We start from the raw sequence: 922746 nt of genomic DNA, 5'->3' as shown, positions 1-922746 counted from the left end.
TCAAGGCATAAACCCAAGCCGTACCAAAAGTAAGTGCAATAAAAGTACTCTCTCGTAAGGCCATTTGCAAGTCGAATAATTTGACATTCAATTTGGTTACAATATCCTCTTGTTCTAGCTCATTCAAATCAGAATGCGCTACAAAAGAACTCCAAATTTCTTGGTGTTCAAATACATCTGATGTGGTAAACTCATATCCTTTCACCGCGTATTCTACCAGTTTCTCTATTGCTTTGGGATGGAATAAAATCCCAAATGGATTAATGATTTGCTGAAATTGATAGGCTTTAAATTTCTCTCCAATATTAACGGCAAAACAAGATCCCATACAAAGTATTTTATCTTCGTAAGTAATCTTTTTTCCGGTATACGATACAGGCACAACGGTACTAAATTTCATCTCTATGAGCTATAAGAAAAAAAGATTCCTACGAATAGGAATCTTTTAAAATCAATATATTATTTTAAATAATCAATAGCGTGACTGATGGCTTCTTTCATTCCTTCTGGATTTTTACCTCCCGCAGTAGCGAAGAAGGCTTGTCCTCCTCCACCCCCTTGGATGTATTTTCCTAATTCACGAACGATTTGACCTGCATTTAGTCCTTTTGACTCTACGATTTCTTTCGAAACATAACAAGTCAACATCGGTTTGTCATTGGCATTTGATCCCAATACCACATAAAGGTTCGACAATTCGCTTCCTAATTCGTAAGCCAAGTCTTTGGCTCCATTTGCATCTAAATCTACTTCAACCGCTAAGAAAGACACCTCATTAATCAATTGAATTTGTCCTTTCAACTCACCTTTTACGTTTTTCGCTTTTTCTTTCAAGAGTTGCTCCACTTGTTTCTTCAGTTTTGCATTCTCCTCTTGTAAAGCGACAACAGCTTTCAAGGTATCTTGAGGGTTCTTCAATACTGCTTTTAATTCTTTCAGCGTATTTTCTTGCTCGGCGAAGAATGCACGTGCTGCCTTGTTGGAAATAGCTTCAATACGGCGAATTCCAGCAGCTACTGCTCCTTCACTTACAATTTTAAACTGCCAAATATCAGCTGTATTCTGTACGTGAGTTCCTCCACACAATTCCATACTTTCACCGAAGCGGATTGCGCGTACTTCATCTCCATACTTTTCACCGAAAAGAGCCATTGCTCCTTCTGCTACCGCTTGATTAAACGGAATACTGCGTCTCTCAATTAAAGGCAATTGCTCGTGAATACGATTATTTACGAAGTCCTCAACCAATTGCAATTCCTCTTCTGTCACTTTAGCAAAATGCGAGAAGTCAAAACGCAAATGCGTTGGAGATACTAACGATCCTTTTTGTTCCACATGCGTTCCTAAAATTGTGCGTAACGCTTGGTGTAATAAATGTGTTGCTGAGTGATTCGCCATCGATTGTTGACGAGCATCCACATCAACTTTTGCTGTAAAAGTTCCTGCTACATTAGACGGTAACTCTCTTACAATATGTAAAATTAAATTGTTCTCCTTTTTCGTATCGATTACTTGGATTGCGTCATTTGCAGACACGATCAATCCACAATCTCCCACTTGACCACCTCCTTCAGGATAGAATGGCGTAGCATCTAAAACTAACTGGAATAATTTTCCGTCTTTTTTACTATCTACTTTTCTGTAACGCGTAATTTTTACTTGGTTTTCCAATTGGTCATACCCAACGAATTGCTCCACATTGCCGCCAATTAAAACTGTCCAATCATCCGTAGAAACTTCTGATGCAGCTCTTGAACGCGTTTTCTGCTCATTCATTGCTACCTCAAATCCCTTCTCGTCTAATTCAAATCCTTTTTCTCTTAAAATCAGCGCTGTTAAGTCAATTGGGAATCCGAAGGTGTCGTATAGCTCAAACGCTTTTGCTCCATCCACTACTTTGCCTTTGGTCTTTTCAATCACTTGATCCAACAAATGCAACCCTTGTTCTAACGTACGCAAGAAAGAAGCTTCTTCTTCTTTGATTACATTTTCAACCAGTGATTTTTGAGATACGATTTCTGGAAAGAAAGCTCCCATTTGGTGAGCTAACACCTCTACCAATTTATAAATAAACGGTTCTTTCGTACCTAAAAAGGTAAATCCGTAGCGAATTGCACGACGTAAAATACGGCGAATTACATAGCCTGCTCCATTATTTGAAGGCAATTGTCCATCAGCAATAGCAAAAGCAACTGCACGTACGTGATCTACAATAACGCGAATGGCAATATTTGTTTTATTTTGCTCTTCAGCAATCGATTGAATTGAATTATCTGTATAAGTTAATCCCGTGATTTCTTCCACTTTTCGAATCAGCGGTGTAAAAACATCCGTATCGTAATTTGATGTCACCCCTTGCATCGCCATACACAAACGTTCAAATCCCATTCCTGTATCAACGTGTTGTGCAGGTAATTTCTCCAAAGAACCATCCGCCTTACGGTTGAATTCCATGAATACATTATTCCAAATCTCCACCACTTGTGGATGATCAGCGTTTACTAAAGAGAAACCCGAAACCGAAGCTCTTTCAGCATCAGTACGCAAATCGATATGAATTTCAGAACAAGGTCCACAAGGTCCTTGATCTCCCATTTCCCAGAAGTTGTCTTTTTTATTTCCTAGAATAATGCGATCCTCTGCAACATATTGTTTCCACAGATCAAACGCTTCTTGATCAAATGGCACATTTTCTGCAGGATTACCCTCAAAAACAGACACATACAAACGGTCTTTCTCTAACTTCAATACCTCAGTCAAAAACTCCCATGCCCAAGCAATTGCTTCTTTTTTAAAGTAATCTCCAAAAGACCAATTCCCCAACATTTCAAACATGGTGTGGTGATACGTATCAAAACCAACATCTTCTAAGTCATTGTGCTTTCCAGAAACGCGTAAACACTTCTGTGTATCTGCAATACGTTTGCTTTTTGGCGTGGCGTTTCCTAAAAAATATTCTTTAAACTGGGCCATCCCAGAGTTGTTAAACATTAACGTTGGATCGTCTTTTAAAACGATCGGCGCTGAAGGAACAATTAAATGCCCTTTTTCTTCAAAAAAGTTTAAAAACTTCTGACGAATTTCTTGTGATTTCATATTTTCGGAAACTAATATTTTCTATCCAACATTTAAATAACGTGCTAATTGCACGAATACCCTTCTTTTAACCGACAAAATCTGTTAATTTTTTATTTCCATTTGTTATTTAACCAAGTATTAAACCAAAACATTGTTTAAATTTGTTGTTTAATGCCTTTTTTAAACCAAACAAGGGTATTACAAAATTAGTGCAAAAATAGTGTTTTTTAAATTATGGCTAAGGTAAAATATTATTACGATTCCGAAAAGTTGGCGTTTCACAGAATACGCCCCAAATCTTCTAAGCGAATCGTAAACATATTCTTGTTCATCTTATCTGCCGCTGTCTTTGGTTTACTTGGATTATTTATTTTAATTAACTCCAATATACTAGCGACACCCAAAGAAAAGATGCTAGAAAGAGAGGTTGCAGAATTTAAAACGAACTATACCTTGCTCAATAAGAAAATTGATCTTATCGCAGAAGTTTTAGATGAATTAGAGGTTCGAGATAATGAAATTTACAGAGCCTACTTCAATACAGCCCCTATTCCAGAAGAACAACGTAAAGCGGGATTGGGCGGAATAAACCGCTATAAAGAATTTAAAAATTTACAGAACGAAAAATTGTTGCGCCTTACGACAGAAAAAATTGACCTGATTGCCAAACAAACGGCGATTCAGTCTCGTTCTTTGGATGATATCATCAACTTAGCTAAAGGAAAAGAGAAATTATTAGCTGCTATTCCTGCCATTCAGCCTGTAAAGAACGAAAGTTTAAAACACATGGCCTCAGGATATGGATATCGCAGTGATCCTTTTACAAAAATCAAGAAGTTTCACTCGGGCATGGACTTCTCTGTCAACATTGGAACACCTATCTATGCCACGGGAGATGGCCGAGTAACACGAGCAAACAATCAGCTTTCTGGCTATGGAAACTTAATTGAAGTTGAACATGGTTATGGCTATCAAACGCGCTATGCTCACTTAAGCAAATACAATGTTAAACAAGGACAAACTGTAAAGAGAGGAGATGTTATTGGCTATGCAGGTAGTACAGGTCGAAGTTCAGGTCCGCACTTACACTATGAGGTACACTACAAAGGAAATCCGGTCAATCCATTAAATTATTATTATGGCGATATTTCAGCCAAAGAATTTGAACTATTGTTACAAGAAGCTAATCACGAAAATCAATCTCTCGACTAATGAAAGTAAATTTACCTGAAAAAAGATACTACAGTATTGGCGAGCTCGCGAAGGCTTTTGACGTCAACACGTCTTTGATCCGTTTTTGGGAAAAAGAATTTGACATTATTAAGCCAAAGAAAAATGCCAAAGGAAATCGCATGTTCTCTCAACAAGATGTCAAGAATTTTGAATTAATTTACCACCTTGTGAAAGAAAGGGGCTTCACCTTAGAAGGGGCTAAGGACCAGCTCAAACTCAAACCAAAAGAAGCAGTTGATAACCTAGAAATTATCAAGCGATTGGAATACATCAAAGAAACATTAATAAGTATAAAAAACGAACTCTAAAAACAAACAAATGAAAAAAGCGTTACCTATTATTATCGTATTAGTTGTATTAATTGGCGGATACTTTTTGTTATCCATGAATTATCAAAACACAGCTTTAGGACACAAACAAGCAGTAGACAAATCATGGGCTGATGTAGAAGGTGCCTACCAAAGAAGAAATGACCTTATTGGAAATTTAGTAGAAACTGTAAAAGGAGCTGCTGATTTTGAAAAATCAACATTAGAAGCAGTTGTAAATGCAAGAGCAAAAGCAACATCTGTTTCTATTGATCCAACCAATATGACTGAAGCGCAGTTGGCCAATTTCCAACAAACTCAATCTGGGGTTTCTAGTGCTTTAGGTCGTTTATTAGTAACTGTAGAGAAATATCCTGATTTAAAAACAAATCAAAACTTCTTGAAACTACAAGATGAATTAGCAAGTACAGAGAATCAAATCTTCACGCAACGTTCTCGTTTTAATGAAACAGTACAGGTTTACAACGGATATGTGCTAAAAGTGCCAAACAAGTTTTTTCTAAGTGGATACGCAGAGCGTCCATTCTTCAAAGCGGAAGCTGGAGCTGAAAACGCACCAAAAGTAAAATTCTAAGACTATGAAACCCATTCATCAATTTCTGAGTCCTACGGATGAACAGGAAATCATAGAAGCTATCACACAAGCAGAGAAGAATACCACAGGAGAAATCAGGATTCACATTGAAATACAAGCTACAAAAGAACCTTATACGAGAGCTCAAGAGGTGTTTTTTGAACTAGCGATGGACAAAACCACGCATGCCAATGGGGTGTTGTTCTATATTTGTTTAAGTTCTAAAGCTTTCGTCATTCTTGGTGATAAGGGAATTGATCAACGCGTAAAAGCAGAAAATTTTTGGGAAGGAACAAAAGAACTTGTGATCAATCACTTTAAACAAGGCTTGTTCAAACAAGGGTTAATTTATGGAATTCTCAAAGCAGGTAGTCAATTAAAGGTGTATTTTCCATCCGTTGGAGAAAACAAAAATGAACTATCAAACGAAATATCAAAAGCTTAACACGACATGCAAAAAAGACAGAACAACGTCCTATCCTATATTGTATTTGCGTTCCTTTTACTTTGGTCGCAAGTCAATTATGCGCAATTTGATATTCCAACCAAGCCTACGGGTACGAAACAAACAGCGGTTTATGATTATGCTCAACTTCTAAGCAGTCAACAAAATAAAGCATTAGAACAAAAGTTAATCAACTATAGTGATACAACCTCAACACAGATTGTAGTCATTATCATTCCTTCTCTAAAAGGAGAGAGTATTGGCATCTTAGGCCCTAAATGGGGACAAACCTGGGGGATTGGTCAAAAAGGGAAAGACAATGGTGTTTTAATCTTAATGGCGGCAGAAGAAAGGCAAATAGGAATCTACCCTGGTTATGGTGCTGAAGTTCAAATTACAGCTGGACAAGGAGGAGAATTGATTCGAAATCGCATTATTCCCGAATTTAAGCGAGGGGATTACTATGCAGGGTTAAATGAAGGAGTAGACGGCATCATGGAAATGCTTGCTGGCACCTATCAAGCAGATAAAGACGCTCGGATGGATGGTGATAATGAAATAGGAGGTTTATTTTGCTTAATCGCGATTATCGCTTTGATAGTAGGAACCATTCTATTCAATAAAAATAAAAACAACGGAGGTGGTCGTGGAAATAATTCAGGCCATCGCGGTTTCTTAGATGATTTAGCTAGTATGGTAATTCTCAGTAACCTTGGCAGAAGCTCCGGAGGCGGAGGTTTCGGCGGAGGAGGAAGCTTCGGCGGCGGCGGCGGATTTGGCGGCGGCTTCGGAGGTGGAGGATTCTCAGGCGGTGGATCAAGTGGAAGCTGGTAATCAACAGAACATACAAAAAAAGGAGAGAATTTACATTCTCTCCTTTTTTTTTATCTTATTGTTCGCATCATACTACCTCGAGGTCTTCCTCCGTAATTTCCTCTATTTCCCCTCGACTCTTTAGAGCCAAAGGCTTTTAAACTATAAGTCAATGAAAACATTACATAGCGCTTTAAAACTAAATTCTCTGTATCTACAATCGAAGTAGCGTCAATAGTGCGTCTAGAACTCGTATTTTGATTCAACATATCATATACTTTAACCTTAGCTTTGAATCGATCATTAAAAAACTCATAAGCCAAACTCACATTCCACATGTAGAAATCGCGATTATACCCCGAAGCAATCTGTGAGTTATAGGTATACGTAAAATCATTCCCTATTGTAAACTTATTGGGCCAATACAGAATCGTTTCCAAAGCTGCATTGTGCACAAAAGTGCTTGCGCGATCTACACTAAAATTCTGATAGCTTGACCAATTTCTGTTGTAATTATAAGAAGGTGAAAATCGAAACAATTCACCATAGTCAAAGCTAACGTATAGCCTTGGACTAATTCCATTGGTGATAGCATCGTATGTTACTCCATCCATGTATCCTTTATTGATATTCTGGTTGTAACGCAGATTAACTCCATAACGCATCGTCAATTCCTCCCACTTTTCTGATCGATACCAAGAACCGTATAAAGACCAATTATAGGCCCCCGAAACGTTTTTATACGTAGAAATACTCTTTCTATCCTCATCGTAATCCACCGCATTAACGATACTGTTATGCATCAAATTAATACTACCATTAAGCGAATACCCTGATCGCGTTTGGAAATCATATGATCGGTAACTTAAATTAATCCCGTGATTACCAGTTGGACGTAAATCTGGATTTCCAACAAAAGTGTGTAAAGGGTTCGTTACATCCACAATATCCAACAATTGTGTGGCACTTTGATAACTGACATTGTAATTATACGTCATCCAAAAATAACTCCCCCTTGCAGCGGCATAGCTAATATTGAAACGAACATTAGGGTCAATGTATTTTTTATCCAGCGAATAATTTTGACTATTATAAAGTGCTTCTACGCTATTCTTAACAATATTCGTTGATGTATTAAAATCTGCAAACCACTTTTTGTATTTATAATTAAATCCCAAATAAGGTGCTATAGTTGTTTGAATGGTGTTATAACGATTGGTTTGCAAGGTATTTAACTCCGAATACGACTGTGTAGCTTCTTCATAATCAAAGACTTTAGCATCCGTAATCGTTTGATTTCTATCCCAATTACTTCCTATAAGCAAAGTCAATGAATCTGTAATGGGTTGACTATACTCCATGGTCAAGCGATACGTATCATTGGTGCTATACTGCTTCTGAAACTGACGGCGAATATCGTCTTCTTGTTCCGACTTATAAAAACGCGTCGTTGATTCTTGTAGTGCATCACTAGAATTGACGCTATTGGCATTCATAAATTCGAGTGTAAAAAACTGGCGATCTGATTTCAATTTACGCATATAACGCATCCCATTAGAAAAGCTATTACTGTCGCCTTTACTTCTAGCATAAGATTCGCTATCATTTAGGAGTTCTCCCTTTTCATTGCGTGCTTGATCCATAGAGCTCGTTATAGCGCGCGAATAGTTCGTCTGAAAGTTTGGCATGATGTAGAATGAATCTTTCTCTCCTATATAGTCAATGGATACGTTGGCAGTATGCCCTTCTGAATCGCTATTAGACTCTGATTCAGCATCATTAACAAACTCACCAGAAGGTAAAAATTGTCGCACGGTAGATCGATTTTTGCTTTCTGTATCCGAAAAGTTGTAATTGTAACTACCGTTGACCTTTAACTTGGTATTAATATCTTGTACAAAGTTCAACCCCAACATACGCGATTCTGTAATTCCACCAGAACTTTTCCCCATACGCATATTGTCAAATACCTCATCCATAGAAAAACCCATGGCATTGATATTATTGGCAGATCCGATTACATTCAATTGGGTTTTATTGAAAAACGTATTGAAGAACAAACTACTTTCATAGCGTTTATCAGAACCATACCCCCCTGTTACTTTTCCAAAATACCCTTTGTTATTCGCTTCGTCAATTGTAATATTAATACTAGCTTCCTCAGACTTTGCTCGCTCTCCTGTAAACTTTTCTTTTTTCGACTTCTTATCTGTCACTTGGACTTTATTGATAATTTCTGATGGCAGATTTTCTAAGGCAATTTTTCCATCCTCTCCAAAAAAAGGTTTCCCGTTCACCAAGATTTCCTTTACTTCTTTTCCATTTACCGTAATCTTCTTATTTTCATCAAGTTGAAATCCGGGTAACTGTTTGAGTAATTGTTCTAAATTAGCATCAGGACGAACCGAGAAAGAAGAAGCATTAAATTCTAAGGTATCTTTTTTTACTCGAATTGGAGGTACATCTGCTTGAATCACTAATTCATCTAAACTGGTAACCAATTCCTGCATGCGTATTACCCCTAAGTCATACGTTGATTCGCCTGTTTTTTCGATGGCTTTCGTATAGGGTTTAAATCCAACCATACTCGCTTTAAAGCGTACTTTCTCCTCTGGAAGTTTTATTTTCAGATCAAATTTTCCTTCCGCATTTGACATATTGTACTCCAATACCACATTGTCTTTTTCCTTCACTAGATAAACTGTAACTGCCTCTAATGGATTTTTGACAGAATCAGTTATTTGTCCTTTAAATTGAACGGTCGATTGACTGTAAACTAGCTGAGTTAGAAAAACAGTTAAAATGAAAATTAATTTATTCATAGCAATAAAAAACGGTCTTTGTTTTCACAAACAAAGACCGTATATTTTAGTATAATTACAATTATTTTTGTCTAAAATAGATGTCAATAGGCACACCGCTAAAGTCATAAATCTCACGTAACTTATTCTCAACAAACCTTTTATAAGGATCTTTAATGTATTGAGGTAAGTTAGCAAAAAACACAAATTGAGGTGACGGAGTTGGCAATTGCATACAATACTTAATCTTGATGTACTTCCCTTTAATTGCTGGAGGAGGAGTATGTTCAATGATTGGCAACATCGTTTCGTTAAATTTAGAGGTAGAAATGCGGTTCTTTCTATTTTCATACACTTGAACAGCAGTTTCTAATGCTTTTAACAAACGTTGTTTCGTAATAGTTGACGTAAATACAATCGGCACATCCGTAAAGGGAGCAATGCTTTCGCGTATTTTATCCTCGAATTGTTTTGACGTTAGTGTTTCCTTATCAATCAAGTCCCACTTATTTACTAAAATAACAATTCCTTTTCTATTTTTCTCTGCTAACCAGAAAATATTTTGATCCTGTCCTTCAAACCCTCTCGTGGCGTCGACCATCAAAATACACACATCACTGTGTTCAATTGCGCGAATAGAACGCATAACAGAATAGAACTCCAAATCTTCCTTTACTTTCGTTTTTCTGCGGATACCCGCAGTATCAACTAAATTAAAGTCAAATCCAAATTGAGTAAAACGCGTATCAATTGCATCTCTCGTTGTACCAGCAATATCCGTTACGATATAACGATCTTCACCAATTAAAGCGTTGATGAAACTTGATTTCCCTGCATTGGGACGTCCTACTACTGCAAAACGCGGTAGTTCTCCATCTTCACTCTCTTCTCTAACCTCTTCTTCTGGCAATACTTTGATTACTTCATCCAATAAGTCACCTGTACCACTACCACTCATTCCTGCAATTGGATAAATCTCACCCAATCCTAAGTTGTAGAACTCATACGTATCTTCCATGCGTTTTCCACTATCCACCTTGTTCACTGCTACAAAAACAGGTTTTGTTTCACGGTGCAATAGTTTCGCTACTTCAGCATCCATCGGAGTAATTCCTTCTTCTACATCAACTACAAATATGATAACATCAGCCTCTTCGATAGCTAATGCTACTTGGCGTCTGATTTCTTCTTCAAAAACATCATCAGAACCTTTTATATATCCTCCTGTATCAATTACAGAAAACTCTCTTCCGTTCCATTCAGATTTGCCGTAGTTTCTATCACGAGTTACCCCGCTAACCGAATCTACAATTGCCTCTCTCCTTTGAATCAATCGATTAAAGAAAGTGGATTTTCCTACGTTTGGTCTCCCAACTATGGCTACTATACTACTCATATACTATTTAAATATTTCGCAAAGTTACTATTTCAATGCAATATTTGACGCTATTATTTAATTTCTCTATTTTTTTTGATTATATCCAAAGCGTTTCAACTGATAATCGCTGGATCTCCAATCTTTATTCACCTTGACAAATAATTCCAAGTGAACCTTTTTACAAAAGAATTTTTCCATCTCTTCACGAGCTGCAATCCCCACTTTCTTCAAAGCAGCTCCTTTATGCCCGATTAAGATTCCCTTTTGGGTATCACGTTCCACCATAATGATGGCTTTGATACGTATAATTTCTTCCTCTTCTTTAAACTCTTCTGCTTCTACCTCTACAGCATATGGAATTTCCTTGTCATAATTCAACAAAATCTTCTCTCGAATAATTTCACTAACAAAGAAACGCTCTGATTTATCTGTCAGGGCATCTTTCGAATAATAAGGCGGTGATTCTGGAAGCAATTCAATAATGCGATCATATACCGCTTGTGTATTGAACTTTTCTAAAGCAGAAATTGGAAAAATTTCAGCATTAGGCACTTTTGATCTCCATAAATCCACTTGTTCTTCTAGTTGTTGTTGATTGGATTTATCAATCTTGTTTATCAACAACAATATCGGCACTTTCGAATGAATGATGCGATTGAAAAAAGCTTCGTCCTTTAATTCCTTTTCCCCTACTTCTACCATATAAATCAAGACATCTGCGTCTTCAAAAGCAGATTTCACAAAATCCATCATGGACGCTTGTAATTCGTATGCCGGTTTAATAATACCTGGCGTATCAGAAAATACAATTTGATAATCCTCTTCATTTACAATTCCCAGAATACGATGTCTTGTTGTTTGTGCTTTTGACGTAATTATCGATAATCGCTCTCCTACTAATGCATTCATCAGAGTTGATTTCCCAACGTTAGGATTACCTATAATGTTCACAAATCCAGCTTTATGTGCCATAAAAATTTATTTTTCGCTACAAAGGTAGTTTTTCTCAATGAGATAGTTGAAAAAAAATGAAAGAACTCGACTTAAATCCTTCCCAAAAGGCTTTTTGAGTGGGTAAAATTTTAATTTTTAGCTGATTTTACTAGCTTTATCTTTTTTAAACGAAAACAATTATATGATTACAAACCATAAACATTGGTCGATAGTAGAATATTTACATGAAACAGTAACGAATCCCAACATTCACATTAAGGGCAATACAAGTTATTACAGTGCCGCTTGGAGCGGATCATTTGAAGAAAGTGTTGTGCGCTACTTATATGGAGATGCTTATAGCAGCAGTCAGTGGGAACCTGCATGGCCAATTGATCAACTTTATATTGGGTCTCATGTTTGCATTGCAGCAGAAGCTGTAATCTTAATGGGGGGAAACAATACCCATCGCACGGATTGGTTTAGTTTATATCCATTTATGGAAACAATTGTAGCCTCGTACCAAGGAAAAGGAGATACGGTTATTGGCGACGGCGCTTGGATTGGCATGCGCGCGATGATTATGCCTGGTATTACTATTGGAGAAGGTGCTGTCATTGCCTCTGGTGCTGTAGTCATCAAAGATGTTGCTCCCTACACCCTTGTGGCAGGAAATCCAGCCAAACCCATTAAAACCAGATTTGATGAAGCAACTATTACCCGCTTACGTCAATTGTGCATCTACGATTGGGAAGAAGCAAAATTCAAAGCTTTACAACCCTATATTAGCGCTGATAACATCGACCTTTTAGAAGAACAAAGTCATTTATATGACCAAACTAGTGCATCTAGCAAATAAATTAAAAAAATAATAGAACTACACTCTCCTATTGTCCAAGACATTACATGAATAAAAAGCTCATTCACGCACAAAAGACAAAAGTTTTTCTTTGATTTACTTGTTTTGCACCGTTATTAGTTTGTATATTTGTACCACAATAGCGCGGGATAGAGCAGTAGGCAGCTCGTCGGGCTCATAACCCGAAGGTCACAGGTTCGAGTCCTGTTCCCGCTACTAAGCCAAAAAGACTTCATCTAACAATGAAGTCTTTTTTTTTATCCCATACTGATTTTTTTAGATCAGGCGCAAAAGTTGAAAATCAGAAAAAAACAACTTGTTATTTTACCTCGTACATTTCTCCGATTCGCAGATCAGCTTTTTCTATACCTCAAATTTTATTTATTCTTTTTTCTACATCCCCCCGCTTATTGCTCAATATTGACTTTTTTACCCCATAGGGACAAAAATATGCGGTATTGTACTATTGCTTTTATTTCTAAAAATTTGCAGGTAAAATATCGTAAACATGACAACATTAGCTCAACAAATTTCGGAATTAAACGAAAATCTAGCGTCTCAAGTACCTGCTGAAATACTCGAAGCCTTTGGTCAATCCATTGCTGATTTAAAAAGCCTAGGATTAGAAGCTCAAACCCTCCCAATAGGACAGGTTTTTCCTGATTTTAAACTTTTCAACACCCTTAATCAACCGATTGAGTTAAGAGAACTCCTAAAAAAAGGAAGCGTAATCCTTGCTTTCTTTCGCGGAAACTGGTGTCCTTATTGCAATCTCGAACTGAAAGCCTTACAAGATCGCTTACACGAGCTAAAAGGAGCAACATTAGTTGCTATTTCACCACAGATGCCAATGTATAATGAAGAATTAAAAAATAAGCATGCGCTAGGTTTTGATGTATTGACAGATCCAGACAATGCCCTTGCCAAACAATTGGGTATTTCTTTTTCCTTGCAAGACTTCGTTCTTCCTATCTATCAAAATTTAGGTATTACACTTTCTTCTTTCAATGGAAATGATCACAATGAACTGCCAATTCCCGCCGTTTTTGTGGTAGATCCCACAGGCGTGGTTCGCTATAAATTTGTAGATGCGAATTACATGAATCGCGTAGATGTTTCGGAATTAGTAAAAACGATGTACTAATAAATAGGGGCGGACGGAAATTCGTCCCTAACTTTTTTATCAAACCGCAATCATTTGAAAAATAAAACCCTGAAATTCTTTATTTTTTAAAATTTCGAAAAGCAGATAAACTCATCTGTTTATGCCGTTTAAAGAATTTGTTACAATGACTTTCATCTGCGAATCCAAATTCATCGACAATTTCATTAATTCTCATTTCACTAAACAACAAACGATGTTCGATTAATCGAATCTTATAGGCTGAAATATATCCTTGGAAAGATTCCCCACAATGCTTGCGAAAATAACTACCTAAATAAGTAGGAGACATGCCGAATTGATTGGCTACAACTGCTACTTTCAGCAATTCAGGTTCGCGAATATGCTCTTGTATATAATTCAAAATCTGTACAATTTTCGCATCTGTGTTTTCCGCTAAAGGTTTTAACTGAATTTGTGCAATATTTCGGGCCGAAATAACCAATATCGCATTGACAATCGGTCGAATTAAATCCTCCTTGTACATCAACTCTACCCTCAGTACTTCTTGAAGCGTTTGCATCAATTGAGCAACTAAACGCTTATCTTCTTCGTGTACTAAAACGGAAGCAGACAATTGAGAAGCATAATACAGCAGGCATTCAATGTGATCAATACTTTTCCACTGGTATTCTTTGACGTAAGATTCGCCAAAGCGAATCACCATAAACTCACACATTCCCTCTAAATCAAATTCATGACAATCTTGAGGAGTAATCAAAAATAAATCACCCGGAGTAAATTGAATGCAATTGCCATTAATACCATGGCTTCCTCGACCAGAAAGTACATAGACCAATTCAAAAAAATTAAACTGCCTATCGCGCAAAGGACAAACCTCTACTTTTTCATAATACACCTCAAGGGCCTGGTACATATTTTCTTTTGCCATACTGCAAAGATACCGAAATACACCTGATTTATACCTAACAAACCTTGTTTTATCAGTCTATTTTTGCTTAAAAAATAAAGAATGATGAAAGCCATTATATTAGAAGGATTTGGAGGAATTGAACATCTCCAGTATAAAGATATTCCCATTCCCCAACCCAAAGCGAATGAAGTGCTCATTCAGACCAAGGCAATTAGCATAAATCCTGTAGATATAAAAGTCCGCACTCGTCAAGCACCTCTAGCAGAACAGCTACTTCAACATTGTCCCTTGATTTTAGGATGGGACATTTCAGGAGTTGTAGTACAAGTAGGAGATACCGTGAGCGATTTTTCTGTTGGAGACGAAGTATTCGGTATGGTCAACTTTGTTGGACATGGACAAACTTATGCGGAATACACAGCCGCACCCGCCCATCATTTAACGTTAAAGCCAAAAAATATTTCACATGCAGCGGCAGCGGCGAGTACACTAGCTGCTCTTACTGCCTGGCAAGCTTTTACGTCTTATGGGAAATTACGTCCTCATGATCGTTTACTCATACATGCCGCTGCAGGTGGTGTAGGACATTTCGCTGTACAAATTGCAAAATACCTCGGGGCATACATCATTGCTACATCCTCTTCGTCTAACAAAGATTTTGTACTTTCTTTAGGGGCAGACGAACATCTGGATTACCGTCAAGTTGACTTTGAAAAAGAATTGAGCCACCTTGATTTTGTTTTAGAATCCATAGGAGGAACTAATTTTCAGAAATCCGTTTCGGTTCTTAAACCTTTTGGGACTATTGTAACCTTACCTTCTGGACATACAAAAGAAGACGAACAAAAAGCACAAGCTAAATTTTTACACGCTTGCTATTTTATGTCGGTGTATTCTAGTCAAGAGAATATGAAGCAGATTGCTCAACTATTGGCAACAGGTCATATCAAACCACATCTGTCACACATTTATTCGTTTGAAGATATACCTCAAGCTCATCTACAACTAGAAAGCGGACATACCGTAGGAAAAATAGTAATTGAATTTTAATATGATACAACAAGATATTCCCATTGAATTGATGCAAGCCATCAACGAAAGTCCATATAATCAAATTGATTATGACTACTTATTGGCGCATAACCCTGGACAAATTCGCTTAGAAGAGCAGAAAATAGCAGAAACTGAGGCGTCTTTGGTTATTCCCCAAGACTTAACTGTGACCAATATAGAAATCCCATCTCGCGATAGTAACCGCAACATTCGATTAAGAACCTATCACCCAAAAAACCAAGACAACCTTCCTGTACTTTTGTACTTTCACGGCGGGGCTTTTATTTATGGTACGCCCGAACAGTATGACTTTATCTTTCATGACTTAGCCCTTACATTGAGTGTTTTGATTGTTTCAGTAGATTATCGCTTAGCTCCTGAACATCCCTTTCCCGCAGCCTTACACGATGGATATGACACTTTACTTTGGTTGTCGTCACAAGCGCATACCCTAGGAGGAAATAACAACAACATCAGTATAGGCGGTAGTAGTGCTGGCGGAACCATTGCTGCTTCTCTTGCTCAATATACAAGGGACCAAAAGGAAATTGTAATTCACCATCAGTATTTAATTTACCCTCCAATGGATCATCGCTTACAAACTCCATCCATGAAATTGTTAGCCGATGCCCCCATGCAAAGCAAACAAGCAGCAACTTGGATGTGGTACCATTATTTAGGAGCACACCGAAACCACCCATTGCCCTATGCCGTACCTTCTTTGCTAACAGACTTGACCTGTCTTCCTCCTACAACTATTATTATAGCAGAATTTGATCCTCTCAAAGATGAAGCTACGCAATATGCTGAGCGACTCCAACAAGCAGAAGTTTCAGCAACTGTTTTTGAAGTAAAAGGAGCCACGCATGTATTTGACTTTTTCCCAACGGCTATGTCTCGTCAATTTTGGCAACAACAAATCACTTATTTACAAACTATTTTCATTCGATAACACTATGAATATTCTAGTCATCAATGGACATCCTAATCCAGCAAGTCTCAATGCTACCTTGGCACAAACGTATATCAAAACAGCAGAAGCTTTAGGCGCTACTGTACGTTATTTAGCAATTGGAACCTTAAATTTTAACCCCAATTTACACTATGGTTATGCGCAACGCATGGAATTAGAACCTGATTTATTAAGCGCCTTAGACGATATCTATTGGAGCAACCACCAAGTATGGATTCATCCGATGTGGTGGATGGGTATGCCTGCAGTTATGAAAGGGTTCTTTGATCGTTTATTTCTTCCAGGACTTGTTTTCAAACACCATGCAACAGAGCATACAGAAGGCCTTTTACAAGGAAAAACTGCGCGTATTTTAGTAACTATGGGGGATGTATCACCTGAAATTCATCAGTCCATCTATCAGTCTAGCGGATTAATTCCTTTACAAGAGGGCATTTTAGCTTATTGCGGCGTGCATATTGAACATGCAGAAGTAGTAGGTCCATTGAATGATAATAATTCGGGGAATATCAAACAATTAATACTACACGTAAAGCAAAAAGCCAAAGAAGATATAGAAAAACACAAAAACAATCCCCTCGCCTATGATTTTTACACTTCAAAATAAAAAGCAATAAACTACGAATCAATTAGTTACAAGTAAAAAGAATAGAATTAATAAAATATTTATTCTTTTTACTTGTTTTGTATTCAAATTAGTTTGTATATTTGCACCACAATAGCGCGGGATAGAGCAGTAGGCAGCTCGTCGGGCTCATAACCCGAAGGTCACAGGTTCGAGTCCTGTTCCCGCTACTAAGCCAAAAGGAGATAATCAAAAGATTATCTCCTTTTTTGTTTTTAACAATCGGTCAATCCAAAAGTTGGATCAGGTACAAAAGTGGGGGGAAGTTAAAAATATCCTTATTTCCCTTTTTTACTAATCGATGAAGCGTTTTTCTTTTTCTCCCCAGCCATAACCTTATAGTTAGCAGGTGATTTCATTCTCAACTGAACCACAGCAGTAGCCTCTGCTAACCCCATTTGATCCAATGGAACTACAGCATAATCAACGATGTAATTCTTATCCAACAACACTGTACTAGATTGTGCGTTTACAACTACACCATCAATCATGTAAATTAAATTGCCTTGAAAACTGATATTACCCTTTGCCCATTGATCTAAGGCTACAAGTTCCGATTGATACCCACCTTTAAAGGTGAAAGCTACTTTTTTATCAAAACGCATTGTTCCCACTTGAAATATTCCATTGTCCATTTTAACCTCTTCAATGCTCTTGGGATTAATTCCGATTAAACTATAACCACTATACAGTTTATTCTCTATTTCAATTGCGTAAACATGGCTCAATTTATCTAAATCCTTTGCTTTGACTTGTTCAGGCATAGTAGCGGATAAATCCGCCTTTTGCTTCTGCTGTGCTTGTGTGGTCGTACATGTTAATCCAAGGCAAACCATGCCTAATATTCCTAGCGTTTGGTATACTTTCATCTTGTTTTTTTATTAAATGTAAACAAAAACAACGTATCCTTGACCTAATCAATAAAAAAAGGTTTGTGCAAATTACACAAACCTTCTTCTTTACCTATTTACATCAGCTCTGCCGCCACATCTTCCCATTCTTGCATCAAGGCCTGTATTTTCTTCTTATTTTGCTCATAAGACTTAAAAAAGCTCTCGTCCTGCATGAGTTTTTCGTAATCTACCGCTAATCTAGCATCGTCTTTTGCTACTTTCTTTTCCAATTCACTGATTTCACTTTCTATCTTACTCAATCGGTTTTGAAGCGTCTTTTGCTTCTTTTGATCTTCATAAGATAGCGCAACGACTTTCTTTTCTTCGGTTTTCACTTCTACTTGTGGCTCCTTCTTGTCGCTTTTCTTCTCAATTTCACGCATATTCTGTGCTTTGCGTTCTTCTAAGAAGTAATTGATATCTCCTAAGTACTCTTTGATTTTTTGATCTTTAAACTCATACACCAAATTGGTCAATCCTTGTAAGAAATCACGGTCGTGAGAAACTAAAATCAAAGACCCTTTAAAGTTGAGTAACGCTTGTTTCAACACATTCTTAGATTTAATATCCAAGTGGTTGGTCGGCTCATCCATCAGCAATACATTGATCGGAGACAATAACATACGACATAGTGCTAAACGGTTGCGCTCTCCCCCAGATAGTACTTTCACTTTCTTTTCCACATCATCCCCTCTAAATAGAAAAGACCCTAGCATATCGCGTACTTTGACACGGTTTCCGTCAGTCGCAGCCTCAAGCATCGTATCGAGTAAAGTCTTTTCACCATCCAAATAATCCGCTTGGTTCTGTGCAAAATATCCAATTTGAACATTATGCCCCAACTTAATTGAGCCCTCGTATTCAAATTCTTCCATTACAGCTTTAATCAATGTCGATTTTCCTTGACCATTTTGCCCTACAAAAGCAATTTTACTTCCTCTTTCAATCAAAAAATCTACATCTTTGAAAATAACCTTTTCACCAAATCGCTTGGTTACTTTTTCCATTTCCAACACCACTTTACCCGGATCAATACTCACGGGGAAAGAGATATTCATCACCGCATTATCATCTTCATCCACTTCAATGCGCTCAACTTTATCCAAACGCTTAATTAAAGACTGCGCCATAGAAGCTTTAGTTGCCTTATAGCGGAATCGTTCAATTAATTTTTCTGTTTCTTCTATTTTCTTTGCTTGATTTTTTTGTGCAGCCAATTGCATTTCACGTAATTCTTCACGCAAAACCAAATATTCAGAATACGGCTTATCGAAATCGTATATTTTACCTAAAGAAATTTCAATCGTACGATTGGTAACATTGTCCAAGAACATCTTATCGTGGGAAATAATAACCACAGCCCCCGGATAATTCTTTAAGAAATTCTCCAACCAGATGATACTTTCAATATCCAAGTGGTTGGTCGGCTCATCGAGTAACAACACATCGTTATCTTGCAATAACAACTTCGCTAACTCAATACGCATACGCCATCCTCCAGAAAAGGTATCCGTTAGATTGTCAAAATCCTCGCGTTTGAATCCTAATCCTTGTAAAACACGTTCGGTATTTCCGACGTAATTGTATCCCCCAATAATTTCAAATCGATGGGTTAAATCACTGAGTTTTTCAATCAATTCCGAATACGATTCTGATTCGTAATCCGTGCGTTCTGTTAATTCATTATTGACTTTTTCGAGCGCTGCTTCAACCGCTTTAATTTCCACAAATGCTTGATAAGCCTCTTCTAAAACGGTTCTTCCAGGAATGAAATCAATATCTTGGCGCAAAAAGCCGATCTTTAATTCTTTTTCCACAGCAATACTTCCTGTATCAGGGTCCATATCGCGAGAAAGGAGTTTTAAAAGCGTTGATTTTCCAGCGCCATTCTTCCCAACTAATCCAACGCGATCGCCAGCACCAATTCTGAATGTAACGTTTTCAAATAAATATTCGCCTGAAAACGATACAGACAAATTATGTATATTCAACATAAATACTACTTCTTTAATTTAAACTTTTTATAGCGATGAATAGAGATATTTTCCTCCAACGCAATGTTATTTTCTATATAATTATACAATTGTTCTGCTAAGTAAGGAGCTAATAAAACACCCCGTGTGCCCAATCCATTCAAGACCAAAATTCGATCCGATTCTAAGCTTCTCCCCAACAGCGGTCTTCGATCCTTTACTGTTGGGCGTATCCCAGCAATATGTTCCACAATTTCAAAATCCAACTCCACAAAACTCTTCAGTCCTGCGATTAATTCAGCTTCTCCTTCTTTTGTTGGTTTATCTGTCTTATCCGCCCAATTATAAGTTGCGCCGAGTTTATATTTATCCTCACCTATCGGAATCAGGAATACCCCCGCTTTCAGCATAAAATCGCAATTCAATCCAGGAATCTTGACAATCATCAACTCCCCTTTGGTACCATCCAAAGGCAGTTGGTTGAAAAATGGATTTTGCAACAAGCCAAAACCTTCAGCAAACACGATATACCGAGCTTCAATTCCCTTATACACAACTCCTTCCTCTTGGTATTCCAACTGACTGTAGTCAAAACGTTCTCTTTTATAACATCCCAATTGAGTCAAATGCTGACGATAAGCAGGAATTAGCTCATCTGTTTCTAAATAACCCGTTGACTTAACCTTTCCTAAACCAAAGGACAAATCTACGCCATCTAATCGCCTCTTTTCAATTTCGGGCGATAAAAAGGCATTTAAATTTGGGCGATCTGCTGCTTGGAACCAATTATTCTGCTCTTCAATCGAAGCTAAACGACGATATAAATCCATCGGATACCAACATTTGATTTGCAATTTAGCTTCTAAAGCAGGATAAAAAACTTCTGCGATAGTCAATTGTTCATTAATCTTCCACACATCCGTAAAGCGCTTCAAAACCACTGGATTGTACATTCCTCCAGCAATTAAAGAAGAAGATCGTTCTTCTGAATCAATAACAACGTATGTCTTGCCCTGTTGAGCTAACTTTTCCGTGAATGCAATTCCCGCCAATCCCGTTCCTACAACAATATAATCCACCATAATTGAAATCATAAAAAAAGCTCTTATCTAATTTAGATAAGAGCTTTATAAATTAGTAATTACAAAATTAGTAATTCCATAAATCATCTTCAAGGTTTCTGATCAATTCTTTGATGCGTTCGCCTTCAAATAATTGACTTAACTCTCCACCTTTGATATAATCGTTGATACGTGAATCTCCGTATTGATTATCTGCTTTGTAAATAGTAGAGCTAAAGCGTCTAGCATTTAACAGATGATCAAAATTCATAGGATTCATTGGGTTTTTAGAGTTGAATACTTGCGCATCAAACAGTGTACCTCTAGCATCCGGGAAGAAGATCCAGAATAACTCTACTGCGTTTTCAACGTCAGCACCTTTTGTATACAAGTCAACTACTACTGGAGCAATTCCCAACAAACGATACTTTAATTGTCCCTCATTGCGGTCAAAAAACCACAATCCCAAAACGTGATACGATTTTACATCAGATGGACGTAACTCGATACGTTGAATATATTCCTCTGGAATTCTTTCACCAGCATTATAGTATTCAATACCAGCATCTGTAGTATCAACTTTCACGAAAGATGTTTCAAGTTCCTTTAATGTTCTTTTTCTTTTAAAGTCACTATCATCGTATACTTCTGTGATAGCTCCAGACTTAATACCATCAATCAAAGCTTGGAACATTGATTTTCTTCCATCTCCAACTACCTCTTCGATAGGATAATAATAAGACTCATTCGCTTTCTCTTCAAGAGAAATGTTTTCCCATACTTTAATACCAAATAGGATGTCCTTATCTGCTACATACCCGTATGGAATTGGTCCTTCGCTTTGTACGTATATATCTTGAATACTTTTCATTCCAATTTCCTCAGCAGACTTAGCATTTAATAAGTTGCTTTGTGCAAATGATTGCAATGAGAATATTGAAAATGCTACAAATAGTGAAATTTTTTTCCAGTTCATATTATTCAAAGTTTTCTTCTTTTATTTATTTCGAAATTACATGATTTCGAATGTACAAGGTGCAGTTTTCTTCAATGCATAATCACTTGCACCGTCTAAACGTACCTTGATATCAGAAATAACAACCACATCTCCTAGTCTTGCTTTAGAAATCGCAGCTTTCGCTCTATCATTCATTCTATTTCCTTGAACAACCACGGATGGTTGTCCTGGAACTTGCAATACAAATCCTGTAACTGTTAACCCTAATTCAAAATCAAAATCTTCTAATTTTGCACCGATGGTTACTACTTCTAAGTTAGACTTAGGTCCTTTCGCAGCGTACTCACCGCGAACTGTACCACGAGGTGCAGGAATATCTTTAATTCTAAATACTTTTTTGTCACTTACCGATGTTCCATCTGGCAATTTACCTGTTACGTTGATTGTAACTTCTCTACCTGCTTGCGGACGCATATTATACTGTCCTGCTTTTCCTCCTTTAGATAAACCAGGAGCAGAAGCTACTACTTTATCATCCGAAATACCTGCAAAAGAGATTGTCATTGGGTTAGTTACCCCACGATACACCACGTTCATTTTATCTGCAGAGATGTTCGCTTGATTTGGTTTAGGAACTACAACATAGTTTCCTGTAAAGTCAACCGGAATTGCTTGTCCGTCCTCCATGAAAGTAAATTTACCTTTAAATTCATGTTCTCCAACGTTTCCAGTGCTAAATCCTAAATTTACGCGACCATTATCTAATGCTTTCGATAAATCAACTTTTTGTCCGTTTACGATAACCTCTGTTGGCACAGTCGATTGGTCATAACGTCCTAAAACAACCATACCTTTAAACTGTTCACCAGCAAAATATGCTGATTTTTCAGAAATAACGATTGCTTTATAGTTACGCATCGATGCTGCTTGACTTAATGTATTTCCTAACAATAAGTTGTAAAAATCATGCTCAATTACTTTTGCATCATTCTGCATGGTAGACAATTTAGTCAAAGAAGCAATAGCTGGGAATCCTTGGAAATTGTAATTTAAATAAGGTTTTACAATCCCTTCTCCATCTTTTACATCAGCTAAATCGAATCTATTTTGTAATTCAACAGCGATTAATTGATATTTTGTATCTTCTGTAAGAACATTCGCAATATCTTTTTTGTACTTTTCAATTGCTGCAACAAATTCTTCTCCTTGCGCAGAATATTTATCTCCTGTAAACCAAGCCTGATCGATTACATCTCCTTTTTCCATGCGTTCAGCTGGTAATTTACCATCCACACGTTGTTCTTCTAGTGGATCTGTAATCATGGTTTTTACAGTTGTAATGTAATCAAAAAATTCTTTTGTGATTACAGCTACCTGTTGTGCTCTTTTATAAGGTTCACCAAAGCGAGCTGGATCATCAGAAGCTCTAACTTCTAAACTTTCTAACAAGCTTGTATTGTTTGACATCGCCGAAACGTTCGCCGATTCAAATTTATCGTTTACCATCCCAAAAGCTGATAAAACCTCTTTTGACATCTGAAGGGCCATCATCGCGATGAAAATCAGATACATAAGGTTAATCATCTTCTGTCTAGGTGTCAATTTTGCTCCTCCTGCCATTATTTATAACTTTATATGGATTATAAATTAATTAGCACCGCGGTTTCCCATTGCAGATAGCATTCCTCCATAAACAGTGTTTAATGAAGACAAGTTGCTTGTTAAAGCAGACATTTGCTCTTTTAATTTGATGTTATTTTCAGCAACCTCTTTGTTAATTTCAGCATTGCGTGTAGCACTTTCTAACTGTACTTTATACATTGAATTCAACGATTCTAATTGAGCTGCAGCCATTGACATTTCTTCGGCATACTTTCTAGTAGAAGCTACTGAATCAACTGTTGGAGCAATCTCTTTCGATGCTGCTTCAAAGTTTCTGATACTTTTGCTTAAACTATTCATTAACTCCCCGTCAATTTTCGCTTCTTTCAATAAATCATCTAATTTCTTAGACAACATCCCTTGCTCTTCTGTTGATCCACCACCAACAAATCCTACAGCACTACCACCACCTCTAACTTGTGTTGGTTCTCCACCTCTTAATTCGGGATAAACTTTAGACCAGTCTAACTCATCATCAACTGGTTCAAAAGCAGATATCGCAAAAATAAGTGCTTCTACAACCAATCCTAAAGTTAGCATATTATTTCCATTAATTGGTCCTAACTCCATGTGCGTAATTTTAAATAATGCACCGATAATTACAACTGAAGCCCCCATTCCATAACAGAAGTTCATTACTTTTTTAGGTATTGCCATAATTTTTTAATTGTTTTAATTGTTTGTCTATAATCTATAATTGTTTTGGTTCGGGTTATTTAGCCATTTTAGACGCATTGCTTCTAGACATTGATCCTGAAACAGATTGCACGGTTCTAAATCCGATGTATGATCTAGCTGAATCCGCGTATTCAGAATCACGTGTAGCTACTTGTAACATATAAGCAGGGTCTCTCCATGATCCTCCTCGTACAACTTTTAATGGCGTATCTGATCTTCTGTTTTTTGGTTTTAAACTTGACATGAAGTCATAAGATGATGAATCATACGGTGAGCTTGTCCACTCCGCTACGTTTCCAGCCATATTGTATAAGTTATATCCGTTTGGTGGATAAGCGCGTGCTTCAGCTGTATAGGTAGCTCCATCCGCTGCATAATCAAAACGACTAGGTTTGAAGTTAGCCATGAAACAACCTTTTTCATCCGTTGTATAAGGACCACCCCAAGGATACATTGCTCCTTCTAAACCACCTCTAGCTGCAAATTCCCATTCGCTTTCCATTGGCAATCTGTACTCATGTACTTCAGAAGGCATGCGTTTTGAACGCAAGAATGTATTTTTGTACAACGTTCTCCATGCAGCAAATGCTCTCGCTTGGTTCCAGTTCACACCCACTACAGGATATTCACCAAAAGCTTCGTGCCAGAAATAATCATTGTGCATTGGCTCGTTGTAAGAATATTGGAATTCTTTAATCCAACGCGTTGTATCAGGATAAATCAACAACGTCTCTGTTTTTAAGTGTCTGTTGCGTTTTCCACGTGGATCGTTTCCTTTGTCTTTCATTGCTCCCTCTAAATCCACATACGTGTATTTGAATTTAATTTTAGAAGCATCGAACATACCCAATCCATTATATGTTTCAGAAGCAGGAATATACAAAGAGTCCATTACTTCAACATAATACTCATCAGGATAACGATCTACTGATGCAGGCAAGTTCACTTTTTTATTCAATCTTCTACCCGCATACATGTCATCGCTGCTATCCATGCTGTAGTAATTTTCGTACATATATCTTTGATAAGGCGTCATACGATCTAGATTTTCTTCGCTATCTAAAAACGCATAAGCACCAATACCACCACCATCTGGAGTCAATCCCATATCATCTGCAGCAATAGCTAAACGAGTTCGGATAACCGAATCCTTTACCCAATCCACAAATTTCCTGTACTGGTTGTTTGTAACAGCCGTTTCATCCATGTAGAACGAACCAACGGTTACTGTTTTTGTTGGGGCATCCTGTGCACCAAGGAAATCTTCGTTCGATTGTCCCATTGTAAAAGTCCCACCTGGAACCAAAGACATACCATGAGGCTTCGTAGTTGACCATCTCTTTCCTTCTACTCCGCCTAACAACTCACCTCGATCTCCAGTACCACAGCTGCATACCAAAGCTAAAACTGCTCCTAACGTAATGATCTTCTTCATATATTATTTAGGTTTTCTTATATACTTCTTAAAAATGTAAACGTATTCAATTATTTTTAATTTTCAAAAACAAAGCTAAAGAAAATTTAGTTTATATTTAACATATGTAAATGTTAAATTTTTCAAGACTATACTAAACTCTTTTTAAATGCTCTCCACCATCTATCAGGTAATTGCTGAGCGGTTGCCTTTTCGTAATCTTCATAACTACAAGGTAACAGCGTTTTCTTTGTTAACTTTTCATTAACACCCGCGTCAATACTCACTTCAATCCACCATCTCCCAGAAATATCACTCTTGTAAAATATCAAATTCTCGTAATCATCAAAAGGCACAATATACTTCACATAATTGTCCTTACAGGTAAAGGGGTATTCATTGTAGCGATAATTAACTCCTTCAATAAAATACCACAATATTTGTCCTAATAATAACGTTTCATTTGTTTGATTATTATAATTAAATAGTCCAAAAGTGCTAACTTTATCACTTAACCCGCTATAGCGAGCCAAAGCACAAATCTCTCTCCCGTCAAATCCATTGGGATTATACGTGACGAAATTCCCAGAATCACTTGACTTTACAGCATTAATATCAATGCTAACAACATCAGCATCTCGCAATACGGGTTCTGCCAATGCAATATTATTAATAATTTCTCCAACTCGATAGGCTTCAAAGTATAAACTTTCAATTAAATCGATCTCTTCTTGCGAATTATAATACGTTTGGTAGCCTAAATTTGAAAAATTAAACAAATTATTCGGTTCTTCTAGAATAATTCGCGACAGAAAACTTTCTGCGGCATAACTTCCATCTTTAGCAACGTCTAGTTTGTGATCAATACAAACTAAGTTTACCATTTGTTCTAATTTGTCATACGCGCGATACAACGCATAGGTTAAGTCTTGACTTCCTCCAATAACAACTGGGATTGAACCATTTTTAACTAAATCTTCTACAATTTTTCGCAGTAAAAAATAAGTATCTTCGATAGACTCCCCAGGTACAATATCCCCTAAATCGGCAATCCGAACATTCCAATTCCCCGGATACAAGGTATAAAAAGCTTTTCTAACTTTCATCAAATCCACAGTAGCAGATTCCGCAGCCAATCCTCTATTATCGGTAACCCCAATAAGAGCGATTTTATATTGTGCATACTTATCGAAATCTCCTCCAGAATGAAAATACACTTTCTTTCCTAGACTTTGACTTGGCAATCCGTCGATAAAATTTCGAAATTCAATACTAACTGGACGTAAAAGTTCTAACATACCTTGCTATTCAATTATTTCTTGGTTGTCGTTTTCTTAGCTACTACCTTAGTTGTTGCCTTTTTAGCTGCAGGCTTCTTCGCTGCGGCAGCTTTGGTTTTCTTTGCAGGAGTTTTTGCTTCAATCATCGCTTTGACCTCCTCTAACGTTAAGGCTTGTGCATCGACGTCTTTCGCTAACTCTATTTTCACTTTGCCCTTCAAAATAACCGATCTTCCCCATCTTGCCTTTTCTACTCGGATTCCTTCTTCTTGCCAATCGTGAATTACCTTGTCTTTTTCTTTTTGAATTTTATCTTCAATCAACTCGATAACATCTTGATTTGAAAGGTTATCAAAATTGTATTTTTTATTGACATTAATAAAAATGTTATTCCACTTCAAATAAGGACCAAATCGCCCTACACCTTTTTGTACAGGTAACTCTTTATAGGTTGCAATTGGTCGATCTGCTTCTTCTTTTTCTTTAATAAAGCCCAAAGCCGTTTCATACGACACATCTAAGGGTTCTAATCCCTTCGGCAGGGAAATAAATGTTTTACCCACGCGCACATAAGGTCCAAATCGCCCGTTATTTACTTCAACCTCTTCTCCATTATACTCCCCTAACATTTTAGGCAGTAAGAATAGCTTTAATGCTTCTTCTAAGGTAATTGTTCCAATATTTTGATCTGGGGCTAAGCTAGCAAATTGCTTATTCTCCTCTTCTGCATCACCAATTTGAGCCATGGGACCAAATTTCCCCAAACGCACCAATACCGGTTTGCCAGAAGCAGGATCTGTTCCGAGGATACGCTCTCCTGATTCGCGTTCTGCATTTTCTTCAACATCTTTCACTGTTGGGTGAAAGTGATCGTAGAACTCGCGCATCATCTTTGCCCAATCTTCTTCTCCAGCAGCAATAGCATCGAAGTCTTCTTCTACTTTAGCTGTAAAATTATAATCTAGAATTGTCTTGAAGTTCTTAACCAAGAAATCGTTAACAATAATTCCTATATCTGTAGGAATCATTTTCCCTTTATCTGATCCTGTTTTTTCTACTAGTACTTTTTCTGCAACAGCAGCTTGAGCTAGCGTCATTACTTTGTACGGGCGTTCTTTTCCTTCCGTGGTTCCCTTTTCAACATAGTTACGCGCAATAATAGTTGAAATCGTCGGCGCATAGGTTGATGGTCGTCCAATCCCTAACTCTTCTAATTTTTTCACCAACGAGGCTTCTGTATAACGCGCTGCGGGCTTGCTAAAGCGCTGTGTTGCTACAATTGCATTCGACAACAACGACTCCCCAACTTTTAAGTGTGGTAAGATTCCCTCCACTTCTTCCTCTTCATCATCATGCCCTTCTAAATACACTTTCAAGAATCCATCAAACAACAACACTTCTCCTGTTGCCACGAATAAATCACTGTATTTATTTGCACCTATTTTTACATTGGTGCGTTCCAATTTAGCATCACTCATCTGAGAAGCCAACGTACGCTTCCATATCAAATCGTATAAACGCGCTTGATCTCGATCCAAAGGAACAGCATGCAAAGCCATATTTGTTGGTCTGATGGCCTCGTGCGCTTCTTGAGCTCCTTTGCTTTTCGTTACATAACTTCTGGATTGTACATATTCTGCGCCGTATGATTTTGCAATTTCTGCAGCGGCAGCTTTTGTTGCCTCCTCCGATAAATTCACACTATCCGTTCTCATATAAGTAATATACCCTTCTTCATATAAGCGTTGTGCTAACATCATCGTTTGTCCAACTGAATAGTATAACTTACGGGCAGCTTCTTGTTGAAGCGTTGATGTGGTAAATGGAGCAGCTGGTGATTTTTTAGCAGGTTTTGTCTCTAAATCCTTAATTGTATAGTTTGCTCCTATATTAAGGTTCAGGAAATCCTTTGCTTCTTGTTCACTTCTGAAGTTTTTAGACAACCTCGCTTTTACCCCTTTTCCTTCAGCTGTTTTAAACTCAGCCGTAATCACATACGAAGATTCAATTTTGAACTCGTTGATTTCTTTTTCTCTTTCAACAATTAAACGAACAGCTACAGACTGAACACGTCCAGCAGATAATCCTCCTTTTACTTTCTTCCACAACACCGGGGATAATTCATATCCCACCAAACGATCCAAGATACGTCTCGCTTGTTGTGCATTAACTAAGTTATAATCAATCCCTCTCGGGTTTTCAATTGCTTTTAAAATAGCCGATTTAGTAATTTCGTGAAAAACAATTCGCTTTGTTTTATTTTGGTCCAGTTTTAATTCTTCTGCCAAATGCCAAGCAATAGCCTCCCCCTCGCGATCCTCATCGGAAGCTAACCAAACAACCTCTGCTTTCTTGGAAAGATCTTTTAATTTCTTTACTACTGCTTTCTTATCACTAGAAACCTCATATTTTGGTTTAAAATTATCTTCTACATTTACCCCTATCTCTTTCGAGGGTAAATCTGCTATATGTCCATAACTAGATTCTACCTGATAATCTTTTCCCAAAAATTTTTCAATTGTTTTTGCCTTTGCTGGCGACTCCACGATCACTAAATTCTTTGCCATACTTCATTCTTTTGTGAAGCAAAAATATGTGTTTTTTCTTAATATTTCCACTTCAACCGATATAATTCATACTTTCTCTTAAAATCCTTTCCGATGATTTAAAAAATACCTACTTTTTTAACGTTGATTACCAAAATATTCTCTTTTCGACTCAACCCCTTACACAAACGGAAATTGGTTCAAAAGTAAAAAAACAAAAGTAATAAACGTTACCTTCTCGCGTATTTTACTGCTTTCACCTTTACACCTTCCTTAAAAAAAGAGAATATTAGCTGTAATCTTTTCCATCAAACGAGGTGATAAACTACAGAAAAACACCACTCCATTTTTATTTAGTTCTTTCCTTTAGAATAAAAAATTTCTTGTCATCTCGTAGGGCACAACAACGAATCGAAAGAAGATGAATCACTGAAGATTTACATTGTCCTTATTATAGCTTGTGTTCTGACTTACTCTAGAGTTTACTTGCACTTTCTTCGATGTTTAGAGGGCGTTTTTTTGCACAATTAAGGTTTTACCGAAGAAACGCCCTATTAACCTCCTACTAACCTTACAGCAACTGTATCCCTCCATGATTCCACGCTAAGTCAATCTAAAGCAAAACACTTCTACTAATCCAAACTGAAGAATAGAGAATCTCATAAAAACAACAGCTTGCCTCTTAAATATAAAGCTGTCAACTTGTCAGCAAATAAAATTAAACTATCTTTGTGGCTTAAAATAAAACTCCCTTTTAAATAATCATATGGAAAAGGTAATTGACGAAAATAAACAAGGAACCAGCTTACAGCTAGAACAGAACAGAGACAACACCAAAAAGCTTTTTATCGAGAGCTATGGGTGTCAAATGAACTTTTCAGATAGTGAGATTGTTGCTTCCATTTTATCTGACGCAGGATACAATACGACCAATAACTTAGAAGAAGCTGATTTAGTTTTAGTAAACACTTGTTCTATTCGCGACAAAGCGGAACAAACTGTACGCAAACGCTTAGACCAATACAACCGAATAAAGAAAAAAAACCCAGGAATGAAAGTAGGGGTTTTAGGCTGTATGGCAGAGCGATTAAAGAGTAAATTTCTAGAGGAAGAGAAAATTGTTGATATGGTAGTAGGTCCTGATGCCTACAAAGATTTACCCAATTTATTAAAAGAAGTGGACGAAGGTAGGGATGCCATCAACGTAATTTTGTCGAAAGATGAAACCTATGGTGATATTTCCCCTGTTCGCCTACAAAGTAACGGAGTGACGGCTTTTGTTTCGATTACCAGAGGTTGTGACAATATGTGTACGTTCTGTGTTGTTCCTTTTACAAGAGGACGTGAACGCAGTAGAGAACCGCACAGTATCATTTCTGAAATTCAAGATTTATACGAAAGAGGATTCAAAGAAATCACTTTACTTGGTCAAAACGTTGACAGCTATCTTTGGTATGGAGGTGGTTTGAAAAAAGATTTTGACAAAGCTTCTGATATTCAAAAAGCTACAGCAGTTGACTTTACTCAATTATTAGACTTATGTGCAACGAAATTCCCAAAAATGAGATTCCGTTTCTCAACGTCGAATCCTCAGGATATGCACATGGAAGTGATTGAAGTAATCGCTCGTCATGACAACATCTGTAAATATGTTCACTTACCTGTTCAATCAGGAAGTACACGTATTTTACAAGAGATGAATCGTCAACACACTAGAGAAGAATACATCGAATTAGTGGATAAAATTTACGCGTTAATTCCAGATATTTCTCTTTCGCAAGATATGATTACAGGTTTCCCTACAGAAACAGAAGAAGATCACCAAGACACGCTTTCTCTAATGGAGCATGTTCGCTATGATTTTGGATTTATGTTTGCTTATTCAGAACGCCCAGGAACCTTAGCGGCTCGCAAGCTAGAAGATGACATTCCTGAGGAAGTTAAAAAACGCCGTTTAAGCGAAATTATTGCAGTACAAGGAAAAATCAGTTTAGAACGTACGCAACGTTTTGTGGGACAAACAGTCGAAGTTTTAATTGAAAAAACATCGAAGCGTTCTGATTTAGAATGGAGCGGAAGAAATTCACAAAACACAACTGTGGTATTCCCGAAAGAAAATTATAAAGTAGGTGATTTTGTTGAAGTATATGTAGAAGATTGTACTTCTGCAACACTAATTGGCAAGGCAGTTGGATATTCGCCTATGCAAGAAGATTAATCACCTTTTGAAAAAATAGCACGAAAAAGTTCACTACATGGAAAATGTTCAAGCAATTAAACAGCGATTTGAAATCATAGGAAATGATCCTAAGCTTAACCGCGCCATTCAAAAAGCAATACAAGTTGCTCCAACGGATATTTCGGTTTTGGTAACAGGAGAAAGTGGAGTTGGGAAAGAAAGCATTCCTAAAATCATCCATTCCCTATCGCATCGCAAACACGGTAAATACATTGCTGTAAACTGTGGAGCTATTCCTGAAGGAACAATTGACAGTGAGCTTTTTGGACACGAAAAAGGAGCCTTTACCGGTGCAATTAGCACCCGTGAGGGTTATTTTGAAGAGGCCGATGGTGGTACTATCTTTCTCGATGAAGTTGGAGAACTTCCCTTAACCACCCAAGTGCGTTTGTTGCGTATTTTAGAAAATGGCGAATTTATCAAAGTAGGATCCTCACGGGTACAAAAGACAGATATTCGCATCATTGCAGCAACCAATGTCAATATGATTGAGGCGATTCAAAAGGGACGATTTAGGGAGGATTTATATTATCGTTTGAGCACTATCGAAATCAACTTACCTCCACTCCGAGAAAGAGGGGAAGACATTCACTTATTGTTCAGGAAATTTGCTTCAGATTTTGCTCATAAATACAAAATGCCTCCAGTGCGCTTAGATGCCAATGCGGCTAATTTCTTGATCCGTTACCGCTGGGATGGAAATATCCGACAATTGCGAAATGTAGCGGAAGAAATTTCTGTTTTGGAAACCAATAGAGAAATTACACTGTCTATTTTACAGGCGTATTTACCTAACCACGACAGACAATTGCCCTCCGTCGTACAAGGAAAGAAAGCCGAAAGTGATTTTAGTACTGAACGAGAGATTTTATACAAAATCCTCTTTGATATGCGCAATGATATTACGGATTTAAAAAAACTAACCTTAGAACTGCTCAAACAGGACAAAGGACAAGTACAAGAGACGAATCAACTCTTGATTCAGCGCATCTACGGAGGTAAAAGTGAATCTGTCGACTATCCCACTACACCTTCGGACATTTTACAGCTAGAAAACAGCCATGCACATCCCGCTCATGCCGTTCAACCGGTCCATCCAACTTATCACCCAACCATTGTAGAAAGCGACGACGACGACAATTACTTGATTGCGGAAACAGTAGAAGATGAACCACTCAATTTAGAAGAACAAGAAGTAGAATTAATTCGAAAATCGCTGGAGCGCAACAAAGGAAAAAGAAAAGCAGCTGCCGAAGAACTCGGTATCTCAGAACGAACTTTATATCGAAAGATTAAACAATACAACTTATAAATGAAGAAGCTTAAACCAATCCTCCTTGTTGCCTTTATCCTCTTAGGCTTACAAAGCTGCAAGTACTATAACTTTACGGGAACAGGAAAAATTGACGCAGATTCTTTCCAGGTGAATTACTTTCAGAATAATGCACCTTTGGTTGAACCAGGAATTGAACGTACCTTCACCCTTGCACTGCAAGATTTGATTCAAAACCAAACGAGTTTAACATTAACTAATTCCGATGCGGATTTAGTATACGAAGGAGAAATTGTCGATTATAGGATTAGCCCCATGACGGCAACTGCAGATCAAAGAGCAGCGCAAAACCGTTTATACATCGCTATTAATGTGCGATTTACAAACAAAAAAAATCCAGAAGACGACTTCGAAAAACGATTTTCGTTTTACTATGACTATGATGCAAATGCACAATTAGTTGGTGCGACATTAAATACAGCTTTAGATGAGATTTATGAGCGCATTACACAAGATGTATTCAATGAATCCTTAGCTAAATGGTAAATTAACAACAGACAGCAATTTGAATAGAGCAACTTTACATACTTACTTAGCTGATCCAACACAAGTACAGCGAACAGACATTCAAGAATTAAAAGAATTACTTGAGCAGTACCCTTATTTACAGCCTTTGAGAAGTTTGTACCTAAAAGCACTTTATTCAAATGAAAGTACTTCATACAATCAGGAACTCAAAAAAACTGCGGCTTATACGTTAGACCGCGACATTTTGTTCCACTTTATTGTTTCTGATGACTTTACTGCCTATACGCCTTTATCCATCGAGATTGAGGAAGAAGAATCTGAGCCAAAAGAAGCAATCGAGCCCATAGCGAAGGAAAAAGAGCGAGAGCCTGAACAAAATATTAGCGCACTACTCCAAAACATTTCCAAAGTTGCCTATGCTATTGTACAAGAGAATACTTCTTTGGAAGAAAAAACACAAAAAGATACAGACAAAGAAATATGCAATCCTGTTTCTGTACCTGAAATAGATTCACTAGCTGAAGAAGCAATTCCAGCTATTTCTAAAAGCGCTGAATTAGAAAATAAGCTTGAAATTGGCAAACCTTTAGCATTTGAAGCTGGGGAAAAATACTCCTTTCAAGAATGGCTAAAATTGTCCAAGCAACAGCCAATTGTTCGAGAATCAGATGCAGAAAAAGACACAAAACAGCCTGAAAAGGAAGAAATAGCGGAGATAATTACGGAAGATGAAAAAAAATTTCAAAAAAGTTTGGAGCAAAAACAAGCTTTAATTGATAAATTCATCGAAACAAATCCTAAAATTATCCCAACAAAAAAAGGTACGGCAAGCCCCATAAATATTGAATTATCTCTACAAGAGAACACAAGTTTAATGACGGAGACTTTAGCCAAAATATACTTAGAGCAAAAAAAATATCAAAAAGCGATACAAGCTTATGAGATTTTAATTTTGAAATATCCAGAAAAAAGTAGTTTCTTTGCAAACCAAATATTAGATATAAAAGCGTTACAACAACATAATAGTTTATAAGCATGAACACATTTACAGTATTTTTAGTATTGATTGCTATCGTATGTTTTTTATTAATTGTGGTTATTATGGTACAAAATCCTAAAGGTGGAGGTTTAGACTCTTCTTTCGGAGGATCTACTGTTGCAGGAGGTGTAAAAAACACGAATGACTTCTTAGATAAGAGTACTTGGACATTAGGAGCGGTGTTAATCATCCTTATTTTAATGTCAAGCATTAGCTTTAGTGGTGGAGCTGTTGGAGATTCTAAACTTTTAGATCCTAACGCAGAGATGCCAGTACAGCCTACTGTTCCTGCTGCTGCTAACACAGAAAACACGACAGAATCAACACCTGCAGCTGAAACTCCAGCAACTAGCGAGACTTCAACTCCAGCAACTACACAAGAATAAGAAAGTTTTTACTTTTTACTATAGAATGCCAGCTGTCAAGTTGGCATTTTTTTTTGCCAATAGGTGTCAATACAAGATTTGGCACACTTTATGACTATTTCTATAGCATTTAGAACTAATATAAATAATTCAATTTTTATAAACTATAAACACTATGGCATTAAACATTAAACCACTTGCGGATAGAGTTCTTATTGAACCTCAACCAGCAGAAACAAAAACTGCTTCTGGTATTTTTATTCCTGATACAGCGAAAGAAAAACCACAAAAAGGAACAGTAGTAGCTGTAGGAAACGGAACGAAAGACCACAACATGACGGTACAAGTAGGCGATACTGTATTATACGGTAAATATGCAGGAACAGAGCTAAAATTAGAAGGTAAGGATTACCTAATCATGCGTGAAGATGACATCTTAGCGATTGTTTAATAAATTGAATAATAACGAGTAAAACAAGACTAAATCATGGCAAAAGATATTAAATTCGACATTGAAGCACGCGAAGGTTTAAAACGCGGTGTTGACGCTTTAGCAAATGCTGTTAAAGTAACATTAGGACCAAAAGGAAGAAACGTAATCATCGGAAAAGCCTTTGGTGCACCAACGGTAACAAAGGATGGTGTTTCTGTTGCAAAAGAAGTAGAGTTAGAAGATGCATTAGAGAACATGGGAGCTCAAATGGTGAAAGAAGTAGCTTCTAAAACCAATGACTTAGCAGGAGACGGAACAACAACAGCTACAGTATTAGCGCAAGCGATCGTAAAAGAAGGGTTGAAAAACGTAGCTGCTGGAGCAAATCCAATGGACTTAAAACGCGGTATGGACAAAGCGGTTGAAGCAATTGTCAACCACTTAAAAGACCAAGCACAAGAAGTAGGTGGATCAATGGATAAAATCCAACAAATCGCTTCTATTTCGGCAAACAACGACGAATTCATCGGAGAATTAATCGCACAAGCATTCGAAAAAGTAGGCAAAGAAGGAGTAATCACAGTTGAAGAAGCAAAAGGTACAGAAACTTTCGTTGATGTAGTAGAAGGAATGCAATTTGACAGAGGATATTTATCTCCTTACTTCGTAACGAACTCAGAAAAAATGGAAGTGGAACTAGATTCTCCTTACATTTTGTTATACGACAAAAAAGTATCTTCTTTAAAAGAATTACTACCTGTATTAGAACCAGTGGCTCAATCGGGAAAACCGTTGTTAATCATTGCAGAAGATGTTGATGGAGAAGCTTTATCTACTTTAGTCGTAAATAAATTAAGAGGAGCCTTAAAAATTGCTGCTGTAAAAGCGCCAGGATTTGGTGATAGAAGAAAAGCAATGTTAGAAGATATCGCCATCTTAACAGGTGGAGTCGTAATTTCTGAAGAACAAGGGTATACCTTAGAAAATACTTCTTTAGACATGTTAGGTACGTGTAAACGCGTAAGCATTGATAAAGATAATACAACGATCGTTAGCGGCAGTGGAGAGTCAGAAATGATTCAAAACAGAGTAAACCAAATCAAAGCGCAGATGGAAACAACAACCTCTGACTATGATAAAGAAAAATTACAAGAGCGCTTAGCGAAATTAGCGGGTGGTGTTGCAGTACTTTATGTTGGAGCGGCTACGGAAGTAGAGATGAAAGAGAAAAAAGACAGAGTAGACGACGCATTACACGCTACAAGAGCAGCTATTGAAGAAGGAATCGTTGCAGGTGGTGGAGTTGCTTTACTACGTGCAAAAGCAAATCTTGATTCAATTAAAGCGTTAAATGCTGACGAAGAAACAGGGATTCAAATCATCGCTAAAGCAATAGAATCTCCATTGAGAACCATTGTTGAAAACGCAGGTTTAGAAGGTTCTGTAGTAGTAGCTAAAGTATTAGAAGGAAGCAATAACTTCGGATACAACGCTAAAACAAATGAATACATCGATATGCTACAAGCAGGTGTAATCGATCCGAAAAAAGTAACAAGAGTAGCTTTAGAAAATGCTGCTTCAGTTGCAGGTATGATCCTTATCACAGAATGTGCTTTAGTTGATATTAAAGACGAAAACGGTGGAGGAATGCCAATGGGCGGAGGTATGCCAGGAATGATGTAAGATCACACCCTATTATAAAAAAACGGCTTGAAGAATTCTTCAAGCCGTTTTTTTATGTGCAGTTTGTACGTTGTAAAGTTATTGATTTGTTGAATTTTAAGGCAACTTGTTTTCTAACCCAAAATCTACTCCTTCTCCTTACCTGATCACCGTCAACCTATTTTACGATGTCTTTCAAATCGGCTATTGTTGCCATAGGATCCGCAGCACTAAATACAAAATTACCCGCTACTAAGGCACCAGCCCCAGCATCAACTAAAGCTTTTGCATTTTTGCTGTTTACTCCACCGTCAATTTCAATGATTACATTTGCTCCTTTCGCATCGAACATCGCTTTTAACTTACGCACTTTATCATAGGTATTTTCGATAAAGCTCTGTCCACCAAAACCAGGGTTTACACTCATGATTAGTACTAAATCTAAATCTTGAATAATATCCTCTAAAACAGCCACTGGCGTATGTGGATTTAACGCAACTCCTGCTTGCATCCCTTCTGCTTTAATTGCTTGTACCGTACGGTGTAAATGTGTGCAAGCTTCATAGTGAACGGTCAAGATATCTGCTCCTAAATCTTTAAATGTTTTAATATATCGATCAGGATCTACAATCATCAAATGCACGTCTAAGGTTTTCTTCGCGTGTTTGTTGATCGCCGCCAAAACAGGCATTCCAAAAGATATATTTGGCACGAAAACACCGTCCATAATATCAATGTGGAACCAATCCGCTTGACTCTCATTAATCATTTCAATATCGCGTTGTAGATTTGCAAAATCGGCAGCCAAAACCGATGGCGCTATTTTTATATTTTTCATACTATCGTGTTGTTTGTACAAAGATAAAAAAATCCCAAGAGGAACGTCCGCTTGAGATTTTATAAATTATATTACTGTTCTTTTATAGTCGCTTCAAATAATTCGGTAAAATACGTAATGATTTTAGCTCGTACTTCATCTTCATCTACGTAATTCACACCTAGTTCCACATGTAAAGAGGTAACTCCTTTCCCTCGGATTCCACAGGGAATGATATTGTCAAAATACCCTAAGTCCGAATTGACATTCAAGGCAAAACCATGCATCGTCACCCAACGAGAAGCACGCACCCCCATGGCGCATATTTTTCTGGCAAATGGCGTACCTACACCTAACCAAACACCTGTTTCACCTTCACTTCGCGTTGCCTCAATACCATAATCTTTCAGCACGAGAATCATTGTTTCTTCTAACAAACGCAAATATTTGTGAATATCCGTAAAGAAATTTTCTAAATCCAAAATCGGATATCCTACAATCTGTCCTGGACCGTGATAGGTAATATCTCCTCCTCTATTAATTTTATAAAACGTCGCTCCTTTAGCTTCTAACTGCTCCTCATTGAGCAATAGATTTTCTATATGCCCACTTTTTCCCAAAGTATAGACATGGGGATGTTCGACAAACAAAAAGTAATTGGGTGTTGGCTCCTCTGTTTCTTCTCTCCTGTTTTTTATTTTGATGTCTAAAACCGATTGAAAGAGTTCTTCTTGATAGGCCCAGGTATCTTTATAGTCTTTTTCACCTAAATCAATTAGGGTTACTTCTTTATTCATGTTCAAAAACTTAGCGGTTATATTTCGGATTATTGAGAATGACTAAAGCTCCAATAACGCCAGGAATCCAACCGGCTAGGGTTAAAAGAAAAACAATTACTATGGATCCGCACCCTTTATCGTACACTGCAATAGGCGGAAATATAATAGACAAAATTACTCTCCAAATACTCATAATCACTTATTTATACCCTACAAATTTCGTCATTTTTTATGAATTATGGGTATAATTTCCGTTAAACCCTATCTTGAAATTTCCTCTAAACAGATCAATTGACTAATTAACTGACATTTGGCTCTATACAATGGGGAGTAATTTTTAAAGATTACCTATATTTGCACTTTATAAATTAATTCATAATTCACAATTATTATGCAACTTTCAGAACAAGAAATCATCAGAAGAGAGAAGCTCGCAAAATTGCAAGAGCTTGGTGTGAATCCTTATCCTGCTAACTTATTTCCAGTAAATCATACATCCAAGCAGATAAAGAACGGTTTTGAAGAAGGTAAGAAGGTAATTGTGGCAGGAAGACTCATGTCTTCGCGTATTCAAGGAAAAGCTTCTTTCGCAACGATTCAAGACAGTGAAGGAAAGATTCAACTATATATCAACAGAGATGAACTTTGTCCGGGTGAGAACAAAGATTTATACAACGAAGTTTACAAAAAGCTAATTGACCTCGGAGATATCATTGGTATCGAAGGAGAGTTATTCACGACGCAAGTAGGAGAAAAAACAGTACGCGTACAAGGACTTTCTCTATTGAGCAAATCGTTGCGCCCGTTGCCATTACCTAAAACGGATGCAGAGGGAAATACCTTTGATGCTTTTACAGATCCAGAATTGCGCTACAGAATGCGTTATGTCGATTTAGTTGTAAACCCACAAAACAAAGAAATATTCGTTAAGCGTACGAAATTATTTAGTGCAATGCGTAACTTCTTCAATGAGGCGGGTTATATGGAAGTTGAAACACCTGTATTACAATCAATTCCAGGAGGAGCCTCTGCACGTCCATTCATCACACATCACAATGCTTTAGATATTCCGTTGTATTTGCGTATCGCGAATGAATTGTATCTAAAACGCTTAATTGTAGGTGGTTTTGATGGCGTTTACGAATTCTCTAAAAACTTCCGCAACGAAGGAATGGACAGAACCCACAATCCAGAGTTTACAGCAATGGAAATCTATGTAGCTTACAAAGACTACAACTGGATGATGGAGTTTACTGAGCGCTTATTAGAGCATTGTGCTATCGCTGTGAATGGAACTACAAAAGCGACGTTTGGCGAGCATGAAATCGACTTTAAAGCACCCTATAAGCGAATCACAATGGCTGATTCAATTAAAGAATTTACGGGGTTTGACATTACAGGAAAAACTGAAGACGAAATTCGTCAAGCTGCTTTAGGCATGGGAATTCCAGTAGATCAAACCATGGGTAAAGGAAAATTAATTGATGAAATTTTCGGTGAGAAATGTGAGGGGAACTACATCCAACCCACGTATATTACCGATTATCCTAAAGAGATGTCGCCTTTAACCAAAGCACATAGAGACAATCCCGAATTAACGGAGCGTTTTGAGCTAATGGTTTGTGGAAAAGAGATTGCAAATGCATACTCTGAGTTAAATGACCCGATTGACCAAAGAGAGCGTTTTGAAGCTCAAATGGCTTTAGCAGACCGCGGAGATGACGAAGCGATGTTTATTGACCAAGATTTCTTGCGTGCTTTAGAATACGGAATGCCACCAACTTCTGGGTTGGGAATTGGAATGGACCGTTTAATCATGTTCTTAACGAACAATCCATCGATTCAAGAAGTGTTGTTTTTCCCTCAAATGAGACCAGAGAAAACAGCTCCAACGGTAGAATTATCAGAGGAAGAAAAAATCATCATCCAAATTCTAGAAAACAACGACAACAAAGTAGAACTTGGTTCCTTAAAAGAACAAGCTGCTTTAAGTGGCAAGAAATGGGACAAAGCCATGAAAGGTTTATCTTCTCATAACTTAACGAAAGTTGTAACAGAAGATGATATGAAATATGTTGTCTATCAACACTAAACAAAGAAAGAGGCTATCAAGCCTCTTTTTTTATCTCTTTTTTTTCCTTATCTCCTATTTTACTTGTTGAAATTAAATAATCGATATTTTAAACTCACACCAACCGTTGGCAATACAAGTGATTTCTTTACATCAAAATCCTTTAAATGACCAATTCCAACATGGGCTTCAAAAATAAAATTCTCCGTAAAATGGCGTTCTATACCCCAATTTACCTCGGTTAGTAACGCTCTATTTAAATCGAGATAATCTTTATCTCCAAACGAGTACTTTCCTTGTAAGGAAACGAAATTTCTCTTTCGATCCTGATCTACATAATTCCACTTTACAATTCCCTTGGTATAAGGAACTAAGTTTTTAACATCTAGCGTATAGGAGAAGCCGTCTACGGCATCGTATCCGCCACCTAATCCAGCATAAGCTTCAACGTAAAACTGTTGGTAGATTTTCTTATTTACAGCTAATTCCACTCCTTGTAATCCAATGCCGATTTTTACATCTTCTTTAGATTGAGCGAAGGTTTGAGATGCGGATCCAAAAAGGAGGAAACACAGCAAAAAATACTTTTTTAATAGGTTAGTTTGACTCATAGTTATATTTACATTCGGGGGCGAATGTAGAACAATTTAAGTTAGCATTAACAAAAAAGAATTTGCTAGGCAAGGGCATAGCCATCATAGTAATTCCCACTGCGCTCAAAATACGACAGATAGTCTATATAACACGCTTTGTTCAAAACATCCAAATCGAACAAAGCGCTTCATTCTTTCAAAAAAGACATAAAAAAAAGCACTGCTGAGCAGTGCTTTTACTATTATCCTAAATACGTTTTCAGTATTTTACTTCTTGATGTATGTTTCAATCTGCGGATTGCCTTTTCCTTGATTTGTCTGACGCGTTCTCTTGTTAGATCAAACGTTTCTCCTATTTCTTCTAATGTCATTGGGTGTTGATCCCCTAAACCGAAATACAAGCGAACCACATCTGCCTCACGAGGAGTTAAGGTTTCTAATGCTCTCTCGATTTCCGTACGCAATGACTCGTGAATTAGCTCACGATCTGGATTTGGAGACTCTCCTGAACGCAATACGTCATACAAGTTAGAATCTTCTCCTTCCACTAACGGAGCATCCATGGATAAGTGACGTCCAGAGTTTTTCATACTCTCTTTTACGTCATTCACAGTCATATCCAATTCTACAGCGATTTCCTCTGCTGAAGGTGGACGTTCATTCGACTGTTCCAATAACGCGTACATCTTATTAATTTTATTGATCGAACCAATTTTATTTAATGGTAAACGCACAATTCTCGATTGTTCAGCTAAAGCTGACAAAATTGATTGTCTAATCCACCAAACTGCGTAAGAAATAAATTTAAAACCACGAGTTTCATCAAAACGCTGTGCTGCTTTGATCAACCCTAAGTTTCCTTCATTAATTAAATCCGGAAGTGTCAACCCTTGATTTTGGTATTGTTTTGCTACCGAAACCACGAATCTTAAGTTAGCCTTAGTTAATTTTTCTAAAGCTCTTTGATCTCCTGCCTTAATTCGCTGTGCTAATTCTACCTCTTCATCTGCAGTAATCAAATCTACTTTACCAATCTCTTGCAAATACTTATCTAGTGAAGCTGTTTCACGATTCGTAACCTGCTTGGTAATTTTAAGTTGTCTCATAGTATTTTACTCCTTATTTGTCTTTGTCCTTAATGGCCTACATTAGTTATACGTACAGTTACATCAAAAAGTTACAATATTTTTAAAAATATTTTCTTTTTGTAACATTCTAAAAACAAAAAGCCCTAAAAACATGATTTTTAAGGCTTTGTAAAAACAATTTAATTATACTAATCGCAACGATTAATAATAATTGACTTTACTTAGTTCTTTTTCATCTGCTTCTACCTCATCCAAGTAACGTTCTAAACTATCGTCTAATTCTTTCATCCAAACCGTATGGTGTTCTTCTGCGGTTACATTGGTCATCACAGAAGTATACACTTGATCTCGATATGTTAGAATATCTATTTCTTTGGAGTCTAAGTAGCGTTTAAACATTTCCCCTACCTCCTCAATATTAAAGGTTGGATAATCCGTCAAACCGATTAAATCTTTAATATAAGCCGTTTGAAAATCTACTTGTTCGTTACTTGTCTTTGTTTGTTCCTCTTCTTTTAGCCAATTGGAAATATCGGCGTTGCGTTGCTCTTTTGTAGGAAGTGCTATTCGCCCTAACATATAATCTCGCGCAAACCAAGCCTGAGCGTCAAACATATTAAACGTATAGTATTGGTCTTGCATCCCTAAGAATATTAGGCGTTCATTTTCATTGAATACCACTCCTTTGTATAAGTTATCTGGATAGAGACAGTTCTTCGTTTTTAAACGCAAATTATCCGGTAAGAAAGGGAATTTATGCTGGTATCCTGTACACAATACAACTGCATCAAATTCTTTGGATGTACCATCTTTAAAGAAGGCTTTATTATCTTCAAAGTGGGTTACAATCGTCTTTTCTTCTACTCCCTTTGGCCATTTAACCCCGATAGGATTGGTTCGATAAGAAATGGTAACCGATTTACTTCCGTGCTTGAAACACTGTACCCCGATATCTTCCGCCGAATAACTACTTCCAATCAGTAAGATATCTTTGTCTATAAATTGATCCGCACCACGGAAATCGTGTGCGTGCATTACGGTTCCGGGGAAGTTATCAATTCCCTTAAAGAAAGGCATATTAGGTGTAGAGAAATGTCCTGTACCCAATACCAAGTAATCAAAGAACTCCTCAAAGGTTTCATTTTTAACTAAGTCATCAAAAATAACGCGGAATTGCTTTTTGTCTTCTAAGTAATCTACCCAACGAGCTACCGTATTAAATTTGATATACTCCCTTGCATTACTCTGTTTAATACGCCCTTCAATATAATCGAAGAGTACCTCTCTTGGTGGATAAGAGGAAATCGGCTGTTTGAAGTGATCCATAAAGGTATAATCCGCAAATTCCAAACATTCTTTAGGCCCGTTGGACCACAAGTATTTATACATACTTCCGTGTAACGGTTCTCCGTATTTTCCTACACCTGTACGCCAAGTATAGTTCCACATTCCACCCCAATTATCTTGTTTCTCATAACACTTGATTTCAGGAATGGGATTCCCTTTTTTCTGTTCTGATTCAAAAGCTCTTAACATAGCAAGTCCGCTTGGACCTGCTCCAATAATTCCTACTTTAAAATTAGTCATTATATACTACTATTTTAGGCCCCGATCTTTCATTTGAAATGGAGCTAATTAATAAACGATATTTTAGATTTCATCAAAGAAAGAATCTAGTACGCAGATTCTTACAGACACTCCTTTTGAGTGATTTGATAGGTCATCAAAAGAGACAACCTAATAAAGGAGAACCTCGAAAGGTTCTTACTAGACAAAGAGGATAACCCTCTATATATGTATGCCTAATTGCAAGTGATTTTTATCAATCACTTTACAGCTGATATAGCAAATATAAGCATTTTTTTAGACCTAACCAAATCAACTCTTTTTTAACTACCTAAAAATCAAGCAATAAATAAATATCAACCCCATATCAGGAATATAAAAAAAGTATATCTTTACTCTAACCAAAAACAAAAAAATGAATCAAATACCTAAATTTACCTTTGCATTACACGGTCTATCTTTCCTTAGTACGTTGTTGATTATTGGCTTTGCCCTTTTAAGTCGCACGGGAACTAACGGAATCTACACGTATAGACTTCTAGGTGCGATATACGAACTTTTATGGTTACCACTACTTGCAGCTTTATTCGGGATTCCTTTGGTATGGCTTGTATTAGCGATAAAGAAAAAAACAGCTTGGAGCAACTTAATTCTCCCTTGTATTTTATCAGGAATAACGATATTGTATCTCATGTTATCACAATAAGAAAGAGCCGTAAAAAAACGGCTCTTTCTATTTATTACCTCCCATAATGACCTTGTTGTTCCTTTAAAACACCGTACATTTTTTGATAGGTATGAACTTTTATTTGCAAACGTTCTCCTTCACGAATAAAGTAGCCAGCCATCACTTCCAGTTCTGTCTGAGACTTATTACTTATGAAATCACTGTGCATCGACGTGGTAGAATCAAAGGGAATCGCCGCCAAACGCTGCATCACTACTTCGACGATATCCTCGGTTAAATTCACATCCTTCGCCTTCGCTATTGCGCTAGCTTCTGTAACTAATGCATGAATTATCGCTGGATAATCACGCATCACTACACCAAAGGAGCAATTGTAAAAAGCAGTGGCCACGGCAGAAGAAGAAACTAGAATATACTTTTCCCAAACTTCTGTCGCGATCTCTTGGGTGCAGATAGAATTGATTCCCGCTGCTTGTAATAAATGATTCATCTGAAGCATCAAGGGAGTAATTTTTTCCGTTCGACCAAATACAATTTTTTGTCTTCCACTGGGATTGTCAATTACACCGGTCTCTTTTAGACGAGAAACCATATAAGTACATCCTTGCCATATTTCAGCTTCTACTTCTCGATCGAGCTTTTCAAAGGCTTCAACCCCATTCAAAAGAGGCAAAATAACCGTGTTTTTAGCAACGATTGTCTTCAAATCAACAATTACCTCGTCCAAGTCATATTCTTTTGTACAAAGGAGTATAAAATCCATTTTACCCAAATCTTGCACTCTTTCTACCACTCGTGTTGGTTTACCGACGACCGAATGGTCTTTCGAAAGCACGGTGAGTCCATGTTTTTTGATTTGTTCACCGTGTACCCCTCTTGCGACAAAATGAATCGTTACTTGTGGTTCTTGTTCAAAATGATGCGCCAACAATCCCCCATAAAATCCGCCAACCCCTCCTAAACCAATGATTCCTATATTTATTTTACTCATTTCTGTATTTCTATATTGTGTTTTAAAGATACTCAAAAACCAAGAAAACGCATTATTCCCAGCGGGTTTAAAACAAAAAAACACCTCAAATGAGGTGTTTTTTATATGATGATAAGAATTACTTCTTTTCTTCTGTTTTTGCTCCTTGAGCTCCTTCTGGTTTGTTACCTTCTGGTTTATTCTCTCTTGGAGGACGAGGCATAAGCGCTTTTCTAGAAACTTTTGGCTTTCTAGTTTTTGGATCAATTCCCATGTATTTCACTTCCAACTCATCTCCAATTTTCAATACATCTGAAGGATTTTCAATGCGTTTCCAATCAAATTCAGACACGTGAAGTAACGTTTCTTTACCTGGTACAAATTCTACAACTGCACCGAAGTCAAGCATTTTCACTACTTTCACTTTATATACATCTCCTTCTACTGGAGAGAAGATTGTATTGCTAATTGAAGCTAAAGCTCTATCCATACCTGCTTGGTCCGTACCCAATACTTCGATTAAACCAAAGTCACCCTCTTCGTTAATAACGATAGTAGTACCTGTTTCTGCTTGAAGTGCTTGAATATTTTTACCACCAGGTCCGATCACTGCACCGATAAAATCTTTAGGGATAGTAACGGTAATAATTTTAGGAGCTTTAGGTTTCACTGTTTCATTAGGAACAGCGATTGTTTCTTCTAATAATCCAAGGATATGTAGACGTCCATCAAGTGCTTGTTTCAACGCTTGTTCCATGATATCATAAGCTAATCCATCGATTTTAATATCCATTTGACAAGCTGTGATACCATCTCTAGTACCTGTAACTTTAAAGTCCATATCTCCTAAGTGATCTTCATCACCTAAAATATCAGACAATACAGCCCAACGTCCAGTTTTAGCATCTGAGATTAATCCCATAGCAATACCAGAAACGGGTTTCACTAATTGGATACCAGCATCCATCAAAGCTAATGTACCTGCACAAACGGTTGCCATAGAAGACGACCCATTTGATTCTAATACTTCAGACACTAGACGAATTGTATAAGGACAATCAGCAGGGATCATGTTTTTCAATGCACGTTGTGCTAGGTTACCATGTCCTACCTCTCTACGAGATGTACCTCTTAACGGTTTAGCTTCTCCTGTTGAGAATGGAGGGAAGTTATAGTGTAAATAAAATCTTTCTTCTCCTTGTTCACTAGGTAAATCAATGATATTTGCATCTCTTGATGTACCTAAAGTAACAGTAGCTAACGCTTGTGTTTCACCACGAGTAAACAAAGATGATCCGTGTACTGAAGGTAAGTAATCAACTTCACTCCAAATTGGGCGAATTTCAGTTGTTTTACGACCATCTAAACGGATATTTTGATCTAAGATTAAGTTGCGTACTGCTTCTTTTTGTGTTTTCTTGAAGTAAGTACTGATTAATTCAGCCTTTTCAACTAAATCCTCTTCTGAGAATAGAGTCAATACTTCTTCTTTCACCTCAGCAAATTTCTCACCACGCTCGCTCTTACCACTAGCATGAGAAGCGATTTCGTATAATTTAGCATAAGCGGCATCATACACGATTTTTTCTACTTCAGCATCTGTTGGTTCTGGTTCATACTCACGGAAAGTAAGACCTAGAGCTGCACGCATTTTTTCTTGTGCTTCGATTTGAACTTTGATTGCTTCATGTGCAAATTTAATTGCATCAATCATATCTTGTTCTGAGATTTCTCTCATTTCACCCTCTACCATACATACAGAGTCTTTAGAAGCACCGATCATCATATCTAGATCAGAAGCATCTAACTGCTCTCTTGATGGGTTGATAATGAATTGTCCGTCTACACGACCAACTCTTACCTCAGAGATTGAATTGTAAAAAGGAATATCTGACACAGCTAATGCTGCAGAAGCAGCTAAACCAGCTAATGCATCAGGCATTACGTTTTCGTCATGAGACATCAACTGAATCATCACTTGTGTTTCCGCATGGTAATCATCTGGGAACAAAGGGCGCAAACAACGGTCAACTAGACGCATTGTCAACACTTCTTGGTCACTAGGACGAGCCTCGCGTTTAAAAAAGCCTCCTGGAAAACGTCCAGCAGCAGCGAATTTTTCTCTGTAATCTACAGTTAAAGGAAGGAAGTCCACACCTGGATTTGCCGTTCTCGCAGAAACAGCTGTAGCTAAAAGCATACAGTCTCCCATACGAACAACAACAGAACCATCTGCTTGTTTCGCTAATTTCCCCGTTTCGATTGAGATGCTACGTCCATCTCCTAAATCGATAATTTCTTTGGTTACCTTAGGAATCATAATAATTTAATACTTTAGGGTTTCTGTCTCTCCAAAGAGAGACGTAAAATGTGTTGTGTGTGTTGTGTTGTGTGTTGTGTAGTATATGAAACCCAATGAAAAACCAGATCTAACTCTGCTAAAGGCAAAAAAACAAAAAGAGGCGCGCAGGCACCTCTTTCCTATATTGATTATTTTCTAATACCCAATACTTTAATGATCTCACGATATCTGTTAATCTCAGTTTTCTTTAAGTAGTCAAGAAGTCTTCTTCTTTTACCTACTAAAAGAACTAATGAACGCTCCGTGTTGTAATCTTTACGATTTCTTTTTAAGTGCTCAGTTAAGTGAGAGATTCTGTAAGTGAACAAAGCAATTTGTCCTTCTGCAGATCCTGTGTTTGCAGCTACACCTCCGTGTTGTTGGAAGATCTCAGCTTTTTTTTCTTTCGTTAAATACATGCCAATATTCTTTAATGATTTTTATGTACGAATTCTAGTCTTCTAAAATTCAAATGCAAAGTTACTTTTATTTTTCAAACCACCATCACAGTTCTATATTTTTTTTCAAAAAAATAATAAATTCCACTGTAACATCACTTTATAGGTAAAGTAATGCAACCTGTTCATTCAGTGTTTCCAAGAAATCCTGATCCTCTTGGGTAAAGGCATTTAGCGTATGTGAATCGATATCAATTTGTCCAATATTTTTTCCTTCCACAAATAAAGGCACGACAATTTCTGATTTCACCGTCATGCTGCAAGCGATATAATTACCTTGTGCGCTCACATCCTCCACTAAAAACGTTTGATTGCTTTCTGCTACTTGCCCGCAAATGCCCTTGCCAAATGGAATAACGGTATGATCGGTAGCCTCTCCTGTATACGGCCCTAAATGCAACAAGCGTTTTTCTGGTTCAGCAAAATAAAATCCCACCCAATCGTAATGAGGCACTTTATTTTCTAATAAGTTGCAAATGGCTTGTAACTTTTCTGTCACACTAGCTTGTCCTGCTATCATGTGCTTCGCTTCTTCTAAAAGCGTTGAATATAACGTCTGCATGTTCTACTGTTTTATTCAATCAAAGGTACAATTTCTGTTGTAGTCATTTTTTCTTTTTTCGCCCCTAAAAATTGAACAAAAAACGTTCTACTCTATTGAAATCCTGCTTTTTTTCTTATTTTTGTTCCATGCTAAAGAAAAGACTTGTCAGTATCTGGTTTTTGTTGATTTTCCTATTTTCAAACATAGGATGGTCCATGAGCGTACATTATTGTCAAGGCGAAGCACATTACAGTCCGTTGCGTTATACCCATACGCACCAAGAAAAGGGCTGTTCCATGGAAATGGAAATGGAAATGGAAATAGAAAAACAACAAGAAAAAGCTTGTTGTTCAACCAAGGTTGCCGTTGAAAAACCGGTCAAAAAATTCGCCGACAAAAAGTGTTGTCAAGATGAATTGATTAAGTCCAATCCTTCGGATCACAATATTCAGCATGTATATGCTCACTATTTTGATTTTATTCTTCCTGATTACGCTTGGACCACTTATTCAAACTACCCCGTTGATTTTCCTGTTCAGCAACAAGAAACTTTAGCATACTATATGGAGGCTCACGCTCCTCCACTCTATCAATTATATTGTCGCTTAGTACTTTACGCATAGTTATTATCCCTACATTTTTCGTTTGACTTATTTTTTTAAGTCCAACTTCTTTATTATGTATTAACAATTACACGTAAAAAATGATCAAACATTTAGTTACCCTTGTTGTATTAACAGCGGGTACTTCGCTATATGCACAACAGACGATTACAGGACAAATCGTTGATGAAACACATACCCCTATTATTGGAGCTTCCGTTTTTTATGCCCATCAATCGATTGGTGTTGCTACGGATATGCAAGGGAAATTCACCTTAACCTTTATTGAGAAAGCGCCCTTGACCATTTCGTATATTGGGTATAAAACGCAAACGCTAACTCCCCAAGAAGGACAATCTTATCACCTTATTTTACAACCCGAGGAATCGCTAGATGAAGTAATCATCAAAACCAAACAGCGCAACACGACACGTTCCATCAAAGGAACGACCAATAGCTTCACGATGAATAGCGGAGAATTATTAAAAGCCGCTTGTTGTAACATTTCAGAGGCTTTTGAAACCAACCCTTCTATTGATGTTAACTATACGGATGCCATAACGGGAACCAAACAAATTAAAATGTTGGGATTAACCAGTCCGTATATTCTCATTGCAGAAGAGAACATTCCCTCTGTTCGAGGGGCTTCTCAAATTTACGGATTGACTTTTACACCAGGAACCTGGGTAGAAAGTATTCAAGTCACCAAAGGAGCTGGAACAGTAATCAATGGTTATGAAAGTATTTCGGGCCAATTGAATACAGAATTGATAAAACCCGCCACGGATCGTCCGTTCTATTTAAATCTATACGGTTCTAATGACGAGCGTTTTGAGGCGAATATTCACGGCAATTACCGTTTAAACGACAAATGGAGTTCTTCTCTATTCATCCACGGAAACGTAAGAACTGGAGATCACGATAAAAATCACGACGGTTTCTTGGATATGCCGAAAGGAGAACAGATCAACGTGATGAATCGCTGGCAATACATCAATCCAGAAAAAGGCGTAGTGAGTTTTATCACAGCCCGTTATATGAAAGACAATAAAGTAGCTGGGCAAGTTGACTTTGACAAAAAGAAGGACAAGGGTTCAACAGTTCTTTGGGGATCTGAAATCAACACGGAAAAAATCGATTTATCCACTAAGATAGGTTATGTATTTCCTGATTTGCCTTTTCAAAGCGCAGGATTGCAAGTGGCCTACAACTACCACAAACAGGACTCTTATTTTGGGTTAAACTTGTATGATATCAAGCAAAATAGCTTGTACTCTAATCTAGTTTTTAATTCGATTATCAGCAATACACTTCACAAATTTACAACAGGACTTAGCTTTACGTTAGATCAGTATACCGAACAAGTATTCGTTCCTGGTATCGATGGGAATTTCAATAGAACGGACAATGCTTTAGGAGCATTTTATGAATATACCTACGACAATACAACGGATTTTAGCGTAGTTGCCGGTATGCGAGTAGACTATCACAACCGCATGGGATTGTTTGCGACGCCTCGCTTGCATTTGCGTTATAATCCGTGGGAGAATGGGGTTTTACGCGCTTCTGTAGGTAGAGGAAAACGCTTAGCCAATGTATTTGCGGAAAATCAGATTTTCTTCGCTACCAATCGCTACTTTCAGCTTGAAGGGAACAACGGCAAGATCTACGATTTAGATCCTGAAATTGCCTGGAACTACGGGTTGAGCTTTACGCAAAACTTCCATTTTATCGGTCGAAAAGGGGATGTAACCCTCGATTTTTATCGCACAGACTTCGAAAATCAAATTGTCGTAGATGCCGATTATAATGCACATCAATTATTATTCTACAACTTAGATGGCAAATCTTATGCGAATAGCTTTCAATTGGAAGTAAACTATAACCTAGCGCGCAACTTAAATTTGCGTTCTGCTTATAAATATTACGACATTGCCACAGATCAAAAGACGGGTACATTTGAAAAAGCGTATCAACCCAAACACCGTTTCTTTGCAAATTTAGAATTCACTACCAATGAAAAGGACAATGGTGCGCATTGGAAATTTGATTTTACGTATAATTGGTTGGGGAAACAACGCATCACCACTACGGAACAATATGCAGAAGTGAACCAACTAAAATCTTCCTCTAATCCCTATTCCTTGATGAATTTTCAGATTACCAAAGTATTTTCTCCTCGATTTGAATTTTATGTCGGTGGTGAAAATATGGGCAACTACAAACAACGCAATCCTATTGTTAGCGCAAGTAACCCTTTTGATACTGATTTTGATACCTCCATGGTTTATGCGCCAATTACAGGATCGATGTATTATGCGGGATTGCGATTCAAACTTGATTAATTAACTCAAACTCTTTACTATATGAAAAAATTATTTTTAACTTTAGGATTAGTCCTACTTACAACTGCAGCGGTATCTGCACAAGAAAAAGAGCAGCCAAAGCAAGTAATTGGCGTAAAAGGTCTGTGCGAAATGTGCAAAAAGCGCATTGAAAAAGCTGCTTTGGACGTAAAAGGGGTTCGCTCTGTTGATTGGTCTATTGCCGACCAACAATTGACCGTATACTTAAATCCAAAGAAAACAACGGGAAAAGAAATCCAAGAGGCTATTGCTAAAGCAGGTCATGATACAGATGCAGTAAAAGCAACGGATGAAGCTTATAATGATTTACACGGTTGTTGCAAATACCAGAGATAATAAAAATAAAAAAGCACTAACTAGCGATTAGTGCTTTTTTTCAAACAACAATATGCTATTCTGTAGCCAAACTCACAAACTACAAAATATCTTTTTCTTTTTCATAGCATTTCTCCCTATCTTCTGTAAACCATTTCGATTAAGACACTAAAACAATATTTACACAAAAGATAACAAGAAACGTAATTTCTCTTTATAGCTTTATTTTATTACACATCAAAAGTATGATACTATGCATGCATAAAACATGATTTTTATCACTTTTTAGAAAAAATAGCATAAAAAACGTTTTTTTCATAAAAAAAAGCACTTAGGAAGACCCTAAGTGCTTTTTTTTGCGTCCGCGGGAGGGGTTGCCCATCCTATTTACATTCTTATAAATCAGACGTTTACTTTTCCTATTGGTAAGTGATTGGTACGTTTGGGATTTTATTCTTCCAATTTTCGCTTAACGATTTCTTCCAAATGCTGCTTAACTACAGCACTTGCCAATAATTCATTGGTAATGGATGCCGCATCCAATATCTTGAGTTCCGGTGATCCTTCACCGGTGATTAACCAACGCGCATTTAAGTTGGGAAAATACTTCAGTGCTTTTTCTATCGTATCACTTTGCATGAATCTTCCCTCGGTTAACATGCGAGAAAGTGAATTGTAATTGACTCCAATCGCTTCTGCAAAATCTTTGCGACTTACTTTCTGAAGCTTTAGATATTCTCTTAATCGATTACCTACACTCATTACCTATTCCTTGTTTTCAATCTGTTTCACATTTTGCTCCAAAGCTTTGTCCAATAGATTGCGAACCGCATTCAATACATCCTCATCTTCAATAAACTCTCGAAGTAATTGATCTCTATCATACATCGGTTCTTCCTTTACTACTGGGTATTCTTTCTCTTGATCAATGAAATAGGAAGAAACAGTGTATTCCATGGGTCCCTTACCTGACACGAACCATCGTGCATTCAGATCTGGAAAATATGTAAATATCCTATCTAACATGTCGCTACTCATATTTCTATTGCCATTTAACAAATGTGTTAATGAAGCGTAAGACATATTTACCTCCTCAGCAAAATCAGCTCTTTTTACATCTTTATACTCTAAATATTTTTTTAATCGCAAACCTATGACTTCCATGTCTTTACATTTTATTTTAATCAAAAAGAGAAATTTTTATATCATTTTACTTTGATGATATAAAAATGTATTGTTTATTTGTAGTACAATACTAATACATAACTAATACAAGTTACAAAAATGTATCATTCATTAAAATAGTATAAACATATGATTTGCTCCGATTTAACAAACCGAATAAAAAACATCTTAGGATTCAGGTATACATCACAAATACTGGACTTCCTAGAGATGAATAGCATCTATAATGCCAAAGGAAAACCTTTTTCAAGAAGCTACATCACTCATATTGTAAATGGAATTAGAGAAGACATTAGAGTAGAAAAGGCGATTATTGAACTATGCAATAACAAGAAAAAACAATACAAAGATTTCGCTATAAAGAAGAAAGAAATATTACAAAAAGATGTATAAACAAAAAAACCCAGAGCGGTCACTCTGGGTTTAAAATCTCAATCATTAATTAAATAACAATCGAAAAATGCAAGACAAATTTACACAAAAAAACATTATATCTGGTCTTTTACCTACAGATAATAACATTGAAATATTTGGAGATAATACAGCCAGAAAAGCTTATTTCATTCAAAACGGTAAAATAAGATTAATTGATCAGTTGCCTAAAGAATTAAGAACAAAGCTATATGCGATGTTTTTAAATGATCCCATTGCATGGAGTGATTTAGGAAAACTATCTTTTAGTGAGGCATTAAACGAGTACGCATTCTGCATTTATGGTGGATTAAACAACACCCCAGATATCGTAGAAGGTGAATTTGGTCCAGCTGAAGGCTTTAGATGTTCTAAGAACTGTAAATGTGCTAGATGGCCCTCCAAACAATTAAAGTTAGATTATGGTTTTACACCAAGAGAAAAAGAAGTTTTTATGCTACTAGCTGAAGGATTGGAAGATAAAGTGATTGCAGAACAACTCTTTATTGCTCCAAGTACGGTTGGAACTCATAAAATGAGTGTATTCAGAAAATTAAAGGTTAAAAGTAAGAGAGAGGTGATGAAATTGAAAGCTCACTTTTAACTATGACCCATGAAACTAACAGTAAAGCTCACGCCTATGCTTGCTTATGAAGATTTTAAAATGTATTACGGAACTGACCTTATCCACCATTTGGGTATCGCGTTCAATCTGTTCTTTAAAAAGTCACAATTACTCAACACCTTATCAGTAACCGTAATTAAAGACTATGCAGTTCAATCCAACGACAGTGATAAAATAGAAGTACTTGTCGCTTGTCAATTGATTTATGACGACAGTGATCTACAAGCCATCAAAGTACAAAAGACCAAAGAATTTGTGCATATCACGGAGCAACTGGAGCAAGCGGAACAAACCATTAGTTTCATCCAAACCCCAAGTGTGAAAGAAGCTTTTATACAAGCGAAAGAACACAACGAAAGAAGACAAAAACAGCTCAATACAGAGCTTACTATATTACGAAGAATATTGGAGATCATAACCCTACTAAAACCCAACCAACACCATGCAGATTAAAGAAAGTTCACTAGATCGAGTAAGAGAAGCAGACATATATAATATAATCTCCCATTACGCAGAGTTAAAGAAAAGCGGGAGCTCTTGGGTTTGTAAGTCCCCACTGACCAATGAGAGCACCCCTTCTTTTCACGTGAATCCCGCGAAGAATAACTGGGTGTGTTATTCATCTGGTCAAGCCGGTGATGGAATTAAATTCGTTCGGTTGAAAGATGCATTAAATTTTGTTGAAGCGGTGGAAAAAATCGCTTCTATTTGTGGGATCACCTTAGAACACGAAGAGGTTTCTGCAGAGCAACAAGCCAAGATAGAGAAAAAGAAAAAAGCCGTTGATTTATTAAATGAAGTAACTCAAAAGTATCAAAAAGAGTACAATAACTTAGCTGATACGCATTGGGCGAAAAAGATGGTTCAGGAGAGACAATTCTCTCCTGAATCTATCTTAAACTTCCAAATTGGTTACACGCCCGGGCAACGTATTATTACTGCTCCATTGATTGAGGCTGGTCATTTTGAAATGGGAAAAACATTGGGGTTAATTTCCGTGAAAGAAGACCGCAATTCCGACTTCTTTAATGATCGCTTACTATTTCCTATTCAGAACGAAAAAGGAGAAGTAGTTGGTTTTGGTGGGCGCGCTCCTCAAGAGGTACTGCCAAAATACCTAAATAGCAAAGAAACTCCTTACTATATCAAAACCAAAGTATTATACGGATTGTACCAAGGGCGAAAACCCATTGCACAAACGGGAGTAGCCATCTTAACAGAAGGTTATACGGATGTGATTGCCTGCCATCAAAATGGTTTGGGTAATGCTATTGCTACCTGTGGAACTGCCCTTACCAAAGAACAAGCGCTTTTACTCAAGCGCTATGCACGCACTGTCATTGTGATGCGAGACAATGACTATCCAAAGGCTGTCAAAACCTTAATCGATTTAACGAAATCGATTATCCAGGATAAAAACATTGACCTAAGCGAGAAGTTTACGGGAATCAATGAATTGAACTGTGTGGAAGTCGCGCGTTTAGTTTTAAAAAAACTCAGCGATTCAGATGAAGATCAAATCATAGCCGACCAATTGGATGATCGCATTCGAGCGATTAATCCCAAAGATTTAGGCCCAGGTACTGCGGCCGCTTTTAAAGATATCGATATCCTTTTGAATTACGGATTTCGCGTACAAGTATGTTTCTTGCCCTTAGGTGAAGATCCTGATAGTTTCTCGAGAAAAGCTGATTTGAAAAAATACGTTGAGGATCATCAACAAGATGCCTTTGAATGGAAGATTACCAAGCTCAAAAATATTGCTTCAGACGATCCGGATGAAATATCAGCTTCAGTTTCTCAAACAGCTGAAATACTGCATACTATCGATGATGACATCAAGCGAAACTTATACATCGATAAAGCTGCAAAAATATTTAAGTTACCCAAAAAATCAATTACCGATGTAATCGAAGACATCCGTACTGAAATCGAACAACGCGTTGCTGCAGGTGTTCAAAATACAGAAACTGAACGAGATGAATTGAAGTTGCCTGCAGGTGCAGATATCGAAGAGTACAAAAAGTACAGTTTTGTAACAGTGGATGACAACTACCACTTCCCTGGACGCAGTGGTGGATTCTTTAGAGGAACCAACTTTAAAATCGAACCTTTATTTCACATCTATGGCCAAGTGAACAACAAGCGTATTTGTGAAGCGAATTACGACAATGGGCGTAAAAAGCTGATTGTATTTGAATCAGGTGATTTTGTTCAAAAGGCGAAGTTCGAGACCAAAATCATTGATGAAGGAAATATGGTGTTTACCGAAAACGTCAACAACAACCATTTCATTATGATGCGCAATCGAATTTTGAATTCGTTCACCAAAGCCTATGAAATTACTACCCTTGGATGGCAACCCAAAGAGAAGATATTCGCCTTTGCGGATTCCATCTATGACAAGGGAATGTTGAAAAAAGTCAATCCATATGGTATTATCGAAATTAAAAAGGAAGAATACGAAGAAGCTGACAAAGGGGATTATTTTGAAAAAGTAGACAGTTATTTCTTACCTGCCTTTTCCGCCATTTACAAGGATTTACGCGATGGTGATGATCCATACGAGAACGACCGATACTTTGTGTACAAGCAAAGTCCGGTTACGCTTCAAAAGTGGATTGAACAACTAATCAAAGTCTATGGCTATGAGAAAGCTGCGATTGGTGTCGCCTTCAATATTGCTTCCTTATTCCGTGATATCTATTTGAAACGCTATCAGTTCTTTCCACATGTATTTTGTGGTGGGGATAAAGGATCGGGGAAATCGAAGTTTGCAGAAAGCTGTGTGGCTTTATTCACCCACAAGCAAGAACCCTTCGATTTGAACTCCGGAACACCCGTTGCTTTCTTCAGACGATTGGCGCGAATTATGAACGCTCCTACGATGTTAGAAGAGTATCACGATAACTTAGATGACAAGATTTTCCAAGCGTTAAAGGGAGCTTACGATGGACGTGGACGTGAAATGGGTAAAGCAACTGGAGATAATAAAACGACAACAACCAAAGTCCATTGCTCGATGTTTATTCTATCCCAATACTTGAGTAGTCGTGATGACAACTCCTTGACCTCAAGAAGTATCATTTTAAATTTTATTAAGCCCCTGGATCCATTCACTACAGAAGAAGTGGCTGAATACAACAAGTTAAAAGCTTGGGAGGAAATGGGATTGTCCTCCATGCTCATTGATATTCTTGACTTTAGGCCGTATGTAGAAGAAAACATTCACCAAAAGTATTCCTATTACATCAGCAAATACAAAAAAGATTTAAAGGGCAAAGAGTACCAGGAACGCATGTTGCAAAACTATGTAGCCTTAATCACTCCCTTATCACTATTATCTGAAAAGATGAATTTGATTTTTGATCTAAACAAATTGTACCAACAGTTTCTAGATGCCATTCTAGATACGTCGGATCTCATTGTTGAGTCTGAAGGATTGGCAGAGTACTGGAGAGTAATTGAGTTCTTATTGGATACAAGACGCATCAACAATAAAACGCACTTCAATATTAGCAATGAACCTATTATATCGCTATACACGAGAAAAGGAGATCAACCTTTTGTTTGGAAGAATACATCCCATACAAGAGTATTATATCTGAATCAAAAAGCCTTGCATCAATTGTACCATAAGGAAGTAACAACCCGAGGAGGAGCTGAAGTAATTACAGATTCAACTATTCGAAACTACTTCAAATCGAAGAAGTATTTCATTGGTACCAAAGCTGGAGGACATCGATTTGGTGATGTCTCAACCACTGCCCTGGTGTTCAACTATGACATGATGCTCAATGGAGGCATCTTGAACCTAGACCGCACAAGTGCAAGTGAAGCTAACCCGGACAATTCAGATTTTTTTGACCATGATGCAACAGGAATCTAAAACCTATACCTGTGTACAGCTCCCTTTGGTGGTAGCGACACAGCACGATCTCGACAAATTCAAAAAGCCTGGATTTTTGTATTTCGTCAAGAATCACGAGACACAAGAATTCTATGAATATCCCTTTTACACCTATAAAGGGATGAACATTCAAGAGTTTTATCAACATTTCAATTTGGAATGTGTGTATTTGCCCATCAACCCTATAGAACTAATTTATTTAAAAAGAGAATATGAAAAAAAGATTTGAAATTAAAGCAACAGGCGCTTCACACGAAAAAGATTTCACACAGGAAGCCCAAGAAATTATCAAGGAACTACAAGCAAAACAAGTAAGCCCCATTGAACTCATTGACCGCCATGCAAAAAAAGTATTCCTCTACCGAAAAGGAAGCCACGACAAAAATTACTTTGTCCGCGAACGAGAACTGCTCACACCTGGAGAAGGAGAAAATAATCCTGAGACAGATAGCAACGCTGGAAATCACGAGAGTGAGGTGCAGCAAGTGCAAGAAGTGGTTAAACCCAAAAGAAGTAGAAACGTAAAAGAATAAGCAATTATGAACACAACAATCATCACCACCGTAAATGGAGTTAATATCGTAGAATTAGCCAATCAAATGATTCCAATCAAGCCGATTTGTGAAGCCATTGGAATTGATTTTGAACCACAGCGCAAGAAAATTTACAACGACCAATTATTAGCTTCAGTTACCTCCCTGGAGGAGGCAACTGGAGCAGACAAAAAAACGTATGAAATGGTCTGTTTACCACTAAAGTATGTTTTTGGGTGGCTATTCACTATCAACCCCAATAACGTCAAAGAAGAAGCCAAAGCCAGCGTAATTCAATACCAACGCGTTTGTTATGATGCGATATATGACTCCCTCTTTTTGAGTCGTGTTTACCTCAAGGAAATGAAAGAACGCACGGAAGCTAAACTCCAAGAGATTGAAGTGTATAAAACCAACTTCAAAGAAGCCCAGGGCAAATTGAAGCAATCTGAAGGGGAACTGAAGGAACTGCGTCAATTGAGCTTTGACGATTGGAAGCATGTGAATTTGCAAACCTCGATGTTGGATGAACCAGAGTTCGCCAATTAAATGCGATGATGTTCAATCAAAACCTCACAAGAGAAGCCTTTGAACATACACTGGCTCTCTTGTATATCGATACGGCTGTTGATCTCCGGACAACAGATAAAAACGAAATTGAAGAGCTGCAGCTACTTGTCAAATTCAATCTAAATCCTTTGAAATTACTGTATGCCGTGACTGATTTCCATCGAGTGAAATGGTGGCAAAAAGTAGATATCACCATCCTATTGCTCGAGATCAGCAACTATCTGCAGGTAAAACTTTTTTACAATGAAGGGTTCATTTTGATGGATCACGAAAAACAACTTTTGAATTATGAATAAACAACCCACCCATTACTATATAGAACTATCTAACGTCTATGTATTAAAAAACAACCTCCAAAAGGAATTCTCTGCTTATTTAAAAACACTAGATCGACAATTGATTAAAGCTGAAGCATTGGAAAATATGAAAGATGTCATTAACCAAGTAGTTGCACAAAAGAATGAAGCGAACAAGAGGTGTAATCCCATTATACTGACCTATACGGTATTTGATCCAGGAGTACATCGTTTAGAGGGATTCTCTCAAGTAACCTTTGATTTTAAACCTGCATATCTATCTTAACTATTATAGACTCAAGAAACCCCTGTCTTCACTTAATAGTTTCTAAGTTATTTTTGGTGTTTTAATACTTTAGCCTCATTCATTAATGTAAAACAATTAGAATATGGGGTTTTTAAAAGAACTACTTAAACTTATTACATCCTCTGGAGGAAAGAGTTCTGACACTTTAAGAGAATGGCAAGGGAAAGAAAGAGAATATATCAAAGATGGAGGAAATGGAAGAAATGGAAGAGTAATTGCACATCGCAAAAGAAAAGAATAATAACTTTTATAAATCCCTGCAGATTACAAGTATCTGCAGGGATTTTTATTTCTATCAATGACAAAGTTGCTTTTATTTAACTTTTCAACTATTTTCGATTTCTGTAACCTATCTAACTAAATAAGAAAACTATGAGTGCAAAAAACACAACGAAAGAAAAAAACACAGAACAAGAGACAGTTGAAGATAAAGAAAGGATTTGCTTTGTAGTTATGCCTATTTCAGACCAAGAGGGATATCCAACAGGACACTTTGACCGAGTTTATCTGCATTTGATTAAACCCGCAATAGAAAAAGCAGGATTGGAAGCACGTAGGGCTGATGAAGAAACTTTAACCAATGATATTCGTTTAGACATCATTAAAAAGATTTTAGAATCAGAGCACGTTATTTGTGACTTAAGTGCACGAAATGCAAATGTTTTCTATGAACTAGGAATGAGGCAAGCATTTGACAAAAGTGTTACACTAATAAAAGATGTTCAAACACCTCGAGTATTTGATGTTGCAGGGATAAGAACCATTCAATATGATGAAAACTTAAGAATCGATAATATAGAACCAAAAGTACTTGAAATAGCAGCTTCTATTGAAAAAACAATATTACATTCAGATAAAGACTCTTTCGAGAATTCTATTATTAAACATTTAGGAATAACCGCTGCAGAACCGGCTAAAACCACAGAAATATCTTCTGATACACAATTAATTCTAGAGAAGTTAAGACAACTAGAAAAAATGAATCCTTCAAATCAATCTTTACAAATAAATCACAAAAGAGAAACTCCCGTTCTTTTAATTCATAAGAAATATTCGGACAACAAAATTACAGGGTTTTCAATAGGGGATAAAGCTTTTGATATAGGGACTCATCTCTATAGAAATGGCATTGAGATTGGAGAAATAACTTCTATTCAAGGAGAATATCTTTTTACTAAAATAGATAGACCAGGAACAAATCAAGTAGAGAAAATAATTCAAATAAGTGATATAGTTTCAAATTTATCGGAATATGTAATATTACCTTTTTAATAAACAACTTAAACGAAGCCCTTCAGCTTCGTTTTTTTATACCCACAACTTTCCCCACCTACTACTCTATTGTATTAAATAAACAACCTCACTCTCCTGGTCTTATTCCGTTCCCCCCCACACCCCCCAAATAAAAGAATTTTGGAAAAATTCTCAATCCTATAAAACAAGGGGCAAAAAATTCCCACAGTCTCACAAAGACTATATTACTCTATTAATTATATATAAAGTATTAATAATAAATAAGTTATGTTTTAAAAATTTTGTGGGATTTCTGTGGGATTTGTGAGACTAAAAAAAATCGGTCTCACAAATAAAGAGGTTGTCTCACAAATCCCACTAGCGTCTCACAGCTTAACTTACTGATAATCATAGTTGTGAGACTGTGAGACGTTTTTTCCAAAAACAATAGGGTTATTTTTAGTTTTTCATTTTTTTTTGTGCCTTTAGCAATTTTAAGAAAAAATAATCAAAGTAACTCATGTGTCAAAAAACAACATCAATGTGTATTTTACGTTTTTAGCCTCTTTCCCCCTTGAATAAAAGCAGTAAAACATCTATCATATTGTAAAAAACAACATAAATGCGTATTTTTACACTATAATCACCTCTTATTCAACTTGCTATGTATATGACGATTCCTGTTCCCACTTATGTCAAAAAGTTTCTTACTCAAAAATATGGTGAGGCGCTTTTTATCTCCAAAAAAACAACACTGGGTATTCACCTCTTAGAACTACTCGAAAAAGAGTTTGATCCGAAGAGTATTTCCCCTGTACTCGGGAATGATTGTTATCGAATCAACTTATCCGAATACTATGCCAATACCAAAGGCGTAGTGATCAATCCCATGCGAGCCAATGACATCGCCAATTACTTAGATCGTTTGTTCCGGGAACAATTGTTTGATTTTATGAAGATTCACAAATACCAACATGGTCAGGAACTCCCGGCGATCCGTATATTTTTAGATTACCACGGCATTACAGAAGATGACGTGAAATACGACACTCTTTACCGCGATTATAAGCGCTATAAAAAGAAAGAGGAACGGACAAAAATTTTAAAACTATCGCAACCCTTATAAACAAAGGGCTGAACTTAGGGACTAATTCATAAAAAAAAATATGCGATTTAATTGTACCGAACAACTATCCGGAATTTACACCATTGATTTCTATTTGATGGAAGAAACCACCAATTGGCCGATCCACTTGAGTGATCGTTCTGCTAGTCAAATTGTCTTTACTCCGGAGGAGCATGCCATTGAAGCAACAATTGCTCCAAATTCCTTCAAAAATGACAGTAAATCCAAGGATGATCTCTACGAAATAGACCTCTCCTACACTATTTTGACGCGATCGGAGGCTTTGGAACAGCTATTGGATCAATATGTTAACCAACCGGGTATTGCAGTGGTAAAATATTACAACGGTTTCACTAAAATTTTTGGAACGGACCAGGAACCGTTACTACTTACTTTCCAAGTGGACGATGGGACATCCATCGAATCCAAATCGGGCATTGAGATTGTCATTGAGGGCACACAGCGCAATCGCCCCATTTACTACACGATTTAGTGTCCTTTTTTGCTGAATGTTAGGGTAAGAACTTTGTGGTTGTAAAATCATAACATTCAGCATGATATCTAATATCTACTCTTTACTAAGTACCAAGTGGTTCATTGATCCTTCAATGAAAAACACTTTGTTACCTCAATTACGCAATGTACTTGAGGGTAATTTAGTTCAAGGAAAGGCTAACTATCCAACCTTATTTACTACTACTTCAACCATTGCTGGTACCAAAGACAATCCATCTCCAAATGCAGAAGATCAGTATGTTGCTGTAATTCCAATCAAAGGAGGAATTTACAAATACAATCAATTCTGTGGTCCTACAGGAACTCAATCGATAGGAAAACAAATACAAGCCTATGACCGCGATTCAAATTGCGTTGGGATTGTATTGGATGTTGATTCGGGTGGTGGACAAGTTTCAGGTACACCGGAACTGTACGATATCATTCAATCCATCGAAACACCCATTGAAACTTATACAGATGGTTATTTGTGTAGTGCTGCTTATTATATCGCTTCTGCTACCAACAAAATCATAGCAAATAAAAGAGCAGATAAGATTGGTTCAATCGGAACCATGGTCTATTTCATCGATTTAGAAGGATACTACAAAGCGAAAGGAGCAACGGTTGTTGAAGAATATGCAACTCAATCAAAGGATAAGAACAAACCAGTTCGAGAACTACTCAAAGGCAATCCAGAACTCTACATCAAAGAGGAACTAGATCCAATTACAGAAGAATTTATTTCCGATGTAAAGAGTCAACGCTCAACTATTAAAGAAGAGGTCTTTACTGGAGCTACTTATTCACCCAAAAAAGCACAAGAAATGGGACTAATCGACAGCCTTGGAACCTTAAAAGGAATCGTAAACGGATTACTACAATCAAAAAGTAAAGACAAACAATCAAATTCTATGTCAAAGAAAATCACACTTACCGCGCTTACCGCTGCTCTAGCTGTGGAAGCATTAGAAAGTACCGACAAAGGTACTTACTTCAATGAAGAACAATTGGCAACTCTTAACACAGCACTAGCTGAAGGGCAAACAGCTGTAGAAACATTAACTGCATCGGTTACAGCAGAAACAAACAAGGCTACTGAAGCCAATACACGATACAACGCTGTATTAGCTGCTGCAGGTATTGAAGCAACAGCGGACCAAACTGCAGATCAAGCCTCTTTGTTGGCAACTATCGCGGAACTACAAGGGAAGCCAGGTAACGCACACACCGGTGCAAAAGGGAATCCTACTACAAGGGAAGAGGAGGAAAATAGCATTATCGATGCTAACGCTGGACACAATCAATTGTTAAACAAAATTCTGAAGTAAAATGAAAATAAAAATTGATCAGATTCAAACTGAGTTGGGGGAATACATTAAAGAAAACCCAGAAATTTTATCTCCTGCAGTTTATTCAAAAGAAGTTAAAGTTGACAAACACTGTCGAACTATTACTCAAGTAAATGGAGCCTATCCTTCTTTCACTTCTTTAATGACACATGTTGTTCAAGGATTCTCTAGTGAATGGACAGAAATGGGTGAAATCCAATTCAATGCTAAAAAACTATTGGCATATAAACAAAAAGTAAACTTCGGTTTTGTTCCAGCTGATATGGTAGGTAGTTGGTTAGCTAGAATGTATGAAGAAGGAGAGGAATTAGAGGATAAGTCAATTTCTAAATACATTATGGATGAATTAGGGAAGAAAATTATTTCCGATCTTAATGTACTTTCCTTAAAAGGAAAAAGAGATGATAACGCCAATGTCAAAGAATTTGGTAAGTCTTTAAATGGTTGGAGTACGGTGATTGCAAATGCAAGACAAAGTACAGACTTTCCAGTTTTCTCAATTCCTTTACAAGCCATCACTCAAGTGAATGTGGTTGATCAATTCAAGACTTTTGAGTTAGGGCTCCCTACAGAAGCTGTGGACAGTTTAAAGAAAGTTTTCTGTTCAACAAGAGTAGCTATGTGGTATAAAGATGCGTACAAAGATGCTTACGGTGTAAACCCAACGTTTACTGAACAAGACACCATGTTAACTCCATTATTGAATATGGAAATTGTTCCTTTAAACATCAATAACGATATTATTTTCACGACTCCAGACTGGAATATGTTGAAATTAATCGACTTGATTGATGCTCCTGAAGTTACAGATATTCAAAAGGAAAACTACAAGTTAAAATTGTTCTTTGAGTTTACTTTGAACTATGAATTAGCTGTAAATCAGGTGTGTTTTGTTGCGAACTTCGACGCAGATGCTGTACGCGGATTAAATAACGCAGAACAAAACGCTTTATTCTATCCTGAGGAAGAAGGTTTAATTGTAAAATAGTTATCCATGGCAAAACAAACCAAGAAAGAAACTTCTCCAGCTACAGATGGAGAAGTTCAAAACAAAAACAAAACTCCTATTGAAGGGGTTGATGTAAAGGCGCAAGAAGAGCAAGCACGAAAGGAACAAGAAGCTGAAGCGAAAGAACGTGTTGCTTTAGGTTATTACGAATATAACGGTCGTAAATACACCTTTACCGCTTCCATGCCTAATCGCGTGAATATTGATGGTGTAATTCTATCAAAAGAAGAAATTTTGTCGAATTCCGATGTTTTAGAATCAATGATTGATTCCAAAAATATCTTTATCAAAGAAATATAATGGCTGAACTTAAATTAGAAGATGTTGGTTTTTCTAGCTGTGAGCCAACGGGGGCATTGGGTAAAAAAATCTTTTATGCTCCATTGAGTTATTTCGAATCAGTTGGTGTGCCTAAAGATTTATGTGGTGATCAGGCAAATGCTGCAGAAACCTTTGCTGAATTAGCTGAAATAAAAGAAATCAAATTAAAACAAGGTTACGGTTTTACAGAACTCACGATGATTACTGAAACAGGGGAAATCACTTCCACTCAAATTGGTGAGAAAGGCAGACGCTTATTTGAAAATTCCTTAGTAGCCCAAATAGCAGGATCTAAATCATCTTTATTAGGATTTTGTCGTTGGGTAAAGAATCAGGACTTGATTATTGTTACCCAAGAATTTGATTCTGGACAAATGCGATTATTAGGTTCAGAGCGTATGCCGGCATGGGTAGATGCTCAAGAACACAAAATCGAAGCTGCAGCTGAAGGAAACAATTCATTGAATATCACCTTCAAAGATAAATCCAAATGGCCTGCAGCAGTATTCACTGGAGACCTTGTTCTGTTCCCTGAACCAAACTCACCAGGTGGTGAATAGTAATAAAGTTGTGTTGTAAATCAAAAAGCTCCTGTATGGGAGCTTTTTTTAATCCGAATCCTTATGTACGATTATCCTGAAAAAATAAAAGACTATCTCTATGTCAATTTTATTCCTGGAACAAAGGAGAATGCTAACCTAAAGTTAACGACTAAAGAATTGCTAAACTTCTTGTTTCGGATCTTTCCATATGAATGTATTGATGATTATCAATTGGTCGATATTCTCTATGAATTGGGATATAAACCGATAAACCTAATGGAGAAAAACGAGGAAAAGCAAGAGGTATTGAATGCTTATTGGTTGTTGGATGCTTTGCCTTCCCTATGAAAAAGTAGGGTTATACGTAATCCTTTTATAAATTTTCAGAGTTTATCTTATCTTTGAAAATTAACATTAAATCAATTATTATGATTAAAAATTTACTTTTTGCATTTTTAATGATACTTCCTGCTTCTCTACTTGCGCAAGATCAAAAGGCATCGTTAACCAATACAGGAGTTACTCCAGTTGTTTACGATCTAAGTGATAAACCTGCTTCGGAAATCTACACCAAGGTTATTGAATGGATCAATCTAAAATATAATAGTCCTAAAGATGTTTTAAAAGGGGGTATTCAAGATAAGTTTGTCAGTTTAAATGGATTTATGGATAATGCTTGGAGTTATTCTACATTGGGAATGAGAACGTCTTATGGTATTACATATAAGTTAGATATTGATATCAAAGAGAATCGATACAGAGCCTCTTTTATTTTAAATGACTTTACACACCCCACTCAAGCTGTATATTACGGATATGAATCCATGTTTAAGAAAGATGGTAGTGTCAAAAAGGTTTACATTGAGGGACACAAAGAGTTAGAAGCTTCTATAAATACTATACTACAAGACCTATACAAACATATCAATGGAGAGAGTAGTCGTGATGATGAGTGGTAATAAGTTGATAACTAATGATCAAAATAAAAAATTATGAAGAAACTATTACTCCTGTTTGCCGTGTTACTAACGAATGTAACCTTTGCACAACATTTTGAAGTTACACCTGAAGGATTAAAATCCAAAGCCAACCAGGAACCTTACTTGGTTTTAGACTTTGAAGGAAAAACCGCTAGTGAATTATACGATGCAGCTGTCTTGTTTGTCAATGAGACCTTCAAAAATCCAAATCACGTGATAAAATCGGATATCAAGGATAAAAAACTACGATTCTCTCAGAGACATTCAATGCGTGTGAAAAATGGAGGAGTTAAAATACCTGTTGATATAACATTTGACAATGAATTATCTTTCAAAGATGGCAAAGTAAAATATGAGATTGTTGCTTTGGACATGGGAGGAATGGAATTCACTGGTAACGTTTGGAAATGTTATGCTATTTGGAATGAAAAGAATGGAAAGCTTCGTTTGGAAGAGGAGAAAAATGAGTTAGAAGCATATTTTAATGCTGTTGCACAACAGTTTGTGGACGCAGTAAATACAAATGATGATGAGTGGTAATGGGGTGGTATGAATCGTGTTTAAAACCTGTAATCGAAGTTGCTACTTTTATGGGAGTCGTTGCAGCTCTATTTTATCAAGAGTCAATTATTAAGTCTCAACGAAAAGAGTTTGAAAGGCAAAGGATCAAGGATAATAAACAAGAGTTTAATGATTTGTTTTTTAACCTGCACTCTATGTATAATGAGACAAAAGTTAATATCCATAAATATTATGGAGAAAACCACGAAAACATGTATCATGATTATTTAGAAACAATTGTAGATAAAGAGTTTTTAAACAATTATGATAGTTTATTTGATTCATTAGAACAAACAATACAGCGCACAACCCCTAAAAGATATATCGATTGGGTACATAATGGTCGACTGCCTTTTTCAATTGATTCTAACATGAATCTTTTAATAATAATTATAAATCAATTAGATGATTTTGATATTTTCGATTCAAAAGAACAAGATAAAAAATATAAAGAAGCATTCTTCAAAATGTTATTTGATCCAAAAGACAAGTTTGAATTATTAGCTTTATGTATTTGGGGATTAGATCCTAAATTTGAAACATTTAAAACATTTATGATTCAAAATAAATTTTTAGACAATTTACTTGGTACATCTCAATTTAATTGTTTACTAGATCTATATAAAGAAGAACCTCTCACTTGAGAGGTTTTTTCATGTCCTTTTTCTAAAACCATTCACACGCTAATTTTGTTCGAAACAAATTAGAAATGAACTGGTTTACTTACCTCTTACAAGGTTTTGGTTATTCAGACAAAACCGATTTTATCAGTACCATAGATAAGAACTCAAGTGAAAACTTGATTAAATCTGCAGTTATTTTAGGAACCATTAGAGAGTGCACGGAAAGTCTGTTTAATATGGATGCTTTCGTGATACTCTCTTTTGTTTTTTTGATCATAGCCGAATGGCATACGGGAATTAAAGTGGATATCCTCAAACGAGGAGAAAAATTCAAAAGCCGAAAAGTAGGTCGTATGATTCTCAAGATAGGAACCTACATTTTCATCCTATACCTACTCTCCACTTTTGCCAATAAGACGGCATCCATTGACTTTTTTCAATTCTTCGATGTCAATCCCATGCAATGGCTGTACTATGTGGTTTTCACTTGGATTATTCTTCAATTGCTCGTTAGCTACTTCGAGAACTTAGCTGCATTGGGTTATAAGGAAATGAAGGGAATTGTCGGTTTTATTCTGCGCAAAGGCAATCAGTGGTTTGACTTTGATGGGAATAAAAATGGAGATGAATTATTTACGAAAAAAGATAACAATCAAGATTTATAATATGGCACAAGAAAAAGTATATCCATCAGCGGGACATCACGACAAAGATCCTGGAGCAATGGCTCACGGATTTGTAGAAATGAAAGAAATGGATGCGTTCCGAAATCTGTTAATAGAATACCTGATGTACAAGGGACATCGATTTGTAACAGATCAAAATCACGAAACAAATACCCAATACCAAAGTAGAATCAAACCCATCAAAGGGGATGTCGTATTGGATATGCACTTGAATGCAGCTTCTCCTTCAGCAACCGGATGCGAGGTATTTATTTCTAATAACGCAGGTCAAACCTCCAAAGACTTTGCAAAAGAGTTAGTCGATGGTTGTTCGTGTATTATGGGAATTGCCAACCGAGGGGTAAAAACAGAAAGCCAATCCAATCGAGGAAAACTAGGAATTTTAAATAAGCCTGGTACCGCTGCTCTAATTGAGTTCTGTTTCATTACGAATATGAGTGATATGCAAGCGTTTCACAGTAAACGTATGGAGTTAGTACAATTTGTAGGAGATCTATTAATCAAGTACGATCAAAACAAATAGATATGCGAATCATTCTACTAACTTTTCTTTTTATCTTCCTTTCTAGTTGCGGAACTAGAAAGGTTGATTTACATAAAACCTCCGCTATGGAGGAAAAAGAAACCCATCTGCAGGAACAAACAGAAGTTAAGGAAATCCAATGGGACCGAAAGAAAATGTTTGAAATTATGAAGCGATTGAATGTTCGAGGGGGTGAGATTACCATACAACCGGATGGAACCATCCACGCCAAAGGAGAAGAAATTGATTTTAACAATAACCACCATGCAGAAGAAACTGATACTTTTCAAAAGAAAGAAGAAAACAAAGCAATAACTTTAGAGGAAGCCATCAAAAAAGCAGAAGAGAATAAAAACAAACGCATTGAACGCAAGCAATACAATTGGTGGCTTATTTTACCTATACTCTTCTTAGCCATTGGAATCATTATAACCCTTTTTACCCCAAAAAAATGGAGATCAAAATTCAAATAAATATTCCTCAGAACTGGAACGAACTAAACGATTGGCAGTTGCGTAAAATTGCTAATATGTTGTATAAAAAAGGAGCTGCGTTTGATTTTATGACGTGGATGTATTTGAACCAGGTGAAGTGGTGGCAATTTAAAAAAGCCTATCAATTGCGCTTGGTACTCAATGAAGTTCCACTATCGACGTTGAAAGAGCATTTTGAATGGATTTACAACAATGTAGATCGCACCATCTTTCCGAAGCACAAAGCATTCATCGCTCCAATGGATCGCTTGATCAATCTAAGCATCGAGGAGTTTGCGATGGCGGATGATATGAACAATCTTTATTTGAAGACAAAGAAAATTGTTTACCTGCAGCTGCTATGTGCAATCCTTTACCGCAAACCAAACGAAACTTACGATCACCTAAAATTGGAACAAGTGTATTTGAAACGTTTCAGTCATGCACCGGCTGACTTTCTATTTGCGGTACAATTGGCTTTTAATGGCTGCAAGAATAGCATTGTAGGTAAATACAAAAACATCTATCCAACGGCGAAGAAGATACAGAAAAGCAACAAGAAATCAGGCTTCTTGGATGTGGTATTGAAAATGTCAGGACAGAAATTTGGTACCTATAATGAAACTAAAAGTACTTTGGTTTATACCTTCTTAAACGAACTGGAGGAAAGCATCATACAACAAAAAGAAATGAAGGAGCAATATGGAAAGAAAGGTCACGCATAAGAAGATTGTCGATTTTCATGAAGAAATTGTGGTGAAGTACAAAGGCCTCAAGGGTTTTTACCGCTTCAATTGGAATGAAATTGAAGGACAATTCCGATCAGGTGTCCAAACTCCGGCTTTGCTCCTGGAGAGTACTTCATCAGATTTTACCCGAACTGAAAATAAAGTGGGAAGTTTCAATAATCGAAGGGTTTCCTTTTTGATCCTGGACTTCACGGGAAAAGTCAACAACTTCGATAAACAGGAAGAGGTTCTCAATACTACGGAAGGGATTGCCTTGGATATTGCCGCTTACATCAAAACCCAATCCGATAATCCGAACCATTGGTTATATGGGTTGTATGATGTCTCAAGCCTGAGCATTGAAAAGGTTGGTCCGATATTCGATAATATGTTTGGATGGAATGTCCTCTATACATTGAAAAATAAAGAATCGATGGTGGTGGATCCTGATAAGTGGGAATAATTTTATTGTGTTAATTTTTTAGGGAGGGACATGGATGTCCCTCTCTTGTTTTTGGGTATATTTGAGATTGACTAAAATTAGTTTAATAGAATGGTAGAAAATATAGTAGTTGGATTGATTAGTGCCATAGTAGCATTGTACCTAAAGTATTCGTATGATAACATAAAAGAAGAAAAGGAATTGCAGTGTAATATCTATTCATTTAATAGAACAATTATGGACGTGTATTATCCACGTTTAAAAGAAATGAATAGTTTATATGATGAAGCTTTAAAGATTATAGAAGAATCAGAAAGTAACGAATTATCAATGCCTTATAGCTACTTAAAGGCTCCTTTATTTGATTTGTATGACAAACAATTCTTTGTTAAAATTAGTAAAACAAAAAACCTTCCTTATCACTACTTTTTTGAATTATCAGTCTTATTACAAGACTTAAAAGAAGAGAATTATGTGACTGTTATTCGAGATTATCATAAAATGAATTACGATACTCTATCAATGTCAAATAGCCATTTTGTTGACTTAAAAAGCGAGATGAATGATTATATAGCTAGTGGGATATTAGTAATACAAGAAGAAAATTACAGAAAAAGTAAAACAATTGCATTAATTAAGATAGAGCTGATAAATGAAAGGATGATTAAAATAGATAGGATTATAACAGAGATAATAACCAAATTAGAAGAATAATACTTTTATTTTCCCTCTAATTATGAACCAAAATAAAGGGTTTACAAATACTGATAAAGTTGTAAATACTGCGGCTTTAATTTTAATAATATTTTTAATTGGATACGAGCATATGTTTAAAACAATAATTGGAGATATAATCGGAGGTTTTATAGCCGTTTCGGGAGCTATTGGGGCTGTTTTTTACTCCATGAAGCTAACAAATTCAAAAGAGCGAAAGAAAGAAGAAATCTTACAGAATAACACCCTAGATAGTTTTATAAATATTCTGCAAAATCAGATGCTTCCTAATCTAAAAGACATTTATGAGCTCCGAGATTCTCATCTTGTTTTTCTTGAAACTGATTCTAAGACGATATCTTCAAAAGATTTTTATATAACCTTAAATGTTGATTTCAAACACTACATAAATATTGATGTGTTACATGTTATTTTTGTAAATAAAGCAATAGAAACTTCTTGTTTGTTTGAATTGAGTACTTATCTTAAATATTTAAAAGATAATACTCCTGAATACTTAATGAATAAATATAGGATTGATCATGATGCTTTAATATCAAGTATTAATGAGAATTTAGAAAAAATTGAAATCGCAGAAACATCAAAAAATGATATTTTAGTTAGGAGTACTCAGACTATTAAAGAAGCTTTAGAATTAAGGCTAGCGCATTTAGATAAGGATTGTTTCAATAATCTTGATAGTTTTTTTGCTGTACTAAAAAAAACTATTAAACTCATAGATGATTTATTGATAAAGCTAAATAGTAAATAACTGTCCTTTTTTACCCTATCAATCCTTTCCATTTTTGCACTATGGAAAGGATTATTTTTTGGTTAGAATCCAAGGATTCACCCTATATGGAAGGTTTAGATTTATACGAATCTTTGCCCAATCACAACAAGAACTTAGCGCGTAACCTTAGACGCAATGAAACCGCTTTGAATAGACAGAAGCTTCGATATGAATTGAAGAAGTATATTAGTATACAACCTAAACAAAGTACAACTGTATCCACTCCGGTTCCGGTACCAATTGCCCCAGTGCAACCAAGTTCCCCTGTTATAGAATCCGTCAAGAAAGAAGAAAGCAAAACCGCTCCTTTGTTCCACCAACTCCCTTCTCAACTTCGTCCTGTACTGTTAGAGGCCAATAATCTATTCAAAGAAAACTGTTTACTCAAGGCAGAACTCAACGATCTCCCTTTTGAAGCTGAAGAACAAGCGCTTTTGATCATGCGTAAGATTGATCAAAACGTAAAAGCCAATGAACTTGCCTGGAGTAAAATTGATTATTGGTTAGAACACAAACAACTGCCTAAAGACAATACGGTTGTAGTTGCCAAACTTACCATGGACCAATTGATCAACCACCGCAATTTATTGGAATCGTCTATTAGTCGATTGAAAAAGAGACTCACAGCAAACAAAACCAAAATTGTTCAAGCGGATATCCAGGAACAAAATAAACTTTCCATCAAAATTTCAAAACAAGAGAAACTTCTCCTGGAGAAGGAAGAACTGTTGTTTCAACTAAAAGCGGAAATCGATGAAAGAAAATAAATCCTTGATGGTACGTGGAGATTCTTCCTTGGATAAAATACGTGCATACTATGCAAATCCTTCCAAACACGAGTTGTCACCAACGCTTGAGGAAGTTCGTATGCGTTTGGTTGAGGCGTATGGTTTAATTATGAATTATTGGCCAAGGCAACGCATTGCACGTAAATGGGAAGTAGACAAAGGATTGTCTCAGGCACAAGCGTATTTGGATATCAAAAACGCACAACTGCTATTTGGTCAAGTGAATAAATTGGATCGCGATAGCAAACGCAATCTCTTATTTGAATATTCATCTAACTTACTAGAACGTGCACGCAAAAAAGGCGATTTAAAAGCTGAAGCCAAAGCAATTGAGCTTATGATTAAATGTTCCGGACTATCAGAAGAAGATATCGCTCAGTTCAATCCTGAGAAGTTCGAAAATGTAGAAGTAGCGATTGCCATTCCGAAAGCATTACAAGAAGTGCTCATCGCCAAAATGCAAGGAGGAACCGTCGATCTAAACAAGTTCGATGCCACTGAAATTGATTATGAAGAACTAAAGGAAGAAGAAGATGATAGTCAAGAATGAATCCTTTAGGAAAGTAAAGGTTGTAGAGCAAACGCTTCCACAGCTTATGATATCCATTGCACCGCAGAAAGACATCTTTGCAGAAATGGGAAGGGGTGCAGGAAAAACAACCATTTTTGGAAAACGCATGCGAGACTTAGCTTTGTCTATGCCTCGCGCTTCCTTTGCCATGGTAGCACAAACATATATGCAAATGTTGGCGCGTACCCTTCCTTCAGCAATTGAAGGCTTAGAGATGTTTGGTTTCTACAAAGACATCGATTATGTAATTGGTCGATCTGGTCAAAAGAATGGTTTTGCGATGCCTTTCCAGCCCCCATCCCAATGGAACAACATAATCCATTGGGCTAATGGTGCAATCTTTCAATTGGTTTCTTTAGATAACCCCAACTCTGGACGTGGATTAAACACTTTTGCGGAGTTGGGGGATGAAGCTGCTTTGCTCGATCCTGAGAAATTGTACAACAATGTCAAAACAACCAACCGCGCACAGAAAGAAGAATTTAAGAAGTGTAAACTCTTAGGTTCTCAGATGTACGTCTCTTCTACTCCAGTATCGCGTAAAGGACAATGGTTCGTCGATATGGAAAAGAAAGCATTACAGAATCCACACGAGATGTTATTTCTAAAAGCTTCAGCTTTATCTAATCCTTATTTGCGTGCGGATTGGTTTAAGAAAATGAAAGATCAAGCGGTATCTCAAACCATGTATGAAGCTGAGATTCTAAACATTCGTCCCAAAAAGATTGAGAATGGTTTCTATGCCAACCTCAATCCGGAAGTACATTACTACACGGATTACAACAATAACTACTTAGAGGGAATTGATCATAACAAAAGCTACAATGTAAGCTGTCTTCAGGATTCCGACATTGACTTCAAAGCTCCACTGATTGTGAGTCTTGACTTTGGTGTGTTCAACTGTTGTGTAGTGTCTCAGCCCCATGACTATGAATACCGTGTATTGAAATCTTTCTTTGTGAAGTCGCCCAAGCTATTGGATGATCTATTCATTCAAGAATTCATTCCCTACTATCGTGCACACCAGGAACGCGTGATTCATTTGTACGGTGGGCATGATGGACATCACCGCTTTCCAAATAGTTCTAAAACATTATTCGAACAAGTAACGGATCTACTTACTGCAGCAGGATGGAAAGTACACGTACTAGCCAAACCCGTAGCAGCTACCCATGCAGAGAAGTTCTTGTTAATTAATGCTGGACTCAAGGGAACCGATCGAAATCTTCCCATAATCCGAATCAATGAACACAACAATCCCGATTTGATTCTCGCCCTGGAGAGAGCGGAAGCCAAAGAAGGAAACTTGGGGGTTGAGAAAAATAAAAGTTCAGAGAAGAACAAGTCACTCCCTCAAGAGCACGCAACACACTATACCGATGCCTTTGACCATCCTTATGTTGCGTTGTACAACGATCGCTTTATTGGTCGGAACTCAAGCTACGCCGCCCTCGGTGGGATTATTATTCGTTAATTCCTTTTGTTTTTCTGTTTGAGGCCCCTTTCATGGGGCCTCTTTCATATATCGCCCTAAATGAAAATGGAAAGTGTAAAAAATTTAAGGCAGCGGCGGGGTCTCTCGTTCAATTTTAGAAAAAAAGGGGTTATTGAATTGATTTACTTGCTGTAAATCAATTCAATAACTAAAAATATACTAGAAAACAGTTTTTGCCTTAAAAAGCTGTCCTTTTTTCCCGATGGAGTGAAAGCGAAATTTGTTCCTATGAAAGATCAATCGACTATTTTCTTGAATGATGCACTTAAATTAATGGGTGAACGCTTGGTGAATGGACAATTCAAACCGTTCAACTTGATCATTCGCACCTTTAATGGCCAAACATACCAGGGCGGGAAAATTAGAGTTTTTGAAGGTGCTCGACTCCTACCCGAAAAAGATAGAAGAAAAAAAGAGAAGATCACGATGCACAATGTTTTGGATGAAGTAAAAACCAAACGACCTCCCAACCATTGGACCAATCGAACGAGAAACATTGAGCTTTCCGATGGTGAAGTTCGGAAAATACGAATTGACTTTATGATTTCAATAAACGGTAAAAAAATTATCTACTAATGCAGAATAGTTTCCATTCAATATCAGTGGTCCAGGTACCACAAGTTTACAGTAATGTGGGAGCAGTTGTCAAAATTAAAAAGAGCGAATCTGCTACGACAGTAAAAGCTGAAGTAAAAAATACTTCAGGTTATCTCAAATGGGGTGCGTCTGACAATTACCCTCAAGAAGTCATCAAGAAGGTAAAGCGAAATGGAGCTGCAGGAAGTGGCTTACGTTTATTACAACGTGCCCATTATGGCAATGGACTAATTTGCTATAAAACCCAACGACATAGCGAAACAAATAAGCGAGAAGTAATCTATTACGATTTCGACGAGTTTCCGGTGATCAATGACTTTATCAAACAATCCAAAGTAAAGTTTTTTACCCAAGAAATCATCAAGGATTTAGAATGGTTTGGGATTGCTTTTCCTGAATACATCCTATCTAATGACTATAGCAAGATTGTGTCCGTAAAAAGACAGAATGCCGCTTGGTGTCGTTATGCTGAACCAAATGCTAGTGGGAATATTGATACGCTATACATCTCAAGTCTATTCGGAACTAAGGGAACTGTATCCGTAAAAGACAACGATTATGTCAGTTCTACTCATCTACTGAGTCCTTATATGACTATGGATGAAGTATTAGAACACTGTAAAAAGAACAAAATTCACAAGTTCGTAATTCCAGTGTTCTTTCCCTTACTAGATGAAAGCTTTTACCCTATTCCAGAATGGCATGCGATTGTAACCAGTGGTTGGTTGGAAGTTGCTAATTCAGTACCTAAATTCAAATTAGGGATTTTCAACAACCAGGTATCGATTAAATACCTTATCGAGATTGATGAAGAGTATTTCAAAAAGATTTATGAAGCGGATTGGAGCACTTACGATATTGAGAAAAAGCTAAAGATTAGAAATGATTTGATTCAAACCATTACAGATAATTTGGGTGGTACTGATAATGGAGGTAAAGCAATTAGTAGCATCATGTACACGGATAGTCGTGGTCAACAGGTATCTGCAGTAAAAGTAACCGCCATCGACGATAAATTGAAAGATGGTTCTTATTTACCTGAAGCGGAAGCAGCGAACTCTGAAGTATTATTTGCCTTGGGAACGGATCCAAGTTTAATTGGTGCGGGAATCCCTGGAGGGAAAATGGGAAGCGGTTCCGGTTCCGACAAACGCATTGCCTTTAATCTCTTGCAGTCTTTTATGAAATCCAACCGAGACGTAACAATCTCTATTATCGAATTCATTGCGTATTACAACCAATGGGAATCGGACCTAAAATTTGGATTTGAAAACGTGGTCCTAGAAACCTTAGATAAGAACCCAACCGGACAAACAAAAGCAGTTTAACTATGATTAGCAATAATGAAGATTTAAAACAGTACTTAAGCATCGCAGGAAATTTCGATTTTGAAGATTTTGCCATCTATATTCCCAAGGCTTTACGTTCATATATCAAACGATATGTTGGGAATTTGTACAAAGAATTAGAAACCATTGACGATTTAGATCCTGCGGTTGAAATTAAACGCGAAGCACAAACTTTAATTGATACTGCAGTTGCCAATTTTGCCTTTTACTTGTATACTCCTTACTTATCCATTACCATGGATAGTTCGGGGATGTTTGTTGTAACGACCGACAAAAGAAGTCCCATTACACAAACTCAATTGAATGATATTCGACGAGAATTATTGAGATCCGGACACGAGGCAATGGATGATCTCTTGGAGTTACTCGAGATAAACGCGGATGTGTTTGAATATTGGCATTCCAAGTATTCAACTATTTATAAGAATTCATTGGTCTACAGTACCTCGGAGTTTGATCAGTACTACAACATTTTTAACTCGAGACAAACCTTCTTGAGCTTAAAACCTTCTATCATTAATGTAGAAGATCGCATCGTAAAAACATCGTTCACCCTTGATTTTATTGAAAGTCTAAAAGGAACAATTACAGGAACTAAAAGACAAGTGAAAGAATTACTGCAGAAAGCAATCGTTCATGGAACCATTGCCAAAGTGTATGCGGAAGGAATCTATGAGATTACCCCTTCTTCAATTATTCTACGCTTTGATTTGTTGGATTATGAACGTAAAAAGGTAGCGGAACTCACAGAACAAATGAAGAATGCTATCGAAGCACACACCAACGATATGAATAGTTATTTGAAACAAGCTTTCGCCTTAAGTGAAGATATCGATAACGCCTTAATTCCAAAAGACAGGAACAAAGGCTATAAACCAATCATAACAAAATCAATTATCGGAATTTAATTATGCCAGTACACGCAACTTACAATCAATTGTCTTGCAGTCAATTTATCCCCGATTTACCTATTTCGGATATGGACTTCTCAAGCTATATTTTAAACAATATTGATTCAACAATTTTATAATATGTCAGATACACCAAAACTCGCAACTGAAGATCAAGTAAAGTCTGTAGCAGATACTTTTACGGAACTATACAACCACCAGGGGAAACAAATCAAATCCATCGAATCAGGAATCATTGATTCCATCATTCCTTCTTCTCCAGCTCCGACCAAACGCGGACAATATGTTGTGTCTGCAGTTGGTGTTTACACCAATTTTAAAGATTCAAATAATCAGTCTATTTCAGTAACGGAAGAGGAATTTACTTCGGGAGTTGTATATCTTATTTACAACGGAACGAATAGTAGAAAAGTAGTTGTACCTATTGAAGCGAATGGAGAGATTAAAGAGGGGGATATTAGACCTATTTCTGGAGATAAAGTAAACAAAAATAATAAAGCTTTTTTTTCTCAATCTCCTAATTTATTAGACTTTTCAAAAGTAAAATCTGGAATTTGGGAAAGAGGTGCAAATAATATTATGAAAAACACTCATAGAGATAATTATATATGTGTTGAAATTGATAATGTTAACGAAAATAAAGAATATTATTTACAAGGTATTTCAGAAGAAATGCCTAACACTACGTATGTTGTAAGCTATACTAATCAAAATTATGAATTGATTTCAAGAATTAACGGTTTAGAAGAATATCATAAGTTAAAAACACCTTTAGGCACAAAAAAAATACTCGTTGTAATATCTTCAGATACTGGTATTGGACTTAATCCCACAGATAACAAATATAAATATACTGCAATGTTGTCTGAAGGAAGTGTATTAAAGGAGTTTTCAGAATATGGATTGTTAGTTGATTCTAATAAAATTGTTGGTTTAAATGAGTCAATTAGCAATAGTGAAGTTGTTAAGGACAATACTAATAAAATTGATTTCTTAATGTCAGATTATAAAAAGTACTTTTTATTTGATGGAACTTCTCAAAAGGTTTTTTCAGAAGATTTTGTAATTAAAAATGATGGGGATTATATAGAGGCATTTGTAAAAATAAATAAAGACTATAGTGGATATAAAGATGGTTTAGGTTTCTTGGGGAAAGGACAACGTACAGATAATGTTATTGGTTTTGGTACTATAAATGAACTATGGATGAAAGGAAAAGACACCGATCCTTACATTAAGTTTAATATTCCAACAAATACTTTTAATTTTTTTAAATTAAGAATAGAAGTAAAAGAAAACAATATAGTTGTTTATATAAATGATGAAATAGTGGGTAGTAAACCTTTTGTTTCAGAATTAAGAATTAATAATTTAGGAAATGCCTATACAAGTAAGGCAAAGTTTGGAATAACGTATCTTAAAATAAACAATTTAGCGATAAATATATTAGAAAATAGTGAAAATATTATAACTGAATACTATACTGAAAATAACGAGATCAATACAGTTAGTAGTGGAGATTTGTTTTTTGAGTATAAAAAAAACATGTATAAAAATAATGATGGGTGTATCGTATATGTAAATGTTGGAGGTGATTATTATATTGGATTTGGAGTGTATAAGTTTCTTGATTTATCTGAAATTATTTACAGTGATTATTATAGGATTATGGATTCTTTCTTATATAAATATGAAGATGAAAAAATGATTAACCAGAATATTCAAGCATTAATTGGTAGTGAGAATGAATTTACGATGCTTCAGAAGGGTAAATCTGATCATACTGGAGGATATCATGGAGATGAAAAATTGATTTATAGAAGATTTATTGCTAATGGTGTTGAAATTGATTACAATCAAGATATAGAATTAACAGAAATAAAAAGTTTTTTTTATGATCAATTATCTAATTTACATGAAACAAGTAGTTCAGATAATCCTGACATTCATATAGAAAACCATCCTATCATAGCTGAGCATTATAAAAAAACAACTTTCACAAATGGAGGGTACGTTACAAAAAACAGCATTACATATAAACAAGCTATTGAAGTAATTAGAATTTATACAGGACTAGTATGTGTAAGTAAAAATTTCGCAACAACAGGAGTGAATGAATATGGGGCAAAACAAACTATAAAAGATGGTACTAATGGAGATAAGTTGAGAAGTAAAAACGGTAATGAAATAACGTTTAGTGGAGATCATGGTGGTTGTTTAGTTAGTTCTAAGGTGTTAGATATTAGTAAACCCAATAACTCAGGCATTCAGAACGAACAATTGTATAGAAATTCTTGTGATAATTGGGTAGCAGATAGATTAAACGATTCTAAATATTACAGAGTATTAGGATCCAGAGGCTCTAGCACAAGTTTAGTTTCTGATATTGGAGAACAGTGGAGTGTTGAATGTGTTGTAAGATTTACAAAAAAATGACCGAACGCCAAATAGCCAACACCGCAAAAAGTAAATTACAAAACGATTTACTTTCCAAGATCGGGCGACAGCTCCAGGAGCGAACTGGAGACGCTTCCAGTAAAACAAATGTGAAAGCTCGTTTCAGTCAAAATCAATTGAGGCGAATTGTCATTGATGCGCCAAAATATGTTTTTATCCAAAACTATGGATTCGAAGGAACCAAACGAAATGGAGTGAACATGCGTTTAAAAGCTAAACGAACAATTGACGATGCGATAAAGGAAAGCGACATCATGAACTATTTAGCAGATCATATATCCGAACTTCGTGCGGATGATATTGTAGCTGTATTTGGAAAAAGATAAAATAAGCCAGGTATTTATTACCTGGCTTATTGTTTTTATCTAAATAGGAACCGAAATGTTCTTCAAACACCTCTAATACAATACTTAGCAAACATAAAAGATCGCTATTAACAAGATTTGAATTTTCCAAAACTAACAGTCCAAACTTAAGAAATAATAGATGTTTCATAGATATATGATTTGCTATATATATCTCAGCATGGTGCTATATCTATTAGATGCTTGATAGCCCTATTTCCTGTCCTTTTTTACCACTCCAAGCAATCAGAAATTTGTATCAAAACTGATATAAATGGCTGATGTAAAAAGGAATATCTACATTGAGATCAACGGAAAGCAAGTCACCAACTCCCTTTCCGGATTGAGGAGTGAAATCCGAAATGTAGAGCGGGATATCCGAAACCTAAATCGGAACGATAAAGACTACCAAGAGACTTTACGACAACACCAACAACGTCTCCAGGCTGTTCGAAATGAATATGCTGCAGCACGGGATGAACTAGGACAAACTCCTTCTCTGCTTCAGAATATTAAGAACGAATTAGGAGAAGTGGGAACTGGCATGCTGAAGGCATTTACCGTGACTGCAGTAATTGGTTCTTTCGTTAATGGTGTGAAGAGTGCATTCAACACAATCAAAGAGTTTGATCAAGCTCAAGCGGACTTAGCGGGTATTTTGGAAACAACTAAACTTGGGGTTATTGGTTTAACTTTCGAAGCCATCAAGCTTGGTGCAAAACTACCTTTTACCTCCACCGAAGTGTCTAGAGCTCAATTAGAGCTGGCGAAACTTGGTAAATCCATGGATGAGATTAAGAACATGACACCAGGTGTGTTGAATGCGGCAATTGCCATGGATTCTGAGTTGGCTCCTGCAGCGGAACTCGTAGCAGGACAATTGAATTCTTATGCTGAAGGAAGTGCTCAAGCGGGAAAATATGCAGATATTCTATCGAACTCAACTAACATATCAGCAACCTCTTTTGAGTATTTATCAACCGCGTTACCGAAGGTTTCCAAAGCAGCAGCAGTCGCCAATGTATCGTTTGAAAAATTAAACGCAACCTTGGGCGTACTATCAGATGAAAATATTGCAGCAGAAACATCGGGTACCAGCTTTAGAAATATTCTATTGATTGCTTCCAAAGAAGGGGTTCATTATGAAAAGTTATTGGAACGTGTAAAGAACTCAACCAATCAGTTAAGTACAGCTACAGAACTATTTGGAACTCAGAATGCCATTGTTGCTGTTACCTTGGCCAATTCAACAGATAAGATTCAGAGGCAAACCGAAGCTCTGGAGAACAGTTCTGGGAGTGCGGAAAAACTAGCAGCTGAAAAGATGAACTCTATTGAAGGAGATTTGAAGCTCTTTGACTCAGCGATTGAGGGATTCATCCTAGGGATAGAAAAAGGAGATGGAGCGATTGGGAATTTCACAAGAGGTATCATTCAATTTGGTACTTCTTTAATTGGATTGATTACACCAACACGAAATGTTACAGATGAACTATTTGAACAACAAATGGCTATCAACGAACTAATATCTAAAATTACCTCTTCTAATATTAAAGAAGGGGAACGTTTAGATTTACTCAAAGAACTCAAGGCAAACTATCCGGAATACATTAGTCAAATTGATATTGAAAAGGTGTCCAATGAAGAATTACTAACAGTACTAAAAGATATTAATAAAAACTATCGAGAGCGAATTGCTTTACAAGTCGAAGCGGAAAAAGCAGATGAGTTTAGAAATACAAGAGATACTGTTGCAAAGGGTGCGGCTAAATTAGAAAGCGATTTAGTAAAAAAATTAGGTAGAGTTGTTCGTGATCATAATCTTGATTTTGTAGTTGATACAAGTAATGTAGAAAAGTCAGCAAAAGAAGTAATGAAAATACTAAAAGATACAGGAAAATCTACCTTCTTATTTTCTGATTATTCAAACATTAAAACATATCTAAAAGATATAGAAATGCTACGAAACGTAGAACAAGATGTTAATGTAAAGCTACAAGAGCAGATGGTTCTTGTTGATGAGAAAGCTAAAAAAAATAATCTGGTCACAGAAGCTGAGAGAGAAGCCAATGCAGAAAAACTAGCCACTCTTAAGGAACAGATAAAAGTCGCAAAAGAACTTGGGGGTATAGAAGGAAAAGACTTTAATGCCTCGGAAATAGAAAGTGTACAGCGTTATATTATTGCAAAGCAAGGAGAACTTGATGTTGAAAACCAGGTCGCTGAAAAGAAGAAAGAATTATCAGAAAAAGAAATACAAAGATCACAACGCGAGCTTGAACAGAAGAAAAAAATATTTGAATCAGGTGAAAAAGCAATTGATGATTTACTACTTCAATCTGTCAAGAATAGAGAATTAGCTTTATTAAGTGGAATTGATCGTGATATCAAGGCTGTCGAATTAAAATATGAGCGAGAAAAGCAAAAGTATGCCGAACACACGGATAGAATGCAACAGCTAGATGCAGCAAAAAATGAAGAGATAGCGCAAATTAAGCTACTAAAAGCTAAAGAATACCAAGAACAAATTGACGCATTAGAAGAAGAAAATATCATTCGTAAGAGAGAGAATGAGCTACAACGTTATGCGGATAATATTGTTGATGAAGACGAGAGAGCTCTTGCCATGTTAGAGAAAACAAAGGTGATTAATGATTTAGAGCTACAATTACAAATGGATAAAGAGATTTCTAAAATTGAAAATGTAGAAAATTCAGAATCTTTAATTGAAGCCATAAAACAGAAATATGCGACAAAAAAAGAAGCTATTGAACTAGGTCTTGCTGAAAGAGAAAAACAAATTGGAGAAGCAAAGGTTAAGAAAGAAAAAGAACTTGAAGATCAAAAACTGGGGGTTATAAAAGGCGCCTTTAATTCTGCTTCAGAACTTTTTAACCAAGGATCTTCTGCATGGAAAGCAACTAAAATTGCTGAGACGACTATTGATACTTATCAAGCAGCATCTAAGGCGTTAGCTGCTTACCCTCCTCCTTTTTCATACATCGCAATGGCAGCATCAATTGCTGTGGGATTAAAGAATGTGCAAAAAATTGCCTCGACCAAAGTCCCGAAAATGCCTTCTTATTACTATGGAGGTCCAACAGGATCGGGAAATCCTTCCCTTGGTGGAGATCAATACGGTGCTTATACAGGGATGACACATGCGGATGAGTGGGTTGCTCCTGCTTTCATGACACAAAATCCACGTTATGCCTCTACCTTTCAATGGCTAGAAAACGAGAGAAAACAAACGTTGAGAGGAGAAAGCACCAACAATACGACTGATAATCAACTCTCCAGTGCAGCGATAGCCTTAGCAGCGGCAACAATGCAGCTAAATGAAGTATTAGCTGTAGGAATTGAAGCCAAAGCGAACATTGGCTATAAAGAAATAAACAAAATGAATCAACTCAATGAAGATATGAATCAATCTTCCAAATACTCGAAGGTACAATGATCACAATAAACAACCAACCTTCAGGAATGGTCCTGGACTCTGATTTTATTCAATATGATGTTGAAGTAGATAACGCCAATCACTCCATCGAATTTTATAGTTCGGAACTTCGTTTGTTACTCCCTAAATACGAGTTGAATAAAGCGAGTATTCGAATCAACAATTTGTATCGAAATAAGCAGATAGGAACGATACAAATAACTGAATACATCAAAAAAATCAATAATATTTTTAGACATCAGGCCAGTATTTCTGAAAAAAATAAGGAAGAATACATTGATCTTAAATTAACGAATCTAATAGAAGTAATCTATTCGACGATGAGTATGCAACAAATTCCTGTTGCTCCAATTTCTTTTTTGGGTATTTCCGACGCATTGATTATTGCTTCTCATGGTATATTATCTGTTCCGTTTCTGATTCAAGAAAAACAGTCTATCCAAGTTCGTGTAATAGATCAAAAAAACAATTTGATTGCCTTACAATTTCTCGACAATGCTCAAGGATATTATCTATTTGAGAAACAACTTCAGTTAGATTATCCAGTTGAAGCGCTTACGTTAGAAGTAATTGGGAAGCAAACAATTCAAAAACAAATTCGCGTGTTGAAGAATAAGCGTTTTAAACCACTTAACATTCGATTTAAAAATCAATTTGGCGCAATACTTCATACCCAATTGTTCGCTTCTATGAAAATGGAAGAAGAACTAAATTACGCTACTATTCGCGATCAGAACGGACGATTATTGACCAACGAAATCAACTCTTCATCGAATCTTACTGTGAATACAGGCTATTTACTCAATTCAGAGATATTTGTGATTTCTCAGATTCTCAATTCCCTTCAGGTAGAGATTGAAATTAATGGTTCATATACCCAAGTAGTGCCGACTCAAAAAAAGGTTCCAAAATGGGAATCCAATAAGTGGGTTACTGCAACACAATTAACCTTCCAATACATCAATTATGAAGCTAATTAGCATTTACCATAACGGCGTTGAGATTGATTATATTTTAGAAAGTTTAGCTTTAAAAACAGACCAGTCCATCTTTCCAGATTCGCTCAAATTTACAGCTAGTGAGTACCCTTTTTTAATCATCGAAAATGAAAAAACCGAAACCGCTTTTGGAAAGAACAATGTAATTCTCCACACACCTCAATATTTTACGATTGAGGTTCGCACATTTAATACGATTACTCAAGGTGAATTGCAAATCTTAGAGTGTCAAAAAGGATATCGAAAAGCTAATGTTCGCTTTGCGAGTAAATTATACAATGCGGGTTCATCGAAGATTAGAGAAATGGGAACTTCTATTTCTGTTATAAACGAATTTCCTCCACGACCTTTCACAGAAAAATATGATGGAATTCCCCCTAATCCTATAGCTTATGCTAATTATGTAAAAACAACGGAAGAAGGAGCTTTTCCTTCTCAATTATGGAAGGCGCCTTTTATTTCTTTTCCAACGCAATTTGGAGAACCAAAAGAAGGAGATACTTGGTATAATTATGCCGGTGGTTATAATACTGTATTGGAAGGGAAATATGTATTAAATACAGAGAATAACACAGCTGAAGGAATTGTAATCGATTCGAGAAATGTACCCACCTGGTGTGTATATCTGTTAACACCACTTTTACTGAAATGTGCTCGATTAGGGTTGTCGTTTCCAGCGAACTTATTACAAGATAAATTTGCCAGCAGTTTAGCATTCTTGACCAAGGAAACTAATTTGACTGAAATTTATAGTACGCAGGAAAAAGAAAACATCTATTATGCAAGCAGTGCTTGGGAATATTTAGATGGCTTTCCTGGATCAACACCTTGGCAAAAGAGGTTTCAACTGGATAAGCAAGATCCTGGTAAATATGTATTCAAATATAAATTCAAAACCTACGACGATATTCTATCTATAGCTGTAGGAAATAGAAGATGGAATAAATCGATCGAGCATAGAAATTTTAGAGGGGAAGAATCTTTATTTGAAGGGGAATTTAATTTTGAAATACAGCCAGAAGATGCAAGCTATCCTGTAGCTATTTATTTTCGAAGTCGAAATAGGCGTGATATCTTTGAAAGTGATTTCGAGGATTTGTATGTTGAAACACTATTACATACGAGTGGATTTATGTTCCATCCAACTATAGAAATCGGGAGATATCTCCCCGATTGGACTTTTGCAGAATACTTGAATCAATTGCGGATTCTATTCAATATTCAATTCATCGAGTCCAACAATGGAACCAAGTTAGAAGTGATCTACCTGGATGAATTATTAAGCGAGGTAGATTATGTTGATTTGGGAAGCGTCTATATAGATGGTTATCCAAAACATGAAGTCGTTCAACTCAAGTTTAAATTTGACAATGACATTGATCCAACACATACCTATTCAGAATTTGAGAGTCCTCTAGAAATTACAGATGAAAAAGAAAAAGTATTTGAAAGTAAATTCAAACAAACTAAAACACCATTAACCAAGGAAGAAGAAAGTAAATCAGGCGTTGGCTTGGTTCTTATTAATGGTGCCTCAGATGACTTAACTACCAGTATAGAAAACACAACAATAACCACAGAAGCCATTTTTGAACGCTATTACAAAAAAACAGCTCCTAAATACCTTCAATCCAATCGCTTGAATATAGAACTGAATGTCACTCAGTTGGTTTTACATGAAATCGAGACTAAAAAAAGGGTGTTAGTAAATAAACTTCCTTATTATGTCGAATCCCTTAGTAAGGAATCTTCAATTTCATCCTTGATAACGATCAAACTAGATTTGATGCCCATATAAAAGCCTGCTATTCTGCAGGCTTTTCTTTCGCAATGATATTATCTAAAAACATAATTTGATCATTCATGACATCCTGGACCACATGCACGTATTTCATGGTCATTTCTAAAGAGGTATGTCCCAATAATCTTTGTAACACTTCTACTCGACCACCTTGCACTAAAAAGTTCGTTGCGAACGAATGTCGTGACATATGATAGTTGACGTGTTTTTTAATTCCTACAATTACTGCAATCTCTTGTACTCTTTTACGAAGCTTCTCTTTCGATAAAGGAGCAAATATAAAGCCATCTAGAACCAACTCCTTTGCAATATTGTTGAGCTTGATTTGTTGGATTTGCTTGGTTTTTACGGCTTGAAATGTAAGCAAGGTTTCATTATTTACAATCTTATTCTGATTAAGCTCGTTAATATCGCTAATACGCAATCCAGTAAAGCAGCTAAATAGGAATTTCGCACTCGCCACTTTGTGCGGTTCTTGAATGAATGGGGACTTGTAATATTGATAGATACTATTAATTTCCTCTCCAGTCAAAAAATTGATCGTTCCTCTCATCTGACGATGGGGTACTTCGGTATGGTAAATAGGAGTCCATATTCCTGCTTTATTGGCTCGAGCTAAATACTTCTTGAGATTCTTCGTTAAGGTCGATATCGTATTATGTGAATTCTTCTCCTTGGTTTTGAAATAGTAAATCACCTGATCAATGAATTCAGCTGTAATTTCATGGAATAGGATTCGTTCCTGGTATCGTTTCAGCTTGCGAACAACAGATCGCTGTTGGACATAGCTTGAATTCGCCAAAACGAGCTTTTCCTTCTCGAGCTCAATTTCATAAAATCTGATAAAGTCAATGGATGCAGAAGGATTTTCAAATTCATCCAACAACAACTGCATGGTCAAGGGACGTTTAGAAAGTCGATAGGCCACTTCTATTTCATTCAGATCTGCTAAGGTCTTTTCGATGAGTAAATTGAAATCTGCATATCCTTTGTTACGCTTCTTTACACGTTGTTTCTTTTCATCGAAGTCTAAGAGAGAAATGTAAATATTAAGAGGAATTCGTTTGATTTGTCTATCTAAAATCAATTGAATATAGAGTGCATTTGTTCCATCTGAACGTGTATAATCTTTTTTAATAAAGATTTTAAATGAGATTTTGTTCAAATGTTTACCAATAGAATTTTGTGGTAAATAATTTGGGAAACAATATGGGTTTTTTGAGATTTTGTCTGTCATGATTTTTTTTTAAAAGGGAATCATAAATCCCTTACCAATAGCGACTTACAGTGTTTTGAAAAAACAACATAAAACACTGCAAATCACTTGTTTGCGTCCGCGGGAGGCTTCGAACCCCCAACCCTCAGAGCCGAAATCTGATATTCTATCCAATTGAACTACGCGGACCAACCAAAAAATTTATTTTGTCAATAGTGTTTTTACTATTGTTGAAATCGTTTTTCCATCAGCTTTTCCTGCTAATTCTTTCGATGCCATTCCCATTACCTGTCCCATAGCAGCCATACCTGCGTGATTTCCATCCGCAATAATTTTAGCAATAATGGCTTCTACTTCTTCGTTAGACAATTGTGCTGGTAAAAATTGTTCGATAACAGCTACTTGTGCTAATTCAGGTTCTACTAAATCCGCTCTTCCTTGTTCAGCAAAAATAGTTGCACTGTCTTTGCGTTGTTTTACTAATTTTTGTAAAATCTTAATCTCTTCCACTTCGCTAATTTCTTCTTTAGAACCTGATTGAGTTTGCGCTAATAACAATTCTGCCTTAACTGCTCTAAGTGCTTCTAAAGCGATACTATCTTTTGATTTCATGGCGCTTTTCATCGCATCCATAATATTTGCTTGTAAACTCATTTCTTTTTTATTTGGTTTTGCAAAGATATAAAAAAGGTGAGAAAACAAGACAAATTCCCCATTTTTACTTTTTACTATCCTCAACTATTCATCCCTAATTTAATTGGAAATTCAAATAATTCCCTTCTATTTTACGACGCAACCGCCTTTTGCTCCTCTAAATAAATCCAAAAAAGGGAATTATCCTCTTTTTTTAGCCTCCGTAAAATGTTAAAATAGAGTCATAATCTAGCATATTACAGAGAAAATTTTATTTTTACAGTTAATAAAAATTTTTAGAAAACACTATTTACCCCTTCATCTAATGTTATCTACTATTGAACTAAAATCCATTTATGGATTTGATGCTGGCACAGCCACTTATCTGACTGAAAATGATCATCTTTTTCAACAGCACAACGACGTGTATCAACTGCTCTGGTTGCAAAAGGGAAAAGTTTCCGTGATCATGTCTACCAACAAAAAGGAATTGACAGAAGGCGACTGTTTATTTCTGGGTAAAAACGAATTATTTCGCTTAACTGCTGACGAGAGCTATTCCCTCAGTTATGTTCAGTTTACGGACACCTTTTATTGTCGCACAGCGGTAGATCGTCACTTTTTAGACAAATGTGTATTTTTTGACAACACCAAAGCAATCAATTCCATTACGCTTAAATCAGAACAAGTGACGTTTGCGCAATACTATTTTATTTCGCTATTAAAATTACAAAACAAAACGTATAGCAATTTAAATTACATGACCGCTCATAACATCATTGAACGTGTCCTCCTTTTCATTATGGCTTGTCATATTAATACGTATGTAGAGTTTAATAAAGAAAAGCTATCCCCATCTCAACTTAAAAATGTCATCAAGTTTAATGAGCTGATTAAAACAAATATTCGAAACGAACGCAACGTACAATTTTATGCGGATCACATGAGTATCTCAGTATCAAAGCTCAATGAAATTAGCAAGGACATTTATGGAACCACCCCTAAAAAGATCATTGCGAGTGCGGTAGTTAATGAAGTTAAGCTATTATTAAAACACACCCCTTTGACTATCAAGGAAATTGCTTATGAATTAAATTTTGAAGATACGAGCAATTTCACTCGCTTTTTCATGAAAGCGACAGGATTAAGTCCGAAAGAATACAGAGATAACTTGTAAATTTACTTTGAAATTATTTTCGCTTTTAGCGAACAACCAATTATATATAAAGCCATAAAACCTACGTTCTATGGCTTTTTTGTTCGTCATCTACTTTAGTAAATTCGTAAAAACTCCACAAATCCCCTACTCTAGATTTACAAATTGAGAGCAAATAGCCGATTTTAAGTATTTTTTGGCTATTTCAAATAAAAATGACCATTCTTTCGAGAGAATTGACCTATAATGAGAAGCTGAGCTACTATACTTTTGTCTCATCAAAACAAATAAAAAAAAACTTTAAAAAATATCTCGAAAATGAAAACAACATTCAAATTAGCATTAGTAGCCGCTTTATCTTTCATCAGTGTAACATCATTTGCTCAAGAGGGCAACAAAAAAAGTTCAGGAACTACTAACCTAAACGTTAATTTGTCAGACGTATACGAGTTAAACGTAACCAATGCGTCAGTAACTATTCCAATGAATACCGTGGAGCAATTCCAAAAAGGTAGTACATCAGGTGAATTAAAAAACCACTTAGAGGTAACAGCTACCCAAAAATATGAAATCAAAGTAGTGGCGAGTAGCGACTTAAACAACAGTGGAGTTACCATTCCAGTGAATACTGTAGAAGTGAGAATCAAAGGAAACACAAACTTAGCAGAAGGAGCAGGACCAAGCAACTTTACAGCTTCTCACAATACTGCACAATTAGCAACGACAGAGAGTTCTCCATTAGTAACAACATCGGCAGGAACAGCTAAAATGGGATATGCAGTTGAGTATGCTATTCCAGCAAGTCAAACTTCTGCTTATACAGATAAAAAAGAAGGAACGTATACAACTACAGTAACTTACAATTTATACGCATTATAATCCAAAAAAAATATACAACCTTTTTATCTACTGTTGCGTTTGTGGCGCGACAGTAGATTTTTTTTTGCTTCTACTCTAGTTAGAAGGGCGTTATTTTTTATAGTGAATTTTGTTGAGAAGTTAAGCTTCTATTTACGTACAAACCCGCTAAAAAGGTCAGAATTTACTTAAATTATTCATTTTTTAGTGGTAAATTTAACCTAGATAATTTGATGAAATGCGAAAATTCTTAGCCCCTTTATTCCTGTTATTTAGTTTTGTCCTTTCGGCTCAAAATTCGGTTCAAAGTAACTTACACGTTGTTTTGAAACCTATTCAATCGATTAAAATTAACGACCAACAACAGCATATTAATTTGTCTTTTGAAACCGTAGAAGATTATACGAAAGGCAAAATTAGCAATCAAGCCGATCACATCGAAATTATGAGTAGTGGAACTTACGAAATACGCGTAGTTGCCAACAGTCCGCTACAATATGATTCAGATGAGATTCGATTGGAAAACATTGGCTTAAATCCAAGTTTAGGAGGCATTGGAGAATTTAGAGACAATATTTCACTTCTTCCTATTTCTCTTTCTTTGAGAGAAAAAAACATGATTCAATCTAATGTAGGAGATATCAAACGAACCTTTAATGTTTCGTATAAAATGAATGCCTCAGACGAATTATTAAATAAACCTATAGGTACATATAGTACGGTTATCACCTATACTATTTTATCTTTGTAATTTAAAACGTGTACAAAAAAATAATATTTTCGATTCTCTTACTTTGGACGACTACTTCGCTTTGGGCACAAATTGGCTCCGCAAAGGCCAAAATTGTATTGAACTTTAGAGAGCAGCAATCCTTAGTTGTGAATCATCCTTCTGTTGATTTGAACCTCAACAAAGGAGCTGGATATAGTAAAGGAGTAGAGACGGGTGTATTAAAAAATCATCTATTCATTCAGTGTTCTACCCCTTATGAATTGACCGTGCGTTCGATTAATGCGTTCTTTCAATATGAAAACTCGCTTTCTGCTTTACCTGTTTCCATTATCCGAATTAAACCGAGTTTAACGGTTTCAACTACAGTTGACTTTCCGCTACAGTTGAGAACCGTTGATTTGACCATAAATCCTCAGCTTTTACTTCAATCGAATAACAGAGGAAATAGTCAACAATTGGATGTCAATTATGCGATTCCCGCACAAAATATTGGATACACCCTGAATCAGAAGGCAGGAACCTATCAAACCACAATAGTATACACACTATTACCTAATTAATTTATTTACAATGAGAAAAACACTTTTTTTATTTTTTATTTTAAGTTCAATTGCTTCATTTGCACAAGCAGGGCTCTCAATTTCACCTGGAAAGATGTATTTTAAAAATACAGCAGGAACGGTTGCCACGCAAAAAGTTCGCATTGCTAATCCCAACGATAAAGCAGTTGAAGTGGGTGTTTCTTTGGGCGATTGGAACTATGATGAAAAAGGAAGTAATCACATTGCAGAGATGAATACCTTACCTAATTCAGCAGCAAATTGGATTCAGGTATTGCCCAATTCTTATTTTGTCATTGAACCAAATGAAATAAAAGAAGTGGACGTTATTTTAAATGTTCCTACAACACTTGCCACAGCTGTTCCAGTACATACGGCTATGCTATTTTTCACTCAATTAAATCCAGGGAACGCGGTAGATGAGAATGGAGCCGCAATTAAAGTAACAGTTCGCATGGGATTGAAAGTGTATCACGCCCTTCCCAATCACACAGAATCAGTAGACATTGTCAATATAGAGCCAAACAAAACAGCCGATGGACAACGTGCTATTGATGTTTCATTTGAAAATACAGGTCTTTTGTGGAGTGATGGTAAAATCACAGCCACCATTTTTGATCAACAAACAGGGGTTAAACACACACTTAGTACCCTTGATTTTTACAGTTTACCCCTTGATAGTAGAAAACAGTCTTTTGTTTTACCTCAAGACTTACCATCGGGAACTCATACCTTTATTGTTCAGTTAACCTACGGCAAGGAAAACAATGTGAAAGTAGCCGAGCTTGATTTTACCTTATGAGTTTAACACATAAAATAGTATTGCTTTTTGCTTTCTTACTGGGAAGTCAAGGGTTGTATGCCCAATACGACCTAAATGTATATGACGGCGGACAGCTTCAATTAAATTCCTACAATGATTTAAAATTTGGGAAGAGCGAAGAACGACAAATCTCCGTACAATTCAGAAGAAACTACGGCATTAAAGCACCTGCCAAATGGAAAATTACCGTGCGTTTACTCGATGATTATCGAGCAGAAAATCACAGTGTTCCTGCGGAGAATTCCGCCATTAGTCTCAATAGACAAAGTGGAAATTTCAATCAATTGGCTTTTAGCAGTATCGGTCGAAATTTACCGTTGAGCAAGTTTCAAGAAAGCACCATTGTAGAGAGCACTACCGCACTACCGGAAGGCAATTATTACACCTTATCTTTTGATTTAACCATTCGAGGAGGAGTAGAGGTATTGACTATTCCCAATGGTATTTACCGCAGTACCTACGAATTTTCGCTCTATGATACGTCTTCGGGAAGAGATGTCTTGCTGGCACGTAAAACTTCTGCTCCAGGTGTTGCGCGATTTCAAATCAACTACGTGGGAAATCACGGGGATCAACTCGCAGAATTGCGCAATGGAGCCAATGAATTTATTTTTAATTTTGATTCGCCAGAGGACATCGCCAAAGGAAAAAAGATTACCATCAATAATGCGCTGTATATTCGAAGTTATCAAGGCCACCAAATTTTAGTAAAAACCGCAGATCACTTGCTATACAACACAACATTAACGAATAGTATTCCCGTTTCGGTATTAAAGTTAAAAGCAACCTTAAACCGCATTGAAGGTGGTAATGCTGCTGCTGTCACCTTATTTGGTCCAATAGCCCTATCCGCACAAGAGCAAGCGCTTGCTTCCTTTCCTGGATGGAGTCAATCCATGTCATACAACTTGGAACTTAGTATTCCACCCAATACCCGCGAACTTCAACAAGCCAATGGAAGATATGAAACCTATCTTTACTTTATAATTGTCCCGAATTAATGATTAAAAAGTATTTTGTCTTTTTTTTCCTTTTTCTCTGCACCTTTAGTTGGGGGCAAGGAACTTCTATTTTTTTAAAATTTACTACAGTCGCCTCCCAGGCAGATGAATTAGGTCATGTATCTCCTTCGCTCGAAATATCCAACTTGGGTCAATCGGAATGGGTAGGAAATGTGCAACTTGAGGGGAACTCCTCCTTTATTACCCTTTCTAGTGCAAAGACAAAAGCCTTGCGTTTACCTGCCGGACAAAAGATGTATATTCCCATCCTGGCACACGTAGATCAAAGTAGTTCACTAACGAATGATCTAGCGATAAAGGCGCAGTTAATTCCACTGCATGGCCCTGCCATTCCTTGGGTAGAACATCCTATTTTAATTCAGAAAAACAGAAGAATTTTATTGACTAATCCAGACAGTCAATTGCAATTTAGACAAGTTGGCGATAGTATTCTCATCAAGGCGATTATTCAAAATAGAGGAAATACAACTGAAAAGGTGCACTATATTGTTACTTTACCCAACCAGTTAAACAAGACGCGTACTGAGGCGTTGAATTTTACAATACGCCCCTTCCAAGATACCTTGGTTACTCTTCTACAATACATCAACAAAGAGGCTTATAAATTAGAGGATTTTGATATTAGTACCACCTTACTCTATGAAAATGGCGATTTTATTGGCCGTACCCTCTATAGTATAAGTTCCCTAAAATCCAAGCGAAGATATAGAGCCGAAAATCAGTATGCCTCTTCTTACAATCCCAGCAGTTCGATTGAACTCAATCGCGTGATGGGTAAAAATGTAATGGCAGCCACTCAACTTATCGGAAGTGGAACCGTACAATTTTCGGAACACAGTCAATTGGGTTTAACTGCGGATCTCATCCATTGGGACAAAGAAAACAAAGTAAATCTCCGTCATTTTTTAGCGGATTTTCAAACGAAAAACATACAAGTACAAGCAGGTAACCTTTTTCAATCGGGGGAATTTTCCTTGCAAGGTCGCGGAGTTCAAACGCAAATTAAACTTCAGGATTCCCTTTATATTCAAGCGGGCTATCTAGACAAAACATATTTAATTAGCGACTCCAATGATCGCTCAGTGGGATATAATACCTGGGTGGGTTTCCAATCGCAAAAACACGCCTGGAAACACGCTCAGTTTTACTATGATGTCAACCATCGCTATGGAGAGAAAAAAATATTGCAATACAATTCTTTTGCGCTGTGGAACAAGCCAATCTTACAAGTTGATTTCAACCAAGGAGGATCTGTGCTTCAGACAGATGAAACGAGTCAATTGGGCGTATTTCTAGGACTTAATGCTTATGCCACCCTAACGAAGTATCAAATTCAACACAACAGCTTCTACAGCAGCCCCTATTATGCGGGTGTCCGCCAGGGGGTTTCTCAGGCTGCAACAACCATTAGAAGGAATATGGGTAAGCACAGTGTAGGACTAATTCAGCATTTTATCGATTATGCGCCGAAATACAGTTACACCAATTCCGTTAATGCTCAACAGCAATCCAACGCCTTAGGGATGAGTTATTCTTATCGCATGGCTTCGAGTACCCTACTTGTAAGTCCGCAGTATGTACAAGAGAAGCGATTCAATTATCAAACAGCGACCATGGAAAAGCTCCAAGCGGTTCGTTTCCATGCGGCCTATCATCAAAGTAATTTTGCTAAAGGCTTTGGGTACAATGCGTCTATCGATTTGGGTAATTATATCACCCAAACAGAAATTCAAGAAAGATTACACTATCGCCTCAATGTAGGGGCAAATTACAAGAATTTTGATCTAGGTGTGAGTTATCAATACAACTACAATAATTTAAGTGAGTTGATTAATGCTTCGTATTACGATTGGCAGGTGATTCACACCTATACCAACCTCATGATTATGGGGAACTACAGACAGCGTTTTTTCAATAATCAATTAGGTATTGTGTTAAGCGGGTATTACAATAACACCTCTACAAGTGGCGATTTTTGGCAATTCAATACACGTGTAGAGTACAAACTCAAAAAGGATTTTGATATTTATGTCAGTAATTACAACAATTATGGCGGATTTTCCGCTGCCAATCAAACGAATTATTTTCAAGTAGGTCTCGTTAAACAATTAACGCCTTATAAGGCCTACGAAAAATTATACAACCTAAACGTACTGGTCTATTATCAGGATGAAAATCAAAATATATTACCCGCAAGTAACCGCGTGGTAACGATCAATCAAAAGGCTTTTATTACCAATGTCGATGGAAGCATTGACTACAAGAAGTTACCTGCAGGTACCTATACCGTTCAAGTTCAAAATGATCAACATTGGTTTATGAATGCCTTAAAATTGAGTTTAGATTCCAATTTATCTCAAGTGATTTACCTCACGCAAACAACAACCATAACGGGATCGATCCACTATGAATACGCAGAACATGCTGTAACATTAAATAAAAACTTAGCAGGTCAACGCGTGGTTGCCCAAAATAATATAGGTGAGAGTTATACCGCTTATACCTCTGATGAAGGGCGATATTCGCTTTATTTACCCAAAGGAGATTATACAGTAACTGTATATCCCGATCAACCCAATCAAGTAGAAGTACTCCAAAATACCATTAAGGTTAATACTACAACGACAAATAATCAAGTCATTGACTTCAACATTCAAGTCAAATCGAAAGACGTACAAGTCAAGAAATTTAAAGCTATCAGTTTCTAACATTCCCAAAAGACCTTTCTACAAGCATTTTTTTGTTTTCATCCTCCTTCGATTATATTACAATTGAAGCGATAACTTTCTTTCATTTGATTGACAACAATCCAAGCATCATCAGCGACTACTTTAATTGTATAGGTGATTCGAATACTTCCTTTATAGGGTTCTTCTGTTTGAGCGATCAATTCGACACCTTTACTCTCATCTGCTTTAAAATCATAGGATACAACATTCACCTTATCCTTGTTTACGACAATTTCCTTTTTGAGATACATCAGACACAAAATTTGATTGGGTTTCACTAAAGTTGGGTATTTAAACAAATGGACATCCCTGGAATAATTCACGCGATAATACGGTTGTGATTGACCATTATAACTCAAGTTCTGCCCCATTCCATCTCCTCGATTAACAAAAAAAGCAAGAAGCGATCCTTCCAAAGGTAGACTTGGTACAAATAGCCCCATTCAGTCTTTTGTTTGGGATCTGTATATTCCACAATAACAAACTCTCTACCTGTTATAGCTCCTTCCCAGGGGGTATCGATAAATTTTTCTTTATTAACCGCACTATTCACTATTTTCTCACCAAAGGTAACAGGCGTACTATCATGTACTGTATAAAGTTGAGTAAATTCTAACTTCCGAAGAATCTCATCAGCTGTATATTTAGATTTCACAAGGGTTGGACTAAGCTGAGAACACGAGATACAAGAAATCCATACTAAAAGAAAAAGTGGGTATATTTTTTTCATCGTCACTATTTTACATTAAAAAAGAGACGACAATTTACAGTAAACCAAGTAGTTGTAAAAATAAATTACAAAACACATCCAAATAAAAGAAGGTATTTATTAAACAATTCGCATAAATATTTGAATAGGATAATGAATTTAACACTAAAGTAGTCCCTTTAACATTGAAAACTACTTGCCTCACTCAAAACTAACGCATGTTATTTCAAATCCCTACCACAAAATAGAAGCAAAAAAAAACAGTAGTAAACCCAAGTCTACTACTGTTTAAATTATAAGTGAGAGAGCCTAGAGACTAGGATTTTTCTTTAGTCTACATTATCGTGTAAAAACGAATTATTCGATCTCAATTTAGGGTCGTTATTTCCGTCCACACCAAAGGAGATTCTAGATTTATTGCTTTCGTCATTTACATCTTCTAAATCAACTCCTAAGCGCTTATACGCTGGCTCTTTTTCCAAATCCGAATAATGAGCTGTTGAGTTGTTGAATTTGTAATTGAAGTCTTTCATTTTTCTTCTACGCTCTGCTGCTCTACTTCTCAACGTGAATTCTTCAATGCTCATTTCTGTAGGATTCATTTCGTCATAATCTTCTGTTGAAGCTTCTACTTCTACTTTATTTACAACGGGCATACCTTCCGCACGCACAGAGAATTTAAATTCTTCTGCAATTTCTTCTTTGTGATTTACTATAGGTTTAGCTAAAGCTAATTCTTCTTCTTTATCCATATAGTCTTCCAAAGAAAAGCGAATTACTTCTTCTTTTTTGGCTGAAGATTGATTCATTGCTTCACTTGCATGACCTACTACTTCAGCTGCAGTCACTTCCATTTCAGCTAATTCTTCATCAAAATGATAGACAATAGGTGCAGCTACCTCTTGTTTCTTAGGCGTAACGATGACAAACTCCGGATCAATTACCTGAATATCTCTGATGTCTTTTTGCTTCGATGCCATCGGATCATTTTGGTGGTGATCTTGCGTTCTTTCCTCTGTTTTAGGCGTTACGATTTCGAAGAATACATCCAAATTCGATGCATCCATTGATTTTCTTTCGAATACTACCTCATCCACTTCCCCTAATGGTTGTGTGGGTGTTGTTGGTCCGCCGAAATCATCATCATCGTCACCTTCTTCGTAATCATCCTCTAAGGTGAATACTTTTCTCGTTTCTACTTCGCAGTTTACTTCTTCTTTTTCTACAGCCCCTTCGGTTGTTTCTGGAGTAGAAACGCGCAAAGGTTGATCAGGAGTCGTAAATCCATAAGAAGATACGGATGCAGTTTGCGTTAAATCGCGCACTACTTTTTGTTCCTCTTCTAAAGTGTGAATAATAACTCGAGGTTCAGCAGAATTTACAATACTTTTTTGTTGCTCGTAGTTAAATCCCGTAGCAATAATAGTAACAGAAATAGCCTCTCCTAATGATTCATCTTCACCAACTCCCATAATGATATTTGCATTATGTCCAGCTTCGGTTTGGATGTGATCATTGATCTCGCCAATTTCATCAATTGTAATTTCATTTGTACCTGAAACGATTAACAACAATACGTTTTTAGCACCTGATATTTTATTGTCATTCAGCAATGGAGAATCTAACGCATCAATAATGGCATCTTTTGCTCTATTGTCTCCAGATGCAGTACCAGATCCCATAATAGCTGTACCGCTATCAGACAATACTGTTTTCGCATCTTTCAAGTCAATATTCTGCGTATAATGGTGCGTAATAACTTCGGCGATACCACGGGCAGCAGTTGACAATACCTCATCTGCTTTGGAGAAGCCTGCCTTAAAGCCTAAGTTTCCATATACTTCACGTAATTTATTGTTGTTGATTACGATGAGAGAATCCACTTGTTTTCTCAATCGATCAACCCCTTTTAACGCTTGTTCTTGACGTACTTTTCCTTCGAATTGGAAAGGAATTGTCACGATACCAACCGTTAAGATATCTCTTTCTTTTGATAGTTGTGCGATGACAGGAGCAGCACCTGTTCCTGTACCTCCACCCATACCTGCGGTGATGAACACCATCTTGGTATTGGTATCTAGCATTTTCTCAATTTCTTCTATACTTTCTAAAGCAGATTGTTGTCCTACTTCAGGATTTGCACCCGCACCTAACCCTTCAGTTAAATTAACACCCAACTGAATTTTATTAGGAACTGAGCTATTTTCTAAGGCTTGGGAATCCGTATTACAAACGATGAAATCCACTCCCTTAATACCCTGCTTAAACATGTGATTGATTGCGTTACTTCCTCCGCCACCTACACCAATTACCTTGATAACGTTTGATTGGTTCTTAGGCATATCAAACTTTATTCCTCCGAAATCTGTATTCTCCATATACGTATCGTTTTATTATTCTTGCTTTTCAATAAATTCTTTAATTTTTCTAAAAAAGTTCCCGATGAAACTACTTTCAAAGCGATCAGCGGTACTTGGCTGCACTTCTCTTTTTTCTTCCTCAGGTTGTGAGATCGTTTCAACACGAGGTTGATGCACGCGCTCAACAGGCTCTTTTGGTGTATTTACCACTTCTTCTGTAGGAGAAGTATACACGACCTTTCTCTCCTCTGGTTTTGATTCCGTTCTCGTTTCAACAGCTTTTAATTCTTCTACTGAAACAGCACCTTGTTTTCGGTGTTTTTCGCTTTCCATGACCAATCCAACTCCCGTTGCATATAATGGACTAGAAACTTCTAAACTTGAATCCCCAGCTAAATGCTCATTTGGATATCCAATACGGGTATCAATTCCCGTAATATATTCGACCAATTGTTTAATGTGTTTGAGCTCTGATCCTCCTCCTGTTAAAACAATGCCGGCGATTAGTTTTTTCTGTGGATTTTCATATCCATAACTTTTAATTTCTGAAAAAACCAATTGCACAATTTCTTCCACACGAGCATTTATAATCTTAGAAAGATTTTTTAAAGAAATTTCTTTAGGCTCTTTTCCTCGTAAACCTGGGATAGAAACAATTTCATTGTCTTTGTTTTCCCCTGGCCATGCCGAACCAAATTTTACTTTTAGAATTTCTGCTTGACGTTCAATAATCGAACATCCTTCTTTGATATCTTCTGTAATCACATTTCCTCCGAAAGGAACCACTGCCGTATGGCGGATAATTCCATCTTTAAAAATGGCCAAATCCGTCGTACCACCTCCTATATCGATTAAAGCCACACCGGCTTCTTTTTCTTCTTGACTCAGTACTGCCTCTGCTGATGCTAAAGGCTCTAAGGTAATTCCCGCTAGTTCAAGTCCTGCATCTTTAATACAACGCCCTGCGTTTTTAATCAAAGCTGCTTGTCCTACTACCACGTGAAAGGTTGCCTCTAAACGACTACCATACATTCCAACCGGTTCTTTAATTCCCGGTTCTCCATCAATTTTAAACTCTTGTGGCAAAACGTGAATAATCTCCTCTCCTGGCAACATACTCAATTTCTGCACCTGATTGATCAATTGTTCGATATCCTTATCTCCAATTACCTCATCAGGGTTTGGACGACTAATATAATCACTGTGTTGAATACTTCTGATATGTTGACCAGCAATACCCACAACAACATTTTTAATCTTGTAACCCGCTTGAGTTTCTGCATCTGCTACCGCATGTTGAATGGATTGAATCGTTTGTGTAATATTGTTCACCACTCCTCTTTTCACACCCAAACTCTTTGCTTTTCCCAAACCTAAGATTTCGAGCTTTCCGTATTCATTCTTTTTACCAATCATTGCGACAATCTTTGTTGTCCCAATGTCTAAACCAACAGCTATATTTTCTTTTTCCATACTCAATTTTATTTTGAACACACCACTTGTTGGGTAAATTTCAGATTGATCTTTTTATAACTATCTATTTCTATATTCTCATTGATTGCATATTGCATAAAAGCTTTATAGTTCATCAATTTTCGCTCTATTTCGTTAAAACTTCCAAATAGAATTTCAAATGTATTCACTCGACTTTTCAGATAAATCACCTCATTGGGCTGAATGCTAATTCCGGTGATTTCTTGTTTTAAAAACGCATCGGCATTAATCACGTCCAACATGTGTTTTAATTCATTTTGTGTTTCCTTTTTAATCGTTCCTTCAACCAAAATTACGCGCTCTGCGTAGTTCTCTGACAACGGCATTCGATGGCCGTCTTCATCTAAATAATAGGATTCTGCTTCTCCTACTACACGCCCGATCGCCTTTTTTTGATTGACTTCAACTTTTAAAACACCGTCAATGGTCACATACACCTCTGCTTCTCTAATCAGTTTATTCTCTAATACTCCTTTTTCTAAAGTACTTAAATCTACTGTTGATCGATCCTGAGCTGTAATATTTCCACTTTTATCTGCAACAATTTTTTTTACATCACTAGAGGTTACAAAATGCGTCTCTTCTCCTTTAAAAATAATATCTACTCCTTTTAAATTACGATGTGTACTTCGGTCATTGCTAAAAGAATACAAAAACAATAAGGCTCCTAGCATCATCAAAATGCGCAAGTCTGACCATTTTATTTTCTTCCACAACTTTTTCATTTTTTTATTTTTCTTCTAAAGCTATTTTTATGTCTTGCACCATTTCTCCAATATCACCCGCACCAATAGTCAGGATAATTTCAGCATCTGATGCTTTTAAATGTGTAATCAAATCTTCTTTGGCAACTAAATGTTTCTCTTTAGAGGTTAGTTGCTCTAATATTTTGGCCGAGGTAACCCCTTCAATAGGCAATTCTCGAGCGGGATAAATATCTAACAAAATAACATTGTCAAACGTTGAAAGTGCTGAAGCGAATTCATCCAAAAAATCCCTTGTTCTACTGTACAAGTGGGGTTGAAATACTGCAACAATCTTTTTATCTCCGTGCATTTCGTGAACGGCCTGACTTGCGGCTTTAATTTCAGTTGGATGATGGGCATAATCATCGATGTAAATCAAATCTTCTCGTCTAATTTTATACGAGAATCTTCGTCTTACACCGCGGAAGCTTTTCAACCCTTCGACCAACTGCTGCGTATCTACTCCGTAATCACTTGCCATGGCAAAAGCCATCAACGCATTGGATAAATTGTGTCTTCCTGGCAAACCAAATGAAACTTCGTGAATAGTTTCTTTTGGTGTTGCTATATCAAACACATACCAACCGTTTACTACTTTTATATTTTTCGCTTGATAGCTGCAATCCGCACCAAATCCTACTCGAATTCCGTCTAAACCTACCGCTTCTGTCACAAATAACTTATTTGCATCGGGTAAACGATGAGCAAAATCCTCAAAAGCAACCAACATTTCCTCTGCGGTTCCAAATATATCCAAGTGATCCGCTTCTGTTGAAGTGATACAGGCTACATTGGGGAACAAACGCAAAAAAGAACGATCAAACTCATCTGCTTCTACTACTGTAATCGTTTTACCGCTTCCGATTAAATTGGTTTGGTAGTTTTCAACTACTCCCCCTACAAATGCGGTAACATCTAGTCCAGCTTGAAACAACAAATGCCCTAAAATACTTGTCGTCGTCGTTTTACCATGTGTACCCGCCACTGCAAAGCAGTAGGTATCTTTGGTAATAATTCCCAACACTTCTGAGCGTTTTTTAATTTCAAATTGATTGGATTTGAAATAATTCCACTCTGTGTGTTCCTGAGGAACCGCTGGTGTAACAACAACCAACGTTGAGGCTACTTCTTTATAATTTGCGCCGATTAAATCAATAGTATCTTCATAGTGAATTTCAATTCCAGCGGCTTCTAATTCTTGTGTCAATTGCGTAGATACTTTATCATATCCAGCTACTTCTTTTCCCATGAATTTAAAATAACGAGCCAAGGCACTCATACCGATGCCTCCTATTCCAATAAAATAAACGCTCTTAATGCTATTCATATCCATTTCTTACTTCTTCATTAATTCTACGATCTGATCTACTATATCCTTTGTGGCTTGGGGCAAAGCTAATGTTCTAAAATTGCGTCCCAGTTCCCTTTGTTTTTCTTTGTCGTTCAACAAGTCTTTGAATGTTTCTACAAACTTTTCACTTAACTCGCTTTCTTTAATCAAAAGTGCGGCATCTTTTTCCACGATGCTTCTCGCATTTTTGGTTTGATGATCTTCAGCCACATTAGGAGAGGGAATGAATATCACTGCCTTTCCAACTAATGCAAGCTCAGATACGGATGATGCTCCTGCGCGTGAGATAATACTATCTGCTGCGGCATAAGCGAAATCCATTCGATCTAAAAAGGCGCGAACCTTTACACCTGTCGATTCGTATTTTTTGTACTCTTCGTAGTAGAATTTTCCACATTGCCAGATCAACTGTATTCCCATTTCTTCAAATAACGGCAGTTGTTCCTCGATCAACTGATTCATTCTACGTGCACCTAGACTACCTCCAATAACCAATAGCGTATTTTTCGATTGATCCAATCCAAAATAAGCAAGGCCTTCTTCTCTTTTCGATGCCACGTTTAGCAATCCTTGTCGTACTGGATTACCTGTTTTTATTATTTTGTGCTTTGGAAAGAATTGCTCCAATCCATCGTAAGCTACACAAATCTTGTCTACTTCTTTTCCCAAGAGTTTATTCGTAATTCCAGGAAATGAATTCTGTTCTTGAACCAAGGTGGGAATTCCTTTTCCTGCGGCTACTTTTACAACAGCACCGCTGGCGAATCCTCCTGTTCCAATGACAACATCCGGTTGAAAGGCTTTGACAATCTTTCTCGATTTCTTCAAGCTACTTAGGAGCTTAAAGGGAAACATCAGATTGTCTAGGGTCAATTTGCGTTGAATTCCCGAAATCCACAAGCCTTCAATCGGATAGCCTGCTTCAGGTACGCGTTGCATTTCCATTTTGCCTTCTGCCCCTACAAAAAGAATATCGGCATTGGGAAATCTCACTTTCAATTCATCGGCAATTGCCAATGCAGGAAAGATATGTCCCCCTGTTCCTCCTCCACTTACAATAAACTTCGGTTTGCGTTCCATTTGCTTTTTATTCTTCTATACTATTTTTTTCTAATCGTTCTAAATGTAAATCGTGTAACATTTCTTGTTCAAGCGCTTCTTCTTCTTTTTTCTTTTGTTCTTCGGCTTGTATTTCTGCTTCTTTCTTGGTTACACTCAAGATAACAGCAATGGCGAAACACGTCATCCAAATAGCTGTTCCTCCACTGCTGACAAGCGGTAAGGCTTGCCCTGTTGTAGGCAAAAGAGAAACCGCTACTCCCATATTAATTAGCGCCTGAAAAATGAGATAGAATCCCAATCCGGCAACTAATAACTTTCCGAAGAGCGTAGGTGCTTTATGAACTGCAATCAAAAAGCGATAAAACAGCAAGAGATAAATTCCCAGGATGGTTAACCCACCGAACAATCCCCATTCTTCGACAATGATGGCAAAGATAAAATCGGAAGACGACTGAGGTAAAAAGTTTTTCAATACACTTTTACCGGGTCCTACTCCGAATAATCCACCATTGGCGATGGCCATTTTAGCATTTTCGACTTGATACAAATCTCGTGTTCCATCATCGGGTCCTGTAAAGCGATCAATACGACTAATCCAAGTATCCACACGATTGGGAAATGCCCCTGGAAAAGCTTTGGCCACTAATACAAACAAAACAATACCACAGGCGCCAATTCCGATGATGGTTATCAAGTATTTAAAGGGATATTTTCCAATAAACACTAAAACGCAAACCATGCAAAAGATCAAGGCAGCCGTAGAGAAGTTCGCCGGTAAAATCAATCCTATGATGACTAATACAGGAACCCATAATTGCCAAAAGGATGTTTTAAACGACACTACTTCATCTTTAATCCCCGTTAAATATTGGGCCACATACGTCAGCAAGATTATTGCTGCTGTAGAAGAAGGTTGAAACTGTCCCAACAAGGGAATTTTCAGCCATCTACTGGCATTAGCACCTCCAATTGTATTTCCCTTTAGTAAGGTATAAAGCAATAGTAGAGCAATAACGGGCATACCGATAATAGCTATTTTCCGAAAGAGTGCATAGTCTCTTTTGTGAAAATACCACATGATGCAAATTCCAATAAATAAATGAACGAAATGTCGAAACAAATAATCGGTGGTTGCCTTTCCTGTTCCGATGGTATAAACTAGATTCGTACTTGCACTATAAACGGGTAAAAAAGAGAGCATGGCCAATAAAATTGCTAATGCCCATATAATCTTATCTCCGTGTAATAATGAAAGTAATTTTTTCATCATCTACCTCTAATTTAGCTATATTATAATTTCATTACTTCTTCCTTGAACTGCTTCCCTCTGTCTTCATAACTCGTAAACAAGTCGAAACTTGCACAAGCGGGTGACAGTAAAACAGTATCTCCGCCTTCAGCTAAAGCTTTTGCTTGAACCACGGCATCGTGCATGGATTGTACTTCGACTAAATCGTCTACAACCTTTTCGTAAGCCGCTTTTATTTTTTGGTTATCTAGTCCCAAACAAACAATTGCTTTTACTTTTTCACGCACTAAAGGCATCAACTCATCGTAATCATTTCCCTTGTCCACTCCTCCAACAATCCAAACCGTTGGTGTTTTCATGCTTTCTAAAGCAAAAAAAGTAGCGTTTACATTGGTTGCTTTCGAATCGTTAATATATTGAACGTTTTCTAATTTCAGCACTTTTTCTAAACGATGCTCTACTCCTTGAAAATCAGACAAACTTTCACGTATTACATTTTTCCTAATTCGCTTTAACTGCGCTATTGTTGTTGCTGCCATAACATTTTTTAAGTTGTGCATCCCTTCGAGAGCCACTTCCTTAATAGGTAATACAAATTTTTCATCACTCATATTCACTATAATTTTATCGTCTTCCACATAAGCCCCTTCTTCTAGTTTATGTTTAATAGAAAAAGGCATTTTACGTGCTTTTACCTCGTGTTCGCTCAACCATTTCTGAATTTCCACATCGTCATAATCATAAATCAAATAATCCTCTTCGGTCTGATTCATCGTAATTCGAAATTTCGAGGCGATATAATTCTCGTATTTATAGTCATATCGATCTAAATGATCTGGACTAATATTAGTGATTACTGCAATATGGGGTCTATAGGTTTCTATACCATCTAATTGAAAACTACTTAACTCCAAAACATAACATTTTGCAGGATCCACCTTCACTTGCTCCGCATAACTTTGACCAATATTTCCACCTATACCGACATCAAGTCCGCCTTGTTTCAATATGTGATACGTTAACATCGTAGTTGTCGTTTTTCCATTACTTCCCGTAATAGCTACCGACAACATCTCATTAAAAGGATAAGCAAACTCTATCTCAGAAATCACTTTAATTCCCTTTGCCACTATTTTTTTTACGATTGGTGTCTTATCTGGTATTCCAGGGCTTTTTACCACCACGTCTGCATTTACTATTTTTGCTTCAGTATGTTGCTGTTCTTCCCAATCGATTGCATTATTTATAAGAACTTCTTTATATTTTTCTTGGATAATTCCATAATCTGAAACGAAAACATCATATCCCTTTTCTACAGCTAACAAAGCTGTTCCAACACCACTTTCTGCTCCACCTAAAACAACCACTCTCATGTCTTTATCTCAGTTTTAATGAAATCACACAAAATACCCCTAAAAGAATGGCTATAATCCAGAAACGAGTAACGATTTTACTTTCGTGGTATCCTTTCTTTTGGAAGTGGTGATGCAAAGGCGCCATTAAAAACATTCGCTTTCCTTCCCCCCATTTATTTTTGGTGTATTTGAAATAACTCACTTGTAATACAACAGATAGTGTTTCTGCGAAAAACACCGCACACAACACAGGAATCAACAGTTCTTTGCGCACAGCTATCGCCAAAACGGCAATAATCCCCCCTATAGTTAAACTTCCTGTATCGCCCATAAACACTTGAGCAGGAAAGGTATTATACCACAAGAATCCAATCAGTGCTCCAATAAAAGCGGAGACAAAGACCGTCATCTCACCTGAATTCGGGATATACATGATATCGAGATAATTGGCAAAAATCACGTTTCCTGATATAAAGGCAAAAATACCCAACACAAAGGTGGATATCGCAGAGGTACCAGCGGCCAAACCATCAATACCATCTGTTAAATTAGCCCCATTTGATACGGCTGTAACAATAAAAATCACGATGGGAATAAAGATCAACCAAGCATAATCTTGTGCTCCTTCTCCCATCCAACTGATTAACATGCTGTAATCAAACTCGTTATTTTTAAAGAAGGGAATCGTCGTTGCAGTAGATTTTACATCGTATTGACTCACTGCTACTTCGCTCAACATGTGTTTTGCGGGTACTTCACGTACGGTTACAGCGGGACTGAAATACAAGACCGAACCAACAATAAGCCCTAGCCCTACTTGTCCTACAACTTTAAATCTTCCTTTTAATCCTTCCTTATCTTTTTTAAATACTTTAATATAATCGTCTAAAAATCCGATCGCTCCCATCCAAAGGGTTGTCAGAATCAACAACAACACATAGATATTATCCAATTTAGCAAACAATAATACAGGGATTAAGGTTGCTACAATAATGATAATTCCACCCATTGTTGGAGTACCAGCTTTTTCTTTTTGTCCTTCTAAACCTAGTTCTCTAACTGTTTCACCAATTTGCATTCTTCGCAAGCGTTCAATAATGCGCTTTCCGTAGATAATTGAGATCAACAAAGAGAAGATCATCGCCATACCTGAACGAAACGTAATATACTGGAACACACCTGCTCCAGGTATCTTGAAAAAACTCTCTAAGTATTGAAATACGTAATACAACATAACTATTTTTCTTTTCTATAGTTCTAAAAACTCCTTTACTATTTCCAAGTCACTAAAATGACTTCTTACTCCTTTGATCTCTTGATACGTTTCGTGTCCTTTCCCTGCGATTAGTATAATATCACCGGCAACGGCCTGTTGACAAGCTAATTTAATGGCTTGTTTTCGATCCTCTACCACAACAGTTTTCATTTTGTTTTGTGGCTCCACACCTGCTTCTATATCTTCTAAGATAGCAGCGGGTTCCTCGAATCGAGGATTATCTGAAGTAAAGATGACTCTATTACTTAAATCAGATGCTATTTTCCCCATTTCTGGGCGTTTTGTTTTATCTCTATTTCCTCCACAACCCACAACTGTAATCAGTTGTTCGTTATTGGTACGGATCGTATTAATCGTAGCGATGACATTAGCCAAAGCATCGGGAGTATGGGCATAATCAACAATTGCAGTCACGTTTTTAGACGAGACAATATATTGAAAACGACCTTCCACACTCGTTAACTTGCTCAAGTGGATCAACGCTTCTTCTTGCGGCACTCCTAAAGCAACCGCACTGCCAAATACAGCTAACAAATTTGAGGCATTGAATGCGCCGATAAGCTGTACCCACAACTCTTGTTGGTTGATTTTCATCAACATTCCAGAGAATTGGCTTTCTAAGATTTGTCCTTTGTAATCTGCCATGTTTTTCAAGGCGTACGTACAAACTTTAGCTTGGGTATTTTGCACCATTACAGAGCCATTTTTATCGTCTAAATTCGTCAAGGCAAAACTCGTTTTACCCAACTGATCAAAGAACGTTTTTTTTGCGTCGCGATACGCTGCGAATGTTTTGTGATAATCTAGATGATCATGGGTTAGATTCGTAAAAACTCCCCCTTCAAAATGAAGTCCGAATGTGCGATGTTGAACCACACCATGTGAACTCACTTCCATAAAACAAAACTCACATCCTTCTTCTACCATCTGATTCAAATACGCATTAATCGTAATAGAATCAGGCGTTGTATGTGATGTTTCATATAGGTCTTCTCCAATGCGAATATTCACCGTTGACAGCAATCCAGTTTTATAACCTAAACTGCTAAACATCTTGTACAACAAGGTTGCTATTGTGGTCTTTCCATTGGTACCTGTTACACCTACTAATTTTAATTTTCGCGAAGGATTGTCATAGAAATTAGCGGCAATAATTGCTAATGCTCTATTGCTATCTTCAACTACAATATAAACGACTCCTTCTACCAAATCACTAGGTAACACTTGACATACAATAGCACTTGCTCCTTGATCAATTGCTTGCCTGATATACGCATGCCCATCCATCACTTCACCTACTATTGCAATAAACAACGTATTTGCCTTTACTTGACGAGAGTCAAAAGTCAACTGGTCTATTGCTGCATCTGTCGACCCAACAATAGACTGTATTTCTACTTTGTATACTATGTCTTTTATCTTTTTCACGATAGTTCTAAAACTACTTTTTGATTCTTATCTATTTTTTGTCCGGTTAGTATTGATTGCGTTTTGACTTTTCCGACTCCTTTCACTTGAACTTTTAGTCCCAAGTTTTCTAGCAAAGGCAAAGCATCCATTACTTGCATTCCTCTTACATCAGGCATGATTGACTGCCCCATTTGATTTTGTACTAAGAAAGATTGATAACTATCTAGAATACTTGTAGGTACCTCATTTGAATCTTTCATTTCCTTTGTTGTAGGAACATCGGTGTAAATTTTCTGTGCAATTCGCTTAAATACTGGTCCTGCAACATCTGCTCCATAATAACTTTTCGAACGATCTGGCTTGTGAATCACAACAATACAAGAGTATTTCGGATCATCTGCTGGAAAATACCCTGCAAAAGAAGAAGAATAGTACATATCTGAACCATATCCTTTTCCTTTTCCGTAATTCACTTGTGCCGTTCCTGTTTTTCCTGCCATCGAAAAATTCGAAGAGTACAGCTTCTTCCCTGTTCCTTTTTTCACTGTGTTTTCTAAAATCGCTCTCGCTTGATGGATAACATCTGGGGAGGCAATTTGCGGATTCAACACCACTTTGTCAAACTTTTGTATGGTTTGATCAAACTCCTTGATTTCTGATACAAAATAAGGTTTCACCATTTCACCATTATTCGCTACAGCATTATACAAGGTCAGCGTTTGCAAAGGCGTCACGGATAATCCATATCCAAAAGCCATCCAAGGCAACGCTAATCCACTCCATCCCTTTTGTCCGGGTTTAGGAATATAAGGTGTTGCTTCTCCTTTTATCTTTAATCCTAAAGGTTTATCCATCCACAAGGTGCCTAAATAATCCGTAAACTCTTTGGGATTATTCTTAAATGCCTCATCTACTGCTTGTGTAATTACAGTATTCGATGACAATTCGATTCCTCTAGCTAAAGAAATTTTCCCATATCCTCCTCGTTTAGAATCGCGTACTCTTGCATTGTAAAAGCGAACTACTCCTTCATTGGTATCGTAAACACGAGCCGTATCTATTTGTTTCTTTTCCAACAAAGCTAAGAGTGAAGCTAACTTAAACGTAGAACCAGGTTCGTGTTTTTCCCCCACTGCATAGTTTACCGTTTCATAGTATCCTCCTGTTTTTTCATCTCTTCCTAGATTTGAAATTGCGCGAATAGCTCCTGTTTTAGTTTCCATTACAATCACACAACCGTGATCTGCGCTATACTTATCTAGTGATTGCAGCAAGGCATGATGCGCGATATCTTGAATGTACACATCGATCGTTGAGATGATATCTTTTCCATCGATAGGTTCAATTTCATTTTCGTCATTAATCGGTTTCCATTGATTCTTGGCTAAACTCTGCATTTTGCGTTTACCGTCATATCCACTGAGATAATCCGTAAAAGCTCCTTCAATCCCCACTCTTCCGAAGGTTCCATCTTCATTTTTGCGTTCATACCCAATGGTTCTCTTGGCGATTCTTCCTATAGGATGCTGACGCACAGTCTTTTGAGAAGAAATAAATCCTCCGCCATTTCCACCTCTATTAAAAAGGGGGAAATTTTTAATTCGCACATATTCTACATAGCTCAAATTTCGAGCAATCAGAATATAGCGGCTTTTCGATGCTCTTCCCTTTCTCAACATATTTTCATAATATGAGCTTGGTTTGTGAAACATCACCGCTAGCGAATCAGCTAAAGGCTTAACTTCGTTCTCGAAGTTTTCTTGTTTGGGAGCAACCCCGTCAAAACGTATTTCAAAGACCGGCACTGATGTGGCTAATAAGCTTCCATCAGCAGAATAAACATTTCCTCTATTGGCTTCTATTATTTCCTCTTTCACTCGGTTTTCACTTCTCGCTTTTTGGCGAAGCTCACTTCCTTCTACTCCTTGAATTAACAGCATCCTATAAATCACCCCTCCTGCTAATAACAATACTATTGCAGTGACGACATAAATATTGATGTAAATATTTTTGTTCCCTAGGGCCATAGTTTACTCCAAAATGTTTTATTATCTACCTCCTTCAACACCTTAATCTTTTGTGGCGGTGTTTCGGAAGGATATATTCCTTCTTCTTCTAATTTTCTCGTAATCGTCGACTCCATTTTCAGTTCCATTAGCTCTGATCGCGTAGCGACAAATTCAGCACGAAGCATTTTTACTTCATGCGTTAATTTTCCAATTTTAAACACTTTAGATTCGTATCGTTGCGTGTTTCCAATTAATACCATTCCCAACACAATCACATATATAATAAAGGCCCACGTTTTTGCAGAATTCTCATTAACGAGTATTTTAGCCTTAATTACATCTACTGGACTTGCTATTGTTTTTTTCATTTTTTCTCTGCAATTCTCAACTTCGCTGATCGCGCTCTGTTATTTACTGCTATTTCTTCTTCCGTTGGCACAATCAACTTTCCTAATTGTTTCAATGGAACTTCAAACCTTCCAAACATATCACGCTCTGGCTCGCCTTCAAACATTCCATTTTTCATATAGCGCTTCACTAATCGATCTTCTAGCGAGTGATATGAAATCACACTTAATCTTCCTTCTGGCTTGAGCACCTCAACACTTTGTTCCAACAATTCTTTTAGCACTTCAATCTCTTGATTCACTTCAATTCGAATGGCTTGGTACACTTGCGCTAATATCTTAGCTGTTTTGTGCGCAGGCAAGAAACGAGACAACACTTGCTTCAGTTGATCTGTATCTTTTATCTCTCCGTTTTCTCTTGCGTTTACAATCGTATGTGCCATTGCACCCGCATTTTTCAACTCTCCATATACACTCAACACGTATCTCAAATCTTTCTCCTCGTAATCATTTACTACATGATAAGCAGACAACTCCCCATTTTGGTTCATTCTCATATCAAGTTCTCCAGCAAAACGAGTAGAAAAACCGCGTTCTGCAACGTCAAACTGATGCGACGAAACACCTAAATCACCCAGTATCCCATCTACCTCGCTCACCCCATAAAAACGCAAATAGCGCTTTAGGTATCTAAAATTTTGATTAATCAATACAAATCGAGGATCGTCAATGGCATTTTTCACCGCATCATCATCCTGATCAAAGGCAAACAATTTTCCATTTTCACCTAATCGACTCAATATTTCTCTTGAGTGTCCACCACCGCCAAATGTCACATCCACATAAACGCCATCGGGACGGATATTCAACCCATCCACTGTTTCGGTTAACAAAACAGGTCTATGATATGCGTATAAATCTTTACTCATCAAAACTAATATTACTCATTACTTCTTGCGCCAATGCACCAAAATCAAAATCCGCTGGTTCTAACGTAGCTTCATACAGGTCTTTATCCCATATTTCAACGATATTCACTTTAGAAGCCATTACAATTTCTTTCGTGATATTTCCAAACTGCAACAGATCCTTTGCAATCAGCAAACGACCAGCATCATCAATATCAACGAGTTTGACCCCCGCCATAAATGCACGAATAAACGTGTCTACTTTTTTATCAAAAGGATTCAGCTTATTGATTTTCAACATCATCTTCTCCCACTCAGCCATTGGCCACAATTCCAAACACGTCTCGAACACCGATCGCTTCAGCACGAAACCATCAGCCATAGCAGGCAGCTGCTTCTTCAAAGAAGCAGGCACCAATACCCTACCTTTGGTATCGATCTTACACTCGTATGTCCCGATAATCGACGTCAAAATTTTGTTTATATATATATACTTAGCAAATGTAATTATTTTTTTACCACTTTTACCCACTTCTACCCACTTTGTTAATAAGTTTTCTAAAAATAGCGTATTTACTGACTTCAATAGCCGAATTAATTGCTTATACTTAGCCTTTTTTTACGCAAACTCTTTGATTTAAACTTACTTACCCCTATACTGTTCGTCGTTTTTCACCTACTAAAACCACATTTACTTATTGTTATTTTTTTAACTCAAAATATCAATTTAAAACAAACAAAATGTCATTTAATTCTAAAAAACGCCGAAACTATTTTTTGATAAAAACGCCATTTATCTCTTCCTTTTTACTTTTTTTTATTTGCTTTTCAGGATTAAAAAAAGTTATTTTTCCTGCGTTTTAAACACACACTTATGCGGCTAATTTTCTTTTTTAGTTTGCCTAACTACGCTCAAAAAACATTGTTTTTTTTAATCAAACCCTACCCCATTTTGAATAAAACAAAGAGAGAATAAACCAGGCCTACCTCTTTTTTTGCTGTTAAATGGAAGACAAATCTCTTGCGACTAGGTGTAAATATCGGTTGTGAATTTTTTATTTTGTACCCTTAAAAAGGTATCGTCTATTTTCTTTTTCACCTTAGGCTATATTTTATCCTTTTATTACAATAATTGTCTCTATTAAAAATGTATATTTGTAAGAATTTAAAAATCGCAAGTAAGAGCTAATGGAGCGAACTTTAAAAGAAGACGGTAAATTCCGATATTTGGAAGTTGGTGAAGGAACACCAATTATCATCTTACATGGATTAATGGGAGGGCTTAGTAATTTCGATGGAGTTACCAATTTCTTTCCTCAAAAAGGCTATAAAGTTATTATTCCTGAACTGCCTTTATATACCAATAGCATTTTAAAAACAAATGTCAAAGCCTTTGCTAAGTTTGTCAAAGACTTTATTGAGCGCATTGGTTATGAAGAGGTCATTTTATTGGGTAACTCACTTGGAGGTCATATCGCGTTGTATTTTGCTAAAATGTATCCTCAATATCTAAAAGCTATGGTGCTGACAGGAAGTTCAGGGCTGTACGAGAGTGCTATGGGTGATAGTTATCCAAAGCGCGGAGATTATGAGTATATCAGAAAAAAGGCAGAAGATGTATTTTACGACCCTGCTATAGCGACAAAAGAAATCGTAGATGACGTTTTTGCGACAGTCAATGATCGCATGAAGTTAATCAAGACCTTGACCATTGCCAAAAGTGCCATTCGACATAATATGTCTAAAGACTTACCAAAAATAAAGGTACCTACTTGTTTAATTTGGGGAAAAAACGACAAGGTGACTCCACCAGAAGTTGCTGTAGAATTTCACGAATTACTACCAGATTCAAACCTTTATTGGATTGACAAATGTGGTCATGCCGCAATGATGGAACACCCTGATGAATTCAATGAACTATTGAATAAGTGGTTCAACGAACGCAACATATAAGACAATGAAAATAAATACTGCAGCATTTGTAATGAGTAACTCTGATGTAAGTAAATGTCCTAACGAACCTTTACCAGAGTATGCATTCATCGGAAGATCCAACGTTGGAAAGTCTTCCTTAATCAACATGCTTACTAATTCGAAATCTTTAGCAAAAACTTCCTCAAGACCAGGAAAAACACAGTTAATCAACCACTTTAAGATTAATTCTAATTGGTTTTTAGTTGATTTACCTGGGTACGGATATGCTAAAGTCTCCAAGAAAACAAAAAGTGTATTCCAAAAATTTATTACGGAGTACTTCGAGAAACGCAGACAATTAGTTTCTGCTTTTGTTTTGATCGACATCAGACACGAAGCGCAAAAAATTGATTTGGAATTCATGGAGTATTTAGGTGAAACAGGGATTCCCTTTAGCATCATCTTTACTAAAGCGGATAAAGTTGGCAAAACCAAAATACCTCAATTAGTAGCTGACTATAAAAAACAACTACTAAATGGCATTTGGGAAGAAATGCCTCCTTACTTTATTACTTCTTCAGAACACAAAACAGGACGAGATGAAGTACTAGAGTATATTGACGCAATCAATCAAGATATCTTCAAAAATCCACTACCGATATAAAACAAAAAAACTGCCAAGGCAGTTTTTTTTATTTCTAAATGTAATAGTCGTTTACGGTAATGATCCCCGCTCGAATGGCATATCTCGTTGCGTCGTGCACACTACTAACCTCGAGTTTTTTAAAAATATTCTTTCGATGTGTAATGACCGTATGAATACTTATATTGCGATCCGCAGCAATTTCTTTCGTCATCTTACCAGTAGCAATTTCTTTTAAAATCTCACGCTCAGCATTGGTTAATATTTGATCCACCTTAAAAGCCGTTGTTTTATACGAATTGAAGACTTCTTGTACACAAGAGGCAATATAGTTTTCTTTCCTGCCAATCGCAATCAACCCTTTTTTAATTTCATCTAAGGTTCCTTTTTCCTGTAACATATTAAACCCATTGACGGATTTCATATGCAGTATTTTTTTTAACCAAATTTCGGGTAATTCTTCTAACCACATTACCCATACACTTCGTTCATAGGTGCTTTTCAACTCGTAAATAACATCTACTTGTTGGAGTAACTGATAGCTAGTTGGATTAAAAAAAACACAAGCTGAACTGTTCTTTTTCAAGAACATACGAATATCTTGCACCGTTTTCAAGTCATGCCAAACGATTTCTTCTTGGATACTCAGCTCTGCTATCGTTTTTATTCCCAAACGAACCAATTCTTTCTCTTCTAAAATAGCAATATGCACCATAGCTTACCTTTGTCGTACAAAATTAAGGAAATAATTTTAGGTTTAAACAGCAAAAGGCTGTCTAATCGACAGCCTTTTGCACCATTACTGATTGAATAAAATAAACAACTAATGAACCACTCACTATTAAAGATTTGGATTCTCTCTTTCTTCTACGTTTGGTATTTGATATAAGTAGTAAGGGCTATTTGCTACAAACGCACTTTGATCTGGAAAATTTAGCGCATAATGCCCATTAGCAGTCATTATCTTCGTTTTTGTTTCCTCATTTCCATGTGCATCTCTTACCACATAAGAGTACTCTACTTTATTGTGTTCGTATTTTTTTCGAACTACAGCCTTTTGATTTCTAACGATGTCAACTAAAGCAAATCCTTCACCAAACAGTTCTTTTCTTCTTTCTACCCAAATAGCTTCTAATAAATCCTTTCCTGATACATTCGAAACTAAAGCTGCATGACGCGCTCTTTTTACCTCGTTCAATTTATTGATAGCATCCCCGTCATTTAATTGTGCTTTCGCTTCCGCATTGATTAAGTAAATCTCTGAAGTACGCATCAACACCATATCCGCAAGCTGTCCTGCCTTAAACTTGAATTTGCCATAACGCATCCAAACCACAGAAGCCTTTTCTATATCTGCACTTGGATCAGGCGCCCAATTAATCATTGATTTTCTATAATCTCCATCCTCAAAGAGTTCTTTAAAGTATGGATCTGCATTAAAGCTATAATAATAACTATCTTTAGAAGTCACATCCAAATAATGGAATTGATACGATGCATTGCTTTGATCAGGTGTTTGCGGATGACCCCAAATCCATTCGCGATTCGCTACATCATTAAATCCTGATTTGTATTCTGTCTCAGTCATCAAATAATCATTCTTCGCTAACACACGATCGGAATAATCCCTTGCTTTCTCCCAATTTCTAGCATATAAATTGGCTCTAGACAGCAACCCTAATACCACACTGTGATCTATTTGGAATTTTTGTTTGCGCACATATCCTTCCGGAATTAGCACTAACGCTTCTTCTAAATCAGCTAATGCTTGATTATACACTTCTCTTACCGTAGATCTTTTAGCTGGCTGCGTATCAACTGTTGTAGGTTTCAGATAAATTGGTACGGCTAAAGCATTGGGATCTTTGTCAATCGCAAAGGCATAAGAAGAAGCTAAATGCAAATACATAAATCCACGTAAGGCATAAGCTTGCCCTTTTATTCTTCTTTTTTCTCCTGCATCTCCTTTTGAATTATCAATATAGGCCAAGATATTATTCATATTGTTGATGGTTTTGTACGACAAATTCCAGCTGTGTGTATTCGTCCCTCCTTTTCCATAAAGCGCACTGAACTGATAATGATTTCCAAAACCGTATTTATTCGTTTGCAACACAGCGTCATTCCCCATAGCATCACTGGTTCGTAAAAAAGAACCAAATCCAGGGTTTGCATAGGTATAATAGGTCTCCATTAATTGTCCCCAACTACCATTTAACACTTTTTCGCTCCCCTCTACCGTTTTAAATACTTCTTTCTCTTCCACTGCATCAGTTGGCGATGTATCTTGATCACAAGAAACAAGCGCAAAGAAAAATAACAGGGCTAAGGCTTTTGTATATTGGATATAATTTTTCATCATGTTATAATTTTAAATTTACTCCTACTGAAATCGTTTTCATTGCAGGATAACGGAAATAAGTTGTTCCATCATAGTTTTGTTCAGGATCTAGTCCTTGATGTTTGGCCCATGTAAAGAGATTCTCCGCTTGTAAGTACAAGGATGCTTGTCCTATATTGACTTTATCCAACCATTCTTTTGGAAAATTATACGATAAAGAAAGCGTTTTTAACTTCAAGAATGAGCGATCTACTAAGAAACGAGTTGAGCTATTCGTCCATACATTAGCCGTTGAAGTGGTCAATCGCGCCACATCAGCATCCGTATTTTCAGGTGTCCAACGATCTAACATATCCACACTCCAAGACGTTCCTCCTCCATTTTGCTTCATTAAACTCAACTTATCACCGTTGTATATTTTCCCACCAACAGCATAAGAGAAGTTCGCAATCAATTGCCAATTTTTATAAGACAAGTCGGTTTGGAATCCACCTGAAAATTTCGGCAGTGAGTTTCCGCTTTTCACTTTGTCTTTGTCTTTTAATTCACTGTAATTTTCCGTGATGAAACGCTCGCCATTAGCATCCGTTCCATACCATCTTGGTTTTCCTGTTTCAGGATTAACCCCTGCCCATTCAATGAGGTAAAAATCATACAATGATCCGCCTTTCATCCATTTTTTAGTTCCACTGTACATTTCTTCTGTAGGAAGAGATTGAATTTTATTTTTATAAGTCGTAATATTCATTCCCAATTTCCATTTCCAATCCTCTGTTACGATTGGATATCCTTCTAGTGATAATTCCCATCCATAATTTTTCATTTTCCCAATATTTTTTAATACTGAGCTAAATCCAAGAGAAGGAGCTAGTTCTTCATTAAACAATAAATCTTTAGACGCACGTTCAAAATATTCCACCGTACCCGTTAATCGGTTATTGAAAATTCCAAAATCAAAACCTAAATTTAGGTTCATATTTGTTTCCCAACTCACATTTGGTGTTCCCAAACGAGAAGCTACTAGACCTGGATCACCTAGATTATTATAGATATCAAATAAAGCCTGATACGCATAATATTCCACTTTATCATTTCCTTGTGCACCATAACTTGCGCGAACCATCAATTCATTCAACCATGAATCTCTATACTTCTGCATGAAATCTTCATCTATTAGACGCCACGAAGCTCCTAAAGACCAAAAGGAAGCGGTGCGATTTCCTGGAGCAAATCGAGAAGATCGATCACTGCGGTAAGATCCAGATAAGTAATACTTCTTATCATATGAATACTGTAAGTTTCCAAATAAACTAAAGATATTATATTCATCTGCTTTTCCATAGAAATCAGCCAATCGAGAGGCAGCATCTGGTTGTTCGTATCCCAACATAATCAACTGTTCTCTTGCTCCTCCAAAATAGTTTGATTTATATTTATAGAACTCTTGTCCTACCATCACGCCAATACTATTTTTATCATCTAAATCAAAATCGTAATTCAGGACATTGTTATACGTCATCGCCGTTGTACGTGTGTTTCTCATGCTTACACCTCCTCCTGTAGAACTAGATGGCCCTACTTCAGGATTCGTTACATTGTGATTATACACACTGTTGTAATCTACGTTTAACGAAGTTTTAAATTTCAAATTATCTAAGAACTTCACTTGAGCATACGTACGAACAGAGGCATAATCTGTTTTATTTTCTGCCTTATCTAAGGGAAGTGTAGCTACTAGATTGTGACGAGCATACGAGCTTGCTCTATAGTTTCCAAAATCATAGATACGATTTCCTGTTTCAGGATCTAATAAATAGGCTCCTGTAGTTAAATCGCGTTCGTAAATCGGGTAAAAAGAAGGCATATTACGACCAAATCCAATCACATTGCCAATGGCACTATCATCTTGTTTCGGATAATCTTGAATCGAATGTGAAGCGGAAGTATTCAACCCCAATTCCAACCAGTTCTTAGCATCTATTACAATATTCGATCGGAAATTAAAGCGTTTAAAACCGGATTCTTTGACATATCCTTGGTTGTTTAAGAAACCTCCAGAAACAAAATATCTTGTTTTTGCACCACCACCAGATACACGAACCGTCAAATCTGTATAATTAGCATTTTGCGATAAAGCGTCGGTCCAGTTGTCATTCCATAGTGGGCGTAATCCAGCACGTAATTTTCCATCTGTACCAACTGGTTCAGGGTTATCCAATCCGTAGGGATTAATTCCCAACGAGCTAACTAAATTTGCCGTTGCATATTGAGAAGCGGTAGCCCAATCTTCTCCAGCTGTATCCATACGTCCATTGCGCATAGCCTCCCAATACATTTCCATGTATTGATTGGTACTCATCGTTTTATAATCACTACGCGCTCGGCTTGATGTTCCGTATTTAGCCGATATCTCGATTTGAGGCTCTTGATTTTTCACTCCTTTTTTGGTTGTAATCATCACAACGCCATTTGCTGCTCTAGATCCATATAAAGTTGCAGATGTAGCATCCTTTAATACAGAAATAGATTCAATATCTGCCGGTGCAATAGTAGATAGTCCTCCTTCATAAGGCACACCATCTACTACATACAAAGGTCTGCTCCCCGCATTTACTGAACCAATCCCACGGATGCGGATTTCCGCTTCCGAACCAGGTTGTCCACTTGCTGCAAAAGACTGAACCCCTGCTACCGAACCTTCTAAAACTCTTGAGACATTACTCACTTGAGTCTGTCCAATCGTTTTAGCGCTAACTAATCCAACTGATCCTGTATACGTCTTTTTATTGGCTGTACCATAAGGCACTTGAATAATGACTTCTTCTAGATTTTCGGCATGAGCCTCTAGGTATATATTAAGTTCTGTTTGAGTGGATATTTTCACTTTTTGCGTGGTATATCCAATAAAAGAGAAAGAAAGTGTTTGATTTGGCTCCACTTTAATCGTGTAATTTCCATCAAAATCTGTAGCAACTCCTTTCCCTGTTTCAACTACAGTTACACTTACTCCGGGTAAACTTCCTCCTATATCGGAAACAGTCCCTTTCAGTGTAAACTCCTGTGCTTGTAACTGATAAACTCCCATCAGCACAAAAACAATTTGTAAAATTTTTTGCATAAATTGTCCCTTTGATTGCTAGATGTTTCTAGCAATGCATTAATAATAAAGTGATAGAATTAAAATGATTGAGATGTCAAACTTATGACATCCGAGATGAGATAGTTCTTGCGCTAGCAACAACACAAGTTCATGCAGCACGTCATCGACATGAAAGAAGAATCTTCCTGTTGATTAAAATAAAGGATAGAAGTCGTTTTCGATAAAAAAACTTTAGACTGCATGGCACTACTACTTTTAAGTTTAGACAATGTATTTTTCACGTATTAGAAAAAACAGTATCGTATTTGTTTGTTTTTGATAAGGCAAAGATAGCAGCGTCACAAATAAAAGTAAATACCACGTATATGGTAGATTTAAAACAAAAAAGGCTATCTCAGTGATTTAGAGATAACCTTTTTTACTATTTTGTATTGATATGGATTACTTTACATCTAAAATAAAGTAATTCTTTTTTCCTTTTTGAAGTAGGATAAACTGATTGTTAATCAAGTCTGAAGCCGAGATTACATATTCCTCTGTCACTTTATCGCGATTAACAGCGATTGCATTTGCTTGTAAGGAACGACGTGCTTCGCCATTCGAAGGCATGAACCCACTTTTTCCTGCTAAAGCTTCGATAATTGGCAAACCTGCTTCTATATCCGCTTTCGAAATTTCTGCTTGAGGAACTCCGTCAAAAACCTCTAAGAATGTTTTAGCATCTAGTTGTTTTAAATCATCCGCTGATGAATTACCAAATAGAATTCCAGAAGCTTTGATTGCATTTGCTAAATTTTCTGCTCCGTGAACCATTGTCGTTACTTCCTCTGCCAATCGCTTTTGCAATACGCGTAAATGCGGTGCTTCTTGGTGTTCTTTCACTAATGATTCTATTTCTTCACGTCCAATAAACGTAAAAATTTTGATGTATTTTTCGGCATCGGCATCGGATACGTTTACCCAGTATTGGTAAAATTTGTAAGGAGAAGTGTATTCTGCAGACAGCCAAATATTTCCACCTTCTGATTTACCAAACTTCGTTCCGTCAGCTTTTGTAATTAACGGGCAAGTCAATGCGTATGCTTTTTCACTAATCGTACGGCGAATTAATTCTGTCCCTGTAGTGATATTTCCCCACTGATCCGAACCTCCCATTTGCAAGGTAACGTTCTTTGCTTGGAATAAGTGCAAAAAGTCATATCCTTGTAGCAATTGATAACAAAACTCTGTGAATGACATTCCATCTTGGAATTCACCGTTTAGGCGTTTTTTCACAGAATCTTTGGCCATCATATAGTTTACGGTAATGTGTTTACCCACAGTTCGGATAAATTCTAGGAAAGAAAAATCTTTCATCCAATCGTAGTTATTTACGAGTTCGGCAGCATTTCCAGCACCAGAATTAAAATCTAAAAAGCGTTCTAACTGTGCTTTAATCGCATTTTGATTGTGACGTAAAGCTTCTTCGGACAATAGATTTCTTTCATTTGATTTTCCAGATGGATCTCCTACCATTCCTGTAGCACCACCAATTAAAGCAATTGGTTTGTGTCCTGCCATTTGAAAATGCTTTAAAAGCATTACACCCACTAAATGTCCAATATGCAATGAATCCGCTGTTGGGTCAATCCCCACATACGCCACACGCATCTGCTCCAACAAATGTTCTTCAGTGCCTGGCATAACGTCGTGGAGCATTCCTCTCCAAGTCACTTCTTCAATAAAATTTTTCATTTAATTATATTTTATGCAAAGATAGGTCAATTCCTTACGCTATTCGAACTTTTTTTGGTCGCTTTTCTATTTTTATTGCTTTCAGACTGTTCAAAACAATACACTGAAAATACGGGCGTTACTTTCAAACTTTTAGTTCAATTCTTTCACTTTCTAAAACATAAACTTTACATTTGTTCATTATGATACTAGTCACTGGTGCAACAGGCTTAGTTGGAAGCCATCTTCTTTTACACCTTCTTCAACAAGAAGAAAGTAATGTGCGTGCTATTTATCGAAATCCGTTAAGTATCGACAAGACTAAACATGTATTTGAGCTTCACAATGCATTAGCCTTGTTTGAACGTATTCAATGGCAACAAGCAGATATTTTAGACGTACCTGCCTTAGAAGAAGCTTTTAAGGAAATCACACATGTGTATCACTGCGCTGCTATGGTTTCCTTTGACCCTAAAGAGGAGAAAATCCTACGCAAAACCAATATTGAGGGAACCGCTAATATCGTAAACTTGTGTATTGCTTATCCGGTTGTAAAATTATGCCATGTTAGTTCGATTGCAGCTTTAGGTGAATCGCTACATCCTTCTACCCCCATTACGGAAAAAACAGACTGGAATCCGGAACTTTACCACAGTGATTATGCCTTGAGTAAATTTGGTGGTGAAATGGAAGTTTGGCGCGGTACTCAGGAAGGACTTGATGTAATCATCGTCAACCCTGGAGTAATTTTCGGTCGTGGTTTTTACCGAGAAGGCAGTAGTGAATTACTGTATAAGGTACATCAAGGATTTCCTTTTTACACTGCTGGAACCACAGCTGTTGTTTCCGTTGAAGATGTTGTATTTTGCATGCGCCAACTGATGCAGAGTGAACACAAAAATGAGCGTTATATTCTCGTTTCAGCTAATTTAGAAAACCGCGAACTGCTACATTTTATTGCTACGATGCTCAACAAGAAACCCGCTAGCTTTGAAATTGGACGATTTGGTCTTGCCCTAGCGTGGCGTTTAGATGCTTTTATTTCACTATTAACCCGAAAAAAAAGAAGCTTTACACGTGCTATCGCGAAAGCTTCTTTAAGTCGTTTTAATTATGATGCTTCAAAAATTGAGCAAATTTTATCTTTTCAGTTTACTTCTTATAAAGATTTTTTAGTCGAAATAAGCAAAAGTTTTAAGTAATACTTGTTCTCCTTATTTTAGCATTGCGTCGAACTTCTTCCGTAAATTCTTTTTTTCTTCTGGAGTCATCTCCTTCATGTTAACTTTTTTCTCACTACTCAAAGCTACTTTATTTGTTGTATTAGTAGTACTTACCATGACCTCTTCTTTCATTTGATTCGACGTCTCTTGCATCTCGTTATCTACTTTCATAGCTTCTAGAGGAGCTAGTTCTATATTTTTAGCAGGCAATAGCGAATCAATTCGTTCTTTATCCTTTTTCAGTCGATCCATCACGCGATTTTGCATATCCAAATACACGCCTTTTTTCAGCATCACATAGTAGCGGTTATTGGTAGTAAACGTCAAGCTATCTACTTGGTGCTTTTCGAAAATATCTGTCACCTGTATTGACTTTACTGTATCTGTCACAAATGCATTGGTTGTTTGCATCCCATACAACAACGCTATATCGTACAAAATATCTTCCATTTTTGCTTGCTCAATAAATGGATTGGGCTTAGTTGTATCCTTTGCACAAGAACACAACAGTAACACCATACAAAAAGCTACTACTACTTGTTTCATTTTTCTAATTCTACTAACGTTCAAAAAGCAATCTTTGTCCACAGCGTATTTCTTTTACTTCTTCATTCTCATAGACCAAACATCCATTAACAAATGTATGGGTAACTTTAGAAGAGAATGTTTCTCCTTCAAATGGAGACCAGCCACATTTATACAAAATATTGTTTTGATTTACTTCCCAACTGTTATTCGGATCAATTAAAACAATATCGGCGTGATAGCCTTCTTTCAAAAATCCTCTTTTTTCTATTTGGAATAGAATCGCAGGATTGTGCGCTGTTTTTTCAACAATTTTTTCAACAGTAATTCTCCCTTGTTTTTTTGCTTCAAACAAAGAGACTAAAGCATGTTGAACTAAAGGGCCTCCAGAAGGAGCTTGTGTGTACGCTTTTGCTTTCTCTTCTTTCGTATGGGGTGCATGGTCTGTAGCAATAACATCAATGCGTCCATCTAACAAAGCTTCCCAAAGTTTTTCTCTATCACTTTCTTTTTTAACTGCGGGGTTCCACTTAATGAAGTTCCCTTTTGTCTCGTAATCCTTATCGGTAAACCACAGGTGATGTACGCAAACCTCCGCCGTAATTTTTTTGTCTTTTAATGGGATATCATTGCGAAACAAATCCGTTTCTTTTCCTGTAGACACGTGAAACACGTGTAATCGCGCTCCTGTTTTCTTTGCTAATTCTATCGCTTTAGACGAAGAAATATAACAAGCCTCCTCACTGCGAATAATTGGGTGACATTCTACAGGGATATCCTCTCCATATTGTTCCTTGTGCTGTTGCAAATTGGCTTGGATTGTTGCTTCATCTTCAGCATGAACCGCAATCAACATGGAAGTACTCGAAAATATTTTTTCTAAAACCTCTTGACGATCCACCAACATATTGCCGGTTGACGACCCCAAAAACAATTTAATTCCCGCTACATTACGCGGATTTGTCTGGAGTAATTCATCTAAATTATCATTCGTCCCTCCCATCATAAACGAATAATTCGCATACGACTTGGAAGACGCTATTTCGTATTTCTGTTCTAACAATTCCTGAGTAACTGCATTAGGAACGGTGTTGGGTTGTTCAATGAAAGAAGTGATTCCCCCAGCTACAGCCGCTCTTGACTCTGATGCGATATCTCCTTTATGCGTCAATCCTGGTTCGCGAAAATGCACTTGATCATCGATCATACCTGGAATAACGTATTTTCCTGTTGCATCGATCACTTGCATCTCAGCTGTTGCTTCGATAACCCCAGCTATGCGCACAATTTTCCCTTCTTGAATCAGGAGGTCCGCTTTTTGAACAACACCTTCATTGACAAGGTTTCCGTTTTTAATTAAGTAGTTAGTCATTATAGTTTGTTTAGTAGTTTTCTGATTTTAAGGTTGATCACGCCAAAAATAGCTTCTTTGATAATTCCCTTAGACATCTTAGATTCCCCACGCGTTCGATCTGTAAAAATAATCGGCACCTCTGTAATAGGGTATTGCTTCACGTATACTCTGTATTTCATTTCGATTTGAAAGGCATAACCTACAAATCGAATTTTATCTAAATCGATACCTTGTAACACTTCTTTTGTATAGCAAACGAAACCTGCTGTTGTATCTTGAATGGGCATACGTGTAATCCAACGAACATAAATAGAGGCCCCATAGGAGAGCAGTACGCGATTCAAAGGCCAATTGACCACATTTACACCTGTAACGTATCGAGAACCAACAACCATTCCTCCATTTGCTTGACAACTAGCCAAGAGTCGACTCAAATCTGCAGGATTATGAGAAAAATCAGCATCCATTTCGAAAATATAATCATATTCTCGTTCTAAAGCCCACTTAAATCCATCTACATAAGCTGTTCCCAACCCATTCTTCCCTTCTCGCTTCAACAAATATAGTTCAGGATGTTCTTGCTGTAATTCTTCTACAACTGTAGCCGTACCATCTGGTGAGTTATCATCCACAATGAGCACGTGAAAACACTCGGGTAATTCGAGTACTGCCTCAATAATATGCCTTATATTTTCTATTTCATTATAGGTAGGAATAATAACTAGTCCTGCGTTCATTGTCTATACTTTGGATACAAAAATAACCTTTTTATAGAAAGTTAGCCCTTAAATAATTAACAAAGTCTCACAAATGCATTTTTTTACTAATTTTGCAATTGATATGGATAATCTACTCTTAACCGAACGAATTGTGACCAATAAAGATTGGGCTAGCCTGCTATTTTTTGTGGGCTTCTCCATTATTGCTATTAACAGAACTGTATTCAGTGTTCGATTTGCAGAGTTTACTCGTTTGGCTATATCTGATAAATATTTAAAAATATACAAAGACAATACGAATCTGCGCAATAGTTTTACGCTGTCGTTTTTAACTATTCAGCTGTTATCCATAACCTTTTTCTTACAAATTGCGGCGAGGTCTTTTGGCTTGATCGAACAATATACCCTATTGTCTTATATCCAAATTTTAAATTTTACTTGTTTTTTTGTTATTGCTAAGTATTTATTAGACAAAATCATTGGTATTACCTTTGGAATAGAAGATTTTGTAGATTACTTCAATTTACAAAAAGCAACCTATCGAAATTACATTGGCATGTATCTCTTGGGCATTGATTTACTCTTATTTTACAACGATATAGTCAATCAAATAGTCATTACCACCTTGGGAATTACGTTAATCTTAACAAATCTAGGTTTATACGTTATTTTTATAAAAAACAATCGAAAAACGATATTAAATAAGTTGTTCTATTTTATTTTGTATCTTTGCACCCTTGAAATAGCTCCTTATTTTATAATATACTTTGCATTTAAAAACTTTAGAGCCTAAATAAGAATTAAACTATGAAAGTGAAAACAATTTTGGTTTCTCAACCAGAACCTAAAGTAGAAAACTCACCATACTTTGAGATCGAACAAAAGTATAAAGTAAAAATTGACTTTAGGCCTTTTATACACGTTGAAGGTGTACCTGCTAAGGATGTAAGACAACAAAAAATCGATTTAAACAACTTTACAGCTGTTATTTTGACGAGTAGGAACTCTGTAGACCATTTCTTTCGCGTTGCAGAAGAAATGCGCTATAAAGTGCCTGAAACGCTAAAGTATTTTTGCCAATCTGAAGCAATCGCTTTTTATCTTCAAAAATACGTGGTGTACCGCAAGAGAAAAATTTATGTAGGTCAAAAAGATTTTGCTGATTTAGCTCCTTTGATAAAAAAATACAAGGATGAGAAATTCTTATTGTCAGCATCCGATCAATTAAACGCAGAAGTTCCTACGATTTTAGGAGAATTAAAAGTAGACTGGACTGCTGGAACTTTTTACAAAACAGTAATGAGTGATTTATCGGATTTAGCCGATGTGAAATACGACGTTTTGGCTTTCTTTAGTCCAACGGGAATCAAATCACTATTCATGAATTTTCCTGACTTCTCACAAGACAACACTCGAATTGCAGTATTTGGTACAACCACGCAAAAAGAAGCCTTAGATCACGATTTACGCGTAGATATCATGGCTCCTTCACCAGAAGCACCATCGATGACCATGGCACTTGAAAAATACATTCACAAAGTAAATAAATAACATAAAAAAAGTCTTCCTAACGGAAGACTTTTTTTGGTTATGAGTTAACGGTTATGAGTTAACGGTTATGAGTTAACGGTTATGAGTTATCAGATAACCGTTAACTCATAACTGATAACAAAAAAAGAGAGCTAAAAGCTCTCTTTTTTTTATTACAATTGTGGACCTGCTTCAACTAAAGCTTTTCCAGCGTCATTATTCGTGTATAAATTGAAGTTTTTGATGAATAAAGCAGCTAAATCTTTTGCTTTATCTTCCCATTCTTTTGCATCTCCGTAAGTATTACGAGGATCTAAGATATTAGTATCAACTCCTTCTAAAGCTGTTGGTACGACAAAATTGTAGATAGGAACAATGTTTGTCTCCGCATTCTCAATAGAACCATCTAAGATTCTGTCAATGATTGCACGTGTATCTTTAATAGAGATACGCTTTCCTGTACCATTCCATCCTGTATTTACCATATAGGCAGTAGCCTTGTGCTCCTCCATTTTCTTCACTAATTCCTCTCCATATTTTGTTGGGTGTAAAGACAAGAATGCTTTACCAAAACAAGCTGAGAAAGTAGGTTCTGGTTGAGTTACTCCTCTTTCAGTACCAGCTAATTTAGCGGTAAATCCAGATAAGAAGTAATATTTAGTTTGCTCTGGTGTCAATTTAGACACAGGAGGCATAACTCCAAAAGCATCTGCTGTTAAGAAGATTACTTTTGTTGCGTGACCCGCTTTAGAAACCGGCTTCACAATATTTTCAATGTGGTCAATTGGATAAGAAACACGTGTATTTTGTGTTACTGAACCATCATTAAAATCGATAACTCCATTCGCATCAACCGTAACGTTTTCCAATAAAGCGTCGCGGCGAATTGCACCGTAGATATCCGGTTCGTTTTCTTGACTTAAACTAATAGTCTTTGCATAACAACCTCCTTCGAAGTTGAATACTCCTTCATCATCCCATCCATGCTCATCATCTCCAATCAACTCGCGTTTTGGATCTGTCGACAATGTTGTTTTTCCAGTACCTGATAATCCAAAGAATACCGCCACATCGCCCTCTTTACCTTTGTTTGCAGAACAGTGCATCGATGCCATTCCCTTTAATGGTAAATAGTAATTCATCATCGAGAACAATCCTTTTTTCATCTCACCTCCGTACCAAGTACCTCCGATGATTTGAACTTTTTCCGTTAAGTTGAACGCGATATATACTTCTGAATTTAATCCGTATGCTTTGTAATCTTTAAATGTCGTTTTAGAACCATTCATTACTACGAAATCTGGCTCACCGAAGTTTGCTAATTCCTCTTCTGTAGGACGGATAAACATATTTTTTACAAAATGTGCTTGCCATGCTACTTCCATAATGAATCTCACTTTCAAACGCGTATTTTCATTCGCACCACAGAAAGCGTCAATAACATAAAGTTTTTTTCCTGACAACTCATTTACTGTAGTTGCTTTTAAAGCTTCCCACGTTTTTTGGTCAATTGGTTTATTGTCATTTGGCGATTCTGGAGAATTCCACCATACGGTATTCTCAGTAACTGAGTCTTTTACAATGTATTTATCCTTTGGAGAACGACCAGTGAACTCACCTGTCATAACATTTACAGCTCCTAATTCAGTTACTTGTCCTCTTTCAAAACCCTGTAGGTCAGACTTAATTTCTTCATTATACAAAAGATCGTAGGAAGGATTATATACAATCTCTACAACATCTTTAATACCATATTTTTCAAGTGAAATTGATTGCGTATTAGCCATTTTCATTATGTTATGTTGTCTTTTTAATTAATATGCAAACTTAGAAATAAATTTAATATAACGATACACAAAACTAGATTTTCGTGCTTTTTCCTGTTTTAAGGGTCTGAATTGCAGCATACACCCAAGCTATGATCATAAAAACGCCCCCAATTGGAGTAATTGGACCTAAGAATTTAACGTTAAATCCGGGCAACCCGTTGAACGTTAGTAGATAGATAGACCCTGAAAATAAGGTAACACCGATCAGTGTCAAGATAAATATCCTCTTTTTTACTGCGTCTGAGAAGAAAGAGGAAAGCCCAACAAACAAAAGAAAAAAGACGTGATACAGCTGATAACGAACCCCAACCTCATAAGAAGCTACGGCAGTTTCACTGACAATCTTTTTTAATCCGTGCGCTCCAAAAGCACCCAAAACAATACCTAAAGCACCTAATAATGTTGCCGTTACAATAATTTTACGTCCCATTTATTTTTCCTTCGAAGATACAAATTATCCATTAAACCCCCGAAACAAATACTCAAAATTTATTGTACACAACACATCCCGAGGCAGTTAGTTTATATTCTCCTTTTGAGATTTTTATATTGTTTTGCCTCTTTTTCTCCTCATCTTTTACTTTTTTATCAAACAACAGCAAATTCCAATCAATCTCTTCCTTTCTTTTTGTGATTTTACAAAAAGAAAAAAACGGTTATTCGCTGCTGTCTTTTTTAAATCTTCTCAAAAATTCGCCCGACTTCTAAGCCTTGACAAAACCAACGAACGCTCTTATTTGGTACGCATCGACAAAATTATAGCGAAACTTTTTTAGTAAATATTTTATCCCTCTCATTATATAATTCCTTACTTTCGTAACTCGTAAAACAACCAAAAACAAAATAATGAAAGAAATATTAATCGTAGGCGCTGGCCGTTCTGCCTCTTCACTTATTAAGTATTTACTTGAAAAATCTACGACAGAAAACCTTCATTTAACCATTTGCGATTTGTCTTTAGCTCTTGCAGAGAAAAAAGCAATGGGACATCCGAATGCTACGGCAAAGGAATTTGATTTATTTAATACGGAGCAAAGACAAGCTTTGGTTCAACAATCAGACATTGTTATATCCATGCTACCTGCAGCCTTACACATTGAATTGGCAAAAGATTGCGTGCGCTTCAAGAAACATTTAGCGACAGCTTCCTATATCAGTCCAGCAATGGCTGCTTTAGACGAAGAAGTAAAAGCAAACAACTTAGTGTTCATGAACGAAATTGGATTAGATCCAGGGATTGATCACATGAGTGCGATGAAAATTATTCACGAAGTAAAAGCAAAAGGAGGAAAAATAATTTCATTTGAATCTTTTTGTGGAGGACTAATGGCACCTGAATCAGACACTAACTTATGGAACTACAAATTTACGTGGAATCCGCGTAACGTAGTTTTAGCAGGACAAGGTGGTGCAGCTAAATTTATCCAAGAAGGACAATATAAATACATTCCGTACAACAAAGTATTCAGACGTACTGAATTTTTAAATGTAAAGGGATATGGCAAATTTGAAGCTTATGCGAACCGCGACTCTTTAAAATACCAAAGCGTTTACGGTCTAGACGACGCAAAAACAATCTTTAGAGGAACAATTCGCCGTGTAGGATATTCTAGAGCATGGAATTTATTTGTTGAATTGGGAATTACAGATGATACGTATGTAATTGACAACTCAGAAACCATGTCATACCGTGAATTCATCAACTTATATTTACCTTATCATCCAACAGATACGGTGGAAACAAAATTGAGATTGGCGTTGAACATCGATCAAGATGATATTGTATGGGAGAAACTATTGGAATTAGATCTATTCAACCCAGATAAAATCATTGGATTGAAAAATGCTACTCCAGCGCAGATTCTCGAAAAGATCTTAGCCGATAGCTGGACATTAGAACCAGAGGATAAAGACATGATTGTGATGTACCATAAAATTGGTTACGAATTAAACGGAGTGAAAAGACAAATTGACTCGACGATGATTTGTATCGGTGATGACCAAACATACACCGCAATGGCAAAAACAGTAGGTTTGCCATTGGCCATTGCAGCATTAAAAATCCTAAAAGGCATCATCAATACCCCAGGTGTACAAATGCCAATTGAAGAGGAAGTTTATGCTCCAATTCTAAAAGAACTAGAAGAAAACGGCATCGTTTTCGACGAAAAAGAAGTAGAATACCAAGGATTCTAATAAACGAAAAAGAAGCCGTCTCACAACTCGAGACGGTTTTTTTTTCTTGTATTTTTTTTAATTCTTCGAATTGGAATTCACAATATGTTAGTACATTTGCACTCGTTTTTATATGATATAAATCTATGGTTCGCAAACTTTTACGCTTTATTCTTAAGCTTGTGTTGTGGTTCTTTGCGCTAAGCATCTTTTCAGTTATCTTTTTTCGTTTTGTTCCTGTGCCTTATACGCCCTTGATGTTTATTCGATTGTACGAACAAAAGAAAGAAGGCAAATCTTTTACGATGAAACACGATTGGGTCTCCTTAGACCAAATCAGTCCAAATTTACAAAAGGCCGTTATTGTCAGTGAGGATGGACATTTTTTAAGTCACAATGGTTTTGATTTCAAGGCTATTGAAAAGGCGATGAAGAACAACGAGAAAGGCAAACGCATCAAAGGAGGGAGTACAATTTCGCAACAAACGGCAAAAAACGTTTTCTTATGGCCAGGTCGAAGTTATATTCGCAAGGGGTTCGAGGCTTATTTCACGGCATTAATTGAGTTGTTTTGGTCCAAAGAACGCATTTTAGAGGTCTACCTCAACAGTATTGAGATGGGAGACGGTGTATATGGAGCTGAAGCGGCAGCGCAGCATTGGTACAAAAAGAGTGCAGCCAAATTAACCGTGAATGAAGCGGCAGGATTAGCTGTAATCTTACCTAGCCCAAGACGATACAATCCAGTAAAATCAGGCCCCTATGTCAGTAAAAGAAAGCAAACGATTTCTCGTTACATCAAAGGCTACGGTCCATTAAATTTAACTAAAAATAAAAAGAAGTAAAAAACACTACTATTTTAGCTTAAAATTTTCATTTAAACTCAATTTTTCTTAACTTGTAGTCAAACTTAAATCATTTTTGTTATGAAAAAAATCGTATTATCGTTAGCTATTGGAGGATTACTTTTTGCTACTTCTTGTAAAGACAACAAATCAGAAGCAGTAGAATCAGATACTCCAGCAACAGAATTAACTGCAGCACAAACAGAGGCAGAAACAAAATTTGAAGAAGCGAAACAAGCTTTAGAAGCAGCAGTAAAAAGTGGAGACAAAGCAGCAGAAGAAGCAGCTAGAAAAACACTAGACGAAGCTCAAAAAGTATGGGAAGTAACTAAAAATAAAACAGAAGAAGTTGTAAATAAAGCAGAGGACAAAGCAGAAGAGTTAAAAAGTGATGCGGCAAAATCATTAGACGAGGCAAAAGACAAAGTCAACGAAATGAAAGATGAGGTGAAGGAGAAAGCAGATAAGGCAAAAGAAAATGTCAATGAAGCGGCAAAAGAGACTCAAAAAGGGTTAGAAAATGCTGCTGACAAATTAAAAAAATAATCGTGTAAAGGATCTGGAAACAGATCCTTTTTTCATTACCTCTGCTAAACAAAATTCAGATACTTACGCTAAAAGTGTCTATTTTATCTTTTATTTATCAAACTAAACCAGGATTAAATCCTATTTTTTTCGTAATTTGTAGACAAATAAAATCAAATACTATGAAAACAAACATTGGTTTAAAAGACGAGGTAAGACAACAAATCACAGATAAACTTGCCAAACTATTAGCAGATGAATTTGTGCTTTATACAAAAACGAGAAAAGCACACTATAACGTTGAGGGTATTGACTTTCATTCAATGCATCTATTTTTTCAAACCCAATATGAAGCAATTATATTAGATGTAGACGCTATAGCAGAAAGAATTCGCCATTTAGGACATTATGCCCCAAGTAGTTTAAAAGAATATTTAGCCTTGACTCAATTATCTGAATCAAGAGATAACGCGGGAAATGACAGTGCTTCATGGATTAAAGATTTATGTAAAGATCACGAAGCAATTATCCTCTACTTAAGAGAGCATATCGATTTAATTGACGATATGCATGATCAAGGTACAGCGGATTTCTTAACTGGCCTATTAGAAAAACACGAAGAAGCAGCTTGGATGCTACGCGCTCATATCAAGTAATTTTACTGTTCTTATTTATTATAGAGGTTTGTCTTTAAAAGGCAAACCTTTTTTGTTATTTTTACGGTCAACCCAGAACAATACAAAAAACAATGAAACGATTGATTATGCTTGGTGCTGTCCTATTGTTACAGTACGCTTGTACATCTTCTCCCCAAACAGAGACAGAAAAAGCACTTTTATTTCAAAAAAGCTTAAATAAAGAATTTGCAAATAAAGAGACAACTCCGTTAGTACCTGATGCCTTAAAAAAATTTGTAAGCTTAGATTTTTTTCCCGTTAACCAACGATTTATTATTGAAGCTCAGTTTACGCGTACACCAGACGAAGTGCCTTTTGAGATGCCTACAACTACGGAGCGCAAACCTATTTACGTCAAATACGGAGAGGCTTCGTTTTCACTAAACGGCAAACCACAAAAATTAGATTTATTTCAGGATGTTAACCTGCGAAATCAAGAGGAGTACAAGAAGCATTTATTCTTGCCTTTTACAGATTTAACTTCAGGAGTTAGCACTTATGGTGGGGGTAGATATATAGATTTAGAGATTCCAGAAGGAGAAACTATTATCTTGAATTTCAATCTGGCCTATAATCCATACTGTGTGTATAATCCGAAATTTTCTTGTCCAATTCCGCCTCCACAGAACGACATTAATGCAGAAATTAATGCAGGGATTAAGGATTACAAATACGAATAATAAAAAAACCTCAATCGATGATTGAGGTTTTTTTATTATCAGAAAATTACTTTAATTTCTTTACACCCATACTGTAAAGTGTGAATGCTTGTAAGTCAACGTGCTCTTGAATTTGTTGAGCAATTGATTTTCCAGCACCATGTCCTGCATTCGTTTCAATGCGGATTAACATTGGATTATTACCGTTGTTTTTTGCTTGTAATTCTGCTGCAAACTTAAAACTGTGTGCCGGTACAACGCGGTCATCGTGATCCCCTGTTGTTACCATTGTTGCAGGATAAGCTTCTGCTTTCACATTATGTAATGGAGAATATCCTTTTAGGTATTCAAACATCTCTTTACTGTCTTCTGCAGTTCCATAGTCATATGCCCATCCAGCTCCTGCTGTAAAAGTATGGTAACGCAACATATCTAAGACCCCTACTGCAGGTAAAGCTACCTTCATTAAGTCAGGACGTTGCGTCATTGTTGCTCCAACTAATAATCCTCCATTTGATCCTCCTTTAATTGCTAAGAAGTCAGATGAAGTATATTTATTGTCAATCAAGTATTGAGCTGCTGCGATAAAATCATCAAATACATTTTGCTTTTGCATTTTTGTTCCAGCTACGTGCCAAGCTTTTCCATACTCACCACCACCTCTTAAGTTTGGAACAGCATATACTCCTCCGTTTTCTAACCAAATTGCATTAGCAATACTGAAAGAAGGCGTCAAGCTAACATTAAATCCTCCGTATGCATATAACATCGTAGGGTTTTTTCCGTTTAGCTCTATACCTTTTTTATACGTAATAATCATCGGTACTTTTGTTCCATCTTTCGACGTATAGAACACTTGTTTTGATTCATATTGGGCAGCATCAAATTTTACTTTCGGTTGCTCATATACCTTTGAAGCACCTCCTTGTACATCTAACGCATAGATTGTTCCAGGTGTGATGTAGTTAGTAAACGAAAAATACAACGTTGCATCCTCTTTCTTACCACTAAATCCGCTTGCTGTTCCGATACCAGGTAATTCGATTGTACGAACTTCTTTACCTGTGTAATCGTATTGTTTCACCATAGAAACCGCATCTTTTAAATAGCTTGCAAAAATATACCCTCCTCCTTTTGTCGGTGACAATACATTTTCTGTTTCTGCGATGAAATCAGCCCAATTTGCTTGTTGGGGTTTTGTTGCATCTACAGTTACTACACGTGAATTAGGTGCTTTAAAATCCGTTACGATATACAATTTACCGTCTTTGCTGTCTAACACGCCATTGCTGCTGTCAAAATTGCTTACCATGGTTACGATTGGACTATTTACTTTCGTCAAATCTTTGATGTACAATTCATTACCATAGGTTGAATTAGCAGCTGTAATCACTAAATATTGATTATCTCCTGTTACGTATCCTCCTACATATCTTCTCTTTTGGTCTTTACCGAAGATAAGTGCATCCTCTTTTTGAGCTGTTCCTAACTTATGGTAGTATAATTTGTGTTGATCTGTTTTGGCAGATAACTCACTTCCTTGTGGTTTGTCGTAGCTTGAATAGTAGAATCCTTCATTTTTAAACCAAGAAACTCCACTAAATTTAACATCTACTAAAGTATCACCAATTACTTCTTTGGTTTCTGTATCAATCACAATTACTTTTCTCCAGTCACTTCCTCCTTCAGAAATAGCGTAAGCTGCTTTGCTTCCATCTTCTGAAAAATCAATGCTACCTAAAGAGGTTGTTCCGTCTGTAGAGAATTTGTTTGGATCTAAGAATACTTCCTCTTTTCCAGCGTCATCTTTACGATATATGATCGATTGATTTTGCAATCCGTCATTTTTGAAAAAATACGTGTACTTTCCTTCTTTAAATGGAGCTCCAATTTTCTCGTAATTCCATGCTTCTTCCATTTGTTTTTTCAATTGATCTCTAAATGGAATTTGAGCTAAGTAACCTGAAGTCACTTCATTCTGGGCTTTTACCCAAGCTGCAGTCTCTTCGGAACGGTCATCTTCTAACCAACGGTAAGGGTCAGCTACTTCAACCTCGAAGTATGTATCAACTACATCTCCTTTTTTCGTTTCAGGATATTGAATATCCGCTACCTGTTCCTTTGCTCCTTCATTTTTACATGAAATAATCAAAGTTGCTACAAGAAGTGTCATAAACGATTTTCTCATAATAAATAATTCTATTTTAAAATTTCTGTGAAAGTAAATATATTAATAATAAATGCAAAAGCAAGGCATTACACCTTGCTTTCTACAAATATAAACCAATTAAGGCGGCTACTTAATGTGCGTGATTGTGATCATCGTGATCGTGGTCATGGTCTCCTCCATCTCCTTCTCCACTTGGTACGATTTCAATATTTCTAAATACCATGGTTTGGTTTCCCGCTTTATCTAACACCTTTACTACAAAATGGTATTTTCCGGGTGTTGCATTTGCAGCAATTACAATTTCATGATGGTGAATTTGATCATTTTTCACACCACCTAAATCCCATGTATTATTATAGGCAAAAGGTTTGGTTTCGACAACCGCCAGTAAGGCATGCGTGTGATTTTCACCGGAATGGTCATGTCCGTTAAAATTATTGTGGATATCCACATTATACGACCCTAAACCTTCATTATCGGAAACAATCATATCAAAATGAATATCCTTCCCTGCTTCTAATCTAGCATTATCTTTCGGTGCTACTAAATCAACAACTGGCTTTTGTGTATCTGTGTTATCATCACTTGAACATGAAGTGAAGGCGAATAGACTTACGATTGAAACGATCGCTAAATATTGTATTTTTTTCATTGTTTTAAAATTTAAATGTTATTGTTGTGGCTGTTGTGTTGTTGTTATTCTTTACGCCAACGGAGGTCCTCGATTAAAATAAAAGAGCGTTACTCGTTGTTCAACAATTTCACTCGTTGTTAAAACAGTGCTGTTATATACTACTAGGGGGACAATTTCAAGACACAAGCAAGGCACTTCAATTGCGGGATGAATCTTGAAAAGGTATTGATCACAATAGTGTACTTTACCTCCCTCGACCCATTCCAACTCGTGGCTTCGCTTTCCAAATTCATGTTCAATGACAACATAGTGCAGTAAGTTGCTAATCAGCGGAATAAAGAATACAACCACTAAACCAATATACTTACTAACACTGCTGTTAGTTTGCTTCATTAAAACGGTATTTGAATCATTAATTGAATAGATCTACCTAATTCTGGGATACCCAATGGTCGATAAAAACTCATATGGTTCAATATTTTTGTATCAAAAATATTGGTTGCTGTCAGACTTGTTTTAGCAGCTACCTTTCCCAATTGAATCGTTGAGGAAAGTCCAAATCCATAGCTTTGTGAGCTTGGGGTGATCTCTTCTCCTTGGGCGATTCGCTTTTGTTCCGCATACCATTTTCCGTTGACAAACACTTCGGGTTGTTTAAACACCTTCCAATCCTCTAGGGTATAACTCACCTGACCAAAGAAATTAGCTGGTGTTGAAAAAGGCAAAGGATAATTTCCCTTTTTGCCATTATCTACTTGTTTGTTGTAAATAAACTCAAACACTCCTTCTATTGTCAATCGATCCCAAAGGCGTTGCTCTGCTTTCCACTCAAATCCTGTAATTAAGGCTTTGGATTGTGTGTATTCATAAATTTGCCCACTATCGGGTAAGATGGAAAACGTTCCACTTGGCTTTAAGAAAATATAATTGGTAAAGTAATACGCATAGGGACTGATGGTCGTACTAAAGGTAGACGTCTCATAGGTTACTCTAAAATCTAGGGCTATTCCCTTTTCAGGATCTAAATCTGGATTTCCCTTTTCATGGCGAAATGCTCCGTGATGTACCCCATTAGACGCTAACTCAATTGCCGTAGGAAAACGGAAGTTCGTTCCTATTGTAGCACCGATATTCACGCGTTCTGACCAATCGTATTTAGCTCCAATCATCGCATTAAAACTGCTAAAATCGCGATCCTGTTTCACGCTGCGTTGGGCGTAATTTGTTGCTATATCAACGGATTGTCCTTTGTCGATTAAATAATCATAGAGGATTCCATCGTAAAAAGGTTTGACGTGAATACTGGCGTAATCTGCACGTACTCCAGCCTCCCAAGTAAGGCGTTCATTGACAAAATACTCATACATTCCAAAAGCACCTACTCCCATTTTATTGAACTTCGGCAATAAAAAACCATAACCTCCAATGGTATTATTCTGGTAATTCTGTTGCAATCCAACCGTTACTTTATGATCATTGCTAAATAAGTGCTCGTATTTTACAGCGGCATCAAACGTATTCAGTACAAATTCCAATTCCAAATTTGGATTATTTACAGGTGGTGTTTGATTGGAAAAATGAGAATGAAACAAGCTGTTCTCTTGTCTTTTATTATTCTGAAAGGCCAATAAAACACTGAGTTTTTGGTTGGCATTCCATTCCCATGTTGCCGTATTGGTAAGCTTAAAGTGATTCACGGACTGATTGGGCAATTCTACATTTCTGTGATTGCCATCATCTTGCACTGTAGCAATATTGGGAATTCCGTGAGCTCCGGGAAAGAAACCACTTTTATCGTATACATTACTGATACTCAAGATATTTTTAAACTTGGCATCCACATAACCTATCTGTCCGTAAAGGGCTACATTATTTCCGGCTGTATTTTTCATGCGACCTCCTTCAATGGGAATGATTGTATTGAGGTAGTCAATTTGTTTAATAGGCACACGATAATCGGCGTAATCCTGACCTGTAACTTTTAATTTATAAAAGAAGCGCTCTCCTCTTTGTTTGATTTGAACGGAGGCTCCGATTGCATCATTCACTGATTTTCCATATACAAGGGCCTTTCCGTCAAATGAATGTACTTGAGGTACTTTTTCATTGTTGATTTTGATGACTCCACCAATAGCATCGCTTCCATATTCGATCGCACCAACGCCTTTGATAACTTCCACTTCTTCTGTACTAAAAGCGTCAATTTCTAAACCGTGATCAGCACCCCACTGTTGTCCTTCTTGTTTGGCACCATTTTCTGCTACGGCTACTCGATTAAAGCCCAACCCGCGAATAACGGGTTTAGAGGCACCAGCACCAATGTCCATTGCATTTACTCCTGCTACAGATTCGAGTGTTTTGGCTAAAGAACCTGCAAATTTATCTACTAAGTGCTGATTACTTACTTTGTCTACGTGTTGCACGCTGTGTTTCGCCTGACTAGAAACCACAACCTGATCCAATAGGGTTGAACTAGCTTTGAGGTGTAGGTCTAATTCTTGATCCGCCTGTAAGTTTACTGTTTGTGTAAGTGTTTCATATCCCAAAAATGAAACGACCAACTGATAGGTGCCCTTTTCAAGGGGTTTGGCTTGAAATCTCCCTTTTAAATCTGTCATAAAAGCCTGATTTCCAACCGTAATTGTTGCGCCAATTAAGGCTTCTCCATGATAATCTGACACTCTTCCTTTGAGGGTAAAATCTTGTGCAAGCACACCAAAAGAGCACAACAGAATCATCCATATACATAGATTTCTCATTGTTTCTTGTCTGTTTTAATTAATAAAATAACCATCAGACCTAGCTTGTCTGACAAAAACTAATAATTAAACCAATACTGGAGGGGCGCGAAGGGAATAGTAAACGTGAGATAAGGGCGTAAACAATAATGTCGCCTCATCTTGCACTTCTTGAATGAGTTGATAAGTAACCGCTTGCCATTCAAATTGAACAGGCTCTAATCCTGAAGTAGGAATGAAATCACAAGCAAAACAGTGGTCTATATGACTGTGGTCTTCGGTAAGCTGAGCGCCTCCATGATCACTTCGTTCTTCTGTGTAATGTGCATGCGTGCGATGCTCGTGTTCATAAGCAACTGCAGTAGAAATATGTTGATAGCTATGTACCAATTGGAATACGGTGGTAAACAAAAAGGCTACCACTAACAATACTCTCGCTATCATTTTTTTTCTACTCATACGGGACAAATATAGTACAGAATATTTAGTTAGCGCTTTTTTTGTGTTTTTTTTATTGCTTGATTCATTGGTTTACCTTCTTTAGCAACCATCTTTTATTCAACAATCTAGTCCCCTTCCTTATCCATTACGTTTATCGCTGTTAATTTTATCAAATCTGCTCTTTTGTATTTGAATACCGGATTACCTCTAAGCATTCGCTAACTATTTATTCCTTTTAAACCGACACTGGTAAAATATAGCTTTTTAAATTTAGTCTATCTAGTTGACAAAAAAACACCTCTTAAAAATCCAAAAGGACAACACTTTGTGCCCAAAAAAAATTAAATAGCACATTATCCTCAAAATAAATCCGCTATCACAAAATACAAAACAAGAAACTCTTTTTTAAAAAGAAGATTCTTCAACTAATTAAATGTCGTATTTTTAACAATTAACGCATTTTTACAAAACAAAATTATCTTAACATTAAAATAATAAGCCCAAAAGCTTTTTTATCTTTGTGTTTCGTCTAAATTTTAAACGTAATGAACAGTAAATTGCTCGGTAGCATCTTAATTATTGCAGGCTCTTGTATTGGAGGAGGAATGCTTGCTATGCCCATAACCTCTGCAGGTGTAGGGTTTTGGGGAACCACTTTGTTGCTGTTTATCATTTGGTTTGCCATGTGTTATACCGCTTTACTCCTGGTTCGAATCTACGACTACAATACCTCAACAGATGGTTTTAATACATTAACAAAAAAGTATGCGGGCTCATTCATCAACAAACTAGCAGGCTTTAGTCTGATGTTTTTAATCTACGGACTAACTGCAGCATATATGTCAGGAGGGGGGACGATCCTAAAAACAACTATTGATTTATTGTTTGATACTCATATGGATACACGTATCGCTATTCTATTCTTTTCTCTACTATTTGGGGGGATTGTTGTCATAGGAACGCAATGGGTGGATTGGTTGACACGCGGGTTATTTATGGCTAAGCTCATTTTCTTAGTCTTACTCGTTGCTCTATTGTTTCCTTTTATTAAACAAGCAAATTTATTGCATGCTCCCTTATCTATAGGTGTCACAGTAACTGCTATTCCAGCTATTTTTACTTCTTTTGGATTTCACGGCAGTATTCCAAGTATTGTTCACTACCTAGATGGAAATAAAAAACAGCTGAATCGCGCTTTTATTTTGGGGAGTATACTACCGCTCATCATCTATCTTATTTGGCAAATTGTCGTACTAGGCAGTATGGATCAGACGCGATTCATGCAAATTCTAAATGCAAATTCTGAACTAAGAGGACTCATTTTGAGCGTTCGAGAAATGACGCATTCTGCCCATATTGAAACCTTGTTTAGTTTGTTTGCCGCTACCGCTTTGGGGACTTCCTTTTTAGGAGTAAGCATCGGTCTATTTGATTACTACAAAGATGTGCTAAAGCCCAAAACAAAGGGAATTGTAACCACAAGCACCGCAGGATTACTAACGTTTATCCCTCCTTTGTTATTTGCTCTTTTTTATCCAGAGGGGTTCATTCTTGCTCTAGGTTATGCGGCAATTGCCGGGGTAATCTTAGCTTTGTTCATTCCTCAGTATCTATATATTAAAGCGATGAATTACCACAAACAAAAGATTAGCTTATTGCAAATGACTTTAATTACGCTCATTTTTATCCTTGCGGTAGTTATTATCTACGCACAGATTAGCATCGCTTTAGCCCAATAAAACAAAAACATAATACAAACACCTTACATCCATCATGAGAAACATAAACTATATCGTTTTCTTGTTGATTTTATTTAGCAGTTTAGGTGCTAAAGCGCAAATAGCACTAGATAAAGAAAAAGATACGCTGGAAAAGAAGAAGTTTTTTGAGCGGATTATTCACTATTTTGAAGAAGCAAAAAAAGATAAATCTCAAAGTAAATTTGATATTTCTTTTATTGGAGGTCCAAGTTATTCTGTGGATACAAAATTAGGGTTAGGACTTGTTGCTTCTGGCTTATATCGCCTTGACCAAGAAAATATGGAACTTTCGCCCTCTAACGTTTCTATTTATTCTAATATTACCACCAGTGGTTTCTTCGCTATTGGCATTGAAAATAGCACCATCTTTCCAGAAGATAAATTTCGTATTAATTCGGATATGTCTTTCACCTATATGCCGAGTAAATACTATGGTGTTGGATATGATGCAGGTGCTTCGGGGGAATACTCCAAGTACAATGAATATCGCTTATCTGTAAAGGCAGACTTCTTAGCGGAAGTCATCAATAATGGGTATGTCGGACTTACCTTCGCGGCACAAAATGTAAGGGGAAGTGATTTTGAAAAAATCGACTTTGAGCCAAAAGAAAATCTAACGACAACTCTTGTTGGCGGTGGATTTATCTTCTCCTATGACACGCGTGATTTTATTCCTAACCCAAGCAAAGGTATTTTCTTACAATATCAACAAACGTTTTACTCCAGAACCCTAGGTAGCAATATTCACTTTAGTCGTATTGAAACTAGTGCACGTTATTTTCAGCGATTAGCACCTAAGACCATTTTAGCTTTTGATGCGAACGGAATATTCAACAATGGAAATATTCCGTGGAATATGATGGCACAATTAGGAGGTGCCCGACAAATGCGAGGGTATCTCTCTGGGCAATACCGCGATCGAAAGGAGTTGAATACTCAGGTTGAGCTCCGCCAAAATATATACAACCGTCACGGATTAGTCGTTTGGAGAGGAATGGGTACCGTTTTCGACAAATTTAAAGCTGTTACCTGGACAGAAACCCTACCTACTTATGGTATTGGCTATCGCTGGGAATTTAAAAACCGAGTGAATATCCGTTTCGATTATGGGATTGCAAAGGGACAAAGTGGTTTTTATTTTAATATAAACGAAGCATTCTAAGACTATTTTATGCCTGAAACAAAACAAAGAAAAAGTCTATTAGGTAGACTGAGTGCAAATGCTGTGGCTCTATTTTATATTTACCTAGCTGTTAATATGGTGCCCTCAATTTATTTTGCGTTATTCCAACCCTTGAATTTTTCGGGCAAAGCAACTGTATGCTTACTTCCTTTAAGTATATATATTCTCGTGTTTTCGCTATTTAAAAATATGGGACGCACACAGATTCTCTTGTTTCCTGTATTGTTTATACACGCCTTTCAGATTGTATTATTCTATTTGTTTGGGGAGGATGTGATTGCCGTAGATATGTATTTAAACGTAGCCACAACGAATACCTCCGAAATTACAGAGCTATTGGGAAGTTTACTTCCATCCATTGCCTTTGTGTGCATCTTGTATATTCCCACTATCATTTGGGCCATCTTGCAGTGGAAAAGAAAAATATACGCACCTAAAATCTTTCGCCATAAAGCATTCATCACAGGAGCAGTGCTCTTACTTGTGTCATTGCTCGTGTCTTTAGGAGCAATAAACAACAACCGCAATGCCTTTGCTTTTACTGTTGATGTATATCCCATCAATGCATATTACAATTTAAACTTTGCAGTAAACAAATGGAAAAAGGTACAGGCCTATCCTGAAACCTCCAAAGATTTTACTTTTCAAAGTACCTTAACTCAAAAAGAAGATCAACGAAAGATATTCGTCTTGATTGTAGGGGAAACGAGTCGAGCACACAATTGGCAGATCTATGGATATGATCGCCCAACAAATCCACTGCTATCTCAAGAATCTCATGCCGTTTTTTATCGCGATGCGCTAACGCAATCCAATACGACACACAAAAGCGTATCCATGATATTATCCGATGTCAATGCGACCAATTACGAAGATATTTACCAGCGAAAAGGAATTGCACATGCGTTTAAAGAGGCTGGATTTACGACAATTTGTTTGTCAAACCAATCCGAAAACAACTCCTTCATTGAGTATTTTACCAAAGAGGCAGATATTTACCAGACAATCCGAACTACAGATCCCAAAACGCGTCTGACGGTCAATCGTCCTGATGAGGATTTAATTCCAATCATGGTAAACTTAATTGAGAAAACGACAGGAAATCTGTTTGTTATTTTACATAGTTATGGTTCTCACTTTAATTACAAAGAGCGATATCCTATGCCGTATCAAAGGTTTACACCGGACAATCTGACTGCGGTAAGTCGCACCCAAAAGGAACAATTGGTCAACACCTATGACAATAGTATTTTGTATACCGATTACTTTTTGGCTTCTACGCTACAAGCGCTGCAACAATTAGAAACTCCCGCTATGGTATTGTACACTTCGGATCACGGGGAAGATTTATTTGACGATGATCGCGGATTATTCTTGCACTCCTCTCCAACACCGTCCTACTATCAATTGCACATTCCCTTTTTCATGTGGTTTTCGGACTCTTATATTGCGGGGCATCCACAACACTATCAACTGGCTCAAAAACACGAGACAGCCCCCATTAGTACACATGTAATTTTCCACACCTTATTGGATGCGGCTTCGATACAAACTCCCGCGCTCAAACCTAAGTTTTCGCTGGTCAATTCACGGTTTGAACCAATGCCTCGCCTGTATTTAAATGATCACGATTTGGCAGTTCCCTATCAACAGATGAATTTAAAAGAGGAAGACTTTGAACAAATTAAAAAACTGAACTTAAAAAAATAAAGATATGAAGACTTATTTGCGCATGATTCCTCTACTAGTTGGCCTTTTGTTATCCACGAGTCTTTGGGCACAAAAAGAGCGCTTTGAACTATTGCCTTTTGGCAACATGAACCAATGGCAAGTTCGAGAAATTAAAGAGTCCCTTTTAATTGGGGGAAATACCCGTTATCTCTATTCGATTAACGATACCAAAGACACGCTAAAAGACAATACCCCATACAAGAATACGCGATCCCCTTGGGCTACCTCTTCTGTATTAGCGGTAGTCAGTGGAATCACCAAGGGAAGTGTTACGGTTTTTCTTGAAAAAAGAGCCAATGGCTATGCGGCTCGTTTGGAAACAAAAATTGAGCGCGTCAAAGTATTAGGGGTAATCAACATCAATGTTTTGGCCAGTGGAACTATTTTCCTCGGTGAGATGATAGAGCCAATTACGGACACAAAAAATCCACAGCGTAAACTTGTAACGGGAATTCCCTTTACTAAAAAGCCTAAAGCGCTTCAATTTGATTACAAGGTAACGACAGGTGGTACATCCAGTCGAGTAAATGGTATGGGAAAAGGAACGGTATTAAGCCAAAACGACAAGGCCGAAATTCGCATTCTCCTGCAAAACAGATGGGAAGATAAAGAAGGTAATGTCCATGCGAAGCGCGTGGGAACAGCTTGGCTCAATTTAACGTCAACAGAAAAAGAGTGGAAAAACAACTTTCAACTTAAAATCAACTATGGCGATATTAGAAATCAAGCCATTTACCAAAAAGAAATGGCCCTTCGCACGGGGGAGTTTACGGACTATACGCGTAATAGTAAAGGAAAAATGACTCCTATCATTGAAGAAGGTTGGGGAACAGCAAGTGATCCTGTAACCCATCTTATTGTACAATTCTCTTCTAGCAACGGCGGCGCTTATATTGGCAATGAAAACAGCCGATTATGGATTGACAATGTGGGTATGGTGTATGAATAAAATGGAAAGAGGAAATCGGAGCGTAGCGTAAATCGAAACGTAGCGTAAATCGAAACGTAGTGAAAATCGAAACGTAGTGAAGATTCATCGAACACCAAAATAAATATAAAATAGGTGAGATATATTCATCAAATTCCAAAATAAAATATAATCCTAATGAGTTAGAGAAGAGAGAAGTGAATTTTCTAACTAAAGAATGTATTCTCTTTTAATTGAAAAAAACTTTTTTTGTGTTTCTGCTTTTTGTAATGTGATGAACGCATGAACTGTCAACTTCTTTTAATTAAAGAACGGTTTTACTTACCTGAAAATTTCAACTGTTTGCTGTTACTCATTCACCGTAAACTATCTCCCTATTTATAGTGAACTTTCTGCTCTTTTTAAGATGGTTTGAAGAAAGAATTTTACATTCGTTCTCTGAAAACATAAAAAAAGAAAGATGGAACTGAATTTTACTACTTTAAAAGAAAACTTTATCAATATTTTAAAAAATCATTATACTGATTTCAACGGACGAGTAAGACGTAAAGAATACTGGTCGTTTACCTTAGTAAGTGTAATTATCTCTATTGTTTTAGGAATTGTTGATTCCATACTGAATAAAATGGGAATTGGGTTTACAGGTTACATTTACAGTTTAGCGGTTTTATTACCTTCATTAGGACTTTTAGCACGTCGTTTACACGACACTGGAAAAAGTGGCTGGTTGATGTTGTTAATATTAACTGGAATTGGTACTTTGGTTTTACTTTATTTCGCTTGCATTGAAGGGACAGCTGGATCAAACGAATATGGTGCAGATCCTAAAGCTGGGGAAAGATAGTTAATGGTTTGATTGGCATTCTACTTTAGAATTGAATTTTATAGTAATGAAAAAAGAACCGTCTCGTGTTATGAGACGGTTCTTTTGTTTTTTATTTTTCACGTTCAAACTTAAGCCTAGCACCATCAGATACGACAAGAGATAAAGCATCTTGATTAACTCCCATTAAATAACCTCCCAAGCCATCTATTACTACTATTTCTTGTTCTTCCCATTCAAAATCATATTGATAACCATAATCTGAAACTCTCGATTGTATAAAACGATCAAATGCGCCATCTTTTGAAACTGAATGATTCGTTACAAACAGTTTGTCATAAGAGTTAAATTCGTACAATACCTCTTCTTCATCAGTAAGCACCCTTTTTCTCCCCATAAAATCCCCCATTTCTTTTAAACGCCAGGTACCCAAGAGTAATTTTTTACTTTCTTCTGAAATTTTCGGATAGGTTACTCCTTTTTGCATTTTTTCGAATACAAGTATTTCTCCTGCATAATGCGTTAAGATCAATTTATTTTGTGTCACTTCAAGATCAAATTGAAGATTCGGATTACCCTCATACATGGATTCAAAATGCAATCGCTCTTTTTTAGCGACTGTTTCATCCCAACTTTTCACGTACGCAAAGGTGTATTCCATCGTTCCATTTTCAGTCAAGTAATAGGAATTACTAGCGGATCCAATCGGTTTCTTTGACTCATTTGCAATTATCACCTTTCCATCTGTCGTAAAAGTGTATCGAACAAAGAGACCTTTTGCAGTCAAGTCGATCTTGTCACCTTCCGTATTGGAATAGTCACTCAATCGCCAATTGCCTAATAATAATTCTTTTTCTTCTTTAGTTATTTGAGTGTAAGAAGGGATTGCTGTGTCGTCTGTGTTACAAGCAAGAGCAACAACACATAACATCATAAAATAAAAAGATCTAATTAAGTTCATTAGGCTAAGTATATTTGTTAGTAAATTTTAACAAAAATAAACAATAAACATTATAACACACGAAAAACAACTCACCAATCTGTGTGAAAAAACAAAAAATTCAATTACTTATTTGTATTTTTGAAGCATTAAAATTAAACAATTCTAAAAAGATCGTTATTCCTTTCTGTATAGAATCTCAATAATTCTTATTAAAATCTTATACTCAATTGTGAATTATAGTTTAGAAGTTATCCGATTACTTGCGGTGATTTTAATCACTTTTACACACACCAAAAATGATTTTCATACAGGTATACCACAATTTTTGTTTCAAGAACTCCCGTTACTTGGAACGATACTACTCTCTTTAATCTCAGGTTTTTTATATTATAAGGTATCTAAAAACAAAAACAATCTTCTTAGACATAAAGTAAAAACACTTCTCATTCCTTATCTTGTTGCGAATGTACTTATACTTGGTTTGGTACTCCTTGCATATTTCGTATTCCATCAAAACTATCTCCAACGATTAACTTTTGATTCAACTCTATTTACAGAAGGCATATTAGCTTTGCATTCCCCTCCTATTAATCCACCAACCTATTTTATACGAGATCTATTTATTGTATTTGTCTGCATTGAAATAATCAAAAACCGAAATATTTACCTATTCATTGGCTTTCTTCTGCTATGCTTGTTTGGAAAACCTTTTTTGAGATTAGATATTCCTCTATTATTCCTCATAGGACTAGGAATAGCCCATTTTTCAAGTTTCATTGATCACTATAGAACAAAAATACTTTTAACCCTTTTAAGCATATCTCTCTGTATTTGGATATTTCAACCATCAGCTATTGAGATACTTAAATTTCCTATTTCTTTATTTATTTTCATTTACATGATTAATAGAAACTTCACATTTTACAATGTCGGAGCTTATACCTATTTATTACACTTATACCATGTTCCTTTTATTGTTGTTTCATATCCGCTATTGAATAGAATTGTACAGCATGCATTTTGTAATGTAGGCTATCAAATTATTATAAGCCTTGCCTTAACCTATATTCTCTTTATGATTACTAGAAAATATAAATCACTTCGCTTTATTTGCGGAGGAAAATAAAACTACTACTCCAAAATAGAAGCAATTAACTTTTTCGTATAAGCGGTTTGAGGATTAGCATACAAAGCATCTGCTTCTCCTTTTTCTTCGATTTGTCCTTTATTCATCACCATGACTTGGTCTGACATATACTTGACCACAGCCAAATCGTGTGAAATAAAGATATAAGTAAATTGATATTGTTCTTTTAGTTCGTTCAACAAGTTGAGCACTTGGGCTTGAACGGAAATATCCAAGGCAGAGACCGATTCGTCACAGATGATTAACTTGGGGTGAACAGCTATTGTGCGTGCAATTCCAATACGCTGACGTTGTCCTCCAGAAAATTCATGTGGATAACGATCGAAGGCTTCTTCTGTTAGGCCTACCTGTTGTAAAAGCTGAAGTACTTTTTGTTTTTTCTCCTTTTTATTGCCAAATAGTCCATGTACAATCATGGGTTCCATGATGGCCTGCCCCACGGTTAATTTGGGATTTAAGGACGAGAAAGGATCCTGAAAAATAATTTGAATATCTTTTCGCAAAGCTCGTAGTGCCTTGCCTTTCAGTTTGGTAATATCGGTCCCCTGATAAAAAATAGCGCCTGATGAAGCAGGGTCTAATTGCAAGATTGCATTGCCTAAGGTGGATTTTCCACAGCCACTTTCCCCTACTAAACCCAAGGTTTCTCCTTCATATACCTCAAAGTGAATCTGATCTAAGGCGCGAAAAGTCTTCTTGCCCCATAAGCCTATGGTAGAAACATAATCCTTTGCGACCTCTTTCACCACTAAAAGCGGAGGGTTCACATATAACTTGGCCTGTCTTACTTGTCTTTCCTCTGGGGAAATAACCGCCGTAGGTACTTGATTATCGACAAAATCTTGAATGGTTGGCAAACGCTCTAATCGAACTTTACTAGAAGGGCGTGCTGCCAAAAGGGCTTGGGTATAACGCTCTTGCGGTTGATTAAAAACAAGGGAGGTAGGGCCTTTTTCAACCACTTGTCCGCGATACATCACCATGACCTCATCCGCTATGCTCGAAACCAATCCCAAATCGTGCGAAATGAAAATCATTCCCATTTGCGTTTCGGCTTGTAGCGCTTTCAACAAGTGAATAATCTCTTTTTGAACGGTTACATCCAAGGCTGTTGTTGGTTCATCTGCAATCAATAGCGTAGGTTTACACGCAATAGCCATCGCGATAACGACCCGTTGTTTTTGTCCTCCAGATAATTCATGAGGATATTTGCGATAGGCTTCTTCTGGAAAGGGCAACTTTACTTGTTCAAATAGCTCAATCACGCGATTCTTTAGTGCTTTCCCCTTTAAAGTAGTGTGCAGTACAAGCATTTCTTCTACTTGAACTCCACAACGCATGGAAGGATTTAGCGCACTCATGGGTTCTTGAAAGATCATGGCAATCTTATTGCCTCGTACTTGACGGTATTCCTCTTCAGTATACTTTGTCAGGTCGGTACCTTCGAAACAAATCTCTCCTTCTATTTTGCTCTTATCCTGAGGAAGTAAACGCATCAATGCCAAGGAACTCACCGACTTACCCGATCCAGATTCTCCAACAATACCCAAAATTTGATTGGCGTGAAGTTCAAAAGAAACTCCTTGTACGATAGCCTTCCACTCTTTGTTCTGTTCAAAGCTAACTTGAAGATTTTCAACGGTAAGTAACGGTTTTTGTACTGACATAAATAGGTTGTAAAGTGTCTTGAAACAAAAATAAGCTATTTAATTGTGATTTAATGGGGAGTTTTGGGTGATTACATCCTTTCCTTCCAATTAAATCACAATTTAAAAAAACAAATTTCTGTCATACTAGGCAACATTTACATGATCATACTCCTTCACTAACGTAACGATTGTCGGTGTTTGTTGTTTAAAATTAGCAAATACTGGACATGCTAATTTCACTGCATCCATCCATTCTTTCAACACAATGATGGAAGCTGTTGATGTAGGTTTGACAATCACGTCAATTTTTTTAAACACTGCAGCGTCCAACTGTTTTTGTTGCAAAGCTTCGTCTATCACACCACTTACTTCAATTTGAATCGATTTCAAATCCAAATTTAAGGTTGAACCCAATAAATTCCCAATAGCGTGGATGCTTCCCGCTAATTTAGCTAAGATCAATTCTTCCGAATCGACTTGGGCTGCTTGCCCTAATTCTTTACCGTCTTTTACGGTGAATGAGAAGTTTGCTGTTTTGATGGCTAGCTGACTTTCTCTCACTGAAAAGCCCAATACTTTTACTACTTTTTTACTCATTTTGCTTTTTTTGTTTTTTACATTTTGTTTCTACACGACACTTTACCTCATAAAAAAAGTCCTTTTGGTCGTCGTACGTTACCAAAAGGACTTGAAATATTACACTTAATCATTTTTAATTTAAAAAACGCTAGGATTTTTGCTTCAGTTCTGGTAACAAGCGAATAGGCGAATGTTTAATAAACATCCACATATAACATGTTGGGTTCGATAAATACTGTATTTGCTGTCTCATTGCGTATGATTAAAAAAATAAAAGCCCCTGTTTACAAACAGAGGCTTTATGTATATCTTATTATTATTTACGATTTAAAATAACAATCCTAATCCACTCACCTCTTGCGTTGAACACCACATTGATTTATAAAAATTAGGTCGAATTGTTAACATCGTATTTTTTCTTCTGTTTTTTACTTCGTACAAAGCTAAAAATTATTTTTTTATAAAAAGCAAGTTTTCCAATATTTTTAACTCTTTTTTTTAGACCGATTGGATTTCATCTTCTTCTAAGCTATCTTCCCCTCTTAAGCGCAGGAAGATTTGCGCTACGGTTACAACATCTTTTTCACAATAACGCGCAATGCGCTCCACATCGCCTTCCTGATAGTACACCCGCGCCACATCCCCTCCACTAATATCGTCTTTTGGAGAGGGAATACCCAGAATATGCGCCAACAATTTTAGCGAAGTATAATGCTTATAATCGCCAAATTTCCACAACTCCATCGTGTCCAAATGCGGTACCTCCCAGGGTTTTTTTCCAATTAAATTAAGCTTTGAAGGTACCTTAAGGCGATGAATAATCATCCGACGAGCCATGTAGGGAAAATCAAATTCTTTGGCATTATGCCCACACAATAGATGTTCCCCTCGATTAAAGTGATTGGCCAATAAATTAGAGAAATTGCGCAAAATATCCACTTCATCTCCTACATAAGAGGTTGTTCGAAATTGACGGTCCCCCTTTTTATAGGTAAAAAAGCCTACAGAAATACAGACAATTTTACCAAATTCTGCCCATATCCCCGCATGAGCATAGAATTCCTCTGCAGGAATTTCTCCCTTGCGTTGATAGCGTGTTTTCTCTTCATATAACACTTGTACGTCCTCGTTCAACAACTTAAACTCTTGTTCTTGAGGTACCGTTTCTATATCTAAAAATAAGATATGCGATAAGTCAATTCGGTCTAACATCGTTATTTTTTTCGTTGCGCTAACATAGCATAAGCTTCATCAATATAGGTGTATAGGTCGTTACTATGTGGATCAGATTCTGTCTGTAGTCCTTTAATATGTCCCAGACGTACAATAATCACGTTGTCTTTTGGCGACACGATGGTAAATTGCCCTAAGTGTCCACGCATATAAAAGAAATCTTGCCCTTTGTAATTTTTTAACCACCAACCATAGCCGTATTCTGGACTAGATTCAAATCGTGGCTTGATGGATTTTGCAACAAAAGAGCTATCGATAATCTGTTCCCCCTGCCATTTACCAAAATCTTTATACAACTTGCCAAAACGCGCAAAATCTCGAGCTCCACTGGTAAAACAACAATAGGATTTTTCAATTCCATCACCTTTATGATCAATTTGCCACAAAGCATCATGATCAGCCCCCATGGGTTTCCAGAAATAGTCCGAAACATAAGCAGACAGTGTTTTTCCCGTTGCCTTTTCGAGAACCATTGCCAACAACTGCGTATCACCACTCTTGTAAATGAATTCTTTTCCCGGTTGGTCTTTGATTTCCAAGCCCAACATTACACTTCTCAAATCTTTATCAAAATACGCTTGTGTAACCACAGAAAAGGCACTGTAATAGCCTTCATCCCAATCCAACCCAGAAGCCATGGAAGATAAATCTCCTACAGTTACCTCATCCTTATATTTGCCCTTGAGTTCGGGAAGATACTGGATTACTTTATCATCTAAGCTCTTTATTTCTCCTCTTTGCAAGGCCTTTCCCAAAGCGGCTGATACTACACTCTTTGCCATAGAAAATGAATTGGTCTTACTATTTTCCGAATAACCATCGTAATAACTTTCATGCCAAATGCTATCATTCTCAATAATTAAAAAAGCAATACTCTGTAATTCTTTGTGCGTTTCAGCTAAAGCAGCAGTTGGTTCTACTGTATTGTAATCCTTAGCGAGAGGCCAAGGCTGTGCTTTTCCCGTTGGAATTTCACGCGTCGGAAAATAGTGGTAATCATCTAAGAAGGCTGTTTTATAGCCATTAAAATAAATGGTGCGAACGGCAGTAAATAAGTAATCTACCTTAAACACGTAAGCTAAAATAACAATACCTATAATTGTAATAGCTAGCCCTTTCAGGAATTTCCATAGTATTTTCATAACCTTTTGTTCTTGTTGGTCCTTAAATTTACCATTTTTTTTCCTTGTTTGATGGATTTGCCCCGCATTCTTATAAAATCGATAAAATAGCGAGGGATTGCAAAAAGCCTTTTATCTTTGCATCATGATTATCCAAATTTAAATTCGCTTCTTATATGCACTTTATATCGAAAGAACTGGAAGATTACGCCGCTAATCACAGTGAAAATGAACCAGAATTGTTAGCGCAACTTGACAAAGAAACCCATCAAAAGGTTTTACAGCCTAGAATGTTAAGTGGGCATTTTCAGGGACGCTTTTTGAGTATGATTTCAAAATTAGTTCGTCCAACTCACATCTTAGAGATTGGAACTTTTACTGGATATGCTACTTTGAGTTTGGCAGAAGGATTACAAGTTGACGGAACTTTAGACACCATTGATGTCAATGAAGAATTATACGATTTTCAGCGCAAGTATTTTGATTTATCCCCCTATGGCAAGCAAATCACACAACACATAGGAAGCGCGTTAGACATCATTCCTGAACTAGACAAGAAGTACGATTTAGTTTTTATTGATGCGGATAAGAAAAACTACAGCAATTACTTTGAATTAGTCATTCACAAGATGAATCCTGGAGGCATTATCTTATCTGATAATGTCTTGTGGTCGGGAAAAGTGATTGAAGAGATCAAAGCCAATGACAAAAGCACTATTGCATTAGATCAATACAATAAACTTTTAAAAGAGGATCCACGAGTGGAAACTATTTTACTGCCTATACGCGATGGATTAACTGTTTCGCGAGTTCGATAAAAAAAGGGATTTGGCTTAGCCAAATCCCTTTTTTACTATATTAATTTATCGCTATATTTTCTTTCAATCCACAAGAAGATTTGGTAGAATAACGTTCCTGACAACAAGCCAAAACAATAACCTACTAAAATATCAAATGGAAAATGCATGGTTAAATAGATTCTACTATAGGCAAAGATTAAGGGAAACAAAAACACCAAGTAGGCATACTTGTAATAGCGTCTCAATACCATAAACATAAACAACATAGTTGCCGTAGAATTCGAAGCATGGCCTGAGAAGAAACTCAAACTCGGACTGCATTTTACAATGCGAATCAACGCCTGGATGTCTTCTGTATTACAAGGCCTTGGACGCGCTACGGTATATTTGACTAAATTCGTCATCTGATCCGTAAAGGCAACTAAACCCGCTAATACTAAAACAATAACGCCTAGCTTTTTTATTGACACTTTTTTATAGGTCAAATAGACTAACAGCAAGAAAAAAGGAGTCCAGTTTAATTGTTTGGTAATAAACAACCAAAAAAAATCATACGTTTCACTGCCTAATCCATTAAAAAAAACAAGTAATTCTTTATCTAATTGTATCAGTTGATCGACCATTAATTTTTCCTTTTTATTGGACCTGTAATATTTTCAATATCCTCTTTTTGCTTTTCGATTTCTTGCTGAATATCCTTGATTGGATTGATATTAGCATCAATATCTAAAGCCTCTTCAATATCTTTTTTTATACCAGATTCCTCTGCACTTTTATTGATTTCACTTTTTATATCGTTGGTTGCATTTTTTATCTGCGCCATAAATTTACCAAAGGCCCTAGCCATTTCTGGCACTTTATCAGAACCAAAAAGCATTAATATGATCAATATGATAAAAAACAGTTCTCCTCCTCCTATTCCAAACATAACTTTATTTTTAGTTAAGATACAAAACTACAAAGTTTATTATTTTTTAGTTGCTTTCTCTTGATTTAAATTTGCTTGATTGACTGTTAAAGTATCTTGCTGAGGCTCTTCCTTCAGTTTATCGCCCAATAAATCTAAAAACTCCAAGGCCAAAACACCTGTTCGAGAAGAAATCTTATCCCTTTCCGTAATACTAGCATTTAAATAACCTGACATAATATCATCATCTGAAACAAAATACGCAAACCCAGTGACGTAATCTTTGGGAATACTATAATCTTTGATCAGGACATATTCGTCCATAACATTGAGAAACTTGTCTTTTCTCATTTCTTGTTTTTCGTACTTCAATGCTTTTTTCAACATCGCCGTTCGTCCACTAATCCAGTTGACGATAGCACTAACAGGAATAATTCCCGATCCTGAGGTAGCAGTATACAAACGCCTTTCTGCGGGGGTATAACGCCTAGCACCTTCAGGAACTAGCCCCAAGGAAGAAGAGGAGATATGAGTAATGACAATTTCGTTCAACTGTCGATTGAGATCATTTGGTTCAAGGGGAATTAAAATCATATCTCGTTTAAGGTCAATATCATCTAGTACATAGCGATAACCGATAAATAAGGGCCCGGAGAACATCAGGGTGTCATTTTCCTGTGCTTGAATGGAAAAATACCCACCATGTTCTGTTACCAAGGCGTCTCCCGTATTGATGTTAGACACATATATCCCCTTCAGGTCTTTGCTTCGAGATACAATTTTCCCTTGCAACTTCACTCGATCCTGCGCAAATACCCCAATTCCAACAATCAACAACAAAAAGGTTAAAACTAATTTCATCTATTAATATATTAATGAAGTCCGTAAAAATATCTTATAAATATAGAAAGCAAAATTTTAATCGTGTAAAGTTATGTTAAATATAAAATCCAGTAACAAGAAACAACTTTTTTCATTTGACGAATAAAGTCTATTTTTGTTACTTCTTAACAAGACCATTATGAAAAACATCATTATAGCAAGTACTTCAACCCTACACAATCAAGGTTATTTGGAGTATTTACTCCCGACCTTATCCAATCATTTTAAAGCAGGATCAACCCTTATCTTTATTCCTTATGCCCGTCCTAGTGGTATAAGTCACGATGATTACACTGCTAAAGTACGCGAAGCATTTGAATCACTCAACATTGAAGTAAAAGGCATTCACGAATTTGAAAACCCAAAAGAAGCCATTCAATCGGCGGATGGCATTTTTACAGGAGGCGGAAATACCTTTTTATTAGTCAAGCAATTGTATGCGCATGATTTAATTCCAACCATTATAGCAGCAGTCAATCAAGGCACACCTTATTTAGGATGTAGTGCAGGAAGCAATATTTGTGGTTTAACCATGGAAACAACGAATGACATGCCGATTACGTATCCGCCTTCATTCAAGACGTTCGGATTTGTACCCTTTAATATCAATCCTCATTATTTAGATCCAATCGATGGTTCTACACACATGGGAGAAACAAGAGAGACGAGAATTAATGAGTTTCATACAATCAATTCACAACCTGTTATCGGGCTTAGAGAAGGAAGCTGGTTGAAAGTCACGGGCCATCGCATTATTTTAGAAGGCATGCTCACTGCGCGTGTTTTTGAACAAGACAAAGCGGCTTATGAAGTTGAACCGAATACAGATGTAAGTACGTTAAAATAAAAAAGCCTGCATCAGCAGGCTTTTTCTTTTGGAGCGGAAGACGAGGCTCGAACTCGCGACAACCAGCTTGGAAGGCTGGAGCTCTACCAACTGAGCTACTTCCGCAGGTGATGATCTTTTAAAACTTTCATCTAGTTTTTGGAGCGGAAGACGAGGCTCGAACTCGCGACAACCAGCTTGGAAGGCTGGAGCTCTACCAACTGAGCTACTTCCGCAGGTGATGATCTTTGAAAACTTTCATCTAGTTTTGGAGCGGAAGACGAGGCTCGAACTCGCGACAACCAGCTTGGAAGGCTGGAGCTCTACCAACTGAGCTACTTCCGCAGGCGATGATCTTTGAAAACTTTCATCTAGTTTTTGGAGCGGAAGACGAGGCTCGAACTCGCGACAACCAGCTTGGAAGGCTGGAGCTCTACCAACTGAGCTACTTCCGCAGGCGATGATCTTTGAAAACTTTCATCAAGTTTTGGAGCGGAAGACGAGGCTCGAACTCGCGACAACCAGCTTGGAAGGCTGGAGCTCTACCAACTGAGCTACTTCCGCAATTGTGGATGCAAATATAAGGCATTTTTCAAATTCTATGCAAGAAATAAAAAGATATTTTTTATCACTTCGCTTCATTTCCTTTTCTTCTTACAGAATATCAACAAGATATCCCTTCGAAAAAATAAAAAAACGCAATCTTTTTTATAAAACTAAACGCAATCCTTCTAACTTTCAAGTACGCTTTTCTCTTCTATCGCGTTTCAAGACGCTGTGAATTATACATCAACGCAGGATAAAAATATTTTTCCCCCAAGCACACACCTTGTTCTACTGTGAGAAATTCTCCCTCCTATTCTCCTGAAATAAACAGCAGCATGTAGTGCCCCTATACGCTAAATTTTGCTGACGAATGGCGTTCAAATAAAGCCTTTGAACAAAACCTCTAATTAGAATAACACAAAAAAATCTTTCTATTAAAAGAACAAACACTTCTAATAAGTTTCAAAAACTAAATATTTCTTGCTTTATTCAAACTAAAATTTGCCAAATAAAAATTTATTTTCTAATCCCTACTATCCTTTTAACAATGAAATCGCATGTTATTTAGACGTCATCCACATAATTTAAGAGAACTTTAAGTTTGTTTGGTTCGGAAAGAACAAAACTAACCCTATCTTTGCAGGGTATAATTATTATTAAGATTTATTTCCATAATGCAATACGATCAAAGATTAGTCGATTTGTTTCAAGACTTCTGTGCACATCATGAAGTAGTCTATCATTTCTCGCCTCTTACGGCTCAGATTTACACCTACATTATGTTCAATAACAACAGAGACGGAGTAACATTTGACGAACTTGTTGAACGATTAAACGCCAGTAAAAGTTCTGTATCAACGAGTTTAAATTTACTAATCAGCAACAATCAAATCGAACATTTCAATAAAATTGATGAGCGGAAGCGATTCTTCCGTTTAAATTCCAACTTTATTACAACGCGATTAGAGTTGATTAGAAACATGTTAGACAGAGAATCCGCTTTAACCTTAAAGCTAAAAGGTTATGTAGATGAAGGATTGGTCAATTCCAACAACTGTCAAGCGAAGATGAAACTCTATATTGACCATTTAGAGAATAGTAAAGTTATGTTAGCAAACACAATAGAAAAATTAAAAAGTACAAACCAGTAATTTATATATGAAACGTTATTTGCATACTATCGTTCTTGGCTCTCTTTCATCATTAGCCGTAATCTCATGCGGAAAGAAAGAGCAAGCACAAGGAGGGCAAGGTCCAATGCCATACAAAGTTGTTCAAGTTCCAACACAAGATGTTGTGGGTCATACTTCATACCCCACTACTCTACAAGGTAAAGTTACGAGTAGCGTTCGCGCAAAAATAACGGGATACATTCAAGAGGTGTATGTGGATGAAGGAGCAACTGTAAAAAAAGGGCAACCTTTATTCCGCTTGGAAACCAACATTTTATCACAAAATGCAGATGCCAGTAAAGCAGCGATTAGAACTGCTGAGGCTCAAGTAAATGTAGCACAAGTGAATGTTGACAAATTAGTTCCGCTCGTTCAAAAGGGAATTGTGAGCAACATCCAATTGGAAACAGCAAAAGCAAATTTAGCAAGTGCACAAAGTCAATTAGCATCAGCAAGAGCCAACTACAACAGTGTAGTGGCCAATATTGATTTCTCTATTGTAAGAAGTCCAATAGATGGTATTGTAGGAGCGATTGCTTTCCGTGAAGGAGCGTTAATTTCGCCAAGTGATCCGACGCCATTAACGACAGTTTCTGACGATAGTGAAGTATTTGCTTATTTCTCAATGAACGAGAAAGAATACTTCAATTTCTTAGAAAAGATTGAAGGAAATAGCATGAAGGAAAAATTAGCGAGTTTACCAGAGGTAAAATTACTTCTAGCTAATGGTACAACATATCAATATGCTGGAAAAATCGAAACCATCAGTGGACAAATTAACACCGCTACAGGTACCGTACAAGTACGTGCGGCATTCCCGAACAAGGATAGAATCTTAAGCACAGGAAACAGTGGTACTTTATTACTTCCACAAACGTACAAAGACGTGATGGTTATTCCAGAATCAGCTACTTTCGAACAACAAGGTCAAGTGTATGTGTACAAAGTAGAAAATGACACCGTGAAATCTACCGCTATTGAAGTGATTGATCGTGTGAACAAATTAGCAGTTGTAAAATCAGGATTGGAAAAAGGGCAAACGATCGTAGGTGCAGGATTAGGTACATTACGCAATGGTTCGGCAATTACACCAACACCAACTTCAATTGAGGAGATTAACAACTACAAATCAACATTCTAAACTATGTTAAAGACATTTATTGAAAGACCTGTTCTATCGACAGTTATTTCTATCCTAATAGTAATCTTAGGGGTGTTGGGATTAACCGCACTTCCTGTGACGCAATATCCTGATATTGCGCCTGCAACGGTACAGATTAACGCCAGTTATCCTGGAGCGAATGCTGAGACTGTAATGCAGAGTGTTATCATTCCGATTGAAGAACAAGTAAACGGGGTTGAAAACATGGATTACATTACTTCTACTGCCAGTAACGATGGTAGTGCGAGTATTCAAGTAATCTTTAAACAAGGGGTTGACCCGGATATTGCAGCAGTAAACGTACAGAACCGTGTGGCTCGTGCTACACCGCTTTTACCGGCAGAGGTAACGCGTTCAGGAGTAACGACACAAAAGCAACAAACCAGTGCGTTGATGTTCCTTTCGTTCTACTCTGAAAATCCGAACTACGATGCGATTTACATTCAAAACTACATGAATATTAACGTTATTCCTGAGTTGAAACGTGTAAGTGGGGTTGGGGATGCGCAGGCCTTTGGTTCTCGTAACTACTCGATGCGTATTTGGATTGAACCGTCAAAAATGAAAGCCTATGGCCTAGTTCCTTCGGATGTTGTTCGCGTTTTAAACGAACAGAGTTTGGAGGCTGCTGCGGGACAATTGGGTGAAAACAATGCGGAAGCATTCCAATATGTAATCAAATACAGCGGTAAATACAAAACACAAGAACAATATGAAAATATTGTAGTGAAATCATTAGCAAACGGACAAGTTTTATTACTAAAAGACGTTGCTAAAATCGAACTTGGTGCGATGTCTTACGTAGGAAACTCGGAATTAGATGGACACCCAGCGGTTGCCATGGCGATTTACCAAACGCCAGGATCAAACGCGCAAGAAATTAACAAGCACTTACATACTGAATTAGAATCACTATCGAAAAACTTCCCTGAAGGAATTCACTACAAAGTGTTGATGGATACCAACGAATTCTTGGATGCGTCAATTAGCAAAGTAGTTACTACCTTAATTGAAGCCTTTATCTTAGTATTCTTCGTGGTATACATCTTCTTACAGGATTTTAGATCGACGTTAATTCCGTTGATTGCAGTACCTGTGTCGATTATCGGTACGTTCTTCTTCTTGAATGCTTTTGGGTTCTCGTTGAACTTACTAACCTTATTTGCCCTCGTACTCGCCATTGGGATTGTGGTGGATGACGCCATCGTTGTGGTGGAGGCCGTCCACGCCAAGATGGAAGCTACAGGTGAAGATGCACTAGAAGCGAGTAAAAGCACGATGGATGAAATCTCTGGTGCGATTATCTCGATTACCCTAGTAATGGCGGCGGTATTTATTCCAGTAACGTTTATTAGTGGTCCTACAGGAGTATTCTATAAACAATTTGGTATTACCCTGATTATTGCGATTTTAATTTCAGCTGTAAATGCCTTGACATTAAGCCCGGCTTTATGTGCGGTATTCTTAAAACACCACGAAATTGACAACGGTAAGAAGAAAAACTTACTTCAACGTTTCTTTAGAGCGTTCAACATTGCTTTCAACAGCCTTACTGAACGTTACGGAAATTCATTCAAATTATTATTGAAACACAAATGGTTAACCTTTGTTGTTTTGATTGCATGTTTAGGAATTACATACTACTCAGCTAAAACGATGCCTACTGGATTCGTACCCAACGAAGACCGTGGATTTATCATGGGGAATATTGAATTACCAGCAGGTGCTTCTCAAGACCGTGTGGTAGCTATTCAGAGAGAATTCTCTAAAATTGTAGAGCAAATTCCCGGTGTTGATGGGGTAACTGTAGTATCGGGATTCTCTTTCATCAACGGTCAAGGATCAAACTACGGTATGGCGATGATTAAGTTGAAAGACTTCAAAGAAAGAAAAGCACCAGAATTAGCTACTGACGTAGTAATTGGAAAATTATTCGGTTTAGCAGCAACGCAATTCCAAGATGCAAGAATGATTTTCTTCCAACCACCAAGTATCCCTGGTTTCGGTATGTCTTCTGGTTTTGAGTTAAAATTACTAGATAAAACAGGAGGTTCATTGACCGATTTTGATCAAAAGTCAAAAGAGTACTTAGGTGCTTTAATGCAACGTCCAGAAATCATGTATGCGCAATCGTCATTTAACACGAACTACGCGCAGTATGAATTAGATTTAAATGTAGCTAGAGCTAAAGAATCAGGTGTTTTAGTTAGTGATATTTTCTCTGCTTTACAAGGATATATTGGAGGTATTTACGCGGCAGACTTTACGCGTTTTGGTAAACAGTTCCGTGTCATGGTACAATCATTACCTGAATACCGTTCAGATGTAAATAGCTTGAATGAGATTTATGTAAGAACAGGATCAGGAGAAATGGCACCCATTACACAGTTTGTTAATTTAACGAAAGTATACGGACCACAATCGATCAACCGTTACAACTTATTTACGTCTTCAAATATTACAGGAGCACCAAAACCGGGCTTCAGTTCTGGGGATGCAATTAAAGCGGTTCAAGAAGTGGCACAAGAAAACTTATCTTCAGGTTATGGTATTGACTTTACGGGATTATCTCGTGAGGAAATTAGTGCAGGTAACCAAACGGTATTAATTTTCTTCTTGTGTGTGGTATTCGTTTACTTCTTATTATCTGCACAATACGAAAGTTACATGTTGCCATTTGCGGTAATTTTATCTTTACCAACGGGTATTATGGGAGCTTTCCTTGCACAAAAAATTGCAGGATTAGAAAACAACATTTACTTCCAGATTGCCCTGGTCATGCTCGTTGGGCTACTCGCGAAGAATGCCATTTTGATTGTGGAGTTCGCCGTTCAACGTAGAAGACATGGTGAATCAATTGTAGAATCAGCTATTAACGGTGCTAAAGCGCGTTTAAGACCGATTCTAATGACCTCATTTGCCTTTATCTTGGGATTAATGCCATTGGTATTTGCAGGTGGAGTTGGTTATATCGGAAACCGTTCAATTGGTACAGGTGCAGCCTTTGGTTTATTGATTGGTACTATCATTGGAGTATTTGTAATTCCCGTATTATATGCAATCTTCCAATATCTTCAAGAGAAAATTAAACCAATTAAATTTGAAGAAATTAAGTCTGAATAACATGAAAAAAACATATATATACAGAGCGATTCCTGTTGCAATATTAGGACTTACCATGCAATCTTGTATAGTTGCAAAAAAATATGATAGACCTGACGTTATTCAAGAGGAACAATATAGAGGTAGTAATACAGCAGACTCTCTTTCCATGGCAAGCTTGTCATGGAAGGAGTTATTCTCTGACCAAACCTTGATTCAGCACATTGAGACTGGTTTAGAAAACAATCTCGATATGTTGATTGCCATTGAAAATATCAATGCAGCTCATGCCTACATGCAACAAGGAAAATGGGGCTTCGCTCCTACCTTGAGTGTTGGTGGAAACTACACGCATAGCATCCAATCTAAAAATGGTCCACAAGGAATCTTAAGTGGCGACCAACGCATCAAAACAGATCTATACGATATTACAGGTCAGTTTTCTTGGGAATTGGACGTATGGGGCAAGCTTAGAAGTAACAAAAGAGCTTTTGTAGCGAGTTATTTACAAACTGTATCGGCTCAACAAGCAGTAAAAACACAGTTGATTTCAACTATTGCTACTACTTATTTTCAACTCGTTGCTTTAGATAGACAAAAAGAAGTTACTGAACTTACCATTGCCAACAGAAAAAACAGTGTGGAGACAATTCAAGCATTGAAAGAATCTGGACAAGTGGATGAGATTGCAGTGAAACAAACACAAGCACAATTGTACAATGCGCAAGCATTGTTAGTTGACTTGAACAACAACATCAAAATCACAGAAAATACATTCAGCATTTTACTAGGACAAACTCCTGGTGAAATCAAAAGAGAGAAACTAAATGACCAACGAGTAAATGCAAATTTAGGGATCGGAGTTCCTATGCAATTATTGGCGAATCGTCCTGACGTAAGAGCAGCAGAATTCGGTTTAGTCAACGCTTTTGAAATGACGAATGTAGCAAGAGCAAACTTTTATCCTTCTTTGCGTTTAACTGCAAATGGTGGACTTCAAAGTCTTGATTTTGATGAATTGTTTAATACAAACTCTTTATTTGCTAATTTAATTGGCGGTTTAACTCAACCCCTATTAAACGGAAGACAAATTAGAACACAACACCAAGTGGCTCAATCGAAAAAAGAGCAGGCGTATTTAGGATATAAAAAAGCGATCCTAGATGCTTCTAAAGAAGTTTCTGATGCATTATACACCTATGAAAGTGCTTCTACTAAGTTAGATTTAAAGAAAAAAGAATACGAAGCGTATCAGTTGGCTACAACCTATTCGGAAGAACTATTAGTTCAAGGAATGGCGACTTATTTGGATGTATTAACAGCTAGAGAAAGTGCGTTGGCAGCTGAATTAAGCTACATCAATACAGAGTTGACTCAACTTACAACTTTAGTGCAGTTGTATCGCTCTTTAGGTGGTGGATTAGAATAAAAACACTTCAACATTATCCATAGTTAAGAATAGCAGTGAGCGAAAGTTTACTGCTATTTTTTTTTGGGATGATGAAGTCGTGAAGTTGCCTCTCACAAAGTACAAATCGTAGCGTAGCGTAGATTCATCGAATACGAAAATAAAATAGTAACCAATGAGATAAACCTCACAAAGAGCAAACCTCACAAAATATAAACCAATTTTCTTATCTTTGATTCATGCGCATCTTTCCCTTTCTTTTCCCCCGTTATACTTGGCACAAGCCCAAACAAGACAAAGTTATTTACTTAACCTTTGACGACGGGCCTATACCTGAAGTGACAGAATGGGTATTGGATATGTTAAGGCAACATCAGGTAAAAGCTACTTTTTTTTGTATTGGAGACAATATTAGCAAACACCCTGTGATATTTCAACGGATTCTTGCAGAACAGCATCAAATAGGGAATCATACTTTCCATCACCTCAAGGGATGGAAAACTGAAATCAGGGATTATATCGCTGATGTAGAACAGTGTCAACAAGAAATTGTCAAACACGCTAAAGCTACCACTTCGTTATTTCGTCCTCCTTATGGAAAAATAACAAAGAAACAGGCTAATTATATTCTAGATAAAGGATATGAAATAATCATGTGGTCTATCCTCACCAAAGACTATAGTTCAACTATCAGTCCTGAGCGATGTTTAGCGCGCACTATTAGACAACTTGTACCAGGAAGTATAATCGTCTTTCACGATAGCTTAAAAGCAGAAAAGAATATGAAATACACACTTCCTTTACTTATTGAATACCTAAAAAAGGAAGGTTATTTCTTTGCTACATTATAGTGTTTTAGTCACGCTGAGTAGCGCTTCTGTTTCCATACTTCCACTTTGCCTCCAAATCATGGCCCCCTTTTTGTACAATAGCATCGTAGGAACTTGCTTAATTCGCAAAGCATCGATTAACTCTTGATTTTTTGCCACATCAATTTTAACGATACGCAATTGATCCCCCATAGCAGCTGCCACTTCATAGATTACAGCGTCCATAGCTGTACATGCTTCATTCCATTGGGCATAAAAATACACCAAAACAGGCACTTCTGCTGTTACTAAATCTCCATATTTTGACATAAACCTCTCCGTTACTAGTTTTACTTGTTCTTTAACAACCTATTCTTACAAAAATATTATATTTTATCAAAATAAACTATTTTTTCTTTCGCAATTCGATAACCGTTATCTCGGGCCAAATTCCTGTTCGTCCTTGGTAAGCGTGATAACCAAATCCTCGATTAACATAAATCATTTTTCCCATCTTTTCATATAGTCCTGCCCATTGCTTGTAGACATATTGAATTGGACTCCATTTAATAAAACCTGGGATTTCGATTCCAAACTGACTGCCATGCGTATGTCCTGATAAAGTCAATTGAAAGTTTTTCGGATGCTCCCATACTTTAGCTTCCCAATGCGAAGGATCATGTGTCAATAACACTTTAAAATCATCAGCTTGCACGCCTTTTGTTGCTTGATCCAGGTCTCCATACTTCATGAAATGAGCGCGTTCACCCCAATTTTCAACTCCAACAAGAACCAGACTATCCTCTCCCTTTCGCAAGCGTACATTTTCATTGCGCAATAAAGTAAATCCAATTGCGGGACTCAAAGTACAAATCGCCTTAAAGTTGCGCTCGCGTTCTTCATCTGTGTCCCATTGGATGTATTCTCCATAATCGTGATTACCTAAAATAGAGTAATTCCCAAAAGGATGTTGTTCTATTTTTTGAAAAACATCTAGCCAAGGCGTCATCTCACTAGCTAAGCTATTTACTAAATCACCTGTAAACAACAATACATCCGACTGTTGCTGATTCACTAAATCAATGGCGTATTCTAATTTCTCGCGATTGTCAAAACTCCCTGAATGAATATCCGAAAGCTGGGTAATCGTAAAGCCATCAAAAGCCTCGGGCAAATCGTCAAACGTCAAGATGTGCTTGTGTACTTGAAATTTATAGCGTCCGATTGTAATTCCGTGTAAGACAGAAATAAAAGGAAGGGCTGCTATTCCAAAAGCCAACTGTGTGATGAACTTTCTTCGCTCTGGAAGAAACCTATCCTTCTTGCTTATTTTTTCTCTTCTAAAATAGTGTACGATACCACGCAATACACGCACGACATCTTCTAGTAACAACAACACTGTGATTAGTACTTTAGGCAAATACACTAAAACAATCAAGGCAGCGGCTAACATGGACTGGTGATTTTGTCCCGATGCGCGATCAAAACGAGAGAATCCGTAGGCAATATAGGCTACAATCAGCGCGGAACAAATAAAGTATAATAATCGAAAAAACTTATGATGGGTCAATTGCTTTACCGCTTGATAGGTATAAAATTCAACCAACAGTAAAACAGGTAATAAGAATGCTAAATTCAACATAGTAAAAGCTATAAGTAACAAAGTTAGTTTTTTGTCTAACGTATCAAAATATCTTTAACAAAGATTAATAGCCTTGCTGAAAAAATGGAGATTTTGTCTGTTTTACATCCAAAAAAAGAGGCCGTCTAAAAAACAACTCCTTAAACAAAAATAAAACAGCCTAAAACTAAAATGCATTCTAAATGCGTTAAATCTTAATTGAAATCAGAAAAACCGTTTTTATATAAAAAGTAAGAGGATGACCTTTTGGGACACCCTCTTTTACTAACTGATAATAAACGAATTTACTTTTTAAATTAAGGTCTAGGTTCTCCTCTCACAGGAACACCGTTAAATAGGGCTTTGAAACGCTTGGTCACATCCGTTCTTCTCACCATATCGATCTCTACTTTATATTCCGTAGCTGATGTTTTTGTAATTCTAATTTCACCGTAATCAATATCCGTATCTAGTGCACCTGTTCCTTTGTTTAAGATTTTGAAGGATTTGCCTACTTCATCTGCTCCTGGCCTTCCTGGTCCTTGGCTTGCATTGCGGATATAACGCCCTTCTTTTAAAATATCTTCATCGGCTTGAGCAGCAGCTACAGTAAATTGTACGTCCAATTGATCATTTGATAAGTACAAGTAATACGCAACCGTATGCCCTACCTCATCTCCAACGAAGTTCATATTTGTCATGACTTTTAATTCTTCATCAACAGGTGCTTCTGACTCATCTTTTGTACGAACCTCTTCACTCACGATTACCGTTGCTCCTGTTGCAGACAATCCAGCAGCAAAAATGACATAATCTGTATTAGCATGTGCCACTTTTGGTTTCAAGTTACTCGGTTGATTTAGATTCATAATGTTTGAACCTTCTTCTAGCACTTCTTCAGCTGTTACTTCTCTTCCTTCCACTGTACTTTTCTCTACGACCATATAGCGCGCTTTTACTGCTCCTACTGGAGTTAATGTAAACATAACACGTTCATGCGTAGCATCAATATTAGTCAAAGTAATACTTACATCAACTTTTTTCTGTGTTTTGAACTCAATTCCTCTCGCATTAAAAGTTGCTATATCCTCTGCATTTAATGCAACCGCGTACAAGACGTATTCTGTATCCGGATCTAATCCTTCCGCCGTTTGTTCTGCTACAAGATTATCTACCGCTATCCCCTGTTCTTGAACAAGTTCTGCTGTTGCTTCAACTCCTTTTTCTTGAATTAAATAGTATACTTTCTTCGCATTTTCTGCTGCTAACTTAAATGTAACCGATTCTTCTCCTACCGAAACAATCTCTACTTTTAACGTAGCCGCCGCTACTGAATCATCAGGTCCTTCCTCCTCTTCTCCGTCTTCTGGTATAGGATTTTCTTTATCGTCTTTTTTAAGGTAATTGTGATCGTCACTTGAACAAGCTGCGGTTGTTAGTAATCCCGAAGCCGCTAGAGCTAAAACTCCTAATTTAAGGTGAATTTTTTTCATAAATTTATCTTTTTTATTAATAAACAACTCACAAGTCTATTAATAATTATTTAATAAAACCAATTTTAAATCAACAAAATAACTCAACAACCTAAAAAAATACACACAAATCACTAAAAAAAATAAACCAACCCCATACTACATCTCCTTGTATTTAACGGAAAAATCCATTCATTCACCTTGTAGCACTACACGCTTAGCAAAACAAAATCACTATCTTTGAATTTCATTCAGTATTAAATTAAACCATCATTCAATGGCTCAACAAAAACGTCTTTTTTTACTAGACGCTTATGCTTTAATCTTTAGAGGATATTACGCGCTTATTAAAAACCCTAGGATCAATTCAAAAGGATTAGATACCTCTGCGGTTTTAGGGTTTATGAATTCACTTTTAGATGTCATCAAAAGAGAAAATCCCGATCACTTAGCTGTTGCTTTTGACAATGGAGGGAGTAAGGATCGCTTAGCTATCTTCCCCGAATACAAAGCCAACCGAGATGCAACACCTGAAGCGATTAAAATTGCAGTGCCTTACATCAAAGCGATTTTGAAAGCCATGCATATTCCCATTATTGAAGTTTCTGGTTTTGAGGCTGATGATTTAATTGGAACCATCTCTAAACAAGCAGAAAAAGAAGATTTCATGGTGTATATGGTTACACCTGATAAAGATTACGCACAGCTTGTTTCAGATAATATCGTCATGTACCGCCCTGCTCGAATGGGCAATGGGATTGAAATCTGGGATGTTGAAAAAGTAAAAGAAAAATTTGAAGTAGATCATCCAGAGCAAGTAATTGACTTTTTGGGTATGATGGGAGATGCGGTAGACAATATACCAGGATTACCCGGTGTTGGTGAAAAGACAGCAAAAAAATTCATCAAAGAATACGGATCTATGGAAAACCTTTTAGCTCATACTCATGAATTAAAGGGGAAAATGAAAGAAAATATAGAAGCCAATAAAGAAAAAGGGTTGCTTTCTAAAAAATTAGCGACGATTATCTTAGATTGTCCTGTAACCTTTCATGCAGATAGCTACATCTTAGAACAACCTGATGTTGAAAAAACAGATGCGCTATTCGTTGAGTTAGAATTTAGGAGAATGAAGGAGCAATTTGACAGAATTTTCTCTTCTGCACCTCAGAATACGGCAACGACCACTAACCTACCTATACAAGTGGCAAATCAAGAGGAACAATTTTCTCTATTTGACACCGCAGAGGGCAATGGCACACAGTCACCATACCAAACCTTAGAGACGACACAACACGTCTATCAACTGGTACAATCTCCGATGGCTATTCGCTTATTAGCTCAGCAGTTAATGCAACAAACCAGTGTTTGTTTTGACACAGAAACCACTGGTTTAGATCCTTTAACAGCAGAATTAGTGGGTATTGCATTTTCTTTTGACAAGGGAACGGCCTTTTACGTACCACTTTCAGAAAATAAAATTGAAGTCTTAGAAACGCTAGAACACTTCAAGCCTTTCTTTGAATCAACGAGTATTGAAAAGATTGGGCAAAACTTAAAATACGACATTAAGGTTTTAAAACAATACGATATCCAGGTCAACCACCCGTTGTTTGACACGATGATTGCGCACTATTTGATTAATCCAGATATGCGTCACAACATGGATGTCTTAGCAGAGACCTATTTAAACTATACCCCTCAACCCATTGAGTCCTTAATTGGCAAAAAAGGCAAAAATCAAAAGTCCATGCGCGAGGTCGAGGTTGAACAAACCAAAGAATACGCAGGAGAAGATGCGGATGTAACATTCCAACTAAAACAGGTATTCTTACCTCAGCTAGAAGCCACTCAGACGGCGCAATTATTCCGCGATATTGAAATTCCCTTAGTTTCAGTATTAGCAGATATGGAGAATGAAGGGATTCGCCTAGACGTCGAGTTTTTACACACTTTATCAACTACCTTAGATAGCGATATCAAGCAATTAGAGCAGGCGATTTACGAAACTGCAGGCGAAACATTTAACCTAGCCTCTCCTAAACAATTGGGTGACATACTCTTCGAAAAATTGCAGATTGGCGGTTCAAAACCTAAGAAAACAAAGACAGGGCAATACGCTACAGGTGAAGAAATTTTAAGTGATTTAGCTGCAAAAAATCCTATTGTACAAGATATTTTGAACTGGCGTCAGTTGATTAAGTTACAAAATACCTATGTGGATGCTTTGCCCAAGCAGATTAACCCTGTTACCAATCGCGTACACACAGAATACATGCAAGCTGTAGCAGCAACGGGACGTTTGAGTTCAAACAATCCAAACCTACAAAACATCCCAATTCGAACAGAACGCGGGCGTTTGGTACGAAAAGCGTTTGTTGCACGTGATGAAAATTACGTGTTAATGGCAGCGGATTACTCTCAGATTGAGTTGCGTATTATTGCAGCCTTAAGTCAAGAACCGAATATGATCGAATCCTTTAAAAAAGGGGAAGACATTCACCGCTCAACAGCGGCACGTGTATTCAACGTTCCATTAGAAGAGGTAACCAAAGAACAGCGAAGTCACGCCAAAACGGTAAACTTCGGTATTATCTATGGGGTTTCTGCCTTTGGCTTGAGTAATCAAACAAATTTATCACGTGCTGAAAGTAAAGAATTGATTGACGCCTATTATGAAACTTACCCAAAACTCAAGGATTATATCGCTCAGCAAATCGAATTTGCTCGAGAAAACGGATATGTACAAACAATCTTAGGTCGAAGACGCTACCTAAAAGACATCCACTCGCAGAATGCAGTGGTGCGCAGTGCGGCAGAACGAAACGCAGTAAATGCACCAATCCAAGGAAGTGCTGCCGATATTATTAAAATTGCCATGATTGCTATTCACCAACGACTAGTCAATGAGCAATGGAAATCTAAAATGTTGCTACAAGTACACGATGAGTTGGTGTTTGATGCACACAAAGAAGAATTAGATGCCTTGCAGTCTATGGTCAAGAAAGAAATGGAAAGTGCTTTCACCTTGGAGGTTCCTTTAGTTGTTGACCTCGGAATTGGAGAAAATTGGTTAATTGCACATTAACACTTAGGATACCATATTAATTTATGTAAATTTGCATAAAATTTAAAAAAAGAGAACCTATGATTAATTATTATGTTAGTGTTTTAAAAAACTACGCAAACTTCAATGGTAGAGCACGCAGAAGTGAATTTTGGTATTTTGTACTATTTAACTGTATTATCTCATTTGTACTGGGCTTTGTAAGTGGATTAGTATTTGAATCAGGCATCCTTGGAAATATTTACGCTCTTGCGGTACTTGTACCAACAATTGCAGTAGCCGTTAGAAGAATGCACGATGTTAATAAAAACGGATGGTATTGCCTTATTCCTATTTACAGCCTTATTCTGGCTGCTACAGAAGGAACTAAAGGAGATAATGAATACGGAGCGGATCCTAAAGCAAATGCTTAAGGATTTCATCTGATCAATTAAAGGGTTATTCGAATAGAATAGCCCTTTTTTTTATCCTGATTTGTCCCAAGTGGAGATTGTTTGGAATTAAAACTTACTTTTGTACTTCATTTTAAATCAAGGCGATGAAAAAACTATTGGGCAAAATTATGTTGGCTATTACGGGATGGAAGCTTGTAGTACACGACGAATCGTTCAAACAAGAAAAAAAGAGTATTCTCATTTGTGTACCCCACACATCCAACTGGGACTTTTATTACAGCTTGGCCTGTTTTTGGATTTTAGGCATGCCTTTTAAAATGTTCATCAAGGATTATTATACGAAATCCTGGTTTGGTTTCTTCTTTAAAGCCCTTGGCTGTATTGGCGTTGACCGTACGAAAAGTCAGAATTTAGTAGAATATGCAGTTCAAATAATCGAAGAGGCGGACACCATTGCTTTAATCAATACACCCGAAGGGACTCGTTCCTATTCGGAAAAGTGGAAACAAGGGTTCTATCACATCGCAAGACAAACTGACATCCCTATTGCTTTGTGCTATGCGGATTACAAGAAAAAGCAATGTGGCATTGTAAAATTAGTCAGAGTAGAAGACAAATCCTTTGAACAATTACTTGATGAAATTGCCCCTTACTATAACGCAGAGATGGCGAAGTACCCTGAGAATTACAATCCTAAACTATATTAAACCTCAATACGATGAAAAGAAGCGTTTTCTTGTTTTGTATGACACTGCTCTTTCTGCAATGCAAGAGTACACAACCCCAGTCAACATCAGCACAAGCAAAGCTTGCTTTTCAACTTTGTCAATGGTATGGATCAGATCAAGGAATACGAGAACGAGCTTTCAATGCAGTAAACCGAGAAGTACTGCTAAAACTAGATTCAATCCACTTTGCGAAGCTCGTTGATTTTGTCAAAATACACGGCATGCCCAATGAATTACTACTAGGCAAAGCGTACTATCAAGAAGAGTGTGTCAAACTAGCTGCTTTTTCGATCCTCTTGCACAATCCAGAAAAACTAGTCGAACAGGAATCAGCCTATCACTTATTTTTAAATGAAGTACAAATAGGGCGAATGAATCCCGAAGTTTTTGCTTTAATCATAGACAAACATTATTGGGTAAGGGGATTACCTTTACCGTATGGGGGTCAATTTGGACAACCTTGTTTAACGGACAAAGAAGCTGTCAATACCAGGAGAAAAGCACTCGGTTTGAAAGAATTAGAAGCATCTCAGTTCAAAACTTGCGACAAAGTAAGCTACAATTTATAGATAATCTTATTTTTTCCGTTTGTTTAGAAGCTAAAAAAGGAGGGGTTAATCTGTTCAAACAAATTACAACTCAGCTTGTTAAATGCAAATAAAAGCAAAAAACAGCAGTATGGATTTGTATAATAAAAGAAATTATGTAATTTTGCACTCCCTTTATTGGGAATGGAATGTTTAATTAAATACAAAATTATTGTGGAAAGTTTAAGCTACAAGACTGTATCAGCAAACAAAGCGACTGTTCAAAAAGAATGGTTAGTTGTAGATGCTGAAGGCCAAAATTTGGGTCGTCTTGCTTCTAAAGTGGCAACACTTTTAAGAGGTAAACACAAGACAAATTACACGCCGCACGTAGACTGTGGAGACAACGTAATCGTAATCAACGCAGAAAAAATCAACCTAACAGGTAACAAATTAGATGACAAGACTTACATCCGTCATACAGGTTACCCAGGAGGACAAAGATCTTTAACTGCTAAAGTAATGCAACAAAAAAATCCTGCATTATTAGTAGAGAAAGCAATCAAAGGGATGTTGCCTAAGAACAAATTAGGAGCACAATTATTCCGTAATTTAAATGTTAATGTAGGAACTGAGCACAAACATGGCGCTCAACAACCTAAAGCCGTTAATTTAAACGAAGTTAAGTAATGGGAGTTATTCACAAAATCGGTAGAAGAAAAACCGCTGTAGCTCGTGTTTATGTTTCAGAAGGAACAGGAAACATTACAGTAAACAAAAAAGATTTTAAAATTTATTTCCCTACAGGTACATTACAGTACAAAGTATTACAGCCTCTTACACTTACTGAGAACGCTGAGAACTTTGACATCAAAGTAAATGTATACGGTGGTGGAACGACAGGACAAGCTGAGGCAGTGCGTATGGCAATTGCTAGAGCGATGTGCGAAATTGATGTTGAGAACAGAGCAGTTCTTAAACCAGAAGGATTATTGACTCGTGACCCTCGTATGGTTGAGCGTAAGAAATTCGGTCAGAAAAAAGCTCGTAAGAGATTCCAATTCTCTAAACGTTAATATTTATTTATTATTAAAAAATCTAGGTTTTTGTTGCGCACTTGCATTTTTTGTAAGAAGTAGTTTAGCATCTAAATGGTTGAGACCGAGCAATCGCTACTGAATCATTGCTAAAGTAACAGAACGTAAACTATTAGAAAATGGCAAACAAAGTAGAAGTTAAAGAATTACTAGAAGCAGGTGTTCACTTTGGACACATGACTAGAAAATGGGATCCAAACATGGCTCCTTACATCTATATGGAGCGTAATGGTATTCACATTATCAATCTATATAAAACAGCAGCTAAAATTGAAGAAGCGAATGAAGCTTTGAAAAAAATCGCTGCATCAGGAAGAAAAATCCTTTTCGTTGCTACAAAAAAGCAAGCGAAAGACATCGTAGCTGAAAAAGCAGCTGCAGCTAACATGCCTTACATCACTGAAAGATGGCCAGGTGGTATGTTAACAAACTTCGTTACTATCCGTAAAGCTGTTAAGAAAATGGCTTCTATTGATAGAATGAAAAAAGACGGTACATTTATGACGCTTTCTAAGAAAGAGCGTTTACAAGTTGAGCGTCTTCGTGCAAAATTAGAGAAAAACTTAGGTTCTATTGCTGACATGACTCGTCTACCAGCAGCTCTATTTGTTGTAGATATTAAAGCTGAACACATTGCGATTAAAGAAGCACAAAAATTAAACATTCCGATCTTCGCTATGGTAGATACGAACTCTGATCCACGTCAAGTTGATTACGTTATACCAGCAAACGATGATGCTTCTAAATCAATCGATAAAATATTATCTTTAGTGACTTCTGCTATTATCGAAGGTAATGCAGAAAGAAAAACTGAAAAAGAAGAAGCTCCAGCTGTAAAAGCGGATGCTGAAGCTAAAGCATAATTTTTTAACAATATCATAAAGTCGTTATGCTGATAGATGTTTACCTTTGTATTCAACTGTCAATAACGACTTTTTTAATTTATTAACTCTTTAAAAGATCACTAAAATGGCGAATATTACTGCTGCTGACGTAAACAAGCTAAGACAACAAACAGGTGCCGGAATGATGGACTGTAAAAAAGCTTTAGTTGAGGCTGAAGGAGATTTCGATAAAGCTATCGAAGTTTTACGTAAAAAAGGACAAAAAGTTGCTGCTAACCGTTCTGACCGTGACTCATCAGAAGGTGCTGCTGTAGCTGTTGTTAATGCGGACAAAACTAGAGGAGTTGTTATCACATTAAACTGTGAGACTGACTTCGTAGGTAAAAACGAAGGTTTCCAAGCTTTAGCAAAAGAATTAGCTGAAAAAGCTATCAACTTCAATACAAAAGAAGAATTCTTAGCTTCTGCTTACAATGACACTATGACTATTGCTGATAAATGTATCGAGCAAACAGGAGTTATTGGTGAGAAAATCGAAATCGGTTCTTTCGAAATATTAGAAGGTGCTTTCATCGGTTCTTATGTTCACGGAAACAAAATCGCTGCTATCACTGCATTATCTGCTGCTGTAGCTAAAGCGGACGAAATTGCAAAAGACGTTTCTATGCAAGTTGCTTCTATGGGAGCAGACACTTTATCTTACAAAGATTTTGATGCTGAATTCATCGCAAAAGAAACAGAAGCTCGTATTGCTGTTATCGTTAAAGAAAACGAAGAATTAGTACGTTTAGGTAAAACACTTAAAAATGTACCTCAATATATTTCTTACGCTCAACTTACTGAAGAAGTATTAAAACAAGCGGAAGAAGATGCTAAAGCAGAATTAAAAGCGGAAGGTAAACCAGAAAACATCTGGGACAGAATCTTACCAGGAAAAATTCAACGTTTCATCAGTGACAACACAACTTTAGATCAAGAGAAAGCTTTATTAGACCAAAACTTCATTAAAGATGAGGCTAAAAAAGTGTCGGACTATGTTCAATCTTTTGGTGTTGAAATCACAGGATTCAAAAGAGCTTCATTAGGATAGTATTTTTCCTAAAAAAATTAAAATATCAAACCTCAAACAAAATGTTTGAGGTTTTTTTATTTATTTTCGTATTTTTAAACAAAAAAATATGAAACTCATCAAAAACAGCTTATTATTACAAATTGTCATTGCCATAGCCCTAGGGACCTATTTAGGCGATAAACTTCCGTTGGAAATAGGTAGAGTTTTCAGCACGTTCAATAGCATCTTTGGGAATTTTTTAAGCTTTATTATTCCACTAATTATCGTGGGGTTGATTATTCCCGCTATAGGCAATATTGGCAAAGAAGCGGGTAAACTATTGTTACTAACTACAGGGTTAGCTTATGGATCTACGCTCTTAGCTGGTTTTAGTTCCTATGCTGTCTCGATTAGTATTTTTCCACAATTCCTTCATTCTCAATCGACGCAATTAGCAATTGAAGCGGAAAAAACACTAAGCCCCTACTTTTCTATTGAAATTCCTCCTCTATTTGATGTGATGAGCGCCCTAATCTTGGCTTTCATTGTCGGGATATGCATTTCTAAAGGCCCATTTACGCATTTAAAGGGTGTTTTTAACGAGTTTCAAACTATTATCATGACAGTAATCGAGAAGGTGATTATTCCTTTCTTACCCCTCTTTATTTTCGGTGTGTTTTTGAACATGACCTATAGTGGTCAAGTTTTTGTAGTATTGGAAACCTTCTTGAAAATTATTGGCGTGATCTTCGCCCTTCATATCATATTCTTAGTCTTTCAATATTGTATTGCGGGTTTACTAACGAAGCGAAATCCATTTCTTTTAATGAAGCGCATGTTACCAGCTTATTTTACGGCTTTGGGAACACAATCTTCTGCAGCAACCATTCCGGTTACTTTAGCATCTACGCTAAAGAATGATGTCAACCCCAAAATTGCCGGTTTCGTTATCCCCCTTTGTGCAACCATTCACCTAGCGGGAAGTACGCTTAAAATTGTCGCTTGTGCCATCGCCTTGATGCTCATTCAACAAACACCTATCGATCCTTTGGCGATGATTGGCTTTATCTTTATGCTGGGTGTAACCATGATTGCTGCTCCCGGAGTACCCGGTGGAGCTATTATGGCTGCCTTAGGAGTATTACAGTCTGTTTTAGGTTTTAGTACCGAACAACAAACACTGATGATTGCTTTATATGTTGCCATGGATAGTTTTGGTACGGCTTGTAATGTAATGGGAGATGGTGCGATTGCCCTGATTGTTGATAAGATTAGTTCAAAACAACCAGGGTAAAGAACCAACCTTTGTTTAATTTCCACTAATCAAAACTCAATTATACAAAATAAAAAGATCGATAACTTCAAAGAAGTTATCGATCTTTTTATTTTTGACTCAATCCTTTTATGTAACAATAGATAACAGTCTTTTAATTACTGACAGTTTTTCACTGCGCCATCTATTTTCTTAATTATCTTCCCCATCATTTCAAGAAAATTAGGATCAAAATTATAACGTTCCAATAGCCGTATTACTGTTATACGCTCATCCCAAGAGATTTTCTTCTTCATCAACAACGTTCGCTACAAATAATCTGTATATCCTGGTTTACGATTCCATTCTTCATAGATAAACAAAACTTTAATCCTATCTCTTTATCAGGTTGTGTCAAATAATTAAAACAACCTGTAAAGGCATTATCCTTTTGTTTTGTAGCAACATACAAAAAATCTATACTTGGATTTTCTATCAGATACTTCTTCTCATCATGCTTTTGTAATGACAATTCTTTCAGCAATCAAGCCCTACCCCGTTATTCCTCAAGTCCATTCTTTTTTAGGAAGTGTTTATAATAATACATATTAACTTCCCACATGATTGTCCAATAACCGAGCACACCTCCTAACATCCAAATGATAAAATAATATACCAGTTGTATCCCAAGAACAATAGTAAAATCGTCAAATAGCAAGGATGACAACATGGTAAATAGCCCAACAATCAATCCAAAAATACTCCCCTCAATAAAGCCATATCTCAATCGTCCAATTTCTATTTTCCTTTTCCAATTTTCAATGAATTTAGCTTCTGATTTTTTCATGTTCCTTAATTTGCAAAACAAGATACAACATTCTGGCTTAACTAAACAAAACTTGCTTCCCATGAAATAATTCCTATATTTGCTTCCAACTTTAGGGGTGTCTACATTGCGTAGGCTGAGATTTTACCCTTTGAACCTGATCTAGTTCATACTAGCGTAGGGAAAAGTGAGATGACTTCATTTGGTACATTCTGTACTAGCGTGTAGGCATTCCTAAAGTTTTATATTCAAAATAACAAGGAATGGAACTACACATCAACAATCAGAAATTTCACTTTGAACAGACGCAAATTAGCATCGAGGCTTTGCTCAATTTACACGGCACAACCCAACAAAAAGGCATTGCTGTTGCGGTGAACGCTACGGTTATTTCCAAATCGGATTGGAGTACCTATCTCTTATCCGAGGCAGATGATATTTTAATTATCACAGCTACCCAAGGCGGTTGATTCCATTTTATTTGATCAGTACAAACTAAAAGTAAATAAGTAAACATGGAACAACACGAAAAAATTTCCCAAACCCCTTTTCCCAACTCCAAGAAGATTTACGTAGAGGGCAAGCTATTTCCTATTCGCGTAGCCATGCGCGAAATCACCTTACACGACACGAAGCTCAGCAAAGGTGAAACAGAAAAAAACCCACCTGTAACGGTTTATGACACCTCAGGTGCCTATACAGATGAGCAAATCGACATCAACATCAAAAAGGGATTGCCTCGTTTGAGAGAATCTTGGATTTTAGATCGACAAGATGTAGAGATATTAGAGAACCTCACCTCACTTTACGGACAAAAAAGAGCGGAAGATCCTACTTTAGATCATTTGCGTTTTGAATTTACCCATAAACCTAAAGTAGCAAAAACAGGAAAGAATGTAACCCAGCTATACTATGCGAAGCAAGGGATTATTACTCCTGAAATGGAGTATGTAGCAATTCGAGAAAATCAACGCTTGGAGCAACTAGATACCGTTTCTCCAGCACTGAAACAGCAACATCCAGGAAATAGTTTTGGCGCCAATACGCCAAAAAACTATATTACTCCTGAGTTTGTGCGCGATGAAATTGCTTCAGGGCGAGCCATTATTCCCAATAACATCAATCACCCGGAGAGTGAACCTATGATTATTGGACGCAATTTCCTAGTTAAAATCAATGCTAACATTGGAAATAGCGCTGTTACCTCAACCATTGAAGAAGAAGTAGAAAAAGCGGTTTGGGCGTGCCGATGGGGAGCAGATACCATTATGGATTTGTCAACAGGGAAAAACATACACGAAACCCGCGAATGGATTATTCGCAATTCACCCGTCCCGATTGGAACCGTTCCCATCTACCAAGCGTTGGAAAAAGTAAAAGGAGTTGCCGAAGAGTTGACCTGGGAAATTTTCAGGGACACGTTAATCGAACAGGCCGAGCAAGGGGTATCGTATTTCACGATTCACGCCGGCGTACTCTTGCGCTATATCCACTTAACCGCTCAGCGCGTAACGGGTATTGTTTCTCGAGGGGGATCCATCATGGCCAAATGGTGTTTATTTCACCATCAAGAGAACTTTTTATATACGCATTTTGAGGAAATCTGTGAAATTATGAAAAAGTACGATATTGCTTTTTCACTAGGGGATGGATTGAGACCAGGTTCTATTGCAGATGCCAATGATGCGGCTCAATTTGCAGAACTAGAAACTCTCGGTGAATTGACCAAAATAGCGTGGAAACACGATGTTCAGGTGATGATTGAAGGGCCTGGGCATGTACCGATGCACCTGATTAAAGAGAATATGGAAAAGCAACTGCGCGATTGTGGAGAAGCGCCTTTTTATACCTTAGGCCCTCTAACTACAGACATTGCACCAGGATACGACCACATTACCTCAGCTATTGGCGCAGCGATGATTGGATGGTATGGAACGGCCATGCTGTGTTATGTAACGCCAAAAGAACACTTGGGTTTACCCAATAAAAAAGACGTGAAAGACGGGGTGATTACCTACAAGCTAGCAGCGCATGCCGCGGATTTGGCCAAAGGTCATCCAGGTGCACAATACCGAGATAATGCCTTGAGTAAAGCTCGTTTTGAATTCCGTTGGGAAGATCAATTCAATCTATCCTTAGATCCTGATACAGCGCGAGAATTTCACGATGAGACTTTACCTGCAGATGCCGCTAAAGTAGCACACTTCTGCTCCATGTGTGGTCCAAAATTCTGTTCAATGAAAATTTCTCAAGAGATTCGAGATACTGCGGCGCAGGGAATGAAAGACATGTCAGCCGAATTTATCAAAACAGGAAAAGAAATTTACTTGTAAAATGGTCGTGATAACCCCAGCATATCATTCACAAGAGTTAAGCCTCGCCAATGAGATGTTGGAAAGAGGCTTACCTCTTTTGCATATTCGAAAGCCACATTTCACTTTTGACGCGCTTCAGAGATGGGTACAAAATATAAGTTATCAACATAGCAATCGGTTGGTTATTCACATTCCTCCATCAGTTATGAACAATAATGGACAAGTTTTCCAACAATACATCGAACTTATCAACAGCTTAAAGGCACAATTCGCCCACTTATCAACAACTAATTGTTCATTTGTTAATAACTGTCCGCTAAAGATGCCCTATTTGTCAACAAGTGTTCATAACCTCACCGAATGCGAGAAGTTATCAACAAGCCATCAACGCGTTTTTCTCAGCCCTATTTTTAGCAGCATCTCAAAAAAAGACTACCATCCCACAATAGATTGGTCCGCCTTTTTACAGGAGTGGAACTACCCTTGGATAAAAACAGTAGCCTTAGGGGGTATTACCCCCAATCATCTTCCTGCGATTCGCTCCATGGGTTTTACTGATTTTGCACTTCTTGGCGCGCTTTGGCAAGCGGAAGAACCGTTAAAAATTTTTGATTTATGTTACAAACAAGACCTTTTGCTCTTTCCATAGCTGGATTTGATCCCTCTGGGGGAGCTGGTATACTCGCCGATATAAAAACCTTTGAAAGTCATCAAGTCTATGGCTTAGGTATTCTTAGTGCGAATACCATTCAAACAGAAGATACATTTGAAGCGATTCGTTGGGAGAAACGCCATTGCGTTCTCCAACAACTTAAAGCACTTTTGGAACGATACAAACCAAAAGTAATCAAAATTGGTATTGTGGAATCAGGCGAAGAGCTCTTACACTACCTCCCTGTCATTAAACAATATTGCCCTCGTGCTTTTATTGTTTGGGATCCTGTTTTGCGCTCGAGCACTCATTTTGATTTTACTACGAAGATTGACAGTCAGACACTAGAGTCAATACTCAACCAAATTGATTTAATTACTCCAAATTATTTGGAAATGGATCAATTGATTAGTACAGCGGATACTCCTCAAGAAAAGGCTCAATCGCTTCGTTCTTCTTGCGCGGTTTTACTCAAAGGTGGACATCACCCAAAAACTAAAGCCGTTGACCAATTGTTTATGTCAGATGAAATCCATTCGTTTTATCCTCAATGTGTGTATCCCATCACGAAACACGGCACAGGTTGTGTGTTATCCTCAGCTATTGCCAGTCATATTGCTTTGGGAGATCCTTTATACCTAGCCGTGCGAAAAGCAAAGAAATACGTCGAAAAACTATTGGAATCCAATTCAACTTTACTTGCATATCATGTTTAATCCAATTCAATACATCAGTCAAGGTGATACCCCTCAAGAGCAATTGTATCACATCGAATCCGTTTTAGATGGAGGTCAACGCTGGATTCAATTCCGATTTAAAGACACGCTAACATCCATTCGATGGAAAACCGCCGAGCAGGTTAAAATCCTTTGTGACACGTATCAGGCCACATTAATCATTAACGACCATGTCGATTTAGCCCGAGCTATTGATGCTGACGGCGTGCATCTCGGTCTTCAAGATACTGCAATAGCTACCGCTCGTCTAGCATTGCCAAATAAAATAATAGGCGGAACAGCGAATACACTCTTGGATGTCCAACAGCGAATAGCAGCATCCTGTGATTACATCGGATTAGGTCCTTTTCGCTATACATCAACCAAGAAAAATTTAAGTCCCCTTTTAGGCTTTGAGGGGTATAAAAAGTTAATAGAGGCCCTAACTGCTGAAGAAAGAAAAACACCTATCGTTGCTATTGGAGGCATTACATTAGAAGATGTCGCCCAATTAGAACAACTGGGGGTATCTGGTATAGCGATATCTAGTTTACTCCATCAAGGCCAACACCCTCAGCCTATCATACAACAACTAAACACCTACTTTTTATGAAACCACTACAACTTGGAGATAAAACCTTTCACTCTCGCCTATTCTTAGGTACAGGCAAATACGGATCCAATGCTCAAATGGAGGCTGCTACTTTAGCTAGTGGAACGGAATTCATAACGGTTGCCCTCAAGCGATTGGATTTAAAACAGGAAAACAATGCCCTACTTGCCCATTTGAATCACCCGCATTTGCATTTATTACCTAATACCTCAGGAGCAAGAAATGCTAAAGAAGCTATACTAGCAGCACAATTGGCGCGTGAAGCTTTAGAAACCAACTGGGTGAAAGTAGAAATTCATCCTGACCCGAAATATTTATTACCCGACCCCATAGAAACCTTAATAGCGACGGAGGAACTAGCGAAACAAGGTTTTTTTGTCTTGCCCTATATTCACGCAGATCCCGTATTGTGCAAGCGATTAGAGGAAGTTGGAACGACAGCTGTCATGCCCTTGGGTTCTCCAATAGGAACCAACAAGGGATTGAAAACAATCGACTTTTTGGAAATCATTATTGAAAACAGTCGTGTTCCTGTTATTGTTGATGCGGGTATTGGAGCTCCTTCTGATGCAGCAAAAGCCATGGAATTAGGTGCAGATGCCGTTTTAGTCAATACAGCTATTGCCGTTGCTGGAGATCCAGTTCAAATGGCCAAAGCCTTTCAACAAGCTGTACAAGCAGGGCGAATGGCTTATGAAGCTCAATTAGGTGCTATCCAAAATCACGCCCATGCATCCAGTCCTTTAACCTCTTTTTTGTATCAATAGCTATGACGTTTTACGATATCTATACAACATACGATTGGCAGACGATTCAGAAGCAAATAAGCGAAACAACATCCTATCAGGTGATGCAAAGCTTGCGCAAACCGAAACGAGATCTCTCTGATTTTATCCATCTGATTTCACCTGCAGCTCGTCCTTTCTTAGAACAAATGGCTCAACTCAGCCAACAATTGACACACAAGCGATTTGGCAAAACCATTCAGCTTTATACCCCTATGTATTTGAGCAATGAATGCCATAATATCTGCACCTATTGTGGCTTTAGTATTGACAACAAAATTCCCAGAAAAACATTAACGCCAATCGAAATTGAACGCGAAATTCACCTACTCAAAAGTCAAGGGTATGATCATATTTTACTAGTAACAGGAGAAGCCAATCACACGGTAAATCTTCAGTATTTTGAACAAGCGATTAAACAAATACGCCCTTCATTTTCGACGATATCCATCGAGGTACAACCTTTAGAACAAGATGAATACGAGGTTTTGGCCCAATTGGGGGTATATGCTGTTTTGGTGTATCAAGAAACCTATCACGAAGCCGTATATAAACAATATCATCCCAAAGGGAAAAAATCCAATTTCCGCTATCGCTTAGAAACACCTGATCGCATTGGACAAGCGGGTATACACAAAATAGGCTTGGGTGTATTACTCGGGCTAGAAGATTGGCGTGTCGATAGTTTTTTCACCGCTTTGCATCTCGATTACCTTCAGAAGAAGTACTGGAAGACCAAATATTCGATTTCCTTTCCTCGATTGCGCCCTGCTGAAGGAAATGTAGAGCCCAATTTCATCATGGAAGACATTGATTTACTCCAATTGATGTTTGCCTATCGCATTTGGAATGAAGATGTAGAGCTCTCTATTTCAACACGAGAAAGTGAACTATTTCGAGATCACGTCATTGGATTAGGAGTTACCGCTATGAGTGCGGGGTCTAAAACCAATCCAGGAGGGTATAGTGTTGATCAGGACTCGCTTGCCCAATTCGAGATTTGCGACAATCGATCAACAGCCACCATTTATCAACTGATTCAATCCAAAGGATATGATCCTGTATGGACCGATTGGAATCAGAGTTATGCTAATTTTTAATTGTCTTACTATGTTGGAGATACACGATTTTTTGCGCTATAGTCGCCCGATGAATCTAGCTGAAGTTGGAACAACTGGACAACTAAAAATAAAAGAAGCGCGGGTATTAGTTGTTGGGGCGGGTGGATTGGGGTCTCCCATTCTCACCTATTTAGCAACCTCTGGAGTGGGATATTTAGGTGTGGTTGACTATGATCAGGTAGAGCTACACAACTTACATCGTCAGATTCTCTATACAGAAAACGATCTTGGACAGTACAAAGTAGATGTTGCGGCCAAGCGCATTACGCAGCTCAATCCGCATATTAATTTTCAGGTTTACCGAGAAAAGGTAACCAAGGAGACTGTTGAATCACTATTCTCCTCTTATGATTATATTGTGGATGGTACGGATAATTTTGTTACACGTTATTTAGTCAATGATGCCTGTGTACAGCTAAACAAAACTTTAATCTATGGAACCCTTTTAGGATATCAGGGCCAACTAGCTGTATTCAACCATCAAAAATCAAAAAATCTACGGGATATCTTTCCTGAGGCACCCGATCCTAGAGATATTCCCAATTGCAGCTTACATGGAGTATTGGGAACCTTTCCGGGTATTATTGGCTTAATGATGGCTCAAGAAACACTCAAAGTCATTTTAGGTGTTCATCCGTTGCGCAATCAGTTGCTGTTGATTGATACCTTAAATTGGAAGATTCAGACGTTAGCTTTTTAACGTCCGGATCTCCTCTTTATTTTTTACCGTGTAAATACTCCATATAAATATCCCGGGGAATTTCCACAGCGCCTAGTAATGCTAAATGGGGATTATACACTTGACAGTCTAACAATCGACCACCTTCATCTTTGAGCTTTTGTATCAACCGGTGAAAGGCTACTTTACTGGCATTGGACACCAAAGAAAACATACTCTCACCACAGAAAACACCATGTCCTATATCAACACCATATAAACCACCGACGAGTGTACCATCTTGCCATACCTCCACAGAATGAGCATAACCCAATTGATGCAATTGACAATACGCATCTAACATTTCATCGGTAATCCACGTACCGTTTTGTCCTTGTCTTTTTACCTGTTGACACTGTGTAATTACCGTCTCAAATTGGGTATTGAAAGTTACCTGAAATACGTTTCGATTCAGAATATTTCGCATACTTTTTGAGGGCTTAAACGACAGGGGATCAACTACCATTCTAGGGTTAGGCGCCCACCAAGTAATTGGTTCCCCATCTTCAAACCACGGAAACACACCGTGTTTATAAGCTAAAAGCAACCAATCAACAGTAAGAGCACCTCCGATGGCTAAAATGCCCGATTCATGTGCTGTATCAACTGGAGGAAAACCTAAGTAATTCGGATCTAAAATTGCAATCATAGCGAAAAAAAATCCCCAATCGATTGATTAGGGATTCCTGTTATTTAAAATGGTAAATCGTCGTGATCCTCTTCCGTGAATGACGGAGCTGGAGGGAATTGTGGCGTTTGTGGTGCCTGTGGTGCTTGCTGTGCATACTGGTTTTGCGTACCTTGATTACCTTGGTAATTTTGGTTAAATCCTCCAGCTTGCTGTGCAGGTTGCCCCATATTCGGTTGTTGCATATATTGATTCTGCACGGGTTGACCCATTGGCTGGCCCATTCCTTGTGCAGGCATATTTCTTTCAATTCTCCATCCTTGAATAGTATTGAAATATCTCACTTCACCTTGTGGAGATGTCCACTCTCTTCCTCTTAAATTAATCGACACTTTTACTGGTTCTCCTACTTGATAAGTATCCAGTAAATTTACTCTATCTTGTGTAAATTCAATTAAAATATCTTGTGGATATTGTTCTTCAGTAGTAACCACAACTTCTCTTTTTCTGAAGCTTGAGCTAATATCTTGTGGCTGCCCAATCACCTTAATTCTTCCTATTACTTCCATTATATCTTTTTTTTCCTGATTGTTACTTTGCTAAAATCATATTCCAAGCCAAAGGTACATTATTTTCCTCTAAATACTTTTTAGCCTGTCTAAATTTCTTTTCTAAATCACCCGATTGAACGATTTCATTTGCTTGAGGATTTGCTTCTAAAAACGCCTGAATTTCTTGCTCTGTTGGCAAGTGCTCCACGTTTCCAAGGATTCCCAAATCATTTCCTGAAAACACTAAACTGTCAATTGCGTCTTGTGGAATAATATCAACACCTAGTCCTAAGGTTGTCAAAGGTTTTTCCACTTCAAACAGTCCTTTATTCGCACGACTGTACCAATTGCCTCCCATACGAGAAACCAAATCAATTTTATGCTGATCAATGCCTCCTTTATCATTCAAAATAGCCTCATCAATGTGCATTTTTACCACCTCGCAGATGACTAAATTTCCTGCACCGCCTTCTGTTCCCAATCCTATTACTTCTTGAACAATACACTCAAACTGAACTGGACTTTCTTTTACGCGGAATGGGCGAACTTCTTCCGATTCAATCATTGTAAAACCAGCCTTTACAAACTCATTCACCCCATCTTTGTACTCTGTACTCGATAGTGAGGTTTGTTGAACCATATCATAATTTACCACATTAATCACCACTTGCATCGTTGCTTGAACATTGAACAACGTATGTTTACATGTGTTATCTCGAACGCGTCTTGAAGGTGAAAACACTAAGATGGGCGGATTAGCACTAAATAAGTTAAAAAAGCTAAACGGGGATAAATTTGGTTTTCCATCAGCATCAACTGTACTGGCTAACGCAATAGGCCTTGGACCTACTGACCCTTGTAAAAAACCTTGTAATTCAACAGTCGAAATGTCTTTTGGGTTTATTGTTTTCATTTTATTTCTTCTTTTTAGGTAGACGAGTAAAGGTAATAAAAGCAGATTGAACCACAAAAAAAGACGAGATACAAACACCTACTTGAAGTGCTATTTTTCTTTTTTTAATCCAATCATTATCGCCTAGGCCTGTCTGCTAAAGAATCTAACCCACTGCTTAAAACAAAAAATGACGTCTATTCATATAAAAAAGCGCTATTTCTGCGTTTATACCCTTAACGACCTTCATTCACCTTCTAGGAAAAGCCCGCATAGAGTGAATTATATCGCCTTTTTTTTAATTATCTTTAAGCATCTAAATTAAACATTACCTTGAAAATACAAAGAGAGATTATTCGTTGGACCCTCATTGCTACAGCTTTTGTTGTTTTACTCCTTATTCTTTGGAATACATATTCCTTTTTTCAAACTTACAAAGAAGAAGAGCGCATCAAAATGGAAATTTGGTCCACGGCATCCAATACGTTGAATGAAGCAAATCCTCACGATACTAATCTTGAACTCCCTTTGTTAATTCTCACCAATAACACAACCATTCCTATCATTCAAACGAATGAACGCGATAGCATTTTAGCCATGGTCAACGTTCCTCCTCATGTACTACAAAGTGAAACAGAGGCTGCTTTATTTTTGCGCAAACTCAAAAATGAAAATACGCCTATTGAAGTAGAAGTAGGTAAGCAAAAGCAATATTTGTATTACGGCAATTCTTCTCTATTGCTAAAGTTAAAATACTATCCCTTGGCTTTAATTTTGATTTTTATCTTTTTTACGGTGTTAATCATTATTTTTTACCGCAGTAATAAGATTGCCGTTCAAAATCGATTATGGACGGGTATGGCTAAGGAAACCGCCCATCAAATTGGCACACCTTTATCCTCCTTGTTGGGTTGGATTGAATTAATGAAATTGGAGGAGATAAACCCTGCGATTATTGAAGAAATAGAAAAAGACGTCAAGCGATTGCAGACCATTGCGGATCGCTTCTCTAAAATTGGATCCAAACCAAAATTAGCCCCTGTAGACATCGTTGCAGAAACCTACAAAACCTATCTGTATTTTCAACAACGCTCGTCTAAACATATTGCGTTTGAATTTATAGCACCTGAACGTGATCTTCAGGTTTTACTCAATCCTGAATTACATAGCTGGACCATTGAAAATTTAATTAAAAACGCCATTGACGCCACAAAGGGGAAAGGACAAATAGAACTCGTTATCTCAGAAACGGATCAGTTTGTTCATCTTTTTATCACCGATACGGGAAGTGGAATTCCCAAAAATAAATTTGAAAAAATATTTGAACCGGGATACACCTCAAAGAAACGCGGATGGGGCTTGGGCTTATCGCTCTCACGTCGAATTGTAGAGGAATACCAAAATGGAAAGATTAGGGTGCATCACTCCGAAATAGGCAAGGGAACTACTTTTGTGATTACATATAAAATGGTTTAATTCCGCTTAGTGAATGATACCGAAAGATAAAAAAAGCAGTAGCGATTTAATTCACTACTGCTTTTTTATTTCCTTTCTCTATTAAAGATTATAGGTATTGTTGTACGTTTTTAACAACTTCTTCAAACTCCGCTGGGCTCAAGCTTTCTTTCTTACTAAAGCGAATATCATCCATTGTTTGCAGTGGAATTAAATGTACGTGTACGTGTGGTACTTCCAACCCTACAACAGACATTCCAATTCTCTTACATGGAACAGCTTGCTCTAAGGCTTTCGCAATCTTTCTTGAGAATTTCATCAATTCTACATAGTGATCTTCTTCCATATCAAAGATTTTATTAATCTCTTGCTTGGGAATACACAGCGTATGTCCTTTTGCATTGGGATTAATATCTAAAAAGGCTAAGAACTTATCGTTTTCAGCGATTTTGTAAGCTGGAAGCTCTCCATTGATTATTTTAGTGAAAATTGAACTCATACGAACGGTGTTTTTTAAAATTAATCTCTTGAAATTTCAAGAATCTCGAAATTCATTTGCCCATTAGGGACCTTAATTTCTGCGATTTCACCCACAGATTTCCCTAATAATCCTTTTCCAATAGGAGAAGTTACAGAAATTTTTCCTGCTTTCAAATCTGCTTCACTTTCTGCGACTAACGTATAAGTTAAAATCATACCATTGGATTGGTTTTTAATTTTAACGGTTGAAAGTACTAACGCTTTTGATTCGTCTAATTGAGACTCATCAATAATTCTAGCACTAGCGACTACCTCTTCCATTTTCGCAATTTTAAGTTCCAGTAACCCCTGTGCTTCCTTTGCTGCATCGTACTCCGCATTCTCCGATAAATCCCCTTTGTCTCTTGCATCAGCAATTGCTTGAGATGCTTTTGGACGCTCTACACTTTTTAACTGCTCTAATTCATCCTTTAGCTTTTTCAGCCCCTCAGCAGTGTAATACGAAATTTTACTCATAATTAACTGGTTTATATAAATAGAAAAAATCCCATGAAACGGGATTTTCTGGTGCGTAAAAATATTTTAATATTTATTTAAATAAATTATCTATTTCTGTAATGACTACATGTCAAAGTTAATTAATTAAATTTGTTTTACAAATATTTTATGCGATGAAAAAAAATTTATTCTTAGTTCTGGTTTTACTATTTAGCTTTAGCTGCTCTAAGGACAGCATGCGAAGCAGCAATCCTTATTTACCGAATAATCCCGTTTCTATTTTCATCGATCTCAATTTACCCGCTTATGATAAGCTAAAATTCCCTAATAATTCTGTAATTATAGAAAATCAAGGCGTTATGGGCGTGATTATTTACAATATGGGTTCTTATTATTTGGCCTATGACATTGCCTGTCCCAATCACCCCGTTGACCGCAATTGTTCGAGAATGAAATTGGACAAACCAGGAGGTGTTATGCTTACTTGCTCTTGTGAACAACATGCCCTTCCTCTTGAATACAGTTTACTAAACGGCAATTCGAAAACTCCTGGAGCTCAATATCCATTAGTTTTTTACTCTGTCAACCAAAAAGGTACAACACTAAGTATTAATTACTAAATAGGCCTAATCCAATAAAATTGACAAAACGCTAAACTTCCTTTCTAGATAGCTGAATGAAGTACGAATACTCGTAAAGAAAAACAAAAAAGGATGATCTTTCGATCATCCTTTTTTTATTAAAACTTCAGCGTTAAACCAGCTAAGATATTGAATGTGGCTTGTGGATAGTATCCTGCACCATCAATGGCTTGTGTTCCATCAAAATCAGACCAATAATAGCCGTTTGAAATGTAGTTCACATCAAAAATATTATTTGCCAAGACAGACACGCCTATACTTCTAAACCATTTCTTCACTGGAAATTCGTAGTTTAAGCTCAAATCATTGACAAAATAAGAATCCAATTTGGAATTCTTCGCTTCAATATTAGACATATACTGTTCTCCTACAAATTTGGTCAATAGGGAAACACTCATTCCCGTAATTGGCTCATACGTTATTGCATTAGACGCGATGAAATCTGGAGAGAAAGCGATTGCTCTAGTACCAAAATATTGCATTTCGCCCTCCCATAAATAATATAGATTCTTGTTTTTGTTTGAACTTAAAGTAATACTAGGATTCCAATACCATTTTTCTAGTACCTTAACATTGGCATCTATTTCGATTCCCAAGCGATAGCTATTATCAATATTCTCGCGAACAGACGCTCCTACATCATTTAATTCACCCGTTAGGACCAACTGATCTTTATACTTCATATAAAAAGCATTGATGTTAATAGCGGTATTTCCTGTATTGAATCTCCAGCCCAATTCAAAATCATCCATCTTTTCTGCCTTTGGCATCTCCTTCTGTACTTTTCTTCCTTCGTAATCGTTTCGATTTGGTTCTTTATTCGCTCTAGCGTAAGAAAAGTAAAGTTGATTCTCATCATTCGCTTGGAAGGTAATACCCGCTTTTGGATTCAAGAAATTAAACTTATCGTTGACCAAGCCAGTATCTAATCCATTTGCTTCATAAGTTACGCGGCGGTATTGCATATCTCCAAATAAACTCCATTGCTCTGCGACTTGCCATGTTGCTTTGGCAAAGAAATTCACATCAGTCTTTACAGCGTGATCGCGGTAATACTCTTGTTTATAATCAAAATTTACAGGTTGTTTGGCCCACAAAATTGTACCAAAATGATCTCCTTCATACTTATTAGCGCCTCCACCTACAGCAACGTTTAATGCTTCTGTTTTATAGTTGACATTGAACACCATCCCATAGAAGTGATTGTCTAAGGCTTTTCGGCGAATTAAGTCCGTGCGATTCACCTCTTCTCCATTGACAAAAACAGCATCTAATCCGTACGCTTTAACCTTTTGCTTCTTTTTGTAATTCTCGTAATACCCAAATCCTTTGGTGTAATGCAAAGACACATTCGAACTCCACTGCTCTGACCATCTTTCACTCCAGTGCAATTGGTAGTGATCTTGTTTGTAGTTGTCTGTTTCGTTGTTGTAGAATTGGGTATTTCCTTGGTCATCTTTATATTCACCTGCTGGGTTATAGCGTCTGCCGTATAAGTCTATTTCTTCTTGAGACACTCCATTCCACGCTTGATACGTTTTCTGTTTACCTCCAAATACTAAGGCTTTAACCAAAGAGGTAGTACCAACATAAACCCCTTGTAAAAAATAGGACTTCAAATCTGAAGAAGCGCGATCCACATAACCATCGGAATGAATATCGGACAAGCGTCCAGCAATTTCAAATTTATCATTAATCAATCCCGTACTAAATTTAACGGTAGACTTACGGGTATTGTAGCTCCCAAATGAATTGGCAATTTCTGCGTTTGCTTCTTGTGCGTAATCATCTGTTTTCAAGTTTAAACTAGCGCCAAAGGCACCCGCTCCATTGGTTGACGTCCCTACTCCACGTTGCAATTGCAAGTTTTGAACAGAAGACCCAAAATCGGGCATGTTTACCCAAAATGATCCATGAGATTCTCCGTCGTTATAAGGAATTCCATTTAAGGTTACATTGACACGAGTGCCATCTGAACCTCTCACGCGAAAACTCGAATAACCAATTCCATTTCCCGCATCAGTTGTTGTCACTACAGAAGTCATATGCGACATGAGCAGCGGGATATCTTGTCCTAAATTGCGTTTTTCAATTTGTTTTTGGGATCTATTTTCATACGCGATAGGCGATTTTCCATCAACGCGAACAGCGGATACCACAATTTCATTTAATGCTGTTTTTTGGATGGAATCAAGAGTCGCTTGGTTTTGTGCAAACCCAGGTGTGGCGGCACTTAGACATAAACCAAGAATAAACAATGAATTTACAGTTACTTTTTTCATTCGTAAAAAATACTTTCACAAATAAAAGGGGCAATTATTGTTTGATTAATAATTACACTTTTCCCATGCAAGATATCCTTGCACTATTTCCCTTGGCAGCATTACCTGCCCAGGTTCTACGGGTATGATCTCAGCCTGTTCGGCACCCCTTTGAGATTTGAACTGCAAATATAGGGAGTATTATTTAGAAAAGAACAAACGCTTGATCCAATCTTTTCTATTTTCTCCTCCCATCCAAGAACCAGAAAAATGATGAATTGCATGAGTATCCGGAGTAATCGTATATACTCCAGTATTCCAATCTTTCGGGCTAAAAAAAGCTTGTGGATAAATGACGTATTTCCCTCCTTCAAGTTCTTGTTTTTGATTCGTCAATTGTAACCCTCTCAATAAGAACTCTTGGGTTATCGTTATTGTATTGGGCGTTGTATAGTATTTTTTATACAAGTGTTTGCGGTAAAATGATTTATTGCGATAAGCATCCAATAATTTCTGTAACATCAGGTTATTCTTCTCACTTCCAAGCACAGCCGTACTCAACAAGCGATCTGATTCGAAACCACAAAAGAATTGATGTGCTAAAAAAGCATCAAAATTTTGTACAATCTCGATATCCGTATCGAAGTATATTCCCCCCTGTTCATTCAACGCGTGTAGACGACACACATCAGAAACAAAAGCATATTTCTTTTCTTGATAGGCTTCTTGAGCAAAACGATAACTGGCAATATCAAAATTATCTTCTGTCCAAATTATCACTTCATACTGAGGTAAATATTGCTCAATAGACTTCAAACATAGTTGCATTTCTTCCGGATAGGCCCCCCTACCAAACCAACATAAGTGAATTTTTTTAGGAATCATAAACTAATTCATTTAATACTGATGCAATTATATTAAATAATAATCACACCCCTATTACTATGCTGCTAAATAATTCGTTTTCTCCCCTCTTTTTTTTCAGAAAGCCTTTTTTTAGTTTCCATATTTTGTCTAATTACCCTTTTAGGCACTTTGGTTTCTCTTCGAATCTTTTGTTGCGTCAAGGCAACCTTGAGCAGTCCAATCAATTTTTGAATAGCAATTTCTTTATTTTTGATTTGACTTCTTGTTTCCTCTGCACTTACAATAAAAATCCCTTCTTTCGATATGTAGTTACTCAGTTTCTTGAGTAACCTGCTCTTCTCTTCTTCATTAAATACAGCAGAGGCTTCCAAATGCCAAAACAAAACAACTTTAGATGAAACTTTATTGACATGTTGCCCTCCCGCACCTCCACTGCGCACTGCCTTAAAATTTAATTCTCTAATTAATTCTTGTTTATCCATGATGCACTTCTTCTTTTTTTAAAATTTTATACCAAGCAATATACGCTTGGATAACCAATATGGTAAAAATAATGAACTGAATAGCTAAAATACCCAATCCTCTATAGGCGTACAGAGGAACGGAAATAACATTCCCTATCAGCCACATCGTCCAATTTTCAATTTTCTTTAAAGCCATAAAATACATGCCCAAGAAAAACACCCCAGATGTAAAAATATCAATGTAGTTTTCTGGATGAATCGCCGTGTCAGTCAAACGATAAACAATATACACCAGGGCAATGGTACAAACAAAAACAACAAGGCCAATTCCCTTTTCTTTTCTATTGGTTCGACTAATTTGCACGGCTTGTCCTCCTTGCTTCATTCTAGACCAATTATACCAACCATAAATACTCATACAGGAATAATATCCATTGAGAATCATATCGCCCAAATAACCCGCTAAATAGAGCAAATACACTGTAATCACCGTTGCGATTAATCCTGTTGGATAAACGAGTATATTTTCTTTACCTGCATACCACACACTGAGAATGCCGAAAACAAAAACAATACTTTCTAGGCCAATATTAAGCCAACTCGTATCTCGATAGGCTCCAAAGAAAAACTCAATCATACTTTTAGCTTATAAAAAAAGCCATACAAAAAGTATGGCTTTACTGTATCATTTCCTACAATTAATTATTTCTGCTCATTAAGATTCTCAAGATATACCAGAACAACAACATTAAAGAAGCAAATAAGCTCAATGCTGCTGGTACATATTGATCTGCAGCATATTCATTTTTAATTTGCCAAGTTGAATATAAGATGGATCCCGAAGCTAAAGCTACCATGGCTAAAGAGAACCACAAACCTAAATCAAAACCAAACAACATCCCTGCTACAATTGTACCCAACGCTAAGAAAAAACCTATTGTTAGAATAGAACGCATGAATGAAAAATTAGCATTCGATCCAAATACCACACCTGTTAAACCCAAAAACAGCGCAAGCGTTAATACTGCTGCTTGTACGATTAATGAAGAGTCACCCGTCATACTTAACGCCATAGCTAAAATAGGCACAAACAAAAAAGCTTGCGCTAAAACATATAACATGAAACCAGCATATTGCTGTGGCTTATTTGCCGTTTTATACGTTAAGTTTTGCGCGAACCAAGTAACTCCCATAAAGGCACCTAGAATGATTAACCATGAGTACTTGCTCATTCCCATTAATTGAAACATTCCATTTACAACAAAAGGAGTATTCAACAATATAGTTTCAAACACCATAAATGCAAGCACACCAAGCGCTAAATTCCCGTACGTTCTTTTGTAAAACTGTGCTTTAACCGTATCCGATTCATGGGCAACAGCATAAATAGGCTGATTATTTTCCATATCTAAAAATTTTGAGCAATTTACGAAAATTGCAACAATTATCATTTACATTTTTAGTAGCTAACCACTAATACATAATCCTCTAAACGAAATAAATGATATTTCAACTCCACTCGGAAATCACCTTGACTAATTTTGGCTTGTCTTTGCTCTACGTTGACATCCATATCTTGAGCAAAGCTCAGACTACGTGAATTACACATCTTAAACAAAGCCTCTTTCACGGACCAAATTTCTGTTAGATACTCCATTTTTTTTAGGTATCCAGTTGGAGTAAAACGCAGCTCTCTTTCATTGCAAAATTTACTGCTTAAACGCACAATCTTATCACGAATTAACTCGATATCCACCCCAACATTTTGCTCACTCATAACAACCACAGCATAATCAAAAGAATGAGAGATGGAGATGTGCACTCCAGAACTTAAACTCGGCTTGCCATTTTCATTATAGGTTAAGTCAGTATCGGCAATATTCAACTGGCGCAAAACTTGACGGACAGCTAAAAAGGCCTTTTGATGATTCACCGACTTCATCTTCAGTAATCGTGCTTGACTAAAAGCAGATAGTTCAAGCCATGTTTCCAACTCTTCTACTGATTCGGTAATATGCCAAACATAGAGTGTTCCAGATTCTACTTCTATTTCTTTTACTAGTGCCATAAATAAAAAAGTCAGTACAAAATACTGACTATGATGAATTGCAAAAATACAATTTGTTCGGTATAAAAAAAAGAGTCGCATTTTGCGACTCTTTTTATATTACATGATAATAACTGAATTATTTCCACTTTCTCCTTTGAAAACTCCATTTTCAAAAATCAACTCTGAAATCGATGATCCATCAGGAAATTCAATTGCAGGACTAATAATAATCCCTTCATTAGAACCTCCAATACCGATACCTCCATTACCATTTATACTATTTCCAGCACTATTAGAAACTTTAGCATATCTAGTATTTTTAGTATATCTGAAATTGAATACTTCCATATCCTCACCAGATGTGATTACCATATTTCTTTTGGCTGAAACTAAGTCAAGATTTCTATGCTTCATTGTCAAATCAAACTGTTTGTCTTCAGCTGTTGCTTTTCTAAACACAATCTGATTTCTTGTAAAATGTCCTTTAAAAAGAATTTCATTCTCTTTAGTTTCATCATACAAAAATTCAATATCCGTTTTTATTCTTGACCCATATTTTGCAGTAATGTTATGCACTGTAGTTTGAACAGGAAAACTCAACGCTAAAGTACTAAGCATAACGAAATCATACTCTTCCTTTACAACATCATATTTACCATCTGTAACATCTGAACGTGTTTCAACAGTCCCATCTTCATTGAACTCAAATAATAAGCTATAAGCTCCTAAAGCAGAATTTTCAGGAAAGAAATCCACAATCCAACCATGCTCTGCTGATACTAATTCGCTTTTTAATTTCGCCTTAGTTTCTTCAAAACGTTGAATTTGATTCTTGTCATAGATATCATTGTCTTCTATATTAGTACAAGATACTAATCCGACTAATGCGAATGATAAAGCCGCTATTTTAATTACATACTTTTTCATACCCTCTATTTATTCTTTCTAATTGTTGTTGATTCAGACTCCCAATATAAATCATGTTGACAGTAATGAACTCCACCATTTTTAACAGTTCCATAAGGACTTGCACTTCTAGTTTCTAAACCGTTAGCTACAATTCCATTACCTCTTCCATTCAATAAACTTGCTGCTGCTGCGTTTGCATTCGCTACTCTACAAAGTTCATCAAAATCTTGATCAAACTCTGTTTTAAAATAATTTCGAACGAACTCAATTTTATTCAAAATCTTTTGACGTCCAGGCTTGTATGAAAATGAACCATCTGCATTTTGCACTTTCAAGGTTTCTAACAAAGCATTTAACTGCTCTGGTGTATTGGTTAACATATAAGAAGCCATCTCAGCGAAATCCTCAAAAATATTATTACATGCGTAAGGCGTAATAAACCCTAATTCTAAAGCTTCATTAGCTCGTACGTTATACCATCCAGTCGTATAATCTCCTATTGTTTCCTTACCATACTCTCTTTCATCAAACGGACTATCTTGATTGATAATGTGAATATATTCGTGTTGAATTGTATGAATAAATTGCTGTGCAGCAGCTTTACTACGAACAACATCGTTTAATTCAAAGAAAGTAATACGTTTACCTGCAGTTGCAATTCCCAACGTTCTCGTACCATTATCATTTAGAGCAGGTCCACCAGCAACGATAAACTCGAATGGCCCTCTAATTTTATGTAAGAACTCAGGTTTAAATGCTTCTTCATACGATTTCAACCAAACTTGATCCACTAAATCCATTGCTGGAATAACGTTCTCTCTTTTAGCTGGATACAATGAACGTAAAACATCATCCGACTCTCCAAACTGGTTTCTATCCCATTTGTACATTACATTGATATGATAAGGGCCATATGTTTCTCTCAAATATACACCCTCAGCACTTTCGTCAACTTCTTTATCAATCAACACACTGTCTTTTGACAACTTATCATCATTTGAACAGGCAGTAAGTCCTAATAAAATTCCACCTAAAACGATATTTCTAAAATTATTTTTCATATTATCTAGGATTAAGTTCAACACCATATTGCGTTAGATGAGAAGGCAACTGAATCGCTTTTCTCAAATCTTTTTTGTTTAAAATAAACTCTTGGTTTGTAACCAAGTCAACGTGTTTCACCTCTAAATTAAATCTTTTAATATCAAACCATCTAGCACCTTCACCTACGAATTCACGTCTACGAATTTCAGCTAGATATTTTACAAATTTTTGTTGATCACCAGATAGTCCATAGAATGGTTCATACTCGCTAGCATCACCAGCTAAAGCAAGAATTTTAGCTTTCGTTGCTTTATTTTTATCGCTAGCAGCATAGTTATAGGTTTTTAACTTCGTAAAATGTGCAATCATTTCTGTTGCTTTATCTAAGTCCCCTTTCATAACTGTTGCCTCGATTCTATTTAGATACATATCATCATTACTTAATAATACGAAAGTAGTATAAGGTGTACCAGAAGTAGTATTTGAACCTTCATAGATAAAATACATAAAAAATTTACTTGCTACAACTGCTGCATTAGAATAATACTGTTGCCATCTTCTGCTGTAAAACCAATCTTTATCATAAGGATTTAATTTTTTTCCAATAGTTTCTTGTAACTCAGTATTTACCCCAAATCTAGATGTAGCTAATCCGTATGGATGAGCAGAGTTTGCAGAAGCTAACAACAAGTTTGCAGGAGTATGTTGACCAGCATAATTCTGTTGTTGCACAGGTCCATCAGCATTAGCATCCTCAGCTAGATCTCTTAACTTTTTCACAGGAAAATCTCCTAGACCATTTGAATACTCAACCACTTTATCCCAATCTCCTTTGTACATATAAAACTTTGTAGCGAAACTTCTAGCCGCTTCTTTCGTAAAATGGTATCCTGGTTTCTTATAAGCATTACCTACTATTTCAATTCCTTCTAGTAAATCTTTTTCAATCAAGTCATAAACTTCTTGAACAGTATTTCTCTTATAATTAACAATCAATTTACTTTCAACAGAAGTCATATAAGGAACCCCTAATTCTGAACTTGCTGTTGCTGGATCATACGCTTGAGCGAAAACATTGACCAACATAAAGTGAGCATAAGCACGCGCTAACAATGCCTCTCCTTTTTGTGCATTCAATTTTCCGTTGCTATTTCCCATTTCTTCAATAGCAGCTAATCCCTGATTAGCATGAGCGATAGCACTATAAGCCGCTTCCCAATACCAAGATGGAGAGTCAAAATCAGCAACTTGATTATCTTCAAACTGAAAATACTTTGTATTAGTCAAGTCGTTTAAATCTATCCTTTTACTATCTCCAAAGTTATCCGTCATAGCCTCCGTGAAATACATATAATCTCTTTGAGGGTATGCATTAACTAGTAGCTCTGATATTTTTTCTGGCGAATCTAATTGCGTTCTATTATCAGGAACTTCTGATAAGAAATCAGAACAACCCACTAGCGAAAATAACGCTAGTGCTGCCGCTGTTAATTTTATATTTTTCATTTTCTTCATTTTCTTCTAAGCTTTTAGATTGATAAATTCAAAGTGAAAGTGTATTGTCTTGTAACAGGCATAGCTACACCACCCACTTGATAAAACTCAGGGTCTTGTCCATTCAACTTCTTATCAGAATAAATCAACCAAGGGTTTGTCACTGAAAATTTCAAACCGAAAGAATTTACTCCAATTTGTTTCTTAAATAACTCAGGGAATTCGTATCCAACAGTAATGTTTTTCAAACGTACGAAATCTCCTTTAGCTACTCTTTCATCAGAATAATTGTAAGTATTATACGCTACATCCATTCTGTTTTTACCAGTCATTAACTGACTTGCATCAAGAATCGTTGGTACAGTTGTTCTATCCTCATCACCAGCGATCATCCAACGATTGTTTAATGATTTAGTGAATACTTGTGTATCATTGTAGTTCGAAGCGAACACAGGGTTCATTCTTACTACATTTCCACCTGAAGCTACAACAAGAAAATCTACTGTAAAGCTTTTGTATTTAAATGTATTGGTAAAACCTAATGATTTATTTGGTTCTAATGCACCACTGTATTTTAAATAAGAAGTTACATCATCTCTATCTTGGAAGTTTGCACCACCAATATTATCAGTTACCCCTGCACCTTGAACGAAAGTTGGTAAACCATCAGCAGTTAAGCCTGTAAATTGGTATGAATATAATCCATTTCTTGATCTACCTACCACGTTACCACCCGTACCAGAAATTAATTGGTGCGCTTGTGCTTCATATGCTAATTTCTTGATTTCTTGATCAAAATAAGAGAAGTTAATATTTGAACTCCAAGAAAAATCAGGAGTAACGATATTTCTAGTTGTTAAGTTTAACTCAACTCCTTTTGTAGACATATCCGCATTATTTCCCCATTTTGTCTCTTGTCCACCAATACCAGATGTTTTAACTAAGTCAATTAAATCATAAGCATCTCTTTTGTACACGTCTGCAGACATATAAACTCTATTGTCAAATAAACCTAAATCAACACCAAGGTTTAACTCATATTGTTTTTCCCAAGTCAAATCTTTGTTTTGTAATTCAGAAATTTCTAAACCAGATTCTCTATCCCCAACTTTAACTCTTCCAACAGTTAATGAATTTTTCAAAATTGCTAATGAGTTAGAAGCTGGTCCAGACGTTGCTGTTAAACCATACGCTGCTCTAACGCTTAAATCACTAATTGTATTGTTATCAATTAAGAATTTCTCTTGTTTTGCATTCCATTTTCCTGAAGCAGTCCAAGTTGGCAACCAGCTAGCTCCACCTTGTCCTTGTTGATTCGAAGCATCTGTACGTCCTGTTACCGACACTACATATCTACCATCATAAGAATAAGTTGCTTTTCCAAAGAATCCAACTGTACGCTCTTTTTCTAACCCTTTACCAAATGAATATTGTCCTTTATTAATCATCATTTCGATTAATCTAGGATCTGTAAATGGTGTAAAACCTTTATCATATTGAAGACCATAACCCGTAAAATTATCATTATTACGGTCAACATGTCTCATTTCTTGTCCAACGAAAATATTTAATTCGTGATCTAAATTTGCTCCTAAAGTTTTAGAGAAATTTAATGTATTTCTTAAGTTATAAGACAATAATGTATTATAGAACTTGTGTAAAATACCTCCATTTTCTAACACCACTTCTTTCTGTGCAGCTGGATTATCTAAATCCTGGTACAAGTATGGGTTAGCATCTCTTGTCATTTTATCACCATTTGCTCTATAAGCTCCTACAACGTTAGAACCTTCGTGAATTTCGTGATTTCTATTTGAATCCACATAACGAACAGATCCTAATGAACTGAAAGTTAAGTTTTTAGATAACTTATAATCTAAATCAACTTGAAACTTAATATCTTTTACATCATACGTCATGAAGTTATTATCTAACTCATTCACGATGTTAAAAGGAGCCCAGTTTTGTCTATAGTATTCTAAATCTCCATTGTTATCATACGCTCTTAAAGCTCTTGATGTATTTAACGCATAACTAAATGGGTTAATATCAAAATCTCTTGTTACCGCTCCACCTACAACATCTTTTTTACTGTTGTAACTTCCTGGCGCTTGTTGATCACGAATCGATGCCATAGAAGACAAAGCAATCGTTAAATTGTCATTCATATAGAATGTAGTCTTCAAGTTAGCTGTAATTCTTTTTACATCATCCCCGATAGACCATCCTGGATCATTTAAATATCCTATTGAAGCAAAGTAGCTAGAGTTCTTACCACCTCCAGAGAAACTCATCGAGTGATTTTGCATAATTGAAGGTCTAAATAAAACTTTAAACCAGTCTGTATTAGCAGTCTCATATTGTCTTAAGAATTCATTTTTAGCCGCATCTGTATGAGGAATCAATTTATTTTCCACTTGTTGCGCCCATAAATGGTACACTCCACCATATCGTCCACTAGAAACCGTTGGAAAAGTTAATCTTCCTTTTCGATCCATCTCCGTTAACACACCCATCGTATCTTGTGAGTTCATGATATCGAAGTTAGCATAATTCGGCACTTCTCTAATTGTACTTTCAAAGTTATAAGTAAACGTCAAAGGAGTATCTCTTCTACCTGATTTTGTAGTAATTACAACAACCCCATTCATCGCGCGAGCACCATAAATAGAAGTTGCAGAAGCATCCTTTAAAATTTCAATACTCAAAACATCACTTGCATTCAACCCAGCAACAGCCGAACTCAAAAGAGATTCCGCATTTCCTGAAGCTAAATCAGCAAAACTAACGTTAATAATATCTTCTTGAACAACTCCGTCAATAACCCATAACGGCTTTGTATCTCCAAAGATAGAAGAAGATCCACGCACTGTAATTTTAGGCGCAGCTCCAAAACTTCCACTTACGTTTTGTACTGTAACCCCAGCAGCTTTACCCTCAATCATTCTACTAACGTCAGGCATACCATCTACTTTTAATGCCTTCTCATCAATTTTAATCGTTGATCCTGTAAAATTGCGTTTTGATACTTTATCAATACCTGTGTTAATGATAACGTCGTCTAACATTTCTGCTTCTTCCGCTAATTTCACATTAACTATGGCTTGTTTGCCCACTTTCTTTTCAGCAGTAACAAACCCCATAAATTGGAACACCAATACAGCGTTCTCATCTTTTACAGTGATTGAATAGTTACCATCAAAATCGGTGGCAACACCTTCTTGGGTACCTTTAATCAACACACTTGTTCCCGGAAGAGGATACCCATCCCCACCAGAAATAACTTGTCCTGTAACCTTTCTGCTTTGCGCAAACCCCTCATTTACCATTAGCAAGGCTGCTATTACAAAGAAGAAGTGAAGTACAACTTTCCTCATGTTCTATTAATTTTAAATTGTTTAACAAACAAATAACAAAAAATCGACATATGCTAATTTTATGTTATTTTTTTACAACCTGAAAAAGTTAAAAAACGTATTCTATTGTTTAGCAACAACTTAAACAAAAACACATTTACCCCCGTTCAATACTGCCAATATACATCATACTGAAGCTAAAAACAAAGTCTTAAAACATTACTTAATACATAAAGACCTAGCGTTAATAAAACCTTATAATTCAAAACAAATACTATTTTTAAAACTAATATTAACAACAATAACACGAAAAGCCATTAGATGCTAATTTTCTTAAAAAATAATTTAACACATTCTTCTTCAAAAAAAAAAGATCGACTTTAAAAGTCGATCTTTTTTCTTTTCTATCTCTTAGATGTTTTCTTATTTCCCTTGATTTTTTAGTAAATCTCTGATTTCTGCTAATAAATCTTCTTGCGTTGGTGCTGGTGGTCCAGCTGGTTCTGGTTCTACAGCCGCAGCTTCTTTCTTTCTCAATTGATTAATTCCTTTTACCAAAAGGAATACACACAACGCTAACAACGTAAAGTTAATTACTTCTGTAATAAAACTACCGTAAGCGAAAACAACGTTACCGTCAATTCCTCTTGCTGCTGCTAGAGGTGCTCCATCAGGAGCTTCTCCTTTTAACACCAAATACATATTCGTAAAATCAGGTGTTCCAATAATTGCAGAAACTACAGGCATAATAACATCATTCACAATACTTGTAACGATTTTACCAAATGCTCCCCCAATGATAACCCCTACTGCTAGGTCCATTACATTGCCTTTTACAGCAAATTCTTTAAATTCTTTTAAAAACCCCATAGTTAAATTTTTATTGATTGCTTTTAACAAAAATACTTAATTTATTCTAAAAAAAAACTTTTTTTTACTCTTCAAAGAAAATTCTTTTAACTCTTTGAGACACACTTGTTATAATCTCGTATGGAATCGTATGAATGGCATCTGCAATAACTGTCGTAGGCAGATCTTCTCCAAAAATAATCACCTCATCCCCTTCCTTACATTCAATTGCAGTTACATCCACCATTAGCATATCCATACAGATAGATCCCGTTATAGGTGCTTTTTTATTTTGTACTAAAACATAGCCTCCATTACTTCCCCATACGCGGTGAATCCCATCTGCATAACCAATTGGAACCGTGGCAACCTTCGTGGGGCGCGCTGCGCGAAAACGACGCCCATAGCCAACACTCTCCGCAGCCTCAATTTCTTTCACTTGCATGATGCGCGTTTTTAACGTTCCCACATTGCGCAATTGCTTCATCTCTTCCTTGTCATTGCCTATGCCGTACAACCCAATTCCCAAACGCACCATATCCATTTGATAGGCGGCATACTTATAAATACCCGATGTATTTAAAATATGCCTAATCGGTTGAATTTGTAATTGCTCCTTAATATAAGTACTATTCTTCTCAAACAATTCCATTTGCCCCAAAGTAAAATCTTGATATACTTCCATGTCACTCGATGAGAGATGAGAGAAAATAGATTTTACTTCTACGCTATTGGTGTGTTTTAAAATAGCAAGGAGTTCATCCAACTCATGGGTTAAAAATCCATGACGATGCATTCCTGTTTCTACCTTAATATGTATCGGGTACTGATAGGCATTTTTTTCACGCACCACTTGAAGGAAGGCTTTCAATTCGCGAATCGAATAAATCTCGGGTTCTAAATCATACGCTAGCATCGCAGAAAAAGCACTAATCTCAGGATTCATGACCATAATATTCGTTTTGATTCCGGCCTTGCGCAACGCAATACCTTCATCAGCAAAAGCAACGCCCAAATAACTTACTTTTTCGTGCTCCAACAATTGGGCAATTTCTACGCTTCCATGTCCATAACCAAAGGCCTTTACCATCACCATGGTCTTGGTTTCTGGTTTTAATTTAGAACGATAGAAGTTTAGATTATGTCGAATGGCGGTGAGGTTAATCTCCAATACGGTTTCATGGGTTTTCTCTTCCAACAAGCTGACAATTTTGTCAAATCGAAATCCACGAGCTCCTTTGATCAAAATGGTTTCATCTGTAAATTCATCCATAGCGACTTTTTGTAAAAACTCGTCCGTGGAAGAAAAGAAACGCATTACGGCTGAATCTGTTCCATACTGACTAATTTCTTCCCCAATGCAAATTACTTTTCCAATCTGATAGCTCTTCAATAAATGATTGACTTGTTGATACAATTCATGGGGTTCTAATCCACTGTGAAATACATCGGATAGAACGACCGTTTTATTGGCATTGCTACGGTGCTTCTCTAAGAAATCTAAAGCAATACTCAACGATTGAAAATCGGAGCTATAGGCATCATCGATAATCGAACAATTGTTGATTCCTGTTTTCACCTGCAGGCGCAATTCCACTGCATATAACTTGTTAATGCGCTCTTGTATGGTTTCAATTGCATAGTCCATCACGAGCATCGTCAAGATACACGTCATGCAATTGCGAACCGAAAATTCATCGGTAAAAGGAAGTTCAACAGTAAAGGTTTCTACCTTATTATATAGTAAACATAGTTTATCCCCCTCAAGTTGACCGTATAGGTCTGTTTCAGTGTCAATTAAACTCCAACTAATATACGTGGTTTGTGGGGATAAAACCGCCACAATTCGATCGTCTTTTTCTCCAATAAGCGTCGGTGTATGCGTGAACAACTGCATCTTCTCTTGCATCTTTTGTTCTTCACTTGTAAATCCATCTTGATGTTCGTTTGTAAGGGAAGTGATAATCCCTAAAGTTGGTTGAACAATCGGTTGTAAATTTTTCATCTCACTCACCGTGGATATGCCAACCTCAAACAAACCGATAGTATGTTGTTCCGCCATTCCAAACACAGACAAAGGGACGCCTGTTTGTGAGTTATAACTCTTCGGACTTTTTATAATCGAGTATTCATTGCTCAACAGGAAATTCAACCATTCTTTGACAACCGTTTTTCCTCTACTCCCTGTTATTCCTACTACGGGAATATCAAATTTTTGACGGTGCCAAGTGGCCGCTTGTTGCAGGGCTTGTAACGTATCTTGCACGACAAAATACGTTACACCAGCCTGCTGTATTATTTTTGTTTGATCTGACACCACAAAATAGGTAATTCCCGACCGAATCAATTCTTCGATATAGGTATGTCCATCGTGATTTTGCCCAACTAAGGCGAAAAACAAGGTTGTACGATCATTCAAAAGCGATCTGCTATCCACAGAAACGCGATGAATCTCAAAGCGCTCTTCTATCTTATCTCCAACAACCTCAGCCTGCAGATAAGCACAGAAATTTGCAGTATCAATATTCATTAATTTGTCTTTATTTATTTGAACGCAAAGGTAAACAGAGTGGTTGTTCTGACCGCTATAAATTGCATTTAATATACGCCCAACCCTCCTCTTGTTTTTCAATAATTGCAATGAGTCCTGAAGGCACATAACCCACATGTTCGAAAATATCTGCTTTGTCTATTTGACGCACGCGAATGGTATTTTCACAGGCAAAAAATTGAACGCCTTTTTGCATGGCTTGCTTCAAGGCATCTCCCACCATCGTCTTGGTTTTGCTCACCATTCCAATTGCTGGACCATGCACAATCACATGGATTTCAACATCCTCTCCCCAATGATTCGTCACATTCGTTACATAGGTCATTAAAGCGTTCTGTTCATTGATATTTTCTGTATTCATTTGAAAAACAACGCTATGTTTCTTTCCTGTATTCATAATTGTACTCGTTTAATTTTTGTTTTTTGTTGATTAATTATAAAGCTACTAAATCCTTTTTCATTATGCGGTATTTTCTCTTGTTTTTTACACCTTTTCTTTCCATTTCCTATTTAAAAATGCCTTACTGTATCAAAAGTTACTGTGTATACTTAAAATAATCCTCAATTTTGTCCCATACGAATCGAAATAGAACAATTATGCATTGGATTTACGAACCTTGGCCTTGGTATGTTGGCGGAATTTTTATCGCTACAACCTTAGTTTTACTGCTATTCATGGGAAAAACTTTTGGTTTTTCTTCCAACTTAAGAACGATGTGTTCCATGATGGGGGCAGGAAAAACGTGTGATTTTTTCTGTTTCAATTGGAAAGCCCAAACGTGGAATTTGCTCTTCTTAGTGGGAACTATACTCGGTGGGTGGATTGCTTATTACTTTCTAAGTGTAGATGCCGCAGCCATTCCCTTAGGAGAAAATACCATTCAAAAACTGAGTGAATTGGGATTTGAAAGTGCTGGAAAAGCGTATGTGCCAACCGAACTCTTTGGTGAAGAGGCTTTTTCTTCGATCAAAACCATTCTTTTGCTTTTAGTTGCTGGTTTTTTTGTTGGGTTTGGATCGAGATATGCAGGAGGATGTACCTCTGGGCATGCGATTACTGGTTTGAGCAACTTCCAACTTCCCTCACTCATCGCAGTGGTGGGGTTCTTCATCGGTGGACTCATTATGGTACACCTTATTTTTCCACTTCTATTTTAATACCTGAACAATGAAAAAAATAGCCTATTTATTTGTCGGTATCTTATTTGGTATTGGCATGTTTAAATCAGGAGCTTCTTCTTGGTTTAGAATTTACGAAATGTTTCAATTTGACAGTTTTCATATGTATGGAATTATGGGAACAGCACTCACCTTAGCGGTTCTTGCAACCCAAATCATCAAAAGGAAAAAAAGCAACGACTTTTCGGGCAATCCCATCGTGTTTACCCCTAAAGAAAAGAGTGTACCTCGCTATTTAATTGGCGGAATTTTCTTCGGATTAGGTTGGGCGCTGGGCGGTGCTTGTCCTGGCCCCATGTTTGCTTTATTAGGTGCGGGTTTTTATCCCATTATTCTTGCGATTATAGGCGCTTTATTGGGCACTTGGTTTTATGGCCTGGTAAAAAAATGGCTGCCCCATTAAAAAATTAGACGCAGATCTTCTTCTATTTTTGATACCTACACCATTTATACTATCTTTAAATCCAAACAACGGAAGGAGTTATTATGGGACATAGTATTAGAGAGAAATATCACAGTCTTTTTGAAGAAAAATTGTTAGACGAGATCATTGAAGTCTCTACGATTAAAGACTTTACAGAAGGAGAACGCCTGATGGAAATTGGGGAATACATCAAAAAAATCCCCTTATTATTATCGGGTGCGATCAAAATTATCCGCGAAGATCAGAAAGAAGGAGAAATTGTCTTGTACTATATTGAAGAAGGAGACACTTGCGCGATGACCTTAACTTGTTGTTTGGGAGAAACCAAGAGTCAAGTGCGCTCTATTGCAGAAAAAGATGGCAGTGTAATCTTAGTTCCCGTAAGCAAAATGGATGATTGGCTGGTTCGCTATAAAAGCTGGCGCAACTTTGTTTTGAACAGCTACAACAACAGAATGAACGAAATGCTTTCGGCTATTGACAGCTTGGCTTTCATGAATATGGAAGAGCGTTTGTGCAAACTGCTACAAGATAAAGCTAAAATTTACAACAGTAAATTCATTCAGAATACACACCAAGAACTAGCGGATGAATTAAATACTTCGAGAGTGGTCATCTCTCGTATTTTAAAGACGTTAGAGAATCAAGGGATTATTCGCTTGAACAGAAAATACATCGAATTACTCAAAAACAATTACTCATGAACATAGAAATTGTCGGTTATGCTCTGGCCCTATTCGTGGGCATTTCCCTTGGCTTAATTGGCAGTGGAGGCTCCATTTTAACCGTGCCCATTTTGGTGTACATTTTAAAAATAGAACCTTTTTTAGCAACCGCTTATTCTCTATTTATTGTAGGATCTACCGCCTTAGTAGGGGGAGTACAAAATGCCATAAACCGCAAAGTAAATTACAAACAGGCCTTCCTCTTTGGTATTCCATCCTTACTTGCTGTTTATGCGATGCGTGCATTTGTATTACCTTTAGTTCCGGACACTTTTGTATTCGGAACGATGACTCTTTCGAAGAACGTTCTCCTTATGGTGCTCTTTGCCTTGGTGATGTTTGCTTCTTCCATGAAAATGATTCGCCCCAAGGCAATCACTTCTCCCCCTACACAACCGCAACAAGGTAAATTAATTCTTCAAGGAATTCTGATTGGGATTGTGGCAGGAACCGTAGGTGCTGGTGGTGGATTTTTAATTATCCCTGCACTAGTCCTATTTGCCAACAGTAGCATGAAAGAAGCTGTGGGGACGTCTTTGTTTATCGTTGCTATCCAATCTCTTGTCGGTTTTTTAGGCGACATCAACAACCCATTGATTGACTGGAACTTACTATTAACGTTTAGTAGTATTTCAATTATTGGCTTATTTATAGGGATATTCCTTACGCGCTATATCCCAGACAACAACTTAAAAAAAGGATTCGGCTATTTTGTCTTCCTGATGGCCCTGTACATATTTAGCAAAGAAGTGTTTTTCTAGTTTGTAACTTAGGTTACAGCGCAATTCAAAACATCTTCTTACTTTTACTATATCATTTAAAAATAAACACGACTTATGAAGATAGAACAAATTTATACTGGATGTTTAGCACAAGGTGCTTACTATATAGAAAGTAATGGCGAAGTTGCTATTATTGACCCTTTACGCGAAGTACAACAATATGTAGACAAAGCAACGAAAGATCAGGCGACCATTACATACATTTTCGAAACGCACTTTCACGCAGATTTCGTTAGTGGACACGTTACCTTAGCAGAAAAAACAGGCGCTCCAATTGTATATGGTCCGAATGCAAATCCGACATTCCAGGCGCATATTGCACAGGATGGCGAGGTATTTCAATTGGGAGACATTACCATTACTGCCTTGCATACACCTGGACACACTATGGAAAGTACAACCTACTTGTTAAAGGATGAAAACGGCAAAGATCACGCTATTTTCACTGGCGACACCCTATTCTTAGGAGACGTAGGTCGTCCTGATTTGGCCCAAAAGGCAGCTAGCTTAACGCAAGAGCAATTAGCAGCAACTTTATACCACAGTTTACGCGATAAAATCATGCCGTTGGCGGATGATTTAATTGTTTATCCAGCACATGGAGCAGGATCGGCTTGTGGTAAAAACTTAAGCAAGGAAACAGTAGGAACCTTAGGAGACCAAAAGCAAAACAACTACGCTTTACGCGCAGATATGACAGAAGCAGAGTTTGTAAAAGAAGTAACGGATGGTTTATTACCTCCTCCTGCGTATTTCCCTTTAAATGTAAAATTAAATAAAGAAGGATACGAAAATGTGGAGCACATCATTCAAAACAATCAAGCGTTAACTCCGAATGATTTTGAGGTTTTAGCGGAAGAATCTGGTGCTTTGCTTCTCGATGTTCGATCAGCAGCAGATTTTGCAGCTGGACATATCCCTGGATCTATTTTTATTGGATTAGATGGGCAATTTGCTCCCTGGGTAGGTGCCTTAATCACCGATATCAAACAAGCGATTTTAATTATCGCCCCTGAAGGTCGTGAACAAGAGTGTATCATCCGCCTATCCAGAGTAGGTTATGACAACTCCCTCGGTTATTTAGCGGGTGGTTTCACCGCTTGGAAAAGCGCTGGAAAAGAATATGACACCGTACAACAAGTAACGGCAAGTGAATTAGAAACTGCAATGAACGCAGGAGATATCGCCATTTTTGACGTGAGAAAACCAGGAGAATACGATGCTTCACACATTCAATACAAAAATCTAAACCACACGCCTTTGGATTTCTTGAATGATCACTTGGCTGAATTCCCTTTAACAGGAAATTTCTATATTCACTGTGCAGGTGGATATCGTTCATTGATTGCTACCTCTATCTTGAAAGCAAGAGGATACCACAACATGATTGATGTAATTGGTGGATTTGGCGCGATTAAAAATACGGGAATTGCCTTAGAAGATAATAGCTGTACCTCTACTTGTTCCTCTAATTTAAAATAAGAATCATGACAAAATTTGAAGCGTTAATTCAATCAGATCAATTTGTATTGGTCGACTTTTTCGCTACATGGTGTGGACCTTGTCAGATGCAAGCCCCTGTTTTGGAAGAAGTAAAGGCAATTTTGAAGGATGACATTACCATCATCAAAATTGACGTTGATAAAAATCAAGCGCTAACAGCACAATACAGTACCCAATACAACATGAGAGGTGTTCCTACCTTACTGTTGTTTAGAGAAGGAAAACTCTTGTGGAAACAATCGGGTTATACAGATAAACAAACTTTATTGTATCACTTTAATGGGTTTAAAGACAAGTATTAACCTAGAAAAAAAAAAATATAACTAAAAAATAAATCCAGCACTTGGCCTCAGCTAAGTGCTGGATTTTTTTATGCTAACCAGATTCAATCAAAACCTAAATTTATGTTAATCAGTAACAAGAGGAAAAATTGGCGACTTATCTACCATAAGCTCTTATTGTTACTGAATTTGAGTTATTTCCAACCAATTAGCATAAAACAATTTAAATGAAAAGAATTTTTTACACCCTTGTACTGGCGAGTGCTATTGGTTTTACCAATTTCACTGTCGCACAACAAAGAAGCAAAGCTACTTTTGTCACGCAAGTCGAAGACATTAAAGAATACAAACTAAGCAATGGGCTTCAGGTTTTATTACTTCCAGATGCTTCTCAAAACAACTTAGTGGTAAACATTGTCTACAAAGTAGGTTCTAAACACGAAGGGTTTGGAGAAAAAGGAATGGCTCACTTACTCGAGCATATGCTTTTCAAAAGCACGAAAAACTTAGGGGATATCAAGAAAATGCTCTCGGATAAGGGAGGGGCAGCTAATGGCACTACCTATTACGATAGAACGAATTACTACGAAGTATTTCCTTCTACAGATGAAAACTTAACTTGGGCTTTGGAAATGGAAGCGGATCGTATGATTAACGCGACCATTTTACAAGAAGACTTAGACAAAGAATTTTCTGTAGTGCGCAACGAGTTTGAGATTGGAGAAAACGATCCAACAGGTGTATTAATGGAGCGAACAACCAATACCGCCTACTTATGGCATAACTATGGTTTGAGCACTATTGGATCTAAAGAAGACATTGAACGCGTAAAAACACCTCAACTGAGACGTTTTTACGAGAAATATTACCAACCTGATAATGCGGTGTTAGTTGTAGCTGGAAAATTTGACGAGAAAAAAGCCATCGAATATATCGAACAGCATTTCTCGGTTATTCCTAAGCCAACCCGTGTATTGGATGAAATCTTAACGGTTGAGCCCGCTCAAGATGGTGAAAAATACATTGAAGTAAAACGAAATGGAGACAGTAAACACATCCAAATGCTGTATCACACTGCCTCTTATGCAGATAAGGATTTTGCGGCTTTAGAAGCTTTAGAGCACATTTTAAACAATGATCCATCGGGGTATTTACACCAGGCCTTAGTTGAAACACAAAAGGTATCTTCTTTATGGGCGTATAGTCCAACTGTACGAGATGCTAGTTTTATGTTGTTCAATTTTGATGTTCCCAATGATAAAGACCAACTAAAAACTTTAGCAGACATTAAAGCTGAAGTAGCCAAAATTGGAGATATTGCGTATACACAAGCTGATTTAGACCGCGCAAAGACAAGCCTGCTTAAGGATATCGAATCCCTGCAAAACAATACGATTGGAACGGCAATTAACTTAACGGAAATCATCGGTTCTGGTGATTATCGCTTGGCTTTCTTGCACCGTGATAATATTGAAAACTTAACGTTAGAAGATATCAAACGCGTAGCCAAGAAATACTTCAAAGACAACAACCGCACTGTCGGGTTATTCATTCCTACAAAAGAGGAGGTTCGCGTAAAACCAACCGAATTCTTAAATACAGATATTGCGAATTTAGTGAAGGATTACAAAGGAAAAGAGACCTCTCATGATATTAGAGATTTTGCTCCCACGATTGCCAATTTAGAGCAAAATTACACGTCAGGTCAGTTGGCTAATGGCATGAAATACGGTATTATAGACAAAGATCTAAAAGGAGAAAAAGTAAATATTTTCGTGCAAATTCCAGTTGGAAACCAAAAAGATTTACTCCACAAACAATACATTGGAAGTTTTACTGCCGATTTACTGACCACAGGTACAACAACAAGATCAAAACAAGCAATCCAAGATCAATTGGATCAATTAAAATCAAGTGTTAGTATTCGTTTCTCAAGCCAACACATCTTAATTTCAGTTTCTTCTTATCGAAATACCATTAAAGAAACAATGGATATTTTAAACGATGTGTTGAAGAATCCTGTATTTCCTGAAAGTGAATTGACTAAATTAAAATTAGAACACACCACGTATTTAGAGAGTACTTTAAATGATCCTCAAACGGTTGCTTTCAACAGAATATCACAGTTGACGTCTAATGAAGAAAAGGGAAGTATTTACTATTCATCTTCAGCACAAGAGGACATTGACGGATCTAAGGCTGTAAGCATTGAACAAATCAAGGCCTTTTATGCGAAATTCTTTGGCGCAAATAACGGAGTTGCTACCGTATTAGGTATGCAAAACCAAGAGGAAGTTAAAGCATTGCTTGAGGGCGTTTTAGGAAATTGGAACAACCAAGCAACATTTGAAAGAGCTTATCCAAAGCCGTTTGCAACGAAACAAGGAAAAGAAATTATTCAAACTCCAGATAAAGAAAACGCAGCCGCTGTTGGTCAATTAAACTTTGAGATGAATAAATCAAATCCAGACTTTCCTGCCTTAACGTTTGCAAATGAAGTAATGGGTGGTGGATTTATGACCGCTCGTATCCCACAGCGCTTACGTGAAAAAGAGGGGATTAGCTATGGGGCAGGTACATCGTTAACAGTTCCTAGTAATCCAAATACCAACACGTCGAGCTGGATGATTTATGCTTTCTTAAATCCAACAAAGCAAGGAGAAGTCGAAACAGCAATCAACGAAGAATTTGCCAAACTTGTTGCCAACGGAATTACAGAGGAAGAGCTAAAAGCAAACAAAGTAAGTTGGAAGAGCAGTAGACAAACAGCCCTTGGTAATGATAACTACTTGCTATCCTTGTCCAATTTATACTTGACATTCGACATTCCATTCAGTGATTTTGACAAATTAAATGCTGATATTGAGAAACTAACCGTAAAACAAGTGAATGCTGCAATTAAAAAATACTTGCAACCTTCTAAATTCACTACCATTTACGTAGGTGATTTTACTAAAAAATAACAAGCATAAAAAAACCTCTTGCGCTGCAAGAGGTTTTTTCATTTCTATTTAATCGCTTAACAAGCAAAATCTACTGTTGTTGCTCCTGCTAAGTACAAGTTGTGTTTTGCTCCTTTAGACAAGTAGATTTCCACTCTCTTTTGTTCGTAATCTGCTGATGTATCAAAAATAAAATCTAATTTTCCATCGTTATCTATATCTCCTACGAACAATAATTTTACAAACGTATCATTGAACTGCGGGATATCTAAAATCAATTGTTCACCCCCTCCATCGATACGCAAATACAATTTATAATTTTCAAACAATTTAAACGTCTTTTCCTGCTCCGAATCATCTGTATAGAGATAAGAGTCCAATTGTTTTCCTTCCGCTCTTAAACCATACGTGTTGCCCTTAAAAACATATTCTTGCGGTGCTTCTGGCCAAAGGGGTTGCTGTTTTATTGTCAGCGCTTCCTTTTTGCCTTTTAGGATGCCTTTTGTTCCGCTAAAAAAGAGTATCGGGTCTTCCTCTTCTGTTGAAATAGCTCCGATCACTTCAGATTCCGTACATTCGTTCATTTCTACCTGTAACTCGTATCTGGCTTTGCGCACGTGAAACTGCCCTTCTGATTCAAATAAAGCCAGCCAATTTGCATTGATTCTGCTGACTTCGTCTCCGTAAAAATCTTTATCGTAAAACATCGGCAAAAGTACTTCCAGGTCAATTTTCTCTTCTCTTGGAAGAACTACATTGGAAATTGTATTGGGCAAGGCAACCTCGTCTAAGGCTACGCGCTCTACTTCTTCAGGTTGAGCCAGCGGTTCGGCTGTTGGTGTTTCTTTACATGCCCACAGTGCTAACAGTGCTACAAATAGAATTCCTTTTTTCATTTTTATTTATTTTTTGACAAAAAAAAGACTATCCCAAATTGAGATAGTCTCTTTATATCACGAGTAATTCGTCTTAATCATTTAATTTCAATACAGCCATAAACGCTTCTTGAGGAATCTCTACGTTTCCTACTTGACGCATGCGTTTCTTTCCTGCTTTTTGTTTTTCTAGTAATTTACGTTTACGAGAAATATCCCCTCCGTAACATTTTGCTGTAACGTCTTTACGCAAAGCTTTTACTGTTTCACGAGCAATTACTTTTACCCCAATTGCAGCCTGAATTGGAATATCAAATTGTTGACGTGGGATCAATTCTTTCAATTTCTCACACATCTTCTTCCCAATATGATAGGCGTTGTCTGCGTGCATCAAAGCGGATAATGCATCCACTACGTTTGCATTCAACATCACGTCTACTTTTACTAAGTTTGACGTACGCATTCCAATTGGCGAGTAGTCAAACGAAGCATATCCTTTAGAAACTGTTTTTAATCGATCGTAAAAATCGAATACAATTTCTGCCAAAGGCATATCAAACATCAACTCTACACGATCTTCTGTTAAATACGTTTGGTTCGTGATAATTCCACGTTTCTCAATACACAAACTCATTACAGGACCAACAAAGTCCGCTTTTGTAATGATAGTTGCTTTGATATACGGTTCTTCTACGCGTTCTAATTTTGAAGGTTCTGGTAAGTCAGAAGGGTTATTTACCACGATTGGTGTCTCAGGTTCTTTCTTCGTATACGCCAAGTAAGATACGTTGGGAACCGTTGTGATTACCGTCATATTAAACTCGCGCTCTAAGCGCTCTTGGATAATCTCCATGTGTAACATTCCCAAGAATCCACAACGGAAACCGAATCCTAAAGCAGCTGAACTCTCCGCAGCAAAAACCAAAGAAGCATCGTTCAATTGCAATTTCTCCATAGAGTTACGCAATTCTTCGTAATCTTCGGTATCAACCGGGTAAATACCCGCAAATACCATTGGTTTTACGTTTTCGAATCCTTCAATCATGTTTTGTGTCGGCACCTTTGCATCAGTAAGGGTATCCCCTACTTTTACTTCTTTCGCTTCTTTAATTCCAGAGATTAAATAACCAACATCCCCACTTGAGATTTCTTGTTTGGGTACTTGATTTAATTTCAATGTACCAATTTCGTCAGCAAAGTACTCTTTACCTGTAGCCATAAACTTAATTTTCTGACCCTTTGTAATCTTTCCGTTGATAACACGGAAAATTACTTCAATCCCTCTAAATGGGTTGTATACCGAGTCAAAAATAAGCGCTTGTAAAGGCTCTTCAACATTGCCTTTAGGTGCAGGAACTCTTTCGATAATTGCTGCTAATATTTCTTCAACTCCCAATCCTGTTTTACCAGAAGCAGGAATAATTTCTTCGTAATCACAACCTAATAGATCTACAATATCGTCGCTTACTTCTTCAGGGTTTGCACTTGGAAGGTCAATTTTATTTAAAACGGGAATAATCGTTAAATCATTCTCTAACGCTAAATAAAGGTTTGAAATCGTTTGTGCTTGAATACTTTGAGCAGCATCTACAATCAACAACGCACCTTCACAAGCCGCAATAGATCTAGAAACTTCGTAAGAGAAATCTACGTGTCCCGGTGTGTCAATTAAGTTTAATATATATTTTTCGCCTTTGTATTCGTACTCCATTTGAATAGCATGAGATTTAATTGTAATCCCTCTTTCACGCTCCAAATCCATACTGTCCAAAAGCTGATTTTGTTGCTCACGTGCAGTTACCGTTTGTGTAGCATCTAACAAACGATCTGCTAACGTACTCTTACCATGGTCAATGTGAGCAATAATACAAAAGTTTCTAATGTTCTTCATCTTGGTTATATCCATTATTATAAGATCAATAAAGTAAAAAAGTCAGAAGAAATAGGACTTCTTATCCCCGTGATCTAAGTTGTAAGGCTTTCGTTTTATTTCAATTACAAACAATACACCTATATTTTGCAAATATACTTTAAAGTTTCAATTTTTTGACGCGATATTCACTTTTAATCACGAGAAATTATCCAGGTTTTTTTACACCTTCTCACCACAATGTCGTACTCCCTCCCTTCTTTTGTCAAAATTCTCCTTTAGCCTCCAACAATAATCCCCCTACTTCATTCGTTTACTATAAAGTTTTTCCGTAATTTAGAGTTCCAAAATTTACGCTACCATGAAAAAATATTTCCCTGCCCTAGTATTCGTCTTTTCGTCTTTTGTCAGCTGTAGTCAAAAGAGTGATGTGATCCAAGATTACGTTACGCTCCCTTCCTATTTGAAAGAAGTTTCAGGGATGTCTTTTGACGCCAACTCTCATTCTTTTTGGGTATTACAAGACAGTGGCAACAAAAGCGAATTGTATCAAATTGATTCCGTAGGACAAGTGATGCACACCTTAAAAGTGAAGAACCAAAAGAACAATGATTGGGAAGAATTAGCCTCAGATCCTACAGGCAATTTATATATTGGCGATTTTGGCAACAACAAAAACACGCGTAAAAACCTACAAATTATCAAAATCAATAAGGATCAGCTAAGTGCCAATGAAACAGAAGCAGACTATGTCATCACGTTTGATTATCCAGAACAACAGGAATTCCCTCCTAAGGCAACTGAATTACTCTATGATGCAGAGGCGTTCTTTTACTATGATGATCACTTTTATCTCTTTACCAAAAACCGCAGCAAGGCTTTTGACGGGACTTCTTTAGTATACAAAATACCCAACAAGCCAGGGCATCATCAAGCAGAATACGTTCAAACGTTTAGAGGGTGTAATGTGTATAAACATTGTGCGATTACAGGAGCGGCCATTAGCCCCGATCAAAAAACCTTTGTTCTCTTGTCTCACACCAAACTGTGGGTGATTGACAATTTCAATCCCAATGCTATTTTAGACGGCAAAATCGAGGTGCATAAATTACACCATGATACACAAAAAGAAGCTGTCACCTTTGGGGATGACAGCACTTTATATATTTCGGATGAAGTGAAAAAGAAATCGGGGGGTAAAATTTACAAGTTAGACTTGCATCAATTAAAACCCAAATCCTAAACCGAAGACGAATCGTCCTCCATCTTTACTGTAAAAATACGAGCAATGTAAAGTTGCTTGCTCAATGGCGTTCACCCATAATCCCGCTCCATAAGCGTTATGCCACTTGGAAGAACTTTCTTGTGGAGTCCAAACACGTCCATAATCGAAACCGGCATACAATCCATAAGACATCGGAATAAAACCAGCGGTAAACTGCCCTGCATTAAAACGCAAATCTGTGGTTTGTACAAAAGAGGTTTTCCCCGTAAAGCGCTCGGGTCTAAATCCTCTTAAATTGGTATTCCCACCAATCGTTGCCCCGTGATAGAAGTCGTAATTCGAATTAAAACGCGTTTGATACGTAAAATTCGTCGCCAAAATTAGGCGTTCACTGCGCTCTAAATAATGGGCAAAACTCACTTTAGCATCCAAGAACGGAAAGTTTTGCTTGCTATCTTCTAAATTTGTTCGCCACCCCACTGTGGTATGGAAAGCAAAGCCTTTGGTTGGATTGGCTGCATTGTTATACTGTTGGAAATCATAAGTTGCCTGAATAGTTCCGTATTGCTGAAAATCAAATACTTTTTGATCAACCAAATCAGGACTGCTCGTTATAAATCGATTGGCTTTGTCTTGTACCTTCATTGCTTGATACGCTACATTCACCTCAAATGAATCTCCATTTTTACCTTCAAATTTATATCCTGGTGATACGGAATAACTCTCAATTCTCACTCTTTTATACTCATCGCCCATCTCCTCATCAAAATAGTGTGTTTCATTTCCTATTCCATAGTAATTCACCGCAAAATTCGGGCTCGTAGCTCTGGCATTTAAGGTGAATCCCCAATTGTTGGTTGCATTGGGAAAATGACCTGCATATTCTGCCTCTACTCCCTTGGTATTAAACGAGTAAAATCCCTTAAGGGTATGCTTAGCCGCATACGGATCTTGAACAAACTTTAGGCGTTTTGACGAATACAAAAAGCCCAATTTCACCCCATCTTCCGGATTATACCCCACGTTAGGCAATAACATATTCACCGTTAGTGGCAATTTCTCGTAATTAAAATTATTTAGGTCGTAGCGATTCGTAAAATAGTGCTTCGTTTTTTCTCCTACTTCCGTTAATTCGTTTTGCTTATCTGCATAGTCGTAAACCACTACTTTTTTATTGTTTTCAATTTGGAAAGTATCTTTATTTTTCCCTCCAATCAGACGCAACTTGATTTTCGCTTTATCGCTTCCTTGTACAAGAAAAGTATCCTCATCATTCAATCCGTATATCCAAATTTCTTTGGTTTCATTTGGAACATACGTCTTTTCAAATACCGTTTCTTGTCCAGATTTCTTCTCTCTAATTTGAACTAGATGCACCGCACCATCGTCTTTTCGATTGACTATAAACGTATCTTTTTTATCCGTTCCGGATAACACTACGTATTTGCGTAATTCACGGTAATACTTAGGTACAAAATCCGCTACTTTTCTCTTGCGTTCTTTCAAGACCTTTTTAATCTGTTCTACCTCTTTTCCTTGTATTTCTTGCGGTAATTTCGCAAAAGCTTGTTCAATACTTTCATCATCTAAATCGCGAACGATAGACTCCGCTTGGGTAATCCAATCCGCTTCTGTGGTTGATTTCAACAAGTATTGATCCAGAGGAAATGCCGTGTGATTAATCCAACGTGGATTGGCAAAGTCTGCGGTATAATTTTGCATGTGGCGCAACATGGGCAGCTTTTTGATTAAAGAAAGTAAAGCACCGTCAATCTTTGCAAAGGCTTGATCGCGATCACGGGGAACTGGGCGATAAATCACCTTGTCTCCTTCTTTAAACTCCGACCATCGCCATTGATCTCCATGTCGATCCCAATCGCCTATGAGCATATCAAAAATTCGCGCACGCAAATACATTTGTTCGTCAATGGCGTATTTTTCATCCTTTCTCAAGTTGGCAATCACATCGGTTGTACTGATAATTTTCGCTGCATTTCCGAAACTCTCTTCTTCATGCCCCTCACTTGGGCGTTCTTCAATCATATACAATTCACCCCCATATTTGGAGTTAAATGCACCAAGTGCTTGTTGTTTGGGAATATAATACAGTTCGGGATTGGTGTGATAAATACCCACCTTCTTCGATAAATCACCAATAATAAAGGGGGTATACGGATGTGCTGTGGTATAAAAGTCATAAATAAAACCTTCTGCCCAAGTATCGTCAAAGGATTCCATGACGTAATTATCGCGAAATACGGCCGTTTGCAAAAAACGAGAAACGCTTTTTCGAACCCCACGCATCACATATTGGGTGCCATTTTTATCTGCTAAACGCAAGGATAAGGATTGATTTCCTCCACCAGAAATTAGGGGAGTTAATCCTCCTTTTAGCGAATCTAAATTCGCCACAGGCACAGAAATAGGTTGACTATACGTTGAGCGATAGTGATCGCCCCATAGGAAGCGATAAAAACCGCTTTTTTTGGTCCATTTTTCTGGATACACACTCGCCACAGTTGAATCGACAGTTGGTACACCAAAATCATCCATCGACACTATTTCAGGTTGAAAAATTTGCTGTTGCCAAGCGCGATGATGGATTCCATTTTCAAAAATATAAAAAGAAAGGATTGCGCCTTTATCTGCAGCTATTTCTAGTGAAGCATAGCCCAATTGTCCCGCAGAAAAACTCCCTGCTTCAATGGCTCTTGCTGGAGATAAATCTCCTAACGCTCCACTGACAATTTGTTTAACTCCCTCTTTTTCCTGGTATTGTAAATTTCGCTCATGCCCCGACACCAACACGACATTGTTATACATCTGAGCCATCGTTTGAAGGCGTTTATTCAGTGCATTGTATTTCTTACTTTGCAAATCTTGGGTATTGATTCCAGAAACTGAACGGGTATAATTGATTAAAGACCCGAAGATAGGCAAGGGAATGTTAGCCTCAAACGGATACAAATGATCATGTAAGGAGAAATGCCCTCCGTGATTTCCTGTGCTATATACTGGATGATGCAAGGCCAAAACCACGAGTTTATTCTGATTTTTGTTGATTTCACCTCTCAATTCATCAAAAAAATCTTCTCTTGTTTTGATATCACAATCCTCGTTCATATTGGGTTGTTGATCCCAATTTTCCAAATACCATTGACTATCAACCACAATCAAAACGGTTTCGTCATTGATTTTCAATCGTTCAAATCCACACACTTTACGTGGTAACAGTGCCTTTTTATCTTCTAAATTAGCCGTTAAGTACTTCGAAATATCTTTAATGCCCTCATATCCTTTTTTCCATTCTGCTTCTCCATTGATAAACACGGTTTCTCCACGAAATTGCTTTGCCCAATCGATAGCTGTACGCAGCTGCAAGTCCGTTGAGTCTTTTAGCTGTTTTTTTTGTATATTATCTCCTAATAACACCAAAGTCGATGCTTTATCGGCTTGTTGAAATACTTGCGTCAATTGCGCAAGATGGGCTTGTTCTTCTTTAGACTTGGCAGTCACTAAACCTCCAACGAAATAATAAGTATGTACAATTTTATCGTTGTTCTTGCGTTCTATCTCTGCAACAGGAACCTTAGCTTCTCGTTGTTGAGGGCTCAACGTTGCACAAGAATACGAGAAGATCAAGAGTAAAAAATAAGTCATTGGCTTAATTTTTACACGCTTATCGGGGTTTTGACTAAATAATTTCATATTTTTAGACATCAAAAGAGGGTTTGCTATGACTATTTTACAAAAAGTGGAAGAATATATCTTTCAACTATACAAAGATACATTATCACAACAATTTACCTACCATAATTTCAACCATACTATTCGTGTAGTGAATGGTTTAGAGGATTTATTAAAAAAAATAGAAGTTAGTGAAAAAGAAGCGATGAATCTGCGATTTGCTGCTTGGTTTCACGATATTGGCTATACACAATCATGTACGGAACACGAAAAGCACGGGGCAACTATTGCGGCAAACTACTTAAAAGAACAAGGTATTGCTCCCGAAGACATTGCGTGTATTCAAGCTTTAATCCTCGCGACTAAACTAGATCATGTACCCACTAATCTTTTGGAATGCATCATCAAAGATGCTGACTTTTCCCATTTGATTGATGATAATTTTATGGAAATTAGCAACTTACTTCGATGTGAACTAACTACTACTTGTGATCTTCAATTTACACCAGAAGAGTGGAATCAACAAAACTTAGATTTCTTACTCTACAAACATCGCTATTATACCGATTATGCCCGTCAAAAATGGCAACCGAAAAAGCAACAGAACATTTTTACTCTTAGAGAACAAATAGAGAAAGACAAAAAGAAAAAGGAGAAATCAACCAAGCGCGAGCACTTTAGATCCATTGACACCCTATTTCGCACCACCTTGCGCAATCACACCCAATTAAGTGCTATTGCAGACCGCAAAGCTAATATCTTGCTTTCTGTCAATGCGATTATTATTTCCATTTGCTTGTCTACTTTAATTCCAAAATTAGATAGCCCTTCCAATGCGCATTTAATTATACCTACTTTTGTCTTAATCTTCTTTAGTGTGGCCACCATTATTTTTGCCATTATGTCTACCAGACCTAAAGTAACTGCGGGAACTTTTTCCCAAGAAGAAGTGGACAACCACACGGTTAATTTGCTGTTTTTTGGTTCATTCCACAAAATGCCTTTGGATGAGTATTATAAAACCCTGCGAAATTTAATCCGAAAAGAAGAAAATATATACGAAGCCCTGACTACTGATTTGTATTATTTAGGTAAGGTATTGAATAGAAAGTACACCTTGTTGCGCATTACCTATACTGTATTTACCATTGGAATCTTAGCTTCTGTACTGGCGTTTGTCTTGGCATTTAGAGGTATTGGTTTCTAAGAAAATTCACCATCAACTGTTGATAATCCAGTGCCTCAAGGTTGTAATCGAGGTTGACTAAAACACGTAGACCGATTAAACCAGCAACCCCCTGTAAATCTTCTACTTCAAACGCTTGAATAGCGGATTGCAAGACGCCTACGTATTGCAGATACTTGATATAAGCCATGTATTCATCGCGATCAGCGTGAGAGGCGAAAACAATAGCAATACTCTTGGGTTGAACAATTCGCTCTTCTGAATTCTGAATTACGGCTTTGTCGAGTCGTTTTTTGATGATTTCATAGCGTGTATTATAGGATCCATCAATATCAAATCGCTTTTCATCCATTCGGAACTGAATACTCAAAGAAGCATCGTAAACCAAAATAAGAGACGTGGCATCCATTGGAATTTCGTCCTGAATATTGTTTCGATAATGGATACACATCTGTTCCGCTATGACTTGTAATTGCCACAACCTCAAATTCTGTAGATAGGTAATATCAAAGGCACGATCTGGACAAATGGAATCCCCGATGTAAATGTTGTGCTCTACCCCATCTGTTTTAAATCGCTCATAATAATGGGGATAGACCGCTTGTGCTTCTTTTTGTCTCTTGTCTAAAATATCCGAATAGCATTTATTAATACGGCCAATTTGCTTGTCAAATACCTTGCGATAGCGGTAATACACATCCAACTCATAATCGATAAAACTAAAATATTCATTCAACCGCTCTGTGTTAAAAAGAAAACTTTCTTTTTGCAAAAGAGGGTGTATTTCCTCACGGATATAGGTTTGAATACGCTGCTCAAGTCCAGAATAAAAGTGATTCTTCACTTGTTTGTTATACGCTTTTAGTTTCAAACGATGCTTTTCCAGTAAAATATGCTCGATTCCTTTAGCATAATCATCCAACAAGTGAATCAATTGATCCAACTGTGCTCTTAGGTCTTGCTGAATAGCCTCATTTCTCAATTGACTTGATCCCTTGATGTCGATTTCGCCATAGAGGGGAAAAACATCAGGAAAGGCAATCGGAGTTAAGATATAGTTCTTATCTGTTACATTGTCAATGTAGTTCTTCTGGGCTTCTTCTAGGAATTTCCAATACACACTAGGGTGAATAGTTGTATACTCTCGTTGAATAATGGCCTCAATGTGATTCAATGCATCGGTTCGTACGCGCTCCATTGTTTCGGAAATAATAGGCATCAATTCGTTTAGTTTCTGTGCATTAACACTGTGCAAATCTCTAGGATTACGCGACACGATTTCCAATATTCCCTCAATCCCAGTAGAGGTGACAATAGGACTAAACAAGCAGCTACGAACTCCTTGTTGCATTAAATTCAAACACATTTCACGGTGTTCTTCATTATGCGTTTCCGCTTCAACATCCGAAATGCTAAAGTATTGCTTTTGCACCATCAGACGACGATAGGCTTGCGCAGAGATTACAATTCGACTTTGTTCTTCATTGAGTAAATAGCTGTTGACAATCATAACATTCTTCAGCTCCATTTGAGCGGTTTTATCTCCTTGTAACACCGTCAATCCGATTTTCAGATTGGGTAATTTAAAAATAGAACTGAACAATTGGTTGACAAAATCCCCCAAGGGTTTGCGCTGCAATTCTGTTTTCAGGAAACTCTCCTTTAAGAGCGAAAGCGCATTTTCAAAGGTTACATCCACCAGACTCAACAAACCAAAGCCTTTTATCGTCCAACTTTTCTGTGGAAAGTAGCGCTGCCACAAAGCTAGATCATCATAATTATCCTGCAACAATTCGATATCTTTTTGGGTCAGCATGACTGCATTTTCACTGGGGATCAACTCGACAAAATCGGCATTATACAAGACGCGATAATAACGCGTAATACCGCGTTTATCTGGTAAATCAATAAAAAGAGGTTGGGTTAAATCAAAGGTAGACTTGAAATAGTAATTCATGATAATACAACAACAAGCGATGTAGTATTCATTTTGATTGAAGTTTCGAATTTCTCCGGTGTATTTCCCTCCTGCATCTTCAATAATTTGTTTGAATCGCCTGGTGTGATTAAACATAATGTTTTGAAAGGGCATGGAAACGGCTTTGATTTCATTGTCTGACAAAGCAGAGGGAAAAATAACATCAAACAGTTCAACCACTAAATTTTCATGGATATCTTCCAATGCAGGGTCAATACCAGCTGCATCATTCACTAATTGCTGATTCGCTCTTTCCAATAAATCTTCATAATACGCTTTGCGATACGGATTTCCCTTCTCGTTTGCGATAAATTTCTTCAATTCTTCCTTCAACGTATCAAAAGAGAATTCAATATGGAAAGGTGTAAACTCAAAAGCTTTTAGTTTCATAAGGCCAAACATCTAGAAAGGTTTAAAGATACGCAATCCAAAGGTTTTAATCTGTTTCTATGCCAAATATCTCCATTGAAAACTTCTAAAAGACGAAAAAATAAAATATTGTACTTTTGCAGGAAATATCGAAAACGATTATGATTAAAATTGGCAATATAGAACTACCTGATCATCCGCTTCTTTTGGCTCCAATGGAAGATGTGAGTGATCCTCCTTTCCGTCGTTTGTGTAAAAAACACGGGGCAGATTTAATGTATTCTGAGTTTATTTCCTCAGAAGGATTAATTCGCGATGCGATAAAGAGCAAGATGAAGTTGGATATTTTTGATTACGAGCGTCCCGTTGGTATACAGATTTTTGGTGGGGATGAAGAAGCCATGGCGATGTCTGCGCGTATTGTAGAGACTGTTCGCCCTGATTTAGTCGATATTAACTTTGGTTGTCCGGTAAAAAAAGTGGTTTGCAAAGGTGCAGGTGCGGGGGTATTAAAAGACATCGACTTGATGATTCGCTTGACCAAAGCAGTGGTTAACAGCACTTCCTTGCCTGTTACGGTAAAAACGCGTTTAGGTTGGGATGAAGAATCAATCAATATTGACGAAGTAGCCGAGCGCTTACAAGATGTGGGCGTACAGGCCTTGACCGTTCACGCAAGAACACGCGCCCAGATGTACAAAGGACATTCGGATTGGACGCACATTGAACGCATCAAGAACAACCCACGCATTAAAATTCCAATTTTTGGTAATGGCGATATCGACAGCCCACAAAAAGCACTGGAATACAAAGAGAGATTTGGATTGGACGGGATGATGATTGGTCGTGCAGCAATTGGATATCCGTGGATTTTTGACGAAATAAAGCATTATTTCCAAACGGGTGAACTACTTGCCCCTCCTACGATTGAAGATCGTCTAGAAGCGGCTAAAAACCACTTAATCTGGTCGATGGAATGGAAAGGAGAACGTTTGGGTATTGTAGAAATGCGTCGCCACTATACCAATTACTTCAAAGGGATTCACGGTTTTAAACCGCATCGCTTGAAATTAGTCACCACAGATGATGTAACAGAATTACTCAACCTATTTGACCAAATTGCGGAAGAATACCGCGATTATGTGATAGAATAAGAAAGAAGAAAGAGGAGAGAGGAAATCGGTAGTTTTTTCTAAAATAAAATAATTGGTTCTTTAATCGAATAAATTTTAAAATAAAAAAGACCTCCTGCGAGGTCTTTTTTATTTTATGGTATGTAAAATTTGCTCGATTTGTTTTTTAGTTAAACCTTACAAAAAAAAATGCTTGTAAAGCAGGCGATTCTATTTCGAGATATCTTTTCGGCTAACAGTTAAAAGTTCTCTCCCTTTTCCTCTCTCCTCTTTCTTCTCTCCAATAAGCTATTTCGTTTTATCTGAAACAATATGCAAATCGCGTTGTGGAAAAGGAATTTCGATATTTGCTTCATCCAAGGCCACTTTGACAATTTGTTGAATTTCGAATACCGTATTCCAGTAATCCGATTTACCAATCCAAGTACGCACGTTTAAGTCCACCGAGCTATCGCCCAAATTACTGACAAATACGATTGGCGCAGGTGTTTGCAATACGGCTTGGTGTTTGGCTAAAACACCTAAAATAATGTTTTGTGCTTCTTTAATATTTTCATTATAACCAATACCTACCACAAAATCGTGTCGTCTGGATGTGATTTCTGAATAATTGGTAATCACGGAGTTGGCCAAAGGGCCATTGGGGCTAAATATTTTTAATCCCGTTGGACCTGTTAGGGTTGTATACAATAAATCGATGCGTTCTACTGTCCCCTCTGTTCCGCTTGGGTTGGAGATGTAATCTCCTACTTTAAACGGCTTGAACAACAATACCAAAACACCACCAGCAAAATTGGACAAACTCCCTTGCAAAGCTAAACCAACGGCTAAACCCGCAGAGGCAAAAATCGTTGCGATTCCCGCCACTTGAAAGCCCATCGTTGCAGCTACAATAATCAATAAAATGATATACAACGTCGCTTTTACTACACTTAATAAAAACCCTCTTAATGATAATTCCACGTCTCTTTTTTCAAGACGTCTGCGAATTAACTTTAAAACAAGTTTGACTAGATAAGATCCTATTCCCAATATAACTAGCCCCAACAATATTTTGGGTATCGCTTGCCACATGGACTCTAGCATTTGTTCTAATCCTCGTAATACAATTTCCATAGCTCTCTTTTTTTAATTTTCTTTCTTAGATTTTCAATTTCTTTTTCATGTCTTTAGACAATGCGTCTTTGTGAACCATGAAATCTGTCGTTTTATATTTTACATACTCTTTCGACATATACATGTATCCATTGTGATCATTTGAGATTCCCCAAGAGTTTTTCACAATATAGAATTCACGTCCTTTTTGGTCTTTTGCAATTCCAACGATATGCATGCCGTGATCGTCTGTTGTTGAATAGTTATCAAACGCTTCTTGGCGCATTTCTGCTGTAACTGTACGCTCTGGTTTTGGTCCGTTAAAGATTTCTTTGCGCTCTTCCTCGTTCATATCTTCCCAGTCTTTTTCAGGAACATAAGCCACTCCATTTTTCCAGCTAAAATACTTCTCACTGACGTCACCTGCCCAAGCAACAGTAAAACCATTGTTGATCGCTAAGTCGATAATAGCTGTCATTTCGTTCACTTGTACGTTGTACACTTGATCAAATGCCCAGTTATCCGGTACTAACAATACAAATTTGTCATAGTAAGGATAGTTCTTATCGGATCCAATTTCGATATAATCTTCAGGATTAATTCCAATTACATCGCTTGCAAATGTTTGTGGTGTATATTCTTTCCCTTCCCATTTGAATTTGGTAGGTGCTTCACCCAAATATGCATCAATTACAGCGGTGTAGGCTTTCTCCCAATTTGGTGTCAATTTTCCATTTGGATTAGAGACTACTGCTTTCAGTACTCCTTCTTGGATAGCTGCCATTTCAGCAAATTGATTCTTCTTTGTTCCGTAGTTTAACCCGGTATATACTTCTTGAGGCACAGCACCATACATGCGGTACATGTTCATTACATCGTGAAAAGCTCCACCATCTCCTAAGGTTACAGCCCCTTGCATGCGCACATACATTTTTCCTTTTTCGATATAAGCATTGCGTGCCGAGTAAATTTGAGAAATTTCTACTGGGCGTTTCCCCATACGCATCATTTCTGATTCAATGAAAGAATTGGCTGAATAGCTCCAACAAGTTCCCGAAGATCCTTGATTCTTAATCGATGTATTTTCGATATCTACAACGGGCTTAAACTGAAAAAGCTCTTTACTTTTATCACTTGCATTTAATTTTAATGCATTAACAAGATTGTCTTGTGCAACTGTAGTTGACGCCGTAATAACAGATAAAACCGCCGTCAACACCCATGATTGGATTGTTTTTTTATTCATTGTACTTGTTGTTATAGTCGTAAAGATAAAAAAACATTGGTTAATGACCGTAAATCAAGAACGAAAATGGTTCATCCTCTTTTTGTTTTCTATTTTTTTATTTTCGAGGACAAGGATCAAAAAAAAAACAGCAATTCAAAATTGAATTGCTGTTTTTTTACGAAACGAATTGTTTCTTTACTATAGTGTTTCTTTCAACCAACGGAAAAATTCACCTTGCCAAACTTGTGCGTTTTGCGGTTGAACTACCCAGTGATTTTCTTCTGGTAAGTATAAGAATCTACTTTTAATTCCTCTCAACTGTGCAGCTTGGAAAGCTTCTTGTCCTTGCCCGATTGGCACACGGTAATCTTTTCCTCCTTGGATGATTAAGATTGGCGTATTCCATTTATCTACGTTGTTAATTGGGTTAAAGTTTTGAATTGCATTTTGTGCATCTTTATTGTCCTTTTCCCAGTATGCACCCCCCGTATCAAAATTAGGGAAGAACACTTCTTCAGTTGTTCCATACATACTCACTAAATCAAACACTCCACAGTGAGAAATGAATGTTTTAAAGCGGTTTTCGTGAATTCCAGCCAAGTAGAATACAGAATAACCTCCGTAACTTGCACCGATAGCACCTAAACGTGCATTATCTACATATTTTTCTTTTGCCACATCATCGATAGCAGCTAAGTAATCTTGCATGGGTTTTCCACCCCAATCTTTGCTGATGGCTTCGTTCCACTCCACACCGTGTCCTGGCATACCTCTTCTATTCGGTGCTACAATGATATATCCCTCAGCAGCCATCAATTGGAAATTCCAACGGAACGAGTAAAACTGAGACAAAGCCGATTGTGGTCCCCCTTGTGCATACAACAAAGTTGGATATTTTTTATTCGGATCAAAATTTGGAGGATACACAACCCAAGTAACCATATCTTTTCCGTCTACCGTTTTCACGATGCGTTTTTCACTTTTACTCAAGGCAATTTTCGAATAAATTTCGTCATTTACCTTCGTGATTTGGTTCCACGATTTCTTCTTTAAATCATAAAAAAACACTTCTGTAGCGTGATTAAAATCAGTACGAGTCAACACCACCTTATCTCCGTCAAACCCAACAATTCCAGTAACGTCAAAATTCCCCTCTGTCAATTGTCTCACAACAGGCGCAATGCGTTTTAACCCTGGAAAGTTCACTTCAAATAATTGCACTGTTCCTCCCACTGCTGCAACGAAATACACTTTGCTTCCGTCTTTGCTCCATTGGTAGCTATCCACCGTTCCGTCCCAATTAGCAGTCAGGTTTTGTTCTACATTACCAAAGCGAACAATAATATCATTTTTATCCGCCTCATATCCATCGCGTTTCATTTGCAACCAAGTCAAATGACCTTGTGGCGAATAGGTAGGATGCGTATCATACCCAACATTTGCTTCTGTTAAGTTTTTTGTTTGTTTGGTTTCAAGATTATACTCGTATAAATCTGTATTTGTACTCAAGGCATAATCCGTTCCAAATTTCTTTTTCGACACATACACAATTGACTTTCCATCCGGAGCCCATACATAATCCTCTCCACCACCAAATGGCTTTTGAGGCGCATCATACGGTTCACCTTGCATAATGTCAATTTTGTTGTCTTTATTGTCTTTTGCTGCATAGAATACGTGATTATGCGTACCATCGTTCCAAGTATCCCAATGTCTGTAATCCAATCCATCAAATACGTAAGCATCTGCTTTTTGCATCGCTGGATACAAGTCTTTCCCTAAGAAATTGTTGATTTTAACAACTTCGTCAAACACAAGGTGTTTGCCATCAGGCGAAATAGTTGCATCGCTTACTAAATCTTTATAGGTTTCAATTGCTACAGGTTTTCCTCCTGTCAAGGGAATCTGATAGGTTTTAGAGTCAAAACTATTGTCTTCCATTTTAGCATGAGTCACCTTATAAATAAGATTTTTCCCGTCCTTGGTAATTCCCACAGGACTCACTCTTCCCAATTTCCACAAGAGTTCTTTTGTCATTACATCTTGAGCAAACGTACTCAAACACGCTAAACTCAAGGCAAACAAAACTATTTTTTTCATATTCAGTAGGTTTATTGAGCGGTAAATTTACAGTTTTCTTTTGATTAAAACAGAAACTTCCCTCGCTTCAACGGTTAAACAACAGGAGAAGTTCTCTATACAAAACAAAGATAAAATGACAATTTAATCCGTTCATTCACCTACTTTATCCACATAAAATATAACAAATCGAAAAAAAACATCAAGATTCACAACCCTTGCAATACAATTTGAAGTGTTATTTTTATCTAAAACATAGAATTATTATAAAAATAATAACTATTTTCACGGACAAATTTTTTTACCTATGAAAAACAATAAACTTTTTATTGCTATCATCATTGCCTTAGTTTTAGGTGTTATTTTCGGCAGTATTATTCATTATGTACTTCCCGAATACATTGCTGGTTTTTCACAAAACATCAAATTACTAGGGACCGTCTTTATTCGATTGGTTCAAATGATTATAGCTCCTTTGGTTTTCTGTACACTTGTAGTGGGAATTGCCAAGATGGGCGATATGAAAATGGTAGGTCGAGTGGGAGGAAAAGCGATGGGATGGTTTATTACAGCCTCATTGGTATCCTTGGGGATTGGATTAATCTTAGTCAACTGGTTTAAGCCAGGGGCTAATGCGAATTTCAATTTAGAAAACACCTCATCAGCAGACGATTTATTAACGAGAACGAATGCTTTGAGTCTTCAATCCTTCATTGAACATTTAATTCCAAAAAGTATTTTTGATGCTTTTGCGCATAATGAAATTCTTCAAATCGTCGTTTTTGCTGTCTTTTTTGGAGTTGCCTTAGCGAGTATAGGCAAAAAAGGAAAGGTAATCATCAAACTATTTGACCGCATTGCTGAAGTAGTATTAAAAATGGTGACTTACATCATGTGGACGGCACCCTTAGGTGTTTTAGGCGCCATTGCAAGTGCTGTTGCACTTTATGGATTAAGCATTTTCTTAACCTACGCCAAATACTTATTGGCCTTTGTTTGTGGTTTAGTGGTGCTCTGGGCGGTTTTAATCCTTGTAGGATACCTAATCCTAGGAAAAGATGTTTGGCGCTTGCTAAAGGCCATTAAAGAGCCTTTGTTGATTGCTTTCTCTACCACAAGTAGCGAAGCTGTTTTTCCAAAGCTAGTCGAACAATTAAACAAATTCGGTTGTTCTCCAAAAATTGTGTCATTTACCTTGCCGTTGGGTTATTCTTTCAACTTAGATGGCAGTATGATGTATCTGACCTTTGCTAGTATTTTTATTGCACAGATCTACGATGTACCCATGACAATCGGTGATCAAATATTAATGCTTCTGGTATTAATGGTAACCAGCAAAGGAGTTGCAGGCGTACCTCGTGCTTCGTTAATTGTTATTGTAGCCACTTGCGCAATGTTTAATATCCCCCAGAAGGAATTGCCTTTATCTTGCCTATTGATCACTTCTGTGATATGGGAAGAAGTATGACTAATGTTTTGGGAAATGCATTGTCTACAGCCTCTATTGACAAATTTGAAAACAACGATAACACACCCATTACTGAGAATTAAAAAACACGATAAGACAGAATAAAAACAAACTATGGACGAATTTCACATCTCACAATTAATCAATCCTGAGTTCTATATCAATTTAGAGATTGCGGGACATTCTATTGGAATATACGTTGTACTTTTTATTGTATTTGCCGAAACAGGTTTATTTGCTGGTTTCTTTTTACCAGGAGATAGTTTACTGTTTTTAGCAGGTATCTATAGTACGGCGCTAATGCAAGAATTATTTCAAATCGAAAGCGACTTCTTAAATGTAGCGCTACTATCCACCTTGGTTGCCTTGGCGGGGATTCTCGGTAATACCTTTGGCTATTGGTTTGGCGCCAAGAGTGGCAATTACCTCTACAACGTAAAAGACAATTTCATATACAAGAAAAAATACTTATACGAATCAAAAGTATTCTTTGAAAGACACGGTGGAAGAGCGATTATCTTTGCTCGTTTTTTACCTGTTGTACGAACTTTTGCTCCTATCATTGCCGGCATTGTTCGCATGGACATCAAACGCTTCATGATCTATAATGTAATCAGTTCCTTCTTATGGGCAACAACGTTGATATTTGCAGGACACTACCTACAAGTTTGGCTATTAGAAAGCTACGAAATTAATCTAAAAGACTATATTGAATATATCGTACTATTCTTAGTATTAGCTACTACTTTACCCATCATCATTAAATTGGCAAAAAGAAAGAAAACCGATACGGTTGTAGAAGAATAAAAAACAAAAAAGCGACGTAAAAACGTCGCTTTTTTTTTATGGATTAAAAAGAATCTGTACCGTTCTTTGGATTATTCAGCTGGAGCTAATTCAACAATCAACCCTTCAAGCTCTGGAGTAATTCCAATCTGACAACCTAAACGGCTATTGTCTTTGACATTTAGTGCCTCCCAAAGCATAGCTTCTTCATCTGGATTCATTTCTGGCACAGCCACTTCATCCGCGTTGTGTACATAACACTGACAAGAAGCACACATGGCCATTCCACCACAGATACCAATAGTACCTTCTGGTGCTAATTCGTATGCACGAACCACTTCCATGATATTCATACTCATATCCGTTGGCGCATCCACTACGTGCTCTACACCTTCTCTATCAATAATTGTAATTTTAATATCTGCTGACATGCTTATTCAATTGATTTAACAACCGCTTTCTCCGCTTCTTTGCGTGTACCATCAAATCCATTAATACCAGAAACTGTCGTGTATTTCAACACATATTTCTTACCGGGATTCAGCATATTATATACACTTTGACACATTAAAGTTGCCTCGTGAAAACCACATAAAATCAACTTTAATTTTCCTGGATACGTATTAATATCCCCAATGGCATAAATTCCAGGAATATTGGTTTGATAATCCAATGCGTTATTCACTTTAATCGCATTTTTCTCAATTTCCAATCCCCAATCTGCAATTGGACCTAACTTGGGAGTTAACCCAAACAAAGGAATAAAGTAATCACAAGCAACTTCTTCGCGCTGTCCTTCGCGTTCTACTACAACAGCCTCTAATTTCGCTGTCCCTTTCAGTTCAACAATTTCAGCGGGTGTTACTAAATTAATTTTTCCTTGGTTTTTTAGTGCTTGTACTTTCTCTACAGAATCTAAAGCTCCTCTGAATTCATTACGTCTATGTACTAAAAATACTTCTGCAGCAATATCTGCTAAGTAAATACTCCAATCCAAAGCAGAGTCACCACCACCGGCAATAACAATCTTTTTACCTGCGAACATTTCTGGTTTTTTCACGAAATACTCAACGCCTTTATCTTCGTAAAATGCCAAGTTTTCCAAATCTGGTTTACGCGGTTCGAACGAACCTAAACCTCCAGCAATAGCCACGGCTTTTCCGCAGTGTTTTGTCCCTTTATTGGTAGTAACGATAAACGTACCGTCTTCTTGTTTTTCAATCGTTTCAGCAACCTCATTCAGGGTAAATCCCGGTTGGAATTGCTTGATCTGCTCCATTAAATTATCGACTAATTCTGCTGCTCCTACGGATGGATATCCAGGGATATCGAAAATTGGCTTTTTCGGATAAAGCTCGGTTAATTGTCCTCCAGGTTGAGGCAATCCGTCAATTAAATGACATTTAAGCTTTAATAAGCCCGCTTCAAAAACAGCGAATAGACCTGTGGGTCCAGCTCCAATAATAATTATATCGGTTTCAATCATGATGTAGTTCTTTAATACAAAGGTATCCTTTGTAACGTTTATTAAAAATGATAAAAGTCAACCCTTTGCACAAGATATATTACACTTTAGCAAAGGGTTGACTTGTTATTTTTATCCAACATTAACTACCGTCTCAATTTCGGGTGCATATTTTTTAATTGTAGTTTCAACCCCTGCACTCAATGTCATTTGATTCACACTGCAAGCTGTACAAGCACCTTCTAAGCGAACTTTCACGTGTTTGTCATCAACTATATCAATTAATGTAATATCTCCTCCATCGGTTTGCAAAAACGGGCGAATCTCGTCTAACGCCTTCATAACGTTTTCTCTGATAGTTTCTGATGCCATATATTTAATCTGTAAAATGGTTTTATTTTTTTCCTACCGCTGAACATCCAGCCATAGTGGTAATTTTGATTGCCTCGGTAGGGGGCAATGAATCGTTGCGCATTACAACCTGTTCTACTACATTTCTGGTGATTTCTTCGAATACTTTCGCTACAATTGTATCTTTCTGTAAAGCTGCCGGACGACCAAAGTCTCCTGCCTCTCTAATACTTTGAACGATAGGAACTTCTCCTAAGAACGGCACTTGTAAGTCTGCAGCCAAGTTCTTTGCTCCATTTTCTCCAAAGATGTAGTACTTGTTATTTGGCAATTCTTCTGGCGTGAAGTACGCCATGTTTTCAACAATACCCAATACAGGTACATTGATGCTTTCTGAATTGAACATTGAAACTCCTTTTTTCGCATCTGCAAGTGCAACTGCTTGAGGAGTAGATACCACAACGGCACCTGTTACGGGTAACGATTGCATGATAGACAAGTGAATATCCCCTGTTCCTGGAGGTAAATCCAATAATAAGAAGTCTAATTCGCCCCAATCTGCATCAAAAATCATTTGGTTCAATGCTTTAGCAGCCATAGGTCCTCTCCAAATGATGGCCTGATCTGCTTTGGTAAAGAATCCAATCGATAAAAGCTCGACTCCGTATGAGGTAATCGGTTTCATTTTTGAACGCCCATCTACTTCAACTGAAATTGGTTTGGCATTTTCGACATCGAACATAATAGGCATCGAAGGCCCATAGATATCCGCATCTAATACCCCTACGCTAAAGCCCATATTAGCTAAACTCGCCGCAATGTTTGCTGTAACTGTAGACTTTCCAACTCCTCCTTTTCCAGAAGAAATCGCAACGATATTTTTGATACCGGGAATTGCTTTTCCTTTTATTTCTGGCTTTTCTGGTGCTTCTACTTTTATATTTACTTTTACTTTTGCTTTTTCATACACTTGTTCGTGTATCACTTTCATCACATCTACTTCGGCTCTTTTCTTGATGTGCAAAGCAGGGGTTGATAATACCAAATCAACAACCACCTCATCTCCAAAGGTCATTACGTTGTTAACTGCCCCACTTTCAACCATATTTTTCCCTTCTCCAGCAATAGAGATAGTCTCTAAAGCCTTCAGAATATCTTTTCTATCTAATTTCATTATATGCGATTAGTTTTCAATATTTTACTATAAATCTTGACTTACGCAAATATAGCAGTTATATTTGAAATTTTGATGTTAATATATTCTAAATGCAAATCCCTCGCCTACTTGATATTATAGGTGATTTGCGTAATTTAAAGTTGTTTTTTTACTCAAAAAAACGCGTTTTATTTCGTTTTGAATTAAGGCAAATTCTGCATGTAGTAGCTGATTTTTCGCTGCATTAAATGAGAATATATCGGCCTTGCCATTCTCGTATTTCACCTGTGTAGTATGAAAGGATTTTTGGGCTAAATCGATGCTGTTTTTCAATCCATCATTCAAGTTTTCAACCTGATTAATTTCTTGTACTAAGCGCTCCTGCTCTTTTGCAACTGCCCGTTCTTTTTCTCTGATTTTCCACGTATTCAACTGCCTTTCCGCTTTGTTTTTTCGCAATTGTCTCGTTACAATTCCTCCCTGAAAAAGCGGAATACTTACCCCAATCCCAACATAGTGACTTTTATTGTCTGCGAACTGTCTAGAGAAGGAAGCTACATCCCAATCCAAGCTCGTATTAAAGGGTTTGGAGTAAAAGGTTCCCCATTGATAATTCCCTGTAATTCTCGGATAATTTTTAGCTCTAATCGACCGTTGTTCTGTTTCTAAAATTGCTTGATACAAACGCGCTTTTTCAAGTATGGGATTGAACTCATAATCCGAATTAAATCCAACAAATTCCCGCTCAAAGACCAGCTCAAAAGAGGCTAATTCTCCTTTGTCAACATCTAACATTTGCAAAAGTTGCAATTTTTGATTTTGCAATTCATTTAGCGTTTCTTGTATTCTCAATTGTTCATTGTTAAAAATATATTCAATATCATATTGATCACTGATAGGCTTAGCCCCCGCTTCTACTTCTTTCGCCACTCGATCTAGATTCAACTGACTGTTATTCAACTGCAACGCTTGAAGTTTATGGTATTCTTGGGTTCCAATAATCTTAAAAAACAGGTCTAGCACCCGTTGTTGATAATAGTATTTCACTTCTTCTTCTTGTAACGCTGCATAAGACGTATTGTGTTTTTTCATTTGACGATCCACATAATCAGACCAATCAAATAAGCGAATAGACGCATCAACAGCTGTTTGTAAGGACTGAATATTAGAGCTTACTCTCGCATTAGTTGATGGATTGATTGCTGATCCATAATTAAAACTTTGAGAAGTGTTGATTCCAACTTGAGGCAAGTAATAAGAAGCTACACTTTGTTGTTGCACTTCAACCACTTGTTTTTCGAGTTGGGCAATCATAAGTTCATAACTATTTTCTTCTGCTAACTGCATACAATGGAGTAAGGTCCATTTTTCTTGAGCAAAAATAAACGAAGTACACAACAACCCTACAAGTAACCCAATGCTCTTATTCATAGTTTATATATTTCAATGTATTTATACGCGTTGCTTTAATGGATTTCCATAAAACTAACAGCATAGAAAATAGTGTTAGACCAAAAAAAGCGAGGAAAAAAGGAAAAAAAGACAAATCAATGCGATAGACGAAGTCTTCTAACCACACCTGAATCAAATAGTAAACGGGATAGATAGAAAGAACGAAACCCAAGGTGCAATACACTAAAAAGCGCATCGATAATTTCAGCACCAATGCTTTTACATTGGCTCCCAATATTTTTCGAATGGCAATTTCCTTCAACCTACTTTCAATACTAAAGGAAACAATAGCCATCAATCCAAATAAAGCAATAAACATCGATACTCCCATCAAGCACAAAAATAGATTACGCTGATGTAAGGTTTTTTGATAGCTTGCTGCAAAGTCCTCACTAGCAAATTGAAACTCCATTGGATATGTAGCATCGATTCGCTTGGTCCAAAAAACTTCCAACGCATCAATTGTTTGTTGTGCGTTCTTCGATTCTATCTTTACTGCGATGTTTGACATTAAACCCGTGAACCAATCCACTGAATTAGGCATAAAGTACGTGGCAGGGTTTGTATTTTGGGAGAAACCTTCTATTTTTAAATCTTGAACAACGCCAATAATTTCAAATTCTCTTCCATTCCATCGCATTTTTTTTCCTATAATACCCTCTGAAAAATTAAAGTTGCGTTTATAGGTTTCATTAACGACAATTTTATTAATACTATCTGATGCAAGCGTGCGGTCAAAAAATCGTCCTTCTAGTAATTGTGCATCAAACACTTGTAGGAAATCATAGCCAACGGGCACATTGTTACTCTGCATAGAAACATCTCCTATGTTGTTACTTGAAGCACTAGAATACCCCTTGCCAATTCGCATGGAGTGATTCACTACAGCTTTTACTCCAGGTATCTTTTTTACATCTGCTTCCACTTGTTGATAAATTCGATTTCGTTGATTGGTGTCTTTAATTCGAAAGCGAATATTGACCACCTGATCCCCGTTAAACCCCAAATCTTCTTGTAACATATGGTTTACTTGCTTCTGAACAAAAATGGCGGTTGATAAGAAGAAAAAAGCGATAACAAATTGAAAGATTAGTAAAACATTACGCAAACGGATTCCTGCTTTCCCTCGGATAAAATTTCCTTTTAATGTTTTTATGGCATCAAAAGACAGAATAAATAAACTTGGTAATCCTCCTACTAGCAGGCAAACCCCAACCAACAGGAGCAATACCGGACCAAATAAGTGCATTGGATTAGTAGTAAGCGCGCGATCTACCAAGATAGAAAAATAAGGCATTCCCCCTTCTACAAGTAGCAATGCTATTCCGAAAGCAATACCCGTTGTTAGAGCGGCCTCAAACATGCTTTGTTTAAAAAGTTGATATTTTGTACTACCAACTGCTGTTCGAATTCCAATTTCCTTCGCTCGTTTAAAACTGTTCACAAGGGATAGATTAATAGCATTAACCAACGCTAAAACCAATAATAGCACAGCGGAAAACAGCATAATATTCACCATCTTCCCAGCTGTTGGTCCTGCACTTAATCCCCCTGATAATGGATTCAAATGTACCTCATCGAGCACATTGAAATGCAAGACCATTTTTTCTTTATATTGCTCTTTCAATTCTGCAATTGAGATTCCTCCTTCTTGCGCATAAAATTGAAAAATTTCTTCATACATCACATCTCGGATTCGCTCTTGTACTTTTTCGATTGCTACTCCTTCTTTTAACTTAATCAAAAGCGTATAATTGTGATCTCCCCAATTGTCTCCTCGATTATATTCAATTTGATTTTCAGTCAGATAGGATGTCATTCCTTTAAAGATCACGGAGCTATTTCCTGGAATTTCATAGACAAAACGAACTGTAACGAGTTGGCCGTTTTCTAATTCAACGAGCCTTCCTATCGGATTAACCCCTTGACCAAACAAACGTTCTGCTTGTTCTTTGTCCAATGCCAAAGCATCTTTATAGTGCTGTTTATATTCTTCCGCACTTCCATAAATAGTTGTAAAAGGAAAGAAATCAAAAAAATTAGCTTGCTTCTCTTCAATAGCATACAAGAAATCTTTTTTTCCGTCTATAACAATACTCAGCATATCATTGGAAGTAAAACTAAAGTTATAGGCTTCTATGATATCTGGCATTTTATCTAATTGGTTGGCAACGGGTGCGGGAAACCAATTCTTGAAATAAGAATCAGTTGTTCCTTCTACTTCATATACCCGGTCTTTGTATGGATTACATTGATCAAAGCTATGTTCATTCTTCCAAAAAATCAGCACAATTAGTAGGGCGGCCATTCCCATCGAAAGTCCTAAAATATTAAGAACTGAAAATAAGGCATTCTTTTTAAAATGCCAGAGATATAACTTAAACCAATTAGAAACCATACTTAAGCTACTATTTTACTTTTTCAATTTTACCACCAGATGATTTTTTCACATCCACCAAGGTTGCAGTTCCGTAAATGGCAATTTTTCCTGAAGAACTCGCTTTTCCTCTTACCTCATCAGCGACATTAAAACTCATCATTCCCGACGAACTCGCTTTTCCATCCAGTGTTTTTATTGCTAACTCTTTTCCATCAATCTTAGCCGAACTTGAAACTTTAGCGACAACCGTTTTTGCTGTTCCTTCTACTTCAATTTTAGCAGAACTACTCGCTGCCATATCTACTTTGTTTCCCTTCAAGTCCAAGTCTACTTTAGCCGAAGAACTCACGTCAATTGCCGTGTTATTTGCAACTTCGAATTTTCCTTCAATTTTAGCGGAAGAACTTGCTGCAACATCTAGGTTATCTGTTTGTATTAAGTTTCCTGTAAACGTTCCAGAACTACTCGCTGCTACTTTAAAATCCTTTACCACCATTTTATTTTGCACATTTAATCGTGCAGAAGACGAAATATAAGCGGCAGTTAAAGTTGGGTTACTAACTTGAACTTGTACACTCCCCGTTCGATAATTAAACGTGCCCTTAGGCGTATCGATAAACACTTGTAAAACACCGTTTTTCACCTCTGTTTTTACATATTGCATGTCTTTTTCGTCCTGAACTTGTACCGCAACGGATTTAGTCCCTCCGTAGGTAAAATCCAATTGAATACTTTGAGAAACCTGTATAGCAGCAAAATCTGCCACAGTTCTTTTTTCTTGTTTTTGTGCAAACACAACGCTTCCTGTCAAGAGGAAGATTAATACCAATTTTTTCATCTTCTATTATTTTTATTTCAATTATTATTCTTACTCGTGTTTGATATACTTCAACACTTTTACTTGTAATGCTTGATGCACCTTAATGAGAACGGTAACAAAAGTGAGTAGCATCAAAACTAAAAAAGCAAGTAAAAAGTTCATCCAATCCAAATGAATTCGAAAAACATAGTTACTTAGCCAGGCATTCATAAAATAGTAACTAGGAAAAATGGCCAAACCAAACCCTATAACCACTATGAAAAAATACTGTCTAGATAGCTGTTTCATTTGTTCTATATTTGAAGCACCTAGTACTTTACGGATTGCAATTTCTTTATACTGATTGGTCAAGTTAAAAGAAACCAGACTATATAACCCGAATAAAGCAATAAAAACAGCGAGTACACTTAAAACCAACAGAATATTGCGTTCTTGGATACTGTCTATAAAATTTTTCTCAAAACGCTTATCTAAGAACTCATAAGAAAAAGGATATGCCGAGACATTCCGTTTTTTATATATCTTTTCCACATCTGCCAATACCTGATCTATTTGAGCGGGATCAAAACGCAAATAGATTTCTTGTTCTTGTTCCACTAACCAAGGAATGGTTTCATTCCTAAAATAGACAATCGGTAAATAATCGGTTGTAAGCCCTTTTGCGTGATAATTATCAACAATACCAACAACCGCAAAAGGCGTTCCATTCCAAATAACTTGTTTGCCGACTAAATCTTCATCTCCTACTTTTTCTTTAAATTTTTTACTGATTAAAATAGTTGAAAGGGTATCTGAAGCTAATTCGGATTGAAATCCCCTTCCTTCCACTATTTTAATTTTCAACAAGGATAAAAATTCCACATCCATGGCAACATTAGCGACCTGTAGAGAAACACCATTATAGGATAAAGAAGTGGAATTATAACCTCCCTCTCCTATGCGAAAAGAAATGCCAGCCACTTGTTGCACACCAGGAATAGCGGATAACTCTTTTTTATAAACGTCATACAATCGAACCTTATTTCCTTCTACTTCATTGGTTAAAAAAGGAAGCACTAGTATTTCTTCTTGACTAAATCCCAACTCCTTATCTAACATATAATGGACTTGTTGGTAAACGATCATCGTACTTACAATAAAAAAACTAGCAATAACAAATTGAAGAATCATCATCAGATCCCGTACCCCGAAAGAAGTGGCTTTTAGCACTAATTGTCCTCTAAGAAGAGTGAAAATCGATATTCTCCGAATAATAAAGTACAATATTCCAGATACAGATAAGGCTATGCTGATTATAAATAAGAACAAAAAAGCGAGACAATCTACTAGAATAAAGGTCATGTTTGAGTGTAAAAATACGCGAATAGTAGGCAGAGTAAATTCAACAAATACACAACTCAAAATACTAGCAAAAAAGAGGGTCAATACACTTTCCAAAAACAGTTGTTTAAAAACTGTAAAATAGGATCCTCCTATAATCAATTGCACCACTATTTCTTTATTTCTTTTCAAACTTTGAACGAGAGACAAGTTCACATAATTTACAACAGATAGAAATAAAATGGAAACAGCTAATCCTATTACAATATAAAAACGAGACATATCAACCGATCGCTCCAATGTGCCATTAGCCCTAGCATCTGTTATCATGTGCTGTCCTGACAAAGGAAATAATCGAAAACTTTCTATAAAATCACCACTTTCTTTCAGGTATGCTTCAACTGTTTTTCCTTTTTCCTGTGCTAATCGAGTGTATAAATTATCATAGAGTAATTGCTTCATTCCTCTTCCTATCCGATCAATTTGATTTGGGTCTGTTGGTTTTAGATATAGGGTTGCATTATAATCGCCCCAATTATCTTCATTATTCACCACGTTTTTTTCCATCCCTGAAAAAAGAACCGTTGGTGCAATAGAGCTCTGTTTTCCTCCAAAAGAATACACACCTTTAACAACAAACCATTCCCCTTTATAACGGACGCTCTTACCGATAACATTTTCTCCAAATAAAGATTCAGCATACGTATCTAAAACAACGATACTATTCGGTTCATCTAATACATTGTTACCTTGTACTATCTCAAAAGGAAAAAATTCAAAAAAGTTAGATTGAACCAAAAGACCTTTAGTAAAAAAGCGTTTTTCGCCATCGATTTCAAAGTAACCAGAACTATAATTGGGAAGATACATATGGTCTTTCACTCCCAAATCTGGTAGTCTTGAACCAAATGCATACGGAGCATACGTCCATACATCTCTATCGCTTAAATCGGTATTAACCAAGAATACTTCGTCTTTATACGGATTCCATTGATCGTAACGCACTTCTTCTTTATAGTACAAATACGCCAATAACACGCCCCAAAGCCCAATAGCTAAGCCAAGGAGGGTCAGAATAAAATACACTTTATTCTTAATCTGATGTGCCCCATATATTTTTAACCAATTTTTTAGCATGCTATTTTATTTTATACGCTATTATTCGTATTTGATGTAGTGTAATACATCTATAGTAACCGCTTTACGCGCTTTATACCAAACAATAAGTAGAGTCAAACACAAAATCACAATCAAACTCAGAAAATAGGTCATCCATTCAATCTCGATGCGATAGGCATAACCACTCAACCAGCTTTCTAGCAAGTAGTAACTTGGAATAATAGCAAGTAAAAAACTAATCACCCCGTAATACACATAGTGAAGCATTAGCTTTTTTAGGAGGTGGAAAGAATTCGCTCCTAGTACCTTCTGAATGGCTATTGCTTTTAATTTGCTTTGTATCACAAAAGAAGCGATGGCAAATAAGCCAAACAAGGCCACAAAAACGACTCCAATACTCAAAACATTAAATACTTTTCGCTCGAGTAGCACTTGCTCAAATGATTGAGCAAACTGTCGATCTACAAATTCATAGTTAAAAGTCAAATCGCGATCAAGGGTAAATTTCTTCCATTTCGCTTCAATTGCTTTGATGGTTTGTTCAATAGGTTCCTCTTGTTTAATTTTGACATATACTTTTTCAATACTCCCCATCTTATGGTCTATCCCTTTCATATAAAAATATACCGTTGGGCTCACTTTATCTTCTAAATTCATGGAGTTATAGTCTTGGATTACTCCAATGACGTTATAGGAGCTATTGGCTGTACGCAATGTTTTTCCTAAGGGATTTGTTATTCCAACCTCACGAACAAAAGTTTCATTCACCACAATATGTTGGATGGAATCTGACGCATAGAGCGAATTGTAATCCCGTCCTTGAACTAAGGGGATTTGAAAAAGATCAAAATAGTTATAGTCCACTTGTACCACAGTATAAATGAAATCTTTATCCTCCATACTACCTGTAGTTAAAGCTGAACCACCACGTCCAAAAACTTGATCGGATGCAGATACTCCTTCCACACCTGGAAGTTGCTCTACTTCTTTTTTAAAAGTTTCATACTTTTCCAAAAGCAGGTCATTGTTCTCCCATCTCAATGCTTCGTTCAAGCTAAAGCTGATGACTTGATCGCCTTTAAAGCCTAAATCTTTATTGAGCATATAGTACACTTGTTCATTAAAAATAAAGGTACTGCTAACGAAAAAGCAAGCGATGGTAAGCTGGAGGATTAAGAATATCGTTTTGAGTATCGATCCCTTTTGCGTAGACAAGAAATTGCCTTTCAAAATTGTAGTTACCTTTTGTCTTGTTACATACAATGCGATGATTCCACCGGTCAGTAGAGCGATACTAATCAATAACACTAGAAAACAAACGCTCACCATGGTGATAGATAGCTCTATTTGTGTATCTATCATGAGGTTGAGATAAGGCAACATCACTCCCATAAAAAAGATACTAACCCCCAGTGCTATACTCAAAGTTAGCGTTGTTTCAAATGCAATCTGCCACACGATATAGAACCTACTTCCTCCAAATATCCGTCTCATGCCCATTTCTTTGGCTCTCGATAAAAACTGAGTGATGGAAAAATTGATAAAATTGACCACGGCCAAAGCAAAAATAACAAGCGTCAATCCCCAAAAAATATAAATCATGTTGAGATTTCCACTGCTTTCTGGTGTCTGTTTCCCATAGGGACTTAAGCGAACCGTAGCTAAATCTTTCAAGAATATAGGATCATTGAGCATGTCTTTTTGCTTCAATTCTTCAACACTTATTCCGTACCTTTTAGCTTCTGGTTTATAGTAATGTTCCTCTAATGTTGCGTGAATAGCATCCAATGCCTGATCGGGTTTGTCTGTTTTGAGTAATACCCCAAAAAAACGATCCTGCCAATTCGTTCTTGTTGCAATCATTTGGTCCATTACCGCTATAATTGCCTCGGGCATAAAGCTGCTCTTGTGATTACCTAAGGTAAAAACACCCGTTATCACCATCCACTCGTCATTCACATATACTTCTTTCCCCAAGGGGTTTACCCCTCGTCCAAAAATCGCAATGGCTTTTTGTTCTTCTAAAACAAGGCTTCGTTGATCTGGAAAAGCCGTTTGTGCAGATCCATAGACAAACGAATAAGGAAAAAAATCAAAGAAATTACTTTGGGCTGGCAGCACCTTGGTAAGGGGATAGGCTATGTTGTCCTTTTCTATTACAATCTCGTCATAGCCCGTATAATACGTAAAATCTTCAATAAAGGAATAGTTCTCTTTCAGTGTTTTTCCCAAGGGAAAAGGTTGGTTGATCGATGTAAAATCCTCGTGACGATTCAACACCATAAAAATCCTATCCTTATCGGGATTCGATTGGTTATAGGCGTGTTCCTCTTGATAGCTAATCACAGCCAAGGTGAGGAGGGATAAACCAAAGGCCAACCCCAAGACAGTCAACATAAAATAAATTTTATTTTTTAACCAATGATAAGCATATACTTTCAACCAATTTTGTAACATAACTATTCGTATTTAATGTGCTTAATAAAGTTGATTTTTGTAGCAATTCTCATTTTTCTCCAGATGATGAAGCACACGAGTCCCATCAACAATAAAAAAGAAAAAACGAAGGGAAGTCCTTCAATTTCATACTTATACTTAAACTTATGTAACCAGGTATCCATTACCCAATATACAGGATATACAGCCATCAAACAGGCTAAAATAACCGAAACAAAGAAAGGTTTACCAATCAAAAAGAAGAGTTCATGCGTACGTGCTCCCAACATTTTGCGAATGATGATTTCTTTTTGTTTTTGTTCCACGTGCAGTGATAAGTTGGCATAAAGTCCAAACAAAGCCATAAAAACTACTGCTATACTCCAAATCAAAAACATGTGTTTTTGAGATTCAACATGCTGATAATTGGCTTTGAACTGATTGGATATTGTTTGATAATAAAAAGGATATTCGTAATCGATATTGACAATCCAAAAGGCGTGCAAACGCTCCAGTGTTTCCTGTGCATTTGCTTTCTCATCGAGTTGCACAGATAAATAATTTAAGCCATAAGGTAAAAACTCAATATCCTTCCATTGAAAGAGCAGCAAGGGTTGTACAGCTTCTTCAAAGCCATTGCTAAAATAATTTTTAATAACTCCCTCAATCAAATAGGTATTTCGATCATAGGAAATCACATTTCCTAAAGCCTCCTCTGCAGTCACGCCCATTTGAGCGACAAATTGTTCATTAATCCAAACTTTTGGTAGGCTATCTACCTCAATCGGACGATAGGCTATCTTTTCAAACCCCACCATATCAATATACTCATCATCGATTCCTTCCATTACAAAATCTGGAATCTTTTGCATCCCATAATAGGCAGTATATTTGTTTTTTATTGATTTATCCTCGTAGGCAATGGTCGCCAAGGCTACATTTTTAATTCCTTCGATCTTGCGTATTTCTTGTATTAACTTGTCGTTACGATATAACTTACGGCGTATTTGTTGGGTGAATAACTTAACCTGAACCACGCGATCCCCTTCAAAACCGCGATCTTTTTCTTCCATGAAATGCACTTGTTTCGCAATAATCCATCCTCCTACAACAAAGAAAAAGGCAATGGTCATTTGCACAAATAAACTTCCTTTTCTCAATCGCAAGCCTTTGTTTCGCTTTTTGTATACTTTGCCTTGATACAACTGACGAACAAGTCGAGTAGCATACAGGGAAAGAATCCCTCCAGCCATAAGCACAACACTACAAATTACGAAGACAATGCCGCTCCAGAGTACGCTGTGTTTAATAGCAATCGATTGGTGTAAAAAGCGATTGTAAACGGGCATACTAAATTCGATCAGCACGAGGGCAATTCCCAATGCGATCAGGGCATTTAGCAACGTCTCAAAACCGATTTGCAACAGCAATTGTCCTTTTGTACTTCCAAGCATACTACGTACCTGAAACTCCTTCAAACGCGACAATATTCCCGCTTGATTCAGGTTAATATAATTCAGCACAGCTAATAAAAAGATTAAAATAGAGCAACCGACTAACAAATTGAGTGTTTCTAATTTAGTCCGTCCTTCTAACAACGCTGTTTGTTTAGAAATAAAACGCCCTTCCCTTAAAGGAGATAAAAAAACGTTGTATTGCCCCACCTGTTCTTGTGTATCCAAAACTTGATCTTGGTTATTTTCGACCAAAGCCACTAAATTTGACTCGATGGTTTGAATCGGCGTTTTTTCTTTTACTTTGACTAATAGTCCACCCCCATTTTCTTGCCATAAGGAAGGTTCAACCTCCTCATTCCACTCGATGTTCATCAGAACAACATCCGGCATAATGGTTGCCTTTTTATCCAGTTTATACACCCCAGCTACTTGGTAAGGGCTATGTGCCAAGGACAAGGTTTGACCAATGGGATTTTGATGTGGAAAAAAACGTTGAGCGACTTTCTCAGAAATAGCAATATGCATCGGATTTTCGGCCACATCGGCTCCATTTCCATGTACAAATTCAAAAGTAAAGAAGTCAAAAAAAGTAGGTTGTGTATTTAGTATTTTACTGACTACTGCTTGGTGGTATTTACTTTCTGCATAGAAGTCAATATAGTCCAACGCGTAGTAACAATAATTGTCTATTTGCTGTTGTTGCACTAAATAAGGTCCTATCGCTGCAGGAACGACTATGGCATTCGCATCCTCTCCGACCGTAACATTGACCTCATGCAGTTGATCGACATTTGAAATCCATTTGTTGTAACTCCATTCATCTTGCAAGAAAAATAGAGACAGTAACAAACACGCAATGCCAATGGCCAAGCCTAAAATTGTCCAACAGAAGAACAAAAAGGACTTTTGCATGTTTTTCACAAATGTATTAAACCAACTATACAGCATAACAAAGGATTAATTCGATTTTACTGACCCCATCGAATCCGTATATTTTTTCAATTCTTTAGGGGTATTATAATAAATGACTTTCCCCATCGAATCCGCGTAAGCATTTAAACTCTCGATGGGATAAACCTCCGCCTTTCCCATTGAATCTGCTTCCACTTTGACAAACTTGGCTTTGAGGCTTTTTCCATCAAACTTAGCCGCACTATCAACGTTAATTGTCAAGTTTTCAGTATCACCCGTAACTGTTACATGAGCAGCACTATCCAAACTTACTTTGATATTTTTTGCTGTAATATCTCCTTCATATTTAGACGCTGAATCCAAATGGATTGTTACACTAGTCGCAGTAAAATCTCCCTTTAACGTAGCTGCCGCATCTGCCTTTATCGTTACCTGATTACCTTGAACACGTCCTTTAATTTGTACACGGGCCGTGGTACTCACCTCGTAATCTACAATCTTAGCCTGCGCGATAAACACTTTCGCTCTGTTCTTGTAAACTATATTCTTCTTGCCTTTTTTCGTACTCATATCAATATAAAGTACGCTACCCACCTGTCTCACGTCAATCTTCTCAATATCATCTTGAGCTCCCTCTACGCGAACGACATTAGATTCTGAGGTCACATCTACAGAAACCTCTATGGGCATAGACGCCACTAATTTGGTCACATTACCTGTAATTGTATGTGTTTGTTTTGCCTGCCCTTGCATCAAAAAACTAAACAACATAAAAACTAAACTCAAGAAAAAACGTATCATATTTTTTTTGTATTAAACGGTAAATACATCGACAATCTTAGTATTGATTTTTTCAGATAAAATCATACCATCCTTCATCAAAATAGTTCGCTCCGAATACGAAGCATCATGATGAGAGTGCGTTACCATAATAATGGTGGCTCCTTGTTGATGTAATTCCGTCAACAATTCCATTACTTCTGCTCCATTCTTACTATCCAAGTTTCCCGTTGGCTCATCGGCCAGGATAATCTTTGGATTATTAATTAACGCTCGACCAACGGCCACACGTTGTTGTTGACCTCCCGAAAGTTGTTGTGGATAGTGTTTTAGGCGATGAACAATATTTAATCGCTCTGCAAGTTCCATCACTCTTTTCTTGCGTTCACTACTGGGAACTTTGTTGTAAATCAAAGGCAATTCAATATTGTCATACACAGACAACTCGTCAATTAAATTGAAATTTTGAAAAATAAACCCGATATTCTCTTTTCGAATTAAGGCACGTTGATTTTCCGTTAATCCCACCATTTCCTTCTCCAATAAGCGATAGCTCCCCGAAGTGGCGTCATCCAAAAGTCCTATAATATTCAATAGGGTCGATTTTCCGCACCCTGATGGTCCCATTACCGAAATAAACTCTCCGTTTTTCACTTCTAAAGACACCTCATTTAAAGCGGTTGTCTCTACTTCTTCCGTTTGAAAAACACGAGACAATTGTTTAATTGCTATAACCATAACTACTCTTTTAGCTGTAAATAATTCACTCTTAAATAATCTTTATAACTTGATATAATAACCTGTTCTCCGGCGGATAACCCGGAAATCACTTCATAATAAGCAGGATTTTCCCGTCCAAGTTCAATGTTGCGCCTTTCTGTTTTATCTCCTTTTAGCACATACACCCATTCTCCTTTGGTATCCGTAAAAAAGCTTCCCTTTGTCAACAACAAACGCTTTTCTTTTCCAGAGAGAAATAACTTAATTCCCATACTGTTTCCCTCTTGTAGTTTTAATTCCGTTTCACTCCTAAAGTTCAACTGCACTTCAAATCGCCCATTGATAATTTCAGGTAGCACTTTAACCACCTCAACGGACACCAATTGTCCCTTGAAATCAACCTGTCCTTTTTGACCAACAACTACGCGATCCAGATAAAATTCATCGACATTAGCCACTAATTTATACCCTTCTAAAACGTCAATCTTTCCGATGCTCTCTCCTCCGTTATACATTTTTCCCAGCATGGGCTCAAACGAAGACAATCTGCCTGAAATTGGCGCTTTTAACAAGAAGTTCTGCTTGTTTTCTTTCAATTTTTCCAAGCTGCGTTGCATTACAGCAATCGATTGATTGATTTGGCGCACTTGTACTTGGTTAGACTGCTTTTCTTTTTCCACACTTTGCTCCATCAATACCTTTCTCTTTTTTTGGTAAGAAAAGCTTTCAGCCGTCTGATTCCACTCATTCAAAGATAAAATCTCTTGATCAAATAATTTCTTGTTTAGCGTATATTGTAGTTCCGCGTTTTTATATTCATATTCAATGCTGATCAGATCTTTCATCAAGCCAATTTCTTGGTTGCGTATATTCATCAGATTGACATTCAAATTATTCATTTGCTCAATAAGAGATGATTCTTGTGACATATAGGCCAATTCTGAACTCGGATTGTGTAACAAAACCAAGGGATCCCCTTTTTGGATGACATTGCCATTTTCCACAAAGATTTCACTTACAGCTCCGCCTTCCGTAATATTGATTAACAAGGATTGTAACGGCTCTACTTTCCCCTGAAAAGAGATATACTCTTCAAAAAAACCTTCTTTCACTTGCGTCACTCGGATTTCTTTTTTTGACACCTTCAGAGCGATATCTTGAAAAAAAGTAAAATACGAAGTGAGCCCTAAAAGAAGCACTCCACCAATAATTAGCAAAATCTTTTGTTTTTTTCTATTTTTACGAGGTAGAACTCTATCCATAGCACGCTGATTTACAAGAATAACAACAAAAATATGCCAAGAAAGAATAGAGCCCTAAACACCTATAATTCAACCAGATAAATATACAATCATTTTTAAGGTGTTCGATAATGAACACTCAAATGTTCGGTTTTAAATTACACAGCCCTTCGACATGAGAAAGACAAATGCTACCATCCTCGTTTTAGATGACAATACGGAAGTTTTAATCGCCGCTAAGCTGCTTTTGAAACGCCATTTCGAATCTGTTTTAACCAATAATAACCCCAAAAAGATCTTTGAAATTCTACAAGAAACGGAGGTGGATGTTATTATTTTAGATATGAATTATCGCGTGGGTTTTGAAGATGGAAAAGAGGGTATTTTTTGGTTTAAGGAAGTTAGGACGAACTACCCACAGGCGCAAATTATCCTTATGACTTCATATGGACATGTAGAAACGGCTGTCGAAGGAATAAAACTAGGAGCGATTGACTATATTTTAAAACCGTGGGACAACGATCATTTAATTGATATTGTCAAAAAAGCGGTACAACAACGACGCAAAAAAGAACAAGAGCCCTCGGTAACATCAGACACTCCAACCTATTTTGTGGGGACTTCACCCGCGATTCAGAAGACCTATCACATGGCTCAACGCGTGGCTCAAACCGAGGTAAACACCTTGATATTAGGAGAAAATGGAACGGGAAAATATGTTTTAGCCGAATACATTCACCAAAACTCAAATCGCAAACATCAACCTTTTGTTCATGTAGATTTGGGATCCCTCAATGCTAATCTGTTCGAGAGTGAATTGTTTGGTTATGCCAAGGGTGCTTTTACGGATGCAAAACAAGATACCGCAGGTCGCTTTGAATCCGCTCATGGAGGAACGATCTTTTTAGATGAAATCGGCAATGTTCCCTTACATCTACAGGCGAAACTACTGCAGGTGATACAGTCCAAATCTGTCATTCGCCTTGGAGAATCACAGCCCCGTCCTGTTGATGTGCGCATTATCACCGCTACCAATGCCGATATTGAAACAGAAGTAGCACAAAAAGAATTTCGAGAAGATCTATACTACCGCATCAATACCGTAGTGCTACCTCTACCTGCCCTAAGAGAACGCAAAGAAGATATTCCTGCTTTACTCGATTTCTTTATGCAACAATATGCAACTAAATATCAAGCTACCAGCCCAAAGATTCAAAAACATACACTAGACGCACTCTGTAACTATGAGTGGAGAGGAAATATACGCGAAATGCAAAACCGCGTAGAACGTGCGCTAATTTTAACGGATGCTGAGGAATTAAACTTGCACGACTTTGGAATCTCCGCTGCTGCAATTAAGGAAACTTCCCCTGACGATGCTACGCTTCAAGATATGGAGCGAACGACCATTATTCGAACACTGGAAAAATGCAATGGCAATATCAGTCAGACAGCAGACGAACTGGGATTATCCCGTGCAGCTTTATATCGAAGACTCGAGAAGTATAATATTAAAAACTAACAACCTCCCAATATGTCGTTTCACCTCAAAGTTTTTGTGCGTATCCTGACCATCATCGGTTTATCTTTGATTGCCGTTTGGTTGTTTTTACAGGCGTATACCTATACTTTTTTTATTGGGATACTCGTTATTATTGGCTGTTTGATTGAATTATATTCCTTTCAACGAAAATATTACGGCATTATTGATCGCTTAGTTTTAGCTATGATTTACAATGACTTTTCCTTGAAATCTAACAAAAAACAAACCAATGAGACCTTTCATAATTTACAACAACTCTATCAAAAACTACAACACGAACAAGAGCAAAATGAGATAAAGGAATTGGTATACCTCAACATTCTCAACAACTTAGAAACGGGCATTGTGATATTTGAACGAGGAGAAAAAGAATGGAATATTTTCTTAATCAACGACTATTTTGCTAAACTATTTGATATTCCCAAAGTAAAATCATGGCAGAATCTATCGCGTTTACTTCCCAACTTAACCCAATATCTCGAGCATTTAGAATTTAAAGAATCAAAGACCTCTTTAGACATGCGCATTGAAGGAGAAGAAAAACAAACGTTTATCTTACAAACTTCTATCACTACAAGTCAAAATCAGGAGTTTTATATTGTCCTTCTGGATTCCATCCAAAAGGTATTGGATAAGAAAGAAAAAGATACGTGGGAAAATTTGATGAAAGTAATCTCCCATGAGATTATGAACTCCTTGACACCTATACATTCCTTAGCCCATAATACCTTGGGCATCCTAGAAGAAGAAACCTCATTAACAGCGGATGATATGGATGACCTGAAGTTGAGTATTCAAACGATTGCCAATAGAACGGATCACTTGCGTCATTTCATCGATAATTACCGCAAACTAACCATGTTGCCAAGTCCGCAGAAAACCTGGGTAAACAGCGCTGAAATCATTGCGAATAGCATGGCTATTCTCAAGCCAATTTGTCAACAATACAACATTAATTTACACAAGACAATCGAAACACAAGTTTCTCAATATTGGGATTCCAAACAAATGGAACAAGTATTCATCAATGTATTGACCAATGCCATTTATGCGGTAAAAAATCAAGAGGAAAAAATGATTCAAGTACACGTATATGAGCGCAATAATCGCTTGTGGATTGATATCATCGACAATGGAAAAGGCATTCCTGAAGAAATAAAGCCCAAAATTTTTATCCCCTTTTATACTACTCGAGAAGATGGAGCAGGTATTGGTTTGCCACTATCCAAGAACATTGTGGAAATGCACAAGGGTTATTTGACCTTCAACAGAAAAGAGGCCTTGACGTATTTCAGTATCAATTTCCCTTTAGGTTAAGTTACAATTCTACGGGTGGAATCCAGAGCAGTGCTTTAAAATCTTGTACTTGATTGTTGTCTATGACAACGCCTTCACTTTCTAAGAGTTGTTGCATTAGATTGGTCCCGTCAAAATGATGTTTTCCACTGAGCATCCCCAAGCGATTTACGACGCGATGTGCGGGGACAGAATCATCAAAATGAGAGGCATTCATCGCATAGCCAACCATACGCGCAGAGCGAGGCGCTCCAATTGCTTTGGCAATAGCACCATAGGTTGTCACTCTTCCGTAGGGAATCTCGCGAACCACCTCGTACACCCGTTCAAAGAAATGGGTTGAATCAGCCATTAACGCAGTAATTTGTATAGCGTAATCAAACAGATAATCCCTGTGATAGATCCTATTACATAGTTTATGTTTCTCAAAAGAAAGGCATTTTCATTGGCCACTTTTCTAAAAATAGAAATATACGCGTAAAACATCAAGCCCGAACCGATTACTACGCCAATCGAAAAGATAATCGTATAAATCCATTCAAAAATAGGATAAGCATAAGAAGCTAACGTTACGCTAAGAAAAACGTAGTATGGAATAGAGAACACGTTAATTAAAGCCAATAAAGCACCGTATACATAAGGGTTCTTTAAGCGTTTAACTTCCGTATTTTCCTCTTTCTTTTTTCGCTTGGCAAATCCCAAAAAATATATCGTCAACGATCCAAAAATGACCAAGCCTATTTCGTGTAGAATTTCAGTAATAAATGGACTAGAATCGATCAGTTTCGCAAAGAAAATTGCGACATAGGTTTGGATAAAAATAACGGATAAAGCCCCTGTTATATATAAGATAGATGCTTTTTTTCCTCTTTCTTGTGCTACTTTAACAGCAGTCATATTCAATAACCCCGGAAGAGAAACGCCTATCACTGCTGCTAAGAAGCCTAAAAATAATAATATAAAGTAATGATCCATCCTTTATTTAATTCTGAATTGAATATAAGTAATGGCTTTATTTTGTTCTAAATATTGGGATTCATAAAACGTTTGGATTTCAGTGACAACTGAAGGTGCTCCTTCGTTTTTGTATACGTGGTGATTGGCGTAAATTACTTCGTGTCCTTCTCCATGTAACAAGCCCAACGTATATCCGTGCATAAATTCACTATCCGTTTTTAGGTTTACTATTCCATCATCGGTTAAGATGCTTTTATAACGTTGTAAAAACTCCGTATTCGTCAATCTATGTTTGGTGCGTTTGTATTTAATCTGTGGATCTGGGAATGTAATCCAGATTTCGCTTACTTCCCCTTTTTCAAAAGCAAATTCAATCAACTCAATCTGGGTACGCAAGAAAGCCACATTCGTTAATCCCTCTTCTACAGCCGTTTTAGCTCCTCTCCAAAAACGAGCTCCTTTGATATCGATACCAATGAAGTTCGCATTGGGAAAACGACGTGCTAACTCTACCGTATATTCTCCTTTTCCACAGCCTAATTCCAAAACAATAGGGTTATTGTTTTTAAATACTTCCGACGCCCATTTGCCTTTTTGAGGCAAATTAACCATCACTTCTTCTCTTGATGGTTGGAAAACATTACCGAAAGTTTCGTTTTCTCTAAATCGCTTTAACTTGTTTTTACTTCCCACAGGGTTATTCGTTTAAATTCGATGCAAAATTAAATAAATATAACGAAAGTAAAACCTTTTTATAGGGAACGCAAATTAAGTTTCATTTTGCGTTTTGTGTTTTGCAGCTTTCTCCAAGGTAAAAGAAAACTCTGATCCATAACCATAACTGCTTTCCACATAGATGTGTTCATCATGTGCTTCAACAATGTGTTTAACAATAGATAAACCCAATCCAGATCCTCCTACACTTCGCGCTCCACTCTTGTCTATGCGGTAAAAACGCTCAAATAAACGCGGAATATGTTCTTTGCGAATCCCCAATCCATTATCCGTAACCCGTACAATTAATTTATTCTTGACCAAGTTCTCAATGCTCACTTCCGTTGTTCCCTTTTCCTTGCCGTATTTTATTGAATTCTCGATCAAATTTGTAATTACTTGTCCAATGCGCTCTTTATCTCCTTTGACGAAAATGGGCTTGTTATACCCCAGGTCAAATAGTAAAGAAATATTTTTCTTTTTTGCTTTATACTCTAAGAAATCAAACGCGTTTTGGATCATCTCTACCAAGTCAAACTCCACGATATTCAAATGCAAATCACCAGACTCTAGCTTGGCTATCATATCCAAGTCTTTTACGATATAAATCAAGCGATCCACCCCTTGTTCTGCACGTTCTAAGTAGCGATCGCGCACCTCTAAATCATCAATAGCCCCATCGCTCAAGGTCTCCAAATAACTTTGAATCATGAATAACGGCGTTTTCAATTCATGGGATATATTACCTAAAAATTCACGTCTATATTCTTCTCGTACTTGTAGGGATTCAATTTCAATCTTCTTGTTTGTTGCAAATTTTTCAATTTCCTCTGTTAGCGTTTTCATATCCGTCGTTACTGCACTAGCACGAAGGTCGGTGTGCTCTAAGAGCGAAACTTTGTCGTAAATCTTTTTTATACGACGGTAAATAAAGTGCTCTACGCGATATTGAATCACAAAAAAAGAAGCAAAATAGACCAAAATGGTATGAATGGTCAAAAGTTGCCAAGGTCCTTCTTTTACCAAAAAAACAAATGGCAATGTAATAACAAGTGAACATATTGTTATTAAAAGCGCTGACTTAACAGCAAATTTATAGGATCTTTTAAATCGTATTGACATTAAACTACATATCTAATTTATATCCAACACCTTTAATTGTTTTAAAACAATCATCTCCTACTTTCTCTCTTAATTTGCGGATATGTACGTCAATTGTTCTACCTCCAACTACAACTTCATTCCCCCAAACGCGATCTAAAATTTCTTCTCTTGTAAATACTTTTCCAGGTTTTGACGCCAATAAATACAACAATTCGAATTCTTTTCTAGGCAAAGACAATTCTGCTCCATCAATTAAAATTTTATATTCATCTCGATTGATTTCAATATTGCCAATTTGAATAATATCGCCACTTTCCGTATCTTCAACATTCTTTAATCGACGCAACAACGCTTTAACTTTACTCATTAAAACCTTAGGTTTTACAGGTTTAGTAATATAATCATCGGCTCCTGCATCAAATCCAGCCACTTGAGAGTAATCTTCTCCTCTAGCAGTTAAGAATGTAATGATAACATTTTGTAAACTGTCAATTCTTCGAATGTTCTCACAAGCTTCCATCCCATCCATCTCCGGCATCATTACATCCAAGATAATAAGGTGAGGAAGCTCCTTTTTTGCCTTTTCAATTGCCTCTTTCCCATTCCTTGCTGTACTAACTTGATAGCCTTCTTTTTCTAAATTATAACTGATGATTTCAATGATATCTTGTTCATCATCAACTAATAAGACTTTAATGTCTGAATTTTTCATTCTTTATCTGTGTGTGTTATAAATCAGTTCAAAGATAAAGATAATACATTATGTGAAGTAAAGTTTACAATTATTTAATGTGGTAACGATTTAATAACGTTTATCGTAAAATGTGTTAAAGTAGCGATAACACACAGGACATATTTACGCTTGTTCTTTGCACTAGCTTAAATAAAATAATAAATATGAAATCAAAGTTATTATTCGCCCTATTATTTATTAGCCAAATAGTTGGGGCATCTAATGGAACGATTAAAGGAATTTTACAAGATTCAGCAACAAAAGAACCACTAGCCTTTGCTTCTGTAAGTATAAAAGGAACAACGCAAGGAGTAAACACGGATTTAGATGGTTTTTTTACTCTGGAAGTACCAGAAGGAAAACAAACCTTAACCTTCCATTATGTAGGTTATACTTCAGCCAACAAAGCAATTGAAGTAAAAGCAAACGAAACAATTGAAATTACCATTGACCTTATTTCAGAAAGCGTACAACTAGAAGGTGTTGTTGTACAAGCAACACGCTCCAAATCGAGAGAGGCAACTTTGTTAATCGAGCAACAGCGTTCAGTAGAAATGAAACAGCATATTGGTTCACAAGAACTTTCGAGAAAAGGAGTAAGTGATGTGGCAAGTGCAGTAGCTAAAACAACAGGCGTAGCAAAGCAAGAAGGAACAGGAACCATTTTCGTACGTGGATTAGGTGACCGCTATAACAGCACTTCATTGAATGGACTTCCTTTAGCTTCAAACGATCCAGAAAAGAAAAACATTGATTTAAATATTTTCTCTACGGATATTGTTGAATACATTGCCATTGACAAAACTTATTTTGCGAGAAACTATGGAGACTTTGCCGGAGGGAATATCGATATTACGTCAAAAAACCACTCTGGAGAAGGCTTTGTCGAAATTGGTGTAAGTACAAATATGAATACCAATGCCGTAAAAAAAGACGCGTTCAAAACACTATCTGATCGTAGCTTCTTCGGCTTTTCTGACACAAAAATACCGGGTAATGCATTAAAAGGATACAACTTTAAAAACTCCACACAATCAGATACCCGCAGTCCTTGGGGAGCAGGATTAAACATCAATACAGGTAAATCCTTCTTCTTTGGTGCATCTGCTTTACACTTATTCGCAACAGCATCTTTTGGCAACAACTTCAAACAAAAAGAAGGGGTTACGCGTACAGCACAAGCACAAAACTCATTTACGAAAGACTTAAATCTAGATTCTTTCGAATACAGCACCAACACTACGGGAATGTTAAATGCCAAATTTGACATTGACGATGCTAACTCAATCAAATACAACTTCTTATTTGTAAATGACTCCAAAGAGAAGAACGAAGATTACACGGGATATGTAAGAGATATCACCTTAGACAATTCAGATCATACCTACATCAATAGACAAACGTATCGCCAAGATCAATTGATGGTGAACCAATTATTGGGTAATCACAAATTAACCGATCAAATTGACTTAAACTGGGGAGCAGCATTTAACAGTATCTCTGCTCAAACACCAGACAGACAACAATATACCCTTAACAAACTACAAAACAGCGATAGTTACCAATTTTCTATTAACTCTAGATCGGATAACAACCGTTATTACGAAGATTTAAAAGAAAATGAATTAGCTGCAAACCTTGCGGCAGACTACAAATTTGGAAAAAATGAAGAGAATCTATACGACGGTAAATTAACCGTGGGATACAACTTCAGAAAAAAAGACCGAAATTTTAAAGCGACTCAGTTTGTATTCCAAATCAACAGAGAAAACAACAATAACATCAATCCAAACGCTTTAGATCAGTTCTTCAATCAATCGAACTTTGCTAACGGATATTTTGACATCTATACCTTTAGAGGAGGAGCAGGAACACCCAATGCTTTATTACCTCAAACCTATGATGGAGAATTATTCATCCACGCAGGTTTCGCAAACGTAGAATACCGCTTAACTGATAAGTTATCCGGATCATTAGGTGCTCGTTTTGAAACAATCTCACAAGATGTTACTTGGCAAACGCAATTAGATGCAGATAAAACAAGTAATAAGTTTACAAAGAATGCTTTCTTGCCAAGCTTGTCATTAAAGTATGAAGTAAATGACAACAACAACTTGCGTTTTGCTTTATCTAAAACCTATACCTTACCACAGTTCAAAGAAAGAGCGCGTTTCATCTATGAGGATGTAACTGAAATTAAAGTAGGTAACCCCGATTTATATGCTTCTGATGATTACAATGCCGATTTAAAATGGGAGTACTTTCCCAAAACAGACGAAGTTATTTCGGCTACTGTATTTGGAAAATACATCAAAAACCCAATCAACGAAATCGTTTCCGCTTCTTCATCCAATGATATTACCTACGCAAACACAGGAGATTATGGTCATGCTGTAGGATTGGAAATTGAAGTTCGAAAAAATCTATTCAGCTTTGACGATGCGTTGACGAATAAGATTACCGGAGGATTAAATGCTTCTTTCATGAAGACCTACCAAAAGTTAGACAATGAAAAAGTAAATAAAGAAAACAAGTATTTAAGCACTTCCTTTACGCATGATAATGCAAGTTTTACAGGAGCTTCTGATTTATTGTTAAATGCCGACATCTCCTACATCAAAGAATGGGCAAATGACCAAAAATTAATGGCTACATTTTCATACGCACACTTCTCTGATAAACTGTATTCATTGGGAACTGAGCAAAGTGGAAACTTAGTAGACAAAGCTTTCGGATTTTTAGATTTTACGTTTAAATACGATTTCACGAAGAACTTCGGCATGAGTTTTAATGCAAGAAACTTATTAGATCCTGCCATCGAAAGAAAACAAGAAAACTTAACACAAGACGTATTAGTACAATCTTATAAGCTTGGACAAAACTTCAGCTTAGGATTTAAATATACATTCTAAAAAATAATATTCCTGTTCACAAAAAAGCCTGCGCAAAGCGCAGGCTTTTTTTATGGAGAGAAGAGAGAGGAAAGAAGATAAGGGTAGGTTTGCTTTTTCGCTTTTTTGTTTCTTCGTCTTTTTGTATAAATTCTCCATATTTAAAAATATTCATCCTTTTTTCCTCATTCTCTCACTTGGTTTATATTTTATTTTGAAGTTCGATCTATCTCCACTTCGTTACGATTTGTTTGGGTATTGTACGTCTCTGATATAGGTTGACCATAAAAAAGTCAATTTTCCTATGAAAGTAAACGTTAAAAAAATTCAAAAGAGTCGTGTTTATTCTGAAGAATTCAAACGCGAGATTGTTAGTTTATTTGAAAAAGGGACCTATAGTGTCCTTCAAATAAGTCGTTTATACAAAATTCCTAACTCTGCAATTTACCGATGGATTTATAAATTTTCTATCTTTAATGAACCAGGACAAAGAATTGTAGAGATGAAAGCAAGTAACACAAACAAAGTAAAAGAGCTAGAAGCTAAGGTTAAAGAACTAGAGCGCATGGTTGGTCAGAAACAAATTCAGGTAGATTTCTATTCTAAACTTATAGAAATCGCTAGTGAAGAGTTAGATTATGACATATTAAAAAACTCAAACACCCCACAATCAACTGGTTCCGCCAAGAAAAGGAACAAATAAGCTATTCTTTAAATAGTTTATATCGGACTATTGGAATTAGTAAACAAGCCGTAAATCAATATGCTAAGAAACAAGTTGTTTTTGATACAGAAGTATCTAAACTTGTATTAGAGGTGGATGATTTACGAGGCGAACATCCTGGTTGTGGGGTTGAGAAGATGTACTATACTTTAAAACCCAGTTTTTTAGGTAGAGATAAGTTTATAGAGATTTTTATGAGCTTAGGGTATCGTTTGCACAAACGCAAGAATTATATCAAAACTACAGTAGCTTCTACTATACACTATCCAAATTTAATTAAAGGCATGCAGGTAAATGCTCCTTCAACCATATGGCAATCAGATATAACTTATATCAGAATAGGAGAAACTTTTTATTATGCTGTCTTTATTATAGATGTTTATACAAAGAAAATTGTAGGTTATCACATCTCTGATAATATGAGAGCACAAGCCAATATAAAAGCCTTAAACATGGCTTTTAAAAACAATACTCCTCCTTTGATCCATCATTCGGACAGAGGAAGTCAATATACTTATAAGGGATATGTTCAGTTGCTTAAAAACAAAGGAATAAATATTAGTATGGCTCTTTCTGCACAAGATAATGCCTATGCTGAACGTATTAATAGAACCATTAAAAATGATTATTTAGAATATTGGAAACCTAAAAACTTCTGTGAACTCAAAAGATTAATTAAAAAAGCAGTCAACCACTATAATAATACCAGACCTCATAATTCAATAGCTAAAATGACGCCAGTTAAATTTGAAAACAAATGGTTTGGAAAAAGTACTTTTTCCAAACCATTTATTACTATATTTAATAATGAAGTTAATGTTTAAAAACGGTCAACCATATTTAGGGACGTTCATATGCAATGTATCTCTTCTTCCTCCCTTTCTTCTTCCTCCCTTTCTTCTTTCTTCTTTCCCTACATAACAATTCATTAATATTCCGCTTTAATATCATAACAATTCAATGATAAATAGCTAACTATCAATTCATCTAAGTAGACAATCTTTGTATCAGTTAAAATAAAATAACACAATTACTTTATGAAAAGATTATTCAAATCAGCATTATCAATCGCATTAGTATCTGCATTATTCGTTAGTTGTGGATCAGACGACAATTCAAACGACAACGGAGGAGGAAATCCGAATCCTAATCCAACTGAAAACATTGGACAAACACTAAAAAAAGGACAGACACTTACTTTAGAGAAAAATAAAAAATACAACCTATCATCTAAATTGGTAGTAGAAGAAGGTGCTATCTTAAACATTGAAGAAGGTGTTGAGATCATCGGTACAGGAGGAACATCCTCTTATATTGCAGTAGCACAAGGAGGACAGATTTTTGTAAAAGGAACCAACACAAACCCAGTAGTAATGACAGCACTTGAGAAAAAGAGAGGAAGCTGGGGAGGTTTGGTAGTATGTGGTAAAGCGCCAATCAACAAGGCAAAAACAGCTACAGCAGAAGTTTCTGACTTAACCTACGGTGGAGATATTAGCAATGACAACTCAGGATCTATCCGTTACTTGAGAATTGAGTACGCTGGAGCCAACTTTAACAGTGAAAAAGAGTTCAACGGATTATCTTTATTTGGTGTTGGAAGTGGAACAAAAATCGAATATGTACAAGCACACGAAGGTTCTGATGACGGATTCGAGTGGTTTGGTGGAACAGTAAGTGCACAATACTTAGTATCGACTCACAATGATGACGATCAGTTTGACTGGACTGAAGGATGGAATGGTCAAGAAAACAAATTCTGGTATGCTAAACAAAGTGGAACTGCTGATAAAGGATTTGAAGCAGATAATAACTCAAAAACAAGAACAGCAGAACCATACTCTAACCCAACCATTGACGGTATTACGCTAATCGCAGCCGTAAAAGGAGAAGGAACAGCAATGAAACTACGTGAGGGAACAAAAGGAAAAATGAAAAACGTAGTATTAAGCGGATGGAAAACAGCTTTCGACGTAGAGCATGATGAAACAATTGCCAACGTAGCGAACGGGTCATTATTAGTAAGCAATGTAAAACTAATCGATGTTACTGAAAAAGCAAAAGGTAAAAATACTGCAGGTGCATCTGTAGATGTAAACGGTGTATTTGTAGAAGGAAACAACCAAGGTGCTGGAAATAGCGCAAATGCTCCTGAATGGACAAAAGGTTGGACACTAGGATTATAGGAATCTAACTTTTTATACTTATAATTTACAATAAGTCATTAATTTATGTTAACAAAAAATATTTGCCCTAAAAAAGCAAATATTTTTTTTATCATATAAGAAATAATCATTACTTTTATAGTATTAATTTCATTTGAATGACAAAAAAATACTTTTATAACTATCTCTTTATTGGAGTCTTTGCTCTTATGACTAGCTTGAGTGTTGCTCAAGTCAGCTCTAGCACCGTGCCTTCAAATAAAGCAACAGTTGTCAAAGCAATTGAAGGTCTTTCTATTTACCCCAATCCCGTTCAAGCAAACGGAAAAATTACAATAGAAACGAAAACAAATGAATCCAAAGAAGTTGAGCTATACAACGTGATGGGTAAAAAAATCCTCTCTACTCAACTGACTACCAAAGAATTCGTACTACCTAGTACCGTAACTGCAGGGATTTACATTATCAAAATCAAAGAAAATAATGCCTCTGCAACCAGAAAATTAATTGTAAAATAGCAATCTAGGACACCCTATAAATCTAAAGCATCATTTCAACTATGATGCTTTTTTTATTGTATTTTTGTACCAAATAATTGAATTGTGCTTACACCAGAAGATATCATCAGTATACAGACCCGAAAAGAGTTTCATAAAACCGCGATGAAAGTATATCGCTATCAATATGAGCACAATCCGGTGTATCGCACATTTTGTGATCACGTTCGAAAAACACCTACAACAGTTAGAAGCTTAGATCAAGTGCCCTATCTTCCTATTGAATTTTTCAAAAGTAAAGATGTATTGAGCAGCACGGATTCTATTCAAACCACCTTCACCAGTAGTGGAACAACAGGGAGCATCACGAGTAAGCATCACGTGACAGACTTGAACTACTATGAAGAAAGCTTTAGAAAAGGATTCTCCTACTTTTATGGCCCGATTGAAGATTATGTCGTTTTAGCCTTATTACCGTCTTATTTAGAAAGAGAAGGCTCCTCGTTGATTTATATGGCGGACGATTTTATCAAACAGTCTAGCCATCCAGAGAGCGGTTTTTATCTACATAATTACCAAGAGCTCATTGCAAATCTAGAAACCTTGGATCGCGAAGGAAAAAATGTACTTTTATTGGGTGTTACCTATGCTTTATTAGACATTATTGAGCAACATCCATTTGAGCTAAACAACACCATCATCATGGAAACAGGAGGGATGAAAGGCAAGCGAAAAGAAATGATTCGAGAAGAACTACATGCAATTCTTTGTAAAGGCTTTGGCGTGAATAAAATTCACTCTGAATACGGCATGACTGAACTCCTTTCACAAGGCTATTCTTTAGGCGATGGAGTATTTCAATGCCCCCCTTGGATGGATATTGTTATTCGAGATCCAGAAGATCCTTTTACCCTATTGGATGTACATGGAAAAACAGGAGGTGTAAATGTCATTGATTTAGCCAACATCAATTCATGCTCTTTTATCGCAACCCAAGATTTAGGTAAGAAATACGAAGATGGCAGTTTTGAAATATTAGGTCGATTTGACCATTCGGATATTCGAGGTTGTAACCTCATGGTACTATAGTCAAGCATAAAAACATAGCTTTCAAACCGATCAATGTATACAATTGCTTAAAATGACAGTGTGCTATAGAAACTTGCACGTTGTATTTTAATCCTACTCGTTATACATTCTATTTAAACAGAGCATTTAACCGCGTATAATCAACTTCGAAAATATCATTCACCTGTTCTACATGATCTAAATCTTTCATGTAGATAGTATCAAAATCCTCTCCCTCTTGCTTCATTAATCGCAGCAATTCAATTGAAAACTCCCCTTTTCGGAGCTTTAAACTTTTGGATTTATCTCCTCCTAAATAATACAAAGGATAATCGAGTCCAATTTTTTTCGACATATCAGTGATTAGATCGGACATATTAGTAAGACCAATCACATAAATATCAATTTTAGAGCCATAGGTGTTAATTACCTCTTGATATTCTAATAAACTCTCTTCTCCCGTTTCACAGTTGGGATTCCAATACACGACAAAGGAAGACCTATCCCTTTGCTCTATTTTATCGTATAATTCATTGGCCAATACCCCTTGTGGTTTATGTTGCGCTTGTATAAACACAGTAAAAGACAGAAAAAGGATTAAAAATAAATATCTCATCATATGAATCCAATGATAACATCGTCTCTATCAAACATAAACTAAAAAATTATAAAAACAGATGCTAAAAAAAAGGCAATTTTATTTTAAAATTTTCAAAAAAAAGCTGTATCGGCTGAATACTAAGCTTTTATAAAGATTATCGAAAAAGTTAGGTAACGGTGCTTATTGCTTTGCTTTTCAATGTGTTTCCGTTAGCTCAAACCAAACATACAAAATTTAACAAATACGACACAGCATTTTTTTCTATTTGAGTATTGATGTCTTTTGAGAATTTATAAGGAATTTCCTGAACATTTGCATGACTCTAAACTATCAACATGAGGAATAATACTAGTTGTAGGCTCATATCAATTTTAGTTTTCAACAGCTCCCCAACCACTCATCATAATAGCTAAGGCTTTAAAACCCCAATTCATATCATCGGCAGAATAGATGGGCGTAGCTGTTTTACTTGTTAGGTCTTGCTGATTTATGACTTGTTCTTTGATTGTTTTTGGCTTCATTACCAATGTCGGTTCTTCATTATTTAGGTAATAAATATCCAAACGCAAAATTCCCGCATTTTCATCTAAATAGAATGGATGAGTAAAATTGATGGTATTACTAAATAACGACGAAGTGTATACAGTGATTTTTTGCAACTGTATGGGCATATTTTCATCTACTATCTTTGCTGTATAAACAACTACATCACATTCATAACCTAAAACATTTTCTTTTTTAGGTTGAACCTGACGATTAAACTTACTAAAATCAACAGTATTTGTGGCATTTACACCTGTATTCTGTGAGGGTTTGAACTCGGAATATATTTTTCGGTCTTCGGCTGCAATTTCATCACTTTTGGTAAGTGTTTCTAAATACACGCTACCTTTGTCTTCGGTTGTATTGTGGTAATTGTACATATCCCAACCAAAACCACGAGCTTTTCCTAAGACTTCTTTGTTTTTAATGAAATAGGTGCATTCGGAAATATTCATTGACATAGCCAAGGCAACTAATGGATTTTGATTGCTTGTGTTTTTAATCACCTCAAAAATGGCTTTGGCTTCAGCATCATTTGTTAGCAAATCTTGATATTGCTGTGTAACATCTTCTCTGGAGAAATCTATTTTACCTATAATTTTTCCTAAATCTACATCATTACTAAAAATTCCCATTTCAACAATACCTTCGGCAAAAGGTTTATTGATAACTGTATGGTTGTCCTCTGTTGGTTTGGTTTCGTCTGACGAGCCACAACTAAACAGAAAAAATACGGATACTAAACTACTTATAATTACTTTTTTCATTACTATACTTTAAAAAAAAAGCTGTTTCTTGGTTTGAAGAAGCAGCTTTTTGATGTTAATTAACTTTCACTAATTCTACCCTGCGGTTTTTAGCTTTATTTTCTTCGGAATCGTTTGTTACTAAAGGTTTTTCAGCACCGAACCCTTTTGCTGTTAATCGAGCTTTATCAATTCTGTCTATAACGAGAGCGTTCAGCACCGAATTTGCCCGAGCCTCAGATAGCGTTTTATTGTGTGACGCATCGCCTGTATTGTCGGTATGCCCTTCAATAGCAATTTTTAACCTTTTATCGTTTTGCAATGCTTCTGCAATTTGAGTAACCACTTCTTTTCCGTCGGTCGTAATATTCGATTTGTCCACATCGAAATTGATGTACAAAATCGATTTTCCTTTTTCGTTCAAGTCTTTTACAATATCATCAGCGGTTACCTTAGTAATGGTTTGTTGAAAAGCTTCTTCCTGCAAAATATTTAGTTTTCCTCCTGCATTATTAGAAGTAAATTGGACATAAATATTCCCTTTGTCTTTTGTGCGAATTGTAAAAACTTGTATGCGTTGATTCCAATATCCTATATCTCCAGAATCACCTTTATTAGGGTCTTGTTTGTGATAACGCTCGTATTCTTCTTTGGTGATTTCGCCATCAAACATGGTAACCGCTCCAACAGAAAGCAAATAATCTTCCATACTTTTTTCAAAATAACGTTGTGAATATTCTTCGCCACGAACCGCAGAAACATTTGCCTTATACAGTTTACCTTCGAAAGGGGTCATTGTTCCATTGATGGGGAAGAAACAAACATCGAATTTTTTTTGTATAGCACCTTTATCGGCTTCTAATCCTTCCGGAAGATTGATAAAGGGAAAATCGCCAATATCGGCAGTAGAAAACGCAATGTCTTCTATATTGAAATCAGCAGCGGTATTTGCTTCTGCTGTTTTAACTTCGTTTGCTTCAACGGTAACTTCTGTGGAATCTTCTGTGCCTTCCTGCTGTTTTACAGATTGATTACAAGATACAATCAAAGCTGATAATCCAAAAATAAGGACTGTTTTTTTCATTTTTATCTATTTTTTACGGGCTATCGTAATTAAAATTGTCATCTTTCTATACTCATTTCTTTTTTCTTTACCCAAAAGTCTTTTGTTTTTTAACTGTTAGAGTAACTCCTACTATCAAAAAAGTCAAGAATACAGGATAAAGAGTAAAAAAAACAGAATGAATGGAGATCAGCGCTAGACTTAATGCTAAAAACATATGTAGGCAAGCGGTTACAATTATTCCTACTGTTCCAATGGTAAAAAAGGGATGAAATTTTTTCATGTTTTTATAATTTTTTGGTAGTCTAAAGATAAACGTCTTACTTGCTCAAAAAGCATTTAATCTATTGTTTTACACCTTCAAAACGAAAGTGAACATCTGTTTCGGACTGCGCATCTGTAGAAACACTAATGTTTTTATTAGAGCCATAAAAATGAAAAATGCCTTCTAAACTACCTGTTAAGGAAACAACATCCTGTGTATTTTCGCCAAAACAAGCACAAGTTTCTACGGCAAAGGTTTTAGGAGTTACATGCGAATATTCTTCACCTGATTTTGCGGTAATTTTTAATTTATTACTTCCTTCTTTTGTAACGATAACAATTGCATCATACCATTCATATACTCCATTTGTGTCAAATGTGCTTAACTTTCCTTTATACGTTCCCACAGCAGCGTCAATAGAGCCTTGTGTTGGTTGTTCGTATCCGTCATTATCATCATTTTTACTACAACTTGTAGCGACTGTTCCAAATGTCAATGTGGCTAATATGCCTAAAAACGCAATTTTTGTGTTTACTTTTTTCATATTATATCTTTAATTTTGAATTACAAATTTCTATAGATTTTAAAATCAAGACAATCATTGAAAACCATGATTTTGTTTCTAATGGTTTACCATGATTTTTTATTCCAATAATATTTTATGATTTTTTATAAAGATATTTGCATTAAACTTTCAATCAAGATGTACAGATTCTCCTTGCTTTTTCTAATTTTATTCGGATTAATTTCCCAAAAAAATCAAGCACAGCTTCCTTTAAACATGGAACAATATGCTAAGGATTTATATAAATCGTTAGAGATCGCTTCTAACGATAGTTTGCGCGCAACGATTTACTTTAATTTGGTTACGTATTGGACACCTAAAGACTCGTTAAAAACTTTTGAATATTTAGAAAAAGGGCACGGAATGGCTCATAATAGCCTGTATTTAAAAGGTTTGTATCATGCGAAAAAAGGATATTACTATTACTCAAAAGGAAATCTGGAAGAAAGTAAAAAACACTATTTAACAGCAGATTCTTTCTTGAATAAAATTTCGGGAAACGTAGATAGTTATAAAATACAATCTGATATTTGGAACAATATTGCGGTTATTCATCAAATTGAAGATGAAGATGAGAAATTTGTAGATATAACGCTGAATAAAGCGATTCCGTTTGCCGAAAAAGCTAAAGATAACAGCAGACTTGCTACGCTTAACATTAGTCTGGGAATAGGTTTTATGAATTTAGAACAATACGAAAAAGCAATTGTTTACCTTTTAAATGCTGAAAAACTTCTTCTATCTCAAGAAAATCAAAATCACAGGTTAATAAGCATGTACAATCGCATAGCTGAATCTTATGTTATAATGAACCAAACAGATAAGGCAAAAAATTATATTGATAAAGCAAGAGAAATTCTCAAAAACAATCCTGATTCTGATCAAAAAAGTATTTTTTATTTAATAGAAGGTTTATACTTCCAAAAAAACAATCAATTTAACTCCGCATTAAATTCCTACAACAAAGCATTAACGTTTGCAACTGGTCCAAATAAAACCTATCATATTTATGAAATAAATATAAATAAGGTTGCCTTATTATTAGATCTGAAGCGTTTTAACGAAGCTTTACAATTGGGTTTATTCTTAGAAAAAGATCCATTTACGGATGAAGTTGATACAAACAAAGCGTCAGTTTACAAACATATTTCAGATGCTTACATAGGTTTAGGAAAAACAGAAAATGCTTATGACTATTTAAAAAAGTACAGCGATCTTAATATAGAAATACATGATCAGGATTTTAAGGAACAAATTAATGATTTAGAACTAAAATACGATGTAGCACGTAAAGAAAAAGCATTACTGCTTGCTAAAAGTAGCGAAGAAAAAGCGCAGTTCAACTTAAAAAACAGTAAATTAATTACGGCTTTAGCACTTGCCGGAGTTGTTATTCTATTGCTAACTACACTCATTACTCTTAATTATTACCGAAATAACAAACGTCGATTACTTCAAAATGAAATTATTCATCAACAGAAAATTAAAGAAAAAAGCACCGAAGCAAAATTGGCAGTAAAAAATGCAGTATTAGAAAGTGAAGAACAAGAACGTCAGCGTATTGCTCAGGATTTACATGATAGTATGGGCGGAATGCTTGCTAATATCCGAATGTCGATTTCTCAAGAAAACACTCAAAACTCGAGCGAATTGTTACAAAAAATAGATAAATCAATTGTAGAAATGCGTCGTATTTCCAGAAATTTAATGCCCGAAACACTAAAAAATCTCGGACTGGAAATCGCACTAAATGAACTTTGCGAATCCATGTCGCAGAAACAATTTCACATTCAGTTTGAAGCTTTCGATTTATCAGAAAACATTCCTTTTAAAATACAATTATCACTATATCGCATAGTTCAAGAAAGTATCAGTAACGTAATCAAATATGCTCAAGCAGGGAATGTTATTGTTCAAATTAGTCAGTCTCAAAATACAATAAATTTAACGATCGAAGATGACGGAATTGGTTTTGATACAGCTAAAGTTGATTATGGTTTAGGAATAAAAAACATTAAAAACCGTACTGCGCTAATTAATGGAACGGTAGAGATTTTGTCGGAAAAAGGAAAAGGAACCACTATAAATGTAGAATGTTATGTATAAAGATGAAAATTTCAATTTAGTAATCGTTGATGATCATCCAATGGTTTTAGAAGGTTTAAAATCATTATTGGATCAGGTAAAAAAATTTAAAATATTAGCTTTTACAAAAGGAACATCTGCATTAGATTTTATTCAGGAAAATAAAACCGATATTGTTTTACTAGATATTGTTTTGAGCGACGGAAGCGGTTTAAATTTTTGTCAGTTAATTAAACAAAAATCGCCTAAAACCATTGTCATCGGAATTAGCAATCAAGCTGAACGAAGCATTATATTTCGTTTTTTGGAAAACGGCGGAAACGGCTACATCTTAAAAAATGCAGATGCAAATGAAATCATTCATTGTATCGATAATGCAATAAAAGGAGATTTGGCATTAAGCAAAGAAGTACAGAAAATTATGTTGCGTCCGTCGGCAAATAATTTTGAACTTCCGCGATTAACAAAGCGAGAACAACAAATTCTTAAATTAATTTCCGAAGGAAAAACTTCAGCTGAAATTGCAGATAATTTATTTATTTCAATAATCACTGTAGAAACACATCGCAGAAATTTATTGCAAAAATTCAAAGCCAAAAATATGATGGAATTAGTTAAAGTAGCCACCGAAAATCAGTTGATTTAACCAATTCAGATCAGACAAAATTACAATCTCCTGCCTTTCTTCTTTTTCATCTTCATGCGGTTAGCGAACTGTTCCTCTTCATAGTCCTCGCCTCGTACATCTGCTAACCCGCTAAATAACCCCAAATCGGAATTAGGGGAGTTTTCCTGTGAGCGAAATTCAAAAAGGTCTTTCGTTGGCAAATCATCCATTGTATTATTTTTGGAAACAGGGCTATCTTGTATTTTTAGTTCGGGTTTATTTCCATTGTCCCACCAATCATTAAACAGGTTTGCAGACAGGTTTCTGTCTAAAAATGAACCGTCCCAAACACTTCGCCTTTCCTGGTCAATGAAAGTCATATCATAAATGCATCCGCTTTCGTTCTTGCGGACAACCGTATTGATACCTTTTATCAAGCTCGAACGGAAAATCCTTTTCCGTGAAAGCGATATTGTGAGGGTATTGGAAGACAACTATCAGCGTTAGCTGATTGTGCGAAACTATAACCGTATCGACTAATTAAAGAAACAGTCCACAGCTTTAAGCCGTAGACTGCGATGTTCTAAGGAATTGTGTGTTACAAGTTTGCTGAAAAAGATTGCTTCATACCCTTAAATTTATGCGCTACTTTTTGCATATCCTTACCACCTTTCTCGTTGAGGATTTTTGTGTAAATCTTTGTGTGTCAAGCTTGGCACTGAATGCAGACTGTTTGCCGTTTACGGTAATCCTGCACATAACCGTAACTTTTCCGTTTTTCTTCGGGGTGTTCTTTTTAAGGTAGAACAATACCTTAAATGTTGATTTTTTTGTAGTTTCCATACTCACAATTCTTAATGCTAAAATTAAACCTATGTGAGCTACAGAACAATATGAAAAACTATACAGAAAGCTTAAATACAGCATTTTAAAACTATTTTTCCTAATGTTTGAAAGTAACGTTTTAGTAACCTTACTTTTGCCAATCGTTGCTTTTTTCTGCTTTTATCACATTACCTAAAAATCAAAAAACGATTGTAAAGTCTATATTTACAATCGTTTTATCTGTTGGTAATCTTTGATGTATTTTTACTAAAAAATTATTTTAAAATCGCCCTCTTCTATTACTTTTCGATTAAATCGGTTTTCTCAGCAAAATACTCGCAAAAGTCGCGCATTGTTGCTGCCATTTTCTCATCTTCCGTTGCGCGCTCATATGTATCTGCCATTGCAACTAAGGTTTGGTGAAAGAATTTTTTCATCTCATCCACAGGCATATCTTTGGTCCATAAGTCAATACGCAAGGTTTCTTGAACTTTATCATCCCATATCGATAATAACATCGCTTTTGATTTTGCTCTATCTACTCCACCATCTTTAGCGGTCCAAGTCAATTTTTCTGGAACGCGATTCTCATCTAATTCTACTCTAATATTGATATCAGAAACGTGATTTTTACTCATTACTTCTTCGGTTTATACTTTGATTTTTCAAAAATATCTTTTGCAGGCATTGCAAAAAGTTCCTGCAAAGTTACATTATTATTTTCCATAAATGAACGGACAATTTGCCAACCAATCCAAACCCCAACACGTCCAGGAGATTCGTTATCAATATCTAAATAGAATTTGCTAAATGGCGCTGGTTCAATAAATCGAGTAACGAGCTTGCCATCCGTATCAAAGAATAATTGATTATCGACAAAATAACGCCAAACCTGAGATTCATTCGCCTTACACCAATCTAACTGTTCTTTTGTATACGTCATCAACGATTCTTTGGGTACACCAGGCAACAAAAGCTCCTTGGCATACATCAACTTCCCTTGGTGAATCATCACGCCCAAAAACGTGCGATCCATCGTTTTAGGTAACTTCTGAATGACAAAACTTTCTGCCATATCCGGCAAGATTTGAGTAGATTCAAAAGTCGTTAAAGTATAAGCGGGAAATCCTTTATAAAAGTGATGCCCTTTACCTAAATACGTGTCTAAACTAATTAAAGCTAACGTATCGGCATAAATAGCTTTTGCTGATACATCCACTTCTGAAATTACGGTAATAACCTTCTTTTGAGCTGACTCTTCAGGATAATAGAATTTAATATACTGAAACAAGCTTTTCAACTCCGCCGGCAATGCCTTTAGATCTTGATATTGTGCTGTAACTTCTTGATAAAGCTCTTTAAAAATAGTATCCCGTTTTTTCTCTAGCCATGCTTGATCGGAAACACCAGCAGGAAACATATACGGATATTTCTTTTTCAACGCTTGAAAATCGCCGTCTTTTCCTGTGTAAAATTCTTGGTCAAAACGCAAGACCGTAACATCCATGGGAACTTGCTCTACTTCTTTGTCTATTTTCGCTTTCGAATCGCCACAACTCCCAACAAAAAAACTAGAAACCACCAATAAGGGTAAAGATATTTTACTAATTTTGAACATAGTATTCTTGAATTATTTTCTGATACCTACAAATATAAAAAGAAGAACTACATATCAATCACAAATTTTCCATGATGAATCAAAACTTTCAAACCGAAGCAGTAACCCAGTACATTGTTAAATGGCTTAAAGACTATGCCCAAGGAAGCGGTATAAAAGGATTCACCATAGGAATATCCGGGGGGATAGATTCTGCAGTAACTTCAACCTTATGCGCTTTAACGGGTTTGCCCTTACTTTGCGTAGAAATGCCTATTCATCAAGCAACCTCACAAGTAAATAGAGCAAAAGAACACCTCGACTTTCTCAAACAAAACTTCAGTCAAGTAAGTTCAGTTGCTTCGGATCTAACTTCAACTTTCGAGTTATTCAAACAACAATTGCCTACAACCGATAATGAATCGCTACTAAACTTAACATTAGCCAATACTAGAGCTAGATTGCGCATGACAACCTTGTATTACTATGCTGGTATTCACGGTTATTTGGTTGTAGGAACAGGCAATAAAATTGAAGATTTTGGTGTAGGTTTCTTTACTAAGTACGGCGATGGCGGGGTAGATATTAGTCCCATTGCTGATTTGCTAAAATCCCAAGTACGCTTAGTTGGCGAATATGTAAAAGTTCCTCAAAGTATTATTCAAGCGAAACCCACAGATGGTTTATTTGGTGATGACCGATCTGATGAAGATCAACTAGGAGCCAATTACGATGAACTCGAACAGGCTATGCTAGCTGTAGCACAAGGAAAAAAAATAGAAGATTTCCAAGGTAGAGCAAAAGAAGTATTTGCGATATATACTCGCTTAAACCGAATCAATCAACATAAAATACAACCGATACCCGTTTGTATCATTCCCAACCATTTAAAATAACTAGCTATGTTAAAAAGATACTGTTTACTACTAAGTACAACGCTCCTATTTGCGGGTTGTTCTATAAATGACGACTATTATGATCGAGACGTCTTCATTAAAACGGAAGGGTTAGAGCTTTATGGATGTTACAACACAAAGGATAACTTATACGTCCCAACGCTTAACGGAAATGAGTTCACTATTATTACCAATGCACGAGATTACAGAAACCTGGTTCAAGGTTGTAATACTTCAGTTGATTTTAGATACTTTGATCTTATTATCGGTCAATACTGGGTACAATCCAACACCGAAGACATCAAATACATGTATAAGAAGAATCGATACAATGAATATATTTTATTTGTCGAATTTCTTCAAAACAGAGGAGGTAGAGCAAAATATGTAACCTATCATGCACTCGTACCTAAATTACATCCATCTGACCCTGTATTCGTAGAAACAAAAGAAAGTCACCTTGGTAACCTTAAATAAAAAAACGGCGTTTAAACTCATTTAAACGCCGTTTTTTTATTGTTTGTTGATTGATGGTTGTCGTTTGTCGTTGGTTGTTTGAACTTTCCTAAATAAGAGAAACTTTCCTTTTAAATAAGGTGAGAGGGTGAGGTGGTGAGAAGGTGAGTTATATGGTGTTTGTCGTTGGTTGTTTGAACTTTCCTAAATAAGAGAGACTTTCCTTTTAAATAAGGTGAGAGGATGAGAGGGGTTTGTCGTTTGTCGTTGGTTGTTTGAATATTCTCTAAATAAGAGAGACTTTCCTTTTAAATAAGGTGAGAGGATGAGAGGGGTTTGTCGTTTGTCGTTGGTTGTTTGAACATTTCTAAATAAGAGAGACTTTCCTTTTAAATAAGGTGAGAGGATGAGTTGTTTGGTGTTTGTCGTTGGTTGTTTGAATATTCCTAAATAAGGTGAGAGGATGAGGGGTTTGTCGCTTGTCGCTTGTCGTTGGTTGTTTGAACATCTCTTAAATAAGGAGAACCGTTTTTAATCGACCATCTTCACAACAATCAACTCCCAACCCACAACAATCAACCCACAACAATCAACCCCCAAAAAAGCATAAAACAAAAAAGCCTGACTACTAACGTAATCAGGCTTTTTAAAAGAAGGGCGACGACATACTCTCCCACCGTGAGGCAGTACCATCTGCGCTAGCGGGCTTAACTTCTCTGTTCGAAATGGAAAGAGGTGAGCCCCGCCGCAATAACCACCCTAAAGCGGTTGTTATAAATTCCCATATAGGATCCTATAACTAATATTGTATATTATAACGTAACAAATACTTACTTTTTTTAGAAAGTTGCCCTCCCTCTACACAAGGTAGAGGGAGATACACATAAGCTTACGGGCTATTAGTACTACTCGACTATGACATTACTGCCTTTACATCTATAGCCTATCAACGTTGTCATCTTCAACGGCCCTTTAAAGAAATCTCATCTTGTGGTGGGTTTCGCACTTATATGCTTTCAGCGCTTATCCCTGCCCAACGTAGCTACTCTGCGATGCCCCTGGCGAGACAACAGATGCACTAGAGGTTGGTCCAATTCGGTCCTCTCGTACTAGAATCAGATCCACTCAAATTTCTAACGCCCACAGTAGATAGAGACCGAACTGTCTCACGACGTTCTGAACCCAGCTCGCGTGCCACTTTAATGGGCGAACAGCCCAACCCTTGGGACCTTCTCCAGCCCCAGGATGTGACGAGCCGACATCGAGGTGCCAAACCCCCCCGTCGATATGAGCTCTTGGGGGAGATCAGCCTGTTATCCCCGGCGTACCTTTTATCCTTTGAGCGATGGCCCTTCCATGCGGAACCACCGGATCACTATGCTCTACTTTCGTACCTGATCGACTTGTTAGTCTCCCAGTCAAGCTCCCTTATGCCATTGCACTCTACGCACGGTTACCAAGCGTGCTGAGGGAACCTTTAGAAGCCTCCGTTACTCTTTTGGAGGCGACCACCCCAGTCAAACTACCCACCAAGCAATGTCCTCTGCAATGCAGAGTTAGATCTCAAATAAGCAAAGGGTGGTATTTCAACAATGACTAACCTACGCCTGGCGACGCAGGATCGAAGTCTCCCACCTATCCTACACATCACTTATCCAAGAACAATACTAAGCTATAGTAAAGGTGCACAGGGTCTTTTCGTCCCACTGCGGGTAATCGGCATCTTCACCGATACTACAATTTCACCGAGCTCATGGCTGAGACAGTGTCCAGATCGTTACACCATTCGTGCAGGTCGGAACTTACCCGACAAGGAATTTCGCTACCTTAGGACCGTTATAGTTACGGCCGCCGTTTACTGGGGCTTCAATTCAATGCTTCTTCTTGCGAATAACATCTCCTCTTAACCTTCCAGCACCGGGCAGGTGTCAGGCCCTATACCTCATCTTACGATTTTGCAGAGCCCTGTGTTTTTGATAAACAGTCGCCTGGACCTTTTCACTGCGGCCAGCTTGCGCTGGCGACCTTTCTCCCGAAGTTACAGGTCTATTTTGCCTAGTTCCTTAGCCATGAATCTCTCGAGCGCCTTAGGATACTCTCCTCGACTACCTGTGTCGGTTTACGGTACGGGTACTAATAATCTAAGTTTAGAAGCTTTTCTTGACAGCCCTTAGGCACACTATCTCGTTGTTCGAAAACGCTGAGTACTATCGCATTTCTCCATCAACTACGCATTTTACTATAGCTGATATAGGTACGTGCTTCAACGAACTATTCCGTCAGTTCGCGGTGCTTTCATCACTGTGTCACTCCATCACAATTATTAGTAGTACGGGAATATTAACCCGTTGGCCATCGACGTCCCCCTTCGGGTGTGCCTTAGGTCCCGACTAACCCTAAGCTGATTAGCATAGCTCAGGAAACCTTAGTCTTACGGCGGGGGTGTTTCTCGCACCCCTTATCGTTACTTATGCCTACATTTTCTTTTCTATAAACTCCACCATACCTCACAGTACGGCTTCTACGTCGATAGAATGCTCCCCTACCACTCACGTTTAAAACGTAAATCCATAGCTTCGGTAGTATACTTATGCCCGATTATTATCCATGCTCGATCGCTCGACTAGTGAGCTGTTACGCACTCTTTAAATGAATGGCTGCTTCCAAGCCAACATCCTAGCTGTCTGGGCAATCAAACCGCGTTTTTTCAACTTAGTATACATTTGGGGACCTTAGCTGATGGTCTGGGTTCTTTCCCTCTCGGACATGGACCTTAGCACCCATGCCCTCACTGATGATTATCATTAATTAGCATTCGGAGTTTGTCAGGAATTGGTAGGCGGTGAAGCCCCCGCATCCAATCAGTAGCTCTACCTCTAAGTAACTATGATCATCGCTGCACCTAAATGCATTTCGGGGAGTACGAGCTATTTCCGAGTTTGATTGGCCTTTCACCCCTACCCACAGGTCATCCGAAAACTTTTCAGCGTTAAACGGTTCGGTCCTCCATTTAGTGTTACCTAAACTTCAACCTGCCCATGGGTAGATCACACGGTTTCGCGTCTACCACTACTGACTAAAGCGCCCTATTAAGACTCGCTTTCGCTACGGATCCATGACTTAATCACTTATCCTTGCCAGCAACGGTAACTCGTAGGCTCATTATGCAAAAGGCACGCCGTCACCCCACAAAGGGGCTCCGACCGCTTGTAGGCGTATGGTTTCAGGATCTATTTCACTCCGTTATTCACGGTTCTTTTCACCTTTCCCTCACGGTACTGGTTCACTATCGGTCTCTCAGGAGTATTTAGCCTTAGCGGATGGTCCCGCCAGTTTCAATCAGGGTTTCACGTGCCCCGACCTACTCAGGATACCACTATCCTTATCTTCTCTTACTTATACGGGACTATCACCCTCTTCGGTTTACCTTTCCAGGTAATTCTAATTCAATCCGCAAGAAATGTCGTGGTCCTACAACCCCAATATTGCCGTAACAACATTGGTTTGGGCTATTCCGCGTTCGCTCGCCACTACTAGCGGAATCACTTTTGTTTTCTTCTCCTCTGCCTACTTAGATGTTTCAGTTCAGCAGGTTCGCCTCCTATTCGGATACTATGTCTTCAACATAGTGGGTTGCCCCATTCGGATATCTACGGATCAACTCGTGTGTGCCAATCCCCGTAGCTTTTCGCAGCTTATCACGTCCTTCCTCGCCTCTGAGAGCCTAGGCATTCCCCATACGCCCTTATTTTGCTTATGTGCTTACAATTCTTTCGAATCGTACTTTCTATAAAATTTTTATTAAACAATAATATTAAATTACTATCTAACTGTATTTGTCGTTACAATATGTCAATGATCGTTTTGGACCGTAGTCCTGGTGGAGAATATCGGAGTCGAACCGATGACCTCCTGCGTGCAAGGCAGGCGCTCTAGCCAGCTGAGCTAATCCCCCGTTTTTAGGTCAACAGCTAACAGTTTACGGTTAACAGTAACTTTCAACGGTTTAACTAACCCCTAGAATTTCCTTTGTAATACTTAGTAGTCCCGGGCAGACTCGAACTGCCGACCCCTACATTATCAGTGTAGTACTCTAACCAGCTGAGCTACGAGACTCTGTATATTACTTATTTTATATTTGAACAAACAGCGAGAGTAAATAAACCAACCTCTTTTTTTCTCTAGAAAGGAGGTGTTCCAGCCGCACCTTCCGGTACGGCTACCTTGTTACGACTTAGCCCTAGTTACCAGTTTTACCCTAGGCAGCTCCTTGCGGCGACCGACTTCAGGTACCCCCGGCTTCCATGGCTTGACGGGCGGTGTGTACAAGGCCCGGGAACGTATTCACCGGATCATGGCTGATATCCGATTACTAGCGATTCCAGCTTCATGGAGTCGAGTTGCAGACTCCAATCCGAACTGAGACCAGTTTTTGAGATTCGCATCCAGTTGCCTGGTAGCTGCTTTCTGTACTGGCCATTGTAGCACGTGTGTAGCCCAGGACGTAAGGGCCGTGATGATTTGACGTCATCCCCACCTTCCTCGCGGTTTGCACCGGCAGTCTTGTTAGAGTTCCCGGCATGACCCGCTGGCAACTAACAATAGGGGTTGCGCTCGTTATAGGACTTAACCTGACACCTCACGGCACGAGCTGACGACAACCATGCAGCACCTTGTAAATTGCCCGAAGGAAAGTCTATCTCTAAACCTGTCAATCTACATTTAAGCCCTGGTAAGGTTCCTCGCGTATCATCGAATTAAACCACATGCTCCACCGCTTGTGCGGGCCCCCGTCAATTCCTTTGAGTTTCATTCTTGCGAACGTACTCCCCAGGTGGGATACTTATCACTTTCGCTTAGCCACTCAGTCCGAAAACCGAACAGCTAGTATCCATCGTTTACGGCGTGGACTACCAGGGTATCTAATCCTGTTCGCTACCCACGCTTTCGTTCATCAGCGTCAATAAGTATGTAGTAATCTGCCTTCGCAATTGGTATTCCATGTAATATCTAAGCATTTCACCGCTACACTACATATTCTAATTACTTCCATACTATTCAAGTCTAGCAGTATCAACGGCAATTTTACAGTTAAGCTGTAAGATTTCACCACTGACTTACTAAACCGCCTACGAACCCTTTAAACCCAATAATTCCGGATAACGCTCGGATCCTCCGTATTACCGCGGCTGCTGGCACGGAGTTAGCCGATCCTTATTCTTACGGTACCGTCAAATATCTACACGTAGATACATTTCTTCCCGTACAAAAGCAGTTTACAATCCATAGGACCGTCATCCTGCACGCGGCATGGCTGGTTCAGAGTTGCCTCCATTGACCAATATTCCTCACTGCTGCCTCCCGTAGGAGTCTGGTCCGTGTCTCAGTACCAGTGTGGGGGATCTCCCTCTCAGGACCCCTAATCATCGTCGCCTTGGTATGCCGTTACCACACCAACTAGCTAATGATACGCATGCCCATCTTTCACCGATAAATCTTTATTAATCAAATGATGCCATCCAATTAAACCATGAAGCATTAATCCGAATTTCTCCGGGCTATTCCTCTGTGAAAGGTAGGTTGCATACGCGTTACTCACCCATCCGCCGGTCTCTAGAAAGCAAGCTCTCTATACCCCTCGACTTGCATGTGTTAGGCCTGCCGCTAGCGTTCATCCTGAGCCAGGATCAAACTCTTCATCGTATATTTTTAATATTGTAAAAAGTTAGCTAGTTTATTCGTGATCCTAAAATCACCTTACTCTCTTTATTTTGTATGCTGTTGTCCAATATGTCTATGATCGTGTTTCAATCTCGCTACTACTTGATTTTCGAAGCGAGTGCAAAAGTAAAAAACTTTTTCGATTTGACAAAAAAATTTGATTTTTTTCTGTATCCCTCGTCAACCAGTCGGTTACTAAAGCGAGTGCAAAAGTAAAAACTTTATTTGAACTAGCAAAACTTTTTGAGAAAAAATTTTTCTTCCCTTTTTGCCAATCCTCAGTATTTACTGAAGCGGACTGCAAAGATAAGACTCTTTATTTCATTAATCCAAATTTATTTTTGAAAAATATTTCTGAACCAATCTGTCGTCTTTTCCTCTGCTTTTCTATGAACGTCTGCTTGTTTAATGCGGATGCAAAAGTAGCACCTTTTTTGCCACTTCCAAATTATTTATTGCTTTTTTTGCAATGATTTTACACCTTTATTCGCAACTTGCTATTATGCTACCTTTTACACCTTGAAGTTTTTTTGCTTTTTTGCTGAGTTTTTACGTCTACACAGTCTCATTTAGTTATTTTGAACCAAAACGATGCTTTATCTCTTTTTTGAGCACTTTTCAAGGGATTTTGGTTTTGTATTCATTTTCAAACATTTAGCTTTTTTTAGCTCCCATACCTATATAGAGGAGAAAAGAAAAATAATGCTAAAATCGGGTTACAACTCGCTGAATAGCTAAAAAAAAGGTGTTCGTGTTCTACTTTATATAGGGTTCAGTTGAAGTTTAGTTTAAGGGTACTTTGACTAAAATCGACTTTCAGTGGACTTTCCTTGGACATTCCCTCGACAAAAACACCCTTTTTCCTAGGATACTCCAAGGAAAGTCGAAGAACTCTCGAGCTAAATGAACAGGCACCTAAAAAGAACCTAAAGAGAAACCCTTTGTTTTTAATCAGAAAAAAGAAGGCTGCTGTAAAAATAAAGGAAAAGGAGGGGTTTATCTCTCCTATATATAAGGAGAAAAAAAACTCCTTATATATAAGGCACAATGTAGTCATCGAATACCATCTCCTATTTACCGTAGTTCCCATCAGGTAAAAAAGTAATATCTTATTTTATACTCCAAAAAATAAAAAAGGTCGAAAGATAAATCTTTCACAACCGAAAGTGAGATATGAAACTTCCCATCTAAAACATCATATACTATAAAAAAAGAAAGCCACCCCAAGGTAGCTTTCTTCATCAACAAAAATTATAGTAATTAAAAAATCAATAACGGTGCAATAAATCCGACACTCAATCGACCTGTATTGTAATTTTCTTGACCTAAATGTTCTTTTGCATAACTAGAATAGTTGTAATATCTACCTACATAAGAAGCGTAGAAGCGGATATTCATATTTTTAAAAGGTAAGTACTCTACCGTTGGGATAAAACCATAACTCGAACGAATATGACTTACTCCACTATTTTCAGACACAAGATCTTTAGCATAGGCATTGTTGTTCATCAAAGTCAGGGTTACATTTACTTTGGGCGCAACTAAATATTCTGCTTTAATCCAATTTTCTAAATACGAAACATTTTGTTGTGCTACAACATCTTCTCCAGAGAGCATTCCCGTCACTATTCCTTTTCGATCTAAACCTTCGTTGCTGTATTTAAAGTCATACATCATTTTAAATCTTCCATTCTCATATTTATTTCCCAAAGAATAATAGTTCATTCCTCTATTCTTTGCTTCTTGAAAATAGCTATAACTATAGATGGTTTCAAATTTTCCATCAAAGAAACTACCTCTCCAATTGGTTACAAAAGCCATGGGAGCTTTTGCTTTTTCGATTCCTTCTGGCATTTGTCCTTTATATACGTCTTCAAAATTAGAAACACGCGAGTTTAAGACTTGGAATCCCAAGGAGTGATTCTTTGAAACTTGATGTGTAAGTCCAACACCTGTCAAGAAGTTATCTGCATATTCTAAGATGTCATTGTACTCTAAGATATCGATTGGGTTTAAATCGAACTCAAATCCTCCCCAGTCAGCGCTCATTTTCCCGAGATTCAATTGGGTCTTTGGCGATAGAGTCACACCAATAAATGCCATATCCGTAGATCTGCTAATATTATCTCTACTTCCTGGATCTGTACTTTTAGTATAGCGATCTCTAAATCTGAAATACACTTTTTCGTGTATTTTACCTTTAATTTCTAATCGGAATTGATTGTTGCTAAATTCTGATTCTTGAAACTTACCCTCGTGGAAAAAATTATCATTTGCAAAACGCATATTAAAAATCATATCTACGTTTTTTAACAAGTCGATTTTCTCTACAGGTAATAAGGGTTTCGAAATAGTATCTGTACTAGTTTGTGTTTCTTGTGCAAACATTCCAATTTGCATAGATAACGCGAGTAATAATAAGATTTTTTTCATAGCTTATATATTAAGGTGAGTGTACACTACAATAAAAAGGATCCGAGCAAGAAGCCCGCGGCGATAGCGACGATAATAGCTACCAATCCAGGGATCATAAAACTGTGGTTCACTACAAATTTTCCAATTTTGGTACTTCCGGTTCTATCGAAGTTGATTGCAGCCAATAAAGTTGGATAGCCTGGTAAAACGAAATCTGCATTTACGGCAGGAAAAATGGCAATTAATGCGGGATTAGAAACCCCCAAAGCCATTCCGAGTGGCATCATTGTTTTTGTTGTTGCTGCCTGGCTAAACATTAAAGCTCCGAGAATGAATACTGCGATGGCAAATGTCCAAGGATACAGTGTAACAATATCACTTAAAAAACCTTTAATTACTACTTCGTTATGAGACATAAAGGTTGCACTCATCCAAACTACTCCAAAAACAGAGACCACCGCTGTTGCCATAGAAGAGAACAAACTTACTTTAGTCACGCTTACAGCACTTGTTTTTGTAATGAGCATCATTAAAGCAGAAGCGGTTAATGTAATCATGCTAATCACACTTACCATTTGCAGTTCACCATTAGCTTTTACAACTAAGCTAGCGGCTCCAGGTTCAAATTGAGGTAATAGCTGAGGAAATGCACCTGCAATAACAATTAACAAAACGGCAATAGCAAAAATAACAACAGAGATCTTTGCTCCTTTTTTCAAGGGTTTTTGATTTCCGCTTGCATCTTCATCTGCATCTAAGCTTTTAGCAAATTCAGGATCTTTCATTTTTTCCAAGAAAATAGGATCTTCATTTAGTTCTTTTCCTTTTTTCAATACCACCAAGCATGTAATGAATATTCCGATCAAACAAGCGGGGATACAGATTTTCATGATGTCAATTAAAGCGCCAGGATACGCGAGAATACTCGCACCTGCAAAGGCAGCAGTTGCTGCACTCATCGGACTTCCCGTAATCGCTAGATGGGAAGCGATGACAGAAACGCTCAAGGGGCGTTCTGGTCGTATTCTCTTTTTCGTAGCCACCTCAGCAATAATAGGCAACAAAGAATATAGCAAGTGTGCTGTTCCTGCAAAAAGGCAGAAAAAGTACACCGTAAATGGCGCAATAAATACAATATTGGATGGATTACTGCGAATCACTCGTTCTGCTAATCGCACGAGATAATCCAATCCACCACAAGCTTGTAAAGTAGCTGCAGTAGAGACAATAGCCATAATCACCAACATCACATCAATAGGAGGGTCACCTGGTTTCATCTGAAAGACAAAAACAAAGATGAGTAGCCCTACCATACCCATCACACCTAATCCAATTCCCTTCATTTGGGAACCGATTAATATCATAGCAATTAATATTGCGAACTGAATCAATAACATAGCGTTCGATTTAAAGGCATCTCGTTCATCAATAGGTACAAAAAAGGGAGCGAACAACAACTTGTGTTCCATACGCTCCCCCCTTTATTATTTTTCCCTTTGATGTACTCGACGGGATTTAGTATGCAAAGAAAATATTTTGTAATTCTTTTTGGTTACTCGTTCTAGTCAACGCTAGCATCAACAAAACGCGTGCTTTTTGTGGATTTAGGTCATCTGCAACAACAAATCCAAGCGCTTGATCATCTACTTCATTAAAAAGTGTTACTCTTCCAGAACCTGCACGAGCCGATCGACAAACTGCAATTCCATTTTTAGCTGCTTTTTCTAATGCATCGCCTACAGGTGCATTGAAGTTACCATTCCCCATTCCGGCATAAACAATACCTTTCACTCCCTCTTCAATTGCTGCGTTTACTGCTTTTGGACTAGCATCAGCATATCCATATACGATTTCAACTTGAGGTAATGTCTTCAGTCCTTTGACATCAAACTTTTGTTCTGGTGAACGCAGTGTTTTATAATAATAATTAACTTTTCCGTCGTAGATTAGACCAATAGGTCCAAAATTTCTCGATTTAAAAGTTGCAATACTCGTTGTTACTGTTTTGGTAACATCTCTAGCGGCATATACTTCTTCATTCATCGCCGTAACAACACCTACTTCTTTACTATTAGGAGAAGCGGCAACCATAACAGCATCTAATAAATTTCTATTTCCATCTTGACTCATGGCTGTTGAAGGGCGCATTGCCCCAACTAAAACTACAGGTTTCGCAGATTTCACCGTCAGTTCTAAGAAATAAGCTGTTTCTTCTTGTGTATCAGTACCGTGGGTTACTACCACACCATCTGCTTCATTTTTCTCAAAGATTTCGTTGATTCGATTACTCAATTTCAACCACGTCTCTACGTTCATGTCTTGACTTCCGATTTGAGCAATCTGCTCTCCTTTAATCTTAGCAATATCGTGCATTTGCGGAACGGCATTTAATAAATCGTCAATAGGTACTTTACCTGCAGTATACGCTGCTTTTGTTGATGATTCACCTGCTCCAGCAATAGTCCCACCAGTGGCTAAGATAATTACACGTGGTAATTCCTTTGCATTTTGGCTATTTTTTTTGTTTTGTGCTTGTACTTGAAATACGAGTAACAGCACGAACAATACGTTGATTATCTTTCTCATATTAGGTATATTTTAGTTTAGGATACGATTAATTTTGGGTGGATTAAGTTTTCTAACGAGTATACTTCATCCCATTTGGCCTGTGTAATTAATTTTCTTTCTTCAACAACGATTTGATGTACACTTTTTCCTGATAGCAGAGCTTCTCCTGCAACACTTGCACAAATTTCATATCCTAAAATTGGATTTAATTGGGTTACGATTCCGATACTATTCATAACTAAGTCTGCACAATGAGCTTCGTTAGCCGTAATTCCCACAATACATTTATCAATTAAAGTAGTTACGCTATTGCCTAAATATTCAAGAGAAGTAAATAAGGCAAATCCAATCACGGGTTCCATAACATTCAACTGTAACTGTCCTGCTTCAGCAGCCATGGTAACGGTTAAATCTTGTCCGATTACGTAGAAACACGTTTGATTTACTACTTCCGGAATAACAGGATTTACTTTTCCAGGCATAATAGAAGATCCTGGTTGACGAGCAGGTAGATTAATTTCGTTAAATCCTGTACGAGGACCAGAGCTCAATAAACGCAAATCATTACATATTTTTGAAATTTTGATAGCCGCGCGTTTGATGGTACTCATAATTTGTACATACGCTCCAGTATCACTAGTAGCTTCAATTAAATCAGGCGACAACACCAAAGGAAGTCCTGTTTCTTTTGCTAAATAAGAAACACATAATTCAGGATAAGCTTCAGGCGCATTAACTTTAGTTCCAATTGCCGTAGCTCCCATATTTACTTCTAAGATTAAGCGTTGTGCTTCACGCAAACGCAATAAGTCTTCACCAACGGTTGTTGAAAAGGCATGAAACTCTTGTCCCAAAGTCATCGGAACCGCATCTTGTAATTGCGTACGTCCCATTTTAAGTACATTCTTAAACTGCTCACCTTTAGTTGCGAATGCTTTTTCTAGGTTTGCAATGATTTGACAGAATCCGTCTAGTTTATAATACAACGCCAATCGAAATGCCGTTGGGTAGGCATCATTAGTTGATTGAGAACAGTTGACATGGTTGTTCGGGTGTACGAATTGATATTCTCCTTTTTTATGTCCTAAGTGCTCTAAAGCAATATTAGCAATCACTTCATTCGCATTCATATTCACTGAAGTACCCGCACCTCCTTGAATTAAATCACTTACGAATTGATCGTTGTATTTTCCTGCAATCACTTGATCGCAAGCAAAACAAATAGCATCCGCAATTTTCGCTTCCAATACTCCACAATCTTTATTTGCAAGTGCAGCAGCTTTTTTAACTTCTCCTAAAGCTTTGATTAATCCTTTTTCATTGGTTAAGGTAAGACCTGTGATATTAAAATTTTCAACTGCTCGGAAGGTTTGAATTCCGTAGTATTTGTCATTAGGGATGTCCAATTCACCTAAAAAGTCGTGTTCTCTTCTTGTATCTTTCATATACTAAAATTTTTTTGTTCTATATAAAACATTGGGTTATGCCCAATAGGGTTTCTGTTTATTTTACACTTCAAAATTAGTGCTAGAAAAAAAATCACGATATGACAAAAACACAGCGATTAATTTATTTTATTTTCTTATATTATTGAGATAACAAACTCTTTATTAATAAAATCACAATAAAAGAGTTGAGCTCTCTTTAACAAATCGAAAAATATGCAACAACAATCTCAATTCTACTAATCATCTGATCTTAATTCTTAAAAAACATAAAAACAACTAAACAAATATATAAAAAAATAGCATTCATATCTTAATTATATATCATACTTTTTAAAAAACACAAAAACTTATTTTTCAGGTAAAAATGAAAATGAGATGTATTTCTATCACAAATCAAATAAAAATCTCGAATGCGTTCTTTATTTTTTTACCCCAAGCGGTTCATTTATCCTAAAAAATAGCCCAAAAAAACCCCATGTTATCATGAGGTTCTGGTGTTATAATCGAAATCGAGTAGTCACTTGTCCTAATCGTTTAGAAAAGGTATTCATTAAGGAGGAATAATCCATAATTATTCCGAGTATTTCAAAAGCCCGATCTTGTTCAACCCCTGGAAGTTTATTTTTATACTTTTCAATGATGGTATTCACCAAATGCATGCGCAGGGTCAAGATGGTTTCTGTTGTATATTGAGCGATTCCGTCTTTCTTTTGTTTGACAAAAATATTTTGACTTTCCCAATTGTGCAGATTTTCTTTTTCTTCTTCCATAAGAATACTAGTGACCATACCAGACAAATCACCATCGAGTCTCTTTAGATAGTCTTCCAAACTCCATTCGGTAGCACTGCTGTGATAATACCCCATTACATCATTATACAATCGCTTAAAGATGGAATTGGTCAATTGAACTTCATCCTCTTGTAAGCTCAAGTAGATTCTCTCGTAGACTTTTTGTGTAATTTTGTGTTCAACTTCAACAATTTCGTCGTCGTCATTCGTTTCAAAAACCAACTCAACAAATTGTTCTTCTTCATTTCCGTAAAGCAACAAAATTTCGATAATTCGCTGTTCTAACAAATATAGGGCATCAACGGCAACTGTTTCTTGTTGTTTTTCCGCATGCACCACTTCCATTTGTTTACGTTCTTGCGTAAACTTCTTATTGGCGTCAGCCAATTCTTTTTTGCTGATTTGGGCCAAAGAGCTGAAAATCACCTCTTCAGATATATCCATAATGCGGGAGCATTCTTGAATATAAATTTCGCGCTTAATTGGATCGGGTATTTTAGAAATACTCGTCACCATATCGCGAATTATCTCGGCTTTCTTAATGGGATCCCCTTTGGCATCTTCCATTAGAGCATTTGCTTTAAAGCGGATAAAATCGGTAGACTTGGTCTCAAAGTAAGCCTCTAACTCTTCTAACGTATGCTTACGAGCAAAGCTATCAGGATCTTCTCCATCAGGTAGAGAACAGATCCGCACATTCATTCCGGCTTCTAAAATTAAATCGACCCCGCGAAAAGACGCTCTGATTCCAGCCGCATCTCCATCAAAAAGCATGGTTATATTTTGCGTCAAACGACTAATTAATCGAATTTGATCCGGAGTTAAAGCAGTACCCGAAGAGGCAACAACGTTTTTTACTCCCGTTTGATGCATTTGGATAACATCGGTATACCCTTCTACCAAATAACAATTGTCTTTTTTAGCTATCTCTTGCTTGGCATGTGAGATTCCGTAGAGCACTTTACTCTTGTGGTAAATATCACTTTCGGGTGAATTGAGGTATTTGGCTGCTTTTTTATCATTGGTGAGAATACGTCCTCCAAATCCCAAGACTCGGCCCGACATACTTTGTATGGGAAACATCACACGTCCTTTAAAACGGTCAAATCGCTTGTCGTCTTTGACAATCGTTAATCCCGTTTTCTCCAAATAGTCTAAAGAATAACCTTTCTTAAGCGCCTCTTCTGTAAAAGCATCCCATTTATCAGGTGAATATCCTAAGCCAAAAGCTTTAATAGTATCAGATGTAAAACCTCTCTCTTTAAAATAAGAAAGTCCTATTGCCCTTCCTTCTTCTGAATTCATCAGGATGTCTTCGAAGTAATTCTTGGCAAATTCCGACACAATAAACATGCTTTCTTTTTCATTGAGCTGTTCTTTTTCCGCATCGGTTTGTTCGGTTTCTTCTATTTCAATGCCGTATTTTCTCGCCAAGTAGCGAATGGCTTCAGGATAGGAAAAATGCTCGTGTTCCATCAAAAACGCAATGGCATTCCCTCCTTTTCCAGAGCTAAAGTCTTTCCAAATTTGCTTGACTGGTGAAACCATAAAAGACGGGGTCTTTTCATTGACGAAAGGACTCAATCCTCTATAGTTTGCTCCCGCTTTTTTTAGGTTGACGAAATCGCCAATTACCTCCTCAACTCGAGCGGTATCAAAAACGGTATCAATGGTTGCTTTGGAAATCATAAGTTACATTTGTTCCACAAAGATAAAAAAAGAAGTTGCTTTACAGTAAAACAACTTCTTTTCTATTGGTAAATGATTAGTATGATTGATTTGTTTCTTCCATTTTTTTGAGCACTGCTTCTTCTCTACTAGACAATAGTCTGATGTTGCGGTTTTTCCAGAACTCCGTTTGATACTTGTTTTTCTTATCAAAGAGTACCTGACCTTTATTTATTTTGTTTTCAGGTATTGTCACATTCTTCACTACTTGATCCACGACAACGTCCTGTAAGATAACCATTCGATTATTGCCTAATACTTTACTTCTCATATCACAGTCGAGACGAGTAAAAAGATAAGTTAATTGAGATACTCCTTCGCTTTCTTTGTACAGGGCATGATGCGTTATATCATTAAAGTAGATTTTCATTAAAATCACGGGAAGTGCTCTTTGATTTTCTATATAGCGTTTAGAAAGGGTATAATTATAAGCTAATAGTTGCTGTTGATCAACCGTGAATACGACATAACCTTCATAGTATTGCCACCCCTTTACGTTTTCTTTGGGACTAAATTCGATGACAAGATTTTCTTCTTGTTGTATTCCGGCTTGTTTCCTAACGACATAGTTGTAGTCTTTCTCTTTTTTTAGAATCGATTGCAGGGTTTTAATACTTCCTGTATTTGTCAAGGCATCGCGAACATCGCCTCCAATAACACCGAGCATTTCCTCAAAATCATCTGTCTCGCTTATATCACTAGCCGAAGTTAATACTCGATTTTGGTTTACTACAGTATAAGGTCTCTTATTTGGTTTTACAATATAGAAATCGACGAGTCCGTCTGCTACATTACTCCAATTTCCATTCACCAAATTAAACTCCCTTACATAGGTTTTGTATAAATCTCCTTTATTCACAGCACCCATGGCCTTTTGTAGAGCATCACCAAACACGGCATGAATGGGTTTGGTGTACACTACAATTTCCTCTAATCCTTTAGTAACTAGTTCAAGTTCAATCAACATGGCTGCTTGAGTACTCACTTCTTTACCTTGATAGTTTACCTCATTGAACCATATCGACTCGACTTGTTCTGGTACAGTGAATTCGAAATCACCTTCGCTATTAGTCAAGGTAAAGCTATTTCTATCCGAGGTGCTAATCAAAACACCTTCAATTCCCATTTTGGACTGACTATCCATTACGGTTCCTTTCAATACTTTGGATTGTGCATCCATATGTTCAATATTTCCCATTAGAAAAAAAAGAACAATTATTTGAATTTGAATGAACTTATTCATCGTTATTGCTGATTTTAAATATCTGTTCGTATGCCAAACGACCACATATTTTGGTTGATGCTATTATTTTTAAATAAAGGTGTCACTTCGTATTGAAATTGTAGGGCAACGGAGCCATAACCGAGATAAGCGGCTACTCCATATCTCACTTTGTTAATCCCTAAGTCACCCTTTTCATCCACGCGATACTTCACTCCATCTTCTCGATAGCGATACACTTGATGTCCTCTGGAATCTCTTGCTCTAATATTGACATATCCACCAATTCCTCCACGCCAAGAATACTCACTTCTAAAATATTTCTTCCCTGTTTTTTGATCAACTTTTGGTTTTGTCAAATCAAATTCTAAAAACACTGGAATCTGAAGACTGGCAATGGCTAATCTCGATTTGCGTAAATTTTTCTCGTGATCGATTAAAATCGTTTCCCCATCTTGCACTGTAAAATAGCGATGATTCGAAGGTTTCAAATTATTAAATTCAGAAATAACACCATAGCGTAAATACAGTAAGCTGCTATTCTTTGACAGTCTCGTTTTTAAATAAAACCCCGCCTGAAAGAAATTAGAAGGTATGTAACGTATATCCGAATTAGCAAATGCCCCTTTTGTTGCGAGATTGCTCATTCCATACACTAAAGACATGCGAAATGTTGTGCGTTTTTCACTCCAATACTTTTCATTCATCTTATCTCGAGCGCTCTTGGTTGGTTTACCAATCATTAAAGTAAAAGATCTCGCTGTTGTATCGATTATCTTGAGGTATTCTCCACTCTTCATTGCGTAATCCACGCGATTTTGCACGGTCATTGTCAAGCTATCTTGCATGCGTACCACTTCTTTTTCAATGCGTTGAGACGCTTCTTGTGCATATTGTGCCTTCCATACTTGTCCTTGCGCTTCTGTCAGCGTGTTGCTGTCAATCAAATTGTTGATTGAATCTACTCGGACACGCAAACGTTCTTTTTCTCGTACTGTTGCATTTTGAATATCAACGGCGATGCGATTTACTTTGTAATCGAAGTACTTTAACGACTGATCGGTTTGTTTTGAGATTCGGTTTTCTTCTTCAATTTCCACCTTTTCGCGCATTACAATAACTTGTGCTCTTGTTTGCTGTAAGTTCCACATGACTATAACGCTTACAAGAATATATCTTATTTTATTTTTCATATCTACTATCTGATATATCAACTACTACTTTTTTCGCTGTATTGATAAGCTTATTCACTTTAGTTTCTCTATACTCTACTTCAATTTCACCCTCTACTTGTTCTAGCAAGTCATTGCTATCTACTACAACTTTAGGCGGTGTTTTCTTTACCCAAATCTCATCAATAACTAACGTATCTATCCTTTCTCTTTTGTATTCTATCCCACTTGGCATTGTCTTTTCGGCCTGTACTAATTCTTTACGTACCACTTTTTCTTCTACTACTTTTTTAGATTCACCACCCCCAGTTTCTACTAACCTTACTTCTTCTTTTGCACCAACATCTTCTTGTTGTGTGTCTACCACTACCTGGTAATCGGTTGTAGGAAGGTGAATCGTATTAGAGTCTAGCGGTTGTTCTGCTTTCGAGAGAAGTAACCCAATTAGTCCACCCACAACCAAACAAGCGGCAATCCCCATCCAGGTTGTGATTACACCTCTTTTTTTCTTTTTCTCTCGGTTATCCAATTGCTGAGACAATTTATTCCAAGCAGCAGCTGAAGGAGCAATGGTTCGCTCATCCAATTGTTTTTTCCAATCCTTATCTACTTTATTCCATTCCATAACCCTCGATTTTTTAAGTGCTCTAATTGTTGTTGTAATAACTTACGGGCTTGTGCGAGTTGTGATTTTGATGTTCCCTCACTAATTTGAAGCATACTTGCTATTTCTTGATGTTTGTATTCTTCGACGACATAGAGATTGAATATCGTTTTACATCCCGCTGGTAATTGATCGATTAGCTTTTGTATATCCTCTAAAGAAAGATCCCCCTCATATTCTTCGTCCCTATCTTGTACAACGTGGGAACTTTCATCTAAATACGCAAACTGCTTTTGTGTCCGTAAAAATGAGATGGATTCATTCACCATAATACGCCTAATCCACCCTTCAAAACTTCCTTTGTTCTCATACTTGTGTATGCTCGTAAATACTTTCATAAAGGCACTGATCATTACATCTTCTGCATAGTGTATATCTGCAATATATTGTCGGCAAACACTTAACATTTTTGCAGCTAACATTTGATATACCTCTTGCTGCGCACTTCGTTTTTCGCGCCGCAAATCTTCAATATAATCCTCTACTTTTTTGGGGTATAATCGTATCAATTTCATTTTTATTTAACGCTGCCAAATTTAAAATTTATAAAACGCTTTTGCTTTGCTTTAAGCAATAAATTGAGTGACAAAAGAAACAATGGCATCGATCAAACTGATAATAAGTAACATTAATCCTTTCATTATATCTATATTTTATTGGTTCATCTATTATATAGACGCAAGAAGTAAAGAAAAGGTTGGGATAAAAACTATTTTTTTATTGAGCTAGATAACTAAAACAAGAAAGCCTCCATATATGGAGGCTTTCTGTACAATTTAAAATGAGTTGGTTTTCATTAAAAAGAAAACCAACGGAAATGAAATACATCGTTGATTTGGTTATTTTTTGTGTATCAATTTTTGATAAATCAGATGTCCCTTGTAGTCCTTCCTTCTATTCAACATTGCGATACAAGTGGTAAGATACACCAATTCTCCCCATAACTCCAAAATTCCAACCCACCTTTTTATTCATCCTATCTTGTCTCTGGGTTTGCCTAGTACTTAGGTACAGCCTAAAAACAAAAAGGTTGGTATTCTGAGTTGACCATTATTTTTTTCGCTCAATTACGTAGTTAACCATCGTAACCAAAGCCTCTTTATAAGGGGAATCAGGAAAATCTTCTACTAACAGCAAGGCTTCTTGTTGATAAGCAATCATTTTCTCCGTGGCATAAGTCAATCCCCCTGCTTCTTTGACGTAGTCAATGACTTCTTTGACTCTGCGTTTATCTTCGTTGTAATTTTTTACGGAATTAATGAGCCATTTGCGTTTTTCTTTTGTAGCTGTATTGAGCGCATAGATTAACGGCAACGTCATTTTTTGTTCTTTGATATCAATTCCCGTTGGTTTTCCAATAGGACCATCGGTATAATCAAATAAATCGTCTTTGATTTGGAAGGCCATTCCGATTACCTCACCAAATTTGCGCATTTTTTCGATGAGATCCGTCTTTTCTGGTTGAACAGAAGCCGCACCTAAGGCACAACAAGCGGCAATTAGGGTAGCTGTTTTTTGGCGGATAATCTCGTAATAGATCTCTTCCGTAATATCTAAGCGACGTGCTTTTTCTATTTGCAGTAGTTCTCCTTCACTCATTTCACGTACAGCAACTGAAATAATGCGAAGTAAGTCGAAATCTCCATTATCTATAGACAAGAGCAATCCTTTTGAAAGTAAGTAATCCCCAACAAGAACAGCGATTTTATTTTTCCATAGCGCATTTAAAGAGAAGAATCCTCGGCGCTTATTGCTATCATCCACTACATCATCGTGTACTAAAGTTGCCGTATGAATTAATTCAATAACGGAAGCACCGCGATAGGTGCGCTCATTGACTTCGCCATCGTATACCATTTTTGCTACAAGAAAGACAAACATCGGTCGCATTTGCTTTCCTTTACGGTTTACAATGTAGTAGGTGATTCTATTTAATAAGGCAACCTTCGTTACCATTGATTTGTGGAACTTCTTTTCAAAAAGTTCCATTTCAACCTTAATTGGTTCCTGTATTTGCTGTACAATATTCATTACAAACAAATTTATGACTTTTTATGTCATAGTATACAATTCAAATGAATATCCAAAGAATAAAAAAGATTACATTCCCAAATTCTATTTTATTTTTTAGGATTTATTTGCTAATTGACCGCAAGCGGCATCAATATCTTTCCCTCTACTTCTTCGTACGACCACGGTAATATCATTCTTTTCCAGCGCTTTAATGTAATTGTCAATCGCTTGAGAATCTGCTTGCTGGTATTCCCCATCGTCAATGGGATTGTATTCAATCAAATTCACTTTACTTGGCATGTGTTTGCAAAATTTCACTAGGGCATCAATCGAGGCTTTATCATCATTGATTCCTTTCCAAACAACGTATTCAAACGTAATTCGACTTTTTGTTTTGCTATACCAATATTGTAAGGCGTCGCGTAATTCGGTCAAAGGAAAATTCTTAGAAAACGGCATGATCCGATTGCGGGTTTCTTCAATAGCGGAATGCAAGGAAACTGCTAACTTGAATTTCACTTCATCGTCTGCTAATTTCTTAATCATCTTCGGAATACCCGAAGTAGAAACCGTGATGCGTTTAGGCGACATTCCCAATCCTTCTTCCGAAGTAATTTTATCAATCGCTGCTTGTACGTTATTGTAGTTCATCAGTGGCTCTCCCATTCCCATAAATACAATATTAGAAAGGGGGCGACCGTGATTTTGTCGACTTTGTTGATCAATGGTTAGAACCTGATCATAAATCTCATCTGGATTTAGGTTTCGCATGCGCTTCAAACGAGCAGTTGCACAAAACTCACAATCCAAACTGCAACCTACTTGAGAAGAAACGCAAGCTGTAGTACGGGTTTCTGTTGGAATCAAAACGGATTCCACAATTAATCCATCGTGTAATTTCACTCCATTCTTGATGGTTCCATCCGAACTAATTTGCATATTATCTACGCGAATGTGATTAATCACAAAATGATCCTCCAACATTTGACGGGTCGCTTTAGAGAGGTTACTCATATCCTCGAAAGAATGAGCCCCTTTACTCCATAACCACTCGTACACCTGATTTCCTCTAAATGATTTATCTCCTTGAGCGATAAAAAAATCTCTCAATTGTTCTTTAGATAAACTACGTATGTCTTTTTTCTCTAATTGCATGGTGCAAATTTACTTTTTTTACCTGAATTATTCACCTTTCAATTTTAGCGATAAAAAAAAGGATTTAGATGGTGGTTCTAAATCCTTTTCTGTCTATTTATTTTGCTAAATATCCGCCTTCAATTGGATAATATCCCCCTGTTGCAAACGAGGCTTTATCAGAAGCTAGCCAAGCAATAATTTCTGCTACTTCTTCTGATGTTCCTAGGCGTTGCATCGCATGTTGAGATTCTAAGAAATGCTTAACTTCCGGTGCCATTGAGCTTAACAAGGGAGTTTCAATGAATCCTGGTCCAACAGCATTAATGCGAATATTTTTAGTACCATAATCCCAAGCAGCCGTTTTCGTTAAACCAACCACTCCATGTTTAGCTGCTACATAAGCAGGTGAGCCTGCAAAACCAACTTGTCCTAAGATAGAAGCAATGTTGATGATACTACCTCCTCCATTTTTCAGCATCGCTGGAATTTGATAACGCATCCCATAGAACACTCCATCTAAATTAATGGACGTTACTTTTTTCCATTCATCAATTGCATACTCCCCAGTAGGCGCAGTTGCCCCACCTATTCCTGCATTATTCACTGCGATATCTAATTTTCCAAACTTTTTAAGGGCTTCCTGAACTAATGCTTCATTATCTGCAGGCTCAGCAGCATTCGATTTTACGAAATGTGTATTTGCACCTAAACTTTGAGCTAATTTACTTCCTAGTTCTTCATTCAAATCGGCAATTACTACTTTTGCACCTTCTTTTACAAATAATTCAACAACCGCTTTTCCAATTCCCGAAGCTCCACCTGTTACGATAGCCACTTTATTTTCTAACATTTTCATCCTTTTTTAATTTTTTAGTTTCTATTAAATTACGGATTCAAGTTGAGAATATGAGTTTCCAATCTATTTATTAACAGAGTTTTAATTTCTATACCATTAAAAAAAGCTGCCTTACCGAAGTAAGACAGCTTTTTCATCGTATTGAGTTCTTGTCTATTTTACAAATTTTGAAAGAAATCGTTTCCTTTATCATCGGTAATAATAAAGGCAGGGAAATCTTTTACCACTATTTTGCGAACCGCTTCCATTCCCAATTCAGGGAAATCAACTACCTCAACGCTTAAGATATTTTCTTTTGCAAGGATAGCAGCTGGTCCACCGATTGATCCCAAGTAAAATCCACCGTGTTTTTTACAAGCGTCGGTCACCTCTTGTGAGCGGTTTCCTTTGGCCAACATAATCATACTTCCTCCCACGGCTTGGAAAGCATCTACATAGGGATCCATACGTCCTGCTGTAGTAGGGCCAAAACTTCCTGAAGGCATACCTTCTGGGGTTTTTGCAGGGCCAGCATAATAAATCGGGTGATTTTTGAAATATTCAGGCATGGCTTGACCACTATCTAACATTTCTTGAATCTTTGCGTGTGCAATATCACGGGCAACAATTACCGTTCCGTTTAACATCAAACGCGTTTTGATTGGATGTTTGGTTAATTCAGCCAATTGCTCTTTCATTGGTTTATCCAAATCAATAACAATAGGATCTTCTAAATGAGGAGCTACTGCAGGCAATAAACGAGCTGGATTTTCTTCTAACTGTTCAATGAACAATCCTTCAGGCGTAATTTTTGCTTTGATATTTCGGTCTGCTGAACAAGAAACTCCTAGTCCTACTGGACATGAAGCCGCGTGACGAGGTAAGCGAATTACACGCACATCATGTGTAAAATATTTACCACCAAATTGGGCTCCAATATGAGATTCTTGACAAATCAATTGTAATTTTTTCTCCCATTCAATATCGCGGAAAGCTTGACCTCCCATATTTCCTGAAGTAGGTAGATTATCATAGTAACCTGCTGATGCTTTTTTCACTGCTGCTAGGTTCGCTTCTGCTGATGTACCACCAATCACTAAAGCTAAGTGATAAGGAGGACAAGCTGACGTACCTAAATCCATGATTTTGTCTTTGATAAACTCAGTCAAGTTCTTATCATTCAACAGGGATTTTGTTTTTTGATATAAGAAGGTCTTATTCGCAGAACCTCCTCCTTTTGCCAAAAATAAAAATTCGTATTTTTTACCTTGTGTGGCATAAATATCAATTTGAGCCGGTAAGTTCGATCCTGAATTTTTCTCTTCAAACATACTAATTGGAACAATTTGTGAATATCTCAAATTCTTCTTTTGGTAGGTATTGAAAATTCCTTTGGACAAACTTTCAGCATCATTCGATCCCGTATAGACATCTTCTCCTTTTTTTGCTACCACGATAGCCGTTCCCGTATCTTGGCAAGAAGGCAATTGCCCATCAATAGCCACAACTGCATTTTGCAATAAATTATACGCTACAAAACGATCGTTATCTGTTGCTTCTGGGTCGTCTAAAATGGCTTTCAAACTTTCTAAGTGAGCCGTTCTCAACATAAAGGAAACATCTGTCATCGCTGCTTCAGATAAAACTTCTAAAGCCTTTGGATCTACAACTAAAATTTCGCGATCACCTAGTTTCTCGATTTTTACAAAATCAGAAGAAATTTTCTTATACTTCGTATCGTCTTTTTGAATTGGATACGGATCTTGATAGATAAAGTCCATGGAATTATACGTTTATTTTTGTTTGCTAAAATTACGAAATATACCAATCAAAAAACCGTAGAACGTTTCTAAATAACCCGCATTTACTGGGCTTGCCGACCAGAACATTTTTTGTTTCTCCTTCAATTGAACCCATGACACGCAATCATTTAAGGTAAAAACCTTTCGCTTCCTACCGAATATATTTTGAAAGGACTTGTTCTTTTTTCAAAGCAAATTGCCCTTCTCCCTTACATTTTATTTACTTTTGGAAGCATTAACTTATACCCTATGACCGTTTTAAAAAAAGTTCTATCGATTGCTTTTTGTTTGGTTGCTTTTATAGCATTTGGACAAAAAGACACGCAAAAAATAACACTTGGCGAATCCATTACTTTGGAATCATCCATCCTAAATGAAACGAGAACCATTAACATCTATTTACCTCCTTACTATCAACCGAATGACACAGTTAAATACCCTGTAGTATACGTTTTAGATGGAGGTATAGAGGAAGATTTCATTCATTTAGCGGGTATATTTCGCGTGAATTCTCAACCTTGGATTAACCGTTTTCCAGAGGCGATTGTAGTGGGAATCGAAAACGTCAACCGCAGAAGAGATTTTACGTTTGCCGTACCAAATATTGATTTTCTTGATCAAGTAGGCTTTAGTAGAGATTACTTTAAACAATATGGTGGAGCAGAGCCTTATGCTGCCTTTTTAGAGGGAGAGTTAATTCCTTACATCAATCAACAATATAATACGAATGATGAGCGAACTGTAGTGGGCGAATCGATGGCTGGTTTGATGTCTTCCTATTTATTGGTAAAACACCCTAACTTATTTTCGAATTACATTATCGTAAGTCCAAGTTTATGGTGGGGAGAAGAGCAACTACTCAATGAAACAACGGCTTGTTTGCTGAAAAAAATAAAAAATCCTGTACACGTTTATGTTGGCGTTCCCAATGAAGCGGAAGATCAAATGATGTTTGACGAAGCCAAGCGCTTTTACACGATGCTTCAAGCAAATCCAGTAATTCATTCTACGTTTGACTCTATGGAGGATGAAGTACACGCTACTGTTTTACATCAAGCGGTTCATAATGCCTTAAAAAAACAGTTTCATAAAGTCAAAACTGAACAATAAACTGTTCAGTTTCGAACAGTTAGAAGAAACAAAACGATACTAACAACTTAACAATAAGCAGGTTATTCAAAATATAATACATGGTACGCTACTTGGATTATATAGTATAATATTATATAATCCAACCATGAAAAAAACACTATTCTTACTTTTATTAAGCTCTACATTAGCTATCGGACAAACGAAGAAAGATGCCTACATCAAAGAACATTTCCCTCTACTACTTGAAAATTTATCCACTACTGAACTGGATGCCTTTAAGAAAACAATGAAGTTATCTTCAGGCAACAAGCTCAAATATATTGACAGTGATTTACTTAAAAAGGGAAGTGGGGATCAATTTGGTGTTTATTATCAAATCTTCTCTTATGACCTTACAGGTGCTCGCAATCGCGTGACCATCATAGATAGTGATAACAGAGAAATGGTCATTGAAGAAGATGGAACAATTTCTTTTGACAATACACAACCCTCTACAGCGATTACCGCAACAGAAGCAACAAATGAAGTTATTTTCACCACTTTTGATGAGAAAACATACAAACTAGAAGAACTTTTGGAGCGAGATGGTGTTTTTATCATTACTTCAACTACTTGTGGTCCTTGTATGTTGGCATATCCCGAGTTAAATCAACTAGCGACAGATCCAGCCTACAAAGGTGTTCCCTTTACCGCTTTGTATATTAATTCGGCTTCGAATATAAAAAATTACATGGAAGGAAGTGCCTACAAAAACTTCGGAAAGTTGGAAAATCCATGGGAGGTTTTTACTTCTCTCGAATTGATAGCTCAGTTGGTACCACAGTACAATTTAAAAAATAAAGCTGTCCCATATGTATATATCAAAAAAAACAACAAAGTGATTTACTCTTCCAATCGAGGCATTAAAATAGATCAGATTAAAAAGAACTTATAAAAAAAGAAAAAGCTTGAGTGACGAATCTTCACTCAAGCTTTTTTTATTCAGATGACAATAACTTGTAAAATAGGTTTCTTACATGCTACGCATGTAGGCTTCCAAAGCCTCTAACTCTGCATCACTAAATTTCTTGGTGATTTCCAAGTTTGCCTGCATAATAATAAACTGTGCAGGATCCACAATGGCTTCTTCTTGTCCTTTCAAAAAGGAAATCAGGCTTACATCGTGTTTATCGTAAATTTCAATAATTTCTCTAACGCTCGGACCAATTACTTTTTTATCTGCTATATGGCACGAAGCACAGGTTCCTTTTCCTTCAAAAATTTGTTTTCCCAAAGCAATTTTTTCTGCTTGGCTCATTTCAGTTGCACCACCGCGTTCTGATTCATATACAGGTTCGGGCATCGCTTGTTTTTCTTCTTTTTTACCACATGATACTAAAAGTACTGCGGCAAAAAACGGTATGGTTTTAAGTAGATAGTTACGCATAAGTTGTTTGTTTTTTTGTTGTATCAAATGTACAAAAACAATTTGGGTTCCCTCTTTCACAAATCACTCCAATTCATGTAAAAAAACGACATCTATCCGCTATATGCCCCACTCACTACTCCACAAAGAGTCCTAAAAAAAGCCCAGAGAAATCTGAGCTTACTATTTTTATTTATTCAGCAAGATTGCTGCTTCTTTTGCGAAATACGTGGAGATGATACTCGCACCTGCGCGTTTGATACAAATTAGTTGTTCCATCATCACTAAATCGTGATCCAACCATCCTTTTTCAGCGGCAGCTTTTACCATGGCATACTCTCCAGATACGTGAAACACGGATACTGGTACGTTCACTGCATCTTTTACTTCACGTACAATATCCAAATAAGCAATCCCTGGTTTTACCATGACAATATCTGCCCCTTCTTCTACATCGTACAACGCTTCTTTGATGGCTTCAATGCGATTGGCGTAATCCATCTGATAGGTTTTCTTGTCTTTTGGAATCTCTACATCTACACGAGGTGCGCTATCTAATGCATCGCGAAACGGCCCGTAGAACGCAGAAGCATATTTAGCAGAGTAACTCATGATTCCTACATCCGTATACCCTGATTGATCCAAAGCCTCACGCATGCGCAATACACGTCCATCCATCATATCACTTGGTGCAACGAAATCCGCTCCTGCTGCAGCGTGAGACACACTCATACGCGTCAATGCATCCACCGTTGCATCATTAACTACTTTTCCATTCTCAATGATTCCATCGTGCCCATAAATAGAGTACGGATCCAATGCCACATCGGGCATCACAATCATCCCTGGACAGGCATCTTTAATTGCTTTAATAGCAGTTTGCATCAAGCCGTTGGCATTCCATGCTTCTGTACCTGCATTGTCTTTTAAGTGATCGCTTACCTTCACGTAGATATTCACTGCGCGAATTCCTAAAGCGTATAGTTCTTTTACCTCTTTTACCGTCAAATCCACTGATCTTCTATAGATCCCTGGCATGGATAAAATCGGTTCTTCTACATTTGTCCCCTCTGCAATAAACATGGGAAACATAAAATCTTGCGGCGTCACAATCGTCTCTCTAACTAGACTGCGAATGGACTCACTTGTTCTTAATCTTCTACCTCTTTGTAATGGAAACATAGTATTTGGTTTACGGTTGACAGTGTACGGTTTACGGTGTACTGTCAACTAATTAATTATTTTTTTTATTTAAACAAGCTTTGTTTATCAAAGACAGGGTTACAGTTTACGGTGTACAGTTTACGGTTTACGGTTTAAACGATAAAACTCTCTCAATCTACATTTCCACCACGTCTGTGAACCGTGAACCGTGAACTGTTAACTATTAACCTATCGTTTGTTTTATTTTCTTTATTAAAACTGCAAGCATTTTTTTTATACTTACAACATCTTCTTGTAATTGGAGATAATCAATCTCCTTTAAATATCCTAAGTCTTTAGATAATAACAGCAAATACTCTACTTCATGGGTTGAACCCGAAGAGATATACAAATAACGGACTAACTCCTTTTGAGTATCCTTGCCACATCCTTCAACTATATTTGTTGGTATTGATACAACAGCTCTTCTTAACTGATCTGTTAAATTAAATTGTTCATAAGTAGGAAATGTCTGAAGCAACAGATAGGTCTTCAATACTAATTGATGACTTAATATCCATACCCTGTAATTGCGATAATCCACCATTTTATTGTCTATTTATTGTCACTATAAAAAACAATAACAACAATAAATATTCCAATTTCAATAATATAATTAAACGATAAGATTCTCATCAATCTACATTTCCACCACGTCTGAAAACTGTAAACAGTGAACCGTCAACGATTAAACTCTCATCAATCTACATTTCCACCACGTCTGTGAACTGTAAACCGTTAACCGTCAACGATTAAACTCTCATCAATCTACATTTCCACCACGTCTGAAAACTGTAAACAATGAACCGTCAACGATTAAACTCTCGTCAATCTACATTTCCACCACGTCTGAAAACTGTAAACAGTGAACCGTCAACGATTAAACTCTCATCAATCTACATTTCCACCACGGCTGTGAACTGTAAACAGTGAACCGTCAACGATTAAACTCTCGTCAATCTACATTTCCACCACGTCTATGAACTGTAAACCGTTAACCGTCAACGATTAAACTCTCGTCAATCTACATTTCCACCACGTCTGTGAACTGTAAACAGTGAACCGTCAACGATTAAACTCTCGTCAATCTACATTTCCACCACGTCTGAAAACTGTAAACAGTGAACCGTCAACGATTAAACTCTCGTCAAGCTACATTTCCACCACGTCTGAAAACTGTAAACAGTGAACCGTCAACGATTAAACTCTCGTCAATCTACATTTCCACCACGTCTGAAAACTGTAAACAGTGAACCATCAACGATTAAACTCTCATCAATCTACATTTCCACCACGTCTGAAAACTGTAAACAGTGAACCGTCAACGATTAAACTCTCATCAATCTACATTTCCACCACGTCTGAAAACTGTAAACCGTTAACCGTCAACGATTAAACTCTCGTCAATCTACATTTCCACCACGTCTGTGAACCGTGAACTGTTAACCGTTAACTAGTAACCAGTCCACTGGATTAGCTAGTACTTTCAACAACTTCTCTTCTTCACTACCTTCTTCTGGTTGATGGTCATATACCCATTGTACGTGTGGAGGTAAACTCATCAAGATGGATTCAATACGTCCATTGGTTTTTAATCCGAATAGTGTTCCTTTATCGTGTACTAGATTGAATTCCACATAACGACCTCTTCGTATTTCTTGCCAGGTGCGTTGTTCAGCTGTATACGTTAACTCTTTTCTCTTTTCAACAATAGGCACATAGGCTTCTAGGAAGCTATTTCCTACTGTGGTAACAAAATCATACCACTGTTGGGCAGATTTATCGGTTGTTTCTTCCAATCGATCAAAGAATAGTCCGCCAATTCCACGTGCTTCCTCTCGGTGTGCATTCCAGAAATATGCATCACATTGTTTTTTATATAGCGGATAAAATGTTGCATCATGTTGATCACAAGCCTTTTTACATACTTGATGAAAATGGATAGCGTCTTCTTCGAATAGATAGTAAGGCGTTAAATCCTGTCCTCCTCCAAACCAAGAACGCACTACATTTCCTTGTTTATCGTACATTTCAAAATAGCGCCAATTGGCATGAACTGTGGGCACCATTGGGCTTTTAGGGTGGATGACTAAGCTCAATCCACACGCATAAAAATCAACATCACCTACATTGAAATACTTTTGCATAGCTACGGGTAATGCTCCGTGTACTGCAGAAATATTCACTCCTCCTTTTTCAAAAACACGACCATCTTCAATCACACGTGTTCTTCCACCTCCACCACCGGGGCGTTCCCATAGGTCTTGTTGGAATTTTGCCTCTCCATCAACTGCTTCTAATCCAGCTGTTATTTGATCTTGGAGCTGTTGTATATAGTGATAAAATTTTTCCTTCATAGTATATAATCTACGGCATACCCTAATCCCAATAAAAAAAGAGAAATAAGGTATAAATAAGTGATAATCCTAAATTGTTTTGTTTTATTCTTGTGTGCTATTGTGTTGATTCCAAACAGCAAGAGATAGGCTAAAATTGCACTACCACTTAGCACCAAAAAGAAATGGTTGTTGGGTATATACGCTGGGCAAAAAGGTTCGCGACTATGGATGAGATTTACAACCATCAGCGTGACTAGTATCACACACCATAAGCTGAAACCGCCTATAAGTCCCCCTCGTACATAACGCATCATGCCTTTATAATTGACTAAGTTTAGTCATAATATCAAAGGAGAAAGCTTTACTTTCCTTTTGGATGAACGTGTATAAACTTTTCGTTTTAGCTTTCAATCGATCTTCTTTTTTGGACCAGTTTAGCAAAACGTCAGCAAATTGTTCCATGCGATCCCAACCGACATTAAACTTTACTAAATGCTCGTTTAATGCATCGGATTCTAAAAGTAAAAGTTGATCATATGTCAGACCCATTTTGGCTAATTCAACATCAATTTCTTCTTTTACTTGTAAATCATCGGGGATAAATCCAATCGATGAAAGTTTTACGACAATTGACTCTATTCTTCTGTCTTCTTCGCTTTTGATTCCTTTGTTTAACATAGGCCTTCGTATAAAAGCAAAAAAGTTTACGCTATTTTCGTAAACCTTTTTGCGCTAGTCTTTTTACTTGTGTTCGTATTCTTTTACGGCTTCGATAAAAGCCTTCGCGTGATCAACTGGAATATGAGGTAAAATACCGTGTCCTAAATTCACGATGTATTTATCCTTTCCGAAAGCGTCAATCATTTCGTGTACCATTTTTTTGATAGTGGGAATTGGGGACATTAGTCTACTTGGATCAAAATTTCCTTGTAGGGTAATATTCCCACCTGTAAATAAACGTGCATTTTGCGGACTACAAGTCCAATCTACGCCTAAAGCAGAAGCTTTAGATTGTGCCATTTCCGGCAACGCAAACCAACATCCTTTACCAAATACGATAACAGGTGTAATCTCTGCTAATGCATCTATAATTTGAGTGATGTATTTCCATGAGAATTCTTGATAATCAACTGGAGAAAGCATGCCTCCCCAAGAATCAAAAATTTGAACGGCATCTACCCCTGCTTTTACTTTTTCTTTTAAGTATAAAATCGTGGTATCCGTAATTTTTTGTAATAAGGTATGTGCTGCAATCGGGTCAGAGAAACAAAATCCTTTGGCTAAATCAAAGCTCTTTGATCCTTTTCCTTCTACTGCATAACAGAAGATGGTCCAAGGGGAACCTGCGAAACCAATCAAAGGTACCTCATCGTTCAACATTTCCTTGGTTACTTTAATAGCGTCCATCACATAGCCTAACGTTTCTTCGATGTTTGGCACAATTACTTGTTCAACATCTTTTGCAGAGCGAATTGGATTGGGTACCCAAGGGCCTACTCCTTCTTTCATCACCACATCAATATTCATGGCTTGTGGCACAACTAAAATATCAGAAAATAGAATGGCTGCATCTGGTTTTACAATACGAATAGGCTGTACGGTAATTTCAGCTGCGATTTCTGGCATTCTACAACGGGTAAAAAAATCGTATTTATCTCGTAAAGCGCGGAATTCTGGCAGGTATCTACCTGCTTGACGCATCATCCAAACGGGTGGTCTTTCCACCGTTTCTCCTTTTAAAGCTCTTAAGAATAAATCATTTTTAATCATTTCTAAACCATTTAATTACGTCAATTTTAGCTGACACTATTTATAATATGCTAAACACGCCTGTAGGGTAGCTTCAATAGTCGGTTGACTCGCTACCACGATTTGCGTTGTAATCTCTTTGAGTGCGTCTGCTGTTGTATCGCCAATACAAAAGCAAACTTCAGTTGTAATCTGATTGTTTTGCAAAAAACTCTCAATTGCCGATGGGCTGTAAAAACAGATCCCCTCTATTTTTTGTTGAATTTGATGGGGTTGTTTAACCGTTTGATAGGCTTCATATTCATCAAAATTCAAGTTGTGTTGCTTAAAAAATGTCGGCAAAACCTCACGTCGGATATTTCCACAGCAAAAAGAAAAACTACAATGAGCGAAATCCCGTTCAATGACTGCAGTCAACTCCTTGGCGTAATGGGTCCAAGCGAGTACTTCCCATCCATTTTGTTCGAGGAGTGCTTTCGTTTTCACTCCCACACAAATCGCAGGTTTTGTCTTGAGTATTTGTGCCTTCGGGTTATTCATCACACTTTTTACTGCATTTTGACTCGTAAACACCACGACATCTTGTACCCTATCAACCGTAAACTCTTGAGGAAGGATCGTAATAAAATCTTCTTCCATCCATTGAATCGAAGCAGCACCTACTATTTGGCGATGTGCATCGCTCAGTTTACGCGTTGATAAAATGGTAGGCATGGATTATCGTTTTAATTCTTGACGCAATTGCTCCATCAAGGCTTTTCCGCCATTCGCCAAAAGCTCTTGTGCAGCGAAAAACCCCAATTTTTTCCACTCTTGAATAGGTACTGTCTTGGTGATTTCAAATTTTTCTTTTCCATCCAACGACAATAAAACACCAGTAAAATCAATCGTATCTTCTTTTTGGTTATAGGTTGCGATTGCACCAATTGGCGCGGTACATCCTCCTTCTAGTGTTCTTAAAAACTGACGTTCAATATGCGTTGTCATTTCGGCTTCATAGTCATTCAACTGACGCAAAGCATCCAAAGCAAAAGAATCTTCTGCCATAGCCACCACCACCATAGCTCCTTGAGCAGGCGCTGGAACCATCCAATCTAAATTGACAAATCCTTTGGGTTTCTTTTTGATGCGATCGAGTCCTGCTGAAGCAAAAATGGCTCCTTTCCAGTCGGCGTTATCCGTCAATTTTTGCATTCTCGTATTGACATTTCCTCTTAAATCCACAAGCGTATGCTTAGGAAAACGATTGAGCCATTGGGCTTTTCGCCTTAAACTTCCCGTTGCCACAATAGCTTCTGCTTCAGGATCTAAAAAAGCCGTATCTCCTTTATGTAATAAAATATCAACCGTATTGGCTCTTTGCAATACCGCAGCTTGTACGATACCCTCTGGCAAAGCGGTGGGTACGTCTTTCATCGAATGCACCGCAATGTCAACTTTCTTGTTGATCATCGCCACATCCAACGTTTTGGTAAAAATACCCGTAATTCCCATTTCATATAAAGGCTTATCCAAAACTAAATCACCTTCGGACTTCACGGGAACTAATTCCGTTTGATATCCTAAAGCATTTAATGCCTTTTCCACTGTTGTTGCTTGCCACATAGCTAGCTCGCTATCGCGTGTACCGATACGAATCACTCTATCCATTTTGTCTTGTATCTAATTGAAAAACTTTTTCTATCCATTCAATGCTCTCATCTACAACCGTTTCCTCATGTCGCAAATGATTAGCAAAGTGTGTGGTGATCTTCTGAATAATACGCATTGTTAGTACTTCAGCTTGTTCACTATCAAAGTTCTCATATTTTTTTCGATGGTAGTCAATTTCTCCATCTTTTATTTGTTCTAAACGCGTTTTTAAAGCGTGAATCGTCGGTGCGAATTTTCTCATTTCTGTCCAAGCGACAAATTCCGACATCACTTCATCGATGATTTCTTCTGCTTGAGGGATAAACTCTTTTCTTCTTTCGATGGTTTTATCCGTCATTTTAGATAAATCATCCATGTGAATGAGCTCTACCATAGGATGAGTAGCCACGATGGGATCCACATTTTTAGGAATTGACAAGTCTAGTATTGTCAAGGGTTTATCCAACTGTAATTTCGCTAAATCAATCGTTGGTTGTTGAGCGCCCGTAGCTACCACTAATACATCTGATTCGCTGATTTGCTCCTCCAGATTGGCATAGTCTTTTACAATCAAATTGAATTTCCCCGCCACTTCTACTGCGCGTTCTTTGGTTCTATTGATTAAGACAATATGATCATTATGGGTGTGTTTAACTAAATTCTCACAGGTATTGCGTCCGATTTTCCCTGTTCCAAACAACAAAATATTCTTTGAAGAAATATCCGATACGTGATCCATGATGTATTGTACCGCAGCAAAAGAAACTGATGTAGCACCTGAGCTTAATTCTGTCTCATTTTTGATTCGTTTACTCGCCTGAATTACTGCATTGACTAAACGCTCGAAGTAGTTGGTTGTCAATCCTTTTTCTTTGGCTAATACAAAACCACTTCGAATTTGACTAATAATCTCGAAATCCCCTAAGATTTGGCTATCTAAACCTGTACCAACGCAAAATAAGTGATGAATCGCCTCTTTGTTCTTAACAACATAGGCAACTTGTCTGAAATCGTCAACCGTACCCTTACTATGATCACATAATAGTTGTATCAATTCAAAAGGATGTTGAGCAAAACCGTAAATTTCGGTTCGATTACACGTCGAAATTACGATCAAACTTTCTATCCCTTCTTCTTTCGCTTGACTTAATAGATTTTCCTTGGCCGTTTCACTCAAACTAAACTTTCCTCTCATCTCGGCATCTGCTTTTTTATAGCTTAACCCAACCGCATAAAAAGTTGTTGATTTGACCTTATCTATTTTTTCCATACCTATTTCAATTTCAAAAGTAAGCAAATTTAACGCTAATGATTCGATAAAAGTAACGCTAGAAGGACTATTAATAACGCTAAAAGAAAAAGAAAAACATTTGACAATATTTCATTATAATACAGTACATTTGCAGTATTAGCAAGGGTTACAAAAGAAGCTATATAGAATGATTCTAAATAAAAAATACAAGATTACGTTTCCTTGCGTTTCAAAAAAATAACGCTATGAGTCCCATAGAAGAAATCAACATCGACCCGGAATTTTCGATTTATAAACTAGAAAATAACAGCCCTCAACCCCTCTCATTTCACAAGGAGATTGGCACGGATATCATCCAGTTTTACTTTTGTTTGAAAGGCAGTGGACAGTTTATTTACAATCACGGAGCCTATACATTAGATTTACCAGAAGAAAAATCACTCCTCTTATATAATCCCCAAAAACAATTGCCTGTTCATCTAGAGGTAAGAAGTCAATCGGCGATTATCTGTTTGATGATTCCCATTAAAAAATTCCACTCTTTATTCTCTTCAGAAGCAGAGTTCATTGGTTTTTTAACGGATGAAAACAAGGAAAAGAAATACTATACCGAAGAAAAAATAACACCGGCCATTGCTATTGTATTAACGCAAATGCTCAATGCCTCTATGCATCCTTCTGTAAAAAACTTATTTTACAAAGGCAAAACCTACGAACTACTCAGCCTAGTATTTAATTACAATGAAGAGCAAAACATTGACAATTGCCCGTTTTTATCGGACGAGGAAGATGTGTTAAAAATAAAACAGGCGAAGGATATTATTATCCAACAAATGACAGAACCACCTACACTACAAGAGTTAGCTGATCAAATTGGCCTAAACATCAAAAAGCTAAAAATTGGATTCAAACAAATTTATGGCGATTCGGTATTCAGTTTTCTCTTTGACTACAAAATGGATTACGCGAGAAAACTATTAGACGAAGGGAACTACAATGTTAATGAAGTTGGTTTAAAAATTGGCTATAGTTCAGCTAGCCATTTTATTTCCGCTTTTAAAAAGAAGTATGGCATCACGCCTAAAAAATATTTAATGTCAATTAATTCAAACAATCAATAATGAAAGGGATACTACTTGTAAATTTAGGTTCGCCAAAATCTCCAACCCCTGAGGATGTCAAACCTTATTTGGATGAATTTTTAATGGACAAAAGAGTCATTGATATGCCTTATTTACTACGCGCGTTCTTAGTAAAGGGAATCATTCTCAACACGAGACCAAAGAAATCAGCAGCAGCCTATCAAAAGGTATGGTGGCCCGAGGGCTCACCCTTAATTGTAATCTCTCAGCGTCAGCAAAAAAAACTACAACAAAAGATTGATTTGCCGATTGCCTTGGCGATGCGCTACGGAGAGCCATCAATCAAAAATGGGTTACAAGAGCTGAAAGACCAAGGAGTTACGGATGTATTTATGATTCCACTATACCCGCAATTTGCCATGGCAACAACAGAAACCATAGAGGTTTTAGCAGAAGAGTTGCGCAAAAAACACTTTACTGCTATGACCATCACGAGTATGCCTGCCTTTTACAACAAACAAGAGTACATTGATGCTTTAGCAGCTTCTGTTCAGGCTCATTTAGACGAAAACGAATGGGACCACGTGCTGTTCTCTTATCATGGAGTACCGGAACGCCACATCTACAAATCAGACACCACAAAATCGCACTGTAAAATAGATGGTTCTTGCTGTAACACTCCTTCGGTTGCTCATCAACATTGCTATAGACATCAATGCCTGGAGACCACTCGACAAGTAGTTGAAAAACTCAATATTCCAGAAGAAAAATACACCAATACGTTTCAGTCGCGATTAGGTCCAGACAAATGGCTACAACCGCCAACAGATAAAACAGTCAATCAACTGGCCGAAAATGGCATCAAACACCTAGCGGTTGTCACTCCAGCTTTCGTAGCTGATTGTCTAGAAACCTTAGAAGAAATTGGCATGGAAGCTCATGATGAATTCTTACATCACGGCGGAACATCGTTCAAAACAATTCCTTGTCTGAATGACAACGACGCTTTCATCGATGCACTTGCGACGTGGATTACTACTTGGCAACAAACGAACTAAGCATACTTATGGCCTATTTATATTTAAAAGCACTACATGTAATTTTTGTAGTATGTTGGTTTGCTGGTCTATTTTATATCGTTCGCCTCTTCGTTTATTACGTTGAAGCGAACGAAAAACCACAATTGGAACAAGATATCTTAAAGAAACAATACCGCGTGATGACCAATCGACTGTGGAACATCATTACTTGGCCTGCAGCTATCCTGACCCTTGTTTTTGGCCTTTCGCTTTTTATCGTTAATCCCTATCTATTACAGCAGCCTTGGATGCATGTAAAATTGCTATTTGTCGTCCTTTTAATCGCTTATCACTTGAAGTGTCATCAATTTGTCAAACAAATTAATCGCAATACTTTAACCAAAACTTCTTCCTTTTTCCGAATATGGAACGAAGGAGCAACAATTATTTTATTCTCTGTTGTTTTTTTAGTATTTTTAAAGAATGCTTTCAACTGGATATTTGGTGTAGTCGGACTATTGGGCTTGGCTATATTACTAATGCTAGGTATTAAGCTTTATAAGCAAGTTCGTCAACGCAAAGAAAATGAATGAAAGACACGTTTTTTTAAAAAGTTTCTCCCTTCAGAATAGAATATTTTTTTCTTTAATTTTTCTAAGTATCATATCCTCTATATTGATATCCGCAGTATCTGTGTATCAATTTAAAGAGGAGGCACGCACCTATCACCAATACAGATTAGAGCGAAAGGAAGGCTCTATTACAGAGAACATCAATTATATTTTGACCACTACTCCGTATGAATTGAATACCGAAAACCTTCCACTTATTTTTAAGGACAAAATACACGAGCTCGCCTCTATTCACAATACCGAATTACACATCCACGACCTTAATGGCAAATTATTGCTTTCCTCTAAAGGAAGTTTCTCCATAGACGGCTTGCAATCCAATATTCCCATTATCATCTTAAAAACCATCAAATCCTCGCCGAACAAGCGCTTCGTCGATGTAGAAGAAGTAGACAACACACGTATTCGAACCGCATATCGCTATCTCAAGGATCAAAAATTCAAACCACTAGGCATCATAAAAATTCCCTATGCTGAAGAAACGGAATTTTACGAAAGTGAGGTGCGTAACTTTATGTATAAATTTGGTCAGGTTTACATTATTATGCTAATCATGTCCATTGCCATTTCCTACTTTCTGTCCAATTACATCACTCAGAGCTTGAATAAATTGAGCATCAAGATGACTAGTACAAAACTAGGTCAGAAAAACGAAAAAATCGAAGACATTTCCACTAGCAAAGAAATTTCAAACTTAATCAATGCCTATAATGACATGGTTGAGAAGCTAGACGAAACCTATCAGCAATTAGCGCAAAATGAGCGCGAACAAGCTTGGAGAGAAATGGCGAAACAAGTGGCACATGAGATCAAAAACCCCTTAACACCTATGCGACTAACCGTGCAAAGTTTTGAGCGAAAATTTGATCCAACGGATCCCGATATTGGCAACAAACTCAAAGACTACTCGGCAGTACTTATTGGACAAATCGACACCATGTCTAGTGTAGCAACAGCTTTTTCAAGTTTTGCCTCTATGCCTGCACAGCAAAACGAAACCCTAAACGTCATTAAAACCATTCGCATATCGTTGGATATCTTTACAGAAGATTTCATTTACTTTGAGCATGAAGAAGAGGAAATCATCGCTGTAATTGATCAAACACAACTTATCCGTATTATTACTAACTTAGTAAAAAATGCAATTCAGGCAATTCCCGATAGCAATCCGAGTCCAATTGTTATCGTTAAAGCCTATCAAAATGATGAAAACATCATCATCTCAGTGACGGATAATGGAACAGGAGTTACCATAGCGGATAAGACCAAAATATTCGAACCGAAATTTACCACCAAATCAAGTGGAATGGGACTTGGCCTGGGGATTATTAAAAACATTGTCGAAAACTACAAAGGAACCATTACTTTTGAAACGCAAGCTGGTAAGGGAACTACTTTTACTGTAACTTTACCGCTGACCAAATAAAAAATTTGAGAAATATGGAATATGAAAATATTTTAATTGAAACAGATGATCATATATCGGTCATCACGATTAACAGACCCACGAAGTTAAATGCCCTCAACAAACCGACGATTGAGGAATTACACCGCGCTTTAATTCAACTAGAGGAAGACAAAGAAGTTCGCGTTGTAATTATCACAGGAAGTGGAGAGAAAGCATTTGTTGCGGGTGCAGATATTAAAGAATTTTCGAACTTCAACGTAAGCGAAGGATCGCAATTAGCTGCTAAAGGACAAGAATTACTATTTGATTACGCCCAAAACTATTCAAAACCCATTATTGCGGCAGTCAATGGATTTGCTTTAGGAGGGGGATTAGAATTGGCTATGGCTTGCCACTTTAGAGTTGCTTCTGCCAACGCTAAAATGGGATTGCCGGAAGTAACCTTAGGCTTAATTCCTGGTTATGGAGGAACACAGCGTTTACCGCAATTAATAGGCAAAGGACGCGCGATGGAACTAATTATGACTGCAGACATGATCAACGCCGAAAAGGCCTTAGATTATGGATTAGTCAATCACGTGGTAGAACAAGCGGAATTATTGACTTTTACAAAGGCAATTGCACAAAAAATATCACATAATTCATCTTCTGCCATTTCCAAAGCAATCAAATCAATCAATGCGAACTTCAAAGATGGTACCAATGGATACCACGAAGAGATTAAGCACTTTGGAGAATGCTTCAATACTACTGACTTCACAGAAGGTACTACTGCTTTCTTAGAAAAGAGAAAGCCGAATTTTAAAGGATAAAAAAAAGGTTGGAATTGACATTCCAACCTTTTTTGTTTACACACAAGGTCATAAAAAAAGCTCCTTGAAATTCAAGGAGCTTTTTGTTGGCCTACTAGGACTCGAACCTAGAACGACTGAACCAAAATCAGCTGTGTTACCATTACACCATAGGCCAGTACCACTTTGCTACTCAAAAGTAAATTACTTCTGTATTGCGGATGCAAAAGTAACATTATTTCTGTATTTACCAAAGATTATCAAAAGAATAATACCTCCTCAAGTTCGACTCTCACTACAATTCATTAATAATCAATCGAAAGCAAAATAAATTTAACATATTTATTTTGAGAGAATGAGAACAGAAAGGGATCGACTCATCGTCCATTTCCCAAAAAAAAAGCTCCTTGAAAAATCAAGGAGCTCTTGTTGGCCTACTAGGACTCGAACCTAGAACGACTGAACCAAAATCAGCTGTGTTACCATTACACCATAGGCCAGTACCACTTTGCTACTCAAAAGCACCTATACTTCTGCATTGCGGAGGCAAAAGTAATACATTTTTTATATTATCCAAAAACAAAACGCAAAATTATTTTTTTTTTAATCTACTCCATATCTAATAAAAAAAGACTTTCTTTGTATATACTGATTAAAAATACCAAGAATTTTCTTATATGTTAACATTCAACTACAAAAAGTGGAATATAATTGGGGGATGGCTGTGCTTCCTCGTTGCATTAATCACTTACACTTTAACCGTAGAACCTACCGTTAGCTTCTGGGATCCAGGAGAATACATTGCCACTTCAGCAAAACTTGAGGTAGGGCACCCACCAGGAGCACCTTTTTATCAAATGCTAGGTGCTTTGTTTTCTCTTTTCGCTATCTCACCACAACATATTGCATTAGCAGTGAATATGGTAGCTGTATTTTCTAGCGCCTTTACCATCTTATTTATGTTCTGGTCGATGACCAATATCTTAAAAAAGATGGTGATCAAAACATCGGAGTGGAACACTTCTAACGCTATTGCCGTTTTAGGTAGTGCTGCTATCGGATCGTTAGCCTTCAGTTTTACGGATAGTTTTTGGTTTAATGCCGTTGAGTCAGAAGTTTATGCTTCTGCTATGGTACTGACTGCCTTATTACTCTATTTGGGACTAAGATGGGTAGATGATATGGACCAACCGCGTGGAAACCGTTGGTTGTTGTTAATTGGCCTTGTAGCGGGATGTTCCTTTGGAGTTCACCTCATGGCTTTGTTAACTATTCCTTCGATCGGGTTGTTGTACTTCTTCAAAAAATATGAAAAAGTAACCGTTAAGAATTTCATCATTGGCAATATTGCAGCTGTAGCTGCTCTATTCTTCTTATTTGCCTTTTTCTTTCCTAAGCTCTTAGCTTTCTTTGGAAAAACGGAAATTTTTGCCATCAATACACTTGGACTTCCCTTCAACAGTGGAACCATCCTCGCTTTCCTTATCTTAATCGGAATTACGGTATTTGGCTTATACTACACCCGTAAAAAAGGATATGGTACCCTTAATACATTAATTCTAACTTTAGTATTTGTTTGTGTGGGATTAACCGCTTGGTTGATGTTGCCAATTCGCGCAAATGCCAATGTTACAATTAACGAAAATACGCCTTCGGATGCGACGGAATTGTTAGCCTACTACCAACGTGAGCAGTATGGAGATGAAAGCATTTACTACGATTCATACTTTACCAAAGCGTATGTTGGCTTAGATAAAAACAACCCTTGGAAAGACGAAAAACCCAACTACGAAAGAGATTACCAAACAGGTAAATATGTGGTTGTGAATGAGTGGAAAAACGCCGGACAAAACTTCGATGAAAAGCACAAAGGCTTTTTACCGCGTATGTGGAGTACCGATAAGAATCACCGCATCAATTATATGCGTTATTCTAAACCCCTGAATTTCAACATTGCTTCAGGGTATACCAATAATGAACAACTAATTTACCTCGAGCGAGGGGTAAAACAAAAGTTAGCCAGTGGTGAATTTGGCGTGGAAGAACTAGACAATCTCTTTAGTCAATATGGTCAAGCACTCGATATTGAAGTACCTTCTTTTTCTGATAATATGTCGTATATGTTTACCTATCAATTTGGGTATATGTACTGGAGATATTTGATGTGGAACTTTGTTGGACGTCAAGATGACATTCAAGGACAAGGGGATCTAGAACATGGAAATTGGTTGAGTGGTGTAAAATTTTTAGATGAAATTCGCCTAGGATCTCAAGACAATTTACCTACTGAAGTATTGAATAACAAAGGTAGAAACACGTATTTCTTCTTGCCTTTTATCTTGGGAATTATCGGAATTGTATTTAACTACCGTAAAGATCCGAAAATGTTCTGGGTGCTGTTGGTTCTATTCTTATTTACGAGTTTAGCCTTAAAAGTATTCTTGAATGAACGCCCATTTGAACCTAGAGAACGCGATTACGCCGTTGTTCCTTCGTTCTATATTTTTGCTATGTGGTTGGGATTTGGTGTTTACTCCATCTATGAAGGAGTGAAAAAATACCTCTCTCCAAAACTGTCTAACGCCATTGTATTAACCGTTTGTACGTTAGCCGCTCCTGTATTATTAGCCCAACAAAACTGGGATGATCACGACCGCTCTAATCGCTATACGGCTTTGGCGAATGCTCGAGCCTATTTAGATTCTTGTGATCCGAATGCCATTATTTTTACTATTGGTGATAATGACACCTTCCCGCTTTGGTATTTACAAGAAATTGAGGGATACCGTACGGATGTTCGCGTGGTTTGTACCAGCTTACTAACACAAGATTGGTACATCGACCAGATGAAAGCTAAAGCTTACGATTCTGAGCCATTGCCAATCAAATTTACGCATGATCAATATGTGGGGAATAAACGCGATGCAATTCTTATTGATCCAAAAACAGAGCAGCGTTTTGATTTATCACTATTGTTAGATGTTGTGCGCTCAGATGATCAAAGAACCAAGCGAATGACAGAAGCGGGTACAACACTTCACTTTATTCCTACGAATAAGTTTAGCCTACCTGTAGATAGTGCTATTATTGCGAAAAACAATATTGTATCTCCATACTTAAGAGACCAAGTATTGCCTTCTCTGGAAATCGATATTACAGATCAAGCCATTTATAAGCACCGCTTGATTATGTTAGATATTATCGCAAACAACAACTGGGAGCGACCAATTTATTTCTCTGGAGGTAGTTTCAACAATGACGACTTTGTTTGGATGAAAGACTACTTGCAATTACAGGGATTGATTTACAAGTTAGTACCGATCAAAACATCAGGCCAAAATGCGCATCCAATCGATTTGGGTATGATTGATTCAGATCGCATGTACGAAACTGTAAAAACGTGGTATTGGGGTAATATGGGTAGTGATAAAATTTACCACGACCCACAAACACGTAGAAACTCTTTGAGCTACCGCATCAACTTAAGTCGTTTAGCTGAACAATTAATTGAAGAGGGGAAAAAGACAAAAGCCAAAGAAATATTGGATATTGCCATGACCAATATGCCGATTGAATATTATGGTTATTATCAATTAGTTATTCCTTTTGTTGAATGTTACTACAAAATTGGAGAAACGAAATTAGCACAAGATTACGCCAAGCAGTTAGCACAAAAATCGGAGGAGAAATTGTTTTACTACAAAAATCTTCCTTTAGAGGAGCAAAACTATTATGCGTATGAAATTTTATCCGAATTAGAAATCTGGAGAAATTTAGTTGCTATTGTCGATGTAGAAGACAAACAAGCGAATTATGTAAATTCGTTTAAAAACGATTTCAACGCGTATTTTACCCATTTCAACTATTTATTCAAACAATACCAAGGAGGAGAGGAAGAACAACAACCCGAAGCTTAACCTCCTATAATATAGATTCAAACAAAAGCCTTTATTGTTAATCAATAGAGGCTTTTGTCCTACTATACCTCAGCAAAAAACAAATCCTATAGGGCATGGTTGAGTTTTCTTCTTACCTTTGCCCTTCAAAAGGAATCACAATTATGATTGAAAATAAAAATCAAAGTAAAACACAATTAGAGCAATTGGGTGAGTTTGGCTTAATCAAACACTTAACCAAAGATTTCGCTATGACACAATCTTCTACCCTAAAGGGAATTGGAGATGATGGAGCAGTCTTGGACTTTACAGAGGAAAAGGTCGTTGTTTCAACCGACTTACTCATTGAGGGTGTGCATTTCGACTTAGCTTATGCTCCATTGAAACACTTAGGTTACAAGGCTATTGTGGTCAATCTTTCTGATATTTGCGCCATGAATGCGGTTCCAACTCAGGTTACTGTGTCCATCGCTGTTTCTAATCGCTTTCCTTTAGAAGCTTTAGAAGAGCTATATGAGGGAATTGCTTTAGCTTGTAATTACTATAAAGTAGATTTAATTGGAGGTGATACGACTTCTTCTCAAAAAGGATTAATCATCAGTGTAACGGCTTTAGGTAAAGCAAAAGAAGAGGATTTGGTGTACAGAAGTAACGCACAAGATAATGACCTATTAGTAGTAACAGGTGATATTGGAGGTGCCTATATGGGATTACAAGTATTAGAACGCGAAAAGCAAGTGTATCTTGTCAATCCAAATAGCCAGCCCGATCTTGCCATATACGATTACATCATCGAAAGACAATTAAAACCAGAAGCACGTACAGATATCAAACAATTATTAGTTGAACTTGATGTAAAACCTACAAGTATGATTGATGTTTCTGATGGTCTATCGTCGGAGATTATGCATTTGTGCACGTCCTCTAAAGTGGGTTGTAACTTATTTGAAGAAAAACTTCCTCTTGATCCACAGTTTATCAGTACGTGTGAAGAATTCAATATTGATTCCACAACAATTGCTATCAATGGTGGAGAAGACTACGAATTGTTATTCACGGTTAAGATGGAGGATTACGATAAAATCAAAGGAAATCCCAACTTAACCATAATTGGTCATATGACACAAGAAAGTGAAGGAATTCACCTGATTACGAGAGATAATACTAAAATTCCAATCAAAGCAAAAGGTTGGAATGCACTACAATAATGCTCAAAAAACTGGCCTACAGCCAGTTTTTTTATTCTTGTTTACGAACAAAACTGACCTTAAAAACACATATTAAATAATATATTAACTATTTTTTGCAGTTATTTGATAAAATGTTTTAAATTTGGGTAAAATCACTATAATATGAGCACGAACTATCAAGAAGAAAATCAGGAACAACCAACAGAACAAATAGCTGTGCAACAAGAAGAAACAATTGCACCAACTACAAACACAAATTATCAAAATTTCCCTCCTCCTTTACAGCAACCCATAGAAAAGAACAACATCGGATTAACTGGATTTATTTTATCTATTGTTGCCATTGTTATCTCTTGGGTTCCACTAGTCGGATGGTTATGTTGGCTAGTGGGTTTAATTCTATCAATTGTAGGATTGTTCCGAAGACCAAAAGGATTTGCTATAGCAGGTTTAATTATTTCACTCATAGGCTTCATTATTATGTTTGTCCTATTGGGAATTTTAGGATTGGCAACAGCTGCGGCACTTGCAACAGAAATGTAGTATAAATCAGGCATTATATAAAAAGCAGAATCTTTTGGTTCTGCTTTTTTCGTTAAATATTTATTAGATTTTTATTAGAATGCGCCTCTACTCTATTTTGAATGCAAACAAATTATTACCTTGCGTGACGCAAATGAGAAAGATTACTTAACTTTGTACCTAACAAACTCAAAACAAGCCTTGTGAAAAGAAAAGCAGCTCTATTTTTCATGCTTATGTTTCTAATTTCAACGACCGAATTTGGTCAGTTGTTGAAGTTTCCTTTGCTTGTAGAGCATTATGTGGAGCACAAAGGTTTGAATCCCGATTTGAGTATTTGGGGTTTTTTACAAATCCACTATGACAACAATCATAAAGAGGATGGTGACCCTACCGACGAGAAGCTCCCTTTTGTTTCTCATGCTCCTATTATTCATATAGTTGCAACTCCCCCTCCTGCTATGTTAAAAATTGATCGTATAAAAATTCCAACCAACAATACCCCGGTGGAAAGTTTTCACGATACCGTTTTTGAAAGTAGTTTCTTATCCTCTATTTGGCAACCGCCGAAATACTGTTAATACATCAAGTCCCTTACCTCGTGCTGTAAAAATAGCGCGTGGTTCTTATCGTATTTATGTATCAACTCAACAGCAGTATTTATCCAATAGTGCGCGATTTATACATGACCTCTAGGTATTATCTCATCAAACACACCGTTAGATGAGGCAATAGTACTTGTGGTATGTATTTCATTTTGCCGTGGATTAATGCCTGTTCTTGAGAATAACAGTTATATTATGTTAAACAAAATAATTGAATATTCTGTAAAGAATAAACTCATCATAGGCTTAATGGTACTTGGCCTAATCGGTATTGGTATTTTTCAAATGACGAAATTACCTATCGATGCTGTACCCGATATCACAGACAACCAAGTACAGGTCATTACCGTGGCCCCCAACTATGGTGCAACAGACATTGAGCGCTTAGTTACTTTTCCCATCGAACAAGCCAATAGTAATATTCCAGGGATGAAAAGTATTCGAAGCTTTTCTCGCTTTGGCTTATCGTTAATTACCATTGTGTTTGAAGAAGATGTGGATATCTATTGGGCCCGACAACAGGTAGGTGAACGCTTACTCCAAGTGCAAAACGATATTCCCAAAGAAGTAGGACAACCAGAATTAGGACCTATTTCTACCGGATTAGGAGAAATCTATCAATATGTTGTTCGCCCAGAACCCGGATATGAAAAACAATTCGATCTCACGGAATTGCGATCCATCCAAGATTGGATTGTTCGCCGTCAGTTAATCGCTGTAAAAGGGGTTGCTGAAGTGAGTAGTTTTGGAGGGAAACTCAAACAATTCGAAATTGCCCTCAATCCCAACCAACTAGATGCCAATGGACTAACAATCAAAGATGTGTTTGATGCCCTGAATCAAAACAATGAAAATACAGGAGGAGCCTATATCGAAAAGGGCCCTACGGTTTTATACATTCGTTCTGAAGGGTTAATCGGAACAATAGAAGATATTGAGAATATTGCGATAACCTCAAAAAACAGTGAATTCCCCATCCTTATTCGCGATATTGCCAAAGTACAAATCGGACATGCTACACGTTATGGCGCCATGACCTACAACGACCAAGGAGAGGTTGCGGGTGGTATTGTGATGATGCTAAAAGGAGAAAATAGCAACAACGTTATTCAAGATGTAAAAGAACGTGTAGCTGAAATCCAAAAATCCTTACCTAAGGGCGTGGTAATCGAACCTTTCCTAGACCGTACCAAAATGGTAAACAACGCCATTGGAACAGTAGAAACCAACTTATTAGAAGGGGCTTTAATTGTCGTTTTAGTATTGGTTTTATTTTTAGGGAACTTCCGTGCAGGATTACTCGTTGCCTCCATCATTCCTTTAGCCATGCTATTTGCCATCTCCATGATGAATTTATTTGGCGTAAGTGGAAACCTAATGAGTTTAGGTGCTTTGGATTTTGGGTTAATCATCGATGGAGCCGTCATCATTGTGGAAGCGGTCCTCCATCAGTTTAGTCACAACAATAAATTCAAGGAGAAAGTCATGCTCAAACAAGAGGAAATGAACCAAACCGTGGTGCAATCGGCTTCCAAAATGATGAATAGTGCGGTATTTGGGCAGATTATTATCCTCATCGTGTATATTCCCATTCTGACCTTACAAGGAATTGAAGGGAAAATGTTCAAACCCATGGCTCAAACCGTAGCTTTTGCCTTATTGGGTGCCTTTTTACTTTCCTTGACCTATGTTCCGATGATGAGTTCACTAATCTTAAGTAGAAAAGTGAGTACAAAACCTAATTTTTCCGATCGTTTCATGGCTAAATTAGAAAAGATCTATCAAAATACCTTAGTCAAAGTATTGGAAATTCCCAAAACCATTTATACCATCGTTGCCCTATTATTTGTCAGTGCGATTTATATCCTATCTACCTTAGGCGGAGAGTTTATTCCCTCCTTAGAAGAAGGCGATTTTGCGGTGGACACTAAAGTATTAAACGGAAGTAATCTAACCACCACCATAGAAAGTACACAAAAGGCCGTTCATATTTTGGTTACACAATTTCCAGAAGTAGAAAAGGTAGTCACTAAAATTGGAAACAGTGAAGTTCCCACCGACCCTATGCCGATGGAGGCCGGAGATATGATGGTGATCCTCAAAGATAAAAAAGAGTGGACTTCTGCTTCTTCCTTTCCAGAATTAGCCGAGAAGATGACGCATGCGCTAGAAGAAGTTCCCGGTATTACCGTTGGCTTTCAATTTCCTGTGCAAATGCGATTCAATGAGTTGATGACTGGAGCTAGACAAGATGTTGTAATTAAGGTATTTGGAGACAACTTAGACACCTTAGCGACAACCGCCAATCAAATTGGACAAATCATTAATACCATTTCTGGAGCGGCGAATTTATACGTAGAGCCCATTACTGGCATGCCACAATTGTTAATTGAGTATGACCGTGCGGCAATTGCTCGTCATCGCTTATCGATAAGTGAGGTCAATACGATTGTCAATACTTCTTTGGCAGGGCAAAGTGCAGGAATGGTCTATGAAGGAGAACAGCGATATGACGTTGTGGTGCGTATGAATGAAAACAGTAAAAAAGACATTCAACAAATCCGAAATATTCTAATTCCTACTCCGTCAGGAACACAAATTCCATTGAGTCAATTAGCTGCTGTGGACATCAAAGAAGGCCCGAATCAAATTCAACGTGAAAACGCACAACGTCGTATTTTTGTTGGATTCAATGTCAAAGGACGCGATGTTCAGAGTATCGTTGAAGAACTACAACAAAAAGTAGAGGCTAAGATTACTTTACCAACAGGGTATCGCATTACCTATGGCGGTCAATTTGAAAACTTAAATGAGGCCAAAGAACGTTTGGCAATTGCCGTTCCCTTAGCCCTAGTTCTAATCTTTGTCTTGCTGTTCTTTGCCTTCCGAGACATCAAAGAATGCTTGATGATTTTCACCGCTATTCCCCTTTCTATTATTGGAGGAGTTTTTCTACTTGCCTTAAGAGGCATGCCATTTAGCATCAGCGCAGGCGTTGGTTTTATTGCCTTATTTGGTGTTGCTGTATTGAATGGTATTGTATTAATTGCCGAATTCAACCGATTACAAAAATCGGGAATTACCAATATTGTTTATGTTGTTGTTCGAGGAGCGAAAAGTCGCTTACGTCCTGTATTAATGACTGCCTCTGTTGCTTCGTTTGGATTCCTACCCATGGCGCTGAGCAATGGCGCTGGAGCAGAAGTACAACGTCCTTTAGCGACAGTAGTCATTGGAGGATTAATCCTCGCCACTTTTTTAACTTTATTTATTTTGCCTTTATTATATATCACTTTCGAACAAAAGCTGAACTTCTCTTTCTTCAAAAAGAAAAAAGTTAGCACCCTCGTGGCAACCATAGCTTTGTTGTTGGCAACTAGCGGTTCCACCTTCGCTCAAACGCCAATTGCCTTGAATGAAGCAATTGATCGCGCCATGGCAAACAACCACGCTATTCGTACCGAGCAATTGCGCTCGGACTTTGCTAAAGCCTTTATCCATACCGCAACAGACATTCCACAAACAACCGTAGCGGGTGAATTCGGTCAAATCAATGGCCCTTATACCGATAATAAATTTAGTGTCAGTCAGGATATTGCCTTTCCTACCATTTACAATAGACAAAAAAAGGTATACCAAAAAACTTGGCAGAAAAGCATTTTTGACCTAGAACTCAAAACAATTGAAATCAAAAAAGAAGTAACCCAAAGCTTTTACGACTACTTCTATTGGAAAGAAAAAGAACAACTACTACATCAAGCAGATAGCATGTACACTTCCTTCTACAACAAAGCCACCTTGCGCTTTCAAAAAGGGGAAAGTACAATATTGGAACAGACCACGGCCAAAAATCAGTTGATCAGAATCCAGATGCAACTCGCTGAGATTGCACAAGCGAAAAGTTTGGCGCAATTACAATTGAGGTATTTACTCAATACCGAAGAGGATTTGGTTCCTGTTCTAGAAGGGAATAAAGTGGAATTACTAGGATTAGAACAAGACCTTGATCATAATCCACAGCTAAAAATAGCAGAGCAAAACCATGAAATAGCCCAAGCGCAGACCCGACTGGAGCGATCAAAACTTTTGCCAACACTTCAATTGACCTACAACAACAGTAGTTTTATGGGATTGGCGGCTAACGAGATCTATTACGATCGAAAAGATCGTTTTCACGCCTTTCAAGTTGGCCTGACGTTACCTCTTTTTGACTTTGGACAAAAGGGAAGAATTCGCGCCTCCAAAGAAGCGGAAAAAGTAGCGGAAGCCGAAGCAATGATGACCAAACAAACGATGGTCAATCGTTATCAACAATTGTTGATAAACCTCTCAAGTAGTCAACAAATATTGACAAGTTATGAACAACAAGCGCCAAAAGGTGCTGCTGTCATCATGAAAACAGCTGAACTACAATTCGTCAATGGAGCGATTAACTATCTTGAGTATGTGCTCCTAACCAATCAGGCTCTAGAGCTGTTAAGTAACTACTTTGATGCCTTGAAAGCATATAATGACACCCTAATTCAAATCAATTATCTAACTTCAAATAATTAGCCTCATGTCTATCCTATATAAAACTATTCGCCCTTTTTCTATTGCAATACTAGGGATCTTTGTATCTACGAGCTTCGTTCAATGTAAGGAAAATGAAACAACCCCAGAAGAGGTAGTCGTTCAAGAAGAAACGGACATCGTACAATTAACGGATGCTCAGCTGAAACACGTGGAACTAGAAACCACAAAAATGCAAGAGCACACCATTGCCACAGTCTTAAAGTTAAACGGGAAAATTGATGTTCCCCCACAGAATTTAATCTCGGTAACCAATCCATTAGGAGGCTATGTAAAACAGACCAAATTAATGCCGGGAATGCACATCAAAAAAGGAGAGCAAATTGCCATCATGGAAGACCCGCGCTATATTGAATTACAACAAAACTACCTTATTGCCAAAGACAAGTATGAGTTTGCTAAATTGGACTACCAACGTCAGAAAGATTTAAATGCAAGTCAGGCTAGTAGCGACAAAGTCATGCAACAAGCCCAAGCAGAAATGAATGCACAGCGCATTGCGATGAATGCGCTGGGACAACAGTTGAGTTTGATTAACATCAATCCCAATGCATTAACCTACAATTCCATTAGTCGATCCGTTGCTATTTACAGCCCAATCAACGGTTTTGTAAGCAACACCTATGTCAATATTGGAAAATATGTAAACCCTTCGGATGTGATGTTTGAGTTAATCGACCCTTCTGATATCCACTTAAATCTGAAGGTGTACGAAAAAGATTTAGACAAATTAGAAGTCGGACAACGCGTGGTGAGCTTTACCAACAACAATCCTGCAAAAAAATACGAAGGAGAAATTGTACTCATTAGCATGGACGTCAATACAGAGGGAACCTCAGAAGTACACTGTCACTTTGAGAATTTCGAGAAAAATCTTTTACCTGGGATGTATATGAATGCAGAAATTGATACACATTCATCGCTAAGCAAAGCACTGCCCGAAGAAAGCGTGGTTTACTTTGAAGGCAAACACTTCATTTTTATCGAGACGGGTAAACAAACCTATCAGCTAACAGCAGTTCAAGTTGGCGAAACGGAAAATGGATTTACCGCCATTCTCAATGCAGAGGATTTCATCAATAAAACCATTGTTTCAAAAGGAGCCTATACCCTACTGATGAAACTAAGAAATACAGAAGAGGAAGAATAACAAAAAAGTCCAGCGTATGCTGGACTTTTTTCATGGTTTTATCGTACAATAGATGGTTTCTGAACAATCACCACCCTTGACCTCAATTTCAAACTTAAGGGCGGTTTCCCCATAATAGGGATTGGTACGCACAACTAATCGGCCATCTCCTACTTTCTGAACCGTATAATTGGCGGTCCCATAACTATCTACACTGCGTTCTTCATACATATACCCCTCATCCCCCACTTTTCCAATTTGGACTTTTTGAATGATGTGATAGGGTTTAGGATTGACGTCAATAAACTCCTCTCCTCCCGTATTGGGAAAGGTCAAAAATTTGCGACTGACATTGGTAGACACTTTACATTTGGAAGAATTGCGATCCCACCACTCTGTACAAGCGGAAGACAATCCCGCACAAACAAGAACTATGAGAATTATTTTGTTTTTTTTCATTTCGGTTTGGATCAAAAGCACTCAAAAATAATATTATTTTAGCCATAAAAGTAAATCTAAAATTTTCTCTCACGAAATTCATTCGACTGAACACACCCATCTTTAATCAAGCTAAAGTGATTCTTCCAGGGCATGATGCTTGGAATATATCGGGTCATCTTGAACAAACAGAGCGAATACTTACCACCTACAATCAACAAATTTCAGACAAAAACAAGTCATTACAAGAGTAAACCAATAAACTTTAGCTTATTAACAGCAAATAGCTTGTAGTGAAATTTTTAATCTTAAAGTCTTTTCTTATTTTTGCACCATGGCAAAACAAGATGATATTTTTAAGAATGTTATTTCGCATGCAAAAGAGTATGGATACATTTTTCCATCTAGCGAAATATACGATGGTTTAAGCGCAGTATATGACTATGCTCAAAACGGTGTAGAATTAAAGAGAAACATTAGAGAGTACTGGTGGAAATCCATGGTACAAATGCACGAAAATATTGTAGGAATTGATGCCTCAATCTTTATGCATCCAACCACTTGGAAAGCTTCAGGTCACGTTGATGCATTCAACGATCCTTTAATTGACAACAAAGACAGTAAAAAGAGATATAGAGCAGACGTTTTAATTGAAGACTACTGTGAAAAAATACACCAAAAAGCATTAAAAGAAATTGAAAAAGCGAAAAAGCGCTTTGGAGAGGCTTTTGATGAGGAGCAATTCATTGCAACTAATCCACGTGTTGTAGAGTACTACGCAAAGAAAAAAGAAATTTTAGAGCGCATGGCTCGCGGTTTAGATACTGGAGATTTAGCGGATGTAAAAGCGCTAATCGAAGAGTTGGAAATTGCAGATCCTGACACAGGTTCTAAAAACTGGACTGAAGTACGTCAGTTCAACTTGATGTTTGGTACTAAACTTGGGGCTTCTGCGGATACAGCGATGGATTTATACCTTCGTCCAGAAACAGCTCAAGGTATTTTCGTTAACTTCCTAAACGTTCAAAAAACGGGACGTATGAAGATTCCTTTTGGTATTGCGCAAACAGGAAAAGCATTCCGTAACGAAATCGTTGCGCGTCAATTTATCTTCCGCATGCGTGAATTCGAACAAATGGAAATGCAATTCTTCGTGAAACCAGGAGAAGAGATGAAATACTACGACTACTGGAAAGCGACGCGTTTAAAATGGCATTTATCTTTAGGTTTAGGAGCGGAAAATTACCGTTACCACGACCACGAAAAATTGGCTCACTACGCCAATGCTGCTACTGATATTGAATTCAACTTCCCATTCGGATTTAAAGAATTAGAAGGAATTCACTCGCGTACTGATTTTGATTTGAAAGCACATGAGCAATTCTCTGGTAAGAAATTGCAGTTCTTTGACAATGAAACAAACTCTTCTTATGTTCCTTATGTAGTAGAAACATCAGTAGGATTGGATCGTATGTTCTTATCTGTATTCTCTAAGTCACTACAAGAAGAGACCTTAGAAGATGGATCAACGAGAACGGTATTAAAATTACCTGCGGTATTAGCACCAACAAAAGCGGCAATCTTCCCCTTAGTGAAAAAAGATGGTTTACCTGAAATCGCTCAAGAGATCATTGAAGACTTGAAATGGGATTTCAACGTAGCTTACGATGAAAAGGATGCGGTAGGACGTCGTTACCGTCGTGCAGATGCGTTGGGAACTCCGTTCTGTATTACAGTGGATCACCAAACCCTAGAAGACAAAACCGTAACAATCCGCCACAGAGATACGATGAAACAAGATCGCGTGGCAATTGCTGATCTTCGAAACATCATCAACGAAGAAGTGTCGATGAAAAACTGGTTAAAGAAAATGATCTAATTTTAGATGATTATACATACAAAAGCCTCTCCACATAACGGAGAGGCTTTTTTTATTTCAAGTGTTTCTTAATGTAGGTTAAGTCCTTATCATTCAGAACATCCGTATCTTTGCGTTATTGATAATCACAAAATATAACCGATATGAAAAAAATAGCTTTATTCGTTGTAGCTGCCTTATTTTCAGTTACTTCATTTGCACAAACAAAATGGAATGTCGATCCGATGCACTCCTTCTTAAACTTCTCAGTGAAGCATTTAGGAATTTCTTTTGTAGATGGTCGATTTGACAAATACGAAGGAACTTTTGTAGGAAATCCTGAAGATTTAACGAAAGGTACCTTCAACTTTACAGTAGATTTAAACAGCATTAACACCAGTGTAGAAATGCGTGACAATCACTTAAAATCTCCAGACTTCTTTGATGCAGCAAAATATGCTTCGATGAAATTTGACAGCAAGTCAATCAAAAAAACGGGGAAAGATAAATATGAGTTAGTAGGAAACTTAACTATAAAAAATAAAACTAAACCGGTAACCTTTCAATTGACTTATGGTGGTTTGTTAGCAGATGATGGAAATGGAAATACAAAACTGGGTTTCCAAGCCACTACGACAATTAACCGTTTTGACTTTGATGTAGCCTATGATCCAACAGGACAGGCGATTGGAAAAAACGTTGATATTACAGTGAATTTAGAATTTAGTAAGGCTAACTAATCCTTTATATATCTTTAAAATGAAAAGGGTCTGCTCTGTGTAGCGGACCCTTTTTTTTATTTATATTTCATCATTTTCAATTACTACTAGATTATACGTTACATGTTCAACGGCTGCATTGCGAATTCGATCTGCTACTTTAGAGACTGATACTGGGGAATAAGATTTGAACATCCCCATTCGATTTAAAAAAGTCAAGATTTTTACTCCTATTTCTTCTCCTTTGCGCTTGGAATTTGGCCGAATCAGCGAACTTGGTCTAATGATAATCGTTCGACTAAAATGCAATTGAGCAATGGCTTGTTCAATTCGCCCTTTGAGATAGAGATAAAAAACCTTACTGCGGTAATCTGCTCCTTTTGATGAGACTAGAACGAACGTTTGCATGGATTTTGCCTTGCAGTATTTGGCAAATTGAACCACATAGTCATAATCAATATGCCATTGGTTGGTTTTTCCTCCTGCTTGCTTTTTAGTGGTTCCCAAACAGCTAAACGCGACATCTCCTTCTATGAGATGGTGCCATTGTCCCATTTTCTCAAAATCAACGACATGGCAAATCAGCTTCGGATGTTGAATATCCCAAGGGTTTCGCACGAAAATTTCGACAAAATGATAGCGCTCATCACACAATAGTTGACGGACTAATACTTTTCCAACGGCTCCTGTGGCGCCAATAATTACAGCTCTCATCTTAGTAAATTACAAAAAAAACTTCATGAATTTATTTCTTTTTTGAATTTTATTGGTTTACTTCATGAATCTACAGCTTAGATCCGTGGCTATTCTTCGAAGATACCTGAAACATAGTATAACCTCCCGCCGAGCATTTCAAAGGTAGAATCTTCATAATGTTGCTGTTGCTGTCCACTTGGATCCTTGAAATAAGCGCGAAAAACAATGCGCAAATCGAAAACTGAAACAATCTCCAATCGCACCCATTGGTTTTCACTTGCCCATTGCAAAATGGACTTCTTACTATACAAATGACGTAAACTCGGATGTGTTGTTTCGATCAGGTATTTCGCATTAGCCAATACATAAGCAGTATAACGCGAACGCATTAAGGCTTCTGCTGTTGTTGGAACCTGTTTTCCTTTGAGAAAAGGCATACAACAAGTTTCGAGTGTAGATCCACTTCCACAAGGACATTCCATATCGTTAGTCTTTCAGTTGTTGTTCTAAATCTGCTACGATTTTTTGCATCTTGGCCAATCGCACTAAGTCTTCGTCTATATCCGTCGAATCAATCATCCTCTTTAGTTGCCCTTTTATTTCATCGGCTAATCGCTGTGCCTGCTCCTTCTTTCCTTGTTCTACCATTTGCTTTAAAATGATTATTAACTTTTCCATGACTTTATACTTTTTGCTTATACTATACAAAGATATTGGTTGCTTTCATTTAAATCCGTTTTTTCTTGCTGGTATTTCTGCTATTTTTAGGTAAACGAATCTCCCATTTCCATGTTCAAAAATCTTATCAATCTATTTTTTCCGAAGAGTTGTCCTGGGTGTGCGACAATTCTCCTTACACAAGAAAATCTATTGTGTACCGCATGTCGCACAGCCCTTCCCTTTACGGATCAACACTTGTCTACTACTAACGAGGCTCTAGGTAAATTCTACGGAAAAGTCAGAATACAACATGCAAGTTGCCTGCTTTACTATGCAAAAAACGGAATTGTTTCCAACCTTCTGCATCAGTTGAAATACAACAACCAACCGAAAATCGCTTTTGTACTTGGTCAATTATATGCTGCATTATTAGCTGAAGCGCAAGCATGTCCTGATGCAGATTTCGTCGTAGTTGTGCCCATGCATCGAAAAAAAATCCGACTACGCGGATACAATCAAGTGGATGGATTTGCCACCGCTCTGACACAACAATTTCACATTCCCGTCCACCCTACGGTATTAATCAAAGTTGAACAAACAACCTCACAAACAACAAAATCGTTTCAGGAACGCATCACCTCCAAACCAACTGTTTTTCAGTTGCAATCAACACCGGAGCTGACGGGTAAACACTTTCTCTTATTGGACGATATCTTAACGACAGGAAGTACTTTAGAAACTTGTGCCAGGCTATTGTTACAAATCCCTGATAGCAAGGTCAGTATTTTGTGTTTAGCTTACACAAAGTGAAGTTTTTAGTGGTCGATATTTTCTAAGTAAAAAATATAATTGTTACTTTGCCTTTTCAAAACAAAACTATGTCGAAGTTTCGTCTTTATTTTTTTGCGTGTTTACTCGTTTTATGTATAACTTGTTTTTCAAATTGTGCTAAAAGAGGGTATATTTCTGGTGGTCCTATGGATACCTTACCTCCTGTTGTATTAAAAAGCTATCCCGAAAACTATTCGATTAACTTTGATAAGGATGAGATCCGAATTGAGTTTGATGAGTTTGTCAAATTAAAAAATGCCAATCAGAACTTAATTGTATCTCCTCCATTGAAGAACAATCCTGAAATTTTGCCTATGGGAAGTCCAAAGAAAGTCATGACCATTAAATTAAAGGATACCCTACGCCCAAACACCACGTATAGTTTTAATTTTGGAGATGCGATCACCGACAATAACGAAGGAAACGTATTGCCTCAATTTAAATACATCTTCTCCACAGGGAGCTATATTGACTCGCTTAAACTTGAAGGAACCATACAATCTGCACACAAGTTGAAAACAGATAATTTTGTCAATATCATGTTGTACGATGCTGCTTCGTTTAAGGATTCAACAATCTACAAAGAAAAACCGTTGTATATCACCAATACACTCGATTCCCTAACGACTTTCTCTATTGAAAATATCAAAGCGGGAACTTATTATGCGGTTGCTTTAAAACAAAAGACAAACAATTATATGTTCAACCCTGATCAAGATAAAATTGCATTTATCCAAGATACCATTGTGATTCCTACGGATAAAAAATACAACTTGGTCTTGTTTAAATCAGAAGAGAAATTTGCGGCCAAACGCCCTGCTCAAATTTCGGAAAACAAATGGTACCTGCCTTATAAAGGAAATAAAGATGGCGTAAAAGTAAAAGTCTCTAAAAATGACAGTTTAATCCAAAGTATTTACACCCCATTAGAAGGAAAAGACTCCCTCCAAGTGTGGTTTCCCAAAGTCATTGCCAATTCGATACACATAGCAGTTAGCAAAGACGACTACTTAGAAACCTTTACGGTTCGTCCTCGATTAAAGATAAAGGAAATCGATACATTAAACATCACAGCAAAAAATAACATAATTGATTTTAAGGAAAATTTCACCTTGAAATCGACTACGCCAATTACCGCCATAAATAAGAGTTTGATTCAAATTATCAACAAAGATTCTCTCCCTGTTTCTTTTGAAGTTCAAGAGCTGTTAGCAGAGCAAAAAGTGGCTTTAGTCTTTGATAAAAATCAAGAGGAATTGTATTCAATTCAACTTTTGCCACAAGCCTTAACTGATTTATTTGGAAAGGCTAATGACACCTTAAAATACGCGTTAAAAACGACAAAACACACGGATTATGGAAACTTAAACTTGAAGTTGAGTTCCGTAAAACGCTATCCAATTATTGTGGAACTCATCGACGAACAGGAAAAAGTACACGCTACTCAACTAGTCAAAGAACCGCAAGTCGTTCCGTTTGATCTGTTGCCTCCGCGTAAATATTATGTTCGCATCATATATGATGACAACCAAAACGGCAAATGGGATACCGGTTACTATTGGGATAAACGCCAACCTGAAGAAACTTTTTACTCCAAAGAGCCCATTGACGTACGTGCCAACTGGGATATCAATCAGGATCTAGACTTGAACTAGTTTATTCCTTCTTGATTACTGATAGCAAGTACCTTATAAGTATAATATAACAAAGACACCTCTTGATATAGAAAATTAAGAGGTGTTTTTTTATGTCGTGGATTTTGCTACTTGTATTATTTCTTGCTTTGAATGGCTTCTCTAAGAATATTTTTTTTACCCCAGTGTAAATATTTAACTAAAAAAAGAAAACAACCCAAAAAACAAAACTTCAACTAACTGTAAATCTATCAGTTACAAACGTAGTTAAATTATTATTAAAATAATTTTTTCACACTTTCCTGCTATACATTTGGTCTAACAAAATTAAAATTTAATCCACGATGAGATTAACAAAAATGACTTTAGCTATCGCATTTGTAGCTATCGCTTTCGCTTCTTGTAAAGACCAAAAAGAAGCTCCTGTGACTGAAGAAACAACAACTACTGAAGTAGTAGAAGAAGTTACAGCACCTGTGGCTGTAGACACTCAAGTATTGGTTGCTTCTTGGACACAACCTAACCCTATTAATGACAAAGAAGTACAAGGTTTCGAATTAAAAGAAGACGGAACAGCTGCTTCAATTAATATGGCTACACTGAAAACAAACAAGTGGTGGGTAGAAGGAGATAAATTGTTCTTAGCGCAAGAAAGCATCGGTAATGGTACGTCAAGTGTTGACACTGTATCATACCAATTTGAGGTGGTTGATGGTACAACCTTAAACCTAATTAACGGTGAGTCTAAAGACTCTTTCACTAAAAAATAATCTTTTTTCGAGATTTAGTAGATGAAAACAAAACAAACTGTACTCGCATTAGCTTTTGTAGCTCTTGCATTCGCTTCTTGTAAAGATCAAAAAGAAGCAACCGTAGTGGAAGAAACTACAACAGTAACAGAACAACCCGCTCCAGAAGTGGATGCTGCCCAAGCATTAGTTGGAATTTGGACACAAGCGAACCAAGCAAATCCAAGTGTACAACAAGGCTTTGAATTGAAAGCAGACGGGGCAATGGTGGCTGTAAATGATCCAGCCCTGGTATTTACCAAATGGAAACTAGTGGATAACACCCTTGTTTTTGAAAGCGAAGTTACCAACAACGATCCTGCTTCAGTAAAGGTTAGCACCTTAAAATATGAATTGGCAGAGGGCAAAACCCTTACACTTGAAGTTGAGGGAACTATCCAAGCCTTTACCAAACAATAATAAAACACATCCTTTTACTAACAAAAAGCTACCCAAAAGGTAGCTTTTTTTGTATGCTTAACGTTCTTTCTCCTTTACTTCAATGTGATCTGCGTCTTTTAGAAAAGCAAATCTATTTCTCGCTTTATCTTGCACTGCTTTATCTAACGTACAATATTGTATAGTTATCCCTTCTTGAGGTGCTATGACATACTGCCCCATATAATCAATGACTTGAGAATGTCCAGTATATTGATTGTCATTTTGATCCTCCCCACAGCGATTTACCCCTACCACATAGCTCATATTTTCAATAGCCCGTGCTTTAAGAAGTGAATCCCAAGCATAGATGCGTTGATCTGGCCAACTCGCTACATAAAGTAGCAAATCATACACTTCACCTACATTTCGGGCAAAGGCAGGAAAACGCAAATCGTAGCAAACCAACGGACAGATATTCCACCCTTTATAATGGACAAGTAAGCGTTCCTTTCCAGGCGCATAAACTTTTTCTTCTCCTGCAAGCGAGAATAAATGTCGCTTGTCATAGGTTTTGAATTCGCCCGTGGGCCAAATAAAAAACAAACGATTATAATACTGTTCTCCTTCCTTGATTACAATACTGCCTGTTAAGGCAAAATCAAGCGATTTACAGCGCGATTGCAACTCTTCGATAAACTTGTCTTGCATCGTCATAAAAACGCGCTCAGGGTTCATGGTAAAGCCTGAAGTAAACATCTCAGGTAATACCACCAAATCCGTTTCAGGTTCTATTTGATTCAATTGCTTCAGAAAGAAAGCCGTATTTTGCGGTACATCCTCCCAAACTAAAGGAGCTTGAATTAATGCTAGTTTCATAATCGACATTTAGATCTGACCAAAAGTACGAAATACTAAGTAAAGTAACTTTACAACAGCAAAAACTGATTTACCGACTATCAAAAACACCTCCTACGAACGCTATTTTTTTTCCTTCCCACAAAACTCAAGGTATTTGTCCAATAGCTGTTGGATAAATATAAAATTCTCTCCACTTTGGTACAAATATTTTGCCTCTCTTCGCTTCTTACCTTTACCCATTTCTGCATCAATGAAATTTGACTGATTGGCTTTAAAAGCATTTACTGCTTGTTTATATTCTTCTTTATAGTTAGAAGCATCCAAGTAATTCTTTTGAATATAAACACGGAATTCTTCACAATCTGGATCAAGCTTCATTAAGGTTTGCGCCAATTTTTTCTTTTTCTTAATACCATCGTCTACAAGAAAATAGTAATCTGAATTAGCTACAGGGAAAAGAAAAAAATCATTTGCATATTTACCATTTACAAAAAGGTGACTTTGAACAAAAGCCAGGTCTTTATACTTTACCAATGGATAATAATCCACAAAATATTTATCAGAAAAAGTGTCTTTGTTCTTCAATTGACGAATTCGAATTGGAAAATATTCTTTGTATATCACTTCTTTTTTTCCAACATCTACCAAAATTGAAGTAAAATCACTAGAGGAAACTAAACGATAGTCTGCTGCACCATCATTTTTAAATTTAATTTCATCAGGATCATTAGACCTAACCTTAAAAAGAGGGCTATTTTCTTTTACGGTTCCAACTTCTCGGGTGCCATTTTTAAAGTTTATTATCGCTTTTGCAGTAAGTCCATCATAAACATTGAGTCCAAATTGTGCATAACTAGCCAAAGAAGTACAGACAAATAGGATACTTAGTAGTAAGGTTTTCATTAAATTATAAAATATTATGTTAATAGGCGCCAAATATAATTTAATGATAGTAAAAACAAAACAAAGGCTAATAAAAAAAGCAGCACAAATTGTGCTGCTTTTTCCTTTTTCAAAAAAATATTAAAATCCTTTATAAGGCTGCTTTTAAGTATTCTCTGTTCATACGAGCAATATTCTCAAGAGAAATACCTTTTGGACATTCTACCTCACAAGCACCTGTATTCGTACAGTTACCGAAGCCTAAAGCGTCCATCTCAGCTACCATGTTCATTACGCGGTCTGCTGCTTCTACTTTACCTTGTGGCAACAAAGCAAACTGAGAAACTTTTGCAGAAACGAATAACATAGCCGATGAGTTTTTACACGTTGCTACACACGCTCCACATCCAATACAAGTTGCAGCGTCAAAAGACTTATCTGCATCGTGTTTAGGAATAGGAATAGCGTTAGCATCCTGTGTATTTCCAGAAGTATTTACAGAGACAAACCCTCCTGCGTGTTGAATTTTATCAAAAGCAGTACGGTCCACTACTAAATCTTTAATTACAGGGAAAGCTTTTGCTCTAAATGGCTCAATGTAAATTGTATCACCATCTTTAAACTTTCTCATGTGTAACTGACAAGTAGTAACTCCTCTATCTGGTCCGTGTGCTTGTCCATTAATAAATAATGAACACATTCCACAAATACCTTCACGACAATCGTGGTCGAATGCTACGGGATCATCCCCTTTCTCGATTAACTCATTGTTTAAAACATCAAGCATTTCTAAGAAAGACATATCAGGAGAAACATTGTTTATTTTATACTCAACGATTTTTCCTTGTTCTTTAGCGTTTTTTTGACGCCATATTTTTAATGTAAGATTCATCTGTATCGAATTTTTACAACAAGATATGATTCAAGAATCAATACCTAATATTATTTATAACTACGAGTTACTAACTTAATATTTTCATACACCAAGTCTTCTTTGTGTAGAACAGCGTCTCTAGGATTTCCTTTGTATTCCCATGCAGCAGCATAAGCAAAGTTCTCATCATCACGTTGCGCTTCTCCTTCTTCTGTTTGGTGTTCTTCGCGGAAGTGTCCTCCACAAGATTCTTCACGGTGTAAAGCATCTTTCGCAAATAATTCACCTAACTCTAAGAAATCGGCAACTCTAAGTGCTTTTTCTAACTCTTGGTTAAAGCTTTCTGCAGTTCCAGAAACTTTCACGTCTTTGTAGAATTCTTCTCTCAATGCAGCAATTTCGTCCATCGCTTCGTTTAGACCTTGTGCATTACGAGCCATACCTACTTTATCCCACATGATTTTACCTAACTTTTTGTGGAAATAATCTACTGAATGCGATCCTTTATTATTCATTAAGTGATCGATCATATCTTGTACATTTTTCTCCGCAGCCACGAATTCTGGTAAATCTGTTGGAATCGCACCTGTACGAATATCATCAGCTAAGTAATCACCGATTGTATAAGGCAATACGAAATATCCGTCAGCTAAACCTTGCATCAAAGCAGAAGCCCCTAAACGGTTTGCTCCGTGGTCTGAGAAGTTAGCCTCACCAATTACATAACATCCTTCAATAGTAGACATTAAGTTGTAATCTACCCATACTCCACCCATTGTATAGTGAACTGCTGGATAAATCATCATTGGTGTAGTGTATGGATCCTCATCTACGATTTTCTCATACATTTGGAATAAGTTTCCGTATTTATTCTCTACAACGTCTCTACCTAATTTGTAAACTAACTTCGCATCGTTTTCATTTAAGTGTTGAATACGCGCTTGTTCTTTTCCGTAACGCTCAATAGCAGAAGCAAAGTCTAAGTAAACAGCTTCACCTGTTGCGTTAACTCCATATCCAGCATCACATCTTTCTTTCGCTGCACGAGACGCAACGTCACGTGGTACTAAGTTACCGAATGATGGATATCTTCTTTCTAAGTAGTAATCTCTATCTTCTTCTGCAATTTGCGTTGGTTTTAATTTACCTTCTCTAATTGCAACTGCATCTTCCATTTTCTTTGGAACCCAAATACGTCCGTCATTACGCAAAGACTCCGACATCAACGTTAATTTTGATTGGTGGTCTCCTGTAACCGGGATACAAGTTGGGTGAATTTGTGTAAAACAAGGGTTAGCGAAGAATGCTCCACGTTTGTGTGCTTTCCAAGCCGCAGTAACGTTTGAACCCATTGCGTTTGTTGATAAGAAGAATACGTTTCCATAACCACCCGTAGCAATAACTACTGCGTGTCCTGAATGACGTTCAATCTCCCCATTAATTAAATTACGAGCAATAATTCCTCTTGCTTTTCCATCTACTAATACTAAATCTAGCATTTCATGACGGTTATACATTTGAATTTTACCACGACCGATTTGACGGTTCATTGCAGAATAAGCTCCTAATAATAATTGTTGACCTGTTTGTCCTTTTGCGTAGAACGTACGAGAAACTTGTGTTCCTCCAAAAGAACGGTTGTCTAATAAACCACCGTACTCACGTGCCAATGGCACACCTTGAGCCACACATTGGTCAATAATATTGGCTGAAACTTCAGACAAACGGTGAACGTTTGCCTCACGTGCACGGTAATCTCCTCCTTTTACAGTATCATAAAATAATCTGTGGATTGAGTCACCATCTCCTTGATAGTTTTTAGCTGCGTTAATCCCCCCTTGTGCTGCAATTGAGTGCGCACGACGAGGTGAATCTTGATAACAAAATGCTTTTACATTATAACCAAGCTCTGCCAAAGTAGCAGCAGCTGATCCACCTGCTAATCCTGTTCCAACAACAATAACATCAATGTTACGTTTATTCGCAGGGTTAACTAATTTAATGTGGTTTTTATAATCAGACCATTTCTTATCGATTGGTCCTTGAGGTATCTTTGAATCTAATTTCATAATCAATTTCTTTAGGACTATTTAATAAAGTGAATGTATAATGGAATGATTGCAAACAAAGCTGGAACTAAGTATGCAAATGCATAACCTAACCCTTTAATCAAACAGTTATACTTTGGATTATTTATCCCTAAAGATTGGAATGCACTTGCAAAACCATGAGATAAATGGAATCCAAGAACAATCATTGCGATTACATATAAAATTGTGCTAATCAACCCTGTAGAAGGATCTTTGAAAAACTCAATTGTAATTTTATGTAAATCTTTGTAACCATCTGCAATTTTTAAGTCCATGCCTTTTTGATAAAACGCAGTTCCCTTAATTTCCAATTGTCCCATTTCAACCGCTCTTACGTCGATGGGTTGCTCTTGAACAGTTTTGTAAATTGTAATTGGCTCTTCTTGGCCTTCTACTGTTACTTCAATTGTTTGCAAAGGCATAGTCGTAAAGTGCATTTTAGCCCAGAAATTAACCATGTGCGTTACAATAAAAACTAACAATAAAGTTCCCAATACCGCCATATTACGAGAAGCCCATTTACTGTTTGCACCAGCATTGTTCTTCGCATATCCAATAGGACGAGCTTTTTTGTTTTGAACCGTAAGAACTATACCATCAATCGCGTGGAAAAGGATTGAGATATAGGTAACATAAGATAATACTTTTACAGCTGGATTAGTTGTCATGAATAAGGCATACTCATTGAATTTTGACGCATCCCCAAAAATCAACTGAAGATTCCCTATCAAGTGACCAACTAAAAACACGCATAAAAATAAACCAGTAAGAGACATCCAATATTTCTTTGCAATGGATGACTTTAAAAGTGCAGATTTTGCCATAATGTAATTTTAATTGTTTTTCTTGAAAAAATCTCTCAAAAATACACCTAATTAACGTTATCCACAATGTGTCAAGGTTTATTTATATTGAATATAAACAAAGTTTTTTGCCTTATTTTGCTTAAAAAAAAACTAGATTGGAACTAGATTTAAGACCAAATAGTATATTATTTTAAAAGATTCTAAAACGACTTTAAAATATTCGCATCTATAACAAGAATAAAGTCCGCTAATCCGAGATTGAGTTTTTCGAAATGCTCTACCTGATCCGCCTCAACCATCGTAATTGTTGCCACTTTCAACTGTGGAGCATCGTTTTTCAAGTACCAAAATATCCCTTCATACTTGTTACTGTGGTATGATCCATTATAGTGAACAAATAGTTTATCCTCTTCTATGTTAGTCTGAATGAAATGGGCCATGGTTGCATCTTTAATCGCTTGCGCCTTAGGTAAATTTTCGTTCACGTGATCGGCAGCAAACATCGTCAACATCTCTTTATAACCAGGTAATTCAGGATCATACGGAAATGGGAGAGGTGCAATCCATGCTTTCTCTTCTATTTTTAGTGTATCTAATGCCTCCATTCCACCTTTAAACAACAAGCTTGCATAGCGACGGGGAACATTAGTCGCCACAAAAGAAAGTTTATTTTGTTTGGCATATTCCACCAAGGGACGGTAATCTCCTTTATAGTTATTCCATAAACGCACCTCTTTTTCAAATTCTTCTTCTGCTATTTTTCCCTTCACATAGTTCGTCAATCCATCTTGATTATCAGCTTCAAACATCTCCGCTCCCAATACAAGTTCGCGTTTTTCTCCCAAACTTTGCGTCACCTTTAATTGCAACCAATGCCCCAAAGAATTATTGTGGTATTCTCCAAACAAAACGACATCAGATTTACCCAAGGTATTAATCATCTGTTTATAGGTTACTTTTTTGCCTTTTGCATTGTAAATTTGGTAAGGTTGTCCGTTACTTGCAAAAACACTTCCAACGAATAGAGCGATTAATACGCTATAGATATATTTCATTTTTACTCTGTTTATAAGCCTCAAAGATAATTCTATTTGAGTAATTTAGAATAAATAAAAATAAAAATACCTATCAACAAAAGGCAATTCTAGGACATAAAGTTTTTTTTTCGTTTTGCAACCTTTACTTTTGCTTGCACAACAAAATACATCTAATGATTTCGAAATCGTTACTATACAAAAACATTCAAATTAATTATTACGATAGCGGAAAAGGCAATACGTTAATTTTTCTTCATGGATTTCTAGAAAACGGAAAAATGTGGAAGTATTACATGGATCATTTCGCTACTAAATACCGCGTAATAAGTATGGACTTATTGGGACATGGGGGCACGGGATGTTTAGGTTATATCCACAGCATGGAAGATATGGCAGATGCCGTTCACGCTGTAATTTCCCATTTGAAACTAAAAAGAGTAACGCTAATTGGACACTCCATGGGAGGATATGTCTCCTTGGCTTTTGCTGAACTGTACCCCGATCATGTCAAACGAATTATTTTAATCAACTCAACAGCACGTGCTGACAGTCCAGAACGCGTACAAAATAGAGATCGAGCCATTGACCTCATCAAGAAAAATGCACCCATGTTCATCACTATGGCAATCAACAACTTATTTGCTGATCACATCAGGCCACAATATGAACAAGAGATTAATCACACTCGAGAAGAAGCCCTAAAAACGGCAACGCAAGGCGTTATTGCAGCCTTAGAAGGAATGAAAACGCGAATAGACAGAGAAGTGTTGTTGCACTTTGCTCCTTATTCAATTGCTTTTATATTAGGCAAATCGGATCCTGTGATGCCTTATCAAGACACTATCGATCAAACCCTTGGTACCAAGGCAGAAGTAATAACCTTAGAAGGAGGCCATATGCTTCACATTGAACAAAAAGAAGCCCTTAAGCAACATCTTAGTGAGCTAGTAAAGATCTAAGTGACAGAATAAATTAATAAAAAAATCGAGGATAGCATATGCTCTCCTCGATTTTTTTATAAGGTTTCCACAAAGGGAGTTTCCCGGTTTAAAATAACTAAAATAAGCTTAATCAATTCCTCTCTAAACGCATCCAAAATCACAGGCGTGATGTCGTGATTTACCGCTCTTCCTTCGCGAACACCAAAGAACAAGAAACCTTCTCTTCGGTTTTTAAACGAGTAAATACCCGCCTCTAATGAGGATAAATTTTCTTTCTCTGCATACATCAAGGCATAACACAACAGCTGAATAATTTTATCGTGCTTTAAATGTTCTGTTAGTCCTTCCCATTGGGATAATTTGACCTGATTAGACTCTACTTTTCCCGTTTTATAATCAATAACGCGAATTTTTCCATTGCGACGTTCAATTCGATCGACAAAGCCAAATAGTTTAATCGGATAGGGCAAACGACTATCTTCTAACAGATGTTCTAGGCGCGTTTCTAACGCTAACAATTCCACCTGGTCTCCTTGTTCTAAGCCTTTTAACTCTTCGCGTAAGAAATGATAAACGTTTCGCTTAGCAACCTCAAAAGCCAAGAGGTTTTTACCCATTTTTTCTTTATCACTATTGTAGATCTCTTCAAATTGCACTTGCACTTCCTCATCTGCTTTAGCTTGAATTTCCCGAATCATTCCCACGTCCAACACTTTACCAACATAGGGTTGATATAAATTCTCTAAGGCGTTGTGAATAATAGTTCCCAACGTATTCAAGGCAACACTTTCTTCTACCTCATCCACTTCGCGAATACGCAAAACTTGTTGAATATAAAACTGCAATGGATTGCGCAAATAAGCCGTCAAAGCTGAAGGAGAAAAACCTCTGATTGTTGCAATCTCTTTCAATTTCATCAATAATTCATCCGATTTCTCAATGGCCATAGGCTCATAGGCCTTATCGGGCAAATAAGCAGAATAAGTCACGTTGGACAACTGATGCTTCGCTTGCTTTTCCATTTCCAATTGAGTCAAAAATCGACTCTTTTCTCCCGCATCCATACCCTCCGCCTGGGAATTATAAATCAAATACACTTGCTTTGCACGCAACAGTAAATGATAAAAGTGAAAACTGTAAATTGCATCTTTTTCTTTATAAGTTGGCAAGCCTAACTCTCTTTTTACATCATAAGGAATAAAGGAATTTTGACTTTTTCCAGAAGGGAATTTTCCTTCATTTACCGAGGTAAGAATAACCGTTTCAAAATCCAACACCCTACTTTCTAAGATTCCCATAATTTGTAGTCCCTCGAGAGGATCACCTTCAAAAGACACCTCGCTCATATCCATAATCTGCTTATACAGCACATGGAGTAGATCCAAAGAATGAATAAATGGATATTTTTCGCAATACGACAGGAGTCGATTTAGCAAATTGTAAGAAGTAAACAAAAAAGTTTTCATCAAGCGATTCTGTTGACTATCTACTGCTAATTTATTTTTCACCCGAATAACCAAAGCAATTAAGCTCTTTAATATTTCCGCTGGAGCTTTGTCTTGCCAATTGTCAAAAACCAATCGCTTGGTTTCTTCATCTGAGGCTTTTATCCAAGACTCAAAGCGGTCAAAGGAGAAAAAAGTCAAGTTTTTTTTCTGTATTTCAGACACGACAGCCTCCACATCAAACAAGCCTTCCATTACAGGGCTCGTCAATACTTCTAACACATCGCGGTAATAAAATACATACTGTTTTCCACCACGGCGCACGGCGGCCAAATGCATCTTAAATATTTTGTTCAAAAACAGCTGTACGGGACTACTATTTCCACTATACCCCATCGTGATATTTAGACTAGTAACGGTATTAGGAAGTCCATATAATACAGGTTGTAGTAGGTTTTCATCTCCCAAAACCACTGCTATTTCATCTAAAGAAGTTCCTTTTGCCAATTCTTTATCGACGATAGCACCAACAATTTTTGCTTGTCCAACGCTTTTGGGCGTTTGTATAATTTCAATCTTTTTTTCCGCACTAAAACAAGTGGTGATCCACTCAAAAGGGTGATTTTGATAGTACCCCCATTTTTGCTTAATCCTCCTCAAAAACAACCCTGCATCGTGATATGGATCATGTAAAAATGCCTCATCAATATCCCAAAAAACTCTTGCCCTACCTTCCACTAAGAAGTGTTGAATAATCACTTCTTCCGCTGCATTCAACGCATTAAATCCTGCAAAGTAATATTGCTTATCACTAGATTTTACGAAATCTTGATGCACCGCTACCGCTTCGCGGTAAATCATGCCTTGATAGCCAATCTTCTTCGATTTGAGATGCTCGTATAACGCAGTGTAATACCTGGGTATTTGCTCCCAAAACTGAAGATAGTTTTTCACTAAATCGGTTTGTTGATTTACATCTACTGCCCAGTGATTGATGTCTTCAATATCTTTTAAATAACTAAACACATGTTGTGGATTCAACAAATATCGATCAACTTCATTAAAATCTTGTAACAACATTCTAGCCCAATTGACAAAATAGTCAAAATCTTCAGCCTTATCTGCTAACAATTGTTTATAGACGAGATAGAACTCAAACAAGAGCTCGATCGAATCAATCCCTCTTAATTGAGCAATATCTTGAACTAATTCTTCAACACTAATAATCGTTGGAGCAAAAATACGATGATCGTAAAACGATTTCAGTTGTTCTAACAAAAAGACCTTGGCCCGTTTATTGGGTAATACCACTACTAGATTGTCCATAGATGAAGGAAAATCCTTCTTTATTTCTACGCAGAATTGATATAAAAAACGTTGTTGACTCATGAGAATAAAGGTAATAAAAAAAGGGCTTCGATTTCTCGAAGCCCTTTTCTATCTTATGGTTTCACCCAATTATTTTTGTAATTGAATTTCAACACGTCTGTTTAACTCACGGCCTTTAACAGTTTTGTTAGAAGCGATTGGCTCAGCAGAACCGTAACCTTTAGAAGTTACTCTGTTTGCATCAACACCTTTTTCGATTAAGTAAACTTTTACTGCGTTAGCTCTATTGTCAGATAACGGAACGTTGATTTTATCAGATCCAGTGCTATCTGTGTATCCAGCGATGTGGAATTTAGCAGTTGGATATTCTTTCATAATTTTCACGATGTTGTCTAGAACAGTGTAAGAAGCATCTTGGAAAGTAAACTTACCTGTATGGAATAAGATTGTTTTTCCATAGTCGTTCAGTTTTTTCACTTGCTCTTCTTTAATTTCTGGACATCCTCTGTTTGAAGCAGGACCAGGAACATCTGGACACTCATCTAAATGATCAGGCACTCCGTCTCCGTCTCTATCTGGCCAAGGACAACCTTTGTTCTCTTTTGGACCAGGAACTTCTGGACACTCATCTTTATGATCTGGCACACCGTCACCGTCTGTATCAGGACATCCGTTGAATTCTGGTAAACCTGGAACTTCTGGACACTCATCTAAATGATCTGGAATACCATCTCCGTCTGTATCAGGACATCCGTTGAATTCTGGTAAACCTGGAACATCTGGACACTCATCTAAATGATCTGGAATACCATCTCCGTCTGTATCAGGACATCCGTTGAATTCTGGTAAACCTGGAACATCTGGACACTCGTCATATTTGTCTAAGATTCCATCTCCATCTCTATCAGATCCTCCAAATTGGAAGCGAATCCCCATGAAGTGTTGCATGTGTGATGCAATATCTACATTTGGAATTCTTGTATCGTCAAATGAGTGTTTGTAAGTAGACTGTACTGTTAAAGCGATGTTTTCAGTAAACCAAAAGTTTAACCCTAAACCTCCATTAACCGTACCAGCACTTGCATCACCCATAAAAGTATAACCTCCACCTACTAATAAGAATGGGTCAACTACTTTTGTGTTTAATAATTCTTTGAAGCTGTACTTAACTTCTGCATCAATACCATAGTAAGATAAATCTCCAGGATTGTATTTTAAATATCCTTCAGATTCTTTTGAAATAAATTTTTCAATTTTATTTACTGATCCTACTACTCCTAATGAGAATCCATCACCTAGGTATCTAGATACGTTCAAATAAGAGATTGAAGGTAGAATGTTCCAATCCGAAGTTTGGAAATAACCTCCCATTCTATGTGAAAACCCTTTTGCTGAACTAACTTTAGTGTTTACAGCATTCGCACCAATAGTTACAGCCCACGGATGGTCGGCATCTTGCGCTTGAGTCGAAAGACCAGCACATAGTATCGCCGCTGCAATTAATTTGTTGAGATGTTTCATAACTTTATTTTTCTATTTATTGTAATGTTAAAACAAAAATACAATTATATGTGTAGTTAACAAATTTTATTCTTAACAATTATTATGATTTACCAAAAAAACCCAATATTTAGATTACATTTAGTTCTTTTCCTACCGCTGTAAAGGCCTGAATCGCTTTATCCAGGTGTTCTTGTGTATGTGCTGCGGATAATTGAACGCGAATTCTCGCTTTTCCTTGTGGCACAACAGGATAGAAGAATCCAATGACATAAACCCCTTTCGCTAACAAGCGATCTGCCATCTCTTGTGACAGCTTTGCATCGTATAACATCACTGGGACGATAGCAGAATCTCCATCAATAAAATCAAACCCTGCTTTTTTCATTCCTGCTTTGAAATAATTGGTATTCCATTCCAACTGATCGCGCAACTTTGTATCTTTTTTCAGTAGTTCGAATACTTTCAATGAAGCACCCACGATCATTGGAGCCAATGAGTTTGAGAATAAATAAGGACGTGAACGTTGTCTCAGCAACTCAATAATCTCTTTTTTACCCGTTGTATAACCTCCCATTGCACCTCCCAATGCTTTTCCTAAAGTACCTGTAATAATATCCACACGTCCCATTGCATTTTTCGCCTCCATCGTTCCTTTTCCTGTAGCCCCGATAAATCCAGCCGCATGACATTCATCTACCATCACCAAGGCATCGTATTTATCTGCTAAATCACAGATTTTGTCCAATGGCGCTACTAAGCCATCCATAGAGAATACGCCATCCGTAACGATAATCTTGAAGCGATGTCCTGCCTCATTCGCCTTAATCAACTGTTGCTCTAAATCAGCCATATCGTTATTTTCATAACGGTAACGCGCTGCTTTACACAAGCGAACGCCATCGATAATGGACGCGTGATTTAAACTATCTGAAATAATTGCGTCTTCTGCTCCTAATAAAGGTTCGAAAACTCCACCATTCGCATCAAAAGCCGCCGCGTATAAAATAGTGTCTTCTGTTCCGTAGAAATCTGCAATTGTCGCTTCTAATTGTTTGTGAATATCTTGTGTTCCACAGATGAAACGCACCGATGACATCCCAAAACCATGGGTATCCAAAGCGTCTTTTGCCGCTTGAATCACCTCGGGGTGTGAGGATAATCCTAAATAGTTATTCGCACAAAAATTCAATACTTTTTCTCCTGTAGAAACTGTAATTTCTGCTCCTTGTGGCGAAGTAATAATTCTCTCTCTTTTAAATAAACCATTGTCTTCAATTGACTTCAACTCTTGTTGTAAATGGTCTTTAATTTTTCCGTACATACTTACTCTTTTTAAGCGTTAACTATACTCTTTTACAAATGTATTATATTTAAATCATCCACTCCCATATATAAAATAACTTTTTTAGCTACTTCATACCCCATCTCTCGAAGTGATTCCTCATATTTAGCTAACTGTTTGATATATTTTTCTTCTGGTTTTCCCGTTTTATAATCCAATAAATACGCTTTATTCCCCTGAATCAATACGCGATCAGGAATGAGATTATTCTTGTTTTTCCCAATAATCATCCGTTCATTATATACACGTCCTTCAGCAAAAAACACGTGCAGATCTGGATGGGTAATAATTTGTTTAATGGCCTGAGTGAAGTTGATTTTCTCACTTTCAACAATGAGTCCCTCTTCTAAAGCACGTTCAATTGCTGTATCAATGTCTGTATTCCCCTGGATAAACGACATAATTTTATGGGTGATATTCCCGTATGCTATCGCCTCCCCTACTTGGGTATCCCACATCAAAGCTTCGCGTTCAGCTATTTTAATATCATTAAAGTTAAAAAGGGATTCAACACTTTCAATTAATTTATTTTGATCTAGCGCAAGCGTACCACTTGCTTTTGATAATCGGCACGGATTTCCAAACGCATAGACATGCTCTTCTTCTTGATACCTTTCTTGTTGACGCAAATAGTGAATGAAAAAACGAGACATATTATTCTTGTACTCCCCATCGATTTTCATGTCTCGCGTGGTAATAATATGCAATTGTTCCTCGGCTCTTGTCAAGGCAACATACAATACATTAATATTGTCGAGGAGTTCTTCTTGTTCTTTTTCGGCATATAGTTTTTCGGCATATATTCCGTACTCTCTGACTTCTTTCTTGGCATCCACTAAAGCCTTGGGCAATTCAATTCCCTCGTCAAGTTCATCAAATTCAACCCACAATTTATCGCGATTAGACCGGTCATAATCTTCTTCTGCAAAAGGGAATATAACAACCGGAAATTCCAATCCTTTGGATTTGTGGATGGTCATTAACTGCACCGCTTCTTTTCCTTCTGGAGTTGGAATACTAAATTTGTGATTATTATCCTCCCAATACAAAATAAAATCCCCTATTCCATATTGATTCTTGATGGTGCGCTCCAACACAATATCCGAGAAATACAAAACATACGAACTCGTCGCCTTGGTGGGAAAGAAAGCGCGAACGATAATTTCCACTGCTTCATAGAGCGATTTTTTTCTACATTGATCAAAAGAGATCACAACTCCTTTGGTCAGTAACCAAGCTTCAAATTCCGAATCTACGGTATAAGCCAATCCTTCTTCAATAAAATCGTGCGTTGCTTCTTGTTGCCTTATACTGGCGATATAATATAGGATCATCGATTTAGACTCCTTGTCTTCTTTGTTGCGGATATAACGCAGAACATCCATGATCAATCTCACCTCTGTCGCGTGACTAATCAACAGCGAATCAGACGATAGAATTGGGATTTCCTGCTCTGTTAAATAATTGGCCAGCGCAATACCATGGGCGCGTTTACGCGTTAGCACCACCATATCACTATACATAAACCCTTGCGCCTTACAACTTTGGATCGTTGCTAAGGTTGCTTGGAGATAGAGTTGTTCTTTGTCTATTTCGCTTTCTTTATCCAGTAAACTTTCATCTAGAAATTGCACGTTGACATAACCGCCAACTTTCGCATTTATCTCTTGATAGCTTTGATGTTCATAAATATGCTTATAATCCTCTTGGGTAAAAAAAGAAGAAATGCCACTAAAAAACGTATTATTAAATTGAATGACTTCCGAATAACTGCGGTAGTTCTTCCCTAAGACCACAACTTCTTTGTCGGGGTTAGAAAAGGGATTATCGTCTTTACTCAGAGCAATAAATTGTTCTGCCTTTCCCCCGCGCCAACGATAAATCGATTGCTTGGGATCTCCGACCAGCATCAGGGTACCTTTTACCCCAAAATCCTCACCTGCTAGAGCATTGTCAATCAAAGGCACGAGATTATCCCACTGCATCACAGAGGTATCCTGAAACTCATCAATAAAGAAATGGCGGTAGCGCTCGCCTAATCGTTCATAGATAAAAGGCGCTGGTTGATGCTGAATCTCGTTGTGAATAATCGCATTAAACTGACTAATAGACAACATATTTTTCTCTTCTTGAATATGTTGCATTTCAATGCCCAAGATATTTAGTAGCGACAAGGGAGTGATATTTTTCAAAAACGCTTGATAAAATAAGCGCTTGGCAAATAATTGGTAAATAACCTCTAATTGCTTCAACACTTCAGGTAATAATGCCTCAATGGTATCTCGATCCTTGGCAGCCTTTAAAATAGCTACCTCATCAAACTCAACATACTTTCGTTGGGTACTTTTATCCGTATCATTAATAATGGCCAAGAGGTGATTGGGAAACGTTCCGCGAGAGAATGATTTCATATCTACGCCTTTATCTATCAGCAAATCCCAAATAGCTTGTCCTCTTTGCTGACTTTCCACAGTCAACTCTTCTATTTTTTTTCGCAAGTAGTCTCGAGAGACCACGAAATCACGAAGTGTTTTTTTATCAAATAGAGCAATCTCGTCTCGGTTGTTTTCATTCAATAACAACGCACCCATTTCCTTTAACTCACGGGTAATATCCCAACTCTTGTCATTATCGGCTTTGTCAATAGAGAAGTCGATTAACACTTTGGTTAGCTCTTCATCTGTTCCCGCTTTGGCAATTACAGAATCCACGGCCTCTTGTAGCAGTTCATCCGAGTCAAGCGACACTTCAAAGCTCATGGGTAAATTTAGGTCAAAGGCAAAAGAGCGAATCACCTTATGCGTGAATTTATCAATGGTAGAGATATCAAAAGAAGCGTAATTGTGGATAATATGCTTCATGATACGCTCGGATTTCTTTTTGATTTCCTCTTCTTTCAATCCCGTTTCTTCCACAAGCTGATCCAGCATGGATTGAAACTTACTTCCTGTTTCTTTTTGAGAGAAGGCATAAAGGCAAGAAAGAATTCGATTTTTCATTTCTGCCACCGCTTTATTGGTAAAGGTGATCGCCAGAATTTTTCGATAGGCATCATCCGATCGATCCACTAAGACAATTTTTAAATATTCTTTTACTAATGTATGTGTTTTTCCCGAACCCGCAGAGGCGTTATATACTGAAAATGAAGCTGTTTCCGCTTTAATCATCGAATTATCCCTTAACTTTTATTAACCCTTAAGATTTTTTATATTTCATAGAAAATCCCTAAATTTGAATAAAAATAACACTAATCTTTAAATAATACGAATTATGGCTTTCGAATTACCACAATTACCTTATGCGTATGACGCATTAGAACCACATATTGACGCTCGTACAATGGAAATACACCATACGAAACACCACAATGCTTATACGACTAATTTAAATGCAGCTATCGCTGGTACAGAATTGGAAGGAAAAACAATCGAGGAGATTTTAGCAAACCTTGATATGGCTAATGGTGCAGTTCGCAACAACGGTGGAGGTTTCTACAACCACAACTTATTCTGGACCCTAATGAGCCCGAATGGTGGTGGAGAACCAACAGGAGAATTAGCAGATGCTATTGCTAAAGATTTTGGTTCATTTGCAAACTTCAAAGAAGCTTTCGCAAAAGCAGGTGCTACGCAATTCGGTTCAGGTTGGGCATGGTTATGCGTTAAAAATGGTAAATTAGAAGTATGTGGTACGCCAAACCAAGACAACCCGCTTATGCCAGGTGTTGCTTGTGGTGGTTTTCCAATCTTAGGAATGGATGTTTGGGAACATGCGTACTACTTAAACTACCAAAACAGACGCCCTGACTATATTTCTGCTTTCTTCAGCGTAATCAACTGGGCTGAAGTTGCTAAGAGATATGCAGCAGCAAAATAAGACAGAAAGAGTTCGCTCTTTATATATCAAAAGGGAAGTATCGATGATGCTTCCCTTTTTTTGTTTGATTACTATCTAAATTAAAAGCTTTTCTACTAAATTTCATCTTTTTTTCTGGCTTATCCTTAGTATTTATTTTGTAATTTACCTTGCTATTACCCTAAATCCTACTCACATGCGACTCGATTACGAACCAGAAAGTCTTAGACATAAATCCAAACGAAACTATATTATCATTGGCTTAAACGTATTGATGCTCTTTGCTTTAATTCGCTTTCTACCCTATGAACCTCAAGTAAATAAAGGCCTTGCTCTGTTGGCTTTTGTGGCCGTTTTATGGCTGACAGAGGCACTACACGTCACAACAACCGCTGTCTTTGTTCCCGTGCTCGCCATTGGATTAGGACTAACAGATGTTCAACCCGCACTCGTTTCCTTTGCCGATCCGAATATCTTTCTATTTCTAGGGGGTTTTGTACTTGCTGGGGCTCTACACGTACAAAAGTTAGATTTAATTATCGCCAGTAAGATTATGTACTTAGCCAAAGGTCGATTAGCTCATGCTATTTTTTATTTATTTCTCGCTACGGCTGTGCTCTCTATGTGGATCAGCAATACAGCTACGGTCGCTATGATGCTCCCGCTCGTAACGGGAATATTAAGTCAAATGGACAAAGCACAACACCGCAATACCTACGTATTTGTTTTGTTGGGTATTGCTTATAGTGCAAGTATTGGTGGAATGGGAACGATTGTCGGAAGCCCTCCCAATGCCATCGTTGCTTCTCAATTGAATATCTCCTTCGCAGAATGGCTCAAAATGGGTTTTCCCATGGTGATAATCCTCTTGCCTTTGATGATTGCTGTGATTTATTTTGTCTTTAAACCCAAACTCAACCAGAAATTTGAACATCAAATGGAATCTATTCCCATGAACACGGATCGCTGGATTACCTTGGGTATTTTCTTGTTAACGGCGATTTGTTGGATTTTGAGCAATCAAATCAATCCATTATTTGCAGCTTTGGTTGGATTTGAAGGTACGTTCAAGAACTTTGATACTTTCATTGCACTTGGGGCATTTATTCTTATTTGCGTCAGTCAAGTCTCTCGATGGAAAGAACTGCAACACAATGTCGATTGGGGTGTTTTACTTTTATTTGGCGGGGGATTGACGTTGAGTATGGTACTAAAAGATTCGGGCGCAAGTAAGGTCATGGCCGATTTACTCGTGTCCATTATTCAAGGTAGTTCGTTCTTCATCATCAGCCTAGTTGTGGCTTTCTTTATTGTCTTCTTGACGGAATTTACCTCGAATACCGCGAGTGCAGCACTTTTAGTTCCCATCTTCTTCTCGATTTCTCAAGAATTGGGCATGCATCCCCTGGGACTTTCCATGATTATCGGACTCGGTGCTTCTTGTGCATTCATGCTTCCTGTAGCTACACCTCCAAATGCGATTGTATTCGGTACGGGAGATATTCAACAAAAAGACATGATGAAAGCGGGGTTTATCTTGAATGTTTTCTGTGCCGTGATTATTGGTACAGTGGCTTACTTTTTTTGGTTGGGGTAAGAGTTATTCACTTAAGAACCTTTATATAACTACGTCTTGTTGAATACGATTCATATTTTCTATCTGTAGCTGAACAGGGGTATAAATATCCGTCTCTAATTCAGGAGTTTCAATAGAAATGATCAACGAATAGCGCATCGTTTGATTATACTTATTTTTCCCTTTCAAATTTTTCCACCAACCCGAAGCCTTGGGAAATACAGCTAATTTATTGCACTGAGCAATTTCAACAGCGGCACCTTCAATGTAATTACTGTGGATAGAACCTTTAAACAATGATCCATAAAACCATCTCAAATCAGTAATCTTACTCGTTTCTCCTTCTGGGTTTTCATATTGCTCATTAATTCTTGCCTTAAAATTTTCAAAGCTTTCTGTCGGGTGAATTAGCTTAAATTCCAACGCACTAGATTGATAGGCGTAAGAGGTAGAATATCCTTTTTCCCCTGGATTGGGTTCTATAAAATAAGACAAGGTGACCTTCACTTTTACAATTGTATCTCCTAATTCGGCTAAAATAGCTGCTGGCCACGGTAATTCATAGTAGTGAATTTCATTTGTCTTAACTCGTCTATCCTCTAATTTATAGGGTTGTATTCTTTCTTCAGAAATTAAAGTCAGATAGCTCGATTTGCATTGTACTGCCTTTTTAAAATCGGGTGTGCCATATCCAAAAATCTTCAGTAACTCTTGTTTACTGCGAATAGCTCTAAGATCAGTATTAAACTGCTGTTTCATTTCTGGTGTCCAATCTGCAGCATGTACTAATAACCCTCTAAGCGTTTCTACCCAAGCGTCAGGATATTGTGCTCTCAATCGCGCTAAAAAATTTGATGCTAAAGCTGTTGCTGCACTTGTTGCACTAAATGTTTTAAACTGATTCTGTCCTTCCATAAAAGAAGTAGTCAACAATTCTAATTCTTCATCACAATCAACACTATCCTCTCGTCTAATGGCGTTACCTCCTTCGAATACAACCTCTGGTTTTACAGGCCACTTAGACTCCCAACTTGCAGATGTAGTGCTAAAGGGAGATAACTCAAATGCACCAGCTACTGTATCTATTCCTTCAATCGTTTTTGTTGTGTATGCACCAACGGTTATCGCATTCCATGCCTGCGCTGGACTTTCAACGGATAAATTCAAATTGCTTTCGGGATAATTCTTCCAATCCTCCTCCTGTCTAACATTTCCTGCACTAATAACAAACAATTTTGACTCTCCATCTTCAACCCCACTCGTTATGCTATCGATAGTTGCTGACCAAGTCGAGGGTTTACCAAAATCATTTTGATTAGTGGCTGTAACCGCCATACAATAGATTCGTTGATGATTGGGATTACTAATTATGGCTCGACTCACCGCATCAGTCGTAACAAAATGCCAAGCTCTTTTCGTTATATCCTCATTAGGAGGTAATATCTTAACCGATTCTAATTTATACCTCAATGTATATCGATCTGCTGATTCTAATATGGTTCGCAAATTTGGATATAAGATCAAACCTGCCATTGACGTCCCATGTCCTTGATATCCTACATCTCGTATTCCCCAGTTGTCATCAACAGTCAGTCTATCTTCATCGCTTAAATAATTACGAATAAGTAAGTGATCGTTATTCACGCCAGAATCCAATATTGTCACAACATAAGAAGATTCTTCATAATCTGTTCTTTCCAGAACATTATCGCACCACTCTTCTCTTTCTACACCCATAAGATTACGTGTCCAAAAGCGATTCAATTCTTCTGATCTTCTTATTTCTGCTATATAACTATAAGAACTAATTAAATGATCTAATTGTACGTGATTGGCCTTAATGGAAACAACGGTACGTTCCGGAAAGAATTGTCTTTCTTCTATAAAATCAATATCGTATAGATCGAAAATCGCTATGATTTCTCGATGAACTTCATCTGTCCATGTACTCTCGTTTAGCGTTAACCATAACTCACACCATTGTGCCTCTTCTTGAGGTAGGAGCGCTGAATCTCCCGTCCAAAGATCTTCTATAGAAGCACGTTGAACGGAGGCTATTTTATCGATAAGTTTTTGATGTTTGGGTTTTTGAGAAGCTGTGAATTCAGTTAAGTATTGACTGACCTTTTTAAGTAAGGCCTCTCTTTTTTCAAATGGGATATAGATGATTGCTTCTTCTACTTCATTTTCTCTTTTTAGACTGAGAAAGGTTCCTCCGTTTCTATTTAATGTATCTACTTCTAAACTTTGCCCTTGTTCTCCTTTAACGGTAATATATTCCCCTTTTCGCATGGGGATATTGTGCTGAATAGCATATTTATTTTCTGCCTCAAATCCCGTCCATAGCTGATTCAGACTATCTAAAACAAGTTTTCCTTGTGCTTCTTTATTCCTTTCTGGAAGTGGAATTCCACCAAAACTTGTTTTTGGCCTTGTATAGCCCTGCTGTTCTTTAACATGCTGTACAAACAAATGTGGTTTGAAACTTTCGGACATAAGCAATTACATTAGAGTAGATGATAAGTCTGCTTTCGATCTTTAATCATTTGCAATAGTAGTTTCTGAGAAACGATTGTTTTATTATCCAAGATAATCTCCTTCACAGCATCATTACAAGCATTGGTTATTTCCGCATGACTAAGTCCTTTGGCCTCTTCAACAAGGGGTTTCAAACTGTAATCACCTAAAAAACCACGTAATTTCAACTGAAGTAAAGCTTCAATTTCTTTCGCTCCAGGAATATCGTAATGAATAATATCATCAAAGCGTCTAAAGAGGGCTGAATCTAATATTTTTAAATTATTTGTTGCGCCAAAGATGATACTTTCGGATTGGTCTTGCTCTAAGAACTGCAAGAAGGCATTGAGCACGCGTCTCATTTCTCCTACTTCATTGTCTCTTCCTCTTTCTGCACCAAGGGCATCAAATTCATCAAAGAGATAAACGCCTCGCTTAGACACCATCATATCGAAGATCAGGCGTAATTTAGATGCCGTTTCTCCCATATACTTGGTCATGAGTTTATCCATCATCACCACATACAATGGTAATTTAAGTTCTCCCGCTATAACAGAAGCCGTAGCTGTCTTTCCTGTTCCGGGTAAACCAGACAACAACAGCTTACTTCTATTGCTCAATCCATGTTTTCTTAGTTTATCGCGTTCTTTATATTCACGTACAATGCGATCTAGCTTCGTTACAACTTCGTCTGATAAAACTAAATCGTTTAACTGTATCTCTGGATAATAAACGAGTACCAAATCACTGAGATTGGGTTCTAATTTAATGACATGAAAATTATCCTTTTGAGAACGATCAACCAGCGCTTTAATCTCGTTGGCTACGGTCATACTGCCCTTGCGCGCTTCATGTGCTGCTACTTGAAGTGCAATGGAAGTAAACCGCTCATTATCATTTTTGTAATGCGATTCTAATAAAGACTTTATTTGCTCTGCTGTTGCCATGATGCAAAACTACAATTTATTCTGGATTATTAAAGATAACTAAATCACATCAACAATTGTGCCTTTTGGAGAGGTTTGTTTTTAGGGTTGATGGATTGAAACAGATACTTTTGATAACTTTAGAAATTTCAAATATACCGTATCTTACAAATACCTATGCATAAAAAAAGCCAACCCCTTTCTTTTCTGAGGGAATACCAAAAGTCTCAAAACAAAAAAGCACCAATCTCTCGGTGCTTCTATATAATTTTTAATTGCTATTAATACGGTTTTTCATCTCTACCTTCGTAGTAGTTGATGAATGCGCGGTTTACTACTCGATTTCCTCCTTTTGTAGGATAATCACCCGTAAAATACCAATCTCCTAAGTTCTTTGGACAAGCGGTATGTAAGTTCTCAATCGATTGGAAGACGATTTTTATTTCCGATTTGATTCCCTCTTCTGTTACCATTTGAGCGATTTTAGTCGAAATTTCCTCCGCTGTAAAAGGAGCATAAATCTCTTTTACGTGGTTGATTACCTCTTCATCTTTTAAGCCCACTTGCGCTTTTGATTTTTGGTATACCTCTTCTACGATATGATACATATTGCGTTCTTTCAGCATCTCGATTACCGCTTGGAAAGCGATTAACCCTTCTAATTTCGCCATGTCAATTCCGTAGCAATCCGGGTAACGCACTTGAGGTGCTGCGGAAACAACCACTATCTTTTTCGGATTCAAGCGATCCAACATGCGGATGATACTTTTCTTCAACGTCGTTCCGCGAACAATACTATCGTCGATAATCACCAAGTTATCTGTTGGTTTAATCACCCCATAGGTTACGTCGTATACGTGAGCAACTAAATCATCGCGACTACTGTCATCTGTGATAAACGTACGCAATTTCGCATCTTTAATTGCGATTTTCTCCGTGCGCAATTTCACTGATAAAATCTCTTGTAGTTTTGCTTCAGAAAGCGATTCTTTATTCTTTAAGATATCCGAAATTTTACGTTGATTCAAGAAGTCTTGTGCCCCTTCAATCATACCGAAGAAAGACGTCTCTGACGTATTCGGAATATAAGAGAATACGGAATTATCCGTATCGTTGTTGATTACATCTAAAACTTGTGGAAAAATCAATTTCCCTAAGTCTTTGCGTTCTTGATAAATATCGGCGTCATTTCCTCTTGAGAAATACACGCGTTCGAAAGAACACGCTTTCAATGGAAGTGGTTCTAAGATTTGCTCAAAGTGTACACTTGCATCTTTCTTTACAATGATTGCCTGACCTGGTGTTAGTTCTTTAATATCTTCAAATGGCACATTCAACGCCGTTTGAATCACTGGACGTTCACTTGCTACTACTACGATTTCATCGTTTTCATAATAGAAAGCTGGGCGAATTCCCGCTGGATCTCTAAATACGAAAGCATCTCCATGCCCTAACATTCCAGCCATAGTAAATCCACCATCCCAGTTTTTTGACGCTCTTCTTAAGATACGAGCAATATCTAAGCGCTCTCCAATAATTGGGGAAGCCGTTTTTTTAGAAAAACCTTCTTGTTTGATTTGGTAGTATAAATCATCGATTTCATCATCTAAGAAATGACCGATTTTCTCCATTACGGTAATGGTATCTGACATTTCTTTTGGATGTTGTCCTAGGCGCACTAAATCGTCAAACAACTCTCTAACGTTCGTTAGGTTGAAGTTTCCAGCAACAATTAGATTGCGGTGCATCCAGTTGTTTTGACGCAAAAAAGGATGAACACTCTCAATGCTATTTTTTCCGAATGTTCCATAGCGCACGTGACCCAAGAATACTTCTCCTAAATAGGGAACGTGTTTTTTTTGTAAATCAGCACTATCCGCATATTCGGGATGTTCTTCCATTTCCGCATTAATACGCCCGTTGATTTGAGCAAAAATATCTTGAATGGGTTGTGCTTTATTTGATCGCACACGACTAATATAGCGCTCGCCTGGTTCCATATCAAGTTTAATACTTGCCAAACCAGCTCCATCTTGTCCTCTATTATGTTGTTTTTCTAATAATAAGTACATTTTTTGAATGGGGTAAAATGCACTCCCATATTTTTCTTTATAATAGGATAGAGGCTTTTTTAATCGTAAAAAAGCAATTCCACATTCGTGTTGCAGTGCGTCGCTCATAGTTAGTTGTGTTGTGGGTTATCATTAAAAAAAGCCCCACGACGAGGCTTAGTATGTTGCATGTTTACTTGAGTTCAATGTCGAACTGGGTTAACATTTTAAATTGCATTAATCTTTTTTTCATTTCGGCTTCTTCTAGCTGTTCCATGCGCTGTGTTCCGAATTCTTCCACACAGAAGGAGGCTAAGTTAGAGCCAAAAATAATAGCGTTCTTCATACATTGAAAGGATATACTTCCTCTTTCCGTTAAATAACCAGCAAATCCTCCTGCAAAAGTATCCCCTGCTCCTGTTGGATCAAATACTTCTTTTAGTGGTAGCGCTGGCGCAAAGAAAACATCTTTACCCGAAAACAACAAGGCTCCGTGTTCTCCTTTTTTAATCACGACATATTCAGGACCCATTTCGTGAATTACTTCCGCTGCTTTTACCAGCGAATACTCCCCAGACAGCTGACGGGCCTCTTCATCGTTAATGGTAATCACATCGACTTGCTTTAAAACAGATTTAAGCTCGTCTAATGCGCAATTCATCCAAAAATTCATGGTATCTAACACCACTAATTTCGGTTTCTTTTCCAACTGATCTAATACGGATTGTTGAATAGCGGGATGTAAATTACCCAACATCACAACATCTGCTTGTTTAAAACGCTCAGGAACTACGGGTTTGAAATCCGCTAATACATTTAATTGAGTCTCTAAGGTATCTCTTGCATTTAGATCGTTGTGGTATCTGCCGCTCCAAAAGAACGTTTTTCCTCCTTCAATCACTTCGACACCCGTTGTATCGATATTCTTACTCTCTAGTAAGGCTAAATACTCTTTAGGAAAATCATCTCCTACTACGGAAACTATGGCTGATTCTACCTCAAAGTGCGAGGCTGAAAGCCCAATGTAGGTAGCAGCACCTCCTAATACGTTGTCCGTTTTCCCGAATGGTGTTTCTATAGTGTCAAACGCCATCGTTCCGACGATCAATAACTTGTTCATATTTTTGGAAAAGAAATAAGATGCAAATATATAGCATTCCTGATTTTAGACCAAAAATTAATCTCCTTTATTCTAAAATTAACTTACAGTCAACGCCTTACAACTCCTTATCTTCCTTTTTTATTCCCATCAATCAGGTGGAATTCCTCTACTTTATCTTTTAGACTCTTCTAAACAAGGCGAATACACTGAATCAAAGCTACAGTGTGGTTGTAGTTTAGTTACAGTCCACAATCAACTCGCTCAAGCTTATTGGGACGTTGCTTCGACTTTCCTTCGCCAAAACCCTCTATTTACGAGGAAAAGTCCAAGGAAAGTCGAACATGCCTCCAAGATAAACATCAATTCTCCTTAACGAACTCCTTGCGAACCTTCTGATACACCATTTTTAAATCCATCTTTATACACGAACAAAAAAAGAGGTTCGATTATAAAATCGAACCTCTGCTATAAAAGTTTACTATTTTCTATTTATTCGCGATTTTGCTCATAGTATTCATCGACCAATAAATCCTTTTGCTTCCCAGCTTGTACGGCAAGGAAGTCACAACGTTCATTCATGGGGTGGTTGTTGTGTCCTTTGACCCATTGAAACGAAACTTGATGACGTCTATAAATACGCAAGAAACGCATCCAGAGATCTGGATTTTTTTTGTCTTTGAAGTTTTTTTTCTCCCAGCCAAACAGCCATCCTTTTGCAACAGCATCCACTACATACTTAGAATCCGAAACAACTAATACACGGGTTTGAGGATTTTTTAATTTTTCTAACCCCACAATCACGGCTAATAATTCCATCCGATTATTAGTTGTAAGTCGATACCCTTGTGCAAATTCCTTAAACACCTGATGACCGGCCCACTCGAGTACCAAGCCATAGCCGCCTGGTCCGGGATTTCCTTGTGCGGATCCATCTGTATATAAAATAACCTGAAAAGCTTGACTCATTTATTACTTATTAGCTAGCAACTGTTCAATTACAATTGGAAAGTGTTTATATTCTAACGCTTGTACTGCTTTGGCGATATCCTCAGCCGTATAATGTTCTTCTACTGGTGTTTTGGCTTGTAAAATAATTGCTCCTTCATCGTAATTTTCATTTACAAAGTGAATGGTGATTCCCGTTTCTGCTTCTTTATTTGCTAAAACTGCCTCATGTACGAAGTGACCATACATTCCTTTACCTCCATATTTGGGCAATAAGGCAGGATGAATATTAATTACTTGATTGTGATATCTTTTTACCAAATCTTCAGGAAACTTCCACAAGAAACCGGCCAAAACGATTAAATCAGGTTGAAAAGCGATCAGTTTTTCTGCTAACTCGCCGTTATTCAGTCTATTTTTATCAAAAATATAAACGGGAACCTTTCTTTTTTCGGCTTTTTCTATTACTTTAGCATGAGGGTTATTAACCAAAACAAGGTATTGGTTGACAATTGAGTTATTCTCAAAGTAGTTGATGATATTCTCCACATTAGTCCCTGAACCTGAGGCGAATAGAGCTATTTTTCTCATGATATAAGTAGTATTTAAATTTTTAAAACACTTTATTTAAGTGCAAAAAAAAGAATAATTACTGACAATAAACAGAAAAATAGTATTAAGTATTAATTATTTTTATAATTTCGCACTGACAATTAACATGTATAATCAGGATATAAAATAAAGTTTTTTATTTTTGCCCTAGGAAATTAAATTTTAAAATTAAAGATTATGTCAGACATTGCATCAAGAGTAAAAGCGATTATCGTTGACAAATTAGGAGTTGACGAGAACGAAGTTGTAGCAGAAGCAAGCTTCACTAATGATTTAGGAGCTGATTCACTAGACACTGTTGAGCTTATCATGGAGTTCGAAAAAGAATTCGATATTCAAATTCCAGACGATCAAGCAGAAAACATCGCTACAGTTGGTCAAGCTATCTCTTACATCGAAGAAGCTAAGAAGTAATAACTAATAACCCACGTGTTGTTAACAACACGTGGGCGTTATTATTTTTTGACATACCTAGTTATTTTTAGAATAGAAAAAAGGACAGATTTACCAGTAAAGTAATCTGATAAACAAATATAAAGTTACCCAATGTTTCCTTTTACATAAAGTGAAAAATTGGGTTTTTTTAACTTATTAAACCATAATATTTACTTTATGAAATTAAGGCGAGTTGTTGTAACAGGTTTAGGTGCTCTTACTCCCATTGGGAATAATATCCAAGAGTATTGGAACAATCTTATTAATGGCGTAAGTGGAGCTGCTCCGATTACACATTTTGATGCTACCAATTTCAAAACCCAATTTGCGTGCGAAGTAAAGAATTTCAATGTAGAAGATTTTATTGATCGTAAAGAAGCACGTAAAATGGATCGATATGCTCAATTAGCCATGGTTAGTGCTGATGAGGCAGTTGTAGATTCTAAATTAGACTTAGAGAAAATAGATAAAGATAGAGCTGGAGTTATTTGGGGTTCTGGTATTGGTGGATTAGAAACCTTCCAAAATGAGGTTACAGATTTCGTAAATGGAAATGGCACACCGAGATTCAACCCGTTCTTTATTCCTAAAATGATTGCAGATATTGCAGGAGGACATATTTCAATTAAATATGGCTTACGAGGACCAAACTTTACAACGGTATCGGCTTGTGCTTCTTCTACCAATGCAATTATTGATGCATTCAACTACATCCGTTTAGGCATGGCAGACATCATGGTAACAGGAGGTTCTGAAGCAGCAGTAACGATTGCAGGTGTAGGAGGATTCAATGCAATGCACGCTTTATCTACAAGAAATGACAGTCCAGAAACAGCATCTAGACCGATGGACAAAGACCGCGATGGTTTTGTACTAGGAGAAGGCGCTGGAGCGTTAGTATTAGAAGAGTATGAACACGCCATTGCACGTGGAGCTAAAATCTACTGTGAAGTTGGCGGTGGTGGAATGTCTGCTGATGCGCATCACTTAACGGCACCACATCCTGAAGGATTAGGAGCAACTAACGTAATGAAAAACTGTTTGAGAGATGCTGGTCTTGAGCCAAAAGATGTTGATGTTGTAAATTTACACGGTACATCTACTCCATTAGGAGATATCGCAGAATCAAAAGCTATTTTAAATGTTTTTGGTGATCACGCATACTCGATGAACCTAAACTCTACCAAATCGATGACAGGCCACCTTTTAGGAGCTGCTGGAGTGATAGAGGCAATCTCCGTAATCTTATCCATCGAGCATGGAATTGTACCTCCAACGATTAATCACTTTACAGATGATGATCAAATAGATGCTGAATTAAACTTCACCTTCAATAAAGCGCAGAAAAGAGACGTTAAAGTAGGTATGAGTAACACCTTTGGCTTTGGAGGACACAACGCTTGTGTGCTAGTGAAAAAATTAGACATTTAAGTACAGCAACGTAATGTTGAGTAATGTATTAAATAAAATATTTAAAAATTCCCGTTCAAATCAAAAGGACGGGAATTTTTGTCGTAAGATATCTCAAATCACGGCTACAAAGCCATTGGATATTACTTACTATAAATTAGCCTTCACCCACCGTTCGATGAACATCCTTGATACTCAAGGAAATCCGATAAACTACGAACGATTAGAGTTTTTAGGTGATGCGATGCTTAACGCAATTATCGCCTCGCATTTATATCTAGAGGTTCCCCGTGGTGACGAAGGGTATTTGACAAAAATGCGCTCAAAAATTGTAAGTAGAGAAAACCTAAACGCTATCGGCAAAAGCCTTGATTTAATCGATATTGTCGAAAGCAAAATGGGCAATCAACAGTTTGGAGAAAATATACACGGCAACATCCTAGAAGCGTTGATTGGCGCAATATATTTAGACCAGGGCTATCCCGCTTGTGAGAAATTTATTCACCAGCGATTAATCTCTACCATTTCGGATATTCACGTATTAGAAACTAAGATTACAAGTTACAAGAGTTTGCTTATAGAATGGTGTCAAAAAACCAAGCACACCTTCAAATTTGATGCATATGAAGAATCTTCCAATGAAGATGTTAAATATTTTGGAGTCAAGCTATTCATTGACAACAAGTTAATATCAAAAGGAAGAGCTACATCAAAGAAAAAAGCAGAAGAAAAGGCCTCGCAACGCGCTTATTTTGCCTTGCAAGAAAAAATAAATCACTAAATTGGTTAATCAATTAACATTTACTTAATCTTTCTTCTAAATGGCTACATATTATTTGAATTATAAAAGTTGTATCTTTGTATCTAACGAATAAACAAATGGGACCAGTAGTTCTAAGATTAGAAGATTTTGAAGCTGAAAACTATAGTCTGATAGCGATCCACTCTTCGCGCAAAGAGGATTTTAAAGTCACCTATCTTATTAATACTATTCTAGGCCTTTATTTAGAACGTACAACGCACGATGTTGAAATTGAAACGGATCAAGGCTTAGCTTCCTTTTCTTTATTTGAATACGACGATCCAGATTACCATGTTTTGTGGAAATTAGTATCCAATAAAGCTTTTATACTTCCTGAGTCACAAATGGCTTCACCCCTCTTTCAATATGTTGTTTCAACCATTAGTAAACAAGGGTATCTCTTACCAGAACACAAAACGGTAGACTACTTTCTAAAAGTTGAAAATACAGATGAACAATTTGAGATTAGCACAGTCATTGAAAAATTAAAATCAATAAAAGTAATTTCTACCGCATACGAGATCCGAGTAGAAGCGATTAAATCGAAAAACAACCTAATTTTTTAAAAATATGGTAGCAAAAAAAAGAACAAAAATTGTAGCAACGTTAGGACCCGCATCAGGGACAAAAGAAGTGTTGCACAACATGATTAAAGCAGGTGTAAATGTATTTAGAATCAATTTTTCTCATGCAGATTACGCCGATGTACAAGAGAAAATCAACATCATTCGTGAATTAAATAAAGAATACGGTTATACAACGTCTATTTTAGGAGATCTACAAGGTCCTAAATTACGCGTGGGGATCATGGCAGAAGATGTAGTTGTTCATCCTGGTGATACGATTACCTTCTCAACCAAAGAAGAGTTCAAAGGAGATGCAAAACGCGTTTACATGAACTACAAACAGTTTCCTAATGACGTAAATGTAGGAGAGACCATTTTATTAGATGACGGTAAGTTAATCTTTGAAGTTGAATCGACAAACAATACAGATGAAGTTGTAGCCAAAGTAATTCAGGGAGGTCCTTTAAAATCCAAAAAAGGAGTAAACCTACCGATGACCAAGGTATCTTTACCTGCTTTGACAGAGAAAGACATCAACGACGCTATTTTTGCTATTAAAGCACAAGTGGATTGGTTGGCTTTATCCTTCGTGAGAACACCGGAAGATTTATTGGATTTACAAGAGATCGTCAAACAACATTCAGAGCACAAAATTCCAATTGTCGCCAAAATCGAAAAACCAGAGGCAGTAAAAAACATCCATAAATTGGTTGCTTACTGCGATGGATTGATGGTAGCACGTGGGGATTTAGGTGTTGAGATTCCAGCACAAGAAGTACCCTTGATTCAAAAGCAATTGGTACAAATTGCTAAAAATGCTAGAATCCCGGTTATCATCGCTACGCAAATGATGGAAACCATGATTTCTAGTTTAACACCGACAAGAGCGGAGGTAAACGACGTTGCAAACTCGGTAATGGACGGAGCTGATGCGGTAATGTTATCAGGAGAAACTTCTGTGGGTAGCTATCCCGTACAAGTAATTGAGAAGATGACACAGATTATTCAAAGTGTTGAGAATTCTCCGTTAATCAATGTACCACAAAGCCCTCCAACAATTAAAACCAATCGATATATCACGAAAAATATTTGTTATCACGCAGCTTTAATGGCTAATGATATTGAAGCCAAAGCCATTTGTACCTTAACAAACAGTGGATATACCGCCTTTCAGATTTCTGCATGGCGTCCAAACAGTGATATCCTTGTTTTTACGTCGAATAAGCGCATTTTAACGCAGTTAAACCTATTATGGGGAGTTCAGGCTTACTATTACGATAAATACGTTAGCACAGACGAAACGATTGAAGATATCAACAACATGGTTGTGGAAAAGAAACACGCTGTAAAAGGAGATATGGTGATTAACTTAGCGGCTATGCCAATCGTTGAAAAAGGAATGGTGAATACGCTGAGAATTTCGGAAATTAAATAGTAATCGGTTATCGGTTATGAGTGATCGGTTGAGAAATCCGAATTGAAAACCACTCATTCAAAAATATAAACGAAAAAAGGAAATCAATTAAAATTGATTTCCTTTTTTTATATCTAATTGGCATTTTTGCTTTTTCGCTTCTTTGCTTTTCCGCCTTTTTGTCAATTTCTCTTAGTAAAGAGTCATTGAACTATTCAGGAAAATTGAACCGTTAACTGCAAGTCTATCAGGCGCTTTTGCTTTTTCGCTTCTTTGCTTTTTCGCCTTTTTGTTAACTTCTCTTAGTAAAGAGTCATTGAACTATTCAGGAAATTTAACCGTTAACTGCAAGTCTATCGAGCGCTTTTGCTTTTTCGCTTCTTTGCTTTCTCGCCTTTTTGTCAATTTATCTTAGTAAAGAGTCATTGAACTATTCAGGAAAATTGAACCGTTAACTACAAGTCTATCAGGCGCTTTTGCTTTTTCGCTTCTTTGCTTTCTCGCCTTTTTATCAACTTCTCTTAGTAAAGAGTCATTGAACTATTCAGGAAAATTGAACCGTTAACTGCAAGTCTATCAGGCGCTTTTGCTTTTTCGCTTCTTTGCTTTTCCGCCTTTTTATCAACTTCTCTTAGTAAAGAGTCATTGAACTATTCAGGAAATTTGAACCGTGAACCGTGAACCGTTAACTGTTAACCACCTATCTACTTCCTTCCCATTCCGCATAAAACTGAGCCAAAAAACCTTCCATATAACGGTGTCTTTCTTCGGCCATTCGCTTACCTGTCTCCGTGTGCATTAAGTCTTTCAGCAGGAGTAATTTCTCATAGAAATGATTGATTGACGTTCCTTTATGTGCTTTATACTCTTCTTTGGACATACCAAATCGCGGGGCTTGTTCTGGATTGTGAATCGGATTGTTTTGAAATCCCCCATAGTTAAAAACACGGGTAATTCCAATCGCACCTATTGCGTCTAATCGATCCGCATCTTGCACAATCTCCAATTCTTTAGAGGTAAACTTCTGATTGAAATTTCCCCCTTTAAAAGAAATATTTTCAATTCCCTTGACTACATGCGCTACAACTTCAGGTTGATACTCCAACGATTCCAACCATTCCTTTGCTTTACGAGGGCCTACTGTTTCATCTCCTTTATGGAACTTACTATCAGCAATATCGTGTAATAAAGCAATTAATCGCACAACTTCCGCATCAGCCTCAGGTTCGCCTTTTAAAATATTGATAGCATTATTGTGTACGCGTTCGATATGAAACCAATCGTGTCCGCCTTCCGCATGCTTTAGCTCTTCCCTAACATAGGCAATAGTTGCTTCAATTTTTTTATTCATGTTTTACTGTAAACTGTTCACCGTTAACTGTAAACTATTTAATAATAGCGGGTTGTACCCATTTAAAAATATGTTGTTCTTTACCCACAGTCATTCTATCTGCGATACGCAACATACGAGTTGGTAATTTCATGAGGTATTCTCTTGCTTTTTCTGCCTCATCCGTTAAACCTGTTAATTTTGCAATTTCCCAACGATCAATTAGTTTCTGCATAATTTCAACATAGTCAATTGCGGTATAAACACCAATACGTTGTGCTGAATCCGAGAACAGTTCGAAAGCATCTCCCATTTTTCCACCTGATTCGCGAATCAAGTTAGCAGGCATGGTAATTTTGCGTTTCATCATATCGACGAAAGCCAATAGCATTTCACTTGGATCTACTTTAAAAATACGATCCACAAATTCAGAATACGCATGGTGGTGGCGCATTTCATCTCCAGCAATCAAACGACAAATTTTCGCTAATCGATGATCGCCATATTGTTTTGCTAATTTTCCAACACGATTGTGTGAAATATAGGTTGCTAACTCCTGAAAGCTTGTAAATACGAAGTTTTTATATGGATCTCTATCCGTACCTGGATCAAACCCGTCATTCAATAGATGTTGGGTTGTAATCTCTACTTCGCGCATATTGACACGCCCTGATAAATACAAATATTTACTCAACAAATCTCCATGTCTATTTTCTTCTCCGGTCCAGTGGCGAATCCATTTGGCCCAACCGTTTCCGCTTTCTCCTTCTTTTTGGTTTACGCCTTCTACATCCATTAACCAAGACTCATACGTAGGTAATGCCTCTTCTGTAATGGTATCACCAACTAAAACCACCCAAAAATCATAGGGTAATTCTTTGGCGTATTCTCTCAATTCTCTGACATCTTCTAAAAATGTTTCACTCTCCGAATTCGGCAGTAAATCAGAAGGTTGCCAAATTTTCTCCACAGGTATTAGATAATCATCTACGAAGCTATCTATATTTTTTTCCAAGAAGTGCATTACTTCTAAACGAACATTGTGTGCTGACATTTCAATTAGTTTTTACTTCGCAACTAGCTCTTCGGTTTGGTTTAGTTTGTTTGGGAGTAACTGCGAGAATTAGTATTTTTTTATTCTATTTTAGACTTTACGATGGCTTCTGTTTTAGCAAAAAGCTCTTCAAAAGAGTACTCGCTAATTTTCATTGGCTTGTGTGTGTAAAGGCTAATTTTGGCTCCTAATCCTAAAGGAAATTTTCCGAATCGAAACAATTTCCACGAATTATTAATCGTCATGGGAACAAGGTAAGCATCTGGTGAAAACTTACATAACATTTTAACCCCATTTTCTGAAAAACGTTTAGGATGTCCGTCACGGCTTCTAGTTCCTTCAGGGAAGATAACAGCAGCGCGGTTATACGTTGAAATATACTGACCTAATCCTCGAATAACGGTTAGGGCTTGTTTTGCATCATTGCGGTCGATTAGCACCGATCCGCCGTGTTTTAAATTATAGGACACACTTGGAATTCCTTGTCCTAGTTCTTTTTTACTGACAAATTTGGGATGGTTCTGTTTAAAGAACCAAATAATCATCGGTATATCAAACATACTCTGATGATTGGCAACAAATATAATGGGTTTATCCGTAGGAAGTTCTTCTTCTTTTGAAACGCGATACGTCGTACCTAAGATACCGGTACACAACATAATCCACCACACCATGCAATCCACCACTTTTTTGTGGGCGTTGTAACCAAAAAGATTAAAAGCGAGCCACTGTAGTCCGTGAAAAAAAAGGAGCACAAGTAACAAACAGAGGACGAATAGTACAGATAATGGATATGAAATTATTTTTTGCATTAGTTCAATGTATATCTTGAGCAAATATACACTTTAAAAAAAAACCACCTTATAGAAGGTGGTCTCTTTTTAGCAATATTCTTTATATGCGTCGATCAAATTTTCAGCGATCATCTCTGCAGGATGTCCTTCGATATGATGTCTTTCCAACATGTGAACTAATTCACCATCTTTAAACAAAGCCATAGCAGGCGAAGATGGAGGGAAAGGGAACATGTGTTGACGTGCTGCATCTACCGCATCTTTATCCACACCTGCAAAAACCGTTACAATTTGCGCTGGTTTCTTTTCTCCTCTTAAGCTCATGATTGCTCCTGGACGAGCATTACGCGCCGCACAACCACAAACTGAATTGACAACTACTAATGTAGTTCCTTCTTTACTTAAAGCAGCTTCAACTTCGTCTGCTGTATATAATGCTGCAAATCCTGCATCAACTAACTCTTGACGCATTGGTTTTACTATTTCTTCTGGATACATACTCTTACCTTTAATTAAAATTGTAAGAACAAAGTTACACTTTTTCTCTTATTTTGTCTACTTTCCATGCTAAAGTATTCCCAACATGCACTACGCTTTGCTTTTGGGTTTCTTTTTCATTTTATTCAACCAAATAAAAATACCTGTCACGGGCAATGAAGTAGCGATTAAACAAGTTATGAAGTAAATAACTTTGGAAAACAAGCCATAAATATCCCCAAAATGAAGCGCGCGAATTGAACTTGCCAATTTTTCTCCCACTGATTTATCTGCGAAAATCTCTTTCTTGATAACCGCTCCTGAATACTGATCTAGGAACACTCGATCATTCACTGTTTCATTCCATCTTGCTAATTCATTTTTATTTATTTCATAAGCCCCTACAGCGTCTTTAGGCAAGCTAACAGCTAAAGAGCGGTACTCATACGCCATTTCTTTATTGGCAATAGCTAGAGCTTCTTCCAAGGTAATTGCTGCTTTATCTTGCAGTACTGATTCTGGTTTTACTTCATCACGTCCTCCAAAAACTTTCGCTCCCAATACACTGCTCAATCCCTCTCTATACCACTCAAAAGACCAGCATAAGCCCGTTAAAGACATAATTAATACAATCAACAAGGTATAAAATCCAAGGGTATTGTGTAAATCGTGATTGATGCGTTTCCAATTGGCTTTAAACTTAATTTTGAATCCGGGTTTGATGCTTTTCCATCCCTTTATTTTTTTAGGGAACCACAAGATCAACCCTGAAATAGAAAGGAAACAGAAAATAATAGTTGCAATTCCAACAATAGGTCTTCCGATGGATGAATCGAGCAATAACCAACGGTGTAATTTAAATACCGTCATAAAAAACTCGTCACCAGGACCTTTTCCTGTTCCTAAAACTTCTCCTGTATATGGGTTAACGTGAACCGCATCTGGGCGCTTTCCTTCTTCCCCACTACTTACCGCAAACACATAGGGTTTACTGGCTTTGCTCACCAAGGTTACGCGTTGTACTTTCCCTTGGGTAGAAGCTTCAACCAATTGAACAAGCTCCTCTATTGGTTTGATTTGTCCCGTTCCTTTATCCGTTACTTGATAACGCGCAGGCTCCATCCAATCTTGGATTTCGGTTTTGAACGTATAGATGGTACCGGTTAAACAGACTACAAACAAGACAAGTGAACTTGCAATACCTAACCACAAGTGGAGGTCATTCATCAATTTGCGAAAAGGAGAGGTTTTCTTTGTTTTCATATGGATATTCAAAAACGAACAAACACGATTTTATACTATAAAACCGTGTTTGTACTTATTATTATTTCAATTATAATGACACTACTTAAAGAGAAATTCTAGAATCTATACGACAATTGTGCTGCGAAATTTCGAGGTGAAATTTCGTTGATATATCCTCCTCTGAAGTAAGATGTGTATCCTCTTTCGTTGAAAAGGTTATTCATAAACACACTTAACGTAGCGTTTTTGTAAGTATAAGCTGCTTGTGCATTCACCGTAGTGTAGCTAGGCATGTCAAATGGTCTTACGTTTACGTTTGTATTATGGCTATTATCTAGCGTTCTACTATATTCGTTTACTGGACGTTTTCCTACAAAGTAAACCCCTGCGCTCAACGATAATCCGTTTAATGTACCTTGGTCAAATTTATAACTTACCCATCCGTTTGCAGTATGCTCAGGAGCGTTCATTGGCGCAGAACCATCCACATATTGTGGGCTATCTTGATATCTCGCATATAAGTTAGCATAGCCTAACATTACCTCTAAGTTGTTGGTAATTTTACCGTTGATTTCCAACTCAAATCCATTGCGTTTTAAATCTCCAGCTAAGATGCTTTCCGTTTTTGATTGCTCGTTTGTTTCTGGATTGATATAAGGCGCTACTAAGTTACTTTGATTGATGAAGAAGTACGTGAAGTTTACACCTAAATGATCGTTATACCAGTTTGATTTGAAACCAAATTCAAATTGTTTAATATCTGATGCTCCTACATATCCCCCACCGTGTAACAATTTATTTGATTGTCTCAAGCTACTTGTTGTAGTATAAGATGCAAATGTGCTGATATTTTCTTGTGGTTTGAAGATTAATCCCACCATTGGATTCCAACGATCTACCGTAGCATTTTCAGTAGTATTACCATTCAAACGGCTATAACGAAGTCCTAACATCGCACTTAATTTATCTCCAATAGCAATATAATCTTGTGCCATGAAACCGATAGTTGGCGACATGGTTCTTGTTGTAGCAATATCTCCGTAGATGATGTTTTCTGGCAATGTATTGTCAATGGGTCCTAATACATTGATATCACTTCTAAAATCAACTAAAGCGTCGTTTCCACCTTTATCTTTCCCCCAAACTTTACCTGTTGTAGAACCAGCAATTGTTTTGGTTTGTCTGTAATCAAAACCAATTTGGAAGGTATGTTTTAAAATACCCGTAAAAATGTCTTTACCGATTAAATCTGCTTGAAATACAGAATTATAATCATCTGATTGTCCTTGAGAAACGGTGCGTTTGATATCGGCATATTTACTCCAATCTGCTCCAATTTCTTTTTTCGGCAAAACCGTTGTTATGTTTGTCGAACGCCCATTTTCATTGTAAATAGATGCTGTATATGACGTTCTAACGCTCAATTTTTCAGTTAATTGTCTTTCGAAACGCGCAACATAATTTTGCATGGTAATCTTTTTAGCGTCTCCTTTGAAACCTAAAAATTTATTATGTGGCATTTTATATAGTTGATTCGAATAATCTGGACCTAAGTTTACCGTTCCTTTGTCTGTAACATAATCCCCATTTAAATAATCCATTTCAACCGTTAACTTGGTTTTGTTATCGATTTTCCATGTTAGGGATGGGTTGATGTAAAAATGTTCATTATTCACATACGTTCTCCATCCATCATTTCTTTCATATGCTCCATTGAAACGGAAAGAAACCGTTTCTTTTTTATCTAATACTTGTTCGAAGTCAACCGTTGGTCTAACTTGACCGTAGCTTCCAGCTCTGAAGCTTACTTCTCTTTGGTTTTTGAAGTTTGGTGTTTTAGTCACCATGTTAATTACTCCACCAGCAGCTCCTAAACCGTTTCCGATTCCTTGTAATACTGCTGCAGAACCTTTGATTACCTCAACGCTCTCAATTCCTTGCATATCTGCTATAGCTGAGGCCGTTCTAAAATCAGAATCCATTCCAACTCCATTTCTCAATACAGGTGTTCCTCTAAATCCGCGGATAGACATACTTTCTGCAGGTCCACCATAGTTTGAAAACTGGGTTACCCCTGCAACGTTACGTGCTGCATCTGTAATAGTCAATGCTCCTTGCTCTTTGATTACGTGCTCCGAAACAATGCTAATGGATTGTACTTGATCTTGTAATCCAAGTGGTAAACGCGTGATATACTGAAGATTTTTTACGTTTTTGTTGCTTCTACCATAAACTGTGATGTTCTCTAATTGGCTATCTGCAACCAAAAGAAAGTTTACGATTTCTTCATTTTTAGCCAGGGTAATGTCTCTTTGAGAGGTTGAATATCCAACAAAAGAAGCCTTCATCGTGTGCTTTCCTTTTTGAATATTATTCAATTTGAACTCCCCATTTTCGTTGGTTTGAACAGCGGTTTGCCCTTCTCCTAATACAACCGTAGCAAAAGGTAGTGGTTTATTAACCTCATCTACAACTCTTCCTTTGATTGTGATGTTTTGAGCGAAACTTACCATTACTCCACAAATGGTAACTAACAATGTAGTATACGTCTTCATTCTGAATCTGTGTTATTTAGACTTATTAAAAACGCCACAAATGTAAAGTGATTCTAAATAATCCGCAAACTTTATTTAGACTTTTTTTATATAAGATTTAGAAAAGAATTTTACTCCCTTGTGTTTTATTCTAAAAAACACACAAAACACCAACTAAAAGACACCAATACGCTATCAAAACCAGTAAAAAGCTCGCTCAATATGCTCAATTTCAGGAATAGACTTTCTTATACTAATAGCTACTATATCGAAACGCACCTCTTCTTTTCGCTTGGATTGTCGGACAAAAGCATCTGCCGCAGTAATTAACCGTTTGATCTGAGGGCTCTTCAAAAACTCATGCGGCAGACCAAAGTCGGTTGAACTTCTTGTTTTTACTTCAACAAAAACCAAGAAGGAATCTACTTCTGCTATGATATCGACTTCTGCTTTGTGGTGTTTCCAATTTCTAGCTATGATCTGATAGCCTTTATCCTGTAAAAAATCAACGGCTAAATCCTCGCCTAACCGACCTAATTCATTTGTTTTACTCATCTATTATATTTAACTAAAAGCGACAGTCACCTGATTGTCTTGTGCTTCTAGTTCAACAATAGTGCCTAATTTTAAAGCCCAATTGGAAGATCCATGTCCGGCAGGAAAATTAAATACTACAGGATAATCATACTCTTTTACAGCGTCTAAAATAATTTCATGTGCATTATATCCAAAAGGAATTGAATTGTCGTGCATGTCCGTCATTCCTCCGACAATAAGACCTGCTAAATCACACAGAAGCCCATTTCGCTTGAGGTTATGCATCATGCGATCCACGTGGTACAAGTACTCGTCTAAGTCTTCGATAAATAGAATTTTGTTCTTGGTAGTTATACTCGAAGCTGATCCTAATAAACTATAGAGGATTGATAGATTTCCTCCCACTAATTCACCTGTTGCTTTTCCTTTTTTGTTTGCAGGATCTGCGCTAATGGAATACGACAGTGTTGCTCCAAACAAAGCGTTGTGAAGCGAAACCTTTGATTCTTCTTTTGCTAAAGGAACACTAAAGGCCATGATCCCGTGCATGGTAGCCATACCCAAGTTGTGTACATGGCTGTGTAAGGTTGTTACATCGCTAAATCCGACAATCCACTTGGGTTGTTGTATCAATAAAGAAAAATCAATTGCATCGATGATACGAACCGTACCATATCCTCCCCTTGCGCACCAAATCGCTTTTATCTCGGGGTTCTTCAACTGAGCATTGAAGTCGTTGATACGCTCTTGATCTGTTCCTCCTAATTGAAAATTATCTAAACCGATTGTTTGTCCTAAAACCACTTCTAATCCCCAAGACGCTAACAGCGCTATGGCGGGTTGGGCTTCTTGCATTGAAAATTTTCTTGCCGTACAAACAAGGGCTACTTTATCGCCTTTTTTCAAATAGGAAGGTATCATTTTACTCATGGTGAAAATATTGAAATTTAAAAATCAAAACGCAGCTGTACAGCCACGGGTTTTTTCGCTGCTTTTTTATTATTTAGATTACTCAAAGATACGCCAATGAGACGCACGGAGTTTTGCAATTCTTCTTGGTAGAGCAACTCTTTGGCACAATCGAGGATAATACCTGCATCAGCAATAAAATACGGAAAGGTCGTACTGCGAGTCTGCTGTACAAAATCGGCATATTTTATTTTCAAGGTGACTGTTTTACCAGCCAAGCTTTGTTTTTTCATACGCAAGCTCAATTCTTCAACAATATGTACAAGTTTACTTTCGAGAAAGACTTCCGAACTCAAGTTTTCATCAAAAGTGCGTTCCGTCCCCACGGATTTAATCAATCGATCTGGACTAACGGGTGAGTTGTGAATACCACGTACAATATAGTAATACGCTTTACCCGCTTTACCAAAGTGCTCCTCTAGGAATTCAAGGGATCTGTCTTTCAAATCACGCCCAGTAAAAATACCGAAATGATACATGCGATCCGCAGTTTTCTTGCCTATCCCAAAAAACTTTTTGATCTCCAGTGCTTCCAAGAAAGACTCCACCTCTTCAGGGTTGATTGTCTTTTGCCCATTGGGTTTATTGTAATCACTCGCCACTTTGGCCAAGAATTTATTGATTGAGATTCCTGCGGAAGCGGTTAACTGCGTACGATCAAAAATCTTTTGTCGAATCTCTTGTGCAATTAACGTAGCACTAGGGCATCCGATTTTATTTTCAGTTACATCTAAGAAGGCTTCATCTAATGCCAAAGGCTCTACTAAATCTGTATATTCCTGAAACACAGCTCGAATTTGCCTAGACACTTCTTTATATCGATCAAAACGAGGAGGCACAAAGATCAAATGTGGGCACTTTTTCTTAGCCAGCACTCCACTCATGGCACTACGCACACCATATTGACGCGCTTCATAACTGGCCGCGGCCACTACTCCTCTTTCGCTACTTCCTCCCACAACAATAGCCTTTCCTCTTAATTCAGGATTATCTAATTGTTCGACCGAAGCATAAAACGCATCCATGTCAATATGTATAATCTTTCGATTCATCTCAAGGCAATTTGGTCAAAATTAATTGAAAAAAATCAGTTTATATTCTTAAAAAGAAATCGTTTTTTTTTAACTTTCCGATGAAAATCCAAGTGGTATTACGTAAATTTGTATGTATTTTAAATACTTTCTGAGTAAGTATGCGTTATTTTCAACAAATAAACATTACTGATACTATATTGTTATTTAATTCGAAAAATACAATCATAAAATGAATGATTTTTTAGCGCAGGCCTTTATATTTTTATTTGCCGCAGTAATTTGTGTGCTCATTTCTAAGAAACTAGGAATGGGATCTGTCTTAGGTTATCTATTTGCAGGAGTTTTAATTGGTCCTTTTGTCTTGGGATTTGTCGGAAAAGACGGCGCAGATATTATGCATGCCACTGAGTTTGGTGTTGTGATGATGTTGTTTCTTGTCGGTCTTGAACTCGATCCGAAAGAATTCTGGAAAATTCGGAAGGAGATTATTGGATTGGGAACTGTGCAAGCGCTGGGAACGACAATTATAACCACAGCCGTTTGCTTTTTTGCCATTGGCTTAGGTTTAGGTACTTCGATCACGATTGGATTTGTGGTTACCATGTCCTCCACGGCTATTATTCTACAGACCATTTCCGAAAAGGGGCTCAATAAATCTAATGTAGGAAAATCGAGCTTTGCTGTATTGCTCTTCCAGGATATTATGGTGATTCCCGTCATGGCCTTGATTCCCCTTTTGGCTGTTTCAAAAAAGATACCGATTTCAACGACCAATAGCAGCATGCTAGATGGTCAACCCGTATTGATGAAAACCATGGCAATTTTAGGCGCTATTACGGTTATTTTCTTGGTTGGCAATTATATCGTCAATCCGCTTTTTAAATCGGTTGGTCGTCTGCAAATACGCGAAATTTATACCGCTTCGGCTTTACTTTTAGTTATTGGGGTATCCTTGTTGATGCAACAAGTAGGACTCAGCCCTGCTTTAGGAGCGTTTATTGCGGGGGTCGTTTTAGCGAATAACCCCTATAAACATCAATTAGAAAGCGATATTGAACCCTTCAAGGCGCTCTTGCTTGGTATTTTCTTTATTGCCGTAGGATCAACCATTAACTTTGAGGTTATTGCGGCTGAACCGCTGATTGTCCTTTCTTTACTCGTTGGATCGATGACAATCAAAGCAATTGTTTTATTTGCTATCGGAAAATGGAAGAAATTCCCAAAAGATCAATCGTTTCTCTTCGCTATTTTACTCTCGCAAATTGGAGAATTTGCCTTCGTAATTTTAGCCTTGGGAAAAACCATCAACATCATTGACCAAACTTGGTACGATTACCTTTTGGCCACAACAGCTTTATCCATGGTCGTAACCCCTATTTTAATGTTGTTAAACGAGAAGTGGATTGGTCCTTATTTAGGTTTAGCATCGTCGCCAACGGTCAACCAACCATATGATGATTTATCGCATATCTGTGCAGATAAGAAAATTATCATTGCTGGTTTTGGAGATTTTGGAAATACGATTGGACGTTTATTGCAAGCCAATGACATTCCTACTTTAGTGTTAGACAACGATGCTGAGCGCGTGGACCACTTGCGCAAATTGGGCTTTAATGTATATTATGGTGATGCAACATCAATCAATATATTAAAATCGATAGGCGTAGAAAAAGCCGATTACGTTATTGCTGCTATGGATCCACCCGATGTCAATCAGCATTTAGTTGAAGTATTACACAAAAACTTCCCTGATGTAGAGGTAATTATTCGCGCCAAAAACAGAAAGAACGCCTACGAATATTTACAAGATGGCTTTACAGAGGTATACCGCGAGAATTTCTTTACGGCAGTTTACGTTGGATCGGTAATGCTAGAAAAATTGGGATTAAGCCATGAGGAAGCGAGAACACAAAGCGAATTATTCATTCGAAGTGACCGTGCTTCCTTGAGAAAATTAGCGAAGAACATTCACAATTTAGAGGACTATATTACCGTATCTCGACTTGAATTTGAGCAACAATCGAACTTGCTAAAGGATAGTTTGCGTCATAAGAGAGAAGCAAAGGATACTACAGATTATACCGATTAATGAAACAAAAAGGGAGATGTAAATTACATCTCCCTTTTTTATTTTCGTTGTTTGCCTACTTTTTATCTGGTGTTTTTTCTGATACTATAACGGTATTTCCTGTTGGAATGAAGAATTCCATCGGAAAGCTCTTAAAGTATTTCAACACAGCCCAAGCAAGTTCTCTCGTTTCTGTAAATGGTATATTTCTAGAGCGGAAAGCCAAGAGAATAGACAGACCGAAACTAACAATAAAGTTCATAAATCCGATTAACCACATGCCTATGAAAGCCCATACTAACATTGAAGTAGGTGCTTCAAATCCCGATCCGTAGAACCCGATTGCGATATTTCCACTGACAAAGGTAATGTGTCGTATATCGATATCTAATCCGATAAAAGTTCCAATAGCCCCACAGGTTCCCATGAATAGACCGAAACAGATATTGGACGCAATTCCCGGCCATTTGGAATCTACCCAATTGGCAATTTTTGTAGATCGTTGAATTCCAAAATTATACTTTAACCAGGGATGTTCTTGAATGCGGTAAAAAACGCGGTTGTGTTTATTTCTATTGGATACATTACCCGATATAATTCCTGACAAGAATAAGAAAATACCTGCAATACCCGCGTGAAACAAGGCTTTCGATTCGATGGGATCAGCGTCAATTAACATGCCTTTCCACTCTTTTTGCGCAATATTCACATCAAACACAGAATCAAACCCCCACATCAACAACAGCGCAATAGGGAAAGCTAAGATTACGTTTCCTATAAAGGCGATAAACTGGGAGCGCACTAATCGCGCAAACAATTTGGCAAAACCAATGTGCTTATCTACACTGTCCACATGTTGTTTTTGTCCGTCTTCGATTGCTTTAATAATCGCCGCTGCCGTCATGGCAGGCTGTTTCGTTGCCAAAGTAAAACCAAGCAAATAGATTAAACAGAATCCCAAGGCATAGTTCAAGCTATACAACATCGCATGTCCAAAAATACTAGCGTCCAATTTATGAGCTAATAACTTCAGGATACACATAAATCCTACAATAATACCCGCTCCCATGGCTCCTCTAAACATATGCCAATACTCTCCTGCGGTTTTAGTGATGTAGTGCTCTCCTGTTTTGGCCGTATGTTGCGTAATCTCATACGATATAAGTTGCGTACTCTCCTTAATCAGTCCAGAAACGTTGTATTTGTAGCAATTATAGTCTATCAATTTACGCGCCAACCGAATGGTGTTCTTTTTCTGCTCTAAAGCGGTAGCTTCTCCTTCAATAATAATCAGTGAGAGCAAAACATCCACGCGTTGCAATTGCTGTCTTAAGCGCAGTAAACTTTGGTTAACTTTAATGGAAATTCCATACTTGGAACTATTCTTAAAGGCTTGATTGACAAAATCTAAACACTGTTTGTGAAATATTTTTATCTGTTTACAGTTAATATCACTAAGTGTCAAATAATTAATATTCCCTTTTAGGATGCCTGATGCCACCTCCATAAACTCTTTTTCCAAAGCCAAGAAAGGACTCTCAAAGTGAGAGTATTCTGGCACCATGCTGATAATAGCACTTTCCATGGCTCTACCACTCATCCGTTGGGTAATTAACCCAATAGAGTTCAACAACTCACCCATCACCGATTCATCGGATATATCGGTAAAAATATCAACAAAATTCAGTTGATCGAATAGTTCTAACAGTTGTTCTTCTGGAATCAAATCAACCCATACAGCATCTGTATGTTTGTGGAATACTTGATTTAAAACATATTCATAGGTGTCTTTTTCGGGTTGATAGGGTAAAATTTTAGCCCATAAACGCTTTTTAACCTCGTAGAAAAAATCGGAATCTTGTAAAATACCTGCGTCTGAAATCATACGACTGAAACGTCGATTAGCGAGTATTTCATTTAAATATTCGATCAGAGCTAGTCGTTCGACTTCGTGCGTTTTTAAATAAGATGTAAAAGAATCGATGGAAACTCGATTCGTTTTTTTTATATTTCGCGGTCGAAAAATATGTACAAGATCGACTAAAAATGAAATATCTTCACTTGTATATATTTTACCATCAACTACATATTTATTAAAAAGCTCCTCAATTCCTTGAGGTGATTGCAATATGTATCTTAATTTCATTTAAAAATGTATTTTTTTCTTAACAGTTGAATAGAAATAACTATAACTTGGCATAAATTTACGTCTTTATTTTATACCTCATGATTGAAATCGAAAGAAAATTTCTTACAAAAAGCGCAAACTTTGAATCTTTAGCTCATTCAAAGTACACCATTGCACAAGGCTACCTCAACAGCGATGCTAACCGAACCGTCCGCATACGCATAAAAAATGACAAAGGATATATCACAGTAAAAGGGAAAAGCAACGATTCAGGCACTTCGCGTTTTGAATGGGAAAAAGAAATAGACTTTCAAGAAGCCGAAGCGTTATTGAACTTATGTGAAGATTATATTATTTCCAAAACACGATACCTCATTCCTGTAGGTTCTCATCACTTTGAAGTAGATGTTTTTCACGGTAAGAACGAAGGTCTTGTTGTAGCTGAAGTAGAATTACAAGAAGAGCATGAAGCCTTTGAGAAACCTGAATGGCTGGGAGAGGAAGTAACTGGGCAATTGAAATATTATAATTCCTATCTATCGAATCACCCTTTTACTACATGGAAATAACAAACAAGGCATGCATAGTCTGCAGCTATATAAAAAACAATACCCCCATTAACACTTGATTAATGAGGGTATTTGTCACATGGAAATCAACAATTTAAAAGAAATAACACTCGGTTATCTAGTTTATCTATTTATTTGAATCCATCCTGTACGCATTTTTCCATTTGTTACTACAAGGTAATAATAGGTACCGGAGGGTAAATTATTTCCTCTTTTATCTTTACCAGCGAATTCATCCGTATAGAAACCATTAAAATTAAATACTTCAATGCCGCTTCTATTGTAAATTTTCAGGTTGCTAACACCGTATTTCGATAAATCCAAGCGGTCATTGATTCCATCTCCATTGGGAGAAAATCCTTTTGGCAGTGGACACTCTTCATAGGTTACTCGGAAGCTCGATTGGTCAAAACACGCAACTTTATCTTTACTTGTTTGAGCATAGATATAGATTACTTGGTCCTCTACAATCTTGTCTCCTGGTTGTAACGCTCGTCCTTGCCCATTTGGTTCGGTAAAGTATTTATTTCCACTAGGCAGCGGTGGCAAAGTATAGATTTCACAATACAGCTGTTGATCTTCGATTACAAAAGCGGGAACTAACTCCAAAATTTCAATCGTAAATTTACTTTGATAAGAACATCCTTCTCGAAGCGCATAGACATACAATTGGTGTTTTCCTGCTTTATCAAAAACAGCTCCCCCATCAAATTGCTCGCCTTGTCCATAAGGTTCCGTAAAATAGGCTTCTCCTTCTGCTAATTCTGGTAGAACATAACTTTGACAAGCGAGAATTGACTCTACTTTTGTGGCTGCTAAAATCTTATTGACCTGTAAAGAGAAGTTAGTATAGGTAAAGCAATGGGTATTTTTATTTTCCATCTTCACGTATAGCACCGTTGGCTCTATGGCTGTAGTGGTATACATCGAAGGCAAAGGATTTACATTGGCCAATAAATCTTCTTCTGAAGCAAAATAACTTAGAGCAAAATCCTCTGCTTTAAACTTCCCTAACGCCTGTTTGTCATTTTGAGTCAAATCGTAGGTATAAGCAAATCCTGGTTCTCTATTACAAGTGTAAAGATTCTGTGGTTTTGTGATGGGGTGCTTCTCTTTAATAAAGTGAAATTCTTTATCAATGATTTGCTCTTTGCCATTACAGTGTTGATACGTAATACGTCCGGTATAAGTTACCGTTTGATCGATCGTGACATTGATATCCTGTTGATCAGTTAAAAATTCCCCATCTTTCAACCAACTAAATTCTGCAATGGATTCACCACTTGGCACAAAACGCCAAGCCTCATTGGCTGCAGTCCAAGTGCCTACATTTCGATTCGGCGGAACTGTTGCTTCTGTTCCTGTTGCATTTTGAATTCCCACAACACCTAATCCGCCGTTGAAATTGGCACAGCTAGGTCTATTTTTGATGTAGACTTCAATAATATTGGTTCCTTCATACAATACAATTTGAGACGTTTGTGTTGTCCCCTCAATATCATTGACATCATACGGACATCTACTTTTATCATACAGCCCTAAATGGTAAATATTGAAGACTAAAGCACGACAAGGGAAGGTTCCTAGTACTTGGTAATTAACCGAATAATCCGCTGGTGAATTGTTTGGAAATAAGTCCTGCATCACACCAAAAATACTATTTACATAGGGTATTGTATTGGCATTCGCACTATTAGTTGGCAATTGAACTCCAGGGTTCATCGCATATCCCGATGAAGAATCCGGAGCATACAATCCATTTTCAGCATGTCCACGAACGCTAAAAGTAATCATTCCGTTGGTGCCAATTAATACCTTATTATACGACTTGCCATAGAAACAGAAATCAAATCCTAAATCAATCACTTCAGACCAATGGTCATCTTTAGTTAATGGAATTAAGTTTCCTCCAATAAAAGGGAAAGGAGGTTTATATTCAATTGCTTCTACTGTATATTCCGAAGTATTTTTGATATCATAGTAGCTAGCAATTAATTCTAGATTAACATTCTCGTCGCCACAAATGACATAGCTTCCATCCTCCGCTTGTGGAAGGTCAATAGGTTCTACATCAATATTTGCACACCCTGGAGGATTAAAGAGGTTAAATAAAACCGCAGGGCTCCAAGTTCCTTTTTCTATATCTGAACAGATAGCACGTACATATACATGATAAAAGGCTCCTTCTACTGCTTCTCTGAACACATAGCGTGGAGTATTTTCCACCCGAATACCAGCGGTTAATGGGGTTGGATCCGGTTGATTCGACGCTACGATATAGATTTCCCATTGTTGTTCTTGTCCAAGGGGCGTCCATGTAATCTCAATATTCGAAGAATTTGAAACTCGAACGGCTTCTACATCCGCCACATCTTTACAGGTAAATGGTTTAATCAATAAATTGTCAATTGCAGCGGGGGGTTGCTCTCCACTGCGGTTATCTTGTTGCCATTCAAAAACGATTCGCACATCTTGTCCTGCAAATGCGGTAATATCCATTCGAGTTTGGAATCTTTGGAAGTCACTGCTATTGAAAAAACCTCCTTCACGAATCGAAACCGCTTGGCTAACGCTAGACATACGCACCCCTGCTTGAGGGACATAAGACATCGGAACAATCCACGCTGTCATATAATCAACGCCAATATTTCCTCCTGTTCTTCTGTCATATTGCTGCTCTCCTTTTGAACGCCAATCAAAACTAATTTCCAATTGATCTAATCCTAGGGGGATATGTACATTCTTATACGCGTGTATTACTTGCTCTTTATTTAGTGTATACGCGTTATTCACACCATTGTTATTGGTGATATACAAGGCCTTCTGTCCTCCGTTATGCACAGCGTTACCTACCACCCATTGATTTGGCAATGCGGTTGTTACTCCTATTTTCAAGGTGTCTTCAAAATCCTCAAAATGAGGTAATGGAGTAATAGAAATAAGAGGCGTAGTTGCGATAAAGGGTCCCGTCCATAAGCTTGACTCACTATTACTACAAACGGAGCGAATCCAAACATAATACATCGTACCTTCTTCTAAATTGGAAAACGTATAATTGGTTTCTGTTGTGGTATGTGTCGGTATGGTTGTATCATGAACTACTGTATTTAGATCGGTTGTTAAAAACAAATCATACCCTGTCTGCTCTGTTTCCCCCGTCCAACGCATATCAAATGCTTGATCGCGTATTCCTTCGATTACTACCGCTGTTGGAGGTAGACAACTCTTGATAAAAAATTCGATATTGTCGATAGCCGCGGCAGGATTTTCACCACTACTAGTGTCTTGGGTCCATTCAAAAATAATACGCATCGTACGACCAAGATAGTCTCGAGCGGGAATTGTAATATGTTCGGCTGCAAAAGTTCTACTTCCTGAATAATATTCTCTTCCCAATCGCACGGCATTGCGGTTATCACCTTGTACAAGTACACCTGCACGTGGTGTATAGTCCGCAGATACCAACCAAACACGGAAATTGTCATAACTTCCCTCTCCAACATTGCGCCAGTCAAAATTCAACATCAACTCCATTCCCGTTGCAGGAATTGCAAAATCTTTATAAACATGAGAGGTTTGTCCTCGACCAGGTACCGTATGCAAATACTGATTGCTAACGCCATTATCATCGGAAATATACAAAGCTTTTGTTCCTCCATTATTCACGGCATTGCCAATGATCCACTTGTTGTGGGTATCATTGCGATATCCAAAAACGGGATTTTGTTCAAAATCTTCCGTATACGGCAATGTAGCAGGGTTTAATTGTGTTTGTACAACAATAGGCCCTACCCAAAAACTCTTGTCTCGCCCACAAACCGAACGAACCCAAAGACTATAATACGTTCCTTCTGTTAAGTTAGCGAATACAAAGTTGGTATCCGTTGAACGATGTGTTGCTGCCGTGGTTGCTATAGGCATTTCATCCGTGGTTGACGCATATAATTCATAAGAAGAGGCACCACTACCCGTCCAGGTAGTTGCAATCGTACTGCTCGTTACCTCTCCTGCAACAAAGTCTCTTGGTGGACTACAGCTTACTACTTCAACACTCAAATTATCAATTGCTGCAGCAGGTTGATATCCCCCACTAGTATCTTGTTGCCATTGAAACACCAAGCGATATACTTGTCCTTGTATCGCTTCTACTCCAACAACAGCATTTTCTCTGCTAAATTCGGTCTGTTGATTGAACATTTCACGTCCTACAAGAATGGCTCCTGCCACGTTTCTTGCAATCGTTCTTCCTCCTGTAGGAATATAAGTTGTAGGCACCAACCACACAGTAAAGAAATCATAATCAGCTTCTCCTAGACAGCGCCAATCGAATCCGATAGCTAATTCTCTTGCATCTGCAGGAATAATAATATCTTTATAAGCATGTACCACCTGATTGTAAGCAATTTCATAAGTATTGGTAACACCGCCATCCCCACTAATATACAAGCTATGAGTTCCAGAAGTATGTACAGCTTGTCCGATATACCAACGATTAGTACGATCAGTTGTAAAATCAAAAGTAGGATTAGATTCAAAATCATCCACATAAGGCAAAGCCACGGGAGTATTAGGTAATGTAATTTCTTGTGGGCCAATCCAATCACTTTGATTGGTATCAGAACATGCTGATCTCACCCATACCCAATACGATTGCCCTGGCGTTAATCCTTCAAAAGTATAACGAGTCGTTAACGACTGGTGCGTTGCTGTTGATGTATCCTCTGGGATTGTCGTCTCTGTCTCACTTAAGAATAGTTCATAGCTTGTCGCTACACCCTCCCATTGGGTTTGGAATCCCTGATCAGACCCGTTGCTAATTGTCAAGGCCGTCGGAGCCCCACAGAATGTTGTAGATAGTTTTAAGTTGTCTATCGCTGCTGGAGGGTTACTTCCGCTGTGTTGATCGTTAATCCATTCAAAAATCAAACGCATCGTTTGCCCTTCATACAGCTGCCCATCGATAGAAATGAGTTCTGTTGTAAACACACGTGAATCGGAAAAGTGTTCCCTTCCCAATTGAACCCCTCCACTAGCCGCTGCAGTTATCCGCACACCCGCTTGAGGAGTATACGTTACAGGAACCCACCACACGCTGAGTTTATCATATCGACTTTCCCCTACCCCAATCCAATCAAAGGTAAGCGTCATGTCCATAGCCCCTGCTGGAATAGTAAAATCTTTAAAAATATGTGAAGCGATATCTACAGGCACATAGTTGGAGTATGCATGTGTTTGCCCCCCATCATTGGAGATATACAAGGCTTTTGCTCCTCCATTATGCACTGCATTTCCAATAAACCATTGGTTAATCGTATCATTGCTAATTCCATAAAACTGCTCCGTTTCAAAGTCATCTACAAAAGGTAAATCCGCCGGAATTAAAGTAGTCTGTACTGCTAATGGACCGATCCATCTCGAAGATTCTGTTCCACATGTTGAACGAACCCAAATAAAATAGGAGGTTGCCTGCGTTAAATTTTCAAAGGTATAACTCACCTCCGTCGTTGTATGCGTTGGCGTTGTGATAGCTGTAGGTGCCTCATTTGAAGTGCCTAAATATAGTTCATATCCTTGGACATTCACTCGTTCTTGCCATGAAACCGCAAGAGTATGAGCAGTAAAAGCACCCAACTCTAAGGCTATTGGTTCACTACAGTGTATCGGGTTGATTGCTAAATTATCAATAGCTGCAGGATTTTGACGTCCATCGCGATCATTTTGCTGCCATTGAAAAACAAAGCGCACTGTTTGTCCTTGAAACTGACTAACATCTATATTTTTTTCAAAACGAGTAAATGTATTCTTTAAATACAATTCTTCAGTACTAAGTGCCATTGCTTGTGTTCGACCCTCAAGTCCTTCTCCCGCCTGCGGTGTGTAAGTTATAGGAACCATCCATACACTTAAGAAATCAGCAGGATTATAATTACTCGTATTCCAATCGTACGATTTTTCTCCTTCTGCACGCCAATCAAAACTCACGGCTAACATATCTACATCTTGTGGAATCTCGATATTTTTATAAGCGTGAATGATTTGGCTTCCTTGATAATTATAGGTATTAGTAACCCCTTGATCTTTGGTAATATAGAGTGATTTAGCCCCTCCATTATTTACCGCCTGACCAATATGCCATTGATTGGGTTGAGCATGTGTATACCCCCAATTTCCATTAGATTCAAAATCCTCCGTATAAGGAAGGGGAATACTCGATACTAAAGGTGTTTCGATAAAATAAGGACCCATCCAATTACTTTCCTCTCCTGTTTGACAACTTGATCGAATCCAAGCATAGTATTTAGTTGTTTCAATCAAATTAGTGAAAGTATAGGTTGTTTCATTAGTCGAGGCTAATGGAGGGGTTTCCGCTGTGGGTACCATTTGTGAGTCTGTGGATAAAAACACCTCATAACTTGTACTGTTATTCGATGCAGACCACGAAAAATCAAAAGCTCCGGCTCTGACATTAGAGATACGAGCCTCTAAAGGTGGTATACACTTAATTGCTTTTACAGCTAAATTGTCTATAGCTGCCGCAGGATTACTTCCCTGACTCTCATCGTTTGACCATTCTATGATCAAACGCATCGTCTGACCTGCAAAGGGCACGGCATCCAATACGATTTGCTCGCGTTGAAAATCAGCTTGATTCGAATATCCATCTCGTCCTACTCGTATCATCGTACGATCTCTTTCGTTTATTCTAACTCCCGCTTCGGGTGTAAATGAAATCGGCGCCAACCAAATCTTGAAATGGTCGTAAGAGCGCTCACCAACCCCGCGCCAATCAAAGTCGATAGCTAGTTTTAAGGCATCTGAAGGAATAGCCAAATCTTGATACGCATAAGAGACTTGTCTACTACGTGAATTAGGTTCGTATTGGTTTGATACACCCTGATCTTTGGAGATGTATAGGGATTTACTTCCCCCATGGTTGACAGCACTTCCAACAAACCATTGATTCACCCCATCATTCACAAAACCAAAAGAAGGGTTTTCTTCAAAATCTTCCTCATAAGGCAATGTTTTGGTTAGTAATCGCGTTTCTACTTCAAGGGGACCCATCCAAATACTCGTTTCATCTGCACAGAGCGATCGCGCCCAAACAAAATAGGTCGTAGCAGGTTGTAATTGGTCAACAACTAGATAATTGGTTGTCGCAGTATACGTTGTTCCCTGCGTACTAGCGAATGAAGCCTCCGTATTCACTCGAATTTCATAACGTTGATTGTTGTTTGCAATCCATTCTAAACGCATGGATTCAGCACCAATCGTATTGAGATGAAATTCCATAGGAGGTATACAGGATACTTCTTCCAATTTCAAGTTGTCAATAGCCGCTGCAGGTTGCGCTCCACCACCACTTTCTTGTTGCCACTGAAAGACCAAGCGATAAACTTGTCCTCCCAATTCTTGAACAGGAACAATAATGGTTTCATTCCTAAACACAGGATTATCTTGATAATAGCGTAGTCCGATTTGCCTAACTCCAGTTCTATTAGCGTTAATCGGGGTATGAGCCGTGGGTATATAATCCTGAGGAACCAACCAAACACTCAAATAATCTTCGTCCTGTTCTCCAACAGATCGCCAATCAAAAGAAATGGCAATATTTTCCGCTTGTTGTGGAACGATAAAATCTTTATACACCTGAGACACTTGATCGGAATACAACGCATATTCATTCGTCTCACCGTCATTTTTACTAATATATAACGCTTGATCCGCATCATTTTTTGCACCAGCACCAATATACCATTGATTGGTTCTATCATTGCTAAAGCCAACTAAGGGCGCCTGTTGAAAATCCTCCACATAAGGCAACGCAACTGGCGCCATCGGTAGGTGAATGGAAAATGGTCCAGCCCAATTGCTTTGGCTATTAAAGCTATTTTCACAATTGGATCTTATCCAAACATATACATTCACTTGGTTACTTGGCAGATCCAAAGTCAAAGTGGAAGCTATTGTCGTATGCGTTGGGGTCATAAGACCTCTAGGCGCTGTACTTGTAGAACTCACAACTAAATCATACGAAATAGCATTAGAAATGGCTTCCCAACCTAAAGTATAGGAGGTTAGAGATACATCCCGAAGCTGAATTTGCTCTGGTGAATAACAAAAAGCCAATGGAGCTACTTCACGATGCTCTTTATGTTTCGATACAACTTCGACATCCACTGTCCGAAAACCCAATTTACCCTTACTTCCTTCTGTATTGGCCCATAGGGCTATGCCCCACAAAACAAAACAAAGTAACGTCACTAAAAAGGTATTGCTTACCTTTATCTTGTTCATACTTCTCATGTTTTAATTTAGACCAAATATAAATAGCAATTAAAACATTACAAATTGAGAACAAGAGAACAATACTAACAAAGTCGTGTAAGAATTAAACTAAAAAAACAGAATACACAAAAAGAAAGTGCATTACCTCCCTTTTTTTTATAATAATTTACTATTTATAAGTATAAAATATAAAGTTGTTAACGTTTTACTTTTATTTATTCATCAATAAAACAAAGTACCTAACGAATAAACGATACCTTTTATCTTAAAACAACGGCTGATTGAACAAAGAATACCTGATGGATTAGGCGACGATGTTGCTGTTTCATCCATCCGCTACTCATAATAGAGGTTCGAATACGTCTATGCAGCTAATCTTTTGGTTTGAAACGTCTGTAAAAGAAAGGTTTCTACTCTTACAAAACGATTTTGGAGATACTAATTCCGCCTTATTTTATTCCAAAATAAGAGTTTTCAATTTTTTTTAAAAAAAATCATCTTTTAAACTTTTCGGCAAAGGCCAAAAAAAAAGATGTGCGGTGCACATCCTCGACTTGTGGAAATTTTCCACACTATCCTTACACACTTTTCTACTAATTGAATAACAACACTTTAGGTTTTTATTCTTCTTGAAAAGCAAATGCGGTTATTCAATGGGGCATTTTTATTTAGTTGAAGTAAAGCATTTGGACCATTCTACACAACTAAAAAAACGACTAAACCCTTACTGAATATCTTCTATCATACGTTCTACCTTCACATCTAAGACCCCACGTCCTAAATTATCTGTCAAGTCCATAAACGCTCGTTTTGAAAGATCAACCGTACGTCCTTTGGTGAAAGGGCCACGATCCGTTACAGTCAGCACCACAGAACGTTTATTTTTAAGGTTTGTTACTTTAATCTTTGTTCCGAAAGGCAATGTTTTATGGGCTGCCGTGTATTTCGAATTATCGAATATCTCCCCACTAGCCGTCTTTCTTCCTGAGAATTTATCGTGATAGTATGACGCTTTTGTTTCATCATTTATTACTTCAAATGAATCCTCTTCCACCTCTGCCATTACAATAGAATCTTCCTCAATGATAGGTAAATCTAATGTAGCTACAGTATCTACTACTTGTCCCATACTAACAGCAGCGGGTTTGTTTTTTTCTTTCAGCTTTCCTGCCTCTTCAAAACTCGATAGGGTGAAGATTGCTAAGGCAAAAATTATATATTGAAAATATTTCATGTCTTTCGTTTCTAAAAATAGATACTATTTCAAAACAAGAAGTGTACCAAAATGAAAAAAGAGAGCATGGCTCTCTTTTTGTATCATTTAAGTTGTGATTATGCAAACCAAACTTTCCAAGGAATTCTAGATAAGATTAATACCAAACCAATCGTATAGAAAATAGCGAACATTTTAAATTTCTTGTTGCTATCGGTTGTCTTTTTGTGTTTTGACCATCCAATTGTAATCAGCGCAATTGCAATGATGTTAATTAGTGGGTGCTCTAAAGCGTACAATCTCAAGGTAGAATCTTTCATTGCTACACCAAAGCTCTGTACTAAAGGCGAAACGAAATACAAGATAATCCCTAACAATAATTGAATATGACAGAAGATTAACCCTATCAAACCTAATTTGCGATCTTTCTCTGTAAACTCTTTTTTAGAGCTTAATCCTACAAAAGCATTAATGACTACGATAATCAAAAAAATCAATGCTAAATATGCAACGCCTGAATGCGCTGGCTGTAACATTTTATCCATATTGTTGTTATTAGTTTACTGACAAATATAAATAAAACAATTGAAACTAAACGCTTTGCTTCTGGATTTACATTCTGCCATTTCGATTGGTTTTTTCGGTGTGAAAACCTCAGCATAAACCGTTAATCTAAAGGAAAATATGCAAGTAGAAAGCGCATATACGTTCCTTTTCTTTAGTTAAAATTTGCAATCAAAACGAATTTATCCCGATAAAAACGAATACCTTAGGTTACAATTTGTTCTCTATGGTAAAAACGATTCAAATTCTCTATCCCTACTACCTACTGTCCTTTATAGTGACAGTACCCCTCGCCTGGACAACCGTTATTTGGTGGTGCATCCCGGCCATGCTAGGCACTTTTCTTGCGCTCCTTTATTTTTGGACATTTCGCCAATACGAGCTGTACTTTTTCAAAAACAAAGGATGGCAACCGCGCCATCTTGTCTTTACCTTATTGGGAAGCAACTTACTACTCGCTTTTCTGATTTCCACATTTAAATTGCGCTAACCATGTCAACCTTGTATATAGATAGTCTTGTGTATCAGATCAATCACAAAACGATACTCAACAACATCTACTTTCAAATGCAAACGGGAGAGCTCATTGAGTTAACCGGTTCCAATGGAGCGGGAAAATCAACCTTCCTCGAGGTGCTATTTGGCACCAAAAAACCGCAACATATGCACCTCAAAATCGATCAAAAGCTCATTCGTAATTCCAACCACTTACAACGTTATTTTGCATTAAAACCACAATTTGGCTTTTTCCCCAAACACCTGCGCCTCCGAGCTGTATTGCCCAAACAGTATTGGGAGTGGCCTGATTTTAAAACACAGTTAAACCATCCAATTTCTCATTTTTCAACGGGCATTCAACAGCTTATACAAACGCTATTTGTACTTGAACTACCTCAACCTTTTATTTTATTAGATGAACCTTTCGCGGGGCTATCCCCCATCCTTCAAGAACAGCTTCTTGCTGTTTTACAACAAAAAAACAAGACTAAAGGAATTCTTATCGTCAATCACATCCCCCATCTCTTAGATGAAATTCGAACGCGAGAAGTACAGCTCATCCAGGGCATTCTCCAATCAACTTAAAAAGGCTTTCAAACTAGATTGAAAGCCTTTTTTTTTATAAAATTAACATTTCAAACTCCTATCCCTTAATGCATTAAACATTCAATTATACCTTTTGATTTCTCCTTTTCCTAATTTAATTTCACCTTAAAAACCAACTTAAACCGGGAACAGGGAGAAAATACTGAACAACTAGAAGATGAAAAAAATTGTACTAGTCTTATCGCTTTTTGCGCTATCTACAACAAGTTTCGCCAATTGTTTTCCTGTTTATTTTTCTTGTGGAGGTGGAACAACTTATTGTGCTGAAGAAAATTCTTCATTTGACCAAATTCAAGAAGATGTTGAATATGTAGACCATTATGTCTGCGGGTAAAAACTCGACAAATCCAGCGTGTTTTTACACGCTGTTTTTTTTTATTAACCTTAAATCTACTATGATGAAAAAATCACTTTTAGCAACTCTCGCTTTTATGTTGACCATTTGTTCTTATGCTCAGCAAAAAACAATTATGCGTTATAACTATTCTGGTAAAATTGTCTCAGATAAAACACAACCTCAAAAGATAGACGAAAGCGTATTTATATTAGATATTGATTCTACACAATCCTCGCGTTTTCTCGAATTAGCGCTATTAGAAAGAAAGCGAGGTGCAGCTACTGTAAAAAACCAAGATGAACTCATGCAAATTCTTTCCACTTATCGTCCTAAAACAAATTTTACCGTTTTTTATTCTAACGGAATCTTAGCTAGCACTAGTAAAATATGGAGAACAACCTACATTTATAAAAAATCAATAAACGATCTAATCTGGAAAATAGAACCAGGTACAGAGCAATGGAACAGCTATACTGTTCAAAAAGCGACTACGTTCTTTGAAGGCCGATATTGGAATGTCTTCTTCACTACAGCTATTCCCTTAATTGAAGGGCCTTATAAATTTAAAAACCTACCTGGTTTTGTGGTTAAAGCCTGGGATGATGAGCAACATTATGTATTTGAGCTTCTCAATAATGAAAAAATAAAAATTGACAATTGGGAAATAATAAACCCTAAAGAGTTGGAAATAGAAATCACAGAGGAACAATATGTCAAGGCCTTGAAAATTCAGCAAAACAAAACATATAAAGATAACTTAATTGAAATGAATCCCAAAAATGCTGAAACAGTACCAGCAGAATTTGATGTAAAAATAGGCCTTCGTTCGAATCCAATTTATAAAGTTCAATAAATTAAAAAACAAAAGACTGTTTTTCATTTTATTCTAAACATTCCTTTTTATCCACTTACTATTTATGCCCCATTTTATTCACAACTCTCTTATTTTATGTACCTTTCTTCTAGCAAGTCTAGTTGCCGTTGGACAAGAGCGCATTCAAGGAAAAGTGGTAGATCAAGCAAACACGCCTATTGAAGGAGCCATCATCTCCCTTGTAAAAGCAGAAACTGAAGAAGTGATTCAATATACACAATCCAATACAGCAGGGGTTTTTGAAATGTCGTTACTTACACCTAGTCCAAACCTCAACCTGCGCATTCAACATCTTGATTATGCGCTATATCACCATGCTTTAGTATTTCCTGTTTCTTATCTCACACTCACCTTAAAAGAACAGCAAACCGTACTAGAAGAAATTTTCATTAAACCTTCTCCAATTACTCAGCGAAACGATACCCTCAGCTATCGCGTAGAATCTTTTGCTACCAAAACCGATCGCGTCTTAGAAGATGTCTTGAAACGACTTCCTGGTATAGAAGTTAGCGCATCAGGTCAAATCAAGTATCAAGGAGAAAATATCAATCGATTTTACGTAGAAGGGTTGGATTTGATGAAAGGGCGTTATTCCGCGGTTACCAAAGCCATTTCACCAGACGATATTAGTCGGGTAGAGGTTTATGAAGATCATCAACCCATCAAAATGTTGGATGGCAAGGTTGCAACAGGTAAACCTGCTTTAAATATTCGTTTAAAAAACAAAGTAAGTCGTGCAGGTACAGCCAAAATTGGTGGAGGATTTACTCCTTTTCTTTGGGATGTTGCTCTTTCTCCAATGTTCTTTAGTCAAAATTTTCAAACGCTCGCTAGTTATGAAACCAACAATACAGGACAAACCTTAACTACTAAAATGCAGCAGTTGTATACGTTTCAAGAGTACGATACTTTTTTATATTCCTCAACCAACACGCCTTTTCTACAACTAGCCACTAATACTGATCCTTCGATCAAGCAGAATCGCTATTGGTTTAATACAAGTCATTTAGGGAATCTAAATGTACTGCAAAAACTCAGAAGCAATTGGGAACTTACAGGAACCTTCTATTATTTAAATGAAAATAATGATGCTGATGATCGAGTACAAACCACAACCATACACTATCTAAATCCAACACTTGGTACCTCTGAGCCCATAACATATCAAAGAACAACCGCTAGTCATGCGGCAAAAGAAATCTTTCATGCTGAATTGACCGTAACACAAAATAAAAAACAAAACTATACCAAAAACAAAACGACAATCCGCGTATCAAAAGATAAAACAAGGGGGGATTTGGTGGTCAATACACCAGAAAATTTGATTCAGCAAAAAGTAAACGCTCCTATTTTTCAATTGCAAAATACGTTGAGTACCCTTATTCCTTTAACGGAAAAGCATTGGATTAATTTTCGTTCTCTCCTAGATTTTTCAAACAGCAAAGAAGCGTATTCCGCTTCTCCAACTGCACTTTTTAATTTAGATAATCCAGATTTATCCACTTACCAATCCTTATCACAACACTATGATAATCAATCATTCTATACAAAAAATGCTATAGCCTATGTTTGGAGGCAGCATGCTTGGACTTTTTCTGAAGAATATAACTTTACCTTCCAACAAACGCATGTCAATACGGGTTTGTATGGAAATGAAACTGATTTTTGGATTCCTATCCCTGGAGATTACCACAATCAACTGCATTATCAAACGAGCAGTAATGCCTTACATTCCAGAATCAATTTCAAAGCGAAACGTTGGTCCTTTAACCTCAATCTTCCTTTAGATTGGACCACCGTATCGCTGATAGACAAAGAAAGAGACCAGCGTGATAGCAATCGCAAATTATTTCTTTCTCCCACTTTTTATGCGCAATATGTTGCCTCTTTATACTGGACATTCAAAGGAAACATAGGGTATACCAGTGTTTTCACACCACTAAATCAACTGTATTCTTCTACTGTACTCAATGAATTAAATTTTAGCGCTTATACCAATCGCATTCTACCAAGTCATCACTTTACGAGTAAAATTGAAACCAACTTTAAAGATCCCTTTACGGGGTGGTTTGCCTATTTTAATCTAGCATATATTGAACAACAGAATCCTATTTTATTTGCTCAAGAAATTGGCGAAAATGGGCAACAAGTTATTCGCGCTATTGAACAAAATAACACCCAAATAACACAACGCTTAGAACTAAATATCAACAAGTTGATTGAACCAATTAGCACAATCTTAAAAGGAAGTTTTTCACATAGTAGAAATAAAAATCCAATGTTAATTAATCAAGCGCATAATACAGTAAGAATCCATCAAAACAGCTATCGATTCAGTTTGTCCAACACCTCTTTTACTTGGTTGAATATTGATTATTCCTTTGCCTATCAACAAGTCCAAAACAAAGATTTTTCTTCTTCCAGTAGCACTAAAATAACCCATGATGCGACCTTGGGTTTACTGCCTTTTGCCCAACATACTTTACTTACTACACTTGCGTATCAAGAAGATCACATCCAACAACAATCGTTCAGCAACACCTTTGTAGATTTAATCTATCGCTATACTTTTTCCAAACGCAAAATTGATTTGGAACTCGCTTGGACCAATATTTTTAATTATAAGGAATACAGTCAGGTCATCGTCAATGATATGATGACAAATGTGATGCAAACGCCAATAAGACCACGACAGCTCATGGTCTCGATTCGCTTTGCCTTCTAACTAAACAAGGCCTCCAACTAAAGTTGAAAGCCTTATTTAACTAACGTATCCAATTTAAAAGTAATACTCTATTTCTTTTTAATAATCTCAATTACCCCATTTTCTCCTTCTTTTCCATATTTTTCTTTTGCCATTTCTCCTTTTAAGACATTCATACTTTCAATCTCTTCGGATTTAATTGTACTCAGCTCACTCGGTTTAATTCTTTTACCATCCACAACATAAAGTATTGATATTTCATTATCCGGCATAGATGAAAAGGAAACCGTATTTATTGTTTTTCCTCTTGCATCAATTCTTTGCACTTGATTTGTGCCAGAAGTCACAACGATAACTCCATTTTTTCCTTTGTCTCCATATTTTTCGATACTTTCTTCTGTGCTGTAGATCTTGATATTTCCACCACCCAATCCAGTAGGACTTATTTTTTCCAATTCTTCCAAGGACATTTCCTTTCCATTGTAGATAATTAATTTATCCTTTATTTGCTCTAATTCTTGCTTTCTCAATTTCTCCTTTTCTTTCCAGGATTTTTCCATGTCTTTTCGAGAAGCTTCCATATCTTTTCTTGACTTTTCCATTTCCTTTCGAGATTCTTCCATTTCCCTTCTTGCTTGCTCCATTTCTCTTTTTAGATTCTCTTTCTTCTTCTTCGTTTCCTCTTTTGTTCTTTGAGCATCTCTCAGCAGTGTTTCTCTATCTATAGTATACGAAATTTCATCTCCATTGATTTCCTTTCCTATTTTCGCAAAATCTTCCATAGTATATTCTTTCCCATTAATGACAATACGAGTCTTTGAATCAGTTCCCGTGCTTGTAAACGTATAGGTTTGAATCGTGCCTTCTGCCCTTCTTTTTTCTGTGTGCAAACGATGTTCTTCTTCTGTCAGTTCTTTTCCATTCATTGTCATCTTGATTTTTCCTGAAGGATCATTTGTCGTAACATAAATGGAACCCTCCCCCCTTTGATTGGCCTCTGCTGTTTCTCCAGCGGTCCTTCCCTCTTTTGCCTTTTGTATCAAATCATCCAGTACCTCTTTTTGAGCTGTGTTTACTTCCTCTCCATTATTGCTTAGGATTGTCGTTCCACTTGCTTTTTGCATTTTTTCTGGTTCTTGTTTTGTAGTGGCTGTTTCCTGATTCACAAAGCGAATTTCTGCCTTCGTATGTACTTGAAAAAGCAAAAAGAATCCCACCGCTAAGGGTAGACATAAAACAAATTTTGATTTTTTCATATTTTTAGATTTGGGTTGGTTTAACATGATGATTCTCTTTTTTAAATCTGAAGATCTAAAAGAGTTCACTAAAGAAAGGGATGTAGTTTTGGTTTGTTCAAACTGCACCAAAGTCATTTGATAGTCATATCGATTTTGTAGTGCGGTTACTTCTTGATCGACGATATATTCTAAATTGAGGCGAACTACTCGCTCTAAAAGCAATAAAAAAGGATTAAACCAAAAAATGCGACGCACTAATTGAACAACTAAAAGATCCAATGTATGCTTCTGTTGCACGTGGATGTGTTCATGTTGAATGATTGTCTCCAATGCACCTATTTCTTTGTAATTAGAAGGTAATACAATCCAATTCCAAAACGAATACGCCTCTTGTGTGGTGTGATCCACTTTAATATTAGTCTGTACTTTCCAAAGTTGCAATTGCTTAATATGGCGAATCAACCCCAATATTGTACCGCAAAAGAAGAATCCTATTACAAAGGTAATTCCTCCAAACACATAAGGTAGTAACGCAACAAAGTCCACCTGTTCAAAAAAGCTTTGCTGCATTGCTCCATCAGGAACCTCATTCATTTGATTGAGAAGCAAAGACCAATCCATCGTTTGCTCAACATAGACTGTTTTCGTATAACTGAGCAAAGGCAATATAAGGCTCAGCGCAATTCCTATTAAAAAATAATAGCGAATTGCTACAAAAAACGTTTCCTTTCTCAAAAACAAGAGATAAAAAACGAGAATCAGCAACAATAACCCATTCGCTTTTAGCAGATAAAGAATAAAAGGAGTCATACGCTTTTACTTTTTTAAAGGATTACTACTGTTTGTTTTTTTCGATGATCGAAAGAATCTCATTTAATTCTTTTTGTGAAACTTGTTTATCCTTGACAAAAAAGTTTACCAAATTACTAAACGAATTATCGAAATACTTTTGCATGGTTTCCTCCATAAACATCGATCGATAGGCTTCCATCGTAACCACGGGATAATATTGATGTGATTTTCCATACGCTTTATAGGCCACTACTCCTTTTTCTTCGAGAATGCGAACTAAGGTAGATAGCGTATTATAATGAGGTTTGGGTTCTGGCATTTCTGCAAGTATATCATTAATAAATCCTTTTTGGAGCTTCCAAAGGATGTGCATAATCTCTTCTTCTTTGTTGGTTAATTTTTCCATTTTTATTGCTTTTGAGTAAAACAAACATATAACTAAAATTTTAGTTACCAAACTAATTTATTAGTTTTCAATATTATTTTATTTGAATAGAATAAAAAAAGCACCGTAAATCACCTTGATTTACAGTGCTTTTAAAGAAAAATAACACGTAGTCTCCTACAATGCTTTCAACAATTGAAGCATTTCTTTTGGCCCAACGTACGCATACTGTTGGTATATAATTTCATAGTTTTTATTTAAAACGACCAGAGCGGGATAAGCATTTTGAGACGTTAAGGCTTCTGCTAATTCATGCACCCCCGATTGGAGTCCTTTCTTCTTAAACACAAAATCTTTATTTTTAAAGCGAATACTTTCCTTCGATTCTGCATCAAACGAAATAAAATAGACTTTTTCTTCTAAAGCTAGTTGTACCTTTTCATTGGCAAAGGTTTTCTTCTTCATCAGCGCACAATAGTTACACCAATTCGTATGTAGAAATACAACGATGGGTTTTGCTTCCACTTGCATCTTCTTTTCTAGCGTTGAAAACGCAACTTCCTGTGCCTGAATTTTAGTCATTCCCACAACGAACAAAATCAACAAACTAAAAACAAATCCCTTGCCTCTACTTAACCTTCTCATGGGCGAACTCATTTAAAAAATACTATAGCGAACGCCGATAAAACCTCTAATTCCTTGTAAAGCGGTATAGCTATAATCATTGGGTTCAAAGATCACATCTGTTCTTCCTGGAGGAGGGGTAACCCCATTCCCTGGTTCTCCAAACGGATCCCACCATCTTGCAATGGTATCTTCTTTCGGAAGCGTATTGAATAAATTCTTCACTCCTCCATATACTTGGAAATTATTTCCGAATTTCTTCGTTACCTGTATATTAGCGATAACGGTCCAAGGGGAATATTCCGGTCTATAATCATTTTCTACGCGAGGCAATCGCATTGGTCCTTTCCAATCGGCCGTTAAGTCAGCTGAAAAACCACGACCAAAATTATAACTTGCCAACACATTACCCGACCATTTGGGCGAGTGATAAATCTCTTCACGCACTCCATCTTCCTTGCGATATACCTCCATATAAGTTGCCCCCGCCATTAATTTCAACGGAAAATCAAAGGCCACATCCATATTCAAAGAAATTCCTTTGGAAATAGCATGTCCATCCAAATTGGCGTAGATAATTTTGTACTGATCGGTATCGGTATCAGCATCAATCTTATTGGTGAAATAGGTATAGAATCCATTGACATCAAAATTAAATGCTCCAAAGTTTGTCGGTACTTTAACCGTATAATTCAAATTGACATTGTACGATTTTTCCGGATCCAAAGCCTCTGCAAAAACCACTTCTCTAGCACCTGTTAAGGCACGGTGATCTTCTGTAAATACGTTTACGACTCTAAACCCAGTTCCAAAACTCGCACGCAACGCGTGATTGGAATTCGGTGCGAATTTATACCCTACACGAGGTGAGTGAATTCCACCATGGGTTTGATCATAATCAAAACGATACCCTAGCAATACCTTATTTTGTTTATTTAGCGACCACTCATCCTGCACAAAAAGTCCGGGAATTGGCGTTTCTTGCGGTTGATTTTTTACCAAACCCTGTTCGTCGTAAATCCCTGTTGCTCTGGTATTGTCATCGTAATACGTATATTTAAACGACCCTCCTACCAACAAACTGTGGTTGCCTATGGTCTTATCCCAATACGCCTGTGCAAAAGCTACCTGCTGTTTGGCATCATACGATTCTGGTCCATACATCGAATTTTGATTGTGGTAGATATAGGAAAACTGGGTATAAATATTTTCTGTTGTTGGCAATTGATACATTCCAATTGCCTCAAATCGATTGGTAAAAATACTTTCTGCATACACTTCCTCACTACCGCGGTGTTTCTTGCGATTCCAATTGGTTTCTCCTCCCCAACGGTCTTCATACACATAGCGCAACGCCAAACTAGCCAGGCGATTCTCTGGGCGTTTCAGACTAAACTTATTAAATAAAGAAACGCGTTCTTGTTGGGTTACATCGGTAAATCCATCGCCGTTCTTATCTTTTCGCTCTCCGAACTTGAAGTAGTTTCCACCAAATAAACCGTTGACTTTTTTGCCCAATTTATAACCTGCCCCTAAGTCTACATTATTCTCCAACCAAGTTGTGGTAAAGGCATCCACACTTAATTTAGCAGCGTGTTCAGGATCTTTGGTAATCACGTTAATAATCCCTCCCATCGCTTCGGTTCCATAGAGAGAAGAAGCGGGGCCCTTTACTACTTCTACGCGTTCAATCATGCTCGTTGGAATACCAAACAACCCATAAACAGTTGAAAGTGAAGACACAATAGGCATTCCATCAATCAAAATCATCGTATAAGGTCCTTCCATTCCATTGATGTGAATATCGCCCGTATTACACACATTGCAGTTTAACTGAGGTTGTACTCCGTTAATCATCTGAACCGCATCAAATAAATTCGCAGTCGGGTTCTTTTCAAAAAACGCTGGCGTGTAAATCTCAACTGGAGTTACCGCATCTGATTTTAAAACGGGTTTTAATGATCCTGAAATTACAATTTCTTCTAAACTCGAATCTTCTTCTAAATCGAAATGCAACGTCACCACTTGATTCTCTTTCACAGCAACACGCTTCGATAGTTTTTTAAAACCCACAAATTCGGCTTGTACAAGGTAACTCCCAGCTTGTACACCCTCTATTTTATATTTTCCATTCTCATCTGTAGTTGTCCCTTTGGAAGTTGTGGCAATAGACACACTCGCATAAGATAGAACTCCACCTTTAGAGGTGACCTTTCCCTGAATAGTTTGAGCTTCAACTGCGTCAGCAAAAACCAGAAGAAACAAAAAACTTATTAATACACGCATAAAAAATTATTTACTATTAGATTAAATTAAAATTTAGGCAAAGCTAAAAATATTATTTAAATAAAAAAAGCTGTAAATTTGTATTTTATAAAAACCATTTCCATGCTTACTTATTCAGAAGAAAACTATTTGAAAACAATTTTCCATTTATCTCAAGGAGAGGAGGACGGAATTTCTACCAATGCTATTGCAGCAAGAATTGAGACGAAAGCTTCTTCGGTGACTGATATGATTAAAAAATTGAATGAGAAGAAATTAGTTACCTATCAAAAGTATCAGGGAGTTCGCTTAACTGCAGAAGGGCTTCTGGCGGCAAAAATGATTGTGCGAAAACATCGTCTATGGGAAGTATTTTTAGTGGATAAGTTGGGATTTAGTTGGGATGAAGTCCACGATGTAGCCGAAGAACTCGAGCATATTAAATCCGAAAAGCTAATCAATAAATTAGAAGCTTATCTTGGATTTCCGACGGAAGATCCACATGGAGATCCGATTCCCAACGCAAAAGGAGAAATTAAACAAATCAAGAAAAAGCTATTAGCCGAAATAAAAATTCAACAAGTTGTTATTTGCGTAGGAGTAAAAGATTCCTCGGCCGAATTTTTACAGTATTTGGACAAGCAAAAAATCGCCTTAGGCAGTGAGATTGTCATTTTAGAAATTGAACCTTTTGACCAATCGTTTTTGATTGAGATTAATGGTACTAAGATCACCATCACCAAGAAGATTGCCAACAATCTTTTTGTACAACTGAAATAATCACAAGGCTTACTGATCAGTAAGCTTTTTTTATTAATTCCGTCAAAAAACCTGATTATGAGTCAATTATTCAGCCCTCTTCAATTAAAGAATCACACCTTAAAAAATAGAATTGTCGTTTCCCCCATGTGTCAATACACAGCTATCGATGGCTTTGCTACTGATTGGCATCTCGTTCATTTAGGACAATTTGCCACTGGACAGGCCGCTGCGATTATTCAAGAAGCAACAGCTGTTGTACCGGAAGGCCGAATTACGTATGGCGATTTGGGTATTTGGTCGGATGCACATATTGAAAAACTACAGCAAATTACGCAATTCATCAAGCAACAAAACTGTATTCCCGGTATTCAATTGGCACATGCAGGTCGCAAAGCCAGTTGTGAAAAACCGTGGATTACGAGAGATCAAATTGCGCCTAATCAAACTAATGGCTGGCAAACGGTAGCCCCGTCGACGATTCCATTTCATGAAAAAGATCACCCCCCTGTTGCGCTGACAAAAGAAGATATCCTTCAAACGATTGATGCTTTTAAACAAGCGGCTATTCGTTCGATACAAGCGGGTTATGAGATTATCGAATTACACGGAGCGCATGGTTACCTCATTCATCAATTTTTCTCTCCTTTAATCAACAACAGATTAGATGAATATGGCGGGAGTTTTGAGAATAGAATTCGCTTCTTACTCGAAATTATTGAGGCTATTCAGCCTATTTTAACCACCCAGAGTTTGTGGGTTAGAATATCCGCAACCGATTGGTCAGAAGGAGGTTGGACGATTGAAGAAAGCGTTGCACTCGCTAAAATTTTACAAGAAAAAGGCGTAGAAGTAATTGACGTAAGTACAGGCGGTGGCGTAAGACAGCAACAGATTACAACAGGATTGAACTACCAAGTACCCTTTGCTGCAGCTATTAAAAGCGAAACTTCATTAGTAGTCGGAGCTGTTGGCGAGATCAAAACAGGTCCTCAAGCCGAAGCAATCCTACAGCAAAATGAAGCAGATCTGCTTTTTATTGCACGCGAATTTTTACGAGATCCTCATTTTGTAATGACAGCCGCACAACAACTGCAAGTTGAAATTCCGTGGGCACCCCAATACGAAAGAGGAAAAGAATAATTAAATTTTACAACTATATTCAATGAATAAAAGCTTATTAGCCCTAGCTGTTGGTGGATTAGCCATCGGTATGACCGAATTTTCGATGATGGGACTATTACCTGAAATCGCAAAAGACTTACAAATATCCATTCCAAAAGCAGGAAATTTTATAGCAACGTATGCCCTTGGTGTGGTCGTTGGCGCTCCCTTATTGGTGATGTCTTCCAATAAATTTGCGCCGCACAAAGTATTAATGGCTTTGATGCTGTTATTCTCCGTGTTCCACGTACTTTTTGTGCTATCCCCTTCTTATCCTATCCTAATCGCTACGCGTTTTATGTCGGGATTACCTCATGGCGCCTTTTTTGGCGTGGGATCTGTCGTGGCCACTCAATTGGCGCAAAAGGGAAAAGAAGCCCAAGCGGTTTCCATTATGTTTGCGGGATTAACCACAGCCAATTTAGTAGGTGTTCCTTTGAGCACTTGGATCGGACAACACTATTCGTGGCGTGAAGCCTACGCGTTGATTGCTTCTTTAGGGGTAATCACTACCCTTGCTATTTATTTTTGGATTCCCAAATTACAAGCAGATACCACTACAAACACCAAAAAGCAAATGGCCTTTTTCAAAACGCCGATTGCGTGGATATTAGTTGCCTTAATTTCCATAGGAACAGGTGGACTATTTGCTTGGATTAGCTATATTGCTCCCATGATGACGAATATCGCCTTAATTCCTGAAGCCAACATCCCTATTATCATGACCTTAGTCGGATTGGGTATGTTTCTCGGTAATTTTGTGGGAGGAAAAATTGCAGATACTTTTTCTCCAGCTAAAGCCGTTATCTTTTCCTTCACTTTGATGGCGCTGTGTTTAATCGTTGTTTACTATACCGTACACATTCAATGGATGGCTTATGTTATGTCATTAGTAACGGGATTAGTTGCCTTTACAATTGGATCTCCCTTACAAATGTTGTTGATCAAAAATGCCAAAGGATCAGAAATGTTAGCAGCCTCTGCAGGACAGGCTTGTTTCAATATAGGTAATGCACTCGGTGCTTTTCTCGGAGGCATTCCCATTACGATGGGATTAGGGTATAATTCACCTGAATGGGTGGGCGCAGGAATGGCCATCTGTGGTGCTATGTTAGCCTATCTATTTATTCAATTCAAAAAAAGAGAGGAAGCTTTGCCACAAGAAATTCAATAGTTTACAACTACATTCTTGAGGCAAAAGACGGTCCATTCACAATAAGTTTATAAATTTGCAGAAATAATTTTTACCATGTATAGAACTCATACTTGTGGAGCTTTAAGCGCTTCCGATATAAATACAACAGTTACCCTTTCAGGTTGGGTGAGTAAACACCGCGATAAAGGTTTTATGATTTGGGTGGACTTACGCGATCGTTACGGCATAACACAATTGATCTTTGATGCGGAAAGAACAGATAAAACTGTTTTTGAAACGGCAAAAAACTTAGGTCGTGAGTATGTAGTTCAAGTAACGGGAATTGTAATTGAACGCGCTTCAAAAAATCCAAATATGCCAACTGGGGATATCGAAATTTTAGTTGAGTCACTAACCATTTTAAACGAATCAAGTGTTCCGCCTTTTACTATTGAAGATGAAACAGATGGTGGAGAAGATATTCGAATGAAATATCGCTACCTGGATATTCGTAGAAATCCTGTCAAAAACAGTTTACTTTTCAGACATAAAGTAGCTCAAGAGGTAAGAAATTACCTTTCAGCTCAAGATTTTTGTGAAGTTGAAACTCCTTATTTAATTAGTTCTACCCCTGAGGGAGCACGTGATTTCATTGTACCTTCACGTATGAACCCTGGTCAATTTTATGCTTTACCTCAATCCCCACAAACCTTCAAACAATTATTGATGGTTGGTGGTATGGATCGTTATTTCCAAATTGTGAGATGTTTCCGCGATGAGGATTTACGTGCAGATAGACAACCCGAATTTACCCAAATCGACTGTGAAATGGCTTTCGTTGATCAGGAAGATGTGATGGATACATTTGAAGGGATGACGAAACACTTACTGAAATCGATTCACGGTGTTGAAATTGACGAATTCCCACGTATGACTTATGAAGAAGCGATGCGCACCTATGGAAATGACAAGCCAGATATTCGTTTCGGAATGAAATTTGGTGAATTAAATGCAGTAGCACAACACAAAGAATTTGGCGTTTTCAACAGTGCTGAATTAGTCGTTGGAATTGCTGTTCCAGGTGGAGCTGCTTATACAAGAAAAGAAATTGACGCTTTAATTGATTGGGTAAAACGCCCCCAAGTTGGAGCTTCAGGTATGGTTTATTGTAAATGTGAAACCGATGGTTCTTTCAAATCTTCTGTAGATAAGTTCTATGACCAAGAGGATTTAAAACAATGGGCTACTGTAACAGGTGCACAAGCTGGAGATATCATCTTCGTTCTTTCAGGACCAGCAAACAAAACAAGAGCGCAATTAAGTGCTCTTCGTATGGAATTAGGAAATAAGTTAGGCTTGAGAAAAGCGGATGAATTCGCTCCACTATGGGTGATTGATTTCCCATTATTCGAGTGGGATGAAGAATCAGGACGTTATTTCGCGATGCACCACCCTTTCACCTCACCGAAGAAAGAAGATATCGCTTTATTAGACACTGACCCAGGAAAAGTACGTGCTAATGCCTATGATATGGTTTTAAATGGAAATGAAATTGGGGGAGGTTCTATTCGTATTCACGATAAACCAACCCAAGAATTGATGTTTAAACACTTAGGTTTCTCGAAAGAAGAAGCAGAAAAACAATTTGGTTTCTTATTGAATGCCTTCCAATATGGAGCACCGCCGCATGGAGGATTAGCTTTCGGATTAGACCGTTTAGTGGCTATTTTAGGAGGACAAGAAACGATTCGCGACTTCATTGCCTTCCCTAAAAACAATTCAGGAAGAGACGTGATGATTGACGCTCCAAGTGCAATTAGACCCGAACAATTAGAAGAATTACACATCGCTATCAAAGCAGAAAAATAACAAAAAACGGGAATCCAAGGATTCCCGTTTTTTATTTCTTTATTTTATATAAGACTGCATCTGCGCCATCTAATAGTATATCCTTCTCGTAGGTAAGTCCTAGTTTTTCTAAAACGCGTATAGAGGCTCTATTGGCTTTCATCGCTCTTCCAATGATACAATCCAGTGCGAACGCATCAAATCCTAGTTGCAAACAAGCTTCAGCACTTTCTGTTGCATATCCCTTGCCCCATTCTGCTTCGAAAAAGCGAAATCCAATATCCGTTTGCTGGGTTTCTTCATCAAACTTCAACCCACACCAACCGACAAATCGACCAGAATCCTTTAAAACAACAGCCCATCTTCCATATCCATTTTCTTTATAATCGCTATAATGCTCCAAAAATTCAGTTGCTTCTGCTACATCTTTAAAAGCAGCATTGCCCGTATAACGAATCACATTGGGATTGGCATTCAATTCAAAAAAGGAATTTGCATCGCTTGGATGAAGTTCTCTTAAAATTAGGCGAGAGGTTCCTGCAATTTTCTTCATTACATCAATAGCTATTTACTATTTAGCATTATACATATTCATGGCATTATTCAATCCGCCTAAAGCAAACTCTTGAATAGCCTTAGAAGACGTTTCTAGACGCTCTACGAGCTTTACTCTTTCTTCCTCTGACCATTCCCCCAATACGTAATCTACTTGCTGTCCTTTCTTAAATTCGTCGCTAATACCAAATCGGAAACGAGGGTAATTTGTGTTGGCAAGTACTGCCTGAATACTCTTTAATCCATTGTGTCCTCCATCTGATCCTTTCGCTTTGATTCGAATCGTACCAAAGGGAATATTTAAGTCATCCGTTACTACTAGAATATTTTCTAAGGGGATATTCTCTTTCTGCATCCAATATTGAACGGCCTTACCGCTTAAATTCATATAAGTATTAGGTTTCAGCAATATCAGGGTTCTTCCTTTTACCTTAACCTCGGCTAAGCTTCCCAATTTTACCGTTTGCCATTCTCCACCCAAATCACGAGCTACCTGATCGACAACTTTAAATCCAATATTATGACGGGTATGAATATATTCAGCACCAATATTTCCTAAACCAACAATTAAAAACTTTTTCATTGTACTATGTTACTAATTTTCAAGGTACAAAAATAACGCAAAGCCAAGCCATTGCAAAAGTTATTTTGGACAAATAAAAAAAGCGCCTGTAAAAATACAGGCGCTTTCCAATAATATAGATAAGCTAAAATTATTTTTTCTTTGTAGGAGCTTTCGCTGCTTTCGCTGCTTCTTGAGCTGCTTTCATCGCTGCACGAGAAATTCTCACTTGACAAACTACCGTGTTATCTGGGTGTAATAATTTATAGTTGTCTGTTGTAATATCAGTAACGTATAATTTGTTCCCCATTTCTAAGTTAGAGATATTCACCTCTACGAAGTCAGGTAAGTTAGCTGGTAAAGCTTTAACTTTTAATTTACGGTTGTTGATGTTTAATACACCCCCAGCCATAACTCCTTTAGAGTTTCCTGAAACTTTAATAGGCACTTCTAACGTGATTTCTTTATCGTCGAATAATTGGTAGAAATCGATGTGTAAGATTTTATCAGATACTGGGTGGAACTGAATGTCTTGTAAAATTGCATTGATTTTTTTACCACCGTCTAATTCAATCACAACCGTGTGTACATTAGGAGTGTAAACTAAACTTTTAAATGCTTTCTCTTCTGCTGTGAAGTGGATTGCTGATTGTTCTCCTCCGTATACTACGCAAGGAACCATTCCAGCATTACGTAAGGCTTTAGTAGACACTTTACCTACGCTTTCTCTTTCTGATCCTTTAATTGTAATTGATTTCATTACTTTAAATATTTAATATTAATAATTTACATTACGAATGTTTTGCTAATCGATAAATTCGATTGCACGTTGTGCATTGTTTCTGCAAACAAAGGAGCACAACTAAGTACTTTAATTTTAGTACATGGTTTTTTTAACGGAATTGAATCTGTAACGATTAATTCAGTTAAGGAAGACTCTTCGATCTTCTCGTAAGCGCTTCCTGATAAGATAGCGTGTGTACAAATTGCACGAACACTTAACGCTCCTCTTTCTAACATCATATCAGCCGCTTTCGCTAACGTTCCTCCAGTATCAATCATATCGTCAACTAGGATTACGTTACGCCCTGTAACATCACCAATAAGCTCCATCTTCTCGATGATATTGGCTTGTCTTCTTTGTTTATAGCAGATGACTACATCCGAATCTAAAAACTTAGAATAAGCATACGCGCGTTTCGAACCTCCCATGTCTGGAGATGCAATCGTTAAATTCTCAATATTTAAACTCTTCACGTATGGTAAAAATATCGTCGATGCATATAAATGATCCACTGGTTTTTCAAAGAATCCTTGGATTTGATCTGCATGTAAATCCATGGTCATGATTCTAGTTGCACCAGCTGATTCTAATAACTTCGCTACTAATTTAGCTCCAATCGGAACCCTTGGTTTGTCTTTTCTATCCTGTCTAGCCCATCCGAAGTAAGGGATTACTGCTGTAATATGTCTTGCTGATGCTCTTTTAGCAGCATCGCACATTAACAATAATTCCATTAAGTTATCCGATGTTGGAAACGTAGAACACACTAGGAAAACTCGTCTTCCTCGAATTGATTCTTCAAAAGAGGGTTGAAATTCACCATCACTGTAATGTGATAACGTCACTTTACCCAATTCTATACCATATTCTTTTGCTATCTTCTCCGCTAATTCAATACTTTGCGAGCAAGCAAAAATTTTTGCTTCTGATTCAGGATTTAACATTTTTTCTAATTAGTTGTTATGTTGTTAGTTAGTGCTTCCTTATAGTAATTCAGCGATGCAAATTTATAAAATATTAATTGACTAAAACGTTTTTTTTGCTTTTTTTCTTTGATAGCTTATTTTTTTCTGTAAATTTGCACTCACAATTCAACACCAAATGCCCGGATGGCGGAATTGGTAGACGCGCACGACTCAAACTCGTGTTCCTAGGAGTGTGGGTTCGATTCCCACTCCGGGTACGAAAAAAGCCTAACTTTTTAGTTAGGCTTTTTTATTTACTATCTTTTCTATTCTAAAATCAATTACCGTAATCTGTCAACCGACATCTATTTCGCATCATCTGCAGATGGCCCATACATTCCAGGAATTGGAATATCAAGCAAACGCAAATAAACGGATAATTGACCTCTATGGTGGTAGATGTGATTATTCACTACAAAGCGGTTCGCACCAACCTTAGGCATCTCCATGATCGTATGCTCTCCTGCTTTCAACGCCCAAGTTTCCATCCATTGCTCCTCTGTCATCAATTCTACAGCCTTTACAACGCGTTGCTCATACAAGTCAATTAACTGCAGCAAATCCTCCGTTGTTTTAGCCTCTAAAGGCTTATAATCCGTATGAAAATTTAAACTCTCTTGTTGGGTAATTATTTCTGTCCAGATAATCAATTCTACAATATGCTTTGACAAATCTCCTAAACTCATCGATTTTACATGGGGTTTCCAATCCCATTTATCTGTAGGTACACAAGCAATAATCTTTTTTGTACTACTTAATTCGTGTTGTAATTCTACTAAAAAACTTCTGTTAATACTCATAATTTCATTTGTTATTTTTCTTATCTGAAAACTACAAAACGAAACGGACATATTCAATTTATTTGACAAATATAATTCTACTGCAATGAAAGCTCCATTTGATCGTTACGTACTTTCATTTGGATGATTATCTTTGTAAAAAACTACTACTTTGAATCAAGATTCTACCTACCTTTCTTTTGATGATGCTAAACGCAAATTAGAGCACTATTGCGCCTATCAAGACCGTTGTCACTCAGAAGTAGTCAACAAGTTATTTTCATTGCGTATAACGCCTCAAATACACGATGAAATCATCGTACACCTTATCGAACACAACTTTCTAAATGAAGAGCGCTTTGCAAAAAGCTTTGTAAGAGGAAAACACCGATTAAGTGCTTGGGGAAAGAATAGAATCACCGCCGAATTAAAATTCAAAAATATCAATAGTCGATTAATTACAATTGCACTAACGGAAATCAGTGATGAAGAATACTACCAAACGTTTGATCGCGTTAGCGAGAACAAATGGAATCAATTAACCGATCAAGATATACAAAAGAAAAAACAAAAATTTCAGGCCTACTTATTCCGAAAAGGATATGCCATGTCAGACATTATAAACAAGACACAAGACTTAGAAGTAAACCAATAACATCAAATACTAGCCCTTTTAAGGGCTTTTTTTAGCTTCCGACCTACTTGTTTGATACAAAACAAATAATCCCTGTAAAAGTCTAAAATCAACATTTAAGCTTGTAAAAGACAATAGAAGCCGTTTAAGCTTTTTGATCTTGGAAGACAATCAACCACCACCAAAAAAAGGCGAACCATCTTCACAACAATCAACTCCCAACCATCAACCCACAACAATCAACTCCCAAAAAAGCATAAAACAAAAAAGCCTGACTACTAACGTAATCAGGCTTTTTAAAAGAAGGGCGACGACATACTCTCCCACCGTGAGGCAGTACCATCTGCGCTAGCGGGCTTAACTTCTCTGTTCGAAATGGAAAGAGGTGAGCCCCGCCGCAATAACCACCCTAAAGCGGTTGTTATAAATTCCTAAAAAGGATCCTATAACTAATATTGTATATTATAACGTAACAAATACTTACTTTTTTTAGAAAGTTGCCCTCCCTCTACACAAGGTAGAGGGAGATACACATAAGCTTACGGGCTATTAGTACTACTCGACTATGACATTACTGCCTTTACATCTATAGCCTATCAACGTTGTCATCTTCAACGGCCCTTTAAAGAAATCTCATCTTGTGGTGGGTTTCGCACTTATATGCTTTCAGCGCTTATCCCTGCCCAACGTAGCTACTCTGCGATGCCCCTGGCGAGACAACAGATGCACTAGAGGTTGGTCCAATTCGGTCCTCTCGTACTAGAATCAGATCCACTCAAATTTCTAACGCCCACAGTAGATAGAGACCGAACTGTCTCACGACGTTCTGAACCCAGCTCGCGTGCCACTTTAATGGGCGAACAGCCCAACCCTTGGGACCTTCTCCAGCCCCAGGATGTGACGAGCCGACATCGAGGTGCCAAACCCCCCCGTCGATATGAGCTCTTGGGGGAGATCAGCCTGTTATCCCCGGCGTACCTTTTATCCTTTGAGCGATGGCCCTTCCATGCGGAACCACCGGATCACTATGCTCTACTTTCGTACCTGATCGACTTGTTAGTCTCCCAGTCAAGCTCCCTTATGCCATTGCACTCTACGCACGGTTACCAAGCGTGCTGAGGGAACCTTTAGAAGCCTCCGTTACTCTTTTGGAGGCGACCACCCCAGTCAAACTACCCACCAAGCAATGTCCTCTGCAACGCAGAGTTAGATCTCAAATAAGCAAAGGGTGGTATTTCAACAATGACTAACCTACGCCTGGCGACGCAGGATCGAAGTCTCCCACCTATCCTACACATCACTTATCCAAGAACAATACTAAGCTATAGTAAAGGTGCACAGGGTCTTTTCGTCCCACTGCGGGTAATCGGCATCTTCACCGATACTACAATTTCACCGAGCTCATGGCTGAGACAGTGTCCAGATCGTTACACCATTCGTGCAGGTCGGAACTTACCCGACAAGGAATTTCGCTACCTTAGGACCGTTATAGTTACGGCCGCCGTTTACTGGGGCTTCAATTCAATGCTTCTTCTTGCGAATAACATCTCCTCTTAACCTTCCAGCACCGGGCAGGTGTCAGGCCCTATACCTCATCTTACGATTTTGCAGAGCCCTGTGTTTTTGATAAACAGTCGCCTGGACCTTTTCACTGCGGCCAGCTTGCGCTGGCGACCTTTCTCCCGAAGTTACAGGTCTATTTTGCCTAGTTCCTTAGCCATGAATCTCTCGAGCGCCTTAGGATACTCTCCTCGACTACCTGTGTCGGTTTACGGTACGGGTACTAATAATCTAAGTTTAGAAGCTTTTCTTGACAGCCCTTAGGCACACTATCTCGTTGTTCGAAAACGCTGAGTACTATCGCATTTCTCCATCAACTACGCATTTTACTATAGCTGATATAGGTACGTGCTTCAACGAACTATTCCGTCAGTTCGCGGTGCTTTCATCACTGTGTCACTCCATCACAATTATTAGTAGTACGGGAATATTAACCCGTTGGCCATCGACGTCCCCCTTCGGGTGTGCCTTAGGTCCCGACTAACCCTAAGCTGATTAGCATAGCTCAGGAAACCTTAGTCTTACGGCGGGGGTGTTTCTCGCACCCCTTATCGTTACTTATGCCTACATTTTCTTTTCTATAAACTCCACCATACCTCACAGTACGGCTTCTACGTCGATAGAATGCTCCCCTACCACTCACGTTTAAAACGTAAATCCATAGCTTCGGTAGTATACTTATGCCCGATTATTATCCATGCTCGATCGCTCGACTAGTGAGCTGTTACGCACTCTTTAAATGAATGGCTGCTTCCAAGCCAACATCCTAGCTGTCTGGGCAATCAAACCGCGTTTTTTCAACTTAGTATACATTTGGGGACCTTAACTGATGGTCTGGGTTCTTTCCCTCTCGGACATGGACCTTAGCACCCATGCCCTCACTGATGATTATCATTAATTAGCATTCGGAGTTTGTCAGGAATTGGTAGGCGGTGAAGCCCCCGCATCCAATCAGTAGCTCTACCTCTAAGTAACTATGATCATCGCTGCACCTAAATGCATTTCGGGGAGTACGAGCTATTTCCGAGTTTGATTGGCCTTTCACCCCTACCCACAGGTCATCCGAAAACTTTTCAGCGTTAAACGGTTCGGTCCTCCATTTAGTGTTACCTAAACTTCAACCTGCCCATGGGTAGATCACACGGTTTCGCGTCTACCACTACTGACTAAAGCGCCCTATTAAGACTCGCTTTCGCTACGGATCCATGACTTAATCACTTATCCTTGCCAGCAACGGTAACTCGTAGGCTCATTATGCAAAAGGCACGCCGTCACCCCACAAAGGGGCTCCGACCGCTTGTAGGCGTATGGTTTCAGGATCTATTTCACTCCGTTATTCACGGTTCTTTTCACCTTTCCCTCACGGTACTGGTTCACTATCGGTCTCTCAGGAGTATTTAGCCTTAGCGGATGGTCCCGCCAGTTTCAATCAGGGTTTCACGTGCCCCGACCTACTCAGGATACCACTATCCTTATCTTCTCTTACTTATACGGGACTATCACCCTCTTCGGTTTACCTTTCCAGGTAATTCTAATTCAATCCGCAAGAAATGTCGTGGTCCTACAACCCCAATATTGCCGTAACAACATTGGTTTGGGCTATTCCGCGTTCGCTCGCCACTACTAGCGGAATCACTTTTGTTTTCTTCTCCTCTGCCTACTTAGATGTTTCAGTTCAGCAGGTTCGCCTCCTATTCGGATACTATGTCTTCAACATAGTGGGTTGCCCCATTCGGATATCTACGGATCAAATCGTGTGTGCCAATCCCCGTAGCTTTTCGCAGCTTATCACGTCCTTCCTCGCCTCTGAGAGCCTAGGCATTCCCCATACGCCCTTATTTTGCTTATGTGCTTACAATTCTTTCGAATCGTACTTTCTATAAAATTTTTATTAAATAATAATATTAAATTACTATCTAACTGTATTTGTCGTTACAATATGTCAATGATCGTTTTGGACCGTAGTCCTGGTGGAGAATATCGGAGTCGAACCGATGACCTCCTGCGTGCAAGGCAGGCGCTCTAGCCAGCTGAGCTAATCCCCCGTTTTTAGGTCAACAGCTAACAGTTTACGGTTAACAGTAACTTTCAACGGTTTAACTAACCCCTAGAATTTCCTTTGTAATACTTAGTAGTCCCGGGCAGACTCGAACTGCCGACCCCTACATTATCAGTGTAGTACTCTAACCAGCTGAGCTACGAGACTCTGTATATTACTTATTTTATATTTGAACAAACAGCGAGAGTAAATAAACCAACCTCTTTTTTTCTCTAGAAAGGAGGTGTTCCAGCCGCACCTTCCGGTACGGCTACCTTGTTACGACTTAGCCCTAGTTACCAGTTTTACCCTAGGCAGCTCCTTGCGGCGACCGACTTCAGGTACCCCCGGCTTCCATGGCTTGACGGGCGGTGTGTACAAGGCCCGGGAACGTATTCACCGGATCATGGCTGATATCCGATTACTAGCGATTCCAGCTTCATGGAGTCGAGTTGCAGACTCCAATCCGAACTGAGACCAGTTTTTGAGATTCGCATCCAGTTGCCTGGTAGCTGCTTTCTGTACTGGCCATTGTAGCACGTGTGTAGCCCAGGACGTAAGGGCCGTGATGATTTGACGTCATCCCCACCTTCCTCGCGGTTTGCACCGGCAGTCTTGTTAGAGTTCCCGGCATGACCCGCTGGCAACTAACAATAGGGGTTGCGCTCGTTATAGGACTTAACCTGACACCTCACGGCACGAGCTGACGACAACCATGCAGCACCTTGTAAATTGCCCGAAGGAAAGTCTATCTCTAAACCTGTCAATCTACATTTAAGCCCTGGTAAGGTTCCTCGCGTATCATCGAATTAAACCACATGCTCCACCGCTTGTGCGGGCCCCCGTCAATTCCTTTGAGTTTCATTCTTGCGAACGTACTCCCCAGGTGGGATACTTATCACTTTCGCTTAGCCACTCAGTCCGAAAACCGAACAGCTAGTATCCATCGTTTACGGCGTGGACTACCAGGGTATCTAATCCTGTTCGCTACCCACGCTTTCGTTCATCAGCGTCAATAAGTATGTAGTAATCTGCCTTCGCAATTGGTATTCCATGTAATATCTAAGCATTTCACCGCTACACTACATATTCTAATTACTTCCATACTATTCAAGTCTAGCAGTATCAACGGCAATTTTACAGTTAAGCTGTAAGATTTCACCACTGACTTACTAAACCGCCTACGAACCCTTTAAACCCAATAATTCCGGATAACGCTCGGATCCTCCGTATTACCGCGGCTGCTGGCACGGAGTTAGCCGATCCTTATTCTTACGGTACCGTCAAATATCTACACGTAGATACATTTCTTCCCGTACAAAAGCAGTTTACAATCCATAGGACCGTCATCCTGCACGCGGCATGGCTGGTTCAGAGTTGCCTCCATTGACCAATATTCCTCACTGCTGCCTCCCGTAGGAGTCTGGTCCGTGTCTCAGTACCAGTGTGGGGGATCTCCCTCTCAGGACCCCTAATCATCGTCGCCTTGGTATGCCGTTACCACACCAACTAGCTAATGATACGCATGCCCATCTTTCACCGATAAATCTTTATTAATCAAATGATGCCATCCAATTAAACCATGAAGCATTAATCCGAATTTCTCCGGGCTATTCCTCTGTGAAAGGTAGGTTGCATACGCGTTACTCACCCATCCGCCGGTCTCTAGAAAGCAAGCTCTCTATACCCCTCGACTTGCATGTGTTAGGCCTGCCGCTAGCGTTCATCCTGAGCCAGGATCAAACTCTTCATCGTATATTTTTAATATTGTAAAAAGTTAGCTAGTTTATTCGTGATCCTAAAATCACCTTACTCTCTTTATTTTGTATGCTGTTGTCCAATATGTCTATGATCGTGTTTCAATCTCGCTACTACTTGATTTTCGAAGCGAGTGCAAAAGTAAAAAACTTTTTCGATTTGACAAAAAAATTTGATTTTTTTCTGTATCCCTCGTCAACCAGTCGGTTACTAAAGCGAGTGCAAAAGTAAAAACTTTATTTGAACTAGCAAAACTTTTTGAGAAAAAATTTTTCTTCCCTTTTTGCCAATCCTCAGTATTTACTGAAGCGGACTGCAAAGATAAGACTCTTTATTTCATTAATCCAAATTTATTTTTGAAAAATATTTCTGAACCAATCTGTCGTCTTTTCCTCTGCTTTTCTATGAACGTCTGCTTGTTTAATGCGGATGCAAAAGTAGCACCTTTTTTGCCACTTCCAAATTATTTATTGCTTTTTTTGCAATGATTTTACACCTTTATTCGCAACTTGCTATTATGCTACCTTTTACACCTTGAAGTTTTTTTGCTTTTTTGCTGAGTTTTTACGTCTACACAGTCTCATTTAGTTATTTTGAACCAAAACGATGCTTTATCTCTTTTTTGAGCACTTTTCAAGGGATTTTGGTTTTGTATTCATTTTCAAACATTTAGCTTTTTTTACCTCCTACACCTATATAGAGGAGAAAAGAAAAATAATGCTAAAATCGGGTTACAACTCGCTGAATAGCTAAAAAAAAAGGGTTCGTGTTCTACTTTATATAGGGTTCAGTTGAAGTTTAGTTTAAGGGCACTTTGACTAAAATCGACTTTCAGTGGACTTTCCTTGGACATTCCCTCGACAAAAACACCCTTTTTCCTTGGATACTCCAAGGAAAGTCGAAGAACTCTCGAGCTAAATGAACAGGCACCTAAAAAGAACCTAAAGAGAAACCCTTTGTTTTTAATCAGAAAAAAGAAGGCAACTGTAAAAATAAAGGGAAAGGAGAGGTTTTTATCTCTCCTATATATAAGGAGAAAAAAAAGGAGAGCCTAAGCTCTCCTTTTTATACAAAAACAAAATAATAATTCTAAAATTAAAAATTTTAAAATGATGTTGTGATTCCAAATGTTAACCCAGCTGCTTCTGATACATAACGACAAATTCCACCTACACAAAGTAATCCACCACGTTGTCTTCCATAACTAGCAGAAACACGAGTAGTACCTTTCGTGAAACTAGCACCTATATTATAATAATGAATACGGTTTTTCGTAATATTACCTTCTTCATCTTCGATTTCGATGTCATTACCATAGTTATACATGTCGCTTACAAAAACTGACCAATTCGCATTATAAGCAAATTCTAAAGTTCCAGCCATCCAGTTTTTCTTATCTTCTTTCGTCCATAAATGCTGTGCTTCTAAACGCACAGACTTATCTCCCATAAACTGGTACGTCGCTTCCGCACTAACAATATTCGTTTTGATTGTTTCAAACAAACTCTCTAAAGCCTTTTGGTTATAAGATTGGTTCAAGTACATAAAAATAGAAGACCAGTTGTTACTCCATTTTTTACGCACTTCAACACCAAAGTCATGGTAGTATTTATCTCCAAAATCCAAAAATCCCGTTTTTACGATTTGACGTTCATCTTCATATTCAACAAGCTCTGGTTTTAACCCAGCCCAGTACGATCCGTTGATAACTACATTAGTTCCATACTTTCCACCAAAAGTAGATCCCTTCTCAAAATTATGGTAAAAATCAAACTGCCCGCCAATTTCTCCGATTTTCTCTTGCGTTTCAAAAGTGCTCAACAAATACTGCGCTTGATACACATAGATATTCTGTAACGAATAATCGTATTGTTTAGTCAAAGCGGGAACATAGTTCAAAACTCCTCTATTGTAAACATTAGCTGTTAACACTCTATCAGAATAAAAAGCCATGTTTTCGAGTCTTCTCAAGTTAAAACTAAAACTAGTTCCCTTTGCCGCATATCCTCCATTAAATAACAAAGCATTTCCATCTTGTTTTGTATTTCCTTTAACTCCAGACTCTACCAATGCGTCTTTCCCCTTGTACACGTACTCGATTTCTCCAAAGAAATTCTTGTAATCAAAACCTACTCTTCCAGAAAACGCATGCTGCATTTTGCTTAGATTTTGGTTCATTTCTTCAATATAATCTTTATCTTTTTCTACCTTCCCTAAATAACTTAACCCGGCTTGAAGTCCAAATTCTTCAAATTTAAAAAACTCCGCTACATCAACTTCCGCATTACCACCAAAAACGTAAGAATCTGACAAATCAAATCCCATTCCGATGCGTTGTTTACCTCCTAATACGGTCAGGTTAATATGATCCAATAGATTGTATTTTACATTCAATCCCAAAATGGCATTGTTAATCCCAATCTGTCGATCTTCCCACGCACGGAATAACAATCCACTACCAAACTGATCGTAAAAGTGTCCAGCTGTAACATCCAACCCCAATTCTCTATTGTTGTAGCGCGCATAAATAGCACCAATATCGAAACCTTTATACTCTGGAGAATAGTTCAAGATTGCTTTGGGTTCATACCCTTCCAATTGAGCACCAAAACTCCAGTTTTTCCAATCATAATCAGCCTTTAAGTATGAATTTGTTCGAAAGCGATCTTCTGCTTCAAACTCATCGATTTTAATTTTCTTGTCGTCAACATACCATTGTGAATTATTCTCAAAACCGACACGGACTTGTGCTTTTGCTCCCAAGAACATCACTAACCCACATAATGTAAAAAATACTTTTTTCATCCTTTTACTTCATTGCAGCTTTCACTTGCTTAATTAATTCCTTCTCAACTCCTGGTGTATAACTCGTGTGTTTGTATACAACCTTACCTTTATATATAACAGCTGTAAAAGGCACATTTACCACATTCATCGCTCTTTTTAAATCGTGATTTGTATCCAACAGAACCGTATAATCCCATCCTTTACCATTAACCAATGGTTTTACACGTTTTACTGATTTAGCATCATCAATAGACACCGCAATTAATTTTACCCCTGTTTCTTTTTGCCATTCATCATATACATCGTGAATTGCGGCCAACTCTTTCAGACATGGTCCGCACCAAGTAGCCCAAAAGCTCACAATAACTGGTTTTTCTTCCTTTGCAAAAGAAGCAAAATCAATTTTCTTACCGTCTAAATCAGTAAGAGTTACTGAGGGTAAGTCCTTTTGTTGTGCGGCAGCACCAGAAAAAACAAACAATAAAATAAATGCATAAAACGCTTTCATAATTTTTTAATTTTAGTTGTAAAGTTCAAAAATAGAAAAAAAAACCTATATTTAACTTTTAATTAACCGAAATTTATATTTATTTTTACAAAAACAACTTTAACAAATTATTTTATGAAACAGAACAAATTAGCAGCTTTAACAAAGGTTCTTCTTTCTTCTCTAGTTCTATTGTTTGCTTTTACTTCATGTAGCAGTGACGACGGTGGAACAAAAAAAGACAAAGGACAAGGAGGAGAAAAAGACAAGGTAAAAACACTTGTACTAGAAGCTCTAGGAGAATTAAGAGTATTGGAAAACACAGCAATAACATTTAAAGTAACAGGAGACGGAAACACTTTAGCTGATGCAATGCTTTATATTGACAATCAAGCAATCACAGAGAGCACTTATACTTTCACAACAGAGGGTACCTATGCTGTAATGGCAAAAAAAGAAGGTTACAAAGACAGTAATACGGTTACAATTAAGGTATTCAAAGACGAAGTTCCTGTAGTGCCAATTGGCGAGTTAAAATATCAACACCGTGTCTTAATGGAAGACTTTACAGGCGTTCAATGTCCTCCATGTGCTAGTGCAATCCGAGCACTTGAAAAATTAGAGAACCATACCTATAACGGCAATGGCTATCCAGTAGATTATTCAAGTATAGTAGCTGTTGGAATTCACATTAGTATTCCAGGACCAGATCCATTTACAATTACACGATTTGTACATCCTTTATTTGATTATTACAATACTAAAGTAGTAAATGATCCAGAAACACAAGGACAGCGTTGGGCACCATTTATTGTAATTAATGGAAAAGCAGAATGGGATACTAGAACAATGACAACAGTAGCAGGGCAAAACCACCCAATGACATTAGTTGAAAAAACATCGACAATTGGTATCAAGCTAAACTCTGTATTAAGTGCTACAGCTGGCTATGCAGAAGCTGAAATTGCATTTTCTCAAGATTATGAAGGTTTAACTATGGATTATTATATTGTAGAAGATGATGTACAACATTCACAAGCGGGAATTGGAGCTAACTATCTTCACCATGCTGTATTAAAAGGAGCTACTCCAGCAATAACTGGGTTATCGATTCCTTCTGCTCAATCGAAGAAAGGGAATATCTTTGTAGCAGAGCGTTTTTCATCTACCTACAAATTGGCAAACGAGTCTAATCTAAGGGTTATTGTTATCATTAGAGATGCTCAAGGCAATGTATTGAACGTACAAGATGCTAAAGCAAATACAACAAAAGATTTTGCGATTATAGACTAATAAAAAACATAAAAAGAACCTGCCTACTAGGCGGGTTTTTTTAGAACCATATCTTACAATAATCACCTCACTTGTTCTAGTTAATTGAATTATAGAACTATTCTACAAGGACTGATTGCGTAACATATACAAACAAAAAAGCCTGACAAGAAATTGTCAGGCTTTTTTTTGCTCCCCCTCTTGGGCTCGAACCAAGGACCCTCTGATTAACAGTCAGATGCTCTAACCAACTGAGCTAAGGAGGAAGGTATCTTACCTTAAATGCAGTGCAAAGATAACATGATTTTTTATTTCTGCAAACACATCCGCTTTATTTTTTATTTACTTGAAGATGGCCTTGTAAATATCATTTCCGTTTGCAAACAATAACAATCCTATAAGTATAAAGAAACCAACCATTTGCGCGTTTTCTAAAAACTTATCACTTGGTTTTCTTCCTGTAATCATTTCGTATAACAAAAACATTACATGTCCTCCATCTAAAGCAGGAATTGGCAATAAGTTCATTACACCCAACATAATGGACAACAAAGCGGTGATATTCCAGAAATACTCCCAACTCCACACTGAAGGGAAGATATCGTAAATCGCTTTGAATCCACCTACTCCTTTGTACGCTCCTGTTTCGGGCTTCACTATTTTCTTTAATTGATCAAAATAGCCTCCCACTTTTTCAACTCCTTTATTTATTCCTACTGTAACAGACTCCCCTAAAGAGTATTTTACTTGACTAATATGGTATAATCCCATTTTCTCAAGTGTATCTATGGTTAAAACTGGAGCGTAGAAAAGGTTTAATTTCCCGTCTTGATCAATTTTTAGATCAACCGTCAATTCTTTCCCGTCTCTTTCAATTACAGCAGGTACAACCTTACCTTTATTTTCAGCTAAAACCGCTTGCACTTGATCCACAAATGGCGTATTTACACCATTAACACTTTTTACTTGGTCTTTCAACTGTAGCACCTGAGCATTGGTTTGATCCCCTTCTTCACTAAAAGCAACTACCACAAATGGCACTCGCAAAGCGACAAGTCCTCCTTTATTCCCATCACTCATTTGTCCAAGTAAATTAACTGGTAGATCAATATTCTCTTTTGCACCATTACGCTCAACTTCTACTTGATGCCCCATCATAATAGCGTAGCCTACATCATTAAAACGGTCAATTTCCCTTCCGTCTACAGCAACAATTTTATCGCCATTTTTCATTCCTGCTTCTTGTAAAATTGGCGACTGCACCCAAACTCCGTGATCCATATCTTTGTTAGAGATATACAAATCTCCATACGCATACGTCATTCCAATATAAATCACAAAAGCTAAAATAAAGTTCACTGTCACCCCACCTAACATAATAATCAATCGTTGCCAAGCTGGTTTTGAACGAAATTCCCACGGTTGTGGCTCACTGTTCAATTGTTCGGTCTCTATACTCTCATTCACCATACCTGAGATTTTCACATATCCTCCTAAAGGCAACCATCCGATACCATATACTGTATCTCCGATTTTCTTTTTAAACAAAGAAAATTTAACGTCAAAGAAGAGGTAGAATTTTTCTACACGAGTTTTAAATAATTTAGCGGGGATAAAATGCCCTAACTCATGTAAAATAATTAAAAAGGATAAACTCAATAAGAATTGAGAAAGTTTAATCAATATTTCCATTGTACTAATTTCGTTTCAAATCTGAATAATAAGCAAAAATAAAATATTAGTTGAACTAACTACTATATTTTAGCAAACTATTATTTTTTTAGTTTATCCCCCATTTTGAGTGGTAATCCCAAGAAAAAGAAAACGATACGTTGTGAATTCCTATACTGTGGTATGTTTTCGATTCTTTAAAAAAACCAACACCTCGAGTACACGGAGTGCAATCCAAGGAAAAATCGACTTCTGTTTCTCTTTTTTGTCGTTTTATAATCAAGAATCAAGATGAAATACAACAAAAAGACGAATAATAAAAAAGTATTTTCTAACTTTGTTATCTTAAACTATTATTTATACTATGTTACAGATAGCTTTTATTAGAGAGAATCAAGAACAAGTCATTAAAGGCTTGGCGAAAAGAAATCTTGATGTTACGGAAGTGCTAAACGAGGTGATTGCTTTGGATGAAAAAAGAAGAGCAACACAAGTTGAATTAGACAATGTCTTAGCAGAATCCAACAAGCTATCCAAAAGTATTGGCGAGTTAATGAAGAGTGGAGAAAAAGCAAAAGCAGAACTCATCAAAGAAAAAACATCAAATTTACGCGAACAAAGTAAAGAATTAACAGAGCAATTAAACCAGGTTTCTGCTGCGTTAACGGAAAAATTATATACGATTCCGAACGTGCCAACGGATATTGTACCTGCAGGGAAAGACGCAGAAGACAACATCACCGTACATCAACACGGAGCGATTCCTACGTTACACGAAGGAGCTTTACCTCACTGGGAATTGGCAAAGAAATACGATCTAATTGATTTCGAATTAGGAAATAAAATTACTGGGGCTGGTTTCCCCGTATATAAAGGTAAGGGAGCTCGTTTACAACGTGCTTTAATCTCTTACTTTTTGGACAAGAATACAGCAGCAGGGTATAAAGAATATCAAGTACCACATGTAATCAATGAAGCCTCTGGATTTGGAACAGGACAATTACCTGATAAAGAAGGACAGATGTATCACATTGGCGTAGATGATTTGTATTTAATTCCAACAGCTGAAGTGCCTATCACCAATATGTTCAGAGACGTGATTTTACAAGAAAGCGATTTCCCGGTACTTTGTACAGGTTATACGCCTTGTTTCCGTAGAGAAGCAGGATCCTATGGTGCACACGTAAGAGGGTTAAACCGCTTACACCAATTTGACAAAGTAGAAATCGTACGCATTGAGCACCCCGATCGTTCTTACGAGGCATTAGACGGTATGGTGGAACACGTACAAGAATTATTACACGAATTAAAATTACCTTATAGGATTTTGAGATTGTGTGGTGGTGATATGGGGTTCACCTCTGCCTTAACGTATGATTTCGAGGTCTTCTCAACAGCTCAAGACAGATGGTTGGAGATTAGTTCCGTATCTAACTTTGAAACATTTCAGGCAAATCGCTTGAAATTGCGTTTTAAAGATAAAGAAGGTAAAAGTCAATTGGCTCATACTTTAAATGGAAGTTCATTGGCCTTACCACGTGTATTGGCTGGGATTTTAGAGAACTATCAAACTCCTGAAGGAATTGTGATACCTGAGGTCTTAAGACCGTACACAGGATTTGATATTATTGATTAATTTTACACCACGCGTATAAGTATATGAAAAGCACCAAATCCTAAAAAGACATTTGGTGCTTTTTTTATCTTTGCCTAACCCAAAATAGACCTTATGATTATTTACAATATCACCATAAACATTCACGAAAGTGTACACGATGCATGGATGGCATGGACCAAAGAATTCTACATCCCTGGCATTCTCAATACAAAGAAATTCAATAAAGCTCGAATGGTCAAAGTTCTAGTTGATGAAGATATGGGAGGCATTACCTATTCAATTCAATTTGAAACAGCTAATGCTGATTTACTACAGCAATTTTACAAGGAAGACCACGATTTTTTCGAACTGGAGTCTCGCAAAAAGTTTGCAGATAAAATGCTTACTTTTAAAACAGAACTAGAACTTATAAGTGAATATTAAACCGAGAATCAATGGATAAAGTTAGAGCGAAGAAACACCTGGGACAGCACTTTTTAACGGATGAAAACGTTGCCAAGCGAATTGCTGATACACTGACCTTAGAGGGGTATAAAAAAGTATTGGAAATCGGCCCTGGAATGGGGGTGTTAACCAAATATGTTTTGGAGAAACCTATCGAAACCTTTGTTGTAGAAATAGACACGGAATCAGTAGACTATTTAAACCAGCACTATTCAAAATTACACAACCATATTTTTGCACAAGATTTTTTAAAATTCAACATTGTACAAGCGTTTAATCAAGAGCCTTTTGCTGTAATTGGAAACTTTCCGTATAATATATCAACTCAGATTGTATTTCGCGCTTTAGAGCTTCGCGATTTTGTTCCTGAGTTTTCGGGTATGTTTCAAAAGGAAGTTGCAGAGCGTATCTGTGAGAAGAAAGGAAGTAAAACCTACGGTATTCTTTCTGTATTGACACAAGCTTTTTATGATACGGAGTATTTATTTACCGTATCAGAACATGTGTTTAATCCTCCACCCAAAGTAAAATCAGGTGTGATGCGCATGCGTAGAAAGGAGAATTACACCCTGCCTTGTAACGAAAAATTGTTTTTTACTGTTGTAAAAACAGCATTTAATCAACGTCGAAAAACGCTGAGAAATAGCTTAAAAAGTTTTGGTTTACCCGATGAGATACGAGAAGAAACTATTTTTAACATGCGTCCAGAACAATTAGGTGTAGAAGAATTTATTGATCTTACAAAAAAAATAGAAATACATGGAGTTCAAAATCAGTGATGAAACTATTGTACAAATCGAAGAGTTTATTGCAACAGGAAGAGAAGCAGAATTACTAGAACTTCTCAAGGATATTCACGCTGTGGATATTGCTGAGATGATGAATGAGCTTCACACAGAGGAAGCGATTTATATCTTCGATATATTAGATAGTGAAGTTACTGCAGAAATATTACTTAATCTAGATGAGGATTTACGAGAAAAGATTCTAAAAAGTCTATCTCCTAAAGAAATTGCAGAAGAACTTGATGAACTCGATACAGATGATGCGGCAGATATTATTGCTGAATTATCAGAGAAGAGAAAAGAGGAGGTTCTTTTAGAGCTAGAAGATTTAGAACACGCGAAGGACATTGTTGAATTATTGCGCTACGATGAGGATACAGCGGGGGGATTGATGGCAAAAGAGTTTGTATCGGTTAATGAAAATTGGTCTATACTCACTTGTGTTAAAGAGATGCGCAAACAAGCAGAACACGTTTCTCGGGTACATTCTATTTATGTTGTAGATCACGAGGGCCGTTTAAAAGGACGCTTATCACTCAAAGATTTACTTACGTCTTCTACTACTACCCACATTAGCGATGTTTATATTCCAAAAGTAGATTATGTGAAGGTAGATACCGAAGATACTGAGGTAGCACGTATTATGCAGAAATACGACCTCGAGGCTATACCTGTTGTAGATGAAATGGGCCGATTAGTTGGTCGAATTACCATTGATGACATTGTCGATGTCATTAAAGATGAAGCAGATAAGGATTATCAGTTGGCGGCGGGTATTTCTCAAGATGTCGATACGAATGACAGTATATTAACGTTGACCAAAGCGCGATTGCCTTGGTTAATTTTAGCCATGATAGGTGGTTTTGTTGCCGTAAATGTATCCCGTAGTTTTGAGGATGCAATGGAGAAATTTGGAGTTTTATTCTTTTTCACCCCACTAATTGCAGCTATGGCGGGAAATGTGGGCGTGCAATCATCTGCGATTATTGTACAAGGACTTGCGAATAACACGATTTCAGGATCTATTTGGAAACGCTTGGGCAAGGAAGTGTCCTTGAGTTTACTCAACGGATTCTTATTAGCCATTTTACTGATGATTGGAAGTCACGTTTTACTGGGTGTAGATTACATCATTGGCGTTACTGTCTCTATTGCGTTGATTAGTGTGATTATTATCGCGAGCTTAATCGGCACCTTTGTTCCTATTTTTCTAAATAAATATGGTGTAGACCCTGCCTTAGCTACGGGTCCATTTATCACTACAAGCAATGATATTTTTGGTATTTTGATTTACTTCTCCATTGCCAAGGTCATTCTGGGTTTCTAAATTTAATGGTATGACAACAAAAAAAGTATTACACCTGGATAGTAATCATCCTTTAATGCTAACACAATTGGATCAATTGGGATACGTTAATATTGAAGATTACACGTCAAGTAAAGAAAAAATAGAAGAAACGATACACGAATATGAGGGTGTTATCATACGCAGTCGCTTCAAAATAGATCAATCCTTTCTTGAGAAAGCAACCCAACTAAAATTCATTGGTCGTGTTGGAGCAGGTTTAGAAAACATTGATTGTGAATTTGCGGCATCCAAAGGCATTGTCTTAATTGCGGCTCCAGAAGGGAACCAAACAGCAGTTGGCGAACATGCGTTAGGTATGTTATTAACGCTCTTCAATAAATTGAATATCGTTGACCAAGAGGTACGTCGAGGCATCTGGATACGCGAGGGCAATAGAGGCCACGAAATTGAAGGAAAAACGGTGGGTATTATTGGATATGGGCACATGGGAAATGCTTTAGCAAAACGCTTGCAAGGCTTTGATTGTGAAGTTATTTTTCACGATATCAAAGACAACTTAAGCAATCCGTATGCGAAACAAGTTTCCTTAGCCGAGTTACAACAAAGAGCAGATATTGTAAGTTTACATATTCCACAAACAGCAGAAACAACGAATCTTGTTGACAAAATTTTTATTGAGCAGATGGCCAAGCCTTTCTGGCTCATCAATACGGCAAGAGGTAAATCCGTGCATACCGCTGATTTGATCGCAGCATTAGAAAGTGGCAAAGTGAAAGGTGCGGCTTTAGATGTTTTAGAATACGAAAAATCTTCATTTGAACACCTATTTGCTGATGACACTCTACCAGAACCGATGCGGTATTTAATCGAATCGGAGCGGGTATTACTATCACCTCATATTGCGGGTTGGACTTTTGAAAGTAAAGAAAAATTAGCCCAGGTAATTATAGATAAAATACGAAATACGTTTCACGAGAAATAAAAAAGGTGCATGTAGCACCTTTTTTATTTCTTATCTTTCTTATCGGCATCAATCACAACCGTAGCGTTTAATACATCTCCCATTGAAAAAGCTTCTCCAACAACCTCACCCTCTTTAGTAGTAATCTTAATTTCCATTTTGGATTCCTCACTTCGTCCTAAACCCTGAGCTGTAAAGCTAATTTTTTCTTTCTCTTTTTTGTGATAGACTTTTGACCATTCCGTCACTGCCAAATCATCAATAAAGTCATTTTTTGAATTATTCCCTTCATAAATCACTCCCATTACTTTTTTAATAACAGCATCTTCTGTTACAGTAACTGTGACAAAATGCTCTTTTCCTTCAGGGATCATCTCTTTATTGCTGTTGTCTGAACTACAACTTGTAATTCCACAGCTAAGCCCTATAGCAAGTAATATAAATTTGATTTTTCTGAACATCTTATTCTTATTTATACATTCTTAGCAATGTAATTTACTACAATTTAATTGCGAGGTATAAATCTTTACCTTCAATTTTCTTCTCTTGCAATTCGAATCCCAATTTATCAGTAACCGTAATAGTCAATTTAGAAGATACGTCTGTCCCTACACCAACTGCTTCAATGCTCACATGTTCTGCAGCTGTAAGAATATACTTTCTCTCCCACTTTGTAATTTTGGGTTCTTGATTCTGTTCTCCCTCTGCATCCTCATCAACTACAGGAGCAGGTTTGATAAACTTATCTTCTTTTACATTAACCCCATCATAGTAAACTGCCGTGATTTGTTTCATTTCGACATCATCGGTAATTTCTATTAACACATTATATTCTTTTTTATCCAATTTAAGTACCGGATTTCCATCATCTGAACTACAAGCAGACAGTCCTACGGCAACCATTGCACAAACTAAACTTAACTTAACTTTTCTGAACATCATTTTTACTTTTATTTAACAATTCAAAAATAGGTTTTTTTTTACCTTATACAAAAGTTTAACAAAACATTTTAAATACCAGAAAGTTAAAACAATAGGGCATATAAAAAGCAAGGCACACTTTTTGAAAAAAGGGATTGCATATTTTATCCTGAATAGGACAAACAAAAGACCGGAATAGTCGGTCGCATCAAACGCTTAGAAAACCACTTCTCCGTATAACTTTTCTCCTTTTGCAGTAATCTCTTTAATTAGATTTTCACTTTTAAAAACGCGGATAGACATTGTAGCATGTTCATCTGGTCCATCTGCATATACAGCAACAGTGATTTTTTGTTTTACTGATTTTTTAAAATCCTTAACCCAATCATTTCTTCCAGAAAAATCGTCATTAACAAAGGTTTTAACGTCTTTTCCTTCAATTGTTGCTATTTCTACCCGTTGAAGTTCTACCATCTTAGACGATTTAACCTCAACAACATATTCTTCATTTGAAACTCTATATCCTGTTCCCGACTTTTTACTTGAAGTAGAACTATCATCCGAGCTACAAGCTGAAGCGCTTATAGCAATCATTGCACAAACTAAAAAAAACTTAACTTTTCTGAACATTGTTTTTTACTTTTATTTAACAACTCAAAAGTATACGTTTTTTTGAATTATACAAAAAATAGTGAATTTTTTATTTAAAAAAACAACATGAGAAGTAAAATACGAACATCTCTCAGCTACAAAAAGCCAATAAACTCAAAAAAAAGCACAAAAAAAGAGTCACGATGGACTCTTTCTATGATTAATTATATTTATTCGCTTCTTCTTGTATTTTTCGCTCGAGTTCTGCTTCAAATTCCTCCATCACCGGCTTGACCGTACTTTCTGGTAAATCGGCAATTTTGATATACATTAACCCGTCAATGGCATTATTGAATAAAGGGTCAACATTGAAAGCAATTACCTTTGCATTTTGTTTGATGTATTTCTTGATTAACACGGGTACTCGCAATTTTGCAGGTTCTACATCTTCAATGATTTTATCAAATTTATTTAAATCTGACTCTGTTTCATTAAAAATCAAATCTTTGTCAGCATCCTTTAAATTTACCTTATACTCCATCTTGGGCGTAACATACTGTGCAATAAAAGGATCAAAATAATGTGATCGCATAAATTCAATCATCAGCGATTTAGAAAAATCGGAAAATTGATTACTAATACTTACTCCTCCAATTAAATATTGATGTTCAGGAAAGCGCAATGTTGTATGTACAATGCCCTTCCATAATAAAAATAAAGGCATTGGTTTTTGTTGATACTCTTTGACGATAAATGCACGTCCCATTTCTATAGACTGTGCCATCATAGGATAAAGTTCTGACTCAAAACGGAATAATTCATTGAGATAAAAACCGTTAATTCCGTACTTCTTATAAATTTCCGATCCTAATCCCATGCGATAAGCCCCACATATTTGTTCAGCTTCATTATCCCATAAGAACATATGGTGATAATATTTATCGTATTGATCTAAATCTAATTCGTTATTTGTTCCTTCACCCACTTCGCGGAAAGTAACCTCACGAAGTCGACCAAGTTCTAATAATATGGTGGGAATCAAATCTGATTTACACAAAAACACTTCGTAATTCTTGCTTTGCAACAATCGGAAATCTTTCTCGCGCAGAACCTCAATTTCTTGTTTAATTCTGTCTATCGGTTGTGGAGGGACAATGTCCTTTACCATCTTTGGAAATTTAAAATTAAAAGACGGAACTTTAATCCACTTGCGGGAATCCTCATCTTTATAAGCATTAGACAACAGATACGTTTTAAAACGCAAAAAATTACCATAATCGCTTAAATCATAATGTTCATTTTGTTCTTCAACCGATATTGGACGACCGATGCGTATTTTGATTACGCGATCTTTTTGTGTCAATAGCTCCGAAGGCAACTTTGCCGTGCGCAAGGTTGGGTTAATTTGCGATAAAAAGTAAAATAATTTACTGTTTTTCGCATGAAAATAAATAGGAACTACCGGTACATTAGCCTTCTTAATCAGCTTAATTGCTCCTTCTTCCCATGGTTTATCGACCACTAATCGATCATCTTTATAAGTAGACACTTCCCCTGCTGGGAATATTCCCAAAGGTTTACCATCGCTTAAATGCCTAAGCGTTTCTTTTAATCCCAATACACTTGATTTCACATCCTTGTTATTCTCAAATGGATTAACAGGCATGATATAGGGTTTCAAAGGTTCTATACGATGCAATAAAAAATTGGCTATAATCTTAAAATTCGGATCATGCTCTAACATTAATTTCAAGAGGAGCATCCCATCGATACCACCCAATGGATGGTTGGAAATAGTAATATAGGGTCCTTTCTTCGGCAATCGTTTTAACTCCTCTGGGTCAATCTGAAATTCAATCTGAAATTCTTCTAAGATTGCGTTTAAAAATTCTAACTCTTCTAACTGTTTATTTCTATCGTAAATCTTATTTAATGTGGTAATCTTAAGCGTTTTCATAAGCATCCACCCAGTAAAAGTACCCAAGATACCATACTTGTCCACGTTAATCGCTTTCGCTACTTCCTTAGCTGTTACTAACCCCATCAATTTGAAAATTTAAGTAATACAAATATACTAAAATCTTTAGGTAATCTATTTTATTTTATCGTCCTTGACTGCATATCCCTAGCATAGTTAAAGATATTGACCTAAATAACTGATTAAAAAAAAGATATATGATGTGAAAATTAATTATTCTTCTTTGAGCATCTATCCTCATAATTTCTAATATTTTATATTTTTTAACAAAATATACGGTAAAACTACCTCCGTTCCAAGTAGATCAACCGCTATTCTATCTTTAACTTTTGCCGAATGCTAATTAAAAATTAAAAACACTCCTCTCCTATTCTTTTACAACATCGGAATGTTTATTTTTTCTATTTTTGGTTTTCATACAAAAATCGAGCACAATGAAAAAAATTATCTCCTATAACGTAAATGGAATCCGCGCAGCAATTAAAAAAGGCCTTCTAGAATGGATGCAAGAAGAAAATGCTGATATCATTTGCTTACAGGAAATCAAAGCGAAAGAAGATCAGATTCCAACGGATGAAATTACCTTAGCTGGCTACCCCTACCAATACTATTTTTCTGCTCAAAAAGCGGGGTATAGTGGTGTTGCTGTTTTTTGTAAAGAAAAACCCAACCAGGTCACTTATGGAACGGGTATTGACTACATGGACTTTGAAGGCAGAAATTTACGTGTTGATTTTGACACATTCTCTGTGATGTCCTTGTATTTACCCTCTGCTTCTAATATTGATCGTTTGGATTTCAAATACCAATACATGGATGCTTTTTTTGCTTATATTCAAACATTGAAAAAAGAAATCCCCAACCTAATCATCAGTGGTGATTACAATATATGTCACAAAGCCATCGATATTCACGATCCGATTCGCAATGCCAAAGTATCTGGATTCTTACCAGAAGAAAGGGCTTGGGTAGATCAATTCGTTGACCATGGTTTTATTGATAGTTTCCGACTATTTAATACAGAACCACACCAATACAGCTGGTGGACGTATCGCGCAAATGCGAGAAATAACAATAAAGGATGGAGAATTGACTATAATATGGTGTCTGAACCAATGAAAGACCGCATAGTAAACGCTGCCATATTGCAAGAGGTCAAGCATTCAGATCACTGTCCTATTGTCGTAGAAATTAAAGCATAATCCATTTAAAAATTCAATCGCATGATAAAAAGACTGTCTATCAGTTTACTAACACTTACTTTACTTTCTTCTTGTGTAACTCGAAGATTATACAATGAACTCAATCAAGATTATCAAACGGCTTTGGATGACAACCAACGTTTAGCTGACGATTTAGATATGCTAAATAGTTCGATGAGCGATTTAGAACAAGCCAAAAAACAACTGGCTCAACAGTTGAAAGACTTACAACAAGAACGTCAAAATCTGAATGCCGAAATTTCAGCAGCACAAAATAAGCTCAATGACTTACAGCATTCGTATGCAAATCTAGAAAAGCACAGTGAAGAATCACTACAAGCAGAAGCTGCAAGATTAGCAAAAGCAAAGGCTGAACTTGATTTAAAATCAAAACGCGTGCAGGAATTAGAAGGTATTTTAGCTGCAAACGACAAACAAATGAAGGCCTTAAAAGATAATTTATCGCAAGCGCTAAATGCATTTGAGGGACGAGGATTAACCATTGAACAAAAAAATGGGAAAGTCTATGTTTCGATGGAGAATAAACTGCTCTTCAAGTCGGGTAGTTGGTCTGTGAATGAAGAGGGGAAAAGTGCCGTCGTCGAATTAGGAAAAGTCTTGGCTACCAATCCTGATATTTCAGTATTAATTGAAGGACATACCGACAATGATAAGGTGATAGGCAATTTAGGAGATGGGGTTCAGAACAACTGGGACCTTTCTGCCAAACGCGCATTAGCTATTGTTTCTATTCTAACAGAAAACAGCTCGATTGACAAAAAGAATCTCACAGCTGCTGGCCGAAGTGAATACGCTCCTATCATGAGCAACAGTTCCATTGAAGGAAAAGCAAAAAACAGGCGTATTGAGGTTATTCTCACGCCTAATCTGGATAAAATCAACGAAATGTTGAATCAATTGTAAGATTCAAACCAATCGAAAAAAGCGCTATAACTACGTTATTATAGCGCTTTTTTTGAATTTTCACTCCTTTTCACCACCTTATTTGCCATCTAATTAACACTTAAAGCGACATATATTACTTATCTTGCATTTTCTCAATTAAAAACAAACGACAATGTTTCTCTCATCCTTAAATCAAAAAAACATAGACGAAATAATTGACTTTAGTCAACTAAATGGCATTTATAAATGGTTTTTTGATCACCTAAATTTTTTACGCCTCGAAGAGGATGAAACGCATGTTGTTACGACAATCGCTCTACTTCTTGCCTTTTCTATTGTCATGTTTACTTTAGACTACATGCTAAAGAACATATTCATTGTCATTGCCCGAAGATATGCAGCCTTGAGTAAAACAAAATTGGATGATATGATCATCAACAATAAAGTATTACACAATATTACCCACTTTATACCAGTGGCCTTAGCGCGTATCTTATTCCCCATATTTTTCATGGGCTTTCCCAATGTTATCTCCTTTGTTTTATCCTTGACTAATATATTGTTTGTAATCGTCATTACGTTGCTCTTCCGTTCCATTATCCGAACAGTAAGAGATTATGCGAAAACCAAACCTCGTCTAGCAGATAAACCCATTGATAGCTATACGCAAGTAGCAAGTATTATCCTTTATTTCTTTGCGGGTGTTATCATCTTTTCAACCCTTACAGGTAAAGATCCCGTGAAGTTTTTAGTATCATTGGGAGCCGCTTCAGCAATTCTTATGCTTGTTTTCAAAGACACCATCATGGGCTTTGTGGCGAGTATACAAGTATCGACGAATGACATGGTTCGCGTAGGTGACTGGATTGAGATGGCTAAATTTGGCGCTGATGGTACTGTTTTGGAAATTAATCTAAGTACAGTAAAAGTGCAGAACTTCGACAAAACAATTACGACAATTCCAACCTATTTACTCATTAGTGATTCTTTCAAAAACTATCGTGGAATGCAAGTTTCTGGCGGAAGAAGAATTAAGCGAAGCATCAACATTAAGATGTCGTCGATTCGCTTTTTAGAACCATCGGAAATTAACGAATTAAAGAAAATCCAACTTTTAAAACCTTATATCGAGGAACGTCAAAAAGAAATTGACGACTACAACATCAGCACACAAGCAGATCAATCGATGCCTATCAATGGTCGTCGCATGACCAACATCGGTTTATTTCGTGCCTATGTATTGCGTTATACACAACAAAACCCAAACATACACAAAGAATATCACTTGATGGTTCGTCATTTACAACCCACAGAGCACGGTTTGCCTATTGAGTTGTACATGTTTACCAACAGCACGGTTTGGGCCTTTTATGAAACCGTAATGGCTGATATCTTTGACCATGTCTTAGCTGCTATTGACTACTTCCACTTAGAGGTATTTGAACTTCCTTCTTCTGATGATGTGAGACAGTTTATATCCCATAGTCAAGATCCAACTAAACAGTCACCCAATACATAATAAAAAAGCTTCAAGGGTTTCCTTGAAGCTTTTTTATTATTGCTCTAATTTGTCCATAATCTTATCTATTTTCTCTTCCGTTGCTGTTAGTTTTTTCTTGCAAAAAACAATCAACTGAGAAGCGCGTTCAACCTTTTCAGCCAATTCATCTACGGTGACTTCATCGTTTTTCAAGGCAGTGAGAATTTGTTCTAATTCATCAGCTGCTCGTTCATAAGTAAGTTTTTCCATCGTTTTATTTCTTCTATACTGTCAATTGTAATTTGATATACCTTGTTGTGTATCTCCAATTCAAGCTCATCTCCCTTGTGTAGCACAGTGAATTCATTTAAGACTTTACCTTGGTGACGAACCACCGCAAAGCCTTTTCTCAACAAATGCTCAATCGTAAATAAAGGTAAAATTTCTTCTCTTTGCTCTAGTTTTGCTTTGGTATGAGTTACTTTATACTTCACACAAGCGATTATCATTTCGTGCAAGCGAATAATACGCTGTCGCTCCCCCCCAATACTTTGCTTACCCCAGAACGCCAATCGAGTCGCGTAATCTTGTACTGTATTTTCTTTCTTTTTCAACAAGATCTTAGCTTCAGATTCTAGGGTTAACTCCACCAGACGCAATTCACTTGTTGACTGCTGAATTAGTTGTTGGACGACATGAGACAAGGCTGTCGTTTGCGTTTCTAAATGTCCTTGACTTTCACCTATTCGAAACTTGCTGTTATTCCCTATACCTTCTTCCAATTGAATCAATCGATTTTTTGTTTGTTCCATAAGGCGATGTGTTTGCTCCATAAGTTTAGCTCGACTTTGTGTTAGGTATACATCAAACGCTAAAGCTAAAGCAACGATATACGCTGCTACTGCACTAGGTGTTTTAAAATAAGTATGCGAGACAAAATCGGCTACTGTACTATCTGTTTCATGGCCAATTCCAGTGAAAACAGCAAACGGCATTTGGGCTATCTGCGCTGCAACTTGAATCGAATTAAACACATCTAAATCAAATTTCGAGCCTCCACCACGAATAATAACTACAACGTCAAAATTACCCCTTGCGGCGGCGGCTAATTGCCGAATGATATTTGCGCTTGCCTCTTCTCCTTGCACTTGTGTATCAAAAGGCGTCAAGACAAAATTAAAGGCATAAGGATTTTTCGTTAAATGCTGTACAAAATCCTCATATCCGGAAGTTCCTACAGAAGCTACAACCGCAATTTTTTGAAGGACAATAGGGCAGGCTTTGCTCTTGTTGAGTTGAAGCAATCCCCTTTCGCTTAACTGCATCAACGTCATTTGTTTTTTGCGTTCAATTTCACCCAAGCTAAAGGCATAGTCGACGTGAATAACATGCAGAGAAAAACCGTACATAGGGTGAAAAACAGCTTCGCCATAACACAAAATTTCCGCTCCTGCTTTGACTACCTTTTCCAGCTCTTCTCCTCCGTCAATTATACAGCGTTCCACATTGCGTTGCCAAATCGTCGCTCTACATCGCGCTAATACCTGATCATCTACTTGTTCTACTAACTCTAGGTAATAGTGTCCACGGCGATCTTTAGAAACTTTGAGCACTTCTACCTTAACCCAAAAATACTTTCCCAGCATAAGTTCATCAAAAACTTGCTGAACGCGATTTAAGATAGCGTGTAGGGTAAATATTTTTCTGTTCTCTAACATGAGATACGAAATTACAAAATTAAATGGGTGAATCTTTCTTTTTTAAGTTTGATTCTTCAGTTGCCACACGAAGGTTATTTCAAAAAACTGGTCTGGAAAACTAAAAATCAATTATTCAATTGTCGGAACAAACCTTTATATTTGTTGCTCTATTTTAATATTATACGCAATGACATCTGTAAAAATTATTAATAAATCACAACATGCTTTGCCTCATTATGAAACGACGCAATCTGCAGGAATGGATTTAAGAGCCAATCTTACTGAGCCTATTACTTTAAACAGTTTAGAAAGAGCCATTGTACCTACGGGATTATTCATTGAACTTCCTGAAGGATATGAAGCTCAGATTAGACCAAGAAGTGGTTTAGCTGCCAAAAAAGGCATCACATTATTAAATTCACCAGGTACAATTGATGCGGATTACAGAGGAGAAATTGGCGTTATTTTAGTCAATGTATCCAAAGAGCCTTTTGTGGTGGAAAATGGTGAACGCATTGCTCAAATGGTCATTGCAAAATACGAACAAATCCAATGGGAAGATGCAGCCACTCTTTCAGAAACAGTGCGTGGTACTGGAGGATTTGGAAGCACAGGAACAAAATAAAAACCCTATAATAAATACGCTACAAAATGAGAATCATTGTACCAATGGCTGGACGTGGATCGCGTTTACGCCCGCATACCTTAACTACACCTAAACCTTTAATTCCCATTGCAGGGAAGCCAATTGTACATCGACTGGTAGAGGATATTGCCAAAGTTTTAGATGACAAGATTGAAGAAATTGCCTTTATTATTCACGAAAGTTTTGGTAAACAAACGGAGAAAGACCTAATCGCGATTGCGGAAAAGTTAGGGGCTAAAGGAAGTATCTGTTACCAAAATGAAGCATTGGGAACAGCGCACGCTATTTTATGTGCCAAGGAGAGTATGAAAGGACCTATCGTAGTAGCTTATGCAGATACTTTGTTCCGCGCAGATTTCAACTTAGACAAAACAGCCGATAGTGTAATCTGGGTAAAACAAGTAGAAGACCCTAGCGCTTTTGGTGTTGTTCAATTAAATAACCAAAATGAAATTGTTGATTTTGTAGAAAAACCAGCAACTTTTGTTTCTGATTTAGCTATTATCGGTATCTACTTTTTCAAAAGCGGAGAAACACTGCGTCAAGAATTGGAGTTCTTATTAGACAACAACATCATTAAAGGTGGAGAATACCAACTAACCGATGCCTTAGAAAACATGAAGCAAAAAGGTATGCGCTTTGTTCCTGGACAAGTAGATGAATGGATGGATTGTGGAAACAAAGATGTTACGGTTGACACAAATAATCGCATGCTAAATTTCTTAGAAGCCGAACAGGGCAATTACGTTTCTGCTACTGCGCAGTTAGAAAATAGCAGCATTATTCCTCCTTGTTATATTGGAGACAACGTGGTATTAAAAAATGCAACTGTTGGTCCAAACGTTTCCTTAGGAAATGATTCAAAAGTAGAAAACGCAACAATCAAAAACAGTTTAATTCAAACTCACGCGTATATTGCAAATGCCAACTTGGACAATGCCATGATTGGAAACCACGCTAAATACAACGGAAATCATACGAACGTTAGTATCGGTGATTATTCTGTTTTAGACTAATACTATTAAATCCGTTTTAAATTTCTTTAAAACGGATTTTTTTTATCTATATTCGGAGTACTAAACTATTTAGCTACAAAATATGAAAAAGATTGCATTTTTATGCCTTACAAGCTTGTTGTTTATCGGTTGTAAAAAAGGAGGCGAAGGGTTTTTATTACGCGAATCAGACGCAACAAAATCAAAGACAGCCTTAGTCATCTTGAATGATCATGCGAAAAATGCACAGCAGTTTAAAACCGTTACCCTTCAGGGAACAGCACAATACAAAGATGAATTTGAAAATCGAAAAGTAGGCATTGAGATTTTAATTGAGAAGGACAAGCAAATTCAGATCAATATTCGCTATGCGGATATTCCTATTTTTAAAGCATTAGTTACCCCCGAGAACTTGCAATACTACAATAAGCTAAATGAAACTGCTTTTGAAGGAGGGTTCGATATTCTAACGCAATTTGTCGGTACAGACATCAATTTCAATCGCCTTCAAAACTTATTATTGGGTCAAGTATTGGATAGTCAAAACACCAAAGAGTTTGTCGCTACCATAGAAAAGGGCTTACACAAAGTACAATCCGTTGAACAAGAAGAATTACAATCTACCTACTTTTTTGAGGATGAAAATAGTTTATTAAAAAAAGAAGCTATTGAAGAGCGCGACTCCAATCGAAAAGTGACGATCTCCTATCCTGGTTATCAAAAATTCAAGCATTTTATTGTGCCAACTGAACTAAATATTGTAGCAGAAGAAGGAGAAAAAACACTAAATTTAGCTATTCATTACCGAAAAGTGTCCTTTAATGAAGATTTACGCCTTAATTATAGCGTTCCAAAAGGATACAAAATGATTAATTTGTAAAAAATCCGTAATATTGTATGGCTTAAGAAGTAAATCCCTATGAGAAAAACATACTGCACGATATGGTTCATTTTAATGGCATTGCCTTTGTGTGCCCAACAAAAAGAGACACAAGAACAGTTAGAACGCAGAAAACAGCAGATTATTATTGAGATAAAGTCTGTACAACAGTTACTTCATAAGGAGCAAACGAAGGAGCGCAATATTTTAACTGAAATTGATGAAATCAACCGAAAAGTTACGTTAAACAGACAGTTGATTAGCAATGTTCGCAAGCAAATCAATATCACCAATAACACGATTGCAAAAAATCAAAAAGAGGCCAATGCATTAGCTAAAGAATTAGAACAGCTAAAGCAAGATTATGCCAAGACTATTGTAACAGCATACAAAAGCCGCTCCAATCAAAGTAAAATGATGTTCATTCTTTCTTCTGAAAATTTCTTTCAGGCGTATAAACGCGTACAATACTTAAAGCAATACGCCGAATTCAGAAAACAACAAGGAGAGGAACTAAAAGATAAAACAGTATTGTTGAAAGAAGCTTTAGCTAAACTAGAGGTTGAAAAAGAAAAACAACGCAAGCTTTTAGCTGAGCAAGAGACAAACGAAAAGAATTTACAACAAGATTTAACGGAACAAAAAGACTTGGTTTCTATTGTAAAGAAAGATCAGAAGAAGTTCAATGAACAGATTAAGAAAAAACAAGACGAAACCAAAGCAATTGACCGCAAAATACAGCAGTTAATTCGCGAAGCTATTGAGGAAGCCAATAGAAAAGCAAGAGAAGCAGCTGCCAAAGCGGGTAAAACCACTACAAAATCAACAGCAACGACTTCTTCAGCGGCTACTTTTGAACTAACGCCGGAAGGAAAATTAGTAGCGGACAACTTCAAGGCCAACCGTGGCAAATTACCTTGGCCCGTTGAAAAAGGGTATGTATCTCTTCCTTATGGAGATCAGCCGCATCCAGTACAAACACACTTGACGATTCACAACAGTGGCGTGGAGATTACCACAGAATCCAATGCCAAGGCAAGGGCTATTTTTGAAGGAGAGGTACTGCAGGTACAAGTTTTATCTGGAGGAAATAAAGCCGTTTTAATTCAGCATGGAGATTACATCACCGTTTACCAAAATTTACGCGATGTTACAATTCAAAAAGGGGACAAGGTAAGCTTAAAACAGACCATCGGAACAATTAACACCAACAGCAATGGAAAAACTGTTTTAAAATTCTTACTTTCGCACAACTCCAATATTGACAACCCTCAAAATTGGTTGAGTAAAAGTAACTAAACGCATTTTTATCCTATGAGTAATGCCGTAGCCTTTAACCTGTTACAGTGGGTGAATGAAAACAAAGACCTACTGAAACCTCCTGTGTCTAATAAGAATCTTTTTATCGATGCTAAAGATTACATCATTATGGTCGTTGGAGGTCCAAATAACCGCAAAGATTTTCACTATAACGAAAACGAGGAGTTCTTTTTTCAATTGGAAGGTACCATACACATCGACATTCAAGAAGAAGGGAAAAGAAAGCGCATTACACTGAACCCAGGTGATATCTATCTCCTTCCCGCAAAAATGCCTCACGCCCCTATTCGCACAGCCAATTCTATAGGTCTGGTTGTAGAAACCAAACGCAAGGCAGCGCATGCAAAAGATGGACTATTGTGGTATTGCGAAAATTGCAACGAGAAATTGTATGAAGTATATTTCGAATTAACCGATATTGAAACTGATTTCTTACCGCATTTTAAGCACTTTTATGAATCAGAAGCACGGAGAACGTGCTCCCATTGCAACTGTATTATGGACGCTGTTCCTTAGTCAGTCTCTCCTGCTTTTAACAAGTAAAAAACACCGTATTTTTTTGTTGCTATGCAATCTAGTCGTTCATACTAACAACCTAATTAGGATTTTACAATTACCACCAAATAAACGTTGATTTTATTCCAAATAATTATCAACAACTTAATAATATGGCTAAATGAAGTGTTTTTATTAACGCCTCTTAGCTAAAATTATTTTTATATCTTAGCAAAGAACTATCTTATAAACTATAAAAGAAGAATAATGGCAACAACAAATGACCAATTTGGAATTTTGGATGCGATGAAGCATTTAGGACTTGCGGAAGTAAACAACGGAACTTCAACAGGTTTAAACTCATTTTCTAACGGAAGAATTATCGAATCATACTCACCCGTAACTGGTGAATTAATAGGAAAAGTAAAAGCAACTACAGCTGAAGATTACGAAAAAGTAATGCAAACAGCACAAGAAGCTTATAAATCATGGAAATTAGTTCCTGCACCAAAAAGAGGAGATCTCGTTCGTCAAATTGGAGAGGAATTACGCAACAATAAAGAGCATCTTGGGAAGCTTGTTTCTTATGAAATGGGTAAAAGTTTACAAGAAGGTTTAGGTGAAGTTCAAGAGATGATTGACATCTGTGACTTTGCAGTTGGATTATCACGTCAATTGTACGGTTTAACAATGCACTCTGAAAGACCGATGCACAGAATGTATGAGCAATGGCACCCAATTGGAATTGTAGGTATTATTTCTGCTTTCAACTTCCCCGTGGCTGTATGGAGCTGGAATACAATGATTGCTTGGGTTTGTGGAGACGTTTGTGTGTGGAAACCAAGTTCGAAAACACCTTTGTGTGCTGTAGCTTGTCAAAACATCATTGCTAAAGTATTCAAAGCTAACGGTATTCAAGAAGGCGTTTGTAACTTAGTAGTTGGAAATGAATGTGGTGATTTAATGAACAATGACCACCGTATTCCATTAGTATCTTTCACAGGATCAACTCGCATTGGTCGTCACGTATCAAAAACAGTTGCTGAGCGTTTTGGAAATACAATCTTAGAATTAGGAGGAAACAACGCAATCATCGTTTCGGAGCATGCTGATATCAACATGGTATTGGTTGGAGCAGTATTCGGAGCTGTTGGAACAGCGGGACAACGTTGTACATCAACGCGTCGTTTAATTATTCACGAAAGCGTGTACGATAAAACCATCCAAGTATTACAAAGTGCTTATGGGCAATTGAAAATTGGAAACCCATTAGACGCTGCGAATCACGTAGGTCCACTTATTGACAAAGGTGCAGTTCAAGATTACTTAAACGCAATCGAAAAAGCAAAACAAGAAGGTGGAAAAATCATCGTGGAAGGTGGTGTTGTTGAAGGAGCTGGATATGAAAGTGGTTGCTATGTAAAACCGTGTATCATTGAAGCTAAAAACGAATTTGAAATTGTACAAGCAGAAACATTTGCACCAATTTTATATGTAATGAAATACAACAACATCCAAGAGGCTATCGACATGCAAAATGGCGTTCCTCAAGGATTGTCGTCTTCTATTTTCACAAACAATATGCGCGAAATGGAGTTATTCCTTTCACAAGCAGGTTCAGATTGTGGAATTGCCAACGTTAATATCGGTACTTCAGGTGCTGAAATTGGTGGAGCTTTTGGAGGTGAAAAAGAAACAGGTGGAGGACGTGAGTCTGGATCTGATGCTTGGAAAGCATACATGAGAAGACAAACCAATACCATCAACTACGGAAGTGAACTTCCATTAGCACAAGGTATTAAATTTGATTTTTAATAGCATACAACCATAAAAAAAAGACGTCTAAATTAGACGTCTTTTTTTTTATATCCTTGTTGATTAAAAACGATAACCAATCATTACACCTGCATTAAATTCAATAGCAGAAAAACGGTCATTTACCTCACTGCTAAAGTTTCTGCCAATATTGGCAAATGGCTCAATAGCAAAAGAATCGCCCATCGTCCATTTATGTCCGAACCCAATTCCCAAAATAAAGCTATTCATATCCGTTTTCACGCGCTCTACTCCATTAATTTCTGAATTAAACTTATCTTCTTTGAAATTACCAAAACGGTACTTAATAAAAGGAGATACTGAATATCCACTTCCGTTAGCATCATTGTTACCACCAAAATAGAATTTATAGTTTAACGCTAAACTCGTTGTATTAAACTTTTGATCTTTGCTTTTACTTTCGTGATAGTATGAAAATCGATCCATAAAATGGATATCTACTCCAATCGATTGGTTGTGATCAATAAAGTGTTCATAACCCAATTCAATTGAAGGCACGACGATAGCATTAAGAATATTGATCTTAACTTCATTTACGGCTTGTGCTTTAGCCCCCATGATACCACCGATTAAAAAAGCAGTTGCGATTATTTTTTTCATTTGTGTTTTACTTTAGCTACAAATATATAATTTTTTACCATTATTTGTGATTTCTCCCCACTTCTAATGGGTATAAATCTGCAACAACATCACTTTGCCAATATTCTTTTGTATCAATATCCAAGGCACTTATTTTTCCTAAAAAAGCAGCTCCTGTATCAATATTCCAAACAGTAGCACCGTTTACAGGTACATCAAAACCAAAATGGGTAACGGGTGTATGTCCAATGTAAATTTCCTTGTGAAATTTCAATCGTTTGGGATATAGTGGATCTGTCTGCGCTAGGTTAGGATCCATTGCCATAACCATCTCCCATAAGGTGCGATCCCAATACAAATATTCTTCGAAAAACTCCGCTTCTATTCCTCTAGGGTTGGTAAATCCCGCATGCACAAATAGGCGATTTTCTCCATCGATATAGTAATTTTTCAAACGCTGAAAGAAGGCTAAATGTCGATTAAATTGTTCTTCCGGCAACTGTTGATAGGCCAAAACAGATGAATCCCCGCCATTTTTAAACCACTGCGGATTCTCTTCTTTGGTCAACATCCACCTAACGAGAAGGCTCTCGTGATTTCCTCTTAAAAAAATACAAGTATGCGTTTGCTCCAATTCAAGTAAAAATTCAACCACTTTATGAGGTTCACTCCATCCATCTACATAATCTCCTAAAAAAATCAATTGATCTGTTGGTGTTATCTTAGCTCGCTCAAAAAGTTGTTTCAACCCTTTAAATCCGCCATGTATATCTCCTATAACCAATGTTCTACTCATAATGCTCTGTTTCGTATTTTAGCTTGCGCAAGATACGCATTACTTGCTTAAAGCCTATAAACAGCTGAGGGTCATTAGCAAATTTTAAATAATCTTTAACCTCAATTAATTCATCTTTCGCCTGCTCGAACCCATTGAGATAACACAACATCATGTTGTAACACAATTTACTCAACACCCGTTCTTCTTTGTTAGTTAAACGATCGCCTTGCTTTATTTTTTGAATGACTTTTACACTATTTCTATAAATGTGTTCTAAGATATTTTCATTGTATTTTGGGGGCTCAAACAACATTTTACTCTCTATGGCATAACTGCCATTATCATAAAAATTCAACCGCATCTCTTCGAAAGGATAGTAACTCGTTCCGTCGTTTAATCCCAAATTTAGATACTCGGTCAAGACAAAAGATTCTGTATCGTAAAATAATGTAACAACATCAAGGGAAGAGTAGAATAGCTTAATTTGCTCATTGACAAACTCAATATCCATACGCGAGTAAAAAGGAATACCGCGGATATTCATCTTTTTTCCCACCCAACAAATGACAAATTGCTCTTTAAACACACTGTAATTGGCGTGAATATCCTTAGAAGACTGCATCATATAACGCACGACACTTTCCAGCAGATGGTTTAGATTGTTTTGAGAACTTTTCTCAATACTTTCTACATGGGTCCTATTGCCGTTGTAAACCAGTGCTCCATTGGGTACAGAAGTACTGCCTACACGAGAAAAATAAGAGCCTACTTGTACTTCTCCTATTGGCCTTTTAAAAGTCGTCAAATCCGAATTTGGCGCTATCGTTACTAACCCAATCACCTTATCTTCAGCCAAATCCGTAAAAGTAACATTGTCATACGTAATACTTGGAGGGTTGCCAAAGTACGCATTTACTAAGTTTTGAATCTTGCTGTCGTCATAAAAATCGACACCGACCAATTCGTTATTATCATCGTCCACCCCCACAATGATAAATGAATTATTTTGAGGATTTGAATTGGACAAGGCACAAATATGTTTCAAAAATTTTGCTTTCCCCGATTTGGTGTGTAAATTTAGCTGCCTTTTCTTATCATAGAAACTATTCTCATCATATTGAGCCAATAGATTTTTAATAAGTAATCGCTTATTAATCATAGCAAATTATTTTTTGTTCTTAAAATTATAAAAAGAAACCCATAAATCATGCCCAAATGTTGAATGCACACTTTAGATTTAACCATCTATTAACAACTTAATAGAGAATATTTTTTGAATTTGCATGAATAATTAAATGAGCGTTATTTTTCAGACAAAACTTTTATTATGGAAACACCCGGATCAAATTACGATATTCGAGAATTAAATGAACTTATAGAAAGAGAAAGTGCTTTTATTGATATTTTAACAATGGAAATGAACAAAGTCATTGTTGGACAAAAGCACATGATTGATCGATTGTTAATTGGATTACTAGGACAAGGACACATCTTATTGGAAGGGGTGCCTGGGTTAGCAAAAACACTCGCAATTAATACCTTAGCCAAAGCGGTACACGGTAGCTTTAACCGAATTCAGTTTACGCCCGATTTGTTACCGGCCGATGTGATTGGTACCATGATTTACAACGTAAAAGAAAATGACTTCACCATACGAAAAGGGCCTGTGTTTGCTAATTTCATTCTAGCGGATGAGATTAACCGTGCTCCAGCAAAAGTGCAATCTGCGCTGTTAGAAGCGATGCAAGAAAAGCAAGTAACGATAAGCGACACAACCTATGTGTTAGACAAGCCTTTTCTAGTTATGGCAACGCAAAATCCTGTTGAACAAGAAGGGACTTACCCATTACCGGAAGCACAAATGGACCGTTTTATGCTAAAAACGGTTATTGACTATCCAAAATTAGAAGAAGAACGCTTAGTTATTCGCCAGAATCTAGCGGGTGAAAAACAAACGATAAATCCCGTGGTAACCTTAGACCAAATTAAACGCGCACAAGAGGCCGTTAAAAAGGTGTACATGGATGAAAAAATAGAGAAATACATCTTAGACATCATCTTTGCAACAAGATATCCTGAACAGTTTAAATTAGAAAAACTAAAGCCACTCATCAGTTTTGGAGCGTCACCGCGTGGTAGTATCAACCTAGCTGCTGCTGCTAAGTGCTACGCTTTTATCAAACGAAGAGGATATGTGATTCCGGAAGATGTTCGCGCTGTAGTTATTGATGTATTACGCCACCGTATTGGTGTTACCTACGAAGCAGAAGCAGAAAGTATTACCTCCGTTGATATTATCAATCAAATTGTAAACGAAATAGAAGTGCCATAGTATTAAAAACTGTGGACAACAACTATTTATTTCACAGTTATTCCTCGTCATGAGGAATAGTTATTTTGAATAATTCTTTTACAATGGAAACCAAAGAGATTTTAAAAAAGGTCAAAAAAATTGAGATCAAAACCAAGCGTTTAAGTGATCATATTTTCTCGGGGGAATACCATACTTCCTTTAAAGGACGTGGTATGACTTTTTCTGAAGTGCGTCCCTATCAATTTGGCGATGATGTTCGCGCTATTGATTGGAATGTCACAGCACGTTACAATGAGCCTTACATTAAAGTTTTCGAAGAAGAAAGAGAACTCACACTGATGCTCATGGTCGATATCAGCGCATCTGAAAACTTCGGTTCGACTGATGCTTTCAAACAAGATATCGTCACAGAAATAGCCGCTACACTAGCCTTTTCTGCTACGCAAAACAACGATAAAATTGGCCTAATTTTGTTTTCTGACCAAATTGAATTATTCGTTCCTCCTAAAAAGGGAAAAATGCACGTGTTGCGAATCATACGCGAGTTAATTGACTTTAAACCCAAAAGCAAACGAACTGATGTCGGTTTAGCTTTGGCCTACTTATCAAAAGTGATAAAGAAAAAAGCCATTGTTTTTATCCTCTCTGACTTTGTTACACCTCCTTATGAAAGCACGCTAAAAATAACTGCAAAAAAACACGATATTACGGGTATACGCATTTACGATGAACGCGAAAAAGAACTGCCTAATGTGGGGATTATCAATGCATTTGATGCAGAAACAGGTCAGAAAATCACAATTAATACAGGAAGTAAAGAAGTGAGAAATCAATATAATGCTCATTTTTTAAAACAAGAAGATCAGTTCAAGAAAACCTTTCAAAAATGTGGCGCTGGTGTGATTAACATGCGTGTAGACGAAAGTTATGTAAAAAAATTATTAGGGTATTTCAAAGCTAGATAAAATGACACTGAATAGAACAAAATTCAATCTCTTTACCGTACTTATTCTTTTGTTATCCTCTCAGTTGATGTTAGCTCAGTTACCTCTTGAAACAAAAGTAGATACAACAGAAATTAAAATAGGCGAACCGGTTCAATACAGCATACGAGCTATTACTTCGAAAGGGAGCAAAGTACTGTTTCCAACACCGGAAAGTTTAGGTTCTTTAGAAATACTAGACTCATATCCCATTGATACCATTGAAAAAGACAATTTCATTGAGCTAATCAAAATATATGAGTTAACACAATTTGACGAGGGTAGTTTTACGATTCCCGAATTACCTGTCATTATAGACGCCAAATTATTCAAGACAGATTCTATTCGAATCAACGTTCAAAACGTTGTGGTAGACACCTTGAAAACACCGTTGTATGACATTAAATCCATTTCCATAGCTGGCGCTGCTCCTTCTACGGGTTGGTACTATTTGGCCTTTCTTCTTTTATCCATACTCATCGGGGTTGTTATTTACTTTTTTATCAAAAAACTACAAGACAAAAACCTGACAGAAGATGATAAATACAATACGCCTTTTGAAAAAGCAGTAACCAAGTTAAAACAACTAGAAGAGAAACAAAATTGGACGCGTGGAGATGCGAAGCCTTACTACTCTGAAATGACAGATATTGCTCGTGCCTTCATTGAAGACACCTTTGGCATCTCTGCCCGTGAGTTAACCACCGTTGAAACAATATCCATTTTAAAAAATACACTACGCGATAAGGAAGTCAGAATTGATCCTAAAATAATCAAAGAATTCAAGCGTATTTTAGATACAGCCGATTTAGTAAAATTTGCTAAATCACAACCTGCGGATAATGAAATTACCGCGGATACCTCGAAGACACAAAATATCATCAATGAAATAAATACCGCTTATCCTATTTCTGCTGCTACTCAAACCGAACGCATTCGATTGAGAGAAGAGCGCAAAAGAAAGAGAAAGAGAATGCGCGTAGGTATACCAACAGCAGTATCTGCAGCTTTGATGCTAGTAGTTGGTGTTGTTTATTTGATCAATATTACCTCAGAGCAAAATTTGAGTTTTTTCACTTTCAACTCTTCAAAACGCCTCCTTCAACAAGAATGGATTAACAGCACCTACGGAAGTGGTGTAGGACTAACGTTAAGCACACCCGAAGTATTGGTGAGAAAAAACGACCCTACCGTTGGGGATAGTGGAATAGACGGTATCGACAATATACAGCAGTTCAGAAGTGGTGAATTGGGTGATCCGGTATACATTACCTTGAGCACTATTTCTACCGGCAAAGACTTTAAATATACCGAAGAAGAAATTATCGACCACGCTTTGAAGTTAATTATCAAAAATCACGACGTGGATGGCATTGAACTTACCCATGAGAAATTTGAAAATGCATCGGGATTAACGGGTTTAAAAGCACAAGGAAGTTTCATGCTGAAATTGGAAAAAGACAAAGGAAAAAATAAAAAAATAGCTTTTACTTGTGTATTGAGTCACGAAAGCAAAAACGTTTTAAATCAAGTATGGATATTTCACCATACAGAAGATCAATATGCCGATGAGATTACGGAGAAAGTTTTCGATTCCATGCAATATAAACAAGAGCAGTAACTATGAGAAATGCAACCTTTTTACATCCTGAATTCTTTTGGTTGTTTCTACTCTTACCTCTTGTTATCTTCATTTGGTATAGAAATAGAAAACGACAAAAGGCAACGATTAAATTAAGTTCTATTGAGGCATTTACGGGACATTCCTCCTTTTTAGTTCGCCTCTTACCCTTGTCTATCGTATTAAAGACAATTGCACTCAGTGCGCTTATCGTAGCACTCGCACGTCCGCAAGTAATCAGCGTAGATCATCAAATTCACTCCACACACGGAATTGATATTGTGATGGCTATGGATATTTCAGGGAGTATGTTAGCGCGCGATTTAAAACCCAACCGCTTAGAGGCATTGAAAGAAGTGGCAGGGGATTTTGTCAGTCAACGTGTAGCCGATCGCATCGGAATTGTGATTTACGCTGCAGAGGCCTATACGAAAACTCCCGTAACGAGTGATAAGACTTTACTTTTAAATTCACTTCGCGATATTCAGTATTCAGATGATTTACGCGATGGAACAGCCATTGGTGTGGGACTAACAACGGCCATTAACCGCATAAAAACAAGTCCAGCCAAAAGTAAAATCATCATTTTACTGACAGACGGGGTGAATAATACAGGAACGGTAGACCCCTTAATGGCAACTCAAATTGCAAAAGAGTTCAACATTAAAATTTACACTATTGGAATAGGAACCAACGGATTGGCAGAGTCTCCCGTTGGATTTGGTCCAAATGGAGAATTGCGCTATGAGAAAATCCCTGTTGAACTTGACGAAGAATTGATGAAAACGATTGCCAAAGAAACAGGAGGTCAATATTTTAGAGCCACCAATACACAAAGTCTTAAAAATATATACGACGAAATCAATCAGCTAGAAAAAACAAAAATAGATGAGCAAAAGTATGTTAATACAGACGAGAAATTCAGATTATTCGCTCTTCTTGCTTTTATCTTATTAGCATTAGATTTTATTCTAAGTAAAACACTTTTTAGAGGATTTATTTAATAGCATTATGTGGGAATTAGATGACAAAAAATATTTTCTTTTACTACTTGCAATAGCAGTCATTGCCTTGCTTGTTGTATGGGAAATACTGTGGAAAAAGAAAGTGCAAAAGACGTTTGCTACAGCGAAAGCGATGCAAGCGTTAGCTCCAAATAAATCTGCCAATAAACCGATGATCAAAGCGGCTTTGTATTTGGCTGCCTTAATCTGTATCGTTTTGGCTCTTGTCAATCCTAAAATTGGCACGCGCATCGTTACGGTAAAAAGACAAGGGGTCGATATTGTTTTTACTCTTGACGTTTCCAAGAGTATGCTTGCTCAAGATATGGCTCCTGATCGCTTGGCAAAAATGAAGCAACTCACCTCGCAAATTATCAATAGCCTTGGTCCAGACCGCGTTGGTATTGTTGGATATGCTGGAAGTGCATTCCCGATGTTACCCATTACAACGGATCATTATGCCGCCAAGATGTATTTGCAATCGATGAATACAGATATGGTTTCTTCTCAGGGAACAGCTCTAGAGGATGCGATTCACGTAGCAAGTAATTACTTTGACAACCCAAGAACGAGTAAGGTGATGATTCTCATTTCGGATGGGGAAGATCACGGAGAAGGTGTTGATGCATCAATTCAAGTTGCAAGGGATAAAAATATTAAGATTATTACCCTAGGTGTTGGAACCGAAAAAGGGGGACCTATTCCGATTAAAACGGCAAAAGGTCTTGAATACAAGCGCGATTGGGACAATGAAGTTGTTATTACCAAGTTAGATCCTTCTACATTGAAACACATTGCTGATGCGACTGGTGGAAAATACTTCTACGGGTCCAATACACAAGAGATCGTGGACCTCATCACCAATGAGCTCAATAAAATTGAAAAAACTGATTTTGAATCACAGCAAATTGCAGAATTTCAATCTCAATTTCAGTGGTTTTTAGGTTTAGCTTTTATCCTCATTTGCATTGATTTATTCATTCTTGAACGCAAAACAAGTTGGATGAAGAAATTAAATCTCTTCAATGAAAAAGAATAATGCTTTTAGATTGTAAAAAAATGAAACATATATATTTGACTTTTGGATTGGTTCTGTTTGCGTCGCTGACTAGCTGGGCACAATCAGCAGGTCGTGCTTTAACTGTAGGAAATGAAACCTATGAGCAGAAGCAATTCACTCAGGCAGAAGCAGCCTACCGTGTAGCCGCATCAAAGAGCGATAAAAAAGAAACCCCAACTTATAATTTAGCAAATAGTCTTATTCGTCAAAAACAAAATAAGGAGGCTATCTCAGCCTATAATAAAGCCATTATAGAAGCGAAAACAAAAGAAGCGAAACACCAAGCGTATCACAACCTAGGCAATGCTTATATGGCAGAAAAAAACTATAAAGCAGCTGAACAAGCTTATAAAAATGCATTGCGCAATAATCCAAAAGACGATGAAACGCGGTACAACTATGCGGTAGCTAAAAAACTAAACCAAGAAAACCCTCAGAACGATCAAAATCAGGATAATCAAGATCAGAACCAAGATCAAAACCAGGATCAGAATCAACAAAATAAAGATCAAAACCAAGATCAGAATAACGACCAAAATAAAGATCAGAACCAAGACAACAAGCAAGACAACAAGCAAAACGACAAGGGAGACGATAAAAAGGACGATCAGAAAGATCAAGGAGACAACAAAAACGATCAGAACGACAAGGACAATAAAGATCAAGATCAAAAACAGCAACCTAATCCACAACAGCAGAAGCAGCAACAAAGTAAAGAGCAAATGCAACGTATATTAGATGCCGTAAATCGCGATGAACAAGCCGTACAACAAAGGCTGATTGACAAAAACAAAAAAGGAGATAAAAAAGCCGAAGCACAAGGAGTATCCTCACAACGCAAAAAAGATTGGTAAGCTTTAAATTATGAAAACATTACATCTATATCTTGTATTCATTTGTGTACTTTTTACACAAGCCTTAGCTGCACAAGCAACGTTCGAGGCAAGTGTAAATAAGGAACAATTGCCTTTAAATGACGTTGTTCAGATTGAATTTACAATGAATGGTGATGGAGATAATTTTCGCTCTCCAAATTTTGAAGGATTTACTATAGTCGGAGGGCCTAATAGTGCTGTTAGCTATGCTTGGATGAATGGAAAAAAATCATTCAAAAAATCTTTTTCTTACCTTTTAAAACCCAAGAGAAAAGGAAAAATAACCATTGGAAAAGCTAGTATTGTAATTGATGGAGAAACCTATACGACGAATCCTATTATTATTACGGTAACAGATGCTATTGAGCGTCAAGATCCGCGCCAACAGATGAACCAAGTGCAACAAGAATCCTTAGATAAGGTTCATTTAGTGGCAGAAGTTTCCAAGACAAAACCTTTCATTAATGAGCCTGTTTCCATTGTTTACAAATTGTATTTCAATGCGAATGTTGGTGGTTACCGTGGCAATCAAATCCCTACTTACGACAAATTTTGGACGTACAATATTGAAATGCCACAACGTCCTGAAGTGAAACAAGGAAAGTACAAGGGAGAAATGTACCACTACATTGTTTTGAAACAGGATATTATTATGGCTCAAGAAGTTGGTAAACACCTGATTAAGCCCTTGTCCTTAACCGTTCAAGTAGAAGTGCCAACGGGTCGTAGAGATTTCTTTGGATTCCCTGAATATGGGTTAATGGAAAAAGAATTCAGTACACAAGCCATTAGCATTGATGCACAAGAACTACCGCAAAAAGACAGACCTGCTAGTTTTTCTGGGGGTGTAGGAGAATTTTCCATGAAGGTAATGCCTTCCACAACTGAATTAAAAGCGGGTGAACCTTTATATTTAACTGTTGCCGTTTCAGGAAAGGGAAACCTCAACCTTATTACCATGCCAACTCCGGTAGCACATTCTGCTTTAGAGGTATACGACCCTCAATATTCAGAAAAGTTAAATCCTACTGCTTTGGGACTACAAGGAAATAGAGCAAACAAATACACCATCATTCCACAATATAAAGGAGAATACAACATTGATCCTATGGAATTTTCGTATTTTGATTTAGCCACTAAACAATACAAAACGATTACTACTGATACAATAAAAATCAACGTATTAGACGGTCCGATGCTCCCGACAAATAAGGAAATCGCCGGTACAGATCACGCAGATGATCAGGAGTTGTTCCAAAAGAATAAAAGCACCCTGACTTTTATTGAATCAAAAAAAGCAACGTACTGGAATACACCGCTATTCTATTTCTTACTCCTTGCACCACTTGGTATCATGCCTTTATTTGCGCTTATAACCCGTCTGAAAAAAGCCAAAGCAAACGATATTGCAGGAAATAGAGTAAGAAGAAACAACCGACTAGCCAAGAAATACTTGAGTGAAGCTAAGAAGCACATGAAGGACAAAGATCTATTCTATGAAGCTTTAGAACGCTGTTTGCACAATTTCTTAAAGGCTAAATTGAATATGGAGACGAGTGAAATGAGCAATGATAATATCACGGAAATTTTACAAGAAAAATCCATTACTGCTGATGCTATTGACTCTTTTATGAATTTGAAAAACGCTTGTGAATGGGCGCGATACACGCCAACGGATCAAGTAGATATAGTCAACGATTACGAAACGGCCATTGATGTTATTGATCAATTGGAAAAACAATTTAAGTCCTAATGAAAAAACTAACTTTTTATCTTGTTTTTGCCCTGTTGAGTATATGTAGTTATGCTCAACCTACGGATTGGCAAAAGTCTTTTGACAAAGTGAATGAAGCTTTTCAAAAGGAACATTTCAAAGAGGCTATTGACGGCTATTTAGCTTTGGTAAACGAATATGATAATTCACCTGAATTGTATTTCAATTTAGCCAATGCCTATTTTAAAATCGGGGATTATGTTCATGCGGCCTACTACTATGAAAAGACCTTGAAGTTAAATCCTTCCATGCAGGAGGCTAAAACGAATCTAAACTTTACCAAAGAGCACTTGGAAGATGATATTACCATCATCCAAGAATATGACAAAGCCGATATTGCACATCAATCCCTCGGCAAATTATCTGTTGATAGCTGGGCTGTCGTTGCTACACTTTCTAGTGTGGCACTGCTTATATGCTTTATCGTATATTTTATCAATCACAACAGCACCCTCAAGCGCCTTTTATTTGTTGGTATGGCACTGAGTGTAGTCGTTGGTCTTGGAAGTCTTTATGCGGCTTCTTTTGAAAGCAACTACACTAAAAATAGCACAACAGCACTTATTTTCAAGGCTAAAACAGATTTTAAAGAAGAGGCTAAAACCACCTCTGCTACGCTCAAAGAATTACACCAAGGAACGAAGGTTTATCTCTTGGAAGAAAAGGGACTCTGGTTAAAAGTCCGTCTGGAAAACCAAGAGATTGGTTGGATTAACAAAGATGTGATACGCGAAATTTAAATAGATTCAGGCGTAGGTGTTTGCAAAACATCTACGCTTTTTTCAAATAGATGCTTTACCATTTCGAACAAACTTGGAAAGATGTGTTCTGAAACGAAGAGGTAAACGCTGTAACTTTTGGAAGAGGCTAAGGTTTCGGGGCTAATCATTGTGATACGGCTATTTATCTGATCCATAACGGAATATACTAGACTCATCATCAAAAGGACAACTAAAATTTGAAACAGGGCTCCTAACAAGCGATTAAAGAAGCCTAAAAAAGCAGCTTCAAATATTTTAGTCGTGATTTGCGCCGCTAATCGAACTGCTAAGATTGCCAAGACAAAGGCTATAACAAAAGATAGCACTGGTAAAAAACTAGATTCCCATCCCCATTTCTGTTGAAGAAAATCCTTGACTACATTAGAAAATTTTAAGGCCCCCATCGTGCCGATCAAAAGAGACAAAAAGGCGACAACGGAAACAAAAAAACCATTTTTAACCCCTTTAAATACACCAAAAGCTAATGCCAATATGGCCAAAATATCTAGTATCATGCTATCCTCATTTTATATTCCACTAAATTATTGTTTTTTCTATAAATCTGCGTCATAAGTAAATTGTATCTTTGTTTCTTTCAAACAAACAACAAGATGGCAAGAGATGAACAATTAAAAAAGAGGTGGGAGGATGTCGTGCAAAAGATATCTACTCGCTTTGGCGATGGGGAAGTCCTCGATTTAGAAGCAATCATCTATCTTATTGGTGTTCAAGAACTAGGTAAAATTAAAAAACGATATAAGAAAGACGATAAAGTTAATTTAATGCATATCGCAATATGCCGCCTACTTGAACCCTATGGATATTATGAATTTGACCACTATGATAACGACGGATGGCCGCATTACAACGTAAAAGAACATTTACCGGCTTTGCGAGCAGGGGAACAAAGTGTTTTAATGAAAGAAGCCATCGTGCAGTATTTCTTAGAGCTAAAATATATTGATTAAAACGCGCATAAATAAAAAATTAGCCTGCTTTAAATTTTATGTCTAAATGAAAAGCAGTAAATTTGCCTTTTACTTTACTTAAAATGATAGATAAAATAAAAGAATACATCGGTGAGGCAGAACACTTCCAAACTGATAACAAAGAACAACTAGAAGCTTTTAGAATTAAATTCCTTTCCAAAAAGGGAATTTTAAATGAGTTATTCGCTCACTTTAAAACCGTTCCTAACGATCAGAAGAAGGAATTTGGTCAGGCGATTAATACGCTAAAAAGCAGCATTGAAACTAAAGTAAAAACAATCCAAGAAGAAATAGAGTCTAAGAACGTACAAGGATTATATGGCGATTTAACGCGTCCAGGATATCCGATGTCTATCGGATCAAGACACCCTATTTCACTTGTAAAAAATCAGATTGTTGATATTTTTAACAGCATTGGTTTTACTATTTCTGAAGGTCCAGAAATTGAAGACGATTGGCATAACTTCTCTGCCTTGAACTTTCCTGATTATCACCCAGCACGTGATATGCAAGATTCGTTCTTTGTGCAGTCAAATCCTCAACATTTGTTGCGTACTCATACTTCATCGGTACAAGCGCGCTATATGGAGGATCACAAACCGCCGTTGCGTACAATTTCTCCAGGACGTGTATTCAGAAATGAAGATATTTCATCTCGTTCTCACTGTATATTCCACCAAGTAGAAGGATTATACATTGACAAAGACGTGTCTTTTGCTGACCTAAAACAAACGCTTTTATATTTTACCAAAGAGATGTTTGGCAAATCTAAAATTCGCTTACGTCCATCGTATTTCCCATTTACTGAGCCTAGTGCTGAAGTAGATATCTATTGGGGATTAAAAACGGAAGTGGATTATAGAATCACCAAAGGAACAGGTTGGTTAGAGATTATGGGATGTGGTATGGTTGATCCAAACGTATTAACCAATTGTAACATTGACGCAAACGAATATAGCGGGTTTGCCTTTGGTATGGGAATTGAGCGTATTGCCATGTTATTATACCAAATCAGCGATATTCGCATGTTCTATGAGAACGATGTTCGCTTCTTAGAGCAATTCAAATCAAACTTCTAATCATACAAAAGCCCGATACAATGTACCGGGCTTTTTTTTAGACTGTAACCTCATAAACTAAATTCTTTTCAGTCCTACTGTTCAACTACCTTTAAAAGTCTTTCTTAAATCCAACCATAAAACCATCCTTGAAGAAGTGGCTTCCTTGGTATGCACGTACATAATCCACGCGAAACCCTTTCATGCTTCCAAAACCAACATTAGATAGTCCGACCGTAAACTCTTGGTACGCTTTGGTATCTGACATCATCGCATTGTGATACCCTGTTACTACATTCCACCCCGTCCATTTCAACAAGGGCAGACGATTCATAATAAACCCTTTAAAATTGTACTCCATATGCATCTCGGCATAGGACTTATTTGTACTTAAGCTATAGTAAGGCAATAAACTAAACGCACTCATCCGGTCATTTTCAATATTTAGATGCGTTTGATTACCCGTAAAGTGCTTTCGATCAACATAAGAAATTCCGTCTGCATTGAAGAAGTGTCCCCCTTTGACGTTATACGAAAACGCTCCTTTATTACTCAACGTGATCTCTTGCGCAATACCAGCCGTCACTAAATCGTAATTATATTGACTGAGATTTCCTGCGAATGCTTTTTCATAGCCTACGTTAATCTTGGGATACTTATTGTTTCGGATGTACCAACGTTCTTCAGGGTAAGAAACATACTTCATGCCCAAATTGATCGTTGCTCCCATTCTAAACTTATATAAGTGATGTAAAGCAATAGGTGCGCTTAAATCATTTAAAGGCGCTGTAGGGTCATTTGAGGTATAAGCTCTACTTCCCGTATAAAAAGATCCATTGGCATTGTTAAACAATGGTTTTCGTTGCTCATAGCCTACTTCTGTCGTTAATGATAGCATCTCTTCAATGAATTTGCCTTGATATCCAACATAAGCTCGCTCACTGTTGTAATACTTAGCAAAGTTTTTTCTAAACAAGAGCGAGAACAAACTGTTGAATTGCTCGCTGATATTCTCCTTGTGAAATTGTTCTATCGTTGTTCCTCCTTTTACATAGAGCGATGACTTATTCGCGTCATTAAAGCGATGACTTAAGCTTCCGTACGCTCTGAAACGCTCTGAAGCAAATCCATAATTGACATCAAGACTTGCACGTGTGTACGATTTTTTGTCCGCTCCATAAAACGTCGCCCCAAGATTTGTTCCCATAAAAAAACCTTGAACGGTATTAAACCCAATTTTATCTAATTCTATTAGACCGTTGTAATTAAATTTAAAACGCTCACTTTTACTTCTGTAATTATACCCAGTAATAGGTGATAATACATCAAAGCGATTATAGACCATGCGAAGACTATCTCGATATTGAGGTGAGTCTTTCATCTCTCGGATACTGTCTTTGACGTGGTAGTCTTTCACCTCTTCTGTTGTTAAAGGATACAAGCGGTGGTTCACCCAAAAGTCCTCTTCTTTTTTATTGGCATCTTTAGCAAAAGACAGCACTTCTTTTCCAAAGTCTGATCGGGTGAAATGAGGGGCAAAATTGTAATTATTAAACACACTCAAAAAAGTACCTTGTCCCTTAAAACCAAGCAAGCTTATCAGCATATCTAACGTTTGAGAACGCTTCACCCAAGTTTGATTCCCTTCGTTGTAAAAGAAATTCTGACTAATGGAGATCGATTCAATGAAGGGTTGTTGGAGGCTCACGCCTGTTACCGTTACATCCACTCCATATAAAGCTGCAGATGAATCTACAATGTAAATATCTCCGTAAAAAACAGGCTGATTTTTAACTTTAGGCGTTACTTTAATCTTGTTTATCAACACCCCGTTATCTTTAAATGTTGCCTCTAAAGTATATTTATAAAAGGAAAATGCCTGATTCGCTAAAGGAGAAACCAATTGTGCATCAAAATCCGAAACTTTCAATTGATTTTCATAGAAATCATAAAAAGATTCATCAGCGGTATTAAAACTATAGCCATTGTTGTTTCCGCTAATTTTAGAGGCGATAATATGTTCTTTTAACTGATTGGGTTTTTGGTATTTCAATTCAGAAACGGTTTCAGACAAATAGAGAATACCTTGTCCTAAAGAATCTAAACCCGAAGCTTTATCTCCCCCAACATATACTTTATCTTTTGCAAATTTGGGAATTTTCAAACTTTTAATCATTCCTTTCGAATAAAAGTCGGCAGCAAAAGTGGCCGTTCCCTTTGTATTTTGTTCTTTATTTGCAATAGCTCTTCGGATGATGTCATCCGCAGGATTTTTACCTACCTTGATTACAATATCATCCAGTTGAAATTCTTCTTCTTGTAAAACAACATCCACTGTTATGGATTTTCCTTGATATTGTATTTTTTTTCGCTCTGTTTTATAGCCTAAAAACTGAAAAACGAGTGTAAAATCCCCCTGTGTTTTGGGTTTTATTTCATATACTCCTTTGTCATTACTGATAGCGCCCTGCTGGGTTTGTTCCAGAATAATTGTGGCGTAACTAATTGGTTTTCCTTCTTGATCGACTATTGTTCCTGTTACCTGAGCAAAAGAAACGAGCGATAAAAAGCACAAAAACAAGGTGAATAGTTGTTTCATACTCTATTTTTTTGGTTGATATAGAATAAGACGCTACTCTTTCGTTTCTGTTACACTTTTATAAAATGTGGTTTAAATTTTCCTTTTTAAAGCATAAAAAAAGCGACTATAACTAGTCGCATCCTATACTAAATAGCTTGATATTTTTGAGGTAATTGATGAATTTTCTTTTGTAATTGAGGTAGGAGAACATAGATGGCTACATACGTCCACAGTCCCATGAATAGGATGAGTAAAGCAACAATACAGGTAGCCAGTAGGGTATTCGCAATAAAACTAGTTAAATGGGGCAATTGAATCATAACGGACGTAAAAGAGATAAAGGCACCTCCTGCATAACTCTGGATCGCAACTGCTTCTAATAAAAAACGTTTATTCAACCTCTTTTGTCTTTGTTTTACTTTTCGCTGCCACAGCGTACCCACCACAATATAAAGGCTTATAATTCCAAAAAGGATACAATATAAACTCCAAATACCTCCTTCTTGATACGTGTAACCAATAGTAAACAAAATCAAATAAACTGCGATAGAGAATACAATCTTTGGTATAGTAAAAAAAGTTCCTACTTCTCTTAGCATCATGTTGATATAGCTGCCTTTTAACCGATCTATCTTTGCGGTAACCACATCGGTAAATCCGAAAATTCCAAACTTTTTGAAGGCGCGGTCCAACGCAACATCAAAGGACAATTGCTCATCCTCTTGCCATTGTTCTTCAATATCTAGGGCTAGATGATCAACCAATTCTAACTCTACATCGTAAAACTCAACATAGTGTTGACGGACAAATTGATGTAATTGTTCTATTTCTTGTGGGGTTACGGTTCTCATAAGTGCTAATTAAACAGTTGTGATTCGTTGCTTTTGCAGGTTTAAATCTGCGTTTATTTTGGGAATAATAATCGCTTTTAAAATATAGATGTACAAGCCTGTAGCTGTGATTACGACAGTCTGCATCACCAAAGCAAAAGTAGTATTACCTTCCACTAAGAAAATTCGAAAAAACAGAAAAAACAGGAGATAATAGGGCCATATTTCTAGGTGAAACAACACCGCGTGCAACAGCCATTTCTTTTCCATCTGCTTCTGTCTTTGCCTCCGCGCATGAAACAGCCGCACCAATTGAAAAACTAAAAATAAAAACACCCCACCTTCTAGCACTTCCACAACGGAAACGTTTTTAAATTGTCCTAAAAAACGAAGCAAAACAAAAACAACGCCGAGTAAAGCCATAGAAAATATAATCTTAGGTATCGTGAAAAAACCTTTCAATAATCGAAAGCTCTCCTTATAGTACGCACTGCTCAACCTATTAATCTTTTGCTCGACAACATCCATAAAACCAAAAACCCCAAACTTCTTGAAAGCCCGATCCAAAGCAATAGCAAAAGACAACTGTTGATCCTGCTGCCATTGTCTTTCAATGTCATTGGCGAGGTGATCGACCAATTCCAATTCAACATCGTAATACTCCACATAATGTTTGCGAATAAATAAATGGAGTTGATCAATTTCTTCGCTGTTAACTTTTCTTTCCAATTTAGTAGCTATTAGACGGTTTTCCATTTAATTTGATACAGTTTTTCTTTTTGATAATCCATGTGCCAATGAACCATGTAAAACAAAGCAATCGACCCCATGAGTATATAGTTATAAATAAACCAATCTCCTTTGGGCATAAGCTTCAATTGAGAGAGTAATGCCATAACAGCAAACGTACTCTGTACAAGTCCCAATCGCTTAAATTCAATGCGTAAAAAACTACCTGTAGCCGTATGTAGTGCGGTCTTTTTTACCAAACTAAAATTTCGAATATAGACCACAACACCACTGAGGAAGAGCAAGGCAAAAAAACCTAAGCCCAACCAATGCCCCTGATCCGAATCCATCAGCTGATGAAAGCCCCCTCCATATAACAAGGTTGTTAACACACCAAAAAGCAGGGCTTTTCCTCCGCGTATCATCCGTTCTTTCCTCCATTGTGTGGCAACAAATTGAGGAATACCTCTAAAAAAACCTTTTGCAGGTTTCAGCAAAGCATCCCATTTTGAAAAAACAAGAATAAAAGCTTCTTCGTAGCTTTTTTCGTTTTGGAGCTCTACTTCAATATCAGAAGCAATATGATCCACTACTTCTGCTCGAAGATCAATATAGTACAGACGATAGTGCTCAATTAAAAACTGATCGATATGTTGGAGTTGATGGGAGGTAAGTGCTTCCATTACTTTGCAATTTTAAATTTTTGATACTTACAATACCTGATAAATCGAAACAATAGAAACGAATGGAAAATAAAATAATACATCACCAGTACTTCAAAACTAAAGGGAGTAGCATCTGTTCCCCAAAGCAACGTAAACAACAGGATAACTGCTAAAGCTAGCCCACTTTTAAACAGCACCTCAACTGATTTTACTCTAAAAAAATCACGCCGATAATCTTGTATATCTTTTGATTCGCGATACATCATAAAAACACCTACTACATGAATTGTAAATAGAGATCCCAATAAAACGACACTATTGAACGTAAAGTAGTAGGTTCCAATAAGCAGTAATAAACCTAATACTATAGCTGCTACAAAAGATATTATCTCGATCTTTCTGTATGCACTATTCAATTGGTTGACAATAAAATGAGGGATGCCTTTATAAATGCCTTTTTGATTGGCAATCAACCTTACATTCCATTTGCGAAAAACTAAAATAGTAGCTTCATCGTAGGTTTCCCCTTGATGCATCATCTCTTCTATTTCACAGGCCATATGATCCAAGAGTTCATTGCGGAGTTCATCGTATTTTAAATCATACTTATACAATAATCGCTCTTGAATTGATTGAAGCTGTTCTTTGGTTAGTATATTCATTGGTTTACAGGATAATAGGATTAATAAACCTTTACGTCAATTTTAGGTTGACGATGTTTTGCATGTTGCGGATAAAATTCTCTAATTCTTCTAGTTTGTTAACCGTTTCCTTCACTCCACTTTCTGTTAGTTTATAATACTTACGTACTCTACCATCTACACGCTCCATATCCACATCTAAGAAACCATCAGCTTCTAATTTATGTAGCGCTGGATAAAGAGCACCTTCGGTTAAGCTCATTTCTCCGGAAGTGATTTCCTTTACCTTTTGAGTAATTTCATAGCCATACATACGACCATTTTCTGCCAATAGCTTCATAATAATCGTATTCAAACTTCCTTTATATAATTGTTGTTGCTTTGCCATATATAAGATTCTTAGGTATTGCAAATATAGTCTTTTTTTGATACCTATGATATTTAGGTATAATATTTTTAGTTAAACCGAGAAGTAAAACTTCCTTTTACTCCATGGGTTTTGTATTTTTGCGAACTTAAACAGAACTAAACGATGTCAAGATTCAACAAATTAACGGTAAAAGAGATTCGAAGAGAAACTCCAAATGCGGTATCTATCGTATTTGATATTCCTGCAGCATTACAATCAGCGTATGAGTTTGTTGCTGGGCAATATCTCAACATTAGGTATGAACATAACGGCAAAGAAATAAGACGTGCTTATTCGATTTGTTCTACCCCACAAAGTGGAGAAATTCGCATTGTGGTTAAAAAAGTAGAAGGAGGAGCCTTCTCTACGTATGCCAATAATGTGTTGAAAGTAGGAGATCAATTAGAAGTAGATACACCAGAAGGTCGTTTTACTTTTACTCCAAATGCGGAAGCATCGAATAACTATGCTGCTTTTGCAGCTGGTAGTGGTATTACGCCGGTGATGTCTATCTTACAAACCGTATTAAACCAGGAGCCGAACAGCAAGTTTGTATTAGTTTACGGAAACAAATCAGCAGAAGAGACGATCTTCCACACGCAGTTACACCAATTACAAGAACAATATCCGGAACAGCTTTATGTACATTTTGTCTATTCAAGAATGAGAGAAAACGATTCGATTTTTGGACGAATTGACAAAGCTGCGATCAATTTTGTAGTGAATAATAAACATCAAGACAAGTCTTTTGTCAACTATTTCTTATGCGGCCCAGAAGCCATGATTGATGTGGTAAGCGAAACACTACAAGCGAAAGGCATAGCAAAAGACCAGATTCTATTTGAAATTTTCACACCGAATACAGATGGGAATAATCCCGTAGAAGCAGGTGGAGGAAGTACTAAAGTGACGGTCATTGTTGACGATGAGGAATCTACTTTTGAGATGCCCAAAAGTCAAGCATTACTAAGTGGTGTATTAGAGGCGGGAATCGATGCTCCTTATTCGTGTCAAGGTGGTATTTGTAGTTCTTGTATGTGTAGAGTGACCAAAGGTTCAGCTACAATGAAACGCAATAGTATCTTATCTGATGATGAAGTTGCAGAAGGGTTGATCTTATCGTGTCAAGCAATTGTCACCTCAGATGAAATTCACATCAACTACGATGATATATAATAAAAAAGGAAACTGAAAAATCAGTTTCCTTTTTTATTACTTTTTAAAATATAAATATACTTTCTCATTAATTTTTATTTTTTAAAATACAAATACACTTTCTCATTCGGATCTATACGTTCATAATTAGACATATAATCTTCGATACGCAAATACTCCCCTTGAAAACCAATCTCTAAAGTGCCTTTGAATCTCCTTCCTCCTAGAATAAGTCCAATTTGAGGATGAAGATATCCATTGACTAATGTTGTAAATAATTCTCCTTCACTTAACAACTCTGTATCAATAAAGAAAACAGAATCTGTAGTTTCACATCCCAAATTTCCAGATTGAAATTTTATAAATCCAAAATTCAAATTCGGTTGATTTTCTGTTATAATTACACTAAAAAATTCATTCGCTCGACAAGAAGACGAACTATTACTTAGCATACTCGCTTTTTCATTGCCCCGTTTTATCCCTGCATAATAGAAAATCATATTATTAATTTCATCTAAACTTTTCAGCTTGCTATATTCCATTGCAGAAATGGGATCATAATTATCTTTATTATCATCGCTTTTTGAACAAGATAACAGCAAACAGACTACTAATACAGCTATGATTGAATTAAACATCTTTATATACATACATTTTATATCTTAACATAAATTTAATCAAAAAAAGCATAGAAAAAAATTTCTATGCTTTTTACAAACTATCACAACACTAAACGTACTAGTTTATTCTTTACTTGATCAAACCCGAAGGTTTGATATACGACCTCAAAGGCCTCTTTTATCTCCTCATTCATCAAATTACCTATACTCCCTTGGTGGGTATGATGAACTTCTTTAGCTGGCTGATAAGTTCCTTCTTCAATAGCTACACCAATTTCTTTGTAAGCTTCTCTAAAGGGTGTACCATCTAAGACTAATTGATTAACCACCTCAACACTAAATAAATAATCATATTTAGGATCCGCTAAGATGGCTGTATTCACTTTTATGTTTTCTAACATCAACTGCGTCATGTCCAAACATTCTTTCAAGGAGATAAATGCGGGAAATAGATTTTCTTTTAGCAATTGCAAATCGCGGTGATACCCTGCAGGTAAATTGGTGGTCATTAGAGCGATTTCATTGGGTAACGCTTGAATTTTATTACATCTGGAACGAATCAACTCCAAGACATCTGGATTTTTCTTGTGTGGCATAATACTTGACCCTGTGGTTAAATGCTCTGGGAATCCGATAAAATTGTAATTCTGCCCCATATACAAACAGCAGTCCATTGCCCATTTAGCTAAGGTAGCCGCAATAGCACTTAACCCTTGTGCTAAAATACGTTCGCTTTTTCCTCTACCCATTTGAGCATAAACCACATTGTAATTCATGGATTCAAATCCCAACAAATCGGTTGTCATTTGTCTATCTAAAGGAAAAGAGGAACCATAACCCGCTGCTGAACCTAGTGGATTTTTGTTTACGACCTTCCAAGCCGCTAGCATCATTTCTAAATCGTCCACCAAACTCTCCGCATACGCGCCAAACCACAGTCCAAATGAAGAAGGCATGGCGATTTGCAAATGGGTATACCCAGGCATTAGGACGTCTTTGTGCTGATTACTCAAACGTTGAAACGTCTCAAATACGCTTTTCACTTGTGCTACAATTTCTTCAATCTCGTAACGGAAATACAATTTCAAATCCACCAATACTTGATCATTTCGCGAACGACCCGCGTGGATTTTCTTTCCCGCTTCGCCAATTCTTCTCGTCAGCAATAATTCAATCTGTGAATGGATATCTTCTACCTCCTCTTCAATATGAAAATCCCCTTGCATGATTTCATCATAAATTGCTTTTAATTCTTTTTGAATGAGTGTTAACTCCTCTTGCGTAAGCAAACCAATATGCTGTAACATCTGAGTATGCGCTAAAGATCCCAGCACGTCAAAAGGAGCTAAGTTCATGTCCATCATTCTATCTTGTCCAACAGTAAAGGCATCAACGGCCTGATTTACTGCTGTATTTTTCTGCCATAACTTCATTTTACTTCACGATTTGGTTTAACATTTCAATATAAAGCGAGATTCCTTCTTCTATTTCACTCACATACACAAACTCATCTGCAGTATGTGATCGGGCAGAATCTCCAGGGCCACATTTTAACGACGGGATGTCCAACAACGCTTGATCACTCGTTGTTGGCGATCCATACGTAGCGCGTCCCAACTGAATACCTGCTTGCACAACAGGGTGATCTTTTGCAATAGAAGAGGGTTTTAAACGCGTTGAACGCGCGTTTACCTCACAACTCACCTGTTGTTTCACTATTTCTAAAACTTCCTCGTTGGTGTAGGCATCCGTAACGCGAACATCAACGACAAAATCACAGCTTGCAGGTACGACATTGTGTTGGGTTCCCGCTTGAATCATCGTTACACTCATCTTAATTGGTCCAAATTCTTCCGATACTTTTGGAAATTGATAGGTTGAAAACCACGCAATGTCCTCTATTGCATTTAATATAGCATTTTCACCTTCATTACGCGCTGCATGTCCAGAACGTCCTTTAGCCACACAATCCAACACCATTAATCCGCGTTCTGCCACCGCTAAATGCATTTGAGTAGGCTCTCCTACAATAGCAAAATCCAAAGTACCAAGCTTAGGAATGACGGATTCTAATCCTTCCGTTCCCGATATTTCTTCTTCTGCCGTAGCCGCTAGACAAATGTTGTATCTCAACTCTTTTTGTTCATAGAAATACACAAAAGTAGCCAAAAGCGAAACTAAACATCCTCCTGCATCATTACTTCCTAATCCATAAAGTTTACCATCAATAATTTCGGCTTGAAAAGGATCTCGAGTATAATCTTTATTTGGACGAACCGTATCGTGATGTGAATTCAACAAAATCGTCGGTTTATTCGAATCATAGTATTTATTAAACGCCCAAACATTGTGTAAGTCACGGTGAATAGCAACGCCGTGCTTTATGAGAAATTGTGCAATTAATTCTGCCGTATTTCCTTCTTCTTTACTGAATGAAGGAGTTGCAATCAGTCTTTTTAACAGCTGAATCGCCTCTATCGTGAGTTCTTTTTTCATTTCTTCCTTTTTTGTTTACAGACTAATTACCGTCCCTGCTGTTTGTTTCAACAAATCTTGTGCAGATTTAATACAAACTTGATGTACCTTTTGTTCCACAGCGGCCAATGCATTTTCTATTTTTGGCAACATCCCTTCCACGATAATTCCCTCGTTTTTTAGTTGGTCAAAATTAGCAGTGTTGATTGTTGATATAACAGATTCTGCATCCTTTATATCACGCAATACACCTTTGCGTTCAAAGCAATAAATCAAGTCTACTTGATAGTCTGTTGCTAAGGCGATAGCCAGATTTGAAGCTATTGTATCTGCGTTTGTATTTAATAACTGCCCTTCTTGATCAGCGGTAATAGCAGAAAAAACAGGACAAAGTCCTAAGGCTAAAAACTGCTTTAAGCGATGAACCTGAACGTCTTGAGGAGAAAAATCTCCTACATAACCGTAGTCTACAGGCACTTTTGGGCGTTTATGACTTTTGATGAGTTGCGCATCTGCCCCAGAAACACCCAAAGCATCACACTTTCGCTGTTGTAGTTGAGCCACGATTTGCTTATTAATCAATCCCGCATAAACCATAACCGTAACGGGTAACATCGCTGCAGAGGTAATTCTTCGTCCCTCAACCATTTCTGTGGAAATGGCTAATTCACTAGCTAATTTTGTAGCCAGTTTTCCTCCTCCATGAACCAGTATTTTTGGAGATTCGATTTGTACAAAAAGGGCTAAAAAGTCATGCAAAGCCTTTTCATTATCTACGATATTTCCTCCTATTTTAATTACGGTTAGTTTTTGCATCTCTATTTATTTTTCAACATTTCTTGCAATACTGCTTGGGCTGCCCATACTCTATTTCCAGCTTCTTCAATAACAATGGCATGTTCGCTATCCAGTACTTCAGCAGCAATGACCAAATCGCGTCTTACTGGTAAACAGTGCATCACTTTGGCTTGATTGGTTTCCTTTAAATGATCTAAAGTCAACATCCAAGAAGGATCTGTACACGTAATTTGTCCATAATTCTCATAGCTTGACCAGTTTTTTACATACACAAAATCAGCCTCTTGTAAAGCTTCCCTTTGGTTTGTTGTTACCCTAGCACCTTGTGTAAATTCCTCACTCAAACCATACCCTTCTGGGTGTGTAATAACGAAATCGAGCAATCCCTCTTTTTCGGCTTGAATCATCCATTCGGCAAATGAATTGGGAACCGCTTGCGGTAACGCTTTCACATGAGGAGCCCAGGTCAAGACAACCTTTGGTTTTTTTCCTTGTGGCACATATTGTTTTTTGCTTTCATCAAATAAATAGTCCCCTTTTTCAATGATGGTCAAAAGATCTGTAAAGCTTTGTAGCGGATGTCTGGTTGCACTTTCTAAACTCACCACGGGTTTTCCACAGTATTGAGTGAACTTGCTAAACAATTCTTCGCTATAATCCTCTGTTGCATCTTTCAATCCAGGAAAGGAACGCAACCCTAAAATATCGCAATATTCTCCCATTACAGCAGCCGCCTCTTTGATGTGTTCCGCTGTATTGCCGTCCATCACTACGCCATCTTTGGTTTCCAACGCCCAGCCATCTGAGGTCATATTCATAATCATCACTTGCATCCCCAAGTGCATCGCTGCTTTTTGGGTACTCATTCGCGTTCTCAAGCTTGGATTTAAGAAAACCAATCCCATTACTTTGTGCTTTCCTAGATTTTCATTTTGGAAAGGATTTGCCTTACATTCCAGAGCGGTCTTCACCGCTTCTGACAAAGAAGGTATATCGTGTACTGAAAAAAATTGTTTCATTGACTTTTGCTTTTAATACTGTTGTAATCTTTTGCTGAATTTCTCTAAAAACACATCCGCCTCTGTCTCGCTCAGTGTAAGCGCAGGTAGTAAACGAATCACGTTTGGACTAGCATTGCCCGTAAAGATGTGGTCTTGAAACAAAAGATCCGATCGCAAGTTTTTTAGTTCTGGGGCAAGATCAATGCCAATCATCAATCCTTTTCCTCTCACTTCTTGTATTTTATCTAGTTTTTTTAATTCCGTCAATAGGTAACCTCCAATTTCTTTGGCTTGAATCAACAATTGCTCTTGTTGCATCACTTCTAAAACGGCTAATGCTGCAGCGCAAGCTAAATGGTTTCCGCCAAATGTTGTTCCCAATTGACCATGCCAAGGTTTGAATACTGGCGCCAGTGCTAATGCACCGATTGGAAAACCATTCCCCATCCCTTTAGCCATCGTGTAAATATCTGCTTGCACCCCTGCATCATTAACCGCATAAAAAGAACCTGTTCTACCGTATCCACATTGAATTTCGTCTGCGATAAAAACAGCGTCATATTGTGTTGTTAAGGTTCTTATTTTTTGTAGAAAGGAAGGTGTAGCTACCTGAATTCCCCCAACGCCTTGAATTCCTTCAATGATTACGGCTGCTACTTCACCTCCATAGGAAGCAAACGCCTGTTCTAGCGCATCTTCATCATTAAAAGGCAAGAAAACCAAGTGTTCTGTTTCATTAACTGGGGCTACAATCTTAGGATTATCCGTTGCCGCAACCGCTAAAGAAGTTCGCCCGTGAAAGGCTTTTTCAAAAGCGATTACCTTTTTTCTTCCAGTATGAAAAGACGCTATTTTCAACGCATTTTCATTCGCTTCTGCGCCCGAATTACACAAAAACAATTGATACTCGTTTAAACCTGATACTTCGCCCAACAAAGCTGCAACTTGATGCTGTAAGGGAATTTCTATTGAATTAGAATAAAATCCGATCTGGTCCAGTTGTTGTTTTAAACGACTAACATAATGAGGATGTGTATGTCCGATAGAAATAACAGCATGTCCGCCATATAAATCTAAATACGCTTGTCCATTTTTATCCCAAACACAACTTCCCTGTCCTTTAACTATTTCAATGGGGTTTAAAGGATATACATCATATAATTTCATCATAATTTATCTCGTTTAAAAAGCAGATGCTTTCAAGTTTAATCCTGTTTTTTCCTCTAATCCGAACAGGAGGTTCATGTTTTGAACCGCTTGGCCAGAAGCTCCTTTCAGTAAGTTATCAAGGGTACTTGTAATCAATACATCATTTTGATGTTTGTCTACTGAAATCAAGCATTTGTTCGTGTTTATCACTTGTTTTAAGTGAATTGCATCTTCACTAAAATGAGTAAAAGGATGGGGATTGTAGTATAGGGCATACATTTCCTGCAATTCCGCTAAACTCAATGAGGATTCCATCATGATACTGACAAATATCCCTCTTGCAAAATCCCCACGTTCGGGTATGAACTTGATCGCGGACTTCGTCTGAGGTTGCAATTGACTTAAACTTTCACCTATTTCTCCTAAATGTTGATGCGTAAAGGCTTTGTATACCGACAAATTATTTGCTCTCCAGCTAAAGTGAGACGTACTTGCTAAACCTTGTCCTGCTCCTGTTGATCCCGTGATCGCTTGGATGTGAATAGATTCAGGCAACATTTGTTGGGCAGCTAAAGGCAATAAAGCCAATTGAATAGCCGTTGCAAAACAGCCAGGATTGGCAATATAATTCGCTTGTTTAATCTGGTCTCTATTCAATTCAGGCAAGCCATAAACAAAGGGATTACCGTCTTTTTTCAATCTAAAATCCTGGCTTAAATCAATGATTTTAACGGAGTGTTCAAAGGAGTGTTCTTGCAAAAAAACTTGAGCATCTCCATGACCTAAACACAAAAAAACAACGTCGATCTCTTGTTGAAGCTCAGCGGTAAACAACAAATCTGTATCGCCAAATAGATCCGTGTGTATGCTGTAAATCGGTTTATTAGCCTGACTTTTAGAATGAATAAAAACCAGCTCAACAGCAGGGTGATTCAGCAACAGACGAAGAAGTTCTCCTCCTGTATAACCTGCACCACCAACAATTCCCACTTTAATTTTATCTTTACTCATCTTCTTGTTGGTTTACTTTATGCCAAATCATCACTTGATTGCCAAATATTTTTGAAAATCCTTTGACATCTTCTCCAGTCCACGTATTATTCATCTCCCCATAACTACCGAATGCATTAGACATCAAGTCATTATCCGACTCAATTCCCTGTACAACAAAACGGTGCGGGTGAAGTTCAATCCACACTTTTCCGTTAACCGTTTGTTGGGTGCTGGATAAGAAGGCCTCTAGGTCGCGCATCACTGGATCGTGAAATTGTCCTTCGTGTAAATAGTTGCCATAAAAAGTACTCAATTGTTCTTTCCAGCTCAACTGCCATTTGGTAAGGGTATGCTTTTCAAGCGTATGATGTGCTTTCACTAAAATCAGGGGAGCAGCCGCTTCAAAACCCACTCTTCCTTTGATTCCAATAATCGTATCACCTACGTGGATATCTCTTCCAATCCCAAAGGGTTGAGCGAGATCTTGTAGTTGTTGGATCACTTCAGTAGGGGTCATTTGAATGCCATTTAATGCAATGGGCTCTCCGTGCTCAAACACAATTTCAACAACCTCAGGGGTTGTTTTGGTCACTGGAGTTGGCCAAGCTTCTTCTGGTAAATATAGATTCGAAGTTAGGGTTTCCTTTCCTCCTACTGAAGTTCCCCACAAGCCTTTATTAATTGAATATTTTGCTTTTTCTGCGTTAATTGCTACCCCGTGTTTAGCTAAATACACAATTTCTTCTTCTCTACTTAATTTTAAATCGCGAATAGGGGTAATAATTTCGATATTTGGAATTAAGATATTAAAAATCATATCAAAACGCACTTGATCATTTCCTGCGCCAGTGCTTCCATGTGCTACGGCTGTTGCTTTTATTTTCTTGGCATAGTTGGCAATTGCCGTTGCCTGGCACACACGTTCTGCACTAACGGAAAGCGGATAAGTTCCATTTTTTAATACATTTCCAAAAATCAAATACTTTACGCTTTCGTTATAGTAATTTTCTGTTTCGTCAATGGTTGTATGAGACGCTACGCCTAAACTATAGGCTTTTTGCTCGATTGTCTGTAATTCTTCTGGTGAGAAACCACCCGTATTGACAACAACAGCATGTACTTCATATCCCAATTCTTTGAGGTAAATCACACAAAAACTGGTGTCTAATCCACCACTAAAGGCTAAAACTATTTTTTTATTCATCTTGTTTCTTGTTATGTTTAAAATAAATGCGTCTTCTTTACGGTTTGCTTAATTTTCATTTGCAGTCGTTTCAGTAAAGAATACTTCTTCTGCATTTCTTTTAAGCGTTCTTTCGCTTTTGTTTTTTGATCTATTTTCGTTCGAAGTTCTTTTTCTTTTTCAACGGGATCCCAAAGCATCGAGGTACACAAGCAATTTTTGCGTTCTTTGCTCTGTAAAATAGCAAAGTTGACACAGCTCTCACAGCCCTTCCAAAAGGATTCATCTTGTGTCAATTCTGAATAGGGAACGGGTTCATATCCTAGGTCAGAATTGATTTTCATCACCGCTAGCCCCGTGGTTAATCCAAATATTTTAGCTTGGGGATATTTAGCTCTAGACAGTTCAAAAATTCGCTTCTTAATAGTTTTGGCCAACCCCTCCTTTCTGAATACGGGATTGACAATCAAACCTGAATTGGCGACATATTCACCGTGACTCCACGTTTCGATATAACAAAACCCCGCCCAAGTTCCATCTCGGTGCAACGCAATCACCGCCTTACCTTCTAGCATTTTGTTTGCTACATATTCCGGTTTTCTTCTGGCGATTCCCGTACCACGTGCTTGGGCAGAAAGGGCCATTTCATCACAGATTTGTGCAGCATAACCAACGTGTGTTTCATTCGCTGGTATAACGATAAACTGATTTGAATTCATCTCAAAAACAGATAGTTAGAATTCAACAGCGTCAATAGCAAAACCTGCAAAATGCAAGAATTCTCCTTTTCAAGCTCGTTGAACTACATTAAAATTTAATGGATTTATTGATTTGGGAGACAACAAAGTTCCCAAAGAAAAAGAATGCTTAACGAATTAAGCCCGCGACCGCGAAGACCGCGAAGTAGATAACAAGAAAACAGCAGCAGTAGCAGAGGCTATGCTGTACGTTTTAAAAGTAGTATGTAGTACTGTTTTCTTCATTTATTTGATATCCCCTAATGGGTTGGTACAAAGTTTTCTAATAATAATTTTAATATGCAAGTGTTTTTAAAAAAAATAACACTGTTTTTTCAAACAATTATAAACCAAGTTGTTATGAATAGCAAATGAGATAATTATTGTTAATAAAAACATTCGTAATAAATTATAATCAAAAACTAAGCCAAAAAAAAAGCTACTTTTTCAAGTAGCTTTTTTCACTTTATTCTATGGTTTTCTTATTTTTTAATCTTGATTGACTTGTACGTATATTTATACACTAAGCGCTTCGTTCTATTGTCACTGTTAAAAGATCCCGTTGATTCGATAGGATATCCCTCAGCATTCAACTCATGTTTCATCACCCATTCTCCATATCGATCTTTGTAAGAAAGAATATTATTTTTCCCTACGTTTAAAGATGTAAGGTAATGCGTATAGTCAAAATTACTATGTGTAAAGTTGATACTCATATTCTCATAAGGAGTCTTGTTTGTATCATACGTAAAATCGTGAACACGTTTTGAATTATCTATTTCAGTTGCACGAATAATATTTCCTCTTTCATCATATTCATAGGCATAGTGTTCCTCATAATTATGGTCCGTTACTACTTTTAACGATACCACCTGTTTTTTCTCATTCAACTGGTAGTGTTTTGTTTCATTATCAACGCGTTCTACCGATTTAACTAACACACCCTGAGCATTGTATTCAAACTGCTCATCAATCCAATTTTCTCCACTAATCATTTCTATGGTATGGATACTCTTAATTTGATTTGCATCGTTATACGTCAACGTAGATTTTGTAAGACTACGTGATTCTTCTGAAAGAGGAATTTCATCTAAATCATCTACATCAAATATAGCGACTCTTCCTTTTTCATCATAGTGAAATACATAGGTCGTTTTACTAAATAAAGCAAGCTCATCTGATTCCTGTTCTTCACTGTACTCTGAATCATACTGCAACTCCTCCATTCTATCCAGTACAATTAACGTCGTTTCTTCTTCATTTGATTTCCCTCCTTTATTGTCATCAGATGAACAACCAACCGTTAAACAAGCGATAAAACTAATTCCTACCGTTTTTAAAATCTTTTTCATAATAATTTCATTTATTTTTATGCAAAATTAAGAATAAGACACCAATAAAAAAACCTTTCTACCTACATTAAAAAAACAGAACTGTTTGAAATTAGGAGAAATACATCAACATAACCAACAGTATAAAACGACGCCATAAATAGAAAAATATTAAGTCATTGATAAAGAACAAAAAAAGGAGTTTAGTATGTGCTAAACTCCTTTTTTTGTTCTTTCGGTTCGAAACATAGTATCGAACTGTATATGGCTTAATACGTCAGTAAACTTTTCACTTCGTACTGCGCTAATTTATCACGACCGTGTAAAAAAGAAAGCTCCATTAAGAAATTAATTTGTACAATTTCTCCTCCTAAACGCTCTACTAGTTTACAAACCGCCTCTGCTGTTCCACCTGTAGCTAGTACATCATCGTGAATCAATACTCTTTCTCCTGGTTTAATGGCATCCGCGTGCATCTCAAGGATGTCTGTTCCATATTCCAATTGATATTCTTGAGCAATCGTATCAAAAGGCAGTTTTTTAGGTTTTCGAACTGGTACAAAACCAGCCCCTAATTCTTTGGCTAATAAAGTAGCAAAGAAAAAACCACGACTTTCCATGCCCACTACACGATCTACTTTTTTATCACCAACCAAGGCTAACAATTGCTTGGTTGCTTCTTCCATCGCTTCAGGACTATTTAAAAGAGGTGTAATGTCTTTAAATCCAACACCCTCTTTTGGAAAATCCTGAATATTTCTAATATAATCTTCAATTTTAATCATCTCTAAATTCTTTATTTCTTCTGTGCTACTTCAATAACTTTCTTACACACCACTTGAGGTTCAATGGTTCGCATTGCCTCTTCATAGCCCTCCACTTTTTTATTTCCATACACTGAGGTTGGCAATAGAGGATACTTTTTACGATCTGCTGTGATACAATACTCCATCGGTTGATTAAACGGCGCAAAACCCGCATAAGGATGTGTGGCACCCCATAAAGTTACGACTTTTACTCCTAACATAGCTGCAATATGAGCATTTCCTGAATCCATAGACAACATAACATCTAAATGTTGAATTAAGTTCATTTCCACCTCTAATTTCACTTTACCTGCCATCACGATGACATTGTCATTATCTCGCTTCAATTGATTAAGTAGGGCAATTTCTTTCTCACCTCCACCAAAAAGGAAAACAAGGTAATTTTCTTGTTCTGCCAATTCGTCCACTACTTTTTGCATTAAATCCAAAGGGTAAACTTTACTGTCATATTGCGCAAAAGGAGCAATGCCAATCCAGGTTTTACCTTGTTCTTTGCTGTAGGGTTCAAGCTCTGGTGCTAAAGCAGGTACGGAAGGAAAAACAGGGTTTGTCATACTCACTGTTAATCCCAGTTTTTGAAGGGTTTCTACGTGGTTTTCCCCCATGGTCTGCACGGGTTTAAACACTTTGTTTTCCGCACGAGTTAATTCTTTTTTAGCAGCTCTTCCTTTATCTAACGCCGCAGTTGGTATCCCCGAGAGTTTAAACAAGGTTCGCACAATTTGCGCGCGCAATACATTGTGAAAATCAGCAAAATAATCGGGTTTTAATCTTTTAATGTCGTTGTATAAGCGAAGTAAACCCAAAAAACCTTTGTGTTTTTTCTTCACATCTACGGCCAAAAATTCAACACGTGCTATACCTTTAAAAAAAGGCTTAAAAAAAGGACGCGAAACTACTGTAACGCGAATGCTAGGGTGTTGTTCGATTAACGCTCGAATTACAGGTACCGTCATAGCCACGTCTCCCATAGCCGATAATCTAAAAATGACAATATGTTTTAAACCTTTCACTAAAATATGATTTATTTTGAACAAGAAAAGCGTGATAATCCACGCTTTACTAAACAAAAGTAATTTTTTTTAACGATAGAAAAAAATGATATTTTCCTCCTTTGATTTTACTGTAAAAACCTCGTCTATATCCCAATAAAAAAAAGCATATCGTCTATTCGATATGCTTCTTCTATTTTTATTTTTTATTTTGATACAACACAGGATTTAATTCCTCGTCGTTATACATTTTCATCTGCTTGTATACTTTCATGTATTTATCACCCTGAGCAATATCGTTTAATAAATCGTCAATTGCCGTAGATAAATCTTGTTTTTGTTCTAATAAAACATTCAATTTCTCTTGACATTTAGCTCTGTGCTCCTCTGTTGCTTCAGGTCTTGTTGCTTCTTCGCGCATGTGGTATATTTTCAACGCCAAGATTGAGTAGCGGTCAATGGCCCATGCTGGACTCTCAGAATTAATTTTAGCCCCCGTTTTTACTGTTACATCTTTATACTTAGTTAAGAAATAACTATCGATGTATTCTACCATATCCGTACGCTCTTGATTGGAAGCATCAATTCTTCTTTTCAAAGCTAACGCTGCTACAGGGTCAATTTGTGGATCGCGAATAATATCTTCAAAATGCCATTGAACCGTATCTATCCAGTTTTTTAAATACAATAAATGTTTAATGTCATCTTTGGGATATGGATTTCTAATTGGTTGATCTACATTATCGTACTTATGATAATCGCGAATACTCTCTTCGAATATCGGAAATGCTAATTCTGAAAACATATGAATAATTTTATTTACAAATATAGTTTTAATACTTTTATGGTACTAATTATACCGTTATGAAAATTCACTATATTTCAGAGGAGAACAGCATTTTAAATCATTTCTTAGCTCAGCTACGCGATGTAAACATTCAAAAGGACAGTATGCGCTTTCGAAAAAACATCGAGCGCATTGGAGAAATCATGGCTTACGAGTTGAGTAAAAAGCTTCCCTACAAAGCCATTGCTGTACAGACTCCTCTGGGAACTAAACATACAACTTGTATTAAAGACAATGTTGTTCTTTGTTCTATCCTTCGTGCAGGATTAGCCTTACATACAGGATTTATGAACTTTTTTGATGATGCTGAGAATGGGTTTGTTTCAGCCTACCGCCGTCATGGAAAACACGGAGAGGCCAGTGAAATATTGGTTGAATACCAAGCAGCTCCATCCTTTCAAGACAAGATTTTAATTTTAATCGATCCCATGCTAGCAACAGGACAATCACTCGTTGCGGTAATCAATAAATTAATGACCGAAGAACAACCAAAAGAATTACACCTGGCTGTAGTAATTGCAGCTCCAGAGGGTATTCAGTATTTGGAAGAAAATCTTCCTGCAAATGTACACTTGTGGGTTGCTACTTTAGACGAAAAGCTAGATGACCACAATTACATCGTTCCCGGTCTTGGAGATGCAGGTGATTTGGCTTATGGCCAAAAACTATAGAATAAATAATTGCATTAGATAGAAAAAGACTCCAATGCAAAAAATACTATAAACATTGGCTTCTTTTCGCCAACGCTGTGGGATACTTTCAATATAATTAGCTCCCAGTATGGATAAAGGAAAGAACGTAAATAACAAGAGTCCATTCGATTTATCTGCAGAAATAATATAAATTACAGCACCTATAAGAAATGAAAGTATGATTTTCTTGTAGGTGTTTTGCATATTATACGGTTTCTTTTTAATTGCTAACGCTTGGGATACTGAATAAAGTAAAGCGATAGAAACAAATACCGCCAGCGCGATATTTTGAAAAATATTGTCAAAATACATGAAGTCAAAGCTCAACTGTACACGTTCTGCCCACCAATCTACAAAGTGTTCCTCTCGAATCAGTAAATAGAGGCTAAGAAAGATCGAAGCGCCTAAGAAAGAAACCAAGGGAATAATCCAATTTCGATAATCCTTAGCGCCAAAGAAAGCAATGGCATAGAACAGTAAGATGAAATATAAAACACTCCAAAAGTGAAATAAACTAGCAATACAAATCCACAAAGAGGCGTCTAACAACTTCTCTTTTGATTGTTTGAATGAATGTAGCGATAAGATACGTCGCAAGGCAAGCAGAATAAAATAACTCGCAATAATAACTTTTACATTCTCAAAAGAAGTGGGAAAAACAAATAAAAAACTGGTAAAAATTAGCGGTACATAAGCACTGTCATCGACCAATCTATTTCTCGAAACAATAAATTGAGAGAGATACATCATGAGCAATAGCAACAGTAATACAGCTCCTCTTTTAATCATTTCAAAAGTTGTCCATTCAATGCTAGAGTCTAATCCTACAAATAAACTATAGCCTGTTACGATTAAAAGCGTAAGCATGATATAGTTAATCGGCCTAGTTTTACTAAAAATACTTGCTAACATGTATATATTTTATATTTTTGTAGTACTATTTGTTTCTTTTGGGTATTTTGTATTCGTACTGAATATGATAAAAATTCAAATAATATTATTTAATTTAAAAATAAAGGAAAATGACTTCATTTTTTAATGGTTTAGGATTCTTGTTTGAAAAGATACTTTTCATCCCAATGGATTTCTTTGCAAAACTAGAACTTGAGAAATGGTGGACTGCGAACATCATTACTTGGATTTTCATCCTAATTACTTGCTACTTCTTTGTATTTTGGTTAAAACAATTACAATTGTTTAAATCAAATAACGAAGATACACAAGACACTACAGCCCACTCATTTCTAAAGTAATCAACTATCTTAAAGATCGAATCCGATATCTTTACGATAATAAATCTTATCGAAATTTAGTTTATCTATATTTTGATAAGATTTTTTTAGTGCCTCTTCGTACGAGTTTCCGTAAGATGTCACGGCAAGTACACGTCCTCCATTAGACACGATTTCACCGTTTTTCAGTGTTGTTCCAGCATGAAAAACAATCGAATCTTCCACTTGGTCAATCCCTGTAATTACTTTTCCTTTTTCATACGCTTCGGGGTATCCACCTGACACCAACATCACCGTTGTTGCACTACGCGTATCTAATTCAATCGTTTTTGTGGCTAATTCTTCTTTAGCTATCGCTTGGAATAACTCAACTAAATCTGATTGTACTCTTGGCATGACAACCTCTGTTTCAGGGTCTCCCATACGAACGTTATACTCAATCACAAATGGGTCGTCCCCTACTTTTATGATTCCAATAAAAATAAAACCTTTATAGTCTAACTGATCTTTTTTGATTCCTTCTACCGTCGGAATAACAATGCGATCTTCTATTTTTTTCAAGAATTCTTCCGTTGCAAAAGGCACTGGAGAAATAGCTCCCATACCTCCTGTATTCAGTCCTTTATCCCCTTCTCCTATTCGCTTGTAATCCTTAGCAGTAGGAAGTAATTGATATGATTTTCCATCTGTTAATACAAAACAACTCAATTCAATTCCCGATAAAAACTCTTCGATTACAACTTTTGAACTTGCATCACCAAATTTAGCATCAACTAACATATCCGCTAATTCCGCTTTTGCAGCATCCAAATCTTCTAAAATAACAACTCCTTTACCAGCTGCTAATCCGTCTGCTTTTAAAACATAGGGTGCTTTTAGTGTTTCTAGGAATTTCTTTCCTTCTTCTACCGTATCCTTTGTAAAACTTTGATAGGCAGCAGTAGGTATTTGGTGTCTAATTAAAAATTCTTTCGCAAAATCTTTACTTCCCTCTAATTGTGCAGCTTCTTTAGAAGGGCCAATCACCGGAATATGTTGAATGGTTTCATCTTGTTTAAAGAAATCGACTATTCCCTTTACCAGAGGATCTTCTGGTCCAACCACGACCATATCAATTTGATGTGTTAAAACAGTTTGTTTTACTGCTTCAAAATCATTGGGGTTAATCGTGATATTTTGCGCAATCTGAGCTGTTCCTGCATTTCCTGGTGCTACAAATACAGCCTCACACAGTGGGCTTTGTAGCATTTTCCATGTAAGAGCATGTTCACGCCCACCTGAACCTAATAATAAAATTTTCATTACTTGTGTTGTTTGTTATTATGGATCAAAAATAATTATAAAAAAACGAATAAAGAAAAAGTTACTAAGAATAAGCAGAACAACTTGATGAAAAGCAATTAATACGCTTTTTCCTCTCCTTTAAAGACGTTGTAAACCGTGAGGTAAATAATTTTTAAATCCATTAAAATAGACCAGTTTTCTAGGTAAAATAGATCGTATTTAAATCGATTGATAATATCCCGATCATTTTCAATTTCCCCTCTATAACCATGTGTCTGCGCCATTCCTGTAATACCTGGTTTAACCAAGTGTCTCAACATAAAACGACTTACTCGTTTAGAGTACATTTTAGTATGTACAACCATGTGAGGTCGTGGTCCGACAATAGACATATCGCCTAAAAAAACATTGATAAATTGTGGAAACTCATCCAAGCTCGATTTCCTTAAAAAAGCGCCAATTTTGGTAATTCGCAGGTCATTTCGCGTCGCTTGTTGTTTATCGCTATCGTCATTGATGCGCATTGATCTAAACTTGTAACACCAAAACTCTTCATCATTCAGCCCTGTTCGCTTTTGTTTAAAAAAAACAGGCCCCTTAGATTCTCTTTTTATCAAAACGGCGATTAAAGGAACTAACCACGATAAAACACACACGATCACTAGGAAAGAAAAGACCAAGTCAAATAGGCGTTTCATCAATTTATTATAGGGCTTATCCAAGGGAATAACGCGTCTTGGCACTACGGGTAATAAATCGTAGTATTCAATCGTTAAATTGTTGTTTAAAATATCTTTTTGCGTGGGTACATAACGCACCGTTATCATACTATTATCCGAAAACTCTAGAATTTCCATGAAATTCTTTTCTTTAGTAAATGAAAATTGGATAAAAAGTTCATCGACAATATTATCGGATAAGTACTGTTTTAAATCCTCTAAACTTTCATCTTCTAAGTTGTAGAAGTGATTATTAATGCGATAACCTAAATCCGTTCGTTTTAAAAGTACCGATTTTAGATTGCTAATTTCCTTGCCATTTCCCAATAGAACGATATTTCTAAAATTACCTCCTAAAAATTTACGGATGTACTTTAATAGAAAAAAGATGGTAAACTTTACGGTACAAATGATAATGAAAATAGAAATGCCATACCCCATCAAATCGCGTACCTCAGCAAATCGATCAAAAATACCGTTATAAGAAGCAACAAGAATAAACTGGAAAACAAATTGTTTACAAATTTTCTCTGCTACGTGAACGGTTCTCGTATGCCTGTATACTTCATAGTAATCACTCAGTCCGGCAGCAATCAACCAACCGATAGACAATACAAGATGAAATAGAAGATGTTGCTCCGTAAATGTGGAAAACCACACCTGAGCCATAACATTAATTGTAATTAAATCAATACACGCAGTTAATGGGCGTATTAAGTAAGAATACCTACCTGCTTTTTTACTCATTAATAAATGTAATTTGAAAAATCTTTATGCTCTTCTTTTGCTAAATCAGCCGCTGTGAAAGCTTTGAAATAATCCAATGTGAACTGCATTCCCTCTGCTCTATCGATTTTGGGCATCCACCCTAAAATTGTTTTAGCTTTGCTTATATCAGGACAACGTTGTAAAGGGTCGTTTATTGGCAAATCTTTGTAAATTATTTTTTGTCCGCTATTGGTTAAGCGAATGATCTCTTGAGCAAAATCCAAAATCGTAATTTCTTCAGGATTACCAATATTAACCGGCAAGTGATAATCAGATAATAGCAATCGATAGATTCCTTCTACTTGATCATCTACATAACAGAAAGAGCGCGTTTGACTCCCATCGCCAAAAACGGTTAAATCTTCTCCTCTTAAGGCTTGTCCGATAAACGCGGGAATCACGCGTCCGTCGTTTAATCGCATGCGGGGACCATACGTATTAAAAATACGCACGATTCTAGTCTCCAACCCGTGGAACGTATGGTAGGCCATCGTCATCGATTCTTGGAAGCGTTTCGCTTCATCATATACACCTCTTGGTCCAATGCTATTTACATTGCCGTAGTACTCTTCCGTTTGGGGATGAACTAACGGATCCCCATATACTTCTGAGGTAGAAGCAATTAAAATACGCGCATTTTTCACTCGCGCGAGTCCCAACAAGTTATGTGTTCCCAAAGAACCTACTTTAAGCGTTTGAATCGGTATCTTTAAATAATCAATAGGACTAGCTGGTGAAGCAAAGTGTAAGATATAATCTAGCTCACCTGGAACGTGCACAAATTTAGTTACATCGTGATGATAAAATTCAAAATGCGCTTCTGAGAACAGGTGTTCAATATTCTTTAAGTCTCCGGTGATTAAATTGTCCATACCGATGACGTGAAATCCCTCTGCGAGGAAACGGTCACATAAATGTGATCCTAAAAAACCTGCTGCTCCTGTTATTAAAATGCGTTTCATCCTATTTTTCATTTCACACAAAGTTAAGGAACTTTCTCAATTCTAAGAATTGTTCCTTATTGATTTTACAAATCCTAAATAAATAAACTAAATTTGTCCTTAAAAATTTAGATTGCTAATGCGAATTATCCATATTGTAGAGTCTTTTGGAGGAGGTGTGTATTCCTATTTTAAAGATTTGGCTTTGTTTTTTAGCCAACATCCTGATATTGAAACCTATATAATATACAGTAACAAAAGAAAAGAAATTACACAAGACCAAATAGACCAAGATTTTCCTTCTTCCATTCGGCTAATACCGCTTGAAATGGAACGAGAACTTAGACCTATACAAGATCTTCGCTCTACTTTTGAGTTAAGACGTACACTGAAGCAGTTAACACCCGATGTTATTCATTTGCACTCTTCTAAAGCAGGTGTTATCGGCAGATGGGCGAGCTTTATGCTTCCTTTCAAGCCTAAAGTTTACTATACGCCTCATGGATATTCGTTTTTGCGTCAAGATATCTCTTCTGTAAAGCAAAAACTCTTTTATGGCATCGAAAAACTAACTCAACTAATTTTTGGTGGAACCACAATTGCCTGTGGTGATACTGAATTTAAAATTGCTCAAAAGATTGGAAAAGCGCTTCTTGTTCGAAATGGAATTGATTTGCATCAGCTCAATCAACATTACCGCGAAAAAGAAAATACAGGTTCTCCATTAGTTATTGGAACAATTGGAAGAATCTCCTATCAAAAAAACCCGACGCTCTTTAATGACGTTGCTTTGTTGTTTCCACAACATCAATTTATTTGGATTGGCGATGGGGAGCTACGTCATCTCTTGACGGCACCGAATATTAAAATTTCAGGTTGGTTTACCAATAACACAGAAGTATTTCCTTACTTAAACCAATTGGATGTTTATATGCAAACTTCGCTTTGGGAGGGATTGCCTATTGCTGTACTCGAAGCCATGGCCTTTAGAAAACCCATTCTAGCGACAGATGTTATTGGAAACAACGACATTGTTGAACCTCATACCAATGGTTTTTTATTTACCCAAGCTACTGATTTACATCCTATTTTAGAACAACTGGAAAACCCAAAATATAGAAGTGCTTTAGGCGAAAAAGCCTATTCAAATTGCCAAGCGAAATTCAATAAGGATCAGAATTTAAGCGAGCTACTTTTAATCTATCGCTCCTAAGCAATTGATTTTACTTTCTTATTTTCACTGTAAATAAACAAGATTAGAGTTAATACAAATCCGAATAAATACACCCCCAATTGCCTATTAAATAAATTCTCGACCAAACAAAAATTAAATAAAGACAACAATAGTGCCATGGGGATAAAATAACGCTTCACTTTTGCGACTAATAAACCAAAGAAAAGAAGTAAAAGACTAATACCTCCAATACCTGTTAATACATAATATTCGAGAAATTGATTATGGGTATTAAACAAGGCATCTAAAAAATAGCCCCGCATGGGATTATCCTTCGTTTTATCTTCATAACAAGCCGCTAATTGACGATCTATCGTTTCTACCTTTCCCAATCCATAGAGTGGTTGAAACGACGATTCTTGCGTAAAAGACCAAGCACATTTCCATATTAAAACACGGGGTTCTTTCTTCTCTAATCGCGAAAACAAATGGTCTAACGAAGTAAATGAGTCCATTTCAAAGCGTTCTTTCAATGTAGAAGTATACGTAAACAACAAAAAAACAGAAATTCCTAAAACTAGTAAACTGAGTATTTTTTTACTTCCATTTGCTTTCATATAAAACACAAAATACAAGAGCGCCAAAAGCAACAAAGAGACAACCTGCATTCTATTGCCAATAAACACTAGATAGGCAAAGAAAAACACACTTAAGAATAAATAATATACCCTATATTTCTTTTGTATTTGGTACAAGTAAATACAAAGGAGAATACCGATGTTTAGCATAAACCCTAAATAAGGACGAGCCACCACCAACATAGCGTCAATATGGCCCCCACTATTAATCGTAAAATAATCTGTTGTTAAATAATAGGTCAATATATTATACCCCCCTTTACCTACCAATAAAACTAGACAGGTCAAATAAATGTAGAGTATTTTTCGAATGTCTGCAACCCAGAGCAAAACAATAGCAGAACCAAATAAAAGAGGTAAAAGACCAAATCGCTTTTCATGTAAATCTTGAAAAAACATCCCGTGAATAAACTGAAAACTAATTAATGCCAGCAAAACAATATAGATTTTCTTATTCTCATTCAGATGATGGCTAACTTGTGCTTTATTGTATTTAAAAGTACTCAAGAAAAACACTAAAACACCTACCAGAGCTAAGTTTACAATTTTAAAACCAAACACTAGAAAAGCGATATAGGTAAAGAGGAGTGTATTTCCTATTGCCATTCTTATTTTTTCTTTCATACTAGTCTATTTTAAGGTATTACTGCACAAAAACCTTGCCTTATTTTTTTAAATTATATAGTGTAGAGAGTAGGAATCTTCTCACGAATTTTAAATTTGAGAAAGTGCAAAAAAACATATACTCAGAAAAAGTAAGCAACTTCTTACTATACAAATATTTATAATTAGACAATTCTCCTTTTTGCATTTTATAGATGTTCCCTGATAAACCTGAATCTCCAAAATCTCTCTTATTGGAAATACTGCACGATAAATTTTCAAAAATACAAACGCCATATCCTCCTAGGCTTAGTACATCAAAAAAGAAACGGTAATCTTCCGAGTGCTTTTGATGCACATTAAAACGAACTTCTCCTAACTGTTCTTTTAGAACCATAGAAGAGGAAGTCAAAAAATAGTTTTTAAAACCTAGTTTAGCAAAGTTAATCTTCGCGACATGCTCCAGTGATAAAGCAGACGCAAACTTCCCTTTTTCTCCACCAATAACTAGGGCCTCAGGATACATCTGGAGGACTTCAACTTGTTTCAACAATTTATCCTTGTGCCATACGTCATCTGAGTCAAGAAAAGCAATCCAATTTCCTGTTGAAAAATTGATCCCTTCATTACGGGCAACAGAAGGTCCCTGATTGGTTTGTGTCCGTACGGTTATTTTTGTATGCTCACTCTGATAATACTCTTGTATCTCATATAATCGCTCCAAGGTTTGATCACTCGATCCATCGTTAATCAAAATTACCTCATAAGCTGGGTAGCTTTGAACAAAAACACTTTCGACACATACTTGTATTGTATCACTACAATTATAACAAGGAATTACCACGGATATACTTATCTTACTCATGTTCCAATTTATTTTTTATCAATATTAATAAAAAAGCATAGCTAATCCAGAAGCCATACAACATATAGTCATCATTTTGTCCCCAGTTCACAATTAACCCGACCAAAGTTATAAGCAACGTTTGCGCAAAGATACGATAGGTACCTACAGCCTGCATGACTAAGGAATAGTTTTCTTTGGTACTTGTGAATAGAAACCATATAAATAGCAAAAAGCCAATGATTCCAGTTTCTGCTAGTAGTTTAGTATATAAATTGAAAGAAGGAGGATACATGCGATCTTCCTCATTCAAATACATTTCTCTAAATTCATAGTTATCCTTCATTGCCCATTCAGGATAATATTTGATTTTACTATACGTTTCTTGGCCTAAACCAACACCATACAGAGGAGAATCACAGAAAACTTGTAATGAAGCTACTTGCATACCAATTCTACTTTTATTGGAAATACTTGTACCCACAACTTTTTCAAGACTTGTTTCATTGATTTTATTGACGATACGTTCTCCTTTCCATGCAACGAATATCAATAGGATAATCCCCCCTGTTTTTAGTAGAAAGGCTCCATTCTTTTTTATGAAAATTTGACAAGGCTTATAGAACCACAACATAACAAGTAATTGAGGTAAAATCGATACCAAAGCAGATCGTGCTCCACTAAAATAGATCAAAAATAGCACCATCAAAAAAGGCAAAAAGCGCCATTTGCTTCGATGGGTAAAAATATAACTAAACATCCATCCATTGATAAAGATAAGATAGGTTCCCAATGCGGGCACTTCAAATGAAACGGAGTTTAATCGCGTAGTATTATAAAACAAATGTCCATGGACAAAAGGAAGATAATCCAGTAAATAGAATATCGATTCTAAACTAAAAACCTTGAATCTCAAGATTAAGAGCTGAATCAAAGCGTAAAAAAACACAAAGAGAAACGACCCCAATAGTACCCTTCGAGTTATGCGAAAAATGGATTCTACTTTCATTCCTTTGCAGGCATTCTGAACGAAGACGACTAAGCCAATGCCAGAGAACAGCAACATGAAATAATTAACGAAAAACATATACATTCCCGATTTCTGTTTATAGAAATCCTGTCTAACATCTTCGATATTTAATAGCACTGTAAGCACACAAAAGACAAAGAATACAAGCAGAATCTTATACGATTTTGTAAGTAGTGGTAGTACTATTGTTTTTCTCAGCACAAAAAAACTACTCAGTAAAAGTAAAATAGCGGGGATCCAGAAGTAAGCACTTCCTTCCTTTTTTAAAATACTCAATATCGGATATCCTTCTATACTATTAAATGGTAGAAAGAATAACCCAACAAAGAACAATACTCCATATACTTTACGCAAATCCATCGGCAACTTAATTTAATTTTCTGATTAAATCCATCAATTTCATTTTTTGAATGATCGTCAATACGGCAACCAATGCTTTGATCATAAACCTTCTATCTTGTTTGATAAACGATGCGATAACTCGTTCAAATTTTGAGCTTTGCCTAACATAATGTGCATTGAGATTTTGAGCGGCCAACAGAACAACAGGTTCATTCATTATCGTATCAATAAACTTATTTTTATCCTTTCTGGACATCTTATACTTGGATAAGCTAAAAAGGATAAAACAAATACTATAAATCAATCGTGATGATTTAAACGACCTAATTTCAGCATGACTAAACCCTTGTTGAATACTTTCTGGATAGTCGTAGTTGAATTTCTGAACAAGCCTATCGATTATATCATTGTTTACAAAATCTCGTGTAGCACTTGAAGCATTCTCTAAATAATAATACCCCTGATAAGGAATACCTAACAGCGTATCCATCTGGGTGTAAACAGCCAGATTAAACATCCCATCTTCTTCTAAGGCAAGTGTTTCATCAAATAAAATAGAATACTTAAGCAGAAAGCTTCTTTTATAAATCTTATTAACTACAGACAAGAGATCTAAGTTTTCTACTGATAAATAGCGAACTAAAACTTCGTTTTTAAAATCTGCGTTTGAATAGATCTTGTTTGGTTGTAAGAGCGATTCTTTATGAATAAATGCGCCGTTTTTTTCAATTAAAAGCCCGCTAACTACGACATCTACCTTTTTTTCTACTGAAGCGTTGTATAATTCCTCATACAATTCTTTTGCAATACGATCATCCGCATCAACAAAACCAATATAGGCTCCAGTAGCTTCTTTAATCCCCAAATTACGAGCGGAACTAACACCTTGATTTACTTTTGAAATAACACGTAAACGCTGATCTTTTAGCGTAGCGATTTCCTCAAGTGTTCGATCCGTTGAACCATCATTGATTACTATAACTTCAATTGATGATAAACACTGATCTAAAATGGATGCTAACGTTCTTTTAATGAACTTTTCTCCATTGTATACCGGAACTATAATACTTACTTTAGGTGCCATAATCACGAATTTAAATAGGGTCTAGCATAATACCACATCCCCAATGCTAATATGAGCTGAGCAATTGTACTTGCGATTGCTGTACCAACGAAACCAAAACTATACGTTAACCCCACGCACAAGACAACACTTACAATAGAAGTATAAAAGAAAATCTTAAAAAATAAGTTTTCCTTGTTATTTGTGAGTAGTACAAGTTTACCAAATAATTGATCTACAAAAGACAACAAAGGAAATGCTATCATAATACGAAACACTAAAATACTCTCCTCTGTTTGATCGCCAAACAGAAGTTTAAAGATGAATTCTGACAAAATAAATAGCACAATAAGTCCCAAAACATCAACCAAACCACCATATTTAACCAACTTTTTAATATATTGATTCGCTTTCATTTTATTCTCTTGCATTAATTTAGAGATATACGGATAAAAAGCATTAATAATCGGTGCTTGCAGATTAGAAACGGCGCGAATTACTTTTTCTGCCGTAGCATAATACCCTACTGCCGTAGCATTTAATAAAAAACCGATAATCAATACATTCGCATTGGCAATTAAGGCAATTTGAAATTCTGATAAGAATAAATATCTCGCTTTATTAAGTTGAGTTTTTACTTGTTCAAACGTACAAAATGAAAAATGAATATCGAATTTCTTTTTAACCACCCACAACGAAGCAATACCACTTAATACAAAGCCGAGAGAAGTTAATAATGGAGCATAATAATACTGACTTTCATGTTTAACTAAAACGAAAATCAAAAGCGTACACAATGTTTTAAATACTACGTTGATATACGTTATGTATTTCATTTGTTGCAACCCTTGAAAGAGCCATATAGGAAATAATACTTGGCCAATTACCATAATATAGGTAAATAAGTAAACAAGTATATCTGCTCGAAATTTTGGAATTCCGAAGATGACCATTACAAACACAAGTGTTAAGATCGTAAGTAAAAAAAGTTTGGTGGAGAGTACTTCATTAAAGGTTTGTTGCACCGCTTTCTTATCGTGAGATACAATAGAAATATCACGTGTTGAAATGGTATTAAAACCATATTCGATTACGATTTGAAAGAAAGTAACAAAAGCTAAAGCAAAACTTATTAATCCAAATTTCTCAACTCCTACTACTCGAAACAAATAAGGAATTGTCAAAAAAGGCAAAAGAATATTTAAAACTTGAAGTACTGTTAAGGATAAAAAATTACCTACTAAAACTTTAAAATTCTTTTCTTTTAAAAATAACTTCAACCGATTCATAATAAAAAGTATTTCATCCTAACACACTATACTTTGGTCTTTTCGCCTTACTTAAATAGTCTTTTGAGCTTATGCGATTAACTTGTATCTTAATTTTTTCTTTTTCAAAAATAGAAAGCGCAAAATCATACCAGGAACAACATCTTTCACCGCGATAATGATACAAGCCAAATGCTTCATTATCTAAGATTAACTGCACAACAAAGTGAACTACCTCTAGGGCTTGTGTAGGGCATCCTATTTGATCATCAACTACATTAATTTCTGAGTTAGTTTCCGCTAATTTCAGCATCGTATTGCGAAAATTATGCCCAAATTCAGAATACACCCAAGATGTTCGAACAATATAGTATTTCTCCATCATCGCTTGAATATACTGTTCCCCTTTCAATTTAGATGCCCCATACACATTAATTGGATTAGGGCTATCTGTTACAGTATAAGGTTCTGTTTTTTCACCATCAAATACAAAGTCAGTAGAAATGTGGAGTAACGTCACATCGTACGTTAAACAGGCTTCTGCTAGATTTTTACATGCTTCAGCATTTACTTGGTAGGCTAATTCGCATTCCTCCTCTGCTTTTTCTACATTGGTATATGCCGCAAAATTAATACAAATAGTAGGCTGATGTATCTCAAAAACGGCCAAACAACTTGCTATATTCAGAATATCCAAGTCCTGCTTTGATAAAAACACAAAACGAATAGTTGGGAATTGATGTCCGATGGATTGCAAAGCCTGTCCCATTTGGCCATTTGCTCCAGTTACAAGAACGTGTATCATAGAGGATTAATAGCGTTAAAAGGAGGAAGTACTAAATCTTTTTCTGAAATAATATACGATTGATCTAATTTGGGCCATGCTATCGCTAATGCAGGATCATTATACAGCATGCCTCCTTCTGCTTCTTTATTATAATAATTATCACACTTATAGGCGAAAATAGCTGTTTCACTGAGAACCAAAAATCCATGAGCAAAACCTTTAGGCACAAATAACTGTTTATGCTCTTTGTCGTTTAACACAATTGCTAAATGCTGTCCATAGGTTGACGAATCTTTCCTTAAGTCAACAATAATATCCAATACTTCACCTTGAATAACGCGAACTAATTTAGCTTGTTGAAATGGGCCTTCCTGAAAGTGTAAGCCTCTTAACGTTCCCCTTTTTGAATACGACTGATTATCTTGTACAAAGTTTACCGTAACCCCTGTTATCGCTTCAAATACACCTTGATTGAAACTTTCAAAAAAATAACCTCTACTATCTGTGAATACCTTGGGTTCTATAATAAAACAACCGAGTAAAGCTGTCGTTTTTACCTCCATATTAGCAACTATTTTTTAGTATATTTTCTATTGATAACCCAAATCCATTGTATTAGAAAAAATAAAACCAATCCTACAAGTGGAAATTGAATTTTCTTAAGATATATCTTAGTGGGATTATAGTTCGCATCGTCCGTAAACTTATCTGTTATATTCATCTCATAGACTTCGTACAAAATAGTTTCTGTTTCAAGCGCTTCTCTTTGAACGTTCATTAACTCCTCTCCCAATATTTTTTTGGTGTTAATTACAGCAATTAAAGCCTCCGGAGCAATGGTTTCTCTTTCAAAAAGAGTTTCTAGTTTTTTAAGGCTATTAGTAATTTCTACTTGTCGATGCTCCAAAAAGGCATGATGTTGATCTCTTTGTTTAGCGAAATAAGGGGTCTTATCTATTTTTTGAGATAACTCCTTCCAAAATAGCTGAAAGTCAAATTTATGCTCTGCTATAACTTCAAACGTATAGTAATGAAACCCATTAGAAATCAATTCAGTTTCGCTTTGATTCTCCTCCCCAAAGAGCAAATCTTTTTCAAGATGCAGTGTAGCCCCTTCCTTTACACCTTCAATATGTACCTCTTTTAACCCCGCTTCTTTCCATTTGTCATCTTGCAAAAATTGATCCACCCATTCTCTCACTGCGGAAATTGAGTTATAATTAAATACCACAACGGATTGTTTCTTTATTATAAGCTGATTGTTTTCTACAATAGTTTGGCCGGATTGAGCTTTATCACGCTGCTTCTTATCTAAATAATAACCCGCCCCAAAACCTAGAGCAACTATTATCCCAAGATAAATTCCATTTTTTTTTAAATAGTTTAAAATTTTAAAAACATTATGCGCTACAAAGTGACCTAAATCAAATAAGCTTAGATCATTTTCATTTTTGTCCTTGCTTTTCATCCTAGTATTTTCAGTGATTTAATTATAAGTTCATAAAACTACTACTTAATTCACAATTATTCATCGCATATAGTCACAAAAAAACCACTCTATTTGCATAAAGTGGTTGTGTATTATCTCTTTCAATTTAGTTACTATTGAAAATTTGTTCTAGTATTTTTATGGTAATCAAATACGTTGGTTTCACTCCCGTAGTTCCCAATCCTCCTGAAGCCAAAGTACTTCCCGTTTCTAGTGGGTTATCAGAGGCATAATATGCATATCTTACTTTTACTTCTGGATTGATGCTTTTTCGAATTCTAGAGGCTGATTGAATGGCTTTTTGATAATGAGCTCCTTCCATCTCTAGTCCAATTACCCCCCAAGTAGAATCGTGAAAAAACTTCAATAAGTCTTTGTTTTGTAAAGAAGTTCCCAATACGGTAACCATCGTACCGCCAACCACTGGAATGCCTTGATTTTCAAATAGATCTACCGTTAATTCATTATCAAAGGGATAGTTATCTCCTGTTCCTTCGTTAATATGGGCAAAAGGAATCATAATATCGCCTTTTCCTCCTTCTAAAATACCCGCTTTTCCCATAATCGAAACAGACTCTACATTTAAGCGAATTTGTTTCTTATAGGGCTTCAACAATTCATCAATAGTTTCATAGGCTTGTTCTCCGAAAGCATAATCCATCACAATAATTACGGGGTGTTCTTTCTCAAAGTTAGCTCCTTTGAAATTCGTTTGCTCAAACTTAATTTGGGCTGTATCAAAAATTTGCACATCGATATTCGTACCAGAATCATCCGATAAGAAAACCATTCCCTCTTTCTCTGCACGCTCTCTCACTAAATTGCGTAGCGCTTTGTTTTCGGGTTTACTCAATTCCTCATAAATCTCTACTTCCTCAGAAACTTCGATTTCTCCCTGCATGACATAAGGTGCAAAAATAGAGTTCATCACGCTGTGCATATTCGCACTAATGATGTGAATAGGTCGCTCTAACAATCCTTTTTCTACCAAAACCTCTTTGATTCGGTTCGACCAGATTTCACCGTAAATATGATGTCCTAATCGCTCGCGCAACAAAGGGCTAAACGTAATCGTTCGCTTGTTATTGTCCACTTCTTCCTCAATGGCTAGTTTGCCCAACCAATAAATCACATCCAAGAAGCGATCCGGATTTTCGGGAATAGCAAATTTTTCGTACACCGCTAAAACTTCGGCAAATGATCGACCTAACACGTTAGCCAAATGAGACATCGTCACTTCTTTCTCTTGTAGCTCTAATGCTTCTGTTTGCTTGGCTGCTAATTCAATTTTTTTCCAATCACGTGTCACATGTCCCTCTTCATCAATTAAAACTCTATTTTTAATTTTATGTGATTCGATAAAGATGAAAGTCAAATGCGTTAAAACGTCATAAATATCTGAACGTCCTCTTGTGATTTCAATATTCATTTGCTCCTCATCAATTCGGTAACAGTTTCGTCTTCTTTTCGGAGGAACTAACGCCTGAAAATGCGAAAAAGAATACCCTTCATCTGAGGTTAAATTAATATATCTACATTCTTCAATTCCGATCGGAAGGCGTTCAATTACATAGAGTAATCCATCTAATTCAACTTTTTCCTCTGCAATTGTGCCATATATTTCAGGGCGCAACTCTAATAATGCTTCTCTAAGCGTATCTCCCGACACCCCCATGGGTTTGTAAAACCCTCGGTTAAACAAATGGCGCATGGTAATGTAAATGCGCTCAATAGCAGCTGAAGATACTTGTGCGCGTGTTCTTGAAATATTTTTAATCTCTCTCATAGTCTTCCATTTTTATTTCCTACTTATTCTATCTTTAATTGATCAACAATGATTCGATCATTGCTCAATCTTGGCAATTTATTTTGTCCTCCTAACTTTCCTATGCGTTTCATATACGCTTGAAAGCCATTTTTTTCGACTGATCGAATGACCAAGTTGCGCAGTACTTTCCCGACAATCAAATCGTCATAATACACATTTTGTTTGCGCAAGGCATCGTCAATGCGCAAGGCAAAGGTATCCATGTCCTCTGGTTCTTGACCAAATTCAATAAACCACTCGTGATAAGGCAATCCTTCCATAGGAGTAATTTGAGGCGCTACTGTAAATTCATTCACTTGTACTCCTGTACCCTCCATCGCTTGTTGTAGTGCTGTTTCTACTTCCTTTCCAATCACATGTTCACCAAAAGCGGAAATAAAATGCTTGATTCGTCCTGAAACAACAATGCGATGCGGTTTTAAACTGACAAATTGAACCGTGTCTCCAATATTATATCCCCACAATCCCGCATTAGTTGAAATAATCAGAACATAATTAATCCCCAATTCCACCTCTCCAATGGTATATCTTCGAGGACTATCCGCCAGGAATTCTTCTACCTTGATGAATTCGTAAAAAATACCAGCATTCAACAACAACAACAATCCCTTTTCTCTTTGCGAATCTTGATAAGCAAAGAATCCTTCTGAAGCGGGGAACAACTCAATAGAAGGAACCTTTCTTCCAATTAATTGTTCGAATTTAGCGCGATATGGCTCATAATTAACTCCCCCATAGATAAATAAGTTAAACTTCTTAAAGATCTCTCCTACTCCCTTGCCCTCTCTCGCTTTCAGACGTTCAAAATACATTTGTACCCAACTTGGAATTCCGGAAATTACCGTCATATTTTCGTTCACTGTTTCTTCAACAATGGCATCCACTTTTGCTTCCCAATCCTCGATGCAATTTGTTTCCCAACTTGGCAATCTATTCTTTTGCAAATAAGCAGGAACATAATGCGCTACAATACCTGATAGTCGACCTAAGTTAATTCCATTCTTTTGCTCTAAAATAGGACTACCTTGTAAAAAAATCATTTTCCCCTCTACGAAATCAGCAATACCTGTTTCATGTACATAGGCTAAAATAGCATTTCGGGCTGCTTCAATATGATAGGGCATCGACTCTTTTGTCAAGGGAATATATTTTGCTCCCGATGTCGTTCCTGAAGTTTTAGCAAAATAAAGCGGTTTCCCTTTCCACAGCACATCTTCTTCCCCTTTTACCACGCGGTCTACATAGGGTTTTAATCCTTCATAATCGCGAATAGGTACGTGTTGAGCAAACATTTTCGCATTGGTGATCACTGTAAAATCGTGATCCTTTCCAAAAGCAGTATGCTTGGCTTGTTCGATTAAACCAGCTAAAACCCTCGCTTGAGTTTGCGCTGGATTCTTGAGCCATTTTTGTGTTTTCTTGTGAATAATCGAAGCAAATATCTTCGCTCCAAAAGATTTTATAGACATAATTTTTATTCTAAATCAATAAATAAAGTAGGATCTAAGGGATAGTTATCTTTCCACAATTCGAAATGCAGATAAGGTTGGCTCATTTTTGCTTTGACTTCTTCCTGATTATACAATCCTAATACATCGCCTGCTTGTACTGTTTCGTACCTACTTTTTGTCAGCGAAGACAAGTGCTTGTAAACAGAACTAACCCCCTCTTCATGCAATACAATTACAGTATAACCATCATTAATTGTCCAGTCAATAAAAATAACCGTTCCCTTAGCTACCGATTTCACCATCGCATTTTTAGCAGCGGTAAAATCAAGGCCAAAATGAGTAGATTTCGGATCGTATTTGCGGACTATTGTTCCTTCAATCGGTGCAAAAAGTACGGTATTAACTCTAGCTTCGGCATTGGTAAAAATGTTATACTTATCCTCTAATCGGACATATTCACGCAATTCCAAATCTTTTTCACTGGGTTGAGTATGCACAATTGCATCGAGTGGAGTTTCCGTTTTCATCAAAGAATCAACACTAGCTGAGGTAATTTCGATATCCCCTAGTAACACGCGTTTCACTGCCGCTACATAATGTTCATTTTTCTTGATTTCCGATTCGAGAGAATCTACTTGCAAGGCCAAATCCACCGCCTTTTGTTTCAATTCAGCCGATGAATATCCTGGAATATATTCTTTTAATGGTGTTACAAGCAATAAAATGACATTGGAAACGAGTAATAAAAAAACCATAGTCGTCGCAGCACCAACCCCATTCAAGAGATTTAACTTAAACGAACTCACATCTTCAAATGTGCGATCATTTACCACTACTACCCTATATTTATCAAGAAGTCTTTTCTTCCACTTTTTCCATTGAAGTCCTTTCTTAGACATAAATCAGCTGTTTTCTACACAAATATAAACATTAAAAAAGTTGACTTCTTCTCTTTTTTGCTTTTATTCACATATTAAACTCATCATAATGTTAATATTATTGGTCAAAAAGTTAAATAATCGAATTGAACCTGAAGCGGAATCGGTTTTTCTTCCTATATTTGTTTTTATTAAAATCTTCAAACAAATTAATATGAACTCATTACATATTTTTTTAGGAATGGTTGGACCATGGCAAATTATCATTATTGTTGCCTTAATTTTGTTGTTATTTGGTGGTAAAAAAATTCCTGAATTGATGAAAGGATTAGGAACAGGAATCAAAGAATTCAAAGATGCTACTAAGGATGAAAATGCCCAACAGACATCTAAGAAAGAAACAACGAAAGAAGACGCTTCTAAAACAGAATAATTCAATAGAATCTCGATACAGACATGCGCTATACCCTAAGTATGGCGCATTTTTTATTGTACCCCATTAAAAAAAGCACCCGTCAAACGATAGTTTAACGGGCGCCTCACTTATAAAACATAATAAAAACACTACTTAACCTAATATCTTCCTTCTGTTGTGAATAAAAGATTTTCTTTTTCTTACCAATAGAATAACAAAGACTATGCCAAGTCGTGCTTATTCCTGTGTTTTTATAAAATCATTGATAATTGGATGCGCTTTTTCGCTTGATCCACCTCTACCACCTTCACTTGAACGTGTTGATGTAACTTTACCACTTCGTTTACATCGGAAACAAAACCTTCTTTGAGCTGTGAAATATGGACCAAACCACTTTCTTTGATTCCAACATCGACAAAACAACCGAAATTGGTAATATTATTCACAATACCAGGCAATACTTGTCCTATTTTCAAATCGGCAATTTGTTTGACCGATGGATCAAATTCAAATACTTTAGCTGCTTTTCGTGGGTCTAATCCCGGTTTTTCCAATTCTTTGACAATATCTGTTAGCGTCAAAATACCAATATCAGTCGTTTCATACTGTTTCACCTCAATCTTTCGGATGATTTCTGGATTGGACATCAATTGATCAACAGATATTTTTAAGTCTTTCGCCATCTTTTGAACGATGGGATACGCTTCAGGATGCACAGCCGAATCATCCAACGGGTTTTCCGCATTTTTTATGCGAATAAAGGCTGCCGCTTGTTGGTAGGCTTTTTCTCCTAAGCGCGGTACCTTTTTCAAAGCTACACGAGAAGTAAACGCTCCGTTTTCGGCTCTGTATTGAACGATGTTTTCTGCCATTTTCTCTCCTATACCCGAAACATAGCTCAACAGCGATTTACTCGCCGTATTCAGGTTAATTCCCACTTTGTTTACGCACTTCATCACCACCGCATCCAATTCGCTCTTCAACAGCGTTTGATCCACGTCGTGTTGATACTGTCCTACTCCAATGGATTTAGGATCAATCTTCACTAATTCAGCAAGTGGGTCTGCCAATCGTCTACCAATTGAAACTGAACCTCTGACGGTAACATCGTAATTGGGAAATTCTTCTCTTGCAATTTTAGAAGCTGAATATACCGATGCTCCTGCTTCATTCACCACAAATACTTGTACGGGTTTATCAAAGGCTATTTTTTTAATGAAGAATTCCGTTTCCCTTGACGCTGTACCATTTCCAATAGCAATGGCTTCTATGCGGTATGAATTGACCATAGAGCGCACTTTTTTCATCGCAAGAACACTGTCTTTTTGCGGTGGATGTGGGTAAATGGTTTCGTTGTACAACAAATTGCCATTTTCATCCAAACAAACGATTTTACACCCTGTTTTATACCCTGGATCAATCGCCAAAATGCGCTTTTCACCCAAAGGTGCACCCAACAACAACTGGGCTAAATTATCTGAGAATACTGCTATTGAATTGGCATCTGCCTTGGCTTTTGCTTCTCCTAATACTTCGTTGGACAAGGCAGGCTCTAATAAGCGCTTATAACTATCTGCAATGGCCTTCTGTAAGTAAGGTACAGCATCGCCCTTGCCTTTAATAATCGTTTGTTCGATAAATTGAGTGGACGCTTCTTTATCTACGGCAATATTCATGCGGATATAGCCCTCTTTTTCTGCGCGCAATACCGCTAAAAGTCGATGAGCAGGCATTTTATACAAAGGCTCAGACCAATCAAAATACTGCTCAAATTTCTGAGCTCCCTCTTCTTCTATTTTAGCTTTTACGACTTTAGTTCCCACAACTGCCTCGCGTTGAAACTTTCTACGCAAGGCTTTGCGAATATACAAATGCTCGTTAATCCACTCTGCAATAATATCACAGGCACCTTGAATGGCTTTTTCTTCATCTGCTACGTCCTTGGTCACGTACTTTCGTGCAATAGACGCAATATCGCTAGCATTTTGTGCCATGATCACCTTCGCTAAAGGCTCTAACCCTAAAGCTCGAGCAGTATCTGCTTTGGTTTTACGCGTTTTTTTATACGGCAAGTACAAATCTTCAATCTCAACTAAATCAAAGCTCTGCTCAATTTTGGTACGCAATTCCGCTGTCAACTTTCCTTGCTCTTCGATGGAAGCTAAAATAGATTCTTTGCGTTTGACAATGCCCACGTATAAATCGCGGTACTTGGCAATTTTCTCAATGGCAACTTCGTCTAAATTTCCAGTTCTATCTTTTCTATAACGAGCAATAAAAGGAATGGTACAGGCTTCATCTAACAAGGCTAAGGTGTTTTCAATGCTCTTTACAGAGGCATCCACCGCTTGTTGAATAAAATGAATCAACGTCATAATATATTATTTTAAGAATAGCTAAAATACTACCTTTGCGCCAATAAATAAATGAGATGAAGTTTTTATTCTTTTACATTTTCGCCATCAACTATATCACGTTCTCTATGTTCAAGATAGACAAAGAGCGAGCGATTAAACACAAGAATAGAATTTCAGAAAAAAACCTGCTAACGCTCTGCTTTTTGGGTGGTAGTGTAGGAGGGTGGTTCGCGATGAGACATTTGCGCCACAAAAACGCCAAACAGAGTTTTAAACTGAAGTTTTACGCGGTCTTCATTATACAAGTAGTACTATTTTTTGCTTTGTTTCGAAGATAAATAGGGGAGAAGAGAACAAAAAAAGGCATTTACTTACGCAAATACCTTCTATTGTCATTACTTCTCTTTATTTTAACTTTCATCTGTAAAAATATCAGCTTTTATTCTCAATAAGAAATCGGTTTCTTTCTCAAATCTTTCCGCTCTCATTGCTTGCGAACTATGTACTTTAGGTCTTTTATTGTTAACAACATACGCACGTTTATCGGGTATGGAGGAAATAAATTCAAATTGCCTAAAATAATCAATCGACACCCTTAATTGCTCTTCTGCTTTGTCAATCCATTGCCTCGATTTTCTACCTGCTCTGCTTTTTAATTCAACAAAAGCAATACTTTCATTAAACTTTAAAAGCCCATCACACTGCTTAGGTTCACTTCCGTCTGCTAAACGAGGAATTAAATTACAATGATCGATAGGGTAAAAGAAAACTTCTTCTTCATATAGATTGTGTACAGTAGCAATCCACGTTTCTTCATTTCTTTCATCTAAATAGGCTGGCTCCATATTAAACTGATTATCGTCACATAGTCCAAATAATTCATTAGTAGAACGGGAACACATCCTAAAATCGTCAAAACTATCCATTGCGTTTCTTGTTTTCAATTTCTAACAAATCCATAAACAATTCATTAAACTCCTCTAATTCACTATTTAACCAGTTCTCATCTGAAGGAATTCCGTTATAGGTCTCTAATTTTGAAATACTACCGTCTTTTTCACTCAATTCATATACCGTTAAATCCTCTCCAAGCAATAAAGACTTCGCTGGAACTATCTCAAAAATTTTTGGTAATTTTTTATCTCCCTCTTTAAATAAACTCGCGACTTGTTGTGCCTTAACAGCTAAAGTAAGATAGTTAATTAAATAGGGGCTATGTGTGGTTATCACTAATTTATTTTTGGGTAAATCATTGGTAAACTCCACTAAACTATTGACTATTTTTCGTTGTGAGGTAGGGTACAAGTTCTGCTCGGGCTCTTCTACTATATTGAAAAAATAAGAGTAAATATATTTTTTAAAGATTCTATTTTTTACTGATTCCAATCTACTGATATAAGACAGATCCAGTTCTCGAACCAAAGTCTGATTTATATCCTTATTTTCAAACCCCGATGCCTTGATAATTTCTTGATTTAACTCCTTTTCTAATCTTATTTTATCATCTATACTAAAATAATCACTGTTGCGAAAGAAATCTAATTCTTGCTTTCCTTGTACTTCTTTGACTAATTTAGAAAGATAGGACGAGACAATATACAAAGGAACTAATGCTTGGAAACCACTAGAAGCACTTGATAATTTTAGTTTATAATCCTCTTCTTTGATAAAGGATTTTTTATTACTACTGTCATATTCAAATGCAACGTTATTAATAGGCAATACACTCTCTTTTTCTACTTTGTCAACCGCTTTAAAAAACTCATCAGCAAAAGTATAAAGCGTACGAGGTAAACCTGTTAGTGTACGAACATTATCAACAGCACTAATCAAATTTCGATCAGAGGGAACATACATAATTTTTGGTCTATCAAATAAAATATTTTCGTCTAATACAAGACTAATTTCATTGCTAACTAAATGAAAATGTAAGACTTCTCCTTTATATTCAATCTCCGTTGTCTGTCCTTCTTTGTCGATAAGATACTCTACTATATTTTGATACGCTAGTCGCTCCTTAAAATCCTCTAAGGTGTACTGTTCTTTTGACACTTCCCCTTTAACTATAGCTTTTTCCAACCAAGAAAAAGTTGAAATTAACTTGGCAATCGTACTTTTTCCCGATCCTTGGTTTCCAATAAAAACAGTAACTTTTGTTACCTCGATCCATCCATCACTTTCCGTTAAACCACCTCGAATGGGACCAAAATTCTTTACTTTTATTCGTACCATAGCTTTCTAAAATAACGTTCTTGTAACAAATATACTACTTCTCTACTTTAATCTTTATTTTAATCCACAATATATCAGGGCTCAAATTTTTATCTACCTACTACTAAAATTAAAAAAAATAGAAACAAAAAAAGGCATTTACTTGCGCAAATACCTTTTTCTTATTTTTTGTGTTTTTCTCCATTTAAGAACAAGCGATTTTATTCACTCGATTGGCATGACGTCCCCCTTCAAAAGCGGTGTTTAAAAACGCTTCTACCATAGCAACGGCTTGTTCAATAGAAGTGAAACGAGCGGGAATACTGATCACATTCGCATCATTGTGTAAACGCGCTAATTCGGCAATTTCTTTCGTCCAGCACAACGCACAACGCACACCTTGGTGTTTATTGGCAGACATGGCAATTCCATTTCCACTACCACAAATAACAATACCAAAATCTACAGTTCCACTTTCCACTGCTGTGGCTACTTGATGTCCAAAATCAGGATAATCTACAGAATCGAAACGATCTGTTCCATAATTCGTTACTTCATATCCTTTGGCTTGTAAAAAATCGACAATGGCCTTCTTATATGCTGGGCCTGCGTGATCATTTCCGATTGCTATTTTCATGTTTTCGTTGTGTTTTTGTTTCGAAACAAAGGTAAAACTTTTGCCTTTTATAATCCTAATTCTTCTACGGCTATTTGACGCATTTCCACCTTTCTAACTTTGCCCGAAATGGTCATAGGAAAGGAAGAAACAAACTTCCAATATTTCGGAATGCGGTAATGGGCAATTTTCTGATCACAGAAAGCACGCATGCTCTCGGCAGTAGTCGTTTGGCCCTCTTTTAAAATAATCCAGGCCATTACTTCTTCTCCGTATTTCTCACTTGGCACACCAATTACTTGCACATCGGCTACATCGGGATGGGTATACAAGAAATCTTCAATCCACTTGGGCGAAATATTTTCCCCACCGCGAATAATCAAGTCTTTAATACGCCCTGTAATAGCAATATAGCCTTCCTCATCCATCATCGCTAGATCTCCCGTATGCATCCATCGGTTCTCATCGAGTACTTCTGCTGTTAAGGTGCGGTTATTCCAATATTTCAACATGACTGAATACCCTCGCGTGCACAGTTCACCAGCTTCTCCTCGCGGAACAATACCTCCCGTTTCTGGATCAACGATCTTAATCTCCAAGTGATCTTGTACCGTTCCAACCGTACTTACTTGTTTTTTGATATCAATGCCAATATGCGTTTGTGTCGATACAGGAGAAGTCTCTGTCATCCCATAACAAATACTAATTTCATCCATGTTCATTTCCGTTTTTACGCGTTTCATCACGTGTTCTGGACAAAGTGATCCCGCCATTACGCCTGTGCGCAAAGAAGAAAGATCATACGCCTTAAAATTGGGCAATTGCAATTCTGCAATAAACATGGTGGGTACCCCATAGAGGGAAGTACATTTTTCGCGTTCTACTACTTCTAGTGTTTTTGCTGGATCGAAACTATCGTTGGGAATCACAATCGTTGCGCCATGAGACGTACAACACAAATTGCCAATCACCATACCGAAACAGTGGTAGAAAGGCACGGGAATACACACGCGATCTTTTGCGGTATAGTTGAGTCTAACCCCAATAAAATAGCCATTGTTTAAAATATTGTGATGGGTTAGGGTTACCCCTTTAGGGAATCCCGTTGTACCAGAAGTATATTGAATATTCACTGCTTCGCCAAATTGTACAGAAGCTTCGATCTCATCTAAAACTGCAGTATCTATTGCTTGTCCATTGGCTACAAACTGATTCCATTCCTCACCTAAAAAGACTACCTCTTTCAAGGAAGGACAATCTTCGCGTACCACAGCAATCATCTTGCGATAATCGCTATTTTTATAGGATTCTGCAGAAATAACAGCTTTTATTTCGGATTGATTCACTGCAAACTCTAGCTCATGTGCTCGATAGGCGGGGTTTAGATTCACTAAGATCACACCAATACGCGCCGTTGCGTATTGCAACAACACCCACTCATAGCAATTGGGTGCCCAAATTCCCACGCGATCTCCTTTTTCAATAGACAAGGCCAATAGCCCTTTCGCCACATCTGCTGTTTGTTGATGAAATTCTCGATACGTGGCTCTATACTGTTGATGCGCACTAACTAGCGCCTCATTATCGGGATATAATTCCGTTATTTTTCTCAAATTCTCTCCTATCGTTTCTCCTAATAATGGAATATTAGAAGCGCCATGCACATAAGATATTGCTTTCATTGTTTGTTTTAGTTTTTATTGATTGGTTTCCCTAAAATACAAAAAATAGTAGAGGTTTTACACTATCCCATCTTTCTTATTGCGCTGAGCTCCTCTTTTTGTTGGGTTTCTACTACCTAAGTTTGTACTTAGTTTAGACTAATAACGAGATAGCTTAGAGATTCTTTAGGAGGGTCTTGGACAATTCTTCGACAAACTAACCTTATATCCAAAGAAAAGGAGCGAATTTTTATCTTATTTACAAAAAAAACAGGTTGCTTTTATCTCTTTTTGGGGAGGTTTCATGAGAAAAGCCAAATAAATACAGTCTAAATGAGAAAAAAGGAATACTTTTGACCCATAAATTTCGCTTGTGAATTGTAACCGAAAAGCGATTAGAGGAAGATATACTGCGAAAAGACTTAGACTTCAAAAGATTACTTCTTCTGCTTTTTAGACAAAAAAATGAAAAACTATACGAGGATATAGTTGAGGTTAGCACACTTTTTAGCACCCACAATTCACAATAATAACACAAAAGATTAACTTTTTATCAAGAGAATAAAGAGTATTTCGTACATTTAAACAAGTTTCCATGGCCAATTGGCACGGAAAAAAAAAGAAAAAATGGCAAAAAAAATTAGACATAAAAAGAAAAATCAACTTGATTTTTCAACTAAGATTTTAAAGTTTTTAGGAAAAAACCCTTCAAAATCTTATAATTATAAGCAAGTGGCTGCCCAATTAGAGGTAGTAGATACCCAAGGCAGAAACGAAATTATCAAAGAACTGAAATTCTTACTTTCCAAGACGCTTATCGAAGAAGTTGAAATGGGCAAATACCGTTTTGTTCCTAAAGCGAATTACGTCGAAGGGCATATCGATATGACGAGTAAAAAAACAGCTTACTTGGTTAGTGATGAATTAGAGGAAGATGTTTTCATTCCGACAAACAATTTAAACAAAGCACTAGACGGCGATTTAGTGAAGGCTTACATCTACAACAAGCGAAAAGGCAGAAAACCAGAAGGAGAAGTTGTGGAAGTTTTAGAACGCCATCGTACCCAGTTTGTTGGAGTAATCGATATTCAAAAGAATTTTGCTTTTGTATCCACCGCTGATGCGAAGATGTATACGGATATTTTCATTCCGAAAGACAAATTCTTGAATGCACAACCAGGGGATGTCGTATTGGTTGATTTAGAAGATTGGCCAGAAAAAGCAGACAGTCCTTTTGGAAAAGTAGTCAAGGTTTTAGGTAAACAAGGAGAACACAATACAGAAATTCACGCGATTTTGGCCGAATATGGTTTGCCAAGTGAATTTCCGAAAGAAGTAGAAGAGTTTGCGAATAAACTCGACACTTCTATTCAGGAAGAAGAAGTGGCAAAACGCCGTGATATGCGTGAAGTATTAACCTTTACCATTGACCCGAAAGACGCCAAAGACTTTGACGACGCCTTGTCTTTCCAAACTTTAGAAAATGGAAACTATGAAATCGGAGTACACATTGCCGATGTTTCCCATTATGTTCAAGTGGGAACTATCCTAGATGATGAAGCTTTCCATCGAGCTACTTCGGTCTATTTAGTGGATCGAACCGTTCCGATGCTACCTGAAGTTTTATCGAATTTTGCGTGTTCCCTTCGCCCGCATGAAGATAAATATACGTTCTCTGCTGTATTTGAGATGAATCCAAAAGGAGAACTTGTTAATTCGTGGTTTGGTCGTACTGTAACCCATTCAGATCAACGTATGGCTTATGAAGAAGCACAATACATCATCGAAACACAAGATCGCACCATCCCTGAATTTATTTCCATTACAGGACAAACACAGGAAGTGAGTGAAGAAGTAGCACATGCTGTTTTAACACTCAATAACTTGGCCATCATTCTACGCCAAAAGCGAATGAAAGCTGGCGCTATTTCGTTTGATAAAGTGGAAGTAAAATTCAATTTAAACAAGGAGAGTGAGCCTGTTGGAGTTTTCTTTAAAGAAGCGAAAGAAGCCAATCATTTAATTGAAGAATTTATGTTATTGGCTAACCGAAAAGTATCTGAATTCATTGGCAAACAAAAGAAAACGTTTGTGTACCGTATTCACGACGAACCCGATCAAGATAAATTATTTGGTTTACAAGCGGTTATTTCGCGATTTGGACACTCGTTAAACTTCAAATCAAAAGATACCATTTCCAAATCGCTAAACGAATTATTGAAAAACGTACAAGGAAAGAAAGAACAAAACTTAGTGGACACATTAGCTATTCGAAGTATGAGTAAAGCGAGTTACTCAACCCAAAATATCGGACACTACGGCTTGGCTTTTGACTATTATTCTCACTTCACTTCGCCGATTCGCCGTTATCCCGATGTGCTAGCACATCGCTTATTGGAGTTTTACTTACACAATGGAAATTCGGTCAATGCAGAAGAGTACGAGACAAAGTGCAAGCACTGTTCGGCTATGGAGAGTTTAGCTGCCAATGCAGAGCGCGATAGCATCAAATACATGCAGGTAAAATACATGAAAGAGCAACAAGACAAAGCTTTTACAGGCGTTATCTCTGGTGTTACAGAATGGGGTATTTACGTAGAAATCATTGAGAATAAATGTGAGGGAATGGTGCGCATACGCGAGATTAAAGAAGATTATTACGTCTATGACGAGAAACAATATGCCTTAATTGGCCAAGCGACACATAACACACTACAATTAGGTGATACGGTTGTTGTCTCTGTTAAAAACGCAGATTTAGTTAAAAAACAATTAGATTTTAATTACATACAAAAATTAAACTAAGATGAAAAAAATCGCATTATTATTTATAGCCCTTTGTGGAACGATGGGATTTGCGCAAGAGGTAAAACAAGTAGGGGAGTTTAAACGAGTAAACGTCTTCGATAAAATTGAATTAACCTTGATTCCCGATACCGAAACAAAAATGGAAATCTCAGGTACAAATGCCGATGAAGTAACCTTTGTTAATAAAAATGGTAATTTGAAAATTAGAATGAATTTTACCAAGAGTTTTCAAGGTGAAAATGTACGCGTAAAATTACACTATAAAGAATTAGATGAAATCATCGCGGAAGAAGGAGCTACAATTAAAGGAACTGAAGCAATACAAGCAACTTCAGTGGCCATCACTAGTAAAACTGGAGCTTCTATCCATTTAAAAATAGACGCTCAAAAAGCAATAATAAGAGCCTATACTGGGGCAACAATGACGATATCCGGTAAAGCAATTAATCAAGATATTTTAGTCAATGCTGGAGCTTCTGTATTCAACGAAAACCTAATCACCGATCAAACAGAAGTAACAGTCAATGCAGGAGGAACCGCTAAGGTTAATGCAACAGAATTAGTAGATGCTAAAACTAGGGCAGGAGGAGAGATTATCATCTACGGAAAGCCTAAAAAAGTAAATGAGAAGGTGGTTATGGGCGGTAGCATTAAGAAGGAGAACTAAAAGAATTTATTTTTTCCTACGCTATTGTCATAAAAAACCGTACCTTGCAGTAGGTAATAAACATATGATGCCAATATATCAAATATATTGGCATTTTTAATTGTGGTAAATGATCGATGATTTAATTACAGGTGTAACCTTAGGTTTCTTTCTAAGTTTCATGATTGGCCCTGTTTTTTTTATTCTTATTGAAACAAGTATAACAAGAGGAATTCGAGCTGCTCTTGCTTTTGACATGGGTGTAATTCTCGCTGATGCTTTGTTTTTTACAATTGCCTTTTTTAGCAGTTTTCGCTTGATTAACTCCATCAAAGATGATCCTGCTTTGTTTATTTTTGGAGGACTCCTAATGTTAACCTACGGAATTATCTCCTTTGTCAAGCTAAAAAAAGTACAAGTACAAACCATTCAAATAGCTCCACCTAATCTCAAAAGAGAATACCTTAACTTGTTTGTCAAAGGGTTCTTGTTGAATTTTATCAACGTTGGAGTCTTAGGCTTTTGGCTAGCGATTATTATCACCTTAGGGCCTCAAATGGATATGGATACCGAGCGAATGTTTATTTTCTTTTTGTTTGCCATTGTGGCTTATTTTATAACGGATATTTTCAAAATATTACTGGCCAAACAGCTAAGAAAGAAATTAACGGCCGAAAACATTCTAAAAGTAAAGAAAATCAGCAGTGTGCTCTTGATCATTTTTGGTTTTGTCATTATGATTAAGGCTTTTATTCCAACGTCAGATAAAGAATTAAATCTGCCTCTCCCAAAGTTAGAACGAAAATAATAGATACAAGAAAGGAAGCCATTGGGCTTCCTTTTTTATTGAATTGCTACGAAACTGTATTGGCAACCTATCAATCCATAGGCAGTCGCTATCGCCCTCTATCCATACAAACAAATTTCAAGTAAAACTTGATTCGACTAGGATACAAAAAAAGCCCTAACTTTCGTTAGAGCTCTCATTAAGTCGGGGTGGCAGGATTCGAACCTGCGACCTCCTGGTCCCAAACCAGGCGCGATGACCGGGCTACGCTACACCCCGCTTTCGGTATCGTGAGTGCAAATATAAGGCAAAAATTCAATCTGTCAATAGTTTTAGGTACTTTTTTTACAGAAAATTTATTTTTATCTGTAAGTCGTTGAGAAATAAAAAAATAGAGAGAGGAAATCGCAGCGAAGCGTAACTCGAAACGCAGTGAAGATTCATCGAACACTAAAATAATATATAAATATAATGAGATAAATGTCAGCTTAGTGAGATAAAGAGGAGTGAAGAATTTACTGAAATAGGGGATTCCTTCCTTTAATCGAAGATTCACAACAAAAAAGCAACCAACAAAAAAAGGATAGCAGTTGCTATCCTTTTTTCTGAGGCATCGAGCGGATTCGAACCGCTGTAGACGGTTTTGCAGACCGCTTCCTAGCCACTCGGACACGATGCCGTATCCATTAATTGGACGCAAACTTACTACTATTTTTTAAATTTAAAAACCAATTGAGGTAGTTTTTTGCTTTTATTAAAGTAAAAACTACCTAACTCCCTGCATTTCAACCGTTACATATTCTACATCTCCGCCAATTGGAGGATTAATTTTTGAAACAGCTACCGTTACTTTCTCTACAAGCTTAATTTCTAACAATACGCGGTCAATAATTCGCTGTACAACCGTTTCTAGCAATTTTGATCGCTTGTCCATTTCTTCTTTGACGATTTGGTTCAATTGTACGTAGTCAATAGCATGGACTAATTCGTCCGTTGCAGCGGCATCTCTAAAATTTCCATTCGCCGTTATATCTACACGGTATTCGGATCCGATTTTTGCCTCTTCTGGCATACAACCGTGAAACGAAAATGTTCTGATATTATTAAGTCTAATAATCCCCATAGTATCCTTCTTTTAGTTTAAAAGCTAAAATTACGACTATTTTTAGTTAGATATCGTCTTTTGTCTGGGTAAAATACGTCTAACTTCTATAGTTTTTTGATACCTTTGTAGTTATAATATTTATATCCATGTCAACAAAAGAGAAATCATTAAATTTTATTGAGCAAATCATCGAAGAAGATTTAAAAAATGGTTTGCCAACAGAAAAACTACATTTCCGTTTTCCGCCTGAGCCTAATGGTTATTTACACGTAGGTCATGCGAGTTCTATTTGTTTAAACTTTGGATTGGGATTGAAGTACAATGCGCCAGTAAACTTGCGTTTTGACGATACGAATCCCTCAAAAGAAGAACAGGAATTTGTTGACGCAATCAAATACGATGTAGAATGGCTAGGTTATAAATGGGCAAATGAAGTTTATGCATCGGATTATTTCCAGCAATTATACGATTGGGCAGTACGCATGATTCAAGAAGGAAAGGCTTATGTAGATAGCCAGACTTCAGAAGAAATGGCCCAACAAAAAGGTACACCAACAACAGCAGGGGTAAATAGCCCCTTTCGAAATAGAACTGTAGAAGAGAACCTTAGTTTATTTGAACAAATGAAAAAAGGAGAATTTGCAGAAGGAACGCATATTTTACGCGCTAAAATTGACATGACTCATACCAACATGTTAATGCGCGATCCAATCATGTACCGCATTATTAATAAAGCGCACCATCGCACGCAAAACGATTGGTGTATTTATCCAATGTATGACTGGGCACATGGAGAAAGTGATTACTTAGAAAGCATTTCTCATTCCTTCTGTACGCTTGAGTTTTTACCGCACAGAGAATTATACGATTGGTTCTTAGATCAAGTAGTAGAAGGAGAAAATATCCGTCCAAAACAACGCGAATTTGCTCGTAGAAACTTATCTCATACGGTTGTAAGTAAACGAAAACTAGCTCGACTAGTATCGGAAGGACATGTAACAGGATGGGATGACCCGAGAATGTCGACTATTTCAGGTTTGAGAAGAAGAGGATATACACCTGCTTCTATCCGCAACTATGCAGATACGATTGGAATAGCTAAACGCGACAACTTAATTGATGTTTCACTATTGGAATTCTGTGTGCGCGAAGATTTAAACAAAATCGCTCCTCGTGTCATGGCAGTTCTAGATCCAGTGAAATTAGTTATCACCAACTATCCTGAAGGGCAAGAAGAATGGTTAGACGCTGAAAACAATCCAGAAGAAGAAGTGATGACGTTCCGTAAAGTACCTTTTTCAAGAGAATTATACATTGAAAGAGAAGACTTTAAAGAAGAGGCGAATAGCAAATTTTTCCGTTTAACGTTAGGTAAAGAAGTTCGATTGAAAAACGCTTATATCATCAAAGGAGAAAGCGTTGTAAAAGACGAGCAAGGCAATATTATTGAAATTCACGTAAGCTACGATGCAGACAGTAGAAGTGGAAGTGGATCAGAAGCAAGTAAGCGCAAAGTAAAAGGAACGATTCACTGGGTTTCTATTCCACATGCAGTAGAAGCAGAGATTCGCATTTACGATCGCTTGTTTGTCAACGAAAATCCAGATGGAAATAAAGAAGTTGACTTTCTAGCATTCATCAATCCTAATTCGCTATCGGTAATCAAAGGGTATTTAGAGCCGAGTTTACAAGAAGCAGAACAAGGAGAGAAGTTCCAATTCCAACGCATGGGGTACTTCTGTGTGGACAAAGATAGTACAACAAACCACTTGGTCTTTAACAAGACCGTGGGACTAAGAGATACTTGGGCGAAGGTAGAGCAAAACTAATTTTAGTAGTAATACATAAAAAATGGTGTTTTTAACGTTATATTAACGGCTAAAAGCGCCATTTTTTATTAACTTTATGAGATAACCATAAAATTGAGTATTATGTCAGATCGTTTAGGTAGTACATTAGCAGCATTAGTAGCTGGAGCAGCAATAGGAGTAGGTATTGGAATACTGTTTGCTCCCGATGAAGGAAAAAAAACGAGAAAAAAAATCAGAAGATCGTTTGATGAATCGAAAGATGAGCTTTCACACAAAATTGACGACTTAAAAAAACAAGTACGCCACGCAGTAAGTAGAAAATCAGATAGTCTAGAAGATGGGATTGAGGATTTCATCAATTCAGCTGGTAAGAAAAGAGATGAGGTTATTTCAGCCTTAGAACTTAAACTAGCTGAACTTAAAAAACAAGGTAAAGAATTGGCCGAAAGCGCAAAAAAATAATCCTTTTATACCAACTGAAACATGGCATTCCAAGAAATTAAAAAAAACATGAACGAAATAAAAGAACATTCGGAACAGTACATCAATACGAGTATGGACTATTTCCGTTTGTGGGGACTCAAGATTACTGCAAAAACAGCAATCATTTTTATGACTGTTTTCGCAGTGGGTGTCTTTTTTCTTCTTTCGCTCTTGTTTATCTCCTTATTTGCCGCAATAGCAATTGGTGAACAAGTGGAAAGTAAATCCCTTGGATTTCTCTATGTTGGTTTATTTTATCTATTGATTAGTATACTTGTCTTTACTTGTCGAAAATACATTGTTGATAGACCCTTAATTAAAAAGCTTTCAGAAGCTCTTTTTAATGAATAAGAACGTAAATTTACACTACTATGAGAAAGAGTTATTCCTCCTTTGAACAAATTAATCACGATTTACAGATTTTGCGTATTGAAAGGGAGATTCACTATCAAAAAATTAATATGGCTTTTGACCAATTAAAAGAAGAAATTGCCCCTCAAAATTTGGTCAAAAACACCTTGGGTTCGGCCGGATCTTTGTTGAGAAATTCCAGTGGTGTTCAAACGTTACTTGTTACCTCTATCCTCAAATATTTTATTCGAAAATTTAGAAAGTAATCACAGTAAATAAAAAAAGCGTTGCTTGTTCGATGAACAAGCAACGCTTTTTTTATTTAAAGGTTTTTAAAGCTTCCTTTTATAAAGAAGACCCCTATACCTCATTTTCTCTATTTTCGCTCTTAAATGGCTTTAATGGAGCTGTATTGTTCATTTCTGATACTTTCGCACTCGCGGCAAAAGAAGTTACCATATTGATAAGCATATCACTAGCAGCTGTAGGCGAATTGGGCAATAAAATCAAATTTGACCTTGAATCTGCACCAACGGCTTGTAATGTATCGTAATGTTGCGTTACAACAATCAGAGCAGAAGCCTCTTGAGAATTGATCCCCACTTTATTTAATACATCCACACTCTCCACCAGTCCTTGTGCAATCTCTCTACGTTGGTTGGCTATACCTTGTCCTTGCAAACGCTTCGATTCTGATTCAGCTTCTGCTTTAGCCACAATTCTAATTCTACTAGCCTCTGCTTCATATTCAGCCGCTACTTTTTCTCGATCAGCAGCATTAATACGATTCATGGCATTTTTCACCTGGATATCCGGGTCAATATCTGTAATTAATGTATTGATAATATCATAACCATATGTCGTCATTGCTTCGTTTAATTCACGTTTAACCGCAACAGCAATATTGTCCTTTCTCTCAAAAACATCATCCAAAATTAATTTAGGTACTTCTGCGCGTACTACGTCAAATACATAAGATGTAATTTGATCATGTGGATATTCTAACTTATAAAAAGCATCGTACACGCGATCCGCAATGACCTTAAACTGAACGGATACTTTCAACTTGACAAAAACGTTGTCTTTGGTTTTTGTTTCAATCATCACATCCAACTGTTGGATACGCAAATTCACAACCCCAGAAATACGATCCACTACAGGTATTTTTAACTGTAAACCCGGATTACGGATACTGTTAAACTTACCAAAGCGTTCTACAATAGCGGAAGATTGTTGTTTGACCGTAAAAAAACACAAGAAAAAGATAATTAATACGGGTACAAGAAATAGTAAATACATAACATTTTTTATTTATTCGTAGGTTAAAATACAAAAAAAATCTCCATTGCTGGAGATTTTTATTTTATTGTTTATTCAATTCTAATTGTACTTCAGCTAAACCTAACATTTCTGGAGTAATATTACCCGCTAAATCAGGTACTAAAATTGGAATTAAAGCCTCAAATTGATTTCCTTTCGCTTTGATAATTAATTTAGAAGCATTATTTGTAATTACATTCACTGTCATGGCTTGTCCAAATAAATTTAGGTTCAAAATTGTACCAGCCTCATTTATAGACCAAGCTGCTCCCGTTGTTTGTAAGTCGCAAGTTTCACTGTGATAATTGAATTTAACCGTTTGATTGCTGTTAAACAGCAAGGTATCATCCTCACAATTTTCTTTGGCAGGATAGGGCATATTGACAACTTCTGATCCTAAAGCTGTTACTATGACATTTGTAGGAATCCAAGTACCTACAATTGATCTTCCATCTTCAGCTGTATCAGCCTTAATTGTTATCTCAATCTCATTACTCTTATTGTAGCCATCTTTCTTCGCTACAACTTTATATGTTCCTACTTCAGCAAAAGTAAAAGGGTTCGTTACCTCCTTGCCATTCACCTCTATTTTAGCACCTTCTATTACCGATGTCCCAACTGTAACAACAAAAGTAACTTCATCATTTACTGTCGCTTCTGTACCATTAACAGAAGTTAAAACCAGTGTTTTTAATTGTTGTTGTTCCGAACTATTATCATCACTGCTACATGAAATAGTTCCAGTAAGCACTAAGGCTAGTAATGAAAAGGATAATACTATTTTTTTCATAAAATCATTTTTTAGTTAACTCTCAAATATACAACTTATTATTCATTAGCTTTAAAAGAAAATTAACTAAAAAACACTATTTATTTAACAAAAATAAAATATACAAATAAAACTTCTCTTTTTGCTGCCTCCAAATTTTCTAACTCAGGTATATAACTTTTCAACTCGTTTATTACCGTGTTCAAAGGAACAGAAACCAGTAATTTACCACTCGATTTTTCAAGTAATAAACTTTTAAACTCGCGTTTATCTTCAAGAATTATTCCCAATTCCTCTAATTTGTGGTACCATGTAAAGTCAATTGTTTTCAGTTTTCCCTGCTGAAGAAACGTCTTAAATTGGCCGGTAAAATCTTGATTCAACACGAGTATATCTTGTGTATTTACGGGCTGTATAGACGAATACTTTTTTTCTATCAAAACAGGTCCTACCAATGGTTTTACCTCAATTGACTGGGGTTTCCATTGACCAATAAGGTGTTTTTGGATAAAATTTGTCCACTCTTTTTCCGCACGATCTGCAGTATCATTATCATTCTTGGAACAAGAACTAAATAGGAATAGGAAACTTGTCAGGATAACAATCAGTTTTTTCATACCATATTGATTTGTAGGATTAAAATTACACATTATTTTCAACAAAAAAGAGAGCTAAAATAGCCCTCTTCTTTTTATATTGTTGCAATTGCTTGTTTAATTCTATTTACTGTTTCAGTTTTTCCAATTAATTCAATAATCTGAAATAAATCAGGTCCCTTTAGTTCACCAACAACACAAACGCGTAGAGGTTGCATTACTTTGCCCATACCCACGCCTTGTTCATTGATCCATTCTTTAACTGCTGATTCAATTGCAGATCCTTCAAAGCTATTGATCCCTTCAATCACTTGACTTACTTTTTGCATTAACTCAGCTGTATCTTCTTTCCAGTTCTTTAATGCTTTTGAATCATACTCGGTTGGCGCTTGAAAAAAGAAGTCGCTCAATTCAAAGAAATCCGAAACAAAAGTTGCTCGCTCTTTGATTAAAGTCACGACTTGTTCTACATAGGCATCAGCAGCTTGAATTCCTTTTTCTTTTAAGATTACTTGGAATGCTTGAGCTAAATCTGCATCTTTTTGCTGTTTTAAATAATGCTGGTTGAACCATTTGTTTTTTTCTGGATCAAACTTAGCACCTGCTTTATGCACGCGTCCTAGATCAAACTTTGTCACTAATTCTTCTAAAGAGAAAATTTCTTGATCAGTACCGTCATTCCATCCCAATAAAGCCAAGAAATTAAGCACGGTTTCTGGATAAAATCCCTTTTCTCGATATCCAGATGATTTTTCACCCGAAATTGGATCTTGCCAATCCAATGGAAATACAGGGAATCCCAATTTATCTCCATCGCGCTTTGACAATTTACCATTTCCTACTGGTTTAAGGATTAGCGGTAAATGAGCAAATTTAGGAGCTACCCACCCAAATGCCTTGTATAATAACTCGTGTAATGGAAGAGAAGGCAACCATTCTTCTCCGCGAATTACGTGTGATGTTTCCATTAAGTGATCATCCACGATATTCGCTAAGTGATAGGTTGGCATTCCATCACTTTTAAATAGTACTTTGTCGTCCAATAAATTTGTTTCAAACTTAATTTCGCCGCGAATCATATCGTTTAACAACAAGGTTTCACCCACAGGTGTTTTAAAGCGAATGACATAAGGTACATCAGCAGCGATAAGCTGATTTACTTCTTCTTTTGACAGGTTCAAAGAGGTTTTTAACTGTTCTCTGTTGCTGTGATTATAAATAAACGTTTGCCCAGCTTCTTCTGTTTTTTTGCGCAATTCGTCTAATTCTTCTGCTGTATCAAAAGCATAATACGCCCAGCCTGTTTCAATCAACTGGTCTGCATATTGTTTGTATAATGCTTTGCGTTCACTCTGTCTATATGGGCCAAACTTTTCGTTTTTTCCCATCGTTTCATCTGGAGAAATACCCAACCATTCCAATGCTTCTAAAATATAGGCCTCTGCTCCTGGAACAAATCTATTTTGATCTGTATCCTCAATTCTCACATAGAAAACACCGTTATTCTGTTTAGCAAATAAATAATTAAATAATGCTGTTCTAACACCACCAATGTGTAAAGGTCCTGTTGGACTAGGTGCAAAACGCACGCGAACTTGATTAGCCATTTTGATTCATTATATTTTTACAAAGATACTACAACTATCGTTTTGATAAAGTTGTAAGACTTGTAAAATCGTTTATAAATTTTAAAACTTTTTCTTGGGGTTATACTGTTCCCTTTATCGCAATAAAGGTAATGGTTTTTCTACGTTTTGTATTAATCACCGTGGGCTATAAAACGAACAGTTCTATTCAGGTGCTTTTCGCTATTCTATACTGTATAGCCCAAAATACCATTTTCACCTTTTCTAATAGCTAGTACTTTTTAATTTAGCCAGAACCGATTAACAAGTGTAACCAACCTATCACAAATCACCTAAAAATAAAATATCTTTTTTCTTTTCTCTAAAAGCAAATTTTATATCCATATATAAAAGGTGCATGTTCATTTTAATTTCACCTTCTAATTCTTTCTTTTTACTTTAAAAAATTTACAAAACTAACAGACTAAATCTGCTGTTTTTTTGATGACAAATTTTGCTTTTTTTTAATGCAAAAAGACCTTGTTAAAACAACTTTTTTTTGATGATTTACCCTTTATTTTAAGTCAAAAAACACCACAAATCGATGAGATTTAAAAAAAAGTAAAAATTGATTTATTTCAATAATCTATTGATTTACAACCCACTAACACTTATCAACAACGCTATTTTTTAAAAGTGCTAATCTATTGATTATGAAGGAAAACTAAACTAACAGTTTTTGTTGATAAGTATGGAAAGAATAGAATAAGTATTTTTTGTTTAATTGAAATAAATTACAATACGGTACAAATTTATAGCTGTGCAAATTTATTTTTTAAATTCTATTAGCTAGATATCCATACTCAATTGACCACTTATCAACAGAATTCACAGCCTAAGTTATATTAAATAGGCTGTTGATAACGGTTATTAACCGTGTTAATAAGATAGCTATAGAGCTATTTTCAAGCGATTTAAGAAATGATAAGCTGTTAATAAGTTTTTATAAGTCAAAACTGCAAATTCTAGCTTAAAAGTTATTGTACATATTAACAAGCAATATAATAGAGAAGTTTTTTTTTAATTTTTAAAATATATTTAATTCTATTATTTATAGTGTTGATAACGTTGATAAGTTTGAATTTCCTTTTCTTGTTTTTATTTGCTGTTGAATTGATTTTTTTAGAAGGTAATTTTATTTTGAACGGGCTGTATTTCTCCTAAAAATTTTCATGCGATACTTAGGTCGATAGGATCAAAATAGAAGCAGTTGTTTTTAGCGTTGAATTGTTTTTTTTTGGCAGTTGGGTTTTTGCTCACTGTATTTTGCGTAAAAAATTTCATTCGGTACTTGGTTGTATATAATTCAACTATAGGGACTGATTTTTTTAGTCTTTCAATTTTCTAAGGCCTGTATTTCGCTTATTTTTTTTTCTTATTGGCTTTGGTATGTATAATTAAAATACAGCAGGTTAAATTTTTTTGGTTTTGCCAAATGCTACGCGCTGTATTTCGTGTAAAAATTTTTATTGTACCCTTTATGGTGTATACTCAAAATAGAGGAGGATTATCTTTTTGTACTAGACAAAATAGTACGCACTGTGTTGCGCTTAAAAAATTTAGTTATCCATTTTGAGGAAAATACTCAAAATAGAAAAGGTTTATTTTTTTGACTTGAGAAAATACTACGCATTGAATTTCGCTTAAAATTTTTCGTTTGCCATTTTGATTGAAATACTCAAAATAGAAAAGGTTTATTTTTTTGACTTGAGAAAATACTACGCATTGAATTTCGCTTAAAATTTTTCGTTTGCCATTTTGATTGAAATACTCAAAATAGAAAAGGTTTATTTTTTTGACTTGAGAAAATACTACGCATTGAATTTCGCTTAAAATTTTTCGTTTGCCATTTTGATTGAAATGCTCAAAATAGAGGAGTAGCATCTTTTTGTACTTGAGAAAATACTACGCGCTGTATTTCGCTTAAAAATTTTCGCTAGCTATTTTCATGGAAATACTCAAGATAGAAAAGGTTTATTTTTTTCTTGAAAAATACTACGCGCTGTATTTCGCTTAAGATTTTTCGTTTGCCATTTTGATTGAAATACTCAAAATAGAGGAGGATCATCTTTTTTAGCTTTATAAATTTCTATGCGCTGTATTTCGCTTAAAATTTTTCGTTTGCCATTTTGATTGAAATACTCAAAATAGAAAAGGTTTATTTTTTTGACTTGAGAAAATACTACGCATTGAATTTCGCTTAAAATTTTTCGTTTGCCATTTTGATGGAAATACTCAAAATATTGTAAGTTCATTTTTTTCTTGAAAAAATGCTATGCGCTGTATTTCGCTTAAAATTTTTCGTTTGCCATTTTGATGGAAATACTCAAAATATTGTAAGTTCATTTTTTTCTTGAAAAAATGCTATGCGCTGTATTTCGCTTAAAATTTTTTATTTTTCATTTTGATTGCTATACGCAAAATAGGGAAGGAAGCTTTTTATTTCTTGAGAAATGTCTAGGTGTTGTATTTTGCGTCTATTTTTATGGCGTTGGAGTGAAGGGTGCTGTTTTTTCTTAAGTTGTGTTTTCTATTTGGGAATGTTTTTAGATTTCAGTGTATTACTGTTTTAATTTTCATCGTACCTTTGCCTGATATTTAGATTTTTATATGATAACTTTTAATTACGAATTAGATTTTTCATTGCAACAGGAAGATCAATATGAAGCATGGATTGAATCGATTATTGCTTCAGAAGATTTCTTTGTAGGCGAAATAAACTATATTTTTTGTACCGATGAATACTTGCATGAAATCAATGTAAAGTATTTGGATCATGATACGCTTACGGATATTATTAGCTTCGATTATACTGAAAATCAGGTAGTTAGTGGTGATATTTTTATTAGCATCGAACGTGTTAAAGAGAATGCTACTGAGTTTGGGGTTGCTTTTGATATGGAATTATTACGTGTTATGGCACATGGGATTCTTCATTATTGTGGGTATAAAGACAAAGGTGAAGAGGATGAGGCTTTAATGCGTAAAAAAGAAGAAGAAAAAATGAAAATGTTCCACGTGGAACAATAATGGACTATATTTTTTAAAAAATGAGTATTTTTCAAGATAGATATGATGTAATCGTTGTTGGAGGTGGGCATGCTGGTTCTGAAGCCGCCGCTGCAGCCGCCAATATGGGATCAAAAACGCTTTTGATCACGATGAGTCTACAGAATATTGCACAGATGTCCTGTAATCCAGCGATGGGTGGTATTGCCAAAGGGCAAATTGTGCGTGAAATTGACGCTTTAGGTGGGTATTCCGGAATTGTTTCTGATCAGACTGCTATTCAATTTAAAATGTTGAATAAGTCAAAAGGACCTGCGATGTGGTCGCCTCGTGTACAATCCGATCGTATGCGTTTTTCGGAAACGTGGCGTTTGATGTTGGAGGGAACTCCTAATTTGGATTTCTATCAAGATATGGTAAAATCCCTTTTAGTTCACAACCATAAGATTGAAGGTGTTGTAACAAGTTTGGGTCTAACCATCAAAGCGAAGACAGTTATTTTAACCAATGGAACCTTTTTAAATGGATTAATTCACATTGGAGAAAAGCAGTTTGGTGGGGGGAGAGCAGGAGAAGGTGCTGCTTTTGGTATTACCGAAGATTTAGTAAAACTTGGTTTTACAGCTGGACGTATGAAAACAGGAACACCTCCACGCGTGGATGGACGCTCGTTGGATTACTCCAAAATGGAAGTTCAAGGTGGTGATGTCAACCCTTCGAAGTTCTCGTATATGGATGTTACATCGCCTTTGCAACAGCAAAGAGATTGTTTTATGACCTATACTTCAACAGAGGTACACGATCTACTTCGCGAAGGTTTTGATCGTTCTCCGATGTTTACTGGGCGTATTAAAAGTCTAGGTCCACGTTATTGTCCCTCAATAGAAGATAAGATTAATCGCTTTGCAGATAAAGAAAGACATCAAATTTTTGTGGAACCAGAAGGGTGGAATACATGTGAAATCTACGTCAATGGATTTTCTACCTCTTTACCAGAAGACATCCAATTTAAAGCTTTACGTGCAGTAGTTGGTTTTGAAAATGCCAAGATTTTTAGACCCGGTTATGCCATCGAGTATGACTATTTTCCACCTACGCAATTGAAGCACACTTTGGAAACAAAGTTGGTTGATGGTTTGTATTTTGCAGGCCAAATTAACGGTACAACAGGATATGAAGAAGCGGCTTCTCAAGGTTTAATGGCAGGTATAAATGCACACTTGAAAGTGCATGAAAAAGAGCCTTTGATCTTGCGTAGAGATGAAGCTTATATTGGTGTTTTGATTGATGATTTGATTACAAAGGGAACTGAAGAGCCGTATCGTATGTTTACTTCTCGTGCGGAATATCGCACTTTATTGCGTCAAGATAATGCTGATTTTAGATTGACACCAATGTCTTATTCGATAGGTTTAGCTTCAGAGGCGCGCATGCGAAGAATGGAATACAAGCGTGAAGAGTCGGAAAAATTCGTTGAATTTTTTAAAGAGACGAGCGTTAAAACAGAAGAGGCAAATCCAATTTTAGAGGCAAAAGGATCCTCTTTAATGAGTCAGCCAGATAAGATGTTTAAGGTATTTTCTCGTCCACAAATTGAGTTAGCAGATATCTTAAAATTCAAAAAAGTAGAGGAGTATATTGCTGAAAAAGGCATCGATCAAGAGGTGATTGAGCAAGCTGAAATTCAGGTAAAGTATTCTGGATATATAGAGAAGGAAAAGAATAATGCCGACAAATTAAATCGATTAGAGGACGTTAAAATTCCAGAGAATTTTGATTACGATAAAATTGTTTCGCTGTCGTTTGAGTCGCGTGAGAAGTTCAAAAAGATTCGTCCAATCACCATCTCTCAGGCCTCGCGAATAAGCGGAGTTACCCCTACAGATATATCGATTCTATTAATTCATATGGGAAGATAGAAGCTAGTGTTAAGCATAAGATAAGGATTGTTCCACGTGGAACAATCCTTATTTTTTTGTTTAGAGGATTCAAATTAACCGTCATCTTTACAATCGATTACAGCCTTACTTAAAGTAAAGCATGAGGTGAGGAATACTTGTTATTGGTGGATACACAGTAAAAAGGGACGGTAGATACAAATGACTCTTTACCGTATAAGAAGAAAATAAATACTCCCCGAAAAAGCTTTGGATCAAGTGTAGTAGAAATTTTTTTGATAGGATACAATTTTAAAAAGCTAAACCGAAATTCACGCATAGGAGTGAATAAAGCGCATAGGGAAAAATGGATTTTCTCGATGGAAGAGCAACTTAAAAATTGACGATGATGGCCTTTTTCTATTTGAAAAATCGATCAAAAGAATGTAGATTATTTTGGTTGTATGAAGAAAAAAGAAAGCAAAAAAAGAGGAGCCAAAAATGCTAATTTTCAAAAAGGGGAATCGGTTTTTTTACCACTCGATTCAAATTAAAAATAGGGGGATTGAAGCAGACAATCTTTTGACTAAGAAAGTCAAAAATGAGTTCAAAAATAAATCGATAAAGTAAAGGTTGAAAAATAAGAAATTTTAAAAGGAGTATATTTTTTGTTTCCTATTCAAATTAAAATAAGGGGTAAATCACCTTATTTTTTCGTTGAAAAAATGAGGAAATAATTTCAATAATAGCAATGAAAAAAATGTTCGAAAAGGCGAGAATTGAAAAAGGGAACCCATTTTAATTTTTAGGTAAAAAAAAAATAGATTCAAAAAAAATAGCTTTAAAAGTAATCGACTAAAAAATACCAAATCTAAAATAGTTTCAAATTTTTATTCGGGTATAGAAATTAAAAAATAAAAAAAGTAAAGAGGTTATTGTTGGAATAAATTTTAAATTTGAAAGGCATTTGGATGTTCTAAGAATAGAAAGGAAGTAGTGGATTTAATAGTGAAAAATTAAATGGAAAAAATGAATTTTAGTAAAGATGAAAAATTTTTGGAGGTAAAAGATTATACCGTTTCTCAAGAAGTGTTTTCTTTATATTATAATCGTACCTATGATTTGTTGCAAACCGATCCGATGCCAGCCGAAGAAAATTTAGGTCGTTATTACCAAAGCGAAAATTATATTTCGCATACAGATGGAAAGCGAAATATATTCGAGCGTCTGTACCAAAGTGTAAAAAGAATTGCGTTGCGAAAAAAAGTAGACTTGTTGTTTAGACAAAATATTGTGGCGGGTTCCATTTTGGATATTGGTTGTGGTACAGGTGATTTTTTAGTTGAAGCAAAAAAAAGAGGGTGGGACGCAACAGGATTTGAACCGAGTGAAAAAGCAAGGGGATTAGCTTCAAAAAAAGAAATTAAAATAGTACCTCAATTGTGTGAGTTACCCAATCATTCTTTCGACGTAATTACCCTTTGGCATGTTTTGGAACATGTTCCCAATTTAGAAGAACAAATTTCAGAATTGTATCGTTTATTGAAACCCGAAGGAAAATTAATTGTAGCTGTTCCCAATTACAAATCATATGATGCTATTTATTATAAAGAATATTGGGCTGCTTTTGATGTACCTCGTCATCTTTGGCATTTTTCTCAAAAGTCGATAGCTTCTATTTTTGCAAACTTTAATTTTCAAGTTGACGAATTGCAGCCGATGCTCTTTGATAGTTTTTACGTGTCTCTTTTATCAGAAGAATACAAAACTGGAAAGAAGAATTGGATCAAAGCTTTTTTTATAGGATTGCGTTCTAATGTGGAAGCTCGAAATTCGATGGAATATTCTTCTTTGGTTTATTGTTTATCCAAGGTGAGGAATTAGATTCAATTTTAGATCAAAAAGAGTAAAAATGCTGGATAAAAACTATTTTAAAGCGTTTTAAGCTATTTTTAGCTGTTCATACAAGTATAGTTATAAATAAAAAAAGATAATAGATTTAAAAGAAGCTAGGAGATCTTGTTTGAATAGCTTTTATTTATGGTTATTACATTAGGTATAAGTATAATTTATAGTTAGATATAAATTGAAATAATGTAGTAAACATTAAAAGTTTTTTTAATTTTACATGTTTTTAAAAAAATCAAAAATGAAAAAAGGTATTTTCGTATTAGGATTAGCGGGATTGTTATTTTCTTGTAACAACAATTCAAACACTGCTGCTACAACAGAATTTAAAACTGCGTATATTGATTCTTCTAAATTAATGACAGAATATCAAGAAGTAAAAGATATTGAATCAAAATATAAAATAAAATCGGAAGAGAAAGGAAAAGCTTTCGAAGGAGAAATTGCACAATTTCAACGCGAAGTTCAAAGTTTTCAAACGAATGCAGCTGAAAAAGGACAAGCATGGGCTCAACAAAAAAGTGGTGAGTTACAACGCAGAGAGCAACAGCTACAAGTAAAGCAACAAACAATTTTCCAAGAGCTACAAGCGGAGAGTACAAAAGAGATGGATTCGATCGTAAAGAAAGTAAAATCTCACATTGCTGATTATGCAAAAAAGAAGAATTTAGATTATGTATTTAATACTGAAGAGGCCTCTACTGTTATTTATGGTAAAGAGGAATATAATATCACAGAAGCTATTATCAAAGAATTAAATGCTAAATATCAAGGTTCTGCGGCAGCAAGTACAGTAGATGGAAAAAAAGAAGCTACTCCAGCAGTTAAAGAAGAAAAATAAGAATATTTAATTACGTATATTGTTCAAATAGTCCTAAGTATTCTTAGGGCTATTTTTATTTTTAAACCAATTTTAGTTTTATCTTACCTTAAAAAATGGAAAATTTTTCTAAAGAAGCCACTTATGTGTTACAGTTTATCAATGAGACTAAACAATCCATTTTTTTAACTGGAAAAGCCGGTACAGGTAAGACGACGTTGTTGAAAGAAATTGTCAATAGTACCCATAAAAATGCTGTTATTGTTGCGCCTACTGGTATTGCCGCTTTGAATGCGGGCGGTGTAACGATACATTCTTTTTTCCATTTTCCTTTGGCCGCCTTTATTCCCGATTTAGTTAATCCTCCAATTTTTAGCGAATACGTAAAATTCGAAAATCGAGTGTCGATAAAAAAGCATTTTCGAATGAGTAACATACGTCGATCGCTCTTTGTTAATTTAGAATTGCTGATTGTAGACGAAGTAAGTATGCTGCGTGCTGATGTATTAGATGCGATGGATTTTATGTTGCAAACAGTTCGTCGAAATAATAAACCTTTTGGTGGAGTTCAACTGCTGTTTATCGGCGATTTACTACAATTGCCTCCGGTAGTGAAAAACGAAGAGTGGGAGGTACTACGTCGTTATTATGAAGGATCTTACTTTTTTCACTCCAACGTAATCCGCACGAATCCACCCTTGTATATTGAATTAGACAAGGTATATCGACAATCAGATGATGCTTTTATTCAGATTTTGAACAACCTGAGAAATAATACCATTACTCCAGCAAATTTGCAAGTGCTCAATCAATATGTCAATCCGACATTTGATCAGCATAAAACGGCTGGGTATATTACTTTGACGACACATAATGCCAAGGCAGATCGCATCAATTCGGATTCTTTGGAGGCGTTAGAAGCGAAGTCGTATGCTTTTCAAGCTGAAGTTGTTGGGGATTTTCCTACCAATATTTATCCCATCGAAAATCAATTGCAATTGAAAGTAGGAGCACAAGTAATCTTTATCAAAAATGATTTGTCATTTGAAAAGAAATACTACAACGGCAAAATGGGAATCGTACAGAAATTGAGTGCAAGTGAAATCTACGTCAAATTTCCAGAAGAAAATGAAGTGATTGAAGTTGAACGTTATGAATGGCAAAATATCCGGTATAAAGTCAATGCAAATACAAAAGAGATTGAAGAAGAACTTTTGGGAACCTTTACGCACTATCCTTTAAAATTAGCGTGGGCGATTACGGTGCACAAAAGCCAAGGATTAACCTTTGAAAAAGCGATTTTAGACGTGTCTAAGGTGTTTTTACCTGGTCAGGCCTATGTGGCCCTCTCTCGATTGAAATCGCTGCAAGGGTTGGTTCTTTTATCGCCTATTCAAATGAATGGATTACGAAATGACTACGATGTGATGGAGTACGCCAAAAATAAGGCGGATAAAGAAACACTGGAAGAGGAAATACACAAACAGCTATTGGTTTTTTTGGAAGAGCGTTTGATTGAAGCTTTTTCTTGGAAAACTATAGCGCAGCATTGGAGAAATCACTTGTATTCTTATCAAGAAGAAGCAGAGCGCAGTAAAAAGAGCGAATTTAAGAGTTGGACGTTGAAAATTGTGCAAACCCTTGAAGAATTAGTGGTGTTAGCGGATAAATTTGTCATCCAATTGAGACGCCTTTTTCAACAACCCAATGTGGATCTCAGTTTTGTAAAAGAACGCGTTGACAAAGCCTATGCTTATTTTTTTCCAACATTAGATCACGTTGTTTTCGAGTTGTTGTTTACCATGGCACAAGTGAGGGGAAAGCGGCAGATGAAAACTTTTTTTACAGAATTAGAAGCCTTAGAAGACCAAAGTATTAAAGCGGTTTTGGATGTGAAAAAAGCGAAGAAAATTGTTGATTTGGTCATTAAAAAAGAGCGTTTAACCAAAGAAAATCTAAGGAGTTTAGAAGTAGGGGAGTATCGAATAAATCACCTAACCCATATTGCTACTTTGTTGCGCACGAGTCGTTTGGATTTACAAGATGATTATGATTTAATTGAGGATTTAAAGACGAAAGACAAGCAGAAAAAGGAGAAGAAGAAAAGCACCTTTGCCATTACGCATGAGTTGTGGATGGAGGGAATGCGCGTGGATGCGATTGCGCAAGAGCGCAAGTTGACCGCTACAACGATTTTCTCTCATTTAGCTAAGTTGATTGCCGATGGTAAAATACAGTTAAACGAGGTGTTAGAACAAAGTAAAATAGAGCGATTACAGCAAGTATTTACAGCGAATGAAGGAAAGTCACTCGGAGAAATAAAAAATGCCTCCCAAGATGAATTTACGTGGGAAGAATTAAAGTTGTATCAACGTACAATACCCGATAGCGAAACGGAATAGTTTCGCTATTTTTTGTGAATTAAACGCGTTAATTTGATTGATAAATCTGTAAAAATCATTTTGCTATTGCCATTGCGTTCTATGTGGTAAATGGCATTGGATAATTCTTCAAAAATCTCGTCAATATTAGCCCCATTGACAAAAGGAGCAAAGTTTTCGAGCTTAAATTTATCTACAGACGTTTGGTAGTAAACCAAATTTGGCGATTGATAATTGTACAAAAGTGCCTGTCGAAATAGTTCAATACAAAACGCTAAGAATTGTTTTTGTTGTTCTCTTCCTAAGGTTGCTAAATCTTCACTCCATTCAATCAAATCTTTAATTACTGCAGCATTGCCTTTCGCTCGAAAAGCAGCGCGTACCCAAGTGACAAATTTTTGCTCAAAATCCGCAGCGTCAGCAGCATTGGAAATTAATTGAAGGGCTTTGTTATAATTGCCCTGGGCTTGACGGGCAAGTAATGCCGCTTGTTGTTTTTCGCAATTTTGATTTGTAATCAGCGCTTGTTCAATTTCAACGTTATTTAGGGTGTTAAATCGCAACAATTGACAACGTGATAAAATGGTTTGTAGAATGGATTGCTCATTTTCGGCAATTAAAATAAAAATAGTCTTGGCAGGTGGTTCTTCCAAAATCTTTAAAATTTTATTAGATGCCTCTGTATTCAACTTATCGGCCATCCAAATAATCATGATTTTATATCCCCCTTCATACGATTTTAGCGCTAGTTTTTTCAGAATTTCTCCCGCTTCATCTACGCCAATTTGACCTTGTTTATTTTGAATATCAATGTGGTTGTACCAATCAAAAAGACTAGCATAAGGATTAGCCTTCAAAAAGGTTCTCCATGGTTCTGCAAATTTATCACTCGTTGGATGTTTACTTACTTCATTGGTTGTTGCCACTGGATAAACGAAGTGTAAATCTGGATGCATCAATGCATTGAATTTGATGTTGCAGCTCTCGTTTCCCCCCGTGTTTTCACTTCCGGTATTTTTACAAAGTAAGTATTGCGCATAGGCAATAGCCATGGGCAATGTTCCTGTTCCTTCTTGTCCAATAAACAATTGAGCATGAGGAATTCGACCTGATGTAGCACTTTGTATCAAGTGGTTCTTGATGTGGTTTTGACCAACGATTTCTGAAAATAACATAATGCAAATATAATGGATTTCTTTGGCTCAAAATGAAGTCTAGAAAAAGAAAAATTTAGGAAGGCTATAACGCTATTCCGCTCTTTTTTAAAATGAAATAGGGGGAGAACTGTTGTTTGAAACATAATTTTAGTAGTGGAATGTTCGAATTGTCTACCGCTGTTAATTCCCCGTGAAATAGTTGAATTTCGGAATATGAAAAGGGATATTCGTACAGACTTATGAAAATAGATATAGAAAACAAGAATATTGAAGGTGTTTTTCTGGGACGTGAAAAAGTAGTAGTTACCCCTTAGTAGTCAAAGAAACAATTGCGAAATGCTATCTAAAAAAGATCTTTTAGCTATAGAATAATACAAAATAAACGCACTTTGGATTTTAAAAAGATTTATATTTGCGTTAATCAGAATTTATTTTAGAACAATACAAGTATGAAAACAATTGATAATGTGAATTTTAAAAATAAAAAAGTATTAATTCGCGTTGATTTTAATGTACCTTTAAACGATGCTTTTGAAGTAACGGACACCAATCGTATCGAAGCGGCAAAGCCAACCATCGAGAAGGTAACAAAAGACGGAGGAGTGGCGATATTAGTTTCTCACCTAGGGCGTCCAAAAGGAGAGAAAAACGATGCGTATTCGCTACGTCATATTGTAGCTAAAACGGAAGAAGTTTTAGGAACTAAGGTTACATTTGTTGAGGATTGTATTGGTGAATCAGTAAAAAGTGCTGTGGAACAAAGTCAACCTGGCGCTGTTATTTTGTTGGAAAACTTGCGTTTTTACGCGGAGGAAGAAAAAGGAGAAGAGTCTTTTGCTGCTGCTTTAGCTTCATTCGCTGATTTTTACATTAATGATGCTTTTGGTACGGCGCATCGCGCACATGCTTCTACTACAATTGTGGCTAAATTCTTTCCAAATGACAAGTGTTTTGGGTATTTATTGGCCAAAGAAATTGAGAGCATTGACAAGGTGTTGCATAGTGCTGAAAAACCGGTAACTGCTATTTTAGGTGGTTCAAAAGTTTCTTCTAAAATCACGATTATCGAAAATATCTTAGATAAAGTAGATCACATGATTATTGGAGGTGGGATGGCTTTTACTTTTATCAAAGCATTGGGTGGAAGTATTGGTAATTCAATTTGTGAAGATGATAAAATCGATTTAGCCAAACGCATTATGGAACAAGCTAAAGCGAAAAATGTAGAGATTCACTTGCCAATTGATATAGTTGCTGCAGATGCGTTTTCAGCAGAGGCTAATACACAAATTGTCAATGTAAATGCAATTCCAGCTGGATGGCAAGGACTAGATGTAGGTCCTGCAACATTGGCTAGTTTGAAAAAAGTAATTTTAGAGTCAAAAATTATTTTGTGGAATGGACCTTTAGGGGTATTTGAAATGGAAAAATTTGCTAATGGGACCATTGAATTAGGAAACTTCATTGCTGAAGCTACTAAAAATGGGACATTCTCTTTAGTAGGAGGGGGTGATTCTGTTGCAGCGGTTAAGCAATTTGGTTTAGCTCCAAAGATGAGTTATGTATCGACGGGTGGAGGAGCGATGTTAGAAATGTTAGAAGGACAAATATTGCCTGGTATCAAAGCAATACAAGAATAATATCTAAGGGTATAACTACGGGATGTAGTTGTACCCTTTTTCAAAACACAATATTATGAATTACAAAGGAGTAGCGTTATCCCTCTTTAGCCTATTATCTTTTACGTTAAGTGCACAAGAACAAACAGAAGGAATCGAAGTAAAAAGTAAAGAGTTAGATCCACAAGTGTATTTGGACTCTATTAAAGCGAGTTTTGTCAATCATTCTACTAGCGAACGCATCGAAAAGCTTTGGCTAGATGAATTGATTAATCAAGATTTGTTTGACGAGATGAGCGAAGACTTGACTAGTGATGAATTCTTGACCGAGGAAGATGGTGAATGGGATGGATTGACAACAGCGGTCTTGAAACAAAGATTAGCTTTGTTAAATGAAAAAACCCCCTTTAATGTGGAGTATAATGAATCTTTAGAGCGATTGATTAAGTCGTTTTTAAAGAAGAGAAAAAAGTCATTTGAACGTCTTTTAGGACTTTCAGAGTACTATTTTCCCATGTTTGAGGAACAATTGGCTAAAAATAACATTCCGTTAGAAGTGAAGTATTTAGCTATTGTTGAATCTGCGTTAAATCCAAAAGCAGTTTCTCATATGGGAGCTACAGGATTGTGGCAGTTTATGTATGCTACAGGTAAGCAGTATAATTTAGAGGTTTCCTCATTTAAAGATGATCGTATTGATCCACTAAAATCATCCGAGGCAGCCGCCAAATTTTTAGGTGATTTGTACAAAATATTTGGAGATTGGGATTTAGTATTAGCTTCTTACAATGCCGGCCCTGGTAATGTATCTAAAGCAATTCGCCGTTCTGATGGTTTGACGAATTATTGGAATATTCGACCAAATTTACCACGTGAAACCCAAAATTACCTTCCTGCCTTTTACGCTACCATGTATATTTTTGAATATGCAAAAGAGCACGGAATTAAAGCAAATGCCAATATTCCAATGAAATTGGTTCAAACCGATACTGTTGCAGTAAAGCGCATGATGAGTTTTGATCAAATCGCTAAAATGTTAGATGTTAGTCAAGAAGAATTAGCGTTTTTAAATCCAACCTATAAGTTAAAAGTAGTACCGTATTCGTCTAGTGAATTAAACTTTGTTCGTCTGCCTTTAGATAAAGCGGGATTGTTGGTTTCAAACGAAGAAAAAATTTACGCTTATGTGGATTTTGAAGAAGACCGAAAAGAAAAACCAAATTATGATATAGCTATTGCGCAAACTTCGGGAGTTCGCAACAAGTATCACACCATTAGAAAAGGTGAAAGCGTTGGCGTTATCGCTAAAAAATACGGTTTGTCTATCGTTGAATTAAAGCGTTTAAATAACATGAAAACCAATGTGATCTATCCAGGTAAAAAGCTCGTAGTTGGTAAATCTACAGTAGCACAAGCCTCTACCAATGGATATTACGTGGTTAAAAAAGGGGATTCCCTTTATTCAATCAGTAAAAACTTGCCGGGTGTAACGATTTCTAAGTTAAAAGCATTAAATAATATGAGTGAAAATGCTACGTTACAGCCTGGTATGAAATTGAGAATAAATTAAGTCATTCGTTGAAGTATACTGTATTTTATATTGTTTGTTTTGTTTTTTGTGTGAGCTGTAAGAACCCCATACAGAAAGATGATTCACGTACTCCATCACAAGGACAAATTAATCACATCTTGTTGGTGATGGATGACGATTTATGGCTGAGTAGTGTCGGAGATACTATTCGCAATTATTTAGCCGCTGGTATTGACGGTATTATTCCTGCTGAACCTCGATTTGATTTGGATCAACAATCACCTGGTATTTTTGCTAATACCATAAAAACAAGAAAGAATATTGTCTATGTAACCACGAATCAAAGTCCAAGGGGTTTTGAATTAGTTGTCGATAAATATGCACAACCTCAGAATTACTTTTTAATCGAAGCAGCGGATAATAAGAATATTATTGAGCTTTTTTTGAGAAATAAAGATTCAATTATCAATCGATTTCACCAACAAGAAATTGTGGATATTCAACATCGTATCAAAGAAGGACAATTGTATGAAACGGTTTATTTACACGATAAATACAATATAGATATTGATTTACCCGCTTCATATAAACGCGTCTTAGTAGATGATAATTTTGTTTGGTATAAAAAGGAAATAGCATCTGGAAATAGCAATATCTTAGTGTATAGTTTGCCCTTTAAATCTGTGAAACCGTTTAGTACACAAAGAGAATTTATCTTAGATATGGACTATTTAAGGGATTCGGTAGTAGGAAGGTTTATTCATTCTTCGGAGCCAGATACTTTTATGAATATGAGTGTTGATTTTGAGCCTTTTCACAAAGTAATTGATCTCAAAGGACATGAAATTACAGAAGTAAAGGGAACTTGGGATATGGAGAATAGCTTTATGGGAGGACCTTATTTGTCTTACATCGTCAAAAAAGACGGGTATTATTTAGTGCTTGAAGGATTTACGTATAATCCATCCATGAGTAAACGCAATGTAATGCTCGAGTTAGAAGCCATTATGGGAACATTAAAAGTATTTAAATAGAAAAAGCCGAGATTCGTCTCGGCTTTTTTGTATGTAAAATAAGGCGATTTTAAGCCTTGGATATAACAATTGAAGAGAGTGAACACGGTCAGTAGAAATGCCTTTAAATTGCCTGACTATCGCTTTCAGAAGGGGGTATTTGTTGTTGTTTGATAAATTTTTCAAACAACGCTTTCATTTTGTGCTCTACTTCTTGATAATTTAAACGATCCTTCGTTTGATAAAATAACATCATCGCAAACTTTTGATCTAGTTGTTCGACCAAGAGGTGTTTGTTTTTGCGGTAAGTTTCCCGAAGTAAACGCTTGTAATAATTGCGATCTACAGCCTTTTTAAAATGGCGTTTAGAAACGGATACGCCGGTTTGAAAAGGTGGAGCTTGTTCGTCGTTTATTTCAATATACACCAAGCGAAGCGGGTATTTACTAACAGATTTACCTGTTATAAATAATTCATCTATAAGCCTTTTGGCTTTTAGTTTTTCTTCTCTCGGATAAGTTTCGTCTTGTTTTGTCATAGGTGTTGCAAAGGTAGAAAAGGAAAACGATATCTATAAAATAAAAGTCCTAGAATATTTCTAGGACTTTTATTTATTTGATTTAAGCGAAGTGTTTAGTTATGATACACATTGTTTTCTTGATTGACATCAGCCATAAACTGACTCGGATCAATTAAAATGGTTTTAATCGCACTTTTGGGTTTATTGATGATGAATTTATATTCTGGTTGTGCCCAACCCCATCCTTCTAAAATAGTGCGTTCATATTCAACATATTGATTCGGTTTGTTCCATTGCATTGATGTATAAGGCACGTAGAATGTTTCCATGGAACCGTCTTGGTAGGTTACTAAAATATCTAAAGGCATTCCTGCGCGGCCCATGCGTTTTAGCGTAACCAAAGATTGATTTTTTTGAATTTCCTCAACAAACAATACGGCGTAGTCAATCGTATTATTCGTCATGGTCCAGTCCGTCATATACCAGTCTAAATTTGCACCTGTAACACGCTCCGCTGTACGTTTAAAGTCATTAGGCGTTGGATGTGTAAATTTATATTGACTATAGAATTCTTGAATGGTTTTCATCATATTGTCCCAACCAATAATATAAGCCAATTGCGTCAAGAAGATTGATCCACGGCTATAGGCTGATATGGAATACGCTCTATTGGTCAAATAGTGATCGGAGTGTGTTGTTAGGGGTTCCTGAATGTTACGTGCTACCATATTGTAGTAACTTTTATAAGTCGAAGCAAAAGGATTTTCGTCTTCTAAGTTTTCTTTTGGAAGAATTTGCAACATCGCTAAGTCTGAAATAAAAGTTGTAAAACCTTCATCCATCCATTCGTGTTTCGTTTCATTCGTAGCTAAGGCATGTTGAAACCAGCTATGGGCTAGTTCATGTGCTGTTACCCCTACTAAACTTGGGAAATTTCGTTCTCCAGTGATTAGGGTGCACATCGAATACTCCATACCACCATCACCGCCTTGAATTACCGAGTATTGTGAATACGGATATTCGCCTACATTGGTATTGAAGAATTCCATCAATTGTGCTGTAATCGGCTGTAATTTTTTCCAATTTTCTAGAATCGCTGGATTGTTTTTGTATAAAAAGTGCAATTTAACGCCATTTGGACCATCGTAAATGTCGTGGATGTAGTTTGGATCTGCCGCCCAAGTAAAATCCAATACATTTTCAGCTTTAAAGTGCCAAGTTAACGTTTTTCCTTTTGAAGCTGGAACAGTTACACCGGTATCTTGGTATCCATGTCCGATTTCATTGTTGTTTTGTAAAATCCCTGTACCTCCGACGATATAGTCTTTATCCAGGGTTATTTTTACCTCGTAATTGCTCCAAACACTGTGAAACTCTCTTCCTAAATATTGTTCAGTGTGCCAGCCTTCAAAGTCGTATTCTGCTAATTTCGGAAACCATTGTGCCATGGATAAAGCTACTCCTTCTTTGCTGTTGCGTCCGGCACGACGAATCATTTGCGGTACTTGGCCGTCAAAGGTCAAATCCAATACCGTAGTTTGATGGGGGGCTAGAGGTGAGTTTAACGTCACTTCTAATACGGTTCCGACTACTTTACCTTCAAGAGGTGAGCCATCTTGCGCTAGTTTTTTTACTTTCACAAAACCAATCTCATTGTCTTTGAGCTTATTGATTCTGCTTTCTGTTACTTTTCTCCCTCGAATTTCTTTGGTATCCACCATGCGCGGATCTGGATCTGGAATGCTCGTCAATAATGCATCCATATCGCTATTGGGTTGAAACGCATTGAAGTATAAGTGGTAAAAAACTTTGCGTAACGTATCAGGAGAGTTATTCGTATAAGCTACGGATTGAGTACCAGAATACGTGAATTTTTTAACGTCCATTTTGACATCCATGCTGTAATCTGCATGTTGTTGCCAATACCCAGGATTGGGGTTCTGTTGTGCGTTAGCCTGATGAACAAAAGGCAAACAAAAAAAGAAAGCTACAACTAATTTTTTCATATCTCAGTTTAAATTAAAACTCCACAACAAAGTATAGCTAAGTTGTGGAGTATGGGATCATTTTCTTTAAAAAATGGAAAAGATTATTTTTTTGCCTTAGCTAATTTTTCAGCTAAAAGTAAGGCATTGTATGCATTGACAAATTTTCCAGAAGTCGAAATAGAGTTGAAATTTCTCACTTCTCTTTTCTCACCAACAATTACGTTAATAGTTACAGCCACCCCTGAATCCATGATGATTTTTTTCACTTCAGCCGCTGTAAATTGTGGGTAGTAAGCTCTTACTAAAGCAGCAACCCCAGCAACGTTTGGCGATGCCATTGACGTTCCTTGTAAATATTCATAGGTATTGTTCGGTGTTGTTGCGTAAATTTTTACTCCAGGAGCAAAAACGTCTACGTCATAGTGTCCGTAGTTAGAGAATGTAGCCACCATATTTTCTCCGAATTTTGGATTTAAAGCACCAACAACTAAAAAGTTGCTTGCTACTTCTGGACCCATTTTAACGTTGTCATTTGGATAGCGTTCTACACCACCTTCGATGTTTAAATCCATAGCATCATTTCCTGCTGCTACAACGATTAAAACGTCTCTTGATTCAGCATATTGAATGGCATCGCGTACCCATTGGCTGTTTTCTTCAAAGTATTTTCCGAAACTACCATTGATTACTTTTGCACCATTGTCTGCAGCGTAGCGAATCGCTAATGCGATATCTTTATCGTACTCGTCTCCATCAGGAACGGCTCTTAAAGCCATGATTTCTGCAACTTCCGAAGCAACACCATCTCCACCTAAATCATTGTGTCTAGTTTGTGCAATAATTCCAGAAACGTGTGTTCCGTGTTTTGCCTCTTCGCGATCTGGACCAATTACGTCATTGTCTCCATATACGCGATCGTTGATATTGCTATGATCATCACCAACAAGTGCACGTCCGTTGTAATCTACGTTTAAGTGGTATTTCAACTTGCTGTCTCCGTAGTTTTTGTACGTTTCTAACCAAGAAAGCTCACGACCGTTGTTTAGGATATTTGAAATTACTTTGGTTGAATGTGCTATTTCTTCCGATACCTCTGATCCAATCGCATTCAAATCTTCGATTGTATAGTCTTTTTTACCTAAGAAAGTGGCTAATCTTTCGTTCGCGCGCATCAACATGTCCGCTCTAACTTGGATTTCTTTAGCTTCTTGAATTTCTTTGGCTAGTTCTTTTACCGCTCTTTTGTATTGTTCTGATCCATCATCTCCTCTTCTCACTACACGTACCATTTCTACATTTTCGTGTACTGATTTACCTAAGAAGTTCCATCCGTGGATATCGTCGATATAACCATTGTTATCATCGTCTATGTTGTTTCCAGCGATTTCCTTTGGATTGATCCAAACTTGATCTTTCAAATCATCGTGGTCAACTTCAATTCCCGAGTCAATTACTCCTACAACTACTTTCTTAGGAAGTGGTTTACCTTTTAAAAGTTCTTCATAAGCACGATCTACGGACATTCCAGGTACAGTATCTCGTAAGATGTCTAGGTGACTCCATCTTTTCAATTGTTCTTCTGGTAATGTAGTTGTTCTTGTAGGTAATTGATCTACATCTGAAATTGGCTTTTGAATGATAGCTTTTGAGCCTCCACAGCTAGCTAAAGCAAATGCTAGGGCTGCTGAAAGATAAATTGGTTTAATCAAACGCATTGTATTTGTTTTTATTTCGTTTAAGACCGATAAAAATAGTATTTAATTGATTGAAAACGTATAGCTTAACATTAAATTAAGATATCGGAGGCTTGATATATTTCATTTAGTCGCACTCCTTTTTCAGTATGTTGCACTGTAATTATTTCGTTATGAGCATCATGTTCTAAGAATAGAAGCCAATTTTCATCAGCAGCCATTTTTAAAAATTTTTCCTTTTCACTTAGTGTTAACAAAGGGCGAGTGTCATATCCCATGACATAAGGTAAGGGAATATGGCCTGCGGTTGGCAATAAATCGGCAGTAAAGGCTAGTTTGCGTCCCTTGTAATCCAAAATAGGAATCATCTGTTTATCGGTATGTCCATCTGCAAAGAAAATAGAAAATCCCAATTCCGTTTGCAGGAGTAGATCTGAATCTTGTCTTTCGATGAAGTGAAGGGCACCACTTTCTTGAATAGGGAGTATATTTTCGGGTAAGAAAGACGCTTTTTCTCTTGCATTGGGTTGTGTGGCCCAGTGCCAATGTTCTTCGTTAGACCAATAGCGCGCATTTTTAAAGGCATTGACATAACCTGTGCGATTGGCATTCCAATTTACCGCTCCACCCACATGGTCAAAATGCAAGTGCGTCAAAAATACATCGGTAATATCATCAGGATGAAAACCGTAGGTAGCTAATGATTTTTCAAGGGTGTGATCGCCCCAAAGTGAATAATAACCGAAAAATTTCTCCGATTGTTTGGTTCCCATTCCCGTGTCGATTAAAAGTAAGCGATTGCCTTCTTCAATGAGCAATAAACGCGCTCCTAAATCAATTTGATTGTTTGAATCTGCGGGATTGGTTTTACTCCAAATGGATTTGGGAACTACACCAAACATAGCGCCGCCATCTAATTTAAAATTGCCACTTTGTAGACTATATAACCTCATGTTGTATTCGTTTTTACTATGATACTTGCAAAGTAATAAATTTATATAAGAGATAATACTTTTTTGCAAAACTTCGCCTTGTTCAAACGGATTGACATTTTTGTTCCTTGACAAGGTCTGTTGGATTGAAGTGAAAGCAAGCGAGAAATCTTTGTATTTCCGTAACTCGTTCTAGGTTAACTCAAGCGGTGACAAATCATAAGAATTATTGAAGAAACGACTTTTCTTAGATTTGTTCAATCCTTTCTTTTATTTGTGTCTTGTGCAGTCAAAAAAATGATGCGAATTTTGTAACGAAAGCTTTTTAAATAGAAAAAGAATGTATTTGGAATATTAAACGGATTTTGATTCAGTAGTAAATTAGATAATCTACTGCGTAATAAGTAATTAAAAATGGTTTGGAACAATAGATTTTATCGATTTTAGTATTAAAACTTCTAATCGTTATAAATATGTTAGTTAGTGTTAGAAACCATTTTTTTATAATACCTTTGTACATCGGTATAGAATTAATCTATTTTAAGTAAAACGTATGATAAAAGTTTCAGATATAGCAAGAAAACGCGTAGCTCTTTTGATGGAGGATGAAGGTTTTGATTCTACAACAGATTACGTTCGCGTAGGGGTAGAAAGCGGAGGATGTTCCGGCTTATCGTACCAATTAAAATTTGACCACGACATTACAGAAAACGACAAAGTTTTTGAAGATAACGGGGTTAAAATTGCTGTTGATAAAAAAAGCTTTTTGTATTTAGTAGGAACAACTCTTGAGTATTCAGGAGGGTTAAACGGAAAAGGTTTCTATTTTAACAACCCGAACGCAAGTAGAACTTGCGGATGTGGAGAAAGTTTTTCTTTATAGTACACAAAGGGAAGAATTTATTCTTCCCTTTTAACAAAGTAAAGTCTAATGTAGAAGCAGGTAATAATTGCTTTTAAGTACCAAAATATGAGCAAGTATACAGAAGAAGATTTAAAAAAAGAATTAGAAGGTAAGGAATATGAGTATGGATTTTATACAGATATAGAATCAGAAACATTTCCTATTGGATTAAACGAAGACATTGTCAGAGCGATTTCTGCTAAAAAAGAAGAGCCTGAGTGGATGACTGAATGGAGACTGGAGTCGTTCCGTATATGGAAAGAAATGGTCGAACCAGAATGGGCCAATGTACAGTATGAAAAACCTGATTTCCAAGCTATTTCTTATTATTCTGCGCCGAAAAGCAAAGATAAATACAAGAGTTTGGATGAAGTAGATCCAGAATTGCTTGAAACATTCAATAAATTGGGTATTTCGATTGATGAGCAAAAACGCTTATCGGGTGTTGCCATCGATATTGTTATGGATTCTGTTTCTGTAGCAACAACATTTAAAGAAACCTTAGCTGAGAAAGGAATTATTTTTTGTTCTATTTCTGAAGCAATTAGAGAATATCCAGAGTTAGTAAAAAAATATTTAGGAACTGTAGTGCCGCAAACAGATAATTTCTATGCTGCATTGAATTCTGCTGTTTTTTCTGATGGATCATTCTGTTATATACCAAAAGGAGTGCGTTGTCCGATGGAGTTATCGACGTATTTCCGTATTAATCAAGCAGGAACAGGACAGTTTGAACGCACCTTAGTTGTAGCAGACGAAGGAAGTTATGTTTCGTATTTAGAAGGATGTACAGCACCTTCTCGTGATGAGAATCAATTGCACGCAGCTGTGGTGGAGTTAATCGCTTTAGACAACGCTGAAATTAAGTATTCAACGGTGCAAAACTGGTATCCTGGAAACAGTGAAGGAAAAGGGGGCGTTTTTAACTTTGTTACAAAACGCGGTATTTGCGAAACCAAAGCTAAAATTTCTTGGACTCAAGTTGAAACGGGATCTGCAGTTACTTGGAAATATCCGTCGTGTATTTTGAAAGGAGATTATTCTGTTGGAGAGTTTTATTCTGTTGCAGTGACGAATAATTATCAACAAGCGGATACAGGAACAAAAATGATTCACTTAGGCAAGAATACGAGATCAACGATTATCTCAAAAGGAATTTCTGCTGGTAAATCTCAAAATAGTTACCGTGGATTAGTGCAAGTTGGACCACGCGCAGAAAATGCAAGAAATTTTTCTCAATGTGATTCCTTGTTAATGGGGAATGAGTGTGGAGCACATACGTTCCCGTATATTGAGGCTAGAAATTCAACGGCTCAAATTGAACATGAGGCTACAACGAGTAAAATTGGAGAAGATCAAATTTTCTATTGTAATCAGAGAGGAATCTCAACAGAAAAAGCGATTGCTTTGATTGTTAATGGGTTCTCTAAAGAAGTTTTGAACAAATTACCGATGGAATTTGCTGTAGAGGCACAAAAATTATTAGAGATTTCATTAGAAGGAAGTGTGGGTTAATCCATGCACTTTTAACGGAGGCATTCTTTTCATTACAAATTTAAAATAACAACAGTTTATGTTACAGATAAAAAACCTACACGCAAGTGTTGAAAATAAAGAAATATTAAAAGGAATTAATTTAGAAGTAAAAGCAGGTGAAGTTCACGCAATTATGGGACCTAACGGTGCTGGTAAAAGTACACTGTCTTCTGTGATTGCTGGAAATGAGGCTTTTGAAGTAACGGAAGGTGAAATGTTATTGGATGGAGAAGAGTTAGGAGAATTAGCTCCTGAAGAAAGAGCACATAAAGGCGTGTTTTTATCTTTTCAATATCCAATAGAAATCCCTGGGGTTTCTGTAACAAATTTCATTAAAACGGCAATTAATGAGGCTAGAAAAGCAAAAGGAGAAGTAGAGATGCCAGCCAATGAAATGTTGAAGAAAATCAAAGAAAAATCAGAATTATTGGAAATCGATAGAAAATTCTTATCTCGTTCATTGAATGAAGGGTTTTCTGGAGGGGAGAAAAAGCGTAACGAGATTTTTCAAATGGCGATGCTAGAACCAAAATTAGCCATCTTAGATGAAACAGACTCTGGTTTGGATATTGATGCATTGCGCATTGTTGCTAATGGAGTAAATAAATTGAAGAGCGAAGACAATGCTGTAATTTTAATTACGCACTATCAACGTTTATTAGAATATATCGTGCCTGATTTTGTACACGTTTTATATGACGGAAAGATTGTAAAAACAGGAGGAAAAGAATTAGCCTTAGAATTAGAAGAGAAAGGATACGACTGGATTAAAGAATCGCTTTAATACAAGCGTTTTAGTCAGGTCAGAGTCATTTTAATCTAAAAGGTAAAGCAGAATATGGAACTTAAAGATAAATTAATAACGTCTTTTGTCGCTTTTGAACAGCAATTGAGTGGTGAGCATGATACGCTGCACAATATTCGCGTGGAAGGGCTTAAGACATTTGAAAATAAGGGATTCCCAACAAAAAAAGAGGAAGCGTGGAAATACACTTCATTGAATTCAATTTTAAAGAATGATTTTTGTGTGATTCCCAAAAAGGAAGCAGCGATAGAGTATAAAGAGGTAAAACAATACTTTTTAAGCGATTCAGATACGTATAAATTGGTTTTTATCAATGGTGTATTTAGTTCGCATTTATCGTCTACCACACATGATGGATTAGATGTTTGCTTGATGTCTTCGGCTTTGAAAAAACCGAAGTACAAGATGATTATCGATACCTATTATAATACAATTGCGGATAAAGAGGATAGTTTAACCGCTTTAAATGCTGCCTATGCTGTAGAAGGTGCCTTTATTAATATTCCTAAGAGTACAGTAGTTTCTAAACCGATAGAAATTATCTATTTATCGACTTCAGGAGAGCAAGCATTGTTAGTTCAACCTCGTAATTTGGTTATTGTTGGTGAAAATGCACATGTTCAAATTTTAGAACGCCATCAAAGTTTAGATGAATGTAGCGTATTTACCAATTCGGTAACGGAGATTTTTGGTCATAAACGCGCAATTGTAGATTTCTATAAATTGCAAAATGATTTAGACACAGGTACGTTAATCGACAATACATTTATCAAACAAAAACAGGAGAGTAGAGTCATTGTACACACGTTCTCTTTTGGTGGTAAATTGACGCGTAACAACTTGAATTTCTATCAAGATGGAGAGCGTATAGACAGTACAATGAAAGGGATAACGTTAATTGGAGGCAAACAACACGTGGATCACTATACGTTAGTTTCACATGACAGTCCAAACTGTGAGAGTCACCAGAATTATAAAGGACTCTATGACGATAATTCGGTTGGTGTTTTCAACGGAAAGATTTACGTGGATAAAATTGCTCAAAAAACGGATGGTTTCCAACAAAGTAACAATATCCTATTGAGTGATAAAGCGCAAGTATATACAAAACCTCAATTGGAAATTTTTGCAGATGATGTACGTTGTTCGCACGGTTGTACGATTGGGCAACTAGACGAGGAAGCAATGTTCTATATGCGTCAAAGAGGGATTCCACAAAAAGAAGCCAAAGCATTGTTGATGTATGCTTTTACTGATGAAGTAATGGAGTCGGTGAAAATTCCAGAATTAAAAGCAAAAGTTGCTAAATTGATTGCCTTAAAACTTGGCGTATCAATGGGATTTGATATTTAATATTAGTTTATTCGTTATAATTAAGAAGGTGATTGACCAATTGGGTTAATCACCTTTTTTATTTTGTGGCGTTTTAAGCCTTTGTTTTAATTTTTCTACACAACCCTTACTTTCTTATTAATCTTGTCTTAAATCCCTTTTTCTACGGGAATCTAAATGCTTTTCTAATGGCATAGCTCAGCAATATAGACTTAGTTGTACAAGTGCAAATGATGCTCTACACAATAGGTAATGAGTTGAATTTTGTTTTGTACGCTAAACTTGTTGATTAGCTTTTTTATATGTGATTCAATCGTTCGCCCACTGAGGTGAACCTTTTCGCCAATCTCTTTGTTTGTCAGTCCTTTACAAGCGTAGTTGATGATCTTTAACTCCGTAGAAGATGGGGTGTAAACAAGCGCTTCTCTAGGCGTGTAATCGTTAAATTCTTTGTCGTGCGTTTTCCATTGTTCGAGGTGTTGTTTGTAAAAAGAAATATTCTCTTGCAAGAGTGCGGTGAGTATTTTGAAGATAATTTGGCTGTTTTTTTGACAGTAATACACGTGCTTATAAGAACCTAATTGCTCTTCAATATCCGCTTGATAGACATGTGTGTACATAATAATTGGTGTTTTATTCTGTTTTTTTTGCAAAATTTTTACAGCTTCTATACCCGTCATAATTGGGGTAAAAACATCAATCAGTAGAAAATTATTCTGCTTGTGTTGTAGCCTGTTAATCAACTCAAAACCATTGCTGTAATAATCTATTAGTTCAAGATTTAAAGCTCGATCCACATGTTCAATTAACAAGTTTTTAAAATGAATATCTGATTCACATATTGATAGGTAAATAGGCATTTATGAAATTTTTAGCTTGGAGAATGTAAAATTAATACTATTTTTGGGATATTATATTATTGTCAATAAAATAACTAATTTTAATTCTTTTATGTATTTGAAAAGTATAAATAGCAAACAGATTTACTTCTCTTTGCTTTGTTTTTGTGTGAATTTCGTAATTTTGATTTTTGTATTTTTTATAGGAATTTATTTCTTTTTTGAAAGTTCTGATCGGCAACATAAGCACATAGAAAAGGACCTTTTAGCGTATAAAACACTGCTGAATAAGCAATATGTTTTGAAGAGTAAAGTAGATACGGTGTATTATCATATGAGTTTGTTAAGCACGGGAAAAGTCGAGAACAACCTCTTCCTAGAGCAGTATATAACGAAAGACGTACAAGAGATAAAAAAACTTTTGAATTTTGAAAATAAAGAAAATTTCAAGGGGTATGATTTGCTGTTTACTCAACTGGATAGTTTGTTGGTTTTAAAAGATAAAATCATTGCAATTGACAACCAAGAGGCAGTTGCTTTGCGCGATCTCAATGAATGTATGCACCGCTTTAAGAATGTCTATACGGAATTGACGGATGATCCAAGTCGAAAATTTAATAAAAGATAAATAGTTATGACTCACGCCCATCAATCTCTTTCGAGAAAAGAACAGATTTATCAATTGTTTTACTTAATCGGAATGCTTGCCTTAGCCTTAGTTTTATTAGGTATTATTGGCCTTAGTGGCTATCATTCCCCCTTTGCCAAAGAAACGCGCTTAGATGCTGAAATGTTGGAGCAAAAAAACAGGTTTAACGAACAGCAAAAAAAGGTAGAGCCTTTAGTAGTAGCGGCTTTTCAAAAGATTAATACACTGGCACTTACTAGCCCAAAACCCATTGAAGAAAACGAAATCGTAAACGGCATTAATCAAGTGGTGAATTCATTTGCGAATACAACGATTTTCGATCCTCGTAAAGAGGTTTATAACCAAATAGGAGATTTCTACAAAATGTATTTAGAGGATAAAAAAATCATTGCGAAAAAACAGGAAAACATCAAGTTATTCCGCAAGCAATTCGAGGAGTGTTCCATTGGTTTTAAAGATAAAGAACAGCAATTAATTCAACGTAGAAATAGGTTACTAACAAGATAAAATGAGTTATATAAAAAAAAATAAAGAAAGAACGATCCTAGTTATTGGCATCACTTTCATCCTGTGTTTTTTAGTCGTTTACTTTTTTCAAAAATACTTTTACAGTTCTAAATTCAGTGGAGAAGCTTCTGTTTACCCCACAGTATTACAGCTCGGAGATACCCTGTATTTTAGTGAAAACCCACCTTCTCATTCGCTTAAAAAATGGGAATTTGGCGATGGGGATTTATCTCTAGAGGACAAGGGATTCCACCTCTATAAAAAACCAGGCTTCTACCAAGTTATGTATACGGTTAATGAAAAGAATATTCAAGCGTTTTCAATAGAAGTTAAGCCGAATACCAAAGAAAATTACGGCGATTATTTTACTGAAATTGATGCGCCGACCGAAGCAATGCAGTACGAAAATGTGATGTTTCGCGCAGTAACTGACAAGGCTACGATGTTTAGTTGGAAGTTTGGTGAATCGGGAACAATAGATGCCAAAGATCCCTTCGCTATTTATGCATATCAACAAGTTGGTGACTTTGAGGTGTATTTATACACAGACGAAACAGCTTATCCTGTCGTGCATAAGATAAAGATTTATCCCTCGTTTAAAAACCTCAATGAGGAATTAGATGTGGAAGATGGATATAAGCTAATTGACAATGATTTTAGAGAACACTTGCAACAGATTGCCAATGGAGCTTCTTTTAATAATCATTATAATTATTTGGTTAACACTTATTTATGTCAGAATGAAAACGCAGTTGTTAGTGTAAATACGACCAAGCGAAATTCTTTCTATTACTACTGTATGGGATTGAGATTTGATCAAAAGGCGGTGATTCAGTCAGTCAAAGCTGGTTTTAATGAGGAGGCTAATTGTGTAACAAAACTGAGTATTGTTCAAGTAAGTAACTAAAAATGAGGAATAAAAATTTAATAAAAATAGGGGGAATGTTTCTTAGTGGTCTTGTAATCCTATCTGGTTGTACCACAAAGAAAATAGGGGTTCGCAAAACACCTGCTGCTTGTGTTGTAGGAACGCATCAAGAACACGCGTTGTTGTCTGGTTATTCAGAAGAGCCCAAACCTTGGATTGTTTATGGAACAAAGGACCATGTTGCTTTGTATGCCACAGCAAGAAGTAAATCAACAGATAAGCATGTCGCCTTTTTTACTCCTTTGATCCTACTTAAACAAAAAGGCAATCGCTATAAAGTTGCGCAATATGAAGGAGGAAGTATTGTAAAAAACAAAATAGAAAAGAAAAAAATTAAAGAAAAAGGATGGGTACAGCGTGATGATTTACTTTTGTGGACGGATGCTCTACGCGATGCAACTACGGGTTTTCGCCTAAAAGGTGTAGTGGCATTGCAGGAACACTCCGTGTTGACTACCCTGGATAAGTACATGCAAAATGATTCAATCTACTTGTTTAAAGATCCTAGTCTACAAGTAAAAATTGAGGGTAAATTACCCCTTAATTCTCTTGTATATTTCTACGGGTTCTCACCAGATTACAAAAAGATTTTTATTGGTGAATCCCCTAAAATTGAAGAAGGCAATCCCGAAAATAAACGCTTTGGTTGGGTAGATGCCCGTATGATTGGGGTATGGGGAGAACGAACAGCTTTTCGATTGAAACCTTCCGTTGAGGAACAATCTTTTCAATTAGCACTTGAAAACACAGATAGGATGAAAACCGTTTTTTCACCCGTTGTATGTGAAGATGGAGCGCTTGATACGCTTAATTTAGGAAATCTTTATCCTATTAGTTATCGTCCGAGTAAGGATGTTTTTAAAGTGAACTATTTGGATCAGGTTTTAGACTATACTGAAAACAAGGTTTACAATATTGAAGGAAGAGCCGTTTATTATGATACATATCGCAACATTGTAGCAGATAATCGAAAGTTAAATCTGATCCTTCTTGTTGATGGATCAAAAGAAATTACGGATCATTTAATTCCCTTAAAAACCGTTTTTCAAGGGTTAAATATGCAGCTTGCTACCTCAGCTTATTTCAATTCTGCTGCGTATGCTACTCTTTTTTATCATGTTTACAAGGGGTATACAAACAACCGATACGCTCGACTTCTCGATTTTGATACCTGGTCTAATTCCTTGGCTGTACCACTTAGTTTCAACAAAATGTCAACGCAAATGTCAACGCAAATGACTTCGCTAGACGAGGTGTTTGATGAGGTTAGTCGACTGCTCAAAACACAACAAAATGAAAGCAATTTAATTGTAATTGTAGGACAGCGTTTGACAGCCGAAGATCAGTCTAAACAGGAAGCGTTAGCAGCAAAAATTAGCAGTACAGGTAGCCGTGTTATTTTTTATCAAGTAGCTGCTAATAATGGCGATTCACACAATGACTTTGTCCTAACAGCAGAGGAGGTTATCAAAAGGTCGGCCAATCAAATAACCAATAAAAAGAAACAAAAACTTGTCGATTACGAAGGAATAGTAGAGGCCAATGCGTTTGATTTATCTCAAGGTGATCAAGGGGTTTATCAATTGGATTTCCCAACGCAAAGTATGCATCAAGGAGCAGTCATTTTTCCACGTAAAGGAGAGGAGAATAAACCGATGTTGTTGCAGCGCATTCTTACTAAAATGATTGGTGATATAGCAACTGAAAATCAGCGCATTGGTCGGGCACTTACTGCCGTTTTTAGCAGTGATTTAGGCGTGTCTCACACAAAGATTAAGCCCGTATACCAACCCTTTTTTCGACAAGAAAACACCTATGTGCCAATTGGTATAGCCAAACAATTGATCAATCAGAATTACGCTTTTATGCAAGAGGGAATAATGGCTGATTCAGCGGAAACAATTGATGCTAGAACTAGAGAATACGGCGTGCTACTAGATGAGAATGAAATGGAGCAATTGGAGCATTATTATCGCAGTATTTATGCAAATGTGTTCAAGAAAGGGCATTTAAATAATAAGAAAATGATTCGCAGGTATATCACCGCAGCAAGAAGAAATAGCATTACCCCCAATAAGATGAACAGAAAGTTCTGGCGATCAAATCCCATGGCGATTGGATTGTTCCAACAAACGGGCTTGTATTTAACTACTTGGGATACGCTAGCAAAGAAAAATTTGAAACAGTGGAAAAACGAAAAGAGGGTCAATACGAATGTGTTAAAACGCTTCTTTAGTCAATTTCAAATAATAGCAAATAAAATTAAAGAACAGAAAGAAAATCAAGCTGTTACCCTCCAACAAAATGGAAGTAAATTCTATTGGTTGAATCAATCATTCATCCCTGTTTTGGATCAGAGCATGGCTAAAAAAGGGAGTGAAATTCCTCTTGAATTAGAACAATTTCAAATTTCTCCTGTAAAAAAGGAAGAGAATAAAAACAGAACTAAAAAATATATAAAACGCGTAAAACGCGGAATGCCTTAAAAAAGAAAGAAATGAATGAATATTTAATAAGTAACTCGGTTCAAGATTTGATGGCTACGGCAAAATTAATTGCCAAAGAAAATTGCAATTCTCTTTATTCAGGGGCACATATTTTAAAAGCCATGATGCATGAAGAGGCTGAATTGTGTGATTTCGTTACAAGTTTAGGAGAAGATGTAGCCTATGTTGCTGATTGGGCTACTGTGAGAATAGAGGAATACCCAAAAACGACACAACTAGCACTAGAGCCTCAACCAGATATTGCACTAGAAGATTTGATGGAAAATGCAGAAGATATTCGACGCATTTTGGGATTAGCCACAATAACATCTGTGTGTATTTTGACCAGTCTTGTCAAACCAGGTATTTTCTTTACAAAAGAACAATTATTGTCTTTGCCTTTAAAAGAAGTTGACATGCGTATGTTCTTGTATGATAGGTATAATCCCACTAGTTTAAATGGTGAACAAGAGGCATGGGATGATAGACCTAGTTGTATTGAAGATAGATCTTTAGACCCCTGCTTAATAGATTTAATTCAAAAATTGCAATACGTTGAAAATGAAGGGTTAATCGTAGGTAGAGAAGGAGAGGTTAGAGCCTTAATCGAAATACTCGGAAGAAAGTCAAAACCAAATGTTATTTTGGTCGGAGAACCAGGCGTGGGTAAAACAGCCATCATGGATGGGGTGGCTAAACTTTTTAAAGAATATTCTTTACCTAATTCATTGAAATATAGAACGTTGTTTCAGTTAGATTTTAGCTCATTGGTTATGGGAACTACTGGTAGGGAAGAAGTAGAAGGGCGTTTCAAGTCTATGTTGAAGTCGTGTCGTTCTTCGGCAGTAGTGCTCTTTATCGACGATATACACGTACTGGTAGATCCTAAATCAAACTTCGGAGGTTTACATCACTTGTTAAAAGCAGAGTTAGGGGACGGACCACTTATTGTAATCGGAACAACTACAACTGAAGAGTATCGAAAATTGATTGAGCCTGAAGCTTCATTTAGTAGAAAATTTGAAAAACTTGAAATACTAGAGCCCAATCCACAGACTTGTGTAAAAATGTTGGAAAACAAATTGAAGAGCTATGAAAGATACCATAGTATTGGCGTTGAACCAGAAGCATTAGACACTTGTGTAATGCTAGCTAAACGCTATGCTAAAGATAAAAAACTGCCCGATACAGCCTTTGATTTACTTGACCGTACAATGGCCGCAGCAAAACTTAATGGGGTGTTATCAAGAGCAGAATTGATGGCTTGGTGGGATAGTTTTAAGCATGATTTAAATAAAACTTTTGTGGATGATCAAGGTAAATCGAGCGATATGCTGTGGAATTTTAATCAACTGCAACAGCGAATTAGCCCGATTCTATGGGGGGCGTTAAAGGAAGTTCCTCAGTTGGAGTTGAGTATGGGTAGTACGTTGATTGGTGAGAGTATTCAGAGGATACATGCGGAATTACTTCAGCACGCAACGCAACAAACAGATCGTATCTCCAGTGTGGAATTAGCCGCTGTGATGGCTGCGAAAACAGGTATCCCACTAGGAAAAATTCAAGTACAAGAAAAAGAAAAGCTCTTGGCGCTAAAGGAATTGTTAGGACAGTCTGTAGTGGGACAAGAACACGCGTTACAAGTTGTGTCTGACGCTATAATTGAAAGCAGAAGTGGACTGCAAAAGCCAGGGCAACCCATAGGATCATTTTTCTTTTTAGGCCCTACAGGAACGGGTAAAACAGAATTGGCAAAAACGATAGCCTCTCTGCTGTTTAATGATGAAAAGGCTATGATTCGCTTTGATATGTCTGAATTTAAAGAGGAACATGCCGCGGCGTTGTTATACGGTGCTCCTCCAGGGTACGTCGGTTATGAAGAAGGTGGAATGTTGGTCAACAAAATTCGGCAACAACCGTATGCCGTCGTTTTATTTGATGAAATTGAAAAAGCACATCCTTCTGTTTTTGATGTCTTTTTACAGTTGATGGACGAAGGAAAAATACACGATAAATTAGGGAAAGTTGGCGATTTTAGTAATGCACTTATCCTGTTTACATCGAATATTGGCAGTGAACAGATTGTTACTGCTTTTGAAAATCAAGAAATCCCCACTTCGAAAGAATTAATCCGCGTTATGAAAGGACATTTTCGTCCTGAGTTTTTAGCGCGTATTACAGAGATAGTTCCTTTTTCGCCAATTACAGAACAAATGGCTGAGCAAATATTTAGTATTCAATTGAAGGCGTTTGTTGAGGCCTGTCATCGCTTGCAAATTGCCTTTGAAATCACCGATTTGGCTATCAAAAAGTTGGCGATTTCTGGATTTAATTCAGCTTATGGAGCTAGACAAATCAATGGTGTATTGCGCCAAGAAATTGCTCAGCCTATTTCTAAAATGATTGTCAAAGGAGAGGTGAAAACAGGACAAAAAATCAAGGTAGATTGGCAAAATGACGCCGTTGTATTTCATATTTTAGAACAAGTATGAGCATGCAAAACACTTTTTTGAGATTCCCTTTTGATCCAGAATATGCAATAACAGAAGGGCTATCATTGCCTACATGTAGTTTAGCTGAGAGTGTTGCACAGCACATCATGTTATTGATTTTAACGCGCAAGGGTGAAAATCGCTTTAATCCTGATTATGGTAATGCGGTATGGGATTTAGAATTTGATAATGCTGTTTCAGCTGCGGAATGGGAACGTGTTTTTGAAAGTAGTTTACTTGAGCAAATTACTCGTTTTGAACCTCGAATAATCCAACCAAAAATTCAAGTACACATTGAATATGTTGAACACCACTACGGCACAAAAGACTTTGTTGAAATTAGAAAAAAAGCCAAGATTGGCATCAATGCGATAGTCACCGAAATAGGGGAACGCTTTACGTTTAGCACACATATCTATTTAAGTCCTATGGCGGTAGATTAAAAGATACTAGGATGAAGAACATACGAAACAATTATGCTAAAGAGACGATAAAATCAAGAATAATACAAAATGCAACTAAGCTTTGGGGAGTGAATAATCCCAATGCTTTGGATCCATTTGTCACCTTGTTAATCGACGCTTTTAGCACAGAAATTTTTAAAGTAAATAACGATATAGAGCAAATAAAAGGAAGCATCTTAGAAAAGATTGCTCGTTTATTAACACCGAGTATTTATACCTATTCTAGGCCTGCTCATGCCATTGCAGTTATTGAACCCGAAGAGGCCCAACAAGTGCTCTTTGATCATCAAGAATTTTTTATTAAAAAAGTATTTACTTCAAACGTAAAAACTACTTCAGATCTCAAATTGGATATCCCTTTTACGGCTATCGATACTATTGACCTCATTAAAGCAAAAGTTAACTATAGCATTAGTGGGGATACGCTGTGGGAATATGATGTTTTTCACAATCGTACACCAATAGCTAAGTTGCGTCAAGCTGGAGCAGCCAATCAACTGTTCTTAGCCTTAGATTTTAGTGATTTTGAACTGGAAAATATGCCCGAGTCGATCTGTTTGTATTGTGATAATCCTACTTATGATCATCTTGAGTTTGTCTATAGGTTATTGCCATTTACAACAATAACGGCAAAAGAAAACCTCCTGCATATTGCTGAAGGACGAACATATGCAAGCCAAAAATATCAAATAGGTCACAATGCTGCATTTGATGGATATTCAATGGAAAGGAGGGTACAGGAAAATATTAAAACATTTTATGCTGCTAAGTTTATTGAAGTCAGCGGTTTCAAGAGAAAAATAGAAAAATTAGAACTTGGTACCCTGCCCTATGAGGTTGCTTTTTCTGCTGAAGATGAGCCCTTGGAAATTCGGTTGAAGAACAAGCGTTTGTTCTGGCTTAAGCTTGATTTTCCCCCGCAGTATTCACAAGAGATAATCGCCGGTTTCTCCTTTCATCTAAACGCCTTTCCGGTGTATAATAGGGGTTGGAAATCAAGTGAATCGAATTTGGACATCATGGAAAATACCATTCCCTTAGTTACAAAAGTAGGAGAGGAGTTTCTATATACACAACAAGTGATGGACAGTCATGCTAGAGTGTATAATGAAATTCCCTTCTCAGAACACAATAGCTTAAAACAAGGTCTATATACCGTTCGAAAGGGTGGAATGGAACGCTTCAGTGAGCGCAATGCCATTGATATGATTTCATACGTGATCGAGTTAACGCGGGATGAAGTTTCTGCTTTTGGAATTCTCGAACGTGATAAAGTCATTGAGGCCCTCCAAAAGATGGTTCAGCAAATGCAAACGCTGGATCAAAAGGTAAAAACAGTAAATGCCAATGTTGCAAGTGACGTGCATTATGTTATCGCGGAACCTATGGATGAAACCGATGCCATCAAAGCCTCATATTGGATTACGCATTGCGCTTTAGCTAATAATATTAGAAAGGGAACCCAGCTCACACAACAAGACAAAGTCTATACCAATGTGAACCGGCATATTGTCTTGCTGAGTACTTCTCAAGGAGGCGAAAGAGAAAAGGAGGGAACAGATGCTATCCAGGCTTATAAATATGCTCTAACTACAAGAGATAAGATTATTTCAAAAGAAGATATCAGAAACTATTGCAAATTGGTATTACAAGAACATTGTAAAGAGGTGCGCATCTCAAAGGGAATTCAGGTTAGCGATAAACCCAAAGAAGGCTTTTCTAGAACAGTAAATATTGAGATTGTGGTAGATAATTACGAAACATTAAGCAGTCATAATTGGATTGATTACGCTCGTAATTTTAAACGGCAATTAAGCAATAAATCAATAGACGGCATTGACTATATCGTACAATTTAGAGGACAAGATTTGAACGAAGACGAATAAAATATGAAAGACTTTAATCCTGTGAATTTCCAAGAGTACAATGGATTACATACCGATTATAAAACTGAAGTAATCGCGTATAATATTTGGAAAAATCACAAAGAAGTTGATGGCGTTTTTCTCAAGCGATTAGGAAGTAATAACAGAAGTTTTCGCAAAGATCTCAAGCAGATTAAAGAGGAATATATGGAGGTTAAAGAGAGAATCATCAGTGTTGAAAGCTATAGGGAAGGACTCTATGATTATTTGCCTGAAGGACTTTTTCATCCTCCTTCTTTTAAAAATTCACGACACAGCATTACTGATGTTGTAGAGCAAATTAGGCATGAAAAGCGAATAGAAGAGAAGTTGAGGTCTTTTTTTCAACCTTTTGAATTGGAAGTGTACTTCAGCCATCTCAATGCCTTGGCACTAGAGGATAGTTTTAATGGAATTGGACGACGGGATCAATTGATGCAAATGCTAGAAGAACTCTGGCCTCTACTGAAACTCTTAGATGATAGAAATGCAAAGGTCTTTGCTTATTTACTTCCTCATTTTCACGCTGCTAGGGGTAAGAAAGTTTGGATAGAAAAATGTTTGAACACGTTGCTCAATATACCTGTGAATTTGAATTTTTCGTCAAGTTCAATAACGGTATTTGATGAATTATTCAGCACAATTGCTTTAGGAGAAATGCAACTTGGGTTAACTACTGCACTTGCTGATGACTACTGTGATGGTGGATACGATTGGCAATTTGAATATGGACCAATTGACTACAAAGACCTTCATCTTTATCTCGATGGAAGTCCTTTACGTACGGTGTTACAAGCAATTTATGACTATTGTCTTCCTGTTTCGGTAGAAGTAATAGAAACATTTGTGACACTCAAACAAGCAGATGCTTTTAGACTAGCAGAGCACAACACTAGCCTTTTGGGCTATTCAACTTATTTATGATGTAAAAACAAATACAATTATGCAGATTGAATATATCAAAGCTTTTTTCGTTACTCATTTACTTCTTCCAACCCTGCTTTTATGTTTTGTTTTGCCTCTGGCTTTACTGAAACAGAAAATGCCTTTTATTAAGGTCAAGGAAGTAGTATGCTATGTATTAATCAATGGAATCGTACTCGCTTTGCCTGGATTGCTCGGTTTCTCAGGCAATACCTTTAGCCCCTATTGGTATTTGATTGCAAGTATACTTTATTTTTTATTCGGATTGATACACCTGAATCAGATACGAAAGCGATTCCAAGGACAAGATGTCCCCAAGGGACTGGCTAAAGCATTTGAGGCCTGTCTTACTGTATGTAATTTGTTGCTGGGCGTCTATTTGTTTGTTTATGTTTTCGATTGGTTAAGCCCTTTTAAAGGCTATGCTTATACCGCTGCAACCTCAAGTATATTCTATACGATTCCACTGTTATTCTATTATTCCTATGTTGAATTTTTACAAATTCCCTTCAGTATTTATAAAACATGGAGCTATGATGTCAATAAACAAGTCGGTGATTTTAACGGTGTTGACTTGACTCGTTTAATGATTGTTACTGTTGAGCTAACAAAGAATGTCAACGACGGAAATCAGTTTCAAATTAAAGCTAAGACACTAACAAATGGAGTCACTTTTGGGGATTGGTTTCAGAAAGTATTAGACGATTACAATTTCAAACATGGAACCAATACGATCGAATTAAACGATGAGGAAGGCATACACTACAATTGGATATTTTACACTAAACGCTCCTTATTCCATTTTCGCAGTTACTTGGATTTCGATTTAGATATTTCGCAGAATAGGCTAAGAGAAAATGATGTTATTAGCTGTAAGAGAGTTGTTGAAAATAAACGTAAAATAAATGAATTACTATGATAAAACCAATTCAATACGAGGCTGTTAACTGGGTTGATGGCATGAAAATTTCGAAGAGACACTTCGATGCACAAACTAATTTTATGCTGGATAGCATGAGGGATATTCGCGCTGCCTTTTGCCCCGCTTTTTCCTATGGATTTTTGCCACTTGACGAACATAATAGCGCGCCTAATTTAGTTGAAGTACTCACTACTATTACAGGTAATATCGAACTTGTAATTAAAAAATGCAACGCAATTACTCCTTCTGGTTTTAGAATAGCATTTGATAACCTTTCGGTGAATTTAAAGCCATTATTACCCCAATTAGGAGAGGAATTAAAGGAGCAAAAGAGTACCTATTATTTGCTGCTCTCCATTAATCCTTTTGACAGAATTCCTCACGGAGTGATGGATGGGGAAGAAACGCCACCCCGCTATCCCTTTACTAAGCCAAATCACCGCGTCGAACTCTTTTCAGTTAAGGCTTTTGAGGCAAATAGCAGACACAGTGATGGAGATTATGTTGTTATCGGTAAGTTATCCATACACGGTGAATTAATGCATGTAGAAGAGAGTTACATCCCTCCATGTACCAGTGTGACGAGTCATCCCGTATTGCTCAGACAATATGATTCGATGGTTCAAATTCTACCGATGCTCGAAAACTACGCCATTAGAATTTTACAACGAGAAATTAATGCGAAACAAAATAATGGTCTAGTCAGCAGTGTGAAATTACTCTGTCAAGCTCTGATTCACGATATAGGATCAGCGTATTTTTATCTAAGAAATGTTGCACAACATCTTGCACCTCTTCATTTTATTGCGTGTTTTTCTCAAATGGCTACGCATTTGTATCAAGTAACGAAAACACTTTCTTCTGTTGATTTAGAAGAACTACTTAATTATATCAGTGAGTGGAGTGAAATTGCACCCCATCGCTTTTTAAGTCAATTGACCAAAGTAGCAGAGATAAAGTATCAACATACGGACTGTGAATCGCATCTCCGTGAAATGCATTTAATGGTCAATAGTTTAGAGAAAGTCTTTCTAAAATTAAGCGAATTAGACTACATCGGTCAACGCAAAGAAAATATCATTGTAAATGAATTGGAAGTTACCCCAGTATCAAAAAATAATCGCGGTTGGAGTGTATTGGATTAATTAATAAAGCGAAAACATGCACTTGTTCAATCGATTTGTAAAAGCAGTACAGGCTATTAGAGGGGTAAGAAATGCTGTAGTAAAAAAAAATCAAGAGAATAAACGGAAACCCGAACAAGGAGGAAAACAACAAAATAACGATGATTTAGCGAAAAATAGTGACGCATTATCGGTATTCAATGATAAAATAATAAGTACTAATCTATATAAAAATGAGACAATGACAATGTTTAATTATGGTGTTGGCGGTAACGAAATTAAAGTCGACGCCAACGATGCAATTCAAGAAATACAGGGAAATAAAAGTTTGCTAGTGGCAAAATTGACAACAAATGACGCTGTATCTCCTGAGATTGTAACAGGACTGAAAACGGTAGAAGATGTATTCAGACATTATACTCCAACTATGGATGTTGAACACACTACTCTTGATGGAGAATTTGTGAATGAGGAATTTAGATTTAAAAATTTAGGCGATTTTACGCCAAATAAAATGGTGGAGAACTCCTCTTTTCTCAAAGGATTAAAGCTTGACGAAGAGCAATACAACAAGATAGTGAAACAGCTAAGAGTGAATAAAGTGCTTCGAAAACTATTAGAGGATGAGATAGCGAAGAAAGAGTTTGCTACTATTTTGAGAGCGATTGAAAGAGAATTGGAAAAGTAAAAGTTAGAGGATGGCAAAATTAAAGCAAGAATTACAAGCTGTTGAAAGTCAAAATCAATCGCAAGTTAAAAACTCGGAGTCCGTTGGATTCGCATTAGAGAAATTAGGAGGATTTGGATTTGTTGAATCTGTCGTAGATGGCATGGCAAATATGAATCCTGAACGCAAAGCTCGTCGGCAGATTTTTCTTACAGATTCAAGTAAAAAAGAGGAACGTAAAGACCTATTAAAAAATATTAAACTTTGGCTCGAGCTGCTTGAATCAGAGGAATCTCCAGAGCAACTTATTGAACGATGTAAACAAAAATCGAGTCAAGCCATCATTAGCCTGAAAAGCAATTTGAAACAGGCCTTGAATCAATGTCGTGAACTAGAAGTTAATTATAGAACACTTGCGCAATTTTACAAGAATACGGAACTAGATAAAGTGGATAATGTTCATGTTATCAATGCCTCGATGGAACAAATCACAGATTTAGATAATCCGGTGTTCATTAATTATATAGCCGAAGAATTTAAATTGTATTATGATCGGTTGGATTTGCGAGACAATTATTCTTTGTTGTCTATTCCTGGATATATGAGATCCAATATGATAATTGATAAATGGGCTAAAATTTGCAACGAGAATAAAGTAATGCTTTTGACCGATTTTGCGAATTTAGATAAACCAGATGATGTTGTTGACTTGTTTCATTCCGCTAATTTAACGAGCGCTGATGTACATAAAAGCAATGTGATTATGACTTGTAATTGGTTAGTTGGTCGTGGTCGTGCAGTTGAGGTTGGAGAAGAAGAGGATGTGTTTATCGCACCTTCTACTTCTTTAACAGGCAAAATTCACAAAACATTGATGTCTCAAGTTGCTGCAGGAAAAAAACACGGGGGAATTAACGAGGTAGAGGCGGTCAAATTTGAATTGAAAAAAAGCGAGATTTCTCAACTCGAAAAGATGGGGCTTGTGCCCATGGTAAATGAATACGGGAAAATTATGGCCTTTTCTGCGAAAACGCTGTTTGATGGTGAGAATATTGGACTTCAAACGTATTCGGTTGTTCGCGTATTTGACTATGTTACTAAGGTATTATTAGATTTCTTAAACCGCAGGGCCTTTGAGAATTGGAGTGCCAAAAATGAAGATGATTTGCGTCAGCAAATTGTTGTTTTCCTAGATGGAATTAAAGGCGCAGATAAGTTGATAGAAAAATTTAAAATTGTTCGTTTTGAGCAAGATAAGCACCAAAAAGATCGAGTATGGCTGGATATTCGTTTGACACCTTATTTTCCCGCTAAGAGTTTTGTAATTAAACTTGATGGTCATAAAGGAGATGATGGAAATGATTGGGAAGCTGAATATATACAAGAATAATTTTTTTTTAGCCAATAGTTTATGAAAAGACTATTGGCTTTTTTCTTTTATAAAGCACTTTAAACACAACAGACGACGCGATTTGTGGTATCCAGGTTTTAGTTCATGATGATTTTTATTTTTTTAGCAGGAGATTTTTCTATTTCTGCAAATCATAGCGTTGTATATTGTTTAATAAAATAATTAATAATTTGATTTTTAATAATAAGATTCATTGAATAGAATAATTTTAACTAATTGTTTACAGTATAATTCCTATTGTTTCGATTAAATGTTGTTTTATTTAAAAATAGTTGAGTATTAGTTTTTAAGTTTGATACAGTAATAATTTAAAACTAATACGTATGGCAGAAAACAATTCAAGAGCCGTTTTAAAATTTAATGGCGGTGATGCGCAGAAGGTATTAAACCTTAAGTATGGTGTATCTCGTTCAGTAGATGTTTCAGGTCGTGTCGCATCAGATCCTTCTAATGCGCTTATTACTATCACGGTAGAGGCAACTGATAAATCAGATGTCTTAGAAAGTTTACTGAATGGTAAGTATAAACCAACAACGGGTGAAATTATCTTCAATAAATCTCATGAGGAAGGAACCTTGATCACATTGAAATGGTCCAATGGGTATGTTGTTCAACATAGTGTTGATTTTGATGCAATTAATACAAATGCGATGTATATCACATTTGTGGTTAGTGCAGAGAAGATTGACTATGGAAACTCCGTTTATCAAGGCTCTTGGCCAAGCGCTTAATTAAAGTATAATAGCGAGTTAAACGCTGTTTTTTCTACTACCCTAGAATGAGTGAAAATTTAGTTTACAAATTGTAAAAAAAGTAAGGTATACTCGATTTGTTTTTTGTTCACTTAACTCATACTTATTCTGGGGTTTTTTTCTTAGTATTTTATGGATGCGTGTTGCTGTGGCCCAAAAGCAAAGTTGTTGTTCTAGCTGTAAATTCAAAGCGTGTACTGCATTCTTTTTTATAGCGAAGCCCAATCTCCTTCGCCATGTATCTTTTTAATCTACTATAGTGAAATAAACCTCTTATTAGTTAAGAACCCTCAACGGTTTATTAAACCATTTAGTCTATGATAAATAAAATCTTATCTGCTGAAAAGGAGCTAAATCAAACCAATTTGACAGAAAATTTTAGCTCATTACATCCTGCCCAATCTAGAACAATAAGCAATGCAAATGTAACTACGCCAGATTTACATCTTGGAGTAAATCCTTTAGTGGATGTGAAAATTGTAATCGAAGGTGTTGAATGTAAGGGATTTAATTCGTTTCATTTACAACAAAGTATTCAAGATCATCATGCGTTTGTATTATCGTTACCTCATCATGCCCTAGGAGAGCGAGAAAATTACCAAATGGCGCAAACACAAGAGCTATTGGGGAAACGCATTTTGGCGCGAGTAACTTATAAATACGGAAAAAAGGAACCAGACCGCAATTTTATAGGGATCATTACCGAGGTTAGTTTTGAACAAACACAAGGAAATCACGGTGATATTATTCTGAAAGGGTATAGCCCAACGATATTGTTGGATAAAGCTCCACATATTCAAAGTTTTGGTGGATGCGAATCCACCTCGTTACAAGCGATTGTCAATCAATTATTGAATGAAGGGTATACACAAAATGGAAAGTACAATTACTTCATTCAATCCAATCAACAAGCTATATTATCTTATAGTTGCCAGTACAACGAAACCGCATATAATTATTTGACGCGTATTGCAGAAGCCTATGGAGCGCAATTTTTCTATGATGGAGAGGTATTGTATTTTGGAGATATTCCCAAGACAGAAACGACTTTGTCTTTGGTTTATGGTCGAGATATTGAACAAATTAAAGTAAGCATGTCTGCGCAACATGTTAATCGCGAATTTTACGGTTATAATAGCCTAGACAATGAGCATTTAACAGCTACGGGCGACACGACACTTGAGGTGAAAGGAACTTTAGCAAAACGAGCATATGAACTATCACAACGCGTTTTTACCTGTCCTTCTGTCCAAGCAGCACCCATCAAAGCAACTACAAATCAGGATATAACACAAGCTCAGAAAGGATTGATCGGGCGTGTTGGCATGAGTGTTTTTACTATTTCAGGAACAACAACGAATCCTTTTTTGTACCCAGGTTGTTTAGTAGAGCTCAGTATGTTTAACGCATTGGAGCGAGAAAATCATTTTTTTACGAAGTTAATGATAACTAGTATTTCACACGAAATAGATGCGCTAGGGGCGTACAAAGGGCATTTCGAAGCGGTCGATGCCGATACGGGTTATATTCCGCGTGGAAATTATCAAAAGCCCATTGTAGAACAACAATTGGCTACTGTAATAAGTAATCAGGATCCCCAAAATAAAGGTCGAGTACAAGTGCAATTCGATTGGCAAAATGTCGATCTGAAAACTGCTTTTATTCGCGTTATGTCACCCGATGCAGGAAGTAGTACAAACGTCGATACTAATCGGGGTTTTGTGGGAATTCCAGAAGTAGGAGATCAGGTTTTAGTTGGCTTTATCAACCAAAATCCCGATCGACCTTTTGTTATGGGAGGAGTCTTTCACGGACAAATAGGTGCAGGGGGAGGAACAGAGAATAGCACAAAAAGCTGGAGTACTAAAAGTGGTCATATTATCGAACTCAATGATCAAGGAGGAATTCAAATTATAGATAAGAAAAAGAATACAATTCAGCTAGACGGAGAGGGAGTAATTACCATAAATAGTTTAAAGGCAATTGTATTGAAAACGGGAAAATCAAGTTTGTCACTTGATAAAAGCGGAAAAATATCCATACAAGGAGAGGAACTTAATCTACAAGGAGAAGAGATTTTCCATGTTGCTAAAGATAAATTGAAAGCAGTAAGTGGAAGCGCAAGTTTAACTTTAGATGCAGGAGATAATGAAGCTACACTAAGTTCTAAATCTACCTCGATCAAAGGAACAAGTGTCGTGAAAGTCAATGGAGGCATAGATGCCAAAGTAACAGCAGGTGGAACTGCTTCTATTGAAGGAGCTATTGTTAAATTAAATTGAGTAATATGGATAGTAACCCTATTCAACAACGGATAGAAGAATTTGAACAAAAATATTTAGAAATTCGCTATACCCAAGCCTATAAATACCTGATTTTGCGCACAGCTCAAGACGATTGGGAAATGCTAGAGGCTTTTTATGATTATATGTTGGGTATTGATAACGAGGTTGAAGATGTCGTGCTTGTATTTCAATCGGCTTTATATCAAGTAGAAACGTATAGCCAAGCCCTAGTAGAAGAGCTTTTTGCCTTTGTGCTTCTTTGGAATTATGCGGATAAACCTGATAGCATAGAACATAGTTTTATAGATTGGAAAATGAATAGGAGCTTATCTTCGACTAAAAATACAGCCGCTTTATTTGTTGCTAATATCAATGCCTTTTGTCAATCAGTTACATTAGAAGAGGACTCGAATATTGTTTGTGTACTTCATTATCAAAATAAAGAATCTCGCCCTATCCTTCATTGGTTGAAGGATTTAGCTCAATTAGAATTACATCCTAGCGTAACTATTGTTCTCAGTGATACATTTGAAGACCCGTTGTTTAATGCTTTTAAGGATTATTCTCCCAAGGCAACTCAAATTTTACCCCATCGCTTTGAACTCAATCAGGCAATAAAGGAAATTGCCGCTATGGGTGATCCAAATACTCCTGATACAAAGTATAGATATCACATGGTGCAGTTGCACGAGTCTATAAACAAACAACGCGAAAAGGAGGTGCATAAACACGCTAACTTCTGTTTAGAAATCGCCGATCAGAATAAAGAAAATGACGCGAATTGGTATGTACAGAAAATGTTGGTCTACAGTACTTGGTCAACGTTTGAGTTTAGTAAAAAACAGTTTAAACAAGCAGTAAAGTTTATTGATCTCGGCATAGATTCCCTACTTGAGGTAAAGGGGAAACTTGTAGAAGATATGGTAGATCGATTGTTGGGACAAGGTTTTTTATTTCGTGGTAATCTATACTTGTTGTTAAAAGAAAATGAGAGAGCTCAAGAAGATTTTATGCAAGGGGAATTACATTATATCAATTGCCAAGATTATCTTATGCAAATTGAATCTGTTCGATTGATCGTGCAAGCGGCTGAAAAAATTGGCGATAAAAAAATAAAATACGAAGCTTTAAATAGAGGAATACGCTTAGGTGTAAACCTCAATCCAACCTTGGCTCAAGCTTCGACCTATACTTTGTTAGTCAAAGAGGTTTTAGCGGCTAGATACAATTCATTTATTTCTGACAGTGAACTAGATGCAATTGTCAAGCCATTATTAGGAGACCAATGGCGTGTAAATAATAAAAATGTCAAAAGTATAATGACAAAAAAAGAGCACTAATGAATACAGAAGATAAAGGATGGTTGGTTACCCTGATAGAGGTAATCCCCGAACTGCCGGGCATGGTGTTGTTAATCATTGGATTACTAGTCCGATACTGGGCAATCAAAGGCAAGCCGTGGATGTATGATACAGGTGGACCAGGTGTGTTTAGCAATATTACTTGGATCAAAAATACATTTGGTGAGACCGTTGCTCAATGGTCTAATTTACTTATTGCTTGGGGGATTATTGTGGCAGGATTCGCTTTAATAGCATTAGGCGTGTGGCTGAGAATTTCTAGTATGACAAGTAAGTAAAGGAAAAATATTCGATTGGTCGGTTGAAGATAAAAAATAGAGTATGAACTATGTTTTGCTGTAAATAATCAGGGTGATTATGGAAGAATAAAATTGGATTAACAAAGCATAGGCTATTCCTTCAATTAGACAAGAAAAACGATTGGGGATGTGTAACAAATTCCTTGAATGGCTGTACTAAAAGTACAAGTAGATTTTCCTTGATTAGGGGGAAATACAATCCGTTCAGTATAGATTCTATATTAAATCCTATTCAAAAAGCAACAACTATGATTATTAATACAATAAGTGAGGGACTAAATTTCTATTCAACCCTAACAGGTTTTGCAGGACAAGCTAGTTCAGATATAATGCTCCCGTTGTTGAAAATGGGGAATTTCACGAAGGGAAGTGCTTGTTTACCAGTGGCAAAGCAATTAGATCCCGTTATTAATTTAGTGGATATTCACATGATTGTGATTCCTCCGTCTCCTGCCCCTATACCAATGCTACATCCATTTATTGGATTCTCATTGCGTCCTAAAGATTTTCTTGCTTTAGCCGCTATGAGTGTGAATATAGCCGTAATGAATGCTATCTCGGCAGTGATTACACAGCAAGTGATGGATGGCGATATTTCACTAGTAGATGGAATCGTGATGAATGGAGTTGCCGATTTTATCGAGAGTCAAGTGCGTATTTTTATCGGAAATTTAGGAGCATCAGTAAAAATGGGTACAGTTTTGCCTCGTGCTATTGCAGGAACGAGTATTCGATGTCTAAATCACATACCCATTGGGGGAGGTTTTCATCCTATAGCCGATAATACGATCACCAAAAATACGGGTCACTCATGGCTAGGTAGTATGTTTGTCTTGGCTGATGGATCACCACTAGTTGGCGCTTGTGCTCATTTACAAAATGTGTGTTCTGATCTAGGGATGACCTCCATCCACGATGCAGGATCTTCTCCTGATCCAGAAAAGGGAATAAAAGCAAAACTCTATATGCCGACAGGAATGATTATACCTATTCCGTTGACGCGAATGGTTCTTACAAATCCTGTTCCATCAGCTGTGAACCCGCTGCAAGTTCCTAAAATGCTTTTTCGAGCAGGATTGAATAAATTAAAAGCGAATCGGATAAAGCAAGTTAAGATAAATGCTGAAACTGGTAGGCCTTGTAGTAATACATCGAGGGCTTTAAATCGAGTGAATAAAAAACTTTTTGATTACGATTTAACTCGAGGGCTGTACAATAAAATTGATAAAAAAATGAAAACCTACGTCGGTCATCCCGTGGATGTAGCTGGGGGTGATCTTTTTACAGATAGCAAGGATTTTGATTTTGCTGGGATTATACCACTATCTTTTGAGCGTGTATGGTATAGCGATAGTGATTACCAAGGACCATTGGGATATGGTTGGCACCATAACTATGATATGGCCTTGTTTGTTGATGTAGCTCAGCGAAGAGCTCAAGCGCGTTTAGGAGATGGTCGTTTAATTAATTTTGACCGCATTCCAACGGAAGAATTTCCTACACCTCGCTACCATCGTTCGGAACAGCTGTGGTTGTGTTATCATGTAGACGGTTTTTATTACCTCAGAAATCAAAAGGAAGAATTGTATTTTTTTGATACCACGCCATTGCATCCTAAACACAAAGGATTTCCATTATCGTCTATTCAAAATCGCAATGGTTTTGCTATTCGATTTAATTATGATAACAATGGATATTTAAAGGAAATTACAGATTCCGTTCATCGGGTTTTCTCTATTGTGAATGACAAGTTAGGCCGTATTATCCAAATTTGGGTAGATCCTCCTGAAGAAGGAATGCAAAAAGTTTGTATTGCAAGGTACGTCTACAATGAGCAAGGAGATTTAGTGGAACATTATGATGAAATTCATCAACCGTTGCGAATGATGTATGAAAATCATTTGCTTGTAATGGAAACGTGGCGAAATGGGCAACGTTGGTTTTTTAACTATGATGGTAATAAAACGGGGGCAAAGTGCATCGAAACTTGGGGAGATGATCGAATACAATATGTTAAGTTAACCTATTATGATGGTGAGACGCATACATGTGATGGTGAAGGAAATAGAGTTATCTATAAACACCTTAATCAGGTGGTGTATGAAACTATTGACGGTAATGGTGCCGTATGGAAAAAAGGGTACAATAAATATGGTGAACTTGAACGCAGTATGGATCCTTTGGGAAATGTACAGAACTTGTTAAGAGATACTTTCGGCAATATTAGTCAAGTGATAGAACCAGACGGACAATTTACTCAATTTAGATACCTCGATGAAGAATATCCTTATTTACCAACGGAAATTATTGATTCCCGCGGTGGGAAATGGAGCAATAAGTATACAGCGGAGGGTAAACTTCGAGAAAAGTGCACCCCGCTTGGTGTAAAGACGAAGTTTACCTATAATGAGGACGGACTTTTATCAAGTATTACGGATGGACTAGGTGCTTTGACAACATTAGAATATGACAAGCAGTACAACAAATCATGTGTAACTGAGTTGAGGAATAAACAAACGCATTATCATTATGATCTGTGGAATCGCTGTATAGGAATGACAAATGCTTGGGGCTTACAACAACGCATCGTACTGGATGGATTAGGGCGTACTTTGTTGATTAATGATTTTGACGGCAACACGATCGAATTTAAGTACGATGCCTTGGATAATGTGATTCATTATCAAGATCATCACCGTAGTATTTGTTTTACCTATAAAGGGATGCATAAATTAGTCAGTCGTAAAGAAGAGGGAAAGACGATGTACTATAGGTATGATTCGAATGAGCGACTTTGTCGTATTACAAATGAAGAAGGCCAACATTTTGATTTTGATTTAGATGCGGCGGGTAATGTTGTACAAGAAACGGGGTTTGATGGTGTGGTAAAGAAATATAAGCGCAATGCTGCAGGGTGGATTACAGCTGTTCAACGTCCTGCTAATCGATGGACAAAGTATGAATACAATGAAATGGGACAGGTGATTCAGGTTGATTATAGTGATGATCAACGTGAAAGCTATACGTATGAGGCTGGATTGTTGCGTCAAGCTGTGAATAGTAGTGGAATCCTTAGTTTTCGATATGATGCACAAGGGAAGCTTGTGGAAGAAAATTTTGAAGGTCAAAAAGTAGAACGTACTTACGATGATTTTGGTCGTTGTATGAGCTTAAAAAGTAGCTTAGGTGCTGATTTTGAGTTTCAGTATGATGCGTGTAGTAATGTGACAGAAAGCCAGTATAACGATTGGAAGGTTATGCATGCGTATGATTCTTTGGGTAAGGAGTGTGTGAGAACTTATACAGGAGGGATGCAACAGACGTGGAAGTTTGATAAAGTAGGTAGATTACAAACGCAGCGTACTAATAAACAAGAGATTTCAGGTATTAGTATTTCTCAGTTTTATCGCGATTACGTTTGGAATACAGGAGCATTATTGCTTGAGATTACAGAGCAAGGGCATAAAAAGACAGGGTTTCAACGCGATAAAAGAGGGTTCTTACAAGGTGTAATTTACGATGGAGGAGAATTAGAAGAGCGAGGAGTAGATGCAAGTGGAAATTTGTATCGACAATTAAATTGTAAAGATAGCGTGTATGTTAAGAATCGTCTGCAAGAAACGAATACGGCCCAATACAAATACGATAAAGAAGGTTTTTTGATAGAAAAAGAAGAAAAATACACAGGTAAAAAGTGGAAGTATGAGTGGAATGGTGCGGGTATGTTAAGCCAAGTGTTGCTTCCTGATGGGCATAAAGTTGGTTTTGCATACGATGCTTTGGGACGTCGTGTACGAAAGTATTATAAGAATGCTATTACGCATTATGTATGGCGAGAAGATGTTGTCTTACACGAGTATAAAACCTTTGATGCCAGAGAGACAACGGCTGAAGATATGATTACCTGGGTGTTTGAAGAAGATAGTTTTATCCCTATGGCTAAGCTCAAAGGTGATGCGCGCTATAGTTTGGTAACGGATCATTTGGGCACCCCTATTCGAGCCTATACTGCTCAAGGAGATAAGGTTTGGGAACGAGAGCTAGATAGTTGTGGCAATACTCGATGGATAGTAGGTGAAGATGGATTTTGTAATTTCTTGTATCAAGGCCAGTTATATGACAAGGAAACTGGTTTGGCCTATAACCGCTTCCGCTATTATGATCCCGAGGTAGGAAACTACATTGCACAAGACCCTATTGGTTTAGCAGGGAATAATCCTACATTATATGGTTACGTAAGTGACCCTACAAAAGAATTGGACGTGTTTGGATTGAGCAAAAGTTCCAGTTATGGATGGAAGAGTACCGCTGAGCGCTTGAATTATAGACCACATCATAAACAGCAATTTAAACAGGTCGATACTCGGTTTCTTCCTGGAGTGTAAGTCTTGAATTCTCCGGTATCGGTCCTGTTTATTTGATCCCTTGGGATGGAGCTAATGATGATGACAAGATTCACCTTTTTGACTATTTTTTTATGATACAAGTGCAGCTTGATTTAGCTCTTTTACCGCTTAAAAAAGGACAAGCGTATTAAAGCCATGTAGAGCTGTATTATCTAACACAGAAAGAGAGAGTCGATAAACAAATAAAAAGGGTTTAGAAGGCTTTATAAATCGCTTTCTGATGAGGTTAAGTGTCTGAGTGATAAAGTGTTTTTTTCTGTTATGAAAAAAGGCCTTAAAAAGTATTTCTTTTTAAGGCCTTTTTTATATCTATTGATTAAGATTCACAACTGCTACAGTTTACCAAGTTGGTCACCATTTCTTTCGAAACACTTTGACTTCTTTGGTAGTAGAGCGTTTTTACTCCTAATTCCCATGCTTCAATCATCAAGCGGTTTACGTCTTTAATAGGCAATGAAGAAGGAATATTTAAGTTCAAACTTTGTGCTTGATCTACGTATTTTTGTCTGATCGCCGCTTGTTGAATAATTTCCAATTGGCTGATTTCTTTAAACGTTTTAAATACTGCTTTTTCTTCTTCTGTTAAGCCTTCTAATTGTTGAATGCTTCCTCCAGAAAGCATGATGTTTCTCCAAGTTTCTTCATTGTCCATTCCTTTTGACTCTAATAAAGTCGTTAGGTATTTGTTTTTTCGCATGAAGTTTCCTTTGGATAAACCTGCCTTGTAGTAGTTACTACTGAAAGGTTCAATTCCAGGAGAGGTTTGTCCTAAAATAGCAGAAGACGACGTTGTAGGCGCAATAGCCATCGTAGTTGTATTTCTTCTACCATATCCTTTTAAGATTTCGGGTTCTCCGTATATACGAGCTAATTCTTGAGAAGCTTTATCTGCTTTGGCGCTGATATCTTCAAAAATTTTGTTCGTCAACATTTTAGCTTCTAATCCTTCAAATGGAATCATGTTCTTTTGTAAGTAGGAATGCCATCCTAAAACACCTAAACCTAAAGCTCGGTGTCTTTTTGCAAAGCGGTTTGCTGAAGCTAAATAGTAGTTACCTTCCGTTTTTTCGATGAATTCTTGTAATACTGCATCCAAGAAGAAGATCGCTAATTTTACAGCTTCTGTATCTTTCCACTCATCGTATAACTCCAAATTCATAGAAGATAAACAACAGATGAAAGACTCATCATCAGAAGAGGGCAACATAATTTCAGAACAAAGATTACTTGCGTTGATACGCATATTTAAATCTTTGTACACTTGGGGTTTATTGCTATTTACGTTGTCAGAGAAGAACAAATAAGGCATTCCTTTTTGCTGTCTGCTTTCCAGTACTTTGGCCCATAATTGTCTTTTTTCTTTATCTCCGTCAATCATTTCTTTCATCCAATAATCAGGAATACTTACTCCATAGAATAAGTTTTGAATTGGATTTCCGATATTTTTTATGTTTAAGAACTCATCACAATCCGGGTGATCGATATCCAAATAAGCTGCAAATGCACCGCGTCTTACTCCCCCTTGTGAAATCGTATCCATAGCTGTATCAAAAAGCTTCATAAAGCTTACTGCACCACTACTTTTACCATTATCTGTAACTGCACTCCCTCTTTCGCGTAAGCCTCCGAAATAACCCGAAGTACCTCCACCGATTTTGGTTTGCATAATAACTTCCCCTAATTTGTGCGTAATTCCTTCGATGCTATCTGGAATATTTACGTTGAAACACGAAATTGGCAATCCGCGTTCTGTTCCCATATTTGCCCAAATCGGTGAACTTAAACTCATCCACCCACGTTCAATCATCTCTTGAAAAGATTCCTTCAATTCTGGCTTAAACAAGCGCTTTGCAGCTGCCGTTGTGATACGGTCAATCGCTCCTTCAACCGTTTCTCCTTTCAACAAATAACCCCTGTTTAGGATTTGTTCACTCTCTGAGTTTTTCCACCACAGTTTTTCTTGTAGGTTATCGTTTTCTTTTACTTCTAATGGTAATGCGAAATTGTTCATAGTATTTTTTGTGCAATTATAAGGGGTTATTAGAATAAATCTTCAGCGGTTATACTCTTATCGTGTTTGGTATAATCTACTGGTCTTTTGGCGAAGAAATCGTCTAAACTATTAGCGAAAACCTCTTCTTCAAACCACGCCATCGGTTTATACTGTTCTTGCGTGATATTATATACTTTCTTCAATCCAATTTTCAACATGCTTTCGTCTACTCTAAATTTCATAAAGTTTAATAAATCAGCTTTATTTACAGTTTCAATGGCACCTGTTTCAAAAATCCAATCTAGGATTTTAGCCTCAATATCAATCGATGTTTTTACAACGTCATTTACGTGATTGATCAATTCATCATCAAAGAAATCGGGATATTCTTCGCGGATGATATTGATAATATAAATCCCCGCATTGGCATGGATTTGTTCATCAACAGAAGTCCAAGCAATAATATTGCTTACGTTTTTCATCAATCCTTTAAATCTTGTGAAAGATAGGATAATGGCAAATTGACTAAATAAAGATACGTTTTCAATTAGTAGCGAAAATAAAATTAACGATACTACATATTTTTTGCGATCCGTGCTATTATTTGAATTTTCTAAAACAGAAGACAAATACTCTACGCGTTCTTTGATTACTGGAATTGTTAACAATGCTTCAAATTCGTCATTGTAACCCAATACATCCAATAAACGAGAATAAGCTTCTGAGTGTCTAAATTCGCATTCTGCAAAAGTAGCTCCTAAACCATTGAATTCTGGCTTTGGAAAGTGACCAAATAAATTACCCCAGAATGTTTTTACTGCTACTTCAATTTGAGCAATAGCTAATAAACTGTGTTTGATTGCCAGCTGTTCCTCTTTTGTTAAGTGAGAATGGAAATCTTGTGTATCTGCTGTGAAATCTACTTCACTATGTACCCAAAATGATTTGTTAATCGCTTCAGTAAATTGATAGATACCTGGGTATTCAAATGGTTTATAGTTAACTCTTTTATCAAAAATAGACATAGCAATATATTTTTAAATTAATATCAGACGTAGGTTTTATAATGGCAGTAAACAGGGAACGTTTTAGTCAAAAATGTTGTGCTGTTTTGCTTAAGTCACTTGATTGTACACTCTTACAAAGAGTGTGTATTTCAAAAGTGAACTGTGCTAAGTTACTATTTAGAAGCTATGATGTCAACTTTATTTTAGATTAAGTTATCAAATATTGTTAATAACTTTTACACCCCTGATTCTACCTTGACTTTCGGTGGATTGGTCTTGATTTTAGGAGTTTTTAGTAGTTTTTATTCAGATTAATTAGTATGTAAATCAAGTTATTTTTTTCTCAAAAATGTTGAAAAATGACGTTGGATGAAATGAAAAAGTGCATCGATTCACGGAGAATGGATGCACTAGTGTATTCGTATTTTTTGGTTTAGTTTAATTGAGCCACAATAGTTCTCCAGGTTTCAAGTTCTGGAATTCCCGGTTTTCTTTTTCCAAAGAATTGAACGATAATTTCCCCCATTTCATTGAAAACTTCAACTGCTGTAACAATGCCGTCTTCTGTTGGTTTGCGAACAATCCAAGTTTGAGCAACTTTATCCATGTCTAAGTGCATGTTGAAGTCTGGATCTAAAACATTATACCAGTTTTGATGCCACATCGTTTTGTTTACCTCACCCGTGTGAATTTGAATATTTCCTCTATTTCCTACAAAAACCATGATAGGAGTTTTTTCTGCAGAAGCCTGTTCTAATAATGCAATAATAGCCTCTTTTGTAATTTGTTTTGCATAGAATTCACTCGGGGCTAAACGCAAGGCTTGTGTTCTCGTTACGTTGTATTTTTTTAAGAGACTAAAGAAGTTGTGTGTATCTTTTAAGCTCTCCCATTCTTGTCTAAACCCTTCAACATCGACTTCTTCGTCTAAGCGTTCGTCAAGATTTTGAATGTAAGGTTCGGTTTTGTCGGTAAACTCTTGATTTTCTGCTTTATATTTAGCTACAAGTGCGTCGAATGCGTCCGTATTACTCACAGAAGTTAAGTAGATTTTGTGGATGGCTTCTCCGTCTTTTCCAAAGAATTGCAAGCTCTTACGCACAATATTTCCCGTTTCTTCAACTACGGCAAAAACGTATTTCCAGTGTGATAAAAAGATGCGTAAATCAATGTCTGGATTAACGAACAAACCAGCATGTGGATTGGAGAAGTCAGGGTTGCTGTAAATTCCCTTTCTCTCGTGTACACATTCGTCGTTACGCGTTAAAGCCATAACCTTTCCTAAAGATTCGATTTCGCTTAAAATAGCAACTATTTCGGGTTTTAATAATGTAGCTGTTTCTCCTAGTGTAGTGGCTAATAGTTCCATTTCACTAGCATTTAATTCAGACGCTGCATTTCGGATGCGCAAACGTGGGTTTTCTTCTTTTAATTTTGCCCAACGTTCTTTTAAAGCTAATATTTCAGTATTCATTTTTTAATGTGTTTATACTCCAAAGATGATTAAAGGAGCGTTATTAACTGGGTTTTTTGTGACAATACACGGAAATTTATATACCTGAGAAAGAGTCTCTTGGGTTAAAACTTTTTCGGGTGTATCATAGTGTACTTTTTCTCCTTTGTTGAGTAAAAGGATGCGGTCAGCATATTGTGCAGCGAGATTCAAATCGTGAATAACAACAATAGCTGTATTACCTTGTTTGGTAAATTCTTTAATTAGATTTAGAATTTTATGTTGATGTAAAACATCTAGATTGTTTAATGGCTCATCTAAAAACAATAATTTGTTTTCAATAGAGTTGTTGAGTTGAGAAAGAACACGAGCCAAATGCACCCGTTGTTTTTCTCCACCCGACAAGTGATTGTATTCTCGATGTTGAAGAGGGCATACATCAATGCACTCCATGCTGTGTTGGATCGCTTTTTTGTCCTCTTCTGAAGGAGTATGCTCAAAATAGGGGTATCGCCCCATCATGACTACATCTTCCACTTGTAGAGGGATGTCTGTATTGAATGATTGAGAGAATTTAGCTTTGTGTTTAGGCAATGTTTTTTTGCACCATTTCGGATATTCACATTCTTTGAGTAAGATGCGGTTACCTGGTTGGTGTAATTCATCAGCAAGTAAACTCAAAAAAGTGGATTTACCTGCGCCATTAGGTCCTAATACCGCAATAAATTCTCCATTCTGACAACTAAAATCGATGTTGTTGATTAAGAACGTATTTTTGGCTTTAAAACTAACTTGAAGGGCTTCAATCATATTACAGTGATTTTTTGAATTTAATTAAAATAGCAATGAATACTGGGGCTCCCATAATAGCAGTTAAAATCCCTATCGGAATCTCGGTAGGAGGAACTAATGTTCGACTAACACCATCGGCAAGTAGAAGTAAAATTCCACCCGCAAAAATGGATAAAGGAAGGATAAAGTAGTAGTTCGACTTGAATATTAGACGCAAAATATACGGTACTACTAAGCCGACAAAACCTATCGTTCCTGTAAAGGCGACAATGGTTCCCACCATTAGGGCAGAAAACAAGATAATTCTCTTCTTGATTCGCTCCACGGTTATCCCAAGATGATTGGCATCTTTTTCTCCTAACATCATGGCATTTAATGCTTTGCCTAAGTTAAGTAAATAAATTAAAGATACGCCAATGACACTAGTTAAAATTGCTATTTTCGTCCACGTTGCTCCGGCTAAACTACCTAATGTCCAAAATGTTAGGTTTCTTAGCTCCTCATCATTCGAGACAAAGGTCAATAATCCCGTTATTGAACCCGATAAAGCTGTAATAGCAACACCTGAGAGTAATAGAATACTAATGTTGGTTTTGCCATTTACGGTGGACATTTTATACACAAAACTCATGGTGAGAATGGCTCCAATAAAACTCATGATACTCAAAAGCGAATAGTGGAGAAATTCTGGAATAAATGGTTTTATAAACGCGCCTAAAACAATAGTGATGGAAGCAAATAGTACAGATCCAGAGGTAATTCCTATTAAATCGGGCGACGCCAAAGGATTTTTAAACATCCCTTGTAAGGCTGTGCCAGCTAAAGCTAAACCACCCCCAGCTAGCATAGCCATAATAATACGGGGTAATCGCACATGTGTAATAACATATTGATCACTCGGGTTTACTCGTTCCGGATGAAAAAGTAAGTTGATTAGGGTATCTAGACTACTAGCTTCAAAGTTGTAAACTCCAAGAAAAATAGACACAGCTGCCATACCCAATAATACCATACCCAAGGTGCCTATATAAAAAGAGAGTCTTTTCTGCATGTTGTTTTTCCTTATTCTGATAACTTTTGATTCAATTGTGTAACGGCAGTTCCGACTCTAGGAGTGAACCCTGTTAACAATAAACCATCCATTGCAATGATTTTTTTGTTTTTCCCTGCATTTGTACGGTCTAAACCTTCAATTTTTAAAACACCGTCAATACCACCCATGCTTTGTAATCCTGTGTCAAACAGTAGAATATAATCGGGATTGCTGTTTAATAGGGCTTCTGGAGTAAGGGGTTTAAAATCATCAAATCCTGTTACTGCATTTTGTCCTCCAGCTAACTCAATGATATTTTGCATTGGTGTTTTATCACCTGCTACAAACAAGTTCGCTGCTCCTCTTGCATAGATGAAAAGAACTTTCGGTTTGTTTTCCAATGTTTTTAACTGCGCTTGATCTTGATCAATTTTAGTCAATAACCCGTCATAATCCGTAAGATTTAATGATGTAGCTACCTCTTTGATCAATGTTTTTGTGCCCTCAATTGAAAAATCTTGGTCAAGGACTACCAACTTAATTTTAGCCTCTTCTAGTTGTTTTTTTAAATTGTCGTTTAAATCCTTCTTTGCAATGTAAACAAGGGTTGGTTTTAACGCCATTAAAGCTTCAATATTGATTTTATTTACGTGCTCTAATTGTGTTGCCGTCGTATTCATATCTGCGGGATAGGTGCTTGTAATATCGATTCCCACGATATTTTTTCTTTGACCTAAATCAACTAAAGTTTCTGTAATTGCTCCACTTAAGGAAACAATACGCTCGTTTGAAGTTGCTACTTCTGTGTTAGTTGTCTCAACAGCTTTCTCTTCTTTGCTGTTCTTACACGCAACCACTGATAATGCGAGTAGGACTAAAAGGGCAGTTCTTTTCATACCGGATTCTTATTTTAATTAAATCTGAATAGAGGCAAAAATAGAACTTTTTAAGCGCAATCAAAATATATTAAGATTAATTTTAAATAATAGACACAGTGAGGGATAAGGGAGATAAATGTTAAAAAAAATCAAACAGAAAAGAGTGTGAATAGGGGATGCTTAAGCAGACTAGGTCAAGATTGTTTTTCGACCTTTTGCCTTGTGTTCATGGTCAATCGATTTCTTTATTTACTGTATATTTGTATAAATAATAAAAACTATGAAAAAAATTTTGTTTACTGCAGTTGTTGCATTTTTGGGAATGACAACTGCCCAAGCTCAATTTGGTAAATTGAGCGGTAAGAAAATCGATGCTTTAACTACGGCTGCTTCAGCGTTTACGGTATCGGATGCTGAAATTAAACAATCTGCGAAAGAGGCTGTTAAATGGATGGATGAGAATAATAAAATCTGTTCTCTTGATTCTAAACAGAAAGATATGCGTGAGTATGCAGAACGTTTAGAGCGTATTTTTGGTCCATATAAAAAGTACGATGGATTAGATTTAAACTACAAAGTGTATTACGTTACTGATATCAATGCCTTTGCTTGTGCAGATGGAAGTATTCGCGTGTTTTCATCGTTGATGGATATTATGACAGATGATGAATTATTAGCAATTATTGGGCATGAAATTGGGCATGTGAAGTTAGAGCATACGTTAAATGCTTACAAGCAGATATTACTGACAGAAGGAGCCGTTAAATTTGTTGGGTCAACCCAAGGAACGGCTGCGGATATTATGAATTCAAACTTAGGAGGTATGGCCGAAAAGTTTATGGGAGCTTCTTTCTCTCGTAAACAAGAAACCGATTCCGACGATTATTCCTACAAGTTTTTAGTTGCGAATAACAAAAATCCACAAGCCTTGGCAGATGGATTTCAAAAGTTTGCTGATATGGAAAAAGAATATGGAGCTGATAAATCACTAGGGGCTAAAATGTCATCGAGTCATCCTGATAGTGAAAAACGCGTAAAACGCGTAGAAGAGCGAATTAAAAAGGAGGCAAAAAAATAAAGAACTCTATTACAGAAAAGAGAGAGGACTGTTTCGCAAAAGAAACAGTCCTTTTTTTATTGCTTTTTATCGCAAAAGTGTTCAAAGGCAAAGGTGAATATACCGAAATTTTGAACGAAAGGCTTGCTTTGCTTTTAGGAGGGTTTTAATTTAATCTAGTGAGTTAAAAATAAATTAAAATCCTTACATCTTGCATTTTAGCTGTTTAGGCATGGAGTTTTTAGTTTTCCTCTTTTAGAAGTAAAAGGTATAGTGTCTTTTTGTAAATATTACATTTAATTGGCAATAAATAGGGCTTAGTATTGCGAATAGATAGTTTTCTACAAACAAATGAGATTCACTATCTTTGTCTATAATTTTGATTAAAAAGAAAGATTATGTTAGATATAAAAGCAGTTAGAGAAGATTTTCCAATTCTAAAGCAACAAGTGAATGGAAAACCCTTAGTATATTTTGATAACGCTGCTACCGCTCAAAAACCCAAAGTGGTAGAAGAAGCGATCAAGACATATTACGATACGATTAATGCAAATATTCACCGTGGTGTGCATACGTTAAGTCAATTGGCTACGGATGCCTATGAAGAATCGAGAAGAAAAGTACAACATCACCTCCATGCAAAAGAAGATAGAGAAATTATCTTTACTCCTGGAACTACCTTTGGTATTAATCTAGTAGCCAGTGGATTTGGAGCCTTGTTGCAACCTGGGGATGAGGTGATAATCTCGGCCTTAGAGCACCATTCGAATATTGTACCTTGGCAATTTGCGTGTGAGCGCTCAGGAGCTACGTTAAAAGTAATTCCGATGAATCAAAAGGGCGAACTAATGATGGATGCTTATGCTGCCTTGTTGTCTCCAAATACTAAAGTAGTAGCGGTTTCCCATATTTCAAATGCCTTGGGCACGATTAATCCAATCAAGGAGATGATTGCCATGGCCCATGCTGTTGGTGCGGCTGTTTTAATAGATGGGGCACAAGCAACGCCTCACATTAAGCCTGATGTACAAGATTTAGATTGTGATTTTTACGTGTTCTCTGGACATAAAGTATGCGGTCCTACAGGTACAGGGGTACTCTATGGAAAAGAAGCCTGGTTGAATAAATTGCCGCCTTATCAAGGTGGAGGTGAAATGATCAAAACGGTAACCTTTGAAAAAACGACCTATGCGTGTTTACCGCATAAGTTCGAAGCTGGAACGCCTAATATCGCAGGGGGAATTGTGTTGGGTTATGCCTTAGATTATTTAAACAAATTGGGATTTGATGCTATTCAGGCCTATGAACACGAGCTTTTAACCTATGGAACCCAACGCTTGTTAGAAATTGAAGGACTGCGTATTGTTGGAACTGCAGCGCACAAAACATCAGTAATTTCCTTTAATATTGAAGGATTACACCCGTATGACGTTGGTGTAATTGTCGATAAATTAGGTGTTGCTGTTCGTACAGGACACCATTGTACACAGCCTATCATGGATTTCTTTGGTATTCCGGGAACGATTAGAGCGTCGTTTAGTTTTTACAATACAAAAGAAGAAATTGACATTTTAGTAGAGGCTGTGCGTAAGGCGCAACAAATGCTGTCCTAATTCAACAAAGAAATTACAAGAATATGACTATAAGAGAAGCACAAGAAGAAATAATGGATGAATTCTCCATGTTTGAGGATTGGATGCAGCGCTATGAATACATCATTGAACTTGGAAAATCACTTCCAATCATTGATGACAAGTATAAAGTAGAAGAAAATTTAATCAAAGGTTGTCAATCTCAAGTATGGCTACACGCTGAAAATATAGACGGAAAGGTTGTATTTACGGCGAATAGTGATGCCATTTTAACAAAGGGAATAATTGCCATTTTAATTCGCGTTTTTTCTAATCACAAACCAGTGGATATCGTAGAAGCAGATTTGTCTTTTATTGATGACATCGGTTTAAAAGAACATTTATCACCTACGCGTGCCAATGGTTTAGTTTCGATGATTAAACAAATTCGCATGTATGCTTTGGCTTTTCAAGCCCAATAATTTTAATTCAAAGAAAAGAGTTTAAGTATGGAAGAAATAGACGTACAACAATTAGGAGAAAATATTGTAAGAATATTGAAAACAATTTACGATCCTGAAATTCCGGTAGATATTTACGAGTTAGGGCTGATTTACGATGTATTCGTCAATGAAACCCATGATGTTAAAATCTTGATGACTTTAACGTCACCCAACTGTCCTGTGGCCGAAACATTGCCTATGGAAGTAGAAGAAAAAGTAAAATCAATAGACAAGGTGAATAATGTTGAGATAGAATTGACGTTTGAACCGGCTTGGTCTAAAGATTTAATGAGTGAAGAGGCTCAATTAGAGTTAGGGTTATTGTAAGATGGAAGGAGAAATTGTAAATAAAGTTGCCAATAGCGCATTGAAGATCTTTGATTTAGAGGACATGTATCCGAATAATCCAAGAATGGAAGTAGATATAGCGCAATGGCTTTATGAAGGTTTTGTTCTGCGTGAAAAAGACTTTAGAGCGGCGTTAAAAGAGATCGATTGGACGATCTATCAAAATGCGTATGTGGGATTGTATTGTTCAACAGATGCCATTTTACCTGGCTGGGCGTATATGCTTTTAACGAGTTATTTACAGCCTGTTGCTAAGCGCGTATTCCTCGGAGATAAAAATCATTTAGAAAAATCCATTTATCAAGAGTTGTTATTCGCAATTGATTATAGTGAATATCAAGATTTACCTGTGATTATCAAAGGTTGTTCCAAGAAGGATATTCCTGAGGAAGCCTATGTCTTAGCGACTCAGTTAATGATGAATACAGCGCGTTCTGTCATGTTTGGAGAGGCGTGTTCTGCAGTACCAGTTTACAAACGTTTAGTAAAAAAGTAATTTTTTTTTGTCTTTTTCGTGCTTTATTGTTATTTTCGTGTTAAAATAACAGTATTATGAAAAAATTTTTGCTTAGCATTGCTGCTGTGTTTATGTTGTATTCCGCACAAGCTCAGGAGGCTGAAGGAACGGAAGTGCAAAAAAATTGGACTTCAAAGGGGAATTTTGCTCTTATTGCAAATCAGTCGAGTTTTTCAAATTGGCAAGCAGGTGGGGACAATAACCTTGCCGGTAACGTAAACTTGAATTACGATTTGAATTACAACAAAGAGGGTTGGACTTGGGACAATAAGTTTCAAGTTAGTTATGGTCTAACGAAGTTAAAAGGTGAAAAAGAGAAGAAAACGGATGACCGTTTAGAGATTACCTCTTTACTTGGAAAGCAAATGACGGACAAATGGTACTATTCATTATTCATGAACTTTAAAACACAGATGGATTCTGGTTGGGATAAAGACGGGAATAAGAATACGCACTTTATGTCACCAGCTTATTTGCAAATAGGACCTGGTTTATTGTGGAAACACAACGATAACCTGAAGGTAAACATTGCACCAGCAACGTCTCGTTTTATTATGGTTCACAAGCACTTTACTGAATTCGGTGATGCTTTTGGCGTTGAAAAAGGTAAAACAATGGAGTACCAACTGGGGATGGCCGTTAATGGATACTACAAGTTTAATCCAATGGAAAATGTTTCTATTGAGAATATCTTAAACTTGTATTCTAACTATTTAGAAAAACCAGAAAACGTGGTATTAGATTATCAATTGAATGTTGTTTTGAAAGTGAACAAGTACTTATCTACAAACTTGACTTTCCAAGCAATATACGATGACAAAGCGTACCAAGGATTCCAATTACGCGAAATGATTGGTTTGGGAGTAAATTATACGTTTTAATTGTACTAGTTGCGATTGAAAAAAAGCTCGAGTCTTAGACTCGAGCTTTTTTTATTACAACAAATTAATTTGTTGTTGAATAGCTTGTGTTCTAACTTCTGTAGGCCATAAGCTGACTTGGACTTCGCCAATGTGTCTTTTGCGCAGCAAAAACATACACAAACGCGATTGACCTATTCCACCACCAATACTCAAGGGAACTTGATCTTGTAAAACCAGCTGATGATAGTATAAATTCATTCGACTACTTGTTTGAGTAAGAGCTAATTGCTGTAGCAATGTCGTTTTATCTACACGTATACCCATGGAGCTCAACTCAACTGCTTGCTCTAAAATAGGATGCCAAACGAGTAAATCTCCATTCAATCCTTTGTAACCTTCTTCTGTGGTTGTGCTCCAGTCATCATAGTCCGATGCGCGACTATCGTGGGGTTGACCATCCGATAATGGGTGCCCTACACCAATAATGAAAACAGCTTTATGCGCTTTAACGATCGCTTGTTCTCTTTCCTTTGGAGATAGGGTTGGGTATAATTGAAGCAACTGTTCTGCGTGTATAAAAGAGAGAGCATCGGGAAGTATAGGCTCGATTTGAAGCTCTTGCCACACGATAGCCTCCGTTTCCTTTAGCGCCTTGTAAATGTTGCGTACAGCGGCTTTTAAATAGCTTAAACAGCGGTTGTGAGTGTCTATCCTCAATTCCCAGTCCCATTGATCTACGTATATGGAGTGTAGAGGACTATATTCTTCGTCTGCTCGGATGGCGCGCATATCCGTTATAATTCCCTCATAAAGCGGCAAATCGAGTTCCTGTAAGCGAATTCTCTTCCATTTAGCTAAAGAATGAACAATGACAGCATGAGTAGGTAAAAATTTTACAGGAAAAGAAACTGCTTTTTCTACGCCATTTAGATCGTCATTAATTCCCGTTCCTTCATTGACAAGCATAGGAGATGAGATTGGATGTAAATTTAGCGCTTTACTTAGTTCGTTAGCAAAGGTCTGCTTGATTAAGGCAATTGATTTTTCGGTCTGTAAAATTTCAGTTTTACGCATAATAGTACCAGTTATAAAGTTATAAAATAAAAAAAGGCCCCTCAAATGAGGAGCCTTGAAACGTTGAATAAATAATATAAGTATTAGCTTATTCTCCTTCCATAAGAATTCCCCTTCGAAGTGCGGATGCAATTCAAATTTGAAGAGAAATTAATAGTAGTTAGGGTCGATATAAGCATAACGAATTGGCGTTTAATTAACGGAAGAATAAAAGTAGTACATTTTATCTTTGGTGTCATCAAAAATAAAAGTTAAATTTTATCTTCTTCATTTTCAATTAAATGTTCAAAATCTGGATACAAGAAATTGTTGTAAGGGAATCGAGTAATGTGAATGTGGCGAACTGCTTCATACACTGTTTTTCTAAATTCCTCAAAGTTCTCTTTGTTGGTAGCGGATATGAAAATAGCATTTTCTGGACCCACTTTATTCATCCAGGTTTTCTTCCATTCTTCAATCGAGTAATGACGAGAAGTGCGTTCTGTCATCAAATCATCTTCTGCAATCACTTCCGGGTGATAGGCATCAATTTTATTGAATATCATAATGGTCGGCTTGTCATCGCTTTTGATGTCTTTGAGAATGTCGTTCACCGAGGCAATGTGATCTTCAAAATCGTGGTGAGAGATATCTACAACATGCAGAAGTAAATCAGCCTCTCTAACTTCATCTAATGTGCTTTTAAAAGATTCGACTAGTTGTGTTGGTAATTTGCGGATAAAACCTACCGTATCAGATAGTAAGAAGGGCAAATTGCCAATGACAATTTTTCGAACGGTTGTGTCTAAAGTAGCAAATAACTTGTTTTCAACAAAAACTTCACTTTTTCCAACGGCATTCATTAGTGTCGATTTTCCAACGTTCGTGTATCCCACAAGGGCAACACGTACCATTGCTCCACGATTACTGCGTTGAGAAGCCATTTGCTTGTCAATTACTTTTAATTTTTCTCGTAATAAAGTGATTCTGTCGCGTACAATACGTCTGTCGGTCTCAATTTCTGTCTCTCCAGGTCCACGCATTCCAATCCCCCCACGTTGTCGCTCCAAGTGCGTCCACATCCCGGCTAAGCGAGGAAGTAAATATTGAAACTGAGCCAATTCTACCTGTGTTCTTGCATACGAGGTTTGTGCGCGTTGTGCAAAAATATCTAAAATGAGGTTGGTGCGATCGAGTACTTTGCGATCTAAAATTCTAGAGATGTTTTTCTGTTGAGCTGGAGTAAGTTCATCATCAAATATTACCGTGTGGATATCATGCTCTACAATATAATTTTTGATTTCATCTATCTTTCCCGTTCCCAAGAAAGTTTTTGGATTGGGTTGATCTAATTTTTGTGTAAAACGTCTGTGTACTTCACCACCAGCCGTAATGGTAAGAAACTCAAGTTCATCAAGGTATTCGTTTAACTTCGTTTCATCCTGGTCTTTGCTGATAATACCAACAATAACAGATCTTTCAAAATTTATTTCTTCTCTATCAATCATATATACATTGTCTATGTAGACAAAATTAGTAAAAAAATGTGGGTTGATTACTTTCGTCGAGAAAGAGTTTGTCAATCAATAGAATGAAACGCACTAAATGGATAGCGAAGTGGGGCTGTTTACAAGTTTATACAAGGGGAAGTATTTTGTAGTAAATGTTAATTAAACAAAGGGTTTTACTGTCTTTTTAAGACTTCTTGTTTGATAAAAATCGGGTTATAATTATAAGAAAATGATGTATTGTAGTTTTTTTATTTAAAAAAAGAGTATAATTCAATTTATATTAATTTATGTTTTGTTAATATTAATATAAAAAAAATTATATATTTGACTGTAACTAACCTAAAACGAATACACATGAAAAAAATTACAGTGCTTTTCTTTCTCCTGTTGAGCGTATGCTTTGCTTACGCACAAGAGGTAACGATTGGCACAGGTACAATCACTCAAGAATATCCTTTGTCTAGTTACTATGGACATCAACGCTCCGCAGCCTTATATACTGCGACTGAAATTAATCAAACTGGATTTATTAATAAGTTGGCGTGGGATATTGGCAAGATGGGTGAGCGTAGACCTGTGAAAATATACTTGAAATCGGTAGATGAAAATAGTTTAGTCGCTGCAAATTGGGAAACATTGACTACCGGAGCCACTTTGGTATACAATGGGACATTTACGGCGGATAATGATATTTATGGTTTTCATACCCTTAATTTAGACCGAAGTTTTAATTATGTAGGAGGAACTAAAAATTTAGTAGTTTTAGTAGAAACAAATGCTGGAGGTGCTGGGTTGGATGAAGCAGAAGGGTTGAAAATTAAAGCCAGTGAAAGTACGAATAGGCACTTAACAGCTAGAGTTGATAATACAAATGCTACGGGTAATTTATCCTTTGTTTCAAGTCGACCGAATATTAAAATGATATTTGGCTCTGAAATTAGATGTTATGGTATTCACGCTTTTATTGATACGGTTAGGGCAACAAGTATCCGCATTGCTATAACGCCTCAGGCTACAACAAATTCTTTTTCGTATGAAGTTAGAACTCAAGGTAATCCAGGCTCTGGAGCTACGGGTTTAGCTACATCAGGAACAGTTACAAATTTGAACACACCATTTTTTAATATTAGAGGGTTAAGCGAATTAACAACGTATACATTATATGTTCGCGCAAATTGTGCAAATGACCAGTTTTCTCTGTATTCAGAACCACTTACTTTCAGAACAATCGAAAATGTGGCAGGGTATTTAGTAGAAGATGATTTTGAAGGAGATTTGAATTTTATCTTTGTCAATGATACAAATAACAAGTGGCACGTTGGGAATGCTGTACACAATGGTGGAACAAAATCACTTTATATCAGTAAAGATGGCGGACAAACTAATACGTATAACAATGCAGGGGTACAGGTGTCACATGCATATAAAGAGATTGCTATCCCTCAGCATGCAGAAGATTTACAAATTAGTTTTGATTGGCGTTGTTTGGGGCAAGGAGATGTAAAAGATTATTTTAGAGTGTGGCTCGTGTCTTCTGCGTATACTCCAACAGCAAGAACTCAAATTACTGCTAATGCAACTAGAATTCAGGTTGGAAAAACACAATATTATCAAGATGCTACTTTCTCACATGAGCAGACTTTCTTACCAGTAGCTGCTTTTGCTGGACAAACTGTGCGTCTTGTTTTTGAGTGGAAACAAGATTCAAGTTTAGGAGAAGATCCTCCTGCAGCTATCGATAACTTAAAAGTGAAAGCTTATTACTGTAAGAAAGTTGACGTTAATTCAATTCAAGTTTCTAATATTACTGCTACAGAAGGGACAGTCACTTGGGCTTCGAGTAATGCAGCATCGTATGAGGTATTTTTGACAGAATCTCCAAATATTCTTCAAAATTCAACTAACCGAATTATATCTACAGATTTCAGAGAACTTAGTCCTGCAACAACGACTAATACAACCTATACATTTACCAATCTAAAACCAGGTACACAATACTTAGTTTGGGTTCGCGCTAAATGTGGACCAAATGAGTGGAGTGTTTTCAGTGGGCCGAAAATTTTGGCTACTGATATGAAACTTGTGGATTTACCGTATAGAGAGGATTTTGAAGGTGTTACAAATTTCGAATTTAAGAAGAATGACGTAAAGAATAAATGGTTTATTGGATCAGCGGTAAATAATGGAGGTTCAAAAGCACTATACATTAGTGAAGACTATGGAGCAACAAATACCTATAATGTTGTTGGATCTCAAGTTTCTCACGTCTATAAAGACTTTAAAGTTCCTGCGGGAACACAAGAAATAAATGTGCGATTTGATTGGCGTTGTGTTGGACAATTGGGAGGATCAGATTATCTTAGAGTATGGGCCGTGCCTCAAAACTTTGTACCGACTACGGGAATCCAAATTAACGCACCAAACCCTCAACTGAACAGAATTCAGGTAGGAAAATTTTATTATCAACAACAACAAGAGTTTAAATTTGAATCTTCTGTTTTTGATGCAACAGCATTTGCTGGGGGCAATGTACGTTTAGTATTCGAATGGCGTCAGGACGCAAGTGGTGGAACTCAACCGCCTGCAGCTATTGATAATTTAGTGGTGGAGGCAAAAACATGCCCAGCGCCGAAGAATTTTAGAGTTGTAGAAACTAGTGGAACTTCAGTAACTCTAAATTGGGACAGAATACCGAGACAGAATAAGTTTGAAATCTATCACAGTACAACAAATGCATATCCAGGTGATGAAGTAACAGAATCTATTGTTACGACTCAAAGACCATATAAATTGAATGGACTTGAACCTAAGACAGATTATGTTATCTGGATTCGAACGATTTGTTCAGAAACGAGTAAAAGTGCTTGGGTTCCTTTATTGGTTAATACAGGACAATTACCTGCGGACTTCCCTTATGTAGAGGATTTTGAAGGAGTAGATAATTGGGATTTCAACAAGAGTACTACGCATACCAATGAGTGGGTTGTTGGTTCAGCTGTAAATAATGGAGGATCAAAATCACTGTATATTACACAAGATAAAGGAGTAACCAATTCGTATAACGTCGCAGGTCAATTGATTACACATGCCTATCGCGATATTGCAGTTCCGGTGGGAACAGCTGAAGTAGATATGAGTTTTGATTGGCGTTGTATGGGAGATGGTACCACTTCGAAGCGAGATTATTTCAGAGTGTGGTTAGTTCCTAGAACGTATAATCCTGTAGTTGGAACTCTAATTACCACGGAAGTAAATCGCATGCAAGTGGGAGGAATGCTCAATCAACAAGGAAACTTTGTGACGTTCAATGTAGAAGATATTGATATAAGTAGATTCGAAGGAAAGACGATGCGATTGGTCTTTGAATGGATTCAAGATGCAAGTAACGGAACTCAACCTCCGGCGGCTATTGACAATATAAAAATAGGAAAGGGATCTTGTCCAGGAGTTCGAAATCTACAATCGGAACCTATTGCTGGTTCAAATCCGAAAAGTGCTTCATTGACTTGGGATGTCTATGGAGTTGAAGCACAGTGGGAAGTATTTATTATTGAATTAGATGACCCAACGGTTCCAGGTGTAGCTACACAAGGTATTATAGTAAATGAACCGCGCTATGTGTTTAGAGACCCTGACCCAACGAACACAACCGATCGTTTTTATAAGTTTTTTGTGCGTCCATTGTGTGATGCTGTGAATGAAAGAAAATGGTCCAAGCAAGGGGTTATCTCATTTATTCCTCCTCCAGGCTGTGCTAGAGTAGAAGCGGGCATTGAATTTACAGAGCTTGAAGGTTTACAACAGAATGAAAAAGGAGAGTATGTTATTTGTGATAAAGGAACATTTAATTTTAAATTAGGTGCTTCGTATTATGATATTTTAAAAACAAGCACATACAAAGTTGAGCCAATTGAATATCGTCCTCCTTTTCCTTTTAGAGGTGGAAATTCGGTTAGTTTGACTCGAGACGATTATTGGTCTGGCATTATTGATCTTGGATTTGACTTTTGTTTCTTTGGGAATACGTATAATAAAGTACTGATTGGAACCAATGGAATGATTACATTTAGTATTAAGGACTCGGTTCCAGGTGGGCGATATAGACCTAATACGGGTAGTGAATTTAGGTTTGGTCCAGAGCATCAAATACCTATTGATAGAGGTGCTTATCCTCCTTATGTTAATACGATTCACGGGGTTATGCAAGATATGTATCCAACATTGTCACCAGCGGACTATTCTGTAAACTATGAGATTGTAGGGAAGGCTCCTTGTCGTACCTTAGTATTTAATTTGTATCATATGGGAATGTTTAGCTGTGGTTATGATAGAAATGACATAGAAGGATCAACCACAACTTCTCAAATTGTACTGTATGAAGGAACAAATATCATTGAAGTATATGTTAAGAACAGAAAAGCTTGTGTAAGTTTTAATGATGGAAGTGGGCTGATTGGTATTCAGAATGCAGATGGTACTGCAGCTTATACACCACCAGGAAGAAATTCAGGGGCATGGAATGCTCAGAATGAAGCATGGCGTTTTACTCCAAATGGATTGTCAACGGCTGAATTTACTTGGGAAAAAGACGGAGAATACTTCTCTTCTGCGGCTGAAATTAACGTTGATGTAACCGAGACTGTAAAATATACAGCCAAAGCGACGTATGAGATTTGTGAGGAAGAAACGATTTTAACCAAAGAATTTATTTTCATAAAAGAAGATTTTTCAATCGGAAATATAAAAGATTTAGTCGATTGTGCTAGACGACCAGGAGAATTTAACTTATTTGATTTAAGAGACGCGTATAATGATATTTATGGGGATCTAGATCGAGAGCGTTATACGCTAAAACTATTTGAAACGATTGATGATCGAGATAAAGATCGTAATCCATTGCTAGATATTGTTAAGTTTAAAGGAACAAGTAAGCCCATCTATGTTAAGCTTACAAATAAGTTTACGGGATGTATAGAACTAAAAACGTTTAAATTAAATGTTGCTCCACATTTGACAGTAACAACGCTAAAAGATCAGAGTGTATGCGGTTCGTATTTACTTCCTAAATTGGAGAAGGGTGAAGCATATTATACCAAGCCTTATGGAAAAGGGAAGAAATATGAAGGAGGAGAAACCTTTAGTGAAGTAGGTATTCACGATATCTATATATATAAAGAAGAGAAGGTTGAAGGAGCAGCAGAAGATGAAGCTGGATGTTATGGTCAATCTCAATTTGTATTAGAAGTAACAAAACAGGTAGTTGCAGATCAAATTGCCAATATGGTGTTGACTTGTGAAATATATAAACTGCCAACCTTGTCGGAGGATAATAAATATTATACGTTGCCAAATGGAGAAGGTCAGGAATTACTTCCAGGCATGCCAATCATCGAACCAACAACAATTTATATTCTGGCTAGAAATAAAGGTGAAAAAGGGGCGGTTTGTATTGATCAAAGTAGCTTTACCATTGATTTTGATGAATGTCCAATTCCGAAGGGAATTTCACCAAATGGAGATGGAGTAAATGATAGCTTTGATTTGACTGGTTATGGTGTGTCGAAAATTCAAATCTTTAACCGCAGTGGAATAGAGGTTTACTCCCAAGGCAGGTACAATAAAGAATGGATGGGACAAGACAAATCGGGTAATAAGTTACCTGCTGGAACGTATTATTACATTATTATTTCTAATGGAAAACAACGTACAGGTTGGGTGCAACTTAATTAATAATAAAACTAACAACTGTGTGTGTGAAAGCACACAGTTGTTCAAATTAGCTAAATAATTAAACCGTATATGAAAAGAATATATTTAACATTAGGGGTACTGAGTTTACTTAGTTGTCTTGAGGTGCAAGCGCAGCAGAATCCGCAGTATACGCAGTATATGTACAACATGAGTGTTGTAAATCCTGCTTATGCTGGCTCAAAGGATGCTGTTTCAATGGGAGCATTGTACCGCAAGCAATGGGCCGGCTTTGATGGGGCACCTGAAACGGGAACTTTTTTCATCAACAGTAGAGTAGGAAAAAAAGTGGGTGTAGGTTTGTCTTTTATCAATGATCGCATCGGTCCGGTTACGGAGAACAACATTTACGGAGATTTCTCTTATACTTTAGAGTTAGGAGGAGTTCACAAGTTAGCTTTGGGAATCAAGGCAGGCGCAACGTTCCACAGTGCCAATCTATTTTCTGATATTGGCGATGGTTATACGATTGACGCGGGTGACCCTGCATTTGGTCAAGACAGCAAATCGACCTTATTCAATGCTGGAATTGGAGCGTACTACTATACGGATAAATACTTTATCGGATTAGGGGTGCCCAACATGATAAAAGAATACTATTTGAATTACGATGGGAAGAACTTTGGTCAACGCGAGATTCACATGTATTTGAACGGAGGATATGTCTTTGACTTGGATCAAGATTGGAAATTAAAACCCTCAACGATGATCAAATACGCGATGAATTCACCAGTATCCTTTGATTTGAATATGAATGTGATGTACCTGAACAAGATTGAAGCAGGAGTTAGTTACCGCTTAGAGGACGCTGTTGGAGGAATGATTAACTACCGCGTTACCCCACAGCTTCGCGTTGGTTATGCATATGATTACATCACATCGGATATCAACAAAGTAGCCAAGGGTTCTCACGAGTTTATGGTGTTATACGACATTTTCTTGTCTAAGAAAGTATCTAGTTCCTCTCGTTATTTCTAATCGAATAAAAAGTACAGCATGAAAATAAGAAAGGTTTATTTAGCACTGTTATTGGGTGGATTTTTATTCACTCAAAATGTTAGTGCCCAAGAGCCGATAAAAACTCCTTTAGAGATTGCAGATGAGCATTACAAGCACTACGAGTTTGTAGATGCAGCAAAGGTTTATCAGAAGTTAATCCGCGGGGCGAAGACAGATAATTATATTTATTTACAATTAGCGGATTGTTATTACAATGTGTTTAATACGGTCGAGGCAGCAAAATACTATGGCAAAGCTTTAGAAAAGAACCCAGATTTAGATTCTGAGTTGTACTATCGCTACGCACAGATGTTAAAAGCTAGTGGACGTTATGATTCGTCCAATGCGGCAATGCGTAAATTCTCAGAGCGCAATCCCGAGGACCAACGCGCTATCGCCTTTATGCGTGAGCCGGATTATATTCCTCGCTTACGCGCACAAGAGGAGCTTTTTACCTTTGAAGAGTCTGGAATCAACGACCGTCAAGGGAATGATTTTGGCGCCTTTTTAACGGTAGGAGATACGCTTTATTTTGCCTCTACGCGCAAAGGCAATAAGTCTAAGAACAAATACGGCTGGGACAACCAAGGGTATTTAGATATCTTTCAAGCGAAATACAAAAACGCTGAAGATCCGTTGTATGATGTAGAACCCGTATCGGAGTTGAACACGAAGTATCACGATGGACCAGCTACAGTAACAGGAGATGGTCAGACGATGTACTTTGCTACGGAGAGTTTCCGCGCCGGAAAGTTTACCAAGAACAAAGCTAAGTTGGTAAAGCTTGGTAAGGTTAGCGTATTTAGAGCCACGAAGAAAAAGGGTAAATGGACGGATTTCGAACCTGTACCGTTCAATGGCAGCGATTACTCGGTAAGTAACCCAAGTGTGAGCAAAGATGGACGTACGTTGTACTTTTCATCTGATATGCCAGGCACCATGGGTAGCACAGATATCTGGAAAGTGGATATCGATGAAGAGGGTAACTATGGAACACCCGTGAATATGGGTAGCCAAATCAATACAGAAGGACGCGAATCGTTTCCTTTTATCTCCGAAGAGGGCAAGTTGTACTTTGCTTCTGATTCCCGCAAAGGGTTTGGAGGGTTGGACGTTTACGTAGTAGACTTGGCCATTCCCCAAGCAGAACCGAAGAATTTAGGATCGCCGATCAATACGGCCAAAGACGATTTCGCCTTTTCTTTTTACCCCGGTAAAGACATTGGATTCTTCTCAACGAACCGCATTGGTCGCGATGATATTTACAAAGCCAAACCAGTTTGTAATACCGAGATGTATGTGACGGTAACACACAAGGATACCGGACAGCTTTTACCAGGAGCTCGCGTAGATATTTACGACGATCGCAAGAACTTAGTTGAGACGAAGTTTGCAGATCAGCGTGGAATTGTGGAATACGTTGTAGATTGTGGTAAATTTTACCACTTACAGGTAGACATGGATGACTTTGAAGGGAAGTCTGTAGAGGTTCCATTGAACCGCAAAGGAGGTCGTCAATTAGTTCAGGTTGGCTTGAGACCTATTGAAGTAATCGTGACCAAAGACGAGATCATCCTAGGAGAGGTTTACTTTGAATTTGACCGATTCAACATCACCCAACAAGGTGCTTTGGAGTTGGATAAATTGGTAAAAGTAATGAAGCGCAATCCACAGATGCGCATCAAGGTAGGTTCTCATACGGACAATCGCGGAAGCGCGACGTACAACCAGAAGTTGTCTGAGAATCGCGCGAAAACGACGGTTCAATATGTGTTGTCAAAAGGCATTGAAGGCTATCGTTTAGAATCACAAGGTTACGGACCAAGTGTACCGAAGATTGATTGTAAAGCGAACTGCACCGAAGAAGACCACGCGATCAACAGACGCAGTGAGTTTGTGATCTTGAAATAGTTAAAAGAATTAAGTTTAGTATATTTTAAGAAGTCCTTACCATTTACGATGGTAGGGACTTTTTTTTGTTGAAAAAAAAGAAGGTAATAAATGTTAAATGATTGAATTTCTGAGAACTTGAATGAATTTGTGAAAAAAACTATATTTTAAATATTTTAGTTGTTATTGTTTGCGATGTAAGTTTTTTAACTTAAAAAAAAGAATATAGTGAATGGATTTATTTTTTATTATGAGCTATTGGTAATAAAAAACCTTTATAGCTAAGAGTTTGCCGATAGTACATAACTTCATTTTGTTAATCTTTGTATAAAAAAATTCTATATTTGACGTTAACTAACTTAAAACTTAAAACGGATGAAAAGATTTGCAGTGCTTTTCTGCTTCTTGCTGAGTGTTTTTTTTACTTATGGGCAAGAGGTTGTAATTGGCACAGGTACAACGCTAGAAAGATACCCCATGGGGGCTCTTTGGGGCTATGAACGATCAGCTGCTCTTTATACAGCAACGGAGATAGGTCAAGTGGGATTTATCAATCAAGTTGCTTGGGAAATAGGAACAGTGGGACAGGCTAGACCCGTTAGGATTTTCTTAAAGGAGATAGAAGAGAGCACATTGGTTGCAAATGATTGGGCAAGCTATATTGCCAATGCAACACTGATGTTTGATGGAGTTGTACGCCCTACAGCTACTGGATTTTATCCTATTACTTTTTTGTCTTCCTTTAATTTTACGGGAGGAAATAAAAAATTATTAGTATTAGTTGAAACAAATTATGGAGGTTCAGGAGGTGGATCTACCTTCAATATCAAGAGTACAGCTGCTACAAATATGCATTTTACTGTAACTAAAGATACGGATCCTCCTACGACTAATCTAAGTGCACAAGCAAATCGTCCTAATATTAGATTGACGTTTGGCCCTGAAATTACTTGTCCATCAACTAGTGCGATATTGACGAATACTACTGCTACAACAGTTAGTTTTAATGTAGTGAATCGCAATTCAACGACAGGGGTTTCTTATGAAATTAGAACCGAAGGAACTGCTGGCTCTGGAGCTACAGGCTTAGTGAATGCTGGAACAGTTACAGATTTAACTACCTTGCCAGTGACCGTTTCTGGATTGACTCCATCCACAACGTATTCTTTATATGTTCGTGCAAATTGTGGAGCAACTGAAACCTCTACATTTTCTGATCCAACTGTTTTTACGACAGGACAAGTAGCGGCAACGTTGCCTTATTCAGAAGATTTTGAAGGTACGGTGAACTTTAGTTATACGAATCATACTGTAAATAAATGGGTAGTAGGCACTGCTGTACAAAACGGAGGTACAAAATCCTTGTATGTTTCTAAGGATAACGGAACGACAAATACATATGATACGGATGTTTCTACCGTAGCACATGCATATAGGGATTTGGTAATTCCTGCGGGAACAAATGAAATCGCTGTTAATTTTGATTGGCGTTGTGTAGGTGAAGGAGGAACATGGGATTACTTTAGGGTATGGATGGTTCCTGTATCTTTTATTCCTACACCAGGTACCCAAATTTCAACTGCGACAGATAGAGTGCAGATAGGTCGAACTCAATATAATGCCAATGCAACATTCTTAAGAGAGCAATTAGTGGTAAATGCTACTGCTTTTGCAGGTCAAACCATGCGTTTGGTTTTTGAATGGAAACAAGATGGAAGCGGAGGTGCTCAACCTCCAGGGGCAATTGATAATGTAGAAGTGTCTGCTATTACTTGTTCTACTCCAACAGCTTTGCTATTGAATGCGTTTACTTCAACTACAGCAACAATAGCTTGGACTGGAGTGACAGGGCAAACACAATATGAAGTATATTATACTACAACAGCTACAAATCCTGGAGCAACAGTTACAGGGTCTGTAGTAACGACAGATAACCCGTATACTATAACTGGTTTAACTCCTAATACACAATACTATGTTTGGGTGAGAACGGTTTGTAGTGCTACAGATAAGAGCTTCTGGGTACAATTGCCAATTTTAACAGGGCAAGTTCCTGGAGAATTACCTTATATTGATGGTTTTGAAGGGCAAGATAATTGGAGTAAAGGCAGTAACTCCGTTAATAAATGGGTGGTAGGTACTGCTGCTCAAAACGGTGGAACTAAATCGCTTTATATTTCAAAAGACAATGGAACTACAAATACGTATGATCTTACTGCTGCAACTGTAGCTCATGCATATAGAGATTTGGTAATTCCTGCTGGGACAAATGAAATTGCTGTTAATTTTGATTGGCGTTGTGTAGGTGAAGGAGGAACATGGGATTACTTTAGAGTATGGATGGTTCCTGCATCTTTTATTCCTACACCAGGTACCCAAATTTCAACTGCGACAGATAGAGTACAGCTAGGTCGAACTCAATATAATGCCAATACCGCATTCTTAAGAGAGCAATTAGTGGTAAATGCCACTGCTTTTGCTGGTCAAACCATGCGTTTGGTTTTTGAATGGAGACAAGATGGAAGCGGAGGTGCTCAACCTCCAGGGGCAATTGACAATGTAGAAGTGTCTGTTATTACTTGTTCTGCTCCAACGGCTTTGCAATTGAATGCGATTACTTCAACTACAGCAACAATAGCTTGGACTGGAGTGACAGGACAAACACAATATGAAGTATATTATACTACAACTGCTACGAATCCTGGAGCAACAGTTACAGGGTCTGTAGTAACGACAGATAATCCGTATACTATAACTGGTTTAACCCCTAATACACAATATTATGTTTGGGTGAGAACGGTTTGTAGTGCTACAGATAAGAGCTTCTGGGTACAATTGCCAATTTTAACAGGGCAAATTCCTGGTACGTTGCCTTTCGAAGATGACTTTGAAGGAGATAATAACTGGTCGACAGGAAGTAACTCATTGAATAAATGGGTGCTTGGTACTGCGGTTAATAACGGAGGAACAAAATCACTCTATGTAACAAAAGATGAAGGTGTAACTAATACTTATAACAATTCAACAGCAACAGTAGCACATGCTTATCGCGATATTGAGATTCCAGCGGATGCGATTGAAGCAAAATTGAGTTTTGACTGGAGAGCTGTAGGGGAATCATGTTGTGATTATATCAGAGTATGGATTGTACCAGTTACGTTTAATCCAGTTTTAGGAACCCAAATTGCTGCTGGAGCGAATCGAATTCAAATAGGAGGAAACCGCAATGTTCAGGAAAACTTTACGACGGTTATCGAAAGTGTTGAAGTTGCAAATTATGCCGGAAGAAGCCTAAGACTTGTTTTTGAATGGCGAAATGACGGTAGTGGAGGGAATGATCCTGCAGGAGCTATTGATAACGTTAAATTAGAACAGATAACATGTCCTAGAGTTACAGGTTTAAGCGCATGTTCAGGAAGTGATTATATCAATTATGGATGGGATTCTCAAGAGGGAATATCAGAATGGGATGTGGCAATTGAGACTACTGATTTAACAGAACCTGCGGACGCAAATATCAGAAGAGTTCAAGAACCAAACTATTCAGCAACAGAACTAACTGTAAATACAGATTATTATTTTTATGTCCGTAATATTTGCGAAGGAGGAACAGTTAGTATGTGGAGAAAAATAAAAGTGAGAACTTCTAGTACAAGTATTTTAGATGCAGAACCTTTCTGTGCTGGACCGGAAGGAATTATTTTCCCAAATAACAATACTGAAAATGGAGCTGAAGAATATCCATATGGAAGTAATACAGCAATAGCATGTGTTACTTCAGTAAGATTTCCTGTTTGGTATTTCTTGAAGATAGATCAAGATGGGGAGTTGGTATTTGACATTATTCAAAACTCGCAATTTGATGCTAATGGAACTCCTACTGGAGCTACTATGGATGTTGATTTTGTAGCTTTTGGACCTTTTGATAATTTAGATCAAGCTTGTGCAGAGGCCATTTTAGGACCTTGTGCAGGTTGTACGAGTAATTCTAATCCGAATGATGGTCGATATCCAATCGGTAATGTGATAGATTGTAATTACTCTACCTCTGCTATTGAGAAATTAACAATACGCAATGCTAGAAGAGGGCAAATCTATGCGATATTGATTACGAATTTCAATAGAGGCCCAGGTTTTATTAAGCTCGTACAAACAAATGGAAATCTAAATAATGCTGGGACAACAGACTGTAAATTCTTGTGTGAAGTGGATTTAGGTGAAGATCAATATCTATGTGCAGGAGATTCTTATGAAATTAATGCTAAAATCTCAGCTGCAGGTTCAACGGAGGATATGACATACACTTGGTTTAAAGATGGAGAAATGCTTGATCCAGCTGTATTTAATACGAATAAATTAACCGTTATAGAATCGGGAACCTACCGCGTACGTGTGGAAAAAGATCTTTGTGAAGAAAATCCAGAGGATGAAGTAGTGATTACATTCTACGAACCAATTAGTCTTCGTTTACCTAAAAAAATAGAATTGTGTGATTTAGAAAATGTTGGGTATGCTATGTTTGAAGTAAAAAGCGTGGTAGATGAGGCTCTTGCTAATCATCCTGAAGCAACAACAATTAAACATAGATATTATCATACTTTAGCAGATTTTAATGCGCAAAGAAATGCGTTTGAAATGGAAGATCAATATCAATCTTCTGGAAATGAATCTATTTTTGTTGAAGTGTATCGCGATAAAAACGAGGAGTGTAGAGGATATTTTGAGATTGCACTTAGCATTAAAGCAACGGCTTATTTTAACGCAGAATTCTCGTATGAAGGACCAATTTGTATTAACAATATTGATCAGCTACCAATTATCCCTGGTTCAGAATTTACGCCAGGAGGGAAGTTTACATATAAAACAATAAGTCATACCAATCCAAAAGATCCGAGTAAAGCACCTAAAGGTGGTTTATCTCTAGATGCGAATACAGGAACAATTAATGTAGCTTCAAGTACAGCTGGTGTTTATGAAGTAGAGTATTATTATGGAGTGCCAAGTACGATGTGTGGTGAACCTGTTAAGCATACTGTTACGATTACTATTTTTGAGCGTTTCGAAATTGCACTTGATGGAGATTGTTACGATGGTAACTATTACATGAGAGTTATTGATGTTGCTGGTAATATTGACATGGATCATGCGAAGTTTGAATGGGTTGGACCTGGCAGTTTTACAGCAGATACAAAAGAAATTACGGTCTCTGAAAAAGGAGATTATACTGTTTATATTACAACTGCAGATGGTTGTTTTGAAGAAAAAACAATTACCTTAGAGCCAGAAGAAATTAACTGTTTGATTACACGTGGTATTTCACCAAATGGAGATGGGCTAAATGATTATTTTGATCTTGTTAATTACAAAGTGTTGAAATTTAAGGTTTTTAACCGCAACGGTGGTGAAGTGTATACTCATGGTTTAGGTTATACCAGAGAATGGATGGGACAAGATAAATCGGGTAATAAGTTACCATCAGGAACGTATTTTTATGTGATTGAAACGGTACAGAAAACAATTACAGGTTGGGTACAAATTAATTATTAATAAAACAAACAACTGTGTGTGAAAGCACACAGTTGTTTTATTACTATTTATAAAATTAAACCGTATATGAAAAGAATATATTTAACATTAGGGGTGCTGAGTTTACTTAGTTGTCTTGAGGTGCAAGCGCAGCAGAATCCGCAGTATACGCAGTATATGTACAACATGAGTGTTGTAAATCCTGCTTATGCTGGCTCAAAGGATGCTGTTTCCATGGGAGCATTGTACCGCAAGCAATGGGCCGGCTTTGATGGGGCACCTGAAACGGGAACTTTTTTCATCAACAGTAGAGTAGGAAAAAAAGTGGGTGTAGGTTTGTCTTTTATCAATGATCGCATCGGTCCGGTTACGGAGAACAACATTTACGGAGACTTCTCTTATACTTTAGAGTTAGGAGGAGTTCACAAGTTAGCTTTGGGAATCAAGGCAGGCGCAACGTTCCACAGTGCCAATCTATTTTCTGATATTGGAAATGGCTATACGATTGACGCGGATGACCCTGCATTTGGTCAAGACAGCAAATCGACCTTATTCAATGCTGGAATTGGAGCGTACTACTATACGGATAAATACTTTATCGGATTAGGGGTACCCAACATGATAAAAGAATACTATTTGAATTACGATGGGAAGAACTTTGGTCAACGCGAGATTCACATGTATTTGAATGGAGGTTATGTTTTTGACTTGGATCAAGATTGGAAATTAAAACCCTCAACGATGATCAAATACGCGATGAATTCACCAGTATCCTTTGATTTGAATATGAATGTGATGTACCTGAACAAGATTGAAGCAGGAGTTAGTTACCGCTTAGAGGACGCTGTTGGAGGAATGATTAACTACCGCGTTACCCCACAGCTTCGCGTTGGTTATGCATATGATTACATCACATCGGATATCAACAAAGTAGCCAAGGGTTCTCACGAGTTTATGGTGTTATACGACATTTTCTTGTCTAAGAAAGTATCCAGTTCCTCTCGTTATTTCTAATCGAATAAAAAGTACAGCATGAAAATAAGAAAGGTTTATTTAGCACTGTTATTGGGTGGATTTTTATTCACTCAAAATGTTAGTGCCCAAGAGCCGATAAAAACTCCTTTAGAGATTGCAGATGAGCATTACAAGCACTACGAGTTTGTAGATGCAGCAAAGGTTTATCAGAAGTTAATTCGCGGGGCGAAGACAGATAATTATATTTATTTACAATTAGCGGATTGTTATTACAATGTGTTTAATACGGTCGAGGCAGCAAAATACTATGGCAAAGCTTTAGAAAAGAATCCAGATTTAGATTCTGAATTGTACTATCGCTACGCACAGATGTTAAAAGCTAGTGGACGTTATGATTCGTCCAATGCGGCAATGCGTAAATTCTCAGAGCGCAATCCCGAGGACCAACGCGCTATCGCCTTTATGCGCGAGCCGGATTATATTCCTCGCTTACGCGCACAAGAGGAGCTTTTTACCTTTGAAGAGTCTGGAATCAACGACCGTCAAGGGAATGATTTTGGCGCCTTTTTAACGGTAGGAGATACGCTTTATTTTGCCTCTACGCGCAAAGGCAATAAGTCTAAGAACAAATACGGCTGGGACAACCAAGGGTATTTAGATATCTTTCAAGCGAAATACAAAAACGCTGAAGATCCGTTGTATGATGTAGAACCCGTATCGGAGTTGAACACGAAGTATCACGATGGACCAGCTACAGTAACAGGAGATGGTCAGACGATGTACTTTGCTACGGAGAGTTTCCGCGCCGGAAAGTTTACCAAGAACAAAGCTAAGTTGGTAAAGCTTGGTAAGGTTAGCGTATTTAGAGCCACGAAGAAAAAGGGTAAATGGACGGATTTCGAACCTGTACCGTTCAATGGCAGCGATTACTCGGTAAGTAACCCAAGTGTGAGCAAAGATGGACGTACGTTGTACTTTTCATCTGATATGCCAGGCACCATGGGTAGCACAGATATCTGGAAAGTGGATATCGATGAAGAGGGTAACTATGGAACACCCGTGAATATGGGTAGCCAAATCAATACAGAAGGACGCGAATCGTTTCCTTTTATCTCCGAAGAGGGCAAGTTGTACTTTGCTTCTGATTCTCGCAAAGGGTTTGGAGGATTGGACGTTTACGTAGTAGACTTGGCCATTCCCCAAGCAGAACCGAAGAATTTAGGATCGCCGATCAATACGGCCAAAGACGATTTCGCCTTTTCTTTTTACCCCGGTAAAGACATTGGATTCTTCTCAACGAACCGCATTGGTCGCGATGATATTTACAAAGCCAAACCAGTTTGTAATACCGAGATGTATGTGACGGTAACACACAAGGATACCGGACAGCTTTTACCAGGAGCTCGCGTAGATATTTACGACGATCGCAAGAACTTAGTTGAGACGAAGTTTGCAGATCAGCGTGGAATTGTGGAATACGTTGTAGATTGTGGTAAATTTTACCACTTACAAGTAGACATGGATGACTTTGAAGGGAAGTCGGTAGAAGTTCCATTGAACCGCAAAGGAGGTCGTCAGTTAGTTCAGGTTGGCTTGAGACCTATTGAAGTACTCGTGACCAAAGACGAGATCATCCTAGGAGAGGTTTACTTTGAATTTGACCGATTCAACATCACCCAACAAGGTGCTTTGGAGTTGGATAAATTGGTAAAAGTAATGAAGCGCAATCCACAGATGCGCATCAAGGTAGGTTCTCATACGGACAATCGCGGAAGCGCGACGTACAACCAGAAGTTGTCTGAGAATCGCGCGAAAACGACGGTTCAATATGTGTTGTCAAAAGGCATTGAAGGCTATCGTTTAGAATCACAAGGTTACGGACCAAGTGTACCGAAGATTGATTGTAAAGCGAACTGCACCGAAGAAGACCACGCGATCAACAGACGCAGTGAGTTTGTGATCTTGAAATAGTTAAAAGAATTAAGTTTAGTATATTTTAAGAAGTCCTTACCATATCGGTAAGGGCTTTTTTTGTACCTTGGTTGTAATTTTGTTGGCACATTATTTGAAATACAACAAGTGTTTAACTTAAATAGTAGAAGAAATGAGGTTTTTATATTACAATATAATCGTTTTATTTTTTGTGTTTGCTACACAAGTGCAGGCACAAAATGCAGTAGTAACTGCCCAGAGCTATGACATTAGCGATAACTTGGATTTGCAAGCAGTTGCTTCTATTTTTGGAGACTCAAAAGATCTTGCAGATTTTGAATATCGATTGAATGATCCTAGTTTGCGTATCAATAACCTCGATTTAAATAACGACGGTTATGTTGACTATTTGCGAGTTGTTGAAGTGGTAGAAGGAAATGCCCATTTAATCGTTGTGCAAGCCGTTTTAGGACGTGATATGTATCAAGATGTAGCTACAATAGAAATTGAGAAAAATAGCCGTAGAAATCAAGTTTCTGTGCAAATTGTCGGTAATAGTTATTTGTATGGACCAAATTATATCTATGAACCCGTATATGTTGTAACACCGCCTGTGTTTAGTTTGTTCTGGGGGGTATCATATCGCCCTTACTATTCCTCATGGTATTGGGGATATTATCCTTCTTATTATTCCTATTATTCGCCTTATCCAACGGCAACTTATATGGTTCATGTACACAATCACATTAATTATAGCAATCGCTATGTGTATACATCGAACCATTATAGCAATGGTACTCGAACATTATATAGTGATGTAAGAAGAGATTATTATGAACGATCAAATCCGAATAGATCGTTTTATGATAGAAATAATGGATATTCAAACCGCCGTGAGTTATCGAATGCAAGGACTTCTTATGCGGAGGCAAGTGGTCAATCAAATTCGAGGAGTAATTATGGCTCAACAACTAGTCAATCAAATTCGAGAAGTGAGTATGGATCAACTACGTCAACCCGTAATATCAATCGTATTGACGACAGTAATGGACGTAGTTCTTATTCTTCGTCAACCTCATATAAACGCGGAGAATCGCTAACAGATAGAGAGGGCGGAACCTCTTCGCGCAGTAGTTATAGTAATTCAAGTGTGAATTCGAATAATGAAAGTTCACGTAGTAATTATAGCTCGTCAAATAACAATACCGGTTATACAAATTCAAATGGATCGCGTAGTAGCTATGGTTCATCAAATAGTAGTTCGAGAAGCACTTCAACAGGATCGGGTAGTAGTTATGGCTCGTCAAATAGTAGCTCGAGAAACACGGGTAGTTCTCGTAGTAATTACGGTAGTTCAGGTGCTAACAGTTCGAGTTCTCGCAGTACTTCAAACTATGGTTCAAGTTCAAGAAGCAGTAATCCAAGTTATAGTTCGGGAAGTAGCTCAAGTGGATCTCGAAGTAGTTATGGCAGTTCTTCCTCTGGGTCTAGAGGTAGTTCCTCTTCAACTTCATCGAGAAGTACATATAGATAATTAATTCGCATAAAAAAACATCGGGCATCCTTATTGGGATGCCCGATGTTTTTTTAGTTGTATATTTCGTTCAACAATTTTGCCAAACGAAGGCCTCCTTTTAAAAGTTGTTCTTCTACGGTATCTTTGAAATCAAAGTGATAACGGTAACTTAAATTTTCGTTTTCTTCTGCGCTGTTGTAAAGTGTATTAGCGATAGAATAAGAGTCGAAAATCCAATCTTCTAAACTGCCTTGTACCAGGGTTTGATTATGTGTTTTATTGTGAATATCTAAAACTGTCGCGTATTCGGTATAGCTGTATTTGTCGAAATCAACTAAAGCAGAATCCCATAAGCTATGTAGGTTTGTCGGTTTTCTAAACCACTCTACTTTTACTCTGTTTCCACCTAAATCTTCAGATCTTCCAATGTGTAACGGTTGGTGTGCATCCCCAATGATGTGGATCAAGAAATACAATTTTTGTTGTTTTTGCTCTAAAGTGAGGGTATTACTTTTTAATTCATCGATAAGTACAAGTGCTCGCTTGTATAAATTTTCATCTGTAGAGTTACTCAATTCTTGGTCAAAAGCAAGACGACTCAAATCACCGGGCATATTAACATAATGCCAGCTATCTGCAAATTTCCACGTAGGATCCGATTTAATGAAATCAGGCCAATTTGCCCAATAAGCCAATTGTTGGTTGCCAATGATTTTTTTTAATTCTTTCTTTGCTTTTTTGTTTAAGTTTCTTTCTGCTATCTCAGCTATAACGCGATGTCCTGTAGTTCCCCAAGCAAAAATTGCCGTGCTTTGCAACAAGCAAATAGTCATTGCTAAAGCAATTAAAATTTTTTTCATGTTTGTTTTATTAATTAAAAAGAGCTTTTAATTCCGTAGCGTCGCTGGGTTTCATTTTTCCTGCAAGTACTAAGCTCAGTTGTTTTCTTCTCAAGGCCGCATCAAAGCGTTTGTGTTCTAATTCTGTTTCGGGAATTAATTCAGGCACTGGTACAGGATTTCCCATATCATCAACCGCAACGAAGGTATAGATTGCTTCGTTGGCTTTTGTTTTATTGCCTGATTCGCGATCTTCAATCCACACGTCTAGATAAATTTCCATCGATGAAGTGAAAGCTCTTGAAATCTTCGCTTCGATGGTGACTACGCTTCCCAAAGGAATGGGTTTATTAAAAGCAACGTGATTGACTGATGCAGTAACACATATTCTTCTCGAATGTCGTCTAGCTGCAATTCCCGCGGCTCTGTCCATTCGCGCTAATAGTTCACCTCCAAACATATTGTTTAACGGATTTGTCTCCCCTGGGAGTACTAGATCACTGATTATAGTGGCTGATTCAGATACTAATTTTGCTTTCATAAAAAATTATTTTAGGCAAAGATAAAGACAAAGCAAAAAAAAACCGAACGTTTCGCGTTCGGTTGGTATATTTAACGTATTATTTAATAAAAATCCAAGCTTCTTTATTTGTTGCACGGTGAATTTCTTTTAAGGCATCTTTGGCTTCTTCATGTGTAGTGAAACTACTATATACAACAGGATACATACCATATTTTGTACGTCCTAAAAATGATGCATCTTCAAATCCTTTCTTTTTTAAGATTTCAACCTCAATAGCAGCATTTTCCTCACTTCTAAAAGCAGCCGCAACTAAATGATAAGGAGTTGTTACAACTGTAGTTTCATCCTTAACGGGTAGCGCAATAGCATCTATTGCAGGCTCAATGATGAAAGTGGCTTGTTGAATCTTGTTTTGTACTTGTGATTGGACGTTGTTTTCAATGGACAAGGTTTGGTCATTTACATAGGCTGTATAACCATTTTGTACCAATACACTACCAATACCTAAAGTTAGAACTAACACAGAAGCATATTTAAAGAATGTCGCTGTGCGTCTTGTTTTTCCTCTAGCGGTTTCAAGCGCAATAACGGTTGGTGTAGCGGCATTTTCTTCTCTTTGAATTGCTTGAACCCCTACTGAAGATAAACCGAATGAAGTAGCCAAGTAGTTTTGATTTTGAATCGGAGCAAATTGCAAGCTCTTCTCTTCATTATAACTAAAGGTACCTATAGAGGCTAAGCTTAATGAATCAAAAGAAGTCAAGGTATCATTCCAATCAGCAACCATCGCTTGAATACGCATAACAGCTTCCTCGTAAGAAAGTCGCTCTTGTGTGGCAATGTGATTCGCTAATAAACCGTCGTTGTTCACAATATTTCTATTAAAAGAAATTCGCTTTTGTGGAGGAAAAAACAATTGTTTTTCCACATCGTAAAAAGACGATTGGATTTCAGTGATAAAAGCACCAAATCCTGGAACAATAACGCAGGGATAGCGATATAATAAGGCTGATATGTATTGAGTCATCTTCATAGTACAAAAGTAGTCTAAACCAGTGGTTTAGCAAATAATATGCGGAAATTTTTTATTAACAATTTAATCGACCGATCGCCACTTCTTAAGTAATTGGTATTGAATGGTTAGATTTTTGATGTTAGCTCTACTAAGGTAAGGAAATTTAATTAATTAACATATTTTTAATGAAAGAAGAAGACTTGTTTTTCACTTTAGCTTTAACCAAAGTGAATGGAGTGGGACCTATTATAGGAAAGCGCTTGATAGAAAATTTCGGAACGGCTAAAGGTGTTTTTGATGCTTCGTTTAAGGAACTGATTAGCAAACGCGTTTCGGAATCTTTAGCCACTCAAATTGTAAAGAAGGGGGAATTCTCTTGGGCCGAGAAGGAAGTAAAGTTGATGGAACAAGCAGGTGTTCAACCGTTGTTTTACCAGGCGAAAGAATATCCCTATTATTTGAGGCAATGTGAGGATAGTCCTATTTTGCTCTTTGCGAAGGGCAATGTAACTGCGAATTGGGCCTCGCGCAATGTTGTGAGTATTGTAGGAACGCGCAATCCGACCTCAAGGGGGTTGGATTTTTGTACTCGTTTTATGGAAGTGGCACAAGCCTATAACCCAATTATAGTTAGTGGTTTGGCGTATGGTATTGATATCTGTGTGCACAAGCAAGCACTCGCTTTTGGACTGGAAACATTCGGTGTTTTAGGACATGGATTAAATCGTATCTATCCCGCGAAGCATACCACAATTGCGGAGAATATGTTGGAAAAAGGAGGTTTGTTGACTGAATTTGCTATTCAGAGCAAAATTGATCGAGAGAATTTTATTCAACGCAATCGCTTAGTTGCTGGAAGTAGTCAAGCAACAATTGTGGTAGAAAGTGCGATTAAAGGCGGTTCTATGAGTTCCATCGCGTTTGCCAACGATTACAATCGAGAGGTGTTTGCTGTTCCGGGAAGAATTGACGATATTTTGAGTCAAGGCTGTAATGAGTTGATTCGATCCCATCGGGCGCAATTACTCAGTGATCCCGTTGAAGTAATTGAGATACTCCATTGGAATAAAACCAAAAAAGAGCATAAAGTGATTCAACCCCAATTATTTGTTGACCTCAATGGAGAAGAAAAGAAGGTTTATAGTTACTTGGCCGAAGTACAGCGTGAAGTCATTGACCTTATTGCTCAAAATTGCAGTCTTCCTATCTATAAAGTGAGTACTATTTTACTGCAATTGGAATTACAAGGGCTTGTTCGTCCTCTACCGGGCAAGTATTTTGAATGCATTGGGGAGTAGAAAAAAATAGGGCATCTTACAAGAAGATGCCCCTATAGTCTTATTTAATTGCGTATCCTAATTTTTCTCGAACGCGATTTAGCGTTTCTGTAGCAACAACAGATGCCTTTGATGCACCAGTGAGCAATAAACGGTCTACCTCTTCTAGGTTATTGATATAGTAATCATATTTTGTACGAATATCTTTGAATTTTTCAACAATAAGTTCAAATAATTCTTGTTTAGCATGTCCGTAACCATAATTCCCTGCTTCATACTTTGCTCTCATCTGTGCTATTTGCTCTGATGTAGCTAATAATTTATAGATGGTAAATACATTACACGTATCTGGATTTTTAGGCTCCTCTAAGGGCGTACTATCCGTTTCAATACTCATCACTTGTTTTCTTAACGCTTTGTCGTTTTCAAAAATATTGATGATGTTGTTTCTCGATTTACTCATCTTGTTTCCATCAAGACCTGGTACAATCATCACCTCTTCTGAAATTTTTGCCTCGGGTAGAACAAATGTTTCTCCCATTTGATGATTGAAGCGAGCAGCAACATCACGGGTAATCTCAATATGTTGCAATTGATCTTTTCCAACGGGAACAAAATTGGCGTTATACAATAAAATATCCGCAGCCATTAGCATAGGATAGGTAAATAACCCTGTATTAACATCAGCAAGTACCTCTGCTTTATCTTTGAAAGAGTGTGCTAACGTTAAACGTTGAAAAGGGAAAAAGCAACTTAAATACCAAGTAAGTTCTGTCGTTTGCGGTACGTCAGACTGGCGGTAAAAAGTTACATGATTAACATCTAAACCACAAGCAAGCCATGTCGCCGCAACACTATAGGTGTTTTCCTGTAATGTTTTTGCATCTTTTATTTGTGTTGCTGAATGTAAATTCGCAATAAAAATAAAAGACTCATTCTCTTTGTTGTTAGCCATTTCTACTGCTGGTAGAATTGCCCCTAAGAGATTCCCTAAATGTGGCGTTCCTGTACTTTGAACCCCTGTTAGAATTTTAGCCATTGCGTGTTTGTATTTATTATAATAGCAAAGATATAGCATTTGTTGGGATTGTTTTTCTTTTTTTGATTTTCCTTGGTTTAACATTTCTTTATTTTTTACTTTTGAAAGGCTGCAAGAAATTTTAAATGCACAGTTGAATGAAATACATCCGAACGTTTTTTAGTGTTGTATGGCGCTGTTGGTTTTACCTATGGATGCTCATCGTAATACTTTTGTTATCTCCCTTCCTTCTTGTAACTATTTGGTCTGACCAAACCTATGCTACCTTCTATAAAGTTGCTCGTTTATGGGCGAGATTAACCTTTTATGGCATGGGAATGTCTTATCGCGTTGAGTCGGCTTATCCATGGGTAAAAGGAAAAAGCTATATGTTTATTGCCAATCATACTTCGATGATGGATATCATGATGATGTTGTTGTTGGTGAAAGACAATCCTTTTGTATTTGTTGGGAAGAAGGAATTAGCGAAGTTGCCTATTTTTGGGTTCTTCTATAAAAAGACTTGTATCTTGGTGGATCGAAAAGATTCGAAAAGTAGATATCAGGTATTTCAAAGTGCACAAAATAAGTTGAATCAAGGATTGAGTATTTGTATCTTTCCTGAGGGGGGTGTACCGGATGATACGAGTATTGTGCTGGATAGTTTTAAGGATGGAGCATTTCGCTTGGCTATCGATCATCAGATTCCGCTTGCGCCAATTGCGATAGGATACCTCAAATTCTATTTTCCGTTTCAATGGGGAATGGGTAAACCAGGACAAGTGCCTGTTGTTCTTTTACCGCCAATTGAGACCAAGGGAATGACCCAAGAGGATAAAAAAGAAATCAAAGACCAAGCGTATCAAGCTATTCATAAGGAAGTCGTTCAATGGAACATTAAACGAAAGGGATAGCGCTTACTATACACGTAAAAAAAAAGGCCAAAAAATCAATTGATTTTTTGGCCTTTTTTACATGAAAAACTTGAATTAAGCTTCTCTATTTTTAATTTCTTCTTTGATTTTTAATTCCAATTCTTCCATTAATTCTGGGTTGTCTTTGATCAATGATTTTACAGCATCTCTACCTTGTCCTAACTTCGTGTCTCCATAGCTGAACCAAGAACCACTTTTCTTGACAATTTCATAGTCTACAGCTAAATCAAGTACCTCTCCAACTTTAGAAATACCTTCGCCATACATGATGTCAAATTCTGCTGTACGGAAAGGAGGCGCAACTTTGTTTTTTACAATTTTTACCTTGGTGCGGTTACCAATCACGTTTTCTCCATCTTTAATTTGTGTGGAGCGACGAATATCAATACGAACTGATGCATAGAATTTTAATGCATTACCTCCCGTAGTTGTTTCAGGACTTCCGAACATAACCCCAATCTTATCTCTCAATTGGTTAATGAAGAATACAGTACAATTCGTTTTGCTAATGGTTGAAGTCAATTTACGTAAAGCTTGTGACATTAAACGAGCGTGTAATCCCATTTTAGAATCTCCCATATCGCCTTCAATTTCTCCTTTTGGAGTCAAGGCAGCAACCGAGTCAATCACAACAATATCAATTGCACCAGAGCGAATCAAGTTTTCTGCAATTTCTAATGCTTGCTCTCCATTATCGGGTTGAGAAATGATTAAATTGTCAATATCTACTCCTAATTTTTGTGCATAAAAACGATCAAAAGCATGCTCTGCATCGATAAATGCCGCAATACCTCCCGCTTTTTGTGCTTCAGCAATCGCGTGTAAGGTTAAAGTTGTTTTTCCTGATGATTCAGGTCCATATATTTCAATAATTCTTCCTCTTGGATATCCATTTACCCCTAAAGCTAAGTCAACACCTAAGGAACCTGAAGAGATTACTTCAACTTCTTCTACAGCGGTATCTCCCAATTTCATTACAGTCCCTTTTCCGTAGGTTTTGTCTAACTTATCTAACGTAAGCTGTAAGGCTTTTAATTTAGCTTCTTTATCTGCACTCATTTTTTTTGAAATATTGATTCGTAACTGATGTAAAAATAAGATAAAAATTTTAGAGATTTTGACTTGAATGCAATTATGCTACAAATTGTAGCAACGCAAGTGGTTTTACTTGCTCTTATTTTATTCCTTTCGGCTTGTGAAAGTGTGATTATACTTGAGACTTCGGTGTTTTTATCGCATGGGGTGCTTTTTGTGGCTTTATTTTATAACAAAAAGCGAGTTTATAGCTGTTATTTTTTTAGTAAATTAGTAGGACATCATAAATATGGATAATAATGCAGGGGTATAGTTTAGAATTTCTTTGTTTATGTTGGCTTTGACTGTAAATTTCATATTCAATTTGATTTTTGTAAGGGCTTAGTTTATACCTTTGTAAAAAATACACACGTTAAGTTCACGGAATTCAATTATTTAAAATCATATTTTGTGATGTCACAATCAAAATCGACACATCTCGATCGCGTGTCACTAGGTACGCTATTGGTTACTTTGGGAATTATCTATGGCGATATTGGAACTTCACCGCTCTATGTGATGAAAGCCATTATGGGAAAAGCTATCATTCAAGAAGAGGTTGTTTTAGGAGCTATTTCTTGTGTGTTTTGGACCTTAACCTTGCAAACCACAATCAAATATGTTTTTTTGACGCTCAAAGCGGATAATAATGGGGAGGGAGGAATTTTTTCGCTGTTTACCTTGGTGAAAAAACTCAAAAAACCTTGGTTGATTGTTCCTGCAATTATTGGGGGTAGTGCGTTACTTGCGGATGGAATTATCACGCCACCTATTTCTATTTCTTCTGCAGTAGAGGGATTAAAGATTTACCAACCCGAACTGGCAACAATTCCCATCGTTATCGGAATTTTAATGGGGATATTTTTTATTCAACAGTTTGGTACTAAAACCATTGGGCGTTTTTTTGGGCCAATGATGATGGTTTGGTTTTTGATGCTTGGGATTCTTGGATTTAGTCATTTAATAGATAATCTAAGTGTTTTAAGAGCGTTAAACCCATATTATGCTTTTCATTTGTTGACTATTCATTCAGAAGGCTATTTGGTTTTGGGATTTGTGTTTTTGTGTACCACTGGGGCAGAGGCATTATACAGTGATTTAGGTCATTGTGGAATCAAGAATATTCGAATCAGTTGGATGTTTGTCAAAACGATGTTGGTGTTGAGTTATTTCGGACAAGGGGCGTTGTTGATTGAACATGCAGGTTCGACCTTGATGGATTTAAGTCCTAACTCAGATCAACCCGCAAACCCGTTCTATCTCGTTATGCCTGATTGGTTTTTGCCTTTTGGAATTGGAATTGCCACACTTGCGGCGGTTATCGCTTCTCAAGCTTTAATTAGTGGGTCGTTTACCCTGATTAATGAAGCCATTCGACTCAATTTATGGCCGAAAGTACGCGTGAAATTTCCAACGAATATTCGCGGCCAACTCTATATCCCATCCATCAATTTCTTGCTTTTCATCGGGTGTGTCTTCGTCGTATTACACTTTAAAGAGTCTGGAAATATGGAGGCTGCCTATGGTTTGGCCATCACCCTTTGTATGATTATGACGACCATTTTATTAGGGTATTTTATGGTGCTCAAACGCGTGCCGCTCATCATCATTATCATCGTAGAAATTATTTATTTATCCATTGAAGTTTCTTTCTTTATCTCCAATGTGCAAAAATTCTCACATGGAGGTTATGTAACGGTGATTATTGCCGGAGTACTAGCTGCGGTTATGACCGTGAATTACCTTGGTAAGCGAATCAGACGCAACTATACCGATCTTGTGAATATCGTCGATTATCAGGATATTTTGACGGATTTAAGTCAAGATCAAAGTATGCCGAAATACGTGACAAACTTGGTGTATTTAACCAATGCCTATAATCCTTCAAAAATTGAGTACAAAGCCATGTTCTCCATTATTAATCGCCGTCCAAAACGAGCAGATAATTATTGGTTTGTCCATGTGAATGTAGTCGATGAGCCTTATAAATTAGAATATAAAGTCGTAAAATACGGCCCCCATCAAAATATTTTACGCATTGATTTCTACTTGGGATTCCGAAATGAGCAACGCATCAATGTGTTGATGAAGCAAGTGGTTACCGAATTGATGCTACAAAGGGAAATCGATATTACCACGCGTTATGAATCCCTACATAAAATTGATGCTATTGGCGATTTTGAATATGTGTTAATCGAAAAAGAATTGTCCTACGACAACGACCTGCCGATGAAAGAGAAGATTATTTTAGATCTCTACGACTTCTTGAAAAAGATCTCTTTATCAGAAGAAAAGGCGTTCGGTTTAGATAGTAGTGCGGTGAAAGTAGAGCGTTTTCCTTTGATTATTAAGCCCATTGAAGACTTACCGCTGAAGCGTTTAGAATAAAAAGGTATAATTTTGTAAAAGACTGATTTATAGTGAAATAAATCAGTCTTTTGCATTTTGGTCTTTGTTTTTTAAATCAAATGCATATCTTTGCACTTTGAAATTCTTCCATTTAGAATTTCATCTTCGTTTTTTTATTTATTCTACACTTAAATTTATATAGCATGCAACTGTATAACACATTAAGCGCAGAAGAAAGAGCAGAACTTATTGAACAAGCAGGAGAAAACCGCTTGACTTTGTCTTTCTATGCGTATGCCAAAATCGAAAACCCACAACAATTTAGAGATGATTTATTCTTAGCATGGAATGCGTTAGACGCCCTAGGTCGTACCTATGTAGCTCATGAGGGAATCAATGCACAAATGTCTGTGCCCGCATCTAAATTCGAAGCTTTCCGTCAAACCTTGGAAGCGTATGATTTTATGCAAGGCATTCGCCTGAATGTTGCGGTTGAACAAGACGATTTATCCTTTTTAAAGCTAACCGTAAAAGTTAGAAATAAAATCGTTGCGGATGGATTAAACGACGATACGTTTGATGTAACCAATAAAGGAATTCACTTAAGAGCAAAAGAGTTTAACCAGCTACTAGAAGATCCCAACACCGTTGTTGTGGATTTCCGTAACCACTATGAAAGTGAAGTAGGGCATTTCGTGGGTGCAATTACCCCTGACGTGGATACCTTCCGCGAATCATTGCCCATCATTAAAGACCAACTGGAAGAAATCAAGGAAGATAAAAATTTGTTGATGTATTGTACAGGTGGAATTCGCTGTGAAAAAGCCTCTGCTTACTTCAAACACCACGGATTCAAAAATGTATACCAATTAGAAGGGGGTATTATTGAATATACCCGTCAGGTAAAAGACGAAGGACTAGAGAGTAAATTCATCGGTAAAAACTTCGTATTTGACCACCGCTTGGGCGAGCGAATTACAGATGATGTAATTGCCAATTGCCATCAATGTGGAAAACCTTGTGATGTACACGTAAACTGTGCAAATGAAGCTTGTCATTTGTTGTTTATTCAATGTGACGACTGTGCAGAACACATGCACGGATGTTGTTCAAACGAATGTTTAGAAATCATCCAACTACCTGTTGAAGAACAAAAGAATTTGAGAAAAGGGATTCAGAAAGGGAATTTAATTTTCAAAAAAGGACGTTCGGAGTCGCTGAAATTCAAGAAAAATGTTGACGGGACGGAAGAAATTCAACCGGTAAAGGTGAGTACAGTTACTCAAATTAGAAAAAAACAGGTCGAGCGCAAACAGTTAATCGGAACGGTTCAACATTATTTTACCAAAGCAAGTGTCGGGCAATTTTTGCTAGACAAAGAAGTGAATATAGGAGATAAAATTGCCATTATCGGACCAACAACTGGAGAGGAACGTTTGACATTAGACAAAATGTTAGTCAATGGACAAGAGGTTGCTGTTGGGCAAGCGGGAGATCGCATGACGATGGAGCTAGGTTTCCGCGTGCGTAAAAACGACCAAATCTTTAAAATACTAGATTAAATATATAAGCTATGACAGTTTCAGGAAGAGTTGAATTGATGGCTCCCGCTGGAAATTTCGAGTCGTTGCAAGCTGCAATTGACAACGGAGCGGATTCAGTGTATTTTGGAGTCGATCAATTGAATATGCGCGCACGTTCAACGGTGAATTTTTCGGTGGATGATTTACCCGAAATAGCCAGACGTTGTAAGGAGAAAAATGTACGTACCTACTTGACGTTAAACACGATTATTTACGATCATGATTTGTCTGTAGTAAAAACCTTGCTCAACAAGGCAAAAGAAGCCGATTTGACAGCCGTAATTGCTTCAGATCAAGCGGTAATTGCCTCAGCTAGAGCAATCGGTTTGGAAGTGCATATTTCTACGCAATTGAACGTGACTAATATTGAAACTGTTAAGTTTTATAGCTTATTTGCTGATACCATTGTATTATCGCGTGAATTGAGTCTGCGCCAAGTCAAAAAAATTACAGAAGCCATTGAAAGAGAGCAGGTCAAAGGACCTTCAGGAAATCTGGTAGAGATTGAGATTTTTGGCCATGGAGCACTGTGTATGGCCGTTTCTGGAAAATGTTATTTGAGTTTGCATTCGCATAATTCATCTGCTAATCGCGGGGCATGCAAGCAAAATTGCCGTAAAAAATACACCGTTATCGATCAGGAAAGTGGATTTGAAATCGAGATTGACAATGAGTATATGATGTCTCCGAAAGATTTATGTACCATTGATTTCTTAGATCAAGTGATTGACGCTGGAGCAAAAGTATTGAAAATTGAAGGTCGAGGGAGAGCTCCAGAGTATGTAGCAACTGTCATTCGCACCTATAGAGAAGCGATTGATGCCATTGCCGAAGGAACGTATAGCCAAGAAAAAGTTGCAGCGTGGATGGCCGCCTTAGAAACAGTTTACAACCGCGGTTTCTGGAGTGGATACTATTTAGGACAGAAGTTAGGCGAATGGAGTGATAACCCTGGAAGCAATGCAACACAAAAGAAAGTATATGTTGGTAAAGCAGCTCATTACTTTCAAAAGGCATCCATTGGAGAGTTCAAAATTGAGGCGTATGACATCAAAGTAGGTGATCGTATTCTAATTACTGGACCCAGTACAGGTGCTCAAGAATTGACGATAGAAGCTTTGTTTGTCAATGAACAACCTGCAGAAAAAGCAACCAAAGGAGATGATTGTACGCTTAAGTTACCTTTTCGTGTGCGATTATCTGATAAAATGTATAAAATCGTAACCAGCGAATGATTGTAATTACCTTGCAACGAGACAAGTGTATTGGTTGCAATTATTGTGTAGAAGTTGCGCCTCAGCAGTTTCAAATGTCGAAAAAAGACGGCAAAACGGTCTTGTTGAGAGCCACTAATAATAAAGGATTTCACACCTTAAAATCGCCAGACTATACCATTTTGGAGGCCTGTGAACAAGCAGAAAAAATATGTCCTGTCCATATTATTAATGTCAAAGAAGTATAAATATGAGAAAAATATATTATTTGAGTTCATGTGATACCTGTAAGAGAATTTTGGGACAAATGCCAAAGCTTGATACATTCGAATTGCAGGATATCAAAAAAGAACCCATTAGCGCTACTCAACTAGAGGAGCTGTATGTTCGAGTGGGAAGTTATGAAAAACTCTTCAACAAACGAGCACAACTGTACAAAGCTAGAGGATTAAAAGATCAAAACTTACAGGAAGAAGCGTATCGAGATTTAATTCTAGAGCAGTACACCTTTCTCAATCGTCCCGTAATCATCGTAGAGGACAATATTTTTGTAGGAAACAGCAAAAAAGTGGTAGAAGAAGCGATTGAAGTAGCATCAAAATAAAAAAAAATCGAAGTTTTTACTTCGATTTTTTTATTTGTAGTATGTTGTTTATTAGTGTGTTGAGTTTTTTTATGGTGAAATAGTAAAGAAAACAATAAAAAAAATGTGACTAAATGAGAAAAAAATGTCTTAATAGTGAAAAAGGGAATGATTGCTATGAAGTTCTCTGTTTTTAAGAAGAAGAAAATTTACGCTATACTGGTTTGGAATTTTAATTGTTTATTAAGGGGTTCAATCAGAAAGAAGAGCCGGTATAGTTCTTTGTTAAAAAAGAAAAATTGCTATTGAAAAAGAACATTTTATTTCCTAGATACTAGGAGAGTTGAAACATACTTAACGCAGTTATAGATTGGTTTGTTTTAAAAAAGTTACAGTTAAGTACAACGTTGGTTTGAAGAAGGGAAGCTTAGGCTTCCCTTTTTTTAGTTAACATTAAATCGTTAACGGTTCACAGTTTGGTAAACTGTCCACTGTCCACTGTAAACTGTTCACCGTTAACCATTTTTTCATACCTTTGCAGTCATTATCTATAAGAATATGATACATTCAATGACGGGGTTTGGTAAAGCATGTTTACAATTACCCACAAAAAAAATCACAATCGAAGTGAAGTCACTTAACAGTAAGAATCTAGACTTAAATGTGCGTTTGCCTTTGAGTTATAGAGAAAAAGAATTGACTTTGCGCAATCAAATTGCCTTAGAGCTAGAACGAGGAAAGGTAGATTTCTCTTTGTTTTGCGAAATTACTGCAGAAGAAACATCGAGTAAAATAAACGCCCCAATCGTCTTAGCTTATATTGAGCAAATGAAGGCGATTATCCCGAATGCTGACGCAACGGAGTTGATGAAAATGGCTGTTCGTATGCCTGATGCATTGAAAGTAGAACGCAATGATTTTGACGAAGCCGAATGGAAAGAGATCGAAGTAGTCATCCAAGAAGCAATTCAGAACATGAAAGCCTTCCGCGTTAGCGAAGGAAAGTCATTAGAGAATGACTTTAGGGCTCGTATTGCGAGTATCTTTTCACATATGGATCAAGTATCTCTTTTAGATAAAGAGCGTATTGTAAGCGTGAAAGAACGACTTCGCACTAATTTAACGGAGTTGCAACTGACTATTGATGAAAATAGATTTGAACAAGAAGTCATTTACTACTTAGAAAAATTGGATATCACAGAAGAGAAAGTGCGTTTATCTAAACATTTAGAGTACTTTTTAGAAACTTTAGGAGGTACGGAAGCAAATGGACGTAAATTAGGGTTTATTGCTCAAGAAATGGGAAGGGAAATTAATACTATGGGATCCAAGTCTAATCATGCAGAAATGCAAAAAATTGTCGTAAAGATGAAAGACGAATTGGAAAAAATCAAAGAACAAGTATTAAACGTATTATAAAGACAAGATTAACACAATATGAATAAGGGGAAATTAATCGTTTTTTCTGCTCCATCAGGATCGGGTAAGACAACAATAGTGCGTCATCTATTAGAGCAAGGAGATTTAAATCTTGACTTTTCTATTTCGTGTACTTCACGCGAAGCACGAACAGGAGAAGAAAATGGAAAAGATTACTACTTCCTTTCTTTAGACGATTTTAAAAAACACATTAAAAACGATGATTTTTTGGAGTGGGAAGAAGTGTATCGCGATAATTTTTACGGAACATTAAAGGCCGAAGTAGAACGTATTTGGGCTTTGGGAAAAAATGTTATTTTTGATATTGATGTTGCTGGAGGATTGCGCATTAAACGCAAGTTTCCCGATGAAACACTTGCTGTTTTTGTAAAACCACCGAGTATTGATGAGTTGAAAATCCGCTTGAAAAAGCGTTCAACAGAAAGTGACGACAAAATTAATATGCGTATAGCGAAAGCTTCTGTAGAATTGGCAACAGCCCCCCAATTTGATACGATTATCAAGAACTACGACTTGGATACGGCCAAAGAAGAGGCTTATCAGTTGGTACGCAACTTTGTAAAATAAGAACAGATGAAAATTGGTTTGTATTTCGGAACCTTTAATCCAGTGCATATAGGACATGTGGTTATCGCAAATCACATGGTTCAATATACGGATTTAGATGAGGTTTGGATGGTGGTAACACCCCATAATCCCCTAAAGAAAAAGAAGGGATTACTCGAAGACTTTCACCGTTTGCACATGGTTAATCTTGCTACAGCAGATTACGATTACATTCGTTCATCGGATATTGAATTTAATTTGCCTCAGCCTAATTATACCGTCAATACGATGGCTTATTTGCAGGAGCGATTTCCCAAGCATGAATTTGCCTTGATTATGGGAGAGGATAATTTGGATTCTCTGCCGAAATGGAAGAATTATCAAGTTCTACTGGATCAATATAAAATCTATGTCTATCCTCGTTTAGATCGAAGTAGAATAGAAGAGAGTCCGCTGATGAAACATCCCCATGTTGTCAAAGTAGAAAATGCACCTGTGATGGAAATTTCAGCAACTTTTATTCGAACGGCGGTCAAAGAAGGAAAGCATATACAACCTTTAGTAGATAAAGAGGTGTGGAAATACATGGACCACAATCTTTTTTACAAAAAATAGAACAAGGAGAAAGGGCTGTAAAACAGCTCTTTTTTCTTTATTATACCGCTAAGGTATAAGGTAGAGCAAGAATTGCTAGTATATAGACGAACAAGCTATATTTTTGCACAGAATACAAGAGAATGAACAAAATGTCTTGGAACTATAGCCTATTGTTTTACAGTTTTTCAATTGTTTGCATTAAGTTTTTTAGTTACTTTTGACAAGTTATAAGCTAAAATTATGAGTGATTATCCAAAGTTTGCAGTAATTGGAGGAGGAAGTTGGGCAACGGCTATCGTAAAAATGTTGAGTGAAAACTTACAGCAAATTGCGTGGTATATGCGAAATGAAAATGCGATAGAAGAAATTAGGGTAAACTACCATAACCCTAATTATTTGAGTTCTGTCGAGTTTGATATTAATCAATTGTTGCTGACGAATGACATTAATAAGGCTGTTTCTTATGCAGATTATGTGATTTTTGCGATTCCTTCTGCTTTTTTAAGTGAGGAGATGGAGCGACTATATGTTAGTTTAGAAAATAAAGTAGTCATTTCCGCAATTAAGGGAATTATTCCTGAAACAAGCTTAATTGTCGGAGAACACTTTCATCAAACCTATGGTGTTTCTTATGATAATATCGCTGTTATCACAGGACCTTGTCATGCCGAAGAAGTAGCTTTAGAGCGATTATCTTACCTTACGATTGCTTGTCGCAACGAAGAACATGCAAAGGTAATCGAAAGCTGCATCAGCAGTCACTACATCAAAGTAAAAGTAACAGATGATATTATCGGAACAGAGTATGCTGCGGTGTTAAAGAATATATACGCTATTGCTTGTGGAATGGCCCATGGATTGGGATATGGTGATAATTTTCAAGCACTATTGATGAGTAATGCTATTCGCGAGATGAAAAAATTCATCAAAAAAGTGCATCACATGAAACGCAATATCAATAATTCGGCTTATTTAGGAGATTTACTGGTAACAGGTTACTCCCTTTTTTCGCGCAATCGCATGTTTGGTAATATGATAGGGAAGGGGTATACTGTAAAGTCTGCTCAAATGGAGATGAATATGATTGCAGAAGGGTATTACGCCGCTAAAAGCGCGTATGAACTCAATGCAAAGTACGGAGCTAAAACCCCGATTATCAATGCGGTGTACGATATTTTGTACAACGGCAAAGACCCTAAAAAGACGTTTAGAAAGCTGACAGAAAAATTAGATTAAAAAAAGTATAAAAAAGACCGTTATCGGTTTTTTTTTGACATATAGCAATGTAATGAACTGATATACAGTTTTTTATGTTGCTTTTTTTATTTTTAATGTGTATTGAAAAATAGCTATAAATCCTTGATATATAGTCTTTTATAGGGCTTTGCCTAGGGAAAAAATATAGTAAGTAGTTTTGTCCTGTTAAAAAAATAAATAAAATGGATCATTTAATTAATCACCCTGGCCTGTTGGCTGTTTTTGGAATTGTAGTATTGGTTATGCTTTTGTTGGATTTAGGTGTTTTCAATCGAAATAGCCACGTTGTCTCAACAAAAGAAGCGTTAATTTGGACCGTAGTATGGATTAGTTTAGCCATGGTATTCAGTGGTGTTATCTATTACTATATGGACTTTGAAAACTTTGCGCGTTTCCAATCTGCTTATTGGATAGAAAAAGCCTTGTCCATTGATAATCTTTTTGTGTTCATTTTGGTTTTTACCTTCTTTAAAGTACCTAAAGAATTGCATCACCGCGTATTGTTCTGGGGTATTATCGGAGCATTGGTATTTAGAGCTATCTTTATCTTTGCCGGAGTTGAGCTAATTAACCATACCTATTTACCTGCTTTTGAATTGTTTGGGCATGTTGTTGAAATTAATGTTGTCTTGACAATTTTTGGGGTGTTTTTATTGGTATCGGGAATCAAATCTTGGTTTGCTAAAGAGGATCATAGTGAAGAACAAGATTTAACCAAGAACTTTGCTGTGCGTATGGTACACAAATTCTTTAAAGTGAGCAATGAATACGACGGAGATAAGTTTTTTACAGTCAAGAATGGAGTAAAAATGGTAACCCCGCTTTTTGTTGCGTTGATGGTTATTGAATTTACAGATTTGGTTTTTGCTGTAGACAGTATTCCAGCTATTTTTGCAATTGCGCCAGATGATCCCTTCATCTTATATACATCAAATATATTCGCTATTTTAGGACTGCGTTCACTCTATTTCCTATTAGCAAATTTCATGGATAAATTCTCTAAATTGAAATATGGTTTAGCCATTATCTTATCCTTTATCGGGGTGAAGATGATTATTTCTCCTTTCGTACATATTGAATCTTTGGTTTCTTTAGCGGTAATTGCAAGTGTATTAACCCTGTCAGTGGTGCTATCCTTGCTCTTTCCTCCTAAGAAAGAGAAGGAAGTAAAAGAATTGGAATAAAACAATATAAAAGTAAAAAAGCGACTGCCTAGCAGTCGCTTTTTTACTTTTATATCTCTTCATCATTCTAGTTTGTGAACTAAGATTGAAAAACCAACATTCGGAATACATATAAATAAGTTGTAAGCTATTGATATATAGTTATTTTACGGCTGTAATTCCTTCTTTATCTGCGTAAGCAAGTTTGGCAATGGCTTCATCTGAAATGCTCTTAGCCGGAAACACAAAGTTTTTATCATAAAGTCTAGCACCTTGAAAATAAGACAACATAAAGGTATTGTCTAAATCAAAAATAGCTTCGTCTAGAAGTTCTACTTTCTGCGATTCACCAGCTGCTAAGGATGGAAAGGCATGTCTAAAAATACTAGAGGTTTTCTTTTCACCATTTAATTCTCCTTCTGCTTTGGAAACAATTAGAATGGCCTCAATAGTCTCGTTTGAATTATTAAATAAATAAGCGTACCACGCATCTTGTAAAAAATCGTCGTTATACTCTTTTACCACTGCAATTTCTACTTCTAGTACTTGTGGTATTTCTATGTCTTTTTTCATGCGAATAAAATTTGCGCAAAGATAAAATTATTTCTGCGATTCTTCTTTTTGTTTTTCAAACTAGAGTTTGGCCTGAAATTTGTAATATAGTTATTGATAATGATAGTTTTTTGGTTTTAGTTTGATAAAGAACCTTCCGCCGTTTTGTGTGGAAGGTTTTTTCATGGAAGAAAGTTTGAAAAAACGTGTAACGTTTTCAAGGTTACCTGTACTAATAGATAACAACTAAATAAATGTATGATGTACAACTGGTTCTTTACCTTAGAGCGAAAGCGTTTAGCAAGGGGAAACAAGAGCAATATGGATCTTGTGGTGCTCGTGTTCAAATGGCTCGCCATTATTTACTTTGCGTGTATGATGCTACTCGCAGGAATAGCAACATATCAAGGCATTCAAGAATATTTTACTGATGCAACTCCTATTGAGGTTGTTAGTCGGTATCTGATCTATTATTTTGCCTTGGAACTCACTTTTCGATTTTTCTTGCAGAAAGGCCCTGTCGCTAGTATTAAACCGTATTTGATACTCAATATTCCACGATCTAAAATTGTGACTTTTTACGTCGGAAAAACCTTTCTGAGCGCTTTTAATATCGTTCAATTGTTTTTCTTTGTCCCTTTTGCAATTGTCGCAATTTCTCATGGAGAAAATACACTTGCTGTATTGACTTGGACACTTGCTGTATACAGTGTTGTGTTTATGATGCACTGTGTCAACATTCTTATGAATGCTTATGCTCCTGTATTTTATGGTGTGATCGGATTTGTGGTGCTTTGTTTTGGTTTACAGTATTACGCTATTGTCGATCCCACGTTGTACACCCAATATTTTTATTTAGTAGCGTATCAATACCCTCTGAGCCTAGTTGCTTATTTGCTTGTATTGGGGGTGTTTATCTGGAGTACATATCGCTTCTTTGTCAAACGCATGTATTTAGACAACCTCGAAAAAGTGCGTATTAAAGAGGGAATTGTTTTGGAAATGAGTTGGTTAGATCGATTTGGACGCTATGCTAGCTTCTTGCGAAATGATATTCGATTGATTATCAGAAATAAAAGAGCAAGAGTCACCGTTTTAATGAGTATTCTTTTCCTCTTTTATGGCGTTTTTATGTTTAACACCTCAGGCAAAGAAGCAATGCCGGAATCTTTCGCTGTATTTCTTGCCTTCTTTTCAACGGGGGGATTTTTGATGTTGTTTGGTCAATATGTACCCAGCTGGGATTCTTCTTATTATCCATTGTTGATGACGCAAAACGTTTTTTATCGCGACTACCTTATGTCCAAGTGGTTGATTATTGCTCTTGGCACTTTTGTTTCTACCGTGTTATGCTTCTTTTATATATTCGTCAATATGCAGTTGTTTTATTTGATCCTTGCTATGGGAATCTTCAATATTGGAATTAATGGATATTTTGTACTGTGGGGGGGAGCGTATCTCAAAACACCAATGGATTTAACAGCAGCCAAAAATGTATTCGCCGATAAAAATGCATTTAATATCCGCGTGATGTTGATTAGTTTACCCAAAGTTTTACTCCCTATCCTTTTCTATTTTGTTGGGTCGTTGGTGTACCCCTTTTGGGGAGGGTTTGTTTTGCTTGTTCTAATCGGGATAGCTGGTATATTCTTACACCAACAAGCGTTCAAGTTTATTGAAAAAATTTATACTCGTGAAAAATATGCGGCATTGGCTGCTTATAAAAAATAATAATCGCTATGATACAAGTAGATAATTTACGTAAAACATATAATGGAACTACGGTTCTTCAGCTGGATTCACTGACTATTAATCAGGGAGAGAGCATTGGTTTGGTAGGAAATAACGGAGCTGGAAAAACCACCTTTTTTAGCTTGTTATTGGACCTTATCCAACCTAGTGCAGGAAGTATTCACTCCAAAGGACAGTTGGTTTCCACTTCCGAGCATTGGAAAAAGTACACGTCTGCTTTTTTGGATGAAACCTTCTTAATTGGCTATCTAACAGCAGAAGAATATTTCGTTTTTTTAGGTAGTTTACGCGGTTGGTCTAAAGGAGATGTCGATGCATTTATCTTAGAACACCAAGCATTCTTTAATGGAGAAGTCCTCAACCAAAAGAAATATATTCGCGATTTTTCTAAGGGAAATCAAAAGAAGATAGGTATTGTTGGAGCATTTATTGGCAATCCGGAGTTAGTTATTTTAGATGAACCCTTCGCGAATTTAGATCCTTCTACCCAAATTCGCTTAAAAGAATTAGTGAAGAAGAAACGAGCGACGCGAACGATGACAATAATTATTTCGAGTCACGATTTACAACATACGTATGAAGTATCCGATCGCATTATCGCTCTAGAAAAAGGTTCATTGGTGCACGATGTGTTGACTGAAAAATTAACATACCAAGAACTTGAAGGCTTCTTTAGCATCGAAAATTAAAGAGTTAACTCGTATACAAAGGGCAGCGTTCGTTTTAAGAACGCTGCCTTTTTTTGTGATTTACATTGACCTACAATCTCCTTTTCTTTTGTGATTTGCATGGATTTATTTGCTAATTTTAGGAGATTGTTTAGGAATAAAATCAAATTGCGCCTTGTTGTTGAACTTTTATAGTGGCAAAAGGCAATCTGTAATAAGGCACGAACAAGACCTTTAATTTTTAGCAATATTTGCATAAAGTATTAAAAAGTGATGTATTTTTACTGCCTTGTGAATAATAATAACAAGAAAAAATAGTTGTTATATAAAGTTTAACCCAGATATTGAAAACAAAGTTTATCATTCGGATAGGAGGAATTATCCTGCTAATTATGTCTTTTATAGCGTGTTCCGTAAAAAAGGATAAGATGTTGAATAGAGGATACCATGCTTTGACAACAAAGTACAATATTCTCTTTCACGGCAATGAGTCATATGCTGAAGCACTTGATGCTTTAAAGCAAGACTATTTCGATGATTATTGGGAAATCTTGCCTATTGAGCGCATTCAGATTGAGGTTGATCCAGAACGAGAATTTGAAAGAGGCGTATCCCTAGACTCTAAACAAGGAAGTTTGTTGGACAACTTAGCGGTATCTGGCACGGATTTGGGTGGTCCTGAAAGCCAAGATGGACAAGGGTTTACGCGTTCCGAAAACAAGGCTGTAAAAGCCATTCAGAAGCACTCCATGTACATCAAAGGAAGAGAGCGAAATAGTCAGATGGCTAATGCTTATCTTCTTTTAGGTAAATCGCGCTATTACGATGGTCGTTTTGTTCCTGCTCTAGAAGCGTTTAATTATATCTTATACAAATACCCCGATAGTGACCTCATAGGAGAAGCCAAAGTTTGGCGTGAAAAAACGAATCTGCGTTTGCGCTATGACGACCTAGCCATCAAGAATTTGAAAGAACTACTGCGCGAACGCAAAGGGCGTTTGAACAAACAAGTTGAGTCGGATGCATATGCGATGTTAGCACAGGGATATATCAATCTTGAGCAATTAGACAGTGCTAGCACTGCATTGAAATCAGCCGTTGGCTTGGTAGCAAATCAAGAAGAAAAAGCAAGATACAACTATATCCTAGGTCAATTAAATGGGCGCCTAGGAAAAAAAGAAGAAGCAACGCAGTACTTTGATAATATTATTGAGATGAATCGCAAAGCGCCAAGGACGTATACGGTGCATGCTTATGCCGAAATATTTGAATTGTCCGATGCAAAGAAAACAGATTCTGTGGCCTTTTTAAAACAGTACAAAAGTTTGTTGAAGGATCGAGATAATCGCCCGTATCTTGATGTATTAAATCGTCAGGTGGGTCTTTTTTACCGCGATGTCGATCAACAAGAAAATGCACTTGCCTATTTAAAAACTGCAGCTAAAGAAGGTAGACAAGACAAACAACTTAAAGCGCGAAACTTTCTGAGTATAGCCGATATTTATTTTAATTCAGCAGGATATGCTGTCGCAGGACAGTATTACGATAGTGCTTTGGCTTTATTGCCACCAAAAGCCAAAGAGACCTTCCGCATTAGCAAACGAAGAGAATCACTTCGCGAAGTGGTTGATTTGGAAGTAATCGCTCATAAAAATGACAGTCTTTTGCATTTAGTTGCAATGTCAACAGAGGAGCGCAATGCCTATTTTCAGACTTTTGTCGATGAATTGCGTAAAGAAGATTTTAGAAAAATACAAGCAAATTTAGGTACTCAGAATAATTCAGGTGCCAATTTCTTCAACGCAGCAAATTTTGGAGAAGCCATTGAAAAGTCATTTGGAGAAACTAATTTTGGTAGTATGGGTGGAAAGACGACTTTCTATTTTTATTCCAATCAGGCATTGATCAAGGGGCGTCAAGATTTTAAGAGGCGTTGGGGTAATCGTACCCTAACCGATAATTGGAGGTGGAGTGCTGTGCAATCGGCCGCGAATAGTGCAAATGAGGCCGAAAATGAAGAGGCTTTAGTCGAAGAGCAAAAGAAAATAGAAAAACAGAAAGACAACACGGTTGATCCGCGTTATCAGGTGGATACCTATACAAGCAAAATACCATCAGATAGTACGCAAATTGCCAAGCTCAAAGACGAACGAGATTTAGCGTATTTTGAACTTGGGGCTATTTACAGCGAGCGATTTGGAAAAATAGCAGAAGGCGTTGATCGATTGGAACAATTATTGACGTTTGATCCTAAGGAGCGATTGGTTTTGCCAACGATGTATAAATTGTACAAGTTATATCAAGAAACAGATCCTGACAAGGCGATACAAATGAAAGCACAGATTATCGCTACCTATCCAGAATCAAGGTATGCTAAATTGATGCAAAACTTAAGTGTTGGAAGTGACGGGGATTTAGCGCCAGAACAAGTTTATGCGGCTATATATCAAGTGTTCAAAGCCGAGCAGTATCAAGAGGCTCTAGTAATGATGAAGGACGCCTTAGAGCGTATCGACGATGCTTATGTCAGCAAATTTGAGTTGCTCAATGCAATGATTATTGGGCGTACTGAAGGAGTCGAAAAATATAAACAAGCATTGAATTATTTGGCTTTGACCTATAGTTCTACGGCAGAAGGAAGAGAGGCGGCTCAATTGTTAGAACGCGTCATCCCTGCTTTAGAAAGCAAACAGTTTGCGACAACGGATTCGAGCAATTGGAAAATACTCGTAGCGGTTCCCATAGAAAGGCGAGTCGATTTTGCGGGGATTAAGGCCGATATGCAGCGTTTGGCTGGTGTTGAGGCTGGTACAGGACTGAAGTTCACAGAAGACTATTATATGGCTTCTACTACGTTATACGTCTTACATGGATTTAAATCCAAAGCAGAGGCAGAGCGAATAATTAGTCGTTTGGGCGACAATCCCGCTTATATTCCTTTGATGCAAGAAGACTATAGCGTGATTCAAATTAAAAAGAATTTACTAGAATACAAGGCTCCTGGTGTGGTTGAGGAGCCTTAAAAAAAGCGTTTTTACAATGTTTGATAAATCGAAAAAGAAAGTAAAAGGAACAGGATTGGATTTGTTGGGACAAACAAATCGAATTGTTGAAGGAACAACGATTAAAGGAGATATTGAGGCTATAGCTGATATCCGAATTGACGGCGTGATTGAAGGAAATGTCGTGGTAAAAGGACGATTAGTATTAGGACCTATAGCGCGAATTGTCGGAAATATAAGCTGTGAAAACAGCGAAATTGAAGGCGAAATAATAGGCAATATTCTTGTGAATGATTTGCTTACAGTAAAATCCGCTGCTCGAATTAAAGGCGATATCAAGGTAGGTCGTTTAGCCGTAGAACCCGGTGCGAAGATCGATGTTAAATGCCAAATGGTAGGCCAAGAGCAGTTAGCTTAATGACAGAAAAGAAATCACCCAATAAGTGGTTGGCTTTAATTAATATCCCCATTCAGATGGGGATAATTATTTATTTATCACACCAATTAGGGCTTTGGTTGGATGATAAGTATGGATTTGAAAACGCAATTGCAAATAAAATTTGTACTTTATTGGGAGTAGGTTTAGCTTTGTACCAAGTAATTAAACAAGTCAACCAGTTAAATAAATAATAGAATGGATAAAGAAACACTACAAATTGGATTAAAACTTTTTATTGGCTTAGTCGTGGTATTTGCCCTACATTATGCCGTCGTGGCTTTTACCGATGCAGGAAATTCCTTAATCGAGCTCGGATATAGTTTAGAAAAGTTTTATGGATTTGAATTCATCTTCTCCATTGTTGTATTTTTTGCGATGTTTGGAATCAAAAATAGCTTGCCCAATAATTTAGGGTTTGTCTTCTTAGGATTCATTACCATGCGATTAATTGCGAGTTATTTATTCGCAAAAAACGGATTAAATCACGAGGGATCAGATGAAGGATTTAAATACAATTTTTTACTGATTGTATTGGTTTTCCTCGGCGGGGATGCATTTATCGCCTATAGTATTTTAAATAAGAATACTACATCAAATGAAACTAAGTAAAAAAAGTTTGGTATAAAGGTATGATAATACAAGAATTATTGTACTTTTGCACAAAATTTTAGGAACCAAAATATTCAAGAAGTTAAGATATGGTGACTCTCAAGAAATCACTGAATTTATTAGCAGCTGTTTTATTTACAGCCTCGTCGGTATTTTCGTACGCGCAAACTACTACTCAAAAGCTTGAAAACTCAATTCAAGAAGCTGAGCAATCTATTGAAAGAACCCTCGAAGTAGTTGAAGGGGAAAAAATAGAAAACCCTGCTGAAATGACTCAAGCTGAGAAAGTTCAAGCTCATATTAAGCATCACTTGGCAGATGATTATTCTTTCATCTTCTTTTCTGATGAAGAAACGGGTAAAAACTATGGTTTTGCACTGCCCGTTATTTTAATTGACAACGGTCTTAAAATCTTCATGTCGTCAGAATTTGACTACGGAAAACAAGTAGTGGAGAAAGACGGACAATTCTACAAATTATATCACGGTAAGATATACAAAACAGATGCTGAAGGTACCATTACGTACGATGAAGCACATCATCCAACAAATGAGAAACCACTTGATTTCTCTATCACAAAGAACGTAGCTTCTTTGTTTTTTACTACAATTTTAATGTTTATCCTATTCTTAGGATTGGCAAAAACATACAAAAACGGACCTAATAATTTACCAAAAGGTATTGCTAGAGGGTTAGAACCTTTGGTGCTTTATGTTCGCGATGAAATGGCTGTTCCAAATATAGGAAAAGCGAAGTATAAAAAATTCATGCCTTACTTACTGTCTGTTTTCTTCTTGATTTTCATTTTGAATATCTTGGGATTAACTCCACTAGGATTTAACGTAACAGGGAGTATTTCAGTAACGGCTTGTTTGGCAATTTTTACTTTTGTGATTGTACATTTTTCTGCAAACAAAGACTATTGGAAACACATGTTGTGGATGCCAGGAGTTCCGGTGCCAATGAAAATTATGTTAATGCCAATTGAGATTTTAGGTGCAATCATTAAGCCGTTCTCATTAATGGTGCGTTTATTCGCAAACATTACAGCCGGTCACTCGGTAGTTTTCGGATTAATCGCAATCATCTTCGTAATGAAAGAAGCGCTAGGAGCAGGTGGAGCAATCGGAATCGGATTCTTCTTGTCAACGTTCTTAGTTGTATTGGAAATCTTAGTGGCGTTCTTACAGGCGTTTATCTTTACGATGTTGTCTTCTTTATTTATTGGAATGGCAGTTGCTGAGCATGATCACGAAGAAGCACATTAATAAAAGAGAAAATAAAAATTAGAGTATAAATAATTTGTTTAATTAATATTAAATTCAATACTATGACAATCCCAACTATCATTGGTGCAGGTTTAATCGTAATCGGAGCTGGTTACGGTTTAGGTAAAATTGGTTCTTCTGCAATGGACGCTATTGCTCGTCAACCAGAAGCTGCTGGAAAAATCCAAACTGCAATGATTATCATTGGAGCATTATTGGAAGGTTTAGCATTCGGTGCTTTAATCTTAGGTAATTAATCCAAGTCAGTACAAAGAGTTTATCTGTAACGGTTGGTTACAGGTAAACTTCTTATTTTAATTAAACAAAACAGGTATTAAAAAGTATAATTTTAGATAATGGATAAGTTAATTAACGATTTCAGTTTTGGACTATTTTTCTGGCAACTAATTATTATGATAGTAATTGTTGTTATCTTAGGAAAATTCGCGTGGAAACCAATTGTAAATGCTTTAGAAGCTCGTGAAGAGGGTATTACTGATGCATTAGCAGCTGCAGAAAACGCTAAAAGAGAAATGGCTAATTTAAAAGCAGATAACGAAAAGTTATTAGCTGAAGCTCGTGCGGAGCGCGATACTTTACTAAAAGAAGCTCGTGAGATCAAAGAAAAATTGATCGCTGATGCTAAGTCAGAAGCAGAAGCTCAGGGTGAAAAATTAATCGCTCAAGCAAAAGCTACGATTGAAAGCGAGAAAGCTGCGGCTATTCTTGATTTAAAAACGCAAGTTTCATCTATTTCAATTGAAATCGCTGAAAAATTATTGAAAGATCAATTATCTAACAAAGAAGCTCAAACTAGATTGGTTGAGAAAATGTTAGATGATGTAAAATTAAACTAATATCACTATGGTAAGCACAAGAGCTGCGGCACGTTATGCAAAAGCAATGCTTGAGGTTTCTTTGGAAAAAGGAAATGTTGATGCTATCAATGGGGATATGATCCTTATTTCTCAATCAATCGCTCAAAGCAAGGAGTTGAATACTTTTCTTGTGAATCCTATCGTTAAAGATCAGTTGAAATTAAACGCTTTATTGGAAGTGTTTGCAACGGTTCAAGAAGGGACAAAAGAATTATTCAAGGTATTACAAGCAAATGGTAGATTCGGAATTTTAGAAGCAATTGCTTCATCGTTTCAAAAGCAATACGATTTGTACAAAGGTATTGAGAAAGTAATTGTTACTACAGCAATGCCTATTGATGCGAGTATAGAGGCTAAAGTACTTGAAAAAGTAAAAGCTTTAGCTCCTGGAAAAGAAGCTGTGATTACAAATATTGTAGATGAATCAATCTTAGGAGGGTTTATCTTGAAAATTGGAGATATCCAATACAATGCTTCTTTAGCAAATCAATTACAAGTATTAAAAAGAGAATTAACTAATTAAAAAATCACCGCACGAATTTTCGTGTATAAACATAGATAAAAATGGCGGACATTAAACCAGCTGAGATTTCAGCGATTTTAAAGAAACAATTATCTGGATTTAGCTCTGAGGCTTCTTTAGAAGAAGTAGGTACAGTACTAGAAGTAGGAGATGGAGTTGCTCGTGTTTACGGGTTGACAAATGCTGAGTACGGAGAGCTAGTTGTATTTGACAACGGTTTAGAGGCAATGGTACAAAACTTAGAAGAAGATAACGTTGGTATTGTATTGTTAGGTTCTTCTGTTGGTGTAAGCGAAGGTGCTACTGTGAAAAGAACAGGTCGTATCGCTTCTCTACGCGTAGGAGAGAAAATGGTAGGACGTGTTGTGAATACGTTAGGACAACCAATCGATGGTAAAGGTCCTATCGAAGGTGATTTATATGAAATGCCATTGGAGCGTAAAGCACCAGGTGTTATTTACCGTCAACCCGTAACTGAACCATTGCAAACAGGTATTAAAGCGATTGACGCGATGATCCCTGTTGGACGTGGACAACGTGAGTTAGTTATTGGTGACCGTCAAACAGGAAAAACTACAGTTTGTATCGATACAATTCTAAATCAAAAAGAATTCTATGATGCAGGTCAACCTGTTTACTGTATCTATGTTGCTATTGGACAAAAAGCTTCAACTGTTGCAGCTATCGCTAAAACATTAGAAGAAAAAGGTGCAATGGACTATACAATCATCGTTGCGGCTAACGCATCAGATCCTGCTCCAATGCAAGTTTACTCTGCTATGGCAGGTGCTGCTATCGGAGAGTACTTCCGTGATACTGGTCGTCCAGCGTTGATTATTTATGATGATTTATCTAAACAAGCTGTTGCTTACCGTGAGATGTCTTTGATCTTAAGAAGACCACCGGGACGTGAGGCTTACCCTGGAGACGTTTTCTACCTTCACTCAAGATTATTAGAAAGAGCAGCTCGCGTTATTGGTGATGATGAAATCGCTAAAAACATGAATGACCTTCCAGAATCAATCAAACCTTTTGTTAAAGGTGGTGGATCATTAACAGCTTTACCTATTATTGAGACACAAGCGGGTGACGTTTCTGCTTATATTCCAACAAACGTAATTTCAATTACGGATGGACAGATTTTCTTAGAGTCTGACTTGTTCAACTCAGGGGTACGTCCTGCAATTAACGTAGGTATTTCGGTATCTCGTGTTGGAGGTTCTGCTCAAATTAAATCAATGAAAAAAGTAGCAGGTACATTAAAACTTGACCAAGCGCAATTCCGTGAATTAGAAGCATTCGCGAAATTTGGTTCTGATTTAGATGCTGCTACAATGAACGTTATTTCAAAAGGTCAACGCAACGTTGAAATCTTGAAACAAGCAGTTAACGATCCTTATACAGTAGAAGATCAAGTAGCTATTATTTATGCTGGATCTAAAAACTTATTGAGAAATGTTCCTGTGAACAAAGTGAAAGAGTTTGAAAAAGATTTCATTGAAGCTCTTAACTCACGTCATAGAGATGTTTTAGATCAATTAAAAGCAGGTAAATTCGGTGACGAACAAACTAGCGTTTTAGAGAAAGTAGCTAAAGAATTAGCTTCAAAATATTAAGAATTTTTTGAAAGAGTTTAAGCTTGTCTAAAAGCTTATTCTCTTTCTGAATTATATACGTTTTCAAATGGCAAATCTTAAAGAAATACGCAATAGGATTTCTTCTATTGGATCTACAATGCAGATTACATCTGCGATGAAAATGGTATCTGCAGCAAAATTGAAAAAAGCTACGGATACGATTACAGCTATGCGTCCTTATTCAGAGAAGCTAACTGAGATTATTCAAAATGTTAGTTCTACTTTAGAGGGAGAGAATTCAGGTGTATATTCGCAAGTTAGAGAGGTTAAAAATGTATTGCTTATTACAGTAACTTCAAACAGAGGTTTGTGTGGGGGTTTCAATGCCAACATCATTAAACAAATTAATGTTTTAGCGAATACAACGTTCAAAGGAGCAAACATTGATTTATTGACAATTGGAAAAAAAGGAAATGATATCCTTAAAAAATCATTCCACATTGTTGATAACCAAAGTTCATTATACGATCATTTTGATTTTGATCATACAGCAGTTATTGCTGAGCATGTAATGGAAGCGTTTGTGAATGAGAAGTACGATTCGATTCAAGTTGTATATAACCAGTTTAAAAATGCAGCTACTCAAAACGTAGTTACAGAGCAATTTTTGCCATTATTGCCAATCGAAACAGAAGCAACTGCAGCAGCGTCGGATTATATTTATGAACCTTCGAAAGAAGAGATCATTGAAACTTTAATTCCTTTGTCGCTAAAAACACAATTGTTCAAAGCAATTGCTGATTCTGTAGCATCTGAGCACGGAGCTCGTATGACTGCGATGCACAAAGCAACAGATAACGCACAAGAATTGAGAAATGAGTTGAAATTAAGTTACAACAAAGCTCGTCAGGCTGCGATTACAAATGAAATTTTAGAGATTGTTGGTGGTGCAGAAGCATTAAACAACTAATCGAAATAGATTATACTTTTATAAAAAGACGCTTTTTAAGCGTCTTTTTTGTTTTGTATAGGTTTAGGACTGTCTTTTGTTTTAAATAGCCTAGAATAGCTTTAGAACAGGAGAGAGGAATGAAGTAAGAGTAAATTGTAACGAAGTGTAAATCGTAACGTAGTGAAGATTCATCGAACACTAAAATATAAACCTAATGAGATAAAGAAGAATGTATATTGAAATGGATGTATATTAAAATGGATGTGGGGATATGAAAATAAAATAGCAATTCAGTGTGATAGAAAAGTAAGTATTTCTTGATTTTAGAATAAAAAAAGCTCGGACTAGACATGCCCCAAAAAGTTAGACACTTTTTGGGGTCAGTCCAGACTAACCGAGCTTTTATTTTTGTGTAGTTTATTTATTGAAAATAAATACTGTCAATTAATAATTCATAAATGGATCCACTTCCTGTTTTTAAAGAGAAGACATCTCCACTGCCTGTGCTATTGTATGCTGTATCACTTAAGTCGAGCGTTATTTTCACCCATTCACCGCCCGTATCAATGGTGCCATTGTATTGATTGGTGGTAAATTTGGCAAGGTCTAAATTGGCATTTCCTACGGTTCCTGCATTAAAAGGATCATAGCCTCCCGCGGGTTTATTGACGTTGAACGAAAGTGATTTTTTATCGGATGTTCCCTTTACCCAAACCACTAGTTTTGTCTTTCCTGCTGGTGCTTGTTTTCCATTGATTGTAAAGACAAAATCATTGGCTGTTGTTGTCCCGGAAAGTTTCATCGCATCTTTTCCGTTTCGGCCTTCTCCAGGCGCATGCGTAGCATAGGGTTTTAAACCATGCGTACTTAGCTTACTGGTAAACTCATCCCAATTGTTGAAATTGGCCACGATATCTGCAGGAGCTGGTTCTGGTTCCGGATCAACTGGTCCGCCATCGTCCTCTACTGGGGTTCCATCCTCAAAGCGAATCTCATCAATAATTAAATCGTAATTGGCCCTATTTCCATTTTTGAAACTGATGAAGGTTCTTGTACCCTCCGTGTGATATTCTCCATTGAAAGAGCTTAAATCTAAAGTGATCTTTACCCATTTCCCTTGCGTATCAATTTTTCCGTTGTAGCTATTGGTTGTGTTTTCAGGGTTATTTTCCATCGGAGTTTCATTGGGCTGAACAACTTTACTGCCTGATACCGCGTCTAAGTTGTATGCTTTGTAATTGATACCATTGGCTTTGTGAATGTTGATGGATAAAGATCGTTCTGAAGTTCCTTTCATTAAGAAAGAAAGTTGCGTTGCGTCTTTTGGCATTTTTACTCCTTGTACCGAAAAAAGATAACCATTTTGATCTCTTGCTCCTTTAATAGCTAAACCTATTGAATTCTCCCAGCCTTGACCTTCTGCCTTAGTCGCCATTGGATCACTCAACTGATTGTTAAAAATCACGCCTAAGAAATCTTCCCATTTTTCGAAATCAGCCCCTGGAAAAGCTAAGAACTTACCTGGTTTAACTTCTTCTTGAACAAATGGATCACCTTTCAGATTGAAGTCTTCCAATACACGAGGATAAAATTGAATCATGTTGTTGAAGATATCAAATATACCCGTAATTGATCCACTGTTGGCTGGAATTTCATAAGAAACAAAATCCGTAGCATATTGGCTCGTTCTGATGTAAAAAGAATTGTTGTTTTCGTCAACCACTTGTCTCAGCGTTTGATATTGTGCATCAACATCTTTTTCATCATACAGTTTTTTTCCAACGAGTCCACGAGCAAATTGTACATCCGTTACCGTGACTAATTTTCCTTTGTATTCCTTTTGGTTTTTTATTAGTTCAGCTAAGGTTACCGTATTGTTGTACTTTTTGATGTCTGCTAGTTTACAGTATTTTCCAACGTATTGAGGAATCACATCTTTAGAAATAGTCGATGTGTATTTTCCATTTTGAATACCACCTCCTAAATTAACCATGCCTTCGTTATTGTGTATATAAAGTCCACCTAGTTTTACATAAACGATTGTTCCTGGAGGATAGGTCACATAGGCAGCTTTATCTGCAAGGTTGACGATGATGGGCTTCTGTGTAGTTTCATCAACAACATGGATTTTGTTGTAGAAATTACCTCCTTTATCACTAGAAATAACCACTCCTTTGAGGATGTCTTTGGCATCTCCATTATAAGGGCCCACTTCTGTTGGGGCAGTAAGATAGAGATCATCGGTTGTTTTGGTTATGATCACCTGAGGTTCGTTACAATTCAATGAAGGCACTGAAAAGTCGTCATTCTTCGCACAACTGGCTACAAAAAAAGTAGTAAGTGCGATAAAAAATATGGATTTAAATATTGTTTTCATAGTAAAAGGAATTAGAAGTTGTAGTAAACATTAACGGAGAAGTTACGCCCATACCCATAGAAATATTTGTTGCCAAATAAGTTATACGGTCCGCTATTTCTAGCAACTTCTTGTGCGTAGTTCGCATTTCTTGCTTGTTCAAATCCTCCTGTTTTGTATTCTTTGTCAAAAACGTTGTTGATCGAGGCGAAAAATCCGATAATCGAACGATTTGGCATGCGCCAAGATTTTCCTCCTGTGATATTGACGATGGTAAAATCGTTTAACTTTTCTTGTTTTAATATATCGCGCAGTTTATCTTCTGTCAATCCTTCAAAGGGTTGTCCTGAATTATTCGGATCTAAAACAAAATTCTGTGTTCTTCGAATAGCAGATACTTCTGTATAGGCATCTGCCAAATAGTTGATGTTCGCACCAATAAACCAGAATTTGGGGTCTCGATATTCTAACCCTAAGGATAAGGCGGTTTGAGGACCATTGGAAAGTTTGTAATTTTTTAAGGAGGTTTGTCCATACTCAAACATACGGGCCAAATTATCAGAGGATAAATAAACATTGGGGTTATTGGTGTAAAAGGCTTGTCCTAGAGCGGCGGCTGCAGTTGCTTTTACGGTTTGCGTAATTTGATATTCTGCGCCAATTTCCAATCCCAACTGTCTTTTGTTTATTCCTGTAATGATTTCAGATACAAAAGAATTCCCTTTGTTGTACAGACTGCCATCATTGTCTGTTAACCCTAAACCATCTCCAAAGTAATAGTTGATTTTTGTACCGTTTTTGGTTTCTGTCAAATACCCTGTTACTCGTGCTTTTAGTAAAGGTGTTCGCAAAATATAGCTACCATCTACGCTGAAAATATCTTCGTTACTTACATTTGGCACAAAGAAATTGTTTACACGTATGTTGGCAAATGTATTCTTGATCGAAGGCGCCTGATTGATGTAAGCGATATTAAAGTCTAAGGCGTGTTTTCCTGTTATATGAAAGGTTGTACCTCCCTTAAATCCAAAATTATTAAAACTCTTGTTCTCACTTTTTCCATAAGAATCATTGAGGTAGACCGGGTTTTTATATATCCCTTCTCTTTGATACGAGGTATAACCAATGTTTTGAGCCAAGTAAAAATCAAAATAATCATAATCAAAAACAACTTGAGTAAATACGTTGATTACATCGGCAGAAAGTTTGTAGTTATAGCCAAATTTATCTCCTTTTCTTACTAGTCGATTTGGATGATGGATGTCTTTGTCTTGAAGGCCAGCATCTTGATAGGTATCAATATCTTTGAAATATTCTCCTCCTAACAAATCGGTGAGTTTTTGGTAGTTATTGGAGTGAAGTTTACGGTAATTTACTCCTACATCAAAGGTGGTATTGGCGTTGATTTTCGTGCGAAAGTTAGAGTTGAAAGACAGGATGTTTTCTTGTTGTCTGTCTTCATAAAGTATAATTTGACTTCTCCCGGCATTCGCAGAATCTCTATTGATCGCGTAGATATAGTTCCAATCTACTTGACCGCCTCGACGAAAGGCCGTTCTACTTTGATCGGCTTGTCTTAGGTCTGCAAGTGTATTTTGTTTGAAAGGGTCATGATCATCTAATGCATTAAATTCGTCCGGTGACATGCTCCAATAGCGAGGATCAATTTTCGAGGTATGAAAACTCGGTAAATGTTGGTAATAGGTAGGGTCTGGATTTAGGTTGTTTTGATAAGTAAAACGACTATCGGCAATATGGCCAAATTGATAAGAAGCTGTTGTCGTTAAGCTGCTTTTTTCATTGATGGTCCAATAGTGAGAGAGCATAAAAATAGGTTGCTCCACATCTTTGTAGCGAGAATTTCTCTTGTCTCCCTCTTGCCAACCCCAATACGAATTGTATTTGTTGCCTTTAATATCGGCTTGTTCTTGGGTTAATGGAGAATTCTTTGCTCTTTTATTTTTGGCGTAGATAGCGGAAAAATTTAAGCTGTGGTTGTCGTTGAATTTCTTCTCAACTGCCGCAAAGAAAGAAGGAGCGTGATAATTACTTCCGTCCCAATATCCTTCTTTAGCTCCCCGGTAAGATCCCGATAGTGCATAGGCCCATCCTTTTTTGTTTAAACCAGAAGAGTGTGTAAAGGTTGGTCGCCAGTTGTAATTGGTATTGGTTCCTGTGAAAGTAACTCGTGACCCTTTTCGAATATGGGAGGCTCTTGTAGAAATGGCTTGTGTTCCTAAAATACTACCAAAGGTATAGGCAGAAGGTGTAGAACCCGAAGAAAACTCTTGATTGCGCATGACGTCGTTGAGTCCACCCCAGTTACTGAATTGTGGACGGCCATCTAACACGCGGTTCATCTCAATTCCGTTAATCAAAGTTCTGCCATATTCATTGTCCAATCCCCGTACTCTAAAGAAAGCCTGTCCCCAATTGAATGCCGCAACTTGTTGGAACGGGTCTTTAGTGGCTTGTAATAATCCCGATGATGTGTCCGAATTGGAATTGTCATCACTTAGATCATTTTCATTCAGTGTGATAAAGCCTATCTGGGCTTGTGTCACTAAATCTTCTTCTATGAAAATGTCGCCCAAATCAATGGTTTGATTCGCTTGAGCCTCAATTGGAAATTGTCGACTGATAAATCCAGGATAGGATAGTACGACAATTTGGTTACCCATTTGATTGTTTTCTAGAACAAAGATTCCTTCACCATTGGTTAAAGTGGAAAGATTGGAGCCAACTACTCGTGCCACTACAGCATTGATAGGGGTTTGAGATTTGGCATCGAGTACTTTCCCTTTAATCTCGTGATTGCTTTGTGCAAACGTAAACGTTGATACTACACCAAGCAAAACAAATAAAAGTTTCCTCATAAGTGCGATTTAATATTAAACTGCTACGTTGAAAAAGTCGTGTACTTTTCCTAGTAAAGTTAAGTTTTTTAAGCTAAAAATAACTACTTTTGTAAGAGGTGTTTTAATAAATTAGGTTAACTTAGTAGTAATATGGTAAGAAAATCGGCATTAATACTGATTTGTGCTTGTTTTATGAACATGCAAGCACAAGAAAAAAAATTTCAAATTCACACCATTGCATTTTATAATGTTGAGAATTTGTTTGATACTATTCGTGATCCAAAGATTTACGATGAGGAATGGACACCGGATGGTGCTCAGGCATGGACGAAGAAGAAATACGAAAAGAAAATAGACAATCTAACGCGGGTAATGTCGCAAATTGGGACGGATGAAAATTCAAGAATGCCGACGATTATTGGTGTAGCGGAAGTGGAGAATCGAGGGGTGTTGGAAGATTTAGTTCACGCTCCGGTAATGATACCAGGTGCTTATGGCATTGTACACTATGATTCTCCTGATCGCCGCGGTATCGATGTGGGTTTGTTGTATAATACCCAACACTTTGTGCCTACACAGACTTCTAAACACACGCTGTATATATACGATCAGTTGAAGGCAAAAAAGGAAGATCACGCTACCCAAAAGCGCATTTATACTCGTGATCAATTGTTAGTGACAGGAAAGCTAGATGGAGAAGAAATACACTTTATTGTCAATCACTGGCCTTCGCGAGTAGGGGGAGAGAAAGCCAGTAGCCCCAATCGGGAAGCCGCCGCCGCTTTGAATAAGAAGATTATCGATTCACTCCAGACCATCAATCCCAAGGCTAAAATCATCACCATGGGCGATATGAATGATGGACCTTACAATAAGAGTATTAAAAAGGTGTTGAAAGCTGAAGGAGATCGCAAAAATGTTCAACCTCAAGGACTCTTTAATCCGATGGAGAAAATGTCTAAAGACGGTTTAGGAACGTTAGCTTACCGAGATGCCTGGGATATATTTGATCAAATGTTATTGACCGAAGCTTATCTAACTGAGGGATATGATTCGTGGAAATATTGGAAAGCCCGAATATTCAAAAAGCCATTTATGGTACAAGAAACAGGGCAGTACAAAGGCTATCCGTTGAGAAACAGCAACAGTGAACCTGGCTATAGCGATCACTTTCCGGTGTATATTTATTTAATCAAAGAACAATAAGAATAAAGAGCGGTTTTTTAGATGCCGCTCTTTTTATTTTTGGTGATGGAGAAGGTGTTGCTATTCGACTAGTTGCTCTTGCTCAAATCGAATCTCATCCAAAATCAAATCGTAGTCACTGGGGATAGTTGCCGTTTTACCACTAAAGCGAAAAGTTAAAAAATCACCTTCCCCAGTTGTATTATAACGGACGTTTTCTAAGGAGAGTATAACTTTAATCCATTGATTGTTTGTATTGATTACACCTTTGTATTTATATACATTACCTTCTTGATTAGTATGAGACGTAGGTAATATTACTTTGCTTGTCGTTAGATGTTCTAAATTATAAGCCACATAGGCACCGTCATCTTGATATAAGGCAATAGCTAGCGATTTAGCATTGGCAGTACCTTTGAGTAAGAAGGAAAGAGCAGTTGCATTCGAGGGCACTTGCACTTGTTTGATGGTGAAGGCATTGTCTGTTGTTGTGGGTGAACCTCGAAAAACTAATCCCGTCGAGTTGTTCCAGCCCTCTCCTGGAGCGGCAAGGGCGAATTTTAATCCCGGACGCTTTAGTACTGCTATAAAATCCTCCCAGTTTTCAAAGTCAGCGCCAGAAAAAGCCAAGGATTGACCTGGTTCTACTGGGAGATCTGTTTCTTCTTCTGGATGCTCCACATCATCTGGACCCTCTGGATTGGGGGCAATATCCCCAAAGGGCGGTTGATCCAAGTGGATGTCTTCCAAGATTCGCGGAAAAAACTGAATTTGCTTGCTGAATACATCTATAATGCCGATGAGGCTCCCACTTTCCGACGGAATGGTGTAATCGGCAAAGTCTTTGGTTAGTTTACCCGTTCGAATGTAGAGGCTATTTCCTTGTTGATCCACTATTCTGCGCAAGGTATAGCCTTGTGCGTCAACCTCGAGGGGATCATATAGTTTTTTGCCCACTAATTTACGGTCAAATTGTACGTTTTCAAGTCGCACCAATTGACCGGTGTATTTCTCGGTTTCATTTTTTAATGCTTCCAAGGGGAGTGTGGTGGTATAAGGCTCGAGGTCTACAAGTTCGCAGTATTTCTGAATGGATTTGCTGATGGCATTTTTAGCAATACTACCGATGTATTTTTTTCCATTGGAAGAAGTGTAGATTCCCCCTCCAATTGCTAATTTGCCATAAGCATAATTGCAATAGAGTTCACCTAAGGCGAGGACGACTTTTGTGCCAGGTGGGAATTCCGTAAACGAAGCGCTCATGTCTAAGTTGATGATGGCGGGTCTATGGGTTATTTCATCGACAATATATAATTTATTGTAAAAATTTCCTCCTTGATCACTGGAAATGACAAGACCTGCAAGTGCATCGCGTTCATCACCGGGATAGAGACGTATAGCGGCATCTGCCAGATTTTGAAGATTTTCTAAAGTTGTGGTGGGAACTAGTGTGGGGTCCATGCAATCGAGCGTGGGGAGTGAAAAGTTGTCATTTTTGGCGCAACTACTTAAAAGTAAAGCATAGAAAATGAGGGTGATTGTCGTTTTTTGTTTTGTTTTCATGGGTTGAGCATTAAAAGTTATAGTAAACCTGAATAAAAAAGCTACGTCCGTAGCCGTACCAATATTTGCTGCCAAACACGGGGTGATTTCCTTTGGAACGAGCAACTTCTTCTGCATAAGTTGCATTTCTCGCCTGTTCAAATCCCCCAGTGCGATAGGTGGAATTCAGGAGATTTTGAATCGAGGCAAAGAAGCCAATAATTGTGCGGTTCAACAGCCGCCAAGATTTTCCGCCATTGATTGAGAGTAAGGCAAAGTCAGGAAGTTTTTCTTGTCGAAGTACTCGATGTAGCTCAGCAGGAGTTAAATTTTCAAAAGGAAGTCCCACTTTATCTGGATCCATGATGAAGTTCTGCGTTCTTTTTAGTGGAGCGATTTGAACGTAAGCATCGGCGAGATAGCTGAGAGTAGAACTGATAAACCAAAAAGAAGGCGCTCGATACTCAAAACCGACCGAAAAAGCGGTTTGTGGTCCATTGGCAAGACGATAGTTAGTCAGTTTAGACCTACCGTAATCTAAAGGATTGGTTAGGTGATTGGCGTATAATTGCAATCGAGGGTCCCGAGTGTAAAACGATTGTCCAATGCCAGCTGCGGTGGTTATTTTCAGCGTTGGAGTGAGTTGATAGGCTGCTCCAAGTTCTAGCCCTACATGGCGCTTGTCGACTTCGGATAGGATTTCGCTTAACAACTGACCTTTGCTATCTGTGAGTCCCAACCCTTCGGTGTAATAGGTGTTGAGCTGTGTGCCGTTGTGGATGTTGGCCAAATAACCCGTAATTTGCGCTTGAAATTGAGCGGTTCTAAAGGTGTAGTTAGCATCTACACTAAAAACAGTTTCCTGTTTTAAATTGGGGATGATCTTGTTATTCAGACGGACATTGGCAAAGGTGTTTTGAAGGGTAGGAGGTTGGTTGTAAAATGCAACATTTGCATGAAAGATGTGCCTACCTGAGAGGTAGTAGGTAAACCCTCCCTTGATACCCAAATTGTTGAATACAACGAGATCGCTTTTTCCAAAAGAAGTTGTTGGAAAAAGAGGGCTTTGGTATAAACCTACTCTTTGATAGGCTGTATAATTCATTGACTCAGCCAAATAGAAGCTCCAGTGGTTGTAGTTGAAGGTAAATAAGGTAAACGCCTCAGCCTCATTTCCTTCAATTCGATAGTTATATCCATAGGTATCGCCCACTTGGATCTCGCGATTGGGATGGTGCATATCGCTATCGCGCAGGCCTTCTTCTTGGAACGTATCACTATCTTGATAGTAGGTGCCCCCCAATAGGTCAACGGCTTTCTTAAAATTGGACGACCGGAGTTGACGATAGGTAATACCCGCATTTAAAGTCATGTGGTTTGTGAGTACAGCGTGAAAATTAGTGTTCGCGGATAGGGTATGATCCTCTTGTCGATCCTCATAGAGGATAATTTTACTTTGTCCATTAAAGTGTTGATTTTTCTTGTATATATCCGCCCAGGCTAATTGTCCATGGCTATTGAAGGCTATTCGCGCTTCTTCCGCTTGTTGTAAGGCGGCTAATGTGGCTTGTTTGAAAGGGTCATCCTCCGCTAGTGCATTAAATTCGTCGGATGAAAGTTGCCAATAGGCGGGATCAATTTGGGAGAGATGGAAACTGGGGAGATTTTTGTAATAAGTTGGGTCAGGATTGAGGTTGTCCTGATAATCCAATCGGCTGTTGGCGTGATATCCCCATTGATGTCCAGCTGTTGTGGTTAAGGAACTGTGTTCATTCATCTCCCAATAATGAGTGAGCATAAGTAGGGGCTCTGCAAGATCTTTGTAGCGCGCATTTCTTTTTTCTCCCTGTTGCCATCCCCAATACGCGTTGTATTTAACTCCTTTTATCTCCATTTGTTCTTGGGTGTTGGAAGAATTTTTAGCGCGTTTGTTCTTGGCGTATATCCCTGTCAAGTTCAAACTGTGTGAGGGATTGATTTGTTTTTCTAGGGCCATAAAAAATGAGGTTGCATCGTAGTTACTTCCAGGCCAATACCCTTCCTTGGCTCCGCGATAGGAGCCTGAAACGACATAGGCCCACTTGTTTTTGCGCAAGCCAGAAGCATAATGTCCAAAAGAACGCCAGCGATAACTGGTGTTGGATCCAGAAAAACCTAGACGCTTTCCTTCTCGCAAAAGAGAAGCTCGAGTGTCAATGACTTGTGTGCCCAAGATGCCGCCAAAAGCTTGAGGAGAAGCCGCAGCGCCGGTTGTAAGTGTTTGATTTCTAGTAGCCTCGTTTAATCCTCCCCAATTGTTCCATTGGGGACGCCCATGATGTAGCTTATTCATGATTAAACCATTGAGTAGCACTTTGCCATAAGCATTGTCAAGCCCACGCATGCGATAAAACCCTTGACTCCATGAATAAGCCACGGCTTGTTGAAATGGATTTTTTGTCGCTTGGAGTAAACTTGCTGATCCTTCAGCTTCCAAATTGTCGTCTTCAAGGTCGTTTTCAGTCAGCTGGATTAAACCAAATTGCTCTAATGCTGTGGTATCTTCCTCTAAGACCACGGTGCCTAAGTCTAAGTGTTGTTCGGGTGTAAAAGATAGGGTAAATCGCTGTGTAATACACGTGGGATAGGACACCTCCATGGTGTAATTGTCTTGGGGAATAATAGATAAAACAAAGGCTCCTGTGGCATCCGTTAAGGTATAGTTATCGGTACCGCTTTGTTGTACAAGGGCTTCTTGAAGAGGCCGACGGAATCGTCCGTCAACTACTGTTCCCTTGAGTACTACTCGATGTTGGGCATAGGTTAACATCGAGCCATGGACTAGTAATAAAAGAAGTAATAGTTCTCTCATAAGCGAATTCAATTAAAAATTGGGTTGGAATTGATTTATTTCTCATAAAGTTAATTTTTTATTGAATTATTACTTAATTTTAATTAAGAATAATGAATAAATGATAGAAAAATGAATGAAATAAAGTATATGTATTTGAAAATAGTAATTTTTGTTGCGTATTTTTCGATGGAATTTAGTTATGCACAAGGAAAGGAGTATGAGATCCGAACGGTGGCTTTTTACAATTTTGAAAATCTCTTTGATACGATACGCAATCCGAAAATTTACGATGAGGATTGGACCCCTAGTGGAGCTCGTGCTTGGACCAAAGACAAGTATGAAAAGAAAATTGGGAACTTAGCTCGCGTTATTGCTCAAATTGGACGAGATGAGAATCCGACAATGCCTGCTACATTGATTGGCGTGGCGGAAGTGGAGAATAGGGGGGTGTTAGAGGATCTAGTTCGAACTGCTGAGTTACAGTTGATTCAGTATGGTATTGTCCATTTTGATTCTCCTGATAAACGAGGTATTGATGTAGGTTTACTCTATGATCAACAGCATTTTGTCGTTCTTCACGCTTCTTCACATCCGCTGTATATTTACAATCAATTCCCAAGAAAAGAAAAGAAGCGAATTTTTACGCGTGATCAATTGTTGGTATCGGGATTGTTAGACGGGGAGGAAATACACCTTATCGTCAACCATTGGCCTTCGAGAGTTGGAGGGGAGCAATTGAGCCGACCTAATAGAGAGGCCGCAGCGGCGTTAAATCGAAAGATGATCGACTCACTTCAACGGATCAATCCTCAGGCGAAGATTATCACGATGGGTGATATGAATGACGGGCCTTTTAACTCCAGTATGAAAAGCATTCTGCGCGCGGAAGGAGTAAAAGAGAAAGTAGCGGCTCAAGGGTTGTTTAATCCGATGGAGAAGATGGCAAAACGGGGTTATGGCACCTTAGCGTACCGTGATGCATGGGATATTTTTGATCAAATTGTTTTTACTCAAGCATTTTTACAGGCAAGCTATGAGAGCTGGACGTATTGGAAAGCGCGTATTTTTCAAAAACCGTTTATGGTTCAAGCGAAGGGGCAGTATAAGGGCTACCCCTTGAGAAATAGTAGTAGTCAACCCGGATTTAGTGATCATTTTCCCGTTTACATCTACCTTTTGCGCAAGCGATGAATAAAAAAAAGAGGCAGCTCATGCTACCTCTTGGCTCTATTGAAATAATTTTGCTATAATTTCTTGTCCGTAAACTTGTGATATTTGCTGTACAAAGGATTCAAAGCTAAAGCTAGCTTCTTGATTGGCCTTATCCGATATGGTGCGAATTACACTGCAAGGGATGTTGTACTCATAGCAAATTTGCGCCACAGCAGCTCCTTCCATTTCTACACATAACACTTGTGGAAGTGCGCGTTGTAAATCTTCTTTTTGTTGATTGGTAGAAAAAAATTGATCGCCACTGGCAATAGTTCCAAAATATACTTTGGGTTGTTTAATGGCAAATTTATTTAATTCTTCAACGGCAATTTTAGTTGAAAGAACCGCTGATGAAAGAAAGTTTTCAATGTGTAGCAGTACGGCTTTAGAACGCAATTCATTGGTTTCAAAATACGTTTTATTAAGCAAGGGAATTTCGTATTTGGGACGCAAAGGAGATACATCCATATCGTATTGAACTAAATCACGAGCCACCACGACATCTCCTACCGCAATATGGGGGGCAATGCCTCCGGCTACGCCAATAAAAATAATCTCACTGACATGAAAACGCAATAATAAAGCAGATGCTGTCGCAGAAGCGGCCACCTTGCCAATGCGCGAATAAACAACTACAACTTGTTGCTTGCCCAATCTTCCTTGGTAATAGGTGCGATTGCCAAGGGTAACAGCTGTTTTATCCTGCAAAATAGCAATAATGCCATCTACTTCTTGGGGAATGGCACCCATGATTCCTATGATCTGTTCCTCCATATTGAATTGTGTATTTGAATGCCAAAAGTAGAAATAATTGTTCAATATACAGGGAGCATGGACGGATCTATAGTTGAACAATTGTAATGTAAGGAAAGCAAGGATTGGCATTAACTACTTTTTTTAGCTAATAAAATAGCGATCTGTAACTTATTTCTTTTTTTTGTAAAGAAAGAGCGAATAGTTTGTCGTAAAAAAATCTTGAATCGGCCTATAAAAAAATAGTATCTTTACAACGAAAAGTGAGAAAATAATTCCTCCCCATTTGTGGAGGATTAATATATAAATACATAAAGATATAAATGGCTTGTACAAATTGTTCAACGAAGACAGATAGTAATGGCGTACCCAGAGGGTGTCAGAGTAACGGAACATGCGGAACAGACAGCTGTAATAAATTAGCAGTTTTTGATTGGTTGTCAAATATGGTTTACCCAAATTCAGACAGCATCTTTGATATAGTTGAGGTTCGATTTAAGAACGGAAGAAAAGATTTTTATCGTTATCCTAGTGGATTGACTGTGGCAATGGGAGATATCGTTGCAACGGAAAGTTCTCCAGGCCATGACGTGGGTATTGTTTCTTTAGTGGGTGAACTGGTTAAGGTTCAGATGAAAAAGAAGAAAGCAGATCCAGAGGGAGAAATCTTAAAAATCTACCGTAAGGCAACCCAAAAAGATATTGATATTTGGCAGGAAGTTCGCGAAAAAGAAGAGCCTGTTCGAATGAGAGCAAGAGAAATTGCCATCAACTTAAACCTAGAAATGAAAATTTCAGATGTTGAGTTTCAGGGAGATGGATCAAAGGCTACATTTTATTATACAGCAAGTGAGCGTGTCGATTTTAGACAGTTAATTAAAGATTTTGCAAGAGAATTTAGTATTCGAATTGAAATGAAACAGGTTGGTTTCCGACAAGAGGCTGCGCGCTTAGGTGGCGTTGGATCTTGTGGAAGAGAACTTTGTTGTTCAACTTGGTTAACGGATTTTAGAAGTGTAAATACTGCAGCAGCGCGTTATCAACAATTGTCACTGAATCCTCAAAAGTTAGCAGGACAATGTGGAAAATTAAAATGTTGTTTAAATTTTGAATTAGATACCTATTTGGAGGCGTTGAAAGATATGCCCGATTCGGATACCAAGTTAATGACCGTAAAAGGAATTGCTTTTTGCCAGAAGATAGATATTTTTAAAGCACAAATGTGGTTTGCTTATGCGAATAATTCGGCTAACTGGTACGTATTAACGACAGAACAAGTAAAGGAAATTCTAGGGTTAAACGCACAGAATGAAAAAGGAAACGAACTTGAGAGTTATAGTGAGGATGTTCCTTCGGATAATGATCACTTCCAAAATGCGGTAGAACAAGATAGTGTGACGCGTTTTGATCAACCGAAACGAAGAAAAAAGAATACAAAATCAAAAGGAAAATCAACAGATCGTGATGGAAATGCACCTGTAAAAGGCGCAGAAATAAAAGGAGGAGAGGAGAAGGATTCGTCAACGGGAAGAGAGGACCGAAAACGCAGACCAAGAGCCAAACCTACTAGGAATGTAGAGGGCGAACGCAAATCGGAAGGTAGACCAGAGCGTAAACCAGAAGATCGCAATGAAAGACCAGAAGGAAGACCAGAGCGTAGACCCGGAGGTAGACCAGAGCGTAAACCAGAAGATCGCAATGAGAAATCAGAGGGAAGACCAGAGCGTAAACCAGAAGGCAGACTCGAACGTAAACCTGGAGATCGCAATGAAAAACCGGAGGGTAGAACTGAAGGTAGATCGGATAAAAAAGGTGAAAACAAAGAGATAAGAGGTGGAAATGAACAAGGAGGAGAGGAAAAAGGAAAGAGCCAAAAGCCGAGATCCAATAAACCGAAACAAAGAAAACCTCGACCTGCAAACCCAAATACAAACCCAACAAATAAACAAGACGGTGAAAATAAATAGTCTTTATTTAGCTTTGAGTCTTTTGTTATGCTTGTTTATCAGCTGTAAACACGATAACAAAGTTATTTTTGATGAGTACCAGCCTACAAAGGGAACCTGGGAAAAAAATGACGTCAAAACTTTTGTTTGGGATGTGCAAGATACCTTGACTTCTCACAACTTGTTTATGAACGTTAGAGTGAATAATGAGTATCCTTACAGCAATATGTTTGTGATTTTTAAAATCTACAAACCTAGTACAGCAATCGTTATTGATACGATTCAATTTCAAATGGCAGATCCCAATGGGGCACTCTTAGGAAATGGGTTTTCAGATGTAAAGGAAAGTAAATTGTGGTTAAAGCAAAATTATACATTTGACGAAACAGGAAAATATAAAGTAACAGTGGAACAAGCCGTTCGAGCGCTTGGCGATGTTGAAGGAGTACCTGCCTTACAAGGTGTTAGTGAAATTGGATTTAGAATCGAAAAAGCAGAATAAGTTTTTTAAAGTTGTATGAAAAACAAAAAACAAACGAATAAAAATGTCACAGACTTCAAAAAGTATGTATCTGCTTTTTGGATGGCCTTTTTGGGCTTAGGTGTGGCTGTTGTATTATTTTTCCTATGTGCTTCTTGGGGAGTTTTTGGGGCAATGCCAACCTTTGATGAGTTGGAAAATCCATCAAGTAATGTGGCAACCGAAATTATCTCTTCGGATGGTAAGACCATTGGAAAATTTTATTTAGAAAATCGCGTTCCAGTAAAGTATGAGGACTTACCTCCTCATCTGGTACAGGCCTTAATTGCAACGGAAGATGAGCGTTTTTATGGACACTCGGGTATTGATGCTAGAGGAACTTTACGCGCCGTGACTTCAGTGGGAAGTAGCGGTGGGGCAAGTACAATTACACAACAGTTGGCTAAATTGTTGTTTCACGGAGAAGGATCTCGAAACCTAGCTAAGCGTATTGCGCAAAAAGCAAAAGAATGGGTTATCGCTGTGAAATTAGAACGTCAATATACCAAGGAGGAAATCTTGACGATGTACTTAAATAAAGCTGATTTTGTCAATAATGCGGTTGGAATTCGTTCGGCAGCTAAAGTGTATTTAGGAAAAGAACCGAAAGATTTAACCATTGATGAAGCAGCGATGTTGGTGGGTATGCTTCAAAATCCTGCCTACTACAATCCAGTACGCAGACCCGAATTAGTGCAAAAAAGACGTAATGTTGTCTTGCATCAAATGGCAAAGAACGAATTCATTACCAAAGAAGAAAGCCTTCGCATGCAAGAGCTTCCTTTATCTTTACACTTTACACCTGAAAGTCATAGAGAGGGAATTGCAACATATTTCAGAGAGTACTTACGCGATTATATGCGACGTTGGGTGAAAGAAAACCCGAAAAAAGACGGAACGACTTACGATATTTATAGAGATGGATTGAAAATTTATGTTTCAATCGATTCTCGCATGCAAAAATACGCAGAAGAAGCGGTACAAGAACACATCAGTAATTTACAAGAAGAGTTCTTCATTTCGCAAAAAAGCAATAAGAATGCCCCGTTCTACAATATTACGGATAAGGAAACGGAAGCGATTATCAATCGCGCGATGAAAACATCAGAACGTTGGCGTCAGATGAAAGAACAAGGGAAGTCCGATGAGGAAATCTTGAATTCTTTCAAAGTAAAAACAGAAATGCGCATTTTCTCTTGGAAAGGAGAAATCGATACAGTGATGACACCGAGAGATTCTATTGTCTATTACAAGCATTTCTTACAAACGGGATTGATGTCTATGGAACCGCAAACGGGTCATATTAAGGCTTGGGTTGGTGGAATCAACTACAAACATTTCCAATACGATCACGTGGGTCAAGGAGCAAGACAAGTCGGTTCGGTATTTAAGCCATTTGTCTATGCAACAGCTATTGAACAATTGCATTATTCGCCTTGTGATTCGATTATTGACTCTCCATTTACGATGCCGAAAGGGAGATATGGAATTAGTCAAGATTGGTCACCTCAAAACTCAAATAGAAGTTATAAGGGAATCATGACGCTAAAACAAGCGTTAGCAGGATCAGTGAATACCGTTACGGCTAAGTTAATGGATAAAGTAGGGCCAAAAGCTGTAGTGAATATGACAAGAGACCTAGGAGTGTCTTCTGATATTCCACAAACTCCTGCAATTGCACTTGGTGCGGTTGATATTACCGTAAGTGATATGGTAGCGGCTTACAGTACGTTTGCCAACCAAGGAATTTACGTAAAACCAGTGTTTGTTACTCGAATTGAAGATAAAAACGGAGTAATCTTATTTAATGCTGTTCCAGAAACAAAAGATGTATTGAGTAAGGATGTTGCCTATACGGTAGTAAAATTACTTGAAGGGGTAACTGAAAGTGGTTCTGGGGTGCGTTTGAGAACGACGTGGCAAGGGCCAGGATACAAACGCGTGACGGGGCATCCGTATAAATTTACAAATCCAATTGCTGGTAAAACCGGAACGACACAGAATAATAGTGATGGATGGTTTATCGGAATGGTTCCAAACCTTGCAACAGGTGTTTGGGTGGGTAATGATGATCGTGCAGCTCACTTTAAAGCCATGTTATATGGACAAGGAGCAACTATGGCTTTACCTGTTTGGGGCTTGTTTATGAATAAGTGTTATGCTGATAAAACACTACACGTTTCTAAATCAGCTTTCGAGGTTCCTGAAGGATTGTCTATCCGAGTTGATTGTACGAAGATTGTACAAGAAGCAGAAACAGAAGACACCGAACTAGACACAAATGAATTTGATTTCTAATATTGAAAACGCCTTTTTTTAAAGGCGTTTTTTTTATACTTTAGAGCAGTTAATTAAACCAAAGATTATGATAAACAAAAAAGTAGCCAATGTTCAGGAAGCATTAGCTGATGTTCAAGATAATATGACGATAATGCTTGGTGGTTTTGGATTGTGTGGAATACCTGAAAACTCAATCGCAGAGCTTGTTCGCAAGAATACAAAAGGCTTAACGTGTATTTCTAATAATGCCGGTGTAGATGATTTTGGTCTAGGTTTGTTGTTGCAAAAACACCAAATTGACAAGATGATTTCATCTTATGTTGGTGAAAATGCAGAGTTTGAACGTCAAATGCTATCTGGAGAACTCAATGTAGAGTTAACTCCACAAGGAACTTTAGCAGAAAAATGTAGAGCTGCTAAGATGGGAATTCCCGCTTTCTTCACTCCAGCAGGGTATGGAACAGAAGTAGCCGAAGGAAAAGAAGTACGTGTTTTTAATGGAAAACCTCATATCTTAGAAGAAGCTTTTGATGCGGATTTTGCTATTGTAAAAGCATGGAAAGGCGATGAAGCAGGGAACTTAATCTTTAAAGGAACAGCGAGAAACTTTAATGAATGTATGGCAGGTGCTGGAAAAATTACGGTTGCTGAGGTAGAGGAATTAGTACCTATTGGAACATTAGATCCCAACGAAATTCACGTGCCTGGTATTTTTGTAAAACGTATTTTTCAAGGAGAAAAATACGAAAAGAGAATTGAGCAGCGCACTGTTCGTCAAAGAAAGTAACCAACCGTTTAAAGAGAAATTATGTTAGATAAAGTAGGTATTGCAAAGCGAATTGCAAAAGAATTACAAGATGGATTTTTTGTAAACCTAGGGATTGGAATTCCAACACTTGTGGCTAATTATGTACCAGAAGGAATGAATGTTGATTTTCAAAGTGAAAATGGCGTTTTAGGAATGGGTCCATTCCCTTTTGAAGGAGATGAAGATGCGGACTTAATTAACGCAGGAAAACAAACGATAACCACCTTACCAGGGGCATCCTTCTTTGATTCGTCAACGAGTTTTGGAATGATCAGAGGAAAACACGTGGATTTAACTATTTTAGGTGCGATGGAAGTTTCTGAAAAAGGAGATATCGCCAACTGGAAAATTCCAGGAAAAATGGTAAAAGGAATGGGTGGAGCAATGGATTTAGTTGCTTCAGCAGAAAATATTATTGTAGCGATGATGCACGTGAATAAAGCAGGTGAATCGAAAATCTTAAAAGCATGTTCGTTGCCGTTAACAGGTGTAGGATGTGTGAAAAAGATTGTGACGGAACTTGCTGTGCTAGAGGTTACACCTAATGGAATGAAATTGTTAGAAAGAGCTCCAGGTGTTTCTGTAGAAGATATTATCAAAGCAACAGAAGTAGAGCTAATTATTGAAGGAGATATTCCTGAAATGATACTAGATTAAATAAAAAAGGAGGTTTCAAACCTCCTTTTTTTATAGCTTTTCGTAGGGGATTCCCGTTTGTTGTACAATCTTATTTCCCGTAATCTTGCGATGCGTCTTTCTGTCGTTTTCTCCTAATGGAGGTAAAATTAAATCAAGCTCTTCCGCCTCTTGTGTATAATAATCTAAGCGATTCTTGTAATGAGGAGATACCAAATTGTATACCTCATTCGCTGTAAAACCTTGTGCAATTATAGCTGCTGTAAATTGGACGATGTCGCGAATGTGAATCATATTAACGGGCAAATCAGGGTTATCTAGGATACCGCGATTGATGATATAGCGCACGGGTTTTCGATCAGGACCGAATAGTCCACCTAAACGCAAAATACAGCTCGTAATTCCACGCGCTTGGAGTAATACTTGCTCCGCGGCTAAAATCTGCTTGCTCGTCGGATCATTGCTATAGGCTATACTTTGTTCTGTTACTTCTTGTTCGTCAGGTGCATAAACCGAAACAGAGCTCATCATGATGACCTGTTGTACGCCATGTTGTTGAAGGTATGGGACTAATCGCTCAAAACTACGAGCGTACAAATCGCTTTCTTCTCCTCGTATGGGTGGAATAGTAATCACAACTAAATCTAAGTTTGTTAGGAAAGCACGGAGCTGTGCTTCGTCTAAATCTTGTAAGTTTACAAGATAAGGATCGATGCCTGCAGCTTCTAATTCGGGTATTTTAGCCTCACTTGTTGTAGATCCTTTAACGTTGTACTGTTTATCTTGAAGGTGTTGATTGAGGTGTAAACCCAACCAACCACAACCTAATATGCCTATCGTTTTCATCTGGCTTATTTTTTAATTAAATGCTAAAAGTAAACAATTCCTTTGTGGGAGTGAATTTATCTAGTGATATTTGAAATTATAAATTTCAGTAAACATGAAAAAATTAGCATTATCCATCATGACTTTATTTCTTGTAGGAGGAAGTTTTTCCTTACAAGCTCAAGAAATAGAAAAGCAAATGGTGATAGAAGAAAGAAAAAATGATCCTAAAAAGGAAGAAAGTCCCTATGTTATTTTGGTTTCCTTGGATGGTTTTCGCTATGATTATATTGAAAAACACAAGGCACAATTTTTAGCCAAATTTGCAGATTTAGGAACGAAAGCAGCATCGCTGATTCCTTCGTATCCTTCGGTTACCTTTCCCAATCATTATTCTATTGTAACAGGAATGTATCCTGGACATCACGGTTTAGTAGGGAATACCATGTATGATCGTACCACTGAGGATCGTTACTCTTTAGGTAATGCCAAAGCCGTAACCAATGCAAAATGGTATGGTGGTACACCATTATGGGTGTTAGCTGAGCAACAAGGGATGTTGAGTGCTTGTTACTATTGGCCAGGATCTGAGGCGCCGATTCAAAAAGTATTGCCCACTTATTATTATAAATATTCAGAAAAATCGGATATCGATAGTCGTTTAGTGCAAGTGAAAGAGTGGTTGAAATTACCAGCGGAAAAACGACCACATTTTATTACGTTCTACATGCCAGATGTGGATCATGCAGGTCACCAGTTTGGCCCAGATGCTGAAGAAACAACGAAAGCAGTACAGTATGTGGATGAGGCGATGGAAAAATTGTATACGTTGGTTCAAGATTCTGGTTTACCCATTAATTTGATTATCGTATCCGATCATGGTATGTTGAAATTGGATCAGAAAACCCTATTAAAATTGCCTTTTGAAGTTGATGAAAAGGAAATGGCAGTGGCTTCTAATGGAACGTACGTAAGTTTATTTATCAAAGATTCGAAAAAGATAAAATCATGGTATGATAAAATCAAAAAATCCATCGATCCTCAATTGATGGAGGTGCATTTGAAAGATGATTTACCTCAAGAATATCATTTCGGATCGAAAGATGATCGTTATAATCGAGTAGGAGATATCGTTCTTACTGCAAATGCTCCGTATTACTTTACGAATAGACCTTTGGCAGGTAGTCATGGTTTTGACCCCGCAAAAGTGAAAGAAATGCATGCACTATTTATGGCTGTTGGTCCGAATATCAAAGTGAAAAATACAATAGAATCTTTTGAGAATGTACACATCTATCCAATGATTGCTGAGATCTTAGGATTGTCTGTTGATGAAAAGGAAATAGATGGAACGAAAGAAGTTGCTAAACATGTATTGAAGTAATCTAAATATAATAGAATAAAAAACTCGATCTAATTGATCGAGTTTTTTGTTTTTTAGAACTGATAACCAAAACCTAAGTTGAGGTATATGTTGTGCATGGTAAAGGAAATGGCTTCAAAATCTCGATCTAAAAGGCTGTTGAAACCATAGGTTGCATCCGCAAATAAGAAAAAGTTTTGATTGAGTTTCCACGCTGCTCCAATTTGTGTTCCCCATTGAAACTTATTCACTTGATTGGAGAAGTCGTAATCTGCTTTTTTCCCGTCTTCAAATATTAATTTTTGTCCAGTAGGATCGGTTTGTCTCAAGTAACCCTCGTATACATACCCATCAAAAGAGCGGTCGATGGCAGTAGCAAAATACAATCCTCCATATACATTCCATTGGTCGTTGATGTTGTAGGTAGCAAGAATAGGAACAGTTAAATACGTATTGCGTATTTCGGTTTTCACATCTCCTGTAAAGTGCCCCTTAACATAAGCACCATTGTAGTTAATTTCGGTTACGTAATCCTTTACTCTGGCATCGGTTTTCATCCCTTTTCCTTCTACCCGAACTCCCAAACGAACTCCCCATTTGTGTTCATCTGATAACCACTTGGTTATATTGGCTTCCATTCCCAACTGTAAAGTTGGATTGTAGCTTTTTACTTTGCGAATTTCACGAGGTAAACCTAAGGGAGCCCCCCCTCCAATACTAAATTGAGAGCGAACTTGATAGGTGGTATTGTGATTGAAAAAATGTTGGTTTTTTGGTTCTTTTTGTTGTGCAAAAGTAGATAGGCCTAAAGAAAATACCAATAGGGCATAGCTATATTTTATACTCATTTTCATCTAGTTAAATTAGTTATTTAAAATTTCAACTTCATCAATATATAGGGTGCTTCCAATAGCTCCATTGAACAAACTACCTTCTTCACTAGAGGAGAAAACAATAGCTAGTTTGTATTTCTTTTTGCTGTCATATTGTTTGCCCTCAACATAAGTAAAGGGTATTTCAAATAGAGTCCAAGTATTCGTTTCCTTTTTCAATGTCTCTGGCACACGCGCTATTGAAACGATTTTCTCATCGACGAAATCGTGATCACCGTATAAGAAGTCATTGGTGTCAGCTTCAAAAAGAATGGCATAGGCATCCCAACGGTCCTCTTTTAATTTATTTTTTTCTTTGTTGTTTACTTGGAATTCTTTCCCCTTGGTGTACTTGAAGAATCCTCTAAAAACAGTAGGTTCATAGTTGAAATTGTAACCGAATTTAGTTCCCTTTAAGGGTTTTGAAACAGCAGTAGTTAAGTCAAAATCACCCAAAAATAAATTTCCTGCGGCTAAAGGACTACCCATTATAGGACCTAGTGGTTCTGTGGATAAAGTCGTTAGTTTGATACCGTGACCAATAAAGCCATCTTGCGTTACTGACGTAGGAAAATCACTCGGTTTTTTGGGATTGTCCGGATTTCCGTCAGTCAAAACATAGCCAGGATTTCCACTCGCCCAATCAAATAGTTTTACTTCATTTCCGTCTTTATCTACCCCCATTTCATAAATGGTGTGGTAATAGTCTGCTTCATAGAAACCACCAACTTTTTCTCTGAAGGTTTCGAAGTGGTAAATAGTAGAAATTTCTGCATTGATAAATTCTACGGTGTACATCTTACTCCAATTTTGACTTTCAGAAGTAACGCGATACGTTAACGGACCTTGACTGAAATCACGAACAGTTCCCTGGGCTGGAACAATAGTAGCTCCTTTCGTTAAGGTGAATTCAGGAGCAACTTGGGTTAAATCTAACGATTTTGATACTCTGAACGTTATCTTGTCATTGGAGATCGTAGGTGCCGATAATAAAAATTCGGAACTGATGCTTGCCGTTTCAATATCAGCTTCAGCATTTAATGCTTCATCTTTGATACAAGATGAAAAAAATAACCCCATCAAAAGGGTTAAAAGAAAAAAGTATGTATTTCTCATCATTGAAATTAGTGTTTATTCATGTTTTAATCATGTAATCATAACAATTACAAAACCTTGTTTCTGCAAAATTACGCTATAATGTTGAGAATACGCGTTTTCTGCTTTTTGCATCGTTGTATTGGGATTTTTAGTACTTAAAATGAATAAAAACCTTGAATTATTTTACTAGTATTAAGATAATACGCCTTTTTATTACTAAAAGGCAGTTGAGGCTAGGAACAAAAAAAAGACTATAGTCGATGAACTATAGTCTGTAGGTAAAAAATGAGAGCGTACGGTGTTTTTAAAATTGATAACCAAATCCAAAATTTAAATAAATGCTGTACATGTTAAAGGTAATGGCTTCAAAGTCTTTTTTAAATAGACCATTGAGTCCCCAATTTAAGTCGGAGAATAAGCGCAATTGACTGTTAACTTTATATTCAAAGCCCACTTCGGCTCCCCATTGAAAGCGATTTAAATCGGAGGAAAAATCGTATTCTCCTTTGGCATCTCCTTCAAACTCAACGGGTGTTCCTATGGGATTACCTTCACGTAATACCCCTTCGTATACATAACCTGTAAAATCTCCATCAATGAGGCCTGATAAGTAGAAACCGCCGTAAACGTTCCATTTCTCGTTGACACTATAAATAGCGAGCACGGGGAAAGTGATGTAGGAGTTTTTCATTTTTGTTTTTACATTACCTGTAAAATAACCTTTGGTCTGTTTGCCTTCTTCCCCGTCAATTTGCGTATAGTAGTTTTTTACGCGGGCATCTGTTTTCATGCCGCGGCCTTCAAAGCGCAATCCCGTTCGAATTCCCCAAGTTTGATCATCGGATAGCCATTTGGTTGCGTTAACCTCAAGTCCCAATTGCAACGTAGGATTGTAGCTGTTGATTTCTCTAATTTGCGCTGGTATTCCCAGCGGTGTGCTTCCGCCAAGACTAAATTGTGCACGGGCTTGATAGGCTGTATTTTGTGTAAAAAACGCCGTAAAAGATGAGGCATTTGTCGGCTCAGCTGTTGAGGTATCTACGGCTTGTGCCCATGTGCTGTTGGGTAAGATAAACAAGCTCACCAACAGAAAATATAAAGGTATAATTTTATTCTTTTTCATAAACTAACTCTATTTCGTCAACTAAAAGTGTACTTCCTATAGCTCCTTTAAACAGAGCACCATCAATACTCGATGTCATCACAAGGGCAATCATATAATCTTTGTTTGGATCATAGGTTTTGCCAGGAATTAATTCAAATGGAATCGAAAACGTACTCCAAGTAGTTGTTTCCTTTCGATTTTGTTCTGAAATACGGGCAATAGCAACATTGCGAGGGTCGGAAAAATTGTGATCTCCGGTTAAATAATTGTCTTTTTTCTGTAATTCAAAGATAATAGCATAGACATCAAAAGAATCTTTGGCACCTGGTACTTCATTAAAATCTTCATCTGTTACAACTTTTCCAGCCGTGTATTTATAGACACCTCTTAACGTTTGAGGTAAAACTCCAGCATACGGAAGTCCAAAACGAGTGGATTTTAGCGTATTAAATGGATTGAGTTTGAATTGACCCAAAAACAAGTTCCCTGCAGCGATAGGATTTCCCGTTGCCGCTGCAAAATTGGAGGTATATACGGTTTGCATTTTAACGGCTAAGCCTCCTTTGCGGCCTGGTGCTATTGTGGTGGGATAAGCCTCTGCAGGAGTAGTACCAGCAATGGTTGCATAGCCCTGGTTGCCGCTGTCCCAATCGTATATTTTTTCTCCGTTGGAGCTAATTTCATAAAAGCGATAGTAACGATCTCGATCGGTTAATTCTGCATTGTTGAAATCGTAATACGTACTCAATTCATCACTAGTAAAACTAACCAAGTATTTCTTTTGCCAGCGTTTATCTTGGGCTGTGATGGTGACTTCTTGTGCTGTTGAGAAATTTCTCGTTACTCCATTGGGAGGATCCATCGTCGCATTGGGTGAAATAATAAAAAATGGCGACTGATGCTCTAAGTCTATATTTGATTTAACCCTAAACTCAACAGATGTATTGGTGATAATGGGATCCATTTTCAGGTATTCGCTTGAAATATAAGCTTCTAATATGTCGGCATTTGTATCTAATTCTTCCTCTTTGATACAACTGCTACACAGGAGGCTAAGTCCTAGTAAATATAGAGAAAGCGTGTGTTTCATAAACGTATTTTATTAATTAATGACATAATTGTAACTTCCTTGTTAAATGAAATGATTTTATGTTAAGTTTTTCTATGATGGAAGGTAGTGCATTTTTGCTTAGCTCAAACTTTTAGTACTTGTTTTTTTAAGACTTGTTGTCGAAAATTGATCGAGTTGTTTTAAAATCAAAGCGTTGCGTTTAGCGTAAGGATAAACCAAAAATAAAAGAAGGCGCGAATATTTCTTTTGATAATAGTATATTTGCTTGATTGTAAATCGTCTGTATGAAAACAAAGCCTTTCGTTTATTTGTTGCTTTTATTGGTTACGAGTTTGAGCGCTCAGGATAATCACAAGTGGAATAGTTATTTCTCTTATACCGAAGTAGTGGCGCTTGCCAAAGGACGCGATGTTGTTTTTGGGGCAACTCCTTCGGCTTTGTTGCGTTTTTCTGTAAATCAGCATACAATAGAAGTTTACAATTCAATCAGTGGATTAAAAACCAGTACAATTACAGCACTTCATTTTAGTGAGGTTCATCAAAAATTATTAATAGGAAATGAGGATGGAAGTTTATTGGTTTTTGATCTGAGAAATGATCGTATACGCACGATATCTGATATTAAAAATAAGCCTTCTTTACAGGTTTTTGAGCGTAGAATTAATGCTTTTTTAGAAGTAAAAGGACAGGTGTATATAGCAACTAATTACGGAATTAGCGCATTTAATTTAAATGATAATACGTTTGGTGATAGTTACTATATCGGTGAAAATGGCAAGAATAGCGTAGTAAAGGATTTAGTTGCGACCAATCGCGATCTATTGGCCATTACAGCAGAAGGGATTAAGCAAATTACATTGGAGAATCCGAATAAAGTGGACTTTAGACAGTGGAAGAATTGGGAAAGTCAAACCAAATGGGAGCATGGTTATGCGATAGGAGATACGGTTTTCTTGAGTGCAAAAGAGGAAGCAACGGTTTATCAATTGGTTCAACCCAATCAAGTAGTTGCTGTTGTTGATGTAAATCAGCCGATTGTTCAATTTAATGTAAATGAATTAGGACAATTAATGATTATTACTGCTAGCCAAGCTTTGACACTTCAAGCAGGAAATCAATTGACAACAACGATTCAACACGGAAATTTGACTGATGCAGTAGAGGTCAAAGGGGTATACTATTTTGCTAGTAGTTCGGCAGGGCTTTTTCAACAAACTCAAACAGGGACTAAGGAATCTCTTTCACCAGAAGGACCAGAATCTAATCGCGTGTTTTCGCTCTTAGCCACACGCGAAGGAACGTGGTTTATCAGTGGGGGGTATGACAAAAACACATATAACCCTTATGTGCCAACTTTAGCGGCTAAAGGATTGAGTTATTTCAGCAAGAAAAACGGATGGCAATTCCTTCCTTTTGGAGCCTTGAAGGAGGCACGTGCACTGACGTACGCAACGCTGAATCCCAAAAACAACAAAGAACTTTATGTAGGATCGTATCATTCGGGACTCTTGCAGATTAAGTGGAAGAACACTAACATCCAAGAGAGTGATGTGGTTTTGTTTAATCACGAGAATACAGGTACAACAGGATTGGAAAATATGGAAATTGACCCCAGTGACCCTACCTTTCCTTCTGGCTATGCAACGGTCCGCGTGAATGGCGTTGTGTTTGACAAACAAGGAAAATTATGGGTGACAAATAATTTCGTGTCCAGTGCCTTAAAAACGATGGATGCCAATCAAAAATGGCAGTCTTACTATTCGACCTATGGCATGTTTGATTATAAACGCGGGAATTATGGACGTTTAGTAATCGATAAAAACGAAACGAAGTGGATTCCTTCGCTACAAGATGGATTAACTGCATTTAATGAAACAAAAAATAACCGCTTGGCTAGCTTAAACGTGGATTTAGGAAACCTTCCTTCGGATAATGTTAGCGCCTTAGCTTTAGATAAAAACAACCAATTGTGGATTGGAACGGATAAAGGATTGCGTGTGATTCAAAATGTCAATCAATTCTTACAGACGACTAGTTTGAAACCCACTAATATTGTAATTGAAGAAAACGGAATTGCAGAAGAGCTATTCTATCAACAGTATATTACTAAAATTGAGGTAGATGGAGCCAATCAAAAATGGGTTGCAATTGCCGATGCGGGCGTGTTTTTAGTTTCCTCAAACGCCAAGAAAATTCTGTTTCATTTTACCAAAGAAAATTCGCCCTTACCTAGTAATACAATCAATGATATTGCCACAGATCCTTTGTCAGGGGAAGTGTTCTTTGCTACTGATTTAGGGGTGGTTTCTTTTATGGGCAATACCTCTGAAGGGCAAGAGACCAATAGTTCTTTTTATGCCTACCCTAATCCCGTTCGTCCAGAATTTTTAGGAGAAGTTCGCATCGTAGGTTTGATGGATCGATCGGTGGTGAAAATTGCGGATATTGAAGGAAATCTCGTCTTTGAAACGACGTCAAATGGAGGAACAGTCGTTTGGGATACGCACGCATTTAATGGTAAAAAAGTTGCTTCAGGGGTGTATTTGATTATGGTATCTTCGGCTGATAACACCAATACTAAGGTTAAAAAACTGATGATTATTCGTTAATGGTTATACAGACAAAAGCCATTGTCTTACAGGCTGTAAAATATCAAGATAAAAGTCTTATTGTAAGATGCTTAACTAAAGAAGTAGGGGTGCAATCTTTCTTTGTTCGCAATGCTTTTTCAAAAGGGAAAAACGCAGCTAAAATAGCCTATTTTCAACCGTTGATGTTATTGGATATCAACTTTACCTTTAAAAATAAAGGGGGAATGGAATATTTTAAAGAAGTCAAGGTAGATCAAGTATACCAAAGTTTATATTATGATTTCTCTAAAAATAGTATCGCTATTTTTGTAAGTGAAATGTTGAGTATGATTGTCAGTGAGCAAGAGCGCGATGAACAGTTTTACGACTTTATAGAGGCTGCTTTATTGTGGTTAGATACCCATGAGGAAACAGCAAATTTTCATTTGTTGCTTTTAGTGGAACTAACCAAGTATATCGGGTTTTATCCAGATTCTTCTGCTATCGCATGTCATTATTTTGATTTACTTGAGGGATGTTTTACCAATGTGCATTCGTCCAGCTGTTTAGATGGTGAGGAAACGTTTCTCTTGAAGCGTTTGCTAGAGTTAGGATTTGATTCTGATCAGAAAATATTTTCATCCCGTGATAGAAAAACATTATTGGCCATTTTAATGAAATACTATGAAGCGCACTTCACAGCGTTTAAAAAACCAAAATCCCTGGAGGTCTTGAAGGAAGTATTTTCGTGAGGTTTATCTCATTTAGTTTATATTTTTTATTGGTATTCGATGAATCTACGCTACGCTACGATTTGCCCTTTGTGTTATCTCACCATCACACCATCACACCATCACACCCTCTCACCCTCTCACCACCTCACCATCACATCATCACACCATCACACCCTCTCACCCTCTCACCCTCTCACCACCTCACCATCACATCATCTCACCATCACATCCTCTCACCACCTCACCACCTCACCATCACACCCTCTCACCCTCTCACCCTCTCACCATCACACCATCACACCCTCACATCATCTCACCCTCTCACCCTCTCACCCTCTCACCAAAAAAACAACCATCCAATCTCACATAAAACAAAAAACAGTTAATTTTCACTCTTTTTAGTAGTAATTATTTGGTACATAATTAAATGAAAATGCGTAAATTCGCGAAATTGATTAAAAAATATTATAACAATAACGATGAGCACTAAATTTACAGAATATAAGAATCTTGACATGTCAGGGGTAGCATCAGAGATGCTAGAGTTTTGGAAGGAACAATCAATATTCGAGAAAAGTATTAGTACGAGAGAGGATAATAAGCCTTTTGTATTTTTTGAAGGTCCCCCTTCAGCTAATGGAAAACCGGGTATTCACCACGTAATGGCTCGTACGATTAAAGATATTTTTTGTCGATATAAAACACAAAAGGGATTTCAAGTAAAGCGTAAAGCAGGGTGGGATACACATGGATTACCTGTAGAGCTTGGAACAGAGAAAGAACTGGGAATTACGAAAGAAGATATCGGGGTAAAGATTACCATCGAAGAATATAATCAGGCTTGTAAGCGCACAGTAATGCGCTATACAGATTTGTGGAATGAGTTGACAGAACAAATGGGATACTGGGTGGATATGAATGACCCTTATGTAACCTATAAGCCGAAGTATATGGAATCGGTATGGTGGTTGTTGAAACAGATTTACGATAAAAACTTATTGTACAAAGGATATACCATTCAACCGTACTCTCCAAAAGCTGGGACAGGTTTATCTTCTCATGAAATTAACCAGCCAGGTGCATACAAAGATGTAACAGATACTACAATTGTAGCTCAGTTTAAGGCAATAGATGAAACATTACCTGCCTTTTTACAAGGTTTAGGAACAATTCATTTCTTGGCGTGGACTACAACACCGTGGACGTTACCATCGAATACAGCCTTAACTGTTGGACCTAAAATTGATTATGTGGTTGTTAAATCATTTAATCAATATACGGGCGAAGCAATTCAAGTGGTGTTGGGTAAACCTTTAGTTGGAAAACAATTTGCAGGGAAATTTGTAGCAGTTGAAACAGAAGAAGAGTTACAAGCGTACCAAGAAGGCGATAAAAAAATTCCATATTTGATCGTTAAGGATTTTAAAGGAGCTGATTTAGTTGGTATTAAGTACGAACAATTATTACCGTATACTTTGCCTTATCAAAACCCAGAAAATGCATTTAGAGTAATTGCTGGAGATTTCGTGACAACAGAAGACGGTACAGGAATTGTACATACGGCACCTACTTTTGGAGCAGATGACGCGAAGGTTGCTAAAGAAGCAACACCAGAAGTTCCGGCTATGTTAATCTTAGATGCTGAAGGGAATGCTGTTCCGTTAGTGGATTTACAAGGTCGTTTTGTAAAAGAAATGGGCGAAGAGCTAGGTGGAAAATACGTGAAGAATGAGTATTATGACGAAGGAACTGCACCAGAGCGCTCTGTAGACGTAGAGATTGCAATTAAATTAAAAGAAGAAAATAAAGCATTCAAAGTAGAAAAATACGTGCACAGTTATCCACATTGTTGGAGAACAAATAAACCCGTGTTGTACTATCCGTTAGATTCGTGGTTTATCAAAATCACAGAAGTGAAAGATCGTATGTTCGAATTGAATGAAACGATTAACTGGAAACCAAAAGCAACAGGAGAAGGACGTTTCGGAAACTGGTTGAAAAATGCCAATGACTGGAACTTATCTCGTTCTCGTTATTGGGGAATTCCATTGCCAATCTGGAGAACAGAGGATAAAACAGAAGAACTCATCATTGGTTCAGTAGAGCAAATGATGGCTGAAATCGCTAAATCACAACAAGCAGGTTTCCAACAAACAAATCCATATGAAGGCTTTGTAGTGGGAGATATGTCAGAAGAGAATTACGACAAAATTGACTTGCACAAAAATGTAGTGGATGCAATTGTTTTGGTTTCTCCAACAGGTAAACCCATGTATCGCGAATCTGATTTGATTGACGTATGGTTTGATTCTGGAGCAATGCCTTACGCACAATGGCACTATCCATTTGAAAATAAAGAATTAGTGGATCAAAATGGCGCTTATCCTGCCGATTTTATTGCAGAAGGAGTAGACCAAACACGTGGTTGGTTCTATACCCTCCACGCAATTGCTACGTTGGTGTTTGATACAAAAGCATATAATAACGTAGTGTCAAATGGATTGGTATTAGACAAGAATGGTTTGAAAATGTCTAAGAGTTTAGGTAATACCATCGATCCCTTTGAAACCTTGACAGAGCATGGTCCTGATGCTACGCGTTGGTATATGATTTCCAATGCAAACCCTTGGGATAACTTGAAGTTCGACTTAGAGGGAATTACAGAGGTAAGAAGAAAATTCTTTGGTACGCTATATAATACCTATAATTTCTTTGCGTTATATGCTAATATTGATGGATTTAAATACGCAGAGGCTGAGGTTCCTGTTCAAGATAGACCTGAAATTGATCGTTGGATTTTGTCTGAACTAAATACATTGGTAAAGAAAGTAGATGAATTTTATTCAGAATATGAGCCTACACGTGCAGCAAGAGCAATTACAGAGTTTGTAACAGAAAACTTGAGTAATTGGTATGTGCGTTTATGCCGTAGAAGATTCTGGAAGGGAGAATACGCACAAGATAAAATCGCCGCTTATCAAACCTTGTATACGTGTTTGATGACTATCTCGAAATTAGGTGCGCCAATTGCTCCATTCTTTATGGATAAACTTTACAGAGACTTAACATTAGCAACGAATTCAGAGCATTTTGAATCCGTACATTTGGCTGATTTCCCGAAATATGATGCTTCATTAGTAGATGCTGGTTTAGAAAGCAGAATGCACAAAGCGCAGATTATTTCTTCTTTAGTTTTATCGCTTCGCAAGAAAGAGATGATTAAAGTACGTCAACCGCTACAGCGTATTATGATACCTATTTTGGATGAAAATCAGCGCTTAGAGATTCAAGCGGTTGAAGATTTGATCAAAGCGGAGGTAAACGTAAAAGAAATTGAGCTGTTAGATGATGCATCAGGTATCTTAGTGAAGCAAATAAAACCTAATTTTAAGACATTAGGACCTCGTTTTGGAAAAGATATGGGCTTGATTGCTAAGGAAATACAAAATTTCACACAAGATAACATCACTGAGATTGAGAAAAACGGTGAAATACTTTTAAAATTAACTGAAAAAAGTATTATATTAACACTTTCGGACGTAGAGGTAACTTCTCAAGATATTGAAGGGTGGTTAGTGGCTAATGAAGGGGGAATTACTGTTGCGCTAGATATTACAATTACAGAACAATTGCGCAAAGAGGGAATTGCCAGAGAGTTAGTAAACCGCATTCAAAATATTCGTAAAGACTCGGGGTTCGAAGTAACAGACAAAGTAAAAGTTACATTGCAAGATGTAGTAGAAATAAGAGAAGCTGTTTTGGCCAATGAAGATTATATTAAATCTGAAACATTAACTCATACATTAGAATTTGTAGACACGTTAGAAAACGGAATAGATGTAGAGTTTGATGAGCTGAAAACGCGAGTATTAATTTTAAAATAAAATTAAAATTATGAAAGAGACTGGCGAATTAGTACGTTATTCTGACGCAGAGTTGGCAGAATTCAAAGAGTTGATTCAAACTAAAATTGAAAAAGCACAAGCTGATTTGGAATTAATCAAAAGTGCATATATGAATGATTTAAACAATGGTACTGATGATACATCACCTACGTTTAAAGCATTTGAGGAAGGCAGTGAAACAATGTCCAAAGAAGCAAATTCTCAATTGGCTATTCGTCAAGAAAAGTTCATTCGAGATTTGAAAAATGCTTTAATCCGCATTGAAAACAAAACCTATGGCTTGTGTAAAGTGACGGGTAAATTAATCGATAAAGAACGATTAAAATTAGTTCCGCACGCTACAATGAGCATAGAAGCAAAAAATATGCAACGTTAAATCAAATGGAAGCGCTCTTTTTCGTAAAGGAGCGCTTTTTTTATCACCTAAAATCGTTTACATTTGCTTCTAAAATAGAAGAGAATGTCACTAAAGAAAGCCTATTTATTAGCTGCTATAATTTTAATTATCGACCAATGGTCAAAAATTTACATCAAAACGAATTTTTTATTAGATGAAGAAATTTTTGTTTTTGATTGGTTTAGAATTCACTTTATAGAAAATGAAGGAATGGCTTGGGGAGTTGCACTTCCTGGTGACTATGGAAAGTTAGCGTTGACTTTGTTTCGAATCATTGCTGTATTCGGTATAGGATGGTGGTTACAAGATTCGGTGAAGAAAAAGCTTTCCAATTACCTTATTATTGCGATATCTTTGATTTTAGCTGGTGCAGTAGGTAATATTATCGATTCTATTTTCTATGGTGTTATTTTTGACGATAGCACACATCAATTGGCAACGTTGTTTACAGATAAACCCTACGGAACTCTTTTTCACGGTAAAGTAGTAGACATGCTTTATTTTCCGATTTGGAAAGGAACCTTGCCTGAATGGTTACCTATTTGGGGAGGGAAGTACTTCACGTTTTTCAATGCAATCTTCAATTTTGCAGATACGGCTATTTCGGTGGGCGTAGGTATCTTAATTGTTTGGAATAAGCGAATTTTTAAAAATTAACTTATAGTTTTTCACTAGTTGTTGTTCTGTTAGCTTCGTGTCAATTTACGCTTTCTCTTTTTATGCAAAAAAAAAGGTGTTTATACAGAGATAATGAACAAAAAAGCAACCCACAAAAAAGCAACTCACAAATTTCACTATCTTCACTTCTCGAAAAAATGCGAGCTATGAAAATATTAGAGGAAGTTATTTTGCCTGGTGAGAGCAAGACACTACACTTGGAGATTGCGAGATTACACACGGCAACTAAACTGAAAATCCCAGTAATTATTTCGCGTGCCTTAGAGGAGGGACCTACCATACTTTTTTCGGCAGGTTTACATGGCGATGAGCTTAATGGGGTGGATATTGTGCGTCAAATTGTACATCAGGGTTTAAATCGCCCTAAAAGAGGGACGATTATCTGTATCCCAGTCATTAATATCTTTGGATTTATTAATAAAACGCGCGAGTTTCCCGATGGGAGAGATTTGAATCGCGTATTTCCTGGTAGTAAAACAGGCTCTTTAGCAGGGCGTTTTGCTTATCATATCCTAACCCATATTATTCCACATGTCGATTTTGTCATTGACTTCCACGCAGGAGGACAAAGTCGATTTAATGCTCCTCAGTTGCGTATTGCAACAGATGACAAGGAAACTCTCGAGCCTTTAGCGGCTATATTTCATCCGCCCTTTTTGTTGTATTCCAATCAAATTACGGGGTCTTTTCGAAGCGCTTGCGCCAAAAGAGGGGTGAAAATGCTCCTGTTTGAAGGTGGAAAATCGCTGGATATTAACGCAGAAGTATCCAAAATGGGCGTAGAAGGAACAAAGCGTTTTCTCCGTCATTTTGATATGTTACCCGAGAAGGTGGAAGTTGAAAATCGAAACGATAAAATGGTTGTCGTCAGCCAATCAGTCTGGGTGAGAGCCAAGCAATCGGGATTGATGCACGATCAAGTCGCTGTTGGGACCTTTATCCGAAAAGGCGAAGCATTAGCTTATATTTCCGATCCGTATGGAAGAGAAAATGTAATGATTAAAGCACCCAATAGTGGATATGTTATTAATGTGAATGATTCGCCAATTGTTTATCAAGGCGATGCTATTTTTCATTTGTCAAAAAAAATTACCAATGAATAAAACGCTATTACGTCAAAAGTATAGTCAAGCTCGTGAAGCCATCACGGCAGAACAAGCGGATGACAAGAGTTTGGCAATCGCCAATCAGTGCTTGCGCTTGCCTATTTGGGACAAGTCTAACTACCATTTGTTTTTATCTATTGTCAAGAAAAAAGAGATTAATACAGACTACCTGATGCAGGTATTAGCCGGAAAAGATAAAAATATCGTGTTGTCTAAATCCGATTTCAAAACAGGCGATATGTTGCATTTCTTACTGACGGATAATACGGTATTGCGTGTGAATAGTTACGGCATTCCTGAGCCACAAGAGGGCATTCAAATCCGAGAATCTCAGCTAGATGTTGTATTTGTTCCCTTGCTAGCATTTGATGAAAAAGGCAATAGAGTAGGATATGGCAAAGGCTTTTATGATCGATTTTTACAACAATGTCAACCCGATGTTATTAAAGTAGGGCTCAGTTTTTTTGAGGCAGAACCTTTGATAGAAGACGTCTCACCACTTGATATCGCCTTAGATTACTGTGTTACACCAACGAAAATATACAAATTTTAAATACGATAAAAAGCCCTTAGAATTGTTTTCTAGGGGCTTTTCTCTTTAGATATTGTTCTGTTTTAGTGGGATGGTTGCTGATCCATCTCTTTAAAATCCTGATCTTGTTGCCTCATCTTTATAAAATCGGTGACAGAAATCTTCGTTATTTCTTTGAATGAATTGGAAAAACTCTTGGAGCTGCCAAAACCAAATTCATCTGCTAGTCCTGTTAAGTTTAGCAAGTGAAGTTTGGGATTATAGGTCAATTCACGTACTGCATATTGAACGCGAAGGCGCTTGAGGTAATCCGAAAAATTGATATTCTTCTCTTCATTAAAAAATTTAGACAAAGTATTGCGATTTGTACCAAATTGACGCGCCAATTCATCTTGTGTGATCTTTTGTAAAAAACCTTTTCGATGTTCAAAATCTTCTAGTTTTTTGAAGAGTATTTGACTGGTATTTAGTAGTTGACCAGCTTCTGGTACGCCGACTAAGAAGGGTTGTTCCTCTTTAGTGGTAGGTGTAATTTGTTGTAATTGTTTCTGTTTTTCTGATGATTCAGCGATCAAATGGGTGTACTGTATTTTTAATTTTTTCTGTTTTGTCTGATAGTAGAGTAGCCCTAGAAAAACAACAAAGAGTAAGACTGTGACAATGCCGTATAATCCCTTGACTTGGGACTTACTTTTGGATAATTCGTATTCTAATTTTTGTTGAGAAGCCTCCAACTTTTTTGTGTCTAAATGCGTGTGCATATAGGAGCTTAATTTGCTGTTGTTTTTGTGAAGTTCAGATGATAGCTCCATGAGCAGCTTCGTGTAGTACAGCTCTTTTTCTATGTTGTGCTTGTCTTGATAATAGGTAATGAGATAGTGAAAGGCCTCGCTCAATTCTGTGTTGACAAATTTTGTGTCTAGATAAAGCCCCTCAATTTTTTCAAAGTAAGGCAACGCTTTGTCCCGATGATTGGTTTCCCAGGCATTCTTTCCTAAGTAGAGGTAAGCGAGATTTTCATTGCCATAGTCATCATTCGCTTTGATCGGGTGTAAGGCTCTCTGAATAAGAGAGTCTGAAGCGCGATAATCCTTCATTCGATTATGATACATGCCATTGATTAAATCAAAATAGGCCGTTTCCAGTTTCTTATCTCTTGGAAGCAACTGATGGATGGCTTTATAACCTTCTTGCATCCATTTTTTTAAGGAATCATTTTTTTGTTGACGAAAGTTAGTTTTACATAAAGCAAAGATGTTTGTAATGTATCCGCGTAAATTATTATAGGCATTTGTTGAATCGTGAAGTTGACTTTGATAGTAGGTTAAGGCTTCCCTCGTGACTTGCTCCGACTTGTCATATTCTTCTAAGTGATAGTAAATAGCAGAAATAGAGCCTTTAACCTTATTTAAGGTATAATCATCTTGAGCTTTTTTGAGATAGTCTTCCGCATTTAAACTATATTCTAATGCTTTTTTATAATTTTTATTGATATACTCAATATGACTTTTAGTACTAAAGGCCGAGCCTATTATCTGAGTATCCTTTAACGCTGTGGCATATTGGAGTAAACTATCTGCATATAGGGTCATTACAGTATAATCTTTAGCTAAGGATGTTTTTTTTCGATATGCCCGAATAACATCTTCAGTACTATTTGTCTCTTTGGCTTTTTGAAGGTAAAATTCAACACAAATTTCTCGATCAGTATCACTGAGCAAATCATTGTTGATGCTGAATGCTAATTCCTGTAGTGTCCAATTCTTGTAATCTGTATTGCGTTGCGCATATAAAGACCCAGAAAAAAAATAACCAAGTAGTAAAAAGATAAATGTCCAGCGTTTGTTTAAAAACATGGTGTGAGTTTTTGAAGGTGTTTTCTTAAAGTTAATGCTTTTTGTGTAATTTATAAAGCATTGATTATCATTATTTTTACAATTTTTCCTTTTGATGACAATTTTTCCTTTTGTTGTTTTTTATACTTGTAATAAGCTAAAAATCAGCAATGTTTGCAAAAGGTTTGACGTTGTTTACAATCTATCTCTTCTATATGGATCGAAAACTTGCTCTTTTTTTTTCAACGCGCTAAGTTTGCTTTCAGAATCACAAGTCAATGTGAATTAAAAAACATGTATTAAAACCGCAAAACTATGAAAAAGATTTATATCTGTGCAGTATTAGGAATGATGTTTGCCTCATGTAGTTCAGAAGAAGAAACTACAAACAATGTTGTTGGTAAGGAGTATAGCGTTAACGAAGTTGTACCGACTGATTGGATGGATGTGATGGAGGAGATTCAACTCACATGTGTAGATGTCGCTAGCTATAAGGATGTAAATGGATTGATAGATGAAGTAGAAAGTATAGCATTGTCGAATAGTAGTTTTAAAACGTTGTATAGTGTAAACTACGACTCACCAGTTGAGGGAGAAGTTAGCTATGTGATGCAGACAGAAGAGGAAGATGTGATTGATAAAATGAATTATTCCACTACGGCAAAACAATATTTAAAAGAGTTGATCGTAGAAAAGAAGACTTGGAGTGTTCAACCGGATCAAAATAAGAATTTGTCTAAAAGTGAAATTCACTTGTTGAATGGATTACTAGATAAACACGATCCCGATGATGATTGGAACAAAAATAAACCTTTGGCGGTGGCATATGGATACCAAAGCAGTATTGGAAAAGCAATCGTTATGGGGGTAATAGTAAGTGAATTTGAAAAAGTAAATAAGATTAAATAGTGTTGTTTCTATTGAGCTAGTAGTCCGGAATACTGTTCAGAAACAAAAAAAGTAAAAAATACAAAGAAGAGGGTACAGGACAGAAACGTAAATACTAATATCCTTAGAAAGTAAAAATAGTAATGGAACTTATAATTACCTATCGGTTTAAAATATTTGCAGTGTTATTGCTACTATGGGCAGGGATGAACTTTTGGGTGTTTCCACCAGCCTGGTTTTGGGTTGCTATTGTTTGTATGATTCTGGTTTTGGGGATCAGTGTTAAATTATTTAAGGCCAAACCTTAAGTTTAATGCGATAATCAGGATTTTGACAAATAAGGCAAAATAGTTAGCTTTATCTTTTTAGACAGTTAAAAATTAAAGGAGTTATATCCATTATAATTGATTAATTTAAATGGGAAAAAGGGTGTTCAATTTGAACACCCTTTTTTGTGTAGTCACACCGCTATGTCTCGGCAGTAAATGAAGTATTTTTTCGAGATTCATTCTCCTTTTAGGAAAGCATCTTTTGTTGTCCTAATTTTAAACTTTATTTTTGTTGTTTAATTTGGGAATAGATGCAGGTAAAAGAAGAGTTAGCTTTACAAATACAAACGTTACCAGATCAACCTGGTGTGTATCAGTATTTTGATAAGGATGGGAAGATATTATACGTAGGTAAAGCTAAGAACCTAAAAAAAAGGGTCAGCTCTTATTTTAATAAAATACACGACAATGCGAAAACCAATGTATTGGTAAAAAAGATTGTACGGATTAAACATATTGTCGTACCAACTGAAACCGATGCGCTATTGTTGGAAAATAATTTGATTAAACAATTACAACCGCGTTATAATGTATTGTTGAAAGATGATAAATCGTATCCGTGGATTTGCATTAAAAAAGAACCGTTCCCCCGCGTTTTTGCTACACGTCGTATGGTCAAGGATGGCTCTGAATACTATGGCCCTTATACCAGTATTAAAACGGTTAATACCTTGATGGAGCTAATCAAAGAGCTCTATGCAATTCGCAGTTGTAGTTATGATTTATCACTTCAAAATATACGAAGTGAGAAATTTAAAGTCTGTCTAGAATATCATATTGGCAATTGTGGCGGTCCTTGTGAAGCTCATGAATCAACAGGGCAATACGATAAGAAAATCACAGAAATTCGCGATATTCTAAAAGGAAATTTCAAAGAAAGTTTAAAGGGATTCAAAACGTATATGCTGGAGTTGGCTACTGAAATGCGTTTTGAAGAAGCACAACAGATCAAAGAAAAAATAGAATTACTTGAAAATTATCAAGCTAAATCTACCATTGTCAATCCAAAAATTGGCAACGTAGATGTATTTTCCATTATTTCGGATGAGACCAACGCCTATGTTAACTTTTTGCAAGTTTCCTATGGGGCTATTATTCGTTCGCATAATTTAGAATTAAAAAAGAAATTAGAAGAAACCGATCAAGAGCTTTTGGAATTGGCTGTTGTTGAAATTCGCAACAGATTTGAACTATTGACGAAAGAGGTTTTGGTCCCTTTTGCGATTGATTTAGGGGAACAGATCAAAATTACCGTTCCTAAGATGGGAGACAAAAAGGCCTTGTTGGATTTATCCGAACGCAATGCTAAGTTTTATCGAATGGATCAGTTGAAGCAAATAAAAATTGTCGATCCAGACCGTCATGTGAAACGCATCATGCAACAAATGATGAAGGATCTTCGCTTGCCCAAAGAGCCACGCCATATTGAATGTTTTGACAACTCTAATATCCAAGGAACAAATCCAGTAGCGGCTTGTGTGGTTTTTAAAGATGGAAAACCAAGTAAGAAAGATTACCGCCATTTTAATGTCAAAACGGTTGAAGGACCGAATGACTTTGCCTCTATGGAGGAAATCGTTTTTCGCCGATATAAGCGTTTATTAGACGAAAATGAGGCACTTCCAGATCTTATTGTGATTGACGGGGGAAAGGGACAGTTAGGTGTAGCGCTAAAGAGTTTAGAAAATTTGGGACTAAGAGGAAAAATTCCAATCATCAGTTTGGCTGAACGTTTGGAAGAAATTTTTTATCCAGGAGATAGCTATCCGCTTTATTTGGATAAACGGTCCGAAACAATGAAAGTTATTATCCACTTAAGGGATGAGGCTCACCGTTTTGGTTTAACTTTTCACCGCAATCAACGCAGTAAAAATGCAATCACCAGTAAATTAGATGATGTTCCTGGTATTGGCGAGAAAACAAAAACAAAATTGATGAATCACTTTAAATCCGTGAAGCGAATCAAAGAAGCAGCAGTAGAAGAGATAGAAAGTGTAATTGGAAAAGCAAAAACTAAAGTTTTATTGGAACATTTGAAGTAAATTAGTAGAATAAAAAGGATAACTATGCGCAGAATTATAGCGTTATTAGCACTAGTATTAGCGGCAGGTACTGGTTTTGCCCAAGAAGAACGACCAAAAGTAGGAGTCGTGTTGAGTGGTGGTGGTGCAAAAGGACTCGCGCATATTGGTGTGCTAAAAGTTCTAGAAGAGCAAGGTGTGCAGGTCGATTATATTACCGGAACCAGTATGGGGGCCATCGTAGGAGGGCTCTATGCTTCGGGTTATACCGCTACCGAGTTGGATTCAATCTTTAGTAGTATTGACGCGACTGCGCTAATAAGAGATTATATTCCGCGTATTTCGAAATCGTTTTACGAGAAAAAAAATGATGAAATTTACGCGTTATCCTTGCCTTTTGATAAATTCAAGATAGGATTGCCAAAGGCTTTTTCTCGAGGTATGTACAATTACAACTTGATGAATAGATTATTGGCACATGTTCGACATGTTCGCGATTTTAATGATCTAAATATTCCCTTTCTCTGTATTGCAACCAATATTGAAACCGGAAAACCTGTGCTTATTGATTCGGGTTATCTGCCTCAGGCAATCTTAGCTAGTGGGGCTTTTCCCTCCTTGTTTGCTCCAGTGTTAATTGACGACAACCACTTGATTGACGGTGGAATAGTCAATAATTATCCCATTGAAGAATTAAAAGCTTTAGGTGCTGATATTGTGATAGGAGTAGATGTACAGGATGGATTAAAAGGGATTGATGACATCAATGGAGCGGCAGATGTATTGCTGCAAATTTCCAATTATTCGACCATTAACCAAATGAAAAATAAAATTGGGGAAACAGATATTTACATCAAACCCGATATCTCAGGCTATACGGTTGTTTCCTTTGATGATGGAAAAGCCATTATTCAAAGAGGGGTTGAGGCTGCAGAGGTACAGCTAGAGGCCATAAAAAAAATTGGCGGAAAAAAAGATGTCTTGCAAAAGCAATTTGTACCCAAGTATACAGATAAAATACATGTCAATTCAATAGATGTCAATGGATTGACCAGATATACAAGGCGCTATGTACACGGAAAATTAGGATTTAAACCCAATAGCTGGGTTTCGTTTGACGATCTTGAAAAGGGAATTGATCAGCTAAATGGAACGGATAACTTTAGCAGTATCTCCTATCGGTTTGATCAGAATGACGATGGAGACAAACTTGTGTTAGACGTAGTTGAAAACCCAACGAAACGCTATTTGAAACTGGGAGTTCACTACGATGGATTGTATAAATCTGCTGCTTTAGTAAATGTAACTCAAAAGAACCTATTGATGAAGAGCGATATTGCTTCTTTAGATGTTGCGGTTGGGGATAATGTGCGATATAATTTTAATTACTTTGTCGATAATGGTTTTTATTGGAGTGTGGGAATCAATTCCAAATACAATCAATTCAGTCACGATTTGCGCTTTAAAATGTTGTTGGGAAATGATCATTTCGAATTGCCTTCTGATGTTGATCTCGCTAGTTTACCTGCCAAATTCAATGTCGATTATAAAGATATTGAGAATCGCTTAGTTTTTCAGACCTTCTATCAACAGAAATTCCTCTTAGCTGTAGGGTTAGAACACCGCTATTTCGATATTAAAAGCAATACGCTGAATGTGAAAGAAAGTAATTTTGACCGAAGTACTTATTTGGGCGGATTTGCTAATTTTACGTTTGACACCTATGACAATAAGTATTTTCCGCGCAAGGGATTTATGTTTAAAGGAGAGTACAAAAATTATTTTTACTCTTCGGATTACTTAAATAATTTTCAAAATTTCTCCACAATTACTGGAAATGTTGGCTATGCAACGCGTTTAGCTGACAAGTTGTTTGTCGATTTGCGCTCGCGTATGGGGGCAACCATTGGCAATACACCTTCCATGGGATTTATGTACTTTCTTGGGGGATATGGGTTTGCTGATCGCGACAATATCATTCCATTCTATGGGTATGATTTGTTGAGTATAGCTGGCAATTCCTATATCACAGGATCGTTGAATCTAGATTATGAAATATTTAAAAAACACCATATTAACCTCTCAGCTAATTTTGCCAACGTAGGAGAAGATATCTTTTCTGGTTCCGAATGGTTGTTCAAATCTAACTATTCGGGTTATGCCATTGGATATGGGATGCAAACCATGATTGGGCCTATTGAAGTGAAGTACAGTTATTCACCAGATACAGGAGGTAGCTATACGTATTTCTCTGTTGGATTTTGGTTTTAGTTAAGAATTAAAAGTAGCTAATGTATTGTCTTTTAGCAATACGCAAATAAAATTTGGTTATCAAGTTGGATATATCAATTTTATTTCGATATTTGTGATATTATGAAAATACAATGGGACGGTTTATTGGCTTATATTAAGTTTCTGATCAAGAGAAATCCTGAATGAGAAACTTTTACTTATAAAAATTTTATTATCCAACCTTAATACTATAAGTAATTATGCCTTTATATCATCGCTTAGGGAGTATTCCCCCTAAACGTCATACGATTTTCCGTAAGGAGAACGGTGACTTGTACTATGAACAATTGTTTGGTACAGTTGGGTTTGACGGAATGTCAACAAACATGTACCATGTACACAGACCTACACAGGTGAAAGAAATACGAAAACAGTATTCTGTTGCACCTAAAATTGCGAAAGCAAATAACATTCAATCTTACCGACTAAGAGGATTCCAAGTAGAACCTGAAAATGATTTTCTAGAAAGCCGAAAAGCAGTTTTGACCAATAGTGACTGTACCATTGTATTAGCGGCTCCTAAAAAATCAATGGAGGATTATTTCTACAAGAATACAGATTCTGATGAATTGATTTTTATTCATAAAGGAACTGGAACCCTGCGCACGTTTTTAGGGAACTTAACCTTTAAATACGGCGATTATTTAGTTGTTCCAAGAGGAATGATTTATAAAATTGATTTCGATACGGAAGATAACCGCTTGTTTATCGTCGAATCTAAACATCCATTCTATACGCCTAAGCGCTATAGAAACTGGTTCGGACAATTGATGGAACACTCTCCTTTTTGTGAAAGAGATATTCGTCGTCCAGAAAATTTAGAAACGCATGATGAAAAAGGAGAATTTCTTATCAAGTTGAGAAAGCAAGATGAAATCTTCGAAATGGTATATGCTACGCATCCCTTTGATGTAGTGGGATACGATGGATACAACTATCCTTATGCCTTTTCTATTCACGATTTTGAACCGATTACAGGGCGCATTCACCAACCACCTCCAGTGCATCAGACGTTTGAAACCGCAGGTTTCGTCGTTTGTTCATTCGTACCGAGACTGTATGACTACCATCCAGATGCTATTCCAGCACCTTACAATCACAGTAATATTGACAGTGATGAGGTGTTGTATTATGTCGATGGAGATTTTATGAGTCGAAACGATATTGCACCAGGACATATCTCCTTACATCCAGCGGGAATTCCGCATGGACCACACCCAGGAGCAGCAGAGCGTTCAATCGGCAAAACCGTTACAGAAGAACTAGCGGTAATGGTAGATACATTCAAACCCCTTATGGTAACTGAAGAAGCAATGAAAATTGCGGATGAAAAATATTACCAATCGTGGTTAGAAGAAGAAAAATAGAATAAACAACAACAAAAACTATATTATGAGTAAAGAAGTAAAGTCGGTTGAATTTGGCTTAGAAAAAATATTTGAGGGAGCACAAGATTTCTTACCTCTAATGGGAACAGATTACGTTGAATTTATCGTAGGTAACGCGAAGCAAGCAGCACATTTTTACAAAACTGCTTTTGGTTTTCAATCACTAGCTTATGCTGGATTGGAAACAGGAGTGAAAGACAGAGCTTCTTACGTATTGGTACAAGATAAAATCCGCATCGTATTAACTACACCATTAACAGCGGAGTCTGAATTAAATGACCATATCGTAAAACACGGAGATGGTGTTAAAGTTGTTGCGCTTTGGGTAGAAGATGCGCGTCAAGCCTATATGGAAACAACAAGCCGTGGTGCAAAATCATACATGGAGCCAGTGGTTGAAAAAGACGAGTTCGGTGAAACCGTTCGCGCTGGAATCTATACGTACGGTGAAACGGTTCACATGTTTGTAGAAAGAAAGAACTACACAGGTGTGTTTTTACCAGGTTTCATGAAATGGGAAAGCGACTATAATCCAGAGCCAGTTGGATTAAAATACGTGGATCACATGGTAGGAAACGTGGGATGGAATGAAATGAATACTTGGGTGAAATGGTACGAAGATGTGATGGGATTCGTAAACTTCTTATCTTTTGACGACAAACAAATTAATACAGAATACTCTGCATTAATGAGTAAAGTAATGTCAAATGGTAACGGACGTATTAAATTCCCTATCAACGAACCAGCAGAAGGAGCGAAGAGATCACAAGTAGAAGAATATTTAGATTTTTACAATGGTCCTGGAGTTCAGCATATTGCTGTTGCAACAGATGATATCATCAAAACCGTTTCTCAAATGAGAGCTAGAGGGGTTGAGTTCTTATCTGCGCCACCACAAGCATATTATGATGCAATTCCTGGTCGTTTAGGTGTGCACATGGATATGATGAAAGAAGATATCAAAGAATTGCAAAAATTGAGTATCTTAGTTGACGCTGACGAAGAAGGGTATTTATTGCAAATCTTTACTAAACCAGTAGAGGATCGTCCAACTTTATTCTTTGAAATTATTCAAAGAATGGGTGCAAGAGGATTCGGTGCAGGTAACTTCAAGGCGCTTTTCGAATCAATCGAGCGTGAGCAAGAGTTGAGAGGAACGTTATAATCTGAGTTAAGAATATCTTAAAAACATTCATTTTGAGTATGTTATAGTTAAAGTGGGGTTAAAAGATAGGAGATATATAAATAATCAATAAAAAACTGTACATTTGCACTCGCAAAAATAAAGATGTCATAAGCTTTATTTGAGTGTAATAAATTTTTCATAATTTATAGTTTTTTGGTTGGTTAATAGCATAAAAACTCAGTCAATTATTTGACTGGGTTTTTTTGTTTGTTATTTTTGAATAAAATTAGCCAACTATGAAAAAAGTATTATTTGTTTTTTATACCTTCCTATGCTGTGCAACAATTAGTTTTGCACAAACTAAACCTCAAGCTTTTAAAGCAGGAGAATACTTGAAATTCAGAGTCTCTTATGGTATTTTGAATGCGGGTATTGCAGAATTGAAATTGTCCGAAGTCAATTACAAAGGAAAAAGTGTATACCATGCGAAAGGTATTGGTTATACTACAGGACTGTCGAAAGTATTCTTCAAGGTGTATGACGATTATCAAAGTTATTTTGATAAGGAAGATGTTATACCCCATCGATTTATTCGAAAAATTGATGAAGGTGGCTATACCAAAGATCAAGAAGGTTTTTTTGATTATACCAAAAAAAATGTTTTAGTTAAAGATTACGAGAAAAAGAAAGAAAGTACCTATCCTATTGTCACTGACGTACAGGATATTGTATCGGCTTTTTATTACTTGAGAAATCACCCTAAATTAGATAATTTAAAAAAGAATGAAACGGTTGAAATCGATATGTTTTTTGACGGAGAAATTTTTCGTTTTAAATTGCTGTATTTAGGAACGTCTGAGTTAAAGACAAAATTTGGAAAAGTGAAAGCGTTGTCTTTCAGGCCTTATGTGATGGCAGGTCGTGTATTTAAAGAGAAAGAGAGTTTGACTGTTTGGGTATCTGCTGATGCAAATAAGGTGCCTTTGCGTATTAAAGCCAGTTTAGCTGTGGGCTCATTAAAAGCTGATTTAGAAGAGTACAAGGGATTAGTTTCAACATTAAAGACAGAAAAGTAATGAATGATATTACCGCTCAACATATAAAAAATTTAGAAGAAAAATTTACCCAAATGGGGCAGAACCCCAATGTGCATTTGGAAGGATTGCTACATGGTAAACCCTTAACGTATTGGGATTATATTCAAACGGATGCCTTGCTAGGGTTGCAGATTCAACGTACGCTATATCCTGATGAAATGGTGTTTATTATGTATCACCAGGTCAATGAGTTGTTGTTTAAAATGATTTTGTGGGAGATGGAGCAGTTAGCTGTTCCTACACCAATTGCAGTAGATGTATTTACCGATAAATTAATGCGAATTAGCCGATATTTTGATATGTTGACTAATTCTTTTAGCATTATGGGTGATGGAATGGATGTGGATCAATACAATAAGTTTAGAAATACGCTAGCGCCTGCGAGTGGATTTCAAAGCGCACAGTATCGCTTAATTGAATTTGCTTCGACAGACTGGAAAAATTTAATCGACAAGCGCTATATTCACAGTTTAGCAGAAAATATTTCGGAAGAAGAAGCGTTAGAATTTATGTACTGGCAGGCCGCGGGAAAAAATTATAAGACGGGCGAAAAGTCTTACCTGTTAGGTGCGTTTGAAAAAAAATACAGTCAAACTTTTGTTAAAGCAATGAAAGATTATGAAAAAACAAATTTATGGCAGAAATTTGTTGAACTTCCTAAAGAAGCACAAGAGTGTCCAGAATTAATTCAAGCCATGAAGCATTACGATTATACCGTTAATGTAACTTGGGTGATTGGGCACTATAAAACAGCGCTAAAGTATTTAGAAAGTACAGGAGTTACCAAAGAGGCAACTGGAGGAAGTGATTGGAAGAAGTATATGTTGCCAGAATATCAAAAGAGAATATTTTTCCCTGCTTTGTGGTCAGAAGAAGAATTAGAAAATTGGGGTAAAGGATTGGTTTAAAATAGAAAAAAGGAAGTTTTGAAGTATAAAATTTTTATGTTGTTAGCAGGCTTGCTTCTTTTCGCTTCTTGTAAAAAAGAAGGGGAAATGGAAGTGAGTACGGATACAGAGGATGAAACAGTAGAAGAAATTGTCGCTGAGTTGTATGGATTCGATTTAAAAGACTATGTAGTAACAGAGGATACTATTCGGTCTGGTGATAATTTAGGCAAGATTTTTGGGGATTACAACCTCAATGCATCTGATGTACACAATATTGTTACCAAGGTAAAAGATACGATTAATGTTCGAAGCATCCGAGCGGGACAACCTTATACGCTAATTAAATATAAGAAGAACCCGGATAAATTAGCCGCTTTCGTTTATCATCCTAATATTTCGGGTTATCAAGTCATTGATTTGCGCGATAGTATTACGGCTTATACCAAAACGTATCCCGTAACGATTAGAAGAAGAACTGTTGCATCAACGATAGATGGATCATTATCTGCTAGCTTGAGCAAGGAAGGAGTAGATCAGTCTTTAGCGACGCGTATGTCGCAAATTTTTGCTTGGTCGATCGACTTTTTTAAGCTGAAACCCGAAGATCGCTTTGCTGTAACAATTGAAGAGAAATTTATTAACGATACTGTTTATGTTGGAATTTCGAAAGTAGAAGCTGTATATTTCAATTATAGAGGTAAAGATTTATATTCATTTCCCTATCAAAGACCTGGTGCTAAAGGAAAAGATTATTATGATGAAGAGGGACGTCCCATGAAGAGTATGTTCTTAAAAGCACCGTTGAAATTTTTTAGAATTACCTCAAGATATACGAAGAGTCGATTTCATCCTGTTCAAAAAACGTGGAAGTCACATAACGGAACAGACTATGCAGCTCCAACAGGTACGGCAATTATGACAACCGCTTCGGGCGTAGTTGAACGTACAGGATATACTGCCGGAAATGGAAATTACGTAAAAGTTAAACACAACGGGACCTATTCGACACAGTATTTACACATGTCTAAAATCCTCGTAAAAAAAGGACAGTATGTCGAACAAGGACAATCAATCGGACTTGTTGGAAGTACGGGTTTAGCTACAGGACCACATGTGTGTTATCGATTCTGGAAAAATGGAGTACAAGTTGATCCACTGGGACAAGTTCTTCCTAACTCAGAACCTATGGATAAAAAGAATATGCCTGCTTATAAAGAACACATTCAACCTTTAAAAGTAGAGTTAGATGCTATGATTAAAGAAAAATTTAATAAATAATCTCTGTTTCAAATCAAAATGTTACAAGCTATTAATCCTACGAGTACTGCTGCATGGGCAAAACTACGTGAGCACTTTGAGCAAATGAAGTTTATCCAAATGCAAGACCTCTTCAAAGAGGATGCTAGTAGGGGAAACTCATTTAATATTCAATTTGATGCTTTTTTGCTCGATTATTCTAAGAATAAGATCACAAAAGAAACGTTGTCCTATTTGACCCAATTAGGAGAAGAAGTTCAATTGAAACAAGCAATAGAATCCCTATTTACTGGAGGGAAGATAAATAAAACAGAAAATAGAGCCGTATTGCATACGGCTTTACGCGATTTTACACAGCAATCAACAATTAAGGTTGATGGAGTAGATGTTTTGGAAGAGATTCAAGAAACAAGAGGACGTATTGAACAGTTTGTAACAGCTGTAGTCGAAGGGCGTTATGTCTCTAGTACAGGTCAGGCATTTACAGATATTGTCAATATCGGTATTGGAGGGTCTGATTTAGGTCCTAAAATGGTAGTGAACGGGTTAGAAAATTATCGCAATCACTTAAAAACCCATTTTATTTCCAATGTCGATGATGATTATCTCTATGCAATATTAAATAAACTAGACCCAGCTACTACTTTGGTGCTGATTGTTTCTAAAACTTTTACAACACAAGAAACAGTATTAAATGCAGATAAAGTAGTACAATGGCTTTCAGCCACTGTGGGGCATAATAATAGTTCGAAACACTTAGTCGGGGTTACGGCTGAAGTAGAGCGCGCTGTTGCTTATGGCGTGGATCGCGCTGTCATTTTTCCGATGTGGGACTATGTAGGGGGGCGATTTTCTTTATGGAGTTCCGTTGGTTTATCTATTGCCTTAGCTATAGGATATCCGAATTTTGAACAATTGTTAAAAGGAGCACATAAAATGGATCAACATTTTAGACAAGCACCTTTTGAACATAATATACCCGTTGTCTGTGCTTTATTGAGCGTGTGGTATAATAATTTTTATGGATATCAAACAGAAGCTGTCGTTCCTTATAGTCAATTCTTAGAAAAATTTCCTGCGCATTTACAACAGATGATCATGGAAAGTAACGGGAAAGATAAAGATCGTCTTGGCGATCAGGTGACGTATGAAACAGGGACGCTGATTTGGGGCGAAGTAGGCGTATCTGCACAGCATGCTTTTTTTCAACTATTTCACCAAGGGACTAAAGTTATTCCTGTCGATTTTATTGGGTTTGTCAATCCTTTCTCAGAGAAAGATACGAATCATACCATTCTGATGTCTAACTTTTTTGGACAAACCGAAGCACTGTTAAACGGTAAAGAAGCAACCCGAGAAAGTGAAGATGAAGAGCCTTTGATTCAAAACTTTAGGGAATTTTCAGGAAATAAGCCTTCCAATACTTTATTAATTGATAAGTTAACTCCAGAATCGCTCGGTGCCTTAGTTGCACTATATGAACACAAGACTTTTGTACAGGGTGTGATCTGGAATATCTATAGTTTTGACCAGTTTGGCGTGGAATATGGGAAGGTTTTAGCAAAAAATATTCAAAGCGAGATTGTTTCGAATAATGTATTGAAACACGATAGTTCCACTGCCTTTTTACTGAATTACTATTTAAGGAATAGAAGTGTTTAGAATTCAATAAATTGGGAGGTACGCAAAATTTAATAATTAGGTAACATTATAGGAGTTTCTTTTTGTACATTTGCGGTGAAATTAATTTATCACTTACACTTACAAAATGAGAAACTTGAAGAACTGGATGTTGTTTATCGTAATGGTTATTACGTCGACATCTGCATTTTCACAAAACAAAGTAAAGGGTACAGTTATCGATGGAGAGCTTAACATGAGCTTACCGGGTGCTACTGTATTGGTGAAAGGAACGCAAAATGGTGCATCGACAGATGCGAATGGAGCGTTTACTTTAAACGTAAATAACGATAAAGGAGAAGTTGTTATCTCTTTTATTGGGTATCAATCTAAAACGGTTACTTATAAAGTTGATGCAAACAAAGTGGCAACTTTAGGTAATATCGTGCTAAACCCAGACGAAAACATGTTAGCTGACATCGTGATCATGGGAGTAGCAGACGTTGCGAAAGACCGTAAAACACCAGTTGCTGTTTCTACAATTAAAGCAGCTGAAATTCAAGAAAAATTAGGATCACAAGAATTTCCTGAAATTTTAAACACAACTCCTTCAGTATATGCATCTAAAGGTGGTGGAGGTTATGGAGACTCGAATATTAATATTCGTGGATTCGACCAAAGAAACGTAGCTGTATTAATTAACGGTATGCCTGTTAATGATATGGAAGGTGGAGCTGTATACTGGTCAAACTGGGCAGGTCTATCAGACGTTACTTCTGCAATGCAAGTACAACGTGGTTTAGGTTCTTCTAAGATTGCAATTTCTTCTGTTGGAGGAACAATCAATGTGTTAACACGTACATCGGATGCGAAAGAAGGTGGATCTATCTCTTCTAGTGTTGGTACAGGAGATTATTTCAAAGGTTTAGCTTCTTATAACACAGGAGTATTGGAGAATGGTTTATCTGCTTCGGTATTATTAGGTTATACTAGAGGAAGTGGATATGTAGAAGGAACAGGTTTTGAAGGGTACAACTACTACTTAGGTTTAGGGTACAAATCGAAAGATTCTCGTCACAATGTTCAATTTACATTCACTGGAGCTAAACAAGATCACGATCAACGTTCTACTTCAGCTTCTATCGAAAATATCCAAAAATGGAACGATGGAAAAATGAATAAGAGATTCAACCCTGATACAGGATTCTATAATGGAGAGCGTTTTAACTTTAAAACGAACTACTACAATAAACCAGTGATGTCAATTAACTATGATTTCAATATCAACGAAACTTGGACTTTAGGAACTGTATTTTACGGATCTTGGGGACGTGGTGGAGGAACTGGAACAATTGGTGGTGGGCCAAACGGATACAGAGATTTCGGTACGGAAGTAAGAGATGCTAATGGACATATGCGTTTTGATGATATCGCTGCTTGGAATAGAGGTGAAACTATCGCTGATTGGAAAGAACTTAATAAAAAAGGAGAGCCTATCGGAAATGGAACAAGTAATAGTTTGATGGATGATCCTATGAATCCGGGTCAACAAGGATATTATGTTACCGATTTTGATAATAGAAATAAAACGACTAGAGGTGGATGGGCTCGTCGCTCAAGCATTAATTCACACGATTGGTATGGTACTGTAATTAATTTGAGTGCTAAAGTAAATGAAAACTGGACGGTTGATTTTGGTGCTGATGCACGTATTTACAAAGGATACCACTACCAATTATTAGATAATTTAATGGGTGCTGATGGTTATTATGTAGCTAAAAATAAAAATAATGGAAATCAACATTATGTCGTAAACCAAACGTATGATGCTAAAGCTTCAATGAATCCATGGGTAAATTGGAATAATAGAGAAAAAGTTGGTTACCATAATGATGGTAATGTGAAATGGTTAGGAGGATTTGGACAAGTAGAATACTCTAAAGATGATCTTTCAGTATTCGTTCAAGGAGCAATCTCTAACCAATGGATGCAACGTGTGGACTATTTCAATTATGACCGTTCTACTGCTCAAGGAGCAAAAGATTACAGAACAAAATGGGAAAGTATCTTAGGGGGTAGTATTAAAGGGGGAGCAAACTATAACATCAATGAAAACCACAACGTATTTGTGAATTCAGGTTATTTCTCTCGTCAACCATTTATGAATAATGGAGTGTACTTAAACAATACGAATACGTTGAATCCTGATTTAACAAATGAAAAAGTATTTGGTTTAGAAGCGGGTTATGGATATAGAAGTCATAAATTACGAGCGAACTTAAACTTATATAGAACGTCTTGGAAAGACAGAGTAACACGCGCAACAGGTAAATTTGCAACAGGTGAAAAAGGTTCAGATGGTAAGGATTTACTTGTTAATGGTTACGCTACTTTAGTTGGTGTGGAACAAATTCACACAGGTATGGAAATGGATTTCATTTACTACCCAGTTGATCGTTTAACAATAACAGGATCTTTCTCTTGGGGAGATTGGCACTATGCTTCAAATGTTACAGGAACGTACTATAACGAAGAGACGAATCAACCGATCTATAATACACCAGGAGAAGCTGAGTCTGGATTTAAAACAAAGACTTTATATATTGATGGAGCAAAAGTTGGGGGAGCACCTCAGTTAATTGCTAACTTAGGAGCTAGCTATGAAATCGTAAAAGGATTGAAAATCGATGCTAACTACCGATATAATGATAATTTCTATGGTTCATTAGATGTTGAAAAAACAGATTCAAAAGAAAAAAGTGGTTCAATGAAACTTCCTGCATTCAATTTATTTGATGCTGGATTATCTTACCGCATGGAAGTAGGTAAAGAAAAACAAAACGCTTTAACTATGCGTTTCAACGTGAATAACGTATTCGATACAACGTATATTTCTTCTGCAAGAACAAATATCCAAGCAACTCCTGAAAGTACAACATGGAAAGGAATTGATGTTCGTAACGAAGTTATGTTAGGAGCAGGTAGAACATGGAACTTAACAATGAGATTTAATTTCTAGTAAATTAAAATCAAAAGATACAAAAGGATGGTTAGCAATAACCATCCTTTTTTTATTGGATGCTTTTCTATTTTTTCGTAAGTTGGGAGGGATAGGATAAATCGAATAACAATAAGGAAATACAAAACAGTCAAATGAAAAGAAAACACTTAACAAAAGAAATCGCTATTTCCGAAATTTGTTTCGGTGGAAATGTATTTGGATGGACTTTAGATGAAAAAGCATCGCTGCGCATGCTAGATGAGTTGCATGAGCAAGGGATTAACTTTATTGATACCGCTAATAGTTATTCACATTGGGTAGCTGGAAATACGGGGGGAGAGTCGGAGCGTATTTTAGGAAAATGGTTTGCTGAAAGCAAGAAAAGACAGGATGTAGTCTTAGCTACCAAAGTAGGCGGTGGCATGCAAGGGGTAGAACGAGGCTTGACCCGACAACAAATCATCGATGGAATTGATGCGTCTTTGACGCGTTTGCGTACAGACTATGTCGATTTGTACTATTCCCATCACGATGATGTGAATGTTGGAGTAGAAGAAATCATGGGAACCTTTCAAGAATTGATTCAAGCAGGAAAAGTTCGTGCACTTGGAGCTTCGAATTTAAGTGGTGAACGCTTAGTTGAAAGCAATCAAGTAGCAGAAGAGAAAGGATGGACGAAGTGCATCGCCCTACAACCGCTTTACAACCTCTACGACAGAGAAAAGTATGAGTCTGAGTACATGAATATAGTAACAGACACAAGCCTTGCTGTAATGCCTTATTTTGCATTAGCGAGTGGTTTCTTGTCTGGAAAATATAAATCAACCGCTGATTTGGAAGGCAGTGCCCGTAAAATGATGGTGGAACATTATTTAAACGATAGAGGATTGCGTATTTTGGATGGGCTCGCTCAAATTGCACGTAAACACAGTGCTACGAGTGCGGAAGTGGCCATCGCTTGGTTGCTGCATCAACCTACTATTACATCGCCTATTGTCAGTGCTACCAATGCTATTCAATTGCAAAGTCTGATTCGTGCAACTCAAGTTGAATTGGACTCGGATGATTTGTTGCTTTTGGAAGAAAGTAGTGTATGGAGATAAAAAAATAAAGCCTGCAATTGCAGGCTTTATTTTTGGATTATATTAATTAATCGTTGCTCCGTTTTGTACACCCTCTTCATCTGGGTTGACGAATACCAATTTACCATTGGCGTCTTCCGTCATTAAAATCATCCCTTGACTTTCTACCCCACGTAGAGCTCTTGGTGCTAAGTTTGCTAACACGGTTACGCGTTTTCCGATGATCTCTTCTGGTTTGAAATGTTCTGCAATTCCCGATACAATCGTTCTCACGTCCAATCCCGTATCTACTTTTAAGACTAAAAGCTTGTTTGCTTTTGGCATTTTTTCTGCTTCTACAATCGTTCCTACACGTAAATCCAATGTAGCAAAATCGTCATAGGTAGCGGTTTCTTTTTGGGACTCCACTACAGCATTTGCTGCTTTATTTGCTTGTTTAGATGCTTCTAAACGATCCAATTGCTTTTGAACCTCTTCGTCTTCAATCTTAGCAAATAACAATTCAGCTTCGCCAATTTGGTGTCCATGTTGAATTAATGGTTGATCAATTTCAACAGCAGACCAAGCGATTGGTGTTTCTAAGCGCAAGATCGATTTTAATTTTGTCGCTGTAAATGGCAAGAAAGGCTCAGCTAACGTACTTAACGCCGCAGCAATTTGCAAAGCCACATACATTTGTGTTTGTACGCGATCCGCATCTTCCTTGATTAACTTCCAAGGTTCTTCATCTGCCAAGTATTTATTTCCTAAACGAGCCACATTCATCACTTCACCCAAAGCCTCTCTGAAACGGTAACGATCGATTGAACTTTCAATTACGGCTGGATAGGCTCTTAATTCTTGTAACGTAGCAATATCCACATCAGAAAATGCATGTGGTTGTGGAACTACCCCGTTGTAATACTTATTCGTTAATACCACGACACGGTTGATGAAGTTTCCAAAAATAGCCACTAATTCGTTGTTATTTCTCGCTTGGAAATCCTTCCATGTAAAGTCATTGTCTTTTGTTTCGGGTGCATTTGCGGTTAAGGCATAACGCAATACATCTTGTTTTCCAGGAAAATCTTCCAAGTACTCGTGTAACCAAACCGCCCAGTTTTTAGACGTAGATAATTTGTTTCCTTCTAAGTTCAAGAACTCGTTGGCTGGTACATTATCTGGTAAGATATAACTTCCTTCTGCCTTTAACATGGCAGGGAAAATAACACAGTGGAATACAATATTGTCTTTTCCGATGAAGTGAACCAATTTAGTATCTTCGGATTTCCAATACGGTTCCCAATCTTTACCGACGCGTTGTGCCCATTCTTTCGTCGAGGAAATGTATCCGATAGGAGCATCAAACCACACGTATAATACTTTTCCGTCTGCTCCTGCAACAGGAACAGGAATACCCCAATCCAAATCACGCGTTACCGCGCGCGGTTTTAGACCATCATCTAACCATGATTTTACTTGTCCATACACATTGGGCTTCCAATCGTTTTTGTGTCCTTCTAAGATCCACTCACGCAAGAATCCGTCGTATTGATCTAGAGGTAAAAACCAGTGTTTAGTTGCTTTTAAAATCGGTTTACTTCCTGTAAGGGTCGATTTAGGATTAATTAAATCCGTAGCATTTAACGAAGTACCACATTTTTCACATTGGTCTCCATACGCTTCTTCATTCGCACATTTCGGACAAGTTCCCGTTACAAAACGGTCAGCCAAGAATTGTTGTGCTTGCTCATCGTATAATTGCTCAGTAACCTCTTCAATAAATTTACCTTCGTTGTGCAGTTTCTTGAAAAATTCAGAAGCTGTTTGATGGTGAATAGACGAAGATGTACGAGAATAGTTGTCAAAAGAAATACCAAAGTCTTCAAAAGATTGTTTGATAATGCCGTTGTATTTATCGATTACCTGTTGAGGGGTAATACCTTCTTTTTTCGCTTTCATAGAAATAGCCACCCCGTGTTCGTCGCTTCCACAGATGAAGGCAACATCTTTGCCTTGCATTCGCAAGAATCGAGCATAAATATCAGCTGGAACATAAACACCTGCTAGGTGTCCAATATGGATTGGCCCATTGGTATAAGGCAATGCCGCAGTTAGCGTATATCTCTTCGGATCTTGTATCATAAACTATATTCTATATGAAATTAATAAGATTGCAAAAATAAACAATATTGCTGGAAGTTGAATGGATTATTTTGTTGTGTTTTTTTCTTCTTTTAGGGCGAATTAGACAACAAAAAAGGCGAAATCGAATCGATTTCGCCTTTTTATACGGATATTAAATAATAAAATAACTACATTATGGTAGTGGTTGTCCCACTGGAGTTTCACAGCTATGTCCTGGTTGTCCGTGTGGAGGATTGATTTTTCCACTATTTGCCGTTGCTGGTTTTCCTTGTTCTTGTATGATGCGGTTTTTAGCATCATCATTGACTAAGAACGGTTGCCCTTGACCAGAAGTTGCTGGTTGTGGAGCCGCTTGCATCGCATTACCACCTCCAGGAGGCGTATCTAACGGTGCTCCTACTGGAATATCACAACGGTGCCCCGGTTGTCCATGAGCTGGATTGATATTACTCGCTACGGCACCTTCGTTTGCTGTTGCTGGTGTACTTTGACCAGGTGTTGCTTGTCCATCAGTTGGTGTAGCAGTTTGTTCTGTAGTAGCTCCATCAATCGTTACATTTGAGGGTGCTTTTCCAGTATCTTTACAAGCAGTTAAGCCTAAGAGTAATAGCGTTGATAACGCAACTAAATAATTTTTCATGATTAGCCTATTGGTTTGATAAGTAAACTTAACAATTTTTTATCAATTACAACAAAGTAGGGTGTTAAAACCTTATTCTTGTTTGTTATTTTTTGGTTCAACATTTTCTTTCATATCCTCTTTGATTTTGAAAGAGGTCATCCCTGAAGAACTGTTTTCTCTGGTTCCGTGCATGGGAATTTGAACGGGTTTTGTTTCCGTTTGATTTTGTTCTAGTTTGATGCGCTGTGGTTCTGCTGTTTCTTTGCTTTTATCTGTGCAACTTGCCAAACCAAGCGCAAGAGTGAATATCAAAAATATAGGTAATGCTCTCATAAAAACCGTTTATTTACTAGTACTGAATTATTTTGTTTCTGGATTTGGTGTCGATCCCTCTAAATTAGTCAAGGTGACTTTCTTTTTCTTTAAAAAAAGAAAGAAAATTGCTGAAAAAATCCAAGCCACCCAAAACAGATAAACCCCCAGGTGAAAATTGCTTTTCATATACTTGTGTGAGGTTGTTGTAAAATCGAGATAGGTGAAGTAAGCTGCGCCAAGTCCTACGAAAATAGTAAAAATAGCTAGTGCATTGGCAATTTTTGCCGGTGTAAAATACTTGAAAAAGGCCAAAATCACAAGGAGAAAAAGCTGAACGCAAAAAATGAGCGCCGCTGTTTTCCAAGGCGACTTTAGAACGAGATATTCCCGATATAAAAACGTGATGCCCATGCGTCCCATGAAAGACATTTTGGAAATCATAAAAGCCATTAACACGGCCATGAGGCCTTGTATCAAAATTAAAATGAAAATATTTTTCCCCATTTGTTTAGTTTGTAATTCTCCAACCGGTTTCTTCTGCGTACTTCATTTTAAATTTCTTCGTTATAAACTCCGTATGTGGAGATTTATCCTCTTTTAGAAAGTGAAAAGGCGTTGGGTTTTTCTTTAACATCACTGTTGCTGTTGCTGATTTTTTACCTTTAGCATCCAATTGAAAGCCATTGTCTTTGTCTACCAAGTATTCAATGGTTTTAATTCTTATTTTATTGCCTTTCTGCTCTAATACGTAAGGGTGAGATTTCTCCGTTAACTTAATCGTTCCTTGCCAGATACTGTCTTTGGAAAGAAAGCGTTTTTTTGCCGTGAAATCAGCGAGATTTAGATATCCTTCATCTGATAATTGTTGGTAGCGTTCAATCAACTCAGCGTCTTTTTTCTTTCTCAATTTCGTTTCTCCAACAGTGAATGTGGTACTCTCGTATATGGGTTGCGTTTCCATGTACGATTCGATTGCACTAAGGGCTTTAGAGGAATTTAGCGATTTATTATCACAAGAACTTATTGTGAGAGCCACTAAAAATAAGCCTACAAATGATACGATGAATTTTTGCATTTTTTATTTCAAATGTACAAAAAAGTAAGAGGTTACAATACATTAATTTTATTCCCATTTGTTTTTTGTAAGAAATAGAATATCAGTTTATTAAGAGTGTGATTCCAACTATATAGGATTGGAAAATTCAATTTTTTAAAGTCTTTATTTTCAAATAATCCCTACATTAGAGCATAAAAGTAAATTCATGAGAAAAATTAGTTTGGGTATCCTAGCAGGATTGTTTTTGGGATGTACGCCTAAGGAAAAAAAAGGAGAGGAGCACGTTAGGACAGCTGTGGAGGAAGTAGCCCCTTTGCCGTTGAGTATCAAGGAAGCGGAGAAAATAATTGCTTTGCCTTTGCATTGTATCGAACAAGAATATCCAAATAAATTGGGACAAGTATTAGGGGCTGATGCTGATTTAAAAACGCCTAAACAATTGCGCCCTGTTTTTTATGGCTGTTTTGATTGGCATTCGGCAGTACACGGGTATTGGTCGATTATCGAACTGATGAAGCGCTTTCCTGCACTCGATGAAGCACACCAGATTCGCCAACGCCTGAATTTGTTGATTACAGCGGAAAATGTACAAGTAGAATTGGCATTTTTTGATGATCCCAACAACAAAACCTTTGAGCGCACTTATGGATGGGCCTGGTTGTTCCAATTGCACGGTGCTTTAGCTACTTGGGAAGATGAGGATGCTCAACGTTGGGCGGAACTCTTAAAACCTTTAGCAAAGGTATTAATGGAGCGTTACGAAACCTATCTTCCCAATCTGAATTATCCTATTCGAACGGGAACACATGATAATACCGCGTATGGATTATCGCTGTCTTTAGAATATGCGCGATTAATGAAAGAAACAGACTTTGAACAGTTACTCACTGAAACGGCAAATCGCTTATATGTGAAAGACGCCAATTGCAATCTAGCTTTTGAACCTAGTGGACACGATTTTTTATCTCCTTGTTTAGAAGAGGCGCGATTAATGAGTAAGATTTTAGATACAGCCGCATTTAGATCTTGGTTAACGGCATTTTTACCTGATTTATTCCAACCCGACTTCCAATTGGAAGTAGGAAAGGTGTCTGATCGTACCGATGGACATTTGGTTCACTTGGATGGATTGAATTTCAGTAGAGCTACTTGTTTGAGTGATTTAGCAAAGAAATTACCAGAATTAACGCATCTTAAAGGGATTGGAAAGCAGCATTTTGAATCTTCCTTTGGCAATATTACCAATGATGACTATATGGGTAGCCATTGGTTAGGTACTTTTGCTTTATATGCTTTGCTCCATCAATAACAAAAAAAAGGTTTCGCAGGCGAAACCTTTTTTTTATCCTATTCTCAACCCGTTTTTCACCGGTTTGTCTAAACTCATTAGGGTAACTTCTTTTCCTTCTACAGCACCCATTACCAAACATTCACTCATAATATTGGCAATTTGCTTTGGAGGGAAGTTTACCACAGCAATCACTTGTTTGCCTATTAACTCTTCAGTGGTATATAATTTGGTAATTTGAGCTGATGTTTTTCTCAAACCAAGTTCCTCACCAAAATCAACCACTAATTTGTAAGCAGGATTGCGAACTTCTTTGAATTCTTCGGCTTGAATAATCGTACCAACGCGCATTTCAACTTTCATAAACTCATCCCACGTCAGTGTATTATTGTTGCTGTTTTCCATAATTTAAGTTTTGTGTAAACTCAAAAATAAGGAAAAAATGAAAAATAGAACTTGTCATTTGTCAAAAAGAAAACAATAAAGATCTGTATTTTAAAATAGTGTTAATTGAAGGTCTTCTTCTATCGGTTGCGATAAAAAGGGATAGTGGCTGATGTTATCAAACTGTCGACGCTCCATATTGAGGCGACGAAGAACAATTAAATCACAACAGAAAGAAAGGTTAGGTTTTTCAAATAAGGCATGCGCTTGTTGAATTTTAGTTTCATCTAGTTTGCGTCCAATGGACAAATGGGGATCTGTACATTTGTATGCATTTTTCAACTGTAAGGTCTGAAATAATTTTTGTGCATAGGCCTTTAACTGGGGTTTGGCAATGGCATCCACTTCCAAGAAAAAAGTGCCATTGGGGTAAGTACCAAAAGAAGATAGATGGGTTTCTACAGGAGTAAATCCCGAACAACAACGCAGTATCTGTTGATGCATGCGCTCAATATCCTTTTCACTCGCTTGAAATTCAGCAATCGTTAAATGCGCGAGGGAATTTTTACTGTTATACCAACCAATGGCATCCCCCAGTTGTAATTTCATGACTTTGACTTGCTCAATCAAGGTAGCATCTGGCTGAAAACAAAGGGAATATTTATCGCTATACATGGTGGTTTATAGTTTACGGTGAACAGTTTACAGTGCACGGTTTAGTTTCTAGTCCTAATTTTATAATCTCAATTTTTGTGAGAAAAGAGAAGTGACAGTTACTGGGCAAATTGCCTTTGCCACACCTTCTCATCACTACACCTTCATATCGCCTTACCCTCTCATCATCACACCTTCACATCCCCTCATCATCTCACCCCTCATCCTCACTTAAAAAAACGCTCTCAACTGCACGCTTCCCGTGTGGATGGTTGCGGTTGATTCATTGCTTCGACCTTGATAGTTCAGACTCAAATCTAAGTAATTTGTTAGATTTTTTTGAAACATCAAGCGCCAAGTCATATTCTTTCCAGGTTGCAATCCTTCTAGCATTTGATAACCAATGGGAGAAAAGGCATTTCCCATAAAGGTATTTTGAAAAAAGGAAAACTCCCCGTTCATTGTGAATAATTTTAGTTGATTGACTGTAAAAGATACGCCCAGACGATGTTGCTCTAAGGTTTCAAAATCGGCGGTTTGGTTTTTCTTTTCTTGAAAATTATAGAAGAGATCTACTTGAGCTTGAGAGGAAAATAGATAGGATATTTTCGTTTCAAAACCTTGAATTTGAAGTTCGTAATTCTTACTTGCATAAGAAGGAGATTTCGTTTCTTGTTGGGTTGTCTTGCCCAAAAGGTCAATCAACCAAGTTTTTCGGATGAGGTGGTTATACCCCAATTGATGCGTTGTAATGGTGTTTTCTGTCGAACCAAAGGAAAGTAAATTCTTACTTTTTGATTGGGTGTACATATAGGTTACGCTGTGGCGTTTTTTCCCGCGGTTATAATACAAGTAATTGTTGAAATTCTCTAGTAAACCCACCATTTGTTCTTCATCTGAGATAAAGGGATGTAGTCGAATTTGATTGCCTTTTTTCAGGTCTTTCCGATCGATACTATAAGACGTTTGATTGTAGAAAAACGCTAACACACGCTTAATACCTGTTGCATTTTGCCAGGTAGCGGCGGGATTTAAGGTAAGGGTTTGGGTGAATTTATTTTGATTGGTTGGTAAAAAGACTTGACTAGGCAAATATAAGCGCACATATTTTCCTAAATCGGGATAAGGAGCGAGTTCAAATTCCTCCAATTCCTGAATACCATTGTTGTTGTAGTCTATCCACATATATTGACCCCGACCAGGCTCTACCTCTAGATAGGTGAATTCTTGTTGAGCAATCGTTCCCGCACTAATTTCATATAAGGTATGCGCTTGTACAAATCCCTTGAAAAATTGGTCGCGATAGGTCAACACACTGTTGATGGTATTTTCTGTCGGTTTATTCGCCTCTTCATGTCGAACGGAGCGATAGTTTGCGTATAGGTTTAGGTCTCTTGTTTCAGATTTTAATACTTGAGATTTGAGGTAAAGGGTATGCGCTTTTGAAAAGCGTTGCAGTTGATTGTTTTGCAAGCTGTCATTGAGCCTAAATTGATATCCTAATTCAATATTTTGCCCAAGCGAATCTCCTCTTCCTACAAATAAATCTAAGGAGGAATAACGATGACTCAACGGACTTAGTACTTGTGTTTCCTGATTGGTTTCTTTGTTTTGTTCAAAATCAAGTTTAGTTCCTATGTAGTTGTTGCTCCAATAATATTTTGCCTGGGAGTGACTCTGAACAAAGGTTGATTTAGTTAGTAAGCCATCTGCTTGCATTACGCTGTTTTGTGTTTGTGCAATCCAAGGTTTGGCTTGCCATTTTCCAGTTAGATTCTGTCTATTTCCCTTGTAATCGGATCCAAAATTGAGCTGTTCAAACAAATATGTAGCCGAAGCTTTACCGGGGATGATAAACTCTAATCCTCCAGTAACCAAACTCTGATTGCCTTCTGCAAATTGTAAATTCCAATCCCGATCAAATTCAATAGAAAACAAATTCTCTAATGCATGGAAATTTTTGTGGATAAATTGAACATCAGTTAAAACGTTCAGCTGGCTTTTGTCATTGGTCCAGAGGCGTTGTTTCCCTTTTATGGCAGTAGCCCATCCTTTATTTTCTTCTTGATCCATCGAAGAGAATAGATTGGCGTCGTGATTGCTAAAGGCCAGCTCTAGATCGATGGATGTTTTTTCTGAGGGATTATAGGCCGCATTGACTGTAGCAATGGTATTTTGTATAGGAGCAATGAGCTTGACAATAGGTGAGTAGTTCCCTTGTGGCACACCGTTAATGGGGGCGCTGTATTCATAAATACGGCCAATGGATTGCGTGCTTTTTAGCGCGTAATCTCCTTGATTATTCCCCACAGCAGTAAAAGTTACGTGATAAAGTTCTGCTTCTGGATCTGTTGAGAAAACATAGTAGAACTGTCCGTCTGGGGCCTGTTCTCTTGTGTACAATACTTTGTTTTCCGAATACGTATCTCGATAAGCTGAAGGAGCCATCATACGGGTAGGGTCATTTCCTGCTTGTTTGAGTATGTTAATTTGATCTTCAGTTAAATTTTGTTGGAGGGATTGATTTTTTAAATCCATTTCAGTGAATACACTGAGTCCCAATTGCCAGGTTTGGGCTTCGTGTTGAATGTTTCCATATCCAACAAAGCGCGTGTAATTGCGATCCGTATATTGGTATTCTACGGCAATTCGCATATCGGAGGTGATGGGGTATCGCGTAGTAAAACGCAATTCGCCCGAATTATAATCAATGACATAATCATTTTCTTCTCCTCGTTTGAGGAGTAAACCATTGACATATACTTTTTCTGAGCCAGAAACAATTAAAATATACAATTCTCCATTGCTTCCCTTTAATTTATAAGGACCTTGGTTTCCCTCTTGACCGTTAAATGTACTGCGGGAATACTGCCCTCTCGCTAAAGCGGCTGCGGCCTCAACGGTCGTTTTATGCTCGTCATCTCCAAAGGTAAATCGCGTGGATAATCCCTGTACTTTTTTGTTGAAGTTTAAAAAGCGTCTTGCCCGATTTTCTAGGAATATATCTCCCGCTCGAATAGACCAATCATCGGAAAATAACTCGATAAAAATCTGGTCAAATTCATTTATTTTCTGTGAATATCCCCCATATTGTAAGGGTAAATTATTATCCTGAATAGAAGCGCGAATCTTAACGCGATCAGATAAATTACCTGTAATTTGTAAATCTAAATTGGAGGAGGTAACCGCACTTTGGTTTGTACCCATTGTTAAGCCTCTCGATAAGCTTCCCATGGTATTTAATCCCTCAAATGGAACGAAAGTAGAGCGATTATTTCCTTGGTGTTGATAGGTAAAACTACCAGCCTCGTTGGGAACAATACGCGAGGTATCGTAATAACTAATCGGAGTAGTTAGGAAAGAGGGAAGCTCTAAATAATAGAGTGTCAACGGAAAGGCGAGCGCTGGTTCTAGCAGTGTAACAGTATTGGTGTCAAAATTGACGCGATAAGCCGATGAGGGTACTAGGACCTGCTGAGTATCTCGAATTTCGAAATAGCTATTGTTTAATGGCGTATTGGGCAGTTGAAACTCGGTTTGTATTTCTTCCCAAACCTGTTTTTTATACAGCGAATTTCCTTCCTGTGCAAAAGAACAAGAATACCAAAAAAGTAAAAGAAATAAAAATCGCTGTAGATTCATCTAAGTATAAACTCCATTTCGTCAAAAGTAGTGTATTTATCATAATATTTAACAATAGAAGGGGAGGAGTAAAGGAGAATGTCGAAAACAAAAATAGCTCCAATTCCTTGAAGCTATTTGTTTATTCTTTCGTTACCATTTGCATCGTTTCTCTGTTTACTTGTTTCAACAACAGGGTTTTATCTTTCAAAATCTGATCTGCTGAGGTTTCGTCAAAATGGCGAATGGTATAGAGTGAAACATTTTCGTTGTAGCTTACTCGATATTGATCGTTGAGCTTTTGACGCAATTCTTCAAAGTGATTAAACTTATCTTCCACACAAACCGAAAAACTGATGGCTGAGTTTTGAATGACGTTGACTTTGATGTTGTATTCGCAAAATAATTTGAAGATATCACTGATATTCTGTTCCATAATGAAGGAGAAATCTTTAGAAGACAGTGAAATCAACAGTTGATTTTTTTTCACGATAAAACAAGGAATGGCCGGTTTTAAATCTGCTCCTTTAGAAACGACTGTTCCTTCTAATGTTGGATTGACAAATGATTTTACATATAAGGGAATTTCCTTTTGACGCAGGGGTTGTAGGGTTTTTGGGTGTATGACGGAGGCCCCATAAAAGGCTAATTCGATGGCCTCTTGATAGGAAATTTGCTCTAACAATGTCGTTTCCTCAAAATAACGAGGATCAGCATTGAGTACCCCTGGTACATCCTTCCAAATGGTTACACTTTCGGCATGCAAGGCATAGGCAAAAATAGCCGCAGAGTAATCGGAGCCTTCTCTTCCCAAAGTCGTAGAAAAACCATTGTAATCAGAACCGATAAATCCTTGGGTGATATAAAGTTCTTTTTTGTCTATCGCATGGGTAATAGCCTCTTCGGTGATGTCCCATTGTACATTCGCATCGCGATAGGTAGTATCGGTTTTAATTAAATTTCGCGCATCTATCCACGTGTTTTCTATGCCTTCAAATTGTAAATAATGGTGCAAAATGGTCGTGGATAATAGTTCACCATAACTGACAATCTGATCATAAACAAAATTGTAGTTGGGCGATTTATTGTTGAGTAAAAAAGACGTTAGGGATTCAAATAATGCATCCACTGCCTGATAAACGGTATGGGTTGTATCCGTGAATAACGCTTGTAAAATGACAAGGTGATACTCTTTAACAACTTGTACAGATTCCGCCAAATCAAATCGGTTTTGAAAATAATTGTAAACAACCACTTCCAATGCATTTGTCGTTTTTCCCATAGCAGATGCGATTAACAAACTGTCAGCATAACCGACAGTACGCAAAACATGAGCTACATTTTTCACATTATCGGCATCTTTTACCGAAGCTCCACCAAATTTATATATTTTCATCGTCTACTACTTATTGATAAAGGCGTGAATGCCTTGTTCATCCATTTGTACAGTATACCAATCTTCCAAAACATGAGCGCCAGACTTTTGATAAAAGTCGATAGCGGGCTTATTCCAATTTAAAACGACCCATTCTACGCGTCTAACTTGTTCTTCTTTGGCAAGTTGAATCACGTTTTTATATAAAGCCATTCCTGCTCCTGTACCTCTTGCTTTTTCTGTGACGATGAGGTCTTCGAGGTGGATGGTTTTGCCCTTCCAAGTAGAATAGCGGTAGTAAAAAAGAGCCATACCTATGATTTCGTCTTGGTGCTCTGCAATTAATACGCGAAAAAGAGGATGCGCGCCAAACCCATCTCGGATCAAATCTTCTGCAGTAAGGACAACCGCATCGGGTTCCTGCTCAAAGGTGGCTAACTCTTGAATTAATTGTAGTACAGCTGGCATATCAGCTGGAGTAGCTGTTCTAACATTCATGTCTTTTGTTGGATTTATGGTTAATAACTTCGTTTGAATGACAAAATTAACGATATTTGCACAGCAAAATACACAACTAAAGAATCATTTTTCCATGACAACAAAAAGACACCAAACACTAGGGGAGTTTATTATTGACAAACAAGAGGATTTTAAATTCTCATCAGGAGAGCTTTCTCGTTTAATTAACTCTTTACGACTTGCTGCAAAGGTAGTTAGCCACCAAGTAAATCAAGCAGGTTTAGTTGATATTGTTGGGGCTTTTGGTACAGAAAACGTACAAGGAGAGCAACAACAAAAACTAGATGTTTACGCGAATGAAGTTTTTATCAATACCTTAGTTAATCGCGAAATTGTATGTGGAATTGCTTCGGAAGAGGAAGATGATTTTATTACCATTCACGGTAAAAAAGGAGATAACGATAGCAAATATGTGGTGTTAATTGATCCGCTAGATGGATCATCTAATATTGATGTGAACGTTTCGGTGGGAACAATCTTCTCTATCTATCGTCGTGTAACACCAGAGGGAACACCAGTTCAGTTAGAGGATTTCTTGCAAAAAGGAGAAAATCAAGTGGCAGCAGGTTATATCGTGTATGGTTCATCAACGATGTTGGTGTACACAACAGGGGCAGGAGTGAACGGATTTACGCTAAATCCTGCAATTGGAACCTTCTATTTGTCTCATCCTAATATGAAGATTAAAGAAGACGGAAGTATTTATTCTATCAATGAAGGAAACTATATTCAATTCCCACAAGGAGTAAAAGACTATTTGAAATACTGTCAAGAAGAACAAGGTGATCGCCCATATTCTGCACGCTACATCGGAAGCTTAGTATCGGACATTCACCGCAACATTTTAAAAGGAGGAATTTACATTTACCCAACAAGTACGAAAGCACCAAAAGGGAAATTGAGATTGTTGTATGAATGTAATCCGATTGCTTTTATTATGGAGCAAGCGGGAGGAAGAGCCTCAGATGGTTACAATCGCATTATGGAAATTGAGCCAACGGAGCTACATCAACGTGTTCCTTTCTTCTGTGGAAGTAAAAACATGGTGGAAAAAGCGGAAGAATTTATGGCTTTACACCAATAAAAAAGAAATTAAAAAAAGGAGGTTTACCGTTAAGTAAACCTCCTTTTTTTAATGTTTTAACTGTTGTATTTCGGTTATGAAAGTGTCGATATCAACGCCTAACACTAAGAGTGATAGTGATTTGTTGACAATTAAATCAATGTCACCTGTAAAGCCTAATGCCGCTGTAAATTTGCGTAAAATATCTTTCTGTTTAGGTCCTAATACATGATTCACATACACCATACGCGCTAAATCATATAAACGTTCAATTCTGTTAATCTCCAAATAGGGAGGGTTAACAGGGTATTTTTCGGGGTTGGCCATGATTTTCTCATAGTCTTCTACTGTGATATCTAATTTATCCGCTAATTCATTTAAGAATTTAAGCTCTTCTTCACTGATATCTCCGTTGGCTAAAGCCACGCGAACAATAGACGCAAAATGTCCCTTGTTACGCTCTTTAAAGCCACTGTCATACAAATCTAAATAAGCCATATTGAGTTCTTTTTTGTTGTTAATTGGTTTAAGGTGTTAATTAGAAGTAATGTACAAAAAATCTTTATAATAATTCGTGTATTCAATAAAAAAAAGAAGCGATTACTGCTGTTAAAGTGGGGTACAGTAAGCGATTTCATTTCGTTTAATTTGGAATTCTACGTCTAGTGTCACATTATTTCAAAATAGTATAGAGAGTCACGTGAAACTTATGTGTATTTTTGTCGTATATTAAGAGTTATAAAATAGAGGTTTATGTCAAATCCTAAAGTAACTAAGTACGATAAAGCTTATTTGCGTATTGCACGTGAATGGGGACAATTGTCGTATTGTAAGCGAAAAAAAGTCGGCGCTATCATTGTCAAAGATCGAATGATTATATCGGATGGATATAATGGAACCCCTACAGGATTCGATAACTGTTGTGAGGATGAATTTGACCAAACACATTGGTATGTACTACATGCCGAAGCGAACGCTATTCTCAAAGTAGCCAGTTCTACCCAAAGCTGTCAAGATGCAACCTTGTATATTACGATGTCTCCTTGTCGCGATTGTAGTAAATTAATCCATCAAGCGGGTATTAAACGCGTCGTATACGTAGAAGGATATAAAGATATGGCAGGTATTGAATTTCTGCATAAAGCTGGTGTTGAAGTAGTCCATATCGAAGATTTAGATTAATGCAGTTGTTATGAAAAAGTTTTTTTGGCCTTTTATTGTTGCAGTATCTATTTCTCTTGGCGTTTTGTTAGGTGGTTTTTTAGTGTCTGCCTCTCAGCGTTCTCAAGGTAATTTTTTCACGAATCACAATAAACTAAAACTCAATCGCTTGCTCGATTTTATTGAGCAAGAATACGTAGATCAAGTAGATACGGATTCTATTGTAGATCGCACCGTTAGTACGATTTTAGAACAATTAGATCCGCATTCGGTGTACATCGGGAAAGATTTGATGAAAGAGGTGACAGAATCGATGCAAGGAAGCTTTGTCGGTATTGGGGTTCAATATTATTTATACCAAGATTCGTTGGCGGTGATTAAATCAATCGAAGGAGGACCTTCCATTCATGCCGGTATTCTGGCAGGAGATCGCATCCTCAAAGCAAATCAACGCGTATTGCACGGAAAGGAAATCTCTTCCGATACGGTGTCGTCAGTACTGAGAGGAGATGAAGGAACAGCAATTACCTTGGAGATTTATCGCAAAACGACCCAAGAACGAAAAAATATTGTGGTAAAACGAGAACCAATACCCTTGAAGAGTGTAGATGTGGCCCTTAAATTAGATAACCAATACGGTTATATTAAAATTAATCGTTTTTCGGGTACCACTTATGAGGAGTTCCAAGCGGGTTTACTCCAATTAATTGAAGAGGATATTCAAGGGCTGATTATTGATCTACGCGATAATAGTGGGGGCTATATGGATCAATCGACCAAAATTTTGAATGACTTGCTACAGACCGATCAAACCATTGTGAAAACGATTAATCGCGGTGGTCAAGAAAAAGTAACCAAAGCAAAGAGTACGAATTTGTTTACCACAAAACCACTCTACGTCTTTGTCAATGAAAATAGCGCCTCGGCGAGTGAGATTATAGCAGGAGCCATTCAGGATAACGATAGAGGTACGATTGTAGGAAGACGCACCTTCGGAAAAGGATTGGTACAACGTGAATTAATGCTAGGTGATGGTTCTGCGATACGCTTGACCACCGCTCGGTATTATACCCCATCGGGACGATCTATTCAAAAGAATTACAAAAACGGGATAGAAGACTACAACAACGATTTCCGTTCGCGATATGAACATGGAGAATTGTATGCTGCTGATAGTATCAAAGTAGCGGATAGCTTACAGTTTAAAACCTTAAAAGGCCGAATCGTTTATGGCGGTGGTGGTATTGTACCAGATGTATTTGTACCTATCGCAAGAAAACACGGAGAAGAAGCCATCGTGATGATGATGAAATCGGGAATGGTGAGTTATTATGTCTTCCAAGAGATCGATCAAGCACGTCAAATGTACAATCAAATGACAACTACAGAACTTATCGAATACCTTCAAACCGATAAAAAAGAATACAGCTCTTTTAAACGCCATTTGGAAAGTAATAAATTGTTCTTTAAACTGGATCGCCACAAAGAACTCGTTATGCATTTCTTAATCGCTGAGTATTTGAATCAATTGAAAAGTCAGAAGGATTATTATGAATGGTTGTTGAAGATCGATCCAATGGTTTTGAAAATTAGCAGTTAACGGTTATCAGTTATCGGTTAACAGTTATCGGTTAACAGAAGTTTGTCGATTAATAAGAACTTTCTATTTTAGAAAAATAAGATATCACAGTAAATTTTACCCATAGTATCAGATCTCTCATAACTAAAAAAAACGGTTTAAAAATTGTAGTGTCTATGTAAAAGTATTTTATGATGACACACAAAGATTTAGAAGTTTGGAAAGTTAGTAGGCAATATGTCCTAGATATTTATAAAATGACAAGTTTATTTCCACAAGATGAAATGTATGGTTTAACAAGCCAAATAAGAAGAAGTGCAATATCTATTCCTTCTAATATAGCAGAAGGATGTGGCAGAAGGAGTAATAAAGAATTGATACAGTTTCTTTATATTGCTATAGGGAGTTTGTCAGAGTTAGAGACTCAATTGTTAATAGCTTCTGATTTAGATTTCTGTAATATGGAAGATTGTAATTTCGATATTCTTATAAGTATTAGAAAAATGCTTTTTGGATTAATTAAAGCGGTCAGCTAACTGGTTATCGGTTAACGGTTATGAGTAATCGGAAGTTTATCGGTTAAATAAGATATCTCAGTCAATTGTTATTCATTATCAGATTGTTGGTTAATTTTTTGATTTAGGGATATATTTTTTTAATCGATAATCTGTCGAAAAAGCAACTTGCAAAAAGGCGAAAAAGCAAATCTAAAGGTTATCGGTTATGAGTCATCGGAAGCTTATCGGTTAAATAAGATATCACAGTCAATTGTTATTCATTATCAGATTGTTGGTTAATTTTTTGATTTAGGGATATATTTTTTTAATCGATAATCTGTCGAAAAAGCAACTTGCAAAAAGGCGAAAAAGCAAATCTAAAGGTTATCGGTTTTCGGTTATGAGTAATCGGAAGTTTATCGGTTAAATAAGATATCTCAGTCAATTGTTATTCATTATCAGGTTGTTGGTTAATTTTTTGATTTAAGGATATATTTTTTTTAATCGATAATCTGTCGAAAAAGCAACTTGCAAAAAGGCGAAAAAGCAAATCTAAAGGTTATCGGTTTTCGGTTATGAGTAATCGGAAGCTTATCGGTTAAATAAGATATCTAAGTCAATTGTTATTCATTATCAGGTTGTTGGTTAATTTTTTGATTTAGGGATATATTTTTTTAATCGATAATCTGTCGAAAAAGCAACTTGCAAAAAGGCGAAAAAGCAAATCTAAAGGTTATCGGTTTTCGGTTATGAGTAATCGGAAGTTTATCGGTTAAATAAGAACTTTCTATTTTAGAAAAATAAGATATCACAGTCAATTTTACCCATAACAGATAACAGATCTCTCATAACTAAAAAAGGGGGGAATTTCTTTTCGAAATTCCCCCCTTTTTTATATTACCAAATCTTCACTCGTTCTTCTGGTTTGATGTAAAGCTTGTTTGTTTCTTTAATATCAAATGCTTCGTAGAAAGCATCAACATTTTGCAAAGGAACAAATGCTCTATAATAACCTGGCGCGTGTGGATCTGTTTTTACTTGATTCTTAACAGCTTCATCACGTGCTTTTGTTCTCCAGATTGTACCCCAAGAGATAAAGAAACGTTGTTCTGGTGTATATCCATCGATTAAACCTGGATCACCGTTTTCTTTCAAGTAGATTTTTAAACCGTCATAAGCCGCGTTTACTCCACCTAAATCTCCAATGTTCTCACCTAATGTAAATTTACCATCTACGAAAACACCTGGAAGTGGCTCTAAAGCACTGTATTGAGACGCTAATCGATCACCTAAAACAGTGAAACGCTCTAAGTCAGCATCTGTCCACCAGTTGTTTAAGTTACCATTTTTGTCATAACGAGCTCCAGAGTCATCAAAACTGTGAGAGATTTCGTGTCCGATAACCGCACCGATACCTCCGTAGTTGATTGCCTCATCTGCTTTATAATCGTAGAATGGAGGTTGTAAGATAGCCGCAGGGAATACGATTTCGTTGTATAATGGGTTGAAATACGCATTTACCGTTTGTGGTGACATTCCCCAACGTGATTTATCTACGGGTTTGCCATAGTCTTCTCTGTTCTTCGCTACTTCCCATTTCGAAGCATTTCTCATGTTTTCAAAATAGTTTCCTTTAGCAGCAGGAGATTTGATATCCATTTTAGAATAATCCTCCCATTTGTCCGGGTAACCAATCTTAACTGTAGTAGTCGCTAATTTTTCTAACGCCCCTTTTTTAGTCTCTTCAGCCATCCAAGGTAAGTTTTTGATTCGCTCACCAAATGCTGTTAATACGTTTTTGATCATCGCTTGTGCTTTCGCTTTTGCTTCAGCAGGGAATTTCTTCGCCACGTATAATTGACCTAAAGCCTCACCAATAGTATTGTTTACTACAGCAAGTGCTCTTTCTTCTGCTGGTCTTTGTTCCTTAGCTCCCTCTAATGTTTTAGAATAGAACTCCCAGTTTGCCGTTTCCATTTCTGTAGATAACGTACTAGCATATCCGTTTACTAACGTCCATTTTAAGTATGCTTTTACATCTCCGATGTTTTTAGCTGATAAAATGTCGTTTAATGCTTTCATGTATTTGGGTTGATCAACCACCACTTTGTCGATGTTTTTCAATCCTGTAGCCGCAAAATAAGCCGTCCAATCTACAACCGGTGCTAATTTTTGTAACTCAGCAAGGGTCATTGGATTGTAGGTTAAGCGACTATCACGACGCTCAACTCTCGTTAAACGGGGCTCAGCCATTTTTGTTTCGATAGCTAATACGCGTTTAGAATCTGCAGCAGCTTCTTCTTTTGACTCTCCCGCCATTTCTAACATACGCGCTACGTGTGCCACATATTGCTCGCGTTTTTCTTTCATGTCTGCCTCTTGCAACACATAGTAATCGCGGTCAGGTAATCCCAAAGAACCTGTACCCAAATAAATGGTGTTTTCATTTGAGTTTTTCATATCCGCATACACATATGAAGAGTAGAATCCTAAACCACCTTCATCTGCTAAATCGTTGATCAATTTAGTAACGTCAGCTGGACTTTGAATCGCATTGATTTGATCCAAGTAGGGTTTTAGAGGAGTAACACCTACACTGTTACGCGTAGTATTGTCTAAATACGATTCAAACAAAGCAACTGCTTTCGCTTGATCCGATTTAGCATCTAGATTATGAGCCTCAGCAGCTTCTTTTAAAATAGCTAAAGCGTCTTTATCTGTGTTTTGTCTCAATTCATCAAAACTTCCCCAACGTGTTCTATCGTTCGGAATTTCGGTGTTATCATACCACGTACCGTTTACAAAACGGAAAAAGTCATCTCCAGGATTAACACTTAGATCCATGTACTCTAAGTTAATGCCGTGATTTTCTTGATCTACAACTTCTTCAGTTTTTTTGCCGTCTTTACAAGCAACTAATGAAGCTAGAGCTAGACCAGAGGTTAATAATACTCTTTTTTTCATTTTTATTTCAGTTTTTACTTTAATTCTAGTTTAAACAAAAATAGAAAATATCTTTTGAGTAATTTCCATTTGAGCCTATAAATTGAAATTTTGGGAATAAATCTTCCTTTTTCTCTTGATTTACTGTTTTTATAGGAAGAAATAGAAGAGGAATAGCGACATTTTGAAGGAGGAGGTTTTAAGCTCCCTTTAACGTATTTATAGGTTGGAATTTGTAAGTTTGTAGGAAACTCAAAAATCATGTTTCAATTTTTTAAACGCTATAGATATTTCTTTCTATTTTTCTTTTTGATGAGTTGTGGAATTCTCATTTTGTTTTACAATGCATTGAAATACAGAAAGAGCTTGCCTGTGTATACCCCTTCCATGGTCAATCCAGAAATGGTGGATAGCTTAATCCAACACGAGGCGAATAAACAAAAACACCGCATCGCTCCTTTTACATTTATCAACCAAAATGGAGATACCATTACCAATAAAGAGTACGATGGACATATATATGTAGCGGATTTCTTTTTTACTACTTGTCCGACGATTTGCCCGATTATGGGAGATAATATGGAGTGGTTGCAAGAAAAGATTAAAGCTGTACCAGGAGTGAAGTTGTTATCACATACGGTAACGCCTGATATAGATAGTGTACCTGTTTTAAAGGAATATGCGTTAAAAAGAGGAGTGGATGATGCTGTTTGGAATTTAGTTACGGGAGATAAACGCGATATCTACTTTATGGCAAGGAATTCTTATTTAGCAGTAAAGACTGGATCACCAGACGAAATGTACGATATGGTACACACCGAAAACTTTGTTTTAGTGGATAGCGAAGGTCGAATTCGAGGGTTTTATGACGGCACGAATCTCAATACCAAAGATCCAGAAAATAAGAATATGGAAGAGCTGTGGGAAGACATCCAATGGTTGTATGAACACGAGAAAAAATCAAAGTAAAAAGTAAACGATATTTATAAAAAAAGCCAGGTTGATTTTTCGCCTGGCTTTTTTTTGTCTACCTAAAAATCCTTGAAAAATAAGTAAATCCAAGCTGTTGATTTAGTAGTATTTGGACTAATTAATCCCAAAATAGTGTTCGAATTCTTTTTTTATTGTTTACTTTTGCAATGTGAATTAAATCTAAATAAGGTGAATACAACATTAGACTTATTGAAAAGAAATGAAAAGGGCGTTATTGCTGATTTTGACATGCATAAAGTTCCTTTAAAATTATTAGAAATGGGATGTTTACCAGGTAATGCCGTAGAGCTTTTGGAAGTAGCTCCTTTAGGAGATCCTATTTATTTCTGTATCAATGATACACATCTATCGATTCGCAAAGAATTAGCGAGAGAAATTGTAGTGAGCTTAGAAGGCCATTTGAAGTAAGATTAGCAAAACCAATTGATGAAAAAAGATATTAAAGTTGCCCTAATAGGTAATCCTAATGTAGGTAAAACCTCCGTTTTCAATGCCTTAACGGGTTTAAATCACAAAATCGGTAACTATCCTGGTATTACCGTAGATAAAAAATCAGGTACAACCAAATTAAACGATGAGGTAACGGCTACCATCATCGATTTGCCTGGTACCTACAGTATCAATGCCAGTTCAGAAGATGAACGCATTGTTTTGGATTTATTGTTTGATTCAACCAATGAAGACTATCCTGATGTGGCCATTGTTGTGGCTGAAATCGAAAACTTAAAGCGAAATTTATTGCTGTTCACCCAAGTAAAAGAATTGGGTTTCCCGACGGTCTTAGCTATTAATATGGCGGATCACCTGGATGAAAAAGGAATTAGCATTCAAGTCGCTGCCTTAGAAAAGAAACTAAATACCAAGATTGTTTTGATGAGTGCCAAGAAAAAACTGGGCATTCAAGAATTAAAACAAGCGGTAGTAGATTATAAAAATTACTCCATTGAACCTTGTTTAAATGCAACGGATGTAGATCCGGAGTTCTTTGGAAAATTAGCCTTGACGTTTTCCAATCTTTCTGTTTTTAAATTGTGGATGATTTATTCGCAAGATATTAGCATTGGCAATATTGGGAAGAAAGACATCGAGGCTAAAGGCATTCACTTGTCTGACAACGAAATAAAAAAATTACAACATAAAAAAACCATCAAGCGCTATCAGTTTATCAATGATACGCTGAAAGAAACCTATACGCGTGATACATCAAAAGCTACGGGACTCCGTTCAAAAGTGGATCGAATCCTAACGCATAAAGTGTATGGGTATTTGATTTTCTTCGGAATCATGATGTTGGTTTTCCAAGCGATTTTTGAATGGTCTAGTATTCCAATGGATTGGATTGATGAGCAATTCTCTAATTTGGGATCATGGGTACACGAAGTGATGGAACCCGGTAAACTGACGGATTTAATTGCCGATGGTATTGTACCAGGGATAGGAGGGGTGATGCCGTTTATTCCGCAGATTGCCATTCTATTTATGTTCATTTCGATTTTGGAAGAAACAGGGTATATGAGTCGCGTGGTTTTCTTGATGGACAAATTAATGCGTCCGTTTGGATTGAGTGGAAAATCAGTAGTGCCGTTGATTTCAGGTAATGCGTGTGCAATTCCTGCGATTATGTCGGCTCGTAATATCGAGAATCCCAAAGAACGATTGATTACGATCTTAGTTACGCCGTTCACAACTTGTTCTGCCCGTATTCCGGTGTATATTATTATCATTGCCTTAGTTATTCCAGAAACGCGTTTGTTTGGCTTTTTAAGCTTGCAAGGATTGACCTTGACGTTGTTTTATTTCATTGGATTCTTAGCTGCTTTGGTATCTTCTTGGGCGTTGAGTAAGTACATCAAGAGCGAACGCAAATCGTATTTTGTGATTGAAATGCCAAATTACCGCACGCCAATTATCAAAAACGTGGTGGCGAATATGTATGAAAAGACCAAAGCTTTCGTAGTAGGAGCCGGAAAGATCATCTTCGTCTTATCGATTATCATTTGGTTTTTAGGGGCACATGGTCCTGGAGATAAGTTTGAAAATGCAGAAGAACACATGGCACAGATTCACCAAGGACAAGAGGTATCTGAAGAGGAAATGAGTGAATACGTGGCGGGTTATCGTTTAGAAAATTCGTATATCGGAATATTAGGTAAATCCATCGAACCTGTAATCAAACCATTGGGCTATGATTGGAAGGTTGGGATTGCCGTATTGTCGTCTTTTGTAGGGCGTGAGATTTTTGTTGGGGTTCTGGGAACGATTTACAATGTAGGATCGGGTGATGAAAACGACGAAGATGGACGTATCAAACAAAAAATGGCCGCTGAAATATGGCCCGATACGGGAGAAAAGGTATTTACCTTGGCCAGTGGAGTTTCCTTGATGTTTTTCTATGCCTTTGCCATGCAGTGTACTGCTACGGTGGCTATTGTACGAAGAGAAACAAAATCGTGGAAATGGACGATCTATCAATTGGTGTTTATGACGGTTCTCGCTTATGTGGCAGCGTTTATAGCCTATCAACTCTTAAAGTAAAGCGATATGAATTATCAAGAAATCATCGTTTATGCCTTATTGCTTTTTGCCATTGGTTATTTTGTAAAAAAGAGCTTTGGTAAAAAGAGTAACAAAAAAGGAGGCGGCTCTTGTGGGAGCGGAAACTGTGGGTGTTCGTAAGGAATATATAGCTTGAGGTCAGCCTCATTTAAAAATAAAAAAGCAGCAATAGACTTGGGTTTATTGCTGCTTTTTACGTTAAAAGGAGATGCATCATGAGAGAAAAATTAGTTTTTGGGTTTCTTTAGTTTTTGTAACGTTTGGACTACTTCTAATACTTGAAGGACGTCAGTGGAGTTCAGAAAAAAATCATCTGCATTTTCTGTACAATGCTGTACATAATAGTAAAAGAGGGCATTGATACTTTGTGCATAGGAATCAAAATCGGGATTGAGGTCATATAACTCTTGCAATAGCGCTAAGTTGTGGCTATCTTTCTTGGATAGCGTGGAGGGTTGAGGTTTTGTGCTCATACTGTTATTGTTTAAGAATGGTGTAAAAACCGTAAGGTTTAGGTGTCCTATGCCAATAACAGCATTGCAGTCGTTTCCAAATGTGCCACCTTGCCCTACGGAAAAATATTTTAGAAGTTTAATGTTATTGCTTTAAGAATTTTAAATGTACTATGTTTTTTGGTTTTTACTTATTCTAACTAATTGTTTTTTAGATGGTTATTTGAATTTTTAATGAGATTGTTGTTTTGGATTTGTTTTGTTGAACTTTAAGTTGGTAAGTAAGTGGTAAAATTAAGTGCAGTATAGTCTACTGATTTTTAGAGTCTATACTTCTGATAAACAATATTTTATTTGTTGATTAGCTAATTTTATACTTGTAGCTTTGAAAAGAGAGTTTAGCAGAAGGGGATAGGAAACAATCGATCGACGAACGTTGATAACCTCGAATGATAGTATATGAAAAAAGTAATTTTTATAGTCGGATGTTTTTTCTTACTCAGTTGTTCAACAACTGTAAAAAGAGAACAAGAGCTCATTAATCAAAAAATAGAAGGTTTGTTGGCAATCCATCGGCAATATGCTTTTATGGATTTATACGAAAGAGCGTTAAAGAAAGAGAAAGAACAGCTTAAGATTCCGTATGATTCCTTATTCGATATATCAAGTATGGAATTATATCATGAGTTTTGTATAGTAATGGATTTTTATTCAGAAGACCATCCAACTTATGACAATGAGAACTACTATCGGTTAATAGATAAGTGGTTAAAGAAGGAATATGGACCCTATATGCCTTTGGACGATAAAAATTTAAAAGCACATATGACGTTTAGGAGAGCTTTTGATTTTTATGAAAGCGAAGACTTAGATCAATATATTGATTCATTGCGAACTTTGTTTCGCGAAAAACAGCGACACAATACGTTGAGAAGCCTTGAGTGTTATGAATCAACGATGAAGTATTGGTAGCAAATGAAAACAAAACGTTAAGATTCTCAAATGAATGAAAATAAAAAGCAGCAATAGACTTGGGTTTATTGCTGCTTTTTACGTTGTAAGGTAATGTGTCATGGGGAAAATTAGTTTTTAGGTTTCTTTAGTTTTTGTAGCGTATGGACTACTTCTAATACCTGATGTACTTCTGAGGAGTTGAGAAAGAACTCATCCGCATTTTCTGTACAATGTTGAACGTAGTAGTAAAAGAGGGCATTGATACTTTGCGCATAAGAGGCAAAATTAGGGTTGAGGTCATACAACTCTTGCAATAGGGCTAAGTTGTGGCTATCGTTTTTGGATAGCGTGGAGGGTTGAGGTTTTGTGCTCATAATACTTGAATTAGGGAATTATAGAAGCCTGTAAAGTTTAGGTGTCCTACGCTTCAAGTAGCGTCGCGGTTGTTTCCAATATCGCCACCATCCTATTACAGGCAAAATCTTTTTTTGTGGTGTAAAACTTGAAATTTAGGAGTACTAAAGGTAACTTTTTTAGCCTGTTTTTTAGTGTTTAAGTTGTTGTATTTTAGGTGGTTGTTTGAATTTTGAATGAGATTGTTGTTCCGGATTTGTTTTGTTGAACTTTAAGTTGGTAAGTAAGTGCTGAAATTAAGTGTAGTATAATTCACTAATTTCAGAGTCTATACTTCTGATAAAGAATATTGTATTTGTTGCTTAACTAATTTTATACTTGTAGTTTTGAAAAGAGGGTTTAGCAGAAGGGGATATGAAGCAATCGATAGACGAACTTTGGAAGTCTCGAATGGTATGATATGAAAAAAGTAATTTTTATTTTCGGATGTTTTTTCTTCATCAGTTGTTCAACAACTGTAAAAAGAGAACAGGATCAAAATGATCAAAAAATAGAAGGTTTGTTGGCAATCCATCGGCAATATGCTTTTATGGATTTATACGAAAGAGCATTAGAAATGGAGAGGGAACAGTATAAGATTCCGTATGATTCCTTATTTGATATATCAAGTACGGAACTATATCATGATGTCTGTTTAATGGTTGATTTTTATTCTGAGGATCATCCTTCGTATATAGATGAAAACTACAACCGGATAAGAGATAAATGGTTAAAGAAGGAATATGGACCCTATATGCCTTTGGACGATAAAAACTTAAAAGCACATATGACGTTTAGGCGAGCTTTTGATTTTTATGAAAGTGAAGACTTAGCCCAATATATTGATTCATTGCGAACTTTGTTTCGAGAAAAACAGCGAAACAATACGTTGAGAAGCCTTGAGTGTTATGAATCAACCATGAAGTATTGGGAGCAAATGAAAACAGAACGTTGAGATTCTAAAATGAATGAAAATAGAAAGCAGCAAAAGACTTGGGTTTATTGCTGCTTTTTACGTTGTAAGGTATTGTGTCATAGGAAAAAATTAGTTTTTAGGTTTCTTTAGTTTTTGTAGTGTATGGACAATTTCTAATACCTGATGTACTTCGGAGGAGTTCAGAAAGAATTCATCCGCATTTTCTGTACAATGTTGAACGTAGTAGTAAAAGAGAGCATTGATACTTTGCGCATAAGAGGCAAAATTGGGGTTGAGATTATACAACTCTTGCAATAGCGCTAAGTTGTGGCTATCTTTCTTGGATAGCGTGGAGGGTTGAGGTTTTGTGCTCATAATACTTGAATTAGGGAATTATAGAAGCCTGTAAAGTTTAGGTGTCCTACGCTTCAAGTAGCGTTGCGGTTGTTTCCAATATCGCCACCATCCAATTACAGGCAAAATCTTTTTTTGTGGTGTGAAACTTGAAATTTAGGAATACTAAAGATAAATTAATTTTAGTTTATTTTAAGATTCAACTGTCTGTTTTTTAGTTAGTTATTTGAATTGTGAACGAGATTTTAAGGTTTGATTTCTTTTTTTAAAGGAATAGAAGTAGTTTAGTCATTAAATTGAAACTGATGCAGAAGATTGTGACCCTATTTTTTTTATTTGTTTTTGCATTCGGGATGTCCCAGAGTAAAAAGGCTGATGTGTATTTTGAAATTCAACAAAAGGAAGTTCGTGATAGCACGCTATTACAAGTGAAATTAGTGAACCATTCAAAGCAAAATATTTGGCTTGCGTTAGATACAATTGTCGGGAATCAAGAAAAAAGCTTCTTGTCTTATCATTCTTTTTTTAAAGGACGAAGAATTAGTGAACATTTTGAAGAAAATACGGCTGAAGAAAAGTACACAATGACCCTAGTTACTCGCTCTAGTTGTGATGATGAAGCAATCAGGGAATTGCCTAAAATAGATACTTTTACTTCGCTCATCTTATTGGGAAAAGGAGAAAGTATGCTGTTTTCTTATCTTTTTGTTTTAAAAAAGGGGGGCGATTCCAACTATTTGGATTCGAAAGAATATGTTGTTGATACGAATAAAAAAAACAAGTACTCGTTTTCTATGTCGTATATTATGGATGATGCTTGGATATCTTCTAATGTTGAACCTAATGTAGTAGAGGCGCTTGAGAAGGCCAATTTTGTTCCGTACAACGTGGTTATAAAATCGAATTCGATTCCATATATTTCAAAAAAATAAAAAAGCAGTTGCAAACCTAGGTTTGTTACTGCTTTTTACGTTAGTAGATGATTAATCATGAAAAATTTTAGTTTGTAGGTTGTTTTAAGTTCTGAAGGGTATTGACCAATTCAAGTACACTGTGTACATCATCGGTATTGAGTTCAAAATCATCATTTTGCGGGGTGCAGTTGTGCATATAATAATAAAAAAGCGAAGTAATACTTTTGGCATAAGCTGCAAAATTTGGATTGTGGTTATACAATTGCTGTAGTAGTAAAAGATTGTGTCTGTCGTTTTCAGAAATTACACAGTGTAGGGGTTTTGTACTCATAGTATGTGATTTAGGTATTCGATGTACTTCAATAGGATTGGTTTATTGTACCAAATGGACTTAGCAATTTTCTTTTAATCGCAAGTATACTGAAGAAGTACTTTGTTTATAGTAAGTTAAAAAGTTAAGTTTGGGAGTGCTAAAATAAGGTTTTTTGTTTTATTTTTTTATTTAAGTAGTTGAAAATCTGTGTTTTATTTGTTTTTTGAATGAGATTTTTAGTTGTTGTTTGAATTGTTTATGAGGGTGAGAAGGTGAGTGGGTGAGGTGGTGAGGTGGTGAGGTGGTGAGAGGGTGAGAGGGTGAGAAGGTGTTAGTTGGGAGGTGTTAGTTGGGAGGTGTTAGTTGGGAGGTGTTAGTTGGGAGGTGTTAGTTGGGAGGTGTTAGTTGGGAGGTGTTAGTTGGGAGGTGTTAGTTGGGAGGTGTTAGTTGGGAGGTGTTAGTTGGGAGGTGTTAGTTGGGAGGTGTTAGTTGGGAGGTGAGATTTTCTCTGTATAGTAAAATTGTTCTTTAGTTGGTAGAATCGGAAAAAAAATCGAAAAAACAGAAAATCAAAAAAACAAGATAGTTATCGGTTATGCGTTATCGGTTGAATCTTCTGAATAGCAAAATTGCTTTTTAATGAAAAAGTTGTCAGAAAAGCGCAAAAGCAAAAAAACAAAAAAGCAAACGAAGGTAGCATTCCGCTGTTAACTGATAACCAAAAAAAAAACCAAGCATTCAGAAGAATACTTGGTCTTTCGTAATTTATTGAATTGTTATTTATTTGTTCTTAGTTGAAGAGTCCTAAAACAAGTGAAGGACATAAACCGAATACTACAACGGCAGCAACAGCGACTAAACCAACGATTGTATAGGCCATTGGCACTTGAATTGCTGGTGTTTCTGTTTCTTCCTCTTGCTTAGCAAACATCAAGATGATGATTTTTAAGTAGTAGTAAATACTGATGAAAGAGTTGATTACCCCGAAGATTACTAAAGTGATGAATCCGTTTTTCACTGCTTCTGTGAATAAGAAGAATTTTCCGAAGAAACCAGCGAAGATTGGAATACCTCCCATAGATAATAAGGCAACGGATAAGATAACCGCTAAAAGGGGGTTAGATTTGCCTAATCCTTTGAAGTTATCGATGTGTTCGTTGTCTTTTCCTTTGGTTACAATCGTTAATACGGTAAAAGCAGCAATACCTGCAAAGGCATACGAAGTAGCGTAGTAGAATAAGTTTGGCGTTGCGCTACCTAAAGCAGTTAACGCCATCATCATAAAACCAGCATGCGAAATACCCGAATAAGCCAATAAACGCTTCATATTATCTTGGCGTAACGCCATGATATTACCCACTGTCATCGTTAAGATTGCAATCACTACAATAGCGGTTGTATAGTGCGATGGCATTTGGTGTAATAAGTTGATCGATACTTTATACAAGGTTGCAACAGCTGTTACTTTTACTAACGTACTCATCATAGCCGTTGTTAAGTTTGGTGCTCCTTGGTATACGTCTGGTGCCCAGAAATGGAAAGGTACAGCTGCGATTTTAAACAACATACCGATGATGACCATGGTTACTCCTAAAGCATACCAAACCGGCATTGCATTTGTTGTTGTTAATTGGGCAATTTGCGCTAAGTCAAATGATCCTGTTGCTCCATAAACTAAGGCAATTCCGAAAAGAACTACACCAGAAGCAAAAGACCCCAATAAGAAATATTTCATGGCCGATTCGTTACTCTTGATGTTGGTACGATCGGATCCACAAAGAATATATAGGGTAATAGAAAGAATTTCTAATCCCATGAAAAACATCGCCATATTTCCGAAACTCACCATGGAAATGGCTCCCATGAGCAAGAATAATTTTAACGAAATATAGTCTGATATTTTAGAAAATTGCGTTTGATAAAAGTCTTTACTCAGGGCCACTAACAAAATAGTTAGGGCAATAAATAAAGAAGAAAAGGCACTAGAAAACTTAGTAGTCACAATCATATTGTTGTAATGGGCTTCCACCACGTCAATATTGCAAAGCGTGTAACCCAGAATTCCCAGTAGTCCTACAATCGTTAGCGGGATGATTAATTTTCTCAAATTAATGATCTCTGCTAGTAGAACGATAACCGCTAATACTCCAACTGCTATTAATGTATTCATCTTTTATATTTTGGAATGATGGTTTCAGAATAAGCTGAATCTCAATTGTTATTTAATATAGGATACGATTTCAACCAAACTTGGCGTAATTAAATCGGTAATTGGTTTAGGGTAAACACCAAGGAAAATAACCGTGATGACTAATACACCTAATACAATTTTTTCGTTTAAGGTTACGTCTGTAAATACTTTGGTATTCGTTTCACCTAACATTGATCTTTGGAACATGCGCAACATATAGAAGGCACCGAAAATAATACTTGTTCCTCCGATGATCGCGTACCAGATGTTGATTTGCGATAGACCGAATAGCAAGCTGAACTCACCTATAAAACTGAATGTTCCAGGTAAACCAATGGAAGCAAACAACAAGATCATGAACAGCGAAGCGAATTGAGGCGCTTGTTGGCGAATTCCTCCCATTTCACTGATTGTTCTTGTTTCGAATCTATTGTACATAATTTCAGCTACGTAGAATAAACCTACAATGACAAAACCGTGGGCTAACATTTGATATACGGCTCCTAATAAACCATCTAAAGTTAACGTATACGCTCCAGCAGCAATTAAACCAACGTGTGCTAAAGATGAATAAGCGAAGAAACGCTTGATGTTCACCTGTTTTAACGCAACGATTGATCCGTATACTACTCCGATGATACACAACACTAAAATCGTAGGCATTAAATCTTTTGCCGCTGATGAAGTGATTGGCAATTGCCAACGGATGATAGAGTACAATCCCATTTTTAGCATAATCCCTGATAAAAGCATGGTTCCAACAGTTGGTGCTTTTTCATAGGTTGATGCCTGCCACGTATGGAAAGGGAAAATAGGAATTTTAATTGCATAAGCTAAGAAGAACGCAAGGAAAATCCAGTATTGCTCTTGACTTGTTAAGCTTACGTTGTATAAATCTGCCAATAAGAAGCTACCTGCTTTCTGGTACAGGTAAATAAACCCAACCAACATGAATAAAGATCCAGCGAAGGTGTAAATAAAGAATTTAAAAATTGCTTTTTTACGTGCTTCGAACGTATCATTCCCCCATAGTAAAGCGATGAAGTAGATTGGAATTAAAGATAACTCCCAGAAAATATAGTATAAGAATCCATCTGCAGCCAAGAATGTTCCTGTCATAGCGAATGCCATGAACATCACTAAACCGTAGAATAGATTTGATTTTTCAATGTGATTTCCAAAAGAGGATAAAATGATTAGCGGTGTTAACATCGTTGTTAATAAAACAAGGGCTAAAGCTAATCCATCCGCTTTTAGGGCAATGTGAATGTTTGGATTTGCAATCCATTGCGTGGTAAAACCGGCATTTACTCCTGAATTGTGTTGGCAAATGATGGCAATTGTTTCTACAAATGCGACTAACCCGAATAGCAAAGCAATTTTAGGGGCAAGGGTTTTATTTGCTAAAAACGTAGCAAATGCTCCAACTAATAACGTTAATAATAATATAGTTACGTTCATCTCTCTAAATTATCTTGCAATGAATAAATAATACAACATCAAACAGATTCCGAATACAAAGGCGAATAAGTACAAGCCGATGTTTCCGTTTTGTGCTTTCTTTCCTTGTAAAGACAATCCATCTGCTATTTTTCCTAATCCATAAATGGCTTCAGATAATACTACTTCTACCACGTCTCTAAAGAATACAGAAAGGGCGTAGATTGGTTTTACAATCACTTTCATGTAAATTTCGTCTATATAGTATTTGTTGTATAATACCTTGTGGAATCCTGTCATTTGTTCATCTGCAGGAGGAAGTTCACCTTTTTTGATGTATTTGCTATACGCAATAAATAAACCAATACACGCACCAATAACAGCAATAGCCATTAGGATGTATTCTGTTGTTCCTAAAACGTGTGGATGTGCGTTCGCACTGTTCACAATAATAGGCTCTAAATAGCTGTTTAACCAGCTGTTTCCAGGTAGGCTAATTACTCCACCTACAACAGATAAAATACCCAAGATCCACAACGGAACGGTGATAGCTGCTGGACTTTCGTGTAAGTGATTCTTTTGTTCTTGTGTTCCTCTGAAATTCTTAAAGAAGGTCAAGTACACCAATCTGAACATATAAAACGCTGTCATGATAGATGCAATCGATCCGATTACGTATAATACAGGATTGTGACTGAAAGCAGTTAACAAGATTTCGTCTTTCGAGAAGAATCCTGAGAAAGGAGGGAACCCTGAAATAGCGATCGTCGCTAAGAGGAAGGTTGCATAAGTAGCTGGCATAAATTTCTTTAAACCACCCATATTACGCATATCTTGTTCACCACCCATTGCATGGATAACCGATCCAGAACCTAAGAATAAACAAGCTTTGAAGAAGGCATGTGTTACTACGTGGAACACTGCAATTTCATAAGCTCCGAAACCTACAGCCATAAACATTAATCCCAATTGAGATACAGTTGAATAGGCTAATACTTTTTTGATATCCGTTTGTACCAATCCGATAGTTGCAGCAAATAACGACGTACATGCACCAACAATGGCAATGATATTTTGGATATGCGGAGCTAGATCAAAAACAAAGTTTAATCTTGTGATTAAGAAGATACCAGCAGTTACCATGGTTGCCGCGTGAATTAACGCAGACACAGGCGTTGGTCCTGCCATCGCATCAGGTAACCACGTATACAATGGAATCTGAGCACTTTTTCCTACTGCTCCAATGAATAAAGCTAAGGCTGCCCAACCAATCCACATGTTGATTTGGTGGTTTGTTCCTTGCATTAAGGCTTCTTTTATCGTCATATAATCCAAAGATTGAAACAAGAAAGCCAAGATAAATACCCCAACTAAAAAGCCTAAATCCCCGATACGGTTCATGATGAATGCTTTTTTAGCGGCGTCGTTATACGACTGGTTTTTATGCCAAAATCCGATTAATAGATAAGAACATAGCCCTACACCTTCCCATCCGATGAATGTGATTAACAAGTTACTTCCTGTAACTAACACAATCATAAAGAAGATGAATAGATTTAAATAAGCGAAAAACTTAGCGTAGTTTTCGTCATTTTTCATGTAGTTCGTCGAGTACCAGTGAATCAATGTTCCGATACCTGTTACGAATAACAACCACAAGAGTGAAAGTTGATCGAGTAGGAAGCCAAAAGTAACGTTGAAGTTAGCTAAAGCCATCCACTCGAATAGTTCAATTTCGATGGGTTGTTTAGTACTGTTTACTTGAATAAAAGCAAGTAATGAGATGATAAAAGAAATTAAAACGGCTACCGTTGCAATAATTCCTGAACCATTACCTAATTTTTTTCCGAAGAAAACATTGACCAAAGACCCAAGTAATGGGACTAATAATAAAAGTAAAATTACGTTTGTATCCATAAGGAATTATCCTTTTAAGTTCTTTAATTTATCAATATCAATTGCGCCAATATTTCTGTAGATCGATACCAGAATCGCTAATCCAACAGCAACTTCTGCTGCGGCAACGGCCATGGTAAAGAAAACAAAAACTTGTCCTTGTGCATCTTGGTGATAGGTTGAAAAAGCGACTAATAACATATTCGCTGAGTTCAACATAATCTCAATACACATAAACATCACAATTGCGTTTCGTCTATATAATATTCCAAATACTCCGATGCAGAATAATAAAATTGATAAGTAGATGTATTTATCAATACCGATGATTTCAATTACATTTTCCATACTTATACTGCTTTTTCAGATTTGTCTTTTTTCGAAATCAATACTGCTCCAATCATAGCAAGTAATAATAATACTGCAACCATTTCAAATGGAACTACGTATTCATTCAACAATACTTTTCCTAATACGTGAACCGACTGGAAGTCTTGTCCGTGATTAGCATATTGTAGTTCATACGCTTGATTTCCTCTTAAAGTGATCGATAACAACAATAGACCTACTAAACAGAAGGCAATCGTGGCTACGACTTTAGATACTAGTGGTTTTGATACTTCGTGGCTGATATTTAAGTTCATTAACATGATGGTAAATAACATTAAAATCATGATTGCCCCAGAGTAAACCATAATGTGGATCATCCCTAAAAACTGAGAGTTTAATAGGATGTAATGACCGGCTATTGAGAAGAAACTAACAACCAACCACAAAGCGCTGTGAATAGGGTTTTTACTCAACAACGTTAACGCTGCACTTCCGAGTGTAATTGTCGAAAGGATGTAAAATAAAATTTCTACCATAATTACGCTTGATTCTGTTTGTTCGTATTAGCAATAGCTGCCTCTAAAGGCATAACCAATTTATCTTTTCCGTAGATAAAGTTCTCACGAGTGATATCTGCTTTTGTAATTTCGCCTGATTTAGTTAAGTAAATCGCTTGTTTCGGACAAGCTTCCTCACATAAACCACAGAAGATACAACGCAGCATGTTAATCTCGTAGATTTCAGCATACTTTTCCTCGCGGTATAAGTGTTTTTCTTCTGGTGTGCGTTCCGCTGCTTTCATGGTAATCGCTTCCGCAGGACAAGATAAAGCACATAAACCACAAGCCGTACAGCGCTCTCTTCCTTCATCGTCGCGCATTAGCGTATGTCTACCGCGGTAAACAGGGCTAAATGGACGTGTTTGCTCCGGATAAGAAATTGTCACCTTTTTCTTAAACATGTGTTTTAAGGTAACCATCATTCCTTTGAAAATCGCAACTAAATAGATGCGCTCACTCCAAGTTAGTTTCTTGTTCGAAACCATCTTCTTTCTTCCTGATAAAGAATATGTATTAGTTGATGACATGTTTAATTAGTTTAATAGTAAGATTACAACTGCTGTAACGATTAAGTTCAATAATGCCAATGGGATTAAGGTTTTCCATCCTAAGTTCATCAATTGATCATAACGGAAACGCGGTAAAGTCCAACGCACCCACATATAAACAAAGATGAAGAAAAATATTTTGATGAATAGGGCGAAAATACCCAATACGTTAGCAATATTTACTCCCCAATTTTCAACGGCCCAAGCCATACCTGGATAGTTAAACGCTCCAAAGTATAAAACTGAAATGATCGCTGAAGAGATAAATAAGTTAGAGTATTCAGCGAATAGATAGAATCCCATCTTCATCGAAGAATATTCGGTGTGGAATCCACCGATTAACTCTTGTTCACATTCTGCTAAGTCGAAAGGTGCTCTATTGGTTTCTGCGAAAGAACAAATCAAGAAGATTAAAAACCCAATCGGTTGATAAAATACGTTCCAGTTCATTCCACTTTGTTGCAAAGCGATTTCTCTCATGCTCATACTTTGTGTTAACAACAACAAAGAAATAAGGGAAAGTCCCATTGCAATTTCGTATGAAATCATTTGTGAAGCAGCACGAATACCACTCATCAAAGAATATTTATTGTTCGAAGCCCAAGCACCAATCATGATTCCGTAAACCCCAACGGATAATACAGCTAAGATGTACAATAATCCAACGTTGATATCGGCAGCTTGTAAAATAATTTCTCTTCCAAATAACACAAATTTGTCTCCCCATGGCAATACAGCACTGGTCATCAATGCTAAGGTCATCGCCAAAAATGGACCAAATTTGAATAAGAATCGGTTAGGTGTTGTTGGTTCGTACTCTTCTTTAGCGAATAGTTTTAAACCATCGGCTAAAGGCTGAAGAATTCCCCCTTTACCTGCACGGTTTGGACCTAAACGATCTTGTATCCACGCTGCAATTTTTCGTTCTGCTAACGTAGCATACATCGCCATAAGCATTGTAATTGCGAATACAACTACAATAATAATTGCTTTATCTATAATAATAGCTTTATCCATGTTCTACCGTTTTATTCTTTAGATTCATCGTTTGTAAAAGGAATCGCTTTCATACTGATCTTTTTGTGATCTTGCTCGCGTCCTTCTAGAATGTGTTTTTCTGTTTTTATCACTACATGATCTAATTTTTTCGTGTAGTTATTTTGATTAATTACAGAGAATTTCTCGAATTTACGCGGTCCTTCAATCACCCAATCACTTGTTTCTTTGTGGTCAAAGCGACACGAGTTACAGATAAATTCTTCTACTTCGTGGAATTCGTCTTTGCGAGCAGTGACACGTTGAATTTCGTCTCCAAACATCCACACAGTTGTTTTTCCTGAACAAGTAGGGCAGTTGCGGTGTGCATTATACGGTTTGTTGAACCAAACACGCGATTTAAAGCGGAAGGTTTTATCCGTTAATGCGCCTACCGGACATACGTCAATCATATTCCCAGAGAATTCATTTTCAATTGCCGCAGAAATATAAGTTGAGATTTGAGCGTGTTCTCCACGACCACATACCCCATGTACGCGCTCGTCTGTTAATTGCTCGGCTGTTTTTACACAGCGATAGCACAGAATACAACGATTCATGTGTAATTGGATGTTATCTCCTATATTTTCAGGCTCGAATGTTCTTTTCTCTTCCTGGTATCTCTTTTGTTCTTTTCCGTGTTGGAACGCTAAGTTTTGCAAATCACATTCCCCAGCTTGATCACAAACAGGACAGTCTAACGGGTGATTAATAAGAAGAAATTCCGTTACTGATTTTCTCGCTTCTAAAACTCGTGGTGAAGAGATGCTCTTTACTTCCATACCGTCCATCACTCCTGTTTTACAAGAAGCCATTAATTTAGGCATCGGACGCGGATCTGCTTCGCTTCCTTTAGAAACTTCGACTAAACAAGCTCTACATTTTCCTCCTGTTCCCTCTAGTTTTGAGTAATAGCACATCGCTGGAGGAACAGATTCCCCACCAATCATTCTTGCTGCTTGTAGAATGGATGTTCCTGGTTCTACTTCTATTTCATGTCCGTCTATAGTAACTTTCATAAATTGTGCTTTTTAGCTAAAAAATTAGCGTGAATTATTTATTAATCAGGTGTTTTATGCTCGAAAAAGGTTCGTTGACATAGTGATTTCTGTCTTTTACTTTTTCAGGGAATAAAACGTGATATTCAAACTCGGCTCTAAAATGTCTAATAGCAGCGGCAACTGGCCAAGCAGCAGCGTCTCCTAAAGGACAAATGGTATTTCCTTCAATATTGCTTTGGATGTTCCACAATAGATCGATATCATCCATTGTTCCGTGTCCAGTTTCAATGCGGTGTAATACTTTTTCCATCCAACCCGTTCCTTCACGACAAGGTGAACATTGTCCACAGCTTTCATGTGCGTAAAAACGAGCAAAGTTCCATGTGTTTCTTACGATACAAGCCGTATCGTTATACACGATGAAACCTCCAGACCCCAACATAGATCCTGATTCAAAACCACCATCAGATAAAGATTCATACGTCATTAGACGATCTTCACCATTGGCTGTTTTATAAATTAAATGTGCAGGTAAGATGGGCACAGAAGAACCACCAGGGATTAACGCCTTGATTGGTCGATCATCCATCATCCCGCCACAATATTCATCTGAATTAATGAATTCTTCTACCGTAATACCCATTTCAATTTCGTATACGCCTGGTTTTCTAATGTGTCCTGAGGCAGAAATTAATTTGGTTCCTGTAGAACGACCTAAGCCAATTTTTGCATAGTCGTCTCCTGAGTTGTTAACAATCCAAGGAATATTAGCAATGGATTCTACGTTGTTAACTACGGTTGGATTTCCCCATAAACCACTTACCGCAGGGAAAGGTGGTTTGATACGAGGATTTCCTCTTTTTCCTTCTAAAGATTCAATTAGGGCTGTTTCCTCTCCACAGATATAAGCTCCCGCACCACAGTGCACGTGTAGATCTAACGAGTAATCCGTTCCTAAGATATTTTTTCCTAACCATCCTGCAGCATAAGCTTCTTTGATGGCTCTTTCTAGGGTTTTGAAAACCCACATATATTCTCCACGGATGTAGATATACGACAAGTTTGCACCTAAGGCATAACTAGCGGTAATCATTCCCTCAATCAGTAAGTGAGGGATATATTCCATTAAGTATCTGTCTTTGAATGTTCCTGGTTCAGACTCATCGGCATTGCACACCAAGTGTCTTGGTTTACCCGATTTTTTGTCGATGAAACTCCATTTTAAACCCACAGGGAAACCTGCACCTCCACGACCTCGTAGTCCCGATGCTTTTACCTGTTCTGTAATATCATCTGGCGCCATTGTTTTCAATGCCTTTTCCACCGATGCATACCCGCCATTTTCGCGGTAAACGTCGTATGATTTTATCCCAGGGATATTGATTTTGTCTAATAATATTTTTGTCGCCATATTACTATTTGTCGTGAAGAATTACTTTTCCTGCTTTACAATCATCAATGATTTGGTCGATTTTTTCACGCGTTAAGTGCTCTTTGTAAAAGTCGCCTAACTGCATCATGGGAGCATATCCACAAGCGCCTAAACACTGTACGCCCACCACTGAAAATAACCCGTCAGGTGTTGTTTCTCCTGGTTTAATACCTAATTTTTCACAAGCATATTCCATCATATCGTCTGCTCCACGGATGCCACAGCATGAGGTTAAGCAAAATTCAAACATATACGTACCCATTGGTTTTTGGTTGTACATGGTATAAAAGGTAACTACCTCGTATACTTCGATGGATGTAATGCCTAATATCTCCGCCACTTTATCCATTAATTCCGCGCTCAACCAGTTGTCATGTGCATCTTGTGCTGCGTGTAAAACAGGTAAAAGTGCTGATTTCTTTTTATCAGCAGGGTAGTGGCTCAACAATTCGTCAATGCGTTGTTGTAGCTCAGGCGTGATATTTATATTTTGTTTGTATTTCTTCGTTTCCATGATTTAAGCGTCTAATTCTCCTGCAATGATGTTTAAACTCGATAGGGTAATAATCGCATCCGATAACATACCTCCTTTTACAATGTCATTATACGCTTGGTAAATGATAAAACAAGGTCTTCTGAAATGCAATCTGTACGGGGTTCTACTGCCATCTGTAATCAAGTAGAATCCTAGCTCTCCATTCCCCCCTTCTACACAGTGGTATAGTTCAGTTACAGGAACGGGAACTTCACCCATCACAATTTTAAAGTGATAAATTAAAGCTTCCATATTGGTGTACACATCTTCTTTTGGAGGAAGGTAATATTCAGGAACATCCGCGTGGTAAGGGCCTTCTGGCATTTTGTCCAATGCTTGACGAATGATTTTCATACTTTCCCATACTTCGGCATTACGCACGCAAAAACGGTCGTAACAATCTCCGGCGGTTCCCACGGGGATTTCAAAGTCGAAGTCTTCATAAGAACAGTAAGGTGTTGCTACGCGAACGTCGTAATCTACACCAGCAGCACGTAAGTTTGGCCCTGTAAACCCGAAGTTAATAGCCTCTTCAGCAGAGATTCCACCTACACCTATGGTACGATCCATGAAGATTCTATTTCTTGTCAATAAACCTTCAAATTCGCTCCAAATCGCAGGGAATTCAGCTAAAAACTCTTCAATTTTTTGGAATACAGCTGGGCTCCATTCTCTTTCGAAACCACCAATGCGTCCCATATTTGTCGTTAAACGAGCACCTGAGATTTCTTCGTAGATTTCGTATATTTTTTCTCGGTATTGGAATACATATAAGAATCCGGTTAAGGCTCCTGTATCTACACCCATGACAGAACTACAAATAATATGGTCTGCAATACGTGCTAATTCCATGATAATCACACGCAGATATTGTACGCGTTTTGGAATTTCAATACCCAATGCTTTTTCTACAGTCATCCACCAAGCCGTATTGTTAATCGGTGAAGAACAATAGTTCAAGCGATCTGTTAATACGTTAATTTGGTAGAAAGGACGGTTTTCGGCAATCTTTTCAAAAGCACGGTGGATGTATCCAATGGTGCCTTCTCCATCTAAAACCTTTTCACCATCTAATAAGATAATATTCTGAAAGATACCATGCGTTGCTGGGTGCGTAGGACCTAAGTTTAAGATTTGTAACTCGGTACCATCTTCTTTAAACTTCTCCTCGATAAGCTTCGCGTATCGCTGTTCTGGTGGTAATAATAAATCTGACATACTCGTGATTCTTAATCAGTTATTAACAATTGTGAATCGTTCTACCAAAGAATCGATCGTCTTTATCTGTTCTTCCTTCATCTTCCATTGGAAATTCTTTGCGCAGCGGGAAAGATTCCATCTCATCCATATTTAAAATACGTTTCAATTGCGGATGATTTTTGAATTTAATTCCATAGAAATCATAGGTTTCCCTTTCTTGCCAGTTGGCTGATTTGAATAAATCAACAACAGAATCAACCACTGGATTTTTGCCGTTTAGGTACGCTTTGAAGCGAATTCTCACGTTATCCATCCAATTGTGCATGTGGTAAACCACGGCAAACTGGCGATTTTCTTCAGAATCAGGGTAGTGCACCCCGCAAACATCCGTTAGAAAGTTGAAATTCATCTGGTCATTTTCTTTCAAAAACTGAACAACTGCGTGAAGGGTATCAGGCGCGACTTCAAAAACAAGTAAGTCGTGTTGTTCGTGAAATTCTTTCACCGACAAACCGAATTGGTCGATTAAAGTTTTCTGAATGGTTTGATTATCTAATGCCATAACTATTTACTTTCTATGTTATACGATTTTAATAATTCGTCGTATTCTTTTGTACCACGTCTATAAACCGATTCTGCTTTGACGATCTCATGCAATCTCATCACGCCATCAAGAATCTGTTCAGGTCTAGGAGGACAACCAGGAACATAAACGTCTACAGGGATTACTTTATCAATTCCTTGTAGTACAGAATAAGTGTCAAAAATACCTCCAGAAGAAGCACAAGCACCAACGGCGATTACCCATTTCGGTTCAGCCATCTGTTCGTATACCTGGCGTAAAATCGGAGCCATTTTTTTTGAAATTGTACCCATCACCATCAACATATCCGCTTGTCTAGGAGAGAAACTCATACGTTCCGATCCAAAACGCGCAATATCATACGTTGCGGCCATGGTAGCCATAAACTCAATTCCACAACACGAAGTTGCGAAAGGCAAAGGCCACATCGAGTTTGAACGAGCCAAACCAACAACTTCACTCAATTTTGTAGCAAAAAAGCCTTCTCCCACATAACCTTCAGGAGCCTCTACTGTTTTATATTTTTTATCGCTCATCTTCCTAGTATTTTAATCCCATTCGAGACCCTTCTTTTTAAATTCATATAAAAGTCCAACTAACAACAAGAATAAGAAAATTCCCATTTTAGCTAATCCGTCCCATCCCAATTCTTGAAAGTTCATCGCCCAAGGATAAAGGAATACTACTTCCACATCAAATAAAACAAAGAGAATCGCAACTAAGAAATACTTTACGTTAAAAGGAATACGCGCGTTTCCGAGCGATTCGATTCCACATTCCCAAGTACTGTCTTTGATTTTTGATTTTTTTCTAGGTCCTAGTTTCCCTGAAACCCATATCGTCATGGATACAAATCCCGCAGCTAGTGCGATTTGCATTAAAATTGGTATAAAATCGAGTTGACTTGATTGCATAAGTACAAGTTTTATATTAGATACAACATACAAATATAGAGCCCTAGATCGTCTTTACAAAGCTTTGGAACTCTTGGTCTTCTGCTAATTCTTTAATATGCCTCAATATGTATTTAGATTAATTATAAATAGTAATTATAAGAATAAAAAAAAGCTACCTAACGCGAGTTAGATAGCTTCGTTGTAACGGAAAATTATATATATTTTCTTAATCTTCTATCACTTGTACATTAGTGGCAATAAGCCCCTTTTTCCCTTGTTCCTCGTCATAAGAAACGCGGTTACCTTGTTCTACATTCTTTGTGTTTAAACCTGTGATGTGAACAAAGATGTCTTGTTTAGTAGCTTCATTAGTAATGAAACCAAATCCTTTGTCTTCGTTGAAGAATTTAATTACGCCTGTGTGCATTTTGTAAAAATAAAAATATTAGAACACCAAATATATAGTTTTTTTAGTGTCTAAACAGATTGAATTTGAATTTTTTATTAAAAAATATTCTAGCTTGTGTTTTTTTGAAAATTTACAGGGTTTAATCTCTTAGTTTTTTATTTTTTTGTGTTTTTATTTGACTATAAGTCGTTCAAGAAAACAATCTGTATAGCCTTGCTTGAACTCTTTTAATTCAAAAATTTCACTTGTACTAGCATCGTTCATGTTTTTTGTCAAATTGTAGTTTTTGTTTTGAAATGTAAAGAGTGTATTATTATCGGTGAATTCTTCAAATTCTTCATCTAGGGCTATGATATGTACGGCGTCGTTTTTCAATTCTACTGTGGCTAAGCCTAGGTAATTCATCTTTCTTTCTCCTTCAGGTTGTATTCTAGCGCGCCAAGTTAGTTTATCCTTACTTTTAAAATAAGGTTTATCAGTGATGTGAAGAATGATGGTGCCTGTCAAATCTTTGTATTGTAATTGATCAACTTTATAATAATGGCTATAAGAGGAGGGGTCTAGTAAGTTTTCGATCTCTTCTTGAGCGTCTTGTTTTGTGGCTATAAAATATTCTGGATAATAGGAGAAGTTATTTGTGTCTTCGTTTTTCATCATTCTAGTAACCCCAAAAACAATATAGTAGGTGTTATCCCAGTAATTTAAGGAATACACGTTAATCAATTCTATATGATTGAGGATGGATTGCTTTTGTGTGTCTTCTAAAGACAAAAGATTGTGACCACTAAATGGTAAATCGTAGAGCTTTTTAAGCTTTTGTATATTCGGACTGTAGTATTTGTTGTGTGTACTGTATATCGAATCATTTGTGGCTTGTAGATGGAGTAGTAATCCCGTGTTTAATTTGTAGTCGTAGAGAAAAAGACGATTGTTGGGTAAAAGGTTTACGTTGATATAAGGGGCTTCGGACATTAGTTCATCTTGTGCTAAAAAGATATTTTTACGTTTAGTAAAATGTTTAAAATGGAGAATTCTTTCTTTGGCATTTTTTATTTTGGCTCTAATATCTTTTTCTTTACTATAAATGGAGTAGCTCATATCTTTGTAAAATAGACCTGAACTGCCATTTAAATGAGTTGTAAATATTTCTTTATTTAAATATAAATGGTATTTTAACGGAGTAGTACCTAAGGTTTTTTTAGCGAATGCTAGGTTGTTTGTAATGACGTTAATGGTAAAGGGTGGGACTGAATCTATTTGAGAGAGGTAACTATGTAATTGCGGAATGCATTTGTCGCAATCATCAATGGATAAAAGGAAATTTAATTGCTCAAATTCTCCTTGTTCGGTGTAATCTAACAGGGGGATATTATTTTTAATAAATTGATCAATGGCAGCATAGTTTTGACCTTGAACTTGTGTTAGTCCTAGAAAAATAAAAAGATAAAAAAATAATTTCTTCATAAATAGAGAGGGTTGTATGGCAACAAAGAAAAATTGTTTTTATTTATTTGTTGTCAATGTAAGAGAAAAGGACTGTTTTTTCACTGTCATTTCAATTGTGTAAGAAGATGCTTTTCCAACAGATTCACCTTTGAAACGTTTTAGTGCACCAGCTTCTTCAAATTTGATTCCTTCTTGGATGTATTCAAGTTTTACGGGCTCGTCACTGTAAGATTGGTCAAACGGAAGTTTTTCCCATTTCTGAAGTGGACGATCTTCTTCAGTGACTAAATCAAAGCAATTGTATTTTGTGTTTCCATCACATTTGATGATTACTCTTTTTACTAAATCTGGCCCTTTCTCTACCCAAGTGTATATGACAGTTGGAATACCTGGTCTATCTGGAACTTGAGCTTGATAAGAAAATAAGAATAAAAATACTGTTAAAATAAGTAGTGGTACTTCATGATTTTTGTTTTTTGATTGTTAATTATTAAAAATAGCTCAATTAAAAAGAATAAACAAAAATATTTAAGTAAATATAAACTAAAAAAGGCCACCTAATAACAGGTGGCCTTTTTTGTATTATAGATGAATTACTATTCTTCTTCTAAAGGTTTCATCTTGAATGATTCCATAAAAGCAGTAGTATAATTTCCTGCTCTGTAATTTGGATCATCCATCAATTGTCTGTGGAACGGAATAGTTGTTTTGATTCCTTCGATTACAAACTCGTCTAACGCACGTTTCATTTTGTTGATTGCTTCTTCTCTTGTTTGAGCGGTTGTGATCAACTTGGCAATCATTGAATCGTAGTTTGGCGGAATAGAGTATCCAGAATACACGTGAGTGTCTAAACGCACTCCATGTCCTCCTGGCGCATGCAACGTAGTAATTCTTCCTGGAGAAGGTCTGAAGTCGTTGAAAGGATCTTCAGCGTTGATACGACATTCGATCGAGTGTAATTTAGGCGTATAGTTTTTACCCGAGATAGGCACACCTGCAGCCACTAAGATTTGTTCGCGAATTAAATCGTAATCAATTACTTGTTCTGTGATTGGGTGTTCTACTTGGATACGCGTATTCATTTCCATGAAGTAGAAGTTGCGATCTTTGTCCACTAAGAACTCAATCGTTCCTGCTCCTTCATATTTGATGAATTCAGCGGCTTTTACAGCGGCTAATCCCATTCTGTCTCTCAATTCATCAGTCATGAATGGAGAAGGAGTTTCTTCCGTAAGTTTTTGGTGACGTCTTTGGATGGAACAGTCTCTTTCAGATAAGTGACATGCTTTTCCATAAGAATCTCCTACTACTTGGATTTCGATGTGACGCGGGTCAACGATTAGTTTCTCCATGTACATACCGTCGTTTCCAAAGGCAGCAGCAGCCTCTTGACGAGCACTTTCCCAAGCTTTTTCGATTTCTTCTTCTTTGAAGATTTCACGCATCCCTTTACCACCACCTCCAGCAGTTGCTTTCATCATGACAGGGTAACCAATTTCTTTGGCTGTTTTTTTTGCGTGTTCTAATGAGTCTAATAACCCATCAGAACCTGGAACCGTAGGTACTCCAGCTAACTTCATTGTTTCTTTCGCTGTCGCTTTGTCTCCCATTTTTTCAATCATCTCAGGAGAAGCACCGATAAATTTAACACCGTGCTCTTGACAGATCTTAGAAAACTTCGCATTTTCAGCTAAGAAACCATATCCAGGATGAATCGCATCAGCATTTGTGATTTCAGCTGCAGCGATAATGTTGGAAATTTTTAAATACGATAGGTTTGAGGGAGCAGGTCCAATACACACAGCCTCGTCAGCGAAGCGTACGTGAAGGCTGTCTGCATCTGCAGTTGAATACACAGCTACAGTTTTAATTCCCATTTCTTTACACGTTCTAATGATGCGTAAAGCAATTTCACCTCTATTAGCTACTAATATTTTTTTAAACATCTTCTGAAATTTTAAATTCTAATTGTACTTTTCTTCTCCGCAAGCAGGGAAGGATTGTTTAATTTCTTAAGATGGGTCAACTAAGAATAAAGGCTGATCAAACTCAACAGGTGACGAATCATCAACTAAGATTTTTACGATTTTACCTGATACTTCAGATTCAATTTCGTTGAATAATTTCATTGCTTCAATAACACAAACTACATCTCCAGGTTTGATTACGGTTCCTACTTCTGCGAAAGGAGCTTTGTCTGGTGCTGGTTTTCTGTAGAATGTTCCGATGATTGGAGATTTTACAGTGATGTATTTAGCCTCTTCTCCTGCTGGAGCTGCTGCTGCAGCTTCAGTTGCAACAGGTGCTGCAGCTGCTGTAGCTACGGGTGCTTGTGGCATTGATTGTGCTACTGGAACTTGTTGGATATACGTTGTTTCAGTGCTTCCTGTTTCTGTTGTTTTGATGGTGATTTTAAAATCATCCATTTCTAATTTTACTTCTGTAGCTCCTGATTTCGCTACGAATTTGATTAGGTTTTGAATTTCTTTAATGTCCATACTACTGTATTGGTTAGTTGTTTTTCCTAAATTAATTAACTATTGTAAGCCCACTTTAAATATATCGATCCCCACGTGAATCCACCGCCAAAGGTAGCAAAGATAATATTGTCACCTTTTTTCAATTGGCTTTCGTAATCACATAATAATAAGGGTAAAGTAGCAGAGGTTGTGTTTCCGTATCGCTCGATGTTCATTAGAACTTTAGAATCATCTACTCCCATGCGGTGAGCAGTAGCATCGATAATGCGTTTGTTTGCTTGATGTGCCGCCAGCCAATTTACGTCATTGTGCGTTAAATTGTTGCGTTGCATGATTTTTTCACTCACATCAGCCATGTTCGATACGGCGTATTTGAAAACAGTTTTTCCATCTTGGAACACATAGTGTTGTCTGTTGGCAACTGTTTCAGCATTTGCTGGTAAAATAGACCCACCAGCGTCAATTTTTAAGTATTCTCTTCCGATTCCGTCGCTTCTTAGATATTCATCTATAACTCCGTAACCATCTGTATTGGGTTCAAATAAAACTGCTCCGGCAGCATCTCCAAAAATGATGCATGTTGCGCGGTCGGTGTAATCGATAATAGAAGACATTTTGTCTGCCCCGATTAGCAGTACTTTTTTGTATTTACCAGATTCGATATAAGCAGAAGCAACAGACATTCCATACAAGAAGCTCGAACAAGCAGCTTGTAGGTCAAAGGCAAAAGCGTTCGTAGCACCAATTTGTGAGGCTACGTAAACTCCTGTGATAGCTACAGGCATATCTGGGGTAGCAGTTGATAATAGGACTAAGTCTATTTCTTTGGGATCTACTCCTGATTTTTGAATTAAGTTCTCCGCAGCTTTTATAGCCATATACGAAGCACCTTGTCCAGGTTCTTTAAGAATGCGACGTTCTTTGATTCCTGTTCGAGAGGTTATCCACTCATCGTTAGTTTCAACCATTTTCTCTAAATCCGCGTTGGTTAACTTTGTCTCAGGCAAATAACAACCAACAGCAGTAATGGCTGCATGTATTTTTGTCATATGGTATTGCTTTACTTTATAAAAACATTCCAAAAAGAAGCGAAAATTACGAAAAAAAAACGAACTAGAGCCTTTTTAAGTCTTAAAACTCGCTCTCTCAGTAAATTTCGGCAAAAAAAAACTCTCACACATTGTGAGAGTTTATTGTGTTTTGAAAAGCTTATGCTTCTACTGCTGTGGTTTTGTCTATTACAACTTGTCCTCTGTAGTAAAGTTTTCCTTCGTGCCAGTAAGCTCTGTGGAATAAGTGAGCTTCACCAGTAACAGGACAAGTAGCGATAGTTGGAGCTACAGCTTTGTAGTGCGTTCTTCTTTTATCTCTTCTTGTTTTCGAGGTCTTTCTCTTAGGATGTGCCATTTTACTATATTATTTATCCGTTAATAGTTTTTTTAATTTTTCCCATCTTGGGTCTATATCTTCCTTGTCTGAATCGCTTTCCGTATCGTCTTCTTGCGAATCTTCCATTTCATTGTCTTCATCTTCGTCCTCAAATAAAAAATCGAATTCTTCTTCATCGAAGTCTTCGTCTTCTGCTGCTTCAGGGCTTACTCGTTTGACGGGAATGGACAATACAATTAATTCGTATATGTACTGAGATAAATTAATCTCGTATTCATTCATTGGAATAACTAATACTTCATCGTGATCGTCGTTAAATTCTTCTCCAAATTTGACAATGAGGTTAAATTCATGTTCAATTGGAAGATTGAAATCTTCATTTGTGACATCACAAGGAACGTTTGCAACTCCTTCTGCCTTAAAGTTTACCTCTAAATGGGTAGCTTTTTTATTTAAAAGAACGCTAATATTTGCTTCTATGCTGTTGAAATCATCGTAATTGTAATTTTTAAAAAAATCACTATTTATTTGATATTCAAAAGTATGTTCTCCATTTTTCAATCCTATAAAGGATATCGAATATGTTTTTTCGGTATTCATCAAATACATGATTTGAGCGTGCAAAGATAAAAAATTATTATTATTACAAGCTAATTATCAAATTTTTTTGTACTATTTTCTTTTTCTTGAGGCATTAGTGGGTTGCTCTTGGCTTCGATGTTTCTATTTCTGTTTCTGAAAACATCAAGGGCTAAGTACAACGCCTCGCGAAAAGAAGTGGGATCCGCTAGGTTTTTACCTGCTATATCATAAGCTGTTCCGTGGTCAGGTGAGGTCCTAATTTTGTTTAGACCTGCGGTGTAATTCACACCTTTACTGAAGGATAGTGCTTTGAAGGGGGCTAATCCCTGATCGTGATAACACGCGATGACTGCGTCAAAGCTGTTGTAAAGTTGTGATCCAAAAAAACCATCTGCTGGGAATGGACCAGATACGAGTATGCCTTCTTCTGCTAATTTTGTTATCGTTGGTTTTATGATTTCTTGTTCTTCTGTTCCAATAATTCCATCATCTCCAGCATGGGGGTTCAGTCCTAAAACGGCAATGCGTGGATTGAAAATGTTGAAATCGTTCATCAATGCCTCGCGAATTGTTTTCACCTTTTCTTCAATGCGTTGTGGTGTGATGGCTTGGGCTATGTCTTTCAAAGGTAAATGGTCGGTCAATAAACCTACCTTTAAATCGTCGCTCACCAAAAGCATGAGGGCATTGCCTTCTAACTGTTCGTTTAAGTAATTGGTGTGCCCCGGGTGTTTAAACTCCTCTGATTGTGTATTGTATTTGTTGATCGGTGCGGTAACTAAAATATCAATTTCGTCGTTCTTTAATGCTTCTGTTGCTGCAATAAATGACTTGATTGCGTAACTGCCTACTACGGGGTCGTTCTCGCCAAAGTTGATGTTCACGTTCTCTTTCCACAGGTTTAACACGTTGAGTTTTCCTGTAATCATTTGATCTAAACTGTCAATACCTTGAAAATTTACATTGCTATTGATGTTTTTTTTGATATAAGATAAAGGCTTTGAGTTACCGAAAATCACCGGAGTACAAAGCTCAAGCATTCTGTTGTCTTCGAAACATTTAAGGATAACTTCGGGCCCAATACCGTTTAAATCGCCTATTGATATACCTACCCTAACATTTTCTTCTTTATGGCTCATAGTTTCGTATAAATTATTAGTAATTTTGAAAACAAATTTAATAAAATAAATGGAGTAATGTTTACAGGAATTGTTGAAGAAATTGCAATTGTTAAAAATATTGTACGAGAAAAAGAAAATTTGCACCTAACTGTGTCGTGTTCATTCGTTGATGAACTGAAGATAGATCAGAGTGTTTTGCACAATGGAATATGTTTAACCGTTGTGGCAATTGGAAGCGAAACTTTTACTGTAACGGCAATCAAAGAAACGCTTGATGTTACGACTTTAGGGCAGTGGGAAATAGGACAGGAAATCAATATAGAGCGCGGTATGCTTGCTAATGCCCGTCTTGACGGACATATTGTACAAGGACACGTGGATACTGTTGGTCGCTGTGTGTCAATACAAGATGCTCAGGGAAGTACCTATTATGGATTTGAATATGATTCAAAAGTGAAACATACAACGATTGCTAAAGGCTCAATAACTGTTGATGGAACTAGTTTAACGGTTGTAGATTCAGGAATTAACACCTTTAGTGTTGCCATTATTCCTTATACAAGAGAACATACTGTTTTTAAGCATTATCAATTGGGACAACTGGTTAATTTAGAATTTGACGTCATCGGAAAGTATGTGGAAAAATTACTACAGATTAGAAGTGTTTAAGAACTTTTTGTTAAAATTTAGATGTAATTGTTTCTATCTCTTACATTTGAATTGTAAAAAAGTAATATGAAAATGAATGTGCAAAGTCAAAACTTTGTTTCGATGACGGATGAAGAATTGGTGCAATTTATCGTTCATAATGGAAATACAAGTTTGTTTGGTATACTCTATGATCGATATGGTCAAAAGGTGTATCAAAAATGTCTGGGGTTCGCTGAGTCCCGGGATGCTGCAGAAGATTTGACGCAAGATGTTTTCGTGAAATTATACCTTAATTTGAAGTCTTTTAGAGGGGAATCAAAGTTTTCTACTTGGCTTTATTCGTTTACGTATAATCATTGCGTTAATTATTCAAAGTCTATTTTAAAGCGGCAACGAGATAATGTGGAATTACAGGAAGAAGCAATGTATGTTTCTACTGCAGACGAGGAAGTGACGGACGAAGAAATCTTTTCCTTAACGGTTGGAAAACTTCAAGAAGCACTAGGCTTAATTGACCCGGAAGATAAAATCGTTTTATTGATGAAATATCAAGATGATAAGTCGATCAAAGAAATAGCACAACTACTTGAATTAGGAGAAAGTGCTGTTAAAATGCGATTACACAGGGCTAAAAAGAAAATTGTGGAATTATATAATTCGTTGTCATAATGGAGAATCCTTTTAAGAAAATACTGCAAGACGAGAAATTGCCGGACTATCTGAAAGATCGGGTGATTGACAATTTGAATTTTATTAAGCTTTCCTTAGATGTATCTGAACTTTATACGGTACAAGTGCCCAAAGTAGTGGAGTCATTTATAGGAGATGTTGATAAAGAGAAAGAAAAGAAAATAATAGAAAGAATTAAAAAAGAAGATCATGATGGAGAAGTTGTATAGTTTTGAGTATCCGGGTGAGATGATTAACGATGTGGTGAATTCACTTGTAAAAGGCGTTTTTGGTTTTCTGCTCATTGCGGGTTATGTGCTGTTGTGCTGGTTAATGCTTAAGCTTTTTTCTTATATCCTTAAAAAGATGTTTAAACTTGTTCGCCTAGAGAAAATCCAAGAGGGGCTAGACGACAATGAGTTTTTGAATAAAATCAAGATTAGAGTGAAGGTCGATGCTATCTTGCTTTTTTTCGTTAAGGTTTTCCTTGTTTTTTTAATGGTATTGATTGGGGCAGAGTTGTTTGGCCTGGAAATCGTTTCGCGTGAAATTGGCAATTTGATGATGTTTGTGCCTAAGCTTTTTGTGGCATTGCTTATTTTTATCGGAGGCCTTTACTTTGCTTCGTGGATTAAGAAAGTAATCGTAGAGGTGTTGAAGGCTGTTGATTTTGTCGGTGCGCGTATGATCGGAAATATTTTGTTCTATTTGATTTTGATTTTTGTGGTGATCACAACGTTAAATCAAATGAGTATTGATACTTCGATTATTACGAGTAATATTTCGATCGTTATCGGTGCAATTTTATTGACGGTTGCTTTGTCTTTAGGATTAGGTGCTAAAGATGTTGTAACGAAATTGTTGTACTCTTTCTATGCGAGAAAAAACCTAGAAGTAGGGCAATATGTCGCAATTAATGGATTGAAGGGGTATGTTATTTCGATTGACAATATTTACTTGTGTCTGTTAGTTGATGGAAAAAAGAATTATATACCAATAAAGACTGTGTCAGAAAGTCACATTGAAATATTAAAATAAAAAATGCTCTAAGGCATTTTTTATTTTGGAGAGGAGTACGGAGTGTAGGTGGTTTTTTGTGAAGTTCGATACAAGGCGCAAACCTTAGGAGGAACAAACCTCACCGACTACTACAAACAAAAAGGTTCGATCTTATAAACTAAGATCGAACCTTTTTTTTTTGTAGATGTATTTACTCATCTCTTTATTTCTCTCACTGAGTTAAAATTCGGCTTTGGTAAGCGATGAATCTCCGCTGTGCTCCGATTGCTTCTCGCTAATCAAAATTTAGTCGATTTTGAATGTCAATACAGAGATTGGAGAGTGGTTTACTAGGTCTTCGCTAATACTTCCGTTGAAGAAGTGAGCTAATCCTGTGCGACCATGTGTAGCAATGGCAATTAAATCTGCATCTAATTTTTTACAGTAGTTTAAGATTCCTTTTTCTACGTTAATGTCATTGTAGATGCTTAAATCAAATTCTTTATCTGTAATATCCGCTAAGAATGTTTCGAGTGTTTCTTCTGCAACATGTGTTGGCTTGAAGCTGTTGGGTGTGTTGACCATGAGTAGGTGTAAATCAGCGCCAACTACTTTGTTTAAAGCAAGTGTGCTTTTAAATGAATCTTTCATTTCACTTGTAAAGTCAGAAGCAAAAACAATATCCTTAATGCAGTTGTCTTCAAATTCTCCTTTTACAACAAAAACAGGAACAGGAGATGTGCGTACGACTTTCTGCGTATTAGAACCTACAAAGTATTCTTTCATTCCACTTGCTCCGTGAGACCCCATTACGATTAGATCTACTTCGTTGTGGATAGCCGATTTAGTTACACCTTGAGAAGTACGGTCTAAGATTAAGCTTGTAGAAACCGTTAGCCCTTCGAATAAAGTATCTAGTGCGATTTGCTGTAGCTTTTGTTCAGCCGCATTTTTAAAGAACATCACTTCTGGGGCTGGGGTTCCTTTACTAACACCATCACTTGCTTCTTGTGGTAAATCTAGGATGTGTAGTAAAATGATTTCAGCGTTGTGTTTCTTCGCAAAATTTACACCTGCTTTGATTGCGTTATGTGCCTGTTGTGAAAAATCCGTTGGTATTAGTATTTTTTTCATAATTAAGTGTAAAAGTGGATTAAGTATTTAACATGTTTTTTTAGTGTTCTAAATTTAAGCATATAATTATCAATACACAAAAGTTTTTATTAGTACAAAAAAAATAGTATATTTGCACCGTTATTTATTAAAGAAGTTAAATAATGAGGGGACATAATAGTCCCCTCTTTTTATAGCATATGACATTTAAAAACAAAGTACAAGAGTTGTTAGATGCAGCTTTAGCTGAGAAGCAAGAGTTGTTTTTGATTGAAATGACAATTTCTCCAGATAATAAAATCATGGTGACGTTAGATGGAGATAACGGGGTTAATTTGCAAGACTGCATTGATGTAAGTAGAGCCATAGAGCACAATTTAGATAGAGAAGAACACGATTTTGCTCTAGAAGTTGCCTCTGCGGGTGCTACATCACCGTTGAAATTGTTGCGTCAGTACAAAAAAAATATCGGAAGAAAGGTGAAATTAGTCACTTCAAACCAAGAAAAGTACGAAGCGACAATAGCGGAAGTCGGAGAATCATCAATCGTATTACAGTGGAAGGCGCGTGAAGCAAAAGCTGTTGGAAAAGGAAAGGTTACAGTTGAAAAAGAAGCTGTTATACCATTCGACAAGATAAAAGAAGCTAGTATAATAATTTCATTTTAAAAAAATATCAGATGGAGAATAGTGGTTTAGTAGAATCGTTCTCAGAATTTCAAGAGTTAAAATACATTGATCGAGTTACGTTAATGGCCATCTTAGAAGATGTATTCAGAAATGCATTGAAAAAGAAATATGGTGATGACGATAACTTCGATATCATTATTAACCCTGATAAAGGAGATTTCCAGGTTTTTAGAAGTAGAGTCGTTGTAAACGATGGTGAAGTTGAAGATGATAAATATGAGATTTCATTAAGTGAAGCTAGAAAGATAGAATCGGATTTTGAAGTTGGTGAAGAAGTTTCAGAAGAAGTGAAGTTAGAAGATATTGGAAGAAGAGCGGTATTAGCTTTACGTCAATATTTGAACTCAAAAGTGACAGAGCATGACAATGCTACGTTATATAAGCAATTTAAAGAGGTAATCGGAGAGATTTACGCTGCGGAAGTACATCATATTCGCCCAAAAGTTGTAATTTTGATGGATGATGAAGGAAATGAAATTGTTTTGCCAAAAGAAAAACAAATTCCTTCTGACTTTTTCAGAAAAGGAGATACAGTAAAAGGAATTATTGAGGCTGTTGAATTGAAAGGAGCAAAACCTCAAATTATCATGTCTAGAACATCGAACCGATTCCTAGAGCGTTTGTTAGAACAAGAAATTCCTGAAATTGGCGAGGATAAAATCCAAGTGAAGAGGGTGGTTCGAATTCCAGGTGAGAAAGCAAAGATTGCAGTGGAAGGATCAGATGATAGAATTGATCCTGTAGGAGCTTGTGTTGGAATGAAAGGGTCGCGTATCCATGGAATCGTAAGAGAACTTGGAAACGAAAATATCGACGTAATTCACTACACAACCAATACAGACTTGTTTATTAAACGTGCATTAGCACCTGCGAAAGTAAATAAGGTTGTATTTGACGAAGAAACCAAGAAGGCAAACGTATATCTAGATACAGAAGAAGTTTCTAGAGCAATTGGAAAAGGAGGGCAAAACATTAAGTTAGCAGGAATGTTAACAGGATTTGATATCGATGTGATGCGCGAATTGAACCCAGAGGATGACGATGTTGAATTAAGAGAATTCAGCGATGAAATTGATTCATGGGTAATTGAAGAGTTTGCTAAGATTGGATTAGATACAGCAAAAAGCGTGTTGAACTTAAGTGTTGAAGAATTAATCAAACGCACGGATTTAGAAGAAGAGACAATTCAGGATGTCTTCCGTATTCTGAAGGAAGAGTTTGAGGATTAGACTAACACATCTATTAACAACACAACACAAATAATACACTAAAAAGATAATATGTCTGAAGAAAGAGCAATAAGAATAAATAAAGTTTTAAGGGAATTAAATATTTCTCTGGATAGAGCCGTGGACTTTTTGAAAGGCAAAGGGTATGAAATTGATGCAACGCCAAATGCAAAGATTTCACAAGAAGAATTTACTGTTCTGAATAAACAATTTTCTGCTGATAGAGGGAAAAAGGAAGCTTCAATTGAAGTGAGTGAAGAGAAAAGAAAAGAAAAGGAAGCGCTTAAAGTAGAGCGTGAACGCGAATTAGAAGAAAAGAGAAAACAAGAAGAACAAGCTCGTATCAAGAAAGAACAAGAGATTATTAGAGCCAAAGCAGAAGAGCAAGTTGCTATTAAAACTGTAGGGCAAATTGATCTTGAACCTAAAAAAACTTTAGAATCTTCTTCAGCTGTATCTGAAAAAGTGGTTGAGAAAGAAGAAAAGAAAGCTGAGCCTGTAAAGAGTAAAGAACCAGTTGCGAAAGAAAGCGGTGCACAAGAAAAAGTAGTGGAGAAAGTAGAAGCTGCTCCTATTGCTCAGGTTGATGTCGATTCAAAAACTGATTCAGCAAAAAATACGACAAAGAAAGTAGAAGCGAAGAAAGTAGCGAATAAAGAATCAAAAGTAAAAGACAAACCTGTGGAAGAAAAACAACATAAGGAGTCTGCTAAAATAGCAAACGAAGAAACCAAAGTAGTTGAGGGCGATAGTGTTGATGCGAAGTCAGGTGAAGAAATCATCAAAACAAATTATCAAAAGCTTTCAGGGACTACTTTTACAGGGCAAACGATCGATTTATCACAGTTTGACAAGCCTAAGAAGAAGAAGGAGGAGAAGAAAGACGATAAAAAAGGCAACGTTGCTGGACGAAATAAAAGAAAGCGTATTGCAAAACCTGCCAATGCAGAAGGTGCTGGTGCTAATCAAAACAATGCAGCAGGCGGTAATAAACCAGGTGGTGCTAATGCGAACCGACCAGGTGGGAACAATGCAAATAGACCCGGCGGAAACAATGCGAACAGACCCGGAGGAAACAGCAAGTTCAATAAGAATAATAACAACAACCGAAGAAATACGCCTGTCGTAAAAGCAGAGCCTACAGAGGAAGAAGTTAAAAATCAAATTAAAGAAACGCTTGAGCGTTTACAAGGTAAAGGAAATAGATCTAAAGCCGCAAAATATCGTAGAGATAAACGTGATGTTCACCGTAAGAAATCAGATGAGGAACAAAGAGCTTTAGAGGCAGGAAACAAAGTGTTGAAAGTAACGGAATTCGTTACCGTAGGTGAGATTGCTACTATGATGGATGTGCCTATTACAAAAGTAATCGGAACGTGTATGTCATTGGGAATCATGGTTACGATGAATCAACGTTTGGATGCTGAAACCTTGACTATTGTTGCTGATGAATTTGGATTTGAAGTAGATTTCACTACCGCTTCAATTGAGGAGGCTATTGAAGAAGCTCCAGATAGACCAGAAGATTTGAAATCTCGTGCGCCAATTGTTACTGTAATGGGACACGTGGATCACGGTAAGACCTCATTGCTGGATTATGTGCGTAAAGCAAACGTAATTGCAGGAGAGTCTGGAGGTATTACACAGCATATCGGTGCGTATGGAGTTACGTTAGAAAGCGGACAACAAATCACATTCTTAGATACACCAGGTCACGAGGCGTTTACTGCAATGCGTGCACGTGGAGCTCAAGTAACCGATATCGTAATTATCGTAATTGCTGCGGATGATGACATCATGCCACAAACAAAAGAGGCAATCAGTCACGCCCAAGCAGCTGGAGTACCTATTATTTTTGCAATCAATAAAGTGGATAAGCCGACAGCTAATCCTGAGAAGATTAAGGAAAAATTAGCTTCGATGAACTTATTGGTTGAAGAGTGGGGAGGTACTTACCAATCACAAGATATTTCTGCAAAACAAGGGATCGGGATGAAAGAATTATTGGAGAAAGTTTTACTTGAAGCAGAAATGCTTGAACTAAAAGCAAATCCAGATAAATTAGCATCAGGTACAGTTGTTGAAGCATATTTAGATAAAGGACGTGGATATGTATCTACAGTATTAGTACAAGGAGGAACATTAAAAGTAGGAGATTACCTATTAGCAGGATGTAACCACGGTAAGGTTCGTGCAATGCACGACGAACGTGGAAATGCGGTACAAGAAGCTGGACCATCTAGACCAATCTCTGTATTAGGATTAGACGGTGCACCAGGAGCTGGAGATAAATTCAACGTATTCGAAGAAGAAAAAGAAGCGAAGCAAATTGCCGCAAAACGTACACAATTGTTACGCGAGCAGTCAGTTCGTGCACAAAGACATATTACCCTTGCTGAGATTGGACGTCGTATCGCTTTAGGAGATTTCAAAGAATTGAACATCATCTTAAAAGGAGACGTGGACGGATCTGTTGAAGCGCTTTCGGATTCATTCTCGAAATTGTCTACAGAAGAAATTCAAATCAATATCATCCACAAAGGAGTAGGTGCAATTACAGAATCTGACGTATTGTTAGCTTCTGCATCGGATGCAATTATCATCGGATTTAACGTTCGTCCAATGGCTTCTGCCAAGGTGTTAGCAGATAAAGAAGAAATTGATATCAGAAACTACTCGATTATCTATGACGCAATTGACGACTTGAAAGATGCAATGGAAGGTATGTTATCTCCAGAGTTGAAAGAAGAAGTTACGGGTACTGCTGAAATTAGAGAGTTATTCAAAATTTCAAAAGTGGGTACGATTGCTGGATGTATGGTTCTTGATGGAAAAATCTTCCGTAACTCTAGGATCCGCTTAATTCGCGAAGGAGTAGTAATCTACACCGGAGAGCTTACAGCACTTAGACGTTTCAAAGATGATGTGAAAGAAGTATCGAAAGGATATGATTGTGGTATCCAAATTAGAAACTACAACGATATCAAAGAATACGATACAATTGAAGCATTCCAAGAAGTAGAAGTAAAGAAAAAGCTTAAATAAGGCTTATTCATATAAGATTTAAAAAGAGAGACCTTACCCGTCTCTCTTTTTTTATGACAAAATGACTGTATTTTAGATTTGGCGCGTCATTTGATGTAGTATAAAGGAACATTAATTGTTATATCTATGATGATATGGGTTTTTATGATTGCCATGATGGGTGCCAGTTGGTACGTGGGGAATCGTTTACAAGCAAAGTTTAAGAAGTATTCTGAGGTTCATTTACAAAACGGGATGAGTGGTGCCGAAATTGCACAAAAGATGCTATTTGACCACGGTATTCGCGATGTACGCGTAATTTCTACTCCTGGTAGATTAACTGACCACTATAATCCCGTGGATAAAACGGTAAATCTAAGTGAGGCTGTATATAATCAGCGCAACGCCGCAGCCGCAGCTGTTGCTGCACACGAAGTAGGTCACGCTGTTCAACATGCACAAGCCTATTCGTGGTTAACTATGCGTTCGAGAATGGTACCTGTGTTAGAAGTATCCTCTCGCTTTATGCCTTTTGTGTTGATTGGGGGCGTGCTGCTATTGAAAACATTTCCACAACTATTGCTGTTGGGAATTGTACTCTTCGCTTTAACGACCATATTTTCTTTTGTGACCCTACCCGTTGAATACGATGCTAGTAATCGAGCATTAAAGTGGTTAGAGGCAAAAAATATTGTAACACAACAAGAATTGGTTGGATCTAAAGATGCCTTAAAATGGGCCGCAAGAACCTATGTGGTAGCTGCTCTTTCCTCTTTGGGTACTCTGTTATACTATGTAATGATTTACATGAATAGAAGGTAATAGATGTTTTTATTATATTTTAATTGTTTAGAAAGGATTTCATAACTGAAATCCTTTTTTTATTCTATCTCTAGGAGTAAAGGAATGTGATCGGAAATTTTGTTTGCCTCTTTTATAGATTCAAAATCCTCAAAGAACAAGATAGCTTTGGCAGATTTGATGGTAAATAATTCCGGCTGTAAAAAGATATTGTCATATTCACTAGCCAAACAGTCGCCGTCTATGCACTTTTGACGCAACGAGGTTTTTTGCTTGGTAAAAGCGGGGAGATACCCTTGTTTCTTTAAGGGATTAAAAACAGAATGAGATTCGGGTGTGTTGAAATCACCTAAAAAAATGAGGTTGCTATTTTCATATTGAGCAGGTAAAAATTTCAAATACTTGATTTCTTTTTCGGGCTGATGTTTTTTGGGTAAAGCATGTAAGTTAACTAAGGTAAATTGGAAATCTTTGTGCTGAAATGTTGCCATATAAGGCTCTCGCTCAATCTCTTCCTGATAGGTTGGTTCTAAAAATGCTCTTTTTTTCAATTTCAATTTATTAGACTTCCATAAAAAAGCATAGCGCTCTGATCGATAGGGAGAACTTATTGTTGGATCACTTAATGCATACTCCCATTTCGCACCACTTTTTCGATTGAGTTCTTCGTGTAGGGCTAAAATGGTTTGTGCACCACTGGGATTTGTTACTACTTCTTGGATCGCAATTACATCAGCTTGTTTAATGATCTGTGCGATATAACTGATATTTGCTTCTGTTTTACTACTTCCAACATTCTTTAGATTCCAAGTCATGATTTTAACTTGAGAAAAGAGGAGTAGTGGGGCAATCCACAAAAGGAAAACCAAAGTGGTTTTAAATAAACGAGGCATGTTAATTACTTTAGATTAGGCGTATTATTGTGTAATAATTCATGTGATTTGTAAAAAATGAAGTATTTTTACTGCTTGAATTTTTATTTAGAAAACGGGGCAAAACTAAGTAAAATCCCCATAAAAGACTAAAGTTATCATCGTGAAAATATTTTCTTCCATTGGCGAATTTAAAACAGATAAAAAAGTTGTTGCAACACTAGGAACCTTTGATGGTGTTCATATTGGACATCAGATGATTATAAAGAAGCTAGTGGATGCCGCCAAAGAATTAGATGCTGAGAGTTTGGTGTTAACCTTCTTTCCACATCCGCGTATGGTATTGAAACAAGATCACGGAATTCGTTTGTTAAACACATTAGAAGAAAAACGAGAACTACTTGCAAATCTTGGGTTGGACAATCTAGTGGTACAAAAGTTCGATTTGGACTTTGCGGATTTATCTGCTGAAGCGTTTGTGAAACAAGTTTTAGTCGAGACATTTAATATCTCTAAGATTATTATAGGTTACGACCATCGTTTTGGTAAAAACAGAACGGCAGATATTCATGATTTAAAGCGTTTTGGCGCTTTTTATGGTTTTGAAGTCGAAGAAATATCTGCACAAGAAATTGACCATGTCTCCATTAGTTCAACGAAAATTAGAACTGCTTTAGAAGCAGGTAATATCGCTCTTGCCAATGAGTTTTTAGGACATGAGTATCACTTTTCAGGTGAAGTGATTCACGGTAAAAAATTAGGTCGTACATTGGGCTTTCCAACGGCAAATTTTGAAATTTCTGAATCTTATAAAATGATTCCGCAGAATGGAATTTACGTTGTAGAGTCAGAAATAGAGGGAGAGTTGGTAAAGGGAATGATGAGTATTGGAATTAACCCAACGTTCGTAAATCACCCTCATACAATAGAAGTAAACTTTCTAGATTGGTCTGGTGATTTATATAATAAAACGTTAAAAGTTCGTATCTTGGATCGCATTAGAGATGAACAAAAATTTAACTCGCTTGAAGAGCTTGTCGATCAATTAACGAAGGACGAACAAGCAACAAGAGCTTATTTTAATCGCCATGTGGAAAAAAGCCCTGCAACCCGTTGATAACGCCCCTTTAATTATATTTCGAATATTTTTCGGTTTTTTATTTGCCTGTGAATCCTTTGGCGCTATTGCCACAGGATGGGTGAGAATGAATTTAGTAGATGTAAAGTTTACCTTTTCCCACATTTACATGGACTTTTTGCAAGTTCTTGTGGGACCCCAAATGTATGTGTATTTCTTTGTGATGGGACTGGCTTCTTTGGCCGTAATGTTGGGTTATCGCTATAAATGGAGCATGCCTTTACTGACCTTATTATGGGCAGGAACTTATTTTTTACAAAAAACATCCTATAATAATCACTATTATTTGTTGATGATTATTTGTGTCTATATGTGTTTTTTACCCGCAGCCTCTTATCAATCCTTAGATGTAAAAGCAAATCGCGTGAAAGAAGAATTGGCTATGCCGCGGTATTTCAATTGGATTTTTATCTTCCAAGTGAGTGTATTGTACATCTATGGGACGATTGCAAAATTCTATCCGGATTGGTTGGATGGTACATTTACGGAAATCATGTATCAATCGGCAAATATTCCAGAATACTTTAAAGAAATTTTTACCCAAAAAGAGTTCTATCTAGTCATTGCCTATCTTGGTATTATCTTTGACGGATTGATTGTTCCTGCTCTATTGTGGAAACGCACAAGAACATTGGCTTTAATTGCTTCTGTTATTTTTCATCTATTCAATTCCGTAACCTTACACATCGGAATCTTCCCTTATTTTGCATTGACGTTTGCGCTTTTCTTTTATCCAACAGATCAAATAAGACGTATTTTCTTGAAGAAGAAACCTGTATTTGAACAAAAGGAAAATTTTGCCACTCCACGATTGAGTAAGCCCGTAGTAGGATTCTTGGCTGTGTTTATGTTTTTTCAATTTGCTCTACCTTTAAGACAGCACTTTATTGAAGGAGATATTTTATGGACTGATGAAGCCCATCGCTTAAGTTGGCGGATGATGTTGCGTTCTCGAGGAGGGTATACCACTTTTATAGTGGAAGATAAAAAAACAAAAGAACGTATTTTTTATAATACGGAAGGTGTTTTGAGTCGTAAACAAGAAGCGAGAATGAATACTTCGGATGTCGTTTGGCAAATGGCACAATACATCAAGAAAGAATATGCCGATAAAGGCGTGGATGTAGCCGTTTATGCCGATAGTTGGGTGGCTATTAATGGCCGTGATTACAGTCGTTTTATTGATGAAAAAGTCGATTTAGCTAGTGTGCCATGGAACTACTTTTCACATAGTCCTTGGATTTTGGACAAACCCTTTTAAATAGTCATAGGATGCGATAAGTGGAGCACTTTACCCATATATAAAAAACAGAAAAGCCTCAATATTGAGGCTTTTTATATTTTTCCAGATGGAATTCCCCATCAAAGTAACCATAAGTAAAATAAGTAATCCAATCGCCGAGATTGATGTATTTCGATTGATTATTCAAGTCAATCACCATGGGGAGATGACGATGCCCAAAGACAAAGTAATCATAGTGTTGTTGTTCTAATTTACGCTTAGCGTATAAGACCAACCATTCGTTGTCTTCTCCTAAAAAACGCACATCTTCATCACCAGAAATCAATTTGTTTTTTACAGATAAGTATTGAGCTAAACGAACACCTATATCGGGATGCAACCAATTAAATAACCACTTAGAGCATTTGTTGGTAAATACTTTTTTCATTCGTTTATAACCTAAATCTCCAGGACCTAGACCATCACCATGTCCGATAAAAAAGCGTTTGCCATTGATTGTGAATAGTTGCGGTTGATGAAAAACAGGAATTCCCAATTCGGTTTGGAAGTAGTCATTCATCCATAAATCGTGATTGCCAACAAAAAAGTAGATAGGAATCCCTTTATCCTTGAGTTGTGCTAATTTTCCTAGAACGCGAACAAATCCTTTGGGAACAACCGTTTTATACTCAAACCAGAAATCAAAAAGATCCCCTAAAATGAATAGCGCTCCCATGTCTTCTTCTTTTTCATTGAGCCAGTCTAGGAAAAACTTTTCGCGCGGTAAACTTTTTTCACGGGTTGGTGCTCCGAAATGTTGATCAGAGGCAAAATAAACACCTTTTGTTGTATCGATTGTAAAATTCACCAGACTTATAAATTATCGGATTGGAACCACTCAGCATAAGATGAGTCCGTTTCCTGTAAACGCAATGAATACAAGGCTAAATTTTCAGGAAGGCGATTTTTGATCTTGTTGGCAAAATCAATAACCATATTTTCGCTTGTCGGTTGATAATCGACTAAGATAACGTGATGTCCACGATCTTTTAGTTCTTGCGCTAATTCGACGTGAGGAGTGTTTTTATTGAAGACAGTAGCATGATCAAAAAGATCTACAATTTCTTCTTTTACTATTTTCTTTAGATCACTGAAATCAATTACCATCCCAAATTTTACATTAGTTGAATCGGTAATGGGAGTACCAATTACTGTAACAGCTAATTTATAACTGTGTCCGTGTACATTGCGACATTTACCATCATATCCATATAATGCATGACCTGTTTCGAATGTGAATTGTTTTGTAATTCTAATTTTAGACATAACCAAAAATTTTGACAAAGGTAGTGAAAAATCTAGTTGGGTAGTCCCTTCTTTCTTGAGGTTTTGTCTTCGAGTCGTTTTTAGAATAGGCGATATTGAACTTGAAACTTAGCCATAGGGTAATATTTGAACCAATCAATTTCAGCATTTACTTTTTCAAAGTTATTTTCTCTTAAAAGCGTAGTGCCTCCTCGGCTATTATTTTGTGTGATTGTGTAATCGCCAGCATACATAACACCAAGTTCTAATTTTACGCCAAAGCGTTTTTTGGGAATGGCGCGGCCTAGTCCAATACCTAAGTAGGGTTTAATGGTATTTCCTAAAGTTAAATCAGCATCTAATCTTCCATTAATAATGTCTAATTTCTTTCCGTTGAATATGAGTTCAGGCCATATAAAAGGGGGTTGTAGTTGGGCGGGACTCCCATTTCTATTAACAATCGTTCCCCTAGCTAGTAACTTGGTCTTTCCAAAGTAAAAACCTCCACTGAAGTAGAGCAATCCATCTGGGAATGGGTAATAATCGACCACTATATTTCCGTGAACATTCGTTATTTCTGCGCGTGTGCTATATGCAACATTTTGACCAAAGGCCATGTGTAACGCACCATGGGGATCACTTAAGTTGAATTGTCGCCTTCTTGTATGGTATTTATAGGTGCTAATTCCCGCTTTTAACGAAAAATGGGGAGAAAGAGGTGTAGCCAATTCTAGATTACCTCCTAAGGTAGATAGTCCTGCTGCAACGGTCATATGTTGGAAAGGTGCAGGATCAGGGGATGTTCTTTTACTTTGGGCCAATAGTGTATTAGTTATCCAAAGAAAAGAAAAGATACAAAGGAATGATAGGTTTCTGATTTGCATTTTTTTTCTAAAGATATTCAAAAAATAAACACGACTTTAACAAAAATCGTGTTTATCCTTATATCTTCAGCTATTTGTTTTTAAACGCATTTAACGCACGTACGGTAAAGTCAGAAAGCACTAATCGACCTGATATCTCGGCTCTTTCTGCTAATAATACATCCCAATGCGCAGTTCCCTCCCAAAATATTTTTTTCATTTCACTTAGGGCTTCGGGGTTATAACTACTTATTTTTTTTGCAAAACTTGTTACTTCTAGGTCCATTCGTTCGATAGAATCATACACTTCGTCGTATAGTCCCTGTTGATGAGCCCAAGAGGCTGTTTTCCATTCGTGGGCCATAAGAGACATGGAAGTAAAAGCCGTTTTACCAATCTTTCTTGAAACAGCGGGTTCAATAACAAAGGGACCAATGCCAATTGCTAATTCGGATAATTTAATTGAAGCTTGTGCTGTGGCAAAACAATAGTCGCAAGAAGCAGCTAAACCTACACCTCCGCCAACTGTTTTTCCGTGAATGCGACCAATGAAGATTTTAGGACTTTTGCGAATGGCATTGATGACATTGGCAAATCCCGAGAAGAATTTTTTTCCTGTCACTTTATCTTGAATAGCTAATAACTCATCAAAAGAGGCACCAGCGCAGAAAGCGCCTGTTCCTTCACTTTGAAGAATTACCGTTGTTACTTCTGTTTTTGTGTTTAACTGGGTAATCGCTGTAGTTAATTCGTCCAATAAAAAACTTGGAAATGAATTACTTGCGGCGCTATAAAAGGTAATCGTTGCAATCTTATCTGTGATTGCAGTTTTTATATAGGCATTTTGTTCCATAAAAATAGTCTTTAGCCAAATGTAAGCATTCTTGAGAAAGCAGGAAAATGTTTATACGAATCGGATCGGTTTTAGAAGTAACATGATATCATATGAAAAGGATTAAGAAAAAATTCACATAAAAAGATTTTGTAAAATGAAACCAAATTTAACTTATTTGACGTTAGTTTTAAGGTAAAAAAAGGACGGTAAATACACCTTGCGTTAATGGGGGTAAGACATTTTTTTTTTAACTAAATGATTTTTTTTTAAAATGCTAATCACTTGTAAAAATCTGTGCTGAGGGTGTTTTTTAAAAGTTAAAATGCACTATATTGCCACCGTTTTATCGCTAAATTTTGCCTTCATTCATAGGGCAAAAAGACTCTTTCTATACTGATGGATGTCTTTTTAGAGCTACTTCGAAAAATGCGATTTTTTGACTCTTCTCAACATGATTAATGTAAAATAGTTTAATGACTGTTAATTAACTATTTAAGCATTTATTTGTTTGTATATTAACTTTTATTGGGTTAATCATTCTTTCGATATCAATAAACAGGTGTGAATATGTTAATTTTTTAAGTTGATATATTGTGAATAAATTTTTATAAATAGTTTATTATTTGTATATAATTGTTTATTTTTGTATTGATTTTATATGATAACGCATAAAATCATGAAGATATATTTATACCTTTTACTACTAAAATAGAGGAAAAGCTAAAAAAAGGAGGAAAAAATATAAGTATATATAAGAATAAAGAACATTTCAGTGGTTTTCTAATAATTTGCTTGGGCTAAGTGAAGAAAGTGAAAATCCAGAAAAAAGTTAAAAAAAGAAAAAGAGCTATAAGAAGAAAAGAAATTGTATTTCTGTAGATATTTTAAGTGGGATGCTTGAAAACTACGCAGGATTGATCGAAAAAAAAACAAATAAAAAAAGGATAGATTTAAGTTGACTTGGGCTGAGTAAATTTAAATGTATTTGTGACAAAAGGAATGCTTGCACTGTACACGTACAGTGTAGCATTTCCGTATATTTTCTTGTTCCAACACACTGTTGTATTGGAACCCATCCTTTATATTTTTTTAGTAGATCTTCTATTTATGACACATATGCGTATCATGCATATTGTTGTTGTGCTATACATATACACCTTACACATTAAAATCAGATAATAATATGTTTAATAGACAACACATGGAAGAGAAAATTACTTTCTCCCTCTGGACGAGGGTGTTAATTTTTCTGGTACTCTTAGTACCATTGGTCCAAGGATATGGACAAACGAAAATAATGGTTAATGAGGTAACTAATACTGCTAATCACGTAAATAATCCTACTGCAGCATTAGTTGATGATGCAAATTATGCTCGCATGAATGCCTCACCTGGAGTGGCTATTGGTTTAGGGGCTTATTCTAGTGAATTGGAACTTAAATTTCCTTCGCTTTTACCTGCTAATCAAACGAGTTATTTGAGAATTAAACCAGAGGGTGAAATTCTTGATGCTCTATTAGGAGGTTCGTTGGGCGGTCTTTTAACCAATGTACTTAGACTTGTTTTAATTGGACAACAAGAATTTATTGTAGAAGCAAAAAATCAAACTTCTACTGTTTTAAAAGCATCAAGTACAACTAGTTTAGCTCCTAATGTAGGTAAAATAAAGATTGTTGAAGGACTAGATGGTGCAAAATATGTGGCTATTACACCAAATGCTGCTTATGATCGTTTGTATATTAAAAACAGTGTAGGATCAGCTGCTGGTTTAGGTGTAATAAAAAAACTTGATGTTTTTAGTGCTTTTACCTATGTCCCTTCTAGTTCTACTTGTGGAAAACCAATCGGGACTTCTTTTGATGGAGCTGGACTTTCTTTGTCTCTGTTAGGAACTATGGGAAATACAAATCTGGGAGCGTCTATTGATAATAATTTAGATACTTATTCAGTTTTGAAATTAGGAGGTCTAGTAGATCTTAACGTAGGAAGTTATTTCTCTCAATTGTTTTATTTTCCAACAAAATCACCAAATAATGGAACAGTCAATATCAAACTAGGAAGTAATACAGGAGTATTAGATCTTAATTTGCTTTCTAGTATTGAAGTGCGACTCTATGACAATGATGAACTTGTATATCTAAGACCCTTAAGTGGGGGATTATTAAATGGGGTAGATATTGCAGGACTTTTGCATAATAATGAACCCGTTACTTTAACCTTTGCTCCTGGTAAAACGTTTGATAAAGTAGAGGTTCGTATGAATACCGCAGTAAATATTGGTCTAGCTAGTGGTGGATTGCGGATTTATGACGTCCACCGTTATGATGGAACTACATGCGTTAATTCGAATTATAGGGATCCAGAACCAACACAAGTGCCTTTTGAAACGGCAAGTTGTGCTACTTCATTAGTTGAATTTCAAAATACAGATTTTGCAACCAATGTTTTAGATAACAACAACGAAACGTATGCAACATTGTATGCGAAAGCAGGAACTTTGTTAGTAGGGGAATATGCTTCGGGTATGATTCACATGTCTTATCCAGATCTGGTTGCTGCTAATACAACTTCCTATATCCGCATTGATATGGAAGACGAGGTGATAAGTAAGCTTGTGGGAGGTACTCTAGGTACGTTACTTGAAGGTGCAGCAGGATTGTTATTAGGAAGTCACCATTTTGAGGTAGAGGTGTATAATAATACAAGCTCAACAGCAATCTTAAAGGGCAATAGTAATGTAGGTTTCAGTACTACAAGTGGGAAAATGACAATCGTACAAGATAAAATCGGTCGATATTATCTTGCCGTTACCCCAGATCAACCTTATAAAAGTATTAAGATTACCAATAGCATAAGTGGTGTTCTTGCTGCCGATGCTGTTCGTACCTTGAAAGTGTATAATATGTGTCGTGAAATCGGAACAGATCCGTGTTTTGCCCCGCAATTTACTTCTTTTACCCAGACAGGTATATCCGCTAGTATAACTAATTTTAGCCAAGCAGGAGTGAAAAATCCGTATTATGCGATTAGTGGTAACTCCTCTGAATATGCTGAAATTAACAATGGATTACTAGCTGTAGGAGCAACGGTACGTCAATTGATTTATTTCAATAAACCTTCTCAATCTGGAGATCAACTAAAAGTGCGTTTACAAGCAAATTCACCGAGTTTATTATCTGGAGAATTATTAGGTGGATATAAAATAGTAACCTTTTTAGGTAATACACAAAGAGAATCCTTCACCCTTCAACAAGGGCTGATTAACAACCTCAATTTGTTGAATTTATTCAAATCAGGAGGGATTCAAACTTTTACATATGCAACAACCTTGCCGTTTGACCGCGTTGAAGTTCAAGTGCAATCTGTTGTAGGGGTAAATTTAGCAACACCAACCATTCGTTTATATGACGTGAAACGCGTCGGAGCAACTTGTCCTGAAACAAGTACGGTTTCTCCTTTTACAGCGCCAGTTTGTGCCACTCAATTATTGGACGCAAGTAATGCCAATGATATCAATAACCTATTTGATGATAACTTCGATTCTTATGCAACCTTGCAATCAGGATCAGGTATTTTATTGGGAATAGGTGAGAAGGAAGGTTTTGTAGAATTGGAATACACTGCTGTAGTACCTGCTCATACGACTTCTTATGTTCGCATTGATTTTGAAGGATCTTTGCTGAAACAATTAGTAGGAGGAAGTTTAGGAAATTTGGTTACAGGACTGTTAGATGGTCTTTTACTAGGGAATCACTATTTTAAAGTGACAGTAAAAGACGCCAATAGAAATCCAATTCTAGAGAAAGGAAGTCAAGTCTTAACTTCTTCTTATAGTGATGGAAAAATAAGAGTCGTAATGGATAAATTAGGACGTACTTATTTAGCTATTACACCAACACAAGCGTATAAATCCGTTCGCATTACGGATGTTTCTAAATCAATTATTGGGGCAACCGCTGCGCCGAATACAATGAATGTATATGGCATGTGTTATGAAACTTCAACAGAAGCTTGTGTTGCACCTTTTGTGACTTCTTACGAATATGATGGAATTAGTTTAGATGTAACGGATTTAAGCAATGGAGGAGTAACTTATCCAGAACGAGCGATTGATGATAATTCTACACATGGTTCACAAATGAGTTTGGGAACTATTAATGTTGGAGGAAGTGTAAAACAATGGTTTTACTTTAACTCGCTTTCGGAAGTGAATGATGTTGTCAATATCCGATTGAAAACGGGTACAGGCGCTATTACTGTTCCTTTGTTGGAAAAATTAGAAATTAAAGCATACAAAGGAGATACGTTTGTAGATCAACTGGATTGGAATAATGGTCTAATTGAAGGAACTGAGATTGCAGGTTTATTAAGTTCGGCATCTCTAGTTGATATTCCATTTAAACCCAATGGTCAATATGATCGCATTAGCATTGGATTAAAAAGTTTGGCTAATGTTGGCGTGCTTTCAGCTCTTGAAATTTATAAAGTTGAAAGACTTTGTAGCCCATTTGGATCGAATCAAAATTTAGTATCGTGGAAATCATACAAAGTAAATGGTTCTGCTTCTACTAATACTGTATCAGGAGGTGAGAAAATCGAATATACGATTCACGTGAAAAATGTTGGTGCAACGACGATTAATAACTTTACAGTTTCAGATCGATTACCTATTGGTACTTCATTCTATTCTGCGTTGCAAGGAAGATTGTCTGATGATGGTCAAAAGGTACTCTACGATTTCTCCGGTACGATGACACCAGGGAATGAGCAACGATTTGTTTTCACCGTGGATGTGAATCCTACATTAGAGGGAATATTGCAAATCAAGAATACTGCTTTTACGAAAGAGGCGGGAAGCATTATTTCATATCCTTCCTACCCTCCAGTGGATAATACCAATCCTATAGCAGCAGATTTAACAAAGAACCCTGGAACAATCATCGGAGTCGTGCACAGTACGGCATTACCTAAGGCGATTATCACTTCAGATCAAGCGAATGCGGTATGTCCAGATACGGAGTTTACTTTAGATTCGAATAAAGGTCCTGCTGAGGCAGATACCTACCAATGGTATGTTGATGGAGAGGCGATTGATGCAACAATGGCCGGGTCGACAAATCCGAATTACGGAAAGGAAAAAACGTTAAAAACGAACTATCCAGGTAGTTATACGGTTGTTTATACAAAAGGAGTAGCAGTTTCAGTTGAATCAGATCCTTTTGTTGTGACTCAACTTGCTGCACCGGAGATTGCTTTCTCTGGTAGTCAACGTATTAATGTAACAATTCCAAGAAATCAAAATACAGTAAATGTAATCCTGCCAACTGCTTCTATAGTAGGAGGAACAGGGACAGTAAAATGGTATAATCATCATGCTGTAGAATTTGCTGGAACTTCAATAACATTTGATGCTCCTGGGGTCTATACGTTAACTGTAGTGGCAACCTCAAATAATGGGTGTGAAGCCTATGAAAATGTAATGATAACAGTATATGATGATAGCTTATGTCCACCTATGATAGAAAGAGTGTATGCAAGAGGTTCATCAAGTTGGGGATCTATCATTACAGGAGGTGTTAGTGGTACAGATTATACTATCGATGGAGACCCAACAACTTATTCTACGTTAACAACGGGTATTGGACTTTTGGGAATTGGTACGGTATGGCAAAATATCTACTTTGAAGAAGAAGTTGCCGCAGGTACTCCTGTAACCATTAAGCTAGGAAAACAATATAGTGGATTGATGTTAGCTGGAGGTATTTCTGTCTTAGGATTAGATGCTGATGGTAATACCATCGGAACATTAAAATCAGTTCAAGGTGGTTTATTAGATTTATTAGCAGCGGATAATGTGATTGAATATACATTTGTTCCTTCTGATAAAAATGGACCTAAAAAGTATAAAGGGGTTCGTGTTTCTCAAGGATCTTTATTGAGTGTTGCTCAAATAGCTAAAGTGTACCATGCGTATCATACGAAAAATGTAAGTGCATTTTCGCCTGAATACTGTGAACCTGTTTCAGATAATGTACATCCAGCAGTACTAGATGTATTACATGGAGTGCAAGATTTAGGTATAGGTGCAGCAAGTGCAACCGCTTCTGTTTCTAATCCATGGAATGCCGTGGATGGCAATCTTGAAACGTATGCTACAATAGTTAGAGGTATTGCTGTGTTGAATGCTGCAAGTTTAACGGTAGTCTTTAAACAACAAGCGATGCCTGGAGATAAATTACATATCGTAACTGAGGTTCCTGGAAATCCTATTTTGAGTTTAGAATTAATTAAAGGCTATACAATCCAACGCTATTTAGGAGATCAAAAAGTAGGAGCAGAGATTGATGGAACAAATGGGGCTCAAATTCTAGATCTAAAATTACTAGGATTGGGGTATCGCAATAAGTACAAAATGATTATCAAAGACATCAATCAACCTTTTGATCGCGTTAAAATTTCTTATGGAAACGTGGTTGGAGTACTTGGAGACCTTACTAGGATATACGAAGTAACAGTGGCTCCTCGAATTGATGTTGGCATTGATATCGATGAGGAATATTTAGACCTATGTCAAGGCGGTATATTAACCATTAATACTGAAGACAACTGTTCTACTTATGAAGTTTATACCGAAGAAACAGGTGGGACACCTGTACCAACAGAAGGGCTAAATAACTTCAAATTACCTTATCATTTACCTGAATATCAGGACGAATTGCCAGAAGGTGCTGGTTTTGGTCCAAAATACAGTGTTGTTTATGTACAAACGTACAGAAATGGCTGTGTTATAGGTAGAAGATTACCTATTCGCTTACTATTGAAAAATTGTTCAGTAAAGTCAAATCTGAACGTCACACAAAAAATTAAATAAGATATACTAGAGAATTAAAACATATAGCACTATGAAAAAAATCACATTATTAGCGGCAGTTTTAGGAGCTTCATATTTTGCGAATGCTCAGGTAGGTATAGGAACTCCAACTCCTATTACATCAACACAATTAGATGTTACAGCTACAGATAAAGGTATTTTAATTCCTCGCGTTTCATTAACGGCGATAAATGAATTTAATCCAATTGATGGGGCACAAACGGAAAGTTTATTAGTATATAATAGTAACGGTGCTGATATTCCAACCGGATTCTATTACTGGGTTGATTCCAAATGGAATAGAATTGTTGGAAAAGCAGAGCTGGATCAAGTCATTGAAAATTTAGGCGATAATATTACCAATTTAGAAGCAGATGTAAAGAATATACAAGCGGTAATCAACTACATCTTACCTTCAAATCCATCAAATGATGCGACAACACCAGAAACGCATACAACGGTAGTGTATAAAAACGGAGATTTTTATACGGTAACTTACGATGCCACAACGCAAACGTACACAACGCAACAAATCAATTTTGAGGATTTGGTGAATGGTTTTGAAACGAAAACATTCATGAAAGAGGTATTGAATGCAGAGGGTAAAGTAATCGGAATGATTTACTTTTCAGAGCAAACAATTATCGACTGGTTAGCAGCGGATTCAGCAAATACAATTGCAAATATCCCAAATAATGCACCTGGAGCAATGCCAATTAAAGTGAAGGATATTGTGGTAAATAATATTCAGGAGATTTTAGAATCGCCAACGAATATCACCATTACTACAGTAGAAGGGGATAGAACGTTTACAACAGTAGAAGAATATTTACAATATGTTACGCAATTCTCTAATGGCAATGTAATTTATAGAGAGATTGACGATCCAGCCAATGCGGGTCAGAAAATTTGGGTATTCCAATATTGGGATGAAGCAACCAATACGTACAAAACCATTAACATCAAGGATTTAGTTGAAGCAGCTGAGACCAATACTACGATTGTTTCGTACAACAACAAACAATACTATTTATCTGAGGCGTATATCAAAGCAGGAGGAGAAATAGATCCAGCAAATTGGACAGCTGTTCCAGCGGGTGCGATTCACGTAGATGTAGTAGGTGGTGTAATCAACAATATCCAAGAGATCTTAGAATCACCAACGAATATCACGATTACTACAACAGAAGGGAATAAAACGTTTACCACAGTAGAAGAATACTTACAGTACATTTCTCAATATTCAGATGGAAATGTAGTGTACAGAGAGATTGACGATCCAGCCAATGCGGGTCAGAAAATTTGGGTATTCCAATATTGGGATGAAGCAACCAATACGTACAAAACCATTAACATCAAGGATTTAGTTGAAGCAGCTGAGACCAATACTACGATTGTTTCGTACAACAACAAACAATACTACTTATCTGAAGCGTATATCAAAGCAGGAGGAGAAATAGATCCAGCAAATTGGACAGCTGTTCCAGCGGGTGCGATTCACGTAGATGTAGTAGGTGGTGTAATCAACAATATCCAAGAGATCTTAGAATCACCAACGAATATCACGATTACTACAACAGAAGGGAATAAAACGTTTACCACAGTAGAAGAATACTTACAGTACATTTCTCAATATTCAGATGGAAATGTAGTGTACAGAGAGATTGACGATCCAGCCAATGCGGGTCAGAAAATTTGGGTATTCCAATATTGGGATGAAGCGACAAATACGTACAAAACCATTAACATCAAGGATTTAGTTGAAGCAGCTGAGACCAATACTACGATTGTTTCGTACAACAACAAACAATACTATTTATCTGAGGCGTATATCAAAGCAGGAGGAGAGACAAATCCAGCAAATTGGACAGCTGTTCCAGCGGGTGCGATTCACGTAGATGTAGTAGGTGGTGTAATCAACAATATCCAAGAGATCTTAGAATCACCAACGAATATCACGATTACTACAACAGAAGGGAATAAAACGTTTACCACAGTAGAAGAATACTTACAGTACATTTCTCAATATTCAGATGGAAATGTAGTGTACAGAGAGATTGACGATCCAGCCAATGCGGGTCAGAAAATTTGGGTATTCCAATATTGGGATGAAGCAACCAACACATACAAAACTATTGATATCAAAGGTTTAGTAGAGGCTGCTGAGACCAATACAACAATTGTGGTTTACAACAACAAACAATACTACTTATCTGAAGCGTATATCAAAGCAGGAGGAGAGACAAATCCAGCAAATTGGACAGCTGTTCCAGCGGGTGCGATTCACGTAGATGTAGTAGGTGGTGTAATCAACAATATCCGAGAGATCTTAGAATCACCAACGAATATCACCATCACAACGACTGAGGGAGATAAAACGTTTACAACGGTTGAAGCGTACTTACAGTACATTTCTCAATATTCAGATGGAAATGTAGTGTACAGAGAGATTGACGATCCAGCCAATGCGGGTCAGAAAATTTGGGTATTCCAATATTGGGATGAAGCAACCAACACATACAAAACTATTGATATCAAAGGTTTAGTAGAGGCTGCTGAGACCAATACAACAATTGTGGTTTACAACAACAAACAATACTACTTATCTGAAGCGTATATCAAAGCAGGAGGAGAAATAGATCCAGCAAATTGGACAGCTGTTCCAGCGGGTGCGATTCACGTAGATGTAGTAGGTGGTGTAATCAACAATATCCGAGAGATCTTAGAATCACCAACGAATATCACCATCACAACGACTGAGGGAGATAAAACGTTTACAACGGTTGAAGCGTACTTACAGTACATTTCTCAATATTCAGATGGAAATGTAGTGTACAGAGAGATTGACGATCCAGCCAATGCGGGTCAAAAGATTTGGGTATTCCAATATTGGGACGAGGCAACAAGCTCATATGAAACGATTAACCTAAGAGATTTAGTTGCGGGAGCAGAAACGAAAACGCAAATTAAACGTACTGAGGTTCTAGCGGATGGTATATTACCTGCTTTTGGAGACGTGCGTACAGCACCAGTGGCAGGCGATGTGAAAAAAGGTGAAATCTTTTATGAGTATAATGCGGAGGGAAATCAAAAAGATTACATCAATATGACGGAAGATATCTTAAACTCAATCAACAACAATGAAGAGATTAAGAATGCAATCACGAATGTACTGAACCAAGGAGGTAACGTGTATTTTGGAGATCACGATAATGATATCGATACACCATCTGTATTCTATCAAGTGATTACTCATACAAATGGTACAAAAGAGAACAAAGAAATTGAATTGCCTGCTTCTTTCTTAGTCAACTTGATTAACAAGTACAAAGATATTGTGAAACAGACTTTAGGTGATCATATCACGAACGAAGGAGATACTGTATTTACAGGAAATGTTTATAACGGATATAAAGTGTATTTAGGTAAAGGAGCAACAACGATTTCATTGTATTCTGCAGTTGCAACTCCTGTGACACTAAATTTAGTTGGTGATAAACAAATCAGACAAGTATTAGCAATCAAACTTCTTAATACAGCAGGACAGGTAGTTACGTCTAATACTACAGATGTTGTCGTTGTAGGTGGAACAGAAATTAAATTTAATATTGGTGTGGGGAACCAATATACGATGTTACCAGTAGGTAGTTATGAAGTCGTAGTTGAATATACTTCAAATGAAGCGGTTCACCCCTAATTTAAATTAATCAATAGCAAAATGATGGGGATTTTATTGTAGTAAATAAACCCCATCATTTTAAACTTAAACAAAACAATAAGATGAAAAAGATATATTTAGGATTCGTATTTTCAGTATTGAGCACAGTAGGATTCGCTCAAACTAAAGTAGGGGGTAGACCAACAATCAATGCGAACGCGATGCTTGAAATCGAAGCTTCAAATAAAGGTCTATTATTGCCAAGATTAGAATTGGTTAGGACAATAGATTTTACTCCATTAGAAGCGCATGTAGCAGGGATGACGGTTTACAATACAAAAAGACAAAATGACGTTGTGCCTGGGTTTTACTATAATGACGGAACGAAATGGCAACAAATGGTGACTTCAGATAATAAAGCAGTGAAATTTTTCTATATGCCTTCTATTGTTTTTGATACTTCTGTCCCGGGAGATAAGAATAAAGATTTGTACCAAGAATACGTGAATCAATTCACCCTAACAGGCAATACGGCTAGTAGCTTAGGTGCTCCTGCTGTCATTCCACATTTTCCTGAGGCGACAGATTTATATTATTATGTAACCGATTATGACAATACCGTATTTTCGGATATTGTAATTGCAGCAGACGGTAAAATGACTTATAAAGTTATTGGTGCAGGTAGTCCATACTCTGTGATGAATATTGTATTCGTTGTTAAAGAATAGGGGAAGATGAGGATAAACCACAAAATCTTGCTTGGCACTTTGGCTTTGACAGGAGGTTTAGCGTTTGGACAAACCGTTAATTACGGTGGTTTGTATATTCTGCCAAATACAGAAATGGCAACGCTCTTCCCGATGGAAAACAAAGAGAAAGCTTCGGTATTCAACAACGGGACGTTGTATGTATACCATAACTTGTCCAATGATGGAATATTTGATTTTAGAGAAGATGGAAAACTGAAAAATTCAGGTAAAACAATCTTTACTTCTAATCAACAACAACTCATCGGTGGAAGTGAAGGGATCCGTTTCAATAACCTCGAACTGAATAATTCAACTGCTGAAAGTGCTTTTTACCTAAGCAATGATATTTCAACAAAAGGAGAAGTTGAGTTTGTAGATGGAATTGTAACGATGGAAGAGAGTAAAGGTTCTTTTGCTTTTATGGAAGGAGCCAAAGCGAATAACCCATCAGACCAAAGCCATGTGAATGGAACGGTAGATAAAGTAGGGAAGGACGCTTTTACTTTTCCTATAGGAAATCATGGATACTATCGCCCTGCTCATATTACTGCGCCAGAAAACAGCACAGTTTATGTAGGAAGATATAAGTACAAAGACGATGCTTTTTTTCATGATAAATCGAACGCTTCAGGTGTAATCAAAACCTTGAATACAACGGAGTATTGGTATATAGATAAAGAGACCTATGACGAGACAGGGAACAAAAAAGGAAAGGCAAACAAAGAAGAAAAAAACATCATCCTCGAGTTAAGTTGGGATGATCGTACAACTTCTCCTACTGTACTTGAAAACCCTGAAAAAGATTTACATATTGTTCGTTGGGATGAGGAAAAGAAAATATGGGTAGATGAAGGTGGAATTGTCGATATGAGTACCAATCGTATCATCACACCAGCTACAATAAAAGGATTGGGATACTTTACATTAGCAACTGTAAAAACAGATTGGTTATTAGAAGGAGATGTCGTAATCTATAACATTGTTACCGCTGATGGTGATGGAGTGAATGATTATTTCTTTATTGATAATATCCAAAGATTTCCAAACAATAGCGTTCAAATTTTCAACAGATGGGGAGCTAAAGTGTTTGAAACGAAAAACTACGATTCAAATGGCAATGTTTTTACAGGCTATTCTAAAGGAAAAATGACCTTAAATGATAGTGAGAAGCTACCTTCAGGAACATATTACTATGTTATTGTTTATGAAGTAGAGAAAGACGGCGCATCGAGAACGATTAAGAAAGCAGGGTATTTACATTTAGAAACGAATTAATAGTAAGGATGAATTTTTTAAACAAACTCAAAAAAGTTGGAACAGCCTTAGTATTGATAAGCGTTGCTCAACAAGGTTTTGCACAGCAAGAACCTCAGTTTGCACAATACATGTATAACACTTCCGTTTATAACCCTGCGTATGCTGGTACAAGAGAAGTATTAAGTGTATTTGGAAATTATAGAACACAATGGGTAGGATTAGATGGAGCTCCAAAAACAGCTAGTTTTTCTGTGAATACGCCTATTAATGATTCTAATGTAGGATTGGGATTCTCTTTTGTCAATGATAAGATTGGTATTATGGATGAGAACAATATTGCTATTGATTTCTCGTACAAAATAAAACTGAACTATAACTATCAGTTGGCTTTCGGATTAAAAGCTTCTGCGGATCTCTTGAATGTAGATTATACAAAAGGACATCCTTTTGATCCTTCAGATATCAATATCCAAGAAAATATCACCAATAAGTTTACACCCAATATTGGTGCAGGGGTATACCTTTATTCTGATCGATCGTATTTAGGGGTATCCGTGCCTAGCTTTTTAGAAACACACCGTTATGATGATAACGATGTAACAACAATGAAACAACGCATGCAGTTGTATTTAATCGGGGGATATGTATTTGATATCAATCCAGATTTAAAATTCAAACCTGCATTCTTAATGAAAACGGTACAAGGAGCACCCTTACAGATTGACTTAACCGCAAATTTCTTGATTTTTGAGAAATTAACTGCAGGAGTTGCGTATCGTTGGGATGCCGCTGTTAGTGGATTGGTTGGATTTCAAATCAGTGAAAGCCTATTCGTAGGATATTCTTATGATGCAGATACATCCAAATTGAAACATTACAACAGTGGATCACATGAGTTTTTCTTACGTGCCGATATCTTTAATCGATACACGAGAAAAACATCGCCGCGTTTCTTCTAACCTAAAGATGATAAATTATGCAAAAGAGATTAGTTAAATTACTAGTTTTATCTTCAATCGCGTTGACAACATCAATAGGATGGGCACAAGAAAGGCGTGAAAATAAAGCAGATCAAAAATTTGAAAAGTACGAGTATATCAATGCTATTGAGATATATGAAAAAGCAGTCGAAAAAGGATTTAAAAGTGTAAACACGCTGCAAAAACTAGGAGATGCTTATTATTTTAATGGCAAGCTGACTGAGGCGAATAGATGGTATGAAGAACTATTTCAATTTGCGAAAGAGAATCAAGCATCTATCGGTTCAGAATATTACTATCGCTATGCACAAACCTTGCGAGCGATGCAGCTATATGAAGAAGCAGATGCCTATATGACGAAGTTTACAGCTTTAGAACAAACGGATTCTCGCGCTCAATTGTTTGAAGCAAACAAGAATAATTACAGAACGGATATTGAGAAGCGTTCAAATCGCTATGAAGTAGAAGCGCTGCAAATCAACAGTGAGTATTCAGACTATGGAGCAGCTATTTTTAAAGATCAACTGATCTATACCTCTGCGAGAGCATCAAATGCTGTTTCGGGGAATAAAGTACACAAATGGACCAATGAAGCCTATACAAGTTTATATGCTTCAAAAATTAAACAGGACGGAACATTTGAGGAACCCCATACCTTCTTCAATGGAGATGGAAAGGACATCAACCAATCAACAGCGGTTTTCGCTAGAGATGGTAAAACGATGTACTTTACTCAAAATGCAAGTGCTACCAAAGATGAAATACAACAGAATCGCTTTAAAAATGCCTTGTTGCAGTTGTTTAAATCTACGTTACAAGAAGACGGGACTTGGAGCAAGCCTGTGGCATTGACGATTAATGATGCGAAAGCAAATAACGCACACCCTGCGTTAACGCCGGATGATAAATGGTTGTATTTTGTTTCAGATCGCAGTGGATCTATCGGACAAAGTGATTTGTTTCGTGTAGCGATATTAGAAGATGGAAGCTTTGCGAAAGTGGAGAATGTAGGAAAGCAAATTAACACAGAAGGACGCGAAACTTTTCCGTTTATTTCAAGTGATTTTATGCTCTACTTCTCAACCGATGGTAGACTTGGATTAGGTGGATTAGACATCTTCATGGCGAAAATTAATGTAGATGGATCTTTTGGAACTGTTGCAAATATTGGAGAGCCGATGAATAGTCCTGCGGATGATTTTGGTTACTACTTTGATCCTAAAACAAAAAAGGGATTCGTTAGCTCCAATCGAGCTGGTGGAACAGGAGGAGATAACATCTACTTCGTACAAGAGAAGAAAGAAATCATTTGTAAACAAAGTATTGCTGGTTGGGTGTTTAATGCTTCTACAAGAGAATCTTTAGCCAATGCTAAAATCACGGTATATGATGCTACTTACACGGTGTTGGATAGTATTCACGCAGATGATCAAGGGAAGTTTAATGTAACCGACTTAGATTGTGGTAAAAAATATCGTTTAAAAGCAGAAGCAGAAGGATTCCAAACCAAAGAAATTGCGCAGACCATGGGGTATGAACTAAATGCAGTAGAGCAAGTGGAAATTGGATTAGAACCCCTTCAAGAAACGATTACGGAAGAGGATGATTTATTCAAGAAACTGAAATTACAACCGATTTATTTCGATTTCGATAAAGCAACCATCCGATCTGATGCAGCAGTAGAATTAGCACAAGTTGTTGAGGTATTGAAAATGTATCCAAACATCAAGATTGACGTTCGTTCGCATACTGATAGCCGTGGAAATGATGCTTATAATATGAAGTTATCAGACCGTAGAGCAAAATCAACAATGCAATGGATGATTAAACAAGGCATTGATCCAAAGAGAATCTCAGGAAGAGGGTATGGTGAAAGCCAATTAATCAATGCATGTAAGAATGGTGTTCCGTGTTCACAAGAACAGCATCAGGAAAACAGAAGAAGCGAGTTTATTATTGTCAAAATGTAAACGAAGTGCTACTATAAACACATTATTTAATTCTAACAAAGGGCCGTTCAATAAGAGCGGCCCTTTGTGATTAATAATGAATAAAAAAAATAAGAACTCTTTTTGGGAGTTCTTATTGTATATGGGAATCAAACATTAGGAGGAGGATCTACTAGTGTTATATATGGATTCGAATGGATGACGGGTTGATAAAAAAACTGTTTGCTGATCAAAGACGTTCGATTCTTTGTTGGAGGGTGTTCCAACGCTTGCGCAATGAAAAAAGTTTCGCAGCTGATGTTGGTTGCTTTGCAGCTTTTGGTCTTAGAATCCTTTGCGGTATTATCAGAGGATGAAACGCCCAATTGATATACGTACATATTGGCAATCGGACAAAACGAGAGCTTGCCTTCGCAGTCTTGTGGGGTGAAAAAGTTGATTTTTTCAGCACCGAACAACACAAATAGAAGACACAAAAATTGGGCGATATGTCGATTGTATTTCATCATGTATCAAGCAAATATATTTAGTTTTGATCAATCACACTGTCTTTTTAAATAAAGTTTAGGAAGTAAAAATAAAAAGCGCATTGTATTCGATGGCTGTATAGAATTGATTACCTTTAATTGATGATCTTAAAAATAAAATGAAACCAATGAAAAAATACCTCATATTTTCCTTGATGACCGTTGCACTTGTTTCGTGTAAAAACAATGAAAAACAAGAGCAACAAGAAGGCTTAGCCCCGCAAATTCAAGCAGAAGTAAAACAAACAGCAAACTTAGATTGGCTGTTGGGCAATTGGAAAAGAACCAATGACAAAGAAGGGAATTCGACTTTTGAAGTTTGGGAAAAGACGCAGGCAAATCAATACGATGGCATTGGGTATACATTGGCTCAGGGGGATACACTGAGTAAGGAGTACATGCGATTAATACAAACTGATGGACAGTGGAATTTAGTCGTAAAAACTTCAGATGCTGCTGATACCGTTGCATTTAAAATGATCGAATTAAAAGAAAACGCTTTTGTTTGTACCAATGAAACCCATGATTTTCCAACACATATTGCATATAGACTAGATAACAGTAAACTTAAAGCCGTAGTTTCTAATGAGGAAATGGCGATTGACTTCGACTTTGTAAAAGAATAGCGTTGAGGCTATTGACTTTGGACGTTTAGTGAAATTAGTCCCTATTCAGCAAATGCAGCAATGAGTATTAGTGTGAATTTTGATCCTTAGCATAGAAGAAAATACGTATACTAAGGATCTAACCTTTTGAGTTTAAATAAAGCAAAAAAACCGTCAATGAATGACGGTTTTCCTTGAATTTTGATTATTATAAATAATCGCAATATCAAAATATGGTAAATTTTAGTTGTACTCTTACACTTTATTTAGATACAAACAACTGTTTCAATGGATCGTAAATAGCGTACACTGCATTTTGCTATTTATTTTCTTTGAAAGACGTTTGTACGTGTTTAATTGAGCTACAATGGTTGTCTTAATAAATCACAGGCCTTTTTATGGGCATGTTAGTATCGATTCCTAGTAACAAGGTAAGCCATTACCATACTCATCAGCTTCTGCTTTGTCAATACACTTGTTGTTAAGTGCTTCTTTAATAACTTTAACAACGGCTAAACAGTTTGCATCTGATTGATCCTTACCATATTTTTCATAGGCTGCTTCATAAGCATTCATAAGTGCTTCTTCATTGCATTTTCCACTGCCACTACTATCATCACTACTACAAGATATAGACATAAATAGTGTAGCTACAATCGAAATTTTTAGAATTTTTTTCATCATTTGTTATACTTGTTTTAATTAAACTTAATGCTGTTCCAATCTGTATTTTATAAACTATAAAGGTTTTTATTTTTACGCAAGATAGGTTTAGGACTTTATGTATTTAGCGTCCTTTTTTAATAAAAATCAAATAGAATTATCTGTTTGGATTGTGTTTTAAATTGTTTTCCATGTCAAGATATTCGTTGTCATTTTTCAACTTATAGGCCTTAACACGAGCGGTAACATAAAATCTTTTACCTTTTTGGTCTACCATATAAGTAGGATTCAAAACACCATCTGCCCCTGCTTTTATTGCCGATTTCTCAGCTTCTAGAAAAGCAGTTTCTTTGAGTTGATCTACGTTATACTTCTTGTATTTTTTCTTATTAACCACAACGCCTTGGTATTGTTGATCCATTATAGTGTAATCACTTCTTTTTAATTTTGCATCTACACGTTGTGTTTGTGAGTTAATTCCTGTTGCATACGGCTGTGTCCCTCCACAAGAATTAAGCATAAGAGATAAAACAATTAGTGCTCCTAATAGGTAAGATTGTTTAACCATTTTTTTGTTTTTTTGTTTTTTATTAATAGTAAGTAAGCCCAAATCAAACTCTTTTTTTGTTTGAAGCTTTGAGACAAATGTATAGACGTACTGGCTATTCCTCTAGGTGAAAATGAGGCGAAAAGTGGGTGATTTTTACGCATAAATTAACTTAAAACTTATAGGGCTAAAAAAGCAAATAGCTAAATTATAGTGGGTTATGTGATGTTTGGTGAATGATTGTATTCCAAAGGCTAAAATGCACACCGTTTTTTTAATTGCAAAGAATATTCGATTTTCATGGTAGTTGCCCTCTTGTTAAAAGGAAGTGTTTTTGTTTTTTTTCTTTTCTAAAAACTTGTAGGTTGTGCTTTGTAAGTTTTTTAGCTTAATTTTCTTAAGGGCTTCAAGCAGGGTCTTGTTTAGCATTATAATTAACCTGCCTCTTTTTGCAGAATCAGACAAGCAGAGATCATAAAAAAGATAGATTGCCTTACGAATACACTTATTATAAGATCGCTCTCTGGTAGCTTGACAGTTAGTCGAGGGAATGTACTTGCTCGTCTTTTGACTATGGAAAAAAAAGTAGAACTCGCAATTAGTTGGGCCCAAAAAGCAGTACAGCTATCGGAAAGGTTTACTTTGAAAGGCGGTGAAGCAAACAAACGCTTACAACATTATTTGGATTGTCTGTGTGTATCAAGGGTGGTCCCCGGAAGCACTAAATTTATTTCGCAGCTCTAGAAAAAGGGTAAGAAATTGGGGATGAATAAGAAATAGCCGAATTGTGCAACAATAGCAGAAGGGTTTAGGATTTACAAGGTAGTTACCCAGTTAAGGGTTCTACGTTTCTGAATAGCGCGCACTCCCTTTTTTCCTTTTTAGATTATTTTTCCTTTTTGCTTAGTCCCCAACTTTTGTTCCTGATCCTTTTTATCGAAAGAATAGAAAAAAACAGAAAAATAAAACTGTCGGAAAGCAAAAAAGACCTAATCTTTCGATTAAGTCTTTTTTCTCTTGTAGCGAAGACGGGAGTTGAACCCGTGACCTCAGGGTTATGAATCCTGCGCTCTAACCAACTGAGCTACCTCGCCTTATATTGGACTGCATTATTTTGTTAATGCGAGTGCAAATATAGAACAAATTATATATAATGCAAGGCATAAAAGCTCGAATTTATGGAGTATTTTAAATTTTAACATTTGTTGTTTTTTCGCTATTTCTTATCGTATTTGTAATCAACGGATAACGTTTTATTTGGGTAGAAATAAAAAAAAGTCTTTTTATACTTTTGGTTTAACCATTTTACCCACGGTGTAATTTAATCCAAAAGCAGCAACCAAAAAGATAGATCCCATGACAATCCACAGCACATCATAACCAAAATAGGAGACAAGCTTAGTACCCAAGATCGGAGAAATAATAAATCCAACCGCAAAAGTTAAGCCATTCACCCCCATATAAGATCCCTTGCTATTGTCATCAGCACGCATAGCCGTTACTGTTGAGGTGTAAGGAAAGATCAACATTTCCGAAACACTTAAGAACGTTATGGATAATAGAATAGTTACAATACTGTAATCGAGTAAGAATATAACAAAAGCAAAAGGGGCAACCAAAGCTCCATAAAAAATGGCTTTTTGTGTGGTAAGGTGGCGTTCTGCCATGTGTACTAATAACATCTCCGTTAAGAAAATCAATAAACCACTATAGCCTAATACGAGCCCTATTTCCAACTCATTGAGGCCACCTACTTTTTCATAAAAGATGGGTAAGGTGCTAAAAAGCTGTAAAAAAGCGATGGAATACAAGGTACAGAAGAAACTGTAAAATAAGAATAAACCATCTTTATAAGGCGATTGGCGCTTCGTGCCGGAGGCACTTAAAGTGATAGCTGAATCTTCCTCAACCGACATGGTTGGTTTAGGATTTTCCTTGCGACCTTTAAAAAAGTAAATAAATACGACTGCAGCAAAGAAAGCCGCACCAGCATTGATGTAAAACAATAGACCATAAGAAATTGCGGCTAACATTCCACCCATAGCAGGACCAATTGAAAAACCTAAATTAACAGCCATGCGGTTCAAAGAAAACGCACGAGTAATATTTTCTGGTTTAGCATATTTGGTAATCGCAACGGAGTTGGCAGGACGAAACATTTCACTAATGGTACTCTGAAAGAGAATCATCAACGCCAAACTAACCACAGAGGTAAAATGAGGTAATAAAATAAACATGGGAATACTACCCAATAAGCTCAAATACTGTAATTTATAATTGCCTATTTTATCTGTCAGCCATCCGCCTAAAGTTGAACCAATCATTGATCCGACTCCGTAACAAGCTAATACATAGCCTGTTTGCTCATCGGTAAAATGCAGTTCTTTTGTCATGTAAACACCTAAGAAAGGAAATACCATCGATCCGGCTCTATTGATTAACATGACGATGGCTAACATCCAAGATGCTGAGGATAATCCTCGATAAGAGTCCAGATAAATTTGATATATTTTTCTCATAAAGCGTTTAATCTATATAATCAGGGTTTGGGTTTTTCTTTTTTGAGTCTTTCAGCTTCGCGCATTGCATTATAGTAAGCTGCCCTACTTAATGGTTCATATTCTTCCGTCTCTCCAAGCATGACAATTGCATCACTTGCAGCCTTTCTATAGCTATAATGAGCCAAGTTACCCGTACGTGTACATACCGCGTGAACCTTCGTTACATATTCGGCAGTAGCCATTAAAGCAGGCATAGGTCCGAAGGGATTTCCTTTGAAATCCATATCTAAACCAGCGACAATAACACGTATACCCGAATTGGCTAATTCATTGCAAACGTTGACAATTTCAGCATCAAAGAATTGAGCCTCGTCTATGCCCACAACATCACAGCCACTCGCTAAAAGCAGAATGCTATCGGCAGTAGAAACAGGGGTAGAACGAATCTCATTCGCATCGTGAGAAACGACGTATTCATCGTGATAACGCGTGTCAACAGCAGGTTTAAAAATTTCAACTTTTTGCTTGGCAAATTGGGCTCTTTTTAATCGGCGAATCAGTTCTTCTGTTTTTCCAGAAAACATGGATCCACAGATTACTTCGATCCAACCAAATTGTTCTTTGTGATTAACAGGAATTTCTAGAAACATTTTGTAATTTTCAGGTCGAAACCAGTAGTTTTTTTGTTACTTTGTGAAGGACAAATTTATCAAAAAAAGCTTGTATAATTTACTAATGAAATTAAAAGTTATGAAGAAAGTCTTAGAGGGAGAGTTGTTGAGCATCGTTCATCGCGTGTTGCAGATGAAGGATACTGATGTGGATAAGTTATATGTTGAAGCCAAAGAACTGTATGAGAAGCTTCAAATTTTAAAATTTTATCAAGATAACCTAGCGTTAGGACTTGTAGACGACATAACTGAAGATCAGTTAGTAGCAAAATTAAGCGCTGTAGTTCAGGTAGAAGCAAATGAAGCAGAAACGAAGGTTGTTCCTACTCCAGAAGAAGATACGCGTTCTCAAATTCCAGTCGATTTAATCGGAGAGGATTATCCCATTGTTGTAGAAGCAGAAAAAGAAACTGTCATCGAGTTTGATTCCCCTATTTTAGTTGAAGAAGAAACAGAGGAAGCTCTTGAAGAAGAAATTGCTGTTGAAGTACAAGAAGAAGATACAACGCTTGAATTTGAACAAGAAGAGGACGAGGAACTCGTGGCTTTTGCGGAAGAAGAGGAAGCCGAAGATGAACTAGAAGAAGAGGAAGGTGAACTAGAGGAAGAGGAGGAAGAATGGACAGAAGAAGATGTGACCGAAATCTTAGAAGAAGAGTTAGCAGATCAGGTTGTCGCTGAAACAGCAGCACAAGAAGAACCTTTTGAAATGCAAGAGGAAAAAAGGGAAGAACAAGAAGTAGTTACTCCTTTAACTGCAGATCAAAGAGAAGTAAATCCGTTTGAAGGATTTGACTTTGGAGAAATTGAGTTTATTCGAGTAGATGATTTGTCAAAGGAAGATGTGATTCTCGTGGATGACAGTATGTTTGAACGAGTAGTTGATCAAAAAACACCAGAAGAAGAAAACCAATCTACAGCAAGTTTCTTTGCACAACAAAAAGAAGAACAACCCATTCAAGAAGAAGAAAAAGAAGAGAATCAAGAGGAAGCTAGTGAGCATCAACAGAATATGTTGTTTAATTTAGAACAGGTATCCGTGAGAGAACCCCGAATTGTAAAGAAATCGATTAACGAGATCTATCGCGGTACGATTATGGTTGGATTAAATGACCGTATTGCTTTTGAAAAACATCTATTCGCTAATAGTTCGGAAGATTTTAATCGCGTTTTATCTCAATTGAATACGGTAAGCACATATGATGAAGCGAGAAGCTTTGTAGAGCACTTGGTTAAACCTGAATACAATAATTGGGAAGGAAAAGAAGAATATGCTGAGCGTTTTATGGCGTTAATTGAAAAGCGTTTCGAATAAGATTATGGGAAAATTATACGTTGTACCAACACCGATTGGCAACTTAGAAGATATGACTTTCCGTGCCATTAAGGTATTGAAAGAGGTAGATTATATTTTAGCAGAAGATACGAGAAATAGCGGTAAACTGTTAAAGCATTTTGAGGTGAATACACCGATGATGAGCCACCACATGCACAATGAACACAAAACAGTAGAAGGTTTAGTGAAGCGCATGCAAACGGGAGAAACTTTTGCCTTGATATCCGATGCAGGAACACCTGCCATATCTGATCCAGGTTTTTTATTGACAAGAGCCTGTGTCGAAAATCAAATTGAAGTGGAGTGTTTACCAGGAGCAACCGCTTTTGTACCTGCTTTGGTCAACAGTGGATTGCCGAATGATAAATTCGTGTTTGAGGGGTTTTTACCCGATAAAAAAGGACGACAAACACGCTATCTGCAATTAGCAGAAGAAACGAGAACCATGATTATCTACGTTTCACCACATAAACTAGTCAAAACACTGGGTGAGTTTCAAACCTATTTCGGAGAAGATCGCATCATCTCAGTTTCTAGAGAATTATCGAAGTTACACGAAGAAACCGTGCGTGGAACGGTAGTTGAAGTATTGAAGCACTTCGAAGAAAAACCTCCGAAAGGAGAAATAGTTGTCGTTGTTGCGGGTAAAAAGCAATAGCAGTAGGAATTAATAATACATTTTTGATAAAAGAGAAAAGGATATGTCACATAAAGTTACAACTACTAGGTTAGAGAATATGCAATTTGAATCAACGAATCCAAGTGGAGAAACCATGCGTATTGATGCCGGTCCAGAAAATGGAGGAGATAACAAAGGGTTTAGACCCAAAGCATTAATGTTATCTGCATTGGCAGGATGCTCAGGCTTAGATGTTGCCTCTTTAATCAAAAAAATGAGATTAGATGTTGCCGATTTTAAAATCGAAACAGAAGGACTATTAACAGATGAAGATCCCGCTATTTACCATACTGTAATCGTGGATTATCACTTCTATGGCGATAACCTCGATGAAGGTAAATTAAAGAAAGCAGTAGATTTATCGATAGAAAAATATTGTGGTGTAATGCATATGTTTACGCAGTTTGCGAAAGTCGAAACGAATATTCATTACCATAAGCAACAATAATGCGGTGGACTTTAAAAGAGGTAAAAGATCAGAAAAGTGTTCATCATCTAGCTCAGGTATTGGGAATTGATATCGTCTTAGCTCAACTACTCGTTGATCGCGGTATCACAACCTATGAACAAGCTAAGCGTTTTTTTCGCCCTTCTTTAGACGAGTTGCACGATCCCTATTTGATGAAAGATATGGATAAGGCAGTCCGAAGAATAGAAGAGGCTATTGAGAGAAAAGAAAATATTTTAGTTTTTGGTGATTATGATGTGGATGGTACTACGGCTGTAGCTCTGGTATATTCTTATCTTCAATCGTACTATCCTCAGGTAGATCGGTATATTCCAGATCGTTATAAAGAGGGATATGGAGTGTCCTACCAAGGCATTGACTATGCTGCGGACAATGAAGTGAAATTGATTATTGCACTAGATTGTGGAATTAAATCCGTAGAGCATGTGGAATACGCGAAGCAAAAAGGAGTGGATTTTGTCATTGGTGATCATCACCTCCCTGGTGATGTAATACCCAATGCCATAGCCGTATTGGATCCTAAACGAAGCGACTGCAGTTATCCTTATGATGAACTCTGCGGTTGTGGTGTTGGGTTTAAACTCGTACAAGCATTAGCCGTAAACCGAAACCAAACAATAGAAGATTTAATGCCTTATCTCGATTTGGTCGTTACTGCTATCGGTGCGGATATTGTGCCGATTACAGGTGAAAATCGAATTCTAGCTTATTTTGGATTGGAGGTTTTAAACAGCAATCCAAGACCAGGTATAAAGGCGCTATTAAATATATATAAACAAAGTAGCTATACTGTTAGTGATATTGTATTTAAAGTAGCACCGAAAATTAATGCTGCCGGGCGAATACAACACGGAAATTACGCAGTAGATTTATTAACCCATTTCTCCATGCGCGAGGCGGAAGAAACGGCCGAAATGGTTATTGCCTTTAATGAAGAACGCAAGGTACTTGATCAAAATATTACGGAAGAAGCTAAAAATCAAATTACAGAAAATAGAGAGATTAACAACAAAGCAACCGTTGTGTTTCACGAATCTTGGCACAAAGGAGTAATTGGTATTGTGGCTTCTCGTTTAATCGAAACGTATTACCGACCAACGGTCGTATTTACAGCAAGTGGAGATGTATTAGCCGCGTCAGCGCGTTCAGTCAAAAATTTCGATTTATACGCTGCCTTAGAAGCCTGCTCAGATGAGCTGATTCAGTTTGGTGGACATATGTATGCCGCAGGAATGACCTGTAAGAAAGAGAACTACCTCAACTTTAAAGCAAAATTTGAAGAGGTAGTCGCTAGTACCATCCAAGAACGCGATTTAATTCCAGAAGTGGAAATTGATGCCATCTTAAACTTTGATGTGTTAACACCAAAGTTTTGCCGTATCTTGAAGCAGTTTGAACCATTTGGTCCTGAAAATATGAGCCCTGTATTCTTGACAAAAAATGTATATGACACCGGTTACGCAAGAGCACTGGGTGCAAATCAAGAACACTTGAAGATGTATGTCAGACAACGCGGACACCTGGACAAAGGGTTTAGTGCTATCGGCTTCTCTTTTGGAAAGTATTTAGACGATATTAAAAACCGAACTTTTTTCGATTTAGTGTATTCGATTGAAGAAAATGAATGGAAAGGTGAGGTAAGTAACCAGTTGCAAATTAGAGATATGCAATTGGTGTGAAGTAAAATGTAACAACGATAATTATTATTATTTAAGATGAAAGTAGCAGTAGTAGGCGCTACCGGAATGGTAGGAGAGATTATGCTAAAAGTATTAGCAGAACGCAATTTTCCAGTAACAGAATTAATACCGGTGGCTTCTGAGAAGTCCGTAGGAAATGAGATAGAGTTTAAGGGAAAGAAATTTGTAGTCCAATCAATGGCCGAAGCTGTAAAGATGAAACCAGAAATAGCATTGTTTTCAGCTGGGGGCTCTATTTCACTAGAATGGGCACCAAAATTTGCAGCGGTTGGTACAACGGTTATTGATAATTCATCAGCATGGCGAATGGATCCGAAGACGAAATTGGTGGTTCCTGAAATCAATGCTTTTAGCTTGACTAAAGATGATAAAATTATTGCGAATCCCAATTGTTCGACCATCCAATTGGTAATGGCATTGGCGCCATTACATGAAAAATACAACGTAAAACGCGTCGTAGTTTCTACCTATCAATCCATTACAGGAACTGGTGTGAAAGCAGTTAAACAATTGGAAAATGAATATGCGGGAGAAACAGGAGAACTAGCTTATCCTTATCCAATCCACCGCAATGCACTGCCTCATTGTGATGTTTTTGAGGAGAATGGTTATACCAAAGAAGAAATGAAGTTGGTAAATGAAACCAAGAAAATATTAGCAGATGATACAGTTTTTGTAACGGCAACTGCAGTGCGTATCCCCGTTGTTGGAGGACATAGTGAAGCAGTTAACGTGGCTTTTGAACGCGATTTTTCTATAGAAGATGTCCGTAGAATTTTACATGAAACTCCAGGTATCGTAGTCCAAGACAATACAGATACCAATACATATCCGATGCCTATCTATGCACAAGGTAAAGACGATGTTTTTGTTGGGCGTATTCGCCGTGATGAAACACAACCGAACACCCTGAATATGTGGGTTGTAGCGGATAATTTAAGAAAAGGAGCCGCAACGAATACGATTCAAATTGCAGAGTATTTAGTCGCAAACGGATTAATCTAAAAAAACGTAATTCCATACCTGATAAGCCAATTAGTTCACTAATTGGCTTATTTTTTTTAGTGGTTGATACTTTTAGGATAAAAATGACCAAATACGAGTATAAAATGACCAAGGAAAGGTGTTTTTTATTACATTAGCAACGACGGGTAAGAATTTGATTTTACATTTAAAATCGATTGAAGTTTTGATCGTTCCAAAAAAAGAGGAAGACCTGTATATTAGAATTTTTAAAGCATTCAGACTTAAAGTAAAGATTGTTTATGAAGAGAATTTTGTTAGTTGATGATCATCCTTTGATTTTAGAAGGATATCGAATGGCTTTGTCGAGTCATGGTGAATTTGCCCAGGGGTGGATTTTTGAAAAAGCCTTTGATTGCACGGATGCTAAACAAAAAATAGATCAAGCAATCGCAGAACAACAAACCTATGAATTTGCGCTGGTTGATTTTTCTTTACCTCAAGGAGAAAATTCTACATGGGAAAACGGAGGGGATATTATTCGTTACATGAAAAAGGTAATGCCGACTTGTAAAACGATTACCATTACAGGGCATACAGAAATATTGACGATATACGATATCGTGAAAAACATCAGACCTACCTGCATTATTGGAAAAAATGAGATAACGCCTCAGGTATTGATTGATCTCGTTCATACTGTGTTAGAAGGGCATGATTATCAAAGTCCATTAGTCAAACAATGCTTAGAAGAGATGATTAGCAAAGAGGTCATGTATGACGATTACAATCGCGCCATCTTACTATTACTAGCGAAAGGACATAAGTTGATTGATTTAGAACATTATGTACCCTTGTCAGCACCAACGATAAAAAAGAGAATTGCCAAGATGAAAGCTGCTTTTGGATCAGTAGATTCAGCTACATTAGTACAAGAAGCAATCAAACGAGGATTTGTATAAAAAAAAGGCTGTTCAATCGAACAGCCTTTTTTGTTTATTGTTTTAAGAAATCTCTCAATACGTATTGAAGAATTCCATCATTTTTATAATATTCAATTTCAATAAGTGAATCAAATCGTGCTAATGCCTGAAATTTAATCAGTTGATTTGCTTCATTCGTTGCTGTTACTTCTACTATCTTATGCGGGGTGAGGTTTTCTGCTAATCCTGTAATTGCATACGTTTCTTTTCCTGTCAACCCTAAACTTGCTGCCGATTGATTTGGTAAGAACTGAAGAGGAGCAATTCCCATTCCGATTAAGTTACTGCGGTGGATGCGCTCAAAACTTTCTGCAATAACCGCTTTGATTCCCAATAAATAGGCTCCTTTGGCAGCCCAATCACGTGAAGAACCACTTCCGTATTCTTTCCCTGCTAGTACGATTAACGGTGTTTCCGTTTCTTTGTACTTCATTGCAGTATCATACACAGTTAGGGACTCGTTTGTTGGTAAATACGTACTATATCCCCCTTCACGTTGTGCCACTTTATTTTTAATGCGAACATTGGCAAAGGTACCTCGCATCATCACCTCGTGATTTCCACGTCTAGATCCGTATGAATTGAAGTCTTCAGGTTTAACCCCTTGAGATAATAGATACTTTCCTGCTGCTGACTCTTCATTGAAGGAACCTGCAGGTGAAATATGGTCTGTAGTTACAGAATCTCCTAAATACAGTAAGACGCGTGCATCACTGATATCCGCTAGTGGCTTTGGCTCTTCTGGCAGGTTTTCAAAAAATGGTGCATGGCGAATATAGGTAGATGTAGGATTCCATTCAAAACTCGCTCCTTTAGGAGCGTGAAGGTTTTTCCAGTTTTCTTCTCCTTCGAATATTTGATCGTAAACGGCTTTGAAATCTTCTCGTTTTAGTGAGTCGTTAATGACAGCTCTAATTTCTTCATGTGTAGGCCAAATATCCCTTAAGTAAACGGGTTCTCCATTTGGATCATAATCCAGCGGATCAGTCATTAAGTTAATGTCTACACGTCCAACTAACGCATAGGCAACAACAAGCATAGGCGACATTAAAAAGTTCATTTTAACTTGTGAATGCACTCTTGCTTCGAAGTTTCTATTTCCTGATAGTACGGAGGCCACAACTAAATCACCCTGAGTAACTGCTTCTGCAATTGGAGCAGGTAGTGGGCCACTGTTTCCAATACAAGAGGTACAGCCATAGCCTACAGTATGGAAACGCAACGCTTCTAAATCTTCCGATAATCCGGAGCGATTTAAATAATGAGTCACCACTTTAGAACCTGGTGCCAAACTCGTTTTAACCCATGATTTTGTGCGGAGTCCGCGTTGTATCGCTTTTCGCGCTACTAGCCCTGCGCCAATCATTACTTCTGGATTTGACGTATTCGTACAGCTGGTAATTGCAGCAAGAACAATGCTACCGTCACTTATTACATACTCTTTGTTTTTCTGTTTGATGCGAACCGCACGCATGTCTTCTTTTACTACTTCTGTGGATTGACTTGCTGGAGTGCCGTTTTGTTTGAAGATATATTCCGATCCGGACCCTCCTTCAGATAACCAAGCGGATTCACGTCTATCTTTTACCGATACATAGGTGCGATTGTATTCTTCCTCTAATAAAGCAGAGAAGGTTTTGTCTAAATCGCGTACTAGAATTTTGTCTTGAGGGCGTTTTGGTCCTGAAACAGTAGGTTCTAACGTACTTAAATCCAATTCCACTACACTCGAATATGTGATGTCCTCTTTACCTGTACGCCATAAAAGATTTTCTTTGCAGTATTCTTCAACCAATTGAATGTGATCTTCGTCTCGGTTCGTTTGACGCATATAGTGTAAGGTCTGGTTGTCTATTGGGAAGTAGGTTACTGTACATCCAAACTCTGGAGACATATTAGAGATGGTCGCGCGGTCTGTTACAGATAGGTAATCTAGTGCATCACCATAGACCTCAACAAATTTTCCAACGACTCCTTGGTTTCTCAATACTTTTGTGATCGATAAAACCATGTCAGTTGCAGTTGCGCCCTCTGGAATTTTCCCTGTTAGTTTTAAACCCACTACTTCTGGACATGTAAAGTAAATCGGTTGACCTAGCATAGCGGCTTCCGCCTCAATTCCTCCAACTCCCCATGCGATTACTCCAATTCCATTGACCATTGGCGTATGTGAATCAGTCCCCACTAAAGTGTCTGGAAACAACCAACCATCGCGATTGATAACCCCTTGTGCGAGATATTCTAAGTTTACTTGGTGACAAATACCCATTCCCGGAGGAACAACCGTAAAGCCTTTTAATTCTTGTTGTGCCCATTTAAGTAGTTCGTAGCGTTCTGCGTTGCGTTCATACTCTTTCGTAACGTTTTCTTTATAGGCGTAATCTGTTCCAAAATAATCTACTTGCACCGAGTGGTCAATAACTAAGTCAACAGGAATTGCCGGGGTAATTTTTTCTCCATTTTTGCCTTGACGTACATACTCAGCGCGTAAAGATGCTAAATCCACCACACCAGGAACACCCGTAAAATCTTGCATCAAGACACGAGCGGGTTTAAAGGGAATGTCTTTGTCGGTGGGTTGAGGTTGCCAATTGACTAAGGTGTCAATATGTTCATCGGTAATGGCAAAACCATCGTGATTGCGCAAAACGTTTTCCAATAAAATTCGAATTGAAAAAGGCAGACGATGCATGTTTTTACCTTGCTCTTCTAGCTTTTTAAGCGAGGCTATTTTGTAGTTTTTCATAATTGTTAGTTTTTCCTAATTTACGAAAAATATATAACTTCAACTGCCTCTAATTGTGAATAAAATATTAAAATAAGTCAAAAATAGCTGAAGTATTCATGATAATTGTCATTTAAAATTCTTCTGAGATGAGGTACTTTTACTTCACTAAATCGTGTACCATGAAAATCGAACAAATTTATACTGGGTGTATTGCACATGCAGCTTATTATCTATCAAGTCAAGGTGAAGCCGCTATTTTTGATCCTTTACGCGATGTGCAACCGTATATTAATCGAGCAACACAAGACCATGCAGCTATCAAGTATGTCTTTGAGACGCATTTTCACGCTGATTTTGTCAGTGGACATTTGGATTTAATGCAAAAAACAGGCGCATCTATTGTATTTGGGCCTACCGCATCTCCGAATTATGAGGCAATTATCGCAACAGATAATCAAATCTTTGAAGTAGGGGGAGTTAAAATACAAGTATTACACACACCAGGACATACGATGGAGAGTTGTACTTATTTGATTTTTGATGAAGCAGGAGAGCCTCATGCCATCATTACAGGAGATACGTTGTTTATAGGTGATGTTGGTCGACCAGATTTAGTACAGTTGGTGAAGTCAGAATTAACACAAGAGAAACTAGCAAGACATTTGTATCAGTCGCTACGCCATAAAATTATGCCGTTACCCGATCATTTGATTGTCTATCCAAATCACGGGGCAGGAAGCGCATGTGGTAAAAATATGAGTAAGGAAACAACAGACACGTTGGGCAATCAGAAAAAAACCAATTATGCACTCCGTGCTGATATGTCGGAAGATGAATTTGTCGAAGCGTTATTAACGGGTTTAGCAACACCTCCTCAGTATTTTCCGAAAAATGTCTTGCTCAATATAGGGGGATATGAACAACTCGATGAAGTACTCGATCGCGCATACAAACCATTATCGCTAGCCATGTTTGATGAAATGCAGGCGACGAATGAAATTCTGGTACTCGATACGCGTTCGCCCCAAGATTTTGCCAAAGGATTTATTCCAACGAGCATTAACATTGGTTTGAATGGTCCTTTCGCAGTATGGGTAGGTGAGCTGATTAAGAATATCCAACAACCTTTAGTTTTAATTACGGAACCTGGAAAAGAAGAAGAAAGTATGATTCGCTTATCACGCGTTGGTTATGATCACACTGTTGGTTTTTTAGAAGGGGGAATAGAGACATGGAAGAACGCAAATAGAAACTTACAGGTGATTCCGCGTTTAGAAGCACATCAATTTGAAGCCTATGTTCAAAGCGAAAAGCCGATTGTCTTAGATGTGAGGAAAGAAAGTGAATACCAAGCGGAGCATTTAGTTGATTCGGTTTTTGTTTCTTTGAACACACTAGAAGAAAAAATACACACGTTAGATAAAGAAAAAACACAAGTTATCTATTGTGCTGGTGGTTATCGCAGTATGATTGCTGCTTCTATACTACGAGCGCAAGGGTTTTTAAAAGTAGTAGATGTAGTAGGTGGTTTTCAGGCTATAGCCCCAATAACGACCTTTGAAAAAACAGCTTTTGTTTGTCCTACATCTTTGCTATAAGAAAATATTTCAGTTGTTTATACCTTCTAGTAGTCAAAATAGAAATTGAATGCTAGAATAATTAGTATGTTTTTAGTTTAGGACAGCTCTCTCTGTGTGGGGGGAGCTGTTTTTTATTTATCAATGGTACGGAACGTTAAATTAATTCTTGGATGGTGAACGGTTTTAGTTGGAGGTAACCGATGCAACCAAAAGGTTTGAGTCTCGTCTTTCATAACAAGTAGATGCCCACTAGCTAAGGTAAATTCTACTTTCTCTTGGGTAGATTTGTGTTTGAATAGAAATTTTCGTGTAGCACCTAGGCTTAAAGAGGCAATTGCGCCATGTTTTTTTAAATCTTTTTCACCATCGCTATGCCAAGCCATACCTTCACTGCCATCGTGATATAAATTGAGCAAACAAGAATTATAAGTTTCTCCTGTTTCTTTTTCAATACGCGTTTTTAATTCCAACAATTCTGGCGTCCACGGTAAAGCGAGTTTGGTCACCTTAGAATAGGTATATGGAAATGGCTGTGAACCATACCAGGCTACTTTGCGCTTGGTGATGATTTTTTTTCCAAAGATAATCGCTTCGTCATGCTTCCATTCAATCTTGTTGAGGAGATGATTTAGGTAAAAAACAGCTTCTTCAGCCGTTAAGATATAGCCATAAAAATGAACCGTTCCTTGATAAGGGAGGTGATTGTGTAAGGAATCATTGGAAATACTAAATAAGTCCATCGGCATGGTCTTTACTAAATTCTTTTTCTCCATATACTTGTGCACCTTCCCAGCCAATTATAGCCGTTTTGCGCGTAGCTCCCCACATGTAATTCCCAAAGATCCCTGAGGATTGAATAACGCGATGACAAGGAATTAAGAAGGCAACGGGATTGCTTCCAATAGCCGTGCCTACTGCTCTTGATGCTTTGGGATTGTTTATGGCTTGTGCAATTGCTCCATACGTGGTCAATTCACCCATGGGGATAGTCAATAAGCTCTGCCAAACTTTAAGTTGGAATTCTGTTCCTTTCAAATGTAATTTGATTTGATTCAAATCGGGTTGGGTGTGTTGAAAGATTTGTAAGGCTTGCAGCTGTAAGTGATCGGTTTGTGCCTGAAAGCTTGCTTGAGGAAATTTAGCTCTTAGCTCTTGTACGGCTATCACTTCTTCTGTGACAAAGGCAAGATGACAAATTCCTTTTGCCGTTGAGGCAATCAAAATAGTGCCAAAAAAACTAGAGGCGAAGCTGTAGTTTATAGTTAATTGCCGCCCCTCATTTTGATACTCCGCAGGTGTCATTCCTTCTAGAGTAATAAACAAATCATGCAAACGACTCGTACTTGATAAACCGGTTTCGAAGGTGGTATCAAATAAAGTTGCTTGTTGTTCTTTTAACAGCCATTTGGCGTATTCTAAACTTGTAAATTGTAAAAATTTCTTCGGACTCGTTCCGGCCCAAGCTGTAAATAAGCGTTGAAAATGCGCAGAACTTAAATGCAAGGCACTTGCAACTTCCTCTAGACGAGGTTGTCGCTTAAAGTTCGCTTGGATATACTCAATTGCTTCTGCTATACGCGTATAGTTTAATGATTCTTCCATAAAGTTGGGAGTTGGGTATGGTGAATTAGATCCATGGAAAATAGTTAATCGCAGACTAAACCACCAGTCAAATATCTACCTATTTTAGCGAGAATAAAATCTGAAATATGCTAATTTTTGACGCAATTGTACCATACTAAAAAGCCTGAGTTTTTCTCAGGCTTTTTAGTATGGTACAAGCGTTATTCTTTTTTTTGTAGGTTGTATAGGTCTAAACGACGATCTTTCATAATACGAACGCTTCCGTGTTCGTGTAATTCCTTTAATAAATCGAGATTAACATCGACAATCAAGGTCATTTCCGTATTGGGTGTTGCCTCTGCCTTAACCCCATTTGTTGGGAAGGCAAAGTCAGAAGGCGTAAAAACAGCTGCTTGAGCAAACTGAATATCCATGTTGTTTACCTTCGGTAAGTTTCCTACACATCCTGCGATAGCTACATAACATTCGTTTTCAATGGCACGCGCGGCAGCACAGTTGCGTACGCGGGTATATCCGTTTTGTGTATCCGTTAAGAACGGCACGAATAAAATTTCCATACCTTCTTCTGCAAGTAAGCGCGGTAGTTCTGGAAATTCCACATCATAACAAACGATAATACCGATTTTTCCACAATCTGTATCAAAAGTTTGAATAGCAGAACCTCCTTGCATCCCCCAATAGTGTACTTCATTTGGTGTAATGTGTATTTTGGAATACATTTCGTAGGTACCATCGCGTTTACAAAGGAAGCCAACATTGTATAGAGTACCGTCAATGATATAAGGCATACTCCCTGAGATAATATTGATGTTGTACGAAATAGCAAATTCTTGGAATCGCTTGCGAATGGGGGTGGTATAGCGGGCTAGTTCTCGAATAGAGTCTGCTTCGGATAAGTGATTGTATGCGGCCATTAAAGGTGCTGTAAATAGCTCAGGAAACATCGCAAAATCACTTTCATAATCTGAAACTGCGTTAATAAAGAATTCAGCTTGATCAAAGAATTCTTCCAAATCGTTAAACGGACGCATTTGCCATTGGATTAACCCTAGGCGAACCACACTTTTTTTGGTGTTGATTAACTGTACTTCTTTTTCGTAGTAAATGTTGTTCCATTCCAATAAAACAGCGTAATCTTTCGATTCTTTATCTCCATCCAAATAATTGCGCATCAAGCGTACCATGTGGAAGTCATTCGACATTTGAAAGGACATCACAGGGTCGTTAATTTCTTTGGCTCTAACTTTTTCTAAATACTGTTTTGGGGTTAGTTCACTCGCATATTTGGCGTACTTTGGAATTCTTCCTGCAAATACAATGGATTTTAAATTCAGTTGCTCACATAACTCTTTACGCGCATCGTATAATCGACGACCTAAACGCAATCCCCTGTATTTGGGGTGAATAAAAACGTCAATTCCATACAGTACATTTCCTTTAGGGTTGTGGGTACTAAAAGAGGAATAACCCGTAATTTGATCGTAATTATGGGCAGCCATGGCTTTTTTCTCATCAATGATAATAGAAAGTGCTGATCCTACAACAATGTCATCCACCAGAACGACTAACTGTCCCTCTGGGAAAATACTCAGTAAGTTCTCTATTTCACTTTTATCCCAATAAGGATCTTCCATCCCCGTATAAGATTCAAGCATTGAATTTTTAAGCTCCAAGTAATCGTCAAGTTGGAGGTTGCGAAGTTCAATCTTGTTAATTGTCGTATCCATGAATTTTTTATTGCAAATTACAAATAATACTTTTAATAAGTAAATATTTTAGAGGGTAAATGGGTGTAACCCATCTTGTTTGGTGTGTTTTTTGCTGAAAAAATAATACGTAATTTAATTAAAAAGCACATACTATGAGTTCACTACGAAACCGCGTTCAATTAATAGGACGAGCAGGACAAGATGCAGAAATTATCATTTTTGGTACGGAGAAAAAACGAGCTACTTTTTCAATAGCAATCAATGAATTTTACTTTAACGACAAAGGCGAAAAAATTGAAAATGTGCAATGGCACAACGTCGTCGCCTGGGGCAAATTAGCGGATATTGCTGAAAAGTATGTGTTAAAAGGAAAAGAAGTAGCGATTGAAGGAAAACTCGTGAATCGTTCGTATGAAGACAAGGAGCGAAACAAAAAGTATATCACAGAAATTGTCGTTTCTGAGTTGCTTTTCTAGTGATGGACAAAAAGATTGGCAAAGGAATTAGAGGTTGTTTTATTGTATAAACAACCTCTTTTTTTGCAAAAAGACTTATCTTGCTCCAGATTAATTTAAATGGATAATCTTTTGAGTCAAATATTAGTAATAGAGGACGATATTCGCGTTGCTGAACTACTTCAACGCAGCTTACAAGATCAAAACTTTGAGGTAGATTTGGCTTATGATGGCTATATGGGTAAGAAATTAGCCCTACAGAAAAAATATCAGTTGATTATTACGGATGTTATTTTGCCAAAGATGAACGGAATAGACCTGTGTAAAGAACTCAAACAGATCCTCCCCAATACACCCATTATCATGCTGACCGCATTGGGAACAACAGATGATAAAGTGGAGGGGTTTGATGCAGGAGCAGATGATTATTTGGTGAAACCTTTTGAATTAAGAGAGCTTTATGTGCGCATTCGAGCCTTGTTGAAGCGATTTGAAAAGGCAACTGAAACTAGTAGCCCTATTTTAAAGTACGCCGATTTAGAAATTGACTTGAATCAGAAAAAATTTAAACGCGCAGGACAAGAAATTCATCTGACACCTAAAGAATTTAACCTCATGCAGTACATGATGGAAAATCCAGAACGCGTGTTATCTCGTGCCGAGATTTCGGAAAAAGTATGGGACACCCATTTTGATACTGGAACCAATTTTATCGATGTATATATCAATTATCTGAGAAAAAAGATTGAACTTGATGTACACAACAAATTGATTCATACCAAGTCAGGAATGGGTTTTATCTTGAAAAGCCATGAGAATTAAAACGAGACTTACGCTGCTATTTACCCTATTAGTAGCCTCTATATTGTTGGTTTTTGCCAGCGTAATTTATTGGTCTTCCTCCAAGGGAAGAGAAGTGGAATTTTACGGAGAGCTTGAAAAAGAAGCGATTACGAAGGCAAAACTGTTTTTAGAAGCTCAAGTAAAACCGGCTACTTTACATAAAATTTACCTCAATAATAGCGAGATTATCAATGAGGTTGAGGTAGCTGTTTATGATTATGATTTTCATCTGTTGTATCACGATGCTGAAGAAATTGATCGGGTAAAAGAAACGAAGGAAATGATCAGTAGTATTATCGACAACGGAAGTTTACACTATACACAAGAAGATTGGCAGGTTATTGGAATGAAGTACTCCTTTAATAATCAGGACTATATTGTCACTGCAACTGCCTATGACGAATACGGCTATACCAAGTTGCAAAACCTCTTTGTGACCATTGTCGTATTAGTGGTTATTTCTCTTTTGGTTATCTATTTTGTCGGCTTGTTTTTTGCAGAAAAAGTATTGCTTCCCATAAAGAAAATGAATGATGAGGTCAATAAAATTACCGCGACTAATTTAGACTTGCGAATCAGTACAGAAAAAAATAAAGACGAACTAGGGGCATTAGCAGATACATTTAACGAAATGCTGAATCGCCTAGAAAATTCTTTTGATTCTCAAAAGCAATTTGTTTCCAATATATCCCATGAATTGCGTACTCCGTTAGCAGCGATTATTGCAGAGTTAGAGTTGGCGTTAAATAAAGAACACGATCAAGCATATTACATTCAGACCATTCAAAACGCATTAAACGATTCACAAAAAATTGTGCGTTTATCCAATAGCTTATTGGATTTTGCCAAAGCAAGCTATGATCCCACCGAAATTGTGTTTAAATCGATTCGCGTGGATGAGGTTATTTTGGATGCTTGTCAGAAGTTGCAAAAAATGAATGCTTCTTACAAATTTAACTTTGTAATCGATGAAACGGTCACTAGTGAAGAGAGGATGATGGTATATGCAAACCCTTATTTGCTGGAAGTAGCTTTGGTCAATTTACTCGAAAATGCCTGTAAATTCTCGGATCAAAAGGCGTGTATTATCCAGGTTCGATATGAAAATTACCATCTTGTTATTCAGGTAATAGATCATGGTATCGGAATTGCAACCGAAGATTTAGAGCATATTTTTATTCCTTTTTATCGCGGTAAGAATCAAAATTACAAAGAAGGAAATGGCATTGGATTGCCGTTGACTAATAAAATTATCAACCTACATAAAGGTAGACTGCAAGTGGAGTCTCAAGTAGGAAAAGGAACCACATTTACGATTCATTTTTAAATCAGCAAGCGCTTACTCTTCAGTAGGCGCTTTTTCTTTTCTAATAGAATTCTAATTTTTTTCTAAAGGCTTTCTAATAGCCTCCATGAGGTGTAACCCCTACTTTTGTCCCATCAAAAAAATAAATGATGGACACAGAATCCTTTCGCAGAAAAGAATGTTAACTGTCCTGCCAATTGTTCATAACGAAGTTTGTTTACATGGAGTGGGATTTAAAAAATGAAGTTATGGCAATTACAGTATTTATTTTAAGATTATTACTTGCTTTTATTTTAGGAGCGTTGATTGGTGCTGAACGTCAGGTAAGACAAAAAAGTGCTGGATTGAGAACCAATACCTTGGTTTGTATTGGTGCAGCTGGATTTGTATTGATGTCGTATCAAATTGGGGGGACTGCTGTGGGGCGTGTGGCTTCTTATGTTGTAAGTGGAATAGGTTTCCTAGGAGCCGGTGTGATTATGAAGGATGGATTTAGCATCCGCGGTTTGAATACAGCAGCGACTATTTGGTGTTCAGCTTCAGTTGGCTCCATGTGTGGAGTAGGACTATGGCAAGAGGCTATTGTGATGACCCTCTTAATTGTATGTGCGCATTTAGTATTGCGCCCTATCGGAACCCTAATGAATAAGTTGTCTTTTGAAACAGAAGGCGATTCTGCAGAAGTACATTATGAAATTATAGTAGGATGTAAAGAAGCGGTCGAAAACGACATCCGCATCATGGTGCTCAAACACCTCAAAGCACAAAAAGAATTGCAAATGCGTTCGTTAAAAAGTTCGGATAATGGCAATCCCGCTTTTTCCTACCTTAAGTTTGAGGTTTACTGCATCGGACGTAAAGATGATATTTTAGAGCAGATTACCCAGAAAGTTTCGTTGGAATTTGGGGTGTCTGAGGTATCATGGGAGTTAACTACGTATTAATCTTTAAAAATGAATGGCCATGAGAACAATGAAGTATGAACGCAGTAGTTTGCGCAAAATTGCAGCAGATTTCCAAGGATTGGATCAGATGATGAAGATGCTTCCTGTATTAAAGAAAATGCCAATTATCGATGTAAGTGAGGCACTGTCGTTAATGGATACGAAAGAATTGTTTGTCATTTTACGCGAGTTTCCTTTAGAACATCAAGCTGAAATTTTTGCTGCTTTTCCCTTGGTGAAGCAACTATCGATTTTTCAACAGTTGAGTATGAAGCGATTTGCAAGACTATTTGAACAAATGCCCTCTGAAGATCGTGCCGATTTGTTTCAAATTTTAACCCAACAGGAACAAATTGATTTACTTCCATTTTTGAGCAAATCGATTCGAGAGAATGTACTGGCTTTGAGTTCTTATCCTGAAGATACGGCGGGAGGTATTATGAGCACTGATTTTGCTACGGTTTCTAAAGATATGACTTGCTTTGAAGCGATTCACAAAGTGAGGCAAGATGCGCCGTCAAAGAAGACCATTTATTATATCTATGTGGTTAATGAAGATCAAACGTTATGGGGATTTATTACATTAAAGGATTTGATTATCGCTGAACCACACCAACTGGTGGAGGAAGAATTACACCGCGATTTTGTTTTTGGTTATGTAGATGAAGACAATGAGCAAATCGCAGCCAAAATAGATAAATACGAATTGGTTGCTTTGCCTATCCTCAATCGAAAAAAACAATTGGTCGGTATTGTGACGCATGATGATGCATTAGATATTATCCAAGCAGAACACACCGAAGACATGCAGAAGTTTATGGGGGTGATGGGAAGCAGTGAGGATGCTGATTATGCTGCATCTTCAATCTTCGATCACTTTAAAAAACGAGTATTTTGGTTGGTTACCCTTGCTGTTGTTGGTTTAATTTCGGGTTTAATTATTCACAATTTCGAAGGGGCATTGGCGCAGATGGTCATCTTAGCACTCTATATGCCGATGGTCGCAGATGCAGGAGGAAATGCAGGTACTCAATCGGCAACCGTAGTAGTACGAGCCATGGCTTTGGGACAAATAACGGTTAAATCATGGATGCGTGTGCTGTGGAAAGAAACGAGAATCGCCTTGCTGTTGGCCTTGTGTTTGGGTTTACTCGCCTTTGGTAAAGTGGTGTGGTTGAGTTGGGAAACGGATACTCCAGCAACTTTTTCTCTATGGACTATTGGCGGTGTAATTGCCGTGGCTTTGTTCTTACAAGTTGTTTTCTCAACTGTTATAGGCGCTGCATTGCCACTCCTTGTAAAGAAAATGGGTGCTGATCCCGCTGTAGTAGCAAGCCCTGCAATTCGAACCATCGTCAATATCATTGGGTTGCTCATTTATTTTGGATTGGCTGCTTATATCTTCGATTTACAGTAAACCTAGTACTAACTCTTTTATAAAATAGTAATCATGAAAAAGTGGCGTTTTCGCTGTGATTTAACTCCTTATGGGTAACGGATTATATTTTTTATTGTTAAATAAACGGGATGGTTTATTTAAATAGTTAAAAATATAACGTAAAATTTCGTAATTTAAGAGAATATTATAAAGTTAAAATTTAAACCAATCATAATGGCAAAAAAAGTACAAATAGCGGGAGTTTTAGGCTTGAGTATCTTATTGAGTTTTTGCTCTGATAAAAAGGAACAAAGCAGTGATATCGCACAATATCAAGTGAATAATCAAGTGATTTCCTTAACAGAAAATTCAAACCTCAAAAGCAGAATTAAAGTTACACCAGTGGAAGAAGAAGATTTCACTTTTGATTTAGTAACTGCAGGTTTAGTAAAAGCAATTCCGAACCATTATGCGGAAATTGCATCTCCTTTTTCTGGGAGAATCATCAAATCATTTATTAAGTTAGGGCAAAAAGTAAGCATAAATCAACCGTTATTCGAAGTTTCTTCACCAGATTACTTCGAAGCGCAAAAGGACTACTTCGATTCTAAACAAGAATACAAACAAGCGACATTAAATTTAAAAAGACAGGCCGACTTATTGGCCAATGGCGTTGGTGTTCGACAAGAGTATGAAGAAGCAGAAACGGAAAATTCCATCGCCAAAGCGGCTTTTGACAATGCTACTGCAGCCATTAAAATATACAACGTACAACCCACTTCCTTGGTGTTAGGTCAGCCTTTGATCGTGCGTTCACCCATCGATGGAGAGGTATTGGAAAATAATATTGTATTGGGTCAATATATCAATGACGATGCGGATCCTGTGGTGAAAATTGCAGCCTTGAACAAGATTTGGATAGTGGGAAAGGTCAAAGAGAAAGACATTCAACACTTAACGAAATTAAATAAAGTTCAAATTGAACTATCTGCTTACCCAGATGAGCCGATTGTAGGAACGATTTATCACGTGAATGAAATTGTAGATGAAGAAACCAGAAGTATTGATGTGCTTATTGAAGCAAATAATGACAAGCGCATCCTAAAACCGGGGATGTATGTGAATGTACGTTTTATCGATCAGCCTGAAAAAGTAATCTTAGTACCATCAAGAGCTGTTCTACAAGGAGAAGATAACTCTTTTGTATATGTAGAAGTCGCACCCAATGAGTACATCCGTAAAAATGTGGTAATCGGAGGAGTTTCTGGAAATCAGACGGTGATTTTATCTGGAATAGAAAAAGGAGACAAAGTAGTAAGTGAGGGGGGAATTTATTTACCTCAACTGTAGTAATCCTATAAAACAGCAAAAAAGATGAAAAAAAATATAATAGATACGGCTATACACAAAAGATGGCTTGTTGCTGCTTTGTTTGGCTTACTGTGTATCTTTGGTTATTATTCATGGAAACAATTATCCATAGAAGCCTATCCTGATATTGCGGATACGACATCCCAAGTAGTGACACAAGTACCTGGTTTGGCTGCAGAAGAAATAGAACTACAAATTACCATTCCTATTGAGCGCGCCCTAAATGGAATGCCAGGGATGCACGTAATGCGCAGTAACAGTACATTCGGACTATCCATGATTACCCTTGTTTTTGAGGATGGTGTGGATGATTATTTCGCCCGTCAGCGCATTCAGGAACGTCTAAATGCAGTAGAACTGCCTTATGAAGCGGTTCCCGAACTCGATCCGTTAACCTCTCCTATTGGAGAAGTATACCGATACATTATTGAAGGGGATGGCTATAGTTTACGCGAGTTAACCGATATTCAAAACTTCATTATCATCCCGAAACTAAACCAAGTTTCTGGTGTTGCGGAGGTAACGAATTTTGGAGGAATTACCACGCAATTTCAAATTGAATTAGATCCGCATAAATTAGAACAATACGATTTATCTCTAAGTGATGTCACTGAAACCATCGAAGAAAATAACGTCAATTCTGGAGGGAGTGTTTTAACACGCGGAGATTTAGGTTATGTAGTACGTGGAATTGGATTAGTGAAAGACCTGGAAGATTTAGGGAAGATCGTTGTAAAAGCAGAAAATGGAATTCCAATCTTCTTGAAGGACTTAGGCCGTTTAAAATATGGTAATGTTGAACGAAAAGGAGTTTTAGGTTACTCAGATAAAGAACGCAACTATTCCGATAGCATTGAGGGGATTGTATTATTGCTAAAAGGAGAAAATCCATCAGTAGTACTAGATAAGATCCACCATTATGTGGATGAATTAAACAACGAATTACTGCCAGAAGGCGTAAAGATTCATACGTTTTTGGATCGTACCGAACTAGTAGATACTACTTTGCATACCGTATCAACGACGTTGATTGAAGGAATTAGCTTGGTTATCATCGTTTTGATCGTTTTCTTAGGCAGTTGGAGAGGTGCTTTACTTGTAGCCATTACCATTCCAGTTTCTCTATTATTTGCGTTTATTTTAATGCATTTCACGGATATTCCAGCGAATTTATTGTCTTTAGGAGCCATTGACTTTGGAATTATTGTCGATGGAGCCATTGTAATGATGGAATCCATCCTCAAGAAGCGAGAGGATAATCCGAAGGAAGAACTAAAAGAAAAATCGATTGCCCAACGTACCAAAGAGGTGGCTAAGCCTGTGTTTTTTGCTACGGTTATTATTATCACGGCGTATTTACCACTTTTTGCTTTTGAGCGCGTAGAAAAGAAACTATTTACGCCTATGGCTTTTACGGTTGGATTTGCTTTGTTAGGTGCTCTTTTAGTTGCCTTGTTCTTAATTCCAGGATTGGCTTATGCAGTGTATAAAAAACCGAGAAAAATATACCACAACAAATGGTTGGAAAAACTAACGGCTTTGTATCATAATCGCATTGAAAAGATTATGAAGAAACCGAAACAAGTGTTCTTGCCGATTGTGATTATTTTGGCGATTACCATTGGACTAACGGCCAAAGTAGGGAAAGACTTTTTACCTCCATTAGACGAAGGATCTATTTGGTTGCAAGTGACCTTACCACCGGGAATTTCATTAGAGAAATCCAAAGAGATGAGCGATACCTTGCGTGCGCGAACGATGAAATATGAGGAAGTGACTTATGTAATGGTGCAAGCAGGAAGAAATGACGATGGTACGGATCCCTTTACACCTTCTCACTTTGAGTGTTCTATCGGTATTAAACCGTATAAAGAATGGCCAAGAGGAAAAACAAAGAATGATCTAATTGAGGAATTGGCGGCAGAATATGAATCACTACCAGGGTTTACGGTTGGATTTGCTCAGCCGATGATTGATGGGGTAATGGATAAAATTTCTGGCGCGCATAGTGAATTGGTAGTGAAAGTATATGGAGAGGATTTTCACGAAACTAGACGTATTGCCAATGAAGTTTTAGGTACATTAAAAACAGTAGATGGAGCAGTAGATTTGGCGATTGACCAAGAACCACCACTACCGCAATTACAGATTCACGCCAATCGAGATAAAATTGCACAATATGGACTAAATGTATCAGATGTAGCCGAATTAATTGAAGTTGCCATTGGAGGAAAAGCCATTTCTCAAATCTTTATTGGAAATAAGGTGTACGATATCAGTGCTCGCTATACAGAGGAAAGTAGAAATACACCCGAAAAGATTGCCAACCTAATGTTGACTTCAAGCACAGGAGCAAAGATTCCGCTCTCACAAGTAGCGGATGTAAAAACCAGCACCGGAGAGAGCACCATTACGCGTGAGATGAATAGACGTCACTTAACGGTGAAGCTAAACGTTCGTAATCGTGATTTAGGGTCTTTATTGAAAGAGGCACAACAAAAAATCGAGGAGAATATCACGTATGATCACAATAAGTTTCACATCGAATGGGGAGGACAGTTTGAAAATCAACACCGAGCCTATAACCGTTTAGCGATTATTGTTCCACTGACGTTGTGTTTGATGTTTGTTTTATTGTATGGCGCATTTGGTCAATTCAGACAAGCAGGGTTGTTGATGGTGGTCGTGCCTTTAGCTCTTTTTGGAGGGATGTTAGCCTTGAATGTAAGAGGTATGTCATTAAACGTGTCCTCTGCTGTTGGATTTATTGCCTTATTTGGCGTTGCCATTCAGAATGGAGTGATTATGATTTCACATATTAACGATTTGAGGAAAAAAGGTCATGCTTTATTAGAGTCTGTCTTACTAGGAGCTGAACAGCGATTCAGACCCGTATTAATGACGGCGACCGTGGCGATTTTGGGATTATTTCCAGCATCTATGGCAACGGGAATCGGTTCGGATGTTCAACGACCTTTAGCCACAGTAATCGTTTATGGATTGTTATTCGCTACTATTTTAACCCTTTTCGTATTACCAGCGTTATACTATTTAGTGGAACGAAAATGGGGAAAAGACAGTGACTTTGTGAAAGTAGAAGAAACAGAAGAAAACTAACATGGAGATGAATATGTTTAAAAAATATATCAGTATAAGTTTGATGTTTGTAGTTTGTGGTGGTGCTGTGTATGCTCAAAATGGGCATACGGAGCAATCCACAACTAAAAGCACACTGACCTATAAAGCGTTTCTATCCAAAATGATAGAAAACAACTTGAGCTATGCAGCAGAGAAATACAACATCAATATCGCAGAGGCAGAAGTACAAGCCGCCAAAGCCTTTCCAGACCCTGAATTGAGTTTTGGATGGGCGGATAACCAGCAAAACCGCATGCAGATGGGGTATGGATTTGAGGCAGAATTATCTTGGGATTTAGAACTAGGAGGAAAGCGAAAATCGAGAAAAAACTTAGCACACGATCAAAAGGTATTGGCAGAGCTTGAATTACAAGCGTTTTTTCACACGCTTCGTGCAGAGTCAACGGTTGCCTTTCTTGAGGCCATGCAAAACAAGATGTTGTATGACATCCAAAAAGATTCCTATGAATCTATGCGACAAGTGGCACAGTCGGATAGTATTCGCTATTCATTAGGACAAATTAGCAAAGTTGATGCGATTCAAAGTAAGTTGGAGGCAAAATCAATGTTGAATGATTTACAAGATGCCGATGATACGTGGGAAAATAGCTTGATGGAAGTGCGCAATATCATCAGTGCAAAAAGAATTGATTCGGTTTATTTGCCTGTGGGTGATTTTAGCCAGTTTGTTCGCCTATTTGCTTTAGAGGATTTGATTGTAACGGCACAGAATAATCGAGCAGATTTTTTGGTGGCTCAACAAAATAAGGTCGTTGCAGGACGTCAAGTGGCATTAGCGAGAGCAGAGCGCGTCGTTGATTTAGGTCTGAATCTTGGCGTGGAAAACAATTCCTTTGTCAAAAATGCAGTAGCACCAACACCTGGAAATACCGTGGTAAAAGCGGGAATTTCCGTTCCTTTAAAATTCTCAAATCGACGTGATGCGGGACTGAAAACAGCTTTGTATGAAGAGCGTCAAGCAGAGTTGGAATACGATATGGTAGAATTGGAACTGGAGAAAGAGATCACACAAGCGTACCGCAATTATTTAACTAAGCAGAAGCAAATTCAACGTTTTGAAAATGGAATGTTGGACGAGGCAAAGCAGGTTTATGAAGGGATTAAGTACAGCTATCAACGTGGGGCGAGTAGTTTATTAGAAGTATTGGATGCTCAACGTACGTATAACGAAACACAGCAAGCCTATGCAGAGACGTTATTTGGGTATGCAGAATCGTTGGTGGAATTAGAGAAAGCGGTTGGAATTTGGGATATTGATTTTTAAGAAGTGAAGTATGAAACACATTATATTTAGTTTACTCGTATTAACGGGGCTTTCGATGAAAGCACAAGACTTCAGTGAAGATTTAAAAGGAAGAACTTCGTTTAGTGTAAAAGCAGGTTGGCTGCAATCCACAGTAAAAGGAGATGATGTACGTGATTTAGCTTGGGATGGCAAAGTAGATAAACGCAATAACTTTTTTGTTGGAGTAAGCGTTGATAATAGTATAGGAACCTATTTTGGATTGAAACACGAACTGTATTACCAAAATTACGGGGCGGATTTTAAACGCGAATTAGATGATCATCTATTTCATGCAACTTTAGAAATGCACAGTTTGCGTTTAAATCCGATTAGTCCAACATTTAAAGTTGGAGGATTGCAAATTTACGCAGGACCCTACATCAATATGTTGTTGTATTCTTCGATTACTTCCGTAGATGAAGAGGGCAATACGTATAAAGATCACGGGATTTTTGGTTCTACAGCAGATGACCAAGAAGACAGTAAATACCTACAAAAGATGGATTACGGAATTACAGCGGGGATAGAGTACCAGTTTAAATTCGGGCTAATTCTAGGGGCGCAATATACACGAGGATTTGCTTCTATTTTTGACAATGCCAATACTTTTGGAGTAGAAGAAAATACAGGTGCCAATGACCTGAAAATCTATAATCAGAATATCGGTGTTTATGTAGGATACCGTTTTTAAGGAAGAATAAAATTGCTTATGAAATAGAAAAAGGAAACCGTTGAGGTTTCCTTTTTCTATTTTTTTTGCTGTAAAGTTGTTGCGCTAATTGCAGCAAAAAATTATTTTATTTCCGTATACGACCCCAGTAAAGAACCTCCTCCAGAACAGTAGTAGGAGAAAACTCCTCTATCGCTTTCATTAACTGTATCAATGGTTAATTGACCTGCTCCAAGAACAAAGTTTACTTGAACCTCTTGTAATACCGCTTGATACGTGTTGTCGTTTAACTTTGTTGCTATTGTTTCTAATGAACAAGTTGGTTTTTTAATATCTTCTCTAGAGGTAACTAAAATAGTAACTTGATCAGGTGATGAACTTTTAATGTCAACTTTTACCCAGTCGGATCCTTCTTCTTTTGTAGTATATCCTTCCGAAGCAAAAGTAAGGTTGATCACTTCTTCTTTTACCTCTGCTGTATCTATATTCGTTTCAGTAGGAATTGCGGCTGTAGGTTCTTTAACTTGTTCTTTACAGCTCGTTAAAAGGAATCCTGAAGTTAGCATAAGTGCTAAAATAAAAAATCGGGTTTTCATAGTTTGTCTATTTTTATGTTTTTAGTGTAAAATCACAATAAATCTTTAATTTCTGACAACTTCTTGATGGATTTGAAATTATCATGTACAATGGGGTGATCGATATGCTCGTGTAACCAGGTCGTATGAAAAGGGACATGTACGGCATGACCTCCTAATTCTAATACAGGTAATACATCCGAACGCAGTGAATTGCCAATCATAATGAATTCCTCGGGTTGGATATCTAATCGCTTGAGTAATTTTTCGTAATCGATTTGTTCTTTATCAGTCATTACTTCAATATGGTGGAAATAAGCGCCCAATCCCGATTTGTGTAATTTGCGATGTTGATCTTTCAAATCCCCTTTAGTAGCTACAACCAAGCGGTATTTCGCTTGAAGTTCTTTTAATACATCTTCCACATCATCAAGTAATTCAACGGGTTTGGTCAATAATTCTTTTCCTATTTTGACAACTTTATCTATGATTTTTGTATTGTAAGTCCCTTTTGAAATAAGTTCAGCTGCTTCAATCATGGAAAGTGTAAACCCCTTGATTCCATAACCATAGAGGGGTAAATTATCTACTTGCGTTTTAAATAGAATTTGAGAAATACTTTGATGAGTTAAATAATCTTCCATCAAAATACAGAATTGTTGTTCCGCCTCTTTGAAAAAAGGTTCATTTATCCAAAGTGTATCATCTGCATCGAATGCAACAACTTTAATTTTATTCATGTCGTGTAGTTATATGAAGGCGAAAGATAGCGAAAGATTTAGGCTCTTTTGTGCAATAGGCTAAAGTTTAACGCGGCGTATTAGTATACATCTTTTCGAATGCGACTCAAGCTAACTTGCGTAATGCCTAAATAAGAAGCAATGTGTTTTAAGGGAACGCGTTGTATAATTGTTGGATAGTTGGTTATCAGTTCTTTGTATCGTTCTGTGGCGGAGAGTAAGCTTCTAGATATAATTCTTTTTTCTACTCGCATTAATTCTTTTTCAGCTAATTTTCGACCAAAGTTGGCAATGTGAATATCGGTTAAATAATGCTGACTCAATTCATTCACGTTGACTTGATACAATTTACAATCGACTAGAAGCTCTATGTTTTCATAGCTTTTCTGTTTCTCTACATAGTTTTTCATCGATAAAATTGTACTGCCTTCTTCGCCAAACCAAAATGTAATTTCTCCTTCATCATGAGTAGAAAAAGCACGAACAACCCCTTGTTTAATGAAGTAAATATGGTGCTCTATTCGATCCGCTTGCAAGATAATATGCCCTTTGGGTAAATGCAATTCACAACAAAGTCCCTTCAAAGCAGTAAGAGAAGGCTCAGGTAAAGGGTATATAGCGGTAAGAATTTGTTCGATATCCATGATAAAAGGAATGAAATTGATTGGGTTGAGAAGTCACAAAGATAGGGATTCTCAGAGAATGGTATGGGAGGAATTACAAAGGCATCAAAGAATGAAAATTTAAATTTATTAGGCCTATTATTGATATTTAATACTTAGATAATATGAAATTAGGTCAAAAAGCCTTTATTTGTCAAAATGATTTTTTTAGGTAGTTGAATATGCTAACAAACTTTATGATGTAAGATGTTTTCTATGTTGAATGTCTTTAATAGCTTTGTTAAACCTTATAAATACTTAAATAACACCCAAATAAAAGAAAAAATGAATAGTAAGTCAACGGTAATTACAGCCCTGTGCTGCTTGTTTTCATTTGCGCTTCTAGCGAGTGAAAAATTAGAAAAACCAAAATTAGTGGTAGGTCTTGTAGTTGATCAAATGCGCTGGGATTATTTATATCGTTATGCAGATCGATATAGTGAAGATGGATTTAAACGCTTGTTAAACGAAGGGTTTTCTAGTGAAAACACGCTAATTGATTATGTGCCAACCTATACGGCTATCGGACATAGCACGATTTATACCGGAAGTGTACCTGCGATACACGGTATTGCGGGAAATGATTTTATCATCCAAGCCACAGGTCAAAACATGTATTGTACACAAGATGATAGTGTACAAGGTGTTGGTGGAGAAGGAAAAGTAGGACAACAATCACCAAAGAACTTGCTGGTATCTACAATCACCGATCAATTGAAATTGGCAACGAACTTTCAGTCGAAAGTAATCGGAATCGCAATTAAAGATAGGGGAGGGATTTTACCGGCAGGCCATTTTGCCAATGCTGCGTATTGGTTGGATGGAAAAACAGGTGATTGGATTACGAGTACGTATTATATGAAGGATTTACCAAAATGGGTAAAGGGATTCAATAAAGAGAAAATAGTAGATACTTACTATAAACAAGGATGGAATACCCTATACCCAATGGATACGTATACATTAAGTACAGCAGATGATAATGCATACGAAGAAACATTCAAGGGAGAGAAGAAACCGACATTTCCACGTGATTTAGTAAAGCTAAAAAAAGAGAATGGATATGAGTTGATAAAGAGTATTCCACAAGGTAATACGATAACGCTTGATTTTGCTAAACGCGCCATTGAAAGTGAACAATTGGGGAATAACCCATTGAATGTAACGGATTTTCTTGCGGTGAGTTTATCTTCAACGGATTATGTTGGACACCAATTTGCAATTAATTCAATCGAAATCGAAGATACGTATTTGCGTTTAGATCGCGATATCGCTGACTTTTTAACGTATTTAGATCAAACAGTTGGAAAAGGGAACTACACCCTGTTTTTGAGTGCGGATCACGGAGCAGCACATAATCCCAAGTTTTTTGCTGATCAAAAAGGAAATGCCGGGTACTTTGATACCAAGGTAATCCGCAAAGATTTAAATGAGAAACTAGCCATGAAATTTGGGGTGGCAGACCTTGTGCGAAGCTTGTCAAACTATCAGGTTCACTTCAATTATGACGCAATTGAAACGAATGACTTGGATGAAGATGATCTTATTTCTACGACGATTAAAGTACTAAAAAAAGTAGAGGGAGTAGCTTTTGTAGTGGATATGAATGAAGCGGCAGAATCAGCTGTACCTCAAATGTTGCGTGAACGCATCATCAATGGGTACAATTACAAACGCAGTGGGGCAATCCAAATTATCTTAGAACCCCAGTGGTTTAGTGGAGCTAAAGATGGAAAAGGAACAACCCATGGAAGTTGGAATTCGTATGATGCCCATATCCCAGCTGTATTCTTAGGCTGGGGAGTGAAACCAGGTAAAACTACCCGTCAAACGCATATGACTGATATTGCACCAACAATTGCGCAAATCCTGAAAATTGAATTCCCGAATGGCAACATCGGAACCCCCATTCAAGAAGCAATTGAACAAGAATAAAAAGAAAACGTCTTTAGTGAATAACTAGAGACGTTTTCTTTTTTAAGCATACGTTATTTTTGTGAGACAAAAGAGAATTATGTTTAGCTTTGGGCTGACAAATTACTATTTATGAAAAAAACATACTTATTGTTTGGTTTTATATTTTCGATGAGTAGTGTAATGCACGCTCAATATAAGACACTTACAAAGACAGATGCCAATGGATTTACATATGAATATGTAGAGAATGATCCAGCAAAAGCAAGAGTTTATACCTTAAATAACGGATTAAAGGTTTATTTAGCACAAAACCATGACGAGCCAAGAATCCAAACGTATATTCCTGTTCGCACAGGATCTAATAATGATCCAGAAGACAGTACAGGATTAGCACACTATTTAGAACATATGCTCTTTAAGGGAACCTCAAAATTGGGAACCGTTAACTGGGGAGCTGAACAAGCATTAATCAAGCAGATTTCAGATTTATACGAACAACATAAGAATGAAACTGACCTAGAAAAGAAAAAAGCTATTTACAAAAAAATAGATGAGGTTTCTAAGGTAGCATCACAATATGCCGTAGCAAATGAATACGATAAATCAGTGGCTTCTATCGGTGCAACAGGCACGAATGCGCATACTTGGTTTGATGAAACGGTTTATAAAAACGCCATTCCTTCTAATGAATTAGAGAAGTTCTTAATCATTGAACAAGAGCGTTTTTCACAATTGGTGTTGCGTTTATTTCACACAGAACTAGAAGCGGTTTACGAAGAGTTTAACCGTGGACAAGACAACGATTTCTGGGCGTCTCATGAAAAAATGATGGCGTTGTTGTTTCCAACTTCACATTACGGTACACAAACGACAATTGGTACGTCAGAGCACTTGAAGAACCCTTCAATGATTGCTATTCACAACTATTTTGATCAATATTATGTGCCAAATAATATTGCTGTTGTATTAGTGGGAGATATCCAATTTGACGAAACTATTCAATTGGTTAATAAGTACTTCGGCTTAATGAAGAAAGGAGTTCAGCCGAAAGAATATGTCGCGGTTGAACAACCAATCAAAGGGATTAAATCGGCAGAAGTTTTTAGCCCACAAGCAGAGCGCGTAGAAATGGGATACCGTTTAGGTGGCGCAAAAACACAAGATGCGTTGTATGTGACGATGATCGATATGCTTTTGAGTAACGGTCAAGCAGGTTTGATTGATTTAGACATCAACCAAAAACAACGTACATTATATGCTGGAAGTTCACCGATGATTATGAAAGATTATTCGGTTCACCAACTAACGGGTATGCCAAACGAAGGTCAAACACTGGAAGAAGTGAGAGACATTATGTTAGAGCAAATCGAAAAAATTAAAAAAGGAGAATTTGACGAATGGTTGCTACAAGCAGTAATCAATGAGTTGAGAAAAAATTCAATGCAAGCGCTAGAAGATAACGATGCCATGGCCTCTGAAATGTATCAAGCGTTTATTCAAGGTAGAACATGGGAAGAAGCAGTGAGTGAAATTGACCGTATGGAAAAAATCACCAAAGCAGATATTATCCGTTTTGCTAATGAAAATTACAGCGATAACTATGCGATTGTTTACAAACGTCAAGGAGAAAATAAAGATTTAGTTCGCGTTGAAAACCCCGGAATTACGCCAATCGACTTAAATAGAGATAGCGAATCTGAGTTTTATAAAGCGTTGAATCAAGTAGCAGTCAAAGATATTCAACCTGAATTCGTAGATTTCAATAAAGCGTTGAAAAAAGAAAAGATCGGTAAAATTAAAACGACTTTATACAGCATTGAAAATACAACCAATGACTTAGCTACAGTTACGTATATCACACCAGTAGGATCCGATCACGATAAAAAATTGAGCTTAGCTTTAAGTTATTTAGATTATATCGGAACCAATACATATTCTCCAGCTGATATCCGCAAGGAGTTTTATAAGTTAGGGGTAGAGTATTCATTAAACACGGGTACTGATAAATCCTATATCACGATTTCTGGATTAAAAGAAAATATCCCAGCTGGAATCAAATTGTTAGAGCACTTATTGACTGATGCAAAAGCAGATCAAGAGTCTTATGACAATTTAGTAGATCAAATCTTGAAATCTCGTTTTGATGCTAAATCAAGCAAAGGTGGAATTCAACGTGCTTTAAACAGCTACATTGTTTCAGGAAATCAATTGAGTAGATTTAAAGACATCTTAAGCGAAACGGATTTACAAGGAATCAAACCAACAGAATTAGTGGGTTTATTACACAAGTTCTTTGATTATAACCAAGAAGTATTCTATTACGGAAATGATTTAGCTGCTGTTAAAAAAGCCATTGTAGCCAATCACAATCTAGGAAAAGGCAAAGTGACTCCAGTGAAAAAAGAGTACGCTGAACCTGCAACAGACGGAACGGTTTACTTTGCTCCTTATGATATGGTACAAGCAGAGATTTCATACCGCGGAAGAGAAGAGAAATTCAACAAAGATTTCTTAGCGACATCAAGTGTATTTAACAGTTACTTTGGTGGCGGAATGGCGTCAGTTGTTTTCCAAGAAATTAGAGAGTCTAAATCATTAGCTTATTCTGCTTACGCATACTATGCGAATGCAGGAAAATTAGATAAGTACAACTATGTAATGGCCTATGTAGGAACACAAGCAAACAAATTGCCACAAGCCGTTGATGCGATGATGGATTTGATGAATGATATGCCACAAGCGCAAAATCAATTTGAGAATGCTAAAAATTCGGCGTTGAAAAACATTGCCACACAACGTTATACAAAAGCACAGATTTTCTACTACTGGTTAAGTTTACAAGAAAGAGGAATTAACTATGATATCAACAAAGACATTTTCAAACAAACACAAGAAATGAAAATGGCTGATTTAGTTAACTTCTTCAATCAACATGTAAAAGGAAAAACATTTAATGTGGGTCTTTTAGGGAAGAAAGAAAACTTAGATTGGGAAGCCGTTCAAAAGTTCGGAACCATCAAAGAATTGACATTAGAAGATTTATTCGGATATTAATAAAAAAGCCAACTGAAAAGTTGGCTTTTTTATTGGAGAGAAGAAAGAAGAGAAGGGAAATTAGAGCGGAGTCCTTTTATCAATCTTTTGGTGCCTCTCTTACAATCAAAAAAGGAATGCGTTTACGAAACACATTCCTTTTTTTGATTGTAAAAAGAGGAGACTTGTCACCTCCATCTTTCTTATTTAATTTTTAAAATAGCGTATTTAAGTGTTACCCCAAAAGTCAACAAGAATTCCCCTCGATCAACATCGAAATCTTGAATGTATCCACCCCCTACGTGTATGTTGTACAAGAGTCGTTTTGTGATGTACTGTTCATTTCCTATATGTCCTTCTGTAATTAGAATTCTATTAAAACTTGTATCAGTAGTTTTTCCAAAGGAGTATTTGGTTTGAGTAGCAAGGTAGTATTTTCTATCCTCTTCATTGATGAAATGCCATTTTAAATTGGCTTTTGCAAAAGGAATAAAGTCATATTCAAAGTTATATCCCCTTTTCTCCTTTAGACTATAACCCGGACCTAATCCTAGAAAAGCTTCTGCATGTAAATCATAGGTGAGTCTGTATTTGTAGGAAGTCTCAATTCCTTGTCCCCCAAGATTGACAAAAACAGTGTGATTCTCTTGTGAAAAAGAAGGAGCAACAAAGGAGAAAAGAAATAAACCGATGCATAAATTTCGAATAGATAATAGGGGTTGAGTTGTCATCAATTAAAATAATTAAATGCGAAAGTAGCGTAAAAAAAGGAAAGAAGAAAAGAGAACAAAGTTTAAAAAGGCTGTTCGCTTTGATCTAAAACACGAATGGCTTGCACATACAAGCCATTCGTGTTTTTTGAATAGAGGAAATTGTAGCGAAGCGGAAATTCATCGAATTCTAAAAAAATAGCAACTCGGTGAGATATAGAGAAGATCCTTAGTAAAAGATTATTCTTTCTAAAAAAGGAAAATTCACCCTTTTCTTCTTTCCTCTTTCCATTTTACATTTTATCTATTCCAGATAAATATTCTAGGGCTTTCTTGATTGATTTTACTTGTTCAAAAGACAACATCAAGCGCAAGCCATTTTTCGTTTCCTTTTCGCGCATTTTACACAAGTGAGAACTCTGTTGCACAAAGGTTAATACCTGTCTAAATTTTGGAGAGGTATAGAAACCCGATTGCTGATCCCCAATAAAATAACAAAGCATTTTTCCTTGTTTTAAAATTACTTTTTCAAGTCCAAGGTTACTCGCATGCCATTTGATGCGCAAGCTGTCTAAAAGGGCAATAGCTTGCTTGGGAAGTGGTCCAAAACGATCGACTAAGCGTTGTTCATATTCTTTGAGTGCCGTTTCTGTGGTAATGGTACTTAACTCGTTATATAAATTTAATCGTTCTGTGATGTTGTTGATATACTCATCAGGGAACAAAATTTCGAAGTCGGTATCAATTTGACAATCGCGAACGAATACTTTGGTTTCCTCTTTTTGGTCTTCGAGATATAGCTCTTTGAATTCGTTTTCTTTTAACTCTTCAATGGCCTCTTGCATGATTTTTTGGTAGGTTTCAAAACCAATTTCATTGATGAAACCACTCTGTTCACCCCCTAAAATATCTCCTGCACCGCGAATCTCTAAATCTTTCATCGCGATATTAAATCCGCTACCCAAATCGCTAAATTGCTCTAAGGCTTGAATGCGTTTACGCGCTTCTTCTGTCATTACAGAATAAGGAGGACAGATAAAATAACAGAATGCTTTTTTGTTACTTCGTCCTACGCGACCGCGCATTTGATGTAAATCCGATAATCCAAAATTATTGGCGTTGTTAATTAGAATGGTATTGGCGTTAGGTACATCCAATCCACTTTCAATAATGGTCGTAGCAACTAAAACATCAAATTCCCCATCCATAAAGGCTAGCATCAATTCTTCTAGTTTTTTACCCTCCATCTGTCCATGGCCAACCCCTACTTTTGCATCGGGAACTAAGCGCTGAATCATACCCGCAACTTCGCGAATATTTTCAATGCGGTTATTGATGAAATACACTTGTCCACCGCGTTCTATTTCATAGGAAACGGCATCGCGTATAATTTCTTCATTAAATCCCACCACATTCGTTTCAATGGGATAACGGTTGGGGGGAGGAGTGGTAATAACCGATAAATCTCGTGCCGCCATTAAGGAGAATTGTAGCGTTCTCGGAATAGGGGTTGCTGTTAACGTTAACGTATCTACATTCTCAGAAATCGTCTTTAATTTATCTTTTACGGCTACCCCAAATTTTTGTTCTTCGTCAATGATGAGTAATCCTAAATCTTTGAATACAACATTTTTGTTCACCAATTGATGGGTACCGATAAGGATGTCGATTTGTCCAGCTTCTAAGTCGCGGATAATCTCACTTTTTTGCTTGGCTGTTCTGAATCGATTGATATAGCTCACGCGAACGGGCATATCTTTCAAACGCTCAGAAAACGTTTTAAAATGCTGAAAAGCCAAAATTGTCGTAGGTACGAGAATAGCCACTTGCTTGCCATTATCCACCATTTTAAAAGCCGCACGGATGGCGACCTCTGTTTTTCCAAATCCAACATCTCCACATACCAAACGATCCATAGGGCGCTCTAACTCCATGTCCGCTTTTACTTCCTGAGTTGCTTTTAGCTGGTCGGGTGTATCTTCATAGATAAACGAACTTTCGAGTTCGTGTTGTAAATAACTGTCTGGCGCACACGCAAATCCTTTTTGTGTTCGCCTTTTAGCATAGAGTTGAATTAAGTTGAACGCAATGTGTTTAACACGTGCTTTCGTTTTTGTTTTTAAATTTTTCCAAGCACTAGAACCTAATTTGTGCACTTTGGGAATGGCGCCTTCTTTGCCATTGTATTTGGCAATTTTGTGCAAAGAGTGAATGCTGACATATACAATGTCATTGTCTGCATAAACCAATTTGATGGCCTCCTGTGTTTTGCCTTCTACTTGTATTTTTTGCAAGCCCCCAAATTTTCCAATCCCATGATCAATGTGCGTGACATAATCACCAACACTTAAAGAGGTAATCTCTTTGAGGGTAATGGTTTGTTTTTTGGTGTAGCCATTTTTAAGCGTAAACTTGTGGTAACGCTCAAAAATTTGATGGTCTGTATAACAAGCAATTTGTTTTTCCTCATCAATAAAACCTTCGTATATGGGGGTAACAATCGTTTTGTACTGTTGTACTACTTGATGCTGGTTTTCATCGCGCATCGCATCAAATATTTCTTTGAATCGACGGGCTTGGTTTTCATTGGCACAAAATAAATAATTGGTATAACCGTTGTCTGAATTATCATTCAAATCGCGAACCAATAAATCAAATTGCTTATTGAAAGAAGGTTGTGGTTTGGTGTGAAACACAACCGTTTTACTGGGTGTAATAGGTTTTGTTTCTGTTAATTCGATGTAGTTAAATAGTGCAACTTGGCGTAGAAAAGCATCGCCATGTAAAAACATTTGATGCGGATCCGAATATTTCAGTGTTTTGTTTAACTTTTCAAAAATGGCCGTTGCCTTCTCAAAATTATGATTGAGTTGATCGACAATAAAGGCGGTGTTTTGAGCGATTATAACTGTTTTTTCTGCAATGTATTCTAAAAAACTCTCTCTCGATTCTGCGGTGAATTTATTTTCAACATTGGGGATGATTGTGATTTTTTTCTGTTTGTCCACAGATAGTTGTGTTTCCACATCAAACGTTCGAATACTGTCAATCTCATCACCAAAAAACTCTAGGCGATAGGGATTGTCATTCGAAAACGAAAATACGTCAATGATACCACCTCGAACAGAAAACTCCCCGGGTTCAGCAACAAAATCAACCCGTTTGAAGTTGTATTCAAAAAGGGTTTCGTTGATAAAATCAATGGATAGCTGATCGCCAACATGTACTTTTAACGTGTTTTTTTCAAGTACCTTTTTCGTTACTACTTTTTCAAAAATAGCCTCTGCATACGATACGATTATAGCCGGTTTTTTACGCGAACTAATGCGATTTAAAACCTCTGCACGCAATAATACGTTGGCATTGTCGGTCTCTTCAATTTGATAAGGACGACGATACGACCCAGGGTAAAAGAGAACATCTTGCTTGTTGATAAAGTGTTCTAAATCATTGAGATAATAAGCAGCCTCTTCTTTGTCATTAAAAATTAATAAGAAAGGGAGTTCTGTTTGTTGGAATAAACTTTCTATTTGAAAGGATAAAGCTGAACCAACAAGACCTTTGAAAAGGATAGGTTGACGACTCTTTAATAAATCAGATGCAATTTTTTTCGTTTGCATCGCCTCATTAAAATGCTTCTTTATTTCCATAAACTATTGTTCTTCTTCGGGATTTGCCCTTCTCGTTTCACTTCTAAATTCTTCCATTTCCTCCAACATTGTATCTTCTCCAACCTCTTTTGCGTAATTTTGTCTAACTAAATTCTCATCCATCATACGAACAATATCATCGAGACTGATCTGAATTTGGTCCAACCACTCATCTACTTTTTCTATATTGACAGGATTTAGATTGATGTACATGTCTAAATTTTGCATGGCATTCAACAAAGTAGAATAACGTATTTTAATATCGGGGGTATCTAATGTCGTTGGATAGCCTTGATAAGGTAGATTTTCTGCGAGCTCACTTAACGTTGTTGCCTTTTTTTGAAAAGCGCCAACGGTAGAAACGGGACGCAATTTTAATTCAGCGATTAAATTGTTCCACGCTTTCCACTCTTCAAGTACTGGGGTTAGTTCTTTAGATGTTTTGGGAATTCTAAACTTCCACTCTTTCATTAAATGGGTAAATATACTATCGTTGTACTGCTGTAGCTTAGTTTGTTCTATAGCACTTTGGTCAATTTCCTTCTTGCAAGAAGTCAGATGTAAACTAAGTACCAACAGTATAATCGTCCATATGTTTTTCATATCCTTGAATTTCAAAGCTCAAATTTACGAATGTTATTGAATTTATTTGACTTGCTTTGCGATAAACCATAGCGAATTTTACTTGATTTACTTGTGAATGCCTCCTAAATTTATTTATTCTCTTATAGAATTGTCCTTTTTTGCATTGATTTATTGTTTGGCAACGGCTATATTTGTGCAACTAAATACAAATTAAATGGGAACCAAAATATTAATTATTGGAGCTTGTGGACAAATTGGCTCTGAACTTACGTTAAAGTTGCGTGGTATCTATGGAAATGAGCATGTTATCGCTTCAGATATTCGAGAAGGTAATGATGCTTTGATGAGCTCAGGACCCTTTGAAATTCTAAATGCAATGGAGTTTGATGCCGTTGCTCAAGTGATTGAGAAGCATCAAGTAGAAGAGGTTTATTTAATGGCAGCTTTGCTTTCTGCAACTGCAGAAAAGAACCCAGCTTTTGCTTGGGAATTAAACATGAACTCTCTATTTCACGTCTTAAATTTAGCGAAAGAAGGAAAAATTAAAAAAATATTTTGGCCATCGTCTATTGCAGTATTCGGACCAACTACACCTAGAGAAAATACGCCACAATATACCGTGATGGAACCAAGTACAGTGTATGGAATTTCGAAACAAACCGGTGAGCGTTGGTGTGAGTATTACTTCAATAAATATGGAGTAGATGTGCGCAGTATCCGTTATCCGGGATTAATCTCTTGGACTACTCCTCCAGGAGGAGGAACAACGGATTATGCGGTGGATATCTTTTATAAAGCCATTGAAGACAAACAGTACAACTGCTTCTTATCTGAAAAAACAGGTTTACCTATGATGTATATGGAGGATGCTTTAGCGGCTACTGTCAAAATTATGCAAGCGCCAAAAGAGTCAATTAAAATCCGCTCGTCTTACAACTTAGGTGGAATTTCTTTTACTCCAGAGGAAATTGCAGCAGAAATTACCAAACATATTCCCGAGTTTACAATTGCTTATGAACCTGATTTTCGTCAAGCCATTGCAGATAGTTGGCCAGCAAGTATTGATGACAGCTGCGCACAACAAGATTGGAATTGGAGTCACAAGTACGATTTAAGTGCTATGACTGCGGTTATGCTTGAGAACTTAAGTAAAGTTTTAAAAAAATAAAGAGAGTCCTACGTTGTGAAATGTAGGTCGATTCTAGCTAAAGAAACAGTGATAAACAGTCGTTTATTGCTGTTTTTTTGTGTTTTTATTTTTTGTACAATTGCGATTGCCTTAACTCAGAACATGCAATCCCACCATCAACTGTTTCTCATTGACAATTACACTATTTCTTGCGGAGTTTAGTGAAAACTAAGTGATATAGTGAAACAACGATAAAAGCAAATCCGATTATGATGACAATGGTACTAATTGTAGGCGTAATAATTGCTGTAGCTTTCAGAATTAAACTAAAAGCAAAGAGCAACAATCCAAGGGTTAGTAGTTTTACATTTTTATCCATACTAGTATAATTTGTTTCCGCAAAGATAAACGTTATATTGAATGGATGACTTTTCTATTTTTGAACCTCGTATAGTTTTTTTACTAGAAAGGATTGTTTAGGAGGGGTAAAAAAGAATAGTATATTTTTTTAAGTAGTAGATGAGATTAATGTAGATGATGTTGTAAATTTAGAAGATAAAAGTTGCATAAATATGAAAAACGAAGTAGAATATAGAATTGAAGCAGCTCAACGTGCTTATCAAAGATGGAGCAAGATGGCCGTAGAGGATCGTATTGAATACCTTAAAAAGGTAAAAGAAAAATTGTTAATTAACAAAGAACGCTATGGGGCAGTTATTACCCAAGATATGTTCAAGCCATTGAGTCAAGCTATAGCAGAAGTTGAAAAAAGCGCGACACTCATTGATTATTATATTGCAGAAGGGCAAGCTATTTTACAAGGACGCCACATTCAAACCAAGTGGTCAGAAACGTATATCGTTCACGATCCCATGGGTGTTATCTTAGGGGTGATGCCGTGGAATTATCCTTTTTGGCAGGTATTTCGCTTTGCGATTCCCACCTTGTTAGCGGGAAATACTGTAGTGTTGAAACACGCAAGCAATGTTCCTTTTTCGGCTAAAGCTTTGGAATCTTGCTTTGCAGTTGAAGGGTTTGAACAGGTGTACTTCAATTTAACTATGCCCGGAAACGAGGTGGAAGAGGTAATTGAGCATCCTGCTGTAAAAGGAGTATCACTGACAGGAAGCGAGCCTGCTGGAAGTGCAGTGGCACAGAAAGCTGGGAGTTTGATTAAGCCTGTCTTGTTAGAGTTAGGGGGGAGTAACGCTTTTATTGTCACACAAGATGTCGATTTAGATGCGATTATCCCTCTAGCTGTTAATGCGCGTTTTCAAAATACAGGGCAGAGTTGTATTGCAGCGAAGCGCTTTTTAGTGCATGAATCGTTGCGCGAAGTGTTTACTGCTCGATTAGCAGAAGAAGCACAAAAATTAAAACAAGGAGACGTAATGAGTCTTGCTACAGGGATTGGACTCATGGCTAGGGAAGATCTCGCAATGGAGTTAGAAAGCCTGTTAAAAGACTCCGTAGCGCTAGGTGCTCGTGTCGTTTGCGGCGGCCAACGAGAAAAGAACTGGTTTGAGCCCACTGTAGTTACAGATGTTACTGCTGAAATGCCCGTATTTCAACACGAAACTTTTGGCCCCCTTGCGGTTGTGGTAGGATTCAATACAATAGAAGAGGCAATTGCCCTGAGTAATGACTCGCATTTTGGCCTTGGTGTTTCTATCTTTGGCAACGATGTTGAAAAGTTAAAGCAATATGTACACTTGTTCGACGATGGTGCAGTATTCATAAACGAGATGGTTAGCTCAGATCCTCGTGTGCCATTTGGGGGAAATAAATTTTCGGGAATAGGACGGGAAATGTCAGAAGAAGGGCTGCTCGCCTTTGTTAATAAGAAGACGGTTGTAATTAAATAGCGTATAATACAGTTTGGTCTATGAATGAGTTAATGGACACCTTTGTGAAATTTTGGTTGACAATAGCGTTTGTCGATGTGATTGAGTTTTTCGGTACAATTGCTTTTGCTATATCGGGTATACGGTTGGCCTCTGCAAAGAGTGTCGATTGGTTTGGTGCCTTTGTCGTTGGATTCGTTACCGCTACTGGTGGGGGTACCCTGCGCGATTTGTTATTAGGGGTAACGCCTTTCTGGATGTTGACCAGCGTTTATGTTTGGTGTACGATTGTTGCCTTGTTGCTGGTAATCATGTTTCCGCAAAAATTAATCCGCTTAAATAATACCTTCTTGTGGTTTGATAGTATTGGATTGGGGTTGTTTGTTGTTGTAGGGACAGAAAAAACGCTAGCCTTAGGCTATTCTTTTTGGGTAGTGGTGATAATGGCTACGATTACAGGTGTTGTTGGCGGAATGATTCGCGATATCTTAATTAATGAGATTCCCGCTATTTTTAGACAAGAATGGTATGCGTTGGCGTGTATTTTTGGCGTGTTTATTTATTATATACTTCAAGCAATCGGATTAGACGCAGTTATTGTTCAAATTTCTACTGCAGCTTCCGTATTTGTAATTCGTTTGATAGCAACTCGTTATCGTCTGGGATTGCCAACACTTAAGGGGGAGAGCTGAAAAAAGTAGGTTTTTTTGCATAAAATATTTGCAAAAAGCAGAAAACGCACTATATTTGCATCGCAATAAAGGTAACACACCTTCCTCCTTAGCTCAGTTGGTTAGAGCATCTGACTGTTAATCAGAGGGTCCTTGGTTCGAGCCCAAGAGGGGGAGCAAAGCAAAAGCTTTAAACGTGTAACCTTTAGGTAGGTATAAAATACCTTCCTCCTTAGCTCAGTTGGTTAGAGCATCTGACTGTTAATCAGAGGGTCCTTGGTTCGAGCCCAAGAGGGGGAGCAAATAACCTCAGTAAGTCATTGATTTGCTGAGGTTTATTTTTTATAATCGTTTTTATTGTCCAACGAATTATCCAACACTCAATAAAAAACAAGGATATATAGCTAAAAACATTCTTACTAAACCTTTGTCCAGTTGTATTATTCTGATGTTGTTTATTAACCCTCTTTCTGATTAGGTTCTTCTTCCTCTTTGTCTGATGACAATCAACCAAAATAAGGGTAATTTCATATATAGGTATATAACACCTTACAGAGTTACCTGAACAAGTTGAGCAGAGAAAGAAGTTGAAAAATATATCTGTAAAAGTCTTTTGCAAGCCCGCCACCCCATAAAAAAAATTGAATTTGTTTCTAATAAAAAGGGGCGTAGATTTCACACCTACCCCTTTGTCTTTCATTTACTCAATTTTTGACCAATATAAAATCCCTAATGAGTTAATCCTTTCCTTATCGCAAATTTCAATCTGCTCTGTATTTATATCATTATTAAATTCATAAAACTTTATCTTTTCAATCTCCAAACTTTTAAACTTTTTTACAGCTCTTGACCCCGTGGTTATTATTGCTTATCTCCGTATTAAATGATAGTGAACAAAGTATTTGTTTCAAACTTTGAATAATCAGCATTGACAAAATCATTATAATTTTTAGTAAATGAATTTTGAAGATTTAGAAACGTTGGCTCCTCATCTATTGTTGTATTATATACTTCTTCATCTTTAGCAGAATTATGCTTAAAACAACTAAAACTTATCTAATAGAAGACAATAAACTGATAAAAATCTTGTAAGTTGTATTCTTGAAGTCGATTTTATCTTTTATTTGAAGGGTTTTTATTTGGGTTTTGAAGCTTCTCTATTCTTGTATGTCGAAAATGCTAGTAAAACAGCCCATATAACATCTATAATGTTCCAAATCGTTCTTCCTAATACTACTTTAACAAACGGATTGATAAGTAAAGCAGAAACCAACCAAATCACAAGCCAAGTCTTATCTTTTTTACCTCTTTTCTGATAAGCCAACCACACCTACAAAACGGACAAACTGATAATATCCGTAACTCCAGTCTAATAAACAGAGTAAAAATAAGATTGATAAACTAACTTTAGAGTTTTGGAAATATCTGTCATTATATTATTATTTTACATATTCGTAAATTTGCCATTCTTCGTCATCAAATTTTTTTTCACTTGAAGAGTAGTTTCATTCAAAATCAGGATTTCAGATTATATTGCTTCATCTTCTCAATTCTCTGTAAGAGGGTTTTCTAAAATTGACCAAGTGCCAATTGCTTCAACAACTCCATTGTAACGGTCTATAAGCGTTCCTTTTGACTGAAATGTTCGGTAAGGTGTCAGTTCTGATTGTTAAAGTCACTCGCTTTTTATCTATGTTCTGACCAAATACCTACAATTAGGCTGTTTTCGTTGTTTGTGTTATTATCATCACTTGAATAGGCTGTGATTGTTAATAAGGTTATTAGTAAGCTAAAAATAGATTAACTGTTTTCATTTTTATTTAATTTTGATGTTACTGTTTGAGTATGTTTTATGAATTTACTTAAGAACTTTATTGATAATCTAAATTCCTTATAATAAGGTAAATTATAAATCATCTTTGATTTTTTTTATTTCACTTTCTTTTTCTTTTCTTATAGATTCTTCTCTTGCTTTTTTATATCTTAACTCTAGAGTTTTGTCTGTATATGTTAGGCTATAATAGGTAGCGTAATCATTTAATAAATTATTTGCAGAAATTGTAAGTTGTAAATTTTCTGTTTCCCACCAAGATAAAGTATCTTGATTCTTCCCAAATGATTTATAAGTTGGTTCTCCGAAAATAACACACAAATATTCATATAGCTTTCTGTTATATTCTGTTATTATCTGAATCTTGTAAATATAATTATCTATTGTTCCAACAAAAACTCTAAAAACTTGAAAATCCCCTATACTTCTTAGAGTAATTTCTTTTTGGAAATCAGCTATGTGGCTATTTCCTGTGTTAAATGTGTAGTCTTTACCACCTATTGTCATTTTATAAGCTTTGGAGAAATATTCTTCTTCTATTAAGAAGTTATAGTTATCTACTTTCTGTCCAAGTTTTATATTTTTAAATCCATTCTTTTCTTCTAATACTGATAAATTTTGGGAATAAGAGTATGAAAAGCAAAGTATAATAAAAATTGTGATTTTTTTTCTTGTCATAATATTGATTCATATCTCACCAGTACCGAAAGTGAAGTTAAAGTTTTGAACACAAAAAATGCACGGTACTTTAGCCTACTGTACAGAGGTACTGGTATACATAAAGACAAATAAACCAAGTCCGTGTAAACCACGAACATTGGGTTTATTATTCTTGTATGTCTAAAAATTACCAGTTTTCTGAACAAGATAATAACTAATGCTAATCTATATTTTACTATCTAAAATTTTCTTTTACTTATATTTTCTGTTTTTATCATTTCTGTAAATTTACGAATTTTGATACATGTTATGTCAGTTCTCACTAACAAAAACAAAGTTTCAATGTGTAAAATTTTTCTTCCCAAACCAACTAAACAATTTTCTTCAATCTCAAAAAGGTGTTTTTCCAAATCGTAATATAAGTTTCTGATTCAGATCTATACATACAATAACTGCTTATGTATTTCGTATAACTGTTAGATATTGTTGTATCTATCAGCTATCTCATTATTTATGTATTTTTTAAAATTTCTATAAATTCGGTTATAGTCTGTTTATCTCCAGCTCTTGAAAGATAAACGTGAGTTAATGATTGTCTTTCAGAAACAGTAACTTGACCAACCTCAATTGATTTGTTTTTAGCCGTTTTCTGCTCTTGTGAAACAACAATACTCTTATTGACAAAACAACCTTTGTAGTGTCTTGAAATCTTCTCCAAAAACTATTTATAAAACAGCTGTCTGATATATTTTTTCCATTTAGGTTACGGCAAATTGCTTTAGCACCTTTACTTGCTACCTCATCGAAGTTGTTACAAAATAAAAAATGCTAAATACTGATTATCAATATTTAGCATTTTAAAATTTCTCCTAATTTTGAAAAACTGCAACATTAGGGGGTAAAAGGATTATTATATAATAGTATATACTATACAAGTATATTCTTTACAGGTACTCCTTATTATTATTATTATTATTATTATTATTATTATTATTATTATTGTTACCAATATTCCATTTTAGTATTTACTTTTAAAGTTGTTATATCATACAACAGTCTTTCTATTTCTTCTTTCAATAGAGGTAGGTAATTCTCTGTTGTTACCAAGCTGTCGTGAATGCTCCATAAAGGAATATCAGGATATTTTTTGCTGAATCGTAATGCAACACAATCTAATAGACAACAGGCTTCTATATGGCTTAATAACGTATAAAGCTCAACACATTCATTTTTTATGTAACTCATAATCTTGAACACACTTGGAAATTTATCTTTGAAAATTTTTATCTCTGAAACAGTTGATTTAGAACTACTATAAAAAATCTCCATAACAACCGATTTAGCAAAATCTCTTTCAGATTCGTAAACTTCTTTCTTTCTCGGTTTTTCCGTATTAATTATTTTCTTTTTACGATTAGAGTAATTTGTAACCATTCTGAAAGGTTTTCCTGTTTTATCATAGGTTATATCAAACTCTTCCTGAATCAAGGTGTAAAAATCTTTTTTATCACTTATAACTAAGTGAACAAATTTTATTACCTCACCTCTGTCAATTTTTAAAGCAAATAATCCCTCAATATGTTCATTTTTGAGTAATGAGGTTGCTCCAATATTCTCTAACAATCTTTTGTCCTTTAACAAAATTGCTTTTAAAAGAACCGAAAAGAAATAAGGCTGTGAAGTCTGAATATCAATACAGCCTAAATGCTTTCCTTTATAGGTTACAAATGTTCTAAGAATCTTGTTTAATCTTGTTAAACTGCTATGTAATCTGTTATCAGTTTCAGGCTTAATGGAAAAATGCCAGTCTTGTGTGTGAAATTCGGTTATAAGTTGTGTGCTATGAATGTATTTTGGATAATTACTTAGTCGAAAAGGTTTTACTACATCAAAAGCCTTATGACTATCTATTTCTAAATACTCATCAAAGAATTTAACAAGATGAGGTCTTTGAGCTTTACAGGTTTCTTTTCCTTTTACAGCTGTTGTTTTATCTGTAAACTTACCAAGTAATTTTTTATCTGTAATCGGATAACTTACAACTTCATCACAAGAATACTTATCAGCTATTTTATAAGTTCTGCATTCTTTTATATCTGCTCCATACTCCTTAATCAATACTATCAATTCTTCCTTAACTAAAAAATCAATGTAAGTTTTGTAATTGCTTGAATACTCTTTCATTATTTGAGAACTTAGCCGTATCTTATTATATTCTTGCTCGTTATTTCTGTAATAAGTTGGTAAGCTATTGATTCGGCTTACAAAGAATATTGCGTAATCGAGTTTTAACTGTTTTTGAGTAAATTGGTTGTGCTGAATCAAAAGCTCTCTTAAAGAGCTTAAAAGAGCTTTTTGGATAATGACTGTTTTCATAGCATTATCTTTTTAATTCAACAAGAGCATTTTCTACTTCGGAAGACTTGTAGTAAACTCTTCTTCCTCCTCCGTATGATTTTAATCTCCCAGCTGTTGTCCAGTTATGAACTGTACCAATAGAGATTCCTAACATTTCTGCTACATCCTTTCGACTTAGCCATTTGTCAGTAGGGTTTAATAATTCTTTTAGCTCTATTAAGAGAGTTTTAATACTCTCTAAAGGATTTAACAAATCCTGTGGGTTTACACCATACAACTGTGTTACTTGTGTTTCTGCCATAATTTAAAAATTTAATTGTTAGACATTTAATTATGGTGCAAAATTCAGTAATAAGTTGTAATTCATTTTGTTACTAAATAGTTAGTAACTATGTAATTTAACAGTTTTAGATTTAATAAGAACTATTTAAGCTGTTCTAAGATTGCTTTTTGAAGAGTATCGTTAAGCTTTGGAAGAAAAACAGTTTCGTCTCTTACTCGTCTTTTTATATCTTGTTTTAGCTTTTCGTGATATAGCTTATCAATCTTAAAGAAGTCTGCTAATAGTTTATAAAATTGGTTTTCAGAAAGATTATCTTTTCCCTTACCGACATTTATAGATTTACTTTCTATAAGAGCCATTCCTAACTCTACTAAGTCAGTAACATTTGCTTTCCACTTTAGCGTGGAAATATTCTGTTTACTTATTGATAAATCTTTCTGATTGGTCTTGATTGACAATGTTTCTAAACCGTCTTTATCAATAGAAAAACTGACTGTAAATTCTAACTCTTCCAATCTCTTAATCAGAAACTCTTTATTTCGTTCTATTGAGTAACCTATTGACTTTATCAGATTGACATCTAAATAGTTTGGTAGTTCAAAGTTTATCAATATCTGTAACTCATCGTGAATAAAGTTGTGTTCTTGGGCATCAGGATATGAATTTTTAAAAGCTTCTAATCGACTTTCATAGTGATTAGTATATAAAGAATTGGAACAACCTAAAAAGTATATTTGAGCTTCTTCCAGTTGCTTGTATTCGGTTTTAAAACTGTCATTTATTTGACGTTTGTATTGCTCTTCGGGTTCTAACTCGTATTTTGTAGATGAGTGCTGATAGGCTTCTAATCGTTCAGCAAATTCAGGATTTTCAACCCTAAGAGCATCTTGTTCAAATTTTGATTCTAAACGAATCAGTTCTTCCTGTAAACGAGCTGTTTCTGTAAATTCGATAGGTATCATAAGTCTATTGGTTTGAAGCTAATTTGATTATTTTTGATTGAGGTTTGTTTTTTATGTTGGCTTTCTCCATTTCTGCAAATCGTTCGGCTACTATGCTTGAAAGTGTATCATCTTCTTTGTCAATGTATTTGTAAAAATTGTTTACGTTTTCGTGTCCTGATATAGCCATAATCATAGGAACAGACCAACCCTCTTTACCATAAAAATTACAACAGAATGACCTACGACAGCTATGGTTGTGTATAAGTTTGTATTTTGGATAGCTTCCGTGAACTCCATTATATCTACCAGACACAACTTCGTTAATTTCTGATAATTCACAAACTTTTTTCATCAGAGTAGATAATTTTGTTCTGTTACTTTTTTCATTCTCGTAAAAGTTAGGAGGGAAGTCAAATCCGTACTTTAACAAAACATCTCTTACTTTGTAATGAATAGGAATTTTTACTCTCTTGTTGGTTTTATACTGTTTCAAAACAATGTAATCAACCCCTTTTTCATTAACTATCATAGATTTATTCATACGATACAAGTCAGAAACTCTTAGTGCTGTGTAACAAGCAATCACAAGCCAGTCCCTTGCAATTTCCAAATCTCTTGTAGAAAATTCATTGTCGATTAACTTATCAATCTCTTCAAAGGTTAAAAATGTTACTATTGTTTCATCTTCAAAGCCTCGTATCTTTTTGTGGTTCGGATTAACTTTTCTACCTTGATTTTCTGCTTCTTTCAAGATTGTCTTTAGTCTTTTGATACTTCTTCCAAAAGTGTTGGTTGCTTGGTTTTTCTCTTCATCTAAATAAGTTGTTAGTTCTTCTGCAAAAGCTAAGTCAGTTTCACTAAGACTGATTTTTTTCTTTCTGTATTCTTCAAAGTCTTTAAGGTTTTCAACGAAATATTTATACTTGTCTATTGTTTCTTGTTTGTACTCCTGTGGCTTTCCATTCTTCATATAGGTACTATTGGGTAGATTTTTCACAAAACTATCTGCAAAAGGAATTAACAAATCTTTATCTTCGTTAGGAGCTTCGTTGAAATAATCAAGAATTAAGTTTTTAAGCCATTGACTACTTAGGTCGTTTATTGCTAACTCATCACTTTTCTCAACAGCTAAGACCTCATCTTGGATATGGTTTTCTAAGTCCTGTAACCTCCTGTGTAAGTTCTTATTATTCTCTGTGTTTTGCTTTGGGTAGTTCTTAGTGAAATTCCAGTCTTTCACATCTTCAATAGTCAATCCAGTAGATAATCGAAAGTCTTTACCTCTTTTGATTGAAAGCCTGATATAGATTTTGCTTTTACCTTTTGGTTGCTGTGGGTAATACTTAATTGAAGCCATAACGATATGATTTATATATACTGTAAATTTAGTTTTATCCAACCAATTATCCAACCATTTCTGAATTTTAATGTTTTTTGTTTTTGCTAAAACACATAAAGCCCTTATAAGTAAAGCTTTTTAGATGTATTTAGATGTAATAAGGTTTAACAAGAAACAATAGTTATTCTCCAAGAGGGGGAGCAAAAAAGCCTTACAAGATTTCTTGTAAGGCTTTTTTTATTCTTTATATTGATGCTTATCGTCATGCTAGTTGTAGCGAAGAATCTAATTCAAAATTGACGTAATTTAACTTTCTTCTTCTTCTTTTCTTTTGCGTATCCCACCATCATGCACATTGTGTGTTTTTGTTATTTTTTTATTTTTTCACATGCTATTCTTTTATTTTTTGTAAATGTATTATCAATTTGGAAATAACATTATCTTTGAATAATTTTCACTAACAAAATTTAAACAAATATTTATGAAAAAATTTTTACTTTTTTTTATGCTAACGAGTTTGGCAATGTTGGGCACGGCTTGTAGCAGTGATGACAATAAAGAAGGAGGAAGCAAGGAAATGGTGCTGATGTTTGATGCTTATAATCAGGAAATAGTACAAGGGTCAAAGGTCGGGTTTTTGGTATTGGTTGGTGACGGTGAAGATTTTATTGAGATGGAGGATGGGGTGAAATTCTATGCTGATGGCAAAGAAATTTCTAATCCACATGTATTCGAAGAGGTGGGTGAATATAATGTTGTAGCGAAGAAAAGGGGGTACAAGGATAGTAATGTTTTGGTGGTTAAAGTGGGAGAAATCGAAGAACCTGGCGTTAGAAAATCATTAACTGTTTCTTTGTCTGATGGTAGAACTGAGGTTTGGACAGGAGAAGGTCTGCGCTTTGTTGTGAAAGATGATGAAGGAATAATGGTAACCAATGCTATAATCACTTTGTCTGATGGAACTGATATTGGTTATGATTGGTATACTTGGAATGCAGGGACATATAAGATTTTCGCTTCATTATATGGCTATGAAAGTAGTCCTGGGTTTATTTTGACAGTAAAGGAGAGATAACTTTAAAAAGTGCTTGAGGTTTAGTAGTAATTGAAATGTGTGACTTTATTGTTTTATACTTCTACTAATCTTAATCGGTTTTGTACACAAACCCAATGATAAGGGCTAATCATGTTAAACGAGAATAATACATTGAAGGTTAGCGGTCTATAATTAACTTTTGATACACCTATACAAAGGAAAAAATTGGGCTGGCTCTTTTATTGAGAGTCAGCCCCTTTTTTTTGCTTTTATTTCTGCAATTTGAAATTGTGAGTCTGATGTAAATGTCGAAGTAAAATTACTTTCCTCTTTTCGACGGGGCTCTAGGGGTCTATTTTTCGCATAAATAGCGCTCGTGCAAATGAGTTTGTTTAACTTTTAATTAACTATTAAAAACAGGGCTTAGTGAATTATTAGCGGAGTAATTAGTAGTTATTTTGATTTTTAATGTAATATGTTTTGTTTTTTGAATTATGTTGTTAATTTTATTAATAAATTTACTAACATAATTTAAGCAAATATTTATGAAAAGATTAGTACTGTATTTCGTTCTAATTACTTTGGCAGTGGCAAATGCGGCCTGTAGTAGCGATGATAAAAAGGAGGAAGAGCAAAAGGAACTGACGTTGGTTTCTGACGCCCAAGGTGGAAAAGTAGCGCCAGGGTCGAGTGTTTTATTCTCTGCGATGGAAGGTGAAGGGGAGGATTTAGTAGAGGTAAAAACAGGGGTTTCTTTTTACTTAGATGAAAAGGAAATTGGCAATCGTCACGTTTTTGAAGAAATTGGTGAATTTAAAATAATCGCTAAGAAAAAAGGATATACAGATAGTAATGTCTTAGTTATAAAAGTTGTGGATGAAGTGATTACTGTACCAAAGGATGTATTAACTATTCGGGTAGTTGGTGGTGTGACTGAGGTGGAATTGGGAGAAGTAATTCATTTTGAAGTTAAAGGTAAGGGGGATGTAGCTGTTGAGGATGCAGATATTCAACTTTCAGATGACACGAAAATTGGATATTCTTGGACGCCTGCAGCAGTGGGAACATATAAAGTAAAGGCAAAGAAAGAGGGCTATACAACGAGTGTGGCGCTTGAAATACAGGTAAAAGAGAAAGTAGAGAAAGAACTCGTATTGGCATTGAAAACTAGTGCGGAACATTTGTATCTCAATGAAGATTTCGAGTTGACTATTAAAGATGAAGACGGAGGGGGTGTTGTGGGTGCCATTTTATATAAAGATGGCGTAGCTACGAATATGGTTTCTGTTGACGGTGTTTTTCGTGTGAGAATGGATGCGGTAGGTACTTATGCATTAAAAGCGGTTAAAAATAACTTAGAGAGCAATGTTGTGCGCATTAAAGTGGCAAAAAGAGAGATGGGACCAGCCAATAGCTTTTTGTTTAAAGGGGATACCTATAGTGTGAGCAGTAGCTATTTGTTTTTTGTAGGGATAGAGGATGCAGAAGGTGAGTTTATTGCGGTTTGGCAACTGGAGGCTAAGGATGCGACAGGAGTAACTGCGGGTGTGCTTTTTTACACGTCGGCTACGTTGGAAGATCCTAGTGAGAGTGTTTTTTCTTATGAATTACCGATCGCTGGTAATACCATGCCTATGGCTGTTGGTGTTATGCGAAATAATGTAGTGTTAGCAGAAGCTGTTGATGATATTGAGTTTATGTTTGACGCTGAGCCAAATGGAACCCTGTATATAGGTGATTATTACGCAAACGCACCGCGTGTGGGAGGGAACGCCTTTGCTCTAAATTATGAAGGAATAACAAGTTATTTCAACACGAGTGGTGCTCGAATTCAAACTATTTCTACTCGTAGTGCGCAAGTCAATCCTAGAATAAAAGTGAGTCAAGCTAAACCAGTAACTAAAGGATTGAGAACGTTATCTAGGTAGTCGATTTAAACTTAGTTGTAGCGGTTTATTCTCCATATAGGATGTTGTCTATAGAAGACAAAGAAAGAAGCCTTGTTTCGGTTCCTTTTGTGTGATGTGGCGTAGATCGTTTTAGAACAAATAAAAAGAAAAGCCCGATTCGAGAGAATCGGGCTTTTTTATAGCTTTTTAGCTAATTAATTAGCTAAAATAATAATCTTGTTATCACTTAATTCAACTGTACCCATTGTAATTGGTAATTGGTACGTATCGTTGTTAACTTTAACGAACTTGGAATTAAATGGCTCTTTAATAGAAATGTTATTTCCTGTAAACTTCACATTGCCTTTTGTCAATAAAGAAACAATAGCCGCGTGATTGTTTAACATTTGAAACTCACCATTAATACCTGGAACCGATACAGAAGTAACTTCTCCAGCAAATAAGGTAGCTTCAGGTGATACAATTTCTAATCTCATAATAGTTATTTTTTAAGTGATTATTAAACTTCAGCAAGCATTTTCTCTCCAGCTGCAATCGCTTCTTCGATTGAACCTTTCAAGTTGAAAGCTGCTTCTGGTAAATGGTCTAATTCACCATCAATAATCATAGTAAAACCTTTGATTGTATCTTTGATATCTACAAGAACTCCTGGGATACCTGTAAATTGCTCTGCTACGTGGAAAGGTTGAGATAAGAAACGTTGTACACGACGCGCTCTGTGTACAGCTAATTTATCTTCTTCAGATAATTCTTCCATACCTAAGATCGCGATGATATCTTGTAGTTCTTTGTATTTCTGTAAGATTTCTTTTACTCGTTGTGCACAAGCATAGTGCTCTTTACCTAAAATTTCTGGTGATAAGATACGTGAAGTAGAATCTAATGGATCTACTGCAGGGTAAATACCTAACTCAGCAATTTTACGAGACAATACCGTTGTAGCATCTAAGTGAGCAAAAGTTGTAGCTGGTGCCGGGTCAGTTAAGTCATCCGCAGGTACATAAACCGCTTGAACTGAAGTAATTGATCCTTTTGTAGTTGATGTAATACGCTCCTGCATTGCACCCATTTCTGTTGCTAATGTCGGTTGGTATCCTACGGCTGATGGCATACGACCTAATAAAGCCGATACCTCAGAACCTGCTTGTGTAAAACGGAAGATGTTGTCAACGAAGAAAAGAACGTCTTTTCCTTGATCGTCTCCAGCTCCATCACGGAAGAACTCAGCAATTGTTAAACCTGATAATGCAACACGTGCACGTGCTCCAGGTGGCTCATTCATCTGTCCGAATAAGAAAGTACATTTTGAGTCTTTCATTAATTCACGGTCAACTTTTGATAAATCCCATCCACCATTTTCCATAGAGTGCATAAAGTCATCTCCGTATTTAATAATACCTGACTCTAACATCTCGCGTAGTAAATCGTTTCCTTCACGTGTGCGCTCTCCAACTCCTGCGAATACAGAAAGTCCACCGTGACCTTTTGCGATATTGTTAATTAACTCCTGAATCAATACTGTTTTACCTACTCCAGCTCCACCGAATAATCCAATTTTACCTCCTTTTGCATAAGGCTCAATTAAGTCGATTACTTTAATTCCTGTGAATAATACCTCTGTAGAGGTAGATAAATCTTCGAATTTTGGTGCAGGTCTGTGAATTGGCAATCCGTTTTCTCCTGTCTTTGGTAAGTTTCCAAGACCATCAATAGCGTCTCCAACAACATTAAACAATCTACCAAATACCTCTTTTCCGATTGGAACTTGAATAGGAAATCCTGTAGCAGCTACTGCGTAACCTCTACTTAATCCGTCTGTTGAGTCCATTGAAATTGTACGAACTGTATTCTCTCCAATGTGTGATTGTACTTCAAGTACTAATTTAGAACCATCTGGTTTAGTGATTTCTAATGAATCATAAATTTTTGGAAGTTCGGCGTGCTCAGTGTTGAAGACTACGTCAACTACTGGTCCGATAACTTGCGCAACTTTTCCTGTAACTTTAGACATTGCTTATGTATTTATTTAACAGCTATTTACGTTTAGTGAAAAAAACTACTTTTTCAGAGTGCAAAGATAGTTTTTTTCTCTTAATATGAAAATGATTAAAAACTTATTTATATATAAAAAATGCGAGTCCAATTTGGAATCGCATTTTAAATTTATTCTACGGTCACTGACTTCGCTAAATTACGAGGCTGATCGACGTTGCAATCTCTTAGAACAGCAATGTGATAGGACAACAACTGTAGCGGAATTGTCGTTAGAATCGGTGTCAAAGCTTCTGAAATACCAGGTACTTCAATGACGTGATCGGCTAACGCTCTTACTTGTTTGTCTCCTTTAGTCACAACTGCAATGATTTTTCCACTGCGCGCTTTGATTTCTTGAATGTTACTCACCACTTTATCGTAGTGCATTTGATCAGGTGCAATGACAATAACAGGCATGTGCTCGTCAATTAAGGCAATTGGACCGTGTTTCATCTCTGCTGCGGGATAACCTTCTGCGTGGATGTATGATATTTCTTTTAGTTTTAAAGCTCCTTCTAAGGCCACTGGATAGTTATATCCACGTCCTAGGTATAAGCAGTTTGTCGCGTTTTTATAGACTTCGGCAATTTTTAAAACCTCTTCGTTTTGTACTAGTGCTTCTTTTACGCGTTCTGGGATTAATTCTAATTCATGTAAGTATTTTAAATACTCTGAATTTGATAGGGATCCTTTCGACTTAGCTAAACGCAAGGCAATTAAAGTAAGTACTGTAATTTGCGTGGTAAAGGCTTTAGTTGATGCAACTCCGATTTCTGGACCTGCGTGTGTATAGGCGCCTGCGTGTGTTTCTCTAGAAATTGAAGAACCAACGACGTTACAAACACCGAAAACAAAAGCACCTTTGGTTTTTGCTAATTTAATCGCAGCTAAAGTATCTGCTGTTTCTCCAGATTGAGAAATAGCGATAATCACATCATCACTGTTAATGATCGGATTTCTGTATCTAAACTCAGAAGCATATTCTACTTCAACGGGAATTCGCGCAAATTCTTCGATTAGGTATTCTGCTACCAAAGCAGCATGCCAAGATGTTCCACAAGCAACGATAACGATGCGTTTTGCGTTGAGGAATTTGTCTAGGTTGTCTTCGATACCTGCCATCTTGATCAGGCCTTGATCGGCTAGTAAACGACCTCTAAATGTATCGCGAATTACGTCTGGTTGTTCGTAAATCTCTTTTAACATGAAGTGATCATATCCGTTTTTTTCAATTTGCTCTAAGTTTAATTGCAACTCTTGAGCGTAGTGATTCACCAAAGAATCATCTTTGATTTTGCGGATTGCCAAAGGCTTGTGTAAGCGAATAACAGCCATTTCTTCATCTTCTAAATAGATGGCGTTATTAGTGTATTCTATGAATGGAGAGGCGTCAGATGTAATGAAATATTCATTTTCACCAATTCCAATAGCTAAGGGGCTACCTAGACGTGCCGCTACGATTTCATTGGGTTTTTTGATGTCCATTACAGCAATTGCATACGCTCCAACCACTTGGTTAAGCGCAATTTGAACGGCCTTTCCTAATTTTACTTTTTGTGTTTTTTGAACGTCCTCAATTAAATTAATTAAAACTTCCGTATCTGTTTCTGACTGAAACGTATAACCGCGTTTAATTAATTCTTGTTTTAACGAATCGTAATTTTCAATAATCCCGTTGTGAATAATGACTAATTCACCTGAATTTGAAAAATGGGGGTGTGAGTTCACATCATTAGGTACACCGTGTGTAGCCCAACGTGTATGTCCAATACCTATTGTCCCTTTTTTAATTGCATCTGTAGCTTTTTCTTCTAAGTCAGCAACTTTTCCTTTTGTTTTGCAAAGATTAATCGTTTCTCCATCAAATACAGCTAACCCTGCACTGTCGTATCCTCGATATTCCAGTCTAGTTAATCCTTTGATGATTACCGGATATGCATTTCTATGCCCTATGTATCCAACGATTCCACACATAAATAATTAGTTTTTGGTTTTAGTATAAAATATTTGCAGTGTCATTTTTTTGTCTGAGCTAGTATTCGTTCCGTAAACTACTGTTCCCATCGGATACATTGCCGATAGCGTAGGTACATACGTTACGTTTTCAGGTGTGTTCGGTATTTCTGTTTTTAATTTGCTGTTAATTCCCTTTGTAACGGTATTCAATAAAGGCTCATTGTAATTATAGGTAGCAGCAATAGCTAATTTAGGACTTTTCAGTTCTTTGCTTTTCAACAGCGCACGAACATATTCAGTGATTCTGAACTTGTAAAAGTTTCCTTTTACGTTGTTTGTTTCGCTTGCCGCTTGGAATATTCCACCGTAAATTAATTTACTGTATTCTGAATTCGCTGAGTTGTCATTCAAAAAGTCAGAGATAGGCAAGCCATTGTCGTAATTATAAAGGTATAAGCGCTGAGGAATTTGATTTTTGTTCGTTCCTGTTTGATCTACGTGTACCGTCAAAATGGCGTCGTTGATCAAATACTCTTGTTCCTTCAGTGCTTTTAACTCTTCAAAGTCATTCGTGCTGAATAAGTCAATAACCGCAACATTTCCTTCGCTTCCCTTGATGAATAAAAGTGGGTCTCCATTTACTTTATCGCCTTCTCGGTTGTGCGAATTTCCTTCCGTTGTAGTTAAACTCACATTGATGTGAGGTTCAAAAGAGGCGCTACTATCAGGCACAGCTTCTTTGGTGAAGGGAAGTGTGATGCTTACGCGTTGTATTTTCTTAACTTTTTCACCTTCTGCATTGGTTTCTTCAAGTTCTTGGTGGTACTTAATCACCATTTTACCTTGAGTAATATTGAGTAATCCCAAAGCTCCAGTTGTGCTATTTCCACTCGTTTTGAAATACAAACCGCGGAAGAAATTTTTAAATTGAGATTGATCTTTAAATGAATTTCTGTTGTCAACGAATTTTTTGAAGTACTCTTTATTTAAATCCAACCATACACCAGGAGCAAGTTTTTCTTGTTCGGTAGGTTTATTTGTTTTCTCATCATAGACGATATTTCCGTTGTTGTCTCTTTTGTAAATGATGATGTTTTTCTTGGTAAAAGAAAATTCTTTATTTTGTTTTAAGTCGTTTGAATCATTTAAAAGCGTTGGCTTTTTGTATTGTTCAAATTGTGCTGATGAATCGGAAAAATAGTCGAGATCTTTTCCTGTTCCAGGGTTTACATTATTGAGGTAATATCCATTTTCATACACTTCGAGGTTGAAGCTTTCGTCTCCTGTTACGTTTAATAATTTGTAATAGGTTGTTTCATCTTCTACTTTGTCATATTGTGCGTAGTAAGGAATGTACACATATACAGAGTCAATAACCGCATTGCTCTTCATCAATTCAAAAGAGGAAGTTGCAGATAATACTTGGGTTACAAAACTGCTGTTTGTGCGACCAAATTCACCATTGTCAATTGATCCAAAAGGAACGTTAGGTAAGTTTTTGGTACTCAATGCACCATAAGGTTGTGTATAAGCGGTTAGGTTTTGAACTTGATACGTGTCGATATTTAAATTGTTATCGCCGATGATATCTCCTCCAACTTCACTGAAATCTTTGTCACATGATTGCAAACCTGCTATACCTACTAGGATTGCGAATGTCTTTATGATGCTTTTATAATTCATCTACTAAATCGATATATGCGTTAGTATTATAAAAATTGGTTATAAAAAGTAGTATATGCTGTTGCAAATTCTTCTTTAGTAGCGTAAGTTAAGAAAGGTTTATTAGAAGATTCTATATATTTTGTTAAATCTGATGGGATGTTCTCAGAAGCGAGAATCACACCGTCCGAATTCTTAACCGCATTAACCATGATGTTGTGATACGTTGCTTTTTCGAAATCGGTAACATCTTCTTTAGGTAAGTTGTCAAAAGCAACTTTGGTATGCATAGACGTACTTAACGCACCTTCAAATCCTTCTTCAAAAATAGATGTAACAATTTTTGTGTCAGCAAAAATAGCTTCATCCTTGTAGTAATTGCGTAAATAAGTTGGCAATAGCGAGGCCATCCAGCCTTGTACGTGAATAATATCTGGAACCCAATTTAATTTCTTGATGGTTTCAATTACGCCTTTGGTGAAGAAAATAGCTCTTTCGTCATTATCTGGGTAAAGAACGCCATCTTCGTCAGAAAACGTTGATTTTCGTTTAAAGTATTCATCATTGTCAATGAAGTAAACTTGAATTCGCTCCTTTGGGATAGAGGCCACTTTGATAATCAAGGGCATATCCATATCATTCACCACGAGGTTCATCCCCGATAGGCGGATTACTTCATGTAATTGGTGTCTTCTTTCATTGATGCTACCGTATTTCGGCATAAAAATTCTTATTTGCCCTCCCTGTTCATTAATCATTTTAGGAGCATCATAAGACATTAATGAAACTTCATTCTCTGCTAAATAAGGTACCACTTCAGATGATACGTACAATATCCTCTTATCTTTCATCTTCAAAAATAGTTTCTGTTGAAATAAATAAAACTGTGCAAATTTACGAAATTTTATGGAGTTATTTGTCGAATTAACTAATTTTGCCATTATTTAAAACGCGAAGCAGATGTTTCTTTTTCAAACAAAAGTCGAATTACAAGCCTATTTGGCGACTTTTCATACCGCAAAACAATCCATTGGTTTAGTGCCTACAATGGGGGCTATTCATAGAGGACACCTTTCTTTAATGGAACAATCCTTACAAGAAAACGGGTGTACTGTAGTCAGTATTTTCGTCAATCCAACGCAGTTCAATAATGCGGAAGATTTAGCGAAATATCCGCGAACTTTAGCACTAGATATTGACATTATTCGCTCATTATCAGAGCAAATTGTTGTTTTTTCCCCTTCAGTGGAGGAAATGTATGCCGGTAATACGGTGGCTAGGAGCTTTGATTTTGATGGCCTAGAAATGGAAATGGAAGGCGCACAACGCCCGGGTCATTTCGATGGGGTTGGAACCATTGTCAAAAAACTTTTTGAACTCGTTGAGCCGACAAAAGCTTATTTTGGCGAGAAGGATTTTCAACAATTGCAAATCATAAAAAAATTAGTCGAAAAGGAGCATTTACCAGTGTCCATTATCGGAGTACCGATCTTTAGGGCGGTAGATGGTTTGGCGATGAGCTCAAGAAATGCGAGGATTTCATCTGAAGGATTAGAGAAATCAACTTTTTTATATCAGGTTTTAGCACAAGCGAAAGTGTTGTTTCAAACCGAATCGATTGAAAAAGTTAATCACTTTGTTGAGTCTCAATTTAAAAATAATTCTACCTTTGACCTCGAATACTTTACTATTGCCGATGAACAGACGTTAAAACCTGCAACGGCAAAAGAAGAGGGGCATGCTTATCGAGGTTTTCTTGTGGCGCATATTGAAGGTGTTCGATTAATAGACAATTTATCTTTTAACTAAACTATCGCGAAATGCAAGTTGAAGTAGTAAAATCAAAAATTCATCGGGTTACTGTAACAGGTGCCGATTTACATTATATTGGAAGTATTACCATAGACGAAGCTTTATTGGAAGCAGCCAATATGATTGAAGGAGAGAAAGTTTCTATTGTTAATATAAACAATGGAGAACGCTTTGAAACCTATGCGATTCCCGGTCCTCGAAACAGTGGAGAAATTACACTGAATGGACCTGCTGCACGAAAAGTGCACAAAGGAGATATTGTAATCATTATTTCCTATGGGATTTTAGATTTTGAAGAGGCGAAAAATTTTAAACCTGCTATCGTTTTTCCCAATGAAGAGAACAATAGCTTAACGTAAGAGTTTAGCTTGAAAACGACCGTTAATAAAATTATATCCATTTTACTCCCACTTGCGTTGGGAGTTTTTTTGGTTTATTACGCGTTTAATCAATTTACAAAAGAACAGATTGAAGAGATGGTGATGCACTTTAAAGATGCGGATTATCGCTATATAATCATCGCTTCAATCTTTTCTGTAATTAGCCTTTGGGCGCGTGCCTATCGATGGAAATACGCGCTGAATTTCATGGGCTATTCGCCTTCAATAGCAACTAATTTCATGGCGATTAACATTGGTTATCTCATGAATCTTACTGTGCCGCGATCAGGTGAAGTTTCCCGTGCTTTAGTGTTGCAAAAATACCAGCAAATCCCCTTTGACAAGAGTTTTGGAAGTATTGTTTCGGAACGCGTGGTCGATTTGATTTGCCTATTGCTTTGTGTGTTTACCGCTTTGATCCTGCAATATGACGTACTTGAAAATTTCTTATTGCGCTACGTTCCCGTCAATCAATTGGCTTGGTTAGGACTTTTAGCCGTTGTTGGTTTGGTGGGTGTAGTGTTGATTTTTATGTATGTCACTTGGAAACCCATTGCTTTTGTGAAACGCAAACTCAAAGGTTTAGTAGAAGGGGTGAATAGCATCTTTAAGATGCCTGCTAAATTGGAGTTTTTGTTTTTTACCTTGGTGATTTGGGGGGGTATATTGCTACGTTTTACTTTGGTACGTTGGCCTTAGCAGAAACGAGTGTATTGACGTTTCCGATGATTATGTCTGCTTTTGTGGCGGGAAGTTTTGCGGTATCCTTTACCAATGGCGGTTTTGGTGCTTTTCCTCTACTACTAGCCGAACTGTTGGTGTTGTATCACATTTCTACTGTTGCAGGAACCGCCTTTGGCTGGATGCTGTGGACTACGCAAACGGCAATCGTTGTCGTTTTAGGCGCCTTGTCTTTCTTTTTGTTGCCTCTTTACCATACGAAGAGGAGATAATTTACATGCGGTTGAGCTCTTCTTGATTCGCACTAGCCCGTTGTTTTGTCTTCAGACTGCTGTTTCCAAATTTATAGCTAACACTAAAGCGAAGCGTGCGATTGTCCCAGTTGTTATTAAATTCTTGTTTCGCCTCTGTCGTTTTTTTGTAGGTCGAATAGGTGCTATTCAATACATTACTCGCCTGAAGCGATAGTTCTACTTTTTTATTCGCCAGGAGATATTTTAGCGCCAAACTTAAATTAGCATAGTTTTTCGTGTGGAAATTTTCGGATACACCAGAAAAATTATGTTCGTAATTCACCCCTAAAAACAAAGTCTGAAGGGCGTTTAAAGTAAAGTCATTGGATGTCGAGAAGTAGGCTGCAACTCCTTTAACGCGTACTTCATTTGCTAGAACGGGAGTGGCCGAAGAATACGTTAGCGTAAACTCATTTGAACTGGTCCACCAAGGCGTCAATTTGGTATAGAGACTCGCTGTAAGCCCTAGCACATCCATCGTGATATAGTTCATCCAAATGTAGTTGTAGTGTTTGGTGGCTGCATCGATTTGCGATACTTGTGCAATGCCGTCTTTCAACTGGCTGTAAAAGATTTTGGATTCTAATTTCTTGTAGGTATGAATCAATTCAAAGTTGGTGGTGTAGGCTGGTTTTAAAAAGGGATTCCCCTCGTGATAGCTGTATTCGTTATATGTAGAGCGCGTTGGATTTAAACTCTCAAAATTCGGTCGATTGATACGCGTGGAATAGTTGAAACCAAAGCTATGTGCTTCATTTGCGACATAGTTGACATAAACGGTGGGAAAAAGCTTAACTTCTTTGCTTCTGTTGGTTTGATCCAAAGCAGACGCATAACCTACGGTTTGTGTAGCTTCTAAGCGCAAGCCTACTTGGGCAGTTAATCGATCCATCCACGTTTTGTTTGCAGAGACATAAAAGGCCTGATTGTTTTCTTTATAATCAAATTGGTTTTGCTGTTTATTTTGGTTCAATTTATTGTAAATCAGTAAATTGTTATTTGTTTTGGAAACGGATAGTTTCGTTCCCAACTGGAGGTTGATCCCCGAGAACGGAAGGTCAATATCGAGTTTACCTACATAATTTTCAATGTCGTTTTGATTGTCGTTTCCTCCCTGAAGGAAGCGATTGGGCATAGGCAATCCTTGAGGATCTAACGTTGCAGAAGTAAACTGTCGAAAATTGGGTTGATCACTGTTAATATAGTCCAGGTCTACCGTTATTTTTTTACCCAAGGTATCCAATTTAATTTCGTTGAAATAAGAGAGGATTAGACGATCTGATTTGGATTGCTCTTTGGAATCTTCGGTGATAAAAGAATGCAATTCACCGTTTGCATAACGCGTCGTTTTGCCTCCGGTTGGTCCTCTAAAGTTGTAGTTGTTCTTGGCTATTTTGAGCCCCATCTCCCAATTTTTGGTCAGTTGACGCGATAAGGCAAAATTGAGGTTGTAGTAGTCGTTTCTACCTGCTGTGGCACTTCTACTTTCCCAAGTTTCATTTAGATAATACAAATCGTTATTCCACTGGCGCAAAAATCGGGCATCTCCAAAATTGACATTGGCTTTGAGGTTCCATCCTTTTTGATTCCAATTGAATCCTGCGTTGTAGCGCATGGTATTGCGCTTGCTTCGTTGGTAGGTGGTGCCCGCAACGGCATTCCAAGCGTCTATCGCATTCTTTTTCGTCACGATATTTAAGATGCCACTATTTCCCTCCGCCTCGTATTTAGCAGGAGGAGTTGTGATAACTTCAATGCGCTGAATATCCGAACTGCTCATGCTTTCTAAATAGCGCATCAACTCCTCTCCAGATAGATAGGTAGGGCGATCATCAAGGAGTACCAATACCTGATTTTTACCGACAATTTGTATACCCGTTGGCGATACGCGAACGCTTGGTGTAGCTTTCAATGCTTCCAATACATTTCCTCCCGTACCCACTACGGTGCGGTCGAGGTTAAAAATAAGGCGGTCTATTTTGCGCTCAATGACTTTTTGTTGCGCAACAATTTTTACTTCGTCTAAGCGTTGGTTCGTTTCAAGGATAATTTTACCCAAGTGCGTATTTTGCACTATATCTAGCGTCTTTTGATAGACTTCTTGATTGAATTGATAGACTGTAAATTGGTATTTTCCCATGGGAAGGGTCAAAGTAAACGAACCCTGTACTTGTGTATAAGTTGTGTAATGCTGATTGTTTTCCGTGTGAACGAAGCGTATTTCCGCAAATTCAGTGGGTTGCTCTCCTTCGTAAATCACTCCGGTTAGTTGAGCGGTTTGACCGATAGCAAATAGCGAAAAGAAGAAAAATAGAATCGTGTATTTCATATTGATTTTGTTTGAAGCAAAGATGAAAAAGCAGAGCCACTTCTAATTTTTTTTTAGACTAACGTCCTTTTTTTTCCGACGAATCGTTGGTCGATTTTTTTGAACCGTTGGTCGAAATTTAGCAAGAGGGGTTGCTTTTTAATCCTACCTTTAGGGGAGTTTTTACTGAATCATTATGACAAAGAGGCAAATTATATGCATTCACCTTCTTTTTTGGGTGGTTTTTATCGTCCGCAGTTCGATGTATTTCAACTACGATAATTTGCAATATGAATTAACGTTTTGGGGAGAAACAGCAGAAAAGAAAGTATTTCGCTATTATAACTTTATTTTTTCAGCACTAAGTGCGGCGGTGTTTTATCTGAATTATTTCTATATTATTCCCAAGTTTATAGGGGCCAAAAAGTTTGTTCGCATTCTCTTCGGTGTACTCTTGAGTTATGCCATTTTTATCGGGTTACGCTATTTTCTGGAAGAATATTTGTTGAATGTATTATACGGTTTCACCAATTACAATCGCTTACTCCCCCTTTCTTTTTACATTTTTGACAATTTGTATTTTGCAAGTTTGAGTATTATTCCCTCGATTACCCTGTGGTTTATTGTGCATTTCGTACAATCCCAAAAGGAAAAAACAGAGGCTTTGGCGTTGAAAACAGAAGCAGAAATCAACTTTTTAAAATCGCAGGTCAATCCTCATTTTATTTTTAATACGATGAATAATATTTACTATTTAGTGTATCAAAAATCAGAGTTAGCTTTGCCGGCCATTGAAAAATTGAGTCAATTGATGCGTTATGTTACCTATGATAGTCAGCAGAAAACAGTTGCTTTACAGGCTGAAATTGAGTATATTGGCAATTATATTGAATTGGAGTGCATGCGTATTCAAGGGGAGAAATATATCCAGTTTACCAAAGAAATTGAAAACCCCTTGTTGCAAATCCCCCCTCTTTTATTGCTGCCCTTTATTGAAAATGCCTTTAAACACGGAGAGGTGATTGATGCCGAAAATCCGTATGTAATTTCCATTATACAACGAAAAAACACCTTGATTTTTGAATCGTCCAACAAGATCAATACCTATCAGAAAGATAAACAAAAAGGCATTGGCGTAGAAAATATACAAAAGCGCTTGACTTTGCATTTTCCAGACCAGCATCAATTGACCATTGATCAAACAAAATTGACCTATTTTTGCAAGCTAACAATAGCATTATGAATCCAATCCGCTGTTTTATTTTAGATGATGAGCCCTTGGCCATTTCCCTATTGACGGAATACACTAAGAATATTCCCCATTTGGAATTGGTAGGAGCGTCTACCTCTGCTATTGAAGCCTTGCAAGTTTTGACGGTAGAACCCATCGATTTGCTGTTCATAGATATTCAGATGCCTCAGCTCACGGGGTTGCAAATTATGGATATCTTGGGAGATAAAACCAAGTATATCATCACATCTGCCTATAGTGAATATGCTATAAAAGGGTATGAATACCAAGTGTTGGATTATTTGTTAAAACCGATTTCTTTTGAGCGTTTTTACAAGAGTATTCAGAAGGCAAAAGACTACTTTCATCCCCAAGCGTTACCAACTCCAATACCTAAAGAAACAGGAGATGCTAATTTTTTATTTGTCAAAACAGATGGTAAATTAATTAAGATTTTTCTAAAAGATTTACTTTTTGTAGAGGGGCTAAAAGATTACTTATGCCTGCATTTGAAACAAGAAAAAATAATCATTCTCGATACCTTTACGGAACTAGAAAAAAGATTGCCAGCCACCGATTTTATGCGCGTACATAAATCTTATGCGGTTCGCTTGGATCAAATAGATACCATTGAGCGTAATCGATTATTTATCGGCAATCAAATTATTCCCGTAGGAAAAACTTATATAGAACAATTTCAACGTTGGATTAAAAATCATCAGTAAATAACTGAATAAAGCGATATATCCTATTGCTTTATGTATTGTAGCCTCGTTGATATATTAGACTCTTCTGTTTTTAGGAACAAAATGAGTTGTTGTACGAGACAAGTACGTGTTCCGTTTATACCTAAAAGGGGGAGCCTATATTTGAGCTTTTAATCGTAAATTTGATGTTTAGAACTAAAAGTATAGGTAAGCATGGCAAAAGTAAAAACGGCTTTTTTCTGTCAAAGTTGTGGATCTCAATCTCCCAAGTGGATGGGACAATGTCCGACGTGTAAAGAGTGGAACACCTTGATAGAAGAGGTGATTCAGAAAGAAGAAAAAACAGGGTGGAAAGCCGTTAGTTCGGGTGCCTCAACTTCCAAACGTGTAGCCAAGCCTTTGAAAGTAAAAGAAATTGACAGTGCAGAAGAAATCCGAATGAATACCTTGGACGGGGAGTTAAACCGCGTGCTGGGAGGAGGATTAGTGCCTGGATCTATGGTTTTACTTGGAGGTGAACCGGGAATTGGAAAGAGTACGTTGTTGTTGCAAATTTCGTTGCGCTTACCTTTTAAAGTACTCTATGTTTCTGGAGAAGAAAGTCAGAAGCAAATTAAGATGCGCGCAGAACGCATCAATCCCAATAATGAGAATTGCTATATCCTAACAGAAACCAATACCCAAAATATTTTTCGTCAGATTGAAGAAATTCAACCCGATGTATTGATTATTGACTCCATTCAAACTTTGCATACCGATTATATTGAGTCTTCGGCTGGAACTGTTTCACAGATTAAAGAGTGTACAGCGGAACTAACGAAGTTTGCCAAAGAAACAGGAACGCCTGTTTTAATTATTGGTCATATTACCAAAGATGGGAGTATTGCGGGGCCGAAAATGTTAGAACACATGGTCGATACGGTGTTACAGTTTGAAGGAGATCGCAATCACGTGTACCGTATTTTGCGTGCCAATAAAAACCGTTTTGGATCAACAGCCGAATTGGGCATTTACGAAATGCAAGGCAGTGGTTTGCGTGAAGTGTCGAATCCGTCTGAGATTCTGATTTCGCATAAAGATGAAGAATTATCCGGAACGGCTATTGCGGCCACTTTAGAAGGAATGCGTCCGCTGATGGTGGAAGTGCAATCGCTGGTGAGTACCGCAGTCTATGGAACCCCGCAACGCAGTGCTACGGGATATAATCTAAAACGATTGAATATGTTATTGGCTGTGCTTGAAAAAAGAGCAGGATTTCGCCTCGGACAAAAAGACGTCTTTTTAAATATTACGGGGGGAATTACCGTGGATGATCCCGCGATTGACTTAGGGGTTGTGGCGGCAATTTTATCTTCGGATCAAGATATCTCCATTGAAAAAGGAGTAACCTTCGCTGGAGAAGTTGGACTTTCTGGAGAAATCAGACCGATTAACCGCGTGGATCAACGCATTCAAGAAGCTGAGAAATTGGGTTTTACCCAGATTCTAGTTTCGAAATACAACAAAATTTCGTACACGGGAACGGGAATAAAAGTTATTTTAGTAACGAAGATTGAAGATGTTGTCGAACATCTCTTTGGATAAAAATTGAAAAAAAAGTAGCATGAAAAAAGGAATAGTTTTATGGATGGCATTGAGTGCTGTCGCAGTATGGGCGCAAAAACCCGTCTATACGAAGGCAAATTTGGAGAGTGCTCGCGTATATTACGATGGAGCAGAATTAACCCAAAATACACAAGTAACTTTACCCAAAGGATTGTCTGAAGTGGTTATTACCAATGTATCGGATCAATTGATGGAAAACACCATCAAAGTAGGATCGATTAATGAGGTAACGGTGATGTCGGTTCAGTTTTCCAATGCCTATATTGAGGAATATGACAATGTGAATAACTCACCTTTGATGAAACCGTTGCGTGATAGTATTGCTACGATGGAACAGAAATTAAGTAGTATTACCAATGCAATTAATGCCGATCAAAAGGCTATTGAATTTATGGATAGCTATAGTTTTGATGATAAATCGATGGGTAGTAATTTTACAGATGTGTCAAAATGGGTAGAGTATTATGGGAAAAAAAGACATGAATTATCTAATTCCATTTTTATAAAAACAAAGGAAAAGGAAAAAATAGAAACCAAGTGGAATGATTTAAAATCTCAGTTGACAATTGGTGGTGATAAATCAGAACGCACCAGTCGAGGTAAGTTAATTGTACAAGTGATGAACGCAAAAGAAGGGAATATTCCCTTCCGAATTAATTATGCGACCAATCGCGCTCAATGGACTCCTTCCTATGATTTGCGTATTGATAAAATAAACACACCAATTAAAATGATGTACAAAGCGCAAGTGGTTCAAACGTCTGGTATTGATTGGCGCAATGTGAGATTGAGTTTGACTTCAGGAAAATTGAATCAGAATTATACCATTCCAACTTGGAGTACTTGGTTCGTTCAATATGAAGTCCCTCTTGCTAATACAGTAGGCTATAGCAGTTATGAATCATCGTTATCAGATGTCTCTCGAATGATTGAGGGTAAAGCCGCTGGGCTTAATGTCAGAACTAGACGATCAAATAATGAAGTTTCTTATGAAGATCGTCAAACCGTAGCTGAATACACCACTATAAGTGAAAGTGAATTGAATGTAACCTTTGATATTGCAATCCCGTATTCAATTTTGAGCAATGGAAAACGCCACAGTGTGGATTTGAATACGTTTGATATTAGTGGGGAGTACAAGTTCTATGCTGCACCAAAATTGGATGCTAATGCCTACTTAGTAGCAGAGATTAAAGACTATGGTAAGCACAACTTATTATCTGGGCAAGCCAATGTGATTTATGACGGAATGAATATTGGACAAACGTATTTATCTACAGAAAATACAGAAGAAAAATTGCGTTTGAATATCGGGAAAGATCCAAATATTTCAATCAGTCGCGAATTGATCTCAGATAAATCAGGCACAAAAACACTATCGTCTAAAAAAGAACAGACGTTTACCTACGAGATTAGCATCAAAAACAACAAAAAAGAAACAGTAGCAGTACAAGTAGAAGATCAATATCCTGTGAGTACAGACAATTCAATTGAAGTTACCTTAAATGAGGTATCCAAAGGAACAACTGAAGCAGAGAAAGGATTAATTACTTGGAATGTCCCTTTGCAACCGAATGAGGTGAAAAAGATACGAGTAAGCTATACGTTGAAGTACAGCAAAGACAAAAACATAGAGAATATCCACTATTAAATAGAAACAAAAAGCCACGCAATCGCGTGGCTTTTCTTATTTTTTAAGTATTCGTTTCAAGGTGTTTTTTTCTTGACTATATACCACTGCTGCGAATAGAAGCAGGGCTGCAAAACCAACGAGATAGTTTTCTCTAAAGTGGTAGAAATAGATATAGGATAAGAGAATGGATAATCCCATATACAAACCAATGGCTTTTTTGTCATACGGTATCGGGTAGTATTTTTGTCCCAGTACGTAAGATACGAGCATCATGGATCCATAAGCCAATAGGGTGGCAATAGCAGAACCCATATATCCCCAAATAGGAATTAACGCATAGTTGAAGATTAGGGTTAATACAGCTCCAAAAATAGAGATATACGCCCCCATACTCGTTTTATCGCGCAACTTATACCAAACGGATAGGTTGGTGTAGATACCCATGCATAAATTCGCCAAAATGATGAGGGGAACTACAGTCATCGCATCCCAATAACTTTCATTTCGAATGAATAATACCTTTAAAATATCAGCAAATACCACTACCCCCAACATAATCAAACTTCCCATTAAGATGAAGTATTTGGTTACGGTTGCATATTTGGTAGGAGCATCGTCATTTTTGGCATAATTAAAGAAAAAGGGTTCAATCCCCAAAGTATAAGCCTGTCTAAATAACACCATAAAAAGGCCTAGTTTATAACAAGCCGCATATTTTCCAACTTCAGCAGAAGCTATATCTGCGGGTAATAAACGCTGTAGTAAAATTTTGTCAAAGCTTTCGTTGATGGCAAAAGCCAATCCCGCCACCATCACCGGGAAACTATAACGCAACATCTGTTGCAATAACTCCTTGTTGATGTTGAAATTCAGTTGCCAATAATTCTTAGTGAATACGAAAAAGGTTGCCGCACTAGCTACCAAGTTGGCAATGAAAATATACTCTACCTGAAAGTTTTCTACATAAATCGAGGCAAAAACAGAAGTAGGATTATTCGTTGCCAATAAAGGCAAGAAATACAAGAATAATACATTTAATACCGAATAGATACAAACATTTCCAATACGAATTGCACTGTAATACAATGGGCGTTGGTCAGCTCTTAGTTTCGCAAAGGGAACAATCACCAAAGCATCCAGAATCAAGATCCACAATACATAGTAGAGGATATTGGTTGGAATGTGAAGTAGGTTGGACCAGAAATCAACAAAAGCAAAACCGAGAACCCCAAAAACAAGCGTGGTTCCAGTTAAAAAAAGCATGCTGTTGTTGATTACCTCTTGCTTATTATCCCGAGCATTATAAAATCGAAAGAAAGCCGTTTCCATTCCGAAGGATAGGATCACATTCAGCAACATCATGATGGAAAAGATCACACTATATTCCCCATAGGCGTCATTTTTCATTAAGTCCGTGTGAAACGGAACTAAAAAGAAACCAATTACTTTAGGAAAAACAGCGGCTAAACCATAGATGGCTGTTTGTTGAAAAATTTTTTTATAAATACTCACTGTGTCGAGCGTTAAGGGTCAATAGTTTATTTTTCTGCCGTTGCAGGTTCCACGTTTATTTTTAAAAAAGGAAGAACACGTGCTTTGGGGAAGTCAATTTTTGTTGGACCATTGTAGCGGGCATCCTCATCTACTGCATTGTAAATAAATCCTATGCTATCTTCATAAAAGAAAATACTTTCTGGATATTTCAACTGGTTGTTTTTCGTCCAAATATCCATTTTATCTTTCAATTGCAAGGCCATGAGTTTTTGCAATTCTTCCCAATTGCTAATTAAATCTTCTACTTTGTATAAATCTCCCGTTTTTGGATTGAAGTTTAGAGCGACTTCACTTTTAAATCCATAAGCTCCACCCGCAAAAGTATAGTATTCAAGCGCGATAGAAAGTAAATCTGCATTGTAAAAGGTAATATCTCCTTCTACTTCTGCCTTCCAAGGGAGGGTTTCGTCGGGAAATTTAGCAACAAATTCCTTGTAGTTGGCAATGTAGTTTTTACTAAGCTCCTCTAATGTTGTGCTACTCGCTGTTACATCATCTACTGCGACGATACTATCGATGGTTGCTACAAGATGTTGGTTGATTTTTGCTGCAATTTCGTGATCTTCATTGGTTATTACCGGAAGACTCAGTTTGATGGTTGTACATTCCTCGTCGATGCAGTTGTCTGAAGATTGTACAAATTCTCTTTGCTCAAATTGCAAGGCCTCTGAAGAGTTGTTCTTGGTATTGCAACCAACCATAAAGGTGAGTAATAACGAGAAATAGATAACTTTTTTCATAGACTTTCTTTTCTTACAAAACTAAGGATTAATGTGCTGAAAACTAAGGAAACTTGTAAAATGCGTTGCTTTTTTTATTTTAAGAGCAAGGTAGATAGTATTTTGTTATGTGCCTTTTTCGTTTGGTCGTAAACGTCGTTTTTAACAAGGTTAGATGTGATTTCATAGGATAAACCCGAATCGCTTTTTAGAAGGAAGTAACTCGTTTCGATAGGTGTTTCTGTTTGTGAAATCAAGATAGAATAAAATACTCCAGTCTTGTTTTGTATAATAGTATCTCTTATTTCTTGTTGAATGGTAAAGGGAGGGATTAGGTCTCGAAGTTGTTCAAGATGTGCGTGTAAATACTGCTCCATTGGTATTCCGTTTAGCTGTAGTGGATGAATGCGCAAGTAGTTGTTTCTTTGTAGAGACTCCTTTTTGAAAATCAAGTAATTGACTCCTTCTTTTTCGTCTACTTGTTTGCCATTTAGTTGTACAAATGAACCTCCAGTATCCATAGAATCTAGTTGAAATCCTTTTAAATCGTCAATTCGAATGAGGTGATTCTCAAAAGAAGTGGGTTTCGAACAGCTACTAAAATAAAGTAGACTCGCCAATAAGAGTGCTTTTTTCATTTTGAATGTTATAGTAGATTAATTTTGATATTGTGCTCGTTTTTTATCTCGCGCATGACAAAAGAACTATGTGTACTCCCAATGCTGTCCACCATCGCCAATTTGTTGAAAACAAAGTCTTGATAATGACGCATATCATTGGCGTAAACCTTTAATAAAAAGTCATATTCACCCGAAATATTATAACACTCAACCACTTCTTCAATCTTTAATATATCTTCAATAAACTTATTGTTGATGATGCGTTCATGTTGTTTGAGTTTTACATTACAGAATACGACAAAACCTCGGTTTAACTTCTCGGCATCGATTAAAGCGATGTATTTTTTGATAAAACCTTCTTGTTCCAAGCGCTTTACACGTTCAAAAACAGGAGTAGATGATAGATTAACCTGTTGAGCTAATTCTTTTGTAGTTACATTGGAATTTTCTGATAATAAGTTGAGTAGCTTTAAATCTATGTCGTCTAAGTTATGCATTTTTTTGTTTTTAAGTGTGTCATACAAAGGTAGGTGAAAACAAGTAGGAATGGAAAAAAGCGCTTTATGAATTGCAAGGGAAGGTCGAAAAAGATCGCATTTCGGCCAAAGGATTTGTATCTTTGAGTGATAAAGTTAAGCTTATGTTATACGACAATCTTTTCAAACACATAGAACAGAAAGTTCAACTGACTCCAGCAGAAAAAGTGCAGATATCGTCTTTTTTTCGTTTTAAAAAGTTGCGAAAACGCCAATTCTTGTTGCAAGAAGAAGAAGTTTGTAGGGATTTTGCCTTTGTGAGTCAAGGGCTATTGAAGTCGTATGTCTTGGATGAAAAAGGCAATGAAAACATTAATCTTTTCGGTTGGGAAGGATGGTGGATTGCTGATTTTCAGAGCTTTTTGTTTCAAACGCCAGCTACTATGGCTATTGAGGCAATGGAGGATTGTGAACTTTTGCTTTTGTCAAGGGAACAGTATGACCAAATGTTGGATGAAGTTCCTATAATGGAGCGCTATTTTCGTTTGGTTTACGAAAAGAGTTTGGCTACCAAAGATCAACGACTCGTCTATACTCAAACTTATTCTGCTGAGGAGAAATACTTGCATTTGATGGAAAATTATCCCGAATGGGCACAGCGAATTCCTCAGAGTTTGCTCGCGTCTTTTTTAGGATTAACCCCAGAGACATTTAGTCGTATTAAGCATAAAAAAAGACAATCTCCTTGATGTAGATCAAGGTTCGTTCTTATTATAGGTCAAAGGACAACAAAAGGAGGCCCACTAACTTTGTTCCTATAAATACGAACAGATGAATGATAAAGCACTAATAATTGGAGTCAGTGGAATTGTGGGAAGCAATTTAGCTGAAGAATTAGTAAATCAAGGATGGGAAACGCATGGATTAGCGCGTAATCCTCATGTGGGTATAGCAGGTGTAATTCCAGTGGAAGCCAATCTTTCCGATTTTTCTCAATTGCAACTTGCATTAGCTGATTTGACACCAACCCATGTATTTTTTACTTCTTGGATGCGCGGGAATTCAGAAGAAGAGAATATTCAGTTGAATCGCGGTTTTGTACGCGATGTATTAGCTATTTTATCGCCTAAAAAAAGCGTAAAACACGTAGCATTGGTCACTGGATTGAAGCATTATTTAGGTCCTTTTGACGCTTATGCAAAAAGTGGAACACTGCCACTAACTCCCGTAAAGGAAGAGCATCCGCGTTTGGATCTTCCCAACTTTTATTACGCACAAGAAGATGAGGTGTATGCTGCCGCTGCTCGCGATGGTTTTACGTGGAGTATTCACCGACCACACACGATTGTTGGCCAGGCCAAGGGAACGAATCTAATGAATATTGGCACCACCTTGGCTGTATACGCAAGTCTGTGTAAAGCAGAAGGTAAACCCATGATTTGGCCTGGATCTGAAGCGCAATGGAAGGGATTATCGGATGTGACTGATGCCAAGATATTAGCCAAGCAATTGGTCTGGGCAGCACAAGAAAAACAAGCAGCCAACCAAGCCTTTAATGTTGTTAATGGAGACGTTTTTCGTTGGAATCACTTGTGGTTTGAATTAGCTCATTGGTTTGGCGTAGAAGCGCAAGGCTTTCAGGGGGAAATACAACCCTTGGAAAAACAACTAGAGGGAAAAGAAGCGAGTTGGGAGCAATTGTCACTTGACAGCGGATTAAAAATAAAAACACTGCATCAAATCACGTCTCCTTGGCATACGGATTTAGATTTAAGCCGTCCCCTTGAAGTGGTAACTGATATGTCAAAAAGTAGAAGGCTAGGATTTAACGCATATCAATGCACACGCGATTCTTTTTATGCATTGTTTCAACAGTTAAGAGAAGAAAAAAGTATTCCATAAATAAGCAAAGGAGAGCGTAAAGCTCTCCTTTTTAGGTATGAGATAAAAGGGAAATCATCGTTTGTTGCGCTGTAAAAAAGGGAACAAGTGTAGAGGTAACAAATAAAGTTAAATCCTCTTCTTTGTAAGGGACGAATGTATAATCACCCGATATAGGAGTATACCCTAAGGTGATACGAGTTGTGTTTTCAGTAGCTAATGCATGGAAGGCTTTATCTAGTTGATTTTGATCGAGGTAATAAGCCTGAAAAATCAATAAATTGCCTTCTTCTTGCTGGGCGATGAGTAAAGTTTTCAATTCGGGAATGACGTAAATCGAATCTGAAAATCCAAATGCCGGATTCGCATAACAGTAAAAATGAGCTAATCCATAATTTTGGGTATCAAAACGACAAGCTGTTTTTCCCTTGGTTATATAGTGTTGAAAGAGCTGTAGATCCTGATTCGCGTTGAGGTCTAGTCGCTGGACTTGATAATCACTGGGTTGTTTCTCGAGCATTTTCGTTGCTTGAAATTCGGGTACTTTACTAAAACCAAATTTGGGGTAAAAATCCAAAACCGTATTATTGGCAAATAAGAAATAACCATCCAATTGACCGCGATAAGCGTCAAAAATGTACTCCATTAAAAAGCGTGATAGCCCTTGTTGGGTATGGGTAGGTTGGGTCATTACTGTTCCCAATTGCCCAAGATACAATTCTTTATTTGGGGTCTTGGTGGTAAATAAACTCAAGGTGGTATGAGCAACAATCGTTTCACCTTCGAATAGAGAAAAAATAACACATGTATCATTCCAATATCCCGATTGATAGTAGGATTCAAAAGTAAATTCCCAAAAATCAAAAGTCATTGTATTGAATGCTTTTCGCAACTGCTCTTGGTTTTGATACGCAATGTGCAAGGTGTATGTTTTGTTGTTTATTGTGATTTGTTTTGTCTGCATAAATACTATTATATGGTGCAAAGTACTCTATTTCAGTCTAAATAAGTATCGATGATTTAAAGGTAATAATGTGCAAAAGGTTATATTTGTGAATTAATATTAAAATAAAGTGAAGCATATTCAAGTGCTGCGATCGAACGAACTCTTTAGTTTGTGGGATCCAACAGCCATTCAACAGCAGGGACAAATTATCTTGTCTTATTGTATCTCAGGAACAACAAAGGTGGCCATTAATACAACGAACTATTTTGTATCTCCAGGGACGTTGTTGACTTTGCTGCCTCAAAGTTTGGTGTTGAATCAACAACCGAGCGTTGATTTTCAGTGTGTGCACCTTGTGTTTAGCTTTCGCGCGATTGATGAGATGATTTTACCGACCAATTACAACTTTTTAAGTGTATTGGTGGAACAACCGTTAGTCGTTTTAGAACAAGAAGACCGATCTCTTTTTGAACAATATATTGCTCTTTTTCAGCAACAAGAGTCAACGGACTCTATTTTTCAAGTAGATGCTTTGCGTTATCTGTTGTATTCCTTTATTGCGCATATCAATCGCGTATATCAACAAGAGGAAGGAGCGATGCAGCCAAGTTCGCGTAAAGATGTTGCGGTATTTCAATTTTACAATTTGCTACATCAATATTATCTCGTAGAAAAATCAGTTAATTTCTACGCGGATCAACTGAAATTAAGTCCTAAATATTTGACGACCTTAATTCGCCAACGTACGGGAAAATCCATATCAAAAGTGATTAGGGAATTGGTTCTTATCAAGGCAAAAACCTATTTGACTGCTACGGATTTCCCTATTTATCAAATTGCAGAACAGTTGCATTTTGCTGATGCTACTACGTTTTGTCGTTATTTTAAGACGTATGTGGGGCATAGTCCGATGAAATATCGTCAAATCCATAGGTAAGAAAGAAGAGAAATGCTTAGATCCTAATTAAGGACATTATCCAAGGGCCTTTAGATAAGCATAAACTACTCGGATGTGCTTGATACCATAGAGTAGAACATAAAAAAACCGATTAGTTTGCTAATCGGTTTTTGGTGTATCTTATTGTTTAACTTCTGTTTCTTTTACTGTGTAAGTATAGGTGATGTCAAAGGCCACTATGTTGTCCTCTCTTTTTCCTTCGTAATAGATCGCTTTTGTAGGCAAATTAGCTTCATTATAGGTGTAATCAACATCTGCGACTTCATTTGCTGCAGTGAATGAAGTTACGTTATTGGGAAATTTGTAAGTATAAGGAAATACGTAGTTGAAATTGAATAACAAACTAGTCAAATCATAAGGAAGATTGTAAAAAGGAGATACTTTATCATCATAACTCAATTTAATATTTTGACCATTAACCTTAAATCGATCGATTTGATTCTTTTCGTTATACGTATAATCAACGAGTAAATTAGCGCCCAATGCGTTATTGGTAATCATCTGTTTGTTTTCGTTATGATGAAAGTTAGCCGTGAACTCACCACCTTGAGCTACTAAATCATATTTTGTTGATCGCAATAAATCATTAGCATAGGTGTATGTGTACTCTTCAACAATAGTAGAACCATTTTTAAGGGTAAAGGTTTCTAACCTTCCTTGAGCATCTAATTTATGATGCATTTCAAGGGATTGTTCTCTCACAACCTCATTGTTGGTATAGCCTGTATCGGTGTATAAAATTTTGCTTAATTTAAAATCAGCATCGTATTCTAATTTGTAATTGACGTGAAGCAAATAGTTCTCATTTGCTTGCTCGTCTTCATCATAAAAATTTTGTTCGATAGCACTTAAATAGTGTGTTTTTTCGGTAACGATTGGCTCCGGTCCTGGCCCTGGTCCTTTGACACTTGCACTATCATCTGAGCTACAATTGAACAGAAATACGCTAAAACTTGCAAAGAATAAGGTCTTGATTGATTTTTTCATTTAGTTTAATTTTGTTTTCTACGTTTTTGTTTAAAAATAAGACATCTCACAATATTGTTAAAGAAATTATGTAATCATTAACATAATTTAGGGCTACTGTTTTTTGAGTTTCTATTGTTTTTACCTGGTTCTTTGATAGTAAAACCTTGTGCTTTAGTATATTGCTTTGTTGATGTATTGAGGGGGGGTAAACACAACAATTGTAGTTTTTTTTTCTGGGTGTTTTGTTAGAATACAACTATATTTAGATAAAAATTCTATGCGTTTTATTCTGTTTATTATGGGGTTGATTTCCTTGAATTTAGGAGCTCAACCTAAAGCTGTTTTAGATCAAACAGCTTATCAATTTTGGGTCAATGAGCCGAGTACGGTTGAAGAAAAGAACCCTTTGGTTATTTTTTTGCATGGGCGCAGTTTATCAGGTACGAATATTGAACGTGTCAAGCGATATGGTCCACTCAGGGGAATAGAGAAAGGATTGAAGCTACCAGCTTATTTAGTGGCTCCTCAATTGCCTTCAGGGCCGTGGAATCCAGATAAAGTAGATGAGGTTGTTCAGTATATGATTGAACATTACGCCATTGATGAGAGTCGCATCTATGTAACAGGAATGAGTTTGGGTGGATACGGAACGATGAAGTATGCCAGTAAATATGCCAATCGTCTAGCTGCTGCAATTGCTATCTGCGGAGGGGGAGAAGCCAGGGATGCTTGTAACTTAACCAGTCTCCCGATTAAATTGATTCACGGGGATAAAGATTTTATTGTACCCCTAAAAGAATCAAAAAATATTTTGACTGCTATTCAAGCGTGTAATGTTAAAGCCCCCATAGAACTCGAAGTTGTTAAGGGAGGAAATCACGGAAGTGTAGAAGATTTATATCGCCATATTACCTTATATAATTGGTTGTTTCAACATACAAAAAAAGAATAACAACTCTGTTATTCTTTTTTTGTATCAGGTAAAGTATAGTGCTCAAGTAGATGCTGACATGCTTCTTTTTGAGCATCAGAGATTGAGAAATAGTACATTTGATGGGCCGTTTGTACGTGTAGAAAAAGCCCGTCATTAAATATAAAAGCTTCTCCATTTTTATTTTTTCGATGTCCCCACCCTCCGAATTTAGTGGTATAATCTAAAGCCATGAGTGCTATTTGTTGGATATCAGATAGGGGAATGTGGTTTTCTTTTTTTGAAAAAGAGTGGAATGTATAGGATATCCCTTCTTCTGAAATTTGAATCGCTAAACCAGATTTATACATATAATAGGCACTTAGGACTAAGACAATAAATACAAATCCGAGTAGGGATATAAAGATCGTATCCTGAGCATAAATATAACCAAGTACAGCAATAAGGATTAAAGGTATAGCGATGGCTAGTCGTGCTATTTGAGGATATCGGGTTTGATCGTAGAAAATTAGATCACGCATGAAAAAGAAGGGTTAGGTCAGTGACTGTTTACATTTAATTTTAAGACTAAAATACTATATATATATAGGATACTAAAAAAGAATGATTTATTCCTTTCGCTTTATGGCATAGGAAATTGTGACTACCGGTAATCCCCAAAGTTTTAGTTGTTGATTGGCTGTTAATCCATTTGAATGGGCTTGTACGACGAGTTTATCTTTGAAGGAAGGAATAAATCGTGCCCAGTACTTTTCTTTGCTATCTTGTAATAGAAAGTAAAAGCCCGCTTCTCCCCATTGGTTACCACTCGAATCTAAAATCAATTCTCCTTGTGTACCAACCTGTGGTTTCATGAGGACGGTAGCATTGCCATTGGGTAATGGAAATACTGCTTTTACGGCTTTTTTACCTGTAGGCAATAGACAAGTGCTATAAACACCAGAAAATACAATGGTCCCTTGAGAAGGAAGGGTTCTCAGCCAAAAGGTATAGCGTATTTCTTTCGTTTGAGGTGCGATTAATTGAATAATCTCGCTGGTTATAGGCTCATCTTGTAGTTTGTTTTTTATGGGTATATGCAATTGTTTGAGTCGGTGGCTAAACAAGGCGTTTACGAGATAGCCACAACATTTGAAGATGGGGTTCCATCGTAAACTCATGCGGAGGTTATATTCGGAAGTTTGTTCGTAAAAATCGACAATACGGGGATCTATTTTCGCTTGATTCTCTGGCGATAGTCCCAATACAGAAAGCGAAGAGAGTAAACCAGCATGGGTGCAATTTCGCAAGATGACTAGTTGTTCTTCTTGGGCTAATTGGTAGATAAAATCTTCTCCTGCATCGCCTACGCGTCCAAAGGGGCCAAGTAACCAAGAGCTGTCATCGGAATTCAATTGTTTGCCTCTTAAAATAACCCATTGTTGGGTAACCCAATCTTGTTTATTTTGGTTGAACGATATTCGACTCATGTTATAAGGGATGATTGGGTTGAGGTATATAGTGTGTTTTTCCCTGCCAAGTGCCATATTCAGCAAGGGGTTTAAAACGCAACGTACTAAATTCGACGTGAAAATCTTTGCGATTTCTTTCTTGCATGGCTTCTCGGTGTCGTTGTGGTTGGGCAACCTGGCTATGTCCCTGCACCATATCGGTCATGCTTTTTAAAGAAGGCCAAATCGAAAAGGTCGAAATCGTGGTCGGAAATTTAAATGATGCCAAGGCTAATGTAGGAGCAGGGTGATCGCGAACCAATTGCTCAGTCGGTCGTCCCCAACGAATAAAGCGTGGAATTTGAAAGTATCGCATGCGCGCTAAGGTTACCGCTACTACAGCTTCCTCTTCTTCTGCTAAGGACACGCCTTCTGCGGGAATTTGGTAGTTAGATAGGGTTCCCCATTGTCTGACAAACTGCAAGCGCGTATGCCAGCCTTTGGCTAGTTTCTTTCCGATGGAATGGGTTGCTAAATAGTGTTCTAAGGCTGTCTCATTTTCCCATTGTGCAAAAACAACAACTCGACGGATTAAAAATCGCGCGGGTGAAAATACTGGCGACCCTAAAACCATCGCATGCATGGTGTCTGCGTGAATTAATCCCTTTATGTATTTGGCTTTGGGTGGAAAAAGCAATATTCTTAAACTACTAAAGAAAGAGACCTGTGCAAGATGATAGGAAAAAATTGTCATAGAAGTGATTAATAGTGGGATAGATGTAATCTAGGTGCTGCTTACTTATCTAAAAGAGACATTTGTTCCGTCTTAGCCGCCGTTTTTATATGTCTTTTTCTATTGCTATTTACTATTGTTTTGCTCCAATGCGCAATAAAAATGTCATAACCGCCAGAATTGATTTTTTCCTTTTCCGTTAGTTCAAAAATCCAGCTGCCTCTTATATTATCTGTTTCATTGTTCATTGTAATGTTCTTAAAATAGGTCGATTTGCTAATCAATCTTCCTCCAGAAGAACCCGTAACAAAAAGAACTTTTTTGTTCGTGAGATCGATACCTTGTCGTTGTTCTTCACTCATGTGTTGCATGAGGTATTGAGCTTCTTCTAGTGTCAAAACAGGGTTATCTGTCAAACCTAATTGGTTTATTTCTTGACTAAATAAGCTAATCGAAATAAAGAAGAAAAGGAAGGTGATTTGTTGTTTCATGTTTTTTGTATTAGTAATAATAGTTCGTTAGCAGGTCGATGGTCTTGATCGCGATTTGCTTTCTCAAAGTAGAATCTTGCTTTTTCGGTTGATTTTTCTATGTAGGTGCCTTCTAAATAATAGAGACCCAAATAATAATTAGCATCGTCAATTTCATAGCCTGTATTATTGTTTTCAGGATCATTTTTCGCGATCGTTTCAAAAATAATAAAGGCTTTTTCTTTGTTGATTGGTGTGCCTAGTCCATAATAATGGCAATAGGCAATTTCGATAGAAGGTGCTTTATTTATGGTCTGGGCTATTTGATAAAGGGAAAAGGCTTTGGCGTAATCTTCAAGATCGCGATAAATTAAAGCCTGATTAAATGCGGCATGTCCACGATTATTATCAATGCCTATTTGATATAGGTTAAGGGCTAGGGCTATGTCTTTTTTGCAAAATAAACCTTCGCTATAGAAATCAGCTAATCGAATGGTAGCATCAATATGACCTTTTTGAGCCGCTTTTTGATAGAAATGAAAGGCTTTGTGTTGATCTACTTCAATGTGTTCTTCTTCATTGATTGCATAACCATGCTCTAGGTGATTCGCAATTTCATAAAGTAGGTCACCCGGGGCAGTTTCAGCTTGATCCAGTATGCGCTGCCATGCTGTTAAAGAATTAAACTGTTTTTGCATTATTTTAAAATTTAGTAAAACGATTTAAAGCTTGTCTTTAGTCCAAATCAAGACAACCCCATTTTTTGCATTTTGCCCGTAAAGTTCAATCGATTGTTCTCCCTTTTTTTCGAAAATATAAGCAATTTGATTCGACGATGATAATGTGTTGATTGCTTTTTTTGTTTCCGTATGATGAATTTTATGTCCATCTATATACAAAACAGGATCTTGAGCATCCGTATAGATATGGGAGGAAAATCCGTAGTAGGTATCCTTAAATTTCGGTATAATTTCGCTTAATAGGGATTGAACTCGTTCAAGTGAAAGTTGAACTGCATAATTAATGATTATAAGATCTTTTCGAAGGATGGTTGACTTCTCCGTTTTCAATACCTCTATTGAAACCGCCTTAGCTGGATCTATACTGTCGAGTTTGAGCTGAATGACTGCTGATTCGGAATCATCAAATGGAAGGCCATTAATGATAAAAAGGGCCGTTGGATCAGCATTTGTTTTACGCAATAATTGCTCTTTATCTAGTTTTTGTGCTAGTAAAGGATGGAACCAACTCGTTGAGAGGAAAAACAAAAAAACAAAAAAAGGGTGCTGTATCATCATATCGACCTTTATATTATTTCCAAAAATTGGGTTTATCCAAAAATTCTGGGGGGTGTTTACTCTTGTTCGTCTTGTATCGCTTTATTAATTAAATTCCTCTCGTTTTTTCTCTCCGATTTAATTCGATCTGCTTGCTGTTTTTGGTTGTATTTATCGATATCTGTGTTGAAATGCATGTTTCCCTCAGCTAGCCAAGAACCTTGTCGAACCATAAGTCCATACCAAATACAAGCCTCATCTCCACAATTGTGCTTGGAATAATCCCCAAAATTACGGTGTTTAATTCGTTTGTCTTTTAGAATTTGATGCTGATTTCGTTTGACATCACGCCAAATTTGTTGTTCATCTCCCGCTGTTAATTCTTGCCCTAAATAAGCTACTTCAACATAGGTTTTAGGATCTTTAAGTTGGAGAAAATCAAAGGGTTTTTTAAAAAAGCGATGCGCATACGCTCGAAGCTCTAGTTTCTCTTCCAGTGTTAAACGTTCATGTTCTACAAGAGATCGATATAAACCTAAGGTATTAAAATCCGTATACTTATTATGATTGTCAATGTAGAAGAGGTATTCTTTTAGTGTTAGTGTACGAAAGGGTTTTCCTATTTTCATGCGGAGTTATTTGTAGTAGGCTTGATCTTTATACTGCAAAACAAATGCACGTGCCTGAGTTAAATTTTCGGGATATTCTACCTTTTTAGTGGTTTTTTGTCCGTTTAGAACTTCAAAAATAGGTTGATACAAAAAGCCATGGGCTAGGAGAAAAGCAACTGTTTTCCATTTTTGATCGTCGGACTTTTTGGGAGCTCTAAACCGATGCGTCAGTAGTATCATAGGATTGGAACAAGTGGGACATGGATAGATCTTTCCAGTACCAAAATCAATCAATCTAGTGAAGCATAGTCTACAAGGTAGACAAATTTTTTTATATCCCATGTTTTTAATTTAATTTCCAATAAATAAGTGAATTATACTAAAGGTAGACAAATTTTTAAGGATTGACTTTTACTCGATTGAAGTTCTTGACTTATAGTTTCTATATCGAAAAGTTAAAGTAGGTGGTATTCATGAGATACCACAGTAGCATACTTATCTATCTATATTACAGGTTAATTCATTACCAGAAGGTATAATCGTCGTTGCTAATTTCTCAAAGTGTATAACTAGGTCGCACCTTGCGATCGCATTTAAAAGACTTAATGGATTGGTAATCTTGTGCTCGAATTGGTTCTGTTTATAACGTAGAGCGAAAAGGAAAAACGGAAGGTTTTTATGGGTAATTGGTTCTTTTGTAGTGATTTAGTTTTTTTTTAAAAACTTAATGATTTAATAAAATAACGGGTTTAGCCTTGGAGGAATGGAATAAATACTTTTACGCTAAAAAAGAGAACATGTCTAAGCGTAACGATTACCTGTTAGATCAGATCTATATGGAACTTTGGAAACCTTTATACTCCTATGCTTATACCATTACAAAAGATAGCAAGCAATCGGAAGATATCATTCAAGAGATTTTTATTGATGTGTGGAATAGATTGGACACCCTAGAAATTCACAATATAAAGTCGTATTTATATGCAGCAGCCAAGTACAAGAGCTTTGAATATATGCGAAAACGTCCGTTTACAACGAATGAATTGGAACTAGCCTATGAAGCTCTACAAGAATGCGATTTGATGACAGCGGAAGAACAGCAGATTTTTAAAGCCTATTTATTGGATCAGATTAAACAAAAGGCAGCAGAACTTTTACCAGAGAAATGTTATCAAGCGTTTCAATTGCGTTTTTATGCGGAACAATCTTATGCAGAAATTGCTCAAGCCATGAATATATCTGAACACACAGTTAAAAATCATATTACCAAAGCGTTGCAAACCCTGCGCGCACATTTACCATATTCCATTGAACTCATTTTTCTTCTCGTTTATTTACATTAAGGTATTGTTACCAAGATTAATCTTGTGTAAAGTTTACCTAACAGATTAGTCCATGTTCCGTTTTCTGACACTCTATAGAAAACAGTGTATTTTATGGATAAAAAAATAAGAGCAATTTTACAGCGTTTCGCGCAAGGCAAGACGACAGTAAAAGAAAATGCTTTTTTAGACCGTTGGGTGGATAAAATGCAAGTTTCCACACTAGAGCATTTAGAAGATACCGAACGTTTGGAGCTAAGAATCAAAAGTAAGATTCAACAGCATAAGCGTCAACGCCAACGCAAGCGAACGATTTTCAAGGTGGGGGCCTTTTGTGTGGCGATTGCGCTTCCCATTGCCCTATTCATTTGGAAACCCCTTTCAACCCATACACCGCTGCTCTATACTGCTGATCAGGACATGACCGTGGTCTTAGAGGATCATTCATCCGTTACGCTTTACAAGGGGAGTTCCCTCTTGGTTGCTTCAGCTTTTAATCAGGAGAATCGTCAGGTGACCCTAAAGGGCAAAGCGGACTTTTCCGTCACTAAAAACCCCAATCTCGCTTTTATCGTTCACACGAAAAATATTCAAACAACGGTTTTGGGAACGAGCTTCCTTGTTGATGATTCAGATGTAGCATATAAAGTAAAAGTGAATTACGGAAAAGTAGCTGTTTTAGAACGAGAGCATACCAAACTTTTTGTTTTACAAGCTAAGGATAGTATTGTTTGGAAAAACCACCAGCAAGTTGCCAATACACTGAATCACACTCAAGCTTTTTTCAATTTTAAAGGAAAAGAGATGCACCAGGTTGTTGCGGAATTGGCCGCGTATTATCAAATACCTATTGTCCTTCAGGATCCGACTAAATCCCATATTTTGGTGCAAGGGGATTACCCTAAAAAAGAGCTCTATGCGATTTTAAATAGTCTTGGATTTATCCATAATCTTTCCATAAAAAATAAAAATCAAACCATTAGTATTCAATAGTAAACGACAAACACAACAATGAACAATTTCTTTAAAACAAGGATGAAAAAGCAATTCTTGCTTTTATTTCTCCTTATTGCAACAACCGGATGGGCGCAAAAACGCGCACTGAAAGACGTAGAAGTACGGCTCTCAAGTCAAGAAGTAACAGTAGAACAGATTATCGAAGCGATTGAGCAACAAACGCAGTTAAAGGTTTTTCTCGACCAAACCATCAATACTCAGAACAAGATTAGCTTAACCACTCAAACGGTATCCTTACAAACAGTATTGCAGGTATTACAAAGTAAATGGGCAATCGCACATCAGATGGATGATCAACTCCTTTCATTAAAACAAGGTAAATCCAAGGGCAAGCGAATCAGTGCTAAAGGCGTAATTGTCGCAGAAGACGGTTTGAGTCTTCCTGGGGCGACAGTTGTCAACTTAAATTCTAAACAATCCGCTATGTCTGATTTAGATGGCGCATTTAGTATGGAAGCACAAGAAAATGACTTACTAGAGTTTTCTTTTATGGGATATCAATCCATCGTACAAAAAGCAACGAGTAGCATGCAAATTAAATTAAGTGAACAGGCGTCTGCTTTAGATGAGATTGTAGTGATCGGTTATGGAACAGTGAAGAAAAAAGACTTAACAGGTTCCGTTGGGCAAGTAAGTGGAGAATTGATTGAAGAGCGTAATACAACCCAATTGTCTCAAGCCTTACAAGGTCAAATGTCTGGTGTGACAGTAACGAGAAATAGCAATAAAACTGGAGCGGGTGCTACAATCCGCGTACGAGGAATTACTACGATTGGCGATAGTAATCCTTTGATTATTGTCGACGGTGTGGCTCAAGATAATATCGATGAGGTGAATACGAATGATATTGCAGAAATATCCGTTTTAAAAGATGCTTCTGCTGCTTCAATTTATGGAGCTAGAGCTGCGGCAGGGGTTATTTTAATTACGACAAAAAGAGCAAAAAGCGGAGAATTTCAATTCAGCTATAAGGCAGATTACGGGATAGATAAACCCACAGCTATGCCTAAACCTGTAGATTATAAACGCTATATGGAAATGATCAATGAAATGTCTTGGAATGATGCAGGAAATCCAGAAAATGGACAACATAGTATTTACAGTCAAGAAGCGATTCAAACGTGGAAGCAAAATAATACTCTCGATCCTGATCAATTTCCCATTACAGATTGGCAGGATTTATTGCTGAAAAAAGCCGCCTATCAACAGCGTCATGCATTTTCTATGTCTGGAGGAGGCGAAAAAACCAAATCTCGTTTGAGCATGACCTACGATAATAATGAAGCACTTTATGCCGTTGAAAACTTCAAACGCATCATGATGCGTTTGAACAATAGCGTTGAAATCAACTCGTATTTGTCTGGAGATGTTGACTTTTCTTATAATTCTACCAATCAAACCTCACCAACCAATAATCCCGTTTGGGAAGCCATGCGTTATGCCCCGATTTATGCAGCAACGTGGCAAGATGGAAGAATAGCAGAGGGTAAATCAGGTTCAAATGCCTATGCAAGTTTACATTATGGAGGGGAGAATAAGCACTATTCAGATAAAGCCTATGGGCGTTTTGCTTTAAATATTACACCGATACGTGATGTAAAAGTGTCTTTGGTTGTAGCTCCTCAATTGTACTTTAATCGCAGAAAGAATTTTACCAAACAAATTCCCTATTATGATGCTCAAGATCCAACGCGTTTTGGAGGGTATATCAATGGACATGCAAGTACCAAACTCGTGGAGAATAGAAATGAAGGCAAACAGTTGACCAAACAAATATTGATTAATTACAATAAAACGTACAATGATCACAGCTTTAATCTATTAGCGGGATATGAAGACAATTTTAATTCGGTAGAAAGTTTAGGGGCTTCTGCCAATAATATGGAGTTGGATAATTTTCCTTATTTGGATTTAGCGCCTGTGGATTATATGACCAACTCAGGGAATAAATACGAAACCGCCTACCGTTCCTTTTTTGGTCGATTGATTTACAATTACAAGGATAAATACCATATCCAAGCCAATATCAGAAAAGATGGTTCTTCTCGTTTTCATTCCAACTATAGATGGGGAACGTTTCCTTCTGTATCCGTTGGATGGACCCTTTCTAATGAGGAATTTATGCAAGGGCAAAACGTATTTAGCAATTTGAAAGTAAGAGGGTCTTGGGGAATGCTAGGAAATGAACGGATTGGAAATTATCCCTACCAATCGTCTATTGGTTTTTCCAATACGTTGTTTTACCAAGATGGACAGATTTTATCTTCGTTAACGGCTGCTCAAATTCAATATGCGATTGAGAATATTACTTGGGAAACGACAACCTCTACCGATTTTGGAGTGGATATGTACTTCTTAAATAACCGCTTAGGAATAACTGCAGATTACTATAAAAAGAAAACCAAAGATATGTTGCTCGAGTTGGAGATTCCCGCTTTTATGGGATTTGAAAATCCAAGTCAAAATGCTGGAGAAATGCATACAGAAGGCTGGGATTTGGATGTCACTTGGAGAGATCAGATGAAAGATTTTAAATACAGTATTGGTTTGAATGTATCGGATTCTAAAACCATGATGGGGAATTTAAATGACCGTATTGTAATTAGCAACAATCAAATCATTAGAGAAGGAACGCCTTACAATGCATGGTATGGATATGTGGCAGAGGGATTGTTTCAATCGCAAGAAGAAATTGGCAATAGTGCGTTATTGAGTACTACAACGAAACCAGGAGATGTAAAGTACAAAGATATTAGCGGCCCTGATGGAGTACCAGATGGTAAGATTTCTGCTGATTATGATCGTGTACCTCTGGGAAGTTCATTGCCTCGTTTTACCTATGGGGGGAATATCCACATGGAATATAAAGGTATTGAGTTGGGCATGGCTTTTCAAGGTGTAGGCAAGAGACAAAGCTTGTTGACAGAAGAGCAAATGAGACCTTTCCAATCTTCTTGGACAAGTCCGATGCAAGAGATAGATGGTAGATATTGGAGTCCATATAATACAGAAAGTGAAAATATAGCAGCAAAATACCCACGATTATCACATGCAAGTGCTGAAAATAACAACTATAAAACATCTACCCTTTGGCTAGTTAATGGTGCTTATTTCAGAATTAAGAACATCACCCTAGCGTATAACTTCCCTAAAGAAGTAACCAAGCCTATTCTAATTGATCGATTGAGAGTATACCTATCCTTGAATGACTTTTTTACGGTAAGTGATTTTCCTAAAGGTTTCGACCCAGAAACACTCTATAATTCTTATATCACCAAATCCATCAATTTTGGAGTATCGGTTAATTTTTAAACGTTATCACATGAAAAAAATATATGTACTATTCGTCTTATTGGGATTAACCACCAGCTGTGCTGATTTAGATTTAAACCCACCTGCCAATGCTTCTACAGAAAATTGGTATGCCGACAAAAAAGAATACGAAATTTCCATTGCCGATTTCTATAGAGAATATCTATGGGATCTGGATATTAACTGGAACTCAGAGCGAATGAGCGATAACTGGTCGCAAAGACAGGTGATGAATAGCTATGCTTCTGCGGGAATTAATAGTGAATGGGGGGTATCAACTAATTTTTGGCACAATACCTATAAGGGTATTTCTAGAGCGAATACAATTTTAGTCAATCTAAAAAATAACAAAGGAAACTTAAGTGAAACGGATAAAAAGCAGTTCGAAGCAGAAGCAAGAGCTTTCCGCGCTATTTTTTATGGTCGCTTGGTGTTTTATTATGGAGATGTGCCTTTTTACACCGATCAATTGACCATTGAGGAGGCTTTTTCGATGGGGCGTACGGATAAAAAAGTAGTGTTGGATCAAGTGTATCGAGATTTTGACTTTGCCGTAGAACATTTACCAGAAGTATATAAAGGAACAAGTACTGCTCGATTAACAAAAGGTGCTGTATATGCATTTAAAGCCAGAACAGCATTAAATATTCTCGATTTTAAAACAGCAAAAGAAGCCAGTGAAGCTTGTATCAAGCTAGGCGTATATGAATTACATGAAGATTATGCCACCTATTTCTTATCAAAAACAAAAAATACGAAAGAAACCATATTCGGCATTCCACGATTAGCTACCTTAAATTCGACGTTAAACGTAAAGAACTTCGTGACGCGCAATGCAGGGGGAGCCAATGTAGCGCAGCCTTCTTGGGATTTATTCGCTTCCTATTTGTGTATTGATGGAAAAACAATTGACGAATCGCCCTTATTCAATTCTAAAGAACCATTTAAAAATAGAGATCCTCGTTTAGTGGCAACGATAGTAGAATTTGATCAACATTTTTTGGGGTATGTGTACAATCCGCGTCCTGATGCAACCAAAGTTTTGAATACAACTACAGGACAACAAGTGAAGAATAAGGATACAAGAAGTGTAGATACCTATGCCTCTTATAACGGATTATCATTGAAAAAAGGAGTTGACGAAGATTGGAATGACGATTATTTGATGGAAAATGACATCATCATTATGCGCTATGCAGACGTTTTGTTAATGCTGGCCGAAGCCAAGATCGAATTGGGTGAATTGGATCAACAAGTTGCAGAATCAATATACAAAGTCAGAGCAAGAGGATACCACAACAGTGGAATCAAAGCACCAGCTGTTGCATTGGCCTCACAAGGGGAAATGCGTCGATTATTGCGCTTGGAAAGAAGAGTGGAATTCGCTTGGGAGAATAAAAGAATAGAAGATTTAGTTCGATGGAGATTGGCAGAAAAAGCCTTAAACAGACCTAATTATGGCTTACTAGATCCTAAACCCTTGCAGAGTGAAGTAGTAGATAAAAATCTGTGGTTTTGGTCGGATAGTCCTACAATTGATCAAGACGGATTACCTGTTTTTGATCGTTTAGTGGCTAGAGGAACAATAAAAGTATTAGCAAATCGCGCCTTTGATAGTCAAAAACAGTATTTATGGCCAATTCCATCTAAAGAGGTAATTGTCAATGCAAATATCATTCAAAACCCAGGCTATTAAGATGAAAATACGATATCAAATACTAGGAATCGTCAGTCTGTTGTTGTCCACTTTATCCCTAAAAGCACAACAATATGCTAGTACGGTGAAATTGGATCACCCCAATTCCTGGTCGATGGTCTTGGTACCCGATGTGCAGAATTATGTGAAGTACTACCAAAATCAACCAATTTTAGATGTAATGAATCAATGGATTAGTGCCAATGTTGATCCGTTACAAATCAAGATGGTTTTGTGTGTAGGGGATTTGGTCGAACAAGATCAGGTCATTTTGCCAGGACATGATGGAGATGTACCATCCAAAGAGCAATGGGAATTTGTTTCTAAATCGTTCGGAATTCTCAATCATAAAGTGCCCTATATTCTAGCAACAGGAAATCACGACTATACCATTGATAGGGAGGGCAATAGAACCTCTCAGTATGATGATTATTTTACGATAGATCAAAATTACCTCAATCGCAAGCACTTGGTGCAATATGGATGGGACGCAAGAAATCAACCGACGTTGAGCAATGCAATGTATGAGTTCAGAGATTTACACGGACAAGATTTTCTCGTCCTGAATTTAGAATATGCACCCCGTAATCAAACGGTCGATTGGGCGAATACGATCCTGAATTTTGAGGAATACAAAAACCACAAAGTGATTCTACTCACACATGCGTATCTCAATCGAACAAACGAACGTTTAGAAGGAGCAAATAAATGGGTGATTTTTGAACCCTATATCAAAGAGAAGAAACAGCTCAAATCAGAGCGTATTGTTCTGCCCAATGCGAATAATGGAGCACAAATATGGGAGAAGTTAGTATATCCCAATAAGCAGATTGAATTGGTTTTATCCGGACATATTGCTGGAACGGGATATCGAACAGATCCAAATAAGGAAGGGCGTACCGTGCATCAGATGCTGTTTGATATGCAAGCGGAAGGAGGCGGACATTATGGCAATGGTGGAGATGGCTTAGTGCGAATCTTAGAGTTTTATCCAGATGGAAGAACAATCAAAGTAAAAACGTTTTCCCCTCTGTTTGCCTTATCCCCTAAGACTGCGCCTCTTGCTTATAAAAAAGAGATAGAAAATGAATATACAATCACCTTAGATTGATGCTTAAAATTAAAAACGTGTGTTAACCGTGTCTTACACGGTGCTATTTTAACCAAAACCCCTTGTTTACTTCGTTGTAATTAAGGGGTTTTTACTTTTACTTTTGTTTGCGCAAATAATCTAAGAGTGAATTAAAAAGGGGAAAAAGGGTTGCTTGATCGGTCCATCCATCCCACATCAAATTCAAGGGAATTGCACACTCATAGATGGTTTCTTCTCGTTTTGGATCATAGAGATACATCCACGCATGCCACTTTCCATTCTCAAGTTGGTATTTCTCCAATCCAAGGGCAACATAAGGTTTGTATAAATCGTGTACAGCCTGAAGACCAATTCCCTTTGCTAGGTCTACTTGATCTGTTGAAACTCCTCGTTGAATAAGCTTCTGCTGAAGTTCGCTAACGGTGAGTACCTCGTCAAAATAGTTTAGATTTTTCCCCATTGTTGACCAATAAATTTCGTCCGTAGTCAGGAGTACACTTTTTAAAGTGTCGGCAGATAGGGGAATTTCCTTTAAGACAATCACGCGTTCTTGATCCTTGACTTTAGATGGGAAGTAATGTGTGGAAGCATCTAAAGGTTTTGCTTTTTCATAAGTACCACAGGACGTAAAAGCAACGAGTGATAACGTCAAGAGGAGCAAGCGTAGCGCTTTATTCTTTCTTTTATTTTCTAGATGTAAATCAGTAGAGAAACGAAGTGTTTTGTTATTCATTATCTTATTTTTTTATTTGTAAGCTTTCCAAAATGGTTTCAAAAATTTCCATTTCATCTTTGTAATATTTCGATTCTGAAGGAGCCAATACAATATTCCACAAATCGTCATCCACAAATATAACCATGCGTTTTACTCGTTTTGAAATGGTATCATCAATGCGATTGACATATTCAACTACGTCAAAAGTTGCCTCTGCTGCGGGACGCCCTTTAAATGTAATGGATTTAGGTGCCTCTACTAATTTGAAGTTCTTCCATGGGAAATCAGGGTCATGAGACTCCCGCTCAATGCCACGCAATCGACGGGCTAAAACTTCTACGGGTGTGTCTTCTAAAATAGTTTGACTGTTGGGTTGAATGAGTAAGTCCTGAATATTGTCAATGGAGAGAATACGCTCTAATCCATTGAGCTTGAAAGAATCCAAGTAGAGAACATCATCTTGAGCAAAATTGGTGAGGTCTTGGTAATCATAGGGAACTGTTGCGGTTACAAATTGATTGTCTACCACATAGGACTTAGAGCAACTGGTTAATAGTAGCAAACAAAGGAAAAGTATAGCAACAGGAGGAGAGAGAAACGTTTTTGATCGCGTCATAGTTGTAGTATTATATGGATGAATGAACGACAAAGGCATCCTAAGTAAGTGCCCGTAAAAACAAAGATAAGAAATATAGTAAAGGACTCTGCTTGGTCATATATCCTTGGCCTATAAAGTAGCGTGTACTTCTTGATGGTAGACAAAGAGTCGAGTTGTAGTTTGGAGGAACGATCATTTTATTCTCTTTATTTTGAATTCGAGTTAAATCATGTTCCAGTCTTCGAGATTATTTCCCGCAGTTTCAACAGTTATTTCATTAGGAAAAGCACTAGAAGCGAGTCGAAATCGGTGATAATTTTCCTGCGAAAAAAAAGTAAGACTTTCATTAAGAGGTGAAAGTCTTACTCAATTTAATTACAATTTTGTTTCGAGTTGAGGTTTAGCAAGAGTTGCTTGTGAGTGATAATCAACTGTTTTTATAGATGAACAGTAATGCTATTTTCTTATCTTGAAGATCAATAAGTTTTGTAAATAATGGAAAAATAGCAAGTAACGAAACTAAAATTGTAATCAGTTCTGCATTTTATGTAGTACTAATATAGGAGGTTTTGTTGATAGTTTTAGATGTGTTTGCTTGGTTTGTTTGAATAATTATAGACTTATTTGTTTTTTTAATCAAAAAAATGTAATTAGTGTTGGGATGGAATAGAAAAAATGCTCCTATACAGAAAAACAAAGTGTGATAGGTTTTCAATTTAGCAATCAAGAGAAAATTAGGTATGGAATCAGTTTAGATAGAGTAGCGATAAAACAATCTTTTCTCTTTACTTTTAAGCCTCATACTAGAATTTTACTATGTTACAACTAAACCTACCTATATTTCCCTTACTTGAAACCGAGCGTTTACTCTTAAGAGCAACTAATTTTGGCGATGCCGACGACATGTTTGCCATGCGTTCCAGTGCTGAGGTAATGAAATATATTCCCGTGCCTTTAGCTACTGAGAGGAGGGAAGCGGAAGAATATATCAATTCCCTACAACAGCGCATGGAAAATAAGGAATGCATCAATTGGACCATTACCTTAAAAGAAACGGGACAAATGATCGGAACTATAGGATTCTACCGCATGAAACTACAACATTACCGCACAGAAACGGGCTATATGCTTTTGCCTGAATTTTACGGAAAAGGATATGCTTCTGAAGCGCTACAAGGAATAGTAGATTTTGGATTTCGCACTTTGGGGTTTCACTCCATCGAAGCGGTTATTTACCCTGAAAATATCAGTTCACAAAGGGTATTAGAAAAATGTGGATTCGTTAGAGAAGCTTACTTTAAAGAAAGTGAATTTCACGGGGGTCAATTTGTGGATACGGCGATTTATTCGATTTTGAAGAGGTAAATAAAAACCAATAACATTGTTATCGGTTTTTATTTATTTCAACTGCTTATCTATATTGGATTATTGATAATTTTTGATTGTCTGTAGTAGTTCATTCTTATAGTTATATATATCTTCTAATGAGTCTAAAATTTTTCTTTCCCCATTTTCTTTTCCATTATGAAATAGCTCAATATATTTGGTAGAGGAATTAAAATGTAATCTACAAAGAGGTTTTCTATTGTTGTCATCAAGTAGAATTCCAAAATAAGATTGCGTGTCTCTAAAAGCTATCCTATCAGCGGGTAAGTCTTCTCGTAAAATAGCTTTTACTATTTGGAAACCTTCTATTTCTTCTTCTGTAGTGATTATTTTTTCAACTTCAGCGTTTTGATCTATCGGAGCTACATGTTCTATCTCTTTTGAAGGAATAGTTTCATTAATATTTAATGCATTTTTTAGACGTAAATTAATTGAATCATTAATGGAATTAGCGAACGCTTTCTTCGTATATTCTCTAAATGATACTAACCTAGATGCAGTAAATGGGCGATCGAAGAATCGACTAACTAATACTTTAATAATTTCATCTGAGGGATTTTGTAGTTCTTTTTCAAATTCTTTTCTTATAGCTTCAATATATTTAAGGGCTTCAGCAGAATCAAGAATGTTTTCTAAATTAAAACTTTTTTTGGTAAAGTTATTAAGAATACTGATGTTGGTGTCCTTTAGATTAGATAAATCAAGGGTGAAAAAAGGTTTTTCATCCATTATGTTAGGTTTTTCTAAATCTGTATAGAAATTATAGATTAAACCATTGGTCAAAACACCAAATTTAGCATTAGAAACATGATAATATCGATGTAATTGAGAATTATGTGCATCAGTATTTGTCTTCCAATGTTTACATTCAATAATAAGAACAGGGTCATTGTCTTTCATGATAACATAATCTACTTTTTCGCCTTTTTTTGTTCCTATATCACAAATAAACTCAGGAATGACTTCTGTGGGGTTGAAAACATCATAACCTAGTATTTGTATAAAGGGCATAATGAAAGCATTCTTTGTTGCTTCTTCTGTTTGAATTTGATCTTTTAAGTTATCTACTCTTTTATGTAATTGTTCAAGTTTAAGTTTCAATTCATTTTCCATAATATAGATTTCTGGTTTTAAGTGTGTTGATAGTTTGATGAATATAAGGTTTGTTCCTTGAATATGGCGTCAAGGTCTTGTTTATGCATGTAAAACAAATGTTATCCTAATTTAAGTTTTTATGACTTGTAGATATACAATTTATGTTTTTGTAAATTTTGGTTAGTAAATAAGCTAAATTAAAAGCTTTTTTATTGATTTAGAAATTAATTTGAATAATTTGTGTGATAATTGCGTTAAATGACACTAATGTGTAATCGAATTAAAAAAATCTATTTTAATATTGCTAATCAGAATTAAATTGGAAGAATTTATACTAATATTATAATATTCTCGTATTCTATAGGATTTAGGTTTTTTGATATTCTTTATGCTTTGATACAGAGTAAGATAGTTTTTAAGAAAAAAATAAAAAAGTATTATCGTTTGTATTTTGACACGATTGGTAAATTGGAAGTAAAATACTGCTAATATTATAATAAGTTTACTGTAAGGTAGTGAGTAAATTAGTTATAGACTATAGAAGAAGTTTTGCCTACTGAATTGTATTATTAAATAGTATATTCTAATAATGTATCTGTTGTAGTTATGCATCTTTATAAAAATTAAATATAAGTTTTATGTTGCTGAATACTATGGTATTAAGGTGGTGAAAGAATACTTTTTAAGGAGCGAAACTGAAATATTTTGCAAGGTTAAAACGATGTCATTTGGGTAATTGTATTTAGAAAAAAAGGGACTACCTCCGCTGCGCTGCGGTTTTCCCAGAAGGGGTATTTTTCACAAGAAAAACCACGGCACCGCTGCGCTTTGCCTTGTTTTTTTATTTGTAACGTCTCTTTGGTGAGTGGGACTCCCCACAAGGCTTATCAGGTAAGGGATTACCTCCGCTGCGCTGCGGTTTTTCCAGAGGGAGTCTTTCTCACAAGGAAAAACAAGGCACCGCCGCGCTTTATTTTTTTATGATCAGGATATTTTGTTTATAGAAATGAGACTTTTTTGTAATCAAGTAAGCTTGTGTTCATTTTTTGATGACAAGAATTGTAAACAAATATATTTGTTTACAGGATTGTGTTGTTTTTTGTAGTCAAGGCAAGTTGGTTGATTTTATTTCTTTAAATTTGTATACAAATATCAGGTTATGGATTATAATTTAGACAAAGCAGTAGATTATCACTACAATAGTTTTCCCCCAGAACATGTTAATTACTCTCTTTTTATACAAGAGTTGGTACAAGCAACTGATGCGTTGGCTCGTTTTGACCAGATGCTAAAAAATCTACATAACACTGAAATTCTATTAGCTCCTTTGCGAAATCAAGAAGCTGTAATATCGTCCAGAATTGAAGGTACAATTAGTACAATGGATGAGATACTTCAATATGAAGCGGATTATGAAGGAGAAGACACAGCTACTGCAAAAGCCGATATTATCGAAACTATCTTGTATCAGAGGGCTTTGAAAAATGGACAAAGTGCCTTAGAAAGTGGTTATAATTTTTCATTAAGTTTTATTAAGCAAATGCATCAACAGCTACTGTACTTAGGTAGAGGGGCAAATAAATCTCCAGGGGAGTTTAAAAAAGAACAAAATTATTTAGCAGATAGACTTAAAAAAGAAATACAGTTTATACCTATAAGACCTGAAAATTTAGACGATGGCTTGGAGTGTCTTTTTGCATTTTTAATGGAGAGTAGCTTTCCTCCATTAATTAAAACAGCTATTATGCATTTAGAGTTTGAAGCATTACACCCGTTTAAGGATGGAAATGGAAGAATAGGAAGAATGTTGATTACGTTGAATTTATGGCGAGAGAAAATTCTTTCACAGCCTCATTTTTTTATTAGTGGATATTTTGAAGAGAATAAAGAAGAATATATAGAGCAGATGCGTAATGTTTCCAAAACAAAGGATTGGAACGAATGGATACGTTTTTTTTTAAAGGCGGTGGAAAGTCAAGCCATCAGAAATTTAGAAATAGCAGAAAGTATTAAGAATTTGTACGAGATAACAAAAATAGAATTTTCAGATTTGCTTTCTTCAAAATGGAATATGGAAATACTGGATTTTATTTTTACTTATCCTGTGTTTAGAAATAATAAATTTGTGGGTACGACAAAAATTCCAAATGCAACAGCGGTACTAATGATAAGAAAATTAGTTGATAATGGTTATTTAGTTGTAAGAGAAGAAGCAGCTGGTCGAAGAGCTGCAATGTATTCTTTTGAACCTTTGATGCGATTAGTTCGGGTATAGAATTTAAACTTTAGTTGATGTTATCGCATTAGATAAATTGATTAAGAAAGATGTGAAAAAAGTAACTATGCCATCACGTAAGTCTTTATCGGAAATTCACTTGCTCATTTGAGTTAAGTGAATAGGTTTTTTATGCTGATTGGGAATTAAATGTTAGGAATGATTTTTGTTCTTTAGGGAGTAGGATTCCCTCTGATTTTTGTCATGAATAAGGATTACCTCCGCTGCGCTTCGGTTTTCCCAGAAGGGGTGTTTTTCACAAGAAAAACCACGCTCTCCTTGCATTCGAACTCGTTTTTTTATTTGTAATGCCTCTTAGGAAAGTAGAACTTTCCACGAGGCTTATTATAAAAAGGGATTACCTCCGCTGCGCTTCGGTTTTCCCAGAATAGGTCTTTTTCACAAGCAAAACCACTGCACCGCTACGCTTTGCCTTGTTTTTTTATTTGTAACGCCTCTTAGGAAAGTAGAACTTTCCACGAGCCTTATACAAATAAAAAAACCACCAACATCCGTTGGTGGTTTTCCTTGCAGAGAGGAAGGGATTCGAACCCTCGATACGTTGCCGTATACACACTTTCCAGGCGTGCGCCTTCGACCACTCGGCCACCTCTCTCTATATTATTAAGCTTCCATTTCGCCACAAATTGGCGTTTCGAAAGCGGTTTTGAAATCTTCAATAGTCGGTTGTGCTAATAAAAACATCAACTTGGTAATCGCAGCTTCTGTCGTAATATCTTTACCCGAAATAACGCCAATCTCTTTTAGCTCCGTACTCGTTTCGTATTTCCCCATCATTACACTACCACTAGAACATTGCGTGACATTGATAATCTTCAATCCCTTTTGGGTTGCACAACGCAAGGTGTCCAAGAACCAAGGCTCTGTTGGAGCATTTCCTGCACCATAGGTTTCTAGAATAATTCCCTCCAAATTTGGAATGGCTAAAATAGCTTCCAAAACGTGCTGCTGAATCCCCGGAAACAAACGCAAAATCATCACATTGCGTGACATCTTTTTGTGTACGGTCAGCGGCAAAGATAACGGTTTTTGTAATAATAACGAATGATTGATGCGCAAATTAACTCCCGATTCTGCCAAATGGGGAACATTCGGAGAGGTAAAGGCATTAAATAACTCTGCACTGACTTTAGACGTGCGATTGCCGCGGTATAATTTATATTCAAAATACAAGCAAACCTCTTGGATTACGGGTGTATTATTCTCTTGTAATGCCGCAATCTGAATGGCTGTAATTAAATTTTCTTTCGCATCGGTACGCAAATCGCCAATGGGCAATTGAGAGCCCGTTAAAATCACAGGCTTGTGCACATTCTCCAACATAAAACTCAAAGCCGAAGCAGAATAGGACATCGTATCGGATCCGTGTAAAATGACAAATCCATCAAAACGCTCGTAATTATCTTCTACAATACTAGCCATTTGCACCCATAAATTGGGTTGCATATCCGAAGAATCAATTGGTACATCAAAGGAATGCGTTTCTATTGCACAATCCAACAAATGTAATTCGGGGATGCGCTCCACCAATTGATTAAAGTTAAACGCGCGCAAAGCACCCGTTTTAAAATCTTTAACCATACCGATTGTTCCACCTGTATAGATTAGTAAAATAGAAGGCTTATTGTTCATCTTGTAATTTTAATTTATTCACTACAGGATTCGCATACATCGACAAGAAGTTGTCTACCACTTTTTGCTCTTGTTTGTTGACGCGTAACTCTAAACGACGTTCAAACAATTGTTTTTCCTTTTCACTATAGCGATCGGAGAATTTATCCGTATTGTTTAGAATATCGTAAGCGATATAATTCGTTGGCCATAAGTGGTAATTCATAATAATCGAATGATCAATCACCTGAGCTAAAGCTTGTAATTGTTTATTCGGTTTGTCTGCAATGGCTTTAATCTGATCCAATTCCGTGTCAATCACATCCCCAACGTGAATGTGAATCCCTTTCTTTTGACCGATAATACCACTGTATAAATTGACGAAATCTTCGTTTTTCTCTTTAATGTATGTTTCATTATTAGCAATAGCTAATAGCTGTGGCATTTTTAACGCGTCCGTAGGATCGTATTCATACGAAATTGAAACAGGAACGATTTTTAAATGCTTGAAGTAATCCAGTAGATTTTCTTGTCCAGCATCCATGCCAATCATTTTTAATACTCCCGTATGGGTAGCATCGTTTCCATCTTTAGTTCGCCCTTCACGCTGTGCAATCCATACAGAACGGTTTTCTTCCACAAGTAAGCTGTGGATGTATTCTGACATCAAACGAGAGCTCTCTAATAGTTCTCTTGGTGTTAGTTTTCGACGTACTAAAAAGTTGCGGTTTACTTTAGCTAGAGCTAGTAAAAACGATTTCTGTACCAGATTATCTCCAATAGCAGAAGCCGTCATCGTCAAGCCGTGATCTTTTAAGGTTACATTCAATAAAGATGTATCCATGATAATGTCACGGTGATTAGATATATATAAATAAGCCGTATCTTTTTCTAATTTCTCAAATCCAGAAGTGGAAAGTCCATTGGAGCTTTTCTCTAGAATTCTAAGAATAGAGTAGTAAGCAAAATCTTCTTGAAATTGCTGAATGGAAGTTACTTTGCTCAAATCTTCCATCCATTGCTGTTCGGTTTTATTTGGAAAAGTAAATCCCATTAACGCTTTGATCATAGGATGTTTAGAGATTTTTTGTAAAACCTCGTTTACTTCGTGATCGTGATAATGGCGTATTGAATCAAACTTAGACATTAGTGTTTTAAATATTTATGTAAACTTAAATGTTATGTTTCTATGTTTTACAATTAGATACCAAAAACTGCTTTTGAATTTGCAGTTGTTTGATTTGCAATTGTTTCTAATGGAAGCCCATATAGTTCTGCTAACTTTTCTGCTATATTGACAATATAAGCGCTTTCATTTCTCTTGCCTCTGAAAGGCACTGGTGCAAGATACGGAGAATCAGTTTCTAATACGATATGCTCTAACGGTATTTTGTTTAAAAATTGATCAATTTTTCCGTTTTTAAAAGTAGCAACACCACCAATTCCCAATTTGAGGTTGTAACTCATCGCTTGTTGTGCTTGCTCTTCTGTACCAGTAAAACAGTGGAAAATACCGCGGAGTTCTTTGCCTTTTTCTAGTTCTAAGACTTCAAATACTTCATCAAAGGCATCTCGGCAGTGTATATTAATCGGTAGTTGATGTTTTTTAGCAAGCTGAATCTGCTGTTGAAAAACTTCTTGTTGGATAGCCAATGTGGTTTTGTCCCAATATAAATCTACGCCAATTTCGCCAACGGCATAATACTTCCGACGTGCTAACTCTGTCTCTACAAAAGCAAGCTCTTGCTGATACGTCTCTGGCTTTACATCTGTTGGATGTAATCCCATCATTAAAAAAATGCAATCCGGAAACGCTGCTTCCAAATCAAACATCGCCTGAGCGTAGCCTGAATCAATAGCAGGTATAAAAAAACGCGTAACTCCATTTGATATTGCGCGATTTATTGTTTCTTTGCGATCTTCCGCAAATGCATCTGAATAAAGATGTGTATGAGTATCGGTAAAAATCATGCTTTGGTAATATTCTACAAAGTAGTATCTTTCAAACTACAAAAGTACCTTATAAAAAGTATTAAAACTAAACTTAATTGATGGAAAACTATAAAGATTGGTTAAAAAAAGAGCGCTATAAACAAATTCGCTTCAAAATAGCGCGAACAAACCACCTTTTTGTACGTGTAAAAGTAAATGGAGTATGGGGAGATTTTATCCTAGATACGGGGGCTTCTAATAGTTGTATTGATTTTCAAAGTATCGACCATTTTAATTTAACGCCTTCGGATTCTGAAACAAAGGCTTCAGGGGCAGGGGCTAATGGCATGTTAACACAAGTGAGTTACCACAACCAAATTCAAATGGGACGATGGAAAAAAGAAAATTTCAATTTCGTTTTGTTGGATTTGAGTCACGTGAATACCGCACTCACAGAGTATAAAACGAAGAATGTTCACGGTATTATAGGGTCTGATGTGTTTGCATTAGGTCAAGCAATTCTCGACTATGGACAGCAAACCCTATACGTGAAATAAGTTTATTTTTTATAGTATTCTTTGGCAACTAATTCAAGTTCTTCGTACCATTCAGAACCGTATTTACGCGTCAAAGGATCTTTTAAAAATTTATACACCGGAACTTCTAATTCCTTTCCTAAGGCACATGCATCACTGCAGATATGCCATTTGTGGTAATTCACCGCAGAAAAGGAAGCATATTCTTTTATGCGGATAGGGTATAAGTGACAAGAAATCGGCTTCTTCCAATCGATTTTTTTCTCTAAATAAGCTTTTTCAATTCCACACAGCGCCATGCCATTATCGTAAATGACATAAGCACATTCTCCTCCGTGAATTAATGGCGTTTCATATTCGCCATCTTCTCCAATAATGTAGGTTCCTTGTTGCTCAATAGCTGCAATGCCCTCCGGACGCAAATAGGGTTTTACCGTTTCAAATATTTCATCTAAAATAGCCGTTTCTTCTTCTTCTACTGGGGCTCCAGCATCTCCATCTATACAACACTGACCTTTACAAGCCGTTAGGTTGCACACAAATTCTTTTTCTAAAATATCTTCTGATACTAAGGCTTGACCGATTTGAAACATTTTTATTTATTTTTGAGGCTACAAAATTACAAATCTTTCACAGATATGTTCCTCTTCCTCGTATTCAACTGCTATTTTATAATGAAACTAAATTAACTGCTTGATTTTTAGCGTGTACTTGTCCTGTTTTTTTAATCAACAGGGGCGTAAATGTGCGCAGTTAGGGAAAAAAAATAAAAGTATGGGAAGGGAGAATGCCTTTTAGAAGAATAAAAAATGATTTCTTAAAGAGGAGATATTGCAAGTGTCAAAATTTAAATCGATTTTTAAGGAGTAAAAACATAGCCTAAAAACACATGAAAAAAATAGCTCTATTGTTTGTGGTCGGGGTTGCATTAATGGCCTGTAAACAAACACCAAAAGAAGAGACGGAAACTGTTTTAGAACACCAAGACGGCTCAACAACACAAGAAACAGAAACAACTCCTGCGGTGCAAGCGGAGCTTGATTTATCCAAAATTCCTTTTACAACAGCAGATATTGGAGATTTCCCTTATTTGGCATTGCCCAAAGGTGTGAAAGAATTGAATCGTCCCTTGTTGCGCGATTTTGACGTTTGTTTTTTCCCTGTTCAAGGGATGATGACAGAGGTTGAAGGTAGATTGTACAAAGCGAATCTTACTGCGGTAAGTGGAGAGCAATTCTCGGAACGCCTTTTTAGACGTAGTATGGAAGAGTATTTGAAATCGATTGGAGCAGTTAAAATAGCTGAAGAGCGCATCACGAGAGAAGAGTATGATCGATACAATAAATTAGATCCACACAAAGGAGATGAGGGGGATATAGGCTATGCGGATGAGCCGATTGCGTTTTACGTTATTCGCCATAAAGAACAGGGAGATATTTACATTCAATATACGGTCAATAATGTATCGGCTAAATTAAATGTACTTCAGGTGAAAGCCTTTGAACAAACGATGACGAAGATTACTGCAGATGAAATTATGAAATCACTTGCAGAAACGGGAAAGTCAATTTTGTACATCAACTTTAATCATGATCAATCGACACTTACTCCAGAGGGGAAAGAGGTTGTCAATGAAATTGCTGTCACGTTGCAAAAAGACGCTCAATTGACTATCGCAATTGAAGGACATACGGATAATGTAGGGGATGCAAATCACAATAAAAAACTGTCAACTGCGCGTGCGTTAGCAGTAAAAACAGCATTGGAGGAACAAAAGGTAGCCCCAAATCGCCTAACTGCAACAGGATTTGGAGCTGAACGTCCACTGCTTGCCAATGACTCTGAGGCAAACAAAGCAAAAAATAGAAGAGTTGAATTGAGAAAAACCAACGGATAAACAAGATTTCCAGCAAGGTCTCCTATCGTTTTTTACCCTCGCTTAGCGTATGTATTAAAGGGAAGCAAAGGAATTAAACGATTGTAAAAATGAAAGTTATTAAAGCATAAAGTTCTCTTTTTGTGTAGTTTATAAAGCAGGGGTGGAGTCGATTAAGCGAAGCATTGCGTTGTTAAATTATATAGTAGGAATGTTAAAGCGGTGTCTAGATGATTTTTATTTTGTACTTTCGAACAATAGAATCAAAATCTTTTTAGAAATAATGAAAATATTCAGTTACATTATTATTGCATTTGTTGTTGCCTTAATCGTATTAAATATCACAATGCTTGATTTTAATAACTTATTTCAAGGGGACAGTTTGATTGCTTTAATTGGTATTATAGCATTATTATGCGCAGTTTGTATTCTGTTGATTTACAGAACTTCAAAGTTAATTGACGAGAAAACAAAATAAATCAACGGTGTTGGTTTTAGGATGTTTTAATTATTGGTGGAGCGTTTCTGGCGTTTCCTGCGCACAAATTTTAGGTAGCGCAGCCAAATAAAAGGTTCAAAGAATAGCATTCAATTGAAAAATATGAATCACCTTGTTGCCCAAGGGATTTATGTAGCAGGTACAGCAGCGAAACACCGCGGTTAACTTGCTATTGCAGCTGAAAGTGATGCTGCTGTTGCAACAGATATCCTTACCTTAGGGAATGATGGCGTTGAAACACAGAGTCATGACAGCATTAGAAAATAACAATATTAGATCATTTTAGTACAAAAAAAGCCTTGGTTTACATTAACTAAGGCTTTTTTTTCTTGTATACTATACGGGGTTTGTTGTCCATAAAGACGCGGTTTTCAACATCGCTCTTCTCGGTAATTTTAGGGTTGCCACAAGCAATTCCGCAAAATCTTCGGGTTGTAAGATGTGGTCTGGATTACCATCAGTTAGTCCTAATTCAATCGACATATCGGATGCAATGGTACTCGGTGTTAACGTACACACGCGAATATTGTTTTTTCGAACTTCTTTCATTAAGGATTCTGATAGGCCGATAACCGCAAATTTCGATGCTGAATAAGCCGAAGTTGCTGGATTTCCATTTAATCCTGCCGTTGAAGCTACATTGAAAATGTCTCCTTCATTTTTAGCAAGTAAATGAGGTAATACTTCACGCGTTACATTGTAAACGCCCATCACGTTGGTCAGTAAAATTTCCTCCCAACGGTCTGCAGGCATATCCGCAAATTTCCCAAATTCAGAAATTCCCGCATTGTTAACTAAAATATCAATGCCACCTAAGAAATCAATTACTTTAGCGATTTCCGTGTGCACGGCTGATTTGTCTACCACATCGAATACAGCATAGGTTGCTTTTACACCTAAAGCTGTTAATTCAGCAACCGTTTGTTTTAAACGCTCTTCGTTTCGACCCGTAATGGCCACGTTAATTCCCTCTTGTGCAAAGGCAAGTGCAGTGGCTTTTCCTAAACCTCTTCCTCCGCCTGTGATGATTGCATTTTTTCCTTTTAATGGATTCATAGCTTTGTGTTTTTATTTATAGAATTAATTAATTTGCTTCGATTGTTCGTTCAATTGCATTCCATAGGCCATAGCGCTTCACTAAGGCTTCCTTGGATACGCGAACAACGTCTTGCCATTTTTGTTCATCAGAACCACATAATTCCGAAATCATTTGCATGGCCATCGGACCGTGCTCGTCTCCATCTAATTCAATGTGACGCTCAAAGTAATAAATTAATTTGGATAAGTCTGTTTCGGGAAAGTTAAGTTGAAACCCTTTTAAGATTTCGGTAAACATGGCTGGAATCAAATCTTCACGACCAAAAGTAAAAGCGGCTGCAATTTCATGGGGCTTCCCTTGAGCAATGACGTCAAAAGTAAAGGTGAGGAAGTTTTTGATATCTCGATCGACATCCAACAAATCAATCGCTTTACCAATTGTTTTTCCTTCTTGTAAAGACTGTAAAAAAGCACCAACGGTTTGTACATCGGCTTGGGCATCTTGCATGGCATCTACATACATCTCAAAATGACTCAAACGCTGTCCATCCATCGCAAGGTCCGATTCTTCGGCTAAGACGATTTCATTAATTAAATAACGCGTCTGTGGATAAGGAGAAGCAAACCACGGGGTTGTGGTACAGGTTAGTTTTTGCTGCAATGCTTTTAGTAAAGACATGAAATCCCATACGGCATAGACATGACCTTCCATGAAGTTTTGCAAATGGGTAACGGTTGTGATTTTTTGGTATAAAGGATGCTCCAATAGAGCTTGGCGTTCTGGGGTAATCAGTTGATTAACGGTTTGAATATTCATAATGACTAAAAGATTTATGCAAAAATAAAAAAGCTTCTCGGTAAGGAGAAGCTCTTTATATAAAGTTTATCTATTTTGTTATAAGCTAGACTACTTGAATGCTGGAAATCCAGTTACATCCATACCTGTAATTAACAAGTGGATATCGTGTGTTCCTTCATAGGTTACAACTGATTCAAGGTTCATCATGTGACGCATAATCGAATACTCACCTGTGATACCCATTCCTCCTAACATTTGACGTGCATCACGAGCAATTTCTAATGCCATCGCTACGTTGTTGCGTTTTGCCATAGAGATCTGAGCGGTTGTCGCTCTTCCTTCGTTTCTCAAAACACCTAAACGCCAAGTTAATAATTGCGCTTTTGTGATTTCAGTAATCATCTCAGCTAATTTCTTTTGTTGTAATTGAGTTGCTCCAATTGGCTTGTCAAACTGAATGCGCTCTTGTGAGTAACGCAAAGCAGTATCATAACAATCCATGGCTGCTCCAATAGCTCCCCAAGCAATTCCATAACGCGCAGAGTCTAAGCATCCTAGTGGTGCTCCTAATCCTGATTTGTTTGGCAATAAGTTTTCTTTCGGAACTTTTACGTTATCAAAAATAAGCTCTCCTGTTGCAGATGCTCTTAAGGACCATTTGTTGTGTGTTTCCGGTGTAGAGAAACCTTCCATTCCTCTTTCAACGATTAATCCGTGAATTCTACCTTCTTCGTTTTTCGCCCAAACCACTGCAATATCAGCAAATGGTGCATTCGAAATCCACATTTTTGCTCCGTTTAATAGGTAGTGATCGCCCATATCTTTGAAATTGGTAATCAATCCCCCTGGATTTGAACCATGGTCAGGTTCAGTTAAACCAAAACAACCAATCATTTCTCCAGTTGCTAATTTTGGTAAATATTTGTTGCGTTGCTCTTCGTTACCGTATTTCCAAATCGGATACATAACTAAAGAAGACTGAACAGATGATGTTGAACGTACACCTGAATCACCTCTTTCAATTTCTTGCATAATTAAACCATATGAAATTTGGTCTAATCCTGCTCCGCCGTATTCTGTTGGAATATAAGGACCAAATCCTCCAATTTCACCCAAACCTTTGATGATTTGTTTTGGAAATTCTGCTTTTTGAGCATATTCCTCTATAATTGGAGATACTTCTTTTTTTACCCATGCTCTCGCTGCATCGCGAATCAATTTGTGCTCTTCTGTAAGCAAATCATCTAAAAGATAGTAATCCGGCGCCTGAAATAAATCTGGTTTCATAATATTCTTAAGTTTATCAGTTGTGACAACAAAAATAAGTAATATTTACATATGTGCAATTTTTGCAAGTGAAAGTATAGCTAAATTGTCGTTTTTTTAGCAGGTAAAGGCATGTGCCACTGTTTTATTATTTAAGGTACATTTAAGTTGTAACGCACGGAACGTCCTGCTCCTGTTGCCACAAGAATCTTTTTTTCTACCAGGTCTTGTAAATCGCGAGTAGCTGTAGCTTTGGATGTCTTGGTCATCGATTGGTACTTCTTGGCCGATAGACTTCCTGTAAAATCCTCTAAACCAAAATCAAACATCTTGCGCATCACTTTGTGTTGACGCTCGTTGAGTTGGGATGTATACTGATTAAAAAAATGAGCTTTATTGATGGTGAAAAGAATGGTTTGCTTGGCTTGTTGTTGTGCTTCGACAATAATACCAGTGAAATAAATAATCCAGTTTGTAATGTCCAGGGAACGCTGAGCTTCTTTTAAACTTGAATAATATACCTTTTTATCTTTCTCAATTGTTTTGGATAAACTCAAAACCAGCGGAAATGGAAATGATTCTGCCAGACACTTTTCAGCCAAAGCACGTCCAATTCGCCCATTGCCATCCTCAAAAGGGTGAATAGATTCAAAATATAAATGACAGATTGCTGTTTTAATTAAGGCGCTTTTAAAATCCAAAGGCGCAATGCTATATTGACTGTACCATTGAACAAAACGCTGCATTTCTTCATGAATCTGTATCGAAGGAGGTGCTTCGTAATGAATAGTTTCCTTGCCATGAGCTCCCGATACAATTTGCATAGGATGTTCCCCTTGTCTATATTGCCCTCCTTCTATGCGAAAGGATTGAGCAAATAAAATACGATGCCAGGTTTGAAGCAATATTTCTGATAAGGGTTTGTCATGACTAGAGCGAACTTCAATCATCAATTCACTAATCCCTTCTGCTCGTTTATCTAAGATTAAATGCTTGGGAGTGGCTAAGCCAATTTTGTTTTTTATGGAGGATAGAATGTCTTGGCGACTGTAAAATTCTCCTTCAATTTCGGAAGTTTTAATCGCTTCATCAATCATAAATTGGAGTAAAGTTTCTTCTTTCTCTTCTTCTTGTAAGATGTCCAAGATGCCTTTAACTTCTCCTAATGCCAAAGTAAAAGTAGACACACACGCATCAATTGCTGTGGTGTCATACGTGAAATGGGGCCAGTTTGGATGTTGCCAATTGTAAGTCATGAGCCGATTATTAATCTTAATTGGCTCAAATATACGTAAAAAATGAGCCGATTAACTTATCTAATCGGCTCATTTTTTTGTAGTATATTGATTATGAATGTTTCATTCTTGATTTGTATAAAGAAGAATTATTCCTTCTTTTGCAGTTTTCTGCGTTTGAGTTTTCGTCTAACGACAAATAATACACCTAAAAGGATGAGGATGAAGGGCCAAATGTAAAATAACCCAAGGGTGAAGGAAACTAGGTTGTCCCATCCTTCTGCAAAGGCAGTGGTAAATTCAGAACCGAACGTTGATGTACTCGTTTGTTTTTCATAGAATACTACGGTAAGCGTACTATAAGCCACGCTGCTTTTTAAGTAGTTTAATCGCCCTTCATAGGATTCAATATCGGAGCGAAGTGCTTCAATTTCCTTTTCAATGGATAAGATTTCTTCTACTTTATTCGCTTTGCTCAACAAGGCTTTGTATCGATTTTCCAACTCTTTTTTGGTGTGAATACGCGATTCTACATCAATGAATTCTTCCGTAACATCCAATGCGCGAATGTCTTGATTCTCTACTTTTTTAGCAGCAGTGGTAATATCCGACAAAAGTTTTTCGAAACTTTCTGCAGGAACGCGTACTGTAAGGGTATAAGTCGATTGACTCGCATAAGTCTCCGCTTGATCTTGTGAAACATAACCTTTGTAGGTCGCTAAGGCTGCTGTAATCTGCTTGCGCGTTTCGGCAGCATCAGCAGTTTCAAAGCGAATCGTTCCTTCTTTGATGATTTTGCGCTCAACAGCTTGCTCTACTTCTAGATTTTTGGCAGGAGACGAATTGGCATCAGAAAGGTTGAGGTAGTTCGCACTTTCAGCAGCTACACTGTCGTATTTTTGATCACAAGAAGCTAAGGTTAATAGGGAGATTACTCCTATAAGGGTGTAGCATAATATTTTTTTCATAGCGTTTTATTTAAGTATCAGGAGATTATATCTAGTAATGCTTCCGAATTAGAAGTATTAAAGGTATAAAAAAGAAAGATATAGAAGGGGAGGTTAGGTAGGTTTTTGAGGTAAATCACTAGATTTAGGGAGGAAATAAAAAAATAGTTTAGAAGTGTTTAAGCTATAGTTAATAATTAGTGATAATAGGTTAAATTGCAAGTCAACCAAATCTTAATATGACTAAATGATGAAAAAAATACTACTCTTGTTTTTAGCTTTAGGTCTTTCAACGTTAACTTCAGCACAAGAAAAATTACATCTTAATGGAAAATTAAAGGGATTAACTGAAGATGCCAAATTAAGTCTATCTAGTGGTAATGAGGAAATAGAGTTTCAAGCAAAAGATGGGAAATTTAATGTTGAAATGCAATTAAGTGAGGCACCAACATCAATTTATTTGTATGTAGAACAAGTAGGAGATTCCTATTATACTAGTTTTTTTGTAGGAAATGAATCGATTACTATTGATGGATCAATAAGTGATTTTCCTCATAATATTGAAGCAATGGGTTCTCAATATGATGGTGTTCGTTATCAAAATTACGTTATCAATAAAAAATTCAATGACGAGATAGAACAATTGCAAGTAGAAGCACAGAATCTTATGCAAAAGGGAATTTCTTCTGACAGTATTGCGTTGGCTTACTATAGTAATGTTGAACCCTTGGGAAAGGTGCAAAAAATCCTTAAGCAAGTGGAAGAGAATGACTATGAATTCCTAAAACAATATGTCAATACTGCTTATGGGCGATTTATGCTGCCATTTACTATGGAAAGTTATACTACAGAACAAATGAAAACGTTGTTAGATTTAGTTGAACTACAGTATAAGAATACGAAAGAAGTTGAGTTTTCTCAAACATTAATTGACTATAAAACACTAGAAGTAGGTGATAAGTATTATAATTTTACTGCGCTGACAAGAGAAGGACAAACCGTACAGTTTAGTGACTACTTTAAGGGAAAGTATGTACTACTAGATTTTTCAACGATGCATTGTGGATATTGTCAACGAGCGGCACCTCAAACAGCCAAGGTAGCTGACGAACTAAGTGCGAAAATGGATTATGTGACGTACTATGTTGATAATTTTCCTGTAACAATGGATATGTATTACGAGTTAAAGGGAAATAAAGGAGTTTTACTTTGGAATAAAAAGGGGCGTTTGGATCTTGCTATAGCGAAGTATAAACAACGTGGAACACCGCATTATGTTTTATTTGATCCTGAGGGGAATTTTGTTAACGTTTTAGAAGGGTATACCGAAGACTTTGGTGACATACTAAAAGAATGGATGCAGTAATAAATAAAAAATGTCCTTCAATATTCAATACGAAGGACATTTTTATTTGAAATATAGAATAAACAACAACCAGAAAAGACGAATGAACGCCCATCCTTTCGTGGTAAACCATAAAATAAGTGTAAATAATAGTCGTTTTTATCTATCTGCGAGGCGTAGAATATCGCCAAAAACTCCTCTGGCTGTAACCGAAGCACCTGCACCTGCACCTTGAATGATGATGGGGTTTTCGCCATAACTTTCGGTATAGATTTCAAATAAACTATCAGATCCTTGCAATTGACCTAAGGCGGAATGTAGGGGAACAGCCACTAATTTGGTTTCTAAAATACCTTTGTCTTGCTGTAAATCTCCAGATAATTCTCCTACATAACGCAACACTGTATTCGGTTGTAATCCTTTTTTAATTTGTTCAAAATAAGGGTTTAATTCCTCTAATCGCTTGAGGAAATTTGCGGTGTCAATGGCTTGTAAATCTACAGGAACTAAGTTTTCAATTTGAATTTCTTCTAATTCATTTTGTAAGTCTAATTCTCTAGCTAAGATGAGCAATTTGCGTCCCACATCTTTACCAGATAAATCTTCTCTCGGATCAGGTTCTGTATATCCTTTGGCAATGGCTTGTTGTACGATGGTATTGAATGGTTGGTCTTGTACAGAAAACTGATTGAAGATATAGCTCAAGCTACCTGAAAAGATTCCTTTGATTTTCGTAATATTCTCTCCAGATAAATGCAGGAGTTTGATGGTGTCAATCAAGGGTAATCCTGCGCCAACATTAGTCTCGTATAAATATTCTTTATGGTTTTCTTTTAACGCTTTTCGCAATGCTTGATAGAAAGAATAGGAAACCGTATTGGCGATCTTGTTGGAGGAAATCAAATCAAAACCTCCTTGAATCAAGGGGATATAGTGCTCAATAAATGATTTAGAAGCCGTGTTATCTATGGCGATGAGGTTTTCTAAGTGATGGTCTTTTGCAAAGGCAATCACATCTTCTATACCATAAGAAACCCCATGTTGCGCTAGATCTTGGCGCCAATTGGCCGTGATTCCCGTTTCTGTCAACCACACCTTTTTAGAATTTCCAATGGCGAAAATATGGAGGGCTATATTCTTTTTAGTGGCAATCGCTGTTGCAGCAGTGAGAATTTGATCAATCAACGTACCGCCTACAAGTCCGTGGCCAAAAATAGCGAGGTTGATTTTTTTACTAATTCCAAAAATTTGACCGTGAATCACATGGAGTGCCTTTTTTGCATCTTCCTGGCGAACGACTAAACTCACGTTTTTACCTGTTACGGTGTTGTGAAATAGAATCGGGGTGATTTTATTTTTTACTAAGGCGGCATAGGGTTGGTCAAACGTACTTAAATCCTGTCCTATAATGGAGAGAATCGCTACTTCGGACAAGATTTGGATGCTATCGACATCTTTGGTTTGAAACTCAGTGTGGAACTCCCTTTGTAAGACTTCTACAGCGAGTGTTGCTTTTTGTTGTTCTACAGTAAACCCCAATCCGCGTTCTGAAGAACCTTGAGAAATCACGCCTACACTAATCCCCGCTTGAGCAAGTGCAGTAAAAATACGCGCGTCAATACCCACAATACCCAATAAGCCGCGCCCTTCCAATTGGATTAAAGCAATATCAGATTGGAGAGAAATGGATTTAATTCCTGTAACTGTAGGGCGAGCAGAAATTAATGTTCCTGTATTTGTTGGGTTTAAGGTATTCAAAATGCGAAGGGGAATATTGTTTTCTATCAAGGGAAGAATTGTCTTTGCATGTAAAATTGAAGCGCCAAAATGCGCCAACTCATTGGCATCATCAAAGTGAAGTTCCTCAATTTTTTGTGCATTTTTAACCCAATCTGGATTGGCGGTAAAAATACCATCAACATGGGTGTAATTTTGCAATTCGGATGCTTGGAGGAAATTGGCGAGTAAGGCTGCAGAATAGTTGCTGCCATTTCGACCTAGGGTAGTTGTTTCTCCTTTCGCTGTAGCGCCAATAAAACCCGTCACTACAGCAAGGGTATGTGAAGGAATTTCCTTAAAATAGAGGGATGTTCTTGCTTTGGATAGCTCTTCTTCTACTTGGGCTTGACCAAAGGTCGCATCCGTAACAAAAAAATGACGACTATCAACAGCAACAGCGGTAATTCCTTGCTGAAGTAAGTGATGGGTCAATACTTTACTCGAAATAATCTCGCCTTGTGCCAGGACCAAATCGCTGATTTTTAAGCTGTAATCTTCAAGCAAAGAAACCCCTTCATACAATTTTTGGAGTAAGGTAAACTCCTCTTTTAAATCAATTCCACTATGATAAGTTCTCGCTTGAAAGGCGAAAAAAGGCGTGCGGTAATCCGCTTGATTCTTGGCTAAGTCTAAGATTGATTCCAAGGTATCTGTGGTATCGTCAATGGCTGAAACTACAACGGCAATTGACCCTTGTGCGATTTTGTCTTTTATAATTTGAATCACTTGATCAAAGGCTTGCCCTGAGGCTAGTGATTTTCCTCCAAACTTTAGAATTTTCATGGTTGTATGGGTTTAAAATAAAGGTTGTAATGCAGTCTGTAATTGTTCATATTCCATGAGGAAAGCATCATGACCGTGTATGGATTGTATTTCTTTGTAGTTTATATTTGCACCGTAAGCATATAATTTGCAATAGGTTTCCCGTTGCTCTTTTTGGGTAAACATATTGTCACTATTCACGGCTACTACGGTAATTGTTGCGGTTGTATTCCCCGCAAAGTGCCGCAATTGCTCTTCGGTTATTTCCCGTCCGATTGTTTTGAGTAAGTGATTCATCAGGCGATAGGCCGCTAGTTGAAAGCGTTTTTTTAATGCCTGACCGTGATAGGTTAACCAACTTTCAATAGGAGGTGTATCGCCAATGGTTGGGTGTACTCGAGTAAACTTTTGATTGATGGATTCCGGAGTGCGATAAAGCAACATGGCGTGTTTTCGCGCATCTTCCAACGGTTGACTGGAGTGATTGAGGATGGCTTCTTGAACTGCTACTTGTCCAATCAACCAATCCGAAGCTTGTAGATTGGTTGCAATGGGAATCAAGTGTTGAATGGCTTGAGGGCGTTGCAAAGCCATTTCCCAAGCAATACTCCCACCTAAGCTACCGCCGATAATTGCATAAAGCTGAGGGATTCGCAGAAAATCAAGCCCCTTCCAAAATACATCTGCAACCAGGGCTGTTGTAAAAGAAGTATAGGCCGGGAATAATTGCTCTTCCTTATTGGCATATCCATTCCCCGGAATATTAAAAGCAAGGACCGTATAGCGATTTAAATCAATCGCTTGATTGTATCCAATTAGTTCTTTCCACCAGCCTTGCTCACCTGTAACGGTACTATTTCCGGTTAAGGCGTGATTGACCAAGACAATGGGCGCTTGGTGCAAGGGCTGACCAAAAATCTCGTAGTTCAAATACAAGGTTTGGACGGTCTGATCCGGAAAAAGGTAATCCGTAATTTGGATGGTGTGCAATTGTTTCATGAGGCGGAAAACGATAAAGAGGGTGGATAAATTAATTAAGCGTTGTGAACACGCGTGCTAAGTCTTGTTTTAAATCTTCGATGGATTCAATGCCAACCGATAGGCGAACTAAATCAGGCGTAACTCCCGTTGCTTTTTGTTCATCTACAGTTAATTGTTGATGTGTAGTGGAAGCAGGGTGAATGATCAGCGATTTGGTATCCCCAATATTCGCTACTAAAGAAAAGAGCTCAGTTTCATTGGCTACGGTTTTAGCCGCTTCAAATCCCTTTCTTAAACCAAAAGTAATCACACCACTTTGTCCATTAGGGAGATACGTTTGTGCGAGTTTGTGGTAAGGGCTTGAAGGTAATCCGGGGTAATTGACCCAAGCGACAGCCTCTTGTTTTTCTAACCATTCTGCCAGTTCTAAAGCATTTTTACTGTGTTGATGTAGGCGAATAGCTAGGGTTTCCAATCCTTGAATAATCTGAAAAGCATTGAATGGACTCAAAGCCGCGCCTAAATCGCGTAATCCCTCTAAGCGTATTTTGCCGATGAAAGCTGCTTTTCCAAGTGCTTCATGGTAGATTAAGCCGTGATAACCTGCTGTAGGTGTTGTAAATTCTGGGAATTTTCCACTACTCCAATCAAAAGTACCTGCATCGATGATAGCCCCCCCTAAAGTTGTACCATTGCCCGAAATGTATTTGGTTAAGGAGTGAATGACAATATCTGCCCCGTGTTCAATCGGTCTGAGCAGTGCAGGAGAAGGAACGGTATTATCAACGATAAAAGGAATGTGGTGTGTTTTTGCGATTTGCGATAATTCCTTTAAATCAATCAAATCTAGTTTGGGATTTCCCAAGCTTTCTACAAAAATAGCTTTGGTGTTTTGTTGAATATTTTGCGTGAAATTGGCTAAGTCAGCAGGATCTACGAAGGTGGTGTGAATCCCCAATCGCGGTAAGGTAACGTTGAGTAAATTGTAGGTACCTCCATATAGACTATTGGAAGCAACAATGTGATCTCCTGCTTTTAGGAGGGTTAAGAAGGTTGTACTAATAGCAGCTGCTCCTGAGGCAGTTACCACCGCACCAATTCCGCCTTCAAGAGCAGCTAAGCGCTGTTCTAGTATATCGTTTGTAGGGTTGTTTAGTCGGGTATAAATATAAGCGGGAATAGAAAGGTTAAATGCACCTGCGGCGTGATCTGCATTTTCAAATACATACGAAGACGTTTGATAAATGGGAACAGCTCTAGAGCCTGCGGTTTGGTTGACTTGATGTCCAGCGTGTAATGCTTGAGTTGAAAAGTGAAAATTGCTCATTTTTTTTAGATTTAGATTATAGATTTTTGAAAAAGAAATAAAAAAAAGCCCCACCGGCATAGACCGATGAGACTCCAACTAATTTATCCTAATACAAAAGAGATTAACTGGTTGATTTTCGGCCATAGCGAGAGATGAACATCATTGTGTTCATTAGCATGGGCATCATCATTGTGTTAACTCTTAAAATCATGGTTTTGTTTTTTAAATACATCAACGTTAAAAAAGACTGTTTTTTTAAGTTCCTTTTTTCGGTTTGATTGCAGAGCAAATGTCTGTAAAATATTTTTAATTGCAGTTATAAAAACTACGTATACTATAATTTTAGATAAAAATTCTGTACAAGGGTATTGAATTCAGGGGTGTAACAGTGTCTTTTTTCTTCAATTGTCAATTCATTTAGAGGAATTTTCTCTATGCGCGTTCTCGAAAAGGCAAGTAAACTGCGTTTAATCTCACTCGTAGGTGTTCCTTTTACCCGTGTAACCTGCATCGGATAGATGTCAAATTCGGCTGCGAGGTACATGATGCGTTCTTCTTCTTTAGAGGGAACGATGATGCTGAACACTCCGTTTTCAGATAAAAAGTATGCAACGGCTTCTATTAATAACTCAAAAGGAAGGGAGTCTTGGAAGCGCGCTTTATCTCTTTTTTCGTCTTGGGTATAGTAATCCTCACTGTAGAAAGGAGGGTTGGAAACGATTAAATCATATTCTTCATCCATGCCGTTGGCAAAATCTTCTAAACCTGCGTGATAACAGAATAAACGATCGCCCCACGGACTATTTTCAAAATTGTCAATGGCCTGTGCATGCGCATCTGCATCGATTTCAACACCGTCAATTTGTTCGGCATCGGTACGTTGAGCCAACATTAAGGCAATTAACCCTGTGCCAGTGCCAATGTCTAATATTTTATTAGGATTGTGATCAACGGGGGTCCAAGCCCCTAATAGTACGCCATCAGTCCCCACTTTCATGGCACATTGATCTTGGTGTATGGTGAATTGTTTGAATTGAAACATAAGTATGAATGTAATTTTGACGCTTCAAAAGTACGAAAAATGCGGTTTAGAAAGAGGAAAGGAATCAATGTGACTTATTGGAGTAGGAGCTAAATTATAGGTTCCACTCCTTGTAAATCTTCTTCAATTGATGAAACGATCTAATTCGCACACAAGGCACACCACTTTGCTCAATTAATTCTTGGTATTTAATCTTGTTTTTAGGAACGGTAATCAAAATGTGTTTGAGCATGGTAAAGTTGAACTGCTGACTCGCCCCTTCCAGATTGCCTGCGCGGTTGTGATTGTTCTGCAAACTGCGTTTGATAAAGCGATAGACCGATCCCCAACGGGAAAAATCCAGCCAAATGATAGCAGTTGCTTGTGCAAAACGCTCGGGCATTAAATAGCTGTAATTTCCTTCTATCACCCATGATTCGTGCTGAATTAAAAAAGTTTGATGATCCAATCGCATGAGCTCACGGTCCCTCGGTTGCCAATTGGTGTGAGGAACATGCGCAAGTTGATCCAAATGGCAAATGGCAAAGTTGAGGTGTTGCCCTAAGTGTTGCGCCAAAGTGGATTTTCCAGCCGCACTATTGCCAATGATGCACATGCGCGTTCCTAAAGCTTCTAGTGGGATCATTTTTATTGATGGTTGTTTGTTGATGGTTGTTTGTTGATGGTTGTTTGTTGATGGTTGTTTGTTGATGGTTGTTTGTTGATGGTTGTTTGTTGATGGTTGTTGGTTGATGGTTGATGGTTGTTGGTTGTTGGTTGTTGGTTGTTGGTTGTTGGTTGTTGGTTTTTCTAAAATAAGAAAGAACTTTCTTTAAACGTAGAAATGCACAAAAAAACAAAAAAGCAAAGACACAAAAAAGCCTATTTGTTCTTTTTAATTTCTTTCATCAAATCTTCTAGATAATCGACTTGTACCTCTTGAATTTCCAGCAATTTTTTATTTTGATGCACGAGTAAATGATCTATTTTTTCGCTGAGGAGTTTGATTTCTAATTCGGCTTTGAGGTTGATTTTGTAGTCGTGTTCGCCGCGTTGCCTGTCTTTTTGCTCCTTTCTATTCTGACTCATCATAATAATAGGCGCTTGAATAGCAGCCAAACAAGAAAGAATGAGGTTGAGTAAGATAAAGGGATAAGGATCAAAAGGCTGGACGGTGAATACCCAAATATTAATCGCCATCCAAATAATGATGAAGGTAAAGAACGTGATGATAAAGGTCCAACTACCACCAAAAGCAGCGACTTTATCCGCTATCTTCTGACCAAGGCTTAGCCTGGTTTCGATGTCGTCTTGAATATTTTCGGATAGAATGGCATTGTTTTGTATAGCATTTATCACATCCTTATCCAAAGCGGCTAGTTCCCCTTTTTCTTGTAGCATTAATTCTGTCAGATACAAACGTCGGTATCGGTTGAGTTCTCCTAAGGTGATAAAATCTTCTTTGGCAAAGAAAGGGTAATCCTTCTGGATAAGCGCAAAAATCCCTTTGCGTATTTCTTTGGCTTTAATTTCTTCTCCTGGATTAATGGTGAGTTTACTGATTGCACTTATTTTCATTTTTTTTCTATTAAATGTAGCGCATTTTTTGTTATCAAATCAGTTATGAGTTATCAGTTATGAGTTATCAGTTGAACCCTCTCATCTTCTCAGCCTCTCATCCTCTCACCAACAACAACTAACAAAAAAACGCCAAGAGAATATATTCTCTTGGCGTTTTTTTTAAATTATCAACGATTCATTAATTTTCTAAATACAGATCTACTAAACCAGCAGGGATATTTAGGATTAATTTTTTGTTTTCGCGATCCACCTGTTCGATAAATTGGTCAATCATAGGCACTAAAATTTCAGTTCCGTTGTGATCAATTTCGAATAGGACTTGGTAATTGCTGTCATTGATACGGGTCAAAGTTCCAACAGAACCCAATGTAGTATCAACTACTTCAAAACCTTCCACTTCGTGATAGTAGAACTTATTCCCTTCTAGTTTAGGTAATAGGTTCAAAGGCAAATATATTTCCGAACCAATAATGCGATCTGCATCCTCTTCCGAACTGCAGTCTTCAAACTTGACTCTGAGGAAATCATTTTTGTGCAAAAAAGCGGCTTCAATAAAAAAAGGAACCAGTTGTCCGTTAAAGTCAACGAACACTGATTCCAAATTTTCGTATAACTCAGGTTCATCTGTATCTAAATAGATCAAAACTTCCCCCTTGAAGCTAAATTTTTTTGCGACCTTGCCTAAATAGAAACAATCTTTTTTACGCATATCGCTCAGAAATTATGCTTGAGTTTCTTCGTTGTTTTCTTCCGTTGCTTCTTCTGTTTCTACAGGTGCAGATTCAGCAGCAACTTTAGCTACTTGAGCAGCAGCGCGTTTAGCGTTAGCTTCTTTTTCAGCAGCGATTTTTTGAGCTTTATCAGCCGCTTTAGAAGAGGTTAAACCATCTTTCTTAGCGTTGATTTTGTTTGCTTTCTCTTCTAACCAAGCAGCGAATTTAGCATCAGCTTGCTCTTGTGTTAAAGCTCCTTTGTTCACTCCACCTTGTAAGTGGTGTTTCAATAAAGCTCCTTTGTAAGAAAGTAATGTTCTAGCAGTATCCGTTGGTTGCGCACCGTTGAATAACCATTTAACAGCTGAATCTACATCTAGATCAACAGTTGCAGGGTTAGTGTTTGGATTGTAAGTACCGATTTTCTCTAAGTATTTACCATCTCTTTTAGCGCGTGAATCAGCAGCTACTACCCAGTAAAAAGGTTTTCCTTTTTTACCGTGTCTTTGTAATCTAATTTTTACAGACATAATTATTTGTTTTGTTTGAGGTACCCGACCTCGGTTAAAAATTTGCGCAAAGATACTAACTTTTTTAATTAGTTAGAGGAATAAAATAGAAAAATACAATTTTTAATGGACTTGATTACAAGCTTATTACTTTGTTTTTTACTCCTTCTTATGCCGCAAATTTAATTTAACGGCCTGTTATGTTATTTTGTTCGTTTTAATTGTTTGGTATAAATTGACTTGTTGGGTTGTGATTGGAGGCGTGTTAGGTGATCAATTAAATAAAACTTAAAAATAAAGGGGAGATAACACTTAAAAATTGTATTTTTCTCACTAGAAATTATTTCTTAAGCGTACATTTTATAATAATGATTTTTAAAGCTGAGAAAACAGAAAAAAAGATTCTTCTTCAAAGTTAAAGTTTTATTAAAAAAATTTTTTTTTGAACAATAAAAAATATATTTTTGCGATGTATATATATCACTAATAGATTAGTATAATATGAGAAAGATAATAGGAATGTTCGCTTTAGTTATGGGGTTCATGGCATGTGAAAGTGATGTTAAATTTTCAGATCCTGGAATGTATGCATCCATGACAGTTGATGCAATTACCGATTCAACGAGAATAGAAGGTAATCCCTATAGTCACTATATGGAGTACAAACCACAGTCGTTTAAAGCATTTGTAGTGAATGAAAAAACTTTAAACATTGAGGCTAAAACGGATTCTACTACATTGAGAATCTATCTGCCAGATTATGAATTTGGTGCAAAATACGAGTTTAATGCAACAGATAATATCAAAGCCGATTATATTGTTTACGATGATTATAACAATACCGCTTCGATGTATTCAACGGATGCCTTGAGTCTAATTACAAATAAACCCGTGAGTAAACCCGGGTATATCATTTTAGATCCTGCAGATAAGCAAGTGCCAGGTACGATTTCTGGAACATTCGTAATTAATATGAATGCTAGCCTTTTGCCGGATGACGAATTGGATGAAAACAACAAGCGTATTAAGCGTTATGTAGATAGAAAAACATTCGATGAAGGGGTATTCTTTAGAATTCCACTTGGAAAAGGAGAATAAAGATTTGTAAATTTATTTATATTGAGAGAAGCCGCTTATTAAGTAAGCGGCTTTTTTTGTACCTTTGAATTTGGTATAAATCGCCCTATTTTAGGGTTAATATTCTATAAATCAAGTATGTATTTAATTTTTGATACGGAAACCACTGGGCTTCCGAAGAGTTGGTCGGCTCCCTTAACGGACACGGATAATTGGCCGCGATGTATACAAATCGCCTGGCAGTTACACGACGATATGGGGCGACTTGTGGAACATCAAGATTACCTAATCAAACCAAAAGGGTTTAATATTCCCTATGATGCAGAACGCATTCACGGAATTTCTACAGAATTGGCAGAAGAGCAGGGCATTGATTTAGAAGAAGCATTAGCCAAATTCAATATTGCGCTTTCAAAAGCTCGTTTTATTGTCGGTCAAAATATTGGTTTTGACGTCAATATTATGGGATGTGAGTTTTATCGTATGGGAGTGGAAAGTCAATTGACTGCCATGTCTGTATTGGATACTTGTACGGAGGTAACAGCAGAAATGCTGAAATTACCTGGAGGACGTGGAGGGCGCTATAAATTGCCTACATTAACCGAATTACACACCCATTTATTCGGCGAAGCCTTTGGAGAAGCGCATAATGCTACGGCGGACGTAGAAGCAACTACGCGTTGTTTTCTCGAATTGATTAAACGCGGAACCTTTTCAAAGGAAGAATTACAGGCGGATGAAACCTATATCCAACGCTATAACGACTTCAATCCACAACCTTTTCAACCGGTTGGTTTAAAACACATCAACCTTAAAAAAGCGTCGGATGAAATTAGAGCGCGTCTAGCGAAATTACAAGGAGGTGCAACTGAGACAATCACAGCAGAGGAACGTCAACAGTTCCAAAACGCTCGATTTGCCCATTTACACGTACATACGCAATTCTCCGTCTTGCAATCTACCATTGGTATCCCCAATCTAGTTAAGAAAGCTGGAGAAATGAATTTATCCGCTATTGCCATGACGGATCACGGTAATATGATGGGGGCGTTTCATTTTGTAATGGCAGTAAATAATCACAATAAAGGGATTGAAGCTCAAAATAAAACGCGTTTAGAAAGCGGAGAAGAAGCCCTACCTTTATTGACGCCTATTGTTGGATGCGAGTTTTTTATCAACGAAAATCACCTCGATCGCACCAAAAAGGATAATGGATATCAAGTGGTACTGCTAGCTAAAAATAAAAACGGTTACCACAATTTGGCAAAAATGGCTTCTATCGCTTACACGAATGGTTTCTATTACGTACCGCGTATAGACAAAAGCGTCGTAGAACAATATAAAGAAGATGTCATTGTGCTAACAGGTAACTTATTTGGTGAAATACCAGGTAAGATTTTGAACGTTGGGGAACGTCAGGCAGAAGAAGCATTAGTTTGGTGGAAAGAGCAATTTGGAGGGGATTTGTATGTAGAACTCATGCGCCATGGTCAGGAAGATGAAAATCGCGTGAACCAAGTGCTAATTGAGCTAGCGCGTAAACACAACATCAAAATGGTGGCAACGAATAACGCTTACTATTTAGATAAGAAAGATGCCAATGCACACGATATTTTACTGTGTGTAAAAGATGGAGAAAAACAAAGTACACCGATTGGTAGAGGTAGAGGGTATCGCTATGGATTGCCCAACCAAGAGTACTATTTCAAATCAGAAGAAGAAATGAAAAAATTGTTTAAGGATATTCCTGAAGCAATTTACAACATACAAGAAATTGTCGATAAAGTAGAACCTTTCGTTTTACACCGCGATGTATTACTTCCCAAATTCGATATTCCTGAAGAGTTTCAGGATGCTCGTGATTTAGAAGGAGATGGATCAGGGAAAAGGGGAGAGAACAATTATCTAAAATATTTGACCTACGAAGGGGCAAAACGCCGTTATCCGGAAGTAACGGACGACATTCGCGAGCGTTTAGACTTTGAATTGGCAACAATTGAGCGTACGGGGTATCCAGGATACTTCTTAATTGTACAGGATTTCATTGCCGCTGCCCGTGAAATGGGAGTTTCTGTTGGACCAGGTCGTGGATCTGCAGCGGGTTCTGCGGTAGCCTATTGTTTGGGAATCACCAATCTAGATCCGATCGAATACGATTTGCTTTTTGAGCGTTTCTTGAATCCTGACCGTGTATCCATGCCCGATATTGATATTGATTTCGATGATGAAGGTCGTAGCAAAGTAATGGATTACGTGATCAATAAATATGGATCCAATCAAGTGGCCCAAATTATTACCTATGGTAAGATGGCTACTAAATCAGCTATTCGAGATACTGCCCGCGTGTTGGATTTACCTTTGTTTGAGGCTGACCGAATCGCTAAGTTGATTCCAGGGATGATGCCCTCAAAGTGGAATTTAGCTCGTTTTTTATCTGAAAGTGAGGATGTTATTAAAGGTGTATTGCGAAGTGAGGAATTTGACAAGGTGAAAGAATTGATTGCTTTAGCTAAAGAAGATTCGCTGGCTGCAGAAACGATTCAGCAAGCAAAAATATTGGAGGGATCCATGCGAAATACAGGAATACACGCTTGTGGGGTGATTATCACACCAGATGATATTACGAAATTCGTTCCTGTAACAGTAGCCAAAGACTCGGATCTCTACGTAACCCAGTTTGACAACTCCGTAGCAGAGAGTGCGGGACTTTTAAAAATGGACTTCTTAGGGTTGAAAACCTTGACCCTAATAAAAGATACAATCAAATTAGTTAAGTATAGAACAGGAATCGAAATCAACCCGGATTTAATTCCAATTGACGATGTCAAAACCTATGAGCTGTTCCAGCGTGGTGAAACGATTGGCGTGTTCCAATACGAGTCTGCTGGGATGCAGAAATACATGCGCGAACTAAAGCCAACTGTATTTGCTGATTTAATTGCCATGAATGCCCTATATCGCCCAGGACCTTTGGAATATATCCCCTCGTTTATTCGCCGTAAAAATGGAGAAGAACCCATTGTGTACGACTTGGATGCTTGTGAGGAATATTTAAGAGAAACCTATGGTATTACCGTTTATCAAGAGCAGGTAATGCTCTTGTCGCAAAAGTTAGCGGACTTTACCAAAGGTGAGGCGGACGTTTTGCGTAAGGCAATGGGGAAAAAACAGAAGGAAGTACTCGATAAGATGAAACCTCAATTTGTGGATCAAGCAGCGAAAAAAGGACATGATCCCGTGGTTTTAGAGAAAATTTGGAAAGACTGGGAAGCCTTTGCTTCTTACGCGTTTAACAAGTCGCACTCTACCTGTTATGCGTGGATTGCCTATCAAACAGCGTATCTAAAAGCGCATTATCCAGCAGAATATATGGCCGCTGTATTATCCAATAATATGAATGATATCAAGCAAGTTACCTTCTTTATGGAGGAATGTAAACGCATGGGATTACACGTATTAGGGCCGGATGTGAATGAATCATTCTATAAGTTTACAGTAAATGATGAATATGTCATCCGCTTTGGAATGGGAGCTGTAAAAGGTGTTGGACAAGGGGCTGTAAAAACCATTGTCGATAATCGAACCAATGGACGTTATCGATCAATCTTCGATTTGGCAAAGAAAATTGACCTGAGAGCCGCAAATAAAAAAGCCTTTGAAAACTTGGCGTTAGCTGGAGGATTTGATTGCTTTGAAAATACCCATCGCGCACAATATTTCGTTACCGATCCATCTGATCCAAATACGTTTTTGGAGAAAGCAATTAAATACGGTGCTAAAACGCAAGAAAGTGAAAATTCTGCACAAGTAAGTTTATTTGGCGATAGCAGCGAAGTACAAATACCCGAACCCGTATTGCCCGCTTGTGAAGAGTGGAGTACCATGGAGAAATTGGCTAAAGAGAAAGAAGTTGTAGGTATTTATATCTCAGGACATCCACTCGACGACTTCCGATTTGAACTGAAGAGCTTCTGTAATGTTCGCGTGGAAGAATTAGCGCGTTTAGAAAATCTGACGGGTCGCGTTGTTAGTTTCGGAGGAATGATAAGTGATGTTCAGTTTAGGACTTCGGCCAAAGGAAAAGACTGGGCCGCTTTTACTATTGAGGGATATGATGAATCTTTCGAATTCCGTCTTTTTAATGAAGATTTCCTGAAATTTAGACATTTTTTATTGACCAATACCTTTGTGTTTGTTCGCGTGCAAGTAAACGAAGGATGGATTCGAAAAGATACAGGCGAACGAGGAGAGCCACGTTTGCAATTTATGGAAATGAAACTCTTGCATGAGGTAATTCCCTCTTTCGCAAAACAATTAGTCGTTCAAATGAACATTAAAGATTTGAGTGAGAGTAAATTGAAAGACATCAAAGCTACACTCGATAAATACAATGGAGATAAGCAGGTTTTCTTTGATATTTACGAGTTGGAAAAAGTTGAGTTGGAGGAAGAAATTAAGCCAATGCCACTGATTCAAACAGTGAATGAAGATGGAGAACCCCTTGATGAAATGATGGAAGACGGTGAACTATTGTTTGAAATCGAAGAGAAAAAAGAAGAATTTAGAATTGTCAATCGCATAGAAATGTCGAGTAGAAATAGTCGCATTACTATTAGTGCCGATTTGTTAGAAGAATTAGAACGTCAACAAGTGATGTTTAAATTGAATTAGAATAGGAAATGAAAATAGAAAAAGCCTTGGTTTTGTTGTGAAACCAAGGCTTTTTTATTGTGATTTAATACGGTTGCATGATGTTTCTCGCTTTTTCTAGAGCTTGAGGAGTAAGATTAGTACAATCAATAAAGTATAAGCTTTGCCATTTTTGGGTTTGTAGGGCCTGTTTACTCGTGGGTAGGTCCCAATCTGGGTATACTCGAAATCCGCGTTTACCGTCTTGCTTAGGTGTTGTCAGTATGCCTTTTTCTCCCAAAATAGATTGGGGGAAAATAAAACACCCTATTTGATTGTGATCTTCGGTCATTATAATGTAAAAATCAAAGGGATCTCGGGTCGTAAAAGGTTCTGTAATTCCCTTTTCATTTCGTTGCCATAAGGTAACAAATTGACCTATTTTCTTTGGTGTAATCTTCGCTTGTCTATATTTAATAACAAAAGGCGATAGTGTACAAGTGTGTCCATGGTATTCTTCACATTCCAGGTCTTTCGTGCAATTGCTGCACGTTAACTCTAAATGATGAAAAAGTGGTGATGTAAGAAGGGTTAATTCGTCAGCCATTTTTTTTGTAAAAATAGTAAAAACCACCATTTATTCCAGCTTCCAATTATCCAATACAAGTGTTATAATAGCGTGTGGCCATAATTCATAACCGAGTAATTTTGACTCAACAGGAAGAATAGAGGTTTCAGCCCAATCTTGATGAGTGGGGGTAAACATCATGGCTTCATATCGCAATTTTTGATCAAAGGGGTTTTTGACCACGAGTATCGTTTGAATACGCGTTCGATCACTCGTATCTTGTAAGAATTCTATTTCGATGGTTTGCGTAGGGTGGTTATTTTGTTCCACCACTTTCATGCTTTGAATAGCGTTGTCTTTTATCTCACATTCAATCCAAACTTTTTCGCCGCAAAAAAGTTGTAGTGTATTAGGAGCAACCAAATAAGGGCTTTCAGGAATATCCATGCCATATTGATGCTGTTCATCCACTGCGATTTCTAGATAGTAGGAAGATCGATGCAAGGGACGATCTTGGGCATAGGCAAGTGTTATACTCGCAAAAAATAATAAAAAGAAGGTCTTTAACATAAGCGCGATAGTGTAAAGGGAAGGTACAATAATTTTTGATTTAAATTTTTAAATAATGCACGTACAATATGCTAGTTGCATTGCGCAATGCGAAAGCAGGATGAATTGGCTTTGTAAATTTCGAAATAGATAAAATTGATTAAAAAGGAGGAGGTAAGTATAATAATTTTAGTAGTTTTGTCTCATAACGTAAAAAAAAGTATAACCATGGCATTAGAAATAACAGATGCTACATTCGAAGAAGTAGTATTAAAATCAGACAAACCCGTTTTAGTAGATTTTTGGGCAGTATGGTGTGGACCATGTAAAATGTTAGCTCCAGTTGTATCTGAATTAAGTGCAGATTTCGAAGGAAAGGCTGTAGTTGGAAAAGTAGATGTTGACAACAACCAAGAATTTGCTTCAAAATACGGAATCCGCAACATTCCTACAGTATTAGTATTCAAAAATGGAGAAGTTGTAGGTCGTCAAGTAGGAGTAGCTCCTAAAAAAGCATACGAAGACTTAATCAATGAAGCTTTATAAGAAGCCTTTTGCGATTAAAAAGATAAAAAAACAGCAGTGAATTTCGATTTACTGCTGTTTTTTTTGTTTTAATCGTGGGGGATTGTATTAGAAAAGACAGATGGATACGAAAAAAAAGAGCAAAAATGGGAGCGTAAGAGAACAAGGGGGGAGTAGAAATAGCAGAAAAAGATTAGAAAATATGGGGGAGAAGCCATCTTGAGACGAAATTAAAGGGGAGTTATTCCCGCAAAAAGGATTAAGATTCAAAAAAGCGCTAAAAAAAGTTGATTTTTTTTAGGTGTATATAGTGCTGAAACTCAGGTGGATTCTGGGTTTGATGAAAAAAAGTTTGATTTTTTTTCTCGTAGGATTTGGAAGTGTAGAAAATGGTTGTATATTTGCACCGCATTACAGCAATAAAGACAAGGTTTGGTAGTTCAGTTGGTTAGAATACATGCCTGTCACGCATGGGGTCGCGGGTTCGAGTCCCGTCCAGACCGCAAAACTCAAGAGCAATTTTGAGTCAGCGAAAAAGACGAAGAAAAGAAGAATTTTCTTTGTAGTTTTTAAAAAAAGTCTATCTTTGTCGCTGTAATGATTTTATGGTTAATACTGGTTTGGTAGTTCAGTTGGTTAGAATACATGCCTGTCACGCATGGGGTCGCGGGTTCGAGTCCCGTCCAGACCGCCAGTAAAAAAGAAGCCTCTCATTTCGTGGGAGGCTTTTTTTGCCCTCTAATAATCACTAGATTATTAGATTGTAAAATTTAGTTGTGTTGTTAAGTGCGTAAGCACTAGGTTTAGTAGTTAGACCAATGAAAAGCTTTCCTGAAATTCACGGAGAGCTTTTTTGTTTTTTACCCTATCTTTGTCTTTCAATAAAATGGTTCCACTTTAACCCGTGGATGTCAAAAGGGAATGGAGTGAAAGTCTCCAACAGGCCCGCTGCTGTAAGCTCATTGGTTTAGCAAGCTTAGTTGTCCACTGTTTTTTATGGGAAGGACCTTGCTAAGAGTAAGTCAGAATACCTGCCATTTTTGGATTTGTTTTCATGTTTTCGATGCCAAAACAGTAAACGCTATACTCTTTATCTGCTGTAGTGGTTCTAGCGGATAGGGGTACGATATGCGTTTGTGTAGGTGAAATGATTTATACTTATGCGGTTACAGTACTTATTTTTATGCGTTTTGCCTTTCTTCGGAAGCAGTTTTGGTTATGCTCAGCAACCTCAAGATTCCTTGACGACATTAAAAGAAATTCTAGTTGTTAAAGAAACAGCGAAAGATATCATTGCCCCGCAAATTCTTGAAGGTGAACAATTACGGCGTTTAAATAGTGTTGATATTGCAGATGCTTTGCGCTATTTTGCAGGAGTTAAAATTAAAGATTACGGGGGTATGGGTGGACTGAAAACAGTGGATGTCCGAAATATGGGAACGCATCAGGTGGGTGTTTTTTATAATGGGGTTCAATTGGGTAATGCACAAAATGGGGTTGTTGATTTAGGTAAGTTCTCCTTAGATGATGTTGAAGCAATTCAATTGTATAACGGACAACGCAGTGCTCCCATACAAGCTGCTAAAGAATATGCCGCTGCATCAGCCATTTATATCCAAAGCAAACGACCAACTTTTACAGCACAAGAGAAAATAAAAGCGCAGTTTCACTATAAGTTAGGGTCCATTCAATGGACGAATCCTTCTGCTCGTGTGGCAATTAAAGTCAATGATCACGTCAGCACAAGTATCAGTACGGCCTATTTATATGCTAATGGCAAGTATAAATTCAGGCAGAAACGCTTCAATCTAGACGGGACAGTGGCCTATGATACCACCGCTTATCGAAAAAATAGCGGGATTGAATCCTTCCGTATTGAAAATAATTGGTTTGGTCAAGATGAAGGCAATACCTGGCAGGTTAATCTATACTACTATCAATCCCATCGAGGATTACCAGAAGCTATCATTAAAAAAAGCGATGCAACCCTTGCTACAGAGCAAAACAACGAAAAACAGAACGATAAAAATGTCATGGTACAAGGCGAATGGAAACGCGTGGTATCTCCGTTGTATCAATGGATGGTCAAAGGAAAGTTTGCCTATGATCAACTGCACTATGAATCTCGAAAAACCGTTGGTTTTCAAGGAGAAGAAGTAACATATAATCCTCAATTTGACAATACCTATCACCAACAAGAATGGTATCTGTCTGCCTCTCATTTATTTACGCTAGCTCCCTTCTGGAGTGTTTCGCTAGCAACAGATGTGCAGTATAATAAATTAAATGCAACGCGGTTAGGACAAGAAGCACTATTTACCTATCCAGAACGCTATACCTTTTATACGGTGCTTTCAACCAGTGTGGGTGTAGGTCGATTTAAAGCACAAGCAAACCTTTTAGGGACTTTTACAGCAGAAAAGGTACGATACAACTATCAAGCCCCAAATCGATCGTTATTCACTCCTTCTGTTTTTCTGCGTTATCAACCTTGGGAGCTGTCAAATTTTACGGTTCATGCATTCTACAAACAGCTGTATCGCTTGCCTACGTTTAACGATTTGTACTATACTCAAATGGGGACGTCCCATTTAAAACCAGAACATTCTCGTCAATTTAATGTAGGATTCACCCATCAATTGGTGATTAAAAGCAAGGTGTTAAAAGAAGTACAACTAACAGTAGAGGCGTATTGTGCTCAGATCAAAGATAAGATTATCGCTTCGCCTACTTCCAGTATGATGCGTTGGATGATGTCTAATTTGGGAAAAGTAGAAAATTATGGAGTTGAAAGTCAAATCAAAACCAGCTGGGAACCCTTTAGTGGAATGAAGGCTCAGGTGGGATTGACTTATGATTATACGATTGCTCAAGACTTAAGCGTAACGCCATCAGGTAAACCTTCGTATTACGGAGATCAAATTCCGTATACGCCTTGGCATTCGGGGTCAGGTACAATCGGAGTAGATTATCGCAATTGGCAGCTGAACTACAGTTTTATTTATGTAGGAAAGCGATACAATGGAAACAAAAACAACACCGTACGCAATGAGTTACAACCTTGGTATACGCATGATTTAAATGTGCAAAGGGAATTACAGTGGAACAATAAAACCATTCAGATTCGAGCGGAAGCAAATAATCTTGCCAATCAATATTACGAAGTGGTTACAAATTTCCCTATGCCGGGAAGGAACTTCCGCTTAAGCTTACAAGTAAATTTATAAGGATATGCGAAAGATAAGTTATGGGTTCATTCTGATTAGTTTGCTCGTCAGTAGTTGTCGAAAAGACGAATTGATTTTTGCCTCCGATAGTTCGGTAGTCTCTATTCCGGTGCAATTAGAACATTACCAAGGATTCTACTTGTTGAATGAAGGAAATATGGGAATGAATCGGGCAACAATTGATTGGTTTAACTATGAAACAGGCTTGTATACACGCGATATTTTTGCCGAGAGAAACCCGTCTATTCCCCGTGAATTAGGCGATGTAGGAAATGATTTGAAAATATATGGAACCAAAGCATATGCAACAATTAATGCCTCCAATTTTATCGAAGTTTTTGATGTGGCTACGGGTAAACACCTCAAGCAAATTCACTTGCCTAATTGTCGATCTTTAGCTTTTGCTAACGGAAAAGCCTATGTAAGTTCATTCGCAGGAAAGATCGAAGTCAACCCCAACGCAGAAATTGGATTTGTTGCAGAAATTGACACTCTATCTCTACAGGTTATGCGCAAAGTACAGGTAGGCTATCAACCAGAAGAAATGGCAATTAAAGGGAATAAATTATATGTAGCTAACTCAGGAGGTTATCGCGAACCCAGTTACGACACTACCGTTTCTGTTGTTGATTTAACGACCTTTACGGAAGTGAAAAAAATAGAAGTAGCGCCCAATTTACATCGCATGCAAGTAGATCGCCGAGGGGATGTCTATGTTAGTTCTAGAGGAAATTACCGAGAAATCCCCCCTAATCTATACGTCATTGATACAGCAACAGATGAAGTTAAGCAACGATTAAATATTCCCGTATCAAATATGACAATGGATGAGGATAAATTGTATTATTATGCCAATGCTTATCAAGCGAATACGAATGCAAATGAAGTTTCTTTCGGAATTCTAGATACAGCAACCAAACAAGTCATTCGCCCTGCTATCATTACGGATGGTACAGCACAACAGATTTTGTTGCCTTATGGTATTGCTGTTAACCCAGAAACGAAAGAAATCTATATTACGGATGCACAAGATTATATCGGAACTGGCTATATTTATTGTTATGCGCCAGATGGAACGCTGAAATGGAAAACCACAGCCGGAAATATTCCTGCGCATATTGCCTTTATTACCCAGTAGGGGGAAATGGAGTTCTCCCTTAATAATAAAACGGGGATAAAGAAGAATGGCAATTCGCCTATAATGAGAAAAAGAAACTACACATGAAGAGAAGAGTAAAACTATTGGTCTTAGTAAGCACCGTTTTATGCAGTGGAATAAGTTGTTCTAGCGATCGTGAATCAGGAGAGGAAGAAACCAAAACAGCGAAAAAAACGGTGACAAAAGTTTTGGAGTATGCGCCTGCATTTGGGCAATTCGTGAATGAATTACCACTATATGAAGCAGGTGATACGCAAGAAAGTATGAGAGTAAAGGCCGAAAAGGCATTGGTTAAGAATGAAGTCATCACATTAGGCGGTTTTGGTGGGTATGTGGTTTTTGGATTTGATCATACCATTGACAATGTACCGGATAAACGAGATGTTCGAATTTTGGGAAATGCATTTGCCAATAATGCAGAACCTGGAGTTATTCTCGTCGCCTATGATAAAAACAAAAATGGCATGCCGGACGAAGACGAATGGTTTGAAATTGCTGGCAGTGAACACCATAACCTCGCGGTAATTGAAAACTATAGGATTGTGTATTATCGACCAACGAAACAGGCGGAAGAGACACCAGGAGAAGTAAAAGAATACATGCGTTGGAAAGACAATCAAGGCAATGAAGGATGGAAGACCAAAAATCAGTTTCATCAACAAAGTTATTACCCTCAATGGATCAAAGCAGATTCAATTGCGTATAGTGGAACATTGTTGCCTAATAATGCAGTAGAGGTTGGATCATCAGAAAATAGTTGGCAGTTGAAGGCATTTGCTTGGGGATATGCGGACAATTATCCGAATACTAGAGAAGGTGCAACGATTGATATTGATTGGGCGGTGGATAAAGCAGGAAACAAAGTACACTTACCAGGAATTGATTTTATTAAAATTTACACCGGATTAAATCAGGAAGCGGGTTGGCTTGGCGAAACCTCTACCGAAGTGGCGGGAGCCATTGATTTGCACCTAGAATAAAAATACTAACATTTAATTTATAATTATGAAAAAGAGTTTTTTGCGTTTGAGTACCCTATTTGTCTTGGGGCTAAGTTTAACAACGGTAACATTAACAAGTTGTTCGAGTGACGATAGTGGGGTATATAATGTTGCCCAAGATAAGGGTTCTCTAACAGCAGTTACTTTTCAAGAACTTGTAATTGACCCAAAAGTAGAAGCGCAAGGAGCTGTTTTTACTTGGTTTGACCACACAGCTAACCAAGTAATCTCCAAGGAGTCTACTTTAAAGTATGCTTTTCAGACACCAGGTGAACATAAGATATCGTTAAAAATCGAACGTGGAAATAAGGTAGAATTATATACCTATACCGTTCAGGTTGCAAAATCTGACGATTTTGACTATGTGAGATTAAATCTTGCTGATTTTGATTTAACCGATGGTTTGGATACTGCAGGAGGAAAGATTTGGAAAAATACATTTACAGAAGATATCGCTTTAAAGACTTCTGTTTTTAGTTTCAATCACAATGCAGTGTCAGAATGGAAGATGTGGTATGGATTTACGGTTTCGAATAGTAATGACAACTCCAATCAATTGGAAACAGAGGGAGGATGGCTAAGCAACCAATGGGGGTCTATGGCACAAGGGGGAATTGCAGGCAAGGGAAAACCGTTTTTAGTTGCTTATGCAGATCATAAACCCGATGCGAGTGTATTGCAAGCAGGAGCTGAGATAGAGATAGAAAATTTTAGCGCAGTGGTCACTCTAGATGATGCAAATCGCTATAAAGCTGTAAGTACAGCTGTAGCAATTAGCCCTTGGTCTTACTATGGAATTACAGAAGGGGATGATTATGCTACTACCTTCAAAACAGGTGATTATTTTGCTTTACACGTTTATGGAGTGGGAGCAGATATGAAATTAACCGCAACGGAACCTGTAACACACTATTTTGTTGATTTCAGAAATGGAGTGAATCCCATAAGTAAGGACTGGAATACCGTTGATTTATCCTCACTTGGAGAAGTGAAGTACTTGTTGTTTTTCCTTGATACAACAGATAAAAATGCACAAGGATATGCAAATACAGCCCTTTATTTTACAATGGATCAATTAACAGTTAATCCTGTTGAATAAGAAAAAGCCGATGGTAATAAACAGAAAGTCTTGCCCTTTGGGGTAAGGCTTTTTTTATTTGTTTTTGACTTTCGATTCACAGGAAAAACATAAATGGAAAAGAGTGAAAACACAAAAAAACTAACGTATTTTGCAAGGCAAATTAAAAAGTATATAAATCAAATGGCAAATAAACCTAGGATTGCTCTGTTTATCGGAATTCTGTGTATTTCTATTTTTCCCGTATTAGTGAAAATGGCTTTAGTGCCAGGACTTATATCCGCTTTTTATCGCATGGGAATTGCGGCTCTGTTTATCGTTCCTTATGCTTTATTGACCAAACAAATTAAATTATACGATCGTAAAACAACGATTTTGATGGTGTTATGTGGCGTGTGTTTCGGTTTGGATATAGGTGTTTGGAATATTGCTATTCAGGGCTCAACCGCTACGCAAGCAACGCTCTTAGGTAATTTGGCCCCAGTTTGGGTGGGTATAGGAAGTTACTTCTTTTTGCAAATGAAACCTTCGCTCAATTTTTGGATTGGAACGGTATTGGCGTTAATCGGTATGGTTACCTTAGTGGGAATTGAAGTATTTGTCAACTTATCGTTTGATATTCCCTTTCTATTCAGTATTCTTTCTGGTTTGCTTTATGCGACTTATATTTTATTGAGTAAGAAAGTATTAGGCCAAGTTGGTGTTGTTTCCTTTATGTTGTATAGCATTACCGTATCGACTCTATTTCTCGCTGTGCTCAATGGCATTATGGGATCCGAGTTTACAGGGTTTTCTACAGCAGGTTGGATGACGTTAATCGTACAAGGGATTGTGTGTCAGCTATTGGCGTGGTTGCTGATTAGTTATGCTACCCAAAATATGCGAGCGACTCGCGTTTCTTTGAGTTTGCTAAGTCAAGCGCTATTTGCTGCTCTACTCGCCTGGTATTTCTTAGATGAAGCTATTTCCATTCAAATGGTTATTGGCGGGTGTATTATCCTTTTGGGAATTGGAATTACCTTTATCAATAAGCCCTTAATTGGACGACCAAGGTAAAGAAAGCGAAGCGAATTTTCCAATCATTAATGCGAGTCCCCAAATTAAAAAAGCAAGACTAAAGATAATCTTTAAGAAGGTAGAAGCAAGGAATCCGATAAACGAGCCTATAGCCGCTTTTAGTGCACGAGCAATATCTCGACTGTCAAAGATTAGTTCACCAATGAAAGCGCCTAGAAAAGGCCCTAAAATAAAGCCAAAAGGGACAGGGGTAAGAATACCGAGGATTAAACCAATATTGGTTCCCCAAACGCCGTATTTGCTTCCTCCAAAACGCTTGGTTCCTTGAGCGGGAATGACGTAATCCAAAATGGATACGACAATTGTTATCCCTAAACTCCCCCAAAGAGCCAGACTACTCATCTCAATGCCGTCTACAAAATACAGACACAACATGCCCAACCAACTAACTGGAAGTCCGGGTAGGGCCGGAAGAACACTGCCAATTATTCCGAAAATTAATAGTAATAGGCTTAATATTAATAAGAAATAGTCCATCTCTATTTTTTTTGTATTTTTGATTAACTAATGTACAACAATATTGTTTGATGAAATCGAGTTGGATAATTTTCTTTTTTCCTTTTGCATTCACTTCATGTCAGTGGATGTCCGCTCAGCTTCCCAATGAGCAAGAATTACTCGAGGAAGAGTTAAACAAAATTGATTGGACAAAAGTGGATACTTATCCCAGTGTGGCTAGTTGTGATACTATTTTTGATGAAACAGCGCGCAAAGCGTGTTTTTTTGATTATATCACGGCTGCTTTAGAAGAAAACCTTCGTGTGGATACCCTTCGTGGAACATTTGAAACGATAGATACATTAAAAGTGTTAGTAACTATTCAAGCAGATGCACAAGTCGCTCTATCTCTTTATCAGTTAAACGACAGTGTAAAACAACAACTCAAAAGTGTAGATAGTCTCTTACTCGAAAAAAGTAAACAGTTTCGCACATTGTCACCCGCAACTAAACGAGGCGTTCCCGTAACCAGTCAATTTGTGCTGCCTCTTGTGCTGCACAAGCAATAATTACTTTTTAAGCTTAAATGTCAATACAAAGTAACTGCCAATTGAAATGGGAAGCACGATATTCAATAACCAAATCAAAGTAGCTACTAAAGCAACGATCCATTGATTCACCTCCAAAGCAGAAAAAATAAACATAGCAATACTGCCCTTAACTGCAAATTCTAAAAATTGAAAATTAGGCAAGGAAGAAGCTAATAGATAGATGGCAGACACCGCACACAACAATTCAAAATAGGGAATTGATACACCAAATAGATAATACAAAATTACGTATTGATGCGTAAATGAAGCATAGCGCAATAAAGCTAAAAATAAATTCTTGCGATGTGTTTTTTTGGGAATCTCTCTCAATAGTTGAATCACAGTATTGAATGAATAACCTTTAATACTTAGGTGGCGTAAAGACAAAAAAAGCAACACAATAGCGATTGCAATACCATACAGGATCCACAAATAATAGGGAGGAATAAACTGATGGGTATAGTTGAGGATAGTAAGACCAATTAAACCAAAAACGATCGCATAAATCACCTGTACACCATTGCATACCATATTGAGGAAAATTACCCTTCCGGTGTCTTTTTTAGGAAAATACAAGGCTTTTCCCGCATATTCTCCAATGCCATTAGGCGTAAAAATTCCTAAGGTCAAGGCACTGAGAACTTGCTTAGTTGCCTGACCAACAGTTACAGGGTGGATGAGAGAAGATAAATTCTGCCACTTTAATATCTCAATAAATCGATTAGAAAAAGTCAAGCAAAGTAAAGCAAAAAGAGCTAGCGTGTTTTTGGGATCTGCAACCACTTCGCTTACGAGTCCAAAATCTAAACTATCGTCATTTGCCAGTTTGTTATAGATATAATAAAAAGCACTACTTACCACGATAATCTTAAGTAGAAGTACAAGGAATTGCTTAGTTTTGTTGGATACAATTTTCATCAACGCAAAGTAAACTATATTTTTTGTGTCTTGGTGAATACAATAACAAAAATTAAGCATTTGACACTAGATAGAATCATATTAGGGATTGATCCAGGTACGACGATTATGGGATTTGGACTCATACGCGTGGTGAATAAGAAAATGGAGTTTATTCAATTGAATGAATTGCAATTGAATAAATACGACGATCACTATACGAAATTGCGTCGAATTTTTGAACGTACCATTGAATTAATTGAAACCCATTGTCCAGATGAGATTGCCATTGAAGCTCCTTTTTTTGGCAAAAACGTACAGTCGATGTTGAAGTTAGGACGCGCCCAAGGGGTAGCTATGGCTGCGGGGCTGTCTCGAGGTATTCCTATTACGGAATACGAACCTAAAAAAATAAAAATGGCCATTACAGGTAATGGGAATGCAAGTAAAGAACAAGTAGCTAAGATGTTACAACAATTGTTGGGATTAAAAGAATTGCCTAAAAATCTCGATAGTACTGATGGATTAGCAGCTGCAGTTTGTCATTTCTTCAATTCAGGAAAAACGGTAGTTGGAAAATCATATAGCGGTTGGGATGCTTTTATCAAACAAAATCAAGATCGAGTTAAAAAGTAATGGCAGGTATATATATTCACATTCCCTTTTGTAAGCAAGCGTGTCACTATTGTGATTTTCACTTTTCTACTTCCTTGAAGAAAAAAGAGGAAATGTTGACTGCATTACATCGCGAACTGCTCTTGCGCAAAGAGGAGTTGAAAGGTGAAACCATAGAAACCATCTATTTTGGAGGAGGTACACCTAGTATTTTAGCTGTTGAAGAAATCAATGCGTTACTTGCAACTGTTTATCAAAATTATACGGTGGTCGATCAACCTGAAATAACACTAGAGGCAAATCCAGATGATTTAACGACGTCAACGATTCATCGTTTGGCGCAATCCAAAGTCAATCGATTGAGTATAGGCATTCAATCTTTTGGAGAGGAAGACCTTAAGATGATGAATCGCGCACATAATGCACAAGAAGCGATTAGCTGTTTAAAAGAAGCAGTTCAATATTTTGACAATATTTCTATCGATTTGATTTACGGTATTCCCAATCTATCGAATGAACGTTGGCTCGAAAACATTCAGCGTATTTTGGATTTGGGTATTCCTCATATTTCGTGTTACGCCTTGACGGTGGAGGAGCGCACTGCTCTAAATAAGCTCATTCAAAAAGGAGTGGTTCCCAGTCCTAAAGAAGAAGTAGCACATGCGCATTTTATGCTGTTGATTGAAAAATTAAGAGCCAATGGATATGTTCACTATGAGTTATCTAATTTTGCTAAACCAGGGTATTATTCTAAAAATAATTCGGCCTATTGGTTGGGTAAAAAATATTTGGGTATTGGTCCTTCTGCTCACAGTTTTGACGGTACGTATCGCAGCTGGAATATTGCAAATAATCCCTTGTATATTAAGTCTATTGAAGGAGGTGAATTGCCTTCAGAAGTAGAAAAGCTTTCGCTTTCAGATCGTTATAATGAATACATTATGACGGGATTGCGCACGATTTGGGGAGTGGATTTAGTGCGTATAGCACAAGAATTTGGTTCCATATACCATGCGTATCTAGTCCGTGAGTCCGCTTCTTTTATCGCTGATGGTTTGATGCAAGAAGTGGAAGGAGTATTAACCATAACAGATAAAGGAAAATTTTTAAGTGACGGTATTGCATCTGATTTATTTTGGTTAGATTTGAAATAAAACATTGAAAGCAACCTTTTCTTTTTCGGATCAAAACTACACCGTTGATTTTTCTCAGCCCATCGATATCTCTATCCCTTTAACCAATACGGAAGAAAATCCCATTGCATGGTATTTGGATAAACCCTCTATTGAACCTGTTCGCGTGGGCGATTGGGTAGGGAAAGTTAGTGAAGGACAATCGTCTACAAATTTTAATACCATTGCCTTTAATCCCCATGGACACGGTACACATACCGAATGCTTGGGGCATATTACCCGCGATTTTTACAGCGTTAATGACAGCTTAAAAACCTTTGTTTTTTTAGCACAAGTCGTTACCATTGCGCCTCAAATAGAGGAAAATGGAGATGCAGTTATTGGAGTAGAACAACTGCGTCACGTATGGCAGTCACAAGGACAAAAAGCCATTGTGATTCGCACTTTACCCAATGAACAAGAAAAGAAACACCAAAAGTATTCGCATACGAATCCTCCCTATTTAGCTGCAGAAGCTGCTACTTTTTTGCGTGAACAAGGAATTAAACATTTACTTATTGACTTACCAAGTGTAGATAAAGAAAAAGATGAGGGAAAACTCTTAGCGCATAAAGCGTTTTGGAAAGTAGATGATGTGGATCAAGTCAATGCTGATGCTCAGTTCGATGCTACCATTACGGAGATGATTTATGTGCCAACAACGGTAAAAGATGATTTCTATATTTTGAATATACAAATTGCCTCTTTTGTCAATGATGCCTCGCCAAGTAAACCGATTTTATATCAAATTTTTTAATCTCCTACATTATGGATGTACATGTGATTTACGATTACTGTTTAAATAAAAAAGGAACAACAGAAGATTTTCCTTTTGATGAAGAAACCCTGACTTTTAAAGTAGGAGGGAAGATTTATCTCTTGCTTAATTTAACGAAATGGGAGCAGGGGAATTGCTTTGTCAATTTAAAATGTGACCCTGAAAAGGCAGAAGAATTGCGTGCGGATTACAGTGAGATTACCCCGGGTTATCACATGAGTAAAAAGCATTGGAATAGCATTCACCTTGGAGGTTCTGTACAATGGACCTTGCTCAAAGAATTAATTGATCATTCCTATGAGTTGGTGTATGCCAGTTTAACAAAGAAAGTAAAAGATAGTTTAAACGAGATAGCTGTTTAGTATGTGATTACTTGGATTCTTCTATAATCGGAAAAACGGTAATGGGCAAGGTCATTAATACGCGTACAGGCTGACCCTTGTTTGATCCAGGTTGCCATGTTTTCAATTGTTCAAAGGCTGTTTTAACGCTTTGTTCAATATCATAGCCATAATCTCTTACGATGTCAATAGTAGAGACTTGACCGTCTTTTTCTACAACATATCGAACTACAAATACCAATTTGCGTATGGAAGCATCTAGTTGTGGCGATTCGAATTGAGCCTCAAAATCCTTCGAGAAAGCGGAGAATCCTCCCGGATATTCTGGAGCTTTATCAACCAGTATGTAAATTTCATCGTCATCCATCAACTGTTCTTCCTTTGGAGAAGTAGAAGTTGAGTTTTGAGCCGATAGACTACCTAAAGTTAAAAGAAATAAAAGAATAGTAAGGTGAATTTTCATTCTGTAGTTTTTAGGTGGACTAAAGGTAATAAAAAAGAAGAGCAGTTGGATGCTCTTCTTCTAAAATTTATAAAAAAATGTTAATTTTTTTAGACTTCTTTTTCTGTCGCCTCTGTTGGGTCAACGCGTATTGTAATAGGTAGTGTGAATTGGCTGCGTACTAATTTTCCATTGTCTTTGGCTGGAATCCATTTCTTTGTTTTAGCTAAAGCATTTATTGCTGCTTCTCCTACACCAAAACCGGGATCTCTGACAATCCTTATTTCATTCAAACTCCCGTCTTTTTCCACAATAAATTGAAGAATAACGCGGATAGATTCTCCTTCAAATTTTGGCGCTTCAAAATTGGTGATGAACTCCTGATTAAAGGAATTCATTCCTCCGGGATAGTTGGCGGGTTCTGTCACTGCAATGTGTACTTCATTTGAGTCTTCCGTTTGTCCTGATTTCGGAGCTATTTCACTTTTGTGTTTAGGCTTATCTTGAGCAACTACAGTCGTAATTCCCATGAAAGCAAATAAGGTTAAAGTACTTAAAATTGCAAAAGTGTTTTGTAATGGTTTGTTGGTTTTTGTGAGCATAGTGAAACGTTTTTTGGTTAAATTAAAATTAAAAGAACTGCTCAGAGGAAGTTCTTGGTGTTGATAGGTTTGGGTTAATAGTAATTGTAAATATTCTTGTGTTTCTTGCTTGGATGTATTCAGTGTATCATCCGCTAGAAATTCGTGATTTAAAGCAATTTGTTGTTGGTACACATACAAAAGCGGTTGAAACCAAAAGACTATTTTCAACCCTTCAATCAATAAAATGTCTATTGAATGTCGCTGTTTGACGTGATTGTATTCGTGTAAGAGAATTTTATTGTTCCAATCAATTGGAAGATGAAGGGGTAAATAAATGGTCTGTCTAAATGTAAAGGCACTGTCTAGATGATTTAAGAGAACAAAGCGTTGCCCTTTGTCATATAGTACAGTTCCTTCTTGAGTTAAGCGGTTAAAATGACGTAGTGAACGAATAAAACGGATACTCATCAAAAGAACCCCTAATCCGTAAATACTCCACAATATACTAGACACCGACCATGTTTTTGGTAGCCCTTCAGCAGTCTGTGTTTGAGGAGAAATAATCACTTCGTTTAACTCTTGTAGTTTCATATTGGTTGCAGTTAATATACTCGTAGAGGAAATTTTGATTAACGGCAACAGAAAAATAAAAGCTAAGGCAAAAAGTAGATAATATCGCTTGAAGACATGGATTTTGGTAGATTCCAAGAACAGCTTGTAAATTCCAATAGTCAAGAGCAATAAGAGTGTGGTTTGGATGAGGTATAGCAGCATACGTTTAGTCTTTGATTTGGTCTTCGACAATCTTTTTTAAAGCTTCTAATTCTTTCTTGCTCATCTTGCTTTTTTGCGTGAAGAATGAGGCAAAGGAAAACGCAGAATTATTGAAATGTTGCTCTACCAAATGGTTGAGGTGCGTTTCAAAATAATCCTCTTTATGGATCAATGGGGTGTAAGCTCTTGAATTTCCAAAGGTCTCATAGGTGATAAACCCTTTTTCAGTCAATCGCTTGAGCAACGTGGCTAGCGTTGTTTGAGCGGGTTTCGGTTCCGGGTATTTGTCCAACAGATCTTTGGAAAACGCCTTTTGTAATTCCCATATATACTCCATGAGTTGTTCTTCTGTTTGAGGTAGTTTAATCATGAATTTATTTTTTTTAAGGATGATTTAGTATTTTTAAATCTATTTATGTAGATGTTGTTCTACAAATATAGAACAAATAAAATAACAACCAAATAAATCCGATGCTATTTTTGAAAAAACGACTTATATTTACAGATGTAAAATGTTTATTCTTATGCTGTTCAATCAATGAATAAAGAAATTTATGAGGCATTAGTCGTTGGAAATACGAGTTTAGCAAGTCGAAAAAAAATCATACAACAAGTATCGAATGCAGGAGCATTGATTGAAACGTTGGTTGATTTTACCTTTGATCCAAAAATCAAGGTCAATGTATTAGCCAGTATTGTTTTGGATGATTTGCTCCAAGCGAATCCGTTCCTATTAGATCCTTATATTGAGTTATTCATTCGTCAATTGCCCCAAGTAGAAGATGAAAGTGTCAAGCGATTGACGAGTAAAATGGCGATTGTTTTAGTTGAAAAAAGAGGGAATCTATTAGATGCAACACTAGAAGAGGCGATTCTCGATCAGTGTTTGGTTTGGTTAACCTCAGAAACCAAAGTAGCAACAGAATCCAATGCGATGCATATTATTATGCGTTTAGCACCTAAATTTCCTGAACAAGCGAAATTAATTGGAGAATTGATTGAAGTGCGTTTTCATGAAAAGACGCCTGCCTATCAGAGTAAGGCACGTAAATTATTGCAGAAAATAAAAAAATTAGAGCGTTAAACCCACGCCATAAAAAAATGCGAGTATCACTACTCGCATTTTAATTATTATCCGTGGATATGTTCTTTTGTTCCGTAACTCTGAATTAAGTTACCTTCAAAATCCAGCCATTCTTTCCAACGTTTATCAACGTCTACGCGTTCCGTGTATTTGCGGGCAAATTTTAAGAAAGTCGTATAGTGATTGGCTTCAGAAACCATTAAGTCATAATAAAATTTAGCTAGTTCTTCATCGTCAATGTTTTGCGACAACACGCGAAAACGCTCACAACTTCTAGCTTCGATCATAGCAGCAAAAAGCAAGCGATCGATGAAAGCATCATTTCTACTCCCATCTCTTTTGCAAAATTTAGCCAATTGATTCACGTAATCATCTTTGCGTTCGCGCCCTAAGGTATAACCTCTTTGCTTGATAATCTCGTGAACCATTTTGAAATGTTCCATCTCTTCAATAGCGATTTCCGTTAATTCCGTTACTAAATCGTCGTGTTCTGAGTTGTAGGCAATTAGCGTAATGGCATTGGTCGCCGCTTTTTGTTCACACCAACAGTGATCAGTCAAGATTTCTTCAAGATTAGATTCGGCAATATTAGCCCATCTTGGATCGGTTAAAAGTTTAAGTCCTAACATAATTCCTTTTCGTTTGTCACAAAAATACTAAATATAATAGAGATTAAAAATTGGAACGATTTAGTACAGAAGAAGCTGTATTTTTGCGAGATGGATAATTCATTAGAAGGGAAGAAGATATTAATTATCGGTCAGGTATGGCCCGAATCGCGTTCCTCTGCAGCGGGTAAGCGCATGTTACAGCTGTTGGAGGTCTTTCAATCGTGGAACATGGATATTTACTTTGGATCTACTGCACAGAAATCACCCTATAGCGATGATTTGAGTATTTTTCAATTGAATGAAATTGAGGTTTATCTCAATGATGAGCGCATGGACCAAGTATTAGCGGATTTACAGCCCGATTGGGTGATGTACGACCGTTTTATGATGGAGGAACAGTTCGGATGGCGCGTAACGGCTCAATGCCCTCAAGCGCGTACCTTACTCGATACTGAGGATCTCCACTTTTTGCGTTACGCCCGTCAGGAACTAGTGAAAAAGGGAGTGGGAACTATTGACGATTATTTATATAGCGATAAAACCAAGCGCGAATTGGCGAGTATTATGCGTTGTGATTTGACACTCTTGATTTCTAGTGTGGAACTTGAGTTATTGGTTCATCAATTTCAACTTCCCCCTGATATTCTTTTGGTTCTTCCTTTTTTAGAAAATGAACTATCCGTAGAGGAACAAGACGAATGGTTGCCTTTTGAACAAAGAGAAGGGTTTGTTTTTATTGGCAACTTTATTCACGAACCCAATTGGCAGACAGTTTTGCGCTTAAAAACAGAAATATGGCCATTGCTACGCAAGCGATTACCTCAAGTTCAATTGCATATTTATGGTGCTTATCCGTCAGCTAAAGTATTGCAATTACACAATCCGAAAGAAAATTTTTTCATTCACGGTAGGGCAGAAGATGCTTTAGCAGTGGTGGGGCAAGCAAGAGTCATGTTAGCTCCAATTGCCTTTGGGGCTGGAATAAAAGGAAAGTTTGTGGATGGCATGCGTGTAGGAACGCCCAATGTAACTACAACTGTGGGAATAGAAGCCATGGCTACAGCCGAAGAGTGGAATGGGTTTGTTGCAGATGAGGTAGAAGAGTTCATCCAAAAAGCCGTTGAATTGTATCAAAGCGAAAGTAGTTGGCTTGAAAAACAAGAAAAAGGAAGGACTTTACTGCAACGTTCTTATAGTAAAGCAAAGTATACAGCAATTTTCAAAGAAAGCGTTTTGCTTTTAGATCAAGATATAGACAACCACCGTAAACGTCATTTTCTAGTAGAAGTATTTAAACATCACAGTGCGCAAAGTACCAAATACATGGCACTGTGGATTGAAGAAAAGAACAAACATAAAAAAAGCGAGTAACCAAAAGGTACTCGCTTTTTTGTATAAGAACTCCTCTTGACTTTCTCTAATTGGTTGAAAAATTGCTATTTTGAGCCTGCTTTTTGCCATTTTTTCATTCCGTAGCCCTGCTATGCAACTTAAAAATGCCTTTAATCAGATTCAAAATAGCTAATTTTCACTTCAATCAAAAAAGTCAAGATGAGTTCTAAATTATTTTACTAATTCCATGTAGTATTTGTAGAACAATGGAATGGTTTCAATTCCTTTCAAGTAGTTGAAAACACCAAAATGCTCATTTGGAGAGTGAATGGCATCTGAATCCAATCCGAATCCCATCATAATTGATTTAGATCCTAATTCCTCTTCAAATAGCGCAACGATTGGAATACTTCCTCCAGAGCGAACTGGAATCGGTGTTACCCCAAAGGTATCTTCATACGCTTTTGCTGCCGCTTGGTACCCAATAGAGTCGATAGGCGTTACATACCCTTGTCCTCCATGATGCGGTTTTACTTCCACTTTTACACCTGCAGGCGCAATGCTTTCAAAGTGTTTTTTGAATAGTTCTGTAATCTCTTCCCAATCTTGGTTTGGAACTAAACGCATCGAGATTTTAGCGAATGCCTTACTTGCGATTACTGTTTTAGCACCTTCTCCTGTATATCCACCCCAAATTCCGTTTACGTCTAATGTTGGACGGATCGAGTTGCGCTCGTTGGTTGTATAACCAGCTTCTCCGTATACTTCATCAATATCCAATGCTTTTTTGTAATCGTCTAAAGAGAATGGACGCTTAGCCATTTCATCGCGCTCTTCGCGTGATAATTCCTCTACTTTGTCATAGAATCCTGGAACCGTGATGTGATTGTTTTCATCGTGTAAAGAAGCAATCATCTTCGTTAATACGTTGATGGGGTTAGCAACCGCTCCTCCGTATAATCCAGAGTGTAAATCTCTGTTCGGACCTGTTACTTCCACTTCCACATAACTCAATCCTCTCAATCCTGTTGTGATGGACGGTTGTTGATTGGAAATCATTCCCGTATCAGAAATAAGAATCACGTCGTTTTTCAATTTGTCGTGGTTTCTTTTGACGAACCAACCTAAACTTACTGATCCAACTTCTTCTTCTCCTTCAATCATGAATTTCACGTTACAAGGCAAAGTGTTTGTTGCAATCATATATTCAACCGCTTTCACGTGCATGAACATTTGCCCTTTGTCATCACATGCTCCACGTGCGAAGATCGCTCCTTCTGGGTGAAGGGGTGTTGTTTTAATTACAGGCTCAAACGGTGGAGATGTCCAAAGTTCAATTGGATCTGCTGGTTGTACGTCATAATGACCGTAAACCAACACCGTTGGAAGAGCAGGATCGATGATTTTTTCTCCATATACGATAGGATATCCCGGCGTTTCGCACAATTCTACCTTGTCGCAACCTGCTTTTATTAAATTTTCTTTTACTGCTTCTGCCGTGTTTATTACGTCTTGTGAGTACGCACTATCTGCACTGATAGAAGGTTTTTTTAGTAGTTCAATTAGCTCATCCAGAAGACGTTGCTTGTTTTCTTGAACAAATTGTTTTGAATCTTTCATAGTATATATCGATACAGTTATATTATTCCTTACAAACATAAGAATAAAAAAAAATTATTTTTTTCTTGCGCATTAAAAAACAGGTTGTATATTTGCAACGTCTTAAAAGAACAACAGTACACAAGTGTACAGCAGTTCTGGAGCCACCTGCGGGTGTGGTGAAATTGGTAGACACGCCAGACTTAGGATCTGGTGCCGCAAGGTGTGTAGGTTCGAGTCCTATCACCCGCACTAAAGCCTCTTCGAAAGAAGAGGCTTTTTTATTGGGGTAAATCGGTCCTGTTACCTGGAATCGCATTCGACTGATTGGATTATCCAGCTGTTGGTTCTGTCGGAAAACTACCATCACCATGACCGTTGTACACATTTCCTAAGACCGAAATAGTTGCACGATCCACGGTAAATACAAAATCCCAAGTTACGCTTGCTTCTGCTTTTGTATGTGTCCAATTAATTTCCCCTTGAAAAGTATGATTAATTGTTGTGAGTATTACGGTGGGAGCTTGTCCCGAAGAAGTACCTGTTTGACAGGTTAATGTCGCTTTTAAACCGCGTTCTGAAGAAAACATGGAGACAATCGTTCGAATTTTATCTTGTCCAGTAAAAATCGTATGTCGTTGTGGACTATTTGGTGAATTAAAGGTTAGTTTGTGAATGGGATTTGACCTACTTTTATCTGCTGTTGAGGTTGTGGATAAGTCGGTTGGTTCAAAACCTGCATAATACGTCTCATTTGGTGTTTGCATGATGATAAAAGAAGCGCCATTTCCTTTTTTCTCTTGGATGTAACGATTCAACCGATCTAATTCATGGCTAAAGCTTTTTTTGTGATCAGGAGCTATACTAGTGAGCTGTGCTTGATGTTCTTGTTGACTGAAATCCAAGTAGTATTTCTGGTTGACTTTATCTATACGGACATAGTCTTTTAAAATATGATAATCTTGCTTGTAATTTGTTGTTTTTACAGTTTTTTCAGAGGAGACAATAGTGTCTTCTGTGCAACAACTGTTCGTTGTTAGAACTAAAAAGGCAAGAAAAAATGGATTTTTGTTTCTTTTCATTGTATTGAATATTTAATGATTAAAAAGGGATTTAACCTGTTTATTGGCTCAAAATTCTATATAAAATTGATTATTATCTAATTTGAGTTTGTTATTAATATGTAATTGGTTGTTTTTGTTTAATTTTTGTAATTTAAATCGCTCTATTTGGAGTAAAAATTAAATTATTGATAAAGTTTGTATTGCGGTAAAACGAGTTACTTTTTACAGCAAAAACCATTAGTGGTTAACTGTAAACCAAAATCTCCTACCTTTACACCATGAATCAAGCAGCTATCCTTAAAAAAATGGAAATTGCAACCTTAAATGAGATGCAACTTCAAACTCTTCAAACCGCACAAACAAAAAATAATATTGTTTTATTGTCCCCTACAGGATCGGGTAAAACATTAGCTTTCTTATTGCCTTTGGTGCAGCGATTGAATCCTGCAGTAAAAGGGGTACAAGCCGTTATTCTCGTGCCTACACGTGAATTGGCACTACAGATTGAAACGGTGTTTAAGAAGATGGGAACGGCTTTTAAAATCAATGCGTGTTATGGTGGGCATTCCACGCGCACAGAATTGAATAACTTAGCTTCTCCACCTGCTGTATTGGTTGGAACTCCTGGAAGAGTGGCTTTTCATGTGGAAGAAAATTCATTTGATACGGGAATGGTACACAGCTATGTTGTTGATGAATTTGATAAAGCACTAGAAATGGGATTTCAAGACGATATGGATTACATTATTAATTCATTCGATCGACTTGAATTTCGCATGCTGACTTCGGCTACCGCATTGAAAAGAATACCTGATTTTACAGGGATTGAAAACCCTACTAACCTCAAATTCTTACAAACAGCAGAAATTAAACCCAAGTTGACCTTCAGCAAGGTGGTTTGTCCTGCAGAAGAAAAACTTGAAGCTGTGATTCAACTGATTGGAAAAATAGGAAAGGATACGATTTTAATTTTCTGTAATCACCGAGATGCAGTAGCGCGTATCAGTGAGACGTTGACAAACAAAGGCGTAGCGAATGGTGCTTTTCACGGTGGATTATTGCAAGAAGAGCGCGAACGTGCCTTAATGAAATTCAGAAATAGAAGTTGTCATATTCTAATTTCAACGGATTTGGCCGCACGTGGATTGGATATTCCCGAAATTGGCCATGTAATTCACTATCAAATTCCAGAAAAAGAAGATGCCTTTATTCATCGAAATGGACGTACAGCGCGTATGAAAGCTACGGGAAAAGCCTATGTCATGGTGACCAATGAAGAATCATACAGCTTTATTGATCCTGCGATGCCGATTGAAGAATTAAAGGGCACCTATGCCATTGATAATCGTACGGACTTTAAAACGATTTATATCAGTGCAGGAAAAAAAGACAAAGTCAACAAAGTAGATATTGTGGGGTACTTAATTAAAACAGGTGGACTGCAAAAAGAAGATATCGGATTGATTGATGTACGCGATACCCAAGCCTTTGTTGCCGTGCGAACAGCTAAAATTAAACCCTTATTACAAGCATTAGAAAATACAAGGTTGAAGAATAAGAAAGTAAAAATTGCTGTAGCAAAAGATTAATGTTGTACTTGGATTGAAGAAGATTAATTGCTAAGTTTTGATAAGGATATGAATAGTGAACAAGATTATTTTTTTCTGTTTTTTCTGATTTTTATGACACTTTGTATGGGTAATCTCCTTTATTCTCCAATTCATAGATACCTTCGAAATACTGCGGTTTTTTACACCCTACTGGTTTTATCTATTGTCGGTGTGATTTATGCGTGTTTTGAAATTGAGGTTGGTTGGGAGCACAAGCCTATCTTGGGAATCTTGTCTCCCTTATTATTGCTTTTTTACCTTTCATTGTATAAAATTGCAGATACCATAGCTTTAAAAAAGTATAAACGTCATATGTACTTTAGTTGTAGAATAAGTAATTATTTTTATATCAAAGAAGCCGAAGAATCCACTTGGTTAGAATGGTTTATGCAAGCAGGTCTACTGTTGGGTTCTGTTTTACTTTGGCTTGCTGTTATTGAATTCATTGAAGGGATTATTCTTGTATAAATGCGAATTTGATCTACTTTTCTTTGCGATATAAAACATTAGCCGTATCGAAGGCTACTTTTGTGTGTTTTGATACTGGACGACCAAAGTGAGAGCATAGCCAAATACTTATTGAGCTAAAAATAAAACCAGGGATAATCTCATACAAGGGTTCGCGATAACCAAAAATAACGCCATGTAGTACCTGTTCTTGAAAGACGGGCCAAAAGATCACGGTGAGTCCCCCTACGGTGATTCCTATAAGTGCAGCTTTTCCTGTTGTTTTTTTCCAAAATAAAGTAAAGAGGATGAGCGGGCCAAAAGCAGCACCAAAACCCGCCCAAGCACGGGAAACTAAACCTAAAATACTGTTGTTCTCATCAAGCGCAATACCGATGGCAATGAAAGAAATCAATAAAACGGCCAAACGACTCATCCAGACTAATTCTCTTTGAGATGCTGAACGTCGAAGGTAAGAGTGATAGAAATCTTGTGTTAAGGTGCTGGAAGCCATCAAAAGTTGTGCACTTAACGTACTCATTACAGCAGCGAGTATAGCGGATAAGAGAATGCCAATCACCCAGGGATTGAATAAATAGTGAATTAATTCTATAAAAATCATTTCGTTGTTTTTGTTTACTCCGGCCGCTTGATCAGGATGGGCTTGAAAATAGCTAATTCCAACATAACCAATCGCAACGGCTCCGAGTAAACACAAAAACATCCATGTCATACCGATACGACGGGCATTTCGCATCGTCTTTGCACTATCTGCCGCCATAAATCGAGCTAAAATATGGGGTTGACCAAAATAACCCAAACCCCAGGCTACAGCACTGATAATTGTAATGAGGCTGATGTTGTGGATGATATTGGAATACGCGATTTGATGCGTTTGAACGGCTAATTGTATCTGTGCATTGACTTCGTCCCACCCTCCAAGGGAGAGGATAATCATGATTGGAGTCAAAATCAAAGCAAATAACATCAAGGTCGCTTGTATAGTATCACTCCAACTGACCGCTAAAAATCCCCCAATAAAAGTATAGGTAATCGTTGCCAAGGCACTAAGCAGTAGCGCTTGGAAATAAGAAAGATGAAAGATTGCTGTGAACAATTGTGCGCCAGCCACCATCCCAGAGGAACAGTACAACGTAAAAAATAAGAGGATTGCAAGTGCGGCTATTGTCTTGACTAGTTTGCCATCATCCCCAAATCGATGGAGGAAAAAATCAGGAAGTGTCAAGGCGTTGTTACTTATTTCGGTATGTACGCGTAATCGCCCAGCCACGAGACGCCAATTAAAATAAGCACCAATGAGTAAGCCAATTGCAATCCAGCTTTGCGCTAAACCCGATTTGAAAATACTGCCTGGCAACCCCATTAATAGCCAGCCCGACATATCGGAAGCACCTGCTGACAAAGCCGTTACTAAAGGCCCTAAACTGCGCCCACCAAGAATGTAATCAGAAAAGTTTTTCGTCTTGCGATAGGCAAGAATACCAATCCCCAGAATGAGTAAGAGATAGAATGAAAAGGTAAATAAGGTTGGATTGATTTGCATTTTTTATTTTTAAAACTAAATAAAAAATAGCGTAATGCCTTGTTGTTGTGTGATATAAGTAAGCTTTTGTTAGTTTGTGTTTGAATTGTAAATGAAATAGTAGCAAGGTTAGATACAAGATAGGAGAAGGATTAAAAAAATCAGGTTCTCTATGAAAAGAGAACCTGATGACAATCAAAAAAACTAATTAGGGGGCGCTATGTGTGTAATAAGGTTATTTTGCTCTCGTTTAATTCTTTTAGAATAATGGATTGATCTCCAGTAAAATAAGTGTCATCTTGTGCAAATAGCAATTCATAATAGGCAATACCAGCAAGTAAGTTCTCTTTGGTTTTTTCTATTTTTTTCATTTTTATAGGAGAAGCATCTACTTCTAGTAAACTTTTTTCCTGTTTAAAATGATCCAGATACATGCGCAACTCCTTCAAAAAGAAATGCGGACGGTTTTCACTGTCAATGATATTGGTTCGGCCATAAATGTGTTGCATCATCTGTTTAAGGGACACTTCTTTGGTAAAATAAGCGATATTTGGCCCAGGACAAATCACAACGCCTTGTGATTCTCCTTTGATTTGCAAATCATTTTCTAAGAATGAAGCATTGGCTAAACCAATACACAGACAAGCTTTTTCCGTAATGGCATTAAATTTCTGCTGATAGGCGACTTCGCTCATTGTTTCCTTTTTATTTTTTAAGGCATCTAGTTCAATGGTTTGATATTTGCGTGAAGCTGTGCAAATTCCTTCGGGATCATGTGTTTTATCTAGAGCCAAATACTTTCTAGGACAAGAACTGCCCGCTTTGTCTTTGGCAATGCGTTGTGCCTTGTGTATTTCATTCGTCGTTCCTTTGATGTTGTTAAAGGGAATACCCAAGGGTGAAATATGACTCAAATACAGATCTTCTTCTTTGGCATTGGCTAAAAGTTGTCGGGTAGCCACATCGACAGAAGTAGCTTCGGGTACAAGGAGAAATGGCGAACCCCATCCAACAGAATCTACTTGATAATGATCCAGTAAAAACTGATGTTCAGCTGCTGTTCCAACCCCCCTTGAGCCGTTATTTTTAAGGCTAAAGGTGTTTCTGGTGTGTAGCGGCCTTTCTGAGTTAAAGCCTTACACATTAAATCGTGTGTCGTCTGAATTAATTCTTGGCGTTTGACTTTAAATTCTTCTAAGATAACACCCAGTAAATAACCATCGGTAGCAAAGGCATGCCCACCGCAGTTTAAGCCCGATTCAATGCGATATTCTGAAACCCAAAGCCCTTTTTTTGCTAAGAAACTTCCTTGGATTAAAGCCGAGCGATAATCACTCACTTTTAAGATGATTCGCTTTTGTAATTCTTGATCAGCCGCGGGATAAAAAGCATCAAACTCTTCAAAATAACTGAACAACTTGGGATTCATTCCCGCAGAGAGCACAACAGAAGAATGCAAACTACTGTTGCTAAAGCCTCGTAAAGCGGCATGTGCATCGTTGTATTTTGCAGGTAGCGATTCTTTTTTATCAAAGTTTTCACGATCTACTTTCGTCATAATGTTGACATCAATGTCTCCTGGAGTCAAATAGGTGTCTAGAATATTTTTGAGGTTGTCTGCGGAAATCTTGTCGTCAATATACGTCTGTAGTTGCTTGCGAATCTCGGATACAGTAGGCAGCATCTCGATGTAGTCTTCCACATTTTTTTTACTCTGAAGCAAATCTTTTTTTAGGTGGTCAAATTTTCTTTTTACTATGGTATCTAGAGTGTTGAGGTAGGCTGTAATGCGCTTAGCCCTGAAATCATCAATCTTTTTCGTAATCTCCTGGTAGGGTAATTCGAACTTCTCGCAGTAGAATTTGTTCATGCGCTCGATGAGCTCATCGTCCATAACAGATAACGTTGAAGCTAGCCCATATTGCGCCACGCGCACAGGACTATCGATGGTATAAGCAAGTCCCATCACAGGGATGTGAATGGAATGGGTTGGTTTTATTTTCATTCGAGTTTAGGTTTAGTTGTAAAGGGCGAAAAATAGCTAAATTATGGTGCGTAAGAGGTGATATTTATCATGCTTTGTATCTATTTATCAACGAAATAAGTCTAGAAAATAGCAGAGGGAAATAAGCGGAAAAAGTAGTGCAAAATCTTATTTTGAGAAGTTTATAATCCAATCACAATAACGCTAGCAAGAAGCGAAAAGAATAGGGAATTATTCGTGTTTTTACTTTTAATATTTGGGATAAAGCTTTAAATTTATCAATTGGATGGTTCATAAAAGTGACTTTTCAACGATTGCGAGTCCAAATAGTATAGCTAACTTAATAAGAGACTTATTTTGAATTTAAAACTACTGCTTTCCAAGTTTTTAGAATATGAGCTTTATACAAGTAAATCACTTAGTATTACAATAGGTACAATTCTCTTTATTGTTTTTACGCTGTTGATTACCAAGTATGGTTTGACCTTTTTGCGTAAAACGGTTATTAAAAGCTCACCTCCTGATGTAGCGTTGCGCTTGAGAAGTGTATTTAACTTCGTCAATTATTTTATTTATGTCATTATGTTCTTTTTCATTCTCAATGTGATTGGACTAAACATCAGTATGTTTTTGACTACTTCGGCGGCTTTGTTCGTTGGATTGGGATTTGCACTCCAAGATATCTTTCGCGATATCATCGCGGGAATATATATCCTCTTCGACAAAACGCTGAATATGGGGGATGTCATTGAGGTGAATGGACAAGTAGCACGCGTAAAGGCAATCCACTTAAGATGTACGATTGTTGAAACGCGAAATATGAGGGATATCGTAATTCCCAATCGAAAGTTAATCGATGATATTGTGTACAACTGGACCCATGAAGATCCAGTGATTCGTGCGCGTATTGATATTGGAGTCTATATTGGAACGGATGTTGAACTCGTAAAAGCAGTGTTGTTATCTGCAGTGGAAGATAATCCCGATGTATTGAAAAATCCGAAATCAATCGTTTTTATTGATCAATTTGGCGATTCTTCCATTCGATTTATCTTGTATTATTTTATTGATAATGCTTTTGATAACGATCGTATTTCAAGTGATATTCGCTTTGAAATAGACAAGAAGTTTAAGCTGAATAATATTTCACTTCCAGTACCTGTATTGAAAGTGGATCAAACACCTGTAGCGTAATTCTGTTGCATGATGTTTAGGTAAAATACGTACTTTTGCTCTTTTACTATAATTATGGCTTCTACAAAATACGGAACTGGAAAAAATTCTCCCATAGCAGTTGTGAATCAAAAGCAACCTGCGAGGAAAAAGCCATCACCTCGACGTCCTCAAAAGAAGAAGAACAATACAACTTTTACACGCATCAAATGGGTGTGTATTGTTGTAGTATTAGTAGGAGCGGGAGTTTGGTTTGGAATAACCTTTCAAGAGGGAATTAAATACTTTTTTAGCGCACAACGCAAAGAAGCGGAGGAGAAATCCTTTTTCGATTTTCGAACCGTAGAAGTTTTACAACGCCATCATGATCGTATGATTGGATTTGATGTTTCGCATTATCAAGGGGTTATTGATTGGGAGGCTGTGGATTCTGTGGCTCAACGTGCTCCACTAGAATTTGTGTTTGTCCGTGCAACCATGGGAGATGACGGAAAGGACAAAGCTTTTGATCTCAATTGGAAAGGCGCTCGCGCCAATCACTTTATTCGCGGGGCCTATCACTACTACCGCCCAGATGAAAATTCCATCAAACAAGCAGAGAACTTTATTGCAACCGTGAAATTGTCAGAAGGTGATTTTCCTCCCGTTTTAGACATCGAAGATCTACCCAAAAAGCAATCCATGGACAACTTAGTTTTAGGGTTGAAGCGATGGATGGAAATGATTGAACAGCATTATGGCGTGCAACCTATTTTATATTCAGGGGAACACTATTACACCAATCACCTTAAAAAGTGGTTCCCTGATCATATTGTGTGGATTGCCAATTACAATTTCTTTGTTGAGGAAATTAAACCCGAATGGCATTTTTGGCAATTTACTGAGAAGGGAATGGTAAAGGGAATCGATGGTAAAGTCGATTTGAATATCTACAATGGCAACAAATCGGATATCCGAAGCATACTCGTTAAATAAATTTATTTTCTTACGTCAAAAGCATCGCGAATAGCGTTTCCAAGCTGCGTAAAACACATCACAATAACAAACATAGCCAAACCAGGTAATAGAGCTAGATAAGCCTTGCCTACTAAAATATAGTTGTAATTTTCCTTTATCATAGCACCCCAACTTGGTGTAGGTACTTGAGTTCCTATTCCCAAGAAGCTCAATCCACTTTCGACTAAGATAGCTGAGGCAAAGTTGGCCGCAGAAATCACGATAACTGGCGCCATGCAATTGGGTAAAATATGACGGGCAATGATGCGGTAATCGGAATAACCCAAAGCACGAGCTGCGGTAATGTATTGTTGTTGCTTCACACTAATCACTTGTCCTCTGACAACACGGGCAACCTCTACCCACATGGTCAACCCAACAGCAATGAATACTTGCCAAAACCCCTTGCCTAAGGCTAAGGTAATAGCAATAACCAACAGCAAGGTAGGAATAGACCAAAAGATATTAATCACCCACAAGATAAAGGCATCAATTTTTCCGCCGTAATAACCCGCTATTGCCCCCAAACTAATGCCGATAAGTAGAGAAATGGAAACAGCAATAAACCCAATTGCAAGGGATACCCTCGATCCGAGTACCAGTCGACTGTAGTAATCGCGCCCTTGGTTGTCTGTGCCCAGCCAAAAAGTTTTGTGTTGGATTAGATTCGCTCGTTCCAATGGAGAAAAAGAGTGTAAAGCAAGCTGTTTTTCTTGTGCTAAATCGCGTAGTTCAGTATAGGGGAGATAGAACAACGTATCGTTTTTGATATGATAGGAAGTTAGTGGAACCTGTTCCTGCGGATTTTTACGCCCAAACCAATATTCTGACCAAGTAGTCTTAGATGGAGCAGGCAAAACCAAAACCGGTGTACTAAATCCAGGATGTTGTGAACGAATCGCCAAATCACCTGCATTGGCATGTTGAGATGAATCAGGAATGATGAAATACGCAAACACACTAACCAAAATAAAAAAGATGATAATCCAAAAACACAAAACGCCCCGAAAATCTTTTTTAAATTTTCGGAGCGCAATACTTGTGTTACTATTCTTATTTCTAGCCATTAAACTAGGTGCTTATAGTTTTTTATCTGAAAATGTTTTTGTATTTCTAGGGGCTTTAGTTAGCTGTTGAATGTCTTTTAAGATTTTTACGCCTTCTTCAACATATACATCACTACCTAAAGATTCATGCCATCTATCTCTTTTTTGCTCTAAAAGGGTGTCTGTCTTCACACGCTCAATCTCACTTGGTAAAGAAGAGAAATTTAAATGGTTGTTGTATTTCGAAATAGCTTTGAATTTTTTTACCTTCTCATCTACTTCTTTCTGCTTTTTCTCGTAATGTTTCAGGTTGAGTGTAAATGATTTTTCGTCTTTTCTCTCATTGATCCACTGGGCATTTTCATCAATTAATTTGAATTGATCATGACCTGCAATTCTCGATTTACTCTTGTTGATTACCGAAGTAAAGTCATTGTTATACGGCGTGTAATTTGCACGGTCAATTTTATCCCACGGCATAGCATTGTCCATATCGCGTTCTCCCATATCAATATAAGAATAGCGATCTGGTAATACGATATCACTTAAAACCCCTTCTCTTTGAGTAGAACCACCATTGATACGGTAGAACTTCTGTAAGGTGATTTTTAATGCTCCCAAGTCACCATACGGTTGTTTTTTCAAAAGCTCATTCAAATCAACTAAATTCTGAACTGTTCCTTTTCCGTATGTGTGTTTACTACCGATGATTAATCCGCGTTTGTAATCTTGAATGGCCGCAGCAAAAATCTCAGAAGCCGAAGCAGAGAAATTATTGACTAAAACTACTAAGGGACCATCCCAAACAATAGGAGTTCCTTTATCATCTAAAATTTGTTGTTTTCCTCTGGATGATTTTACTTGAACGACTGGGCCTTCTTTAGAGAATAACCCCAACATGTCTACAACTGTTTGTAGGGATCCTCCACCATTGTTTCTCAAGTCCATGATAATTCCATCTACATTTTGTTTTTTCAGCTCAATAATTTCTTTTTGAACATCAGTAAACGCATTGCGATTGTCTTTATTTTCAAAGTTGATGTAGAATTTCGGCAATTGGATAATTCCATAGCGATTCGCTCCATCTTCAATAATACTCGATTTGGCGAAAGTTTCTTCAAATTCAATTACTTCACGGGTGATAGCAATTGTTTTGATGGTTCCCTCGATTTTTTTAACGGTCAAGTAAACCGTAGTTCCTTTTTTACCTTTGATTAATTTTACCACATTGTCCAAGCGAACCCCTACCACATCGATAGGCTCTTCCTCTTTGCTTTGTGCTACTTTAAGAATGATATCTCCAACCTCGATTTCCTTTCCTCTCCAAGCGGGACCTCCAGGTACTAACTCATTGATTTCGACACCTTCCGTTTTCTTTCTTAAAACCGCGCCAATTCCCTCAATACTACCACTCATGCTAGCATCAAATTTTTCTTTGTTTTCTGGTGCAAAGTAGAAAGAGTGTGGATCAAAACGCTCCACAATAGAATTTAAGTACACAGAGAACCAATCTTTGCGTTCTAAGTCATTTAAGGCGTCAAAGTATTCGTCTAAGGACTTCTTCGTGCTCTCACGTGCTTCTTTTTCTAGTTGCTCAAACGATTTAATTTCTTTGGGTTTATCGTCTTTTTTCTTTTTAGCCGGTTTTGCTTTTTCAACGGCATTGCCGTATTCATCTACTTCTGCTTCTTCCTCTTCGACAACATCTTTGCCTTCTTGAATTTTGATGTTATCCGTAAGTGTAGATAAAGCACTTAATTTTAGTTGTTTTCTCCATCGATCTTTTAATTCTTCAGGAGTTTTAGCAAAAGCTATTTTGTCATAGTCTGCGTCAAAAGATTCCTCTTGGTTATAGTCAAAAGGCTCGGCTAAGACATCACTATAGATGGCTTTTGCCTCCTTCATTCGCGCTGTAATACGCTCATAGGTAAGGTCGAAAAATGAAAGTTCTTTCAATTGAATCATATCGTCAATCAAAAGTTCATATTTGCTAAATTCATCTAAATCAGCCTGTAGGAAGTAGCGTTTCATCGGGTCAAGTGCCTTGATGTACTCAGTGTACACTTGCTGTGAAAACTTATCATCTAACTTGGGTGGATCATAATGGGTGCGCTCCATTAAATACGTGACTAACTCTAATAAAAGTTGGTCTTTTTCTGGATCCTCAGTTTCCTTTTTAGGTATAAAACTCCATAGTGCAGCTGAAACAGCGAGTAGAAGAATGATAACCTTATAATTTCTTTTCATAAATGCCCAAATAGTATTCATTAAATAGTTTTGAACTAAAGTAGTTAAAAAAGCAAAGTAATTAAGATGTAAGCCGATAATTATTTGTTAAATCACAAGATACGATGCTATACGAGCATATATGTGTGTTTATAAAGTCTGAAATAACCGAATCTTTTACATAATAATTGTTACTTTTACGAAAGTAATTAAAAATTTGAGATGATGCAAAAACCATTAATACTTGTTACTAATGATGATGGTATCACGGCGCCAGGAATCCGTGCTTTGATTGAGGTGATGAAAGAAATAGGAGAAGTAGTTGTGGTGGCCCCTGACAGTGCACAATCTGGAATGGGACACGCGGTTACCATAAATAATACCTTGACTTTAGAAAAGGTTCAAATTGACCCTGAATTAACGCAGGAATATGCTTGTTCAGGTACACCTGTGGACTGTGTGAAAATTGCCTTAGGTCAAATTCTAGATCGCAAACCCGATTTATGTGTTTCGGGAATTAACCACGGATCAAATTCCTCTATCAATGTGATTTATTCGGGTACCATGAGTGCCGCTTTAGAAGCGGGAATGAGTGGGATACCTGCTATTGGTTTCTCTCTTCTTGATTTTAGTTGGAATGCCGATTTTGATCAAGTGCGTACATTTGTGAAAAAAATTACGACACAAGCACTTGAAAATGGAATTCCAAAAGAAGTAGTGCTAAATGTCAACTTTCCGAAATTGCAAGCCGATGAAATTAAGGGGATAAAAGTATGTAGACAAGCGAAAGCAGTTTGGATTGAAGACTTTGATAAGCGAATGAGCCCTAACGGGAAAGAATACTACTGGTTAAAAGGAGAATTTGTCAATCAAGACAAAGGAGAAGATACGGATGAATGGGCATTGAAAAATGGATTCATTTCTATTGTACCCGTTCATTTTGACTTAACTGCACATCACGCCATTAACAGAATTAATAATTGGGAATTAGTATAGATGGGAAATAGAATTAAACATATCCTACTGGGCTTTTTAATCGGTTCGGGTTTAACCGTATTAGGCGCTGAACTTTATTTGAGATTGTTTACCAATTTTGATTTATTCCTCAATTTCGATCTCATTCGAAAAGCAGGACTATTGGGCAGAATTGTCGCAATCGGAAGTTTGTTGAATTTGGGCGTATTCACTTTTTTTATCAATCGAAGAAAGGATGATTACGCAAGAGGCTGCATCTTTGCAGTGATTATTATTACGCTAATTACACAGTTGTTGTAGATGAAATATTACATTATTGCAGGAGAAGCGTCTGGGGATTTACACGGCGCTAATCTGATGAAAGCGATTTATGCCAAAGATCCTCAGGCAGAAATGCGTTTTTGGGGAGGCGATTTGATGCAGAAAGTAGGGGGAACCCTCGTTAAACACTATAAGGATTTAGCCTTTATGGGATTCGTAGAAGTAGTGCAAAATCTGCGTACAATCTTAAAAAATATTTCTTTGTGTAAAAAAGACATTGCCGCTTTTGCGCCTGATGTTTTAATCTTTATTGATTATCCTGGTTTTAATATGCGAATCGCGCAGTGGGCGAAAGAACATAAAATTCCAACACATTATTATATTTCTCCTCAAATCTGGGCATGGAAAGAAAATCGAATCAAAGCAATCAAACGCGATGTCGATTATATGTATGTAATTTTGCCTTTTGAAAAGGATTTCTACGAACAAAAGCACCAGTATCCCGTTACTTTTGTCGGACATCCTTTAATAGACGAAATTGAAGAGTTTCGCAGTCGTGAGAAAGTCGATTTTCGCAAAAAATACCAGTTGGATGAACGGCCTATTATTGCGCTATTACCTGGAAGTAGACAACAAGAAATCAAGCGATTACTGGGCGAAATGCTATCAGTAGTTCAAAATAATCCTGAATATCAGTTTGTTATTGCTGGTGCTCCAGGGCAGGAACCCGTTTTTTATGAGCAGTTTCTCAAAGGACAGAATATCTCTTTTATTACAAATGATACGTATGCGCTCTTAGATGTGGCATACGCCGCTTTGGTTACTTCGGGAACGGCTACGCTAGAAACAGCCTTGTTTAAAGTGCCCCAGGTTGTTTTGTACAAAGGCAATACAATTTCTTATGAAATTGCCAAGCGAATTATTACGCTCAAATATATTTCACTTGTCAATTTAATCATGGATCAGGAGGTGGTTGTCGAGCTTATTCAACACGATTGTAATGCTAAAAGAATCGCTGTAGAATTTGAAAAAATTGTGAAAAGTGAAAAAAGAAACAAAATTTTGTTGGATTATGAAGAATTAATTCATAATTTAGGCGGTCGAGGAGCTAGTGATTTAGCCGCTAACGAAATAATTAAAAATTCTAATTTAGGATTGATGATGTAAAACCCCCTTTTTTGCTATGAAAAATAAAACAATACTTTCCACAATTTTATTCGGTTTGAGCCTGCTGTGCTCAAGTCATACACAGGCTAAAAATGCTGAAGTCGAGAACCCAGGTAAAAAGAAAGAAACGCTTGTTTTAAAGGAAAGCAAAAAGATGGATGATGCAATTCGAAACGAATTGGATGCCCTTTTGGAAGAGATGAGTACCTCAAAAAATGGAAGTGAAGAAGTTTCGGATCTTGTGTTGAGTGCTGCTTTTGACTTTGAAGGGGTTCGCTATCGCTTCGGAGGAACAACGCGAAGTGGAATGGATTGTTCGGGATTGGTAATGAACGCTTTTAATG

At 37.1% G+C, this 922746-nt stretch carries 793 protein-coding genes, 25 tRNA genes, 6 rRNA genes, 6 pseudogenes and 2 riboswitches (2 of these 832 only partly in view); of the genes and pseudogenes, 410 read left to right on the top strand and 420 right to left on the bottom strand.

Annotation, left to right across the window (positions count from 1 at the left end):
* Both FBR08_RS08905 and alaS read right to left on the bottom strand, forming a co-directional pair.
* Window positions 1-400, bottom strand: partial view of a GSCFA domain-containing protein gene (locus FBR08_RS08905; protein WP_158962410.1) — the start only. 557 nt of this gene lie to the left of the window's left edge; 400 of the gene's 957 nt are visible here — the first part of the coding sequence; its start codon is at window positions 398-400; the stop codon falls past the left edge of the window.
* 59 nt (window positions 401-459) lie between these two features.
* Complete coding sequence (gene alaS, locus FBR08_RS08900) at window positions 460-3096, bottom strand: alanine--tRNA ligase (protein WP_158962409.1); 2637 nt, start codon at window positions 3094-3096, stop codon at window positions 460-462.
* 216 nt (window positions 3097-3312) lie between these two features.
* On the opposite strand from alaS, the gene FBR08_RS08895 reads away from it, so the two are divergent.
* Genes FBR08_RS08895 through FBR08_RS08875 form a run of 5 tightly spaced genes read left to right on the top strand, consistent with a single transcriptional unit; the run spans window position 3313 to window position 6493 of the window.
* Window positions 3313-4290: a M23 family metallopeptidase gene (locus tag FBR08_RS08895; RefSeq protein WP_158962408.1), complete on the top strand. Its 978-nt coding sequence runs from the start codon at window positions 3313-3315 to the stop codon at window positions 4288-4290.
* The gene (locus FBR08_RS08890; RefSeq protein WP_158962407.1) at window positions 4290-4619 is read left to right on the top strand and encodes a MerR family transcriptional regulator; all 330 of its coding nucleotides are present in this window, start codon (window positions 4290-4292) and stop codon (window positions 4617-4619) included. Before FBR08_RS08895 ends, FBR08_RS08890 begins: the two co-directional genes overlap by 1 nt.
* Before the next feature lie 10 nt (window positions 4620-4629).
* Complete coding sequence (locus tag FBR08_RS08885) at window positions 4630-5214, top strand: LemA family protein (RefSeq protein ID WP_158962406.1); 585 nt, start codon at window positions 4630-4632, stop codon at window positions 5212-5214.
* Window positions 5215-5218: 4 nt separating this feature from the next.
* Complete coding sequence (locus tag FBR08_RS08880; protein WP_158962405.1) at window positions 5219-5659, top strand: TPM domain-containing protein; 441 nt, start codon at window positions 5219-5221, stop codon at window positions 5657-5659.
* A 6-nt stretch (window positions 5660-5665) separates the two neighbouring features.
* Window positions 5666-6493: a TPM domain-containing protein gene (locus FBR08_RS08875; RefSeq protein WP_158962404.1), complete on the top strand. Its 828-nt coding sequence runs from the start codon at window positions 5666-5668 to the stop codon at window positions 6491-6493.
* Window positions 6494-6543: 50 nt separating this feature from the next.
* On the opposite strand, the gene FBR08_RS08870 is transcribed toward FBR08_RS08875, so the two are convergent.
* The 3 genes from FBR08_RS08870 to era form a co-directional block, all read right to left on the bottom strand.
* Window positions 6544-9294, bottom strand: coding sequence for an outer membrane beta-barrel protein (locus FBR08_RS08870; protein ID WP_158962403.1), 2751 nt, complete (start codon window positions 9292-9294; stop codon window positions 6544-6546).
* 61 nt (window positions 9295-9355) lie between these two features.
* Complete coding sequence (der, locus tag FBR08_RS08865; protein ID WP_158962402.1) at window positions 9356-10669, bottom strand: ribosome biogenesis GTPase Der; 1314 nt, start codon at window positions 10667-10669, stop codon at window positions 9356-9358.
* A 66-nt stretch (window positions 10670-10735) separates the two neighbouring features.
* The gene (era, locus tag FBR08_RS08860; protein WP_158962401.1) at window positions 10736-11623 is read right to left on the bottom strand and encodes a GTPase Era; all 888 of its coding nucleotides are present in this window, start codon (window positions 11621-11623) and stop codon (window positions 10736-10738) included.
* Between the two features lie 163 nt (window positions 11624-11786).
* On the opposite strand from era, the gene FBR08_RS08855 reads away from it, so the two are divergent.
* The 3 genes from FBR08_RS08855 (at window position 11787) to FBR08_RS08845 (ending at window position 13587) form a co-directional block, all read left to right on the top strand.
* Window positions 11787-12443: a CatB-related O-acetyltransferase gene (locus FBR08_RS08855; protein ID WP_158962400.1), complete on the top strand. Its 657-nt coding sequence runs from the start codon at window positions 11787-11789 to the stop codon at window positions 12441-12443.
* A gap of 143 nt (window positions 12444-12586) precedes the next feature.
* Window positions 12587-12659: transfer RNA gene (locus FBR08_RS08850), tRNA-Met, on the top strand.
* Window positions 12660-12951: 292 nt separating this feature from the next.
* On the top strand, window positions 12952-13587 hold the full coding sequence (locus FBR08_RS08845) for a peroxiredoxin-like family protein (RefSeq protein WP_158962399.1): 636 nt from the start codon (window positions 12952-12954) through the stop codon (window positions 13585-13587).
* Between the two features lie 79 nt (window positions 13588-13666).
* Here FBR08_RS08845 and FBR08_RS08840 read toward each other — a convergent pair whose 3' ends face one another.
* Window positions 13667-14497 (bottom strand): helix-turn-helix domain-containing protein, encoded by an 831-nt coding sequence (locus FBR08_RS08840; protein ID WP_233266071.1) that lies wholly within the window; start codon window positions 14495-14497, stop codon window positions 13667-13669.
* Between the two features lie 84 nt (window positions 14498-14581).
* On the opposite strand from FBR08_RS08840, the gene FBR08_RS08835 reads away from it, so the two are divergent.
* The 4 genes from FBR08_RS08835 to FBR08_RS08820 all read left to right on the top strand — a co-directional run bounded on the left by FBR08_RS08835 (window position 14582) and on the right by FBR08_RS08820 (window position 17300).
* Entirely contained in the window at window positions 14582-15529 is a 948-nt protein-coding gene (locus FBR08_RS08835; protein ID WP_158964228.1) for an NADP-dependent oxidoreductase, read from the top strand.
* A gap of 1 nt (window position 15530) precedes the next feature.
* On the top strand, window positions 15531-16484 hold the full coding sequence (locus tag FBR08_RS08830) for an alpha/beta hydrolase (protein ID WP_158962398.1): 954 nt from the start codon (window positions 15531-15533) through the stop codon (window positions 16482-16484).
* A 4-nt stretch (window positions 16485-16488) separates the two neighbouring features.
* Window positions 16489-17112: an NAD(P)H-dependent oxidoreductase gene (locus tag FBR08_RS08825; protein ID WP_158962397.1), complete on the top strand. Its 624-nt coding sequence runs from the start codon at window positions 16489-16491 to the stop codon at window positions 17110-17112.
* 115 nt (window positions 17113-17227) lie between these two features.
* Window positions 17228-17300 (top strand) — tRNA-Met (locus FBR08_RS08820).
* A gap of 108 nt (window positions 17301-17408) precedes the next feature.
* On the opposite strand, the gene FBR08_RS08815 is transcribed toward FBR08_RS08820, so the two are convergent.
* From FBR08_RS08815 to topA, 9 genes are all read right to left on the bottom strand, one after another.
* Window positions 17409-17999: a hypothetical protein gene (locus FBR08_RS08815; protein ID WP_158962396.1), complete on the bottom strand. Its 591-nt coding sequence runs from the start codon at window positions 17997-17999 to the stop codon at window positions 17409-17411.
* Between the two features lie 98 nt (window positions 18000-18097).
* On the bottom strand, window positions 18098-20017 hold the full coding sequence (locus FBR08_RS08810; RefSeq protein ID WP_158962395.1) for an ABC-F family ATP-binding cassette domain-containing protein: 1920 nt from the start codon (window positions 20015-20017) through the stop codon (window positions 18098-18100).
* Between the two features lie 5 nt (window positions 20018-20022).
* On the bottom strand, window positions 20023-21090 hold the full coding sequence (locus FBR08_RS08805) for an NAD(P)/FAD-dependent oxidoreductase (protein ID WP_158962394.1): 1068 nt from the start codon (window positions 21088-21090) through the stop codon (window positions 20023-20025).
* Window positions 21091-21145: 55 nt separating this feature from the next.
* A complete protein-coding gene (gene porN, locus FBR08_RS08800) occupies window positions 21146-22033 on the bottom strand; it encodes a type IX secretion system ring subunit PorN/GldN (protein WP_158962393.1) in 888 nt (295 codons plus the stop codon).
* Window positions 22034-22069: 36 nt separating this feature from the next.
* The gene (gene porM, locus FBR08_RS08795; RefSeq protein ID WP_158962392.1) at window positions 22070-23635 is read right to left on the bottom strand and encodes a type IX secretion system motor protein PorM/GldM; all 1566 of its coding nucleotides are present in this window, start codon (window positions 23633-23635) and stop codon (window positions 22070-22072) included.
* 27 nt (window positions 23636-23662) lie between these two features.
* Window positions 23663-24334, bottom strand: a complete 672-nt coding sequence (gene porL, locus FBR08_RS08790; RefSeq protein WP_158962391.1) for a type IX secretion system motor protein PorL/GldL — start codon at window positions 24332-24334, stop codon at window positions 23663-23665.
* Between the two features lie 55 nt (window positions 24335-24389).
* Entirely contained in the window at window positions 24390-25790 is a 1401-nt protein-coding gene (gene porK / locus FBR08_RS08785; protein WP_158962390.1) for a T9SS ring complex lipoprotein PorK/GldK, read from the bottom strand.
* Between the two features lie 128 nt (window positions 25791-25918).
* Window positions 25919-27067, bottom strand: coding sequence for a formimidoylglutamase (locus tag FBR08_RS08780; protein ID WP_158962389.1), 1149 nt, complete (start codon window positions 27065-27067; stop codon window positions 25919-25921).
* 14 nt (window positions 27068-27081) lie between these two features.
* A complete protein-coding gene (gene topA, locus FBR08_RS08775) occupies window positions 27082-29616 on the bottom strand; it encodes a type I DNA topoisomerase (protein WP_158962388.1) in 2535 nt (844 codons plus the stop codon).
* 745 nt (window positions 29617-30361) lie between these two features.
* On the opposite strand from topA, the gene miaB reads away from it, so the two are divergent.
* From miaB to groL, 7 genes are all read left to right on the top strand, one after another.
* Entirely contained in the window at window positions 30362-31813 is a 1452-nt protein-coding gene (miaB, locus tag FBR08_RS08770; protein ID WP_158962387.1) for a tRNA (N6-isopentenyl adenosine(37)-C2)-methylthiotransferase MiaB, read from the top strand.
* Between the two features lie 37 nt (window positions 31814-31850).
* Window positions 31851-33146, top strand: a complete 1296-nt coding sequence (locus tag FBR08_RS08765) for a sigma-54 interaction domain-containing protein (protein ID WP_158962386.1) — start codon at window positions 31851-31853, stop codon at window positions 33144-33146.
* Entirely contained in the window at window positions 33147-33653 is a 507-nt protein-coding gene (locus FBR08_RS08760; RefSeq protein WP_158962385.1) for an LptE family protein, read from the top strand. It abuts the gene before it with no gap.
* Window positions 33654-33672: 19 nt separating this feature from the next.
* Window positions 33673-34668 (top strand): tetratricopeptide repeat protein, encoded by a 996-nt coding sequence (locus FBR08_RS08755; RefSeq protein WP_158962384.1) that lies wholly within the window; start codon window positions 33673-33675, stop codon window positions 34666-34668.
* Window positions 34669-34670: 2 nt separating this feature from the next.
* Window positions 34671-35060: a preprotein translocase subunit SecG gene (gene secG, locus FBR08_RS08750; RefSeq protein WP_158962383.1), complete on the top strand. Its 390-nt coding sequence runs from the start codon at window positions 34671-34673 to the stop codon at window positions 35058-35060.
* 154 nt (window positions 35061-35214) lie between these two features.
* Window positions 35215-35490 (top strand): co-chaperone GroES, encoded by a 276-nt coding sequence (locus FBR08_RS08745; protein WP_060873958.1) that lies wholly within the window; start codon window positions 35215-35217, stop codon window positions 35488-35490.
* 36 nt (window positions 35491-35526) lie between these two features.
* Window positions 35527-37155: a chaperonin GroEL gene (groL, locus tag FBR08_RS08740; RefSeq protein WP_158962382.1), complete on the top strand. Its 1629-nt coding sequence runs from the start codon at window positions 35527-35529 to the stop codon at window positions 37153-37155.
* 157 nt (window positions 37156-37312) lie between these two features.
* Here the strand turns inward: groL and rpe are convergent, their stop codons facing one another.
* The 3 genes from rpe to FBR08_RS08725 all read right to left on the bottom strand — a co-directional run bounded on the left by rpe (window position 37313) and on the right by FBR08_RS08725 (window position 38923).
* Window positions 37313-37972: a ribulose-phosphate 3-epimerase gene (gene rpe, locus FBR08_RS08735; protein WP_158962381.1), complete on the bottom strand. Its 660-nt coding sequence runs from the start codon at window positions 37970-37972 to the stop codon at window positions 37313-37315.
* A 71-nt stretch (window positions 37973-38043) separates the two neighbouring features.
* Window positions 38044-38748 carry a lipoyl(octanoyl) transferase LipB gene (lipB, locus tag FBR08_RS08730; RefSeq protein WP_158962380.1) on the bottom strand — a complete coding sequence of 235 codons (705 nt, stop codon included), beginning with the start codon at window positions 38746-38748 and terminating at the stop codon, window positions 38044-38046.
* A 10-nt stretch (window positions 38749-38758) separates the two neighbouring features.
* The gene (locus FBR08_RS08725; protein ID WP_158962379.1) at window positions 38759-38923 is read right to left on the bottom strand and encodes a YqaE/Pmp3 family membrane protein; all 165 of its coding nucleotides are present in this window, start codon (window positions 38921-38923) and stop codon (window positions 38759-38761) included.
* A 198-nt stretch (window positions 38924-39121) separates the two neighbouring features.
* On the opposite strand from FBR08_RS08725, the gene lysS reads away from it, so the two are divergent.
* Window positions 39122-40822, top strand: a complete 1701-nt coding sequence (gene lysS / locus FBR08_RS08720) for a lysine--tRNA ligase (protein ID WP_158962378.1) — start codon at window positions 39122-39124, stop codon at window positions 40820-40822.
* A gap of 59 nt (window positions 40823-40881) precedes the next feature.
* Here lysS and FBR08_RS08715 read toward each other — a convergent pair whose 3' ends face one another.
* The 3 genes from FBR08_RS08715 to FBR08_RS08705 all read right to left on the bottom strand — a co-directional run bounded on the left by FBR08_RS08715 (window position 40882) and on the right by FBR08_RS08705 (window position 44069).
* A complete protein-coding gene (locus FBR08_RS08715) occupies window positions 40882-41412 on the bottom strand; it encodes a hypothetical protein (protein ID WP_158962377.1) in 531 nt (176 codons plus the stop codon).
* Window positions 41413-41636: 224 nt separating this feature from the next.
* Window positions 41637-42500, bottom strand: coding sequence for a sigma-70 family RNA polymerase sigma factor (locus FBR08_RS08710; protein WP_002987652.1), 864 nt, complete (start codon window positions 42498-42500; stop codon window positions 41637-41639).
* 183 nt (window positions 42501-42683) lie between these two features.
* Window positions 42684-44069 (bottom strand): NAD(P)-binding domain-containing protein, encoded by a 1386-nt coding sequence (locus tag FBR08_RS08705; RefSeq protein WP_158962376.1) that lies wholly within the window; start codon window positions 44067-44069, stop codon window positions 42684-42686.
* A gap of 394 nt (window positions 44070-44463) precedes the next feature.
* Here FBR08_RS08705 and FBR08_RS08700 point away from each other — a divergent pair, with 394 nt between their 5' ends.
* Entirely contained in the window at window positions 44464-44754 is a 291-nt protein-coding gene (locus tag FBR08_RS08700; protein ID WP_158962375.1) for a hypothetical protein, read from the top strand.
* Between the two features lie 34 nt (window positions 44755-44788).
* Here the strand turns inward: FBR08_RS08700 and FBR08_RS08695 are convergent, their stop codons facing one another.
* From FBR08_RS08695 to FBR08_RS08680, 4 genes are all read right to left on the bottom strand, one after another.
* Window positions 44789-45727 (bottom strand): ketopantoate reductase family protein, encoded by a 939-nt coding sequence (locus FBR08_RS08695; protein WP_158962374.1) that lies wholly within the window; start codon window positions 45725-45727, stop codon window positions 44789-44791.
* A 118-nt stretch (window positions 45728-45845) separates the two neighbouring features.
* Entirely contained in the window at window positions 45846-48026 is a 2181-nt protein-coding gene (locus FBR08_RS08690) for a polyribonucleotide nucleotidyltransferase (protein ID WP_158962373.1), read from the bottom strand.
* A gap of 170 nt (window positions 48027-48196) precedes the next feature.
* Window positions 48197-48466 (bottom strand): 30S ribosomal protein S15, encoded by a 270-nt coding sequence (rpsO, locus tag FBR08_RS08685; protein ID WP_002987657.1) that lies wholly within the window; start codon window positions 48464-48466, stop codon window positions 48197-48199.
* Between the two features lie 139 nt (window positions 48467-48605).
* On the bottom strand, window positions 48606-49067 hold the full coding sequence (locus FBR08_RS08680) for a GAF domain-containing protein (protein WP_158962372.1): 462 nt from the start codon (window positions 49065-49067) through the stop codon (window positions 48606-48608).
* Between the two features lie 128 nt (window positions 49068-49195).
* On the opposite strand from FBR08_RS08680, the gene FBR08_RS08675 reads away from it, so the two are divergent.
* The 3 genes from FBR08_RS08675 to FBR08_RS08665 all read left to right on the top strand — a co-directional run bounded on the left by FBR08_RS08675 (window position 49196) and on the right by FBR08_RS08665 (window position 52353).
* Window positions 49196-49672 carry an HYC_CC_PP family protein gene (locus tag FBR08_RS08675; protein ID WP_449406765.1) on the top strand — a complete coding sequence of 159 codons (477 nt, stop codon included), beginning with the start codon at window positions 49196-49198 and terminating at the stop codon, window positions 49670-49672.
* 80 nt (window positions 49673-49752) lie between these two features.
* Window positions 49753-51996: a TonB-dependent receptor plug domain-containing protein gene (locus FBR08_RS08670; RefSeq protein ID WP_158962370.1), complete on the top strand. Its 2244-nt coding sequence runs from the start codon at window positions 49753-49755 to the stop codon at window positions 51994-51996.
* A gap of 21 nt (window positions 51997-52017) precedes the next feature.
* On the top strand, window positions 52018-52353 hold the full coding sequence (locus tag FBR08_RS08665; RefSeq protein ID WP_158962369.1) for a heavy-metal-associated domain-containing protein: 336 nt from the start codon (window positions 52018-52020) through the stop codon (window positions 52351-52353).
* A gap of 429 nt (window positions 52354-52782) precedes the next feature.
* Here FBR08_RS08665 and FBR08_RS08660 read toward each other — a convergent pair whose 3' ends face one another.
* Window positions 52783-53094 (bottom strand): helix-turn-helix domain-containing protein, encoded by a 312-nt coding sequence (locus FBR08_RS08660; RefSeq protein WP_158962368.1) that lies wholly within the window; start codon window positions 53092-53094, stop codon window positions 52783-52785.
* 3 nt (window positions 53095-53097) lie between these two features.
* The gene (locus FBR08_RS08655) at window positions 53098-53496 is read right to left on the bottom strand and encodes a helix-turn-helix domain-containing protein (protein WP_158962367.1); all 399 of its coding nucleotides are present in this window, start codon (window positions 53494-53496) and stop codon (window positions 53098-53100) included.
* Between the two features lie 231 nt (window positions 53497-53727).
* Here FBR08_RS08655 and FBR08_RS08650 point away from each other — a divergent pair, with 231 nt between their 5' ends.
* The 39 genes from FBR08_RS08650 (at window position 53728) to FBR08_RS08460 (ending at window position 87535) form a co-directional block, all read left to right on the top strand.
* The gene (locus FBR08_RS08650) at window positions 53728-53910 is read left to right on the top strand and encodes a hypothetical protein (protein WP_158962366.1); all 183 of its coding nucleotides are present in this window, start codon (window positions 53728-53730) and stop codon (window positions 53908-53910) included.
* Window positions 53911-53977: 67 nt separating this feature from the next.
* On the top strand, window positions 53978-54532 hold the full coding sequence (locus tag FBR08_RS08645) for a response regulator transcription factor (RefSeq protein WP_158962365.1): 555 nt from the start codon (window positions 53978-53980) through the stop codon (window positions 54530-54532).
* 9 nt (window positions 54533-54541) lie between these two features.
* Entirely contained in the window at window positions 54542-55006 is a 465-nt protein-coding gene (locus tag FBR08_RS08640; RefSeq protein ID WP_158962364.1) for a hypothetical protein, read from the top strand.
* Window positions 54996-58442, top strand: a complete 3447-nt coding sequence (gene dnaG / locus FBR08_RS08635; protein WP_158962363.1) for a DNA primase — start codon at window positions 54996-54998, stop codon at window positions 58440-58442. Before FBR08_RS08640 ends, dnaG (FBR08_RS08635) begins: the two co-directional genes overlap by 11 nt.
* On the top strand, window positions 58423-58692 hold the full coding sequence (locus FBR08_RS08630; RefSeq protein WP_158962362.1) for a hypothetical protein: 270 nt from the start codon (window positions 58423-58425) through the stop codon (window positions 58690-58692). The genes dnaG (FBR08_RS08635) and FBR08_RS08630 overlap by 20 nt, the downstream gene beginning before the upstream one ends.
* On the top strand, window positions 58676-58996 hold the full coding sequence (locus tag FBR08_RS08625) for a hypothetical protein (RefSeq protein ID WP_158962361.1): 321 nt from the start codon (window positions 58676-58678) through the stop codon (window positions 58994-58996). Before FBR08_RS08630 ends, FBR08_RS08625 begins: the two co-directional genes overlap by 17 nt.
* A gap of 6 nt (window positions 58997-59002) precedes the next feature.
* On the top strand, window positions 59003-59545 hold the full coding sequence (locus FBR08_RS08620; protein ID WP_158962360.1) for a phage antirepressor N-terminal domain-containing protein: 543 nt from the start codon (window positions 59003-59005) through the stop codon (window positions 59543-59545).
* Window positions 59546-59550: 5 nt separating this feature from the next.
* Complete coding sequence (locus tag FBR08_RS08615) at window positions 59551-59862, top strand: hypothetical protein (protein ID WP_158962359.1); 312 nt, start codon at window positions 59551-59553, stop codon at window positions 59860-59862.
* Window positions 59855-60148: a hypothetical protein gene (locus tag FBR08_RS08610; protein ID WP_158962358.1), complete on the top strand. Its 294-nt coding sequence runs from the start codon at window positions 59855-59857 to the stop codon at window positions 60146-60148. The genes FBR08_RS08615 and FBR08_RS08610 overlap by 8 nt, the downstream gene beginning before the upstream one ends.
* A 103-nt stretch (window positions 60149-60251) precedes the next feature.
* On the top strand, window positions 60252-60410 hold the full coding sequence (locus FBR08_RS08605) for a hypothetical protein (RefSeq protein ID WP_158962357.1): 159 nt from the start codon (window positions 60252-60254) through the stop codon (window positions 60408-60410).
* Window positions 60411-60541: 131 nt separating this feature from the next.
* Window positions 60542-61441 (top strand): hypothetical protein, encoded by a 900-nt coding sequence (locus FBR08_RS08600; protein WP_158962356.1) that lies wholly within the window; start codon window positions 60542-60544, stop codon window positions 61439-61441.
* A gap of 631 nt (window positions 61442-62072) precedes the next feature.
* A complete protein-coding gene (locus FBR08_RS08595) occupies window positions 62073-62528 on the top strand; it encodes a hypothetical protein (RefSeq protein WP_233266069.1) in 456 nt (151 codons plus the stop codon).
* A gap of 40 nt (window positions 62529-62568) precedes the next feature.
* The gene (locus FBR08_RS08590; protein ID WP_158962354.1) at window positions 62569-63021 is read left to right on the top strand and encodes a hypothetical protein; all 453 of its coding nucleotides are present in this window, start codon (window positions 62569-62571) and stop codon (window positions 63019-63021) included.
* Between the two features lie 115 nt (window positions 63022-63136).
* Complete coding sequence (locus FBR08_RS08585; protein ID WP_158962353.1) at window positions 63137-64354, top strand: S49 family peptidase; 1218 nt, start codon at window positions 63137-63139, stop codon at window positions 64352-64354.
* A 1-nt stretch (window position 64355) separates the two neighbouring features.
* A complete protein-coding gene (locus FBR08_RS08580; RefSeq protein WP_158962352.1) occupies window positions 64356-65363 on the top strand; it encodes a hypothetical protein in 1008 nt (335 codons plus the stop codon).
* Window positions 65364-65369: 6 nt separating this feature from the next.
* Window positions 65370-65684, top strand: coding sequence for a hypothetical protein (locus FBR08_RS08575; RefSeq protein ID WP_158962351.1), 315 nt, complete (start codon window positions 65370-65372; stop codon window positions 65682-65684).
* On the top strand, window positions 65684-66265 hold the full coding sequence (locus tag FBR08_RS08570) for a hypothetical protein (RefSeq protein ID WP_158962350.1): 582 nt from the start codon (window positions 65684-65686) through the stop codon (window positions 66263-66265). The genes FBR08_RS08575 and FBR08_RS08570 overlap by 1 nt, the downstream gene beginning before the upstream one ends.
* Window positions 66266-66328: 63 nt before the next feature.
* Window positions 66329-66595, top strand: a complete 267-nt coding sequence (locus FBR08_RS08565) for a hypothetical protein (RefSeq protein WP_158962349.1) — start codon at window positions 66329-66331, stop codon at window positions 66593-66595.
* 80 nt (window positions 66596-66675) lie between these two features.
* Window positions 66676-67206, top strand: a complete 531-nt coding sequence (locus FBR08_RS08560; RefSeq protein WP_158962348.1) for a DUF4468 domain-containing protein — start codon at window positions 66676-66678, stop codon at window positions 67204-67206.
* A 33-nt stretch (window positions 67207-67239) separates the two neighbouring features.
* Entirely contained in the window at window positions 67240-67767 is a 528-nt protein-coding gene (locus tag FBR08_RS08555; RefSeq protein ID WP_158962347.1) for a DUF4468 domain-containing protein, read from the top strand.
* Window positions 67767-68432: a hypothetical protein gene (locus FBR08_RS08550; RefSeq protein ID WP_158962346.1), complete on the top strand. Its 666-nt coding sequence runs from the start codon at window positions 67767-67769 to the stop codon at window positions 68430-68432. Before FBR08_RS08555 ends, FBR08_RS08550 begins: the two co-directional genes overlap by 1 nt.
* A gap of 65 nt (window positions 68433-68497) precedes the next feature.
* Window positions 68498-69076, top strand: coding sequence for a phage holin family protein (locus FBR08_RS08545; protein ID WP_158962345.1), 579 nt, complete (start codon window positions 68498-68500; stop codon window positions 69074-69076).
* Window position 69077: 1 nt separating this feature from the next.
* Window positions 69078-69620, top strand: a complete 543-nt coding sequence (locus FBR08_RS08540; RefSeq protein ID WP_158962344.1) for an N-acetylmuramoyl-L-alanine amidase — start codon at window positions 69078-69080, stop codon at window positions 69618-69620.
* A gap of 86 nt (window positions 69621-69706) precedes the next feature.
* Window positions 69707-70093: a hypothetical protein gene (locus FBR08_RS08535; RefSeq protein WP_158962343.1), complete on the top strand. Its 387-nt coding sequence runs from the start codon at window positions 69707-69709 to the stop codon at window positions 70091-70093.
* On the top strand, window positions 70072-70818 hold the full coding sequence (locus FBR08_RS08530) for a hypothetical protein (RefSeq protein WP_233266303.1): 747 nt from the start codon (window positions 70072-70074) through the stop codon (window positions 70816-70818). Before FBR08_RS08535 ends, FBR08_RS08530 begins: the two co-directional genes overlap by 22 nt.
* Complete coding sequence (locus FBR08_RS08525; protein WP_158962342.1) at window positions 70796-71284, top strand: hypothetical protein; 489 nt, start codon at window positions 70796-70798, stop codon at window positions 71282-71284. The genes FBR08_RS08530 and FBR08_RS08525 overlap by 23 nt, the downstream gene beginning before the upstream one ends.
* Window positions 71285-71374: 90 nt before the next feature.
* Window positions 71375-71977, top strand: a complete 603-nt coding sequence (locus FBR08_RS08520; protein ID WP_158962341.1) for a hypothetical protein — start codon at window positions 71375-71377, stop codon at window positions 71975-71977.
* Between the two features lie 22 nt (window positions 71978-71999).
* A complete protein-coding gene (locus tag FBR08_RS08515) occupies window positions 72000-72749 on the top strand; it encodes a hypothetical protein (protein WP_158962340.1) in 750 nt (249 codons plus the stop codon).
* Between the two features lie 41 nt (window positions 72750-72790).
* Window positions 72791-73537, top strand: coding sequence for a hypothetical protein (locus tag FBR08_RS08510; protein ID WP_158962339.1), 747 nt, complete (start codon window positions 72791-72793; stop codon window positions 73535-73537).
* Window positions 73524-74108 carry a hypothetical protein gene (locus FBR08_RS08505; RefSeq protein WP_158962338.1) on the top strand — a complete coding sequence of 195 codons (585 nt, stop codon included), beginning with the start codon at window positions 73524-73526 and terminating at the stop codon, window positions 74106-74108. Before FBR08_RS08510 ends, FBR08_RS08505 begins: the two co-directional genes overlap by 14 nt.
* Complete coding sequence (locus tag FBR08_RS08500) at window positions 74092-75603, top strand: hypothetical protein (RefSeq protein WP_158962337.1); 1512 nt, start codon at window positions 74092-74094, stop codon at window positions 75601-75603. The genes FBR08_RS08505 and FBR08_RS08500 overlap by 17 nt, the downstream gene beginning before the upstream one ends.
* A 249-nt stretch (window positions 75604-75852) precedes the next feature.
* Complete coding sequence (locus FBR08_RS08495; RefSeq protein ID WP_158962336.1) at window positions 75853-76200, top strand: hypothetical protein; 348 nt, start codon at window positions 75853-75855, stop codon at window positions 76198-76200.
* Window positions 76200-77549 carry a hypothetical protein gene (locus FBR08_RS08490; RefSeq protein WP_158962335.1) on the top strand — a complete coding sequence of 450 codons (1350 nt, stop codon included), beginning with the start codon at window positions 76200-76202 and terminating at the stop codon, window positions 77547-77549. The genes FBR08_RS08495 and FBR08_RS08490 overlap by 1 nt, the downstream gene beginning before the upstream one ends.
* A gap of 2 nt (window positions 77550-77551) precedes the next feature.
* A complete protein-coding gene (locus FBR08_RS08485) occupies window positions 77552-78478 on the top strand; it encodes a DUF6712 family protein (RefSeq protein WP_158962334.1) in 927 nt (308 codons plus the stop codon).
* Window positions 78479-78601: 123 nt separating this feature from the next.
* Window positions 78602-80917 carry a hypothetical protein gene (locus FBR08_RS08480; protein WP_158962333.1) on the top strand — a complete coding sequence of 772 codons (2316 nt, stop codon included), beginning with the start codon at window positions 78602-78604 and terminating at the stop codon, window positions 80915-80917.
* Window positions 80914-81264, top strand: a complete 351-nt coding sequence (locus FBR08_RS08475; RefSeq protein WP_158962332.1) for a hypothetical protein — start codon at window positions 80914-80916, stop codon at window positions 81262-81264. The genes FBR08_RS08480 and FBR08_RS08475 overlap by 4 nt, the downstream gene beginning before the upstream one ends.
* A 292-nt stretch (window positions 81265-81556) precedes the next feature.
* Window positions 81557-84739: a phage tail tape measure protein gene (locus FBR08_RS08470; protein WP_158962331.1), complete on the top strand. Its 3183-nt coding sequence runs from the start codon at window positions 81557-81559 to the stop codon at window positions 84737-84739.
* Complete coding sequence (locus tag FBR08_RS08465; protein WP_158962330.1) at window positions 84736-85719, top strand: hypothetical protein; 984 nt, start codon at window positions 84736-84738, stop codon at window positions 85717-85719. Before FBR08_RS08470 ends, FBR08_RS08465 begins: the two co-directional genes overlap by 4 nt.
* Window positions 85706-87535, top strand: a complete 1830-nt coding sequence (locus FBR08_RS08460) for a hypothetical protein (RefSeq protein ID WP_158962329.1) — start codon at window positions 85706-85708, stop codon at window positions 87533-87535. The genes FBR08_RS08465 and FBR08_RS08460 overlap by 14 nt, the downstream gene beginning before the upstream one ends.
* Before the next feature lie 7 nt (window positions 87536-87542).
* Here FBR08_RS08460 and FBR08_RS08455 read toward each other — a convergent pair whose 3' ends face one another.
* From FBR08_RS08455 to FBR08_RS08445, 3 genes are all read right to left on the bottom strand, one after another.
* A complete protein-coding gene (locus FBR08_RS08455) occupies window positions 87543-88703 on the bottom strand; it encodes a site-specific integrase (RefSeq protein WP_233266301.1) in 1161 nt (386 codons plus the stop codon).
* A 166-nt stretch (window positions 88704-88869) separates the two neighbouring features.
* A tRNA-Arg gene (locus tag FBR08_RS08450) sits at window positions 88870-88943 on the bottom strand.
* 12 nt (window positions 88944-88955) lie between these two features.
* A complete protein-coding gene (locus tag FBR08_RS08445; RefSeq protein WP_158962327.1) occupies window positions 88956-89408 on the bottom strand; it encodes a GatB/YqeY domain-containing protein in 453 nt (150 codons plus the stop codon).
* Between the two features lie 304 nt (window positions 89409-89712).
* On the opposite strand from FBR08_RS08445, the gene FBR08_RS08440 reads away from it, so the two are divergent.
* The 7 genes from FBR08_RS08440 (at window position 89713) to FBR08_RS08410 (ending at window position 97247) form a co-directional block, all read left to right on the top strand.
* On the top strand, window positions 89713-90564 hold the full coding sequence (locus FBR08_RS08440) for a helix-turn-helix domain-containing protein (protein WP_158962326.1): 852 nt from the start codon (window positions 89713-89715) through the stop codon (window positions 90562-90564).
* A 297-nt stretch (window positions 90565-90861) separates the two neighbouring features.
* Window positions 90862-91422: a hypothetical protein gene (locus tag FBR08_RS08435; protein WP_158962325.1), complete on the top strand. Its 561-nt coding sequence runs from the start codon at window positions 90862-90864 to the stop codon at window positions 91420-91422.
* Between the two features lie 217 nt (window positions 91423-91639).
* A complete protein-coding gene (locus FBR08_RS08430; protein WP_158962324.1) occupies window positions 91640-92152 on the top strand; it encodes a hypothetical protein in 513 nt (170 codons plus the stop codon).
* Window positions 92153-92160: 8 nt separating this feature from the next.
* Window positions 92161-92694, top strand: a complete 534-nt coding sequence (locus tag FBR08_RS08425; RefSeq protein WP_158962323.1) for a hypothetical protein — start codon at window positions 92161-92163, stop codon at window positions 92692-92694.
* A 10-nt stretch (window positions 92695-92704) separates the two neighbouring features.
* Window positions 92705-93496: a fimbrial biogenesis chaperone gene (locus FBR08_RS08420; RefSeq protein ID WP_158962322.1), complete on the top strand. Its 792-nt coding sequence runs from the start codon at window positions 92705-92707 to the stop codon at window positions 93494-93496.
* The gene (locus FBR08_RS08415) at window positions 93493-94518 is read left to right on the top strand and encodes a hypothetical protein (protein ID WP_158962321.1); all 1026 of its coding nucleotides are present in this window, start codon (window positions 93493-93495) and stop codon (window positions 94516-94518) included. The genes FBR08_RS08420 and FBR08_RS08415 overlap by 4 nt, the downstream gene beginning before the upstream one ends.
* Complete coding sequence (locus FBR08_RS08410; protein WP_158962320.1) at window positions 94518-97247, top strand: hypothetical protein; 2730 nt, start codon at window positions 94518-94520, stop codon at window positions 97245-97247. The genes FBR08_RS08415 and FBR08_RS08410 overlap by 1 nt, the downstream gene beginning before the upstream one ends.
* A 38-nt stretch (window positions 97248-97285) precedes the next feature.
* Here the strand turns inward: FBR08_RS08410 and FBR08_RS16895 are convergent, their stop codons facing one another.
* From FBR08_RS16895 to mraZ, 15 genes are all read right to left on the bottom strand, one after another.
* Window positions 97286-97711 (bottom strand): hypothetical protein, encoded by a 426-nt coding sequence (locus tag FBR08_RS16895; RefSeq protein ID WP_233266299.1) that lies wholly within the window; start codon window positions 97709-97711, stop codon window positions 97286-97288.
* Window positions 97624-97998, bottom strand: a complete 375-nt coding sequence (locus tag FBR08_RS16890; protein ID WP_233266297.1) for a hypothetical protein — start codon at window positions 97996-97998, stop codon at window positions 97624-97626. Before FBR08_RS16890 ends, FBR08_RS16895 begins: the two co-directional genes overlap by 88 nt.
* 308 nt (window positions 97999-98306) lie before the next feature.
* Window positions 98307-100355, bottom strand: coding sequence for a cell division protein FtsZ (gene ftsZ / locus FBR08_RS08400; protein WP_158962319.1), 2049 nt, complete (start codon window positions 100353-100355; stop codon window positions 98307-98309).
* Window positions 100356-100370: 15 nt separating this feature from the next.
* On the bottom strand, window positions 100371-101810 hold the full coding sequence (gene ftsA, locus FBR08_RS08395) for a cell division protein FtsA (protein ID WP_158962318.1): 1440 nt from the start codon (window positions 101808-101810) through the stop codon (window positions 100371-100373).
* 8 nt (window positions 101811-101818) lie between these two features.
* Window positions 101819-102556, bottom strand: a complete 738-nt coding sequence (locus FBR08_RS08390) for a cell division protein FtsQ/DivIB (RefSeq protein WP_158962317.1) — start codon at window positions 102554-102556, stop codon at window positions 101819-101821.
* Window positions 102557-102560: 4 nt separating this feature from the next.
* Window positions 102561-103910: a UDP-N-acetylmuramate--L-alanine ligase gene (murC, locus tag FBR08_RS08385; protein WP_158962316.1), complete on the bottom strand. Its 1350-nt coding sequence runs from the start codon at window positions 103908-103910 to the stop codon at window positions 102561-102563.
* Between the two features lie 3 nt (window positions 103911-103913).
* The gene (gene murG / locus FBR08_RS08380; RefSeq protein WP_158962315.1) at window positions 103914-105008 is read right to left on the bottom strand and encodes an undecaprenyldiphospho-muramoylpentapeptide beta-N-acetylglucosaminyltransferase; all 1095 of its coding nucleotides are present in this window, start codon (window positions 105006-105008) and stop codon (window positions 103914-103916) included.
* A gap of 7 nt (window positions 105009-105015) precedes the next feature.
* Window positions 105016-106257 carry an FtsW/RodA/SpoVE family cell cycle protein gene (locus tag FBR08_RS08375; RefSeq protein WP_233266320.1) on the bottom strand — a complete coding sequence of 414 codons (1242 nt, stop codon included), beginning with the start codon at window positions 106255-106257 and terminating at the stop codon, window positions 105016-105018.
* A 23-nt stretch (window positions 106258-106280) separates the two neighbouring features.
* The gene (murD, locus tag FBR08_RS08370; RefSeq protein ID WP_158962313.1) at window positions 106281-107612 is read right to left on the bottom strand and encodes a UDP-N-acetylmuramoyl-L-alanine--D-glutamate ligase; all 1332 of its coding nucleotides are present in this window, start codon (window positions 107610-107612) and stop codon (window positions 106281-106283) included.
* 4 nt (window positions 107613-107616) lie between these two features.
* Window positions 107617-108828, bottom strand: a complete 1212-nt coding sequence (gene mraY / locus FBR08_RS08365) for a phospho-N-acetylmuramoyl-pentapeptide-transferase (protein ID WP_158962312.1) — start codon at window positions 108826-108828, stop codon at window positions 107617-107619.
* Between the two features lie 15 nt (window positions 108829-108843).
* Complete coding sequence (locus FBR08_RS08360; RefSeq protein WP_158962311.1) at window positions 108844-110298, bottom strand: UDP-N-acetylmuramoyl-L-alanyl-D-glutamate--2,6-diaminopimelate ligase; 1455 nt, start codon at window positions 110296-110298, stop codon at window positions 108844-108846.
* Window positions 110295-112307 carry a penicillin-binding protein gene (locus FBR08_RS08355; protein ID WP_158962310.1) on the bottom strand — a complete coding sequence of 671 codons (2013 nt, stop codon included), beginning with the start codon at window positions 112305-112307 and terminating at the stop codon, window positions 110295-110297. The genes FBR08_RS08360 and FBR08_RS08355 overlap by 4 nt, the downstream gene beginning before the upstream one ends.
* A complete protein-coding gene (locus tag FBR08_RS08350; RefSeq protein ID WP_158962309.1) occupies window positions 112298-112657 on the bottom strand; it encodes an FtsL-like putative cell division protein in 360 nt (119 codons plus the stop codon). The genes FBR08_RS08355 and FBR08_RS08350 overlap by 10 nt, the downstream gene beginning before the upstream one ends.
* Window positions 112654-113565, bottom strand: coding sequence for a 16S rRNA (cytosine(1402)-N(4))-methyltransferase RsmH (rsmH, locus tag FBR08_RS08345; RefSeq protein ID WP_158962308.1), 912 nt, complete (start codon window positions 113563-113565; stop codon window positions 112654-112656). The genes FBR08_RS08350 and rsmH overlap by 4 nt, the downstream gene beginning before the upstream one ends.
* A complete protein-coding gene (gene mraZ, locus FBR08_RS08340; RefSeq protein WP_199268647.1) occupies window positions 113558-114016 on the bottom strand; it encodes a division/cell wall cluster transcriptional repressor MraZ in 459 nt (152 codons plus the stop codon). The genes rsmH and mraZ overlap by 8 nt, the downstream gene beginning before the upstream one ends.
* Before the next feature lie 716 nt (window positions 114017-114732).
* Between mraZ and FBR08_RS08335 the strand changes: the two genes are divergently transcribed.
* Together FBR08_RS08335 and yihA are read left to right on the top strand one after the other, a co-directional pair.
* On the top strand, window positions 114733-115497 hold the full coding sequence (locus FBR08_RS08335) for an alpha/beta fold hydrolase (RefSeq protein WP_158962307.1): 765 nt from the start codon (window positions 114733-114735) through the stop codon (window positions 115495-115497).
* Between the two features lie 4 nt (window positions 115498-115501).
* Entirely contained in the window at window positions 115502-116122 is a 621-nt protein-coding gene (gene yihA, locus FBR08_RS08330) for a ribosome biogenesis GTP-binding protein YihA/YsxC (RefSeq protein ID WP_158962306.1), read from the top strand.
* A gap of 34 nt (window positions 116123-116156) precedes the next feature.
* On the opposite strand, the gene FBR08_RS08325 is transcribed toward yihA, so the two are convergent.
* From FBR08_RS08325 to tyrS, 4 genes are all read right to left on the bottom strand, one after another.
* Window positions 116157-116816, bottom strand: coding sequence for a response regulator transcription factor (locus FBR08_RS08325; RefSeq protein WP_158962305.1), 660 nt, complete (start codon window positions 116814-116816; stop codon window positions 116157-116159).
* 126 nt (window positions 116817-116942) lie between these two features.
* Complete coding sequence (locus tag FBR08_RS08320; RefSeq protein ID WP_199268646.1) at window positions 116943-118463, bottom strand: RagB/SusD family nutrient uptake outer membrane protein; 1521 nt, start codon at window positions 118461-118463, stop codon at window positions 116943-116945.
* 1 nt (window position 118464) lies between these two features.
* Window positions 118465-121560: a SusC/RagA family TonB-linked outer membrane protein gene (locus FBR08_RS08315; RefSeq protein ID WP_158962304.1), complete on the bottom strand. Its 3096-nt coding sequence runs from the start codon at window positions 121558-121560 to the stop codon at window positions 118465-118467.
* Between the two features lie 423 nt (window positions 121561-121983).
* Window positions 121984-123276, bottom strand: coding sequence for a tyrosine--tRNA ligase (gene tyrS / locus FBR08_RS08310; RefSeq protein ID WP_158962303.1), 1293 nt, complete (start codon window positions 123274-123276; stop codon window positions 121984-121986).
* A 182-nt stretch (window positions 123277-123458) separates the two neighbouring features.
* Here tyrS and FBR08_RS08305 point away from each other — a divergent pair, with 182 nt between their 5' ends.
* The gene (locus tag FBR08_RS08305; RefSeq protein WP_158962302.1) at window positions 123459-124457 is read left to right on the top strand and encodes an NAD-dependent epimerase/dehydratase family protein; all 999 of its coding nucleotides are present in this window, start codon (window positions 123459-123461) and stop codon (window positions 124455-124457) included.
* Between the two features lie 12 nt (window positions 124458-124469).
* On the opposite strand, the gene FBR08_RS08300 is transcribed toward FBR08_RS08305, so the two are convergent.
* From FBR08_RS08300 to FBR08_RS08290, 3 genes are read right to left on the bottom strand one after another with little or no spacing between them, the layout of a single operon-like run.
* Window positions 124470-125024, bottom strand: coding sequence for a DUF4296 domain-containing protein (locus FBR08_RS08300; protein WP_158962301.1), 555 nt, complete (start codon window positions 125022-125024; stop codon window positions 124470-124472).
* Window positions 125025-125037: 13 nt separating this feature from the next.
* The gene (locus tag FBR08_RS08295; RefSeq protein ID WP_158962300.1) at window positions 125038-126375 is read right to left on the bottom strand and encodes a dihydroorotase; all 1338 of its coding nucleotides are present in this window, start codon (window positions 126373-126375) and stop codon (window positions 125038-125040) included.
* Window positions 126375-127094 (bottom strand): polyprenol monophosphomannose synthase, encoded by a 720-nt coding sequence (locus FBR08_RS08290; protein WP_158962299.1) that lies wholly within the window; start codon window positions 127092-127094, stop codon window positions 126375-126377. The genes FBR08_RS08295 and FBR08_RS08290 overlap by 1 nt, the downstream gene beginning before the upstream one ends.
* A gap of 73 nt (window positions 127095-127167) precedes the next feature.
* Between FBR08_RS08290 and FBR08_RS08285 the strand changes: the two genes are divergently transcribed.
* Window positions 127168-127869, top strand: coding sequence for a DUF4271 domain-containing protein (locus tag FBR08_RS08285; protein ID WP_158962298.1), 702 nt, complete (start codon window positions 127168-127170; stop codon window positions 127867-127869).
* A 14-nt stretch (window positions 127870-127883) separates the two neighbouring features.
* A complete protein-coding gene (locus FBR08_RS08280; RefSeq protein WP_158962297.1) occupies window positions 127884-128627 on the top strand; it encodes a uroporphyrinogen-III synthase in 744 nt (247 codons plus the stop codon).
* Window positions 128628-128779: 152 nt separating this feature from the next.
* On the opposite strand, the gene pckA is transcribed toward FBR08_RS08280, so the two are convergent.
* Window positions 128780-130399 carry a phosphoenolpyruvate carboxykinase (ATP) gene (gene pckA, locus FBR08_RS08275; RefSeq protein WP_158962296.1) on the bottom strand — a complete coding sequence of 540 codons (1620 nt, stop codon included), beginning with the start codon at window positions 130397-130399 and terminating at the stop codon, window positions 128780-128782.
* 67 nt (window positions 130400-130466) lie between these two features.
* Complete coding sequence (locus tag FBR08_RS08270; RefSeq protein ID WP_158962295.1) at window positions 130467-130865, bottom strand: DUF423 domain-containing protein; 399 nt, start codon at window positions 130863-130865, stop codon at window positions 130467-130469.
* Window positions 130866-131281: 416 nt separating this feature from the next.
* Between FBR08_RS08270 and FBR08_RS08265 the strand changes: the two genes are divergently transcribed.
* From FBR08_RS08265 to FBR08_RS08245, 5 genes are all read left to right on the top strand, one after another.
* Window positions 131282-132631: a saccharopine dehydrogenase family protein gene (locus FBR08_RS08265; RefSeq protein WP_158962294.1), complete on the top strand. Its 1350-nt coding sequence runs from the start codon at window positions 131282-131284 to the stop codon at window positions 132629-132631.
* 125 nt (window positions 132632-132756) lie between these two features.
* Complete coding sequence (mtgA, locus tag FBR08_RS08260; RefSeq protein WP_158962293.1) at window positions 132757-133455, top strand: monofunctional biosynthetic peptidoglycan transglycosylase; 699 nt, start codon at window positions 132757-132759, stop codon at window positions 133453-133455.
* 81 nt (window positions 133456-133536) lie between these two features.
* Window positions 133537-134001 (top strand): hypothetical protein, encoded by a 465-nt coding sequence (locus FBR08_RS08255; protein WP_158962292.1) that lies wholly within the window; start codon window positions 133537-133539, stop codon window positions 133999-134001.
* A gap of 161 nt (window positions 134002-134162) precedes the next feature.
* Window positions 134163-134636 (top strand): Dps family protein, encoded by a 474-nt coding sequence (locus FBR08_RS08250; protein WP_158962291.1) that lies wholly within the window; start codon window positions 134163-134165, stop codon window positions 134634-134636.
* A 92-nt stretch (window positions 134637-134728) separates the two neighbouring features.
* Window positions 134729-135337: a DUF1684 domain-containing protein gene (locus tag FBR08_RS08245; protein ID WP_233266295.1), complete on the top strand. Its 609-nt coding sequence runs from the start codon at window positions 134729-134731 to the stop codon at window positions 135335-135337.
* A 46-nt stretch (window positions 135338-135383) separates the two neighbouring features.
* Here FBR08_RS08245 and FBR08_RS08240 read toward each other — a convergent pair whose 3' ends face one another.
* The 5 genes from FBR08_RS08240 to FBR08_RS08220 all read right to left on the bottom strand — a co-directional run bounded on the left by FBR08_RS08240 (window position 135384) and on the right by FBR08_RS08220 (window position 141302).
* Window positions 135384-137504, bottom strand: coding sequence for a prolyl oligopeptidase family serine peptidase (locus tag FBR08_RS08240; protein ID WP_158962290.1), 2121 nt, complete (start codon window positions 137502-137504; stop codon window positions 135384-135386).
* 112 nt (window positions 137505-137616) lie between these two features.
* A complete protein-coding gene (locus FBR08_RS08235) occupies window positions 137617-138138 on the bottom strand; it encodes a DUF4625 domain-containing protein (protein ID WP_158962289.1) in 522 nt (173 codons plus the stop codon).
* Between the two features lie 51 nt (window positions 138139-138189).
* Window positions 138190-138513, bottom strand: a complete 324-nt coding sequence (locus FBR08_RS08230) for a hypothetical protein (protein WP_158962288.1) — start codon at window positions 138511-138513, stop codon at window positions 138190-138192.
* Window positions 138513-140879, bottom strand: a complete 2367-nt coding sequence (locus tag FBR08_RS08225; protein ID WP_158962287.1) for a TonB-dependent receptor — start codon at window positions 140877-140879, stop codon at window positions 138513-138515. The genes FBR08_RS08230 and FBR08_RS08225 overlap by 1 nt, the downstream gene beginning before the upstream one ends.
* 66 nt (window positions 140880-140945) lie before the next feature.
* A complete protein-coding gene (locus FBR08_RS08220; protein WP_158962286.1) occupies window positions 140946-141302 on the bottom strand; it encodes a DUF2946 family protein in 357 nt (118 codons plus the stop codon).
* Between the two features lie 542 nt (window positions 141303-141844).
* Between FBR08_RS08220 and FBR08_RS08215 the strand changes: the two genes are divergently transcribed.
* The 5 genes from FBR08_RS08215 to FBR08_RS08195 all read left to right on the top strand — a co-directional run bounded on the left by FBR08_RS08215 (window position 141845) and on the right by FBR08_RS08195 (window position 147745).
* On the top strand, window positions 141845-143038 hold the full coding sequence (locus FBR08_RS08215; RefSeq protein ID WP_158962285.1) for an aromatic amino acid transport family protein: 1194 nt from the start codon (window positions 141845-141847) through the stop codon (window positions 143036-143038).
* A 34-nt stretch (window positions 143039-143072) separates the two neighbouring features.
* A complete protein-coding gene (locus FBR08_RS08210) occupies window positions 143073-144221 on the top strand; it encodes a BamA/TamA family outer membrane protein (protein ID WP_158962284.1) in 1149 nt (382 codons plus the stop codon).
* 9 nt (window positions 144222-144230) lie between these two features.
* A complete protein-coding gene (locus FBR08_RS08205) occupies window positions 144231-145952 on the top strand; it encodes a phosphoethanolamine transferase (RefSeq protein WP_158962283.1) in 1722 nt (573 codons plus the stop codon).
* A 4-nt stretch (window positions 145953-145956) separates the two neighbouring features.
* Complete coding sequence (locus FBR08_RS08200) at window positions 145957-146922, top strand: PCMD domain-containing protein (RefSeq protein ID WP_158962282.1); 966 nt, start codon at window positions 145957-145959, stop codon at window positions 146920-146922.
* 439 nt (window positions 146923-147361) lie between these two features.
* Window positions 147362-147745: a DUF805 domain-containing protein gene (locus FBR08_RS08195; RefSeq protein ID WP_158962281.1), complete on the top strand. Its 384-nt coding sequence runs from the start codon at window positions 147362-147364 to the stop codon at window positions 147743-147745.
* 91 nt (window positions 147746-147836) lie between these two features.
* Here the strand turns inward: FBR08_RS08195 and FBR08_RS08190 are convergent, their stop codons facing one another.
* Window positions 147837-148685 (bottom strand): hypothetical protein, encoded by an 849-nt coding sequence (locus FBR08_RS08190; protein WP_233266291.1) that lies wholly within the window; start codon window positions 148683-148685, stop codon window positions 147837-147839.
* Window positions 148686-149565: 880 nt separating this feature from the next.
* Between FBR08_RS08190 and FBR08_RS08185 the strand changes: the two genes are divergently transcribed.
* Window positions 149566-149793, top strand: coding sequence for a hypothetical protein (locus FBR08_RS08185; protein ID WP_158962280.1), 228 nt, complete (start codon window positions 149566-149568; stop codon window positions 149791-149793).
* A 5-nt stretch (window positions 149794-149798) separates the two neighbouring features.
* On the opposite strand, the gene FBR08_RS08180 is transcribed toward FBR08_RS08185, so the two are convergent.
* The 4 genes from FBR08_RS08180 to FBR08_RS08165 form a co-directional block, all read right to left on the bottom strand.
* Window positions 149799-151481 (bottom strand): ABC transporter ATP-binding protein, encoded by a 1683-nt coding sequence (locus tag FBR08_RS08180; protein WP_158962279.1) that lies wholly within the window; start codon window positions 151479-151481, stop codon window positions 149799-149801.
* A gap of 126 nt (window positions 151482-151607) precedes the next feature.
* Window positions 151608-152060 carry an OsmC family protein gene (locus FBR08_RS08175; protein WP_158962278.1) on the bottom strand — a complete coding sequence of 151 codons (453 nt, stop codon included), beginning with the start codon at window positions 152058-152060 and terminating at the stop codon, window positions 151608-151610.
* Between the two features lie 480 nt (window positions 152061-152540).
* Entirely contained in the window at window positions 152541-153254 is a 714-nt protein-coding gene (locus FBR08_RS08170) for a 3'-5' exonuclease (protein WP_158962277.1), read from the bottom strand.
* A gap of 2 nt (window positions 153255-153256) precedes the next feature.
* Window positions 153257-154417, bottom strand: a complete 1161-nt coding sequence (locus FBR08_RS08165; protein ID WP_158962276.1) for a serine hydrolase domain-containing protein — start codon at window positions 154415-154417, stop codon at window positions 153257-153259.
* Window positions 154418-154572: 155 nt separating this feature from the next.
* Here FBR08_RS08165 and FBR08_RS08160 point away from each other — a divergent pair, with 155 nt between their 5' ends.
* Window positions 154573-155214, top strand: coding sequence for an O-methyltransferase (locus tag FBR08_RS08160; RefSeq protein ID WP_158962275.1), 642 nt, complete (start codon window positions 154573-154575; stop codon window positions 155212-155214).
* Between the two features lie 35 nt (window positions 155215-155249).
* Here the strand turns inward: FBR08_RS08160 and FBR08_RS08155 are convergent, their stop codons facing one another.
* The 3 genes from FBR08_RS08155 to FBR08_RS08145 are packed head-to-tail and all read right to left on the bottom strand — an operon-like array spanning window position 155250 to window position 156964.
* The gene (locus FBR08_RS08155; RefSeq protein WP_158962274.1) at window positions 155250-155819 is read right to left on the bottom strand and encodes a phosphatase PAP2 family protein; all 570 of its coding nucleotides are present in this window, start codon (window positions 155817-155819) and stop codon (window positions 155250-155252) included.
* Entirely contained in the window at window positions 155819-156124 is a 306-nt protein-coding gene (locus tag FBR08_RS08150; protein ID WP_158962273.1) for a Sec-independent protein translocase subunit TatA/TatB, read from the bottom strand. The genes FBR08_RS08155 and FBR08_RS08150 overlap by 1 nt, the downstream gene beginning before the upstream one ends.
* A gap of 39 nt (window positions 156125-156163) precedes the next feature.
* Entirely contained in the window at window positions 156164-156964 is an 801-nt protein-coding gene (locus tag FBR08_RS08145) for a hypothetical protein (protein WP_158962272.1), read from the bottom strand.
* 160 nt (window positions 156965-157124) lie between these two features.
* Between FBR08_RS08145 and pepE the strand changes: the two genes are divergently transcribed.
* On the top strand, window positions 157125-157832 hold the full coding sequence (gene pepE / locus FBR08_RS08140) for a dipeptidase PepE (protein ID WP_158962271.1): 708 nt from the start codon (window positions 157125-157127) through the stop codon (window positions 157830-157832).
* A 29-nt stretch (window positions 157833-157861) separates the two neighbouring features.
* Here the strand turns inward: pepE and FBR08_RS08135 are convergent.
* From FBR08_RS08135 to FBR08_RS08115, 5 genes are all read right to left on the bottom strand, one after another.
* A tRNA-Gly gene (locus FBR08_RS08135) sits at window positions 157862-157937 on the bottom strand.
* A gap of 34 nt (window positions 157938-157971) precedes the next feature.
* Window positions 157972-158047 (bottom strand) — tRNA-Gly (locus FBR08_RS08130).
* Between the two features lie 33 nt (window positions 158048-158080).
* Window positions 158081-158156 (bottom strand) — tRNA-Gly (locus tag FBR08_RS08125).
* Window positions 158157-158190: 34 nt separating this feature from the next.
* Window positions 158191-158266, bottom strand: a tRNA-Gly gene (locus tag FBR08_RS08120).
* A gap of 33 nt (window positions 158267-158299) precedes the next feature.
* A tRNA-Gly gene (locus tag FBR08_RS08115) sits at window positions 158300-158375 on the bottom strand.
* Window positions 158376-159031: 656 nt separating this feature from the next.
* Here FBR08_RS08115 and FBR08_RS08110 point away from each other — a divergent pair.
* From FBR08_RS08110 to FBR08_RS08090, 5 genes are all read left to right on the top strand, one after another.
* Window positions 159032-159508: a GbsR/MarR family transcriptional regulator gene (locus FBR08_RS08110; RefSeq protein ID WP_158962270.1), complete on the top strand. Its 477-nt coding sequence runs from the start codon at window positions 159032-159034 to the stop codon at window positions 159506-159508.
* Window positions 159509-159515: 7 nt separating this feature from the next.
* Window positions 159516-160670, top strand: a complete 1155-nt coding sequence (locus FBR08_RS08105; RefSeq protein ID WP_158962269.1) for an efflux RND transporter periplasmic adaptor subunit — start codon at window positions 159516-159518, stop codon at window positions 160668-160670.
* A gap of 3 nt (window positions 160671-160673) precedes the next feature.
* Entirely contained in the window at window positions 160674-163814 is a 3141-nt protein-coding gene (locus FBR08_RS08100; RefSeq protein WP_158962268.1) for an efflux RND transporter permease subunit, read from the top strand.
* 1 nt (window position 163815) lies between these two features.
* The gene (locus FBR08_RS08095; RefSeq protein ID WP_158962267.1) at window positions 163816-165222 is read left to right on the top strand and encodes an efflux transporter outer membrane subunit; all 1407 of its coding nucleotides are present in this window, start codon (window positions 163816-163818) and stop codon (window positions 165220-165222) included.
* A gap of 218 nt (window positions 165223-165440) precedes the next feature.
* Window positions 165441-166052 (top strand): polysaccharide deacetylase family protein, encoded by a 612-nt coding sequence (locus FBR08_RS08090; RefSeq protein ID WP_158962266.1) that lies wholly within the window; start codon window positions 165441-165443, stop codon window positions 166050-166052.
* Here the strand turns inward: FBR08_RS08090 and FBR08_RS08085 are convergent.
* The 3 genes from FBR08_RS08085 to FBR08_RS08075 form a co-directional block, all read right to left on the bottom strand.
* Window positions 166047-166340 (bottom strand): thioredoxin family protein, encoded by a 294-nt coding sequence (locus FBR08_RS08085; protein WP_158962265.1) that lies wholly within the window; start codon window positions 166338-166340, stop codon window positions 166047-166049. The two genes, FBR08_RS08090 and FBR08_RS08085, sit on opposite strands and share 6 nt — an antisense overlap.
* A gap of 76 nt (window positions 166341-166416) precedes the next feature.
* Window positions 166417-167652, bottom strand: coding sequence for a metallophosphoesterase (locus FBR08_RS08080; RefSeq protein WP_158962264.1), 1236 nt, complete (start codon window positions 167650-167652; stop codon window positions 166417-166419).
* 296 nt (window positions 167653-167948) lie between these two features.
* Window positions 167949-169124: a hypothetical protein gene (locus tag FBR08_RS08075; RefSeq protein WP_158962263.1), complete on the bottom strand. Its 1176-nt coding sequence runs from the start codon at window positions 169122-169124 to the stop codon at window positions 167949-167951.
* A gap of 256 nt (window positions 169125-169380) precedes the next feature.
* Here FBR08_RS08075 and polA point away from each other — a divergent pair, with 256 nt between their 5' ends.
* The 9 genes from polA (at window position 169381) to FBR08_RS08030 (ending at window position 178107) form a co-directional block, all read left to right on the top strand.
* Entirely contained in the window at window positions 169381-172191 is a 2811-nt protein-coding gene (gene polA / locus FBR08_RS08070; RefSeq protein ID WP_158962262.1) for a DNA polymerase I, read from the top strand.
* Between the two features lie 59 nt (window positions 172192-172250).
* Window positions 172251-172583: a DUF805 domain-containing protein gene (locus FBR08_RS08065; RefSeq protein ID WP_158962261.1), complete on the top strand. Its 333-nt coding sequence runs from the start codon at window positions 172251-172253 to the stop codon at window positions 172581-172583.
* 125 nt (window positions 172584-172708) lie between these two features.
* Window positions 172709-173272 carry a 1-acyl-sn-glycerol-3-phosphate acyltransferase gene (locus tag FBR08_RS08060; RefSeq protein ID WP_158962260.1) on the top strand — a complete coding sequence of 188 codons (564 nt, stop codon included), beginning with the start codon at window positions 172709-172711 and terminating at the stop codon, window positions 173270-173272.
* An 11-nt stretch (window positions 173273-173283) separates the two neighbouring features.
* The gene (locus FBR08_RS08055) at window positions 173284-173862 is read left to right on the top strand and encodes a hypothetical protein (RefSeq protein ID WP_199268644.1); all 579 of its coding nucleotides are present in this window, start codon (window positions 173284-173286) and stop codon (window positions 173860-173862) included.
* 192 nt (window positions 173863-174054) lie between these two features.
* Entirely contained in the window at window positions 174055-174510 is a 456-nt protein-coding gene (rplM, locus tag FBR08_RS08050; RefSeq protein WP_158962259.1) for a 50S ribosomal protein L13, read from the top strand.
* A complete protein-coding gene (gene rpsI, locus FBR08_RS08045; RefSeq protein ID WP_002987796.1) occupies window positions 174510-174896 on the top strand; it encodes a 30S ribosomal protein S9 in 387 nt (128 codons plus the stop codon). The genes rplM and rpsI overlap by 1 nt, the downstream gene beginning before the upstream one ends.
* A gap of 140 nt (window positions 174897-175036) precedes the next feature.
* The gene (gene rpsB / locus FBR08_RS08040) at window positions 175037-175780 is read left to right on the top strand and encodes a 30S ribosomal protein S2 (RefSeq protein ID WP_158962258.1); all 744 of its coding nucleotides are present in this window, start codon (window positions 175037-175039) and stop codon (window positions 175778-175780) included.
* Between the two features lie 106 nt (window positions 175781-175886).
* Complete coding sequence (gene tsf, locus FBR08_RS08035) at window positions 175887-176852, top strand: translation elongation factor Ts (RefSeq protein WP_158962257.1); 966 nt, start codon at window positions 175887-175889, stop codon at window positions 176850-176852.
* Between the two features lie 88 nt (window positions 176853-176940).
* Window positions 176941-178107 (top strand): dicarboxylate/amino acid:cation symporter, encoded by a 1167-nt coding sequence (locus FBR08_RS08030; protein ID WP_158962256.1) that lies wholly within the window; start codon window positions 176941-176943, stop codon window positions 178105-178107.
* A 517-nt stretch (window positions 178108-178624) separates the two neighbouring features.
* Here the strand turns inward: FBR08_RS08030 and FBR08_RS08025 are convergent.
* Window positions 178625-178912, bottom strand: coding sequence for a hypothetical protein (locus FBR08_RS08025; RefSeq protein WP_158962255.1), 288 nt, complete (start codon window positions 178910-178912; stop codon window positions 178625-178627).
* An 83-nt stretch (window positions 178913-178995) separates the two neighbouring features.
* Window positions 178996-179092: riboswitch (TPP riboswitch) on the top strand.
* A 62-nt stretch (window positions 179093-179154) separates the two neighbouring features.
* Here FBR08_RS08025 and thiS point away from each other — a divergent pair.
* From thiS to FBR08_RS07985, 8 genes are read left to right on the top strand one after another with little or no spacing between them, the layout of a single operon-like run.
* Complete coding sequence (thiS, locus tag FBR08_RS08020) at window positions 179155-179361, top strand: sulfur carrier protein ThiS (protein ID WP_158962254.1); 207 nt, start codon at window positions 179155-179157, stop codon at window positions 179359-179361.
* A gap of 45 nt (window positions 179362-179406) precedes the next feature.
* Window positions 179407-181224, top strand: a complete 1818-nt coding sequence (thiC, locus tag FBR08_RS08015) for a phosphomethylpyrimidine synthase ThiC (RefSeq protein ID WP_158962253.1) — start codon at window positions 179407-179409, stop codon at window positions 181222-181224.
* 1 nt (window position 181225) lies between these two features.
* Window positions 181226-181855 carry a thiamine phosphate synthase gene (locus tag FBR08_RS08010; protein ID WP_158962252.1) on the top strand — a complete coding sequence of 210 codons (630 nt, stop codon included), beginning with the start codon at window positions 181226-181228 and terminating at the stop codon, window positions 181853-181855.
* On the top strand, window positions 181822-182574 hold the full coding sequence (locus FBR08_RS08005) for a hydroxymethylpyrimidine/phosphomethylpyrimidine kinase (protein ID WP_158962251.1): 753 nt from the start codon (window positions 181822-181824) through the stop codon (window positions 182572-182574). Before FBR08_RS08010 ends, FBR08_RS08005 begins: the two co-directional genes overlap by 34 nt.
* Entirely contained in the window at window positions 182567-183187 is a 621-nt protein-coding gene (gene thiE, locus FBR08_RS08000) for a thiamine phosphate synthase (protein WP_158962250.1), read from the top strand. The genes FBR08_RS08005 and thiE overlap by 8 nt, the downstream gene beginning before the upstream one ends.
* Window positions 183184-183954, top strand: a complete 771-nt coding sequence (locus FBR08_RS07995) for a thiazole synthase (protein WP_158962249.1) — start codon at window positions 183184-183186, stop codon at window positions 183952-183954. Before thiE ends, FBR08_RS07995 begins: the two co-directional genes overlap by 4 nt.
* Before the next feature lie 2 nt (window positions 183955-183956).
* Window positions 183957-185072: a 2-iminoacetate synthase ThiH gene (thiH, locus tag FBR08_RS07990; protein WP_158962248.1), complete on the top strand. Its 1116-nt coding sequence runs from the start codon at window positions 183957-183959 to the stop codon at window positions 185070-185072.
* Window positions 185073-185082: 10 nt separating this feature from the next.
* Window positions 185083-185793, top strand: a complete 711-nt coding sequence (locus FBR08_RS07985) for a HesA/MoeB/ThiF family protein (RefSeq protein WP_199268643.1) — start codon at window positions 185083-185085, stop codon at window positions 185791-185793.
* 16 nt (window positions 185794-185809) lie between these two features.
* Here FBR08_RS07985 and aat read toward each other — a convergent pair whose 3' ends face one another.
* Genes aat through FBR08_RS07970 form a run of 3 tightly spaced genes read right to left on the bottom strand, consistent with a single transcriptional unit; the run spans window position 185810 to window position 187903 of the window.
* Entirely contained in the window at window positions 185810-186460 is a 651-nt protein-coding gene (gene aat, locus FBR08_RS07980) for a leucyl/phenylalanyl-tRNA--protein transferase (RefSeq protein ID WP_158962246.1), read from the bottom strand.
* A 44-nt stretch (window positions 186461-186504) separates the two neighbouring features.
* Entirely contained in the window at window positions 186505-187008 is a 504-nt protein-coding gene (locus tag FBR08_RS07975; protein WP_158962245.1) for a DUF3127 domain-containing protein, read from the bottom strand.
* A 22-nt stretch (window positions 187009-187030) separates the two neighbouring features.
* Window positions 187031-187903, bottom strand: a complete 873-nt coding sequence (locus FBR08_RS07970) for a flavin reductase family protein (protein ID WP_158962244.1) — start codon at window positions 187901-187903, stop codon at window positions 187031-187033.
* Window positions 187904-188215: 312 nt separating this feature from the next.
* On the opposite strand from FBR08_RS07970, the gene FBR08_RS07965 reads away from it, so the two are divergent.
* Window positions 188216-189358 (top strand): sensor histidine kinase, encoded by a 1143-nt coding sequence (locus tag FBR08_RS07965; protein WP_158962243.1) that lies wholly within the window; start codon window positions 188216-188218, stop codon window positions 189356-189358.
* A gap of 88 nt (window positions 189359-189446) precedes the next feature.
* Here FBR08_RS07965 and FBR08_RS07960 read toward each other — a convergent pair whose 3' ends face one another.
* Both FBR08_RS07960 and greA read right to left on the bottom strand, forming a co-directional pair.
* Window positions 189447-189836, bottom strand: coding sequence for an HIT family protein (locus FBR08_RS07960; RefSeq protein WP_158962242.1), 390 nt, complete (start codon window positions 189834-189836; stop codon window positions 189447-189449).
* A 20-nt stretch (window positions 189837-189856) separates the two neighbouring features.
* Window positions 189857-190333 (bottom strand): transcription elongation factor GreA, encoded by a 477-nt coding sequence (greA, locus tag FBR08_RS07955; protein ID WP_158962241.1) that lies wholly within the window; start codon window positions 190331-190333, stop codon window positions 189857-189859.
* A gap of 155 nt (window positions 190334-190488) precedes the next feature.
* Between greA and FBR08_RS07950 the strand changes: the two genes are divergently transcribed.
* Window positions 190489-190935 (top strand): hypothetical protein, encoded by a 447-nt coding sequence (locus FBR08_RS07950; protein WP_158962240.1) that lies wholly within the window; start codon window positions 190489-190491, stop codon window positions 190933-190935.
* Between the two features lie 119 nt (window positions 190936-191054).
* Here FBR08_RS07950 and FBR08_RS07945 read toward each other — a convergent pair whose 3' ends face one another.
* From FBR08_RS07945 to FBR08_RS07885, 13 genes are all read right to left on the bottom strand, one after another.
* Complete coding sequence (locus FBR08_RS07945) at window positions 191055-193238, bottom strand: TonB-dependent receptor (protein WP_158962239.1); 2184 nt, start codon at window positions 193236-193238, stop codon at window positions 191055-191057.
* Between the two features lie 180 nt (window positions 193239-193418).
* On the bottom strand, window positions 193419-194102 hold the full coding sequence (locus tag FBR08_RS07940) for a glycosyltransferase family 32 protein (protein WP_158962238.1): 684 nt from the start codon (window positions 194100-194102) through the stop codon (window positions 193419-193421).
* Window positions 194103-194167: 65 nt separating this feature from the next.
* Window positions 194168-194566 (bottom strand): alternative ribosome rescue aminoacyl-tRNA hydrolase ArfB, encoded by a 399-nt coding sequence (gene arfB, locus FBR08_RS07935; protein ID WP_158962237.1) that lies wholly within the window; start codon window positions 194564-194566, stop codon window positions 194168-194170.
* Complete coding sequence (pnuC, locus tag FBR08_RS07930; RefSeq protein ID WP_158962236.1) at window positions 194559-195185, bottom strand: nicotinamide riboside transporter PnuC; 627 nt, start codon at window positions 195183-195185, stop codon at window positions 194559-194561. Before pnuC ends, arfB begins: the two co-directional genes overlap by 8 nt.
* 61 nt (window positions 195186-195246) lie before the next feature.
* Window positions 195247-195954 (bottom strand): Bax inhibitor-1/YccA family protein, encoded by a 708-nt coding sequence (locus FBR08_RS07925; RefSeq protein WP_199268642.1) that lies wholly within the window; start codon window positions 195952-195954, stop codon window positions 195247-195249.
* Between the two features lie 53 nt (window positions 195955-196007).
* Window positions 196008-196616: a 4'-phosphopantetheinyl transferase family protein gene (locus FBR08_RS07920; RefSeq protein ID WP_233266288.1), complete on the bottom strand. Its 609-nt coding sequence runs from the start codon at window positions 196614-196616 to the stop codon at window positions 196008-196010.
* Window positions 196617-196715: 99 nt separating this feature from the next.
* Window positions 196716-197525 carry a DUF4302 domain-containing protein gene (locus FBR08_RS07915; protein ID WP_158962233.1) on the bottom strand — a complete coding sequence of 270 codons (810 nt, stop codon included), beginning with the start codon at window positions 197523-197525 and terminating at the stop codon, window positions 196716-196718.
* Window positions 197526-197530: 5 nt separating this feature from the next.
* The gene (locus tag FBR08_RS07910) at window positions 197531-198568 is read right to left on the bottom strand and encodes a substrate import-associated zinc metallohydrolase lipoprotein (RefSeq protein WP_158962232.1); all 1038 of its coding nucleotides are present in this window, start codon (window positions 198566-198568) and stop codon (window positions 197531-197533) included.
* 1 nt (window position 198569) lies between these two features.
* Window positions 198570-200057 (bottom strand): RagB/SusD family nutrient uptake outer membrane protein, encoded by a 1488-nt coding sequence (locus tag FBR08_RS07905; RefSeq protein ID WP_158962231.1) that lies wholly within the window; start codon window positions 200055-200057, stop codon window positions 198570-198572.
* Window positions 200058-200080: 23 nt separating this feature from the next.
* Window positions 200081-203422 (bottom strand): SusC/RagA family TonB-linked outer membrane protein, encoded by a 3342-nt coding sequence (locus FBR08_RS07900; protein ID WP_158962230.1) that lies wholly within the window; start codon window positions 203420-203422, stop codon window positions 200081-200083.
* 402 nt (window positions 203423-203824) lie between these two features.
* Complete coding sequence (gene mscL, locus FBR08_RS07895; protein WP_158962229.1) at window positions 203825-204271, bottom strand: large conductance mechanosensitive channel protein MscL; 447 nt, start codon at window positions 204269-204271, stop codon at window positions 203825-203827.
* Window positions 204272-204335: 64 nt separating this feature from the next.
* Window positions 204336-206780: a bifunctional UDP-N-acetylmuramoyl-tripeptide:D-alanyl-D-alanine ligase/alanine racemase gene (locus FBR08_RS07890; protein WP_158962228.1), complete on the bottom strand. Its 2445-nt coding sequence runs from the start codon at window positions 206778-206780 to the stop codon at window positions 204336-204338.
* Between the two features lie 55 nt (window positions 206781-206835).
* The gene (locus FBR08_RS07885) at window positions 206836-207198 is read right to left on the bottom strand and encodes a DsrE family protein (protein WP_158962227.1); all 363 of its coding nucleotides are present in this window, start codon (window positions 207196-207198) and stop codon (window positions 206836-206838) included.
* 200 nt (window positions 207199-207398) lie between these two features.
* Between FBR08_RS07885 and FBR08_RS07880 the strand changes: the two genes are divergently transcribed.
* From FBR08_RS07880 to FBR08_RS07850, 7 genes are all read left to right on the top strand, one after another.
* Window positions 207399-207959: a YeeE/YedE family protein gene (locus FBR08_RS07880; protein ID WP_158962226.1), complete on the top strand. Its 561-nt coding sequence runs from the start codon at window positions 207399-207401 to the stop codon at window positions 207957-207959.
* A gap of 10 nt (window positions 207960-207969) precedes the next feature.
* On the top strand, window positions 207970-208383 hold the full coding sequence (locus tag FBR08_RS07875; RefSeq protein ID WP_158962225.1) for a DUF6691 family protein: 414 nt from the start codon (window positions 207970-207972) through the stop codon (window positions 208381-208383).
* Window positions 208384-208466: 83 nt separating this feature from the next.
* Entirely contained in the window at window positions 208467-209108 is a 642-nt protein-coding gene (locus FBR08_RS07870) for a Crp/Fnr family transcriptional regulator (RefSeq protein WP_158962224.1), read from the top strand.
* Window positions 209105-209890: a sulfite exporter TauE/SafE family protein gene (locus FBR08_RS07865; RefSeq protein WP_158962223.1), complete on the top strand. Its 786-nt coding sequence runs from the start codon at window positions 209105-209107 to the stop codon at window positions 209888-209890. The genes FBR08_RS07870 and FBR08_RS07865 overlap by 4 nt, the downstream gene beginning before the upstream one ends.
* Window positions 209891-209965: 75 nt before the next feature.
* Complete coding sequence (locus FBR08_RS07860) at window positions 209966-211393, top strand: MBL fold metallo-hydrolase (protein WP_158962222.1); 1428 nt, start codon at window positions 209966-209968, stop codon at window positions 211391-211393.
* Window positions 211394-211398: 5 nt separating this feature from the next.
* Window positions 211399-211716, top strand: a complete 318-nt coding sequence (gene trxA / locus FBR08_RS07855; RefSeq protein WP_158962221.1) for a thioredoxin — start codon at window positions 211399-211401, stop codon at window positions 211714-211716.
* Window positions 211717-211922: 206 nt separating this feature from the next.
* Complete coding sequence (locus tag FBR08_RS07850; RefSeq protein WP_158962220.1) at window positions 211923-214658, top strand: M16 family metallopeptidase; 2736 nt, start codon at window positions 211923-211925, stop codon at window positions 214656-214658.
* 56 nt (window positions 214659-214714) lie between these two features.
* On the opposite strand, the gene FBR08_RS07845 is transcribed toward FBR08_RS07850, so the two are convergent.
* Together FBR08_RS07845 and lepA are read right to left on the bottom strand one after the other, a co-directional pair.
* Entirely contained in the window at window positions 214715-215533 is an 819-nt protein-coding gene (locus FBR08_RS07845; protein ID WP_158962219.1) for a hypothetical protein, read from the bottom strand.
* Between the two features lie 73 nt (window positions 215534-215606).
* On the bottom strand, window positions 215607-217403 hold the full coding sequence (gene lepA, locus FBR08_RS07840; protein ID WP_158962218.1) for a translation elongation factor 4: 1797 nt from the start codon (window positions 217401-217403) through the stop codon (window positions 215607-215609).
* Window positions 217404-217743: 340 nt separating this feature from the next.
* Between lepA and FBR08_RS07835 the strand changes: the two genes are divergently transcribed.
* Window positions 217744-218625, top strand: a complete 882-nt coding sequence (locus FBR08_RS07835) for an SdiA-regulated/phytase-like domain-containing protein (RefSeq protein ID WP_158962217.1) — start codon at window positions 217744-217746, stop codon at window positions 218623-218625.
* Here the strand turns inward: FBR08_RS07835 and FBR08_RS07830 are convergent.
* Window positions 218608-222315, bottom strand: a complete 3708-nt coding sequence (locus tag FBR08_RS07830) for a BamA/TamA family outer membrane protein (protein ID WP_158962216.1) — start codon at window positions 222313-222315, stop codon at window positions 218608-218610. The two genes, FBR08_RS07835 and FBR08_RS07830, sit on opposite strands and share 18 nt — an antisense overlap.
* A 28-nt stretch (window positions 222316-222343) precedes the next feature.
* Here FBR08_RS07830 and FBR08_RS07825 point away from each other — a divergent pair, with 28 nt between their 5' ends.
* Window positions 222344-223501: a Pycsar system effector family protein gene (locus FBR08_RS07825; RefSeq protein WP_158962215.1), complete on the top strand. Its 1158-nt coding sequence runs from the start codon at window positions 222344-222346 to the stop codon at window positions 223499-223501.
* Here FBR08_RS07825 and FBR08_RS07820 read toward each other — a convergent pair.
* Window positions 223482-225848, bottom strand: a complete 2367-nt coding sequence (locus tag FBR08_RS07820; RefSeq protein WP_158962214.1) for a hypothetical protein — start codon at window positions 225846-225848, stop codon at window positions 223482-223484. The two genes, FBR08_RS07825 and FBR08_RS07820, sit on opposite strands and share 20 nt — an antisense overlap.
* Window positions 225849-225988: 140 nt before the next feature.
* On the opposite strand from FBR08_RS07820, the gene dusB reads away from it, so the two are divergent.
* Window positions 225989-226981 (top strand): tRNA dihydrouridine synthase DusB, encoded by a 993-nt coding sequence (dusB, locus tag FBR08_RS07815; protein WP_158964215.1) that lies wholly within the window; start codon window positions 225989-225991, stop codon window positions 226979-226981.
* Between the two features lie 267 nt (window positions 226982-227248).
* Here dusB and FBR08_RS07810 read toward each other — a convergent pair whose 3' ends face one another.
* The 3 genes from FBR08_RS07810 to FBR08_RS07800 all read right to left on the bottom strand — a co-directional run bounded on the left by FBR08_RS07810 (window position 227249) and on the right by FBR08_RS07800 (window position 231383).
* Entirely contained in the window at window positions 227249-228076 is an 828-nt protein-coding gene (locus tag FBR08_RS07810) for a mechanosensitive ion channel family protein (protein WP_158962213.1), read from the bottom strand.
* A gap of 25 nt (window positions 228077-228101) precedes the next feature.
* Entirely contained in the window at window positions 228102-229301 is a 1200-nt protein-coding gene (locus tag FBR08_RS07805; protein WP_199268641.1) for a C1 family peptidase, read from the bottom strand.
* Between the two features lie 180 nt (window positions 229302-229481).
* Window positions 229482-231383, bottom strand: coding sequence for a S9 family peptidase (locus FBR08_RS07800; RefSeq protein ID WP_158962212.1), 1902 nt, complete (start codon window positions 231381-231383; stop codon window positions 229482-229484).
* A 352-nt stretch (window positions 231384-231735) separates the two neighbouring features.
* Here FBR08_RS07800 and FBR08_RS07795 point away from each other — a divergent pair.
* Both FBR08_RS07795 and FBR08_RS07790 read left to right on the top strand, forming a co-directional pair.
* Window positions 231736-232913 (top strand): annotated as a pseudogene (locus FBR08_RS07795) (dicarboxylate/amino acid:cation symporter).
* Between the two features lie 31 nt (window positions 232914-232944).
* Window positions 232945-233637, top strand: a complete 693-nt coding sequence (locus FBR08_RS07790; RefSeq protein ID WP_158962211.1) for a DedA family protein — start codon at window positions 232945-232947, stop codon at window positions 233635-233637.
* 71 nt (window positions 233638-233708) lie between these two features.
* Here the strand turns inward: FBR08_RS07790 and FBR08_RS07785 are convergent, their stop codons facing one another.
* From FBR08_RS07785 to FBR08_RS07725, 13 genes are all read right to left on the bottom strand, one after another.
* Window positions 233709-234047 carry a 2Fe-2S iron-sulfur cluster-binding family protein gene (locus FBR08_RS07785; RefSeq protein WP_158962210.1) on the bottom strand — a complete coding sequence of 113 codons (339 nt, stop codon included), beginning with the start codon at window positions 234045-234047 and terminating at the stop codon, window positions 233709-233711.
* A 2-nt stretch (window positions 234048-234049) separates the two neighbouring features.
* Window positions 234050-235102, bottom strand: coding sequence for an NAD(P)/FAD-dependent oxidoreductase (locus FBR08_RS07780; RefSeq protein ID WP_158962209.1), 1053 nt, complete (start codon window positions 235100-235102; stop codon window positions 234050-234052).
* Window positions 235103-235213: 111 nt separating this feature from the next.
* Complete coding sequence (locus FBR08_RS07775; RefSeq protein WP_002987908.1) at window positions 235214-235453, bottom strand: NifU family protein; 240 nt, start codon at window positions 235451-235453, stop codon at window positions 235214-235216.
* Window positions 235454-235475: 22 nt separating this feature from the next.
* Window positions 235476-236606: an Mrp/NBP35 family ATP-binding protein gene (locus tag FBR08_RS07770; RefSeq protein WP_158962208.1), complete on the bottom strand. Its 1131-nt coding sequence runs from the start codon at window positions 236604-236606 to the stop codon at window positions 235476-235478.
* Window positions 236607-236723: 117 nt separating this feature from the next.
* Complete coding sequence (locus FBR08_RS07765) at window positions 236724-238019, bottom strand: TolC family protein (protein ID WP_158962207.1); 1296 nt, start codon at window positions 238017-238019, stop codon at window positions 236724-236726.
* Complete coding sequence (locus tag FBR08_RS07760; protein ID WP_158962206.1) at window positions 238012-240438, bottom strand: ABC transporter permease; 2427 nt, start codon at window positions 240436-240438, stop codon at window positions 238012-238014. The genes FBR08_RS07765 and FBR08_RS07760 overlap by 8 nt, the downstream gene beginning before the upstream one ends.
* A gap of 10 nt (window positions 240439-240448) precedes the next feature.
* Window positions 240449-241258: a GIN domain-containing protein gene (locus FBR08_RS07755; RefSeq protein ID WP_158962205.1), complete on the bottom strand. Its 810-nt coding sequence runs from the start codon at window positions 241256-241258 to the stop codon at window positions 240449-240451.
* A gap of 30 nt (window positions 241259-241288) precedes the next feature.
* Window positions 241289-243697, bottom strand: a complete 2409-nt coding sequence (locus FBR08_RS07750) for an ABC transporter permease (protein ID WP_158962204.1) — start codon at window positions 243695-243697, stop codon at window positions 241289-241291.
* A 21-nt stretch (window positions 243698-243718) separates the two neighbouring features.
* A complete protein-coding gene (locus FBR08_RS07745; RefSeq protein WP_158962203.1) occupies window positions 243719-246136 on the bottom strand; it encodes an ABC transporter permease in 2418 nt (805 codons plus the stop codon).
* A gap of 2 nt (window positions 246137-246138) precedes the next feature.
* Complete coding sequence (locus tag FBR08_RS07740) at window positions 246139-248484, bottom strand: ABC transporter permease (RefSeq protein ID WP_233266286.1); 2346 nt, start codon at window positions 248482-248484, stop codon at window positions 246139-246141.
* A 45-nt stretch (window positions 248485-248529) separates the two neighbouring features.
* Window positions 248530-249285, bottom strand: coding sequence for a GIN domain-containing protein (locus FBR08_RS07735; protein WP_158962201.1), 756 nt, complete (start codon window positions 249283-249285; stop codon window positions 248530-248532).
* 12 nt (window positions 249286-249297) lie between these two features.
* Window positions 249298-250002 carry an ABC transporter ATP-binding protein gene (locus FBR08_RS07730; RefSeq protein ID WP_158962200.1) on the bottom strand — a complete coding sequence of 235 codons (705 nt, stop codon included), beginning with the start codon at window positions 250000-250002 and terminating at the stop codon, window positions 249298-249300.
* A 2-nt stretch (window positions 250003-250004) separates the two neighbouring features.
* Complete coding sequence (locus tag FBR08_RS07725) at window positions 250005-251246, bottom strand: efflux RND transporter periplasmic adaptor subunit (protein ID WP_158962199.1); 1242 nt, start codon at window positions 251244-251246, stop codon at window positions 250005-250007.
* Between the two features lie 154 nt (window positions 251247-251400).
* Between FBR08_RS07725 and FBR08_RS07720 the strand changes: the two genes are divergently transcribed.
* Both FBR08_RS07720 and FBR08_RS07715 read left to right on the top strand, forming a co-directional pair.
* Complete coding sequence (locus FBR08_RS07720) at window positions 251401-252747, top strand: sigma-54-dependent transcriptional regulator (protein WP_158962198.1); 1347 nt, start codon at window positions 251401-251403, stop codon at window positions 252745-252747.
* A gap of 12 nt (window positions 252748-252759) precedes the next feature.
* Entirely contained in the window at window positions 252760-254085 is a 1326-nt protein-coding gene (locus FBR08_RS07715; RefSeq protein WP_158962197.1) for a sensor histidine kinase, read from the top strand.
* A gap of 1 nt (window position 254086) precedes the next feature.
* Here FBR08_RS07715 and FBR08_RS07710 read toward each other — a convergent pair whose 3' ends face one another.
* From FBR08_RS07710 to FBR08_RS07690, 5 genes are all read right to left on the bottom strand, one after another.
* On the bottom strand, window positions 254087-254416 hold the full coding sequence (locus FBR08_RS07710; protein ID WP_158962196.1) for an MGMT family protein: 330 nt from the start codon (window positions 254414-254416) through the stop codon (window positions 254087-254089).
* On the bottom strand, window positions 254416-255039 hold the full coding sequence (locus FBR08_RS07705; protein ID WP_158962195.1) for an amino acid permease: 624 nt from the start codon (window positions 255037-255039) through the stop codon (window positions 254416-254418). Before FBR08_RS07705 ends, FBR08_RS07710 begins: the two co-directional genes overlap by 1 nt.
* Window positions 255040-255042: 3 nt before the next feature.
* A complete protein-coding gene (gene trmB / locus FBR08_RS07700) occupies window positions 255043-255714 on the bottom strand; it encodes a tRNA (guanosine(46)-N7)-methyltransferase TrmB (protein WP_158962194.1) in 672 nt (223 codons plus the stop codon).
* A gap of 75 nt (window positions 255715-255789) precedes the next feature.
* A complete protein-coding gene (locus FBR08_RS07695; protein ID WP_158962193.1) occupies window positions 255790-256857 on the bottom strand; it encodes a sensor histidine kinase in 1068 nt (355 codons plus the stop codon).
* 4 nt (window positions 256858-256861) lie between these two features.
* Complete coding sequence (locus FBR08_RS07690; protein ID WP_158962192.1) at window positions 256862-257551, bottom strand: response regulator transcription factor; 690 nt, start codon at window positions 257549-257551, stop codon at window positions 256862-256864.
* A 185-nt stretch (window positions 257552-257736) separates the two neighbouring features.
* Between FBR08_RS07690 and FBR08_RS07685 the strand changes: the two genes are divergently transcribed.
* The 6 genes from FBR08_RS07685 to FBR08_RS07660 all read left to right on the top strand — a co-directional run bounded on the left by FBR08_RS07685 (window position 257737) and on the right by FBR08_RS07660 (window position 264938).
* Window positions 257737-260484, top strand: a complete 2748-nt coding sequence (locus FBR08_RS07685) for a TonB-dependent receptor (protein ID WP_158962191.1) — start codon at window positions 257737-257739, stop codon at window positions 260482-260484.
* A 283-nt stretch (window positions 260485-260767) separates the two neighbouring features.
* Complete coding sequence (locus FBR08_RS07680; RefSeq protein ID WP_158961336.1) at window positions 260768-261166, top strand: transposase; 399 nt, start codon at window positions 260768-260770, stop codon at window positions 261164-261166.
* Window positions 261109-262011 carry an IS3 family transposase gene (locus tag FBR08_RS07675; protein ID WP_199268665.1) on the top strand — a complete coding sequence of 301 codons (903 nt, stop codon included), beginning with the start codon at window positions 261109-261111 and terminating at the stop codon, window positions 262009-262011. The genes FBR08_RS07680 and FBR08_RS07675 overlap by 58 nt, the downstream gene beginning before the upstream one ends.
* A 213-nt stretch (window positions 262012-262224) precedes the next feature.
* Window positions 262225-263373 carry a hypothetical protein gene (locus tag FBR08_RS07670; protein WP_158962190.1) on the top strand — a complete coding sequence of 383 codons (1149 nt, stop codon included), beginning with the start codon at window positions 262225-262227 and terminating at the stop codon, window positions 263371-263373.
* A 137-nt stretch (window positions 263374-263510) separates the two neighbouring features.
* Window positions 263511-263870 carry a T9SS type A sorting domain-containing protein gene (locus FBR08_RS07665; RefSeq protein ID WP_158962189.1) on the top strand — a complete coding sequence of 120 codons (360 nt, stop codon included), beginning with the start codon at window positions 263511-263513 and terminating at the stop codon, window positions 263868-263870.
* A gap of 84 nt (window positions 263871-263954) precedes the next feature.
* Complete coding sequence (locus FBR08_RS07660) at window positions 263955-264938, top strand: LuxE/PaaK family acyltransferase (protein WP_158962188.1); 984 nt, start codon at window positions 263955-263957, stop codon at window positions 264936-264938.
* A gap of 109 nt (window positions 264939-265047) precedes the next feature.
* Here the strand turns inward: FBR08_RS07660 and FBR08_RS07655 are convergent, their stop codons facing one another.
* The 5 genes from FBR08_RS07655 to FBR08_RS07635 all read right to left on the bottom strand — a co-directional run bounded on the left by FBR08_RS07655 (window position 265048) and on the right by FBR08_RS07635 (window position 268679).
* Complete coding sequence (locus tag FBR08_RS07655; RefSeq protein WP_158962187.1) at window positions 265048-265536, bottom strand: hypothetical protein; 489 nt, start codon at window positions 265534-265536, stop codon at window positions 265048-265050.
* 353 nt (window positions 265537-265889) lie between these two features.
* Window positions 265890-266828: a hypothetical protein gene (locus FBR08_RS07650; protein ID WP_158962186.1), complete on the bottom strand. Its 939-nt coding sequence runs from the start codon at window positions 266826-266828 to the stop codon at window positions 265890-265892.
* A gap of 55 nt (window positions 266829-266883) precedes the next feature.
* The gene (locus tag FBR08_RS07645; protein ID WP_158962185.1) at window positions 266884-267891 is read right to left on the bottom strand and encodes an OmpA family protein; all 1008 of its coding nucleotides are present in this window, start codon (window positions 267889-267891) and stop codon (window positions 266884-266886) included.
* Between the two features lie 67 nt (window positions 267892-267958).
* Window positions 267959-268153, bottom strand: coding sequence for a hypothetical protein (locus FBR08_RS07640; protein ID WP_158962184.1), 195 nt, complete (start codon window positions 268151-268153; stop codon window positions 267959-267961).
* A gap of 61 nt (window positions 268154-268214) precedes the next feature.
* Window positions 268215-268679, bottom strand: coding sequence for a hypothetical protein (locus FBR08_RS07635; protein ID WP_158962183.1), 465 nt, complete (start codon window positions 268677-268679; stop codon window positions 268215-268217).
* A gap of 237 nt (window positions 268680-268916) precedes the next feature.
* Here FBR08_RS07635 and FBR08_RS07630 point away from each other — a divergent pair, with 237 nt between their 5' ends.
* Both FBR08_RS07630 and FBR08_RS07625 read left to right on the top strand, forming a co-directional pair.
* Window positions 268917-270806 carry a tetratricopeptide repeat-containing sensor histidine kinase gene (locus FBR08_RS07630; RefSeq protein ID WP_158962182.1) on the top strand — a complete coding sequence of 630 codons (1890 nt, stop codon included), beginning with the start codon at window positions 268917-268919 and terminating at the stop codon, window positions 270804-270806.
* A complete protein-coding gene (locus FBR08_RS07625) occupies window positions 270799-271431 on the top strand; it encodes a response regulator (RefSeq protein ID WP_158962181.1) in 633 nt (210 codons plus the stop codon). Before FBR08_RS07630 ends, FBR08_RS07625 begins: the two co-directional genes overlap by 8 nt.
* Window positions 271432-271451: 20 nt before the next feature.
* Here FBR08_RS07625 and FBR08_RS07620 read toward each other — a convergent pair whose 3' ends face one another.
* The 4 genes and pseudogenes from FBR08_RS07620 to gldB all read right to left on the bottom strand — a co-directional run bounded on the left by FBR08_RS07620 (window position 271452) and on the right by gldB (window position 273835).
* Window positions 271452-271829, bottom strand: a complete 378-nt coding sequence (locus tag FBR08_RS07620) for a hypothetical protein (RefSeq protein WP_233266284.1) — start codon at window positions 271827-271829, stop codon at window positions 271452-271454.
* A 268-nt stretch (window positions 271830-272097) separates the two neighbouring features.
* A pseudogene (locus tag FBR08_RS16885) lies at window positions 272098-272235 on the bottom strand (Arm DNA-binding domain-containing protein); the annotation flags it as partial.
* Between the two features lie 281 nt (window positions 272236-272516).
* Window positions 272517-272855, bottom strand: a complete 339-nt coding sequence (gene gldC / locus FBR08_RS07605; protein ID WP_158962180.1) for a gliding motility protein GldC — start codon at window positions 272853-272855, stop codon at window positions 272517-272519.
* Window positions 272855-273835: a gliding motility lipoprotein GldB gene (gene gldB / locus FBR08_RS07600; protein WP_158962179.1), complete on the bottom strand. Its 981-nt coding sequence runs from the start codon at window positions 273833-273835 to the stop codon at window positions 272855-272857. The genes gldC and gldB overlap by 1 nt, the downstream gene beginning before the upstream one ends.
* Before the next feature lie 71 nt (window positions 273836-273906).
* Here gldB and nadE point away from each other — a divergent pair, with 71 nt between their 5' ends.
* The gene (gene nadE, locus FBR08_RS07595; RefSeq protein WP_158962178.1) at window positions 273907-274710 is read left to right on the top strand and encodes an NAD(+) synthase; all 804 of its coding nucleotides are present in this window, start codon (window positions 273907-273909) and stop codon (window positions 274708-274710) included.
* A 6-nt stretch (window positions 274711-274716) separates the two neighbouring features.
* Entirely contained in the window at window positions 274717-275187 is a 471-nt protein-coding gene (locus FBR08_RS07590) for a hypothetical protein (protein WP_158962177.1), read from the top strand.
* Between the two features lie 631 nt (window positions 275188-275818).
* Here FBR08_RS07590 and rrf (FBR08_RS07585) read toward each other — a convergent pair.
* From rrf (FBR08_RS07585) to FBR08_RS07500, 18 genes are all read right to left on the bottom strand, one after another.
* A 5S ribosomal RNA gene (rrf, locus tag FBR08_RS07585) occupies window positions 275819-275928 on the bottom strand.
* A 117-nt stretch (window positions 275929-276045) separates the two neighbouring features.
* Window positions 276046-278926 (bottom strand): 23S ribosomal RNA (locus FBR08_RS07580).
* A gap of 118 nt (window positions 278927-279044) precedes the next feature.
* A tRNA-Ala gene (locus FBR08_RS07575) sits at window positions 279045-279121 on the bottom strand.
* An 87-nt stretch (window positions 279122-279208) separates the two neighbouring features.
* Window positions 279209-279282: transfer RNA gene (locus FBR08_RS07570), tRNA-Ile, on the bottom strand.
* A 69-nt stretch (window positions 279283-279351) separates the two neighbouring features.
* Window positions 279352-280869, bottom strand: a 16S ribosomal RNA gene (locus tag FBR08_RS07565).
* Together the 16S, 23S and 5S rRNA genes with 2 tRNA genes alongside form the textbook arrangement of a ribosomal RNA operon.
* A 1278-nt stretch (window positions 280870-282147) precedes the next feature.
* A complete protein-coding gene (locus FBR08_RS07560) occupies window positions 282148-283320 on the bottom strand; it encodes a porin (protein WP_158962176.1) in 1173 nt (390 codons plus the stop codon).
* A 26-nt stretch (window positions 283321-283346) separates the two neighbouring features.
* Window positions 283347-284699, bottom strand: a complete 1353-nt coding sequence (locus tag FBR08_RS07555; RefSeq protein ID WP_158964209.1) for an anaerobic C4-dicarboxylate transporter — start codon at window positions 284697-284699, stop codon at window positions 283347-283349.
* A 118-nt stretch (window positions 284700-284817) separates the two neighbouring features.
* Complete coding sequence (locus tag FBR08_RS07550; RefSeq protein ID WP_158962175.1) at window positions 284818-285888, bottom strand: type II asparaginase; 1071 nt, start codon at window positions 285886-285888, stop codon at window positions 284818-284820.
* A 17-nt stretch (window positions 285889-285905) separates the two neighbouring features.
* Window positions 285906-287315, bottom strand: coding sequence for an aspartate ammonia-lyase (aspA, locus tag FBR08_RS07545; protein ID WP_158962174.1), 1410 nt, complete (start codon window positions 287313-287315; stop codon window positions 285906-285908).
* Between the two features lie 500 nt (window positions 287316-287815).
* On the bottom strand, window positions 287816-289798 hold the full coding sequence (dnaG, locus tag FBR08_RS07540) for a DNA primase (protein WP_158962173.1): 1983 nt from the start codon (window positions 289796-289798) through the stop codon (window positions 287816-287818).
* A 76-nt stretch (window positions 289799-289874) separates the two neighbouring features.
* Window positions 289875-291080 carry a hypothetical protein gene (locus tag FBR08_RS07535; protein ID WP_158962172.1) on the bottom strand — a complete coding sequence of 402 codons (1206 nt, stop codon included), beginning with the start codon at window positions 291078-291080 and terminating at the stop codon, window positions 289875-289877.
* A gap of 14 nt (window positions 291081-291094) precedes the next feature.
* The gene (locus FBR08_RS07530; RefSeq protein WP_158962171.1) at window positions 291095-292252 is read right to left on the bottom strand and encodes a hypothetical protein; all 1158 of its coding nucleotides are present in this window, start codon (window positions 292250-292252) and stop codon (window positions 291095-291097) included.
* A complete protein-coding gene (locus FBR08_RS07525) occupies window positions 292242-292856 on the bottom strand; it encodes a hypothetical protein (protein ID WP_158962170.1) in 615 nt (204 codons plus the stop codon). The genes FBR08_RS07530 and FBR08_RS07525 overlap by 11 nt, the downstream gene beginning before the upstream one ends.
* On the bottom strand, window positions 292838-293410 hold the full coding sequence (locus FBR08_RS07520; RefSeq protein ID WP_158962169.1) for an RNA polymerase sigma factor: 573 nt from the start codon (window positions 293408-293410) through the stop codon (window positions 292838-292840). The genes FBR08_RS07525 and FBR08_RS07520 overlap by 19 nt, the downstream gene beginning before the upstream one ends.
* A 535-nt stretch (window positions 293411-293945) precedes the next feature.
* Entirely contained in the window at window positions 293946-294926 is a 981-nt protein-coding gene (locus tag FBR08_RS07515) for a polyprenyl synthetase family protein (RefSeq protein ID WP_158962168.1), read from the bottom strand.
* A 96-nt stretch (window positions 294927-295022) separates the two neighbouring features.
* Window positions 295023-296063 (bottom strand): 23S rRNA (adenine(2503)-C(2))-methyltransferase RlmN, encoded by a 1041-nt coding sequence (gene rlmN / locus FBR08_RS07510; RefSeq protein ID WP_158962167.1) that lies wholly within the window; start codon window positions 296061-296063, stop codon window positions 295023-295025.
* 97 nt (window positions 296064-296160) lie between these two features.
* A complete protein-coding gene (locus FBR08_RS07505; RefSeq protein WP_158962166.1) occupies window positions 296161-296901 on the bottom strand; it encodes an SDR family NAD(P)-dependent oxidoreductase in 741 nt (246 codons plus the stop codon).
* A gap of 158 nt (window positions 296902-297059) precedes the next feature.
* Window positions 297060-298661, bottom strand: a complete 1602-nt coding sequence (locus tag FBR08_RS07500; RefSeq protein ID WP_158962165.1) for a fumarate hydratase — start codon at window positions 298659-298661, stop codon at window positions 297060-297062.
* A 270-nt stretch (window positions 298662-298931) separates the two neighbouring features.
* On the opposite strand from FBR08_RS07500, the gene FBR08_RS07495 reads away from it, so the two are divergent.
* Together FBR08_RS07495 and FBR08_RS07490 are read left to right on the top strand one after the other, a co-directional pair.
* Window positions 298932-299792 (top strand): alpha/beta hydrolase, encoded by an 861-nt coding sequence (locus tag FBR08_RS07495; protein ID WP_158962164.1) that lies wholly within the window; start codon window positions 298932-298934, stop codon window positions 299790-299792.
* Between the two features lie 127 nt (window positions 299793-299919).
* A complete protein-coding gene (locus FBR08_RS07490) occupies window positions 299920-300708 on the top strand; it encodes a TlpA family protein disulfide reductase (protein WP_158962163.1) in 789 nt (262 codons plus the stop codon).
* 78 nt (window positions 300709-300786) lie between these two features.
* Here the strand turns inward: FBR08_RS07490 and FBR08_RS07485 are convergent, their stop codons facing one another.
* From FBR08_RS07485 to hemA, 9 genes are all read right to left on the bottom strand, one after another.
* The gene (locus tag FBR08_RS07485; RefSeq protein ID WP_158962162.1) at window positions 300787-301200 is read right to left on the bottom strand and encodes a c-type cytochrome; all 414 of its coding nucleotides are present in this window, start codon (window positions 301198-301200) and stop codon (window positions 300787-300789) included.
* A gap of 168 nt (window positions 301201-301368) precedes the next feature.
* On the bottom strand, window positions 301369-302361 hold the full coding sequence (hemB, locus tag FBR08_RS07480; protein WP_158962161.1) for a porphobilinogen synthase: 993 nt from the start codon (window positions 302359-302361) through the stop codon (window positions 301369-301371).
* 205 nt (window positions 302362-302566) lie between these two features.
* Window positions 302567-302929 (bottom strand): four helix bundle protein, encoded by a 363-nt coding sequence (locus FBR08_RS07475; RefSeq protein WP_158962160.1) that lies wholly within the window; start codon window positions 302927-302929, stop codon window positions 302567-302569.
* An 895-nt stretch (window positions 302930-303824) separates the two neighbouring features.
* Window positions 303825-304739 (bottom strand): oxygen-dependent coproporphyrinogen oxidase, encoded by a 915-nt coding sequence (gene hemF, locus FBR08_RS07470; RefSeq protein ID WP_158962159.1) that lies wholly within the window; start codon window positions 304737-304739, stop codon window positions 303825-303827.
* 300 nt (window positions 304740-305039) lie between these two features.
* Window positions 305040-305399, bottom strand: coding sequence for a hypothetical protein (locus tag FBR08_RS07465; protein WP_158962158.1), 360 nt, complete (start codon window positions 305397-305399; stop codon window positions 305040-305042).
* Window positions 305400-305462: 63 nt separating this feature from the next.
* Window positions 305463-306491 (bottom strand): uroporphyrinogen decarboxylase, encoded by a 1029-nt coding sequence (hemE, locus tag FBR08_RS07460; RefSeq protein ID WP_158962157.1) that lies wholly within the window; start codon window positions 306489-306491, stop codon window positions 305463-305465.
* A 36-nt stretch (window positions 306492-306527) separates the two neighbouring features.
* Window positions 306528-307184, bottom strand: a complete 657-nt coding sequence (locus FBR08_RS07455) for a uroporphyrinogen-III synthase (RefSeq protein ID WP_158962156.1) — start codon at window positions 307182-307184, stop codon at window positions 306528-306530.
* Between the two features lie 3 nt (window positions 307185-307187).
* Window positions 307188-308120, bottom strand: a complete 933-nt coding sequence (gene hemC / locus FBR08_RS07450) for a hydroxymethylbilane synthase (RefSeq protein ID WP_158962155.1) — start codon at window positions 308118-308120, stop codon at window positions 307188-307190.
* Entirely contained in the window at window positions 308113-309372 is a 1260-nt protein-coding gene (gene hemA, locus FBR08_RS07445) for a glutamyl-tRNA reductase (protein WP_158962154.1), read from the bottom strand. Before hemA ends, hemC begins: the two co-directional genes overlap by 8 nt.
* 227 nt (window positions 309373-309599) lie before the next feature.
* Between hemA and FBR08_RS07440 the strand changes: the two genes are divergently transcribed.
* From FBR08_RS07440 to FBR08_RS07420, 5 genes are read left to right on the top strand one after another with little or no spacing between them, the layout of a single operon-like run.
* Window positions 309600-310475 (top strand): AraC family transcriptional regulator, encoded by an 876-nt coding sequence (locus FBR08_RS07440; RefSeq protein WP_158962153.1) that lies wholly within the window; start codon window positions 309600-309602, stop codon window positions 310473-310475.
* Window positions 310475-311494, top strand: a complete 1020-nt coding sequence (gene hemH, locus FBR08_RS07435) for a ferrochelatase (RefSeq protein ID WP_158962152.1) — start codon at window positions 310475-310477, stop codon at window positions 311492-311494. The genes FBR08_RS07440 and hemH overlap by 1 nt, the downstream gene beginning before the upstream one ends.
* An 8-nt stretch (window positions 311495-311502) precedes the next feature.
* Window positions 311503-312048 (top strand): CopD family protein, encoded by a 546-nt coding sequence (locus FBR08_RS07430; RefSeq protein WP_158962151.1) that lies wholly within the window; start codon window positions 311503-311505, stop codon window positions 312046-312048.
* Window positions 312041-313513 (top strand): sensor histidine kinase, encoded by a 1473-nt coding sequence (locus tag FBR08_RS07425; protein ID WP_158962150.1) that lies wholly within the window; start codon window positions 312041-312043, stop codon window positions 313511-313513. The genes FBR08_RS07430 and FBR08_RS07425 overlap by 8 nt, the downstream gene beginning before the upstream one ends.
* A 14-nt stretch (window positions 313514-313527) precedes the next feature.
* The gene (locus tag FBR08_RS07420; protein ID WP_158962149.1) at window positions 313528-314307 is read left to right on the top strand and encodes an enoyl-CoA hydratase/isomerase family protein; all 780 of its coding nucleotides are present in this window, start codon (window positions 313528-313530) and stop codon (window positions 314305-314307) included.
* An 86-nt stretch (window positions 314308-314393) separates the two neighbouring features.
* Here the strand turns inward: FBR08_RS07420 and FBR08_RS07415 are convergent.
* Window positions 314394-314464 (bottom strand) — tRNA-Gln (locus FBR08_RS07415).
* A gap of 251 nt (window positions 314465-314715) precedes the next feature.
* Window positions 314716-314786, bottom strand: a tRNA-Gln gene (locus tag FBR08_RS07410).
* A gap of 177 nt (window positions 314787-314963) precedes the next feature.
* Here FBR08_RS07410 and FBR08_RS07405 point away from each other — a divergent pair.
* From FBR08_RS07405 to FBR08_RS07380, 6 genes are all read left to right on the top strand, one after another.
* Window positions 314964-318203 carry a glycosyltransferase family 117 protein gene (locus FBR08_RS07405; protein WP_158962148.1) on the top strand — a complete coding sequence of 1080 codons (3240 nt, stop codon included), beginning with the start codon at window positions 314964-314966 and terminating at the stop codon, window positions 318201-318203.
* A gap of 143 nt (window positions 318204-318346) precedes the next feature.
* A complete protein-coding gene (gene thiL / locus FBR08_RS07400; RefSeq protein WP_158962147.1) occupies window positions 318347-319390 on the top strand; it encodes a thiamine-phosphate kinase in 1044 nt (347 codons plus the stop codon).
* A 144-nt stretch (window positions 319391-319534) separates the two neighbouring features.
* A complete protein-coding gene (locus FBR08_RS07395) occupies window positions 319535-319915 on the top strand; it encodes a hypothetical protein (RefSeq protein WP_158962146.1) in 381 nt (126 codons plus the stop codon).
* 182 nt (window positions 319916-320097) lie between these two features.
* Window positions 320098-320475: a hypothetical protein gene (locus FBR08_RS07390; protein WP_158962145.1), complete on the top strand. Its 378-nt coding sequence runs from the start codon at window positions 320098-320100 to the stop codon at window positions 320473-320475.
* 219 nt (window positions 320476-320694) lie between these two features.
* Window positions 320695-325053: a CusA/CzcA family heavy metal efflux RND transporter gene (locus FBR08_RS07385; RefSeq protein ID WP_158962144.1), complete on the top strand. Its 4359-nt coding sequence runs from the start codon at window positions 320695-320697 to the stop codon at window positions 325051-325053.
* Window positions 325054-325057: 4 nt separating this feature from the next.
* On the top strand, window positions 325058-326221 hold the full coding sequence (locus FBR08_RS07380) for an efflux RND transporter periplasmic adaptor subunit (protein WP_158962143.1): 1164 nt from the start codon (window positions 325058-325060) through the stop codon (window positions 326219-326221).
* 30 nt (window positions 326222-326251) lie between these two features.
* Here the strand turns inward: FBR08_RS07380 and FBR08_RS07375 are convergent, their stop codons facing one another.
* Window positions 326252-326659, bottom strand: a complete 408-nt coding sequence (locus FBR08_RS07375; protein WP_158962142.1) for a hypothetical protein — start codon at window positions 326657-326659, stop codon at window positions 326252-326254.
* Between the two features lie 101 nt (window positions 326660-326760).
* Here FBR08_RS07375 and FBR08_RS07370 point away from each other — a divergent pair.
* The 3 genes and pseudogenes from FBR08_RS07370 to FBR08_RS07360 all read left to right on the top strand — a co-directional run.
* A pseudogene (locus FBR08_RS07370) lies at window positions 326761-326892 on the top strand (TUS family subclass B1 metallo-beta-lactamase); the annotation flags it as partial.
* 80 nt (window positions 326893-326972) lie between these two features.
* Window positions 326973-328517 carry a glycine--tRNA ligase gene (locus FBR08_RS07365; RefSeq protein ID WP_158962141.1) on the top strand — a complete coding sequence of 515 codons (1545 nt, stop codon included), beginning with the start codon at window positions 326973-326975 and terminating at the stop codon, window positions 328515-328517.
* Between the two features lie 143 nt (window positions 328518-328660).
* A complete protein-coding gene (locus tag FBR08_RS07360) occupies window positions 328661-329236 on the top strand; it encodes a YceI family protein (protein ID WP_158962140.1) in 576 nt (191 codons plus the stop codon).
* Between the two features lie 60 nt (window positions 329237-329296).
* Here FBR08_RS07360 and FBR08_RS07355 read toward each other — a convergent pair whose 3' ends face one another.
* From FBR08_RS07355 to FBR08_RS07345, 3 genes are all read right to left on the bottom strand, one after another.
* Window positions 329297-329929, bottom strand: a complete 633-nt coding sequence (locus FBR08_RS07355; protein WP_158962139.1) for an NAD(P)H-binding protein — start codon at window positions 329927-329929, stop codon at window positions 329297-329299.
* 89 nt (window positions 329930-330018) lie between these two features.
* Window positions 330019-330393, bottom strand: a complete 375-nt coding sequence (locus FBR08_RS07350) for a YchJ family protein (RefSeq protein WP_158962138.1) — start codon at window positions 330391-330393, stop codon at window positions 330019-330021.
* A gap of 4 nt (window positions 330394-330397) precedes the next feature.
* Window positions 330398-330589 (bottom strand): hypothetical protein, encoded by a 192-nt coding sequence (locus FBR08_RS07345; RefSeq protein ID WP_158962137.1) that lies wholly within the window; start codon window positions 330587-330589, stop codon window positions 330398-330400.
* A 111-nt stretch (window positions 330590-330700) separates the two neighbouring features.
* Here FBR08_RS07345 and FBR08_RS07340 point away from each other — a divergent pair, with 111 nt between their 5' ends.
* From FBR08_RS07340 to FBR08_RS07325, 4 genes are all read left to right on the top strand, one after another.
* Window positions 330701-331381 (top strand): ComF family protein, encoded by a 681-nt coding sequence (locus FBR08_RS07340; RefSeq protein ID WP_158962136.1) that lies wholly within the window; start codon window positions 330701-330703, stop codon window positions 331379-331381.
* Between the two features lie 167 nt (window positions 331382-331548).
* Window positions 331549-333057, top strand: coding sequence for an Ig-like domain-containing protein (locus tag FBR08_RS07335; RefSeq protein WP_233266280.1), 1509 nt, complete (start codon window positions 331549-331551; stop codon window positions 333055-333057).
* 323 nt (window positions 333058-333380) lie between these two features.
* Window positions 333381-333806 (top strand): lipocalin-like domain-containing protein, encoded by a 426-nt coding sequence (locus FBR08_RS07330; RefSeq protein WP_158962134.1) that lies wholly within the window; start codon window positions 333381-333383, stop codon window positions 333804-333806.
* A gap of 21 nt (window positions 333807-333827) precedes the next feature.
* Complete coding sequence (locus FBR08_RS07325; protein WP_158962133.1) at window positions 333828-334244, top strand: lipocalin-like domain-containing protein; 417 nt, start codon at window positions 333828-333830, stop codon at window positions 334242-334244.
* Between the two features lie 57 nt (window positions 334245-334301).
* On the opposite strand, the gene FBR08_RS07320 is transcribed toward FBR08_RS07325, so the two are convergent.
* The 6 genes from FBR08_RS07320 to FBR08_RS07295 form a co-directional block, all read right to left on the bottom strand.
* A complete protein-coding gene (locus FBR08_RS07320) occupies window positions 334302-335081 on the bottom strand; it encodes a nitrilase family protein (protein WP_158962132.1) in 780 nt (259 codons plus the stop codon).
* Between the two features lie 102 nt (window positions 335082-335183).
* A complete protein-coding gene (locus FBR08_RS07315; protein WP_158962131.1) occupies window positions 335184-335966 on the bottom strand; it encodes a hypothetical protein in 783 nt (260 codons plus the stop codon).
* A 130-nt stretch (window positions 335967-336096) separates the two neighbouring features.
* On the bottom strand, window positions 336097-336837 hold the full coding sequence (locus FBR08_RS07310) for a succinate dehydrogenase/fumarate reductase iron-sulfur subunit (protein WP_158962130.1): 741 nt from the start codon (window positions 336835-336837) through the stop codon (window positions 336097-336099).
* Window positions 336838-336887: 50 nt separating this feature from the next.
* A complete protein-coding gene (locus FBR08_RS07305; protein WP_158962129.1) occupies window positions 336888-338888 on the bottom strand; it encodes a fumarate reductase/succinate dehydrogenase flavoprotein subunit in 2001 nt (666 codons plus the stop codon).
* A gap of 17 nt (window positions 338889-338905) precedes the next feature.
* Window positions 338906-339733, bottom strand: a complete 828-nt coding sequence (locus FBR08_RS07300; protein WP_158962128.1) for a succinate dehydrogenase cytochrome b subunit — start codon at window positions 339731-339733, stop codon at window positions 338906-338908.
* Window positions 339734-339915: 182 nt separating this feature from the next.
* The gene (locus tag FBR08_RS07295; protein ID WP_158962127.1) at window positions 339916-340770 is read right to left on the bottom strand and encodes a ChaN family lipoprotein; all 855 of its coding nucleotides are present in this window, start codon (window positions 340768-340770) and stop codon (window positions 339916-339918) included.
* 155 nt (window positions 340771-340925) lie between these two features.
* Between FBR08_RS07295 and FBR08_RS07290 the strand changes: the two genes are divergently transcribed.
* Window positions 340926-341711, top strand: a complete 786-nt coding sequence (locus tag FBR08_RS07290; protein WP_158962126.1) for an alpha/beta fold hydrolase — start codon at window positions 340926-340928, stop codon at window positions 341709-341711.
* 56 nt (window positions 341712-341767) lie between these two features.
* On the opposite strand, the gene FBR08_RS07285 is transcribed toward FBR08_RS07290, so the two are convergent.
* From FBR08_RS07285 to FBR08_RS07270, 4 genes are all read right to left on the bottom strand, one after another.
* On the bottom strand, window positions 341768-344527 hold the full coding sequence (locus FBR08_RS07285) for a PD-(D/E)XK nuclease family protein (protein WP_158962125.1): 2760 nt from the start codon (window positions 344525-344527) through the stop codon (window positions 341768-341770).
* A gap of 69 nt (window positions 344528-344596) precedes the next feature.
* On the bottom strand, window positions 344597-345988 hold the full coding sequence (locus tag FBR08_RS07280) for an OmpA family protein (protein ID WP_158962124.1): 1392 nt from the start codon (window positions 345986-345988) through the stop codon (window positions 344597-344599).
* Window positions 345989-346097: 109 nt separating this feature from the next.
* Window positions 346098-347291 carry a glycine C-acetyltransferase gene (gene kbl, locus FBR08_RS07275; RefSeq protein WP_158962123.1) on the bottom strand — a complete coding sequence of 398 codons (1194 nt, stop codon included), beginning with the start codon at window positions 347289-347291 and terminating at the stop codon, window positions 346098-346100.
* A 32-nt stretch (window positions 347292-347323) separates the two neighbouring features.
* Window positions 347324-350479 (bottom strand): UvrD-helicase domain-containing protein, encoded by a 3156-nt coding sequence (locus tag FBR08_RS07270; protein ID WP_158962122.1) that lies wholly within the window; start codon window positions 350477-350479, stop codon window positions 347324-347326.
* Between the two features lie 103 nt (window positions 350480-350582).
* On the opposite strand from FBR08_RS07270, the gene FBR08_RS07265 reads away from it, so the two are divergent.
* Both FBR08_RS07265 and FBR08_RS07260 read left to right on the top strand, forming a co-directional pair.
* Complete coding sequence (locus tag FBR08_RS07265) at window positions 350583-351188, top strand: superoxide dismutase (protein WP_158962121.1); 606 nt, start codon at window positions 350583-350585, stop codon at window positions 351186-351188.
* 175 nt (window positions 351189-351363) lie between these two features.
* Window positions 351364-352764, top strand: a complete 1401-nt coding sequence (locus FBR08_RS07260; RefSeq protein ID WP_158962120.1) for an SLC13 family permease — start codon at window positions 351364-351366, stop codon at window positions 352762-352764.
* 21 nt (window positions 352765-352785) lie between these two features.
* Here FBR08_RS07260 and FBR08_RS07255 read toward each other — a convergent pair whose 3' ends face one another.
* The 6 genes from FBR08_RS07255 to purN all read right to left on the bottom strand — a co-directional run bounded on the left by FBR08_RS07255 (window position 352786) and on the right by purN (window position 360875).
* Window positions 352786-355239: a S8 family peptidase gene (locus tag FBR08_RS07255; protein WP_158962119.1), complete on the bottom strand. Its 2454-nt coding sequence runs from the start codon at window positions 355237-355239 to the stop codon at window positions 352786-352788.
* A gap of 11 nt (window positions 355240-355250) precedes the next feature.
* Entirely contained in the window at window positions 355251-356207 is a 957-nt protein-coding gene (locus tag FBR08_RS07250; RefSeq protein ID WP_158962118.1) for an AAA family ATPase, read from the bottom strand.
* Window positions 356208-356467: 260 nt separating this feature from the next.
* Entirely contained in the window at window positions 356468-358366 is a 1899-nt protein-coding gene (locus FBR08_RS07245) for an amidophosphoribosyltransferase (protein WP_158962117.1), read from the bottom strand.
* A 64-nt stretch (window positions 358367-358430) separates the two neighbouring features.
* Complete coding sequence (locus FBR08_RS07240; protein WP_158962116.1) at window positions 358431-359357, bottom strand: PfkB family carbohydrate kinase; 927 nt, start codon at window positions 359355-359357, stop codon at window positions 358431-358433.
* A 471-nt stretch (window positions 359358-359828) separates the two neighbouring features.
* On the bottom strand, window positions 359829-360305 hold the full coding sequence (rnhA, locus tag FBR08_RS07235) for a ribonuclease HI (RefSeq protein ID WP_158962115.1): 477 nt from the start codon (window positions 360303-360305) through the stop codon (window positions 359829-359831).
* Window positions 360306-360308: 3 nt separating this feature from the next.
* Window positions 360309-360875, bottom strand: a complete 567-nt coding sequence (gene purN / locus FBR08_RS07230; protein WP_158962114.1) for a phosphoribosylglycinamide formyltransferase — start codon at window positions 360873-360875, stop codon at window positions 360309-360311.
* A gap of 198 nt (window positions 360876-361073) precedes the next feature.
* Here purN and FBR08_RS07225 point away from each other — a divergent pair, with 198 nt between their 5' ends.
* The 5 genes from FBR08_RS07225 (at window position 361074) to pyk (ending at window position 365544) form a co-directional block, all read left to right on the top strand.
* Window positions 361074-361310 carry an acyl carrier protein gene (locus tag FBR08_RS07225; protein WP_002988156.1) on the top strand — a complete coding sequence of 79 codons (237 nt, stop codon included), beginning with the start codon at window positions 361074-361076 and terminating at the stop codon, window positions 361308-361310.
* A gap of 198 nt (window positions 361311-361508) precedes the next feature.
* Window positions 361509-362762: a beta-ketoacyl-ACP synthase II gene (fabF, locus tag FBR08_RS07220; RefSeq protein ID WP_158962113.1), complete on the top strand. Its 1254-nt coding sequence runs from the start codon at window positions 361509-361511 to the stop codon at window positions 362760-362762.
* Window positions 362763-362775: 13 nt separating this feature from the next.
* Complete coding sequence (gene rnc, locus FBR08_RS07215) at window positions 362776-363522, top strand: ribonuclease III (protein ID WP_158962112.1); 747 nt, start codon at window positions 362776-362778, stop codon at window positions 363520-363522.
* A 98-nt stretch (window positions 363523-363620) separates the two neighbouring features.
* Window positions 363621-364109, top strand: a complete 489-nt coding sequence (locus tag FBR08_RS07210; RefSeq protein ID WP_158962111.1) for an IPExxxVDY family protein — start codon at window positions 363621-363623, stop codon at window positions 364107-364109.
* 4 nt (window positions 364110-364113) lie between these two features.
* Window positions 364114-365544 (top strand): pyruvate kinase, encoded by a 1431-nt coding sequence (gene pyk / locus FBR08_RS07205; protein ID WP_158962110.1) that lies wholly within the window; start codon window positions 364114-364116, stop codon window positions 365542-365544.
* 679 nt (window positions 365545-366223) lie between these two features.
* Here pyk and FBR08_RS07200 read toward each other — a convergent pair.
* The 9 genes from FBR08_RS07200 to dinB form a co-directional block, all read right to left on the bottom strand.
* Window positions 366224-366874, bottom strand: a complete 651-nt coding sequence (locus FBR08_RS07200) for an HD domain-containing protein (protein ID WP_158962109.1) — start codon at window positions 366872-366874, stop codon at window positions 366224-366226.
* Between the two features lie 34 nt (window positions 366875-366908).
* Window positions 366909-367907, bottom strand: coding sequence for an acyl-ACP desaturase (locus FBR08_RS07195; protein ID WP_158962108.1), 999 nt, complete (start codon window positions 367905-367907; stop codon window positions 366909-366911).
* Between the two features lie 80 nt (window positions 367908-367987).
* Window positions 367988-368719: a lysophospholipid acyltransferase family protein gene (locus tag FBR08_RS07190; protein ID WP_158962107.1), complete on the bottom strand. Its 732-nt coding sequence runs from the start codon at window positions 368717-368719 to the stop codon at window positions 367988-367990.
* Between the two features lie 69 nt (window positions 368720-368788).
* Window positions 368789-369199 carry a BrxA/BrxB family bacilliredoxin gene (locus FBR08_RS07185; RefSeq protein WP_158962106.1) on the bottom strand — a complete coding sequence of 137 codons (411 nt, stop codon included), beginning with the start codon at window positions 369197-369199 and terminating at the stop codon, window positions 368789-368791.
* Window positions 369200-369289: 90 nt separating this feature from the next.
* Window positions 369290-370441, bottom strand: a complete 1152-nt coding sequence (locus FBR08_RS07180) for a PepSY-associated TM helix domain-containing protein (RefSeq protein ID WP_158962105.1) — start codon at window positions 370439-370441, stop codon at window positions 369290-369292.
* Between the two features lie 98 nt (window positions 370442-370539).
* Window positions 370540-372978, bottom strand: coding sequence for a TonB-dependent receptor (locus FBR08_RS07175; protein ID WP_158962104.1), 2439 nt, complete (start codon window positions 372976-372978; stop codon window positions 370540-370542).
* 174 nt (window positions 372979-373152) lie between these two features.
* On the bottom strand, window positions 373153-373512 hold the full coding sequence (locus tag FBR08_RS07170; RefSeq protein ID WP_158962103.1) for a YraN family protein: 360 nt from the start codon (window positions 373510-373512) through the stop codon (window positions 373153-373155).
* A 9-nt stretch (window positions 373513-373521) separates the two neighbouring features.
* Window positions 373522-374424, bottom strand: coding sequence for a S66 peptidase family protein (locus FBR08_RS07165; RefSeq protein WP_158962102.1), 903 nt, complete (start codon window positions 374422-374424; stop codon window positions 373522-373524).
* A gap of 17 nt (window positions 374425-374441) precedes the next feature.
* Window positions 374442-375515 carry a DNA polymerase IV gene (gene dinB, locus FBR08_RS07160; RefSeq protein WP_158962101.1) on the bottom strand — a complete coding sequence of 358 codons (1074 nt, stop codon included), beginning with the start codon at window positions 375513-375515 and terminating at the stop codon, window positions 374442-374444.
* A gap of 211 nt (window positions 375516-375726) precedes the next feature.
* Between dinB and FBR08_RS07155 the strand changes: the two genes are divergently transcribed.
* Window positions 375727-377586, top strand: coding sequence for a monovalent cation:proton antiporter-2 (CPA2) family protein (locus FBR08_RS07155; RefSeq protein WP_158962100.1), 1860 nt, complete (start codon window positions 375727-375729; stop codon window positions 377584-377586).
* A gap of 55 nt (window positions 377587-377641) precedes the next feature.
* On the opposite strand, the gene FBR08_RS07150 is transcribed toward FBR08_RS07155, so the two are convergent.
* On the bottom strand, window positions 377642-379711 hold the full coding sequence (locus FBR08_RS07150) for a site-specific recombinase (RefSeq protein WP_158962099.1): 2070 nt from the start codon (window positions 379709-379711) through the stop codon (window positions 377642-377644).
* 80 nt (window positions 379712-379791) lie between these two features.
* Here FBR08_RS07150 and FBR08_RS07145 point away from each other — a divergent pair, with 80 nt between their 5' ends.
* Window positions 379792-380262, top strand: a complete 471-nt coding sequence (locus tag FBR08_RS07145) for a CYTH domain-containing protein (protein WP_158962098.1) — start codon at window positions 379792-379794, stop codon at window positions 380260-380262.
* 123 nt (window positions 380263-380385) lie between these two features.
* Here FBR08_RS07145 and FBR08_RS07140 read toward each other — a convergent pair whose 3' ends face one another.
* The 3 genes from FBR08_RS07140 to FBR08_RS07130 all read right to left on the bottom strand — a co-directional run bounded on the left by FBR08_RS07140 (window position 380386) and on the right by FBR08_RS07130 (window position 390309).
* Window positions 380386-388560, bottom strand: a complete 8175-nt coding sequence (locus FBR08_RS07140; protein ID WP_158962097.1) for a fibronectin type III domain-containing protein — start codon at window positions 388558-388560, stop codon at window positions 380386-380388.
* Between the two features lie 715 nt (window positions 388561-389275).
* The gene (locus tag FBR08_RS07135) at window positions 389276-389785 is read right to left on the bottom strand and encodes a septal ring lytic transglycosylase RlpA family protein (RefSeq protein WP_158962096.1); all 510 of its coding nucleotides are present in this window, start codon (window positions 389783-389785) and stop codon (window positions 389276-389278) included.
* Window positions 389786-389883: 98 nt separating this feature from the next.
* Window positions 389884-390309, bottom strand: a complete 426-nt coding sequence (locus tag FBR08_RS07130) for a hypothetical protein (RefSeq protein ID WP_158962095.1) — start codon at window positions 390307-390309, stop codon at window positions 389884-389886.
* A gap of 511 nt (window positions 390310-390820) precedes the next feature.
* Between FBR08_RS07130 and FBR08_RS07125 the strand changes: the two genes are divergently transcribed.
* The 4 genes from FBR08_RS07125 to FBR08_RS07110 all read left to right on the top strand — a co-directional run bounded on the left by FBR08_RS07125 (window position 390821) and on the right by FBR08_RS07110 (window position 395368).
* Window positions 390821-391411 (top strand): ATP-binding cassette domain-containing protein, encoded by a 591-nt coding sequence (locus tag FBR08_RS07125; RefSeq protein WP_158962094.1) that lies wholly within the window; start codon window positions 390821-390823, stop codon window positions 391409-391411.
* A gap of 178 nt (window positions 391412-391589) precedes the next feature.
* The gene (locus FBR08_RS07120) at window positions 391590-391766 is read left to right on the top strand and encodes a hypothetical protein (protein ID WP_158962093.1); all 177 of its coding nucleotides are present in this window, start codon (window positions 391590-391592) and stop codon (window positions 391764-391766) included.
* A gap of 61 nt (window positions 391767-391827) precedes the next feature.
* Window positions 391828-392622, top strand: coding sequence for a GLPGLI family protein (locus FBR08_RS07115; protein WP_233266278.1), 795 nt, complete (start codon window positions 391828-391830; stop codon window positions 392620-392622).
* 64 nt (window positions 392623-392686) lie between these two features.
* Entirely contained in the window at window positions 392687-395368 is a 2682-nt protein-coding gene (locus FBR08_RS07110; RefSeq protein ID WP_158962092.1) for a TonB-dependent receptor, read from the top strand.
* Window positions 395369-395436: 68 nt separating this feature from the next.
* Here FBR08_RS07110 and FBR08_RS07105 read toward each other — a convergent pair whose 3' ends face one another.
* The 4 genes from FBR08_RS07105 to FBR08_RS07090 form a co-directional block, all read right to left on the bottom strand.
* Window positions 395437-397395: a M56 family metallopeptidase gene (locus tag FBR08_RS07105; RefSeq protein WP_158962091.1), complete on the bottom strand. Its 1959-nt coding sequence runs from the start codon at window positions 397393-397395 to the stop codon at window positions 395437-395439.
* Between the two features lie 25 nt (window positions 397396-397420).
* Window positions 397421-397783, bottom strand: a complete 363-nt coding sequence (locus tag FBR08_RS07100) for a BlaI/MecI/CopY family transcriptional regulator (protein WP_199268640.1) — start codon at window positions 397781-397783, stop codon at window positions 397421-397423.
* 156 nt (window positions 397784-397939) lie between these two features.
* On the bottom strand, window positions 397940-398407 hold the full coding sequence (locus FBR08_RS07095) for a thioredoxin family protein (protein ID WP_158962089.1): 468 nt from the start codon (window positions 398405-398407) through the stop codon (window positions 397940-397942).
* Between the two features lie 12 nt (window positions 398408-398419).
* The gene (locus tag FBR08_RS07090) at window positions 398420-400672 is read right to left on the bottom strand and encodes a TonB-dependent receptor (RefSeq protein WP_158962088.1); all 2253 of its coding nucleotides are present in this window, start codon (window positions 400670-400672) and stop codon (window positions 398420-398422) included.
* A gap of 102 nt (window positions 400673-400774) precedes the next feature.
* Between FBR08_RS07090 and FBR08_RS07085 the strand changes: the two genes are divergently transcribed.
* The 4 genes from FBR08_RS07085 to aspS all read left to right on the top strand — a co-directional run bounded on the left by FBR08_RS07085 (window position 400775) and on the right by aspS (window position 405578).
* Window positions 400775-401431, top strand: a complete 657-nt coding sequence (locus FBR08_RS07085; protein WP_158962087.1) for a metal-dependent transcriptional regulator — start codon at window positions 400775-400777, stop codon at window positions 401429-401431.
* A gap of 57 nt (window positions 401432-401488) precedes the next feature.
* Window positions 401489-402553 carry an NADH:flavin oxidoreductase/NADH oxidase gene (locus FBR08_RS07080; RefSeq protein WP_158962086.1) on the top strand — a complete coding sequence of 355 codons (1065 nt, stop codon included), beginning with the start codon at window positions 401489-401491 and terminating at the stop codon, window positions 402551-402553.
* A 22-nt stretch (window positions 402554-402575) separates the two neighbouring features.
* The gene (locus FBR08_RS07075) at window positions 402576-403748 is read left to right on the top strand and encodes an MFS transporter (protein WP_158962085.1); all 1173 of its coding nucleotides are present in this window, start codon (window positions 402576-402578) and stop codon (window positions 403746-403748) included.
* 75 nt (window positions 403749-403823) lie between these two features.
* Window positions 403824-405578 (top strand): aspartate--tRNA ligase, encoded by a 1755-nt coding sequence (gene aspS, locus FBR08_RS07070; RefSeq protein ID WP_158962084.1) that lies wholly within the window; start codon window positions 403824-403826, stop codon window positions 405576-405578.
* Window positions 405579-405609: 31 nt separating this feature from the next.
* Here the strand turns inward: aspS and FBR08_RS07065 are convergent, their stop codons facing one another.
* From FBR08_RS07065 to FBR08_RS07050, 4 genes are all read right to left on the bottom strand, one after another.
* A complete protein-coding gene (locus FBR08_RS07065) occupies window positions 405610-406110 on the bottom strand; it encodes a GNAT family N-acetyltransferase (protein WP_158962083.1) in 501 nt (166 codons plus the stop codon).
* Window positions 406111-406128: 18 nt separating this feature from the next.
* On the bottom strand, window positions 406129-406695 hold the full coding sequence (gene pth / locus FBR08_RS07060) for an aminoacyl-tRNA hydrolase (RefSeq protein ID WP_158962082.1): 567 nt from the start codon (window positions 406693-406695) through the stop codon (window positions 406129-406131).
* Between the two features lie 130 nt (window positions 406696-406825).
* Window positions 406826-407434 (bottom strand): 50S ribosomal protein L25/general stress protein Ctc, encoded by a 609-nt coding sequence (locus tag FBR08_RS07055; RefSeq protein ID WP_158962081.1) that lies wholly within the window; start codon window positions 407432-407434, stop codon window positions 406826-406828.
* Between the two features lie 26 nt (window positions 407435-407460).
* Window positions 407461-408402, bottom strand: coding sequence for a ribose-phosphate pyrophosphokinase (locus FBR08_RS07050; protein WP_158962080.1), 942 nt, complete (start codon window positions 408400-408402; stop codon window positions 407461-407463).
* Window positions 408403-408561: 159 nt separating this feature from the next.
* Between FBR08_RS07050 and FBR08_RS07045 the strand changes: the two genes are divergently transcribed.
* Window positions 408562-408641 (top strand) — tRNA-Leu (locus tag FBR08_RS07045).
* Window positions 408642-408728: 87 nt separating this feature from the next.
* On the opposite strand, the gene FBR08_RS07040 is transcribed toward FBR08_RS07045, so the two are convergent.
* Window positions 408729-409223: a DinB family protein gene (locus FBR08_RS07040; RefSeq protein ID WP_158962079.1), complete on the bottom strand. Its 495-nt coding sequence runs from the start codon at window positions 409221-409223 to the stop codon at window positions 408729-408731.
* A gap of 151 nt (window positions 409224-409374) precedes the next feature.
* On the opposite strand from FBR08_RS07040, the gene FBR08_RS07035 reads away from it, so the two are divergent.
* Window positions 409375-409857, top strand: a complete 483-nt coding sequence (locus tag FBR08_RS07035) for a regulatory protein RecX (protein ID WP_158962078.1) — start codon at window positions 409375-409377, stop codon at window positions 409855-409857.
* Between the two features lie 281 nt (window positions 409858-410138).
* Here FBR08_RS07035 and rrf (FBR08_RS07030) read toward each other — a convergent pair.
* The 7 genes from rrf (FBR08_RS07030) to FBR08_RS07000 all read right to left on the bottom strand — a co-directional run bounded on the left by rrf (FBR08_RS07030) (window position 410139) and on the right by FBR08_RS07000 (window position 418487).
* A 5S ribosomal RNA gene (gene rrf / locus FBR08_RS07030) occupies window positions 410139-410248 on the bottom strand.
* A 117-nt stretch (window positions 410249-410365) separates the two neighbouring features.
* A 23S ribosomal RNA gene (locus tag FBR08_RS07025) occupies window positions 410366-413246 on the bottom strand.
* A 118-nt stretch (window positions 413247-413364) separates the two neighbouring features.
* Window positions 413365-413441: transfer RNA gene (locus FBR08_RS07020), tRNA-Ala, on the bottom strand.
* 87 nt (window positions 413442-413528) lie between these two features.
* A tRNA-Ile gene (locus FBR08_RS07015) sits at window positions 413529-413602 on the bottom strand.
* 69 nt (window positions 413603-413671) lie between these two features.
* A 16S ribosomal RNA gene (locus tag FBR08_RS07010) occupies window positions 413672-415189 on the bottom strand.
* A 1107-nt stretch (window positions 415190-416296) separates the two neighbouring features.
* The gene (locus FBR08_RS07005) at window positions 416297-417997 is read right to left on the bottom strand and encodes a DUF6029 family protein (protein WP_158962077.1); all 1701 of its coding nucleotides are present in this window, start codon (window positions 417995-417997) and stop codon (window positions 416297-416299) included.
* A gap of 4 nt (window positions 417998-418001) precedes the next feature.
* Window positions 418002-418487 (bottom strand): TlpA family protein disulfide reductase, encoded by a 486-nt coding sequence (locus FBR08_RS07000; protein ID WP_158962076.1) that lies wholly within the window; start codon window positions 418485-418487, stop codon window positions 418002-418004.
* 114 nt (window positions 418488-418601) lie between these two features.
* Here FBR08_RS07000 and FBR08_RS06995 point away from each other — a divergent pair, with 114 nt between their 5' ends.
* Window positions 418602-419759 carry an Omp28-related outer membrane protein gene (locus FBR08_RS06995; RefSeq protein WP_158962075.1) on the top strand — a complete coding sequence of 386 codons (1158 nt, stop codon included), beginning with the start codon at window positions 418602-418604 and terminating at the stop codon, window positions 419757-419759.
* Window positions 419760-419930: 171 nt separating this feature from the next.
* On the opposite strand, the gene FBR08_RS06990 is transcribed toward FBR08_RS06995, so the two are convergent.
* Window positions 419931-420004 (bottom strand) — tRNA-Asn (locus FBR08_RS06990).
* 76 nt (window positions 420005-420080) lie between these two features.
* A complete protein-coding gene (rseP, locus tag FBR08_RS06985; protein WP_158962074.1) occupies window positions 420081-421430 on the bottom strand; it encodes an RIP metalloprotease RseP in 1350 nt (449 codons plus the stop codon).
* Between the two features lie 343 nt (window positions 421431-421773).
* Between rseP and serS the strand changes: the two genes are divergently transcribed.
* From serS to FBR08_RS06960, 5 genes are all read left to right on the top strand, one after another.
* On the top strand, window positions 421774-423045 hold the full coding sequence (serS, locus tag FBR08_RS06980; RefSeq protein ID WP_158962073.1) for a serine--tRNA ligase: 1272 nt from the start codon (window positions 421774-421776) through the stop codon (window positions 423043-423045).
* Window positions 423046-423138: 93 nt separating this feature from the next.
* The gene (locus FBR08_RS06975) at window positions 423139-423450 is read left to right on the top strand and encodes a DUF4286 family protein (protein WP_158962072.1); all 312 of its coding nucleotides are present in this window, start codon (window positions 423139-423141) and stop codon (window positions 423448-423450) included.
* A gap of 11 nt (window positions 423451-423461) precedes the next feature.
* The gene (rsmA, locus tag FBR08_RS06970) at window positions 423462-424250 is read left to right on the top strand and encodes a 16S rRNA (adenine(1518)-N(6)/adenine(1519)-N(6))-dimethyltransferase RsmA (RefSeq protein ID WP_158962071.1); all 789 of its coding nucleotides are present in this window, start codon (window positions 423462-423464) and stop codon (window positions 424248-424250) included.
* A complete protein-coding gene (mgtE, locus tag FBR08_RS06965; protein ID WP_158962070.1) occupies window positions 424231-425583 on the top strand; it encodes a magnesium transporter in 1353 nt (450 codons plus the stop codon). Before rsmA ends, mgtE (FBR08_RS06965) begins: the two co-directional genes overlap by 20 nt.
* A 10-nt stretch (window positions 425584-425593) precedes the next feature.
* Window positions 425594-426547 carry a 2-hydroxyacid dehydrogenase gene (locus FBR08_RS06960; protein ID WP_158962069.1) on the top strand — a complete coding sequence of 318 codons (954 nt, stop codon included), beginning with the start codon at window positions 425594-425596 and terminating at the stop codon, window positions 426545-426547.
* Window positions 426548-426570: 23 nt separating this feature from the next.
* Here the strand turns inward: FBR08_RS06960 and FBR08_RS06955 are convergent, their stop codons facing one another.
* The 4 genes from FBR08_RS06955 to FBR08_RS06940 form a co-directional block, all read right to left on the bottom strand.
* Window positions 426571-426987: a hypothetical protein gene (locus FBR08_RS06955; RefSeq protein ID WP_158962068.1), complete on the bottom strand. Its 417-nt coding sequence runs from the start codon at window positions 426985-426987 to the stop codon at window positions 426571-426573.
* A 37-nt stretch (window positions 426988-427024) separates the two neighbouring features.
* Window positions 427025-427468, bottom strand: coding sequence for a hypothetical protein (locus tag FBR08_RS06950; RefSeq protein ID WP_158962067.1), 444 nt, complete (start codon window positions 427466-427468; stop codon window positions 427025-427027).
* Between the two features lie 195 nt (window positions 427469-427663).
* Window positions 427664-428077 (bottom strand): hypothetical protein, encoded by a 414-nt coding sequence (locus FBR08_RS06945; RefSeq protein WP_158962066.1) that lies wholly within the window; start codon window positions 428075-428077, stop codon window positions 427664-427666.
* 181 nt (window positions 428078-428258) lie between these two features.
* Entirely contained in the window at window positions 428259-430082 is a 1824-nt protein-coding gene (locus tag FBR08_RS06940) for a GNAT family N-acyltransferase (protein ID WP_158962065.1), read from the bottom strand.
* 368 nt (window positions 430083-430450) lie between these two features.
* Between FBR08_RS06940 and FBR08_RS06935 the strand changes: the two genes are divergently transcribed.
* The 3 genes from FBR08_RS06935 (at window position 430451) to FBR08_RS06925 (ending at window position 433643) form a co-directional block, all read left to right on the top strand.
* Complete coding sequence (locus FBR08_RS06935; RefSeq protein ID WP_158962064.1) at window positions 430451-431218, top strand: exodeoxyribonuclease III; 768 nt, start codon at window positions 430451-430453, stop codon at window positions 431216-431218.
* Window positions 431219-431239: 21 nt separating this feature from the next.
* A complete protein-coding gene (locus FBR08_RS06930; protein ID WP_158962063.1) occupies window positions 431240-432142 on the top strand; it encodes an OmpA/MotB family protein in 903 nt (300 codons plus the stop codon).
* A gap of 154 nt (window positions 432143-432296) precedes the next feature.
* Window positions 432297-433643, top strand: a complete 1347-nt coding sequence (locus tag FBR08_RS06925) for a mechanosensitive ion channel family protein (RefSeq protein ID WP_158962062.1) — start codon at window positions 432297-432299, stop codon at window positions 433641-433643.
* 36 nt (window positions 433644-433679) lie between these two features.
* Here FBR08_RS06925 and xseB read toward each other — a convergent pair whose 3' ends face one another.
* Window positions 433680-433874 carry an exodeoxyribonuclease VII small subunit gene (gene xseB / locus FBR08_RS06920; protein ID WP_158962061.1) on the bottom strand — a complete coding sequence of 65 codons (195 nt, stop codon included), beginning with the start codon at window positions 433872-433874 and terminating at the stop codon, window positions 433680-433682.
* On the bottom strand, window positions 433835-435322 hold the full coding sequence (gene xseA, locus FBR08_RS06915; protein ID WP_158962060.1) for an exodeoxyribonuclease VII large subunit: 1488 nt from the start codon (window positions 435320-435322) through the stop codon (window positions 433835-433837). The genes xseB and xseA overlap by 40 nt, the downstream gene beginning before the upstream one ends.
* Window positions 435323-435491: 169 nt before the next feature.
* Between xseA and dut the strand changes: the two genes are divergently transcribed.
* From dut to amaB, 6 genes are all read left to right on the top strand, one after another.
* Complete coding sequence (gene dut / locus FBR08_RS06910; RefSeq protein ID WP_158962059.1) at window positions 435492-435929, top strand: dUTP diphosphatase; 438 nt, start codon at window positions 435492-435494, stop codon at window positions 435927-435929.
* A gap of 26 nt (window positions 435930-435955) precedes the next feature.
* Window positions 435956-436966: a sugar phosphate nucleotidyltransferase gene (locus tag FBR08_RS06905; protein ID WP_158962058.1), complete on the top strand. Its 1011-nt coding sequence runs from the start codon at window positions 435956-435958 to the stop codon at window positions 436964-436966.
* Window positions 436967-437048: 82 nt separating this feature from the next.
* Entirely contained in the window at window positions 437049-437825 is a 777-nt protein-coding gene (locus FBR08_RS06900; protein WP_158962057.1) for a DUF4292 domain-containing protein, read from the top strand.
* Window positions 437826-437864: 39 nt separating this feature from the next.
* Complete coding sequence (locus FBR08_RS06895) at window positions 437865-439124, top strand: murein hydrolase activator EnvC family protein (protein ID WP_158962056.1); 1260 nt, start codon at window positions 437865-437867, stop codon at window positions 439122-439124.
* 15 nt (window positions 439125-439139) lie between these two features.
* Entirely contained in the window at window positions 439140-439661 is a 522-nt protein-coding gene (locus FBR08_RS06890; RefSeq protein WP_158962055.1) for a 3-hydroxyanthranilate 3,4-dioxygenase, read from the top strand.
* A 246-nt stretch (window positions 439662-439907) separates the two neighbouring features.
* Complete coding sequence (gene amaB / locus FBR08_RS06885) at window positions 439908-441455, top strand: L-piperidine-6-carboxylate dehydrogenase (RefSeq protein ID WP_158962054.1); 1548 nt, start codon at window positions 439908-439910, stop codon at window positions 441453-441455.
* Window positions 441456-441518: 63 nt separating this feature from the next.
* Here the strand turns inward: amaB and FBR08_RS06880 are convergent, their stop codons facing one another.
* The 3 genes from FBR08_RS06880 to FBR08_RS06870 are packed head-to-tail and all read right to left on the bottom strand — an operon-like array spanning window position 441519 to window position 443992.
* Complete coding sequence (locus FBR08_RS06880; protein WP_158962053.1) at window positions 441519-442076, bottom strand: DUF3575 domain-containing protein; 558 nt, start codon at window positions 442074-442076, stop codon at window positions 441519-441521.
* A 40-nt stretch (window positions 442077-442116) separates the two neighbouring features.
* Window positions 442117-442851 carry a metallophosphoesterase family protein gene (locus tag FBR08_RS06875; protein WP_158962052.1) on the bottom strand — a complete coding sequence of 245 codons (735 nt, stop codon included), beginning with the start codon at window positions 442849-442851 and terminating at the stop codon, window positions 442117-442119.
* Entirely contained in the window at window positions 442844-443992 is a 1149-nt protein-coding gene (locus FBR08_RS06870; protein ID WP_158962051.1) for a DUF5929 domain-containing protein, read from the bottom strand. The genes FBR08_RS06875 and FBR08_RS06870 overlap by 8 nt, the downstream gene beginning before the upstream one ends.
* Before the next feature lie 168 nt (window positions 443993-444160).
* Here FBR08_RS06870 and FBR08_RS06865 point away from each other — a divergent pair, with 168 nt between their 5' ends.
* From FBR08_RS06865 to FBR08_RS06830, 8 genes are all read left to right on the top strand, one after another.
* Window positions 444161-445165 carry an AAA family ATPase gene (locus tag FBR08_RS06865; RefSeq protein ID WP_158962050.1) on the top strand — a complete coding sequence of 335 codons (1005 nt, stop codon included), beginning with the start codon at window positions 444161-444163 and terminating at the stop codon, window positions 445163-445165.
* 83 nt (window positions 445166-445248) lie between these two features.
* Window positions 445249-446112 carry a DUF58 domain-containing protein gene (locus FBR08_RS06860; protein ID WP_158962049.1) on the top strand — a complete coding sequence of 288 codons (864 nt, stop codon included), beginning with the start codon at window positions 445249-445251 and terminating at the stop codon, window positions 446110-446112.
* A 1-nt stretch (window position 446113) separates the two neighbouring features.
* The gene (locus FBR08_RS06855) at window positions 446114-447751 is read left to right on the top strand and encodes a BatD family protein (RefSeq protein ID WP_158962048.1); all 1638 of its coding nucleotides are present in this window, start codon (window positions 446114-446116) and stop codon (window positions 447749-447751) included.
* A gap of 2 nt (window positions 447752-447753) precedes the next feature.
* Complete coding sequence (locus tag FBR08_RS06850; protein WP_158962047.1) at window positions 447754-448755, top strand: vWA domain-containing protein; 1002 nt, start codon at window positions 447754-447756, stop codon at window positions 448753-448755.
* 7 nt (window positions 448756-448762) lie between these two features.
* Window positions 448763-449794, top strand: a complete 1032-nt coding sequence (locus FBR08_RS06845; RefSeq protein WP_158962046.1) for a VWA domain-containing protein — start codon at window positions 448763-448765, stop codon at window positions 449792-449794.
* A 20-nt stretch (window positions 449795-449814) separates the two neighbouring features.
* Complete coding sequence (locus FBR08_RS06840; protein WP_233266276.1) at window positions 449815-450669, top strand: tetratricopeptide repeat protein; 855 nt, start codon at window positions 449815-449817, stop codon at window positions 450667-450669.
* 10 nt (window positions 450670-450679) lie between these two features.
* Entirely contained in the window at window positions 450680-452443 is a 1764-nt protein-coding gene (locus FBR08_RS06835; protein ID WP_158962044.1) for a BatD family protein, read from the top strand.
* Window positions 452443-453204, top strand: a complete 762-nt coding sequence (locus FBR08_RS06830; protein ID WP_158962043.1) for a tetratricopeptide repeat protein — start codon at window positions 452443-452445, stop codon at window positions 453202-453204. The genes FBR08_RS06835 and FBR08_RS06830 overlap by 1 nt, the downstream gene beginning before the upstream one ends.
* Here FBR08_RS06830 and FBR08_RS06825 read toward each other — a convergent pair.
* Window positions 453201-453740 (bottom strand): CvpA family protein, encoded by a 540-nt coding sequence (locus FBR08_RS06825; protein ID WP_158962042.1) that lies wholly within the window; start codon window positions 453738-453740, stop codon window positions 453201-453203. The two genes, FBR08_RS06830 and FBR08_RS06825, sit on opposite strands and share 4 nt — an antisense overlap.
* Before the next feature lie 96 nt (window positions 453741-453836).
* On the opposite strand from FBR08_RS06825, the gene FBR08_RS06820 reads away from it, so the two are divergent.
* Together FBR08_RS06820 and pheS are read left to right on the top strand one after the other, a co-directional pair.
* On the top strand, window positions 453837-454193 hold the full coding sequence (locus tag FBR08_RS06820; RefSeq protein ID WP_158962041.1) for a hypothetical protein: 357 nt from the start codon (window positions 453837-453839) through the stop codon (window positions 454191-454193).
* Between the two features lie 83 nt (window positions 454194-454276).
* Window positions 454277-455293: a phenylalanine--tRNA ligase subunit alpha gene (gene pheS, locus FBR08_RS06815; RefSeq protein WP_158962040.1), complete on the top strand. Its 1017-nt coding sequence runs from the start codon at window positions 454277-454279 to the stop codon at window positions 455291-455293.
* Between the two features lie 91 nt (window positions 455294-455384).
* Here pheS and FBR08_RS06810 read toward each other — a convergent pair whose 3' ends face one another.
* The 6 genes from FBR08_RS06810 to FBR08_RS06785 all read right to left on the bottom strand — a co-directional run bounded on the left by FBR08_RS06810 (window position 455385) and on the right by FBR08_RS06785 (window position 461106).
* Complete coding sequence (locus tag FBR08_RS06810) at window positions 455385-457871, bottom strand: DUF5686 and carboxypeptidase regulatory-like domain-containing protein (RefSeq protein WP_158962039.1); 2487 nt, start codon at window positions 457869-457871, stop codon at window positions 455385-455387.
* 128 nt (window positions 457872-457999) lie between these two features.
* Complete coding sequence (locus FBR08_RS06805; RefSeq protein WP_158962038.1) at window positions 458000-458704, bottom strand: hypothetical protein; 705 nt, start codon at window positions 458702-458704, stop codon at window positions 458000-458002.
* 9 nt (window positions 458705-458713) lie between these two features.
* Complete coding sequence (locus FBR08_RS06800; protein ID WP_233266274.1) at window positions 458714-459439, bottom strand: hypothetical protein; 726 nt, start codon at window positions 459437-459439, stop codon at window positions 458714-458716.
* The gene (locus tag FBR08_RS06795; RefSeq protein ID WP_158962037.1) at window positions 459424-460095 is read right to left on the bottom strand and encodes a hypothetical protein; all 672 of its coding nucleotides are present in this window, start codon (window positions 460093-460095) and stop codon (window positions 459424-459426) included. Before FBR08_RS06795 ends, FBR08_RS06800 begins: the two co-directional genes overlap by 16 nt.
* Complete coding sequence (locus FBR08_RS06790) at window positions 460095-460739, bottom strand: hypothetical protein (protein ID WP_158962036.1); 645 nt, start codon at window positions 460737-460739, stop codon at window positions 460095-460097. Before FBR08_RS06790 ends, FBR08_RS06795 begins: the two co-directional genes overlap by 1 nt.
* A gap of 31 nt (window positions 460740-460770) precedes the next feature.
* A complete protein-coding gene (locus FBR08_RS06785) occupies window positions 460771-461106 on the bottom strand; it encodes a PadR family transcriptional regulator (protein WP_158962035.1) in 336 nt (111 codons plus the stop codon).
* Between the two features lie 144 nt (window positions 461107-461250).
* Here FBR08_RS06785 and FBR08_RS06780 point away from each other — a divergent pair, with 144 nt between their 5' ends.
* Window positions 461251-462303 carry a ferredoxin--NADP reductase gene (locus tag FBR08_RS06780; RefSeq protein ID WP_158962034.1) on the top strand — a complete coding sequence of 351 codons (1053 nt, stop codon included), beginning with the start codon at window positions 461251-461253 and terminating at the stop codon, window positions 462301-462303.
* Between the two features lie 74 nt (window positions 462304-462377).
* On the opposite strand, the gene FBR08_RS06775 is transcribed toward FBR08_RS06780, so the two are convergent.
* From FBR08_RS06775 to FBR08_RS06715, 13 genes are all read right to left on the bottom strand, one after another.
* Window positions 462378-462920, bottom strand: a complete 543-nt coding sequence (locus FBR08_RS06775) for a hypothetical protein (protein ID WP_158962033.1) — start codon at window positions 462918-462920, stop codon at window positions 462378-462380.
* A gap of 83 nt (window positions 462921-463003) precedes the next feature.
* Window positions 463004-464335 carry an argininosuccinate lyase gene (argH, locus tag FBR08_RS06770; protein ID WP_158962032.1) on the bottom strand — a complete coding sequence of 444 codons (1332 nt, stop codon included), beginning with the start codon at window positions 464333-464335 and terminating at the stop codon, window positions 463004-463006.
* 1 nt (window position 464336) lies between these two features.
* Window positions 464337-465398 carry a M20 family metallo-hydrolase gene (locus tag FBR08_RS06765; RefSeq protein ID WP_158962031.1) on the bottom strand — a complete coding sequence of 354 codons (1062 nt, stop codon included), beginning with the start codon at window positions 465396-465398 and terminating at the stop codon, window positions 464337-464339.
* A gap of 15 nt (window positions 465399-465413) precedes the next feature.
* Window positions 465414-466193 carry an acetylglutamate kinase gene (gene argB / locus FBR08_RS06760; RefSeq protein WP_158962030.1) on the bottom strand — a complete coding sequence of 260 codons (780 nt, stop codon included), beginning with the start codon at window positions 466191-466193 and terminating at the stop codon, window positions 465414-465416.
* 2 nt (window positions 466194-466195) lie between these two features.
* Complete coding sequence (locus FBR08_RS06755; RefSeq protein WP_158962029.1) at window positions 466196-467194, bottom strand: Rossmann-fold NAD(P)-binding domain-containing protein; 999 nt, start codon at window positions 467192-467194, stop codon at window positions 466196-466198.
* Between the two features lie 12 nt (window positions 467195-467206).
* Entirely contained in the window at window positions 467207-468346 is a 1140-nt protein-coding gene (locus FBR08_RS06750) for an aspartate aminotransferase family protein (protein ID WP_158962028.1), read from the bottom strand.
* A 12-nt stretch (window positions 468347-468358) separates the two neighbouring features.
* Complete coding sequence (gene argC, locus FBR08_RS06745; RefSeq protein ID WP_158962027.1) at window positions 468359-469336, bottom strand: N-acetyl-gamma-glutamyl-phosphate reductase; 978 nt, start codon at window positions 469334-469336, stop codon at window positions 468359-468361.
* Entirely contained in the window at window positions 469329-470522 is a 1194-nt protein-coding gene (argG, locus tag FBR08_RS06740) for an argininosuccinate synthase (protein WP_158962026.1), read from the bottom strand. Before argG ends, argC begins: the two co-directional genes overlap by 8 nt.
* Window positions 470523-470539: 17 nt before the next feature.
* Window positions 470540-471220 carry a GNAT family N-acetyltransferase gene (locus tag FBR08_RS06735; RefSeq protein ID WP_158962025.1) on the bottom strand — a complete coding sequence of 227 codons (681 nt, stop codon included), beginning with the start codon at window positions 471218-471220 and terminating at the stop codon, window positions 470540-470542.
* A 500-nt stretch (window positions 471221-471720) separates the two neighbouring features.
* Window positions 471721-472590, bottom strand: a complete 870-nt coding sequence (locus FBR08_RS06730; RefSeq protein ID WP_158962024.1) for a hypothetical protein — start codon at window positions 472588-472590, stop codon at window positions 471721-471723.
* Between the two features lie 248 nt (window positions 472591-472838).
* Window positions 472839-473351: an adenine phosphoribosyltransferase gene (locus FBR08_RS06725; RefSeq protein WP_199268661.1), complete on the bottom strand. Its 513-nt coding sequence runs from the start codon at window positions 473349-473351 to the stop codon at window positions 472839-472841.
* Between the two features lie 14 nt (window positions 473352-473365).
* Entirely contained in the window at window positions 473366-474409 is a 1044-nt protein-coding gene (locus tag FBR08_RS06720; RefSeq protein ID WP_199268639.1) for a glycosyltransferase family 9 protein, read from the bottom strand.
* Window positions 474410-474587: 178 nt separating this feature from the next.
* Window positions 474588-475193 carry a DUF4254 domain-containing protein gene (locus tag FBR08_RS06715; protein WP_158962021.1) on the bottom strand — a complete coding sequence of 202 codons (606 nt, stop codon included), beginning with the start codon at window positions 475191-475193 and terminating at the stop codon, window positions 474588-474590.
* Window positions 475194-475252: 59 nt separating this feature from the next.
* Between FBR08_RS06715 and upp the strand changes: the two genes are divergently transcribed.
* Complete coding sequence (gene upp / locus FBR08_RS06710) at window positions 475253-475906, top strand: uracil phosphoribosyltransferase (protein WP_158962020.1); 654 nt, start codon at window positions 475253-475255, stop codon at window positions 475904-475906.
* Here upp and FBR08_RS06705 read toward each other — a convergent pair.
* Window positions 475901-476839: a DUF6427 family protein gene (locus FBR08_RS06705; RefSeq protein ID WP_158962019.1), complete on the bottom strand. Its 939-nt coding sequence runs from the start codon at window positions 476837-476839 to the stop codon at window positions 475901-475903. The genes upp and FBR08_RS06705 overlap by 6 nt on opposite strands.
* Window positions 476840-476949: 110 nt before the next feature.
* Between FBR08_RS06705 and FBR08_RS06700 the strand changes: the two genes are divergently transcribed.
* A complete protein-coding gene (locus FBR08_RS06700) occupies window positions 476950-477180 on the top strand; it encodes a DUF6341 family protein (protein ID WP_158962018.1) in 231 nt (76 codons plus the stop codon).
* Between the two features lie 9 nt (window positions 477181-477189).
* Here FBR08_RS06700 and purD read toward each other — a convergent pair whose 3' ends face one another.
* The 3 genes from purD to FBR08_RS06685 all read right to left on the bottom strand — a co-directional run bounded on the left by purD (window position 477190) and on the right by FBR08_RS06685 (window position 480892).
* Complete coding sequence (gene purD / locus FBR08_RS06695) at window positions 477190-478461, bottom strand: phosphoribosylamine--glycine ligase (protein WP_158962017.1); 1272 nt, start codon at window positions 478459-478461, stop codon at window positions 477190-477192.
* A 98-nt stretch (window positions 478462-478559) separates the two neighbouring features.
* Entirely contained in the window at window positions 478560-479909 is a 1350-nt protein-coding gene (locus FBR08_RS06690) for an exopolysaccharide biosynthesis polyprenyl glycosylphosphotransferase (RefSeq protein WP_158962016.1), read from the bottom strand.
* Entirely contained in the window at window positions 479909-480892 is a 984-nt protein-coding gene (locus FBR08_RS06685) for a UDP-glucuronic acid decarboxylase family protein (RefSeq protein ID WP_158962015.1), read from the bottom strand. The genes FBR08_RS06690 and FBR08_RS06685 overlap by 1 nt, the downstream gene beginning before the upstream one ends.
* Window positions 480893-481010: 118 nt before the next feature.
* Between FBR08_RS06685 and FBR08_RS06680 the strand changes: the two genes are divergently transcribed.
* Entirely contained in the window at window positions 481011-482084 is a 1074-nt protein-coding gene (locus tag FBR08_RS06680) for a glycosyltransferase (protein ID WP_158962014.1), read from the top strand.
* On the opposite strand, the gene FBR08_RS06675 is transcribed toward FBR08_RS06680, so the two are convergent.
* From FBR08_RS06675 to FBR08_RS06625, 11 genes are all read right to left on the bottom strand, one after another.
* The gene (locus FBR08_RS06675; protein WP_158962013.1) at window positions 482081-483307 is read right to left on the bottom strand and encodes an O-antigen ligase family protein; all 1227 of its coding nucleotides are present in this window, start codon (window positions 483305-483307) and stop codon (window positions 482081-482083) included. The genes FBR08_RS06680 and FBR08_RS06675 overlap by 4 nt on opposite strands.
* Window positions 483308-483347: 40 nt before the next feature.
* Entirely contained in the window at window positions 483348-484151 is an 804-nt protein-coding gene (locus tag FBR08_RS06670; protein ID WP_158962012.1) for a glycosyltransferase family 2 protein, read from the bottom strand.
* Window positions 484144-485520: an O-antigen ligase family protein gene (locus FBR08_RS06665; RefSeq protein ID WP_158962011.1), complete on the bottom strand. Its 1377-nt coding sequence runs from the start codon at window positions 485518-485520 to the stop codon at window positions 484144-484146. The genes FBR08_RS06670 and FBR08_RS06665 overlap by 8 nt, the downstream gene beginning before the upstream one ends.
* Before the next feature lie 7 nt (window positions 485521-485527).
* The gene (locus FBR08_RS06660; RefSeq protein WP_158962010.1) at window positions 485528-486586 is read right to left on the bottom strand and encodes a glycosyltransferase family 2 protein; all 1059 of its coding nucleotides are present in this window, start codon (window positions 486584-486586) and stop codon (window positions 485528-485530) included.
* Between the two features lie 2 nt (window positions 486587-486588).
* Window positions 486589-487854, bottom strand: a complete 1266-nt coding sequence (locus FBR08_RS06655; protein ID WP_158962009.1) for a flippase — start codon at window positions 487852-487854, stop codon at window positions 486589-486591.
* A 13-nt stretch (window positions 487855-487867) separates the two neighbouring features.
* Window positions 487868-488638, bottom strand: coding sequence for a dTDP-4-dehydrorhamnose reductase (gene rfbD / locus FBR08_RS06650; RefSeq protein WP_158962008.1), 771 nt, complete (start codon window positions 488636-488638; stop codon window positions 487868-487870).
* Window positions 488635-489183, bottom strand: coding sequence for a dTDP-4-dehydrorhamnose 3,5-epimerase (gene rfbC, locus FBR08_RS06645; protein WP_158962007.1), 549 nt, complete (start codon window positions 489181-489183; stop codon window positions 488635-488637). The genes rfbD and rfbC overlap by 4 nt, the downstream gene beginning before the upstream one ends.
* Window positions 489184-489191: 8 nt before the next feature.
* On the bottom strand, window positions 489192-490088 hold the full coding sequence (locus FBR08_RS06640) for a hypothetical protein (protein WP_158962006.1): 897 nt from the start codon (window positions 490086-490088) through the stop codon (window positions 489192-489194).
* Between the two features lie 127 nt (window positions 490089-490215).
* Window positions 490216-491895: a DUF6909 family protein gene (locus tag FBR08_RS06635; RefSeq protein ID WP_158962005.1), complete on the bottom strand. Its 1680-nt coding sequence runs from the start codon at window positions 491893-491895 to the stop codon at window positions 490216-490218.
* Window positions 491896-491918: 23 nt separating this feature from the next.
* A complete protein-coding gene (locus tag FBR08_RS06630; protein WP_158962004.1) occupies window positions 491919-493406 on the bottom strand; it encodes a GH3 auxin-responsive promoter family protein in 1488 nt (495 codons plus the stop codon).
* A 5-nt stretch (window positions 493407-493411) separates the two neighbouring features.
* Window positions 493412-494287: a murein hydrolase activator EnvC family protein gene (locus FBR08_RS06625; RefSeq protein ID WP_158962003.1), complete on the bottom strand. Its 876-nt coding sequence runs from the start codon at window positions 494285-494287 to the stop codon at window positions 493412-493414.
* A 193-nt stretch (window positions 494288-494480) separates the two neighbouring features.
* On the opposite strand from FBR08_RS06625, the gene FBR08_RS06620 reads away from it, so the two are divergent.
* Window positions 494481-494699: a twin-arginine translocase TatA/TatE family subunit gene (locus tag FBR08_RS06620; RefSeq protein ID WP_158964203.1), complete on the top strand. Its 219-nt coding sequence runs from the start codon at window positions 494481-494483 to the stop codon at window positions 494697-494699.
* A gap of 233 nt (window positions 494700-494932) precedes the next feature.
* On the opposite strand, the gene FBR08_RS06615 is transcribed toward FBR08_RS06620, so the two are convergent.
* On the bottom strand, window positions 494933-497056 hold the full coding sequence (locus tag FBR08_RS06615; RefSeq protein ID WP_158962002.1) for a Tex family protein: 2124 nt from the start codon (window positions 497054-497056) through the stop codon (window positions 494933-494935).
* A 56-nt stretch (window positions 497057-497112) separates the two neighbouring features.
* Between FBR08_RS06615 and FBR08_RS06610 the strand changes: the two genes are divergently transcribed.
* Window positions 497113-497376 carry a DUF1294 domain-containing protein gene (locus FBR08_RS06610; protein WP_158962001.1) on the top strand — a complete coding sequence of 88 codons (264 nt, stop codon included), beginning with the start codon at window positions 497113-497115 and terminating at the stop codon, window positions 497374-497376.
* 72 nt (window positions 497377-497448) lie between these two features.
* On the opposite strand, the gene FBR08_RS06605 is transcribed toward FBR08_RS06610, so the two are convergent.
* The 4 genes from FBR08_RS06605 to FBR08_RS06590 all read right to left on the bottom strand — a co-directional run bounded on the left by FBR08_RS06605 (window position 497449) and on the right by FBR08_RS06590 (window position 501547).
* Entirely contained in the window at window positions 497449-497964 is a 516-nt protein-coding gene (locus FBR08_RS06605) for a hypothetical protein (RefSeq protein ID WP_158962000.1), read from the bottom strand.
* Entirely contained in the window at window positions 497957-499270 is a 1314-nt protein-coding gene (locus tag FBR08_RS06600) for an AAA family ATPase (RefSeq protein WP_158961999.1), read from the bottom strand. Before FBR08_RS06600 ends, FBR08_RS06605 begins: the two co-directional genes overlap by 8 nt.
* Before the next feature lie 184 nt (window positions 499271-499454).
* A complete protein-coding gene (gene rpiB, locus FBR08_RS06595; RefSeq protein ID WP_158961998.1) occupies window positions 499455-499886 on the bottom strand; it encodes a ribose 5-phosphate isomerase B in 432 nt (143 codons plus the stop codon).
* A gap of 47 nt (window positions 499887-499933) precedes the next feature.
* Entirely contained in the window at window positions 499934-501547 is a 1614-nt protein-coding gene (locus FBR08_RS06590; RefSeq protein WP_158961997.1) for an AMP-binding protein, read from the bottom strand.
* 606 nt (window positions 501548-502153) lie between these two features.
* Between FBR08_RS06590 and rnr the strand changes: the two genes are divergently transcribed.
* The 3 genes from rnr to FBR08_RS06575 all read left to right on the top strand — a co-directional run bounded on the left by rnr (window position 502154) and on the right by FBR08_RS06575 (window position 505788).
* Window positions 502154-504331, top strand: coding sequence for a ribonuclease R (gene rnr, locus FBR08_RS06585; protein WP_158961996.1), 2178 nt, complete (start codon window positions 502154-502156; stop codon window positions 504329-504331).
* A 1-nt stretch (window position 504332) separates the two neighbouring features.
* Window positions 504333-505001 carry a head GIN domain-containing protein gene (locus tag FBR08_RS06580; RefSeq protein ID WP_158961995.1) on the top strand — a complete coding sequence of 223 codons (669 nt, stop codon included), beginning with the start codon at window positions 504333-504335 and terminating at the stop codon, window positions 504999-505001.
* Window positions 505002-505110: 109 nt separating this feature from the next.
* A complete protein-coding gene (locus FBR08_RS06575) occupies window positions 505111-505788 on the top strand; it encodes a LysE family translocator (protein WP_158961994.1) in 678 nt (225 codons plus the stop codon).
* Window positions 505789-505971: 183 nt separating this feature from the next.
* Here the strand turns inward: FBR08_RS06575 and FBR08_RS06570 are convergent.
* The 3 genes from FBR08_RS06570 to folB form a co-directional block, all read right to left on the bottom strand.
* Window positions 505972-506046: transfer RNA gene (locus FBR08_RS06570), tRNA-Pro, on the bottom strand.
* Between the two features lie 329 nt (window positions 506047-506375).
* Window positions 506376-506446: transfer RNA gene (locus FBR08_RS06565), tRNA-Cys, on the bottom strand.
* An 87-nt stretch (window positions 506447-506533) separates the two neighbouring features.
* Window positions 506534-506890 (bottom strand): dihydroneopterin aldolase, encoded by a 357-nt coding sequence (gene folB, locus FBR08_RS06560; protein ID WP_158961993.1) that lies wholly within the window; start codon window positions 506888-506890, stop codon window positions 506534-506536.
* Window positions 506891-507018: 128 nt separating this feature from the next.
* Here folB and FBR08_RS06555 point away from each other — a divergent pair, with 128 nt between their 5' ends.
* The 4 genes from FBR08_RS06555 to FBR08_RS06540 all read left to right on the top strand — a co-directional run bounded on the left by FBR08_RS06555 (window position 507019) and on the right by FBR08_RS06540 (window position 509783).
* Window positions 507019-508701: a glutamine--tRNA ligase/YqeY domain fusion protein gene (locus FBR08_RS06555; protein ID WP_158961992.1), complete on the top strand. Its 1683-nt coding sequence runs from the start codon at window positions 507019-507021 to the stop codon at window positions 508699-508701.
* Window positions 508702-508803: 102 nt separating this feature from the next.
* Complete coding sequence (locus FBR08_RS06550) at window positions 508804-509145, top strand: YtxH domain-containing protein (RefSeq protein WP_158961991.1); 342 nt, start codon at window positions 508804-508806, stop codon at window positions 509143-509145.
* A 48-nt stretch (window positions 509146-509193) separates the two neighbouring features.
* The gene (locus tag FBR08_RS06545) at window positions 509194-509517 is read left to right on the top strand and encodes a hypothetical protein (protein ID WP_233266272.1); all 324 of its coding nucleotides are present in this window, start codon (window positions 509194-509196) and stop codon (window positions 509515-509517) included.
* Between the two features lie 20 nt (window positions 509518-509537).
* The gene (locus FBR08_RS06540) at window positions 509538-509783 is read left to right on the top strand and encodes a DUF6327 family protein (protein ID WP_158961989.1); all 246 of its coding nucleotides are present in this window, start codon (window positions 509538-509540) and stop codon (window positions 509781-509783) included.
* Between the two features lie 94 nt (window positions 509784-509877).
* Here the strand turns inward: FBR08_RS06540 and FBR08_RS06535 are convergent, their stop codons facing one another.
* From FBR08_RS06535 to FBR08_RS06510, 6 genes are all read right to left on the bottom strand, one after another.
* Window positions 509878-510816 carry an SPFH domain-containing protein gene (locus tag FBR08_RS06535; RefSeq protein ID WP_158961988.1) on the bottom strand — a complete coding sequence of 313 codons (939 nt, stop codon included), beginning with the start codon at window positions 510814-510816 and terminating at the stop codon, window positions 509878-509880.
* A gap of 64 nt (window positions 510817-510880) precedes the next feature.
* Window positions 510881-511627 carry a lipocalin family protein gene (locus FBR08_RS06530; protein ID WP_158961987.1) on the bottom strand — a complete coding sequence of 249 codons (747 nt, stop codon included), beginning with the start codon at window positions 511625-511627 and terminating at the stop codon, window positions 510881-510883.
* Between the two features lie 80 nt (window positions 511628-511707).
* A complete protein-coding gene (locus FBR08_RS06525) occupies window positions 511708-512223 on the bottom strand; it encodes a hypothetical protein (RefSeq protein ID WP_158961986.1) in 516 nt (171 codons plus the stop codon).
* Window positions 512224-512297: 74 nt separating this feature from the next.
* Complete coding sequence (gene gltX, locus FBR08_RS06520; RefSeq protein WP_158961985.1) at window positions 512298-513809, bottom strand: glutamate--tRNA ligase; 1512 nt, start codon at window positions 513807-513809, stop codon at window positions 512298-512300.
* Between the two features lie 1581 nt (window positions 513810-515390).
* Window positions 515391-515711: a hypothetical protein gene (locus FBR08_RS06515; RefSeq protein ID WP_158961984.1), complete on the bottom strand. Its 321-nt coding sequence runs from the start codon at window positions 515709-515711 to the stop codon at window positions 515391-515393.
* A gap of 164 nt (window positions 515712-515875) precedes the next feature.
* Window positions 515876-516082, bottom strand: coding sequence for a hypothetical protein (locus FBR08_RS06510; protein WP_158961983.1), 207 nt, complete (start codon window positions 516080-516082; stop codon window positions 515876-515878).
* A gap of 355 nt (window positions 516083-516437) precedes the next feature.
* Between FBR08_RS06510 and ybeY the strand changes: the two genes are divergently transcribed.
* From ybeY to FBR08_RS06485, 5 genes are all read left to right on the top strand, one after another.
* A complete protein-coding gene (ybeY, locus tag FBR08_RS06505; protein ID WP_158961982.1) occupies window positions 516438-516857 on the top strand; it encodes an rRNA maturation RNase YbeY in 420 nt (139 codons plus the stop codon).
* A gap of 20 nt (window positions 516858-516877) precedes the next feature.
* Entirely contained in the window at window positions 516878-518755 is a 1878-nt protein-coding gene (gene mnmG / locus FBR08_RS06500) for a tRNA uridine-5-carboxymethylaminomethyl(34) synthesis enzyme MnmG (protein ID WP_199268638.1), read from the top strand.
* A 987-nt stretch (window positions 518756-519742) separates the two neighbouring features.
* A complete protein-coding gene (locus tag FBR08_RS06495) occupies window positions 519743-520597 on the top strand; it encodes a class I SAM-dependent methyltransferase (RefSeq protein WP_158961981.1) in 855 nt (284 codons plus the stop codon).
* A 265-nt stretch (window positions 520598-520862) separates the two neighbouring features.
* Window positions 520863-521462 (top strand): OmpH family outer membrane protein, encoded by a 600-nt coding sequence (locus tag FBR08_RS06490; protein WP_158961980.1) that lies wholly within the window; start codon window positions 520863-520865, stop codon window positions 521460-521462.
* 95 nt (window positions 521463-521557) lie between these two features.
* Window positions 521558-523843 carry a helix-turn-helix domain-containing protein gene (locus tag FBR08_RS06485; RefSeq protein WP_158961979.1) on the top strand — a complete coding sequence of 762 codons (2286 nt, stop codon included), beginning with the start codon at window positions 521558-521560 and terminating at the stop codon, window positions 523841-523843.
* A gap of 5 nt (window positions 523844-523848) precedes the next feature.
* Here FBR08_RS06485 and FBR08_RS06480 read toward each other — a convergent pair whose 3' ends face one another.
* Window positions 523849-524997: a DNA polymerase III subunit gene (locus FBR08_RS06480; protein WP_158961978.1), complete on the bottom strand. Its 1149-nt coding sequence runs from the start codon at window positions 524995-524997 to the stop codon at window positions 523849-523851.
* A gap of 431 nt (window positions 524998-525428) precedes the next feature.
* On the opposite strand from FBR08_RS06480, the gene FBR08_RS06475 reads away from it, so the two are divergent.
* From FBR08_RS06475 to FBR08_RS06465, 3 genes are read left to right on the top strand one after another with little or no spacing between them, the layout of a single operon-like run.
* On the top strand, window positions 525429-526619 hold the full coding sequence (locus tag FBR08_RS06475; RefSeq protein ID WP_158961977.1) for a phosphoglycerate kinase: 1191 nt from the start codon (window positions 525429-525431) through the stop codon (window positions 526617-526619).
* Between the two features lie 55 nt (window positions 526620-526674).
* A complete protein-coding gene (locus FBR08_RS06470; RefSeq protein ID WP_158961976.1) occupies window positions 526675-528168 on the top strand; it encodes a lytic transglycosylase domain-containing protein in 1494 nt (497 codons plus the stop codon).
* 50 nt (window positions 528169-528218) lie between these two features.
* Window positions 528219-529163, top strand: a complete 945-nt coding sequence (locus FBR08_RS06465) for a DUF4837 family protein (RefSeq protein ID WP_233266270.1) — start codon at window positions 528219-528221, stop codon at window positions 529161-529163.
* A gap of 103 nt (window positions 529164-529266) precedes the next feature.
* On the opposite strand, the gene rnpA is transcribed toward FBR08_RS06465, so the two are convergent.
* The 4 genes from rnpA to FBR08_RS06445 form a co-directional block, all read right to left on the bottom strand.
* The gene (rnpA, locus tag FBR08_RS06460) at window positions 529267-529680 is read right to left on the bottom strand and encodes a ribonuclease P protein component (protein WP_158961975.1); all 414 of its coding nucleotides are present in this window, start codon (window positions 529678-529680) and stop codon (window positions 529267-529269) included.
* 95 nt (window positions 529681-529775) lie between these two features.
* Window positions 529776-531668 (bottom strand): M1 family metallopeptidase, encoded by a 1893-nt coding sequence (locus FBR08_RS06455; RefSeq protein WP_158961974.1) that lies wholly within the window; start codon window positions 531666-531668, stop codon window positions 529776-529778.
* An 83-nt stretch (window positions 531669-531751) separates the two neighbouring features.
* The gene (locus tag FBR08_RS06450; RefSeq protein ID WP_158961973.1) at window positions 531752-533365 is read right to left on the bottom strand and encodes a S8 family peptidase; all 1614 of its coding nucleotides are present in this window, start codon (window positions 533363-533365) and stop codon (window positions 531752-531754) included.
* 71 nt (window positions 533366-533436) lie between these two features.
* Window positions 533437-534297 carry an MBL fold metallo-hydrolase gene (locus tag FBR08_RS06445; protein ID WP_158961972.1) on the bottom strand — a complete coding sequence of 287 codons (861 nt, stop codon included), beginning with the start codon at window positions 534295-534297 and terminating at the stop codon, window positions 533437-533439.
* A 532-nt stretch (window positions 534298-534829) separates the two neighbouring features.
* On the opposite strand from FBR08_RS06445, the gene FBR08_RS06440 reads away from it, so the two are divergent.
* The 4 genes from FBR08_RS06440 to sufD all read left to right on the top strand — a co-directional run bounded on the left by FBR08_RS06440 (window position 534830) and on the right by sufD (window position 538874).
* Window positions 534830-535159: a HesB/IscA family protein gene (locus FBR08_RS06440; RefSeq protein WP_158961971.1), complete on the top strand. Its 330-nt coding sequence runs from the start codon at window positions 534830-534832 to the stop codon at window positions 535157-535159.
* 87 nt (window positions 535160-535246) lie between these two features.
* A complete protein-coding gene (sufB, locus tag FBR08_RS06435; RefSeq protein ID WP_158961970.1) occupies window positions 535247-536695 on the top strand; it encodes a Fe-S cluster assembly protein SufB in 1449 nt (482 codons plus the stop codon).
* 58 nt (window positions 536696-536753) lie between these two features.
* Entirely contained in the window at window positions 536754-537500 is a 747-nt protein-coding gene (gene sufC, locus FBR08_RS06430; protein ID WP_158961969.1) for a Fe-S cluster assembly ATPase SufC, read from the top strand.
* Window positions 537501-537554: 54 nt separating this feature from the next.
* Window positions 537555-538874, top strand: coding sequence for a Fe-S cluster assembly protein SufD (gene sufD / locus FBR08_RS06425; protein WP_158961968.1), 1320 nt, complete (start codon window positions 537555-537557; stop codon window positions 538872-538874).
* A gap of 191 nt (window positions 538875-539065) precedes the next feature.
* On the opposite strand, the gene FBR08_RS06420 is transcribed toward sufD, so the two are convergent.
* A complete protein-coding gene (locus FBR08_RS06420; RefSeq protein WP_158961967.1) occupies window positions 539066-539713 on the bottom strand; it encodes a response regulator transcription factor in 648 nt (215 codons plus the stop codon).
* A 91-nt stretch (window positions 539714-539804) separates the two neighbouring features.
* Between FBR08_RS06420 and tssO the strand changes: the two genes are divergently transcribed.
* The 17 genes from tssO to FBR08_RS06335 all read left to right on the top strand — a co-directional run bounded on the left by tssO (window position 539805) and on the right by FBR08_RS06335 (window position 563252).
* The gene (tssO, locus tag FBR08_RS06415) at window positions 539805-540320 is read left to right on the top strand and encodes a type VI secretion system TssO (RefSeq protein WP_158964197.1); all 516 of its coding nucleotides are present in this window, start codon (window positions 539805-539807) and stop codon (window positions 540318-540320) included.
* A gap of 6 nt (window positions 540321-540326) precedes the next feature.
* Window positions 540327-540848: a type VI secretion system transmembrane protein TssO gene (locus FBR08_RS06410; protein ID WP_158961966.1), complete on the top strand. Its 522-nt coding sequence runs from the start codon at window positions 540327-540329 to the stop codon at window positions 540846-540848.
* Between the two features lies 1 nt (window position 540849).
* Window positions 540850-541755 (top strand): hypothetical protein, encoded by a 906-nt coding sequence (locus tag FBR08_RS06405; protein WP_158961965.1) that lies wholly within the window; start codon window positions 540850-540852, stop codon window positions 541753-541755.
* 35 nt (window positions 541756-541790) lie between these two features.
* Complete coding sequence (tssR, locus tag FBR08_RS06400; protein WP_158961964.1) at window positions 541791-544262, top strand: type VI secretion system protein TssR domain-containing protein; 2472 nt, start codon at window positions 541791-541793, stop codon at window positions 544260-544262.
* 11 nt (window positions 544263-544273) lie between these two features.
* The gene (locus tag FBR08_RS06395; protein WP_158961963.1) at window positions 544274-546754 is read left to right on the top strand and encodes an AAA family ATPase; all 2481 of its coding nucleotides are present in this window, start codon (window positions 544274-544276) and stop codon (window positions 546752-546754) included.
* Window positions 546755-546756: 2 nt separating this feature from the next.
* Entirely contained in the window at window positions 546757-547197 is a 441-nt protein-coding gene (locus FBR08_RS06390; RefSeq protein WP_233266268.1) for a GPW/gp25 family protein, read from the top strand.
* Between the two features lie 11 nt (window positions 547198-547208).
* The gene (locus tag FBR08_RS06385; RefSeq protein WP_158961962.1) at window positions 547209-549104 is read left to right on the top strand and encodes a type VI secretion system baseplate subunit TssF; all 1896 of its coding nucleotides are present in this window, start codon (window positions 547209-547211) and stop codon (window positions 549102-549104) included.
* 3 nt (window positions 549105-549107) lie between these two features.
* Window positions 549108-550046 carry a hypothetical protein gene (locus FBR08_RS06380; RefSeq protein WP_158961961.1) on the top strand — a complete coding sequence of 313 codons (939 nt, stop codon included), beginning with the start codon at window positions 549108-549110 and terminating at the stop codon, window positions 550044-550046.
* A gap of 19 nt (window positions 550047-550065) precedes the next feature.
* On the top strand, window positions 550066-550965 hold the full coding sequence (locus tag FBR08_RS06375; protein ID WP_233266265.1) for a TssN family type VI secretion system protein: 900 nt from the start codon (window positions 550066-550068) through the stop codon (window positions 550963-550965).
* Window positions 550962-552113: a hypothetical protein gene (locus FBR08_RS06370; RefSeq protein WP_158961960.1), complete on the top strand. Its 1152-nt coding sequence runs from the start codon at window positions 550962-550964 to the stop codon at window positions 552111-552113. Before FBR08_RS06375 ends, FBR08_RS06370 begins: the two co-directional genes overlap by 4 nt.
* Window positions 552114-552129: 16 nt before the next feature.
* Entirely contained in the window at window positions 552130-552780 is a 651-nt protein-coding gene (locus tag FBR08_RS06365; RefSeq protein ID WP_158961959.1) for a hypothetical protein, read from the top strand.
* A 10-nt stretch (window positions 552781-552790) separates the two neighbouring features.
* Window positions 552791-554149 carry a DUF5458 family protein gene (locus FBR08_RS06360; RefSeq protein WP_158961958.1) on the top strand — a complete coding sequence of 453 codons (1359 nt, stop codon included), beginning with the start codon at window positions 552791-552793 and terminating at the stop codon, window positions 554147-554149.
* Window positions 554150-554493: 344 nt separating this feature from the next.
* Window positions 554494-554901 carry a type VI secretion system tube protein TssD gene (gene tssD, locus FBR08_RS06355; protein ID WP_158961957.1) on the top strand — a complete coding sequence of 136 codons (408 nt, stop codon included), beginning with the start codon at window positions 554494-554496 and terminating at the stop codon, window positions 554899-554901.
* Between the two features lie 338 nt (window positions 554902-555239).
* On the top strand, window positions 555240-557204 hold the full coding sequence (locus tag FBR08_RS06350; protein ID WP_158961956.1) for a type VI secretion system Vgr family protein: 1965 nt from the start codon (window positions 555240-555242) through the stop codon (window positions 557202-557204).
* A gap of 5 nt (window positions 557205-557209) precedes the next feature.
* The gene (locus FBR08_RS06345) at window positions 557210-558547 is read left to right on the top strand and encodes a hypothetical protein (RefSeq protein WP_158961955.1); all 1338 of its coding nucleotides are present in this window, start codon (window positions 557210-557212) and stop codon (window positions 558545-558547) included.
* The gene (locus tag FBR08_RS06340; protein WP_158961954.1) at window positions 558547-558846 is read left to right on the top strand and encodes a hypothetical protein; all 300 of its coding nucleotides are present in this window, start codon (window positions 558547-558549) and stop codon (window positions 558844-558846) included. Before FBR08_RS06345 ends, FBR08_RS06340 begins: the two co-directional genes overlap by 1 nt.
* A gap of 269 nt (window positions 558847-559115) precedes the next feature.
* Window positions 559116-563252: a DUF6531 domain-containing protein gene (locus FBR08_RS06335; protein ID WP_158961953.1), complete on the top strand. Its 4137-nt coding sequence runs from the start codon at window positions 559116-559118 to the stop codon at window positions 563250-563252.
* A gap of 337 nt (window positions 563253-563589) precedes the next feature.
* Here FBR08_RS06335 and FBR08_RS06330 read toward each other — a convergent pair whose 3' ends face one another.
* The 6 genes from FBR08_RS06330 to FBR08_RS06305 form a co-directional block, all read right to left on the bottom strand.
* On the bottom strand, window positions 563590-565284 hold the full coding sequence (locus FBR08_RS06330) for a ribonucleoside-diphosphate reductase subunit alpha (RefSeq protein WP_158961952.1): 1695 nt from the start codon (window positions 565282-565284) through the stop codon (window positions 563590-563592).
* A gap of 29 nt (window positions 565285-565313) precedes the next feature.
* A complete protein-coding gene (locus FBR08_RS06325) occupies window positions 565314-566291 on the bottom strand; it encodes a ribonucleotide-diphosphate reductase subunit beta (RefSeq protein WP_158961951.1) in 978 nt (325 codons plus the stop codon).
* 415 nt (window positions 566292-566706) lie between these two features.
* Window positions 566707-567747 (bottom strand): hemin-degrading factor, encoded by a 1041-nt coding sequence (locus FBR08_RS06320; RefSeq protein ID WP_158961950.1) that lies wholly within the window; start codon window positions 567745-567747, stop codon window positions 566707-566709.
* 12 nt (window positions 567748-567759) lie between these two features.
* Complete coding sequence (locus FBR08_RS06315) at window positions 567760-568536, bottom strand: heme ABC transporter ATP-binding protein (RefSeq protein WP_158961949.1); 777 nt, start codon at window positions 568534-568536, stop codon at window positions 567760-567762.
* A gap of 1 nt (window position 568537) precedes the next feature.
* On the bottom strand, window positions 568538-569569 hold the full coding sequence (locus FBR08_RS06310) for a FecCD family ABC transporter permease (RefSeq protein ID WP_158961948.1): 1032 nt from the start codon (window positions 569567-569569) through the stop codon (window positions 568538-568540).
* A gap of 11 nt (window positions 569570-569580) precedes the next feature.
* On the bottom strand, window positions 569581-570447 hold the full coding sequence (locus tag FBR08_RS06305; RefSeq protein ID WP_158961947.1) for a heme/hemin ABC transporter substrate-binding protein: 867 nt from the start codon (window positions 570445-570447) through the stop codon (window positions 569581-569583).
* A 262-nt stretch (window positions 570448-570709) separates the two neighbouring features.
* Here FBR08_RS06305 and FBR08_RS06300 point away from each other — a divergent pair, with 262 nt between their 5' ends.
* The 6 genes from FBR08_RS06300 to FBR08_RS06275 all read left to right on the top strand — a co-directional run bounded on the left by FBR08_RS06300 (window position 570710) and on the right by FBR08_RS06275 (window position 575306).
* Entirely contained in the window at window positions 570710-571507 is a 798-nt protein-coding gene (locus tag FBR08_RS06300) for a M48 family metallopeptidase (RefSeq protein ID WP_158961946.1), read from the top strand.
* Between the two features lie 377 nt (window positions 571508-571884).
* Complete coding sequence (locus FBR08_RS06295; RefSeq protein ID WP_158961945.1) at window positions 571885-573099, top strand: aminotransferase class V-fold PLP-dependent enzyme; 1215 nt, start codon at window positions 571885-571887, stop codon at window positions 573097-573099.
* A gap of 23 nt (window positions 573100-573122) precedes the next feature.
* On the top strand, window positions 573123-573539 hold the full coding sequence (locus tag FBR08_RS06290; protein ID WP_158961944.1) for a SufE family protein: 417 nt from the start codon (window positions 573123-573125) through the stop codon (window positions 573537-573539).
* A gap of 27 nt (window positions 573540-573566) precedes the next feature.
* On the top strand, window positions 573567-573887 hold the full coding sequence (locus FBR08_RS06285) for an iron-sulfur cluster assembly protein (protein WP_158961943.1): 321 nt from the start codon (window positions 573567-573569) through the stop codon (window positions 573885-573887).
* Between the two features lies 1 nt (window position 573888).
* Entirely contained in the window at window positions 573889-574404 is a 516-nt protein-coding gene (locus tag FBR08_RS06280) for a DUF2480 family protein (RefSeq protein ID WP_158961942.1), read from the top strand.
* Between the two features lie 56 nt (window positions 574405-574460).
* Window positions 574461-575306: a DUF3078 domain-containing protein gene (locus FBR08_RS06275; protein ID WP_158961941.1), complete on the top strand. Its 846-nt coding sequence runs from the start codon at window positions 574461-574463 to the stop codon at window positions 575304-575306.
* A gap of 54 nt (window positions 575307-575360) precedes the next feature.
* Here the strand turns inward: FBR08_RS06275 and asnA are convergent, their stop codons facing one another.
* Window positions 575361-576362: an aspartate--ammonia ligase gene (gene asnA / locus FBR08_RS06270; RefSeq protein WP_158961940.1), complete on the bottom strand. Its 1002-nt coding sequence runs from the start codon at window positions 576360-576362 to the stop codon at window positions 575361-575363.
* 251 nt (window positions 576363-576613) lie between these two features.
* Window positions 576614-577849: a GTPase HflX gene (gene hflX, locus FBR08_RS06265; protein ID WP_158961939.1), complete on the bottom strand. Its 1236-nt coding sequence runs from the start codon at window positions 577847-577849 to the stop codon at window positions 576614-576616.
* A gap of 357 nt (window positions 577850-578206) precedes the next feature.
* Here hflX and FBR08_RS06260 point away from each other — a divergent pair, with 357 nt between their 5' ends.
* The 7 genes from FBR08_RS06260 (at window position 578207) to FBR08_RS06230 (ending at window position 596456) form a co-directional block, all read left to right on the top strand.
* The gene (locus FBR08_RS06260) at window positions 578207-583582 is read left to right on the top strand and encodes a T9SS type B sorting domain-containing protein (protein ID WP_158961938.1); all 5376 of its coding nucleotides are present in this window, start codon (window positions 578207-578209) and stop codon (window positions 583580-583582) included.
* Window positions 583583-583651: 69 nt separating this feature from the next.
* The gene (locus tag FBR08_RS06255; RefSeq protein WP_158961937.1) at window positions 583652-584578 is read left to right on the top strand and encodes a PorP/SprF family type IX secretion system membrane protein; all 927 of its coding nucleotides are present in this window, start codon (window positions 583652-583654) and stop codon (window positions 584576-584578) included.
* Between the two features lie 18 nt (window positions 584579-584596).
* The gene (locus FBR08_RS06250) at window positions 584597-586510 is read left to right on the top strand and encodes an OmpA family protein (protein WP_158961936.1); all 1914 of its coding nucleotides are present in this window, start codon (window positions 584597-584599) and stop codon (window positions 586508-586510) included.
* Between the two features lie 354 nt (window positions 586511-586864).
* Entirely contained in the window at window positions 586865-592036 is a 5172-nt protein-coding gene (locus tag FBR08_RS06245; RefSeq protein ID WP_158961935.1) for a fibronectin type III domain-containing protein, read from the top strand.
* Between the two features lie 66 nt (window positions 592037-592102).
* Complete coding sequence (locus FBR08_RS06240; protein ID WP_158961934.1) at window positions 592103-593029, top strand: PorP/SprF family type IX secretion system membrane protein; 927 nt, start codon at window positions 592103-592105, stop codon at window positions 593027-593029.
* A gap of 18 nt (window positions 593030-593047) precedes the next feature.
* The gene (locus FBR08_RS06235) at window positions 593048-594961 is read left to right on the top strand and encodes an OmpA family protein (protein ID WP_158961933.1); all 1914 of its coding nucleotides are present in this window, start codon (window positions 593048-593050) and stop codon (window positions 594959-594961) included.
* A gap of 133 nt (window positions 594962-595094) precedes the next feature.
* Window positions 595095-596456, top strand: coding sequence for a hypothetical protein (locus FBR08_RS06230; RefSeq protein ID WP_158961932.1), 1362 nt, complete (start codon window positions 595095-595097; stop codon window positions 596454-596456).
* 53 nt (window positions 596457-596509) lie between these two features.
* On the opposite strand, the gene FBR08_RS06225 is transcribed toward FBR08_RS06230, so the two are convergent.
* The 3 genes from FBR08_RS06225 to FBR08_RS06215 form a co-directional block, all read right to left on the bottom strand.
* On the bottom strand, window positions 596510-597298 hold the full coding sequence (locus FBR08_RS06225) for a S1/P1 nuclease (protein ID WP_158961931.1): 789 nt from the start codon (window positions 597296-597298) through the stop codon (window positions 596510-596512).
* Window positions 597299-597308: 10 nt separating this feature from the next.
* Window positions 597309-597818, bottom strand: coding sequence for an acyl-CoA thioesterase (locus tag FBR08_RS06220; protein WP_158961930.1), 510 nt, complete (start codon window positions 597816-597818; stop codon window positions 597309-597311).
* A gap of 79 nt (window positions 597819-597897) precedes the next feature.
* A complete protein-coding gene (locus FBR08_RS06215) occupies window positions 597898-598827 on the bottom strand; it encodes an HU domain-containing protein (RefSeq protein WP_158961929.1) in 930 nt (309 codons plus the stop codon).
* A gap of 173 nt (window positions 598828-599000) precedes the next feature.
* On the opposite strand from FBR08_RS06215, the gene dprA reads away from it, so the two are divergent.
* Window positions 599001-600113 (top strand): DNA-processing protein DprA, encoded by a 1113-nt coding sequence (dprA, locus tag FBR08_RS06210; protein WP_158961928.1) that lies wholly within the window; start codon window positions 599001-599003, stop codon window positions 600111-600113.
* A 40-nt stretch (window positions 600114-600153) separates the two neighbouring features.
* Here dprA and trpS read toward each other — a convergent pair whose 3' ends face one another.
* Entirely contained in the window at window positions 600154-601131 is a 978-nt protein-coding gene (trpS, locus tag FBR08_RS06205; protein WP_158964191.1) for a tryptophan--tRNA ligase, read from the bottom strand.
* 137 nt (window positions 601132-601268) lie between these two features.
* Between trpS and FBR08_RS06200 the strand changes: the two genes are divergently transcribed.
* Window positions 601269-602024, top strand: a complete 756-nt coding sequence (locus FBR08_RS06200) for a lysophospholipid acyltransferase family protein (RefSeq protein ID WP_158961927.1) — start codon at window positions 601269-601271, stop codon at window positions 602022-602024.
* A 75-nt stretch (window positions 602025-602099) separates the two neighbouring features.
* Here the strand turns inward: FBR08_RS06200 and recA are convergent, their stop codons facing one another.
* Window positions 602100-603104 (bottom strand): recombinase RecA, encoded by a 1005-nt coding sequence (recA, locus tag FBR08_RS06195; RefSeq protein WP_158961926.1) that lies wholly within the window; start codon window positions 603102-603104, stop codon window positions 602100-602102.
* A gap of 429 nt (window positions 603105-603533) precedes the next feature.
* On the opposite strand from recA, the gene FBR08_RS06190 reads away from it, so the two are divergent.
* The 10 genes from FBR08_RS06190 (at window position 603534) to FBR08_RS06145 (ending at window position 613872) form a co-directional block, all read left to right on the top strand.
* On the top strand, window positions 603534-605507 hold the full coding sequence (locus tag FBR08_RS06190; RefSeq protein ID WP_158964189.1) for a KUP/HAK/KT family potassium transporter: 1974 nt from the start codon (window positions 603534-603536) through the stop codon (window positions 605505-605507).
* A gap of 164 nt (window positions 605508-605671) precedes the next feature.
* Complete coding sequence (gene trhO, locus FBR08_RS06185; protein WP_158961925.1) at window positions 605672-607030, top strand: oxygen-dependent tRNA uridine(34) hydroxylase TrhO; 1359 nt, start codon at window positions 605672-605674, stop codon at window positions 607028-607030.
* A gap of 11 nt (window positions 607031-607041) precedes the next feature.
* On the top strand, window positions 607042-608286 hold the full coding sequence (locus FBR08_RS06180; protein ID WP_158961924.1) for a U32 family peptidase: 1245 nt from the start codon (window positions 607042-607044) through the stop codon (window positions 608284-608286).
* On the top strand, window positions 608283-608513 hold the full coding sequence (locus FBR08_RS06175; protein WP_158961923.1) for a ferredoxin: 231 nt from the start codon (window positions 608283-608285) through the stop codon (window positions 608511-608513). Before FBR08_RS06180 ends, FBR08_RS06175 begins: the two co-directional genes overlap by 4 nt.
* Before the next feature lie 2 nt (window positions 608514-608515).
* The gene (locus tag FBR08_RS06170; protein ID WP_158961922.1) at window positions 608516-608869 is read left to right on the top strand and encodes an arsenate reductase family protein; all 354 of its coding nucleotides are present in this window, start codon (window positions 608516-608518) and stop codon (window positions 608867-608869) included.
* Window positions 608870-609418: 549 nt separating this feature from the next.
* Window positions 609419-610267, top strand: a complete 849-nt coding sequence (locus tag FBR08_RS06165) for a YicC/YloC family endoribonuclease (protein ID WP_158964187.1) — start codon at window positions 609419-609421, stop codon at window positions 610265-610267.
* Between the two features lie 18 nt (window positions 610268-610285).
* A complete protein-coding gene (gene gmk / locus FBR08_RS06160; RefSeq protein ID WP_158961921.1) occupies window positions 610286-610855 on the top strand; it encodes a guanylate kinase in 570 nt (189 codons plus the stop codon).
* A 6-nt stretch (window positions 610856-610861) separates the two neighbouring features.
* Window positions 610862-611449 (top strand): nicotinate (nicotinamide) nucleotide adenylyltransferase, encoded by a 588-nt coding sequence (gene nadD, locus FBR08_RS06155; RefSeq protein WP_158961920.1) that lies wholly within the window; start codon window positions 610862-610864, stop codon window positions 611447-611449.
* 222 nt (window positions 611450-611671) lie between these two features.
* A complete protein-coding gene (locus FBR08_RS06150; RefSeq protein WP_158961919.1) occupies window positions 611672-612667 on the top strand; it encodes an NAD(P)H-dependent glycerol-3-phosphate dehydrogenase in 996 nt (331 codons plus the stop codon).
* 203 nt (window positions 612668-612870) lie between these two features.
* Window positions 612871-613872, top strand: coding sequence for a TerC/Alx family metal homeostasis membrane protein (locus FBR08_RS06145; RefSeq protein ID WP_158961918.1), 1002 nt, complete (start codon window positions 612871-612873; stop codon window positions 613870-613872).
* Window positions 613873-614013: 141 nt separating this feature from the next.
* Here FBR08_RS06145 and FBR08_RS06140 read toward each other — a convergent pair whose 3' ends face one another.
* Window positions 614014-614424 (bottom strand): hypothetical protein, encoded by a 411-nt coding sequence (locus FBR08_RS06140; RefSeq protein ID WP_158961917.1) that lies wholly within the window; start codon window positions 614422-614424, stop codon window positions 614014-614016.
* A 237-nt stretch (window positions 614425-614661) separates the two neighbouring features.
* On the opposite strand from FBR08_RS06140, the gene FBR08_RS06135 reads away from it, so the two are divergent.
* The 12 genes from FBR08_RS06135 to atpG all read left to right on the top strand — a co-directional run bounded on the left by FBR08_RS06135 (window position 614662) and on the right by atpG (window position 626089).
* Entirely contained in the window at window positions 614662-616134 is a 1473-nt protein-coding gene (locus tag FBR08_RS06135; protein WP_158961916.1) for a DUF5687 family protein, read from the top strand.
* Between the two features lie 8 nt (window positions 616135-616142).
* The gene (locus FBR08_RS06130) at window positions 616143-616844 is read left to right on the top strand and encodes an ABC transporter ATP-binding protein (RefSeq protein ID WP_158961915.1); all 702 of its coding nucleotides are present in this window, start codon (window positions 616143-616145) and stop codon (window positions 616842-616844) included.
* A 371-nt stretch (window positions 616845-617215) separates the two neighbouring features.
* Entirely contained in the window at window positions 617216-619846 is a 2631-nt protein-coding gene (gene porW / locus FBR08_RS06125) for a type IX secretion system periplasmic lipoprotein PorW/SprE (protein ID WP_158964185.1), read from the top strand.
* Between the two features lie 16 nt (window positions 619847-619862).
* Window positions 619863-620243, top strand: coding sequence for a bactofilin family protein (locus FBR08_RS06120; protein ID WP_158961914.1), 381 nt, complete (start codon window positions 619863-619865; stop codon window positions 620241-620243).
* Window positions 620243-620455 (top strand): AtpZ/AtpI family protein, encoded by a 213-nt coding sequence (locus FBR08_RS06115; protein ID WP_158961913.1) that lies wholly within the window; start codon window positions 620243-620245, stop codon window positions 620453-620455. The genes FBR08_RS06120 and FBR08_RS06115 overlap by 1 nt, the downstream gene beginning before the upstream one ends.
* A gap of 4 nt (window positions 620456-620459) precedes the next feature.
* A complete protein-coding gene (locus FBR08_RS06110; RefSeq protein WP_158961912.1) occupies window positions 620460-620873 on the top strand; it encodes a DUF6168 family protein in 414 nt (137 codons plus the stop codon).
* An 89-nt stretch (window positions 620874-620962) separates the two neighbouring features.
* Window positions 620963-622141 (top strand): F0F1 ATP synthase subunit A, encoded by a 1179-nt coding sequence (gene atpB / locus FBR08_RS06105; protein WP_158961911.1) that lies wholly within the window; start codon window positions 620963-620965, stop codon window positions 622139-622141.
* Between the two features lie 62 nt (window positions 622142-622203).
* The gene (locus FBR08_RS06100; RefSeq protein WP_002988855.1) at window positions 622204-622398 is read left to right on the top strand and encodes an ATP synthase F0 subunit C; all 195 of its coding nucleotides are present in this window, start codon (window positions 622204-622206) and stop codon (window positions 622396-622398) included.
* Window positions 622399-622497: 99 nt separating this feature from the next.
* On the top strand, window positions 622498-622998 hold the full coding sequence (locus tag FBR08_RS06095) for a F0F1 ATP synthase subunit B (RefSeq protein WP_158961910.1): 501 nt from the start codon (window positions 622498-622500) through the stop codon (window positions 622996-622998).
* A 7-nt stretch (window positions 622999-623005) separates the two neighbouring features.
* A complete protein-coding gene (gene atpH, locus FBR08_RS06090) occupies window positions 623006-623542 on the top strand; it encodes an ATP synthase F1 subunit delta (RefSeq protein ID WP_158961909.1) in 537 nt (178 codons plus the stop codon).
* A 41-nt stretch (window positions 623543-623583) separates the two neighbouring features.
* Window positions 623584-625158, top strand: coding sequence for a F0F1 ATP synthase subunit alpha (atpA, locus tag FBR08_RS06085; protein WP_158961908.1), 1575 nt, complete (start codon window positions 623584-623586; stop codon window positions 625156-625158).
* A gap of 67 nt (window positions 625159-625225) precedes the next feature.
* The gene (atpG, locus tag FBR08_RS06080; RefSeq protein ID WP_158961907.1) at window positions 625226-626089 is read left to right on the top strand and encodes an ATP synthase F1 subunit gamma; all 864 of its coding nucleotides are present in this window, start codon (window positions 625226-625228) and stop codon (window positions 626087-626089) included.
* A 403-nt stretch (window positions 626090-626492) separates the two neighbouring features.
* On the opposite strand, the gene FBR08_RS06075 is transcribed toward atpG, so the two are convergent.
* Both FBR08_RS06075 and FBR08_RS06070 read right to left on the bottom strand, forming a co-directional pair.
* Window positions 626493-628448, bottom strand: coding sequence for a DUF5689 domain-containing protein (locus FBR08_RS06075; RefSeq protein ID WP_158961906.1), 1956 nt, complete (start codon window positions 628446-628448; stop codon window positions 626493-626495).
* 11 nt (window positions 628449-628459) lie between these two features.
* Window positions 628460-631303, bottom strand: coding sequence for a TonB-dependent receptor (locus tag FBR08_RS06070; protein WP_158961905.1), 2844 nt, complete (start codon window positions 631301-631303; stop codon window positions 628460-628462).
* 174 nt (window positions 631304-631477) lie between these two features.
* Here FBR08_RS06070 and FBR08_RS06065 point away from each other — a divergent pair, with 174 nt between their 5' ends.
* Window positions 631478-632491, top strand: a complete 1014-nt coding sequence (locus FBR08_RS06065) for an endonuclease/exonuclease/phosphatase family protein (RefSeq protein ID WP_233266314.1) — start codon at window positions 631478-631480, stop codon at window positions 632489-632491.
* A gap of 60 nt (window positions 632492-632551) precedes the next feature.
* Here the strand turns inward: FBR08_RS06065 and FBR08_RS06060 are convergent, their stop codons facing one another.
* A complete protein-coding gene (locus FBR08_RS06060; RefSeq protein WP_158961903.1) occupies window positions 632552-634033 on the bottom strand; it encodes a DUF5689 domain-containing protein in 1482 nt (493 codons plus the stop codon).
* A gap of 10 nt (window positions 634034-634043) precedes the next feature.
* Complete coding sequence (locus FBR08_RS06055) at window positions 634044-636863, bottom strand: carboxypeptidase-like regulatory domain-containing protein (protein ID WP_158961902.1); 2820 nt, start codon at window positions 636861-636863, stop codon at window positions 634044-634046.
* A 111-nt stretch (window positions 636864-636974) separates the two neighbouring features.
* Between FBR08_RS06055 and FBR08_RS06050 the strand changes: the two genes are divergently transcribed.
* A complete protein-coding gene (locus FBR08_RS06050; RefSeq protein WP_158961901.1) occupies window positions 636975-638036 on the top strand; it encodes an endonuclease/exonuclease/phosphatase family protein in 1062 nt (353 codons plus the stop codon).
* 36 nt (window positions 638037-638072) lie between these two features.
* Here the strand turns inward: FBR08_RS06050 and FBR08_RS06045 are convergent, their stop codons facing one another.
* Window positions 638073-638831, bottom strand: coding sequence for a 5'-methylthioadenosine/adenosylhomocysteine nucleosidase (locus FBR08_RS06045; RefSeq protein WP_158961900.1), 759 nt, complete (start codon window positions 638829-638831; stop codon window positions 638073-638075).
* A gap of 302 nt (window positions 638832-639133) precedes the next feature.
* Here FBR08_RS06045 and ricT point away from each other — a divergent pair, with 302 nt between their 5' ends.
* The 5 genes from ricT (at window position 639134) to FBR08_RS06020 (ending at window position 645021) form a co-directional block, all read left to right on the top strand.
* Window positions 639134-640777 (top strand): regulatory iron-sulfur-containing complex subunit RicT, encoded by a 1644-nt coding sequence (ricT, locus tag FBR08_RS06040; RefSeq protein ID WP_158961899.1) that lies wholly within the window; start codon window positions 639134-639136, stop codon window positions 640775-640777.
* On the top strand, window positions 640764-641258 hold the full coding sequence (locus FBR08_RS06035; protein ID WP_158961898.1) for a gliding motility lipoprotein GldH: 495 nt from the start codon (window positions 640764-640766) through the stop codon (window positions 641256-641258). Before ricT ends, FBR08_RS06035 begins: the two co-directional genes overlap by 14 nt.
* Window positions 641259-641273: 15 nt before the next feature.
* On the top strand, window positions 641274-643574 hold the full coding sequence (locus tag FBR08_RS06030) for a penicillin-binding protein 1A (RefSeq protein ID WP_158961897.1): 2301 nt from the start codon (window positions 641274-641276) through the stop codon (window positions 643572-643574).
* Window positions 643575-643641: 67 nt separating this feature from the next.
* Window positions 643642-644343: a CoA transferase subunit A gene (locus FBR08_RS06025; protein ID WP_158961896.1), complete on the top strand. Its 702-nt coding sequence runs from the start codon at window positions 643642-643644 to the stop codon at window positions 644341-644343.
* 21 nt (window positions 644344-644364) lie between these two features.
* Window positions 644365-645021: a 3-oxoacid CoA-transferase subunit B gene (locus tag FBR08_RS06020; RefSeq protein WP_158961895.1), complete on the top strand. Its 657-nt coding sequence runs from the start codon at window positions 644365-644367 to the stop codon at window positions 645019-645021.
* A 30-nt stretch (window positions 645022-645051) separates the two neighbouring features.
* Here FBR08_RS06020 and FBR08_RS06015 read toward each other — a convergent pair whose 3' ends face one another.
* Window positions 645052-645846 (bottom strand): NAD(P)H-binding protein, encoded by a 795-nt coding sequence (locus tag FBR08_RS06015; RefSeq protein WP_158961894.1) that lies wholly within the window; start codon window positions 645844-645846, stop codon window positions 645052-645054.
* A gap of 94 nt (window positions 645847-645940) precedes the next feature.
* On the opposite strand from FBR08_RS06015, the gene FBR08_RS06010 reads away from it, so the two are divergent.
* Complete coding sequence (locus FBR08_RS06010) at window positions 645941-647209, top strand: alkaline phosphatase family protein (RefSeq protein WP_158961893.1); 1269 nt, start codon at window positions 645941-645943, stop codon at window positions 647207-647209.
* Between the two features lie 53 nt (window positions 647210-647262).
* Here FBR08_RS06010 and FBR08_RS06005 read toward each other — a convergent pair whose 3' ends face one another.
* From FBR08_RS06005 to FBR08_RS05990, 4 genes are all read right to left on the bottom strand, one after another.
* Window positions 647263-648036, bottom strand: a complete 774-nt coding sequence (locus FBR08_RS06005) for a porin family protein (RefSeq protein WP_158961892.1) — start codon at window positions 648034-648036, stop codon at window positions 647263-647265.
* A 15-nt stretch (window positions 648037-648051) separates the two neighbouring features.
* Complete coding sequence (locus FBR08_RS06000) at window positions 648052-649179, bottom strand: PCMD domain-containing protein (protein WP_233266260.1); 1128 nt, start codon at window positions 649177-649179, stop codon at window positions 648052-648054.
* Between the two features lie 283 nt (window positions 649180-649462).
* Window positions 649463-650281, bottom strand: a complete 819-nt coding sequence (locus tag FBR08_RS05995) for a porin family protein (protein ID WP_158961891.1) — start codon at window positions 650279-650281, stop codon at window positions 649463-649465.
* A complete protein-coding gene (locus FBR08_RS05990) occupies window positions 650268-651353 on the bottom strand; it encodes a PCMD domain-containing protein (RefSeq protein ID WP_158961890.1) in 1086 nt (361 codons plus the stop codon). Before FBR08_RS05990 ends, FBR08_RS05995 begins: the two co-directional genes overlap by 14 nt.
* Before the next feature lie 266 nt (window positions 651354-651619).
* Between FBR08_RS05990 and porZ the strand changes: the two genes are divergently transcribed.
* From porZ to FBR08_RS05955, 7 genes are all read left to right on the top strand, one after another.
* Entirely contained in the window at window positions 651620-653944 is a 2325-nt protein-coding gene (gene porZ, locus FBR08_RS05985; protein ID WP_158961889.1) for a type IX secretion system anionic LPS delivery protein PorZ, read from the top strand.
* Window positions 653944-654657, top strand: coding sequence for a DNA repair protein RecO (gene recO / locus FBR08_RS05980; protein ID WP_158961888.1), 714 nt, complete (start codon window positions 653944-653946; stop codon window positions 654655-654657). The genes porZ and recO overlap by 1 nt, the downstream gene beginning before the upstream one ends.
* A gap of 461 nt (window positions 654658-655118) precedes the next feature.
* Entirely contained in the window at window positions 655119-658523 is a 3405-nt protein-coding gene (gene ileS, locus FBR08_RS05975; RefSeq protein WP_158961887.1) for an isoleucine--tRNA ligase, read from the top strand.
* A gap of 10 nt (window positions 658524-658533) precedes the next feature.
* Entirely contained in the window at window positions 658534-658920 is a 387-nt protein-coding gene (locus FBR08_RS05970; protein WP_158961886.1) for a TraR/DksA family transcriptional regulator, read from the top strand.
* Window positions 658921-659004: 84 nt separating this feature from the next.
* Window positions 659005-659598: a lipoprotein signal peptidase gene (locus tag FBR08_RS05965; protein ID WP_158961885.1), complete on the top strand. Its 594-nt coding sequence runs from the start codon at window positions 659005-659007 to the stop codon at window positions 659596-659598.
* A gap of 167 nt (window positions 659599-659765) precedes the next feature.
* Complete coding sequence (locus FBR08_RS05960; RefSeq protein ID WP_158961884.1) at window positions 659766-660722, top strand: succinylglutamate desuccinylase/aspartoacylase family protein; 957 nt, start codon at window positions 659766-659768, stop codon at window positions 660720-660722.
* Window positions 660715-661278 carry a 5-formyltetrahydrofolate cyclo-ligase gene (locus FBR08_RS05955; RefSeq protein ID WP_158961883.1) on the top strand — a complete coding sequence of 188 codons (564 nt, stop codon included), beginning with the start codon at window positions 660715-660717 and terminating at the stop codon, window positions 661276-661278. The genes FBR08_RS05960 and FBR08_RS05955 overlap by 8 nt, the downstream gene beginning before the upstream one ends.
* Window positions 661279-661340: 62 nt before the next feature.
* Here FBR08_RS05955 and FBR08_RS05950 read toward each other — a convergent pair whose 3' ends face one another.
* A complete protein-coding gene (locus tag FBR08_RS05950; protein WP_158961882.1) occupies window positions 661341-663113 on the bottom strand; it encodes a helix-turn-helix domain-containing protein in 1773 nt (590 codons plus the stop codon).
* A gap of 294 nt (window positions 663114-663407) precedes the next feature.
* On the opposite strand from FBR08_RS05950, the gene FBR08_RS05945 reads away from it, so the two are divergent.
* From FBR08_RS05945 to FBR08_RS05895, 11 genes are all read left to right on the top strand, one after another.
* A complete protein-coding gene (locus tag FBR08_RS05945) occupies window positions 663408-664001 on the top strand; it encodes a hypothetical protein (RefSeq protein ID WP_158961881.1) in 594 nt (197 codons plus the stop codon).
* A gap of 559 nt (window positions 664002-664560) precedes the next feature.
* Complete coding sequence (uvrC, locus tag FBR08_RS05940) at window positions 664561-666351, top strand: excinuclease ABC subunit UvrC (protein ID WP_158961880.1); 1791 nt, start codon at window positions 664561-664563, stop codon at window positions 666349-666351.
* Window positions 666352-666375: 24 nt separating this feature from the next.
* On the top strand, window positions 666376-668601 hold the full coding sequence (locus FBR08_RS05935) for a patatin-like phospholipase family protein (protein WP_158961879.1): 2226 nt from the start codon (window positions 666376-666378) through the stop codon (window positions 668599-668601).
* Between the two features lie 221 nt (window positions 668602-668822).
* Entirely contained in the window at window positions 668823-669989 is a 1167-nt protein-coding gene (locus FBR08_RS05930) for a homogentisate 1,2-dioxygenase (RefSeq protein WP_158961878.1), read from the top strand.
* A gap of 25 nt (window positions 669990-670014) precedes the next feature.
* Complete coding sequence (gene hppD / locus FBR08_RS05925) at window positions 670015-671175, top strand: 4-hydroxyphenylpyruvate dioxygenase (RefSeq protein ID WP_158961877.1); 1161 nt, start codon at window positions 670015-670017, stop codon at window positions 671173-671175.
* A 257-nt stretch (window positions 671176-671432) separates the two neighbouring features.
* On the top strand, window positions 671433-672212 hold the full coding sequence (locus FBR08_RS05920) for a DUF3108 domain-containing protein (protein ID WP_158961876.1): 780 nt from the start codon (window positions 671433-671435) through the stop codon (window positions 672210-672212).
* Between the two features lie 53 nt (window positions 672213-672265).
* Window positions 672266-673141, top strand: coding sequence for a tryptophan 2,3-dioxygenase family protein (locus tag FBR08_RS05915; protein ID WP_394350559.1), 876 nt, complete (start codon window positions 672266-672268; stop codon window positions 673139-673141).
* A 36-nt stretch (window positions 673142-673177) separates the two neighbouring features.
* Window positions 673178-674401 carry a M23 family metallopeptidase gene (locus tag FBR08_RS05910; RefSeq protein WP_394350558.1) on the top strand — a complete coding sequence of 408 codons (1224 nt, stop codon included), beginning with the start codon at window positions 673178-673180 and terminating at the stop codon, window positions 674399-674401.
* Between the two features lie 18 nt (window positions 674402-674419).
* Complete coding sequence (pgi, locus tag FBR08_RS05905; RefSeq protein ID WP_158961873.1) at window positions 674420-676042, top strand: glucose-6-phosphate isomerase; 1623 nt, start codon at window positions 674420-674422, stop codon at window positions 676040-676042.
* Window positions 676043-676148: 106 nt separating this feature from the next.
* Complete coding sequence (locus FBR08_RS05900; RefSeq protein WP_158961872.1) at window positions 676149-679019, top strand: TonB-dependent receptor; 2871 nt, start codon at window positions 676149-676151, stop codon at window positions 679017-679019.
* A 134-nt stretch (window positions 679020-679153) separates the two neighbouring features.
* Window positions 679154-680104 carry an aldo/keto reductase gene (locus FBR08_RS05895; RefSeq protein ID WP_158961871.1) on the top strand — a complete coding sequence of 317 codons (951 nt, stop codon included), beginning with the start codon at window positions 679154-679156 and terminating at the stop codon, window positions 680102-680104.
* Between the two features lie 42 nt (window positions 680105-680146).
* Here the strand turns inward: FBR08_RS05895 and metG are convergent, their stop codons facing one another.
* The 5 genes from metG to FBR08_RS05870 form a co-directional block, all read right to left on the bottom strand.
* Window positions 680147-682207: a methionine--tRNA ligase gene (gene metG / locus FBR08_RS05890; RefSeq protein WP_158961870.1), complete on the bottom strand. Its 2061-nt coding sequence runs from the start codon at window positions 682205-682207 to the stop codon at window positions 680147-680149.
* 175 nt (window positions 682208-682382) lie between these two features.
* A complete protein-coding gene (locus tag FBR08_RS05885; RefSeq protein WP_158961869.1) occupies window positions 682383-682850 on the bottom strand; it encodes a hypothetical protein in 468 nt (155 codons plus the stop codon).
* Window positions 682851-682922: 72 nt separating this feature from the next.
* Window positions 682923-683165 carry a hypothetical protein gene (locus FBR08_RS05880; RefSeq protein ID WP_158961868.1) on the bottom strand — a complete coding sequence of 81 codons (243 nt, stop codon included), beginning with the start codon at window positions 683163-683165 and terminating at the stop codon, window positions 682923-682925.
* Between the two features lie 27 nt (window positions 683166-683192).
* Window positions 683193-683651, bottom strand: a complete 459-nt coding sequence (locus tag FBR08_RS05875) for a cytochrome d ubiquinol oxidase subunit II (RefSeq protein WP_158961867.1) — start codon at window positions 683649-683651, stop codon at window positions 683193-683195.
* A gap of 4 nt (window positions 683652-683655) precedes the next feature.
* The gene (locus FBR08_RS05870) at window positions 683656-684222 is read right to left on the bottom strand and encodes a hypothetical protein (protein ID WP_158961866.1); all 567 of its coding nucleotides are present in this window, start codon (window positions 684220-684222) and stop codon (window positions 683656-683658) included.
* 187 nt (window positions 684223-684409) lie between these two features.
* Between FBR08_RS05870 and FBR08_RS05865 the strand changes: the two genes are divergently transcribed.
* Entirely contained in the window at window positions 684410-685513 is a 1104-nt protein-coding gene (locus FBR08_RS05865; RefSeq protein WP_158961865.1) for a DUF2891 domain-containing protein, read from the top strand.
* Window positions 685514-685546: 33 nt separating this feature from the next.
* Here FBR08_RS05865 and FBR08_RS05860 read toward each other — a convergent pair whose 3' ends face one another.
* From FBR08_RS05860 to FBR08_RS05840, 5 genes are all read right to left on the bottom strand, one after another.
* Window positions 685547-685897 (bottom strand): tRNA-binding protein, encoded by a 351-nt coding sequence (locus tag FBR08_RS05860; RefSeq protein ID WP_158961864.1) that lies wholly within the window; start codon window positions 685895-685897, stop codon window positions 685547-685549.
* 90 nt (window positions 685898-685987) lie between these two features.
* Window positions 685988-686551, bottom strand: coding sequence for a 2'-5' RNA ligase family protein (locus FBR08_RS05855; protein WP_158961863.1), 564 nt, complete (start codon window positions 686549-686551; stop codon window positions 685988-685990).
* A gap of 210 nt (window positions 686552-686761) precedes the next feature.
* A complete protein-coding gene (locus FBR08_RS05850; protein ID WP_158961862.1) occupies window positions 686762-690172 on the bottom strand; it encodes a hypothetical protein in 3411 nt (1136 codons plus the stop codon).
* A 121-nt stretch (window positions 690173-690293) separates the two neighbouring features.
* The gene (locus FBR08_RS05845; protein ID WP_158961861.1) at window positions 690294-691547 is read right to left on the bottom strand and encodes an aspartate kinase; all 1254 of its coding nucleotides are present in this window, start codon (window positions 691545-691547) and stop codon (window positions 690294-690296) included.
* A gap of 6 nt (window positions 691548-691553) precedes the next feature.
* Entirely contained in the window at window positions 691554-692024 is a 471-nt protein-coding gene (locus FBR08_RS05840) for a GNAT family N-acetyltransferase (RefSeq protein ID WP_158961860.1), read from the bottom strand.
* A 94-nt stretch (window positions 692025-692118) separates the two neighbouring features.
* Here FBR08_RS05840 and fbp point away from each other — a divergent pair, with 94 nt between their 5' ends.
* Window positions 692119-693129, top strand: coding sequence for a class 1 fructose-bisphosphatase (gene fbp / locus FBR08_RS05835; RefSeq protein ID WP_158964181.1), 1011 nt, complete (start codon window positions 692119-692121; stop codon window positions 693127-693129).
* Window positions 693130-693177: 48 nt separating this feature from the next.
* Here the strand turns inward: fbp and FBR08_RS05830 are convergent, their stop codons facing one another.
* Complete coding sequence (locus tag FBR08_RS05830) at window positions 693178-693606, bottom strand: tellurite resistance TerB family protein (RefSeq protein WP_158961859.1); 429 nt, start codon at window positions 693604-693606, stop codon at window positions 693178-693180.
* Between the two features lie 255 nt (window positions 693607-693861).
* Here FBR08_RS05830 and FBR08_RS05825 point away from each other — a divergent pair, with 255 nt between their 5' ends.
* From FBR08_RS05825 to FBR08_RS05815, 3 genes are all read left to right on the top strand, one after another.
* Window positions 693862-694290 (top strand): deoxycytidylate deaminase, encoded by a 429-nt coding sequence (locus tag FBR08_RS05825; protein ID WP_158961858.1) that lies wholly within the window; start codon window positions 693862-693864, stop codon window positions 694288-694290.
* Window positions 694291-694300: 10 nt separating this feature from the next.
* On the top strand, window positions 694301-695869 hold the full coding sequence (locus tag FBR08_RS05820) for a S41 family peptidase (RefSeq protein WP_158961857.1): 1569 nt from the start codon (window positions 694301-694303) through the stop codon (window positions 695867-695869).
* A 170-nt stretch (window positions 695870-696039) separates the two neighbouring features.
* Window positions 696040-696384, top strand: coding sequence for a four helix bundle protein (locus tag FBR08_RS05815; protein ID WP_158961856.1), 345 nt, complete (start codon window positions 696040-696042; stop codon window positions 696382-696384).
* Window positions 696385-697242: 858 nt separating this feature from the next.
* Here FBR08_RS05815 and FBR08_RS05810 read toward each other — a convergent pair.
* Window positions 697243-699309 carry a M13 family metallopeptidase gene (locus tag FBR08_RS05810; protein WP_158961855.1) on the bottom strand — a complete coding sequence of 689 codons (2067 nt, stop codon included), beginning with the start codon at window positions 699307-699309 and terminating at the stop codon, window positions 697243-697245.
* 240 nt (window positions 699310-699549) lie between these two features.
* On the opposite strand from FBR08_RS05810, the gene FBR08_RS05805 reads away from it, so the two are divergent.
* The 4 genes from FBR08_RS05805 (at window position 699550) to FBR08_RS05790 (ending at window position 702957) form a co-directional block, all read left to right on the top strand.
* The gene (locus FBR08_RS05805; RefSeq protein ID WP_158961854.1) at window positions 699550-700257 is read left to right on the top strand and encodes an SCO family protein; all 708 of its coding nucleotides are present in this window, start codon (window positions 699550-699552) and stop codon (window positions 700255-700257) included.
* 192 nt (window positions 700258-700449) lie between these two features.
* The gene (locus FBR08_RS05800) at window positions 700450-700689 is read left to right on the top strand and encodes a FeoA family protein (protein WP_199268636.1); all 240 of its coding nucleotides are present in this window, start codon (window positions 700450-700452) and stop codon (window positions 700687-700689) included.
* A gap of 18 nt (window positions 700690-700707) precedes the next feature.
* A complete protein-coding gene (gene feoB, locus FBR08_RS05795; RefSeq protein ID WP_158961852.1) occupies window positions 700708-702816 on the top strand; it encodes a ferrous iron transport protein B in 2109 nt (702 codons plus the stop codon).
* A gap of 6 nt (window positions 702817-702822) precedes the next feature.
* Entirely contained in the window at window positions 702823-702957 is a 135-nt protein-coding gene (locus FBR08_RS05790; RefSeq protein ID WP_158961851.1) for a FeoB-associated Cys-rich membrane protein, read from the top strand.
* 107 nt (window positions 702958-703064) lie between these two features.
* Here FBR08_RS05790 and FBR08_RS05785 read toward each other — a convergent pair whose 3' ends face one another.
* Window positions 703065-703310 (bottom strand): hypothetical protein, encoded by a 246-nt coding sequence (locus FBR08_RS05785; RefSeq protein ID WP_158961850.1) that lies wholly within the window; start codon window positions 703308-703310, stop codon window positions 703065-703067.
* Window positions 703311-703748: 438 nt separating this feature from the next.
* On the opposite strand from FBR08_RS05785, the gene FBR08_RS05780 reads away from it, so the two are divergent.
* The gene (locus FBR08_RS05780) at window positions 703749-704261 is read left to right on the top strand and encodes a hypothetical protein (RefSeq protein WP_158961849.1); all 513 of its coding nucleotides are present in this window, start codon (window positions 703749-703751) and stop codon (window positions 704259-704261) included.
* A gap of 110 nt (window positions 704262-704371) precedes the next feature.
* On the opposite strand, the gene FBR08_RS05775 is transcribed toward FBR08_RS05780, so the two are convergent.
* Window positions 704372-704617 carry a hypothetical protein gene (locus FBR08_RS05775; protein WP_158961848.1) on the bottom strand — a complete coding sequence of 82 codons (246 nt, stop codon included), beginning with the start codon at window positions 704615-704617 and terminating at the stop codon, window positions 704372-704374.
* 440 nt (window positions 704618-705057) lie between these two features.
* Between FBR08_RS05775 and FBR08_RS05770 the strand changes: the two genes are divergently transcribed.
* On the top strand, window positions 705058-705591 hold the full coding sequence (locus FBR08_RS05770; protein WP_158961847.1) for a hypothetical protein: 534 nt from the start codon (window positions 705058-705060) through the stop codon (window positions 705589-705591).
* A gap of 90 nt (window positions 705592-705681) precedes the next feature.
* Here FBR08_RS05770 and FBR08_RS05765 read toward each other — a convergent pair whose 3' ends face one another.
* Window positions 705682-705927, bottom strand: a complete 246-nt coding sequence (locus FBR08_RS05765) for a hypothetical protein (RefSeq protein ID WP_158961846.1) — start codon at window positions 705925-705927, stop codon at window positions 705682-705684.
* A 284-nt stretch (window positions 705928-706211) separates the two neighbouring features.
* Here FBR08_RS05765 and FBR08_RS05760 point away from each other — a divergent pair, with 284 nt between their 5' ends.
* Window positions 706212-706838 carry a hypothetical protein gene (locus FBR08_RS05760; protein WP_158961845.1) on the top strand — a complete coding sequence of 209 codons (627 nt, stop codon included), beginning with the start codon at window positions 706212-706214 and terminating at the stop codon, window positions 706836-706838.
* A gap of 67 nt (window positions 706839-706905) precedes the next feature.
* Here FBR08_RS05760 and FBR08_RS05755 read toward each other — a convergent pair whose 3' ends face one another.
* The 23 genes from FBR08_RS05755 to pdxA all read right to left on the bottom strand — a co-directional run bounded on the left by FBR08_RS05755 (window position 706906) and on the right by pdxA (window position 728228).
* Window positions 706906-707151: a hypothetical protein gene (locus FBR08_RS05755; RefSeq protein ID WP_158961844.1), complete on the bottom strand. Its 246-nt coding sequence runs from the start codon at window positions 707149-707151 to the stop codon at window positions 706906-706908.
* 772 nt (window positions 707152-707923) lie between these two features.
* Window positions 707924-709303, bottom strand: coding sequence for an NADH-quinone oxidoreductase subunit N (locus FBR08_RS05750; protein WP_158961843.1), 1380 nt, complete (start codon window positions 709301-709303; stop codon window positions 707924-707926).
* Window positions 709304-709351: 48 nt separating this feature from the next.
* Window positions 709352-710785 (bottom strand): complex I subunit 4 family protein, encoded by a 1434-nt coding sequence (locus tag FBR08_RS05745; RefSeq protein WP_158961842.1) that lies wholly within the window; start codon window positions 710783-710785, stop codon window positions 709352-709354.
* A 9-nt stretch (window positions 710786-710794) separates the two neighbouring features.
* Window positions 710795-712681 (bottom strand): NADH-quinone oxidoreductase subunit L, encoded by a 1887-nt coding sequence (nuoL, locus tag FBR08_RS05740; RefSeq protein WP_158961841.1) that lies wholly within the window; start codon window positions 712679-712681, stop codon window positions 710795-710797.
* 6 nt (window positions 712682-712687) lie between these two features.
* Window positions 712688-713008, bottom strand: coding sequence for an NADH-quinone oxidoreductase subunit NuoK (nuoK, locus tag FBR08_RS05735; protein ID WP_002989006.1), 321 nt, complete (start codon window positions 713006-713008; stop codon window positions 712688-712690).
* A 2-nt stretch (window positions 713009-713010) separates the two neighbouring features.
* Window positions 713011-713526, bottom strand: coding sequence for an NADH-quinone oxidoreductase subunit J family protein (locus tag FBR08_RS05730; protein ID WP_158961840.1), 516 nt, complete (start codon window positions 713524-713526; stop codon window positions 713011-713013).
* Window positions 713527-713528: 2 nt separating this feature from the next.
* On the bottom strand, window positions 713529-714077 hold the full coding sequence (locus FBR08_RS05725; protein ID WP_158961839.1) for a NuoI/complex I 23 kDa subunit family protein: 549 nt from the start codon (window positions 714075-714077) through the stop codon (window positions 713529-713531).
* A 6-nt stretch (window positions 714078-714083) separates the two neighbouring features.
* Complete coding sequence (gene nuoH, locus FBR08_RS05720) at window positions 714084-715115, bottom strand: NADH-quinone oxidoreductase subunit NuoH (RefSeq protein WP_158961838.1); 1032 nt, start codon at window positions 715113-715115, stop codon at window positions 714084-714086.
* Window positions 715116-715126: 11 nt separating this feature from the next.
* Entirely contained in the window at window positions 715127-716152 is a 1026-nt protein-coding gene (locus tag FBR08_RS05715; RefSeq protein ID WP_158961837.1) for a 2Fe-2S iron-sulfur cluster-binding protein, read from the bottom strand.
* Between the two features lie 34 nt (window positions 716153-716186).
* On the bottom strand, window positions 716187-717545 hold the full coding sequence (gene nuoF / locus FBR08_RS05710; RefSeq protein ID WP_158961836.1) for an NADH-quinone oxidoreductase subunit NuoF: 1359 nt from the start codon (window positions 717543-717545) through the stop codon (window positions 716187-716189).
* 4 nt (window positions 717546-717549) lie between these two features.
* Window positions 717550-718080: an NADH-quinone oxidoreductase subunit NuoE family protein gene (locus FBR08_RS05705; protein WP_158961835.1), complete on the bottom strand. Its 531-nt coding sequence runs from the start codon at window positions 718078-718080 to the stop codon at window positions 717550-717552.
* A gap of 3 nt (window positions 718081-718083) precedes the next feature.
* Window positions 718084-719319 carry an NADH-quinone oxidoreductase subunit D gene (locus tag FBR08_RS05700; RefSeq protein WP_158961834.1) on the bottom strand — a complete coding sequence of 412 codons (1236 nt, stop codon included), beginning with the start codon at window positions 719317-719319 and terminating at the stop codon, window positions 718084-718086.
* 22 nt (window positions 719320-719341) lie between these two features.
* Window positions 719342-719863 (bottom strand): NADH-quinone oxidoreductase subunit C, encoded by a 522-nt coding sequence (locus FBR08_RS05695; RefSeq protein ID WP_158961833.1) that lies wholly within the window; start codon window positions 719861-719863, stop codon window positions 719342-719344.
* A 2-nt stretch (window positions 719864-719865) separates the two neighbouring features.
* A complete protein-coding gene (locus FBR08_RS05690) occupies window positions 719866-720420 on the bottom strand; it encodes an NADH-quinone oxidoreductase subunit B (RefSeq protein WP_060875509.1) in 555 nt (184 codons plus the stop codon).
* A gap of 12 nt (window positions 720421-720432) precedes the next feature.
* A complete protein-coding gene (locus FBR08_RS05685; protein ID WP_158961832.1) occupies window positions 720433-720798 on the bottom strand; it encodes an NADH-quinone oxidoreductase subunit A in 366 nt (121 codons plus the stop codon).
* Between the two features lie 208 nt (window positions 720799-721006).
* Complete coding sequence (locus FBR08_RS05680; RefSeq protein ID WP_158961831.1) at window positions 721007-721207, bottom strand: cold-shock protein; 201 nt, start codon at window positions 721205-721207, stop codon at window positions 721007-721009.
* 153 nt (window positions 721208-721360) lie between these two features.
* Window positions 721361-722653, bottom strand: coding sequence for a hypothetical protein (locus tag FBR08_RS05675; protein WP_158961830.1), 1293 nt, complete (start codon window positions 722651-722653; stop codon window positions 721361-721363).
* Window positions 722654-723231: 578 nt separating this feature from the next.
* Window positions 723232-724584 (bottom strand): acetyl-CoA carboxylase biotin carboxylase subunit, encoded by a 1353-nt coding sequence (gene accC, locus FBR08_RS05670; protein WP_158961829.1) that lies wholly within the window; start codon window positions 724582-724584, stop codon window positions 723232-723234.
* Window positions 724585-724650: 66 nt separating this feature from the next.
* Window positions 724651-725136, bottom strand: coding sequence for an acetyl-CoA carboxylase biotin carboxyl carrier protein (accB, locus tag FBR08_RS05665; RefSeq protein ID WP_158961828.1), 486 nt, complete (start codon window positions 725134-725136; stop codon window positions 724651-724653).
* Between the two features lie 35 nt (window positions 725137-725171).
* The gene (locus tag FBR08_RS05660; protein WP_158961827.1) at window positions 725172-726167 is read right to left on the bottom strand and encodes a beta-ketoacyl-ACP synthase III; all 996 of its coding nucleotides are present in this window, start codon (window positions 726165-726167) and stop codon (window positions 725172-725174) included.
* A 160-nt stretch (window positions 726168-726327) separates the two neighbouring features.
* The gene (gene rpmF, locus FBR08_RS05655) at window positions 726328-726525 is read right to left on the bottom strand and encodes a 50S ribosomal protein L32 (RefSeq protein ID WP_002989043.1); all 198 of its coding nucleotides are present in this window, start codon (window positions 726523-726525) and stop codon (window positions 726328-726330) included.
* Window positions 726526-726534: 9 nt separating this feature from the next.
* A complete protein-coding gene (locus tag FBR08_RS05650; protein WP_199268635.1) occupies window positions 726535-727107 on the bottom strand; it encodes a YceD family protein in 573 nt (190 codons plus the stop codon).
* 50 nt (window positions 727108-727157) lie between these two features.
* Window positions 727158-728228 carry a 4-hydroxythreonine-4-phosphate dehydrogenase PdxA gene (gene pdxA / locus FBR08_RS05645; RefSeq protein WP_158961825.1) on the bottom strand — a complete coding sequence of 357 codons (1071 nt, stop codon included), beginning with the start codon at window positions 728226-728228 and terminating at the stop codon, window positions 727158-727160.
* Between the two features lie 57 nt (window positions 728229-728285).
* Here pdxA and FBR08_RS05640 point away from each other — a divergent pair, with 57 nt between their 5' ends.
* From FBR08_RS05640 to FBR08_RS05625, 4 genes are all read left to right on the top strand, one after another.
* Window positions 728286-728879 carry a riboflavin synthase gene (locus FBR08_RS05640; RefSeq protein ID WP_158961824.1) on the top strand — a complete coding sequence of 198 codons (594 nt, stop codon included), beginning with the start codon at window positions 728286-728288 and terminating at the stop codon, window positions 728877-728879.
* 66 nt (window positions 728880-728945) lie between these two features.
* Complete coding sequence (locus FBR08_RS05635) at window positions 728946-729530, top strand: RNA polymerase sigma factor (protein WP_158961823.1); 585 nt, start codon at window positions 728946-728948, stop codon at window positions 729528-729530.
* Entirely contained in the window at window positions 729530-729760 is a 231-nt protein-coding gene (locus FBR08_RS05630; protein WP_158961822.1) for a hypothetical protein, read from the top strand. Before FBR08_RS05635 ends, FBR08_RS05630 begins: the two co-directional genes overlap by 1 nt.
* Entirely contained in the window at window positions 729741-730568 is an 828-nt protein-coding gene (locus tag FBR08_RS05625; protein WP_158961821.1) for a mechanosensitive ion channel family protein, read from the top strand. Before FBR08_RS05630 ends, FBR08_RS05625 begins: the two co-directional genes overlap by 20 nt.
* A 267-nt stretch (window positions 730569-730835) precedes the next feature.
* Here the strand turns inward: FBR08_RS05625 and FBR08_RS05620 are convergent, their stop codons facing one another.
* The gene (locus FBR08_RS05620; protein WP_158961820.1) at window positions 730836-731663 is read right to left on the bottom strand and encodes a universal stress protein; all 828 of its coding nucleotides are present in this window, start codon (window positions 731661-731663) and stop codon (window positions 730836-730838) included.
* 179 nt (window positions 731664-731842) lie between these two features.
* Here FBR08_RS05620 and rimP point away from each other — a divergent pair, with 179 nt between their 5' ends.
* The 4 genes from rimP to FBR08_RS05600 all read left to right on the top strand — a co-directional run bounded on the left by rimP (window position 731843) and on the right by FBR08_RS05600 (window position 737406).
* The gene (gene rimP / locus FBR08_RS05615) at window positions 731843-732310 is read left to right on the top strand and encodes a ribosome assembly cofactor RimP (protein WP_158961819.1); all 468 of its coding nucleotides are present in this window, start codon (window positions 731843-731845) and stop codon (window positions 732308-732310) included.
* 11 nt (window positions 732311-732321) lie between these two features.
* Window positions 732322-733560, top strand: coding sequence for a transcription termination factor NusA (gene nusA / locus FBR08_RS05610; protein WP_158961818.1), 1239 nt, complete (start codon window positions 732322-732324; stop codon window positions 733558-733560).
* A 51-nt stretch (window positions 733561-733611) separates the two neighbouring features.
* Window positions 733612-736605 (top strand): translation initiation factor IF-2, encoded by a 2994-nt coding sequence (infB, locus tag FBR08_RS05605; protein WP_158961817.1) that lies wholly within the window; start codon window positions 733612-733614, stop codon window positions 736603-736605.
* 129 nt (window positions 736606-736734) lie between these two features.
* On the top strand, window positions 736735-737406 hold the full coding sequence (locus tag FBR08_RS05600) for a zinc metallopeptidase (protein WP_158964179.1): 672 nt from the start codon (window positions 736735-736737) through the stop codon (window positions 737404-737406).
* Between the two features lie 59 nt (window positions 737407-737465).
* Here FBR08_RS05600 and FBR08_RS05595 read toward each other — a convergent pair whose 3' ends face one another.
* Entirely contained in the window at window positions 737466-738278 is an 813-nt protein-coding gene (locus FBR08_RS05595) for an endonuclease/exonuclease/phosphatase family protein (RefSeq protein WP_158961816.1), read from the bottom strand.
* Window positions 738279-738420: 142 nt separating this feature from the next.
* Between FBR08_RS05595 and FBR08_RS05590 the strand changes: the two genes are divergently transcribed.
* Window positions 738421-739374, top strand: a complete 954-nt coding sequence (locus FBR08_RS05590; protein ID WP_158961815.1) for a bifunctional riboflavin kinase/FAD synthetase — start codon at window positions 738421-738423, stop codon at window positions 739372-739374.
* The gene (locus tag FBR08_RS05585) at window positions 739346-740656 is read left to right on the top strand and encodes an HTTM domain-containing protein (RefSeq protein WP_158961814.1); all 1311 of its coding nucleotides are present in this window, start codon (window positions 739346-739348) and stop codon (window positions 740654-740656) included. The genes FBR08_RS05590 and FBR08_RS05585 overlap by 29 nt, the downstream gene beginning before the upstream one ends.
* Before the next feature lie 58 nt (window positions 740657-740714).
* Here FBR08_RS05585 and FBR08_RS05580 read toward each other — a convergent pair whose 3' ends face one another.
* The 4 genes from FBR08_RS05580 to FBR08_RS05565 form a co-directional block, all read right to left on the bottom strand.
* Window positions 740715-741485 (bottom strand): UDP-2,3-diacylglucosamine diphosphatase, encoded by a 771-nt coding sequence (locus tag FBR08_RS05580; protein WP_158961813.1) that lies wholly within the window; start codon window positions 741483-741485, stop codon window positions 740715-740717.
* Window positions 741486-741490: 5 nt separating this feature from the next.
* Window positions 741491-741943: a 6-pyruvoyl trahydropterin synthase family protein gene (locus tag FBR08_RS05575; RefSeq protein WP_158961812.1), complete on the bottom strand. Its 453-nt coding sequence runs from the start codon at window positions 741941-741943 to the stop codon at window positions 741491-741493.
* Window positions 741944-742023: 80 nt separating this feature from the next.
* Window positions 742024-742806 carry a hypothetical protein gene (locus FBR08_RS05570; protein WP_158961811.1) on the bottom strand — a complete coding sequence of 261 codons (783 nt, stop codon included), beginning with the start codon at window positions 742804-742806 and terminating at the stop codon, window positions 742024-742026.
* Between the two features lie 70 nt (window positions 742807-742876).
* The gene (locus tag FBR08_RS05565; protein WP_158961810.1) at window positions 742877-743638 is read right to left on the bottom strand and encodes an enoyl-CoA hydratase/isomerase family protein; all 762 of its coding nucleotides are present in this window, start codon (window positions 743636-743638) and stop codon (window positions 742877-742879) included.
* 1165 nt (window positions 743639-744803) lie between these two features.
* Between FBR08_RS05565 and FBR08_RS05560 the strand changes: the two genes are divergently transcribed.
* The 7 genes from FBR08_RS05560 (at window position 744804) to FBR08_RS05530 (ending at window position 760237) form a co-directional block, all read left to right on the top strand.
* The gene (locus FBR08_RS05560) at window positions 744804-750491 is read left to right on the top strand and encodes a DUF11 domain-containing protein (protein WP_158961809.1); all 5688 of its coding nucleotides are present in this window, start codon (window positions 744804-744806) and stop codon (window positions 750489-750491) included.
* A 31-nt stretch (window positions 750492-750522) separates the two neighbouring features.
* Window positions 750523-754188 (top strand): hypothetical protein, encoded by a 3666-nt coding sequence (locus FBR08_RS05555; RefSeq protein WP_158961808.1) that lies wholly within the window; start codon window positions 750523-750525, stop codon window positions 754186-754188.
* A gap of 83 nt (window positions 754189-754271) precedes the next feature.
* Entirely contained in the window at window positions 754272-754877 is a 606-nt protein-coding gene (locus FBR08_RS05550) for a hypothetical protein (protein ID WP_158961807.1), read from the top strand.
* 6 nt (window positions 754878-754883) lie between these two features.
* Window positions 754884-756173 carry a gliding motility-associated C-terminal domain-containing protein gene (locus FBR08_RS05545; RefSeq protein WP_158961806.1) on the top strand — a complete coding sequence of 430 codons (1290 nt, stop codon included), beginning with the start codon at window positions 754884-754886 and terminating at the stop codon, window positions 756171-756173.
* 8 nt (window positions 756174-756181) lie between these two features.
* Window positions 756182-757114 (top strand): PorP/SprF family type IX secretion system membrane protein, encoded by a 933-nt coding sequence (locus FBR08_RS05540; RefSeq protein ID WP_158961805.1) that lies wholly within the window; start codon window positions 756182-756184, stop codon window positions 757112-757114.
* Window positions 757115-757131: 17 nt separating this feature from the next.
* Entirely contained in the window at window positions 757132-759105 is a 1974-nt protein-coding gene (locus FBR08_RS05535; RefSeq protein ID WP_158961804.1) for an OmpA family protein, read from the top strand.
* 634 nt (window positions 759106-759739) lie between these two features.
* The gene (locus FBR08_RS05530; RefSeq protein ID WP_158961803.1) at window positions 759740-760237 is read left to right on the top strand and encodes a DUF6265 family protein; all 498 of its coding nucleotides are present in this window, start codon (window positions 759740-759742) and stop codon (window positions 760235-760237) included.
* A gap of 399 nt (window positions 760238-760636) precedes the next feature.
* Here FBR08_RS05530 and FBR08_RS05525 read toward each other — a convergent pair whose 3' ends face one another.
* The 5 genes from FBR08_RS05525 to FBR08_RS05505 form a co-directional block, all read right to left on the bottom strand.
* Window positions 760637-760900, bottom strand: coding sequence for a hypothetical protein (locus FBR08_RS05525; RefSeq protein ID WP_158961802.1), 264 nt, complete (start codon window positions 760898-760900; stop codon window positions 760637-760639).
* A 136-nt stretch (window positions 760901-761036) separates the two neighbouring features.
* The gene (locus FBR08_RS05520) at window positions 761037-761447 is read right to left on the bottom strand and encodes a hypothetical protein (protein ID WP_158961801.1); all 411 of its coding nucleotides are present in this window, start codon (window positions 761445-761447) and stop codon (window positions 761037-761039) included.
* Window positions 761448-762446: 999 nt separating this feature from the next.
* Window positions 762447-762520, bottom strand: a tRNA-Met gene (locus FBR08_RS05515).
* A 189-nt stretch (window positions 762521-762709) separates the two neighbouring features.
* Window positions 762710-763945, bottom strand: a complete 1236-nt coding sequence (locus FBR08_RS05510; RefSeq protein WP_158961800.1) for an MFS transporter — start codon at window positions 763943-763945, stop codon at window positions 762710-762712.
* 20 nt (window positions 763946-763965) lie between these two features.
* A complete protein-coding gene (locus tag FBR08_RS05505) occupies window positions 763966-764577 on the bottom strand; it encodes a thymidine kinase (protein ID WP_158961799.1) in 612 nt (203 codons plus the stop codon).
* Window positions 764578-764677: 100 nt separating this feature from the next.
* On the opposite strand from FBR08_RS05505, the gene FBR08_RS05500 reads away from it, so the two are divergent.
* The 6 genes from FBR08_RS05500 (at window position 764678) to FBR08_RS05475 (ending at window position 770707) form a co-directional block, all read left to right on the top strand.
* The gene (locus tag FBR08_RS05500) at window positions 764678-765913 is read left to right on the top strand and encodes a hypothetical protein (RefSeq protein ID WP_233266258.1); all 1236 of its coding nucleotides are present in this window, start codon (window positions 764678-764680) and stop codon (window positions 765911-765913) included.
* Window positions 765914-765917: 4 nt separating this feature from the next.
* On the top strand, window positions 765918-766592 hold the full coding sequence (gene rsmI, locus FBR08_RS05495) for a 16S rRNA (cytidine(1402)-2'-O)-methyltransferase (RefSeq protein WP_158961797.1): 675 nt from the start codon (window positions 765918-765920) through the stop codon (window positions 766590-766592).
* 43 nt (window positions 766593-766635) lie between these two features.
* On the top strand, window positions 766636-767061 hold the full coding sequence (locus FBR08_RS05490; RefSeq protein ID WP_158961796.1) for an OsmC family protein: 426 nt from the start codon (window positions 766636-766638) through the stop codon (window positions 767059-767061).
* Complete coding sequence (gene recJ, locus FBR08_RS05485; protein ID WP_158961795.1) at window positions 767061-768761, top strand: single-stranded-DNA-specific exonuclease RecJ; 1701 nt, start codon at window positions 767061-767063, stop codon at window positions 768759-768761. Before FBR08_RS05490 ends, recJ begins: the two co-directional genes overlap by 1 nt.
* A gap of 36 nt (window positions 768762-768797) precedes the next feature.
* Window positions 768798-769787, top strand: a complete 990-nt coding sequence (locus FBR08_RS05480; protein WP_158961794.1) for an aspartate-semialdehyde dehydrogenase — start codon at window positions 768798-768800, stop codon at window positions 769785-769787.
* A gap of 260 nt (window positions 769788-770047) precedes the next feature.
* Window positions 770048-770707, top strand: a complete 660-nt coding sequence (locus tag FBR08_RS05475; protein WP_158961793.1) for a response regulator — start codon at window positions 770048-770050, stop codon at window positions 770705-770707.
* A 34-nt stretch (window positions 770708-770741) separates the two neighbouring features.
* On the opposite strand, the gene acnA is transcribed toward FBR08_RS05475, so the two are convergent.
* Window positions 770742-773474: an aconitate hydratase AcnA gene (gene acnA / locus FBR08_RS05470; RefSeq protein ID WP_158961792.1), complete on the bottom strand. Its 2733-nt coding sequence runs from the start codon at window positions 773472-773474 to the stop codon at window positions 770742-770744.
* Window positions 773475-773635: 161 nt separating this feature from the next.
* On the opposite strand from acnA, the gene FBR08_RS05465 reads away from it, so the two are divergent.
* Window positions 773636-775054: an MBL fold metallo-hydrolase gene (locus FBR08_RS05465; RefSeq protein WP_158961791.1), complete on the top strand. Its 1419-nt coding sequence runs from the start codon at window positions 773636-773638 to the stop codon at window positions 775052-775054.
* A 113-nt stretch (window positions 775055-775167) separates the two neighbouring features.
* Here FBR08_RS05465 and FBR08_RS05460 read toward each other — a convergent pair whose 3' ends face one another.
* The 3 genes from FBR08_RS05460 to FBR08_RS05450 all read right to left on the bottom strand — a co-directional run bounded on the left by FBR08_RS05460 (window position 775168) and on the right by FBR08_RS05450 (window position 778347).
* Complete coding sequence (locus tag FBR08_RS05460) at window positions 775168-775776, bottom strand: alpha-ketoglutarate-dependent dioxygenase AlkB family protein (RefSeq protein WP_158964177.1); 609 nt, start codon at window positions 775774-775776, stop codon at window positions 775168-775170.
* Complete coding sequence (locus FBR08_RS05455) at window positions 775763-776638, bottom strand: methylated-DNA--[protein]-cysteine S-methyltransferase (protein ID WP_158961790.1); 876 nt, start codon at window positions 776636-776638, stop codon at window positions 775763-775765. The genes FBR08_RS05460 and FBR08_RS05455 overlap by 14 nt, the downstream gene beginning before the upstream one ends.
* 182 nt (window positions 776639-776820) lie before the next feature.
* A complete protein-coding gene (locus FBR08_RS05450) occupies window positions 776821-778347 on the bottom strand; it encodes a GNAT family N-acetyltransferase (RefSeq protein ID WP_158961789.1) in 1527 nt (508 codons plus the stop codon).
* A gap of 134 nt (window positions 778348-778481) precedes the next feature.
* Between FBR08_RS05450 and FBR08_RS05445 the strand changes: the two genes are divergently transcribed.
* The 9 genes from FBR08_RS05445 (at window position 778482) to FBR08_RS05405 (ending at window position 789761) form a co-directional block, all read left to right on the top strand.
* A complete protein-coding gene (locus tag FBR08_RS05445) occupies window positions 778482-778805 on the top strand; it encodes a single-stranded DNA-binding protein (protein WP_158961788.1) in 324 nt (107 codons plus the stop codon).
* A gap of 99 nt (window positions 778806-778904) precedes the next feature.
* A complete protein-coding gene (locus FBR08_RS05440; protein WP_158961787.1) occupies window positions 778905-779606 on the top strand; it encodes a response regulator transcription factor in 702 nt (233 codons plus the stop codon).
* A complete protein-coding gene (locus FBR08_RS05435) occupies window positions 779596-780954 on the top strand; it encodes a sensor histidine kinase (RefSeq protein ID WP_158961786.1) in 1359 nt (452 codons plus the stop codon). The genes FBR08_RS05440 and FBR08_RS05435 overlap by 11 nt, the downstream gene beginning before the upstream one ends.
* Window positions 780955-781181: 227 nt before the next feature.
* Complete coding sequence (locus FBR08_RS05430) at window positions 781182-781877, top strand: MgtC/SapB family protein (RefSeq protein ID WP_158961785.1); 696 nt, start codon at window positions 781182-781184, stop codon at window positions 781875-781877.
* Between the two features lie 19 nt (window positions 781878-781896).
* Entirely contained in the window at window positions 781897-783294 is a 1398-nt protein-coding gene (mgtE, locus tag FBR08_RS05425) for a magnesium transporter (RefSeq protein ID WP_158961784.1), read from the top strand.
* Between the two features lie 195 nt (window positions 783295-783489).
* A complete protein-coding gene (locus FBR08_RS05420; RefSeq protein ID WP_158961783.1) occupies window positions 783490-784605 on the top strand; it encodes an efflux RND transporter periplasmic adaptor subunit in 1116 nt (371 codons plus the stop codon).
* Window positions 784606-784629: 24 nt separating this feature from the next.
* The gene (locus FBR08_RS05415) at window positions 784630-787743 is read left to right on the top strand and encodes an efflux RND transporter permease subunit (protein WP_158961782.1); all 3114 of its coding nucleotides are present in this window, start codon (window positions 784630-784632) and stop codon (window positions 787741-787743) included.
* A gap of 7 nt (window positions 787744-787750) precedes the next feature.
* The gene (locus tag FBR08_RS05410) at window positions 787751-789049 is read left to right on the top strand and encodes a TolC family protein (protein ID WP_199268634.1); all 1299 of its coding nucleotides are present in this window, start codon (window positions 787751-787753) and stop codon (window positions 789047-789049) included.
* A 10-nt stretch (window positions 789050-789059) separates the two neighbouring features.
* On the top strand, window positions 789060-789761 hold the full coding sequence (locus FBR08_RS05405) for a porin family protein (RefSeq protein WP_158961781.1): 702 nt from the start codon (window positions 789060-789062) through the stop codon (window positions 789759-789761).
* Between the two features lie 101 nt (window positions 789762-789862).
* Here the strand turns inward: FBR08_RS05405 and FBR08_RS05400 are convergent, their stop codons facing one another.
* The 3 genes from FBR08_RS05400 to FBR08_RS05390 form a co-directional block, all read right to left on the bottom strand.
* Window positions 789863-790336, bottom strand: coding sequence for a hypothetical protein (locus FBR08_RS05400; RefSeq protein WP_158961780.1), 474 nt, complete (start codon window positions 790334-790336; stop codon window positions 789863-789865).
* 32 nt (window positions 790337-790368) lie between these two features.
* Entirely contained in the window at window positions 790369-791055 is a 687-nt protein-coding gene (locus tag FBR08_RS05395; protein ID WP_158961779.1) for an HAD family hydrolase, read from the bottom strand.
* An 80-nt stretch (window positions 791056-791135) separates the two neighbouring features.
* On the bottom strand, window positions 791136-791699 hold the full coding sequence (locus FBR08_RS05390; protein ID WP_158961778.1) for a Crp/Fnr family transcriptional regulator: 564 nt from the start codon (window positions 791697-791699) through the stop codon (window positions 791136-791138).
* Window positions 791700-792002: 303 nt separating this feature from the next.
* Between FBR08_RS05390 and pafA the strand changes: the two genes are divergently transcribed.
* Together pafA and FBR08_RS05380 are read left to right on the top strand one after the other, a co-directional pair.
* Window positions 792003-793652 (top strand): alkaline phosphatase PafA, encoded by a 1650-nt coding sequence (gene pafA, locus FBR08_RS05385; protein WP_158961777.1) that lies wholly within the window; start codon window positions 792003-792005, stop codon window positions 793650-793652.
* 111 nt (window positions 793653-793763) lie between these two features.
* A complete protein-coding gene (locus tag FBR08_RS05380; protein ID WP_158961776.1) occupies window positions 793764-796688 on the top strand; it encodes a M16 family metallopeptidase in 2925 nt (974 codons plus the stop codon).
* 182 nt (window positions 796689-796870) lie between these two features.
* Here the strand turns inward: FBR08_RS05380 and FBR08_RS05375 are convergent, their stop codons facing one another.
* The 3 genes from FBR08_RS05375 to FBR08_RS05365 form a co-directional block, all read right to left on the bottom strand.
* Window positions 796871-797398 (bottom strand): hypothetical protein, encoded by a 528-nt coding sequence (locus FBR08_RS05375; RefSeq protein ID WP_158961775.1) that lies wholly within the window; start codon window positions 797396-797398, stop codon window positions 796871-796873.
* Between the two features lie 272 nt (window positions 797399-797670).
* Window positions 797671-801027 carry a transcription-repair coupling factor gene (mfd, locus tag FBR08_RS05370; RefSeq protein WP_158961774.1) on the bottom strand — a complete coding sequence of 1119 codons (3357 nt, stop codon included), beginning with the start codon at window positions 801025-801027 and terminating at the stop codon, window positions 797671-797673.
* Between the two features lie 3 nt (window positions 801028-801030).
* Window positions 801031-801630, bottom strand: coding sequence for a hypothetical protein (locus FBR08_RS05365; protein ID WP_158961773.1), 600 nt, complete (start codon window positions 801628-801630; stop codon window positions 801031-801033).
* A gap of 196 nt (window positions 801631-801826) precedes the next feature.
* On the opposite strand from FBR08_RS05365, the gene FBR08_RS05360 reads away from it, so the two are divergent.
* The gene (locus tag FBR08_RS05360) at window positions 801827-802780 is read left to right on the top strand and encodes an NAD-dependent epimerase/dehydratase family protein (RefSeq protein WP_158961772.1); all 954 of its coding nucleotides are present in this window, start codon (window positions 801827-801829) and stop codon (window positions 802778-802780) included.
* Window positions 802781-802943: 163 nt separating this feature from the next.
* On the opposite strand, the gene FBR08_RS16745 is transcribed toward FBR08_RS05360, so the two are convergent.
* The gene (locus FBR08_RS16745; RefSeq protein WP_199268633.1) at window positions 802944-803120 is read right to left on the bottom strand and encodes a hypothetical protein; all 177 of its coding nucleotides are present in this window, start codon (window positions 803118-803120) and stop codon (window positions 802944-802946) included.
* A 193-nt stretch (window positions 803121-803313) separates the two neighbouring features.
* Here FBR08_RS16745 and FBR08_RS05355 point away from each other — a divergent pair, with 193 nt between their 5' ends.
* From FBR08_RS05355 to FBR08_RS05340, 4 genes are all read left to right on the top strand, one after another.
* Window positions 803314-804606 carry an aldehyde dehydrogenase family protein gene (locus FBR08_RS05355; RefSeq protein WP_158961771.1) on the top strand — a complete coding sequence of 431 codons (1293 nt, stop codon included), beginning with the start codon at window positions 803314-803316 and terminating at the stop codon, window positions 804604-804606.
* Window positions 804607-804626: 20 nt separating this feature from the next.
* Entirely contained in the window at window positions 804627-805277 is a 651-nt protein-coding gene (locus FBR08_RS05350; RefSeq protein ID WP_158961770.1) for a trimeric intracellular cation channel family protein, read from the top strand.
* Between the two features lie 82 nt (window positions 805278-805359).
* Window positions 805360-805433: transfer RNA gene (locus FBR08_RS05345), tRNA-Asn, on the top strand.
* A 49-nt stretch (window positions 805434-805482) separates the two neighbouring features.
* Window positions 805483-805556: transfer RNA gene (locus tag FBR08_RS05340), tRNA-Asn, on the top strand.
* An 835-nt stretch (window positions 805557-806391) separates the two neighbouring features.
* Here the strand turns inward: FBR08_RS05340 and FBR08_RS17080 are convergent.
* The 7 genes and pseudogenes from FBR08_RS17080 to FBR08_RS05310 form a co-directional block, all read right to left on the bottom strand.
* Window positions 806392-806650: pseudogene (locus FBR08_RS17080) on the bottom strand (DUF6804 family protein).
* A gap of 512 nt (window positions 806651-807162) precedes the next feature.
* The gene (locus FBR08_RS05335) at window positions 807163-807765 is read right to left on the bottom strand and encodes a hypothetical protein (protein WP_158961769.1); all 603 of its coding nucleotides are present in this window, start codon (window positions 807763-807765) and stop codon (window positions 807163-807165) included.
* Between the two features lie 493 nt (window positions 807766-808258).
* Window positions 808259-808465 carry a hypothetical protein gene (locus tag FBR08_RS05330; protein ID WP_158961768.1) on the bottom strand — a complete coding sequence of 69 codons (207 nt, stop codon included), beginning with the start codon at window positions 808463-808465 and terminating at the stop codon, window positions 808259-808261.
* A 284-nt stretch (window positions 808466-808749) separates the two neighbouring features.
* Window positions 808750-810123, bottom strand: coding sequence for a hypothetical protein (locus FBR08_RS05325; RefSeq protein WP_158961767.1), 1374 nt, complete (start codon window positions 810121-810123; stop codon window positions 808750-808752).
* Window positions 810124-810127: 4 nt separating this feature from the next.
* Window positions 810128-810406: a helix-turn-helix domain-containing protein gene (locus FBR08_RS05320; protein WP_158961766.1), complete on the bottom strand. Its 279-nt coding sequence runs from the start codon at window positions 810404-810406 to the stop codon at window positions 810128-810130.
* Between the two features lie 122 nt (window positions 810407-810528).
* A complete protein-coding gene (locus tag FBR08_RS05315; protein ID WP_158961765.1) occupies window positions 810529-811350 on the bottom strand; it encodes an RteC domain-containing protein in 822 nt (273 codons plus the stop codon).
* A 4-nt stretch (window positions 811351-811354) separates the two neighbouring features.
* Window positions 811355-812743 carry a tyrosine-type recombinase/integrase gene (locus tag FBR08_RS05310; protein ID WP_158961764.1) on the bottom strand — a complete coding sequence of 463 codons (1389 nt, stop codon included), beginning with the start codon at window positions 812741-812743 and terminating at the stop codon, window positions 811355-811357.
* A gap of 433 nt (window positions 812744-813176) precedes the next feature.
* Here FBR08_RS05310 and FBR08_RS05305 point away from each other — a divergent pair, with 433 nt between their 5' ends.
* Together FBR08_RS05305 and FBR08_RS05300 are read left to right on the top strand one after the other, a co-directional pair.
* The gene (locus FBR08_RS05305; protein WP_158961763.1) at window positions 813177-813746 is read left to right on the top strand and encodes a hypothetical protein; all 570 of its coding nucleotides are present in this window, start codon (window positions 813177-813179) and stop codon (window positions 813744-813746) included.
* A gap of 506 nt (window positions 813747-814252) precedes the next feature.
* Window positions 814253-815635, top strand: a complete 1383-nt coding sequence (locus tag FBR08_RS05300; protein ID WP_158961762.1) for a hypothetical protein — start codon at window positions 814253-814255, stop codon at window positions 815633-815635.
* Window positions 815636-815811: 176 nt separating this feature from the next.
* Here FBR08_RS05300 and FBR08_RS05295 read toward each other — a convergent pair whose 3' ends face one another.
* The 5 genes from FBR08_RS05295 to FBR08_RS05275 form a co-directional block, all read right to left on the bottom strand.
* Window positions 815812-816093 carry a F0F1 ATP synthase subunit epsilon gene (locus tag FBR08_RS05295; RefSeq protein ID WP_158961761.1) on the bottom strand — a complete coding sequence of 94 codons (282 nt, stop codon included), beginning with the start codon at window positions 816091-816093 and terminating at the stop codon, window positions 815812-815814.
* Between the two features lie 23 nt (window positions 816094-816116).
* A complete protein-coding gene (atpD, locus tag FBR08_RS05290; RefSeq protein WP_158961760.1) occupies window positions 816117-817628 on the bottom strand; it encodes a F0F1 ATP synthase subunit beta in 1512 nt (503 codons plus the stop codon).
* 152 nt (window positions 817629-817780) lie between these two features.
* Entirely contained in the window at window positions 817781-819625 is a 1845-nt protein-coding gene (gene glmS / locus FBR08_RS05285) for a glutamine--fructose-6-phosphate transaminase (isomerizing) (RefSeq protein WP_158961759.1), read from the bottom strand.
* Window positions 819626-819631: 6 nt separating this feature from the next.
* Window positions 819632-821290 (bottom strand): DUF4270 domain-containing protein, encoded by a 1659-nt coding sequence (locus FBR08_RS05280; RefSeq protein ID WP_158961758.1) that lies wholly within the window; start codon window positions 821288-821290, stop codon window positions 819632-819634.
* A gap of 26 nt (window positions 821291-821316) precedes the next feature.
* Window positions 821317-822120: a glycogen/starch synthase gene (locus FBR08_RS05275; RefSeq protein WP_199268632.1), complete on the bottom strand. Its 804-nt coding sequence runs from the start codon at window positions 822118-822120 to the stop codon at window positions 821317-821319.
* Between the two features lie 109 nt (window positions 822121-822229).
* On the opposite strand from FBR08_RS05275, the gene panC reads away from it, so the two are divergent.
* From panC to FBR08_RS16880, 4 genes are read left to right on the top strand one after another with little or no spacing between them, the layout of a single operon-like run.
* Window positions 822230-823078, top strand: coding sequence for a pantoate--beta-alanine ligase (panC, locus tag FBR08_RS05270; RefSeq protein ID WP_158961756.1), 849 nt, complete (start codon window positions 822230-822232; stop codon window positions 823076-823078).
* Window positions 823079-823089: 11 nt separating this feature from the next.
* Window positions 823090-823440 (top strand): aspartate 1-decarboxylase, encoded by a 351-nt coding sequence (gene panD, locus FBR08_RS05265; protein WP_158961755.1) that lies wholly within the window; start codon window positions 823090-823092, stop codon window positions 823438-823440.
* A gap of 9 nt (window positions 823441-823449) precedes the next feature.
* Window positions 823450-824160, top strand: a complete 711-nt coding sequence (locus FBR08_RS05260; RefSeq protein WP_233266256.1) for a lysylphosphatidylglycerol synthase transmembrane domain-containing protein — start codon at window positions 823450-823452, stop codon at window positions 824158-824160.
* Window positions 824151-824414 (top strand): hypothetical protein, encoded by a 264-nt coding sequence (locus FBR08_RS16880; protein ID WP_233266254.1) that lies wholly within the window; start codon window positions 824151-824153, stop codon window positions 824412-824414. The genes FBR08_RS05260 and FBR08_RS16880 overlap by 10 nt, the downstream gene beginning before the upstream one ends.
* 1 nt (window position 824415) lies before the next feature.
* Here FBR08_RS16880 and FBR08_RS05255 read toward each other — a convergent pair whose 3' ends face one another.
* Window positions 824416-826764, bottom strand: a complete 2349-nt coding sequence (locus FBR08_RS05255; RefSeq protein ID WP_158961754.1) for an outer membrane beta-barrel family protein — start codon at window positions 826762-826764, stop codon at window positions 824416-824418.
* Window positions 826765-826939: 175 nt separating this feature from the next.
* Here FBR08_RS05255 and FBR08_RS05250 point away from each other — a divergent pair, with 175 nt between their 5' ends.
* From FBR08_RS05250 to FBR08_RS05235, 4 genes are all read left to right on the top strand, one after another.
* A complete protein-coding gene (locus FBR08_RS05250) occupies window positions 826940-827986 on the top strand; it encodes a sensor histidine kinase (protein ID WP_158961753.1) in 1047 nt (348 codons plus the stop codon).
* Window positions 827983-828699: a LytR/AlgR family response regulator transcription factor gene (locus FBR08_RS05245; protein ID WP_158961752.1), complete on the top strand. Its 717-nt coding sequence runs from the start codon at window positions 827983-827985 to the stop codon at window positions 828697-828699. Before FBR08_RS05250 ends, FBR08_RS05245 begins: the two co-directional genes overlap by 4 nt.
* Window positions 828700-828894: 195 nt before the next feature.
* Window positions 828895-830265 (top strand): DNA repair protein RadA, encoded by a 1371-nt coding sequence (radA, locus tag FBR08_RS05240; RefSeq protein WP_158961751.1) that lies wholly within the window; start codon window positions 828895-828897, stop codon window positions 830263-830265.
* Window positions 830266-830284: 19 nt separating this feature from the next.
* A complete protein-coding gene (locus FBR08_RS05235) occupies window positions 830285-831937 on the top strand; it encodes a DUF4139 domain-containing protein (protein ID WP_158961750.1) in 1653 nt (550 codons plus the stop codon).
* 36 nt (window positions 831938-831973) lie between these two features.
* Here the strand turns inward: FBR08_RS05235 and FBR08_RS05230 are convergent, their stop codons facing one another.
* From FBR08_RS05230 to FBR08_RS05215, 4 genes are all read right to left on the bottom strand, one after another.
* The gene (locus FBR08_RS05230; protein WP_158961749.1) at window positions 831974-833431 is read right to left on the bottom strand and encodes an oligosaccharide flippase family protein; all 1458 of its coding nucleotides are present in this window, start codon (window positions 833429-833431) and stop codon (window positions 831974-831976) included.
* 26 nt (window positions 833432-833457) lie between these two features.
* Entirely contained in the window at window positions 833458-834213 is a 756-nt protein-coding gene (locus tag FBR08_RS05225; RefSeq protein ID WP_158961748.1) for a PdaC/SigV domain-containing protein, read from the bottom strand.
* Between the two features lie 74 nt (window positions 834214-834287).
* Window positions 834288-834830 (bottom strand): hypothetical protein, encoded by a 543-nt coding sequence (locus FBR08_RS05220; RefSeq protein ID WP_158961747.1) that lies wholly within the window; start codon window positions 834828-834830, stop codon window positions 834288-834290.
* Window positions 834831-834838: 8 nt separating this feature from the next.
* Window positions 834839-835309 (bottom strand): Lrp/AsnC family transcriptional regulator, encoded by a 471-nt coding sequence (locus FBR08_RS05215; RefSeq protein WP_158961746.1) that lies wholly within the window; start codon window positions 835307-835309, stop codon window positions 834839-834841.
* A 71-nt stretch (window positions 835310-835380) separates the two neighbouring features.
* On the opposite strand from FBR08_RS05215, the gene FBR08_RS05210 reads away from it, so the two are divergent.
* Together FBR08_RS05210 and FBR08_RS05205 are read left to right on the top strand one after the other, a co-directional pair.
* Window positions 835381-836037 (top strand): Crp/Fnr family transcriptional regulator, encoded by a 657-nt coding sequence (locus tag FBR08_RS05210; protein WP_233266252.1) that lies wholly within the window; start codon window positions 835381-835383, stop codon window positions 836035-836037.
* Window positions 836038-836119: 82 nt separating this feature from the next.
* Window positions 836120-837190 (top strand): SDR family oxidoreductase, encoded by a 1071-nt coding sequence (locus FBR08_RS05205; protein ID WP_158961745.1) that lies wholly within the window; start codon window positions 836120-836122, stop codon window positions 837188-837190.
* A gap of 31 nt (window positions 837191-837221) precedes the next feature.
* Here FBR08_RS05205 and FBR08_RS05200 read toward each other — a convergent pair whose 3' ends face one another.
* A complete protein-coding gene (locus FBR08_RS05200) occupies window positions 837222-838133 on the bottom strand; it encodes a GNAT family N-acetyltransferase (RefSeq protein WP_158961744.1) in 912 nt (303 codons plus the stop codon).
* A 109-nt stretch (window positions 838134-838242) separates the two neighbouring features.
* Between FBR08_RS05200 and FBR08_RS05195 the strand changes: the two genes are divergently transcribed.
* Window positions 838243-839052, top strand: a complete 810-nt coding sequence (locus FBR08_RS05195) for an AraC family transcriptional regulator (RefSeq protein ID WP_158961743.1) — start codon at window positions 838243-838245, stop codon at window positions 839050-839052.
* Window positions 839053-839193: 141 nt separating this feature from the next.
* Here the strand turns inward: FBR08_RS05195 and FBR08_RS05190 are convergent, their stop codons facing one another.
* Entirely contained in the window at window positions 839194-840060 is an 867-nt protein-coding gene (locus FBR08_RS05190) for a hypothetical protein (RefSeq protein WP_158961742.1), read from the bottom strand.
* Between the two features lie 259 nt (window positions 840061-840319).
* Between FBR08_RS05190 and FBR08_RS05185 the strand changes: the two genes are divergently transcribed.
* Window positions 840320-840994, top strand: a complete 675-nt coding sequence (locus tag FBR08_RS05185; protein ID WP_199268631.1) for a carboxylesterase family protein — start codon at window positions 840320-840322, stop codon at window positions 840992-840994.
* A gap of 8 nt (window positions 840995-841002) precedes the next feature.
* On the opposite strand, the gene FBR08_RS05180 is transcribed toward FBR08_RS05185, so the two are convergent.
* The 8 genes from FBR08_RS05180 to FBR08_RS05145 form a co-directional block, all read right to left on the bottom strand.
* Window positions 841003-841494, bottom strand: coding sequence for a hypothetical protein (locus FBR08_RS05180; RefSeq protein WP_158961741.1), 492 nt, complete (start codon window positions 841492-841494; stop codon window positions 841003-841005).
* An 87-nt stretch (window positions 841495-841581) separates the two neighbouring features.
* Complete coding sequence (locus tag FBR08_RS05175) at window positions 841582-842442, bottom strand: hypothetical protein (protein ID WP_158961740.1); 861 nt, start codon at window positions 842440-842442, stop codon at window positions 841582-841584.
* A 1-nt stretch (window position 842443) separates the two neighbouring features.
* The gene (locus FBR08_RS05170; RefSeq protein WP_158961739.1) at window positions 842444-843157 is read right to left on the bottom strand and encodes a hypothetical protein; all 714 of its coding nucleotides are present in this window, start codon (window positions 843155-843157) and stop codon (window positions 842444-842446) included.
* A 41-nt stretch (window positions 843158-843198) separates the two neighbouring features.
* Window positions 843199-843627: a hypothetical protein gene (locus FBR08_RS05165; RefSeq protein ID WP_158961738.1), complete on the bottom strand. Its 429-nt coding sequence runs from the start codon at window positions 843625-843627 to the stop codon at window positions 843199-843201.
* Window positions 843624-844304 carry a tetratricopeptide repeat protein gene (locus FBR08_RS05160; RefSeq protein ID WP_158961737.1) on the bottom strand — a complete coding sequence of 227 codons (681 nt, stop codon included), beginning with the start codon at window positions 844302-844304 and terminating at the stop codon, window positions 843624-843626. The genes FBR08_RS05165 and FBR08_RS05160 overlap by 4 nt, the downstream gene beginning before the upstream one ends.
* Before the next feature lie 24 nt (window positions 844305-844328).
* Window positions 844329-844904 carry a hypothetical protein gene (locus FBR08_RS05155; RefSeq protein WP_158961736.1) on the bottom strand — a complete coding sequence of 192 codons (576 nt, stop codon included), beginning with the start codon at window positions 844902-844904 and terminating at the stop codon, window positions 844329-844331.
* A gap of 56 nt (window positions 844905-844960) precedes the next feature.
* A complete protein-coding gene (locus FBR08_RS05150; RefSeq protein ID WP_158961735.1) occupies window positions 844961-845512 on the bottom strand; it encodes a hypothetical protein in 552 nt (183 codons plus the stop codon).
* A gap of 6 nt (window positions 845513-845518) precedes the next feature.
* Window positions 845519-845734, bottom strand: coding sequence for a hypothetical protein (locus tag FBR08_RS05145; RefSeq protein ID WP_158961734.1), 216 nt, complete (start codon window positions 845732-845734; stop codon window positions 845519-845521).
* A gap of 557 nt (window positions 845735-846291) precedes the next feature.
* Here FBR08_RS05145 and FBR08_RS05140 point away from each other — a divergent pair.
* The 5 genes from FBR08_RS05140 to FBR08_RS05120 all read left to right on the top strand — a co-directional run bounded on the left by FBR08_RS05140 (window position 846292) and on the right by FBR08_RS05120 (window position 853952).
* Complete coding sequence (locus tag FBR08_RS05140) at window positions 846292-846837, top strand: RNA polymerase sigma factor (RefSeq protein ID WP_158961733.1); 546 nt, start codon at window positions 846292-846294, stop codon at window positions 846835-846837.
* Window positions 846838-846930: 93 nt separating this feature from the next.
* Window positions 846931-847809, top strand: coding sequence for a FecR family protein (locus tag FBR08_RS05135; protein ID WP_158961732.1), 879 nt, complete (start codon window positions 846931-846933; stop codon window positions 847807-847809).
* 42 nt (window positions 847810-847851) lie between these two features.
* On the top strand, window positions 847852-851145 hold the full coding sequence (locus FBR08_RS05130; RefSeq protein ID WP_158961731.1) for a SusC/RagA family TonB-linked outer membrane protein: 3294 nt from the start codon (window positions 847852-847854) through the stop codon (window positions 851143-851145).
* A gap of 10 nt (window positions 851146-851155) precedes the next feature.
* Window positions 851156-852841 (top strand): RagB/SusD family nutrient uptake outer membrane protein, encoded by a 1686-nt coding sequence (locus FBR08_RS05125; protein WP_158961730.1) that lies wholly within the window; start codon window positions 851156-851158, stop codon window positions 852839-852841.
* A 1-nt stretch (window position 852842) separates the two neighbouring features.
* Window positions 852843-853952, top strand: a complete 1110-nt coding sequence (locus tag FBR08_RS05120) for a metallophosphoesterase (protein WP_158961729.1) — start codon at window positions 852843-852845, stop codon at window positions 853950-853952.
* A 97-nt stretch (window positions 853953-854049) separates the two neighbouring features.
* Here the strand turns inward: FBR08_RS05120 and FBR08_RS05115 are convergent, their stop codons facing one another.
* Entirely contained in the window at window positions 854050-854667 is a 618-nt protein-coding gene (locus FBR08_RS05115) for a hypothetical protein (protein WP_158961728.1), read from the bottom strand.
* Between the two features lie 4 nt (window positions 854668-854671).
* Window positions 854672-855265, bottom strand: coding sequence for a hypothetical protein (locus tag FBR08_RS05110; RefSeq protein WP_158961727.1), 594 nt, complete (start codon window positions 855263-855265; stop codon window positions 854672-854674).
* A gap of 798 nt (window positions 855266-856063) precedes the next feature.
* Between FBR08_RS05110 and FBR08_RS05105 the strand changes: the two genes are divergently transcribed.
* Window positions 856064-856612, top strand: a complete 549-nt coding sequence (locus FBR08_RS05105) for a GNAT family N-acetyltransferase (protein ID WP_158961726.1) — start codon at window positions 856064-856066, stop codon at window positions 856610-856612.
* Between the two features lie 60 nt (window positions 856613-856672).
* Here the strand turns inward: FBR08_RS05105 and FBR08_RS05100 are convergent, their stop codons facing one another.
* Window positions 856673-857746, bottom strand: a complete 1074-nt coding sequence (locus FBR08_RS05100; RefSeq protein ID WP_158961725.1) for a type I restriction endonuclease — start codon at window positions 857744-857746, stop codon at window positions 856673-856675.
* Between the two features lie 1141 nt (window positions 857747-858887).
* On the opposite strand from FBR08_RS05100, the gene FBR08_RS05095 reads away from it, so the two are divergent.
* The gene (locus FBR08_RS05095; RefSeq protein ID WP_158961724.1) at window positions 858888-860003 is read left to right on the top strand and encodes a Fic family protein; all 1116 of its coding nucleotides are present in this window, start codon (window positions 858888-858890) and stop codon (window positions 860001-860003) included.
* A gap of 531 nt (window positions 860004-860534) precedes the next feature.
* Here the strand turns inward: FBR08_RS05095 and FBR08_RS05090 are convergent.
* From FBR08_RS05090 to FBR08_RS05075, 4 genes are all read right to left on the bottom strand, one after another.
* A tRNA-Ser gene (locus FBR08_RS05090) sits at window positions 860535-860619 on the bottom strand.
* An 8-nt stretch (window positions 860620-860627) separates the two neighbouring features.
* The gene (locus FBR08_RS05085; protein ID WP_158961723.1) at window positions 860628-861656 is read right to left on the bottom strand and encodes an asparaginase; all 1029 of its coding nucleotides are present in this window, start codon (window positions 861654-861656) and stop codon (window positions 860628-860630) included.
* A complete protein-coding gene (locus FBR08_RS05080; protein ID WP_158961722.1) occupies window positions 861646-862782 on the bottom strand; it encodes a 1-acyl-sn-glycerol-3-phosphate acyltransferase in 1137 nt (378 codons plus the stop codon). The genes FBR08_RS05085 and FBR08_RS05080 overlap by 11 nt, the downstream gene beginning before the upstream one ends.
* Window positions 862783-862835: 53 nt before the next feature.
* Complete coding sequence (locus FBR08_RS05075; protein ID WP_158961721.1) at window positions 862836-863606, bottom strand: TatD family hydrolase; 771 nt, start codon at window positions 863604-863606, stop codon at window positions 862836-862838.
* A gap of 80 nt (window positions 863607-863686) precedes the next feature.
* Here FBR08_RS05075 and FBR08_RS05070 point away from each other — a divergent pair, with 80 nt between their 5' ends.
* Window positions 863687-864124, top strand: a complete 438-nt coding sequence (locus FBR08_RS05070; protein ID WP_158961720.1) for a retropepsin-like aspartic protease — start codon at window positions 863687-863689, stop codon at window positions 864122-864124.
* Between the two features lie 2 nt (window positions 864125-864126).
* Here FBR08_RS05070 and FBR08_RS05065 read toward each other — a convergent pair whose 3' ends face one another.
* Window positions 864127-864696, bottom strand: a complete 570-nt coding sequence (locus tag FBR08_RS05065; RefSeq protein WP_158961719.1) for a DUF3109 family protein — start codon at window positions 864694-864696, stop codon at window positions 864127-864129.
* A 296-nt stretch (window positions 864697-864992) separates the two neighbouring features.
* Between FBR08_RS05065 and FBR08_RS05060 the strand changes: the two genes are divergently transcribed.
* The 3 genes and pseudogenes from FBR08_RS05060 to FBR08_RS16870 all read left to right on the top strand — a co-directional run.
* Window positions 864993-866000 (top strand): OmpA family protein, encoded by a 1008-nt coding sequence (locus FBR08_RS05060; protein WP_158961718.1) that lies wholly within the window; start codon window positions 864993-864995, stop codon window positions 865998-866000.
* Between the two features lie 262 nt (window positions 866001-866262).
* Entirely contained in the window at window positions 866263-866457 is a 195-nt protein-coding gene (locus FBR08_RS16875; protein WP_158961717.1) for a hypothetical protein, read from the top strand.
* A 96-nt stretch (window positions 866458-866553) separates the two neighbouring features.
* A pseudogene (locus FBR08_RS16870) lies at window positions 866554-866745 on the top strand (NAD(P)/FAD-dependent oxidoreductase); the annotation flags it as partial.
* A gap of 69 nt (window positions 866746-866814) precedes the next feature.
* On the opposite strand, the gene FBR08_RS05045 reads toward FBR08_RS16870, so the two are convergent.
* The 5 genes from FBR08_RS05045 to FBR08_RS05025 form a co-directional block, all read right to left on the bottom strand.
* Window positions 866815-867534: a 3-ketoacyl-ACP reductase gene (locus tag FBR08_RS05045; RefSeq protein ID WP_158961716.1), complete on the bottom strand. Its 720-nt coding sequence runs from the start codon at window positions 867532-867534 to the stop codon at window positions 866815-866817.
* A 28-nt stretch (window positions 867535-867562) separates the two neighbouring features.
* Window positions 867563-868333 (bottom strand): DUF3050 domain-containing protein, encoded by a 771-nt coding sequence (locus FBR08_RS05040; protein ID WP_158961715.1) that lies wholly within the window; start codon window positions 868331-868333, stop codon window positions 867563-867565.
* A 90-nt stretch (window positions 868334-868423) separates the two neighbouring features.
* On the bottom strand, window positions 868424-869602 hold the full coding sequence (locus FBR08_RS05035) for an acyl-CoA dehydrogenase family protein (RefSeq protein ID WP_158961714.1): 1179 nt from the start codon (window positions 869600-869602) through the stop codon (window positions 868424-868426).
* 131 nt (window positions 869603-869733) lie between these two features.
* Window positions 869734-870837, bottom strand: a complete 1104-nt coding sequence (locus FBR08_RS05030; RefSeq protein ID WP_158961713.1) for a Fic family protein — start codon at window positions 870835-870837, stop codon at window positions 869734-869736.
* 128 nt (window positions 870838-870965) lie between these two features.
* On the bottom strand, window positions 870966-871784 hold the full coding sequence (locus tag FBR08_RS05025) for a DUF4349 domain-containing protein (protein WP_158961712.1): 819 nt from the start codon (window positions 871782-871784) through the stop codon (window positions 870966-870968).
* A 226-nt stretch (window positions 871785-872010) separates the two neighbouring features.
* Between FBR08_RS05025 and FBR08_RS05020 the strand changes: the two genes are divergently transcribed.
* Entirely contained in the window at window positions 872011-873129 is a 1119-nt protein-coding gene (locus FBR08_RS05020) for a TlpA family protein disulfide reductase (RefSeq protein WP_158961711.1), read from the top strand.
* A gap of 138 nt (window positions 873130-873267) precedes the next feature.
* Here the strand turns inward: FBR08_RS05020 and thrA are convergent, their stop codons facing one another.
* The 9 genes from thrA to FBR08_RS04975 form a co-directional block, all read right to left on the bottom strand.
* Window positions 873268-875670 carry a bifunctional aspartate kinase/homoserine dehydrogenase I gene (gene thrA, locus FBR08_RS05015; protein ID WP_158961710.1) on the bottom strand — a complete coding sequence of 801 codons (2403 nt, stop codon included), beginning with the start codon at window positions 875668-875670 and terminating at the stop codon, window positions 873268-873270.
* A gap of 12 nt (window positions 875671-875682) precedes the next feature.
* Window positions 875683-876648, bottom strand: a complete 966-nt coding sequence (locus FBR08_RS05010) for an alpha/beta fold hydrolase (RefSeq protein ID WP_158961709.1) — start codon at window positions 876646-876648, stop codon at window positions 875683-875685.
* A 31-nt stretch (window positions 876649-876679) separates the two neighbouring features.
* Window positions 876680-877957 (bottom strand): O-acetylhomoserine aminocarboxypropyltransferase/cysteine synthase family protein, encoded by a 1278-nt coding sequence (locus tag FBR08_RS05005; RefSeq protein WP_158961708.1) that lies wholly within the window; start codon window positions 877955-877957, stop codon window positions 876680-876682.
* A 316-nt stretch (window positions 877958-878273) separates the two neighbouring features.
* Window positions 878274-878981 carry a tRNA1(Val) (adenine(37)-N6)-methyltransferase gene (locus tag FBR08_RS05000; RefSeq protein ID WP_158961707.1) on the bottom strand — a complete coding sequence of 236 codons (708 nt, stop codon included), beginning with the start codon at window positions 878979-878981 and terminating at the stop codon, window positions 878274-878276.
* A gap of 94 nt (window positions 878982-879075) precedes the next feature.
* A complete protein-coding gene (locus tag FBR08_RS04995) occupies window positions 879076-879606 on the bottom strand; it encodes a P-loop NTPase family protein (RefSeq protein WP_158961706.1) in 531 nt (176 codons plus the stop codon).
* Window positions 879557-879820, bottom strand: coding sequence for a hypothetical protein (locus FBR08_RS04990; RefSeq protein ID WP_158961705.1), 264 nt, complete (start codon window positions 879818-879820; stop codon window positions 879557-879559). The genes FBR08_RS04995 and FBR08_RS04990 overlap by 50 nt, the downstream gene beginning before the upstream one ends.
* A 22-nt stretch (window positions 879821-879842) precedes the next feature.
* Window positions 879843-880538, bottom strand: a complete 696-nt coding sequence (locus FBR08_RS04985) for a DUF1003 domain-containing protein (protein ID WP_158961704.1) — start codon at window positions 880536-880538, stop codon at window positions 879843-879845.
* A 181-nt stretch (window positions 880539-880719) separates the two neighbouring features.
* Window positions 880720-881250, bottom strand: coding sequence for a ribosome maturation factor RimM (gene rimM / locus FBR08_RS04980; protein WP_158961703.1), 531 nt, complete (start codon window positions 881248-881250; stop codon window positions 880720-880722).
* Window positions 881251-881262: 12 nt separating this feature from the next.
* Window positions 881263-881784 carry a 30S ribosomal protein S16 gene (locus tag FBR08_RS04975; protein ID WP_158961702.1) on the bottom strand — a complete coding sequence of 174 codons (522 nt, stop codon included), beginning with the start codon at window positions 881782-881784 and terminating at the stop codon, window positions 881263-881265.
* Window positions 881785-882264: 480 nt separating this feature from the next.
* Between FBR08_RS04975 and FBR08_RS04970 the strand changes: the two genes are divergently transcribed.
* Complete coding sequence (locus FBR08_RS04970) at window positions 882265-882861, top strand: DUF6252 family protein (protein WP_158961701.1); 597 nt, start codon at window positions 882265-882267, stop codon at window positions 882859-882861.
* 117 nt (window positions 882862-882978) lie between these two features.
* A complete protein-coding gene (dnaE, locus tag FBR08_RS04965; protein ID WP_158961700.1) occupies window positions 882979-887511 on the top strand; it encodes a DNA polymerase III subunit alpha in 4533 nt (1510 codons plus the stop codon).
* A gap of 64 nt (window positions 887512-887575) precedes the next feature.
* Here the strand turns inward: dnaE and FBR08_RS04960 are convergent, their stop codons facing one another.
* Both FBR08_RS04960 and FBR08_RS04955 read right to left on the bottom strand, forming a co-directional pair.
* A complete protein-coding gene (locus FBR08_RS04960; protein ID WP_158961699.1) occupies window positions 887576-888076 on the bottom strand; it encodes a MepB family protein in 501 nt (166 codons plus the stop codon).
* A 30-nt stretch (window positions 888077-888106) separates the two neighbouring features.
* Window positions 888107-888607: a hypothetical protein gene (locus FBR08_RS04955; protein ID WP_158961698.1), complete on the bottom strand. Its 501-nt coding sequence runs from the start codon at window positions 888605-888607 to the stop codon at window positions 888107-888109.
* 207 nt (window positions 888608-888814) lie between these two features.
* Here FBR08_RS04955 and trxA (FBR08_RS04950) point away from each other — a divergent pair, with 207 nt between their 5' ends.
* The 8 genes from trxA (FBR08_RS04950) (at window position 888815) to FBR08_RS04915 (ending at window position 896632) form a co-directional block, all read left to right on the top strand.
* Complete coding sequence (trxA, locus tag FBR08_RS04950) at window positions 888815-889132, top strand: thioredoxin (protein WP_158961697.1); 318 nt, start codon at window positions 888815-888817, stop codon at window positions 889130-889132.
* 408 nt (window positions 889133-889540) lie between these two features.
* A tRNA-Asp gene (locus FBR08_RS04945) sits at window positions 889541-889614 on the top strand.
* A 114-nt stretch (window positions 889615-889728) separates the two neighbouring features.
* Window positions 889729-889805: transfer RNA gene (locus tag FBR08_RS04940), tRNA-Asp, on the top strand.
* 176 nt (window positions 889806-889981) lie between these two features.
* Window positions 889982-890164, top strand: a riboswitch (cobalamin riboswitch).
* Window positions 890165-890271: 107 nt separating this feature from the next.
* Window positions 890272-892338: a TonB-dependent receptor gene (locus FBR08_RS04935; protein ID WP_158961696.1), complete on the top strand. Its 2067-nt coding sequence runs from the start codon at window positions 890272-890274 to the stop codon at window positions 892336-892338.
* Window positions 892339-892342: 4 nt separating this feature from the next.
* Window positions 892343-893476, top strand: a complete 1134-nt coding sequence (locus FBR08_RS04930) for a YncE family protein (protein ID WP_158961695.1) — start codon at window positions 892343-892345, stop codon at window positions 893474-893476.
* An 83-nt stretch (window positions 893477-893559) separates the two neighbouring features.
* Window positions 893560-894477 carry a PKD domain-containing protein gene (locus FBR08_RS04925; protein ID WP_158961694.1) on the top strand — a complete coding sequence of 306 codons (918 nt, stop codon included), beginning with the start codon at window positions 893560-893562 and terminating at the stop codon, window positions 894475-894477.
* Window positions 894478-894502: 25 nt separating this feature from the next.
* Window positions 894503-895597, top strand: a complete 1095-nt coding sequence (locus FBR08_RS04920; protein ID WP_158961693.1) for a DUF4465 domain-containing protein — start codon at window positions 894503-894505, stop codon at window positions 895595-895597.
* Between the two features lie 162 nt (window positions 895598-895759).
* Window positions 895760-896632: a DMT family transporter gene (locus FBR08_RS04915; protein ID WP_158961692.1), complete on the top strand. Its 873-nt coding sequence runs from the start codon at window positions 895760-895762 to the stop codon at window positions 896630-896632.
* On the opposite strand, the gene FBR08_RS04910 is transcribed toward FBR08_RS04915, so the two are convergent.
* Window positions 896612-897130 carry a DUF456 domain-containing protein gene (locus FBR08_RS04910; RefSeq protein ID WP_158961691.1) on the bottom strand — a complete coding sequence of 173 codons (519 nt, stop codon included), beginning with the start codon at window positions 897128-897130 and terminating at the stop codon, window positions 896612-896614. The genes FBR08_RS04915 and FBR08_RS04910 overlap by 21 nt on opposite strands.
* A 50-nt stretch (window positions 897131-897180) precedes the next feature.
* Here FBR08_RS04910 and FBR08_RS04905 point away from each other — a divergent pair, with 50 nt between their 5' ends.
* Window positions 897181-897660, top strand: coding sequence for a hypothetical protein (locus tag FBR08_RS04905; RefSeq protein WP_158961690.1), 480 nt, complete (start codon window positions 897181-897183; stop codon window positions 897658-897660).
* Here the strand turns inward: FBR08_RS04905 and FBR08_RS04900 are convergent, their stop codons facing one another.
* On the bottom strand, window positions 897661-898599 hold the full coding sequence (locus FBR08_RS04900) for a hypothetical protein (RefSeq protein ID WP_158961689.1): 939 nt from the start codon (window positions 898597-898599) through the stop codon (window positions 897661-897663). It lies immediately after the preceding gene.
* Window positions 898600-898659: 60 nt separating this feature from the next.
* On the opposite strand from FBR08_RS04900, the gene ruvC reads away from it, so the two are divergent.
* Genes ruvC through FBR08_RS04880 form a run of 4 tightly spaced genes read left to right on the top strand, consistent with a single transcriptional unit; the run spans window position 898660 to window position 901505 of the window.
* A complete protein-coding gene (gene ruvC, locus FBR08_RS04895; RefSeq protein WP_158961688.1) occupies window positions 898660-899214 on the top strand; it encodes a crossover junction endodeoxyribonuclease RuvC in 555 nt (184 codons plus the stop codon).
* The gene (hemW, locus tag FBR08_RS04890; protein ID WP_158961687.1) at window positions 899214-900347 is read left to right on the top strand and encodes a radical SAM family heme chaperone HemW; all 1134 of its coding nucleotides are present in this window, start codon (window positions 899214-899216) and stop codon (window positions 900345-900347) included. The genes ruvC and hemW overlap by 1 nt, the downstream gene beginning before the upstream one ends.
* 4 nt (window positions 900348-900351) lie before the next feature.
* Window positions 900352-901122, top strand: coding sequence for a cyclase family protein (locus FBR08_RS04885; RefSeq protein WP_158961686.1), 771 nt, complete (start codon window positions 900352-900354; stop codon window positions 901120-901122).
* Between the two features lie 11 nt (window positions 901123-901133).
* Window positions 901134-901505 (top strand): MmcQ/YjbR family DNA-binding protein, encoded by a 372-nt coding sequence (locus FBR08_RS04880; RefSeq protein ID WP_158961685.1) that lies wholly within the window; start codon window positions 901134-901136, stop codon window positions 901503-901505.
* 7 nt (window positions 901506-901512) lie between these two features.
* Here the strand turns inward: FBR08_RS04880 and FBR08_RS04875 are convergent, their stop codons facing one another.
* The 3 genes from FBR08_RS04875 to FBR08_RS04865 all read right to left on the bottom strand — a co-directional run bounded on the left by FBR08_RS04875 (window position 901513) and on the right by FBR08_RS04865 (window position 903654).
* Entirely contained in the window at window positions 901513-901947 is a 435-nt protein-coding gene (locus tag FBR08_RS04875; RefSeq protein ID WP_158961684.1) for an energy transducer TonB, read from the bottom strand.
* 89 nt (window positions 901948-902036) lie between these two features.
* Window positions 902037-903284: a M56 family metallopeptidase gene (locus tag FBR08_RS04870; RefSeq protein ID WP_158961683.1), complete on the bottom strand. Its 1248-nt coding sequence runs from the start codon at window positions 903282-903284 to the stop codon at window positions 902037-902039.
* A gap of 4 nt (window positions 903285-903288) precedes the next feature.
* Window positions 903289-903654, bottom strand: a complete 366-nt coding sequence (locus tag FBR08_RS04865) for a BlaI/MecI/CopY family transcriptional regulator (RefSeq protein WP_158961682.1) — start codon at window positions 903652-903654, stop codon at window positions 903289-903291.
* Window positions 903655-903822: 168 nt separating this feature from the next.
* On the opposite strand from FBR08_RS04865, the gene FBR08_RS04860 reads away from it, so the two are divergent.
* On the top strand, window positions 903823-904368 hold the full coding sequence (locus tag FBR08_RS04860) for a hypothetical protein (RefSeq protein WP_158961681.1): 546 nt from the start codon (window positions 903823-903825) through the stop codon (window positions 904366-904368).
* Window positions 904369-904415: 47 nt separating this feature from the next.
* Here the strand turns inward: FBR08_RS04860 and miaE are convergent, their stop codons facing one another.
* Entirely contained in the window at window positions 904416-904997 is a 582-nt protein-coding gene (miaE, locus tag FBR08_RS04855) for a tRNA-(ms[2]io[6]A)-hydroxylase (RefSeq protein ID WP_158961680.1), read from the bottom strand.
* A 90-nt stretch (window positions 904998-905087) separates the two neighbouring features.
* Here miaE and FBR08_RS04850 point away from each other — a divergent pair, with 90 nt between their 5' ends.
* Window positions 905088-906350 carry a glycosyltransferase family 4 protein gene (locus FBR08_RS04850; RefSeq protein ID WP_158961679.1) on the top strand — a complete coding sequence of 421 codons (1263 nt, stop codon included), beginning with the start codon at window positions 905088-905090 and terminating at the stop codon, window positions 906348-906350.
* A 192-nt stretch (window positions 906351-906542) separates the two neighbouring features.
* Here the strand turns inward: FBR08_RS04850 and FBR08_RS04845 are convergent, their stop codons facing one another.
* Window positions 906543-907931 carry a dipeptidase gene (locus FBR08_RS04845; RefSeq protein WP_158961678.1) on the bottom strand — a complete coding sequence of 463 codons (1389 nt, stop codon included), beginning with the start codon at window positions 907929-907931 and terminating at the stop codon, window positions 906543-906545.
* A gap of 149 nt (window positions 907932-908080) precedes the next feature.
* Between FBR08_RS04845 and FBR08_RS04840 the strand changes: the two genes are divergently transcribed.
* A tRNA-Leu gene (locus tag FBR08_RS04840) sits at window positions 908081-908162 on the top strand.
* 80 nt (window positions 908163-908242) lie between these two features.
* Here the strand turns inward: FBR08_RS04840 and FBR08_RS04835 are convergent.
* Complete coding sequence (locus FBR08_RS04835) at window positions 908243-908992, bottom strand: hypothetical protein (RefSeq protein ID WP_158961677.1); 750 nt, start codon at window positions 908990-908992, stop codon at window positions 908243-908245.
* Window positions 908993-909252: 260 nt separating this feature from the next.
* On the opposite strand from FBR08_RS04835, the gene FBR08_RS04830 reads away from it, so the two are divergent.
* Both FBR08_RS04830 and FBR08_RS04825 read left to right on the top strand, forming a co-directional pair.
* Window positions 909253-910563 carry a DEAD/DEAH box helicase gene (locus FBR08_RS04830; RefSeq protein ID WP_158961676.1) on the top strand — a complete coding sequence of 437 codons (1311 nt, stop codon included), beginning with the start codon at window positions 909253-909255 and terminating at the stop codon, window positions 910561-910563.
* A gap of 105 nt (window positions 910564-910668) precedes the next feature.
* Complete coding sequence (locus FBR08_RS04825; protein WP_233266250.1) at window positions 910669-911052, top strand: hypothetical protein; 384 nt, start codon at window positions 910669-910671, stop codon at window positions 911050-911052.
* Between the two features lie 13 nt (window positions 911053-911065).
* Here the strand turns inward: FBR08_RS04825 and putP are convergent, their stop codons facing one another.
* The gene (putP, locus tag FBR08_RS04820; RefSeq protein ID WP_158961674.1) at window positions 911066-912595 is read right to left on the bottom strand and encodes a sodium/proline symporter PutP; all 1530 of its coding nucleotides are present in this window, start codon (window positions 912593-912595) and stop codon (window positions 911066-911068) included.
* Between the two features lie 197 nt (window positions 912596-912792).
* Window positions 912793-914579: pseudogene (locus tag FBR08_RS04815) on the bottom strand (hypothetical protein).
* Window positions 914580-914915: 336 nt separating this feature from the next.
* On the opposite strand from FBR08_RS04815, the gene FBR08_RS04810 reads away from it, so the two are divergent.
* A complete protein-coding gene (locus FBR08_RS04810; RefSeq protein ID WP_158961673.1) occupies window positions 914916-915752 on the top strand; it encodes a mechanosensitive ion channel family protein in 837 nt (278 codons plus the stop codon).
* Between the two features lie 54 nt (window positions 915753-915806).
* Window positions 915807-916706 carry a glycoside hydrolase family 25 protein gene (locus tag FBR08_RS04805; protein ID WP_158961672.1) on the top strand — a complete coding sequence of 300 codons (900 nt, stop codon included), beginning with the start codon at window positions 915807-915809 and terminating at the stop codon, window positions 916704-916706.
* A 2-nt stretch (window positions 916707-916708) separates the two neighbouring features.
* Here the strand turns inward: FBR08_RS04805 and FBR08_RS04800 are convergent, their stop codons facing one another.
* Together FBR08_RS04800 and FBR08_RS04795 are read right to left on the bottom strand one after the other, a co-directional pair.
* Entirely contained in the window at window positions 916709-917794 is a 1086-nt protein-coding gene (locus FBR08_RS04800; protein WP_158961671.1) for an ABC transporter permease, read from the bottom strand.
* A gap of 12 nt (window positions 917795-917806) precedes the next feature.
* Complete coding sequence (locus FBR08_RS04795; RefSeq protein ID WP_158961670.1) at window positions 917807-920041, bottom strand: carboxy terminal-processing peptidase; 2235 nt, start codon at window positions 920039-920041, stop codon at window positions 917807-917809.
* 183 nt (window positions 920042-920224) lie between these two features.
* On the opposite strand from FBR08_RS04795, the gene surE reads away from it, so the two are divergent.
* The 4 genes in view from surE to FBR08_RS04775 are tightly spaced (at most 16 nt apart) and all read left to right on the top strand, a layout consistent with a single transcriptional unit that may run on beyond the window.
* A complete protein-coding gene (gene surE / locus FBR08_RS04790; RefSeq protein WP_199268658.1) occupies window positions 920225-920995 on the top strand; it encodes a 5'/3'-nucleotidase SurE in 771 nt (256 codons plus the stop codon).
* Entirely contained in the window at window positions 920996-921274 is a 279-nt protein-coding gene (locus FBR08_RS04785) for a hypothetical protein (protein ID WP_158961668.1), read from the top strand.
* Entirely contained in the window at window positions 921275-922402 is a 1128-nt protein-coding gene (gene lpxB / locus FBR08_RS04780; RefSeq protein WP_158961667.1) for a lipid-A-disaccharide synthase, read from the top strand.
* A gap of 16 nt (window positions 922403-922418) precedes the next feature.
* Window positions 922419-922746 carry the 5' portion of a C40 family peptidase gene (locus FBR08_RS04775; RefSeq protein WP_158961666.1) on the top strand. The gene runs 278 nt beyond the window's last position, so only the first 328 of its 606 coding nucleotides appear in the window; its start codon is at window positions 922419-922421; its stop codon lies beyond the right edge, outside the window.

The organism is Myroides fluvii, assembly GCF_009792295.1.
Classification (GTDB): domain Bacteria; phylum Bacteroidota; class Bacteroidia; order Flavobacteriales; family Flavobacteriaceae; genus Flavobacterium; species Flavobacterium fluvii_A.
Note: the sequence above shows the minus strand (reverse complement) of the source record. Positions and strands in the feature narration are given on the sequence as shown.

Excerpts from the sequence above, each read along its gene's own strand:
- FBR08_RS07720 (WP_158962198.1), top strand. The coding sequence starts at position 251,401 with ATGAGAAAGACAAATGCTACCATCCTCGTTTTAGATGACAATACGGAA.
- FBR08_RS08630 (WP_158962362.1), top strand. The coding sequence starts at position 58,423 with ATGATGCAACAGGAATCTAAAACCTATACCTGTGTACAGCTCCCTTTG.
- FBR08_RS08350 (WP_158962309.1), bottom strand. The coding sequence starts at position 112,657 with ATGAAAAAAACAATAGCAAGTCCAGTAGATGTAATTAAGGCTAAAATA.
- FBR08_RS06135 (WP_158961916.1), top strand. The coding sequence starts at position 614,662 with ATGATGTACAACTGGTTCTTTACCTTAGAGCGAAAGCGTTTAGCAAGG.
- FBR08_RS05365 (WP_158961773.1), bottom strand. The coding sequence starts at position 801,630 with ATGAAAAACATATGGACGATTATACTGTTGGTACTTAGTTTACATCTG.
- rpmF (WP_002989043.1), bottom strand. The coding sequence starts at position 726,525 with ATGGCACATCCTAAGAGAAAGACCTCGAAAACAAGAAGAGATAAAAGA.
- upp (WP_158962020.1), top strand. The coding sequence starts at position 475,253 with ATGAAAATTCACTATATTTCAGAGGAGAACAGCATTTTAAATCATTTC.
- hppD (WP_158961877.1), top strand. The coding sequence starts at position 670,015 with ATGAGTAAAGAAGTAAAGTCGGTTGAATTTGGCTTAGAAAAAATATTT.
- FBR08_RS08065 (WP_158962261.1), top strand. The coding sequence starts at position 172,251 with ATGATTAATTATTATGTTAGTGTTTTAAAAAACTACGCAAACTTCAAT.
- lpxB (WP_158961667.1), top strand. The coding sequence starts at position 921,275 with ATGAAATATTACATTATTGCAGGAGAAGCGTCTGGGGATTTACACGGC.
- FBR08_RS08530 (WP_233266303.1), top strand. The coding sequence starts at position 70,072 with ATGGAGATCAAAATTCAAATAAATATTCCTCAGAACTGGAACGAACTA.
- FBR08_RS07845 (WP_158962219.1), bottom strand. The coding sequence starts at position 215,533 with ATGAAAAAAGGAATTCTATTTGTAGCACTGTTAGCACTGTGGGCATGT.
- mtgA (WP_158962293.1), top strand. The coding sequence starts at position 132,757 with ATGGTTCGCAAACTTTTACGCTTTATTCTTAAGCTTGTGTTGTGGTTC.
- FBR08_RS05910 (WP_394350558.1), top strand. The coding sequence starts at position 673,178 with ATGTTGTTAGCAGGCTTGCTTCTTTTCGCTTCTTGTAAAAAAGAAGGG.
- FBR08_RS07900 (WP_158962230.1), bottom strand. The coding sequence starts at position 203,422 with ATGAGGAAAGTTGTACTTCACTTCTTCTTTGTAATAGCAGCCTTGCTA.
- FBR08_RS07420 (WP_158962149.1), top strand. The coding sequence starts at position 313,528 with ATGGAATATGAAAATATTTTAATTGAAACAGATGATCATATATCGGTC.
- FBR08_RS08315 (WP_158962304.1), bottom strand. The coding sequence starts at position 121,560 with ATGCAAAAAATTTTACAAATTGTTTTTGTGCTGATGGGAGTTTATCAG.
- nuoL (WP_158961841.1), bottom strand. The coding sequence starts at position 712,681 with ATGGATACAAACGTAATTTTACTTTTATTATTAGTCCCATTACTTGGG.
- FBR08_RS06490 (WP_158961980.1), top strand. The coding sequence starts at position 520,863 with ATGAAAAAAGGTATTTTCGTATTAGGATTAGCGGGATTGTTATTTTCT.
- FBR08_RS08430 (WP_158962324.1), top strand. The coding sequence starts at position 91,640 with ATGCGAAAATTCTTAGCCCCTTTATTCCTGTTATTTAGTTTTGTCCTT.
- FBR08_RS05860 (WP_158961864.1), bottom strand. The coding sequence starts at position 685,897 with ATGGAAAACAGCAACAATAATACACTGACGTGGGATGAGTTTATGAAA.
- FBR08_RS07535 (WP_158962172.1), bottom strand. The coding sequence starts at position 291,080 with ATGAATAAGTTCATTCAAATTCAAATAATTGTTCTTTTTTTTCTAATG.
- FBR08_RS08810 (WP_158962395.1), bottom strand. The coding sequence starts at position 20,017 with ATGTTGAATATACATAATTTGTCTGTATCGTTTTCAGGCGAATATTTA.
- FBR08_RS06070 (WP_158961905.1), bottom strand. The coding sequence starts at position 631,303 with ATGAGGAAACTTTTATTTGTTTTGCTTGGTGTAGTATCAACGTTTACG.
- FBR08_RS07210 (WP_158962111.1), top strand. The coding sequence starts at position 363,621 with ATGGGACCAGTAGTTCTAAGATTAGAAGATTTTGAAGCTGAAAACTAT.
- FBR08_RS08660 (WP_158962368.1), bottom strand. The coding sequence starts at position 53,094 with ATGAGTGTAGGTAATCGATTAAGAGAATATCTAAAGCTTCAGAAAGTA.
- FBR08_RS06225 (WP_158961931.1), bottom strand. The coding sequence starts at position 597,298 with ATGAAAAAAATTTTAATTGCTTTAGCAATGACTATTTGCTTGTTGCAA.
- FBR08_RS08415 (WP_158962321.1), top strand. The coding sequence starts at position 93,493 with ATGAGTTTAACACATAAAATAGTATTGCTTTTTGCTTTCTTACTGGGA.
- FBR08_RS05575 (WP_158961812.1), bottom strand. The coding sequence starts at position 741,943 with ATGTCTAAAATTAGAATTACAAAACAATTCACATTCGAAACAGGTCAT.
- FBR08_RS05455 (WP_158961790.1), bottom strand. The coding sequence starts at position 776,638 with ATGGAAGAATCATTAAACTATACGCGTATAGCAGAAGCAATTGAGTAT.
- rimM (WP_158961703.1), bottom strand. The coding sequence starts at position 881,250 with ATGCGTAAAAAAGATTGTTTCTATTTAGGCAAGGTCGCAAAAAAATTT.
- FBR08_RS06825 (WP_158962042.1), bottom strand. The coding sequence starts at position 453,740 with ATGATACTAGATATTTTGGCCATATTGGCATTAGCTTTTGGTGTATTT.
- mfd (WP_158961774.1), bottom strand. The coding sequence starts at position 801,027 with ATGGAAATAAAGAAGCATTTTAATGAGGCGATGCAAACGAAAAAAATT.
- rsmA (WP_158962071.1), top strand. The coding sequence starts at position 423,462 with ATGGATAAAGTTAGAGCGAAGAAACACCTGGGACAGCACTTTTTAACG.
- FBR08_RS05520 (WP_158961801.1), bottom strand. The coding sequence starts at position 761,447 with ATGGTTAAACAATCTTACCTATTAGGAGCACTAATTGTTTTATCTCTT.
- FBR08_RS06900 (WP_158962057.1), top strand. The coding sequence starts at position 437,049 with ATGAAAAAGATTGCATTTTTATGCCTTACAAGCTTGTTGTTTATCGGT.
- FBR08_RS06275 (WP_158961941.1), top strand. The coding sequence starts at position 574,461 with ATGAAAAAATTTTTGCTTAGCATTGCTGCTGTGTTTATGTTGTATTCC.
- FBR08_RS07725 (WP_158962199.1), bottom strand. The coding sequence starts at position 251,246 with ATGGATAGAGTTCTACCTCGTAAAAATAGAAAAAAACAAAAGATTTTG.
- thrA (WP_158961710.1), bottom strand. The coding sequence starts at position 875,670 with ATGAAAATTCTAAAGTTTGGAGGAAAATCACTAGCCTCAGGGCAAGCC.
- FBR08_RS07805 (WP_199268641.1), bottom strand. The coding sequence starts at position 229,301 with ATGAATAAAAAAACAATCCAATCATGGGTGTTGACGGCGGTTTTATCT.
- FBR08_RS07225 (WP_002988156.1), top strand. The coding sequence starts at position 361,074 with ATGTCAGACATTGCATCAAGAGTAAAAGCGATTATCGTTGACAAATTA.
- FBR08_RS06480 (WP_158961978.1), bottom strand. The coding sequence starts at position 524,997 with ATGTTATTTTCAGAAATCGTTGGTCAAAACCACATCAAGAACCACTTG.
- FBR08_RS08075 (WP_158962263.1), bottom strand. The coding sequence starts at position 169,124 with ATGAAAAAAATTCACCTTAAATTAGGAGTTTTAGCTCTAGCGGCTTCG.
- FBR08_RS08645 (WP_158962365.1), top strand. The coding sequence starts at position 53,978 with ATGCAAGACAAATTTACACAAAAAAACATTATATCTGGTCTTTTACCT.
- FBR08_RS06590 (WP_158961997.1), bottom strand. The coding sequence starts at position 501,547 with ATGAAAGCAATATCTTATGTGCATGGCGCTTCTAATATTCCATTATTA.
- FBR08_RS07670 (WP_158962190.1), top strand. The coding sequence starts at position 262,225 with ATGAAAAGATTATTCAAATCAGCATTATCAATCGCATTAGTATCTGCA.
- feoB (WP_158961852.1), top strand. The coding sequence starts at position 700,708 with ATGAAAAAAGATATTAAAGTTGCCCTAATAGGTAATCCTAATGTAGGT.
- FBR08_RS04975 (WP_158961702.1), bottom strand. The coding sequence starts at position 881,784 with ATGTCTGTAAAAATTAGATTACAAAGACACGGTAAAAAAGGAAAACCT.
- FBR08_RS05060 (WP_158961718.1), top strand. The coding sequence starts at position 864,993 with ATGAAAAAAATAGCTCTATTGTTTGTGGTCGGGGTTGCATTAATGGCC.
- FBR08_RS05335 (WP_158961769.1), bottom strand. The coding sequence starts at position 807,765 with ATGACAAGAAAAAAAATCACAATTTTTATTATACTTTGCTTTTCATAC.
- FBR08_RS05840 (WP_158961860.1), bottom strand. The coding sequence starts at position 692,024 with ATGAATGTTAGAACAGCTACTCCAGCTGATATGCCAGCTGTACTACAA.
- FBR08_RS05675 (WP_158961830.1), bottom strand. The coding sequence starts at position 722,653 with ATGAAGAAATTATTTTTTTATCTTTTTATTTTTCTAGGACTAACACAA.
- FBR08_RS06235 (WP_158961933.1), top strand. The coding sequence starts at position 593,048 with ATGAAAATAAGAAAGGTTTATTTAGCACTGTTATTGGGTGGATTTTTA.
- FBR08_RS08170 (WP_158962277.1), bottom strand. The coding sequence starts at position 153,254 with ATGTTAGACCGAATTGACTTATCGCATATCTTATTTTTAGATATAGAA.
- FBR08_RS07905 (WP_158962231.1), bottom strand. The coding sequence starts at position 200,057 with ATGAAAAATATAAAATTAACAGCGGCAGCACTAGCGTTATTTTCGCTA.
- FBR08_RS05065 (WP_158961719.1), bottom strand. The coding sequence starts at position 864,696 with ATGTTTCAAATCGGTCAAGCCTTAGTATCAGAAGATATTTTAGAAAAA.
- FBR08_RS05245 (WP_158961752.1), top strand. The coding sequence starts at position 827,983 with ATGAATCCAATCCGCTGTTTTATTTTAGATGATGAGCCCTTGGCCATT.
- FBR08_RS07775 (WP_002987908.1), bottom strand. The coding sequence starts at position 235,453 with ATGGCATCAGAAACTATCAGAGAAAACGTTATGAAGGCGTTAGACGAG.
- FBR08_RS08470 (WP_158962331.1), top strand. The coding sequence starts at position 81,557 with ATGGCTGATGTAAAAAGGAATATCTACATTGAGATCAACGGAAAGCAA.
- FBR08_RS07315 (WP_158962131.1), bottom strand. The coding sequence starts at position 335,966 with ATGAAAACCTTACTACTAAGTATCCTATTTGTCTGTACTTCTTTGGCT.
- FBR08_RS06405 (WP_158961965.1), top strand. The coding sequence starts at position 540,850 with ATGAGTTATATAAAAAAAAATAAAGAAAGAACGATCCTAGTTATTGGC.
- FBR08_RS06130 (WP_158961915.1), top strand. The coding sequence starts at position 616,143 with ATGATACAAGTAGATAATTTACGTAAAACATATAATGGAACTACGGTT.
- FBR08_RS05105 (WP_158961726.1), top strand. The coding sequence starts at position 856,064 with ATGTTACAACTAAACCTACCTATATTTCCCTTACTTGAAACCGAGCGT.
- FBR08_RS05550 (WP_158961807.1), top strand. The coding sequence starts at position 754,272 with ATGAAAAAGATATATTTAGGATTCGTATTTTCAGTATTGAGCACAGTA.
- FBR08_RS08195 (WP_158962281.1), top strand. The coding sequence starts at position 147,362 with ATGGAACTGAATTTTACTACTTTAAAAGAAAACTTTATCAATATTTTA.
- FBR08_RS08580 (WP_158962352.1), top strand. The coding sequence starts at position 64,356 with ATGAAAATAAAAATTGATCAGATTCAAACTGAGTTGGGGGAATACATT.
- pepE (WP_158962271.1), top strand. The coding sequence starts at position 157,125 with ATGAAAAACATCATTATAGCAAGTACTTCAACCCTACACAATCAAGGT.
- ftsA (WP_158962318.1), bottom strand. The coding sequence starts at position 101,810 with ATGGAAAAAGAAAATATAGCTGTTGGTTTAGACATTGGGACAACAAAG.
- FBR08_RS06995 (WP_158962075.1), top strand. The coding sequence starts at position 418,602 with ATGAAACAGAACAAATTAGCAGCTTTAACAAAGGTTCTTCTTTCTTCT.
- FBR08_RS06880 (WP_158962053.1), bottom strand. The coding sequence starts at position 442,076 with ATGAAAAAAATAATCGCAACTGCTTTTTTAATCGGTGGTATCATGGGG.
- FBR08_RS06675 (WP_158962013.1), bottom strand. The coding sequence starts at position 483,307 with ATGAAAGAAAAAATAAGAATGGCAATAGGAAATACACTCCTCTTTACC.
- FBR08_RS05745 (WP_158961842.1), bottom strand. The coding sequence starts at position 710,785 with ATGAACGTAACTATATTATTATTAACGTTATTAGTTGGAGCATTTGCT.
- FBR08_RS05275 (WP_199268632.1), bottom strand. The coding sequence starts at position 822,120 with ATGAAAGATAAGAGGATATTGTACGTATCATCTGAAGTGGTACCTTAT.
- FBR08_RS05140 (WP_158961733.1), top strand. The coding sequence starts at position 846,292 with ATGTCTAAGCGTAACGATTACCTGTTAGATCAGATCTATATGGAACTT.
- FBR08_RS05440 (WP_158961787.1), top strand. The coding sequence starts at position 778,905 with ATGGATAATCTTTTGAGTCAAATATTAGTAATAGAGGACGATATTCGC.
- FBR08_RS07105 (WP_158962091.1), bottom strand. The coding sequence starts at position 397,395 with ATGACTCCTTTTATTCTTTATCTGCTAAAAGCGAATGGGTTATTGTTG.
- FBR08_RS07290 (WP_158962126.1), top strand. The coding sequence starts at position 340,926 with ATGATTTCGAAATCGTTACTATACAAAAACATTCAAATTAATTATTAC.
- trxA (WP_158962221.1), top strand. The coding sequence starts at position 211,399 with ATGACAAAATTTGAAGCGTTAATTCAATCAGATCAATTTGTATTGGTC.
- hemB (WP_158962161.1), bottom strand. The coding sequence starts at position 302,361 with ATGTTTCCATTACAAAGAGGTAGAAGATTAAGAACAAGTGAGTCCATT.
- FBR08_RS07280 (WP_158962124.1), bottom strand. The coding sequence starts at position 345,988 with ATGAAACATCTCAACAAATTAATTGCAGCGGCGATACTATGTGCTGGT.
- FBR08_RS05705 (WP_158961835.1), bottom strand. The coding sequence starts at position 718,080 with ATGGAAACGAAGAAATACAAACAAAATATAAATATCACGCCTGAGCTA.
- FBR08_RS07455 (WP_158962156.1), bottom strand. The coding sequence starts at position 307,184 with ATGCCTACCATTTTATCAACGCGTAAACTGAGCGATGCACATCGCCAA.
- FBR08_RS06890 (WP_158962055.1), top strand. The coding sequence starts at position 439,140 with ATGAGTAATGCCGTAGCCTTTAACCTGTTACAGTGGGTGAATGAAAAC.
- FBR08_RS08710 (WP_002987652.1), bottom strand. The coding sequence starts at position 42,500 with ATGAGACAACTTAAAATTACCAAGCAGGTTACGAATCGTGAAACAGCT.
- FBR08_RS07985 (WP_199268643.1), top strand. The coding sequence starts at position 185,083 with ATGTTGGAGATACACGATTTTTTGCGCTATAGTCGCCCGATGAATCTA.
- FBR08_RS05560 (WP_158961809.1), top strand. The coding sequence starts at position 744,804 with ATGTTTAATAGACAACACATGGAAGAGAAAATTACTTTCTCCCTCTGG.
- FBR08_RS05880 (WP_158961868.1), bottom strand. The coding sequence starts at position 683,165 with ATGAGAGCATTACCTATATTTTTGATATTCACTCTTGCGCTTGGTTTG.
- FBR08_RS08575 (WP_158962351.1), top strand. The coding sequence starts at position 65,370 with ATGGCAAAACAAACCAAGAAAGAAACTTCTCCAGCTACAGATGGAGAA.
- gltX (WP_158961985.1), bottom strand. The coding sequence starts at position 513,809 with ATGGCTAATCAAGTTCGCGTGCGTTTTGCACCTAGTCCAACAGGACCT.
- FBR08_RS08675 (WP_449406765.1), top strand. The coding sequence starts at position 49,196 with ATGCTAAAGAAAAGACTTGTCAGTATCTGGTTTTTGTTGATTTTCCTA.
- FBR08_RS06655 (WP_158962009.1), bottom strand. The coding sequence starts at position 487,854 with ATGAATCGGTTGAAGTTATTTTTAAAAGAAAAGAATTTTAAAGTTTTA.
- FBR08_RS08270 (WP_158962295.1), bottom strand. The coding sequence starts at position 130,865 with ATGGGACGTAAAATTATTGTAACGGCAACATTATTAGGTGCTTTAGGT.
- FBR08_RS06630 (WP_158962004.1), bottom strand. The coding sequence starts at position 493,406 with ATGTCTATAAAATCTTTTGGAGCGAAGATATTTGCTTCGATTATTCAC.
- mnmG (WP_199268638.1), top strand. The coding sequence starts at position 516,878 with ATGAGTATTTTTCAAGATAGATATGATGTAATCGTTGTTGGAGGTGGG.
- FBR08_RS07165 (WP_158962102.1), bottom strand. The coding sequence starts at position 374,424 with ATGAGTAAAATGATACCTTCCTATTTGAAAAAAGGCGATAAAGTAGCC.
- atpD (WP_158961760.1), bottom strand. The coding sequence starts at position 817,628 with ATGTCTAAAGTTACAGGAAAAGTTGCGCAAGTTATCGGACCAGTAGTT.
- FBR08_RS04880 (WP_158961685.1), top strand. The coding sequence starts at position 901,134 with ATGGATGTACATGTGATTTACGATTACTGTTTAAATAAAAAAGGAACA.
- argG (WP_158962026.1), bottom strand. The coding sequence starts at position 470,522 with ATGAATAAAAAAATAGTTTTAGCCTTTAGTGGTGGATTAGACACCAGT.
- FBR08_RS08090 (WP_158962266.1), top strand. The coding sequence starts at position 165,441 with ATGCGCATCTTTCCCTTTCTTTTCCCCCGTTATACTTGGCACAAGCCC.
- FBR08_RS04985 (WP_158961704.1), bottom strand. The coding sequence starts at position 880,538 with ATGAAAATAAGTGCAATCAGTAAACTCACCATTAATCCAGGAGAAGAA.
- FBR08_RS05235 (WP_158961750.1), top strand. The coding sequence starts at position 830,285 with ATGAAAAAAGGAATAGTTTTATGGATGGCATTGAGTGCTGTCGCAGTA.
- FBR08_RS06795 (WP_158962037.1), bottom strand. The coding sequence starts at position 460,095 with ATGGAAGCACTTACCTCCCATCAACTCCAACATATCGATCAGTTTTTA.
- dnaG (WP_158962173.1), bottom strand. The coding sequence starts at position 289,798 with ATGATTTCCAAAGCAACCATTGATACCGTTTTTGATACCGCTCGAGTT.
- FBR08_RS07425 (WP_158962150.1), top strand. The coding sequence starts at position 312,041 with ATGAATGAAAGACACGTTTTTTTAAAAAGTTTCTCCCTTCAGAATAGA.
- FBR08_RS06835 (WP_158962044.1), top strand. The coding sequence starts at position 450,680 with ATGAAAACATTACATCTATATCTTGTATTCATTTGTGTACTTTTTACA.
- FBR08_RS07395 (WP_158962146.1), top strand. The coding sequence starts at position 319,535 with ATGAGCACGAACTATCAAGAAGAAAATCAGGAACAACCAACAGAACAA.
- FBR08_RS05885 (WP_158961869.1), bottom strand. The coding sequence starts at position 682,850 with ATGAAAAATTATTTAGTTGCGTTATCAACGCTATTACTCTTAGGCTTA.
- FBR08_RS07345 (WP_158962137.1), bottom strand. The coding sequence starts at position 330,589 with ATGGAAAAGTTAATAATCATTTTAAAGCAAATGGTAGAACAAGGAAAG.
- FBR08_RS05430 (WP_158961785.1), top strand. The coding sequence starts at position 781,182 with ATGGCAATTACAGTATTTATTTTAAGATTATTACTTGCTTTTATTTTA.
- FBR08_RS07135 (WP_158962096.1), bottom strand. The coding sequence starts at position 389,785 with ATGAAATATTTTCAATATATAATTTTTGCCTTAGCAATCTTCACCCTA.
- aspS (WP_158962084.1), top strand. The coding sequence starts at position 403,824 with ATGTATAGAACTCATACTTGTGGAGCTTTAAGCGCTTCCGATATAAAT.
- FBR08_RS06690 (WP_158962016.1), bottom strand. The coding sequence starts at position 479,909 with ATGAGTAAAAAAGCAGGTAGGTATTCTTACTTAATACGCCCATTAACT.
- FBR08_RS06240 (WP_158961934.1), top strand. The coding sequence starts at position 592,103 with ATGAAAAGAATATATTTAACATTAGGGGTGCTGAGTTTACTTAGTTGT.
- FBR08_RS08590 (WP_158962354.1), top strand. The coding sequence starts at position 62,569 with ATGCGATTTAATTGTACCGAACAACTATCCGGAATTTACACCATTGAT.
- FBR08_RS07975 (WP_158962245.1), bottom strand. The coding sequence starts at position 187,008 with ATGGAAGTAATAGGAAGAATTAAGGTGATTGGGCAGCCACAAGATATT.
- FBR08_RS06785 (WP_158962035.1), bottom strand. The coding sequence starts at position 461,106 with ATGGCAAAGCAACAACAATTATATAAAGGAAGTTTGAATACGATTATT.
- FBR08_RS05460 (WP_158964177.1), bottom strand. The coding sequence starts at position 775,776 with ATGGACTTATTTAGTATTTCCAATGATTCCTTACACAATCACCTCCCT.
- FBR08_RS04900 (WP_158961689.1), bottom strand. The coding sequence starts at position 898,599 with ATGAAAATTGTATCCAACAAAACTAAGCAATTCCTTGTACTTCTACTT.
- ileS (WP_158961887.1), top strand. The coding sequence starts at position 655,119 with ATGAGCACTAAATTTACAGAATATAAGAATCTTGACATGTCAGGGGTA.
- FBR08_RS06810 (WP_158962039.1), bottom strand. The coding sequence starts at position 457,871 with ATGAAACAACTATTCACCTTGTTTTTGTGCTTTTTATCGCTCGTTTCT.
- FBR08_RS07860 (WP_158962222.1), top strand. The coding sequence starts at position 209,966 with ATGAAGATAGAACAAATTTATACTGGATGTTTAGCACAAGGTGCTTAC.
- FBR08_RS06875 (WP_158962052.1), bottom strand. The coding sequence starts at position 442,851 with ATGAGTAGAACATTGGTTATAGGAGATATACATGGCGGATTTAAAGGG.
- FBR08_RS05500 (WP_233266258.1), top strand. The coding sequence starts at position 764,678 with ATGAAGAAAGTCTTAGAGGGAGAGTTGTTGAGCATCGTTCATCGCGTG.
- FBR08_RS05305 (WP_158961763.1), top strand. The coding sequence starts at position 813,177 with ATGCTAACGAGTTTGGCAATGTTGGGCACGGCTTGTAGCAGTGATGAC.
- hemC (WP_158962155.1), bottom strand. The coding sequence starts at position 308,120 with ATGGATAGAGTGATTCGTATCGGTACACGCGATAGCGAGCTAGCTATG.
- FBR08_RS05010 (WP_158961709.1), bottom strand. The coding sequence starts at position 876,648 with ATGAAACAATTGCACACCATCCAAATTACGGATTACCTTTTTCCGGAT.
- FBR08_RS07875 (WP_158962225.1), top strand. The coding sequence starts at position 207,970 with ATGAAAAAAATAGCCTATTTATTTGTCGGTATCTTATTTGGTATTGGC.
- FBR08_RS06955 (WP_158962068.1), bottom strand. The coding sequence starts at position 426,987 with ATGTTCAGAAAAATCAAATTTATATTACTTGCTATAGGGCTTAGCTGT.
- FBR08_RS07055 (WP_158962081.1), bottom strand. The coding sequence starts at position 407,434 with ATGAAATCAATTACAATTAAAGGATCAGAAAGAGAAAGCGTAGGTAAA.
- nadD (WP_158961920.1), top strand. The coding sequence starts at position 610,862 with ATGAAAATTGGTTTGTATTTCGGAACCTTTAATCCAGTGCATATAGGA.
- dprA (WP_158961928.1), top strand. The coding sequence starts at position 599,001 with ATGAAAGAAGAAGACTTGTTTTTCACTTTAGCTTTAACCAAAGTGAAT.
- FBR08_RS05825 (WP_158961858.1), top strand. The coding sequence starts at position 693,862 with ATGTCAAATCCTAAAGTAACTAAGTACGATAAAGCTTATTTGCGTATT.
- FBR08_RS06295 (WP_158961945.1), top strand. The coding sequence starts at position 571,885 with ATGTTAGATATAAAAGCAGTTAGAGAAGATTTTCCAATTCTAAAGCAA.
- FBR08_RS05375 (WP_158961775.1), bottom strand. The coding sequence starts at position 797,398 with ATGACAACTCAACCCCTATTATCTATTCGAAATTTATGCATCGGTTTA.
- FBR08_RS06660 (WP_158962010.1), bottom strand. The coding sequence starts at position 486,586 with ATGGCACCTAAAGTAAGTATTATAGTTCCGGTATACAATGGAGAAAAG.
- FBR08_RS07175 (WP_158962104.1), bottom strand. The coding sequence starts at position 372,978 with ATGAAGACGTATACTACATTGTTAGTTACCATTTGTGGAGTAATGGTA.
- FBR08_RS05045 (WP_158961716.1), bottom strand. The coding sequence starts at position 867,534 with ATGAATCCATTAAAAGGAAAAAATGCAATCATCACAGGCGGAGGAAGA.
- FBR08_RS05820 (WP_158961857.1), top strand. The coding sequence starts at position 694,301 with ATGAAAAAGTTTTTTTGGCCTTTTATTGTTGCAGTATCTATTTCTCTT.
- FBR08_RS08725 (WP_158962379.1), bottom strand. The coding sequence starts at position 38,923 with ATGAGTATTTGGAGAGTAATTTTGTCTATTATATTTCCGCCTATTGCA.
- FBR08_RS07495 (WP_158962164.1), top strand. The coding sequence starts at position 298,932 with ATGACCGTTTTAAAAAAAGTTCTATCGATTGCTTTTTGTTTGGTTGCT.
- FBR08_RS08520 (WP_158962341.1), top strand. The coding sequence starts at position 71,375 with ATGGTAGAAAATATAGTAGTTGGATTGATTAGTGCCATAGTAGCATTG.
- FBR08_RS08515 (WP_158962340.1), top strand. The coding sequence starts at position 72,000 with ATGAACCAAAATAAAGGGTTTACAAATACTGATAAAGTTGTAAATACT.
- pnuC (WP_158962236.1), bottom strand. The coding sequence starts at position 195,185 with ATGATTGAGTTTTTCTTTGGAGCCTATCGAGATACGAGTTGGCTTAAT.
- FBR08_RS07850 (WP_158962220.1), top strand. The coding sequence starts at position 211,923 with ATGAAAAGAATTTTTTACACCCTTGTACTGGCGAGTGCTATTGGTTTT.
- FBR08_RS06640 (WP_158962006.1), bottom strand. The coding sequence starts at position 490,088 with ATGAAAAGCAAGGACAAAAATGAAAATGATCTAAGCTTATTTGATTTA.
- FBR08_RS08150 (WP_158962273.1), bottom strand. The coding sequence starts at position 156,124 with ATGTTTGGAATAGGAGGAGGAGAACTGTTTTTTATCATATTGATCATA.
- dinB (WP_158962101.1), bottom strand. The coding sequence starts at position 375,515 with ATGAATCGAAAGATTATACATATTGACATGGATGCGTTTTATGCTTCG.
- FBR08_RS06925 (WP_158962062.1), top strand. The coding sequence starts at position 432,297 with ATGTTTCTCTCATCCTTAAATCAAAAAAACATAGACGAAATAATTGAC.
- FBR08_RS07825 (WP_158962215.1), top strand. The coding sequence starts at position 222,344 with ATGACTATTTTACAAAAAGTGGAAGAATATATCTTTCAACTATACAAA.
- FBR08_RS06670 (WP_158962012.1), bottom strand. The coding sequence starts at position 484,151 with ATGAGTAAGATAAGTATATCCGTGGTAATTCCTTGTTATAATTGTAGT.
- FBR08_RS05680 (WP_158961831.1), bottom strand. The coding sequence starts at position 721,207 with ATGCACACAGGCGTAATTAAATTCTTCAACGAAGACAAAGGATTTGGT.
- FBR08_RS05035 (WP_158961714.1), bottom strand. The coding sequence starts at position 869,602 with ATGAAACCAGATTTATTTCAGGCGCCGGATTACTATCTTTTAGATGAT.
- FBR08_RS05135 (WP_158961732.1), top strand. The coding sequence starts at position 846,931 with ATGGATAAAAAAATAAGAGCAATTTTACAGCGTTTCGCGCAAGGCAAG.
- FBR08_RS05830 (WP_158961859.1), bottom strand. The coding sequence starts at position 693,606 with ATGGCTTATTTAGATTTGTATGACAGTGGCTTTAAAGAGCGTAACAAG.
- FBR08_RS05405 (WP_158961781.1), top strand. The coding sequence starts at position 789,060 with ATGAAACACATTATATTTAGTTTACTCGTATTAACGGGGCTTTCGATG.
- FBR08_RS08620 (WP_158962360.1), top strand. The coding sequence starts at position 59,003 with ATGAACACAACAATCATCACCACCGTAAATGGAGTTAATATCGTAGAA.
- FBR08_RS08225 (WP_158962287.1), bottom strand. The coding sequence starts at position 140,879 with ATGAGAAATCTATGTATATGGATGATTCTGTTGTGCTCTTTTGGTGTG.
- mscL (WP_158962229.1), bottom strand. The coding sequence starts at position 204,271 with ATGGGGTTTTTAAAAGAATTTAAAGAATTTGCTGTAAAAGGCAATGTA.
- pth (WP_158962082.1), bottom strand. The coding sequence starts at position 406,695 with ATGAAAAAGTTTTTAATTGTTGGTTTAGGAAATATTGGTGCTGAATAT.
- tssR (WP_158961964.1), top strand. The coding sequence starts at position 541,791 with ATGTTTCTTAGTGGTCTTGTAATCCTATCTGGTTGTACCACAAAGAAA.
- FBR08_RS07385 (WP_158962144.1), top strand. The coding sequence starts at position 320,695 with ATGTTAAACAAAATAATTGAATATTCTGTAAAGAATAAACTCATCATA.
- FBR08_RS08165 (WP_158962276.1), bottom strand. The coding sequence starts at position 154,417 with ATGAAAATACTATGGAAATTCCTGAAAGGGCTAGCTATTACAATTATA.
- FBR08_RS07005 (WP_158962077.1), bottom strand. The coding sequence starts at position 417,997 with ATGAAAAAAGTATTTTTTACATTATGTGGGTTAGTGATGTTCTTGGGA.
- FBR08_RS05170 (WP_158961739.1), bottom strand. The coding sequence starts at position 843,157 with ATGACAATTTTTTCCTATCATCTTGCACAGGTCTCTTTCTTTAGTAGT.
- FBR08_RS08625 (WP_158962361.1), top strand. The coding sequence starts at position 58,676 with ATGAAAAAAAGATTTGAAATTAAAGCAACAGGCGCTTCACACGAAAAA.
- FBR08_RS04850 (WP_158961679.1), top strand. The coding sequence starts at position 905,088 with ATGGATAATTCATTAGAAGGGAAGAAGATATTAATTATCGGTCAGGTA.
- pdxA (WP_158961825.1), bottom strand. The coding sequence starts at position 728,228 with ATGAGCCATAAAGAAGAAAATGTTAGGGTAGGTATATCAATAGGCGAT.
- FBR08_RS07350 (WP_158962138.1), bottom strand. The coding sequence starts at position 330,393 with ATGGAATGTCCTTGTGGAAGTGGATCTACACTCGAAACTTGTTGTATG.
- FBR08_RS07745 (WP_158962203.1), bottom strand. The coding sequence starts at position 246,136 with ATGTTACAAAATTGGTTGAAAGTATATGCTTATCATTGGTTAAAAAAT.
- FBR08_RS06030 (WP_158961897.1), top strand. The coding sequence starts at position 641,274 with ATGAAAAACAAAAAACAAACGAATAAAAATGTCACAGACTTCAAAAAG.
- FBR08_RS06845 (WP_158962046.1), top strand. The coding sequence starts at position 448,763 with ATGTGGGAATTAGATGACAAAAAATATTTTCTTTTACTACTTGCAATA.
- FBR08_RS07065 (WP_158962083.1), bottom strand. The coding sequence starts at position 406,110 with ATGAAGAAAATTGCAGGAACCTCTCGCCTAATTTTAAGAGAACTTCAT.
- purN (WP_158962114.1), bottom strand. The coding sequence starts at position 360,875 with ATGAGAAAAATAGCTCTATTCGCCTCAGGTTCAGGGACTAATGTGGAG.
- FBR08_RS06765 (WP_158962031.1), bottom strand. The coding sequence starts at position 465,398 with ATGAAAAAAGAACTCACGATAGAGGCGATTCAGCTGTTAAAAAGACTG.
- FBR08_RS06620 (WP_158964203.1), top strand. The coding sequence starts at position 494,481 with ATGAACTCATTACATATTTTTTTAGGAATGGTTGGACCATGGCAAATT.
- FBR08_RS08560 (WP_158962348.1), top strand. The coding sequence starts at position 66,676 with ATGATTAAAAATTTACTTTTTGCATTTTTAATGATACTTCCTGCTTCT.
- dnaG (WP_158962363.1), top strand. The coding sequence starts at position 54,996 with ATGCAGATTAAAGAAAGTTCACTAGATCGAGTAAGAGAAGCAGACATA.
- FBR08_RS06100 (WP_002988855.1), top strand. The coding sequence starts at position 622,204 with ATGACAATCCCAACTATCATTGGTGCAGGTTTAATCGTAATCGGAGCT.
- FBR08_RS05855 (WP_158961863.1), bottom strand. The coding sequence starts at position 686,551 with ATGTATAGCGATAAATATTCCCTTTGTTTTCAGCCAGATGCTACCTTG.
- FBR08_RS06545 (WP_233266272.1), top strand. The coding sequence starts at position 509,194 with ATGAACGAAATAAAAGAACATTCGGAACAGTACATCAATACGAGTATG.
- FBR08_RS07250 (WP_158962118.1), bottom strand. The coding sequence starts at position 356,207 with ATGGCAACAGCAGAGCAAATAAAGTCTTTATTAGAATCGCATTACAAA.
- atpG (WP_158961907.1), top strand. The coding sequence starts at position 625,226 with ATGGCAAATCTTAAAGAAATACGCAATAGGATTTCTTCTATTGGATCT.
- FBR08_RS07500 (WP_158962165.1), bottom strand. The coding sequence starts at position 298,661 with ATGGACTTTATCTATCAAGATCCGTATCCAATTCAAAAAGACGATACG.
- FBR08_RS06495 (WP_158961981.1), top strand. The coding sequence starts at position 519,743 with ATGAATTTTAGTAAAGATGAAAAATTTTTGGAGGTAAAAGATTATACC.
- FBR08_RS06000 (WP_233266260.1), bottom strand. The coding sequence starts at position 649,179 with ATGATGAGAAATACATACTTTTTTCTTTTAACCCTTTTGATGGGGTTA.
- FBR08_RS08080 (WP_158962264.1), bottom strand. The coding sequence starts at position 167,652 with ATGTTGAATTTAGCATTCTTATTACCTGTTTTACTGTTGGTTGAATTT.
- FBR08_RS08200 (WP_158962282.1), top strand. The coding sequence starts at position 145,957 with ATGAAGACTTATTTGCGCATGATTCCTCTACTAGTTGGCCTTTTGTTA.
- FBR08_RS08010 (WP_158962252.1), top strand. The coding sequence starts at position 181,226 with ATGGTCGTGATAACCCCAGCATATCATTCACAAGAGTTAAGCCTCGCC.
- rseP (WP_158962074.1), bottom strand. The coding sequence starts at position 421,430 with ATGGAAATATTGATTAAACTTTCTCAATTCTTATTGAGTTTATCCTTT.
- FBR08_RS06190 (WP_158964189.1), top strand. The coding sequence starts at position 603,534 with ATGTCACAATCAAAATCGACACATCTCGATCGCGTGTCACTAGGTACG.
- FBR08_RS06005 (WP_158961892.1), bottom strand. The coding sequence starts at position 648,036 with ATGAGTATAAAATATAGCTATGCCCTATTGGTATTTTCTTTAGGCCTA.
- FBR08_RS06095 (WP_158961910.1), top strand. The coding sequence starts at position 622,498 with ATGGATAAGTTAATTAACGATTTCAGTTTTGGACTATTTTTCTGGCAA.
- FBR08_RS05155 (WP_158961736.1), bottom strand. The coding sequence starts at position 844,904 with ATGATGATACAGCACCCTTTTTTTGTTTTTTTGTTTTTCCTCTCAACG.
- FBR08_RS04925 (WP_158961694.1), top strand. The coding sequence starts at position 893,560 with ATGAAGAGAAGAGTAAAACTATTGGTCTTAGTAAGCACCGTTTTATGC.
- FBR08_RS08600 (WP_158962356.1), top strand. The coding sequence starts at position 60,542 with ATGAGTGCAAAAAACACAACGAAAGAAAAAAACACAGAACAAGAGACA.
- polA (WP_158962262.1), top strand. The coding sequence starts at position 169,381 with ATGGCTCAACAAAAACGTCTTTTTTTACTAGACGCTTATGCTTTAATC.
- FBR08_RS06075 (WP_158961906.1), bottom strand. The coding sequence starts at position 628,448 with ATGAAAACAATATTTAAATCCATATTTTTTATCGCACTTACTACTTTT.
- FBR08_RS07765 (WP_158962207.1), bottom strand. The coding sequence starts at position 238,019 with ATGAATAAGAGCATTGGGTTACTTGTAGGGTTGTTGTGTACTTCGTTT.
- FBR08_RS05945 (WP_158961881.1), top strand. The coding sequence starts at position 663,408 with ATGAAAAAGATTTATATCTGTGCAGTATTAGGAATGATGTTTGCCTCA.
- FBR08_RS06255 (WP_158961937.1), top strand. The coding sequence starts at position 583,652 with ATGAAAAGAATATATTTAACATTAGGGGTACTGAGTTTACTTAGTTGT.
- porM (WP_158962392.1), bottom strand. The coding sequence starts at position 23,635 with ATGGCAGGAGGAGCAAAATTGACACCTAGACAGAAGATGATTAACCTT.
- FBR08_RS05765 (WP_158961846.1), bottom strand. The coding sequence starts at position 705,927 with ATGAGCACAAAACCTCAACCCTCCACGCTATCCAAGAAAGATAGCCAC.
- FBR08_RS06625 (WP_158962003.1), bottom strand. The coding sequence starts at position 494,287 with ATGTCTAAGAAAGGACTTCAATGGAAAAAGTGGAAGAAAAGACTTCTT.
- acnA (WP_158961792.1), bottom strand. The coding sequence starts at position 773,474 with ATGAAAAACTACAAAATAGCCTCGCTTAAAAAGCTAGAAGAGCAAGGT.
- tsf (WP_158962257.1), top strand. The coding sequence starts at position 175,887 with ATGGCGAATATTACTGCTGCTGACGTAAACAAGCTAAGACAACAAACA.
- FBR08_RS04805 (WP_158961672.1), top strand. The coding sequence starts at position 915,807 with ATGGCTTCTACAAAATACGGAACTGGAAAAAATTCTCCCATAGCAGTT.
- FBR08_RS06575 (WP_158961994.1), top strand. The coding sequence starts at position 505,111 with ATGATCGATGATTTAATTACAGGTGTAACCTTAGGTTTCTTTCTAAGT.
- FBR08_RS07040 (WP_158962079.1), bottom strand. The coding sequence starts at position 409,223 with ATGAGTATTAACAGAAGTTTTTTAGTAGAATTACAACACGAATTAAGT.
- FBR08_RS06685 (WP_158962015.1), bottom strand. The coding sequence starts at position 480,892 with ATGAAACGCATTTTAATAACAGGAGCAGCAGGTTTTTTAGGATCACAT.
- FBR08_RS08190 (WP_233266291.1), bottom strand. The coding sequence starts at position 148,685 with ATGAACTTAATTAGATCTTTTTATTTTATGATGTTATGTGTTGTTGCT.
- FBR08_RS08610 (WP_158962358.1), top strand. The coding sequence starts at position 59,855 with ATGAATAAACAACCCACCCATTACTATATAGAACTATCTAACGTCTAT.
- FBR08_RS08205 (WP_158962283.1), top strand. The coding sequence starts at position 144,231 with ATGCCTGAAACAAAACAAAGAAAAAGTCTATTAGGTAGACTGAGTGCA.
- FBR08_RS08540 (WP_158962344.1), top strand. The coding sequence starts at position 69,078 with ATGGCACAAGAAAAAGTATATCCATCAGCGGGACATCACGACAAAGAT.
- amaB (WP_158962054.1), top strand. The coding sequence starts at position 439,908 with ATGGCAACAACAAATGACCAATTTGGAATTTTGGATGCGATGAAGCAT.
- aspA (WP_158962174.1), bottom strand. The coding sequence starts at position 287,315 with ATGAAAGATACAAGAAGAGAACACGACTTTTTAGGTGAATTGGACATC.
- FBR08_RS07770 (WP_158962208.1), bottom strand. The coding sequence starts at position 236,606 with ATGAAATTAGATAGAAAAGATATTCTGAAGGCTTTAGAGACTATCTCT.
- FBR08_RS05030 (WP_158961713.1), bottom strand. The coding sequence starts at position 870,837 with ATGACTTACAATTGGCAACATCCAAACTGGCCCCATTTCACGTATGAC.
- FBR08_RS05220 (WP_158961747.1), bottom strand. The coding sequence starts at position 834,830 with ATGAAAAAAGCACTCTTATTGGCGAGTCTACTTTATTTTAGTAGCTGT.
- murC (WP_158962316.1), bottom strand. The coding sequence starts at position 103,910 with ATGGATATGAATAGCATTAAGAGCGTTTATTTTATTGGAATAGGAGGC.
- hemA (WP_158962154.1), bottom strand. The coding sequence starts at position 309,372 with ATGGAAAAAATAGATAAGGTCAAATCAACAACTTTTTATGCGGTTGGG.
- FBR08_RS05435 (WP_158961786.1), top strand. The coding sequence starts at position 779,596 with ATGAGAATTAAAACGAGACTTACGCTGCTATTTACCCTATTAGTAGCC.
- FBR08_RS05850 (WP_158961862.1), bottom strand. The coding sequence starts at position 690,172 with ATGAATCTACAGCGATTTTTATTTCTTTTACTTTTTTGGTATTCTTGT.
- FBR08_RS05360 (WP_158961772.1), top strand. The coding sequence starts at position 801,827 with ATGGGAACCAAAATATTAATTATTGGAGCTTGTGGACAAATTGGCTCT.
- FBR08_RS08435 (WP_158962325.1), top strand. The coding sequence starts at position 90,862 with ATGAAAACAACATTCAAATTAGCATTAGTAGCCGCTTTATCTTTCATC.
- groL (WP_158962382.1), top strand. The coding sequence starts at position 35,527 with ATGGCAAAAGATATTAAATTCGACATTGAAGCACGCGAAGGTTTAAAA.
- FBR08_RS05150 (WP_158961735.1), bottom strand. The coding sequence starts at position 845,512 with ATGAAAATAGGAAAACCCTTTCGTACACTAACACTAAAAGAATACCTC.
- porN (WP_158962393.1), bottom strand. The coding sequence starts at position 22,033 with ATGAACTGGAAAAAAATTTCACTATTTGTAGCATTTTCAATATTCTCA.
- FBR08_RS08680 (WP_158962372.1), bottom strand. The coding sequence starts at position 49,067 with ATGCAGACGTTATATTCAACGCTTTTAGAAGAAGCGAAGCACATGATA.
- pafA (WP_158961777.1), top strand. The coding sequence starts at position 792,003 with ATGAATAGTAAGTCAACGGTAATTACAGCCCTGTGCTGCTTGTTTTCA.
- FBR08_RS06215 (WP_158961929.1), bottom strand. The coding sequence starts at position 598,827 with ATGACTCAATACATATCAGCCTTATTATATCGCTATCCCTGCGTTATT.
- FBR08_RS05125 (WP_158961730.1), top strand. The coding sequence starts at position 851,156 with ATGAAAAAAATATATGTACTATTCGTCTTATTGGGATTAACCACCAGC.
- rnhA (WP_158962115.1), bottom strand. The coding sequence starts at position 360,305 with ATGAGTCAAGCTTTTCAGGTTATTTTATATACAGATGGATCCGCACAA.
- FBR08_RS04795 (WP_158961670.1), bottom strand. The coding sequence starts at position 920,041 with ATGAATACTATTTGGGCATTTATGAAAAGAAATTATAAGGTTATCATT.
- FBR08_RS07465 (WP_158962158.1), bottom strand. The coding sequence starts at position 305,399 with ATGTTAAACAAAGGAATCAAAAGCGAAGAAGACAGAAGAATAGAGTCA.
- FBR08_RS08845 (WP_158962399.1), top strand. The coding sequence starts at position 12,952 with ATGACAACATTAGCTCAACAAATTTCGGAATTAAACGAAAATCTAGCG.
- FBR08_RS05540 (WP_158961805.1), top strand. The coding sequence starts at position 756,182 with ATGAATTTTTTAAACAAACTCAAAAAAGTTGGAACAGCCTTAGTATTG.
- miaB (WP_158962387.1), top strand. The coding sequence starts at position 30,362 with ATGGAAAAGGTAATTGACGAAAATAAACAAGGAACCAGCTTACAGCTA.
- FBR08_RS04785 (WP_158961668.1), top strand. The coding sequence starts at position 920,996 with ATGGGAAATAGAATTAAACATATCCTACTGGGCTTTTTAATCGGTTCG.
- FBR08_RS06050 (WP_158961901.1), top strand. The coding sequence starts at position 636,975 with ATGAATGAAATAAAGTATATGTATTTGAAAATAGTAATTTTTGTTGCG.
- FBR08_RS06550 (WP_158961991.1), top strand. The coding sequence starts at position 508,804 with ATGTCAGATCGTTTAGGTAGTACATTAGCAGCATTAGTAGCTGGAGCA.
- FBR08_RS08280 (WP_158962297.1), top strand. The coding sequence starts at position 127,884 with ATGAAAGTGAAAACAATTTTGGTTTCTCAACCAGAACCTAAAGTAGAA.
- FBR08_RS08550 (WP_158962346.1), top strand. The coding sequence starts at position 67,767 with ATGGGGTGGTATGAATCGTGTTTAAAACCTGTAATCGAAGTTGCTACT.
- FBR08_RS05390 (WP_158961778.1), bottom strand. The coding sequence starts at position 791,699 with ATGGATATCGAACAAATTCTTACCGCTATATACCCTTTACCTGAGCCT.
- FBR08_RS07430 (WP_158962151.1), top strand. The coding sequence starts at position 311,503 with ATGGCCTATTTATATTTAAAAGCACTACATGTAATTTTTGTAGTATGT.
- FBR08_RS05755 (WP_158961844.1), bottom strand. The coding sequence starts at position 707,151 with ATGAGTACAAAACCCCTACACTGTGTAATTTCTGAAAACGACAGACAC.
- porZ (WP_158961889.1), top strand. The coding sequence starts at position 651,620 with ATGAAAACAAAGCCTTTCGTTTATTTGTTGCTTTTATTGGTTACGAGT.
- ybeY (WP_158961982.1), top strand. The coding sequence starts at position 516,438 with ATGATAACTTTTAATTACGAATTAGATTTTTCATTGCAACAGGAAGAT.
- nuoF (WP_158961836.1), bottom strand. The coding sequence starts at position 717,545 with ATGGCGACAAAAATATTATTAGACAAAATCAATATCCCTGGGATAAAA.
- FBR08_RS06510 (WP_158961983.1), bottom strand. The coding sequence starts at position 516,082 with ATGAACTTACAATATTTTGAGTATTTCCATCAAAATGGCAAACGAAAA.
- alaS (WP_158962409.1), bottom strand. The coding sequence starts at position 3,096 with ATGAAATCACAAGAAATTCGTCAGAAGTTTTTAAACTTTTTTGAAGAA.
- murD (WP_158962313.1), bottom strand. The coding sequence starts at position 107,612 with ATGAGAGTGGTTGTTTTAGGTGGAGCAGAAAGTGGTGTTGGAACAGCT.
- FBR08_RS06360 (WP_158961958.1), top strand. The coding sequence starts at position 552,791 with ATGGCAAAATTAAAGCAAGAATTACAAGCTGTTGAAAGTCAAAATCAA.
- FBR08_RS07950 (WP_158962240.1), top strand. The coding sequence starts at position 190,489 with ATGAAAAAAAATTTATTCTTAGTTCTGGTTTTACTATTTAGCTTTAGC.
- FBR08_RS08095 (WP_158962267.1), top strand. The coding sequence starts at position 163,816 with ATGAAAAAAACATATATATACAGAGCGATTCCTGTTGCAATATTAGGA.
- FBR08_RS05005 (WP_158961708.1), bottom strand. The coding sequence starts at position 877,957 with ATGAGCAATTTTCACTTTTCAACTCAAGCATTACACGCTGGACATCAA.
- FBR08_RS06335 (WP_158961953.1), top strand. The coding sequence starts at position 559,116 with ATGATTATTAATACAATAAGTGAGGGACTAAATTTCTATTCAACCCTA.
- FBR08_RS06755 (WP_158962029.1), bottom strand. The coding sequence starts at position 467,194 with ATGAAACAATTTTTTTCAGTACACGATATACCTTCTTTGTCAGAAGCG.
- FBR08_RS07150 (WP_158962099.1), bottom strand. The coding sequence starts at position 379,711 with ATGAAATTAAGATACATATTGCAATCACCTCAAGGAATTGAGGAGCTT.
- FBR08_RS05775 (WP_158961848.1), bottom strand. The coding sequence starts at position 704,617 with ATGAGCACAAAACCTCAACCCTCCACGCTATCCAAAAACGATAGCCAC.
- FBR08_RS06705 (WP_158962019.1), bottom strand. The coding sequence starts at position 476,839 with ATGTTAGCAAGTATTTTTAGTAAAACTAGGCCGATTAACTATATCATG.
- porK (WP_158962390.1), bottom strand. The coding sequence starts at position 25,790 with ATGAAGAAGATCATTACGTTAGGAGCAGTTTTAGCTTTGGTATGCAGC.
- FBR08_RS07790 (WP_158962211.1), top strand. The coding sequence starts at position 232,945 with ATGGACGAATTTCACATCTCACAATTAATCAATCCTGAGTTCTATATC.
- FBR08_RS05960 (WP_158961884.1), top strand. The coding sequence starts at position 659,766 with ATGAAAATATTAGAGGAAGTTATTTTGCCTGGTGAGAGCAAGACACTA.
- FBR08_RS08745 (WP_060873958.1), top strand. The coding sequence starts at position 35,215 with ATGGCATTAAACATTAAACCACTTGCGGATAGAGTTCTTATTGAACCT.
- FBR08_RS06055 (WP_158961902.1), bottom strand. The coding sequence starts at position 636,863 with ATGAGAGAACTATTACTTCTTTTATTACTAGTCCATGGCTCGATGTTA.
- thiC (WP_158962253.1), top strand. The coding sequence starts at position 179,407 with ATGGAACAACACGAAAAAATTTCCCAAACCCCTTTTCCCAACTCCAAG.
- FBR08_RS07515 (WP_158962168.1), bottom strand. The coding sequence starts at position 294,926 with ATGAATATTGTACAGCAAATACAGGAACCAATTAAGGTTGAAATGGAA.
- FBR08_RS05205 (WP_158961745.1), top strand. The coding sequence starts at position 836,120 with ATGAATGATAAAGCACTAATAATTGGAGTCAGTGGAATTGTGGGAAGC.
- FBR08_RS08875 (WP_158962404.1), top strand. The coding sequence starts at position 5,666 with ATGCAAAAAAGACAGAACAACGTCCTATCCTATATTGTATTTGCGTTC.
- FBR08_RS06780 (WP_158962034.1), top strand. The coding sequence starts at position 461,251 with ATGTCAAGATTCAACAAATTAACGGTAAAAGAGATTCGAAGAGAAACT.
- FBR08_RS06860 (WP_158962049.1), top strand. The coding sequence starts at position 445,249 with ATGGAAACCAAAGAGATTTTAAAAAAGGTCAAAAAAATTGAGATCAAA.
- FBR08_RS08880 (WP_158962405.1), top strand. The coding sequence starts at position 5,219 with ATGAAACCCATTCATCAATTTCTGAGTCCTACGGATGAACAGGAAATC.
- xseA (WP_158962060.1), bottom strand. The coding sequence starts at position 435,322 with ATGTTAGAGAACAGAAAAATATTTACCCTACACGCTATCTTAAATCGC.
- xseB (WP_158962061.1), bottom strand. The coding sequence starts at position 433,874 with ATGGAAAAACTTACTTATGAACGAGCAGCTGATGAATTAGAACAAATT.
- FBR08_RS05410 (WP_199268634.1), top strand. The coding sequence starts at position 787,751 with ATGAATATGTTTAAAAAATATATCAGTATAAGTTTGATGTTTGTAGTT.
- FBR08_RS07890 (WP_158962228.1), bottom strand. The coding sequence starts at position 206,780 with ATGAATATTGATACTGCAAATTTCTGTGCTTATCTGCAGGCTGAGGTT.
- FBR08_RS07490 (WP_158962163.1), top strand. The coding sequence starts at position 299,920 with ATGAAAAAAACACTATTCTTACTTTTATTAAGCTCTACATTAGCTATC.
- FBR08_RS07355 (WP_158962139.1), bottom strand. The coding sequence starts at position 329,929 with ATGAGAGCTGTAATTATTGGCGCCACAGGAGCCGTTGGAAAAGTATTA.
- argH (WP_158962032.1), bottom strand. The coding sequence starts at position 464,335 with ATGAAGTTATGGCAGAAAAATACAGCAGTAAATCAGGCCGTTGATGCC.
- atpH (WP_158961909.1), top strand. The coding sequence starts at position 623,006 with ATGGTAAGCACAAGAGCTGCGGCACGTTATGCAAAAGCAATGCTTGAG.
- FBR08_RS08670 (WP_158962370.1), top strand. The coding sequence starts at position 49,753 with ATGATCAAACATTTAGTTACCCTTGTTGTATTAACAGCGGGTACTTCG.
- rfbD (WP_158962008.1), bottom strand. The coding sequence starts at position 488,638 with ATGATACACGTTCTTGTAACTGGAGCAAATGGCCAAATGGGACAGGCT.
- FBR08_RS07145 (WP_158962098.1), top strand. The coding sequence starts at position 379,792 with ATGATTGAAATCGAAAGAAAATTTCTTACAAAAAGCGCAAACTTTGAA.
- trpS (WP_158964191.1), bottom strand. The coding sequence starts at position 601,131 with ATGGCTAAAATTCTAACAGGGGTTCAAAGTACAGGAACGCCACATTTA.
- trxA (WP_158961697.1), top strand. The coding sequence starts at position 888,815 with ATGGCATTAGAAATAACAGATGCTACATTCGAAGAAGTAGTATTAAAA.
- FBR08_RS07630 (WP_158962182.1), top strand. The coding sequence starts at position 268,917 with ATGGAACAATATGCTAAGGATTTATATAAATCGTTAGAGATCGCTTCT.
- FBR08_RS08715 (WP_158962377.1), bottom strand. The coding sequence starts at position 41,412 with ATGAGTCAAACTAACCTATTAAAAAAGTATTTTTTGCTGTGTTTCCTC.
- FBR08_RS06175 (WP_158961923.1), top strand. The coding sequence starts at position 608,283 with ATGATTGTAATTACCTTGCAACGAGACAAGTGTATTGGTTGCAATTAT.
- FBR08_RS07505 (WP_158962166.1), bottom strand. The coding sequence starts at position 296,901 with ATGAAAATGTTAGAAAATAAAGTGGCTATCGTAACAGGTGGAGCTTCG.
- yihA (WP_158962306.1), top strand. The coding sequence starts at position 115,502 with ATGAAAATAAATACTGCAGCATTTGTAATGAGTAACTCTGATGTAAGT.
- FBR08_RS06450 (WP_158961973.1), bottom strand. The coding sequence starts at position 533,365 with ATGCGTTTGATTAAACCAATTTATCTTTCAGCAGCCCTAGCATTTGCT.
- FBR08_RS07635 (WP_158962183.1), bottom strand. The coding sequence starts at position 268,679 with ATGAAAAAAGTAAACACAAAAATTGCGTTTTTAGGCATATTAGCCACA.
- FBR08_RS06395 (WP_158961963.1), top strand. The coding sequence starts at position 544,274 with ATGAATGAATATTTAATAAGTAACTCGGTTCAAGATTTGATGGCTACG.
- FBR08_RS06410 (WP_158961966.1), top strand. The coding sequence starts at position 540,327 with ATGACTCACGCCCATCAATCTCTTTCGAGAAAAGAACAGATTTATCAA.
- FBR08_RS06715 (WP_158962021.1), bottom strand. The coding sequence starts at position 475,193 with ATGTTTTCAGAATTAGCATTTCCGATATTCGAAGAGAGTATTCGCGAT.
- FBR08_RS05935 (WP_158961879.1), top strand. The coding sequence starts at position 666,376 with ATGCGCAGAATTATAGCGTTATTAGCACTAGTATTAGCGGCAGGTACT.
- FBR08_RS08295 (WP_158962300.1), bottom strand. The coding sequence starts at position 126,375 with ATGACTAACTACTTAATTAAAAACGGAAACCTTGTCAATGAAGGTGTT.
- FBR08_RS05920 (WP_158961876.1), top strand. The coding sequence starts at position 671,433 with ATGAAAAAAGTATTATTTGTTTTTTATACCTTCCTATGCTGTGCAACA.
- FBR08_RS05950 (WP_158961882.1), bottom strand. The coding sequence starts at position 663,113 with ATGTTTTTAAACAAACGCTGGACATTTATCTTTTTACTACTTGGTTAT.
- FBR08_RS08305 (WP_158962302.1), top strand. The coding sequence starts at position 123,459 with ATGATACTAGTCACTGGTGCAACAGGCTTAGTTGGAAGCCATCTTCTT.
- FBR08_RS05295 (WP_158961761.1), bottom strand. The coding sequence starts at position 816,093 with ATGAGATTAGAAATTGTATCACCTGAAGCTACCTTATTTGCTGGAGAA.
- FBR08_RS05145 (WP_158961734.1), bottom strand. The coding sequence starts at position 845,734 with ATGATACTACTGACGCATCGGTTTAGAGCTCCCAAAAAGTCCGACGAT.
- FBR08_RS06540 (WP_158961989.1), top strand. The coding sequence starts at position 509,538 with ATGAGAAAGAGTTATTCCTCCTTTGAACAAATTAATCACGATTTACAG.
- FBR08_RS07050 (WP_158962080.1), bottom strand. The coding sequence starts at position 408,402 with ATGTTAAATCCTGAATCAGAAGCAAAAATTTTTGCTTGCTCGCAAAGT.
- FBR08_RS08210 (WP_158962284.1), top strand. The coding sequence starts at position 143,073 with ATGAGAAACATAAACTATATCGTTTTCTTGTTGATTTTATTTAGCAGT.
- FBR08_RS05355 (WP_158961771.1), top strand. The coding sequence starts at position 803,314 with ATGAAAAACGAAGTAGAATATAGAATTGAAGCAGCTCAACGTGCTTAT.
- rpe (WP_158962381.1), bottom strand. The coding sequence starts at position 37,972 with ATGAAAAATATAAAAATAGCGCCATCGGTTTTGGCTGCCGATTTTGCA.
- FBR08_RS07710 (WP_158962196.1), bottom strand. The coding sequence starts at position 254,416 with ATGGCTGATTCAACCCATTTCTTTGAACGGGTGTACGAGGTGGTTCGC.
- FBR08_RS04995 (WP_158961706.1), bottom strand. The coding sequence starts at position 879,606 with ATGATCCCACTAGAAGCTTTAGGAACGCGCATGTGCATCATTGGCAAT.
- rnr (WP_158961996.1), top strand. The coding sequence starts at position 502,154 with ATGGCAAAAAAAATTAGACATAAAAAGAAAAATCAACTTGATTTTTCA.
- hemE (WP_158962157.1), bottom strand. The coding sequence starts at position 306,491 with ATGATTAAAAATGATTTATTCTTAAGAGCTTTAAAAGGAGAAACGGTG.
- FBR08_RS04960 (WP_158961699.1), bottom strand. The coding sequence starts at position 888,076 with ATGGCTGACGAATTAACCCTTCTTACATCACCACTTTTTCATCATTTA.
- FBR08_RS07075 (WP_158962085.1), top strand. The coding sequence starts at position 402,576 with ATGAATAAAAGCTTATTAGCCCTAGCTGTTGGTGGATTAGCCATCGGT.
- putP (WP_158961674.1), bottom strand. The coding sequence starts at position 912,595 with ATGCAAATCAATCCAACCTTATTTACCTTTTCATTCTATCTCTTACTC.
- FBR08_RS07475 (WP_158962160.1), bottom strand. The coding sequence starts at position 302,929 with ATGGTGGATTATCGCAATTACAGGGTATGGATATTAAGTCATCAATTA.
- FBR08_RS07115 (WP_233266278.1), top strand. The coding sequence starts at position 391,828 with ATGATGAAAAAATCACTTTTAGCAACTCTCGCTTTTATGTTGACCATT.
- purD (WP_158962017.1), bottom strand. The coding sequence starts at position 478,461 with ATGAAAATTTTATTATTAGGTTCAGGTGGGCGTGAACATGCTCTTACA.
- FBR08_RS06345 (WP_158961955.1), top strand. The coding sequence starts at position 557,210 with ATGGATAGTAACCCTATTCAACAACGGATAGAAGAATTTGAACAAAAA.
- pheS (WP_158962040.1), top strand. The coding sequence starts at position 454,277 with ATGATAGATAAAATAAAAGAATACATCGGTGAGGCAGAACACTTCCAA.
- FBR08_RS04825 (WP_233266250.1), top strand. The coding sequence starts at position 910,669 with ATGGGTAATCTCCTTTATTCTCCAATTCATAGATACCTTCGAAATACT.
- FBR08_RS05870 (WP_158961866.1), bottom strand. The coding sequence starts at position 684,222 with ATGCAAAAATTCATCGTATCATTTGTAGGCTTATTTTTAGTGGCTCTC.
- FBR08_RS07285 (WP_158962125.1), bottom strand. The coding sequence starts at position 344,527 with ATGAGTCAACAACGTTTTTTATATCAATTCTGCGTAGAAATAAAGAAG.
- miaE (WP_158961680.1), bottom strand. The coding sequence starts at position 904,997 with ATGTTAGGACTTAAACTTTTAACCGATCCAAGATGGGCTAATATTGCC.
- FBR08_RS08885 (WP_158962406.1), top strand. The coding sequence starts at position 4,630 with ATGAAAAAAGCGTTACCTATTATTATCGTATTAGTTGTATTAATTGGC.
- FBR08_RS05185 (WP_199268631.1), top strand. The coding sequence starts at position 840,320 with ATGCGTTTTATTCTGTTTATTATGGGGTTGATTTCCTTGAATTTAGGA.
- FBR08_RS07915 (WP_158962233.1), bottom strand. The coding sequence starts at position 197,525 with ATGAAAAAGTATGTAATTAAAATAGCGGCTTTATCATTCGCATTAGTC.
- FBR08_RS08290 (WP_158962299.1), bottom strand. The coding sequence starts at position 127,094 with ATGAACGCAGGACTAGTTATTATTCCTACCTATAATGAAATAGAAAAT.
- FBR08_RS07945 (WP_158962239.1), bottom strand. The coding sequence starts at position 193,238 with ATGAAAAAAGTAACTGTAAATTCATTGTTTATTCTTGGTTTATGTCTA.
- FBR08_RS04915 (WP_158961692.1), top strand. The coding sequence starts at position 895,760 with ATGGCAAATAAACCTAGGATTGCTCTGTTTATCGGAATTCTGTGTATT.
- FBR08_RS05535 (WP_158961804.1), top strand. The coding sequence starts at position 757,132 with ATGCAAAAGAGATTAGTTAAATTACTAGTTTTATCTTCAATCGCGTTG.
- FBR08_RS08805 (WP_158962394.1), bottom strand. The coding sequence starts at position 21,090 with ATGATTTCAATTATGGTGGATTATATTGTTGTAGGAACGGGATTGGCG.
- pckA (WP_158962296.1), bottom strand. The coding sequence starts at position 130,399 with ATGAAAATGGCTAATACGCAATCAATTTCACTTGAAAAATATGGTATT.
- FBR08_RS05790 (WP_158961851.1), top strand. The coding sequence starts at position 702,823 with ATGAATTATCAAGAAATCATCGTTTATGCCTTATTGCTTTTTGCCATT.
- FBR08_RS08060 (WP_158962260.1), top strand. The coding sequence starts at position 172,709 with ATGAAAAAACTATTGGGCAAAATTATGTTGGCTATTACGGGATGGAAG.
- FBR08_RS07910 (WP_158962232.1), bottom strand. The coding sequence starts at position 198,568 with ATGAAAAATAATTTTAGAAATATCGTTTTAGGTGGAATTTTATTAGGA.
- FBR08_RS05805 (WP_158961854.1), top strand. The coding sequence starts at position 699,550 with ATGTTTCAATTTTTTAAACGCTATAGATATTTCTTTCTATTTTTCTTT.
- FBR08_RS08605 (WP_158962357.1), top strand. The coding sequence starts at position 60,252 with ATGGGGTTTTTAAAAGAACTACTTAAACTTATTACATCCTCTGGAGGA.
- FBR08_RS06285 (WP_158961943.1), top strand. The coding sequence starts at position 573,567 with ATGGAAGAAATAGACGTACAACAATTAGGAGAAAATATTGTAAGAATA.
- FBR08_RS08595 (WP_233266069.1), top strand. The coding sequence starts at position 62,073 with ATGACGATTCCTGTTCCCACTTATGTCAAAAAGTTTCTTACTCAAAAA.
- FBR08_RS06750 (WP_158962028.1), bottom strand. The coding sequence starts at position 468,346 with ATGATGAAATTATATGATGTATATCCTTTAAACCCCATTGAAATAGTT.
- FBR08_RS06115 (WP_158961913.1), top strand. The coding sequence starts at position 620,243 with ATGACAGAAAAGAAATCACCCAATAAGTGGTTGGCTTTAATTAATATC.
- FBR08_RS05990 (WP_158961890.1), bottom strand. The coding sequence starts at position 651,353 with ATGAAACACACGCTTTCTCTATATTTACTAGGACTTAGCCTCCTGTGT.
- FBR08_RS05175 (WP_158961740.1), bottom strand. The coding sequence starts at position 842,442 with ATGAGTCGAATATCGTTCAACCAAAATAAACAAGATTGGGTTACCCAA.
- FBR08_RS04830 (WP_158961676.1), top strand. The coding sequence starts at position 909,253 with ATGAATCAAGCAGCTATCCTTAAAAAAATGGAAATTGCAACCTTAAAT.
- FBR08_RS05685 (WP_158961832.1), bottom strand. The coding sequence starts at position 720,798 with ATGCAATCAAGTCAACTCGATTTTATACCAATTTTAATGCAAATCGCA.
- FBR08_RS07995 (WP_158962249.1), top strand. The coding sequence starts at position 183,184 with ATGAAACCACTACAACTTGGAGATAAAACCTTTCACTCTCGCCTATTC.
- radA (WP_158961751.1), top strand. The coding sequence starts at position 828,895 with ATGGCAAAAGTAAAAACGGCTTTTTTCTGTCAAAGTTGTGGATCTCAA.
- FBR08_RS06065 (WP_233266314.1), top strand. The coding sequence starts at position 631,478 with ATGAACATGCAAGCACAAGAAAAAAAATTTCAAATTCACACCATTGCA.
- FBR08_RS07335 (WP_233266280.1), top strand. The coding sequence starts at position 331,549 with ATGGATACCTTACCTCCTGTTGTATTAAAAAGCTATCCCGAAAACTAT.
- FBR08_RS08250 (WP_158962291.1), top strand. The coding sequence starts at position 134,163 with ATGAAAACAAACATTGGTTTAAAAGACGAGGTAAGACAACAAATCACA.
- rsmH (WP_158962308.1), bottom strand. The coding sequence starts at position 113,565 with ATGAGTAAAGATTTATACGCATATCATAGACCTGTTTTGTTAACCGAA.
- FBR08_RS05400 (WP_158961780.1), bottom strand. The coding sequence starts at position 790,336 with ATGAAAACCCGATTTTTTATTTTAGCACTTATGCTAACTTCAGGATTC.
- gldC (WP_158962180.1), bottom strand. The coding sequence starts at position 272,855 with ATGAGTAAAAATCACGTTTCTGATATCAATATTAGAGTAGAATTAGAT.
- mraY (WP_158962312.1), bottom strand. The coding sequence starts at position 108,828 with ATGTTGTATTACGTATTTCAATACTTAGAGAGTTTTTTCAAGATACCT.
- FBR08_RS05875 (WP_158961867.1), bottom strand. The coding sequence starts at position 683,651 with ATGGGGAAAAATATTTTCATTTTAATTTTGATACAAGGCCTCATGGCC.
- accC (WP_158961829.1), bottom strand. The coding sequence starts at position 724,584 with ATGTTTAAAAAAATATTAGTAGCTAATAGAGGTGAAATTGCTTTACGC.
- FBR08_RS06735 (WP_158962025.1), bottom strand. The coding sequence starts at position 471,220 with ATGAATTCAAATCAGTTTATCGTTATACCAGCGAATGAAACACACGTT.
- lipB (WP_158962380.1), bottom strand. The coding sequence starts at position 38,748 with ATGAATAAAGAAGTAACCCTAATTGATTTAGGTGAAAAAGACTATAAA.
- FBR08_RS08475 (WP_158962332.1), top strand. The coding sequence starts at position 80,914 with ATGACCGAACGCCAAATAGCCAACACCGCAAAAAGTAAATTACAAAAC.
- FBR08_RS05505 (WP_158961799.1), bottom strand. The coding sequence starts at position 764,577 with ATGTTTCTAGAAATTCCTGTTAATCACAAAGAACAATTTGGTTGGATC.
- FBR08_RS07190 (WP_158962107.1), bottom strand. The coding sequence starts at position 368,719 with ATGCAAAAAATAATTTCATATCCATTATCTGTACTATTCGTCCTCTGT.
- FBR08_RS06940 (WP_158962065.1), bottom strand. The coding sequence starts at position 430,082 with ATGGGGTTAGTAACAGCTAAGGAAGTAGCGAAAGCGATTAACGTGGAC.
- FBR08_RS06020 (WP_158961895.1), top strand. The coding sequence starts at position 644,365 with ATGTTAGATAAAGTAGGTATTGCAAAGCGAATTGCAAAAGAATTACAA.
- FBR08_RS06830 (WP_158962043.1), top strand. The coding sequence starts at position 452,443 with ATGAAAAAACTAACTTTTTATCTTGTTTTTGCCCTGTTGAGTATATGT.
- FBR08_RS08615 (WP_158962359.1), top strand. The coding sequence starts at position 59,551 with ATGATGTTCAATCAAAACCTCACAAGAGAAGCCTTTGAACATACACTG.
- FBR08_RS06440 (WP_158961971.1), top strand. The coding sequence starts at position 534,830 with ATGATAAAAGTTTCAGATATAGCAAGAAAACGCGTAGCTCTTTTGATG.
- FBR08_RS06600 (WP_158961999.1), bottom strand. The coding sequence starts at position 499,270 with ATGGTACGAATAAAAGTAAAGAATTTTGGTCCCATTCGAGGTGGTTTA.
- FBR08_RS05555 (WP_158961808.1), top strand. The coding sequence starts at position 750,523 with ATGAAAAAAATCACATTATTAGCGGCAGTTTTAGGAGCTTCATATTTT.
- rsmI (WP_158961797.1), top strand. The coding sequence starts at position 765,918 with ATGGGAAAATTATACGTTGTACCAACACCGATTGGCAACTTAGAAGAT.
- FBR08_RS05040 (WP_158961715.1), bottom strand. The coding sequence starts at position 868,333 with ATGAATATTCAAACCGTTAATCAACTGATTACCCCAGAACGCCAAGCT.
- FBR08_RS08160 (WP_158962275.1), top strand. The coding sequence starts at position 154,573 with ATGCACTTTATATCGAAAGAACTGGAAGATTACGCCGCTAATCACAGT.
- FBR08_RS05545 (WP_158961806.1), top strand. The coding sequence starts at position 754,884 with ATGAGGATAAACCACAAAATCTTGCTTGGCACTTTGGCTTTGACAGGA.
- FBR08_RS08585 (WP_158962353.1), top strand. The coding sequence starts at position 63,137 with ATGAAAAACACTTTGTTACCTCAATTACGCAATGTACTTGAGGGTAAT.
- hemF (WP_158962159.1), bottom strand. The coding sequence starts at position 304,739 with ATGAAGGAAAAATTTTATCACTATATACAACAGCTCCAAGATCAAATA.
- FBR08_RS05480 (WP_158961794.1), top strand. The coding sequence starts at position 768,798 with ATGAAAGTAGCAGTAGTAGGCGCTACCGGAATGGTAGGAGAGATTATG.
- FBR08_RS05165 (WP_158961738.1), bottom strand. The coding sequence starts at position 843,627 with ATGAAACAACAAATCACCTTCCTTTTCTTCTTTATTTCGATTAGCTTA.
- FBR08_RS05915 (WP_394350559.1), top strand. The coding sequence starts at position 672,266 with ATGGGGCAGAACCCCAATGTGCATTTGGAAGGATTGCTACATGGTAAA.
- FBR08_RS06840 (WP_233266276.1), top strand. The coding sequence starts at position 449,815 with ATGAAACATATATATTTGACTTTTGGATTGGTTCTGTTTGCGTCGCTG.
- FBR08_RS08765 (WP_158962386.1), top strand. The coding sequence starts at position 31,851 with ATGGAAAATGTTCAAGCAATTAAACAGCGATTTGAAATCATAGGAAAT.
- glmS (WP_158961759.1), bottom strand. The coding sequence starts at position 819,625 with ATGTGTGGAATCGTTGGATACATAGGGCATAGAAATGCATATCCGGTA.
- FBR08_RS06140 (WP_158961917.1), bottom strand. The coding sequence starts at position 614,424 with ATGAAAAAAGACATAGAAATACCACAAGTACTAGAAGTAGAAATTGCA.
- FBR08_RS05760 (WP_158961845.1), top strand. The coding sequence starts at position 706,212 with ATGCAGAAGATTGTGACCCTATTTTTTTTATTTGTTTTTGCATTCGGG.
- FBR08_RS05930 (WP_158961878.1), top strand. The coding sequence starts at position 668,823 with ATGCCTTTATATCATCGCTTAGGGAGTATTCCCCCTAAACGTCATACG.
- FBR08_RS08640 (WP_158962364.1), top strand. The coding sequence starts at position 54,542 with ATGAAACTAACAGTAAAGCTCACGCCTATGCTTGCTTATGAAGATTTT.
- FBR08_RS08055 (WP_199268644.1), top strand. The coding sequence starts at position 173,284 with ATGAAAAGAAGCGTTTTCTTGTTTTGTATGACACTGCTCTTTCTGCAA.
- FBR08_RS07695 (WP_158962193.1), bottom strand. The coding sequence starts at position 256,857 with ATGTCAATACGATTTAAAAGATCCTATAAATTTGCTGTTAAGTCAGCG.
- FBR08_RS07245 (WP_158962117.1), bottom strand. The coding sequence starts at position 358,366 with ATGAGCGACGCACTGCAACACGAATGTGGAATTGCTTTTTTACGATTA.
- lysS (WP_158962378.1), top strand. The coding sequence starts at position 39,122 with ATGCAACTTTCAGAACAAGAAATCATCAGAAGAGAGAAGCTCGCAAAA.
- FBR08_RS08695 (WP_158962374.1), bottom strand. The coding sequence starts at position 45,727 with ATGAGTAAAATAAATATAGGAATCATTGGTTTAGGAGGGGTTGGCGGA.
- FBR08_RS07925 (WP_199268642.1), bottom strand. The coding sequence starts at position 195,954 with ATGGAAAATAATCAGCCTATTTATGCTGTTGCCCATGAATCGGATACG.
- FBR08_RS04870 (WP_158961683.1), bottom strand. The coding sequence starts at position 903,284 with ATGCTGCTATACCTCATCCAAACCACACTCTTATTGCTCTTGACTATT.
- kbl (WP_158962123.1), bottom strand. The coding sequence starts at position 347,291 with ATGTACGGAAAAATTAAAGACCATTTACAACAAGAGTTGAAGTCAATT.
- FBR08_RS04860 (WP_158961681.1), top strand. The coding sequence starts at position 903,823 with ATGAATAAAGAAATTTATGAGGCATTAGTCGTTGGAAATACGAGTTTA.
- FBR08_RS08890 (WP_158962407.1), top strand. The coding sequence starts at position 4,290 with ATGAAAGTAAATTTACCTGAAAAAAGATACTACAGTATTGGCGAGCTC.
- FBR08_RS06010 (WP_158961893.1), top strand. The coding sequence starts at position 645,941 with ATGAAAAAATTAGCATTATCCATCATGACTTTATTTCTTGTAGGAGGA.
- nuoH (WP_158961838.1), bottom strand. The coding sequence starts at position 715,115 with ATGGATAAAGCTATTATTATAGATAAAGCAATTATTATTGTAGTTGTA.
- FBR08_RS06380 (WP_158961961.1), top strand. The coding sequence starts at position 549,108 with ATGAAAGACTTTAATCCTGTGAATTTCCAAGAGTACAATGGATTACAT.
- FBR08_RS06110 (WP_158961912.1), top strand. The coding sequence starts at position 620,460 with ATGGATAAAGAAACACTACAAATTGGATTAAAACTTTTTATTGGCTTA.
- sufD (WP_158961968.1), top strand. The coding sequence starts at position 537,555 with ATGGAACTTAAAGATAAATTAATAACGTCTTTTGTCGCTTTTGAACAG.
- FBR08_RS06530 (WP_158961987.1), bottom strand. The coding sequence starts at position 511,627 with ATGAAAAAAATAGTATTATCCTTTTCATTACTAGCCTTAGTGCTTACT.
- FBR08_RS05620 (WP_158961820.1), bottom strand. The coding sequence starts at position 731,663 with ATGAAAAAAATACTAATACCAACGGATTTTTCACAACAGGCACATAAC.
- FBR08_RS07130 (WP_158962095.1), bottom strand. The coding sequence starts at position 390,309 with ATGGATAAAATGTTACAGCCAGCGCATTCAGGCGTTGCATATTTAGCA.
- FBR08_RS08505 (WP_158962338.1), top strand. The coding sequence starts at position 73,524 with ATGAAAGAAAATAAATCCTTGATGGTACGTGGAGATTCTTCCTTGGAT.
- mgtE (WP_158961784.1), top strand. The coding sequence starts at position 781,897 with ATGAGAACAATGAAGTATGAACGCAGTAGTTTGCGCAAAATTGCAGCA.
- ftsZ (WP_158962319.1), bottom strand. The coding sequence starts at position 100,355 with ATGGAGAATACAGATTTCGGAGGAATAAAGTTTGATATGCCTAAGAAC.
- FBR08_RS07140 (WP_158962097.1), bottom strand. The coding sequence starts at position 388,560 with ATGAACAAGATAAAGGTAAGCAATACCTTTTTAGTGACGTTACTTTGT.
- FBR08_RS07560 (WP_158962176.1), bottom strand. The coding sequence starts at position 283,320 with ATGAAAAAAATCTTATTATTACTCGCGTTATCTATGCAAATTGGAATG.
- argB (WP_158962030.1), bottom strand. The coding sequence starts at position 466,193 with ATGCAAAAACTAACCGTAATTAAAATAGGAGGAAATATCGTAGATAAT.
- FBR08_RS06305 (WP_158961947.1), bottom strand. The coding sequence starts at position 570,447 with ATGAAAAGAACTGCCCTTTTAGTCCTACTCGCATTATCAGTGGTTGCG.
- FBR08_RS08420 (WP_158962322.1), top strand. The coding sequence starts at position 92,705 with ATGAGAAAAACACTTTTTTTATTTTTTATTTTAAGTTCAATTGCTTCA.
- FBR08_RS05255 (WP_158961754.1), bottom strand. The coding sequence starts at position 826,764 with ATGAAATACACGATTCTATTTTTCTTCTTTTCGCTATTTGCTATCGGT.
- FBR08_RS08005 (WP_158962251.1), top strand. The coding sequence starts at position 181,822 with ATGTTACAAACAAGACCTTTTGCTCTTTCCATAGCTGGATTTGATCCC.
- nuoK (WP_002989006.1), bottom strand. The coding sequence starts at position 713,008 with ATGGAAAATGTAATTGAAATCATCGGTATTGATAAATACATCTACTTA.
- rpsI (WP_002987796.1), top strand. The coding sequence starts at position 174,510 with ATGGGAGTTATTCACAAAATCGGTAGAAGAAAAACCGCTGTAGCTCGT.
- FBR08_RS05895 (WP_158961871.1), top strand. The coding sequence starts at position 679,154 with ATGAAAAGAAAACACTTAACAAAAGAAATCGCTATTTCCGAAATTTGT.
- FBR08_RS05750 (WP_158961843.1), bottom strand. The coding sequence starts at position 709,303 with ATGAATACATTAATAGCAGTTGGAGTATTAGCGGTTATCGTTCTACTA.
- der (WP_158962402.1), bottom strand. The coding sequence starts at position 10,669 with ATGAGTAGTATAGTAGCCATAGTTGGGAGACCAAACGTAGGAAAATCC.
- FBR08_RS08555 (WP_158962347.1), top strand. The coding sequence starts at position 67,240 with ATGAAGAAACTATTACTCCTGTTTGCCGTGTTACTAACGAATGTAACC.
- FBR08_RS06855 (WP_158962048.1), top strand. The coding sequence starts at position 446,114 with ATGACACTGAATAGAACAAAATTCAATCTCTTTACCGTACTTATTCTT.
- asnA (WP_158961940.1), bottom strand. The coding sequence starts at position 576,362 with ATGCGTAAAACTGAAATTTTACAGACCGAAAAATCAATTGCCTTAATC.
- FBR08_RS06615 (WP_158962002.1), bottom strand. The coding sequence starts at position 497,056 with ATGACGTTGATTCATTTTATTCAACAAGCGGTGGATGCCTCTGTAAAG.
- FBR08_RS07365 (WP_158962141.1), top strand. The coding sequence starts at position 326,973 with ATGGCAAAACAAGATGATATTTTTAAGAATGTTATTTCGCATGCAAAA.
- FBR08_RS06330 (WP_158961952.1), bottom strand. The coding sequence starts at position 565,284 with ATGAACAATTTCGCATTACCATTAGAAGTAAAAGAAAACGATAACCTA.
- FBR08_RS08665 (WP_158962369.1), top strand. The coding sequence starts at position 52,018 with ATGAAAAAATTATTTTTAACTTTAGGATTAGTCCTACTTACAACTGCA.
- FBR08_RS06775 (WP_158962033.1), bottom strand. The coding sequence starts at position 462,920 with ATGTTTAATTCAATCATAGCTGTATTAGTAGTCTGTTTGCTGTTATCT.
- argC (WP_158962027.1), bottom strand. The coding sequence starts at position 469,336 with ATGAGTAAAGATAAAATTAAAGTGGGAATTGTTGGTGGTGCAGGTTAT.
- FBR08_RS06060 (WP_158961903.1), bottom strand. The coding sequence starts at position 634,033 with ATGAAAACAAAACAAAAAACGACAATCACCCTCATTTTCTATGCTTTA.
- FBR08_RS06310 (WP_158961948.1), bottom strand. The coding sequence starts at position 569,569 with ATGCAGAAAAGACTCTCTTTTTATATAGGCACCTTGGGTATGGTATTA.
- FBR08_RS04905 (WP_158961690.1), top strand. The coding sequence starts at position 897,181 with ATGAAATCGAGTTGGATAATTTTCTTTTTTCCTTTTGCATTCACTTCA.
- FBR08_RS05715 (WP_158961837.1), bottom strand. The coding sequence starts at position 716,152 with ATGAAAGTTACTATAGACGGACATGAAATAGAAGTAGAACCAGGAACA.
- FBR08_RS06635 (WP_158962005.1), bottom strand. The coding sequence starts at position 491,895 with ATGAGAGAGATTAAAAATATTTCAAGAACACGCGCACAAGTATCTTCA.
- FBR08_RS07405 (WP_158962148.1), top strand. The coding sequence starts at position 314,964 with ATGTTAACATTCAACTACAAAAAGTGGAATATAATTGGGGGATGGCTG.
- FBR08_RS05020 (WP_158961711.1), top strand. The coding sequence starts at position 872,011 with ATGATGAAAAAAATACTACTCTTGTTTTTAGCTTTAGGTCTTTCAACG.
- FBR08_RS07640 (WP_158962184.1), bottom strand. The coding sequence starts at position 268,153 with ATGAAAAAATTTCATCCCTTTTTTACCATTGGAACAGTAGGAATAATT.
- FBR08_RS07520 (WP_158962169.1), bottom strand. The coding sequence starts at position 293,410 with ATGAAATTGATACGATTATACCCCAAAAAAGTAGAGGATTATATTGAA.
- FBR08_RS08815 (WP_158962396.1), bottom strand. The coding sequence starts at position 17,999 with ATGAAAGTATACCAAACGCTAGGAATATTAGGCATGGTTTGCCTTGGA.
- FBR08_RS05130 (WP_158961731.1), top strand. The coding sequence starts at position 847,852 with ATGAAAAAGCAATTCTTGCTTTTATTTCTCCTTATTGCAACAACCGGA.
- FBR08_RS05415 (WP_158961782.1), top strand. The coding sequence starts at position 784,630 with ATGAAAAAAAATATAATAGATACGGCTATACACAAAAGATGGCTTGTT.
- FBR08_RS08030 (WP_158962256.1), top strand. The coding sequence starts at position 176,941 with ATGAAACTCATCAAAAACAGCTTATTATTACAAATTGTCATTGCCATA.
- FBR08_RS05350 (WP_158961770.1), top strand. The coding sequence starts at position 804,627 with ATGAATGAGTTAATGGACACCTTTGTGAAATTTTGGTTGACAATAGCG.
- FBR08_RS05530 (WP_158961803.1), top strand. The coding sequence starts at position 759,740 with ATGAAAAAATACCTCATATTTTCCTTGATGACCGTTGCACTTGTTTCG.
- FBR08_RS07305 (WP_158962129.1), bottom strand. The coding sequence starts at position 338,888 with ATGAAATTAGATTCAAAGATACCTCAAGGACCAATCGATAAGAAATGG.
- FBR08_RS07240 (WP_158962116.1), bottom strand. The coding sequence starts at position 359,357 with ATGAACAAGTTATTGATCGTCGGAACGATGGCGTTTGACACTATAGAA.
- FBR08_RS06280 (WP_158961942.1), top strand. The coding sequence starts at position 573,889 with ATGGAAGGAGAAATTGTAAATAAAGTTGCCAATAGCGCATTGAAGATC.
- thiE (WP_158962250.1), top strand. The coding sequence starts at position 182,567 with ATGTTTAATCCAATTCAATACATCAGTCAAGGTGATACCCCTCAAGAG.
- FBR08_RS06470 (WP_158961976.1), top strand. The coding sequence starts at position 526,675 with ATGAATTACAAAGGAGTAGCGTTATCCCTCTTTAGCCTATTATCTTTT.
- FBR08_RS05570 (WP_158961811.1), bottom strand. The coding sequence starts at position 742,806 with ATGCAAATCAGAAACCTATCATTCCTTTGTATCTTTTCTTTTCTTTGG.
- FBR08_RS16875 (WP_158961717.1), top strand. The coding sequence starts at position 866,263 with ATGAAAATATTCAGTTACATTATTATTGCATTTGTTGTTGCCTTAATC.
- FBR08_RS04910 (WP_158961691.1), bottom strand. The coding sequence starts at position 897,130 with ATGGACTATTTCTTATTAATATTAAGCCTATTACTATTAATTTTCGGA.
- FBR08_RS06870 (WP_158962051.1), bottom strand. The coding sequence starts at position 443,992 with ATGATTAATAAGCGATTACTTATTAAAAATCTATTGGCTCAATATGAT.
- FBR08_RS06535 (WP_158961988.1), bottom strand. The coding sequence starts at position 510,816 with ATGTATTTACTATTTCTTGTACCCGTATTAATTATCTTTTTCTTGTGT.
- FBR08_RS05510 (WP_158961800.1), bottom strand. The coding sequence starts at position 763,945 with ATGAGAAAAATATATCAAATTTATCTGGACTCTTATCGAGGATTATCC.
- era (WP_158962401.1), bottom strand. The coding sequence starts at position 11,623 with ATGGCACATAAAGCTGGATTTGTGAACATTATAGGTAATCCTAACGTT.
- FBR08_RS05585 (WP_158961814.1), top strand. The coding sequence starts at position 739,346 with ATGTGGAAAAAAGCCCTGCAACCCGTTGATAACGCCCCTTTAATTATA.
- FBR08_RS06230 (WP_158961932.1), top strand. The coding sequence starts at position 595,095 with ATGAGGTTTTTATATTACAATATAATCGTTTTATTTTTTGTGTTTGCT.
- FBR08_RS05635 (WP_158961823.1), top strand. The coding sequence starts at position 728,946 with ATGAAAATGAATGTGCAAAGTCAAAACTTTGTTTCGATGACGGATGAA.
- rpsO (WP_002987657.1), bottom strand. The coding sequence starts at position 48,466 with ATGTATTTAACGAAAGAAAAAAAAGCTGAGATCTTCCAACAACACGGA.
- FBR08_RS05115 (WP_158961728.1), bottom strand. The coding sequence starts at position 854,667 with ATGAATAACAAAACACTTCGTTTCTCTACTGATTTACATCTAGAAAAT.
- FBR08_RS06290 (WP_158961944.1), top strand. The coding sequence starts at position 573,123 with ATGACTATAAGAGAAGCACAAGAAGAAATAATGGATGAATTCTCCATG.
- FBR08_RS06865 (WP_158962050.1), top strand. The coding sequence starts at position 444,161 with ATGGAAACACCCGGATCAAATTACGATATTCGAGAATTAAATGAACTT.
- FBR08_RS07730 (WP_158962200.1), bottom strand. The coding sequence starts at position 250,002 with ATGGTTATAGCAATTAAACAATTGTCTCGTGTTTTTCAAACGGAAGAA.
- FBR08_RS08825 (WP_158962397.1), top strand. The coding sequence starts at position 16,489 with ATGAATATTCTAGTCATCAATGGACATCCTAATCCAGCAAGTCTCAAT.
- FBR08_RS07265 (WP_158962121.1), top strand. The coding sequence starts at position 350,583 with ATGGCTTTCGAATTACCACAATTACCTTATGCGTATGACGCATTAGAA.
- nadE (WP_158962178.1), top strand. The coding sequence starts at position 273,907 with ATGATGAATCAAAACTTTCAAACCGAAGCAGTAACCCAGTACATTGTT.
- FBR08_RS08445 (WP_158962327.1), bottom strand. The coding sequence starts at position 89,408 with ATGAGTTTACAAGCAAATATTATGGATGCGATGAAAAGCGCCATGAAA.
- FBR08_RS06730 (WP_158962024.1), bottom strand. The coding sequence starts at position 472,590 with ATGAAAAAGATTTTAAAAACGGTAGGAATTAGTTTTATCGCTTGTTTA.
- FBR08_RS08895 (WP_158962408.1), top strand. The coding sequence starts at position 3,313 with ATGGCTAAGGTAAAATATTATTACGATTCCGAAAAGTTGGCGTTTCAC.
- FBR08_RS05320 (WP_158961766.1), bottom strand. The coding sequence starts at position 810,406 with ATGGCAGAAACACAAGTAACACAGTTGTATGGTGTAAACCCACAGGAT.
- hflX (WP_158961939.1), bottom strand. The coding sequence starts at position 577,849 with ATGATTGATAGAGAAGAAATAAATTTTGAAAGATCTGTTATTGTTGGT.
- FBR08_RS07685 (WP_158962191.1), top strand. The coding sequence starts at position 257,737 with ATGAAATCAAAGTTATTATTCGCCCTATTATTTATTAGCCAAATAGTT.
- infB (WP_158961817.1), top strand. The coding sequence starts at position 733,612 with ATGTCTGAAGAAAGAGCAATAAGAATAAATAAAGTTTTAAGGGAATTA.
- mgtE (WP_158962070.1), top strand. The coding sequence starts at position 424,231 with ATGGAGTTCAAAATCAGTGATGAAACTATTGTACAAATCGAAGAGTTT.
- FBR08_RS06960 (WP_158962069.1), top strand. The coding sequence starts at position 425,594 with ATGACAACAAAAAAAGTATTACACCTGGATAGTAATCATCCTTTAATG.
- rnc (WP_158962112.1), top strand. The coding sequence starts at position 362,776 with ATGTTGAGTAATGTATTAAATAAAATATTTAAAAATTCCCGTTCAAAT.
- FBR08_RS06315 (WP_158961949.1), bottom strand. The coding sequence starts at position 568,536 with ATGATTGAAGCCCTTCAAGTTAGTTTTAAAGCCAAAAATACGTTCTTA.
- FBR08_RS08495 (WP_158962336.1), top strand. The coding sequence starts at position 75,853 with ATGAAAGATCAATCGACTATTTTCTTGAATGATGCACTTAAATTAATG.
- FBR08_RS05970 (WP_158961886.1), top strand. The coding sequence starts at position 658,534 with ATGAAAGAGACTGGCGAATTAGTACGTTATTCTGACGCAGAGTTGGCA.
- FBR08_RS07940 (WP_158962238.1), bottom strand. The coding sequence starts at position 194,102 with ATGATTCCTAAAAAAATTCACTTATGTTGGTTTGGTAGGGGGGCCTAT.
- fbp (WP_158964181.1), top strand. The coding sequence starts at position 692,119 with ATGACAACAAAAAGACACCAAACACTAGGGGAGTTTATTATTGACAAA.
- FBR08_RS06165 (WP_158964187.1), top strand. The coding sequence starts at position 609,419 with ATGACGGGGTTTGGTAAAGCATGTTTACAATTACCCACAAAAAAAATC.
- FBR08_RS05630 (WP_158961822.1), top strand. The coding sequence starts at position 729,530 with ATGGAGAATCCTTTTAAGAAAATACTGCAAGACGAGAAATTGCCGGAC.
- FBR08_RS06260 (WP_158961938.1), top strand. The coding sequence starts at position 578,207 with ATGAAAAAAATTACAGTGCTTTTCTTTCTCCTGTTGAGCGTATGCTTT.
- FBR08_RS06905 (WP_158962058.1), top strand. The coding sequence starts at position 435,956 with ATGAGAATCATTGTACCAATGGCTGGACGTGGATCGCGTTTACGCCCG.
- FBR08_RS05225 (WP_158961748.1), bottom strand. The coding sequence starts at position 834,213 with ATGAAAAAAGTTATCTATTTCTCGTTATTACTCACCTTTATGGTTGGT.
- metG (WP_158961870.1), bottom strand. The coding sequence starts at position 682,207 with ATGATACAAGATCCGAAGAGATATACGCTAACTGCGGCATTGCCTTAT.
- FBR08_RS08855 (WP_158962400.1), top strand. The coding sequence starts at position 11,787 with ATGATTACAAACCATAAACATTGGTCGATAGTAGAATATTTACATGAA.
- FBR08_RS06850 (WP_158962047.1), top strand. The coding sequence starts at position 447,754 with ATGAGAAATGCAACCTTTTTACATCCTGAATTCTTTTGGTTGTTTCTA.
- FBR08_RS06665 (WP_158962011.1), bottom strand. The coding sequence starts at position 485,520 with ATGGATTTGCGTAAAGTATATGGAGTATTGTTCTTTGTTGGGTTATTC.
- trhO (WP_158961925.1), top strand. The coding sequence starts at position 605,672 with ATGCAACTGTATAACACATTAAGCGCAGAAGAAAGAGCAGAACTTATT.
- atpA (WP_158961908.1), top strand. The coding sequence starts at position 623,584 with ATGGCGGACATTAAACCAGCTGAGATTTCAGCGATTTTAAAGAAACAA.
- FBR08_RS08100 (WP_158962268.1), top strand. The coding sequence starts at position 160,674 with ATGTTAAAGACATTTATTGAAAGACCTGTTCTATCGACAGTTATTTCT.
- FBR08_RS07440 (WP_158962153.1), top strand. The coding sequence starts at position 309,600 with ATGAGTCCCATAGAAGAAATCAACATCGACCCGGAATTTTCGATTTAT.
- FBR08_RS07785 (WP_158962210.1), bottom strand. The coding sequence starts at position 234,047 with ATGTCAGCAGATATTAAAATTACAATTATTGATAGAGAAGGTGTAGAG.
- FBR08_RS05450 (WP_158961789.1), bottom strand. The coding sequence starts at position 778,347 with ATGGATACGACAATTAACAAGATTGAACTTCGCAACCTCCAACTTGAC.
- FBR08_RS07780 (WP_158962209.1), bottom strand. The coding sequence starts at position 235,102 with ATGATTGAAACCGATATAATTATTATTGGAGCTGGACCCACAGGTCTA.
- FBR08_RS08570 (WP_158962350.1), top strand. The coding sequence starts at position 65,684 with ATGGCTGAACTTAAATTAGAAGATGTTGGTTTTTCTAGCTGTGAGCCA.
- FBR08_RS05080 (WP_158961722.1), bottom strand. The coding sequence starts at position 862,782 with ATGTCTAAGTTTGATTCAATACGCCATTATCACGATCACGAAGTAAAC.
- FBR08_RS06025 (WP_158961896.1), top strand. The coding sequence starts at position 643,642 with ATGATAAACAAAAAAGTAGCCAATGTTCAGGAAGCATTAGCTGATGTT.
- FBR08_RS06120 (WP_158961914.1), top strand. The coding sequence starts at position 619,863 with ATGTTTGATAAATCGAAAAAGAAAGTAAAAGGAACAGGATTGGATTTG.
- FBR08_RS06325 (WP_158961951.1), bottom strand. The coding sequence starts at position 566,291 with ATGTCTATTTTTGATAAAAGAGTTAACTATAAACCATTTGAATACCCA.
- FBR08_RS05595 (WP_158961816.1), bottom strand. The coding sequence starts at position 738,278 with ATGCCTCGTTTATTTAAAACCACTTTGGTTTTCCTTTTGTGGATTGCC.
- FBR08_RS06610 (WP_158962001.1), top strand. The coding sequence starts at position 497,113 with ATGAAGTTTTTATTCTTTTACATTTTCGCCATCAACTATATCACGTTC.
- FBR08_RS07200 (WP_158962109.1), bottom strand. The coding sequence starts at position 366,874 with ATGAATAAAAAAATTGAAGCAACTATTGCCTATGTTAGGGAAGAGCTA.
- FBR08_RS08410 (WP_158962320.1), top strand. The coding sequence starts at position 94,518 with ATGATTAAAAAGTATTTTGTCTTTTTTTTCCTTTTTCTCTGCACCTTT.
- panD (WP_158961755.1), top strand. The coding sequence starts at position 823,090 with ATGCAAGTTGAAGTAGTAAAATCAAAAATTCATCGGGTTACTGTAACA.
- rnpA (WP_158961975.1), bottom strand. The coding sequence starts at position 529,680 with ATGACAAAACAAGACGAAACTTATCCGAGAGAAGAAAAACTAAAAGCC.
- tssO (WP_158964197.1), top strand. The coding sequence starts at position 539,805 with ATGTATTTGAAAAGTATAAATAGCAAACAGATTTACTTCTCTTTGCTT.
- FBR08_RS07755 (WP_158962205.1), bottom strand. The coding sequence starts at position 241,258 with ATGAAAAAATTGGTATTAATCTTCCTCTTGACAGGAAGCGTTGTGTTT.
- FBR08_RS05955 (WP_158961883.1), top strand. The coding sequence starts at position 660,715 with ATGAATAAAACGCTATTACGTCAAAAGTATAGTCAAGCTCGTGAAGCC.
- FBR08_RS07170 (WP_158962103.1), bottom strand. The coding sequence starts at position 373,512 with ATGAGTAAAACAAATGAATTAGGTCGGTTAGGCGAGGATTTAGCCGTT.
- FBR08_RS07080 (WP_158962086.1), top strand. The coding sequence starts at position 401,489 with ATGAGTCAATTATTCAGCCCTCTTCAATTAAAGAATCACACCTTAAAA.
- FBR08_RS06680 (WP_158962014.1), top strand. The coding sequence starts at position 481,011 with ATGCGAATTATCCATATTGTAGAGTCTTTTGGAGGAGGTGTGTATTCC.
- greA (WP_158962241.1), bottom strand. The coding sequence starts at position 190,333 with ATGAGTAAAATTTCGTATTACACTGCTGAGGGGCTGAAAAAGCTAAAG.
- FBR08_RS07375 (WP_158962142.1), bottom strand. The coding sequence starts at position 326,659 with ATGAAAAAAAACAAAATAATTCTCATAGTTCTTGTTTGTGCGGGATTG.
- FBR08_RS04930 (WP_158961695.1), top strand. The coding sequence starts at position 892,343 with ATGCGAAAGATAAGTTATGGGTTCATTCTGATTAGTTTGCTCGTCAGT.
- FBR08_RS07295 (WP_158962127.1), bottom strand. The coding sequence starts at position 340,770 with ATGAAATATATCTATAGCGTATTAATCGCTCTATTCGTTGGAAGTGTT.
- FBR08_RS07820 (WP_158962214.1), bottom strand. The coding sequence starts at position 225,848 with ATGAAACTAAAAGCTTTTGAGTTTACACCTTTCCATATTGAATTCTCT.
- FBR08_RS08220 (WP_158962286.1), bottom strand. The coding sequence starts at position 141,302 with ATGATAGCGAGAGTATTGTTAGTGGTAGCCTTTTTGTTTACCACCGTA.
- rfbC (WP_158962007.1), bottom strand. The coding sequence starts at position 489,183 with ATGGAGGTAAAAACGACAGCTTTACTCGGTTGTTTTATTATAGAACCC.
- FBR08_RS04875 (WP_158961684.1), bottom strand. The coding sequence starts at position 901,947 with ATGAAAATTCACCTTACTATTCTTTTATTTCTTTTAACTTTAGGTAGT.
- FBR08_RS05845 (WP_158961861.1), bottom strand. The coding sequence starts at position 691,547 with ATGAAAATATATAAATTTGGTGGAGCTTCGGTAAAAGATGCCGATAAT.
- FBR08_RS07880 (WP_158962226.1), top strand. The coding sequence starts at position 207,399 with ATGCATTGGATTTACGAACCTTGGCCTTGGTATGTTGGCGGAATTTTT.
- FBR08_RS05525 (WP_158961802.1), bottom strand. The coding sequence starts at position 760,900 with ATGATGAAAAAAATTCTAAAAATTTCGATTGTAGCTACACTATTTATG.
- FBR08_RS05325 (WP_158961767.1), bottom strand. The coding sequence starts at position 810,123 with ATGAAAACAGTCATTATCCAAAAAGCTCTTTTAAGCTCTTTAAGAGAG.
- FBR08_RS06340 (WP_158961954.1), top strand. The coding sequence starts at position 558,547 with ATGAATACAGAAGATAAAGGATGGTTGGTTACCCTGATAGAGGTAATC.
- FBR08_RS05075 (WP_158961721.1), bottom strand. The coding sequence starts at position 863,606 with ATGATTTTTACCGATACTCATACACATCTTTATTCAGATGCATTTGCG.
- FBR08_RS05070 (WP_158961720.1), top strand. The coding sequence starts at position 863,687 with ATGGAAAACTATAAAGATTGGTTAAAAAAAGAGCGCTATAAACAAATT.
- FBR08_RS05815 (WP_158961856.1), top strand. The coding sequence starts at position 696,040 with ATGATGACACACAAAGATTTAGAAGTTTGGAAAGTTAGTAGGCAATAT.
- FBR08_RS05690 (WP_060875509.1), bottom strand. The coding sequence starts at position 720,420 with ATGAGCGATAAAAAATATAAAACAGTAGAGGCTCCTGAAGGTTATGTG.
- FBR08_RS05625 (WP_158961821.1), top strand. The coding sequence starts at position 729,741 with ATGATGGAGAAGTTGTATAGTTTTGAGTATCCGGGTGAGATGATTAAC.
- tssD (WP_158961957.1), top strand. The coding sequence starts at position 554,494 with ATGGCAGAAAACAATTCAAGAGCCGTTTTAAAATTTAATGGCGGTGAT.
- rpiB (WP_158961998.1), bottom strand. The coding sequence starts at position 499,886 with ATGAAAATAGCAATCGGAAATGATCACGCAGGCCCAGCATATAAGAAG.
- FBR08_RS08265 (WP_158962294.1), top strand. The coding sequence starts at position 131,282 with ATGAAAGAAATATTAATCGTAGGCGCTGGCCGTTCTGCCTCTTCACTT.
- serS (WP_158962073.1), top strand. The coding sequence starts at position 421,774 with ATGTTACAGATAGCTTTTATTAGAGAGAATCAAGAACAAGTCATTAAA.
- FBR08_RS07830 (WP_158962216.1), bottom strand. The coding sequence starts at position 222,315 with ATGAAATTATTTAGTCAAAACCCCGATAAGCGTGTAAAAATTAAGCCA.
- FBR08_RS16745 (WP_199268633.1), bottom strand. The coding sequence starts at position 803,120 with ATGGATAAAAATGTAAAACTACTAACCCTTGGATTGTTGCTCTTTGCT.
- FBR08_RS05700 (WP_158961834.1), bottom strand. The coding sequence starts at position 719,319 with ATGTCAGATTTATTATTACCACCAGAACAGCGATACGCGAAGCTTATC.
- FBR08_RS08480 (WP_158962333.1), top strand. The coding sequence starts at position 78,602 with ATGTCAGATACACCAAAACTCGCAACTGAAGATCAAGTAAAGTCTGTA.
- FBR08_RS08650 (WP_158962366.1), top strand. The coding sequence starts at position 53,728 with ATGAATAGCATCTATAATGCCAAAGGAAAACCTTTTTCAAGAAGCTAC.
- FBR08_RS06605 (WP_158962000.1), bottom strand. The coding sequence starts at position 497,964 with ATGGATAGTTTTGACGATTTTAGGATGTGTTCCCGTTCTACTAATGAA.
- FBR08_RS07555 (WP_158964209.1), bottom strand. The coding sequence starts at position 284,699 with ATGTTATTGATTCAGTTCGCAATATTAATTGCTATGATATTAATCGGT.
- thiL (WP_158962147.1), top strand. The coding sequence starts at position 318,347 with ATGATTGAAAATAAAAATCAAAGTAAAACACAATTAGAGCAATTGGGT.
- FBR08_RS08375 (WP_233266320.1), bottom strand. The coding sequence starts at position 106,257 with ATGAAAAAATTACTTTCATTATTACACGGAGATAAGATTATATGGGCA.
- FBR08_RS05160 (WP_158961737.1), bottom strand. The coding sequence starts at position 844,304 with ATGCAAAAACAGTTTAATTCTTTAACAGCATGGCAGCGCATACTGGAT.
- FBR08_RS06200 (WP_158961927.1), top strand. The coding sequence starts at position 601,269 with ATGAAATACATCCGAACGTTTTTTAGTGTTGTATGGCGCTGTTGGTTT.
- FBR08_RS07550 (WP_158962175.1), bottom strand. The coding sequence starts at position 285,888 with ATGAGAAAGATAATCAACGTATTGTTCGTGCTGTTACTCGTATTTCAA.
- porW (WP_158964185.1), top strand. The coding sequence starts at position 617,216 with ATGTCTTTTATAGCGTGTTCCGTAAAAAAGGATAAGATGTTGAATAGA.
- FBR08_RS06800 (WP_233266274.1), bottom strand. The coding sequence starts at position 459,439 with ATGGAAAACCGTCTAATAGCTACTAAATTGGAAAGAAAAGTTAACAGC.
- FBR08_RS05465 (WP_158961791.1), top strand. The coding sequence starts at position 773,636 with ATGAAAATCGAACAAATTTATACTGGGTGTATTGCACATGCAGCTTAT.
- FBR08_RS05420 (WP_158961783.1), top strand. The coding sequence starts at position 783,490 with ATGGCAAAAAAAGTACAAATAGCGGGAGTTTTAGGCTTGAGTATCTTA.
- FBR08_RS08185 (WP_158962280.1), top strand. The coding sequence starts at position 149,566 with ATGATTAATAGAAACTTCACATTTTACAATGTCGGAGCTTATACCTAT.
- FBR08_RS08335 (WP_158962307.1), top strand. The coding sequence starts at position 114,733 with ATGGAGCGAACTTTAAAAGAAGACGGTAAATTCCGATATTTGGAAGTT.
- FBR08_RS08215 (WP_158962285.1), top strand. The coding sequence starts at position 141,845 with ATGAACAGTAAATTGCTCGGTAGCATCTTAATTATTGCAGGCTCTTGT.
- FBR08_RS05725 (WP_158961839.1), bottom strand. The coding sequence starts at position 714,077 with ATGTCATCAACTAATACATATTCTTTATCAGGAAGAAAGAAGATGGTT.
- recO (WP_158961888.1), top strand. The coding sequence starts at position 653,944 with ATGGTTATACAGACAAAAGCCATTGTCTTACAGGCTGTAAAATATCAA.
- FBR08_RS05000 (WP_158961707.1), bottom strand. The coding sequence starts at position 878,981 with ATGTTTCAATTCAAACAATTCACCATACACCAAGATCAATGTGCCATG.
- dut (WP_158962059.1), top strand. The coding sequence starts at position 435,492 with ATGACATCTGTAAAAATTATTAATAAATCACAACATGCTTTGCCTCAT.
- FBR08_RS07320 (WP_158962132.1), bottom strand. The coding sequence starts at position 335,081 with ATGAAACTAGCATTAATTCAAGCTCCTTTAGTTTGGGAGGATGTACCG.
- FBR08_RS08085 (WP_158962265.1), bottom strand. The coding sequence starts at position 166,340 with ATGTCAAAATATGGAGATTTAGTAACAGCAGAAGTGCCTGTTTTGGTG.
- FBR08_RS04845 (WP_158961678.1), bottom strand. The coding sequence starts at position 907,931 with ATGAAAGATTCAAAACAATTTGTTCAAGAAAACAAGCAACGTCTTCTG.
- FBR08_RS08490 (WP_158962335.1), top strand. The coding sequence starts at position 76,200 with ATGCAGAATAGTTTCCATTCAATATCAGTGGTCCAGGTACCACAAGTT.
- FBR08_RS08110 (WP_158962270.1), top strand. The coding sequence starts at position 159,032 with ATGCAATACGATCAAAGATTAGTCGATTTGTTTCAAGACTTCTGTGCA.
- FBR08_RS07310 (WP_158962130.1), bottom strand. The coding sequence starts at position 336,837 with ATGAATCTTACATTAAAAATATGGCGTCAAAAAAACGCTAAAGAACAA.
- FBR08_RS07525 (WP_158962170.1), bottom strand. The coding sequence starts at position 292,856 with ATGGAATGGAATAAAGTAGATAAGGATTGGAAAAAACAATTGGATGAG.
- FBR08_RS07920 (WP_233266288.1), bottom strand. The coding sequence starts at position 196,616 with ATGGCACTAGTAAAAGAAATAGAAGTAGAATCTGGAACACTCTATGTT.
- FBR08_RS08835 (WP_158964228.1), top strand. The coding sequence starts at position 14,582 with ATGAAAGCCATTATATTAGAAGGATTTGGAGGAATTGAACATCTCCAG.
- FBR08_RS05995 (WP_158961891.1), bottom strand. The coding sequence starts at position 650,281 with ATGAAAAAGAATAAAATTATACCTTTATATTTTCTGTTGGTGAGCTTG.
- FBR08_RS06015 (WP_158961894.1), bottom strand. The coding sequence starts at position 645,846 with ATGAAAACGATAGGCATATTAGGTTGTGGTTGGTTGGGTTTACACCTC.
- FBR08_RS08655 (WP_158962367.1), bottom strand. The coding sequence starts at position 53,496 with ATGGAAGTCATAGGTTTGCGATTAAAAAAATATTTAGAGTATAAAGAT.
- FBR08_RS07740 (WP_233266286.1), bottom strand. The coding sequence starts at position 248,484 with ATGCAAAAGTCCTTTTTGTTCTTCTGTTGGACAATTTTAGGCTTGGCC.
- fabF (WP_158962113.1), top strand. The coding sequence starts at position 361,509 with ATGAAATTAAGGCGAGTTGTTGTAACAGGTTTAGGTGCTCTTACTCCC.
- FBR08_RS07590 (WP_158962177.1), top strand. The coding sequence starts at position 274,717 with ATGTTAAAAAGATACTGTTTACTACTAAGTACAACGCTCCTATTTGCG.
- FBR08_RS08485 (WP_158962334.1), top strand. The coding sequence starts at position 77,552 with ATGATTAGCAATAATGAAGATTTAAAACAGTACTTAAGCATCGCAGGA.
- FBR08_RS06180 (WP_158961924.1), top strand. The coding sequence starts at position 607,042 with ATGACAGTTTCAGGAAGAGTTGAATTGATGGCTCCCGCTGGAAATTTC.
- FBR08_RS08780 (WP_158962389.1), bottom strand. The coding sequence starts at position 27,067 with ATGTTAGAACTTTTACGTCCAGTTAGTATTGAATTTCGAAATTTTATC.
- FBR08_RS05095 (WP_158961724.1), top strand. The coding sequence starts at position 858,888 with ATGGATTATAATTTAGACAAAGCAGTAGATTATCACTACAATAGTTTT.
- FBR08_RS05100 (WP_158961725.1), bottom strand. The coding sequence starts at position 857,746 with ATGGAAAATGAATTGAAACTTAAACTTGAACAATTACATAAAAGAGTA.
- FBR08_RS06370 (WP_158961960.1), top strand. The coding sequence starts at position 550,962 with ATGATAAAACCAATTCAATACGAGGCTGTTAACTGGGTTGATGGCATG.
- FBR08_RS07100 (WP_199268640.1), bottom strand. The coding sequence starts at position 397,783 with ATGGAAAAATTAACCAACAAAGAAGAAGAGATTATGCACATCCTTTGG.
- FBR08_RS08535 (WP_158962343.1), top strand. The coding sequence starts at position 69,707 with ATGGAGGAAAAAGAAACCCATCTGCAGGAACAAACAGAAGTTAAGGAA.
- FBR08_RS07110 (WP_158962092.1), top strand. The coding sequence starts at position 392,687 with ATGCCCCATTTTATTCACAACTCTCTTATTTTATGTACCTTTCTTCTA.
- surE (WP_199268658.1), top strand. The coding sequence starts at position 920,225 with ATGCAAAAACCATTAATACTTGTTACTAATGATGATGGTATCACGGCG.
- FBR08_RS04865 (WP_158961682.1), bottom strand. The coding sequence starts at position 903,654 with ATGATTAAACTACCTCAAACAGAAGAACAACTCATGGAGTATATATGG.
- FBR08_RS07835 (WP_158962217.1), top strand. The coding sequence starts at position 217,744 with ATGAAAAAATATTTCCCTGCCCTAGTATTCGTCTTTTCGTCTTTTGTC.
- FBR08_RS06935 (WP_158962064.1), top strand. The coding sequence starts at position 430,451 with ATGAAAAAAATTATCTCCTATAACGTAAATGGAATCCGCGCAGCAATT.
- FBR08_RS07300 (WP_158962128.1), bottom strand. The coding sequence starts at position 339,733 with ATGGCAAAATCTGCACTTTTAAAGTCATCCATTGCAAAGAAATATTGG.
- nusA (WP_158961818.1), top strand. The coding sequence starts at position 732,322 with ATGGAGAATAGTGGTTTAGTAGAATCGTTCTCAGAATTTCAAGAGTTA.
- porL (WP_158962391.1), bottom strand. The coding sequence starts at position 24,334 with ATGGCAATACCTAAAAAAGTAATGAACTTCTGTTATGGAATGGGGGCT.
- FBR08_RS07185 (WP_158962106.1), bottom strand. The coding sequence starts at position 369,199 with ATGTATCCAGAAGAAATAGTAAAACCAATGCGTCAAGAGTTAGTTGAT.
- FBR08_RS07800 (WP_158962212.1), bottom strand. The coding sequence starts at position 231,383 with ATGAAAAAAATAGTTTTGTTTGCCTTGAGTTTAGCGTGTTTGAGTACG.
- FBR08_RS08235 (WP_158962289.1), bottom strand. The coding sequence starts at position 138,138 with ATGAAAAAAATACAATATTTAGCGATCGTTTCAATCGTAAGTCTATTC.
- gldB (WP_158962179.1), bottom strand. The coding sequence starts at position 273,835 with ATGTTCAAAATTAGTAAAATATCTTTACCCTTATTGGTGGTTTCTAGT.
- FBR08_RS06420 (WP_158961967.1), bottom strand. The coding sequence starts at position 539,713 with ATGCCTATTTACCTATCAATATGTGAATCAGATATTCATTTTAAAAAC.
- FBR08_RS08320 (WP_199268646.1), bottom strand. The coding sequence starts at position 118,463 with ATGATGAAAAATTATATCCAATATACAAAAGCCTTAGCCCTGTTATTT.
- sufB (WP_158961970.1), top strand. The coding sequence starts at position 535,247 with ATGAGCAAGTATACAGAAGAAGATTTAAAAAAAGAATTAGAAGGTAAG.
- FBR08_RS05280 (WP_158961758.1), bottom strand. The coding sequence starts at position 821,290 with ATGAATTATAAAAGCATCATAAAGACATTCGCAATCCTAGTAGGTATA.
- FBR08_RS08510 (WP_158962339.1), top strand. The coding sequence starts at position 72,791 with ATGGAAAGGATTATTTTTTGGTTAGAATCCAAGGATTCACCCTATATG.
- FBR08_RS05730 (WP_158961840.1), bottom strand. The coding sequence starts at position 713,526 with ATGGTAGAAATTTTATTTTACATCCTTTCGACAATTACACTCGGAAGT.
- FBR08_RS05085 (WP_158961723.1), bottom strand. The coding sequence starts at position 861,656 with ATGAACAATAAGCCTTCTATTTTACTAATCTATACAGGTGGAACAATC.
- FBR08_RS08255 (WP_158962292.1), top strand. The coding sequence starts at position 133,537 with ATGAAAAAAATCGTATTATCGTTAGCTATTGGAGGATTACTTTTTGCT.
- FBR08_RS08390 (WP_158962317.1), bottom strand. The coding sequence starts at position 102,556 with ATGAAAAAGTTGTGGAAGAAAATAAAATGGTCAGACTTGCGCATTTTG.
- FBR08_RS08440 (WP_158962326.1), top strand. The coding sequence starts at position 89,713 with ATGTTATCTACTATTGAACTAAAATCCATTTATGGATTTGATGCTGGC.
- FBR08_RS05565 (WP_158961810.1), bottom strand. The coding sequence starts at position 743,638 with ATGGAACAAAATGCCTATATAAAAACTGCAATCACAGATAAGATTGCA.
- FBR08_RS08325 (WP_158962305.1), bottom strand. The coding sequence starts at position 116,816 with ATGGTGCATATTGCTATTTTAGAAGAGAAAGAATTGGTTCGTTTGGGA.
- thiH (WP_158962248.1), top strand. The coding sequence starts at position 183,957 with ATGACGTTTTACGATATCTATACAACATACGATTGGCAGACGATTCAG.
- FBR08_RS06895 (WP_158962056.1), top strand. The coding sequence starts at position 437,865 with ATGAGAAAAACATACTGCACGATATGGTTCATTTTAATGGCATTGCCT.
- FBR08_RS05475 (WP_158961793.1), top strand. The coding sequence starts at position 770,048 with ATGAAGAGAATTTTGTTAGTTGATGATCATCCTTTGATTTTAGAAGGA.
- FBR08_RS06045 (WP_158961900.1), bottom strand. The coding sequence starts at position 638,831 with ATGGAGGAACAGATCATAGGAATCATGGGTGCCATTCCCCAAGAAGTA.
- FBR08_RS08230 (WP_158962288.1), bottom strand. The coding sequence starts at position 138,513 with ATGAAGCAAACTAACAGCAGTGTTAGTAAGTATATTGGTTTAGTGGTT.
- recJ (WP_158961795.1), top strand. The coding sequence starts at position 767,061 with ATGCGGTGGACTTTAAAAGAGGTAAAAGATCAGAAAAGTGTTCATCAT.
- FBR08_RS08465 (WP_158962330.1), top strand. The coding sequence starts at position 84,736 with ATGATCACAATAAACAACCAACCTTCAGGAATGGTCCTGGACTCTGAT.
- FBR08_RS05190 (WP_158961742.1), bottom strand. The coding sequence starts at position 840,060 with ATGAAAAAATCAATCAAGACCTTATTCTTTGCAAGTTTTAGCGTATTT.
- FBR08_RS08025 (WP_158962255.1), bottom strand. The coding sequence starts at position 178,912 with ATGAAAAAATCAGAAGCTAAATTCATTGAAAATTGGAAAAGGAAAATA.
- FBR08_RS08840 (WP_233266071.1), bottom strand. The coding sequence starts at position 14,497 with ATGGCAAAAGAAAATATGTACCAGGCCCTTGAGGTGTATTATGAAAAA.
- FBR08_RS07680 (WP_158961336.1), top strand. The coding sequence starts at position 260,768 with ATGAAAGTAAACGTTAAAAAAATTCAAAAGAGTCGTGTTTATTCTGAA.
- FBR08_RS04970 (WP_158961701.1), top strand. The coding sequence starts at position 882,265 with ATGAGAAAGATAATAGGAATGTTCGCTTTAGTTATGGGGTTCATGGCA.
- FBR08_RS05395 (WP_158961779.1), bottom strand. The coding sequence starts at position 791,055 with ATGAATAAAATTAAAGTTGTTGCATTCGATGCAGATGATACACTTTGG.
- FBR08_RS06805 (WP_158962038.1), bottom strand. The coding sequence starts at position 458,704 with ATGAGAACCGTAACCCCACAAGAAATAGAACAATTACATCAATTTGTC.
- FBR08_RS07760 (WP_158962206.1), bottom strand. The coding sequence starts at position 240,438 with ATGGTTTCTAATTGGTTTAAGTTATATCTCTGGCATTTTAAAAAGAAT.
- FBR08_RS06485 (WP_158961979.1), top strand. The coding sequence starts at position 521,558 with ATGGAAAATTTTTCTAAAGAAGCCACTTATGTGTTACAGTTTATCAAT.
- FBR08_RS05250 (WP_158961753.1), top strand. The coding sequence starts at position 826,940 with ATGACAAAGAGGCAAATTATATGCATTCACCTTCTTTTTTGGGTGGTT.
- FBR08_RS07125 (WP_158962094.1), top strand. The coding sequence starts at position 390,821 with ATGTCAACCTTGTATATAGATAGTCTTGTGTATCAGATCAATCACAAA.
- hemW (WP_158961687.1), top strand. The coding sequence starts at position 899,214 with ATGGCAGGTATATATATTCACATTCCCTTTTGTAAGCAAGCGTGTCAC.
- FBR08_RS05785 (WP_158961850.1), bottom strand. The coding sequence starts at position 703,310 with ATGAGCACAAAACCTCAACCCTCCACGCTATCCAAGAAAGATAGCCAC.
- folB (WP_158961993.1), bottom strand. The coding sequence starts at position 506,890 with ATGGGGATTATTAGACTTAATAATATCAGAACATTTTCGTTTCACGGT.
- FBR08_RS08545 (WP_158962345.1), top strand. The coding sequence starts at position 68,498 with ATGAACTGGTTTACTTACCTCTTACAAGGTTTTGGTTATTCAGACAAA.
- FBR08_RS07330 (WP_158962134.1), top strand. The coding sequence starts at position 333,381 with ATGAGATTAACAAAAATGACTTTAGCTATCGCATTTGTAGCTATCGCT.
- FBR08_RS06555 (WP_158961992.1), top strand. The coding sequence starts at position 507,019 with ATGTCAACAAAAGAGAAATCATTAAATTTTATTGAGCAAATCATCGAA.
- FBR08_RS05660 (WP_158961827.1), bottom strand. The coding sequence starts at position 726,167 with ATGACAAAAATACATGCAGCCATTACTGCTGTTGGTTGTTATTTGCCT.
- FBR08_RS05965 (WP_158961885.1), top strand. The coding sequence starts at position 659,005 with ATGTCACTAAAGAAAGCCTATTTATTAGCTGCTATAATTTTAATTATC.
- FBR08_RS06300 (WP_158961946.1), top strand. The coding sequence starts at position 570,710 with ATGAAAAAAATTTTGTTTACTGCAGTTGTTGCATTTTTGGGAATGACA.
- FBR08_RS06525 (WP_158961986.1), bottom strand. The coding sequence starts at position 512,223 with ATGAAAAAACTGATTGTTATCCTGACAAGTTTCCTATTCCTATTTAGT.
- uvrC (WP_158961880.1), top strand. The coding sequence starts at position 664,561 with ATGCAGGTAAAAGAAGAGTTAGCTTTACAAATACAAACGTTACCAGAT.
- FBR08_RS07735 (WP_158962201.1), bottom strand. The coding sequence starts at position 249,285 with ATGATACGTTTTTTCTTGAGTTTAGTTTTTATGTTGTTTAGTTTTTTG.
- FBR08_RS04935 (WP_158961696.1), top strand. The coding sequence starts at position 890,272 with ATGCGGTTACAGTACTTATTTTTATGCGTTTTGCCTTTCTTCGGAAGC.
- FBR08_RS07180 (WP_158962105.1), bottom strand. The coding sequence starts at position 370,441 with ATGAAAACAAAGAAAACCTCTCCTTTTCGCAAATTGATGAATGACCTC.
- FBR08_RS06820 (WP_158962041.1), top strand. The coding sequence starts at position 453,837 with ATGGCAAGAGATGAACAATTAAAAAAGAGGTGGGAGGATGTCGTGCAA.
- FBR08_RS04920 (WP_158961693.1), top strand. The coding sequence starts at position 894,503 with ATGAAAAAGAGTTTTTTGCGTTTGAGTACCCTATTTGTCTTGGGGCTA.
- FBR08_RS05600 (WP_158964179.1), top strand. The coding sequence starts at position 736,735 with ATGATATGGGTTTTTATGATTGCCATGATGGGTGCCAGTTGGTACGTG.
- FBR08_RS07650 (WP_158962186.1), bottom strand. The coding sequence starts at position 266,828 with ATGAAAAAAGTAATTATAAGTAGTTTAGTATCCGTATTTTTTCTGTTT.
- rimP (WP_158961819.1), top strand. The coding sequence starts at position 731,843 with ATGACATTTAAAAACAAAGTACAAGAGTTGTTAGATGCAGCTTTAGCT.
- FBR08_RS07645 (WP_158962185.1), bottom strand. The coding sequence starts at position 267,891 with ATGAAAAAAACAGTCCTTATTTTTGGATTATCAGCTTTGATTGTATCT.
- FBR08_RS07380 (WP_158962143.1), top strand. The coding sequence starts at position 325,058 with ATGTCTATCCTATATAAAACTATTCGCCCTTTTTCTATTGCAATACTA.
- FBR08_RS05650 (WP_199268635.1), bottom strand. The coding sequence starts at position 727,107 with ATGAATACCGAAAAAACATATTCGATATCCTTTATAGGATTGAAAAAT.
- FBR08_RS08240 (WP_158962290.1), bottom strand. The coding sequence starts at position 137,504 with ATGAGAAAATCGTTTATGACACTTCTTGTAGCAACTTTGATTATTTCA.
- secG (WP_158962383.1), top strand. The coding sequence starts at position 34,671 with ATGAACACATTTACAGTATTTTTAGTATTGATTGCTATCGTATGTTTT.
- dnaE (WP_158961700.1), top strand. The coding sequence starts at position 882,979 with ATGTATTTAATTTTTGATACGGAAACCACTGGGCTTCCGAAGAGTTGG.
- FBR08_RS06145 (WP_158961918.1), top strand. The coding sequence starts at position 612,871 with ATGGATCATTTAATTAATCACCCTGGCCTGTTGGCTGTTTTTGGAATT.
- FBR08_RS07360 (WP_158962140.1), top strand. The coding sequence starts at position 328,661 with ATGAAAAAAATAGCTTTATTCGTTGTAGCTGCCTTATTTTCAGTTACT.
- FBR08_RS07530 (WP_158962171.1), bottom strand. The coding sequence starts at position 292,252 with ATGAAAAATAAAATAAGATATATTCTTGTAAGCGTTATAGTCATGTGG.
- FBR08_RS05300 (WP_158961762.1), top strand. The coding sequence starts at position 814,253 with ATGAAAAGATTAGTACTGTATTTCGTTCTAATTACTTTGGCAGTGGCA.
- dusB (WP_158964215.1), top strand. The coding sequence starts at position 225,989 with ATGATTAAAATTGGCAATATAGAACTACCTGATCATCCGCTTCTTTTG.
- FBR08_RS08525 (WP_158962342.1), top strand. The coding sequence starts at position 70,796 with ATGGAAAGAAAGGTCACGCATAAGAAGATTGTCGATTTTCATGAAGAA.
- FBR08_RS08760 (WP_158962385.1), top strand. The coding sequence starts at position 33,147 with ATGAAGAAGCTTAAACCAATCCTCCTTGTTGCCTTTATCCTCTTAGGC.
- FBR08_RS05490 (WP_158961796.1), top strand. The coding sequence starts at position 766,636 with ATGTCACATAAAGTTACAACTACTAGGTTAGAGAATATGCAATTTGAA.
- FBR08_RS08145 (WP_158962272.1), bottom strand. The coding sequence starts at position 156,964 with ATGAAATTAGTTTTAACCTTTTTGTTGTTGATTGTTGGAATTGGGGTA.
- FBR08_RS07865 (WP_158962223.1), top strand. The coding sequence starts at position 209,105 with ATGAACATAGAAATTGTCGGTTATGCTCTGGCCCTATTCGTGGGCATT.
- FBR08_RS07715 (WP_158962197.1), top strand. The coding sequence starts at position 252,760 with ATGTCGTTTCACCTCAAAGTTTTTGTGCGTATCCTGACCATCATCGGT.
- FBR08_RS06950 (WP_158962067.1), bottom strand. The coding sequence starts at position 427,468 with ATGATGTTCAGAAAAGTTAAGTTAAGTTTAGTTTGTGCAATGGTTGCC.
- FBR08_RS06455 (WP_158961974.1), bottom strand. The coding sequence starts at position 531,668 with ATGAAAAAATTAGTTGTAGCTTTCTTTTTTTGTTTGCCTTTTGTTCAT.
- recA (WP_158961926.1), bottom strand. The coding sequence starts at position 603,104 with ATGAGTGCAGATAAAGAAGCTAAATTAAAAGCCTTACAGCTTACGTTA.
- FBR08_RS08300 (WP_158962301.1), bottom strand. The coding sequence starts at position 125,024 with ATGAAACAAGTAGTAGTAGCTTTTTGTATGGTGTTACTGTTGTGTTCT.
- FBR08_RS07090 (WP_158962088.1), bottom strand. The coding sequence starts at position 400,672 with ATGCGTGTATTAATAAGTTTTTTGTTTCTTCTGGTTTTTGCTGACGCA.
- topA (WP_158962388.1), bottom strand. The coding sequence starts at position 29,616 with ATGGCAAAGAATTTAGTGATCGTGGAGTCGCCAGCAAAGGCAAAAACA.
- FBR08_RS06375 (WP_233266265.1), top strand. The coding sequence starts at position 550,066 with ATGCAGATTGAATATATCAAAGCTTTTTTCGTTACTCATTTACTTCTT.
- ricT (WP_158961899.1), top strand. The coding sequence starts at position 639,134 with ATGGCTTGTACAAATTGTTCAACGAAGACAGATAGTAATGGCGTACCC.
- FBR08_RS07260 (WP_158962120.1), top strand. The coding sequence starts at position 351,364 with ATGCGACTCGATTACGAACCAGAAAGTCTTAGACATAAATCCAAACGA.
- FBR08_RS06245 (WP_158961935.1), top strand. The coding sequence starts at position 586,865 with ATGAAAAGATTTGCAGTGCTTTTCTGCTTCTTGCTGAGTGTTTTTTTT.
- FBR08_RS06945 (WP_158962066.1), bottom strand. The coding sequence starts at position 428,077 with ATGTTCAGAAAAGTTAAGTTTTTTTTAGTTTGTGCAATGATTGCTATA.
- murG (WP_158962315.1), bottom strand. The coding sequence starts at position 105,008 with ATGGAACGCAAACCGAAGTTTATTGTAAGTGGAGGAGGAACAGGGGGA.
- FBR08_RS05640 (WP_158961824.1), top strand. The coding sequence starts at position 728,286 with ATGTTTACAGGAATTGTTGAAGAAATTGCAATTGTTAAAAATATTGTA.
- FBR08_RS07970 (WP_158962244.1), bottom strand. The coding sequence starts at position 187,903 with ATGAAAACAATAAACCCAAAAGACATTTCGACTGTTGAATTACAAGGT.
- FBR08_RS05180 (WP_158961741.1), bottom strand. The coding sequence starts at position 841,494 with ATGCGTGATCTAATTTTCTACGATCAAACCCGATATCCTCAAATAGCA.
- FBR08_RS04955 (WP_158961698.1), bottom strand. The coding sequence starts at position 888,607 with ATGTTAAAGACCTTCTTTTTATTATTTTTTGCGAGTATAACACTTGCC.
- FBR08_RS06700 (WP_158962018.1), top strand. The coding sequence starts at position 476,950 with ATGACTTCATTTTTTAATGGTTTAGGATTCTTGTTTGAAAAGATACTT.
- FBR08_RS08690 (WP_158962373.1), bottom strand. The coding sequence starts at position 48,026 with ATGATTCCTAAGGTAACCAAAGAAATTATCGATTTAGGAGATGGACGT.
- rpsB (WP_158962258.1), top strand. The coding sequence starts at position 175,037 with ATGGCAAACAAAGTAGAAGTTAAAGAATTACTAGAAGCAGGTGTTCAC.
- FBR08_RS08500 (WP_158962337.1), top strand. The coding sequence starts at position 74,092 with ATGATAGTCAAGAATGAATCCTTTAGGAAAGTAAAGGTTGTAGAGCAA.
- FBR08_RS06250 (WP_158961936.1), top strand. The coding sequence starts at position 584,597 with ATGAAAATAAGAAAGGTTTATTTAGCACTGTTATTGGGTGGATTTTTA.
- accB (WP_158961828.1), bottom strand. The coding sequence starts at position 725,136 with ATGGACATTAAAGAAATTCAAAACCTAATCAAATTCGTAGCGAAATCA.
- FBR08_RS05770 (WP_158961847.1), top strand. The coding sequence starts at position 705,058 with ATGAAAAAAGTAATTTTTATTTTCGGATGTTTTTTCTTCATCAGTTGT.
- FBR08_RS05110 (WP_158961727.1), bottom strand. The coding sequence starts at position 855,265 with ATGACGCGATCAAAAACGTTTCTCTCTCCTCCTGTTGCTATACTTTTC.
- FBR08_RS06515 (WP_158961984.1), bottom strand. The coding sequence starts at position 515,711 with ATGCTACTCCTCTATTTTGAGCATTTCAATCAAAATGGCAAACGAAAA.
- FBR08_RS05025 (WP_158961712.1), bottom strand. The coding sequence starts at position 871,784 with ATGAAAAAAATATTATGCTACACCCTTATAGGAGTAATCTCCCTATTA.
- FBR08_RS07325 (WP_158962133.1), top strand. The coding sequence starts at position 333,828 with ATGAAAACAAAACAAACTGTACTCGCATTAGCTTTTGTAGCTCTTGCA.
- FBR08_RS05695 (WP_158961833.1), bottom strand. The coding sequence starts at position 719,863 with ATGGCATTAGATAATCAAACCATTCAGAAAACTTTAATCGACCAATTC.
- FBR08_RS06385 (WP_158961962.1), top strand. The coding sequence starts at position 547,209 with ATGAAGAACATACGAAACAATTATGCTAAAGAGACGATAAAATCAAGA.
- FBR08_RS06220 (WP_158961930.1), bottom strand. The coding sequence starts at position 597,818 with ATGAAAGCAAAATTAGTATCTGAATCAGCCACTATAATCAGTGATCTA.
- FBR08_RS06320 (WP_158961950.1), bottom strand. The coding sequence starts at position 567,747 with ATGAATACTGAAATATTAGCTTTAAAAGAACGTTGGGCAAAATTAAAA.
- atpB (WP_158961911.1), top strand. The coding sequence starts at position 620,963 with ATGGTGACTCTCAAGAAATCACTGAATTTATTAGCAGCTGTTTTATTT.
- FBR08_RS07750 (WP_158962204.1), bottom strand. The coding sequence starts at position 243,697 with ATGCTAAAAAATTGGTTAAAAATATATGGGGCACATCAGATTAAGAAT.
- arfB (WP_158962237.1), bottom strand. The coding sequence starts at position 194,566 with ATGGATAAACAAGAATTAATTAGAGAATTAAATTTTAAGGCAGTGCGC.
- FBR08_RS07485 (WP_158962162.1), bottom strand. The coding sequence starts at position 301,200 with ATGCGTAACTATCTACTTAAAACCATACCGTTTTTTGCCGCAGTACTT.
- FBR08_RS05780 (WP_158961849.1), top strand. The coding sequence starts at position 703,749 with ATGAAAAAAGTAATTTTTATAGTCGGATGTTTTTTCTTACTCAGTTGT.
- FBR08_RS08105 (WP_158962269.1), top strand. The coding sequence starts at position 159,516 with ATGAAACGTTATTTGCATACTATCGTTCTTGGCTCTCTTTCATCATTA.
- FBR08_RS04800 (WP_158961671.1), bottom strand. The coding sequence starts at position 917,794 with ATGGCTAGAAATAAGAATAGTAACACAAGTATTGCGCTCCGAAAATTT.
- FBR08_RS07665 (WP_158962189.1), top strand. The coding sequence starts at position 263,511 with ATGACAAAAAAATACTTTTATAACTATCTCTTTATTGGAGTCTTTGCT.
- lepA (WP_158962218.1), bottom strand. The coding sequence starts at position 217,403 with ATGAAGAACATTAGAAACTTTTGTATTATTGCTCACATTGACCATGGT.
- FBR08_RS08175 (WP_158962278.1), bottom strand. The coding sequence starts at position 152,060 with ATGAGTAAAAAAGTAGTAAAAGTATTGGGCTTTTCAGTGAGAGAAAGT.
- hemH (WP_158962152.1), top strand. The coding sequence starts at position 310,475 with ATGAAAGGGATACTACTTGTAAATTTAGGTTCGCCAAAATCTCCAACC.
- FBR08_RS05120 (WP_158961729.1), top strand. The coding sequence starts at position 852,843 with ATGAAAATACGATATCAAATACTAGGAATCGTCAGTCTGTTGTTGTCC.
- FBR08_RS08460 (WP_158962329.1), top strand. The coding sequence starts at position 85,706 with ATGAAGCTAATTAGCATTTACCATAACGGCGTTGAGATTGATTATATT.
- FBR08_RS16895 (WP_233266299.1), bottom strand. The coding sequence starts at position 97,711 with ATGGGGCTATTTGTACCAAGTCTACCTTTGGAAGGATCGCTTCTTGCT.
- FBR08_RS16890 (WP_233266297.1), bottom strand. The coding sequence starts at position 97,998 with ATGAAAAAAATATACCCACTTTTTCTTTTAGTATGGATTTCTTGTATC.
- FBR08_RS05215 (WP_158961746.1), bottom strand. The coding sequence starts at position 835,309 with ATGCATAACTTAGACGACATAGATTTAAAGCTACTCAACTTATTATCA.
- FBR08_RS05900 (WP_158961872.1), top strand. The coding sequence starts at position 676,149 with ATGAGAAACTTGAAGAACTGGATGTTGTTTATCGTAATGGTTATTACG.
- FBR08_RS07120 (WP_158962093.1), top strand. The coding sequence starts at position 391,590 with ATGAAAAAAATTGTACTAGTCTTATCGCTTTTTGCGCTATCTACAACA.
- FBR08_RS07270 (WP_158962122.1), bottom strand. The coding sequence starts at position 350,479 with ATGATTAAAGCGGAAACAGCTTCATTTTCAGTATATAACGCCTCTGCG.
- pyk (WP_158962110.1), top strand. The coding sequence starts at position 364,114 with ATGGTAGCAAAAAAAAGAACAAAAATTGTAGCAACGTTAGGACCCGCA.
- FBR08_RS05445 (WP_158961788.1), top strand. The coding sequence starts at position 778,482 with ATGAGTTCACTACGAAACCGCGTTCAATTAATAGGACGAGCAGGACAA.
- thiS (WP_158962254.1), top strand. The coding sequence starts at position 179,155 with ATGGAACTACACATCAACAATCAGAAATTTCACTTTGAACAGACGCAA.
- FBR08_RS06580 (WP_158961995.1), top strand. The coding sequence starts at position 504,333 with ATGAAAAAAATCGCATTATTATTTATAGCCCTTTGTGGAACGATGGGA.
- FBR08_RS07655 (WP_158962187.1), bottom strand. The coding sequence starts at position 265,536 with ATGATGAGATATTTATTTTTAATCCTTTTTCTGTCTTTTACTGTGTTT.
- FBR08_RS06150 (WP_158961919.1), top strand. The coding sequence starts at position 611,672 with ATGAGTGATTATCCAAAGTTTGCAGTAATTGGAGGAGGAAGTTGGGCA.
- FBR08_RS05380 (WP_158961776.1), top strand. The coding sequence starts at position 793,764 with ATGAAAAAAACATACTTATTGTTTGGTTTTATATTTTCGATGAGTAGT.
- FBR08_RS08155 (WP_158962274.1), bottom strand. The coding sequence starts at position 155,819 with ATGGTCGATCAACTGATACAATTAGATAAAGAATTACTTGTTTTTTTT.
- FBR08_RS07625 (WP_158962181.1), top strand. The coding sequence starts at position 270,799 with ATGTATAAAGATGAAAATTTCAATTTAGTAATCGTTGATGATCATCCA.
- gmk (WP_158961921.1), top strand. The coding sequence starts at position 610,286 with ATGAATAAGGGGAAATTAATCGTTTTTTCTGCTCCATCAGGATCGGGT.
- FBR08_RS05810 (WP_158961855.1), bottom strand. The coding sequence starts at position 699,309 with ATGAAAAAAAGAGTATTATTAACCTCTGGTCTAGCTCTAGCTTCATTA.
- FBR08_RS06170 (WP_158961922.1), top strand. The coding sequence starts at position 608,516 with ATGAGAAAAATATATTATTTGAGTTCATGTGATACCTGTAAGAGAATT.
- FBR08_RS07085 (WP_158962087.1), top strand. The coding sequence starts at position 400,775 with ATGCTTACTTATTCAGAAGAAAACTATTTGAAAACAATTTTCCATTTA.
- FBR08_RS04835 (WP_158961677.1), bottom strand. The coding sequence starts at position 908,992 with ATGAAAAGAAACAAAAATCCATTTTTTCTTGCCTTTTTAGTTCTAACA.
- FBR08_RS07155 (WP_158962100.1), top strand. The coding sequence starts at position 375,727 with ATGAATGATTTTTTAGCGCAGGCCTTTATATTTTTATTTGCCGCAGTA.
- FBR08_RS07195 (WP_158962108.1), bottom strand. The coding sequence starts at position 367,907 with ATGTCAGCACACAATGTTCGTTTAGAAGTAATGCACTTCTTGGAAAAA.
- aat (WP_158962246.1), bottom strand. The coding sequence starts at position 186,460 with ATGATTGCAATTTTAGATCCGAATTACTTAGGTTTTCCTCCAGTTGAT.
- panC (WP_158961756.1), top strand. The coding sequence starts at position 822,230 with ATGTTTCTTTTTCAAACAAAAGTCGAATTACAAGCCTATTTGGCGACT.
- FBR08_RS06445 (WP_158961972.1), bottom strand. The coding sequence starts at position 534,297 with ATGAGGTTATATAGTCTACAAAGTGGCAATTTTAAATTAGATGGCGGC.
- FBR08_RS06365 (WP_158961959.1), top strand. The coding sequence starts at position 552,130 with ATGCACTTGTTCAATCGATTTGTAAAAGCAGTACAGGCTATTAGAGGG.
- FBR08_RS06475 (WP_158961977.1), top strand. The coding sequence starts at position 525,429 with ATGAAAACAATTGATAATGTGAATTTTAAAAATAAAAAAGTATTAATT.
- FBR08_RS08355 (WP_158962310.1), bottom strand. The coding sequence starts at position 112,307 with ATGGCCCTAGGGAACAAAAATATTTACATCAATATTTATGTCGTCACT.
- FBR08_RS06790 (WP_158962036.1), bottom strand. The coding sequence starts at position 460,739 with ATGAATATACTAACCAAAGAACAGCTTCAATCAATTCAAGAGCGATTA.
- FBR08_RS07870 (WP_158962224.1), top strand. The coding sequence starts at position 208,467 with ATGGGACATAGTATTAGAGAGAAATATCACAGTCTTTTTGAAGAAAAA.
- FBR08_RS07705 (WP_158962195.1), bottom strand. The coding sequence starts at position 255,039 with ATGGATCATTACTTTATATTATTATTTTTAGGCTTCTTAGCAGCAGTG.
- FBR08_RS05200 (WP_158961744.1), bottom strand. The coding sequence starts at position 838,133 with ATGCAGACAAAACAAATCACAATAAACAACAAAACATACACCTTGCAC.
- FBR08_RS05315 (WP_158961765.1), bottom strand. The coding sequence starts at position 811,350 with ATGATACCTATCGAATTTACAGAAACAGCTCGTTTACAGGAAGAACTG.
- FBR08_RS05865 (WP_158961865.1), top strand. The coding sequence starts at position 684,410 with ATGAGAAAAATTAGTTTGGGTATCCTAGCAGGATTGTTTTTGGGATGT.
- FBR08_RS07000 (WP_158962076.1), bottom strand. The coding sequence starts at position 418,487 with ATGAAAGCGTTTTATGCATTTATTTTATTGTTTGTTTTTTCTGGTGCT.
- pgi (WP_158961873.1), top strand. The coding sequence starts at position 674,420 with ATGTTACAAGCTATTAATCCTACGAGTACTGCTGCATGGGCAAAACTA.
- sufC (WP_158961969.1), top strand. The coding sequence starts at position 536,754 with ATGTTACAGATAAAAAACCTACACGCAAGTGTTGAAAATAAAGAAATA.
- FBR08_RS07810 (WP_158962213.1), bottom strand. The coding sequence starts at position 228,076 with ATGGAAATTGTATTACGAGGATTAGAACAAATGCTAGAGTCCATGTGG.
- FBR08_RS07885 (WP_158962227.1), bottom strand. The coding sequence starts at position 207,198 with ATGAATACAGGAAAGAAACATAGCGTTGTTTTTCAAATGAATACAGAA.
- FBR08_RS06930 (WP_158962063.1), top strand. The coding sequence starts at position 431,240 with ATGATAAAAAGACTGTCTATCAGTTTACTAACACTTACTTTACTTTCT.
- FBR08_RS08830 (WP_158962398.1), top strand. The coding sequence starts at position 15,531 with ATGATACAACAAGATATTCCCATTGAATTGATGCAAGCCATCAACGAA.
- tyrS (WP_158962303.1), bottom strand. The coding sequence starts at position 123,276 with ATGAAAAATTTTATTGAAGAAGTGACTTGGAGAGGAATGCTCCACGAC.
- FBR08_RS07255 (WP_158962119.1), bottom strand. The coding sequence starts at position 355,239 with ATGTCCGAAAGTTTCAAACCACATTTGTTTGTACAGCATGTTAAAGAA.
- FBR08_RS06975 (WP_158962072.1), top strand. The coding sequence starts at position 423,139 with ATGATTATTTACAATATCACCATAAACATTCACGAAAGTGTACACGAT.
- FBR08_RS08565 (WP_158962349.1), top strand. The coding sequence starts at position 66,329 with ATGTACGATTATCCTGAAAAAATAAAAGACTATCTCTATGTCAATTTT.
- FBR08_RS07690 (WP_158962192.1), bottom strand. The coding sequence starts at position 257,551 with ATGAAAAATTCAGACATTAAAGTCTTATTAGTTGATGATGAACAAGAT.
- FBR08_RS07960 (WP_158962242.1), bottom strand. The coding sequence starts at position 189,836 with ATGAGTTCAATTTTCACTAAAATAATCAATGGAGAGCTTCCAGCTTAC.
- FBR08_RS07340 (WP_158962136.1), top strand. The coding sequence starts at position 330,701 with ATGTTCAAAAATCTTATCAATCTATTTTTTCCGAAGAGTTGTCCTGGG.
- rlmN (WP_158962167.1), bottom strand. The coding sequence starts at position 296,063 with ATGCAATTAGAGAAAAAAGACATACGTAGTTTATCTAAAGAACAATTG.
- FBR08_RS06350 (WP_158961956.1), top strand. The coding sequence starts at position 555,240 with ATGATAAATAAAATCTTATCTGCTGAAAAGGAGCTAAATCAAACCAAT.
- FBR08_RS07095 (WP_158962089.1), bottom strand. The coding sequence starts at position 398,407 with ATGAGAAGGTTAAGTAGAGGCAAGGGATTTGTTTTTAGTTTGTTGATT.
- FBR08_RS08180 (WP_158962279.1), bottom strand. The coding sequence starts at position 151,481 with ATGTCAGTACAAAAACCGTTACTTACCGTTGAAAATCTTCAAGTTAGC.
- FBR08_RS06390 (WP_233266268.1), top strand. The coding sequence starts at position 546,757 with ATGCAAAACACTTTTTTGAGATTCCCTTTTGATCCAGAATATGCAATA.
- FBR08_RS08245 (WP_233266295.1), top strand. The coding sequence starts at position 134,729 with ATGAAACGATTGATTATGCTTGGTGCTGTCCTATTGTTACAGTACGCT.
- FBR08_RS08700 (WP_158962375.1), top strand. The coding sequence starts at position 44,464 with ATGAATCAAATACCTAAATTTACCTTTGCATTACACGGTCTATCTTTC.
- FBR08_RS08870 (WP_158962403.1), bottom strand. The coding sequence starts at position 9,294 with ATGAATAAATTAATTTTCATTTTAACTGTTTTTCTAACTCAGCTAGTT.
- FBR08_RS08285 (WP_158962298.1), top strand. The coding sequence starts at position 127,168 with ATGCATTTTTTTACTAATTTTGCAATTGATATGGATAATCTACTCTTA.
- FBR08_RS08705 (WP_158962376.1), bottom strand. The coding sequence starts at position 44,069 with ATGACTAATTTTAAAGTAGGAATTATTGGAGCAGGTCCAAGCGGACTT.